The 922,746-nt window shown below is 40.1% G+C and carries 801 protein-coding genes, 8 tRNA genes and 1 riboswitch (2 of these 810 only partly in view); of the genes, 414 read left to right on the forward strand and 395 right to left on the reverse strand.

The genetic code is table 11. From position 1 onward, the window contains the following. Both WG954_RS00770 and WG954_RS00775 read left to right on the forward strand, forming a co-directional pair. Positions 1–137, forward strand: partial view of a WD40/YVTN/BNR-like repeat-containing protein gene (locus tag WG954_RS00770; RefSeq protein ID WP_340432641.1) — the final stretch only. The gene continues 931 nt to the left of window position 1, outside the view; 137 of the gene's 1,068 nt are visible here — the last part of the coding sequence; its start codon lies off the left edge, out of view; its stop codon occupies positions 135–137. A 150-nt stretch (positions 138–287) separates the two neighbouring features. Further along, positions 288–551 (forward strand): hypothetical protein, encoded by a 264-nt coding sequence (locus WG954_RS00775; RefSeq protein WP_340432643.1) that lies wholly within the window; start codon positions 288–290, stop codon positions 549–551. A gap of 47 nt (positions 552–598) precedes the next feature. On the opposite strand, the gene WG954_RS00780 is transcribed toward WG954_RS00775, so the two are convergent. The 8 genes from WG954_RS00780 to WG954_RS00815 form a co-directional block, all read right to left on the reverse strand. Continuing rightward, on the reverse strand, positions 599–1,804 hold the full coding sequence (locus tag WG954_RS00780) for a hypothetical protein (RefSeq protein WP_340432645.1): 1,206 nt from the start codon (positions 1,802–1,804) through the stop codon (positions 599–601). A gap of 4 nt (positions 1,805–1,808) precedes the next feature. Next, positions 1,809–4,670: a glycoside hydrolase family 2 protein gene (locus tag WG954_RS00785; protein WP_340432647.1), complete on the reverse strand. Its 2,862-nt coding sequence runs from the start codon at positions 4,668–4,670 to the stop codon at positions 1,809–1,811. A 153-nt stretch (positions 4,671–4,823) separates the two neighbouring features. Further along, positions 4,824–6,386: a sulfatase family protein gene (locus tag WG954_RS00790; RefSeq protein WP_340432650.1), complete on the reverse strand. Its 1,563-nt coding sequence runs from the start codon at positions 6,384–6,386 to the stop codon at positions 4,824–4,826. Between the two features lie 196 nt (positions 6,387–6,582). Further along, complete coding sequence (locus tag WG954_RS00795; RefSeq protein ID WP_340432652.1) at positions 6,583–8,361, reverse strand: RagB/SusD family nutrient uptake outer membrane protein; 1,779 nt, start codon at positions 8,359–8,361, stop codon at positions 6,583–6,585. A gap of 10 nt (positions 8,362–8,371) precedes the next feature. Next, complete coding sequence (locus WG954_RS00800) at positions 8,372–11,731, reverse strand: TonB-dependent receptor (RefSeq protein ID WP_340432653.1); 3,360 nt, start codon at positions 11,729–11,731, stop codon at positions 8,372–8,374. A gap of 229 nt (positions 11,732–11,960) precedes the next feature. Further along, positions 11,961–13,163 carry a FecR family protein gene (locus tag WG954_RS00805; protein WP_340432654.1) on the reverse strand — a complete coding sequence of 401 codons (1,203 nt, stop codon included), beginning with the start codon at positions 13,161–13,163 and terminating at the stop codon, positions 11,961–11,963. Between the two features lie 91 nt (positions 13,164–13,254). Next, positions 13,255–14,487: a hypothetical protein gene (locus WG954_RS00810; RefSeq protein WP_340432657.1), complete on the reverse strand. Its 1,233-nt coding sequence runs from the start codon at positions 14,485–14,487 to the stop codon at positions 13,255–13,257. A gap of 61 nt (positions 14,488–14,548) precedes the next feature. After that, a complete protein-coding gene (locus tag WG954_RS00815) occupies positions 14,549–15,154 on the reverse strand; it encodes an RNA polymerase sigma factor (RefSeq protein ID WP_340432659.1) in 606 nt (201 codons plus the stop codon). A 578-nt stretch (positions 15,155–15,732) separates the two neighbouring features. Between WG954_RS00815 and WG954_RS00820 the strand changes: the two genes are divergently transcribed. The 4 genes from WG954_RS00820 to trxA all read left to right on the forward strand — a co-directional run bounded on the left by WG954_RS00820 (position 15,733) and on the right by trxA (position 18,290). After that, positions 15,733–16,296 carry a GNAT family N-acetyltransferase gene (locus tag WG954_RS00820; RefSeq protein ID WP_340432661.1) on the forward strand — a complete coding sequence of 188 codons (564 nt, stop codon included), beginning with the start codon at positions 15,733–15,735 and terminating at the stop codon, positions 16,294–16,296. A gap of 27 nt (positions 16,297–16,323) precedes the next feature. After that, positions 16,324–16,884 carry a dihydrofolate reductase family protein gene (locus WG954_RS00825; RefSeq protein ID WP_340432663.1) on the forward strand — a complete coding sequence of 187 codons (561 nt, stop codon included), beginning with the start codon at positions 16,324–16,326 and terminating at the stop codon, positions 16,882–16,884. Positions 16,885–16,994: 110 nt separating this feature from the next. Then, positions 16,995–17,762 (forward strand): glucose 1-dehydrogenase, encoded by a 768-nt coding sequence (locus WG954_RS00830; protein ID WP_340432665.1) that lies wholly within the window; start codon positions 16,995–16,997, stop codon positions 17,760–17,762. A gap of 153 nt (positions 17,763–17,915) precedes the next feature. Beyond that, positions 17,916–18,290: a thioredoxin gene (gene trxA, locus WG954_RS00835; RefSeq protein ID WP_340432667.1), complete on the forward strand. Its 375-nt coding sequence runs from the start codon at positions 17,916–17,918 to the stop codon at positions 18,288–18,290. A gap of 35 nt (positions 18,291–18,325) precedes the next feature. On the opposite strand, the gene WG954_RS00840 is transcribed toward trxA, so the two are convergent. From WG954_RS00840 to WG954_RS00850, 3 genes are read right to left on the reverse strand one after another with little or no spacing between them, the layout of a single operon-like run. Next, positions 18,326–22,081, reverse strand: a complete 3,756-nt coding sequence (locus WG954_RS00840; protein WP_340432669.1) for a sensor histidine kinase — start codon at positions 22,079–22,081, stop codon at positions 18,326–18,328. A gap of 7 nt (positions 22,082–22,088) precedes the next feature. Continuing rightward, positions 22,089–22,868, reverse strand: a complete 780-nt coding sequence (mazG, locus tag WG954_RS00845; protein WP_340432671.1) for a nucleoside triphosphate pyrophosphohydrolase — start codon at positions 22,866–22,868, stop codon at positions 22,089–22,091. Positions 22,869–22,871: 3 nt separating this feature from the next. Next, positions 22,872–23,996 (reverse strand): DUF3667 domain-containing protein, encoded by a 1,125-nt coding sequence (locus tag WG954_RS00850; protein WP_340432673.1) that lies wholly within the window; start codon positions 23,994–23,996, stop codon positions 22,872–22,874. A 70-nt stretch (positions 23,997–24,066) separates the two neighbouring features. On the opposite strand from WG954_RS00850, the gene WG954_RS00855 reads away from it, so the two are divergent. Next, a complete protein-coding gene (locus WG954_RS00855) occupies positions 24,067–24,906 on the forward strand; it encodes an RHS repeat domain-containing protein (RefSeq protein WP_340432675.1) in 840 nt (279 codons plus the stop codon). Between the two features lie 112 nt (positions 24,907–25,018). Here WG954_RS00855 and WG954_RS00860 read toward each other — a convergent pair. From WG954_RS00860 to WG954_RS00880, 5 genes are all read right to left on the reverse strand, one after another. Further along, positions 25,019–25,104, reverse strand: a tRNA-Leu gene (locus WG954_RS00860). Positions 25,105–25,147: 43 nt separating this feature from the next. Then, positions 25,148–25,220: transfer RNA gene (locus WG954_RS00865), tRNA-Gly, on the reverse strand. A gap of 144 nt (positions 25,221–25,364) precedes the next feature. Continuing rightward, a complete protein-coding gene (locus tag WG954_RS00870) occupies positions 25,365–26,891 on the reverse strand; it encodes a glucosyltransferase domain-containing protein (RefSeq protein ID WP_340432677.1) in 1,527 nt (508 codons plus the stop codon). A gap of 86 nt (positions 26,892–26,977) precedes the next feature. Then, complete coding sequence (locus WG954_RS00875; RefSeq protein WP_324231889.1) at positions 26,978–27,181, reverse strand: hypothetical protein; 204 nt, start codon at positions 27,179–27,181, stop codon at positions 26,978–26,980. A 51-nt stretch (positions 27,182–27,232) separates the two neighbouring features. Continuing rightward, complete coding sequence (locus WG954_RS00880) at positions 27,233–28,273, reverse strand: glycosyltransferase family 2 protein (RefSeq protein WP_340432679.1); 1,041 nt, start codon at positions 28,271–28,273, stop codon at positions 27,233–27,235. Positions 28,274–28,312: 39 nt separating this feature from the next. Between WG954_RS00880 and WG954_RS00885 the strand changes: the two genes are divergently transcribed. Together WG954_RS00885 and WG954_RS00890 are read left to right on the forward strand one after the other, a co-directional pair. Further along, complete coding sequence (locus tag WG954_RS00885) at positions 28,313–29,461, forward strand: sensor histidine kinase (protein ID WP_340432682.1); 1,149 nt, start codon at positions 28,313–28,315, stop codon at positions 29,459–29,461. Positions 29,462–29,570: 109 nt separating this feature from the next. Then, a tRNA-Leu gene (locus WG954_RS00890) sits at positions 29,571–29,654 on the forward strand. Positions 29,655–29,709: 55 nt separating this feature from the next. Here the strand turns inward: WG954_RS00890 and WG954_RS00895 are convergent. The 8 genes from WG954_RS00895 to WG954_RS00930 all read right to left on the reverse strand — a co-directional run bounded on the left by WG954_RS00895 (position 29,710) and on the right by WG954_RS00930 (position 46,523). After that, a complete protein-coding gene (locus WG954_RS00895; protein ID WP_340432684.1) occupies positions 29,710–32,916 on the reverse strand; it encodes a VCBS repeat-containing protein in 3,207 nt (1,068 codons plus the stop codon). A 144-nt stretch (positions 32,917–33,060) separates the two neighbouring features. Beyond that, positions 33,061–35,538, reverse strand: coding sequence for a GH32 C-terminal domain-containing protein (locus WG954_RS00900; protein WP_340432687.1), 2,478 nt, complete (start codon positions 35,536–35,538; stop codon positions 33,061–33,063). Positions 35,539–35,575: 37 nt separating this feature from the next. Further along, the gene (locus tag WG954_RS00905; RefSeq protein ID WP_340432689.1) at positions 35,576–37,687 is read right to left on the reverse strand and encodes a glycoside hydrolase family 32 protein; all 2,112 of its coding nucleotides are present in this window, start codon (positions 37,685–37,687) and stop codon (positions 35,576–35,578) included. Positions 37,688–37,768: 81 nt separating this feature from the next. Beyond that, positions 37,769–39,325 carry a glycoside hydrolase family 32 protein gene (locus WG954_RS00910; protein ID WP_340432690.1) on the reverse strand — a complete coding sequence of 519 codons (1,557 nt, stop codon included), beginning with the start codon at positions 39,323–39,325 and terminating at the stop codon, positions 37,769–37,771. Between the two features lie 118 nt (positions 39,326–39,443). After that, on the reverse strand, positions 39,444–41,156 hold the full coding sequence (locus WG954_RS00915) for a RagB/SusD family nutrient uptake outer membrane protein (RefSeq protein WP_340432693.1): 1,713 nt from the start codon (positions 41,154–41,156) through the stop codon (positions 39,444–39,446). A gap of 19 nt (positions 41,157–41,175) precedes the next feature. Continuing rightward, complete coding sequence (locus tag WG954_RS00920; protein ID WP_340432696.1) at positions 41,176–44,241, reverse strand: SusC/RagA family TonB-linked outer membrane protein; 3,066 nt, start codon at positions 44,239–44,241, stop codon at positions 41,176–41,178. 39 nt (positions 44,242–44,280) lie between these two features. Beyond that, the gene (locus WG954_RS00925; RefSeq protein ID WP_340432698.1) at positions 44,281–45,171 is read right to left on the reverse strand and encodes a carbohydrate kinase family protein; all 891 of its coding nucleotides are present in this window, start codon (positions 45,169–45,171) and stop codon (positions 44,281–44,283) included. A 23-nt stretch (positions 45,172–45,194) separates the two neighbouring features. Beyond that, positions 45,195–46,523 (reverse strand): sugar porter family MFS transporter, encoded by a 1,329-nt coding sequence (locus WG954_RS00930; protein WP_340432701.1) that lies wholly within the window; start codon positions 46,521–46,523, stop codon positions 45,195–45,197. Between the two features lie 342 nt (positions 46,524–46,865). Between WG954_RS00930 and WG954_RS00935 the strand changes: the two genes are divergently transcribed. Beyond that, the gene (locus tag WG954_RS00935; protein WP_340432703.1) at positions 46,866–49,652 is read left to right on the forward strand and encodes a hybrid sensor histidine kinase/response regulator transcription factor; all 2,787 of its coding nucleotides are present in this window, start codon (positions 46,866–46,868) and stop codon (positions 49,650–49,652) included. A 145-nt stretch (positions 49,653–49,797) separates the two neighbouring features. On the opposite strand, the gene WG954_RS00940 is transcribed toward WG954_RS00935, so the two are convergent. Both WG954_RS00940 and WG954_RS00945 read right to left on the reverse strand, forming a co-directional pair. Continuing rightward, complete coding sequence (locus WG954_RS00940) at positions 49,798–50,646, reverse strand: hypothetical protein (RefSeq protein ID WP_340432705.1); 849 nt, start codon at positions 50,644–50,646, stop codon at positions 49,798–49,800. Between the two features lie 86 nt (positions 50,647–50,732). Beyond that, a complete protein-coding gene (locus WG954_RS00945) occupies positions 50,733–51,461 on the reverse strand; it encodes a hypothetical protein (RefSeq protein WP_340432706.1) in 729 nt (242 codons plus the stop codon). A gap of 567 nt (positions 51,462–52,028) precedes the next feature. Here WG954_RS00945 and WG954_RS00950 point away from each other — a divergent pair. After that, the gene (locus WG954_RS00950; RefSeq protein WP_340432709.1) at positions 52,029–52,436 is read left to right on the forward strand and encodes a hypothetical protein; all 408 of its coding nucleotides are present in this window, start codon (positions 52,029–52,031) and stop codon (positions 52,434–52,436) included. A gap of 177 nt (positions 52,437–52,613) precedes the next feature. On the opposite strand, the gene ftsZ is transcribed toward WG954_RS00950, so the two are convergent. From ftsZ to mraZ, 13 genes are all read right to left on the reverse strand, one after another. Further along, positions 52,614–54,473 carry a cell division protein FtsZ gene (gene ftsZ, locus WG954_RS00955; RefSeq protein WP_340432710.1) on the reverse strand — a complete coding sequence of 620 codons (1,860 nt, stop codon included), beginning with the start codon at positions 54,471–54,473 and terminating at the stop codon, positions 52,614–52,616. 110 nt (positions 54,474–54,583) lie between these two features. Continuing rightward, a complete protein-coding gene (ftsA, locus tag WG954_RS00960) occupies positions 54,584–55,984 on the reverse strand; it encodes a cell division protein FtsA (protein WP_340432712.1) in 1,401 nt (466 codons plus the stop codon). Between the two features lie 205 nt (positions 55,985–56,189). Further along, entirely contained in the window at positions 56,190–57,371 is a 1,182-nt protein-coding gene (locus tag WG954_RS00965) for a cell division protein FtsQ/DivIB (protein ID WP_340432714.1), read from the reverse strand. A 5-nt stretch (positions 57,372–57,376) separates the two neighbouring features. Continuing rightward, positions 57,377–58,747, reverse strand: a complete 1,371-nt coding sequence (gene murC / locus WG954_RS00970; RefSeq protein ID WP_340432715.1) for a UDP-N-acetylmuramate--L-alanine ligase — start codon at positions 58,745–58,747, stop codon at positions 57,377–57,379. Then, on the reverse strand, positions 58,744–59,838 hold the full coding sequence (gene murG / locus WG954_RS00975; RefSeq protein WP_340432717.1) for an undecaprenyldiphospho-muramoylpentapeptide beta-N-acetylglucosaminyltransferase: 1,095 nt from the start codon (positions 59,836–59,838) through the stop codon (positions 58,744–58,746). The genes murC and murG overlap by 4 nt, the downstream gene beginning before the upstream one ends. Further along, on the reverse strand, positions 59,835–61,076 hold the full coding sequence (locus WG954_RS00980) for an FtsW/RodA/SpoVE family cell cycle protein (protein WP_340432718.1): 1,242 nt from the start codon (positions 61,074–61,076) through the stop codon (positions 59,835–59,837). The genes murG and WG954_RS00980 overlap by 4 nt, the downstream gene beginning before the upstream one ends. 47 nt (positions 61,077–61,123) lie before the next feature. After that, positions 61,124–62,464 carry a UDP-N-acetylmuramoyl-L-alanine--D-glutamate ligase gene (murD, locus tag WG954_RS00985; protein WP_340432719.1) on the reverse strand — a complete coding sequence of 447 codons (1,341 nt, stop codon included), beginning with the start codon at positions 62,462–62,464 and terminating at the stop codon, positions 61,124–61,126. Between the two features lie 236 nt (positions 62,465–62,700). After that, positions 62,701–63,978, reverse strand: a complete 1,278-nt coding sequence (gene mraY, locus WG954_RS00990) for a phospho-N-acetylmuramoyl-pentapeptide-transferase (RefSeq protein ID WP_340432721.1) — start codon at positions 63,976–63,978, stop codon at positions 62,701–62,703. 69 nt (positions 63,979–64,047) lie between these two features. Next, positions 64,048–65,514 (reverse strand): UDP-N-acetylmuramoyl-L-alanyl-D-glutamate--2,6-diaminopimelate ligase, encoded by a 1,467-nt coding sequence (locus WG954_RS00995; RefSeq protein WP_340432723.1) that lies wholly within the window; start codon positions 65,512–65,514, stop codon positions 64,048–64,050. Continuing rightward, a complete protein-coding gene (locus WG954_RS01000) occupies positions 65,514–67,622 on the reverse strand; it encodes a PASTA domain-containing penicillin-binding protein (protein ID WP_340432725.1) in 2,109 nt (702 codons plus the stop codon). The genes WG954_RS00995 and WG954_RS01000 overlap by 1 nt, the downstream gene beginning before the upstream one ends. Beyond that, positions 67,622–67,948: an FtsL-like putative cell division protein gene (locus tag WG954_RS01005; RefSeq protein WP_182801997.1), complete on the reverse strand. Its 327-nt coding sequence runs from the start codon at positions 67,946–67,948 to the stop codon at positions 67,622–67,624. Before WG954_RS01005 ends, WG954_RS01000 begins: the two co-directional genes overlap by 1 nt. 56 nt (positions 67,949–68,004) lie before the next feature. Then, positions 68,005–68,961: a 16S rRNA (cytosine(1402)-N(4))-methyltransferase RsmH gene (gene rsmH / locus WG954_RS01010; protein WP_340432729.1), complete on the reverse strand. Its 957-nt coding sequence runs from the start codon at positions 68,959–68,961 to the stop codon at positions 68,005–68,007. A 3-nt stretch (positions 68,962–68,964) separates the two neighbouring features. Continuing rightward, positions 68,965–69,423, reverse strand: a complete 459-nt coding sequence (gene mraZ, locus WG954_RS01015; protein ID WP_340432731.1) for a division/cell wall cluster transcriptional repressor MraZ — start codon at positions 69,421–69,423, stop codon at positions 68,965–68,967. Positions 69,424–69,643: 220 nt separating this feature from the next. On the opposite strand from mraZ, the gene WG954_RS01020 reads away from it, so the two are divergent. Then, the gene (locus tag WG954_RS01020) at positions 69,644–70,051 is read left to right on the forward strand and encodes a hypothetical protein (RefSeq protein ID WP_340432732.1); all 408 of its coding nucleotides are present in this window, start codon (positions 69,644–69,646) and stop codon (positions 70,049–70,051) included. Positions 70,052–70,054: 3 nt separating this feature from the next. Here the strand turns inward: WG954_RS01020 and WG954_RS01025 are convergent, their stop codons facing one another. Then, a complete protein-coding gene (locus WG954_RS01025) occupies positions 70,055–71,383 on the reverse strand; it encodes a sensor histidine kinase (RefSeq protein ID WP_340432733.1) in 1,329 nt (442 codons plus the stop codon). A 167-nt stretch (positions 71,384–71,550) separates the two neighbouring features. Here WG954_RS01025 and WG954_RS01030 point away from each other — a divergent pair, with 167 nt between their 5' ends. Continuing rightward, positions 71,551–72,102: a YqgE/AlgH family protein gene (locus tag WG954_RS01030; protein WP_340432736.1), complete on the forward strand. Its 552-nt coding sequence runs from the start codon at positions 71,551–71,553 to the stop codon at positions 72,100–72,102. Here the strand turns inward: WG954_RS01030 and WG954_RS01035 are convergent. Beyond that, positions 72,094–72,921, reverse strand: a complete 828-nt coding sequence (locus WG954_RS01035; protein ID WP_340432738.1) for a purine-nucleoside phosphorylase — start codon at positions 72,919–72,921, stop codon at positions 72,094–72,096. The two genes, WG954_RS01030 and WG954_RS01035, sit on opposite strands and share 9 nt — an antisense overlap. 155 nt (positions 72,922–73,076) lie before the next feature. Here WG954_RS01035 and WG954_RS01040 point away from each other — a divergent pair, with 155 nt between their 5' ends. The 7 genes from WG954_RS01040 to WG954_RS01070 all read left to right on the forward strand — a co-directional run bounded on the left by WG954_RS01040 (position 73,077) and on the right by WG954_RS01070 (position 81,620). After that, the gene (locus WG954_RS01040) at positions 73,077–74,252 is read left to right on the forward strand and encodes a DUF547 domain-containing protein (RefSeq protein WP_340432741.1); all 1,176 of its coding nucleotides are present in this window, start codon (positions 73,077–73,079) and stop codon (positions 74,250–74,252) included. A 10-nt stretch (positions 74,253–74,262) separates the two neighbouring features. Then, a complete protein-coding gene (locus WG954_RS01045) occupies positions 74,263–74,598 on the forward strand; it encodes an arsenosugar biosynthesis-associated peroxidase-like protein (RefSeq protein ID WP_340426719.1) in 336 nt (111 codons plus the stop codon). Positions 74,599–74,637: 39 nt separating this feature from the next. After that, the gene (gene arsS / locus WG954_RS01050) at positions 74,638–75,705 is read left to right on the forward strand and encodes an arsenosugar biosynthesis radical SAM (seleno)protein ArsS (protein ID WP_340432744.1); all 1,068 of its coding nucleotides are present in this window, start codon (positions 74,638–74,640) and stop codon (positions 75,703–75,705) included. A gap of 79 nt (positions 75,706–75,784) precedes the next feature. Beyond that, positions 75,785–78,991: a TonB-dependent receptor gene (locus WG954_RS01055; protein WP_340432746.1), complete on the forward strand. Its 3,207-nt coding sequence runs from the start codon at positions 75,785–75,787 to the stop codon at positions 78,989–78,991. A 9-nt stretch (positions 78,992–79,000) separates the two neighbouring features. Further along, the gene (locus WG954_RS01060) at positions 79,001–79,981 is read left to right on the forward strand and encodes an inorganic phosphate transporter (protein ID WP_340432747.1); all 981 of its coding nucleotides are present in this window, start codon (positions 79,001–79,003) and stop codon (positions 79,979–79,981) included. Positions 79,982–80,005: 24 nt separating this feature from the next. Beyond that, complete coding sequence (gene arsM / locus WG954_RS01065) at positions 80,006–80,980, forward strand: arsenosugar biosynthesis arsenite methyltransferase ArsM (protein WP_340432749.1); 975 nt, start codon at positions 80,006–80,008, stop codon at positions 80,978–80,980. 13 nt (positions 80,981–80,993) lie between these two features. Beyond that, positions 80,994–81,620: a TIGR04282 family arsenosugar biosynthesis glycosyltransferase gene (locus WG954_RS01070; protein ID WP_340432751.1), complete on the forward strand. Its 627-nt coding sequence runs from the start codon at positions 80,994–80,996 to the stop codon at positions 81,618–81,620. Here the strand turns inward: WG954_RS01070 and WG954_RS01075 are convergent. The 6 genes from WG954_RS01075 to atpD form a co-directional block, all read right to left on the reverse strand. Continuing rightward, a complete protein-coding gene (locus WG954_RS01075) occupies positions 81,593–82,666 on the reverse strand; it encodes a BamA/TamA family outer membrane protein (protein WP_340432753.1) in 1,074 nt (357 codons plus the stop codon). The two genes, WG954_RS01070 and WG954_RS01075, sit on opposite strands and share 28 nt — an antisense overlap. Before the next feature lie 16 nt (positions 82,667–82,682). Further along, positions 82,683–83,741: a VOC family protein gene (locus tag WG954_RS01080; protein ID WP_340432754.1), complete on the reverse strand. Its 1,059-nt coding sequence runs from the start codon at positions 83,739–83,741 to the stop codon at positions 82,683–82,685. A gap of 48 nt (positions 83,742–83,789) precedes the next feature. Then, positions 83,790–84,476 (reverse strand): TIGR04283 family arsenosugar biosynthesis glycosyltransferase, encoded by a 687-nt coding sequence (locus tag WG954_RS01085; RefSeq protein ID WP_340432756.1) that lies wholly within the window; start codon positions 84,474–84,476, stop codon positions 83,790–83,792. 73 nt (positions 84,477–84,549) lie between these two features. Next, on the reverse strand, positions 84,550–86,184 hold the full coding sequence (locus WG954_RS01090) for a DUF4139 domain-containing protein (RefSeq protein ID WP_340432758.1): 1,635 nt from the start codon (positions 86,182–86,184) through the stop codon (positions 84,550–84,552). Positions 86,185–86,283: 99 nt separating this feature from the next. Further along, positions 86,284–86,535, reverse strand: a complete 252-nt coding sequence (atpC, locus tag WG954_RS01095) for an ATP synthase F1 subunit epsilon (RefSeq protein ID WP_324231923.1) — start codon at positions 86,533–86,535, stop codon at positions 86,284–86,286. Positions 86,536–86,629: 94 nt separating this feature from the next. Continuing rightward, entirely contained in the window at positions 86,630–88,129 is a 1,500-nt protein-coding gene (atpD, locus tag WG954_RS01100) for a F0F1 ATP synthase subunit beta (protein WP_340432761.1), read from the reverse strand. Positions 88,130–88,538: 409 nt separating this feature from the next. Here atpD and WG954_RS01105 point away from each other — a divergent pair, with 409 nt between their 5' ends. The 17 genes from WG954_RS01105 (at position 88,539) to WG954_RS01185 (ending at position 102,205) form a co-directional block, all read left to right on the forward strand. After that, on the forward strand, positions 88,539–89,375 hold the full coding sequence (locus WG954_RS01105) for a dienelactone hydrolase family protein (protein ID WP_340432764.1): 837 nt from the start codon (positions 88,539–88,541) through the stop codon (positions 89,373–89,375). Positions 89,376–89,562: 187 nt separating this feature from the next. Continuing rightward, on the forward strand, positions 89,563–89,982 hold the full coding sequence (locus tag WG954_RS01110) for a lipocalin family protein (protein WP_340432765.1): 420 nt from the start codon (positions 89,563–89,565) through the stop codon (positions 89,980–89,982). Between the two features lie 257 nt (positions 89,983–90,239). Next, positions 90,240–90,959 carry a ferredoxin--NADP reductase gene (locus WG954_RS01115; RefSeq protein ID WP_340432767.1) on the forward strand — a complete coding sequence of 240 codons (720 nt, stop codon included), beginning with the start codon at positions 90,240–90,242 and terminating at the stop codon, positions 90,957–90,959. Positions 90,960–91,173: 214 nt separating this feature from the next. Beyond that, positions 91,174–91,524: an NADH-quinone oxidoreductase subunit A gene (locus WG954_RS01120; RefSeq protein ID WP_340432769.1), complete on the forward strand. Its 351-nt coding sequence runs from the start codon at positions 91,174–91,176 to the stop codon at positions 91,522–91,524. Between the two features lie 36 nt (positions 91,525–91,560). Beyond that, a complete protein-coding gene (locus WG954_RS01125; RefSeq protein WP_324231929.1) occupies positions 91,561–92,103 on the forward strand; it encodes an NADH-quinone oxidoreductase subunit B in 543 nt (180 codons plus the stop codon). Next, positions 92,100–92,558 carry an NADH-quinone oxidoreductase subunit C gene (locus WG954_RS01130; protein WP_340432772.1) on the forward strand — a complete coding sequence of 153 codons (459 nt, stop codon included), beginning with the start codon at positions 92,100–92,102 and terminating at the stop codon, positions 92,556–92,558. The genes WG954_RS01125 and WG954_RS01130 overlap by 4 nt, the downstream gene beginning before the upstream one ends. 3 nt (positions 92,559–92,561) lie before the next feature. Next, positions 92,562–93,677: an NADH-quinone oxidoreductase subunit D gene (locus WG954_RS01135; RefSeq protein ID WP_340432774.1), complete on the forward strand. Its 1,116-nt coding sequence runs from the start codon at positions 92,562–92,564 to the stop codon at positions 93,675–93,677. Between the two features lie 70 nt (positions 93,678–93,747). Further along, on the forward strand, positions 93,748–94,824 hold the full coding sequence (nuoH, locus tag WG954_RS01140) for an NADH-quinone oxidoreductase subunit NuoH (protein WP_340432776.1): 1,077 nt from the start codon (positions 93,748–93,750) through the stop codon (positions 94,822–94,824). 9 nt (positions 94,825–94,833) lie between these two features. Continuing rightward, entirely contained in the window at positions 94,834–95,313 is a 480-nt protein-coding gene (locus WG954_RS01145; protein ID WP_340432778.1) for a 4Fe-4S binding protein, read from the forward strand. Positions 95,314–95,341: 28 nt separating this feature from the next. Next, positions 95,342–95,857, forward strand: a complete 516-nt coding sequence (locus WG954_RS01150; protein WP_340432780.1) for an NADH-quinone oxidoreductase subunit J family protein — start codon at positions 95,342–95,344, stop codon at positions 95,855–95,857. Then, the gene (gene nuoK, locus WG954_RS01155) at positions 95,854–96,168 is read left to right on the forward strand and encodes an NADH-quinone oxidoreductase subunit NuoK (protein WP_182802017.1); all 315 of its coding nucleotides are present in this window, start codon (positions 95,854–95,856) and stop codon (positions 96,166–96,168) included. The genes WG954_RS01150 and nuoK overlap by 4 nt, the downstream gene beginning before the upstream one ends. Positions 96,169–96,171: 3 nt before the next feature. Further along, positions 96,172–98,103 (forward strand): NADH-quinone oxidoreductase subunit L, encoded by a 1,932-nt coding sequence (gene nuoL / locus WG954_RS01160; RefSeq protein WP_340432785.1) that lies wholly within the window; start codon positions 96,172–96,174, stop codon positions 98,101–98,103. 1 nt (position 98,104) lies between these two features. Continuing rightward, positions 98,105–99,595 carry a complex I subunit 4 family protein gene (locus WG954_RS01165; protein WP_340432788.1) on the forward strand — a complete coding sequence of 497 codons (1,491 nt, stop codon included), beginning with the start codon at positions 98,105–98,107 and terminating at the stop codon, positions 99,593–99,595. 9 nt (positions 99,596–99,604) lie between these two features. Then, positions 99,605–101,008: an NADH-quinone oxidoreductase subunit N gene (locus WG954_RS01170; protein ID WP_340432789.1), complete on the forward strand. Its 1,404-nt coding sequence runs from the start codon at positions 99,605–99,607 to the stop codon at positions 101,006–101,008. Positions 101,009–101,053: 45 nt separating this feature from the next. Continuing rightward, positions 101,054–101,461 carry a hypothetical protein gene (locus tag WG954_RS01175; RefSeq protein WP_340432790.1) on the forward strand — a complete coding sequence of 136 codons (408 nt, stop codon included), beginning with the start codon at positions 101,054–101,056 and terminating at the stop codon, positions 101,459–101,461. After that, positions 101,452–101,904, forward strand: a complete 453-nt coding sequence (locus WG954_RS01180; RefSeq protein WP_340432793.1) for a DUF1569 domain-containing protein — start codon at positions 101,452–101,454, stop codon at positions 101,902–101,904. Before WG954_RS01175 ends, WG954_RS01180 begins: the two co-directional genes overlap by 10 nt. Before the next feature lie 55 nt (positions 101,905–101,959). Then, a complete protein-coding gene (locus WG954_RS01185; RefSeq protein WP_340432795.1) occupies positions 101,960–102,205 on the forward strand; it encodes a hypothetical protein in 246 nt (81 codons plus the stop codon). Positions 102,206–102,282: 77 nt separating this feature from the next. On the opposite strand, the gene nifJ is transcribed toward WG954_RS01185, so the two are convergent. After that, complete coding sequence (nifJ, locus tag WG954_RS01190; RefSeq protein ID WP_340432797.1) at positions 102,283–105,840, reverse strand: pyruvate:ferredoxin (flavodoxin) oxidoreductase; 3,558 nt, start codon at positions 105,838–105,840, stop codon at positions 102,283–102,285. A 307-nt stretch (positions 105,841–106,147) separates the two neighbouring features. On the opposite strand from nifJ, the gene WG954_RS01195 reads away from it, so the two are divergent. Further along, positions 106,148–106,759: a low molecular weight phosphatase family protein gene (locus WG954_RS01195; protein WP_340432800.1), complete on the forward strand. Its 612-nt coding sequence runs from the start codon at positions 106,148–106,150 to the stop codon at positions 106,757–106,759. 37 nt (positions 106,760–106,796) lie between these two features. Here WG954_RS01195 and WG954_RS01200 read toward each other — a convergent pair whose 3' ends face one another. The 3 genes from WG954_RS01200 to glpK form a co-directional block, all read right to left on the reverse strand. After that, positions 106,797–107,564 (reverse strand): MIP/aquaporin family protein, encoded by a 768-nt coding sequence (locus WG954_RS01200; RefSeq protein WP_340432802.1) that lies wholly within the window; start codon positions 107,562–107,564, stop codon positions 106,797–106,799. A 50-nt stretch (positions 107,565–107,614) separates the two neighbouring features. Further along, the gene (locus WG954_RS01205) at positions 107,615–109,165 is read right to left on the reverse strand and encodes a glycerol-3-phosphate dehydrogenase/oxidase (protein ID WP_340432805.1); all 1,551 of its coding nucleotides are present in this window, start codon (positions 109,163–109,165) and stop codon (positions 107,615–107,617) included. A 97-nt stretch (positions 109,166–109,262) separates the two neighbouring features. Then, positions 109,263–110,747, reverse strand: a complete 1,485-nt coding sequence (glpK, locus tag WG954_RS01210) for a glycerol kinase GlpK (protein ID WP_340432807.1) — start codon at positions 110,745–110,747, stop codon at positions 109,263–109,265. An 86-nt stretch (positions 110,748–110,833) separates the two neighbouring features. On the opposite strand from glpK, the gene WG954_RS01215 reads away from it, so the two are divergent. Genes WG954_RS01215 through WG954_RS01225 form a run of 3 tightly spaced genes read left to right on the forward strand, consistent with a single transcriptional unit; the run spans position 110,834 to position 114,147 of the window. After that, positions 110,834–111,994, forward strand: coding sequence for a hypothetical protein (locus WG954_RS01215; RefSeq protein WP_340432809.1), 1,161 nt, complete (start codon positions 110,834–110,836; stop codon positions 111,992–111,994). 21 nt (positions 111,995–112,015) lie between these two features. After that, complete coding sequence (locus tag WG954_RS01220) at positions 112,016–112,996, forward strand: DUF2157 domain-containing protein (protein ID WP_340432811.1); 981 nt, start codon at positions 112,016–112,018, stop codon at positions 112,994–112,996. Next, positions 112,993–114,147, forward strand: coding sequence for a hypothetical protein (locus WG954_RS01225; RefSeq protein ID WP_340432814.1), 1,155 nt, complete (start codon positions 112,993–112,995; stop codon positions 114,145–114,147). The genes WG954_RS01220 and WG954_RS01225 overlap by 4 nt, the downstream gene beginning before the upstream one ends. Positions 114,148–114,281: 134 nt before the next feature. Here the strand turns inward: WG954_RS01225 and WG954_RS01230 are convergent, their stop codons facing one another. After that, positions 114,282–116,405, reverse strand: coding sequence for a M48 family metalloprotease (locus WG954_RS01230; protein ID WP_340432816.1), 2,124 nt, complete (start codon positions 116,403–116,405; stop codon positions 114,282–114,284). A gap of 203 nt (positions 116,406–116,608) precedes the next feature. On the opposite strand from WG954_RS01230, the gene WG954_RS01235 reads away from it, so the two are divergent. From WG954_RS01235 to WG954_RS01290, 12 genes are all read left to right on the forward strand, one after another. Further along, a complete protein-coding gene (locus WG954_RS01235) occupies positions 116,609–118,405 on the forward strand; it encodes a DNA polymerase III subunit gamma/tau (protein WP_340432818.1) in 1,797 nt (598 codons plus the stop codon). 209 nt (positions 118,406–118,614) lie between these two features. Then, a complete protein-coding gene (locus WG954_RS01240; protein WP_340432820.1) occupies positions 118,615–120,267 on the forward strand; it encodes a pyruvate dehydrogenase complex dihydrolipoamide acetyltransferase in 1,653 nt (550 codons plus the stop codon). A 95-nt stretch (positions 120,268–120,362) separates the two neighbouring features. After that, positions 120,363–121,121 carry a type I methionyl aminopeptidase gene (gene map / locus WG954_RS01245; protein ID WP_340432822.1) on the forward strand — a complete coding sequence of 253 codons (759 nt, stop codon included), beginning with the start codon at positions 120,363–120,365 and terminating at the stop codon, positions 121,119–121,121. A 198-nt stretch (positions 121,122–121,319) separates the two neighbouring features. Then, positions 121,320–122,183, forward strand: a complete 864-nt coding sequence (locus WG954_RS01250; protein WP_340432824.1) for a UbiA family prenyltransferase — start codon at positions 121,320–121,322, stop codon at positions 122,181–122,183. Further along, positions 122,176–123,264, forward strand: coding sequence for a type III polyketide synthase (locus WG954_RS01255; RefSeq protein ID WP_340432826.1), 1,089 nt, complete (start codon positions 122,176–122,178; stop codon positions 123,262–123,264). The genes WG954_RS01250 and WG954_RS01255 overlap by 8 nt, the downstream gene beginning before the upstream one ends. Further along, positions 123,257–123,961, forward strand: coding sequence for a methyltransferase domain-containing protein (locus tag WG954_RS01260; protein ID WP_340432827.1), 705 nt, complete (start codon positions 123,257–123,259; stop codon positions 123,959–123,961). Before WG954_RS01255 ends, WG954_RS01260 begins: the two co-directional genes overlap by 8 nt. Continuing rightward, complete coding sequence (locus WG954_RS01265) at positions 123,954–125,090, forward strand: NAD(P)/FAD-dependent oxidoreductase (protein ID WP_340432829.1); 1,137 nt, start codon at positions 123,954–123,956, stop codon at positions 125,088–125,090. Before WG954_RS01260 ends, WG954_RS01265 begins: the two co-directional genes overlap by 8 nt. Positions 125,091–125,145: 55 nt before the next feature. Beyond that, the gene (locus WG954_RS01270; RefSeq protein WP_182802044.1) at positions 125,146–125,652 is read left to right on the forward strand and encodes a GbsR/MarR family transcriptional regulator; all 507 of its coding nucleotides are present in this window, start codon (positions 125,146–125,148) and stop codon (positions 125,650–125,652) included. A gap of 449 nt (positions 125,653–126,101) precedes the next feature. Then, a complete protein-coding gene (locus WG954_RS01275) occupies positions 126,102–126,536 on the forward strand; it encodes a hypothetical protein (RefSeq protein ID WP_340432831.1) in 435 nt (144 codons plus the stop codon). A 65-nt stretch (positions 126,537–126,601) separates the two neighbouring features. Next, positions 126,602–127,393: an energy transducer TonB gene (locus WG954_RS01280; RefSeq protein WP_340432834.1), complete on the forward strand. Its 792-nt coding sequence runs from the start codon at positions 126,602–126,604 to the stop codon at positions 127,391–127,393. A 4-nt stretch (positions 127,394–127,397) separates the two neighbouring features. After that, the gene (locus WG954_RS01285) at positions 127,398–127,760 is read left to right on the forward strand and encodes a CoA-binding protein (RefSeq protein ID WP_340432835.1); all 363 of its coding nucleotides are present in this window, start codon (positions 127,398–127,400) and stop codon (positions 127,758–127,760) included. A gap of 160 nt (positions 127,761–127,920) precedes the next feature. Next, on the forward strand, positions 127,921–128,394 hold the full coding sequence (locus tag WG954_RS01290; RefSeq protein ID WP_340432836.1) for a ribonuclease H-like YkuK family protein: 474 nt from the start codon (positions 127,921–127,923) through the stop codon (positions 128,392–128,394). A 128-nt stretch (positions 128,395–128,522) separates the two neighbouring features. On the opposite strand, the gene WG954_RS01295 is transcribed toward WG954_RS01290, so the two are convergent. The 3 genes from WG954_RS01295 to dnaB form a co-directional block, all read right to left on the reverse strand. Beyond that, positions 128,523–128,684, reverse strand: coding sequence for a hypothetical protein (locus WG954_RS01295; protein ID WP_340432838.1), 162 nt, complete (start codon positions 128,682–128,684; stop codon positions 128,523–128,525). Between the two features lie 112 nt (positions 128,685–128,796). After that, complete coding sequence (locus WG954_RS01300) at positions 128,797–129,507, reverse strand: RsmE family RNA methyltransferase (protein ID WP_340432839.1); 711 nt, start codon at positions 129,505–129,507, stop codon at positions 128,797–128,799. Between the two features lie 65 nt (positions 129,508–129,572). Next, positions 129,573–131,171, reverse strand: a complete 1,599-nt coding sequence (gene dnaB / locus WG954_RS01305) for a replicative DNA helicase (protein WP_340432841.1) — start codon at positions 131,169–131,171, stop codon at positions 129,573–129,575. Positions 131,172–131,779: 608 nt separating this feature from the next. Between dnaB and pheT the strand changes: the two genes are divergently transcribed. After that, positions 131,780–134,203: a phenylalanine--tRNA ligase subunit beta gene (gene pheT / locus WG954_RS01310; protein ID WP_340432844.1), complete on the forward strand. Its 2,424-nt coding sequence runs from the start codon at positions 131,780–131,782 to the stop codon at positions 134,201–134,203. A gap of 65 nt (positions 134,204–134,268) precedes the next feature. After that, positions 134,269–134,514, forward strand: coding sequence for a hypothetical protein (locus WG954_RS01315; protein WP_340432846.1), 246 nt, complete (start codon positions 134,269–134,271; stop codon positions 134,512–134,514). Positions 134,515–134,516: 2 nt separating this feature from the next. On the opposite strand, the gene WG954_RS01320 is transcribed toward WG954_RS01315, so the two are convergent. Next, positions 134,517–134,768: a hypothetical protein gene (locus tag WG954_RS01320; RefSeq protein WP_340432848.1), complete on the reverse strand. Its 252-nt coding sequence runs from the start codon at positions 134,766–134,768 to the stop codon at positions 134,517–134,519. Positions 134,769–134,887: 119 nt separating this feature from the next. Here WG954_RS01320 and WG954_RS01325 point away from each other — a divergent pair, with 119 nt between their 5' ends. From WG954_RS01325 to WG954_RS01355, 7 genes are all read left to right on the forward strand, one after another. Then, positions 134,888–135,193: a cell division protein ZapA gene (locus WG954_RS01325; protein WP_340432850.1), complete on the forward strand. Its 306-nt coding sequence runs from the start codon at positions 134,888–134,890 to the stop codon at positions 135,191–135,193. 195 nt (positions 135,194–135,388) lie between these two features. Then, positions 135,389–136,954, forward strand: a complete 1,566-nt coding sequence (gene rny, locus WG954_RS01330; protein WP_340432851.1) for a ribonuclease Y — start codon at positions 135,389–135,391, stop codon at positions 136,952–136,954. Between the two features lie 124 nt (positions 136,955–137,078). Then, positions 137,079–137,432, forward strand: coding sequence for a 50S ribosomal protein L19 (gene rplS / locus WG954_RS01335; protein ID WP_182802058.1), 354 nt, complete (start codon positions 137,079–137,081; stop codon positions 137,430–137,432). Between the two features lie 173 nt (positions 137,433–137,605). After that, entirely contained in the window at positions 137,606–137,731 is a 126-nt protein-coding gene (locus tag WG954_RS01340; RefSeq protein ID WP_255460217.1) for a hypothetical protein, read from the forward strand. 114 nt (positions 137,732–137,845) lie between these two features. Further along, positions 137,846–138,061, forward strand: a complete 216-nt coding sequence (locus WG954_RS01345) for a Sec-independent protein translocase subunit TatA/TatB (protein WP_324231970.1) — start codon at positions 137,846–137,848, stop codon at positions 138,059–138,061. A gap of 53 nt (positions 138,062–138,114) precedes the next feature. After that, a complete protein-coding gene (gene gatA, locus WG954_RS01350; RefSeq protein WP_340432856.1) occupies positions 138,115–139,560 on the forward strand; it encodes an Asp-tRNA(Asn)/Glu-tRNA(Gln) amidotransferase subunit GatA in 1,446 nt (481 codons plus the stop codon). Between the two features lie 52 nt (positions 139,561–139,612). Then, complete coding sequence (locus WG954_RS01355; protein ID WP_340432858.1) at positions 139,613–140,659, forward strand: lytic transglycosylase domain-containing protein; 1,047 nt, start codon at positions 139,613–139,615, stop codon at positions 140,657–140,659. Positions 140,660–141,008: 349 nt separating this feature from the next. On the opposite strand, the gene WG954_RS01360 is transcribed toward WG954_RS01355, so the two are convergent. The 5 genes from WG954_RS01360 to WG954_RS01380 form a co-directional block, all read right to left on the reverse strand. Further along, positions 141,009–141,590 (reverse strand): SMI1/KNR4 family protein, encoded by a 582-nt coding sequence (locus tag WG954_RS01360; protein WP_340432860.1) that lies wholly within the window; start codon positions 141,588–141,590, stop codon positions 141,009–141,011. A gap of 46 nt (positions 141,591–141,636) precedes the next feature. Then, the gene (locus WG954_RS01365; RefSeq protein ID WP_340432862.1) at positions 141,637–142,923 is read right to left on the reverse strand and encodes an anthranilate synthase component I family protein; all 1,287 of its coding nucleotides are present in this window, start codon (positions 142,921–142,923) and stop codon (positions 141,637–141,639) included. 8 nt (positions 142,924–142,931) lie between these two features. Beyond that, on the reverse strand, positions 142,932–143,363 hold the full coding sequence (locus WG954_RS01370; protein ID WP_340432865.1) for a hypothetical protein: 432 nt from the start codon (positions 143,361–143,363) through the stop codon (positions 142,932–142,934). A gap of 87 nt (positions 143,364–143,450) precedes the next feature. Then, positions 143,451–144,713, reverse strand: a complete 1,263-nt coding sequence (locus WG954_RS01375; RefSeq protein WP_340432867.1) for an adenylosuccinate synthase — start codon at positions 144,711–144,713, stop codon at positions 143,451–143,453. An 88-nt stretch (positions 144,714–144,801) separates the two neighbouring features. Further along, complete coding sequence (locus WG954_RS01380) at positions 144,802–146,961, reverse strand: RelA/SpoT family protein (RefSeq protein WP_340432870.1); 2,160 nt, start codon at positions 146,959–146,961, stop codon at positions 144,802–144,804. Between the two features lie 171 nt (positions 146,962–147,132). On the opposite strand from WG954_RS01380, the gene WG954_RS01385 reads away from it, so the two are divergent. From WG954_RS01385 to WG954_RS01410, 6 genes are all read left to right on the forward strand, one after another. Then, a tRNA-Leu gene (locus WG954_RS01385) sits at positions 147,133–147,217 on the forward strand. A 47-nt stretch (positions 147,218–147,264) separates the two neighbouring features. Further along, positions 147,265–148,638, forward strand: a complete 1,374-nt coding sequence (gene tig, locus WG954_RS01390; protein ID WP_340432872.1) for a trigger factor — start codon at positions 147,265–147,267, stop codon at positions 148,636–148,638. A 313-nt stretch (positions 148,639–148,951) separates the two neighbouring features. Continuing rightward, positions 148,952–149,650 carry a ClpP family protease gene (locus WG954_RS01395; RefSeq protein ID WP_340432875.1) on the forward strand — a complete coding sequence of 233 codons (699 nt, stop codon included), beginning with the start codon at positions 148,952–148,954 and terminating at the stop codon, positions 149,648–149,650. A 21-nt stretch (positions 149,651–149,671) separates the two neighbouring features. After that, positions 149,672–150,304, forward strand: coding sequence for a ClpP family protease (locus WG954_RS01400; RefSeq protein ID WP_340432878.1), 633 nt, complete (start codon positions 149,672–149,674; stop codon positions 150,302–150,304). A gap of 155 nt (positions 150,305–150,459) precedes the next feature. After that, a complete protein-coding gene (gene clpX, locus WG954_RS01405; RefSeq protein WP_340432881.1) occupies positions 150,460–151,677 on the forward strand; it encodes an ATP-dependent Clp protease ATP-binding subunit ClpX in 1,218 nt (405 codons plus the stop codon). 125 nt (positions 151,678–151,802) lie between these two features. Beyond that, complete coding sequence (locus WG954_RS01410) at positions 151,803–151,976, forward strand: hypothetical protein (RefSeq protein ID WP_182802073.1); 174 nt, start codon at positions 151,803–151,805, stop codon at positions 151,974–151,976. Positions 151,977–152,027: 51 nt separating this feature from the next. Here the strand turns inward: WG954_RS01410 and WG954_RS01415 are convergent, their stop codons facing one another. The 5 genes from WG954_RS01415 to porX all read right to left on the reverse strand — a co-directional run bounded on the left by WG954_RS01415 (position 152,028) and on the right by porX (position 157,172). Then, positions 152,028–153,167 carry an acyl-CoA dehydrogenase family protein gene (locus WG954_RS01415; protein WP_340432885.1) on the reverse strand — a complete coding sequence of 380 codons (1,140 nt, stop codon included), beginning with the start codon at positions 153,165–153,167 and terminating at the stop codon, positions 152,028–152,030. A gap of 168 nt (positions 153,168–153,335) precedes the next feature. Continuing rightward, positions 153,336–154,304, reverse strand: coding sequence for a ComEA family DNA-binding protein (locus WG954_RS01420; protein WP_340432888.1), 969 nt, complete (start codon positions 154,302–154,304; stop codon positions 153,336–153,338). 56 nt (positions 154,305–154,360) lie between these two features. Then, positions 154,361–155,137, reverse strand: coding sequence for an MBL fold metallo-hydrolase (locus tag WG954_RS01425; RefSeq protein WP_340432891.1), 777 nt, complete (start codon positions 155,135–155,137; stop codon positions 154,361–154,363). Between the two features lie 78 nt (positions 155,138–155,215). Further along, the gene (locus WG954_RS01430) at positions 155,216–155,506 is read right to left on the reverse strand and encodes a hypothetical protein (RefSeq protein ID WP_340432893.1); all 291 of its coding nucleotides are present in this window, start codon (positions 155,504–155,506) and stop codon (positions 155,216–155,218) included. A 109-nt stretch (positions 155,507–155,615) separates the two neighbouring features. After that, positions 155,616–157,172, reverse strand: a complete 1,557-nt coding sequence (gene porX, locus WG954_RS01435) for a T9SS response regulator signal transducer PorX (protein WP_340432896.1) — start codon at positions 157,170–157,172, stop codon at positions 155,616–155,618. A gap of 102 nt (positions 157,173–157,274) precedes the next feature. Between porX and WG954_RS01440 the strand changes: the two genes are divergently transcribed. The 6 genes from WG954_RS01440 (at position 157,275) to WG954_RS01465 (ending at position 162,820) form a co-directional block, all read left to right on the forward strand. Further along, positions 157,275–158,492: an HD domain-containing protein gene (locus WG954_RS01440; protein WP_340432898.1), complete on the forward strand. Its 1,218-nt coding sequence runs from the start codon at positions 157,275–157,277 to the stop codon at positions 158,490–158,492. 77 nt (positions 158,493–158,569) lie between these two features. Next, positions 158,570–159,622, forward strand: coding sequence for a UDP-3-O-(3-hydroxymyristoyl)glucosamine N-acyltransferase (gene lpxD, locus WG954_RS01445; RefSeq protein WP_340432899.1), 1,053 nt, complete (start codon positions 158,570–158,572; stop codon positions 159,620–159,622). Positions 159,623–159,673: 51 nt separating this feature from the next. Further along, positions 159,674–161,095: a bifunctional UDP-3-O-[3-hydroxymyristoyl] N-acetylglucosamine deacetylase/3-hydroxyacyl-ACP dehydratase gene (locus WG954_RS01450; RefSeq protein WP_340432901.1), complete on the forward strand. Its 1,422-nt coding sequence runs from the start codon at positions 159,674–159,676 to the stop codon at positions 161,093–161,095. Continuing rightward, complete coding sequence (lpxA, locus tag WG954_RS01455) at positions 161,088–161,894, forward strand: acyl-ACP--UDP-N-acetylglucosamine O-acyltransferase (protein WP_340432903.1); 807 nt, start codon at positions 161,088–161,090, stop codon at positions 161,892–161,894. Before WG954_RS01450 ends, lpxA begins: the two co-directional genes overlap by 8 nt. Then, positions 161,875–162,492: an ABC transporter ATP-binding protein gene (locus WG954_RS01460; protein ID WP_340432904.1), complete on the forward strand. Its 618-nt coding sequence runs from the start codon at positions 161,875–161,877 to the stop codon at positions 162,490–162,492. The genes lpxA and WG954_RS01460 overlap by 20 nt, the downstream gene beginning before the upstream one ends. A gap of 7 nt (positions 162,493–162,499) precedes the next feature. Then, positions 162,500–162,820 (forward strand): cupin domain-containing protein, encoded by a 321-nt coding sequence (locus WG954_RS01465; protein ID WP_340432905.1) that lies wholly within the window; start codon positions 162,500–162,502, stop codon positions 162,818–162,820. A 56-nt stretch (positions 162,821–162,876) separates the two neighbouring features. Here the strand turns inward: WG954_RS01465 and WG954_RS01470 are convergent, their stop codons facing one another. Both WG954_RS01470 and tsaE read right to left on the reverse strand, forming a co-directional pair. After that, the gene (locus tag WG954_RS01470) at positions 162,877–164,094 is read right to left on the reverse strand and encodes an alanine dehydrogenase (RefSeq protein WP_340432907.1); all 1,218 of its coding nucleotides are present in this window, start codon (positions 164,092–164,094) and stop codon (positions 162,877–162,879) included. A 46-nt stretch (positions 164,095–164,140) separates the two neighbouring features. Beyond that, positions 164,141–164,560 carry a tRNA (adenosine(37)-N6)-threonylcarbamoyltransferase complex ATPase subunit type 1 TsaE gene (gene tsaE / locus WG954_RS01475; RefSeq protein WP_340432908.1) on the reverse strand — a complete coding sequence of 140 codons (420 nt, stop codon included), beginning with the start codon at positions 164,558–164,560 and terminating at the stop codon, positions 164,141–164,143. A 69-nt stretch (positions 164,561–164,629) separates the two neighbouring features. Here tsaE and WG954_RS01480 point away from each other — a divergent pair, with 69 nt between their 5' ends. Further along, a complete protein-coding gene (locus WG954_RS01480) occupies positions 164,630–166,873 on the forward strand; it encodes a heavy metal translocating P-type ATPase (RefSeq protein ID WP_340432909.1) in 2,244 nt (747 codons plus the stop codon). A 13-nt stretch (positions 166,874–166,886) separates the two neighbouring features. Beyond that, the gene (locus WG954_RS01485) at positions 166,887–168,791 is read left to right on the forward strand and encodes a RecQ family ATP-dependent DNA helicase (RefSeq protein ID WP_340438900.1); all 1,905 of its coding nucleotides are present in this window, start codon (positions 166,887–166,889) and stop codon (positions 168,789–168,791) included. Positions 168,792–168,846: 55 nt separating this feature from the next. Here WG954_RS01485 and WG954_RS01490 read toward each other — a convergent pair whose 3' ends face one another. The 3 genes from WG954_RS01490 to WG954_RS01500 form a co-directional block, all read right to left on the reverse strand. After that, on the reverse strand, positions 168,847–170,223 hold the full coding sequence (locus WG954_RS01490) for a RagB/SusD family nutrient uptake outer membrane protein (protein ID WP_340432911.1): 1,377 nt from the start codon (positions 170,221–170,223) through the stop codon (positions 168,847–168,849). Positions 170,224–170,241: 18 nt separating this feature from the next. Continuing rightward, the gene (locus tag WG954_RS01495) at positions 170,242–173,235 is read right to left on the reverse strand and encodes a SusC/RagA family TonB-linked outer membrane protein (protein ID WP_340432913.1); all 2,994 of its coding nucleotides are present in this window, start codon (positions 173,233–173,235) and stop codon (positions 170,242–170,244) included. A 301-nt stretch (positions 173,236–173,536) separates the two neighbouring features. Then, a complete protein-coding gene (locus WG954_RS01500) occupies positions 173,537–175,102 on the reverse strand; it encodes a helicase HerA-like domain-containing protein (RefSeq protein ID WP_340432914.1) in 1,566 nt (521 codons plus the stop codon). 259 nt (positions 175,103–175,361) lie between these two features. Here WG954_RS01500 and WG954_RS01505 point away from each other — a divergent pair, with 259 nt between their 5' ends. After that, entirely contained in the window at positions 175,362–175,754 is a 393-nt protein-coding gene (locus tag WG954_RS01505) for a hypothetical protein (protein ID WP_340432915.1), read from the forward strand. Between the two features lie 53 nt (positions 175,755–175,807). On the opposite strand, the gene WG954_RS01510 is transcribed toward WG954_RS01505, so the two are convergent. Then, on the reverse strand, positions 175,808–176,179 hold the full coding sequence (locus WG954_RS01510) for a co-chaperone GroES (RefSeq protein ID WP_340432916.1): 372 nt from the start codon (positions 176,177–176,179) through the stop codon (positions 175,808–175,810). Between the two features lie 152 nt (positions 176,180–176,331). Between WG954_RS01510 and WG954_RS01515 the strand changes: the two genes are divergently transcribed. Continuing rightward, positions 176,332–177,030: a response regulator transcription factor gene (locus WG954_RS01515; protein WP_324231836.1), complete on the forward strand. Its 699-nt coding sequence runs from the start codon at positions 176,332–176,334 to the stop codon at positions 177,028–177,030. Positions 177,031–177,082: 52 nt separating this feature from the next. On the opposite strand, the gene yihA is transcribed toward WG954_RS01515, so the two are convergent. After that, positions 177,083–177,742 (reverse strand): ribosome biogenesis GTP-binding protein YihA/YsxC, encoded by a 660-nt coding sequence (gene yihA, locus WG954_RS01520; protein WP_340432919.1) that lies wholly within the window; start codon positions 177,740–177,742, stop codon positions 177,083–177,085. A 154-nt stretch (positions 177,743–177,896) separates the two neighbouring features. On the opposite strand from yihA, the gene ubiE reads away from it, so the two are divergent. Next, the gene (gene ubiE / locus WG954_RS01525) at positions 177,897–178,643 is read left to right on the forward strand and encodes a bifunctional demethylmenaquinone methyltransferase/2-methoxy-6-polyprenyl-1,4-benzoquinol methylase UbiE (protein ID WP_340432921.1); all 747 of its coding nucleotides are present in this window, start codon (positions 177,897–177,899) and stop codon (positions 178,641–178,643) included. Further along, positions 178,616–179,332, forward strand: a complete 717-nt coding sequence (gene porT, locus WG954_RS01530; RefSeq protein WP_340432922.1) for a type IX secretion/gliding motility protein PorT/SprT — start codon at positions 178,616–178,618, stop codon at positions 179,330–179,332. Before ubiE ends, porT begins: the two co-directional genes overlap by 28 nt. 103 nt (positions 179,333–179,435) lie before the next feature. On the opposite strand, the gene WG954_RS01535 is transcribed toward porT, so the two are convergent. Further along, positions 179,436–181,151, reverse strand: coding sequence for a capsule assembly Wzi family protein (locus WG954_RS01535; protein WP_340432923.1), 1,716 nt, complete (start codon positions 181,149–181,151; stop codon positions 179,436–179,438). Positions 181,152–181,273: 122 nt separating this feature from the next. On the opposite strand from WG954_RS01535, the gene WG954_RS01540 reads away from it, so the two are divergent. The 14 genes from WG954_RS01540 (at position 181,274) to WG954_RS01605 (ending at position 197,693) form a co-directional block, all read left to right on the forward strand. Continuing rightward, positions 181,274–182,620 (forward strand): dihydroorotase, encoded by a 1,347-nt coding sequence (locus tag WG954_RS01540; protein WP_340432925.1) that lies wholly within the window; start codon positions 181,274–181,276, stop codon positions 182,618–182,620. A gap of 20 nt (positions 182,621–182,640) precedes the next feature. Then, complete coding sequence (locus tag WG954_RS01545; RefSeq protein WP_340432927.1) at positions 182,641–183,957, forward strand: MutS-related protein; 1,317 nt, start codon at positions 182,641–182,643, stop codon at positions 183,955–183,957. Between the two features lie 100 nt (positions 183,958–184,057). Beyond that, entirely contained in the window at positions 184,058–185,218 is a 1,161-nt protein-coding gene (locus WG954_RS01550; RefSeq protein ID WP_340432929.1) for a carbon-nitrogen hydrolase family protein, read from the forward strand. A 145-nt stretch (positions 185,219–185,363) separates the two neighbouring features. Then, a complete protein-coding gene (locus WG954_RS01555) occupies positions 185,364–186,905 on the forward strand; it encodes a YifB family Mg chelatase-like AAA ATPase (protein ID WP_340432931.1) in 1,542 nt (513 codons plus the stop codon). A 13-nt stretch (positions 186,906–186,918) separates the two neighbouring features. Next, positions 186,919–187,728: a glycosyltransferase gene (locus WG954_RS01560; RefSeq protein ID WP_340432933.1), complete on the forward strand. Its 810-nt coding sequence runs from the start codon at positions 186,919–186,921 to the stop codon at positions 187,726–187,728. 150 nt (positions 187,729–187,878) lie between these two features. Further along, positions 187,879–188,955 carry a glycosyltransferase gene (locus WG954_RS01565; protein WP_340432935.1) on the forward strand — a complete coding sequence of 359 codons (1,077 nt, stop codon included), beginning with the start codon at positions 187,879–187,881 and terminating at the stop codon, positions 188,953–188,955. A 17-nt stretch (positions 188,956–188,972) separates the two neighbouring features. Beyond that, positions 188,973–189,362: a hypothetical protein gene (locus tag WG954_RS01570; RefSeq protein WP_340432938.1), complete on the forward strand. Its 390-nt coding sequence runs from the start codon at positions 188,973–188,975 to the stop codon at positions 189,360–189,362. 53 nt (positions 189,363–189,415) lie between these two features. After that, entirely contained in the window at positions 189,416–191,677 is a 2,262-nt protein-coding gene (locus tag WG954_RS01575; protein WP_340432940.1) for a glycosyltransferase family 2 protein, read from the forward strand. A 26-nt stretch (positions 191,678–191,703) separates the two neighbouring features. Continuing rightward, positions 191,704–192,498: a glycosyltransferase family 2 protein gene (locus WG954_RS01580; RefSeq protein WP_340432943.1), complete on the forward strand. Its 795-nt coding sequence runs from the start codon at positions 191,704–191,706 to the stop codon at positions 192,496–192,498. Further along, the gene (locus WG954_RS01585) at positions 192,495–193,199 is read left to right on the forward strand and encodes a rhamnan synthesis F family protein (protein ID WP_340432946.1); all 705 of its coding nucleotides are present in this window, start codon (positions 192,495–192,497) and stop codon (positions 193,197–193,199) included. Before WG954_RS01580 ends, WG954_RS01585 begins: the two co-directional genes overlap by 4 nt. After that, a complete protein-coding gene (locus WG954_RS01590) occupies positions 193,189–194,013 on the forward strand; it encodes a hypothetical protein (protein ID WP_340432949.1) in 825 nt (274 codons plus the stop codon). Before WG954_RS01585 ends, WG954_RS01590 begins: the two co-directional genes overlap by 11 nt. Then, a complete protein-coding gene (locus WG954_RS01595; protein WP_340432951.1) occupies positions 194,010–196,160 on the forward strand; it encodes a glycosyltransferase in 2,151 nt (716 codons plus the stop codon). The genes WG954_RS01590 and WG954_RS01595 overlap by 4 nt, the downstream gene beginning before the upstream one ends. Before the next feature lies 1 nt (position 196,161). After that, entirely contained in the window at positions 196,162–196,953 is a 792-nt protein-coding gene (locus tag WG954_RS01600; RefSeq protein WP_340432953.1) for an ABC transporter permease, read from the forward strand. Between the two features lie 5 nt (positions 196,954–196,958). After that, the gene (locus tag WG954_RS01605; RefSeq protein ID WP_340432956.1) at positions 196,959–197,693 is read left to right on the forward strand and encodes an ABC transporter ATP-binding protein; all 735 of its coding nucleotides are present in this window, start codon (positions 196,959–196,961) and stop codon (positions 197,691–197,693) included. Between the two features lie 4 nt (positions 197,694–197,697). On the opposite strand, the gene WG954_RS01610 is transcribed toward WG954_RS01605, so the two are convergent. Further along, positions 197,698–198,987, reverse strand: a complete 1,290-nt coding sequence (locus WG954_RS01610; RefSeq protein WP_340432959.1) for an O-antigen ligase family protein — start codon at positions 198,985–198,987, stop codon at positions 197,698–197,700. 201 nt (positions 198,988–199,188) lie between these two features. Between WG954_RS01610 and WG954_RS01615 the strand changes: the two genes are divergently transcribed. Then, the gene (locus tag WG954_RS01615) at positions 199,189–200,232 is read left to right on the forward strand and encodes a glycosyltransferase family 4 protein (RefSeq protein WP_340432961.1); all 1,044 of its coding nucleotides are present in this window, start codon (positions 199,189–199,191) and stop codon (positions 200,230–200,232) included. A gap of 27 nt (positions 200,233–200,259) precedes the next feature. Then, positions 200,260–201,060, forward strand: coding sequence for an FkbM family methyltransferase (locus WG954_RS01620; RefSeq protein WP_340432962.1), 801 nt, complete (start codon positions 200,260–200,262; stop codon positions 201,058–201,060). A gap of 13 nt (positions 201,061–201,073) precedes the next feature. Here the strand turns inward: WG954_RS01620 and WG954_RS01625 are convergent, their stop codons facing one another. Next, positions 201,074–201,949, reverse strand: a complete 876-nt coding sequence (locus tag WG954_RS01625; protein WP_340432964.1) for a glycosyltransferase family protein — start codon at positions 201,947–201,949, stop codon at positions 201,074–201,076. Between the two features lie 196 nt (positions 201,950–202,145). Here WG954_RS01625 and WG954_RS01630 point away from each other — a divergent pair, with 196 nt between their 5' ends. The 7 genes from WG954_RS01630 (at position 202,146) to WG954_RS21625 (ending at position 210,083) form a co-directional block, all read left to right on the forward strand. Continuing rightward, entirely contained in the window at positions 202,146–203,951 is a 1,806-nt protein-coding gene (locus WG954_RS01630; RefSeq protein WP_340432966.1) for an ABC transporter ATP-binding protein, read from the forward strand. A gap of 152 nt (positions 203,952–204,103) precedes the next feature. Continuing rightward, positions 204,104–204,532, forward strand: coding sequence for a DUF983 domain-containing protein (locus WG954_RS01635; RefSeq protein WP_340432967.1), 429 nt, complete (start codon positions 204,104–204,106; stop codon positions 204,530–204,532). Positions 204,533–204,794: 262 nt separating this feature from the next. Next, positions 204,795–206,441, forward strand: a complete 1,647-nt coding sequence (carB, locus tag WG954_RS01640; RefSeq protein WP_340432970.1) for a carbamoyl-phosphate synthase large subunit — start codon at positions 204,795–204,797, stop codon at positions 206,439–206,441. A gap of 112 nt (positions 206,442–206,553) precedes the next feature. Next, positions 206,554–207,642, forward strand: a complete 1,089-nt coding sequence (locus WG954_RS01645; protein ID WP_340432973.1) for an SGNH/GDSL hydrolase family protein — start codon at positions 206,554–206,556, stop codon at positions 207,640–207,642. A 59-nt stretch (positions 207,643–207,701) separates the two neighbouring features. Then, positions 207,702–209,564: a carbamoyltransferase family protein gene (locus WG954_RS01650; protein WP_340432974.1), complete on the forward strand. Its 1,863-nt coding sequence runs from the start codon at positions 207,702–207,704 to the stop codon at positions 209,562–209,564. A 12-nt stretch (positions 209,565–209,576) separates the two neighbouring features. Next, positions 209,577–209,729, forward strand: coding sequence for a DUF5989 family protein (locus WG954_RS01655; protein WP_340432975.1), 153 nt, complete (start codon positions 209,577–209,579; stop codon positions 209,727–209,729). Continuing rightward, positions 209,730–210,083: an SxtJ family membrane protein gene (locus tag WG954_RS21625; protein ID WP_445298447.1), complete on the forward strand. Its 354-nt coding sequence runs from the start codon at positions 209,730–209,732 to the stop codon at positions 210,081–210,083. Between the two features lie 3 nt (positions 210,084–210,086). Here WG954_RS21625 and WG954_RS01660 read toward each other — a convergent pair whose 3' ends face one another. Genes WG954_RS01660 through glf form a run of 3 tightly spaced genes read right to left on the reverse strand, consistent with a single transcriptional unit; the run spans position 210,087 to position 213,424 of the window. Then, the gene (locus WG954_RS01660; RefSeq protein ID WP_340432976.1) at positions 210,087–210,809 is read right to left on the reverse strand and encodes a glycosyltransferase family 2 protein; all 723 of its coding nucleotides are present in this window, start codon (positions 210,807–210,809) and stop codon (positions 210,087–210,089) included. Beyond that, positions 210,796–212,226 (reverse strand): hypothetical protein, encoded by a 1,431-nt coding sequence (locus tag WG954_RS01665; RefSeq protein WP_340432977.1) that lies wholly within the window; start codon positions 212,224–212,226, stop codon positions 210,796–210,798. The genes WG954_RS01660 and WG954_RS01665 overlap by 14 nt, the downstream gene beginning before the upstream one ends. A gap of 49 nt (positions 212,227–212,275) precedes the next feature. Next, on the reverse strand, positions 212,276–213,424 hold the full coding sequence (gene glf, locus WG954_RS01670; RefSeq protein WP_340432979.1) for a UDP-galactopyranose mutase: 1,149 nt from the start codon (positions 213,422–213,424) through the stop codon (positions 212,276–212,278). 135 nt (positions 213,425–213,559) lie between these two features. Between glf and WG954_RS01675 the strand changes: the two genes are divergently transcribed. From WG954_RS01675 to WG954_RS01700, 6 genes are all read left to right on the forward strand, one after another. Then, positions 213,560–214,753 carry a carbamoyl phosphate synthase preATP-grasp domain-containing protein gene (locus WG954_RS01675; protein WP_340432981.1) on the forward strand — a complete coding sequence of 398 codons (1,194 nt, stop codon included), beginning with the start codon at positions 213,560–213,562 and terminating at the stop codon, positions 214,751–214,753. A 189-nt stretch (positions 214,754–214,942) separates the two neighbouring features. Further along, complete coding sequence (locus WG954_RS01680) at positions 214,943–215,413, forward strand: DinB family protein (protein WP_340432984.1); 471 nt, start codon at positions 214,943–214,945, stop codon at positions 215,411–215,413. Between the two features lie 149 nt (positions 215,414–215,562). Beyond that, complete coding sequence (locus WG954_RS01685) at positions 215,563–217,626, forward strand: ComEC/Rec2 family competence protein (RefSeq protein WP_340432986.1); 2,064 nt, start codon at positions 215,563–215,565, stop codon at positions 217,624–217,626. Between the two features lie 65 nt (positions 217,627–217,691). Further along, a complete protein-coding gene (gene purH / locus WG954_RS01690) occupies positions 217,692–219,194 on the forward strand; it encodes a bifunctional phosphoribosylaminoimidazolecarboxamide formyltransferase/IMP cyclohydrolase (RefSeq protein ID WP_340432988.1) in 1,503 nt (500 codons plus the stop codon). Further along, entirely contained in the window at positions 219,194–220,198 is a 1,005-nt protein-coding gene (locus tag WG954_RS01695) for a DMT family transporter (RefSeq protein WP_340432990.1), read from the forward strand. Before purH ends, WG954_RS01695 begins: the two co-directional genes overlap by 1 nt. 19 nt (positions 220,199–220,217) lie before the next feature. Next, complete coding sequence (locus WG954_RS01700) at positions 220,218–220,952, forward strand: pseudouridine synthase (RefSeq protein WP_340432993.1); 735 nt, start codon at positions 220,218–220,220, stop codon at positions 220,950–220,952. A gap of 41 nt (positions 220,953–220,993) precedes the next feature. Here the strand turns inward: WG954_RS01700 and WG954_RS01705 are convergent, their stop codons facing one another. From WG954_RS01705 to mutY, 7 genes are all read right to left on the reverse strand, one after another. Then, complete coding sequence (locus tag WG954_RS01705) at positions 220,994–222,283, reverse strand: polysaccharide deacetylase family protein (RefSeq protein ID WP_340432995.1); 1,290 nt, start codon at positions 222,281–222,283, stop codon at positions 220,994–220,996. Between the two features lie 8 nt (positions 222,284–222,291). Next, the gene (locus WG954_RS01710) at positions 222,292–223,668 is read right to left on the reverse strand and encodes a LutB/LldF family L-lactate oxidation iron-sulfur protein (protein WP_324230699.1); all 1,377 of its coding nucleotides are present in this window, start codon (positions 223,666–223,668) and stop codon (positions 222,292–222,294) included. A 10-nt stretch (positions 223,669–223,678) separates the two neighbouring features. After that, positions 223,679–224,275, reverse strand: coding sequence for a DUF3109 family protein (locus WG954_RS01715; protein ID WP_340433000.1), 597 nt, complete (start codon positions 224,273–224,275; stop codon positions 223,679–223,681). A 62-nt stretch (positions 224,276–224,337) separates the two neighbouring features. Continuing rightward, entirely contained in the window at positions 224,338–224,943 is a 606-nt protein-coding gene (gene gldD / locus WG954_RS01720; RefSeq protein ID WP_340433003.1) for a gliding motility lipoprotein GldD, read from the reverse strand. Positions 224,944–224,963: 20 nt separating this feature from the next. Further along, positions 224,964–226,310, reverse strand: a complete 1,347-nt coding sequence (gene gldE / locus WG954_RS01725) for a gliding motility-associated protein GldE (RefSeq protein ID WP_340433004.1) — start codon at positions 226,308–226,310, stop codon at positions 224,964–224,966. Positions 226,311–226,375: 65 nt separating this feature from the next. Then, entirely contained in the window at positions 226,376–226,807 is a 432-nt protein-coding gene (locus WG954_RS01730; protein ID WP_340433007.1) for a single-stranded DNA-binding protein, read from the reverse strand. A 63-nt stretch (positions 226,808–226,870) separates the two neighbouring features. Continuing rightward, complete coding sequence (mutY, locus tag WG954_RS01735; RefSeq protein WP_340433009.1) at positions 226,871–227,986, reverse strand: A/G-specific adenine glycosylase; 1,116 nt, start codon at positions 227,984–227,986, stop codon at positions 226,871–226,873. A gap of 184 nt (positions 227,987–228,170) precedes the next feature. On the opposite strand from mutY, the gene WG954_RS01740 reads away from it, so the two are divergent. The 3 genes from WG954_RS01740 to WG954_RS01750 all read left to right on the forward strand — a co-directional run bounded on the left by WG954_RS01740 (position 228,171) and on the right by WG954_RS01750 (position 231,303). After that, positions 228,171–228,497: an HU family DNA-binding protein gene (locus tag WG954_RS01740; protein ID WP_324230693.1), complete on the forward strand. Its 327-nt coding sequence runs from the start codon at positions 228,171–228,173 to the stop codon at positions 228,495–228,497. A 65-nt stretch (positions 228,498–228,562) separates the two neighbouring features. Then, positions 228,563–229,468 carry a tetratricopeptide repeat protein gene (locus WG954_RS01745; protein WP_340433011.1) on the forward strand — a complete coding sequence of 302 codons (906 nt, stop codon included), beginning with the start codon at positions 228,563–228,565 and terminating at the stop codon, positions 229,466–229,468. Positions 229,469–229,755: 287 nt separating this feature from the next. After that, positions 229,756–231,303, forward strand: a complete 1,548-nt coding sequence (locus WG954_RS01750) for an Rne/Rng family ribonuclease (protein WP_340433012.1) — start codon at positions 229,756–229,758, stop codon at positions 231,301–231,303. 40 nt (positions 231,304–231,343) lie between these two features. Here WG954_RS01750 and WG954_RS01755 read toward each other — a convergent pair whose 3' ends face one another. Then, positions 231,344–231,727: a RidA family protein gene (locus tag WG954_RS01755; protein WP_340433015.1), complete on the reverse strand. Its 384-nt coding sequence runs from the start codon at positions 231,725–231,727 to the stop codon at positions 231,344–231,346. Between the two features lie 68 nt (positions 231,728–231,795). On the opposite strand from WG954_RS01755, the gene WG954_RS01760 reads away from it, so the two are divergent. The 4 genes from WG954_RS01760 to WG954_RS01775 all read left to right on the forward strand — a co-directional run bounded on the left by WG954_RS01760 (position 231,796) and on the right by WG954_RS01775 (position 235,015). After that, positions 231,796–232,431, forward strand: coding sequence for a 3-hydroxyacyl-CoA dehydrogenase family protein (locus tag WG954_RS01760; protein ID WP_340433017.1), 636 nt, complete (start codon positions 231,796–231,798; stop codon positions 232,429–232,431). Between the two features lies 1 nt (position 232,432). Then, entirely contained in the window at positions 232,433–233,107 is a 675-nt protein-coding gene (gene tsaB, locus WG954_RS01765; protein WP_340433019.1) for a tRNA (adenosine(37)-N6)-threonylcarbamoyltransferase complex dimerization subunit type 1 TsaB, read from the forward strand. Between the two features lie 99 nt (positions 233,108–233,206). Further along, entirely contained in the window at positions 233,207–233,530 is a 324-nt protein-coding gene (locus WG954_RS01770; RefSeq protein WP_340433021.1) for an ArsR/SmtB family transcription factor, read from the forward strand. 78 nt (positions 233,531–233,608) lie between these two features. Beyond that, a complete protein-coding gene (locus WG954_RS01775; RefSeq protein WP_340433023.1) occupies positions 233,609–235,015 on the forward strand; it encodes an MBL fold metallo-hydrolase in 1,407 nt (468 codons plus the stop codon). 32 nt (positions 235,016–235,047) lie between these two features. Here WG954_RS01775 and WG954_RS01780 read toward each other — a convergent pair whose 3' ends face one another. From WG954_RS01780 to WG954_RS01830, 11 genes are all read right to left on the reverse strand, one after another. Next, positions 235,048–235,713 (reverse strand): response regulator, encoded by a 666-nt coding sequence (locus WG954_RS01780; RefSeq protein ID WP_340433025.1) that lies wholly within the window; start codon positions 235,711–235,713, stop codon positions 235,048–235,050. After that, positions 235,691–236,506: a sensor histidine kinase gene (locus tag WG954_RS01785; RefSeq protein ID WP_340433027.1), complete on the reverse strand. Its 816-nt coding sequence runs from the start codon at positions 236,504–236,506 to the stop codon at positions 235,691–235,693. Before WG954_RS01785 ends, WG954_RS01780 begins: the two co-directional genes overlap by 23 nt. Further along, positions 236,491–237,033: a hypothetical protein gene (locus tag WG954_RS01790; protein ID WP_340433029.1), complete on the reverse strand. Its 543-nt coding sequence runs from the start codon at positions 237,031–237,033 to the stop codon at positions 236,491–236,493. The genes WG954_RS01785 and WG954_RS01790 overlap by 16 nt, the downstream gene beginning before the upstream one ends. Positions 237,034–237,155: 122 nt before the next feature. Beyond that, entirely contained in the window at positions 237,156–237,617 is a 462-nt protein-coding gene (locus tag WG954_RS01795) for a hypothetical protein (protein ID WP_340433030.1), read from the reverse strand. A 126-nt stretch (positions 237,618–237,743) separates the two neighbouring features. Continuing rightward, positions 237,744–238,628 carry a lysophospholipid acyltransferase family protein gene (locus WG954_RS01800; RefSeq protein ID WP_340433031.1) on the reverse strand — a complete coding sequence of 295 codons (885 nt, stop codon included), beginning with the start codon at positions 238,626–238,628 and terminating at the stop codon, positions 237,744–237,746. Between the two features lie 37 nt (positions 238,629–238,665). Then, on the reverse strand, positions 238,666–240,267 hold the full coding sequence (nadB, locus tag WG954_RS01805) for an L-aspartate oxidase (protein WP_340433034.1): 1,602 nt from the start codon (positions 240,265–240,267) through the stop codon (positions 238,666–238,668). A 936-nt stretch (positions 240,268–241,203) separates the two neighbouring features. After that, a complete protein-coding gene (locus tag WG954_RS01810) occupies positions 241,204–241,986 on the reverse strand; it encodes a hypothetical protein (RefSeq protein WP_340433038.1) in 783 nt (260 codons plus the stop codon). Between the two features lie 10 nt (positions 241,987–241,996). Beyond that, positions 241,997–244,027, reverse strand: coding sequence for a (E)-4-hydroxy-3-methylbut-2-enyl-diphosphate synthase (ispG, locus tag WG954_RS01815; RefSeq protein WP_340433040.1), 2,031 nt, complete (start codon positions 244,025–244,027; stop codon positions 241,997–241,999). A gap of 156 nt (positions 244,028–244,183) precedes the next feature. Further along, on the reverse strand, positions 244,184–244,822 hold the full coding sequence (locus WG954_RS01820) for a tetratricopeptide repeat protein (RefSeq protein ID WP_340433043.1): 639 nt from the start codon (positions 244,820–244,822) through the stop codon (positions 244,184–244,186). Next, positions 244,819–245,781: a VWA domain-containing protein gene (locus WG954_RS01825; RefSeq protein WP_340433044.1), complete on the reverse strand. Its 963-nt coding sequence runs from the start codon at positions 245,779–245,781 to the stop codon at positions 244,819–244,821. The genes WG954_RS01820 and WG954_RS01825 overlap by 4 nt, the downstream gene beginning before the upstream one ends. A 186-nt stretch (positions 245,782–245,967) precedes the next feature. Continuing rightward, positions 245,968–246,777 (reverse strand): penicillin-binding transpeptidase domain-containing protein, encoded by an 810-nt coding sequence (locus tag WG954_RS01830; protein ID WP_340433045.1) that lies wholly within the window; start codon positions 246,775–246,777, stop codon positions 245,968–245,970. A gap of 110 nt (positions 246,778–246,887) precedes the next feature. Between WG954_RS01830 and WG954_RS01835 the strand changes: the two genes are divergently transcribed. Both WG954_RS01835 and WG954_RS01840 read left to right on the forward strand, forming a co-directional pair. After that, complete coding sequence (locus WG954_RS01835; protein WP_340433047.1) at positions 246,888–247,799, forward strand: hypothetical protein; 912 nt, start codon at positions 246,888–246,890, stop codon at positions 247,797–247,799. 87 nt (positions 247,800–247,886) lie between these two features. Continuing rightward, positions 247,887–248,462 carry a hypothetical protein gene (locus WG954_RS01840; protein WP_340433049.1) on the forward strand — a complete coding sequence of 192 codons (576 nt, stop codon included), beginning with the start codon at positions 247,887–247,889 and terminating at the stop codon, positions 248,460–248,462. A 5-nt stretch (positions 248,463–248,467) separates the two neighbouring features. On the opposite strand, the gene WG954_RS01845 is transcribed toward WG954_RS01840, so the two are convergent. Both WG954_RS01845 and kbl read right to left on the reverse strand, forming a co-directional pair. Then, on the reverse strand, positions 248,468–249,007 hold the full coding sequence (locus tag WG954_RS01845; RefSeq protein ID WP_340433050.1) for a hypothetical protein: 540 nt from the start codon (positions 249,005–249,007) through the stop codon (positions 248,468–248,470). Next, positions 249,004–250,203, reverse strand: coding sequence for a glycine C-acetyltransferase (gene kbl / locus WG954_RS01850; protein ID WP_340433052.1), 1,200 nt, complete (start codon positions 250,201–250,203; stop codon positions 249,004–249,006). Before kbl ends, WG954_RS01845 begins: the two co-directional genes overlap by 4 nt. A 145-nt stretch (positions 250,204–250,348) precedes the next feature. Here kbl and WG954_RS01855 point away from each other — a divergent pair, with 145 nt between their 5' ends. The 7 genes from WG954_RS01855 to WG954_RS01885 all read left to right on the forward strand — a co-directional run bounded on the left by WG954_RS01855 (position 250,349) and on the right by WG954_RS01885 (position 256,148). After that, a complete protein-coding gene (locus tag WG954_RS01855; RefSeq protein WP_340433054.1) occupies positions 250,349–250,546 on the forward strand; it encodes a hypothetical protein in 198 nt (65 codons plus the stop codon). An 86-nt stretch (positions 250,547–250,632) separates the two neighbouring features. After that, positions 250,633–251,118, forward strand: a complete 486-nt coding sequence (locus tag WG954_RS01860; RefSeq protein ID WP_340433056.1) for an RNA polymerase sigma factor — start codon at positions 250,633–250,635, stop codon at positions 251,116–251,118. Positions 251,119–251,168: 50 nt separating this feature from the next. After that, on the forward strand, positions 251,169–252,248 hold the full coding sequence (locus WG954_RS01865; protein WP_340433057.1) for an anti-sigma factor family protein: 1,080 nt from the start codon (positions 251,169–251,171) through the stop codon (positions 252,246–252,248). A gap of 24 nt (positions 252,249–252,272) precedes the next feature. Then, positions 252,273–253,133, forward strand: coding sequence for an outer membrane beta-barrel protein (locus WG954_RS01870; protein WP_340433059.1), 861 nt, complete (start codon positions 252,273–252,275; stop codon positions 253,131–253,133). A 143-nt stretch (positions 253,134–253,276) separates the two neighbouring features. Then, positions 253,277–253,684 carry a DUF4332 domain-containing protein gene (locus WG954_RS01875; protein ID WP_340433061.1) on the forward strand — a complete coding sequence of 136 codons (408 nt, stop codon included), beginning with the start codon at positions 253,277–253,279 and terminating at the stop codon, positions 253,682–253,684. 172 nt (positions 253,685–253,856) lie between these two features. Then, the gene (locus WG954_RS01880) at positions 253,857–254,414 is read left to right on the forward strand and encodes a L,D-transpeptidase family protein (RefSeq protein WP_340433064.1); all 558 of its coding nucleotides are present in this window, start codon (positions 253,857–253,859) and stop codon (positions 254,412–254,414) included. 69 nt (positions 254,415–254,483) lie between these two features. Then, entirely contained in the window at positions 254,484–256,148 is a 1,665-nt protein-coding gene (locus WG954_RS01885; protein WP_340433066.1) for a hypothetical protein, read from the forward strand. 93 nt (positions 256,149–256,241) lie between these two features. On the opposite strand, the gene acs is transcribed toward WG954_RS01885, so the two are convergent. Next, on the reverse strand, positions 256,242–258,185 hold the full coding sequence (gene acs / locus WG954_RS01890; RefSeq protein ID WP_340433068.1) for an acetate--CoA ligase: 1,944 nt from the start codon (positions 258,183–258,185) through the stop codon (positions 256,242–256,244). Positions 258,186–258,369: 184 nt separating this feature from the next. On the opposite strand from acs, the gene WG954_RS01895 reads away from it, so the two are divergent. Further along, positions 258,370–260,304, forward strand: coding sequence for a T9SS type B sorting domain-containing protein (locus WG954_RS01895; RefSeq protein WP_340433070.1), 1,935 nt, complete (start codon positions 258,370–258,372; stop codon positions 260,302–260,304). A 141-nt stretch (positions 260,305–260,445) separates the two neighbouring features. Further along, on the forward strand, positions 260,446–261,339 hold the full coding sequence (gene gldA / locus WG954_RS01900; protein ID WP_340433071.1) for a gliding motility-associated ABC transporter ATP-binding subunit GldA: 894 nt from the start codon (positions 260,446–260,448) through the stop codon (positions 261,337–261,339). Here gldA and WG954_RS01905 read toward each other — a convergent pair. Next, positions 261,336–261,908, reverse strand: a complete 573-nt coding sequence (locus WG954_RS01905; RefSeq protein ID WP_340433073.1) for a DUF4126 domain-containing protein — start codon at positions 261,906–261,908, stop codon at positions 261,336–261,338. The two genes, gldA and WG954_RS01905, sit on opposite strands and share 4 nt — an antisense overlap. Positions 261,909–262,134: 226 nt before the next feature. On the opposite strand from WG954_RS01905, the gene eno reads away from it, so the two are divergent. The 4 genes from eno to nth all read left to right on the forward strand — a co-directional run bounded on the left by eno (position 262,135) and on the right by nth (position 264,816). Continuing rightward, a complete protein-coding gene (gene eno, locus WG954_RS01910) occupies positions 262,135–263,427 on the forward strand; it encodes a phosphopyruvate hydratase (protein WP_340433076.1) in 1,293 nt (430 codons plus the stop codon). A gap of 70 nt (positions 263,428–263,497) precedes the next feature. After that, complete coding sequence (locus WG954_RS01915) at positions 263,498–263,791, forward strand: FtsB family cell division protein (protein ID WP_324230655.1); 294 nt, start codon at positions 263,498–263,500, stop codon at positions 263,789–263,791. A 96-nt stretch (positions 263,792–263,887) separates the two neighbouring features. Next, positions 263,888–264,136, forward strand: coding sequence for an anti-sigma factor (locus tag WG954_RS01920; protein WP_324230654.1), 249 nt, complete (start codon positions 263,888–263,890; stop codon positions 264,134–264,136). A 35-nt stretch (positions 264,137–264,171) separates the two neighbouring features. Continuing rightward, positions 264,172–264,816: an endonuclease III gene (gene nth / locus WG954_RS01925; RefSeq protein ID WP_340433080.1), complete on the forward strand. Its 645-nt coding sequence runs from the start codon at positions 264,172–264,174 to the stop codon at positions 264,814–264,816. On the opposite strand, the gene WG954_RS01930 is transcribed toward nth, so the two are convergent. From WG954_RS01930 to WG954_RS01965, 8 genes are all read right to left on the reverse strand, one after another. Then, positions 264,817–265,263, reverse strand: a complete 447-nt coding sequence (locus WG954_RS01930; RefSeq protein ID WP_340433083.1) for a RidA family protein — start codon at positions 265,261–265,263, stop codon at positions 264,817–264,819. Positions 265,264–265,368: 105 nt separating this feature from the next. Next, positions 265,369–267,213, reverse strand: coding sequence for a 2-oxoacid:acceptor oxidoreductase subunit alpha (locus WG954_RS01935; RefSeq protein ID WP_340433084.1), 1,845 nt, complete (start codon positions 267,211–267,213; stop codon positions 265,369–265,371). Positions 267,214–267,396: 183 nt separating this feature from the next. Then, the gene (locus WG954_RS01940) at positions 267,397–270,780 is read right to left on the reverse strand and encodes a VCBS repeat-containing protein (RefSeq protein ID WP_340433087.1); all 3,384 of its coding nucleotides are present in this window, start codon (positions 270,778–270,780) and stop codon (positions 267,397–267,399) included. Between the two features lie 97 nt (positions 270,781–270,877). Further along, positions 270,878–272,428 (reverse strand): RagB/SusD family nutrient uptake outer membrane protein, encoded by a 1,551-nt coding sequence (locus WG954_RS01945; RefSeq protein WP_340433089.1) that lies wholly within the window; start codon positions 272,426–272,428, stop codon positions 270,878–270,880. A 43-nt stretch (positions 272,429–272,471) separates the two neighbouring features. Continuing rightward, positions 272,472–275,828: a SusC/RagA family TonB-linked outer membrane protein gene (locus WG954_RS01950; RefSeq protein WP_340433092.1), complete on the reverse strand. Its 3,357-nt coding sequence runs from the start codon at positions 275,826–275,828 to the stop codon at positions 272,472–272,474. 167 nt (positions 275,829–275,995) lie between these two features. Beyond that, a complete protein-coding gene (locus WG954_RS01955; RefSeq protein WP_340433095.1) occupies positions 275,996–277,096 on the reverse strand; it encodes a FecR family protein in 1,101 nt (366 codons plus the stop codon). Positions 277,097–277,185: 89 nt separating this feature from the next. Continuing rightward, the gene (locus tag WG954_RS01960; protein ID WP_340433098.1) at positions 277,186–277,764 is read right to left on the reverse strand and encodes an RNA polymerase sigma factor; all 579 of its coding nucleotides are present in this window, start codon (positions 277,762–277,764) and stop codon (positions 277,186–277,188) included. A 410-nt stretch (positions 277,765–278,174) separates the two neighbouring features. Then, complete coding sequence (locus WG954_RS01965; protein ID WP_340433100.1) at positions 278,175–279,512, reverse strand: T9SS type A sorting domain-containing protein; 1,338 nt, start codon at positions 279,510–279,512, stop codon at positions 278,175–278,177. Between the two features lie 134 nt (positions 279,513–279,646). Here WG954_RS01965 and WG954_RS01970 point away from each other — a divergent pair, with 134 nt between their 5' ends. From WG954_RS01970 to WG954_RS01980, 3 genes are all read left to right on the forward strand, one after another. Next, positions 279,647–279,949, forward strand: coding sequence for a YtxH domain-containing protein (locus WG954_RS01970; RefSeq protein ID WP_182802183.1), 303 nt, complete (start codon positions 279,647–279,649; stop codon positions 279,947–279,949). A 100-nt stretch (positions 279,950–280,049) separates the two neighbouring features. Further along, the gene (locus WG954_RS01975; RefSeq protein WP_340433104.1) at positions 280,050–280,811 is read left to right on the forward strand and encodes a Bax inhibitor-1/YccA family protein; all 762 of its coding nucleotides are present in this window, start codon (positions 280,050–280,052) and stop codon (positions 280,809–280,811) included. A 121-nt stretch (positions 280,812–280,932) separates the two neighbouring features. Then, on the forward strand, positions 280,933–282,987 hold the full coding sequence (locus WG954_RS01980; RefSeq protein ID WP_340433105.1) for an OPT family oligopeptide transporter: 2,055 nt from the start codon (positions 280,933–280,935) through the stop codon (positions 282,985–282,987). A 155-nt stretch (positions 282,988–283,142) separates the two neighbouring features. Here the strand turns inward: WG954_RS01980 and WG954_RS01985 are convergent, their stop codons facing one another. The 3 genes from WG954_RS01985 to WG954_RS01995 all read right to left on the reverse strand — a co-directional run bounded on the left by WG954_RS01985 (position 283,143) and on the right by WG954_RS01995 (position 287,052). Then, a complete protein-coding gene (locus WG954_RS01985; protein WP_340433107.1) occupies positions 283,143–284,195 on the reverse strand; it encodes a glycosyltransferase family 4 protein in 1,053 nt (350 codons plus the stop codon). A gap of 160 nt (positions 284,196–284,355) precedes the next feature. Then, positions 284,356–285,552 carry a DUF1501 domain-containing protein gene (locus tag WG954_RS01990; RefSeq protein WP_340433109.1) on the reverse strand — a complete coding sequence of 399 codons (1,197 nt, stop codon included), beginning with the start codon at positions 285,550–285,552 and terminating at the stop codon, positions 284,356–284,358. A gap of 75 nt (positions 285,553–285,627) precedes the next feature. After that, a complete protein-coding gene (locus WG954_RS01995) occupies positions 285,628–287,052 on the reverse strand; it encodes a DUF1800 domain-containing protein (RefSeq protein WP_340433111.1) in 1,425 nt (474 codons plus the stop codon). 425 nt (positions 287,053–287,477) lie between these two features. Between WG954_RS01995 and WG954_RS02000 the strand changes: the two genes are divergently transcribed. After that, positions 287,478–288,467 carry a zinc metalloprotease gene (locus WG954_RS02000; protein WP_340433113.1) on the forward strand — a complete coding sequence of 330 codons (990 nt, stop codon included), beginning with the start codon at positions 287,478–287,480 and terminating at the stop codon, positions 288,465–288,467. Between the two features lie 145 nt (positions 288,468–288,612). Beyond that, on the forward strand, positions 288,613–289,587 hold the full coding sequence (locus WG954_RS02005; RefSeq protein ID WP_340433114.1) for a zinc metalloprotease: 975 nt from the start codon (positions 288,613–288,615) through the stop codon (positions 289,585–289,587). A 70-nt stretch (positions 289,588–289,657) separates the two neighbouring features. Here WG954_RS02005 and serS read toward each other — a convergent pair whose 3' ends face one another. The 3 genes from serS to WG954_RS02020 form a co-directional block, all read right to left on the reverse strand. Next, positions 289,658–290,929 carry a serine--tRNA ligase gene (gene serS, locus WG954_RS02010; RefSeq protein WP_340433115.1) on the reverse strand — a complete coding sequence of 424 codons (1,272 nt, stop codon included), beginning with the start codon at positions 290,927–290,929 and terminating at the stop codon, positions 289,658–289,660. Positions 290,930–291,044: 115 nt separating this feature from the next. Continuing rightward, complete coding sequence (locus tag WG954_RS02015; RefSeq protein ID WP_340433116.1) at positions 291,045–291,482, reverse strand: GNAT family N-acetyltransferase; 438 nt, start codon at positions 291,480–291,482, stop codon at positions 291,045–291,047. 11 nt (positions 291,483–291,493) lie between these two features. Then, positions 291,494–293,176 (reverse strand): NAD+ synthase, encoded by a 1,683-nt coding sequence (locus tag WG954_RS02020; RefSeq protein WP_340433117.1) that lies wholly within the window; start codon positions 293,174–293,176, stop codon positions 291,494–291,496. A 163-nt stretch (positions 293,177–293,339) separates the two neighbouring features. Between WG954_RS02020 and gldB the strand changes: the two genes are divergently transcribed. Further along, on the forward strand, positions 293,340–294,407 hold the full coding sequence (gldB, locus tag WG954_RS02025) for a gliding motility lipoprotein GldB (RefSeq protein WP_340433119.1): 1,068 nt from the start codon (positions 293,340–293,342) through the stop codon (positions 294,405–294,407). Here gldB and WG954_RS02030 read toward each other — a convergent pair. Then, a complete protein-coding gene (locus tag WG954_RS02030; protein WP_340433121.1) occupies positions 294,404–295,486 on the reverse strand; it encodes a fatty acid desaturase family protein in 1,083 nt (360 codons plus the stop codon). The two genes, gldB and WG954_RS02030, sit on opposite strands and share 4 nt — an antisense overlap. A gap of 113 nt (positions 295,487–295,599) precedes the next feature. After that, positions 295,600–295,986 carry a Co2+/Mg2+ efflux facilitator ApaG/CorD gene (gene apaG / locus WG954_RS02035; RefSeq protein ID WP_324230629.1) on the reverse strand — a complete coding sequence of 129 codons (387 nt, stop codon included), beginning with the start codon at positions 295,984–295,986 and terminating at the stop codon, positions 295,600–295,602. 85 nt (positions 295,987–296,071) lie between these two features. On the opposite strand from apaG, the gene WG954_RS02040 reads away from it, so the two are divergent. Then, on the forward strand, positions 296,072–296,311 hold the full coding sequence (locus tag WG954_RS02040; RefSeq protein ID WP_340433123.1) for a (4Fe-4S)-binding protein: 240 nt from the start codon (positions 296,072–296,074) through the stop codon (positions 296,309–296,311). 3 nt (positions 296,312–296,314) lie between these two features. On the opposite strand, the gene WG954_RS02045 is transcribed toward WG954_RS02040, so the two are convergent. From WG954_RS02045 to WG954_RS02060, 4 genes are all read right to left on the reverse strand, one after another. Next, positions 296,315–296,560: a hypothetical protein gene (locus WG954_RS02045; RefSeq protein WP_340433124.1), complete on the reverse strand. Its 246-nt coding sequence runs from the start codon at positions 296,558–296,560 to the stop codon at positions 296,315–296,317. A gap of 77 nt (positions 296,561–296,637) precedes the next feature. Next, entirely contained in the window at positions 296,638–296,985 is a 348-nt protein-coding gene (locus tag WG954_RS02050; protein WP_340433125.1) for a translation initiation factor, read from the reverse strand. A 10-nt stretch (positions 296,986–296,995) separates the two neighbouring features. Then, positions 296,996–297,856 carry a carboxylating nicotinate-nucleotide diphosphorylase gene (nadC, locus tag WG954_RS02055; protein WP_340433126.1) on the reverse strand — a complete coding sequence of 287 codons (861 nt, stop codon included), beginning with the start codon at positions 297,854–297,856 and terminating at the stop codon, positions 296,996–296,998. A gap of 96 nt (positions 297,857–297,952) precedes the next feature. Beyond that, complete coding sequence (locus WG954_RS02060) at positions 297,953–298,339, reverse strand: DUF4783 domain-containing protein (RefSeq protein WP_340433127.1); 387 nt, start codon at positions 298,337–298,339, stop codon at positions 297,953–297,955. Positions 298,340–298,469: 130 nt separating this feature from the next. Here WG954_RS02060 and gpmI point away from each other — a divergent pair, with 130 nt between their 5' ends. From gpmI to uvrC, 8 genes are all read left to right on the forward strand, one after another. Then, the gene (gene gpmI, locus WG954_RS02065; RefSeq protein WP_340433128.1) at positions 298,470–299,990 is read left to right on the forward strand and encodes a 2,3-bisphosphoglycerate-independent phosphoglycerate mutase; all 1,521 of its coding nucleotides are present in this window, start codon (positions 298,470–298,472) and stop codon (positions 299,988–299,990) included. After that, a complete protein-coding gene (locus tag WG954_RS02070) occupies positions 299,990–300,487 on the forward strand; it encodes a hypothetical protein (protein WP_340433129.1) in 498 nt (165 codons plus the stop codon). Before gpmI ends, WG954_RS02070 begins: the two co-directional genes overlap by 1 nt. 102 nt (positions 300,488–300,589) lie before the next feature. Then, entirely contained in the window at positions 300,590–302,872 is a 2,283-nt protein-coding gene (locus tag WG954_RS02075; protein WP_340433130.1) for a TonB-dependent receptor, read from the forward strand. Positions 302,873–302,883: 11 nt separating this feature from the next. Next, entirely contained in the window at positions 302,884–303,441 is a 558-nt protein-coding gene (locus WG954_RS02080) for a PepSY domain-containing protein (RefSeq protein WP_340433131.1), read from the forward strand. 102 nt (positions 303,442–303,543) lie between these two features. After that, the gene (locus tag WG954_RS02085; RefSeq protein ID WP_340433133.1) at positions 303,544–304,128 is read left to right on the forward strand and encodes an RNA polymerase sigma factor; all 585 of its coding nucleotides are present in this window, start codon (positions 303,544–303,546) and stop codon (positions 304,126–304,128) included. Between the two features lie 30 nt (positions 304,129–304,158). After that, positions 304,159–305,508 carry a hypothetical protein gene (locus WG954_RS02090; RefSeq protein WP_340433135.1) on the forward strand — a complete coding sequence of 450 codons (1,350 nt, stop codon included), beginning with the start codon at positions 304,159–304,161 and terminating at the stop codon, positions 305,506–305,508. A gap of 58 nt (positions 305,509–305,566) precedes the next feature. Beyond that, positions 305,567–306,139: a hypothetical protein gene (locus WG954_RS02095; RefSeq protein WP_340433136.1), complete on the forward strand. Its 573-nt coding sequence runs from the start codon at positions 305,567–305,569 to the stop codon at positions 306,137–306,139. A gap of 2 nt (positions 306,140–306,141) precedes the next feature. Beyond that, positions 306,142–307,956 carry an excinuclease ABC subunit UvrC gene (gene uvrC, locus WG954_RS02100; RefSeq protein WP_340433137.1) on the forward strand — a complete coding sequence of 605 codons (1,815 nt, stop codon included), beginning with the start codon at positions 306,142–306,144 and terminating at the stop codon, positions 307,954–307,956. Between the two features lie 260 nt (positions 307,957–308,216). On the opposite strand, the gene porN is transcribed toward uvrC, so the two are convergent. The 8 genes from porN to WG954_RS02140 all read right to left on the reverse strand — a co-directional run bounded on the left by porN (position 308,217) and on the right by WG954_RS02140 (position 318,886). Continuing rightward, positions 308,217–309,296 carry a type IX secretion system ring subunit PorN/GldN gene (gene porN / locus WG954_RS02105; RefSeq protein WP_340433138.1) on the reverse strand — a complete coding sequence of 360 codons (1,080 nt, stop codon included), beginning with the start codon at positions 309,294–309,296 and terminating at the stop codon, positions 308,217–308,219. 11 nt (positions 309,297–309,307) lie between these two features. Continuing rightward, complete coding sequence (gene porM, locus WG954_RS02110; protein WP_340433140.1) at positions 309,308–310,837, reverse strand: type IX secretion system motor protein PorM/GldM; 1,530 nt, start codon at positions 310,835–310,837, stop codon at positions 309,308–309,310. Between the two features lie 61 nt (positions 310,838–310,898). Beyond that, entirely contained in the window at positions 310,899–311,645 is a 747-nt protein-coding gene (gene porL, locus WG954_RS02115; protein ID WP_182802211.1) for a type IX secretion system motor protein PorL/GldL, read from the reverse strand. 111 nt (positions 311,646–311,756) lie between these two features. Beyond that, positions 311,757–313,025: a T9SS ring complex lipoprotein PorK/GldK gene (gene porK, locus WG954_RS02120; protein WP_182802212.1), complete on the reverse strand. Its 1,269-nt coding sequence runs from the start codon at positions 313,023–313,025 to the stop codon at positions 311,757–311,759. 163 nt (positions 313,026–313,188) lie between these two features. Continuing rightward, the gene (locus tag WG954_RS02125; RefSeq protein ID WP_340433143.1) at positions 313,189–315,252 is read right to left on the reverse strand and encodes a thioredoxin domain-containing protein; all 2,064 of its coding nucleotides are present in this window, start codon (positions 315,250–315,252) and stop codon (positions 313,189–313,191) included. Positions 315,253–315,319: 67 nt separating this feature from the next. Then, entirely contained in the window at positions 315,320–316,090 is a 771-nt protein-coding gene (locus WG954_RS02130; RefSeq protein ID WP_340433145.1) for a uroporphyrinogen-III synthase, read from the reverse strand. 56 nt (positions 316,091–316,146) lie between these two features. Further along, positions 316,147–317,043 carry a DUF4271 domain-containing protein gene (locus WG954_RS02135; protein WP_340433147.1) on the reverse strand — a complete coding sequence of 299 codons (897 nt, stop codon included), beginning with the start codon at positions 317,041–317,043 and terminating at the stop codon, positions 316,147–316,149. 37 nt (positions 317,044–317,080) lie between these two features. Then, positions 317,081–318,886 carry a BamA/TamA family outer membrane protein gene (locus WG954_RS02140; protein ID WP_340433149.1) on the reverse strand — a complete coding sequence of 602 codons (1,806 nt, stop codon included), beginning with the start codon at positions 318,884–318,886 and terminating at the stop codon, positions 317,081–317,083. A 45-nt stretch (positions 318,887–318,931) separates the two neighbouring features. Between WG954_RS02140 and hemW the strand changes: the two genes are divergently transcribed. Together hemW and WG954_RS02150 are read left to right on the forward strand one after the other, a co-directional pair. Beyond that, positions 318,932–320,062: a radical SAM family heme chaperone HemW gene (hemW, locus tag WG954_RS02145; protein ID WP_340433151.1), complete on the forward strand. Its 1,131-nt coding sequence runs from the start codon at positions 318,932–318,934 to the stop codon at positions 320,060–320,062. Positions 320,063–320,145: 83 nt separating this feature from the next. Then, the gene (locus WG954_RS02150) at positions 320,146–320,868 is read left to right on the forward strand and encodes a DUF6962 family protein (protein ID WP_340433153.1); all 723 of its coding nucleotides are present in this window, start codon (positions 320,146–320,148) and stop codon (positions 320,866–320,868) included. 204 nt (positions 320,869–321,072) lie between these two features. Here the strand turns inward: WG954_RS02150 and WG954_RS02155 are convergent, their stop codons facing one another. The 6 genes from WG954_RS02155 to WG954_RS02180 all read right to left on the reverse strand — a co-directional run bounded on the left by WG954_RS02155 (position 321,073) and on the right by WG954_RS02180 (position 328,039). After that, positions 321,073–322,149: an NAD(P)H-dependent glycerol-3-phosphate dehydrogenase gene (locus tag WG954_RS02155; RefSeq protein ID WP_340433154.1), complete on the reverse strand. Its 1,077-nt coding sequence runs from the start codon at positions 322,147–322,149 to the stop codon at positions 321,073–321,075. A gap of 74 nt (positions 322,150–322,223) precedes the next feature. Further along, positions 322,224–323,606 carry an efflux RND transporter periplasmic adaptor subunit gene (locus WG954_RS02160; protein WP_340433156.1) on the reverse strand — a complete coding sequence of 461 codons (1,383 nt, stop codon included), beginning with the start codon at positions 323,604–323,606 and terminating at the stop codon, positions 322,224–322,226. A 38-nt stretch (positions 323,607–323,644) separates the two neighbouring features. After that, positions 323,645–325,087, reverse strand: coding sequence for a TolC family protein (locus WG954_RS02165; RefSeq protein ID WP_340433158.1), 1,443 nt, complete (start codon positions 325,085–325,087; stop codon positions 323,645–323,647). Between the two features lie 103 nt (positions 325,088–325,190). Next, entirely contained in the window at positions 325,191–326,360 is a 1,170-nt protein-coding gene (locus WG954_RS02170; protein WP_340433159.1) for a trans-sulfuration enzyme family protein, read from the reverse strand. A 7-nt stretch (positions 326,361–326,367) separates the two neighbouring features. Beyond that, the gene (locus tag WG954_RS02175) at positions 326,368–326,715 is read right to left on the reverse strand and encodes a VOC family protein (protein WP_340433161.1); all 348 of its coding nucleotides are present in this window, start codon (positions 326,713–326,715) and stop codon (positions 326,368–326,370) included. Between the two features lie 4 nt (positions 326,716–326,719). Next, complete coding sequence (locus tag WG954_RS02180; RefSeq protein WP_340433164.1) at positions 326,720–328,039, reverse strand: APC family permease; 1,320 nt, start codon at positions 328,037–328,039, stop codon at positions 326,720–326,722. Positions 328,040–328,135: 96 nt separating this feature from the next. On the opposite strand from WG954_RS02180, the gene WG954_RS02185 reads away from it, so the two are divergent. Continuing rightward, on the forward strand, positions 328,136–330,205 hold the full coding sequence (locus WG954_RS02185; protein WP_340433166.1) for a TonB-dependent receptor family protein: 2,070 nt from the start codon (positions 328,136–328,138) through the stop codon (positions 330,203–330,205). A gap of 27 nt (positions 330,206–330,232) precedes the next feature. Here the strand turns inward: WG954_RS02185 and WG954_RS02190 are convergent, their stop codons facing one another. Further along, entirely contained in the window at positions 330,233–330,757 is a 525-nt protein-coding gene (locus WG954_RS02190) for a 6-pyruvoyl trahydropterin synthase family protein (RefSeq protein ID WP_340433168.1), read from the reverse strand. A 203-nt stretch (positions 330,758–330,960) separates the two neighbouring features. Between WG954_RS02190 and WG954_RS02195 the strand changes: the two genes are divergently transcribed. Continuing rightward, complete coding sequence (locus tag WG954_RS02195) at positions 330,961–331,521, forward strand: helix-turn-helix domain-containing protein (protein ID WP_340433171.1); 561 nt, start codon at positions 330,961–330,963, stop codon at positions 331,519–331,521. An 8-nt stretch (positions 331,522–331,529) separates the two neighbouring features. Here WG954_RS02195 and WG954_RS02200 read toward each other — a convergent pair whose 3' ends face one another. The 6 genes from WG954_RS02200 to WG954_RS02225 all read right to left on the reverse strand — a co-directional run bounded on the left by WG954_RS02200 (position 331,530) and on the right by WG954_RS02225 (position 336,507). After that, positions 331,530–332,222: a pirin family protein gene (locus WG954_RS02200; protein WP_340433173.1), complete on the reverse strand. Its 693-nt coding sequence runs from the start codon at positions 332,220–332,222 to the stop codon at positions 331,530–331,532. Further along, positions 332,219–332,731, reverse strand: a complete 513-nt coding sequence (locus WG954_RS02205; protein ID WP_340433176.1) for a hypothetical protein — start codon at positions 332,729–332,731, stop codon at positions 332,219–332,221. Before WG954_RS02205 ends, WG954_RS02200 begins: the two co-directional genes overlap by 4 nt. Positions 332,732–332,804: 73 nt before the next feature. Further along, a complete protein-coding gene (locus WG954_RS02210) occupies positions 332,805–333,539 on the reverse strand; it encodes a dioxygenase family protein (protein WP_340433179.1) in 735 nt (244 codons plus the stop codon). 125 nt (positions 333,540–333,664) lie between these two features. Further along, entirely contained in the window at positions 333,665–334,423 is a 759-nt protein-coding gene (locus WG954_RS02215) for a DUF6089 family protein (protein ID WP_340433182.1), read from the reverse strand. A 273-nt stretch (positions 334,424–334,696) separates the two neighbouring features. Continuing rightward, positions 334,697–335,395: a LytR/AlgR family response regulator transcription factor gene (locus WG954_RS02220; protein WP_340433184.1), complete on the reverse strand. Its 699-nt coding sequence runs from the start codon at positions 335,393–335,395 to the stop codon at positions 334,697–334,699. A gap of 20 nt (positions 335,396–335,415) precedes the next feature. Next, positions 335,416–336,507, reverse strand: a complete 1,092-nt coding sequence (locus WG954_RS02225) for a sensor histidine kinase (protein ID WP_340433186.1) — start codon at positions 336,505–336,507, stop codon at positions 335,416–335,418. A gap of 133 nt (positions 336,508–336,640) precedes the next feature. Further along, positions 336,641–336,912: riboswitch (cobalamin riboswitch) on the forward strand. 102 nt (positions 336,913–337,014) lie between these two features. Between WG954_RS02225 and WG954_RS02230 the strand changes: the two genes are divergently transcribed. The 12 genes from WG954_RS02230 to WG954_RS02285 all read left to right on the forward strand — a co-directional run bounded on the left by WG954_RS02230 (position 337,015) and on the right by WG954_RS02285 (position 345,634). Further along, complete coding sequence (locus tag WG954_RS02230) at positions 337,015–338,865, forward strand: TonB-dependent receptor plug domain-containing protein (protein WP_340433189.1); 1,851 nt, start codon at positions 337,015–337,017, stop codon at positions 338,863–338,865. A gap of 68 nt (positions 338,866–338,933) precedes the next feature. Next, positions 338,934–339,524 (forward strand): DUF6580 family putative transport protein, encoded by a 591-nt coding sequence (locus WG954_RS02235; RefSeq protein WP_340433191.1) that lies wholly within the window; start codon positions 338,934–338,936, stop codon positions 339,522–339,524. Positions 339,525–339,533: 9 nt separating this feature from the next. After that, complete coding sequence (locus tag WG954_RS02240; RefSeq protein ID WP_340433193.1) at positions 339,534–340,469, forward strand: ABC transporter substrate-binding protein; 936 nt, start codon at positions 339,534–339,536, stop codon at positions 340,467–340,469. Beyond that, the gene (locus tag WG954_RS02245; RefSeq protein ID WP_340433195.1) at positions 340,462–340,686 is read left to right on the forward strand and encodes a cysteine-rich CWC family protein; all 225 of its coding nucleotides are present in this window, start codon (positions 340,462–340,464) and stop codon (positions 340,684–340,686) included. The genes WG954_RS02240 and WG954_RS02245 overlap by 8 nt, the downstream gene beginning before the upstream one ends. Position 340,687: 1 nt before the next feature. Next, entirely contained in the window at positions 340,688–341,068 is a 381-nt protein-coding gene (locus WG954_RS02250; RefSeq protein ID WP_340433197.1) for a C1orf53 family protein, read from the forward strand. Then, complete coding sequence (locus tag WG954_RS02255) at positions 341,065–341,568, forward strand: bifunctional adenosylcobinamide kinase/adenosylcobinamide-phosphate guanylyltransferase (RefSeq protein ID WP_340433200.1); 504 nt, start codon at positions 341,065–341,067, stop codon at positions 341,566–341,568. The genes WG954_RS02250 and WG954_RS02255 overlap by 4 nt, the downstream gene beginning before the upstream one ends. A gap of 66 nt (positions 341,569–341,634) precedes the next feature. Further along, on the forward strand, positions 341,635–342,384 hold the full coding sequence (locus tag WG954_RS02260; protein ID WP_340433202.1) for a Dph6-related ATP pyrophosphatase: 750 nt from the start codon (positions 341,635–341,637) through the stop codon (positions 342,382–342,384). Beyond that, the gene (gene cobT / locus WG954_RS02265) at positions 342,356–343,375 is read left to right on the forward strand and encodes a nicotinate-nucleotide--dimethylbenzimidazole phosphoribosyltransferase (protein ID WP_340433205.1); all 1,020 of its coding nucleotides are present in this window, start codon (positions 342,356–342,358) and stop codon (positions 343,373–343,375) included. The genes WG954_RS02260 and cobT overlap by 29 nt, the downstream gene beginning before the upstream one ends. Before the next feature lie 37 nt (positions 343,376–343,412). Further along, positions 343,413–344,186: an adenosylcobinamide-GDP ribazoletransferase gene (locus tag WG954_RS02270; RefSeq protein ID WP_340433207.1), complete on the forward strand. Its 774-nt coding sequence runs from the start codon at positions 343,413–343,415 to the stop codon at positions 344,184–344,186. 26 nt (positions 344,187–344,212) lie between these two features. Beyond that, complete coding sequence (gene cobC / locus WG954_RS02275; protein ID WP_340433210.1) at positions 344,213–344,821, forward strand: alpha-ribazole phosphatase; 609 nt, start codon at positions 344,213–344,215, stop codon at positions 344,819–344,821. 60 nt (positions 344,822–344,881) lie between these two features. After that, entirely contained in the window at positions 344,882–345,466 is a 585-nt protein-coding gene (locus WG954_RS02280) for a MarC family protein (protein WP_182802240.1), read from the forward strand. 93 nt (positions 345,467–345,559) lie between these two features. Further along, a tRNA-Arg gene (locus WG954_RS02285) sits at positions 345,560–345,634 on the forward strand. Positions 345,635–345,686: 52 nt separating this feature from the next. On the opposite strand, the gene WG954_RS02290 is transcribed toward WG954_RS02285, so the two are convergent. From WG954_RS02290 to WG954_RS02320, 7 genes are all read right to left on the reverse strand, one after another. Continuing rightward, positions 345,687–345,908, reverse strand: a complete 222-nt coding sequence (locus WG954_RS02290) for a hypothetical protein (RefSeq protein ID WP_340433214.1) — start codon at positions 345,906–345,908, stop codon at positions 345,687–345,689. Between the two features lie 45 nt (positions 345,909–345,953). Continuing rightward, positions 345,954–346,592: a 4,5-DOPA-extradiol-dioxygenase gene (gene ygiD, locus WG954_RS02295; protein ID WP_340433217.1), complete on the reverse strand. Its 639-nt coding sequence runs from the start codon at positions 346,590–346,592 to the stop codon at positions 345,954–345,956. Then, a complete protein-coding gene (locus WG954_RS02300; RefSeq protein ID WP_340433219.1) occupies positions 346,582–347,232 on the reverse strand; it encodes an NAD(P)-dependent oxidoreductase in 651 nt (216 codons plus the stop codon). Before WG954_RS02300 ends, ygiD begins: the two co-directional genes overlap by 11 nt. Before the next feature lie 30 nt (positions 347,233–347,262). Next, complete coding sequence (locus WG954_RS02305; protein WP_340433222.1) at positions 347,263–347,703, reverse strand: DoxX family protein; 441 nt, start codon at positions 347,701–347,703, stop codon at positions 347,263–347,265. Between the two features lie 21 nt (positions 347,704–347,724). After that, positions 347,725–348,294 carry a YceI family protein gene (locus WG954_RS02310; protein ID WP_340433223.1) on the reverse strand — a complete coding sequence of 190 codons (570 nt, stop codon included), beginning with the start codon at positions 348,292–348,294 and terminating at the stop codon, positions 347,725–347,727. A gap of 33 nt (positions 348,295–348,327) precedes the next feature. Then, a complete protein-coding gene (locus WG954_RS02315) occupies positions 348,328–348,990 on the reverse strand; it encodes an NADPH-dependent F420 reductase (RefSeq protein ID WP_340433224.1) in 663 nt (220 codons plus the stop codon). 115 nt (positions 348,991–349,105) lie between these two features. Beyond that, positions 349,106–349,684, reverse strand: a complete 579-nt coding sequence (locus WG954_RS02320) for a Crp/Fnr family transcriptional regulator (protein WP_340433227.1) — start codon at positions 349,682–349,684, stop codon at positions 349,106–349,108. Positions 349,685–349,809: 125 nt separating this feature from the next. On the opposite strand from WG954_RS02320, the gene WG954_RS02325 reads away from it, so the two are divergent. Further along, the gene (locus tag WG954_RS02325; protein WP_340433229.1) at positions 349,810–350,583 is read left to right on the forward strand and encodes a sulfite exporter TauE/SafE family protein; all 774 of its coding nucleotides are present in this window, start codon (positions 349,810–349,812) and stop codon (positions 350,581–350,583) included. Here the strand turns inward: WG954_RS02325 and WG954_RS02330 are convergent, their stop codons facing one another. Both WG954_RS02330 and WG954_RS02335 read right to left on the reverse strand, forming a co-directional pair. Further along, entirely contained in the window at positions 350,584–351,549 is a 966-nt protein-coding gene (locus WG954_RS02330; protein WP_340433232.1) for a zinc dependent phospholipase C family protein, read from the reverse strand. Positions 351,550–351,554: 5 nt separating this feature from the next. Further along, a complete protein-coding gene (locus WG954_RS02335) occupies positions 351,555–352,205 on the reverse strand; it encodes a DUF502 domain-containing protein (RefSeq protein WP_340433234.1) in 651 nt (216 codons plus the stop codon). 141 nt (positions 352,206–352,346) lie between these two features. Here WG954_RS02335 and WG954_RS02340 point away from each other — a divergent pair, with 141 nt between their 5' ends. The 8 genes from WG954_RS02340 to WG954_RS02375 all read left to right on the forward strand — a co-directional run bounded on the left by WG954_RS02340 (position 352,347) and on the right by WG954_RS02375 (position 362,638). Beyond that, on the forward strand, positions 352,347–352,973 hold the full coding sequence (locus WG954_RS02340) for a TetR/AcrR family transcriptional regulator (protein ID WP_340433237.1): 627 nt from the start codon (positions 352,347–352,349) through the stop codon (positions 352,971–352,973). Positions 352,974–353,058: 85 nt separating this feature from the next. After that, entirely contained in the window at positions 353,059–354,474 is a 1,416-nt protein-coding gene (locus WG954_RS02345) for a TolC family protein (protein ID WP_340433240.1), read from the forward strand. A 29-nt stretch (positions 354,475–354,503) separates the two neighbouring features. Continuing rightward, complete coding sequence (locus WG954_RS02350; protein ID WP_340433241.1) at positions 354,504–355,670, forward strand: efflux RND transporter periplasmic adaptor subunit; 1,167 nt, start codon at positions 354,504–354,506, stop codon at positions 355,668–355,670. A gap of 106 nt (positions 355,671–355,776) precedes the next feature. Next, on the forward strand, positions 355,777–359,346 hold the full coding sequence (locus WG954_RS02355) for an efflux RND transporter permease subunit (protein WP_340433243.1): 3,570 nt from the start codon (positions 355,777–355,779) through the stop codon (positions 359,344–359,346). A gap of 131 nt (positions 359,347–359,477) precedes the next feature. Beyond that, the gene (locus tag WG954_RS02360; RefSeq protein WP_340433245.1) at positions 359,478–360,272 is read left to right on the forward strand and encodes a TIGR00266 family protein; all 795 of its coding nucleotides are present in this window, start codon (positions 359,478–359,480) and stop codon (positions 360,270–360,272) included. 235 nt (positions 360,273–360,507) lie between these two features. Further along, positions 360,508–360,840, forward strand: coding sequence for an ArsR/SmtB family transcription factor (locus tag WG954_RS02365; RefSeq protein WP_340428475.1), 333 nt, complete (start codon positions 360,508–360,510; stop codon positions 360,838–360,840). 24 nt (positions 360,841–360,864) lie between these two features. After that, positions 360,865–361,782 carry a phosphatase PAP2 family protein gene (locus tag WG954_RS02370; protein ID WP_340433248.1) on the forward strand — a complete coding sequence of 306 codons (918 nt, stop codon included), beginning with the start codon at positions 360,865–360,867 and terminating at the stop codon, positions 361,780–361,782. A gap of 19 nt (positions 361,783–361,801) precedes the next feature. Next, complete coding sequence (locus WG954_RS02375) at positions 361,802–362,638, forward strand: arsenite methyltransferase (protein WP_340433250.1); 837 nt, start codon at positions 361,802–361,804, stop codon at positions 362,636–362,638. A 165-nt stretch (positions 362,639–362,803) separates the two neighbouring features. Here WG954_RS02375 and WG954_RS02380 read toward each other — a convergent pair whose 3' ends face one another. The 3 genes from WG954_RS02380 to WG954_RS02390 form a co-directional block, all read right to left on the reverse strand. Then, positions 362,804–363,574: an SDR family oxidoreductase gene (locus WG954_RS02380; RefSeq protein WP_340433252.1), complete on the reverse strand. Its 771-nt coding sequence runs from the start codon at positions 363,572–363,574 to the stop codon at positions 362,804–362,806. A 45-nt stretch (positions 363,575–363,619) separates the two neighbouring features. After that, positions 363,620–364,060 (reverse strand): nuclear transport factor 2 family protein, encoded by a 441-nt coding sequence (locus WG954_RS02385; RefSeq protein WP_340433254.1) that lies wholly within the window; start codon positions 364,058–364,060, stop codon positions 363,620–363,622. Between the two features lie 68 nt (positions 364,061–364,128). Then, entirely contained in the window at positions 364,129–364,710 is a 582-nt protein-coding gene (locus WG954_RS02390) for an adenylate kinase (protein ID WP_340433256.1), read from the reverse strand. Between the two features lie 184 nt (positions 364,711–364,894). Between WG954_RS02390 and msrB the strand changes: the two genes are divergently transcribed. Next, positions 364,895–365,479, forward strand: a complete 585-nt coding sequence (gene msrB / locus WG954_RS02395; protein WP_340433259.1) for a peptide-methionine (R)-S-oxide reductase MsrB — start codon at positions 364,895–364,897, stop codon at positions 365,477–365,479. Positions 365,480–365,547: 68 nt separating this feature from the next. On the opposite strand, the gene WG954_RS02400 is transcribed toward msrB, so the two are convergent. From WG954_RS02400 to WG954_RS02420, 5 genes are all read right to left on the reverse strand, one after another. Then, the gene (locus WG954_RS02400; protein WP_340433262.1) at positions 365,548–365,985 is read right to left on the reverse strand and encodes a DUF2721 domain-containing protein; all 438 of its coding nucleotides are present in this window, start codon (positions 365,983–365,985) and stop codon (positions 365,548–365,550) included. A gap of 53 nt (positions 365,986–366,038) precedes the next feature. After that, on the reverse strand, positions 366,039–368,426 hold the full coding sequence (locus tag WG954_RS02405) for a TonB-dependent receptor (protein ID WP_340433264.1): 2,388 nt from the start codon (positions 368,424–368,426) through the stop codon (positions 366,039–366,041). A 68-nt stretch (positions 368,427–368,494) separates the two neighbouring features. Further along, positions 368,495–370,075 (reverse strand): DUF1501 domain-containing protein, encoded by a 1,581-nt coding sequence (locus WG954_RS02410; RefSeq protein ID WP_340433267.1) that lies wholly within the window; start codon positions 370,073–370,075, stop codon positions 368,495–368,497. Between the two features lie 17 nt (positions 370,076–370,092). Beyond that, complete coding sequence (locus tag WG954_RS02415; RefSeq protein ID WP_340433270.1) at positions 370,093–371,775, reverse strand: DUF1800 domain-containing protein; 1,683 nt, start codon at positions 371,773–371,775, stop codon at positions 370,093–370,095. A 140-nt stretch (positions 371,776–371,915) separates the two neighbouring features. Then, entirely contained in the window at positions 371,916–373,094 is a 1,179-nt protein-coding gene (locus tag WG954_RS02420; RefSeq protein WP_340433273.1) for an acetyl-CoA C-acyltransferase, read from the reverse strand. A gap of 141 nt (positions 373,095–373,235) precedes the next feature. On the opposite strand from WG954_RS02420, the gene WG954_RS02425 reads away from it, so the two are divergent. From WG954_RS02425 to WG954_RS02435, 3 genes are all read left to right on the forward strand, one after another. After that, positions 373,236–373,841, forward strand: coding sequence for a hypothetical protein (locus WG954_RS02425; protein WP_340433276.1), 606 nt, complete (start codon positions 373,236–373,238; stop codon positions 373,839–373,841). Continuing rightward, entirely contained in the window at positions 373,841–374,941 is a 1,101-nt protein-coding gene (locus WG954_RS02430; protein WP_340433279.1) for a quinone-dependent dihydroorotate dehydrogenase, read from the forward strand. The genes WG954_RS02425 and WG954_RS02430 overlap by 1 nt, the downstream gene beginning before the upstream one ends. Before the next feature lie 70 nt (positions 374,942–375,011). After that, positions 375,012–375,812, forward strand: coding sequence for a TerC family protein (locus WG954_RS02435; RefSeq protein ID WP_340433282.1), 801 nt, complete (start codon positions 375,012–375,014; stop codon positions 375,810–375,812). A gap of 52 nt (positions 375,813–375,864) precedes the next feature. Here WG954_RS02435 and ruvB read toward each other — a convergent pair whose 3' ends face one another. After that, on the reverse strand, positions 375,865–376,896 hold the full coding sequence (gene ruvB, locus WG954_RS02440) for a Holliday junction branch migration DNA helicase RuvB (RefSeq protein WP_340433284.1): 1,032 nt from the start codon (positions 376,894–376,896) through the stop codon (positions 375,865–375,867). 46 nt (positions 376,897–376,942) lie between these two features. Between ruvB and WG954_RS02445 the strand changes: the two genes are divergently transcribed. Beyond that, positions 376,943–377,605: an NADPH-dependent F420 reductase gene (locus tag WG954_RS02445; RefSeq protein ID WP_340433286.1), complete on the forward strand. Its 663-nt coding sequence runs from the start codon at positions 376,943–376,945 to the stop codon at positions 377,603–377,605. A gap of 111 nt (positions 377,606–377,716) precedes the next feature. Here the strand turns inward: WG954_RS02445 and WG954_RS02450 are convergent, their stop codons facing one another. Further along, positions 377,717–378,424, reverse strand: a complete 708-nt coding sequence (locus tag WG954_RS02450; RefSeq protein ID WP_340433288.1) for a peptidoglycan DD-metalloendopeptidase family protein — start codon at positions 378,422–378,424, stop codon at positions 377,717–377,719. 103 nt (positions 378,425–378,527) lie between these two features. After that, the gene (locus WG954_RS02455) at positions 378,528–379,004 is read right to left on the reverse strand and encodes a hypothetical protein (protein WP_340433290.1); all 477 of its coding nucleotides are present in this window, start codon (positions 379,002–379,004) and stop codon (positions 378,528–378,530) included. A gap of 99 nt (positions 379,005–379,103) precedes the next feature. Between WG954_RS02455 and WG954_RS02460 the strand changes: the two genes are divergently transcribed. After that, on the forward strand, positions 379,104–380,195 hold the full coding sequence (locus WG954_RS02460) for a hypothetical protein (RefSeq protein ID WP_340433293.1): 1,092 nt from the start codon (positions 379,104–379,106) through the stop codon (positions 380,193–380,195). Between the two features lie 170 nt (positions 380,196–380,365). On the opposite strand, the gene WG954_RS02465 is transcribed toward WG954_RS02460, so the two are convergent. The 3 genes from WG954_RS02465 to WG954_RS02475 all read right to left on the reverse strand — a co-directional run bounded on the left by WG954_RS02465 (position 380,366) and on the right by WG954_RS02475 (position 386,972). Beyond that, the gene (locus WG954_RS02465) at positions 380,366–383,491 is read right to left on the reverse strand and encodes a S41 family peptidase (protein WP_340433296.1); all 3,126 of its coding nucleotides are present in this window, start codon (positions 383,489–383,491) and stop codon (positions 380,366–380,368) included. 120 nt (positions 383,492–383,611) lie between these two features. After that, on the reverse strand, positions 383,612–384,034 hold the full coding sequence (locus WG954_RS02470) for a hypothetical protein (RefSeq protein ID WP_340433299.1): 423 nt from the start codon (positions 384,032–384,034) through the stop codon (positions 383,612–383,614). Positions 384,035–384,077: 43 nt separating this feature from the next. Then, positions 384,078–386,972: a leucine--tRNA ligase gene (locus tag WG954_RS02475; protein ID WP_340433302.1), complete on the reverse strand. Its 2,895-nt coding sequence runs from the start codon at positions 386,970–386,972 to the stop codon at positions 384,078–384,080. Between the two features lie 369 nt (positions 386,973–387,341). Between WG954_RS02475 and WG954_RS02480 the strand changes: the two genes are divergently transcribed. From WG954_RS02480 to WG954_RS02500, 5 genes are all read left to right on the forward strand, one after another. Continuing rightward, positions 387,342–388,220, forward strand: a complete 879-nt coding sequence (locus WG954_RS02480) for a cell division protein FtsX (RefSeq protein ID WP_340433304.1) — start codon at positions 387,342–387,344, stop codon at positions 388,218–388,220. A gap of 103 nt (positions 388,221–388,323) precedes the next feature. Continuing rightward, positions 388,324–388,560: a DUF3098 domain-containing protein gene (locus WG954_RS02485; RefSeq protein ID WP_340433306.1), complete on the forward strand. Its 237-nt coding sequence runs from the start codon at positions 388,324–388,326 to the stop codon at positions 388,558–388,560. Positions 388,561–388,674: 114 nt separating this feature from the next. Further along, complete coding sequence (locus WG954_RS02490) at positions 388,675–389,496, forward strand: undecaprenyl-diphosphate phosphatase (protein WP_340433308.1); 822 nt, start codon at positions 388,675–388,677, stop codon at positions 389,494–389,496. Between the two features lie 65 nt (positions 389,497–389,561). After that, the gene (locus tag WG954_RS02495; protein ID WP_340433311.1) at positions 389,562–390,857 is read left to right on the forward strand and encodes an MFS transporter; all 1,296 of its coding nucleotides are present in this window, start codon (positions 389,562–389,564) and stop codon (positions 390,855–390,857) included. Further along, positions 390,854–391,714 carry an MBL fold metallo-hydrolase gene (locus WG954_RS02500; RefSeq protein ID WP_340433314.1) on the forward strand — a complete coding sequence of 287 codons (861 nt, stop codon included), beginning with the start codon at positions 390,854–390,856 and terminating at the stop codon, positions 391,712–391,714. Before WG954_RS02495 ends, WG954_RS02500 begins: the two co-directional genes overlap by 4 nt. Before the next feature lie 44 nt (positions 391,715–391,758). Here WG954_RS02500 and WG954_RS02505 read toward each other — a convergent pair whose 3' ends face one another. Both WG954_RS02505 and WG954_RS02510 read right to left on the reverse strand, forming a co-directional pair. Then, on the reverse strand, positions 391,759–392,568 hold the full coding sequence (locus WG954_RS02505) for a DUF3108 domain-containing protein (protein ID WP_340433316.1): 810 nt from the start codon (positions 392,566–392,568) through the stop codon (positions 391,759–391,761). Further along, positions 392,565–393,470: a lysylphosphatidylglycerol synthase domain-containing protein gene (locus WG954_RS02510; protein ID WP_340433317.1), complete on the reverse strand. Its 906-nt coding sequence runs from the start codon at positions 393,468–393,470 to the stop codon at positions 392,565–392,567. Before WG954_RS02510 ends, WG954_RS02505 begins: the two co-directional genes overlap by 4 nt. A 118-nt stretch (positions 393,471–393,588) precedes the next feature. On the opposite strand from WG954_RS02510, the gene ruvC reads away from it, so the two are divergent. Further along, positions 393,589–394,152: a crossover junction endodeoxyribonuclease RuvC gene (ruvC, locus tag WG954_RS02515; RefSeq protein WP_340433318.1), complete on the forward strand. Its 564-nt coding sequence runs from the start codon at positions 393,589–393,591 to the stop codon at positions 394,150–394,152. Between the two features lie 500 nt (positions 394,153–394,652). On the opposite strand, the gene WG954_RS02520 is transcribed toward ruvC, so the two are convergent. The 3 genes from WG954_RS02520 to greA form a co-directional block, all read right to left on the reverse strand. Next, the gene (locus WG954_RS02520; RefSeq protein WP_340433320.1) at positions 394,653–395,045 is read right to left on the reverse strand and encodes a hypothetical protein; all 393 of its coding nucleotides are present in this window, start codon (positions 395,043–395,045) and stop codon (positions 394,653–394,655) included. Continuing rightward, positions 395,042–395,446 (reverse strand): HIT family protein, encoded by a 405-nt coding sequence (locus tag WG954_RS02525; RefSeq protein WP_340433322.1) that lies wholly within the window; start codon positions 395,444–395,446, stop codon positions 395,042–395,044. The genes WG954_RS02520 and WG954_RS02525 overlap by 4 nt, the downstream gene beginning before the upstream one ends. A 187-nt stretch (positions 395,447–395,633) precedes the next feature. Further along, positions 395,634–396,104, reverse strand: coding sequence for a transcription elongation factor GreA (greA, locus tag WG954_RS02530; protein ID WP_340433323.1), 471 nt, complete (start codon positions 396,102–396,104; stop codon positions 395,634–395,636). Positions 396,105–396,341: 237 nt separating this feature from the next. Between greA and WG954_RS02535 the strand changes: the two genes are divergently transcribed. Continuing rightward, positions 396,342–396,887 carry a DUF2911 domain-containing protein gene (locus tag WG954_RS02535; RefSeq protein ID WP_340433325.1) on the forward strand — a complete coding sequence of 182 codons (546 nt, stop codon included), beginning with the start codon at positions 396,342–396,344 and terminating at the stop codon, positions 396,885–396,887. Here WG954_RS02535 and WG954_RS02540 read toward each other — a convergent pair whose 3' ends face one another. The 4 genes from WG954_RS02540 to WG954_RS02555 form a co-directional block, all read right to left on the reverse strand. After that, positions 396,888–397,811 (reverse strand): NAD(P)-dependent oxidoreductase, encoded by a 924-nt coding sequence (locus WG954_RS02540; RefSeq protein WP_340433328.1) that lies wholly within the window; start codon positions 397,809–397,811, stop codon positions 396,888–396,890. Between the two features lie 54 nt (positions 397,812–397,865). Further along, complete coding sequence (gene rsmA / locus WG954_RS02545; protein WP_340433331.1) at positions 397,866–398,621, reverse strand: 16S rRNA (adenine(1518)-N(6)/adenine(1519)-N(6))-dimethyltransferase RsmA; 756 nt, start codon at positions 398,619–398,621, stop codon at positions 397,866–397,868. A gap of 57 nt (positions 398,622–398,678) precedes the next feature. Next, positions 398,679–400,643 carry a T9SS type A sorting domain-containing protein gene (locus WG954_RS02550; RefSeq protein ID WP_340433334.1) on the reverse strand — a complete coding sequence of 655 codons (1,965 nt, stop codon included), beginning with the start codon at positions 400,641–400,643 and terminating at the stop codon, positions 398,679–398,681. Between the two features lie 62 nt (positions 400,644–400,705). Continuing rightward, positions 400,706–401,086, reverse strand: a complete 381-nt coding sequence (locus tag WG954_RS02555; protein ID WP_340433336.1) for a hypothetical protein — start codon at positions 401,084–401,086, stop codon at positions 400,706–400,708. 229 nt (positions 401,087–401,315) lie between these two features. Between WG954_RS02555 and pdxA the strand changes: the two genes are divergently transcribed. Continuing rightward, positions 401,316–402,407: a 4-hydroxythreonine-4-phosphate dehydrogenase PdxA gene (pdxA, locus tag WG954_RS02560; protein ID WP_340433338.1), complete on the forward strand. Its 1,092-nt coding sequence runs from the start codon at positions 401,316–401,318 to the stop codon at positions 402,405–402,407. A 78-nt stretch (positions 402,408–402,485) separates the two neighbouring features. On the opposite strand, the gene WG954_RS02565 is transcribed toward pdxA, so the two are convergent. From WG954_RS02565 to WG954_RS02630, 14 genes are all read right to left on the reverse strand, one after another. Beyond that, a complete protein-coding gene (locus tag WG954_RS02565; RefSeq protein WP_340433341.1) occupies positions 402,486–403,202 on the reverse strand; it encodes a LolA family protein in 717 nt (238 codons plus the stop codon). Positions 403,203–403,246: 44 nt separating this feature from the next. Further along, the gene (locus WG954_RS02570) at positions 403,247–404,122 is read right to left on the reverse strand and encodes an ABC transporter permease (RefSeq protein WP_340433343.1); all 876 of its coding nucleotides are present in this window, start codon (positions 404,120–404,122) and stop codon (positions 403,247–403,249) included. After that, on the reverse strand, positions 404,100–405,035 hold the full coding sequence (locus tag WG954_RS02575) for an ABC transporter ATP-binding protein (protein ID WP_340433345.1): 936 nt from the start codon (positions 405,033–405,035) through the stop codon (positions 404,100–404,102). Before WG954_RS02575 ends, WG954_RS02570 begins: the two co-directional genes overlap by 23 nt. A gap of 57 nt (positions 405,036–405,092) precedes the next feature. Beyond that, positions 405,093–405,377: a winged helix-turn-helix domain-containing protein gene (locus WG954_RS02580; RefSeq protein ID WP_340433346.1), complete on the reverse strand. Its 285-nt coding sequence runs from the start codon at positions 405,375–405,377 to the stop codon at positions 405,093–405,095. Then, positions 405,370–406,026 (reverse strand): hypothetical protein, encoded by a 657-nt coding sequence (locus WG954_RS02585; RefSeq protein ID WP_340433348.1) that lies wholly within the window; start codon positions 406,024–406,026, stop codon positions 405,370–405,372. Before WG954_RS02585 ends, WG954_RS02580 begins: the two co-directional genes overlap by 8 nt. Before the next feature lie 2 nt (positions 406,027–406,028). Then, positions 406,029–406,616: a hypothetical protein gene (locus WG954_RS02590; protein ID WP_340433350.1), complete on the reverse strand. Its 588-nt coding sequence runs from the start codon at positions 406,614–406,616 to the stop codon at positions 406,029–406,031. Between the two features lie 65 nt (positions 406,617–406,681). Beyond that, a complete protein-coding gene (locus WG954_RS02595; protein ID WP_340433352.1) occupies positions 406,682–407,320 on the reverse strand; it encodes a hypothetical protein in 639 nt (212 codons plus the stop codon). A gap of 30 nt (positions 407,321–407,350) precedes the next feature. Beyond that, positions 407,351–407,650 (reverse strand): 2TM domain-containing protein, encoded by a 300-nt coding sequence (locus tag WG954_RS02600; RefSeq protein ID WP_340433354.1) that lies wholly within the window; start codon positions 407,648–407,650, stop codon positions 407,351–407,353. A 33-nt stretch (positions 407,651–407,683) separates the two neighbouring features. Next, on the reverse strand, positions 407,684–408,175 hold the full coding sequence (locus WG954_RS02605; RefSeq protein WP_340433356.1) for a DUF2269 family protein: 492 nt from the start codon (positions 408,173–408,175) through the stop codon (positions 407,684–407,686). Positions 408,176–408,185: 10 nt separating this feature from the next. Beyond that, positions 408,186–410,435 (reverse strand): TonB-dependent receptor, encoded by a 2,250-nt coding sequence (locus tag WG954_RS02610; protein WP_340433358.1) that lies wholly within the window; start codon positions 410,433–410,435, stop codon positions 408,186–408,188. A 129-nt stretch (positions 410,436–410,564) separates the two neighbouring features. Then, complete coding sequence (locus WG954_RS02615; protein ID WP_340433361.1) at positions 410,565–413,699, reverse strand: T9SS type A sorting domain-containing protein; 3,135 nt, start codon at positions 413,697–413,699, stop codon at positions 410,565–410,567. 139 nt (positions 413,700–413,838) lie between these two features. After that, the gene (locus WG954_RS02620) at positions 413,839–414,318 is read right to left on the reverse strand and encodes a YcxB family protein (protein WP_340433364.1); all 480 of its coding nucleotides are present in this window, start codon (positions 414,316–414,318) and stop codon (positions 413,839–413,841) included. Between the two features lie 31 nt (positions 414,319–414,349). After that, complete coding sequence (locus WG954_RS02625; RefSeq protein ID WP_340433366.1) at positions 414,350–415,708, reverse strand: alkaline phosphatase D family protein; 1,359 nt, start codon at positions 415,706–415,708, stop codon at positions 414,350–414,352. Between the two features lie 546 nt (positions 415,709–416,254). Beyond that, a complete protein-coding gene (locus tag WG954_RS02630; protein WP_340433368.1) occupies positions 416,255–419,626 on the reverse strand; it encodes a vitamin B12-dependent ribonucleotide reductase in 3,372 nt (1,123 codons plus the stop codon). Positions 419,627–420,047: 421 nt separating this feature from the next. Between WG954_RS02630 and WG954_RS02635 the strand changes: the two genes are divergently transcribed. From WG954_RS02635 to WG954_RS02645, 3 genes are all read left to right on the forward strand, one after another. After that, positions 420,048–420,803, forward strand: a complete 756-nt coding sequence (locus WG954_RS02635; protein WP_340433370.1) for a phosphoglycerol geranylgeranyltransferase — start codon at positions 420,048–420,050, stop codon at positions 420,801–420,803. Positions 420,804–420,869: 66 nt separating this feature from the next. After that, on the forward strand, positions 420,870–422,249 hold the full coding sequence (locus tag WG954_RS02640) for a M48 family metallopeptidase (protein ID WP_340433373.1): 1,380 nt from the start codon (positions 420,870–420,872) through the stop codon (positions 422,247–422,249). A 15-nt stretch (positions 422,250–422,264) separates the two neighbouring features. Continuing rightward, the gene (locus tag WG954_RS02645; RefSeq protein ID WP_340433375.1) at positions 422,265–423,821 is read left to right on the forward strand and encodes a DUF6770 family protein; all 1,557 of its coding nucleotides are present in this window, start codon (positions 422,265–422,267) and stop codon (positions 423,819–423,821) included. A 69-nt stretch (positions 423,822–423,890) separates the two neighbouring features. Here the strand turns inward: WG954_RS02645 and WG954_RS02650 are convergent, their stop codons facing one another. The 3 genes from WG954_RS02650 to WG954_RS02660 are packed head-to-tail and all read right to left on the reverse strand — an operon-like array spanning position 423,891 to position 427,047. Beyond that, positions 423,891–425,180, reverse strand: a complete 1,290-nt coding sequence (locus WG954_RS02650) for a M28 family peptidase (RefSeq protein WP_340433377.1) — start codon at positions 425,178–425,180, stop codon at positions 423,891–423,893. 30 nt (positions 425,181–425,210) lie between these two features. After that, entirely contained in the window at positions 425,211–425,948 is a 738-nt protein-coding gene (locus tag WG954_RS02655) for a LytR/AlgR family response regulator transcription factor (protein ID WP_340433378.1), read from the reverse strand. Positions 425,949–425,991: 43 nt separating this feature from the next. Next, positions 425,992–427,047, reverse strand: a complete 1,056-nt coding sequence (locus WG954_RS02660) for a sensor histidine kinase (protein WP_340433381.1) — start codon at positions 427,045–427,047, stop codon at positions 425,992–425,994. A gap of 199 nt (positions 427,048–427,246) precedes the next feature. Here WG954_RS02660 and dxs point away from each other — a divergent pair, with 199 nt between their 5' ends. Further along, entirely contained in the window at positions 427,247–429,169 is a 1,923-nt protein-coding gene (gene dxs / locus WG954_RS02665) for a 1-deoxy-D-xylulose-5-phosphate synthase (RefSeq protein ID WP_340433383.1), read from the forward strand. Positions 429,170–429,222: 53 nt separating this feature from the next. On the opposite strand, the gene WG954_RS02670 is transcribed toward dxs, so the two are convergent. The 5 genes from WG954_RS02670 to WG954_RS02690 form a co-directional block, all read right to left on the reverse strand. Then, complete coding sequence (locus WG954_RS02670; RefSeq protein WP_340433385.1) at positions 429,223–430,131, reverse strand: carboxypeptidase-like regulatory domain-containing protein; 909 nt, start codon at positions 430,129–430,131, stop codon at positions 429,223–429,225. Positions 430,132–430,250: 119 nt separating this feature from the next. After that, positions 430,251–431,054, reverse strand: a complete 804-nt coding sequence (locus tag WG954_RS02675; RefSeq protein WP_340433387.1) for a segregation and condensation protein A — start codon at positions 431,052–431,054, stop codon at positions 430,251–430,253. Between the two features lie 73 nt (positions 431,055–431,127). After that, entirely contained in the window at positions 431,128–432,063 is a 936-nt protein-coding gene (locus tag WG954_RS02680; RefSeq protein WP_340433388.1) for a DUF3078 domain-containing protein, read from the reverse strand. 99 nt (positions 432,064–432,162) lie between these two features. Beyond that, positions 432,163–432,534 carry a large conductance mechanosensitive channel protein MscL gene (gene mscL, locus WG954_RS02685; protein ID WP_340433390.1) on the reverse strand — a complete coding sequence of 124 codons (372 nt, stop codon included), beginning with the start codon at positions 432,532–432,534 and terminating at the stop codon, positions 432,163–432,165. A gap of 85 nt (positions 432,535–432,619) precedes the next feature. Then, positions 432,620–433,366, reverse strand: coding sequence for a PPK2 family polyphosphate kinase (locus tag WG954_RS02690; RefSeq protein WP_340433392.1), 747 nt, complete (start codon positions 433,364–433,366; stop codon positions 432,620–432,622). Positions 433,367–433,483: 117 nt separating this feature from the next. Between WG954_RS02690 and WG954_RS02695 the strand changes: the two genes are divergently transcribed. Beyond that, a complete protein-coding gene (locus WG954_RS02695; protein WP_340433393.1) occupies positions 433,484–434,350 on the forward strand; it encodes a DMT family transporter in 867 nt (288 codons plus the stop codon). 47 nt (positions 434,351–434,397) lie between these two features. Here WG954_RS02695 and frr read toward each other — a convergent pair whose 3' ends face one another. Together frr and WG954_RS02705 are read right to left on the reverse strand one after the other, a co-directional pair. Beyond that, positions 434,398–434,961, reverse strand: coding sequence for a ribosome recycling factor (gene frr, locus WG954_RS02700; RefSeq protein WP_340433396.1), 564 nt, complete (start codon positions 434,959–434,961; stop codon positions 434,398–434,400). A gap of 62 nt (positions 434,962–435,023) precedes the next feature. Next, positions 435,024–436,193: an MraY family glycosyltransferase gene (locus WG954_RS02705; protein ID WP_340433399.1), complete on the reverse strand. Its 1,170-nt coding sequence runs from the start codon at positions 436,191–436,193 to the stop codon at positions 435,024–435,026. Between the two features lie 193 nt (positions 436,194–436,386). On the opposite strand from WG954_RS02705, the gene WG954_RS02710 reads away from it, so the two are divergent. Next, positions 436,387–437,226, forward strand: coding sequence for a transketolase (locus tag WG954_RS02710; RefSeq protein ID WP_340433402.1), 840 nt, complete (start codon positions 436,387–436,389; stop codon positions 437,224–437,226). A gap of 64 nt (positions 437,227–437,290) precedes the next feature. Here the strand turns inward: WG954_RS02710 and WG954_RS02715 are convergent, their stop codons facing one another. Together WG954_RS02715 and rbfA are read right to left on the reverse strand one after the other, a co-directional pair. After that, entirely contained in the window at positions 437,291–438,508 is a 1,218-nt protein-coding gene (locus WG954_RS02715; protein WP_340433405.1) for an FtsX-like permease family protein, read from the reverse strand. 81 nt (positions 438,509–438,589) lie between these two features. Then, a complete protein-coding gene (rbfA, locus tag WG954_RS02720) occupies positions 438,590–438,958 on the reverse strand; it encodes a 30S ribosome-binding factor RbfA (RefSeq protein WP_340433407.1) in 369 nt (122 codons plus the stop codon). Between the two features lie 52 nt (positions 438,959–439,010). On the opposite strand from rbfA, the gene WG954_RS02725 reads away from it, so the two are divergent. Together WG954_RS02725 and rbp (WG954_RS21685) are read left to right on the forward strand one after the other, a co-directional pair. Continuing rightward, a complete protein-coding gene (locus WG954_RS02725) occupies positions 439,011–440,834 on the forward strand; it encodes an ABC transporter ATP-binding protein (RefSeq protein WP_340433410.1) in 1,824 nt (607 codons plus the stop codon). 168 nt (positions 440,835–441,002) lie between these two features. Then, positions 441,003–441,416 carry an RNA-binding regulator gene (gene rbp / locus WG954_RS21685; RefSeq protein ID WP_510182582.1) on the forward strand — a complete coding sequence of 138 codons (414 nt, stop codon included), beginning with the start codon at positions 441,003–441,005 and terminating at the stop codon, positions 441,414–441,416. A 164-nt stretch (positions 441,417–441,580) separates the two neighbouring features. Here the strand turns inward: rbp (WG954_RS21685) and WG954_RS02740 are convergent, their stop codons facing one another. Continuing rightward, positions 441,581–442,456, reverse strand: a complete 876-nt coding sequence (locus tag WG954_RS02740) for a TraR/DksA family transcriptional regulator (protein ID WP_340433412.1) — start codon at positions 442,454–442,456, stop codon at positions 441,581–441,583. Position 442,457: 1 nt separating this feature from the next. After that, complete coding sequence (gene ileS / locus WG954_RS02745) at positions 442,458–445,844, reverse strand: isoleucine--tRNA ligase (protein ID WP_340433414.1); 3,387 nt, start codon at positions 445,842–445,844, stop codon at positions 442,458–442,460. A gap of 156 nt (positions 445,845–446,000) precedes the next feature. On the opposite strand from ileS, the gene hemN reads away from it, so the two are divergent. Beyond that, positions 446,001–447,365, forward strand: coding sequence for an oxygen-independent coproporphyrinogen III oxidase (gene hemN / locus WG954_RS02750; RefSeq protein ID WP_340433417.1), 1,365 nt, complete (start codon positions 446,001–446,003; stop codon positions 447,363–447,365). 48 nt (positions 447,366–447,413) lie between these two features. On the opposite strand, the gene WG954_RS02755 is transcribed toward hemN, so the two are convergent. The 3 genes from WG954_RS02755 to hemH all read right to left on the reverse strand — a co-directional run bounded on the left by WG954_RS02755 (position 447,414) and on the right by hemH (position 449,591). Next, complete coding sequence (locus WG954_RS02755) at positions 447,414–447,773, reverse strand: c-type cytochrome (protein ID WP_340433419.1); 360 nt, start codon at positions 447,771–447,773, stop codon at positions 447,414–447,416. A gap of 89 nt (positions 447,774–447,862) precedes the next feature. Then, positions 447,863–448,405: a CopD family protein gene (locus WG954_RS02760; protein ID WP_340433420.1), complete on the reverse strand. Its 543-nt coding sequence runs from the start codon at positions 448,403–448,405 to the stop codon at positions 447,863–447,865. A gap of 133 nt (positions 448,406–448,538) precedes the next feature. Next, positions 448,539–449,591, reverse strand: a complete 1,053-nt coding sequence (hemH, locus tag WG954_RS02765) for a ferrochelatase (RefSeq protein WP_340433421.1) — start codon at positions 449,589–449,591, stop codon at positions 448,539–448,541. A gap of 250 nt (positions 449,592–449,841) precedes the next feature. Here hemH and hemA point away from each other — a divergent pair, with 250 nt between their 5' ends. The 7 genes from hemA (at position 449,842) to hemL (ending at position 457,136) form a co-directional block, all read left to right on the forward strand. Then, the gene (gene hemA / locus WG954_RS02770; RefSeq protein WP_340433423.1) at positions 449,842–451,077 is read left to right on the forward strand and encodes a glutamyl-tRNA reductase; all 1,236 of its coding nucleotides are present in this window, start codon (positions 449,842–449,844) and stop codon (positions 451,075–451,077) included. Next, positions 451,049–452,017, forward strand: a complete 969-nt coding sequence (gene hemC, locus WG954_RS02775; protein ID WP_340433425.1) for a hydroxymethylbilane synthase — start codon at positions 451,049–451,051, stop codon at positions 452,015–452,017. Before hemA ends, hemC begins: the two co-directional genes overlap by 29 nt. Then, entirely contained in the window at positions 451,974–452,705 is a 732-nt protein-coding gene (locus WG954_RS02780; protein WP_340433428.1) for a uroporphyrinogen-III synthase, read from the forward strand. The genes hemC and WG954_RS02780 overlap by 44 nt, the downstream gene beginning before the upstream one ends. A gap of 87 nt (positions 452,706–452,792) precedes the next feature. Beyond that, positions 452,793–453,815 (forward strand): uroporphyrinogen decarboxylase, encoded by a 1,023-nt coding sequence (gene hemE / locus WG954_RS02785; RefSeq protein ID WP_340433430.1) that lies wholly within the window; start codon positions 452,793–452,795, stop codon positions 453,813–453,815. A 60-nt stretch (positions 453,816–453,875) separates the two neighbouring features. Then, complete coding sequence (gene hemF / locus WG954_RS02790) at positions 453,876–454,841, forward strand: oxygen-dependent coproporphyrinogen oxidase (RefSeq protein ID WP_340433432.1); 966 nt, start codon at positions 453,876–453,878, stop codon at positions 454,839–454,841. A 17-nt stretch (positions 454,842–454,858) separates the two neighbouring features. Continuing rightward, positions 454,859–455,836, forward strand: coding sequence for a porphobilinogen synthase (gene hemB / locus WG954_RS02795; RefSeq protein WP_340433433.1), 978 nt, complete (start codon positions 454,859–454,861; stop codon positions 455,834–455,836). A 16-nt stretch (positions 455,837–455,852) separates the two neighbouring features. Next, positions 455,853–457,136 carry a glutamate-1-semialdehyde 2,1-aminomutase gene (gene hemL, locus WG954_RS02800; RefSeq protein WP_340433436.1) on the forward strand — a complete coding sequence of 428 codons (1,284 nt, stop codon included), beginning with the start codon at positions 455,853–455,855 and terminating at the stop codon, positions 457,134–457,136. 35 nt (positions 457,137–457,171) lie between these two features. Here hemL and WG954_RS02805 read toward each other — a convergent pair whose 3' ends face one another. The 4 genes from WG954_RS02805 to WG954_RS02820 all read right to left on the reverse strand — a co-directional run bounded on the left by WG954_RS02805 (position 457,172) and on the right by WG954_RS02820 (position 464,555). Beyond that, positions 457,172–458,479 carry a PepSY-associated TM helix domain-containing protein gene (locus WG954_RS02805; protein WP_340433439.1) on the reverse strand — a complete coding sequence of 436 codons (1,308 nt, stop codon included), beginning with the start codon at positions 458,477–458,479 and terminating at the stop codon, positions 457,172–457,174. A gap of 100 nt (positions 458,480–458,579) precedes the next feature. After that, a complete protein-coding gene (locus WG954_RS02810) occupies positions 458,580–461,039 on the reverse strand; it encodes a TonB-dependent siderophore receptor (protein ID WP_340433442.1) in 2,460 nt (819 codons plus the stop codon). Between the two features lie 170 nt (positions 461,040–461,209). Beyond that, positions 461,210–463,462, reverse strand: coding sequence for a TonB-dependent receptor family protein (locus tag WG954_RS02815; protein ID WP_340433445.1), 2,253 nt, complete (start codon positions 463,460–463,462; stop codon positions 461,210–461,212). A gap of 115 nt (positions 463,463–463,577) precedes the next feature. Beyond that, positions 463,578–464,555, reverse strand: a complete 978-nt coding sequence (locus WG954_RS02820; protein ID WP_340433447.1) for a helix-turn-helix domain-containing protein — start codon at positions 464,553–464,555, stop codon at positions 463,578–463,580. Between the two features lie 228 nt (positions 464,556–464,783). Between WG954_RS02820 and gyrB the strand changes: the two genes are divergently transcribed. Together gyrB and WG954_RS02830 are read left to right on the forward strand one after the other, a co-directional pair. Continuing rightward, positions 464,784–466,781, forward strand: a complete 1,998-nt coding sequence (gyrB, locus tag WG954_RS02825) for a DNA topoisomerase (ATP-hydrolyzing) subunit B (RefSeq protein ID WP_340433450.1) — start codon at positions 464,784–464,786, stop codon at positions 466,779–466,781. A gap of 177 nt (positions 466,782–466,958) precedes the next feature. Continuing rightward, positions 466,959–467,156: a hypothetical protein gene (locus WG954_RS02830; protein WP_182802350.1), complete on the forward strand. Its 198-nt coding sequence runs from the start codon at positions 466,959–466,961 to the stop codon at positions 467,154–467,156. Positions 467,157–467,232: 76 nt separating this feature from the next. Here the strand turns inward: WG954_RS02830 and WG954_RS02835 are convergent, their stop codons facing one another. The 3 genes from WG954_RS02835 to mfd all read right to left on the reverse strand — a co-directional run bounded on the left by WG954_RS02835 (position 467,233) and on the right by mfd (position 471,968). Then, entirely contained in the window at positions 467,233–467,889 is a 657-nt protein-coding gene (locus WG954_RS02835) for a hypothetical protein (protein ID WP_340433453.1), read from the reverse strand. Between the two features lie 125 nt (positions 467,890–468,014). Further along, positions 468,015–468,380: a DUF4870 domain-containing protein gene (locus WG954_RS02840; protein ID WP_340433456.1), complete on the reverse strand. Its 366-nt coding sequence runs from the start codon at positions 468,378–468,380 to the stop codon at positions 468,015–468,017. A 168-nt stretch (positions 468,381–468,548) separates the two neighbouring features. Next, positions 468,549–471,968: a transcription-repair coupling factor gene (mfd, locus tag WG954_RS02845; RefSeq protein WP_445298464.1), complete on the reverse strand. Its 3,420-nt coding sequence runs from the start codon at positions 471,966–471,968 to the stop codon at positions 468,549–468,551. Between the two features lie 201 nt (positions 471,969–472,169). Here mfd and WG954_RS02850 point away from each other — a divergent pair, with 201 nt between their 5' ends. Further along, the gene (locus WG954_RS02850) at positions 472,170–477,200 is read left to right on the forward strand and encodes a S8 family serine peptidase (protein ID WP_340433459.1); all 5,031 of its coding nucleotides are present in this window, start codon (positions 472,170–472,172) and stop codon (positions 477,198–477,200) included. 76 nt (positions 477,201–477,276) lie between these two features. Here the strand turns inward: WG954_RS02850 and WG954_RS02855 are convergent, their stop codons facing one another. The 4 genes from WG954_RS02855 to dtd form a co-directional block, all read right to left on the reverse strand. Next, on the reverse strand, positions 477,277–477,627 hold the full coding sequence (locus WG954_RS02855; RefSeq protein WP_340433461.1) for a hypothetical protein: 351 nt from the start codon (positions 477,625–477,627) through the stop codon (positions 477,277–477,279). A 116-nt stretch (positions 477,628–477,743) separates the two neighbouring features. Next, the gene (locus WG954_RS02860) at positions 477,744–479,201 is read right to left on the reverse strand and encodes a glycine--tRNA ligase (RefSeq protein WP_340433463.1); all 1,458 of its coding nucleotides are present in this window, start codon (positions 479,199–479,201) and stop codon (positions 477,744–477,746) included. A 106-nt stretch (positions 479,202–479,307) separates the two neighbouring features. Next, on the reverse strand, positions 479,308–479,646 hold the full coding sequence (locus WG954_RS02865) for a nucleotide pyrophosphohydrolase (RefSeq protein WP_340433465.1): 339 nt from the start codon (positions 479,644–479,646) through the stop codon (positions 479,308–479,310). Positions 479,647–479,684: 38 nt separating this feature from the next. After that, positions 479,685–480,137 carry a D-aminoacyl-tRNA deacylase gene (dtd, locus tag WG954_RS02870; RefSeq protein WP_340433467.1) on the reverse strand — a complete coding sequence of 151 codons (453 nt, stop codon included), beginning with the start codon at positions 480,135–480,137 and terminating at the stop codon, positions 479,685–479,687. 71 nt (positions 480,138–480,208) lie between these two features. On the opposite strand from dtd, the gene arfB reads away from it, so the two are divergent. Together arfB and WG954_RS02880 are read left to right on the forward strand one after the other, a co-directional pair. Beyond that, positions 480,209–480,604, forward strand: coding sequence for an alternative ribosome rescue aminoacyl-tRNA hydrolase ArfB (gene arfB, locus WG954_RS02875; protein WP_340433468.1), 396 nt, complete (start codon positions 480,209–480,211; stop codon positions 480,602–480,604). 2 nt (positions 480,605–480,606) lie between these two features. Then, on the forward strand, positions 480,607–481,638 hold the full coding sequence (locus WG954_RS02880; RefSeq protein WP_340433471.1) for a cytochrome-c peroxidase: 1,032 nt from the start codon (positions 480,607–480,609) through the stop codon (positions 481,636–481,638). Positions 481,639–481,666: 28 nt separating this feature from the next. On the opposite strand, the gene WG954_RS02885 is transcribed toward WG954_RS02880, so the two are convergent. Continuing rightward, positions 481,667–482,308 (reverse strand): hypothetical protein, encoded by a 642-nt coding sequence (locus WG954_RS02885; RefSeq protein WP_340433473.1) that lies wholly within the window; start codon positions 482,306–482,308, stop codon positions 481,667–481,669. Positions 482,309–482,408: 100 nt separating this feature from the next. Between WG954_RS02885 and WG954_RS02890 the strand changes: the two genes are divergently transcribed. Beyond that, entirely contained in the window at positions 482,409–483,920 is a 1,512-nt protein-coding gene (locus tag WG954_RS02890; protein WP_340433475.1) for a lipopolysaccharide biosynthesis protein, read from the forward strand. On the opposite strand, the gene WG954_RS02895 is transcribed toward WG954_RS02890, so the two are convergent. Beyond that, positions 483,909–484,550: an MBL fold metallo-hydrolase gene (locus WG954_RS02895; protein ID WP_340433478.1), complete on the reverse strand. Its 642-nt coding sequence runs from the start codon at positions 484,548–484,550 to the stop codon at positions 483,909–483,911. The two genes, WG954_RS02890 and WG954_RS02895, sit on opposite strands and share 12 nt — an antisense overlap. 70 nt (positions 484,551–484,620) lie before the next feature. On the opposite strand from WG954_RS02895, the gene WG954_RS02900 reads away from it, so the two are divergent. Next, positions 484,621–488,064 carry a hypothetical protein gene (locus WG954_RS02900; protein ID WP_340433479.1) on the forward strand — a complete coding sequence of 1,148 codons (3,444 nt, stop codon included), beginning with the start codon at positions 484,621–484,623 and terminating at the stop codon, positions 488,062–488,064. Between the two features lie 2 nt (positions 488,065–488,066). On the opposite strand, the gene WG954_RS02905 is transcribed toward WG954_RS02900, so the two are convergent. From WG954_RS02905 to WG954_RS02930, 6 genes are all read right to left on the reverse strand, one after another. Next, positions 488,067–488,711, reverse strand: a complete 645-nt coding sequence (locus WG954_RS02905; protein WP_340433481.1) for a DUF1361 domain-containing protein — start codon at positions 488,709–488,711, stop codon at positions 488,067–488,069. Further along, a complete protein-coding gene (locus tag WG954_RS02910) occupies positions 488,708–489,058 on the reverse strand; it encodes a diacylglycerol kinase family protein (RefSeq protein WP_340433483.1) in 351 nt (116 codons plus the stop codon). Before WG954_RS02910 ends, WG954_RS02905 begins: the two co-directional genes overlap by 4 nt. 67 nt (positions 489,059–489,125) lie before the next feature. Further along, on the reverse strand, positions 489,126–489,599 hold the full coding sequence (locus WG954_RS02915) for a Coq4 family protein (protein ID WP_340433485.1): 474 nt from the start codon (positions 489,597–489,599) through the stop codon (positions 489,126–489,128). Further along, positions 489,596–490,957 (reverse strand): cell envelope integrity protein CreD, encoded by a 1,362-nt coding sequence (creD, locus tag WG954_RS02920; RefSeq protein ID WP_340433487.1) that lies wholly within the window; start codon positions 490,955–490,957, stop codon positions 489,596–489,598. Before creD ends, WG954_RS02915 begins: the two co-directional genes overlap by 4 nt. A 51-nt stretch (positions 490,958–491,008) precedes the next feature. Further along, positions 491,009–491,311, reverse strand: a complete 303-nt coding sequence (locus WG954_RS02925) for a winged helix-turn-helix domain-containing protein (protein ID WP_182802367.1) — start codon at positions 491,309–491,311, stop codon at positions 491,009–491,011. Continuing rightward, positions 491,308–491,991 (reverse strand): hypothetical protein, encoded by a 684-nt coding sequence (locus WG954_RS02930; protein WP_340433489.1) that lies wholly within the window; start codon positions 491,989–491,991, stop codon positions 491,308–491,310. The genes WG954_RS02925 and WG954_RS02930 overlap by 4 nt, the downstream gene beginning before the upstream one ends. Before the next feature lie 168 nt (positions 491,992–492,159). Here WG954_RS02930 and WG954_RS02935 point away from each other — a divergent pair, with 168 nt between their 5' ends. Continuing rightward, on the forward strand, positions 492,160–494,658 hold the full coding sequence (locus tag WG954_RS02935) for a DUF5686 and carboxypeptidase-like regulatory domain-containing protein (protein ID WP_340433491.1): 2,499 nt from the start codon (positions 492,160–492,162) through the stop codon (positions 494,656–494,658). 19 nt (positions 494,659–494,677) lie between these two features. Here the strand turns inward: WG954_RS02935 and WG954_RS02940 are convergent, their stop codons facing one another. Then, complete coding sequence (locus WG954_RS02940) at positions 494,678–495,859, reverse strand: aspartate aminotransferase family protein (RefSeq protein ID WP_340433492.1); 1,182 nt, start codon at positions 495,857–495,859, stop codon at positions 494,678–494,680. A 234-nt stretch (positions 495,860–496,093) separates the two neighbouring features. Here WG954_RS02940 and WG954_RS02945 point away from each other — a divergent pair, with 234 nt between their 5' ends. Genes WG954_RS02945 through WG954_RS02955 form a run of 3 tightly spaced genes read left to right on the forward strand, consistent with a single transcriptional unit; the run spans position 496,094 to position 497,215 of the window. Then, entirely contained in the window at positions 496,094–496,627 is a 534-nt protein-coding gene (locus WG954_RS02945) for a gamma carbonic anhydrase family protein (protein ID WP_340433494.1), read from the forward strand. Between the two features lie 49 nt (positions 496,628–496,676). Further along, positions 496,677–496,850 (forward strand): hypothetical protein, encoded by a 174-nt coding sequence (locus WG954_RS02950; protein ID WP_324230232.1) that lies wholly within the window; start codon positions 496,677–496,679, stop codon positions 496,848–496,850. Between the two features lie 50 nt (positions 496,851–496,900). Beyond that, positions 496,901–497,215, forward strand: a complete 315-nt coding sequence (locus WG954_RS02955) for a hypothetical protein (protein ID WP_340433497.1) — start codon at positions 496,901–496,903, stop codon at positions 497,213–497,215. A 55-nt stretch (positions 497,216–497,270) separates the two neighbouring features. Here WG954_RS02955 and rsgA read toward each other — a convergent pair whose 3' ends face one another. The 5 genes from rsgA to WG954_RS02980 all read right to left on the reverse strand — a co-directional run bounded on the left by rsgA (position 497,271) and on the right by WG954_RS02980 (position 502,191). Next, positions 497,271–498,200 (reverse strand): ribosome small subunit-dependent GTPase A, encoded by a 930-nt coding sequence (gene rsgA / locus WG954_RS02960; RefSeq protein ID WP_340433500.1) that lies wholly within the window; start codon positions 498,198–498,200, stop codon positions 497,271–497,273. A gap of 167 nt (positions 498,201–498,367) precedes the next feature. Further along, positions 498,368–499,372, reverse strand: a complete 1,005-nt coding sequence (locus WG954_RS02965) for a vWA domain-containing protein (protein WP_340433503.1) — start codon at positions 499,370–499,372, stop codon at positions 498,368–498,370. Then, the gene (locus WG954_RS02970) at positions 499,365–500,258 is read right to left on the reverse strand and encodes a hypothetical protein (protein WP_340433506.1); all 894 of its coding nucleotides are present in this window, start codon (positions 500,256–500,258) and stop codon (positions 499,365–499,367) included. Before WG954_RS02970 ends, WG954_RS02965 begins: the two co-directional genes overlap by 8 nt. After that, a complete protein-coding gene (locus WG954_RS02975) occupies positions 500,255–501,127 on the reverse strand; it encodes a DUF58 domain-containing protein (RefSeq protein WP_255460236.1) in 873 nt (290 codons plus the stop codon). The genes WG954_RS02970 and WG954_RS02975 overlap by 4 nt, the downstream gene beginning before the upstream one ends. A gap of 62 nt (positions 501,128–501,189) precedes the next feature. Then, the gene (locus WG954_RS02980; RefSeq protein ID WP_340433515.1) at positions 501,190–502,191 is read right to left on the reverse strand and encodes an AAA family ATPase; all 1,002 of its coding nucleotides are present in this window, start codon (positions 502,189–502,191) and stop codon (positions 501,190–501,192) included. 204 nt (positions 502,192–502,395) lie between these two features. On the opposite strand from WG954_RS02980, the gene WG954_RS02985 reads away from it, so the two are divergent. The 4 genes from WG954_RS02985 to WG954_RS03000 are packed head-to-tail and all read left to right on the forward strand — an operon-like array spanning position 502,396 to position 504,243. Continuing rightward, positions 502,396–502,740, forward strand: a complete 345-nt coding sequence (locus tag WG954_RS02985) for a hypothetical protein (RefSeq protein WP_340433517.1) — start codon at positions 502,396–502,398, stop codon at positions 502,738–502,740. After that, positions 502,741–503,403 carry a peptidylprolyl isomerase gene (locus tag WG954_RS02990; protein ID WP_340433519.1) on the forward strand — a complete coding sequence of 221 codons (663 nt, stop codon included), beginning with the start codon at positions 502,741–502,743 and terminating at the stop codon, positions 503,401–503,403. 46 nt (positions 503,404–503,449) lie between these two features. Further along, the gene (gene gcvH / locus WG954_RS02995; protein ID WP_340433522.1) at positions 503,450–503,827 is read left to right on the forward strand and encodes a glycine cleavage system protein GcvH; all 378 of its coding nucleotides are present in this window, start codon (positions 503,450–503,452) and stop codon (positions 503,825–503,827) included. Beyond that, positions 503,827–504,243, forward strand: coding sequence for a VanZ family protein (locus tag WG954_RS03000; RefSeq protein ID WP_340433524.1), 417 nt, complete (start codon positions 503,827–503,829; stop codon positions 504,241–504,243). The genes gcvH and WG954_RS03000 overlap by 1 nt, the downstream gene beginning before the upstream one ends. A 383-nt stretch (positions 504,244–504,626) precedes the next feature. On the opposite strand, the gene WG954_RS03005 is transcribed toward WG954_RS03000, so the two are convergent. From WG954_RS03005 to prfA, 3 genes are all read right to left on the reverse strand, one after another. Beyond that, a complete protein-coding gene (locus WG954_RS03005; protein WP_340433527.1) occupies positions 504,627–505,214 on the reverse strand; it encodes a hypothetical protein in 588 nt (195 codons plus the stop codon). Positions 505,215–505,377: 163 nt separating this feature from the next. Beyond that, complete coding sequence (locus WG954_RS21630) at positions 505,378–506,310, reverse strand: reprolysin-like metallopeptidase (protein WP_445298448.1); 933 nt, start codon at positions 506,308–506,310, stop codon at positions 505,378–505,380. 334 nt (positions 506,311–506,644) lie between these two features. Further along, entirely contained in the window at positions 506,645–507,706 is a 1,062-nt protein-coding gene (gene prfA / locus WG954_RS03015; protein WP_340433528.1) for a peptide chain release factor 1, read from the reverse strand. A gap of 70 nt (positions 507,707–507,776) precedes the next feature. Here prfA and WG954_RS03020 point away from each other — a divergent pair, with 70 nt between their 5' ends. Beyond that, positions 507,777–508,952 (forward strand): amidohydrolase family protein, encoded by a 1,176-nt coding sequence (locus WG954_RS03020; RefSeq protein ID WP_340433531.1) that lies wholly within the window; start codon positions 507,777–507,779, stop codon positions 508,950–508,952. 72 nt (positions 508,953–509,024) lie between these two features. Here the strand turns inward: WG954_RS03020 and recO are convergent, their stop codons facing one another. Next, positions 509,025–509,765, reverse strand: a complete 741-nt coding sequence (recO, locus tag WG954_RS03025) for a DNA repair protein RecO (RefSeq protein WP_340438902.1) — start codon at positions 509,763–509,765, stop codon at positions 509,025–509,027. Between the two features lie 16 nt (positions 509,766–509,781). Then, entirely contained in the window at positions 509,782–512,082 is a 2,301-nt protein-coding gene (gene porZ / locus WG954_RS03030; protein WP_340433532.1) for a type IX secretion system anionic LPS delivery protein PorZ, read from the reverse strand. A gap of 174 nt (positions 512,083–512,256) precedes the next feature. On the opposite strand from porZ, the gene WG954_RS03035 reads away from it, so the two are divergent. The 3 genes from WG954_RS03035 to WG954_RS03045 all read left to right on the forward strand — a co-directional run bounded on the left by WG954_RS03035 (position 512,257) and on the right by WG954_RS03045 (position 519,251). Beyond that, entirely contained in the window at positions 512,257–514,662 is a 2,406-nt protein-coding gene (locus tag WG954_RS03035) for an efflux RND transporter permease subunit (protein WP_340433534.1), read from the forward strand. A 165-nt stretch (positions 514,663–514,827) separates the two neighbouring features. After that, a complete protein-coding gene (locus tag WG954_RS03040; RefSeq protein WP_340433537.1) occupies positions 514,828–517,824 on the forward strand; it encodes a SusC/RagA family TonB-linked outer membrane protein in 2,997 nt (998 codons plus the stop codon). A 20-nt stretch (positions 517,825–517,844) separates the two neighbouring features. Next, complete coding sequence (locus WG954_RS03045; protein ID WP_340433541.1) at positions 517,845–519,251, forward strand: RagB/SusD family nutrient uptake outer membrane protein; 1,407 nt, start codon at positions 517,845–517,847, stop codon at positions 519,249–519,251. Positions 519,252–519,375: 124 nt separating this feature from the next. Here the strand turns inward: WG954_RS03045 and WG954_RS03050 are convergent, their stop codons facing one another. The 4 genes from WG954_RS03050 to alaS all read right to left on the reverse strand — a co-directional run bounded on the left by WG954_RS03050 (position 519,376) and on the right by alaS (position 526,009). Continuing rightward, positions 519,376–520,506 (reverse strand): redoxin domain-containing protein, encoded by a 1,131-nt coding sequence (locus tag WG954_RS03050; protein WP_340433543.1) that lies wholly within the window; start codon positions 520,504–520,506, stop codon positions 519,376–519,378. Between the two features lie 9 nt (positions 520,507–520,515). Beyond that, positions 520,516–521,967, reverse strand: a complete 1,452-nt coding sequence (gene gatB / locus WG954_RS03055; RefSeq protein WP_340433546.1) for an Asp-tRNA(Asn)/Glu-tRNA(Gln) amidotransferase subunit GatB — start codon at positions 521,965–521,967, stop codon at positions 520,516–520,518. Positions 521,968–522,160: 193 nt separating this feature from the next. Beyond that, a complete protein-coding gene (locus WG954_RS03060; RefSeq protein WP_340433549.1) occupies positions 522,161–523,210 on the reverse strand; it encodes a PDZ domain-containing protein in 1,050 nt (349 codons plus the stop codon). 180 nt (positions 523,211–523,390) lie between these two features. Further along, complete coding sequence (gene alaS / locus WG954_RS03065) at positions 523,391–526,009, reverse strand: alanine--tRNA ligase (protein WP_340433551.1); 2,619 nt, start codon at positions 526,007–526,009, stop codon at positions 523,391–523,393. A gap of 111 nt (positions 526,010–526,120) precedes the next feature. Here alaS and WG954_RS03070 point away from each other — a divergent pair, with 111 nt between their 5' ends. The 3 genes from WG954_RS03070 to WG954_RS03080 all read left to right on the forward strand — a co-directional run bounded on the left by WG954_RS03070 (position 526,121) and on the right by WG954_RS03080 (position 528,242). Next, positions 526,121–527,092, forward strand: coding sequence for a M23 family metallopeptidase (locus WG954_RS03070; protein WP_340433553.1), 972 nt, complete (start codon positions 526,121–526,123; stop codon positions 527,090–527,092). A gap of 186 nt (positions 527,093–527,278) precedes the next feature. Beyond that, positions 527,279–527,701, forward strand: coding sequence for a MerR family transcriptional regulator (locus WG954_RS03075; RefSeq protein WP_340433556.1), 423 nt, complete (start codon positions 527,279–527,281; stop codon positions 527,699–527,701). A gap of 28 nt (positions 527,702–527,729) precedes the next feature. After that, complete coding sequence (locus WG954_RS03080) at positions 527,730–528,242, forward strand: YbbN family protein (protein WP_340433558.1); 513 nt, start codon at positions 527,730–527,732, stop codon at positions 528,240–528,242. A gap of 53 nt (positions 528,243–528,295) precedes the next feature. Here the strand turns inward: WG954_RS03080 and WG954_RS03085 are convergent, their stop codons facing one another. The 8 genes from WG954_RS03085 to rsfS form a co-directional block, all read right to left on the reverse strand. After that, positions 528,296–528,829, reverse strand: coding sequence for a GNAT family N-acetyltransferase (locus WG954_RS03085; RefSeq protein ID WP_340433561.1), 534 nt, complete (start codon positions 528,827–528,829; stop codon positions 528,296–528,298). 4 nt (positions 528,830–528,833) lie between these two features. Further along, on the reverse strand, positions 528,834–529,901 hold the full coding sequence (locus tag WG954_RS03090; RefSeq protein WP_340433563.1) for a mechanosensitive ion channel family protein: 1,068 nt from the start codon (positions 529,899–529,901) through the stop codon (positions 528,834–528,836). A gap of 34 nt (positions 529,902–529,935) precedes the next feature. Continuing rightward, on the reverse strand, positions 529,936–530,703 hold the full coding sequence (locus WG954_RS03095) for a hypothetical protein (protein ID WP_340433564.1): 768 nt from the start codon (positions 530,701–530,703) through the stop codon (positions 529,936–529,938). Positions 530,704–530,732: 29 nt separating this feature from the next. Beyond that, the gene (locus tag WG954_RS03100) at positions 530,733–531,491 is read right to left on the reverse strand and encodes a UDP-2,3-diacylglucosamine diphosphatase (protein WP_340433565.1); all 759 of its coding nucleotides are present in this window, start codon (positions 531,489–531,491) and stop codon (positions 530,733–530,735) included. A 34-nt stretch (positions 531,492–531,525) separates the two neighbouring features. Next, a complete protein-coding gene (locus WG954_RS03105; protein WP_340433566.1) occupies positions 531,526–531,951 on the reverse strand; it encodes a gamma-glutamylcyclotransferase family protein in 426 nt (141 codons plus the stop codon). 174 nt (positions 531,952–532,125) lie between these two features. Then, a complete protein-coding gene (locus tag WG954_RS03110; protein WP_340433567.1) occupies positions 532,126–532,761 on the reverse strand; it encodes a LutC/YkgG family protein in 636 nt (211 codons plus the stop codon). A gap of 5 nt (positions 532,762–532,766) precedes the next feature. Next, positions 532,767–534,815 carry an ATP-dependent zinc metalloprotease FtsH gene (gene ftsH, locus WG954_RS03115; protein ID WP_340433569.1) on the reverse strand — a complete coding sequence of 683 codons (2,049 nt, stop codon included), beginning with the start codon at positions 534,813–534,815 and terminating at the stop codon, positions 532,767–532,769. Between the two features lie 93 nt (positions 534,816–534,908). Further along, positions 534,909–535,319: a ribosome silencing factor gene (gene rsfS, locus WG954_RS03120; protein WP_340433572.1), complete on the reverse strand. Its 411-nt coding sequence runs from the start codon at positions 535,317–535,319 to the stop codon at positions 534,909–534,911. Positions 535,320–535,420: 101 nt separating this feature from the next. On the opposite strand from rsfS, the gene WG954_RS03125 reads away from it, so the two are divergent. The 3 genes from WG954_RS03125 to WG954_RS03135 all read left to right on the forward strand — a co-directional run bounded on the left by WG954_RS03125 (position 535,421) and on the right by WG954_RS03135 (position 539,149). Further along, positions 535,421–536,161 (forward strand): biotin--[acetyl-CoA-carboxylase] ligase, encoded by a 741-nt coding sequence (locus WG954_RS03125; RefSeq protein WP_340433575.1) that lies wholly within the window; start codon positions 535,421–535,423, stop codon positions 536,159–536,161. 99 nt (positions 536,162–536,260) lie between these two features. Next, entirely contained in the window at positions 536,261–537,712 is a 1,452-nt protein-coding gene (locus WG954_RS03130) for an NADP-dependent isocitrate dehydrogenase (RefSeq protein WP_340433578.1), read from the forward strand. A 78-nt stretch (positions 537,713–537,790) separates the two neighbouring features. Continuing rightward, positions 537,791–539,149 (forward strand): thioredoxin family protein, encoded by a 1,359-nt coding sequence (locus WG954_RS03135; RefSeq protein WP_340433581.1) that lies wholly within the window; start codon positions 537,791–537,793, stop codon positions 539,147–539,149. Between the two features lie 4 nt (positions 539,150–539,153). On the opposite strand, the gene WG954_RS03140 is transcribed toward WG954_RS03135, so the two are convergent. From WG954_RS03140 to WG954_RS03150, 3 genes are all read right to left on the reverse strand, one after another. Beyond that, positions 539,154–539,537, reverse strand: coding sequence for a hypothetical protein (locus WG954_RS03140; RefSeq protein WP_340433584.1), 384 nt, complete (start codon positions 539,535–539,537; stop codon positions 539,154–539,156). A 53-nt stretch (positions 539,538–539,590) separates the two neighbouring features. After that, positions 539,591–540,151: a thioredoxin-dependent thiol peroxidase gene (gene bcp, locus WG954_RS03145; protein ID WP_340433586.1), complete on the reverse strand. Its 561-nt coding sequence runs from the start codon at positions 540,149–540,151 to the stop codon at positions 539,591–539,593. Positions 540,152–540,214: 63 nt separating this feature from the next. Further along, the gene (locus tag WG954_RS03150; RefSeq protein WP_340433588.1) at positions 540,215–541,921 is read right to left on the reverse strand and encodes a M23 family metallopeptidase; all 1,707 of its coding nucleotides are present in this window, start codon (positions 541,919–541,921) and stop codon (positions 540,215–540,217) included. A 171-nt stretch (positions 541,922–542,092) separates the two neighbouring features. Here WG954_RS03150 and WG954_RS03155 point away from each other — a divergent pair, with 171 nt between their 5' ends. The 4 genes from WG954_RS03155 to WG954_RS03170 all read left to right on the forward strand — a co-directional run bounded on the left by WG954_RS03155 (position 542,093) and on the right by WG954_RS03170 (position 548,902). Further along, positions 542,093–545,290, forward strand: coding sequence for a S41 family peptidase (locus WG954_RS03155; protein WP_340433590.1), 3,198 nt, complete (start codon positions 542,093–542,095; stop codon positions 545,288–545,290). 202 nt (positions 545,291–545,492) lie between these two features. Then, positions 545,493–546,155 carry a DUF3667 domain-containing protein gene (locus tag WG954_RS03160; protein ID WP_340433593.1) on the forward strand — a complete coding sequence of 221 codons (663 nt, stop codon included), beginning with the start codon at positions 545,493–545,495 and terminating at the stop codon, positions 546,153–546,155. 173 nt (positions 546,156–546,328) lie between these two features. Continuing rightward, positions 546,329–547,249, forward strand: a complete 921-nt coding sequence (locus WG954_RS03165; protein ID WP_340433596.1) for a phosphate/phosphite/phosphonate ABC transporter substrate-binding protein — start codon at positions 546,329–546,331, stop codon at positions 547,247–547,249. 144 nt (positions 547,250–547,393) lie between these two features. Beyond that, positions 547,394–548,902 (forward strand): pyridoxal phosphate-dependent decarboxylase family protein, encoded by a 1,509-nt coding sequence (locus WG954_RS03170; RefSeq protein WP_340433599.1) that lies wholly within the window; start codon positions 547,394–547,396, stop codon positions 548,900–548,902. 38 nt (positions 548,903–548,940) lie between these two features. Here WG954_RS03170 and WG954_RS03175 read toward each other — a convergent pair whose 3' ends face one another. After that, a complete protein-coding gene (locus WG954_RS03175) occupies positions 548,941–550,194 on the reverse strand; it encodes a vWA domain-containing protein (RefSeq protein ID WP_340433602.1) in 1,254 nt (417 codons plus the stop codon). 148 nt (positions 550,195–550,342) lie between these two features. Between WG954_RS03175 and WG954_RS03180 the strand changes: the two genes are divergently transcribed. Further along, on the forward strand, positions 550,343–550,660 hold the full coding sequence (locus WG954_RS03180) for a heavy metal-binding domain-containing protein (RefSeq protein ID WP_182802431.1): 318 nt from the start codon (positions 550,343–550,345) through the stop codon (positions 550,658–550,660). A 49-nt stretch (positions 550,661–550,709) separates the two neighbouring features. Here the strand turns inward: WG954_RS03180 and WG954_RS03185 are convergent, their stop codons facing one another. Further along, entirely contained in the window at positions 550,710–552,569 is a 1,860-nt protein-coding gene (locus WG954_RS03185; protein WP_340433607.1) for a phosphoenolpyruvate carboxykinase (GTP), read from the reverse strand. A 260-nt stretch (positions 552,570–552,829) separates the two neighbouring features. Here WG954_RS03185 and WG954_RS03190 point away from each other — a divergent pair, with 260 nt between their 5' ends. Together WG954_RS03190 and WG954_RS03195 are read left to right on the forward strand one after the other, a co-directional pair. Then, positions 552,830–553,387, forward strand: coding sequence for a 1-acyl-sn-glycerol-3-phosphate acyltransferase (locus tag WG954_RS03190; RefSeq protein ID WP_340433609.1), 558 nt, complete (start codon positions 552,830–552,832; stop codon positions 553,385–553,387). 39 nt (positions 553,388–553,426) lie between these two features. Continuing rightward, complete coding sequence (locus WG954_RS03195; RefSeq protein ID WP_340433612.1) at positions 553,427–555,037, forward strand: amidohydrolase; 1,611 nt, start codon at positions 553,427–553,429, stop codon at positions 555,035–555,037. Positions 555,038–555,061: 24 nt separating this feature from the next. Here WG954_RS03195 and WG954_RS03200 read toward each other — a convergent pair whose 3' ends face one another. The 3 genes from WG954_RS03200 to WG954_RS03210 all read right to left on the reverse strand — a co-directional run bounded on the left by WG954_RS03200 (position 555,062) and on the right by WG954_RS03210 (position 559,721). After that, positions 555,062–555,550: an asparaginase domain-containing protein gene (locus WG954_RS03200; protein WP_340433613.1), complete on the reverse strand. Its 489-nt coding sequence runs from the start codon at positions 555,548–555,550 to the stop codon at positions 555,062–555,064. Positions 555,551–555,661: 111 nt separating this feature from the next. Then, positions 555,662–556,297 (reverse strand): response regulator, encoded by a 636-nt coding sequence (locus WG954_RS03205; protein ID WP_340433616.1) that lies wholly within the window; start codon positions 556,295–556,297, stop codon positions 555,662–555,664. 1 nt (position 556,298) lies between these two features. Beyond that, complete coding sequence (locus WG954_RS03210) at positions 556,299–559,721, reverse strand: PAS domain S-box protein (RefSeq protein WP_340433618.1); 3,423 nt, start codon at positions 559,719–559,721, stop codon at positions 556,299–556,301. Positions 559,722–560,015: 294 nt separating this feature from the next. Between WG954_RS03210 and WG954_RS03215 the strand changes: the two genes are divergently transcribed. From WG954_RS03215 to WG954_RS03225, 3 genes are all read left to right on the forward strand, one after another. Next, positions 560,016–563,060 (forward strand): amidohydrolase family protein, encoded by a 3,045-nt coding sequence (locus tag WG954_RS03215; protein WP_340433621.1) that lies wholly within the window; start codon positions 560,016–560,018, stop codon positions 563,058–563,060. Between the two features lie 11 nt (positions 563,061–563,071). Then, a complete protein-coding gene (locus WG954_RS03220; protein WP_340433624.1) occupies positions 563,072–564,376 on the forward strand; it encodes an amidohydrolase family protein in 1,305 nt (434 codons plus the stop codon). Positions 564,377–564,500: 124 nt separating this feature from the next. Then, positions 564,501–564,899, forward strand: a complete 399-nt coding sequence (locus tag WG954_RS03225) for a hypothetical protein (RefSeq protein ID WP_340433627.1) — start codon at positions 564,501–564,503, stop codon at positions 564,897–564,899. A gap of 3 nt (positions 564,900–564,902) precedes the next feature. Here WG954_RS03225 and WG954_RS03230 read toward each other — a convergent pair whose 3' ends face one another. The 12 genes from WG954_RS03230 to WG954_RS03285 all read right to left on the reverse strand — a co-directional run bounded on the left by WG954_RS03230 (position 564,903) and on the right by WG954_RS03285 (position 577,498). Beyond that, entirely contained in the window at positions 564,903–565,397 is a 495-nt protein-coding gene (locus WG954_RS03230) for a SixA phosphatase family protein (protein WP_340433629.1), read from the reverse strand. A gap of 154 nt (positions 565,398–565,551) precedes the next feature. After that, a complete protein-coding gene (locus tag WG954_RS03235; protein ID WP_340433631.1) occupies positions 565,552–567,399 on the reverse strand; it encodes an amidophosphoribosyltransferase in 1,848 nt (615 codons plus the stop codon). A gap of 80 nt (positions 567,400–567,479) precedes the next feature. After that, the gene (locus tag WG954_RS03240; RefSeq protein ID WP_340433633.1) at positions 567,480–568,037 is read right to left on the reverse strand and encodes an NADPH-dependent FMN reductase; all 558 of its coding nucleotides are present in this window, start codon (positions 568,035–568,037) and stop codon (positions 567,480–567,482) included. A 107-nt stretch (positions 568,038–568,144) separates the two neighbouring features. Further along, positions 568,145–568,525 carry an OsmC family protein gene (locus WG954_RS03245; RefSeq protein ID WP_340433635.1) on the reverse strand — a complete coding sequence of 127 codons (381 nt, stop codon included), beginning with the start codon at positions 568,523–568,525 and terminating at the stop codon, positions 568,145–568,147. A gap of 5 nt (positions 568,526–568,530) precedes the next feature. Further along, a complete protein-coding gene (locus tag WG954_RS03250) occupies positions 568,531–569,391 on the reverse strand; it encodes a pirin family protein (protein WP_340433637.1) in 861 nt (286 codons plus the stop codon). Positions 569,392–569,433: 42 nt separating this feature from the next. Next, the gene (locus WG954_RS03255; protein ID WP_340433639.1) at positions 569,434–569,955 is read right to left on the reverse strand and encodes a YceI family protein; all 522 of its coding nucleotides are present in this window, start codon (positions 569,953–569,955) and stop codon (positions 569,434–569,436) included. A gap of 48 nt (positions 569,956–570,003) precedes the next feature. Continuing rightward, a complete protein-coding gene (locus tag WG954_RS03260; protein WP_340433641.1) occupies positions 570,004–570,717 on the reverse strand; it encodes a pirin family protein in 714 nt (237 codons plus the stop codon). A 48-nt stretch (positions 570,718–570,765) separates the two neighbouring features. Continuing rightward, a complete protein-coding gene (locus tag WG954_RS03265; protein WP_340433643.1) occupies positions 570,766–571,224 on the reverse strand; it encodes a MarR family winged helix-turn-helix transcriptional regulator in 459 nt (152 codons plus the stop codon). 81 nt (positions 571,225–571,305) lie between these two features. Next, complete coding sequence (locus WG954_RS03270; RefSeq protein WP_340433645.1) at positions 571,306–572,661, reverse strand: peptidylprolyl isomerase; 1,356 nt, start codon at positions 572,659–572,661, stop codon at positions 571,306–571,308. A gap of 92 nt (positions 572,662–572,753) precedes the next feature. Beyond that, positions 572,754–575,642 (reverse strand): translation initiation factor IF-2, encoded by a 2,889-nt coding sequence (gene infB / locus WG954_RS03275; protein ID WP_340433647.1) that lies wholly within the window; start codon positions 575,640–575,642, stop codon positions 572,754–572,756. A gap of 85 nt (positions 575,643–575,727) precedes the next feature. After that, positions 575,728–576,975: a transcription termination factor NusA gene (gene nusA / locus WG954_RS03280; protein ID WP_340433649.1), complete on the reverse strand. Its 1,248-nt coding sequence runs from the start codon at positions 576,973–576,975 to the stop codon at positions 575,728–575,730. Between the two features lie 49 nt (positions 576,976–577,024). Next, on the reverse strand, positions 577,025–577,498 hold the full coding sequence (locus WG954_RS03285; protein ID WP_340433651.1) for an LSm family protein: 474 nt from the start codon (positions 577,496–577,498) through the stop codon (positions 577,025–577,027). Positions 577,499–577,673: 175 nt separating this feature from the next. Here WG954_RS03285 and WG954_RS03290 point away from each other — a divergent pair, with 175 nt between their 5' ends. Further along, positions 577,674–577,910: a hypothetical protein gene (locus tag WG954_RS03290; RefSeq protein WP_340433653.1), complete on the forward strand. Its 237-nt coding sequence runs from the start codon at positions 577,674–577,676 to the stop codon at positions 577,908–577,910. Between the two features lie 64 nt (positions 577,911–577,974). Here the strand turns inward: WG954_RS03290 and WG954_RS03295 are convergent, their stop codons facing one another. After that, positions 577,975–578,700: an HAD family hydrolase gene (locus WG954_RS03295; protein ID WP_340433655.1), complete on the reverse strand. Its 726-nt coding sequence runs from the start codon at positions 578,698–578,700 to the stop codon at positions 577,975–577,977. A 34-nt stretch (positions 578,701–578,734) separates the two neighbouring features. On the opposite strand from WG954_RS03295, the gene WG954_RS03300 reads away from it, so the two are divergent. The 5 genes from WG954_RS03300 (at position 578,735) to WG954_RS03320 (ending at position 581,501) form a co-directional block, all read left to right on the forward strand. Then, a tRNA-Ile gene (locus tag WG954_RS03300) sits at positions 578,735–578,808 on the forward strand. Between the two features lie 147 nt (positions 578,809–578,955). Then, on the forward strand, positions 578,956–579,699 hold the full coding sequence (locus tag WG954_RS03305) for an outer membrane beta-barrel protein (protein WP_340433657.1): 744 nt from the start codon (positions 578,956–578,958) through the stop codon (positions 579,697–579,699). A 104-nt stretch (positions 579,700–579,803) separates the two neighbouring features. Next, the gene (hflX, locus tag WG954_RS03310) at positions 579,804–580,994 is read left to right on the forward strand and encodes a GTPase HflX (RefSeq protein WP_340433659.1); all 1,191 of its coding nucleotides are present in this window, start codon (positions 579,804–579,806) and stop codon (positions 580,992–580,994) included. After that, a complete protein-coding gene (locus WG954_RS03315; protein WP_340433661.1) occupies positions 580,994–581,356 on the forward strand; it encodes a Rieske (2Fe-2S) protein in 363 nt (120 codons plus the stop codon). Before hflX ends, WG954_RS03315 begins: the two co-directional genes overlap by 1 nt. Before the next feature lie 71 nt (positions 581,357–581,427). Further along, positions 581,428–581,501: transfer RNA gene (locus WG954_RS03320), tRNA-Asn, on the forward strand. 53 nt (positions 581,502–581,554) lie between these two features. On the opposite strand, the gene WG954_RS03325 is transcribed toward WG954_RS03320, so the two are convergent. After that, positions 581,555–581,761, reverse strand: a complete 207-nt coding sequence (locus tag WG954_RS03325; protein WP_340433663.1) for a helix-turn-helix domain-containing protein — start codon at positions 581,759–581,761, stop codon at positions 581,555–581,557. A gap of 3 nt (positions 581,762–581,764) precedes the next feature. Next, a complete protein-coding gene (locus WG954_RS03330; RefSeq protein ID WP_340433665.1) occupies positions 581,765–582,313 on the reverse strand; it encodes a DUF2975 domain-containing protein in 549 nt (182 codons plus the stop codon). A 184-nt stretch (positions 582,314–582,497) separates the two neighbouring features. On the opposite strand from WG954_RS03330, the gene WG954_RS03335 reads away from it, so the two are divergent. Together WG954_RS03335 and WG954_RS03340 are read left to right on the forward strand one after the other, a co-directional pair. Further along, a complete protein-coding gene (locus WG954_RS03335) occupies positions 582,498–582,935 on the forward strand; it encodes a hypothetical protein (protein WP_340433667.1) in 438 nt (145 codons plus the stop codon). A gap of 17 nt (positions 582,936–582,952) precedes the next feature. Continuing rightward, the gene (locus tag WG954_RS03340; protein ID WP_340433669.1) at positions 582,953–583,438 is read left to right on the forward strand and encodes a thermonuclease family protein; all 486 of its coding nucleotides are present in this window, start codon (positions 582,953–582,955) and stop codon (positions 583,436–583,438) included. 81 nt (positions 583,439–583,519) lie between these two features. Here the strand turns inward: WG954_RS03340 and WG954_RS03345 are convergent, their stop codons facing one another. The 11 genes from WG954_RS03345 to WG954_RS03395 form a co-directional block, all read right to left on the reverse strand. Beyond that, the gene (locus WG954_RS03345) at positions 583,520–584,536 is read right to left on the reverse strand and encodes a helix-turn-helix transcriptional regulator (RefSeq protein ID WP_340433670.1); all 1,017 of its coding nucleotides are present in this window, start codon (positions 584,534–584,536) and stop codon (positions 583,520–583,522) included. Positions 584,537–584,658: 122 nt separating this feature from the next. After that, complete coding sequence (gene uxuA, locus WG954_RS03350) at positions 584,659–585,822, reverse strand: mannonate dehydratase (protein ID WP_340433671.1); 1,164 nt, start codon at positions 585,820–585,822, stop codon at positions 584,659–584,661. Between the two features lie 96 nt (positions 585,823–585,918). Continuing rightward, entirely contained in the window at positions 585,919–587,247 is a 1,329-nt protein-coding gene (xylA, locus tag WG954_RS03355; RefSeq protein WP_340433673.1) for a xylose isomerase, read from the reverse strand. A 54-nt stretch (positions 587,248–587,301) separates the two neighbouring features. Beyond that, positions 587,302–588,780, reverse strand: coding sequence for a xylulokinase (locus tag WG954_RS03360; RefSeq protein ID WP_340433675.1), 1,479 nt, complete (start codon positions 588,778–588,780; stop codon positions 587,302–587,304). Between the two features lie 169 nt (positions 588,781–588,949). Next, on the reverse strand, positions 588,950–590,188 hold the full coding sequence (locus WG954_RS03365) for a glycoside hydrolase family 30 protein (RefSeq protein ID WP_340433676.1): 1,239 nt from the start codon (positions 590,186–590,188) through the stop codon (positions 588,950–588,952). A gap of 662 nt (positions 590,189–590,850) precedes the next feature. Then, positions 590,851–592,926, reverse strand: coding sequence for a thioredoxin domain-containing protein (locus tag WG954_RS03370; RefSeq protein WP_340433677.1), 2,076 nt, complete (start codon positions 592,924–592,926; stop codon positions 590,851–590,853). 63 nt (positions 592,927–592,989) lie between these two features. Next, positions 592,990–596,343 carry a VCBS repeat-containing protein gene (locus WG954_RS03375; RefSeq protein ID WP_340433678.1) on the reverse strand — a complete coding sequence of 1,118 codons (3,354 nt, stop codon included), beginning with the start codon at positions 596,341–596,343 and terminating at the stop codon, positions 592,990–592,992. A 22-nt stretch (positions 596,344–596,365) separates the two neighbouring features. Next, on the reverse strand, positions 596,366–597,829 hold the full coding sequence (locus WG954_RS03380) for a vanadium-dependent haloperoxidase (protein ID WP_340433680.1): 1,464 nt from the start codon (positions 597,827–597,829) through the stop codon (positions 596,366–596,368). Between the two features lie 124 nt (positions 597,830–597,953). Further along, positions 597,954–599,738 carry a RagB/SusD family nutrient uptake outer membrane protein gene (locus WG954_RS03385; RefSeq protein ID WP_340433682.1) on the reverse strand — a complete coding sequence of 595 codons (1,785 nt, stop codon included), beginning with the start codon at positions 599,736–599,738 and terminating at the stop codon, positions 597,954–597,956. Between the two features lie 18 nt (positions 599,739–599,756). Beyond that, positions 599,757–602,903 carry a SusC/RagA family TonB-linked outer membrane protein gene (locus WG954_RS03390; protein ID WP_340433684.1) on the reverse strand — a complete coding sequence of 1,049 codons (3,147 nt, stop codon included), beginning with the start codon at positions 602,901–602,903 and terminating at the stop codon, positions 599,757–599,759. A 67-nt stretch (positions 602,904–602,970) separates the two neighbouring features. Next, entirely contained in the window at positions 602,971–603,141 is a 171-nt protein-coding gene (locus WG954_RS03395; protein ID WP_340433686.1) for a hypothetical protein, read from the reverse strand. Positions 603,142–603,502: 361 nt separating this feature from the next. Here WG954_RS03395 and WG954_RS03400 point away from each other — a divergent pair, with 361 nt between their 5' ends. The 16 genes from WG954_RS03400 to WG954_RS03475 all read left to right on the forward strand — a co-directional run bounded on the left by WG954_RS03400 (position 603,503) and on the right by WG954_RS03475 (position 627,728). Further along, positions 603,503–604,534 carry a LacI family DNA-binding transcriptional regulator gene (locus WG954_RS03400; protein ID WP_340433688.1) on the forward strand — a complete coding sequence of 344 codons (1,032 nt, stop codon included), beginning with the start codon at positions 603,503–603,505 and terminating at the stop codon, positions 604,532–604,534. A gap of 27 nt (positions 604,535–604,561) precedes the next feature. Continuing rightward, a complete protein-coding gene (locus WG954_RS03405) occupies positions 604,562–605,590 on the forward strand; it encodes a LacI family DNA-binding transcriptional regulator (protein ID WP_340433690.1) in 1,029 nt (342 codons plus the stop codon). A 19-nt stretch (positions 605,591–605,609) separates the two neighbouring features. Next, positions 605,610–607,748 (forward strand): alpha-glucuronidase family glycosyl hydrolase, encoded by a 2,139-nt coding sequence (locus WG954_RS03410; RefSeq protein ID WP_340433692.1) that lies wholly within the window; start codon positions 605,610–605,612, stop codon positions 607,746–607,748. A 26-nt stretch (positions 607,749–607,774) separates the two neighbouring features. Further along, positions 607,775–608,521, forward strand: a complete 747-nt coding sequence (locus WG954_RS03415; protein ID WP_340433693.1) for an SDR family NAD(P)-dependent oxidoreductase — start codon at positions 607,775–607,777, stop codon at positions 608,519–608,521. A 72-nt stretch (positions 608,522–608,593) separates the two neighbouring features. Next, complete coding sequence (locus tag WG954_RS03420) at positions 608,594–611,152, forward strand: glycosyl hydrolase 115 family protein (RefSeq protein WP_340433695.1); 2,559 nt, start codon at positions 608,594–608,596, stop codon at positions 611,150–611,152. 29 nt (positions 611,153–611,181) lie between these two features. Further along, positions 611,182–612,294 carry an endo-1,4-beta-xylanase gene (locus WG954_RS03425; RefSeq protein ID WP_340433697.1) on the forward strand — a complete coding sequence of 371 codons (1,113 nt, stop codon included), beginning with the start codon at positions 611,182–611,184 and terminating at the stop codon, positions 612,292–612,294. A 29-nt stretch (positions 612,295–612,323) separates the two neighbouring features. Next, complete coding sequence (locus tag WG954_RS03430) at positions 612,324–613,757, forward strand: MFS transporter (protein ID WP_340433698.1); 1,434 nt, start codon at positions 612,324–612,326, stop codon at positions 613,755–613,757. A gap of 48 nt (positions 613,758–613,805) precedes the next feature. Then, complete coding sequence (locus tag WG954_RS03435) at positions 613,806–614,843, forward strand: glycoside hydrolase family 43 protein (RefSeq protein WP_340433699.1); 1,038 nt, start codon at positions 613,806–613,808, stop codon at positions 614,841–614,843. 13 nt (positions 614,844–614,856) lie between these two features. Further along, positions 614,857–616,524, forward strand: a complete 1,668-nt coding sequence (locus tag WG954_RS03440; protein WP_340433701.1) for a glycoside hydrolase family 43 protein — start codon at positions 614,857–614,859, stop codon at positions 616,522–616,524. 73 nt (positions 616,525–616,597) lie between these two features. After that, complete coding sequence (locus WG954_RS03445; RefSeq protein WP_340433702.1) at positions 616,598–619,216, forward strand: glycoside hydrolase family 3 C-terminal domain-containing protein; 2,619 nt, start codon at positions 616,598–616,600, stop codon at positions 619,214–619,216. A gap of 17 nt (positions 619,217–619,233) precedes the next feature. Then, positions 619,234–620,412, forward strand: a complete 1,179-nt coding sequence (locus tag WG954_RS03450; RefSeq protein ID WP_340433704.1) for a Gfo/Idh/MocA family protein — start codon at positions 619,234–619,236, stop codon at positions 620,410–620,412. A 42-nt stretch (positions 620,413–620,454) separates the two neighbouring features. Continuing rightward, a complete protein-coding gene (locus WG954_RS03455; RefSeq protein WP_340433705.1) occupies positions 620,455–621,852 on the forward strand; it encodes a Gfo/Idh/MocA family protein in 1,398 nt (465 codons plus the stop codon). 15 nt (positions 621,853–621,867) lie between these two features. Beyond that, positions 621,868–622,620 carry a cupin domain-containing protein gene (locus WG954_RS03460; RefSeq protein WP_340433707.1) on the forward strand — a complete coding sequence of 251 codons (753 nt, stop codon included), beginning with the start codon at positions 621,868–621,870 and terminating at the stop codon, positions 622,618–622,620. Positions 622,621–622,698: 78 nt separating this feature from the next. Next, positions 622,699–624,195 carry a TolB family protein gene (locus tag WG954_RS03465; RefSeq protein ID WP_340433709.1) on the forward strand — a complete coding sequence of 499 codons (1,497 nt, stop codon included), beginning with the start codon at positions 622,699–622,701 and terminating at the stop codon, positions 624,193–624,195. Between the two features lie 27 nt (positions 624,196–624,222). Next, complete coding sequence (locus WG954_RS03470) at positions 624,223–626,163, forward strand: sialate O-acetylesterase (RefSeq protein WP_340433711.1); 1,941 nt, start codon at positions 624,223–624,225, stop codon at positions 626,161–626,163. An 8-nt stretch (positions 626,164–626,171) separates the two neighbouring features. Next, positions 626,172–627,728 (forward strand): glucuronyl esterase domain-containing protein, encoded by a 1,557-nt coding sequence (locus WG954_RS03475; RefSeq protein WP_340433713.1) that lies wholly within the window; start codon positions 626,172–626,174, stop codon positions 627,726–627,728. 63 nt (positions 627,729–627,791) lie between these two features. Here WG954_RS03475 and WG954_RS03480 read toward each other — a convergent pair whose 3' ends face one another. The 7 genes from WG954_RS03480 to WG954_RS03510 all read right to left on the reverse strand — a co-directional run bounded on the left by WG954_RS03480 (position 627,792) and on the right by WG954_RS03510 (position 635,692). Further along, on the reverse strand, positions 627,792–628,919 hold the full coding sequence (locus WG954_RS03480) for a Gfo/Idh/MocA family protein (RefSeq protein WP_340433715.1): 1,128 nt from the start codon (positions 628,917–628,919) through the stop codon (positions 627,792–627,794). 45 nt (positions 628,920–628,964) lie between these two features. Then, positions 628,965–629,768 (reverse strand): polysaccharide deacetylase family protein, encoded by an 804-nt coding sequence (locus WG954_RS03485; RefSeq protein ID WP_340433717.1) that lies wholly within the window; start codon positions 629,766–629,768, stop codon positions 628,965–628,967. Between the two features lie 19 nt (positions 629,769–629,787). After that, entirely contained in the window at positions 629,788–631,068 is a 1,281-nt protein-coding gene (locus WG954_RS03490; RefSeq protein ID WP_340433718.1) for a mandelate racemase/muconate lactonizing enzyme family protein, read from the reverse strand. A 44-nt stretch (positions 631,069–631,112) separates the two neighbouring features. Next, positions 631,113–632,057: an RraA family protein gene (locus tag WG954_RS03495; protein ID WP_340433719.1), complete on the reverse strand. Its 945-nt coding sequence runs from the start codon at positions 632,055–632,057 to the stop codon at positions 631,113–631,115. 37 nt (positions 632,058–632,094) lie between these two features. After that, complete coding sequence (locus WG954_RS03500; RefSeq protein WP_340433720.1) at positions 632,095–633,183, reverse strand: bile acid:sodium symporter family protein; 1,089 nt, start codon at positions 633,181–633,183, stop codon at positions 632,095–632,097. A 92-nt stretch (positions 633,184–633,275) separates the two neighbouring features. Further along, positions 633,276–634,793, reverse strand: coding sequence for a gluconokinase (locus WG954_RS03505; RefSeq protein ID WP_340433721.1), 1,518 nt, complete (start codon positions 634,791–634,793; stop codon positions 633,276–633,278). Positions 634,794–634,804: 11 nt separating this feature from the next. Further along, entirely contained in the window at positions 634,805–635,692 is an 888-nt protein-coding gene (locus WG954_RS03510; RefSeq protein ID WP_340433722.1) for a helix-turn-helix domain-containing protein, read from the reverse strand. Between the two features lie 227 nt (positions 635,693–635,919). Here WG954_RS03510 and WG954_RS03515 point away from each other — a divergent pair, with 227 nt between their 5' ends. The 9 genes from WG954_RS03515 (at position 635,920) to WG954_RS03555 (ending at position 649,672) form a co-directional block, all read left to right on the forward strand. After that, complete coding sequence (locus WG954_RS03515; protein WP_340433723.1) at positions 635,920–639,141, forward strand: SusC/RagA family TonB-linked outer membrane protein; 3,222 nt, start codon at positions 635,920–635,922, stop codon at positions 639,139–639,141. A 4-nt stretch (positions 639,142–639,145) separates the two neighbouring features. Beyond that, on the forward strand, positions 639,146–640,744 hold the full coding sequence (locus WG954_RS03520; protein WP_340433724.1) for a SusD/RagB family nutrient-binding outer membrane lipoprotein: 1,599 nt from the start codon (positions 639,146–639,148) through the stop codon (positions 640,742–640,744). 221 nt (positions 640,745–640,965) lie between these two features. Continuing rightward, the gene (locus WG954_RS03525) at positions 640,966–642,558 is read left to right on the forward strand and encodes an aldehyde dehydrogenase (NADP(+)) (RefSeq protein ID WP_340433725.1); all 1,593 of its coding nucleotides are present in this window, start codon (positions 640,966–640,968) and stop codon (positions 642,556–642,558) included. A gap of 39 nt (positions 642,559–642,597) precedes the next feature. Beyond that, on the forward strand, positions 642,598–644,316 hold the full coding sequence (locus WG954_RS03530; protein ID WP_340433726.1) for an IlvD/Edd family dehydratase: 1,719 nt from the start codon (positions 642,598–642,600) through the stop codon (positions 644,314–644,316). Positions 644,317–644,368: 52 nt separating this feature from the next. After that, on the forward strand, positions 644,369–645,388 hold the full coding sequence (locus WG954_RS03535; protein WP_340433728.1) for an SMP-30/gluconolactonase/LRE family protein: 1,020 nt from the start codon (positions 644,369–644,371) through the stop codon (positions 645,386–645,388). A 13-nt stretch (positions 645,389–645,401) separates the two neighbouring features. Beyond that, entirely contained in the window at positions 645,402–646,268 is an 867-nt protein-coding gene (locus tag WG954_RS03540) for an alpha/beta hydrolase (protein ID WP_340433729.1), read from the forward strand. A gap of 18 nt (positions 646,269–646,286) precedes the next feature. Beyond that, positions 646,287–647,117, forward strand: coding sequence for a fumarylacetoacetate hydrolase family protein (locus WG954_RS03545; RefSeq protein ID WP_340433731.1), 831 nt, complete (start codon positions 646,287–646,289; stop codon positions 647,115–647,117). A 47-nt stretch (positions 647,118–647,164) separates the two neighbouring features. Beyond that, entirely contained in the window at positions 647,165–648,334 is a 1,170-nt protein-coding gene (locus tag WG954_RS03550) for an endo-1,4-beta-xylanase (RefSeq protein ID WP_340433733.1), read from the forward strand. A 27-nt stretch (positions 648,335–648,361) separates the two neighbouring features. After that, positions 648,362–649,672, forward strand: a complete 1,311-nt coding sequence (locus WG954_RS03555) for a gluconate:H+ symporter (protein WP_340433735.1) — start codon at positions 648,362–648,364, stop codon at positions 649,670–649,672. Positions 649,673–649,684: 12 nt separating this feature from the next. Here the strand turns inward: WG954_RS03555 and WG954_RS03560 are convergent, their stop codons facing one another. Beyond that, positions 649,685–650,836: a cysteine desulfurase family protein gene (locus tag WG954_RS03560; protein ID WP_340433737.1), complete on the reverse strand. Its 1,152-nt coding sequence runs from the start codon at positions 650,834–650,836 to the stop codon at positions 649,685–649,687. A gap of 293 nt (positions 650,837–651,129) precedes the next feature. Between WG954_RS03560 and WG954_RS03565 the strand changes: the two genes are divergently transcribed. After that, entirely contained in the window at positions 651,130–651,897 is a 768-nt protein-coding gene (locus tag WG954_RS03565; protein WP_340433739.1) for a murein L,D-transpeptidase catalytic domain family protein, read from the forward strand. 76 nt (positions 651,898–651,973) lie between these two features. On the opposite strand, the gene WG954_RS03570 is transcribed toward WG954_RS03565, so the two are convergent. Together WG954_RS03570 and rpoN are read right to left on the reverse strand one after the other, a co-directional pair. Continuing rightward, complete coding sequence (locus WG954_RS03570; protein ID WP_340433741.1) at positions 651,974–652,654, reverse strand: hypothetical protein; 681 nt, start codon at positions 652,652–652,654, stop codon at positions 651,974–651,976. A 2-nt stretch (positions 652,655–652,656) separates the two neighbouring features. Beyond that, entirely contained in the window at positions 652,657–654,153 is a 1,497-nt protein-coding gene (rpoN, locus tag WG954_RS03575; protein ID WP_340433742.1) for an RNA polymerase factor sigma-54, read from the reverse strand. A gap of 150 nt (positions 654,154–654,303) precedes the next feature. On the opposite strand from rpoN, the gene WG954_RS03580 reads away from it, so the two are divergent. Continuing rightward, complete coding sequence (locus tag WG954_RS03580) at positions 654,304–654,543, forward strand: hypothetical protein (protein ID WP_340433743.1); 240 nt, start codon at positions 654,304–654,306, stop codon at positions 654,541–654,543. Between the two features lie 7 nt (positions 654,544–654,550). Here the strand turns inward: WG954_RS03580 and WG954_RS03585 are convergent, their stop codons facing one another. Together WG954_RS03585 and WG954_RS03590 are read right to left on the reverse strand one after the other, a co-directional pair. Then, on the reverse strand, positions 654,551–657,028 hold the full coding sequence (locus WG954_RS03585; RefSeq protein WP_340433744.1) for a helix-turn-helix domain-containing protein: 2,478 nt from the start codon (positions 657,026–657,028) through the stop codon (positions 654,551–654,553). An 88-nt stretch (positions 657,029–657,116) separates the two neighbouring features. After that, positions 657,117–657,461, reverse strand: coding sequence for a single-stranded DNA-binding protein (locus WG954_RS03590; protein WP_340433745.1), 345 nt, complete (start codon positions 657,459–657,461; stop codon positions 657,117–657,119). 209 nt (positions 657,462–657,670) lie between these two features. On the opposite strand from WG954_RS03590, the gene WG954_RS03595 reads away from it, so the two are divergent. Next, on the forward strand, positions 657,671–658,048 hold the full coding sequence (locus WG954_RS03595) for a hypothetical protein (RefSeq protein WP_340433747.1): 378 nt from the start codon (positions 657,671–657,673) through the stop codon (positions 658,046–658,048). A gap of 2 nt (positions 658,049–658,050) precedes the next feature. Here WG954_RS03595 and WG954_RS03600 read toward each other — a convergent pair whose 3' ends face one another. Then, complete coding sequence (locus WG954_RS03600) at positions 658,051–659,082, reverse strand: LacI family DNA-binding transcriptional regulator (RefSeq protein WP_340433749.1); 1,032 nt, start codon at positions 659,080–659,082, stop codon at positions 658,051–658,053. Positions 659,083–659,450: 368 nt separating this feature from the next. Here WG954_RS03600 and WG954_RS03605 point away from each other — a divergent pair, with 368 nt between their 5' ends. From WG954_RS03605 to WG954_RS03735, 27 genes are all read left to right on the forward strand, one after another. Next, a complete protein-coding gene (locus WG954_RS03605) occupies positions 659,451–662,669 on the forward strand; it encodes a SusC/RagA family TonB-linked outer membrane protein (protein WP_340433751.1) in 3,219 nt (1,072 codons plus the stop codon). Positions 662,670–662,697: 28 nt separating this feature from the next. Continuing rightward, positions 662,698–664,527, forward strand: coding sequence for a RagB/SusD family nutrient uptake outer membrane protein (locus WG954_RS03610; protein WP_340433752.1), 1,830 nt, complete (start codon positions 662,698–662,700; stop codon positions 664,525–664,527). A 33-nt stretch (positions 664,528–664,560) separates the two neighbouring features. Beyond that, the gene (locus WG954_RS03615; protein WP_340433754.1) at positions 664,561–666,144 is read left to right on the forward strand and encodes a DUF5123 domain-containing protein; all 1,584 of its coding nucleotides are present in this window, start codon (positions 664,561–664,563) and stop codon (positions 666,142–666,144) included. 147 nt (positions 666,145–666,291) lie between these two features. Further along, entirely contained in the window at positions 666,292–667,716 is a 1,425-nt protein-coding gene (locus tag WG954_RS03620; protein WP_340433756.1) for a pectate lyase family protein, read from the forward strand. A gap of 1 nt (position 667,717) precedes the next feature. Next, positions 667,718–668,461 (forward strand): rhamnogalacturonan acetylesterase, encoded by a 744-nt coding sequence (locus WG954_RS03625; RefSeq protein ID WP_340433758.1) that lies wholly within the window; start codon positions 667,718–667,720, stop codon positions 668,459–668,461. 10 nt (positions 668,462–668,471) lie between these two features. Beyond that, entirely contained in the window at positions 668,472–674,105 is a 5,634-nt protein-coding gene (locus WG954_RS03630; RefSeq protein WP_340433760.1) for a pectinesterase family protein, read from the forward strand. Positions 674,106–674,110: 5 nt separating this feature from the next. Next, positions 674,111–675,133: a pectinesterase family protein gene (locus WG954_RS03635; protein WP_340433762.1), complete on the forward strand. Its 1,023-nt coding sequence runs from the start codon at positions 674,111–674,113 to the stop codon at positions 675,131–675,133. A gap of 69 nt (positions 675,134–675,202) precedes the next feature. Continuing rightward, a complete protein-coding gene (locus WG954_RS03640; protein ID WP_340433763.1) occupies positions 675,203–676,099 on the forward strand; it encodes an alpha/beta hydrolase in 897 nt (298 codons plus the stop codon). Positions 676,100–676,145: 46 nt separating this feature from the next. Continuing rightward, entirely contained in the window at positions 676,146–677,189 is a 1,044-nt protein-coding gene (locus WG954_RS03645; protein WP_340433765.1) for a Gfo/Idh/MocA family oxidoreductase, read from the forward strand. Further along, positions 677,186–678,790 (forward strand): glycoside hydrolase family 43 protein, encoded by a 1,605-nt coding sequence (locus WG954_RS03650; protein WP_340433767.1) that lies wholly within the window; start codon positions 677,186–677,188, stop codon positions 678,788–678,790. The genes WG954_RS03645 and WG954_RS03650 overlap by 4 nt, the downstream gene beginning before the upstream one ends. A gap of 26 nt (positions 678,791–678,816) precedes the next feature. Then, positions 678,817–680,214 carry a Gfo/Idh/MocA family protein gene (locus tag WG954_RS03655; protein WP_340433769.1) on the forward strand — a complete coding sequence of 466 codons (1,398 nt, stop codon included), beginning with the start codon at positions 678,817–678,819 and terminating at the stop codon, positions 680,212–680,214. A 30-nt stretch (positions 680,215–680,244) separates the two neighbouring features. Then, a complete protein-coding gene (locus WG954_RS03660) occupies positions 680,245–680,682 on the forward strand; it encodes a nuclear transport factor 2 family protein (protein ID WP_340433771.1) in 438 nt (145 codons plus the stop codon). A gap of 198 nt (positions 680,683–680,880) precedes the next feature. Then, on the forward strand, positions 680,881–682,524 hold the full coding sequence (locus tag WG954_RS03665) for a glycoside hydrolase family 28 protein (protein WP_340433773.1): 1,644 nt from the start codon (positions 680,881–680,883) through the stop codon (positions 682,522–682,524). Positions 682,525–682,563: 39 nt separating this feature from the next. Next, positions 682,564–684,468, forward strand: a complete 1,905-nt coding sequence (locus tag WG954_RS03670) for a glycoside hydrolase family 88 protein (RefSeq protein WP_340433775.1) — start codon at positions 682,564–682,566, stop codon at positions 684,466–684,468. A 29-nt stretch (positions 684,469–684,497) separates the two neighbouring features. Further along, on the forward strand, positions 684,498–685,469 hold the full coding sequence (locus tag WG954_RS03675; protein WP_340433776.1) for a pectinesterase family protein: 972 nt from the start codon (positions 684,498–684,500) through the stop codon (positions 685,467–685,469). Positions 685,470–685,540: 71 nt separating this feature from the next. Continuing rightward, on the forward strand, positions 685,541–687,082 hold the full coding sequence (locus WG954_RS03680) for a tagaturonate reductase (protein WP_340433777.1): 1,542 nt from the start codon (positions 685,541–685,543) through the stop codon (positions 687,080–687,082). Beyond that, positions 687,072–688,712 carry a UxaA family hydrolase gene (locus WG954_RS03685; RefSeq protein WP_340433779.1) on the forward strand — a complete coding sequence of 547 codons (1,641 nt, stop codon included), beginning with the start codon at positions 687,072–687,074 and terminating at the stop codon, positions 688,710–688,712. The genes WG954_RS03680 and WG954_RS03685 overlap by 11 nt, the downstream gene beginning before the upstream one ends. Before the next feature lie 50 nt (positions 688,713–688,762). Further along, on the forward strand, positions 688,763–690,205 hold the full coding sequence (uxaC, locus tag WG954_RS03690) for a glucuronate isomerase (RefSeq protein ID WP_340433781.1): 1,443 nt from the start codon (positions 688,763–688,765) through the stop codon (positions 690,203–690,205). A gap of 6 nt (positions 690,206–690,211) precedes the next feature. Next, positions 690,212–690,973: an SDR family NAD(P)-dependent oxidoreductase gene (locus WG954_RS03695; protein ID WP_340433783.1), complete on the forward strand. Its 762-nt coding sequence runs from the start codon at positions 690,212–690,214 to the stop codon at positions 690,971–690,973. Between the two features lie 47 nt (positions 690,974–691,020). Next, entirely contained in the window at positions 691,021–691,926 is a 906-nt protein-coding gene (gene kduI / locus WG954_RS03700; protein WP_340433785.1) for a 5-dehydro-4-deoxy-D-glucuronate isomerase, read from the forward strand. Positions 691,927–691,929: 3 nt separating this feature from the next. Beyond that, complete coding sequence (locus WG954_RS03705) at positions 691,930–692,976, forward strand: PfkB family carbohydrate kinase (RefSeq protein ID WP_340433787.1); 1,047 nt, start codon at positions 691,930–691,932, stop codon at positions 692,974–692,976. Positions 692,977–692,993: 17 nt separating this feature from the next. Beyond that, positions 692,994–694,019 (forward strand): PfkB family carbohydrate kinase, encoded by a 1,026-nt coding sequence (locus WG954_RS03710; RefSeq protein WP_340428260.1) that lies wholly within the window; start codon positions 692,994–692,996, stop codon positions 694,017–694,019. Between the two features lie 77 nt (positions 694,020–694,096). Beyond that, complete coding sequence (locus WG954_RS03715; RefSeq protein WP_340433789.1) at positions 694,097–694,546, forward strand: NanQ anomerase/TabA/YiaL family protein; 450 nt, start codon at positions 694,097–694,099, stop codon at positions 694,544–694,546. Positions 694,547–694,690: 144 nt separating this feature from the next. Then, positions 694,691–695,353 (forward strand): beta/alpha barrel domain-containing protein, encoded by a 663-nt coding sequence (locus WG954_RS03720; protein WP_340433793.1) that lies wholly within the window; start codon positions 694,691–694,693, stop codon positions 695,351–695,353. A gap of 61 nt (positions 695,354–695,414) precedes the next feature. Continuing rightward, a complete protein-coding gene (locus WG954_RS03725; RefSeq protein ID WP_340433795.1) occupies positions 695,415–696,995 on the forward strand; it encodes an MFS transporter in 1,581 nt (526 codons plus the stop codon). Positions 696,996–697,123: 128 nt separating this feature from the next. Beyond that, the gene (locus tag WG954_RS03730) at positions 697,124–697,477 is read left to right on the forward strand and encodes a hypothetical protein (protein ID WP_340433797.1); all 354 of its coding nucleotides are present in this window, start codon (positions 697,124–697,126) and stop codon (positions 697,475–697,477) included. 56 nt (positions 697,478–697,533) lie between these two features. Next, positions 697,534–698,250 (forward strand): GNAT family N-acetyltransferase, encoded by a 717-nt coding sequence (locus tag WG954_RS03735; protein WP_340433798.1) that lies wholly within the window; start codon positions 697,534–697,536, stop codon positions 698,248–698,250. Positions 698,251–698,261: 11 nt separating this feature from the next. On the opposite strand, the gene WG954_RS03740 is transcribed toward WG954_RS03735, so the two are convergent. Next, positions 698,262–698,885, reverse strand: a complete 624-nt coding sequence (locus WG954_RS03740) for a hypothetical protein (protein ID WP_340433800.1) — start codon at positions 698,883–698,885, stop codon at positions 698,262–698,264. Between the two features lie 43 nt (positions 698,886–698,928). Beyond that, positions 698,929–699,555, reverse strand: coding sequence for a hypothetical protein (locus WG954_RS03745; protein ID WP_340433801.1), 627 nt, complete (start codon positions 699,553–699,555; stop codon positions 698,929–698,931). A 379-nt stretch (positions 699,556–699,934) separates the two neighbouring features. Here WG954_RS03745 and WG954_RS03750 point away from each other — a divergent pair, with 379 nt between their 5' ends. The 3 genes from WG954_RS03750 (at position 699,935) to WG954_RS03760 (ending at position 701,422) form a co-directional block, all read left to right on the forward strand. Next, on the forward strand, positions 699,935–700,690 hold the full coding sequence (locus tag WG954_RS03750; RefSeq protein ID WP_340433802.1) for a hypothetical protein: 756 nt from the start codon (positions 699,935–699,937) through the stop codon (positions 700,688–700,690). Positions 700,691–701,031: 341 nt separating this feature from the next. Further along, a complete protein-coding gene (locus tag WG954_RS03755; RefSeq protein ID WP_340433803.1) occupies positions 701,032–701,247 on the forward strand; it encodes a hypothetical protein in 216 nt (71 codons plus the stop codon). Position 701,248: 1 nt separating this feature from the next. Further along, on the forward strand, positions 701,249–701,422 hold the full coding sequence (locus WG954_RS03760) for a hypothetical protein (protein ID WP_340433804.1): 174 nt from the start codon (positions 701,249–701,251) through the stop codon (positions 701,420–701,422). Between the two features lie 357 nt (positions 701,423–701,779). Here WG954_RS03760 and WG954_RS03765 read toward each other — a convergent pair whose 3' ends face one another. Next, positions 701,780–701,995 (reverse strand): hypothetical protein, encoded by a 216-nt coding sequence (locus WG954_RS03765; RefSeq protein ID WP_340433806.1) that lies wholly within the window; start codon positions 701,993–701,995, stop codon positions 701,780–701,782. Positions 701,996–702,251: 256 nt separating this feature from the next. Between WG954_RS03765 and WG954_RS03770 the strand changes: the two genes are divergently transcribed. The 7 genes from WG954_RS03770 (at position 702,252) to WG954_RS03800 (ending at position 706,024) form a co-directional block, all read left to right on the forward strand. Next, on the forward strand, positions 702,252–702,608 hold the full coding sequence (locus WG954_RS03770; RefSeq protein ID WP_340433809.1) for a hypothetical protein: 357 nt from the start codon (positions 702,252–702,254) through the stop codon (positions 702,606–702,608). A 10-nt stretch (positions 702,609–702,618) separates the two neighbouring features. Further along, positions 702,619–703,272 (forward strand): hypothetical protein, encoded by a 654-nt coding sequence (locus WG954_RS03775; protein ID WP_340433810.1) that lies wholly within the window; start codon positions 702,619–702,621, stop codon positions 703,270–703,272. A gap of 44 nt (positions 703,273–703,316) precedes the next feature. Further along, positions 703,317–703,982: a sensor histidine kinase gene (locus WG954_RS03780; RefSeq protein WP_340433813.1), complete on the forward strand. Its 666-nt coding sequence runs from the start codon at positions 703,317–703,319 to the stop codon at positions 703,980–703,982. Continuing rightward, on the forward strand, positions 703,975–704,625 hold the full coding sequence (locus tag WG954_RS03785; RefSeq protein WP_340433814.1) for a response regulator transcription factor: 651 nt from the start codon (positions 703,975–703,977) through the stop codon (positions 704,623–704,625). The genes WG954_RS03780 and WG954_RS03785 overlap by 8 nt, the downstream gene beginning before the upstream one ends. Before the next feature lie 47 nt (positions 704,626–704,672). After that, the gene (locus tag WG954_RS03790; RefSeq protein ID WP_340433816.1) at positions 704,673–705,041 is read left to right on the forward strand and encodes a helix-turn-helix domain-containing protein; all 369 of its coding nucleotides are present in this window, start codon (positions 704,673–704,675) and stop codon (positions 705,039–705,041) included. 115 nt (positions 705,042–705,156) lie between these two features. Next, positions 705,157–705,606, forward strand: coding sequence for a MauE/DoxX family redox-associated membrane protein (locus WG954_RS03795; protein ID WP_340433818.1), 450 nt, complete (start codon positions 705,157–705,159; stop codon positions 705,604–705,606). A gap of 34 nt (positions 705,607–705,640) precedes the next feature. Further along, entirely contained in the window at positions 705,641–706,024 is a 384-nt protein-coding gene (locus tag WG954_RS03800; RefSeq protein WP_340433820.1) for a hypothetical protein, read from the forward strand. A 51-nt stretch (positions 706,025–706,075) separates the two neighbouring features. Here the strand turns inward: WG954_RS03800 and WG954_RS03805 are convergent, their stop codons facing one another. The 3 genes from WG954_RS03805 to WG954_RS03815 all read right to left on the reverse strand — a co-directional run bounded on the left by WG954_RS03805 (position 706,076) and on the right by WG954_RS03815 (position 711,833). Then, entirely contained in the window at positions 706,076–707,437 is a 1,362-nt protein-coding gene (locus tag WG954_RS03805; RefSeq protein ID WP_340433822.1) for a RagB/SusD family nutrient uptake outer membrane protein, read from the reverse strand. A gap of 250 nt (positions 707,438–707,687) precedes the next feature. After that, complete coding sequence (locus WG954_RS03810; protein ID WP_340433824.1) at positions 707,688–710,888, reverse strand: SusC/RagA family TonB-linked outer membrane protein; 3,201 nt, start codon at positions 710,886–710,888, stop codon at positions 707,688–707,690. Positions 710,889–711,008: 120 nt separating this feature from the next. Further along, on the reverse strand, positions 711,009–711,833 hold the full coding sequence (locus WG954_RS03815) for a carboxypeptidase regulatory-like domain-containing protein (RefSeq protein ID WP_340433826.1): 825 nt from the start codon (positions 711,831–711,833) through the stop codon (positions 711,009–711,011). Between the two features lie 501 nt (positions 711,834–712,334). On the opposite strand from WG954_RS03815, the gene WG954_RS03820 reads away from it, so the two are divergent. The 11 genes from WG954_RS03820 to WG954_RS03870 all read left to right on the forward strand — a co-directional run bounded on the left by WG954_RS03820 (position 712,335) and on the right by WG954_RS03870 (position 722,899). Next, positions 712,335–712,595, forward strand: a complete 261-nt coding sequence (locus WG954_RS03820) for a helix-turn-helix domain-containing protein (RefSeq protein WP_340433828.1) — start codon at positions 712,335–712,337, stop codon at positions 712,593–712,595. Between the two features lie 67 nt (positions 712,596–712,662). Further along, positions 712,663–713,028: a hypothetical protein gene (locus WG954_RS03825; protein WP_340433830.1), complete on the forward strand. Its 366-nt coding sequence runs from the start codon at positions 712,663–712,665 to the stop codon at positions 713,026–713,028. Between the two features lie 158 nt (positions 713,029–713,186). Beyond that, positions 713,187–714,074, forward strand: coding sequence for a trypsin-like peptidase domain-containing protein (locus WG954_RS03830; RefSeq protein WP_340433832.1), 888 nt, complete (start codon positions 713,187–713,189; stop codon positions 714,072–714,074). Between the two features lie 48 nt (positions 714,075–714,122). Next, positions 714,123–714,896: a trypsin-like peptidase domain-containing protein gene (locus WG954_RS03835; RefSeq protein ID WP_340433834.1), complete on the forward strand. Its 774-nt coding sequence runs from the start codon at positions 714,123–714,125 to the stop codon at positions 714,894–714,896. A gap of 38 nt (positions 714,897–714,934) precedes the next feature. Further along, positions 714,935–716,272, forward strand: coding sequence for a hypothetical protein (locus WG954_RS03840; protein ID WP_340433836.1), 1,338 nt, complete (start codon positions 714,935–714,937; stop codon positions 716,270–716,272). An 86-nt stretch (positions 716,273–716,358) separates the two neighbouring features. Next, entirely contained in the window at positions 716,359–717,270 is a 912-nt protein-coding gene (locus WG954_RS03845) for a hypothetical protein (RefSeq protein ID WP_340433837.1), read from the forward strand. A gap of 96 nt (positions 717,271–717,366) precedes the next feature. Continuing rightward, positions 717,367–720,753, forward strand: coding sequence for a P-loop NTPase fold protein (locus tag WG954_RS03850; protein ID WP_340433839.1), 3,387 nt, complete (start codon positions 717,367–717,369; stop codon positions 720,751–720,753). A gap of 155 nt (positions 720,754–720,908) precedes the next feature. Next, positions 720,909–721,763 carry a hypothetical protein gene (locus WG954_RS03855; RefSeq protein WP_340433841.1) on the forward strand — a complete coding sequence of 285 codons (855 nt, stop codon included), beginning with the start codon at positions 720,909–720,911 and terminating at the stop codon, positions 721,761–721,763. Positions 721,764–721,833: 70 nt separating this feature from the next. Beyond that, positions 721,834–722,022 (forward strand): hypothetical protein, encoded by a 189-nt coding sequence (locus tag WG954_RS03860; RefSeq protein ID WP_340433843.1) that lies wholly within the window; start codon positions 721,834–721,836, stop codon positions 722,020–722,022. 57 nt (positions 722,023–722,079) lie between these two features. Beyond that, the gene (locus WG954_RS03865) at positions 722,080–722,643 is read left to right on the forward strand and encodes a GIY-YIG nuclease family protein (protein ID WP_340433845.1); all 564 of its coding nucleotides are present in this window, start codon (positions 722,080–722,082) and stop codon (positions 722,641–722,643) included. A gap of 16 nt (positions 722,644–722,659) precedes the next feature. Next, entirely contained in the window at positions 722,660–722,899 is a 240-nt protein-coding gene (locus tag WG954_RS03870; protein WP_340433846.1) for a hypothetical protein, read from the forward strand. Positions 722,900–723,058: 159 nt separating this feature from the next. Here WG954_RS03870 and WG954_RS03875 read toward each other — a convergent pair whose 3' ends face one another. Then, on the reverse strand, positions 723,059–723,439 hold the full coding sequence (locus tag WG954_RS03875; RefSeq protein ID WP_340433847.1) for a PH domain-containing protein: 381 nt from the start codon (positions 723,437–723,439) through the stop codon (positions 723,059–723,061). A gap of 18 nt (positions 723,440–723,457) precedes the next feature. Next, on the reverse strand, positions 723,458–724,528 hold the full coding sequence (locus tag WG954_RS03880; protein WP_340433849.1) for a hypothetical protein: 1,071 nt from the start codon (positions 724,526–724,528) through the stop codon (positions 723,458–723,460). 166 nt (positions 724,529–724,694) lie between these two features. On the opposite strand from WG954_RS03880, the gene WG954_RS03885 reads away from it, so the two are divergent. From WG954_RS03885 to WG954_RS03970, 18 genes are all read left to right on the forward strand, one after another. After that, positions 724,695–726,683, forward strand: a complete 1,989-nt coding sequence (locus WG954_RS03885; RefSeq protein WP_340433850.1) for a tetratricopeptide repeat protein — start codon at positions 724,695–724,697, stop codon at positions 726,681–726,683. Positions 726,684–726,685: 2 nt separating this feature from the next. Then, complete coding sequence (locus tag WG954_RS03890) at positions 726,686–727,015, forward strand: nucleotide pyrophosphohydrolase (protein WP_340433851.1); 330 nt, start codon at positions 726,686–726,688, stop codon at positions 727,013–727,015. After that, positions 727,015–728,103 (forward strand): hypothetical protein, encoded by a 1,089-nt coding sequence (locus WG954_RS03895; protein WP_340433852.1) that lies wholly within the window; start codon positions 727,015–727,017, stop codon positions 728,101–728,103. The genes WG954_RS03890 and WG954_RS03895 overlap by 1 nt, the downstream gene beginning before the upstream one ends. 32 nt (positions 728,104–728,135) lie before the next feature. Further along, on the forward strand, positions 728,136–729,989 hold the full coding sequence (locus tag WG954_RS03900) for a DNA/RNA helicase domain-containing protein (protein ID WP_340433853.1): 1,854 nt from the start codon (positions 728,136–728,138) through the stop codon (positions 729,987–729,989). A gap of 92 nt (positions 729,990–730,081) precedes the next feature. Further along, positions 730,082–730,708: a hypothetical protein gene (locus WG954_RS03905; protein ID WP_340433854.1), complete on the forward strand. Its 627-nt coding sequence runs from the start codon at positions 730,082–730,084 to the stop codon at positions 730,706–730,708. 20 nt (positions 730,709–730,728) lie between these two features. Further along, a complete protein-coding gene (locus WG954_RS03910) occupies positions 730,729–731,484 on the forward strand; it encodes a RipA family octameric membrane protein (protein WP_340433855.1) in 756 nt (251 codons plus the stop codon). A 54-nt stretch (positions 731,485–731,538) separates the two neighbouring features. Continuing rightward, the gene (locus WG954_RS03915; RefSeq protein ID WP_340433857.1) at positions 731,539–732,945 is read left to right on the forward strand and encodes a KAP family P-loop NTPase fold protein; all 1,407 of its coding nucleotides are present in this window, start codon (positions 731,539–731,541) and stop codon (positions 732,943–732,945) included. 350 nt (positions 732,946–733,295) lie between these two features. Beyond that, positions 733,296–733,898, forward strand: a complete 603-nt coding sequence (locus WG954_RS03920) for a TetR/AcrR family transcriptional regulator (RefSeq protein ID WP_340433859.1) — start codon at positions 733,296–733,298, stop codon at positions 733,896–733,898. A gap of 46 nt (positions 733,899–733,944) precedes the next feature. Further along, positions 733,945–734,430 carry an acyl-CoA thioesterase gene (locus WG954_RS03925; RefSeq protein WP_340433861.1) on the forward strand — a complete coding sequence of 162 codons (486 nt, stop codon included), beginning with the start codon at positions 733,945–733,947 and terminating at the stop codon, positions 734,428–734,430. Then, positions 734,427–734,969 (forward strand): YbhB/YbcL family Raf kinase inhibitor-like protein, encoded by a 543-nt coding sequence (locus tag WG954_RS03930; RefSeq protein ID WP_340433863.1) that lies wholly within the window; start codon positions 734,427–734,429, stop codon positions 734,967–734,969. The genes WG954_RS03925 and WG954_RS03930 overlap by 4 nt, the downstream gene beginning before the upstream one ends. 109 nt (positions 734,970–735,078) lie before the next feature. Next, on the forward strand, positions 735,079–735,600 hold the full coding sequence (locus WG954_RS03935; protein WP_340433865.1) for a DinB family protein: 522 nt from the start codon (positions 735,079–735,081) through the stop codon (positions 735,598–735,600). A gap of 5 nt (positions 735,601–735,605) precedes the next feature. After that, the gene (locus tag WG954_RS03940; protein ID WP_340433867.1) at positions 735,606–736,298 is read left to right on the forward strand and encodes an aspartate/glutamate racemase family protein; all 693 of its coding nucleotides are present in this window, start codon (positions 735,606–735,608) and stop codon (positions 736,296–736,298) included. Positions 736,299–736,325: 27 nt separating this feature from the next. Next, entirely contained in the window at positions 736,326–737,792 is a 1,467-nt protein-coding gene (locus WG954_RS03945; protein WP_340433869.1) for an APC family permease, read from the forward strand. Between the two features lie 56 nt (positions 737,793–737,848). Continuing rightward, a complete protein-coding gene (locus tag WG954_RS03950) occupies positions 737,849–738,361 on the forward strand; it encodes a GNAT family N-acetyltransferase (protein ID WP_340433870.1) in 513 nt (170 codons plus the stop codon). A 52-nt stretch (positions 738,362–738,413) separates the two neighbouring features. Further along, the gene (locus WG954_RS03955; RefSeq protein ID WP_340433872.1) at positions 738,414–738,773 is read left to right on the forward strand and encodes a cupin domain-containing protein; all 360 of its coding nucleotides are present in this window, start codon (positions 738,414–738,416) and stop codon (positions 738,771–738,773) included. Positions 738,774–738,836: 63 nt separating this feature from the next. Next, on the forward strand, positions 738,837–739,421 hold the full coding sequence (locus tag WG954_RS03960) for a GNAT family N-acetyltransferase (protein WP_340433874.1): 585 nt from the start codon (positions 738,837–738,839) through the stop codon (positions 739,419–739,421). A gap of 32 nt (positions 739,422–739,453) precedes the next feature. Continuing rightward, a complete protein-coding gene (locus tag WG954_RS03965) occupies positions 739,454–739,885 on the forward strand; it encodes a hypothetical protein (protein ID WP_340433876.1) in 432 nt (143 codons plus the stop codon). Between the two features lie 7 nt (positions 739,886–739,892). Then, entirely contained in the window at positions 739,893–740,825 is a 933-nt protein-coding gene (locus tag WG954_RS03970; protein WP_340433877.1) for a ketopantoate reductase family protein, read from the forward strand. Between the two features lie 141 nt (positions 740,826–740,966). On the opposite strand, the gene WG954_RS03975 is transcribed toward WG954_RS03970, so the two are convergent. The 14 genes from WG954_RS03975 to WG954_RS04040 all read right to left on the reverse strand — a co-directional run bounded on the left by WG954_RS03975 (position 740,967) and on the right by WG954_RS04040 (position 757,045). Then, on the reverse strand, positions 740,967–743,936 hold the full coding sequence (locus WG954_RS03975) for a DUF4132 domain-containing protein (RefSeq protein WP_340433879.1): 2,970 nt from the start codon (positions 743,934–743,936) through the stop codon (positions 740,967–740,969). A 6-nt stretch (positions 743,937–743,942) separates the two neighbouring features. Further along, complete coding sequence (locus WG954_RS03980; protein ID WP_340433881.1) at positions 743,943–745,082, reverse strand: VWA domain-containing protein; 1,140 nt, start codon at positions 745,080–745,082, stop codon at positions 743,943–743,945. A 132-nt stretch (positions 745,083–745,214) separates the two neighbouring features. Continuing rightward, complete coding sequence (locus WG954_RS03985) at positions 745,215–747,491, reverse strand: DUF5682 family protein (RefSeq protein ID WP_340433883.1); 2,277 nt, start codon at positions 747,489–747,491, stop codon at positions 745,215–745,217. Between the two features lie 30 nt (positions 747,492–747,521). Continuing rightward, entirely contained in the window at positions 747,522–748,049 is a 528-nt protein-coding gene (locus WG954_RS03990; RefSeq protein WP_340433885.1) for a 3'-5' exonuclease, read from the reverse strand. 15 nt (positions 748,050–748,064) lie between these two features. After that, positions 748,065–749,147 carry an ATP-binding protein gene (locus tag WG954_RS03995; RefSeq protein WP_182802581.1) on the reverse strand — a complete coding sequence of 361 codons (1,083 nt, stop codon included), beginning with the start codon at positions 749,145–749,147 and terminating at the stop codon, positions 748,065–748,067. A 10-nt stretch (positions 749,148–749,157) separates the two neighbouring features. Continuing rightward, the gene (locus WG954_RS04000; RefSeq protein ID WP_340433887.1) at positions 749,158–750,648 is read right to left on the reverse strand and encodes a DUF5691 domain-containing protein; all 1,491 of its coding nucleotides are present in this window, start codon (positions 750,646–750,648) and stop codon (positions 749,158–749,160) included. 18 nt (positions 750,649–750,666) lie between these two features. Next, positions 750,667–751,971 (reverse strand): SWIM zinc finger family protein, encoded by a 1,305-nt coding sequence (locus WG954_RS04005; protein WP_340433889.1) that lies wholly within the window; start codon positions 751,969–751,971, stop codon positions 750,667–750,669. A gap of 88 nt (positions 751,972–752,059) precedes the next feature. Beyond that, positions 752,060–752,794, reverse strand: coding sequence for a metallophosphoesterase (locus WG954_RS04010; RefSeq protein WP_340433891.1), 735 nt, complete (start codon positions 752,792–752,794; stop codon positions 752,060–752,062). 2 nt (positions 752,795–752,796) lie between these two features. Then, positions 752,797–753,336, reverse strand: coding sequence for an RNA 2'-phosphotransferase (locus tag WG954_RS04015; protein WP_340433893.1), 540 nt, complete (start codon positions 753,334–753,336; stop codon positions 752,797–752,799). Positions 753,337–753,338: 2 nt separating this feature from the next. Then, positions 753,339–753,887, reverse strand: a complete 549-nt coding sequence (ybiA, locus tag WG954_RS04020) for a riboflavin biosynthesis intermediates N-glycosidase (RefSeq protein ID WP_340433895.1) — start codon at positions 753,885–753,887, stop codon at positions 753,339–753,341. After that, positions 753,884–754,255, reverse strand: coding sequence for an ADP-ribosylation/crystallin J1 (locus WG954_RS04025; protein ID WP_340433897.1), 372 nt, complete (start codon positions 754,253–754,255; stop codon positions 753,884–753,886). Before WG954_RS04025 ends, ybiA begins: the two co-directional genes overlap by 4 nt. Then, on the reverse strand, positions 754,252–754,764 hold the full coding sequence (locus tag WG954_RS04030; RefSeq protein ID WP_340433899.1) for an O-acetyl-ADP-ribose deacetylase: 513 nt from the start codon (positions 754,762–754,764) through the stop codon (positions 754,252–754,254). The genes WG954_RS04025 and WG954_RS04030 overlap by 4 nt, the downstream gene beginning before the upstream one ends. 18 nt (positions 754,765–754,782) lie before the next feature. Beyond that, positions 754,783–756,237, reverse strand: a complete 1,455-nt coding sequence (locus WG954_RS04035; RefSeq protein ID WP_340433901.1) for a nicotinate phosphoribosyltransferase — start codon at positions 756,235–756,237, stop codon at positions 754,783–754,785. A 10-nt stretch (positions 756,238–756,247) separates the two neighbouring features. Further along, entirely contained in the window at positions 756,248–757,045 is a 798-nt protein-coding gene (locus tag WG954_RS04040) for a ribose-phosphate pyrophosphokinase-like domain-containing protein (protein WP_340433902.1), read from the reverse strand. 139 nt (positions 757,046–757,184) lie between these two features. Here WG954_RS04040 and WG954_RS04045 point away from each other — a divergent pair, with 139 nt between their 5' ends. Beyond that, the gene (locus WG954_RS04045; RefSeq protein WP_340433904.1) at positions 757,185–758,066 is read left to right on the forward strand and encodes a YwqG family protein; all 882 of its coding nucleotides are present in this window, start codon (positions 757,185–757,187) and stop codon (positions 758,064–758,066) included. On the opposite strand, the gene WG954_RS04050 is transcribed toward WG954_RS04045, so the two are convergent. Together WG954_RS04050 and WG954_RS04055 are read right to left on the reverse strand one after the other, a co-directional pair. Continuing rightward, the gene (locus WG954_RS04050) at positions 758,063–758,677 is read right to left on the reverse strand and encodes an HD domain-containing protein (protein ID WP_340433905.1); all 615 of its coding nucleotides are present in this window, start codon (positions 758,675–758,677) and stop codon (positions 758,063–758,065) included. The two genes, WG954_RS04045 and WG954_RS04050, sit on opposite strands and share 4 nt — an antisense overlap. A gap of 10 nt (positions 758,678–758,687) precedes the next feature. Continuing rightward, on the reverse strand, positions 758,688–759,380 hold the full coding sequence (locus WG954_RS04055) for an NUDIX hydrolase (RefSeq protein WP_182802606.1): 693 nt from the start codon (positions 759,378–759,380) through the stop codon (positions 758,688–758,690). 19 nt (positions 759,381–759,399) lie between these two features. Between WG954_RS04055 and WG954_RS04060 the strand changes: the two genes are divergently transcribed. Then, positions 759,400–760,989 carry a class I SAM-dependent methyltransferase gene (locus WG954_RS04060; RefSeq protein ID WP_340433907.1) on the forward strand — a complete coding sequence of 530 codons (1,590 nt, stop codon included), beginning with the start codon at positions 759,400–759,402 and terminating at the stop codon, positions 760,987–760,989. A 68-nt stretch (positions 760,990–761,057) separates the two neighbouring features. On the opposite strand, the gene WG954_RS04065 is transcribed toward WG954_RS04060, so the two are convergent. Both WG954_RS04065 and recQ read right to left on the reverse strand, forming a co-directional pair. Next, positions 761,058–761,130, reverse strand: a tRNA-Phe gene (locus WG954_RS04065). A gap of 163 nt (positions 761,131–761,293) precedes the next feature. Further along, the gene (recQ, locus tag WG954_RS04070) at positions 761,294–763,627 is read right to left on the reverse strand and encodes a DNA helicase RecQ (RefSeq protein WP_445298465.1); all 2,334 of its coding nucleotides are present in this window, start codon (positions 763,625–763,627) and stop codon (positions 761,294–761,296) included. Between the two features lie 254 nt (positions 763,628–763,881). On the opposite strand from recQ, the gene WG954_RS04075 reads away from it, so the two are divergent. Further along, on the forward strand, positions 763,882–764,856 hold the full coding sequence (locus WG954_RS04075; protein WP_340433911.1) for a KpsF/GutQ family sugar-phosphate isomerase: 975 nt from the start codon (positions 763,882–763,884) through the stop codon (positions 764,854–764,856). A 75-nt stretch (positions 764,857–764,931) separates the two neighbouring features. After that, positions 764,932–766,014: a mannose-1-phosphate guanylyltransferase gene (locus WG954_RS04080; RefSeq protein ID WP_340433913.1), complete on the forward strand. Its 1,083-nt coding sequence runs from the start codon at positions 764,932–764,934 to the stop codon at positions 766,012–766,014. Between the two features lie 96 nt (positions 766,015–766,110). Here WG954_RS04080 and WG954_RS04085 read toward each other — a convergent pair whose 3' ends face one another. Both WG954_RS04085 and WG954_RS04090 read right to left on the reverse strand, forming a co-directional pair. After that, positions 766,111–766,362, reverse strand: a complete 252-nt coding sequence (locus WG954_RS04085) for a hypothetical protein (protein ID WP_182802614.1) — start codon at positions 766,360–766,362, stop codon at positions 766,111–766,113. Positions 766,363–766,480: 118 nt separating this feature from the next. Beyond that, the gene (locus WG954_RS04090; protein ID WP_340433917.1) at positions 766,481–766,639 is read right to left on the reverse strand and encodes a hypothetical protein; all 159 of its coding nucleotides are present in this window, start codon (positions 766,637–766,639) and stop codon (positions 766,481–766,483) included. Positions 766,640–766,706: 67 nt separating this feature from the next. On the opposite strand from WG954_RS04090, the gene WG954_RS04095 reads away from it, so the two are divergent. Both WG954_RS04095 and WG954_RS04100 read left to right on the forward strand, forming a co-directional pair. Continuing rightward, on the forward strand, positions 766,707–767,804 hold the full coding sequence (locus WG954_RS04095) for a glycosyltransferase (RefSeq protein WP_340433919.1): 1,098 nt from the start codon (positions 766,707–766,709) through the stop codon (positions 767,802–767,804). A 40-nt stretch (positions 767,805–767,844) separates the two neighbouring features. Next, on the forward strand, positions 767,845–768,741 hold the full coding sequence (locus tag WG954_RS04100) for a DMT family transporter (protein ID WP_340433920.1): 897 nt from the start codon (positions 767,845–767,847) through the stop codon (positions 768,739–768,741). A gap of 17 nt (positions 768,742–768,758) precedes the next feature. Here WG954_RS04100 and WG954_RS04105 read toward each other — a convergent pair whose 3' ends face one another. From WG954_RS04105 to WG954_RS04145, 9 genes are all read right to left on the reverse strand, one after another. Continuing rightward, complete coding sequence (locus WG954_RS04105; RefSeq protein ID WP_340433922.1) at positions 768,759–769,517, reverse strand: LOG family protein; 759 nt, start codon at positions 769,515–769,517, stop codon at positions 768,759–768,761. Positions 769,518–769,526: 9 nt separating this feature from the next. Then, complete coding sequence (locus WG954_RS04110) at positions 769,527–770,729, reverse strand: glycoside hydrolase family 10-like protein (protein ID WP_340433924.1); 1,203 nt, start codon at positions 770,727–770,729, stop codon at positions 769,527–769,529. Positions 770,730–770,737: 8 nt separating this feature from the next. Next, positions 770,738–771,193, reverse strand: a complete 456-nt coding sequence (locus WG954_RS04115; protein WP_340433926.1) for a MarR family winged helix-turn-helix transcriptional regulator — start codon at positions 771,191–771,193, stop codon at positions 770,738–770,740. 189 nt (positions 771,194–771,382) lie between these two features. Next, positions 771,383–771,961 (reverse strand): LPS export ABC transporter periplasmic protein LptC, encoded by a 579-nt coding sequence (gene lptC / locus WG954_RS04120; RefSeq protein ID WP_340433927.1) that lies wholly within the window; start codon positions 771,959–771,961, stop codon positions 771,383–771,385. Further along, positions 771,954–773,309 (reverse strand): BamG family beta-barrel-assembly machinery protein, encoded by a 1,356-nt coding sequence (gene bamG / locus WG954_RS04125; RefSeq protein WP_340433928.1) that lies wholly within the window; start codon positions 773,307–773,309, stop codon positions 771,954–771,956. The genes lptC and bamG overlap by 8 nt, the downstream gene beginning before the upstream one ends. Further along, a complete protein-coding gene (locus WG954_RS04130; RefSeq protein WP_340433930.1) occupies positions 773,284–774,009 on the reverse strand; it encodes a type III pantothenate kinase in 726 nt (241 codons plus the stop codon). The genes bamG and WG954_RS04130 overlap by 26 nt, the downstream gene beginning before the upstream one ends. Before the next feature lie 9 nt (positions 774,010–774,018). After that, entirely contained in the window at positions 774,019–774,660 is a 642-nt protein-coding gene (locus tag WG954_RS04135; RefSeq protein WP_340433931.1) for an LON peptidase substrate-binding domain-containing protein, read from the reverse strand. Between the two features lie 41 nt (positions 774,661–774,701). Further along, the gene (locus WG954_RS04140) at positions 774,702–775,463 is read right to left on the reverse strand and encodes a glycosyltransferase family 2 protein (protein WP_340433932.1); all 762 of its coding nucleotides are present in this window, start codon (positions 775,461–775,463) and stop codon (positions 774,702–774,704) included. A gap of 1 nt (position 775,464) precedes the next feature. Continuing rightward, complete coding sequence (locus WG954_RS04145) at positions 775,465–776,700, reverse strand: O-antigen ligase family protein (protein WP_340433934.1); 1,236 nt, start codon at positions 776,698–776,700, stop codon at positions 775,465–775,467. A gap of 153 nt (positions 776,701–776,853) precedes the next feature. On the opposite strand from WG954_RS04145, the gene meaB reads away from it, so the two are divergent. Next, positions 776,854–777,756, forward strand: coding sequence for a methylmalonyl Co-A mutase-associated GTPase MeaB (gene meaB, locus WG954_RS04150; protein ID WP_340433936.1), 903 nt, complete (start codon positions 776,854–776,856; stop codon positions 777,754–777,756). An 84-nt stretch (positions 777,757–777,840) separates the two neighbouring features. Here meaB and WG954_RS04155 read toward each other — a convergent pair whose 3' ends face one another. The 6 genes from WG954_RS04155 to WG954_RS04180 form a co-directional block, all read right to left on the reverse strand. Then, entirely contained in the window at positions 777,841–780,246 is a 2,406-nt protein-coding gene (locus WG954_RS04155) for a zinc-dependent metalloprotease (protein ID WP_340433938.1), read from the reverse strand. Positions 780,247–780,478: 232 nt separating this feature from the next. Then, a complete protein-coding gene (locus WG954_RS04160) occupies positions 780,479–780,715 on the reverse strand; it encodes a CAMCR motif-containing small membrane protein (RefSeq protein ID WP_340433939.1) in 237 nt (78 codons plus the stop codon). A 120-nt stretch (positions 780,716–780,835) separates the two neighbouring features. Beyond that, positions 780,836–782,110 carry an RNA polymerase sigma factor gene (locus tag WG954_RS04165; protein WP_340433941.1) on the reverse strand — a complete coding sequence of 425 codons (1,275 nt, stop codon included), beginning with the start codon at positions 782,108–782,110 and terminating at the stop codon, positions 780,836–780,838. A gap of 102 nt (positions 782,111–782,212) precedes the next feature. Continuing rightward, on the reverse strand, positions 782,213–782,560 hold the full coding sequence (locus WG954_RS04170) for a YciI family protein (RefSeq protein WP_340433943.1): 348 nt from the start codon (positions 782,558–782,560) through the stop codon (positions 782,213–782,215). 87 nt (positions 782,561–782,647) lie between these two features. Then, the gene (locus WG954_RS04175; RefSeq protein WP_340433945.1) at positions 782,648–783,400 is read right to left on the reverse strand and encodes a LytR/AlgR family response regulator transcription factor; all 753 of its coding nucleotides are present in this window, start codon (positions 783,398–783,400) and stop codon (positions 782,648–782,650) included. 17 nt (positions 783,401–783,417) lie between these two features. After that, the gene (locus tag WG954_RS04180) at positions 783,418–784,488 is read right to left on the reverse strand and encodes a sensor histidine kinase (RefSeq protein ID WP_340433947.1); all 1,071 of its coding nucleotides are present in this window, start codon (positions 784,486–784,488) and stop codon (positions 783,418–783,420) included. A 93-nt stretch (positions 784,489–784,581) separates the two neighbouring features. On the opposite strand from WG954_RS04180, the gene WG954_RS04185 reads away from it, so the two are divergent. Genes WG954_RS04185 through WG954_RS04220 form a run of 8 tightly spaced genes read left to right on the forward strand, consistent with a single transcriptional unit; the run spans position 784,582 to position 788,431 of the window. Next, entirely contained in the window at positions 784,582–785,016 is a 435-nt protein-coding gene (locus WG954_RS04185; protein WP_340433949.1) for a DUF1761 domain-containing protein, read from the forward strand. Between the two features lie 44 nt (positions 785,017–785,060). Further along, complete coding sequence (locus tag WG954_RS04190) at positions 785,061–785,576, forward strand: DUF1579 family protein (protein WP_340433951.1); 516 nt, start codon at positions 785,061–785,063, stop codon at positions 785,574–785,576. 51 nt (positions 785,577–785,627) lie between these two features. Further along, positions 785,628–786,143 carry an ankyrin repeat domain-containing protein gene (locus WG954_RS04195; RefSeq protein ID WP_340433954.1) on the forward strand — a complete coding sequence of 172 codons (516 nt, stop codon included), beginning with the start codon at positions 785,628–785,630 and terminating at the stop codon, positions 786,141–786,143. 17 nt (positions 786,144–786,160) lie between these two features. After that, positions 786,161–786,556 carry a VOC family protein gene (locus WG954_RS04200; protein WP_340433956.1) on the forward strand — a complete coding sequence of 132 codons (396 nt, stop codon included), beginning with the start codon at positions 786,161–786,163 and terminating at the stop codon, positions 786,554–786,556. Positions 786,557–786,565: 9 nt separating this feature from the next. Then, complete coding sequence (locus tag WG954_RS04205) at positions 786,566–787,051, forward strand: DUF6265 family protein (RefSeq protein WP_340433957.1); 486 nt, start codon at positions 786,566–786,568, stop codon at positions 787,049–787,051. A gap of 2 nt (positions 787,052–787,053) precedes the next feature. Continuing rightward, positions 787,054–787,557, forward strand: coding sequence for an SRPBCC family protein (locus WG954_RS04210; protein WP_340433959.1), 504 nt, complete (start codon positions 787,054–787,056; stop codon positions 787,555–787,557). Positions 787,558–787,566: 9 nt separating this feature from the next. Further along, positions 787,567–787,935: a TfoX/Sxy family protein gene (locus tag WG954_RS04215; protein ID WP_340433961.1), complete on the forward strand. Its 369-nt coding sequence runs from the start codon at positions 787,567–787,569 to the stop codon at positions 787,933–787,935. After that, positions 787,907–788,431 carry a DinB family protein gene (locus WG954_RS04220; RefSeq protein WP_340433962.1) on the forward strand — a complete coding sequence of 175 codons (525 nt, stop codon included), beginning with the start codon at positions 787,907–787,909 and terminating at the stop codon, positions 788,429–788,431. Before WG954_RS04215 ends, WG954_RS04220 begins: the two co-directional genes overlap by 29 nt. Positions 788,432–788,450: 19 nt before the next feature. On the opposite strand, the gene WG954_RS04225 is transcribed toward WG954_RS04220, so the two are convergent. Beyond that, positions 788,451–788,840 carry a histidine kinase gene (locus WG954_RS04225; RefSeq protein WP_340433964.1) on the reverse strand — a complete coding sequence of 130 codons (390 nt, stop codon included), beginning with the start codon at positions 788,838–788,840 and terminating at the stop codon, positions 788,451–788,453. Between the two features lie 1,220 nt (positions 788,841–790,060). Between WG954_RS04225 and WG954_RS04230 the strand changes: the two genes are divergently transcribed. The 8 genes from WG954_RS04230 (at position 790,061) to WG954_RS04265 (ending at position 797,456) form a co-directional block, all read left to right on the forward strand. Further along, a complete protein-coding gene (locus WG954_RS04230) occupies positions 790,061–790,516 on the forward strand; it encodes a DUF1801 domain-containing protein (RefSeq protein WP_340433965.1) in 456 nt (151 codons plus the stop codon). Between the two features lie 3 nt (positions 790,517–790,519). Next, positions 790,520–790,900: a YciI family protein gene (locus WG954_RS04235; protein ID WP_340433967.1), complete on the forward strand. Its 381-nt coding sequence runs from the start codon at positions 790,520–790,522 to the stop codon at positions 790,898–790,900. A 5-nt stretch (positions 790,901–790,905) separates the two neighbouring features. Then, positions 790,906–791,286, forward strand: coding sequence for a VOC family protein (locus tag WG954_RS04240; protein WP_340433969.1), 381 nt, complete (start codon positions 790,906–790,908; stop codon positions 791,284–791,286). Further along, positions 791,283–792,029, forward strand: coding sequence for an ankyrin repeat domain-containing protein (locus tag WG954_RS04245; RefSeq protein WP_340433971.1), 747 nt, complete (start codon positions 791,283–791,285; stop codon positions 792,027–792,029). Before WG954_RS04240 ends, WG954_RS04245 begins: the two co-directional genes overlap by 4 nt. Positions 792,030–792,141: 112 nt before the next feature. Beyond that, the gene (locus tag WG954_RS04250; protein ID WP_340433973.1) at positions 792,142–793,020 is read left to right on the forward strand and encodes a sulfurtransferase; all 879 of its coding nucleotides are present in this window, start codon (positions 792,142–792,144) and stop codon (positions 793,018–793,020) included. Between the two features lie 34 nt (positions 793,021–793,054). Continuing rightward, positions 793,055–793,588 carry a DinB family protein gene (locus WG954_RS04255; RefSeq protein WP_340433976.1) on the forward strand — a complete coding sequence of 178 codons (534 nt, stop codon included), beginning with the start codon at positions 793,055–793,057 and terminating at the stop codon, positions 793,586–793,588. A gap of 90 nt (positions 793,589–793,678) precedes the next feature. Continuing rightward, the gene (locus WG954_RS04260) at positions 793,679–796,972 is read left to right on the forward strand and encodes a VPS10 domain-containing protein (RefSeq protein WP_340433978.1); all 3,294 of its coding nucleotides are present in this window, start codon (positions 793,679–793,681) and stop codon (positions 796,970–796,972) included. 121 nt (positions 796,973–797,093) lie between these two features. Further along, complete coding sequence (locus WG954_RS04265) at positions 797,094–797,456, forward strand: hypothetical protein (RefSeq protein WP_340433980.1); 363 nt, start codon at positions 797,094–797,096, stop codon at positions 797,454–797,456. Positions 797,457–797,522: 66 nt separating this feature from the next. Here WG954_RS04265 and WG954_RS04270 read toward each other — a convergent pair whose 3' ends face one another. The 10 genes from WG954_RS04270 to WG954_RS04315 all read right to left on the reverse strand — a co-directional run bounded on the left by WG954_RS04270 (position 797,523) and on the right by WG954_RS04315 (position 809,134). After that, positions 797,523–798,539, reverse strand: coding sequence for a bestrophin family protein (locus WG954_RS04270; RefSeq protein ID WP_340433983.1), 1,017 nt, complete (start codon positions 798,537–798,539; stop codon positions 797,523–797,525). Positions 798,540–798,617: 78 nt separating this feature from the next. Beyond that, the gene (locus WG954_RS04275) at positions 798,618–799,271 is read right to left on the reverse strand and encodes a DUF1579 domain-containing protein (RefSeq protein ID WP_340433985.1); all 654 of its coding nucleotides are present in this window, start codon (positions 799,269–799,271) and stop codon (positions 798,618–798,620) included. A 90-nt stretch (positions 799,272–799,361) separates the two neighbouring features. Next, a complete protein-coding gene (locus WG954_RS04280; protein WP_340433987.1) occupies positions 799,362–800,276 on the reverse strand; it encodes a 1-phosphofructokinase family hexose kinase in 915 nt (304 codons plus the stop codon). A gap of 12 nt (positions 800,277–800,288) precedes the next feature. Further along, positions 800,289–800,951 (reverse strand): DsbA family protein, encoded by a 663-nt coding sequence (locus WG954_RS04285; RefSeq protein WP_340433989.1) that lies wholly within the window; start codon positions 800,949–800,951, stop codon positions 800,289–800,291. A 37-nt stretch (positions 800,952–800,988) separates the two neighbouring features. Next, on the reverse strand, positions 800,989–802,248 hold the full coding sequence (locus WG954_RS04290; protein ID WP_340433990.1) for an amidohydrolase family protein: 1,260 nt from the start codon (positions 802,246–802,248) through the stop codon (positions 800,989–800,991). 12 nt (positions 802,249–802,260) lie between these two features. Then, positions 802,261–805,182, reverse strand: a complete 2,922-nt coding sequence (gene polA, locus WG954_RS04295; RefSeq protein WP_340433992.1) for a DNA polymerase I — start codon at positions 805,180–805,182, stop codon at positions 802,261–802,263. A gap of 240 nt (positions 805,183–805,422) precedes the next feature. Continuing rightward, complete coding sequence (locus WG954_RS04300; protein WP_324229975.1) at positions 805,423–805,620, reverse strand: hypothetical protein; 198 nt, start codon at positions 805,618–805,620, stop codon at positions 805,423–805,425. Positions 805,621–805,781: 161 nt separating this feature from the next. Next, a complete protein-coding gene (locus WG954_RS04305) occupies positions 805,782–806,522 on the reverse strand; it encodes a ParA family protein (RefSeq protein WP_324229976.1) in 741 nt (246 codons plus the stop codon). A gap of 88 nt (positions 806,523–806,610) precedes the next feature. After that, a complete protein-coding gene (gene uvrB / locus WG954_RS04310; protein WP_340433995.1) occupies positions 806,611–808,647 on the reverse strand; it encodes an excinuclease ABC subunit UvrB in 2,037 nt (678 codons plus the stop codon). 91 nt (positions 808,648–808,738) lie between these two features. Then, positions 808,739–809,134, reverse strand: coding sequence for a hypothetical protein (locus tag WG954_RS04315; protein ID WP_340433997.1), 396 nt, complete (start codon positions 809,132–809,134; stop codon positions 808,739–808,741). 78 nt (positions 809,135–809,212) lie between these two features. Here WG954_RS04315 and WG954_RS04320 point away from each other — a divergent pair, with 78 nt between their 5' ends. Next, on the forward strand, positions 809,213–809,797 hold the full coding sequence (locus WG954_RS04320) for an acyl carrier protein phosphodiesterase (protein ID WP_340433999.1): 585 nt from the start codon (positions 809,213–809,215) through the stop codon (positions 809,795–809,797). Between the two features lie 76 nt (positions 809,798–809,873). Here WG954_RS04320 and WG954_RS04325 read toward each other — a convergent pair whose 3' ends face one another. Further along, positions 809,874–811,184: an acetyl-CoA hydrolase/transferase family protein gene (locus WG954_RS04325; RefSeq protein WP_340434001.1), complete on the reverse strand. Its 1,311-nt coding sequence runs from the start codon at positions 811,182–811,184 to the stop codon at positions 809,874–809,876. Between the two features lie 185 nt (positions 811,185–811,369). Here WG954_RS04325 and WG954_RS04330 point away from each other — a divergent pair, with 185 nt between their 5' ends. The 8 genes from WG954_RS04330 to WG954_RS04365 all read left to right on the forward strand — a co-directional run bounded on the left by WG954_RS04330 (position 811,370) and on the right by WG954_RS04365 (position 818,970). Then, positions 811,370–811,942, forward strand: a complete 573-nt coding sequence (locus WG954_RS04330; RefSeq protein WP_340434003.1) for a DUF2911 domain-containing protein — start codon at positions 811,370–811,372, stop codon at positions 811,940–811,942. A 134-nt stretch (positions 811,943–812,076) separates the two neighbouring features. Next, positions 812,077–813,993, forward strand: coding sequence for an asparagine synthase (glutamine-hydrolyzing) (asnB, locus tag WG954_RS04335; RefSeq protein WP_340434005.1), 1,917 nt, complete (start codon positions 812,077–812,079; stop codon positions 813,991–813,993). 45 nt (positions 813,994–814,038) lie between these two features. Next, a complete protein-coding gene (locus WG954_RS04340) occupies positions 814,039–815,178 on the forward strand; it encodes a cystathionine gamma-synthase (protein ID WP_340434006.1) in 1,140 nt (379 codons plus the stop codon). Beyond that, positions 815,178–815,942 carry a TIGR02757 family protein gene (locus WG954_RS04345; protein WP_340434007.1) on the forward strand — a complete coding sequence of 255 codons (765 nt, stop codon included), beginning with the start codon at positions 815,178–815,180 and terminating at the stop codon, positions 815,940–815,942. The genes WG954_RS04340 and WG954_RS04345 overlap by 1 nt, the downstream gene beginning before the upstream one ends. Positions 815,943–815,954: 12 nt before the next feature. Next, complete coding sequence (locus WG954_RS04350; RefSeq protein WP_340434008.1) at positions 815,955–816,164, forward strand: hypothetical protein; 210 nt, start codon at positions 815,955–815,957, stop codon at positions 816,162–816,164. Continuing rightward, complete coding sequence (locus WG954_RS04355; RefSeq protein WP_340434010.1) at positions 816,157–816,486, forward strand: hypothetical protein; 330 nt, start codon at positions 816,157–816,159, stop codon at positions 816,484–816,486. The genes WG954_RS04350 and WG954_RS04355 overlap by 8 nt, the downstream gene beginning before the upstream one ends. An 80-nt stretch (positions 816,487–816,566) precedes the next feature. After that, positions 816,567–817,580: an alpha/beta hydrolase gene (locus WG954_RS04360; protein WP_340434011.1), complete on the forward strand. Its 1,014-nt coding sequence runs from the start codon at positions 816,567–816,569 to the stop codon at positions 817,578–817,580. A 19-nt stretch (positions 817,581–817,599) separates the two neighbouring features. Beyond that, complete coding sequence (locus tag WG954_RS04365) at positions 817,600–818,970, forward strand: Gfo/Idh/MocA family protein (protein ID WP_340434012.1); 1,371 nt, start codon at positions 817,600–817,602, stop codon at positions 818,968–818,970. Positions 818,971–819,283: 313 nt separating this feature from the next. Here WG954_RS04365 and WG954_RS04370 read toward each other — a convergent pair whose 3' ends face one another. After that, positions 819,284–820,159, reverse strand: a complete 876-nt coding sequence (locus WG954_RS04370; protein ID WP_340434013.1) for a cupin-like domain-containing protein — start codon at positions 820,157–820,159, stop codon at positions 819,284–819,286. 103 nt (positions 820,160–820,262) lie between these two features. On the opposite strand from WG954_RS04370, the gene WG954_RS04375 reads away from it, so the two are divergent. Next, on the forward strand, positions 820,263–820,871 hold the full coding sequence (locus WG954_RS04375; protein ID WP_340434015.1) for an L-threonylcarbamoyladenylate synthase: 609 nt from the start codon (positions 820,263–820,265) through the stop codon (positions 820,869–820,871). A gap of 92 nt (positions 820,872–820,963) precedes the next feature. On the opposite strand, the gene rnhB is transcribed toward WG954_RS04375, so the two are convergent. After that, entirely contained in the window at positions 820,964–821,566 is a 603-nt protein-coding gene (gene rnhB / locus WG954_RS04380; protein WP_340434017.1) for a ribonuclease HII, read from the reverse strand. A 79-nt stretch (positions 821,567–821,645) separates the two neighbouring features. Here rnhB and WG954_RS04385 point away from each other — a divergent pair, with 79 nt between their 5' ends. From WG954_RS04385 to WG954_RS04450, 14 genes are all read left to right on the forward strand, one after another. Further along, the gene (locus WG954_RS04385) at positions 821,646–822,293 is read left to right on the forward strand and encodes a Crp/Fnr family transcriptional regulator (RefSeq protein ID WP_340434019.1); all 648 of its coding nucleotides are present in this window, start codon (positions 821,646–821,648) and stop codon (positions 822,291–822,293) included. Positions 822,294–822,353: 60 nt separating this feature from the next. Beyond that, positions 822,354–823,151 (forward strand): sulfite exporter TauE/SafE family protein, encoded by a 798-nt coding sequence (locus tag WG954_RS04390; protein WP_340434021.1) that lies wholly within the window; start codon positions 822,354–822,356, stop codon positions 823,149–823,151. A 205-nt stretch (positions 823,152–823,356) separates the two neighbouring features. Further along, positions 823,357–824,778 carry an MBL fold metallo-hydrolase gene (locus WG954_RS04395; RefSeq protein ID WP_340434023.1) on the forward strand — a complete coding sequence of 474 codons (1,422 nt, stop codon included), beginning with the start codon at positions 823,357–823,359 and terminating at the stop codon, positions 824,776–824,778. A 64-nt stretch (positions 824,779–824,842) separates the two neighbouring features. Continuing rightward, a complete protein-coding gene (locus WG954_RS04400; protein WP_340434024.1) occupies positions 824,843–825,214 on the forward strand; it encodes a rhodanese-like domain-containing protein in 372 nt (123 codons plus the stop codon). 17 nt (positions 825,215–825,231) lie between these two features. Further along, positions 825,232–825,516 carry a rhodanese-like domain-containing protein gene (locus tag WG954_RS04405; RefSeq protein WP_340434025.1) on the forward strand — a complete coding sequence of 95 codons (285 nt, stop codon included), beginning with the start codon at positions 825,232–825,234 and terminating at the stop codon, positions 825,514–825,516. A 1-nt stretch (position 825,517) separates the two neighbouring features. Next, entirely contained in the window at positions 825,518–825,829 is a 312-nt protein-coding gene (locus WG954_RS04410) for a rhodanese-like domain-containing protein (protein ID WP_340434027.1), read from the forward strand. Continuing rightward, positions 825,826–826,044, forward strand: a complete 219-nt coding sequence (locus WG954_RS04415; protein ID WP_340434029.1) for a hypothetical protein — start codon at positions 825,826–825,828, stop codon at positions 826,042–826,044. Before WG954_RS04410 ends, WG954_RS04415 begins: the two co-directional genes overlap by 4 nt. Next, positions 826,028–826,258: a hypothetical protein gene (locus tag WG954_RS04420; RefSeq protein WP_340434031.1), complete on the forward strand. Its 231-nt coding sequence runs from the start codon at positions 826,028–826,030 to the stop codon at positions 826,256–826,258. The genes WG954_RS04415 and WG954_RS04420 overlap by 17 nt, the downstream gene beginning before the upstream one ends. Positions 826,259–826,373: 115 nt before the next feature. After that, positions 826,374–826,943 (forward strand): YeeE/YedE family protein, encoded by a 570-nt coding sequence (locus tag WG954_RS04425; RefSeq protein ID WP_340434033.1) that lies wholly within the window; start codon positions 826,374–826,376, stop codon positions 826,941–826,943. 6 nt (positions 826,944–826,949) lie between these two features. Continuing rightward, positions 826,950–827,501 (forward strand): DUF6691 family protein, encoded by a 552-nt coding sequence (locus tag WG954_RS04430; RefSeq protein WP_445298449.1) that lies wholly within the window; start codon positions 826,950–826,952, stop codon positions 827,499–827,501. Between the two features lie 16 nt (positions 827,502–827,517). Then, a complete protein-coding gene (locus WG954_RS04435; protein WP_340434035.1) occupies positions 827,518–828,519 on the forward strand; it encodes a c-type cytochrome in 1,002 nt (333 codons plus the stop codon). A 14-nt stretch (positions 828,520–828,533) separates the two neighbouring features. Then, on the forward strand, positions 828,534–830,321 hold the full coding sequence (locus tag WG954_RS04440; RefSeq protein WP_340434037.1) for a 5'-nucleotidase C-terminal domain-containing protein: 1,788 nt from the start codon (positions 828,534–828,536) through the stop codon (positions 830,319–830,321). A gap of 13 nt (positions 830,322–830,334) precedes the next feature. Continuing rightward, positions 830,335–830,742, forward strand: a complete 408-nt coding sequence (locus WG954_RS04445; protein WP_340428157.1) for a DsrE family protein — start codon at positions 830,335–830,337, stop codon at positions 830,740–830,742. A gap of 23 nt (positions 830,743–830,765) precedes the next feature. After that, a complete protein-coding gene (locus WG954_RS04450) occupies positions 830,766–832,010 on the forward strand; it encodes an MFS transporter (protein WP_340434038.1) in 1,245 nt (414 codons plus the stop codon). A 35-nt stretch (positions 832,011–832,045) separates the two neighbouring features. On the opposite strand, the gene WG954_RS04455 is transcribed toward WG954_RS04450, so the two are convergent. The 3 genes from WG954_RS04455 to sqr are packed head-to-tail and all read right to left on the reverse strand — an operon-like array spanning position 832,046 to position 834,117. Further along, positions 832,046–832,528 (reverse strand): DsrE/DsrF/DrsH-like family protein, encoded by a 483-nt coding sequence (locus tag WG954_RS04455; RefSeq protein ID WP_340434039.1) that lies wholly within the window; start codon positions 832,526–832,528, stop codon positions 832,046–832,048. A 19-nt stretch (positions 832,529–832,547) separates the two neighbouring features. Then, complete coding sequence (locus WG954_RS04460) at positions 832,548–832,856, reverse strand: TusE/DsrC/DsvC family sulfur relay protein (RefSeq protein ID WP_340434040.1); 309 nt, start codon at positions 832,854–832,856, stop codon at positions 832,548–832,550. Between the two features lie 25 nt (positions 832,857–832,881). Then, positions 832,882–834,117 (reverse strand): type III sulfide quinone reductase, selenoprotein subtype, encoded by a 1,236-nt coding sequence (gene sqr, locus WG954_RS04465; RefSeq protein ID WP_340434041.1) that lies wholly within the window; start codon positions 834,115–834,117, stop codon positions 832,882–832,884. Between the two features lie 302 nt (positions 834,118–834,419). On the opposite strand from sqr, the gene WG954_RS04470 reads away from it, so the two are divergent. The 3 genes from WG954_RS04470 to WG954_RS04480 are packed head-to-tail and all read left to right on the forward strand — an operon-like array spanning position 834,420 to position 839,535. Further along, complete coding sequence (locus WG954_RS04470) at positions 834,420–836,114, forward strand: FAD-dependent oxidoreductase (protein WP_340434042.1); 1,695 nt, start codon at positions 834,420–834,422, stop codon at positions 836,112–836,114. Positions 836,115–836,152: 38 nt separating this feature from the next. Beyond that, entirely contained in the window at positions 836,153–837,217 is a 1,065-nt protein-coding gene (locus WG954_RS04475) for a COX15/CtaA family protein (RefSeq protein ID WP_340434043.1), read from the forward strand. A 59-nt stretch (positions 837,218–837,276) separates the two neighbouring features. Continuing rightward, on the forward strand, positions 837,277–839,535 hold the full coding sequence (locus tag WG954_RS04480; RefSeq protein WP_340434044.1) for a hypothetical protein: 2,259 nt from the start codon (positions 837,277–837,279) through the stop codon (positions 839,533–839,535). Here WG954_RS04480 and WG954_RS04485 read toward each other — a convergent pair. Next, positions 839,514–840,404: a diacylglycerol/lipid kinase family protein gene (locus WG954_RS04485; RefSeq protein ID WP_340434045.1), complete on the reverse strand. Its 891-nt coding sequence runs from the start codon at positions 840,402–840,404 to the stop codon at positions 839,514–839,516. The two genes, WG954_RS04480 and WG954_RS04485, sit on opposite strands and share 22 nt — an antisense overlap. A gap of 46 nt (positions 840,405–840,450) precedes the next feature. Next, positions 840,451–840,882 (reverse strand): hypothetical protein, encoded by a 432-nt coding sequence (locus WG954_RS04490; RefSeq protein WP_340434047.1) that lies wholly within the window; start codon positions 840,880–840,882, stop codon positions 840,451–840,453. Between the two features lie 185 nt (positions 840,883–841,067). Between WG954_RS04490 and WG954_RS04495 the strand changes: the two genes are divergently transcribed. Then, the gene (locus WG954_RS04495) at positions 841,068–841,385 is read left to right on the forward strand and encodes a hypothetical protein (RefSeq protein WP_340434048.1); all 318 of its coding nucleotides are present in this window, start codon (positions 841,068–841,070) and stop codon (positions 841,383–841,385) included. Positions 841,386–841,400: 15 nt separating this feature from the next. Here WG954_RS04495 and WG954_RS04500 read toward each other — a convergent pair whose 3' ends face one another. The 4 genes from WG954_RS04500 to rbp (WG954_RS04515) form a co-directional block, all read right to left on the reverse strand. Next, positions 841,401–842,447 (reverse strand): 3-oxoacyl-ACP synthase III family protein, encoded by a 1,047-nt coding sequence (locus WG954_RS04500; RefSeq protein ID WP_340434049.1) that lies wholly within the window; start codon positions 842,445–842,447, stop codon positions 841,401–841,403. Between the two features lie 128 nt (positions 842,448–842,575). After that, entirely contained in the window at positions 842,576–843,610 is a 1,035-nt protein-coding gene (locus WG954_RS04505; RefSeq protein WP_340434050.1) for a 2-oxoacid:ferredoxin oxidoreductase subunit beta, read from the reverse strand. Between the two features lie 65 nt (positions 843,611–843,675). Further along, entirely contained in the window at positions 843,676–844,020 is a 345-nt protein-coding gene (locus tag WG954_RS04510) for a carboxymuconolactone decarboxylase family protein (protein ID WP_340434052.1), read from the reverse strand. 93 nt (positions 844,021–844,113) lie between these two features. Beyond that, positions 844,114–844,422 (reverse strand): RNA-binding regulator, encoded by a 309-nt coding sequence (rbp, locus tag WG954_RS04515; RefSeq protein WP_340434053.1) that lies wholly within the window; start codon positions 844,420–844,422, stop codon positions 844,114–844,116. A gap of 490 nt (positions 844,423–844,912) precedes the next feature. Between rbp (WG954_RS04515) and WG954_RS04520 the strand changes: the two genes are divergently transcribed. Continuing rightward, entirely contained in the window at positions 844,913–846,091 is a 1,179-nt protein-coding gene (locus tag WG954_RS04520; protein ID WP_340434054.1) for a T9SS type A sorting domain-containing protein, read from the forward strand. A 122-nt stretch (positions 846,092–846,213) separates the two neighbouring features. On the opposite strand, the gene WG954_RS04525 is transcribed toward WG954_RS04520, so the two are convergent. The 10 genes from WG954_RS04525 to WG954_RS04570 form a co-directional block, all read right to left on the reverse strand. Continuing rightward, entirely contained in the window at positions 846,214–847,854 is a 1,641-nt protein-coding gene (locus tag WG954_RS04525) for an ABC-F family ATP-binding cassette domain-containing protein (protein WP_340434056.1), read from the reverse strand. 190 nt (positions 847,855–848,044) lie between these two features. Beyond that, on the reverse strand, positions 848,045–848,626 hold the full coding sequence (locus WG954_RS04530; RefSeq protein ID WP_340434058.1) for an outer membrane beta-barrel protein: 582 nt from the start codon (positions 848,624–848,626) through the stop codon (positions 848,045–848,047). A 594-nt stretch (positions 848,627–849,220) separates the two neighbouring features. Then, positions 849,221–849,565: a hypothetical protein gene (locus WG954_RS04535; RefSeq protein WP_340434059.1), complete on the reverse strand. Its 345-nt coding sequence runs from the start codon at positions 849,563–849,565 to the stop codon at positions 849,221–849,223. Between the two features lie 111 nt (positions 849,566–849,676). Next, positions 849,677–850,450, reverse strand: a complete 774-nt coding sequence (locus WG954_RS04540) for a 3-keto-disaccharide hydrolase (protein WP_340434061.1) — start codon at positions 850,448–850,450, stop codon at positions 849,677–849,679. A gap of 2 nt (positions 850,451–850,452) precedes the next feature. Then, complete coding sequence (locus WG954_RS04545) at positions 850,453–850,863, reverse strand: c-type cytochrome (RefSeq protein WP_324230735.1); 411 nt, start codon at positions 850,861–850,863, stop codon at positions 850,453–850,455. A gap of 114 nt (positions 850,864–850,977) precedes the next feature. Beyond that, positions 850,978–852,033 (reverse strand): sugar phosphate isomerase/epimerase family protein, encoded by a 1,056-nt coding sequence (locus WG954_RS04550; protein ID WP_340434064.1) that lies wholly within the window; start codon positions 852,031–852,033, stop codon positions 850,978–850,980. Positions 852,034–852,054: 21 nt separating this feature from the next. Further along, positions 852,055–853,212, reverse strand: a complete 1,158-nt coding sequence (locus tag WG954_RS04555; RefSeq protein WP_340434065.1) for a Gfo/Idh/MocA family protein — start codon at positions 853,210–853,212, stop codon at positions 852,055–852,057. A 207-nt stretch (positions 853,213–853,419) separates the two neighbouring features. Then, entirely contained in the window at positions 853,420–854,838 is a 1,419-nt protein-coding gene (locus tag WG954_RS04560; RefSeq protein ID WP_340434066.1) for a Gfo/Idh/MocA family protein, read from the reverse strand. 28 nt (positions 854,839–854,866) lie between these two features. Then, entirely contained in the window at positions 854,867–855,550 is a 684-nt protein-coding gene (locus tag WG954_RS04565; RefSeq protein WP_340434067.1) for a gluconate 2-dehydrogenase subunit 3 family protein, read from the reverse strand. A 12-nt stretch (positions 855,551–855,562) separates the two neighbouring features. Then, the gene (locus WG954_RS04570; RefSeq protein WP_340434068.1) at positions 855,563–857,311 is read right to left on the reverse strand and encodes a GMC family oxidoreductase; all 1,749 of its coding nucleotides are present in this window, start codon (positions 857,309–857,311) and stop codon (positions 855,563–855,565) included. A gap of 259 nt (positions 857,312–857,570) precedes the next feature. Here WG954_RS04570 and WG954_RS04575 point away from each other — a divergent pair, with 259 nt between their 5' ends. From WG954_RS04575 to WG954_RS04610, 8 genes are all read left to right on the forward strand, one after another. Next, complete coding sequence (locus tag WG954_RS04575) at positions 857,571–858,785, forward strand: MFS transporter (RefSeq protein ID WP_340434069.1); 1,215 nt, start codon at positions 857,571–857,573, stop codon at positions 858,783–858,785. Positions 858,786–859,071: 286 nt separating this feature from the next. Continuing rightward, complete coding sequence (locus tag WG954_RS04580) at positions 859,072–860,298, forward strand: nucleoside permease (RefSeq protein WP_340434070.1); 1,227 nt, start codon at positions 859,072–859,074, stop codon at positions 860,296–860,298. 20 nt (positions 860,299–860,318) lie between these two features. Beyond that, a complete protein-coding gene (locus WG954_RS04585) occupies positions 860,319–861,221 on the forward strand; it encodes a hydroxypyruvate isomerase family protein (protein WP_340434072.1) in 903 nt (300 codons plus the stop codon). A 168-nt stretch (positions 861,222–861,389) separates the two neighbouring features. Beyond that, positions 861,390–863,072: a GMC oxidoreductase gene (locus WG954_RS04590; RefSeq protein WP_340434073.1), complete on the forward strand. Its 1,683-nt coding sequence runs from the start codon at positions 861,390–861,392 to the stop codon at positions 863,070–863,072. Positions 863,073–863,082: 10 nt separating this feature from the next. Next, complete coding sequence (locus WG954_RS04595; protein ID WP_340434074.1) at positions 863,083–864,765, forward strand: GMC oxidoreductase; 1,683 nt, start codon at positions 863,083–863,085, stop codon at positions 864,763–864,765. Between the two features lie 36 nt (positions 864,766–864,801). Further along, on the forward strand, positions 864,802–865,440 hold the full coding sequence (locus WG954_RS04600; RefSeq protein ID WP_340434076.1) for a gluconate 2-dehydrogenase subunit 3 family protein: 639 nt from the start codon (positions 864,802–864,804) through the stop codon (positions 865,438–865,440). Positions 865,441–865,551: 111 nt separating this feature from the next. After that, a complete protein-coding gene (locus WG954_RS04605) occupies positions 865,552–866,454 on the forward strand; it encodes a TIM barrel protein (protein WP_340434078.1) in 903 nt (300 codons plus the stop codon). Between the two features lie 111 nt (positions 866,455–866,565). Continuing rightward, a complete protein-coding gene (locus WG954_RS04610) occupies positions 866,566–866,991 on the forward strand; it encodes a YybH family protein (protein WP_340434080.1) in 426 nt (141 codons plus the stop codon). On the opposite strand, the gene WG954_RS04615 is transcribed toward WG954_RS04610, so the two are convergent. From WG954_RS04615 to WG954_RS04625, 3 genes are all read right to left on the reverse strand, one after another. After that, positions 866,992–867,219, reverse strand: coding sequence for a hypothetical protein (locus WG954_RS04615; protein ID WP_340434081.1), 228 nt, complete (start codon positions 867,217–867,219; stop codon positions 866,992–866,994). Positions 867,220–867,302: 83 nt separating this feature from the next. Further along, positions 867,303–867,764, reverse strand: a complete 462-nt coding sequence (locus tag WG954_RS04620; protein ID WP_340434083.1) for a hypothetical protein — start codon at positions 867,762–867,764, stop codon at positions 867,303–867,305. 67 nt (positions 867,765–867,831) lie between these two features. Further along, positions 867,832–868,602 (reverse strand): glycoside hydrolase family 25 protein, encoded by a 771-nt coding sequence (locus WG954_RS04625; RefSeq protein WP_340434085.1) that lies wholly within the window; start codon positions 868,600–868,602, stop codon positions 867,832–867,834. Positions 868,603–868,704: 102 nt separating this feature from the next. Here WG954_RS04625 and WG954_RS04630 point away from each other — a divergent pair, with 102 nt between their 5' ends. The 4 genes from WG954_RS04630 to WG954_RS04645 all read left to right on the forward strand — a co-directional run bounded on the left by WG954_RS04630 (position 868,705) and on the right by WG954_RS04645 (position 873,757). After that, on the forward strand, positions 868,705–869,832 hold the full coding sequence (locus WG954_RS04630; RefSeq protein ID WP_340434087.1) for a glycosyltransferase: 1,128 nt from the start codon (positions 868,705–868,707) through the stop codon (positions 869,830–869,832). 36 nt (positions 869,833–869,868) lie between these two features. Further along, the gene (locus WG954_RS04635) at positions 869,869–870,948 is read left to right on the forward strand and encodes an ABC transporter permease (protein ID WP_340434089.1); all 1,080 of its coding nucleotides are present in this window, start codon (positions 869,869–869,871) and stop codon (positions 870,946–870,948) included. 419 nt (positions 870,949–871,367) lie between these two features. Beyond that, the gene (locus tag WG954_RS04640) at positions 871,368–872,795 is read left to right on the forward strand and encodes a PSP1 domain-containing protein (protein WP_340434091.1); all 1,428 of its coding nucleotides are present in this window, start codon (positions 871,368–871,370) and stop codon (positions 872,793–872,795) included. Between the two features lie 134 nt (positions 872,796–872,929). Continuing rightward, a complete protein-coding gene (locus WG954_RS04645) occupies positions 872,930–873,757 on the forward strand; it encodes an alpha/beta fold hydrolase (protein WP_340434093.1) in 828 nt (275 codons plus the stop codon). A 404-nt stretch (positions 873,758–874,161) separates the two neighbouring features. Here WG954_RS04645 and WG954_RS04650 read toward each other — a convergent pair whose 3' ends face one another. Next, positions 874,162–877,098 (reverse strand): serine hydrolase domain-containing protein, encoded by a 2,937-nt coding sequence (locus WG954_RS04650; RefSeq protein WP_340434096.1) that lies wholly within the window; start codon positions 877,096–877,098, stop codon positions 874,162–874,164. 103 nt (positions 877,099–877,201) lie between these two features. On the opposite strand from WG954_RS04650, the gene mutL reads away from it, so the two are divergent. Continuing rightward, entirely contained in the window at positions 877,202–879,040 is a 1,839-nt protein-coding gene (mutL, locus tag WG954_RS04655; RefSeq protein ID WP_340434098.1) for a DNA mismatch repair endonuclease MutL, read from the forward strand. 89 nt (positions 879,041–879,129) lie between these two features. Here the strand turns inward: mutL and WG954_RS04660 are convergent, their stop codons facing one another. Both WG954_RS04660 and WG954_RS04665 read right to left on the reverse strand, forming a co-directional pair. Beyond that, positions 879,130–881,013: a PKD domain-containing protein gene (locus WG954_RS04660; protein WP_340434100.1), complete on the reverse strand. Its 1,884-nt coding sequence runs from the start codon at positions 881,011–881,013 to the stop codon at positions 879,130–879,132. 141 nt (positions 881,014–881,154) lie between these two features. Continuing rightward, positions 881,155–882,489 carry a D-alanyl-D-alanine carboxypeptidase/D-alanyl-D-alanine-endopeptidase gene (locus WG954_RS04665; protein ID WP_340434102.1) on the reverse strand — a complete coding sequence of 445 codons (1,335 nt, stop codon included), beginning with the start codon at positions 882,487–882,489 and terminating at the stop codon, positions 881,155–881,157. Between the two features lie 71 nt (positions 882,490–882,560). Here WG954_RS04665 and WG954_RS04670 point away from each other — a divergent pair, with 71 nt between their 5' ends. After that, positions 882,561–883,556, forward strand: coding sequence for a potassium channel family protein (locus WG954_RS04670; RefSeq protein WP_340434104.1), 996 nt, complete (start codon positions 882,561–882,563; stop codon positions 883,554–883,556). 2 nt (positions 883,557–883,558) lie between these two features. Then, the gene (locus WG954_RS04675) at positions 883,559–884,008 is read left to right on the forward strand and encodes a hypothetical protein (RefSeq protein WP_340434106.1); all 450 of its coding nucleotides are present in this window, start codon (positions 883,559–883,561) and stop codon (positions 884,006–884,008) included. 63 nt (positions 884,009–884,071) lie between these two features. On the opposite strand, the gene WG954_RS04680 is transcribed toward WG954_RS04675, so the two are convergent. Next, complete coding sequence (locus tag WG954_RS04680; protein ID WP_340434108.1) at positions 884,072–885,208, reverse strand: arginase family protein; 1,137 nt, start codon at positions 885,206–885,208, stop codon at positions 884,072–884,074. A gap of 202 nt (positions 885,209–885,410) precedes the next feature. Between WG954_RS04680 and pheS the strand changes: the two genes are divergently transcribed. From pheS to WG954_RS04720, 8 genes are all read left to right on the forward strand, one after another. Beyond that, positions 885,411–886,442, forward strand: a complete 1,032-nt coding sequence (gene pheS, locus WG954_RS04685) for a phenylalanine--tRNA ligase subunit alpha (protein WP_340434110.1) — start codon at positions 885,411–885,413, stop codon at positions 886,440–886,442. A gap of 171 nt (positions 886,443–886,613) precedes the next feature. Continuing rightward, positions 886,614–887,066, forward strand: a complete 453-nt coding sequence (locus tag WG954_RS04690; RefSeq protein WP_340434112.1) for a hypothetical protein — start codon at positions 886,614–886,616, stop codon at positions 887,064–887,066. A 38-nt stretch (positions 887,067–887,104) separates the two neighbouring features. After that, entirely contained in the window at positions 887,105–887,947 is an 843-nt protein-coding gene (locus WG954_RS04695; RefSeq protein WP_340434114.1) for a 3-hydroxyacyl-CoA dehydrogenase NAD-binding domain-containing protein, read from the forward strand. Between the two features lie 51 nt (positions 887,948–887,998). Next, the gene (locus WG954_RS04700; RefSeq protein WP_340434116.1) at positions 887,999–888,988 is read left to right on the forward strand and encodes an NAD-dependent epimerase/dehydratase family protein; all 990 of its coding nucleotides are present in this window, start codon (positions 887,999–888,001) and stop codon (positions 888,986–888,988) included. Between the two features lie 200 nt (positions 888,989–889,188). Then, a complete protein-coding gene (locus WG954_RS04705; protein ID WP_340434118.1) occupies positions 889,189–890,676 on the forward strand; it encodes an MFS transporter in 1,488 nt (495 codons plus the stop codon). A 19-nt stretch (positions 890,677–890,695) separates the two neighbouring features. Beyond that, positions 890,696–892,447 carry a glycoside hydrolase family 13 protein gene (locus tag WG954_RS04710; protein WP_340434120.1) on the forward strand — a complete coding sequence of 584 codons (1,752 nt, stop codon included), beginning with the start codon at positions 890,696–890,698 and terminating at the stop codon, positions 892,445–892,447. Between the two features lie 29 nt (positions 892,448–892,476). After that, positions 892,477–893,430: a carbohydrate kinase family protein gene (locus tag WG954_RS04715; RefSeq protein ID WP_340434122.1), complete on the forward strand. Its 954-nt coding sequence runs from the start codon at positions 892,477–892,479 to the stop codon at positions 893,428–893,430. A gap of 4 nt (positions 893,431–893,434) precedes the next feature. After that, positions 893,435–895,378 (forward strand): alpha-amylase family glycosyl hydrolase, encoded by a 1,944-nt coding sequence (locus WG954_RS04720; RefSeq protein WP_340434123.1) that lies wholly within the window; start codon positions 893,435–893,437, stop codon positions 895,376–895,378. A 3-nt stretch (positions 895,379–895,381) separates the two neighbouring features. Here the strand turns inward: WG954_RS04720 and WG954_RS04725 are convergent, their stop codons facing one another. The 17 genes from WG954_RS04725 to WG954_RS04805 form a co-directional block, all read right to left on the reverse strand. After that, complete coding sequence (locus WG954_RS04725) at positions 895,382–895,651, reverse strand: hypothetical protein (RefSeq protein WP_340434125.1); 270 nt, start codon at positions 895,649–895,651, stop codon at positions 895,382–895,384. Continuing rightward, positions 895,644–897,140 carry an alpha,alpha-trehalase TreF gene (gene treF, locus WG954_RS04730; RefSeq protein ID WP_340434127.1) on the reverse strand — a complete coding sequence of 499 codons (1,497 nt, stop codon included), beginning with the start codon at positions 897,138–897,140 and terminating at the stop codon, positions 895,644–895,646. The genes WG954_RS04725 and treF overlap by 8 nt, the downstream gene beginning before the upstream one ends. Before the next feature lie 2 nt (positions 897,141–897,142). Beyond that, a complete protein-coding gene (locus WG954_RS04735; protein ID WP_340434129.1) occupies positions 897,143–898,408 on the reverse strand; it encodes an MFS transporter in 1,266 nt (421 codons plus the stop codon). A gap of 63 nt (positions 898,409–898,471) precedes the next feature. Continuing rightward, positions 898,472–899,464 carry a LacI family DNA-binding transcriptional regulator gene (locus tag WG954_RS04740; protein ID WP_340434131.1) on the reverse strand — a complete coding sequence of 331 codons (993 nt, stop codon included), beginning with the start codon at positions 899,462–899,464 and terminating at the stop codon, positions 898,472–898,474. 137 nt (positions 899,465–899,601) lie between these two features. Continuing rightward, the gene (locus tag WG954_RS04745) at positions 899,602–900,738 is read right to left on the reverse strand and encodes a DUF3179 domain-containing (seleno)protein (RefSeq protein WP_340434133.1); all 1,137 of its coding nucleotides are present in this window, start codon (positions 900,736–900,738) and stop codon (positions 899,602–899,604) included. An 89-nt stretch (positions 900,739–900,827) separates the two neighbouring features. Beyond that, on the reverse strand, positions 900,828–902,378 hold the full coding sequence (locus WG954_RS04750; protein WP_340434135.1) for a vanadium-dependent haloperoxidase: 1,551 nt from the start codon (positions 902,376–902,378) through the stop codon (positions 900,828–900,830). A gap of 24 nt (positions 902,379–902,402) precedes the next feature. Beyond that, positions 902,403–903,347 carry a transporter family protein gene (locus tag WG954_RS04755; protein WP_340434137.1) on the reverse strand — a complete coding sequence of 315 codons (945 nt, stop codon included), beginning with the start codon at positions 903,345–903,347 and terminating at the stop codon, positions 902,403–902,405. A gap of 39 nt (positions 903,348–903,386) precedes the next feature. Then, the gene (locus tag WG954_RS04760) at positions 903,387–904,493 is read right to left on the reverse strand and encodes a transporter family protein (protein WP_340434139.1); all 1,107 of its coding nucleotides are present in this window, start codon (positions 904,491–904,493) and stop codon (positions 903,387–903,389) included. Between the two features lie 46 nt (positions 904,494–904,539). Then, positions 904,540–905,868, reverse strand: coding sequence for a vanadium-dependent haloperoxidase (locus WG954_RS04765; protein ID WP_340434141.1), 1,329 nt, complete (start codon positions 905,866–905,868; stop codon positions 904,540–904,542). 208 nt (positions 905,869–906,076) lie between these two features. Beyond that, positions 906,077–906,637 carry a hypothetical protein gene (locus WG954_RS04770; protein WP_340434143.1) on the reverse strand — a complete coding sequence of 187 codons (561 nt, stop codon included), beginning with the start codon at positions 906,635–906,637 and terminating at the stop codon, positions 906,077–906,079. A 21-nt stretch (positions 906,638–906,658) separates the two neighbouring features. Further along, positions 906,659–907,315 carry an HAD family hydrolase gene (locus WG954_RS04775; protein ID WP_340434145.1) on the reverse strand — a complete coding sequence of 219 codons (657 nt, stop codon included), beginning with the start codon at positions 907,313–907,315 and terminating at the stop codon, positions 906,659–906,661. Between the two features lie 151 nt (positions 907,316–907,466). After that, entirely contained in the window at positions 907,467–909,509 is a 2,043-nt protein-coding gene (locus WG954_RS04780) for a kojibiose hydrolase (protein WP_340434147.1), read from the reverse strand. 103 nt (positions 909,510–909,612) lie between these two features. Further along, a complete protein-coding gene (locus WG954_RS04785) occupies positions 909,613–910,542 on the reverse strand; it encodes a hypothetical protein (RefSeq protein WP_340434149.1) in 930 nt (309 codons plus the stop codon). A 23-nt stretch (positions 910,543–910,565) separates the two neighbouring features. Beyond that, positions 910,566–913,865, reverse strand: coding sequence for a VCBS repeat-containing protein (locus tag WG954_RS04790; protein ID WP_340434151.1), 3,300 nt, complete (start codon positions 913,863–913,865; stop codon positions 910,566–910,568). Between the two features lie 2 nt (positions 913,866–913,867). Then, a complete protein-coding gene (locus WG954_RS04795; protein ID WP_340434153.1) occupies positions 913,868–917,173 on the reverse strand; it encodes a VCBS repeat-containing protein in 3,306 nt (1,101 codons plus the stop codon). Positions 917,174–917,307: 134 nt separating this feature from the next. Then, positions 917,308–918,843 (reverse strand): RagB/SusD family nutrient uptake outer membrane protein, encoded by a 1,536-nt coding sequence (locus tag WG954_RS04800; RefSeq protein WP_340434155.1) that lies wholly within the window; start codon positions 918,841–918,843, stop codon positions 917,308–917,310. Between the two features lie 19 nt (positions 918,844–918,862). Further along, positions 918,863–921,838: a SusC/RagA family TonB-linked outer membrane protein gene (locus WG954_RS04805; protein ID WP_340434158.1), complete on the reverse strand. Its 2,976-nt coding sequence runs from the start codon at positions 921,836–921,838 to the stop codon at positions 918,863–918,865. Positions 921,839–922,107: 269 nt separating this feature from the next. On the opposite strand from WG954_RS04805, the gene WG954_RS04810 reads away from it, so the two are divergent. Beyond that, on the forward strand, positions 922,108–922,746 hold the 5' portion of the coding sequence (locus WG954_RS04810; protein WP_340434160.1) for a LacI family DNA-binding transcriptional regulator. It continues 351 nt past the right edge of the window; only the first 639 of its 990 coding nucleotides appear in the window; the start codon lies at positions 922,108–922,110; its stop codon lies off the right edge, out of view.

Raw genomic sequence — 922,746 nt, forward strand, 5'->3', positions numbered from 1 at the left:
ATCCTGCCGGTATTTTTAAAACATCAGACAAAGGGAAAACATGGAAACTGATACTACCTTCTGTTGACGGTAAGGTCTTTAATTTATCTGTTTCCGGCGGTGTGATTTATGCGATACCGAGGAATAGAGGATGTTGATTCAGGTGAATGGTGAGTCGTGAATGGTCAATAGTCAATGGGCAATGAAATACCTCGAGTGGCGGATATGGTTAAAAAGTCAAATTAACCCCGATAAAGAATAAACAGAAAAAATTGAAATCTAATAGGATTATTCTTTTGCTAACTATCATGTTACTTTTTGCTTGTGAAAAAAAGAAAAAAACAATTGTAAACAGGCAGAAGGCGATTAAGAAAGAAATGGAACAGGTAAAAGCATTTTATTATCGTCAATCAGACAGTTTAGACAGAGTAAAAGAAGCTGATACCAGTTCGGCTAAGCAGCATGAAATTGCAGAGGAATTTGTGTCAGCTGACAGGAAAAAATCTGTTACGTTAATTAAGCTTCAAAAGGAATATGATTCCCTGGAAGTAGAATTAAATGAAACACGATGAATCCTTTGCAGGTAACTTTCTATAAATAAAAAAATCAAACCAAAACATTACATCGCATCCAACACTTCCAACGCTTTTTTACGAAACACTTCTGCTGAAGGCGCAGCCTTGTTGCTTGCTTTATAGTTGATCAAAAAGCGATTCATCTGCTGATAATATTTTTGATGCAGAAAGTACAAAGGCATTCGTTCGCCCTGTTCGTTAATGAGTGACATTTGTTTGGACTCGCCGTTGGTTTCGTACTCGTTGTTATACATCTGCCAATGCAATGCAAACGGCAAATTAAGCTCCAGTGAAATCTTCATGATCTCCTTTGTTTCATTGTACTGTTTGGTAAATGATTCGGGCTTGTTGATGTTTGCATGATACCCATATTCGCCAATATACACTCTGCGTGAAAACGGCAGCCCTTCTTTTGGCTGCAGTTGTTTTTCAAGGTAGTCGAAGATGCTCTTCAACTGTTCTTTCTTTTCGCTGTAAGTTCTGTTTTTAATGGCTTCGTAACTGCTGTACGACACCAGGTCCACATTTACATACGGCAATACACTGCTGGCAATGCAAGGCTCACCTTTCATACCTTTCAGCACCAGGTTTACTTCGACGTAATGATAGAGCTGAACATTTTTTGATGCAGCTGCTTTCTTTGCATCATCAACTGCCTTTTGTCTTATCTGGAACCACTTGGTCATATTTTGCAGGTGTTCCTGCGGTGGAGCAGCAGTTCGGTTGTAATCGGAAAGCAAAAGCCAATCTCCTTCCCAGTTGCCGATCAAAAATGTTTTACCGCTGTTGTTGTAGGTCTTCAACAGGTAAGTAGCAAAATCAAAGATCTCATCATACAAACGTTTCTCCTGTTCGGGGTTGATACCCTTCTTCCAATTGATACCGGTGATGGTATGTACCCATATAAAAATGTATTTGAAATCCATGTCAACTACTTTCTTGTATTCCGGCGAAGCATTGAATAACTCCAAGGTAGCAGATGGTTTTTGATCGATGGTTAATGCATAACTTTTCGGCGAGTTGGCACCCAACGAAATTTTTAAAATGTTTGATCCCATACCCCGCACATGCTTTGCCTGTTCCAACAGCCTGGATTCGTTTGTAAACTGGTACTGGCCCCCGATGGTATTGGTGCCCAAAATAAAATTATAAGGCTCCAACGGTTTGATGCTATCGTACGGTACAAGTTTTTGCCCTTGTGCGACAGTAAACAGCAAAACAGAGACAGATAGTATAACAGACTTCTTCATGTAATTAGTTTTTAATGGATACAACTCCAGTGACATTATAACCGGCTACTTTTATTTCTTTGATAGCTTTTGTATCAACAGGTTCAAGCAAAATGGTTTTCTTTTCGCCGGGGAGCAATGTAAAATATCCGTCGCTGAAATAAGCCGGCAGTACAATTTGTGCTGCGTTGTCCAGTGCATCTAACTTGATACCTACAGCAGGATGTTTGGTTTTATTTTCCAATTCAATTTTAATCTTATTGTTTGCAAGACGTACTGCTTTCGAAGAAAGGGTTACATCAGGCAACTGGTTGAATGCTTTAAAATGGCCTGTTGCTGTATTGGCTTTCCAATATTCATTGTCAGCCAGCACATCCCCTTTTTTATCTTTTATGGAAAGACGTACCAAATAATTAGCAGGCAAGCTGGCTTCATCCAATGTTGCTGTAAACACTTCGGCTTTTGCATTTGCCTGAATAGCAAGAGGAGCAGTTTTGTTTTGCAATACTTTTCCATCCATTGTGTATACCTGCATAAAAGCGATTGCATCCTTCACGTTGTTCAACGAAGTATTCACGGCAATTACCTTGTTGTTGTGCAGGTTCATTTGAATATGCAAAGGCTCGCATCCTTTCTTCGAACCGTAAAACGAACCATGTGTTTGAAAATCCCATGAATAGGTTTGCCAGATCATGCTGGGCCAAGCAGGATGACTCATCCACAGCAATACGCCACTGCTGTTGTTCCATAATTTATTATTCCATGCTTCAAAGATGGCTCTGTGACTGTCGTAATTGATGAGTTGAATCTTGCGATTAAAATCATCAAGACTATTCGAAACTCCATACAAACTGTCTGCTGTATGCAGATAGCCTTCGAGGTTTTGATTGTTGGTGTGCAGATCGTGGTAGTGCCATACATCATTGATGGGCCATTGATCTTCCGGTGCTATAAACTTGCGGATAGTACTGGCTTCAGGAACAGAGAATGTACCGATCTCTGTTGTAAACCCATCGCCTTGTTTGGTAAAATAATCTTTGTTGTTCACGAAGAAATGCCAGGGACCGCTCTGCCGCAGATTTATTTCTCTTGAGTTGCCGATGTAATGTCGTGTACCATCTTCTTTTGCAATCTGTGTTGCCAGATCGTTTTCAATACCTGCAGGTGCATAGCCTTCGTTTCTCGGACACCAGATAGCAATGGATGGATGATTGCGGTAACGTTTAATCATATCTATACTGTTGTCCAAAAACAATTGATCATCGCTTGGGTTGAGGTTGAAGCCTTCGGTACTCAGCCAGAAATCATTCCACACCAACATGCCGTATTCATCGGCCAGATCAAAAAATACAGGTTCTGTACTTTCACCTGTCCAGTTACGGATCATATTGAAGTTTGCTTCACGATGCAAACGAAAGGCAGGTTCCAGATTTTCCCGGCTTACTTTTTTCATGGCATCATCTATCCCCCAGTTGCCACCTTTACAATACACGGCAACAGCATTCACTTTAATCACCAAAAATGGATTGTCATTATCTGACAGTACTTGCATTTTTTCCGATGGAAATTCTTTACGCAGTGTAGGTATAAATATTTTGTCTTTGAATGCACGGCGTTTTGTAAAATCAATAATGGGTTTATCTGTTCTACTATCTGTTGGGCTGTATGCAAAACGAACCGCTTGTTTCTCTTCTGTATCCGCCATCATTTCATACGAATATTCTCTTATGCCGAAACGAAATTGTTTGATTTCTTCAACAGCTTTCGCATCCGTTACTTTAATAGTAGCGTTGTACAAATTCGGTAAGCCATAACCATTGGGCCACCACAAGCGTGGATTTTTTACGTTGAGTTGTGCATTATCAGCAGGCGTAAATACAACAGGCAATATTTGTCCCGGTGCCAGTTTTACTTTTTTAGAGACTGCTACTCCTTCAAACGAAAAATGAATCGTTGCTTCCTGTGTTGATGTGCTGTTGTTGACAACTGTTGTACGCAATGTAACAGATGCACTGGTTGTATCGGGCAACGGCAGATCAGTGATTACCTGCGGATCAGAAGAAGTGACAGTACCGGTGAAAGATAGTTGTACATCCTGCCAGATACCCATGTTACGATCTCTGATACCGGGTATCCAATCCCAGCCTTCTGTTGCAAAAAATGCGGGACCATCCAATGTATGTACACCGCCATTTTTACCCATGCCCGACAATGCGGATTGTTCATCGGGTATGCCCGGATTATGTGGCGGTAATATTTGCACAAGCAATACATTGCGTCCGTTTGTTTTTAAATAATCTGTTACATTGAACTTACCACGTATGAATGCTCCTTTAATATCGCCAAGCAAATGACCATTTAACCAAACACGTGCTTTGTAGTTGATGCCGTTGAACCAAAGCCAGGCTAATTTTCCATTTTCATTTTTTGGTGTTTCAAATGTTGTACGGTACCACCATTCTTTGCGACACAACGAATCTGTGATGGCCATGTTGTTCAACCCAAAATAAGGATCGGGAAATTTTCCGGCTGCAACTAAAGAAGTTAACACTGTTCCCGGAACCACTGCATCGTACCAACCTTTGGTATTAATGGCTTCAGTAAACACAGAAGCATTACCTAACAAACTTGTAAGATCATCTGTCAATTCCCAGCCACTAGTAAGCGAATATCGAGCATTGCCCAGCGCTGTTGCTTCACCTGCTTTACCCGATCTTGGTTTTTCAACTGCTGTTTGAAACGGCGCTTTTCCCTTTGGTAAGGTTGCTGCCGGTTGTTTTTTTGTTAATCCAAAATTGGGTTGCTTCTGAGCGAATATATCGCTCTTACAAAGCAGCATACCAACAAAAACAGCTAACCCGATTTTAGTACGTACAGAATATTTCATAAAAGAATGGATGATTCTTTTTACAGAGTAATAAAACTATTTTCAATGCAAAAGACTACAGCATACATTTTTCATCACATCGCTTTTGAATGCAAATGCTTAAAAATGCAGCATGATTTTTTATGCATGCAGGTTTGTCAATAACGAAAAGCGTTAATACAATCCTTTGCTACCGTAATCGCCCCGTTTTTCATTGATTGGCTTTAATGGAATTTGTAAGCCACCAGTTTCCTGGAGCCAACTCCATAGTTCTTTGCGCATACGGCCAATTTCATTTTGCCATGCCGGATGACGATAGAGATTTTTCTTTTCTTCGGGGTCCGTACTCAAATCATAAAATTCAGATACATCCCAAAGACCGGGATAGAAAATAAATTTATGAGAGCCTTCTCTTACACCCAACGTTGTTGGTGTTTGCGGATAAGAGAACTCCCAGTAGTATTCGTAAAATGCTTTATTACGCCAGTTCACTGTTTTATCCTGCAGCAGCGGTAAGAACGATTGCCCCTGCATATTGGCGGGTTTTGTTACACCTGCTACTTCGAGTACAGTAGGTGCAATATCAATTCCCTGGATGATCTGATCGAGTGGTTGACCATTGTGCGACATACCCGGTGCATACACCAGTAACGGCACTTTCTGACTTTCTTCGTACATATTGCGTTTGTCGATGAGTCCATGTTCACCCATGAGGAAACCATTATCGCCCATATAAATGATCATTGTATTATCAGCAATACCCAATTCTTCTACTGTTTTTCTGATGCTCGCCACACTCTCATCAATGGCCAACAATGTTTCGCAATAGCGATAATAAAAATCATCAAACTGTACACGACCATCGTACATAAAATCTACACCATGCCAGCTGTTACGTTGTGCCCATACCCATTGCGGAATATCTTTTACATTGTAATTGGTATCATTCTTCACCATCGCTGCAATCGGACTTTTGCACACATCACCATGCAGTTTGCTATTTTCTGTTGCTGTTAAGTTGATGGTAGACGGATAATTGATGGGCTTGCCATGATACTTGTTACGATGACGAGGTGCAGGCATAAATTCATCGTGCACACCTTTATGCGATACATACATGAAGAAAGGTTTATTCTTCGGTTGCTGACGCATCCATGTTGCAGCATGTTCGGTTAACAGATCAGTGATGTATGTACTGTCTTTGTATTGCACACGCTGTCCATTAATATTCAACATTGGATTGAAATACACACCCTGTCCTTTGAAACTTTCCCAATGATTGAATCCTTTTTGCGGATCATCACCTGCATGACCCATATGCCATTTGCCGAAGAACGCAGTACGGTAACCAACTTTCTGCAGATACTCCGGAAAGAAGTTTAAATTATCAGGCAGTGGTGAAAAATTATCAACCACTTTATGTGTGTGAGCATATTGCCCGGTAAGGATAGATGCCCGTGATGGAGAACAGAGTGCAGTCGTTACTGTAGCATTGCGTACCCACACTCCTTCTTTCGCCATTCTGTCCATTGCGGGTGTTTCCAGCCACGGCACTCTACCGGTGAAACCCATAAAATCAAACCGGTGATCATCGGTTAAAATGAAAATCACATTCATGGGTTTGGGTGGATTCTCTTCCTGCTTTCGATCAAACCCAAACACAATTGTAACTGCCATGCAAAACACAGCAATTAATATTGATTTACGACTGCCGTTTTTTTTCTTCTGTCGTTGCATACTATCTTTTTTTCAGAAGCGTTCACACCTGAATTTCTTTTTCAGACCAAAAGCTTCATTACAAATTCATGTATCAATAAAGGCACTTGAATAACTATTCAAGCACCTTTATTGATCATTATCAGGTAAACTTTGCGATGATGATTCTCCCGTTGAGGAGGAGTTATTTCAAATGATACAACCTCCTTTAAAAACATTAGTATCCTTGGTTCTCAACCAAACTGGGATTATCAGCAATTCTGTCGATACCCAATGGTAAGTAGTAATGACGGGGTTGGAATACCCTTGCTGTACCCTCTGCATTTTTTAATGTGATGATGTATTTTTTTGCATCAAAATCATACACATAGTTTAATCCCTGTAAACGCTTTCCGTTCAACTCCTGTTCTGCAATGCGCCATCTGCGTAAATCCCAATACCTGTGCTCTTCAAAAGCCAGCTCGACTTGTCTTTCCTGCCGTATGTTGGCTTCGGTTAAGGTTGTACGTAAAGGCATTTTCGCTCTTGCTCTTACCAGGTTAATTGCATTAAGCGCTTCCGTATTTTTATTCAGATAGAAAGCCGCTTCTGCATAGTTGAGCAGAATTTCACCCAACCTGAACACAATGAAATCAGTGCTTGATTGTCCGCTTGCCGCAGGTGTAAGCGCTTCATCGCAACGCTTACGTACATGCACACCTGTTTTTTGTGTATTGCGATTGGGCGCTTTTGCATAAAAACCATCCGGGAATTGTGCTGATACAGAATTCGGAATCATGAAAGTTTCGCTGGAGCTTGTAACCACCTGGCCGCTTGCATTTCTATACCTGGTGCTGGAATGAAAAAACACTTTCTTTCCTTGCCATATACATTCAGGATAAAAAGTTGATGCTCTGAAACGGGGATCACGCTTTCCGAATAATGAATCGATATCATGCAACCTTGTGTTTGTAAGCAAGGAGCGGTTCATCACACCGGATCTTCCATCCTGGTAATCGAACAGGTCCATAAATTCGAGGAACACATTAAAGTTCGAATTCCAACCCGATGTAAAACCTGCCGGTGTACACAATGCATCCCATGAATGTCCTTTGTTAAGTGTTGCATCCCATTTAACGCCAAAGATTATTTCGGGGTTATTATTTTCATCCGTAAACAACTGCGTAAAGTTTTTAACGGGATCGGAAGGAACCTTGTTGTACAAACTAAATGCAGGATTATCCATGATTGCTTTTGATGCATCCATGGCAGCCGTAAAATATTTATCTGCTTCACTGGAAGGTATACCTACTACTCCATCCAAAGCGACTGTACCGAATTTTGCAATACTGCCTGCATATAGCATCGCTCTGCTTTTAAGTGCAAGTGCAGCAAATTTGGTGGGTCGGCCATAATCATTGCCCGCATACGAAGCAGGTAATAATGCGGCTATCTCGTCCATTTCTTTTCCAATAAAATCATATACTTCTGCTTCTTTGTTGCGGACAGGAAATAATTCTGATTCGGGATCAGTTAACTGTTGAACTTTTGTAATAATAGGAACACCCCCAAAACGTTTCACCATTTGATGATAAATGAACCCACGCAAAAAACGGGCTTCACTTATTTTTTGGTCTTTATACGTTTGTTCAAATGATGAACCTTTCACACCCTCAATAAATTCATTTATTTGTCTGATAGCGGTGTAAGCCCAATAGTCGAGCAAACCGGAACCTGTGTTATCGTAAATCTTAATAGAAGCGATGTAAGGATCCTGCCAATCGCCAAAAGCTCTGCATTCGCCACCAGGTCCTGCTAATAAACCCATTCTGAAATTTTCCTGGTTACCCAGTTCCTGAAATTTCGTACGGTCGTATAAACTCAGCAGGTTAGCTTCTATCAGATTTTTATCTTTAAACACTGCTGTTTCAGCAATCATATCGAGCGGTTGTATATCTAATACTTTGGTACAACCCACCAATCCAGTTATAATGAAAGCAATGATTATATTTCTCATAAACTTTTATTTAAAATGTTAAGCGCACTCCGCCTGCAATATTTTTATGAATCGGATAGTTACGTCCTTCTCCACTTAAGTTCGCATCCGGATCAAACGTGTTCTTGTAAAATCCAAGCTTACTGAACGTAAGCAGATTGGTAGCAGATGTAAATACCTGCAAATTTTTAAACCCTAATTTTTTAGTCCAGTTACCACTGAAGCTGTACGATAAATTCACATTCCGTAAACGAATGAATGTTGCATCTTTCATCCAGAAATCGGAACGCTTAATGTTATTGGGGTTTAAGCCCAATGATGCTGCCGGCAATTGTGCCTTTGGATTGATGTTCTGCGTTGGGTTTGCAGGATCGGGCTGCCAGCGGTAGGTATAATGATAATCGTAGGGAATCGATTCGTTTGAAAACATAGATGCCGATGCACCGGTTACATAAAAATTAAATCCGGTTGAACCTTGCCATAACATTTCTAACGACAGACCTTTATAAGTGGCGCCCATCACCAAACTGTACACTACTTCGGGGAAGGTTCCTTTACCGATCACATCCTGATCACGCCAATCGAGAATACCATCGCTATTCAAATCAACATAACGGATATCGCCCGGACGCAGAGTTGTATTACCTACACCATCCTGGTTAAATGTGAGTTTATCAATTTCTCCTTGTGACATAAAAATACCATCCGACTTATAGCCCCATGAAAGGTTGGTTGATTTACCTGTTAACTGATAAATTCTGATTTGATCGGGATCGGTATAAGCTGTTTCATCTCTGTACTCCCATTTGTTTTGTGTAAACGTAAACGTGGGCATAATTGAAAGCTGTACACCGTTGATCTTTGGGCGGTAATCGATCATCAGTTCAAAACCTCTGTTACTTTGTTTGTTGAGATTTACCGGAGGTAAGGTTGCGCCAAAAGTTGAAGGCACCGCTCTTTGCTGCGAAGCAAGGATACCATCCCTTAATCTGTAAAACACGTTTCCTTCAAATACCAGTTTGCCTTTCCACAGTGTTAAATCAATACCTGCGTTATAGTTGGTTATACTCTCCCAGGTAATATTTGGATTTGGAAGACCTGTGGTACTGATTGTTTTGTAAAACGTATTTCCCATAATATATCCACCTGCATCAATATCATAACCGGTGAGATAACTGAACTGGCTGGTACCATCGTTACCCGACTGTCCGTAAGAAAGTCTCAGCTTACCATTCGAAAGCCATGATGATGCATTATCCATAAATTTCTCTTTCGAGAAAACCCAGCCAACAGAAACGCCGGGAAAATAACCCCACCTTGAATTCTTGGGGAAATTCGCACTGGCATCAGCTCTTAAAATAAATTCGGCGAGGTACTTACCTGCAAAATCATAATTCACTTTACCGATGTACGCCACTCTCGACATTTGACTTTGGGTTCCTGTATTATCCTGAAAGTCCTGGCCACCGGAAAACAGTTGTTGTATGGATGGCGACAACAGATCACGTCGAAAAGCCATTAACGAATTACCACCATTCTGCAGTTGCTCGGCAATACCCATTGCACTGATGCGATGTTCACCAAATTCACGATCGTAATTCACTTTCACCATTGGATAAACCTGGAAGTAACGTGCATTGGTTTCTCTGAGTGAAATGAAATTACCCATGTTGGCCATGTAGGTATAAACCTGTGTGTCGTAATCGTAGTCATATACTTCGGCGGGCGTGTTAAATACTTTCGTATAATCTGCAGACTGACTCACCAATAAATCGGCACCGATACGCAATCCATCAATAAAGGGTATTTTATAGTTGAGTCCAATCTGACCATTAAAGAAGTTAGAGCTGGTACGATTGTATCCTCTACGTTCTGCATCAATACGCAATAATGGATTGCGGCCCTGAAAACCTGTATATGCATTTTTGGTCGGGTCAGGCAGGTAGGGATTGTAACGTGGTTGTGCTGTGCTAAAATCTACCATTACATCTTCAATTGAACCTACCTGCTGATCCTGACCAAAACGATACTGCATATCAAACCGCAAAGACAAATTCTTTGCAATGGTTGCATCAACGTTTAATCTTGAGTTATAACGCTTGTAATAATAATCTCCTGAGGTAAAAACACTTTGCTGATCGGTAACACCAAGTGAACCAAAATATTTTAATGTTGGAGTACCACCACTAACTGTTATACTCTGTTGCAACATGGGTGCACCTGTACGGAAGATGGCATCACGCCAGTTATACGATTTGTAGTTCGCTTCGGTACCTGCTTTATATTTCTGCACTACTTCTTCTGTAAATTCACCGGGGCTCAAACCGTAATTCAATGCCGCTTCTCTGCGTAGCTCAGCCCAGTCGCCTGCATTAACTGTATTCTGAAAAGCAGAAGGCATCTGATAGGTGTAGGTGCCTGTATACGTAATTTGTGGAGCACCTGTTTTACCACGCTTTGTTGTAACGAGGATCACACCGTTTCCTGCTCTTGCACCATAAATTGCAGCAGATGCATCTTTGAGAATAGAAACTGATTCGATATCATTCGGATCGATGCGGTTGAAAGGTGTAGGCAATCCATCAACAATTACTAACGCTGATCCATAGCCCCTGATCTGCAGACTTGCATTATCCTCACCGGGCAAACCGCTTGCTGTTTTCGACAAAAGCCCGGGCATTCTACCAACAAGTAATTGTGATGTATTGGGAACAGGTGCCGACTGTAAAACTTTTGCACCTATCTGTGCAATGGCTCCTGTAACGGTTGCTTTCTTTTGTGTACCGTAACCTACAACTACAATTTCCTGTTGCTGAATTTCCTGTTTGCTTAAGGTGACCTGTACGCTTGTGGTTCCTTTTACACTTACTTCTTTTGATTCCATACCCACAAAAGAAATCACCAGAATCATCGATGAGTTGTCGGGTACACTGATTGTAAATTCGCCGTTGGCATCGGTGTTTACTCCTTTGCCGGTTCCTTTTAAATTTACAGATGCACCCGGCAGCGGCGTTCCGCTTTCATCTGTTATTTTTCCTTTTACCGTAATGTCGGCAGGAGGCGATTCTTTTGTAACATTTGCAGATGGTTCTGCCGTTATCTTACGTTTTATTACAATTGTATTTTCTATAATGGTAAACGTAAGCGGCGTTTTCTGCAAGCATTCATCCAGCGCCTGTTGTAAGGGAACATTTTTGGCGTTCACACTTACATTACCCACCAGTTCCATCATTTCAACAGTGCATATATAATTATAGCCTGTTTGTTTTCTGATTTCCTTTAATACTTTCTGGAAGGGCGCATTCTTTACTGAAAGCGTTACAGTTTGTGAGTGGGCTTCTGCAAATACCTGCATACTGGCCACGAAGAGAAAGACAGCAATAAGTTTCATAATCAATAGTGCCTTCCTGACAGGAGGGCATGTTTTGGTTAGTTTTCGCTCGTGCCGAAAACTAAAAGCAGTAAATGGCATAACTTCGTTTTTGGGGTTTAACGATAAACAGTCTCAGATGATTTGATTGCTTTTTGAAGAGCCCTAAACTTTCGCCGGGAGTGTTGCAACCACTTCCGGTTTTTTATGAGCTCTTGCTACGATACTCGGTTTACATTGTTCTGTTTTTTTACGGCATAACAATTATTTTTTTGCCTTCAATGATAAATCGCACTTCACCCGTTTGCTGCAGCATTGAAAGCACCTGCGACAGCTTTACATTGCGGGAAATGCCACCAATAAAATGTTTGGTTATGGTGCCCTGGTAACTTACCTCTACATCGTACCAACGGGCCAGTTGTCTCATCACCGATTTAATATCACTATTTTCAAACTGAAAGTTTCCGTCCTTCCACGCCACTGTTTCTTCCAGGTTTATATCATCAACAATCTTCATGTTACCCGATGGTTTCAGTTGCGCCTGTTGACCGGGTTGTAAATATTTATTTTCACTTGCGGTAGTAACTCTTACTCTTCCTTCCAGCAAGGTGGTGCGTACAGTTTCTTCGTCGGTATAACTATTAATGTTGAAATGTGTACCCAGCACTTCTACTTCGATTTGATTCAATTGCACCTTAAATGGTCTTGTTGCATCTTTCGCAATTTCAAAATAGGCTTCCCCAGTTATTTCTACTTTGCGTTCTTTACCGCTGAATACAACCGGATACTTTAAAGAAGATGCAGCATTGAGCCATACTTTACTGCCGTCGGGTAAAGTAATTTTATATTGTCCGCCACGGGGTGTTTGAAGTAAATTATATGCAACTGCATCGGTTGCATTATCTGAACTGTTGTACAACAGCTGCCCATCTTCTTTCTTAATGATCTCTGTTGTTCCCTGCTGTGCAAGCATACCGTTGCCCGCACTATCCAGTACAATTGAGCTGCCATCTGCCAATGTTAGTATGGCTCTGTCTCCACCGGGCAACCTGTCGTTTTGCTGCACTTGAGGTTGTGTCTTTTTTGCAACAGTGCTCTTCTTCTCATTCCGATTTGTCAAAACAAAAACAGAAGAAACAATCAGTAAAAGAATGGCAGCAGCAGCAACCCAACGATAGCGTTGGAAGCGGCTGATGGAAGGTTGCCGTTCTGTTTGATCAGATGCAGTAAGTTTTTGCTTTGCTTCCTGTATTTTTTGATCCCACTCAGCAGCAGCAATCAACGGAGCTTCTGTTTTAGCAGATTGCCAGAGTTGTTGCAGTTCTTCGTTCAATCCTGTTTCATCGGAATGTTCGTTCAATAATCGCCACAACTCTGTATACTCAGCAGAAGTTAACCGGTTATTGAGGTATTTATTTATAAGATCGGAGAGGTTCTCCTTGTTATTATTCATGTGCTGAAATGGAATGTGCTAAATAGTTGACGATCGAAAAGAAAATATGTACCAATGCGTCCTCAACTTTTTTATAATTAAAAAATGATTATTAAAGTGATGATAAAACCTGCAGTGCTTTTGTTCTGTATTCATCAGCCGTAGGGTACTTATTATTTTTCTGCTTTTCATCTTTCAGGTAAGTATTCATAGCCTTATAAAAGTTGTTGTGCAGCCCATACTGCCGTGTTTTGGATCCTGACTCATTGATCAATGACATCTGCTTCGATACCCCGTTCTCGTACTCATTATTGTACATCTGCCAATGCAAAGCAAACGGAAGATTCAGCTCAAAGGAAATCCGCATAATTTCCTTTGTTTCATCAAATTGTTTTTGAAACGTTTCGGGCTTAGAGGCATTGGCCTGATAGCCATATTCGCCAATGAAAACCCTCCTGCTGAAAGGCAATCCTGCTTTTGGTTTCAGCTTCGACTCCAGGTAAGTGAAAATCGCTTGCAGATCGGTTTTTTTCTGTGCAGCAGTTTTATCCTTGATAGCTTCATAGCTGGAGTAAGAGATGAGATCGATATCAACATTCGGAATCACACTTTCTGCAACACAAGGCTCGCCATTCATTCCTTTTAATACCAGGTTTGCTTCGATATAATGATACACCGAAACATTTTTTGCTGTTGATGCCAGTTTTGCATCGTCAATTGCTTTTTGTCTTATCTGAAACCACTTGCTCATGTTTGCAAGCAATTCCGGAGCAGGTGTAACTGTTCTGTCGTAGTTGGGAATTAACAGCCAGTCGCCTTCCCAGTTACCGATTAAAAATGTTTTACCCGAGTTATCGTATGTTGATAGTAAATGAGAAACGAAATTGAACATTTCATCATATAATACTTTTTCTTCGGCATCAGTGAGGGTCTTCTTCCAATCCACATTGGTTAATGTATGCACCCAAAAAAATATGTATTTAAAATCCATATTACAGACCGTTTTATACGGCAGGTTATTGGAGAACAACGCTAACGTGGTGGTACTTTTTGTAACCTCATTGATGCCATAGATATCTGCTGAGTTTTTACCCAATGTAATTTTCAGGATATTCGAGCCCATCTCCCGCACTTTCTTTGCCTGCTCCACCAGTTTGTTTTCTGAAGTAAACTGGTAACTGCCCGATATGGCATGTGTACCAAGTACAAAATTATAAGGCTCCAGTTGCTGAAGCGTATTTGTTTGTGGTTCGTTGGTCGTGTTGTTTACAACATCTTTTTTGCCACAGGAAAATAAAAAGACGATTAAAACTGATAACAGCTGGATTGGGATTCTTTTTTTCATGTTAATCTGGTATGTGCCAGATAACTGACGATTGAAAAGAAAGCATGTACCAATGCTCCCCCTACTTTTTTTCAAAATAAATGGCAAGCAGCAGTAACAGTGCGTTGTTTTTTTCTAAATACTCCCGGATAAACTGCAGGGATGCAGCGAGGTGGTTGCGCACTGTATGGGAGGATAAGTTGAGGGTTGCGGCTATTTCAGCATAGCTCAGATCTTCGTAGTGACGCAGCTCAAAAACTTTTTTTCGTTGGGGAGATAATTGATTGATAGCTTCTTTAATTAAGGCATCGGTGTTTTTAAAAATGAGCCGGTTATCGGCATTATCTGCCGCCGGGGCTTCGGTAATTGCTTGCCATAAAGCCTGCTGTAAAGCCTGGCTGCGTTTAGCCGCCCTGAAAAAATCAATGGCTTTGTTGTGCGCCACCTTGTACAAAAAGGCTTCAAAGTTTTGTATTTCGGTGATCGCTTCCCTTCCATGCCAGAGTTTTAAAAAAACATCCAGCACTATTTCCTCAGACAGTTCTTTTGATTTGGTGACTTTGTACAAATAGGCAAACAACTGATTTCGGTACTTTTCGAATATCAGGTTAAAAAAATGCTCATCCCCCTCCTTTATTTTTGAGAGGCAATATTCATCATTAACTAATGGCTTACCAATATCGTTCATGAGCAATCGTCGAAATTCACAAAAATCAAAATAACAGGAAAATACTGAAACAAAATACAGATTACATGGGCGTACAGACCTGTCCAAAAAGGTTTTCACCTACATAACACAAATATTGCAGTTCTAGTTCATAATGTGTACAAACTGATGGCAGAAAGCTATAATCAGACTCCACTCAGATTAAAAAGTGATCATATATCTTGCAGATTTAAAAATCACCTGCCTATCAAATTGTGAAAATAATTCGATTACTATATTATAAAAATGATTGATTAGAAATCTTATCGCATCTGTCCATAATCAGTTCTACTTGTATTACCAGCACTGTCTTTACTTTGAGCATTTAAGTCGGTTCGGCCACCTTATGCATAAACTCAAAATAGCCAAGTGGAATTCGTCTTAAAATTTTAATCGCCATTTGGTATCATAGTCCGGAAATTCTATCAATCATTTCAGGGCAACTATTTTAACCTGATAAGCCAATTATGAAGCCATAAAGAAAAATTTGGTTTACCGGCGTAGATAATTATACAAAAACGTGCATACCCATTAGCTTTGTTTACAGTATACATAACAACATGATCAGTTATTCTACATCAAACACAAAAGAAGAACTGGAAGGAATATTAGAACTTCAGCAATCAAACTTAGCACAAGGGTTAACCGTTGATGAAATACAAAGCCAGGGTTTTGTAACGGTGAAACATTCTTATGAGGTGCTGAAAAAAATGAATGACCTCGAAAAACATGTGATTGCAAAAGATGATGAAGCTGTTATTGGTTATTGCCTGGCCATGACGAAACAATCAAGATTTGAAATTCCGGTATTGGTTCCCATGTTTGATGTGTTTGATCAGATCGTTTATAAGGAGAAGATCATTTCAACTCTTCACTATATTGTTGTGGGCCAGGTTTGTGTTGACAAAGCCTATCGTGGACAAGGAATTTTTGATAACTGTTATGCAGCTTATAAAGAATTTTACCAAAAGAAGTATGATCTTGCAATAACCGAAATAGCCAGCAGTAATATACGTTCGTTGCAAGCGCATAAAAGAATTGGCTTTCGGGAAATACATTCATACACAGATCCTGCCAACACTGAATGGATCGTTGTAGTTTGGGACTGGAGAAATGATCAATAACAACACTTAACATTCAACATAAAAAAGATGCGAAAAATTATTGTAAACGTTGCTGTAACACTCGATGGTTTTATTGAAGGACCAAATGGAGAAATCGACTGGATCAACCAAGATGCTGCTGCTGAAATGGGAGAAGGTTCGGCCTTCGATCAATTTCTTACAACTGTTGATGCTGTTTTTTATGGCAGAATAAGTTATGATCTGTGGGGACAATATCAACCAGACAGTAATGCATCTGCAGCAGAAAAAAGTCTTTGGAAAAATGTGCACAGCAAAAAGAAATATGTTTTTTCAAATAATCCGAAAGAAGATGGCAAGGCAACATACATCAGCTCGCCCATAGCTGAGCGGGTGAATGAAATTAAAAAAGAACCGGGCAAGAACATCTGGCTTTATGGTGGAGGCAGCCTTATCAGCAGTTTTATGAATGAAGGTCTTGTTGATGCTTACCAGCTTGCAGTTTATCCCGTTCTTTTAGGTGAGGGCAAACCGCTTTTTTCAAACATCAAAAAACAGATCAACCTTGGCTTAAAAGAAATCAGCACGTCAAAATCTGGCGTCGTCTTTATGAATTATGAGCGGGTTTAATTTTTCCTAACCACAATCACCTCCCAAATCATTGTTTTTTATTACAGCAGGAATTAGCTTTCTGTATTCATCGAAAAAATCAGTTGCTGTCTGTTGTAAAATAAGAACACATGAAAAAGTTAGCAGGCAAAACAGCACTCATCACCGGGGCAGGTTCCGGTATGGGCAAAGCTATTGCCCTTTTATTTGCATTTGAAGATTGTAAAGTAGTTGCAACAGATATTAACTCCGAACGTTTACAATTACTTCACCAGGAAATTACCGGTCAGGGTGGCGATGTTACAACACTGTTATCCAATATGGCTTTGGAAGAAGATATAGATCGAATGATCAACCTGGCCGTTACAACTTATGGATCATTAGACATCTTAGTGAACAATGCCGGTATCATGGATCACTTTGCACCTGTTGCCGAACTTGACAACAGCATGTGGGAAAAAGTGATGAACATTAATGTTACAGGCCCCATGAAGGCCATGCGTCATGCAGTAAAAATTTTTCTTGCAAAAGGTAGTGGTTGTATCATTAACATCGCATCCATTGGTGGATTGCAAGGTGCAAGAGCAGGAGCCGCCTATACTGCCAGTAAACATGCATTAATCGGCCTCACAAAAAACACTGGTTACCTGTATGCTAAAACGGGTATCCGTTGTAACGCCATTGCACCTGGCGCAATCAATACAAATATCGGCGACACAATAGACATGAGTAAAATAACTCCGCTTATTAATGACCGCATCATGAGTGGTATGGTCTTGAATGCCAAAACAGGTGAGCCATCAGATGTTGCAAATGCTGCTTTATTCCTTGCAACAGATGATGCTGGTTTTATTAACGGTGCAGTGCTTACTGTTGATGGCGGATGGACCGCTTACTGATAATGCATAAAAAACTTACCGGTAAATCATTTTCTATCAGCTATATACCTCTGCCTGCCGAATAAAATGAAGAACACGTCGGATTCGTAACATTTGTCATACAACATACTGTTTTGATGAATAACTTTGTCTGTAAACTACATCACCTTTATCATGGCTACCGTCAAAATCACCTCACAGGATTTTAAAGACAAGATCTTTAACTACGAAACCGAAAAGGAATGGAAATACAACGGCACCGTTCCTGCCATCATTGATTTTTATGCTGATTGGTGTGGTCCCTGTAAAATGGTGGCGCCCGTACTTGAAGAATTAGCAATAGAATACGAAGGAAAAATTCTGATCTATAAAGTAGATACAGAAGCAGAGATGGAATTAGCTGCCGTATTTGGCATCCAAAGTATTCCTACTTTTTTATTTATCCCTGTGAATGCTGATCCCATGATGCAGCCGGGTGCGTTTCCCAAAACAGTATTCAAAGAAATTATTGAAGATCATTTGCTGAAACAGACAGCGGCGAAAGAATAATTGCCAATTGACAACATTCTAATTTCGAATTGTGCTTATTGAATAAGTGGCAGCTCCACAAAAAAAGTGCTACCTTTTTCCTGTTCAGTTACAAACCATATTTCACCTTTCATCTGTTCAACTATACTCTTACACATTGCAAGACCTAAACCTGTGCCCGATGTTTTGGTTGTGAAATTGGGATAGAATATTTTGTCCTGCAGCTCTGGCCTGATACCGTGTCCATTATCTGTAACAGCTACTATTAATTTTTCATCCTTCACCTCTACCTGTAATTTCACACGGGCTGTTTCATCAGCAGGCGCTGCTTCAATTGCATTTCGGGTGAGATTGGTAAACAAACGGTTAAGCTGTGTTTTATCTGCCATCACAAATGCTGCATCTGTATTGGTGCTGAAAGCAACATGTGCATCTTCATGCATATTGAAAAGATCAACAACCGACTGTACCGATTCAACCAGGTTTACTCTTTCCAAACGGGGATTTCCAATGTTTGCAAAGTTGGAAAAGTCGGATGCAATGTTTGATAAATAATCAATCTGCTCAACCAATGTTTTTGCCACGCTTTGGGAAATATTTTTTGCATCGGCTGAGTTTGAATCAACTGCCTTCTGCAAATACTGGATACTTAATTTCATTGGCGTAAGCGGGTTCTTGATCTCATGTGCCACCTGCCTTGCCATTTCACGCCATGCACCTTCACGTTCGCTTCTTGCAAGCAAGTTAGCACTCTCTTCAAGTTGCTTCACCATTCGGTTGTACTCCTGTACCAATTCGCCAATTTCATCATTACGGTTCCATACAATGGCTTCATTTGTTTTACCCAGTTTGATCGCTTTCATCTTTTCACTGATGATAGCAAATGAATTGGTAATACGGCTTGTTACAAAAAATGCAACCAATCCTGCAATAAGAAAAATAAATGCATTAAGGTTGATCAACGTTACAAGGAAATTCGATATTTCCTGTTTTAATTCATTCTGCGATGTGAAGTAAGGAATGTTGAGATACGCATAGGTTTGTCCATCTGCATCACGAACAGGCACATAAATACTCATGTAAGAACGGCTGCCGACTTTTTCGTCTTCAATTGTTTGCACAAGATATTCCTGAGACAATTTATAATAAGCCAATGGATCTGTTTTGCGGCTCAGCAATCCTTTGTTGTAATAATAAGGTTGCGATGATAAACGCAGGTTACCAGCAGGATCATAAATATTTACATCCACCCCATGTATCTCTGAAATACGGTTAATTTTTCCCTGCAGTTCAGCCGAGGCGGCATCATCATATGCTTTGAGCACATCATCAAATACAGCATGATTGTTTAATGCCACTTCCACTTCTGTACGCATGATCCCGATTGTTCTTGACAACCTTTCCTTATTAATACGGCTATGCCTGTTAATAAAGAAGAAGATGGTTGAGGCACCAATAATCAGGAATGAAAAAATGCTGATGCCTATAATGGTTGTGTGAACTTGTGTACGGAAAGTAAGTTGCAGGTGTTCTTTCCATTTGGAAGGTCTGATGCCTAACTGCAATACATATTGTATAAATCTGAAAACAGCCAGCATAAGCAGAAACACACAGAACAGGTAAGCAAACAAAGTAATTCCTTCAAGCAACCTGTTTTGCGGTTTTACCACAATTACTGTAAGGTCTTTTGAACTGCTGTACCATAATTCTGAATAACCATTTTTTTTCTTCTGCTCAATTAATAAACGGGCATTCCTGGTCTCATTCAAATGTATAGGGAAAGGATAATCATTTACACTGCTGATGAGTTCCTTATTCTTGTAAATCGCATAGGCATAAGAAGGCATGTCATCAGGAAGCAGGTTGAATGTCCGGGAAAAAAGTTCAGGATAAAATTTCTCATCAGCATAGCGTTTGGGACGGGAAATAATGAATACATATCCTATCAATTGATTTGTTTCCCGGTCGGTTACATTCCTGCGTGCAATGTAATAGAACTTATCAAACGATTCCTCGTAATACTGCCAGTCACGCACGCTCGTTGGTTTGCTTTGCAACGTATAGACAGTATTCAGTGTATTGAAGGAGATGGAATCAATATTGAATAATGGTTCTGGTTCTTCAGCTGCAGTAAAGGTATAGATCTCTGTTTCAAATTTATTGAGATACCCACTGAAGTTTTCGCTGATAAGACTGTCTTTTAAAAACTGGTTGCCACTTGAAGTAGTGAAACGATAAAACTCGTTATCAAGAAACTCAGGTCTGAAATTTTGCAGCGCTATGTTTAATAAAGTTTCCGCCGAGGGATCAGTTTGAAGGCTAAGTTTCTCAGCCATACTTGTGGCTTTTTGTATTTCTTTCCGACCGTTCTCTGTTATGAGCAAAGTTGTTAGTGATACAGAAAAGAAAAACAACCAGAAGATAACACGCCCATTTGATGGCAGAAACCTCAACTGCAGACGTTGCCTGTTTAGCAGGGTCAACAATAACAACAACCATCCAAGCAAAATGAGATGATATATTACTGCAGCAGAACTGATGGTAAACGTGAGGTAAACCAGACCGGTAATAGTTAATGCAAGTATCTGTATCTGGAGTTTTCCATTGCTATACCGCTTGAAAAATCCAGACAACCAATCGGCTAACAAAAAATAGTTGAGTGCAAGAGATCCAAGTAAGATAAAACCTGCGAAACTAAAAACGGTAAGTTCGAAAAAATTAGTAACGTCGAACGATATCTGTGAATCAGCAACCATACTGCGGATAATATTTCCAAACAGAATGGTTAACGCAAACAGAAGTACAGCTGTAATTGCGAGCCCAGCTTTATCGTTGATCTTTAAAGGCAACAGTGTTGTTGATTTTCCATACCTCCGTATAAATAACAGGACCCACAACAATAAAAATGAATTAATGAACAGATCACCCAGCGAACGAAGAATATTGTTTGAGCCATACACAGCAGGATCGAACAATTCGAACTGCCGCAGGTTCAGAGGCACAGGAAAATAATAACTCAACGTTCGTATGATAATAATAACCCCAACAAGAAAACACAAACCTACCAGGAATGAATACGTGTTTACAAGTGCAGCAGCAGTTTTTTGTATGAACATTAAGAAACAAAAAACAGCCAGTAATCGTAAAATAACTGTTGTTTTGTTTAGTGGCTGTGGAAAATTACTCTGTTCTTTTAGCCAGAACAAACCGGTACCATCAGTACTCTTTACCTGAAGTTCTGTTTGCTGCACATCGCTGAGTGAGTAATACTTCTCTATACCATCGAGGTATGCAAAACTGTTACTGAGATAACTGGCAGGAACAAAATAATTCCACTTGACGGGAATGAGGGCCATGGCATAACAAAAAGAACCATCACCGAGTTTCACTGTTTCTTTATAAACAGTATAGTAACCATTGATCAGTTGTTCGAACCAGATGCCGTTTGCACGTTGCCACAACTCAATGTTTGGCAAAATGGTTTGTGTGTTCCAGAAACGTGTTTGAAATCCATCGGCACCATCAGAGGCAATAAAGATGAAGTAATCTTTAACCAGTAGTTTTATCACTTCCCGCTTTTCGGCTCTTCCCTTTTTCAGATCAAGTAAAAGCGCTGTATCAGCAAGAATTTTTGTAAAATCATTTTCCCTTTTATTAATGGCCTTCTGTAAAGTTTTTTTCACCTGCACCGGTGCAGAAGTGTAAGACCAGTAATATTGAAAAAGATAAGAGAATGTGAGTAACCAACCGGCTAAAATAAGCAGGTAGCCATTTTTAAAAATGAAGTTGCGGATGGTTGAAATGTGGCTCAAGATATTATTATGCTTCCCTGTTTTTCTGTTTGATGCGGTTCCAGATGCCGTCCATCTCTTCCAAACTCATATGTGTCAACTGTTTTCCTTCACTTATAGCTTCCTGCTCCATCTGGGTAAACCGCTGTATGAACTTTTGATTTGTGCGTTCCAGCGCATGGTCAGCATCAATCTGCAAAAACCGTGCATAATTCACCAATGAAAAGAATACATCGCCTAACTCCTCTTCTATTTTATCCTGCTCGGCAGTTTGCACCACTTCTTTTAATTCATTGATCTCTTCTTCTATCTTTTCAAACACTTGTTCTTTGTTCTCCCATTCAAACCCAACCTGTTTTGCTTTTTCCTGTATGCGGATGGCTTTTACCATGGAGGGTAATCCTTTGGGCACGCCACTCAAAACAGAAGTCTTTCCTTCTTTCATCTTGAGTTTTTCCCAGTTGCGTTTCACATCTTCCTCATCATCCACTTTCACATCGCCGTAAATATGCGGATGACGTGCAATCAACTTTTCACAAACCCCATTGATCATTTCTGGTATAGTGAACTGTCCCTGCTCTGCTCCGATTTTTGAATAGAAGACGATGTGCAACATCAGGTCGCCCAACTCCTCTTTAATATCTTTCCAGTTCTCGTCCGAGATAGCATCTGTAAGTTCATAGGTTTCTTCAATGGTGAGTTGGCGCAGCGTATGAATTGTTTGCTTCCTGTCCCATGGGCACTGCTCCCGCAGTTCATCCATGATCTTTACCAAACGCAGAAAACTATCGGCTGTGGCTGTTTGCATAGTTTAAATATTAAACGCTGAGAAAATTAAAAATCCAGCAAAAAGAAATGTAACAATTATGAAAAAAATGAAGTTAAGAAGAAAGTACTTGATGATGGTTTTGGCTCTGCGTTGCAGGTAATAGTTACGCATGGCTTTATAGAGATAAATAAACAGGTAGAAGCCCAATGCTATCTGGATCCACAAAAAAATACTCCACCCGCTGATGTCTCGCAGTTTGTTTGCAGCAAAATAGATCAACATCAACAGGAAACAGAAGATATAATAGTAGATACTAAAGATGGCATGGTTAACAAAATTAAACTGCTTTCGTCGGCGGATGTATAACAACGAAAGGATAAGAGCAAACAAGGGTAATGAAACAAAAAAAATGGTGGGCAACTTATGCAGAAACACATCGCTGATACGGGCAAATGCAAGACCGGGAGTTTTGCCATATTTTTCATTGATGTGTGCTGCTTTCCTACTCACCAGAGTTGCAAACCAACCATCCCGTTCATCTGCAGGTAAACTCTTCTGGATGGAATCATATACTTCAAGCGATTCAAACTTTCCATTAAAGTCAAACAAAGTTGCCGGTTTCTTCTTTTTCACTGTGTCGCCAACTTGTGTTGAATCTTTCTTTTGTGCTTTTGCCCTGATAAGCGAATCGATCAGTTGCTCATTGAGCTTATCCATCCTGTTGAGATTGCCAACGTTTTGTTCACCAACACTAATTTCGCCAGACACAAAATTTACATCAAAATTCACATCGCTGTCTTTAAACCGTTGTTCAAGTTTGGCATAACTCAATGCAACTGCACTATCATCTATTTTGAACAACGAAAAGAAAATGATAAAGAAAAATGCCGATGTAAATACATACATCCGCACAGGATTCATATAACTCATGCGGCGCCCACGGGCATACTCAGCCGGTAAAAAGCCGGGCCTGAACAAAAGATAACGTATGGCTTTGCTGAATTTTCCTTCGAAATGGGTGATATCGTTAAAGAAATGAACGATCAAATGCCAGGCTGTTTCTCTCGGTTCAACATTTTCCTGGCCGCAAACATGGCAATAACGGCCAAAGACCCTTGCATTACAGTTTAAGCAGTTTTTTTCTTTCCTTCCCTCGCCGTGCGACATAGCCTTAGTTTTGGCTAAAATAAAAAGATTCACCCATACGTTTCTTATTTCAGGAATATCTTTGCCACACATGATGCACAAACTAATATCCGTTTTCGTTTTACTTGCCCTCTTACCTTTTGCCGGCAATAGCCAGTACTACCAGAAAGACATCCTCAGTACACGCCAAACAATGGAGCAGATCAAACAGTACAAAGCCAACAAAGTTCGTAAGGTGGTGTTGCAGTCTTTTGAAGGAAGTGGCCAACCTGTTGAACAGTTCATCTGCTTCCAGGAAATAAATCCATCGTTCAACATCATTAAAACATTTAGTCAAACAACGTCTACCATGCAATCGGTATTGGTGACACAGTTCAATGCAAAAGGACAATTGATACGCAGTGCCGATAGCAGTAACACAACATTGAATGTTTCGAGCTATACCTACGATGCAACAGGACGATTAGCCGTTGTTGAAAATGTATCGCAGGCATACGCTTATAAAACAAAAGAAACAGTGCGTCACCAATACACGTATGATTCAAGTGGCCTACCCGTTTCAATGTTGCGCATTAAAAACGGAACCGATACTGCGTTTGTACAATTTAAAGCTGATGAAAAAGGTAATGTGGGTGAAGAGATCATTACAGCAAAAGGAAAAGAAACGCAAACCTGGTATTACTATTATGATGCACAAAACCGTTTAACAGATATTGTACGCTTTAATGATCGTGCACGCCGTTTGCTACCTGATTATGTTTATGAATACAACGAGCAATCTTTGCTTTCACAAATGATCTCAGTGCAAAGTGGCGGCAGTGATTATGTTACCTGGCGCTATCAATACAATCCACAAGGATTGAAAACAAAAGAGAGTTGTTTCAGTAAACAGAAGCAGTTGATGGGATATGTGACGTATAGGTATGAATAGGCAATAGTCAATTGTGAATGGGCAATGGTGAACTTAATGCCATTCTAAAAACTAAAACAAAATCTGAAATGGATGTAAATAAAAAAAGCGACGTTAAACGTCGCTTTTTTTGTGCCCCGGAACGGAGTTGAACCGTTACGACCGTTGCGGGTCACAGGATTTTAAGTCCTGCGTGTCTACCAATTCCACCACCGGGGCTCCAATAGGGTGAAAAAAAATCCCGCATGAGAGCGGGACTGTGAGCGGAAGACCGGGCTCGAACCGGCCACCCCGACCTTGGCAAGGTCGTGCTCTACCAAATGAGCTACTTCCGCTTGTAAAAGAACGATTGGGGTGCAAATGTAAGGGACGTTCAATTAATTGACAAAAAAGAGAGCAAAAATTTTCTGCATTCGCCTGAAGAAAAGCGATCTCACGACCCGATCACAACTGAAATCCAATGCTAAAACCAATCTTTGTCAATTTTTACTCTTATCCCGTTGTTTCCAGTATGCATTAAAAACCGCCTGCATATCTATGATCAGAACTTTTGCAGCAGTATCGGTTACTGAAAATGCAGGCGACTGAGTTGCTGAAGAAACATCTAACAACACTTGTTTGGCTTCCTCCCTGCTTTTTGTTTTCTCGAACACAAGTTGTTTCAGCAATGGTTCAGGAGTCCAGTCTTTTTCAGTTGATGGATAGCCAAACTCGTCGGTATAATAATTCACCCCGAATGCCGACTTAAATAAATTCATGGGTGGTCGAACAAAAAATATCGCCTCTGTTCTTTCCTCATAATTATTCATGAAGTAAGAACGCAAAGCTGCATACTCATTTTCCAACGGTTTCGAAAAATTGATGTGGTAATTATAAAACGCAACTGCGCAAAAAATAAGACCGGCTAATGCTGCCACAATATTTCTCAATCTGTTAGTTCTCAAAAATGAAATAACAAAATCGCAAACCATTACAAATACAAGAAAGTTGAGTGCAAACATTGTTCTGTATGAAGCGAAGTTTTCAATCGAAATCATCAACGGCAGATAAGTAAGGATGAGCAATGCAAAACAAATAAGTATATGCCCGATAATCTTCCCAACATTCTTTTTCCCGATCCGTATAAACAAACTGATCATCCAAAACAGAATAACCAATGGATAAAAAATCTGCGACAAAATACTTCTTGCATTGTACAGAAAATTAAAACTAAATGCCTGTGCCAGTGGGTAAGAAAAAAAGAAACTGAGCTTTCCCAAAGGATCAATATTTATGGTGGCTCTTGTACTTGGCTGAACATTGTACACTTTCAATGAATACCTGAAAAGGAAGTAATACACAACATAACATGCAATATAGAAGCCTACGCCGATAATGATAGTTCTGTCAATTTTTGCAGATTTATTTTTTATGAAATACAGGAAGAAGGGCAACAGGAAAAAACCAAATGCCGTTTGGTAAGTAAACAATGAGCACATGGCGAAGAACAGACTTACAGCCAATGTGAGAGTAGAAACTTTTAAATAAGTCTCTTTACTGTTTACTTTTCTAAACAGGAGATACCCCGATAAAAATGCTGCAAGTGTGGCTAAAAATATTTCGGCGCAGGATGCCCATCCAACATAGATAGCAGCAGATAAACTACACGGAATAAATACAACAGACAGTGCCCATACTTTGCCATCGATTTTCAGATCATCAAACAGTTTTTTTGATAACACTCCATACAACACCATAAACACGACCATGGAGGAAAATGAAAATATCCGCAACCATTTTATATCGCTTACCGAATCCATATTGCCAAAGGCGCCATCAATTAACCATCCGGTAATGAGTCGGCCCTGGTTCAGAAACATGATAAAGTTCGATCCATCATTATTGAACCAGAGCTGATGGGCTTCATCAGTAAATGCATAATCGGCAAAGAATACCGGATAATAGATCAGGAAGCAGGCGAGGATGGCAATGCCAATTATTGTAAACAGGTGTTTTGAAGTCTGCATGCAATTAAATCAGGGTTTCAGGTTATTATCTCGAAAAAAAAAGCCCTCTTTTCTGCAAAGAGGGCCGGGTATTATTATAAGAAGACTTATTTATACTTTGGATTATAAAGTGTGCTTTCAGGTATTTGCACTTCTGGCTTTCCTTTGTAACGGTAGCTGTACAATTTGTAACATCCCCCCAGCAAAAACGCTGCAATACAAAACACCTGAACATAAAACAGGAAGCGGGATGAGGTTACCCAATTGCTGGTGATATCTTTTTGCTTTTCGTCGATGATCTCTTGAGCCATATTAGTCGGTTTTTACAGTTGCAAATGTAAGGGATGATGTGTTACAACCCTTCAGGCAGGCTTTACAATTTCAGAAAAAATCTTCTTTTTCCGGATGAAATACTGCCACACAACCGATCCTTGATATACGGTTTTTAAACGGGGATATGCGTTTGAAGAGGGCTGTTTTGGCCCGAATACCCATCCAACAAAGGCAAAATGTGCTTTTAACACCGCCAGCCAATAGCCGGATTTACCGCTTAGTAATTCTTTCCAGGCAGATACTGCATCTAACCCAACCCGCAACGGAACCTTCCACCATAATTCAGACCACGGCAGATTTTTGCAGATCATCACGAGGTTGTTACGGAAGTTGAGGAATACTTTTTGGCTGCTGCCGGTTGGTAAGGTGCCACCGCCGACATGATACACGACTGATTGTGGACATACATATACTTTATTTCCACCCCGCTGTAATCGCCAGCACAGATCGATCTCTTCCTGGTGGGCAAAAAAGAATTCATCAAATCCCTTCATCTCCTGAAAACATTGTGACCTGATAAACAGTGCAGCACCACTTGCCCAAAAAACAGGTACTGCATTGTTGTATTGTCCGTTATCTTTCTCCAGCACATCAAACACACGGCCACGTGAAAAAGGATAACCCAATGTGTCGATCCACCCTCCACTTGCACCCGCATATTCAAATGTATTTTTCTGATGAAAAGAAAGAATTTTTGGCTGACAGGCTGCAATGCTTTTATCTGCTTCCATCAACTCAATTACAGGTTCTATCCAGTTTGTTGTTACTTCCACGTCACTGTTCAGTAACACATAATAATCAGCCTTTACCTGTTGCAGAAAAAAATTATAACCTTTTGCAAATCCATAATTCTCTTTACTGGTTAATATCTCAACTGAAGGAAATGTTTGTTGTAAGAACTGCACCGAATCATCTGTTGATGCATTATCAGCAACGATCACCTGCAGATTGGTATACGTTGATGCCAATACAGAAGGCAGAAACTGTTGCAGGAAATTTCTTCCATTCCAGTTAAGAATAACAACAGCAACAGGCGGGAGGGTTTGCAAGTGTGGTAAATATTTTTTCAAAAATAGCGGTTGAGAGTGAAACCTTGTCTAAATTAGGGCATGCTTGGTCAATATTTTAACTGGCGAACATTACTGGCAATGATTGCCATTGGCATTGTAACCGGTACCATTTTTTATTCGAACTATCTCGCCGATAAAATTGCTGTTGATGAACGTTTGAAAGTGGAACAATGGGTTGAGGCCGGTAAATTCCTGATCATGGCACCAATTGATGCTGACACGAAACTCCCTTCGCTCATTCGAAATGAACAGAAATCGATTCCTATTATTGAAACAGATGAAAAGGATAGTATTGTTAGTTATATCAATATCGACAGTGCAAAAATTGCAAACAATCCCGGTTATCTCGCTTCCAGGTTAAAAGAATTTAAAGGTCAGAATCAACCTATCATTCTTGAAATAAGTAAAGACCCTTTACTCATCAATAAATATTATTATGGTCATTCTGCATTGCTGCAACAGGTACGTTACTACCCAATGGTTCAGTTGTTTATTGTGGCGCTCTTTATCATCATTACCATTTTCTCGTTGCAGGCAAGAAATAAATCGACCCAAAACCAGGTATGGGCTGGTATGGCTAAAGAAACGGCACATCAGTTGGGAACACCCGTTTCATCGTTACAAGGTTGGGTGGAAATGTTGAAAGAAGAAAACGCACAATCGCAAATTGCAACAGAGATCGAAAAAGATGTGCAGCGCCTGCGATTGGTGAGCGATCGCTTTGGCAAGATCGGCAGCATACCACAATTAGAACCGAATAATGTGGTAAGGCAGGTAGAAGAAATGGTGGAATATATCCGCAAACGGGCAACCGGAAAAGTACACCTGGAAGTGAAGAAGAATAGAGCGGATATGATCGTAGCAATTTCTCCCCCGCTCTTCGATTGGGTAATTGAAAACCTGCTCAAAAATGCACTTGATGCCATGGATGGAAAGGGAAATATTACAGTTGATATGCATGAGGAGGAACGAACCATCATCATTGATATCACAGATACAGGCAAAGGCATTGCATCGCAAAACATCAACCGAGTTTTTAAACCGGGCTTTACCACCAAGAAACGTGGCTGGGGCTTGGGCTTGTCGCTGAGTAAACGTATAATAGAACAATATCATAAAGGACAACTGTACGTAAAACACTCTGAGCCTGGAAAAGGCACTACATTCAGGATTGTGTTGAAAAAGTAGGCGGAAGTCAATAGTCTCAAGTGTTCAGTAGTTAGTAACACTTTACAACCAGCAGCCCTGCAAATAAATTTGATTGAATGGGTGCAGCATTTTACATTTGCACCCCGATGCCCGGGTGTTGAAATTGGTAGACAAGCCACTTTGAGGTGGTGGTGTTCGAAAGGACGTGCTGGTTCGAATCCAGTCCCGGGCACGATTACAAAAAGCGATTCAATAGAATCGCTTTTTGTTATTTCAAAGTGCATCTTTCAATTTTTCTTAAAAACCTTTAAATCTCCGTTGTATTGCGATGCAATTAACAAACTCAAACCTGACGCAGTTTTTAATTGCCGCAACTTAGCTCCGGCCATCGGAATATATAAACCACTTTCGTTCAATGAAAGGGAACGGTAGCCACCGGTTAAAAGTCCTTGCAAAAACAAACCATTGAAGGCATCTAACCGGCCATGTACTACTTCAAAACTAAAATCATTTCCGGTTAATACAATATCCTTGATGCCGTCTTTATCAAAATCATCAATACATATATCTTTTACAGCAGAGAGCTGAGCCTGCCACGGAAGTTCTTCAAAACGGAAGACACCATTTCCATTGTTGCGTATAACAACAGTTTTAAAATAGGAAGCGGTATGTTGTTCAACGCCTTTCCATTGCTCGGCTAAGAATATATCTTTCAAAGCTGCATCAGCAAAGCTACTGTAGGATAGATACCTTTTCTTAAGTGCCGGTATTTGATCCATCACATCGTCTCTTCCATTTGCAATAAACTCCTGTAATATTCCTTTTTTGTTTTTTAAGTATTTCGTTGTTACAAATTCGAAGCGGCCATTCTTATCAAAATCATTATAGTAATTATTGACAGGACTATTTTCGTTGAACGTAAAAAAAGAGTTGAGCCCGGTATTACCTGCAACAAAATCCACATCACCATCTTTATCAAGATCTGCAGCTTTAATACAATTCCACCAGCCTGATTGATTATTTAGACCTGTACTTTTTGTAACATCGACGAACTTGCCGCCTTTATTTGCAAAGAAAGTAATTGGCATCCATTCACCAACAACTACAAGATCAACCTCCCCGTCTTTATTGAAATCATTCCATACAGCATCACAAACCAATCCTACTTTTTGCAATACCGGCGCAACCGATGCGGTAATATCTGTATACTTTACCCTCCCTTGCCTGGTATCATTGCGAAGTATGATCGATGAAACTGCTTTCGGATAATTGCCGGGCTCTACTCTTCCTCCAAGGAAAAGATCGATATCACCATCCTTATCAAAATCTGCAGCACGTACACAAGATTTGCTTATTGGAACAGATGGTAACGAATCAATTGATGCAAGGAACTTCCCCTGTCCGTTATTCAAGAACAATGCGTCAGTGTAATAAGAAGATCCTGACGGTTGCTCATAGCCGCCTCTGCATACATATAGATCAAGATCAGCATCATTGTCTGCATCAAACAAAAGAAGATCAGCATCTGTTGATGTGTGTTCAATCAACAATGAATCGGTTTTGAATTGCCCGCTTTCTTGTTGAAAGAATAAACGAATGTTATTATTCCCACTTACAACAAAATCTTCTAGTTCATCTCCGTTTATATCACCGGTTGCAATTACCGGACCGATCTCCGATAATTTATGAGGCAATAATTTTTGAATATTGTAATCATTAAAATCTTTAGGTTGATGTTGATAGTTGACTTGTAACTGATTGCTTACTTCTGTAAACATAGCAGACTCATCTGGCCTTTTCCAGTTAAATACTTCTCTGTTTTGTGACTTATCAATCACAAGAGTTTTATTAGCAACAACGTTATACTGAACTTGCTTCGTATTATCTGGCCATATTACTTCGACTGAATCAACATGATTAATACTGTCTAAGCCAAACCATGCCATAAGTTCATTTGAAGATAAATAGCCACGTACAGGATTTACTTCATACACCTGCTTATTTATTCCATAGTAAATTGTAACCCATGCTCCATATGCGTTTCTATTTGGAGCAGGTGATTTTAATTTAACAGCCAGGAAATGTTTTAATTTATTTTCCGAATTATTTAGCTTGTTTTCATAAAGAAAAGCTTTGTCATTTATATTATTAATTACCACATCAAGATCTCCATCAATGTCAAGATCAGCTGTTGCAGCTCCATTTGAAAATGAAGGCTCATTAAATCCCCATTTCAATCCAACGTTTTCGAACCGGATGTTACCTGTATTTCGATAAGCGTAATTTTCGATTTTAACTTGCGGTATCATCGCTAATAGTTTTTTACGGTCGTTCAATGCAAAAGTACTGTTGCGATATACCATGAAGTCATGATCGGTTACATCTCGAGGAAAGCCATTTGTGATAATAATATCACGTAAACCATCATTATCAAAATCGGCTACAAGTGGTGCCCAGCTCCAATCGGTCTCAGCGATGCCACTGTAAAAACCAGTTTCAGCAAAAACGGGACGCTTTGTACTATCTCCCCCATCATTTACCAAACCCATATTTACATGCAACATGTTACGTACATATTGATATTGAAATCCGTAATAAGTATTATTGATATACGACTGATAATTACCTGAATTCAACATCATTTTTTTTCGGTAATTATCCTCGGGATTCATATCAAGTTCAATCACATCGCTCAGCCCATCATTGTTAATATCCACAACGTCAGCTCCCATGGCATTGTAAGCCGTATGTTTAAAATATTCGCTTGAATGATTTGTAAATGTTCCGTTTCGATTATTTATATAAAGTATATTTTCTGATAAATAATCATTTGCGACAAATACATCCTTCCATCCATCAAGATTCAGATCACAAATAGTTACAGAATGCCCATACCCCTCCTGCAACACGCCTGCCTTCCTTGACACATCAACAAAAACCGGATGGTGCTTTGCTGAATCCCAATCATTCCGATAAAGCTTGTCTGTATTTGGATGTTCTCCGTTTTTCAAGATTGGTCGATATGCATTTCCATTGTCCCTCTTTGCAAACATGTTCACTGTCATGTACACATCCAGATCGCCATCATTATCATAATCAAAAAATGCTGATTGCGTTGTGTAGCTGTTATCTGCTAATCCATATTCTCTTGCCAAGTTTTTAAAAACCGGTAGACCTTTGTTACTATTTCCCTGATTCACATAAAGGATGTTTTCTCTCTTTAATGAATCACTTAGCATGGTACAAGAAATATAAATATCCTGTAATCCATCGTCATTAATATCAATAATTGAAACACCCCTGCTCCACTTGCCCTCTCCTTCAACCTTTGCAATTGTTGTTATATCGTCAAATTGCATTTTTCCTTTGTTGAGATAAAGTTTATTACTGATCATATTACCTGTAAAGTAAATATCCTGCAAACCGTCGTTATTAAAATCGGCTATACCAATTCCGCCACCATTGTAAATATTCTCCTGATCAATGATGTTCATCGAATCGGTTTCACTAATCTGATTATTAAAATGAATTCCTGAATGAGATGAACTCACTTTTTCAAACAATGTTTCTTGACTGCAGGATAAAAAGAAAATACAACAAGCAAAACTGCATACATAAACTACATGTTTCATATAAAATCAATTTCGAATGACTAAAATCTTTGACCTATACAAGTCTTTATTATTTACTTGAGCCACCAAAAAATAAGTACCAGTATTCACCATTAGCCCTTGCTGATCTTTCAGGTCCCAAATAATTTGTTGATCCGGTAACAATACTTTGTGATCAATTGTGCGTATCATTTTCCCGCTTACATCGTAGAGACTTGTTTTTATCTGACCTTTTACTTCTTTAGGCAATTGTATTATACATTGCTTAATGGCTGGAACAGGATATACTTTTATGTTTTTGTAAATGGAAGAATTAGGATCAAACAAACCTGTTATGGTTGATGTAACATCACCTCTGTCCCACACTTGCACATTGCTTGCAGTTGCAGTACCGCCCTCAATAAAAAAGTCTATGATCTTGCTTTCAGGATCAGTTGGATATGCCCTTGATGCAAATGCCCATTTGTCATTGATGAATACTTCTATAACCGAGCCATCGGTATATATATGCCATTCAACGGGATCGTTATTGGGAAACATGAAAAATTCCGACTGAACATCTCTCGGCGTATTTGGATTCATCGATGCTTTAGAACGATCAACGACAAAAGATAACCCATTGTAATCGTAGTAGATCCTCGTGTATTCACTGTTGCCGGAATTCTTAAGCAATGTAAACCCAATCTTGGTTGCAGTTCCTTTTGTGATGGTTGCTTTTATTTCTGCACGAAATCCCTTTAAGTTTAAATAGTTTGCAGCAGAGGATTGCAAGTTGATGGTATTAAAATTATACAGAGTGCCACGACCTGTATTAAGATTAGGATGCGGACTTTGAAATAAACTATCGTTCTGCATTTGCCATACCCGTGGGAGGCTGAAAAAATTTGCCCAGCCATTTTCATATTGTTCATGCGTTGGCAATAGATCAGGAATAATACCAATAGCAACAGTTCTTCCCTGGGCATCAACATTCACAGCCGGAGATAACAATGAATTAATAATATCGAGGTTTTTCACAACAGGATTTGTTGGCGTAAATGTTTCATTTGAAAAATCACCTACCCAATAAAATGCTTTTGCAGGTGTTGGGCCAACAGGTGTTTTATTCACCAGTAATAAATACTTCGATCCAAATTTCCAGAAAACGGGCATCTCCCAAAAAATGCCCACACTGTTATATCCTGAATTATCAATGAACAATGGCTTTACGTACTGCCAGTTTGTAAGATCATTTGACTTGTACAAGAACACAGTTCCTGTTTCAGGAGAATTGATACCAGTGCCAATAATCATATACCATGTATTCCCTTCTTTAAATACATATGGATCTCTGAAATCTTTGTTAGATGGCGACACAGGTGCACGTTGAATTAATGGATTAGCAGGGTTCCTGTTCCAGACGTTAAACTCACCACTTGATTGCGCAGAACCAATACCTGCATATGCACCATTTACTCCGGTGTATATCAAAGTTGGATTCCCACTATCATCTTTCACAGCATGACCGGACCATGTACCAACAGATTCCCAACCGGGTTGCGGATACAAAGCAGGTTGCTTCTCCTGCCAGTTTACAAGATCAGTACTTGTAAGATGTCCCCAGTTTTGTTGAGAGAAAAAAGGTCCGTTTCCATTCTTCTGGTAAAACATGTGATAGACACCGTTGTGAAGAAATAAACCATGTGATTCATTGGCCCATGCATTGTTGGGTACAGGGTGATATTTAGGACGATGAAAATCATTTGCAAAACGGGACGCAGGAGTTTTCATATCAGGAGTAGAAGCGGGATTTAACGCTGCATACTCTTGTTGTACCTGTCCAAGTGTCCAACGTTTCCTGCGTACGATCACTTCATCAACAATACAGTTTAGATAGTTGACAGGATAAATGGTTTGAACGTTTACAGTGGAAGATGTTCTTGCTAAAAATGTTTTGCCGGAAGGCCAACTGAGTGTACCAGGTAAAAAACTTTGATTGATGATCTCTATGCCATTATTATATACCGTGCAATTCCCATTCACTGCATCCACATTCATCACCAGGAAATTCCATTTGTAATGTTCTGCCCGCATCAGCGAGCTAATGGTAACCGCCTGGTTATTGACGGTAAAATTAACAACCACATTCCCGAATTTATTAATGCCTATGTAAGCACCTTTATTTGAAGGTTGATCATAGTAACTCCATACGGCTGCCATATCAACCGGGTAAACTTCCGGCGCCAGCCATGCAGAAACCGAAAACGAATCAACAGGGTAAATATTTGTTACATCACCATCAACCCAACAAGTATATCCATCGGTTCGTAAAGCATTTTGTTTGATACCCGGCACTCGCTCAACTGTTGGCCATTTGCTGTGGATGACATAATCGGTATTTGTGATCGCCTCTTTTGTTGTTGAACCCAATGCTTCATTCAATCCCCAGTAAGCAATAGTATCTTGCCCAAACACTGTATTACAGGCAAATATTGCAATACCTGATATTACTTGTTTCAACCTCATATTCTTCATTCTTTTTTTACAAAGCAAGCCCTACTAACTAAAATTCTGTTTGGTTATTTGATGATCTAAGCTTCCACACTGTTGCGTTACTCAATTTTACCTCACCTCCTTCGCAATACAAATGCACTTCGTTACTTATACTTTTAAGTGGAAAAATTCTGGTAGTGAACGCATCTTCATTATTAATAAAACACTCCACTACAGAGCCATCAATAAACAAACGAATCTTTACCTTTTGGTTTCTACTTAAATTATACGTTCCGCTTCTGCCCTCATTCGGAATATTTTTATCCAATGATGATCTTGATTTATCAACCACAAACTCCTGCTGATCGAAATCGAAATAAATTTTCGTGTATTCTTTATCATGGGGATGTTTGCCGATAACAACGCCGAAACGTTTGGAGTCTTTAGGATCAAGCTCAAGTTCAATTTCCAGTTGTTGTTTGTTCTTGCTTAGCAGTATCGGTTTCCCAGGCAAAACATCCACATTAGTTAAAGTAGTTACATCTGTTCGCAACTTCTTTAAAGAAGGATGAGGTTGCTGGCAAAGTTTATTATTCTTCAACGTCCACACACGAGGAATACTGTAAAGATGTGCCCATCCTTGTTTGTAATGAGCCTCTGCGGTAACAAGATCAGGAATGATGGCAATGGCAGTCGTAAGCCCACTCTCATCTTTTGCAACTGACGGCGAAAGTAATTGATTGATCACTTCCAGCTTTTGTGGCACAGCTTTATCAGGAACAAATTTCTCATTTACAAAATCACCGATCCAGTACAATGCATTTGCCGGCTCCTTTTTGTATGGTACTTTATTTACAAGCAGAATGTATTTATTATTCTCTTTCCAAAACACAGGCATTTCCCAAAACACACCTGAATCATCAATAGAAGGTTTTCCTTCAAACAAAGTGTGCAGAAACATCCACTCTTTCAGATCAGTTGATCTGTATAAAAGCAAAGCACCTCGCCTGGTATTATTTTCATCAATACCAAATCCAACAGCCATGTAATAAGATGAACCTTCTTTCCAGATATAAGGATCACGGAAATCGAAACGGGTATATTGTTTCGGAGTTCCGTTTACAACGGGATTACCCGCATACTTTTTCCAACTAAGCAGATCATCAGCTTCAGGATATGCAAGATGCATTCCAAACGATGTATCTGAAGACGCTCCGGTGTATATGATAACCGGCTTGCCTAGCGGATCAAGTACACAATGACCAGACCAAATTCCCAACCGATCATAATCAGGTCCTGGCGAAAGAACAGGTTTATGTTCTGTCCACTGCAACATATCCTTACTACTGAAATGCCCCCAATTAATATTTCGGAGTAGTAAGTTGTTCCCATCTTTCTGATTAAAGATGTGATAACGACCTTGGTAATAAATCAAACCATGTGTTTCGTTTGTCCAGTTTGCAGCCGGAATCAAATGATACTTTGGCCGATGAAAATCGTCTTTGAAACGCACAAAAGGTACACTCAGATTTGGCTTTCTCTTTTCAACTAATGTATAGTTTATAGCTGCAATATCTTTTTGCTGATAAGCCTTATTCAATAAGATAACTTCATCGGCAATACCGTTAAAATAGTTCAATGGAAATTGGAGGATGTGTCGCTGTTTGCCGTTTCTACCAACAACCAGCTGCCGATAAGTATTTCTGTTTTCAGCAGCCTGCGACAACATCAATTTCCCATTGATATAATATTTAACCGAATCGCCGGCAGTAACAAGAGCTATATGCAGCCATTTGAATCGTTCAACAGTTGTTGTTGCTGTAAAAAAATGAGTAGATCCGTTTTCCGAAATTTCCAATACCGGGTAACCAAATTGGTTAATACCGGCCGCAATCCATTCTGTTCCGGCTTTATTCTGTAACAACAGAAAGCCAGCTGTATCCGTTGGATAAGTTTCCAATGCAAACCATCCCATTGCTGAAAGTCCTTTTTTCTCTGTTGCAATATCAACTGCAACAAAAGTGGAGTAACCATCAGTTCGTAACCCTTTACCAACCGCTCCGGGCACCAGCTCTGCTTGTTTACGTACAGTTGAAACAGCAATTGCTTTTCCCGTTTTTCGATTATAAATAGTTTTGCCGTTTGCTTTTTCAAAATTCAAATGCACGAGTGTATCCTGCATTGCAAACAACTGCATTGAACAAAAAAAGGAAATGGTTATTAAGAAGAAACGAATCATACTTAGTGGTTCTGGATTGATTTCTTACTTGTTTGTTTTGATCTCCCATATTTTCAGATCACTGATCACTGCCTGGTCACCTTCTGAGAAAAATTCGATGAGACCTTCTTTTTCGTTTGGAAAAACAAGATCAGTCAACACTGTTTCTCCATCGTTCACAAAAACTTCCACAATGCATTTATCAACCAGAACTCTGATCTTTAACTTTCCATCCTTTAAGGCAACAGGAGCCATTTCAACAGAAGGGAATTTTGTACTGAAGCTTACGTTGCCCGACCTTGTTCTGTCAAGCATCAACTCACCGGTTTTTTTATCAAAAGAAAGAACGGTTTCTTCATTTGCACTTTTTAATAATTTTACGCCTGCTTTAACAGCTTGTTTCGGATCGAGCGTAAATTCCATTTCATAAGATAACCCTGCATATTTTAAACGAAGCGGAGCCGTCAACACTTCCATACTGAGTGATAATACTTCTTTTCGTTTTTCAATCAGTTCCTGCACCGGCTTTTGAATCAACACAAGGTCAGTACCGGATTTTATAAGTTCGAATTCACGTGGCACGGCATACAAACCACGCCAAACTGAACCTGTTGGAATTTCACGAGCATATGTCCAGTTGCTTGCCCAACCAACAATTATTTTTCTTGGAGTTGAAAGATTATTATAAGAAACAGCTGCATAAAAATCTTTCCCGTAATCTAAATAAACGGGTTCGGTATAATCTTTCTGCGTAGTAAATTCTTTTCCATTAAAATCACCAACAAAGTATTGCATACCTACATACTTTTCCTGGCGATGACCTGCAGAAACGAGCAACACCCATTTCTTTTCGTTGGTACCTGCAACATTCATTTCCATAAGATCAGGACATTCCCAAACAGTAGCTGTATTTCCTTTACGTCCCCAGCGACTCATGTAAGACCACTCTTTTAAATTCTTTGATTCGTAAAACCATACTTCCTGCCTGTCGGATTTTACTAATAACAACACCCACTTTTGTTGTGGTGCATACCAGAACACTTTCGGATCACGGTAATCCATCGAGCCAACATCAAGGACAGGGTTTCCTTCATACTTTTTCCATGTGCGACCCTTATCAATACTATAGGCAATGCTTTGTGTTTGTGCCACTTCAATGTACTCAGATGTGCCTGGCCTTCTTCCTTTATGTTCAAAGGATGTATATACTGCCACCATTGGTGGATGTTCACCTGTACCGAAACCACTTGTATTGAGTGTATCCATCACAGCACTTCCACTAAAGATCATTGAGGAATCTTTGTTATGAAAATTCTTGTCTTCATACAATGCAACCGGCAATGTTTTCCATTGAAGGAGATCGCTGCTTACCGAATGCCCCCATGCCATATGACCCCAATTTGTACCGAACGGATTGTATTGATAAAACAGGTGATATTCTCCGTCGTGATAAACCAATCCGTTTGGATCATTGATCCAGTTTGAATCTGCTGTAAAATGATATTGCGGACGATAGTCGATCTCAGTTACTTTTTGTTCAGCTTCATTTTTACAACTAAACATAGCAACCGTTGTTATGGCCATTAAAATATACTTCTTCATAGTAATAAACTCCTTGCTTTAAAAAGTCCAGGGCTTAGAAAAGCCCCGGCAACTATTGATTATGATAAAACTTGTCTCAACTAAATTCTCTATTTAATTGACCGATATGTAGTTCCAATTAATAGTTTGGATCCTGTTTCAGTTTTCCACGACTAATATCGATCTCTGCTTGCGGAATTGGGTAGTATTCAACTTTTGGTGCATTAAATGTTGCTGCTCCTAAGTATACACGTTTTGTTTTTTCTGTATTATTATATGCATCGATTACTTGTTTTGCCACACCCCAACGTAACAGATCGAAGTAACGTAAGCCTTCAAGGCAAAGTTCTAATCTCCGTTCAAACCGAACTGCCTTCCGTGCATAGTCCTGCGTCCATCCCGTTGCAGGATATAAACCAATTTGATAATTGGCGGCATTGATTGCCGGGTTAGAGAAACTTTTGACTTTTGGCGTATTTGCTGCTCTTGTTCTTAACTGATTGATCAATGTGCGAGCCAGATCCAAATTCTGATTTAATTCGACCAAGGCCTCTGCTTTAATCAACAGAATTTCAGAATACTTTAAGAAAGGAAGATTCAACGCACCACCAGCCCATGGAAAATCAGTTGATGCTGTTGCACGGAACGGTGAATTAACGTAAATGAGATTTTTCTTTTTAACATAAGGACCATATGTTCCTTCAGCACGTGCCCAGCCAATTGTTTGCGGACTATTTGTATAATCTTTCCAACGAATACCAGGACGACCGATCGCATGATCCAGTCTTGGATCAACAGGCGTTGCAATGTCGGCTGCGGGTAAATCTGAATTATTATAAGTATCGTGTAAGGGCAAACCATTTGCATCGACCTTAAATGCGTTCACTAAGTTTTGTGAGGGCCGTTGAAATCCATCGCCACCACCGTATGGACCATTTGATGGTGCCACCCAGATATCACCCCAATTGAATCTTACATTGCTTTCTGCTCCACCGCCAACACTTGCTTCAATGGCAAAAATATTTTCACCTGCACGTTCCAGCGCAGGGTCTGAATACAAACCTTCGAGATTATTCAATAACTGGTATTTACCAGAACTGATCACCTGGTCAGCAGCAGTGATTGCTGCAGCATAATTTTTACGGAACATTTCCGCTTTTGCTATAAAAGAATATGCTACGTATTTATTTACACGTCCAGCATCCTGTCCATCAAATGGAATAGTAATACCGGCATTAAAATCTGCAACGATTTTTTCCCACAGCTGTGCTTCTGTAAGATTATTTGCTACTTCACCTTCCTGCCCTGTAACAACTGTTTCATCAATATATGGAAATGTGCGGAAGAGCTGTTTTAAGCGCATATAGTAAAACCCACGCAACACCTTTACCTCTGCAATTCTGCGCTGACGTAGAGGGAACTCAGCATCCGTTAACTGATTTAAAAGCTGTAATGCCTTATTACATCTCGATATTGAAACGTAATGTCCTTTCCAGATAACCTGGAATGCAGCGTTTGTTGTTTGCAGAATACCTAATTCAATTTGTCCGTATTCGCTTACGTCATCTGTTCCGCCGCCACCTTTGTAACAATCATCCGAACGAAGATCTCCGCTCTCCCACATAGAAGCATTATTCAACAAATTACTGCCAACATTTCCCCAACCCCACGATGGTTGTGGATCTTTATTATCTAAAATGGAGTAACAGGCTATTACCAATGCTTCTGCTCCTTCTTTGTTTTTTAGCGTCTCTGTATTGAGAGATCCTTTAGGAGCCTGATCAAGAATTTTCGTACAGGAATAAACTGTCGCAATGAGTAATCCCGCTATAATTATATATCTCTTTTTCATACTTATTATTTTTACTTGATTAGAAACCAACATTTAATCCAAATGAAAATCCTTTTGAGTGTGGATACTGTCCAAAAGCAGTTACGCCTAAAGAGCCGAGATCAGCATTCAATGTTTCAAAATCGTATCCTTTAAATTTGGTGACAGTAAACAGGTTATCAGCCTGCAGATAAACACGTAAACTTGCAATATGTGCTTTGTTCAAAATTGATTTTGGAATACTGTACCCCAGTGTAACGTTCTTCAGCCGGAAATACGATCCATCACTGATATAATAACTGGAATTAATTTTATTAAAAGATGCGTTGTTGTTGGTAAGAATAGGGATCGTCGTATTTGTATTTGTGGGAGTCCATGCGTTCAACAAATTCTTACCATGATTGGAAACATATCCAAGAAAGTCGAGGTTCCATTTGGTTTGATCCCAGATCTTGTTACCTAATCTTGAATCGAAGAAGACAGTAAGATCGAAACTTTTATAGCTTACGTTTGCATTTAATCCCATCTGTACTTTTGCCAAGGGACTACCTAATGCAATCCTGTCATCAGCATCAATTTTTCCATCTTTATTTTGATCCCGGAAGCGAAGCATACCAGGCTTCTTACCATCCTGCGCAGCGTGCGCATCTACTTCGGCCTGGCTGTTGAAAATGCCATCTACTTCGTAGCCATAGAACTCAGCAATAGATAATCCTTTTTTGATGATGTGAGGACCTGGATACTGAATATCTTTTCCATCTAAACCAACGCTTAATACCTTATTCTTGTTTGAAGTGAATGTAAAGTCAAGATTGTAGTTCAGATCTTTAGATGCTGTGCCTTTATAACTAACCAGCAATTCTATTCCTTTGTTTTCTATATCTCCTACGTTAATAAAAGGACGTGTACCCTCACCTACCGTACCCGGTAATTGTTGCTGATACAAAAGATCATTTGATTTTTTGATGTAGTAATCGGCAGTAATATATAAACTGTTATTAAACAGTCCAAGATCAAAACCAATATTTGTTTGCGAAACAGCTTCCCACTTGGTAAGCGGATTACCTATGCTTGAAGTAATAAAACCTGTAGCTCCGTTCCAGTTGCTGATATTGTTATTACCAAAAATATCATAGTTGGCATAATCTATACTTGGACCAAAGAAAGTAGCATAGTTGTAATCTTTAATATTGTCATTACCATTCTGTCCCCATGAAACTCTGAACTTCAGGTCAGATATTTTCTTTGCCAATGAACTTTTGCTGAAGAAACTTTCTTCGCTGATTCGCCATGCAGCAGAGGCAGCCGGAAAATAACCATAACGATTGGCTTCACCAAACCGTGAAGAACCATCTCTACGAATAGATGCGCTGAAAAGATATTTACTATCGTAGGTATACCCTACTTTACCAAACTGACCGATCAAACCATATTCGGCACCACCTCCACCGCTGCGGATGATATCAGATGCCGCTGAGAGATACAGATAGTCACGGTTTTCTACAAAAAAACCGCTGGCTTGGGTAAACAGGTTATATGATTCATTGTTAATCCATTCGTAACCTGCCAACGCTTGTACATCATGTTTGTTAAATGTTCTGTTGTAGGCAAGTGTATTTGTGATGGTGATATTTGTACTTCTGTTTTCAGATTGAGTAAGTTTATTTACATCGCTGCTGAAACGCCCCATCACATATTTGTTTTCGAAAAATTTAAGACCTGAAGCGACGTTATCAATAGCAATAGAACCATGATATACTAAACCTTTTACGATCTCTACATCCACAAAAGCATTACCAAACATACGCCAGCCTTTGCTTACATTATCCTTGTAGCGGTTAAGATCGCCCAATGGATTTCTGAAATCACCAAGGTTGTAGGTATTGGAAGGTCCGCCCCAGTTACCATTAATATCTTTCAACGGAATAATGGGCAGTTGAATAAATCCTGCTTCCAGCACACGACCTTCATTTTCCCTGTTACCACGCAGGTAACTGATTGAAAGGTTTTCTCCTAATGTAATTCGTTTACCTACTTTAAATGTTGTGTTCACACGTGCAGTAAGACGATCGTAGAACGTATGTTTGGCCAATCCTTCTTCTTTATTGTAGTTTACACCAAAATAAAAGTTTGATTTATCAGCGAGCTTGCTTACTGATAGATTGTAAGCCATTGTGTTGGCCGGCTGAAACACTTCATTCTGCCAATCAGTATTTGCAGAAGGCAATGTTTTTGCAGCATCAATAAAGGCAGGAATTACTGCAGCCGGGCCGGAACCATATGCTTCACCGGGAATAACATTGATCCCGTCATTATTATAACCACGATAAAGCACCGTACCATACTCCTGTGCATTCAACATATCAAGTTTGTTGCGGAGTTTTCTTGTGCCATAAAAAGCATCGAATGTAATTTTCGCATTTTGCGCTTTACCTTTTTTTGTGGTGATAACGATAACACCACTTGATGCCCTTGCACCATAGATAGCAGCCGAAGCCGCATCTTTCAATACCTGGAATGATTCGATATCATTCGGGCTTAACCCGTTGAAATCGTAGGTAGGAACACCATCAATGATAAATAATGGTGGTGTGTTAAAATTAAAACTCGCAAGACCACGCAGGTTTATGTTTACTCCAGAGCCCGGCGCACCGTCTGTTGAAATTGTAAGACCGGGAACTCTTCCCTGTAAAGCAGCAACAATGTTTGCATTGTTCTCCTTCAGTGCATCACCCATCTTTACAACAGTAACAGCACCTTTCAGATCTTTTTTCTTTTCAGTTGTATAACCAACCACCACAACTTCTTCAAGATTTTGTGGATCTTCTTCCATCGCAACGGTATACTCCGTCAACCCGGATACTACTTTTAGCGAAGAAGATTTATAACCCGTAAAGGTGAATGTAATAATGCTGCCATCAGAAGCAGCAAGAGAAAATTTCCCATCTGCACCGGTAACGGCGGATGAGTTACCAACCTGCACTGTTACACCTTGTAACGGCGAGCCGGATGATTTAACAGTAACCGTACCGGAAACTGGTCTTTGCTGTGCAAATAAATTAAACCCAGCAAGCAAGAAAACAATAGCAAAAAGCAACCTTCGCATAAGTCGTAGTTTTTATTGGTTTAAAAGTTCAAAAACATTTCAGCATGTTTCCATAGGTATTTTTATATCATGTAATTCATACATCGGGCAGGCACCATGTTTAGTTGCAATGAAAGAACCAATGACGCAGGCAAACTCTAACGCTTCCTGCCCGCTCTTTCCTTCTAATAATTTTGACAGCAAGCCTGCAAGAAATGCATCGCCACTACCAACTGTATCTGCAACAGTAACATTGAAGCCCTCCTGACGGTAAAATGTTTGGTTCATATTTAAGACCGCACCATGCTCACCCATAGTAACAACCATATCAGCAATATGGAAGCGTTCCATTACTACTTGCATCTGCTCTTCAATTAATTTGTAATCACAAAACCATGAACTTACAAACTTAAGTTCAGTCTGATTGAGTTTTAAGAACTGCGCCTTTGACAATAATTCTCTTAACAGTTGTGGTGTAAAATGTGGTATGCGCAGATTAATATCCAGCACAGGTTTCTTTGCTGCTTCCAGCAATTGAAACAATGTTCTTCCTGTATGTTGTGTGCGTGCTGCTAAACTTCCATACACAAAATAATCTGCTTGCTGAACAAGATCGGTATGGTTGTTTTGCAAATCAATAAAGTCCCATGCTGATGGTTTTACAATATCATATACCATTTCATCATCATCATTCGGCCTGCCATATACTTTTCCTGTTTCGTAACATTCATCAATCTGAAAAAAATCAGTACATACTCCACGTTTAGAAAAAATTGTTTTCAATTTTCTACCTTCTTCATCGTTCCCGATTTTTGTAATAAGTACAGGATTTTTTTTCAATTGCTGCAAATGAAAAGCCACATTCATTGGTGCACCACCCGGCACGGCTCCGCCCGGAAGAATATCCCATAGCACTTCACCAAAGCAAACAACAGGATGTTTCGGATTCATATTTATTATACTGAGTTTAGTAATTAATGTAAAATGAGTGCGCCTTCTATCTGTTCAAGCGACTTCCCTTTTGTTTCGGGCATTACCTTCCATACAAAAACCAGTTGTATACACATCATCACACAAAAGAATAAAAATGTATTACCGCCACCCGCCTTCTCTGCCAGGTATGGAAAAGAGAATGCAATAGCTGCTGCCATTACCCAATGTGTGGTACTGCCAAGTGTTTGTCCTTTTGCACGCACTTGGTTTGGAAAAATTTCAGAAATAAATACCCATATCACCGCTCCTTGTGAGAAAGCAAAAAAAGCAATGTATGTGAACAGGAATAATGGAACGAGTATGCCGCTGAAGTTTTGCATATAAAAAGAGTACGATACCAGTCCCAGTGTAAGGATCAAACCGAGTGACCCGATCATCATCAATGTTTTTCGCCCCACCTTATCAATAAAATTCATAGCGAGTAAAGTGAAAATGAAATTAATAACGCCAAGACCAATGGTAGATAAAAGTGATGATCCGGTTCCTAAACCAGTCATTTCAAAAATGCGTGGCGCATAGTAAATAATAGCGTTGATGCCAGACACCTGATTAAAGATGGCAAACAACATGGCCAACATTACAGGTGTGCGATACTTTTTTGAAAATAATGGTTCAGATTGCAGGGCATCATTTACGTTATTACCAAGCGTAATATCCTGCACTATTTTATCGGCCGATGCCGGATTAATGAGTTTAAAAATTTCTAGCGCTTTTGCATTTTCTCCTTTTTTCAGTATCAACCAACGTGGGCTTTCAGGAACGAACCGCAAAAGGATCAGAAACAGTGCGGATGGAATTGCCTGTATGCCCAACATCAACCTCCACGATTGCTCACCCGACAGTCCAATGATATAATTTGATAAATATGAAACCACAATTCCCAACACCACATTAAACTGGAACATACCAACCAGTTGTCCTCTTTTTTCTGCGGGAGAGATCTCAGAAATATAAATAGGCGCTGTAACAGAAGATGCTCCAACACCAAGTCCGCCCATAAAACGAAAAACAAGGAATACCCACCAATCAGTAGCCAAAGCGGTACCAATGGATGATAACAAATAAAGCACTGCAATGAGGATAAGAGTTTTTTTACGTCCCAATCTGTCTGATGGAATTGCGCCGAAGATGGCACCGATGATCGTTCCGATCAATGCAATAGAAACTGTAAGTCCATGTTCAACGGTAGTAAGGCCCCAATATTTTTGAATAGATTGTTCGGCTCCGGAGATCACAGCAGTATCGAATCCGAAAAGAAAACCTCCTATGGCAATTACGAGCGACCAGGTGAAAACGCTTTTTGCGTACATAAGCAATCATTTGTTGCTTCAAATTTCAATTTTGCAACAAACAATGCTGTTGAGTATAGGGTCAAAATCATTTAAAATTGGGACATTCTCTTTTTTTCATTTAAGTAGTTGAAAAACATTGTACTTACATTCCATAATTCATTTTTATGTCTCACATTGTTTCTAAAATTGAGTCGCAGATTATTGAAAAATGGACAAGCCAAGGTTCGTAAAACAAACTATCTAACCGGGAATGACCCGAAATTGAATGAAAAGGAACATTATTGAAAATGCGTTCTTAAGAAAATATCTCAAATTGCATTCAGGTTGCCTGGTTACTTTGTAGTTCGTAAACTGAAATGTATGCTGTGTAGAAAAGGTTTGCTTGTTTTATATACTCTGTTTTTTCTTTTGTCTTTTTCGTCCTGTAGTAACAGACATGAAAAAAAGACCCGAATTGGTTTTTCTCAATGCCTTGGTACTGATAGCTGGAGAAAGACGATGCTTGCAGAAATGAACAGGGAGCTTTCTTTTCATAATAACATTGAACTGATATATAAAAATGCCGATGGAAACAGTAAACGGCAGATTGAGCAAATAAATGAACTGCTTGCACAGGAGATCGACCTTCTCATAGTATCGCCCAACGAAGTAAACCCTCTTACACCTGCTGTTGAAAAAGCCTATGATTCAGGCATCCCTGTAGTTGTGATCGATCGTCGGACCAGCTCTAATAAATACACTGCCTTTATTGGCGCTTCAAATTTTGAAGTGGGGCAAAATGCCGGACGCTATGCCGCAGCTGTATTAAAAGGAAAAGGTAATGTGATTGAGGTAACGGGTATTCCCGATGCGTCACCGGTAATAGACCGGCATAAGGGTTTTATGGATGTGATCGACGATTACAAGGGTATTAACTATCTTAAACGGTTCAACAATTACCTTACTGATTCAAGCACAAAGAATCCCGTCTATCAATTCCTGCTGGCAAATCCACATGTTGATTTTATTTATGCGCAGAACGACTATATGGCCTTTGACATGTACAAAATCTGCAAACGTTTAGGATTAGAAAAAAAGATAAAAATCATAGGCATTGACGGCTTGCCTTTAAAAGATGAAGGTCTTGATATGGTGGCGAACAATTATATTGATGCCACTGTGCTTTACCCAACGGGTGGTGGCGAGGCTATTCTTACGGCGGTAAATATTTTGCAGAAAAAGCCTTACAAGAAAGAGAACCAGTTGTTCACCACAATCATTGACTCTTCCAATGTGCGAATCATGAAATTGCAGAATGCAAAAGTGCTTACCCAGCAGGAGGATATTGACAGAAGACAAAAAATCATTAACCGCCAGGTGATCGTATCGAAGAACCAGTCAAATATTATTATTGCTATTTCCGTTACACTTGCGTTGGCACTGATCTTTGGAGGTATTGTATTTTATTACCTTGAAGAAAATAAAAAGATCACCCGCAAACTGGCTCAACAAAAAGAAACTCTTCAACAACAAAAAGAAGAAATTGCCGACCAACGTAATCAGTTAATTGAATTAATGGGGAAAGTAAAGGAAGCAACAGATGCAAAATTTAATTTCTACACCAATATATCGCATGAGCTGCGTACTCCTCTTACATTGATCATGGGGCCACTTGAAGATGCATTATTATCTTCTAAACTTCATTTTACAATTAAGAATGACCTTGAGTTTATCCGCAGGAATACCATTCGTCTCTTGCGCCTGATCAACCAGCTGATGGATTTCCGTAAGATCGAAGAAGGAAAAATGAAATTACGTGCCTCTGAAAACAACCTTTCAAATTTTGTAATTGATATCACCAATGCATTTCAGGATCTCGCAAGAAAGAAATCAATTTCGTTTAGTGTCGACAGCAAGGTGAAAGATCTCAGCCTTTGGTTTGATGCAACAATGCTTGATAAAGTATTGTTCAACCTCCTTTCAAATGCATTCAAATTTACAAATGGAAACGGTTTTATTCATGTAATGATCGATAAAACAATTGATGGGAAACATGCACTAATAAAAGTAGAAGATAGCGGTATTGGTATGTCGCCAGAAGAAGCGAAACATATATTTGAAATGTTTTACCAGGGTGAAGACAGTGCAGTAAAGGGTACAGGACTTGGATTGTCACTTTCTAAAGAACTGATTTTACTTCATCACGGCAGCATTTCTGTCAACAGCACAAAAGGTAAAGGAACAACGTTTGAAATATTGCTGCCCATTGGGAAAGAACATTTGAAGCCGGAGGAGATCATAACTTTTCAACCAAGTTTAAGTCTTTACGAGGACATTAAGATCTATACAACCGATATTGAACCAATGAATATTGAGTCAGAAACTGTTTCAACGACAGAAAAAGAGCATTCTATTCTGTTGATTGAAGACAACGAAGACCTACGTGTATTTTTAGAGCAGCGTCTCGGCCAACAATATGAAATTCATTCAGCGGAACACGGTGATAAAGGCATTGCTCTTGCATTTGACATAATTCCTGACCTGATCATTTCCGATATCATTCTCCCGGGAAAAAATGGTTTGCAAATCACTGAAGTATTAAAGCAGGATATCCGCACTTCTCACATTCCTGTTATTTTATTAACGGCTAAAGGAAGTATTGAAGAACAGATTGAAGGCATCCGCACGCAAGCCGATGCATTTGTGGTAAAGCCTTTCAACCTTGAGTACCTCGAAGAAACCATCAAGAACTTAATCAAGAACAGGGCTGTATTGCGTGAACATTATACCAGTGAATTGCCAACTGAAACAAGAAGCAACTCAGCAAATAAGATAGACCGTAAGTTCATTAATCAGTTTACAGCCATTGTTGAAAACAATATTGAAAACGAGAACTTCTCCATTGATGACATTTGTAAAGAGATCGGCATTTCAAAAAAACAACTCTACCGAAAAGCAAAGGCGTTAATTGGATTAAACATTAATGATTATATTTTAACGGTACGATTGCAAAAAGCAAGATTCTTATTATCGAGCGAAGACCTGTCAATTTCCGAAGTTGCATTCAAAGTAGGTTTTGCATCGCAGGCATATTTCTCTACGGTATTCAAATCGAAATTTGGCGTATCGCCTTCTGAGTTTAAAGCGGGAAAGAAATTTAACAGTTGAATATCCTGACCGTTATTTTACATAAAATAAATCAACTGATTAATATCGGCAAGTAGAAAGTTTGAACTCTGTTTAGTCCCGGGCACATGCAAAGCCCCGATCAAAATATCGGGGCTTTGCAATATGTAGAGTTGTTTGTTGTCTATTATAAACGCACACCCACACTTGCAGTTACATAAAAACGATTGCGTCCATATTCACCGTTCGAAGTAATGAGGTTTTGCGGCATTACATAAGATGGGCTCAAAACTGCATTGAACTTACCCCACACCAATACAAGTGGCATTGTGTATTCGTAAGCTAAAATGGAAAATGTATTTACATTCCTGGTTTCAGTTACCGTTTGAGGTGGACCAACGGGCAGCCCCCCCACCGTACTGTTTTGTTTTTTCTGATACGTTTCGCTAAAGCGTTGTGTACCACCATAGGCTGTTATTGTAGGATTGATGGCAAATGCTTTTGCCTCACCTTCTTTTAACGGTATAATGAATAAATGATCAAGTCCTGCTGTTGCACCGATATCGGTATTGTTGCTGAACTTCAGATCAGCACCAAGATTTATATTGACAATTTTATTTTGAAGGGACGTGTTAATTCCTGTTTGGTATTTTAATGCTGACTGCACCAGCACTGATTCGTCTTTATATAAAAACCGTGACACAAATACATTACCTGAAAATTTATCACTCTCCGGAAAACGATAGCCAAGTTCTACACTTCCACCGGTATACTGAAAAGGCAACGCACTGTTTGCAATAAAAATAGCTGCACCCTGTGCATACAATCCATTTTTCAATTGATAGCTGATAATTGGTAATGTTGCGTTACTACTCAAACTATCTGTTCGGCCAAGAAAATGTACAAGCGATTGATGGGCTATGTTGGCTGTAAAAACCGGCTTCCTTGCATCAGCTTTTGTGCTATCGCCCTGTGCAGAAAGAATGAGCGGATTAACGAGCACAAGAAATAAGAACAGTTGTTTATACTTTTTCATGGCTTTACGGTTTGATAAAGGTTTGAAGAAGAAAGTCCCGCCGTGGCGGGACCTTCTTTCCCAATCGTCAATACAAAATATTCACCTTACTGACGACCAGCTGAAACTGCTGAATTACTGCTTGCAGAAACTTCAGCATTAGCGTTTACTTTTGTTTTCTTTACTTTCTTCACTGTAGCTTTTGCATTCTTCTTTGCGTCGGCAGCTTTTGCTTCTGCTTTTTCTTTCATTGCATCAGCTTTCGCTTTGGCATCAGTTTTCACTTCTGCACTACCATTGATCTCGCCATTTGCAGATGCATTGTTTGAATTTACTTCACCGTTTGCATTAGCATTGGTATTGCTGCTGATGTTTAAGCCGGGCTTAACATCATTCCGTAATTCTTTTTCTGCAGTACGGATGCCCTGTGCTTCAGCAACTACCATTTCTTTTACTTCAGCAGAAATACCTTTCCCCTGTTCTGTTGCGTTTGTCTCAGATTTCAAACGTGCATCAACGGCTGTTTCATTAGTAACTTTTGCATTGCTGCTTTTTAATGTTGCATTAGTTGCAGCATTTGTTTTTGCTGATACATTAGCAGTTGTGCGTATTGCAACATTTGCTGTTGTTTGCACCACTTTACCAGTAGCGTTCACAACTCTTGTTGTAGCCTGTGTTGTTTTACTTACAACATCTGCCACTTTTGTTGTACTCACTGTTGCTTTTGTAACCGCACTTGTTGTGCTGTTCAAGTTAAGGTTTACTTGTGCAAATGCTGCATTTCCTAAAAGCATTACTGCTGCTGCTACGGATAACTGTTTCATCTTGTTCTTCATACTGTTTTGTTTTGATGATTGAATATGTATAAAAGCTTTTGCAGCTTTTCAACGGATATACAGACAGATGATGTTTCCAGAGGTTTAAAAGTGTTGATAAAGTTTTTTTACATCAACACTCATCCAAAATCATAAACTGTGCCAAGAGAAATTTTCTTTTACTTATCACAAACAATAAGACGCAGTTCCTATTCAAAATCAATGCGTAAGAGATATTTAAAGAAGGATAAAAAAGATATATACATTCACAAAGTATCAGCTTATAAAACTTCTTTTTCTTGAGTTGAAATCCATTAAACACTCATTTACGTACATGAAGGTTTTCTTTGACTATACTTCTGTGTTAAGTATTTATTTTTATATCATGTAGCACTTCGATTATCATTGATCAGGAAAATGCGTATGGCATTTTATCTGCCTTAATCATGGTTATATTTTCGCTTATTATTACTTATTACAGACATTTCAATAGAAATATCAAACTATGATCAAGATCATCTTTTTCACCTATCCCTGTCAGCTACCTGAAAGCCCCTGCCTTTTACTTTCGTATGCAAATTATTGTACATGAAAAAAATCATCAGCTCCGGTTTTATTGCAAGCATCGTTCTACTGGTGTTTGCTTACCTGTGTTTATTGGTGATGCCCATCCTGCTACCAAAAGTGGCCGAAGAATACTATAATCCTTCGTTTGTCAATGATGAATCACGCAATCTCCTTTATTATGTTCATCCTGTTTTATTGGCTTTTGGCCTTGCATGGTTCTGGAACAGGTTTAAAGCATTGCTAAAAGGAAATGCATTGATGCAGGGTATTGAAATGGCATTCATCTATGTAATAATTGCAACTGTTCCTTCCTTACTAATTACTTATAGTGCCATCAATGTTTCATTGCTAACTATAGGAACCTGGTTGTTATATGGTTTTTTCCAAACATTGATCGCCGGACTTATTTTTTCAAGAATGCATGTTTAGATTCGTTTAAGTATAAATGGCAGACTTTCGTTTTCTCATGTTTAAGGTTTGACAAAAAAAGAAACCCCTCCGTAAAGCAGAGGGGTTTTACACAACTAATAAAAATCAACGATTCTAAAAATTCACCTTACAACTATAAAACAAAGATTTCTCTATGTTGAAACATAGAGCAAGTCATTAATCTGGTTTTTTACCATCTAAAAATGTGTTGATGGTATTGATCTGCGCCTGGTTATTCTCATCGCTTTGTACAGTGTAATTGCTGTAGAAATTTTCTGCAGGCGAAATTGTATTGTACAATTCTAAATTACGGCGGAGATATGCCGGCACAGTGTCAAACTCATTATTCGGATCGCTGCCATGAATGTTAAACGAGAGGTTTCTCAACTTCTGTAAACGATCGGCTGCTTTTTTCCGTTGCTCTTCTGCCTCATCCGTTACCGGAGGCTCTTCCGAAGAAGCAAGATGAACATTTTGATCGGCCCTAAGCTCTTTCTCCGCCGTTGGTTGTTCTTTTTTCTCCACCAACTGCATTTCGAACGACTCTTCCTCGTCCTTTACAATGTGCAATTGTTGTACGGGAGATTCAACCGGTTTTTCTTCGGCCTTTATTTCCGGAATGGATTCTTCTTCTGTTTCTACATAAATCATCGTTGGCTTCTTCAGGAATGCACTTGTAGGTTTTACTTCCTGAACCGGCTGTTTCATTACCACTTCTTCGTTCACTTCTGCAACCGGAGCTGTTACTTCAGGTTGCATAGTTTGTACAGGAGCAATTGGCTCTAATACAAATTCGATCTTCTCTGTTTCAACAACAGGTGCTGCTGTTACTTCCACTTTTACAACAGGTGCTTCAGTTGATAAAACAGGTTGCAGATTTACCTCTTTAGTAACGGCAGGGGCAACATTTTCAACAGGAGCCGGAGCAGGTGCCGGAGTTGGCTTCGGCTCCTCCGCAAAAAGAGCGGGCTGTGAATATGCTTTTTTCTCTGGCTCAGCCAAAGTCATAACGATCTTTTCTGTTTTCGGTTTTACTTCTTCAACAACAGCAGGTTTTTTATCGAATGGATCTTTTGCTTCGAATCCTGTTGCAATAAGTGTAATACCGATCTTATCACCTAACGTACTATCATAACCTAAACCAAGGATCACATCGGTGTTTTCACCAGCTTGTGACAACAAATGGTTTTGAATAATCTCAACTTCATCCATGGTGAACTCATGCTCACCTTCTGCACTATTGATATTAATAAGTATCCATTTTGCGCCTTTAATATCATTATCATTCAACAATGGTGAATTCAATGCCTCTTCAATAGCACGCTGTGCACGGTTATCACCATTTGCACTTGCATTACCAAGAATAGCCACACCACCGTTTTTCATTACAGTACATACATCCGCAAAATCGACGTTGATCTGACCAGTACTGTTAATAACATCAGTAATACATTTTGCAGCAGTTGCTAATACATTATCTGCTTTTGAAAATGCTTCTTTCATTTTCAAGTTACCAAACTGGTGACGCAGTTTATCATTGCTGATCACAAGTAATGTATCAACATATTCTTTCAAACGTCCAATGCCATCTTCTGCTTGCTGAATACGTTTCTTTCCTTCGTAACCAAATGGTGTTGTAACAATACCAACAGTAAGAATGCCGAGATCCTTACAAATTTTTGCAATGATGGGTGCACCACCCGTACCGGTACCACCGCCCATACCTGCAGTAATGAACGCCATCTTGGTATTCACCTCCAGCATCGTTTTTAATTCTTCTAAACTTTCCTCTGTTGCCTGTCTTCCAATTTCAGGATTGGCACCTGCACCAAGGCCCTGCGTTAAATGCGGACCTAACTGCACTTTATTTGGCACCATGCTTTGCGCAATTGCCTGTGCATCTGTATTACAAATAATAAAATTTACTCCTTCAATAACTTGAGCATGCATGTGATTTACTGCATTGCTACCACCGCCACCAACACCAATTACTTTGATGATGGATGACTTTTCCTTTGGCAGATCAAAATGTATCATAACTTTCCGGGTTTGCTGGGTTAGTAAGTTTTTTATTGAAGTCGGTAGCCGATAGTTGTCAGTTGATAGCCCTATACTATTTACTAAGGACTATCGGCTGCAGACTGTATTTAAAGCTTGCGATCTTCTTCTTCGTTAAACAAATCAATCAGCCCGTCTTTAATGCTGTCCATAAATCCTTTCAGGCTCTTGCGTTTTTTAACACGCACCACATGCGTTTCAGATTGCTCATCGTATACATTCACTACTTCTGCAACCGGTTCTTCTTTTATTTCAATTCCTTTCAACTTGTTCTGTGTGTTCTCGAATACATTATAGCCTTTCATGATCAAACCGATACATGTTGAATACATTGGCTTAGCCAACTCATCAATATGACCCGGAGCCAAATGTTCGTTCGGGAAACCGATACGTGCATTCAATCCTGTTACATATTCTGTTAACTGAATAAGATGTTTCAATTGTGAACCACCACCTGTTAACACAATACCACCATTGAGCATGCGGTTATCTAAACCAACCTGCTTTAAATGATAGGTTACAAAATCCATGATCTCACTCATACGTGCCTGGATGATGTGCGCAAGATTTTTTACACTGATCTCTTTCGGCGCCATTCCACGAATGCCAGGAATAGTGATGAACGCATTTGATTTTGCTTCATCAGCCAAGGCACTACCAAACTGCACTTTCATTTGTTCTGCCTGTGTACGCAATACACCTAATCCCATTTTAATATCGTTGGTAATATTCTCACCACCGAATGGAATAACTGCAGTATGTTTTAAAATACCTTCATAAAAAACTGCGAGATCAGTTGTGCCACCACCAATATCAACAATGGCAACACCTGCTTCAAGATCATGCTCGCACATAACAGCAGCAGCAGATGCCAAAGGTTGCAATACAAGATCTCTTACTTTCAAATTACTCTTCTCAACACTGCGATTAATATTGCGGATCGCATTTTTATCGCCGGTGATGATGTGGAAGTTTGCTCCAACTTTCACGCCACTATAACCAATTGGGTTAGGAATGTTTTGAAAGTTATCCACGGTGAATTCCTGTGGTATCACATCAATGATCTGATCACCTGCAGGAATATATGTTTTGTATTGATCGCCGATGAGCTGATCAATTTCACGTTGCGCAATTTCTTCTTCGTTGTTCTGACGAACAATATCGCCACGTGTTTGCAATGATTTAATGTGATGGCCTGCAATACCAACGTATACTTCGTTGATCTCAAGATTTGGGTTGCTTGCATAGCAATTTTGTAAAGCCTGTTCAATAGCTTTAATTGTTTGATCGATGTTTAACACCATGCCGTGTTGCACACCGCTGGAGTTTGCACGACCAAAGCCAAGAATTTCAAGTTTGCCGAACTCATTCTTACGTCCGGCAATAGCAGCGATCTTGGTTGTACCAATATCCAATCCCACGATGATGGGGTTGTTATTGACAGCCTGTGCGCTCATTGCTGTTCCGTTTGTGGGTGATTCCGTTGTCATAGTTGTATGTTGTTTTTTAGTTGTGTGAACTTTTTTGTTTTTATGGTTATCAACTGTTGTGCGTGTTTGTTCATCGTTGCGTCGCACTCTTGTACGGCTTTCTTACATTCATCTTCAACCCACCCCTTTCATCATTCCTTAGTGCAACACTCTGTCGCCCCTCCAGGGAGGGGATAAACACTCCTCACTCATTACTCATCATTCATCACTCATTCTCTTTCTTCTTCATCACTGCTTTAGGTTGTTTTTTCACAGGTTGGCTCTTCGCCTCATTCAACACACTTTCTTCTTCGGTCTTAGGCTTAGGTTTTTGTTCAGTTGGTTTTGGATTCTGTACAATGGTTTTTACTGTAGGGGTAGGGAGTTGGTTTTTCATCGCATTGCGATTTTCATTTGTCTCTGGTTTCACAGTAGCGGACTTTAAAACGGGCTCTGCGGATGTTGGTTCTCTCTTATAGGTCCCGGAGGTAAGCAAACTGTTTGGGTCTTGGTTTATAAGTGGTTTTTCAGTTGTTAATGTTGTGTCGCTGTTTATATAACTTGTATCAATAGCCCTGCTCACTTCATAATTATTTTGTTCTACCACAAAACTTTTGAACAGGCTTACACTGTCTCTTCTAACAGCCACCAGTTGTTTATCATAACGCACATCTAATGCGCTGTAATAATTCCAGCCGGTTTTATTCATGATGTTTTTATAAAACAACAGCAGGCGATTAAACTTCTGCTCCATTTTCTCTGTATTGCCAAATTGAATAAGATGATTCCCAAGCTTGGGTACCAATTCAAATTCATAGTTGTTGATGTTCACCTGATCAACCTGTGCCATCCAGAAATCATTCTTTATTAAGTAGTGGCCCATTTCTTTCACCTGCTCCTGTAACAAACTATCTTTCTTTTTTGCAACCGTTGTTTCATTCGGGAAAGATGTAAACACAGGTACACGTGCAACCTGGTCGTTGGTGATCGGCAACTGTTCGCCCATGTCATCAATATAAAACGACTGACCATTTACCATAAACACTCTAGCCACAGGTTCACGTTCTGTTATATCAGCATGCAGTACATCATTATTATCAAAGAACAATTCTGCATTACGTATCCAGAGATTACGTTCCAGCAGTTCTTCCAGCTGTTGCAGATCAAATGTTTTAACAGGCGCACCTTTCATCAGATCAGGACGACCACCGGAGATCGTATTCAGTATTTGCTTTTTACTCACATACTCCGTTCCATCAACTCCTGTAATATTTACAATAACATCTTTGCAGCGCTTTCCGTTTTTATTACGGGCAGCAGCAACCAGCAGCACAATTGTTGCCGTACAAACCACCGTCCACATGACAGTGAGTACTAACTTCTTCCACGAAAATTTCTTACTGCTCATTATAATTATGCTTCTATCTTCTTTTTTAACTCTAGTAACATCGCATCAATATCTCCTGCACCTGCTGTTACAAACACCACATCTTTATTTACTTTACTCTTTACCTCATTCAACAACTCTTCTTTTGATAATATCTGCTTCTTTTTCAATTTCATCTTGTTTAAGATGAGTTCGCTTGTTACTCCTTCAATCGGTAATTCACGTGCCGGATAAATCGGCAAGAGAATTACTTCATCAGCCATATCAAGACTTGCTGCAAAACCATCAGCTAAGTCTCTTGTTCTTGTAAACAGGTGCGGTTGAAATACCAGCACCAGTTTTTTATCTTCAAACAAACTTCTTGCTCCGGTGATTAGCGCTCTCAACTCTTCCGGATGGTGTGCATAATCATCTACAAACACCACTTCTCCTTCACCGGGCGCAATCACATATTCAAATCGTCTCTTCACTCCTTTAAATGCAGTTACTGCTTCTTTTATTTTTTCATCATCGATCTTCAATACATGCGCAACTGCAATAGCTGCTAAACCATTTTCAACATTATGCAGCCCACCAACATTCAACAACACATCTTTTAATATCCAATCACCAAACACCACATCAAAGACATAACTGCCGTTTTGTACTTTTAGATTCGTTGAATGAACCGTGGCATTTGTATCATTGAGGTGATAAGTAATGTGATTGTCTGCAACCAGATCATTGTATCGTTTCAATCCATGCTTGCTGATGAGCCATCCACCGGGTTTAATTTTTCTTGTAAACTCAATGAAGGCTTCTTCCATTGCTTCAGCAGTTCCATAGATATCTAAATGATCTGCATCCATTGCAGTGATCACTGCAATATCCGGACTCAGCTTATGAAATGAACGATCATATTCATCGGCTTCCACCACACACACATTGTTATCGCTTGCCCAGAAGTTGCGATTATAATTCACCGCAATACCGCCGAGAAAAGCATTACAACCAAAACCACTGTGGCGCAGCAAATGACCCGTCATGGTACTGATGGTTGTTTTACCATGCGTACCTGCTACACATATATTCAAAGAACTTTGCGTAATGATCTGCAAAACATCACTCCTCTTTACTACGCTGTATCCATTCTGCAGATAATACTGATACTCTTTATGTTCCTTCGGAATAGCAGGTGTGTAAACCACCAATTGCACATCTTTCGGAATACGATCAACATCTTCACTGTAATTCACTTCAATTCCTTCTGCTTCCAATTGCGATGTAAGTGGTGTAACCGTTTTATCGTAACCACTCACCTTCACTCCATTCTCATTAAAGAACCTTGCAATTGCACTCATACCAATGCCACCAATTCCTACGAAGTACACTGCCTTTATATCGTTCAACTGAATCATTTCTTTATCAACTTCAATACTTCTGTTGCAATCACTGTATCGGCATCTGCCACACCCAGTTTTGCAATATGTTGTTTCAATTCATTTTGCTTTGCTTCATCTTTTGCCAATGCAATGATGCTGCTTACTAATTTTTCTTTTGCTTCACTGTCCTTCACCATCAATCCGGCATGTTTCGCAACCAAATGTTTAGCGTTTACTGTTTGGTGATCTTCAGCTGCATGCGGATAAGGAACAAACACTGCCGGCTTTGCCACCAAACAAATCTCAGCAATGGCCATTGCACCTGCTCTAGAGATCACTACGTCAGCGGCAGAGTAAGCATGTTCCATTTGACTGATAAATTCATTCACCCACACATGGTATTTTCCTGCTGCTCTTGCCTTTGCTGTTTCAGCATATATTTTCCCTGTTTGCCAAATGAGTTGCAGATTATTCATTTCAAATTCATCAAGCCCGGCATCAATTGCTTCGTTAATACTCCTTGCACCCAAACTTCCGCCAACCACGAGCACCGTTTTCTTTGTTGTTTCCAAACCAAAGTATTTTAACCCTTCTTCCTTCGTTATAGTAGAAAGCGAAATAGAAGCACGAACAGGATTACCGGTGATCATGATCTTTTGTGCCGGAAAAAACTTTTCCATCCCATCGCTGGCTACAAATACTTTTGTTGCTTTCTTTCCCAACATAATATTCGCCTTTCCTGCAAACGAGTTGCTTTCATGAATAAAGGATGCAATGCCTTTACCCTGGGCAAAACGCAACACCGGAAAACTGGAATAGCCGCCAACTCCTATCACTGCGTCTGGTTTAAATTGGTTGATAATCGATCGCACCTGTACAAAGCTTCGTATCAACTTAAACGGCAAACCCACATTTTTTATCAAAGAACTTCTGTTAAAACCTATAATATCTATACCCTTAATATCATAACCTGCCTGCGGCACTTTTTCCATTTCCATTCTGCCTTTTGCTCCAACAAACAATATCTCAGCATCGGGCTGTTGTTTTCTAATCGCATTGGCAATTGCAACGGCCGGAAAAATATGGCCGCCAGTTCCACCACCTGCAAGTATGATCTTTACACTCATGCCAACTCTTCTTTAACGTTCTCTGCTTTCCCTTCTGCATCTTCCACATTTCTCGCCACACTTAAAATGATACCGATGGATAAACAGGTAAACAAAAAGCTACTACCGCCCATGCTCACCAATGGAAGCGTTACACCTGTTACCGGGAACAATCCCACATTCACCGCCATGTTTGTCATGGCTTGTATCACGAGTGTAAAACTCAACGCCAATGCAAGGAATGCACCAAAAGCATACGGACACTTTCTAAATAATCTTATACTCCTGAACAGAAATACCATATAGATAAACACGATGAATGCCGCACCAATTATTCCATACTCTTCTATAATAATTGCATAGATATAATCCGAATAAGGATGTGGTAAGAAATTGCGTTGCTCACTGTTGCCTGGCCCTAATCCAAACACACCACCTTTTGCAACTGCGATCTTTGCCTGTTGTACCTGGTAAGGCGCTTCACCTTTTCCGGCATATACAAAATCCTGCACACGCTTGATCCATGTTGGTATGCGTCCTGCTGATAAAAGAGCCGGCAACTCTTTTGTTTTTCCTTCTTCTTTATCGTAGTAGGCACTGGCAATACCAATCAGGATAATTACCGGTACCATTACAGCCGCAGCAACCAACGCAATATGCTTGAAACTTATACGACCGATAAACAACAACAACATACTTGTTGCACCGGTGAGCAATGCGGTTGAAAGATTCGCAGGTGCAATTAGTCCGCAGATGACCACAATAGGTATCATCATTGGAATAAATCCTTTTTTGAAATCTTTGATGACATGTTGCTTCTTTGATAACAATCTCGACAGGTACATGAACAAAGCCAACTTGGCAATGTCGGAGGTTTGTACTGTAAGATTGATGATGGGCAACTTAATCCAACGGCTGCCATCGTTGATCGTTGCACCAAAGAACAATGTATAAATGAGTAACAGGATGGAGATGTAAAACAACATCTTCGCTACTCTTGAATAAATGGTATAGTTTACCCTGTGCGCAAAGTAAACAATGATAATACCCAACGAAATAAATGCGATCTGTTTAAAAAGATAAACGTAGGTATTGCCTTTGTATAATTTATAAGCCAAAGAGTTGGTGGCGCTGTACACTACCAATAAACTCACCAGCGACAATACAACCACGATTGCCCAGATCACTTTATCGCCACGGGTTTTATCCCGAAGCCCTGCCGCTGAAAATTTAGATGATATGTTTGCGATTTGACTCATTTCGTTTTGCTTCTTCGTATGTCTTACTCCGTACCTCGTACTTCTTTTTACAGATCTCTTACTGCTTGTTTAAACTGGTTACCCCTGTCTTCATAATTTTTAAACAGATCGAAACTTGCACAAGCCGGGCTCAGCAATACTGCATCACCTTTTTCTGCAAAATGGTAAGCTGCTCTTACTGCATCTTCCGCACTGGTGGTATTCACGATCAATGAAACTGTATCACCAAATGCTTCGTGAATTTTTCTGTTGTCTAACCCAAGACAAACAATTGCTTTTACTTTTTCCTTCACCAGTTCTTTTAATACTTCGTAATCATTTCCTTTATCAACACCACCAAGAATCAGAATGGTTGGATGCGTCATACTCTCCAACGCATACCAGGTAGAATTGATGTTGGTTGCTTTACTGTCGTTGATGTATTCAACTCCTTTTACCATTGCCACCATTTCCATTCTATGCTCAAGGCTTTCGAATGTGGTAACGGCCTCCCTGATCTTTTCTTTGCGGATACCTAAAGTAGCCGCTGCAATACCTGCTGCCATGGTGTTGTACTGGTTGTGTTTACCCTTGATCTTAAAATCGTCTACGCTCATTGTTACTTTGTCGTCGTTCACTGCAATCGTCATGGTGCCGTCTTTGATGAAAGCGCCTTTTTGTGGTTCCTGTTTCATGGTGAATGGTAATGGGGTTGATTGGAGAGTAAGTTTTTTTAAATACTTTACTGTAACCGGGTCATCGGCACAGTAAATGAAAAAATCGTCTTTCGTTTGGTTATTGAGGATCTTAAATTTTGCGTTGATATAATTTTCAAACCTGTATTCGTACCTGTCTAAATGATCTTCGGTAATATTGGTGAGTATAGCGATCTCCGCTTTGAACTCCTTAATATCATCGAGCTGAAAACTGCTGAGCTCAGCGATATATACTTCCTTTGGATCAATAGCAACTTGTTTTGCAATGCTGATACCGATGTTACCCACCAATGCGCAATCCAATCCTGCATGTTTGCAAATGTGATACGCTAATGATGTGGTAGTGGTTTTACCATTGCTTCCGGTAATTGCAACGATCTTGCTGTTACCTTTAAAACGATATGCCAACTCCACCTCACTGATTACAGGAATGCCTTGCTTGCGTATCTTCTTCATCATTTCACTCTTCTCAGGAATGCCGGGGCTCTTTACAATTTCATCTGCACTCAGAATTTTTTCTTCGCTGTGCATGCTCTCTTCAAACTCAATTCCGTACTCCTTCAACTCTTCTTTGTAAATGTTTTTGATAGGTCCTGCATCGCTCACAAATACATCATACCCTTGCTTCTTTGCAAGAATAGCAGCGCCTGCTCCACTTTCGCCGCCACCAAGTATGTAACATTTGTGTGCCATGTTCATTTCAAGTTTCCAGTTGCCTGATAAATGTTACCGGTAACCGGAGACCGGTAACATTTTCTTTTTTGGTTTTTCTACTTTTTTTATTTCCAATAGAGAAATAAAAAAGGCTCTTCACAAGTATGGGTTAGTACAGGATCTCAGAGGTGCTACATAGATGGTTCTCTTCTAAGTCTTACATAGGATTGGTTGGGTAAGGATTTAAAACCAGGGGTGGTTTTTCAATAACCTCTTTAACGGATTTTGAGTGTTACAATCGCCAGCACCACACAAAGAATCGTTACGATCCAAAAGCGGGTGACGATCTTACTCTCATGAAATCCTTTTTTCTGATAATGATGATGCAACGGACTCATTAAAAATATCCTTCTGCCTTCACCATATTTTCGCTTTGTGTATTTGAAGTAGCCAACCTGCAGCACCACACTCAGGTTTTCTACTAAAAACACTCCGCAGAAAATGGGTATCAATAATTCTTTTCTTACTAAAAATGCTAATGATGCAATTACACCGCCTAACATTAAACTACCGGTATCGCCCATGAACACTTGTGCCGGATAAGAGTTGTACCAGAGAAAACCGATACATGCACCAACCATTGCAGCAATGAAAATGGATAACTCACCAATTCCGGGTATATATAAAATGTTGAGATAATCGGCTAAGCGAATGTTACCACTTGCATAAGCGAATATGCCCAGACATATTCCAATTACCGCCGATACACCTGTTGCTAAACCATCAATCCCATCTGTAATGTTTGCACCGTTTGATACTGCAGTTACAATAAACACGACGATCATTACATACAATAACCATGTGGCACCACGGATTGCTTTCGGCAATAGTTTTGAATAATTAAATTCATGTCCCTTCACAAATGGAATGGTGGTGATAGGTCCATCTGCTTTAATCATGATTTTTTCTTCGCCATCCAGCTTTGGTTTCCTTGTTTGTGCATCCGCTGGTAGTTCTGTTCCTGTAAACTCACGGTAGGCACTCACAGAATCATTAAACATTAATGTTGTTGCAACTGCTACACCTAATACAACTTGTCCTAATACTTTAAACCAACCTGCCAATCCATCTTTATCCCCTTTCTTATAATTAACACCTTGCTCCTGTGCCAAACGTTTTGCACGGAGTTTCAAATAATCATCAATGAAGCCGATCATCCCCATCCATATTGTTGCAAACAACATGAGCAGGATATACACTTTGCTCACATCTGCTAACAATAAAGTAGGAACTACAATCGCAAGGATGATGATAAGACCACCCATTGTTGGTGTTCCTTTCTTTTGTTGTTCACCTGCTAATCCAAGATCACGAACCGTTTCACCAACCTGCCGTTTGCGCAGATAGTTGATGAGTTTTTTACCGAACACAGTTGAAATGATCAGTGATAACAATACAGCCAGCATCACCCTGCTGGTGATGAACTGGAACAGATTGTCGCCCGGGAATTTTATCCCGATACTGTTCAACCAATCAAATAAGTTCTTTAACATGCATTCAGTTTTTATTGTGAATCGTCAATGGTGAATGGTAAAGCCCACTCATCACTGATTACTCATCACTCATCTTTCTAATAATTCAAACATTTGTTCCAACACCTTCTTATCATCAAACTCGTACTTCACTCCTTTAATATCCTGGTACTTTTCATGCCCCTTGCCGGCAACGAGGATGATGTCTTCGTGCTTGGCAAGACTTACAGCAGTTTTAATTGCTTCCTTTCTGTCAGCGATTGAAATAAATTTTCTTCTTGCTGCACTGCTCAAACCAAATTCCATATCGGCCAGTATCTCCAGTGGATCTTCACTACGTGGATTATCGCTGGTAAAAATCACTCTGTCACTGAGTTCACATGCCACTTCACCCATCACCGGACGTTTGGTTTTATCTCTATCGCCACCACAACCAACTACGGTGATGATCTGCTCATGACCTCTTCTTAATTTTTTGATTGTTGCTAACACATTTTCCAATGCATCGGGTGTGTGTGCATAGTCAACAATACCGAGTATGAGATCCTTTGGTGAAATGAGGTAATCAAATCTTCCTTCTGCACCGGTAACACCACTCAACACCTGCAACACTTTCAGTTTATCTTCCCTCAGGCAAATAGCTGCCCCGTACACGGCCAGTAAATTGTATGCATTGAACTCGCCGATCAAACGGAAATGCACTTCATCATTATTCACCAACATCTGCAAACCAGTGAGACTGTTCTCCAGGATCTTCCCTTTAAAATCAGCTATGCTCTTCAACCCGTAATAAAACTTCTTCGCTTTTGTATTCTGCAACATCACTTCACCTCTCTTATCATCCTTATTACTGATCGCAAACGCATCAGCCCCAAGTCCATCAAAAAAGCTCTTTTTAACTTTGATGTATTCATCAAAAGTTTTGTGATAATCGAGGTGATCGTGTGTGATATTGCTGAACAATGCGCCGGTGAAATGGATACCGGTAATACGATGCTGATGAATAGCGTGACTGCTGCACTCCATAAAAACATACGTACAACCGGCATCGTACATCTGTTTTAATAAGCTGTTTAAATTGATTACATCAGGTGTTGTATGTGTTGATGGAAATACTTTGTCGCCTACATGATATTCAACTGTTGAGATCAGTCCGCACCTGTAACCTAAACCACTGAACAGCTTAAATAATAATGTAGCAATAGTTGTCTTTCCATTGGTGCCTGTTACACCAATCACTTTCATTTGCTCACTCACATTTCCAAAGAACTGGTTGGCCATAAAGCCTGCTGCCTCTGCGCTGTTGGCAACCTGTATATAGTTTATACCATCATTCAGTTGATCAGGTAACACTTCACACACTACAGCTGTGGCACCTGATTCAATTGCTTTGTTGATGAATTCATGACCATCAACCGACACACCTTTAATAGCAATAAAGCAAGTGCCCGGTTTCACCATACGTGAATCGATCTGCAGATCATTTACATCAACATTAGTTGATCCATGAACACTGCGCAGGTGCACTTTATACAATATGTCTTTTAATTCTGCCATTAATTGAGATACAACATTATTTCTTGTCCTTTTGCAACAGGTGTACCTGCTGCTATCGATTGATTATTGATTCTTCCTTTTCCTGTCACTTTCACTTTTACACCAGCTGTTTCCATAACATACAGTGCGTCTTTCAATCCCATTCCTTTTACATCGGGTACCAGCTTTTCTCGTGTTTCAGCTGATAGAGCTTGCACACTATTATTCTTCAGATACGATCTGCGCCAGTTACCTGCCAGTTGATCAGCATAATTAAATCCGAACTGCAATGCGATCACCTGCAGTTCTTTTTTCATTCCGTTGAATGTGTACAGCATGGAATCAGCAATGGCAGGTAATTGATAAGGTTGTTGCTGTTCCTGGCTGTATTTATAAAGATGGTCAGCAATTTCTCTGAATACGGGTGCTGCCACAGATCCTCCATAGTAGTTAGCTGCATGCGGTTTATTCTTCACCACTACAATGATGGAATACTTCGGTGCTTCTGCAGGGAAATAACCTGCAAATGCTGATTGATATACACCATCACGATATTTATACTTTCCATCATTCACTTTTGCTGTACCTGTTTTCCCTGCTGCTTTATAAGGAGCAGTCTCAAATTGTTTCTTTGCCGTACCTTCTGTGCAAACAGCAGCCAAACATTCCTGTAATTGTTTGATGGTTGATACACTTGCTATTGCTTCATTCAAAACAACAGGTTCATTTTTCCTGATCACTGTTCCGTAACTTTTTATTTCGTTGAGCAGGTAAGGCTTCATCATTTTGCCATTATTCGCAACGGCATTGTATACCATCAGCATCTGCAAAGGCGACACCATCAGTTCATATCCAAAACCCCATGATGCCAATGTTTGCGGATGCCAGTTCTTTGGTTTTACTTTATTGGGATTCCTGATTAGCGGACTGAATTCTTCGTTAAGCTCAATACCTGTTTTTGTAGTAAGATGAAGCGCCTTCAGATGCTTGTAATATTCTTTGGGATCTTTTGTGTAATACTGATAAGCCAGTTTACTCATTGCCACATTCGAGCTTTGTGTAAAGGCTGTTTTAATACTGGTTACTTCCGGACCGTGATGATCATCAACAATTGTTCTTCCATTCAAATTCCAACGGCCACCATGGATCGCAATATTATCGTTGATGGTTACATGCTTATCTTCCAATGCAGCAAGCAGTGTTACCAATTTTACTGTTGAACCAGGTTCTGCAGTGCGCAATGCATAATTATCTGTTTCGAAATAAGTTCCATCTTTTGTGCGACCAAGATTTGCAATGGCTTTAATCTTGCCTGTTGCCACTTCCATTACAATGCATGTACCTTCCAGAGCTTCATTTGTCGTCATGGTACGCATCAATGCACGCTCAGCAATATCCTGGATGTTTACATCAAGCGTTGTATAAACATCATCGCCATTTTCAGGTTCCACTTCAAAACCTTCAACAGGCATCATTACTCCTCCTGCCACATAACGAACCAGGCGTTTACCAGTTGTACCACGCAACACACTATCAAATGAACGCTCAAGTCCTACGAGTTTTGAATTTTCACGATACAAACCAATAGTGCGGAAACCAAGCTCACCAAACGGATTAAGACGTTTTGTTTTTACTTCAGCAATAAAACCACTCTTGTTCCGACCCAAACGCACCAATGGGAACTCACGCAACTGTTTGTAATCTTCAAACGATACTTTTTTATGAAGCAGGTAGTAACGCTCCTTCTCTTGATAAGCCTGCTTTAATTCCTTTTTATAAGTAGCTGCTGTTTTATCGCTGAACAAACCTGCAAGCGCAATACTTAATGAATCAATATTCTCTTTGAAATTCTTTCCGGCTTTTGCACGCAAACCATCAGCGCCAAAATCAATGTAGATATCAAATTGTGGTAACGATGTACTCAGCATACTTCCATCTTCGCTGTAAATCGTACCACGCTCAGCATCAAGATCAAGAATCTTTGTGTGCAGACTATCGCCCATGCTCTTCCAATAACTTCCTTCAATGCGTTGTGTGTAAAGGGCCTTTCCTAAAATAAGGAGGCCAAATACACCCAAGCCGAGAAAGCCAAGGTAAACACGCCACAATATGTCTTTTTTTACTTCCATTAATTGTCTTTCAGTTTTGTACTGTCAGTTAATTTGATGGGTTGCTGAATATTTTCTTTTAAACCAATTGGCTCAACTGCTTTTGCCACTTCACTTAACCTGTTCTGGAACATGAGTTTTCCGTTGAGAGTTTTGTACTCATACTCCTGTTCTTTTAATTGCCTCGTGGTTTTGTTAATGTTGCGGATGGTGTTATCGGCGTAATGGCCATTGGCGATGTAAATGATCGCCAGCAGGGAGAGAAAGAGAAAGTATGGAACGTTCTTCACGATCCACTGGTAATTCAACCACTTTTTAAAATCGATCTTCGGCTCTTTTACTGCCATTGGTTTGTTTGTAATTTCCTGTGTTCAGTTTGTTTGTTTCTTCAGTTTTACAAGGGTTAAAGTTTTTCGGCTATTCGTAACCGTGCACTTCTGGATCTTGAGTTCAGTTTCTGCTCTTCAGCCGATGGTTCTATTGGTTTCTTCGAAATGATCTTAAATACCTGTTCTTTTGTTTCCCGTTCAAATGGGTTATACGTTTCCTCTTCAAAACTTCCTTTTTTTAAAAAGTTTTTCACCAATCTGTCTTCCAGCGAATGAAAGGAAATGATAGCCACTCGGGCTTTGGGTTTCAGGATACCGGGCAATTGCTCTAACAATTCTTTCAACACACCTAATTCATCGTTCACTTCAATACGCAATGCCTGGAACACCTGGGCGAAATATTTATTGGGATTACCCTTTACCACTGATTGCAATGCCTGTTTTAACTGCTCAATAGTTTGAAGCGGATTGGTATTACGTTGCTGAACGATTGTTGCTGCAAGCGTTTTTGCATTGGTTACCTCACCGTACTGTTCAAACAATTTGTGCAGTTGCTGTTGCGAAAAGGTTTGAAGAATGGTAGAAGCTGTAACCGGTTGCGATGGATCCATCCGCATATCAAGCGGACCATCGAACCTTGTAGAAAAACCTCTTGTACCTTCATCAAACTGGTGACTCGAAACTCCGAGATCGGCTAAGATGCCGTCCACTTTTGCAAAACCGTTGAGTTTTAAAAAGCGGCCGATATGTTTAAAGTTGTGCGGAACAAAAACAATACGCTCATCATCCGGCAGATTACGTTTGGCATCAGGGTCCTGGTCAAAAGCAACCAGTTTCCCATCTTTACCCAAGCGTTTTAATATCTCCCTGCTATGACCGCCGCCGCCAAATGTGCAATCAACATAAACGCCATCAGGATCTATGTTCAACGCATCTACGGCTTCCATCAACATTACAGGAATGTGATAAACATCCTGTTGCTGATCGACCTTTTGCGGGTCTGCAGCTTGTATTTTTTTTTGTTTCGCCATCTCTTACAACACCGGAGGTTTCACCATCACCTCATTCGCCAGGTTGCTGAAATCGTTGGCTGAAAGGGCTTCAAAGAACTGTTTGTACTTATTACTATCCCATATTTCTATCTTGTTTCCCTTGGCAAACAACACTACATCCTTATCAAGCCCTGCAAATTCTTTCAGTTGAGCGGGCACCAGTAAACGACCTGCAGAATCAAGCTCGACTGTGGTTGCTCCGTTCAAAAAGTAGCGTTGAAATTGCCTTACCTTCGGATCAAAATCGTTTAAAGAACTTATGTGGGCGAAAATTGGTTCCCAATGTTTAGAATGGTATAAAGAGAGGCATGAGTCTAAGCCACGGCTGATCACAAATTGGCTGTTCCACTCTTCCGGCATTTGCTTTTTAAAGCCAGCCGGGAGCAGGAATCGACCTTTTGCGTCGAGCGTAACCTCATATTCTCCCAGAAAACCAATCATTTAAGCGATTTTAATCGAATTCTTACACAATTACACACAAAATAACACTTTTTCCCACTTTCGAACCAAAAGTGTGAAGTTTTATTTTTTCCACAACTCCCTGAGTCTTACTGGCAAAGGACTTGGGCCGATTAAACCCCGATTTTTGTGAACTTGCTTGTGGATTACGGTGAATAGCCTGTGGAAAACCCTGATTTCATTGTGAATTAAACTTTTGTTCATGACTGGTTACTCAGGCACGGCGCTTATTAAAAAACTTGGAATTACTGATGAGATGAAACTCCTCATCCTAAACCCACCGGGTGGAATAGATGCGTATTGGGAATTGATATCTGCTGATTGCTCGGCACAATTATGCAAGCCAAAAGAACGGCCCGGGTTTATTCACCTGTTCGCAGCATCGCAAAAAGAATTTCTAAAATGTTACAAGCAAATTGAAAAGCGACTGAGCGGCAACGTTAGCTTTTGGGTGAGCTGGTATAAAAAAAGTGCAAGTATACCAACCGATCTTACGGAAGACTGGATACGACAGTTTGCCTTAGCTAATAATTTAGTTGATGTGAAAGTGTGTGCCGTTACTGAGCAATGGAGTGGATTGAAGTTGGTAATACCGGTTGCGAAGAGATGATGATCATTTCTTCAATGGCAGATCAACCGTAAACGTACTACCCTTCCCAACAACACTATCGGCTTTTACTTTACCGCCATGTGCCTCTACCATTGTTTTTACATAGCTGAGACCAAGACCAAATCCTTTTACATTATGCACGTTGCCGGTATGTGCACGATAGAATTTTTCAAACACTCGTGTAAGTGTTTCTTTGTTCATACCAATACCATGATCTTCTACCGTAATACGAATGAACTTACCCATGTTCTTAGTACCGATTTGCAGATGAAACGAATCATCTTTTGAATATTTCAGTGCATTATCAACAAGGTTGTTGATGAGATTGGTGAGATGAACTTCATCTGCATCCATCAGATCATTTGTTGCTGAAAGCTGCACATCAACCTTACCTTGTTTCTCTTCGATCTGTAACTGAAGATTAGTCAATACATTTCGTATGATGTCATGCACATGCAGCTCACGTAAGTTCAATTGTACTTCCTGGCGTTCCATTTGTGCAGCCTGCAGAATTGATTCCACATGTTTATTCATGCGTTTGTTCTCATCCTTGATCATATTGGTGAAATAGCCGAGCTTTTCAGGATTGCCCAATACTTTTTCATTTTTCAAAGCATCAACTGCCAGAGAAATAGTTGCTAATGGCGTTTTTAGCTCATGCGTCATATTGTTGATGAAATCATTCTTCATATCACCCAATTTCTTTTGACGCAACAACGTACGGATGGTGAGGAAGAATGCCGTGATGATGATGAGTGTAAATAGAATTGATCCGGTGATCATCCAACCTAGTGATTGAAGAACATAACTTTTTACATCGGGCACCACAATTACAAATACTTCGTCTGGCGCAAGGCTTTCGAGTATACTTCCACTACTTGCAACCAATGGATACCATGCTTTTAAATTATGTACGGTATCTGAAGCCATATCCATAAACCGTGGCGACTTCAATTCATAATGACCAAACACATTATCACTTGCCACTGCAAATTCAAACTCTGTGTCTCTTAAATTATTCCGGATAAAAGCCTTTTGCAGTTTTTCCCTGATTTCGTAAATGGTAAACCTGTTTGTGACGGAAAACTGTTTGTAGATATCATATCCATCTCCCGGAAATTTCATACCGGGCATGCGGCCAAGATTATTAAACGCATCGCTACGCTGTACCACTAGTTCCTCACCCACCTGCTGAATAACTGCGGACAGTTTTTCTTTTAGCTGCTCCTCCCTTAGAAAAGCCAGGTTCCTCAACCATGACACCTGTATATAAATAATCCCCATTAACGACAGTGTGATTAATGCAATAATGATGGGAAACGTTTTCTTCATGTGTTCTATTTACGGTTGTGCATTTGGCCTTTTGGAACGATCTGCAAAAATACCTGTGAAAGTAACAGGAAATCGCCTATTTCTAAACACCAGTTTCTTTTAACGAGGCTTTGACAGAACATGTGCAAAAAAATGGAAAATTGAAAATTCCGCTGTAAATTAAGTGTATGATTGAACCGGCAAGTGGCATATTACTCATATCTGATCCATTTTTAAAGGACCCGAATTTTATGCGAACCGTTGTGTTGCTCTGTGAGCATGATGAAGCAGGAAGTTTTGGATTGGTAATCAATCGTACGTTTGAGCAAACACTTAACGAACTGATCACCGATCTTGAGGGATATACTGTACCTGTTTATTATGGCGGACCTGTACAAATGGATACATTACATTTTTTACATCAACTGCCCGATGAGATACCCGGCGGACAGGAAATAACAAAAGGAATTTTCTGGGGAGGCGATTTTGACTTGGTGCTTAGTATGTTGAAAAACGAAACACTTGATCTTAATAAAATCCGTTTCTATCTCGGCTACAGCGGCTGGAGCAACGGACAGCTAAACGATGAAATGAAAGAAAAAACCTGGCTAACGGTAAACGCCAGCCGCAATATTGTTTTTCATAATCAAACAGACAGTATCTGGAAAGAAGCCGTTAAATCAATGGGTGGAGAATACAGTCAAATCATCAACTATCCCATTGATCCGCAGTTAAACTAAGCCTTCAATTAACGATGCAAACAAGGTACTGAGTTTTTCATCGGCCTTGCCTGCCACTTCAATAATCTCTGCAATATTTACCGGCTTTAAATTTTCAGGATCACATTCATCTGTAATTACACTTACGGCCAAACATTTTAAACCAATCTGGTTGGCAACAATCACTTCAGGTACCGTACTCATGCCCACCATATCTGCACCGGTGCTGCGCAACCATCTGTACTCTGCTCTTGTTTCAAGGTTTGGCCCCATTACTGCTACATAAGTCCCTTTGTGTAATAGAATATTTTGCTCTGTTGCTTTTTGTAACATCAGTTGTTGTAGCGAAGCATTGTACGGCGTACTCATATCAACAAAACGTTCGCCCAACAAAGGATCGCTCAACCCACGCAGTGGATTATCAGGAAGCATATTGATATGATCATCGATGAGAATAAGATCGCCTTTTTTGTAATGGAGATTCATACCACCGGCAGCGTTACTCAACAGAAGCGTTTCAACACCCAATGCTTTCATTACACGAATAGGGAACGTAACCTGTTGCATACTATATCCTTCATAATAATGAAACCTTCCCTGCATGGCAACTACCTGCACACCTCCAATTTTGCCGTATAATAAATTTCCTTTGTGAAACTCAACGGTAGCGTGTGGAAAATGAGGGATATCGGTATAAGGAATCGTGAGCTCCACCTCTATTTTGTTAACCAATGCTCCAAGCCCGGTACCAAGTACAATACCCACCACCGGCTTTACTTTCATACCCCGTTCTGCTAAAAAAGAAGCCGATTCCTGAATTGCTGCAACAATATTGTTCATGCGTTGTATTTATTGAGTTATTTATCAATCTATAATTTTCCCACTTACGTATATCCATGAAAATAGGTTTTTTGCGATTACGACCCTTCTTCATACTGTTTCTTTTTCCGGCATCCCTTGTATCGGCTCAGAACGGATACAAAACGGGTGATGCTGTGCAAAACTTTCCCATCAACAAAACACTGAACAAGGAAAAGCCTGCCACGAACTTCAATTCCTTGCAGAATGAACTTACCATCGTGGATTTCTTTGGCACATGGTGCGTTCCCTGCATCAAAGCAATACCACAGCTCGTAAAAATTCAGGAGAAGTTTAAAGATAAGCTAACGGTGATTCTTGTATCAAATGAAGAAGAAGCAAGATTACAGAAGTTCCTTGCTGCAAGAAAAAATTTTGCTTTCCCGATTGTGTCGGATGCAGATAACAGCATTACCAATTTATTTCAACCGCCTGCTTATCCTTACACCGTTATTCTGAAAGACGGAAAGATCATTGCCATTACAGAAGCCGAAACAATTACAGACGAAGCAATAACCAACTGGATGAAGGGAGAAAAGCAACCGATTGAAGAACCGAAAATAACAAGTGTACCAACCACGAATTACAATGAAGTGATGAACACAAAAACCCGCAGTAAAAATATGTTGGTAAAACTATCGCAGGATTATATCTATGCTGCAAAAACAGGCGAAAGCACTGCAGCATTGGAAGACCAACTCCGGTCGATCGCAATTACTGATCTTAAAAATAAATTAAGTACGGATGATGAGAAGAAAGCTTTCTGGATAAATCTTTATAACGGTTATGTTCAGGCTGCTTTGCAAAAGAACCCAGGTGCTTACAAAAGCAGACGAGCCTTCTTCAAAAGCAATCAATTAACGATTGCAGGTTTACCGTTAAGCCTGGATGATATTGAACATGATGTTTTACGTCGTTCAAAAATTAAATGGAGCGGCGGTTATCTTAGTAAATTTTTTCCCGGTAAAACAGAAAAGCAATTACGTGTGGAAGAACTGGATTACCGTTTACACTTTGCGCTGAATTGTGGAGCGAAGAGTTGTCCGCCGATTGCTTTTTACAATCCTGAAAACTTACATCAACAATTGGATATTGCAGCAACTGCTTACTTAACCGGCGAAGCGGAATATGATAAGCAAGCAAATACCATGAAGCTTCCTGCTATTATGGGATGGTTCCGGAAAGACTTTGGCGGCAAGAAAGGAATGATCCGTTTGCTGAAAGAAAAAGCGATCATCCCGAACGATGTACATCCGAATATCAAATTCAAATCGTACGACTGGACTTTATATTTAAATAATTATCAGAACTAAAACCAACAGCATGCACAATCATTATTACAATGCAGAAGACCTCGGCAAATTTGGAAAGATCGGTGAATATCAAAAAGACCTGGCAGATAAATTCTTTGCATGGTATGGTGCAACATTTGCCGACAGTGCGTTGACAGCAAAAGAAAAATCATTGATCGCCTTGGCAGTAGCGCATGCAGTACAATGCCCTTATTGCATTGATGCTTACAGCAGCGATGCATTTGAAAAAGGCTGGGATGAAGCACAAATGATGGAAGCCGTGCATGTAGCAGCAGCTATTAAAGGTGGTGCAGCATTGGTGCATGGTGTGCAAATGATGAACAAGGTGAAAGAAATAGCCATGTAAACAGAACTAAACGAATTACCAACCATCAATAACGCAAAGATGAGCAGCAACACGAAATCATTAAAGGCACAGGGAAACAGTTTAGCAGATGCGCATGAACAGATCGATATTTTAGAACATGGTTATAACGGTCACGAATATCGTCTTGTACCCTTTCAGCAAAAACTGGAAACGATAGGTCTTTATCCATTACAATCAACACAACTGGAAATATTCCAGATAAACGTTGGTAAAATGTGTAACCAGGTGTGCAAACATTGTCATGTGGATGCAGGCCCCGACCGTAAAGAGATCATGACCCGTGACACCATGCAATTGTGCCTGGATATACTTGCTGCTAATCCATCGTTTAAAACAGTTGACCTAACGGGTGGTGCTCCTGAATTGAATCCGGATTTCCGTTGGTTTGTGGAAGAAATTAAAAAGCTTGGTAAGCATATCATTGTACGTTGTAATCTTACCATCATTCTTGCGAATAAACGTTTTCATGATCTGCCTAAATTTTTCAAACAGCATCAAATAGAAGTTGCCTCATCGCTTCCCTCCTACTCAAAAGACCGTACAGACCGTCAGCGTGGTGATGGTGTGTTTGAAGATTCGGTGAAAGCATTACAAATGTTAAATGCAGTTGGTTATGGAGTGGAAGGCACGGGGTTAATTCTGAACCTTGTTTACAATCCCGCCGGTGCTTTTTTACCTGCGCCGCAAAACGCTTTAGAAAAAGAATACAAAGCAGCGTTGAAAAAAGATTTCGGCATTGTTTTCAATTCGTTGTTTACGATTACAAATATGCCCATCAGTCGTTATCTCGATTACCTGTTGCAAACAGAAAACTATGAGAAGTATATGGAAAAACTGATTGCAGCTTTTAATCCGGCTGCTGCTGCAAACGTTATGTGCCGCACTACGCTTTCCATTGGGTGGGATGGCTATATCTACGATTGTGATTTTAATCAGATGCTGGAAATGAAGGTATCGTGTAAAGAATCGCAGCATTTATCAACCTTCAATGCGGCAGCATTAACTAACAGAGAGATTATTATCAACCAGCATTGCTACGGCTGCACTGCAGGTATGGGTAGCAGTTGTGGTGGTGCAGTAGCATAATTGAAATCGAATGTATAACCATTCTTAAAAAACCGCATGCACAATTCTTTCGTTTATACGAGAGGGTAACAACTGTCGTATGGCGAAAAATTTTCCGGCAATTCATTTCATCAAGTCTGTACTGCTTTTTATCACAAGGCATCATATTTTAGTAACGCTGGGATTATGTTCTCTCGCATTTCAAATAAATGCACAGATTACAAGTGCGGGCATACGTGGCAATGTAAGAGCGCAAAATGGGGAAGAGCTTGAAAGGATAACCATACAGGCAATTCATGAACCTACAAAATCAGTGTATGCAACCGTTTCCCAAAAAGGAGGAACTTACAATTTACCCAATCTTAAAAGTGGCGGACCTTACACGCTCATTTTTTCTTATATCGGATTTGCGAGTGATACACTTACTGATGTTCAATTAAGTTTAGGCAGCATAGAAAATATCAACAGTGTTTTACAACCACTTTCAACCTCTTTAGAGGATATTATTATCCGTAGTAATAAAAAAATCATTCGCAGAACCGGTGCCGGTACTTCTATTTCAAAAAGCCAGATTGAAAATTTTCCTACCATTAGCAGAAGTTTACAGGATTTTACACGTTTAAGCCCACAATCAAATGGCAACAGTTTAAGCGGTACCAATTATCGCTATAATAATTTAAGCATTGATGGAGCCGCTTTGAATGATGCATTTGGTTTTACCGAACCTGCAAGTGGTGCAGGCGGATCATTGGCATCGGGCACTCCCGGAGGCTTAGCAAAAACACAACCCATCAGTTTAGAAGCCATACAGGAAGTACAGGTAGAAGTATCGCCTTACACAGTAACGTTAGGAAATTTTACCGGGGGCAGTATTAATGCTGTCACAAGAAGTGGTACAAATCAATTTTCAGGTTCTGCTTTTTTCTCAGGGAGAAACCAATGGTTAACCGGACCAACAGCCGATGCAAAGCGCCAACGCATAGAAAATTTTTCTGATTATCAAACCGGCTTTCGACTGGGAGGCCCAATCATCAAGAATAAACTTTTCTATTTTACAGCTATTGAAATTGCAAGAAGAAACGAACCTGTTGCATTCGCACCCGGCAGCGATGGCTCAGCTATACCGTTTGCACTTGCAAAAGCATTGTACGATACGGTTCTATCCCGTTACAACTATGATCTTGGCTCTTATGAAGATGTTACCTTAAAGATCAACAGCGATAAATTTTTTGCGAAGCTTGACTGGAATGTGAATAGTGTACACAAACTGAGCATCAGGCACAATTATGTACAGGCATTTGCAGATAACAATGAACGGTCTGCAAACATTCTAAACTTCGGCAGCCAGGGATTCCGGCACAGCAGTAAAACGCATAGTGCGGTGTTTGAAGCAAAATCCAATTTCTCAAATCGTCTTTCCAGTAACCTCATTATTGGTTTCACCAACACAAAAGATGAGCGGCAGATCAAAGGAGATCTGTTTCCACATATTGAAATTACTTACAACACTGCCAATACTATTTATCTGGGAGCGTACCGTGAAGCGGCGGTATATGGATTGAATTTAAAAACAATTGAACTAACGGATAACCTTACGTTCTACCGAAGAAAACAAACGATCACCATTGGCACGCACAATGAATTTTACAATATTGACTATCGTTTCCTTACCGCATTTAACGGACGTTGGGCTTACAGAAGCGTGGATGATTTTTTTGCTGAGAAACCAAGCCGCATACGTGGTGTTTATAATTTACAGAATAACGATTATGAATTCAACAGAAATAATCCGTCAGCCAGTTTTCGTGTGTTTTTATTGAGTCAATACATACAGGATGAAATTGCAATCACAAAAAACTTACGTGTAACAGCAGGCATCCGTTTTGATTTTACGGCTTACCCCGACAGACCTTCCGTAAATCCTGATGTAACAAAAACAAAAGGTTTTGAAAATTTTTCCAACAGTAACAATCCATATCCGCAAATTGCACCACGAGTTGGTTTCAACTGGAATATAAACGGTAACCAACAACTGGTACTAAGAGGTGGAAGCGGCATCTTCAATGGCCGTATGCCATTTGCATGGCTGGCGTATCCTTATTACAACAGTGGTACAACCTATGGCAATGTAGATGTTCGTCCCACAATAAGTGTTCCGTTGATCAACGATGTATCGCAGATTGCTGCCACCTATCAACCCGGCATACGTGAAATTAATTTACTCGATAACAATTACAAACTACCACAGGTATTCCGTAACAGTTTAGGTATCGATTTTAAAACGGAGAATGGCTGGTCACTTTCTGTTGAAGCTGTATATACAAAAACATTGAATGATGTGTTGTATAAAACAATCAATCTGAAAGACAGTACTGCCGGTTTAACCGGAGCAGGTGATAACCGAACTGTATATCTTGGCAATGGAAATGCACAAAAGCTGAATGCTTCTTTCACGAACGTATTTCTGTTAACCAACACGAATGAAGGTTACCGCTATCAACTTTCTGTTACAGTCGGAAAACGCATCAAAGCGTTTCAATTTCTTACCGCTTACACGTATGGCGTATCAAAAGATATTTCCAATGGTGTACGTGTTTCGCCACAGGCGAATTGGGAATTCAATCAAACGATTTTACCGAATGCTCCGCAGTTATCTTATTCTAACTTCGATCTGCGTCATCGCAGCATCAGCAATCTTCAATACAATCATAAGTGGAAACGCAGCAGTGTAAATGTGATCTTTGTTTATACATTACAATCCGGCAGTCCGTATACCTATACCTATATTGGCGACATAAACCGTGATGGTTCACCTAACAACGATCTGATTTATATTCCACGCAATCAAACTGAAAGTAACCTCGTTGATATAAAAGATGCGGCGGGAAATATAGTAACAACTGCTGCTGCTCAATGGGAGCAATTGAATAATTACATCGAACGAGATCGCTACCTCAGTAAACGAAGAGGCCAGTATGCAGAACGAAATGGAGCACGCACTCCCTGGAATCAGCAACTTGATATGAAGGTTATGTATTCGATACAATTAGGTTCCGAAGAACAAAATCATACACTTGGTTTTTCACTGGATGTATTTAATCTTTCCAATCTTATTTCGAGAAACTGGGGACGGCAATATTATGTTCCCAATATTTTAAACAGCAGTTACCAACTACTCACTGTTGCAAGAGTGAACAGTTCATTACAAACGGAATTAAATTTTTCAAACCCGCAAACAAAAGCCTGGCAATACGATGCACTGCTCTCCAGAGCGCAGGGGTTATTCAGCATTCGTTACAGTTTTTAAATTCTATACATGACATTTCTCTTATTGCTTGCAGTGCTTTTACTTACATACGCCAATGGTGCGAATGATAATTTTAAAGGAACTGCTACTTTATGGGGAAGTGGCACGTTGAACTACAAGCAGGCACTGTTGCTTGCAACACTATTTACATTCGCCGGATCGATCTGTTCCTATTTTCTTGCAAATGGATTGGTGAAAAATTTTTCAGGTAAAGGTTTAGTGCCCGATGAAATATTACAGACAAAAGAATTTGTATTGGCCGTTGCAGGTAGTACCGGTATTACTATTTTACTGGCAACATTCTTAGGTTTTCCTGTTTCAACTACGCACGGTTTAGTGGGTGCATTAGTTGGTGCGGGCATTGTAACTGCAGGCAGCAAGGTTGATATAAGTGTATTAGGTAAAACATTTTTTCTTCCATTACTCATCAGTCCGTTGATCGCCATTCTTATAACAGGTATTCTGTATAAGATCATTTCCACAACAAAGAAAACCGACTATACTGTTGCTGGATTATCCATAACAGGCAACAGATCGTTTCTTAACCCGCTTCACTATCTCAGTGCAGGCGTTGTAAGTTTTGCAAGAGGGTTGAACGATACACCTAAACTCATTTCACTACTATTACTTTCAACTTATTTCAGTATGCCCATCAACTTTTTACTACTTGCAGTTGTAATGGCAATTGGAGGATTGATCAATGCACGCAAAATTGCTGAGACCATGAGTAAAAAAATTACAAGGCTTTCACCCCAACAGGGATTATTGGCGAATATGGTTACCGGCACAATGGTGATCATTGCCAGTAAATTTGGGTTACCCGTTTCTACCACACATGTATCTGTTGGCAGTCTTTATGGCATTGGTCTTTCTGCAAAATCTGCCGATAATAAAGAAATAGCGAAGATCGCATTATCATGGCTGCTCACGTTGCCAATTGCAGCCATCATCAGTGCAACCATTTATTTTATTATATCGTATATCAACTAAACTCACCATCAAATAAAAAAGACAATGAGCACTACTTATCTCGAAACAACAAAAAATGTTTACAAAGAAGCCGCTGAAAACCCGCAAGTTGGTTTGTGCTGCACCACTACACCCATTTGGCAATTGCCAGGATTAGATATTCCGGTGCGTATGCAACAGATGAATTACGGATGTGGCAGTACCGTTCATCCAAGAGATCTCGTGAATAATCCACGAATACTGTATGTTGGCGTTGGCGGAGGAATGGAGTTGTTGCAGTTTGCCTATTTCAGTCGCCAGTTAAATGGTGTGATAGGTGTTGATGTGGTGGATGAAATGTTGCAGGCAAGCAGAGACAATTTTACAGAAGCTGAACGGAAAAATTCCTGGTTCCGTTCCGAGTTTGTGGATCTGCGTAAAGGTGATGCATTGAATTTGCCGGTTGAAGACAACAGTATTGATGTGGCTGCACAAAATTGCCTCTTCAATATTTTTAAACAGGAAGAATTGAAACTGGCATTAGAAGAAATGTATCGTGTGTTGAAACCAAGAGGTCGTTTGGTGATGAGTGATCCAACCTGTGAGCAGGATATTCCGGAGAACCTGCGTGAAGATGAACGCCTGCGGGCTTTATGTTTAAGTGGTTCTTTACCGTTGTGGGATTATATTAAAATGATCACCGATGCAGGATTTGGTACAGTAGAAATAAGAGCGAAACGTCCGTATCGTATTCTTGATCCAAAGAATTATGATACCAACGAATTACTCTTTATTGAAAGTGTGGAAGTGTGTGCCATTAAAGATCCGATGCCTGCTGATGGACCTTGTGTGTTTACCGGTAAAACAGCAATTTATTTTGGAAATGAAGAATGCTTTGATGATGAGAAAGGGCATGTATTATTGCCCAATCAACCATTAGCGGTATGCGATAAAACCGCAGCTGCATTGGCCTCATTAAACCGTGAAGATATTTATATTTCAGGCTCTACCTGGTTTTACGACGGTGGTGGATGCTGCTAATGCTAAAACTTACATGACCAAGAAAGCAATTATTGTATTTGTAAAAAATCCCGAACCGGGAAAAGTAAAAACAAGATTAGCAAAGGATATCGGCGATGCTGCAGCGGTTGACGTTTACCGTCAGTTGCTGCGGCATACGCATGATGTGCTGATACCTGTTGCCGCAAATAAATTCGTTTTCTATGCAGATGAAATTAATCGTCTTGATCTGTGGGAAACAAATTCGTTTTACAAACAGCTGCAGTATGGAAATGATTTGGGCGAACGGATGCAACATGCGTTTTCTTTTTTGTTTGAACTGGGTTATGAACATGTGCTGATCATCGGCAGCGATTGTCCGCAACTCTCTACAGAGCATCTGAACAAGGCATTTGAATTATTGGAAACACATGATGTATGCATTGGACCGGTTGATGATGGAGGTTATTATTTACTTGGATTACGTGCTGTTCATCCAGCATTTTTCAGTAACAAAGCATGGAGTACCGACAGTGTTTACAGCAGCACTATCAACGATGCAGCTGAGGCCGGGTTAACGGTTGCTGTAACCGAACAGTTAAGAGATGTAGACACGCTTATTGATTGGGAAGAGTTGAAAGAATTACTCGATTATCAGAAAGCTTCACCAATGGTAAAATAAAAAGCGGTTGAATTTTTTCCAAAACCTGCGTCTAAACGCAGGTTTATTTTTTCGGCAGGGTTTAATGCAAAACGAAGTCCTGCACCGTACGTTGTACGAATATGCTCCGCAATATTTTTCAGTTGATCATTTACTGCACCTGCATTGGCGAACACCGTTCCACCAAATCGTTTGTAGATCTTGAAGCGGTATTCTGTTCCTGCTGCCAGGAGATTTTTATCCCGGTAGCGCCCTTCATAAAACCCACGCATTTTTTTATTACCACCCAACAATGCCAGTTGACTGAACGGTACATTTCCATCAACCATGTCTGCAAACAGATTAAAAGCCCACACATTTTTTCGTTTGGTTGAAAGATAAGTGGATGCATCAAGTGTATAGCGCTTGTATTTATAGTTGCTGCCGGTTACATTACCGTAGAACTGTGCTCCTGCATCAACAAACACACCGGCGCCGGCAAAGAAAATATTATCACGGGTATCGTAATTCAATGCGGGACCAATACCTGAAATAAAACTTCGTGTACTTCCTTCGATTGTACCAGATGAAAGTTGCTTGCCCTGTTCTGTTTCCACCACACGATAATCTTCCAACCAATAACGCAGGCCTGCATAGAGCTTTGGATTGATCTTACGCAACACATTCAATCGCACTCTTGGATAGTTTACTTTGTATAATTCTTTGTAATCAGCAGGCTGATCATTTCCGATGCCGAAAAAGTAGTATGAGTATTTGTAATAACCCACTTCGCCATAAGCAGTAAACTTGCTTCCGGGTGTGTAAATACGAAACGGTGCATACAATAACAGTTGCTTATTAAATGTATAGGCTGCTCCAAACTGCACTTGAGAAGGATAAAGTTGTGCAGTATCTTTTTTATTCCGGAACGTATACGCTGCAAATCCGCCAACAGCCACGCTTGTTTCAGGCGAATAAAACACAACGGGAAATGCAGATAGACGACGAGGTTTATTTTTTCTGCTGCTGTCTTGCGAAAAAACATTTGCTGTAAAAAAAAAGATGACTGCAGAAAAAATAAACCTCATAATTGTGTGGCGCCTGCTACACTTTTACCCTCGAGAAACTGAGACTTTTTACCATCCAGTTGGGTAACGGTTTTTCAGGCTTCCTGTTTTTTAAGTTTAAATACCATCCTATTTTTTTCAGGATGGGTACACGATGTGTTTCTACATATTCGATCCATGTTCCGTCCGGATCTTCGTTGTACGAAAAGTGACCGGCTGCTTCACCCATATCAAAACTATTGGCACTGTCAACGGTGAACGGAAAACCATTTTCATTGCAGATGCGTTCGTGTTCTTCGTAACCATTAATATCAAAGCACACATGAATGTATCCCTGATCGCCCCAATAGCGGTTTTCAAAAATCTTCTTGGGCGTACGATCAGTTACTTCAATCAATTCAACATAGGTTGGGCCGAGTAACTTTGAAAATGCCCCTTCCTGTTTGCGTGTATGTCCCAGCATCACACGTTTGAAATTGTGTTGCCCACCGGGTATGTTGCTGAACTCATCGTAATGACCTTCATCCAAAAACAATTGCTTATCGTAACCCAATACTTTTTCATAAAACGGAATTGCTTTCGCTATTGAACTAACGCCGATGGTTACGCCACAAACACCACCGGTATGTCTTCCAGTATCACTGAACCAATTTTCATCCGCCATTACTTCAAAAATATTTCCGTACGGATCTTTCATGAAGAACGATTCAATGCCACCCGGATTTTCTTTTGGTGCGCTCAACAGGTTTAAACCTGCTTTCTGATATTCAGCATAAGCAGCTTTTACATTTTTACATTTGATCTTGATCATGAAAATACCTGTGTCACCCAACTGCACTTCAAATGTAGCAGGTTGTGATTTGCGGCTGCGGTATTCCCAAATTTCAAATCCACCACCACCTTGCATGTTCAATGCAAGGATTGCATATCGCTCGTGACCTTCACCACCGGTATAACGTTTCATCAGCTCTGCCCGTGCAGCATCTTTAAACACAACTACATCGGTTCCAAAATGTTTATTGTACCAGATAAATGCTTCATCTGCATTTGTTACACCGATACCTACCTGCTGAATACCACTGATGATCCGTTTCATTGAACTTATTTTTATTTACGAAAGCGTGAAGATATTAGTTTTTCGAATTTACCAATTGAGTAAGCGTTTGTAAAGTGCTGCCATTTCTTCCTGCGATGCCCCATTTTTATACATAAGCATCATAGTACGGTTTGCCGTCTGCACTTTCCACCAACTGTTTTTGTCGTATTTCCGGTCGGAGATGAGTGCCCCGGCAGCAAAGATTTTATACTGTGACTGTTGCCTTGCACGTTCAACAAATTCGTAATCCTCCATTACACGCATATCTCTTCGATAGCCGCCGGTTGTAACAAATAATTCTCTTGTAACAAATAAGGTTTGATCTCCGCCATAGCAGGCAAACCAATCGAACCGTGAAAAGAACGACATCATTTGCACATACCATTTCCTGGTGTTGAATGTTGTGCGATAACGGCCCAACCCATATCCATCGGCAACGGCCTTTTGAATATCGGTTGCAAAACTTGGTGGGGGAAATACATCGGCATGCACAAAATAAAAGACCGATCCACTTGCTTTTGAGGCACCATAGTTTAACTGGGCACCTCTGCCTTTTTTCGGTGATACAACAACAGTTGCTCCAGCTTTGGTCGCTACCTCCTTTGTCTCATCAGTGCTTGCTGCATCGCACACAATTATTTCCTGCAGTAAAGAACCTCCATGCAGCTTCAGGTAGGTAACCAGTGATGCTATGTTTTTTTCTTCGTTGTAAACAGGAATAATAACTGAGATCATGAACACAAATTGGCGATGAAGATAAGTAAGACGCAGAAAAAAACCGCAGTGTTTTGCTGCGGTTGATGAATGGTTAGTCAAGTTGTAACTTCTTCTCTTTCGGGTATTTTACACTGTACTTCATTTCCATTTTCTTCAACTGTTTTGGATCGATGGTAAAGGTCCAAGTGATGATCTTTGTTTCTTCGTTTAGCTTAGCGCCATCATACTTTATATCCTCAACTTCAATTTCTTTAAGCGTTGAAATAGGAAACTGATCTTCCACAATAATATTCACCGGAACAGTCTTGTTATTGCGAACGGTTATTTCATACTGTTTGGTTTCGGTACGGTTTCCACCAAGGAATTTCTTGCTGCTGAACTCTTTCAGCAATGTTCGTTTAACTGTGATCCCTTTATCGACACCTAACGAAAGTGATAAAGTATCATTATCAGTTGACAGATCGAGATAGGATTTACCAAGGAATGTTCCTTCGAAAAACAAATTGGTTTCACCGGGAATTAAATTAAGATCCTGCCAATTGATAAGCTTGGCTGTGAGGTATGCAGCTTCATCTAATTTGGGAGCAGAGTAATATTCATAATAAGCTTCGATGCTTTTGTCATTGATGCTCATCGTATTTACTTTGCCATCGTTATTCACTGTTGCTATTTCCTGTATTTCGTATTGAGTAGTGATGGGTTGAAAAGTTGTGACGACTTGCAAAGGAATTGATTTGTCTTCCTTTTTTAAAGAAGATGCCCCTCTTATTTGAATACCTGGAGTACTACCAGCCAAGAATCCTTCTGTAGTTCCATAGCCAGTTACAACGACTTCCTGTAGATGATTTACTGCCGGCTTTATTGCATAAGAAATAAACCATGGATTAACGAGTGGTTTTGTATTATTATCATTCGGGTTACCGGTTGATAATACCAGTTTAATGTTGTTCCAATTCTCTCCACTTGTTTGGTACACATTCGCATTCATTTCCAATTGCAGTTTACTCACCACATCTTTCACACGTATATTATAAGTGGGATACCAACCTGCTTTCTGCACGAGATAAGAAATTTCAAACGGAACTGTTGCCGTTTCTTTTACATCAGCAAGAACCACAATTTCATTGGTGGAGAGATCGATCTTCCTGCTCATTTCTGCCAGTTGATTCGACAATTTATTCCGTTCCTTATTCATCTCTTCGATCTCTTTTTGCAGAGTCAGTTGTTGTTTCAACACTTCTGTTAATCTTGCTCTTTGAAAATCGAGTGATTGTCTTAATTCTTCTGGCTTCAATGTAACTGTTGATCCAGCTATCTGCTGGTTTTTGATCAGCATTGCTTCTTCCTGCTTAAATACTTCCAGCACTTTGGATGTAAGACTGATCTTATCATTTAGCTGAAAGAATTTTTCCTGGGTTGTTTTGATCTCTTCTCTTACTTCCTGTTCTTTTAAATAATCACGTTGAACACGTACCGATAAAATAGTGAGTCGGCCATCGGCCTTCACCTGCACACTTTGTTTTTCAATATCGGTGGAGATACCTGTAAAAACAATTTCCTGCTTGCCTGCAGTAATGGATTGTTTTACCGTTCGTTTAACCTGTGCCCCTTTCATGAACACCGTTACCTGTTCCATTTTTGTTTCAACAGGAACACGTTTTACTGATTGAGCAACTAATGTAATGGGGAGTACATAAAGAAGAAATTGCAGCCATTTCGTTTTCATAAACAATTGTTTTATGAACGATTGATGCAACGGGAAATGTAATTACATAAAAAAGTCCCACGTTAATCGTGGGACCTTTCAAAACTTATCTAAACCTGTTTACACAGCTTCACTTCCTTCAATGAGTACTGTTACTTTATTGTTCAGCACTTCTACAAAACCACCCTGGATCTTATACAGTTCGTTACGGTTTTTTTCAACCAGTATTTTTAACTGTCCTGCTTTCAATGCACTCACCAATGGTGCGTGGTTATCCAGCACTTCAAAGCTACCGGCAATACCAGGCAACTGTACACCAATTACCTCGCCGCTATATGTTTTTCCGAGTGGAGTTAATATTTCGAGATTCATACGCTAATTTGAAAATTTGAAGATCTAAAGATTTGAAAATTCGATTCAGCATCACGCCAATCTTCAAATTGGCAATTTCAAATCATCAAATCAATTATCCCTTCGCTGCTGCCATTAACTTCTTACCTTTTTCGATGGCATCTTCAATAGTACCTACAAGGTTGAATGATGCTTCAGGATATTCATCCACTTCACCATCCATGATCATGTTGAAACCACGGATCGTGTCTTCGATGCTTACGAATACACCTTTCAAACCGGTAAACGCTTCTGCTACGTGGAATGGCTGAGAAAGGAAACGCTGTACTTTACGTGCACGGAATACAGTCATTTTATCTTCTTCGCTCAATTCATCCATACCAAGGATAGCGATGATATCCTGCAATTCCTTGTAACGTTGAAGGATCAACTTCACACGGTTAGCAGTGTTATAATGTGCATCACCAACAATAGCAGGAGTAAGAATACGTGATGTAGATTCCAACGGACTTACCGCAGGATAGATACCAAGATCAGCGATCTTACGATCCAATACTGTAGTAGCATCCAGGTGAGCGAAAGTTGTTGCTGGTGCCGGATCGGTCAAATCATCCGCAGGTACATATACCGCCTGTACAGAGGTAATTGAACCGTTACGTGTTGAAGTGATACGTTCCTGCATCAATCCCATTTCAGTTGCAAGCGTTGGTTGGTAACCTACCGCTGAAGGCATACGGCCTAACAACGCAGATACTTCAGAACCAGCTTGTGTGAAACGGAAGATATTATCAACGAAGAACAAGATATCTTTTCCTTTACCAGTACCATCTCCATCACGGAAATACTCGGCAATTGTCAAACCAGAAAGAGCTACACGGGCACGAGCGCCTGGAGGTTCGTTCATTTGACCAAATACGAAAGTAGCTTTTGAAGATTTCAAACCTTCCATATCCACTTTACTCAGATCCCAGCCACCTTCTTCCATGCTGTGCTTAAATGCATCACCATAGTTCATGATACCGGCTTCAATCATTTCACGCAACAGATCATTTCCTTCACGGGTACGCTCACCTACACCGGCAAATACCGACAGACCACCGTAACCCTTTGCAATATTGTTGATCAATTCCTGGATCAATACTGTTTTACCCACACCGGCACCACCAAACAAACCGATCTTACCACCTTTTACATATGGTTCAATCAGGTCAATTACTTTGATACCTGTAAATAATATCTCGTTGGTTGTGCTCAATTGTTCGAAAGCCGGTGGCTTGGCGTGAATTGCACGACCACCTTCTTTGCTTACTTGTGGCAAGCCGTCAATGGCATCACCTGTTACATTAAATAATCGGCCGCTGATCAATTCACCGGTAGGCATGGTAATATTCTTACCTGTATCAGTTACTTCCATACCACGAACGAGACCTTCAGTACCGTCCATCGCAATGGTACGAACACTGTCCTCGCCTAAGTGCTGCTGTACTTCCATTACGAGTACATCACCATTAGGGCGTTTTAGTTCAAGAGCGCTGTAAATTTCCGGGAGTGTGCCGTCGAACTGAACGTCTACAACGGCGCCGATAACCTGTTTTACCTTACCAGTATTGGCCATATTGAATGTATTTAAAAAAGAGAGTTTTAAAATTAGCTCGTTATTTTTTATTTCTTTTTGCCTCGCTGAATAAAACCTTTGTTTTATTTGGCCGCAAAGGTAAGGGGCTGAAGGGGAAATGAAAAATGGAAAATAGGATAATTTAGAAATGAGGAAAACTTTGGAAAAAGCCTGAAACGGCTGGTTATAATTGTTTTAAGTTGGGGGCTTTCTGCGTTCTTTTTCCTCATCAACTTTTGTCCCGGCCATCCACTTGTAGTCCTCCCGCTTTCAGCGGGGGAGCTACCGCTGCTGTCCGGCAGCCCTTGGGCAGAAGAATATCTTTCGGCAAATAACAGCTTGCCCCTTTCCAAACTTTTTGCTCCCTTTGTGGTTATAAAGGCCGATGTTTAAACCTAAACTGAGAATCATGAAAAAAATCAAGTTTCGTTTACTACTGCCTGTTCTGGCAATTGTCGCTCTGGCAGCCTGTAACAATGAAGAAGCAAAAACAACCACAGAAAACAAAGAGCCCCTTCTCAAAGAAGAAAGTATAACATTTACCAGCGACACTAACAGCATGAATGGTTTTGTGGTGTATGATGAAAATATTGATGGCGCCCGTCCGGCCATTTTGATCGTACCTGAATGGTGGGGATTGAACGATTATGCTATGATGCGTGCCCGTGAGCTGGCGAAGCTTGGTTATATAGCTATGGCCATGGATATGTATGGGCACGGCAAAATTGCTGACAACCCGGATAGTGCCGGCGCAGCTGCAGGTCCATTTTATCAAAACCCGCAATTAGCCAAAACACGTATGGAACAGGCCCTTGCAAAACTGAAAAGTTACAAACAGGCAGATGGCAATAATGTTGCAGCCATTGGATATTGCTTTGGCGGTGCAATGGTATTAAATACCGCACGTATGGGATTAGATGTAAAAGGAGTGGTAAGTTTCCATGGCAACCTGGTGGGTACTCCATTAAATAAAGATTTGCTGAAGGCAAAGATTTTAGTTTGTCATGGCGCAGCTGATCCGTTTGTTCCTCCAACAGAGGTAGCTACCTTCAAACAGCAAATGGATTCTGCCGGCATAACTTATACATTTAAAGAATATGCTGACGCTACGCATGCATTCACCAATCCCAACGCAACAGCTATGGGTGAGAAATTCAACATACCGATCAAATACAATGCTGCTGCCGATAGTACAAGCTGGAAGGATATGAAAGATTTTTTTACCTCGCTGTTCCAACAACAGTAATCATCATTCGAATGATGGAAGGGCTTTCGAAAGAAAGCCTTTTTTTGTAAACAGTAAATTCACTGAAAACCCTATTTCGGAAACACAGCTATCTGAATATCTACACACTTATGAATTGGCGTTTGAAAAATGTGTCTTTTATAAAAGCCAACGATTATTTTCACCGAAACAAAATCAATTGTATCTCATGAAAAATTATTTCTTCGCAGCAGTTGCTGCCTCTGCTCTCCTGTTTTCCTGCAAAAAGAACGACAAAACATCTTGCGACAACACAGTTGCTGCGATTGCGGGTAATTATAAAATCACAAATATTACATTGGCTGGTCAGTCTGTTACTGATCAGTATTTGGATGCCTGTGAAAAAGATGACGTTTATCAACTTAAGGCTGATAAAACAATCATTTTGGTTGATGCTGGTACTAAATGTAGTCCTGCCGGAGATGGTGGTGGCAATTGGGATGTTGCCAGTGGTACCATAACAATTAGTCAAACTTCTGGTGGCGGATATGACTTTAGTGGAACTGTAGTTAATAAATGTAACAGCATTGAAGTTTCTGAAGATATAGGAGGGACCTATAAGCTCGTTACTACTTTTACCAAGCAGTAATTTCTAATCTCTTTTTTTGAAATAAGAGGGAACCGTATCATCGGTTCCCTCTTTTCTTTTTTACTCCTCTCAATTATTCGCTGCAGTAAGCATTAACCAGTAAGTCCTGTCAATTCCTGATCCTGCCAACTGCCATCCTTAAACTATGATATGAAACATTTTTTCTGAAGACAAGGATCACTATGCACTCGTTTTCGTAAAAAAGATTGGTTTATACCTTCATATAAAATAAATTGAGCTATCAAAACTAAAAACTCATGGCGCTTCAACCCTGGCGAACCGGCACAATCATCCGTATAGTTGACGAGACTCCCAACACAAAACGTTACTGGATTCAACTTCCCGAACTGGATGTATTTGATTTTAAACCCGGCCAATTTGTGCAACTGGAATTTCCCATTCATGAGCAGCAAAGTAAACGGCTTCGTAGTTACAGCATTGCTTCCTGGCCTGACGGCACAAACGTATTTGAACTGCTGATTGTTTTAAACGAACAAGGCGCAGGCACTACCTGGTTGTTTGCCAATGCTGTTGTGGGAACAGAATTACCTGTTCGTGGAGCCATGGGCGTATTCACTTTACCTGATCCAATTGAAAAAGATCTCTTCTTTATTTGTACAGGAACGGGCATTGCTCCATTCCGCAGTATGTCGCATTATATTAAACTGCATAATGTTCCGCATAAGAATATTTATTTACTCTTTGGTACACGCAAGAAAACTGATCTGCTGTACTACGATGAATTAACTCAACTGGTGAAAGATCTTCCGGGTTTTCATTATATACCCACACTTTCAAGAGAAGAATGGGAAGGTCGCAAAGGATATGTACATCCCATTTACGAAGAACTATGTGCCGGTAAACAAGATGCAAACTTTTTCCTTTGCGGATGGAAAGCCATGATCGATGAAACAAAGAAACGTATCATGGAAATGGGCTATGATAAGAAAGCCATTCACCAGGAATTGTATGGATAATATTCGTCATTGTAACAGATGAGAGGAAACAGTTTTCCTGATGACTGTCATCAATTGCTGCAACTCGTTCAACTGCGACCTTTCATCTTTCAAAATGATGATCCCTTGTCGGAAACTGATTCATTATAAAGATTCTGAATAAGTTTTTAAATAATTACGACAGGTGGAAGAAAGAAATGATGTAATTTAAAACCGCAAACAAACCATTTCATTTATGGGTGCTGCTTCGCTTATTATATTAATTCTTGCTGCCATTGCCTTTTCGGCCGGTGCTATTCTTATAGCAAAAGTGGTGACCAAAGCCACAAAAAACAAGCAAAAATCTGAGCCATACGAATGCGGTATACCAACTGTTGGCCCAAGCTGGATTCAATTTAACGTAGGTTATTATTTATTCGCTCTCATCTTTTTAATTTTTGATGTGGAGTTGATCTTTTTATATCCATGGGCAGTTGCAGCTAAACAAACAGGTTGGCTGGCGCTCATTGAAATTGTGATCTTCTTCTTCATTTTATTTATGGGCTTTTTATATGCACATAAAAAAGGTGCACTAAAATGGAAATAAAATAATCGTAAACAACACCCCAACCAAAAGTACCAGATGACAGAACAACAACATACCGCAACAGATTTCCCCGGACAGATCCACGAAACACCGGGCGGTGGTATTGTCCTCAGCAAATTGGATGATGTAATTAACTGGGCACGCTCCAACTCATTATGGCCACTTACGTTTGCCACAAGCTGTTGTGGTATTGAAATGATGAGTACGGCAGGTGCCAAATATGATTTTTCCCGTTTTGGTTTTGAAGTAGCACGTGCCACACCACGCCAGGCCGATGTTATTATTATAGCAGGCACCATCGTAAATAAAATGGCACCGGTGCTGAAACGTTTGTATGATCAAATGGCCGATCCAAAATATGTGATTGCAATGGGTGCCTGCGCTATCAGCGGAGGTCCTTTCTTTTATAATACATACTCCGTTGTAAAAGGTGCAGACCATGTTATACCGGTTGATGTATATGTGGCCGGTTGTCCGCCACGCCCCGAAGCATTATTACATGCGTTGATCTCATTGCAGGAAAAGATCAAGAGTGGTTTAACCAGAGAACAAATAAAGGAAGGAAAAGAAAGTATATGACGAACGAAGAATTAAAGACAAGTATTCCAACGCTGTTAGCTTCTGCAGTAATTGAAGATGGCAGCGATTTTCTGACGATCAACGTTGAAGCAACCGATTGGTTATCCTTCGCACAACAATTGCGCAATGATGCTTCGCTGCAATTCAATTTTCTTTTTTGTTTGACTTGTGTTGATTGGAAAACGCACTTAACAATGGTGTATCATCTGCGTTCCACCATTCATCGTCATGAGCTGGTAGTAAAAGCAAAACTCGACAGAACAAATCCTGAAATAGAAACCGTGAGCCATATCTGGCGCACTGCAGAATTTCACGAACGTGAAGTTTATGAAATGTTTGGTGTAAAATTCCTGAACCATCCCGATCTGCGTTTGCTAATCTTGCCCGATGGATGGGAAGGAAAGAAACCCATGCTGAAAGATTTTGAAGATCCGATTAACATGATCAGACTCTAATTTATGTTTGAAGAAGTAGGTACAACAACAGAAGGCGATTTAATCATTAACGTAGGACCACAACATCCTGCCACACATGGCGTATTGCATTTGGTAATTACGTTAAACGGCGAGACCATCAAGAATGTAGAACCGCATCTCGGTTATATTCATCGCTCGATTGAAAAGATGTGCGAAAGCCTCACCTACCGTCAATTCATTTATGTTACTAGCCGTATGGATTATTTATCGGCTCATATCAATAACCACGCTTGTGCCATGTGTGTGGAGAAAGGAATGCAAATAGAAATTCCGGCACGAGCACAAGTGATCCGTGTGTTGATGGATGAACTTACCCGTATTGCTTCACATGAATTATGGTGGGGAGCAATGGCGATGGATCTTGGTGCCTTCACTCCTTTCTTTCATGCATTTCGTGAAAGGGAAAGCATCAATGATATTATGGAAGAAACATGTGGTGCTCGATTGACCATGAACTACATGGTGCCCGGTGGTGTAATGCATGATCTTCATCCCAACTTTCAAAAACGGGTAAAAGATTTTATCCAACTATATAAAAGTAAAATTCACGAATACGATGAAATGGTAACCGGCAACATCATTTTCCAAAACAGGATGAAAGGTGTTGGTATTATTTCTCCGGAAGATGTGCTCTCCTACGGTTGTACTGGACCGGTAGCAAGAGGCAGCGGCGTAAGCAGCGATGTGCGCAAATTATATCCTTATGAAATTTACGACAAGCTGCAGTTTGATGAAGTGTTGGAAACAGGTTGCGATTCGTTTGCACGTTACATGGTTCGCATTCGTGAAATGCAACAATCGATCCGCATCATTGAACAATTAATTGATAATATACCCGAAGGTGATTTCCAGGCAAAAACAAAAGCTGTGTTGAAATTACCCAAAGGCGAATTCTATACAAAAGCAGAAACAGCACGTGGCGAGTTGGGTGTGTATATTGTAAGTGAAGGCGGAACAACTCCTTACCGTATAAAATTCCGTTCACCTGGATTCTCCAATTTATCAGCATTGAATCATTTGGTGAAAGGTGGAAAGATCGGCGATTTGATTGCCGCAATGGGAACATTGGATCTGGTGATACCGGATATTGACAGATAGTTTAATGGCAGATTAGCGGTTGCAGATTTTAGATTAAATCCGCAATCTGTAATCATAAATCGAAAATTGAATGTGGAGCTTAAGTAACATAGCAACAAGCATTGATCAATGGCTGAATGAAACATTCAACCCTACACTCGCACTCATAATTGAAATGCTGATAGCAGGTGTGGCAGTGATTGGCTTATTTGCAATGCTGGGATTAATATTGGTGATCATGGAACGCAAAGTATCTGCGTGGATACAGATACGTTTAGGACCAAACCGTGTTGGGCCGAAAGGAATGTTTCAATCATTAGCAGATACATTAAAGTTGTTGGTGAAAGAAGGAATGACCCCCGGTGGTGCTGATAAATTATTGTTTAATGTAGCACCGTTTGTGGCCATGATCGTTGCCATGTTGCTGATGGCACCTATCGCTTTTGCTAAAGATTTTCAATTATGGGATCTCAACATAGGCGTATTGTATATTACTGCAGTATCATCTATTTCCGTGATCAGTATTTTAATGGCAGGTTGGGCGAGCAATAATAAATATTCATTGCTCGGTGCCATGCGCAGTGGTGCACAGATTGTGAGTTATGAATTATCTGCCGGTCTTGCCATACTTGCCATTGTAGTGTTAACGGGAAGTTTGCGTATAAGCGATATCATCAATGCACAGGCCGATGGCTGGTGGATCTTTAAAGGACATATCCCTGCTATTATCTCCTTCATCATTTTCATCATTGCTGTAACAGCAGAAACAAACCGTGCTCCATTTGATATGGCGGAAGCAGAAAGTGAATTAACTGCAGGTTTTCATACAGAATATTCAGGGATGAAATTCGCACTCTTTTTCCTGGCTGAATATGTGAATGTGTTTATTGTTTGTGCGATCGGTGCTACCTTATTCTTAGGTGGATGGATGCCGTTTCACATTGGCAACTGGGAAGCATTTAATCATGTGATGGATTACATTCCATCGAGCATCTGGTTCTTTGGAAAAACATTCTTTTTGATATTTCTGATCATGTGGTTCCGCTGGACATTCCCACGGCTACGTATTGATCAGTTATTGAATCTTGAGTGGAAATATTTATTACCGATCAGCATGTTTAATTTATTGCTGGTAACGGTGATCGCCATATTAGGTTGGCATTTTTAATATAGCATTATGTTTTTAAAACAATACATAAAAGACGTCTGGGGTGCAATGAAATCATTAGCAACAGGTATGAAACGTACCGGCTATTATTTCACCCACCACAAAGAGATCATCACCGAACAATATCCTGACAACAGGGATACATTGGTATTGCCTGAACGTTTCAAAGGTGAAGTGGTAATGATACATGATGAGAACAACGAACATGCGTGCACGGGTTGTACTGCTTGTGAACTGGCTTGTCCCAACGCCACCATCAAGATCATTACCAAGTTTGATGTGGATGCAGAAACAGGCAAGAAGAAAAAAGCGATCGACACATTTGTTTATCATCTTGAATTATGCACCATGTGTAATTTATGTGTAGAGGCTTGTCCAACAGGTGCAATTAAGATGGCGCAAACTTTTGAACACAGTGTGTTCGACAGAAGTAAACTGACAAAGACATTGAACCAACCCGGATCGAAGATCAGGGAAGGTGTTGAATAATTGAATATTGGTTTTATAACGAACTGAAATGACTGCATCACAAATTATATTTTATCTCATCTCAGCTTTTATTCTGAGCATGGGTGTGCTATCAGTAACCACGAGAAAAATTTTCCGTTCGGCTATCTGGCTGCTGTTTTCATTAGTTGGAATAGCCGGTCTTTATTTCTGGATGGACGTGCAGTTTATTGCTGCAGTACAAATTGTAGTGTATGTAGGCGGTATTGTTGTACTCATTATCTTTTCCATTTTTCTAACGCAGCAATCGGGCAAGGAAATGCCTAAAGCACCATTGGTAAGAACTATCGCCGGTGCATTGGCCGTATTGTTTGGCTTTGCGTTTACTTATTTGTTAATTGATCAATATGGCTTTGTCACCATTGACCAGTCCTTTGATAATGATGTTGCACGCATTGGTAAAGCAATGTTGAATACAGAACAAGGTGGCTACTCCTTACCATTTGAAGTAGTGAGTATGTTATTACTGGCAGCCATGGTTGGTTGCATTGTTATTGCATTAAAAACAAAACCTGAAGAAAAATGAGCGAAGTTCCTGTAACACATATTTTATTTGTCAGCACGGCCCTGTTCTTTATTGGCATGTATGGTTTGTTTACAAGAAGAAACATGATCACCATGCTCATGGCCATTGAATTAATGCTGAACAGCGTCAACATCAACTTTGTAGCCTTCAATAAATATTTGTATCCCGATAAATTAGACGGCATCTTCTTTACCATCTTCATAATTACGATTGCAGCTGCAGAAGCAGCCGTAGCGATTGCCATCATCATCAATCTCTACCGCAGTCATAATTCAATTGATGTGGAAGACGCCACTGAACTGAAATACTAAGACATGAATTACTCTTCATACATCGCATTGATTCCTTCACTACCGCTTGCAGCATTTGTGTTGCTCGGAATGTTTGGCAGGAAATACATGAATCAATCAGCAGGCATTATTGGAACAGGTTTGCTGTTGATCTCAACTGTGCTTTCCATTTACACAGCTTATCAGTATTTTTTTGTTGATGGTAAAGTGGGTGATACTTATCAAACCATCACTGCATTTAAATTCACCTGGTTATCGTTTTCTGAAAATGTTTCCATCGACATGGGTGTCATCCTCGATCCTATTTCGGTGATGATGTTGGTAGTGGTAACATTTGTTTCACTGATGGTGCACATCTTCAGCCTTGGATATATGAAAGGCGAAGAACGTTTTGCAACGTACTATGCATTCCTCGGCTTGTTTACTTTTTCAATGTTAGGATTGGTGGTGTCATCTAATCTTTTCCAGATATATATGTTCTGGGAATTGGTAGGTGCATCATCTTATTTACTCATTGGTTATTATTTCCAGAAACCATCAGCCGTGGCTGCATCAAAAAAAGCATTCATTGTTACACGCTTTGCTGATCTTGGTTTTCTCATCGGCATATTAGTATTAGCATTTTATGGTGAAAGTTTAGACTTCAACACCATTATACAAAATTTAACGGCGCAGCAATCATCACAGTTTGTTGCCATCACATCTGCATCATTCATTGGCATATCTGCATTAACATGGGGATTAACCCTGGTGTTCATGGGTGGAGCCGGCAAAAGCGCCATGTTCCCACTGCATATCTGGTTACCCGATGCAATGGAAGGCCCTACACCTGTTTCTGCATTGATCCATGCTGCAACAATGGTGGTGGCCGGTGTTTATTTAGTTGCAAGATTATTCCCTTTGTTTGCTGTGAATGAAGAAGCATTGTCCATTGTTACAATTGTTGGATTAGTGTCTGCATTGTTTGCTGCGGTGATCGCTTGTACGCAAACAGATATTAAACGTGTACTCGCCTACTCCACCATGAGCCAAATCGGCTACATGATGTTTGCATTAGGTGTAAGTGGTACCGGTGGTGAAAATGGATTGGGCTACACTGCTTCCATGTTTCATTTGTTTACACATGCATTCTTCAAATCATTATTGTTCCTCGGAGCAGGTGCTGTTATACATTTATTGCACAGCAACGACATGAAAGATATGGGCGGCTTGCGCAAATACATGCCCATTACACATATCAGCTTTTTAATAGCTTGTCTTGCGATAGCAGGTGTTCCTCCATTTGCCGGATTCTTCAGCAAAGAAGAAATTCTGTTGGCTGCATACAATTCAAGTATGATTGTTTATGTAATTGCATTGCTCACATCGGGGCTAACTGCTTTCTATATGTTCCGTTTGTACTTTTCTATTTTTTGGAATAAACAAACAGAAGTCCACAACAATCATGGCGAAGGAACATTCTCTATGAAACTTCCGCTGATTCTTTTAGCAGTATGTACTCTTGTTGCGGGCTTTATTCCATTTGGCGAATTTGTTTCTGCAGATGGTAAAGCACTCGAATCACATTTTCATTTAAGTTTCTCTATTGCACCGGTGGCGCTTGGTCTTGCAGGTATTTTAATTTCAATGCTGATGTACAAAAATGAAAACAACAAACCTCACCAGGTTGCAACTGCACTGGGTGGATTGTACAAAGCAGCTTATAAGAAATTTTATATTGATGAATTGTACCTGTTCATTACCAAGAAAGTCATCTTCAATTTTATTGGCCGGCCTGCCGCATGGATCGATCGTAATATTGTTGATGGGTTGATGAATGGTATTGCATCAGGCACGGGAAAAATATCAAGTCTCATCAAAAATCTGCAATCAGGTAAAATACAGAACTACACCTTGTATTTCTTTGGTGGACTGGCTGCATTCTTAATCATATTTATTTACTTCTGGAAACCATAATATGAACCTCACGTTACTACTCATATTGCCACTTGTATTTTCGCTGCTATTATTAGTAGTGAAGGGACAAAAACAGGTACGCCTCGTTGCTTTAGTTGCTGCCGTTGTACAATTGGGTGCAGGTTTATTCCTGTTGATGCAATTCCTTGCAGAACGGGCAACGAACAATGCTGCGTTTTTGTTTGAACAAAATCATATATGGTACAAAGCACTCAACATTGGCTATCATATTGGCGTAGATGGTATTTCAGTAGCGATGATCCTCTTAACCGCTTTCGTGGTATTGGCAGGTGTGTTGGTTTCATGGAAACAGGAAACCATGCACAAAGAATTCTTCTTTTTGTTGCTCTTCTTAAGTTTAGGTGCATACGGTTTCTTTATTTCACTCGACCTCTTTACCATGTTCTTCTTCCTGGAAGTAGCGGTAATACCAAAATTTTTATTGATTGGCATCTGGGGAAGCGGCAAGAAAGAATACAGTGCATTGAAACTGGCGTTGATGCTAATGGCCGGTTCTGCATTGGTATTTGTTGGACTATCCGGTTTATATTTTAATACCAGCATCAACGGCGTCCATTCGTTTGATCTCCTGGAGATTTCAAAACAAAATATTTCGCCTGCCTTGCAAAACGTTTTCTTCCCGTTTGCATTTATTGGCTTCGGCATTTTCACAGCACTGTTTCCGTTTCATACATGGGTACCCGATGGTCACTCAAGTGCACCAACAGCAGCATCAATGTTTTTGGCAGGTATTTCAATGAAACTAGGTGGTTATGGTTGCTTACGTGTAGCAACGTATTTAATGCCCGATGCAGCAGAATATTATTCAACCATCATTATCATCTTATCCTGCATTGCAATTTTATATGGTGCATTTGCGACCATGATGCAGACCGATCTTAAATACATCAACGCCTACTCTTCCGTGAGCCATTGTGGTTTTGTATTGCTGGGTATTGGGATGTTAACCAAAACATCCATCAATGGCGCTGTGTTGCAGATGGTGAGTCATGGTTTAATGACGGCCCTCTTCTTCGCCGTGATTGGCATGATTTACGATCGGACACATACAAGACAGGTTGCGCAACTCGGTGGTCTGTTAAAAGTGATGCCATTCATTTCATCTGTATTTGTGATCGCAGGTTTGTGTTCGCTAGGCTTACCCGGCCTAAGTGGATTTGTTGCAGAGATGACGGTGTTCATGGGTAGCTGGCAACGTGCAGGTGCATTCTATCACACCGCTACCATAGTTGCCTGCGCTTCCATTGTGGTAACTGCAGTTTATATTTTGAGAGCAGTTGGTTCGTCTATTATGGGACCAATAAAAAATAATGAGCATACACAATTAGGTGATGCCGGCTGGAATGAAAAAACAGCGGCCGTTGTTCTATTAGTTGGAATATTAGTGATGGGTATTGTACCGTTCTGGTTAACAGATCTTATCAATCCCGGTACAGAAGTAATTATACAAAAGTTAGGATCGATAAAGTAAAACGAAGCAATGAGTAACTTTTTTCTTTTGATGCAACAGGAATTGCTGTTAACAGCAATCATCTTTATTCTACTATTCATGAAGCTGAGTACAGTGGAATGGAAGACTAAGAATGTGTTGCTGGTAGTGAATGTTTTATTAGCGATCAACATGGCTGCCGGATTTTTCTTTCAAGGAAAAGGAAGTTTGTTTGGCGATATGTTTCAGCAAAATGATCTGCTTCGACTCGAAAAAAATATTCTCAACCTCGGAACGCTTCTTATCTCCTTACAATCGTACAACTGGTTACTGAAACATAAACATGCAACAGAATTTTATTTGCTGATGCTCTCTACCTTGTTGGGCATGTTCTTTATGCTGAGCAGCAGTAATCTTTTGATGTTTTATGTAGGATTGGAACTGGCAAGTATTCCACTGGCAGCATTGGCCAATTTCGACCTGGAGAAAAGACGTTCATCTGAAGCAGCCATGAAATACATCATGTCGTCTGCATTTGCATCCGGCTTGTTATTATTTGGTATTTCTATGATGTATGGTGTTACCGGGACGGTGAGTTTTGCAGAATTACAAACAGCAGCGTCTGATCAACCTTTATTCTTATTTTCTTTTATCCTCATCCTGGCTGGCTTTGGATTTAAAATATCAGCAGTTCCCTTTCATTTATGGACAGCCGATGTGTACGAAGGTTCGCCCATTGCTGTTACATCCTATTTATCAGTGATCTCCAAAGGCAGTATGATCTTTGCGATGACGACTGTATTGTTTTCTGTGTTCGGTCAATTGATATTCCATTGGTACAATATCATTGCGGTGCTGGCAGTTTTATCAATGATCGTTGGTAATCTCTTCGCCATCCGTCAACAAAATGTAAAACGATTCCTCGCCTTCTCTTCGATTTCGCAGGTTGGTTTTATTTTGATTGGTGTAACCGGTGCAAATGCCATCGGGCAGAGTTCGGTTATTTATTTTGTGCTCATTTATATCTTCTCTAATCTTGCAGCGTTTGGCGTGTTGAGTTTGGTAAGTTCAGAAAAAGGCAAAGAAACCATTGATGATTTCAAAGGCTTTTATAAAACCAATCCATTGTTGACTTGGGTACTGGCGATCGCTTTGTTTTCATTGGCAGGTATTCCACCTACAGCCGGTTTCTTTGGTAAATTCTTTTTGATACTGGCAGGTGCAGGAAAAAATAACTATCCGCTTATTACCATTGCAGCGTTGAATATGGTGGTTTCGCTTTATTATTATCTGCGTATCATCAAAGCCATGTTTATGGATGCCAATGAAACGCCAATTGAAAAAGTAGAGATGACCTGGGCACCAAAACTTTCAATGGCCATTTGTGTTGCAGGTATTGTTATCACAGGTATTGTAAGCGGAGCATATGAATATATTTATTCATTAGTGAAATAAATGTTTTTGAAGATCGTACTTCGTACATCATAAATCGTACATGTTATGGCTATCAATAAAAATCATGAATTCGAAGATCTTGATGGAGTGAAATGTGCCATCGTGGAAAAGAATGCTTCAAAAGAACGTGTTGCGTTTTTAAAAGACTTACTTGAATTCAATCGCTATAAAGTAATTGTTGTTCCATCACCTCCTCCAAAAGCAGCGCCAGCTCCTAAACCCGTTGAGGGTGAAGCGCAGGTAGAAGCGCCTCCTCCTCCACCGGCACCTGAAACATTTACGGTTGGTGTTACAGATGTTACATTCAATGCAACGAATGCCATTTTCGGTCGGTTGTTGAAAACAAAAGATAACCGTGTTGTTACGTTGGCTTACTGGCAACAGGAGGAAACAACAAGCAGTGACAATATTCCTTATTTTTCGATTGACGAAAACAGTCATCAATGGAAGTAAAGAATTTATTTGATCAAGAGGCGTACGATGAGATCATGATTCGCCTTCAAAACTTAACGGCAACCAGTGAACGTCAATGGGGAAAAATGACAGCAGCACAAATGCTGGCCCATTGCAAAGAAGCTTACAAAGTTCCGCTCACGAGTAAAAAATTAAAGCGACTGCCCATCAGTTATATCGGTTGGATCTTTCGGCCTGTGTTATACAATGCAAGACCTTATCGGAAAAGCTTACCTACTGCTCCCAACTTTATTATTAAAGACGATCGTGAATTTGAAAAAGAAAAAGCAGAAATGCTTTCCATCGTAAAAGCGTTTCATGAACGAGGAGCAAGTGGTATCGGCGATAAAATGCATCCCACTTTTGGACGCATGACTGCAGAGCAATGGGGTAAGAGTATGTGGAAACATCTCGATCATCATCTGCGGCAGTTTGGAGTGTAGCCCTTTTGCATTATTTTGCGGCACATTCATATTTCAATCAAACCAACCACATACCATGGCGCAGAAGCAACTTTCGGAAATGACCGAAGAGGAATTAAAGAAAAACATACGAATGATGAGTATCGCAGTAACTGTGATTATTGTGTCTATTATTATCATGTTCATCTCAGCCATTTATACTTACACAAGAAAAGGCTTCACCGTTACAGCTGTTTTACCGTTTGCATTTATGCCCATTGCAATTATTAATCTGATGAATCTGAAAAAGATGAAAGCAGAGCTGAATTCAAGAAAGAAATAAATTAAGTAGCGCATATTCAAACAACAAAGGGAGCTTCTCACGAAACTCCCTTTTCTCTATTCATATGGGTCAATATGCTATAATCCTTTTAATGTTTCCAAACGTTCCCATCTGCTCACTTTTGCATCCTGTGCCTGTTCCATAAAACGTGCAGCGAGTTCAGGATCTTTTGCTTTTATAATGTTGAAACGGTTTTCATGATACATAAACTCAGCCAGGTCGAGTGAAGGATCTTTTGAATCCACCACAAAACGTTGACCTTTTGGTTTCATCGGATTGTAATGGAACAAAGGCCAGTAACCACTCTTCACTGCAAAGTCTTGCTCTTCTGCACCATGTGCCATATCAATACCATGTGCAATACAATGACTGTAAGCAATGATCAACGAAGGACCTGGATATGCTTCTGCTTCAAGAATTGTTCTGATGGTATGCATATCATTTCCACCCATTGCAATTTGTGCAACATAAGCTGTACCGTGTGCAATAGCCTGCATCGCCAGGTCTTTCTTACCCGTTGTTTTACCATTCACACTGAACTTCGCACTGGAACCTAATGGAGTTGATTTTGATTTTTGTCCACCGGTATTGCTGTACACTTCAGTATCCAATACCATGATGTTTACATTTTCTCCAGTGCTCAACACATGATCCAATCCACCATAACCAATATCATACGCCCAACCATCACCACCAATAATCCAGATCGATTTCTCTTCTAAGAAATCAGCCAGATGAAAAAGATTCAATGCAGCCATTGAACGTTCGCCACTCAATCTGTGTTTCAATTCTTTTACCAATTCATGTTTCTGATGAATGGCAGCTTCTGTTGTTTCGTTGTTATTCAGAATCATATCAACCAACTCTCCGCCGATCATTGGCCGTAATTCATCAAGCAATTGCATCGCCATTTCTCTTTTCTTATTGCTGGCCATACTGATACCCAACCCAAACTCTGCATTATCTTCAAACAAACTGTTGGCCCACGCTGGTCCTACACCTTCTTTATTTTTTGTCCATGGTGTAGTTGGTAAGTTACCGCCGAAGATGGATGAACAACCTGTTGCATTCGCAACAATCATCCGTTCACCAAACAACTGTGTTAAGAGTTTTATATAAGGAGTTTCGCCACAACCTGCACATGCACCGCTAAACTCAAACAACGGCTGGAAGAATTGTGAACCTTTCACTGTATTCTTATTTACTCTTGTGCGATCAACTTCCGGAAGTGTTAAGAAATAATCCCAGTTTTCTTTTTCCTGTTCCTGGATATTTGTTTTATCCAGCATGTTAATGGCTTTGTGACCGGGATCTGTTTTGCTGGTAATAGGACAGAACTCAACACACAACGTACAACCTGTACAATCTTCTGTTGACACTTGCAATGTGTATGCTTCAGTTTCTTTGTTCCATTCTTTGCCAATAGGATCAACATGTTTGAAACCTGCAGGCGCATCGGCTAACAATGTTTTGTCATATACTTTCGGACGGATAGCTGCATGCGGACAAATCATAAAACATTTACCACACTGCGTACACAACGATGTATCCCAAACCGGCACCGCATCTGCAATGTTTCGTTTTTCCCATTTGGTTGTACCACTTGGGAAGGTTCCATCTATCGGGAAAGCACTCACCGGTAATTCATCACCTTCACCTGCAATAATTTTACCCAATACCTGTTTTACAAAATCAGGTGCTGCATCGGGCACAGCAGCATCAATGGGCTTATCGCCAATCACAAATTTTGCATAATCCACTTCATACAAATTGGCCAATGTTTTATCAACCGCTTCGTAATTCTTTTGCACAACAGCTTCACCTTTCTTCCAATACGTATCGTAAATTGCTTCTTTAATTTTTGCAATCGCTTCTTCTCTTGGTAATACATTACTGATGGCGAAGAAACAGGTTTGCAAAATTGTATTGATACGGTTGCCCATGCCTGCTTCTTTTGCTACTGTGTATGCATTAATGGCATAGAACTTTAATTTTTTATGAACGATCTCTTCCTGGATCTTCTTCGGCAACATACTCCACAGCTCCTCTTTTTCATACGGTGCATTTAAAAGGAACACTGCTCCTTCCTCCGCATCTTTCAGGATATCATACTTGGTGAGATAATTGAAATGATGACAAGCCACAAAGTTTGCCGACTGTACCAAGTAAGTTGAATGAATCGGGTTTTCACCAAAACGTAAATGCGATACCGTTAACGATCCTGATTTTTTTGAATCATACACAAAGTATCCCTGCACATGATCGTTGGTTTTGTCACCAATAATTTTAATGGAGTTTTTATTTGCACTCACCGTTCCATCGGCACCTAAGCCAAAAAACAAACCACGGAACTTATGTTGTGCTTCAATATTAAATGTCTTGTCGTATTCTAAACTTGTATGAGTAACGTCATCATCAATACCAATGGTAAAGTGATTTTTTGGTTTATCTTTTTTCAATTCACGGAACACCGCTTTCACCATCGCCGGTGTAAATTCTTTGCTCGATAAACCATAACGTCCACCTATCACATGCGCATGATGATTTTCCTGTGCTTCGTTCAACGCATTCACCACATTCATATAAAGTGCTTCACCAATGCCGTTTGGTTCTTTACTTCTGTCGAGCACAGCAATACTTACCACACTTTTCGGAATCACTTTAATAAATGCCTGCACATCCAACGGACGGAACAAACGTACCACGATCATACCTACATGCGATCCATGTTCATTTAAATAATCAACGGTTTCTTTTACCGCACCTGCACCAGAGCCCATGATCACAATTACACGATCAGGATGTGCATGTCCGTAATATTCATACAAACTGTATTGACGTCCGGTGAGTTTTGCAAACTCATCCATGGTTGATTGTACAATAGAAGGAACATTAGCATGATAAGTATTGGCCGCTTCCCTGTTCTGGAAAAACACATCAGGGTTTTGCGCCGTACCACGTATCGAAGGGTTGTTTGGATTCAATGCACGGTTGCGATGTGCATGAATGGCTTCCATATCCATCATTTGTTCAATGATCTCATCAGGGATTACTTCAACCTCATTGAGTTCATGTGAAGTACGGAAGCCATCAAATATATTCAGAAAGGGAACTCTTGCTTTTAAAGTAGCCGATTGAGCGATCAATGCCATGTCCATTACTTCCTGCGGATTGTTACCAAACAACATGGCAAAACCTGTTGAACGCACCGCCATCACATCACTGTGATCACCAAAAATAGAAAGCGCATGCGTAGCAAGGCTACGTGCGGCAATATGAAATACAGTAGGCGTTAATTCACCTGCAATTTTATACATGTTGGGAATCATCAGCAACAAACCCTGCGATGCTGTAAATGTAGAAGCCAATGCACCGCCCTGTAATGCACCGTGTATGGCACCTGCAGCACCTGCTTCACTTTGCATTTCCATGATACGGGGCACGGTACCAAAAATATTTTTCATGCCTTTCGCACTCCATTCATCGGCCCACTCGCCCATTGTTGATGATGGTGTAATGGGATAAATAGCGCATACTTCATTGCATTTATACGCAATATAAGCAGCGGCCTCGTTGCCATCCATTACTTCGTAAAGTGCTTTGTCTTGTGCTACGGGGTTGGTTATTGCTTGCATGTAATTGATTTGAAGCAACGAAATTACCCGACCCTTTATGGGTAGTGAATGACGCTAATCAGTAAAAAAACTAATTGAGGTGAGGAAAAACAGGGAAAGCATGGGTGTTGATCATCTGTAGTATTATATGGCGTCAACTGTTGCCACGCTCGTTTCATGGTTCCGGTTTCATGGCAACATATACAACCATTCTTTCTTGGCGAATTACCCCACAGGATCATTTCCAAAAGTCGAACAGAAATTAATTTACCAGTTCCTTACAGCGTCGTAATATTGCCCACAATTAACTATGCATAAATCAACACACATGTTTCAGTCTATTCAAGACCGTTGCGCAGCACTTGTAAAAAACTTTAAAGAAATTCCGGCAGAAAGGAAAGAACTGCTGGAAAAAATTGCAGACTATATCATAAAGAAACGGGGTGCAAACGAAGCCATTAACCTGGTTTATGTGTGTACGCATAATTCCCGTCGCAGTCATTTGGGCCAGGTGTGGGCAGCAGTGGCAGCAGCATATTATAACATTGATAATGTTTACACATTTTCCGGCGGCACTGAAGCAACTGCATTCAACCCAAATGCAATCAAAGCAGTTAGTGCAGCAGGTTTTACGGTAAAGAAAACTACGGAAACAAATAACCCTGTGTATGAGGTGTACTTTGCTGAAGATAAATTCACCACTTGTTTTTCGAAAGTATATAACCACGAAGCGAACCCTGCGCAAAATTTTGCAGCCATCATGACCTGCTCAGATGCAGAAGATAATTGTCCATTCATTCCCGGATGTGATCTGCGTATCGGCACAACCTACAACGATCCAAAAGCATTTGACAATACTGTTCTGCAGGATGAAAAATATACTGAACGTAGTAACCAGATAGCAATGGAATGCCTGTATGTTTTTTCGAAAGTGAAATAAGAGATATTGCTACTTCGTTCTTCCTCTGCAGAAATAACTACGATTGTATCAACTGAAATACAAATGCAGCAATTACAGCACCGGCAATGGGTCCAACCACAGGTATCCAACTATAACTCCAGTTGCTGTTGCGTTTGTTTTTAATCGGAAGTAAAAAGTGCATGATTCGTGGACCAAGATCACGTGAAGGATTAATGGCATAACCGGTTGGTCCGCCCAAACTCAAACCTATACCTAATACGAGTAAAGCAACAGGCAATGCATCCAATGCACCTAAACTGTTTTGCGGAGCTGCAATAAATAAAACGCCAAGCATTAACGCAAACGTGCCGATGGCTTCAGTCAGTAAATTATAAAACACATTGGGGATGGCAGGTGAATTGCAGAATACAGCAAGTTGCGCATCAGCATCTTCTGTTGCATCGAAATGTTGTTTGTAGGCCAGCCACATTAAACCTGATCCTGTCATCGCCCCAAGAAATTGTGCAGCGATATACAAGGGAACATTTGCCCATTCAAACTTTCCAATACTTGCCAATGCAATCGTAATTGCAGGATTCAAATGTGCGCCGCTTACTGTTGCACTGCTGTACACTCCAACAAAAACAGCAACAGCCCAACCAAATGCAATTACAATCAATCCGCTGTTGTTTCCTTTTGTTTTTGCTAACAGCACATTGGCAACAACGCTGTTGCCTAATAACAGTAATAACATGGAACCGATATATTCTGCAACAAAAGGAGTCATGGCGGATTTTGATTTTAGATTTATGGTTTTAGATTGGCATTCGTTATTAAAATACAAGAATTTTATATCAACTGTCAGTCGGGCGTTCTTAAATCATACATCCGATATCAACTGAGCACATATCCTTTCGCTACTTCTTTGAATGCTTCGATCTGCTGTTGCTTCCACACTTCATCTTTATTCAATTCCTTCATCATAATATCAGCAACAAGCGGTGCTGCTTCAATGGCTGCTTTTGCATCAAGGATCAACGCTCTTGTCCTTCTGCTCAATACATCTTCTAACGTCATCGCCATTTCATGACCCACAGCCCAAAAAACTTCTGCAACAGTATATGGAAGATTTGGATGAATCAATTGAGAATAACCCTGGTGTTGTAAATAACGAATAGCTGCTGCATCACTTCCATAATAATGAAGCGGATCATCAAAATCAACTTTTTTCATCCAGCCATGAAGCTTCATAGTTTCTGTTTGGCAACGGGTATAAGCAAGACCACCTTCGTAGTGTGCTTTTAAAATTACTTCCTGTGCCATCTTGCGATACGTGGTCCATTTACCACCGCTGATATTGATCATGCCGCCTTTTGATACCCAAATGGTATGATCACGGGGAAGCACAGCTGTTTTCTTTTGACCGGGCACTTTCACCAACGGACGTAAGCCGGCAAACACACTTTTTACATCGCTGCGTTTTAACCCTGTATGTACATAACGGTTAAAATGATTGATCACAAACTCTACTTCATCTTCTAATGGTAATGGTTCAATCACTGCTGTCTCAACACTGGTATCAGTTGTACCAATAATTACTTTATCATGAAACGGAACGGCGAATAATACACGACCATCATCCGTACGTGGAATAAACAAAGCCTGGTCACCGGGAAAAAATGTTTTATCGACAACAATATGTATGCCTTGTGAAGGTGATACTGTTCTTGTCAAGCCATCATCATCCATACGCAGCACATCATCTACAAACACACCTGTCGCATTGATCACCACTGTTCCCCTTGCTTCGTAATCCTCATTGGTTATACAATCATGAATATGTACACCTGTTACTTTCCCCTGCTCATGAATAAGATTTGTAACCTTGCAATAATTCAAAACGGTTGCACTTACGTCAGCCGCTGTTAACGCAAGCGATACACACAAACGTGCATCATCAAACTGTCCATCGTAATACGCTACACCACCGCTTAATTTTTTTCCGTCAAGACCTTTAATGTATTCCTGTGTTTTCTTGATTGATAAAATTTCACTCGGGCCAAGACTCAATTTCGCTGAAAGAAAATTGTATACTTTCAAACCAAGTCCGTAATATAATTTCTCCCACCAACGATAAGCAGGCAATACCAATTTCAAACGATGAGCAATATGCGGTGCATTCTTCAGCAATAAGCCACGTTCACGAAGTGCATCACGCACCAAACGGAAATTTCCCTGTTGCAGATAACGCACACCGCCATGTATGAGTTTGGTTGAACGGCTCGATGTTCCTTTCCCAAAATCGTGTTGCTCGAGTAAAAGTGTTTTGTACCCTCGTGCTGCTGCATCAACTGCTGCACCTAATCCTGTTGCGCCACCACCAATAATGATGATATCCCAGTGGTTGGTGGTTTTTAATTGTTGTATTTGCTGTGAACGATTCAACTAAAATGAAAAATTAAAAATGGGAAATCGAAAATTAAACGCCTAAAGTTAAGGGATAGATATTTGTTGGCTAACAGCTAATATCTTTCGGCTTTCTTTAATAGCTCTGCGCCGCTTTCACCGCTTTCTTCCATCCATTCATCAGGCTTTCCCGTTTTTCTTCATCCATGTTGCTCTCAAATTTGCGATCGACCTGCCATTGTTCCTGTATTTCATCAATACTCTTCCAATAACCAGTTGCCAATCCGGCAAGATAAGCAGCACCCAATGCTGTAGTCTCTGTAATACGGGGACGTACAACCGTTGTATTCAACAAATCACTTTGAAACTGCATCAACAGATTATTAACAGTAGCACCGCCATCAACCCGCAATTCTTTGATCTCAATACCAGAATCGGCTTCCATGGCTTTCAACACATCTACTGTTTGATATGCAATGCTGTCCAATGCTGCTTTTGCAAAATGTGAAGCAGTAGTTCCTCTTGTAATTCCAACAATGGTTCCTCTTGCATGTTGATTCCAGTAAGGCGCACCCAAACCTGTAAATGCAGGCACAATGTATACACCATCGCTATCGGGAACTTTCGATGCCAGTTTTTCAATATCTGTTGAAGAACGGATAATACCGAGTCCATCACGCAGCCATTGCACCACTGCACCGGCAATAAACACACTTCCTTCCAATGCATATTCAGTTTTACCGTTGATCTTCCATGCAACAGTAGTTAACAGATTGTTTTTGGAGATAACGGCTTTCTCTCCGGTATTCATCAGCATAAAACAACCTGTGCCATAGGTATTCTTTACCATGCCGGCATGTGTACACAACTGACCAAACAATGCACTCTGTTGATCGCCTGCAATGCCGGCAATGGGGATATTGGTAGCCGTTAGTATGTTTTGTGTGGTGCCGAATACTTCACTGCTGCTTCGTATCTGTGGCAACATATTACCCGGCACATTAAATATCTTTTCCAATTCGCCATCCCATTGCAGTGTTTGTAAATTCATGAGCATGGTGCGGCTTGCATTACTTACATCTGTTGCATGTACCTGTCCTTTTGTAAGATTCCACAACAACCATGTATCAACTGTACCAAAACAGAGTTCACCTTTTTCTGCTCTTGCTCTTGCACCTTCTACATTATCCAGTATCCATTTCACTTTTGATGCACTGAAATATGCATCTACTACCAACCCTGTTCGTTGCTGAATTAATATGTGCAGATTTTTTCGTTTCAGTTCATCGCAGAAATCTGCTGTGCGCCTATCCTGCCAAACAATTGCATTATAGATCGGCTTACCGGTGTTACGATCCCACACCACCGTTGTTTCCCGTTGATTAGTGATACCAATGGCATGGATATTTTCTGTGCTTAATCCTGCTTTGGTAATTGCTTCTGCAGCTACACCAAGCTGTGTACTCCAAATTTCTTCAGGATCATGTTCAACCCAACCCGGCTGTGGAAATATCTGTTTAAATTCTTTTTGTGCAACAGAGATAATGCTACCGTCATGACCGAAGACAATGGCACGGCTGCTGGTTGTTCCCTGGTCGAGAGCGAGGATATATTTCTTCATGTGGCAGTTTTATTTGAAGTTCTTACAATACGCTAACAATCCGTTGTTGCATGAACCCTTACATTTGGACTACCAAAGAAAGGCACATGCAATTAGTTGAAGTTAAAGATAAACAGTCAGCAAAAGAATTTTTACAGGTTGCTGTTCTGTTATATAAAGATGATAATAACTGGATCCGTCCGTTGGATAAGGATATTGAACAGGTATTTGATGAAACGAAGAACAAAGCTTTTCGACATGGCGAAGCGATCCGCTGGATTTTGAAAAATGATGATGGAAAATTAATTGGGCGTATTGCTGCCTTCGTCAATAAAAAATATAAATCAAAGGGCGATGATGTTCCTGTTGGTGGTCTTGGCTTTTTTGAATGCATTAACGATCAAACTGCAGCCAACTATTTATTCGATACAGCAAAGAACTGGTTACAAAGCAAAGGCATGGAAGCAATGGATGGGCCTATCAACTTTGGTGAGCGTGACCGCTGGTGGGGTTTGCAGGTAGAAGGATTTCAGCAACCCTTGTATTGCATGAATTATAATCTTCCTTACTATCAACAGTTGTTTGAAAACTACGGCTTTCAATTATTCTTTAATCAATATTGCTATTCGCTGAAAGTAAAGGATAAGCTGAGCGATAAATTTTATGAGCGTCATGATCGTTTAGCGAAAGATCCTCACTACAAAGCTGTTCACATTAAAGTGAGTCAACTTGAAAAATTTGCAAAAGACTTTTGTACGGTTTATAACAAAGCATGGGCTGGTCATGCAGGACTGAAGCAGATGGAAGAAAAAACAGCAATGGCCATGTTCAATGCCATGAAGCCTGTAATGGATGAACGCATTTGTTGGTTTACCTATTATAACGATGAGCCGGTTGCTGTGTGGCTGAACTTACCAGACCTTAATCAATGGTTCATGGAATTGAACGGACGATTTGATAGCTGGAGCAAACTGAAATTCCTTTGGGTAAAAGCAACCAAGCGGAATAAAAAATTCACCGGCATCATCTTCGGTATTGTGCCCGAGCATCAGCACAAAGGTGTAGATGCGTTTATGATCATTGAAGCTGCAAAAGTGATACAAGCCCCTATGCTGTACGATGATTACGAAATGCAGTGGATCGGCGATTTTAATCCACGTATGATGAATGTGGCTGCCAGCCTGGGCACACATATCAGCCGCCGTTTAATTACCTATCGCTTTTTGTTCGACAGGAAGAAAGAATTTAAACGGCATCCGGTGTTGTAAAAAATTCTTAACATTACGGTCATGAATACCCGGCTATTCGAACAACTCCACGCTGACGGACTTGTATCTGACGGTTCATTTGAGAAAATAAAAAATGCTTCCGGTAAAGAACTTGTTTCCCTTCATTGGGACATCAAGACTCTTTTATACCTGGGCGTATTGCTGTTAAGTGGCGGACTCGGCATTCTTATTTATAAAAACATTGATACCATTGGTCACCAGGCAATTTTAGTTTTCATTGCATTAATTTGTGCGTCTGCCTTTTTTTATTGTTTTAAAACCAAACATCCTTTTGCAGCATCTAAAGTAGAATCGCCCAATGTTTATTTTGATTATGTGCTGCTCCTTGCCTGTTTAACTTTCTTGAGTTTTATTGCCTACCTGCAATTTCAATACAATGTTTTTGGAACGAGATATGGACTGGCCACTTTTATACCAATGCTCGTCTTGTTCTTCTCTGCCTATTTTTTTGATAACCTTGGCATACTCAGTTTGGCTATTACCAACTTAGCAGCATGGATCGGAATAACCGTTACACCATCACAATTATTAAAGGCAAATGATTTTAACAGCAGCACCATTATTTACATGGGTTTGTTCCTCGGAGCTTTTTTGATTGCATTAGCTTTTATCTCAAAAATAAAAGCATTTAAACCGCATTTTGAATTCACCTATGCCAACTTCGGCACCCATCTTCTTTTTATTTTCTGCCTTGCAGCAATGTTCCATTTCGATGATCTTTACCTGCTTTGGTTTCTGTTACTAATGGCACTGGCTTATTTTTTCTATACCAGAGCAATGCAGAATAAATCGTTCTATTTTTTAGTGATCACCACGCTGTACACTTACATAGGCATGGGCTATGTAGTTATTCAACTCCTCGATTCAATGCGAAATTTTGGAATGACATCTATCTATCTTGGATTAATTTATTTTATTGCTTCCGGAGTGGGTCTTGTTTTCTTCCTCATCAGTTCTAACCGTAAAATAAAAGCAGCATGATCGCCTATAACAACACATCACTGTATAATAAAGGCGTGCAGCAGCAATCAACCGCAGCTTTCGAAAACAACCTGATCACTGCAGATGAATTGCAACAGATCAAAGAAAAATACCCGGTTCAATTCTACACACCGAATTTTTTTATCCGCATCGGGCTTTTTGTATTAACCGGCATCGTCGTTTCGTTTTCCTTCAGTCTTTTTTCGCTGATCTTCATGAACTCTATCGAAAGCGCAATGAAAATTCTTATGTTATTCTTTTCCTTGCTTACGTATGCAGCGTTGGAATTTATGATTGAGAAAAACAATCATTATAAATCCGGAGTAGACGATGCGTTGATGTGGAATTCTGCCGGTATGCTGTTGGGTAGTCTTATCCTTATCATTGATTCAGGTGCTTTAACGAATAGTATTCTTACCTTCTTCATTTCTGTTTATTGTTCAGTGCGGTTTTCAGACAGACTCATGAGTGCGGTTGCGTTTCTGAGCTTTTTGGCCGTGCTCTTTTTTCTCTTTACCGATCATCTCGGAATTTCCAAAGCCATCATACCATTTGTGCTCATGGCTGCTTCTGCTGCTGTGTATTTATTAATGGCAAAGCTTGAAAAGAAAGAATCACTGAAAAACTATGAGCATTGCTTTACCGTTGTCATCATCTGCAGTTTACTTAGTTTCTATGCAGCAGGAAATTATTATGTGGTAAGAGAGGTGAACAATGCAATGTTTCATTTAACCAGCGATGGTTCATTACCTTTCGGATGGTTGTTCTGGGTATTGACAGTTCTCGTTCCCATTCTTTATATCATAAGAGGAGTACAAAAGAAAGATGTTATTTTTTTACGGATAGGACTTCTGTTGATTGCCGCTATGATCTTTACGATCCGTTATTATTACAGCATCTTTCCAATAGAAATAGTGATGACAATTGCAGGATCAGTCCTTCTTGTTCTCTCCTATGGATTGATCAATTATTTAAAGCAACCAAAGTTTGGTTTTATTTATGCAGAAAAGAATAGCGAACCCAAGGATGAAAAGTCGCTGATCGAATCATTGGTTGTTGTTGAAACCCTGGGGGAACAGGCAAAGCCCGCTGACACAACTAAGTTTGGCGGCGGCAGTTTTGGTGGTGGGGGTGCTGGCGGAGAGTATTGAATATTTACCTAGGCGTCTATGAGCATACGACCTTCTTGGGTAAACATATCAGTTGACTGTTTGTTAAATATCCTTTCCTGTTTGACAGGACGAAAGAGTTTAAGCGGCACCCTGTATTGTAATTATACCTGGCATCAAGCAACAGCTTTCAAATACAGATCATACTGGTATTCGAGTATACTTTTAAAGCTTTTGAATTGTATCAATGCCAATTCTTCCACTACATCATTTACCAGTTTATGAATAGTTGTAAGCTCGTAGTCAATAAAACTATCACCTCCAAAATATTGATAGTTTGCATTTACAAAATGAGCGGCCTTTGCTTTTAATTCTGCATTGGCATCAAAAACGCCATTATCCAACCAGTAGCCTAATAACAATCTCAAATCAGCACTTGCCTGCCTTAGTTCTGATGCCATTTGTTCAGCGGCTTCAATACTTACCTGCTGGCCCTGCAACAAAGGAGAAAGTGTGTTGACAACTTGCTGTGCAGTCTCAAAATGCTTATCTGCCCGTTTCCTATTTTCAAAATGCTCGGTATACATTTGTTTTAGCCTGCCAGCTGCCTGCTCCCCGTTTTGTTTGGCAGCTTTGAAAAAGAAAGCCATATTTTCTTCTTCATCGAGTTGTAACTGCTTTTTCTGCTGTTCAATTTCCTGTTTTAGCATTTCAAGAATTGTTTCGGCCTCTTCCCGCTCATGCTTTACTCCGTCGTAATCAAATGTTTTAGTTTCTATACCACCATCAACAATTGCCTGTAGCAAAGCAGCATCCGATTCGTTTGCAAGCATCTGTTTACCTAACCCAACTTTTTCATCACTAAACAATGCCTTAAAATTTTCCTTACTTACTTCTTGTTCGTAAGGTTTGTTGACTAATGCTTCCAGATCCACATCATTAATACGTTTATCATCATAATATCCGTTGAACTCTTCGGGTAATCGAAACGATTGTATTTCATTAATATATTTTTCTCTGAATGCATTTTCATCGATCATCTTCTGTTTCATTTCTTCAGGCACCGATACATAAATGACCTGGGATAATTGTTGCTGAAGCTTTTCAGGATGTGCAAATAAAACCCATGCCGAACGCTCATCTGTTACACCATCAATTTTCAATTCATTCAATCTTGCTTCACGATCTTCGTTTGCAGGATGCGAAGCCCATTGATTTTTGATATTTAGCTTGCTCAATTGAAAACGCTTTAAAAACTCATCACTCACTAATGGAACTCCGTTTTGCACAGGCAAATCGTAGTCAACTGCATATTGATGCATTACCACTCGATGATTGCTGTATACATTGGCAAACACTTCTTTATTCTTTAACCACGCATCTGCTTTTTGCAGCACTGAAGTATAACATGCATCACTGATCTCCAGTTTCTTTAAGGCAGTTGCCAGGTTATAGCTGCCACTTACACTCGCAGCAACAGCATCAGCATGAAACTCCATTTCACGGGACAGGCTCATGTAGTTTTTATTGATGAAACTGTACATCCCCTGCAAAATAGATTGAATACCTTTTATTATTTGAACAGTGATCCAGACAAAAATGCCGATTGCCCAATGAAGATTACCCCATGTATGAAGAAACTTTCCAAAGTCGTTGTTCTCATAAAGCATGTTGTAAATAGCTTTATTAACATTGTAAACAAAACTTCCAAGTTTCATACTGCGTTGGGAAAAGTGCCCGAATTCATGAGCCATTACTGCCTTGAATTCACTGAGGGTAATTGTGTTCACCAAACCCAGCCCTATCATTAAATTCTTTTTCACAGGAAAAAACATGCTCCAGAAACTATCATTATAAAATACCGATGCATTGACTTCCGGAGAAAGAACGATCTTTTTAGGAAACTGTGTTTGTGTGTCTATGGTTAGCTGACGGATGAACGCAAACAATTCCGGCTGTTCTTTTTCTGTCACCTCTACCATTCCTGATTCATCTACTTTCTTTACAGAAAAAATAAACTTCACTAAAAAGATCACGACCATTACCCCAATACTCATAATTCCGGCACCGCCAATAATTACCAGCAAGTGCCCTGCATTAAGAATAACGGCCCAGCCCAGCAACACACATCCAACAGCGAGTGCAACTGCTGCTACCATCAGAATGATATATACAATAAAGAACAGGGAGATTGATCCCATTACTTTTTTCACTTCGGACTTAAACGAAGCAGAAGGTTCAGTTACGGACTCATCAACATTAACAGGATTTACAGGGTACAATGCGGATAATTGGGACATATTTTTTCTTTGATAACTGAAAATAATATGAGCATGTTACACCACAAAAAAATAGGGGTAGAAAAAACAACTCATCTAATATCTGACGGGAAATAGCTCATAAGTGTGCTACATTAAATTTTGAGGCAAAAAAGTGAGTAGGCTTTCTGTGAGTATTCTTCTAACGGAGATATTGGTCGAAATAGTAAATTGCACCCGCAGTTATGGATAAATTCATTGTTTCAGCACGGAAGTACAGACCCCAGACTTTTGATACAGTTGTGGGGCAAACGCATATCACCACGACGCTCAAAAACGCCATCAGCCACAACCAACTGGCGCATGCCTTTTTGTTTTGCGGTCCGAGAGGTGTGGGTAAAACCACCTGTGCCCGTATTTTGGCAAAGACCATCAACTGTGAAAATATTCAACCCAACGGCGAAGCTTGTGATACCTGTGTAAGCTGCAGAACCTTCAACGAAGGCACATCGCTCAACATTCATGAGCTCGATGCGGCCAGTAATAACTCGGTGGATGATATCCGTTCATTGATTGAACAGGTTCGCTTTGCACCGCAAATGGGGAAATACAAAGTGTACATCATTGATGAGGTACACATGCTCAGCTCCAGTGCCTTCAATGCATTTTTGAAAACATTGGAAGAGCCGCCTTCCTATGCCATTTTTATTTTAGCAACTACTGAAAAACATAAAATTCTGCCAACTATTTTAAGTCGTTGCCAGATCTTCGATTTCAAACGCATTACTACCAACGATACGGTTGATCATTTGCAGGAGATCGTTGAAAAAGAAGAGATCAAAGCAGAGAAACCTGCCTTGCAGGTAATTGCTCAAAAGAGTGAAGGTTGTATGCGTGATGCACTCAGCATCATGGATAAGATCGTGAGTTTTACCAATGGAGAATTGACTTATCAAAATACATTAGAGCATCTGAATATTCTTGATGCTGATTATTTCTTTAAGCTATTGGATGCAATGCAGCAACAGGATCTTGCAACTTCAATGCTGTTGTTTGATGATATTAACCGTAAAGGATTTGAAGGCGACATGGTATTGAATGCCATGGCCGAATTCTTCCGCAACTTATTAGTGTGCAAAGATGAGAAGGTGGCCAACTTACTCGAAGTGGTGGAAAGCTTTAAAGACAAATATATTTCTGCTGCTAAAAAAACATCTGCTTCTTATATCATCAGTGCATTGAATCTTTTGAACGATGCTGAGATAACTTACAAGCAGGCAAGAAACAAACGTCTGCATGTGGAGTTGGCGCTTATTAAACTCACCTACCTGCAACAGGCACTCGATCTCACTGATAAAAAAAAAGTAGTTGAGAAAACGAAGGCGGTTCAGTTTCGTGCATTAAAGCCAATTGAAGTAAAAGAACAAGCTGAAGGCACAAGAAACAAGGCACAGGAAACAAGTGGTGCCAAATTGATTGTTGAAGAACCCATTGAAAGGATACAAGGAACAAGGAACAAGATTCAAGAGCCAAAATCCAATATTCAAATTCCTGCTACACAAACTGCTGCTCCAAAAACTGCTTCAGCAGGTATCAAAGGTGGCTTATCAAAACTTCGTGAAAAAATTGCTGCAGAAAATAACAATCCCAACAATCAGCAAAAAGAAATTGATCCTGAAGGTTTAAAAATTGCATGGCAGGAATACATTCTCAAACTGAAAGCTGCCACCAAACATTCGGTGGTATCAACATTTGAGATGATGGAATGTCGCATGAAAACTCCTGTCGACTTTGAAGTACAGGTGTACGGTAATATTCAGCTTGGCTTTTTGAAACAGGAAAAAACAGCGCTGCTTCAGCATGTACAGAGTTTTTTTAAAAATCCGAACATTAATATACTTGTGCAGTTGATAGAAGAACCAGAAGATCTTACGCCGGTTGAACGACCGCTTTCCACGAAAGAACAATTCATGCGTATGGCGGAGAAATATCCGCTGGTAAAAGATCTGAAAGACAGGTTGGGATTGGAACTGGATTATTAGTTGATACAAAGCCGGTAGCCGTAAGTTATTAGCCCTTAAATCCCGGTTTTCGTTACTTCTTTTGAAGCATTTTAATGTGATTCTTTTGCGGTAAACACAGACTAACGATTATTGGCAAAAGACTACTGACTATCAACTAAAGACTACCGACTTATATTTCCCCAAATTGCCTTAATTTCACGCCCTCATTACGACAAAAAACTGATCTTATGGCTGAAGTGATTCGTATGCCCCTGTTAAGTGATACCATGACCGAGGGAAAAATTCTGAAATGGAACAAACAGGTGGGCGATAAAGTTAAAGGCGATGATGTGCTTGCAGATGTTGAAACCGATAAAGCTACGATGGAAGTTGTGGGTTATGCCGATGGCACCTTACTCTATATCGGCGTTCCGGAAGGCAAAGCAGCACAGATCAATGAAATTATTGCCATTGTTGGTAAAGAAGGTGAAGATTATAAAAGCCTGTTAGATGGCGGTTCGGCTGCCCCTGCTGCTGCAACCGAGACTGCTGCTAAAACTGCTGATGCCCCGGCTCCATCGGCTCCTGCGGCTGCAGGCGTTGATGCTGATGCCTTAGCCCAACAGTTGGGTGCTACGGTAATCCGGATGCCGCTCCTGAGCGATACAATGACAGAGGGAAAGATCATTGCCTGGAATAAGAAAGTGGGCGATGCTGTAAAGGCTGATGAAAGTCTTGCAGATGTGGAAACCGATAAGGCAACCATGGAAGTGATTCCTTATGTAGACGGTACAATTTTATATACCGGTGTTGAAGCCGGCAATGCTGCCAAAGTAAATGAAGTAATTGCTGTGATCGGTAAAGCCGGTACAGACATTACCGCTTTGGTAAATGCGTTTAAAAATCCAGGTGCAGCCGCAGCTCCTTCAAGTGCACCGGCTGCAACAACAGCTGCTGCCACAAGTGCTCCTGCTGCTGTTGCATCAGCATCCGCTTCAAGCACAGAAAACGGTCGTGTAAAAGCATCTCCGTTGGCTAAGAAAATTGCTGCAGAAAAAGGCATTGATCTCCATGCTGTACAAGGCAGTGGGGATGGTGGTCGCATCATTAAAGCTGATATTGACAATTATAAACCGGCTGCCGCTTCTGCAAGTGCTCCTGCAGCAAAAGCAGCAACTCCTTCTGCTCCTGTTATTGCATTTACTCCGGGTGCAGGTGAAGGGTTTGTTGATACGCCAAACAGTAACATGCGTAAGACCATTGCCCGTCGTTTGGGTGAAAGCATGTTCACTGCCCCTCACTTCTATTTGAAAATGGAGTTGAACATGGATAATGCCATGGCCGCCCGTGCACAAATGAATGCCATCAGCCCTGTGAAGATCAGCTTCCAGGATATGATGATCAAAGCATGCGCAATGGCACTCCGCAAACATCCTGCAGTTAACTCGTCATGGATGGGCGAATTCATCCGCACTTACAATCATATTCATATTGGTAGCGCTGTAGCGGTTGATCAAGGATTGATTGTTCCTGTATTCAAATTTGCAGATCAGAAAAGTTTGAGCCAGATTGCGTCAGAAGCAAATGGCTTGTACGATAAAGCAAGAACAGGTAAACTGCAACCGCAGGAATTTACCGGCAACACGTTTACCATCTCTAACTTAGGTATGATGGATATTGAAGATTTCACTGCCATCATTAATCCTCCCGACAGTTGTATTCTTGCTGTTGGCCGTATTAAAGAGATCGTTATTAAAAAAGCTGATGGCAGCTTTGGTACAACCAACGTGATGAAAGTAACCTTGAGTTGCGATCACCGCAGTGTGGATGGTGCCGTTGGTTCATCGTTCCTGCAAACACTTAAAAAGTATATTGAGAATCCTGTTACCATGTTGGTATAAGTATCTCCGATCAATTTTATACGATCCCGTTGCAAATTGCAACGGGATTTTTCTTGCTGAATGATTTTTATCTTTATCAACTAATACACAGCATCATGTCCATCACCAACAATGCAGAGCTTGAAGGCATGCAAAAGATCAGCAACGCTGTTGCTGTAACCCTTAAAGCCATGCGTGACTATGCAAAGCCTGGCGTCAGCACTAAAGAACTGGATGATTTTGGTGGAAAGCTATTGTCAGACATGGGCGCAAAATCTGCGCCTCTTCTCACTTATAATTTTCCCGGTTTTACTTGTATTAGTGTAAACAAATCATTTGCACATGGCATTCCATCTACCAATATTATTCTACAGGAAGGTGATCTGGTAAACATTGATGTATCGGCCGAGTTAGATGGTTATTGGTCGGACAATGGAGGCTCTTTTGTTGTGGGTGAAGATCTGCACCAACATCAACCATTGGTTGATTTGTCGAAACGTATTTTATACAATGCACTTGACCAGATCAAAGGAGGTGTTCGTATAGCAGAAATCGGGAAGCTGATCGAAACTCAAGCAAAGAAAGCAAACTGTAAAGTGATCAGGAATTTAACAGGTCATGGTGTTGGCAAAAGCTTACATGAAGACCCGCTTGAGATTCCAAACTACTTCGATCGCTTTAATACAAAACGTTTTCGCAAAAATTCAGTTGTAGCTATTGAAACATTTATCGCTACACATTCCACACAAGCCGTAGAGTTGGAAGATGGCTGGACCTTTGTTGGCAACAAAGGCGGTTACGTGGTGCAACATGAACACACCATCATGGTTACAGATGGCAAGCCTGTTATTCTTACTGCAGCTAACGGTGTTTGATGAACACAAATGATCTATATTAAATTTTTTAATGCCAATCAGCATTATGCAGTTGGCATGTTCGTTTTACTCCGTCTTCCTCAATGTTAAAACATTTTGTTGAAGGGTTTGTTGTACTAACTTAAAACTGTAAATGACAGCCAGGCGATAATTCGCCCAATAAACATAGCTTACATTTACAATAAGCATCATCAAATCATGATCAGGAAAAGTACAATACAGCTTTTGCGGTTTCATTTTTCGATTTTCTTAATGCCCGTTTACTGGTTTGCATTAACACAATTGGTGAACATCAACTGGAGCAATGCACTATTGATCTTTATAATACTGCATGTACTTGTCTATCCATCAAGCAATGGTTACAACAGCTATATGGACAGGGACAGCTCCCCTATTGGCGGCCTTGCCAATCCTTTGCAACCCACAAAGCAGTTATTTTATGTAACAATCGTAATGGATGTACTGGCAGTTGCACTTTCATTCTTTATCAGTTACTGGTTGGCGTTAGGTATACTTATTTATATCATTGGTTCAAGGTTATACAGCTATCGTGGCGTTCGGCTAAAACAATATCCGATCATTGGTTATCTCACAGTCATCACGTTACAAGGCGGTTTGGTTTTCTGGATGGTGTATCATGGAAGTTCTGTGTTGTTGAAAACAGGCATGCCGATTGCAGCTATGATTGCGGCAAGCTTACTGATCGGTGGATTTTATCCGCTTACACAAATTTATCAGCACAAGCAGGATAAAGAAGATGGAGTTACAACCATCAGTTACTTGCTCGGTTATCGCAAAACATTTGTATTCTGTGCAATTGTTTACTCAGTCGCAATGCTTTTTGTTGGATATACTTTCTTTGCATCGCTCATGATAAAAGAATTTTTCATCCTCAGCATCTTTTTTCTTCCCATTCTCGTTTATTTCTTATGGTGGGCAGTGAAAGTGTGGAAATCAGAAAGTTTTGCAGATTTTAAACATACGATGCAGATGAACGTTTTGGCAAGTGTATGCACCAATGCAGCATTTATAACGATCTTAATCATGAATCAATTTGAGTAAACTTGTTTCCATTGGCACGGCCGTTCCGGCGTTTAAACATGCACAAAAAGATATTCTGCAGTTCATGCAGGAAGTGTATGCATTGGATACGGTTGAAAACAGGAAATTAAAATTCTTGTATAGCCAAAGTGGTATTCATACCCGTTACTCGGTTATTCCCGATTACAGTCATAAGTTACCTGAATGGAAGTTTTATCCGCATAGCGAAAACCTTGAACCCTTTCCAGATCTTGAACACCGCATGCGTTGGTTCGATCGTTATGCCGCTCCCTTATCAGTTGATGCTATCAGGCAATGTATTGCTGGAAAGATCAACAGTCAACAAATTACGCATCTCATCACGGTTAGCTGCACAGGCATGAGTGCGCCAGGTCTTGACCTGATGGTGATGGAGTTGATGGATCTTCCAAAAAACATCTTTCGTACTTCCATCAACTTCATGGGTTGTTATGCAGCTATTCACGGATTAAAAATGGCGGATATGATTTGCAAGACGGATCGTTCAGCAAAAGTGATGATCGTTTGTACAGAATTGTGTACACTGCATTTTCAAAAAGATGCGAGTCCAGACAGTATTGCTTCTACACTTTTATTTGGCGATGGAAGTGCAGCAGCATTGGTAATGCATGATGATGCACCAGCAAAGGGACTGCACCTGAAAAGTTTTTACAGCGAAGTTGTTCCGAAAGGAAAACGGGATATGGCTTGGGAGCTTTCGTCAACAGGTTTCTTAATGACGCTGAGTGGATATATTCCCGATCTGATCAAAGAAGATTTTGCACCATTGGTAGAACGTGCTTTACAATATGCAGGCTTGCAGCAGGAAGATATCAGTAACTGGTGCATTCATCCCGGAGGCAGGCGCATAGTAGATACGATTCATAAATCGCTGCAATTGCCGGAAGGAAAACTACAAGCTTGTTATGATGTGTTGCGTGACTTTGGCAACATGTCATCTCCCACTATTTTATTCGTGTTGAAAGAATTGATGCAAAACAGCAGCAATGATGAATCCATTTTTGGTGCCGCCTTTGGCCCCGGTTTAACAATGGAAACTTTTGTAGCTTCAACACATGCCTGATCTTTCCAAACGATCATATCAAAAAGAAATACTCGATGGCGATGACAGCCCGTTTGAAGACATCAAACGAAACATGCACGAGCTTGATGTGATCAATACATGGTTGGGCGGACATCAAATTACGATTAATGGACTGCAGCAATTGATGAAGGATGAAAGTCACCCGCATGTAATTCACATCTGTGAAATTGGTTGTGGCGGCGGCGATAATCTCAGAGTAATACAACAATACTGTAAAAAGAAAAGCATTTCTGTAAAACTGATTGGTGTTGATATCAACCCACATTGCATTGCTTTCGCTCAGTCAAGAAAAGAAAATGAAGGCATTGAATTTATTTGTTCAGATTATTCAACTGTATCGTTCCCACAAAAACCAGGTATTATTTTTTCCTCTTTGCTCTGCCATCACTTTACTGAACAGGAATTGCAACAGCAGTTTGTGTGGATGAAGGATCATTCCTCAATGGGCTTTTTTGTGAATGACTTACACCGACATCCGATCGCTTATCATTCCATCAAACTCATAACAAGATTTTTTTCAAAATCATACCTTGTGAAAAACGATGCGCCGTTGAGCGTTGCACGAGGATTTAAAAAAGATGAGCTTACTCAACTTTGTGATCGTTCGTCCATCAACAAATATCAATTAAAATGGATGTGGGCTTTTCGTTGGTTATTGATTTATAAACATGACTGACAGGCATTACGATATTGCAATTATTGGTGGCGGTTTGGCTGGATTGGCACTAGCTATTCAATCGGCAAAACAAGGTTATTCAGTTGTGTTATTTGAAAAAGAAAAATATCCTTGCCATAAAGTATGTGGTGAATACATCAGCATGGAGAGCTGGAACTTTCTTGAATCACTAGGAGTTCCATTATCAACTTTAAACTTGCCTATCATTAAACAACTGGAAGTGTCGTCGCCTCAAGGAAATATCTTTCAACATGAACTGCCACTTGGCGGTTTTGGAATCAGTCGTTACAAATTGGATGAACTTCTGGCGACTATTGCCCGTCAACATAATGTTCTTTTGCTGGAAGAAACAAAAGTGAATGATGTGATCTTTCAGAACGACGCATTTATCATTCATTCATCTGCAGGTGCGTTTACTTCAACAGTTGCGGCGGGTTGTTTTGGCAAGCGCAGTAATCTTGATGTAAAATGGAATCGAAATTTTGTGCAGCAAAAACCAAATAAACTCAACAACTACATTGCTGTTAAATATCATATCAACATCAATCGTCCGGCTGGTGTAATTGCATTGTACAATTTCGAAAATGGATATTGTGGTATTTCACAAATCGAAGATGGAAAATATTGTTTGTGTTATTTGACTACTGCGGTTAACCTGCAGAAAAGCAATAACAACATTGAGCAGATGGAGAAAAACATTCTCTGTAAAAATCCACAGCTTAAAAAAATATTCTCTGAAGCTGAGTTTTTATACGATACACCCGTAACCATTTCACAGATCAGCTTTGAACAAAAGCAACAGGTAGAACATCATGTGTTGATGATCGGTGATGCAGGTGGAATGATCACGCCTCTTTGTGGCAACGGCATGAGCATGGCTATGCATGGAAGCAAACTTGCTTTTGAACAGGTACATGCGTTTCTGCAACAGCAAATCACACGGCAGCAGATGGAAGAATTTTATAGCTGTAACTGGCAACAGCAATTTGCCAAACGATTAAAAACCGGCAGGCTTATTCAAGGTTTATTTGGCAAACCAAGCATCACCAATCTCTTCATCAATTCAGTCAAAACGCTGCCGTTCCTGGCCAAGCCTTTGATACGCCTCACACACGGCCAATCTTACTAAAAAATTAATTTTCAGTAATTACTGAAAATTCGGAATTGTTTGCTAACTTAGGGCCATGAAATTATCGGAAGCCAAACAACAGTTCATCAGCACCTGGGGCGCCATGGGTACACATTGGGGCATTAACCGCACAATGGCACAGGTACATGCTTTACTGATGATCAGTCCTGACCCACTTACGCAGGACGATGTGATGGCCCAGTTGAATATCAGCCGGGGGAATGTGAACATGAATATACGTGACCTGATCGATTGGGGTTTGGTGGACCGTGTTTTGATCCAGGGTGAACGCAAAGAATATTTCACAGCAGAAAAGGATATCTGGAAAGTAGCCCGACAGATCATTAAAGAACGGAAGAAGCGTGAACTTGATCCCATGATGAAACTGATGGATCAGTTGAGCAAAGTAGATGGCGATAAAAAAGATAAAGAAGTAAAAACCTTTCTCGACACCATTAGTGGAATTAAAAAATTTGGTGCCCATGCTGATAGTATGCTTGATGTGGTGGTGAAGAGTGATGAGAACTGGTTTATCAGTACAGCATTGAAACTCTTTAAATAATTGATCAAAGATCAATACAAGCCGATTCGTTCGGCTTTTTTAAAACATATTATTTTCATTTTTTTCTGAAATTACCAAATACATGAAACATGAAGCTGTTTAAGCAATTTGAGATCCTCATTAATATCACAATTATTAGTATCTTTTTTATCTTATTCATCTCTACACAAGATTATAACTATGCGTTCTTTGGATATTTTATAATAGGCAGCATACAATTATTAAGCATTGTTATACATTTTTTTACTGGATGGTTTATTGGCAGAACTACTGCAAGAATTATCTATTGTTGGTTTTTAGTTTTACTTATATTTCTCGTTCCAAGTGGCCTTACTATCTTTTTCCTCTTTTTCGCTTCTCCCCTACTCGCACTTATTTATGTTATGATTTGTTTTCATGAATTAAGTATAATAAAATTCAAAGAGTTTATTCATCTTAAATAAATTGTTATGAACTACACAATCCCCAACTGGCTTATTTATATTGGCGCTGCCGGACAAATTTTTACTGCCTTGGTTTATCCTTATGTTCGTCACAAAGTTTTTGACTGGTATAACGATATCAAAAAGCTGAAACCACTTAACCAGGAAATTGCAAAAACATATGGCCGTTACATACAAGGTTTAAATTTTTCATTTGGTTTGATCTCTTTCCTACTTGCAGAGGAATTAAAGAATGGCAGTCCACTTGCTATTGCGATAACAGGATTAATTGCTGCTTATTGGACAGGTAAAGTTATTACTCAATTTGCCTACTACCCTATGTATGAAATCCCCAATAAGCTCATTTTCAAAATTGGAGAGGTGTTGATGAATACGTTGTTCATCACATTTGCAGTAGTGTTTATCTGGTTATTCATCACAAATCTTCTTCAGTATTTATAGATTTAATAGCACAAGATTCATCTCTCATTTTTTACTTTAAAGTTGGAAAGTGATATTTTTGGCCAATGAAAGATATCGCTCTGTTGACTTTTGCACTATTTGTATCAACTTCAACCTTTTCTCAAAATGTAAAGCAGGATCTATTAAATCGCTACTTTGAAGTAACAACAGAAGAAAAAGAAGCATTCTTTGTAAGGCTGTCGCAAGCTTACAAAGGTTTCTGGGCTTATACCGATTATGATGGGAAAAGCAGAATTGTAAGAACTGGTTTTTATACTGACAGCACATTTCAAACAGCAGTTGGTCCACATACTTTCCATTGGGAAGGGAAACTTGTTTACAACGGAAGTTATGTGGCTGGCAGGCCAAGTGGCTACTGGTATTTTTATAACAAGAAAGGGGAAGTTTATGATTCACTTCATTACGTTATAACTACTGCAAAAAAAGACAGTCTACCGGGTGCAGGAAACGATGAAGAAGAAAAGAAAAAAACAAAACAGCTGCAGGAAGAGCATTTAAAAAAAGATAGCAGCAAAGCGTTTTCAATTGTTGAAAAAGAAGCTTCCTTTCAAGGTGGAGATAAGGGGTGGTCAAAATATTTGACCAAGCAGCTTAGTTTTCCTGATCTGGTACTCGCTATTAATAAACCACAACGAATGACAGTTGAAGTTCAATTTATCGTTTGCAGTGATGGTGAAATTTGTTCTGTTGAAGCAATCAACAGTTCAACTCCATTACTGGATATTATGGCAGTTAATGCTATTCGCAAAGGTCCTAAATGGACTCCTGCATTCCAAAGCGGGAGAAATGTTAAAGCATGGCGCAGGCAAAAAATCACATTCACTATTCCTGAATAATAACATGAAGAAGAAAACACTTGTACTTGGCGCATCCGATAACAGTTCACGTTACAGCTATCTGGCTATACAACGTCTCCGCAATAAAGGACATGAAGTAGTTGGAATTGGTAAGCATACAGGTACGGTTGAAGATGTAACTATTGCAACAACACAACTACCAATCGAAGATCTCGATACGGTTACGCTTTACCTAAACCGTCTTCATCAAAAAGGGTATTACGATTACATTCTTTCGCTCAAACCGAAACGCATCATCTTTAACCCTGGTGCTGAAAATGAAGAATTGAAACAACTTGCACTTCAAAACAACATTCAACCAATGGAAGCATGTACATTGGTGTTGTTAAGCACTGGTCAATATTGATTCTCTAATTAAAGTTTTGTAGGAGGTTTACAGGTTACAGATAGTTCCGTGGTCTGTCGTTTATCGTCGTCTTCGGTTATCCCCAGCTGTTAATAAACACATAACTCAACAATCTTGCAGCAGCCGGAAAGAATTTCGTAAATTAGGAAAACCCTTTTTTATGAAATGGAGAAAATTCAATGGCGAGCATATCCGCATTCCAATCAAGGAAGAGGTTCGTGCCGCCATTATAAGAGAAACCGGCAGAGGCTTTCGTCTGAAAGTTTGTGTTGGTACAGACAGCCAGGTAAAAGGAATGGAAACAGAGTTTGCAACGGTCATTGTTTTTTTGCGTGAAGGTCATGGTGGATTTATGTTCATTCATAATGAAAAAACAAGACAGAAGTATTCCATTAAAGAACGTATGCTTGTTGAAGTTGCCAAGAGTATTGAAATTGCTTATGAACTTTGCGATCTTTTTACAGAGTATGATGTTGATATGGAAGTACATGCAGACATCAACACCAACCCTCACTTCAAAAGCAATGAAGCATTGCGTGAAGCAATGGGTTACATTCTCGGTATGGGATTTGCCTTTAAAGCCAAACCAGAAGCTTTCGCCAGCAGCAGCTGCGCCAATAAAATTGTGAATTGATCTTTTGCACAGATTCCTATTTCAACTGTGCGAACCACGGTGAGGTTCTTCGTCTCCCCTATCCTCAGCATCAAATTACAGCTCTCAGTTTAGCATCTTCAAGCCCATAAACAATAGTACTGTCAGGTCTACTTACTCAAAGCAGTTGGTGTCGCCAACCATGTATCCCCATAGTCAGGAACGTCATTGAAAAATTGTTTTGTAAGAGAATTAACAAACAGATAAGCTAAAAATAAAAGTGAAAGAAAAATAAAGACAATAGTGCCAACAGATAAAATATCTCGTCTCATATTCTCATGTTTTAGAAATGAAAGATAAATTTTGCGGCAGAGATAATTAATCGATTGTAAGGTCTGGTTATTCTATTAAAAAAGCAATACTTGAGTTTTGCATTTTCTGCTATCATGCAATACATAATAATGCAGCAGCCACTACTCCTGCAGTTTCGGTTCGTAATCTTGTTTCACCAAGCATTATTGGCTTGTAACCGGCAGCAATTGCCTGGTTAATTTCTTCATTGGTGAAATCACCTTCAGGGCCGATCAGTATTATTGCATTTGAAAATTTTTCAATTTGAAAATTTGAAAATGAGTTCTTCTCTGTTTCTTCACAATGAGCGATCAGCTTCAATGAATTTTCAAATTGCATCGTTTTCAACTGTTCGAATTTAACCGGCTGATGCAAAACGGGCATCCATGATTGCTGGCTTTGTAACATCGCACTTACAACTATTCCTTTCATACGGTCGTAACGGAAATGTTGTCGCTCTGTGCGTTCACTTAGCAACGGAATAATTTCTGTTACACCAATCTCTGTTGCTTTTTCAAGGAACCATTCAAAACGGCTTGCATTCTTAACCAAAGAAACTGCAATGGTGATTTTGCGTGCAGCTTGCGGTTGATGGCTTACAGACTTTACTTGTACCACACAATGTTTCTTGTGCGCATCAGTAATAGCAGCAGTGAGCAGACTTCCTTTACCATCCGTTAAATACAATTGCTCTCCTACCTGCATACGCAACACCTGCACCACATGTTTGGATGTTTCTTCATTCAACGTAATAAATTGCTCAGATGCATCAAAAGAATCAATATAAAAAAATGGTAGTGCCATAAAAAAATTTGTCCCGCCTTAAGCAAGCGGGACAAAACTATATTCATACATCCGAAATCAGAAATCTAAAACGGCGTTTCCTCATCGAAGTTCATATCATTCATTTTGCTTCCTTTCTGTACAAATACTTTCGGGCCATCATCACTTGGTACTGGTTTCCAGTTTCCACCACCGGGCATCATACCGGGTCCGCCGGGTAATGGCCCTTGTGAGCCACCAAATCCGCCACCACCCATATTATCACCGAAATCATCTTCCACAAATTTCTGAATATGTAACAATGCTCTTAGTTTGATTGTTTCCAACGAACCATTCCTGTGCTTGGCAATACGTACGTGTGTTTCGCCACGATTGCTTTCACCAAATTCATTCGATGTAATATCATAGTACTCGGGGCGATACAGGAACATTACCATGTCAGCATCCTGTTCAATGGCGCCAGATTCACGGAGATCACTCAACTGCGGCATCTTGTTACCATCTTTTCGTTTCTCAACTTCACGACTCAACTGCGAAAGAGCGATAATAGGAATATTCAATTCCTTTGCAAGTTGTTTCAAACCCCTTGAAATTGTACTGATCTCCTGTTCACGGTTGGTATTTTTATTACCGGCACTTCCACTCATCAATTGCAGGTAATCGATAATGATCAACCCAACTCCGTGCTTGTTTACCAAACGACGAGCCTTTGCACGTAATTCGAAAATATTCAAGGCTGCACTGTCATCAATAAAAATGGGGGCTTTGGCCAAAGGCTCAATACCTTTTTTGTACAACTGCTGTACTTCATGATCTTCCAGTTTACCACGGGAAATTTTCTCCAGCATGATCTCACTTTCGGCTGAAAGAATACGCTGCACCAACTGGGCAGCACCCATCTCAAGCGAGAAAAACGCAACAGGTGTTGGTTTACTTGGGTTAAGTGCTGCATAGCGCAACAGATTTAACGCAAATGCTGTTTTACCCACGGCAGGTCGTGCAGCAAGGATCACCAGGTCGGAAGGTTGCCAACCGTAGATCACTTTATCCATGGTTGGAAAACCGGTTGGTACACCTGTAATATCTTCCTGTTTATTCCGCATGTCTTCAATACGCTGAATGGTTTTGATCAACACATTATCAAACGAATCAAAGTTTTTACGGAGATAGTTATTGGTTATTTCAAACAGTTTGCTTTCCGCATCATCGAGCAAATCGAATACATCGGTACTTTCTTCATACGCATCACCTATGGTTTCACCACTGATGCGGATCAGTTCACGTTGCAAAAATTTCTGCAGAATGATACGTGCATGCGCTTCAATGTTGGCGGTAGAGACCACGGTATTGGTCAAGCGTGTTACGTAGTATGCGCCACCTACCATTTCCAGTTCTTCACGCATTTTTAATTCTTCCACGACCGTCAGCAGATCAATAGGCGAACTTTTAGCCGTGAGCCCTTGCATTGATCGGAAGATGCGCTGGTGAGCATCTACATAAAAACACTCCGGACGTAATATTTCGCTGATTGCATCGAATGCACTTTTTTCGAGCATTACGGCACCAAGTACGGCTTCCTCAAGTTCCTTTGCCTGGGGCGGAACTTTGCCATATACCATGGTAGTGAGGTCAAGCGGCGCCTTCCGCTTTGTCTTGCGGTCTTTATTGAGATTAGTAAGATCCATAGTTTAAAACAGGGAATACAATGGTTGAATTTGGGTTCCTTTCTTTCACAATCGTTTACACAATTTTCATGTTAAGCAATTGTTACCGGAACAAGGGCGACGAATGTAAATGAGAAAATGATACAAGCAAAAACAAATCCCACTCTTAATTTCTTCAACCCCTATTCACATTAAATTCACGGTTATCCACCGGTTTTGCTGCTTCATTAACACAAATCAGGCCTGTTATCCTCAATTTAAAATATTTTTTCGCCCAAACCTAATGTATTTGCACACCCGCTGTGCAGAAAGATTTTACAGCTTTTTTTTGGCGGACTGATGCGGATTACAATATGGATTTTTACGGTTTTTTCTACTCTTTTGCTACCTGAAAACCTTTACCCGCTTGCGTTCGGTACAATTCCGGAACATTAAAAACCGATGGCAACGCCAATCTGCACTTGCGCCTTACTGTTATCTTTTTTTGTTATTGATTTGAGTGAATCATCATTGCTGAAAGATTGTTGTGATTCTGATTTTATAATGCTTGATTTCGGCAAAAACTCGTTTACTCCTCAAGCCGTCAATCAATTATCTTTGCAGCTTTCTGAATAAAAGTTGATTAAAGTATGACGATCAGTTATAAATGGCTCCATGAATATTTACCGGTAGCAGTAGAACCCGAGCGCTTGAGCCGCATTCTTACTTCCATTGGTTTAGAAGTGGAGAGCATGGAAGCTTATGAAGAAGTAAAAGGTGGCTTGAGAGGCCTGGTTATTGGTGAAGTACTCACTTGCGTAAAACATCCTGATGCAGATAAATTATCACTTACCACAGTAAATGTTGGTGCTGCTGAACCATTACAAATCGTTTGTGGAGCACCGAATGTAGCGGTAGGTCAAAAAGTAGTGGTAGCAACAGTTGGTACAACCATATATCCCGTTAATGGCGAACCAATGACCATGAAAAAAGCAAAGATCCGTGGTGTTGAAAGCCAGGGAATGATCTGTGCAGAAGATGAAATTGGTTTAGGCACAAGTCATGCCGGTATCCTGATCTTAAAAGCAGACTCAAGAGTTGGCATGGATGCAGCTGATTACTTTCAACTATACACTGATTGGATTATTGAGATCGGCTTAACACCCAACCACATGGATGCAATGAGCCATATGGGTGTGGCGAGAGATGTGATCGCTTATCTCAACTTTCACGATAAGAAACATTACACACTTAAATCACCATTCAGCAACGGATTTAAAGTTGACAATAAATCACTTCCAATTACTGTAAAGGTTGAGAATAAAGATGCCTGTCAACGATATGCCGGTGTGAGCATCAGCAATGTAACGGTGAAGGAAAGTCCAACCTGGTTGAAACAACGGTTGAAAGCAATTGGTGTTCGCCCTATTAATAACATTGTTGATATCACAAACTACATTTTACATGAAACCGGTCAGCCACTGCATGCTTTTGATGCAGATGCGATTACTGGTAAAGAAGTGATTGTAAAGAATCTTCCGGAGGGAACTTCGTTTCTTACACTTGATGAAAAAGAGCGTAAGCTGAGTGTTGAAGACTTGATGATCTGCAATACAGAAGAGCCCATGTGTATTGCAGGTGTGTTCGGTGGAACAAAAAGTGGTGTTAAAGAAAGTACGAAGAATATCTTTTTGGAAAGTGCATGGTTCAACCCGATTACAACACGTAAAACATCGTTCCGTCATAACCTGCGTACCGATGCTGCCACACGTTTTGAAAAAGGTGTTGACATCAGCAATGCAGTGAATGTATTAAAGCGTGCTGCTTTATTGATCAAAGAATTGGGTGGTGGTGAAATTGCAAGTGATGTGGTGGATGTTTATCCAACACCAAAACAAAAAACGCAGATTGCTCTCAAGTTTCATTATTTGAAAAAAATCAGCGGGAAGAATTATCACCCCGATACGGTAAAGAAAATATTTGAATCACTCAATTTTGAATTGATCAAAGAATCGATTGATGAAATTTGGGTGGCTGCTCCTTTCAGCAAACCTGATATGGAACTCCCGGCCGATCTCGCTGAAGAGGTAATGCGTATTGATGGTTTGGATAATGTGGAAATACCAACCAGCATCACCATTTCGCCATCAACGGAAGCTGATCAAACAAGTTTTGCTTACAAAGAAAAGATCAGCAATATTCTTGCAGGCCAGGGTTTCAATGAGATCTTTACGAACTCTATTGCCAACAGTGCATGGTATAGCGAAGAAGTATTGAGCACAACGGTAAAGATGTTGAACAACCTGAGTGCTGAATTGAATGTGATGCGTCCTTCAATGCTGGAAACAGGATTGCAATGTGTTTCATTTAATCTCAATCGCAGGAATAATAATCTACGCCTGTTTGAATTTGGAAAAACTTATACCACTTCAGATGTAGGTAAATATTTCGAGACAGATCATTTAGCCATCTATACAACAGGAAGCACGGAAGCATCATGGAAACAAAAAGCTTCAGCAACTGATGTTTATTTTCTGAAATCGGTGGTTAACAGCATTTTGCTGCAGGCAGGTTTAACAGCTGAAACAGAAATTGCAGAAGCTGAAAAAGGTTTCAGTGGTTTGATCAATTACAAAGTAAAAAAACAAGTAATTGCAAAAATTGGCATTGTTGATGCAGCTCAATTAAAACAGTTCGACATTAAACAACCGGTTTACTTTGCTGATATTAACTGGAACATTCTAACCCAGCTTGCTGGCAAAGCAAAGCTGGAGTATAAAGAAATCCCTCGTTTCCCGGCAGTTGAACGTGATTTGGCGATCGTTATTCCGAAAAGCACCAGTTATGCTGAAGTGGAAAAAACGATCAACAATGCAAGAGTGGCTCGATTGAAAGGCGTTTCATTGTTTGATGTATTTGAAAGTGAAAAGATAGGTGCTGATAAAAAATCGATGGCACTCAATTTCATTTTCCAGGACGATGAGAAGACATTGGTGGATAAAGAAACAGAGAAGATGATGGATACACTTATCCAGGCATTGGAAAAACAATTGTCGGCCGAGATCAGAAAATAATATCTTTCAGCAAACAATTCATTGTGACAGCTATTGATCAACATATTCAATCTCTCCAGCAGAAAATGCAGCTGCTCATTAAAAAGCATCAGCAACTGGAAAAAGAGAATAAAAAGCTGAAAGATGAATTGAATGGGTTAAAAGATAAGCAGTTCGATAAGAAACAGGAAGTAGAGGTGTTGGAAATGCAGAACGCTATTCTCAAAGCATCACAACAACAGTTGGACGACAAAGAGAAGAAAGAGCTTGAAAAGAAACTCAGTCTTTTTATTAAAGAAATCGATCGTTGTATTGCTTTGCTAACCGAATAGAATCAAACACGTTTAACAATCTGCATTTTCATTTCATCCTCGCCCTGCTTTATTTCAATGCTGTAAACGCCGTAAGGTAAATCATGCAATCCACTCCAGGTGAGTGAACGGGGAGCAGATACATCCGATTCTAAACGACGGCATACAAATCCGCTCGCATCTTTCAACACGGCTCTTACGGCATTCTTATCAGGCGAAGAAAGTTCTAACGTAAGTGTATCAATGAACACTTGTGGTTTCACTTTTGCGAACATGTTTAGAGGTTGGTTTAGAGATAATAAAAACGGGAGGTATTTTCTCAGCCGGCAACGGATGGATAAGGGGACTTTTTTTACGAATGTCTAATATATAACAAGCTTTTTATATTTTTAGTATGATGGAATCTTTAATTCCGATAAATATCGTTATTGGCGATCGCAGTTACAGAATCAAGGTAAGCCCCGAACATGAGGAGCATGTACGCAAAACTGTAAAGATCATCAATGAGAAAGTCCTCGAATATCGTACCAGTTTTGCCGGTAAGGATATGCAGGATTATATTTCTATGGTGCTGATCTGGTACGCAACAGATATTACCTCAACAAATACAAAAGGCGCAAGTACTACAGATGAATCGGCTGCTGCCGACGCATTAAAGAAGCTGGAACTTCAGATCGATCAACTATTACAACAAGGGTAACCGTCAGTTCAAAAACAACAGGTCACTCTTTTTGAAAAGCTACATGTACATGTTAAAGCCTTGATTCTGTTAGCGCCTTCAAGGTTTCCTACTTCTTTTTTCTGTATTTTCGCCACTATTGTCCCGCTATGAACTTGTACAACGCCATAGAAAGGAACGATTTGCAGAAAACAAACAACAAACCAGTCAACAACAATGGAACCAGCAATTTTATATGTCATTATAGGTGTGGTCGCACTAATAATAGGTGTGGTTACAGGCAAGATCATCTTCGCAAAAAACACCCGTAAACAATTAGAGGAAGCAGATTTACAGGCTCAATCAATTATTAAAGAAGCAGGACTGAGAGCAGAAACCATCCGCAAGGAAAAGGAACTGGAAGCGAAAGAGAAATTCGTTCAACTCAAATCTGAATATGATCGTGAAGTAACGGAACGGAACCGCAAGATCAATGAAAGTGAGAATCGTGCCCGCCAGAAAGAGCAATCGATTAATCAGAAAGAAGCCAATCTCGATAAACAGATAAAGGAGAACGAGGCGATTAAGGAAAACCTCAACCGCCAGATCGAAGTGGTAAACCTGAAACGTACTGAACTGGAGAAACACCAGGAAGAGCATATCCGCAGATTGGAGAAAATTGCGGGATTAAGCGCTGAAGAAGCCAAGAATCAATTGATCGAAAGCCTGAAACAGGAAGCACAAACCCGTGCTTTGGTGCTTCAACAGGAAATTATTGAAGATGCGAAATTGAAGGCAAATAAGGAAGCCCGTAAGATCGTGATCCAGTCAATTCAGCGTACTGCAGCTGAACAAACAATTGAAAATACAGTAACTGTTTTCAACCTTGAAAGCGATGAAATAAAAGGCCAGATCATTGGTCGGGAAGGTCGTAATATCCGTGCAATTGAAGCAGCTACCGGAGTTGATCTGATCGTTGATGATACACCCGAAGCTATTCTTCTTTCTTCATTCGATCCGCTTCGTCGTGAAGTTGCCCGATTGAGTTTGCAGCGTTTGGTTGCCGATGGCCGTATTCACCCAGCCCGTATTGAAGAAGTGGTGGAAAAAACCCGCAAGCAACTAGAAGAACAGGTAATGGAAATTGGTGAACGTACCGTTATTGAATTAGGTATCCACGGTATGCACAAAGAATTGATCAGGATGGTAGGCCGTATGCGCTTCCGTTCCTCTTATGGTCAAAACCTGTTGATGCACAGCCGTGAAACAGCCAATCTTTGTTCTATCATGGCAGCGGAATTAGGTATGAATCCTAAGTTGGCTAAACGTGCCGGTCTCTTGCACGATATTGGTAAAGTGCCCGATGAAGAAACTGAATTGAGCCATGCATTGCTTGGTGCAAAGCTTGCTGAAAAATATGGTGAGAACCCGGCGGTAGTTAATGCCATTGGTGCCCACCACGATGAAATGGAAATGCAGTATGTGATCTCTCCTATTGTACAGGCTTGTGATGCCATCAGTGGTGCAAGGCCAGGTGCCCGTCGTGAGATCATGCAGCAATACCTCCAGCGTATCAAGGATCTTGAGAACCTGGCAATGGGTTATCCTGGTGTTGAGAAAGCATACGCTATCCAGGCTGGTCGTGAGTTGAGGGTAATTGTGGAAGCAGAAAAAGTGACCGATGCTGAATCAGACAAATTGAGCTTTGAAATGGCACAGAAGATACAAACAGAAATGGTGTATCCGGGTCAGATCAAAGTGACTGTTATTCGTGAAAAAAGAGCTGTAAACGTAGCCAGATAGTTAGAGAGTAATTGGGAATTAGGGATTTGGAAAGAGTGAATCAACTTTTTTTCCAAATTCCTGCCAACAAATTGCCAATTCCTCCAAAAACCCCCTACCTTTGCCGTCCTAAAAATTAAGAGTTATGAACGCCGCTGTTGCATTTGTACATGAGCAATTGACTGCTAAGAAAGAACAACCAAAGTTCAAAGCAGGTGATAACGTTACTGTGAATTATAAGATCGTTGAGGGTGGTAAAGAACGTATCCAGGGTTTCCGTGGAGATGTGATTAAACGCCAGGGACAGGGCGCAACTGCAACATTTACAGTGCGTAAGATCTCTGATGGTGTTGGTGTTGAGCGTACATTCCCGGTTAATTCACCAAACGTTGATTCAATTGAACTCAACAAAGTAGGTAAAGTAAGCCGTGCAAAACTCTTCTATCTCCGTGAAAGAAGCGGTAAAAGTGCCCGTATTAAGGAAAAGCGCATGAGATAATCGGCGTTTTGAACATATTTTAACAAAGGGGGAAAGAAAACTTTCCCCCTTTATGCTTTAAATAACCGGATTTCATTCTTATATTTAAACCCCGAATCGTACAGATTCTCTTAATCCCATACCTTTTGAAGTAATCGTTACTCTATTTATTAACTAAATAAGTCGTCTCGATCATGAAAAAGGTATTAGTAGCCCTCGCTGTAATTACAATGTTTTTAATGTCTTGTAACCGTGGTATCACTCCATACCAGGCTGCAAATGGCAAAGCAGGTAAATGCGGCAGGAATTTTATCCGTTAATCCCCGTTGAAATTAAACGCATTGAAACCTTCCCTTACTGGAAGGTTTTTTATTTTTCTTTTCAAGGCGGCGTTACAAATAACTGTAACTTTGTGTTCCTTTAAAATTTATATCATGAATTTTCAACCCATACTTCTCGGCGTTCTCGGTACCCAGGAAATTATCATTATTGCCATTATCATTTTATTGTTGTTCGGTGGTCGTAAGATCCCTGAGCTGATGAAAGGTTTGGGTAAGGGTATCCGTGAATTTAACGATGCCAAGAACACTGTTCGTAAAGAAATCGAGGAGAGCTCTACTCCTACTGATGCAAATCAGAACAAACAGTAATTTCTTTAACGCTCATTTTCGTTCTCACTTCAATTTTCTGAAGAGATTCTTCATTGTATCCTTTTGCAACCATAAAAGCATACCAGCAACGTTTGTTTGATGGAACAACCTCCTGTAAACAGGCGGTTGAATTCTATTTAACACAAACAAACAAGTATGAACATCTTAATGCGTTGCTGCACATTTTTCCGGAAGAAGCATTGCAAAGGGCAACTGAATTAGATGAGCAACGTGCTGCAGGTAAAACACCGGGCAAACTTCATGGTGTTGTCATTACTGTTAAAGATGTAATTGCCTGGGAGCAGCATCCTTTATCTGCTTCTTCAAGCGTTCTTAAGAACTTTCATTCCATTTATCATTCAACAGCCGTTCAAAAGCTGTTGGCAGAAGATGCAATCATCATCGGCATAAATAACTGTGATGAATTTGCCATGGGCAGCAGCAATGAAAATTCTGCCTTCGGTCCTGTAAAAAATATGCTGGATGAAACAAGGGTTCCCGGCGGATCATCAGGTGGTTCAGCAGTTGCTGTGCAGGCCAACCTTTGCATGGTGAGTTTAGGAAGTGATACAGGCGGTTCCGTTCGTCAGCCTGCGGATTTCTGTGGCATTGTTGGTGTGAAGCCAACGTATGGACGTGTAAGCCGGCATGGATTGATTGCTTACGGTTCCAGCTTCGACCAGATCGGTGTACTTTCTCATTCTGTTGAAGATGCTTCGCTTGTACTTTCGGTCATTGCAGGAGGAGATGATTTCGACAGTACTGTTTCTACAATTCCTGTTCCTGATTATACGTCAGCCATTGCTGAAAAAAAATCAACCAAACCTGTACTCGGTTATTTCAAACAAACGCTGCAACATGCAGGTTTAGATGAAGAGATCAGAACAACGCATACAAACTTCATTAATCAATTGAAAGCTGATGGCTATGAAGTGAAAGAACTGGATTTCGACCTGATCGATTACATCGTTCCAACATACTACGTTCTTACCACAGCTGAAGCCAGCAGCAACCTCTCCCGTTTTGATGGGGTGCGTTATGGCTACCAGGCAACACCTGTAAAAGAAGAATTAACAGAATTTTACTCGGCCAACCGCTCCGAGGGTTTTGGTAAAGAAGTACAACGCCGCATTATGCTCGGCACATTCGTATTGAGTGCCGGTTATTACGATGCTTATTATACCAAGGCGCAGCAGGTACGTCGTAAATTATATGAACAAACAAAACTGGTTTTCAGTGATATAGATGTGTTGCTGATGCCTGTTTCACCCTCTACTGCGTTTAAGATCGGGGAAAAAAGCAATAACCCCATCGAGATGTATTTAGCTGATATCTATACCGTATTTGCCAACCTCGTAGGTATTCCCGGCGTTTCGATTCCTTTGTTTCAGCACAGCAATGGTTTACCGTTCGGACTTCAATTGATGACAAAGCATTTCGATGAAGTATCTTTGCTCGGCCTTGCTGATGTGCTGTTAAAAAACTACAAGGCATCGTAAGGTTTTGCCGATGCATAAAATTATTCTTTCTCTCCTATTCATCTCTTGTTCCGTGTTGTCATTTGCACAGAAGGATTCTGTTGTTAATGGGCTTGCAACCGATACAACGGTCGAAAACAAGCAAGGCGATGTATCAAAATACGGATTCCAGGCGCTTTTTGTAAATAAAGAATTTAATTCTTCTACATCTTACGATGCACAGATCCATCCGCAGGCATGGGGGTTTATACAGGATTACCTTGATCGTTATGGAAAGAACCTGCAGAAAATGAAAGGTTGGGGCATGCCCTATTTTACCTTGATCGATAATGTGCTTACACAATATGGTTTGCCACATGAATTAAAGTATCTCGCCGTGATTGAAAGCGGATTGAACACCAATGCCACAAGTTGGGTTGGTGCCCGTGGCCCCTGGCAGTTTATGCCTTACACTGCTAAAGAATATGGACTGAATGTGAATGGCTGGATCGATGAACGCACTGATTATTTCCGCAGCACACATGCAGCAGCAAAATATCTCACCTCACTTTATAATGATCTTGATGATTGGTTGTTGGTGATTGCTGCTTATAACGGCGGGCCCGGACGTGTTTATAGTGCGATCAAGAAAAGTGGAAGTCGTGATTTCTGGAAGTTGCAATATTATCTCCCGACAGAAAGTCGTATGCATGTAAAGAAATTTATTGCCACGCATTATATCATGGAAGGCAAAGGCGGCATCACAACGATGGTGAATGATGGCAAGCAACCTGCAACAATTGAATTTGCACCGGAAAAAACAGATCCCAATATTGCTGTGGAGCCGATCGTTGGTAAATTCAGTTCGGTGGTGATGGCGAAAAATCTTATGATTGATCTTATATACTTCAATCAACTGAATCCAAATTTTGATGCGGTGCTTGCAGGCAATACTATTTTCAATCTTCGTTTGCCGAAAGATAAAATGCAGGCGTTTAATGCCAACCGTTATGCCATTCTCAATGAAAGCGTACAATTGCTGATGCGTTTTTACGGTGAAGATGGCATGAAAGATATGTATCCCAAAGTATCTGATCTGCCGGAGGTGAAGAAGAAACCGGTACCCAAGAAAAAAGGTTGAAACGTTTCTGATTATTTTATTGTACACTTCAAATAAGCATCTGCACACTGAAATTACGGCACTGCAACATGCATTTAAGACAGCGTAACTTCCGATTTTTTTATTGTACACTTCAATTAAGCATCTGTACCTGTTCATTAAGTTACTGCACAATGCTATTAAGGCACTGTAACATGTAATTAAGACAGTGTAACCATAATTAATTTACTGTAACGATCGATTTATGCGGTGTAACTCCTGTTTAAGTTGTTGAAGTACATGGAAAAATGTTTTATGTGGTTGGTCGGGAGACACAACCACGGCGTGTTTTTTTTCGATTCAACCAAAATGAGCAAAGAACTCGCCTTTGTCAATTTATTTTCCAATACTCTGAGTTTGGGTTGAGTGCTGAACTTATTAATTTTTCCTTTTCAACATCAAACTCAATACCTCCTGTATTTGAAAAGTAATACGCTTTCTCCTTGTAGCACTGGTAAATTGTATTAACAAATGTGTTTAGTGAATCATACATTGTTATGATAATATCAAAATCAATATTGCCTATTGAATGATGATATATCATACCATAGTTTACTGAAGATTTTTTACAGTCAATCAAATAAAATTCACCGCCTCCACTTGCGAATAATGGGAACATTCCTTCATCCCACTTAGGCAGATTGTTAACCCCTTCTTTGTAATAGGTAAGAGCTTGTTCAATTGGTAGAAAAACTCCAAAATTGTATAACCACAATTTATTTAGACTAATATCCTCTGTAATCTTTGTACCGTTCCGCCATCTATAAAGGAGTTTTACCTCGTTGGGTAGTTGTTCCAGAATACTGTCTTCAGCAAATAATTCAGTTCCTTCTTGTAAATAGTTTAAAATCGGAGCCTTAATTTCATCTAAGTAATTCTCCAATTGCAAAAGTAATTCTTCAAAATTTTTCATTTGTTGTTTTGGTCTATTATTGATACCGAACAATGTACAACCCAACTCAACCCAACACCTTCCTTATCGCATCAGCCTTCAACAAACATTCTTCATATTCTTTCTCTGCATCACTGTAAAACGTAATGCCGCTGCCCACCATATAAGAAAGATAATTTGTTGCAGCATTATAAAAAATACTCCTGATCACTACATTAAAATCAAAATCGCCATTGGGAGCAATATAACCAACAGCACCGGAGAATAATCCTCTTCTTGATTGTTCGTTTTGCTCTGTTAACTGCATTACTTTTCGTTTGGGTGCACCCGTCATACTGCCCATGGGGAAAGTTGCACGGAGAATATCCGTGAAGTTTAAAGCATCATTCACTTCACCGCTGATGGTGGAGATCATCTGATATAATTGCGGGAACGAATAAATACCAAACAATTCATCAACCTGCACCGTTCCTTCTTTGCAAACCCGACTGAGATCATTGCGAACCAAATCAACCACCATTACATTTTCACTCTGGTCTTTCTTGCTGTTACGTAATTGTTCTTTCAATTCTTCATCTGTAACAACATCTGCTGTGTTGCGCTTCAATGTTCCTTTGATGGGTTGTGAAATAAGTGTTGCTCCCTGCCTGCGTAAAAAACGTTCAGGGCTCGCACAGAGTAAGTAACTGTTCTCTGCTTTATAAAAAGCAGAGAAAGGATTGGGTGAAATGCTTGTAAGTGCGGCATAACTCTGCAATGGATCAATGATGGCATCTTCAGCAAAAAATTCCATGCAGTAATTCAACTCATAACAATCGCCACGAAGGATGTGCTTTCGAATGGTTTCAATTGTTTCAATGTACTTTTCTTTTGAAACACGCTCACTGATCTGCAATTCATTTACTGCAACAGTTGAATTTGTTTCCACAGCACCGATTTCACTCCATACAGTTTCGTGATCATCTGTTAATGACCCTATGCGTAACTCCTGTTCATTGAGTTGAAAAACATATTGCGGAACAAAGAATAACAGATCAGCAAAGCCAATCTTATCACTATGTGTTGAAGGAAGTTGTTCTGTTTCTTCTTTGAGATTATAAGCTAAATGTCCAAAGCACCAATTGCCTTGTTGAAGATCGAGCCATTGCTGCAATTCTGTTAATGCAGTGCCCGCATTCGTACTTACTGATGATGCAACACCACAACCAATCAGGCATTCATAACTATGACCAGGTAAACGGTAATGATGGTTATCCAAAAAAGAACAAATGTTGAACCGGTTACACCAGCTCAACATTTGACGTTTGGTTACAGAAAAATCTGTTATTAAGAAAGACCGGAAGTTATGCTTCACAAATTGAGTTAAAAATCATCATCGTCGTCATCAAAATCATCTGCGCCGCCACCCATCATATCAAACTCTTTAAAGTCGTCATCCACTTTAAAGTCATCCTCTTCTTCAGCGCCTTTCTTCTTGCCTGCAGCTTTGCCTTTTGATTTTGGAATATCAAACTCTTCAAAGTCGGGATCGTAATCATCATCTTCTTCGCCTTTGTTCCAATCATCATCTTCTTCATCCACTTCGTCTTCATCGTCATCATCATCTTTACCTTTCGATTTTGATGCAGATGCTTTTGCGCCTTTTTTCACAACGGGTTCATCATCCTCAAATTCTAAATCATCATCTTCGTCTTCATCATCTTCATGATTCTTTTTTGGCTTGGTATCAGCCTTCTTTGTATTCTCCGGTTTTGGAGTAGATGAGTCTCCTGTTTTCTTTATTGACTTTGCCATTTGTAACAACGATTATGCTGTAAAATTTCAACGGGTTTTTGAATTAGCCAAACTTTTTTTTAAAATTATTTTTGTAAGGCGTTTGTATTATAAAGTTACGATCTGATCTCTTCCCGGTCCGTTGGAAACGTACTTCACTTCCACACCAAGGTACTCATTAATAAATGCAAGATAAGTATTCATTTGTTCAGGAAAATCAGCTGCAACTCTGCAGTCAGCAGCGGGTTTACTCCAGCCTTTGAATGCTTTGTAAACCGGATCAATTTTTACCTTACTGATCTCAAAAGGAATTTCCTGTGTTTCTTTTCCATTTACATTATAAGATGTGCACACCTGGAGTTCCGCAAAACTATCAAGCACGTCTGATTTGGTCATTACAATTTGTGTAATGCCATTGATCATACAGGCAAATTTAAGCGCCACGAGGTCGATCCATCCGCAACGGCGTGGACGACCGGTTGTTGCACCAAACTCGTTACCGATCTTACGTAGCTCATCGCCCGTAGCATCAAACAACTCAGTTGGAAAAGGTCCGCTACCTACTCTTGTGCAATATGCTTTGGTAATACCAATCACTTCCCTGATCTTATTTGGAGCCACACCAAGTCCTGTACTTACACCAGCCGAAATAGTGTTTGAAGAAGTTACAAACGGAAAGGTTCCGAAATCAACATCGAGCATACTACCCTGTGCACCTTCGGCCAATACTTTTTTGCCTTCGGCTATTTTTGCATTGATGAAATATTCACCGTTTACAATATTTAACGTTTTCAGGAATTCAACCGCTTCAAAGAATTCGGCTTCCCATGCACTGATATCTTCTGTGAAATTGTAATTATCGAGTAACTGCTGATGCTTTGCCTTCAGTTTGTTGTACAGTTTATTAAATTCAGGATCGAGGAGATCACCAACACGCAATGCATTACGTCCTGTTTTATCCATATAAGCCGGGCCAATACCTTTTAAGGTTGATCCGATCTTCTCATCGCCTTTTGCCAGTTCAGCCGCCTTATCTAAAGCTCTGTGAGTTGGGATGATGATGTTGGTGCGTTGTGCAATGAAAAGATTCTCTTTTACATTCACACCCATCGATGCTACTTTTTCACACTCTCTTTTTAATGTTACCGGGTCGAGCACCACACCGTTTCCAATGAGGTTAATGATGCCTTTATGAAAAATACCGCTGGGGATTTGATGAAGCACTACTTTTTCACCATTCACATACAGTGTGTGTCCTGCGTTTGGACCACCCTGGAAACGGGCAATCACATCATAATTAGGTGCAAAAAAATCAACGATCTTTCCTTTTCCTTCGTCGCCCCATTGGAGGCCCAGAATTACATCAACCATAAAATAATTTGAGTGGATAATTTGAAGCCGCAAAAATAAGTGAAACACAAGGGGAAGAAGAAATAAAAATGCAGTTGGGGAAAGAAAATTATTGCTCGGTATCGTAACGCTCAACTTTCTGAATGCCCGTTAGTTTATGCAGCCGTGAGACAAGTTCGTCGAGTTCATCTTTATCGTGTACAAATATTTTGATGTTGCCTTGAAACACACCTTCTTTTGCTTCGATAGTAATGGCGCTGATGTTAAGACGCATTTCACCACTGATAAGATTGGTGATCTTGCTCACCACGCCCACATCATCAACCCCAATGATCTTGATACCGGTGAGGAAAGAGATTTCTTTGTTCTTTGCCCATTTTGTTTTAACCACACGGTGACCAAAATTTGCAAGCAATCTTGATGCGTTGGGACAAGTGGTGCGGTGTATGATCAAGCCTTTACCTGTTGATACAAACCCGAACACGTCATCACCCGGAATGGGTTTGCAACAATTGGCTAATGTATAAACGATCCTGTCGCTGCTTTCGCCAAAAATGATGAGTTCAGAATCTTTGTGTGATCCTGTACGGTTAGGATCATATTCCGGCTTGGGTTCCATGACGGGCTTCACCGGTTTCGGGAGTTCCAGTTTATCGCCATGAATATGCAGCTCTTTTATTTCCTTGAGATCAATGGCCTTGGTAGCAATTTTATAAAAGAGTTCAAGTTGTGAAGGCAGTTTATAAAACAATGTGAGCGTTTCTACATTGTTCACATCAAAACTGGCACCCATTTGTTCCAGTTTGCGTTGCAGCACATACTTTCCTTCATCGGCCACTTTACGTTTTTCTTCTTTCAGGGCATCTTTGATCTTGCTTTTTGCTTTTGCCGTTACAACAAAGTTCAACCAGTCTTCACTGGGTTTTTGTTTGCTGCTGGTGATGATCTCGATCTGGTCGCCACTACGCAATTTATGCGCAATAGGTACCAGCTTATGATTCACTTTTGCACCAATACATCGGCTGCCCACATCACTATGCACACTAAATGCAAAGTCTAAAGCAGTTGCACCAACAGGAAGCATTTTTACATCACCCTTTGGTGTGTACACATAAATTTCTTCTGCAAGAAAAGAACTTTTAAAATCCTGCAGAAAATCAAGTGAACTGCTATCCTGGTTACTTAATGCTTCACGAATATTATGGAACCATTTATCAAACCTGTCTTCATCGCCACTACCCTCTTTGTATTTCCAGTGAGCAGCCAAACCTTTCTCCGCAATTTCATTCATACGCTTGGTACGTATCTGCACTTCCACCCATTTACCTTGTGGCCCCATTACTGTTGTATGCAAGGCCTCATAACCATTGCTTTTGGGATTACTCAACCAGTCACGTAAACGTTCTGGTGATGGTGTGTACATATCTGTAACAATGGAATAAGCTTTCCAGCAATCTTCTTTCTCCCGTTCACTTGGTGAATCGATGATGATACGAATAGCAAACAAATCATACACTTCTTCAAAACTCACGCCCTTCTTTTTGATCTTGTTGGAAATGGAGTGGATGGATTTTGGCCGGCCATATAATTCATAATTTGTAAATCCGGCACGCTCTAATTTTTCCTTGATGGGTTTTACAAACTCGTTGATATACCTGCTGCGTTCCCGTTTTGTTTCTGACAATTTGCGGGCAATTTCTTTGTACACATCCGGCTCCAGGTATTTCATGGAAAGATCTTCCATCTCCGTTTTGATATTATACAAACCAAGACGATGAGCTAATGGTGCATACACATAAACCGTTTCGCTGGAGATTTTTAATTGCTTCTCACGCTTCATACTATCCAGCGTACGCATATTGTGCAAGCGATCGGCCAGTTTAATCAGGATCACTCTCGGGTCATCCGTAAGCGTAAGTAATATTTTCTTGAAATTCTCTGCCTGCTGTGTTGAGTTGGCATCAACCACCGTTGATATCTTGGTAAGTCCATCAATGATGCGTGCAATTTCATTTCCAAATTCACGGGCCACGTCTTCGAGTGTAACATCGGTATCTTCCACGGTATCATGCAACAAAGCACAAATCGTTGATCGCACCCCAAGTCCGATCTCTTCCACACAAATTTGGGCTACAGCCAACGGATGTAATATATAAGGCTCCCCGCTTTTCCTGCGCATGGTCTTGTGGGCATCAGCCGCCATCTCAAAGGCAGTACGCACCAGTTCCTTATCGCCTTTTTTGAGTTTAGTCTTGAGCGAACGTAACAAACTACGGTAGTGACGAAGGATTTCCTTTTTCTCCTGATCGGGGGTAAGGGTATAGGCCGGTATAGTTGAAATTGTTTCCAGTAAATGCGAATTTACGAAAAAGCCGTTTGCGAAAGCGTATGAATAACTGAAACCCCCTACCTTTGCAGCCCGTTTTTAAACAAAGTTCTTCCGGATGTGGTGAAATTGGTAGACACGTCAGACTTAGGATCTGATGCCGTAAGGTGTGGGGGTTCGAGTCCCTCCATCCGGACCAAAAAAAGCTGACAGCTTATCGCTGTCAGCTAAAAGCTAAAAATCAATATGGCAACAGTAACAAGAGAAAACATTGGTTTGTTAACCGACAAACTCACTGTTAAAATCACCAAAGAAGATTATTTTCCTGCATTTGAAAAAACGCTTAAAACGTACAGCAAACAGGCGAATATCCCAGGTTTCCGCAAGGGCATGGTGCCTGCAGGAATGGTGAAGAAGATGTACGGTCCCGGCATTTTTACTGAAGAAGTGATCCGTAATATCGAAAAAGGGTTGAACGATTACCTGGTGAATGAGAAGCTGGACATTTTTGCTCAGCCTCTCCCGCTCAGCAATCTCGATTTCAAACCAAATATGGAACAACCTGCCGATTACAGCTTTGATTTTGAAATTGGTTTGAAACCTCCGTTTGAACTCAACCTCAGCAGCGTAAAAGCTCCTTACTACAAAGTGAAGGCAACGCCTGAAATGGTGAATGAAGAAATTGAGCGTCTGCAAACTCGTTTCGGCAAAATGACCGAGCCTGAAACTGTAAACAGCGACGACAATGTGCTCAATCTTACTTTCGAAGAAAGTGATGCAGCCGGTAATTTGGTTGAAGGCGGCATTAAAAAAGATAATTCTTTACTGGTTAAATATTTCACGCCTGCTTACCGCACACAACTGCAAGGCAAAAAGAAAGATGATACCATCGTTATCACGTTACAGGATGCGTTTGAAGAAAAAGAACGCAATTGGGTGATAAGCGATCTTGGTTTGAAAGATGCTGCTGAAGCAGAAGGAAAAAATTTCAAACTCACCATTACAAAAGTTGGTTTTATTGAAAAGCGTGAGCTCAATGAAGAATTCTTTAAAGAAGCTTTACCTGGTAAAGACATTACTACTGAAGCTGATTTCCGTGCAGCTATTGAAGCCGATATCCAAACCTATTGGGATCGCCAGAGCAGCAACCAGCTCCAGCACCATCTCTACCATGTATTATTAGATGATACCAAAATGGAATTACCAGAAAGCTTCCTGAAAAAATGGTTAGCTACTTCCGGTGAAAATCCAAAATCACCTCAGCAGGTTGAAGAAGAATATCCAACATTCAACAATCAATTACGTTGGACGTTGATCACCGATAAAGTGATCACTGAAAATAAATTAGAAGTTACACAGGAAGAATTAAAAGAAAGCATGCGCCAGCAGGTATTAGGTTACTTTGGCAGCATGAACCTGGGCGATGGCAACCTCGAATGGTTAGATCAATACGTTGATGGTTTATTGAAAGATGAGCAGCAGGTTGACCAAACATACCGTCGCCTTGTAACTGAAAAAGTATTTGTTTGGGCTGAAGGCCAGGTGCAGAAAGAAGAAAAAGAAGTAAGTGCTGAAGAGTTTGCAAAAATGAATGAAGAGCACCAGCACCACCACCATTAAGATTTCTGATTTGCGATTTTAGATTTCAGATTAATACAAAACCCCGATGCAGCAATTCATCGGGGTTTCTTTTGCATTAGTCGTTGGCATCAATGTAATTGAACTGATTAATCGTCAACCAATCTGCAATCGCCCTTCTGAAATTTGCAATAAACTCAGCCAATATAACCGACCTGCAACAACTTTCCACTTCCCACTTTCCACTTTCCACTTGTCTTCTGCCTTAATGTCCTGATTTTCTGCCTCGCATGGTATTTGAAAATAGATTATTCCAAACGATTTCCCTTAACTTCAAACCGGAAAAAAAACGATTATGGATTTGAATAAAGAATTTGAAAAATACGCCGTGAAACATCGTGGTATCTCCGGCGCCACATTGCATAATTATCAATCAGCATTAAATAACCCAACCAATCTTACGCCATACATTATTGAAGAGCGTCCGTTGAACGTAGCCAGCATGGATGTGTTCTCACGCCTCATGATGGATCGTATCATTTTTTTGGGTGAGCCGATCAATGATTATGTAGCCAACATTGTAACTGCACAGATGTTGTTCCTTGAAAGTACTGATCGCACACGTGATATACAGATGTACATCAACAGTCCGGGCGGAAGTATTTATGCTGGTCTTGGCATTTATGATACCATGCAATACATCACACCTGATGTAAGCACTATTACCATTGGTATTGCTGCCAGTATGGGTGCCGTGTTAATGTGCGCAGGTACAAAAGGAAAACGTACAGCATTAAAACATTCACGCATCATGTTACACCAGCCTTATGGTGGTGCAGGTGGCCAGGCTACAGACATCCAGATCATGGTGAATGAAGTAAAGAAACTCAAAGAAGAACTCTATGAGATCATTGCTTATCACAGCGGTCAAACAATTGAAAAAGTAAAAGAAGACAGCGACCGTGACTTCTGGATGAAAGCCAGCGAAGCAAAAGAGTATGGATTGGTGGATGAAGTGTTAGTAATGAACCCCCGTAAATCAAAAGAAAGCTAAACCTCAAAAATCAAGTAAACGATGTATCAGCATAATTTAAAATTTCCCGTTCGTTTCGAAGACGAAGAAGATGATGAACCAAAAGAAAATCCGTTAGAGAATTTTACTGCTGCGGCCTTTGGTCCTTACAATAAAAAATTCTTAGAGCAACGTAAGATATTTTTCTGGGGCGTTGTGCACGATAATTCTGCAAAAGAGATCGTCAACAAATTATTATATCTCGATGCAGTAAAACCTGGCGAAGAAATTAAACTGTATATCAACAGCCCCGGTGGTGTGGTAACAAGTGGTATGGTGATTTATGATACCATGAAGTTGATCAGCTCACCTGTAAGTACAATTTGTATGGGCATGGCTGCTTCTATGGGTTCTATCCTGTTAAGCGGTGGCACAAAAGGTAAGCGTTATATTTTCCCAAGTGGTGAAGTAATGATTCACCAACCAAGCATTGGTGGTGCACAAGGTACCAGTGCAGATCTTGAGATCATTGCCAACCAAATTGCAAAGACAAAGGAGATGGGGGCTAAAATACTGGCAGAAAACTGTGGCAAAACCATTGAACAGGTTTTGAAAGATTTTGACCGTGATTACTGGATGGATGCCAACGAAGCAGTGCAATATGGCATTGTAGACGGTATTCTGGATAAACTCTAAATCAGCCGTTATATCAGCAAAAGGGATGGAATCTTGTAGTATTCCATCCCTTTTTCATCATAATACTAGCGTAATTAAAAAGCATTATTATCTTTGAGTTGGTTTTGTATAATCAAACCAACCTGAAAAATCCATTTCAAATGGCGAAAAACAACATGTTGCACTGTTCCTTTTGTGGCAGAAGCAGAGACGAAGTAAAGATCTTGATAGCAGGACAGGAAGGACATATTTGCGAAAACTGTGTAGAACACGCTCAGGAAATCATTGCCCAGGAATTATTATTGCGCAATGAAGCAACTACCTCCAACTTTAAACTGAATGTAAAAAAACCGGTTGAGATCAAACGGTTTTTAGATGAATACATTATTGGTCAGGATGAAGCTAAAAAAGTTTTAGCTGTTGCTGTTTATAATCACTACAAACGTTTAAAGCAAAAAGCAGAAAGCGAAATTGAAATTGAAAAGAGCAATATTGTAATGGTGGGAGAAACCGGTACCGGTAAAACCTTACTTGCCAAAACCATTGCACGATTACTTAATGTTCCATTTGCTATTGTTGATGCAACCGTATTTACTGAAGCCGGTTATGTAGGTGAAGATGTGGAAAGCATTCTCACACGCTTGTTACAGGTTTGTAACTACGATGTAGCTGCTGCTGAAAAAGGTATTGTATATATTGATGAGATCGATAAAATTGCACGCAAAGGTGATAATCCTTCTATTACACGTGATGTTAGTGGCGAAGGTGTTCAGCAAGGTATGTTGAAGTTGCTCGAAGGAACTGAAGTATTGGTTCCACCACAAGGCGGCCGTAAACATCCTGAACAAAAACTCATCAAGATCAACACACAAAACATTCTCTTTATTTGCGGTGGTGCATTTGATGGCATTGATAAAGTGATTGCACGCCGTGTAAACACTAATGCTATTGGATTCAATGTAAACAAAGAAGAACAAGAGCATATGAAAAAGAACCTGCTGCAGTATGTAAATGCACAGGATCTGAAAAGTTTTGGTTTGATCCCTGAGTTACTCGGTCGTTTGCCAATCGTTACTTATCTCAATCCATTAGATGTAGAAACACTCCGTGAGATCCTGGTTACGCCTAAGAATGCGCTCATTAAACAATATCATAAGTTATTTGAACTGGAAGGAATTGAACTTATCATTGATAATGATGTATATGATTTCATGGTGAGCAAAGCAATGGAATACAAACTTGGTGCAAGAGGTTTACGCAGTATCTGTGAAAGCATCTTGACCGATGCCATGTTTGATCTTCCCGGCAGCGATGAAAAACAATTCCATCTTACTCTCGACTATGCAATGCATAAGTTTGATAAGAGCAAACTTGGACTGCTGAAAGTAGCATAACAAGTACGAGGTAAGAAATACGAACAACGTGAACTCTTTTGAAACCTGTTGATTTTTTTCAACAGGTTTTTATTTTACTTGAATCAACACTTTTAACTTATAACTTTCCACTTTAAACTGAGATTATGCAAGACCTCATCAACCGTTTAATGGCCGAAGGGTTAACTGAACAACAAGCGTACAAATCTATTGAAGTGATCAAAAATTTTGCGAAAGAGAAGTTTCCCATCTTCGGCGGTGCAATTGATAAATTATTTGACAAGTACGGACCAAAAGATGAAGATGATTTCCTGGATTAAATAACAAAGCCGCCCCTTACGGAACGGCTTGCTTTCTCTCATGCTTAGTAACTATTTTAATTGCTCACGTGCAATAACGATCTTTTGAATTTCACTTGTACCTTCTCCAATTGTACACAGCTTCGAATCTCGATAATATTTTTCAACCGGAAAGTCTTTTGTATAACCGTAACCGCCAAAAATCTGTACGGCATCATTACTCACTCTTACTGCAACCTCACTTGCATAATATTTTGCCATGGCTCCGGCTTCCGTCACCTTTTCACCCCTGTTCTTCAGATCGGCTGCTTTCATGATGAGCAATTCAGCGGCTGCGATCTCGGTTGCCATATCTGCTAATTTAAAAGAAATTCCTTGAAAATTTGCAATAGGCTGATCAAATTGATAACGCTCCTGTGAATATTGCAAGGCTGCTTCAAATGCACCCTTTGCAATACCCAGCGCTAAAGCTGCAATCGAAATACGGCCTCCATCCAATATTTTCAATGCTTGACGAAACCCATCTCCTACCTCACCAATCCGGTTAGCATCAGGTATACGACAGTTATCAAAGATCATTTCGGAGGTTTCGCTGGCACGCATTCCTAACTTATTTTCTTTTTTACCAGCTTTAAAACCAGGGGCTCCTCTTTCAACAATAAACGCTGTGGAATTACCACTCACTCTTGGTTCGCCTGTACGGGCAATAACAACGGCAACTTCTGAACTTATACCATGTGTGATCCAGCATTTTGTTCCATTCAACATCCAATCATCGCCATCTTTCACCGCTGTTGTTTGCATGTTTCCTGCATCACTGCCAGTATTTGGTTCTGTTAGTCCCCAAGCCCCGATCCATTCACCACTTGCAAGTTTTGGTAAGTATTTTTTCTTCTGTTCTTCATTTGCACAGTACAAAATATGACCGGTACAAAGTGAGTTATGGGCAGCAAGACTTAATCCTACTGAACCGCAGACTTTTGCAGTTTCCACAATGGCTGCAACATATTCATAATAACTAAACCCGCTACCGCCATACTGTTCCGGAACAAACATACCCATCAATCCAAGCTTACCCATTTCCTGTAAAACATCTTTGGGGAAATGTTGGGTCTCATCCCATTCCATCACGTGCGGTTTGATGTGTTTGTGTGCAAAATCCTTTGCCACCTGCGCTACCTGTTGAGTTATTTCGTTTTGTTTAAAGTCCATCGTCTGTGTTTTATTCCCAATATGCCCTTAAAATAAGTTGAGCCATGAACTGACTAACAAACCAGCACCATGACTCAACTATTTTACATAGCAATCAATCGAAACGGCACTACAAATATAAGAGAACGCTAACACATGTTAGTCAAAATCTAAAAAAATATTTCCCTTTTATTTTACTGTAAGATAAGGACTGATTTTTCGATAAAGTATCCCATCTATGGCACCGATCTTTTGCAGATCGGTAATTGTGGAGAAATTGCCATGCTGGCTCCTGTATTGCACAATGGCGTTGGCTACTGAGAAACCGATGTAAGGATGGGCTTTCAGCTCATCAATTGTAGAATTATTCACATCAATTTGATTGATGGAAGCACTGCCGAAACGAAGCTGCTGTTTCACTTTCTGAAAAACAGAATCCGGCAACCCGTATGTCTCACCTACCTGTTCTATTGAAACAAACCCACCAAGTTTTGTTCGAAAGTTAACGATCCGTCTTGCGTAAGCTGAGCCAATTCCTCTCAACTGTTTCCAGGTTGTTGTGTCAGCGTTATTAATATCAACCACAACAGAAGCATATTCTTTTCGCTCAGATTTAGTGTCAAGTGGAACGGTTGGCGATTCAGTAACTTTTTTGGTTGAAACCTCAAGTCGTACATAAGGGAACAAGCGTTCATACTCATCGGTATGCAAACCATAAATCCGTTGCAGATCTTCAGGTTTATAAAACTTTCCGCCTTTGCTTCGGTATTTGACGATTGTTTGAATGGTTTTATCACGCAGGCCTAAACGCTTCCACTCTTCTGCTGTAGCTGTATTTGGATTAAAAGAAAATAATTCGCTTACGATTTTTTCTCTTCGGTATTTTTCAAACTTTGATTCTTTGGGCTGATAGAGGTCGGCATCGGAATAGGAAGCTGTTGCAGATTCATTTTTATCGGGTAGAATTTCTAATGCAGCTAATTCACGTTGCGCAACCGTATCAACAACCAGTTCAATGTCGTCTTTCACAAGAAAAGGGAAAATTGTGGGCAAAAGAGAAAACAATAACGCCAATAAACCAAGCATGATAATGGCATTACGCTCCTTTTTTGTGAAGGAGAAATATTCCTTCACCCATTTGGTTTGGGTAAACTGCATACCTCTAAAATAACAGCCGAAAGAGAAAAATGAAATACTACAAAGCGGGTAGTTGATTATAAATTCAGCACTAATCCATCATAACCCAGATGTACGCCTGATGGTAATTCCTTAGTGACCGATACATGTAATCCTAATTGATGACTGATGTGTGTGAAATATGCTTCTGGTACTTCTAATTCCTGCACCAGTTCAATTGCTTCATCAAGATTATAATGTGAGATATGTTTTTCCTTTCGAAGTGCATTCAACACCATCACCTTACTACCTCTTATCTTTTGCTTTTCGTTTTCTTCAATAAGATTTGCGTCTGTGATGTAGGTAAACGGACCGAAACGAAAACCATACACAGGCATTTTTAAATGCCAAACCATGATCGGTTGAATAGAAAGATCGTTAATCGTAAAAATTTCTTCAGTGATCGTATTCAAATTGATCTCAGGCACACCGGGATATCTTGTATCGGAAAACGCATAATAAAAATCACGACGCAGCGCTTCTTCTGTGAGGTAATTGCAATATACTTCCATTGGCTTTTTACTGATGTAGTTAAATGCACGTACATCATCTAAACCTGCAATATGATCTCTGTGTGGATGTGTAAAAATAATCGCATCAACTTTTTTGATACCAAGCCGAAGCATCTGGTAACGGAAATCGGGTGTAGTGTCAACAATAATGGTTGTTTCTGCCGTTTCAACCATGATACTGCTGCGGAGACGATTATCCTTTGGATCAGTTGAAGTACATACTTCACAATCGCAACCGATCATGGGTACACCGCTGCTGGTACCTGTTCCTAGAAAAGTAATTTTAATTGGAGGATAGCTCACGGAACGAAAGTAATGAATGATGAGTGATGAATAATCAGTTTTTGGAGCTCTGTAATTTCTTTACTCATCATTGATCAATCATTCCTCATTTGTAGCTTTTGCTTTAGCTTCAGCCAGTGCCATTACTTCTTCATATAGTTTTTGTGAACCGGCTGTAAGTGCATCAAAGTTGATGTTCACCTGAGGAATAAGTTCGAGCAACGTGTTGATACGACTTTCCTGCATCAGGAATTTGTTGAGCACCACCACTTTTTTCTGTTCCAATATACAATAGCCGCTTTGGAAAGTGCCACGTTCGTAACGCACAACGTAGCCGCTTTCCTCGAGTATATCTTCTAATTTATCTAATGTTGTTTGATTCAGTTTCATGCCCAATCCCCTGAGGGATTTTTAGTTCGTTGCAAATTTACCGTTACTGCTGCTCATAACCTGTTTCGCCAGAAAGGACTTTTCCACAGTTTCTGTTGCATTGTCATTGCTATTTACTCGTCATTCTTACCACCGGAATGATCATTTCCTCTAAACTCACACCACCATGCTGAAACGTATTACGGTAATAATTCACATAATAGTTGTAGTTATTGGGGTAACAGAGGTACATATCCTCTCTAGCAAAAATGAACGATGAGTTCACGTTAGGCATGGGCAAACCTGCTTCAGCCGGATCACGGAAAGCCAATACTTCTTTTGGTTCGAAGTTGAGATTGCGGCCGTGTTTATAACGGATGTTGGTAGTAGTTTCTTTGTCGCCAATAACCTTCGATGGTTTTTGTACACGAATGCTGCCGTGATCGGTCGCCATTACAATATTGATCTTCTTATCAGCGATCTTTTTCAACGCCTGGTTGAGCGGTGAATGTTCGAACCAACTGGTGGTAATGCTGCGGTAACTTTTTTCATCGTTTGCAAGTTCTTTCAAAACTTCCATTTCAGTTCGTGCATGACTCAACATATCAACGAAATTGTACACGATCACATTAATATCATTCTGCAACAGGTTGTGAATATTATTCACCAACTCTTGCCCTGCATGATGATTCAATACTTTGGTAAACGATACTTTTAAATCTCCTTTCCCTAATCGCTTTAACTGCTCTCTAAAGAATTCTTCTTCATGCAGGTTCTTTCCTCCTTCATCATTATCGTTCTTCCATTGCTTCGGAAATTTCTTTTCAATATCAACAGGTAATAACCCACTGAAAATAGCATTGCGGCTGTATTGCGTTGCGGTTGGTAAAATTGAGTAGAACGATTCTTCTTCTGCTATGCGAAAATTCTCAGCAAAAATGGGTTGAATGGCTTTCCATTGGTCGAAGCGAAGATTATCGATCAAGATAAAAAATAACGGAATTCCTTTCTCCACATGTGGTAACACTTTAAACTTAAAAAGTGTATGGCTCATGATGGGTGCTTCAGCCGATTTTGGTTTCAACCAATCAGCATAATTCCGTGAAATGTATTTGAAGTATTCATTGTTGGCTTCGCTTTTTTGTTGCTGCAAGACTTCGCTCATCTCAGGACTATCGGCCTTACTCATTTCCAGTTCCCAATACACAAGTTTTTTATAAATATCCATCCACTCATTATAGTTAGGATTGCTATTGAGTGCCATGAATAAATTGCGGAATTGCTGCTGATATGCCGATGTTGTTTTTTCGCTCACCAATCTTTTGTTATCAATGATCTTTTTTAAACTAAGCAACACCTGGTTGGGGTTAACGGGCTTGATGAGATAATCACTGATTTGCGAACCAATAGCATCGTCCATCAGGTTTTCTGTTTCATTCTTTGTAATGAGCACAACCGGTATCGATTGATTCACTTCTTTGATCTTTGTGAGTGTTTCCAAACCGGTTATACCCGGCATGGTTTCATCCATCAACACCACATCAACAAAGTTTTCCTTTACATAGTCAATAGCATCAAACCCATTGGTGAGTGTGTGTACTTCGTAGCCTTTATTTTCGAGGAAGAGTTTCTGTGATTGCAGACTTTCTATTTCATCATCAACCCAAAGAATTTTTGCTAATGCCATGCTTATTGGTTTAAAACAAAAGTTAAGTGCTCAAGGTACAAGTTTCAGACCACAAGACATTACCTTTGCACACTTGCTGCCTTGATATTTAACAGATTAAAAATGAAATTCAGGAAAATAGTAAATGATCCCGTTTATGGCTTTATCACGTTTGATGATGTATTGATCTATAAAATACTCTCCCATCCCTTTTACCAGCGTTTGCGCCGTATTCATCAAATGGCACTGGCGCATTTAGTATATCCTGGTGCTGTGCACACAAGATTACATCACAGCATGGGCGCATATCACCTCATGTGCCAGGCATTGCTTGAATTAAAAAATAAAGGAGTTGAAATAACGGCTGAAGAAGAACAGGCCGCAAAGCTGGCAATTTTGTTACACGATGTCGGTCATGGCCCATTCAGTCATGCATTGGAACATGTGTTGATCGAAGATGTACATCACGAAGAGATTTCACTACTCATTTTTGAACATCTCAATAAAGAATTTAACGGAGCACTTGAACTCGCAATCTCCATTTTCAAAGGCACTTATCACAAACTGTTTTTGCATCAGCTCATCAGCAGTCAATTGGATGTTGACCGGATGGATTACCTTACCCGGGATAGTTTTTATAGCGGTGTGAGCGAAGGGGTTATTGGTTACGACCGAATCATTAAAATGATGGTGGTGCATAACAACGAGTTGATGGTGGAAGAAAAAGCAGTATACAGCATTGAAAAGTTCCTGGTTGCCCGCAGGTTGATGTATTGGCAGGCCTACCTGCATAAAACAGTTTTGAGTGCTGAAAATATGTTGGTGAAGATACTCGGGCGTGCAAGGGTATTGGCAAAAGAGGAAACAGGAGCTTTCTCTTCAAACCCTGTGTTGGATGAATTTCTGCGTACAACTAATTCGGCCACTTTTATCCGGAATAACCTTGCTAAGTTTTGCGAACTGGATGACTACGATGTGCTGGCCTCGATCAAGAAATGGATGCACCACCCTGATATAGTATTAAGCACCTTAAGCCAATGGTTGTTAAACCGTAATATGCTTAAAACAAAACTGCAGATGCAACCGTTTGATGAAAAAGAAATCGAGGCCGTGCAGCGGAAGGCAATGGAACAGTTGTCGTTAAGCAGCGAAGAAGTTGGGTATTTTGTGTTTAACGGCATTGCCGAAAACAGGATGTATAACCCGGGCAACGAGCATATTAATATTCTTTATAAAGACGGTACGGTTAAAGATATATCAGAAATAGAGTATGGATTGATCCATAAAGCTATCGCCAGCCCCGTTCGTAAGTTCTATCTTTGCCGGCCGGCACTAAAGTAAAAAGTGAACAACTGGCAAAGTAAAAGATTGTTTCGAATCGTTTTTGAAAGTAACTTTAAAACATTAAGACAGGATACATGGAGTTTTCGGCTTCGCAAATTGCGCTCATCATTAAAGGTTCGGTAGAGGGTAATCCTAACGCAACAGTAAATTCTTTCAATAAAATTGAAGAAGCAGTTGCCGGTCAACTCGCCTTTTTAGCCAATCCCAAATACGAAGATTATTTATACAGCACCGGTGCTTCTATCATTATCATTAATGAATCATTAGACTTGCGGCAGTCAATTGGAGCCACGTTGATCCGTGTACCTGACGCTTACAGCGCTTTTGCCACCTTACTTCAGGCTTACGAACAGATTATGGAGCAAAAGATGGTAGGCATCCAGGAGCCATCATTTGTAGCCAAATCGGCCAGTATCAGCGAGAATGTTTTCGTGGGCGCTTTCACCTATATCGGCGAAAATGTGAAGTTGGGAAAGAATGTGAAAGTACACCCACACTGTTTCCTTGGAAATAATGTGGTGATCGGTGATAACAGCATACTTCACGCTGGTGTTAAGATTTACCATGATTGTGTGGTGGGCAAGAAGGTCATAATCCATGCCGGCACCGTACTTGGTGGCGATGGATTTGGTTTTGCTCCCCAACCCGACGGTACTTACAAGAAAGTTCCGCAGATCGGCAATGTGTTGGTTGAAGATGAGGTAGAGATTGGGGCAAATTGCACCATCGACAGGGCAACCATGGGTTCAACCATTATTCATCATGGGGCTAAACTTGACAACCTCATTCAGATAGCTCATAACGTAGAAATAGGAACTTACACTGTTATTGCTGCCCAAACCGGCGTGAGTGGAAGTACCAAGATCGGCAACCGGGTAATGATTGGTGGACAGGCAGGCATTGTTGGCCATATTTCTATTGCAGATGGCAGCCGAATTAACGCTCAAAGTGGTGTGAGCAAATCAATGAAACAGCCAAACAGTGTGGTAACGGGCTCCCCAGCCTTCGATTATACCAGTACGCTGCGCAGCCAGGCTATTTTCCGCAACCTTCCAGACCTTGAAAAGCGCATTGCTGAACTGGAATTTCTCATCAAACAATTGATGGCAGAAAAAGAAAGTATTTAGCCTGTTATACGCTTACGGTCGTTTCACCTCTTTTTTATTACTTTCGTGCCCATGAATCAGAGTAACGGCAACGGGCAAACCAACCAACATACACTGGCTGAGTCAATTACCATTTCCGGCGTGGGCATCCATACCGGCTCCCCGGTAAATATGACCCTCGAACCCGCCGAGCCAAATACAGGCATCATTTTTCAACGTATTGACCTTCCTGATCAGCCAACCGTAAAAGCTGATGTGGATTTTGTAATAGAAACAAACCGCAGTACTACCCTCTCAAACAACGGAGCTTCGGTTAGTACAGTGGAACATCTGCTGGCAGCTTTTGCCGGTTGTGAGATTGATAATGTGCTCATTAAAATAGATGGACCGGAAACCCCGATCCTTGATGGCAGTTCGCAGCCATTTGTTGAAGCTTTGCAAAAAGTAGGACGCAAAAAACAGGATGCCATCAAAACCTGGTATACCATCGACCATAATATTTATTTTCTCGATGAGAATAAGAAAGTGGAAATGGTTGCAATGCCGGCCGATACTTTCCGCATCAATACATTGATTGATTTCAACTCACCTGTGCTTGGTACACAACATGCGCAAATGAGTAATCTCGGTGAGTTTAATGATGAAATTGCATCGTGCAGAACCTTTTCCTTTTTTCACGAACTGGAGTTTCTCTTAAAAAATAATCTCATTAAAGGCGGCGATCTCAATAATGCGATCGTAGTGGTTGATAAACCTGTAAGTGATGAGCAATTAGAAACACTTTCAAAGGCATTCGGCAAAGAAAAGTTTGCGGTTACCAGCGAAGGTTATCTCAACAACCTGCAATTGCGTTTCCCCAATGAACCTGCACGTCATAAGTTGCTTGATTTGGTTGGCGATCTTGCATTAGTGGGTATGCCCTTCAAAGCGCATATTATTGCTAACCGTCCGGGCCATGCAAGTAATGTTGAGTTTGCCCGCAAGATCAAAGAGCATATTAAAAAGAACAGGTTCAAAGTAAATGTTCCTGCTTATCATCCTGATAAACCACCGGTACATGATGTAACAGCAATCGAAAAAATCCTTCCGCACCGTTACCCTTTCCTGTTGGTTGATAAGATCATTGAACTGACCGATACATATATTGTGGGTGTAAAGAATGTAACTTACAATGAACCATACTTCCAGGGGCATTTCCCGGGCAACTATGTTATGCCGGGTGTATTACAGGTAGAAGCATTGGCGCAATGTGGTGGATTGTTAGCTATTCCAAAAGATACAGAAGACAAATACGATACTTATTTTCTGAAAGTTGATAATTGCAAATTCAAACAGAAAGTTGTACCGGGCGATACCTTAATTTTAAAAATGGAATTAAAAAATCCAATAAGAAGAGGGATCGTAGAAATGAGGGGAACCATTTTTGTGGGCAGCAAAGTGGTGTGTGAGGGAGATCTTACTGCTCAAATCGTAAAACGAACAAAGAATGATTAGTAATCTTGCTCATATACACCCCAATGCTCAGATCGGTAACAATGTTACCATTGATCCCTTTACCGTTATTCATGATGATGTTATAATTGGAGATGGGACTCATGTTATGAGCAACGTCACCATTTTTTCTGCTTCACGAATTGGAAAGAATTGCAACATTTTTCCAGGTGCTGTTATTGGCGCCGTGCCACAGGATCTGAAATATCGTGGAGAATATACGTTGGCTGAAATTGGTGACAATACCACCATTCGTGAATGTGTAACCGTGCATCGTGGTACAACCGATAAGAATACAACGAAAGTTGGCAACAATTGTCTCATCATGGCCTATGCGCATGTTGCGCATGATTGTATTGTTGGCAATAATGTTATTCTTGCCAACTCTGTCCAATTAGCGGGGCATGTGACCATTGATGATTACGCTATTATTGGTGGAATGAGTGCGGCTCACCAGTTTACACATGTTGGTAAACACTCCTACATTGCCGGAATGAGTGCTATACGAAAAGATGTACCTCCTTATGTAAAAGCAGCACGTGAGCCATTAAGCTATGTAGGCATCAACAATGTTGGTTTAAGCCGCAGAGGTTACAGTAAAGAAACGATTGAAGAGATTTTCAAGATCTACCATATTCTTTTTGTTGAGAAACATATTGTATCAAAAGCAGTTGAGCTGATTGAGCAAATGTTACCCATTACGGAAACAAGAGATGAAATTCTCGGATTTATTAAGAAGTCTGAGATCGGCGTTATCAAACGTAAATCACAAACCGGCGGCGATGAAGATATTGCTTTCTGATGCCGGCAAGCGATATAACAGGGAATGGATCTTTCGGGGCCTCACTTACGAATTTACTGACGCTGATGCTTATGCCATAACCGGCAACAACGGTTCGGGAAAATCAACCTTATTACAGATCATTGCAGGTGCGGTGCAACATTCCGAAGGGAAAGTTGATTTCATAAATTCTGCTGGCAATATTGCAGCAGAACATCATCATCAACATATCGGTATTGCAGCTCCTTATCTTGAACTTCCTGAAGAAATGACCTTGATCGAGTTCCTTGAATTTCATCAATCATTCAAATCTTTTCTTTCTACCTATACAGCAAAAAGCATCATCCATCTACTTGGTTTGGAAAAAGCAAGTAATAAACAACTCCGCAACTTCAGTAGCGGTATGAAGCAACGTGTAAAACTGGCGCAGGCTATTTTAAGCGATGTGCCTGTTGTTTTGCTCGATGAACCTTGCACAAACTTAGATGCAGATGGTATTTCATTATACCACAGGTTGATTAATGAGAATTGCAGTAACCGGTTAGTAATTGTGAGCAGTAATGATGAAGTGGAATACAAGTTCTGCAATCACAAGCTCAGCATTATGGACTATAAATAATCAGCACATGTATTTCCATCATCTCAATTCTATTGCAGCAAAAGAAATGTTTCCAGGTTATCATGGAAAATTCATTCATACCGGAAAATCCACTATTGCATTCTGGAACATTGATGCCAACTCTCCTATTCCTGAGCACTCGCATATGCACGAACAGATCATGCATGTAGTTGAAGGCGAATTTGAGTTAACGGTTGATGGTAAAACTGAAGTGCTGTCAGCAGGAGCTGTGGTAACCATTCCCGGAAATATTAAACACGGTGGCAAAGCAATCAGCAATTGTAAAGTGATTGACGTGTTTATGCCGGAGAGGGAAGAGTATAAATAAAGTCTAACGGACTACAATTTTCAAATCTTCAAATTCCTGAATTTTCAAATTCCTTCCTACCCCCTGCTTGCAATCAACAAATTCAAATCGGTGTACTTCAGATCAAACCGTTGACTGAGATAAAAATTGGTGAGAGATCCCTTGAAGAGATAAATACCGTTGCGGATATTCAGCTTATGCCAGAGTAATTTTTCCAAACCGCCTTCATCAGCAATTTCGAGCAACAATGGCATCAATACATTGCTGATGGCTGTAGAAGCAGTACGTGCAAAACCACTCGGAATATTCGGAACACAATAATGGATAACGCCGTGTTTGATAAAAATGGGACTTTCATGACTAGTAACCTCGCTCGTTTCAAAACAACCACCACGATCAATACTAACGTCAACGATTACACTACCCGGACGCATTGCTGCCACCATTTCTTCGCTCACAACAATGGCACTTCTTGCGCCTCCAATTGACGACAACGCACCAACCGCAACATCGCAAGTCTTCAACTGTTTCGCTAAAATTTTCGGCTCAACAACTGAGGTCCACATGCGATGACCGATGGCCGTTTGCATCCGCTTCAGTTTATAAATATTATTATCAAACACTTTTACACTTCCACCCATTGCCAATGCTGTACGTGCTGCATATTCACCCACAATACCTGCACCGATGATGATAACTTTTGTTGGAGGTATACCACTGATACCTCCCAGCAACACACCTTTACCACTATTGAAACTGCTCAGGTATTGTCCGGCGATCAGCATCACAGCACTCCCGGCAATTTCACTCATACTACGAACGATGGGATTGTGCCCGGAATCATCTTTCAGGTTTTCGAATGATAATGCAGTAATACGTTTCTCCATCATACCTTCCAGTATCTCCGGTTTCATTACCGCAAGATGGATGGGAGAAATAATCGTCTGACCTGGTTTAAGGAGTTCCAGCTCTTGTTCACACACCGGAGCCGATTTGATCAATATATCACATTGGTAAACTTCTTTGCGGTCGTACGCAATCTTAGCACCTGCCTCACTGTAATCTTTATCGCTGAAATGCGATCCTTCGCCTGCAAGGTATTCGATCATTACCCGGTGACCATTGCTCACCAACACACTTACCGCTTCCGGTGTAAGTGCAATGCGGTTTTCCTGGAACATTTGTTCACGGGGAATACCGATGAACAACTGGGCGCCTTTTGCTTTAATATCTAATTTTTCTTCTAAGGTCTCGTAACTGAACGATGCACTCACTATTGGTTTTGATAACGCCATACAATCGCTGCCTGTTGGTTTTTTAGAAAGTACCCAAATTACAAAACTACTTCGGAACTTTTGCAGTTATTCTCCTTGTGTTTGCATCAATCACCTCAATTGAGAGGTATACAGTATCATCGGGAAAGAGGTCAGCTGCCTTGCCGGGCCATTCAACCAAACAAAGATCACCGCTGAACAACACATCTTCCACACCCGCCTGGATGGCTTCTTCTTCATCTTTTATACGATACAGATCAAGATGATAGATCATTTGCCCATCAGCCGATTGATATTGATTGATAATAGAAAAAGTTGGGCTGCCAACTGCATCAGTTACACCCATTACATCGCACAGGGCATGAATAAAGGTTGTTTTACCGCTACCCATTGCTGCGTCAAAAGCCCATACTCTGTATTGCTTCAATTGCTGCAACAGTTCTTTTGCAACGCTGTGTATATTTTCTTTTGTTAAAGTGTATTGCACAAAGGGATTTGAATAGTGGTTGCAAAGATATTGATTGACGGGCTTTTGCTCCTGCCGTAACTTTGCATTATGGAAACAATGAATTGGAAAGTAGATGGAATGACTTGTGCCAATTGCGCCCTTACGATCCATAAATATCTTGAAAAAGAAGGTATGAAGAATGTAAAGGCCAACCCGGCAAGCGGTGAAGTATTGTTTGACCTTATTGAAAATACGGATACAGATAAACTCGAAAAAGGACTTGAATCATTAGGCTACCAAGTTGCAGAACGGAATGGTGTTGCAGCAAAACCTGTAGAGAAGAAAAAGATGAACAGGTTCCTACGCTATGTATTACTCTGCGCACCATTTACATTGGTGTTGATGCTGCACATGTTTGAAAAATGGATCCATATTCATTGGTTGATGAATCCATGGGTGCAATTAGGGTTATGTATTCCGGTGTATGTTATTGGTATGAGTTTCTTTGGTCGTAGTGCATGGAAAAGCATCCGCAACGGTATGCCGAATATGAATGTATTAGTGGCAGTGGGTGCAACAGCTGCATTTGTGTATAGCTTGTACGGCACATTAACCGGTCAGGCCGAACAATATTTATTTTATGAAACTGCAGCCACCATTATCACCTTAGTATTCCTTGGTAATTACCTGGAAGATGCATCCGTTGAACAAACACAACGAGCATTGAACAGTTTGGCAAAGAGCCAGAAAGTAATGGCGAATATGATTGCGTTTGATGATCATCATCACGAACAAATATTCCCTGTTGAAAATACTGTGTTACATGTGGGTGATCTTATTCTCATTAAAAGTGGCGAACAGATTCCTGCAGATTGCAAAATACTTTGGGGTGAAGCAACAGTTAACGAAGCAATCATTACCGGCGAAAGTTTGCCGCTCACCAAAAAACAAAAAGATCAACTGATTGGTGGAAGTATTTTGGTTGATGGAACTGTAAAAGCTCAGGTTACTGCAACGGCCAAAGATTCTGTACTCTCAAATATTGTGAATCTTGTAAAACAGGCACAGGGAGAAAAACCACCTGTGCAACAATTGGCCGATAAGATCAGCGCCATCTTTGTTCCAATCGTATTAGGTATTGCGTTGGTAACACTTGCAGCCAACTGGATCATCATCAAAGAATTTACACCTGCATTGATGCGTAGCATTGCTGTATTAGTGATTGCATGTCCTTGTGCAATGGGATTAGCAACACCGGCTGCAATTGCTGTGGGTCTGGGTCGTGCTGCAAAGAATGGAGTCTTGTTCCGTAATGCGAAAAGTCTTGAACTGTTCAAAAATATTACGCAGGTTGTATTTGACAAAACAGGAACTTTAACTACTGGTAATTTTGTGTTGGCAGACTGGAAAGTTGTGAATGGTGAGCGGTCAATGGTGAACGGCCACTCAGCAGTCATCAATCGTCAATTTGCAAATAGTTATTCATCAAATACACAAGAGAATACAGCTTTAGACTCTCCTATTCAGCATTCACCACTCGCCATTGACGACACAGAATTCAAACGTATCGTTTATTCGCTTGAAAAATATTCGAATCACCCTATTGCAGCTTGTATTACATCTTCATGGAAAACAAACAAAGATGAACGCTGGACTTCAATAGAAGAGATCAAAGGCTTTGGAATGAAAGCAGTGACTAAAGAAGGCGTTGAATGGATAGCAGGTTCATACAAAGCAGCGGAAGCAGAAACAACAGATGAAACACATAATGTGTATGTATTAAGAAATGGAAAATTAGTTGGTTGGGTTGATGTAAAAGATGAATTACGTGCAGAAGCAAAGCCAATTGTTCAATACCTCAAGAGTAAAAACATCAAAACCATTTTACTCAGCGGCGATCGTAAAGCAAAAAGCGAAGCCATTGCTAAACAGTTAGGTATTGATGAAGTGATTGCTGAACAAACACCCGAACAAAAATTAGAAGTGATCGAACGGTTGAATAAAATTACACCTACTGCCATGGTGGGGGATGGTATTAATGATGCACCTGCACTTGCCAAAGCAACTATTGGAATTTCATTAAGCGAAGCTTCACAGGTTGCTATGCAAACAGCTGATGTAGTGTTGATGAATCATGGTTTGAAAAATCTGCCTTTATCGCTGGGATTGGGTAAACATACATTCATCACCATCAAACAGAATTTATTCTGGGCATTTTTCTATAACATCATTGCCATTCCTGTTGCTGCATTCGGTTTATTAACCCCAACATTTGGTGCGTTGGTTATGGGGCTAAGTGATGTGGTATTAGCAATCAACAGTGTGCGTTTGTTTGTGAAAAGAGTCGTGTAACTTCACGGCATTGATGCAAAACCTCTCTTCCATACTTCAACAATACTGGGGCTACTCTTCTTTTCGGCCAATGCAGGAAGAGATCATTACTTCGGTATTAGAAAGTCATGATACACTTGCATTGCTTCCAACAGGCGGTGGTAAAAGCATTTGCTACCAGGTGCCCGCTTTAGCAAAAGATGGAATGTGCATTGTTGTATCGCCACTTATTGCTTTAATGAAAGACCAGGTGGAAGCACTGCATCGAAAAGACATCAGGGCAGCAGCGATCTATACCGGCATGCCTTTCCCGCAGGTGAAAGATATTTTACAGATGGCAGTAAATGAGAAACTGAAATTCCTCTACGTATCTCCGGAGCGTTTAGAAACAAATCTATTCCTTGAATATTTGCCGGGGATGAATATTCAACTTATTGCCATTGATGAAGCACATTGTATTTCACAATGGGGTTACGATTTTCGTCCTTCTTATTTAAAGATCGTCAACTTCAGAAAAGAATTAAGAGGTGTTCCTTTGCTTGCAGTAACAGCATCGGCAACTCCACAAGTTCAGGATGATATCTGCAACCAACTGCAATTTCGTAATCATCATATTTACAAAGGTTCTTTTCTTCGCCCTAATGTTTCATTCAGTGTGTTTCGTGTAGAAAGCCGCATTAATAAAATATTACAGATACTCAACAATGTGCAAGGTTGTGCTATTGTGTACTGCAAAAGCAGGAAGATAACACAGGAAACAGCACAACTTTTGCAACTGCATCATATTTCAGCAGACTATTATCATGCAGGCTTGTCAAATGATGAACGAAGTAAACGACAGGAATCCTGGCTAAAGAACGAAACAAGAGTGATTGTTTGTACCAATGCATTCGGCATGGGCATTGACAAACCAGATGTGCGTGTAGTAATTCATCATGACATGCCTGATTGTTTAGAAAACTATTACCAGGAAGCAGGCCGTGCAGGTCGTGATGGTCAAAAATCGTATGCTGTTCTTCTGTACGAAGAAAAAGATCTTATTGACTTGAAAGGATTATCTGCTATTCGCTTTCCCCCTGTTACAGAAGTTAAAAGAGTTTATCAATGTTTGGTAAATTATTTACAACTTCCGAGTGGTAGTGGTGAATTGCAATGGGTGGATTTCGATCTGAATGATTTCATCAAAACTTTTAAGTTGAATGTTTACACCGCTGTGTATGCAATCAAAACTTTAGAACAGGAAGGATGGATCAGTTATGCAGAACAGATCTTTCTGCCGGCAAAAGTTGTTTTCACAGCCAACAAACAACAGCTTGTTGAATTTGAACAACAACATCCGCAACTGGAGCCTGTTATGAAAGCATTGTTGCGTACTTACGGTGGCATTTTCGACATGGAGTCATTTATTTCAGAAAAACAATTAGTAAGTGTTGTAAAAACTGATCTTGATTCTATCAAACAGGCATTGTTTCAATTGCACCAACACGGCATCATTAATTATAGTCCGCAGAAAGATAAACCACAATTACAGTTTTTAGAAAACCGCCCGGCAGTAGAAGATCTGTTCATTAATCCTATGAATCTTTTACAACGCAAAGAACAGTTTGAACAACGAGTCAACAAAATGCTGGAGTATGTAACTGCTGCTACAACTTGCAGAAGTAAAACGATCGGAACATATTTTGGCGATCAAAATATTGGTGATTGTGGAGTATGTGATAATTGTTTACAGAAAAAAGGAAATGATCTATCGCCTGATGAGTTTGAACGTATCCGTTCATTCATAAATGAAAATGCCGTTGATAAAGGCATTGTAGTAAAAGACCTGTTACTTAAAATGGGAAGTAAACAGAAAGAACGGATATGGAAAGTGATTGATCATTTAATGGCAGAAGAAAAAATAACCCTTACAAAAGAAGGTTTGCTTAAATTGAAATAAAGTAAAAAACACGCTGCCAGGCAGCGTGTTTTTTACTTTCACCCAAAATATTCAATTACCCACCGGTATAAATATCCCAGTTAAGATCTGCCTGTGGTTTTGGGAACTGTTTGAATACAGCACCTTGATCTGCAGCAACAGGAATTTCATTCATCCGGTCGTACCTGCGAGTATCAATCCAGCGATGCCCCCATGGTTCAGCCCACAATGAATATCTACGCTGATAAAGAATTTCACTGATCAATGCAGGTTGCGTTTGTGCTCCACCGTAAGCTCCGATGTTGGCAGCTGTTCTGATAATATCAATTGCTGCAACTGCCTGCGTTAGTTGATTTAACTGTGCATGAGCCTCCGCCTTAATAAGGATCAGTTCTTCATTTTTTATGAATGGAATAGCAGTCGTATTCGTTGGCCAACGACGATCCTGGTGGGTACCGAATAATGTACCCGCATCTGTTGAAACACTGGCCGCAGTTGTACGTTGGAAAAACTTCGCAGCCACTCGTGCATCATTAGGTGTTGCATCAGCAATCATAGAAGGATGCACAACAATGATCGTACTGATACTTGCATCCAGCACATAAAATAATGGATTGAAAATATCGGGAGCTGCACCGTATGTATGTGCAGGGCCGGCACTTAAACTTCCAGTTAAGTTCATGAAAGATGCATTAGCTGCATCTAAAGCACCTTGCCAGTCTTTCCTGTAAATCGCAAGGCGTGCAGCAATTGCACGGTTCACTTTCTTTATCCCGTCAATGTTATTATAGCCGCTCCATCCTGCAGTAAGACTAAATGGGAATGTAGTACCTGCTGCATTCAGATCAGCATAACCTTCATCCAGAATTGCTTTAATAGCTGTAAGTGCATCCTGGTAAGGAACAAAATCACCTGGATTTAGCGGATCTTCAATATCAACACGAATACCATTATCATACAAAAAATTAGCAGGTATCATGAATTGATAGCCCATGATCGTTTTTGCAAAGCCAGTTACAGCCTTTTTTTCCTGGTCGTTTAATGCACCGGTATTGTTTGCAGCATTACGCAACACAATTGCCTGGCGAATGGCTTGGTATGGTGTTGCATAAGCTGCACCACCGGTAGCGCCAAAACCAAAATAAGCAGCATCTGGCCTCCTGCCGCTTTGTCCTAACCAATCTGTCTGGAAACGGGGATCGGATGCATTAAAATACCAGATCTCTCTGCCAAATGTTCCAAAAGCGGCCGTTACAGTAAAGAGATAATCACGATGACGTGACTCTAAGCCTGTGATCAAAAATTGTATCTGTGCACGGGAAGCATTATTTGATACACTTCCTACAGATGGGTTGTTAGGATCTGCCACTTCATCAAGCTTCATCGGGTTACATCCCACCATCGAAAGAAGTGCAAGACCTCCCAGGAATGATTTTATGAATTTATATTTCATACTAAATAATTTAAAATTTTAGAAATCAAGATTAATGTGGAAGAAGAGACGACGTGTTGTAGGATATGGAGCCACATCTACGTTTCCGGCAATTGACTGTGCACCAAATGTTGAAGTTTCAGGATCATAACCTTCATACTTTGTAAATAACAAAACATTATTTCCGGAAGCTCCAATCCTGATGCGATCTACGAAACCGTTGAACCATTTGTTTACACTGTTTTGCGGAACATTATAATACAAGCCGATCTCTCTCATTTTTAAGAACGTTGCATCTTGCACCCAGCGTCCTGCATTGTTGTACGGTGCAGGTGGACGTTGCCGTCCGTTTGGTGTACCATCTTTATTATCATCATCAAACCAACCTTCTGTTGTACCACCTGAATCGGTAAGAAAACTTGTAAGATTGATATTATCGCCGCCGTTTCTCCACTCCCACATCATACTGAAATCAAAATTCTTAAGAAAGGTTACAGTGTTAAACCATGACATCGTGAACTTGGGTTGATTATTTCCCCAAACAGTAAACACGCCGGGAGTTATAGCCGGAGAACCAACAATCGTTAAAGGACTAACTCCTTCCTGTATAAGGAATGTACCCAAGCCTGTACCGAATGCTCCGGTTAAATAAGATGGTATACCAAGTTTCTTTACAAGAACATCATTCTTCCACCACATTAAACGTGAGAACCAACGCACATTAGATTTTTGAATAACAGTACCTGCCAGCGCAAGCTCAATACCTTTATTCTCCAGTTCTGCTTCATTACTTGGCGTTGTATTCACACCTACAGCAGGTGAAAGATTCAGGTTCTGAATATTATTCGCAGTTGTTTTGATATAATAAGTGGCTTCAAGTGAAAGCCGGTTTTTAAATAACCCGGCATCAATACCAAATTCAATTTCACGTGCTGTTTCGGGTCGAATTCCAGTATTACCAATTTGTGTTGATACAACTGAACCAAGTAAGCCGCCAATATTAGTACCATTCAATGGCGTAAAGGTTGAACCAAAAGCAACAGGGCCGGCTGTTTCACCATATGCAATTCGTGGTTTTAATTGATTAATAAACCCTACGTTCCAGAAATCAAAATTGGTAAGATTAATTGCAAGTGAAGCCTTTGGAAATGCATACATTTTATTGATATCTCCATTAAGAGTTGACTTATCAAAACGAACACCGGCTGTTGCAATAATCTTATCATCCCAGTTAACTTCTTCCTGTGCAAATATGCCTGCTTCCTGAACACGGCTGTCGAACTGTTGATCGATCTGTTGAACAGTTGCCTGTTGCACATTTGTTTGTTTAGGTGCTAAACCACGTCCACGAATAAAGAAAGAATTATAATCAAACTCAAGACGAACAATACCTGCCTGTGTTGTAAAACCAAACTTATTTACATTCACATTATGCACCAATGCAGCCTGGAAGTTCTTATTAAAACTTTCCTGGCGGCCATGTAACACATCACCCGGATTAGCTTGTGATCGTTGATATTGCAGATCTTCAGGCAAATGAATCAGTGTTTTGTTTTGCACAAAATCAATACCACCTGTTACCTGTAATTTTAAACCAGAGTTGGCACGGTCAATAATTTCCCAGTTTAAAGTTCCCGATTGAATAAACCTGTTCACCAAAGAATTATTGGTTGCCTTATCTGTTACTGCCAGCGGGTTTTCTCTTGGGCCACCATAATCTACATCAGGATAAATACCTGCTGCGTTTGGACGCAGGTCAAAATAATTAGGGATGTAAGAAATATTATAACCGATAGATGCACCTGTATTATTTTGGTTTCCTGTAAAACCACGATCAGTATTTGATCTTACATAATTTGAATTAACAGAAAAGTTTAATCTATTGCTGATCTTATGCTCAATGTTAGCCCGTATTGAGTAACGTTCAAAACCTGTTCTTCTTACGGTACCTTCTTCGTTCGTAATAACTCCACCAACATAAAACTTTGTCTTATCAGTACCACCTGTTACAGTTAACCGAGTGTTAGACAGTGTCGCCGTATTGGCATAAAAGATCTCTTCATAATCGAAAAACTGACCTGTGCTTTGCGCCTGTTGAAAGCGAGCCAGTTCAGTTGCACGTTTTGTCGCATTAGTAAAGAAGAAATTAATTTTTTCAACACTCCAGTCATCAGTTCCAACTAAACGTAAAGGACGACCAAAGCCAATATCCTGACCAAAGCTGATTGCAGTTTTACCAGTTGATCCTTTTTTTGTTGTAATAATAATTACACCGGCGTTCGCTCTTGTACCATAAATGGCCGCTGCTGAAGGTCCCTTCAGGACTTCGATATTTTGAATATCTGCAGGGTTGATATCAGCTAAACGATTGGCCCCATCATCTTGTGCGGGAGCGCCTGCCCCTGCTGCAGCACCGGTAATTGTTGCACGACCTGTACGTTGAAACGAATTGTTGATGTACACACCATCAAGAATGATCAATGGTTGCGATGCACCTACCAGAGAAGAAACACCACGCAACTGTATGGATAACCCACCGCCCGGTGCGCCACCATTCATACGAATATTTGCACCAGGTACTTTACTATACAACGCCCCGTCGGTAGTTTGAATTTGCGTAGTACCTGTCAGCTCCTTTGAGTTAATAGATGTAACCGCATTGGCGAGGTTACTTCTTTTAACTGATGTGGCCAAACCAGTTACAACCACTTCTTCAAGATTAAGTACATCTGTTTTTAACGACACATCAAGTGCGGCACTTGTGCTGGAGACATTGATAGATTGTGACATAAACCCTACCAATGAAATTACTAACGTGACAGATTTGTTGTCGGGCACAGCAAGACTGAACGTGCCATCTGTTCCAGTTACTGTACCAATTTTTGTTCCTTTGATTTGAACGCTTACGTTAGGTAGAGGTTCGTTCCTGGCCTCGTCAGTAATTTTTCCCTTAACAGTGTACTGGCTGAAGCCGGCAGTGGAGAATAGCAGGAACAGCAACAGCTGTCCGAGCCTTTGCACAGATTTTCTCATGCGTAATTTGTTTTGATTTTAAAAAATAAAACCAAACAACCGGATCAGCCGATAGATAAATAGCAAGCAATCGTTCCTCTGTCCACTGACCACAGGTTGTCAGTTTTCATTACAGAAAAATAGCAATTCTCACTTTACTTCAAAAACATTTTCAATGTTTTTATTGATGAGGGAACTGCCAATTTTAAGGCTAAGACATAAGGCATCGGAAAGTCGCTGCATATACAAGAAGCTGGAAATGTAAAGCAGCCGACAAATGCAACAATTTTGTTTAAGAAAACGATTACTTAGCAGGTAATATTTAAAACCATCCCGTCTTCTTCCTTCTCGTTGTACGGCCGCCCAAACCCAATGCGCCCAATAAACTTCTTGTAATAATTGAGGCTGCTGTGCGGCCAACCTGCTTCACTGTTGGGTTATCAAAAAATGTTTCTTCTTTTTTGGCGGGCCGTTTCTTTTCTTCTTTTTCTTCGGCTTCTGCTTCTTCAGCTGCTTTTGTTTTTTCAGCAGCTTCTTCCAGTTTAGCCGTAATTATTTCGTGAGCACTTTCGCTATCGATCGTCTCTGCATATTTTTTTACCAGTTTACTTTTGGTAACAAGTGCATCCACTTCTGCATCTGTTAATACATCCATCCGGCTACGAGGTGCAACCAGCATTGCATGAACCAGCGGAGTTGGAATTCCTTTTTCATTCAGCAGTGTTACAAATGCCTCACCAATACCTAACTGAGTGAGCAATTCATCTACATCATAAAATTCTGTTTCAGGATAATTTTCTGCAGCTTGTTTAATTACTTTCCTGTCGGCGGCTGTAAAGGCACGCAAAGCATGCTGCACCTTTAACCCTAATTGAGATAATACACTGGCCGGAACATCCTGCGGATTTTGTGTGCAAAAGAAAATACCAACGCCTTTTGATCGAATCAATTTGATCACTGTTTCAATCTGCTGCAACAATGCTTCATTTGCTTCCTGGAAAACAAGATGTGCTTCATCAATGAACAAAACAAGTTTTGGCTTATCCATATCGCCTTCTTCGGGCAGAGTTGCATATAACTCAGCTAATAAGCTCAACATGAATGTGGAGAAAAGTTTTGGACGATCCTGCAATTCCATCACTCGAAGAATACTGATCATACCTCGCCCATCATCGCTGATGCGCATCAGGTCATCTACTTCAAAACTTGGCTCACCAAAAAATGCATCTGCACCTTGTTGCTGCAGTTCAATTACTTTACGCAGAATAGTTCCGGTTGATGAAGTAGATATTTTGCCATAATCTTTTTCAATGGTTGATTTTCCTTCATCACTGATGTATTGAATGATCTTGATAAAATCTTTCAGATCAAGCAACGGCATTTTATTATCATCACAAAACTTAAAGATCATCGCCACAATTCCCTGTTGTGTATCATTTAAACCTAAGATCTTTGATAATAAGATAGGTCCAAACTCACTCACGGTAGCCCGTAGCCGCACACCTTTACCATCATCAGTCAATGTCATTAACTCAACAGGAAATGCCGATGGTTTATATTCGCCTCCCATCAGCTGAATACGCTCTTCTATTTTTGAATTACTTGCACCTGCTGCTGCAATTCCACTCAGATCACCTTTTATATCCATCAATACAACAGGAACACTGGCATCACTCAATCCTTCTGCAATTACCTGTAATGTTTTTGTTTTACCTGTACCTGTTGCACCTGCAATTAAACCATGACGGTTCATTGTTTTAAGTGGCAGTAATATTTCTGCTCCTTTTACTATCTGCTTATCGTGTACACCAACACCTAAACGAAATGATTCACCTTTAAATGTGTAACCTTGTTGTATCGCATGTACGAATTGTTCTGTGGTTGCCATGAGAAAAAACTTTACCGAAAGATAAGATATAGAATGAGATAATATTAAAACAAAAATACCTGTTTGTGGTATTGACATTTGCTGATACAAGTAATAGTTTTACTTCAGCAATTTTCTCAGCAATCGTTTACGACGCCGCATTTATATGCGGCGTTTTTTTATACTACTTAAAGGTAGATACCGTAAAGTGGTATTGTAAAAATAAAAATATGAAAATAGCTTTGCCTCACATTAATCATTAAACCTAAATCACAAAAAAATGAACAAGTTAATTATTGCAGTACTCGTGTGCAGTTTCGTTTTTATTTCTTGCAAAAAAGACAAAGCACCTGAAACAGCATCCATAGTTGGATTTTGGAAAGGCAAGTGGGGAAACAGTGACGTTTACCCTGCTTATGGATATGCAGCTTTATTCCGGGCAAATGGTACTGTTCGCATTTTCGATGGAGCTGATACCGCTACAGCTTCTAAAGCAGAAGGTACATATACTGTTGCCGGCACTACAGTGACAGCAAACTATACATATACAGGCTCTTCAAGTCCACTGGCTATTTCCGCCATTGTAGATGCAAAGTTTACATTTCTTGAAGGAACATGGGGAACTAGTCCAAGCAGTACCAACGGCGGTAAATGGATCTTGAACAAAAAATAATCTCTGGTTTCGATAATAGTTAAACGGCATCCTGTGTTTACAGGATGCTTTTTTTATAGCTCTTCTTCACGCTCCAGCATAAGAATAGCACTTTGCGGAACAATGAAATAACGATCGCCTTCATACATTACTTCGGTGGCACCGCTCAACAGGAAAATTGCGAGATCACCCTCTCGTGCCTGCAAGGGCACATACTTTACCTGTTCGTCTTCATTTTTCCAAGGCTCATCATCCACGGGCATTGGAATAGCGTAACCGGGACCGGTTTTAATAACATATCCTTGTTGCACTTTCTCTTTTTCCTGCACACCCGGTGGCAGGTACAAACCACTGGCAGTGCGTTCATCGGGCTGGCTTGGTTTAATAAGTAAACGATCACCAATCACAATCAGCTTCTTAAAACGATTATCGGAAGTAATGCGCATAGTCTCTGTTTAGATGCAAAAATAACAGGAGAACAGCTATCACTCATCTATCTTGCTCATATTCAAAAAATCTTCTTTAACAAAAAATTAGACGGGCAAAGAATTTGAGCCAAAAGGTTTTATCTTTATTTGTCAACACAAACACAAGTAAAATGGAAGAAGCTAAATCAAAAGTATTATTAGTTGAGGACGACAGCAGTTTTGGAAATGTACTGAAGAATTACCTGGAGTTGAACGATTTTGATGTAACACTGGAGCGTGATGGCCGTTTAGGTCTTGCTGCCTTTCAACGTGAGAAGTACGATATCTGTTTATTAGATGTAATGATGCCGCATGTAGATGGTTTTACACTGGCTGAAGATATACGTGATATTGATCCGGATGTTCCCCTGTTTTTCCTGAGTGCAAAAACCATGAAGGATGATATTTTAACCGGTTATAAACTGGGCGCCGATGATTACATCACCAAACCATTCGACAGTGAAGTGTTGTTGATGAAGATCAAGGCTATTTTGAAGCGGAACGAAGAGACCAAACACGAAACAGAAAATAAAGAATTCGATCTTGGAATGTATCATTTCAATCCCAAGTTGCGTGAACTGACTGTTGAAGGAAAAACAAATACGCTTTCACCAAAAGAAAGTGAATTACTTCGTATGTTATGCGAATACAAAAATGATCTTTTACCAAGAGAAACAGCATTGAAACGTATCTGGGGCAGCGATACTTATTTCAACGGTCGCAGTATGGATGTTTACATTGCTAAACTCCGCAAATACCTGAAAGAAGATCCAAAAGTTGAGATCGTAAATATTCATGGTAACGGTTTCAGATTAGTTGTAAGCGAATAATAATTTCAGACTTATAAAATAAAAAGGTCGTTCAGTTTGAACGACCTTTTTATTATCTGGTTATTTCCTTTGCAGCTATCGCTTGTTCCGCTGCCTCTTTGTTGCATTCTTCAATGAATTGCAAAATTTCTTTCCGTCCCCGGAATTTTACTGCCGAGCTCACAAAACTTTGTGGGAGGAACTGCCACGTTTTACCCAACGCAGCTAAAAAGGTTTTTACCATTGCTGCAACTTCCTTCTGGGTGCTCTTATCAGCTTTTGTAAATACAATGGTGAAAGGGATCTTCCACTCACCGAGTTGATTCATAAACTTCAGATCAAGTTCCTGTGGTTTATGTCTGCTATCTACCAGCACAAATAAATTCAGCAGGTTTTCCCGTTTGCGGATGTAATTCTCGATCATCTTGATCCACTGTTTCCGCTGCCCCTGTGCTACTTTGGCGTAACCATAGCCAGGAAGATCCACCAGGTACCAATCGGTTTTCTTATTGTTCTTCTCATCGAGACTTTCAATAAGAAAATGATTGATCATCTGCGTTTTACCGGGGGAGCCACTTGTTTTTGCCAGTTTCTGGTTGTTGCAGATCATGTTTATGAGCGAAGATTTGCCCACATTACTACGACCGATAAAGGCATACTCGGGCTTATCGGGCTTGGGGCAATCCTCCACCTTTGGACTGCTGATGACGTATGTTGCTGAGTGAATGTTCACGGCTGCAAGATACTGCTTTAGCCAATAGCCGTCAGTCGGGAGTAGATAGCAGGAACCTCTTGTACTATTGGCTAACAACTATCGGCTATCGGCTTCACCCTACTTCTTAGTTCGTACCACGTACTTCTTCATTCCCTCCTTACCTTTGCGCTCCATGAGCGAACAATACGCACACGATAAAGTAGTACCCGACAAAGCATCGGAACAAAGTAAGAAGAAACAAGTAGCGGAGATGTTTGATGACATTGCTCCCCGTTACGATTTTCTCAACCGTTTTCTTTCAGCCGGCATCGATACAGGCTGGCGCAAAAAAGCATTGGCCAGGTTGAAAGACCTGCAGCCAAAACTGATGTTGGATGTGGCAACAGGCACCGGCGATGTGGCAATTATGGCGGCAAAACAGCTGCAACCGGACAAGATCATTGGAATTGATATCAGCGAAGGGATGCTGCAAGGCGGCCGTGTAAAGGTGAAAGCCAAGGGGTTAGAACAGGTAATTGAGCTCAAAAGCGGCGATAGTGAAACAATAAATTTTCCCGATAACACGTTTGATGCAGTAACTGTTGCGTTTGGCGTGCGAAATTTCGAAAACCTTGAAAAAGGCATCAGCGAAATTTACCGTGTGCTAAAACCTGGTGGCCGGCTGGTGGTGCTGGAATTTTCGAAACCAAAACTACCCGGTGTATTACAGGCATACAATCTTTATATGGGATTGGTTGCCCCACAGGTGGCTGGCGCTTTCAGTAAAAACAAAAAAGCCTATCAATATCTTAACAACAGCATCAAAGCATTTCCTGAAGGACAAAATTTTGTGGCTGTATTGAACAAAACCGGATTTAAAGACACTTCATGCAAACCTCTTACGCTCGGCATATGCAGTATTTATTGCGGCGACAAATAATCGTTACCCTTCTTCTAATTACCTGTGCGTTTTCATCATTTGCACAACGTGAAACAAACCTGCCTAACCACGAATTAAAATCGTACTACTTTGGTATTACATTGAGTGGCAACAGCGCTTATTTTCATATGAATCATCATCCAAAATTTTTACAGGATGACAGTGTTGCAACTGTAGGTTCTACCAGCAGTGCAGGATTTGGATTGGGTTTACTCGGCACCTTGCGTCTGGTTGATCATTTAGAAGCAAGGATAAATCCCCAACTCATTTTTGCCTCACGTGGTATTAACTACTATCTCAATTATCCGCTCACAGGAGATAAGAACTGGCAACAAAAAACAGTTGAAAGTATTTACATCAGTGTGCCATTGCAATTAAAATTCAGCAGCGACAGAATTGATAATTTTCGTGTGTATATGTTAGGTGGTGGCAAGTTCGATTATGATCTTGCCAGCAACAGCCAGGCACGTCGTGCAGAAGACCTTGTAAAACTCAATAAGTCGGCACTGGGTTATGAAGTTGGTCTTGGTTTTCATTTCTACTTTCCAACGTTCATCATGAGCCCTGAAATAAAATTCAGCAACAGCTTTCAAAGTGTTCATGCCAGGGATCAACATCTCATCTATTCAAATGTGATTGATAAGATGCAGGCGAGGATGATTGTGTTTAGTATACATCTGGAAGGGTAAGTTGATAAAATCACAGATTAGACTGATTGAAAAAATATTCATTGATTTTTTATATTAAATCTTTGTTTATCCTCTCCATCTGCGTCCTCAGCGAATCTATCAATCAATAATCATAATCCCTATACCACAAATTCATCCTAACTCCTAACCCAAGCACAGTTGTATTTTGTGCAGCAGCATTTCCTTTGGTGAATCGGCGAAGCAAGAGATTGGCATCAATAAAAATATTTTCATACACTTCATAGCTGGCAAGGAATAATGCGTTGATGCCTTTGCTCGCTACACCATTTGTTGTTGTATAACCATAGTTGCTTGTGCGGCCATCAGTATTCAAACGGAAAATATCAGAACCTGCATTACGTCCGCTTGCACTGTCCAAACCCTGTTTCCAGTAAATCAGTCTGCCGGTTAAATTCAATTTGCCTATTGGTTGATAACGCAGCACTGCAATTATTTCTTTAAAGTTGGCACCAAGCGGATGCGCCAATGGCTGGTTATAGTGTGTATAGCTCGATACAGAATCAAAATGCGAATAAGTAAACGGACGAACAGTATTCCATTCCAACTGCAGATCAAGATTATTGACATTGGCTACATCAATGTATTTCAACCCAAGCTGTGTTCCTGTTTTATTACCCCACCAACTACGATTGTTCCTTAATTCAGCGAAATTAAATTCATCAATCACCAATTGTCCGTACAGTTGTACACGTTTGAACAGGTTCGCTTTAAAATCGGCGCCCACTAATGCGTTATCGCTGCTACCTAAATTACCTTCGATAGTACGGTAGAAAATGATTGGGTTCATATACCCGAACTCAAACTTATCCTTTCTTCCAAACACCACACCTTCAAACAAACCAACATTCAACCAGGGCAATACATTCATACTTAAATGATGCATGGCTGCATACTTCTTTGGCACCAAGGCATTACTGCTGTTGCTTTTGCCTGTGGTATGCAATTCCATAAACAGGTTTTGGTAATTAAATTTCCAGAAACGTGTGTTGAGTTTTACAAATAACTGGTTGCCGGCAAACTCACTCAGCATTAAACTGCGGTATCCATTGCCAATAAAATTCCGATCGTATCCGATCTGGAAGTTGATATATTTTGCTGCATTAAAAGTGAACGATCCACGTGCATCAAAATAATCAACACCTGATTGCTTGAAGTCCTTGTAAAAATTAGCACCGGGTACAGCATCGAGACTATCGATCCAGTTTTGTACAAACAACGGAGCACGCTCCTGCACATCCATGGCCATGGCACTAAAACCAACACGTTTGCCAATATTGCCACGGACGTTCAAACCACGTTGATTGATGAAAATGTTCTGATCCGTATTATTCAACTCTACCGATTGACGATAGCTGATCATCGGGTTGATGGCAATAAAGAAATCATCGCCGTATTTTTCAATAAAGCTGGCAGGCGTTTTATAAAATTTCTTGAGGAATGGCTTTTTGCTATTAAAGGTGCTGCGATCACCCGATACCCATTCCTGGTTATTGAGATAAAGGCTGCGGAGATTGTACTGATCGGCCTTACTTAACCGAAGAGCTGTATCCTGGTTATAAAATAGTGGCGTAAGCGCCAGCATTGAATCGGCTTTTGCACCCAGCCATTGCACAGCATAACGGCGGTCGTATGGCTTGGTACTGGTGAAATTGAGATCGCTGATATTACCGGTCTTTAATTCAAGCCGGTCGATAAAATGAAGGTGTTTTGATTGCTGCTGCAGGTAAGTACTTTGCGCAGCGGAAAAAAAGGGTATAGCAAGAAGAGCTAACCATAGACTGCATTTGCTAAATTGCATGCGGTTGTGTTTTAATCGTAAAAATAAGTGTTACAAACGATACATCGTGCCGAATAATACAGAGTTTTAAGGACTTGTACCGGCAAATTACAAACCAAATATTTGAAATAACTGAACAATACATGGCGCAACATTACTTAATTAAGAACTGCTTACTTGTAAATGAAGGAAAGATCACTCCAACTGATGTACTCATTAAGAACGGACGAATTGAAAAGATTGCCTCGTCTATCAGTAATGCAAACGGAGCAACAGAAATAAATGCAGAGGGAAAATATCTTTTACCGGGTGCTATAGACGACCAGGTGCATTTTCGTGAACCCGGATTAACACACAAAGCAACGATTCATACCGAAGCAAAAGCAGCTGTGGCTGGTGGCGTTACCAGTTTTATGGAAATGCCCAACACCATTCCAAATGCATTGAATCTTGAATTACTTGAAGACAAGTACACGATTGCTGCAAACACCTCGCTTGCCAACTATTCTTTTTATATGGGCACCAGCAACACAAGTGCCGATGATACATTAAAAGCAAATGATTTTAAAAACAGCATTTGTGGTATCAAGATCTTTATGGGTGCAAGCACAGGCAATATGCTGGTCGATAATTATAATACACTTGATAAGGTTTTTCGTGAAAGTGAAATGCTGGTGGCTACACATTGCGAAAGCGAAAGTATTATCAAAGAAAATTATGACCGTTTAAAAGCTTTGAAAGGTGAATTATCGCCGGCAGATCATCCACTGGTGCGTGATGAGAACGGTTGTTATGAATCATCGTTAATGGCAATACAAATCGCAAGACAATACAATACACGTTTACATATTCTGCACATCAGCACAGCAAAAGAGCTGGAGTTGTTTGGCAATATGATGCCGTTGAAAGAGAAACGCATCACCAGCGAAGTATGTGTGCATCATTTACATTATACGGCTGATGATTATGAAACACTTGGCTATCGTATTAAATGTAACCCGGCCATTAAAGCAAAAGAAAACAAAGAAGCTTTGTGGAAAGCATTGCTTGATGACAGGATAGATGTAATTGCAACCGATCATGCACCACATGCATGGGAAGAAAAACAAGGGTCGTATGAAAATGCACATGCAGGATTACCATTGGTGCAACATCCTCTGTTACTAATGCTGCATTATTATAAAGAAGGACGTATTTCCTTAGAAAGAATTGTGGAGAAGATGAGCCATGCAGTTGCAGATTGTTTCCAGATAAAAGAACGTGGTTATGTGCGTGAAGGTTATTTTGCTGATCTCGTGTTGGTTGACCTCAACAAACCATCTACGGTAACAAAAGAAAACTTACTTTACAAATGTGGCTGGAGCCCGTTGGAAGGTTTTACTTTTCCGGCTACCATCACACATACTTTTGTAAATGGTCATTTAGTTTATGGAAATGGAAGCATAGATGAATCACAGATGGGGCAACGATTACTTTTTGACAGGAATTAATTTAATACAGTCAGTACAACTTGGAAATAGACAAAGTCACATACCACGACCTTTCGATCTTCAATAACGAGGAAGAGTATTCGCTGCTGCACCGTATCAATTTCTGTAACACATTTGGTGGTAAACAGAAACTGGAATACCTGTTAACGCATCCGCATCACAATCTGAAAAAAATTGTCGATACACAACAAACACTGCAACAGATCAGGGAAGTGATTGAGCAATGGCCCAAAGAAATCACGAATGGAACCATACTTGTGTTAGAAAAGTTTTATGGCTATCCGTTTGATAAAATTCCAGACAGCTATTCACATGTTCCAGCGTTTTTTTATCGTTTGTTTGAAGGGCCGGATTATCGTTTGGTTCGTTACACAGTCGGGCATTTTATTGATTTCCTGAGAGGCATGCATCAATTGCAGCAATTGTTCAACAACGATAACATCTCTCCTATCCTCCGTTCATTAGTAGTTGATATAAGAAAGTTGTTGGATCATGGCATGGTGCATGATATGATCAAACAACATTCATCTGCCACACTTGCCCCGCCAAAAATGTTACGTTTTGGTAATTTTTTGCGCATTGAATATAAAAGGCAGGCAGAGCAACTGATCGATATTTATCATAAGCTCGATGCTTATTACAGCATGGCAAAAGCTGTAGATCATTTTAATCTGCATTTTCCTGAAGTAAAAGAAAGTGGTGAACCATTGATCAAAGCACAGGGTTTATATCATCTGTTGTTACAGACACCAGTTGCGTATGATATTACCTTGAACCCGCAAACGAATTTTCTTTTTCTCACCGGTGCGAATATGGCGGGTAAGAGTACGTTTATTAAATCAGTCGGTTGTGCTGTTTATCTTGCACATGTGGGTATGGGTGTTCCTGCGGCTTCCATGGAGTTGAGTTTGTTTGATGGTTTGCTGAGTAATATACAGGTGCAGGATAATATTGTAAAAGGTGAAAGTTATTTTTATAACGAAGTTCAACGCATCAAGAATACCGTTCTAAAAATAACTGATGGAAGAAAGTGGCTGGTGCTCATTGATGAACTATTCAAAGGCACCAACATACAGGATGCCATGCATTGCAGCACAGCCGTGATCAAAGGATTGCTGAAGATCAAAAACTCTTTGTTCATTCTCTCCACACATTTGTATGAAATTGGTGACGAGTTGAAACAATATCCAAACATTTCCTTCCGCTATTTTGAAACAACGGCTACCGATGAGCAGTTGCAATTCAGTTACCAGTTAAAAGAAGGTATCAGTAACGACCGCTTTGGTTATTTGATTTTGAAACGGGAGAAGGTGGTGGAGATGCTGGAGAAATTGTAGAGCTAGACAATAGAGTCACAGATACTGCTGATTATTAATGATTTTTTTCCTTTGTGTACCTTGTGAAATCTTTGCGTCTTAGTGATTCAATAAAAATTTAATGAAAAAATTCTTCATCCGCATAGCTATCATCATCGCTGTTCTTCTTTCGGCTTATTTCATCTGGTCATTCACTGGCCGTGCAAAAGAAAAAGAAACCGGCTGGAGTAAACTACCCGAACTCAAAGCAAGATTTGAATATGTAGAAGTTGGTATCGACAGCGGCAAAGGAAATATCATTGGCATTCAGCCTTATCTCACTGCCACCAGTTATTCAACTGCTTTTAATTTTGAAATATCACTTCGCTTTTATTTTGAACAATTGAAGCGTGAAAACAAACTCAACGATAAATCAATTGTTGTATTGCCGGAATATATCGGCACATGGTTAGTAGCAGCAAATGAAAAAGAAACGATCTATAAACAGGAAAAAATTGAAAAAGCGATGACGACCATGGTACGCTCCAACCTGTTCAGTTTTTTATACGGTTATTTAAAATCACCAGCTGCGGACAAATCGAAGTATGCCATCTTTCATTTGAAAGCAGCGAAAATGGCCAAGCAATACCAACAGGTTTTCTCAACATTAGCTAAAGAATACAAGTGCACTATTGTCGCTGGCTCGATTGCATTGCCTGATGCTTCCATTAACTCCAACGGTGACTTGCAGATCAAACAAGGCGCACCTGTTTATAATACCTCCGTTGTATTTGGAAATGATGGAAAAATTCTTTCTCCATTGATCAAGAAAATGTTTCCCATTGATGATGAACAGGGTTTCACTGCGGCAGCTGATACTTCACAGCAATCTGTGATCACAACCAAAGCGGAAAAGATGGCAGTACTAATTTGTGCTGATAGTTGGTATCCGCAGGCATATAGCAATCTTACAAACAAAGCAGATTTCATTGTCGTGCCATCTCTTGGCGGCAAGGATAGTGTTTGGCTTGCAGCATGGAATGGATATAATGGTTTTAAAGTTCCTGTTGATGTTGATACAACTGATTACAAAAAGATAAGCGAAGGTGATGCATGGCTTAAATACAGTATGAACAAACGGGCTGTACTGGCAAACATTCATCAAGGCATGAATGTATTTTTCACAGGCAGTTTGTGGGATATGAAAGCGGAAGGCAGGGTATTGATCTTACAAAACGATTCAACAACTGTGTTACCTGCATCTGTTGGTAAAGGAAGAATTGTGAATCTCTACTTACAATGATCATTGTCAATTGAAATATTTATTTGTTCAATTGCTGCAATACCGATGAACGGATTGCGACGCAACCGGGAATAATCAGGGAACTGTCGCTGGTATTCAAATTTCTTATTAACTTGTTCTCACTTCTCAACTAACCATCAATTGCATGCTCGTTAAAACCTTTGGAAGCGCTGTTTACGGAGTGAACGCTATTACTATTACGGTAGAAGTGAATGTGAGCGGCGGACAAAAATTTTTTATGGTTGGGTTGCCCGATAATGCAGTAAAAGAAAGCGAACAACGTATTGAAAGTGCATTAAAAACATCCGGCTACTATTTTCCAAGAACAAAGGTTGTTGTAAATCTTGCGCCTGCTGATATTAGAAAAACAGGAACTGCTTTTGATTTATCCATAGCAGTTGGCATTCTTGGTGCAACTGAACAACTTGCCAACCCTGAACGACTGAGTGAATATGTGATCATGGGTGAGTTAAGTTTGGATGGAACCATTCAATCCATCAAAGGTGCATTGCCCATTGCCATTCAGGCTCGCAAAGAAAATTTTAAAGGCCTGATCGTTCCCAAACAAAATGCAAAGGAAGCAGGGATGGTGAACAACCTGAATGTGTATGGTGTTGAGCACATCAATGATGTAATTGCCTTTTTTAAGGATGAAACAACATTACAACCGACTGTTGTAAATACGAGAGAAGAATTTTTTAATGCGCAGTATGAATTTGAATTTGACTTCAATGATGTAAAAGGTCAGCATAATATAAAACGTGCATTGGAAATTGCAGCAGCAGGTAGTCATAACGCCATTCTCATTGGTCCACCCGGCGCAGGTAAAACAATGCTTGCAAAACGTTTACCTACTATTCTTCCTCCATTGAGTTTGCAGGAAGCATTGGAAACAACAAAAATTCATAGTGTAGCAGGTAAACTCCCGGAGAATGCAACATTGATTTCTAAACGTCCGTTTCGTTCGCCGCATCATACCATTAGTGATGTTGCACTTGTTGGCGGAGGAACCAATCCGCAACCCGGTGAAATTTCATTGGCACATAATGGAGTATTGTTTTTAGATGAGTTACCAGAATTTAAACGAACCGTGCTGGAAGTGATGCGTCAACCAATGGAAGAACGACGTGTTACCATTTCACGTGCAAAGATCGCAATTGATTTTCCTGCATCATTTATGCTCATCTCTTCTATGAACCCCTGCCCTTGTGGTTTTTATAATCATCCTGAAAAAGAATGTACTTGTCCGCCAGGGGCTGTGCAGAAATATCTCAATAAAATTTCAGGACCGTTGCTTGATCGTATCGATCTGCATGTGGAAGTAACGCCTGTTCCTTTCAGTGAATTATCAAAAGCAGAAAATAGTGAACCTAGTGCAGCTATCCGTGACCGTGTGATTGCTGCACGTGAAATTCAGGCTGAACGTTATAAAGATGTGGATGGTATTTATGCCAATGCACAAATGAGCAGCAAACAACTCAAAGAAATTTGTGTGATCTCACAAGCAGGACAAACGTTATTGAAAGCGGCCATGGATAAACTGAATCTGAGTGCAAGAGCCTACGATCGTATTTTAAAAGTTAGTCGTACTATTGCCGACCTTGCACAAAGCCCCGATATAAAAGTGGAACACCTGGCTGAAGCTATTCAATACAGAAGTCTGGACCGGGAAGGATGGGCAGGGTGAGAAAATTACTGTGATGCTCGATTTTTATCTTTTAATTCCATGTTACAACAATACGGATGGATTGATCCGGTCGCTTTTTTCGGTTGAATACCCGAAAGAAAAGTATAAAGTAATGGTAGTTGATGATGGAAGTACTGTTCCGGTATCGTTATCGGAATTTCCTGAAGCGTTATTGCAAAACCAGAGCATTGAAATCATTCGATTGCCACAAAACAAAGGCATCACCGAGGCATTGAATACCGGCCTTCGTTTAATTCTCAACAGAAATGATTCATTATATACTGCACGTTTAGATTGTGGTGATATTTGCAGAGCAGATCGTTTTACAAAACAGATTTCATTTTTAAGTGTAACCACTGATGTTGCCCTACTTGGTTCTTTGTGTTTATTTGTTGACCATAAAAAGAAAACTCAATTCGTTTACAAAGCAGCTGAGCATCATTATGCAATTCTGAATCAAATGCATCTCAAGTGCAGTTTCATTCATCCAACAGTCATTTTCAGGAATGAAATGATCAGGAACACGAAACTTTATCCTTATGATTATCCTTATGCGGAGGATTATGCCTTTTTCTTTGAGTTAACGAAAAAATATAAGACGCACATTATTCAGGAGATACTGGTTGAAGCACAAATAGATACAAATGGAATAAGTGTAAAAAAAAGACAGGAACAAATAACATCAAAAATAAAAATCATCAAGTTCTATGGCGTCATTAAATCATTAACTTGCATCGGATTTATAAAACAAAGTATACTCGCATTGCTTCCGTATAAACTAACTACCCAAATCAAGCATTTGTTATTCCGCATCGGAAAATAAATTGTTCGCTAAAATTCATAACTGTGTGCTTTAAGTAATAAGTGTGCGTTTAATTAAATGTGCAGCAAGTACCTTTGCAGCGCTTTTTGTTTTTCATTTGTCAGTACAAATGACAAGAAGAGAACCTGAGAGAAAATACAATATCTGTAAATGAGAATTGTTCATGTAGTAGAGCCCTTTGCATCGGGCGTAGTAACCTTTGTAAAATCACTGGTGGAGCATCTGCCGGAGGATTATCATATTGTTATACACGGCGAGCGACAAGAAGTGATGGAACGTGCTGAAGTAAAGAAGCTTTTCCCACCTAACCAGGTAAAATTTATTCATTGGAAATCGGCGCAGAGGGGTCTTCACTTAGTAAAAGACACAAGGGCCTTATTTGAACTTTACAATATTTTAAAACGTTTTCGTACTGTTGATGCTGTTCATCTTCATTCATCGAAAAGTGGTTTTATTGGAAGATTGGCTTGCCGTTGGTTAAAGATCAAAAATGTTATTTATACTCCTAACGGTGCCCCTTTTCTCATGCAGCAAAGTAAATTCAAACAATTGCTATACAAGCAACTTGAGTTGTTAGGTCATTCGTTTGGCGGTAAAGTTGTTTGTGTATCTGCGTCAGAAGCCGATGCTTACAAGCAATTAGGTATTGAGGCATCCTATATTAATAATGGCACTACACTGCCTTTTGTGAACAATAAATTACTTAATGCAGCCACTGATCAGAATAAATTCATTATTGCTTTTTCGGGCCGCATACTTGCCCAAAAAAATCCGAAACGTTTTAATGACATTGCCCAACAATTTTTGAGTTATTCAAATGTTGAATTTGTATGGATTGGCGATGGTGAAGACAGTGATTTACTTTCCTCACCCAACATACGTATTACGGGCTGGCTTACTGAAGATGAAGTGAAGAATGAATTAGCAAAAGCTTCTCTGTATTTGTCAACAGCAGATTACGAAGGTTTATCCTTTGGTGTTTTGGAAGCGATGGCTTTAGGCAAACCTTTGATCCTTTCGAACTGTACAGGGAATAAAGACATTATCCGTTATGGCGTAAATGGTGATCTTTTTGAAACAACAGCACAAGCTTGTACGCAGATTCATTACTACATGAATAATCCATTTATGATGGAAGCCATGGGGAGTTACTCGAAAGATCTTTGCAGCACGGAGTTTAATGCAGCCAGCAGTGCAGGCAATTATCGACTTGCTTATACCTATTAAACCAGTAAGACACCAATATGGATACGCAACCAAACAAACAATCAGATCAGGGCAAACTGATCGCATTACCCGGTAACCTCACAGAACTTCAGTTAGAAGATCTGTTACGCCAGGTGTACAGTCATCTACTATCTGAGAATGAATATAAACGTGAACGGATTGAAGATTTGATCAAGCGATTAAAAGATCTTGAAGCTAAACTTGCGGAAGAACAACAGGAAAAGAAACAGCTTCATAAAACGTTAACCGAAGAAAATAAGAAACAGGAAGGCACAAAACAACTGATCAATAAATTACTCGAAGACATTCGCCGCTATCAAAATGATATTGAGTGGTATAAGAGGACGTATGAGACGAGGAGTTTACTAGGAACATTAAAAGAAAAAATCTTCAATCGACTTGGGTGAGTTGTCTTTTAACTCCTTACCCATCATTTTATAAAATGTAGACTAACGATAATATGTTAAAGAATTCGTATGCCTTAACTCCTGTAAAAGATCTTTCTTTTGATGAGAAAACAAATCTCTTTCACAGTTCGGGTGTTGATCCAATATTCACAATAAACCTAAAAAATAAAAAGCTAAGAGCAGGCTGGTATTGGATATCAATAAAAATATCGCTTAAAAAAGGGTTATTCTTATCTCCTAAGCTATACTTCGATTACGGCAGAGGCTATAATGAGGAAGACAGTTGGCCGCTCAATCGTCCCACAGATGGCATTATTGAAGGATTAGTAAAATTCCCGTTTGATATTTTGCATTTGCGATTCGATCCCAGCATAGCAGATTGTAGTTTTGAACTTAATTACCTCCAATTAACCCCGATTTCAAAAGTTCGTGCTTTCAGTTATGCATTAAAGAATTATCGCAAAATCAATAACCTTAAAAACAGCTATGCTTCTATAATCTCACAACTATTAAAAACATTTGTGAAAGCAGGTGTTCTTGAAGTAAAAGGAAAGATGAAGGATGCTGTAACGATCAAACAAGAAGAAACATACTCTGAATATTATCAATGGTTCAAACACTACGATAATATTTTGGAGGAAGACAAGATAGCAATGCAGCATTTGATAAAAGGCTTTCGGCACAACCCTCTTCTGTCAATTGTAATGCCTGTATACAATGCGCCTGTTTATTTTCTTCGGAAGGCTATCGATTCTGTTTTAGAACAGGTATATCCTAACTGGGAGTTATGCATTGCCGATGATTGTTCAACATTACCGGAAGTAAAGAAAACGCTTAGTGAGTACGCCAAAAAAGATAAACGTATAAAAGTTACTTACCGTACCCAAAATGGTCATATAAGTGAAGCCTCGAATTCCGCCATTGCAATAAGCACAGGAGATTTTATGGTGTTACTTGATCAGGATGATGAATTAAGACCTCACAGTCTTTTCATGATAGCAGATGCTCTGAATAAAAATAAAAACCTGGCGCTTATTTATAGCGATGAGGATAAAATTGATGAAAATGGTTTGAGATACGATCCCTATTTTAAAAGTGACTGGAACCCTGACTTGTTTTCCGGTCAGAATATGATTAACCATCTCGCTGCCTATAAAATGAGCATAATCAAGGAAATAGGTGGGTTTAGAAAAGGGTATGAAGGCAGCCAAGATTATGATCTTGCACTACGATTTATCGAAAGGATAGAAACTCGCCAAATACATCATATCTCTCATATTTTGTATCACTGGCGGGCTATCCCAGGGTCTACAGCTACTGAAACAGCCAGCAAAGGGTATGCCTACAAAGCAGGTCTAAAAGCATTACAAGATCATATTGCACGTACCAATACGAATGCTGTTGCAGAAGAAAACATCAATTTCTCCTACAGAATAAGAAGACAGCTTCCAGAAAAGAAACCATTGGTTTCAATTATAATCCCTACAAAAGACAAGATTGATATTTTAAATACTTGCTTACAGAGCATTTTAAGTAAAACAAGCTATCCCAACTATGAAATTATCATAATTGATAACAATAGTGAAACTGAAGCTGCGCACTACTATTTTAAAAAAATGCAGGAACAGACCCGATCGATTAAAGTTTACAATTATAATAAAGAGTTCAACTTTGCGGCGATAATGAATTATGGCGTCAATTTGGCAAATGGAGAAGTGGTTGTTCTACTCAATAACGATACAGAAGTCATCAATGACGACTGGCTAACAGAAATGACGTCCCACACCTTACGCAAAGAGTGCGGCGCTGTGGGGGCCAAGTTGTACTATCCAGATAATTGCATTCAACATGCTGGGGTGTTCGTATGTGAGGGGCATCCGGGAATTCATGTTTTTTGTAGACAAAACAGAAACGAACCAGGTTACTTCAACAGGCTTCACCTAGTTCAAAACTATATTGCAGTTACTGCCGCCTGCCTTGCAGTAAGGAAAAATCTGTATCTGAAAGCAGGAGGCTTAGACGAAGCAAATCTAAAAGTGGCCTATAACGACGTTGATTTTTGCTTAAAGTTGCATGATATGGGCTATCAAAACGTATGGACTCCATTTGCAGAACTGTATCATTACGAATCATTATCACGGGGCAGCGATTTTGATGAGAAGAATATTGAACGTTTTAAACGGGAACATAGTTATATGCTTAAAAAATGGGATCGTCTAATTAAAAAAGACCCATACTTCAATCTTAATCTTTCATCCGACACTTATAAAATAAAATTTTCATACCCTCCTAAAGTCTTATATCCCTGGCATTAGACCACAAATCATTTTAATTTAACAACATGAATTATACACTAAGTATTGTTTTAATTGCAAAAGATGAAGAAAATTACTTGGAGGAGTTTGTATGCTACCATCATTTGATAGGAGTAGAACATTTTTTTATTTATGATAATGAAAGCAAAATTCCAATAAAAGAAATTCTGAAAAATTATTCAGATATCTGCACCTTCATAGACTATCCTGGCACTGCAATGCAATTCTCGGCCTATACCCATTTTTGTAAAACCCATGGGCACAAAACAAAATGGGCAGCTTTTACTGATACAGATGAATTTGTTGTATTGAGAAATCATGCCAACCTCATTGATTTTCTGCATGAATATAAAGGCTCAGATGCAATTGGTTTAAATTGGGTGTACTTCGGTGACAACTATCATGAAAATAAACCTGTCGGTTTGGTTATAGATAATTTCATTTTATGCCAACCGGGGCAAAATAATCATATTAAGACAATTGCAAAACCCGATAGGATCGAGAGTTTTGGGAATGCTCATTTTATTACAATGAAACCGGGTAGCATTTATACAGACGTGAAAAGAAACAGAATTACAGGCCCGTTTAATGATAATGAAGTAATTGATATTGCTCAGATAAATCATTATTTCTCAAAGTCAAAGGAAGAATGCATAAAAAAATATAGTCGAGAAAGAGTAGATACGGGTACAATATACCCAATATCTGAAGAGACATTAGAATCATGGCGAAATTCATTAAATCAAAGAGAGGATCCATACATAAAGGATAAATATTCATCTCTTGTAAAAGAGATGATCTTGAAAAGAAGGGAAAAATGATTGCAGTATTCTTACATATATATTATAAGGAAAGCATTGCAGAAATTGCCCCGCTTCTTACACCACTTAAGCGAAAAGGAGTAGCATTCTATATTAATCTCACAGCGCCACTATCTGCTGCTGATATAGGCGAACTGGAACTTCCAAATGCTGTTGTAAAAACATCTCCCAACCTGGGTAAAGACATCGGGGGGAAATTTTTGCTGCTGCAGCAGTGGTTATTATTGGGTGCAAAAGAAGACTATCTAATTTTTCTGCATGACAAAAAAAGCCCTCACTCTCCTTTAGCCCATTTTTGGAAATCAGAACTTTTTAAAATAATAGATAGTACCAATATTGAGATTGTTCTAAATCATTTTTTAGCCAATTCGGGAACAGGCATTGTTTGCTCTAAATCATTTATACGCAATGAACATATTTCCGGCAATGAATTTAACACAACAAATAACCTTCGACTGAAAACCTTGATTTCAAAATACAATCTTGCTGTAAATGACTACTCTTTTGTAGCCGGTACTATGTTTTGGTGCAGGGCGTCATCTTACCGAGATTTTTTCATTAAGCACAGCCCTTTATCAATAAGAGCAACTTTGGAATCAGGAAATGTAGATGACTTTCAAAATGGAACAGAAACACACTCATGGGAACGGCTGTTAAGTTGGATATGTACATCAAATAAGAAGAAGATTTATGGCATTTAGCCTAAATAAAATACTAGTTCACTCATCTTTTATTGCACAAGGTGCTGCAGTTATTCCAACTGCTGTGCCATTTTATGAATTTGATCTGAGTTCATCACAAGAAGATCTTACTATAAAACTCTGTTCCGGTAAATCTGAACAAGCTTTTTGCATTTATTTAAAACAAACCCAAGAAACTACACATCCCGAGTCTTTTAATCAAGCTATTCTTTGTTTAACACATCCCTATTATCTTAAAGAAGGTTCCATGTATTTATTACTAGCCGATAACAGCTCACTAAATACGGAAATTAAAGATTACATGAATGCACAGGGGTTTGATTTTCGTTTTTTGATGACAGACGAAAATGACTTAGAAAACTTGTGGTCCATCAAACATACAGCTGAAATTGAGTCTTTAAAACCAGAGTATGAAAAGCGAATTTTATCGCAACATTTTTTAAATAAATGGATCATCATTGAAGAAGCCCTAAATGAAAAAGATCTCTTAAAAATCGTTGAATGCTTAGATAATACCGAAGCTCACTTCAAAGCCAAATTCCCTTTTCTTGAGACGATAGTAATAACAAACAGGACTTTAACACAACAAAACTGTCTTTTGGAAGAAGAGAATAAATACTTAACAAGAGAGTTGGAGCACTACAAGGTCTTTAACCAGCAGCTCAAAGATCAAGATGAAAGTGAAAAGATTTTACACTTTTATCACAAAGAATACGAGCAACTCCCGCTTTGGTACAAACGTTTTGGCCATGTTATAAAAATAATTATGGGTAAACGAAAGTTAAGTTCACTTTATAAAAAGGAAAAAGATTGACGTATTGGCTACTTACAACAGAATTTCCTCCATTTTACGGAGGCGGTATCAGCACTTATTGCTATCATACCGCTTGTATGCTTTCGCAAAAAAAGCATACAGTTTCCGTTTTTGTAGCTGATCCAAGCCTTAACGTTAAGGTTGAGAACGAAAAAAGAAATGACTATCGCATCATTAGATTTAACCCATTTCTAGTTTGCCATCATAAAGAATTAGGTCATCAGGCAAGAATTAACTATGCCTTTGCTTTGTTAGTTGAGGAGTTTCTTCGAAATGAAGGAAACCCTGATTATGTAGAAGCCCAGGATTATTTAGGAATTGGTTATTATGTGCAACAATTTAAACTTCTAAAGTATCCTCTTTTTGAAAATCTATCAATTATTATAACCATTCATTCTCCCGCATTTATATATCTGGAACACAATGAAGTTTCCACCTACAAATACCCCGACTATTGGACATGTGAGATGGAAAAACAAAGTATTATTTCGGCAGATTTACTCATTTCACCTTCAGAGTTTATGGCTACTGAAATAAAGAAATATCTCGTGAATCTGCCGCCGATTCAAGTTATTCCCAATCCATTTGACTATAATTTTCCTGCCGAATTACCTCGAGTTAAAAATAACTCATTCGCATTTCTGGGTAAATTGACCAGGCAAAAAGGGGTTTTTCATTTGTTGCAAACGATGGAGTCGATCTGGAACAAAAGAAAAGAGATAACTCTTACTTTAATTGGAAGTACAGATATAGTGTACCATCCGGAATTAAAAACTGGCGGCGAACTTGTTAGAAGAAAATACAAAAACTTCATAAAAAGTAAGAATTTAATTATTGCAGGTAAGTCTACACAAAAACAAATAGAAGCCCTAATTAAAGGTGCTGAAGCGGTAATTATTCCAAGTATAATTGATAATCTCCCATACGCTGTATTAGAAGCAATGGCACAAGGAAAGCTTGTAATTACTACTACCAGTGGGGGGCAGTCTGAAGTAATAAGAAATGAGATAGACGGCTTTCTTTACAATTATGCCATTGACGGCTCTTTATCGCAGACCATCAAGAAAGTGCAGAATTTAAATGAAAAGGAGTACAAGACAATCTGTACAAACGCAATAAACAGAATCCAGACAAGGTACTCATACGATACTATCTATAGTGAAAAGATAAACACCCTCCAGCAATTTCAACCTGTACCTAAAAGAAATTTCCCCTTTTTATCTCAGGAAAATTATGTACCGATTGAAGTAAAAGATAGTAACGAGTTTCTCAGCGTTGTGATACCATTTTTCAATATGAGTAAAACAATTGATGAAACAATTGAAAGCGTATTGAAAAGCACCTGGCCAAAAACTGAAGTTCTGCTTGTTAATGACGGCAGTACTCAAAAGGAAAGCCTTGACAAGATCGAAAAATATCGGAACCACTCAAAAATAAAAGTAATTGATACTGAAAACAACGGGCTTTCGGCAGCACGTAATACAGGTGCACAATTTGCCAAAGGTTCTTATCTGACATTTCTTGATGCAGACGATAAAGTTGCTCCAACGTATTATGAAAAAGCAATAAGAGTATTGAAAAATTATAATAATGTTTTTTTTGTTGGCGCATGGACACAATACTTCGAAAACAGCACTGCTACGTGGCCCACCATACATCCGTTACCACCACTACTTTTATTTCATAATACCATGAACAGTAGCGCCTTGGTATACAAAAAAGAAAGCTTTCTCTATTCCGGCCTAAACGATTCTGTATTAAAAGATGGGCTTGAAGACTATGAAAGCGTACTTCACCTTGTATCCAATGGATACAATGGAGTAGTGATGCCGGAAATATTGTTTTTCTACAGAGTAAGGAAAGACTCCATGTTCAGAAAACTAAATCACACTAAAAAAAGAAGCGCTCTTGAATACATCATTACAGTTCACTCTGAATTTTACAGTAAGTTTGCGGCCGCAATAATTAAGTTGCAAATTCAAAATGGGCCAGGGTTCTATTATGACAACCCGGCTATAGAATATAAAACAAGATTTACGCTTCACTCTAGTGGGAAAATATTAAAAATTGCAAAAAGATTTGCCGCCCGCTACCCAATATTAAAAAAAACAGGATTAGCTATATACAAGCGTTTAAAAAACAACTAACATGATCAGTTCGATTAAGAAACAAAATTCGGGTTCAAATAAAATTGAACGCATTTGGCTGCTTGCAAAGATTGAATTCAAATTAAGATACTACGAAAATAAGCTGGGGCTTTTTTGGGCATTGTTTAAGCCTCTGATGGATATTTTCTTGTACTATATTATTTTCCAGATAGTAATGAGACAGGATATGCCAGATTTCGCATCCTTCCTGTTTATTGGGCTTATACTTTGGAACTTCTTTTTGGAGTCCACTTCCGGAACCATTCAAATCTTAAAAACCAAAAAGTATTTGTATGAGTACAGCAATATGAACAAACTTGAAATTTACGTTTCAACCATTCTTAGTAATGTTATCGGATTCTTTTTTAATTTGATTATGTTCTTGCTGTTTTACCATTTAATACAAAATGGTAATGGGCTAGCTATGATGAATCTATGGCTAATCCCCTTGTTCATTAATCTATTTATTTTATCTCTTGGTGTATCCCTGATATTGTCTTGCACCTTTATTCTGGCTCATGATATAACACAAATATGGGGAGTTGTATCAAGCTTCATGTTTTTCTTGTCTCCGATTTTCTTTAAACTTATCACTTTCAAAGAAACTCTTCCTGGCTTCGATTACATCAACCCTATTTCTGGAATTGTTATCAACGCAAGAAACGTACTTATGCTCAACAAACTCCCTGATTGGGAACTTTTCATTTTCAATTTCGGTTATGCAATATTTCTATTATTGATAGGCATTCTTTTATTAAACAAATTGGGGTCACAGGCCGCTGAAAAATTATAACCATCATGGAAAACAATATAGCTATTACTGTACGGAATATCAGTAAAACGTTTCACATATCAGAAGACAGCCATAACACGGTAAAACATCGTTTGTTTAATCTGTTTAATCCGCCAAGAACAAAACATATAAAAGCTTTGAAAATGATGTCACTTGAAATAAAAAAAGGTGAATGCATTGGCTTTATTGGCAGAAATGGGTGCGGAAAATCTACTCTTACAAAACTTTTGGCCGGGGTATACAAACCTGATACGGGTTATGTGAAAATAAACGGTTCAACTATGCTTATGAATCTTGGGGTAGGCATGAGTCACGAATTGACTGCACGTGAAAATGTTTATGTATCAGGATCCGTATTGGGCTTAAAAATAAAGGAAGTTGATGCCATTTTTGATGACATTATTGAGTTTGCAGAACTGAAGGAGTTTGTTGATACAAAGATTAAATTCTTTTCATCCGGTATGGTTGCCAGGCTTAGCTTTTCAATTGCCGTTAAAGCCGGTGCCGACATTATGTTTTTGGATGAAGTGTTTGCTGTAGGCGATATGAAGTTCCAGGAAAAAGCCATCAAAGTTTTTGAAAGCTCATGGATCGAAGGCAAAACAGTTGTGCTCGTTAGCCATAGCATGGAGGTTATACAACGCTATTGTAAACGAAGCGGCTACATGAAAAATGGTGAAATGGTTTACTTCGGCGAAACAGAAAAAGCAATTGAATTATACATGGCCGACAATCAATGATCGGCTATGTATTTCTTTTTGTTGCAGCAATTAAAGAAAAGAAAAACCCTGCAAGCATACTGCCAATACTACGGGCAAGATACACTTCAAAGATCATCGAAATAATAAATGCTGTAACCACAAAAAGGTCGAACATGTCTTTTCGTTTTGACACATCAATAAGTGGTAACACTACAAATGTCAACATGAAAAGAAACAGCCCCCCTACTCCAAAGGTAAGTAAGGCATCGAGGTAACTGTTGTGTACATTCTTTTTTGTTTGAATGGCCATGGTGAAATTCCTGGCTTTGTACACTTCGTTCACCGCTTGTATACGATCACCGATACCAACTCCCGTGATCAGGTTTTTTTTCGCTACTTCCCATCCGCAACTCCAAAGAGCAAGACGTGTGTTGGCTCCATTCCATTGTTCTTCGCTCAACTTCATATCATAGTGGCTTTCTGCGGCTGTGCTGCCATACTGATAATTGGTGTAGGTTAACTCCTTAAATCGTTGTACTGTCTTTGGAAAAAATTTGAACAGGATAAATGAACCAATAAACATTCCAAGTATCAAAGTTGTTCCTTCCAGGTACTTGCGTTTCTTAATAATATAATAAACAGCAAATAAAAATATCCCACCATACAGAATGATCATCGCTGATCGGCTGGCCAATAAAAAATGATAGCCAAACAAAACAAAAATAGCCAGGTATAACAGACCAGGTATTTTAATAAAGGATGGCCGTTTGCTTAACAGATAGATCAACCCAACAATTGAAATGTTCACAAGCATTGCCACATAAATGGACTGTAACACAAAATGAATAGTTAAGCTGTCATTATATAAATAACCGCTGTTACCTGTTGTTCTGTATTGAGAGAAGGATAACCCCAGACTTATTAAAGCAGCTGCCGTTGTAACAATGGCAATTGCATAAATGATCCGGTCTTTTAAGACACTATTGATCACCAGGCTGCCAATTGTTAATGGAAATATCAATATAGGCAACCGCATCGACAACTGTGTTGTGGCTTCGCTCTTATCATTCGACCAGAAAAAACTTAAAAGATGCAGCAGATAGTAAAGAAGAAAAAGCAACATGTATGGTTGGGCCTTCAACAACTGAAACTTTTCTTTAAGAGAATTAAAACGGAATGAAACGATGACTATAAACCCTAGGATGATGTTTGTAACAACCGGCATAAGTGGAAGGAACAGGCTACTAAAAAAAAGTAACACGAGAGCATACAACAACTTTTCCACGGTTCGTAGTTGCCTACCCTCTTCATCCAACAATACCAATGCCTTCATAAATAAATTTGTGCGCCAAAATTAACACGTAAAGCGCTCTAAAATTCAACTGCTTTTCTAAACATCACTAATACTTCTTACTGCAGAATGAATTGGATTAAACTGTCGGTTTAACCGTGTATATAGAATTCTTTTATCTTTAGCTGAAAAATCAGACACATCAACCACCCATCAGCCAATATAATTGTTGATTGCGAACGCATGAAGTACCCCAACACGGGCCTCTATTATTTCTGCAAATATTTAAGCGAAGCAATCCTTGAACAAAAGCCTGCAAACCAGAATTCGCCTGCCTTTTATATACGTCCCGCTGAAACAGGGTTTCTTCCGGATGGTACAATTTACTACCCCCAAAAATGGTGGCATAAATTTTATCACCCTATACCTTCAAACTATAAAGTATGGCATGGCACTTACCAGGGAAGTAATTATTATCCAACCGGCAGAAAAGTAAAAAAACTGTTGACTATACATGACCTGAACTTTTTGTATGATAGCAGCAAGGATGCAGAAAAGAAGAAGAAATATTTAGAAAGAACACAGGCAATGATTGATCGTTCCGATAAAATTGCCGTAATCTCAGAATTTACGCACCAGTGTATTCGTGAATATCTTGATCTTTCAAATGTATCTGTGCAAACAATTTATAACGGGTGCAATACACCGGAGGACGACTCTGTTTTTCAAAAACCCGCTTTTATAAATTCGGACAAGCCTTATATTTTTTCAATTGGCACTGTTTTACGAAAGAAAAACTTTCATGTTTTGCCATGCCTGTTAGTTGGTAATGATTATCAACTCATCATTGCCGGCATTAACCAGGATAAAAGCTATGTTGATGAAATACTTGCAGAAGCAAAAAAGCATGGTGTAGAAGACAGGGTTCTCTTGCCCGGCTCTATAACGGAAAATGAAAAATGGTGGTTGCTGAATAATATGTTAGCAATGGCCTTCCCTTCCATTTCAGAAGGCTTTGGATTACCGGTGGTTGAGGCAATGCATTTTGGCAAACCCGTCTTGTTATCAACACATACTTGTCTTCCTGAAATTGGAGCAGATGCTGCTTATTATTTCAATTCATTTGATGCTGAAGATATGCAGCAGACTTTTCAGAATTCGTTGCAACACTTTCACACACATCCTGAAATGGTTAACAAGATAAAAAACAGGTCAGCTTTTTTTAGTTGGGATAAAGCTGCCAAACAATACTGGCAGTTGTATGAACAGCTGTTGCAGAATAAATAGTTCTCCTTCATCCAGAAAATTAATCTTATGCCTGCGAAAGGATTTAAACGATACATCGAGTTATTCAAACATATTCAAAACCCTTTTGAATATGTTTTCCATAAAAATGAAAGGTTCAAGCGATCATTGATCTTTACAACAAAGCCGAACAAGATTAAATTTAACGTAGCACTGCCTTTATACCAGGTATTTAAAGAAATATTTCTTGAAGATGTTTACAACATTAAAGCCGTTGTTAATCAAATACCGCAGAAACCAGTGATCATTGATATTGGTGCGAATGCCGGTTTTTTTGATGTGTTGATCCTGTCAAAAATAAAAGATGCAAAAATATTTGCGTATGAACCAATTCCCAGAAATACGCAGCAAATAAAAACGGTACTCGATGCAAACCCAATCATAAAAAATAATGTGATCGTTCACCAGGTGGCCGTAACGGGAACTGCAAGTGGAAAAATTGATCTCTACATTGAATCCGAAAACGATAACAGCGTTATCGCCAGTATTTTTTCAGACTTTAATTCAAGTAATGCAAAAAAAATATCTGTTGATACAATTACATTAACGGATATATTTTTGAAGAATGGACTTACTGAAGTAGATATTATGAAAGTTGATTGCGAAGGAAGTGAATATGATATTTTTTATAACACCGATCCTGCTTTAATTCGTCGTGCAAAAATGTTACTGCTGGAAGTTCATGACCTGGATGATGACAAGAACAATATAACTGCTATGCATAAATTTCTTGAAGGTATTGGCTATGATGTAACACATGAGCCGATTAACAACTTTTGCCATGCAGTTGAAGCTGTCTTGAAAAAATAGTGAACAGTGTTACTTATACTTTTATTTTCTTAAAATTCCTGAAATCAAATAGCCTGTACCCTGTCTTTTTTTCAACCCAGTATAACAGCCAGTTCTTCAACGTAAACTTCTTTTGATTTACATCAAGTTCTACATCCCAGTTTTTTGAGGCGATGCGTTGTTGCATAACAGTTGGATGGGTACCGGTGAATTTCCGCAACGAATCAAATTGACTGAAATCAAAATGATCTGCTTTTACAGGTGCAACCTCAATCGATTTATCATCATGGTAAAACCTTGCAGTAATTTTTTGTTTCTGCCGCATCTGTTCCGGGCTTTTTACCCAGCCATAATGATACACTTCAGCAGCAACGGGTACTACATTCAATTTCACTTCGCCTTTTCTGAAACCCTGCGCATCTTTATATGAGCTTATAGAAGGATCGTTACGGATAATTCTAACTTCATGTCTGTACCATTTTCGGCTATCACCCACATAATCGTAAGTGCCATAAAAGTGCAGGTATTGAAATAACAATCCTTCTACACGTTTATCAGCTTTGTAACGTTCTGCTGTTTGCCTGATGACTGGATGATATTTTTCATGGATTACTTCATCGGCCTGTATATAAAAGATCCAATCGGTATCGGGTGACACATGGCTTTTCACTTTATCGGTTTCAAGTGCATATACCCTTCCGCCTTCACGCAGGTTCATATCCCAGGTGGAGTAAACGATCTTCAACTTATCCGATTTTATAGATCGAATGAGTCCATCGGTATCATCATCGCCTTTATCAATACTTACGATCATTTCATCTACCACCGGCAATATAGAAGAGATGGCTTCCACAACGGGAAAGTCATTCAACACTGCATTACGTACGATGGTTATACCGGTAATTTTCATGTGCCCAAAGAACCGATTTTTTTTAATACAAAGTAAAAACCGGTGACTGTTCGTCATGCACTTATGCTGGTGGATATTGGCAGGTTACTGCTGAAAGATGCCAGTAGTCTGCAATTAGCGGCCGGGTTTCCTGCAAACTTGTCTTATTTTTAAAGATGGTTCAAACTTTGACCCTTCCTAACCTTTTACATTTATTATGAAACTGCTTTTAAAATATTTAGCGCCTTACAAAGGCCTAATCTCACTAACGATGGTACTGGCTGCCATCAATATTGGTTTTTCACTAATCGACCCTATTTTGTTTGGTAAGCTGATTAATTTAGCTAACCAGCACCAGGGAATTGAAAAACCACCTACACATAATTTTGATTGGGACCGTTTCTTCTATTCTTTCAGCTGGAAAGAACCGGGAGTACTTTTTGTACTCACGATGTCAATCTCTGTTGCAATGGTGAGTCGCATTGCCAAAGCCTTCCAGGATTATTTTCAAAACCTCACTACACAAAAATTCGGGACAAAGGTTTTTACCGATGGTTTGAAGCATGCGATGAAATTGCCTTACCAGGATTTTGAAGATCAGCGTAGTGGTGAAACACTTTCTATCTTAACCAAAGTGAGAACAGATACAGAAAAGTTTGTGTCAGCATTCATCAACATTCTCTTTCCTGTAATTATCGGTATTGTGATCGTATCAGTTTATGCATCATCTATTCATTGGTCGTTACCGTTTATTTATTTCGGCGGGATTATCTTACTCGTTATTATTTCAAACGCACTCAGCAAAAAAGTAAAAGCCGTACAGAAAACCATCGTGGCACAAACAACACAATTAGCTGGTGCCACCACTGAATCGCTCCGCAATATTGAGTTGGTAAAAAGTTTGGGATTAACTGAACAGGAAGTAACACGTTTAAATAAAAACACGTTCAAGATACTTGGGTTAGAATTGACCAAAGTAAAACGCATCCGCAGTATCAGCTTTGTGCAAGGAACTTTTGTAAACACACTGCGCCAGGTAATTTTATTTATGCTGATGTGGACGATCTTTCACGGACGAATGGATGCGGGGCAGTTAGTAACTATGCAGATATTTTCCTTCTTTGTGTTTGGGCCATTACAGGAAATTGGTAATATTCTTCTCTCTTATCGTGAAGCCGAAGCTAGTATCACCAACTTTCATATACTTATGGAAAAGAAACCGGAAGCAACACCGGTTAATCCCATGCACCTTGGAAAGATTGACACACTCTCATTTAACAAAGTTTCGTTTAAACATCAAACAGCTGGACAAAACGCCATTACTGATATCAACTTTAATGTAAAGGTTGGCGAAACGGTTGCGTTTGTTGGTCCATCGGGTTCTGGTAAAACAACATTGATGAAATTGTTGGTAGGATTATACCGTCCACAGCAGGGAAATATTTTATACAATGGGAAAGATGAAAACTCAATCAACTTTGAAGACCTGCGTAACCAGATCGGTTTCGTAACACAGGACACACAGCTGTTCAGCGGTACCATTAAAGAGAACCTGATGTTTGTGAATCCTACTGCAACCGATGAAGAGTTAACGGATGCACTGCACAAAGCAAGTTGTCAGCGTTTGTTGGCCCGTGCAGAAAAAGGTTTGGATACAATGATCGGTGAAGGTGGATTAAAATTAAGTGGTGGAGAAAAACAACGTCTGTCCATTGCACGTGCCCTGCTGCGTAAACCACGCCTGCTCATTTTCGATGAAGCCACTTCTGCACTTGATTCTATTACTGAAGAAGAGATCACCTCAACTATTCGTGATATTTCTGCGGGTGAAAACCAGATCACTATTTTAATTGCACACAGGTTGAGCACCATTATGCATGCTGATCGTATTTATGTATTGGAAGGCGGCGATGTGGTTGAAACCGGAAATCATCAGCAATTGCTGGAAGAAAAAGGTTTGTATTATGCCATGTGGCGTCAGCAAATTGGTGAACGCAAAAAGTTAGTTGCAACAACAGCTTAACGGTAATGTCTGCCAACCTTTTTTGAAACTACCAGCAATTTTATATTTGCTAAGTAAGTTCGGCATCTAATTTACTGTGATAAATTACTTAAAGGTGTCTTTTGTCACACGCAGTAAATAATCAAGGGTTAACTTTGCGAAAATTTTAAAGCATGTCTGCCTCCAAGCCCAAGCCGAATTATTTATGGAGTATGTTTTCAATGCATTGTCCACGATGCCGAAGAGGTAAACTGTTTAAAGATTACAGTGCGTACAATTTCAAACACACGTTCGATATGCACGACGAATGCCCCGTATGCAAACAAAAATTTGATATGGAACCAGGCTTCTGGTACGGAACCGGTTATGTGAGCTATGCCTTAACAGTTGCTATTTCTGTGGCAACATTTGTGGCCTGGTGGGTGTTAGTTGGGGTATCGTTCAGCGATAACCGTGTGTTCTGGTGGTTGGGTTTAAATTCTGTATTCTTATTGATCTTACAACCTTGGCTGATGAGGCTTAGCAGGGCCATGTATCTCTACTTTTTTGTGCGGTATAATGAAGACTATGAAACATCGGAACCGCATAGGTTTGATTACTGATGTATGTCTGAACCATGATTCTTAGGATTTGTGAGACGTATGGGATTTACGCTCAACAACGATGATATATTGTTAATCTATTAATCAACCCAAATCCCGGTTCAGACAATTGCAACATGGCATTTCCGAACGTACAAGAGTGCGACGCAACTGGCGTTGAACAGCATTCCTAACGACCGTTACCAAAAAACCTTGAAAATCGGTTGAAAATTCACGCTCAGGTTAACGCTCAATCCAATACTTTTGCAGCCAAATTCTCCCCATGCCAAAAGATAAATCGATAACCAGTGTGCTGATCGTAGGCAGCGGCCCCATTGTGATTGGCCAGGCCTGTGAGTTTGATTATTCGGGTTCGCAAGCAGCCCGTAGTTTACGTGAAGAAGGAATTGAAGTAATTCTCATCAACAGCAACCCTGCCACCATCATGACCGACCCAATGATGGCCGACAAAGTGTACCTGTTGCCCCTCACTATTGAAAGTATTGAAGAAATACTGGAAGAAAATCCACAAATAACTGCTGTGTTGCCAACGATGGGTGGGCAAACAGCCCTCAACCTTTGTAAGGAAGCAGATGAGCTGGGTATTTGGGAAAAATACAATGTGAAAATGATCGGGGTTGATGTTAAGGCAATCGATACAGCTGAAGACAGGGAAAAATTCCGTCAGCTGATGATCGATATTGGAATTGGTGTTGCGCCAAGCCGTGTTGCCAACTCTTTGTTAGAAGGAAAAGAATTTGCTCAGGAGATCGGTATTCCTTTGGTGATTCGTCCATCGTTTACACTTGGTGGTACCGGTGGTGGTATCGTTATGCATAAGGATGAATTGGACGCAGCACTCGACAGAGGTTTGAAAGCAAGCCCGATGCATGAAGTCTTGGTGGAAAAGGCATTGCTCGGTTGGAAAGAGTTTGAATTGGAACTGCTGCGTGATAAGAACGATAATGTGGTGATCATTTGTACGGTTGAGAACTTCGATCCGATGGGTGTGCATACCGGTGACAGTATTACAGTTGCTCCGGCCATGACATTGAGCGATACTGCTTTCCAGAACATGCGTAACATGGCAATCAAAATGATGCGTAGCCTTGGCAACTTCGCCGGTGGTTGTAACGTGCAGTTTGCTTTGAATCCCGAAAATGAAGACATTATTTCGGTTGAGATCAATCCACGTGTGAGTCGTTCATCAGCGTTGGCAAGTAAAGCAACGGGTTATCCTATTGCAAAAATTGCTGCAAAACTGGCCATTGGTTATACATTGGATGAGTTGAAGAACCAGATCACTCAAACAACATCTGCTTACTTTGAACCGGCCCTTGACTATGTAATTGTGAAGATGCCACGTTGGAACTTCGACAAGTTCAAAGGTGCTGATGATCGTTTAGGTTTACAGATGAAGAGTGTGGGTGAAGTAATGGCCATTGGCAGAAGCTTTACTGAAGCTGTTCAGAAAGCCTGTCAGAGTTTGGAGAACAACGCTGTTGGCTTGGGTTACTATGGCCAAAGTGTAAAACATGCTGAAGAGCTGATCGAATATATTAAGGTGCCGAAATGGGATCGCATCTTCCGCATTAAAGATGCGTTGATGGCGGGTGTGAGTGTGAAGACGATCGTAGAAGCAACTAAGATCGACCGTTGGTTCATTTACCAGATCCAGGATATTGTGAACATGGAGAAAGAATTGATGAAGCATGATATGCAATCGCTCACAAAAGAATTACTGACTGAAGCAAAACGTATGGGCTTTGGTGATGAGCAGATCTGCAGAATTATGAAAGAAGATGCCAGTGAAGACGAACTCTACGAAAAACGTAAGGCCTGGGGCATTACCCGTGTGTACAAAATGGTAGATACCTGCAGTGCTGAGTTTGAAGCGAAGACGCCGTATTTCTATAGTACGTTTGAGTAAAACAAGAATATTGAAGATAGAATTTAGAAGAAGCATTGATTGATCGTCAATGCTTCTTTCTTTTTCATGCATCACAACACTTCATCGGAAACGTTTTTTATCTTACATCGCCATGATCAAAAACCTGAAAGCATTATTGTTTGGTTTACTTGTTGCACTAGTGCTATGCGAAATTGTATTGCGTATTTATAACCCGTTCACCAATTTCACCAAGCAGGGGAAATTAGTACTACCAGCAAGTCAGCAAACATTATTCGATAACCAATGGATCAAACAACTGGATGCAAAAATCAATTACAGTCGCAATGCATTGGGTTTCCGTGGACCAATGCCAACAGATAGCATTTCAAAACTCAATTCCATTATTACGGTTGGTGGAAGTACAACAGAGTGTCGCTTTTTGAGCGACAGTACCACATGGCCTTTTTTGTTGGGTGAAGAACTGAAAGATTCGATTCCAAATCTGTGGGTGAACAATGCAGGCATTGATGGTCATTCAACATTTGGCCATTTGTTGTTGCTGAAGGAATACATCATTAAACTGAAGCCGAAGTATGTGGTGTTGCTTACAGGTGTAAATGATGTGGAAACAGAAAAGCCTGAAAGCTTTGATGTGATGAATGAAAACAAATTGCAGTATAGTTCCGTAAAAGCGTTCTTTAAATCATTACTCAACAAAACAGAAATTGGTGCCACAGTTTTTCAACTATACAATATTCGCTCTGCCTATAAAAAAGGATTGATCCATAAGGAAGTTAATTACAACCAACTGAAGGATACAACTTACACGCCTGCATATATCCAAGAATCAATCAGCAAGCAGAAAAACTACCTCCATGGCTATCAGTCAAGGTTACAGGAGATTGTCAATATTTGTGAAGCAAATAGTATAAAACCAATCCTGCTTACGCAACCATCTTTGTATGGAGCTTTTACTGATAGCATAAGCGGTGTTCGTATGGATTTGAAATTTCATGAAAGTAATCCCGGTAAAAACAATTTGTTGCAAGAACAGGTGTTGGAGGAATACAACAATGTGGTTCGTTCGTTTAGCGCACAGGCAACAGTTATTGACCTGGCGAAACTGATGCCGAAGAATACTGCTTACTACTACGACTTTATTCATTTCAATAAACAAGGAGCCGCTAAGGTAGCAGAGATATTAGCAACCTCTTTGCAACAAACACTTCAACAGCATTAACAATCTCAGCAGATCCCCCTTCGTCGGGATGACAAGTAGAAATCATTTATTTTGCACCCATGTACATTCTCGGCATTTCAGCTTTCTATCATGATTCAGCAGCAGCCATCATTAAAGATGGAGAGATCATCGCTGCTGCACAGGAAGAACGGTTCAGCCGGAAGAAGCATGATGCCGGGTTTCCATCAAAAGCTGTTGAGTATTGTTTAAAAGAATCAGGCATTTCAATCGATCAACTTGAAGCAGTCGTGTTCTACGATAAACCATTGCTGAAATTTGAGCGCTTGCTTGAAACCTATTATGCATTTGCACCAAAAGGTTTTGCTTCTTTCCTTATGGCCATGCCGGTTTGGTTGAATGAAAAACTGTTTCTGAAAAAGATGATCCGTGATGAATTGAAGAAAATTCAACTCTACGATAAAAAGAAACTGAAACTGTTGTTCCCGGAGCATCATCTCAGCCATGCAGCATCTGCATTTTACCCATCGCCTTTTGAAGAAGCGGCGATAGTAACCATTGATGGGGTTGGCGAATGGGCCACCACAACCATCTGCAAAGGAAAAGGCAAAGAGATTGAAATACTAAAGCAACTCAACTTCCCCCACTCTGTTGGTTTGTTATACTCTGCGTTTACATACTACTTAGGTTTTAAAGTAAACAGCGGTGAATATAAATTGATGGGATTAGCTCCATACGGCGATCCGTCATCTGAACAAACAAAGCAGTTTGTTTCGATCATAAAGGAAAAGCTGGTAAAAATTTATGATGATGGTTCTATTTATTTAGATCAGCAGTATTTCAACTATTCAGTTGGGTTACGAATGGTAAAAGATAAAAAGTTTGAAGCCTTGTTTAGCTTTAAACGTAGAAGTGAAGAAGAGGAATTAACTCAACAACATTGTAATCTTGCTTTGGCCATTCAACAGGTAACAGAAGAAATTGTATTGAAACTGGCAGCACATGCAAAATCATTAACAGGTTTAAACAATATCTGTTTATCGGGTGGCGTAGCACTGAACTGTGTAGCAAATGGTAAGCTGCAGAATTCAAATCTGTTTGAGAACATTTTTATTCAACCCGCAAGTGGCGATGCAGGCGGTGCAGTTGGTTCGGCCTTAGCAGCCCATCATATTTATTTTGAGAAAGAACGCATTGTCAGCTCAGCAATGGATGCGATGAAAGGTTCCTATCTCGGCCCCTCTTTTTCTGCTGATGAAATTGAATCAACTATTCAACAATACAAAGCAGTTGCAACAACATTCAATAACAGAAATGAATTAAACCAAAAAGTTTCAGCACACATTAATGAAGGGAATGTAGTTGGCTGGTTCCAGGGACGAATGGAGTTTGGTCCAAGAGCATTGGGTAACAGAAGTATTATTGCTGATCCACGCAACCCGGAGATGCAGAAAAAACTCAACCTGAAGATAAAATACAGAGAAGGTTTTCGTCCCTTCGCTCCTGCTGTGCTTGCAGAAGATGTACAGGATTATTTTGACTTAGATACGTCATCACCTTACATGTTGTTAGTACAACCGTTGAAGAAAACATTACAGCATACTGTTCCCGATAATTATCATCAACTCAGCTTAACAGACAAATTGTATTTCCAACGCAGCAGTTTGCCCGCCGTTACGCATATCGATTATTCGGCCCGTGTTCAAACAGTACATCAGAAAACTAATGCTGCTTTTCATTCGCTCATCACAGCATTCAAACAACAAACCGGTTGTGCCGTATTGATCAACACAAGCTTTAATGTACGTGGCGAACCCGTTGTATGCACACCACAGGAAGCTTATCAATGTTTCATGCGTACAGAAATGGATTATCTTGTTATTGAAAATTACCTGTTCAGCAAACAGGAGCAACCTGAGTGGAAAGAAAAAGATGATTGGAAGAAAAACCTCCAGGCTGATTAACTTTGTAAAACTATGATGGAGTTTTTAAAAGACATGTGGTCCTTTTTGAAAGAGCGTAAGAAATGGTGGTTAGCCCCCATCATTATTGTTATGCTGGTGCTTGGCGTGTTACTTATTTTCGGTGGCAGTACATCGGTTGCACCATTTATTTACTCCTTGTTTTAAATGAGGTGGCAAGCTAAACATACTTCGCTGGTTGTAATAGCCGCAGGCTTTTTCTTATTTTATTTACAATTTAATAAGCTATGGTTGCTCGGACCGGTTATTCTTTCTGCCATTGGTTTTGCAATAGCTCCCTTGGGCGAATTTATTCACCGAGGTTGGATGAAACTGGCAAAAGTATTGGGCTATATAAACAGCCGAGTGTTGCTTTTTTTGATTTTCTATGTAATACTTACACCTCTTGCATTAATACAGAGACTGTGTCAATCAAAAAAAATAACTGAAAGATTGAAGAAAAACAGATTTCTTACCCGAAACCATATGTTTGCAAAAGACGATTTTATAAAACCATGGTAGTACTTATTTGCCAGAGAAAAATCTTAGTTTAATTAAGCAAATAAACGTATTGAATCCCCCTTTTAGCATTACATATGAAAAGCCAGTAATACTTCGTTTTTTTCTGAACACCTGGTTAACTGAAATATTTGTCACACGCTGACCAGCTTGGATAAATAAAGCACTCAACAAAACATTAGGAGCAAAACAATTTGTTGGAATTTTTGGAAGAAAAGAATGAACCGATGTTAATCGCATCAAACGATATGGACAATTACAATCGTTAATCCCTTTACCAAACAAACTCCTTATCATCAAAAATGAAACTTTAGAAAGCAGTATTCTGAATACACCTTGTTTATTTTCTGCAAAACGTTGACCTAGTAACAAGTCGTACTGTTGTCTACTATTCCAAAATAGTTTAAACCGATGATGATCAAGCTCGTGATCTGAATCGACTTGGAAAATCCATTCAGCATTTTTAGCCTCGCTATAAGCCTTTATTAGAGTTGATCCATGACCGCTATTTTGCTTTTCGACAATTTCAATTTCAGAATATTGGTCTGCGTATTCCTTTATTCTGGACTTAGATTCATCTGTCGAACCATCGTTATAGAAACGAATAACAAAATCAATATCCAATGTTTTCAGCAGCATTACCCAGTCTGTAATAAAACCAGGCAGATTAGCGGCTTCATTGTAAACAGGTGTCACAAGAAGCAGGTCAAGGTGTTTAGTTTGCGTCATTAATTTTACGTTTGAAAAGAATAAAATTATCTTTTTGATATAATTCTGTATAGTTCTTTTTAAGATAATCTTCCCACTGTTCTTGAAAATCTTTTTTATCTACAGGTTGTAATTTGTAGAAATCGAGAACATAAGTTGTTCGATACCTATCCAAGCCTGCAATAATTTCTTTAATAACTCTTCCATCAGTATCAAAATTTATCAGATGCTGACGGTATTGCGTTGTATATATCCATTTTGTTGGCGAGAGTACGTTCAAGTTATTATTCAGAGCAAGAAACGGAGTACTACCCATTACATATAATTGCCCATCCTTATTTCGGATCTTTTGCAATTCCTTTGTAAGATCCTCGACCTGTAAACCAATATCCGAATGTTTTCGCTTTATGATATTATGGAACGAGTTCTTCCACATTACAAAGAACAATCCTGCAGCAAATGTAAATGACAAGGGACTAAGATATCGTTTCGAAAAAAAAGGTTGCCATTCTTTAAAAACAATAATTGCTGACACTGTAACAATTGCACTAACAGTTAATAGATAATGGAAAGCAGCAAAATGATCAAAAATCCTACCTGCAAATGTTTTAGAAATCAATGCAAATAATATTGTAAAAAATGATGTAACGTGAAGTGAGACATTTGTGGCTCGGATTATATAATAACCATGAATGATTAACAATGGAAATACAAGAAACAGGTATCTTGAATGAAATAAAATTTGGAATGCTGCTGTGACTTTATACAGTATCGGCCTTCGGCTCTCATAAACAAGAAGGTTAAACAGATAGCTTTGTTCCCAATAATCTGCTAAAGCTCCATTTACAGCAATCCACAATAAAAGTGGAATAGTCAATAAAGAAAACCCGATAATCATCATCCCAATTCGCTTCAATATAAGTTGCACTGGATTTCGGGATCCTTGCTTTGTCTGATTAAACAAGTGATACATTACAAACGGAAATGCTAACAGCAGTTCTTCCTGTTGCATGTGAAATATTAACGCACAAATAAAACCAGTAAGTATATATTTTTCCCCTTGATTAAGCAGAATAACGGAAAACAAAATAGCAAGGAAGCAGGCTGTATACTCTCTGGTGAGTGTTCCGGATATTAAAATGAAAGGGGGCAGCAAACAAATAAGAAAAATGAGTGGGAAAAGCCACACATTTACAAGCAACATTTTTTGACCTGTCTTGTATAAAAAAAGTGATGCAACCCATTTTGACAGAACCCCTAAACCAAAATATCCCCATGCTTTCAAAGGCCATGCAAGCGACAATAGTAAAAAAATTAGCGGAGGTTTGTGATCAAAAAAAGTTTTATACGGAATTTGTCCCTTCCATATACTCATGGCACCATAAATGAACACTTGTTTATCCGGACCAACATTTCCAAATGGCGGAGCATAAGGCATACTCAACACAATTGTGACTAATAACAGTAAAATGGATACAAGCGTGAATCTATTCACTAGTTTGTAATTTATTTAGTTGATCATCAAAAATTTCCAACGCCCGGTTTATAGTTTCGTGCATATCATAATACTTGTAGTCGCCCAACCGGCCTGCCACTATAAGATTTTTTTCCTGCCCGGCTAATTTTCTATACTCTTTAGCGAGTATTGTATTGTTTGCATCGGGAATGGGATAAAAAGGTTCATTCCCATCATCGGCCTTTGAATACTCTGTAAATACAAGTGTTCTTTCTATTGTGTAACTACGCTCAGGATGTAGATGTCTTGGTTCGTGCTGTCTTGTAAAAGGAACGGAACTATCTGCGAAGTTCATTACACTCGTTCCTTGATAATCTTCAACATCAAATATCTGTTTCTCAAATTGCAGCGTACGCCAATTCAGTTTACCCAGTGAATAATTAAAATAACGATCGAGTGGTCCGCTGTAAACAATTGTTGCATCAACTGCAAGCTGGCCTTTCACATCAAAAAAATCAGTATTCAATCGCACATCAATCAAAGGATCACTCAACAGCTTTTCAAAAATGGCTGTATATCCTTTCGATGGTATGCCTTGATATGTTGAGAAATAATAATTCTCATCATAATTTTTCCTGAAAGGAAGCCTGCTTAAAAGCTCTGCCGGGAGTTTCGCAGGGTCAGTTTGCCATTGCTTGGCTGAATATCCTTTTATAAAAGCCTCATATAACTGTCTTCCTACAAGGCTGATCGCTTTTGCTTCGAATGAAGAGGTATCGCTTATCTTTTCCTTGGCTGCCTGTTGTTGTAAAAATTCTGCAACCTCAAATGGCTTTAACGACAAGGAAAAAAAGCTATTGATCGTTTCAAGGTTTATTGGCAACTGGTACACCTTACCTTCATGCGTAGTAAGTACCTGATGCCGGTATTGATTAAAGGAAGTGAACTGGTTGATATAGTTCCATACCCGTTCGTTGGAAGTATGGAAAATATGTGTGCCGTATTTGTGAAATTCGATCCCGGTTTCCGGGTCAATTTCCGAATAACAATTTCCTCCAATATGTGCCCTCCTTTCCAGCACAAGCACCGGTTTTTTTAAAACAGAGGCAATTCGTTCCGCCAGAACCGAGCCGAGGAAACCGCTTCCGGCAATAACATATTTATAGTCAGATAACTGCATCCGTACAAATATAGGGTCTGTATTTTTTCTAATTGCGGCTGGTTGTAACTAAACAAATCACTGTTAGTTGTGTACTTAGATAAAGTGCAAAAAAATCCCTCAAAATTTTTCCTGTAACCGTACATTTGCACCGCAATGGCAAATACGATCCTTCACAACGAATCCATTCCATCTCAACGTAAAAAAATTATTGTTCTCGGCAGTGGCCCCAACCGCATTGGTCAGGGTATCGAGTTCGACTACTGCTGTGTTCATGGTCTGCTCGCCATTAAAGAATGTGGCTACGAGGCGATCATGGTGAACTGTAACCCCGAAACGGTTAGTACCGACTTCGATATGGCCGATAAGCTGTATTTCGAACCGGTTTACTGGGAACATCTCTGGGAAATTATTGAGCTGGAAAAACCATACGGTGTAATTGTACAACTGGGCGGACAAACTGCCCTCAAGCTGGCAAAACGTCTGCACGAAAGAGGTATCCGCATCATCGGTTCTTCGTTCGACAGTATGGATATTGCCGAAGACCGTGGCCGTTTCAGCGATTTATTGAAAGAACTGGAAATTCCTTACCCAAAATATGGCACAGCTTATACCACCGACGATGCCATTGAAGTAGCAAAAACAGTTGGTTACCCAGTGTTGGTTCGTCCCAGCTATGTGTTGGGCGGACAAAGGATGCGTATCGTTATCAACGAAACCGAACTGGAAAGTGCAGTATTGAGCCTCATCAAACATTTGCCCGGCAACAAGATTCTTATCGATCATTTCCTCGATCGCTGCCAGGAAGCGGAGATCGATGCGATTTATGATGGTGAGAATTTTCATATAATGGGTGTTATGGAACATATTGAACCTGCGGGTATTCACAGTGGCGATAGTCATGCAGTATTACCTGAGTTCAACCTCACACCATTGGTGGTTGCAACCATGGAAGAATATGCAAAGAAAATTGCGAAAGCATTGAAAATACAAGGTCTCATCAACATCCAGTTTGCCATTAAAGATGGTAAAGTATTTGTGATCGAAGCCAATCCACGTGCAAGTCGCACTACCCCGTTTATTGCAAAGGCATACCAAATACCTTATCTCAACATTGCAACTAAAGTAATGATGGGAGTAAATAAACTCACCGACTTTACATTTGAGAAAAAACTAACCGGTTATGCTATCAAAGAGCCGGTGTTCAGCTTCAGCAAATTCCCGAATGTAAACAAGGAGCTCGGCCCTGAAATGAAGAGTACCGGTGAGGCCATCCGCTTTATTAAAAACCTTCGTGATCCTTACTTCCGCCAGTTGTATAAAGACAGAAGTATGTATCTCAGTAAATAAATTTCAAACTCCGCACTTGTTGCGGAGTTTTTTTATAGTTGCCAGGAAGGCGGAAAGACGAAAAGAAAACTTCCCGTCTTTCCGGCTAAGTATTTTTTGTTACAGGCACTTGCTTTTCACGGCATCAACTGTTGCGTCGCACTCTTGTACTGCATTGCAGAGTGGGGCTAATCTTCTTAACTTAGAAGAATGAAAAGCGAAGTACAATCGATCATCAGCAATCTCGAACGAGTGTTAACCGGTCAGCCATGGTATGGTGAAGCAGTAATGCCCATGCTGCGCAAAATTCATCCGGCAGTAGTGTACATCAATCCAAAGAATTCACATGCAGCCATTGAAATATTGTATCACATGATCAATTGGGCTCAGTTTACATTAAATCGTTTGCAACGAATCCGGGAAGAAGACCTTATTGATTCAGAAGAATCGGATTGGCGTACCATTGATCCCAAAAAACATACCTGGGAAAAAGGATTGAAAGAATTTGAACAACTGCACAAACAGATCGTAACTGAATTACAAACCAAAGACGATTCGTTTTTAAAAGAAATGGTTGATTACCGGGAATATAACTTCCGCTTTCTCCTCAATGGATTGATACAACATAATATTTACCACCTCGGTCAGATCGCCTACCTGAAAAATCTATTAGGCGAATAATATAGCTCACAGATTGCACAGATGTTTACAGATTTTGGTATCTCATCCGTGTTTGCTGTGAAATCAGTGAGCAACTCTCTTGCAAAAAAGGGTTAAATCCCCCTGTCCTTTCGAAATGTCAGTTGCTATTTTGCCGGAAATAGTTGCTAATGATCCCTGTCTGGAAAAACATCCCCTTCCTACGCATTATCATTCCATTTAGTGCCGGCATTTTAGCAGGCTGGTATTTTTCGTTGCATTGGCAAATTGCTTTGATCGCAGCAGTAGTTGCTCTCCCATTCTTTCTTTACCTGCAGTTCAGCGGCGAACGAAGCCGCTTTTATAACAGTTGGCTTGATGGTCTTTCCTTCAACATCATTTTCATTTCACTTGGCATTGCACTTGTTTGGTTACAACAAAAACCACATCAACCAAACTGGACAGGGCATTTTTATAAAGAAGGGGATGCTGTGCAACTGCGTTTACTGGAACCATTAAGTGAACGGGAGAAAACGTATAAAGCACTTAGTGAGATAACCGTTGTTTATCATCAGCAAAAAGCAAGAAAGGTAACAGGCAGGGCAATGATCTATTTTCGAAAAGATAGCATTGCCCCTTCTTTACAATATGGTGATGTAATTCTTGTGCGCAGCAATTTGCAGGAAATAAAAAATGCTGGCAATCCAGGCGGGTTCGATTATAAACGATATGCATTGTTCAATGGCATCACCCATCAACTGTTTGTAAAATCAAACGAGTATAAAAAATTACCGCAACAACAAACATCCCTCTTCTATAAAAAAATGTATGAGTTCAGAAGTTATATTCTGCAAACCATCCGTAGGTATGTAAAAGGCGATATGGAAAGCAGTATTGCAGAAGCGTTACTCATCGGCTACCGTGATGATCTAGACAGGGACCTAGTGCAGGCATACAGCAACACAGGTGTTGTACATATCATTGCTGTTAGTGGAATGCATCTTGGTTTGATCTATGGCTTATTGATGTTTCTTTTAAAAGGTTTGAACAGAAACAAAAGGCTGAAAATAATAAAAGCTGTTTTGATCATTACATTGTTGTGGCTGTTCAGTTTATTGACCGGGGCAAGTGCATCTGTGTTAAGAGCTGTTCTTATGTTTACTGCGATCGTTGGTGCAGAAGTAATCGACCGCAAAGGAACTATTTACAATAGCATGGCAGCATCAGCAGTTGTATTATTACTCTTTAATCCGTTTTTGTTGTGGGATGTAGGTTTTCAATTATCATACGCTGCTGTGTTAAGTATTGTTCTTTTCATGAAATCCATTTACAACTGGTTTGCCATTCAAAATAAATTATTAGATGGGCTCTGGAAATTAAATGCATTGACGCTCTCTGCACAAATATTAACCTTGCCTCTTTGTATGTATCATTTTCACCAGGCTCCAACATTATTTCTTATTACGAATCTTGTAGCAGTTCCATTATCAAGTCTAGTGTTATATGCTTTGATCTTATTGATGGTTGTTTCTCCATTCGTCGCACTTGCAAATGCAGTTGGTTGGCTCATTACAAAAATGCTTTGGCTCATGAATCAATTCATTCTTTGGGTCGATCATTTTACGTTTGCCGTAGTGGATGGTATTGAGCACTCGCCTGTTCAAACCATTTTGCTATACCTCATTATTGCAGGATTGGGTATCTGGCTTATTCAAAAGAAAAAAGCAGCATTAAAATTTACGCTTTTCTTCATCGCAGTTTTCTTCGCTGTTCAATTCTATTATCAGTATGCAACTTCAAAGCAACAAAAATTGGTGGTGTATAATTTATCGCAACACACGGCCATTGATTTTATGTTGGGGAAACGATATTACTTTAACGGAGATTCAGTTTTGCTACAAGATGGTTTTCTTCGAAACTTTCACCTCAAACCCTCCCGCATTGCTCATCGTACCTATGAGCAGCCCAACATCAACTCAAATAATGCATGGACGATCAACAATAAAACCATCATACACATCAACCAATCGTACCGCTACGATTCTACTGTAAAGATCACTGCCGATGTGGTCATCGTTTCCAACAATCCCAAACTTTACCTCAATCAATTGCAAAAAACGATCAACTGTAAGTTGCTTGTGTTCGACAGTTCTAACCCGCAATGGAAGCTCAAGTACTGGAAAACCGATTGCGAAAAGCTCGGCATCCACTATTTCTGCACAAGTGAGCAGGGCGCTTTTGTGATGAACCTGTAGAGGCTTACCTTTGCCGCTTCTAAAACAGCACGCCACCTCTGTGGCCCAAAAACTCTCTCCTCGTTATGAAGAAAATTCAATCGGCACTCATTTCAGTTTTTTACAAAGACGGACTCGATTCATTGGTAAAGCTCCTGCACGAGCAAAACGTAACCATCTACTCTACCGGTGGTACACAACAGTTTATTGAAAAACTCGGCGTTCCTGTAGTGCCTGTTGAAAATTTGACGAGCTACCCATCTATTTTGGGTGGTCGTGTAAAAACATTACATCCTTCAGTGTTTGGCGGTATTCTTGGCAAACGTGACGATGAACAGCATTTGGCTGAAATGAAGCAATACAATATTCCTGAAATGGATCTCGTGATCGTTGATCTTTATCCTTTTGAAGAAACCGTTGCTTCAACTACTGATGAAAAAGCAATCATTGAAAAAATAGATATTGGCGGACCATCGATGATCCGTGCCGGTGCAAAAAATCATAAAGACGTAGTAGTATTAGCAGCGAAGAAAGAATATGCAGTATTGGAAGGTATTCTTCGTGAACAGAATGGCGAAACAAGTTATGAGCAACGTCGTGCGTTTGCCATCAAAGCATTTGATGTGTGTACAGCATACGACACCGCAATTTCTAATTACTTTCATCAATCAGCTGTTGAAACACCTTTTAACAAAGAAGAAAAGATCATGCGTTATGGTGAGAATCCGCACCAATCTGCACGCTTCTTCGGCAATCTTGATGAACTTTTTACACAATTAAACGGCAAAGAACTTTCTTATAATAATCTGGTTGATGTGGATGCTGCAGTGCAACTCATCAAAGAATTTACCGATACAACCTTCGCCATCATCAAACATACCAATGTATGTGGTGTTGCACAACGTGCAACAGTGAAAGACAGTTGGGATACTGCACTTGCTGGTGATAATGAAAGTGCATTTGGTGGTGTATTGGTTTGCAACGGCGAAATTGATAAAGCAACTGCCGAAGCCATCAATGAAATTTTCTTTGAAGTGTTGATCGCTCCTTCATTTGCAGCTGATGCATTGGAAGTATTAAAGTCGAAGAAGAACCGCATCCTGTTGCAACTGAAACAACAACCGAACGTAAAAGAACAATACAAATCATTATTGAACGGCGTGTTGGTACAAGGCTTAGATGAAGGCAACTATACCGAATGGAAAGAAGCTGGTGGCAGGGAAACAACTGCTGCTGAAAAAGATGATCTCACTTTTGCCAACCTCATCTGCAAACATTTAAAATCGAATGCCATTGCATTGGTGAAGAATAAACAACTGGTTGGTAAAGGTTGCGGACAAACAAGTCGCATTGATTCACTTCGTCAGTCTGTTGAGAAAGCAAAACAGTTCAACTTTGATCTCACAGGTGCAGTTATGGCAAGTGATGCATTCTTCCCGTTCAATGATTGTGTGCAGTTAGGTCATGCAGCAGGTATTGTTGCATTTATTCAACCGGGTGGTTCTATCCGTGACAATGATTCAATTGAATATTGTAAACAAAATAACCTGGCGATGGTAATCACAGGTATGCGTCACTTTAAACATTAATGCCCAAGCTCGACATCAATAAAGCATTCAACTATTCTGCTGATACAATAAAAAGTCTATCAGTATTTAATCCTTTGACTATTCATAAAAAAGGAACCAAAGCAAAAGCTGTTTTTGCTTTGGCGGTTGTTTGCATTTTGTGGGGCACTACATGGATCGCTTCAAAAGAAGGCGTTCGACATATGCCTGCAATACAGTTAGCAGGTATTCGTCAGTTACTTGGTGGTATCTGTTACATGATCTTCTTTTTGATCAAAGGAGCAAGTTGGCCAAAAGCAAAAGATCTGTTACCGTTATTCTTACTTTCTTTTTTAAATTTTGTGATGAGTAACGGGCTCAGTACATGGGGTCTGAAATATATTTCATCGGGCCTTGGTGCGATCATGGGCGCTATCTTTCCTTTGTGGTTGGTGATCATTGGCTTGTTTTCTTCAAAAAGTAAAATTCCATCCAATGCAGTACTTGGGTTAATGATTGGCTTTGGTGGTGTTTGCATTATTTTCTATGAACACCTGGCTGATTTCTTTAACCCTGATTTCCGCTTTGGTATTTTTCTTTCACTGATCGCTACTTGGACATGGGCCTTCGGTTCACTTTATACCAAGAAACATGCGGCGCAGTTCAATCCTTATTTTGGGTTAGGTTTTCAAATGCTCATTGGTGGCGCAGCATTATTAGGCGTATCAACTTTTGATAAAAGCTTTTTACCCTTTACAGAAATTCCAACTGCTTCATGGCTTGCAATCGGCTACCTGGTAGTGTTTGGTTCCATCATTGCCTTTGTATGTTATTTGTATTCATTGCAACGCTTGCCAACAGAGCAGGCAAGTATTTATGCTTACATTAACCCAATTGTTGCTGTGCTTCTGGGTGCGTTGATCTTTGATGAAAAACTTACACTCACATTAACAATTGGCGGGTTGGTAACATTGCTGGGTGTTTATCTTGTAAACAAAGCATTTAAACGCACGGCTGAAGAGCAACGTGAAGTGCTCGACAATTAATCCTGCTTACATTTACTCTATGGCCGAAGAAAAGATCAGTTTAAATAAATACATCAGTGCAACAGGTTACTGCTCACGCCGTGAAGCAGATAAACTGATCGACCAGGCACGTGTAGTAGTGAATGGCAATATTGCTTTAGCAGGCACAAGGGTTTCGTCTAAAGACAAAGTTTATATTGATGATGAATTGCTGAAGGTAAAATCAACAGCCAAGCAGGATCAGTTTATTATTGCTTTCAACAAACCGTTAAATATTACTTCTACTACTGATGAGAAAGACCGCACAAATATTATCCGCTTCATCAATCACCCTAAACGCATTTTTCCAATTGGAAGATTAGATAAAGATTCAGAAGGATTGATCTTCCTTACCAACAATGGCGATATCGTTAATAAGATTTTACGTGCAGGGAACGAACATGAAAAAGAATACATCGTTACGGTCAATAAAAAATTAACGCCCGACTTTGCTGCAAAGATGAGCAACGGTGTACATATTCTCAATACTGTAACACTACCTTGTAAAGTACGTACATTAAGCGGCAAAAGCTTTTCCATCATTCTCAAGCAAGGATTGAACCGTCAGATCAGGCGCATGTGTGAAGCATTTGATTATGAAGTAGTGAGTTTACGACGTGTACGCATCATGAATATTCAACTCGGGAATATTGCAGTTGGCAAATGGCGTTACTTAAGTGATCCGGAAATGAAAGAGTTGATGCAAATGCTGGAAGGTTCGAAGAATGAGCAGTGATGAGTGATGAATAATCAGTGATGAGTTTGTTAGCGTACTTCTTACTTAGTACCTCGTACTTCTGCTAAAAACATTTCATACATCTCCCTCCATCCTTTAAACATCGGATCTGTTCCCAGCATGTGATTATGAAAGATGGGGATGAATGTGCCGTTTACCTTTTGCACTTCACTGCAAAGATTTTTCATTTCCTCTAATGCTTCTTCAGGTGAATGATGTAATTCATAGAATGAATTTGCTTCCATGTATGCAAACGGATGAACACACAATGCAGTTGTTTCTCCTTTTTCCAGATCGTACCATAAAAACGATTGCGAAGTTGATGCTCGAAAACCATTCACTGTTCCATAGCCCATGCTGTATTCATCTTTAAATCCATTTGCAAATAATGTACGATAGGAATGTGGCAAATGAAAATGGATATAATGATTGCGTGTTGCAGTAATTGCTTTCCTGCTGATGATTTGTAAAGTTGCTTTCTCCTTTTTAAGTAACGTTACATTCACAGCGCTTTGTTTGGATGGATGTAAAGCAACTTCTGCCTTAGCAGCTGTTGAATGAATCAGTTGCCGTAATGCTGTCTTCTTTGGTAAAATGTTTTTATCGTATTCGCTGTTACGTTCTGCCAATAAGAAAAAGTAGATCGGCTCTAATGCATACTGCTCATGCAATTGCTGCAACCAGTCATATGAATCAAATGGATCTTTTTCTTTACCACTAAAAACATGTAACCGTTTTGTAATTGTTGACGGATGAGTTATTGCGGCAGCAATACTTCGCAACCAGCCTTTGTGTTTGTAACTCCAGGCTATATCAATATCGTAAGTGGGGAGGAAGCGGAATGATGAGTGATGAGTGATGAGTGATGAGTTGTGCTCCTTGAGTTTTGCTTCAAGCTTCATCAACCATACATCAATAATCGGCTGATGTAAGAATCCTTCTTTCCAAGCTAATGAATTCCAATGTGCATAGCGTCCGTATTCATCCGGTTCGTATTCAAGATATTCTTCGTAACGGGAAATGAGATAGAAGATTGCCGAGAAAATATCAAAACCTACATCATCATTTGTTTCATAAAATGCCTTTACACCTTCCCATTCAAAACAATTGATCCGTTGTTTTCGGATATCGTGTTGCTGTAATAAACCTGTTGATTGGATAAAGAAAGAAGTCGTATCAATACGATCACCTGCATAAACAACCTTCACATCATTGCTTTGTTGAAACAACTCTTTATCATCTGTTACAGCTACTTCAATCTGCCAACGCTCATTCAGCAGTTGAAGAATGTAACTGATGCGGGGCCTGATATGCGGAGTGTAAACAAGCATGTTTGAATTTACTGCCCGTTTCGTTCACGCCAAAGTTGATTGAAACTTTTTTCAGGGAAATGCATTTCGCCACGGTGGCGTGTCCAATCTTTCACAAATTTATTGATCATCCAGCTACGCATTTTACTGCTACCGGTGTTCATGAGCTTACGACTGAGCGATACTCTTTTCCAAACCTTCCATGCCATGCGTTCGCCAAAAGATGCATAACCTTCTTCCACAGCTTCGTACCTGTTCTCTAATAATAATTCGTGCAGGTTGATACGCATCGGACAAACTTCAGTACAGTTACCACATAACGATGACGCATAACTGAGATGTTTGTATTCTTCCAAGCCACTGAGATGCGGTGTTAATACTTTACCGATAGGGCCACTATAGGTTGTACCATAACTATGCCCGCCAATATTTTTATACACAGGGCAAGCATTTAAACAGGCGCCACAACGAATGCAGTATAAGCTTTCTCTTGTCTTTGGATTCTTCAATACGTTTGTTCGTCCATTATCCAGCAGGATCACAATCATTTCTTCCGGACCATCCTTCTCTCCCGGTTGTTTCGGACCCAGCACAATACTGTTGTACACTGTCACATTTTGCCCGGTACCATACGTTGAAAGTAATGGCCAGAACAAACCAAGATCGTTCATGCTGGGTAATACTTTTTCAATGCCAACAATTACGATATGTGTTTTTGGAAATGCACAACTCAATCTTGCATTGCCTTCGTTTTCTGTAACAGCAATGCCACCCACATCTGCTAAAATAAAATTGGCACCTGTTACACCAACTTCGGCTTGTACATATTTTTCACGGAGAATTTTGCGTGCAACCAATGTCAGTTGTTCTGGTGTTGCTTTTGGATCGGTTCCCAATTTATCTGCAAACAACTTTGCTACATCTTCCTTGCTTTTATGCATAGCGGGTGTAACAATATGATACGGCGGTTCATCATCCAGTTGTTGAATGTATTCGCCGAGATCAGTTTCTACACTTTCTATATTATGTTTGGTAAGGAAATCGTTGAGATGAATTTCTTCCGTTACCATACTCTTGCTCTTCACCAAAGTTTTGCAGCTACGTGCTTCACAGATCTTTAAAATTTCATCACATGCCTGCTTTGCATTTTCAGCCCAGATTACTTTACCACCCCTGCGTGAAAATTGCGATTCAAATTCTTCCAGTTGTTGATCAAGAGTTTCTAATGCACGCCACTTTACATTCTTGGCTCGTTCACGTGCTGTGAGTAATTGTGTGAACTGCAGTTTACCTTCCGGCACTTTTGCATTATACTTTCCAATATTAAAATTGATTGTACGACGATGATCAAGGTCAGCAGCCTTAATGGTGCTCTTTGCAATAAATTTATCTGCAGTCTGGCTCATTTGATTAAAGTTACTTCTTTGCTTCCTTCGATGTATAATACTGATCTGCTATTTGTGTTAGCACTTCATAAAAATCTTCGCCGTATTTGCGAATGATGGCTTCTTTCAAAAACACGTAGACGGGTACTTTCAGTTTTTGTCCGTTCAAACAACCGGGGTTACACATCTGGTCTCTCGGTTCATAATTCACATACTGCTGTTCTGTGTTTTTACTCTTACTGATTTTGATGGGATAAAGATGACAGGAAATGGGCTTCTTCCATTTTAATTCACCGGCATAGTATTGTTGTTCAAATGAACACTTCACAATTCCTTTTTCATCTACCAAACCATACGCACACATACCATTACTGATGGTGGGTGTTACCCAGCCAAATTCCTGGTCGTATTGATAAAGACCATCACGCTCAATTACTTTTCGTCCTTCTTCTGTGAGCAAGTGTTTTACTTTTTCAAACCCTACAATCACTTCTTTCAACTCATCGTTTGTGAGCGGTGCGCCTGCATCACCATCTACGCAGCAGCCACCTTTACACTTGTTAAGGTCGCATACAAACTGTTCCTCCACCACTTCATCACTGATGTAGATATCATCAATTACAATCATGGCACAAAGATACGGCCGTACAGCAGAAACTTATTAGAGAGAATTCAAGAGAGAGGGATAGGTCAATTTCTCCATTTCAATGTCTGAATCAGATGTTGCATATCCTTATACAGGAATTGCTCTACCGGTTGAATAGAATCGTAGTTTGGTGTTGCGTCAAAGTACAAGGCACCACGTAAGAAATGCTTGCTGCTGTCGGTTACAAAAAACTGTTTACCGGTTGCAGCATTTCCACCCACGTCAAATATAAATCCGTTTACACCAGCTTGGCCTTTCACCGGAATTTCATCAATGGAAGTTGCTTTTAAACTGTGCTTGCTGGTCATCTTAAATGCATCCTGCACAAGTGCATCAAATTTATTTTCCCCACCAATCAATTTGTAACTGATGTGAATACGCCCTGCCAGTTCAGGAAAGTCAAGATTCACCCAGTAAGGATTTTCTGCCTTTGCTTCAAAGAAAGTGCTATCCTTCAACACTTTTCCATACGCAGGGTATTCGAAAGTGTAGGGATAACCCGGTTCATCAAATAACACATATTTCTTTTCGGGAAAATCAATTTGAAAATATCCCTTTGGCCTCGGACGTGGATCGGAGTTGCAGGCAATTAAAACAAGAACAGAAAGAAGAAGATAAAAAGCACGAGATACAAAGTATGAGATACGCAAATGCATTTGTTTCATCTTGATCAGTCAAGGGGTTTAATGGTCACTTTTACTTTTTCAATACGGTTACGGCTTACTTCCTGAATAGTAAATTGGAAATCGCCCGTTTCAAGTACGTCACCAACTCTTGGTAAACGCTCTGCCAGTTCTAACACAAGCCCGGCCAGCGATTCACTCTCACCTTTCACTTTATCAAACGTATCGGCAGGAAGATTCATTGTGCGGCACATATCATGCACAATGGTTCTGCCTTCAAAAATGTAGTTATTCTCATCAATCTTTTTGTTCACGCTTTCATCATCATCAAACTCATCTTTTATTTCACCAATAATTTCTTCCACCACATCTTCCATTGTTACAATGCCGCTGGTGCCGCCAAATTCATCAACCACAACTGCAAAGTGAATACGTTTCTGTTGAAATTCTTTCATCAGATCATCAATGAGTTTTTGCTCAGGCACAAAGAACGGAGTACGCATCAGTTGCTGCCAATGAAAATCATCAGCATCATTAAGATGTTGCAACAGATCTTTTGTTTGAAGAATACCAACTACTTCGTCTAGATTATTTTTATAGATCGGCACACGACTGTAATGCAACTCCTGCACACGTTTCACTACATCCTGGAATGGAGTTTTATATTCAATGCCACTCACATCAAGTCGTGAACGCATCACCTGTTTCACCGTGATGTTGCTGAAATTCTGAATGCCCTTTAAAATCTGTTTTTCTTCAACCGTAGCTTCATCTTCACTCATCAGGTCAATGGCATAATCAAGTTCTTCTGATTTTAAAGAAGATTTTTTCTGATACTTCGATATTCTTTTTTCAATGCCATCAGTATAACCGGCTAACCATCCACCTGTTGATTTAAAAATGGGATAAACAATTGCATCGATCCACCAACTTGCGAAATAAGCAAAGAAAATATTGTTTTGCGATGCCCATACTTTCGGCAATGTTTCACAAAACAAAAGTATTAATGCAGTAATGGCTGTTGCTTTTAAAATAAACTCAACCCACCATAAATTGTGACGGAGGCTAAGTGCTTCATCAATTAAAAAGTTGGTGAGAAAAATAATTCCCAGGTTGAATATCACATTTGCAGCCATCAAACTTGCCATCAACACTTTTGGTTCTTCAAGCAGGTTTACGATACGGCGTGCAGGTGCATCGGGTTTTGTTTTTATTACATTCAAATCTTTATAACGAAGCGAAAAGAATGCTACTTCTGCACCACTTACAACAAATGAGAAAAAGAGCAGGATGAGAAAAAGGATAACCAGTAATGTTAACCCCTGGCTGTTAATTGCCAGTAACACAGGCTTAATCGACAATACAAAAGAAGTGCTGACGTGCTGATAATCCAAAGCATCAAAATTAAGTGAACAATGTACCGCTGTACCGGCAAAAATAAACAACGCAACGGTATTTCCTAAAATGGAAGGTCGGCACTTGGTTCTCCAATTGGTGGCAAATCGTCGCCATGATAACCACCTATTTGTTCCGGCGAATCGGGTTTTCCCATACCATCAGCTCTCTTATCAAGCATGATGAGATTGTCACCCACAACTTCAGTTGCATATTTCTTAACGCCTTCTTTGTCTTCCCAACTACGTGTTTTCAAACGTCCTTCAATATAAACAAGGCTTCCTTTGTGCAGGTATTTCTGTGCTAACTCTGCAAGCCCTCTCCAGAGAACTACAGTGTGCCATTCTGTTTGGCTCACCAGTTTTCCGGTGCGGTCTTTAAACGTTTCAGTTGTAGCTAATGGAAATTTAGCAACGGCAATGTTACCTTCTAAAACCTGAACGTCAGGTTCTTTTCCAAGGTTGCCAATAAGCATCACACGGTTAACTCCTCGCATACGTATAAATTTTAGTTCTGAATGATTAGATCATGGCCAGACCCGTCTGTCACTCCTTCTAAATTACGTTTTTTGCTTTACTGTTGTATGCTTCGCTGCAAATAATTCAAGAACACCTGCTTTTAAAAAATCATTTAACAATTTGGGAAAAGGTAACTGTTTTAATTGGCTTGCCGTTTTCCATTCCCAATCCTGCGGTATTGTTTGCTTTCCTTTTAACTGAACCAATACAGTATTCCCATAAATGAGTTGATGACTTAATTGTTGTTTGATGGGTTTGCTGGCAGATAAAACTGTAAATGATTGTTTGATGTTACAGCTTTTGAACCATGCTTCTATTGATGAAGTATCCGCCTTCTTCCATTCTTTCTCCGTTTTATATTCTTCGTTTGGAAATTCATAGAGGTTCCCCCACACATCTTTCCCAATTCTTTTTTGCACTGCAAATGCTCCGTTCAATTCCAGGATATAAAACCTGAACCACCTGTTGCGAATTTTATTCTTCTTTTCTTTTACCGGCAATTCATTCACAATACCTTTTTCGAAAGCAATGCATTTGGGTTTCAGATTACAATTGCTGCAATCGGGAAGATCGGGTTTGCAAACTGTTGCACCAAAATCCATGATAGCCTGATTGTAAGCAGCCGGATCAATTGTATCAAGACATTGTGTTGCCAGCAGCTGAAACTGCTTCTTCCCTTCTGTGCTGTCAATTGGCGTATCAATGCCAAAAAAACGGCTTAAAACTCGAAACACATTTCCATCAACAACAGCGTGCGGCAAACCAAACCCAAATGAAGCAATGGCAGCAGCGGTGTATGGACCAACGCCCTTTAACTCAATGATGGTTTCGAATGAATCAGGAAACTTTCCATTTAATTCAAAAGCAATGAATTGGGCAGTGCTGTGCAGGTTACGACAACGGTTATAATAACCAAGTCCCTCCCACAGCTTATACACTTCTTCCAAGGGAGCATTGGCCAGATTTTGAACAGTTGGATAATGATGTACAAAGCGTTCGTAATATTTCCAACCCTGTTCTGCACGTGTTTGCTGCAGAATAATTTCGCTCAGCCAAATGCGGTAAACATCTTTTTCGCCTTTCCAGGGAAGTTGCCTTTTGTTTACTGAATCATGCCAGTGAAGTAATTTTTGTCGAAAATAATTTGATCTGTTCATATCATTTTTATTCCTCAAATACCCAGTACGCCTGCAAAATAACAGCAATAAGCCCTAACAACAGCCAGCCATTTTTTGTTCATAATCAACCAGTTACTAAAAAAAAATGGCCGATATGTTTCATTTTTTGGAATTTATTCAGGATATTAGACCAATAATAACCAGAACCCTTAAATTTTTACGCATGCGAAAAGCAGATCTTGTGAACCAAATCTCAGAAAAAACAGGCATTCCAAAGGTGGATGTTCTCGTTACTCTTGAAACAATGTTCAAAGAGGTAAAGGATTCTCTTTCTGCGGGTCAGAATATTTATATCCGTGGCTTTGGGAGTTTTATTACGAAGAAACGTGCAGCCAAAATTGGCCGCAACATTAAGCGTAACACGGCTGTTCATATCCCTGAACATTATATTCCTGCTTTTAAGCCAGCAAAAGAATTTGTGCAGGAAGTTAAGACCAGTTATAAAGGTGGGGCAGTGAGTGACGATGGCGGGGACGATGACGAAAGTTAAATACGCAATGGTAAGGTATTTAATGCCTTACTTCCTGTAGCTTTGCACTTCAATTTTTCTGAAGCGTGAACAGGCAACAAATTATTTATGTAACTGCTGCAATCACAGCAGTTTTTCTTTTGTATTTTTTCGGACGTACCGTTCCAAAAAAGGTAGAAGATGATCATGCTGGCCATGATCATTCTAATACCGCTGCGCCGGCAACTGCCCCTAACACTCAGGCTGTTACTCTCGACTTCCCCACTATGCTTGGTCTTGCCAAGAAACGTTTGAATGCCCAGCAGTTACAAAAAGTAACCGAATGGGAAAACTCAGTGGTGAGGGGCGATGTAAAAAATCAACAGATCCAGGTTTATCGCAAGCTTTCTGCCTTTTGGATGGATACCATTGGTGCATTTGTGCCTTACGCCAAATACATTGCAGAGGCTGCTAAGTTGGAAAATTCAGAGAAAAACCTCACCTTTGCAGCCCATTTGTTTTTAAGGGAGCTGCAAACAGTATCGGAACAACCGTTGCAGGTTTGGATGGCCAAAGAAGCAAAAGAGTTATTTGAAAAGGCATTAGCATTAAATCCTTCGAACGATTCAACCAAAATTGGTCTCGGCAGCACTTACTTTTTCGGTGGTGCTGGTGATGAGCCTCCAATGCGTGGAATTGCTTTGATTCGTGAAGCTGCGGAAAAAGATCCGCAGAATGCATTTGCCCAATATATGATGGGGGTTGGTTCAACCATCAGCGGACAATGGCCAAAAGCGATTGAACGATTCGAAAAAGTGCTTGCACTTGAACCACAGAACCTGGAAGTGATCCTTCGTTTGGCCGATGCTTATAAAACCAGTGGTGATAAAGTAAATGCCAAAAAGAAATACGAGATGTTTTTACAAACTGTAAGATCACTTGAAACACAGGGGAAATTCAGGAGCAGTCCTGAAATGATGAAACAGATAGAAGAACAGATAAAGTTATTATAACCATATTTTTTAAAAAACGTAAAACGTATTAAACATGCCTTGCGGAAAAAAGAGAAAGCGTCATAAAATTGCGACGCACAAGCGTAAGAAACGTCTTAGAAAGAACCGTCATAAGAAGAAGAATAAATAATCTTCTGAATTGAACGGAGTCCCGCTTGTAAACGGGACTCTGCTTCGCTATGGCCATTGCAGAAATTTGTCTGCTTGCTTGTATACATCTGCTGTACAGTGGCCTCCTTCCTTCTGATCAGGTGAAGTAGCATAGTTCAATTTAAAAGACGTTTTGAGTGAATAAGGAACTGATCATTAATTCTGCCCCAACCGGGGTGGAAATAGCATTGTTAGAAGACAAGAAGCTGGTAGAGCTGCATCAGGAAAGTCATGATGCCAGTTTTACTGTTGGTGATTTATACCTCGGTAAAGTAAAAAAACTTGTACCAGGTATGAATGCCGCATTTGTGGATGTTGGTTTTGAGAAAGACGGCTTTCTTCATTACACCGACCTGAGTCCCTATGTACGCTCCCTCCTCAAGTTTACCACACAATCAATCAACGACAAAGGTGAAAGCATCAGTGATTTTGGCAAGTTTCAAACAGAGGCCGAGATCATTAAAACAGGAAAAATTGGTGAAGTGCTTAACGGCAAACCCAATATCCTGGTGCAAATCCTGAAAGAACCCATTGCAGCAAAAGGCCCACGCCTTAGTTGTGAAATTTCTTTGCCGGGTCGTTTTGTTGTACTTACTCCGTTCAATGATATTGTAGCTGTATCACGCAAAATCCACTCTAGTGATGAGCGTAAGCGTTTACAAAAGATCGTTGAATCGATACGCACCAAAAACTTTGGTGTGATTGTGCGTACTGCTGCTGAAGGAAAAAATACAGCAGAACTACACGAAGATCTCAACAACCTCATAAATATGTGGCAGCAGATTCAAAAGAATCTGAAGAATGGAGTTGCACCTTCTAAAATTTTAGGCGAGACTGATAAAACAACCAGCATTCTCCGTGATTTATTGAGCGCTGATTTCAACCGTATTGTTGTGAATGATAAAAACATTTACAATGATGCCCGCACTTATATTCAAAAAGTAGCACCTGATAAAACCGAGATCGTAACCTTTTACCAAAACGGCTCTCCCATCTTCGATAATTTTGGCGTGACCAAGCAAGTAAAAGGATCATTTGGTAAAACAGTGAACCTTGCCAGCGGTGCATATTTGATTATTGAGCATACAGAAGCATTACACGTTATTGATGTAAACAGTGGATATAAAAGTGTAAGTGCAAACCAGGAAGAAAATGCATTGCAAACAAACCTGGAAGCTGCTGAAGAAATTGCCCGCCAATTACGTTTGCGTGATATTGGTGGTATAATCGTGGTTGATTTCATTGATATGAAATTGCCGGATAACAAACGTCGTTTGGCAGAAGCGATGGAAGAATTTATGCGTGCCGACAGAGCAAAGCATGCAATCCTTCCCATTTCTAAGTTTGGTTTGATGCAGATCACACGTCAGCGCATGAAACCTGAAGTGAACATCAACACACAGGAAGTTTGTCCGAGCTGTAATGGCACAGGTAAAGTTTCAGCAACCTTGATACTGGAAGATGAGATTGAAAAGAACATCAGTTATCTTGTTATGCAGAAGCATAAAGAATTAATGATAGCTGTACACCCAATCATGGAAGCATACCTGAAAAAAGGTTTCATCTCGAAGCGTATGAGGTGGAGCTGGAAATACAAACAAAAAATTAAGGTGAGAGCAAATACTTCTTATCACCTCACTGAATATCACTTCTTCGATAGCCACGACGAAGAAATAAGACTCTAACGAAAAACGGTTGATCAAAAGATCAACCGTTTTTTATTTTTTATCCCGCAGCGATCATACTGATCTCTACATTCACATTTTTCGGCAACCCTTTTACCGCAACCGTTTCCCTTGCAGGAAAACCACCATCGAAGTACTTACCATAAATTTCATTCACCTCACTAAACAAAGCCATATCGCTGAGAAAGATCGTTGTCTTTACTATATTACTGAAGTCTAAGCCTGCTTCCTGCAAAACAGCTTTCAGGTTATGCATCACCTGGTGTGTTTCTGCCTGTATATCTGTATTGTTCATTTCTCCTGTATCAGGCTTAATGCATATTTGTCCTGATATAAATAAAAAACCTCCAGCCGCTACAGCCTGGTTGTATGGACCGATCGGTGCAGGTGCATGATCGGTTTGTATAATTTTCTTTTCCATCATGCGGCAAACTTACTTTATTAGCCGAAGAAATAAGCGTGTTTACTTTGCTTCCCTGTAAATTTGCTTGTATGCGTTTGGTCCTAATCAGTTCTCAACCTGTAACAGATTTATTTGGAAAGGAATTTCCTTTTTCAGACATTGATTGCATTAGAAGAGAAGAATTCTCATCTGAAGATTTGACAACAGCCGATTGCATCATTGATCTAACAATTGAAGACCATCCTACAACTATCGATCAATATCGAACAGCTACCATACCCATCCTCATAGGTTCAGTAACATTTACTTTAAAGGAATTAACGACCGATTCACAATTACCCATTGCACGCTTTAATCACTGGCCAACTTTCATCAACAGGAACTGTATTGAGTTCGCAGTAGTTGATAATCACATAGAGAAATTTCAGCAGCTTTTTCATACACTCAATATCCCTGCATTAAGAACTGAAGACGAGCCCGGTTTTGTAAGCGCAAGAACAGTATGTATGATCGTGAATGAAGCATTTCTTGCAAGGGAAGAAGCCGTTTCAACTGAGTCAGAAATTGATACAGCTATGAAATTGGGCACCAGCTATCCAATAGGGCCATTTGAGTGGTGTAACAATATTGGGGCTGATCGTATAATCCGGCTTCTACACAAACTGGCAGAAAAAGATAAACGCTATCAACCCGCTTCTTCTTTCACCGAAACCATCAAAAACTGATATGGCATTGTTGCTTTGCATTGATACTTCTACCACCCATGCTTCAGTTGCCTTGGCAAAGGATGGGATTTTGATAGGTTTAAAGACCAACCATTACCAGCGGGATCATGCTTCGTTTCTTCAACCTGCCATTCATTCTTTATTGCATGAATCAAATCAAACACTCAAAGATCTTGAAGCAATAGCCGTAACATCCGGTCCAGGATCATATACTGGCCTCCGGGTAGGATTTGCATCGGCTAAAGGCTTGGCTTATGCGTTAGATATTCCATTGATCAGTATTGAAACTACGCTTGTAATGAGTGCTTCGGCCTCATCTATTCTTAAAAATGAAGCAGATTCATGGTTTTGCCCAATGATCGATGCCCGCCGGATGGAAGTATTCGCCGCTCTTTATTCCGCAGATTTGCAGCAGGTTGCTCCCGTTTCTGCCCTAATTCTTACCGCCGACTCTTTTGCCAAGCAGCTTGAAAGCTCCCGTATTTTCTTTTTTGGTGATGGTGCTCCTAAGTGGCAAACTATTTGCGCCCACCCAAATGCAGCTTTTATAGATGTGAAGTGGAATGCCGGTGATATGATAACATTGGCCGATAAACAATTTGAACAAAAAAACTTCAGTTCACTCGCTTATTCGGTTCCTGTGTACGGTAAAGAGTTCCATTCCACGCAGATATGAATTATGTCTTTTACGACTATTAAATGCGTAAATTTACTGTTAGTTTTACAATAGTTAGATTTAGCACCCGAAATTACCCAACCACTAAACTACCCTTAGATGGCAACCACTAAGAAAAAAGAGAGCAATGTTCCTATTCCTCTCGATTATCATGCGGTGAAGAAGGCTTCACTCATTCTTCGTTCTGTAAACCACAAACTAAGACAGCAAATTATTCAACTCATCAATGAAAATGGTCAAATGACCGTAACTGAAATCTATGTAAAGCTTCGGCTTGAACAATCAGTTGCATCACAACATTTAGCCATTTTGCGCCGCAGCAACATTGTGAAAACCACCAGGGAAGGCAAATTCATCTGGTACACAGTTAATCATGAACGACTGCAGGAAGTAAATGAGTTTGTAACACAACTTCTCGCCTGACCTTTTCCCACACCTATACGCACTCCTGAGGCTGTTTAAACAGACTAACGTACTTTTGCAAAAAAAGCAGAGAAGATTATGTACGTACAACAGCTGTATACAAACTGTTTGAGTGAAGCAGCCTATTATATTGAAAGTAATGGCGAATGTGCCATTATTGACCCGTTAAGGGATGTAGAGGTTTACATTAAACTGGCTAAGGAAAGAAATGCCACGATCAAGTATATCTTTGAAACGCATTTCCATGCCGATTTTGTAAGCGGTCATCTTGATCTTTCACAACAATCAAATGCGCCAATCGTTTACGGGCCACAAACGGAAACATCATTCCCCGTTCATGTAGCAAAAGATGGCGAACAATTCAAGGTTGGGGATTTAACCATTGAAGTTTTACATACCCCCGGTCATACACTTGAAAGTTCCTGTTACTTATTGAAAGATGAAACAGGTAAAGATCATTGTGTTTTTACCGGCGATACTTTGTTTGTAGGAGATGTTGGCCGTCCCGATCTTGCACAAGGTGGCGATCTTTCTATGAGTGAGCTTGCAGGTAAATTGTATGATTCGTTGCAGCAGAAGATAATGCCCTTGGCAGATGATGTGATCGTTTATCCTGCACATGGCCCCGGCAGCTCATGTGGTAAAAGTCTCGGACCCGAAACCTCCAGCACAATTGGTGAACAGAAGCAAACAAATTATGCATTGCAGCCATCAACCAAAGAAGAATTTATGAAAGCAGTAACTGATGGGCTTGATGCTCCACCGAAATATTTTCCCGTGAATGCACGAATCAACAAAGAAGGTTATGGATCATTAGAGGCTGTTTTGAAGAAAGGTCTTATTGCATTAGATATTGATTCGTTTAAACAAAAAGCCAACGAACCGAAAACACTTATACTTGATACCCGCAATGCAGACATATTCACCATAGGATTTGTTCCGGGATCGATCAGCATTGGGCTTGAAGGACGGTTTGCTGAATGGGCAGGTGCTTTATTGCCGTTTGATGAAACTATTCTGTTGGTGAGTGAAGAAGGAAAAGAAGAAGAAACTATTGTGCGTTTGGCGAGAGTTGGTTTTGATAAAGTGGGTGGTTATTTAAAAGGTGGTTTTGACGCATGGGCCAATGCCGGTGAACAAGTTGATATTATTATTGATGTTGAAGCCGATGAACTGGCCATGGATCTTCCATTTGATGATAATCTTGTTGTAGTTGATGTGCGCAAGGAAACTGAATATGCCGATGGTCATGTGAAAGATGCAGTGAACCTTCCTTTGGGAGAGATAACTGACCCCGGTTTAATCGCAAACATTGAAGAAAGAGATAACCTGTATGTGCATTGTCAAAGTGGTTATAGAAGTGTAATTGCTTCTTCAATTCTTAAACGTCAAGGATTCCATAACCTGCGCAATGTAGTAGGTGGGTTCAATAAAATAAAAGAACAGAAAATTAAAATAGAGAAAGAGAAAAGTGTTTTGAACTAAATGAAAAGTCCCGCAATTTAAGCGGGACTTTTTTATACCGATACAATACCATTTTTAATTGCGTACATCACCAGCCCCACCCTTGTTTTAATTTCAAGTTTTTCAAATAATGCATCACGATAACCGTCAATTGTTCTGGGGCTAAGAAACATTTTTTCAGCAATTTCTTTGTACGTCATTTCCGTACATGCATGTTTCAGAAATTCAACTTCACGATCATTTAACTCGTTGAGAATTTTTATTTCGCTTTTATTATCATCCATTTGGTTGATGGAATGAATCAACCGTCCCGTTACCAACTCAGAATAATAATACCCTTTTTGATGAACAGAATCTAATGCGTTCTGTAATTCGGGTGGCTCACTGTCCTTAAGAATATATCCTTTTGCTCCGGCTTTAAACATTCTGATAATAGCGTTTTCGTTGTCATACATGGATAACGCTATCACATTTACTAAAGGATAATGCTGCTTTAGCCATTGAGCAGTTGCATAACCATCCATCTCCGGCATGTTGATATCCATCAGTACAATATCAGGCTCTCCATGTTTTTTTATCTGCTGTGTAAAATGCTGGCCATTGTCAGCTTCAAATAAAACCGAGTAGTTCCCAAAGCTGTCTACCACTCCTGCCAAACCTTTTCGCAGCAAAATGTGGTCATCAGCCAATGCTACTTTAATTTTTTCTGCCTGCTTCATCCATCGTTTCGTTTAAAGGTACCTGAAGATAAAGTTTTGTTCCTGATCCCGGTTCACTGTTAATGGAAAACCGTGTTCCAATTAATGTAGCCCGTTCGTGCATATTACGAATGCCAAGACCAAACGATTTACCTCCGGAATTTGTTATTGGTTTTATATCGAACCCTTTACCATTATCCTCAATACAAATTTCCATTGCATGATTACTAAATACAACTGTTGTATTTATTTTGCCCGCCTCTGCATGACGTATTACATTGTGTATTGCTTCCTGAACAATACGAAACAATATGAGTTCTTTGTGCTTGTCAAGCTTTTCAACAGTTCCGGTAATGAGGAAACTTGTTTGAATGCTACCCGTTTTCTTCAGTAACTCGAGCTCATATTCGATAGAGCGCAGAAGGCCCATCTGCTCTACATAGTCAGTATTCAGGCTGCGGCTCAAATCACGCAAATCCTGGATAGCTTTACCTATGAGTTGCTGACTTGTTTTAATTTTCTCCCTTGCACCCGAGTCATCAACAGCAGTAGTTGCAAGATTCAGTTTGGCAAGTGTTAAAACTTGCCCCACGTTGTCATGAATTTCCTGCGAGATGTTTTTGAGTGTTTGTTCCTGTATCTCAAGTTGGGTTTGCAAAAGTGTTTGCTCATAAAGAAGCCTTGTTTGCTCCTTTTCTTTGAGGTAGTTATTCATACGTAAGCGATAAATGATGACAAAGACGATCAAGAAAATACCCAATAACAAAATTGCTATTGTAAAATAAAAAAGTAGTTGTGCTATTTCTGAATCCATTGTTTACGTGCCATTGTTATGATACCGATTGAAATAGTGGCATATAAAAGTATAACCAGGTTGTTATTGATTTTACTGATAACAGTGCTCCACTTTTGCCAATCGCTGAATAATATACTCGATAATGAAACATACAAAAACTCCCCGGCATTGAACAGAAATAAACCAGATGCGATCCAAAACATGGGCTCACTCACAGGATTCACAGGCACTTCTTCCCGCATAAAATCGATAAAATAAAAACAACAAAAGACGATCATTGCAAGACTACCGATCTTGAAAAAAATGGGATTGAAGGTAGCCAGTTCTCCAAATACAAATAGTTGCAACCCTGCAAAAACAAAAAAGCCAATTAAAAATACTCTTGCAATCTTAATAAAAACATTGCTTTTGAAGTATTGGCTTAGCAACCAACCGTAGAACAAATACTCAATTGGTACGGAGAAATTATAAAGCCATGCATTGGATTGATGTAAAACCGTTCTGTAATATCTGCCCGTTAACTCAACCAGTACAATAAAGAGCATAAAGAATGCTAACCAGCGTAATGGCGTTTTTTTGATGGAACGCCAACAAATTATGCTGGTTAGCAGTGCGAAAATTTCAAAATAGCTATGTAATGTGAGAAATGAAAACATTCAGATTAAAATTAAGCACCACCTACCGTACCTCCCTCACAATTGCTTGGACAAAGTTCGGCATGGTTAAAGCCAAGTTCACCCTCCTCTTCTTCAACACTTCTCAATGATTCTACCTGGCTTTCAGTATCCGGATCACCAATTTCTTCAGAAAGCTTTTTTACTTCTTCAGCCGAAATATAATCATGATGCGTACTACCTCCATGTAAACTATAGGTTGGCACAAATACAACGGTGTTTTTGTCTTGTTTTTCCGGATCACTTACGTTATTTGGATAACGGCTGAAATACACTCGCACACCATCACCTGTTTTACCTGTTGCAGAATCATTCAAATCTCCAATCAGCTTAACAATTTCCTGCATATTGGCTAAAGAAAACCAGGCAGAAATGCTGTTTTTCTTCTCCCCACTTTTTTTATACTTTTTTACTAAGCGAACAACTTCTTTTTTAGAAATTTTTCTTCCTGGCATGACGTAGTAGTTTACAATTAAATGAATTGGGTTTGCTGTTAAAACTAATAAGTTTGTAAACACAAAACATTCAACCAGTCATAAACCGTGAAATCATTTTTTATTTACCGTTAAAACACGGTACGATCATTTATCGATCCACATCTTTTTATATTCATCCCTCCATTCATGCTTCCACCTTCTGTGGCTCCATAAATAATTAGCAGGGCGTTGACGAATAGAGTTTTCAATTTTATCAACGATCAAACGGGTGAGTTCGCCGTCCTTATAATTATTTGGACTAGATGTCAACAATTCAAACTCGCATTTATAATAACCACGTTTTACTTTATAAAAATCCGCATAAATAACTATAGTATTACCTCTTCGTGCTCCTTTCTCAGGTCCTCTTGGGAAAGGTGCCGGCTTTGTGAAGAAATTAGTCCAATATGCTTTTGCCGGGTTTCCGGGGTTTTGATCTCCAACTAAAATTAATGCGTGTTGATTTTTTGTATGCTCACGCACCTGGTTTTGAAAATCTGTAGCCGGCACTAAAACCACACCCGTCTTTCGCCTTAAATCATACACAACTTTGTCGATGGCTTTATTACGTATAGGCATGTACACAACAACGAATGGCATTTTTGACAGAGCCCCTAATCCAAGATTGGCCATTTCCCAATTAAAGTAATGGCCAGACACGATTAGTACGTTCTGATCTTTGCCAACAAAATCATTCATCACTTCAATATTGCAGACAAACCTTCTTTTAATTTCTTCGGTATTCCATGAAAACATTTTGATCATTTCAAGAAACGTGTCACAAAAGTTATGATAGAATGTTTTCATAATCTTCTTTCGTTCTTCTTCTGTTTTTTCGGGAAAAGCAGTTAAGAGATTATTCATCACCACTTCTTTTCGATAGCCAAGCACATAGAAAATAATTACATAAGCAAGATCGGCAAGCAAGTAAAGCACTGCCATTGGAAGAAAGGAAAGTAAACGAAGGAAACCGTAAACGATATAATACATGCCGTGAAATTAACGATTAAGCTTTTTTGCACAAAGCCTACAGTACAATGTTCTGAAGCAATGGATGCTTGTTTGGATAATCGGTATTGAAGTGCAATCCCCTGCTCTCTTTCCTGAACGATGCTCCTTTAGTAATGAGATAACCAACAGAGATCATGTTACGCAACTCCATGATCTGCGGAGAAATTGAACTGCTACGGTAAAGATTTTCAGTTTCTTCCCACAACAGATCTAAACGACGCATGGCCCTTTGTAAACGTATATCGTTGCGCACAATACCAACATAATCACTCATCACCTGTTGCAACTCTTTTAAGCTTTGGGTGATAAGGATCATCTCTTTGGGTTGACTTGTTCCTTTTGCATTCCATTCCGGCAATACGGGTTGTTCTGCATCCAAGAGCTTGATTTTTTCAACAGCATCCATATAACTACGATGAGCAAATACCATTGCTTCCAATAAAGAATTACTGGCCAAACGATTTGCGCCATGTAAACCTGTGCTTGCACATTCGCCGGCTGCATATAAATGTTTAATGGATGTACGTCCCCACTCATCTGTTTTAATACCACCACAACTGTAGTGCGCAGCAGGAGCAACTGGTATCATATGTTGTGTTACATCTATTCCAAGGCTTTTACATTTTTCATAAATATTCGGAAAGTGATGAATGAACTTTTCAATATCCATATGCCTGCAATCGAGCCACACATGTTCAGTACCGCTGATCTTCATTTCACTATCAATTGCTCTTGCAACAATATCACGGGGAGCAAGATCTTTACGTTCGTCATAGTTCTCCATGAATGCTTCGCCTTTATGATTACGAAGAATACCACCATCGCCACGTACTGCTTCTGTAATTAAAAATGCTTGCCCTTTTTGTCCTGCCTGGTATAATGCTGTTGGGTGAAACTGGATGAACTCCATATTTTCAATACGGCCTTTTGCACGATAGACCATTGCCACACCATCACCACTTGCAATTACTGGATTGGTTGTTGTTCGGTAAACCTGTCCGTTTCCTCCGGCAGCCAATAAAGTAATCTTTGCCTGGATGATCTCAATTGTATTTGTTTTCAGGTTCAGTGCATACACACCATAGCATTGTACATCTGGTGTTGATTTGGTAACAAGAAAACCAAGATGATGCTGGGTAATAAGATCAACTACAAAATAATGATTCACCAATGTAATGTTCTTGCTGCGTCGAATGGTTTCAAGCAAAGCTCTTTCCATTTCTGCACCTGTTACATCTTTATGATGAAGGATGCGGTGCTCACTATGCCCGCCTTCTTTTCCTAACGAATAATCACCATCTTTTTCTTTATCGAACCTGGCACCCCATTCAATAATTTCATTTACACGCAAAGCTCCTTCTTTCACTACTATCTCAACGATCTGTTGATCACACAATCCATCTCCAGCAATTAACGTGTCTTCAATATGTTTATCGAAACTATCATTCTCCAGATCATTTACCACGGCGATGCCGCCTTGCGCATACTTGGTATTGGTTTCGTCTGCATTGGACTTGGTTACTACCAATATCTGTTTATCAGGGCATGCTTCCGCAACTTTAATGGCATATGTTAATCCAGCTATGCCCGATCCTATTACGAGAAAATCTGTCTGCATCTATTATTTCAGTTAAAGCAATAAAGATAAAGAAACCAAATCAGCTTAATTTACGGTTTGTTATAGTAGATATCCTAAGTATTAAATTACCAGTACTTAGCTATTTAGGGTATTGATAAATGTATTTTGAATACATAATTTTACATCCATAACACATAATAAAGTGTTTACATGTAAGCAGATCCTTCCCAGTAAGACGCCCAATCTTTACTTCGTAAATCCATCAACGTATCTCAGACCTTCTGTAAGTATTTGCTTGCCGCAAATACAACACAGTTATTATTTATTATTAAACCTTATTAAGATGTTAACCAAACACGAAAAATCGCTTGTTCACTGCTGCCCTGAACTGATGGAAGATGATCATCACGCTGAAATTAGTTTCAGCAGAATGCTTACTTACCAACAGCAATTTCAGCAAATAACTGGGAAGAATAAATGTGGAAGTAATTCTACATTCTAAATTCAGTCGGCAAAAACGAGATGTCTTTTTGTGATAGGTGGAGAAAAAGCAAATTTATTAACAACAAAAACTACTTCAATGAAGAGCCAAAATATTAAAATCATCTGGAAATGTAGATGACCGTTTTTGCATTCGTCACAATTGGGTCATGGTAAATTCAATCTGATTTTTTGGCACGGCGTTGGATAATAAAATAAAAGAATATGTACTGACGACTGATCACCAAACGGAGATTAAGATCAGTTTCAAAAAATAATTTCTGCACTGGCTCTAGCTTATCAGCTTAATGCAATGATGGGGGCCAGTGCAAAATTTTTCTTCTCTAATTCACCTCCATTTCAAAATTTTTATGAGTTGATTTTGCGCTGTGGCAATTTGATAGCGTGTAGGAGCAGGTCAGGAAACAAATATTGTTTTCTGAATAAACGCAACCGTACCGAACCTTTACTGGAAAAAGTAAATCCCCTCTGAACTTAAAACACAATAAGGAAACTTCCGTTTTCAGGATCTTCCATCATTTCAGCCATGGAAGCAGTAAAGAAAACGGTCTTTTTATCATCAAGCAGTTTTGCACTTTTGCCCTCAAGTCTTTTTACAATTCGTGGTAGTTTTATGGTAACACTCATCACCATCTGGCTCATGAACATTTCAGCACCTTTCATTTTATCGCCATAGGTTTCTGTCATTGATTCTTTGGTAAGTGCAATACGTTGTATGCTTGTATCTGTAATGATATAAGGTGATGCTGTTGATGGCATGTTGCCCATCACGTTTGCCAGGCCACCCATACCTGCGCCCGGTGCTCCTTCTTCCGGTGCTTCTTCACCAGGCTGCGGTGTTTTCTTTTTTGATTTATTTACTGAATCAACATAGTAGTAAGCTTTAAAAAACTTTTGCAGGTCCTTAATATCCTTCACCGGATATTTTGTTTCCATGTTGAATTTATTATCATCCATACTCATCACCATGTGAAGAGTTCCATTTTTAAAGTAAGCCTGCTCTTCTGCCGAGAGTGGTTTATCTAATGAATCAAGTTGTGATGCCAGCGACATTGTGGTATCGATTTTTTTCCCTTTTAAACTGTCGGGCATTTGTCCGCCACCCATGCTCTTCATCATTTCCAAAGCCTGGCTCATATCGGTGGCCAACATATATTGACCTTTGCCTGCAGTGCTCAAATCTATTTCTTCATTGATAGTGCAACTGGCAAAGGATGCAACAACTAAAATACCTGCAATGATCTTTACAATTTTCATACTTCTTGTTTTACGCCGGTTCAACCCAGGCACTGTTTTCTTTTAATAAATTAATGAGTTCGTCAACTGCCACTTCACTATCTACACTTCGTTTCACCACTTCCTTTCCTTTGTACAATGTGATCTTTCCCGGACCACTGCCTACGTAACCAAAATCTGCATCCGCCATTTCACCGGGGCCATTTACAATACATCCCATGATAGCGATCTTCACACCTTTCAAATGATTGGTGACAGAACGGATCTTTGCTGTCGTTTCCTGCAGATCAAATAATGTTCTTCCACAACTCGGGCATGAAATATACTCCGTTTTTGAAATTCGTGTACGTGTTGCCTGTAAAATACTGAAAGCCGTGTTATTGATGAACTGTTCGGGTGATTGGTTACTTAGATAATTTCTACCAGCTGTATTTTGCGAATAGTTGGCGGCTTGCAGCGAATAACTTTTTGTACTCATTCCCAAACAAATTCCATCGCCCATACCATCGAGCAACAATGCACCGCACTCAGTTGAATAATGAATGAGATGTTCATCGGCAGTTTGCCAGTTACTGTCTGTAATTAATACAACAGGATTTTTGATCTTACGATTCATCAGTTCAATAAACATGCGACGCACACTCTGCATTGCATTTTTATTGGTGCTGCTTAAACACAATACAACAGTTGGATCGTTTGCCAATACGTCGAGATAAGTATAATCATTAAGCGTTGTATCATCGTTATAACAATCGATCATAACAAAATTCAACAGATCATTTTTTACCTCAGCTTCTGCATAACCACTATCTGCAAAAATGGGAAAGTATTTCTGTTCGCCTGAAACAGTAGCAACAGATGCTTTCCATGTTTCAGGGTAAACGATCACTTTCAACGTGCCGGGCAATTCAAAATTTAATGTTTGATTGGCAATGAAAATATAATCAGCAGCCATATCACCTATACTCCACTTGTCAGTTGCTTCATCATATTTATACCCCACACGTTCCAATTCTTTTGGTGTGATAGAATCAAGTTTACTCAAATCAGCTATTACAACAGGCACTTGCTTTCCACCAATATTGCCGATTGCAAAACTTTCTCTGCGTTTGTATTCAAAAGGAGAATAAGGTAATCCGGAAGTAGAAATAGCCGGAATCTTTGCTGTCGGCTTTTCAGTTTGCTGATAACGTTTTACCAGGTCTCTGCAAACGGGAATTTCAAACTCGGGATCTTCGGTTAAGCTTACACGCACCGTATCACCAATACCATCTTCGAGTAATGTGCCGATACCCGCAGCACTTTTTACACGGCCATCTTCACCATCACCCGCCTCAGTAACGCCAAGATGCAACGGGTAACATTCGTTGAATTCATCCATCATGTGATTGATGAGCATACGATATGCCTGCACCATCACCTGTGGATTACTGCTCTTCATGCTCAGCATAATATTGTGAAAACTTTCTGCACGTGCTATGCGCAAAAATTCCATGGCACTTTCCACCATACCAATCGCAGTATCGCCATAGCGGCTCATAATACGATCGCTAAGTGAACCATGATTGGTACCAATACGCATTGCAGTTCCGTACTCTTTACAAATTTTCACCAACGGAGTAAAACGTTCACGAATACGATCGATCTCTTCGAGATATTCCGCATCAGTATATTCGATCTGTTCAAATTTTTTCTTGTCAACATAGTTGCCGGGGTTAACACGCACTTTCTCCACAATACGTGCAGCGATCTCGGCAGCGTTTGGTGTAAAATGAATATCTGCCACTAACGGTGTGTTGTAACCTCTTTTGCGTAATTCATCTTTGATGTTCTGTAAATTCTCCGCTTCTTTTTTTGAAGGTGCAGTAATACGAACCAACTCTGCGCCGGCTTCAATACAGCGGATGCTTTGCTCTACCGTGCCAATGGTATCCATTGTATCAGTAGTGGTCATTGTTTGCAAACGGATGGGATGGAAATTACCCAGCAGCAAATCGCCGATCTTTACCTCTTTTGTTGCCAGTCGTTTATAATCAGTTAAGGAAGCGCTATATAAAAACATCAATTTGAAAATTTGAAAATGGCTTAATTTGAAAATTCACAAGAATCCGCTCTACGAAATTTCAGCACAAATGTAACAAAGAAAGGGCTCTAAGGTTTAGGGAAGATGCACTTCCCTGCATTTTCAAATTGTCAAACTAGGAAATCTTCAAATTGCCTACCAGTCTTTCTCCGGTTGGTTGGGAACAGCGGTTTTCTTCCGCACTTTTTCCTGTAATTCACGCTCTTTTTGCTCCAGCGCTTTGAGGTATTGCTCAGCCTGCTTTTTGGTAAGCTTGCTTTTTTGAGGTTTGGGTTGTTGCGGCTTGGGTTCTTCCTTCTTTTTTTCCTGTTTTTGCTTTTGCTCCTTTTGTTCTTTCTTTTGATCCTTTTTAGGTTCCTGTTGCTTTTTCTGTTGAAGAGCCAGTTGCAGATTTTTTCTTACTTCTTCATCATCAGGATTTAAACGCAATGCCTGTTTGTACGCATCAATTGCTTCGGTTAAGCGATTGCCTTTGTGTAATAAAACTCCTTTGTTGTAAAGTGCCTTTGTTTTTAATTCAGGATCATCGGTAGCGTTGATCACGCCATCAAACGATTTTACCGCATCATCAATGCTCTCTTTTTTATAAAGTGTGTTGCCGAGATTATAACGTGCAATCAGGTTTTCTTTTTTGCTCAATGCTTTTTGGTAAGCTTCCTCCGCTTTATCATAATTACCTTCTTTGTAGTAACGATTGCCCTTCATTACTTCCCCTTCCTGTGCATGGGTAAGCAACGCAGCAAATAAAACAAATATGGTTAAGAAAATCTTCATACCTTCTTTCGTTCATGAATAAACAATTCAACAATCAACAGCAATAATGCTGCCGTTAAAAACCAGAAGAAGAAGTTGTTATAATTGGTATTGCTCACTTCGCCTTCCACACCTTTCTTTTCCAATTGGTTGATGATGGTTGTTACTTCCTTCAGCATTTCATCGGTATTCTCAAGATTACCATACAAGCCACCATTCACAGCAGCAAGTTGACGAAGCAATGGTTCATTCAACTTCGATACAACTGTTTGCCCCAGGTTATCTTTCTTGAATTCTTTTGTTTCAGGATCAGTAATGGGCGAACCTTCTGGTGTTCCCAAACCAATGCTGAGTAATAAAACACCACGGTTCTTCAGTTCTCGGGCCATGTTCTCTGCTGCTTCATCATGATCTTCGCCATCTGTTATCAGGAGCAATACTTTGTAACGTTTACTTTCCTGCGGAAAACTTTCTGCTGCCAATCGCATGGCTTCACCAATAACAGTTCCTTGCGTTGGCACTGCATCAGGACCAGCCGATTGCACATATAATTTAGCAGCACCTTGATCTGCTGTTAACGGCATAGGCAAATAAGCTTTACCTGCAAACCAAATAAGTCCGATACGATCATCAGGCAATTGATCGAGAAGTTTATTGATGAATTGTTTTGCCTTATCTAAACGGGTAGGTTTTACATCATCAGCCAACATACTTTTACTTACATCCATGGCAATGATAATGTCACGACCTTTTCGGTTTACATTTTCTGCTTTACCTGCTGTTCGGAGATTAGCTGCACCAACTGCTGTTAATGCAATTGCGGCGAGAAAAATATAAAACTTAGCAGCAAATTTTTTCGTGGAATGATTGACAGTTAAAAGATTTACCAACTGCTCGTCACCAATTTTCTTTTTTGTTTTCTTTTTCCAACGTTTGTTGAATACAAATAATAAAACCACTGGTATTAGTACTACCAGCAAGAGTAAATATTCTATATGTGCGAAGGAGAACAAGGATAATTGTGATTAAGGTACAAGATACAGGTTTACAGAATGAAACAAAAGTTAAGCCAGTTTTTTGATTTTCACGCAAAGAGCGCAAAGGAGCAATGGGGCAAAGGAAACCGATTGTTCCACTATCAAAAATTAAATATCAGATATTCCTTGTTATTTTTTCCCTTGCATAAAATCGTAGTGCTTCAAAATATCTTTTAACAAAGCAAGACGATTATTGCGCATATCATAGTTCTGATCGGGAGATTGTACCAGTAACACAAAAAAGTATGGATGACGGTTCTCTTCTATCCAGCCAACGATCCAGCCAATGTTTTCTCCTTTTTCATCAAAGCCCCAACCGGTTTTGTAAGCAAGTTTGTACAACGAATTTTCTTCCTGCATCATCACTTTACGAACGATCTGCTGTGTACGTTTTTGAAAAGGAAGTTGCTCAAAATACAGGCGCTTTACCAAACCCAATTGTTCATCGGGCGAAATCTTAATGGTATTGTTGAGCCAGAAAGAATCAATAACACTGCCTAATTTCATATTACCGTACTTGATCGAATCGATCCAGAATTGCATGGTATCTCTTCCAATATTCCGTGCCAGTTGTTGGTAGTAAGGGACATATGAATTTTTAAAAGCTTGCTCCATAGTTATATCAGCAATAACCTCAGTTTTTTGCTCTGGAATTATACCGTCGTACTTGATAATCATCTTTTCATCAAAGAGCTTACCCGTTTCCAAACCAATAAGTGAGTTCACAATTTTGAACGTGGAAGCGGGTGTAAAACGTTTTCGGAAATTAGCTGAATCGTAAATGGTAAACTGTGCCTGCGCATTATCAAACAACGAAAAAGAACCCGTTGCTTTGTATTTATCGAAATACTGTTTCAGGTCGTTATCAATTGAAAAATTATTGATAGAACAAGAGTTAAATAGCACAACCAGGAAGAACAAAACAGGAACAAACCGCATGTTTAAAATTTTGCACAAAAGTAAAGTGAGAATGTGAATGGCCACTTAAAACTTTCCGAAAAGCAATAAGCATCTTTTCAATGCGTTTTAGAGTCTCAAAACCAGCCACCATGTCCCGTACACTCCTTCTGCTGTTGATCAGTGTTACTTTTTTTGCACTAAGCTGTAAGAAAAATGAAACTGGCACCAGTTCTGCAAAAGTCATCTTCAAATTCAAATTTGATTCCACGCAGGTAAGGCTGAACAATATTGGCCAGCCATCAACCATACCTGCAGGAAATGCAGCCCAAAGTGGCGTGATGAATAAGATGAGTGCGCATTATATTGAGATTGCTCCCGGTCCTCTTACTTTATTGGGAAAGGGCGCAGTTCTGTATCATGCAGCAGAAACAACAGCAGGTGGCAGTAAAGCCATTGATTTTGAAAAAGCACCACAAGCCGGTAATAACGAAGTGTTTTATGAAGTGCCGATCAACCAGATCGCAATTGGTGAATATGAATGGTTACGTATTTCGCTCGCCTATCAAAATGGAGATGTGAAAATAAGAGTTGATACAAGCATCAACGGTGTTTCCATTAACCAGGATCGTACGGCAACCATTGCGTCCTTCATCGGTTTCAACAGCTATATCAAATCATTTACCGTAAAAACACAAAGCATTCCGGTAAATGGCAACCGCACTCAGGGTTTCTGGGGTTTGGAAACAAGTGTTCCTGTGCTGGGAACAAATATTCCTATTACACAAAACGGACAGGCACCGGCCGGGGCAACAACAGTTGTAAATCCACTGTTCAATACATCGCCTATCCCTGCAGGAAGTTGTGTGGTAACTGCTGCATTTGCCAATGGAAAACTGAAGATCACCGGAAATGAAACAAAAGATATTGTTGTGGAATGCAGTTTCAGCATTAACAAAAGTGTGGAATGGAAAGACCTGAACCCAAATGGTAAATGGGAACCGCTGAAAGGCGAAACATTGGTTGATATGGGCATCCGTGGTTTGATCCCTACCATTAAATAAAAGCACTTAAAACCTATTAACAACAGAGGCTAACTTCAAATAAAAATTGCATCTTGCAGTACTTATTTTAAGCAAAAAATCAGATAGATGAAAAAGAATCAACTCTATGTACTAACACTTCTCTTTGCAATTATTTCCTTCGGGCTAAACTCCTGTTCAAAAGAAAAATCTTTCAGCAGTGGCGGCAGCGGGGGAACCGGTGGAACAGGTGGCAGCGGAGGCGGTGGTGGAAACAGCAGCTATTTCGTGAAATTTAAAATTGATGGTGTACAAAAAGATTTCAGCGGATCAACAAACGCTCTTTTAACATCGTTCGATGCTGGCGGAACAATGATCTATACAGGGGCATTCCAGGGAATGCAAAATGCAACAAATCCGCAAGTAAACCTGATGGGAATAAACATTAATGATGTTACCGCAATTGTTACAAATAAGACTTATACAGATGCAATGGTTGGTGTAACTATACAGGGTGCACTGATCTACTTTAATGCAAGCGGCGAACAGTTAAGTTCACTTTTTGTTACAACTGATGCAAATGTTGCGATTCGTCTTTCTGAGATCACAACAACAAGCATAAGCGGAACATTTAGTGGGAAAGTACAGTCGATGACAGGTGCTCCTTTAGCAATAACTGAAGGAAGTTTCCGGGTAAAACGATAATAAATTCATTTCTCCAGCTTCAGCAATCCTTGCTGCTGTCCAACTACTTTATAACTATCAACGGGTGGTATTTCTTTTGAAGTACCACCCGTTTTTTTAATAGGATTTGTTGCGTACGTAGTAAATGAAACGATCAAACCGTCAGCTGTTAATTCGTACTTGCTCACAATTGTACTTCCGGAAACAGAAAACACTGAGGTAAACGTATTGCCGATAAAATATCCATCCAGCACAATTGTATTTCGTTCATCAATTTGCCAATGGCCTTTTGAAGTATCAACCGGCAATAATACATACGGACGATCATCAACCTTGTTTCCAGTGGAAGGATTATCATCACCATAAATTATCTGCCAGGTATAACGACCGCTGTCAACAGCTTGAATATTCAACCGCATGGTAAATTGCTGTGGCGCTTTTTCAGCCCTGTTCCATGCAAGTGTACCCTTCCAGTTGCCAACAAAAGATTGTGGGAATGAAAGTTTTTGTGCTGATGAAACCAAACAGATCAGCATCAATGCATGTGCAATCAAGAGTTTCCTCATGCAGTTACTTCTTTCAATACACCCAACTCCTTACCTACTTTGGTAAACGCTGCAATGGCTTTATCCAAATGTTGTTGATCGTGCGCCGCACTCAGTTGTACACGGATACGAGCTTGCCCTTTCGGCACAACGGGGAAGAAAAATCCGATCACATAGATTCCTTCCTTCAACAATTTGGCCGCAAAATCCTGCGCCACCACCGCATCGTATAACATGATGGGAACAATTGGATGATCACCGGGTTTAATATCAAAACCGGCGGCGGTCATTTTACTACGGAAGTATTTTGTATTTGCCTCGAGTTTATCACGGAGTTCAGTTGTTTCGCTTAACAGATCCATCACTGCAATAGATGCACCCACAATACTTGGGGCAAGCGTATTGCTGAAAAGATAAGGGCGTGAACGTTGGCGCAACATTTCAATTACTTCTTTACGTCCGCTGGTGAAGCCACCACTTGCACCGCCGAGTGCTTTACCCAAAGTGCCGGTAATGATATCGATCTTACCCATCACGCCACGGTATTCATGTGTACCTCGACCAGTCTTTCCGAGAAAGCCACTTGAATGACACTCATCTACCATAATTGCCGCATCATATTTTTCTGCGAGTTCAGCAATTTTATCAAGTTGGGCAATAGTACCATCCATGCTGAAACTTCCATCGGTAACAATCACACGGTTACGGGCATCCGCAGCTTCCTGAAGTTTTGCTTCCAGATCGGCCATGTTGTTATGCTCATAACGGAAACGCTGGGCTTTACACAAACGAACGCCATCAATAATACTGGCATGGTTCAATGCATCGCTGATGATGGCATCCTGCTCACCAAACAATGGTTCAAATACACCTCCATTGGCATCGAAAGCTGCTGCATATAAAATGGTATCTTCTGTACCGAGGAATTTCGAAATTTTCGCTTCCAGCTCTTTATGGATATCCTGTGTGCCGCAGATAAAACGCACACTGCTCATCCCAAATCCACGCAAATCGATGTATTTTTTTGCTGCCTCAATAACTTTCGGATGAGAGGACAACCCAAGATAATTGTTGGCGCAGAAATTCAGCACAATCTTCCCGTTGACCATGATCTCAGGACCTTGGGCGCTCTCAATGATTCGCTCGGTTTTAAAAAGCCCGTTGGTCTTGATCTCATCCAATTCATTTGCAATGCGTTGCACTAATTTCTCATTCATAACAATAAGTTTAAGCGACAAAAATAAGAGGATTCAGAGGTTCTTTTATGCGTAACCGATTGCATGTTCAAGAAATTCACACAAATATGTGGTGCAACTGTAACATTTTCCTTCTACCTTCGTCTTATCCTTCAAACAGGTGTTTATGAAAAAGCAAATCATCCTTCTTGGCGCTGTGGTATTAGTTACCGTTTCTGCATGGGCATTGCTTAACATTACACCTAACAAGAAATCAGCTGCTACTTCTCCCAAATGCAGCAAAACCTGCCAGGAAAAACCGGCGCCTAACTCGGCCCCGCAAACCGGCTTTTTCATTTTCGATTCTTTTTCGGGTACGCTTTAAAAATATTTTTATTTTCCTGTAACTTTTATTTTCGGTGTCCGTAATACTGATAGTTAAACTTATCATCACGGATCACTAACTGATTTATGACCGCCAGAGAATATAATGAATGTGTGACCCGGTATGCCGACAACGTATACCGTTTTATCCTCAAGAATTTGGGGCACGAAGAAGATGCACGGGATGTTGTGCAAAGTGCTTTCGAAAAATTGTGGGTGAATAAAGACAATGTAGATAATGAACGCAGCAAATCATACCTGTTTACCATTGCCTACAACCAGATGATCGATCACATTCGCAAACACAAACGGATGACCTTGCGGGATGAATTTGCAGAAGAAGTGAGAATACAGGACCGGCCGCAACATAATATGAAGAAAGTGTTGGAAGAAGCACTGGCCCGGTTAAGTGAAACAGCAAGAAGCCTTGTTTTATTAAAAGATTACGAAGGATATAGTTACGACGAGATTGGTGAAATAACGGGATTGAACGAGAGCCAGGTAAAAGTTTATTTGCACCGAGCAAGATTACAGTTGAAAAATTATTTAGTGAGTATTGAAAATGTAATGTAGTTGAAAGAACCAAGGCACATATCCTGGGTTCAAGAAAATAAACACAAACAATGAATATTAACCGCCATAATTACGAAGAGTTTTTCCTCCTGTATGTCGACAATGAGTTGACAGCCGGGCAGCGGAAAATTGTGGAAGCATTTGTGGCGACCAATCCGGATCTGCAGGAAGAATTTGATTTGATCCGGCAGTCTGTTTTTACAGATGATGTAAAACTGGATACTTCATTCATCAACTCTTTATTGAAACCGGTTGATGAAGAAAGCAACATCAATGAAGAGCAATTGTTACTTTATGTTGATGATGAATTAAGAGCTGATGAAAAAGCACAAGTTGAAAAAGAACTTGTAGCTAACACAACACTTCAAAAAGAATTACAATGGCTTCGTCGAAGCCAGTTAACAGCTGACACTTCTATTGTATTCCCCGATAAATCTTTACTGTACAAACAAGCTGAACCTGCACGTGTGTTCTCGCTGAGCATAACAGCCAGGAGATGGAGCGCTGCAGCTGCAGTTGTTGTGTTGCTGGGTAGTGCTATGTGGCTGATGTTGGATAAAACGAAAACAACAGATAAACAAGAATCTATTGCTGTAGTTGATCAACAACAACCAGTAAAGAAAAATACAGAAGAAACAAGCAGGCCTTCTTCAGTAAAAGATTTAGTGAAAGAGACATTGGATGAACAAACCAGCGAGTTTAATCAGTCTACAGCATCTACTGAATCTACAGAAAAAACAAAAACATCTACAACTGGTAATGTTTCTGCTCCTGCAGTTAACACAACTGAACAAACAGAAACAACAATTACTACGCCTGTTGTTGAACAACCAATAGATATTGTGAAGACTGATGTGCCAGAAAAAATATTTGAAGAAAAAAATGACGCTCCCAGTAACATTCCACAAACTTCAACCGTACAACCTATAGCAAACAACATCAGCTATGCTGCTTACAACAATGATGTTGCCGACAATGACGAGGATGCACTCCTTAACGAAGAAAGGCAACGCAGAAGTGGAATAGCAGGGTTGATAAAAAAAGCAAAACGGACGCTTGAACGTAAAACCGGTATTCAATCAAGTTCTTCCGAAGTACGCTTTGCAGTGTTTGCAGTAAACACCCAATAACAAAAACTTTAAACGGAAATTTTTATGAAGCAGTTTTTATTCTCATTGCTAGGTCTAGTACTATGCCTCGGACTCAACGCACAATCTGACACCACAAAACCACAAAGTGCCGATACCATTAAAGTCGGTAACATGATCATCATCAAAAAACATGATGGTAAAGAAAAGAAAACAGAAAAAGATGAAAAAGACGGTGACGACGATGATGATGGCGTATCGGTTGAAATCAAAAAACGTAAAGACTACAAAAAATCAAACGTAAGCACCAACTGGCTTATTCTTGATCTTGGTTTCTCAAATGTAAATGATCAAACAAATTATGCATCCCCTGAAGCACAGGCTTTTTTTCCAGCAGGAACAAAAGATCAAATGGGTTTGCGTAACGGTCGATCCATTAATGTAAATGTCTGGTTCTTCATGCAACGTGTTAACATTATCAAACACGTAGTAAATCTGAAATACGGTTTAGGTGTGGAAATGAACAATTACAGCTTTGAAAAAAGTATTCGGTACAATACTGAACCAGTTACAAATATTACCGTTGATAACTTCAAATACAAGAAAAACAAACTGGCAGCCGATTATTTAACAGTGCCAGTTATGCTCGACTTCAATTTTGCTCCAAAGCGCAAAAAAGGTTATGGCTTCAGCGCAGGTGTTAGCGCAGGTTACATGTATGCAGCCCGCCAAAAAATGAAGAGTGAACAAAATGGCAAAGAAAAAGTAAGAAGCGATTTCAACCTTGAACCATGGAAGCTTTCTGCAATTGGCGAATTGAACCTTGGTGCGGTTCGCTTGTACGGTAGCTATGCACTTAACAACTTACATAAAAACGGACTGGAACAAACACCTTACAACTTTGGTATAAGATTTAGCAGCTGGTAATACAGCTCACGCTGTATTCTCTGGCTTAACCGCTCTTCAATTTTGAGGAGCGGTTTTTTTATTCCTCCGTGAAGAGCCTGTCCGGATTTTTTCGGCAGGTTGGGTGGGTTTTTTCTTTACATTGCCGAACTAAAAAAAGAATCATGAGTTATAAAGTGATCGATATTGAAGGCATCGGGCCAAACTATGCAGCACGTTTGGAAACTATGGCCATTTTTACAACAGACGATCTGTTGATACAAGGCGGAACAAAAAAAGGAAGGGTAGCTATTCATGAAGTAACCCAGATTCCGGAAAACCTGGTCCTTACCTGGGTGAACCATGCCGATCTGCATCGTATAAATGGCGTTGCCGGACAAACAGCAGAATTGCTCGAAGCTGCAGGTGTTGATACCGTTAAAGAACTTGCAACACGTAATGCCGAAAACCTGCACACTAAACTCCTTGAAACAAATGAAAAGTTTGGTTTGACCGGCAAAGTTCCTTCAGCAGAAAAACTGGCAGCCATGATTTCCGAAGCAAAAACACTGGATCAAAAAGTTTTTCACTAAGCATTCTTACGAATAAGAAATTAAAGCCGCCGTCTTTACAAGGCGGCTTTATTGTTTGTATCAAACAAGGTTATCCATCAGTTCTCCATAAAGGGATTGTTAATTAAATTCACACTCATACTATAGCATAATTATTGCCCGTTAATTCTGTACTGTTGAAAACAACGTGTAAATGAAGAACCGATCAACCCCACTTATTTTTTGTTGTGTGCTGATGCTGCTGTTATCCGGGTTTAGTTTTTTCAGCCGGAGTAAAACAGCACTTCAAAAACCAGCTGTAAGAAAATCAGCTTTTTACAAAGTAGTTATCGATAAAAGCAACTACGAGCTGAAAGTGTATGATGAAGAAGGATGGTTGTTTACCTACCCGGTTGTGTTTGGTTCAAGTGAACTGACCGATAAGATGATGGAAGGCGACCGCCGCACACCCGAAGGCACTTACCACATCATTGCTAAAAAACTCCACGCTGAATGGGGCCATTTCTTATTACTTGATTATCCCACGCAAAGTGATATTGAAAAATTCAATGCCCGGAAATCGAGAGGGATGATTCCCTATAATGCGAGACCTGGCGGCGGCATTGGTATCCATGCCACACGCCGTAACGAAGACCGCTTTGTAGATTACTATTACAACTGGACGCTGGGTTGCATTTCCACAAAGCGTGAATATGCCAAAGAATTATATACGCTGCTTCCTGTTGGCACAGAAGTAACCATACTTAGATAATAAAATACCGTCTCAAGGGTATGAAAAGAACAAACAGGAATTGCTTTTTTTGGTTTCAAACTCCACAACATGAAACCGATTTATGTTCTGCTGCTTCTTTTTGCAGGCAGCAGTCTTGCAACACAAGCCCAAAAACTTTCCCAAGAAGGAACACACGAAATTTCAAAAAAAGCAAACAAAGGCTACCTGTATGAGCCAACGGTAGATGAAGCAAAGAATGAGGTTGTAATGACCTATGTTACTAAAGCATCAGGCCGTAAAGCAAAGTTTGAAACTTACAAATTTGACCTTGAATTTAATTTCAAGGGAATGGAAGAAAGTGAAGTTCCATTAGAAAAAATTAAAGGCTTTAAAGCCGATAAAGGTGAAGAATATTCTGTTGAAGCCGTTACTGTGGAGCCGAATCTTTTAGGCACACTAATTCTTAAAAGTAAAACCTACAAACGCAAATGGAACTGGTTTTGGGGTGGCTATGATACTAAAGTGAGTTTCGGCGAAAAAATAAAACCAAAAAGCGACGATGGAGGCAAGTTTCAATACATCGCTCATTCTGAACAACAGGAAAGCGGCAACATTCTGATCTTTGCCGGCGATAAAGGAACAGGGCTTGGCAATGCGTTAAAGATGACCACCGAAATTCATATTCTACGTTTTGATCATGACTTGAATAAGATAAGCGACAATCTGTTGAAGTTTGACTATCCGCAAACTGTGGTTGCAGTTAACACAGACGACCAAGATGATGATAATGATACAGACAATGATGTATTGCTTCTTTTTGCACCGATGGGTGGGAAGGCTTATAAAAAATCTGCCGACCCGGTTGCCACCAACTACACATTTGTTCGAGTGGGAAAAGATGGCACTGTAAAAGAACGTGTAAGTGTTGCATCAAAAGCAGGCATTTTCAATGGCAATATGTTTGTGACAATTGGAGATGATGTACTGATCATGGGAGCTACCGGAGAAAAGACAGATGATTATTTCGATGAAAAATTTGCTGCACCCGTAAACATGCGTGATGATGAAGTAGAAAAATTTAAAGCAAAAGGTTTCCAGGTTGTAAAGATCTCAAAAGGCAAAACAGAATTTGTGAGTAACAATACGTTGGAAGATTTCGATAAAAAATCACAATCGCCCCCGTCACAAAAAAAGAACCCTGAGTATACCGGCCGAAAATTCAAAGTTGCAGATATAAAACTTTTAAGTAACGGTGACATTTTATTGGCTGGACAGAAATATACCAAAGCAAAAGGCGGAGGACATGTGATGAAGTTTGGTAATCTTGGTTCTCTTGGCGGCGGCAGTGGCGGTGGTGCTGAATATGAAGATATTATCATGATGCATTTTGGAGGCAACGGTGTGTTAAAAGCTTCTTACGGAGTACGTAGAGAAGAAAATGACAAAGACGCAAAATCGTCGCCCAATAACCAACTGATCATGGAAAGCAAAGATGGAAAATCTGTTTACTGGACCATTATGGAAATGAAAGGCTGGAGACAGGAAAAAGAATTGGGTGAAAGCAAATATAAATTCCTGATGTATCCCAATGTTACCAAAATCGATGTTGCTAATGCAAAAATTGGTGACTTCGTGCAGATGGGCCAAGGCAAATCAGATTATTACGTCAACAACAAATACCCATCGCTCCCAATTGGTAAGGGGCAAATTGTTTTCTTAGGTGAAAATAAAAGTGGAAAAACATTATGGTTTGCAAAGATGCCGCTGGAATAAAATTCTTCAGCGACTTTAAAAAACTTACACGGATCGATACCCAAAATCCTCTTGTAAGAAAGAGCCCCGACGTAGGTTTCGGGGCTTCTCTTTTTATAACTTTCCGTTTTTTATTTCATCTACAACTGTTGGATCAAGCAATGCCGATGTGTCACCAAGATTTGAAATTTCGCCTTCGGCAATTTTCCGAAGAATGCGCCGCATGATCTTACCACTTCTTGTTTTTGGTAAGCCGCTTACAAACTGGATCTTATCAGGCTTTGCAATGGGGCCGATAACACGTGTTACCGTTTGCAAAATATCCTTTCGTGTAAGTTCTTCATCATTGTTATGCATATGCCCATAGATCACGTACGCATAAATGCCTTGCCCTTTTACATCATGCGGATAGCCAACCACTGCACTTTCCACAACACCTGCATGCATGTTGATCGCATTCTCTACCTCCGCAGTACCAATACGATGACCACTTACATTCAACACATCATCTACCCTTCCTGTAATTCGATAGAATCCATTTTCATCTTTTAATGCGCCATCACCGGTGAAGTATAAATTTTCATACGTTGCAAAATAGTTCTGCCGGCAACGTTCATGATCACCGAAGGTTGTGCGGAGAATTGCAGGCCAAGGTGCTTTAATGCACAGGTTTCCTTTTAAATGACCATACTCATCTTTCTCAGTAACTTCTTTTCCATTTTCATCAACCAAAATTGGTTGCACACCCGGCATCGGTAAAGTTGCCCAACTTGGTTTTGCCGGTGTAACACCAGCCATGTTTGAAATTAAACAACCACCAGTTTCTGTTTGCCACCAAGTATCAACAATAGGACATTTACCCTTGCCTACATGTTCATCATACCAATGCCATGCTTCTTCATTGATGGGTTCACCAACAGTGCCCAATATTTTTAACGAGGAAAGATCCTTTCCTTTCAATGGATCTAACCCAAAACCCATTAAACTGCGGATGGCTGTTGGTGCGGTGTAAAGAATATTTACTTTATGCTTATCAACAATGTCCCAAAAACGACCTGCATCGGGCCATGTAGGAATACCTTCAAACATCATTGAAGTAGCACCAGCACTTAACGGACCGTATAAAATGTAACTGTGTCCTGTGATCCAACCAATATCAGCAGTGCAAAAATGCACATCACCTTTATTGTATTGAAATGTATTCACGAATGTGTAGTTCGTCCACACCATATAACCTGCACTGCTATGCACCACACCTTTTGGTTTACCTGTTGAACCACTAGTATATAAAATGAACAAAGGATCTTCGGCATCCATTTCCTGTGCAGGAAAACTTACCTCACCATTTTTTTCCACCTGGTGTTCAGCAAATTCCATTTCATCTTCCCACCACACATCTCTTCCTTTTAACATGGAAACAGGAGTGCGTGTGCGTGTATAAACAATTACTTTTTTAATTGTGCGGTTGCCGATCAATGCATCATCGATCACACTCTTCAATGGAATATCTTTATTGCCACGGTAAGCACCATCGCAGGTAACAATAAATTCTGCTTGTGCATCATACAAACGGTCAGCAATACTTTGTGCAGAGAAACCACCAAAGATCACACTATGTATAGCACCAATGCGGGCACAACCTAACACGGCATAAGCCAACTCAGGAACCATGCCCATGTAAATACAAACACGATCACCTTTTTTAACGCCATTGTTAATGAGCACCTGTGCAAACTGACAAACACGTTTATGCAAACGGTTATATGTTACTACACGAACTCTTTCTTCAGGATTGTTTGGCTCCCATATAATGGCGGGTTTATCACCCATTGTTTCTAAATGGCGATCAATACAATTTTCAGTGATGTTGAGCTTAGCACCTTTGAACCATTCTACTTTTGGTTCTTTAAAATTCCATTCAAGAACCTTATCCCATTTTTTTCGAAAATGAAAATGTTCAGCAATTGAACCCCAGAACTCTTCGGGTTGTTCAACACTTTTTTGATAAGCTTCTTTATACTCGTCGTAAGATTTGATCTGGTAAGGATATGACATCATTCGTTCTTTGGGCGGTAAATATAAAAATATTGCAGCCTTATGCAGCGAATTTTATTCGGCATCAGTCTTTTTATTGAAAGAACACAGACAATACCCTATTGATCTGTTTGATGTCTGTTCATATGGTTGGTTTTTTATGAAAGCCTTTGTTGTTTAGCAAGGGCTTTTTGTTTGTTGTAAATGAATGTTTACATTTAAGCTTCTTAAGCAACCGATGTACAACCTGAAGCCATTTTGTATTTTAATAGCGATTGTTAGTCTATGCCTGTCGATGGTTCAATCGTATGCGCAATGCTCAAGCAACGTATTATTTTATGAAAATTTTGGCGGCGGAGTCGGATCTCCCCTAACTGGCGCAAGACTTCCCGCCGGTGTTACAACTTATGCATTTGATTCGCTTGGTGCTATTGATGATGGACAATATGGAATACGTAAAACAACAGCTGACATTGCAAGCGGTCAACGGCAATTTGGTGTATGGCATATTGGTAGTGATCGTTCCGGCGGCAATATGATGATCGTGAATGCTGATTACACCGCAGGAAAGTTTTACGAAACAAGTGTCAGCAATCTCTGCTCTGGCTCGCAATTGTATTTTTCTGCGTGGTTGGCAAATCTCATTCCTTCCGGAAGCACCAATCCTCTAGACCCGATATTACGTTTTGAAATTGCAAGTGCTTCTACCGGTACTGTATTATCAAGTTTTGTAACTGCAGCTATCCCACGTTTTAGTTCACTTACATGGACACAATATGGATTTAATTTTTCTTTGCCTGCTGGTGAAACTTCAGTTATACTTCGCATTTTTAATAACCAGGTTGGTGGTTTAGGGAATGATCTTGCTCTTGATGATATTGAATTCACATTATGCGGCGCAACAATTGCACCCGTTGTGAGCGGAACCCAGTTAAATACAAATGATGCTTGTGTTGGAAGCACAATCAACATCAGTGGAAATGTATCAGGCATATTCTATACAAATCCTGCATACCAATGGCAATTTAACAATGGTAGTGGCTGGGTGAATGTTCCTGCCGCCAACACTCCTAACTTAACCATCAATAATATTCAGAAAGCAGATAGCGGTAATTACCGTTTGCTGGTTGCAGAAGCGGCAAACATCAATTCAAATAATTGTCGTTCTGTTTCAGCACCAATTCCTGTGCATGTATTTGCACCTGTTGCACCAATGCTGCAAAGCAATGCTCCCGTTTGTGAAGGCAAAGATCTTTTACTGATCGTTCCTGTTAATGCCATTGCTTATATATGGACCATAAACGGCATGAACTTAAATATGAGCAGCGATACCTTGCGTAGAAGAAATGTAACGGCAGCCAACAATGGAATGTACCATGTGCGGCTGATCACAAAAGGTGGCTGTTCAAGCATGGATTCAATTGCTGTTACTATTCAATCGAATCCATTGCAACGTCTTCTCCCATTTGATACACTACTGTGCGATGCTCAAACATTAGACGTGGATGCAGAACAACCAACTGCCGCAACCTATTTGTGGAATGATGGAACAACATCGGCACAACGAACACTTTCAGCAGAAGGCACTTATTCATTACTTACAAGTGATGGTGTTTGCGACCGTACAGATAGTTTTGCCATCACCAGAAATTATACTCCTTCTGTTCAGCTTATCAGCGATACTACGCTTTGCGTAAATGAGCCCTTACTGTTGAATGCAACGCATCCCTTAGCTGAATTTTACTTGTGGAGTACAAATGAAACAGACAGCAGTATTGTTGTTACATTTCCCGGTACATATTCTGTTACAGTTGGTAATGGTTGCGGCATTGCTGTTGATGATGTTACAATTGATTACAAAGATTGTGCAGACATGATCTTTGTACCAAATGCATTTACGCCAAACGATGACAGGTTAAATGATGTTTTGTACGCAAAGGCTTATTTCGTTATTGAAGCATTTGATTTTAAAATTTATAATCGGTGGGGGCAACAGATATTTTCAACCAACTCATTGTTTACAGGTTGGGATGGTCGAATGAAGGGCAGTAAAGCTCCACCCGGTCTTTACACCTGGACGGTGAGTTACAAACGCAACGGTAAGCTGTATACACAAAAAGGAACGGTTCTTCTTATTCCCTGATGATGTCCTGCATTTTATGCGTTAGTTTTTCATTTTATTTTGGCCACATAGTATATCCACAAAAATTATTATCGCTGTTTGTTTAAGTTAGCTCAATAATTTTTATGGATATTTCATCTATTTTTGAAGCAAACACAGCACATGTCAATTGAGGTCAACAACCTGGTGAAACTTTATGGTGAGCAAAAAGCGGTGAACAATATTTCCTTTAAAGTAAACAAAGGAGAGATCGTTGGTTTTCTTGGGCCGAATGGAGCAGGAAAAAGTACCACTATGAAAATGATCACGGGTTACCTGCAACCAACAAGTGGTACTGCTGTTGTGTGTGATATAAAGGTGAATGACAATCCGATGGGCAGCAAACAAAAGATCGGCTACTTACCTGAGAGCAATGCGTTATATTACGATATGTATGTGAAAGAGTATTTAGCTTTTGTTGCTGAAGTGCATCAAATACAAAATCCAAAGAACAAAATCCAAACAACAATTGAGCAGGTTGGTTTAACACCTGAAGCACATAAAAAGATCGGACAGTTGTCAAAAGGTTATAAGCAGCGTGTTGGTTTGGCTGCTGCACTCATTCATGATCCTGAAGTATTGATCTTAGATGAACCAACAAGCGGACTTGATCCCAACCAGATCATTGAGATAAGAGATGTGATCAAACAACTTGGATTAAACAAAACAGTTTTATTCTCTTCGCACATCTTACAGGAAGTGCAAGCCATTTGCGACCGTGTGATCATTATCAACAAAGGAACCATTGTCGCAGATGATCAGTTATCTAACCTCTTGAAGAAAGTTCATGCTGGAGAAGTAATTCTTGAATTAAAAGAAGAAGTAGATGAATCGCTCTTCAGTTCAATTCAAAATTGTATTCGCATTAACAACACTACCTGGAAATTTAAAACAGATAATCCGGATGCAGTGAAGAAACAATTGCTGCAATTATCCATCGAAAAAAATCTCAATGTGCTTTCTTTGAAGAGCGATGAGAATTCACTGGAAGATGTGTTCAGGAGTTTGACTAATTAATTTTTTCTCACCACTCGCCCTACTCGCTTCACCAATATCCATCCCACCAAAAACAACATCAGTACTGCAATTAAAATAGGTGCAGTAAAACTCAACGCAGTGCCGCCAATTGCAGCTGCATTCTCACCTGTTGAAACAACAGCATTTCCTACACCTGCAGTTGTCTTTGAAGAAAACAAACGCAGCAAGCCTGTGCCTGCATGCACAGTTCCTGCCGCTCCGCCACCTGCAATAATAGCCATGATCCATTTCAACAACGGACTGAATTCTGCAATGGGCAAAAACGATGCAGCCAGTACAGTTCCTGCTGCTACGGCTAACGGCGTAGCAATTGCATCCAGCAGGTTATCAACAAAAGGAATATAATAAGCGCCAATTTCAAGAATGGCGGCAGTACCAAAACAAATCAACGCAGGCAGGCTTCCCATCCATTGCATATCCGCCGGCAATGCAAACCATTGCTGGTATGCTGCAAAGCTGGCTCCAAGCATGGGCACAAATACCCGGAAACCACAGCAGGCACTCAGGGCAATGCCCATTGCAATGGAAGTAAGTAAAGCTGTGTCCATACAATCGTTTGTTGTACTTAAAAATAATCAATTTCACTGCCTTTTATCCTTTGTTGCTGCCTTTGAATGTCTTTTCTTTGCAGCGCAAACAAAAAAAGTCAGAAAAGAGAGAAGTTAGAAAGTCCGAAAGAACAACTCTGCTGATCTCCATCTTCGGAACGAACAATCTTCCGGTATTTTCTCTTCACGACTTCCGGACTAAAACATTAACTACAAACTGAATTTTATGAGCTTTATCGCAGACATTCATGCAAGACAAATTCTCGACAGCCGTGGCAACCCTACAGTTGAAGTAGACGTGATAACAGATAATGGTATAATTGGCCGTGCTGCCGTACCAAGTGGTGCAAGTACAGGTAAACACGAAGCCGTTGAATTACGTGATGGCGATAAAAGCAAATACCTTGGTCGTGGTGTGATGAAAGCTGTACAAAATGTAAATGATGTTATTGCTGATCAGCTGATCGGTATTGATGTTACACGTCAGGCTTACATCGACAATCTTCTTATTAAAATTGATGGAACAGAAAATAAAGGTTCACTTGGTGCAAACGCAATGCTTGCAGTAAGTATGGCTGTTGCAAAAGCTGCTGCTGAAGAAAGCGGTTTGCCTTTATTCCGTTACCTCGGTGGTGTAAACAGCACAGTGATCCCTGTTCCTATGATGAATATCATGAACGGTGGTGCACATGCTGATAACAAAATTGATTTCCAGGAATTCATGGTGATTCCTTTTGGTGCTCCTTCTTTCAGTGAAGGTTTACGTTGGGGTGTTGAAATTTTCCATCACCTGAAAGCAGTATTAAAGAAAAAAGGCTTCAGCACGAACGTTGGTGATGAAGGTGGTTTTGCTCCTGAAATTCAAAGCAACGAAGAAGCAATTGAAACTGTATTGGAAGCAATTACTGCTGCCGGTTACAAACCAGGTGAGCAGGTTGGTATTGCAATGGATGCGGCATCAAGCGAAATGTATGATGAAGCAACCAACACGTATAAATTCTATAAGAGCAATCCAAGTAAGGTGATCAGCAGCGATGAAATGGTTGCTTACTGGACTGAGTGGGTAAATAAATATCCGATCATTTCGATTGAAGATGGTATGGCTGAAGATGATTGGGCAGGTTGGAAAAAATTAACTGAAAGCCTTGGCAAAAGATGCCAGCTGGTTGGTGATGATCTTTTTGTTACAAACGTAAAACGTTTGAAAGAAGGTATTGATAAAGGTATCAGCAACAGCATCCTGATTAAAGTAAACCAGATTGGTACCGTTACTGAAACAATCAATGCGGTGCAAATGGCACAGAACGCAGGTTTCACAACTGTAATGAGTCATAGAAGTGGTGAAACAGAAGATACTACCATTGCTGATTTGGCTGTTGCATTGAATTGCGGACAAATTAAAACAGGTTCTGCTTCACGTACCGATCGTATGGCAAAGTATAACCAACTCATCCGCATTGAAGAAATGCTGGGCGAGAATGCAATTTATCCGGGCGGAAAGATTAAATTTGGTAAATAGCAAATAGTTAATGGTTCATAGTTCATGGGCATTAACTGTGAACTATGAACCATTTTTATTTTGATCGCATATGAAAATTCTGAATAATATTCCACCCATATTAAAAAACAAATATGTTTTAACCATTATTGGTTTTGCGGTATGGATGTTATTTGTTGACCGGAATGATTTTATTACCCAGATCAGCCGATTTAAGAAACTGACTGAATTAAAGAGCAGTAGTACCTATTACGATCAGAAGATCGAAACGGCCAAAACTGAGCTGGAAAAGCGCAAAAACGACCCTTCAGCCTACGAGCGCCTCGCCCGTGAGAACTATTATATGAAGCGTGATAATGAGGACATTTTCCTCTTTAACGAATAAAAAATACCTACCCGTACAATACAAGTTTACCGACAGCGTTTAATAGCAAAGCAGATCCTTTGAGAAGCCCCTACGCAACAAAAAACAGGATTGCTTATGACACATAAATTTACGCCGGAAGACTTGTTACAATATCTCTACAAAGAAACGACCCCAGCCGAGAATGCCGCCATCGAACAAGCGTTGGCCGAAGATTGGACCCTGAGAGAAAAATTCGAGGTAATCAAAAAAGCAGCTCAACGACTTACGAAATTTAAATTTTCTCCCAGAACAGAAACCGTTCTGTCTGTACTGAAATATGCAAACAAAGATTTAGCAGCTTCCGATATTTCATCTTCAAACTGATCTTTCCCTAATTTCGCCGTCATTCCCAATTCAGAATGACAACAAAAGAGCGTTACCAATCGGTTATTGATTATTTTTCTGTGCATGCCCCTGATGCTGAAACAGAATTACTGTACGACAATCCTTTTCAATTATTAGTGGCCGTTATTTTAAGTGCACAGTGTACTGATAAACGTGTAAACCTCACCACACCTTCTATCTTCGAAAAATATCCTGATGCAGAAAGCATGAGCAAGGCAACGTTTGATGACTTGTTTCCACTCATTAAAAGCATTTCTTATCCCAACAACAAAACCAAACATTTAATTGGCATGGCGCAAAAACTCGTTAACGAGTTTAACAGCGAAGTGCCATTAAGCGTTGAGGAATTGGTGAAGCTGCCGGGTGTTGGACGAAAAACTGCCAACGTTATTACATCGGTTGTCGATGCACAACCGAACATGGCTGTCGATACGCATGTATTTCGTGTAAGTAAACGCATTGGATTAGTGAAACAAGCAGCCACGACTCCTTTAGCTGTTGAAAAAGAATTGATCAAACATTTTCCAACAGAACTTATTCATAAAGCACATCACTGGCTCATTTTACACGGGCGTTATATCTGTGTGGCACGCACTCCAAAATGCAGGGAATGTGGATTACAGCATTGCTGTAAATATTTTGAGAAGAATAACAGGTGATTATTGTTTCGGAAAATGTGCGATCAACTCCACTTCCAGTTTTGCATCGGGCATAAATAACCGAACGATCTGAACCCATGTCGCAGCAGGAAAATCTCCTTTATAAAATTGTTTGCGCACATAGTTCAATTGCTTCATCGCTTCAATATCAGTAGTGTAAAGATTTTCTTTTACCACATGCTGAAAGGTTAAGCCATATTGCTTGAGTGAACGTTCTAAACCACTGTATAATCGCTTCACCCCTTCTTCATTCATATCTGTTGCAACTGTCCCGGAAATGTATAACACATCGCCCACTTTCAATGCCTGCGCATAACCGGCTGATGTATCCTGTTTGTTTGGATTTCCCCAATGCCATTTTTCTTTTTCGATAGGTGCTTTTGTTTGCTGCGCAGCTGTAGCAAATGAAAGAAGCAGGAAGGCAATTATGAATAAGTTTCTGTTCATGATCATAAGATTTGAACGTAAGATAATTTCTGCTTTAGTAAATGAAAACAAAAAATCCATCAATGGGTATTGATGGATTTAATTATTTAAAAGACTGACAGTAATTTACAAATACTTACCGATTTCTTCAATCAATTCACCTTTGGTGATAGGCACCCCTTTGATCTTGTTATAACCTTTCGCATCAACAAAATACAGATCACGAATAATACGGATCAGCTGACCATTATTGATCTCAGGTACCAACACTGTATCAAAACTCTTCAGTATGTCACCAAGATTTTTCGGAAAAGGACGGATGTAACGGAGATGCGCATGCGATACTGATTTACCCTGCGCCTGCAGTTCAGCACAAGCACTTTTGATTGCACCATAAGTACTACCCCAACCCAGTACCAATACTTTACCTGTTGCTGCACCACTGTCTAATTTCTGTTCAGGAATATAATCAGCAATTTTATCAACCTTAGCCTGTCTTGTTTTCACCATGTGCTGGTGGTTATCGGCATCGTAGCTGATGTTACCGGTAATATCCTGTTTTTCTAAGCCCCCAATACGGTGTTCCAATCCGGGCGTGCCGGGAATAGCCCAGGGGCGAGCCAGTTTTTCATCACGTTTGTAGGCCAGTAATTTTTCTTCGCCTTCATCAAGTCCTTTCTTAAAGTTCACTTTTATTTCAGGCAGATCAGCGCTTTGTGGGAATTTCCATGGTTCAGCACCATTGGCAATGTAACCATCGCTTAAGAACATAACTGGTGTCATGTGTTGCACCGCAATGCGTGCAGCTTCATACACCGCATCAAAACAATCAGCAGGCGTTGATGCAGAAATGATCGGCATCGGGCATTCGCCATTACGACCATAATAAGCCTGCATCAGATCACTCTGTTCAGTTTTGGTGGGTAAACCTGTTGAAGGACCGCCACGTTGAATATTGATAATAAGCAAAGGAATTTCCAGCATCACTGCCAAACCCATTGCTTCACCTTTTAATGCAATACCGGGACCACTGCTTGTAGTAACAGCTAATGAACCGCCATAAGCAGCTCCAATAGATGATGTAATAGCAGCAATTTCATCTTCGGCCTGGAATGTTTTTACACCGAATGCTTTGTACTTACTGAGATCGTGTAAGATATCTGAAGCAGGTGTAATTGGATATGAGCCGAGGAATAATTGAAGCCCGCTTTTTTGCGAAGCAGCGATCAAACCATAACTCACAGCCTGGTTACCCATAATGGAACGGTATAAACCGGGTTCCATCCTCGCTTTCTCTACTTTATAAGTTGTGGTAAATGTTTCCGTTGTATCGCCGTAGTTATAACCGGCTCTCATTACACGGATATTGCTTTCAAGAATATCAGGTTTCTTACCAAATTTATCTGTGAGGAAGCTGATGGTACTTTCCATGTCACGATTGTACATCCAGTACAAAAAGCCCAATACAAACATATTCTTTGCACGGTCTTTTTCCTTCATACCCATCGTGATGTCGGTCAATGCTTCCCTTGTCATCTTGGTCACATCCATCTTGATCACTTCATAGTTCGATAAACTATCATCGTCGAGAGGATTAACACCTTCGGGGTAGTTGGCGAGGCGAAGATTCTTCGCATCAAAACCATCTGTATTGACAATGATCTTTCCGCCCTTCTTAATGGCTTTGAGATTAGCTTTTAATGCAGCAGCATTCATCGCCACTAACACATCGCAATCATCTCCCGGTGTGTACACATGGTCGCTGCTGAAACGCAACTGATAACCACTCACACCTGCGAGAGTTCCTTGTGGAGCACGGATCTCAGCCGGAAAATCGGGGAAAGTGGCAAGATCAATTCCCATGAGGGCGGTATTATTGGTAAACTGGCTACCGGTCAATTGCATACCATCACCACTATCGCCGGCAAATTTGATAACTACATCGTTTAATAGTTCCTGAGTTCTTGTCATAGCAACGCAAAATTAGGCAGGTTCAATCTATGAAAAAATTCAATCTTACAAATATTCTCAGTGTTTTTTCAGTCACAAAACACACAGAAAGTATTAATTAAACAGAATTTCTGCTTAAAGGCAGATTAAACCCCTGCTGAAAGCCCAACCTTTCTACCTTAAACTGGTTGAATTTTCTTATCTCTATTTTGACTTATTGATTGCAATAGCTATTTTAAACACTCTCATGGAATCATTATTAACGGCAGCGAGTACTATTTTTTCCCCGTTTGATAAGCGAATAAGCGACATGTCTTTCACATCACCTTTCAATATAAAACCGCTGGTTGCCGGTGGGACTGATGTAAACGATTTATTGCTGGCACCTCGAAGAAAACAACCGTATGATGCATCATATCTTCCCGTCATTACCTCCGCCTGGTATTCATTACCTGCCAGCAACAGATCTTTAAAGCCATCGTTATCCAGGTCGTCGCAGATAATAGAATTAACAGGGGAAAATTGTGCTTCTACCGGCAATACATGTTTGATGAATTTGCCATTGCCTGTATTTTCAAAATAACAGGTTCTTGTTTCATCACAAAGCAACTGCAAAATTTTTTCGGGTGATTTTCCTTTAAAAATATCCTGGTAGCTGGCGTGTGCAAAATCCTCATTTAATAGAAATTGCTTTTTTATAGCAGGTACCCGTTCAGCAAAACGGCCTCTGCTAATGGCGGGATAAGAACGTTTAATACCATCTCCGTCCTTTATATAATAAAATAAAAAAGGATCGGTACTGCCGTTGCCATCGAGATCAGTTGCGAATAATTGCATGGGCTCCTGCAGACTAACCTTGTATTCACAATTCAACCCAAGGTTACCGGCAACAAGATCAATATCCCCATCATTATCAATATCAGTTGCATTCAAACTACGCCACATACCATTCATTTGAGTAAGCCCGGTTGCTGCTGTTACGTCAATAAAACGTCCACGATCATTTTTAAAAAATTGTAACGGCATCCAATCTCCGGCAATGATAAGATCTGGTTGATGATCATTATTAAAATCTGTCCACACTGCTGCAGTAATCATTCCCGGTGTTTGCAATGCCGGGCAAACTTTTGCAGTAACATCAGTGAAAATGCCTTTGTTATTATGCAACAAAAAACTTTTTGGAGCTGTGGGGTAATTTTTTGATACTCTGCCTCCAATAAATAAATCGACGTAGCCATCGTTATCAAAATCATTTGCGCTTAAACAGCCTGCAATTGTTCTGACTGAATCAGGTATAGCATCAGGTTGCAGTTTAAAATTTCCTTTGCCATCATTGCTAAACAAACGTGGTTTATAATAAATTGAATTTTCCTCATACTGCATTCCGCCATAAGTAACCAATAAGTCGTTATCGCCATCTCTGTCAGCATCAAACAAAATGCAATCCTGGTCTTCTTCAAACTTAATGCTGTCGGTGAGATTTTTTGAAGTAAATAGTTGTCCGGCTGTTTGTGAAAAGATTTTTCCTGAAAAATTAAATGCACCGCCAATAAAAAAATCTGTTGTACCGTCATTATTGATATCGCCGGTAGTTATAAACGGGCCCAATTGAGAATATTTCTGCGGCAATAATTGTTGACTGGCGTAATCGTTATAAATGTTATCGCTGTGTTTATATATCAAACCATTGTACCCTGTTATATCTGAAAAAATATAAGGAGAATTAACTGCAGCAACCAGCTCAACAGCTGCGTTTTTCCATGCAAGTGACAAGCTGGTATCAGCCTTTACATTTCTTAACAGCTGTTTCTTGCCATCGGGCCACACAACAATCAATGAATCTGCATGATCATTCTGTGCTAAACCAAAAACAAGCTGTTGATCTACCGATGAGAAATAACCACGGACCGGGTTTTGTTCCTGCAGCTGTAAGTTGCCGTTATTGTAGATAAATACTTTTGCGCCAAATCCATTTTTATTCAGACTGTCACCAATCAGTTGCAGACTTAAATAATGAGAGGCGGATGGTTTGTTTTGTTGATTGGTATTGTTGAGTAAAACAAATGCCGGTTTATTAATATTATTTACAACAAGATCAAGATCACCATCATTATCCAAATCGGCATATGCCGCACCATTAGACATAGAGGGCTCGTCAACGCCTCCATTTTTTGATTCATCTGAAAATGTAAGGTCTTTATTATTGATGAATAAATAATTGGGCAGGTTAACATTTTCTAAAGAAGCCAGTTTTTTTCTGATCGCTTTTTGCTTTTCTTCCTTTGTTAAGTTGTTATTGAAAATATTATTACTGAACTCCACGAAATCGGCATCAATAAAATCCCTACCGATGCCATTGGTGACATGCATATCTTTCCAGCCATCATTATTAAAATCAGCCATCAATACACTCCAACTCCAATCAGTGGCATGTACGCCGCTCAATCGTCCTATCTCACTAAAAAAAGGGATATCGGTATTTCCTGTTTTTAAATGACCATTATTCAACTGCAGCATGTTGCGCATAAATTCCGGCTCGTAACCCATCGCTCTTTCTGATTCATACCGATCGTAATTCATAAAAGACACCGAAGTCTTTTTTCGTTTATTCATTTCCGGCAGCATATCAAGCGTAATGATATCCGTTAAGGTGTCATTATTAATATCTGCTGCGTCAGCACCCATGCTTGAGTAAGACTGGTGCTGAATAGATTTGTCAATACAATTTGTAAAGGTACCATTGCGGTTATTCAGCCATAGTTCATCATTGGATATAAAATCATTTGCAACATAAATATCAGGCCAGCCATCGTTATTTAAATCACTAACGGAAACGCCTAGCCCATAACCATCTTCTTTAATTCCGGCCGCCATTGACACGTCTGTATAAACAGGATGCCCCGCATTTGTGCTGTCGCCATCATTACGGTAGAGTTTATCATTAGCAGGTGAATAGCCGCTTTTGTCACGTGGCAAAATGTTGTTGGAATTATTGGCTGATAATAAATAATTGGCCAGGTACATATCCAGATCACCGTCTTTATCGTAATCAAAAAACACCGCCTGGGTGGAATTACCCATGTTGGCCAATCCGTATGCTTCTGCTTCTTCTTTAAAACTAAGGTTGCGTTGGTTGATGAATAAAAGATTTTTTGAACGGGTCACCAGATCCTTACCAAATACGCAAACATATATATCATCAAAGCCATCGTGGTTAATATCAACAATGCTTACGCCGGTACACCAGACATTTGTACCTATTCCTGCTTTCTCTGTGATGTCATCAAATTTATTATTGCCTTTGTTTATATACAACCGGCTGCTTACCTGGTTTCCGCTAAAAAAAATATCCCTCAGTCCGTCATTATTAAAATCGCCAATGCCAACACCTCCACCCATATAACCAAACTCGTTGATGAACGAGTACGAAGAATCGTTATCGTGGATATCATTACTAAAATGTATACCAGATGATGTTGCCGGCAATTGCGTAAACAACGTCTCTTTTTGCTGACGATTACACGACAGTAATAAAATGATGCCGGTAAAAAAAACAAACTGTATACAATCAGATAAAAGCTTGGTCATGCAGATTACAAGTTATCGTTTAAAACTCTCATGGCTACTAATCAGCAAAAAAATAGAGGCTATTGGAATAGCCTCTATCTAAATTACACTACTCCATTTATTTTATCATTGGATTAGTTGAAGTTTCAATTGCCGGAATCGGGAACATATCTACTTGCCCAGGTACAGGATCAGGTTTTAAAGAAGGGAAGTATCCTTTTTTCCTCCAACGCAATACATCTATATTGGCCACTTCTTCGCCACCTAATTCAACTGCCCTTTCGTGCATGACTGCTTTCAAAGCATCGTTTTTTGTTGCCGGTGAAACAGGTGGCATAGCAACACCCGGACGGCTACGTACTTCGTTGATATAAATTGCTGCCTGTGCAGGTGTTCCTACTTCTGCTTCACATTCAGCTAACATCAGCAATACATCTGCATAACGAATTACACGTTGATTAATACCGCCGGGATGGAATCCGGAGTTTACGTATTCATAAATACTATACTTGCGGAAAAAACGCTTAATGGTTACACCATTTTTTGTGCTTTTTGCAATGTTCATTGCAGCAGCAGTAAGTTGACGTGGTGTAACTGATGGGTTATTGATATTGTCAACAGCACCGGGAGCTGTTAAGATATTATCACCTTCTTCGTAAATAGTAAACTTGTATCTCGGATCATTCGCTTCAAATTCATTTAGAAATCTGTCTGAAGGAATGACATTACCCCAGGTAATTCCATACTCCTGATTACGCACTGTACTCAACGGACTTGTTGAACCTTCACCAATATAACCCCAGTTAAAGTTGTTATCACCCTTATCAACAAACACAACTTCAAAAATAGATTCAGCATTAAATTCATGTCCGGCTGTAATAGTTACACCACCATCACTCTTTATATCACCATCAAAATTCCACAGGTAATTAGGTACCAGCGAATATTTGCCATATACTTTTAGCAATGCAGTTTTAGCAGCAGCATAGTCGCCTTTTTGCATAAGTGCTCTGCCAAGTAAAGAATTAGCTGCACCACTTGTTGCTCTGCCATTATCCGCAGAACCATAGCTTGCAGGCAAAGCAGCTGCAGCTTCGGTGAGGTCTTTTACAATAAGAGCGTAGATATCAGCAACAGGCGATTTGCCTTTAAAACCAATAGCAGAAGAAATTGTTTCTGTATACAACGGAACTTCTCCCCATTGTGATACTAATTCAAAATAAGCCCAGCCTCTTAAAAATTTAGCTTCGCCAACCACACGGTCTCTTAGTGCAGTATTATCAGTTATTGCAGGTGCTTTACTAAGTACCAGGTTTGCCCTGTTGATCATTCGGTAGCAGCCAGTCCATACATCAGACATTACAGAGTTTGATGTTGCCGGTGATGGTTGCTTTAACAACTCAGCTCTTGGTGCCTCTAACTGATCTCCACCAGACCAACATTCGCCGCCTCTCATATCATGTGTAAAAAACCATTCCCGTCCAACCAACTGCGCAGATCTTAAACTTGAGTAAACAGCATTTACGCCATTCTGCAGCTCGCCTGCTGTTTTAAAATAACTTTCCGTTGTTGGGTTATTTTCATCCAACACCTCCAGTTTTTTGTTGCAGCCCATCATACTAACAATTGCCAATGATGCTGCTATAATTGATTTTATATTTTGTTTCATAATACTATAATTGTTTTATAAAAATAAACCTGGGATAATACCATTAAAAACTTGCCTGAATACCTGCCTGGAAAGATTTAGGCTGTGGGTACACAGCAAAGTCGATACCATTGGTTAATGATGAACCAGGAGTTCTGTTACCCACTTCCGGATCGAATCCCGTGTATTTTGTAAACGTCAGAATATTTTGTGCCGATACATAAATACGCAAGCTCTTTACTGTTCCTTTTGTATGTGTTTCTAAAACCTTCACAGGCACAGTATATCCTACCATAATATTTTTCAGGCGTAAAAACGAACCATCTTCAAGGAATCTGGTAGATGGACGGGCATTCCTGTTAGGATCAGATGAAATAGCACGGGGGATATTTGTTTTTGTGTTGGTTGGTGTCCATGCATTCAATACTTGTGTGCCTGCATTGAAGAAACGAACCATACCTTCTGTAATAACCCTTGTGGCATTGTAAATCTTATTACCCTGTACTCCCTGGAAGAAAAGTGATGCATCAAAATTTTTGTAGTTGCCTCCAAGATTAAATGCGTAAGTAACTTTAGGAATAAAGCTGCCTAGAAACTGGCGGTCATTGTTGTCAATTATTCCATCTTTGTTTAGATCCTTAAACTTAAGATCACCGGGAGCTGTAGCGGCAGTTTGTTTGGCATGGCTGCTAACTTCTGCAGCGTTTTGAAAGATACCTTCTACTACCCAACCATAAAAACCCTGAACAGAATATCCCGGAGCAGTATTGGTAATATTATCACCACCAAAATCTGCGTCGTTGCCCCGCTCAATTTTTGTAACACCTTCAGCCAACTTAGTTACCTGGTTGGTTACAAAACTCATGTTGGTACTTGCATACCATTTAAACGAACCTTCTCTTTTATTATAACCCAATTGAAATTCAAACCCGTTATTTTTCATGGCACCAACATTTTGCAATACCGTGTTGTTGATGAATCCAAACGATGGCGGAATCGGCACTCCCAAAATCAGGTTATCAGTATTTCTTTTATAATACTCAGCTGAGAAAGTGATCTTATTTTTAAATAATCCAAGATCAAGACCAATGTTTATCTGTTTTGTTTTTTCCCATTCCAGATCCTGATTACCCAATCCTGGAATATTAGAACCAGGTCCACCTGTAATTGAATTACCGAAAGGATAAGATGAGCTATTTGCAAGTACGCTAACTAACCAAGGCGTGTTTCCTAATACCAAGCCATTAAGACCAGTAATTCCATATCCCACTCTTACTTTCAATTCTGAAATTTTGGGAATGTTTCTCATAAAATCTTCCTGGTCAACTCTCCAGCCAACAGAGGCAGATGGGAATGTTGCCCATTTTTTACCCGGCGCCCAAACTGAAAGTCCATCACGTCTCACAGCTACACTTAAGATGTACTTGCTCTGATAATCATAATTCAAACGTCCCAGGTAGGATAACAATGTATTTTCTCCAACCAGCGTTTGTGCAGAAATATTCGTTGCATTATTTAACGTGCGCAGGTCGTTTGATGGCTGATTACCACTGGCATTTTCCTGCTTTGTTTGCTGATCCTGTTGTTCATACACAGCAATTACATTGAGATGATGGTTGCCAAAAGTTTTGTCGAATGTAAGTTGCTCTGTAAATAATTTTACAGTTGAAACATTACGGTTATTGGTAATTGTTGCCTGCGTGGCACTTGAACCGGCTACCGCACCATTATCATTAAAAATTGGAGCGAAACGGTAATCTAAACCTGTTGCATAATCAATACCAAATGTTGATTTAAATTTCAACCAGCTGGTTATATTAGCCTCGAGAAAAGCAGTACCAAAAATCTTTACTGTTGATCTTTTCCCACGGTTCTTTAATGCTGCATCTTCTACAGGGTTAGTAGGATCACCACCATCTTTAGTAGCATCTACACCTCTGTATCCTCCATTAGAAGTTGGATCGTAAACAGGTATGTGCGGCATCATTCTTATTACGTTTACCAAATTGGATCTTGAGCCGGTTTCATTATTATCATAATCCTGTGTACCGGAAGCAACATAGAGGTTTTCACCGAACGTAAAAACCTTGCTGATAATATGATCTGAGTTAATGCGGAAATTATAACGGCGATATGCCACAGTTGGAGTGGTACCTTGCTGGTCGGTGTAACCCGCAGAAGCATGAAATCTTGATATATCATTACCGCCACTTAAGCCTACATTATGCTGGTTCATTGCGCCTTTCTTAAAATAGGCATCCTGCCAGTCTGTATTAGTTTGGCCATACGTTTGTGCTGCTCCCGCATGTGTGGGTTGATTTATTTGAGGTTCTGTAAGTCTCGGCACCTGGCTGCCTCTGTAAGCAAGTGCATATTGCTTAAACTGTTCTGTGTTCAGAAGTGAAAGACGTTTTGTTACTTCCTGTGTGCCAAAATAAGAATCAAGAGTAACACTCATTTTACCGTCTCTTCTTCCTTTTTTTGTATTGATGATTATCACACCGCTGGTAGCTCTTGAGCCATAAATAGCAGCAGCTGATGCATCTTTCAATACATCTACCGATTCAATATCTTTTACATCAATCGCAGCAAGATTTCCTGTGGGAAATCCATCTACAACATACAACGGATCGGAAGCAAAACTAATAGAGCTGATACCTCTGATCCGCACAATTGGCTCGGTACCCGGGCTTCCGTTATTTGTTACCTGCAAACCAGCAACACGACCCTGCAAGGCCTGCGAAATAGTTAGTGCGGGCAGCTCATTCAACGTTTTACTGTTTACAGTTGAAACAGCACCTGTTACCAATGCCCTTTTCTGCGTTCCATAACCGATCACCACCACTTCATTTAATGCTTTATTTGATAAAGACATCACTACTCTTACAGAAGATTTGCCTTCTATATTTACTTCCTGGGTAACCATACCAATAAACGACAATACCAGCACTTTGGCATTGTCCTCTACTTCTATCGAGAACGAACCTTTATTATCCGTAGTAGTTGCTTTGTCAGTTCCCTTTACCTGCACCGTTACACCGGCAAGGGGTTCTGATCCTTCACCTGCTACGGTACCCGTGATTGTACGCACAACCTGGTTACCTTCAAATTGATCTTTTTTCTCTGAAATAATAAAAACACCTGAAGTTTCATCAAACCGGTATTTAAGTCTGGTTTGTTGCAGCACAGCATCCATTACCTGTGACAATGGCGTTTCTTTTGCTTTTACAGTTACAATCTTTCCTGGCGGAATAATGTCATTAGAAAACGTAAACCTGTAATTGGTTTCTTTTTCAATGGCTTTAAAAAACGTGGTCATTTTTACCCCGTTCAGCGAAAGGGTTACTTTCACATCCTGGGAAAAGCCTCCTGCATGTACCATGAGGCTACATACAAACAGAAAAATCGCAGTCAGTTTCATAATTTTAAGCAGCTTCGTTAAAGATGGATTTGGCATACTCCACCTGCAAGGATGATTTTTTTTCATACCTTTATTTTGGTTTTAATTTAAAAAATAGAAACTCTTTTATTTTAAAAGCGTTTCAAAGTTTTGATACAGGTAGAATGCTGCAACATTCTCCTGTATTTTTATTTTGACAGGTTTATGGTTAATGTTTGGCCTGGTTCAATTGTATAATTAAAATGTTTAGATTCCTTTAAATAATCAAGAACCGTATTCAGATCCTCCTTTTCGTATGTTCCTGTAAACCGATAGTGGCAAATGGTGGTATCCTTAAAATTAATTTTTGCACCGTACCACCTTTCCAATAAAATGGCGATGTTGTGAAATTCTTCATCATCAAACATCAATTTGTTTTCTTTCCAGGCTATTTCCTTAATATCACCGGTACTTGTGACCACCAATTTTTTCGGAAGGCTATCTGTAACATAAGTGTCCTTGCTTGCCGTGGTTAAATTGTTATTTAGCGTGTTGGCATTCCCATTTTGCCATTCTATTTTTTGGTTGGGATAAAGCAACATCTTAACATTATTATTTTCTTTAAGTGTTACTTCCACCAATCCACTTATCAGAGATGCTTCAGTGTTTTTTTCATTCAGATATGCCTTTACATTAAAAGCAGTACCCAATGCTTTTACATCCATTGCGGGGGTGTGCACAATAAATGGTCGGGTGATATCATGCTTCACTTCAAAAAAAGCTTCTCCTTCTAAATAAACATCCCTTGTAGCTATACCATAATTTTCATTGATCTTGATATTGCTTCCGGCATTTAACGTAACAACAGAGCCATCGGGTAATTGAATATTCTTTCTTTCGCCATATACCGCCGCATAGGTTTTACTATTATCTCTGCCTCCAATAAAATAGTTGATCGTAACAAACAGACCTGCCACAATGATAGCCGCAGCTGTAATTTTTAGCACTAGAGGCAAAACCTTTCCTCTCCAGCCTTTTTTAAATTTCACCATCTCAACAACCGGCGTACTCTCTCTCAATGCAAGGCTGTTTTCTAAACGGGTAGCCTGTTCCTCGAGGTCGGCCTGCGCCAAAGCATTAAATAGCTGAACATATTGTTCTTCGGCATCCGCAATCAATAAAGCCTTGTCGGGGTTTTCTCGTATATAATTTTCCCAAAACGCAATATCAGCAGGAGCAGACCTTTTGCAATAGTTAATAAAAGATTCGTCGGAAAGTAGTTCTTCAATGGTCATTTTATCAGCGTTCATGGTATAATATTAGGATCTGTTCTAAAGCAGAGTAAGTTGCAGGCATTTTTTACCCGTCATTTGAAAAGATTTTTTAAAAAAAGCCAGCCTTAATACTTTTGGCACATGGCAAAAGTGGCAGCAGAGGCCAAAACAGTGAGCACGGACATGAGTGCAGCACTTTGTGGATGACGGCTCTTCACTATATCTAATTTGAGCTTCTTTAATCCCTCATGAATTTTATTATAAACCGTGCGATGAGATAAGCCGGTTCTTTGTACAATTTCCGGGTAGCTTAACCCGTCGTAGAACTTTAGTATAATCAGTTCTTTTTGACGGTTCGGCAGTTCATTGATACGATCCATCAACAGTTGAAACAAATGGCTTTGTTCATCTTTACGTATTAATTTTTCTTCCGGATTAGGTTGCGGATCTTCGGGGTAGCTGCTCCATACCACTTCTAATAAACCTGACTGTTTGTTTTTTTTCCAGTCTGCAGTAAGCTTTCTTAAAAATGAAGTGATGAGATAGGATTTTACATCTCTTGCATCCTGTATTGTTTCCCTCTTTTCCCAAAGGTATAAAAATAATTGCTGGATAATGTCTTTCACCAAATGGGCATCCTTCATTTCCTTCAACCCAATGAATAAAAGTGTATGATAGTATTTTTTATATAAGGCTAAAAACATTTCTTTATCACCTTGTTTCAGCCCTTGCCACAAGTTGTTATCATTATCCATAAGCAATCGTAATGAACGTTGGTGAGTTCTATCTTATAATAGCACTACATGTTTCCAATTAGAAAGTAAAGTAGAACTTATTTTGCAATTTGAAAAAACTATACCCAACGATTCTTCGGGTAAATATATTTAATACCCGCATAGAAAAACGAAAAAAATGCAACCAGCTTCTAAATCAATATGCAATTACGAACTCTCTTTTTCGCTTGATGACAATGGAAAATAAAATTATATCGTCTTAGCTTCTTGTGTTTTTTCACAGTTTGGTCGGGCGGAAATTGTATGTCCCGACTTTTTGATTCGCTGGTCCACTATAAGATAACTGATGAAATAAACCCACCAATTGGTGGGTTTATTTTTTATTGTTTGATGAACTGATGTGCCTGCTGTTCTTTTCCGTTCGTTATTCTTACTACATAAGAGCCTTTCGCCAATGATTGTATTGGTATTGATCGTTCATTTATTCCTGCTGTTGAATTTGTTGATGAACGATAAACAGTTCTTCCATACAGATCAATAATAGAAATAATAAGTAGTTCTGGTTTTTTTGCAGTCCATGTTACCTGCAAACTGTTAGCAGAGGATTGAAACACTTTTGAAATATTTACGAATTCGTCTTCACGGACAGAAGAAGTAACACCATCAAATACTGATGGTGTAAATGCAAGGCCTTTAAAGGTTGTATTTGCGGCGGCTGTTGCTAATGTTGTGAGTGAAGCGGTCATGTTGGCATTGTAACCAGATGCATCAACAAGTGAGTAAAGATTGGTGTTACTGGTTACATAAAGTGTTACTGTGGTACCATTAACTGTTCCTGTTAAACCACGGGGAGCAGTAATTGCTTTTGAATTATTCTTCACCCATGAGCCAGCAACCAATGAATACTTTGTTAGTGTATTAGCTAAAGTCCCGCCGAAGTTGTTACCATCGCATACATATAACACATCAGGCCCGGCAACGGCATTATCCAGATCAGCAAGGAAAAAACCGAGAGGCGTGGAATTTGCAGTTGGTAATCCCGGAAGATTTGTAATTGTGGGAGCCACCGTTACAGGGAAGGTTCCCGAGAAAACTCCAACTGAAACATTGTTGAATTCGCAGGAAATGTACAATTGGTTATTAAATACGTTTAACTGATAATTAGAAAGGTTTGCAGTATTCACAGACAAAGATGTTGTTCCCCCAAGTGTAACATAACGAACACCACCACCTCCGTTAAGATTTGAACCTGCTACAGCAATGTCTGTACCATTTGGACTATACGCACTCTCAACACTTTCGCCACTATATGCTCCTGTAACAGTAGTTGTATTGATCACTTCATTTTTATCGATTCGTGCAATAACCCTTGGAACAATAGCCGAAGTGAATGAAGTAAGAGGTTGCGAAAACTCATCTACATCATAACCCGGCAGAAGCAGGTAACGGTTATCGAGTGATAAAGTAACAAGCCCTCCATAAGCATTATTACTCAGCATAAACTTCCTGTTTGCACCCGATGTTGTAACAGGCATGGCAACTGTTTGCACAAGTGTGCCGGTGGTTGTATATTCATCCAAGAAACATCGGGCAGCGGCATTACCGTTATAAACGCTACCATTGCCTAACCTTACTACGACAAGATTGCCGGTTGTAAACTGGGCATCGCAGAAAAAAACAAAAAATAAGAAAATTGCAGATAGATAGCTTTTTTTCACACACAGAAGTTTTGGTATTCACAAATATAAGGTCTGGAGCACGCTGTTATTTTATTTTCTGTTCACAGTCGTGACTTGCTGGCACAACGCATCAACTGGACTGATAATTGATATACTATATTAAACACACAACTATGGTCAACCCCAAACACATCGCAACATTCCTGCTGGGCGCAGCAGCTGGTTATGCCTTGTTCAAGTACAACAGCATGACCGATGAAGAAAAAGAAAAAATGTATGCCGATCTGAAAGAGAAAGCCAATAAGCTGAAAGATGAGGCAGAAAAATCGTTCAACAAAGCCGGTGATTATTTTGAAGAGCTGAAGACAAAAGGCTCTGAGAATATGAAAGACTATATGAGCGAGGCGGAGAACATTTTTAATGACGTATTTAAGAAGAAACCGACGGAAAGCAACGGCAGCACAGGCAATGTTTAGAAACTCTGTTTTTTTATGCCATAAGACTTAGTTAAGCCTTGTGGCATTCCTATGTCATACCAAATTATCTATTAACTTTAGTGTTCTAAATTAAATGCCCATGTCTTTATTTAAATCAGGTAATCCTACTCTTAGTGAAAAACATTTCGACCAAACCGGATCAGCTTATTCCGGCGATACCATGACCGTTCGTGGTACCATGAACAAATTTGGTTTTTTAATGATCATGGTAATGGCCGGAGCAGCTTTTGCATGGCAATGGTTTGATGCAGGTAAAAGCATTTTTCCGTTGATGATCGGTGGTGCATTGGGCGGTCTTGTAATTGCTCTTGTTATCACCTTTAAAAAAGAATGGAGTGGCTACCTTGCTCCCGCTTATGCTATTGTTGAAGGTTTATTTGTTGGTGGCATCTCCGCCTATTTCAACTACATCTTCCAGGAAAAATATCCGGGTATTGTTACACATGCTGTGTTACTCACTTTTGCCGTAGCAGCAAGTATGTACCTGCTTTTCACATTGCGTATTATTAAAGTAACAGAACGTTTGCGTTCTATTCTGTTTGTTGCCACAGCCAGCATTGCTGTTTTTTATCTGCTCACGTGGGTTCTCAGTTTCTTCGGAATTAATTTTGGGTTCATGTCTGCCAACAACGGATCAATGTTCAGCATTATCTTTTCACTGGCAGTGATTGGCATTGCAGCATTCAATCTCTTACTTGATTTTGATATGATCGAGAAAGGAAGTGAAATGGGTGCGCCGAAATATATGGAATGGTATGGTGCATTTGGATTATTGGTGACATTGGTTTGGTTATACCTTGAAATACTTCGCCTCTTATCTAAGCTTAACAGCCGAAAATAATCATCAAATTCTTTTAATAATAAAATCCCTGTGCCATGCGTGGGGATTTTTTGTTGTGCACATCCTGCCCCCATCTCTCAAAAAGTTTTTCCTATCTTCCTTTTCTTAAATCAACTGCCGTATGTCTGAGCAAAAGTTTCAACCCTTTGTTCCCGATGACAGCAAGATGGCCGAATTCACTGTTAAGAGTGTTTTGGTTGGCGCTGCGTTCGGAATCATCTTTGGTGCATCAACAGTTTATCTCGCATTGAAAGCCGGTTTAACCGTAAGTGCATCTATTCCAATTGCTGTAATTGCAATTACACTAGGAAGATGGGCACTCAAAACAACCATTCTTGAAAATAACATCATTCAAACAACAGGAAGTGCAGGTGAAAGTATTGCTGCAGGCGTTGTGTTTACGTTGCCGGGATTTTTATTCCTGAGCGAAAAAAGCAGTGCCCAGTTCTTCAACTATTTCACTATTCTTACACTCGCTATTTTCGGAGGCATACTCGGTACATTGATGATGATACCGTTGCGGCGATCACTTATTGTAAAAGAACATGGCACCCTTCCCTATCCTGAAGGCACTGCCTGTGCCAGTGTTTTAAAGGCGGGTGAACGGGGCGGCTCATTTGCCAAAACAGCTTTTATGGGATTGGGCTTTGCATTTGCTTATGCTATACTTCAAAAAATCTTTCATGTAATTGCTGAGACTCCTTTTTGGATGACGAAGCAGGCAAACAAATTTTTTCCTTCAGCAAAAGTGAGTGGAGAAATTACGCCTGAATATTTAGGTGTGGGTTATATCATTGGGCCAAAGATAAGTGGAGTATTGGTTGCGGGTGGTGTCATTGCATGGTTTGCCTTTACGCCTTTAATGGCTTCTCTTGTACCACCCGATACTATTGCTCTGCAATTAGTAAAACTTGGTTATCTCGGAGGTCTTGATGTTGCAGGTGGTCCCGGTAGTTGGGATCCTGCTACACATACTTTTGCTGATTATTCAACGGCAATTTATCGTGCATACATCAGGCAAATCGGTGCCGGTGCTGTCGCAGCTGGTGGCTTCATTACACTCATCAAAACAATTCCAACAATTGTTTCATCTTTCAAAAGCAGTATTGGTTCTATCAAGAAAGTTGATGGCCAACCTGTAGAAGTAAAAAGAACAGAACGTGACCTCAATATCAAGATCGTTGGTATTGGCAGCATTGTATTGATCTTATTGATGGCTGTATTACCACAGGTTCCCGGCGATAATATCGGCAGTAAATTATTACTTGGATTACTTGTAGTGATATTTGGCGCTTTCTTCGTTACCGTATCATCACGCATTGTTGGTTTGATTGGTTCTTCTAATAACCCAATCAGTGGTATGACCATTGCGACACTTATGGGCACCTGTCTCATCTTTATTGCTGTCGGTTGGACCGGTAAAGTATTTGAACCAATGGCGCTTGTTGTTGGTGGTATGATCTGTATTGCAGCAGCAAACGCCGGTGCAACATCACAGGATTTAAAGACTGGCTATATAGTTGGTGCCACACCAAAATATCAGCAGATCGCTTTGTTTGTGGGTGCAGTTGTTTCTTCAATTGCAATTGGGGCAACTATTAAAGTACTTGATACGCCAACAGCTGAAATGCTTTCACAAGGAATTACACATGCTATTGGAACCGATAAATATCCCGCACCACAGGGTACATTAATGGCTACGCTTATCAAAGGCATTCTTTCATTCAATCTCGATTGGCAGTTTGTATTGGTTGGTGTGTTCATCGCCATTACAATGGAATTATGCGGTATTAAGTCATTAAGCTTTGCTGTTGGTTTGTATTTGCCGTTGTCAACTACTCTACCCATTTTTGCCGGTGGCGCTATTCGTGGTATTGTTGATCGCAAGAAAAAGAAATCAGGTGAAGTGCTAACTGCTGAAGAAGAAGATTTGGGCAAAGGAAATCTCTTTGCAACAGGTCTTGTTGCCGGTGGTGCATTGGCAGGAGTTTTAGTTGCCATCTTATCAGTAAATGATTCTATTGCTGCTTCTCTTGGAAAAGTAAATGCAGAACATGGACTTGTGGGTTGGCTTGGTGAAAATGGATATTATCTGTTGGGCGCTATCTTCTTTGCAATAATGGGCTTTACACTTTATCGTATCGGTATTAAGAAAACAGAAAAGATAGAAGAATAATTATGAGTTATTTGTCCGACGCTTTCGTCAGACAAATAAACTTAAACCTTCCGTCAGACGAGGGTGTCAGACGGAAAAAAACAAAAGCCTCCTATACGGAGGCTTTATTCTTAAAACTACAACTATGCGAACGGGTAAGTAAGTACAGAATTTAATCAGATCAATCCGAGTAGAGAAGCAGCTGCTTTTGCAGGACGAAGAATAAAGAATTCCTGTGCAGGTCTTGCTGCAACTTCTTCATACAACTCAGTGTATTTATTGGTAATGTTATTGATGCTGTATTTGTAACGCATCTTCCAGCCGTTGTTCACTAATTGATCACGGTATGCTTCGTTCTCAATGACGTTTAAAATACCACGGCGGATATCAAGAATATTATAAGGATTTACTTTGCAAGCTGCATCATCTGAAATTTCATCCATTGGTGAAATGCGGCTCGTCACCAACGGGCGACCAACAGCGCATGCTTCAAGGATCGGCAAGCCAAAACCTTCATAGGTTGAAGCAAACACAACCATATCGCACAATTCATATTGATGTTTCAATTGATCGAACGAAAGATTGGTATGTGTTTTAAAATCGATTTTATTTTCCTGGAGGATCAGTTGTGTTTCTACATCCAAACTGCCAATGATATGTAATTCACAATTCACACCTTTTAATGCTTTAGCCAGGTTGTGAATGTTTTTGTTTTCTTTTGTACCTATCTGAAGGATACGTGGCTTTTGAGCATTAAATTTCTTTGGTGTAAACTCAAAGCGAGGATCAAAAAAGTTCGGAACAACTTTCACCTTATCTGCATTTACGCCAGTGAGGTTGATCAGTTCACGTTTTGTTTTTTCGCTGATGACCGTAATGGTGTTGGCACGCCACATTGGTAGTTGATACCAAAAGAATTTAAACAACCAATACTTAAGATTTGTCTTATTGTATTTTGTTAAGAACACACAGTCGTGAATGGTCAACACCGTGTTACGCTTTTTCATACCAAGCGATACATAATGAATATCACCTGTGATGTGGTTGATCTGTGATTGACTGCTGCGTGACTTGAAAATATTTGCGAAGATGTTGCGGATAGAAGGCACCTCTACTTTATTAGCTTTAATGCCGGTTGTTTCAGCAACCTGGGCCTGCACATTATCGAATAATGATTCGATACTGAATGCATGAAGCCTTTTTTTACGGAAGAAGTAAGATACTTCCATAGGAATTGGACGATGTTTGGTTTCTCAAATAATTGGACAATACAAATATAGACGGCATCTGAGCCTTAAACAATAGGAGTTTTCACCTAAAAATCAGACAGTAATTTTACGAGATGCGGGGTGGGCCACACTTAATGTGTTGCAAAGCCGTTCTCCGTTATTAAATGAAATCCAATGGTTTAATGGACTGTTTTAAAATTACATCGGCATCTGCTTCCATCCATTTGTTGAGAACAGTTGCGTACACCTGCTTGAAATCGAGTTGGAATTTTACGTCGCCATCATCAAGGTTTGTTAGATCCGGTAAAGGGTTATATATGCCTTGTTTTTTCAAACCACCACCGATGAAGAACATATTATTGGCTTTACCATGATCGGTACCATTACTTGCGTTTTGTGCCACTCTTCTTCCAAACTCAGAGAATGTAAACAACAATACATCATTAAAACGGTTATTGGCTTTCAGGTCTTTTACAAAAGCTTTTACAGCATCATTCAGTTCAGTAAACAAACGTTTCTGTTGACCTTCCTGGTTAATATGAGTATCAAAACTTCCCAAAGAGATATAATACACTTTGGTATTGATTTCACTAAAGATGAGTGATGCAATTGTTTTTAATCCTTTTCCTAAATCGGAGTTGGGATATGATTCTGCTGATGGGCGCTGCTTGCTTTGTTTGAAAATATAATCGGCACTTGAAATAGTTTCGGCCATTGTCTTATATAAATAATCAACCGGGCGTTCATGTTCCTGCTGGTGCTGTTTCATTATTTCTTTGAAGTAACGTTCCTGGCTTGTAGTGTACAAACGTCGTGGATCTTCAACAGCAATACCTTTAATATCATTGCCTTTCAATGCAAGACTTAAAACATCATCAATTTCCAATGCCTGTGTTGGTTTATCACAACCTTTGCATTGGTCATCTAAATATCTGCCAACCCAACCGGTGTTCCAGTAATCACGACTGTCACTTGCCGTATGCCAGATATCCATACTGCGGAAATGACTTTTATCAGGATTAGGATAACCCACGCTGTTGAAAATGCCCATGCTGCCTTCATCATACAATTCTTTAAACGCAGTGAGTGATGGATGCAGACCTGCTTCATCTGTTAACGCCAACGCTGCATTGCGTTGAATACCTAAACGTGGGCGATTACTGTAATACAAATCGTTTCGATAAGGAATCACTGTATTTAATCCGTCATTACCACCACTCAATTGAATGATGACCGTTACTTTATTTCCGGGAGGTACTAGCTTTCCTGTTTCAAATGCTTTTAGAAACTGTGGCATCAGCATCGATGCTGTTGCAAGTGATCCTATCTGAAGAAATTCTTTACGTTGTATAAACATGAGGCCGGTTTTAGATTTTAGAATGACGATTGCAGATATAAAATCCGACATCTGCAATCCGACATCAGAAATTGTTTAGCACATTTGGTATTCAGGTGTACACATCAACTGAATGACAGCTGTTTGAATATAGCGTTCACGTGTTGAAGCATCTACAAATTTTTCAACAGTTGCTTTGTTCATCTTGCTGGTATCAGTTTGCCAGACATATGAAGCAATATTGCTGAGCAATTGCTCCCGTGATGTTTTTTCCAGTTGCTTAATGGCAGGCTCCCATTTAATGGTTGTTTGCACTACTCTGCCGGGCATACGTCCTGCTTTACCCATTTCCTGATCGTCATCACTTTTTGCTTTGAACTGAAACGCTTCTTTAGTTGCCATTAATTGTGGAATACGCATACGGAACATGAGCGACGAACTATCGATCCAGTTGAACCCTCCGGGCCAACCTGCCACATTTGGTGGATAGAATAATATTTGTCCCAATACTTTCTGCAAAAACAATTGCGCATCTTCGTTTTCAATCTGCATCGGTAAGGAACGTCGGATACCAACCAGCAGATCAACCGGCGATTTTACTCTTGAACCAATATTCTTCTCTTCGTAAAACCAATCGCTGGTGAAAATATCTTTCAATATTGTTTTGATCTCGTATCCTGATTTGTAAAATCGATCCGCCAGCCATTTTACTTTTTCCTGGTCAACTTTTTCATTCACAAAATACCTATACATCTTGTTAGCAATGTAGGTGGCTGTTTGTTTCTGTTCGAGTAAGAGATCAAGAATATCATCACCATCAAAATTACCTGTGCGGCCCAACACTGTCTTTGTGCCATCATCATGTTGATTAGCCCTGAAAATAAATTCACCATCTAATTTAAACTGCCAGCCTGTAAATGCACGTGCAGCTTCTTTAATATCCTTTTCGGTGTAATTACCACGGCCCATGGTGAACAACTCCATCACTTCACGTGCAAAGTTTTCATTGGGCTTTTGTTTGCGGTTCTGTTGATTATTGAGAAAAGCAAGCATGGCCGCACTGCGACTTACTTCTTTCAGCAATGTGCCGAAATTGCCAAGTGCATTAGCACGAATGACACGTAACAATTCCTGTTGATAGAGTGAATTAAGATTGCGACATGCAAAATGACCGTGCCAGAAGAAAGCCAGTTTTTCACGGAGTTGCTGTTCACTGTTCACCATCTCATCAAGCCATTCAAGATTAAGATTGCGGATATCTTCTCTTGACTTCTTTTGCATTTGCTGTCGTTGCTCCTGTGTTAATTCTGTGCGCCTGATACCGTCAACACCATTCATCAATCCATCCACAAAATTGTTGGCCACTTTTAGTGGCAGCGGTTCTTTGCGAGATGCTTTCTCAAGCGACTCGTATAATTTAACAGGGGACGTTTTGTTTAGATCGTTCCATTGCTCAACTGCAGGACCAAAGCCTGCCCGCCATAACAAATGCTGATTTTTTAACTTTACTGATACGGCCATATATAGATTTATTGCGTTAAGACCTACTCAAACTCCGATAGTTTAAATGTAAACGATGAAATGCACAAATTCTTTCAGGCAAAATTAAAATAGACGATACTATACTGGAACGGAACAGAAAAAAGGGCATCATATAGATGCCCCATGAAAAAAAGATAGGTGCCTTTGTAATCTGTTTAATTAATGACAATGATAAAGCAGGAGTATCAAACAAACTCCTAATGAAATGTTTCTTACAATAACTTTAAGAATCCTTGTTTTTCGTAGTTCTACGATCTACTTCTCAGTTATTCGTCATTTAACGCATTTATTAACCTGTTTGCAGCGACGTTTCAAAAATTAATTCCCATACACTAACAGGCGTAAGTGAAAAAAGAATACATTCACAAGTCATTTTTCTACACTTAAACCTAAACAACAAGTACATGAAGAGATTATCTGTATTGGCAGCGGCATCGCTGTTTCTTTTTTTTGGATGTAGTAAATCTGTATCAGACAAAGAAAACGTTGAAGAAGAAGTTGAACAATCGTTGGCCCAGGGCCGCCGTTGTGCCAGTTACGAAGTATTACAGGCTAAACTGAAAGAAGATCCGTCTCTTCAAAAAAGAATGGATGAAATTGAAGCTTTTACTGCACGTTATGCAGCACAAAATGTAGCTGGAAGACTGGATGCTAATGGAGTAATGACAATACCAGTTTATGTAAATGTTCTTTACAATACCGAAGCGCAGAATATTTCTGACGAACAAATTGCATCACAGATAGCTGTTTTGAATGAAGATTTTGCCGGTACAAATGCAGATGTAAACAGCACAAGCACATATCAATCGGTAAAAGCTAGTACAACTGATATTAAGTTTGAATTAGCTGGTATTATCCGCAAACAAACCACAGTTACTTCATGGAGCACCAACGATGCAATGAAGAAAAGTTCACAAGGTGGTATTGATCCAACTACGCCTACCACTGCTCTGAATATGTGGAGTTGTAACTTGGGTAGTTACTTAGGCTATGCACAGTTTCCAGGTGGCTCAAATGCTACTGATGGTGTTGTAATTCTTTACAGCGCATTTGGCAGCAGGGCTAAATACCCTCAAGGAACTTACATAAACTCCTATGATCTGGGAAGAACTGCTACACATGAGGTTGGTCATTGGCTGAACCTTCGCCATATCTGGGGCGATAGAAGATGCGGTGATGATTTTGTTGGAGATACTCCCGGACATGATGGTGCAAACTATGGTTGCCCTGCTCCCAACACAACAAGCAAATGCAGTGGACGACCAATTGAAATGACAATGAATTATATGGATTATACAGACGATCGTTGTATGTACATGTTTACCGCAGGTCAGGAAACACGTATGCGAGCAACTTTTGCAACTAACGGTCCAAGGGCTGGTTTGCGTCCTTAATGGCAAATCGTAATCAACATGAGAAAAAGTGACCCGCCAAATGGCGGGTCTTTTTATTATGAAACTCATCGGTTTGTTTTTAATCTTGGGTATAAGATTGTAACTTATAAGACTCAAATCATTTCATACACCTCAACTAAAACACATGAAAAATTTTCGTTTCATACTGCTATTATCCTTTGTTGTTTTGCTAGGCTGTGAAAGGAACAAGGATCAGGCAGCGCTTGCAAAAGAAAACAGCATAAAAGACCAACATGGAAGATTGTGCAAAACCTATGAAGTTTTTGCAGAACAATTAAAACAAGATCCGTCTTTGCAGAAAAGAATGGACGAGATCGAAAACTTTACACTACGGTATATGAAAGATCCGGCAGCTTATCGCTTACTGGCCGATGGCACATTAGAATTACCTGTAGTGGTAAACGTACTTTATAACACAGCCGCTCAAAACATTTCTGAAAGACAGATCAATTCCCAAATAGATGTGTTGAATGAAGATTTTGCAGCTACCAACAAAGACCTGTTTTCAACCTCAACTTACAACAATGTAAAATCCGGTAACATTAAAATAAAATTTGTTTTACAAAAAATTGTGAGAAAGAACACACCCATAACTGCTTTCTTTACTGATAATGCAATGAAGAATTCAAAGCGTGGAGGTATTGATGCAACAAGTCCTGAAACAACCTTAAACATATGGGTTTGTAATATGGTTGGGGGTATTCTCGGCTATGCTCAATTTCCCGGTGGCAACAAAGCAACTGATGGCGTTGTAATTACAACACTCGCATTTGGGAGGGGGCGTGCTTACAATTTATACGAAGAGTTTGACCTTGGTCGTACAACTACACACGAAGTTGGCCACTACTTTAATCTGCGGCATATTTGGGGCGATCGGAAATGCGGCGATGATCGTGTTGATGATACACCATTACATGCAACTTATAATTTTGGTTGCCCTCCTGTTAACAAAATCAGCACATGCGATGGCAGTATTGAAATGACCATGAATTACATGGATTATACCGATGATGCCTGTATGTATATGTTCACTCAAAAACAGGCATTGCGTATGCAGGCAACTTATGCTGTTGGAGGGCCAAGAGAAACATTAAGATAACTGCTACTGATAACAAACGACCCTTGCATTTCATTTGCAAGGGTCGTTTCAATTTTATGACAGTTATAATTTAATTCAATATATCTGCACCAAAATAGGGTTGCAATACTTCAGGTATTTTAATTCCATTTTCTGTTTGATTGTTCTCCAGTAAGGAAGCAAGAATTCTTGGCAACGCCAATGAACTTCCGTTTAATGAATGTACTAATTGCATTTTACCATTCTCGTCTTTAAAGCGAACCTTCATGCGGTTGGTCTGGTAATTTTCAAAGTTGCTTACACTGCTGCACTCCAGCCATTTCTTTTGAGCCGCACTCCACACTTCAAAATCGTAGGTAAGTGCAGAAGTGAAACCCATATCGCCGCCGCATAAACGGAGGATGCGGTATTTCAAGCCGAGGTTCTGTAACAGCTTCTCAACATGTGCTACCATTTCATCCAACACTTCATAGCTTTTATCAGGATGCACCAATTGAATGATCTCAACTTTATCAAACTGGTGTACACGATTCAACCCACGAACATCTGCGCCAAAACTTCCTGCCTCTCTGCGGAAACAAGGTGTGTAAGCCGTCATCTTGATTGGCAATTCATTTTCCTTTACGATCTCATCACGATAAATATTAGTAACAGGTACTTCAGCAGTTGGGATCATGAAAAAATTATCTTCCTGCATATGATACATCTGTCCTTCCTTATCGGGCAGTTGACCGGTACCGTAAGCAGATGCTTCATTCACCATGTAAGGTGGAATGTATTCAGTATAACCGGCTGCAGTATTATAATCAAGAAAATAACTGATGAGTGCACGTTGCAACTTCGCACCTTTCCCTTTGTACACAGGAAATCCTCTGCCTGTGATCTTCACCCCTAATTCAAAGTTTACAATATCGTATTGCTCGATCAATTCCCAATGCGGTTTTGCATCAGCGCCTAATATAGGTTCATTACCCCCTTCCTTTACATTCACATTATCTTCAGCCGTTTTACCAACCGGCACTAATGCAGATGGAAGATTTGGCAAGCGCACCAACAATTCATTTACCTTTTGTTCAAACGAAGCGAGTTCTTCAGCAATTTGTCTGGATGATTCTTTATACTGTGTTACTTCCGTTTTCTTTTGCTCGGCTTCTGCTTTTTGTCCCTTACCCATGAGCATACCAATTTCTTTGGAAGCAGCATTTACTTTTGCAGCCAGGTCATCATTCTCCAGCTGTTTTTTACGACGCAGTTCATCTAATGCAATAATTTCATCAACCAGTTCAAGGTTGGCAAAGTTTTTCACGGCCAAGCGCTCTTTCACCAATTCCCTGTTCTGGCGGATAAATGCCAATTGTAACATAACTCAAAAATTTGCGGCAAAGATAAGATTGAAGTACGAAGTACGAGGTAAGAAGTACGAAACCCCGTCAACGGAATGCTGAGTGGAGTCGAAGTAGTCTTGACGGCGTTTGATTTTATTCTGAAGCTGCTTTATAAATATCCGGCTTGTGTATCTGCATCCAGCGTTCCGGAAAAGTAAGTTCCGAAAATCCAAACTGTGTATATAAGCCATGTGCATCACGGGTAGCCAGCATCATTCTGCGCAATCCCTGTAGATCAGGATGAGCCATAATTTCTTCCATCAGCCATTTGCTCAATCCTTGTCCACGATAGGCTTCATCAATAAACACATCAGCAAGGTATGCGAAGGTTGTTTTATCTGTTATGACTCTTGCAAAACCGATCTGTCTGCCTAAATGAAATACGCCGAAGCTAAGTGAATTGTTAATCGAGCGCTGTACTGTTTCAATAGGAATATTTTCTGCCCAATACGACTTCGACAGAAAAGCATGAATAAATTCAACATTGAAAAAACTTGTTTCCGTTGTGATAGCGAAACCTTCCCGTTGCATGCTTATAAATTTTATGAAAGATATTTTCCTACAATTGGCACTCTCCTGCCCACTCCAAATGCTTTTGGCGAAACACGAATGATGGGACAAAACTGATTACGTTTGTATTCATTCACATTCACCATTTTCAAAATACGATCAACTAATGTCGGATCGTAACCCATTGCTTTGATCTCTTTCGGTCCTTGTCTGCGTTCGATATATAGATATAATACTTTATCAAGAATAGAATAATCAGGCAATGAATCTGAATCTTTTTGTCCGGGCCTTAATTCTGCACTTGGTGGTTTGGTAATGATATTCGTTGGAATAATTTCTTCATTCCGGTTGATGTACTTCGCCAGTTCATACACCTGCAGTTTGTAACAATCGCCAAGCACACCAATACCTCCGGCCATATCGCCGTACAATGTACCATACCCGGTTGCAAGTTCACTTTTATTGGAAGTGTTGAGCAGGATGTAGCCAAACTTATTGGCAATAGCCATCAATAAATTTCCACGGCTGCGGCTTTGAATATTTTCTTCTGCCAATGAAAAAGGCAAATCTTTGAAGATCGGTTTCAGCTCAGTTAAGAATGCATCATAAATATTCTTGATGGGCACAATATCATAAGGGTTGCCGAGATTTTTGCTCAACTGTTCTGCATCGCTCACACTATGATCTGTTGAATATTGTGACGGCAATAAAACAGCCCGTACATTTTCCTTACCCAATGCTGTGCAGGCCAATGCTAATGTAACAGCGCTATCAATACCACCACTGCTGCCGAGAATGGCTTTGCTGAAACCCATCTTATGGAAGTAATCACGAATGCCCAGTACAATGGCGTTATGTATTTCAGCAATGCACAAGGTTTCATCTAAATGAGTAGGATTAAATTCTTCGTTGGGCAATGTATCGGCAGTTGCTAAAACAGGTTCTGTAAATGTCCCATCATCCTTCAACTCCACTCCCACAAGTTCTTCATTAAAAAAGGATAAATGCTTTACCATGTTTGCATGCTTATCAAACACAAGCGATCCGCCATCAAACACAATTTCTGTTTGGCTACCTACACAATTACAATACAGCATCGGCAGTTTGTATTTCTGTACATTCAGTTTTACAATTGCTTTTCTGTCTTCTACATGCGTATAATCAAATGGTGATGCTGAGATATTGAGCATCACATCTGGTTGAAACTTCATCAACTCATCCATTGGACAAATGCGGTACAACGGGTTATCACCCAGGTTCCAGATATCTTCACAAATAGTAATGGCTAATTTCTTTCCTTTAAACTCCACAATCTTCCAATCATACGCCGGTTCAAAATAACGGTACTCATCAAATACATCATAGTTGGGCAAACAGGTTTTATGAACAACAGCTTTTACTTCCTTTTCGTACAGAAAATAAGCAGCATTGTGCAGGTCCTTTCCTTCAACCCGTTTGTTATGATCAGGTGCGCCAATGATCACTGCAATAGAATCGGCATGTTGCCTGATCTTATCAATGGCTTCATTGCATTTATTGAGAAAGTCGTTGAACTCTAAAAAATCTCTTGGCGGATAGCCGCAAACACTCAACTCACTAAAAAGGATCAGCTCAGCGCCCTGTGCTTTTGCTGCTTCAACAGCTTCAATAATTTTTTGCGTATTACTTTCGAAATTGCCGATATGATAATTTTGCTGCGCAAGAAATATCTTCATGCATCAAATTTCACGAATTTCAGCCACAGAAACGCACAACAAAGTCAGGAAATATCCATAAAAATTATCAGACGAATGTCTAACAACAGCGTGCAAGTTTTTATGGATATACTATTTGGCTGAAATCAAATAGAAAATTACACATAAAACTTAAAATATACACATGAATATTCCGTTAGTGAACAGCATGAAAAACTTATTCCCCCTTTTCCTTATTGTAACATTCATTGCCTGTAATGATAAGACCAATGCCCCGGATGTTTCGGGTATTAAAGTGGAGCTGAAGGTAGAACGCTTTGAACAGGATTTCTTTGCCATCGACAGCAATGCTACCAAACATGGTCTTTCACAATTGCAGCAAAAATATCCAACGTTTTTACCGCTGTTCATCAATCATGTGCTGGGTCTTGGTCCGGTGGTTGATAGTAACAGTCTTGCGTTTGAAGGAAGCAAGCGCTTTCTGCACCTGAACAAGCCTGTTTATGATGCATCGCAGAAGCTGTACAAAAATTTCAGCAGCACAACCGATGAACTTACAAATGGATTTCGGTATGTGAAACACTATTTTCCTTCCTATCAAATTCCAACCATTATTACAACTGTTGGACCAATGGATGCATTGGCACCAATGAGTAATAACGAGCCCAGCCCCAATTATCTCGGAGAAAATTTTCTTGCCATAGGTTTGCAATTTTATTTAGGAAAAGATTATTCGATCTACAACGATCAAGGCTTCATCAGCAGCATTGCACCGCAGTATCGTAGCCGCAGGTTTTCAAAAGAGTTTATGGCGAGTGATGTATTTGCGTTGGTGATTGATGATCTGTATCCTGACAGCAGCAAACGCTATCCACTGATTGAACGTTTTGTAGAAAAAGGAAAACGTTTGTATCTCCTGAATCAATTCCTTCCTAACAGTAACGATACATTGCTGATTGGCTATACAGGTAAGCAACTTGAATGGTGCAAAGACAACGAACGCAGTGTTTACAACTTCTTCATACAGCAAAATCTGTTGTACGAAATTGATCCTGCTCGTGTGCAGAATTTTATTACTGATGGACCTACCACGCAAGGAATGCCTGAGCAAAGCCCGGGTAATATCGGCGCATTTCTCGGTTGGGAAATTGTAAGATCGTATATGAAGAAAAATCCTGCAGTCACGTTACCGCAGTTGATGAAAACATCGAACAAGACCATCTTTAATGAATCGGATTACAAACCGCATTAAGCTGTTTGTGGGGGTCGGCCCATTTGCTTCATCATCTTAAAGTGAGATACAATAGCGGCTCTCATTGTTCTGATTGAGTTGTAAGGCAGTTTATATTCCTTACACTTCTGCTCTACTATTTTACTGATAGCTGGGTAATGAATGTGGCTGATACGTGGAAATAGATGATGCTCCACCTGGTAATTCAAACCACCTGCAAACCATGAAACAATTTTATTACGGGGAGCAAAGTTTGAAGTTGTTTTTACCTGGTGCACAGCCCATTCGTTTTCGATTAGTAGTGCTTCGTTAGGGCCGGCATATTCAAATTCTGTTTCTTCCACTACATGTGCAAGCTGAAACACAATCGCCAACACAAATCCGAGTACAATTTCCATTACAAGATAACCGATCAGCCATGGCACAAAACCAACTACCATTATTGGTAAAACCATGTAAAAGAAAGCGTATAACAGTTTACTCACCCAAAAAACAACATGATCATTCACGCTCATTTTCTGCATGGGCGTATTGTTCACTTTCTTTTTGAAGTATTTATCAAAATCGAGATAGGCTGCCCAAGCCAACGAAGAGATAGCATAAAGAAACACAACGTATATATGTTGATACTTATGTGCTGGTTTCCATAGTTGTGATTGACATTGACGCATTAACGGGCTTCGTGCAATATCATCATCAACCCCATCCACATTTGTATAAGTGTGATGTATGATATTATGTTTGAACTTCCATATAAACGAATTCCCACCCAATGCGTTAATGGTATAGCCCAACAAATTGTTTACCCATTTCTTTCTGCTGTAACTACCATGATTGGCATCATGCATCACATTAAAACCAATACTTGCAAACACAATACCCAATACAGCACATAACAACAACGACACCCAAACAGGCATAGTTACAGTTAAAAGTGATATGTAAATGAGTAGTGCGGCCGGAATTAAAACAATTGTTTTAAGATAGAGCTTGAAATTGCCCGTTTTCCGTGTATTTGTCTGCGAAAAATAATTCTCAACTGCTTGCTTGAGATCAGAAAAGAAAATCGAATTCTTGTTATTGAAAGTAACTTTTGCCATTGAAAAAAGCTGCTTTGTAATGCCGAAAATGCAGCACACGAAGATACACTAAAAAAACAAGGAAATAGTTTTGTGGAAGGCGCTTATGGCGCTGATACTGTTAAAGTAAACAGTTAATTGTTCTTGAAAGGTGCAATCATCTCAAACATAGGGATGTTTACCTTAAATTGTTTTTTGGTGTGGAGATTTTCCATGCTGTAATTACCCTCCATTTTACCCATTTCAGTTTTAAGGTTACAACCGCTCACATACTGATACTGATCACCCGGCAGTATAACAGGTTGAACACCCACTACTCCTTCGCCATCAATTTCTTTATACGAGCCATTACTATCGAAGATGTTCCAGTGACGTTGCAGAAGCTTTACCGGGAAAGTGTTGTTGTTTTCAATGGTAATCCGATAGGCGAACATAAATTCAGCAGCAACCGGATCGCTGTAATCCGGTTGGTAGTATGTTTCCACACTTACCTTTACACCTTCTGAAATTTTGAAAACCATATCTTAATTTGCTATAAAAATAATCGAAATTTAGAGAACTACAGCCATTGAGATGAAGAATGGCTTAAAAACAACATCCATCTGCATGCCAAAGACAACACATAAATACACAAACGGAGAAGTAACCATTGTTTGGAAACCCGATACCTGCACACACTCAACTCTTTGCTGGAAAGGATTGAAGGAAGTATTTAATCCAAAAAAACGTCCATGGATCGAGCCAAATGGTGCGACAACTGATCAAATTATTGAGCAAGTACGTAAATGCCCAAGTGGTGCATTAAGTTATTTTATGAATGATGCGGAAGAGGTAGAAAAGGAATAATTGTTATTTCTCGAACCACCACCCCATATTGGTTTTGCTCAACAACCATGTAACAGACATGCCTGCAACCAAAACAGAAGAGACCACCATTAATATAATGGCCCGCTTTTTCTTGCGGCGGCGGCTTGTTGAACCGGAAGCATCATAAAACAGGAAGAAACTCCATATCAGGGCTCCAAAAGCCAGGAAAAAGAAAAACTTGAATAGTTCAAGCCTTGCTGTGTATGCGCCTAAAAGAATGATTGACATTACGGGTTAGATGGTTTGGTTGACTTATCGTGTTGTTGTAAAAATAAATAAAACCCTGTTTGCTTCAGCAGAAAACGTTAGCCGGCCTTTTTTGTTTTACTGTAACCATTCTTGAGTAAGTATTGAAGTACTTTATCACGGTGGTCGCCCTGCACAATAATTTCACCATCTTTTACTGATCCACCACTACCGCACTGGTTCTTTAATAGTTTACCCAGCTTTTCAGCATCTTCATCTGTTCCAACAAAACCATCAACCAACGTTACTGTTTTGCCTGCCCTGTGTTTTGTCTCCAGTTTTATACGCAGATTTTGCTGCGCCGGTGGCAAGGTTTCTTTTGCCTGTTGTTCCTCATCTTCAAAACGGAAATTTGGATCAGTGCTAAAAACAAAACCTCCTCTGTCTGGTTTAAATTTCTTACTCATAGTTTTTCTTTTACTGTTCAACAACTGCTTTTAAACTCAGGTCAAGACTGCGTGCCTGGTGAATGAGTGCACCTACGCTCACATAATCAACACCTGTTGCAGCATAATCTTGAATGTTCGCAAGATTTATTCCGCCGCTTGCTTCTGTTTCAATTTGTTCACCAATCAACGCAACGGCCTCGTTTAGGTGTTCCGGTGTAAAGTTATCTAACATGATGCGGTTCACTTTACCTGTTGCCAGTACTTTTTTCACGTCATCCAGGTTTCTTGTTTCCACTTCAATTTTTAAACCCGGTTTTACCTGTTGCACATAATTGTATGCTCTTTCAATAGCTGCTTCAATACCCCCACAATAGTCAATGTGATTGTCTTTAAGCATGATCATATCATACAATGCAAACCGGTGATTATGTCCTCCACCAATCGCTACCGCTTCTTTTTCGAGCAAGCGAAAGTTAGGTGTTGTTTTGCGTGTATCGAGAATACGTGTTTTGTAACCAATTAATTTATCGGAATAAGTTTTTGTGAGTGTTGCAATACCGCTCATACGTTGCATGCAATTCAACACAAGACGTTCGCATTGGAGAATCGTGTGAACAGTTGCTTCTACTTCAAAAGCAATATCTCCAAACTGCATCAGATCACCATCTTTTTTGTATGGATGAAAAACAATATCAGGTTGCTGAAAACGAAAGATAGTTTCCGCCACTTTCATACCGGCAAGCACCCCTGCTTCTTTTATCTTCAATATTGCTTTCCCTTTTGCTTCGGGTGAAATACAACTAAGCGTTGAATGATCTCCTTCACCAATATCTTCTTTTAATGCCGAAGCAATGAGCTGTTGCAACAGTTCATCGTAGTTTGCTACCATAACGCAAACGTACAGGAAATTTTTGTTCACTGTTATGCACGAAAAAGCCCTCCGTCAATCGGAGGGCCCATCGTACTTATCTTCCCGTTTGCCTGATTATTTTTGTTCAAACTCCACACCCTGAATCAACTGTTTATCACCTTTTGTACGCATGTAAACAGTGGTGCGATAAGTACCACCTGCTGTTGTTAAGGTACCAATGATAAAGTTTGATGAGGGGTTGCTGCCCGAGTGTTGTAATTCAAAATTCTTCACCTTGTTCAGGCTGAAGAAATCTTTGATCACGAGCTCTGCTTGTCCTTTACTGAATGCGTTGCTTTTGCCTGGTACGGTTACGTCAATTGTGTTATCGAAGTACTTCGACATTTTTTCAACGTTACCCGTTTTGAGGGCAGCAACAATATCATCCTTCTGTGTAAACGAAACCGTTAGCACAGCCAGGAGAAACAGGATGGTTATTTGTAGAAGGTTATTTGTTTTCATACCGCTAGGTTTGATTCACTTATTACGAAAAACATGCCATAAAACTACTTAACAGACGTATAAAGATAATGATCGGTTGCCTGTGTTCGTAAACGAATGATTTTGACCCAAATAAAGTAATTTTGGCCGTATGACAAAGAAAAAAGCAATCCTTGTAATAATGGATGGTTGGGGCCTCGGGCAGGTACCCGCCGCAGATGCAATCCAAAACGCCAATGTGCCGTTTGTTAGTAGTCTTTACAGCCAATATCCCAATACCACCCTGGTTACCTGTGGCGAAGCCGTTGGTTTACCCGATGGGCAGATGGGAAACAGCGAAGTAGGTCACCTGAACCTTGGAGCTGGCCGGATTGTGTACCAGGAACTTCAGCGTATTCATGTTGCCGTTCGCAGTGGTGAGTTGGCGGCCAACAAAACCCTCAATGACAGTATTGACTATGCTATCAACAATAAAAAAGCACTTCATATTATCGGGCTGGTGAGCGACGGCGGTGTGCATTCGCATACAAGCCACCTGAAAGCTATCACCACTTTGTGTAAAGAGAAAGGTTTCAGCAATGTATTTTTTCATGCATTTACGGATGGCCGTGATACAGATCCTAAAAGTGGCTTAGCTTATTTAACTGATGTGCAGCAGCATCTTACTGCAACAACCGGTGTTATAGCTTCTGTTACCGGTCGTTACTATGCAATGGACCGTGACAAACGTTGGGAGCGTGTAAAACTTGCTTATGATGCATTGGTGAATGCTGTTGGTGAAAAAACAACAGATGTGCTGAAAGCTGTAGCTGCTTCTTACGAAAGTGGCGTAACAGATGAGTTTATGAAACCGATCATCAACAGCAATGCAATCGATTCGTCTATTAAAGATGGCGATGCTGTTATCTGTTTCAATTTCCGTACAGATCGTTGCAGAGAAATAACACAGGTGTTAACACAAATTGATATGCCTGAGTTTAACATGAAGAAACTCGATCTTCATTATACCACCATGACGGAGTATGATAAAACATACAAAAACGTTCATGTGATATTTGAAACTGATAACCTCAGCAAAACATTAGGTGAAGTATTGGAAGAACAAGGCCGTACACAAATACGTATTGCCGAAACAGAAAAATATCCGCATGTGAGTTTCTTCTTTAGTGGTGGAAGAGAAAAACCATTTGAAGGCGAAAAACGGATTATGATCCCTTCACCAAAAGTGGCTACTTATGATCTGCAACCGGAGATGAGTGCAGTAGAAGTAACAGATGCTATTGTTCCGGAAATTGAAGATGAAACGGCTGATTTTATTTGCCTGAATTATGCCAATGCAGATATGGTTGGGCATACGGGTATTTTCCCTGCAGCAATAAAAGCAGTTGAAACTGTTGATGCTTGTGTGAAGCGTGTGGTTACTGCAGCTTTGAATCATGGCTATACTGTTTTTCTTACTGCTGATCACGGCAATGCGGATTATATGATCAATGAAGATGGTACACCTAATACGGCACATACGCTTAATCCTGTTCCTTTGTTTGTGATCGACCGTTCATGGAAAGGAACCGTAAAACCCGGGAAATTGGGAGATATTGCACCTTCCATTCTTTCAGTGATGGGCTTGCCGGTGCCAAAAGAAATGACCGGCGATGTATTGATCGATCAATAATGCAATTCATCAGAACGATAACAGCAATCTGTTTACTCATTGGCTTCAGTTTGCCGATGTTTTCGCCTGTTGTTTTGCAACTCAAACAACTTCATGTACAACACAAAATGTTGGAGAAACTCGAAAAAGAGCAACTCTTCAGCGTGCGTGTAAAAGCGTCTACCGTTCATTGGGTAAAACCAAAAAAAGAATGTGTCCTCGGTACGGAAATGTTTGACGTAAAGAAAATAGTAGTTGATGGCGATGATCTTATTCTTACAGGATTGTATGATGCTAAAGAAAAAGAGTTAAAGCGAATTATCCGTCAACAATCGGAACAACAATCGAAGCAATCAAAACAAACAGTACAGTTATTATCAGCATTGGCATTACCGGTTGAAGCAGCTAACGTTTTTTTATATAAAGCCGGAACAGGTATACCAAAAAGCCTGTTCCGGCAATCTTTTTATCACCCCCCTTTCCTGGGTTTTCTTACTCCTCCACCACGATCTGTATAAACACGTTTTAAACAACAGTCTTTGAATATGAACCTGCAATAAGACGCTTAACGTGATCTTGTTGACAGGTAATTGGTATTTATATTTTATCAAACCGAACGAATGAGAAAGATAGTATTTGCTTTCCTGGCATGTTCTGCCGGCTTATGTACCCATGCGCAGGAAACAGTAAGCGATAGTGCATCAAAAGAATTATCGGAAGTGGTGATCAGTGCCAGCAAGTTTCCTGAAAAGAAATTAAACATTGCACAGCGCATTGATGTCATCAGTTCAAAATACATAAGCAGGGTTAACGCACAGAATACAGGTGATCTGTTGATCAACACAGGAAATGTATTTGTACAAAAAAGTCAGCAAGGTGGTAGCAGCCCGGTTATTCGTGGCTTTGAAGCAAGTCGTGTCTTGCTGGTGGTAGATGGAGTAAGATTGAATAATCTTATCTATCGTGCTGGTCATTTACAAAATGCCATTACGGTTGACCAGAATATGCTCAGCAGTATGGAAGTGTTATACGGACCTGCATCAACTATTTATGGCAGCGATGCATTAGGTGGGGTTGTACATTTTCGTACAAAATCACCTGTGCTTGCAACTGATAGTAAAAAAATGTTAGTGAGAGGAAGTGGCTTTGCACGTTACAGTTCTGCCAACGGTGAAAAAACAATTCATGCAGATGTAAATCTTGGTTGGAAAAAATTCGCATGGTTGCAATCATATACCTACAGTGATTTTGGTGATGTAAAAATGGGAAAGAATTATCCTGATGATTATCCAACATTCGGACGCAGAGATTCTTTTATGACACGCATCAACGGCATTGATTCCGTTGTAAAAAATCCTGATCCACAGGTACAGAAATTTTCCGGTTACAAGCAATGGGATATGTTGCAGAAACTGTTGTTCAAACAATCAGAAAAAGTATCGCACATGTTGAATGTACAATATTCCAACACAACGAATGTACCTCGTTATGATCGTTTGCAGGATAAACGCAATGGCACGTTACGCTATGCAGAATGGTATTACGGTCCACAAGAGCGTTTACTTACTTCGTATGAATTAAGTATTGGCAAAACAGGTTGGTTCAATAACATTAATCTCAATGTAAACTATCAGAGCATTGAAGAAAGCCGTTACACAAGAGATTATCGTCGCTATGATCGTTTAGATGGAAGAGTGGAGAATGTGCAGGTAGCAGGTTTTGTATTAGATACCCGTAAAATCTGGGGCGGTAATGAATTAACATTAGGTGCAGATGGACAGTTCAATACACTTAAATCAACTGCATCAAGAGTAAATATCAATACCGGTGCATCAACTAAACTCGATACAAGATATCCGAACGGAAATAATACACAGCTGAATGCCGGCTTGTTTGCCCAACATGTTTTCAAGTTCAAAAATAAAAAATGGGTGTTGAATGATGGATTGCGTTTACAAACAATCAGGCTTCATTCAACTATTGCCGACAATTCATTTTTAAATCTACCTTTTACAGCGATCAATCAAAACAACACAACTGTAACAGGTAACATAGGCTTAGTGTATTTGCCGGTTGCCGGTTCAAAGTTGAGTGCAAATATTGCCAGTGGTTTTCGTGCACCAAATGTTGATGATCTTGCAAAGATTTTCGAGTCAGCCACAAGCCCAACCATCAGACAATTAGTTGTTCCGAACCCTGCTATTAAACCTGAACGTACCTATAATATTGATCTCGGCCTCAGTCAAAACTTCGGAAAGAACATTCGTATTGAAGTAAGTACTTTTTATACCTGGTTCCGTAATGCATTAGTAAAAGCACCCTTCCGTTTAAATGGACAGGATTCTGTTTTATATAACGGTGTATTAAGCCAGGTGCTTGCAAATACAAATGCCAACAAAGCAAATTTGTATGGTGTATCCGGCGCTGTGTATGCAACTATTGCAAAGTATATCACTTTCAGCAGCCAGATCAATTTTACAAGGGGGCGTTTCGAAACAGACGGTTCAAAAAACTCATCGGTATATGAGAAACAAAGCAATGGCAGTTATGCATTGGTGAGTAAAAAAGTTTCATCGAAGCCACTTGACCATATTCCACCTGTGTTTGGTAAAACAAGTATCAGCTATCAAAAGGATAAGGTGATGGCAGAAGTGTTTGCCTTATACAACGGCTGGAAAAAACTTGATCAGTACAATGCTGATGGAGAAGACAATGCTCAATATGCAACTGCAGATGGCATGCCAGGTTGGGTTACATTTAACCTGCGTACTTCGTACAGTTTTAAGTTTGCTTCTCTGCAATTTGCAGTAGAAAACATCTTGGATCGTAACTATCGATATTTCGCTTCAGGTTTTTCTGCACCAGGTAGAAATTTCATTATTGCAGCGAGAGTCGATTTCTAAATCAACAATCAATGACCCAGAAAATTGTAAAAAGAACAAGGTGGTATAGAAAGATTCATCGTTGGATTGCATCCGGGCTATTTGTTTTTTTCTTCTTCATTGCCGGAACCGGCTTGTTGCTGGGCTGGAAGAAAAACAGCCACGGATATCTTCTTGCTGATTCGCATAAAGGTGTAAGTACTGATTCTAAAGATTGGCTTCCGATCGACTCTCTCCAGTCTATTGCCTTTAAAATATTCAGCGACAGTACACATGCTGTAAATATGCCAACTGTTGAGCGTATCGACATAAGGCCATCGAAAGGAATGGTGAAATTTGTTTTCAGTGAAAATTACCTGGCTATTCAGCTCGATTGCACAACAGGAAGCATGCTGCATTTCGAACGGAGAAGAGCCGATTTCGTTGAGCATCTTCATGACGGAACTATTCTTGATAATCTATTTAAAAACAAGAGTGGACTGTTCAAACTTTCCTACACCACCATAATGGGTGTAAGTCTCCTTCTCCTTACTATTACCGGGTTCTGGCTTTGGTACAACCCAAAACGGATCAAACAAAAGAAACAGTAACAACCTGTTTTTAATATACTGCTGCTTCGCTGTTTTTTTAACAGGAAGCAGCAGTATTTCCAAATAATTTGTCTAAATTGAGGGTTGCAAACCCATCTGTGAATGACTGAGGAAGCACTCTTACAAGCATGTCTGAAAAATCAACCCGCCGCACAGCAGGAATTATACAGTAAGTATAGTCCTAAAATGTTGGCTGTTTGTTACCGTTTTGCCCGTAACCGGGAAGATGCGGAAGACATGTTGCAGGAAGGCTTTATCAGGGTATTCACACAAATTCATCAGTTTCAAAACAAAGGCTCTTTTGAAGGTTGGATCAGGCGTATCATTGTTCACACTTGCATTAATCACATCAAAAAACACAAAAAGTTTAATGACAGTGTGGATATTAGCCAGGCACACACGTTGCAGGTTAGAGAAGACAGTGTTCCTTCGATCATTCAGGCCAAACAGGTAATTGAGTGCATCCGCATGTTGCCCATTGGTTACCGAACGGTCTTGAACCTGTTTGCTATAGACGGGTACTCACATCGTGAAATTTCAACGATGTTGGATATTGAAGAAAGCACTAGCCGATCGCAATACACAAGAGCTAAAGCGATGCTGGAACAGATTTTAGTACAGAAAAAAATCATTTTCCGGCCGCAGAAACAGGGTGAATGGGTGGCAGCAGCCCATGCTCGGTTTTAGTAATCCGTACAACCAAACCAAAAACTGATTATGGAGCGCTTTATGTACCAGGACGAATCATTTGAACGAATGCTGAAAGACAAAGCAGACGAGTACAGAATGTACCCGTCTCAACAGTCATGGGAAAACATTCAGAAACGAATTCGTCCAAAGAACAATCTCTTTAATTTCAAATCCATTGGTTTAAGTGCTGCTCTTTTGTTAGGTTTTGCTATTTCAATTTCTGATGAGCAAACAACAAAAGACACTAACTCAGCTTTCATTACAAATTTTATTGATGACCAGGAGCTTCCAGTAGCTACGGCACAGCCTCAAAAAAATACAGCGAAGGTTATTCCAATTACGGCCGCTATTCGTGTTAATCAAATTTCGACGGAGTTCCCCGAAACAATTACCGCCGAGGCTGTTGAAACACCGACCAATGAATCAAGTGTGCTGCAGCCAATTGAAACAGCTGGTTTAATTATAACAGAAGAAGATTTGCCTTCCTTAACAAAGGCAACGGTAACAATTGAACCAAGTTCGTTGAAACCATCTGCACCTGCATTTATCAATACTGTTGAAGAAAAAACAATCGATATCACACCGAACGAATCATCATTGTCAGTTGAGCCTGATTTAGGTGAAGCGGATCTACGAACTAGACTTGATGTTCCAGTGATCAATGTGCCAAAGCCAAAAAGACAATTACAGTTTTACATAGCATCTTCTGCCAGCTATCGTGTGCTCTATAACGATAATAAACTCACATTTGGCAATCTTTCACAGCAAGACCCTGAAAAGGTAGCCAAACACAGTCCTTCATTAGGTGTAGAATTTGGAACTGCTGTTCTGCTTCCACTGTCAAAAAACATAAACTTCAGAACCGGCATTCAATTAAATTTTACACGCTATAATGTCGAACTTTTCAGATCAAGTCCACAGGTAGCTACAGTTATTTTAAATAATAATAATGGCGTGATCCAACGGGTAACATCATTAAGCAGCCAAAACAATAACGGTCTTTTTAAAAGCGATGAAGTAGCAAATGAAACTTACCAGTTGTCAATTCCAATTGGTCTTGAATTCCGCCTTGCAGGCAAGCGTAAATTGCAATGGAATCTCGCAACGAATATTCAACCTACATACTTGCTCTCAGCTTCAGGATACATGTTAACGAGTAACTTTGAAAAATACATCAAGGCCCCGGATCTCTTAAGTAATCTTAACCTGAACACGGCCATTGAAACATTTCTCCGTTGGAATGTAAAAGACATCCAACTCCAGGCAGGGCCGCAATTACGTTACCAGCTGTTTTCGAATTCTCAAGAGGGATATCCCATTAAAGAACATTTGGTTGATTATGGTTTCCGCATTGGTATCGTTAAAACAATCAAATGATTTGAGCTGAAACCGGCTTTCGCATCTTTCCGAATATAGTTTTCGATATTTTTACAGCATGATACGTTTTCTCCTCGTTGCAGTTTCTGTTACTGTCGTGCTTTCATTAAACAGCTGTAAAAATCAGAAGAAAGAACCAAAAAACTATATTGATGTTTCTTCATATCTGAAAGGTCAATTAAAATATATTGATTCTGTTCCCTTCGCCTTTTTAAAAGTAGCGGTAAAGGAAGACAGCATTTTTACCGATTCTCAATTTATCAGCAAAGAACAGGTAAGGGCAATTATACAACCGTTCCTTGTAGAGGAACTGGAGAAAAAGAATTTCGAAAAGAATTTCAAAGAAACCTCTTTTGCTGATGCTACCATTGAAACAGTAACAATCACATACGAAACAGAAAACGATAAAATACCTGTATCTAGAGTAGATATTTATGTAAATCCTGAAAAGGAAATGATCAGCCAGCTCTATTTGATTCGCCATGAAGATAAAGGCGATTCAGTGTTTACCCAACAACTTCTATGGAAACACAATAAAAGTTTTGTGTTAATTACAGGCCGTGGAAAGAAGAATGAACCCGAAAATATTGTTACAGAAAAAGTGATCTGGGACGATCGAGCAGACCAATAATCATGACCGAAGTTGAATTAAAAAAAGTACTCCCCGGCATCCCCGCCCAGCCCGGCATTTATAAATATTACGATGCGGATAAAAAACTGTTGTATGTAGGAAAAGCCAAACACCTGCGTAAACGTGTTTCTTCCTACTTTACAAAAACACTCCAATCATACAAAACACAGGAGCTTGTACGCCGTATACACAGTATTGAGTTCACCGTTGTAAATTCAGAACAAGACGCATTCTTCCTTGAAAATTCGCTCATTAAACAATTTCAACCTGTCTTTAATATTGATCTGAAGGACGATAAGAGTTATCCGTTCATTGTTATTAAAAATGAAGCTTTCCCAAGAGTGTTTCTTACACGAAGAAAGATAATTGATGGCTCAACTTATCTTGGCCCTTTTACTTCGGTTGCCAAAGTAAGAGACCTTATTGATTTTATCCGTCAGCACATCCCCATACGTAATTGTAAACTGAATCTTAGTGAAGCAAACATCAGGAAGGGCAAATTCAAGGTTTGTCTTGAATATCATCTGGGTAATTGCAAGGGACCTTGTGAAGGACTACAAACTATCGAAGATTATAAGGAAGATCTTGAACAGGTAAAGAATATTCTTAAAGGAAATTTATCGCCTGTTATCCGGCATCTGAAAGAAGAGATGAAACAGTTTGCTGCTGATCTTAATTTTGAAAAAGCAGAGATCAACCGGAAGAAAATTGAGCACCTTGAAAGTTACCGTGCAACTTCAACTGTAGTGAATCCAAGACTTGGTGATGCTGATGTGATCTCGATCGTTGTACAGGAAGAAAAAGCATTTCTCAATTACATGATGGTGCAAAATGGAAGTATCATTCAAACGGAAAACCTGCAGCTCGAAAGCAGGCTTGGCGAAAATGAAAAAGAAATACTTGAGTTTGCTGTAAGTTATATTCGCAATAAATTTGAAAGTCTTTCCCCTGAATTAATTGTTCCTGTTGAAATAGAATTGCTTGATGAAGCGTTAAAAATAACGGTGCCAAAAGCAGGTGAAAAGAAAAAGTTGCTGGAGCTATCCCAAAAAAACGCAGCTATTTTCTTTGAAGAATACAAGCGCAAAAAAGCATTACAGCTAACGGATAAACGGAAAGAGAATAACCTGAAGATTGTGGAACAGTTAAAAGATGATCTTCACTTAACACAATTGCCGCTGCACATTGAATGTTTTGATAACTCCAACTTCCAGGGTGCATACCCTGTTGCAGCAATGGTATGTTTTAAGAATGGTGAACCAAGTAAACAAGACTACCGGAAGTTTAATATCAAAACTGTACAAGGCATCAATGACTTTGCTTCCATGAAAGAAGTAGTGATGCGCAGGTACAAACGTTTGATTGAAGAAGATAAACCATTGCCACAGCTGGTAATCATTGATGGTGGTAAAGGACAACTCTCGTCTGCAATGGAAAGCATTAAAGACCTGAAGCTGGAAAATAAAATGACAGTGGTAGGTCTTGCTAAAAATGTTGAAGAAATATTTTTCCCCGGCGATAAAGAATCATTAAAGCTTGGATATAACAGCGAATCGCTCCGACTGATTCGAACCATCAGGGATGAAGTGCATCGCTTCGGCATTACTTTTCATAGAGCTCAGCGTAGCAAAGGTGCATTTAAAACGCAATTAGATGACATCAAAGGAATTGGCGAAGCAACCATTGAAATGCTGATGAAAGAGTTTAAATCAGTTAATAATATCCGTAATGCCTCACTTGAAGATATTGCTGCAATTGTGGGCGAAAGCAGGGCAGTTTTGGTGCAAAAGGCATTAATGCAAGATGAGAAAGGCTAGGTGAAAAAAAATGGGGCCAGGATAGAAATCCAGCCCCGTCTTTAAAATCCAATATCCTATGAAAAACCGAAACGAAGATACAAACACTTACTATAAAAGCAATACCTCAAAGCGGGTATTTTTCAAATTCATCAGTATTTTTTCAGTGTTGTAAAATGACATTTTTTTAGGCTAACCCTCTGCTATTCAATTTTCATATTTCAACCACATGCATAAAAAAACCGCCATTGAGGCGGTTTCTATAAATAATTTTTAAGCACTTAATATGACCATAGATCTTGCTCGTAGTTGAATATCTTGTCCTTGATATTTTCACCTTCAAGTAAGCGAAGGATTGGGTCTTTGATGAAATCTTTCAAACGACGGTCATATGGATTGTCCATGGTTGTTTTCGTGATATAACTGCTGAACATACGATTTTCAAACAGTTCCTCCCATGTCATACGTGCACCAAAGTTTTTACCATTAAATGCTTCAAATCTTGATAGCACACCACGTGCATCCGGGTAATAAATCCAGAATAATGGCGACATATCGATAAACTGACCTGTTGACGTATAAATAGGTTTTACAGGGCAAATTCCGAGAATTCTTACAAACATTCTTGATGATTCTTTATCGAACACCCACTCTTCTTTTACTCTGAATTGGTAGATACTGTCAGGATCAACCTCTTTTGTACGAACCTCGTAACGCTCAATATTACCCTGCAGATCATAAACAGGAACAGTATCAACACCACCTGAAAATGATTCCATTACAGCCTGCGGCGTTAATGGTGTAGAAAAACGATCATCAAGAGGATCGAAAGCTGTTATTTCTCTATCTCTGATCGCTTTCAGAATAATTGAAATGAAGCGCTGGTTACCATTATCCTCATCAGCTGAATACCGGAAAGGTAGGTTCATCTTTTCACGTGTGTCGATTTCTCTCCATACACGTTGGCGATAAACCGCATCATCTTCACGAATATGCTCATAAGCCAATGGCTGACGATCTTTAATGAGGTTACGCTCAATAGACGCATCGTTACGAAGCGATGGTTTAATAGTATCCAAAGCAGCATTACCCGTTGATTTCACCACCACAATAGGAATATTCGCCTGTGGCTGATTAGTAGGTTGCTGTTGGTTATTATTACCATATGCCGAGTTCTGCTGCGTTGGTTGCTGTTGAGTTTGAGTAGGCGTTGTGCCATACCCGGATGAACCATAGCCCGAAGATTGTGCCGGTGGCGTTGTTGTTTTACGTGTTGTCTTCTTCCGCTGTTGCGCAGAAACAACCCCCGAAATCATCAGGGAAGCTAACAACAAACCAACAGAAAGGCTTTTCATTTTCATGATCGTGTCTTTTAATATAGATTAAACGCCATTGTAGGCAAAGTTCTTGTGTTACCACCTGGTCCAACCGCTTTTATTTCATCAAGTACCACAGTTGTACCTGGTTTGCAACGGTTCATCAGGTCCTGCACAGCATCAAATGTGTTGCTGCGGATACCTGGCTTAACACCAGCATCCGGGAAACCAGCACCTGTTGCATAGAAAGTATATCCGGTAACAGTAAAGCTTACCCCTTCAAACACGAAGTTCTCAAGCTCGGCTCTGATACCTCTTTGTGCTTTAAATACATTGGCTGGAATACGTCCGCCTTTGCTGGCACCAACCATTGGCGTAGGATCAGGAACGGTTTTCACTCTGAATTCAAAGCTACTTGGCTTCCCATCAGAATTAACTGTAACGATAGCTTTACCAGGAGTTGTAGGCTTGGCAACGTAACGACCCGGACCAATTTTACTCAAAGAGCCATTGTTGATACCTACTGTTACTTTTTCATCACCTACATTACCACCGCTAACAGCAAGCTCATTATCTAAACCGATGTATAATACTTTTACTTTTTCAGCACTTACAAACGCACCCGTTGCAGTACCTACCGTATAGTTAATTTCTGTTTCTTTTGATTGTGGGTTACCATCCTGGTCTGTATAGTTTACAACAACTTTTACTGAACCACTTGTGCTGCCAACTTTGATCTTTTTAACAGCCATACCCTTCTCGTTCAATTCAACCGGAGCACCTGCAATAGATACTGTAGGGAGTTTGCTTTTACTGAAAGCACCTAACCCTGCCGTAATTTCTAATTCCTGTCCGGGGAACAGATAGCTTGAACTTGATCCAACAATTGGCTCAAACGCATCAAAACGAACTACTACCTGGCCGACACGGTTATGAAATTCATTCACAAAACGGCTTTCAGTTGTTTTTACGTCGTTCTGAAACTTACTGAGCATTGTTAAAGCAGCAACAGTAGGGGTCATATGGAAGTAAGCTGAAGCCCATGTTACTTTACCCATTTGACGGGTATTTGACTTTGGAATTTCAGTATTGATCGGAAGATTCTTTTCAAACATTTTAGCCACTTCAGGATCGATGGCTAACATTGCTTTTTTATACTGCTCTAATTTCGCTCTCAGCTTTTCGCCTTCACCCTGCTTATCCATAATACGGGTAGCGATATCTACATTATCTTCTTTAAATTTTGATTCAGGATCTTTTGGATCGTATCCTGCTTCAACTTTAATTTTCATTTTCAGTTGCTCAATATAGTCAGTTACTTCTTTCGTTAAACGAACTGCAGTTTCTGCTTTTGGCATCCATACTTCGGCTTTAACTCTTGATTCTGGTGCAGCAAGTTTTATTTTGAACGATTCCATGATCGTTTCTGTAGAACGGTTAACGACTGTATTTGTAGTGGTAAGACTATTGTCAACTACTTTAAATGCATTGATGATCTCTGCTGATACGTTGAGTGCCAACAGTGCTGTTAACACCAGGTACATCAGGTTGATCATCTTCTGCCGGGGCTCTTTAGGTAGTGCCATCTTTTTCGGATTTTGGTTTTAAATCAGGAAATAGTTTTGGTTGCTCTTCTGTTGATTCGTATTAACGTCCCTGCATTGCATTGATCATATTTCCGTAGATGTTGTTCAAGGTGCCGAGGTTTCTTGCAAGGCTGCCAATTTGCTCCTGTGCTTTCTTCGCATCATCTACGCTACCCAACATTGCTTCAGAAGCCTGTGTAAGGTTACCATAGAATTTGTTCATTGCTTTCAGGTGATTGTTGGTATCCTGTAATTCCAATTCGTAAATTGTATTTAAAGAACCGAGATTCTTTGTCATAACCTGTACTTGCTCATGGTACGCTTTTGTACCTTCTGCAGCCAGATTGAAAGAAGAAACGGTTGAAGCAGCTTGCTGATAAGCATCTTTCATACCATCCAATACTTTAGCAGCTTCTTTAGAAGATGCACTTAACTGGCCGGTTGAAGAAACTACATCGCTAACATCTTTAATACCACCAACAGTGCTGTTGAGCTTTTGGAAATTTTCTCCAAGGCTGCGGAGGTTTGCCGGTGTAATATCTGCATCGCTCATCATTTTATCTAACGAAGCAAGTGCTGGCGTTCCTGCGGGAACTGCTGCTTTATGATCATCGTGCATACCATAACCTTGTGAGGCTAAGTATGCGTATACTAAGAAGATACCTGCTTCGGTCAACAGACCTACTGTAAGCATCATATCTGCAAATGAAAGGTGGAGGATCTTGGCCCACGCTCCGAAGATTACAACTGCTGCACCTGCGGAAACGATAATGTTCGTGATTTTTTCGGTTGATTTAGAGACTGCCATAAAAGTTGGTTTTAAAAAAGGTAATTCAATGATGGTTTGTGATCAGCTCAAAAAACTTAGGTTTTTGGACTAAAAGGTAAATATTAGGATTATAAATTTCAATGGTGATGATTAACGTTTGCGCATCATAGGTGGCAGGTTGATCACGCAACGGAAACCGATGTATGATTTTGCTGTATCCTGATACTCATAGTTACGGGTACTTGTTTGCAGGAAGTAACCAACCGACTGCCAGCTACCACCACGAACCACTTTACGTTTCATGCGTGGAGGATCGCTGTCCTTTGCATTGTAACGGATATCGGGGTTCATGTCATGTGCAAAGTTGTATGCTCCTTCATAGTAAAGAGAACCTGTCCACTCTGCCACGTTACCAGCCATATTGTAAAGACCGAAATCGTTTGGCCAATAAGCATCTGCACGTACAGTATAGAAACCACCGTCTTCAGGATAGTTACCACGGCCGGGTTTAAAGTTGGCCATTAAACATCCTTTACGGTTGCGGAGATAATAGTTACCCCAAGGGAACATTGATTGTGAACGTCCGCCACGGGCTGCATATTCCCACTCTGCTTCAGAAGGCAAGCGATAGCTTGATTCTGTTGCATATCCTTTCTTATCATTGAAGTCATTGAGGTGACGTGTACGCCAGTTACAAAATGCATTTGCCTGTTTCCAGGTAGTTCCAACTACAGGATAGTTAGCAAAAGCCGGGTGAGCAAAATAACGCTGGCTCATTGGCTCATTATAACTATAAGAGAAATCACGCACCCATACCAATGTGTCGGGATATACTTTAACGGGATTCTTAATAATGAATTTTGAACGGGGTTCGTTTGGTTTGCGGTAAGCAGCTGCTTTGTAGTCTACATACTCTTCCTGATAAATGAGTTTGTCAGGGTCGATTTCCATTTTACCGAAAATGCGATCATCCGGTGCCATCATCATCTGGCCGAGTTTCTCATATACATTCTTCTCTTTCCAGATACCGGCAGCTTTTTTCCAGTCGATGGAGTTTGTCTTCGGATCGATGTAGTTTAATACAGTTGCCGCAATGGAATCCCTTACATAGAACACAAACTGCTTGTATTCGCTATTGGTAACTTCAGTCGCATCCATCCAGAAACCGCTTATCGATACCTGGCGGTTACGTGCAGTATACGCATAGTTGATGTCCTCATCACTTGGTCCCATGTGAAAGGTGCCCTGAGGAATCATCACCATTCCAAGATGTGTGTTGTTGTTTTGCTTGGCGTTGTAGGATGCACCAACAAGTTGACCGTTGTTTGCTGATTTCGAAGAAGACTTCGATTTACCGCAGCTAACAGCTAGTACGGATAAGGCGGCGATTGTTAGGCAACTTAACAGTTGGTTCTTCATTTGTTAAGAATTTAATTTTCTTGATTAAGGTATTGGACAAATTTAAGACGTCCTTTTCAGGATTGACCTTAAAACTTATCGCAATGCTAGTAATTAATTTTTAATTATTCAAAATGTTTTTACAGCTCGTCATCGATAACGGGGAATCAATATTTTTATTGTTTTACACTGTCATAGAACCTAAAACTGCCCGTATTTCCTGTGTTTCAGCGGTTGGTTGGAGGCAGGCATATTCCTTACATAAGTAAAAAAGGGTTTCACCGCTGGGTGCATCCCTGTTCAATAATAGCGGAAAACTACTATTACTTTTTGTGGAAGACTGCATAATTAAATTGGGTCTGTACCAGCCTAAAACCTCATCTCTTTTTGTTTCGTGGTCCCTGCCAACGATTGCCAGCTCCCTGAATCCATTGATTCGGTTCTGTAGAAGACCTGCCCAAACCCCAAACGAACCCGGGTACCGTACCATTACATCCTGCAAACCAAGCAGCATTTTGGTGCTTCGTTCCGTCCATTCGGGCCTGTTGAAAATAATACCCAGTTGCTGAAGATTCACCGCCATCACAGCATTACCGGAAGGCGTAGCCCCGTCATAGATTTCTTTTTTGCGCACCACGATATCTGGTTGGTCGGCGGCTGTAAAAAAGAAAAAGCCTGTTTCCTCCTCTCCAAACTGGTCAATGGCTGCGGCCATCAAGTATTTCCCTTTGAGCAAATAGCTTGTATCGGAGGTTATTTCTTGTAACTGCAACAGGGCTTTGATCATATAAGCATAGTCATCTAAAAAAGCCGGATACTTTGCCGTTCCATTTTTATAAACATGCCACAACCCACCCGTATACTCAAAAGCCTTCAACAGAAACTGCATATTACTAATGGCCTTTTGCCGGTATTCTTCCTTTCCGGTTGCTACAAAAGCACTGCTATAAGCACAGTTCATTAAGGCATTCCAGCTAAGAAGTATCTTATCATCGAGTAATGGCCTGATTCGTTTTTCTCTTGTTTGAAGGAGTAAATCAAGACAGGTTTTCATTTTCAGTTCAAATGATTTCAGTTCCAATCCATTCTCCTCGCAGAATACTACTGCTTTTTGTTTGATGCGGGGAATATTTACTTCTTCCCAATTGCCATGTTCTGTTATGTCATAAAACCGGCAGAAGAGTGCTGCATCTTCTTTCAAAAGTTCATCTACTTCACTTTTATTCCATGTGTAATATTTTCCCTCGACACCTTCACTATCGGCATCCAGGGCAGAATAAAATCCATTCTCGGATGATGTCATTTCCCGTTCAATGAACACCAATGTTTCTTCGATAGCACGTTTGTATTGCGGTTGCTTTGTGAGTTGCCAGGCTTCACTCATAACGATCACGAGCAATGCATTATCATAAAGCATTTTTTCGAAATGCGGTGCCAGCCATTCTGCGTCTGTACTATACCTTGCAAAACCACCACCCACATGATCATAAATACCACCTTCAATCATTTTATCAAGACTAAGACAGGCTTGCTCTAGTGCTTCCTTATTACCTGTGAAATGATAATACTGCAGCAAATAACCAATCGTAAATGTTTGTGGAAATTTGGGGGCATTGCCAAAGCCACCCCAACTACGGTCGGCTGTTTTCATAATAGCATCAAACATTAATTCAGCTTGCTTCTGCGGAAACAATTCTTCTGCCGGCAAATCAAACTTCAATGCGTTTTGTGTGCCGAATGAATTAGCATTTTGCAAATGCTGCACAAGCTCTGCTGCCTGTTGTTCCACTTCTTCTCTCTTCTCTTTAAACGCATTCGCAACTCCATACAAAACTTCTTTCCACGAACTACGATTAAATGCTTTAACCGGTGGATAATAAGTGCCACCATAAAACGGTTTGAGATCAGGTGTTAGAAAAACATTGAGTGGCCAGCCACCACTTCCCGTCATTGCCTGCACTGAATCCATGTAAATATGATCAAGGTCGGGACGCTCTTCACGATCAATTTTTATATTCACGAAAAGCCTGTTCATAACATCAGCAGTTGCTTCATCTTCAAAACTCTCACGTTCCATTACATGGCACCAATGACAAGACGAATAACCAATACTAACAAGCACAGGCTTATCCTCTTCAGCAGCTTTTTTCAATGCTTCATCTCCCCATGGAAACCAATCCACCGGATTATGCGCATGCTGTAATAAATAAGGGCTACTTTCTTTAGCAAGACGATTGGTGTGTGTCATAAAAGATCACTGCTGTTGATTCTTCAGCAAACCTACTTTGTTTAGAACACAAAAAATGTAAATGAAATTACTTTGATGCCTGTGCAAGAAATTTATCCAAAGCTGACACCATACTTGGCGCCTGCGGATCGGGTGCTTTAATCTGCAATTGCAGACCGGCCTCTTCAACCGCTTTAAAGGTATTAGCACCAAATGCGCCGATAAACGTTCCGTTCTGTTTGTACTTTGGTAAATTCTCGATGAGGCTTTTTACACCACTTGGGGTAAAAAAACAAATGATGTCAAAGTCGCCTGTTGTGATCAGGTCTTTTACATCATTACTAACTGTTTTGTAGAGAATAGGTGTTGCAAATTCGCAGTTATGATTACGAAGCCAGCTGGTGATCTCGTTATCAAGATTTTCACTGCAGGGGTACAAAAACTTTTCGTTGCTCTTGTGTTTGTTCACCACATCAAACAAGCTTTTATTGGTACCATCAGCACCATAAAAAACTTTGCGTTTTCTGTAGAGAATAAACTTCTGGAGGTATAAAGCCACAGCTTCGGTAATGCAGAAATACTTTGTTTCCTGCGAAACAGATATTCTCATTTCCTCGCAGGTGCGGAAGAAATGGTCAATGGCATTACGGCTGGTGAATATAACAGCTGAGTAAGCTGTGATATCGATCTTTTGCTTTCTGAAATCTTTAGATGGTATCCCTTCAATACGTATAAAAGGCTGAAAAGACAACTGTAAGTTGTATTTCCTGGCAAGCTCATAGTATGGCGACTTATCGGATTCTGGCCTTGGCTGCGTTATCAGGATGTTTTTGATCGCTTTCTCTTTGTTGGGCTTCATACCGTGTTTTTCCATACGTGGAAAAGGAAAATTTCTGCAAAGGTAAGTACAATTGTTTACAAAAAGCCAAGGATCAACTTATAGATAACCAGCAATGGGGCAATCTCAAAAGCCAGGAAAAAAATGAAAAAATGGAACCTGCCAACCTTAATCTCAGCCTGAACGGGTCGGTAGGCCCGAAGAAAACGGTAAAGGAAAAGTCCCACAATCACAACCAAAGAAATAGTGATGGCTATACCAGCTAGTTCTTTTTCGGCAAAAGCAATCACAAACAGAAAGGGAAGCAATACTACCCCAACGATCTTATTGATCAGGAAAACAATAAACGAATAAGTTTCAGCAGCATTCTTCATTCCAAACAACCAGCCGCTTACCTGCAGAAAAACATACTTGCCCAGATACATAAGGGCAATTGTTACGGTTGTTATTAGGGGTATAAACAAATCGGGTAGTTTAACCGATACGTCAAAATAACTGATGAGCAGGTACACATACGTGCCGGCTGCCACTGCAAAAAACAAATTGAACAATAAAGATTGAAGGCCCGATTGCACTAACTGCTCCCTGATCTGGTTCACACGTAACGATGTGCGGAAGAACACCCGGAACATATCGCTGAAATAACGCAGGTAACTGATTCGCAATAAACCAAACAGCAATGCAATACCCAGAATATAATAAAACAGCCAATCCCTGTTTTCAACCTGCTTTTCTTTTTCGATCTGGAATTGGGGCTTGGCAAAAAGATTCAACCTGCTTTTTGCAAGAATAGCTTTGTAAGAAGAATCAAAGGAAACCAGCGGCATTGTTTGCAATTGCCGAATGGTATCTTTTGCAATTGGCGCCGGCGAACTAACAGAAACACTGTCAGGCCTCTGCTGCGCAACAGATGTATCCTGTGCAGCAACAGTAAATTGAACCAATAAAAGAAGTAAAAATAGAATTAAGCGCATGGGTTGGTTGCAAAAATAATCAAGCGATCACCAACCATCAGAAAAAATTCACATAACCAAAGTGAATTTTACTTTGACGCAGATTCAAAGGTGAATCATCTCTTTTACCTGCTGCAAAAGCAATATTGAAAATGCCCGCTTTTGTTTCGAAAGCCATTCCCAAACCTGAACCGATGAAGCTGTTGCTTGTATTGGCAAACTGGCTGTTGTTGCGCACCCATCCCCCATCAAAAAATGCATAGATGTAGCTGTTGAGCCCGATAAGAATTCGGTATTCAGCTGTTGCAACAGCATAAGCCGATGCAAAAATGCTTTCTTCGTCAAACCCACGCAACAAACGAAAACCACCTAATTGATACAACTCATTCCGGAAGATGCGTGGGCTTTGGATCAATCCTGCGTTGATAGCTGTTTTAAACGCTGCGTTCTTGCCCGCTTTTAAATAATTAGCGACGCTGGCCCGCAAACGAAACGTATAAGCTCTTGTGCCAACTGAGTCGTAGAGCGATTGATAGTTGAACCCCTGGTTATTTGGATCTTTCAACGATGAAATATTGTTGTTGGGTCTGATTTTTCGAATACCTGCCGAACCGGTAAACTTCATATCAAACCCTTTGCGTGGATTGAAACGGTAATCGGTGGTAAACCATTCGTACTCCAACCCAATGTTTGAAGTTGTTTGATCGATCTGATCGGGCAACCGTTTGCTGATGCGAATTGCGTTTGTATCAACCGTCAACAGGTTGGAGATAGATTGCTGATAAAATATCTTGCCGCTCCTGTTACCACCAAATGCATACTGCACACCCAATTGCAAATTGATGTTTAGAAAGCTGCTGTCTTTTTTCAATCCGTCGAACGAAACATCCACACCAAATGGGGAACCGAATAAAAAAGGTTGCAGGTAGCCCATTTGCAAACGTGGCGACTGCACCTGTATCTGTTGAAACACGATGGTTAATGCTTCACCCAAACCAAATCCATTTTTCAGGTTAAGATTAAAATCACCGGTTACTAATAATTTGTTACCTCCCAGCTGATCGTTAGATGGAAGAAACCCAATGATCCCATTGATCTGGCTGCTCTTTCTTTCTTTGAGATACAGATTAACGATAGAACCTGTTCCTAAAAAACTCATGTTCCATTTTTGTTCTTCGAAGAGATAAGGCAGTTGTAATAAACGTGGACTGATGTTAAGCAGTTTCTGCTTTTGGTAAACAGAGGCATCTTGTATTTCAAGATAACGTTGCAGGAAACGGCTGCTGATCTTAACGTCGCCATATACACGAATACTATCGATCTTATACAATGGACCTTTATCAATTTTCAAAACTGCGGTTATGCCTTCCTGTTGCAGATTGAAACTATCGAGGTAAACATTGGCAAATGGATAACCCGAGTTCTCCAGTTTATCAAGTAACCTTGTTTGTAATAATTGTACAGCAGCAAAATCGAGTGGTTGCTGTTTGAAATTCTTATCACGATAACCGGCAGCATTCAACAGATCTTGTGGCACTGCTGATGTATTAAGCAATGCCCAGCGATAAGTTTCACCAAGGAATAACAATACTTCTGCTTTTGTTGAATCCATTTGTACCGAATCAACCGAAGCGGTGATATAGCCTTTCTTCTGCAACAGTTTCGGCAATTCAAAAATGTATTGGCTGCATGCTCCCTTGTCATCAAATTCTTTTACCAAGCCAAGCGATGCAGAAACGTCAATAGTATCAGCAAAACGATACAGCAATTGATACTTTTTTTGCGCATGCACAGGCATCGCAAAAAACCAGCAACAGGCTGCAAGGAAAATGGCTTTGTAAAATGCTGAACGGATTTGAAGCACGAACGGTTAGTTTTGCAGTTTCGAAATTAAGGTATCAGTTTGAGGATGGCAGGTATTTATATTCATATTCCGTTTTGCAGGCAGGCATGTAATTACTGTAATTTTCATTTCAGTACAAGTCTGCATTACAAGAACGATTTTGTGGAAGCTTTATTGAAAGAGATCGAATTACAGGCAAAAGCCAACTACCTGCAAGGCCAGAAAATTGAAACAATTTATTTCGGCGGAGGCACCCCCAGCATTTTGCAGATCGAAGAGTTAGAACAGATCATGCAGCAACTCCATCAACATTTTAACATCGATCCATCTGCTGAAATAACGTTAGAAGCAAACCCCGATGATGTAAATGATGATAAGCTGAAAGGCTGGAAACAACTTGGCATTAACCGTCTCAGTATCGGTATTCAATCGTTGTTTGAAGAAGACCTGCGCTGGATGAACCGGGCACATACAGCTGATGAAGCAAAACAGGTAATTGCAAAAGCAAGAGCAGCAGGCTTCAATAGTTTTACAGTTGATCTCATTTATGGCACACCCGGATTAACTGATGAGAAATGGTTGTATAATTTAAACTGGGTGTTGCAGCAAAACATCAATCATCTCTCCTGCTATGCATTAACGGTTGAAGAAAAAACACCGTTGGATAAACAAATACGTCAGCATCAAAAACAGGATGTTGACCCCGAACAACAAAGTCGCCAGTTTCTATTGCTGATAGATCATCTGCAACAAGCAGGTTTTGAACATTACGAAATTTCAAATTTTGCAAAACCCGGCTACCGTAGCAAGCACAACAGCAGTTACTGGAAAGGTGTACATTATCTTGGATTAGGACCATCAGCACATTCATTTAACAGCAGCAGCAGGCAATGGAACTTAGCCAACAATCAACTCTATATCCAATCTTTAAAGCAGGGAACAATTTCCTTTGAAAAGGAAGAATTAACGGTAACGCAACAGCTCAACGAATACATCATGACCAGCTTACGACTTATGGAAGGTTGCGATCTTAACTATATCAGCCAAAAATTCGGCAGAGACAAATCAGCTCAACTACAAACAGAAGCTTCGTCTTATGCAAACAAAGGCTTATTGATTGCAATAAACGACCATCTCATTCTCACAAAGGAAGGAAAACTCTTTGCCGACAGCATCGCTTCAGATTTGTTCTTCTAAAAAACCTGCTTTACATTTTCATGTCTTTTTTGTAAATTAGAATGCAAGCGGTTTTCGGGTTGCTACTACCAAAATTACACCACATGCTAGAGCCGACTATTGATTTTACAAACATGCCCTATTGGGATTTGTTTGGCATAAAGATACTGGAGCCATTTACGGTTCTCACCAATCTCTTTATTGCTGCAGCTTGTTTTTATGCGTGTAGAAATCTTAAAGTAAAAGGATTACTTCAAACTGTTCCTCATCGATTAATAAGATTGTTTTTTTTGCTGATGGGTATTGCCACCATTGCGGGTGGAGTTATTGGTCATGCTTTCTTATATGAAACAGGCCTTTATGGAAAAATTCCCGGATGGTATATCAGCATGGCCGCCGTGGCTGTGTTTGAACGTGCCGCCATTATTCATAGCCGCCCTTTGATGAACAAAAATATCGGTCAGTTTTTTTCATGGTTCAATTATGCAGAGATCCTTACGTTCATGATACTTTCATTAATCACACTCCGATTCACATATGTGATCATACATGCCATGTATGGTTTACTGGTAGTTGTTTTTTGCTTTGAATTGTATGTGTACAGCAAAACGAAAGATCCTGCATTAAAACATATTTTTTATGCAACTGCCTGGGGGTTTGTCGCCTTGCTCTGCCACACCTATCAACTAAGTCTTCACTATTGGTTTAATTACAATGATGTGAGTCATATGGCTATGATCGCTTCAATTCTACAGTATTATAAAGCCGCAGTTGGAATGCAGGTAGATGTGAAGAAAAGAGAAATGATTCCGTTAAGATTAGAATAACAGGTTAATGCGAAGACGTTTTTGGACGTCGGTTGCTCACAATATGTTGCACAATGCCAACTGCCAACATCAGCAGAAGCGCCCAAGGACCAAAACCTGTGAAAGAGAAAGGCATTGTTTTTTATTTGTGTAAAGTTACGGACAATCGAAATTTGTGAGGTAAAGCGTTGAAAATTTAACAATACTAAAAACCAGCATTGGCATTTATATCAACACCTGCTCCAACTGTTCAAACGCTTCGGCAGGCTGTACATCTTCCCATAAAATTTTATAGACAGCAGTAGCAATGGGCATATCAGCACCAAGTTCTTTATTGATGTGGTAAAAACATTTACTGGCATTATAACCTTCGGCCACCATATTCATTTCAAGTTGGGCAGCTTTTACACTAAACCCTTTGCCGATCATATTCCCAAACGTACGGTTACGGCTGTACAAAGAATAACAGGTTACCAACAGATCGCCCATGTACACACTCGCTGCATAGTTGGCCGATTTACGCAACGATGTTTTCATTAACTGCACTCCGGGAATGGGTTCTTTGTGCACACCCACTTCCATATTACGGATACCCACTTTACGTAAAAAGCCCGCCATTTCATCGGCAGCATTTGCAATCAGCACACTCAGGAAATTATCACCATACTCAAGGCCATGTGCAATTCCACTACCCAATGCATAAATGTTTTTGAGAATGGCTGCAAACTGCACACCATACACATCATCATTTGTTACAGTGTTGATGTAATGATTGCGGAACTGATCAGCGATCCATTGTGTGGTTGTTTGATCAAGACCTGTAAACGTGAGATAAGATAATTTTTCAGATGCTACTTCTTCTGCATGACAAGGGCCCATGATGGTGTAATAATCTTTCGGATCAAAACTGAAGTCATTTTTCAGATAATCATTGAGCAGAATATTACGATTCGGCATAATGCCTTTAATTGCAGAAATGATCTGTTTGCCTTCAAAAATATTTTTGGGTAATTTATCAAGTACTTCTTCAGTATAAGCAGAGGGAATGGCGAGTATCAGGTAATCGGATTGCTCGATAGTTTCAGTCAGGTTTGTGGTTAACGTGAGTAGTGATGTATTAAACGTCGCCGATCGCAGATAGCTCGGGTTATGTCCATACTTTTTAATTTGATCAATAATGTTTTGATTACGCACACACCAATTCAAGTGCACGCCATTTCCATTGAGGATTTTTGCCAGAGCCGTGGCAAAACTGCCACTCCCGATAATTGCAAACTGCTGATTTAGTTCTTCCTGTTTCAAACAATTAGTTTCAGAACATCTAAAATAAAAGAATCCCGCCATCAGGCGGGATTTTGCTATTCTTTTTTTCCGATTTATTTTTCGTCGTACACTTTATCCTTTGGCACCACTGTTACTTTCATACCATCTTTTAATGTTTTACTGATGGTATTATAAGGTGCACTCACCACTTCATCGCCTTCTTTCAAACCACTCATTACTTCAATGTATTCGTTATCCTGGATGTTTGTGCGGATGGCTACTTTCTTTACCGTACCGTCTTTTTGTACAACAAATACCACTTCTTCCATGTCGTCTGTCATCACAGCATTGTTCGTTGACACTTCCTGTCCCTGTGCTTTCTTTTTGTCTGCTTCTTCTTTTGCTTTTGCTTTCGATCCCTGTTCGTTTTTATCACGAGTGGTAACTGCAAGAATTGGTACAGCTAATACATTCGCTTGTTTTGTGGTCATAATATCTGCACTTGCACTCATACCCGGACGGAACGGAAGATTCTTTCCTTTTGCCGGATCGATGAGATCAGCATAAGAAGAAGGATCGATACGGATATACACTTTATAATTTGTTACATCGCCTGAAGCTGCTGCTGCGCCCGCTGTTTGAGCAGATGTACTGCTGCTCGAAATTTGCGTAACCACACCTTTGAACTTGCGATCGTTATATGCATCCACTTCCACAATGGCACTATCACCAAGTTTTACTTTTGGAATATCATTCTCACCAACATCAACACGCACCTCAATCTTGCTCATATCTGCCACCCGCATAATCTCTGTTCCTAAACTGAAGCTGTTACCGGCAACACGTTCGCCCTTTTTCACTGCCAATAAAGAAACAATTCCATCCATTGGCGCAAGAACTGTTGTTCGTGAGAGATTTTTATTAGCTGCCGTTAAACTTGCCTGTGCACTTTGTACACTTGCCTGACCACTTCGGATGGTTTGTTTTGCTGCATCAAGATCAGCTTTGGCAGTTAAATAAGCACTTTCGGCTGTTTCAAATTCTGCTTTGGAGATCACTTTATCATCAAACAATTTCTTTTGTCTGTCGTAAGTAAGTTTTGCCTGGTTCAACCTTGCTTCAAACGAACGAAGTGATGCTTGTGTATTTCCTACCTGTGCCTGCTGCTGGTTAACTATGGATGCAGCCCGGTCTCTGTCTGAAGTTAATACATCGGCAAATACTTTCGCAAGTAACTGACCTTTGCGAACGCTGTCGCCTTCTTCCACATACATCTCAACCACTTCACCACTTACGTCGGAGCTTACCTTGCGCTCATCTTCGGGATATACTTTACCACTAGCGTTTACTGTTTCAATAATAGTTCGCTTTGTGATCTTTTCAGTAGCAACTTTGGTTGCTTCCTTTTTACCGATCACTTCTTTTTTCTTCAGGATGATAAGTGTTGTCGCCAGCACCAAGAGGATACCGATGATCCACCAGATTTTCTTACTCATATACGGTTGTTGTTCCTTTGTTGATTAGATTAATAGTCTTACAATTTTATTCCCTGACCTTTATAAAACTCCAGCACTTTCATGCGAAACACATACTCAAATTGATTGGAAATTCTTTCGAGTCTTGCACGGAATAAATTATTTTGATTCGTGATCAGGTCAATTGTTCGTGATAATCCTGCCTCATAACGTTTCTTCGAAAGTTCGTATGAATATTCAGCAGTTTGTACACTTTTAATAGAAGCCTGGTAACGTTGAAATGCAGAGGTGGCATTATTATAAGCGAGGTATATATCCTGCTTTAATTTTTGGTCACTCTTTTCAATCTGTAATTGTTGGTTTTGGTAATTCAGTTTGCTGCGTTGCCATGCAGTACGGGCCTGACCGCCGTTAAAAATTGGAACCGTTAAACTGATTCCCACTGACTGACGGAAGTTGAAATCGAGTTGTCGAATAAAATCAGCTTTTTGCGAGCCCGATGGAATAAATGTTTGTGTAAACACATCCGGGTTTTGTGCCGAGCCCATTGTAGTAAATCCAATTGGTATCGTAACGGGAATATTAGCTCCTTTTGGAAGATTCTTTAACGCACTCGAATAAGCAGAATTCACATTTGCAAACGCACCAATACTCGGGTACATATTTCCTCTTGCAGCCTTTTGAAATTTCTCCAATGCCTGTAAACGAAGCTTGTTAACTTTCTGAAGCGGCATATTAGCCAATGCCTGTGTATAAACAGGTTCAGGTCGCAGATCTGCAAATGTTTCCACTGGTATGCGATCGATTGGAGGCGTGTCAAGCTCAAACGGGACCGAAGGATCCAGGTTCATAAAGGATTTTAGGGACAACAAATTCGTTTGAAATTGTGTAAAAGCTGCAATGTATGTGCTACTATCCCTTGCAAGCTGTGCTTCCAGTTCTGCGGCATTTAATTCGGGCAAACTACCTGCATCAACCAGTTTCCTGGTATTGATCAATTGCTCCCTTGTTTGATTGATTTGGACAAGCGCAATATTTACCTGCTCTCTTGACAATAATGCCGTCAGATATGCTCCTGCAATATTCAACGAAATATCATTCTTCCAACTTTCAACTGCCGCATCCTGCGCCTTGGCCTCGAATTCGTTACCAAGAATCGTATTTTTCTGCGAATTAAAATTGAATAAGGTTACACCACTTGAAAGACCAAACTGCGAAAAGGTAATCTGCTGATTGGTAAAACCATTGGTTGCCGGATCAATAGAGCGGCCAAATTGAAAACCGTTACTATTCTGAAAATTAGCAGTGGGCCAGCGTTGAAGTTTGCTTTGTTCAAGAGTAAGGTGGCTACCCTTTGCTTGGATAGTCGCTTGCCGGACATCTATATTATTTGCAACAGCATATTCAACGCAACGGCGAAGATCCCATTTTTCCTGGGCCTGAATTTGGGTTCCGGCTAGCAACAGGGATGATAAGAGAGTAAGCAGGATGATTTTTTTCATATATAACTATAGTGACAATATAATGACATTTGGGGCACGAATTTATTCTTTTTTGACAAGCGGGAAACTAGTTATTCTGATTTTCAGGCCTAAATTAAAACCATCATTTTAACCCCGAATGCTCAAATGCCCGATTCAGGTCAGTAATAAGGTAGTTTGCATCTTCCAAACCCACGTATAATCTCATCATCTGATGCTCCGGATTGACAGCGTCAAATTCATGATCTTGTAACCCGGCACACTTCGGCAACAGCAAACTTTCGTGACCACCCCAACTTACTGCCATCTGTATATGTTGCAGACTTTCGCAAAAGGTTACAATCTGCTGCCTGTTTTCTGCCTGAACATAAAAAGAAAATAACCCTGGCGCCTCTTTCATTTGTTGTTTAGCAAGTTGGTATTGAGGAAAACTCTCATCAAACGGGTAAAGAATTCGTTTTACTGCCGGGTGCGCTTTTACAAAAGCAACCACATCTTGTGTTGTACGGTTAATGCGTTCCAGTCTTGTTGACAGGGTTCTCAATCCACGGATCAACAGCCAGGCGTTGAAAGGTTGAATTCCGCTGCCGATATTGAGGTACTCACTGTCGAAGATCTTTTTCATCATGGCATGTGTGCCACTTAAAACGCCGCCCAATGTATCACTATGCCCGCCGATATACTTGGTGGCCGTTTGCATTACCAGATCAATGCCCATTTCAATTGGCTTTTGATACAACGGCGTGCAATAACTGTTATCAATTAAGGTGATGATGTTATGCTGTTTGGCATAAGCAGCAATGACAGGGATGTCCTGCATAGCAAAATCCCAACTGTTAGGGCTTTCGAGATAATAAAAGGTAGTGTTTGGATTAGTTGCGTTGAAATAATTATGCGCATCTCTCCCGTCAACATACGTTGTAGTAACGCCAAAACGTGGTAGGATCACATCAAATAATCGTAGTACCCAAGTGTAAGGTTTACTTACACTTACAATATGATCGCCTGCTTTCACATTCGCCAATACGCCTGCAAAGATGGCTGCTGCTCCATTGTTGAACACCAGACAATCTTCTGCTCCATCCAATGCTGCCAGTTTTTTGCGAAGAATATCAACCGTTGGGTTTAACCCACGGCTGTAGAGATAAGTACTCATCTCATCGGCAAATGCAGCACGCAGTTCATCTACTTTATTAAAACGAAAATTACTTGTCTGAATAATGGGTGGTGCAATGGCATTGAAATAATGCTCACGGTCTTCACCCAGTTCGTTGAGGATATATGAAATGTCCATATGAATTTTATGCGCCGGTTATAAATCCAATATGATTGCCGAATGGATCTTCCACAATTGCTACTTCTATTGTGCCGCCAACATTGTGTGCAGGATCAATAACAGTTGCACCAAGTGATACTGCTTTTTCAACGGCAGCCTGTATTTCATCAACAGTCCAATAAGCTGTGCTGTGATTGCCTGTTTGTATTTTACTCATATCAGGATCAAGACCTAATTCGAAGCCATTGATATCAAATCCAACATAAAACACTTCATCAAAATAAGGCTCTTTACCTGTAAGCGAAGTGTACCAGTTTTTTGCAGCGGCAAGATCATTGGTATGATAAATAACGGTGCGGAGTTTCTGCAGCATAAGGTTATTTTTTTCGGTGAAAAATAAAATAGATCACGATAAAAGCCGCTAATATTCCAAGCCCGGTTAAGGCTGCAGAAGGATCAGCAATGGCAATACTTGTTCCTACAAATAAATAAGCAGCAATAAAGATGATAGGCATCAGCGGAAATAATTTCATTTTATAAATGCCCGTTCCATCCAAATGCTTTGTCTTTCTGCGGAACCAGAAAATAGTAGCACTGCTCAGCACCATCCCAAAGCAATCAAGAAAAATAGTAAAGGCTAATATTTTTTCAAATTCCTGTGCAAAGAATAAAATGATGATGCAAATAGCTGCAAACACTGTTAATGAAAAGGTGAGCACGTTCGTTTTTTCATTTTGCTTTGCAAAGATCTTTGGCAAGCTGCCGTCATCACCCATTGCATACATCACCCGTGGATTGCTCATGAGCAATCCATTTACATAGGCCAATACACCAAGAAATAAAAAAGCCGAGAATACAGTTGCACCTGTTGTACCAAATATCTTGTCGATCACTACATAAGCAATTTCACGCTCCCCTTTCATTTGCTGAAAACCAACGAGATTGTAATAACTCATGTTCACGAGTAAATACAAACCAATGATGATGGCGATGCCCATAAAAATACCACGTGGAATATTTTTGGTGGGGCTTTGCACTTCGTTCCCGAAATTGATCGTTTGCTGGTAACCTCCATACGTAAATGAAACAGCGATCAAACTCACACCAAGACTTTTGATCCAATCGATATTGCTGAATGTAGTTACTGCAGTAGTTGTTTCCTGCACTGCATATTTATCAGGGAATAACAATGCGGCGATCAACACGAGGATCATCCCGATCTTGATGATCATTAAAATATTCTGCGCCATCGAACTCAACTTCAGTCCACGCAGGTTTATAAAATAAAAAATGGCGATGGCCACACAACTCACCAACGCTTTATGAATATCAGTCCAATCACCAGGAAATAATTTTAACAAATAACCGCTGCCGATCAATGCCACACCACTTAAACTTGCTGCGTTGCTTACTAAGATCAAACAGTTAATTGCAAAGGCAATACTGGGATGATAGGCTTGTGCAAACACTTTGTAGTAACCACCGGTTACAGGAAACCGGCTGCCGATCTCTGCATACGTTAAGGCGCCACACAAAGCCACCAATCCGCCAATGAGCCATGCACTGAAATAAACCGATGGATCAATTGCATCTTTTGCACTGGTTGCGGCAGTACGGAAAATACCCATACCGATCACCAGACCTACAACGATCATGGTGAACGAAAACAGGTTGAGCTTGTTGGTTGAAGTTTTCATGCTTTTTCTTCTAGCGATGAAGATAGTTTTTCTTTCAACTCATTCTTTTAAAAAAAACATGAAAGGCAAACCCGGAATGTCTGTAATTTTAGGGCGATGAAGAACCAATCACTAACCCTGCTTGCAACAGTTGTTGCGCTTTTCTCATTTGCACAGTCACAACCCGACTCCAGTTCCAAAGAATTAGGCGAAGTCGTTATTACAGCGTTTGAACAGAACCGTAAGCTCATGGATGTTCCCGCAGCTGTAAGTTATGTGGGCCAAAAACAATTGAACCGTTTCAGTAATGCATCCATTGTTCCGGCGTTGAATGCTGCACCCGGTGTGCGTATGGAAGAACGCAGTCCCGGCAGTTACCGTTTAAATATTCGTGGCAGTTCACTGCGTTCTCCGTTTGGTGTACGCAATGTAAAAGTTTACCTCAACGATATTCCGTTTACCGAACCCGGCGGCTCCACTTATTTAAACCTGTTGGGTTTTTATAATATCAACTCTGTTGAAGTATTAAAAGGACCATCCAGTAGTTTGTATGGCGGCGGCAGCGGTGGCGCTGTGTTGTTGAAAACAAATGGCAACAATCAACCCGCAGGAGTAGGTGTTGATTATACAGGTGGCAGTTTTGGTTTGAGTAATGTAAATGCGGTTTTACGTATTGGTGAAGGTGCCACACAACAAACCATCAGCTATAATCGATTACACAGCGATGGTTATCGTGACTGGACAAAACTTGACCGATCGGTGTTTAGCTGGGACAGCCGTTTTGCACTGAACGAAAAACAAAGCCTCCGTACGTACGTGATGTATGCTGATCTTTCGTACCAAACGCCCGGCGGATTAACTGCTGTTGAGTTTGCTGCCAATCCTAGACAGGCAAGACCAAGAATTGGCCAGACTCCTTCCAGTGCACAAGCCAATGCAAGTGTGAACCAGGAAACATTCTTTGCAGGATTGAGTCATGATTTCCAGATTACAGAAACATTTAAGAATACTACATCTTTATATGGTGCTTACTCACAGTTTGCCAATCCAACCGTTCGCAACTTCGAACGCCGCAGCGAACCACATGCCGGAGGAAGAACAGTTTTTGCTTTTACTCCACGTAATGTAATTGGTGAATTAAAATTTGTTGCCGGGGCCGAATTGCAACGAGGCTGGTATAACATTCGTGTATATAAGAATGTGAATGGCACAAGCGATAGTCTGCAAACTGAGGATGAAGTGAATCCATTCTTATGGAATGTATTTGCACAAGCCGATTGGAAATTACCACAAGGCTGGATCATTACTGCAGGCGCAAGCATTAACCAGAATAAGATCGAGATCATTAGGCTGAATAAATTCCCCTTGAATCCGCAACGCAGAACGTATGATAATGAAATTGCACCACGACTTTCTGTTTTGAAAAAGATCAAAGAAGAACTGTCGCTGTATGCTTCTGTTGCAAAAGGATTCTCTGCTCCCACTTCTGCTGAAGTGTTGCCTTCAACAGGCGTGATCTCTACTAACCTTAATGCAGAAGAAGGCTGGAACTATGAAGCAGGTGTCCGTTTCAATTACAAACGCAAACTGTTTGTGGATGTAAATGGTTTTCTCTTTAACCTCAGTAATACTATTGTACAACGCAGAGATGCAGGAGGTGCCGATTATTTTGTGAACGCCGGCAGTACAAGGCAACGTGGTGTGGAAACATTTGCACGTTATGCCATTGCAGATAGCGAAACAGATTTTATTTCAACAGCAAATGTTTGGTTGAGTTATACCTATAATGATTTTACGTACAAAGAATTTAAACAACTCACAAACGATTTCAGCGGCAAACAATTACCGAGTGTACCAACACATATTGTTGCTGCAGGATTAGATGTAACACTAAAGCCCAGTATTTACCTCAACGTTACTTATAACTACAATGAGAAAACGCCTTTGAATGATGCCAATACATTTTATGGTGGCGATTTTCATTTGCTGGGTGCACGGCTTGGCTACAAGCAATTATACTTTGGAAAACTACGTGCTGAAGTATTTGTTGGTGCCGATAATCTCTTTAACGAAACCTACAGTTTAGGAAATGATATTAATGCAGCAGCCAACCGTTTTTACAATGTAGCACCGGGAAGAAATTATTATGCAGGGGTTTCTGTTTTTCAGGGATGTAAGAAGAAGTAATTGAATTTTATTTCACAGCTACTCATCTTACCAAATATCTCCCTGGTAAACTTCCACTTCTTCTCGCCACGTTGCATAAGAATTTTTTGTTTCGTACAATCGCAGTTCCACCAGTTTCATATAGTCAGGTAACACATCCTGTACAGCACGTTTAATAAAGAGCAATAAATTTTCAGCAGTAGGTTCAGCATCCCATGCAACAAGATTTTCCTGTTCCATTACTTCTGGGTGTTGGGAAATATAATTGTGCGAAAGAACGAGTTTATGATCGAAGAGATCAACTACTGCTGTTTGAACGATCTGCTTCAGGTCTTTAAAGTCGAGCAGAAAACCGGGAGCCGGTAAAAATGCATTCTCGTTTACCAACGAACCAACCGTTACATGCAGTTCGTATGAATGACCGTGTATGTTTTTGCACATGCCGTTATAGCCATCAATAGCATGAGCCGTTTCAAAATCGAAAATCTTTGTAAGTAATAACATATATCCTGATTGAGGCGCAAAATTATCAGGAGTTATTTTTATCAACGACTTTCTTACACTGATGTTCATCAGTTTACTGAAGAATGATCATCATTAAACCCAATTTTCCTCTGCATTATTCCCGCATCTGTCAGCAACACATTGCTACTCAAGCTTTCACCAATACGCAAACATTTGTTGCCAATGCCAGCTTGTAAAACAATACCTTTAAACGCTTTTACCGAAAAAAATAAAGCCTCAAAAGCCGGTTAGCAGCTCAAATAAATCACTATATGAAGATCTATATAAAAAACATGGCGTGCGAAAGCTGCAAAGCTGTTGTGCGGGTAGCTTTGGAAGAGCTGGACATATTACCTGTAAAAGTAGAATTAGGAGAAATTGAAACCAGAGAAGATATTACTGATGAAGACAAAATGAAACTGAACAGTAAAATAAAAGTCGTAGGATTGGAATTATTGGAAAAGAAAAGTGGTGTGTTAATTGAAAAGATCAGGAAAGAGATTGTAGATTATGTCTACAATTCAGATGAGAAACCAGACATTAAATTATCGCTCCTGCTAAGCAAGAAACTAAATTACAGTTATACTTACCTGGCAAATTTTTTCTCCGAAGTGGAAGCTACTACCATTGAGCAATTTGTGATCGCTTTAAAAACTGAACGTATAAAAGAGCTGATCATTTTTGGAGAAGATACTTTTTCAGAAATAGCTTACAAGCTGCACTACAGCAGTGCTGCACATTTATCAACCCAGTTTAAAAAGGCAACAGGTTTAACACCATCCCACTTCAAAGCATTGAAAGAAAAAAGGCGGATTGCAATCGAAAATATTTAAACAGCAGCTCACAGTTCCAGGATCATGATTAACGCATCATTGCTCAACGCTTCCATTTCCACAGAGGTTGTTTGCCAAATAGCCAGACCATCTCTTGCATGCAACAAACGGCCTTCTACTTCGAAAGCACCTTCCAGTACAAACACAAACACATTTGCAGAGGAATGTTCGGTTTGATAAACCGTTTCTGCTCTTCCTGAAAATTTTCCAACAAAAAGTATTGCAGGTAATTCATACCTTTTACTTACAGCCTGAACAAGATCATCAGGCTTCTCATTTACATCATAACTATAAATAAAGCCGGAAGGCAATTGATCATCGTCTGTTTTAAATGCAAGCACTAATACATTTACCAATTCTTCTTCAAACACGTTGGTCAATTCAATCCCTTCCCCTGCTTTTTTCAGCAACATCATCGACTGCCCCGCAATAACAAGTTGTTCTTTTTGTTTCCCATTTCGATATTGTACTGCTCCCACAACCGGCAGCAACAGCACAAAGGAATCTTCTGAAAAATTTACTTGCACACTAGCTCCACCATCCAATGTATAATCATTCAACAGATAGAAACGTTCAAACGATTCACGGTGTTCGTTGTATTGATTGCCGTAATTAAACAAAGTTCTGTTCCGGAAGCTGGTTGTTTCAACAAGCCCATGTTCATCAGCAAGAAATATTTTTGCCTGTAATTGTACGATCATACCATTTCTTCTTTTAATGAATAAATATCAAGATAGGGTTGCATAGGCAGCATGTGTGTGAATATTCCGTCTTTTGTTTGCTCGGCTGTAACTGCAGATAGCAACATATAATCAGCAACAGTTTCGTGCCATACGAATGCATCACTAAAAAAACTGATAGCTACACGGTGTTTTGTTTTATCAGTGAAATCAGAATCGATGATCTCAAATTTAAAATCACTGAAGGTGAGAAAACGATGCCCTCTGTTATTGTACACATCGGGAATAAATCCATTCAGCTGACGCAGGTAACCAACGGCTGCAGTGCTTGTGAGAAAATGTAATTTTTCAGCAGTGGGTACATCGTTCAGTAAAGCGGAGAATGCTTGATGTTTCTTTTCGCCGTTATAGAACTGCTGCTGCATAAACAATTCCTGCCAGGTATGCTCCCACAATAATTTTTCCCAGCCAGGTTGTGCGTTAACATCAATTACTTTCTTATAACAAATTCGAATGATCCTTCGTTGCATAACTAAATTGAAAAAAGCACCGGCTTTGCAAAACCGCTCCACCAGCGCTTATATGTATGAGAAAACAAGTTTCTTATGCAGCTACATAAATATTATGTGTAAGCACGTACCCTGCAGCCACACTCCCACTGATAGAAGCAATCTCTTTTCCGCTCGTATCATCACTAAATATATTGTCGCCTGAATTGTAAGTATAACCGCTCATGCCTTTTGTGTAACCATAAGAACTTGCAGCATTCACTGCAACCACTGCACTGCTGCTTCCTTCAGGAAAAGCAATTTGTGTAATTAATAATGATGTACCGTTTGCTTTGTAAATATGCACATGAATATGTGTTGCACGACCGGTGTACCAACCGGGAAAAATTGAAGTGAATTGAACAAGACCATTTGCATCAGTTGTTTGGCGGCCACGCAAAAAATGCACAGCCGTATAATTAACTGATTGCATACCCGTACCACCATATTCTGAATAATAACCGTCTTTATCGCAATGCCAGATATCAACAATTGCGCCCTGCAAAGCGGCACAACTGCTGTTGGTGTTCAGAATATTTACTTTAATAGTGAAAGCAACGCCTGTTCTGTCGTCACGAATATCTGTACGTACAAGTGATGATGGTGTAATAGTAGGAAAAGGGCCTGCTGTTTCAGTTGGCGAAACAGAGCAAGTGCCACTGCCTGCGCCCGTTCCTGTTCCCGAACCATTATCCGTATCTGTTGCACTTGTTTTTTTGCACGCTGCTAAAATAACTGGAGCAGATGCCGCACCGATGAACATATTTTTTAAAAAGTGTTTGCGTTCCATACAAATTGGTTTGATGTTGTGATAAAAAATCTGCTTTCGTTCTTTCTGATGTAAATCTACCGGTGATGTTTAATGAAATTTTTTATCAGTCGACCAACAAGTACAATGCATCGGTGAATTGGTTGCTATTGACGCAACGGCGGGCATTTCCAGCTGGCATTCTTGCCAAATTTGTACGTAGCTCCGATTGAAATGCTGGAATACGTATCTTTTCTTGATGGGTTAGCAGACCGACTAAACCCATCTAAATAATCAGTAAATGTATAACGGTAAGTTGTTTCAAGATGCAGGAACCATTTATCAGATAAACCATATTGCACACCTGCGCCAATTGGTATAACCGGCATAAGTCGTGGAGTACGATGAGCCTGGTCGGATGCAAGACCGGTTAAAAAATCATTGTCTTCTGCAAAGTAAGCAGGATTGAGATTGCTCCAATCACGCCTGATCTTTACCAATCCCAACCCTGCGCCCGCAAATAAGTAAGGTGAAATACTTCCCTTTCCTTTATTTGAAAAATTATCGGCAAACGGTTTCCATACAGCAACGGCGGATACTTCAAACAAATTTGTTTTGAAATTAAAATTGCGTTGCTGCCGGTAATCAGGTGTTGCATACTTTGCATCATCGCCATTTAATCTTGAGAAACTAAGATTGGCTCTTACACCCCACGACGGCGACAGGTATTTTGTACCATATAAACCCAAGCCGGGTTGCATTGTTTTAAATGATCCAAAACGGCTGGGCGCAAGATCGCCCTGGTAAATGTAAGTGCCAATATTAGCCCCTACTTCATACTTCGATATATTGACCTGTGCTTTTGTTTCGTATGAACATACGAACACAAGCACGAAAGAAATTGGACGGATGTAATTTGCTTTCATTCAATTGATTTTTATACTTGTTTAATGAAAGCAGCAAGTTTGGTAAGCGAATAAGATGGATGTGGAGGTTATGCCTGTAACGCAAAAACAGGATACGGATTTTACACGATTTGTTAAATAGCTGGATCTTAAAAACGGGGCGTTGTTACAGACAAATGAGGACTAGAATTGTTTCATGCAGTATTTTCTTATAATTATTTCGTTGCTGCAAAATAGATGCCGTAAGTTGAACATCATCAAAATATCGGTGAATTGCTATTTTGTACCGACGGATCAGGATCGTTTCCAGGCCTGCAGCACATCGAGATAAGTTTCGCTGACTGGAAGTTCTGCACCTGATAACAATTTGATCTTTCGATTGGCAACCGATCTTATTTTCTCCATGTTTACAATATAACTGCGATGCATCCTTTTAAATTGTGTGGAAGGGAGTTTTTCTAACACAGCTTTTAGTGTCATTAAGGTCATCACCGGTTTATCGTTGCTGATATTGATGCGGATATAATCATCCAAACTTTCGATGTATTCAATAGTACTGCAGTTGATCTTCACCAATTGGTATTCCGAAAAAACCATCAATGCTTCCTCAGTGCTGGTTGCTGGTTTGGTTTTGTATTGATGATAATCGGCAGCCTTTTGCACTGCTTTTGAAAACCGTTCGAAGCTGATGGGCTTTAATAAATAGTCTATCGCATTCAATTCAAACCCATCGATTGCAAATTTTTTATACGCTGTGGTGAAGATGATCATGGGCCGCTTACTCAACGAACGAACCAAATCAAGCCCGGTTATATCAGGCATATTAATATCTACAAACAACAGATCGACGCTTGCGGTTTTTAAATATTCAGACGCCGATACTGCATCGGTGTACGTTTGCATTAATTGCAAATGCGGATGATCAGAAATGTATTTCTGAATCAGCTCCAAAGCAGGCAACTCATCATCAATGGCTACACATTTTAACGACATAGATGCAGATAAGTTTTAAATCAGAACTGTAAAGTTAGTTTAACCGTATAAAAGCCATTTTCACTTTCCATACTGATGTTATGTTTTGATGGATACATATGCTGCAATCGCTTCAACGCATTCTGTTGACCAATACCTGTACGCTCTAGTGGCGTGTTCTTTTCATACAATTTATTGATCGTTTCAAAATACAATTCCTTTTCAGCTGCTTCCAAACGTATAACGATAGGTGCAGGTTCGTGATTGCTTACACCATATTTAAATGCATTCTCAACAAAAGTCATGAGTAACAGCGGTGGAATTTTTTTCCATTCTGTTTCACCTGTAAGTGTAAACATTACCTGGGCGTTCTTTCCAAGTCGCAATTGTTGCAGATCAATATAATCACGAACACAATCCAGTTCCTGTTGCAGATCTACCTTATCTTCTCTTGCTTCATCCGTAATGTAACGCATGATATTCGACAGTTTCATAATACTGTCTGCCGTATGTTCACTTTTGCTTACAGCCAATGAATAAATATTGTTAAGTGTATTGAACAGAAAATGCGGATTCACCTGTGCTTTTAAAAACGAAAGCTCTGCATTAGCCTTATCTGCCTCGGCTTGTAAGATGCGTTGTTCCGATTGCCGCCATTGCCTGAACACAAACATAGCCGATGAAAAAAGCCACACCAACAGAAACAGGATGGTGCTCATGATGTCAAACTTCGACTGCTTGTGTGGAGGCCCTTGCGGATAAAACTCATTCAGTTTAAATGGTGGTGGTCCCGTCATCCCATCCGGCGGCCGAACATTACCCTGCCCTTGATTATGATTTATCACTCCATCAAATGGTTTTAACCAAAACACCAACAGAAACAACCCGGCAAATGCAAGCGCATACAACAAGTATTGTTTATTATTGAACAGTTTAGGGATGAGCAGGAAACGATTGGTATAAAAAATAGCAGGAAAAACAAGAAAGAAGAACAGGAAAGGCCCACTTAACAGAGGAAGCTCCGACGAACCACCATTGGGATTCCCGTTTGCAATAAAAGCAACTACCATAGAATAAAACAGGAGCCAGCCTGCAATATGCATACTCACTGTTATGGCGGAAGAACGGTTCATGTGCAAATGAAGTTCGTTAAAAATAAGAAATGCACAGAGTATCGGTGAACGGGTAAAATGAGCAGATGAACAGGGCGTTTTATCCGCCTCAGCATGTGCAAAAACTTATTTTGACGAACAGGTACCGCTCCCCTACTTTTGCTCCCGTAGCGGTTTCCGGTGTTCATAGCCGGAATTAAAAGGGAAGTCCGGTGCAAATCCGGCGCTATCCCCGTAGCTGTAAGTTCTTATGATGAGTAATCAGTAATGAACGATGAGTAAAGCAGTTCTGCACTCATTATTCATCATTCATCACTCATCCTGCTGATTTCTACAACCACTGTTCATGAAAGCTGTTTGGCACATGAATGGGAAGGTGCTCAGCAGCGAACGAGCCAGAAGACCTGCCGATACAGTTTCTTTAATCATTTGCTTTCGGGTGAAAGGCAGGAGGTGTAACGGCAAATCGCTTTTATATTTTCTATTTCTTTTTCTGAAAGCAGTCACAACAAACCCTTTTTTCAACACATGAAAAAGAATTTATTTGTAGTGGCTGCCGGATTATTTTTCAGCAGTCAACTAAATGCCCAGGACAGTACAGTAAAATCATTGAATGAAGTGGTGATTACCGCTAACAAGGTAAACCAGAAACTGCTTGAAACAGGAAAGGTAACTACGGTCATCAATCGCAAAACAATTGAACAGAGCGCAGGAAAAGATCTGGCACAACTTTTAACAGAACAGGCCGGTATTGTAGTTAATGGTGCTACCAGCAATCCCGGTAAAGACAAAAGTATTTTTATGCGTGGTGCTGGTAATGGTTATACTGTTATTTTAATTGATGGTATACCTGTTAATGATCCATCCTTCTCCGGTGCATTTGATCTGCGCTTACTTCCCATCGACCAGATCGAACGTATCGAAATTGTAAAAGGTGCACAATCTACCAACTACGGTTCTGATGCTGTTGCCGGTGTTATCAATATCATTTCAAAACGTGGCGCATCAAAACCTGCACAGTTCTATGGATCTGCAGCAGCAGGTTCTTTTGATACATATAAATTCACAGCAGGTGTGCGTGGTACTGCTGAAAAAACTAACTACAATTTCTCGTTCTCACATAACGAATCAAAAGGTATTTCCGAAGCAGTTGACAAAACCGGTACAGGCAATTTCGATAAGGATGGGTTCCTGAACAATGCACTTAATTTTAGTGTTGATGCGCCCGTAACAAAAAACATCCGCATACAACCATTTACACGCTACAGTTATTTTCAGGGTGGTTACGACAATGGTTCATTTGCTGATGCTGCCAACAACTATACTTCATCTTTATTTACTGCTGGTTCTGCTGTTGAAGTAAAAACAGAAAAAGCCGGTGGCCGTGCTTACTTTAGTTACGATGAAATGGATCGAACCTTTAACAGTGAAGCATGGGGGCCTACTTCTTACAAAGGCACGAATAAAATTGTTGACCTGTTTGCTTACTATCAAATTGCACCAAAAGTAAAATTGCTGGCGGGTGTTGATAATCGCTACCAGAAAAATCTTGATTCAAACGTTCATATCAATAGCCCTTATCTGAGTGTGTTTCTCCAAAACCTTGGTAATTTTTACCTAGAAGCAGGTGCACGTTATAACAAACATTCAAAGTATGGCAACAACTTTACTTACAGCATCAATCCATCATATGTGCTGAATGAAAACACAAAACTGTTTGTGAACTACGCCACCGCATTTCGTGCGCCGGGCATTAGTGCATTATATGGTGCATGGGGCGCAAACCCTGATTTGAAGCCTGAACATTCACAAACATTTGAAGCAGGTGTGCAAACTTCTTTATTGAACGATAAAATAAGTGTACGAGCAGTTTACTTCAACCGTCATAACAAAGATGTTATCATCTATACATCGAAATATGAGAATTACGATAAGCAGGATGATTATGGTATTGAAATTGAGCCTACCATCCAGTTCAATAAAAAATTAAAATTAACTGCTTACTACAGTTTCCTCGATGGAGAAGTAACTACCAAAGGGGCGGGAGGAAAAGATACCAGCTACTTTAATTTGCTGCGTCGGCCTAAACATTCATTTGGTGCAACAATCGGATACCAGGTTACACCTGCATTTTTTGTAAGTACAAATGTTTACAATTATGGTAAGCGCACCGATATGGATTTTGGCACATGGCCTTCAACACAGGTAAACCTCGATAGTTATTTGCTGTGGGGCATTCATGCTGAATACAGTGTTATAAAAGACAAGCTTGTTGTTTTTGCTGATGGTAAGAATCTATTGAATTCAGATTATGTGGAAGTATTAGGTTACAGCACACAAGGCATCAACCTTATTGGAGGCATTCGATTCAATCTTTAATAATCAATGATGAGTAATGAGTGATTAGTTGAATCCACTCATTACTCATCATTAATAACTCATCAACTATGTCTACACAAAAGATCAATCCCCGTTTTGCAGTACTGGCCATTATTATGGTTGTAGTTGCGGCCTTACGTATTCCCAATGCAGCACAGCTTGGGCCTTTGAGTAATTTCACTCCAATTGGTGCTATGGGTTTGTTTGGCGCTGCCTATTTTAGTAAACATTGGAAAGCATTTGGATTTCCGTTGCTTACACTTTTGCTGAGTGATCTTATCATCAACATTTTTGTTTACGACGGACAGTACGGAATTATGTATGGCAGTTGGTATTGGGTGTATGGTGGTTTTGTGTTGATCGTATTATTAGGAAGATTGCTCCTGAAAAAAGTATCGGTAAAATCTGTGGCGCTTACAGGTATTGCTGCAACATTGGTATACTGGTTGGTTGTTGATTTTGGCGTGTTCCTTTTTGGATGTACTGATATTACTACCGGCCAAACAATGGATCACAGTTTTGCAAGCCTTATTAAATGTTATGCACAAGGTGCGCCATATATGAAAAACTTTTTGATCGGCACATTGGTATACAGTGGTATCATGTTTGGTGCATTTGAATGGATGAAAGCAAAAAGTCCTTCTTTACAAACAGCTTAATCACTCATCATGAAAGCCTGCTCCTTTTTACCAGCCGCTACACAAATGATCTATGACATGGGTTTGCAACATTTGCTCCATGGTGTTACGTTTGAATGCCCTGCTACTGCTTTGGAAGAAAAACAAAAAGTGGTGCGTTGTGTAATGGAAGGAAAAAATTACAGCAGCGAAGAGATCGATAAAATATTTTCAGCCAGCAAAGCGCAGGGCAAGAGTTTGTATTATGTAGATGAAGATGTATTACAAACCATACAACCCGATGTGATCTTTACACAGGATGTATGTGAAGTATGCCAGATCGATACGGCCTGCACTGCTGCTGCAGTTGCCAATCTTGAGAAACAACCTAAACTAGTTACGCTCACACCACAAACACTCGACGATGTGTATTACACAGCAGTAACTATTGCAACAGCGTTGGGTCATGAATCGGCAGCTTATAATTACCTGGCAGGTTTGCAAAAAAGAACGACGCATATTCTTGATAAACTACGTCGCCATCAAATGCCGATGAAACGTGTGTTGCTGATAGAATGGATAGCACCTGTTTATAATTGCGGCCACTGGATCCCTTTCCAGGTAGCACAGGCAGGTGGCATTGATATGCTAAGTAATCCCGGTGGCGACAGCATTGTTACAAGTTGGGAAAAGATTGTAAGATATAACCCGGAGATATTAGTGATCGCTCCTTGCGGTTTTCATGTGGATCGCAGCAAGGAAGAATTACATCTCCTAACAGAAAAACCCGAGTGGCAACAACTTGAAGCTGTTAAGAATAATGCCGTATTCATTTGTGATTACGATCTGTTTACACAACCATCGGCTTCAACATTAGTTGATGGTATTGAATTATTAGCTGCGTTGTTTCATCCTTCATTATTTCGTGTACCCAAACACCTGCAAACAAAATACTTTCACTTCTCCAATAGTCTTGAGCATGTGTAAACACGAACAAAAAAACTGTCCACGTTGTGGTGCAGACTTTGAATGTAAAGTTGGCGATGTTACCAATTGCCAGTGTTACGGTATTGAGTTGAGTGTGGAAGAAGAAGCATTCATCACAAAACAATTTGCCGATTGCTTGTGCCGCAACTGCCTGTTGCAATTAAAAAGCAGGCACACCTTATTTGTAGAACAGAAAGATCTATACAGCAACCGTTGATATGGCGAAAGAAAAGAATTGCAGCAGATGTGGTATTGCTTTCGGATGCAGTACAGAAGATAACGGTAATAGTTGCTGGTGCAATCGATATCCTCCTCTATTTACACCAGATCCGGTTATTAATTGCATGTGCCCGCAATGCCTGCACGATGCAACCAAAGAAAAGATCGATGCATATGTTGCGGAGATGACAGTTGAAAAAGCATTAACTAATAATATAGCAAAAGATCTCCCTCCGGCTAAACAATTGATCGAAGGGATCGATTACTACATGGAGAATACAAACTTTGTGTTTACTGCGTGGCATCATTTACGTAGAGGATATTGTTGCAGGAGCGGGTGCAGGCATTGCCCATATGGATTTAAAAAACAAACAGCATGATCATATTTATAACAGGCGGCGCAAGAAGTGGCAAGAGTAAATATGCACAGGAGTTAGCTTTATCACTGAGTGATAGTCCGGTGTATGTTGCTACTGCCAAAGTGTGGGATGATGATTTTGAGAAACGGGTGAAGCGTCATCAGAATGATCGGGATGAACGTTGGACCAGTATGGAAGAACAACGCAATGTAAGTGCATTATCCATTGTGAACCGTGTTTGCGTTATCGACTGTGTAACGCTTTGGCTAACCAATTTTTTTGTAGATACAAAAAACGATGTGGAGGCTTCACTTGCATTGCTGAAAAAAGAAATTGATGCATTGTGTACAAAGCCAGGCACGTTTATCATCATCAGTAACGAAATTGGCATGGGTGTACATGCTGATACAGAGATCGGTCGTAAGTTCACTGATCTGCAGGGATGGGCCAACCAGTACATTGCAGCCTATGCACACACGGCAGTGTTAATGGTAAGCGGAATTGCAGTTAAAATAAAATGAGTAATGAGTGATCGGTAAGAACACTAATCATTCACAACTCATCATTCATTACTCATCACTCATCATATGATACCATCTATATTTTGTTGGAGCGGAGGAAAAGACAGCAGCTATGCGTTGCATAAAGTGTTGCAGGAAGGCAAGTATGATATAAAATATTTACTCAGCACCTTCAATGGCAACTTCAAACGCTTATCGATGCATGGTGTACGGGAAGAGTTGATCGAAGCCCAGGCTGCATCCATCGGCATTCCATTATTAAAAGCATATGTGTATGAAGCAAGCAATGCCGAATACGAACAACAGATGAAAAGCATTTTGCTCCAGGCTAAAGCCGAAGGCATTAATCATGTGTTGTATGGCGATCTGTTTTTAGAAGACCTGCGTGCTTATCGTGAAAGCAAAATGAAAGAGCTTGAAATGCATTGCGTATTCCCTATTTGGAAAACGGATACACAATGGATGATCAATGATTTTGTGGCGAAAGGTTTTCAATCGGTACTTTGCTGCATCAACGATGGCTATTTAGATGAAAGCTGGGTTGGAAGAACCATCGACGAGCAGTTCATCAATGAACTTCCTTCAACAGTTGATCCATGTGGAGAGAATGGCGAGTTTCATTCTTTTTGTTTTCATGGCCCCGTCTTTAAGCATCCAATACAAATTGTAACCGGTGAAAAAACTTACAAAGCATTAGAGATCAAAACCAGCGATCACCCAACTCCTATCAAGGATGTGGGTACAAAAGGTTTCTGGTTTTGTGATCTTCTTTTACAAACAAACAAGCATGACACTTACAGAACAACTGCAATATAAGATCAACAATAAAACCAAACCTGTTGGGGCATTAGGTATGCTGGAAGAACTGGCATTGAAGATCGGTTCAATTCAAAACAGCCTATCGCCCACTATTAACAAGCCGCATATCGTTGTGTTTGCAGGTGATCATGGCGTAGCAGCGACAGGAAAAGTAAATCCTTATCCGCAAGCAGTAACGGCACAAATGGTTTTGAATTTTGCAAATGGCGGCGCTGCCATTAATATATTTACCAAACAACACAATATCGGTTTAACAGTTGTTGATGCAGGAGTGAATTTTGATTTTGATGAATCGCTTCCCATCATTCATGCAAAGATCAATCATGGTACAGCTGATTACAGCGAATACAATGCAATGAGTATTGATGAAGTGAATGCAGCTATTGAAAAAGGCAGCAGTATTGTACAAGATTTATTTGAAGATGGTTGCAATACGATCGGCTTTGGTGAAATGGGTATTGGTAATACTTCTTCTGCATCACTCATCATGCATCACGTATTAAATCTTCCATTAAGTGAATGTGTGGGAAGAGGAACAGGCGCTACTGATGAACAACTGCAACGTAAGCTTGTTACATTAGAAGATGCGAGTCGTTTGCATGAATTGAATCAATACGATATTACGCCTCATCAACTACTTTGCCGTATCGGTGGATTTGAAATTGCGATGATGGTAGGTGCTTATCACAAAGCAGCAGAATTGAATATGGTCATCGTCGTTGATGGTTTCATTGCAACCGCAGCTTTGTTAGTAGCAAAACAATACAATCAAACGATTACCGATCATTGTGTATTTGCACATTGTTCTGATGAGAATGGTCATCGTAAAATGTTAGAGCACTTAAATGCAAAACCATTATTACAATTAGGTATGCGTTTAGGGGAAGGAACAGGTGCAGCATTGGCAATACCATTATTACAAAGTGCTGTTGCATTCTTAAACGAAATGGCTAGTTTTGAAAGTGCCGGTGTCAGCAGCAAAGAATAATTTTAGATACCAGGAATGCAACCAATACTTGATCGATATGCGCAAACAGGTTGAAATATTTTTTACCGCATTAATGTTTTATACAAGGATCCCCTGTCCCAAATGGGTAACGCATGATCCGGAATATCTCAACAAGGCCACACGCTATTTCCCCTTCATTGGCTGGATCGTTGGAGGCGTTTGTGCATTAGTATATATGGGTACTGAGTTTTTTCTTGGCGCACCCATTGCCATTCTACTATCAATGATTGCAGGTGTATTAACAACAGGTGCTTTTCATGAAGATGGTTTTGCCGATGTATGCGATGGTTTTGGTGGCGGCTGGACAAAACAAAAAATACTCGACATTATGAAGGATAGTCGGGTTGGTGCATACGGGGTAATAGGTATGATCCTGATCCTGTTATTGAAGTACTCATCATTAAACTCAGTTCCTTTCAGCCAAATGTGGATGGTATTGTTGGCTGCACATAGTTTTTCCCGTTTGTGTGCAGTGCTTGTTGTTTCAACAAGTGTATATGTTCGGGAGAATGATGACGCAAAAGCAAAACCATTGGCCAAATCAATTACAGCAAAAGAAATTGTTCCGGCTTTCTTGTTTGGATTAGCCCCGTTATTGCTTTTTCAACGTGTGGATATTTTATATGCACTCATTCTTCCACTCCTTGGCACATTTTTTCTTAGAAGATATTTTCATAAATGGATTGGTGGGTACACGGGTGATTGTTTAGGCGCCACGCAGCAGGTAACAGAGGTGTTGTTTTACCTTGGCTTGCTGGCTTATTGGAAAATCGAGTATATACTTTTGTAATACAAATTCATCGACGAGAAAAAACAATGAGTACAGAAATCTATCTCATACGCCATACAACCCCTGCTGTTGAAAAAGGTACTTGCTACGGACAGGCTGATCTTGATGTAACCGAAAGTTTTTTCGATGAAGCAGCATTGATCAAAGAATATTTACCTGCAAGTATTAAATCGGTTTATGCAAGTCCGTTGCAGCGTTGCAGTAAACTGGCCCAACATTTATTTCCCTCATACAATATTTCTTACCACGACGATTTGAAAGAAATTAATTGTGGTGAATGGGAGCTTCGCAAGTGGGATGATATTCCACAAGAAATTGTAATGCCATGGATGAATGACTTTGTAAATGTGCGGATACCTGGCGGTGAAAGCTATCTCGATCTGTTTGCACGCACCACAAGCATTTTCCAAAACATTGCGGAGAAAAAAGAAAGTGCCGCCATCGTTTCGCATGGCGGTGTATTGCGGAGCATTTTATCCCATCTAACCAATACTGCATTGATCGATTCGTTCAACGTATTTAAACTGCAATATGGTTGTGTTGTAAAATTATACTTGCAGGAAGATCAGTTTGCACATGAAGTGTTGCATAATGTTCAAAGCACATCTGAGCAACATAAACCTAGCTTTAAATAGTTGATGATTGCTTAAACAAAGCAGCTCAAAAGAAAAGTTATCTTTGCCGAAACAATCGCCATGAACTTCGACTTCAGCCTCAGCCAGCTGCTTACTGTTTCGTTTACTTTATTTGCTGTGATCGATATTATCGGTTCTATCCCATTGCTGATTGCAATGAAGGATAAGATGGGCGCCATTCGTGAATTTAAAGCAACACTTATTTCCGGTGCATTAATGATCCTGTTTTTATTTGTGGGCGAATCGTTTTTGCAAATGCTGGGTGTCGATCGTCGTTCCTTTGCTGTTGCAGGTTCCATTGTGATCTTTGTGTTGGGGTTGGAAATGGTACTGGGTCACGAATTTTTCAAAAGCGATAAAAATGCAAAAAGCGGAACGGTGGTGCCTATCGCCTTCCCCATTATTGCAGGAAGCGGAACCCTCACCACCATTATGTCGTTGGGTGCCAACTATTCCGATCTTGTAATACTTGTAGCCATCCTTTTAAACCTGATATTAGTATTCTTTGTCCTCAAATCACTAAAGTGGATCGAGAAATTGTTAGGTCCTGCAGGTTTACTTGCTGTGCGAAAATTTTTTGGCGTAATATTGCTGGCCATTGCAGTAAAAATATTTGCAGGTAATGCAGGAGGATTGATCAAATAGGAAAATCCAAAAGCCAATAAACAAAATCCAAAAGAAAAACAGGCGTAGTATACTTCTTGTTTTTTGGGCCTTGTCTCCTGGATCCTAATTTTTGGCCTCGTAGTACAATGGATAGTATAAGAGTTTCCGAAGCTCCAGATTCAAGTTCGATTCTTGACGAGGCTACCAAAACAAAGAGTCGCATCACTGCGACTCTTTTCATTAAACCTTATCATCATCATTAACCTATTTTAACCGATGTCATCGTTAACGACCCGCCAACGGCTTTATCATTAAAGAAAGAAACATCTTCTTTATTGTTTTGCAAACCCAACGTATACAACAAAGGCAGGTAATGTTCTGGCGTTGGAATAGAAAGTTGTGCCTCCTTTCCAAGCAATGAATAATTGATGAGCTTATCGTGTGTTTTATTTCCAATCAACTCTTTAAATGTATTATTCATTTGCAAAGCCCAATCATAACCATATGCAGGCGCATCTAATTTATCCTATGCCACCATGCGTAAATTATGTACCATGTTGCCGCTGCCAATGATCAGCACAGCTTTCTTACGTAAGCTGTACAACTCTTTTGCAAGATCATAATGGTATTGCGGCCCTTTGGTATAATCAATACTTAATTGCAGCACAGGAATGTTTGCTTTGGGATACATATGACGAATGATGGTCCACGTTCCATGATCCAATCCCCAGTCGTGACTTAAGCCAACATCTGCCGAATGAATCAACGACTTTGTTTCCTTTGCCAATTCAGGTGAACCCGGTGCAGGGTACTGCACATCGAACAACGCCTGCGGAAAACCGCCAAAGTCGTGAATGGTTTCAGGAAAATCCATTGCAGTAATATGTGTTCCTTTCGAAAACCAATGCGCCGATACAACCAACACTGCTTTGGGTGTTGGAATTTCAGTGGCCATCTTCGCCCATCTTCTGCTAAATTCATTGTCTTCAATTCCATTCATGGGCGAACCATGACCAATGAACAACACCGGCATCAATTGATCTTCTTCTTTCAACTCATCTGTAAAGCGATTGAACGCTGCCAAGCCTGTCATACCTGCTGCTCCTGTTAATACTGTTGTTATAAATTGTTTCCGTGCATGAACGATTGCTTTATTAATATGCAACTGTAAAACGTTGTTGAATATGTTGCTTCTGCTCCACTTCATCTGCAATAGCAATTGCCATATCTTCTACTGAAATAACACTCCTGTTATTTTCATCAAACACAGGTGTATCATTCCCTTTTCTGTAAGTTCCTTTGCGTTCACCTGAAGTTCCCTGGTGCATTTCCAAAGCAGGACTTAAAAATGTCCACTTCAAATCTTTTTCTTCTCTGATCACATTCAGGTAATCTCTTGCTGCCAATGCACCCGGTTTCCATTCTGCAGGAAACTGTGGAAGATCAACAAACTGATCACCTGTAGCTGTATGTAAACTGCCAGCACCACCAATTATAAATAAATGTTCAACACCCGCTTTCTTCACTGCTGATTGAATACGTTTTGATCCTTCCAGGAAATCAGTGTACAGGTTTGGATTTGTCCATCCTGCATTGTACGAGCTGATCACTGTATCATGACCTTCCACTGCTTTGATCAATTCTTCTTCGCTGTTGATATCAGCATTTACAGCTGTTACATTTTCTGCTGAAGGAAGTTTTTCTGTATTGCGTGCAATACCAGTTATCTGATGTCCTCTATGCTTTAATTCATTTACGATTGCCGAGCCAACAAAACCTGTTGCGCCTATTACTGCTATTTTCATGTGCCGATTATTTTTATGTTAAGTGTTTAGTTATCTGTTTGTCCAGGCCGGTAGTGATTTTTTGCGATGCAGCAAATAGTCAATTGAATATTTTCCACTGCCGGTAATAAAAAGTATTACATACAGTATGAGATATTGAATACCCGGTTCTTGCTTTGCAAACGGATCAGATGAGTGGATATACAATACTGCTACGAGCATGGTAATGATCAACGGAATTACTGCCAGCCTTGTACCTAATCCAAACAGGATAAATACAGAACAGATCACTTCTGCAAATACGGTTAACGTTAATGATAGTTCACCGCTCATGCCAAGTACAGCAGGAAATTGATTTCCATTACCTGAGAACAACATTCCTAGTTTTGGTAAACCATGCGACAGCATTAATGCAGCAGCTGTAATACGTGTGAAGAGTATAGCCAGGTCAATACCTTTTTGGCTAATGTGAATACTTGTTAATTTTTTCATTGTTTAGTGTTTAAGTTTTATTTATTGTGCAAATTCACCGTCTGCTTTAATGAGTACTTCATCGCTGAGCATTGGTGCAGGAAAACCATTACCTAATGCAAAGTCTGAACGTTTGATTGTGCCTGATAACTGAAAACCTGCTGTTGGTTTTTTGCTCATAGGGTTTTCAATTACACCTCTATACAACAAGTCTAATACAACTGGCTTAGTAATACCTTTTAATGTAAGGTCACCTGTGAGTTTATACTTGTTCTTGCCAACGCTTTTAATTCCCGTGCTTTTAAAGCTGATCTCAGGGTATTTTGCTGCATCAAAAAAATCGGCACTTTTTAAGTGGTTATCTCTCATTTCAATACGTGTGTCAATAGATGCTGTTTTAGCTGAGAGCGTAAATTCAGCATCACTGAAGTCTGGTTTTGATGTTTTTACTTCTACATCAAAATCATTAAATGTACCCGATACATCAGAAACACCTAAGTGAGTAATAGTAAATGCAAGTTGAGAATGTGCTTTGTCATTTTTCCACACCGCAACAGTTGTAAATGCTGTTGCTAAAAAGAATACCGAAAGAATAATTGCTACCTTTTTCATTTTGTTTTTTTGATTATGTTGATGAATGTTTACTTATTGATGCAGGATCTTCCAACCTGCGAGCCAGTTATAATTATATTTCATGGTAAGTTGTATCAGCAATAACTGCATTGCTTCGAGAGTACGGCTTACAGAAAGTTTACCTGCTATGATGGGATTGAAACCGGTGGTCTTCACCAATTCTGCAGTTGTCTGCAAAGCAGCTTCGTTGTTACCGGCAATAAATGCATCGGCCTGTTTGCCATCGATAACTGTTTGCGTAAAATTTGCAGCGTAAGTAGTGTTAAATGCTTTCACCACTTTTGCATGTGGCAACAAAGCCTGCAATTCTTCTGCAGCACTTGTCTCCGGATTGGTAACAAGCGCATCGTATGATGCATTGAGTGGATTGGCAATACTGATAACAATTTTTTGATTGGCTACTTCTCTTATCGAATCAGCAATTTCTGCCTGTGCTTCATAAGGTGTAGCGAGTATAATAATATCAGCTTCCCAGCTTGCATGCATAGGACAAGTCATACCGTCAATATCTGCTAACGGAAATTCACTTATGATCGCTGCCTTTAATGCTTCCACTTTGTCAAGCTCTTTGCTGAACAGCAATAACCTGTCGTTCCCTTTTGCAAGTGACTTGGCAATAGCAGAGCCCATGTTACCGGAAGCTCCTATAATTGCGATGGTTCTTTTTGTTTGCATATCAATGAATTTGATATTGCAAAGCTACCGTGAGCAACTACCTTGCTCCAATGACATGTGATAAGAAAAGGCATTGACATCGGATAAGAAAAATCTTGACATATGTCAAGAGAAATTACCGGGAGGCCATCTGCTTGCGTATGCGGCTGAGTGTTTCGGGAGTAATTCCTAAGTAAGAAGCGATCAAATGTTGCGGCACACGATTTACAATTGTTGAGTATTGATCAACAAGGTGCGAATATTTTTCTTCAGCCGTAAGACCAATCGTTCCTTCCAGCCGTTGCTGTAAGGCCACATAAGCATTCTGGTATAACATACGGACATAGGTTTCATACTGACGAACATTTTTTAACAGGTAATCATGTTGTTCATGATCAAGTAACAACAATTCGCAATCTTCCAGTGCTTCGATGTTGAGTTTCGATTCTTCTCTTGTAAAAAAACTATACAGATCAGATATCCAAAATCCTTCAAACGCAAACTGCATTACACGCTGTCCGCCTTTTGCATCGGTAGTGTAAGAATACAATGCTCCTTTTTCAATAAAAGCCATACGGTTGCACACATCACCCTCTTGCAGCAAAAATTGCTTGCGCCTTAACCGTTTTGGTGTGAAATGCGTTTTACACAGCCGCAGATCCTCTTCAGTTGATGGTACTTTTTCCTGGATACTTTTAATGAGAAGTTCAAACATAATTGCCCGATTGAATTTTCAAATGTACAGCTTTGTAATGTGAGTGATAATTAAGAGTAAAGCAGAAAATAATTAATGACAGTTATATTACCTTTATTAACAGTATTGATCAGTAATCATAACACATGGACATCGTTATCATCTGTATCGCCGCTTTTCTTGTTGCCATTCTTACATTTTTTTCAGGTTTTGGTTTGGGTACGATCCTCACGCCTGTTTTTATGTTGTTCTTCCCTGTTGAACTGGCTATTGCGTTAACAGGTATTGTCCATTTTTGTAATAATTTATTTAAACTCTTTCTCGTAGGTGCAAAAGCCGATAAAGATGTATTGATTAGGTTTGGGGTACCCGCTGTTATTGCGGCATTCGTTGGAGCATGGCTGCTATTACAGATAACTGATCTGCAACCATTGTTTTCTTACAACATCGGAAGTAAAACGATTGATGTATATCCTATAAAATTTATTGTTTCTGTTTTACTGCTCATCTTTGCAATTATTGAACTACTACCTTATTTCAAACATCTCCAGTTCAATAAAAACAAATTACCGATCGGTGGAATACTCAGCGGCTTCTTTGGCGGACTATCCGGTAACCAAGGAGCATTACGCAGCGCCTTTCTCATTAAAGCAGGTTTATCAAAAGAAACATTCATCGGCACTGCAGTGGTTGTATCAACTTTTGTTGATTTCACACGGTTGTCAGTTTATGCAAGCCGTTTTAGCAAAGTGGGTATTAAAGAAAATTTTGTAGTGATCATTTGTGCAGTAGCATCTGGCATTGCCGGTTCTTACCTTGGGCTAAAACTATTAAAGAAAGTAACACTTGCATTTATACAAAAGCTGGTAGCTGTATTGCTGATCGTTCTTTCTGTTGCACTAGGCACAGGCCTTATTTAATTAATCATGCTCTCGCCCAACAATTTTTCCATTACGCCAGTTGTTATTCAGTTCTTCAAATTCTTTTAACTCTTCAATAGTAAATTCTTTGTTACTGAGTTTTTTCAGATCGGGCTGACCGGCATTCACCCATGCCGTGTACCAAAAACTTGCTACAGCAAAAATGCTTTGCCGCATGCGGCGTTCAATCATCCCATTCAGTTTATTATTATAGGTAGTGGTAAAGGCTGTTGAATAGGTTCTTATTGTTATGCCATTCCTGTTTTCAAACGAATACTTCTGGTCGGCAGGAAAACTCTGCGTGAGCTCTTTTTCATAACGCAACACCGTATCGGCCGCTGCAGCACTTTCCAATACTCTTGTCCATATAAATTGTCCGGGGTTTTTAATATGCGCTGCTTTATCAATCCAGAAATCAAATTCTTTTTCGGCTAATAACTCCGGTACACGGCTTTCCCAAAAACCATGAATACCATTTTGATTGGTGAATTGTCCGTTATGATTATGCGAAGCATGTAAGGGTACATGTGCATCAGCAATGTAATGGCCGATCTCTGCACTCAGCTTTAAAATTTTGACCTGGTTCTTTTCTTTAAATGCAGTGGTTAATCGCCATAACATTGTTTGCACCCACCATGGAACAATACCATAGGCATTTACTGTGTCGGCACTGAATTTAGTCACAGCACTATCATAGTTGTGCGGCAATTCAGAAAACGGATAAGAGCCGTAATGATCAATATCTATATAATGACGTGGCCCTTCTTCCGGAATTGCATAGCGGCGTTTATCGGGATCAACTGAATGTTCTGTAAGAAAATCAATATGTGTTTTGTAAAACCCGATCATATCCGGCGGCAATAAAAACACCGCCAGGTAATTGATCTTGCGGTGTCCAAAAAATCCCCAGCAGAAACATTGTTCTGAGAGGAGTAATAAAACAACAACGAATAAAGTTTTCTTCATAAACACTATTGCTTGAGTGCTTTCTCTTCTTTCGATATTTGTTCATCGATCTCTTCATCCATTTTTGTAACACCTCCGCTGATCGCAAATTTCATAGCTTCTGTACCTGTCAACTGTCCTTCAAGTGATTTAATACGGTTGGCTGGTATAAGATAAACATTGCCTGCAATCGAATAACTCATGGGCACATAAACAGCAACATAATCTTTCAACCCAAAGTCTTCTGTATCTTCTCTCGTGAGAAAACCCACACGCCACACATCGTTATCATCTATGTTCGCCAGCACCGGCCGGTTGAATTTTTTCTTCTCCCCTGCAAATGCTTCAAAAAAATCTTTTACGGTAGTATAAATAAACTTGATACCGGGTACTTTCTCCAGCCAATGATCAAACAAATTGAAAATACGGCTTTGAATAAAAAAGGTACTGAGGTAACCTACCAAACAAATTGCACCAATTATTATGAGGAAGCCCAGCCCAAAATTGCGGACAATTACTTTTCCTTCATCATCAGTAAAAGTAAAAATGGGGATCAGTTCGTCTATACTTGTCACGATCCAAAACAACGCATAGCCGGTAACCACAATTGGTGCTAACACCAGTAAGCCTTGCAAAAAGTATTGGAATAATCGTTTGTAATTAAAGGTTTTAAACATGTTGTTGCATTTACCTGACCAAAAATACATCATTCGATTGCGGTGCCACAGTATTAATTTTTTGTGACGAATGGAAAATAAATGTGATGGAAACTTTGGCTACGTCTAAAGTTTCCATAGTTTTGTCGCCGAATTGTGAATATGGATACAAAAGAAAGAATACAGAAAAAGGCGCATGAACTGTTTTTGCGGTACGGCATCCGGTCGGTTTCAATGGACGACATTGCTGCACAGCTGGGCATGAGTAAAAAAACCATTTACCAGTTCTTTTCAGAGAAAGATGAACTGGTAACTGCTGTGATGGATGAAGAGGTGAACTACACACAGCATAAATGTGAAATGTGCCAGGTGGATGCACGCAATGCAGTTGATGAAATATTTCTAACGCTGGAACGTGTGCTTGAACAGTTCTCGAACCTGAACCCGATGGTGTTGTACGATGCAGAAAAGTTTCATCCAAAAGCGTTTGAAAAATTCAGGAAGATGAAAGAAGAGTTCCTGTTGCAGGTGGTGGCACATAACATACGCAGAGGAATTGAAGAAGAGCTCTATCGTGATACCATTAATGTAGATATGATGAGCCGCTACCGTGTTGAAACGATGATGGTGCCTTTTGCCATGGCTGCAGCAGCGCCAAGCAAATACAACCTGGTAGATGTATCAAGAGAAACCATTGAACACTTTGTGTTTGGTTTGGCTACACTAAAAGGACACAAATTGATCATGAAATATAAAGAAGAACAACAAAAGAGAAAAAGTAAACCTTAACATCCATACTAACGCAGGGACAATGAAGCCGTTCAATTTTCATTTCCTATGCGGATAGCGGAAAATCACTAACTAAAGACAAGCGATGAAAAAAACAACAAGAAACAAGTGGCTCGTGTTTGCACTGCTGCTGCTTGGTTTCCAATCAACACAAGCGCAAACAGAGTATAAGCTAACGGTAAAAGAAGCAGTAGACCTGGCATTGAATAATGTTGCTGACATTAAAAACCTCCGCATTGATTCGCTAAAGCAGGAAGCACAAAACAAAGAGATCGTTGGATCAGCTTTGCCACAAGTATCAGGAAGCGGCCAGGTGGCACATTATCTTACATTACCTAAGATTCTTTTTCCCAGTGCAGGTAAAACAGATGTATATACTGTATTGAACCAGGAAGGTGTAAAAGATGGAAGCGGCAATACCATTCAGCCAAAACAGGATTTTACAGTGCAGGAATTCAGCTTTGTGCAACCATGGAGTATCACTGCAGGTGTAAGTTTAAATCAATTGCTGTTTCAACCAGATGTATTTGTTGGCCTTATTGCCCGCAAAACTTCTATTGAATATGCAAAAGAAAACATCAAAGTGCAGGAAGAAAAAACACGTGAGCAGGTACAGAAAGCTTACTACCAGGTTTTAATTGCTGAACAACAACTGGGAGTATTGCAGCAAAGCCTGCAACGGTTCCAAAAATTGCTGAGCGATCAGGAGCAACTGTTTAAGAATGGTTTTATTGAAAAACTGGATATCGACAAAACAACAGTTAGCTATAACAATACCAAGTCGAGTGAAACACAATTGAAGAATGTTATTGAGTTGGGCTACGCAGCATTAAAATTCAGTATGGGTCTTACTCAAGCAGACAAAATTGTGCTCACTGAAAAACTTACAACGCAAACTGTAAAAGAAAATATTCTCGATGATGGAAGCTTCAATTATAATAACCGTAGTGAGGTTCGTTTACTAAACACTGTTCAAAAACTACAGCAGCTTGATGTAAGACGTCAGAAACTTGGCTATGCACCAACATTGGCTTTTTTCTACCAGTTTCAACAGCAAGGTCAGTTAAATAAAAACTTCTCTGCGTTCACAGGTCAAAACTGGTTTTGGTTCAACTCTAATCTTATTGGCTTGAATTTAACCGTTCCCATCTTCGATGGCTTTCAGCGTAAGTATAAAATTCACCAGGCTCAATACACGTTGGAAAAGACTGTGAACACTATGGAAAATGTGAAAAAAGCAATCGACCTTGAAAAAACATCGTCACAGATCAATTTGCGTAATGCCATTATTAATATGGATGCACAGCAAAAGAATCTTGAACTGGCGGAACGTGTTTACAATACCACGAAGAAAAAATATGAACAAGGTGTAGGTAGCAGCTTTGAAGTATTGCAGGCCGATACTGAATTTCAACGTGCGCAGGGTAACTACTTTGATGCCTTGTATAACGCAGTGGTAGCTCGCATCAGTTATTTTAAAGCCATTGGACAATTAAACTAATCATCAACCATTACTATAAACATCAAATTATGAAACGTATATTTCAATACACAATCATCGCCGGGTTTGCAGTTGTTCTTGTTGCCTGCGGACAGGGATCAAAAGAAAAACGAGGATCACTCGGCGATAAAAAAGCAGAACTTGAGAAACTGAAAACAGAACAAGTTACGCTTTCAACAAAGATCAAAACACTTGAAGAAGAAATTGCCAAGCTCGACACAGCGGCCGGTAAAAACGACAAAGCAAAGCTGATTGCTGTTACTCCTGTAATAACAGAAGATTTCTCTCATTATATTGATCTGCAGGGAAAAATTGACGCAGATAATATTTCTTACATCGCCCCACCAAACGGACAAGGTGGTCTTGTAACTGATCTATACATTAAAGAAGGACAGTTTGTAAAGAAAGGCCAGCTTATTCTGAAGATGGATGATAAAGTTCTTCGTCAACAAGTAAGAATCACTGAAACACAACTTGCATTAGCAAAAGATCTTTATCAGCGTCAGAAAAATCTCTGGGATCAGAACATTGGCAGCGAAGTGCAATTGATCTCTGCAAAATCGAACGTAGAAGCTTTAGAACGCCAGATCGCAACCATCAATGAGCAGATCAAACTTTACACGGTTTATTCTCCTGTAAGTGGTATTGCTGATGCGGTAAAAATAAAAGTGGGTGAATTATTTACCGGCGCAGGTATGAACGGTGTGCAAATAAGCATTGTTAACAACAGTACATTGAAAGCAGTAGTGGAAGTTCCTGAAAATTATATGACACGTGTGCGTGTAGGAAGCCCGGTTATTGTTACACTGCCTGATATGAACAAAACCTTTAACTCTACAGTGAAACTTTCATCGCAAACCATTAACCCAAGCACAAGAACATTTACAATTGAAGCAGCCATTCCTGGTGGTGGCGTTCGTCCAAACTCAATTGCTGCTGTACGCATTAAAGATTATGATGCACCTAATGCATTGGTTATTCCTGTAAATCTCATTCAAACCGATGACAAAGGAAAGTATGTGTATGTGGTGGAGAAAGACAGCAAAGGACGCAGTATTGCCGTTAAAAAACCAGTTGTTGTTGGTGAATCTTATGGCGACAAGATCGAGATCAAAGCCGGTTTACAAACTGGTATGCAACTGATCTCCGAAGGTTACCAAACCGTTTACGACAAACAAGTTGTAACAATTGGATAAAAGACATCATCAGTAATAAAGCATCGTTATCAAATGATCAATCTTTCATTTGTTGCACTTTACTGCTGATCAACTAAAACAAGTGCTGACTACATAATCTTATTATATGCAATCAAATCTCATAGAAGGGCTCAGCAAAAAGTTCAAGGAGTTTAAACCTACGAGCTGGAGTGTTGATAATCGCACGGCCATCTATATCATCACCATATTAATTACAGCGTATGGGCTTTTCAAGTTCAATACACTGCCCAAAGAACAGTTTCCTGATATTGTGGTGCCTACAATTTCAGTAGCAACCATTTATGTAGGTAATTCACCTGCAGATATTGAGAACCTGGTAACAAGACCAATTGAGAAACAACTCAAAAGCATCAGTGGCGCAAGAGTTATTAAAGTACAATCATCATCACAACAGGATTTTTCACTGATAGTGGTGGAGTTTGATACTGATGTAAAAGTTGATCTCGCAAAACAAAAAGTAAAAGATGCGGTTGATAAAGCAAGAACAGATCTCCCGCAGGATCTTACTGCCGAACCGGATGTACAGGAATTTGCTTTCAGCGAAATGCCCATCATGTTTGTAAACATAAGTGGCGATTTTGATCCGGTAAAACTGAAACAGTATGCTGATAAAATGCAGGATCGTTTTGAAGAATTAAAAGAGATCACAAGAGCTGATATTGTCGGTGCACCTGAAAGAGAGATACAGGTAAATGTTGACCCATACCGCATGGCAAGTTCAAGGATCACTTTCAGTGACATTGAAACAGCCATTGCACGTGAGAATAATGATATTACAGGTGGGCAGGTTGAGATCGGCACTATGAAACGCACTGTGCGTGTTCGTGGACAATTCAACAGTGCATTTGATATCAACAACATTATTGTGAAAGGTGTAAGCGGTGCTCCTGTTTACCTGAAAGATATTGCTACGATTAAAGACACGGTAAAAGAAAATGAAAGTTTTGCCCGGTTGGATGGGAAAAATGTTATTACACTCAACATTGTAAAACGTAGTGGAGAGAATCTCATCAATGCAGCTGATAATGTGAAAGCAACAGTTGCGGATATGCAGGCAAATGATCTGTTACCAAAAGATCTGAAAGTAACCATCACAGGTGATCAGAGTAAGCAAACAAAAACATCGTTCAATGAACTGGTAAATACAATTGTGATCGGTTTCATACTAGTGTTATTGATCCTGATGTTCTTCATGGGTGTAACCAACGCCTTCTTTGTGGCATTGAGTGTGCCGTTGAGTGTGTTTGTTGCCTTCCTCTTTTTACCATTGGCTGACTACATTGTTGGTACAGGTGTTACGCTCAACTTCATTGTATTATTTGCATTGCTGTTCGGACTGGGTATTATTGTGGATGATGCCATTGTGGTAATTGAAAATACACATCGTATCTATCATAACGGTAAAGTGCCAATCATACGCAGTGCAAAAGAAGCAGCAGGTGAAGTATTTATTCCTGTATTAGCGGGTACAGCTACAACACTTGCGCCTTTCTTCCCGCTGTTATTCTGGAAAGGAATCATTGGTAAGTTCATGATCTACCTACCAACGATGCTTATCTTAACGTTGGCTGCATCATTGATCGTTGCGTTCATCATGAACCCTGTATTTGCGGTAAGCTTTATGAAGCCAGAAGGCCGTGCTTATGATGATAAGAAAAGCAACATCTTCCGTAAATGGTATTGGTGGGCATTCATCATCATTGGCATCATCAATCATGTAATAGGAAATCATGGTACAGGTAACTTCCTGTTCTTTATGGCACTGGCAAGTGTACTGAACCGCTACTTATTGCGAGATGCTATTTATTTCTTCCAGGAAAGAGCATTGCCAAGATTGATGAATAGTTATGAAGCGTTGTTGCGCTGGGTATTGAAAGGATGGAGACCTGTATGGATGCTTGTTTCATTATTCTTACTGTTCCCGATTGCAGTAGCATTGCTTGTTGCACGTGGTAACTCTTCAACGTTCTTCCCGAGTGGCGATCCGAACTTTATCTATGTATATTTGAAGATGCCTGTAGGTAGTGATGTAAAGTATACCGATTCGATCACCAGCCTGCTTGAAAAGAAAGTATATAAAATTCTGGAAAAAGAAAAGCCCGGTGAAGAAGGTTCAATTGTTGAAAGTATCATTACCAATGTGGCGGTGAGTGCAAACAACCCACGTGATAACAACCGTAGTACACAGCCAAACCTTGGCCGTATACAGGTGTCGTTTGTGGAGTATGAAAAACGTCATGGCAAATCAACCAAAGTATATATTGATGAAATACGCAGAACCATCAAAGGTATTCCCGGTGCTGCTATTAGTGTAGAACAGGAAGATGGCGGTCCGCCCACTGATCCTCCGGTGAATATTGAAGTAGTAGGTGATAACTTCAACAACATTGCAAAAGTTGCAACAGAGTTATTCAACTATCTCGATACAAACCGTGTGGATGGAATTGATAACCTGCAAATGGATGTTGATCTCAACAATCCTGAAATAACAGTTAGTGTTGATCGTGAAAGAGCGTTGATTGAAGGCGTGAGTACGGGACAAGTGGGTATGGAATTACGTACTGCTTTGTTTGGTAAAGAAGTAAGCAAACTGAAAGATGGTGAAGATGAATACAAGATCCAGCTTCGCTACAGCGAAATGCAACGTAACAACATCATTGACCTGATGAATATGAAGATCACTTTCCGTGATTTCAATACAGGACAAATCAAACAAGTACCGATTAATGCCGTTGCTAAATTTGATTACACAAGCACAAGTGGCGGTGTAAAACGAAAAAACCTGAAACGTACCATTCAGTTGCAATCAAATATTGCTGATCCCACACAGGGTGCGGCTATTAATGCTGCGCTGAAAACAAAGATCGATGACTTTAAAAACAAAGTGCGTATTCCGGAAGATGTAACCATTCGTCAAAGCGGGCAAAGCGAACAGGAAGCTGAAACAAATGCATTCCTTGGAACAGCTCTTGTTATCGCCATTGGTTTGATCTTCTTAATCCTGGTATTACAGTTTAATAGTTTAAGTAAACCGTTTATTGTAGTAACAGAGATCTTCTTCAGTGTTATTGGTGTGTTGTTGGGTTACGCCATCACAGGTAAAACAATTGCAACGATCATGTTGGGTGTTGGTATCATTGGATTGGCTGGTATTGTGATCAAGAATGGTATCCTTTTAATTGAGTTTACCGATGAGTTGCGTCACCGTGGTTACAAAACAAGAGAAGCAGCAATACAAGCGGGTAAGATCAGGATCATTCCTGTATTGCTCACAGCTTTGGCAACAATGCTTGGTCTGTTACCATTAGCTGTTGGCTTTAACATTGATTTCGTATCGTTGTTCCAGCATCTTGATCCCAAGATCTTCTTAGGTGGTGACAGTGTTGTGTTCTGGGGGCCGTTAAGCTGGACGATCATTTACGGATTGATCTTCGCATTCTTCTTAACATTGATGATGGTACCAAGTATGTATATCATCTCTGAACGTTTAAGAAGACCCATGGAACGTTTTTATGGCACCAAGTATATTGCTTTGTTTGGTTTCCTCGGTCCTTTCTTCTTCATCTTTGTAGGCATTATGTATCTCGGCAGAGCCATACAAGGCAAGAAAGTTTGGGTAGGGCAACAACGTAAAACAGTTCCTTCGAAGATTTAAGATAAAAGTCAATTGTCAATTTTAGGTTAGTAACCCTCTCCGTTTCCGGAGAGGGTTTTTCTTTGGCGTTTAACAAAATAATTCTTTACAGATATTTCTCTTCCCATTAATTTCACAAAAAAATTATCATCATGGCAACAGCACACGAAATTGATTACCGCATTGTAGGCGAGGAAATGCAGTATGTAGAAATTGAACTTGACCCCAATGAAACAGCCATTGCAGAAGCAGGAAGTTTTATGTTAATGGATGAAGGCGTTCAAATGGAAACTATTTTTGGCGATGGCAGTGCAAACCAGGGCTCAGGCGTATTGGGTAAATTATTTTCTGCAGGCAAACGATTACTCACCGGTGAAAGTTTATTCATGACAGCCTATACCAATATTGGCCAGGGAAAAAAGATGGTGAGTTTTGCATCACCTTATCCCGGTAAAATTATTCCGCTTGATCTGATGCGTTTAGGCGGACCGATCGTTTGTCAGAAAGATGCGTTCCTCTGCGCAGCAAAAGGCGTAAGTGTTGGCATTGCTTTGCAACGTAAACTGGGCACCGGCTTATTTGGCGGTGAAGGATTTATCATGCAAAAACTTGAAGGCGATGGATTAGCCTTTGTACATGCAGGTGGTCATGTGTTTGAACGTGAATTGAAACCCGGCGAAGTACTGAAGATCGATACAGGTTGTGTTGTTGCTTACACCCACCAGATCGATTTTGATATTCAATTTGTAGGTGGAATTAAGAATACCATCTTTGGTGGCGAAGGTTTATTCTTTGCTACTCTCCGTGGTCCCGGTAAAGTGTGGATACAAACATTACCAGTATCAAGATTGGCCAGCCGTATTCTTTCTTATGGACGAGGTGCACGAAAAGAAGAAGGAAGTTTGCTGGGAGGTTTGGGTAATTTATTGGACGGTGATGGAAGATAATTAAGCGCATCATAATTGTCATCCCGAGGAACGAGGGATCTGTCGCATAGCAGTAAAAATGTTCAACAGTTCCCTCCTACGTCGGGATGACAGAAAACAGAAGCCGGAAAAATTTTTCCGGCTTTTTGTTTGGAAATCTGAAATGCTTAATCGTATATTTGCGATATAAAATAAATAAGACGAACAAATCGTCTTTTTCTTTGAACACAATCATCGTATAAAAACGATAAAAGAAATGGCCATCCACAAGAAAGAAGAATTCAGCACGAAAGAGCAACACCTGGCAGCTTTTGCCAAAGCCATCAGTCACCCCGCCCGTATTGCCATCCTGAGTGTATTGGCAAAACGTAATCAATGTATTTGTGGTGAGATCGTTGAGATATTACCTCTTGCACAAAGCACCGTAAGTCAGCACCTGAAAGAATTAAAGAATGCAGGCCTCATTGATGGCGAAACAGATGGACCACGCAGTTGCTACTGCATTAACTGGAAAGCCTTTGAAAAATTCAATGCCGATTTTAATTCTCTCTTTGAAAAGTTGAAAGAAGCAAACGCCAAATGCTGTTAATTATCATCATCAAATCATAGCAATATGAAACCATTATCATTACTCCTTATCAGTTTTATCATCACACAATTTATTTCAGCACAAAATGCACAACAGAAAAAAAGTCCTGTGCCACCGGCTTGGGGTCATTATCAAAAACTTTCAAACTTATCAGCCTCAGCACAACCAGGGCAGGAAGCAACAGATAAACGCCTGTTTGAATTAACTCCAGCACATAAACAGGTAACTGACCTTTCAGTTACCGAAGTATTTGGATTTCGTTTACGTAAGCCTTTTTATTTAAAAGGAACAGAAACATTTTCCATTGCTCCACCACCGGCCAATAGCTCAGCACAAACCAGAGCAGAATTGGATTTTTTACTGCAACTGCAACAACGCCGTTCTGAAGAAGATATCCGTGCATCAAAATATTATGCAACGGTTTACTACAACACCGATACAAAACCTGGTGATGCGGATTATGAGAGAATGCAACGCAATCTTTTTCATATTGGTCGATCTATTGGCACATGGTTCAATGCAGATTCGTTACCACAAACTGCAGTGTTGGCTGCTAATGTTTGGAAAGATGCAAGTTTTATTATCTGGAAATACAAAAACTATTTTCTCCGCATCAGACCGGGAAAACTTGAACCGGAATTAAAATATTTGGAAGAAACTCCATGGGCAGCTTATCCCAGCGGACATGCAACTAACTCTTACGTAAATGCCTATCTCTATGCTGCCTTGATTCCTGAATTTGAATCCTTCTTTTTAAAAGATGCTTATGATATGGCCCATTCAAGAGAGATCATTGGTGTGCATTACCCTAGTGATTCAGAAAGCGGTCGTTTGCTGGCTTATGAACTTATTCAACGCTTAATGAAGAACGAACAGTTTCAAAAAGATTTTGCAGCTGCAAAAGCAGAGATCAAACAAATAAAAGATACAAAAGGATTCTAACATTATAAACGTACAGATCATGTCAACAGAAACACAACTCAAAGAAATTGTAAAACAGAAGTACAGCGAAATTGCTTTGCAGGATAAAGAAACCAATCAATCGTCGTGCTGCGGTGCAGGTGGTTGCTCAACAGAAGTATATAACATCATGAGCGATGATTATACCAACCTGAAAGGATATAATCCTGATGCTGATCTTGGATTAGGCTGTGGCTTACCAACTCAGTTTGCAAAAATTCGCCCTGGTGATACAGTGATCGATTTGGGAAGCGGCGCAGGTAATGATTGTTTTATTGCCGTTGCAGAAACAGGGCCAACCGGTAAAGTGATCGGTATTGATTTTACTCCTGCTATGATCGACAAAGCAAGAACCAATGCAGAAAAAAGAGGATTGAACAATGTGGAGTTCCGTCAGGGCGATATTGAACACATGCCTGTTTCTGCAAATACTGCAGACGTAGTTGTGAGCAACTGTGTGTTGAATTTAGTGCCGAACAAAGATGGTGTGTTCAAAGATATTTTTCGGGTGTTGAAAGCAGGTGGTCATTTCAGCATTTCTGATGTTGTATTGGTTGGAAATTTACCTGAGGCATTGCGTAAAGATGCAGAGATGTATGCAGGTTGTGTTTCAGGTGCTATTCAAAAAGAAGTGTATCTCGAATTGATCCAGCAAAATGGATTTGAACATATCACCATCCAGAAAGAAAAAGCAATTGTGATCCCGGATGATATTCTAAAAAATTATTTGAACGAACAGGAACTTGCCGATTTTAAACAAGGAAACACCGGCATTTTTTCTATAACCGTATTTGCACAAAAGCCTTCCTGCTGTGCACCCGGCAGTGGCTGTTGTTAATTCTTTTTTTCACATATAAACCTTAGCATCATGAACACTAATCAAAATGATCCCGGATGCTGCTCTACAGGCAGCGATTGTTGCGGCGGCGTTTCAGCTTGTTGTTAACATTAAGAAAGCCTCTGCTAATGCAGAGGCTTTCCATTTACTTTTTAGTTTTATTAATTATAAAGTTGAGCGCACTGCCCCTCCATCAATCATAATCGTTTGTCCTGTTACATAACCACTTTGCTTACTCAGCAACCAAACAGCCAGTGATGCAAAATCATCAGCTTCACCTAAACGACCAACAGGTATTTGCTGAATAGCTGCTTTTTTCACTTCATCAAATGCCACACCTGTTTGTTCACTTTTCTTATGGTATAAACGATCGATGGCGGGTGTGTTATGACTGCCCGGCCCAAGTATATTCAACGTAACTCCGCTCTTTGCAATTTCCTGGCTTAATGTTTTTACCATACCAACAACAGCCAACCTAAGCGATGTACTCAATACTAAATTTTCAATCGGTTGTTTAACACTGCTGCTTTCGATATACACAATACGACCATAACCAGCCTTGCTCATAGTTGGTACAAATGCCTGAGTGATCTCCACTTTCCAGCGAAGGATCTTTGCATAGGCATCATCCCAATCGTCCAATGTAGTTTCTAATACAGTTTTTGCTGGCGGACCACCCGCATTTACCAACATACCATGTAATGTTCGATCAGCCACTTGTTGTTTTAGTTGTTCTATAGTGAAGGATTGTGTAATATCTCCAACCACTACTTCAGCGTTTCGATGCACATCATACAACTCATGCAGCTGCTCCCTGTTTCTTGCTACTGCAATAACAACTGCCCCTTCTTCCAGTAATTTATGTGCAACCGCTTTCCCAAAACCACTTGTGGCTCCACCTACAATAAACAACTGATTTTCTAATTCAAGATTCATGATAATATTTTTTGCATTCAGGCCGCTAAGAGCATCCCCTCCATATTATGGTAATCGATTTGCATGACGGCTCACTAATAGCCAGCCGTTCTGTCGCTTTGCATACACTTCTGTATAAAGCAAAGAAATATCAATGGGCGTTCCGTTCATTACTACATTAAAAATACCCTTGCCATTAACGATCACGAAACCTTTATACACTCGTGCAGTTGCTTCACTCACTTTTACACTGGTCATAGTAAGCTTTCCGCTTTTAATATCTTCAATGATCTCTTTTTTATTTTCGGTCCAACCATTCGAATGAACATATTGCACACGTTCATCGAGAATTGCATTCAAGGAATCAAGCTGCCTGTTTACCATCCAGCGAAATTTATTCTCGTGGAGTTTTAGTACAAACTTTTCGGTGGCAGATTCTTCTTTTGTTTTTTGTGCAAAAGACCTTGCTGAGGCAAATATCAAAAGGAAGAAAAAAAGTTGTTTCATGCATTGAAGTTAGCAAAATAAAAAGCCCCGCAACAAGTGCAGGGCTTGGTCTATTTTCAAGTGAAGCATTAAGCCTCCATGTGTACTTCAATTTCTTTTTGCAACGATTCGAATATTTCATCGATCGTTCCTTCGCCTTCAATTTCGGCGAGCTTATCAAACTGTTTATAGTAATCAGCAACAACAGAAGTCTTGTTGCGGTATTCTACAATTCTTGCACGGATGATCTCTTCGTTTGTATCATCGCTGCGGCCGCTTGTTTTACCACGGTTGAGCAAACGCTTCACCAGTTCTTCTTCACTCACCAGCATCGAGATCATGGCATGGATCTGTGTGCCTTTTAACTTCAGCAATTTATCCAATGCTTCAGCCTGCGCAACTGTGCGTGGGAAACCATCAAACAAAAATCCTTTGGCTTGTGGGTTTGCATCCAATGCTGAGCTGATCATACCAATTACTACTTCATCCGGCACCAAATGACCTTTGTCCATCAACTTTTTTGCTTCAAGGCCAAGCGGTGTTTGACCGGCAATTTCGCTACGCAGCAAATCGCCTGTGCTCAAGTGCTTGAGACCATATTTTGCAATTAACTTTTCTGACTGGGTTCCTTTACCACTGCCCGGAGGGCCAAATAAGATCAAATTAAACATAAGCAGAATGTAAGCTTGATGAAGTTGTAAATATAAACAGCATCATTTAAAAATCTGCAATCTGAACCTATTTTGATTGCAATTTGTTTAATACAAGGGTTTGTTAAGATAAAAAGACTGTCATTAAACAGACATCCGTTAGCAACCAGCCTTTCGTAACTTTATCAAACAATAAAAATTGATCATGAAGCAACTATTGACGATGCTTGTTCTGGTACAGCTTACATTTGTTAGCTGTGATGCGCAATCAACCCAATCAAAAGAAAAAAAGAATACTATGAGTGAAGCAAAGAAACCCGATCAGCCAAAAACTGGCAACCCGGTTTATTCTAAAAGCGATTCTTCAAAAGTGAATCTGAGTGAAGAAGAATGGAAAAAAATACTTCCATCCGATGTTTATTATATCGCACGCCAAAAAGGAACGGAGCGACCATGGACCAGCAAGTTTGAAAAGTTTGAAGAAGTGGGAACGTACTACTGCGCTGCATGTGGTAACTCATTGTTTAAAAGCGATACCAAATTCGACAGTGGTTGCGGATGGCCCAGCTTCTATGAACCCATCAGTAAAAGTTCGATCATTTACACACCAGATAATACACATGGTATGCAACGTACCGAAGTACAGTGTGGGCGCTGCAAAGCACATTTAGGTCATGTGTTTGAAGATGGTCCGCCACCAACAGGCTTACGTTATTGCATTAACGGTGTGATACTTGATTTTGAAAAAGCAAAAGAAACGGAAAAGAAATTCAATGAGAAGAAAGGTTAAGTTTTGTTTTAGATAATTATCAGAAGAAACGAATCAGCAATGGTTCGTTTTTTTATTGGAAGAATGGTTTAATCATCATCATTATCAAGAAATGTTTTGAACAGGCTTGGTCTGTTAAGTTCCATATCACTTAATTCAAGATCGATAGCCCTGGTGCTGAGAATGATTTCAAACAATGAAAAGATCAAGGAAGTAAGCAGGCTTAGCAAACTAAATGCAAACACCCATTTTGAAGCTGCATCATACTCACGAAAAATAAGATACATGCAAATGATGCAAAGCAAAAAACTTAAGACACCTAAGGCCTGCATGTTACGTATCATGCTGATGCGTGTACGGAGGTTGCTGATCTGCTTATGCAAAAATTTTCGTTCCTCTGCTTTTCCATATTCATCGTGCAACTTTCGAACGAGCGCTGCTATAGCAAGAAAGCGATTGGTATAAGCCAACATCAACAATGTGATGGCTGGAAATAATAATGCGGGTGTTGTAATGGATAGTTCCATAACATGAATTTACGAATTGAAACCATACTCAGCACAATTCATAAACCGAACCATCACTTCCAGTTAAATTCTAATGGAACATTTAGTTTAATACTGAAGTTGCGGCCCATATTATACACACCTGTTCTACCTGTTGCCGGATTTTCACCAGCATACTTCAAACGGTTGAGATGATGCTGATAAGCCACATCGGCAAGGTTTGAAACCACGAAGTAAATACCGGCAAATGTTTTACCATTCTTTTGAAATTCTGTGCCAAGTCCTGCATTCAATAATGTGAACGATGAACTGGCTGTTTCTGTATTGTAAGTGGTGAACGCATTTTCCTGCGCAAAGTTATGATCAAGCTCCAGTTTGAAATAAGCATTGCGAAAGGTCTTTTGCTTTCTTTGAAAAAGTTCAAAACGCAATTCACTTAATACTCTTGCTGCAGGAATGAATGGAATGTTTCTGTTGCCTTCAACACGCTCTGATAATAATCCACGCACAAACGAAAATGAATTTTCAAAGTGCAGCCAGTCTAAAGGATGTGGATGAATATCCAACGAAAGTTCCAATCCATACAATCTTGCATCCTGTTGAACAAAACGGAAGAGATAAAAATCTTCGCCATCAATTGTAATAATTGAATCTGTACCTGCTAAAGAAGATTGCTTTTCGAAGAAGATATAGTTCCTGATACTGTTGTGAAACAATGAAGCCGTAAGTGTAAGATGTTCGCTGTTTAATTCAACACCTGCATCGGTCTGGAAACTTATTTCTGATTTGAGATCACTATTCCCTACTTCATAACGATTGGTTCCTTCGTGTGCGCCATTGCTGCTTAACTCAGCCATGTTTGGTGCACGGAAACCTCTCGCCACATTAAAACGAAGCAATACTGTTTTTGGAAATTCATACGTGAAACCTGCACTTGCAGATAAGTTGGAATAGTTGCGTTCAAATGCATTGAACTTTACATCAGGTCCTTCTAACAATTCTTTTCCATTGACTGTTCTGTTATCGAAACGCACACCACCGCTGAAATCAAAACCATTTACTTTCTTTTGTAAGAAAACAAATGCACCTGCATCATTCAAACGATAGTCAGGAATAATGGCTTCGGCACCTTTGTTGGTATTATGTTGATTCATACCACTCAGGCCAAATGAAAATTTCCAATCATTAATTTGTTTCAGATGATATTGCACATTGTAATTGATCGTCTTCAGATCAAAGTATAATTCCTGTTCAGCCGGATCTTCTGCATTGCCATATTCCCTGCGTTGGTTTCGTTGTACTCCAACATTCAGATTCAGTTTCCCTCCACGGATAAACAGGCTGTTATCACTTACCAATTTTTCATGTGTGATGTGTTGATAAGGGATCGATGGTTTTGTTGAATTGAAATCATCATCTGTTGCAACAGCTTCTAAAGGAGTACCTCCATACTTAATAAAGTTTCCATCGTTGTCACGCTCACCTTCCACCAATCCAAGTTTTTGATTGAACGTACTGAACACAAGATGACTGTAGCCCCACTTTTTACTCAAGCCAAGCATCGCACCTGCATTGCGTTCATTAAATTTCGAATTGAACACATAACCATCTTCTGCATTTTTATAATCAGCTGCGTCTTTTAATGAAGCATATGCGTTAAATAAAAATCCATTCTTATTACCGGCAACATTTCCTGAGTAACCTCTTTGCCTGTTGTTGGTTTGATAATTGCCAAATAGATTCGCTTTGAATTTACCTTCTGTTACCGGCACATTGCTGATGAAGTTTACCACACCTGCAATTGCATCTGAGCCATACATCAATGAAGCAGGGCCTTTTAATATCTCTGCTTTTTGAACGCTGTATTCATCCACTTCAATACCATGTTCATCGCCCCATTGCTGACCTTCCTGGCGCAAACCATCATTGATCACCACAACTCGGTTATAACCCAACCCACGAATAACAGGTTTGCTGATAGCAGGCCCTGTACTTGTTTGACTGATGCCCGGCTTTTTCGTTAATGCTTCAATAATATTGGTAGAACCTGTTTGTAACAATTCCTGTTTCCGCATAACCACAACAGGCGTGGTTACTTTTCGTAATGATGTAGCTGATGACACACCTGTTACCACGACTTCATTGTGTTCGGCAACAGTTGGCTTCAATTGAAACACTTCGTCAATATCTGATTTGAATTCGATGTTGAGAATAACGCTGGTGAATCCACTGTATGAAATTTCAACCAGGTGCCATCCGGCTGGAAGGTCTTTAAACTGGAACTTTCCATTTACATCGGCTGAAGTACCCCTGCGCAGATCGGGAATGAAGATGTTAGCGCCTTGCAAACCTTGTTTATCAATGCTGTTAACCACGGTTCCGCTGAAATTAACTGTTTTCGTTTGTGCAGAAACAGCGATCATTAAAAGAAAGGAAACCGACAGAAGAACTAGTTTTTTCATGCTTGTTTTTTTGAAACGATGTTGCAAATATAAGCGCCCGCCGTTTCGTTCCAAAAAAATTTTCCATGTTACCGAACCTTTAACATGGGTTTCACCTGCTGCGTCATCCCGTTCTGAAAGCGCATATAATAAACACCGGCAGGCAATGCATATCCTTCGAACGTGACCTGGTATTTACCTGCTGCATAAGTTCTGTCGACGGGTGTTTGTATAACCCTTCCAAGTGAATCCATGATCTGAACCAGTGTATGGCCACCTTTGGTTGTAAAGCTGATGGTGGTTGAAGTAGTAAATGGATTGGGATAATTAGAAATGAGCGTGATGCCAGCATTGCGCAGATCATTCACGTCAGTCGTAGTGCTGCAATTACCGCTTGCACAAATACCCAACTGCTGAAAGTTTTGCAGCATAATGGTTTGAAGGGTTGTATTATCAACACAAAACCAGTTTTGCAAAATACTTGAATACACACTACGGAAATCGAATTGCATCGGAATATTATCATTCACTTTTGCCGTGGTCGGTATGGTTGGGTTAACACCTGAAACGCCGGGATTTACTTTTGTACCAAACACAAACATAGGTGCAGCAGCGCCATGATCGGTTCCTGTACTTGCGTTTGATTTTATTCTTCTTCCAAATTCTGAAAAAGTCATACCTAATACACGATCTTCAATACCTAACCCTTGCAAATCATCCTGGAATGCTTTCACTGCATCACTCAGACGCTGCATGAGTGTTGCATGATTACCTGTTGATGTATCGGTATTTGTTTGTGCCGAATGCGTATCGAACCCTCCCATACTTACCATGTACACTCTTGTTTTCAATCCACCTTTAATTAACCGTGCAACAATTTTCAGTTGATCGGCCAATGTGTTATTGGTAGGATATGTTCCCTGTGTGGGCACAGCAGCAGCTGCTGCAGATATACGTGTTGAATATTGATTGGCCTGTTGCGCTACTAACCTTACATATTGCAATGCATCGCCTGCACGTGTTGCAGGAACAGGATCCTGTATACCATTGATGAGATTATAGAAATTAGTAGCACTTGAAATACTGATACCCATATTTACACTTGGCCCCTGGAATGCGAGTGATGCAGATGAACCAATTTGTATACCCAACGGATCGGGCACTGTTGTGTTAGGATAGCCAACCGGGTAATTTGGATACTGATCGTTAAGATAACGGCCACCCCAGCCCGACGTTAATTGCTCATCACTATCAGCCGCACTCATCCAGATATCAGTTGCACGAAAATGAGAGAAGTTAGGGTTTGGATAACCAACGGCCTGTACTAAACGAAGTTTACCATTGTTGTATAATGTTTGTAAACCCGTCATGGATGGATGAAGACCTACTGCATTTGTACCTGACAGCGTTAATACTTTATTTTGTGCAATGGCAATATTTGATCTTGCATTATAATAATTGCTGTATTGATCTAACGGAATCACCATGTTCAATCCATCATTACCGCCGTTGAGTTGAATGATCACAAGAACCCTGTCCGTTTCCACATAAGTATTAAGCAATGCAGCCATCACTGGGTTATCTCCCAACACACGGAAAGAATAATTACCAACCAGCGATGGCAGTACTGCTGCAGGTATGGTATTTTGTAAAAAGTCTCTACGTTTCATTTCAACGGGTTTTGATATTACATCAGTTGGTATTCAGCCAGGTTCATACAATATTTAAATAATCCACGTAAACGTGTATTTACAATATTATAATTGGCTGACGTTGGTGATCCGATATAAATGTTCCATGCATTGCTCCAGTAATAATCCTGATCTTGCCCTGTTAACAGAAAATCTTTTTTTAGCTGATCTTTTGATTGTTGCGAAATAGGAATGCGAAACAGCATTTCAAATAATTCATTAATCAGCAAATTTGGATCAGCAGGATTCGCAAGTTTTTTGGTGAATTCAACAGGATCGATCACAATTTTCTTTCCATTACGTGAATAACCATTGCCGATCATGAGATCACTGAATTGATTTCGTTTGGGAAGTGTATCGGTATTGATCCATAATTCATAGAACTGCGGCACCTGGTAATAAGCAGGCCAGCCTGCCACACTTGGTGGATCGCCTAAGTTTTGTTGGTAATTAGCTGCAATCGTCATCACATAATTCCACATACCATATGCATCGGCATAGGCTGTTACTGCATCAGGAAAAATAATTTCCCACTCACGACAAATTGCGCCTGCATGTTCCAATGGCGATTTGAGCATTGCTCCCTGGTTGAGTGCATCAAAGAAATGTTCACTCTTAAGTAAAGCACTCAGTGCAGGTTTTATTTCCCAGTTATTGTTACGAAGTATTTGTGCTAATGGTTCAATTACGTTTGCTTCTGCTGCGGCATCAATTTCTGAATACACAAAAAAACGATAGAGCTTCTTGGCCATGAATCGTGAAACTTCTATGTTCTTTGCAAAGATCATATTCAGTAAATCATCTAATTCAAGATCACCGGCTGTTGTTCCCGTTCTACCGGTAATAACAGTATTAGCAAAAAACGAAGAAAATGTTTTGTTGGTTGAATCGTGGCGTGATGAAGTGAAATAAGAAGGAAATGTATTCACATTACTATCAACCCGCCAGCCAGTAAGCACTTTAGCTGCAGCCTTCACATCAGCCTCGGTATAATTGGGGTTATTTTCTTTACCAAGTGTAAATAATTCCTGCAACTCACGTGCATAGTTTTCATCTGGCGCAGTAACCGTATTAAACCGTCCGTTAAGATAAATCAACATGGCAGGATCAAGTGTTACATCTCGCACCAGTTGTTTGAAGTTGCCCAATGATTTTGTTCTTAGCAGATTGACATGCTTGTACAAAAAATTTGCATTGCCAACATCTACTGTTTCTGTTGCAAAATGATTGTGCCAGAACAGCAACATCTTTTCCCGGATACTTCTGTCTTGATGAATGATGCAACCCATCCACCATTTCTTCAAAGATGCTCGTCTGCGGCTTTGAATCGTACCATCATTACTTACGCTGTTCACCCATGTTGCACCAGCAGCTACATCATTATCAGGTGTAGTTGCCCCGGTTACACCATCATATTCTTTTACAGGCGGATTTGGTAATGCGGCTGAAGGGTTCAATAGTTCATCTACCGCTTCATTCATTGTTTTTGCAGCGAAATAAGAAATATCAGAAAGTTTTGCGCCGAACATGGTTCGTTTAAGTAAATGCACCACTTCGTTCCGGGTCCATGGACCATTATAAACGTTCAGGCCAGAAAAAGTCCTTGAAAGCGTTTTTGAAATGCCAGTAGTAGCATTTCCAGATCGTTTACCCGCAGTAAGAAATTCCCTGCGATCCATATTCAGTTTGGTTTTGGTGTGAGGGATACGAAACCTTAGACCATGAATGTACAAAAAGTTTAATGGCGGTTCTAAAGAAAGACTCCTACGAAAAAGCCCCCGTTGTGGTGGAGGCATTTAATCGATATATCTCAGTTTGTTTAAGCAATGTTTTCAATAATACCGGCAATACCCTGCCCGCCGCCGACACATGCTGTAACAATTCCATATTTTTTATTGAGTCGTTTCATATCCTGTGTGATCTGGATGGTCAATTTAGCACCGGTGCAACCTAACGGATGACCTAATGCAATAGCACCACCATTGATATTCACAATATCAGGATTGAGATTTAGTGTTCGAATAACGGCCAATGCCTGTGATGCAAAGGCTTCGTTCAATTCAAACAAATCAATATCATTCAGATTCATATTTGCCTGCTTCAATACTTTCGGCACCGCTTCAACAGGGCCAATACCCATAATGCGTGGATGCACACCTGCAGAAACACAATTCACCAAACGTGCAATTGGCTTTAGTCCCAGTTGATTCACCAATCGTTCACTCATCACTATTACAAACGCAGCACCATCACTTGTTTGTGATGAATTACCCGCAGTAACTGTTCCGTTCACAGCAAATGCCGGTTTCAGCTTTGCTAATGATTCTGTATTTGTATCAGCACGCACACCTTCATCGGTATCGATCACATAATTCTTTGTTTGCTTCTTGCCTTTTGCATCGAGTGATACTTCTTCCACATTGATTGGAAGAATGCCGCCTCTGAAATAACCATTTTCAATGGCCGCCTTTGCTTTCATGTGAGAGTTGTATGCAAACAGATCCTGGTCTTCACGATTTACATTGTATTCTTTCGCAACAGCCTCGGCTGTTAGACCCATACTTAAGTAATAATCGGGTTCATCTTTGGCAATGGAATAAGCAGGCACTGTTTTCCAACCTGCTGTTGGCACCATGCTCATGCTTTCTGTACCGCCGGCAATAATACATTCGGCCATACCCATTCTGATCTTTGATGTAGCAATAGCAATTGTTTCCAAACCACTGGCGCAATAACGGTTCACCGTCATGCCCGGCGCATGAAAACCAACGGCTCGTGCCGCAATAATACGGCCTACCTGTAATCCCTGCTCTGCTTCCGGAACGGCATTACCTACAATTACATCATCTACTTGTTTTGGATCAAGCTGCGGCACACTTGCCAGCAAACCTTTGATGACATCAATGGCCAGATCATCGGGTCGTGTAAAACGGAATCCACCACGTTTTGACTTGCCCACTGCTGTGCGGTAACCCGCTACGATATATGCTTCCTGCATAGTAATATTTTTAGGTACAATCGTTAAATAGTTGTTTATGCAACTTTCTATACCAAAATTAACATCTTTCAGCACTTAAAGAAAAACTTTTTGCTATCCCCTTGATAAGCGTTTTTTTTGACCCTTGAAACAACAAATACCATGAAAAAACTAGCATTTTTCTTTCTCGTTGGTTTGGCCATTTCTTTTTCTGTTACTGCCCAAGGCGACACAGAAATGAAAAACCGCCTGGATATTTTTATGAATTTTAACCGGACACTGAACTTTGAGAAGATGATGGATTATATCTATCCAAAAGTGTTTACCGTTGCGCCGAGAGAACAACTTATAGAAATATTTAAATCAACCTTTTCGGGAAACGATGAAATAAGTGTTGAAATGGATTCGCTGAAACACGGAACTATTTCGCCATTAATTTCTGTTGATAAAGGTAGCTACCACCTGGTTGCTTATTCGATGCTGATCCGAATGAAGGTTAAGCAAGAGTCTGGCGAGCAGAATGGTAGTGCGAATTCACGAATGTTAGAGGGTTTAAAAAGCCAGTATGGCGAGAAGAATGTACGCTATGATCAACATACCGGGAAATATGTAATTACAGTTAATACAAGTATGGTGGCAGTAAAAAATGAGCTATCACCAAATTGGACATTCCTGAATTTTGAACCCGATCATCCGCTTGCAGCACAGCTACTGGATGAAGCTGTAACTACTAAACTTAAAACGTTCAAGGAGGAACACAAGAACTGATGTATCAATTTATACGGTCCGTTTTCTTTTTATTTGACGCTGAGAAAGTGCACTATTTCGCTATGAATGCCCTACGTTTCTTTTGTTCGATTGGATTCATAAAAAAACTGTTAGCTGCCAGCTTTCAACCGAAATCAAAAGACCTTGCGATTGAAAGATGGGGATTAGAATTTAAAAATCCTGTTGGTCTTGCAGCAGGTTTTGATAAAAATGCAAAATACCTGCGGGAGTTGGAAGTGCTCGGTTTTGGTTTTGTAGAAATAGGAACCGTTACACCCAAACCGCAGGATGGTAATGATAAACCACGCCTGTTTCGTTTACCGCAAGACAAAGCGATCATCAACCGCATGGGTTTTAACAATGAAGGTGTGAAAGTGGTGGCGCAGCGGTTGAAGGAATGGAAGCAAACACAAGATGCAAGGTACAAGGCACAAGGCACAACACTCATCACTCATCATTCATCACTCATCATCGGAGGTAACATCGGTAAAAACAAAGTAACACCGAACGAAGAAGCATGGAAAGATTACGAGATCTGTTTTAATGAGTTGTTTGATTATGTTGATTATTTTGTTGTGAATGTAAGCAGCCCCAACACTCCGGGCTTACGTGAACTGCAGGAAAAAGATTCGCTGCATAAAATTTTATCACATTTGCAAACGCTGAGAGCTGAACGTTTGAAATTAAAAGCAGAAGAACATATACAAAAACCTATCCTCTTGAAAATTGCACCCGACTTAACACAATCGCAGTTAGATGATGTGATTGATCTTGCAAGAGAGATTCAACTCGATGGATTGGTGGCGAGTAATACAACCATCAGTAGGGAAGGACTTACAACCGATGCCTCTGTTGTAACAGCCATTGGTGCTGGCGGACTCAGTGGTTTGCCGGTAAAGCAACGCAGTACAGAAATTGTACAGTACATTGCACAGAAATTAAAAGGCGAGGTACCTGTTATGGCAAGTGGTGGAATTTTTACAGCAGCCGATGCAAATGAAAAACTAGATGCAGGTGCTGCACTGGTGCAGGTTTGGACAGGTTTTATTTATGAAGGCCCGGCTATTGCAAAGAAAATTTGTAACAACTTACATCAATAAGCACTAGAGAATAAGCAATTGGCACGATGATTTGCCTGTTGTTAATTGCAAATTGACAATTCAAGAAAAAATGGAACATCTTTTTACATCAGAGAGTATTATCAGTTTTATCGTTCTTGTGGTGCTTGAAGTAGTACTTGGTATCGACAATGTGATCTTCGTAAGTATTATCCTCAATCGTTTAAAAGCAATCAAGGATCAAAAGAAAGCACGCAGGCTCTGGATGATAACCGGCATCCTATCCCGTAGTTTATTGCTGATGGCATTGGGATGGTTGTTATCACAAAAAGGAAAAGCAGTTTTCACAGTAGCAGGAAAAGGATTTGATCTCGCAAGTCTGGTGATGCTGGCCGGAGGTCTGTTCCTTATCTATAAATCCGTTCACGAAATACATCAAAAGCTGGAAGGCGAAGACCCAAACAAGGATCCGAAAAATGCAAAAGGCATTTCTTTTGGTCAGGCCATGGGGCAAATCATATTGATCGATGCGGTATTCTCATTCGATAGCATCATTACTGCAGGTGGTACAGCCAAGCATGTGGAGATCATGATCGCTGCGGTGGTTATTGCAATGACGGTGATGTTTTTATTCAGTCCTAAAATTGCAAGCTTTATTCATAAACATCCAACATTGAAAATGTTGGCGCTTTCATTCCTTGTAATGATCGGTTTGAGTTTAGTGATTGAAGGATGGAATGCAGAAGCTGCACACGAGTTGCATCTTAAAAATTATATTTACTTCGGTATGGCTTTCTCTTTTGCTGTAGAAATGCTCAACATGGTAATGCGCAACCGCCAGAAATCAAAACGTGTTGTGGAATTGAATGAACCGAAACTGGAACAAAAAATTGAAAGCGATCAGGCACATTAGCACAGAAATAATAACATCATAAAAAAGGTCGCTGCGTTTGCAGCGACCTTTTTTATGTAAACAATGTAGGATTGATTCCGGCATTTGGTTTCTTTCCCAAATGCTCATACGCTTTTGCTGTTACCTCTCTTCCTCTTGGTGTGCGTTGCAAAAAACCTTCCTGTATTAAAAATGGTTCGTATACTTCTTCCAATGTACCCGATTCTTCACCAACTGCTGTTGCAATGGTGGTAATACCAACTGGCCCGCCTTTAAATTTATCGATGATGGTTGTAAGAATTTTATTATCCATATCATCCAACCCAAACTCATCAACATTCAAGGCTTTAAGTCCATGTTGTGTTACACCAAGATCAATCACTCCATTTCCCAAAACCATTGCAAAATCACGCATCCGGCGTAAGAGCCCGTTTGCAATACGTGGTGTGGCACGACTACGTCCTGCAATTTCTTTTGATGCATCGCTGGTTATCTTCACATTTAAAATACCTGCAGCACGCAGAATAATTTTTTGCAGTGTTTCTGCATTATAATATTCTAATCTTGATTTAATGGCAAAGCGTGATAACAAAGGCGCACTCAGTAACCCACTTCTTGTTGTTGCTCCCACCAATGTAAATGGATTAAGATTGAGTTGAATGCTTCTTGCATTTGGACCACTGTCGATCATAATATCAATGCGGTAATCCTCCATCGCCGCATATAAGTATTCTTCCACCACAGTACTCAAGCGATGGATCTCATCAATAAACAAAACATCATTTGCTTCGAGCCCTGTTAACAACCCTGCAAGATCGCCGGGTTTCTCTATTACCGGCCCGCTTGTTTCTTTAATGTTTACCCCCAATTCATTTGCCACAATGCGGCTGAGTGTTGTTTTCCCTAAACCGGGAGGCCCATGAAACAACACATGATCCAATGCTTCGCCACGCATCTTCGCCGCTTTGATAAATATCTTCAGGTTCTCAATGATCTGTTGCTGACCACTGAAATCTTCAATATTCGAAGGACGAATATTGTTTTCGAATTCTTTCTCCGCAGCACTCAATGCTTCTCTGTCGCTATTTAAATTGGGATTGGCCATTTCTCGTTGTAACTTACTGTAAAACTAAACAATAAAACTAATCGTCATGAAAATAGGAATACTTGGTACTGGAGCTGTTGGTCAAACAATTGGTACAGCGTTGATCAACAAAGGTCACGAAGTGTTGTTGGGAAGTCGCACTGCTACTAATGAAAAAGCAATTGCATGGACCTCACAAAACGGAAACAAAGCAAAAAATGGAACGTTTGAAGATGCAGCACTTTTTGCAGAATTAATTTTTCTATGTCTTAATGGAAATGGAGCTGTTGATGCAGTGCAGCAGGCAGGCAATCATAATTTCAGCCGTAAGGTAGTAATTGATGTCACCAACCCTCTTGACTTTTCGCATGGCATGCCTCCTTCGTTGTTACCTGAATACAGCAACACCTGGTCGTTGGGAGAAGAAATACAAAAACAATTGGAAGGTGCAAAAGTCGTAAAAGCATTGAATACGGTTACAGCAAAGCTGATGGTCAATGCAAGTTTGGTAAACGATGCCAATCACAACTTATTTATTTGTGGTAATGATGTAGAAGCAAAAAATACTGTTAAGCACTTGTTTGCCGATAACTTTAATTGGAAACCTGAAAACATACTAGACCTCGGCGATATCAAGTATGCACGTATGACAGAAGGCATTGTTCCCTTCTGGGTAAGCGTAATGCAACAACAAGGAACTGCGATGTTTAATTATTTGGTGGTGAGATGAGCAGTGATGAGAAATGAATGACGAGGTAAGATCTGCTCCAAAACTATTAGCACTATATTCTGATTCTCCTTATTAGCGAGATGCTACTCATTATTGATCCTTCACTACTCATCATAAAAACCTGTTCATCTGTAAGATCAAATCAGGATCGGGACAATTTTTTAAATAAAATTTCTGATCACTCAAGCGGCACACACCGGGATAATCACCTTCATGCAACTCAATATTTTCAATGATCTGAAAATGCAGATGCGGCGGCCACTGACCATTTTCATGTGGTTCACCAAAATGTGCAAACACCTGTTCACGGTTAATGTATTGTCCTTCTACCAACGCTATATCTCTTAAACTCAAGTGACCCCACAATGTATAAAATGCAAAACTTTCCAACTGGTGTAATAACACAATCGTGGCACCGTAATCACCATAACGATCATTGAACTTAAAACTGTGTACCATACCACCCAGTGGTGCAAATACTGGTGTTCCTGCTTTACCCCAAATGTCAACACCTAAATGCAAGCGTCTTGGCTCGCCTCCATCCGGTGAATCAAACACTTTACTGCGGCTATACACACTACGATGTTCGGCATAACCGCCAATACCATAACGGGCACCTGCATTGCTCAACTGCTCATCAACATAGCTACTGAATTTTGAAACATCTTCAATCACTTCTTTTGTGAGCCCTTTATTCGTTTCTGTAAAATCCATTTTCAGCAATCGATCTTTCCCAGGTTCAAAAGGCACAACCGGGTAATACTGAGTTTTATTTTTTTCGAGAATATTAATGAGTGGCGTGGACATTCGTTTAAGCATTCTTTGTATTGCTAAATTACCATTCTAAAATCAAGCTTACATGAATATATTTCGCATAAAAAAGCCCCAGAATTTGGGGCGATGTTCTTATAGGTGAGCCTTACTAAACAAGATCCGGTTGCTTCACTTGAAACAACTCATCGAACGATATAGATAGATTGTTTGCTAATTGCTCTTCTAACAAATCTGCATAGGTTTCAAAATACACGATCACATCTTCACGTACGTTTCGTTTCAGCCAACGGAAACCACCTGGCAATCGTTGCAGCACTGCTTTGTCTTCAAGATATTCAAGGTTGTGAATATCACTTGGCGTTAAACCAATTTCCTGGAGTTTGCTGATAAGCAAACCAGCTGGTGCATTTGTAACACCACAATACTCTTCTGCCAGTTCCGTCCACTCACCAATGCCTGTGTGAGCATGAGCCAATATTTCTTCTTTACTTAAATTGGTAACTACTTGTGTAAGATTGCCGCAATTGCAGGCGCCATGGTTTCCCCATGCATAGGCTGCACCATTGCGGAGACGGGCTGCCGTTTCACGCAGCGCTTCAATCAGTTGAATATTTGCCTGTGCCATACGCTAATTTCCTACTAAAATAAAAATGCTGTTGCTTTTGTTGAAACATTAACATCCTTTAAAAATATTTACATCAACATTTCGTTTAAGCTCTATCGCATGAAGAAACATTACGTCTTTTTACTGGCTGCTTTCCTTGTGTTTAGCTTATTCGCTCATGCACAAATGATCACGGGTGTGTGGAAAGGCAAAGTGGGCAACGGCTTAAAGCCGGGCAAACTTGAACTGAAACTCATTCAGCGTGGCGACAGTTTATTCGGCACATCCTATTATTATGAAAATCCAAATAATTACCGTCGCTATGCAGTGAAGGGATACTTCAATCAGCAAACAAATGAAGTGATCTGGTGGGATGATGAATTGCTGGAAGCAAAAACAGGACGTATTGCCATTACCTCTCCCGGTGCAGTGCCGTTGCTGATGGAAGCTGATTTTAATTGTCCTGGCGGCGGCGTGATGATGCTTGATGGAAAAGCGGTAACGAAAGAAGAACAAAAAAACAAAGGCGATCTGCATTTAGATAAAGTGGATCAACCACAGTTTACTGATGAATGGAATTATGTGATCGATAATTATACAGTTGGTGCCAATGATCCTGATTTTATTGACAGTGTGGCAACGATTCATAAAACAGTAAAGCAACCGGAAGTTATAGCGGTTACACCTCCGCCGGTTGTTGTAACTGAACAGCCAAAGCGTGAAGAACCAAAAGGTGAACCCGTAGTAGTTCAGCCGCAACCAACTATTCCTAAGGAAACACAACCTGTTACAAAAACAGAAAACAAACCACCCTTAAAAGAACCAACAGTTTCTATTACTAAAGTTCCTACCATCAAAGAGAAGTTTGTTGAACGTAAAAAAGTATTGACAACAGAATTACCATTATTGGGCGATACGATTGAAATTCATTTTTATGATAATGCAGAAATCGATGGCGATTCTATTTCATTGTTCATGAATAACCGTTTGGTTTTTGAGCATGTAAAACTCAGTGACAAACCATATGTGGTAAAGTTTGCTGTTACTGAACTAACAGAAAGCAATGAATTGGTGATGGTGGCAGAAAATCTTGGTGCTATTCCGCCGAATACTTCTTACATGATCGCCTATGTAAATGGTGTGCGTTACACTGCTAATCTTGAAAGTACAGAGAACAGCAGTGCGATGATACGGTTTGTGAAGAAAGAGTGAGCTAAGAGTTTGGAAAAAGAGGGTTGTTTGCTACGCTTACAATGATTACCACAGAGACGCAGAGACACGGAGACAACAAAGATGATTTAGCAAATAAAAAGGGTGTACTGAAGTACACCCTTTGTTTATTAATTTAAGATGTGAATACCATGAAATTTATCACTCATCATTCATCCCTTGATTTGTTTCAATATTTCTTCAATGGCTTTATCCAACTGCGGATCTTTACCGTTTAGTTTATCTTCAAAACTGTTGATGAGTAAAATGTCCGGTTGCACACCACTCATCTCAAGGTCTTTCCCATCCAATGAATAACAACCCCATGCCGGCATACGCACATTACTACCATCAACCAGTCCAATACCACTGGTGAAGATGATCCAGCGATAAGTACCATTACCTATGATCTTGCCCAGCTTCAAGGCTTTAAAACCTTGCGCTGTCATTTCTGCGTCGCTCAACGATTGTTCATTGATCAATAAGATGATTGGCTTATCTGCCGGTGAAAAATTTGATTGAGGTGCTAACTTTCCTTCACGGTATTTCCATTGCAAGTAAGAGCGCTGACTTAAAAATTTCAACACTTCATCATGTACATTACCGCCGGTATTGTAGCGGAGATCGAAGATAAGTGCATCTTTGTTGATCAATTCCTGTGTCATGTCGGTAATGAATTGATCCAACTCACCGGTACCCATGTTCTTCATATAACCGTAAGCAATACGTCCTTTGCCTTTTTCATCAACTCGTTTCTGGTTGTTATCAACCCATTCATCGTAGAGTGTATTAAACAAAGTTGCCTGTGGATGAATTTTTACATTCACTGTTTCTGCACCACGTTTAAAAGTAAGTTTCAATTCCCTGTCACGTGATGGCAAGGTGAAGTAGGCATTACGGTCTTTGTTTACATCAACCTCTTCATCATTCACTTTCACCAATACATCCCCCGGTTTAATATCAATATTCTTACGATCAGCTGCAGAACGTTTCGCAATATACTTTACCTTATATGGCGCATCATTTTCGAAGATGATGCCTGTTTCCATAGTTGCGCTCGTTAATGCAATGTTTTCATCATCTCCAAATGTACCAAAGCCCTGATGCGAAGAGTTGAGTTCACCCAACAGATCGTTAAGCATTGTTCGCAGATCAGCACGGTTGTTTACAAATGGAAGAAACTGTTTGTAATAATCTTTTGTTTTTTTCCAGTCGAGTCCGTGGAAATTTTCATCATAATATCCTTCTTCCATGCCAGCCCATGCCTCATAAAACATCTGGTTAAACTCTTCTGCAAGATTTCGACGGAAGGTAAAACTGATATTAACAGGGTCAACACGGTTTGCATCAAGATTCAGTTTTGCAATAGTTCCGTTTGACAATGCATAAAATTTATCGCTCACTTCAATTGTTTCAAAACCAAAAATATTATCAGTACCTGCTATCTTCTCTGTCTTGTTTTGTTCAAATGGCTCGATCACTGTTTTCCAGATCGCACTGCGGCCTTCTCCATGATTACTTACAAATAACACCGTTGTCTTCTCTCCTTTCTGATACACATTAATTAAATACTGTGCACCAAACGATGGACTGATCTGCTCCAACCTTTCCATCAACAGATCGGTATCAACTGTAATTACTTTACCGGAATCTGCGTTTGCACCTTTCGCATCTTTCTTTTCTTCTTTAAACAGTTCACTGTATTTATCCAAACGATAAGGTTCATCTAATTTCTCTAATGGCACACGAAATACTTTTGCATTGGCCATGCCAAACGGATACGAAGGCTTCAAACGCTGCGAAACGAAATAAATATATTTTCCATCGGGCGACCATATCGGACTATTCTCTGTTACACCAGTATTTGTAAGATTGGTTGTTTTGTTATTCTTGATGTGATGAATAAAAATATCTTCTTCGAAATTTCTACGTGCAGTAAATAGAACATATTCATCGTTTGGTGAAAAACCGGGATCGCTGTTCTGGAAAGCCCATAGCTCATCTTTTACAATGGTTTTGCTTTGTAATGTTTTCAGATCAAGCAAACGCACTTCATCACGACCGCTGAGATAAACAGCCATGGTTCGTTTTTTATTTTGAACAAGACTCCGGTTATTTCGTTTATCCGTTGTGAGTTGTTTTGCTGCACTGCTGCTATCAGCACGAATAGTAAAAAGATTTGTATAACCATCAGCTGTTTGCGTAAAGAGCATTGTTTTGTTATCACTCATCCATTTTACTTCACGCACACGTTCTGCCGAACCACGATTGATCTGTTGAACAAATTTTCCATCCACATCACTCACAAATAATTCACCACGAGAGATGAACGCCAGTTTCTTTCCATCAGGCGACACATCAAAGGCTGAAATATTTCCACGCACTTCGTAATCTTTTTCCTTTGGCAATACATGATTGCGTACAATGGAGATGTCAAGTTTCTTTTCCTTATCTGTCTTTACATCATAGATCCATAGCTGGTAATCTTTTTCAAATACCACTTTACCTCCGTTGGCATTTACCTGTGGTGTTTTAATGGAAGATGAAAAACGGGTGAGTGCTTTCTTCTTTCCGTTATCCATTGTGTAAAGATTGTATTCGCCATTTGCTTCGTCAGAAATGTAAAACACAGTTCCTGCTTTGTCGATAGTAGCAGCAAAATCCTTTCCTTCCCATGTTGTGTATTTCGTATGTTTTTTTGTTTTGAAATTATACGATTGTATATCCGGGTTGAAAGGACCTTTGTACCGTTTCCTTTGCGACTGACTGATACTTTCCCATGTATCATTAAAAAATATCTCACCTGTTGTTGGATGCTCCACAAGGTTGTGATCATATTGAAAAAAATTACTCCCAAATACACGTTGTGGTGTGCCGCCTGTTGCAGCTACTTTAAAACCTGCTACCTGTCCCATACGACCACTGTTGAAATAAACATTCTTACTATCCCAGCTCCAACTGGTAACCTCATCGTTACCGCTGTGGTAAGTAATTTGTTTTACATCTCCACCATTCAATGGCATCACAAACACATCAGCGTTTCCGTATTGCCGCCCGGTGAAAGCGATCCACTTCCCATCGGGTGAAATACGTGGCGATGTTTCGTAACCCTGCATGGCTGTAATACGGGTTGCCTGTCCATCGTTGACATTGGCTTTCCACAGATCACCTTCAAAGGCAAACACAACGGTTTGTCCATCGGGAGTAAGTGTGGGGTTTGATAAAAAATGCGGAGTGCTTTGTGAAAAAGCAATGTTACTGATAAGGAATAAAAAAAGAACCGAATACAGAGACTTCATAACTGATGGTATTTATCTTGGAAAATACAAAACAACATCCATTGAACGGTTCAAAATGAAGAAAGGTTGATGAATGGCGAAAAACCTTCATCAACCTTCTTTATTATTGTATCAACTGTATTACTTCTTTGGCTCGTCTACCTGGTATTCCTTCAGGTGACGATATAACAAGGTTCCATTTTCAACTTTTACCAAACGATACTCCATGAATGTACTATCTGCATCATAAAAACCAATGATGCAGGAAAGGTCATCAGCACCTTTCTTTAATTCAGGTTTTGGCATAATGCCCATGTTTGGTAAGGTGAAGATCTTTTCGCTGCTTGCATCTTTGTATGAAAACTTCAGCTCATAATTGAGTGATTCTTTTTGCTCGAACAACTGTACTTTAAACTGTGCAGTATCAGGACCCGCAACATATTCTTTTACGGCAGCAGGGTTTACGGTTGCACGCTCTTTTACAAAAGGCTCATTATTATTGGGATTTTTTTCGCCACAAGCGGCCAGTGCAAAGAGGGCAATAACGACTACTAATTTCTTCATTTGTTGTTTTGAATTTAAGGGTGATGCGGTGTCCCACCGCAAATTATATTACTACATTGATCATTTTATTCTTCACGTAGATGATCTTCTTTGGTTGTTTACCATCGAGCCATTTCAATACCACTTCGTTGTTCAACACGATCTGTTCTACTTCTGCTTGTGTAATGCTTAGATCCAATGTTAACTCTGTTCTTGTTTTACCGTTGATAGCAACCGGGTAATCTTTGGTTGATTCAGTTACATACTTCGCTTCAAATTTCGGAAACGCAGCATCAAGAATAGAACCACTGTTGCCTAATGCAGCCCACAACTCTTCACTCACATGCGGTGCATACGGTGTTAAGAGAATAAGCAACTGTTCAAGAATTTCTTTCTTGTTGCATTTGAGATCGCTCAATTCGTTTACAGCGATCATGAATGTACTTACACCGGTATTGAAACTGAAACGTTCTGTATCATCTTCAATCTTCTTGATTGTTTTGTGCAACACTTTCAACTCGGCATCAGTTGCTTTGTCGTTGTTCCAAACCTGGCCTTTAAGATCATCATAAAACAAACGCCAGAGTTTTTTAATGAAGCGATGTACACCTTCAATACCTTTTGTATCCCAAGGCTTACTGATCTCCACAGGTCCAAGAAACATTTCATACATGCGAAAAGTATCTGCACCGTATTTGTTTACAAGATCATCGGGGTTCACTGTGTTGAACTTGCTCTTACTCATTTTCTCAACTTCGGCGCCGCAAATGTATTTGCCATCCTCTAAAATGAATTCGGCATTTACATATTCTCCGTTACGCCATTTTTTAAAAGTCTCTATATCGAGTTCGTAGCCATCAACAAAATTTACATCGACATGTAGTGGTAAGATTGATAAATTCCCTTCGTTGGAATTGATTGAAGGTGATTTCCAAGCCTCATTCATTCTCCCATTTAACCAATCTTCAACCGTTTCCTTACCAAGAAAACCTTTTCTCAAATATTCCTGATAATATTTGCTTGAGACAAAAATTGGATAATTAAATATTGCTGAACTATGTGGGCTCTGAATAGTAATTCGATACACAAATCTCGAACTTCCCTGTATCATCCCCTGATTCACCAATTTCTTAAACGGTTCATCGTAGCCAATATGTCCCAGATCATACAATGCTTTCGTCCACATACGGCTGTACAATAAATGACCAACTGCATGCTCTGTTCCGCCAATATAAATATCAACCTGGTTCCAGTAATCACTTACTGCACGGTCGCAGAATGCGTTTTCATTATGCGGATCCATGTAACGTAAGAAATACCAGGATGAACCTGCATAGCCGGGCATGGTATTCGTTTCTAATTCTTTCGCCACCCATTCAGGAATATTTGCCAACGGACCTTCGCCTTCAGGACCGGGAGAATAACTATCTACTTCAGGTAACAACAAAGGCAATTCAGTTTCGCTTAATGCATAAGCTGTTCCATCCTTCCATTGAATGGGGAATGGTTCACCCCAATAACGTTGACGGCTGAACGCTGCATCACGCATTCTGAAATTCACTTTTCGTACGCCAATTCCTAATTCCTCCAACTTGCCAATTACTATTTCGCTTGCTTCACGCATTGGTGTTCCATTTAAGAAACCACTGTTCTCCAGTATGGCATCTTTTGTTGCGTTGGCATCTTCGCCATTGAAATGTTTACCAATGATATTAGTGATGGGAATATTAAAATGCTGAGCAAATTTAAAATCACGTTCATCGCCGCAAGGCACCGCCATAATAGCACCTGTGCCATAACCCGCCAATACATATTCGCTGATCCAGATGGGAATTTCTCTTCCATCAAACGGATTCACGGCATATGCACCGGTGAATACACCGCTGATCTTTTTCTCAGCTTGCCGTTCACGGTCACTGCGGCTTTTTACATAAGCAATGTATTCATCAACTGCTTTGGTTTGCTCTATTGATTTTATCTGATCAACTAAATCCAATTCAGGAGCAATCACCATAAAGTCAACACCAAAGATGGTATCGGGTCTTGTCGTATACACCCGTAACTTTTGTTCGTGACCTTTTATTGCAAAATCTATTTCAGCGCCGCTTGATTTACCTATCCAGTTCGTTTGCATTTCTTTCATGCTTTCGCTGAATTCAATGCGCTCCAAACCTTCCAGTAAACGATCAGCATATTCAGTAATACGCAAATACCATTGACGCAATTTCTTTTTAACTACCGGATGTCCGCCACGTTCACTCACACCATTCACCACTTCATCGTTCGCTAACACAGTACCCAATGCTTCACACCAGTTTACTTCGCCATAGCCGCAATAAGCAAGGCGATATTGCATGAGGATGTCCTGCTGCGTTTTTTCAGCAAATGATTTCCACTCTTCTGCAGTAAAGGAAGTTATCGGGAATTGGGAATTAGGGATTGGGTGGCTGGCGTTACCTTTAGCTTCAAACGAAGCAATCAGCACATCGATCTTTTCAGCTTTGTTTGTTTTACGGTTGTAAAAACTATTAAAGAGTTGTAAGAAGATCCACTGTGTCCATTTGTAATAACCGGGATCACAGGTGCGCACTTCACGATCCCAATCGTAACAAAAACCGATATTGTCTAACTGGCGGCGGAAATTATTAATGTTCTGGTCAGTACTAACGGCCGGGTGTACGCCATGTTCAATGGCATACTGCTCGGCAGGTAAACCAAATGCATCATAACCCATCGGGTGTAATACATTAAAACCTTTCAGACGTTTGAAGCGGGAATAAATATCGCTGGCAATGTAACCAAGCGGATGACCCACGTGCAATCCTGCACCACTTGGATAAGGAAACATATCCAACACATAAAACTTTGGTTTGTCACTTACGTTCGAAACCTTGTAGGCATTTGTATTGATCCATTGCTGTTGCCATTTCTTCTCAATTTCTCTGAACTTATATTCCATGTACCGTTCCGGTTAGTTTTTATTTTGTAATCGACTATTACTAATTCTATTCCACTGTTGTTGCCACGCTCGCTTATGCGTTCTTATTTCTATTCATCATTAGGTGTAACACTTAATTGCTCATTTGAAAAACAGAACGTACAAGTGAGTGACACAACTGGCGATGAGTAAAGCTGTGAAAGAAGACTTAAAAAATCATCTTCGTGCAGCATTTCTGCACCACTTGCAAAATAAGTGCAGAACACCCTCGTTAAAGGGCAACAAAATTAAGGATTACGGGGCTTGTGCAGGATAAATCTGCTAAATTTGCCCACATCCTGTGTAGGGCAGGATATTTCATTTTTCGAACTTACATTAAATCAACACGGCATGGCGCAACAACCGAACAAAGCATCGATGAAACGTTCTAAACCATCGTACCTCTACAGTATTATTGGTGTGGCTCTGGTGCTCTTCATCCTCGGTGTTTTAGGATGGATCTTCTTAAATTTTCAGAAAGTGGGTACTACCCTGCGTGAAAATATCCAGTTTCATGCTTGGTTGAGCACCACAAATAAAAAATCAATCGACAGTTTAACAACGTATGTGGCGGCACAGCCTTACGTGAAATCTTCGGCCTATATCAATAAAGAAATGGCGAAGGAAATTTATAATAAAGACGGTAACGAAAGCTGGGATAAGATTCTCGACGAAAATCCTTTGCCGGAAAGCGTTGACTTTTATGCCAAGTCGGATTATGTGCAGAAAGACAGTCTAGATAAAATTACAGCCGATCTGATGACCCGTTTTCCCGGTGTGATCAGTGAGGTACAATACCCCAAAGCGCTGGTGAATACCCTGAACGACCGGGCACAAAAAGTGGGCATTGTCTTATTGATCGTTGCCATTTTGCTGAGCGCCATTGTGATCGTATCGATCGACACGACCATACGTTTGGCCATGTTCAGTAATCGTTTTCTTATTAAAACCATGCAGATGGTAGGCGCCACCCGCAGCTTTATTGCACGGCCAATGAACATCAGGGCCATTATTAATGGACTGATCAGTGCGGGCATTGCCATTGCAGCTATCTGGGCAGTTATCACCTGGGCCGAAAGCTATATTCCTGATATGAAGGCGCTTCGTGATCCGAAGATCTACCTCATTCTTTTCGGTTCCATTATTGCCATTGGTGTGGGGATTTCGCTTTACAGCACGCACCGCAGTGTAATGAAGTATTTGCGCATGAAACTCGACGAATTATATTAAGCCTTAGCCGATAGTTGTTAGTGGACAGTAAAAACTACCGGCTAATGACTATAGGCTATCGACTAACAGCTTTTCCTTATATTGCACCCCTCAAAACAAGACTATGAGCCAGAAAAAAATAGCAACCATTTTTACCAAAGAGAATTACAAGTGGATGGCCATTGGCGCTGCAGTGATCGTTCTTGGTTTTCTGTTGATGATTGGTGGCAAAAGTGCCGACCCGAATGTGTTTAATAAAGAGGAAGTGTATAGCTTCCGCAGAATTACACTTGCACCACTTCTGATTATTGCTGGTTTGATCATTGAGATCTACGCCATCATGAAAAAGCCAAAAGACTAAAAGACATAATTTGAAAATTTGCCGATTTGAAAATTTGAAAACGAACAGTTCAAATACTCAAATCGGTTTTTTTATTTTCAAATTTTCAAATTAATCAATTCTCAAATTTCATTCGTGAATACAATTGAATCCATCATCATCGCCATTGTGGAAGGTTTAACGGAATATCTTCCTGTTTCTTCTACCGGGCACATGATCCTTGCTGAGCGGTTGATGAATGTACCTCCTGATAACTTCACCAAACTGTTTACAGTTGCCATACAGCTTGGCGCCATTTTAAGCGTTGTTGTTTTGTACTGGAAAAAGTTTTTCGATTTTAAACGCTGGGAGTTTTATGCGAAACTGATTGTTGCAGTAATACCTGCGTTGCTGCTGGGTTTTCTATTCAGTGATCAGATAGATGAACTGCTTGAAAGTCCGTTAACGGTTTCTATTACATTATTGGTTGGAGGTATTATTCTGTTGTTCATTGATAACGTGTTTAAGCAACATACCATCAGCGAAGAAAAAGAAATTTCGTTTGGTAAAGCATTTATGATCGGCTTGTGGCAATGTGTGGCGATGATACCGGGTGTAAGTCGCAGTGCAGCCAGTATCATTGGCGGTATGCAGCAAAAACTTACACGACCGTTGGCCGCTGAATTTTCCTTCTTTCTAGCCGTACCAACCATGGCCGCAGCAACGGGCTATTCATTATTCCTGAAAGACTGGAATGAAAATGGTGTTGAAGTGAAAGGCTATGATCTGATCCTTTCTTCAACGCAATACACACAGGCATTTATTATCGGCAATATAGTTGCCTTTGTTGTGGCGATGCTTGCGATTAAATTCTTCATTGGCTTTTTACAAAAGCATGGTTTCCGTTTGTTTGGCTGGTACAGGATTATCGCCGGTATTATTCTGCTAATCCTGTTTATGACCGGTTACCTCAAATAGCATTTCGTTTAATTATCCTATTTTCATACAGGCAGTCTTTCCTGCCCCCAACTAAAACCATCTGTATGCAGACTGCATCAAAAAAAATTGTGAACGGCTGGGCTATGTACGACTGGGCCAACAGTGTTTACAATCTTGTGATCACTACCACTTTCTTTCCTGCTTATTATGCCGCTGTAACGGGCATCAAAAATTTCCCTGATGGCATAACGTTGTTCGGAAGAAACTTTGTAAACACAGAATTGAAAGATTATGTGTTAGCAACAGGTTTTTTACTGATCGCATTATTATCGCCCATACTTTCATCTATTGCCGATTATAAAGGCAACAAGAAGAACTTCATGCGCTTCTTTTGTTATTTAGGTGCAATCAGTTGTTCACTCATGTTCTTTTTTGATAAGAATAACGTGATGCTCGGTCTGGTGTGCTTTATGTTTGCCGGAATTGGTTTTTACGGCTCACAAGTATTTTATAATTCTTACCTGCCCGAAATTGCTGCGGAAGAAGATATGGACCGCATCAGTGCAAAAGGGTTTACCATGGGTTATATCGGCAGTGTGTTATTGCAGATGGTTGGTTTTGGATTAGTGGTTGTGATGAAAGAAGATCCTTCACTTCCATTAAAGATCACTTTCTTACTGGTGGGTGTTTGGTGGGTTACATTTGCACAAATTCCATTCAGTCGTTTACCTAACCGTAGCGATAAAAGCGAACGTAAACTCAAGAAACATGTATTGGTGAATGGATTTCATGAATTGCAGCTGGTGTGGAAACAGGTAATCAAAATGCCGGTGTTGAAACGATTTTTAACTGCTTTCTTTTTTTACAGCATGGGTGTGCAAACTGTATTACTTGTGGCCATTGATTTTGGCATCAAGATCCTGAATCTTGAAAATGTAAAACTCATTATTACAGCAGTGTTATTACAGGTAGTGGCAATCGTTGGTGCACTCCTGATGTCGAGGCTATCAGGAAGGTTTGGCAATATTCGTGTGCTCATCTTTACCGTATTGTTATGGGTGTGCGCATGTATTGGTGGTTACTATATTCAAACTGAAATGCATTTTTATATTGTGGCTTCGTTTGTTGGTTTGGTGATGGGTGGCATACAGGCATTGAGCCGTGCTACTTATGCCAAGTTAATGCCGCAAACAAAAGACACTGCATCGTTCTTTAGTTTTTATGATGTAACAGAGAAGTTTGCGATTGTAATTGGCCTGTTCTCTTTCGGCATAATTGAAGGTCTCACAAAAGACATGCGCAACTCAATTTTAGTACTCATTATTTTCTTTGTGCTTGGTCTGCTGTTTCTCTTGCACACCTTGGTTACTCAAAGAAAAGAACAAACAAAGCTGATATGAAACTCTATTCAATCGAAACCGGTTATTTCAAATTAGACGGTGGTGCAATGTTTGGTGTAGTGCCAAAAGTGATGTGGAATAAACTGAACCCAGCCGACGAAAATAATCTCTGCAGCTGGGCCATGCGTTGTTTATTGATAGAAGATGGCAACCGGTTGATCTTAATTGACAATGGTATTGGAGATAAGCAGGATGAGAAATTTCTTGGTCATTATTATTTGCATGGCGACGATACGTTAGACAAATCATTAGCCAAACATGGGTTTAGTAAAGATGATATTACCGATGTGTTTCTTACGCATCTGCATTTCGATCATTGCGGCGGTTCTATAAAACGTGAAGGCGATAAATTAGTCCCTGCTTTTAAGAATGCAACATTCTGGAGTAATGAACAACACTGGGAATGGGCCACAAAACCAAACGACAGGGAGAAAGCTTCCTTCTTAAAAGAAAATATATTGCCAATTGAAGAAAGCGGACAGTTGAAATTTATTGTGCCAGGTGAATCGCAGTTTCATCAATTATCTTCATCAGTATTCAATGAAAATATGTCTGTACGTTTTGTAAATGGTCATACCGAAAGTATGATGTTACCGCAGATCAACTATAATGGCAAGACCATTGTGTACATGGCTGATCTGTTACCTGCTGCTGCACATATTCCTATCCCTTATGTGATGGCTTATGATATGTTTCCGCTTACTACCTTGAATGAAAAGAAATCATTTCTGACAGAAGCAGTTGAGAACGACTACATCTTATTCTTTGAGCATGATCCGCAGATCGAGTGTTGTAATTTGCAAAAAACAGAGAAAGGCGTGAGAATGAAAGAAAGATTTAGATTGGATGAGATTTGATGTGAGGACTCACTACTGTCCACTAACAACTATCGGCATTACAATTATCTTGTGCTGATCAATCCATTCAACTTATGACGTGTGTTTTTATAGCCCATCATATCCACTTTTATACTACCAACTGAAATGGGGCTTTCAATGCGAACGGGAATTCGGTTAGCATCATCACTCACCCACACCGTCATTTTTTCACCGCCTTTAAAAATGGTTCCTTCGATGAGTAATGGTTTGAATTTGATGGCATTGAATTTACCATACTTGGTCTTTATTTTTTCTTTGCCCAAATAGCGGACATACAAACTATATGTTTTATCATCAATAAACATATTGAAGGGAATACGATCGCCTGGTTTGTATTTATTGAAATCAATATTGCGGGAGTAATAGATGGCACTCAACACATCCTGCACACACTCGGGCGTTTTAAAGGTACCGCCTTGTGATGTTGCTGTATTGGCTTGCTGATTAAACGTAACAGTTTCAAACTTTTTGAAATCGCCTTCTAAAATATTACGGACAAACTTGTAAGGTTGTAATGTAGAAGTATCAATAAAACTTTCATACTTATCCCTCACTTTAAAAAGTCCGTCAAAAAAAGACGTTGTTCTTCCTTCCCCAATAAGATGATAAACTGCTTTTCCGTTATATCTTTCGAGGTTAATATGAAAATCGGCATGGCCACCATGCACATAAACTCCGGCTAATGTGTAATAAACCTGGTAGTTGATCGATTCGCCGTTTTGCCATGCAAAATTGCGGATACTGGCACAAAATTCATCACTTGTTTCCGGTTGTGTTGAAACAGGTGCAAAAGAAAGCAGTACTACTGAAAACAGAATCAAAGTGATCTTCATCGTTCCTTAAATATTTTTATCGTCAATAACAACAAACTTCCAATCAACGCCGGCACTACAAGATTTAATAACCAGATACCAGCCGTACCTGCAAGAATAGCAATACTGTTTACACTGAACACACTCACAATACTTAGCGCCACAGCTCCACGGATACCAACATCAGCTATTGCAAAACCCGGTACGATTGCCATAATTAAAAAGATCAATGCCACACTCCAGAAACCCTCCCACCACGGAATATCAACTTGCAATGCCTGCCATATCAACACATACTGCAGGGCAAAAACAACAAAACGTAAAAACGAATAAAATAATATTACAAGATACGTTCTGTTTTGCAAGCCATCCAGCACATTTGCAAACGATAACTTTTCTTTTATACCCGGTATCCATTGAACCGCTTTCGCCAACATCTGCATTCTGAAAAAAAACAATCCCGTTAAGCCGATAAAAAACAAAACCGACCAGGTAAATACCTGCAGCAATATGCCTGATAAATGTGTACCTCCAAGCTGCACATCGTGTAGCCGGGGTCTCAAAATAAGTAAGGCAATAAAGCCGCACAGTAATGTTATCAATAACTGACCAACACTTGTTACCAATGTAAGTGCCACTCCCTTCAATCTGAAATCAGGCTTCAGGTACACTACTCTTCCGCCATACTCACCGATACGGTTTGGCGTATTTACCGCCAGGGATAATCCACTCAACACAGATTCAAATGCTTTTTGAAACGATAATGGTTGAAATTTATTCACCAGCAGATACCATTTCCATGTTTCCAAACCCCAGTTAACTGGCATCAATAAAACAGATAACCACAGCTTCCAGCTTTCATTACCGGTAAAGGCCTGTTTTATCTGCTGCCATGCCCTTGGTAAGTCGGGTTGTTGCTTCACTTGGTTGTATAAGGATATGCTAATCCACACAAAAAGTATAGGGCCCAGAAAGTAATTGATAAAGATTTTGAATTTCCTGTTCAGTTTCTGTTTATTTTGGTCAAAATTAACCTGCTCCTTGCAAAGTTTTTCGAAAATCATTTTAGGAATCGACCCGGGTACTGTTATCATGGGCTATGGTTTGATTGGCGTTCGCCAACAGCAACTGCATTTAATTGAAATGGATGTGCTGAAACTTACCAAACACAAAGACGTGTACATCCGCTTGCAACTCATTCATGAGAAAGTAAAAGAGGTAATTGAAACGCATAAGCCCACCGATTTTGCCATTGAAGCACCCTTTTTCGGCAAAAACGTACAGAGTATGCTTAAGTTGGGACGAGCGCAAGGCGTAGCAATTGCGACTGCTATGAGTGCCGGATTAACTGTTACTGAATATTCGCCCAAGAAAGTAAAACAGGCTGTAACAGGAAATGGAAACGCCGATAAGGAACAGGTTTGGAAAATGCTGCAACACTATCTTGATTTTAAAGCCAAACCAAAATACTTTGATGCAACTGATGCACTATCCGTTGCACTTTGTCATCACTTTCAAACCAATAAACCTTTATTGAAAACAGCCGGGAAGGTAAAAGGATGGGAAGATTTTATTAAACAAAACCCGGGAAGGTTAAAAAAATAATCAGTCAGCTTCTCTGTAATATTTTCGGTGCGAAACGTTAGAAAAATAATCGTGCACCAAAGAAAAGGAGTAATGATTGTTGCTGCTGATTAAAATTGTTGTGCTCCAAAATGGCCTTGAGATGTAGCACATTTCATTACGTTTTTTCCAAGCAAACCTTTTTATATCAAACACCTGTTGCAGATATTTCCTGAAACAACTATCACAGTCGGCCGTTTGTGTTTGCTTGTAACATTTATTCTTCGGGTTGAAATAACAGGTAAAATTCAAGTCTCTCACTGCAGTATCCTTTACCAGGAGTGTTACTGTTGTATCAGTAATTGAAATAGTGCTCTTAAATGAAGCATTTTTTGCATAACGCTGAAATTGTTTAATAACCGCTTTCTTAGATCGCAGGAGATAAATTTGCGCAGAAGCAACTTGTGTAAGAAAAAAAATTGAGGCAAGCAGTAAAATGCAACGACGAATATTTTTCATACAAGCAGTCAGGTCAGGAAAATTTAATCTGTTTTCCGCATTTTCTTCAAACTCAATAAAAAAATACCAGCCGGTATGTATGCAAGCAAATAGAGCGTGTTAAAATGCCCGAACAACAAATCGACCCCCAGTTTGAGTGTTACAACAATTACAAAGCTGATGGGTCCCCATTTTTCCATACTCCAGGTACCACTCAATGCCACAAAACTAAACACCATCATTAATGCATTAACAGCCGGATACAACGTATCAATTCCACTTTTATTCAAGGCCGTATTGCCGGTGTACGAATATACAATCTCACCAAGCCCCCATGCAAAAAGTAGAACACAAAGAATAGTGATCAATTGCGGACGTGGTGCTTTCTTTCCCTTCTTACGTTTATATCCATACTGATCGTACTGTACCTGGGTCATGCTGATTGCTTGTTTAAATGTTGCAGTATTTTTTGTTGAGCAGTTTTCATTTGCTCTTCGGTTAACTTCAGTTTTGGTCTTGTAAAATTGAGATCATCGGCACTGTTGATCGGCACCAAGTGCAAATGTGCATGTGGCACTTCTAATCCTATTGTTGCTATCCCTACACGATCACATTTGAAAGACGCTTCAATTGCTTTCGCAATAGGTTTTGCAAATACTAACAATTCTGCCAGATCAGCGTCATCCACATCAAAAATCTTATCTACTTCTTTCTTTGGCACAACCAGAGTATGCCCTTCAGCCAATGGAAAAATATCAAGAAATGCATAGAAACGATCGTTCTCTGCAATTTTATACGATGGTATTTCGCCTGCAATGATTTTTGAAAAAATACTCATGCCGCCAATTAATTTTGAACGAAGATAAAAGAAGACACGTTGCAATGATGATCCATATTTCATCCTGTTAAAGGTAGTTACAAACACAGCTTCACGCTTCCTCGCTCGCCTCCCACTAATTGCATTTACAGCTAGCTTACCAATTGCAAATTTTCAACATCACAACGTAAGCAGCAGCCAGCAGCTTTTAAACGAAGATATCTTCTACTTTAAATTTTACGACACCTGCTGGTACCTGCACTTCTGCCACCTCGCCCACTTCCTTGCCAAGTAATCCTTTGCCGATAGGTGATGTTACAGATATCTTCCCGGCTTTCAGATCAGCCTCCTGTTCACTAACGATCTGGTAAGTAATTTTTTTCTTGGTAGCTAGATTGGTGATGGTCACCTTGGTTAATATAGCAACACGACTTGTATCAATGGTACTTTCATCCAACACACGTGCAGTAGCAAGCACACCTTCAAGCTGGCTGATCTTTGCCTCCAGCATACCCTGCGCCTCTTTGGCAGCATCGTATTCAGCATTCTCTTTCAAATCGCCTTTTTCACGTGCTTCTGCAATAGCTTTTGATGCAGCCGGTCGTTCTACTCCACGCATGTGTTGTAACTCGGCCTGCAATCTTTCAAGTGTTTCTTTTGTAACATATTGAACGCTCATGGTTCCTCCTTGTCTTTACGGTTATACAAAAAAATAACAACGCCTCAATTGAGCTTGAAGCGTTGCATGTTTTGTTAAAGAACAAAAATAGAACCTTTTTTTGAAACAGGGAACAGTTGTTTGCTTTTAGCGGAAGCCAGGGCAAGATTTAACAGCCGGCCCTGGAATGAATAATAATTTGAGAATCTGTTATATAGATAACCCTTATCCTTTCCCTATTTTTGAGCAAATTTTTGCATGAAAAAAATCGCTTTTATACTTGCTTTGAGCTTTGCCGCTTTAACCGGCAGTACCCAGGAAAAGAATGTTAACTATAATCCCAACGCAAAAAAAGATACCACGAAAAAAAGTATCAAATGTGCAGCTGTTGGAAAGATCGGTTCGGGAAATGTGCGCATCAACTATTATTCACCGGGTGTGCGTGGTCGCATTATTTGGGGAGGTGTGGTACCGCTGGATGAAGTATGGGTAACTGGTGCGCACTCTGCAACAAATATTGAAATAAGCAAAGCATTTCGCATTGGCAATAAAACTATACCGGCGGGCAAGTATGCTATTTTCACCATCCCATCGAAAACAGAATGGATCTTTATTCTCAATAAGAATTACGACCAACACCTCACTGATGATTATGATGCGAAGGATGATATCATTCGATTAAAAGTAAAACCTGTAGCCCTTGCAAAACCATTGGAGCGGTTGCAATACTTTGTTGGGAATAATAAACTCAGTATAGGTTGGGACAAAGTGAAAATAGATGTTCCCTTAACGATTGTAAACTAATTACTGCAATCCTAATTTATCAGCCAGCACTTTACTCATTTTATAAAAAGCTTCGTGTGTGTAGCCGGCAATATGTGGAGTTAAAATAACATTGGGTTGTGCAGCCAGCCAATCAAATTGTTGCTGTTCGCTTTCGGTGTACGTGTTGAGTTTTTCATTCTCCTGCACGTCTAAACCAGCACCTGCTATCAATCCTCTTTTCAATGCATCTGTGATGGCAACAGTGCCATGCACTTTACCTCGTGATGTATTTAAAAAGAAGGGACGTTGTGCTGCCGCTTCAAAAAATGCAGTATCGGCATAATGATAGGTTTCATTGGTCAATGGTAAATGTAAACTGATCACATCACTGTAACGCAGCACCTGTTCAAGAGATGCTTCTTTTACCTGCTCACCGCCAAATTCATATTGATATTTATCATGTGCAAGAATCGTTACATCAAACCCACGAAGTTTTTTTGCAAAAGCACGACCCGTATGCCCAAAGCCAATAATGCCAACTGTTTTTCCATTTAACTCCACTCCACGATTCTCATCACGCAGCCATTGATGCTGTTTCACTTCTTCAAAACTTCGACTGATCTTATTCATGAGATTAAGCAGCATAGCAAGTGTATGTTCACCTACCGCATCACAGTTTCCTTCAGGACTGCTGAGCACTTTGATGCCTTTACTTTCAGCAAAAGGAACATCAATTAGCTCCAGTCCGCTGCCAAGCCTTCCGATCCAGATCATTTGCTTGGCGTGCTCAAGTAATGCGGCATCAATTTTTACCCGTGTTGAAACCACAAGGCCGGCGACATCTTCTATTTGTATGGCTAACTCTTCGTATGAGATCGTTGGCGCATAAATTACTTCATACCCACCTTCCCGCAGTTTTTCCTGCAGGTAATCATGACACTTGGCTGTAATGATAACTTTCACTGTTTATATTCTCCTGCTGTTGATTGTACTTTTATTAATGGCTGATCTGTTTATCTACCTCATCCTGAATGTAAGTGCTGCGAAATCATCTACTGATAGTTGTTCTGCCCGTTTATTAAACAATTCATCTTTTAATTCTTCCGGATCAAACAAACCTTTCACCCCGTTGCGCAACATCTTTCTTCGTTGATTAAATGCAGTCTTAACAAGCAATTTGAACTTCTGTTCACTTTGCATTAATGGAATTGTTTTTATTGGTTTCATCTTTATAACTCCGCTTTTCACCTTTGGTGGCGGATTGAATGCCTGCTCATCCACATCAAACAAATACTCTACTTCAAAATAAGCCTGCACCAAAATGCTCAATATACCATACGCTTTTGATCCGGGTTTGGATGCTACACGTTGCGCCACTTCTTTCTGAAACATCCCTACCACACAATCAACTTGTTCTTTCCAATCCAACACTTTAAATAAAATCTGTGATGAAATGTTGTAAGGGAAGTTACCTACTATCATAAACCGTTCCGTAAAGGGACATGCAGCATCCAAAAAACTTTGATGCAGCAATTTTCCTTTGATAGCTGGAAAAGTATGTTCGAGATAGGTGATCTTTTCAGCATCCAGCTCCACCGCTTTAAAATCAAGATCTTGGTATTGTAAAAAATATTTGGTGATGGCACCGGCACCGGGTCCAACTTCTACCAAATGCTGTGGATGTTCATCCATAACAGCTTCTACAATTCTTTTTGAAATTGACTCGTCTTTTAAAAAGTGCTGACCTAACGATTTTTTGAGTGTGTATTCCACGCTGCAAAAGTAGCAGAAAAAAGCCCCCCGATTTGAACGGAGGGCTGTTGAATTGATTTAATGTGAAACGACGATTCGTTTTCTGAATATTTCATCCCCCACTTTACATTGAATAACATACTGACCAGGGCTCCACTTAGCAGCTTCAGTTACCATCCACTCATTAATACCAGTGTTTACCTGCTCGATGCTTCTGTAGACAACCGATCCAATACTGTTTGTAACAGTGATCTCAGCGGTTTGATTTCTATCTGAAGTGAAGTTTATCCGGAAAAGATTAGTAGCAGGGTTAGGTGACACAACTAACTCAAATCCGTTATTGCGACGAATGAATAATCGTATTGCATTTGTATAAAATACTTGTCCGCCTGAGCCTACATATTTTAATCGATAAAATACTTCGGTAGACCGGAAATTGACAAGATCGTCCAGTTCTGAATAAGCGCCACTGCTACGAGGCGAAATACGACCACCAACGGAAGTGTAATCAATGCCATTTGCACTGCGTTCTACCTGGAAATAAGAAATACCTTCTTCGCTATCACTATTCCAGCTAATCATACCTGATTTGCTTTGCAATCGGGCATTGAAATTATATGGTTTGCCCGCAAGAACATCGCAAGCTGCGTATTGTGTAATGGTAACAGTATCTGTTGCGTAAACTGTTCCACAACTATCCATCAACGTTTGACTTACTATATAAGTACCTGCCTGGCTTGCAGTAATACGGTCGCCTGATGTTGGACCTACTATATTACCTCCAATGGTTGACCAGTTGTAAACTGATGTAGACAATGGATTAGTTACATAAACTTCTGCAACACCAGCCGGACAAAGTACCGGGAAATCTGTTTCGATCTCTGCACTTGGTGCACGGAAAAAACTGAAAGGCCCTACGAAGTCTTTCAGTGCCGCCGTGAATGAAGTAGATGCTCTTGATTTCACCAATATTCTTCTGAATGGCAAACCACACACGTCGCCTTCTCTAACCAATGGATCAAGACCAAGCTTACTGAGGTTTACAGAAAATTCCATAAACTGATCGGCTGTGTAATTATCTACAACCGCCTGGCTACCCAACACAAGTTTAAATGGCCCGGCCCATGTATTGTTTCTACTTGTTAAACCATTATAAAATACTCCTCCGGCTTTAGGCTGAATAGCTGCATAACCATAAGTGGCACCGTTAATTGCACCATCAAACGTATAGTTACCGGGCGTACCAACCCAATTAAAAGCTGTTGGTGTTAAAAGTAAGGCGTCTTTATGCACCCATATCCGAGCTTCAACCATTCTGAGGCCAGTACCAAATTCAGCCGTTAAAATAATATCACCTGCACTTAAAATATTACCGGAAGCATCAAACTTCCAGGATGTGTGTCCGTCATCGGGTCCATATCCTTTAAAATTCAAATTAGGTTTGTCGTAATAAATATCTGTCTGATACATTTCAAAATCGAAATAACGGTCACCGCTTGTATTCTCAATTGATACACCTCCAAAGAGCCATAGTGAGTCGTTTGTTTCGGTGCCATCTCCATCTCTGCGCACATGCATAAACATGTCAAGAATTTCGTTCTTATCAGGTACACTTTGTGCTACTGGTGTCGTCCATGTATTTGGGTTCATCCCGTTCTTGTTACTACCTGATGCGAAAATTGTTGAGTCATCACCATGGTGGTCACGAATAAAAATACCATCAACCAATAACATACCATTTAACACATGAAACTGTGGGTAACGCATGTTACGGAAGAAGGGATAATTTCGGGTTGCCGGTTGCGAAGTATATCTCGCAAGAATACCTGCAGCACCAGTAGTATCAATAACAAAATCTCCAACACCCGGACCAACAATAACATTATTACTGAACCAGTCATCGTTACCAACCTGCAAAAAGTTATTGAAAAAGTTAGCTCTCAAATCACCATCAACACCAAATCTTGCTTTGATCTGCTGTGCTGTTAGTGTTTGGTTGGTTAGGGTAAGAAAGAGAAACAAACTGAGTAAAAGTTGTTTCATAAGTAACGGATTTAAATGAGTAGAAAGGCTGTGCACTGTAACCTGCACAGCCTTTCAAAAAGTTAGCCTTTTTTGCTTACAATACGAATCTCCTCTACAGGAGAGTTCTCTTTAGTACCGTCGAGGTGATGAGCCACAATACGATAAAACAGATAACCAGGGTATGCTCCTGTGTCTCTGTATTTATATGTTGGTTCAATAGAGGAACAACTTACTTCGTCAACTTCGAAGAACCAGAAACCATCATATGAACGTTCAATTGTAAAACAAGAAACTATTGAGGGATTGGCAACTGCCCAGTTAAGAGAAACATCGGCTGCCTGACGATGAACCCGGAAATAGCCAAAAGCCTGGCCAGATGGCGTATTACCTTTTCCTGTTGATTGTGCGTTGGTTGCAGTGAAAGACAGCGCAAACACTGCAATAATTAAGATTGCTTTCATGGGGATTACGATTTTGACACAAGTTAGAAACAGCCACTATCTTATCCTAAGAAACGGTCATGAATTTCCACTTAGTGCCGCACCTTTTTTTCCCACTAAAACACCGTAATTACTGCAATTGACCAACGTAGAAAAATTCCGCAAGCAAAAGCCTCTGTCTTTCAACTGGTTAGCAATGGCCTTCTAAAACAAACAATCCACTACATTTGTAAGCAATACAGTTTATTATATGACGCAAACCGAACAAAAACCAGTTATTGGCTTCAGCTGTGGCGACCTGAATGGAATTGGTATCGAAATCATTATTAAAACCCTGAACGACAGCAGGCTTACAGAACTTTGCACCCCTGTTGTTTTTGCATCAAACAAAAGCATCAACTTCTATAAAAAATCGGTGAGCGATGGTAATTTCAATTACCAGGCAGTAAGGGATTTCCAGCGTTTAAGTCCTAAAACAGTAAATGTGTTCAGCTGCTGGGAAGATGAAGTAAGCATTACCCCGGGTCAGTTAACAGATATCGGCGGCAGTTATGCCATTATTTCCCTCACCGAGGCTGTGAAGGCATTGAAGGAAAAACAGATCGATGCTTTGGTTACGGCTCCTATCCACAAAAAGAATGTACAATCAGAAGCTTTTCCATATACCGGTCACACGCCTTATCTGAAAGCTGCGTTTGAGGCAAATGATGTGGTGATGTTTATGGTGGCCGAAAATATTAAAGTGGCATTGGTAACCGAACATATTCCGGTTGCCGAAGTAGCGCAGCATATTTCAAGAGAAGCCATTGTAAGTAAACTGAAGTTGATGAACCAATCACTGAAAAAAGATTTTGGCATTGATAAACCAAAAATCGCAGTGCTGGGGTTAAATCCACATGCGGGTGATGAAGGTTTGATCGGCAAAGAAGAAGAGGAAATTATTAAACCAGCCATTAAAGAAGCAAAACAAAGTGATGTATTTTGTTTCGGTCCGTATAGCTCTGATGCGTTTTTTGCCCGTGGACAACACGAAAAATTTGATGCAGTGTTAGCCATGTATCATGATCAAGGTTTGATCCCTTTTAAATCACTTGCTATTGGTGAAGGCGTAAATTATACAGCGGGCTTACAAGGCATACGCACAAGTCCCGATCATGGAACTGCATTTGATATTGCAGGGAAAGGGAAAGCTGATGAATCATCAATTAGAGCAGCTTTGTTTATGGCAATTGATATTTTCCGCAGCCGCAATGGTTATGCCGATGCACGCAAAAACCCGATGCGAAAAATGAGTGCAGCAATGTTGGCAAGAGCTGTTGATGAAAAAATTGAAGAAGAATAAATAGAAAAGGTACAAGGAACAAAATTTCAAAATACAAGGTTCAAGATAAAAAAGGCAATGCATGAAGCGTTGCTTTTTTTATTTCATCATAGCATCTGTCACACCTTTATTGATGACATAAGAACTGTAGCTGATCTCTACTTTTCCTTTTTTATTTTTAGGGAGCTCAGGTTTTTTACTGCCATCATCATACTCAAGTGTAATGCCTTTCGGAAGTTTGTAATCTTTTGTATTGAAGGAGAATACTACTTTATCAGGCAAGCCCCACTCTGCATACTTACCGAACTGCATTTCCATATCATAGGTACCACTTTCTTTGGTAGTAGTGCTTGATTTACGGATGAGCAGATTCTTTTCGTCAATATACATCGTAGTTAAAACCACATCGCTGGTTTCACTGAGTGGTAACAGTTTAATTATGCGTACTACTGTGCCTGCAACAGTACCTACACCTGCATCAATAGCAGTATAACTATCGGTGAGTAATAACGAACTTACATTTACACTCACACCACCTTTCGGCAATAACGAAACACCTCCATCTCTCTTAATGGCGAACTTGTTTGGTTTCTTGAAATAAGATTTGATATTAGCAATTGGTGCTTTGATGAACACTACATCCGTCTTCATTTTACCGGTAGCAATATAATCGTTCACCTTATCCATCTTCGCCTTTACATTGCGGATGAGTTCATCAGCCGTTTGTGCTTTAATTGATGAGGCCACAAGAAAAAAGAATGAGGTAAGAAGGATCTTACTCAACAAGGGTATAAAAAAAGATTTCAATTTCATCATTTAGTATAACATTAAAATTTTAACGTTCAACTGTAAACACATCATCAACTCAGCACATCTTTCCTGTTAAATATAAAGATAGCCGACCCTGTGAAGATGAAAATATGCAGCAAAAGGATGCCTGCACTTCGTAAAACTGCCGGTAAATTTCGAATAGTACCCGGAATAGACATCCCTTCTGCATCTGTTTTCATCTCAAAAAAACCTTTCCAACCGATCATATGCGACGTAAAGAAAAAATCTTTAACATCCTGGAACATCGGGATATCCAATGTTGTGAGGATGGTAAATACAATGATCACACTCATTGTGGCCACAATGGGCCCCAGCGAATTCTCTGCAAAAATGGAAAAGAAAAATCCAAGCGATGAAACTGTGATGAGCGCTATTGCTGCATAACCAAACGCACATAAGTAGCGCCAGAAAATATCATTACCATTCAGGATAATGATCTCGTAACTTTTTGCATTCATCAAACCATCGGTACCGAATATAGCCATTGAAAGAAACAAACCAAGTATAGCAATCCAGATAAGAAGAATAATGGCATAAATAGCCGATGCCATGAATTTGCTCATCAACAGTTTTGTACGGCTTACTGGTTTTGTGATCAGTAACCGAAGGGTACCCATATTCGCTTCACCCGCAATCATATCTGCGCTAACCAATGCCACGAGCAACGGTACATGTATCAGCAATGTTTGCAAAATAACAAAGCAAACAAAATAGCCATTGAGCGGATTCCCGATCACATCAAAATTATCTTTCACATCTTTCAACACAAAATCCATGTACTTGGCTCCATCAACATAAATAGCCAGTTGTATCAACGACACAATTGCCCAAACAGCAATAAACGCTATGTAAGTGCGTGGACGTTTGAATACTTTGAACAACTCAATTTTTAAAAGGCTCCACATGTTGATTTGCTGTTGTGATCTTTAAAAAATAATCTTCCAATGAATGCCTTGCTGTAATACCCAATACACTGATGTTATTTTCAACCAACAATTTTGTCAATGCCGGCACTTCTTCTTTACGCAGTTTCAGTTCAATACCACCTGCATCAATCCCCATCATCTTATCTGCATAATTTGTTTGCGTGAGTAATTGTTCGCAAGTTGTGTGATCCTTTGTTTCGATATAGACTACGGTGTCATCGGGATGAAATAACTCAGCCACTGTCCCTTCAACCAATTTCTTTCCCTTATCAATAATGAGCATGCGGTTAGCAATCTGCTCAACCTCACTTAACAAGTGCGATGAAACAAGAATGGTCTTGTTCATTTTTTCACGCAGCATAAGAATAAGATTCCTCATATCAGCGATCCCTTGCGGATCTAATCCATTGGTTGGTTCATCTAACATGATCAGCTGCGGATCATGCACCAATGCAACGGCAATACCTAAGCGCTGTTTCATGCCTTGCGAGAATGTACGCACTTTACTGTTGGCCCTTTGTGCAAGACCAACAAGTTCAAGCTGATCCATAAAGTTTGCTTTCGTGAGTTTTACGCCACTCATTTTTGCAAACAATTGCAATGTTTCGTATGCCGTTAAATATTTGTAGAGATCAGGACGTTCAATCACTGCACCCGTATTACGCAGAATTTCTTTTCGGTGCTTGTACAGATCATAACCAAAAATTTCAATGGATCCACTTGTAGGTGTAATAAGCGTAAGCAACATACGGATAGTGGTAGATTTACCTGCACCATTCTGTCCAAGAAAACCATACACATCGCCTTTCTGTACAGTAAAAGAAAGATCGCTTACCGCTGTTATTTCGCTGAAAACTTTACTGAGTTGAGTAACCTTAATGACTGATTCCATAAAATTTGCTGCCGTAGCAACACTCAAGTAAAGATAAGGTTGGATTTAACGGAAAAATTATTTGGGAAGATAAGTTTGCAATGCTTTCACATAGGTTTCAAAAGCTGCAATGCCTGCCGGAGTAATCTTGCAGATAGTTTGCGGATAGTTGTCTTTGAACTGTTTGATCACATCCACATAACCAACCTCTTTTAGTTTACTGATCTGCACACTGAGGTTGCCAGCAGTAGAGCCCGTTTTCTCCCGGATGAAGGTAAACTCAGCTTCCTTAACGCCAATGAGCAAGCTCATAACGGCCAGCCGCAATTGAGAATGTAATATGGGATCGAGTTCTTTAAACATGTTGTTGTTTTCCCTGCAGGTATTTCATACGAAGAATAATACCGGGTACAAGCCAGGCTAGTGCTGCGGATAAAGCCATTAATAAAAAATCAAACTTTGTAATGGTGAATGCACTGATAACAGCACTTACCCAACATACAATTCCTCCAAAAGTCATTAGCTTAAACTTTCTTGCGGCTCCTGTTACAATTGTTGGGTAGCCATATACAAACAAGAGGTAAGATGAACCGAATGTCCAGAAGTTCGGAACATCCGATTTTCCTGTTATTTCTCTGTAATCATTGAGAATCGGATGCAATGTGTCCGCTGCAACATTGTTGATAAAATTCACAATAAAAATTCCTATGCCAAAACAAAGCCAAACATAACCCATCACGTCATCATCCCATCCTTTTGCTTTCCGTTCACGGCGTTCACGTATGGAAATGAATATTTGCGGAATAATGGCCAATAGTGCAAGTAACCAGATATCAACAGGCATACTCCACTTGAACTGAATAATACAAAATTGGATTAGGCTGCAGAAAGTGATAACAGCTCCCCACAGTATCGGACCAATACCTGTATCAACAAAATCACTTTTTGCACGGTTGATCATTTGTTGAATGATCATTAAACTTTCCTGTTCCGTTAATGGTTTTTCCTGCATGATCAATTTTGTTTTTGAAAGCGTGAACGAAGTAAGTATCCCGGAACGATCCATGTGATGATAACAGCCGCTGCCAGTAGCAAAAAAGAAAACTGGTACGGAATAAATACGGACACCAATGCCAATACCCAGCAACTCACTGCTCCGATACGCAATGCTGAAAATTTTAAAATAACTCCGGATAAAAATGTAGGCATGCCATACAACATCAGGAATAACGGGTTAAACAATTGCGGTTGCCCGCTACGTCCAATGATAATACCAACAATGAAGCCCATGATCACAAACACCAGCCATACAAAACCGATGATCTCATCGGTATAAGTGCGTACTGTTGTACTTTTCTTTACACGGGAGAGATAGATCATCTGATAAATAACGGTGGGGATTGTCAGCATCCACACATACATTAAATTCTTAAAGTTGCCGAAAAAGTAAACTGAAATAAAACTTGTAATACTACACACCAGAATAACCCAACCCCACAGTAAATACAAATGACCGTTTTCGCTGAAACGGTTCTGAGCTTTGCTGATCATAGATTCGATTAGCTGCAAGCTGTCTTTAGCTGAGAAATCCTGTTGCTCCATGTATTATTGTTTAAACGTCAAAAATAAGGGGAGTCCCGAAGTGTTTACTCCGGGACTAATACACATTATTTACACGCTGCGTATGCCTGTGCGTTTTGCTCTTTGCCCCAATTAGGATGTAATGCTGATGCCGGCTTGAATGCATCGAAAAGTTTTACCGCTTCTTCAAACACTGGTTTTGCTTTTGCACAACCACCACCAAATTGCTCAGGGGTTCTGCTAACACCTTGCGCTTCCCACATGTATGGACGTGGATTAGTTGGATCAAGTTTCTTAGACAACGCCGTGTTCTCCTGAATGATAGCTCCATACTGCATATACCTTGTCATTGGATCAGCACTCATTTTTACAGTAGCGATCATTGCTTTCACCAAAGCGATCTCCGAATTATTTTTTTCAAACTCTTCTGCTTTGTTGATGAATATAGTTGCTTTATCTGCTAAAGGATCGAATTGTTTTGGATCGTTTGTCATGAATGCATGCCACACTTGTGCAACTGCAGCATAATAAAACGGAAGCCATTGATTTTTTTCGGCATTACCAATACGCTCAAATGCATTTACTACATCCAGCATGGCGTCGGCTGTTTTTGCTTCGCCCATTGCCTGCATATTTTTTTGCATGGCACCGGTATATCGTTCGCTCTGTGCAATTGCAGCTGTAAAAAGATGAGCAAAAAAAACAGCAAGAAGTACTTGTTTCATGATTTTTTTTATTTAGAAGATGAGAAAGGTTTATTGTTTGTTTTTGAGTTTTTCGTACTCACGTTCAACACTGTTGCTTTTCGGATAAACGTATGCACCAAAGTAATGCGATGCAATACCAATACCCCAGCCAAGCATTGGCCATACCGGCCAGGGAACACCACCACCATAATGCTTTGCTCCATTGATAGACCATAGTATCCAGAAGAATGCATTGATCAGTAAATAAGTGATAAGATGCTGTTTGAACGATGCACGCTTTTGTGCGATCTCCCAAAGCTGTTTGTCTTTTTCTTCGTTTGAATCGGGGATTCGTTGAAAGCTACTCATGATAAGAGGTTTAATTATTATAGATTTTTTACATTATGCCACCGGGCTTAACAGCGGCCATTTTAAGATCATTAGTAAGAAAGCAAGTAAAGGAGTAAATAATGATAATGCACCCCACCACTCCCATTCTTTCTTATACTTTGTAAACTGTGCTTTATCATAGCTGTTGTTGCCAATACTTTGTTCAAGGTAGTTTTTCATTTTCGTTTGCAACGGCCCGACTTTTGCCATGAACATAATGCCAGATAAAGTAAACAATACAATCGACCAGAATATCCAACCCGTACCAAGCAATGGATAACCACCTTTTATTGCAGCCATAATTCCTCCTGCTGTTATCACCAGTACACCCGGAAGTGTAAAGATCTTATCTGCAGCAATAATACCTTTTACTGTGTGCTGCAAATAACCAACATCATTTACTTTGTATGCCCACTTCATCCAGAACAATCCGATTGTGATATTGCCAAGGAAAGCAACAACCGCCAACAGATGAATGATTTTAAACAGCAAATAAATATTCATAACTCAGTTCTTATAAATTGTTGTTGATGGCATCTTCACTACGGTCAACACCAAAGCTGATAAATGCCCCAATGAAAATGAACATTCTTGATGGCGGCACCAGTTCACTTCTGCGTGCACCATTTGTTGAATAATTATACCCATACACCTGCTTAATGTTAAAGATGTTACTCACGCTTAAAACATATACCGCAAATGCTTTTGCGTTTTGTTTTCCTATCGATGGCAGATAATTCAATGCAAAACTTACATTGTGATAATCAGGGATGGGTCCTTTATCAGCAAAGAATGTTTTGCTTGTGTTTGCATCGTACTGAATATTGTAATAAGGTCTGCCACTTGCATAGTTGTATGATAAGTTGATGTTTGTTTTAAGTTTGGTCGCAAACTTTTTCATCACTATCGATGCTGTGTGCTTTGCAGCAAAGTTGGGTGTAATGGCATTGGGGAAATTCAGGAAATCACGTTTGGTGTCAAGAAAAGAATACGATATCCAATAATCAAGATTCTTCACTGTTTTCTTATCTCTCCAGAACAATTCAAAACCGCTTGCATCACCAAACCCATTATTACTGCTTCCAATTTCACGACCATTTACATTACTTGTCTTGATCAGGTTGTCATACTTTTTATAAAACGCTTCTACACGAAATGTAGTGAGGCTTGTTGTTTTTTGAAACTGCGCAATGTAATGTTCTGCCTTCATAAAGGTCAATGGATTCACAGAAGGCTGGTAACGCAGTTCAGGATTTTGATAAAAGATGCCGTAAGCCAATGAAGCCTGGCTTTCTTTACCCAACTTATATGCCAGTGAAACACGTGGTGCAAGATTGGTTTTATTCAGGTAAGCTGAATGCTCAGCACGGGCTCCCAATTTCGCAGCAAGATTATTTGTCAGGTATACATCCTGTTCTGCAAATAATGAATACACATTTTCGATCAACCTGCTGTTGAACTTCATTCCATTGTATGACGTGAATGTACTTCTATCGTCACTATGATTATATTCTGTACCAAAGCGAAGGGTATTCAAACCTTTGAAACGTTTATCAAAAACGATGCGGGCATTTGTATAAAATCCTTTGCTGTCAATATCAAAACGTTTATACTCGAGGCCAGTCAGCAATACATCTTTCTTATCTTCATCCTGCATGCCAAATGCTATATCGTCTTTATTATTTGAAACAGAAAATCCTGCCTGCAATTTCCATTTGTTCTTAAGTGTTTCTTTCCATGAAAAATTATGATACGTGTTTCCGTTTGATAATGAAAAACGGTCTCTGTAACCTGCCGAGTCTAAACTGTTTTGCGTAAAGCCCAGTTTGTTCGTGCTGTAAAAACCATAATATTTCAGCATACCAGTTTTCGATGTTTTAATACGGAAGTTGCCATCGATATAATGTGCATCCGGTGCTTTTGTATATTCCTGTTGTTGTTTGATAACTGCAAATGCGAGTGCAAGATTTGAATAGCTGTAATTCACGCCCCATGATGCTGTTTTCTTTTTATTGAGTTTTTGAAATCCTGCTCCGAGACCTATCACAGAAAGATTCAATGTCGCTGATGATTGTTCAGGAAGATCGATTGACTCAAGAATTAATGCAGATGATAGCGCCTGGCCATACAGTGCACTATAACCTCCCGTGCTAAAAACAGTGCCTTTAAAAATAAATGGAGAAAAACGACCACGTTGTGCAATGCCCGGCACGCTGCTGAAAAAGAAATTATTCACTAACGTACCATCAATAAATGTTTTTGTTTCAGCTGCCGTACCACCACGCACAAACAATCCTTCGCTCTCTCCCACCTGTTGGGCACCCGGTAATGTTTTTAAAGCTCCGGTAACATCGCCATTTGCACTTGCTGTTGTTACAATATCAATAGATGATAAAACCGCCGCTGCCCGTTTACGATCACTTGCTTCAAATGATCCCGCTGTAATGACTACGGCACTCATTTCAGTTATTTCTTCTTTTAACTGAACAGGCAATTGCAGATCGCCACCTTTTAGTTCAACGGGCAACTCTACCGTTTTAAAACCAATGGCAGTAATGATGATAATTTGATTTCCCTTGTCGGTGGTTTTAAAACGGAAACGACCAACCGAGTCAGCAGTGGCACCGTCGTAAGAATCTTTAATGGCAACGGATGCGCCGGCCACCGGTTTCTTTTTATTGTCCAGAACGGTGCCACTGATGGTGGTTTGCCCAACAACGAGCTGGGTGATGATAAGGCTGATGAATAAGGTTAATGCTTTCATTTCTTATAAATAGATCACAAACATAGACTAGTTTATTTTATAAACCAAATATTCAACCCAGATTTTTTTGAAGTAACTGCAACAAAAATGCCCCCAGGAGCTGAGGGCATTTCGCTTCATGACGTTTGGCTATTTAGCTTTCCGGAGAAGTTGAGAGCTTTTAAGTTGACCTGCCCTTACCTCTAAAATATAATTGCCTCCTGGCAATTGGGGAAGGTTATTTAACTGAATTGCATTGGTTCCTTTAAATACCGATCTGATGGTGTTGTACATAATTCGTCCATGTTGATCGAATAAGCGGATATAAGCGTCTCCACTTGCCTCAACGGTTGCCTGAATATTTATCAACTGGTCAAACGGATTAGGCGATGCGGTCACTCTAATGGAGCTGCTGCTATACAATTTGATAACTGCACTGTAGCTTGATTTACCATCTTCATCCACCATCTTCAATCGATAATAATTAAACGATGCAAGAGGCGACACATCTACAAATTGATATGTCGTTTCAGCAACAGAGTTTCCGGTTGCTGCTACCGAACCAATGGAAAGGAAATTAATTCCATCGCTACTTCGTTCAATGAGATAATGACTTGCGTTTATCTCAGTAGCTGTTTTCCAGTTTAACTGTGATTGTCCATTCAGTAAACGACCATTGAACGAGAGTAGCTGAACAGGTAACGTACCGGATACAGTAATGGACGCTGTAGCGACAGAAATACAACCTGATCCGGATAATTTATCAGCAACAATTTCAATATCATAAGTACCGGGTGATGTGAATGTTTGAGTGGTGATGGTTTCTGCACCGCCATTACCAAATTCAGACGTTGCATAACTTGTACCACTGCCCGCATCCTCAACAACGTACAAAACACCTGATTGTGTATTAGAAACAGTATAGGTAACTGTTTGTCCAACTGAGATCGTTGATGTTGATGGACTAATCAATGGTGTTGTAGGAGCAGAACAGGAAACAGTGGTAGTAGAACCACATGCTGTGTTTAATGTACTGCTTGTTGCCTGTGCACCTACAGTCAATACGCCACCTGCATATAATGGATTAGATGCTGCAACAGGTACTGTCCATGATGATTGTGCTGAGAGTGACGTAGAGCCAATCAAGCCTCCATCCTGGTATAAATAAACTGTGCCAGTAAACGGACCAGTGATCGATCCTGAAACAGAGGTATTTCCTTCCGTATATGATCCGGTGATAGTTGGGCAAACAGTTGTAGCCGCTCTTGCAGTTGCTGATGAAGAGTTGGTACTAACAGAACAACTTCCGTTTTGTGCAGTTGCGTAATAGGTTGTTGCATTGACCAACGCAGAAACAGTAACCGACCATGTGCCATTTGCCTGCACTGTAGATGAACCCTGTAACACATTCGATCCATTATATACACGGATAGTTGTACCGGCTGGTTCAGATGATGTTCCTGTAACGGTTGTTGCACCACTGGTTAAATTACCTTGAATATCTGTGGTAATAACAGGTGCGGCGGTAAAGCACGACGCTGTAATTGTTGCTGCACTACTTACACACTGGCCACTTGCCTGTTGACGAACTGTAATTATATCACCTGCCTGAAATGTTTGATTGGAAAAACTATAAGCACTTCCTGCAGCAGTTGTTGATGCAACAATAAATCCATTAATAAATAAACGTACTGTTGCACCTGTTACTGCAGTTCCACTGATAACAGAACCCGGATAGAGAACTGTCTGTGTAATAGTAGGAGCTGCAGTTTGTGTGAGTGTTAAACAACTGAATGCAGGTGCTGATTCGCATTTACCCGATTCAACAACAGAAAAGGCATAACTGGCCGATGTCATATCATTCGCACCACCGGTACAGGCCGCATTAGGGCCACCATTATTTGTACTGTTATATTCCCAAATGGTACCTGAAGGATCTGTTGTTTGGTTATATGTAATTTTCAACGTTGTTGTTGCATCATCTGCCAATAAAACAAGATTGCCGCCTGCTGCAATTGTATATAATTTGATTCTTGCATTAGCGGGTTTTGTTCCTTGTATCCCTTTATTCGTTATACACGTAATGACCGTTGTTGTATTAGTTGAAATATTTGCAGGTGAGCATGATGTTACTGCAACACTATTACTTGTTAAACACATACTCTCACCGGTTGATTGCGATTTTGATGTAATGATATCTCCAATCGCTACACTTGCAATGATATAAGTCCAGGGGCTTCCACTAGTTGCAGTGGTTGTGCCGGCAAGAACGCCATTCTTGTAAATTGAAATTGTTGCTGTTGAGGGTTTGGTTGCATCAAGTCTTGTCCAAGTGCCTGTAATATTTACGTTTGATCCCGAAGCAATATCTGTATTTATAGCTGGTGCGGCAGTACATGCATCTGCAGGGCCAGAACCACCGGAAGTAACATCGTTCAAAGTAAAGCTTGGCGTATTCTCGCCTAAAAATTCCCATGCGTCCGTTGTGCTAGTAAAATTATCATCATTCAAACCATATATATCAGAGCGTGTTCCCTGAAATGCTGAACCTGGATTTGTATTGGTTGAAATAACCATGCGGATAGGTGTTGATGCGGTAATACCTAATGCCGACATGGGCACATAAAAATCATAGAAATAATCTGCATTACCAGATTCCCGACTGAGTGCAACTGAAATTAATTGGTTTGTTGCAAGAGAATAAGTATTGCTAGCTGTTGGATTTATAATACCATCTACATTATAAATAGCAACACGTCCGTTTGTGCCTGTTTCAAGCGCTACTTCTAATTCAAAACCGGGATTACCATTCCCGCTGTTTGTAGCTGCAATATAATTGGGATCAGCAGAAGAACCCGATGCTCCAATTTTAAGATCGGTATCAATTAAAATGTTATACGCTTTTGCACCGCTTACAATACTGCCAATACGCAAACGGAACAAAAGATTTGTTCCATCATTATAAATATAACAACCGCTGTTATCTACTGTTTTTACAATATCAGAATAACCGCCGTCTGGCCCTGTTGCAAGATCACCTGTGGGTTCAATCATTACAGGTTTTATGATCTTATACAATATTTCACTTTGAGTAATATCGCTCGTAATGAACCCTGCCGATGTTGCAGAAGTAAAAAAATCCTGATTGGGATTGAGAACAAGCGGACCTGCGGCACCTGCGGGTCGAACAATTAATCCCGGAGATTGAGCGTGCGTTACATAGGTGCACAATAAAAAAATAAAGGGCATCAACAGCCCTTTAAAATGTTGGGATATGGATTTCATTTTAAAGGTTTTACTAAGGGATTGAGTATGCTGTAAAATTAAGTAGTAGCCATTAGTGGCTATGTAGTATAACCTACAATCTATGTATAGAGAAATTTATTTGACGGGTGTCAAATAAATTTAAGACAGCAAATACGAATTACTTATGTCCTATTTTTTCACGAAGTAATGTCCTTGCATTGTGTGTACCATCCTCATCGGTAAAAGCATCTTTGGGAATTAAGAAGAATGAGCGTTCATCGATATAAAGATGAAAAAAGTTAGGTGTTTCAATAAAGTACTTGAAGGCTTTGTAGCTCCAGTTCTTACTTCCATTTGGGTTTTCGATATGCATATATGTATCGAAAAAAGTAAGGTTGAATGAATCCCTGAATGTTTTTGCCCGACTGTAAACTGTAAATGGCAGAATGAACCAAAACGAAAGCATGAGTGAAAACCATAAGAACGAACTAAGCAGAAAAGCTACCGGCGCAATTTTTTTCCAGAAGAACATACCTGCAGCAAAAAGTGCAAACACATTCACAAGTATTATAAGAATGCGTATTTCCTTTTTAGATATAAAATGATAACGTAGGGCCTGGATCACTTTTTTTCGATCGTATCGGAAAGAAATATTCATACTTGCTTATGTTTATTCGTTCAATTAATTCTTATCGTGGGTATTTCAATTCATTTTCAGTTACACTCCACTGGCCAAGCTTATCACCTTTCACTCCAAAAAATTCAACCGTTAGTTTGCGTTGGCCTCGTTCGCCAGTGAAATTAAATTTACCATAGTTCTGTTTTTCATCGATTCCAAAAACACGATAAGGATTATTTGCTTCAACGCCACCAAATTTATGCGTGCCGGCTGTTAAGGGTGACACGGTTATATCATACAAAGGATAAGCTCCTTGCCTGTTTACTTTGATCACTTCTGTATGATGACGATCACCACTCATAAACAATACTCCCGGAATCTTATTCACTTGTAAAAAACTCATCAACTCTTCATACTCAACCGGGCAGTTCAATAATTTGTCGAAGGGAGAAACAGGATTTAATACCTGGCTGCCATTGGCGATGATCTTGAATGGAGCACGACTGAACAACAATGAATTCTTCAACCATTGCATTTGTTGTTTACCCCACATCAGTTTATCCGGATTTGGTTTGCCGTTAATTGAATCTTTCATATTGTCGGCACTTCTCCACCAACGATCATCCATCATAAAAATATCTACATCACCATAACTCATCATGGAGTAAATACCATCGCCATTCATTCCATAGCTTGTGTTTAACCAATAATTGGTAAACACATCACGTGAAGTCTTCTTAAGAATATAGTTTGAACCAATATCGTTCGGACCATAATCATGATCATCCCACATCGCATAATGTGAGGTTGATTTCAGAAAGTTCTGCAACACAGGAACTGAACGATCATGGCTGGCCCTGTTCCATAAACCCCATGCATCATAATAATCAACATCACGTGTGTACCAGTTATCACCCATCCACAACATGAAGGCAGCTTTTTCTTTGGCCATACTTTCAAAGATGGATGAATCGCCACCGTAAGGTTTACCAGGACGATCAACAGCAGGTTCATTTATATAAGCACATGAACCGGCCAGGAAAGAAAAATCTGGCGCTGGTTTGCGCCACTGCCATAATTCTTTTGTGGTGAATGAACCAATTGCTTTTGTTGGTTTAGCAATCACTTTCTGATTAATATAGAATTGATATTCGTAAGTTGTATTCATATCCAGTCCAACAACTTCAAACACAAGAGGTGAAAACCAATCATCACGATCAGTTTTCTTCTGCATTGATTTATACGAATTGAGGTTTCCCTTTTTCCAGTACTGTAATACAACATCACTACCGGGCTTTACTTCGATCCACAATTTTGCTGTGCGTAATTCAACAGGGCCAAGCATGGGTCCACTTACCAACTGTGCTTGTGCACTAATTGTAAGAAAAAGAAATACAGGGAGCAGTGCCCGGCAAAATAAGCTTCTCATAATAGTAAGTATAAGCAACCCCGTTTCGGGGAGCTGCAATGTAAATAAAGTTTACATGCCAAGCCCGTGCAGTGGGCTGATTCCTGTTATATGCACATTAATTTTCAATAGAGGGAGAACCGGAAGGGTAAAAAACTACCCCCGTTTTGCGGGGGTATAATGAGTTATCTGACACGCATACATTTGCGATAGGATCCATGTGCGGCTTCATAGGGCGTCAGGGATCTGCTGCAGCTACTCAGATAAAAGATACTTAACAGCAATACAGTATAAGCGATTGCTCTCTTCATTGGTACGGATTTAATACATTTTAAAAATAGGTCTTTCGACAATACAACAACGAAAATCGGGCCACTGAATTTTACAAACTAAGAGTATCCCTTAGAAAAAGTTTCAAAATAGAATTTCTACTTTGTAATGTTACGCTTATCGATTCGGGGATTTACGCAATTTTCTCACCATGCTCAATGAAAAATAAAAACGCTCCGGAGAACCGGAGCGTTTGTTATAGGAACCTCTGTTGAGATTTGTTGTTGAGCGATTGCATTAACTGCAACCCATACTGTTACCACAATTCAAACATTTGTAACAGGTACCACTCCTGATGGTGATGTGTCCGCAAGTGTTACAGGCCGGTGCGTCACTTTGCATACTTTTCGCTGCTGCATTCACTGCATCAAGACCGTTATCCATCTTCACAGGATTTGCAGCAACTCGTTGTGCTTTCTGCACCTGTGGTGTAGTTGGTACTGAACCAACCACTCTTACATCACTTAGTTCCGGAGTTTTTTTTTCGTATTCCAAACCTGTTGGCACATCATCCCAATCATCCATACCTGTATTATTGATCTCAGGTTTATCTAACACATGAACGAGATCTGTACGTCCTAAATATTCATAAGCCAGGCAACGGAATACAAAGTCAACAATAGAAGTTGTTGATTTAATATTCGGATGGTCCACCATTCCACTTGGTTCAAACTTGGTGAACACAAACTTCTCTGCATATTCTTCTAACGGAACACCATATTGTAAACCAACAGAAATAGCAATGGCGAAACTGTTCATCAATCCTTTTAATGTACTTCCTTCTTTTGCAAGATCAACAAAGATCTCTCCTAATGTACCATCACTGTATTCACCAGTGCGTAAGAAAATAGCCTGTCCGTTGATCTTTGCTTTTTGTGTAAAGCCACGTCGTTTAGCCGGCAATGTTCTGCGTTCAACAATGCGTGCAAGCTGACGTTTCAGTTTTGTATCGGGTGAAGCCTGTACACGTTTGTTCAATTCTTCCAGCAGTTCTTCTACTGTAAGCTTAGCCATGTCAACAATATTGCTTTCAGCTATCGCAACTGTTTCTTCGGCTGCAGTTTCAGTTGATTCTTTTTTCTTCTTGTCGCTTCCTTTTGTACTTAACGGTTGCGAAAGTTTAGAACCATCACGATACAGTGCACATGCTTTCAATCCCAGCTTCCAGCTTTCGTAATAAGCATCAGCAATTTCTTCAACTGTTGCTTCGTTTGGCAGGTTGATTGTTTTTGAAATAGCACCACTCAGGAATGGTTGTGCAGCGCCCATCATTTTAATATGACCGCTATGATGAATATAACGTTGACCTTTTTTGCCACATCTGTTTGCACAATCAAATACAGGATAGTGTTCCAGTTTTAAGAACGGAGCACCTTCAACCGTCATAGTACCACAGATATAATCATTTGCTTCAGCTATCTGTTCATCAGTAAAGCCTAAAGCTTCTAACAAGCTCCATTCAAAATCATTGTATTGCTCAGGAGTAAAACCAAGGCGTTGTAAACACTCTTCGCCCAATGCATATTTATTGAATACAAATCCAATTTCAAATGCACTTGCAAGAGAAGCTTCTATCTTTTTAATCTCTTCAGCAATAAATCCTTTTTCGCTGAGGCTTTGAGGATTTACATGCGGCGCACCATTCAATGAAGCGGAACCTACTGCATATTTTACAATGGCTTCGCTTTCTCTTTCTGTATAGCCGAGTTTTTTCAAAGCAGCCGGTACAGATTGGTTGATGATCTTGAAATAACCACCACCACTGAGTTTCTTAAATTTCACCAAAGCGAAATCAGGTTCAACACCTGTTGTATCGCAATCCATTACCAAACCAATTGTTCCTGTTGGAGCAATTACGGTTGTTTGTGCATTACGGTAACCATATTTCTCACCCATTTCTACTGCATCGTCCCAGCTTTTGCATGCACTTGTCAATAAATAATCAGGACAATATTGTGCTTTAATACCTAATGGTTTAATACTTAGCCCTACATATGCTTCTTCAGCATCGTAAGCAGCCGCACGGTGGTTACGCATTACACGCAACATATCTTCAGCATTCTCTTCGTAACGTGGGAACGCACCAAGGAATGAAGCCATCTCTGCCGATGTTTTGTAAGAGATTCCTGTCATGATAGCTGTTAATGCACCGGCAATACCACGTGCTTCTTCGCTATCGTAAGGAATTCCCATTACCATCAGCATAGAACCGAGGTTGGCATAACCTAAGCCGAGTGTGCGGTAATCGTAAGAAAGTTGTGCAACATCTTTTGATGGGAACTGTGCCATCAACACAGAAATTTCCAGTACTGCTGTCCACAAGCGACATACGTATTCAAAGCCTTGTACATCGAAGGTTTGTGTTTCTTCATCAAACAAACGACGAAGGTTTACAGATGCAAGATTACAAGCAGTATTATCCAAGAACATATACTCACTGCAAGGATTAGATGCATTTATGCGTCCGCCTTTTGGAGATGTATGCCATTCATTAATTGTTGTATCGTACTGTGTACCCGGATCAGCACAACGCCATGCAGCATAAGCGATCTGGTTCCATACTTCCCTTGAAGGAATTTTTTTCATAGTACGACCATCGGTACGTGCTTTCAATTCCCAATCTTCACCTTTCTCTAATTTCTCAAAGAATTCGTTTGGTATACGTACAGAGTTGTTTGAGTTTTGTCCACTCACTGTGCGGTAAGCTTCACCTTCGTAATCAGATGCATAACCTGCATTGATCAATGCACCCACTTTCTTCTCTTCTTCAACTTTCCAGTTGATGAAATCCATGATCTCAGGATGATCCAAATCAAGACAAACCATTTTAGCAGCACGACGTGTAGTACCACCGCTTTTGATAGCACCTGCAGCACGGTCGCCGATTTTCAAAAAGCTCATCAAGCCACTTGACGTACCACCACCGCTGAGCTTTTCACCTTCTCCACGAATGGTAGAAAAGTTTGTACCAACACCAGAACCATATTTGAAGATTCTTGCTTCACGTACCCACAGATCCATCAAACCACCTTCATTCACCAGATCATCACTCACGCTGAGGATGAAACAGGCATGTGGTTGAGGCCGTTCGTATGCAGAAGTTGATTTCTTTAATTCGCCATCGTTTGCATCAACAAAGTAGTGACCTTGTGGTTTTCCTTTGATGCCATAACTTTCATATAAACCCGAATTAAACCATTGCGGACTGTTTGGTACACACACCTGGTTTAAAATACTATACACTAACTCTTCATAAAAAACCTGTGCATCCTGTTCAGTTGCAAAATAGCCGTAACGCTCTCCCCAAACCCGCCAGCAATTGGCCATACGATGTGCCACCTGCTTAGAAGATGTTTCACGACCCAATGAACCATCGGGTTGCGGCACACCTGCCTTACGAAAATACTTTTGCGCCAAAATATCTGTAGCGATTTGACTCCAATGACTCGGCACCTCCACATTATTCATCTCAAACACAATTTCCCCAGAAGGATTGCGAATCACAGAAGTACGGTAATCGTACTCAAACAGGTCGAAGGGTGTAACACCTTCTTTTGTGAACCGGCGGCTGAACTTCAGTCCCTGTTCTTGTTTCTTTTTGCTGGCCATTTTGATCTGTAAGTTTTGTGGGTTAGTTAGTGGTTGGGTTAAGAAATCGTTAAACGATAGACTACGAAAATATTTTTTCAAACGATACATGCAAAGTCATAGATATACACAGACTGTGGAAATCAGTTGCAAACGCAATGCTGACGTGTGTTTGCCTGTGGATACTGAGTTTTCAACCTATTCTTTTAAAAAATGAGCAAAAAAAACTTGGCTATTTCCAAATATTTCCCTTTAGCCTGCTGCCATTGCATTTGAGGGCATGAATACCCGAAAATGAAACTAACGCTGGCATCTAAACGCAGAAAAATGCGCTCCTGTTGATATCAATTTTTAGCCTAATATCTGCCCTGTGAGATAAAAAGAACTGAATCTGAAAAAGATGGACATTTTTTTGCATTTTTGCAGGAATAGCGTTCACTGAATGAAGCAACACATCTATAAAGAATTACTGGAGCGAAAACAGAAAGGTCAGAAGTCGTTTGCTGTTTTAATTGATCCCGATAAAGTTAATCCACCCGCCATTGAGCAGTTGGTAAAGCTTTCTGTGGAAGCAAGCGTAGATTATTTTCTTGTAGGTGGAAGCCTTGTTATTTCCAATCAATTGGACGAGGTGGTACAGCAGATAAAAGCAGCTTGCGATATTCCTGTCATTCTTTTTCCCGGAAGCCCTTCTCAAGTAAGTAAGTATGCCGATGGTTTGTTATATCTCTCTTTGATCTCCGGACGTAATCCTGAATTATTGATCGGCCAACATGTGATCTCTGCACCATTTGTAAAGCAAAGCGGACTTGAGATTATTTCAACTGCTTACATGGTGGTTGATGGTGGTGCCCCAACAACCGTGTCTTACATTAGCAATGCTGCTCCTCTCCCTTCCGATAAAAATGAGATTGCCATGTGTACTGCGATGGCCGGCGAAATGCTTGGTATGAAAGTGGTTTATATGGATGCCGGCAGTGGTGCCAAACGCCCCATCAGCGAAAGCATGATACAAGCCGTAGCTCAACAAATTGAAGCTCCTCTCATTATTGGTGGCGGCATAACTGATCCTGAAAAAGCATACCGCAACTGTAAAGCAGGGGCTGATGTAATTGTGATAGGCAATGCTATTGAGAAAAACGCCACACTTATTAAAGAAATGGCCGCAGCTATACATAGTGTGCCTGTAAAAGCATAAAATTCCCTTCTTACGTCTTATTTTTACTGGTATAAAATTCCCTGTTAGCAGGAACCAAGACCCAGTATGCTTTTGAAAACCATTGTCCTCACTTCTGTTTTGCTATTCTTCTGCTCGCTGCTATCAGCACAGCAAAATCCTTTTCATAATTTCCAAACCGATGATACTATTCTGAAAAAGAATTGGGTGCAGTCAGTGCGCATTGTGAAAACGTCATGGTTATCGAAAGCTACTCCATCACTGAAAAAGGATTATGAAGAGATCTATAAAACACATTTCGAACAGATTGAAAAAACGATCAACAGCAAAAGTCCTATCACTGCAAAAGAACCTCATCAATACCTGCAACAAGTGTTGGGCAAAATCATTAAAGCTAATCCTGTATTAAAAGCTGATGAGTTACGAATATTTTTTACACGTGACTGGTGGCCGAATGCATATAGCATGGGAGATGGTTCCATTGCTATTAATGCAGGACTTGTAATACATATGCATAACGAAGCAGAACTTGCATTTGTGTTGTGCCATGAACTGGCGCATTACTATAAAGCACATACGCTGCAGTCGGTCGACAACTATGTTACTGTAACAAATAGTCCGGAATTTCAAAAGAAACTAAAAGAGCTGTCGAAAAAAGAATTTGGTGTGAATGCAGAGCTTGAAAAACTAAGTCTGAATTTGATTTTCAACAGCAGGCATCATAGCCGCAGCAGGGAAACAGAAGCCGATTTGCAGGCTTTTACTTTTTTTAAGAATACCGGGTACGATGCAAATGGTATTGTATCGTTACTGCAATTACTCGATACAGTTGACAAAGCAACTGTTTTCCCAAAGCTCAATGTGCAGACAATACTCCACTTTGAAAGCTATCCGTTTAAAAAGAAATGGATACAGGAAGAGTCGGCTATCTTCAGTAAAATAGATACTCAGTCGGCCGAAGAAAAAGCAAAAGAAATTGATTCATTCAAAACACATCCTGATTGTACAGTTCGTATTGCGGCTTTGAAAGATTCAGTAGCTGCAAAAACCGGAGGTAACTCTTTCCTGGTTGATGAAAACTATTTTCATAAACTGAAAGAAGAACTTTTGCTTGAAATGATTGAACATACTTATCAATCGGGTAATGTAAGCCGTAATATTTATTACAACCTGCTTTTGTTGCAACAACAAAAGCAAACAAATCTTGCCGCATACTTAATTGCAAGAGATCTGAATAAGTTATACGAGCAACAGAAAAATCACAAAGCAGGCTTACTACTTGATACAGAAAATAAATTCTATTCTAAAGACTATAATGAACTCCTGCGGTTTCTTACCCGCATTCGACTTGATGAAATGGCTCAATTGACAAAAGCATTTTGCAACCGTTACTTATTGCCATTAAAAGAATTTAAACCAGTAGCTGAACAAATAAACATAGCCGAAAAAAACAATAATCAACATTAAAACAAAACCACAGAAATGAAAAAACTAACAGTTTTATTTATGCTTATGGGCTTTATAGCAAGCACGCAGGCACAAAAATTAAGTATTGCCAATATTCAGAAGGCGAGTGTAATGCGCAATTCTGACGCCATTAAAGAAGGCAGCGAAGTGAAAGGTTATTATTTCTTTTACGTGAGCGACAAAATTGACCGTAAAACAAATGAATACACATTACAGATCATGGATCAAAGCCTGAACAAGTTGAAAGAATTGAAATTCCAGGATTCAAAAAACGTGAGCATCATTGAATCATCGTTTAACGGTACCGATCTTATATTCTTGTTCTATAATTCTGATGCAAACATTCTGGATTACCAGGTTTATGGTGCAGATGGTACAAAGAAATTCTCGTACACAAAAAGTATATCCAAAAAGGACGAGGCTTACTTAAGAACCAACTATTTATTAGATGATGAGGACAATAATTTTAAAGGATTATACCCGGTAGAAGGAAAAGGATTTATTTCAAATGTTCCCAGCCGTGATAACAAAGATTTTACTTTTCAGATCAGTTACGTGGGTACTGATACAAAAAAACAATGGACTTATGTTCCGGCAATGGATGGTAAAATGTTTGTGGGTGATTATCTCGGTACTTATAAAAATGTAGTATATGTTGAAATGTTGAAATATTCCAGCAGATTCGATCGTAATCCGGAATCGTTTGTACTTGGTTTATCGCTTGAAAACGGGAAACTACTATTCCAAAAATCGACCAATGAAGGAAAATATAATTTCTACCCAATCAGCATGTCGGTTTTAAATGATGGTAAAGCCTATCTCTATGGAGAGTATTTTGACAAGGGAGGTAATGTGATGAAAGATAAATCAAAAGGGTTTGCGTTTTTTGGGATTGACGAATCAGGAAAAACCCTGAGCGAAAAATATTCTTCCTGGGCACTTGATCTTGGCAAACATCTCGGCACAAGTGGAAGTGGTAAAATCGATGATTTCGGTTATATGTTCCTTCACAATATGATACAAACAGACGATGGTAGCATTTATGCGATTGGCGAAGGTTACAAAAAAGCTGCAAGCGGTTTGGGAATTGCAACAACTATACTTGCAGGTGCCGCAGGCAGCAGCTCGAATATCAGCACGGTGAAATTAAAAGTGACCGATATGCTTGTGATTAGATTTCAGCCTGATTTTACCGTTAAAGAAGCTTCGATTTACAAGAAAAGCGATAACGATTTTCAACTCACCAGCGGTTCTGAATTTATAAGCACACAGATGCTTGGGAAACATATCAAATACTACTACAGTGGTTTTGATTATGCATATACACAGGTAAACAAAGACCATAGTTCGTTTTCTGTTTGCTACAGTGATTATGAGCGGGGAAAAGGTTATAAAGGAACTACGTTTAATTCCATTACTTACAACGATGGCAAACTTACCCAGGACAAGATCCAGACAAAATCAGATGCCAACAGATCAATTGTATTACCTGCACGCCAGGGACAAGTCCTGATCATGGATTATTATAAAAAAGATAAGAAACTGGATCTGCATTTTGAAAAACTGAATTAAACTTCAACTACGATCATAAATAAAAAAGGAGCAATGCTCCTTTTTTATTTATGTAGAATAAATTGTATGTTATCTCAACTCTTCCACTTTCACTCTTGATGGCGAATCTTTCCCGCTCACAATACTTCTTGCGCTCATGGCAATTGATTTTATGATCATTGCCATATTATCCATATCAAGTGTTTCCACTTCATCAGATACTTTATGGTAATTTGGTTCATTATCCATCTTTGAAGTAGAGATGGTATGCGCAGGAACACCTAAACGTGCAAGTGTTGCATTATCGGATCGATAGAATAAATTCTGATCAGTGTATGGATCGGGATGAAATGTAAACCCTGTCCCTTCAAGATTCTTCTGCATAATTGCGCCCATATCTGTTTTTTCATAACCAGTAATGTAGGCAGAGTTTTTACCCCACTTACTTTCAGTACCAATCATTTCAATGTTAAACATCGCTGCAACTTTTGCCGGTTCAAATTGACGGGAGAAATATTGTGCACCATAACCACCTGATTCTTCTGCAGTAAATGCAGCAAAGATGATGGTGCGTTCATTATTGTTTAATGCTTTGTAATATTTTGCAAGCATTATAACTGCTGTGGTTCCTGCGGCATCATCATTGGCACCATTAAAAATTGAATCACCATCAACAGGCTTGCCTATTCCAATATGATCGTAGTGACCCGAGAAGATCACATACTCCTCTTTTTTGCTTTTGCCCGGGATAATTCCTACGACATTCGACAATTTCTGTTCCACCACTTCATGCTTTGCTTCAAATGCATACGTTGATAACTCTTGTGCTGTAGTTGCAACAAATATCACGGTATTTGTCAGCTTAGTTGTACCACGTTTGAAGGAAGAAAGCCAACGGAAATTCTTTGCATGACTTGTATCAACCAGCACTACATAGTTCTTACCTGAGCGAACAATCGTCTGTGCTTCATTGAATAAATTTGCACCAGCTGCGATCGTTGCTTTTTCATAACCAGATTGTTCATTGATAGTTACTATTGGCTGATGGGTTACAGCTGCAATGTTTCGTACATCAACCTGTACGCCATTAACTGTACCCGAAGCACCAAGAAATCGTGGATTGATAACAGAAAACTCCTGGCGATAAGTGCCGCTGTTGTTCCATGTTTCCAAACCGGCAGCTTTAAATTCGGCAGCAATAAAATCCGCAGCTTTATCGATCTCCGGCGAAAACACACGACGGCCTTTCATTTCATCTGATGCGAGCACACGTTCAATGCGTTCTACTTCCTTTGCATTGATGATGTTATCAACTTTCGTTTGTGCAAATAAAAACGTGGTTACTGTAAGCAATAACCACGTTGCAAAAAATTTCTTCATTGATAAGGTATTATTTTAAAAGACTACAATTTATAAACTCATCATTTCTTTAAACTTCACGGCCTGTCTGCGACTCACTTCAATTTTATCGCCACCATGAATTTCCAACAACAACCCGCCATTAAAATAAGGTTCAACTTTTTCAATCATGCGCAGGTTCACAATATGTTTACGGTTGGCACGGAAGAATATTTTTTCATCCAAACGCTCCTCCAATGCATTCAGTGATTTTAAGATCAATGGTTTGTTTGGACCAAAATACACTTTCGCATAGTTGCCTACACTCTCAAACAAACGGATATCGCTCAGCTTTACAAACCAGCAACGCTCACCATCTTTTACAAAAACCTGGTCGTTCTCACTCAGCATGCTGCGGTTAACCGAAACAGGCTCACCATCAACAGTTGTTTCTTTATCATCTTCATCCAGCTTATGTAATGCATCAGCCAAACGCTTGGGTTCAATTGGCTTCAACAAATAATCCAATGCATTCACTTCAAAAGCACGCAACGCATATTCATCATAAGCAGTGGTAAAAATCACTTCGGGTGTACGGTCAAGTTCGCTCAACAGATCAAAACCTGTTTTACCCGGCATCTGGATATCGAGAAAAATAAGATCAGGGTTCAAAGCTTCTATCTTCTGCAAACCTTCATCTACATTCGATGCTTCATCGATCACTTCTATATCCGGAAACTCGGTCAATAATTTCTTCAGTTCATTCCTGGCCAAACGTTCATCATCAATAATGATAGCTCTTTTGTTCATGGCTCGTTATTTTATTAGGTACAATTTAGTCTATTGTTGTTAATTACAAACCGGCGGGCATACTTACTCTTGCTTCCACTTCATTTCCGTTTACATCGCTGATCGAAAAAGCAGCATCTTCACCAAACATTAGTTTCAACCTGCTTTGTGTGCTGGATATACCAAAACCATCGGGGTTAAAATCACCATTGAGTTTACCGGTATTCCTGATCACCAGTTCATGATGATCGTTCACAAATTTTGAACTGATCTTAATAACACCACCCGTTATGTTTTTGCTGATGCCATGCTTGATCGCATTTTCCACCAGTGTCTGCAACATCATAGGCGGCACCGGCTGTTCCAGTGTATCTTCATCAATATCAAAATTCACTTTCAATCGTTCTTCAAACCGCATCTGTTCCAGTGCGAGGTAATCTTTTACAATACCCAGCTCTTTTTCAAACGGAACGGTTTCCATTTTCTCCGCCTGCATACTGCTGCGCAGGATGTTACTCAACTCAGTGATAGCTGTTCTTGCACGTGCAGGATTTTCATCAACCAAAGCCCGTATACCATTCAATGAATTAAAAATGAAATGTGGATTGATATGCGCTTTAATTGTTTTGAGCTCCAGCTCTTTCACCACACTTTGCATCTTTAATGCATCGAGCTGTTGTTTACGGAAGGATTCAACGTAATGGTAAATAAAGTAGATCAGGTTCCAAACCAATAAGGTTACAAACGCATTAATGGCAGAACCAACTAACAGCCTGGTGAAACTGTACACCCGTTGCTCAGGCGTAAATAAACCGAGTATGTTGAAAAGGGAAAGCGAAACGAAAGGGTACAACATAGAAAAGGCAAGCGTAAGAATCAGGAAGTAAACCACCTGTCGTTCAAATGTTTTCTGCAAAAGGTTCGACTGAATGATCACCCAACGCATAAAATGAGTAATGATCAACCCTAGCGCAGCAATAATGAGCGAACGCAACACAAAAGATGCATTGATCTCCCGGTTGTATGTCCAGGCAAAAAAGAAATTCATGAGCATATTACCTCCCCATCCAGCTACCTGGCACCACCAATAAGCTCCCATTTTACTGATTCCTATGCGCATAGTACTTACAAATCTAACCGTTAAGATATGGGTTTCACCCCCCTAAAGGTACAAAGGGCTTATTATTTGGGTAAATGGTTGAAATAATGATTAACGTTTTGTGCGCATTTTCAACTTTTTACAGGAACAGTTGTTAAACAAACCAATCTTGTACGATTGAACGTAAGTTTTTTACCTTTACACAATTATTCTGGAAAATATGGAAATAAAACCCGGTTCCCTACTCAGCAAAATTGATTCTCCGGCCGATTTGAAAAAACTGCCTATGGATCAATTACCCCAGGTTTGCGATGAGTTACGCCAGTATATTATTGATGTGGTGAGCGTGCATGGTGGCCACTTTGGCGCCAGCCTTGGTGTGGTGGAATTATCAACTGCTCTTCATTATGTTTACAATACACCTTACGATCAGTTGGTATGGGATGTTGGTCACCAGGCTTATGGTCATAAGATCCTAACCGGTCGCCGGGATAATTTTCACACCAACAGGAAATACCACGGGCTTAGCGGTTTCCCCAAACGCAGTGAAAGCGAATACGACACGTTTGGTGTTGGTCACTCTTCTACATCAATTTCTGCAGCATTAGGCATGGCAATGGCTGCAAAAATGAAAGGTGAAAACCGGAAATCAATTGCAGTGATTGGTGATGGAGCTATGACGGCTGGTTTAGCTTTTGAAGCTATGAACCATGCAGGTGTTGCTGATAGCGATGTGCTGATCATTTTGAATGATAACTGTATGAGCATCGACCCGAACGTTGGTGCGTTGAAAGAATACCTGACCGACATTACTACCTCCCCCACTTACAATCGTATTAAAGATGATGTGTGGAAGGCGTTGGGCAAATTACCGGTTGGTAAAACCTTTACCCGTGAAATGGCGAGCAAGCTGGAGCACAGCATAAAAGGTTTTGTAAGTAAGAGCAGTAATTTATTTGAAGCATTACAGCTGCGTTATTTTGGTCCTATCGATGGACATAACATCACGAAGCTTGTTGATACACTAAAAGATCTCAAAAATATTCCCGGGCCGAAACTATTGCATATTGTAACGGTGAAAGGGAAAGGATATGAGCTGGCTGAAAAAGATCAAACCAAATGGCATGCACCGGGTTTGTTTGATAAAGTAACAGGTGAAATTCATAAGAAGAAATTTGACACTCCCCAACCTCCCAAATACCAGGATGTGTTTGGACATACGATGATTGAACTGGCTGAACAGAACGCAAAAATTGTCGGTATTACTCCGGCAATGCCAAGTGGCTCTTCACTTAAATTCATGATGGACAAAATGCCGCACCGTGCATTTGACGTAGGTATATGCGAACAGCATGCCGTTACACTCAGCGCAGGTATGGCAACTCAGGGAATGAAAGTGTTTTGCAACATCTACTCCTCATTTATGCAACGTGCATATGATATGGTGGTGCATGATGTAGCTATTCAAAAACTGCCTGTGATCTTTTGTTTAGATCGTGCAGGTTTGGTAGGCGAAGATGGGCCTACACATCATGGCTGTTACGATATTGCTTACATGCGTTGTGTACCCAACATGATTGTGGCTGCTCCCATGAATGAAGCTGAGTTGCGTAACATGATGTATACTGCTCAACTTGATACACATACATTGCCTATTTCTATCCGTTATCCAAGAGGTGAAGGTGTAATGCCTGAGTGGAGAAATGAAATGAAAGAAATTGAAATTGGTAAAGGCCGCAAGTTGAAAGATGGAGAAGGCATTGCGATTTTATCTTTTGGCCATCCCGGCAACTTTGCAGCAAGTGCCATTCGTGAATTAAAGAACGATGGCATTAATCCTGCACATTACGATATGCGTTTTGCAAAACCAATTGATGAAGAAATGCTGCACGAAGTGTTTGCAAAATTCAGTAAGGTTGTAACCATTGAAGACGGAACTGTGGTTGGTGGGTTTGGAAGTGCAGTGCTTGAATTTATGGCTGCTAACAATTATAATGCTGAAGTAAAGATCATGGGTATTCCTGATGCACTGGTAGAACATGGCACACCAAAACAGTTGTATGAAGAAATTGGTATTGATGCGAATGGTATTGCAAAAACGGTGAGAGAGATGATGGATGTGAGGGTGACGGTGAAAGCTTAATTCATTTCTTTTTTATAAATAGAATCCCATTGCTGAGCGATGGGATTTTTTTATCAATATAGAATATCGCAAGACACAAGCATATTTAATGGCGACTTAATTTTTGATGGAATCTTGTCATAGTCAAACGGATAAATAATCCCATTGGTGTGAAGCATCCATTTATAACCTGCAAGATTTGACGATCTCGTATAAGTAACTGTTGAAGAGATGTAGTGAGAACAATAAACTCCCGGACCGATTACACGTTCCTTTTTCGTATTTATTCTTTCTTTATTTATACTATCTGCTATCCACTGAACTCCAACAAAAAACTGATCGTCACTCAGAAAAATACCCTGGCCTTCGACATCAATATGCAATACATTATTTTTTGATGAGTTTTTTGTAATAACAATATCCTTTTTCAGCAACTCGAAAGCCGGCTCCCCATATTTTCCGACGTTGTAAATATGTATACGAACAGGATTTTCTTCATTAAAGCCAACTCCGTTTATAGAAACACTCTTGAGCTGAAATTGCCCAACGTTATCCGGAATATTTATTCTGGTAGCCATTTCAAATCGTAAACAATCATCCGAATTCATAGTAAATTTCTTCTTCCCCTTTGTTAAACCTATGGTCATTGATTGCCTTTTGCCAACAAAAACTTCAGATAACTGAACAGGCAAGGGTTGAAGAAAAACAGTTTGCTCCTTTTTTAAATCACTGATAGCAATTTTATGATCCTTGTATCCGATACTTGTTACTAATAAAGTATCGTCACCAAAAATATCAATCTCAAAAAATCCACTACTATCTGCATCGGTAAATAGATTTGTCTTTTGAAGAACAACGGTGGCAAAAGGGACACCTCTTCTTGATTCAGCATCAATACAAACTCCTTGAATTCTTTCAAAGGCATGAACAACTTTGACATTAGCAAATAGGCAGATAAGTAAATAGCAGAGGTGGTATTTCATGCAGCCAAAATAATATGCAGATTGTTAAGAAAACGGGAATAATTTTCCCTTTTAATCAAAAGCCACTAATTAAAAAAGCCCCATCGCAATTGATGAGGCTTTCACTTATTCTGATAGAATTATTTTCCTTCTTCCGGCGAACCTGGATACACAAATGAATCTTCCGCATCTTCTTCCCGGTTCTCATTCCACTCAACAATAAAATTATTTTTCCCTTCACCAACCAATAAGGTCATATAGCGTTGTTGTGAAAGTTCAAGCAACGAAAGAAATAAGAAAATAGCGTGAATACGGTTCTCCACCACATCAAACAATTTTTCAAACGGCATGTTCTTTTCTTTCTTCACCATATCAAGCATATACTCACGACTGCCTTCCATGGTGTAGTTGTACTGCACAACAGTATGCACCGGTTTATTAAAACGTTCATGGTGTTTCTTCATCACACGTTCAAACGTTTTCATCAGTTTAAACATGGTGATGGTTTGTATCTCTGTTCCTTCACCCGTTTCTTCACCAATACTTGAAAGTTCTTTTGCAATGTTACCACGCTTTACCATGAGCATACGCATTGCTTCCATCTCCGCCATTTGCACACTTGCTTCTTTGAAACGTTTGTATTCAAGAATTTTATCGATCAGTTCCTGGCGTGGGTCAATTTCATTTCCTTGCTCATCTATTTCTTTACGTGGCAACAGCATTTTCGCTTTAATGCGCATCAATGTTGAAATGAACAAAATAAATTCACTCGACAATTCAATATTCAGCTTTTCGGTTTGATGAATAAAATCCATGAAATCTTTAATGATACGTGTAATGGGGATGTTATAAATATCCAATTCATCACGTTCAATAAAAAACAACAGGAGATCAAAAGGGCCTTCGAACTGGGGCAGTTTTATCTGGTATGATTCTGTTTGCAAAGTATTTCTGTTTTTAACGAACAAGTCCCGTACGATTTGTACAGGACTTGCAAATGTAGGGAACTAAACCTTACTAAAAAGTGGCTGTAAACCCAATACCCATGAGGGATTTGAGCTGCGTACCCATTAAACCACCGGTTTCGACATTTTTTGTATCGTGGTCGTAAATGAGGTCGAAATTATAGCTTACACCAATATATTTATTCACCTTGAAACCCAATGTGTTGGTCCAAAACACATCGATATTCTGCGGATTATTCCTGTAGTTACTGAACAGATCGAGCCTGCTGGTGAGACCGATATTTTTCGCCAGTTCTTTTTTGAGATTAGCGGTTAGAAACGCACCAATCTCGTTAATAGCCATCTTAGTGGTATCAGTAAAATTGAAGAGGCGGCGGATATCTTTATTTTTCCCGTTCACAATTACCCAACGTGAAGTAACGGGCGAAAGAAATACATCGAATGTTGCATTGGGCTTGTACATAATACCCGGCGATACCAACAGGTATGCAGGTGCAAACAAAGCCGAATTTTTTCTTTGGGGATCAACGGCATAATTGTAGCCCGTTGTCATTTGTGTACGGAGGTTCGCTAAGGCCGATAAGTACCATTTACTTGTTGCAGTATCGCCCAATTGATAACCGTAACGTGAAAGGAGATCGAAACGATCATCATTTTTTCGTGTGCCGATACTTGTTGCATTCACAATACCATACTGCACATTCAATGTGTTATCCCACACATTCCTGTATCGTTTGTAATAAGCAAAGGTGTTTGCCAATGCATTGATAGAAAAAGAAAATTTCTCTGCACCAGCAGCCCAGTTACGGCTGGCACCCTGGCTGAGATTGAGATTGAAGACGCCTCCTTTTGTCCAACCTTCTTTTTGTTCAGGCTCTTTCTTAATAGTTTTGTTCGATTCGTCCTTCAAACGTTTTACCTGCGCATCCTGTGCATTTGTTGTTGTACAATACAGCATAACAACAGAAAATAATATCTGTTTCATCATAAGTGTTCTGTTTAGATTTTTCAGCAGCAAAGATGAAGCCATCCCTTAAAAAAAACTGCAGCAGAAAAAAACTTCCGCTGCAGTTAAGTTTATATCAACTTACTTTTTTAATGCATCTCTTATTTCACGTAGTAAAACAATATCTTCCGGAGTCGGTGCCGGAGGTGCAGCTTCTTCTTTCTTTTTTGAAGCATTAAGACCCTTGATGATCAAAAACAATACAAATGCGATTACAAGGAAGGAAAGTATAGCCGCAATAAACTTACCTAACAGAATGCCCCCGGGAGCCCACTTATCAATTTCAGATACACCGGCAGCCTCTAAAGCAGGCTTTAACAAAACAGGAGTAATAATGTCGCCTACTAATGAATTAATGATAGCACCAAATGCGCCGCCAATAATAACACCAATAGCAAGATCAATAACATTGCCTCTCATTGTAAACTCTTTAAACTCCTTGAGCATTCCCATAAAATTAATTTTTAGTGTGATGAAATAAATAAAGACTTCTGTGGGGTGTCACAAATCTTTATAAAAATATTTGCCTACGCAAACTTTATTTTTTCAAACCCGGGTATTGCATCTTCAGTTTCTTGAGTGTGTCATACACTTTTGATGCAATGAGGTATTCTTTATACCAGTTCTGATCGCTCGGAATAATATGCCAGGGCACTTTGTTGCAGCTATTAAAACATTCATCATAATAACCCATGTATTTCTTCCAGAGTTTTGCCTCAGCAAAATCATTTTCGTTGTACTTCCACATTTTACGTGGGTCGTGTGTACGTTCCTGCAAACGTTCCTGTTGTTCCTTCGGTGAAATGTGCAGGTAAAATTTCAGTATCTGTGTATTGTTATGCTGCACCAGCAATTCTTCCATATCATTAATGGCTTTCATCCGCTTTGTTGCAGTAGCATCATCGCACCAGCCATGTACACGTGTGATCAAAACATCCTCGTAATGACTGCGGTTAAAAATTTTGATCATTCCTTTTGCAGGAGTTTCTTGGTGTATGCGCCACAAAAAATCATGACTCAACTCTTCAGCCGTTGGCGCTTTGAATGATTTTACTGAAACACCCATCGGATTCAATGAACCAAACACATCACGTATAGCACCATCTTTTCCACTTGCATCCATCCCTTGTATCACCACCAGCAATGAATTTTTTGCTTCAGCAATTAACAGGTTCTGCAATTCATCTAACTCTACTAATATCTTTTCTGTTTTAGCTTTTGCTTTTTCTTTATCAATGCTGCGGGGTGCCTTTGTGCTGATGGAGGAGAGTTTCACTTTAGCCATAAAAATCGTTTTTACGAATATAATCTTTGTTTTGAATGGGTGAATCACCCGCCATTGTCCATTCATCAAACCAAATTGGCCGAATGATTCTTTTCACGAACCTTTGCATCTTCATTTATGCATCCAAAACTTTTCAACTGGCTTCTGTTTCTTATTCTGTGTCTTGTATGGGGTAGCTCATTCATACTCATGAAAGAAGGATTGAAACAACTATCGGCGTATGAAGTAGCTGCCATGCGTATGTTCAGCGGTGGTATTGTATTACTTCCTTTTGCCATTGGCAGTTTCAAACGTATGCAGCGAAAAGATCTTGGACTATTAGTTGTATCGGGATTGCTTGGAAGCTTTATACCGGCCATCCTTTTCTGTGTTGCAGAAACAAAGATCGATAGTGCACTGGCAGGTATGCTGAACGCATTAACACCCTTGTTTGTAATTACGATTGGTGCGTTGTTGTTTAAATCAGCTGTGCCCTGGAAAAAATTGGTTGGGGTATTGATCGGTTTCGGTGGAATGCTGTTGCTTTTTTTGGCACAGAAAGCAGACAGTGCCAACAGTGATGTGTTTCTGGCATCACTCATTGTGGTTGCAACACTTTCGTATGGTTTGAATGTAAACCTCATCAACCGTTATTTAAAACATGTGGGCTCGCTTGATATTGCTGCCATTGCATTTGTTTCATTGATCATTCCTGCAACAACTGTTTTATTACTGGCAGGTTTTGCCAAACACGACTTTACTGATTTTGCAGTGATAAGAGCAGTAGGCGCTTCCGTAGTGTTGGGTGTTTTCGGAACTGCCATTGCTTCGATCCTTTTTTACATGCTTATGAAAAGAGCAGGACCATTATTTTCTACTATGGTTACTTATGGTATTCCGTTCGTAGCAATTGGATGGGGGTTACTGGCAGGCGAAACAATTGGTCAGCTGGAGATCATTGGATTGTTGATCATTCTTTCCGGTGTGTATCTTACCAATAGGTAATAAAAAAGGGTTGCAATTGCACCCCTTTTCTTGAATTATTTGTTCGGTTAAACCGACATGATTTCTTTATCCTTTGCTTCCAGATGTTTATCGATCTGTAAACTGTATTTATCTGTTAAGGTCTGAACATCTTTCTCCGCATCTTTCGCTGCATCTTCACTTAATCCTTCTTTTTGCAGTTTCTTGATTTGTTCAATTGCATCACGACGGATATTACGCACAGCTACTTTTGTATGTTCACCTTCGGCATTCACACGCTTTACTAATTCCTTGCGACGCTCTTCGGTTAGTGGCGGTAAAAATAAACGGATGATATTGCCATCGTTTTGAGGCGCAAGACCAATATTTGAGTTGATGATTGCACGCTCAATGGGCTGCAACATATTTTTTTCCCACGGCTGAATGGTCAATGTACGGGCATCGGTTACACTGAGATTCCCGATCTGGTTAATAGGTGTGGGGGTACCATAATAATCAACTACGATCCCATCAAGCATATTTGGATTTGCCCTGCCTGCACGGATCTTTACCAATTCTACTTCAAGGTGCTGAATGGCTTTATTCATGTGCTCTTCAGCATCGTCCATGATTAACGAAAGCTCTTCTGACATACAATTAAAAATTATTGAGCTGCAAACCTACTGAATTGTTGTTTATTGCTGCCGCAGAAAAATTAAGACTGTTTGTGTTTGGCCACATCTGCCTTTTCGGGAATTATAGCTGTGCCTCCCGATAATGGGATAACTTTTGTTTCACCATTGATTGTTTCTGCTGGCGCCGTTGAAACATCGTTTGTAAAGAGTTTGCGCCGGTTATTCCGGTTTGAATAAATAAGCAGGCTGATTACGGAAAAACCTACACTTATTAACCCCAGTAACAGGAAAGTGATGTTCAGTTCTCTTGCCAAAACGGTTGCTCCGGCAATCACAAGATTAAATGAAACAGCCAAAAAAGTCACCATTTTATGACTGAACCCTTTCGCCAGTAAGAGATGATGAACGTGGTTCCGATCGGGGCTGAATGGCGAGCGACGTGATAAAATACGATAGGCAAAAATGCGAAGCGTATCGAATAATGGAACAAACAAGATGGCAAAGCCGATAGCCGGAGCCGCTGGCAAATAAACTTTCGCTGTTGGCAATGTTGCTACCTGTATAAATTTGATCACAAGGATAGAGTTCACGATTCCTAATAAAAGGGAACCGGTATCGCCCATGAATATTTTAGCAGGTGAAATATTAAAGATTAGAAATGCACCCAGGCTTCCTGCCATAGCAAAGGCCATCATGGCGTAAAATGGCTGATCGGCCAAAACAAAATAAATACCAAAACAGATGGAGGTAAACATACCAAGCGATCCTGCAAGTCCATCTACCCCATCAATTAAATTAAATGAATTGGTAATTACAATGATGGTGAGGTAAGTAAATGCAAGACTCAGAATAAAAGGCATTTTTTCAAACCCCATAAAACCAAACATTCCATCTATAAGAATATTGCCTTTGTACACAATAATAAATGCCGCCAATAACTGGCCGAGAAATTTTTTGAGTGGCGTCAACACCACAATATCATCCTTCAGCCCCAGGAAAAAGATCACCAGAAAAGCTGCCCCGAAATACTGTACCTCCACCAAACCAGCAGGCACAGCAATTAAAAAACCAAGTATGAAGCCAGCAAAAATACCAATGCCGCCAAGCGAGGGAACAGGGGTTACATGCACTTTACGGTCGTCATCGGGCACATCAAAGAGGTGCTTCGCTTCTGCCACCCTGATAATTATGGGTATAGCCGAATAAGTAATTAAGAAAGAAATAACCGATCCAATAAGAAGGTGATCCATGCAGTTGTCTAATTCAAGTGTGTTGCAAATCTATACTTTCTGAGCCGAAAGAGGAAGCGATAACAGTAATTTTAAATGCCATCGTGGTTTCCGGTCTTTTGCTCACAGAAGCGGTATAGACTTTAATTTGCCTGAAAAGTTTAGTCCGTTGCAAACATTTTTCTATTAGCTTTGCCCGCAATTCAAAAAAACTATGCCAGAACTGAAAGAAATTGCGACGCAGCTACGCCGAGACATTGTAAGAATGGTACATGCTTGCCAAAGTGGTCACCCGGGTGGCTCTTTAGGTTGTACTGAATATATGACAGCTCTCTACTTTAAAGTGATGAAACACAACCCCGCCTTTAGCATGGATGCGCCGGGTGAGGATCTGTTCTTTCTTTCAAACGGCCATATTTCGCCCATCTTTTATGCGACGCTGGCCCGCAGTGGTTATTTCCCAGCTGCAGAACTGGCAACTTTCCGCAAACTGAACAGTCGTTTGCAGGGTCACCCAACCACTCATGAGCATTTGCCTGGTGTGCGTATTGCATCCGGTTCACTTGGGCAAGGCTTAAGTGTTGCTATCGGTGCGGCTTACACGAAAAAACTAAACAAAGAAAATACAGTAGTTTATTCTTTACACGGCGATGGTGAATTACAGGAAGGCCAGATATGGGAAGCAGTGATGTTTGCGGCTCACCATAAAATGGACAATGTTATTGCTACTATCGATTGGAACGGACAACAAATTGACGGCCCTACCAAAAAAGTTATGAGCCTTGGCGATTTAAAAGCCAAGTTCGAAGCATTTGGCTGGGAAACATTGGTGATTGAAAACGGTAACGACATGGATCAAATGGTTGCCGGCCTGGAAAAAGCAAAATCATTTGTCGGCAAAGGCAAACCAATTGTGAATTTGATGAAAACAGAAATGGGTAAAGGCATCGACTTTATGGAAGGCAGCCACGAATGGCACGGTATTGCTCCTAACGATGATCAATTATCAAAAGCACTCACGCAATTAGGAGAAACAAGCTTAGGGGACTATTAATCTTTCAGAAAATCTATTGATAGAAGCAGATGGTGAAAATCATCTGCTTTTTTTATGCCTCAGATTATTGTGCCCGCAGCGAAATCTTTTGTCGTGCTGCTTTCACAGAAGGAACCCAGGAAGCCAGCAGGCCGATCACAATCACTGTTGTAATTACAAGTAAAATATCGGTGAGTAAAATTTTTACCGGATAGTAGTCGATCACAAAAGAACCTGTTAATGGAATAAGTTTAAACGTAACCTGCAGATAGGAAAAGATCAGTGCGAGTATTATTCCGATAATGCTACCTGTTAATGCAAGTAAGACACCTTCGGTCAGGAATATTTTCTGAATGAACTTTCTTCCGCCACCCATTGCCTGGAGTATTTGTATATCTTGCTCCTTCTCCAGCACCAGCATCGTTAATGCACCGATCATATTAAAAGCAGCGATCACTAATATCAACGAAAGAATTCCATAGATCGCCCATTTTTCCAATTGCATAACGGCAAAAAGTGAACGATTTTGTTGATACCTGTTTTCTACCAAATAACCCCTGCCCAGCACTTTTTGTAAAGCTGCAATAGTTTGTTCTTCGTCTTTTATGTTTACTAATTTAATTTCTGCTGAGCTGTATTCATTTGGTTTCAGGCCAAGCATTTCTTTCAGTATATCAATGTTTGTGATGACATACTTGTTATCAAAATCCTGCTGAATAGAAAATGAGCCCGTTGGTTGCAAGTTCACTGTACTGATGGCTTCTAATGGATCAGAAGAAGTTACGCCACGCTTTGGCAAATAAGCCGTAACGGGATTTATTGCACGATCACTTAACAGGTTCAAGGCATTTTCAATGCCCACACCTAATACCAAAGCAGGTGTTTCAACACTTCCGGTCTCAAATTCACCATTGCTGATCATAGAAGATACACCACTTGCTTTGTTGTAATTATCATCAACACCTTTGATCACTGCATTGGTGCGGTAATCACCATTTTGCAGGTGCACATTTTCTTCCACCACCATACTTACTGCAGTAACGTTCGTCAACACACGAATTTTTGCAAGCGTAGCATCATCAAGCAACATGATCTTCTGCTGCTCTGCTGTAATACGTATATCCGGATAAAATGAAGAATATAATGTTTTCACCAACCCTTCAAAGCCATTGAAAATACTCAACACCACCACTAATGCAGCTGTACCAACAGCCATAGCCGTTACAGTTACCCATGCAATAATGTTGATGGCATTGGTTGATTTCTTTGATCTGAAATAGCGCCAGGCGAAAAGAAAATTCAATGGATAATTGTTGTGAATGGTGAATGGTCAATTGTGAATAGTCAATACCTAATTTACTGACGACAATCAACTACCGGCAGCTTACTCTTCCCCCTTCTTCTCCTCTTCGATTTTTTTAAAGAGTTCTTCCATTTTAAACACCTGGTCAAGTGTATCATCCAGGAAGTATTTTATCTCTGGTATACGGCGCAGTTGGTGTTTTACTTTCGCCGCCAGTTCACGCTTTATTTCATGAGCTTTTTCTTCTACTTTTTTCAGCACCGCCTCATTATCCTTCGCCTGGAAAACGCTCAGGTAAATACGGGCTTCCAGCAAATCGGGTGTTACTTTCACCGATGAGATGGAAACCAACCCGCCATCAACCATTGATAAACCCAGTTTCTGAAAGATCACTGACATTTCCTCATGAATAACCCCGGCTATCTGTTTCTGTCTTTTTCCTTCTAACATATCTTCAACGTTTAAAACGCTGTAAAAGTAGTTACTTTGCGGCGTTTAACGCATGAAACAGTTTCAACGCATTTTTAAATACCTGCGGGATTATAAAGGAAAGATTGTTCTTTATTTTTTATGTATCCTCCTCTCCATTGTTTTTTCAATGGTATCGCTGGCTATGCTGGCGCCTTTTTTGAAACTCCTGTTTAACCAGGAGGACCTGATAACAACAAGACCGGAGTCAATTCTCTCTGCATCTGATCTGCTCGATTTTCTCATGTATCAAATCAGTAAACTGATAATTGAGAATGGAACGGAAGCTGCACTTGCTTTTATATGCCTGATCATTATTTCAGCCATATTGTTAAAGAACGTATTTCTTTATCTCTCTTATCGAATTCTTGCACCAATGCGTAATGGTGTGCTCACCCGTTTGCGTGGTGATCTCTATGATAAAGTTTTGAAACTACCCATTGGTTATTTTACTGAGCAACGTAAAGGTGATCTTATTTCACGCATGAGTAATGATGCAAATGAAGTGGAATGGAGTGTGATGATGGCATTGGAAGTGTTGATCAAAGAGCCACTGAATATTCTTTTCTATTTAATCGGGATGATAATCCTTAGCCCGCAGTTATCATTATTTCTTCTGGTGTTTTTACCGATAATGGCATTGATCATTGGACGTGTAAGCCGCTCATTAAAAAAACAATCAACCGAAGCAGGTGAAAAAAATGGTTTAGTGATTTCTATTCTTGATGAAACACTTGGAGGGATTCGTGTTATCAAAGCATTTACTGCGGAGAAATTATTGGGCAATCGTTTTCATAAAGTAAATGAAGAATTCAATCACCTCCGTAATAAGATCCATTTCAGAAAAGATATGGCTTCGCCTTTATCGGAAGTATTGGGTGTGCTTGTATTAAGTGCCGTGTTATGGTTTGGTGGCCGGTTGGTATTAGGTGGTGATGCAGGTGGACTTTCATCAGAAGGTTTCATTACTTATATTCTGTTTTTTACACAAATCATCAACCCATCAAAATCACTTTCAACTGCCTACTACAATACCAAACGTGGCAGTGCTGCAATTGAGCGTATTGAAGAAGTGATCAATGCACCGGTGGTAGTTGAAGAAGCAATAAACCCCGTTACTATTTCTTCGTTTGAAAAAAGCATTGAATTTAAAAATGTATCGTTTGCATATAATGATGTAACTGTTCTTACAAACATCAATCTCAAATTAGAAAAAGGAAAAACAATTGCATTGGTTGGTTCAAGTGGTTCAGGTAAATCAACATTGGCTGATCTTGTTCCGAGATTTCATGATGTAACCAGTGGTGAAATTTTGGTTGATGGTGTGAATATTAAAAACTATTCACTTAATAGTTTGCGTCAACTCATGGGCATTGTAACACAGGAACCCATTTTGTTTAATGATAGTATTGCAAATAATATTGCATTGAGTAAAGCAGAGGCAAGTAAAGAAGAAATTGAAGCTGCTGCAAAAATTGCGAATGCACACGACTTCATTGCCAAAAAAGAAAATGGTTATGATGAAAACATAGGAGATCGTGGCAGTAAATTAAGTGGTGGTGAACGCCAACGGGTAACAATAGCACGTGCGGTTTTAAAAAATCCACCGATTCTCATTTTAGATGAAGCCACTTCTTCACTTGATACAGAGAGTGAACGTTTGGTACAAGATGCTATTAATCATTTGATGCAGGACCGTACCAGTTTGGTGATCGCACACAGGCTATCAACTGTTCGCCATGCCGATGAAATACTGGTGTTGCAGAAAGGAGAAATTGTGGAACGGGGTACACACGATCAATTGGTTGACTTAAACGGCTTTTACCGCAAGCTGGTAGACATGCAGGAGGTACGTTAAGTTTTTGTTTTGGCCCATTCGCTTTTCTCAATAATTCCCCTATCTTTATAGAGTTAATGTGAATTCAGTCCATGCTTTCTGAGGTTCCAGGTGCTTTTCCTTCGATCAGTTTCCCCGGTTTCAGTTGCTAATCCTGGTTCATGATTTTTGTTTTTTAATTTTTTTCTTGTGAACATTTACGTAGGAAACCTGGCCTGGTCCATGACGAACGAAGACCTCGCTGCTCTGTTTGAGCAATTTGGCGCTGTAACCTCTGCCAAAATTTTAACCGACAAATTCTCTGGCCGTAGCAAGGGTTTTGCATTTGTAGAAATGGAGAATGCAGAAGAGGCCCAAGCTGCAATCAGCCAACTGAACGACACTGACGTTCAGGGACGCAAAATTGTAGTGAACGAAGCTCAGCCTAAGAAAGACGACGGTGGCTTCAAAAAGCGCAGCTTCGGCGGCGGCGGTGGCGGTGGCTTCCGCGGCGGTAGTGGCGGTGGCGGCTACAAAGGTGGCGGCGGCGGTGGCGGCTACAAAGGTGGCGGCGGTGGCGGCTACAAAGGTGGCGGCGGCGGTGGTTATAACAGAGATTATTAATCAGCTCTATTCGTCAAAATACTTGAAATCCTTCCGGTTCGGAGGGATTTTTTATTACATGTAGGTCTGTAGTATTTCCCTACGCACAATAGCACAGCATACCTGAAAACAAAAAATCCTCCCGTTAAACAGGAGGATTTGTATTTCAAGTAGTCTTTGTAAACTTATTCGCCTGCAGGCTGAGGACCTTTCACAATACCCATCTTTGCTTCAATGCTCAACGTAGCATGAGGCACTGCACGTAAACGGGCCTTATCGATAAGCTTACCGGTTACACGGCATATGCCGTAGGTTTTGTTTTCGATTCGCATCAGCGCCTTTTCCAGGTGATCAATATAAGTGATTTGGCGGCTGGCCATCTGGCTCAGTTGTTCACGTTCCATACTTACACTGCCATCTTCCATGGTCATGTAACGGCCATCATCGCCATCACCACCCTGGTCATCCTTACGGGTGATCAAGCCTTGCAAATAGTTCAATTCTTTCTTTGCAGCTTCATGTTTGCGCTGAATGAGTTCTTTGAACTCCACGAGGTCTGCATCACTATAGCGGACCATAGGTCCTTGAGGTTTCTCTTCCACTGATTTATCTAATACTGATTTTGTAAAATCGGGTTGATATTTCACCGAGGTGTTTACCGACGTTTTAATTGGCTTCACTTCTTTTGGAGGAGCCGGCTTTTTTGCTTCTTTTTTCAAATCTTGGATTGCTTGTTTAACGGTGGGTTTAATAGCACTTACTGGTTTCGCAACCGGCTCGGGCTTCTTTGCTTCCGGCTTTACTGCTTTTGCTGGAGCAGGTTTAGCAACCGGTTTGGCCACTGGCTTGGGAGCAGGCTTGGCAGCTACTTTTGCCGCTTTGTGCGGCACAGGTTTAGGAGCTGGCTTAACTGCTGCCTTTGGGGCCGCTTTTTTTGCTACAGGCTTTGCAACCGCTTTTTTAGGAGCTGGCTTTTTAGCAGCTGGCTTTGCTGTTTTTTTGGCGACTGGTTTCACCGCCTTTTTGGGAGCAGGTTTTGCTGCTTTCTTTTTAATTGCCATTCTATCCTCCTTTTTTGAGTACTTGAACTTTTATGGGAATATCGTTAACCTCAACTTCGATGCCATTGGATAAATGCGGTACAAATTCAAGGTTATCTGCCAAAATTTCGGCGCAAATATAGGATTTAAATTGAGTGATAGAAGGCTGCAGGCTCTCATTCTCTAAAACCTGTACAGCTATTCTGTCAGTCAGCTCAAAACCACTCTCTTTGCGGATTTTCTGGATCCTGTTCACTAATTCCCGGGCATTGCCTTCGTTGAGCAATTCGGGGGAAATGGTTACATCCAATGCCACGGTAACTGCTCCCTTGTTCGTCACCATCCAGCCGGGCACATCCTCGCTTAGAATTTCTACATCTGTCAAATATAAAGGAACGGTTTCATTCTCTATCAACAGATTATAAACAGTTTCACGCTCAAATTGGCTGATGTCTTCCTGGGTGAATTGGGCGAGGGCTGCCGATACCGCTTTCATCTTCGCTCCCATCTTTTTACCGAGGGCGATAAAGTTGGGCTTGATCTTCTTTTTTATGAAGGTATTGTCGGCAGTGAGGTACTCGATCTCTTTCACATTTACCTCGCTCATGATAATGTCTTCCACCTTACTGAATTGCTCTTTCATGCCGTTGCTCAGCACGGGGATCAATATTTTCTGTAAAGGCTGACGAACCTTGATGTTTACTTTCTTACGGAGTGATAGCACCAGCGAAGAGGCATCCTGCGCCAGTTGCATACGTTCTTCCAGTGCGGCATCGATGAATGATTCGTTGGCCACAGGAAAATCAACATGGTGTATCGAAGCTGCATCAAAACGATTACTCACTTTGTTCAACTCGCTGAAAATAGCATCGCTGAAGAAAGGAGAAACCGGTGCCATTAAACGAAGCACAGTTTCTAAACATTCGTACAAGGTTTGATAAGCACTGATCTTATCTTGTTCGTACTCTCCTTTCCAAAAACGTCGGCGGCACAAACGGACATACCAGTTACTCAAATGCTCATCAACAAATTCTTCAATTAATCGACCTGCCTGTGTCGGCTCATAATCATCCATTGCCTCCGTCACTTTTTTGATGAGTGTGTGAAGCGATGACAAGATCCATTGATCAATTTCAGGTCGTTCATTTACAGGAATAGCTGCTTCTTTAAAAGCAAAACCGTCCACGTTTGCATACAATGCGAAGAACTGATAGGTATTATAAAGTGTACCAAAGAATTTGCGTTGCACTTCTTTGATGCCTTCAATATCAAATTTCAAATTATCCCAAGGCGATGCATTGGTGATGAGATACCAACGTGTAGCATCGGCACCAAATTTTTCAATAGTTTCAAACGGGTTCACCACGTTGCCGAGGCGCTTACTCATTTTGTTACCATTCTTATCTAACACCAACCCATTACTTACCACCGTTTTGTACGCCACACTTTCATACACGAGTGATGCGATTGCATGCAATGTATAAAACCAACCACGTGTTTGATCTACACCTTCAGCAATAAAACTTGCAGGATAGAGATCTTCGAACTTATTTACACCTGCAGGAAGTTTAAACGGATACTTGTCTCCATTCTTTACTTTCTCATGATCCAATCCCCACTGGGCGTAAGGCATTGCACCACTGTCGAACCAAACATCGATTAGGTCTGGTACACGTTTCATAGGTTTGCCTGTTGGGCTGATGAGAATGATCTCATCAACATAAGGTTTATGCAGATCAATATCGTTGCCTAAATATTTTGCATTGTTGGTACCAAGTGTTGCATCTGCTTTTGAAGCATTTTCTTTTAACTCTTCAACTGTACCGATGCAGATTTCTTCCTCACCATCTTCTGTTTTCCAGATGGGTAATGCTGTTCCCCAAAAACGTGAACGACTGAGGTTCCAATCAACCATGTTCTCTAACCAGTTACCGAAACGTCCTTCGCCTGTTGACTTTGGTTTCCAGTTGATGGTTTTATTCAATTCCACCATCTTGTCTTTGATAGCAGTGGTTTTGATAAACCATGCATCTAACGGATAATAAAGAATTGGTTTATCTGTTCTCCAGCAATGCGGATAACTGTGTTCGTATTTCTCTACTTTAAAGGCCCTGTTTTCTTTTTTCAGTTTAACGCAGATGTCAACATTCACATCTACATAATTCGGATCGTCTTTATAATTTTTTACATAACGGTTGCTGAACTCACCTAATCCGTCAAGGAACTTTCCTTCACGATCAACCATAGTAAGAATGCCGATACCGAATTTCTTTCCTACACGATAATCATCTGCACCAAAGGCAGGAGCAGTATGCACAATACCAGTACCATCTTCTGTGGTAACAAAATCACCAACCAACACACGGAACGGATCAGCATCGGGCGTAATGCGTTTTACTTCTTCAATGCTGTTGGCTTCGTACGGCAACAGTTGCTCGTAATGCAAACCTTCAAGCTGTGAACCTTTGAACGAAGTGATGATTTTCCAAGGCAATAATTTCTGTTCACCATTGTAGCCTTCAAAATCTCCATTTTCTCCTTCTGCTTTCAAATATTTATGCACCAGGTCTTTCGCTAACACAATGTTCACCGGTAAGTGTGTGTAAGGATTAAACGTTTGCACCAACACGTATTCGATGTTTGGACCAACAGTCAAACCTAAGTTGCTTGGCAAGGTCCATGGTGTTGTTGTCCACGCCATGAAGAATACTTCTGCACCATGCACTGCATCGTGAAGGAATTTACTTTTTTCATCTTGCGTTGCACGGAACATCACGGTTGCACTGGTATCTTTTACATCTTTGTACGTGCCGGGTTGGTTCAATTCATGCGAACTTAAACCTGTACCTGCTGCAGGTGAGTATGGTTGAATGCTTACACTTTCGTACAACAATCCTTTTTTGTACAACTGCTGCAGCAACCACCACAATGTTTCAATGTAACTGTTTTCGAAGGTGATGTAAGGATCGTTGAGATCAACCCAATAACCCATCTTCTTCGTGATCTCATCCCACTTGTCTTTATAACGCAACACCGCTTCACGGCATTTCCTGTTGTATTCTTCAACGGTGATCTTTACACCAATATCTTCTTTGGTAATACCTAATTCCTTTTCAACACCTAACTCAATTGGTAATCCATGGGTATCCCATCCGCCCTTGCGGTTTACTTTGAAGCCCTTCATGGTTTTGTAGCGACAAACCAAATCCTTCAAGGTTCTTGAAATAACGTGGTGAATGCCCGGCATACCGTTAGCACTGGGTGGACCTTCGTAAAACACAAAAGGTGTTGCCCCTTCCCTTACTTCAATGCTTTTTTCAAACGCCTGTTCAGCATCCCATTTAGCCAATATCTCCTGCTCGATGGAGGGTAAATTCAACTGCGAAAATTCTCTGTACTTAACGCTCATAAGTCAATCCCTGTCTTATTTTTAAAGTTGCCAAAGGTACGGAAGTTCGGGGGTGAATGAACACCCAAATCAGGGGTTTTCATAAACTGACAGCAATCATCTTCTGCTTGTTTTTTTGTCAGGACGAAGGGCTGGTCATTTTAGCAATTTTGCCCCATGCAACAAGAGACTATCAGGAGCCTGACGAAGAAGTATAACCGTCCGGTTCCCCGCTATACGAGTTACCCTACCGTTCCTGTTTGGAAAGAAGGCATTGATGTGGATGAATGGAAAGACCTCCTGGCCCAGCAATTTGAACTGCACAATACCCGGAAGGGCATCAGCTTGTATATTCATTTGCCGTTTTGTGAATCATTATGTACGTATTGCGGCTGTAATAAAAAGATCACGACGAATCACAGTCTGGAAGAGGAATACCTAGCCATGATCGAACAGGAATTTAAATTATACCTTGAACTCTTCCATCAAAAACCCATCATTCGTGAACTGCATTTGGGCGGTGGTACACCTACCTTCTTTTCACCCGCAAATCTTGAGCGGCTGATTCGCTTTATTACTGATCGCTCCATTGTTCATCCCGATCATGAATTCAGCATTGAAGGTCATCCCAACAATACAACATTCGCACACCTTGAAACTTTGTACAATCTTGGTTTCCGTCGCATCAGTTATGGTGTGCAGGATAACGATCTGGAAGTACAACGCATTATCAACCGCATTCAGCCTTTGGAAAATGTGCAGCGGGCAACAACCGATGCACGAAAGCTGGGCTTTGCTTCAGTGAATTACGATCTCATTTATGGTTTGCCCAAACAAACATTGAAAAGCATTACCAAAACAATTGAAGAAGTGATTACTCTTCGTCCCGACCGTATTGCGTTTTACAGTTATGCGCATGTGCCATGGACCAGCAGAGGCCAGCGTTTGTTTGATGAAAACGATTTGCCTTCACCGGAAGATAAACTGCAACTATATCTGAAAGGAAAAGAAATGCTCACTGCTGCGGGCTATGTTGACATTGGCATGGATCATTTTGCATTAACTACAGATGATCTTTACACCGCCTGGAAAACGGCGAAGCTTCACCGCAATTTTATGGGTTATACCACGCAACACACTTCGATGTTGTTGGGATTAGGTGTATCAAGCATCAGTGATATTGGTGGTGGTTTTGCACAAAATAGAAAAACGATCCATGAATATTACGAAGCAATTCAGCAAAAGGAATTGCCTGTGTTCAAAGGCTATTTTCTCACAGATGAAGACAAGGCTTTCCGCAATTATATTCTCAGCATCTGTTGCAGAGATTATGCAGTGTTCAGGAGAGAAGACAGACGACTGATCGAAAAATATGTATTACCGCAATTGCAGCAACCGCTTGATGATGGATTGATCAATATGAATGATGATGGATTGGTTGTTACAGAAACAGGCCGACAGTTCATCCGCAATATCTGCAGTGCATTTGATCTGTACCTGCAAAGGGAAATTATTACACCGATGTTCAGCAAGGCGATATGATGATGAGTGACGGGTAACAAAAAACCCCGTTAGACGGGGTTGTATCTCTTATTTCACTTCTCCTTCAACCCACTTTTTAAATACGGCAATTTCTTCAGCTGAAAGCTTTGATTTTTTGAACGGCATAAACCCTTTTTCACCCGGGTTTAATTCTACACGACGAACGATATCCTGGGCAACTGCTTTTACACTGTCGTAATTATCGAATGGCTTTTTCTTTCCACCTTCTGCAGGCAAATGACAGGGGGCGCACTTTGCAGCGATCAACGGTTTTACACTGCTTTCGTACATCGCAACATGAGCCGCTTGTTTTTTGCTTGCCAAGGTAGCAGCAGATTTTCGTGAACAGGAGAAAATGATAAGTGCAAATGATAAGCACAGTGAGGTCAGTAAAATAAATTTCTTCATTGATGGCTGTTTGGCTAAAACTAATGATTTTCTTTTCACGACAAACAACCAATTATCACTAAATTCCAGGCAGTAAAAAATAACAGGGTTTACTTGCGCAGCAGCTTATATATCTTGATTGCGCTCATCAACAGGGCAACAAACAACAACAGTCCCAGCACACCCCACAGCGCACTAAGGTTTTGTTTCACCACTACCAGCATTACAACAGCTACTAAAAAAATCGTTGCAACTTCATTCCATATACGGAGTTGCTGTGAAGTGTAGTTAAATACTCCTGCTGTTTGCTGCTTGAAAATCTTATGTAAGGAGAAATGATAGAGATATAAGAAAAGAACAAAGATGAGTTTGATGAGCATCCATCTTCCTGCGGGGTCAAATACAGTTTTAGAATAACCGCTTTCAAACAAAACCCATGTACCAAAGATGAGCGTTAGAATTGCTGACGGCCACGTAATGCCATACCACAAACGTTTCATCATAATACCAAACTGTTCCTGTAATACTTTGCGGCTTGTTTCATCTTTTGTATTTGCTTCCACATTGTAAATAAAAAGCCTGGGCATATAGAATAAACCCGCAAACCAGGTAACGATGAAGATGATATGGATGGCTTTAATGTATAAATACATGTTGTGAATGTTCAATGGTGAATGGTGAATAAATCACCGCACACTGTTCAAACCCGTTTAATATAAAGATGTAACTATTTACTTTAACCTATTTCATTCAAGGCATATTACTCACCACTAACCGTTCACCTCATCACAACACCATCTCCCTCTCTCCCTTCGCCACTCCTTCCACATAGTTTGCAATCGCTTCCACCCACAACGGATGCACATTCATACAAGGAATCATGGTATAGGTTTCACCGCCTGCTTCTTCAAACGTTTCTTTTCCACGTTCTGCAATTTCTTCCAGTGTTTCCAAACAATCACTTACAAATGCCGGGCAAAGGATCAATAATTTTTTGATGCCTTCTTTTGGCATATCACGCAAACGATAATCGGTGTAAGGTGTTAACCATTGTTCACCTGCTAATCTCGATTGAAACGATAAACTGTATTTATCTTTTGTCAACCCAAGTTTTGCAGCGATCAGTTCTGTTGTTACAAAACATTGATGCCGGTAACAGGTTGCATGCGCCGTTGAAGCGACATTACAACAATCGCCTGTTTTTAAACAATGACTTTTTGTAGGATCTGATTTTTTTAAATGACTTTCAGGAATACCGTGATAACTGAACAGAATATGATCGTACTCCTGTTCAAGGTATGGGCGAATATTTTCAGCCATCGCCGTGATATAATGCTCTTCATTATAATAAGGCTTAATAAAACTCAGCTTAAAAGAGTACTTATTTTTTGCATGGATCTCTTTTGCACTTTCAACCGCAGTTTCGTAACTACTCATGGCATAATGCGGATACAATGGCACAGCTATCACTTCATCCAGATCAGGATTTTGTTCCAGCAGTCGATCCAATGCATATTTCACAGTAGGGTTACCGTAACGCATGGCTATTTCAACCGGCATATCAACTTCTTTATCCAACGCATCACGAAGTTGCTTTGTAAGCACAATCAATGGTGAGCCTTCTTTTGTCCAGATGGTGCTGTACGCTTCAGCCGATTTCGGCGCACGGAATCGTGTAATAATTCCCTTCACCAATAACAAGCGTAACAGGTAAGGATAATCGATCACACGCTCATCCATCAAAAATTCATTCAAATAACGACGAACATCTTTTACTTCGGTTGAATCAGGCGAACCAAGATTCATTAAAAGGATTCCTTTGCGTGTTGCTTTTTCCATGTGCATTTTTACTGGTTTGCAAAAGTAACGGCATTACAAAACAAAAGTTCATTTTCCAAAGAAATCTGCATCAACTGTAGTATTTAAAAGATGAACTGTAGTGTTTTTGCTACAAATAATTTGTTGACAACAAACAGCTGTTATCATGATAAAAATCAATGGGTAATATGACATTGCAATGACAGATTTTTTAGGTTCATAGTGCCGTCTGCAACTACATTTGCGCTGTAGAATTTCTTACGATTAACACATGCACAGAACAGGCGCAAAAGACATATCAAAATTTTTTATTGCGGGTATCAACTATCGCAAAACAGATGCATTGATCAGGGGGCAGTTCGCCGTAAATCCGGAACAATACAATGCTATCCTGCAACTCGCACCTGATTTTGCTGTGCATGAATTCTTTTTGATCTCTACCTGTAACCGTACAGAGATCTATGGTTTTGCTGACGAGGCTGATCAACTCATTCGCCTGCTTTGCACACAAACCGATGGAACGGTTGAACAATTCAGACAACTTTCTTACATCAAACAAGGACAGGAAGCAATCAATCATCTTTTTACTGTAGGTGGTGGATTGGATTCTCAGATATTAGGCGATTACGAAATTGTTGGCCAGATCAAACAAGCTGCAAAGCTGGCTAAACAACACGATCGTATTGATGCATTTACTGAGCGTTTGGTGAACTGCATGTTGCAATCATCAAAAGCCATTAAGAATAATACAGCCTTAAGCGATGGTACTGTTTCTGTTTCTTTTGCAGCAGTGCAATACATCCGTAAGCACGTTAAAGCGATCAAGAATAAAAAAATATTATTGCTCGGTACCGGTAAGTTTGGACGCAACACCTGCAAAAACTTAGTGGATTATCTCGGTACAAAAAATATTACGCTTATCAACCGTACGGAAGAGAAAGCAACAACTTTGGCGCACGAGCTTGGTTTATCATCTGCACCTTTAAATGAATTGGCTGACCATATTAAGCTGGCTGATGTTATTCTTGTAGCAACAAATGCTACAGAACCAACAATTTTAAAATCGCATCTTGAAGGATTGAATCATAAACTTATTATTGATCTTTCTATTCCGCATAACGTTGAGCAATCAGCAAAAGAATTGCACCATATTACGCTTGTAAATGTGGATGAATTATCGAAGCTGAAAGACGAGACACTGGCCATGCGTGAAGCAGAAGTGCCTAAAGCAAAAGCCATCATTTCAGAACATATTGCAGAATTTATCGACTGGTATCAGATGCGCAAACATGTGCCTGTATTAAAAGCGGTAAAAACAAAGCTGAAAGAAATACATACTTCCCCATTATACATAACTTTGCAACCGCATCATACAGCCTGCACCACGACCGATGAAAAAATTCAACGGGTGATCAATGGCATGGCGTCAAAAATGAAGGAGCAAAACCAGCGTGGCTGTTATTATATTGAAGCCATCAATGAGTTTATTGCTACGGGCACAGACTAAAATGGGACAAATCATCCGCATTGGAACAAGAGAAAGTCAATTAGCAGTATGGCAGGCAACACAGGTAAAAGAATTGCTTGCCCAACATGGTTTTACTGCCGAATTAGTTTACATCAAAAGTGAAGGCGATATCGATTTAAAAACTCCCTTATATGAAATGGGTGTGCAGGGCATTTTCACAAGAAGCCTTGACCTTGCGTTACTCAACAACACAATTGATATTGCGGTACACTCCATGAAAGATGTGCCAACGCATTTACCAAAGGGAATCATACAAGCTGCGGTATTACCAAGAGGACCCGTGAAAGATCTGTTGGTGTGGAAAGGAGAATGGTCAATGCTGAATGGTGAATGGACCATACCAGGAAAAGCAGAACTACAAATAGCAACAAGCAGCATCAGAAGAAAAGCACAATGGCTTAATAAATTTCCATCATCACAAATTCATAACCTGCGTGGTAATGTAAATACACGTTTGCGCAAGTTGAAAGAAGAAGATTGGGATGGAGCCATTTTTGCCGCCGCAGGATTGGAACGCATCAATCTTCGTCCGGAAAATTCTATTGAACTCGATTGGATGTTACCTGCACCTGCACAAGGAGCCATCATGGTTGTTTGTCGTGAAGAAGATAGTTATGCGTTGGATGCATGCGTTCATTTTAATGATGCTGATACCGACTTCTGCACAAAGATCGAACGTGATTTCCTGCGTGCATTAATGGGCGGTTGTTCTACTCCCATCAGCGCTTATGCAGAAATGAAAGATGATGAAGTTCATTTTAAAGGAAATATTTTATCGCTCAATGGAAAACAAAAAGCTGAATTTGAAATTACCATGCCTGTTTGGGAAGCAACAGACATGGGTTCTTATGCAGCAGAACAAATTTTGAATCACGGTGGACAAGTCATCGCAGACAGTATTCAGCATGCAGGAAAGTAATATTCAAATATTATCTACACGGCCATTGAGTAAATCATTGGTACAAGAAGCGAAAACTATTGGTATTTCGATTGATGAATTGTCGTTTATTGACACAGAATCTATACTGGACATCGCCACGCAGCAGGAAATTGAACAGGCCTATCTGCAATCTACAACTGTTGTATTCACCAGTATGAATGCAGTTGATGCAGTTGTTGCCTGGCAGGATGGACAACTACCTGATTGGGTGATCTATTGTATGGGCAACACCACCAAACAAAAGCTGAAAGAAAATTTCGGCGATCATAGTGTAGTGGGTACGGCCAATAATGCTGCAGAACTTGCTGAGCTAATTGCAGAAGAAAGTGATGCAGATGAAGTGATCTTCTTTTGTGGTGAGCAACGCAGAGATGAATTGCCAGCTATTCTCCGCAGCAAAGGAATAGAAGTACAGGAGATCATTGTGTACGAAACAATTCACACACCACACAAGGTCAGCAAAGACTATCATGCTATTTTATTTTACAGTCCAAGTGCGGTGAGCAGTTTTTTCAGCAACAATAAAGTACCTGCGCAAACAATTTTGTTTGCCATTGGTAATACTACAGCAAAAACTATCCAACAATATTGTAATAATACCATCATCATCGGCAAATCACCCGGCAAAGAAGAACTGGTAAGGCAGGCGATGGAATATTTCTCTTGATATAGGATGGTGGATGTCTGATTTATGATTTGCAAACAGATCGCTTCAGACATCAGACATCATATATCCTAAATCAGACATTAATTTATGCTTAAGAACGATTTATTATTAAAAGCACTCAGAGGAGAAACTGTAGAACGTCCTCCCGTATGGATGATGCGCCAGGCAGGAAGATATTTACCTGATTACATAAAGCTGCGGGAGAAATATGATTTCTTTACCCGTTGCCAAACACCGGAGCTTGCAACGGAGATTACCTTACAACCGGTTGACCAGGTTGGTGTGGATGCAGCAATTATCTTCAGTGATATTCTTGTAATACCACAAGCAATGGGTGTTGAAGTATTGATGGAAGAAGGTAAAGGACCATCATTGCCGAAAACAATTGCTACGCAAAAAGATATTGATGCATTGATCACCACTGGTGCAGAAGAAAGTTTGAAGTATGTGTATGATGCGTTGGCTTTAACCAAAAGAGAATTAAATGGGCGTGTACCCTTGATTGGTTTTGCAGGTGCACCGTGGACCATTCTTTGTTATATGGTGGAAGGAAAAGGAAGCAAGACTTGGGATAAAGCAAAACAGTTTGCATACACTCAACCTGCAATGGCACACCAACTTTTGCAAAAGATCACTGACATTACCATTGTCTATTTAAAGAACCAGGTGAAAGCAGGTGCAGATACTGTACAGGTATTTGATAGCTGGGCAGGTTCTTTATCACCAGCCGATTTTAAATTATATGCTCAGCCTTATTTATTCCAGATCGCAGAGGCATTGAAAGATGATGCGCCGGTGATCTTATTTCCGAAAGGAACCTGGCATGCGTTGAAAGAGATCAGTGAAAGTGCTGCAAGCGGTGTGGGTATCGATTGGTGCATTACACCACAAATGGCAAGAGAGTTTACACAGAATAAGATTACGATTCAAGGTAACTTTGATCCTGCAAAATTGCTGGCTCCAATTCCTGAGATCAAGAAGGCTGTGAAAGAAATGATTGATGCATTTGGCACACAACGATACATTGCTAATCTTGGTCACGGTATTACACCGAATGTACCTGTGGATCATGCAAGAGCATTTGTCGATGCAGTGAAAGAATACAAATAATGAATGATGAGAGATGAGTAATCAGAATCTTCTCATCTCTCATCACTGATTACTCATCATATGGACGTTAAAGAAACCTGGATATCATTCATTCACGATTTGCAGAACCGCATCTGCACTGCATTGGAGCAAAGCGATGGCAAAGCAACTTTTGTAGAAGATGCATGGGAACGCCCCGAAGGTGGTGGTGGCAAAACACGTGTGATCGCTAATGGAAATGTAATTGAGAAGGGTGGTGTCAATACATCTATCGTGTTTGGTGATGTTACTGATGCAATGAGAACACAACTCAAGATCAACGGAGCAAAATGGTTTGCCTGTGGTTTGAGTTTGGTGATTCATCCCATCAATCCATTTGTACCAACAGTACATTGTAATTACCGCATGTTCGAGTTGTATAATGAAAACGATGAAGTGATCGACAGGTGGTTTGGTGGTGGTACCGATCTGACTCCTTATTATTTATTTGAAGAAGACGCAAAGCATTTTCATCAGACCTACAAAAATGCATGCGATGCATTTGACGTGTCGTTCTATCCTAAGTTCAAAAAAGAATGTGATAACTATTTTGTGAACTGGCATCGCAATGCTGAACGCAGAGGTATTGGTGGTATCTTCTACGATTACCAAAGAGCAACTGAACAACAAGATGTAACTTTCTGGATCGAGTTTGCGAAGAAATGCGGCAATGCATTTATTGATGCGTACATTCCCATCGTTGAAAAAAGAAAGCACACAACGTATACAGCGGAAAATAAACACTGGCAGGAAATACGCAGAGGAAGATATGTTGAGTTTAACTTAGTACACGATCGTGGTACACTGTTCGGTTTAAAAACCAACGGACGTATTGAAAGTATTTTGATGAGCTTACCTCCTACTGTCCGGTTTGAATATAATTATCAACCTGCGTTTGGTAGTGAAGAATATAAATTGCAGGAAGCTTGTCTGCATCCGAGAGAATGGCTGAATGAAATAAGTGAAGAAGAAAGAATTGCGTGGGCAAAGCGATCGAATTCATGTTAACAGATTAAACTCGTTCTATGTATTTACAAAGAAGAAACAGAATCACCCGTCAATCATCTGCTATCAGAAGCATGGTGAGTGAAACGATTCTTACACCAAACGACTTTATCGTTCCGCTTTTCATTGACGAAGGCGAGAATGTAAGAACAGAGATCGCTTCTATGCCCGGCTACTACCGCAACAGTTTAGATGTAACGGTGAAGGAAGTGAAAGATCTATGGAGTATGGGTTTAAAAAGTGTATTGCTCTTTGTAAAATCAAAAGACGAATTAAAAGATAACACCGGTAAAGAAGCATGGAACAAAGATGGACTGATGCAACGCAGCATCAAAGCCATTAAAGATGCTGTACCGGAAATATATGTAATGACAGATGTCGCATTAGATCCTTATTCTTCTTATGGACATGACGGTATTGTGAAAGATGGACAGATCGTAAATGACGAAACTGTTGAAGCCTTGGTGAAGATGAGTATCAGTCATGCAGAAGCAGGTGCTGATATGGTTGCACCAAGTGATATGATGGATGGAAGAATCGGTGCTATCAGAAAGGGTTTGGAAGAAAATAATTTCATCAACACCGGCATCATGAGCTACAGTGCAAAATATGCATCATGCTTCTATGGACCTTTCCGTGATGCACTCGATAGTGCACCCGGCTTTGGTGATAAGAAAACATACCAGATGGATTATTCCAATAGAATTGAAGCCATCAAAGAAACGTTGATGGATGTAGAAGAAGGTGCAGACATTGTAATGGTAAAACCTGCATTAAGTTATTTAGATATCATTCGTGAGGTGAAGAACGCTGTGGATGTTCCGGTGAGTGCATATAACATCAGCGGTGAATATGCCATGATCAAAGCAGCAGCAGAAAAAGGCTGGATCAATGAAGACAAAGCGATCATGGAAGTATTGACTTCGATCAAACGTGCAGGTGCTGATTTGATCGCTACCTATTTTGCGAAAGATTTTATTAGAATTACTGGCCAGTAAGGCAAAACATAAAGAGATGTACGAAAAAAGCAAAGAACTATTCGAACGGGCACAGAAAAGTATTCCTGGTGGAGTGAATTCCCCGGTACGTGCATTTAAAAGTGTAGGCGGCACGCCGCTCTTCATGCAAAAAGCAAAAGGTGCTTACATGTATGATGCAGATGGCAATCAATACATCGATTACATTGCTTCGTGGGGACCAATGATTCTTGGTCATGCACATGAACCAATTGTAAAAGCTATCCAGGAAAAAGCACTTGATTCAACTTCATTCGGTGCACCAACTGAATTGGAAATTGAAATGGCCGAACTCATTTTGAGTATGGTGCCGAATGTGGATATGATCCGCATGGTAAGTAGCGGCACAGAAGCTTGTATGAGTGCTGTTCGTTTGGCAAGAGGTTTTACAGGAAGAAATAAGATCATCAAGTTTGAAGGACATTATCACGGTCATGCAGATTCATTTTTAGTGAAAGCAGGAAGTGGCGTTGCGACGTTTAACATTCAAATAGTGCCTGGTGTAACAGCGGGTGTAGCAAAAGATACATTAACTGCTGCTTACAATGATCTCGATGCAGTAAAGAAATTAGCAGAAGACCATAAAGGAGAAATTGCAGCCATCATCGTTGAACCTGTTGCAGGCAACATGGGTTGCATTTTACCACAAGCTGGTTTTCATGAAGGTTTGCGCAAGTTGTGTGATGAAGAAGGAATCGTTTTCATTTTTGATGAAGTGATGACCGGCTTCCGTTTAGCACCCGGTGGTGCACAGGAACGTCTCGGCATTAAAGCAGACTTGGTTACTTATGGAAAAGTAATTGGTGGCGGCATGCCTGTTGGTGCATTTGGCGGCAAAAAAGAAATTATGCAGCACATTGCTCCGTTGGGAAATGTGTACCAGGCAGGAACATTAAGTGGTAATCCTATTGCGATGATCGCAGGCTTTACATTGCTGACTGAGTTAAAGAACAACCCTTCCATCTATAAAGAGCTTGAAGAAAAAACCATTTACTTACGTGATGGCTTGAACGAAGTATTGAAAGCTTGGAGGCAACCATATATCATCAATCAGCTTGGTTCAATGATCAGCGTGCATTTCAGTGAACATGCAGTTACAGATTTTGCAACAGCAGCATCTGCAAATAACGAGTTATTCAAAAAGTATTTTCATGCAATGTTGAAGCGTGGAGTTTATTTACCTCCTTCTGCATTTGAAAGCTGGTTCCTCAACAACGCTTTGACGTATGAAGATCTCGATAAGACTATTGCTGCAACAAAAGAAAGTTTACAGGAGCTATAAACAATAAAGCGACCCGCCTCGGCGGGTCACTTTATTTATGCTACTTTTTCATCACCTGTTAATGCAACAACAGGTTCTTCTTTTTTGTTTTTCGTTTTCTTCTTCATCTTGTTCAGCCAGATCATTGTACCTGTGATCGGCAAACTCGTTGCGATCAGGCAAGCAAGGAAATAAAGAATCTTCGTAAACGTACCATATACATTTCCAACGTGAATGGCCTTGATAGAACCAGCCACTCGTTCATTAAAAGGTTTCTTCTTAAAAATATCCAGCTTCACCACTTTCCCATTCTTTGGATCCATGGTAATTCTGTCGCCCGCAGCAGGAGCAAAGAAGCCCAGCTTTGTTTTTGTGATCATTGTTTTTGCATCTGCATCGGCAGGTAATGTGATCACATAATTTCCATTATACGCTAATAATTTATCCGCTTCTTTTACATAATCAGCAATTGATAACTGGACAGTAGCTAACGCTGTTGTATCTGCTGCAACTTCTTTCTTTCCTTCGCCTTCTTTGCGTTCGCTTTTTGCTTGTCCTTCTTTACGCTCTCCTCCTTTTCCTGCTTCAACTGGTTTGTATGTGCCCAGTGTTTTCTGTAATCCTTTTCTATACCATTCAAACGACCATTGCGGACCGGTCAATCCCATCAACAATAAAAAGATCAATGAATAAAATGCAAGACTGTTATGCAAGTCATGATTCACACGTTTCCATCCGGCATTCCATTTTATTTTTAATCCTTGTCGCCAATGTTTTACTTTTTGTGGAAACCAGATGATCAAACCTGTAATACATCCCAGAGTAAAAATGATCGTTGCCCAACCTGTGATCATACTTCCCAGCTTCCTGTTTTCCAAACCATCGATGATAGGTTTCTTCACTTTATCCAATAACAACCAACGATGTAAACTGAACATCGTTCCCATAAATTCTTTGGTACCATTCTTTTCTTTGGAGTTGCCAACGATAGCGCCTGTGTATGGATTCACCATATAGGTTGTGCCACCTCTCGCTGTGCTGTCTTCCTTCTTCTTTACATTGAATTGATAAGTTCGGTTTAACTCTGCAGGAATCGTCACACTTGCAATAGTGCCGCCTGTTTCCTGTTTTACTTTTTCTAATAGCGAATCAACAGGAATACGTTCTTTACCTGTAACAGGTTGCACTTTGTATAAATGCGGCGCAGCTTTTTCAGTAAGCTCCGTATTAAAAACATATACTGTTCCGCTAAAACAAACAGCAATTACAATTAATGCACTGCTGAGTCCCAACCAGAGATGTATGTCATTAAACAACTTTCTTATTCTTTGCCACCTGGTTTTTTGTGTGGTTATTTTGGCCATTTTAATCTCTATTATCTTCTTTTACGATTTGTTTAGTATGTCAAAAAGGGATCGCATTGCTACGAGTCCCTTTTTGACGTCTTTTATTTATTTTTCCTGCTTAGAATTTGTAAGAAACAGTTGCTACAAAATTACGTGGCGGAATCGGGTTGATGCTATAATTCTCATGCACGTAATAATTATATGTATTAGTGATATTCGCAAGCTTAGCAAGTACCGATACTTTTTTATAAGTGTAGCCAACACTTGCATCAATTGTATTGAAACCGTTGATGCCAAAACTTCTGTTCAAGATGCTGCCGTTTGCCTGGTATGTGTCGTTCCAACCCACAACACGGTCGCCAATATAGTTATACACGAATCCAAATTTCAAACTCTTCAATGTTCCTTTTCCAACAGTGTAAAAAGCGGATGCATTGGCTGTGTGTTGAGGTGTGTTTACCAAACGCTGACCTTCCACAAAACTTCCGTTTCCTTTGTTGGTTTTGTTGTAGTACATATGATTATAGCTGTAACCCGCTACAACAAACAATCCTTCAACGGGGCGACCCTGGATATCCACTTCAATACCTTGACTGATCGTTTGTCCGCTCAATTGTTTAATGGCTGTATTTGTATTTGGATTACCGTTTGCATCTTCCAATGCTATCACAGGAAAGTTGTTATTGATGATCTGGTAAAGCGTAAGGTTTGCACTCAGCTTTCTTTCAAAGAAATCATTTTTGATACCCAGCTCAAACTGATCAATGATTGAAGGTTTTAATGGATTGAAAAAAATATCCGTACCTGTGTTAGGTGTAAACGAGTTTGCATAACTCGCAAACAACGACATCTTTTCAGTTGGCTGATAGACCAATCCCACTCTTGGAGAAAAAGCCTTATCAATTTGTGCTTTAGTATAAGCTACTGAATCATTTTTCAACAGGTAAGTTGTTTTTGTTGGATCTGTATGTTGGTAAGACCAACGAACCCCGGCAAGCAATTTCAATTTCTTTGTAATAGCAACCAAGTCCTGCACATAAACACCAAAACGTGTTACAGGTATTTCTGCACGTGTGCTCCATACTGCATTTGGAATATCTGTTCGTTGAACAAATTTCGAAGGATCTAAAATATTAATTGTGTCGTAAATAGTTCCTGTGATAGCAGATGCAAGGTTTGCTGTTTGATACTGATCTGCGTCAATACCTGCAAGCAGTTTATGGTACATTCCGCCGGTTTTAAATTCACCGGTTAAATTCACCTGTGCTGCATAGTAATCTTCTTTGTTATCGAACTTACCAAGCGGACGCTTCCATTTTCCTGTAGGATCGGCCTGTATTCTTTCAACTGAATAATAATCTCTGTGGTAAAATGCTTTTGATACACCTCCACTCAACTGCCAATCGCTGTTAAAACGATGTTCAACTTCGGAACCAACTGTAGATTGAATTGTGTGCGTATACTGCCAATTAGTACCCATAAATCTTGAGCGGGGTACATCAGCTATTTGTTTACCTACATTGGTAGAAGACGTTGTGCCAATCGTTCCGATACCAAAGTCAGGAGTAAAATCATGCTTCAAATAATCACCCTGTACAATTAATGTTGTTTTATCGCCAAGGTTAAACAATAACGAAGGGTTTACATAATAACGTTTTGAGGTTACAGACTCCCTGAAACTGTTAGCTGATTCACAAGTACCGTTAACCCTGAAGGCAATTTTCTTTGACAATGGACCATACACATCGAATGCTGGTTTGTATAAATCAAAACTTCCGGTTCGCATACTCACTTCACCACCAAAATCGAATTTTGGTTTTTTGCTACGCATGTTTACAATACCGCCCGGAGCAACGTTACCATAAAGAATAGCTGCACTTCCTTTTAATACTTCTACACTTTCCAAAGAGCTGACTTCAGGCATTGCACCGCTGTTGATGCGGAAACCATTTTTAAACATGTTGTTATTGCCAAAGCTGTAACCTCTTGCATAAAACGCTTCCTGCGTATTACCACGGGTTGTACCTAAATAAACACCGTTTACATTTTTAATCACATCGCTCAAACGCTGCGCCTGTTGGTTACGAATTACCGGCTCTCCGATAATTGCAACAGCCTGTGGCAGATCCATTGATTTGATGTTCACTTTCCCAACAGAAGTAATTTTTTCATTTGCATTGCTTGATGATCTGATGATGATTTCTTCTAATTCAGTTTCATTTTCAGTTAATACAAAATCTTGGATTGCAGACTCCCCTTTTTTGATTTCTATAACAGCTTCCACTGTTTTCAACCCGGTAAATGAAACAATAAGGGTGTATCGACCTTCAGGAACAGAATAAAAGAAATATTCACCGGCATCGTTGGTGATGGTTCCCTTATTGGTTTCCTTCATGATAATATTCACAAAACCGGCAGGTTTTCCATCCTTTGTACGTACAATACCCTTTACTATGGGAGCAGGAGTAGGATTTGTCACCAAAGTGTGGTTTGCAGCACCTGTATTATTTAAATTATTTTGAGCTGATACTGATAAACTGATAAGTCCGAGACTAAGCGTTAGTAATGTCCGATTCATAATTCACATTTTATTCGGATGCAAATTTCACTTATCAACACCCATTTCATTTACACAATGAGGAAAAGCGTTTACGCAATACGAAAACAACGAGTTAGAAACCTTTTGAACAAAATGGCATAAAAAAAACTTCACAATAAGGTGAAGTTTTTTTGATAATCTGTTCCAGTTTAGAATTTTGCTCCAACGCTGACGAAGAACGTCCTTCCATCTGCCGGCATTGCACCCGGACCCGGATAGCCGCCCGCCCTGCGTGTGAAATATTTTTCGTTTGTGAAATTATTAATACCTGCTTTGATATTTAGATTTTTATTGAAGCGATAAGACGCCGTTAAATCAGTAACAGTATATGCAGGAATAATTCCGTTTTGTGCATTTGCTGTTGGTGCAACTGTATTGTTTGCATCGGCAAATGCATCACTTACATAGCTTACCTGTGTGGTGAAGGAAAATCCTTTGAACGAATAAGTTAAACCACTTCTTACAATATGCTCCGGTGCGTTTTCCACTTTTTTATTCTGCAGATTGCTTTCAACCAACTGGTTGCTGCTGTTCTTTGTTATCACTTTAAAGTTTCCATAACGGGCATCTGTGAAACCATAAGAAACAAACAGGTTAATATCGCCCCATGTTGATTTTTCAGTAATTGCTTTTACCGGGCTGAATTCTACCAAGGCCTCAATTCCTTTGCTTGTGCTGTTGCCCACATTTGTACGATAGTTATAAAAACTTCCATCGGTGCGTTGTTGTACAATGGTGCCGATACGGTTATTGTATTGCAGGTAAAATGCACTTACATCAAAAAATAGATATGAACCAAAACGTCCACGGTAGCCTAAATCAGCATTATACCCCTTCGCATCTTTAATATCCTGGTCCACAACATCGGTTGTGGGTGGCGCTGTTAAATCAGCAAACTGTACAGGGCGGTAAGCTTGTGTAATATTTGCATAGAGTTCGCTCATTGATGTAACATGATATTCTGCTCCTACGCCGGCAAGAACAAATCCACGGCTGCGTTTTTGATTCTGTAACAACACTTCATTTCCGGCACTGAAACCATTTCGTCCGCTTGCTTGTCCGGTAATATATTCATAACGTAACCCGGGGATAATGATCAACTTTTCAGAAATTCTGAAAATGTTTTCTGCATGTAAAGCTGCATTGATCGTATTGAAGTCAATATCTCTTGTCCAGATACCGTCACTCACCCTCATATCATAATCTGTTCCTGTAGTTCCTTTTCCATCAGCTGCATAACGGAGTGTTGTGCCTTTGTATAAACGCCCGCCCAATGAAAATGAGTTGTTCATTTTACCAAGCTTGTAGGCGCCGAGATAACGTACTTCCAATCCATAATTCCTGTAATCATCTTCGTTCAGGTTACGTGCATTGTATTGATTGGTGGTTTTGTTGATGGTATCCTTTACAATTATTCCCGCAGATGGCATAAAGCCAACACTGTTCCTGTCGCCATGTACTGCAAATAACTTTACATTCAAACGTGAATTTTCACTGAATTTATAATTGCTGATTAGTGCGGCAGTTGTCCAGGTAACATCAAACCAGTTCCGGCTTCTGAAACTTTGTTTGATATCTTGTTTCAATTGCGCATCTGTTAATCCACCAGGTTGCTGGCTACGCATGTTGCTGCGCATCAACTCTGCAGTAATCGAAAATTTATCAGTAAAACGATAAGTAAATGTTCCGAAGCCGGAGTTATTATAGTAACGGCTGTTCTGCCTGTATCCATCTGCGTTACGATGGTCAAAGAAACCATAGTAATGATATTTCTTTGTTTCACCACCTACAGCATTATAACTATTAAACAAGCCGTTGCTGCCAATGGTTTGTTGTGTTTCAAACTCAAACGGTTTATTAATCTCACTACCGTTTCGTAAAATATAATTAACCATGCCGCCAAACTGCGGACCGTATTGGAGCGAACCATGCCCTCTTATAATTTCAATCCGTTGAACTGCCTGTAACTGCGGATTGTAGTATGCTTCCGGATAACCGTAAGGATCGGCAGCAATATCATAACCGTTTTGTCTTGTATTAAACTCCCAGCTGCGGTTAGGGCTCAATCCTCTTGCAGCAATACCGATCTGTATACCACTGCCATCACTTTCCCAAATTTGAATACCGGGAATTTTAGCTACCACTTGCCGCATGGTATTGGTAACTACGTTTCCCTGCACATTATCAACTACAATTAATGAGTTCTTCTTACCCGCATTGATATTTACACCAACAATTTCCGGTAAGAAATGTACATCAGCACGGCTGTTACGGCCAACCACTGTTATGTCGGCCAGGTATTTTGTATGGAGACGACTGCTGTCTGTTTTTGTTGAATCCTGTTGAGCTGTTGTTTGTAAAGCTATTATTGCCAGGCAAATTGTGATAATGGTTCTGTTCATGTTCATTTCCAAGTTTAATCGGGGGCAAAGGTGCGTTACAACCATTCAAATCATTTACAGAATAAGGAAAACTGTTTACGCAATACGGAAAGCCTCAGAAAAAAATGAACAGGTATTAGTTTGTTCTGAACAACAATTCACAAGGTTTCAGCCCTGTGTGTTTTTTAAACGCAGTAGAAAAGTGTGAGATAGAGGAATAACCGAGTAATGCACTTACTTCAGTAACGCTTAATCCTTTTTCGTATAAAAGATATTTAGCGTGTTCCATACGTTGGCTTTGATAAAATTCGAAGATTGTAGTTCCGAACATTTCTTTGAACCCTTTTTTCAAATAACATTCGTTGGTACCCACTTTACGGCTCAATTCCTTAATGGTGATGGGCTCGCCAATACGTTGCAATAAAATTTCCCGGGCCTGCAGAATGGTATCTTTTGCGTTATCTGTTGCAAGAAAACGGCAGACAAAACTTTCCTCGGCTTTCTGATCTGTTAAACATTCCAATCCATACAACAGCAATGTTTGCAACTGGCTGTTTACATAAATATTCTCGAGTGCATTACTGTAATTATGCTGTACCAGGTTATCCAATACCGTTCTTATACGGCTGCAAAGATTAACCGTTGTGCTGAACGATTGCTTCTCTTTAAACGCCAGCACACGCTCACTTTTTGTTGTAATAGTTTTACCCTTTACAAACGGAGTAAGGTAGGAAGGAGAAAAACGAAACATGAATACATCGATGGTGGGTTCTGCTATACAATCGGTTGAAGTTTTTTTACAAACCCCGTTTGCGCAGGTTTTGCTGTTGCAATATTTATTGCCGTTGATGCAGAAACGCAGCTCAATGTTTCGCTCCTTTGATTGCTTAGGTTGAGAATTGTACACAAGCACAGCTGTATCTTCCTGTGTAACATGTGGCAGCAATTTGTAGCGATAAATGCCATACTGCACCGAGCCGGGAATTTGCTTTTCCTGCTCATACACCAAGTCCAGCTCATGCGTTAAGAGCGGGTTTCGGTTGGTGAGTGTGAGTAATTCGTTCAACTGCTGCATCGGGTGCAAAGATAGGTCATAAAACAGGGCTACTATCATGGGCTATTGACAGAGTTTTGTCATGTTTTTGGCGTGAAAAAGAACCGATGTTTCGTCTCCTTTTTCAAGAATTCCACTACCTGTTTCAAACCCTTCATTTTCAGTAATAAAATTGTGGATTTCTTGATACAAAATCGGCTTTAAAAATCGCTTCAACCGCCGCCTTTTCCGTACATTTGTCCGAATATATTTTCACCACTCCCAATCAGATTTTTTGAGAATCATTATATGAGCACAGAGTTAACAGACTTACAGGAAAAAGCCATCAGCGCAGCAGCACAAAATGCAGGTTATGGCGCAGATAGTATCCAGGTTTTAGAAGGTTTAGAAGCGGTTCGTAAGCGTCCCGCCATGTACATTGGCGATATCAGTGAAAAAGGTTTGCACCATCTCGTTTATGAGGTTGTCGACAACTCAATTGATGAAGCATTAGCCGGTTACTGTAAAAACATTACGGTTAACATTCATGAAGATAACAGCATCAGTGTGCAGGATGATGGTCGTGGTATCCCCACTGCTATGCATACGAAAGAAAAGCGTTCTGCTCTTGAAGTTGTAATGACGGTGTTGCACGCAGGTGGTAAGTTCGATAAAGGTTCTTACAAAGTATCGGGTGGTTTGCATGGTGTGGGTGTAAGTTGCGTTAACGCACTTTCAACCAAACTGCACGTAACCGTTCAGCGGGAAGGAAAAATATTTGAGCAGGAATATCGCATTGGTGTTCCTCAATACCCTGTTCGTGAATCAGGTGTAAGTGATATTACAGGTACAAGAGTTCATTTTTGGCCCGATACGACCATCTTCACCGCATCTGTTTATAAAAAAGAAATTCTTGAAGCACGTTTACGTGAATTATCATTTTTGAATAAAGGCATCCGCATTATCCTCAACGATCTTCGTGAAGTGGATGAGAACGGTGCAACTTACAGCAGCACATTCTTCAGCGAAGGTGGTATCACTGAATTTGTAGAATTGATCGAGAAGAATGGTAAACGCAGTCCGCTGTTACCACAAGTGATCTACATGGATGGTCATGACCCGGAGAGCAACGTAGCGGTAGAAGTTGCGATGGTGTATAATGATTCGTACAGCGAACATATCTTCTCATATGTAAACAACATCAACACCATTGAAGGAGGTACACACGTAACCGGTTTCCGCAGATCAATTACGAGAGTGTTTACATCTTACGGGAAAAAAGAAGGCTTATTTGAAAAAGCTAAAGTGGATGTTGAAGGAGATGATTTCCGTGAAGGTTTAACTGCTATCATTTCAGTGAAGGTTCCTGAACCACAGTTTGAAGGTCAAACAAAAACCAAGCTCGGTAACAGTGAAGTAAGTGGTATTGTGGAAACATCGGTAAGCCGCACATTGGAAGCTTATCTCGAAGAAAATCCAAGAGAAGCAAAGAATATCGTTCAAAAAATTATTCTTGCAGCGCAGGCAAGGGCAGCAGCCAAGAAAGCACGTGAACTGGTGCAACGTAAAACCGTTTTAAGCGGTGGCGGCTTACCCGGTAAACTTGCAGATTGCTCTGATCGTGATCCTGAGCGTTGCGAATTATATTTAGTCGAAGGTGATTCGGCGGGCGGCACTGCAAAACAAGGCCGTGACCGTAGCTTCCAGGCCATTCTTCCTTTACGTGGTAAAATTTTGAACGTAGAGAAAGCAATGGAGCATAAGATCTACGATAACGAAGAGATCCGCAACATGTTTACAGCGCTTGGTGTAAAGATGGGTACGCCTGAAGATCCAAAAGCATTAGACATCAGCAAGCTTCGTTATCACAAGATCATCATCATGACCGATGCCGATGTGGATGGTAGTCATATCGCCACTTTGATCCTTACCTTCTTCTTCCGTTATATGACGGCGATTGTTGAGCAGGGTTATCTCTATCTCGCTCAGCCACCGTTATACCAGGTAAAGAAAGGAAAGGAAATGGCTTATGCATGGAATGAAGAAGAACGTAAAGCCTATACGATCCAGTTTGGTGGAGGTAAAGAAGATAGTGTGGGTGTGCAGCGTTACAAAGGTTTGGGTGAAATGAATGCCGACCAGTTATGGGAAACAACCATGAACCCGGCCACACGTGCGTTGAAGATGGTTACAATCGAAAGCGCAGCTGAAGCCGACAGGGTATTCAGCATGCTGATGGGCGATGAAGTAGCTCCAAGAAGGGAGTTTATCGAGAGCCACGCCAAGTACGCCAATCTGGACATTTAAGGCGGATTTTTATACAAATCATACGAGCGGCCCGTCAATCCGGGTCGCTTTTTATTGATTTTCAACGTGTAGTGGCTGTGGAAAGCATTTTGAGCCCTTTTTTAGCGAAAATCTGTACTTTAGCCCGAACCGAGAGACGGTAATTATTAACTAACCCCTCATAAAAAAATTTCAATTATGGAATTAACAGCGTATAACGTAAAGACAAAAGAAAAGAACGTTCCTATCCAGAATGCGGTTGTTGAGCGTACAGCTAAAGGTGGATACATTGCTAAAGGTGATGATGGAAAAGGTAACAAACTTACTGCCTTATTAGGCGAAGCAAAAGCTCTGGCCGCAATTGCTGCAGGCACTGCAAAAAAAGGCTGGGATTAATTTTATTCTACCCATAAAAAAAGTCGTTCTGCTTACGTGGAACGACTTTTTTATTTGAGTGCTACTTTTTGTTTTTCTACAATGGAAATCTTCTTGCAATAGCTCTTGTTACATTTTGAATTGATTGCTGGAAGGGATAGTTCCAGTCGGTCTGGTTGGTAAAGCGTGTGCTCCAGACAGTATAACCTTCCTTCACCAAAGCGCTGCTCACAAACATATCACTTGTGCGTGCCATTCCTGTTGGCACACCAATACCCGGCACGGTGCGGTTAAGAATACCACCTACTACATCAACACCCATTGCCACTTCATTACTTAGGATATGGTTCTGTGTTACCTTGGTTGATACAACCGCATCAACACCCAGTATTTTTGAAAGCTCAGCAGGATCCATTTGCCATGATGCGGAATCAGTGATCCCTTTTTCTTCCAATAGTTTCTTTGTGCGTTCTGAACTCTGAAATTGAACTTGTGAATAACGACGAAGGCGGGTATCAACATACTGCACCAGGTCGATGTACAAAGCACGGTTAAGAAAGGTGGAGTTTTTAGCCACCATCTCACTCACTTGTTCAGGCGTTAATTTCTTTGGAATGTTTCCGGTTACTTCTAATTGAGCAGGAAGAATGGCAATGGTGCGGATGTTATATTGCTGCACCCGTTCCATCATTCGTTTTCTTGCGCAAGAGGTAATCAGTAATGAGAGAGAGATCAAGAGTAAAACTTGTTTCATAAAGTTTCGGTTTTTATTGAATAATACAATGTGTCATAGATATTGGAACAATTGCAATACCAAAAATAATAAAGGCTTTCGTTTATGAAAGCCTTTATCAATGAATTAACTTAAAAAAAGTAAAACTACTTGATGAAGCGAATGGTAAACGGATAACGGTACAGTACATCATCAGCTGCTTTTACAGCTGCAATAATGTACAGGATAAGTGAACCGATCCCGATAGCGATCAACAGGAAAAAACCTATAATTAAAAATATCAGCGGTATACAAATGATACAATAAATGAAAATGCTGATCTGAAAATTCAATACTTCTTTCGCATGCTCACCTATATAACGTGATTCATCTTTTTTTACGAGGTAAATAATTAATGCAGGAATAATGGAAAAGAAGATCGATAAAACATGTGTAAGAATAGCAATAGAGCGTTCGTCGCCACTTACCTGTGCGTACCTGATCTCACTTGAATTTGCAAAGTTTTGTTCCATGAATGAAGGTTTAATGTTTAAAAAATGATCGGTTAAAGACGGAAGAAACAGCAACTTTGTACATTTAAAAATAAGAAGAAATTGGGTGGATTAAGAAAAAGTACCCATTTATTCAGTTGGAAGTTTTTCCGCCTGATCCAAATAAGAAAAATTTGTTGATGAGAAGACTTATGCAGTAATGGGTTTTTCCACCACGGCTGCATGCATTCTCGTCAGGAGACGAAGCAATGCTTCCATACCGTTTATGTCACGCACTACGAGCAGGAAGAGTTTGCCCGTTTGTTTCAGTTGTGCTTTGTTGAGAGACGTTTGCACAAACTGCATGATACCCTGGAACACTGGTGATTCAAAGTAAGGAGAATCAGGATTATTGATGAAGTAGCAACGCAGCGTTTGTTCTTTCAAGGTCATTTTTTCAAAGCCGAGTTCCACTGCTAACTTTCGGCAACGCACAGTTGTAAACAAATCTTCCACTTGTGGAGGTATCGGACCAAAACGATCAATGAGTTCTTTATGGAATTCAACCAGATCTTCTTCGTTCTCACAATTATCTAATCGGGTATATAAACTTAACCGTTCACCGATACTTTCAACATAAGCATCAGGAATAAGTATTTCAAGATCAGTATCGATCAGACAATCTTTTACATAATTCTCTTGTTCGAGAATTTCATCTTTAAACAGCTCACGGAATTTCGTACGCTTCAATTCACGGATGGCTTCATCCAACACCTTCTGATACATTTCAAACCCGATCTCTGCCATGAAACCACTTTGTTCACCACCCAGCATATTACCCGCACCACGTATATCCAAATCACGCATGGCAATCTGGAAACCGCTTCCCAACTCACTATGCTGTTCTAATGTTTGCAAACGTTTTCTCGAATCGTTTGGTAATGTACTCATAGGTGGAGCCAGCAAATAACAAAATGCTTTCTTGTTACTGCGGCCTACTCGTCCACGCAACTGATGCAGATCACTTAAACCAAACTGGTGTGCATTGTTGATCATGATGGTATTCACATTAGGAATATCAACTCCGCTTTCAACAATGTTCGTGCAAACCAACACATCATATTTTTTGCCGATAAAATCGAAGATGCGCTCTTCAAGATCATGACCTTCCATTTGTCCGTGTGCAAAACCAATGCTGAGATCAGGACACAAACGTTGAATGATGGCAGCCATTTCAGCCAACCCTGCAATTCGGTTATGAATAAAGAACACCTGTCCTCCACGTTCTGTTTCAAAGTAAATAGCATCACGGATAAAATCTTCCTGGAACACCTGCACTTCCGTTTGTATCGGCTGGCGGTTTGGTGGCGGTGTATTCATGATACTCAGATCCCTTGCACCCATTAAACTAAACTGCAATGTACGTGGAATAGGTGTTGCCGTTAGTGTAAGTGAATCCACATTCGTTTTTAATGTTTTGATCTTTTCTTTATGACCAACTCCAAATTTCTGTTCCTCATCCACCACCAGCAAACCAAGATCTTTAAACTTTACATCCTTGGCCAACAGCGCATGCGTGCCAACAATGATATCAACTTTTCCTTCCTGTAATTTCTGATAGGTTTCCTTTTTCTCTTTTGCTGATTTGAAACGATTCACATAATCAACCGTAACAGGAAAATCTTTCAATCGCTCCTGGAATGTTTTGTAATGTTGATAGGCAAGAATGGTTGTGGGCACCATGATAGCAGCCTGCTTACCATCGCATACTGTTTTAAAAGCAGCACGTACAGCAATCTCTGTTTTACCAAAGCCCACATCACCACATACCAAACGATCCATGGGTGATGGCGCTTCCATATCTTTTTTTACATCTGCCGTTGCTTTGCTTTGATCGGGCGTGTCTTCGTACATAAACGAAGCTTCCAGTTCTGTTTGCAGATAACTGTCCGGTGTATGTTGAAATCCTTGTTGTGCTTTACGTTGAGCATACAGTTGAATCAAATCGAAAGCAATCTCTTTTACTTTGGTCTTTGTTTTTTCTTTCAGTCGCTGCCATGCATCGCTGCCCAGCTTGTTGATCTTCGGTACACTCCCTTCTTTACCTGTATACTTCGATATCTTATGCAGTGAATTTATGTTCACGTACAAAATATCACTGTCCTTATAGATCAACCTTACTGCTTCCTGCATTACACCATTCACTTCTATCTTTTGCAAACCACTGTATGTACCAACACCATGATCGATATGCGTTACATAATCACCCGGCTGTAATTCTTTTAATGCACGAATGGTTAATGCCTTACTCTTGTTGTATGCCTGCTTGACTTTATATTTATGATAGCGCTGGAAAATTTCATGATCGGTATAGCAAATAATTTTCAGGTCTTCGTCAATAAATCCTTCATGAATAGCTAATGCAATGGGTGTGAAAGGAATCTCTGCTTTCAGATCAGTAAATATGCTGTGCAAGCGTTCGAGTTGCTTAGGATTCTCAGCAAAAATGAATATTTCAAATTTCTTTGTACCCCAACTCTTCAAATCATTAATCAGCAATTCAAACTGCCGGTTGAATGCAGGTTGAAGTTTGGTATGATATTCCAGTTCAAACTTGTTCTTCTCTTCAACAGTATTTAATAAGTGGGGTTCATAACCAAATTCAATGGTATGATGTTGCTGTATCTGTTCTTCAACAATAGCAGCAGTAATAAAATCCTGTTCATTCAGATCGATCTTTTCCAATCGCTCATCATCATCACGTTCCTGTTTTGAAACGGGCAATTTCAAGAACTGCTCCATATCTTCTTCCATAGTAAGCAGTCGTTCTTTCATCACATCAAAATCCTTTACCCATACAATGGTATTATCGGGTAAAAATTCAAACAACGAAACTTTCTCGCCACTTTCAAATTGTGTTTCCACATTGGGAATGATGCTTACCTGCGCCAACCTTCGTTCACTCAACTGTGTTTCGGGATCGAATATGCGGATGCTGTCTACATCATTACCAAACAACTCCAAACGATAAGGCTTTTCGTTACCAAATGAGTAAATATCGAGGATACCACCACGTACTGCAAACTGCCCTGGTTGATATACAAAGTCGGTACGTTCAAAACCCAGATCAACCAGAAAACCCATCATATTATCAACGTCTAATGTGTCGTTGGTTTTAATGAGCAGCATATTGCCTTGTAACTTTTTCGGCAACACAACTTTTTCAAACAACGCATCCGGATATGTAACCAAAGCGCCCACACGTTGACCGGTTGGCATGGAAAATTTCGTCAGCGCTTCCGTACGCAACATTACATGCGAGGAGTTGAGCAAACGAAAATTCTTGGGATGTTTGAATGATGACGGGAAGTAAAAAAGGTTGAGTTCTTTTGTGATACTTTCCAGCGAATTGTGAAAGTATGCGGCTTCTTCTGCATCATTTACGATAAACACATGATTGTACTGCTCCAGCGAAGAATGGTTAAAAACCGAAGCTGCCACGAACTGTGATGAGCTTCCCAACAGGTTCTTGAGATAGATCCGTTGAGTTTGGGAAAAAGAAAGCCTGTCCGCCAATTGAAAAAGGCGGGGATCATCATTAAATTTTTTCTGCAACAACTCAAAATTCACAGGCGGCAAAGATACGGTTAGAATGAGGATTTTTGTGCATGTCTGATTGTTCGGAAGGCTTCCTTTTTCGGGAAAGAATACCTATTTTTGAACTGAATCCAAATATGTAAAACCTACTTCATGAATTACCGCCATCCGTATGTACAGCCACACTCTTGTTCATTCAGGCAAATACTCCATTTTACTTACCTGTTCAGAAATATGAAAAAAGCCTTTTTGCTGACTGTTTTACTGTGCAGTATCAACTCATCAATTGCACAAAAGAAGGTCACCACACTCCGTTTGAAAGCTGGCGATGTTGCCATCCAGGGAAATATGGAAGCAGAAACCATTACAAAAGAATTCAGGAAAGGTCGTTTTGGAGAATGGACTTACTCTTTACTTGCTTTTGAAAAACCTGTTACGAATGCACAACAACTTGCATTGAAAGGTATGGGGATTGAATTATTAAGCTATCTGCCTGACAATAGCTACCAGGTGCGCATGAAAAGGATGCCGATGTTTTCGCAACTCTTTGGTGCGGGTGTAAGAGCAATGATCAATATGCCCGGTTCGGCTAAGCTAGGCCGTGAGTTAAATACTCTGTTGCCAGCGCAACAACCTGAAACCGTACTATTGCTTAATCTTCAGTTGCAGCCTGGTGTTAAATGGAATGAAGTAAAGGAAACTCTCTCAGGGTATGAAGTTGTATTAACAAAATCAGACTATCTCAACCAAGGGCTTGCACAAGTGAACTTTCCTGCTAAAAATATTACGGCGGTCAGCAATTTGCCTTTTGTTTCCTTTTTAAACGCATCTTTTTTGCAACCAACGCCGTTGAATCAACGTGAAAGAGGTTTATTTGGGTTAACGAATCTTACAAGTTCAGAAGTTGCCGGTAGAAATTTAAGTGGACTTGGGACCACTGTTGGTGTTGGAGATAATGCAGATCCACTTCATCTTGATAACACAAAAAACGTATTAAACAGGAATCCTTCCTTTACAACAAATAACCATGGCCGGCAGGTAACGGGTGTAGTTGGTGGTGATGGGCTTATCGAAGAAAGGTACAAAGGTGTTGCGCCCAATAGTTTATTGATCGTAGATTACTTTGACCTGGTTCTTACAAAATCGGCAACTTATTTTACGGATTTTGGAATGACAGTTACCAACAATTCTTATTTCAATGGTTTGGCCGGCTGTCCCGGGAATAGTGATTATAATGAGTTGAGCGTTTATGTTGATCAACAGATCTATAACAATCCTTTTTTGCAACACATTTTTTCAGCTGGTAACGATGGTCAACGTGTTTGTTCGCCCTATCCACTTTCATTTGCAACGATCAAGAGCGGATACCAGGTTGGAAAGAATGTTCTTGACGTGGCCGATTACCATGTTGGTACAGATGTATTAAATCTCAGCTCAAGTAAAGGACCCGTTGAAGATGGACGGTTAAAACCTGAAATTACCGCTAGTGGTGTAAATGTATTTACAACGAGTAACAACAACACATATGCTGCGGGTTTCGGTACAAGTTTTTCTTCTCCCTACGTTGCCGGTGTGTGGGCTTTACTTACAGAACGATACAAACAACTTCATTCAAATACTCTTCCAAAATCTGCTTTGATAAAAGCTGCGCTATGTAATTCCGCTGATGACAGGGGAAATAGTGGGCCAGACTATGGTTATGGTTTTGGACTTGTGAATCCACGCAGAGCAGTTGAATTACTCGAAAATAATCGATACTTCATCGGGTCCCTTTCAACAGGGGGTGCTTCATCGCAGATCATTTCCGTGCCTGCAAATACTAAGCAAGTAAAAGTGATGTTATATTGGCACGATAAAGAAGCTTCGCCTCTTGCATCAACTGCATTGGTCAACGATCTCGATCTCTCCGTTACTGACGGAGCAACCACATATCTTCCATGGACACTTAATCCATCCCCTGCAACTGTAAATAATCCTGCAATAAGAGGATTCGATCATATCAACAATATTGAGCAGGTTACAATTGACAATCCCGGTGCAAACATCAGCATTAACCTCAGCGGTTTTAACGTGCCCAACGGTCCGCAGGAATACTTTGTAGTTTATGAATTTTTGAAAGATGAAATTGTTCTTGAACATCCATATGGCGGAGAACGATTTGTTCCCGGAGTTGAAGAGATCATTAAATGGAATGCCAAAGATAACAGTACTAATACGTTCACTATTGAAATATCAGTTGACGATGGTACTACCTGGAGTGTAGTTGATGCGAATGTTCCAGCCGATCAACACCGCTATAGATGGACCGGCATCCCCAATACCCCAACCAACAAAGGAAAAATAAGAATCACAAGAAATGGTGGTGGTGCAGCAGCTACAAGCCCGGGAAACTTTACCATTCTTTCACAACCAACGCTTACAGCAACTGTTCCTTGCGAAGGTTATGTAAACCTTTCTTGGACAGCTGTAACAGGTGCTTCAGATTATGAAGTACTACAATTAAATGATGGGGCATTTTCATCATTAGGAACAACTAACACATTGAATTATCGTGTAAGTGGATTGAACAAAACACAAACTTATTGGTTTACTGTGCGTGCACGAATAACTGATTCATTAGGCCTTCGTGCAGTTGCCAGAAGTATAACCCCTACTCTTGCCACGGCATGTACTGCTTCAGAATTTGACAATGATCTCAAAATAGATTCACTACTTTCTCCAATTCATGGAAGAGAAAATACAAGTATTGGTTTATCAGCAACCCAACCAATTACTGTGCGTATCAAAAATCTTGATAATGTTGCAACAAGCAGTACGTACAATATTTCTTACCAAATAAACGGCGGTATAGTTGTAACAGAATCATCTGCTGTTTCCATTGCTGCCAATTCAACCGTAAATTATACGTTTGCAGCAACTGCAAATTTATCTGCACCAGGTATCTATAATATTAAGATAACAGTTAAACAAACTGGCGACGCACAAACTGCCAATGATGAACTTACCTATGTTGTGAAGCATATTGCAAACCCGCCAGTGAACCTACCTTTTGCTGAAACGTTTGAAGCAACAGGGAATGATGAATACAAAACAAATTTCTTTGCATTAACCAATGCAGATCGATTTGACTATTTAAATACCTCCAATGGCAGGTTACGCACATTTGTTAATTCAGGTGTAGCGGTTAACGGAAGTAAGGCCATTACGCTTGATGCTATCAATTACAATGGAGGGCTGGCAGGAAACAGCGTTACAGGCACTATTAATCTCAGCAGTTACACAGCAACACAAGGTTTACGTTTTGATTTCAATTTTAAAAATCACGGACAATTAAAACAACCCGGAACCGGAGTATGGATGCGTGGCAGCGATACTCAACCTTGGGTGCTTGTGTATAATCTTTCAAACAATCAAGGTAATCTTGGCGAAGTAAAACGTGTAAGCATCAACATCAACGAATTAGGACAAACAGTAAGTTCAAGTTTCCAGATCCGGTTCGATCAGATAAGCAGTACATCGGCAAATAATGCAACGTATGATATTGGCGGATACGATCAAGACGATGGATTTACCTTTGATGATATTCGTATTGTGCAGGCAAGTAATGATGTGTTACTTACCCAATTAGTAGCGCCTGATACATTTAATTGCACTCCGGGAAATGCGAGCATCACGATCAAAGTAAAAAATACCACGGCTACTACTTTCACGAATGTTCCTGTTTATTACCGTATCAATAATGGAACAGCTGTTGCCGGATCAATTCCTTCTTTGGCAGGAAATACAGAGCTTGATTTTACATTTCCTACACAAGCCGATCTGTCCGCATTCAAAGCATATGAAATTGATACATGGGTGCAGCTCAGTGGCGATGATTATCCGGTGAACGATAGTATTAATAACCGTTTTGTTTACAGCAGCCCTGTGATCAGTTCGTTTCCATATCTCGAACGTTTTGATAACTCCAATGGAAACTGGTTTACAGATACACTCAGTTACAGCAGCTGGCGTTGGGGCAAGCCTTCTAAAACATTAATGAACCGTTCTGCAAGCGAAGGCAAAGGTTGGTTTACCATGCTCAGTAATGCCTATAAACCAAATGAAAATTCTTATCTCTATTCACCTTGTTTCAATTTAAGCAGTTTAACACAGCCTGTTTTAAGCTTCAGCCATATTACGCAGCAGGAAGATAATTGTAATTGTGATTATCACACATTGGAATACAGTACAGACAATGGTAACACATGGCAACGATTGACTGCTACTAATGGTACCAACTGGTTTGATTCATCTGTGAATCAATCTTGGAAAAAAAGTATTCAGCGTTGGCATGTATCAAGTACTGAAGTGCCGAATGCTTCCAACATCCGTTTCCGCATTTTCGTTTCAAGTGATGAAGCAGCTCAGTATGAAGGTATTGGTATTGATGATATTCACATCTTTGAAAAAGCAACGATCTATACTGGTGTTGATGTATTGAATTTAAATCAATCAGTAAGTGGAAATAACTGGGTACATTTTAACAGCAGCGGAACAAGAATTGCATCAATTCATCCAATGGGTCAAAATCTTGGCAGCACAGATGTAAGTGCATTTATCAATGCGGGACCTGTTCGCACAATGAATAATCAGTACTACCTCGACCGTAACTTAGTGATCCGTTCAACTATTGCGCCGAATGATAGTGTACTAGTGCGATTCTATTTTACAGAACAGGAAGCAAAAGCTTTGATCGATGCAACTGGCTGCGCTCTTTGTATCAAACTTACTGATGCATACCTGGCGGCAGTTACCAAATACAACGGAAGTGCCTCCTTTGAAAATGGAGTATTGAATGACGGAGCAGATGGAACATTCCAATTCATTGATTCAGGAAAGGTTGATGTAATACCATTCAACAATGGTTATTATGCAGAGTTTAAAGTGAAGAGCTTCTCTGAATTCTGGATCAATGCTGTAGATATGGGTCTCACCCAAACAGTAACTGATGTAAATGATGTAACCGGTACAGGTATCTTTATTAAAAATGTTTATACCGATGATGCCGGCGGCTTGTTCATTAATGCAGGTAACAAAACTCAGATACGTGAAATGAATATCCGTATCATAAACGCCATGGGCCAGGAAGTCATGAGCAAACAAACCTCTTACTCCGATACAAGGCTCAACATCAACAACCTTTCAAGCGGCATCTACTTTGTTGAAATAAGAGACAGAAAAGGTAAAGAACAGTTCGTAAAAAAGATCGTAAGAACTACAAACTAAATAAGACGAGATGTCTGCAAAAAGAAAAGTCCCCTGTTAGTACGGGGGACTTTTCTTTTGTATGTTGTTGCAAGTTTTAACCGATTTTTCCGAGAGGTATTTTTCTTACTTTCTCATCTTCTTCCTCATCGATATGTGAAACAGGATACGGAATTTTTGCTTTTTCCAATGTTTCAGCTAATTGCTTATTTGTCTTTGCAAAATGAAGTATTTCTTTATGTGCCGCCAACATCTCATCTTCTAATTCCAATATTCTTTTTTCTTTCGACATTACCTGCTTTTTGCCGATCCTGACGCCAATAAACCCAACCACAAGCATAATACCTGCAAAGAGAATTACGTGAATTTCAAGAGTCGATTGAGTAATGCCGAAAATTCCGCCTAGGGTGACACCGAGGATTTCAAGGGTTAATTGAGTAAGGTTCATTTGTTCCTTTGTTTTGTTCTCAAATTCATCGTCAGGAAACGATTTTATTGATTTGGGTATACAATTATATTATGTATAAGTTACTTATCGACGGCAAATTAGTTCACTTTCGCCAACTATGCAACACTATTGAGGATAAATTGTTTAACGGCAGATAACGGCATGCGTTCCTGCATCAAAGTATCCCTGTTCCGGATGGTCACTGTATTGTCTTCCTTGGTCTGATGATCGACCGTTACACAGAAAGGCGTTCCAATGGCGTCCTGGCGGCGATAACGCTTGCCGATTGTGTCTTTTTCCTCGTAAAAGCAGTGGAAATGTGGTCGACACTCATTCATCAACTGCCCGGCAATTTCTGGCAAACCATCTTTTTTCGTGAGCGGGAAAACAGCCAGTTTGATGGGGGCTATTTTCACCGGTAAACGCAAAACGGTCCTGATTTCAGTTTTTCCCTCTTCAGCGGTAGGCACTTCTTCCTCGTGGTAAGAATTGCTGAGCACGGTAAGGAATAAGCGATCCAGACCAACCGATGTTTCCACTACATACGGGATATAATTGCCAAAAGGTTTTCCTTCAGCATTCAGATCGTTATCGAAATACTGCATTTTCTTTTTGCTGAACTCCTGGTGGCGGCGTAGATCGTAATCAGTACGTGAATGGATGCCTTCCAATTCTTTCCAGCCAAACGGGAATTCAAATTCAATATCTACAGCAGCGTTGGCATAATGTGCCAACTTAATATGGTCGTGAAAACGGAGTTTTTCAGCAGGCAGACCTAAGTCTTTATGCCACTGCAAACGGGTTTCTTTCCATTTTGCATACCAATCGAGCTCAGTGCCGGGGCGAACGAAGAACTGCATTTCCATTTGTTCAAACTCCCGCATGCGGAAAATGAACTGGCGGGCAACAATCTCGTTACGGAAAGCCTTACCTGTTTGGGCAATACCAAACGGGATTTTCATCCGTCCGCTTTTTTGCACATTCAGGAAATTCACGAATATCCCTTGTGCTGTTTCAGGGCGGAGGTACACAATATTATCTTCTGGATTATCACTTGACACAGCTCCAAACTCAGTTGAAAACATGAGGTTGAACTGGCGTACATCGGTCCAGTTGGCCGTGCCGCTTACAGAACATTTGATCTTATTTTCTTCGATAAGTTGTTTGATACCCACAAAATCATCTGCAGCTAACAACTGTTCCATTTTGGCGATCAATGCTGCTGATTCAGAATCAGAAAGGGTTTCTGCATGCGCTTCAATTAGATGATCTACACGGTAACGCTTTTTGCTGTCTTTGTTATCGATCATAGGATCACTGAAATTATCAACGTGACCGCTGGCTTTCCAGGTTGTGGGATGCATGAAGATGGCTGCGTCAATACCAACGATATTGTCGTGCAGCTGGGTCATGCTTTTCCACCAAAAATCACGGATGTTCTTTTTCAACTGTGCACCAAGCTGACCATAATCGTATACCGCACTTAAGCCATCATAAATTTCAGATGACTGGAAAATATAGCCATACTCTTTTGAGTGGGAGATAATGTTTGCAAAAAGCTTCTCGTTCGCCATGTTCGCTGTTTTTGAAGGTGGGCAAAGATAAGTGTTTGAAGGCGCAAGACGAAAGGAACGAGGAACAAGAAAGAAAATCCATAAACTAAATTCCAAAGCACAAGACCTATTTTAATTTTTCATTCCCTTGATGCCGGTTTGCATCCCTGATATTCTTCTTTTCAAAATTCTTCTGTAACGCTTCTGTCAGATCAATACCAGTTTGGTTGGCCAGACAAATGAGTACCCACAGTACATCAGCCATTTCATCTCCCAACTCTTTGCCCTTATCACTTTCTTTGAATGATTGCTCGCCATACTTCCGTACCATTAATCTCGACAACTCTCCTATTTCTTCCATGAGAATGCCAAGATTTGTAAGCTCATTAAAATAACGAACACCTACGGTTTTGATCCATTGATCAACGTGAAGCTGTGCCTGTTTAATTGTAAGTTCTGTGCTCATGTTATTTTCAAATTTTTTTAAATTCCTTAATTCTCAAATTATTCCGTGCTCTTCGTATCAATCACAATCGTCACCGGCCCATCGTTCAACAATTCTACTTTCATATCGGCACCAAAAATGCCGGTTTGTATTTTTTTACCAAGATCGGTTTCAAGTTGAGCGATCATTTTTTCGTACATCGGTATAGCAACATCCGGCTTACTGGCTTTGATGTACGATGGTCGGTTTCCTTTTTTTGTTGAAGCATGTAATGTAAACTGGCTCACCAATAAGATATCGCCATCAATATCTTTCACACTCAAATTCATTACTCCATTCTCATCATCAAAAATGCGCAGGTTCACAATTTTACTGCTTAACCATTCAATATCTTCAGTAGTATCTGCATCTTCAACACCCATTAATACCAGCAAACCTTTCTGAATAGAACCTGTTATGTTTCCATCAACTTTAACAGAGGCAAAAGCTGTTCGTTGCAGTACCGCTCTCATATTTCGTTCAATTGGTTGTAAATTCGATCACCGAAAATACAACGCTTCGGTTTTGATGCATGATAAAAGATGTGAGTACAGAAATACAGTTCCAGACGGCACGAAGTGGTGGCGCCGGCGGGCAAAATGTAAACAAGGTGGAGACCATGGTGATGGGTTATTGGCATATTGCATCGTCTGCGCTTGTAACCGAACAACAAAAAATAGTATTGCAGGAAAAACTCAGCAATCGTATTAATAAGGAAGGGACACTGATCGTTAAAAGCCAGGTGCACCGCAGCCAGCAGGCAAACAAACAGGAAGTAATTGAAAAAATCAACCAACTTATTTCGGTTGCTCTCACACCTAAAAAAGCAAGAATAGCCAGCAAGCCGTCGAAAGCTTCGAAAGAAAGACGTATTGAATCGAAGAAAAAACAGAGCGAGCATAAACAAAGTCGCCAAAAGATCCGTTTATCTGATTTTTAGTAATGCAGAAAAGAAACACCATCCTCTTCATTCTGACATCTGTGTTATTGTTTACATGGCTGATTGAAAGCTGTCGTAAAAATGATCTTATACTTACACCCTATACTGTACAAATTCCATCGCACTTCCCACAAACTGACTATTACCAACGCAACCCTATTACCAAAGAAGGTTTCGAATTGGGCCGACGTTTGTTTTACGACAGACGCTTTTCTGTTGATGGAAGTATTTCCTGCGGTTCCTGTCATCAACAAGGTGCGGCTTTTGGTACTTATGATCATGATCTCAGTCATGGTGTAAATGGTTCACACGGCATTCGCAATGCCATGAGTTTATTCAATCTTGCCTGGCAAACTTCGTATGGTTGGGATGGAAAATATGCATCGCTTGATGCAGTTTATGCAGCACACATCAACAGCCCAATTGAATTTGGCGAGAACATCAACAACATCATCAATAAAATAAAAACGGATAGCCGATACATTGAGCAATTTAAAACTGTGTACGGCTCTTCATATATTAATCAGCCACGTGTTTATAATGCACTCACCCAATTTGTAAGTGCATTCATCAGCAGCGCAACAAAATATGATTCGGTAAAACAAAACATGAAGACGTTTACCACAAGTGAACAGGCAGGTTACACGGTGTTTCTCAACAAATGCAACAGTTGCCATGCAGAACCATTGTTCACTGATTTTTCTTATCGCAATAATGGACTACCGCTTAATATTTTTAATGATAAAGGAAGGATGGCGGCTACCGGCAGCAAGGCTGATTCATTAAAATTTCGTGTGCCTTCGCTGCGGAATTTATTTAAGAGCTACCCTTTTTTACACGATGGCAGGTTTATTGGCTTTGAGCAGATCTTTGAACATTACAATTCGGGTGTGCAACAAAGTACTACGATTGATCCTTTACTCAGCAACGGAATTCAACTTTCAGCTGCCGAACGAACAGCTTTGGTTGATTTCTTCCGCACGTTAACCGATAACAATTTTACAACAAAGAGCAACTTTGCGGCACCACAATAAAAAAGCCCCGTTAATCGGGGCTCTTGCTTTATGCTGTTTTTCGTCTTGCTCTTAATACATCCAATGCTTTTTTCTGATTCTCTACTTCGCCTTTCTGCTTTTCGATGTTCTTTTTGTTTTCTTCAATATCATCTTCCAGTTTCTTTTTCTTCTTCTCAAGGCTTCCGCTTTCCTCTTCATAGTCTTTCAGTTTCTTTTCATTCGACTTCACTTTGTCTTCCTGGCCTTTTATCTCTACTTCTAAAGCTTGTGCTTCGGCCAAAGGAATAAATCCGAGGCAGTATTGTTTGATCTTTGAAATTAGTACCGCATCATCCGTAGGTTTTACGTAATTCTCATAACCACGGGATACAACAAAATAAACATTACTCTCATCCTTTTCCTTGCGACTCTTACGCTCCACTTTCAATAACAAATCAAAAGTTTCCTCAGTTATTTCAGGAAGGCGTACAGCTTTGTAAGTATAAACGCCTTTACTTTCTCTAGCGCTGTACCCCATTTGGCTGAATTTTTGCCGTATGGCATCTTCTGTTACGGAAGCAGTGTAAGGTATCTCGGTAATTACTGCAGGAATTTTTTTCTTCTGTACTTCCAGCTCACCAAAAGTTTGCGCACTTGCGTACATTGTAACCAGTAAACTTGCAAGTAACGTGTAGATTTGTTTCTTCATAACATTCAATTTTGTGGTACTAAGATAAAAAACAAGCCCTATGTGTTGCATGAACATCGAAATATGTTTACCTATTTTTGAAGAATCTTAATTTCGCTGATTGAGTACCATTAAAAAACTAGCAGGACAAACGCTGTGGTATGGCTTACCTACTATTGCCAGCCGCTTTTTGGGTTATTTAATGAATATGGCATTGCCATTCATTTTTGCGCAACCATCTGCAACTGCCAATCTCACCCAGGTATATGCCATTATTCCTTTTCTCAACATCCTGTTTACTTACGGTGTGGAAACAGCTTATTTCCGCTACTCCAATGAAAAAGACAGATCAACACTTTATAACACATTAAGCCTTTCCATCTTTGGTACAACAATCCTTTTTACAGTATTGTTGTATTTTTTTCAATCACCCATTGCTTCGGCAGCAGGTCTTTCTGAAAATCCGGAATACATAACATGGATGCTGGCAATTCTCTTCTTCGATACCTTGGCAACTCTGCCTTTCGCCCGTTTACGGCAGGAGAACCGGCCAAAAAAATATGCATTTGTTCGTGTTGCCGGAATTGTGGTGAACATATTGGTCGTATTTCTTTTTCTTGGCTTTTTCCCTGCCTACGCAAAAGAAAATCCCGATAGCTTCATCGGCACATTCTTCAACAAAAAGATTGGAATAGGTTATTATCTGATCGGGAATCTTTGCGGAAGCATCTTTACGTTTTTGCTGTTGTGGAAAGAATGGAAACAGATAAACTTGCGCTTTGACACAGGCATGTGGAAGGAGGTAATGAATTACAGCTATCCCCTAATTATTGTGGGTTTGGGTGGAATGATCAATGATATGCTGAGCCGTTTGGTTTACCAACATGTAGTTGATCTGCCGGAACAACAGGCCAAACATGAATTAGGTGTTTTTGCAAATATTTACCGTATTGCTGTTTTGATCACCATTATGATACAGGCATTCCGAATGGCAGCTGAGCCCTTCTTTTTCAACCGGTCAAAAGACGAAGATGCACATCGTACCTATGCACGCATCATGAAGTTTTTTGTGATTGCCTGTTGCTTTATGTTCTTGTTCATTGGTCTCTATTTAGATGTATTGAAATGGATCATCACTCTAAAATCAAAAGCATGGGGCGAGGGAATGAATGTTGTATTGCTATTGGCAATGGGTAACGTTTTTCTCGGCATTTATTACAACCTGAGCATCTGGTACAAGCTGACCAATAAAAATTTATATGGTGCAGCCATTACAATAGGCGGCGCTCTCATTACTGTTGGATTGAATATTGTCCTTATTCCAAAATATCATTATTGGGGTGCTGCTATCGCTACGTTTACCTGTTACTTGTTTATGATGATAGCAAGTTATATACTGGGTCAGAAATACTATCCTGTTCCATATACCAAGAAAAAGCTTATTTCATACCTGGTGCTTGTTAGCATGATCGTGCTATTACATCGCAGCATTACATATTTCTATACACCTCTTTGGTTCAGTATTGCTACAGGAACATTATTACTTGCCTTGTTTACTAGGTTTGTAATAAAAATCGAACGCAAAGAATTACAGAAGCTCCCCTACGTCGGCAAATTCATTTCAGCCAATTAAAAAAGGATTGTTTCTTTTTTCATACCCGATGGTAGTAGAAGGGCCATGCCCGCCGAACACAATTGTTTCGTCAGGCAACACAAAAAGTTGTGTTCTTATGCTGTTTAGCAGGGTTTGATGATGACCTCCCGGCAAATCGGTGCGTCCTATACTTTCACGGAACAATACATCACCGCCAATTACAAAATTCTGCTCCTTGCAATAAAAACAAACATGGCCCGGTGCATGTCCCGGGGTGAACAGCACCGTTAGCTTATCATCGCCCATCTCCAATTCATCCCCTTCTTTCAACCAATGCAGCGGACCATTATAATTATCAAACGGCAGGTTCCACATTAAACCACTGGCCGGGGCAAAGTCTAATACCTGTTTTTCGTTGGCATGCAGGTGCAGTTCCAAACCATAAGTTTCGTAGACCCATTTATTTCCAAACACATGATCGAGATGGCAATGTGTATTAAGCAACTGTATGGGTTGTAATTGCGTTTGTTTAAGAAAAGAAGCCAATTCATCACGCTCTTCTTCAAAATAACAGCCGGGGTCAATAATGAAGGCCTTCTTTTGTTCGTTATAGAGGATATATGTGTTCTCCTGAACAGGGCTGAATGTAAAAGCTTTAACAGTGAACATGGATTGATTTTTGTACTTTTAAATGTCGGTTTTCCCAAACCTGATTCTCTAAATGATATAACACGAAAATATGCGAATTCAAGTGAACGGTTTTCTTCGTCTTGCGGCAACAGTATCATTCATCTTTATTTTAATCCTGAACCATGCTTCTGCGCAGATAAACATGGTGGAGTTCGGGAAAAACCGGGTTCAGCACACCAAATTCAAATGGAGCTTTTACCAAAGTCCCAATTTCAACGTTCATTACACAATAAATGGATTGGAACTGGCGAAGTTTGCCACACAGGTAGCCGAAGCTGAACTTCCCACACTTGAAGATTTTATTGAGTTCGGTATTCAACGCAGGATCAACATTGTTCTTTACAACAACTTCAACGATTATAAACAATCGAATATTGGTATTGGTCTTGATATTCCAAACGCCGGCGGTTTAACCAAACTGGTGAATAATAAGATGGTGGTGTATTACAATGGCGATCATAACGATCTCCGCCGCCAGATACGTGAAGGCATAGCCAAGGTGTTGGTTGAAAGTATGCTGTTTGGTGATGACCTTGGTGAGTTTGCACAAAACCAGGCATTGCTTGATCTTCCAAAATGGATGACCGATGGTTACATTTCTTACGCCGCTGAAAACTGGAGCACTAAACTCGATAACGAATTAAAAAGTGCCATGATTGGTGCCGACTATAAAAGTTTTTATCATTTCGCTTACGAGCAACCACGTTTGGCCGGTCACGCATTCTGGTATTACATAGAAGAAAAATACCGCCGTGAAAACGTAACATATCTGCTGTACCTCAGCCGCATTTACAAAAACGTAAACAGGGCTACACAAACCGTAGCTAAGAAAAAGCTGAAAGATGTATTGAAAGATTTCATGCTTTACAACCGTGATAAATATTTTAAAGATATCCGTGCAAGAAGAAATGTTCCCAGTGGCCGTTTAACTGTTCCAAAAGAAATTGGCAAGAATGACTATTTCCGTTTCCAGGCAAATCCTAATCCAAAAAGTTTTACTTACGCAGTAGTTGAATACCGAAAAGGACAAACAAGAGTGATCCTGAATGAGAATTTCATTTCTGAAAAAGTATTGTGGAAGAGTGGTGTTCGCAACCTGGAAGAAAAACCAAATCCAAATTATCCGTTGCTGGCTTGGGATCCAAAAGGTACACGAATTGCCATGATCGTTTGGGAGAAAGGGAAAGTATTGTTGAATGTGTACGATGCGTTCCGCCGTATTAAAACAGTGAAGAATGTTGAACTTCCGTTTGAACAGGTTAATGATATGCAATACATGCTCGATCCAAATACATTAGTGATGAGTGCGGTGAAAGGCGGCCAGAGTGATGTGTTTGTTTACAAGATCGACAAACAAACTGCAGAGCAGGTAACCAATGATGTGTATGATGATCTTGATGCGAGCTTTGTAGCTTTCCCAAACAAAACAGGTATTATCTTCTCGAGTAACCGTCCATCGCCAAACGCTGCAACCGGCGATACAGTATTACCAAAAGAACGTTACAATGTTTTCCTGATCGACAACTGGAACAAATCTGAATTCAAACAAATATCACAGCTCAGCAATATCAAATATGGTAATGCCCGATTCCCGACACAATACAATATGAATCACTTCACCTTTATTAGTGATGAGAATGGTATTGGTAACCGCTGGGCCGGGTTCTTTAGTACAACTGCTGCCGGTTTAGATACCATCTTCCAGGTAGGTGATGAAATATTACGTAATCCTGAACCAAAAGAACTTGATTCAACGCTGAAAGCCTGGAACAAACAGGAACCTGATTCAATATTTACATTTCGTGTAACGGATGACAGCTCCTATACTTTCCCAATGAGTAATTACCAAAGCAGTGTATTGGAAACACGCATTGCCGGTGATAACGGGCAGGTAACAGAAGTTAACCGTCAAGGTGAATTTAAATTCCTCTATAAACTGAAAGTAGATGAAAATACTTTGCGTAAACGTAATGTAAATGCAAGACCAACCGAGTACATCAAACGGATGACAAGACTCGACAAGATCGCTGGTGAGAATACTCAGAACAGAACCGATATTGTTGACAGCACGACTAATCAGAAACCAGCAACAGATTTCTTTGAAACAGAATTCAAGAACGATTCTATTCAGCCGGGCGAAAAACTGATGGGTGCAAAAAAACAGAGCCAGGAAGAAGTGCTGGCTCGTATGCGGTTATTTCCTTACGTCAAGAAATATTTTGTTGATAATGTGACTACCAATTTTGCTTCGAACGGTGCGCTACTCATCAACCGTTTTCAACCCTATACAGGAGCCACTGGTCCTGTAAATCTCGGTAACGGCAATCCATTGAATGCAATGACAAGAGTGGGTGCCATGGAGTTTTTAGAAGATTATAAATTCAGTGGTGCTTTCCGCATCAATTATGGTTTGCAGGATAATGAAGTGTTCATGCGGTTCGATAATCTTAAACGTCGTATCGATTGGGGCTTATCTTATTATCGTGCAGCTTCTACTAATGTTACACTGCAAACTTCAAGGGGAATATTTCCGGTGAAGACATTCAACAGTATTTACCAGGTGAATGTTGCTTATCCATTAAATGAAGTGCAACGGATTCAGGTGATCGGCGGCATACGTAGAGATGTGTATATTGTAAAAAGCGATGATGCCATTCCGGGCTCTTTAGCTGAACCTGATTACGATGAGAATTTCGCAATGGGTAGAGTTGAATTTGTACATGATAATACCATCAACCCTGTTACGAATATCTGGCATGGCTTCCGTGCAAAAGGATGGGTGGAAATGTTTAACCGCTTAGGTGGTAACTATTCTGAACGCCCCGGCGACCTGACATTTAATTTCGGTTTTGATGCAAGACATTACCTACGCATCTACCGCAATTTTATCTGGGCTGTTCGTGGAGCTGCAGATGTATCGTGGGGTGATAACAAGTTTATTTATTATCTCGGTGGTACAGATGGTTGGTTAATGTTCGGACCAAATGCGGTTACAAGAAATGGTGTAACAAAAGAGCGCTACTTCAATACTGCAAATAAGCCGGCACCTGATCAGAGTTATGTGTATGAGTCACTAGCTGTAAACCTGCGTGGTTTTACACAAAATGCAGCCAATGGAAATAATGCACTTGTGATAAATAGTGAACTTCGTTTGCCTGTGTTTACAACATTCTTTAATAAACCGATCAATAATGCTTTCCTCCGCAATTTCCAGTTAACTCAGTTTATTGATCTTGGTACTGCATGGAACGGACGTTATGATAAAATCGGAAGACCGGAAGTCACTTACACAGATTTGTCTAACCCAACAAACCCGGGACCGGTATCAGTAACAATTAAAGCGCCTGGTATTGGACCATTCCTTGGTAGTTATGGTTTTGGTGCAAGAAGTACATTACTTGGTTACTTCCTTCGTTTTGATGCAGGTTGGCAAATGAATGGTTTCTTTAAAGGAAAACCGGTAATGCATGTATCAGTAGGACTCGATTTCTAAATTTAATTTTTGTTTGATAAGGATGCCTGCTCACTAAAATGAGCAGGCATTTTTTTAAGTGTTTCATAGATCAGCAACAGCACAACTGCAAAAAGAATGGTTACCGCCCACACCCGTGGATGTGATGCCGGCGAAATAATTTTCGATAATATCCCCTGCATAAGGTCAAACGGTTGTGTTACCAAATGCCAGCTGTTATAACGATCGTACCTGCCGAGATAAATACCAAAACCACAGAGTACAAAAAAACTTAAGATCATTGGCCTCACCTGAGCAATGGAAAAACGTTTCAACAACAGCTGCTCAATATTCCGTAAGGAATACAAACCCATCAATAATCCATTCCATGCAGCCATGAATAGTAATACAAGGTCATAATATAATGGAACACCCACCCTTTCCTGCAAATGAAAAAGATCGGTGATGAGATAAGGTGAATTAGGAAAGAACAGTAACCATAAACAGAACAGCGATACATTCCGAATGGAGAATTTCGCATCCTTGATCATACTGCTGAACAGCAGTGGCAACCATGCAAGAAAAAGATTCCACGGAATGAACAGGAAAAGAAAATTTCCCGTGTACCATACTCGAAATAAATAAAGTAAAAACGAAAAACCAACCGAATAGATCAAAATGTTTTTCATGCTGAAAAAAGTGAAATGAGTTTAGGAAGAAAAATAATGAGTGCTGCAACAACACTACCTGTTGCTGCAACCAACACAGCAGCAGCAGCAATGTCTTTTACTTTTTTAATGACGGGATGCTGTTCGGGATGAACCATATTGCATAGCTCTTCAATTGCTGTATTGATTAGTTCAAATGAGATCACCAATACAATGCAAAGAATTATAACGATCCACTCTGTTAAAGTGAGGCTAAAATAAAATCCTGCAATACATGCCAAAACCGCTGCAATGATATGTATACGCATATTTACTTCACTCCCCAATGCTGAGATCAATCCGTTAATGGCATACCTGAATTTTTTCATATTCTTCTATGATGATAAAAACATATCTCGTTTTGATGAAAATGTTGTCATAAAGAATCATTTAAAGTTATGAATGAACTTGTTGTTGAACAACTGTAAGTGGTTGTTCCATTATACCAAACCAATCCATGTTTTCAAGACTTTTTGACTGCTTTCCTCTCTGCCATGCTTTTTTAAAAGAACTGTAATATTCCGGCATTGTTACCAAACCATAGATAACTGTTGCCAACACCGGGAACGAAACCCGTCCGTTTGCCAACATGAAAAACTGCAAACTAACCTCACCTTCATCTGTAAAAGGATAATTAAGCACTACATGTTTTATATCGTGCCGCTCATAATAAGGAAGCAGGCGCAGGTTTTCTGCATTCAGCAGTTGCCATAATTCATTTCCCACTGTTTCAAATGGCAAGGCGCTGAGTTGCTCCATGCTATAAGGAAACTTTTTCTTCCTTCTTACGATCTTCAATATCGGCAACGCAATTGTGTGGGTAAGCATTACCAGTATATTACTGCGGAGTTTTTTCAATATACGTTTCATGATACAGTTGTATTATCGTTAATTGTTTCAGTTGCTGTTATTTTCTTTCCTTCTCCATACCAATCGATCTTACGGGAGTAATACATCACAATAGCAAGCAGGATAAATAAACCAATACTTCCAAACAGCAACGCACCATCCTGTAACTGGATAAGAATATAAATAAAACCGTACAACGATGAGAGGAATACAAGCAACGCAATGGCAATAGCTGATTGTTTAAAAATGCTGTAGGTATATGATGTTATTAAGCCAATCGTAGCAACAGATGCAATGAGGTAGCCGATATTAAAACCTGTATATTCTGAAACAGACAACAGCAATGTATAAAATATACAAAGTGCCAATCCCACCAACACATATTGCAATGGATGCACACTTCGCTTTTTCAATGTTTCAATAAAAAAGTAAAGAAAAAACGTAAGTGCTATAAAAAGCAACGCATATTTTACTGTACGCATGGTTTTACTGTACGAATCAACACCCTGTAATAATTCTACACCGAATGCAAACCCGTCAATATTCTGTTTGCCTTCCTTCCACATCTGCGGAATATCACGGGTGAAATGAAGGATGTTCCAACTGGCAGTAAATCCTTTGTCAGTAATTGCATGTTGAGTTGGTAAAAATTTACCGTCAAACGAAGGATCGGGCCATGTTGATCGCAATTGCACATTGGTTTGTTTACCAAGTGGTGTAAAGTAAAGCCGCTCCGAACCTTTTAATTTCAATTTGAGTTCATAAGACTGTGCTGAATCTTTTAATGCCATTGCATTTTTCAATAAACTGCTTACACCTGAGCCGGCAATATCTGTTGGCGGAAAACCGGGGTCCATTTCTGATGATGCACCATTCCAGTTTAATGATAATGCTTCTGCAATTCCTCTGTTATCGGATATGCCCAAGCAAAGCCTCACTTCATTCCACAAAACATCAGCAGGGTCAATACCAAGCTGCGAAAGTTGTATCGGCAAAAATTTTCCACTGATCGTTAGGTCTGATTTATAAAGAATGATCTTAAAAATACTTCTGCTGCGTTCTTCTGGAATTAATTCGCCATTGATGTTTTCTGATTCGGGGAGGTAATGCATCATTCGCTTTACCATCATCACTTTGCCTTTGTCATCCACAAATTTCTCCTGGTAGGGAATCATTAAAAAAGGACCACTTACTGTTTGTGCCGATGCCCATTTAGAGCTTACTTCAGCTATCACTTCACGTTGCCTGTCTTGACGCTCACGTACCAATTCCATAATAAATGCTGTTGGAATCAATAATACAAGAACGAGAAAACCTACAAGGATAGATTTAATAAAGATGCCATACCGTTGCCAGAAAGAAGGTTGTTGCGTGTCCATTTTGTTTATTTTAAAAGTACTTTGAATTTCAAAGTTTAGATACAAAAAAATTTACTTCCCCATTTGTTTGATCATTTGCTCCAATGCATCGAGGTGTAACCTGAATGCTTTCTCACCCGCTTTCGTAACTGCATACGTTGTATTTGTTTTACGTCCAACAAATCCTTTGTTCACTTTAACGTAGCCGTTTTCTTCCAGTGCTTTAAGATGCGATGCAAGATTTCCATCGGTTACATTGATCAGTTCTTTCAGCTCATTAAAACTTACCTGCGCATTTACCATTAACGCACTCATTACGCCTAACCTTACCCGGCTATCGAACACCTTTTGTAACTGTTCTATCGGATTCTTCATACTTTCTTCTCCATTTGCATGGGCTGTCGTTCATATTTATTCCACATCACTATTCCATATATAATGTGTAACAGTCCAAAACCTGCGGCCCAAAAATAAAGTCCATACCCCGGAAACCAACAATTAATTACTCCCAATGCAGTGATTACATAACCAAGAAAACGAATTTCTCCGAAAGTATACTTCGCTCCATTGATCAATGCGATACCATAAAAGATCAAACAACCCGGAGCAATTAAACCATACACGCCGGCTTCAATCAATTTCAAAAGAAACAAACCTCCGGCTACCAATGGCACTGCAATATTCCAGATCATTCTTTTTGCAGTTGATCCCCACACCGGCACACCTTGTCTTTTACTTCTGATATAGGTAAAGAATACAGCCAATACAATTGCAGAAATTAATGTGAGCACGGCTATTGTAAATAACCGGCTACCCATGAAAGAACGAAGCATATCCACACCATCGCTGCTATAACTATCTCCTATTAAACCGGATCTTCTTACGCCTGACCCATCAGAACTTTCGATCACATCATAAGCAAACCAGGCTCCGGTTAATGCACACAAACCTGCAGCAATACCACTTAAGCCACTAAGACTGATAAAGCGACTGCTGCGGTCCATCATATTACGGATGTCCTGGATAGTTTCAAGCGTTTGATTCTGGCTATTCATAAAAGCACTTTGAATTGCAAAGTAAATGGTTTTTTATCTATTACTCAAACTATCCTTTGGTCTTTTTAACAGAAAGTTTTGGAAAACAATCAGCTATCGTAAAAACCCTGACAGGATGAGCGGCTTGGATTCACTATTTTTATCGCTCGAAACAATCGCATTAACCGGATGAAGTATATCGTTTCCCTTGTGCTGAGTACCTTTTGCATCTTAAACATAACGGCGCAAACAAAAGTTGTTTCCGGTATTATTAAAGATTCACACTCCGATGAACCTATTCCTTTCGCATCTGTACAGTTGAAAAATACAACGATTGGTAAGTTGAGCGATTCAGCAGGTTTATTTTCATTGCACCTTACTGCAATCGCAGCAACCGATTCTTTGCTCGTTAGTTATGTTGGCTATAACAGCATGACCATTGCATTACCATCTACATCAAAAGACACTATATTCTTAACGATTCAACTTGAACGTGGCAGTGCAGGAAAAGAAGTAGTGGTGAAATCGAAATACGGAAGAGGCTGGATATTGTGGCGAAAAGTGGTGCGACAAAAACCTGTTAATGACCGTTACCGTTTCGAAAACTTTGGCTATGAATTATACAATAAGCTGGAGCTCGATATTAACCGCTTCAATAAGGACAAGTTTAAGAACATCGGACCTCTCAAACCATTTGGTTTTATACTCGATCAAACAGTTGACAGCACCAGTGAAGACAAACCTTTTCTGCCGATCTTTCTCACGGAAACTATTTCCAATTACTACTTTCAGAAATCGCCGCTACGCCGACGGGAAGAGATCAAAGCCAGCCGCACATCGGGTGTAGATAATGAAAGTGTACAGAAATTACTGGGTGGCATGGATCAAAACATCAATGTGTACAATAACTACATTCCGATTTTTGATAAACGTTTCATCAGTCCTATCAGCGATAATGGCGATGCATTTTATAGTTATCGTGTACCCGATACACAATTTGTAGCAGGCAAACGTTTCTTTCATCTTGTGTTTACGCCCAAGCGAAAAGGAGAAAATACGTTTGAAGGTGATTGCTGGATACATGATACCACATTTGCCGTACAGAAAATGAACCTGCGATTATCGAAAGAAGCAAATGTGAATTATGTGGAGAAGTTAAGTATTGTGCAGGAATACAAATTTGTGAACGACTCTATTTGGTTTTTGCTGAAGGATAAGTTTATTATTGATGTGGCACCAATTGGCAAACAGAAGTTTGGGGTTACTGGGCGGAAGACCACTACCTATAAAGACGTTCTCATCAATTCAGGTGTGGTGTGGGAACAATTGCAGAAAAATAAAAAACTGGAAGAAACAATACTGCTTGCAGGTTCAACCCAACAACCGGAAACTTATTGGAAAGAGTCAAGGCATGAAGAACTTGCGAAAAATGAGAAGGCCATTTACAGCATGATCGATACGTTGCAGAAGATGCCGCTATTTAAACGCTACAGCGATATTGCTACTTTTCTTGCAACAGGATACAAAGCATTCGGAAGTTTTGAATATGGTCCGTGGTTCAACGTGATGAGTTCAAATGTGGTGGAAGGCTTCCGCACAAGATTGGATATCGGAACAAGTACAAACTTCAGTAAAACATGGTGGTTACGTGGTTATCTTGCTTATGGATTTACAGATAAAAAATTTAAAGGGCGTGCAGAGATCACACACCTTTTCAAACGTGACCCCCGGGTTCGAATGTACCTGTCGTACACAAATGATTATGATAACGGACAACGCTATTATGATGAAGTGGGAACCGACAACGTGTTTACTTTAGCGGCACGTAAATCGCAAGTACCTATTAAGTTCCTTCGTGTAGAACAACAACGTATTGAATTTTCGAAGGAAACACATGCTGGCTTCACTTTCGAAGTATCTGCCACACGTAAGAAATTTGATCCTGTCCGTTCTTTGCCTAGTAAGTCAATTTATCCAGATGGAGTTGGTGAGGCTTTAAATAATTCTGAAGTGGGCTTTCGTATTCGTTATGCTTATCTTGAACGTTTCCTCGAAGGAACATTCTTACGATCCAGCTTAGGCAGCCCCTATCCTATTGCAGAAATAAAATATGCAAGAGGTTTCCCTGGTTTCTTAAAAAGTAATTATCAGTATCATCGTTTAACTGCATCAATACACGATTATTTTAAGATCGCTAATCTTGGTGAACTGTATTATAATGTTTATGGTGGTAAGATCTATGGTACACTTCCTTTCCCATTATTAGAAATTCATCCCGGTAATGAAATCTTCTACTACAATAAATATGCGTTCAATCTTATGAACAGGTTTGAATACTTGAGTGATGAATATGCCGGCGTAAACGTTGAACATAATATTGGCAATGGTATGTTCCGTTTATTAGGACCAACACGCAAACTGAAGTTGCGCCAGTTCTGGACAGCAAAAGTTTTATGGGGAAGTTTGAGTGATGCCAACCGCAGCTTTAACCAGGTTGGAGCCATCTTTGATCGTGGTCACCAATTCCAATCGCTCAATGGAAAAACATATATGGAAGTAGGCACGGGTGTTGATAATATTTTCCGTGTATTGCGGTTCGATTTTATCTGGCGACTGTCACCACAACCATTACCGGAGGAACGCTATAAACGTTTTGGTATTTTTGGAAGTTTCAGGTTGCAGTTTTAGAAATGACAGCAAAGAAAAATCATAACTGATCCAAACACTCAATTATCACTTCGCATGCTTTTGTAATGTCTTCTTCAGAAATTGTTAATGGTGGCGCAATACGCAAACAATTTGATGCAAATAAAAACCAATCTGTAATCACGCCTTTTGCAATGCAGGCATCAATTACTTTCTTATTTGTTTCAAAACTATCGAATACAACGGCCATCATCAAACCCCGTGAACGTACTGCTTCAATTTTAGGATGATGCAGTAATGTGCGGAAGAGAATTTCTTTTTCGGCGACACCCTTTACCAATTCTTCTTCAAGTAATACATTCATGGCGGCCATACCTGCGGCACAACAAACCGGGTGACCACCGAAGGTTGTAATATGACCGAGCACCGGATTCTCCGTAAACTTCCACATCAATTCTTTATCGGCAATAAATGCTCCTAAGGGCATTCCACCGCCCAATGCTTTTCCTAATAATAAAGTATCAGGCACTATGTCAAACTGTTCAAAAGCCCAAAGTGAACCATTTCGCCCAAATCCACATTGTATCTCATCCAATACTAACAGGGCGCCCGTTTCGTTACAGCGCTTACGCAAGGCTGTTATCCACTCTTTCAACGGAGCATTTACACCTGCTTCTGCCTGGATAGTTTCAGCAATTACACAAGCTGTATTACTTCCAATCAGCTCCAAAGCTTCGAAAGAATTATAATCTGCATGATGAACTCCGGGTAATAACGGACGAAACGAGTTCCGCCAATATTCGTCGCCCATAACACTTAATGCACCTTGAGTGCTGCCGTGGTAACTATTATTAAATGCAACAATTTCTGTGCGACCTGTCACCCGTTTAGCCAGTTTCATTGCACCTTCGGTTGCTTCTGTGCCGGAATTGGTAAAATAAACAGAGTTGAGGGATGCGGGTAAATGATCGGTGAGCAGTTTGGCATATTGCACTTCCGGGCTTTCAATAAACTCGCCGTACACAAGCAGATGCATGTATTTGTCAACCTGTTGTTTAATGGCTTCCACTACTTTGGGGTGGCAATGCCCCACATTACAAACACTAATACCTGCAATAAGATCAAGATATTCTTTACCATCAGCATCCCACATGCGACAATCTTCAGCCTTCATTATTTCCAAAGCCAATGGTGCTGGCGAAGTTTGAGCCACATGCTGTAAAAAAAGTTGACGCTGGTGCATAAGTGGATGCAAATGTCGGTAAATAGTTTGTTGACCTCAAATTGATGGTTATTTAAACCGGTATCGTTGCCACTGCGTATATCTCTAGAATTAAGTTGAATGAACCGGTAAGAACATGGCCTTTATGGGCAGAAGAGGTTAAAAAACGGATAATTACTTTAAAAAACAGGGGAAACATTATGTACCCTCAGAAAACATTACGAAATTTACAGACGAACTTAAACCACATTCCGTATGCCCGTAATTCTTCCTGTAGAAGGCGTTTTTCCACAATTTGGCGACGATTGCTTTATAGCTCCTAATGCTACTATCGTAGGCGATGTAGTAATGGGTAATGAATGCAGTGTGTGGTTTAATGCGGTTGTGCGGGGAGATGTAAACAGCATCATATTGGGCAACAAAGTGAATATACAGGATGGGGCGGTGTTACATGCTACATACCAAAAGACGAAAACCATTGTTGGTAACAACGTGAGCATTGGACACAATGCCATTGTTCATGGTTGCACGGTGCATGATGATGTGTTGATAGGGATGGGAGCTATTGTTATGGATAATGCCATCATCAACAGCAATTCCATAATTGCAGCAGGTGCAGTGGTTTTGGAGGGAACAGTGGTAGAAGCGGGAAGCATATATGCAGGGGTTCCTGCCAAAAAAGTAAAAGACATCAGCCAAGAGCTTATCCATGGCGAGATCAACCGAATAGCTAATAACTATATCAAGTATTCCGGTTGGTTTAAAGATGCCTTAACAGAAAATAGCTGATTACGGTACGAACATTGTCTATATCCAAATGTTAAACAAGAATAATTATATGAAACAGATCACCAAAGCAGCGCTCGTCGTAATATTACTGTCTTTCATGACAAGTTGCAATGTGTTTAAACGAACACCCAAGGAAGGATGTCCAACCAATGGCAAGAATGTTGGAGCCGAGAAGTTACTGAGCGGTGAAAAGGTGAAAAAAGCGAAACGATTTAACAGCTAAATAATATAAAGAGAACTAACCCCATTTATAACACCATAAAAATTACCGCTATGAATCCAACATTACGCAACCATGTAGGATATAACGAAGCCGTCCTTGACGATGATGCCAGTTATGAAAAATTTCATCGCTGGGCGGATGTTCTTGCCGATAAGTTAAAAATCTCCTTTACCAAGAAGCTTGATGATTTTGAAGCCCTTTACTGGGATTTTATTTACAAAGGCACTGCCCTTACGCTCAGCTTTAATATTTTCAATGGTATTTCTGTGTTTCCGTCATTGGAAGAAAAGAGTGAACATTTTGAAAATGCAGCCATTGCCGAACTCGTTGATGCGTTGAAGGATGCTGATCCCGGTGAAGCATAAGTAAGCTTACCAATATTGAAGTAACTATTAAGAAGCAAAGAAGATGAAGTGCGGCTTAGTAGTTTTTTTTTGTCTCAATTGTGGCAAGAATTCCGCAATAACTGATATAACGAAGTGGATGAATTTCCTCTTTTGACACGGCTGCTTTTACTGCACAGCCCGGTTCTTCAAGATGTAAACAGTTATTAAATTGACAATCGTTGATGAGCACCCGCATCTCCGGGAAATAATGAGAGAGTTCTTGCCGGCTGATATCAACGAGACCAAATTCCTTTACACCAGGTGTATCAATGATCTTTCCGCCGAATGGCAAATCGTACATTTCAGCAAAGGTGGTAGTGTGCATTCCCTTGCCACTCCAGCCACTTACTTCCTCAGTTCGCAGCAAAAGATCGGGCATCAATGCATTGATGAAAGTCGACTTTCCTACACCAGAATGACCGCTCAATAACGTTACTTTATCTCTCAATGTTATTTTAATATCATCAATTCCCAAACCGGTTTCCATAGAAGCCAGAATCACTTTGTAGCCAACCGCTTCATACATTTCTTTCCAGTCTTCAAATTGAGCCTGCTCTTTTTTCTTATAAACATCTGACTTGTTAAAAACGATCACACTTGGAATATGATACGCTTCAGATGCAATCAGAAACCGATCAATAAACCCCTGGGACGTTCGAGGTTCTTTTAATGTAGCAAACAATAAACTCTGATCGAGGTTGGAAGCAATAATGTGGTGCTGGTGTTTGTTAGCGGGACTTTGGCGATTAATATAGTTCCTGCGATCAGCAATAGCAGTGATCATGACTGTTTGTTCCAGATCATTTTCCATTTCGATCTCCACTTCATCGCCAACTGCAATGGGATTGGTTGAAGTAAATCCATCGATCTTAAACTTCCCTTTAATACGTGCCTGCACGATCTTGCCTTCTTCTGTTTTGGCAACATACCAACTTCCGGTCGATTTATAAATGAGGGCTTTCATGCAATGCAAAGAAAAGTGATTATTTGCCACGAAGGCATGGAAAAATCATTTGCCACAAAGTCCCAAAGACACAAGAAATACAAAGGAAAATAATTAGACAGATAAGATGAATTAAGAAATTAAAGGTTGGGGGGCAACTTTGTGCCTTCGAGTATTTGCGGCACAAATCATGGAAACTTCCGCAGCACTTTGTAACGCAACCATGCTTCAATCAACAAAAGTATTACCACTGCTATGGCAAATGGATAAAACTCTTCTTTATAACGGGAGAATGTACTTGTTTCAATTTTTGATTTTTCCAGTTGATCAATATCTGCATAGATCTTACTGAGGCTTTCATTATCCTTTGCACGGAAATAACTGCCGCCGGTTTCATTTGCTATTTCACGTAACAGTCTTTCATCAATATTAACTTTCTCCATGGTACGCACCACACCACCAGTTGTCTGTTGTGGTAAAGCGGCAAATCCTTCTGTTCCCATACCAATAGTGTATACTTTTACCTGGTAGGCCTTGGCAATTTCTTTGGCCGTACTGGGAGGGATCAATCCGCCGTTATTCTCACCATCAGTTAACAGTATCACCACTTTGCTTTTCGATTCACTTGTTTTCAAACGCTCTACACTGGTTGATAGGCCCGAGCCGATGGCAGTACCATCCTGCAGAATACCACTACGCACTGCATAGATCTGGCTTTTGAGTGCAGCATAATCTGTTGTTGGCGGACATTGTGTAAATGATTCGCCGGAGAAAATAACCAACCCAATACGATCCGTTTTTCTAGCATCAACAAAATCCGATGCTACTTTCTTCATGGCTTCCAACCTGTTTGGACTAAAATCTTCCGCCAGCATACTGCCGCTCACATCCATGCAAAGGATAATATCAATGCCCTCTCCTTCCACACGTTCTTCACTGCTTCTTGTTTGTGGACGGGCAACAGCAACGATCAGCAATGCAAGTGAAAGCAAACGAAGAACAAAAGGTAAATGACGCAAAACGTTTTTCGAACTACCAGTCTTGCGATAAATACCCAATGATGAAACGGTAACTGATGAGGATGATCTTTTATGACTGATGATATACCAAACAATCAGCAATGGCAACAATAACAGCAACCATAGCAGGTAAGGATAAGCAAATACAATATGTTGATACCACTCGTTAAGCATCGGGTTTCAATTCTTTTTCTGATTGTTTGACGGTTGTTTCCATTCGTTCAATTGTTTGCAGACATTCATCTTTAGGTGCAGCAAACTTGGCAAACTTTACCGCATCGCCTAAACGAAGTGCTTGTATGATGTTGATGAGCGTTTCATTGAGCACATAAGGCTTCAACTCCATCGCAAATTCATCTGTTGTTAACCTGGTAAATGGCTGCTGAAGTTTACGTTCGTAATAACGTTTCACAGCAAGTGACAGATCAGAGAAGTTTTTCTTTTGAATGAGTTGCGTATCCCAGTCCTCTGCTTTCAATCGTTTTGTTGTGATAAGGAAATCTTCCAATGGCGTATTTGCCGATTCTTCAATAACAGTGCCGATTTTTTTCTTCTTCCATCTTCTAAACAGGATGATCAACCAGATCAACGCAATAACAGCAGCAGCAGCTACTGCATAACCGATCCATGCTTCACCGGAATTAACATCAATAATGGGTTTTACATCGTTCAGCAATTGGTTACCTGTTGTATCGTATTCGATCAGTATTTCCTTTATTGGAAAAGTCACTAACTGCTCTTTGTCATTTACGTTTGAAGGGATAACAGCTGTTACGTTTTCAACCACCCACAGGCCGCTGTCAAAACTGGTGATTGTGATTTCACGTTTCAACAAGTCTGTTGTATCAAACGAAACATATTCAAAGTGAGGAATACTGTCCGGAAATTTCCAATGTACTTCAGCATTACGACTGATGGCTTTTAATTCAAACCTGAGCTTTACCGGCTCGCCAATAAATATTTTTTCTTTTGATGCTGTTACAACAGGAGTTACCTGGGCCATCGCAGACAGGCCCATCATCAAAAAACAAATTACAATTAAAAATTCCCGTCTGATCATCTGCTCCTGTTAATGAAAAATTTCTGTAACACTTTTACATAATCATCTCCTGCCCGCATATGCAAAAGATCGGCTCCCGAACGGCGGAAAACATCTTTCACATGATCATTATGCTTATGAAAATCTTTTTCGTATTCAAAACGAACCAATGAACTTGATGTATCGATCCAACGTTGCTCACCTGTTTCTGCATCAGCCACCTGCAATAATCCTGCATCGGGCAAACGCATATCAAGTTGATCGTAAATTTTAATACCAATCACGTCATGCTTTTTACAGGCAACACGCAACGCATCTTCATAGCCCTTTCCTAAAAAATCACTGATGAGGAAGCATATGCTTTTTCTACGGCATACATTATTGAACATGCGGAATGCATCAATATAATTAGTTTGCTTTGATGCAGCATCATTGCTCAGCATTTCACGTACAATATAAAGTGTATGCTGTTTTGCTTTCTTTGGTGCGATGAAACGTTGCACTTTATCACCAAACAAAATAGCACCAACTTTATCATTATTATTTACTGCTGAAAAAGCAAGTACCGCAGCTAACTCAGTTACAAGATCTTTCTTTCGTTGCAGATGTGTACCAAAACTGATGCTTGCACTGTTATCAATCAAAAGAAATACACTTTGCTCACGCTCTTCTTCAAACACTTTACTGTAAGGATGTGCGTAGCGTGCACTCACATTCCAATCAATAAAACGAATATCATCACCGGGCTGGTATTCACGCACTTCTTTATAACTCATCCCCTGTCCTTTGAACGCCGAATGATACTCACCCGTGAACATGTGATTGGTAAGCCGCTTGCTTTTTATTTCAAGTGCCCGTACTTTCTTTAATATTTCTTCCGTAGTTAACAAGAGAAGTTCTGAGTTTTGAAGTTCTGCGTTGAATACTGATTATGTTGTTATAAGTAAATTGCTTAAGGCACTTTCACTGCATTCATAATCTGGGTGATGATCTCTTCAACTGATATATTTTCTGCCTCTGCTTCGTAAGTTAATCCAAGACGATGGCGCAATACATCTGCTGCAATTGTGCGTACATCTTCCGGTAACACATATCCACGCTTATTAAGAAATGCCACCGATTTAGATGCGAGAGCCATATTAATAGAAGCTCTTGGAGAACCACCATAAGCTATTAATGGTTTGAGACTACTTAAACCAACCTGTTCAGGTTTACGTGTTGCAAATACAATATCAAGAATATAATTCTCAATTTTTTCATCCATATAAATGGTACGTGCAAGATCACGTGCTTCTGTTACTTCACGCATTGAAACAACCGGATTAATTACAGGAGAAGCTATCTGTTGTGTATTCTGGCGAATGATCAATTGCTCTTGTTCTTTTGTTGGATAGTTCACCACCACTTTCAACATAAAACGATCCTGCTGGGCTTCAGGCAACGGATAAGTTCCTTCCTGCTCCAATGGGTTTTGTGTAGCCAAGACAAGAAAGGGTTCTTCCAGTTTGTAAGTATGTTCCCCAATTGTTACCTGGCGTTCCTGCATTGCTTCGAGTAAAGCACTTTGCACTTTTGCAGGGGCACGGTTAATTTCATCAGCCAACACAAAATTGGCGAAGATGGGTCCACGACGCACAAAGAATTCATTCTTCTGCTGGTTATAGATCATGGTGCCAATTACATCGGCCGGTAACATATCAGGAGTAAACTGGATACGGCTGAATTTTGCATTGATAGCTTGAGAAAGCGTTTTAATCGCCAATGTTTTTGCTAGACCGGGCACACCTTCCAATAAAATATGACCGTTACCCAACAAGCCAATCAATAAACGATCGACCATATATTGTTGTCCTACCAATACTTTTCCAACTTCTGCACGCAGACGGTCGAGAAAACTTCCGGCATATTCAATTTTTTCATTCAGGACTTTTATGTCTTCTGCGGTTTTTAACATGTAATCTCGGTTTAGGTTGTGAAAATACAATGCCGTTTGCTTAAGCGAAAATCATTTTATAAACGGTTGTATCTTAAAATCATTTCCCATCACGCAAAAAGAAGGCCGAATTTCAAAAAGTCGACCGCCATTAGTACTTAGTATAATTACTTCAGCTACAGCTTACAACTATCCACTATCGGCTATCCACTATCTTTGCAGCCTATGGATGCAGCGAATGATCTTTTTGTAAGGTGGATGCACCTTGAACAGAAAATGGTAGAACGTTTTGGAAAAAAGCCCGACCTGGAGGCAATTCTCTTCCTCATCGGTGTACAGGAGTTTGGTGAGTTGAAAGAAAAATATACTAAGGAGCAAAAGCAGGATTTGATGCACGTAGCAGTTTGCTCTCTCCTTTCCCAAAGTGGTTATTTTGAATTTGATGATTATGATAAAGATGGATGGCCCCATTTTAAACAGTTGAAAGCCATGCCCAGCATGGATATGCGTGAGCAGGAGAATTTCATCAAGGACCATGTACTGCTCTACTTTGAACAAAAAGGATTTTAAATGCGATTGTCTGTTTTATTGATCTGCTTTCTTCTTCTCATTGCTGATGCGGGTGCCCGTAACCGTAAGGTGAAGATCATTACAACAAAAGGAACTATTGTTGTTCAGTTGAGCGATAAAACGCCCAAACACCGGGACAACTTCATCAAGTTGGTAAAACAGGGCTATTATAATGGCATATTGTTTCATCGTGTGATCAAGGAATTTATGATCCAGGCGGGTGATGACTCAACTAAAAATCCTGTTCCCGGCAAACGTTATGGCAGCGGAGGCTTGAAAAATAAAATACCAGCCGAGTTTGATATTTCGCTTTTTCATAAAAGAGGTGTGCTGGCAGCAGCACGTGATAATAATCCTGAAAAGGCAAGCAGTGGCAGCCATTTTTATATTGTGCAGGGAAAAGTTCACACAGACAGTTCGCTTAACGAAATAGAAGAAAAAAGACTAGGTGGACGAAAACTTCCCCCTCACCATCGTGCTGTATATAAACAAATTGGTGGCAGCCCGCATCTCGATCAGAACTACACAGTTTTTGGCGAAGTGATGAAAGGTATTGAGGTTGTGGATACGATTGCGCAGTCAGAGCGTGATCAATACGACAGACCCAAGGAAGATATCCGCATCATTAAAATGAAACTGAAGAAGAAATTTTTATTTTTCTGATTGCAGGAAAACAATCAATTTAGCAGCGTTTAAAAATAACTACATCATGAACTTTCCAGAGAATCTCCGCTACACAAAAGACCACGAATGGATCAGCTTAGAAGGCAATGTTGCAACAATTGGAATTACTGATTTTGCACAGTGTGAATTGGGCGATATTGTTTATGTTGATATCAACACTGTTGGAAAAACATTGAACGCTGAAGAAGTATTTGGTACTGTGGAAGCGGTAAAAACTGTAAGTGATTTGTTTTTACCTGTTGCCGGTACTATTGCTGAAGTTAACAGTGCTTTGAATGATAAACCCGAAGCTGTAAACAACGATCCCTATGGTGAAGGTTGGATGGTGAAAGTTACAGTAACCAACCCTGCTGATGTTGAAGCTTTGATGGATGCTGCTGCATATGGTGCACTGGTTGCATAATGAAACAACAACTCCGGAAATATCTTTATACAAAATGGCCGGCCATTATTTGGTCGGTCATTATTTTTTTATTGCTGGTAATGCCACCAATTAACATCAGCCCAAAAAAAACATTAGAGTTTTCAGGTCTTGATAAGACCATCCATTTTCTTCTGTTTGGAATAATGCTGTGGTTGTGGGGTTATTATCAGAAAACAGTTTCTTCAGCAGGAAAAAATCTTGTTCTTCAATTATGCTTCATCACCATGGTTGTGATTGTTTATGGTATTGTAATGGAATATGTGCAGGATTGGGTAGGGCGTGACTTTGATGTGTGGGATATGGTTGCCGACGCTGCCGGCGCTATAGTCGCTTTTTTTATACTGTTAGTACAAAAAGAAGACCCCGGTGGAAACCGGGGTCGAAACCAAAACTAACTGCTTATGAGAAAAATTTAAATTCAGATTTGTTACACAAAGTTCGGTCAATCACTCACTCCAAACTGTCAGCTACTTGTTAATATTTCCTGAAACGTTGTGTTTTTAAAAACGGGTCCCGGTAGAAACCGGGACCGTTAACCAAAACTAACTGCTTATGAGAAAATTGACTGCTTTAAAGATCTTGTACATTTAAGACGCTAACCTCATTCCAAAGTTTGCTCTCCATCTGTTAAAAAATCCTAAAAGGATATATCAGCGTCTCGATGCTATATCACACATTTCGAAAACCATGCCAATTGGTTAGATGCTGAATTTATTAACGATTCCCGCAGGTCTTATTACCAATCAAGAAAAGTTAGAAATCATTCATTAAAAGTCAGTTACCGGCCAAACAACCCCTTTACAATATCCATCATTCCTCCCCCACCTTTTTGTTGCTGCTCTGCGGCACCACCTTTTACCATATTAATAATATCGTTCAAATCGGTATCTCCGTCCCCATCTCTATCGAGGCCGCCCCCTTGTGTAATCCGACTTAACATGCCCTGCAGATCAAGGCCACCAGTTTTTCCGCCGGTGAGTGAACTGAAAATACCTTGCAGATCGAAGCTGTTATCACCAGGGTCATTGGTTTTTGAGATAAACTTTTGCAAAACGGCAGGCAACAGGCTGCTCACAATGCCACCGGCCTGACCCTGATTCAGACTAAATTTATTCATCAGCGACTGAACTGCATTGACCGAAAGCTGATTGGCCAAAGGATTACTCTGCAGATCACCTCCTCTACCACCTAACAAGCTAAGAACATCGTTAAACTGCCCACCAGCCAATGCCTGTTGCAGCCCTCCGGAAATATTGTTGGTTACATCCGCAATCGCTTCATCATTTCGTTCATTGGGAATATCAGGGTTTTGAATAATTGCTGAACCTGCCTGTTCTTTCACCAAATTGAAAAGTTGTTCCAACATAATCGTTTGCTGTTTAAAAGATGGTACAATCAAATTACATGAAAAAAAACTCTAATGCAAGCAATCCATATAATTTCTTTGTTATGATAATATCAGCAGACAATCACAAAACAAAAGACCCGGGTACTCTCCGGGTATACTAATTATATCATAAAGTAGCTGCTTAACGAACTTTATTTGCAATGAGTCTTGCATCATCCTGCATTGTATTGCAACCAGAATAAGCGGTACCTACCCACCATTTTCCTACCGGTTGATAATAAGAAACGCCCATGATGGGTGCTTCGCCATTACCTCCCGGATTGTAATCGGCAACGAAATTGCAGTTAGCATCATACTTTGTCTGGTGATTTAAACCAAGTGTATGGCCTGCTTCATGTGAAACCGCTTCCCAATTATATTTCTGGTTATAGCCAAGGGCTTTGGAGAATACAAACGCTGGAATATCCATGCCCCAGCTAATTGTATTTAAGTAAGCAACACCACCAGCACCACCGTACCATGAATTGTTTTCTGTAATGATCACACGTTGGCGTTTTGCAGCACTTGCGGCAAAGTAAACTGTAGAATCAGTTGTAACAACGATTGTAGGGAATACAGAATAATCACTCTTTACTTCGGTTAGAATGTTTGCAATTTCTGTACTTGAAAAACCAGAAGGTGTGCAGTTAATTGTAATGCCACCGTTCCAATATGGAGTGGTTACTGTTTGTCCATCAAAATCAAGGAAAATAACCCATGATGAAGTAGAAACTGGTGTTGTCGGGTTTGTTGTTATGCTGTTGTTATCACAAGCGTCGCCTGTACCGTCTTTGTCAGTATCGAGTTGATCAGGATTGTAAGTGGAAGGACAGTTATCTGATGCATCTGCAATGCCGTCTCTATCCCTGTCTCTTCCTTTTGCTGAAATGTTTGTTTCAGAGATATCTCCTCTTCTTACATTGTTGTAATTGCCTTTCAGGAAATCACATGTCTCAAGTTTTTTTGATGCTGATTGCTGTTTAAGCAACTCGGTTGTTTCGGTTTGAACGCTGTCTTCTTTTTGACAAGCAGCTGCACAGAATAGCAGCAAAGAATAGAAAAGTACCCTTTTCATAGAGATTTGGATTTTATTGGATTTTAAAAATTGGTTGTTTTCTCAGCAGGCAAGTTTCTCTTCCCTGCTTCGTAAGTTTATTCTTAATTTTTTAGCGTGATTGATTTAGAAAACATAATGCCAAAAATGAAAGTTTATTTCATTTCGAGCCAAAATAGTGATGATTATGACTTCCGCAGCTATTGAAATTGGTCTGTGGGCTGCAAAAGCAACATCATCTCTACCTGTCTTCTTCCAAAGAGCATGTAAAGAAACTCATTCTTTCTTGCCCGTATTATCGAGCAAAGAAGCATTCGCTTGTAGTTTTAAATTGATACCTCTTCAGGGTTTACTATTACTGCAGAGTAAGTTTTTCTGCATTCTCAGCAAACTGCAGTGCATCGATGAGCTCCTCAATTTCGCCATTGAGTACTGCATCTAAGTTATAAAGTGTGAGACCGATGCGGTGATCGGTTACACGCCCTTGGGGATAATTATAGGTTCTGATCTTGGCGCTTCTATCGCCGGTACTCACTAAACTTTTTCGTTGGCGGGCAATCTCTTCTTCATGTTTACGCACTTGCTCCTCATATAAACGGGTACGCATCATCTGCATCGCTTTTTCCCGGTTGGCCAATTGTGTGCGCTCTGTTTGACAGATCACTACTGTACCGGTTGGTATATGCGTAAGCATTACTTTGGTTTCAACTTTGTTTACATTCTGTCCACCGGCACCACCACTTCGTGATGTTTCCATCTTAACATCACTTTCCCGCAATTCAAAATCAATTTCTTCTGCTTCCGGCATCACGGCTACGGTTGCGGCACTGGTGTGTACACGACCACTGGTTTCAGTTGCCGGCACACGTTGCACACGGTGTACACCGCTTTCAAATTTCAACGTACCATATACATCATCGCCCGTAACTTCTAATTGCACTTCCTTGTATCCGCCAACAGTTCCTTCGCTTTCGCTAAGGATTGTTGTTTTCCATCCACGACGCTCACAATATTTAATATACATCCGCAACAGATCACCTGCAAACAAGCTCGCTTCATCGCCACCCGTTCCTGCACGTACTTCAAGAATGGCATTCTTATCATCCTGAGGATCTTTTGGAATAAGCAATTGACGGATGTGTTTCTCTAACTCATCCTTTTTCTCTTCCAACATTGGCAATTCTTCTTTTGCCATTTCACGTAACTCTTCATCGCTACCATTCAGTGCTTCTTTATAACTCTGCAGATCGGATAGTACAGCAAGATATTCCCTACGGGATTGTACCAGTTTTTCCAGGCTGCGGTACTCTTTACTCAACGCCGAAAACTGCTTGTTGTTGGCAACAATTTCGGGATTGGTTAATGCCACACCAACTTCATCAAACCTTGCCTGGATAGCTTCTAATTTATCTAACATAAATAACTGTGTTCCTGAGAGGGAATTGTTTAGTCTTAAATTTGAGCGGCAAATTTAAATGAATTAACGCATGCGCTACAGGAAATTAAGAGCAGACAGGTTGTTTGATGGATATGGGTTCAGAAACGATGATGATATATTGGTTACAGATGAAGAAGGGGTTATTATTGATATTGTTACATCTGTTCATGCGGGTGACGATGTTGAACAACTGTCAGGGATTCTTTCACCCGGATTGATCAACTGCCATTGCCATCTGGAGTTAAGTCATTTGAAAAACATGATTCCTCCGCATACAGGTTTAATCGATTTTTTATGCTCTGTTGTAACAAAACGTGGGTTTGAAGCTGATAACATTGCGGCTGCTATTGCAGAAGCTGAGCAGGAAATGTTTAAAAACGGAACAGTTGCAGTTGGTGATATCGGCAATACTGCAGATACAGCTTTTGTAAAAAGTAGTAGCAAGATCCGCTGGCAGAATTTTGTGGAGGTGTTGGGATTTTATGATGCGAAAGCAGAAGAAAACATCAAGAATTATCAGGCAATAGCAAACGAGTTGAATAGTGTACTTCGTACTTCCAACTTCGCACATCGTACTTCTCTGGTTCCACATGCACCTTACAGTGTTTCTGCAAAAACATTTCAGCTGATCAACGAAGCAACTGCCGGACAGATCATTTCAATTCACAACCAGGAGAATCCCGCCGAAGATGAATTGTATAAAACAGGTAGTGGCGATTTTCTAAAACTGTTTCGTGTGTTTGGTATCGAGTCTTCACCATTTCCAATAACAGGAAAAAGTTCTATCAGTTCGTATTTACCTTTTTTCAATAATAGCCAAACGATTTTTCTGGTGCATAATACATTCATGCCAGAAGAAGATATTGTTTGGGCAAACGATTATGCTTCAGAAAATGGATTAAAAGTGATCTACTGTTTGTGCCCCAATGCTAATTTGTATATTGAAAACAAAGTGCCGCAGGTTTCTTTATTTCAAAAACATAATTGTGAGTTGGTGTTGGGAACAGATAGTTATAGCAGCAACTGGCAGTTAAGTATTGCAAAAGAAATACAAACCTTACTGCAACATACTTCTATATCCATTGAACAAGCTTTGCAAATGGCAACAATCAACGGTGCAAAAGCTTTGCAGTGGGATAATGAATTAGGAAGTTTTAAAAAGGGAAAAAAACCGGGTGTTGTAATACTTGCAGAAGACTTCAGCAGTTCAGAAAGGTTATTGTAACATTACCTCTCTCCTTCAATCTTGACTATGCACAGGAGTCATCACTCATTATTGATCACTCATCATTCATCTTCACGGTTCCATGATCTGCTGCAATACCGGTAACGTTTTCATCTTTGAAAAATCGGGCATATGAAACATGTAAAACACTTCAACTGCTTCAAGCAACTGACGGCGTTGCAGATAATTCATTGGAATTTCGGTTAACTCATTTGGCTGCATAGCTTTCAATAATTCGCTGATGAGTTTTGCAGATTCCCCTTCTATAAAATAAACGTGCTGCGGATAATGTTCGGCAAAACTTCCTTCCTGCAGATCGAAAATAGTATATCGTTCCGCATCTTCTGTATTCATTTGGAAACCGAAAAAATTAGTAAGATGCAACGAAAAGTACAAAGGGAAATTAGCAGTTACAGCAGACGATGCTTTATCTAATTGCATCAATGCTTCTTCAACAAAATAAAACAGATCAGGATTATTTTCGGGTTGCTTTACACATTTCTGTAACAGTTCCATCATGTAGAGCAGTACACTGTTTTTTATAACATCAGCAAACAACTCTTCATACAAATAACTCCATCGGAATTCCTTTATACGTTGAAGGTTTTTTACATCATGATGATAAACGATTAGCTCGAGAATAGCACCCGGTTGAAAATAATTGGCTTTAGCCCCGCCCTTCTTTGCGTTTGTTCTTACCCCTTGCACAATATAACTCTGCAATCCATACAATTCAGTATAGGCCGATACAATTAAACTTGTTTCGCCATACTTTACTGTTCGTAAAATAACTGCCTTTGTTTTATGGAGCACATTACTCAATCTTCACTTATTTTATAAATACGATCTTGCCTACTTGTTTCTCTGCACCAAATTCATCTTTTGCCAATACCATGTATACTCCGCTTGACACACGTTGGTTTCTATAATCTCTTCCATTCCAAATTGCCTGCCCACCCAATGATCTTGTTTGAAAAACTAACCGTCCATTTAACTCTACAATTTTTACAATAGAATTTTCCGGTAAGCCACGAATCCCAATGTTACCATTGTAACCCGGTGGCACAGGGCTAGGAAACACAATTACTTTATCTGGATTTTCGTTCACATCTGTTGCACCTGCACGATAGCTGCAAATACCATTGAAGGTTGAAAAATATACTTCACCGGTTTTTGGATCAATTGCAATACGAATGATTGCGTTACTCAACAACGGACTGTTTTCTGCAGTAAATCGTTCCAACACTTTTTCTCCATCAGCACTGATTAACCAAACACCATTGCGTGTGCCTACCCATTTGCGGTTGGCAGCATCAACAGCTATTGCCCGGACATCTTCATTCTCGAATAGAAATCCTGCAAAATTATCCTGTTGCACAACCGGCTGAAAAGCTTCACATCCGTTTGTTGTAAATACTTCACCAGGGCATTGAATAATTGCAATGCCTTTATCTGTGCCTAACCAGATAAAACCATCTTTATCCTTCACCATGCAGTTCACTGCATTACTTGGCAGGTTACCGCTGCCTCTTCCGGTTTGAAACCATTTCCAACGATCATCACCAGTGTTATCGATTGACGCTCCATGATTATAAACAAACAGTCCATTTCCCTGCGGCACTTGTATCCATTTCTGATCAGCATCATCAATCAATATTGCACCTACCATATTATCCTGAATTAAAAAAGGCACACGAAACTGTTGCCAGTTTCCGTCTGCTTTTTTTACTAAAAAATTATTAGAGCCGGCGAAATTGCTGACCCATAAATTATTGGCCGCATCAAAAGCCATACCTCCAACACGATAATTATTTGGGTCGCCAACAGCAACATTCAAAGGCGAATTCTGTTTGTAGATCTTGTATTGGGTGGCTGATTTAAATTCTACCAAACCACCACCAAATGATCCCGCATAAATTGTTTCATCTCGTGGATCAATAGCAATACTGATAACATCAAATACCGTATCCATAAAGGATAAATTAGTTCGATTGTAATCTTTCCATTCGTTACCATCAAACGTAAAAAAACCTGTACCGTTGAATTGATAATTCCATGCATCGTTAATACTTCCTCCGGCAACATATAATTTGTTGTTGAAGAAAGACATTTCGCCATCTAGCGGACCATAAGGTGAATTGATGGCATAACGTTCAAATAAACTGCCTTCGGCTTTCAACAATCCTTTTTCAAAATCGGCGATCCATATTTCTGTTCCACTTTTAACGGCATGAAATGGGTAACGCAGTTCGTTGTTATTCTGAACAGTTGCATTTACAACTCCGTTGGTATTCATTGATAATACCCGCCTCTCGTTCCATCCAAAACGTTCTTCGCTGATAAGAATAGCAGCATCACTTACATTCACCGATTCCCATCGCCAGGCATCGTTATAAATGGCTTGCCAATTGAGGCCATTGTTTACATAAATCGTATTGAAGTATTGAACAACAATTGCTGCGTTAATAGTGAATACCTGTTGTATTGCACCTACGGGTAAGCCATTTGTACCACTTACTGTTGTCCAGCTCCTGTAATCATTCAGGTTTGTTGCATTCTGATTTGCAACTTTCAATCCTTCTTCAGTAGCTGCATAAAAACGTGTTGCGTCAGCTGCAAAACCATTCACTTTTACATTTGATCCGTTGTTACCAATAATGAACGTATTGCTGATCTCGTACTTCTCCAGATCAACTACAATTACGCCAAGACCTGTGCTGAGGTAAGCTTTGTTGTTATAAAAGTTGATGTTGTAAATGGTTTTATCACCTGTAACAGTGCTACGGAGTATATCCGGGATATTTATTACATCATTCCGGTACAGCACGTCGAGGTTACTGTTGTTATAAGCGATGAGCAGTTTTTCGCCGGCAGTATAATAATTCAGCGTACGTATCCCCACATCATTCAATCCACTTACTTTACTTATCCTGGTAATTTCTCCATCTTCCCGCCCAACACTGTAAGCACCGAAGTTTGTTGCCACATACACCTTATCATTCGCCAAGGCCACACGTTTGCCCGAACGGTAGTCCATATGCTCACGCCATTGACCAATGGGTGCAAGTTGTGCCAGTGATTTTGAACAACAGACCAGTAAAAGAAAAAAATAAACAAGAGAATGCCTCATCGCTTTCAAATTTAACTGCTTTTCATTCAAGCACATCATTTGGCTGATTTTATGCACTCTTTCCCTGTGGCAAACCAATACAGGTAAGCAATCAAGCCAAATTTTATGCGTTTGTTCAGGCAGAATGGCGTTTCTTTGCGCTGCTTTATTTCAATAAAAACGTATCAGAATAGCATGTGGTATAATCTGGGTAAATGGGTGTTGCGTAACAGGCTTCCTTTAATTATTATTGTTCTCCTTTCAACTGCTGTCATGACTTTTTTTGCATCGAAAGTGCAGCGCAGTTATGATTTTGCAAAAGCTATTCCGCTCGATCATCCAAAATACTTAGAGTACGAAGCATTTAAACAGAAGTTTGGTGAAGATGGGAGTTTGCTGGTAGTTGGTTTTCAAAAGAGCGATTTATTCAAACTTGAATTCTTTCAATCGTTCACTTCCTTACAGAAAGAAATGAAAAAAGTAACGGGCGTTGAAGATGTGTTAAGCATCAGCGCTGCTGTTAACCTGGTGAAAGATTCCGCCACAGAAAAACTAAAGACCACACTTATTTTTCCTGAAACAATTCAGACACAGGAGCAATTAGACAGCTCCAAACAAATACTCTTGAACCTTCCTTTTTATAAAGGACTGTTTTATAACCCTGACAGCAATGTATACATGATCGCTGTGCGCCTTAACAAAGAAGTGTTGAATTCGAAAAAGAGAAATGCTTCCGTTGATGGTATTGTAAAACTTGTCACTGCCTTTGAAGAAAAGCAAAAAGTCACGTTGCATTTGAGTGGCTTGCCACATGTGCGTACTGTGATGAGCACCCGCATTGCCGAAGAGATGCAGTTTTTTCTGTTGGGTTCAGTATTGCTATCAGCCCTTATACTGCTGGTGTTTTTCCGTTCATTCAGTGCCATGTGGTTAAGTATGGCTGTGGTGGTGATTGGTGTTATCTGGAGCCTTGCAACAATTGTGTTCTTTGGCTATAAGATCACCATTTTAAATGCTTTAATCCCGCCATTGATGGTAGTGATCGGTATACCCAACTGTATTTATTTCCTCAATAAGTTTCATACAGAATATAAAAAGACGGGAGATAAACATCAGTCGCTTGTGAACATGATCGGACGCATGGGTATTGTTACTCTCTTCTGTAACATTGCTGCAGCTATTGGTTTCGCTGTGTTTGCATTAACCAAAAGCCAGATCCTGCGTGAGTTTGGTATTGTGGCAGGTATCAATATCATGGTGTTGTTTGTAATTTCTTTTACACTCATTCCAATTGTGTTGAGTTATTTACCACCGCCAAAGCAACGACATGTTCGTTATTTGGAAAACGAGCGTCTCAACCGCTGGCTCATGCGGATTGAAAGCTGGGTGTTCAATCATCCCAAATACATTTATACCGCAACCGCTGTGCTGATCATTGTTTCTGTTCTTGGCGTGATGCGTTTGAAAAGCGTTGGCTACATAGTTGATGATCTTCCGCAAAATGATAAACTTTATGTGGATCTGAAATTCTTTGAAAAACATTTCTCCGGTGTAATGCCTTTGGAAATTGTGGTTGATACAAAACGTAAACAAGGTGTAACACGAAATATAAAAAGTCTTACAAATATTGATTCCCTCGTTTATTATTTACAAAGTCGCCCTGAGATCGGAAAAGCATTGGCGGTAACTGAAGGTTTGAAATTTGCCCGTCAGGCTTATTACGACAGCGACAGTAATATGTACACGGTTCCCAATGAATTTGATCTTGCTTTTCTTGCACCTTATTTACGCATGAAAGGTGACAGCAGCAACAAGAACAACAATTTTGTAAAGCTCGTGGCCAATTTCATGGATAGCACCCAACAAAAAGCACGCATCAGTGTAAACATGGCTGACGTTGGCAGCGACAGCCTTCCGAAAATTCTTGCAGCCGTTCAACAAAAAGCAGAAGAGTTGTTTAACGGTGACAGTCTTGCATATGCAGGATTGATAAACAAAGGCGAAGTAAAACCAGCAGATATTGATTCATCAAAACTCAAACGTACTGCAGATATTCAACTCACAGGAACAAGTATCATCTTTGTTGAAGGCAGCCGCTTTATTATTAATGGATTGAAAGAAAGTATTTTCTGGGCATTCCTGTTGATTGCAATTTGTATGCTCTACCTCTTCCGTTCTTTCAGGATACTTGTTTGCTCTCTCATTCCTAATATCATTCCGTTGGTTATTACGGCTGGCGTGATGGGCTGGGTTGGCATTCCATTAAAACCGAGTACGGTATTAGTTTTCAGCGTTGCTTTGGGTATTGCCATTGATGTAACCATACGTTTCTTAATCAACTACAAACAGGAACTTCCTCTGCATAAACATGACGTTAAGGAAACGGTGAAACAAACCATTCGCCAAACCGGTATCAGTATTATTTATACTTCACTGGTATTGGTAGCCGGCTTTATTATTTTCTGTTTCTCCGGTTTTGGGGGTACTAAGGCACTGGGCTGGCTAACCTCACTTACCTTACTGGTTGCCATGATCACAAACCTTGTACTATTACCGGTTCTATTGATCACTACAAGTAAAAAAGTGACATACCGTTCATAAAAAAACATTGTAAAAAAGCAGCATCAGCGTAATTTTTCTGTCTTCCTTTAACAAATCTTAACATTAGCTGTTACATTTGACGTCTCCTTACGTAAAAAAGGCTCTAGCTGATTGATTGCACCCCCAATTTTGGATTTAACTTTCATTAATAAACCTAAATCGAGTATGAGAAAACTTGTAAGTATGACGTTCGTGCTATTACTCTGCATGATGCAGGCAGTTGCACAAGAAAAAACTGTTACAGGAAAAGTAACAGACGAAAAAGACGGCACACCATTATCTGGTGTTTCGGTGACAGTTAAAGGCTCCTCCATCGGGACAACTACCGCTGTTGACGGAACTTTTCGATTAAGTATCCCCTCTAGCGCAAGAACATTAGTATTTTCTTTTGTAAACTATGCCGCAGTTGAGATGAATGTGGCAAACAGAAGCACTTTTACCGTTTCTTTATCATCTACCGATAAAGATTTGCAGGAAGTAGTAGTAGTTGCTTATGGCACGAAAAAGAAAAGTGACCTTACAGGATCAGTTGCTACAGTAAAAGCCGCGGACATTGAGAACAAACCATTCAGCTCTGTAGACAAAATTCTTCAGGGCGGTGTACCAGGTTTGCAATCTGTTGCTGCTTCTGGTCAACCAGGTGCTGCGCAAAACATCCTCATTCGTGGGGCAAGTTCTATTACAGCAAGCACTGCTCCCCTTTGGGTTATTGACGGTATTCCTATTAACAGTGGCGATGCATCACGTTTACAAACAACTGCCAATTTGTTAAGCACATTAAACCCAAATGATATTGAGACTATCACAGTCTTAAAAGATGCGGCATCTCAATCAATTTATGGTAGTCGTGCGGCAAATGGAGTAATCCTTGTTACAACAAAAAAGGGTAAAGCAGGTAAAACTGTATTCCGTTTTGATACAGAATTTGGCGTAAACTCAGTGGCTTACGAGAATGATCGTTACCGCCCTCTTACTTCGGCAGAATACTTTACGATTACAACTGAAGGGTTGGTAAACGCAGGTGCAAGCCAGGCAACTATCAATAGTACATTAGCAGGCTTAGGTTTTGGTAATGGTAACGACTTTAACTGGAAAAAAGGTATCACAAACGAAAATGCTGCTCAACAACAATACAATCTTAGTGTGCAAGGTGGTAACGAACGTACGACGTTCTTCCTTTCTGGTGGTCATTTCATCCAGGAGGGAACTACTGTCAACTCTAAATTCAAGCGTACTACCGGCAACTTTAAGCTAACCCATAAGGCAACCGATAAGTTAACAATCATTGCAAACCTGAATGGTGGTTTTGTTAACCAACGTGCTCCTCTCGCTGGTGGTGCATTTGGTAATCCAGTGCTTTCGTCATTCTTCCTGTTACCATCAAGAAGTGCATATAACACTGATGGTACATGGAATTACAACCTTGGTGGTTTACATAACACTATTGCACTTACAGAACTCGACAAGCGTTTTCTCAGGGAAATAAGCATGAGGGGTGGTTTGAGCGCAGAATATAAAATTCTTAAAAACCTTCGCTTCAAAACCAGCTATGGCGGCGATCTCAACTTCCTCGAAGAAGATCAATATAACAATCCGTTCCATGGTGATGGTTTGGCATCAAATGGTCGTGCATTTTCATATTATACCCGTTATTACAACTGGGTTTGGACGAATACACTTGATTTAGATCAAAAAATTACACGCAACGGTGATCTATCATTAAATGCACAGATTGGTTATGAGAGTCAAAAGTCTAATGGCTATTTCTCGTCTTTGCAATCGCAGGATTACCCACCAACGTTGTTGTTAACTTATCCGGCAGCGGGTGCGAGACCAACTACTGCAAGCGCCACTATCTCTGATTATTCGTTCAATTCACAATTTGGATCGGTAGCATTAAACTACCAAGATCGCTTTGTTGTATCAGGAAGTTTGAGGAGAGATGGTTCTTCACGTTTCGGTGCAAAAAACAAATTTGGTGTTTTCTATTCAATAGGTGGTACATGGAATGTGGACAAAGAAGCATTTATGCAGAATGTGGAGTTTGTAAATCAGTTAAAACTCCGTGCATCTTATGGTGTTAACGGTAATGCTGGTATTGGTAACTACGACTGGTTGCCTTTATATGGTTATGGCGCTAACTACAACCAACAGCCTGGTAGCTTCCCTTCTAATGTGGGAGATTCCAGTTTGACATGGGAATTGAATAAACCATTTAACGTGGGTATTGATTTCAGTATCTTAAAGAATCGTGTAAGCGTAAGTGTTGACTACTACACACGTAAATCTGAAGATCTTTTGTTGAATGTACCATTGTCACGTACAACAGGTTTCTCGTCAGCTACCAGAAACATTGGTGAAATGGAGAATAAAGGTGTGGAAGTTGATATCAAAACAATTCCTGTTTTAACGAAAGATTTTACCTGGAATCTCGATTTGAATTTCGCACACAACCAAAATAGGATCACAAGTTTACCTGGTGGACAGGATATTGCTGATGGTAATTTCATTATTCGCCAAGGTGTTGCATACAGAACTTTCTTCCTGCGTGAATATGCAGGTGTAGATCCAGCAAATGGAGATCCTCTTTGGTACACAGACGCTACTCGTAAAACCACAACAAATGTTTATCCGGGTGCAGGCGCCCGTATTTTACAAGGGAATGCATTACCTAAATTCTTTGGTGGTTTAACCAACACGTTTACTTACAAAAACTTCTCACTTGATGTACAGTTGTACTACAACTTTGGGAACTTTGTATACGACACTTGGGGAAGCTATTATGTAGGTGCAGGTTTTGGTGCAACCTTCAATAAGGTTTCAAGAGTATTAAACCGTTGGCAGAAGCCTGGCGATGTTACGGACATCCCCAAATATATCTACAACGGAAATAAAAATTTCCAAGGCGGTTCTTCCTTCTATCTGAATAGCGGCGATTTCGTTCGTGTTCGTAATCTTCAGTTAGCTTATACGCTGCCAAAAACTGTTGTTTCAAAAATTAAATTGACAGGAGCGCAGTTTTATTTCAGAGGTACCAATCTGTTTACTTGGGTTAAAGACAAAAATCTGCCTTTCGATCCTGAACAAGGTACCGGCAGCGCAACCAACCTGCAGGTGTTTATTCCTAAAACAATTACTGCGGGCTTAAATATTACTTTCTAAAATTTAATATTCGATTTATTATGATACGATCAATAAAAAATAAACTGTTTTTGCTTCTTGTAGCTGCTGTCGCATTTACATCATGCAAAAAATCGTTTTTGGAACTTAACCCCCCAACCTCGTTAACGCCAGGGCAGGCATTAGCTACAGAAGCGGATTTGCAAGTTGCTTTAAGAGGCGCTTATGCTGGATTGCGTGGTGTAGATTATTTCGGACGCACTGTTCCAATTCTTGGCGATATTATGGCTGACAACACTTATCAGCATGCTGTTAATACCAATCGCTATACACTCTTTAACAACTACTCATTTGTTGTTACTGATGGTAATGCTTTGGGCCTATGGACAAGTGCTTATTCTGTCATTCTCCGTGCGAATAATATTATTAATTCGCCCGTAGCAAGTAACGCTAACGTCAATCAATACAAAGGTGAAGCATATGCACTGAGAGCGCTCTCATATTTTACATTGGTGCGCTATTTCAGCAAGCCTTTTACCGATGCTCCCGATAGTCACGGCGTACCTTTAGTTACGACTTATAATCCTGATGATAAACCAGGACGTGCTACTGTTGCCCAAGTATATGCTTTGATCTTAAGTGATCTTACGCAGGCTTATACATTAATGACCAAGTACACCAACTCGTCACAGTTCAGCAAATATGCTGCAAAAGGTTTGGAAGCAAAAGTTCATATGACAATGGGAACTAAGGCAGCGGCATTAACTGCGGCGTTAGATGTGATAAATAATGGTGGTTTTGGTTCTTTAACTGCAGCTAACCATGCCGCTTATTGGACAAGCCCTGCTATTAGAACTGACAAGCTTGAAACTTTATTTGAAGTTTCCTCTGATGCAGTAGGCAATCTTTCATTCGATGCTCTCTCGTATCTCTACAGTCAAGCAGGTAACTACGGCGACTTAGTTGTAGCCGATGATTTATATGCATTATTTGGTGCCGCTGATGTACGTAAAGCTTTGTACCCTGTTGTGCCGCGTCCAGCTGCCGGAGCCTCTATTCCTACTGTGAACAAATACCCTGCTATTACTGGTGATTTAAGTGAAACAAAAGTATTACGCTTAAGCGAAATGTATTTAATTGCCGCAGAAGCATCGTTACCTGCCAATGAAGTAAATGCATTGACTTATGTAAACTATATCACTAGTCGTCGTGGAGCTGATGCGATCGCATCAACCGGCAATCAATTATTTGAAGACATTATTACCGAAAGAAGAAAAGAACTTGCTTTTGAAGGTGACCGTTACATGGATTTACAGCGTTTGAAACGTACTGTTTCCCGTAGCACAAACTATCCAGCTGCAGCAAGAACTATTGACTACACAAATTTCAGAAGGATTTTGCCAATCCCACAATCTGAAACTGATGCAAACCCTACTATTAAAGCACAACAAAATTCAGGTTATAACTAATAATTTTTCCTGTATTGAATAAATAAAGCCGGTTTTAAACCGGCTTTATTTATTCTTTCCTATTTCTTCATTACTTAGTAGGCTACTATTATAAACATGAATTTATTGGCTAAATCAATTACTCTTACCTCAACACCTCTTCCAACTTCTTCTCCAAATCACTCCCTCTCAAATTATCTGCAATAATTTTTCCTGTTGGGTCAAGTAATACATTGTAAGGAATTCCATTGAAACCATACAAACCGACAGCTTCACTATCCCAGAATTTTAAATCGCTGATATGTGTCCAGGTAAGACCATCTTTTTTAATGGCTTCTAACCAGGCATCCTTCGTTTTATCTAACGAAACACCAAGTATCGTAAAGTTTTTATTCTTATATTTATTATAAGCTGCTACTACATTTGGATTTTCGCCACGACAAGGGCCACACCAGCTTGCCCAGAAATCAACCAACACATACTTACCTTTTAAACTACTCAATGAAAAATTATTTCCATTTACATCAGGCATGGTAATATCAGGAGCCATTGTACCAATAGCTGGTGTATTTTGTTTTGGTGCCTGTGGTGCTGAAGCTACACTTTCACGATATTGTTTCACTACGGTTTGAATACCTGTATGCTTCGGAAAACGCTTCAGCAAATTGTTATACATCGCTTCGTTTTCCGTTGCATCTGTTCCTGTATTGATCGATGTGGCGAACATACTTACCATCGGACTTTTGTCTTCCATGGCAACTTTTTTTACATAAGTTTTGAAAGCTGTAACCATGTTTGTCATAGCCGCTTGCTGCACATTACGAAGACTATCGCCCTGAATTACATTCTGCAATTCGTATTGCATGCTGCCCAGCTTTTGTTGTGTGGCTGAGAGTGAATCAACAAACTCACGTAAGCGTTCACTTGCAGGAGAACCTTTGTAACTCAACTTGCGGATATCATTCCAATCACCTGTAATGGTAATATCAGATTTGTCATTGATCACAAAAAACAATGGTCCGTTTTCAATCTGCGGGAAACGTAATTGCAACAATGATTCTTCTGCTGCTTTTCCTTTCAATGAGAATTTACCGCCGTTCAATGTAATACTATCCAACACCTGCGGTGGCATGTTATCGAATGATATTTGTTCAAGGTAAACAACAGTAGCCGGTGCATTCTTCACTTCACCACTTACCGTAAAATTTTTACTTCCATTGTTTTCACATGCTGCAGCCGAAAAGGCAATCAATGCAATGATTCCAATTTTTTTCATGTTCATTATTTAGTTCGCTAATTTTTCTGTTACTAATTGATTCAGCAGCTTTGGATCGGCTTTACCTTTTGATTTCTTCATCACTTCACCAACAAACAAACCAATCAACCCTTTCTTTCCTTTCTTATACTCGGTTACTTTCTCAGGCATATTGTTCAACACTTCATCGATCAACTTTTGCAACGCATCTTCATTACGTTCCTGGATTAGGTTCAACTGTTGTGCCAGTTCCAAGGCAGTTGTTCCATTGGATTGCAACATAGCAGGGAATAATTTCTGTGCTGCCATCGTATGACTCACTTTCCCATCTTCCACCAATTGAATGATCGATACAAGTTGTGCAGGTTTGATCGAAAGACTGCTGATCTCTTTTCCTTCTTCATTCAATACCGATTTCACCGGACCAAGCAACCAGTTGGCAATTTGCTTATATGATGTTGTTTCAGCTGCAGCAGCTTCAAAATAATCGGCCAGCTCTTTATCATCAGTTAACAATGCAGCATCATATTCAGGCAATGCATATTGTTGAATAAACCGTTGCTTCTTTTGTTCGCTCAGCTCAGGCAATGCCGCTTTAATAGCATTGATGAATTCATCTGTAATTACAAACGGGGGCAGATCAGGATCAGCCATGTAACGGTAATCATCTGCATCTTCTTTAGTACGGATAGCAAATGTTGTTTCTGTATCAGGATTAAAGCCTCTCGTTTGCTGAACGATCATTTCACCTTTTTCTTTCATGTCGATCATCCGCATTACTTCATGATCAATTGCTTTTTTCAGAAATCGTATCGAGTTGAGATTTTTGATCTCCACTTTTGTTCCAAGCTTCTTCTCTCCTTTCAAACGGATTGAAATATTTGCATCGCAACGCAAACTGCCTTCTTCCATATTACCATCACACACGTTTAATGTGCGAACAAGTTTACGTACCTCAGTAACATATGCTGCTGCTTCATCGCCACTATGCAGATCGGGTTCTGTTACAATTTCAATTAACGGTACACCTGCACGGTTATAGTCAACAACAGAATAATTTTCTTCCTGGTCGTGCATACTCTTGCCCGCATCTTCTTCCATGTGTATGCGGTTGAGTTGAATGTTCCGTTCTCCATCATCCGTTTTGATCTTCACAAACCCGCCAACACAAACAGGTGTGGTATGTTGCGATAGTTGATAGCCTTTCGGCAGATCGGGGTAGAAATAATGCTTGCGTGCAAAATAGTTTTTACGTTCAATTGCACAATTACAGGCAAGCCCCATACGCACTGCCAGTTCAATAGCTTCTTTATTCAACTTGGGTAATGTGCCGGGATGAGCCAATGTAATGGGACTGATGTGTGTGTTTGGTTCAGAACCAAAACCTGCACTATCGCCACAAAACAATTTGCTTTTGGTGAGCAATTGGGCATGTACTTCCAGTCCTATGACTGCTTCATATTTATCACTGTAATTCGACATAAAGTTTATTTTCAACTCTTTTTGCCTCGACTAGCCGATCGACAAAAAGCCAACCCTTCGACTACTCTATGGGTAGCCCTTGGTTTGGGTTGGCAAAAATACCCGTTTTACCCCGAAGCATCTGTGAGTAAGCTCACAAAAAAGTCCCCCGGTTGACCGGGGGACGAACTAAATCAGAATATTTATCGAAAACTTAGAGATCTGCCTTGTTGAGTTTCTTTGGGATCTTCACTTCAACGGTAACGGGTTTGCCTGCACGTAAAACTTTCACTGTCCAGAGGTTTTGCTCATTATTAGCACGCAATGCTTCTCGGGCTTCAGCCACATTTTTCACTGCTTTACCATTCACTTCTGTGATCACATCATCTTTCTGTAAACCGCTTTTTGCTGACGGTGAATCTGCTTCCACTTCCAATACTTTCACACCATTTCCTTCCTCTGTATCCTGGATGGTAGCGCCAAATTTTGGACGGCCACCTTGATAGATCCTGATCTGATCTTGCAAACCATGCAAACGTGGTTGCAGATGTTCGAAATTGAATTGTCCATCGCCAAAATGCATATCAGGCATCTTGAAGTTGAAGTTATGCATGCCCTCAGGTCCTTTGCTTTCGCCTAGTTTTGCTTTTGCTTTCTTCTCTCTTCCATCACGCAAATAAGTGATCTCCACTTCATCATTTGGTTTCTTTGCATGCACAGCTTCGCTGAGATCTGAAGGAGAGCCAATCTTCTTATCGCCTACTTTGGTAATTATGTCGCCTTTTTGCAATCCGGCTTTTTCAGCAGGAGTTTCTTTCTGTACCTCTTCAACCAATGCACCTTTATCGTGATCTTCCGTAACAACACCAAGGAAAGCAGCCGACTTCCAGTTCATTTCAAACTCTTTTAGGAAATGATCACCATTGAACTGCTCCCAGTTACCATCATGCTGGAATCGATAAGCACCACGAGGCGCTGTTACACGCACTTTAGGTGAACGGAAAACAAACTCATCGTCACCATCAAAACGATGAATGATGATATCTTTATCGCCTTTTTCCACCGGTTTGCCATTGACGGTTACTTTATCACCCTCAATAACAATAGTGGTCTTTTCTGTTTTATCACCTTTTTTACGGATGATTATCTGCTCTTTCTTTTCTTCTTTTTCCCTTTTTTCTTTTTTATCCTGAGCCGATGCAGAAAGGGTAAGCAATTGGGTAGCGGCTACAAATGCGCAAGCATACACTGAAATACGTTTCATATAAATAAGGTTTTATTAGTTGACAGGGCTAATGTACGAACATTTTCTTATTTACGAATTATTTCGGAGATTTTCTGATTTTTTAACATTTTGGCTGACAGACTCCTAAAATAGAACCGCCGTAACTGGAAGCTACGGCGGTTAATAACTAAGATGTGGAACTCTTCGTGATGTTAAACACTATAATAATCCTTTCACTTTTTCAATTACCTGTTGCAAATTGCTTGCATCCTGTCCACCGGCTGTTGCCAATGTTTTTTGACCGCCACCACCACCTTTGATTAGAGGTGCAATATGTTCTTTAATGATCTTACCGGCATCAAGATCTTTTGCAGCAGCTACAGTATCGCTGATACCAACAGCTACAAATGGTTTCCCATCGATGTTGGCACAAAGCACAGCCACATAATCGTTGAGATTTGTTTTGAGATCGAAACAGATCTTCTTCAGCGCATCTGCATTGCTTACCTCAACAATATCTCCAATGAAAGTGATATTGTTGATGATCTCATCTTTCTGCAAGAGTTCATTACGCAGCACTACGAGTTGACGTGCTTCCAGTTTTTCCAGTTTCTTTTTCAGTTCATTGTTTTCTGATTGCAGGTTTTCAATTGACTTGCTGAGGTCTTTCGGATTTTTTAATAAGCCCCGAATTGCATGAATTGACTCGAATTCTTTATTCACGAATTGTTCTGCTGCAAAACCTGTAAACGCTTCAACACGACGAACACCTGCTGCGACTGCTCCTTCAGATGTTATTTTAAAAAATCCAAGTTCTCCTGTTGAACCAACATGTGTACCACCGCATAATTCAACGGAATATTTTTCATCCATAATGACCACACGCACTACATCTGCATATTTCTCACCAAACAGAGCCGTAGCACCAAATGCAATGGCTTCCTCTTTCGGCATTTCTTTTATTACAACTGGAATATTTGCTCTGATCTTTTCATTCACCAATGCTTCAACCTTTGCAATTTCTTCATCGGTCATTTTTGCAAAATGCGAAAAATCAAAGCGCAGGTATTCCTCATTTACCAAACTACCTTTCTGTGCCACGTGTGTGCCCAATACTTTACGCAATGCAGCGTGCATTAAGTGAGTAGCCGAATGATGTACAGCAATTTTCTTTCTACGCTCAGCATCAACTTTTGCAGATACCACTGCCGACATATTCATCGGTAACTGATCAATGAAATGAATGATAAGATCATTTTCTTTCTTTGTATCTGTTACAATTGCTACTTCTCCATCAAAACTCAATTCACCTGTATCACCCACCTGGCCGCCACTTTCTGCATAGAAAGGTGTTTTTTCCAAAACGATTTGAAAAGATGTTTTTCCTTTGATGTTCACCTTGCGGTATTTCACCACTTTACTGTTTGCTTCGGTGGTAGTGTATCCAACAAATTCAACCGCATTGTTTGGTACAACTTCAAACCAGTCTTCTGTATCAATGGTTGTTGCTGCACGGCTACGTTCCTTCTGTTCATTCAATGCAGCTTCAAAACCTTTCTCATCAATGGTTAAATTATTTTCACCAGCGATCAATCGTGTAAGATCAATCGGGAAACCATATGTATCAAATAATTCAAATGCTGCTTTACCATCAATGGTTGAACCCTTCGCATCATTTACAATATCATCAATACGCCTCAATCCTTTTTCCAATGTGCGTAAGAATGCATCTTCTTCTTCCTTCACTACTTTCTGCACAAAACTTTCCTGTGCCTTCAGCTCAGAAAACACTTTTTCGAATTGTGTTGCCAATACAGGCACGAGTTGATGTAACAACGGTTGCTTATAACCGAGATAAGAATAATAATAACGAACAGCTCTTCTTAAAATCCTGCGGATAACATAACCTGCCCCGGTATTACTTGGCAATTGACCATCAGCAATGGTGAAACAAATAGCACGGATATGATCGGCCAATACACGGAAGGCAACGCTTTCCTTATCATCGCCTGCTGTATATTTTTTGCCAACGATCGTTTCAACTGCAGCAATAGTGCTGGTGAAAATATCTGTATCGTAATTGCTTTGTTTGTTTTGTAATACACGGGTTAAACGTTCGAAACCCATTCCTGTATCAACATGCTTCGCAGGCAATGGCTCAAGTGAACCATCTTTCAAACGATTGAATTGAATGAATACATTGTTCCATATTTCGATCACTTGCGGATGATCATTGTTCACCAATGTTTTTCCATCAACCAGTTTGCGTTCTTCATCTGTTCTGCAATCAACATGAATTTCAGTACAAGGGCCGCATGGTCCGGTATCACCCATCTCCCAGAAATTATCTTTCTTGTTACCTAACAAAATCCTGTCTTCGGCAATTACTTTCTTCCATTCATTCCATGCTTCTTCATCTTTAGGTATATTCTCTTTCTCATCACCTTCAAATACGGTTACGTATAAACGATCTTTTGGAATGCCATACACATCTGCCAACAGTTCCCAGCTCCATGCAATGGCTTCTTTCTTGAAATAATCACCAAAGCTCCAGTTGCCAAGCATTTCAAACATGGTGTGGTGATAGGTGTCAACACCTACTTCTTCCAGATCGTTATGTTTCCCGCTCACACGCAAACATTTTTGCGTATCGGCCACACGGGTATGCTCGGGTTTCCGGTTGCCGAGAAAATAATCCTTAAACTGGTTCATCCCTGCATTGGTAAACAATAATGTAGGATCATTCTTCACCACTATCGGTGCCGAGGGAACGATTTGGTGCTTTTTAGAAGCAAAAAAATCTAAGTATTTCTGTCTTATTTCAGCGGCAGTCATCATATTCATCCCGTGTTTGGATTGATTTTTGAGGAGTGATACACCTATATTTGTAAAACCCCTTTTTAATGGGTAGCAAAGGTACGCCAAACCTATGACCACCTGATTGCTTATATGAAGAAAGTAAAGTATTTCTACAATACAAATACGCTCCGGTATGAGAAACTGGTGACGCCCCTGCGGGTAAAACTGCTGCGGGTGTTTAGTTTTTTGGCGGCTGTTACAGTGGCTGGTTTTCTTTTTATGCAGATCTCCTATCGCTATTTCCCTTCGGCTAACGAGCAACGGTTGCGGAATGAAAATAACCGGATCAGGGATAGTTACAGCATTTTGAGTGGCGAGATCAAACGGATGAACCAGGAACTTCGTGAAATTGAGAAGCGTGATAACCAGGTGTACCGCTCAATTTTTGAAGCAAGCCCCATTCCTGATAGTGCCAGGGCTAAAATGATGGAAAAACAGGCGGAAGATCGTTTGATCGCCAGCCTTAGTGAAGATGAACTTAACACAACCATTCTTCAACAGATCAACACACTCCGCAGCCGGATCTACGCACAAAACATTTCGTTCAATGCAATTGACGGCATGATCAAAAACAAAGAAGCGTTATTGGCTGCTACTCCCGCTATTCAACCCGTGAGTAATAAAGAATTATCAAGATTAGCGTCAGGTTTTGGTTACCGTATCGATCCTGTTTATAAAACCACAAAATTTCATGCGGGTCTCGATTTTGCTGCACCACAAGGCACGCCTATCTATGCAACTGCCGATGGTACGGTAACTCTTGCGGGTAATACAGCAAATGGATATGGCAATCATGTGGTGATCAATCATGGCTATGGTTATGAAACATTGTATGGTCATATGGTGCGTGTGAAGGCAAGAAGAGGACAACGTATCCGTCGTGGTGAAGTGATAGGTTGGGTGGGCAGTACCGGAAAAAGTACCGGACCTCACCTGCATTACGAAGTACACAAAAATGGTCGAGACTTGGATCCGATCTATTTCTTTTATAATGATCTTACTCCTGAGCAATTCGATCGTATGCTTAAGATAGCGGCAACGGGTAATCAGAGTTTTGATTAGTGAATAGTTGATAGTTCATGGTTCATAGAAAAATCATAAACTACCATGAACTATAAACCATGAACCATGAGCTATCGGCTGAATCGTTACTTTTGCTGAAACAACTTACAACTGGCAACACCTGCACAAATAGCATTTGAATTTGATGAACCGCCAAAGTCGGCGCCAAGGCGTGGACGTAAGCCATTGAACAAACCTCCCAAGCCTAAGCAAAAGCGTGGCCGCAAGAGTTTGAAAGATATGGGTGATGAGGCGGAGTTTGTTGAATTACCATCGGATGAAGTGTTGGGTAAAAAATTGTATTACAGTATTGGTGAAGTGTGTGATCTGTTTCAGATCAATCCATCTTCTATCCGTTATTGGGAAACAGAATTTACTTTCCTGAAGCCACGTAAGAATAAAAAAGGTGATCGCTTCTTTAATGCAACCGAAGTAAAAAAAGTTCATCTTATTTACTACCTGCTGCGTTATAAAAAATATACCATTGAAGCAGCCAAAGATTATTTAAAACAACATAAAAATGATTCAGAAACGGAGGTAAGGTTTGAACTGGTGAAGAGTTTACAACAGATCAAACAATTCCTCTTGGCACTAAAAGCCGACCTGTAAAACTATTCGTGCAACGAAACAATTCAATATGAAATTCTTAGCAATCGCATTTCTCTTTTTATCTCTCAACAGTTATTCACAAGTACAGTACGAAGTTTCTAAAGATCCGCAGAACGGATTGAAAACATTGAAAGGCATTTTAAGCCGTGAGTTATTACTGAACGATGCTGAATTTGCATGGATGAAAAATGATATCAGCTGGTACAAACCAAATACTGATTGTGTTACAAATCTTACAGCAGTAAAAGATACTATACAGTTGCTGGTGTTTGTTGGAACATGGTGCGAAGATTCACAAATTGTATTTCCGCAACTGTTGAAAATGCTCGACCAGGTTGGGTTTAATATGAAACGTTTAACTGTAATTGGTATCGATCGACAAAAAACAACTTTGGGTTCACTCACGCAGGCACTGGGTGTTAGCAAAGCACCCACAATTATGGTGTTGAAAGGCGGAAAAGAAGTTGGCCGTGTAGAAGAGTTTGGTAAATATGGAATTTACGACAAGGAACTGGCCGAGGTATTAGCGAAGGCAAAATAAATTCATCTGAAATCTCCTAATAGAAATGCAATCAGTTAACTGGTTGCATTTTTTTATGACTCCGGTTTCCACATTTTTTTTGTAAGGAAGTATTCAAAATTCAATTTCTCCGGTTCACCATGATAAGCAACAGAAATTTCTTTTTGCTTCACCGCACCAATTCTTCCGATGGCAATTTGTGAACGTGTATTGTTAGCACCAATATGAAAAAGAATCTTATCGACATATTGAAATGCATGATCGATCATTAATGTTTTCATTGCCGGGTTATAAGCCTTGCCCCAAAACTTCCGTGCAATAAACGTATAACCGATGAGCAAAGAACTTTCAGTTTCATTATAGTCATAAAAGCGTGAACTGCCTGCTACTCCACCGGTCAACTTATCAATAAGCAACAAAGCTCCTTTTGACTCCATGGCTCCTTCAAAATAGGTTTGAAATACTTCCCTTTTGTATCGGTCTTTGTTGGGATGCTGTTCCCATATCAAAGGATCTGATGCCACTGCATATAATCGTTCAAAATCATTTTGCTGCAATGGTTGCAACAGGATCAGTTCATTTTCTAGAACAGGTTGTAAGTTGATCATCGTTTTACGGTTGGTTGCCTGTGAACTCAATGCCAAGTCCTTCCATCATCCGCAGGATATTTAAATTGATGGTTTGTTTAATCTCCTGGAAGAGTGCAAACTCAATGGTTTGTGTAAAATAGTCAACCTGAAGAATAAGTGATTTTGAACCAAGCTCGTTCAGTACAACTGTGCTGTTTTCAATTTCTTCCTGTTGCTGCAATAGCATTTCAATCTTACCGATCAGGTCGTCGATTTGTTTGGCTGTAGTTTTCACATTTAACTCAAGACGTATCTCTGCTTTGCGTTGTGTGCGAAGCGTAAGGTTGTCAAGAATGCTATCCACCATTTTCTTGTTGGGCATTGTTAAGAACGTCTTTTGTTCTGTTCTGATGCGTGTGCTACGTAAGCCGATCTTTTCAACAGTACCTGTTACACCTTCTACTTTTACAAGATCACCTAAAGTAAATGGCTTATCAAAGAAGATGATGAATGATGCAATAAGGTTTTCAAGACTTTCTCTTGTAGCGAGTGCAACAGCTGCAGTAACAATACTCAGCCCTGTAATAAGACTTGAAATGTCGAAGTTGAAAACAAACTTCGAAAACATGATAATGCCGATAATAATGGCAACCACTTTAAAAAAATCCCGGAAAAAAACAACCAGTTGATTATCGCTCTGGTCGGGTGTTTGATCAGCCTTTGCCTTAAACACCAGTGCAATAAAATCAATGAACCTGCGCAACAGTCGTATGAAGAACACAACAAGTATTGCTTTACCGGTTGCTTCAATAATTTCTTTTGAGGTGATCTTATACAACTCAACATCAAGCACCGATGGAAAGTTGAGTTTATGAAACGAGAAGATAACCACCATCCACACCACAAACCACTCCATTGGTATCAACACCAATGCAATAAACTGTTGGCGGGTAACATATTTTTTTGCTCCCGGAAAAAAACCATACAGAAGCCCACACAAGAATCTTGATACAATTCCTTTCAATAAAAACATCGCCAGCAGAATACCAGCGATCCATAAATAACTGATGAGCGGGTTATCGAATACAAGCGTTTGCAAAAATTCAGGCATATGCAAAAATAATGTTCGGCAGATTTAATTGCGGTTAAAATGTGTAATGCAGAATTGCTCCGTTCTGCAACAGGTAAAAGTGGCCGGGCCTGATCACCGCTTTTTCCCTCACCTGTAAAAACGCAGGCAGGGTTAATTTCTTTTCGGTGAGTGTACCGGTTGTATAAGCCAGTAATTGCGGGCCATCAATACCGACAATTGTTTTACCAAATATGGCAAGATCAGTAAGTCCTTTATAAGATATTTTGTTTTTAAATGAACCATAAATATCAAATACATAAATTCCTTTTTCAGGGTCGTAGAGATACACAAAACCATCCTGGTCGAAAATATGTGTTGGGTTGGGCACTTCATCGAAGATGATTCGGAAATCAACTGTCTCACTCAGCACCTTTCCATCTTCACCAATTTTTTTGAGTTTGCTTACCTGTTCATCATACACCCAAATATTGTTATCATAACTCTGTGCAATTGCTTTTGCCTGGAAAATGTCTTGCTTGCGCAAATCAATGGTATTAACGCTGTTTAAAAAACGATCAAGCACAACTACCGTTGCAAAGCTTTTATAATAAAGCAATACTTTCAACGGATTGGTTGCATCAATGGAATAAAGTTTGCCATACCTGCGCACATCATTGAACACACCCATTGAATCACCATTTGCATTCAGTTTCTTAAGCTGATTGTTTTTTGAAAGCAGGTAATAGTTGCCGAGATTATCAATGCTGAAATCGATGTATTCACCTTCCACCGTTTTTACTTCTGTAAACACAGCATTTTGCGCAACACAAAAGTTTGCCAAGAGAAAACAGGTTATGGAAAGGACGAGTCTCATTTTTTATAATAAATCAGTTCAAGTTGTTCACCATCAAACGATGCATAGCTGAAATAACGTATCCAATCGCCGAGGTTTATATAACGGCTTTTATCAGAAAGACGAAAATCAATGGGCAGGTGTCTATGTCCAAACACAAAAAAATCAACTTTTTTTTGCTGCAACACCTCTTTGCTGTAAACTATGAGCCATTCATTGTCTTCGCCTAAGAACTTTTCTTCGGTTGCGCCTGTTTGTGCACGGCTTCTCCGGCTGAGATAATTGGCTAAGCCAACACCAACGTATGGCGGCAGAATACCAAAAAGCCATTGGCAAACAGGATTACGAAAAACCTTCTTCAGCATTTTATACCCATGATCGCCGGGACCTAATCCATCACCATGACCAATCAAAAATGATTTACCTGCAAACTCAAATTCCTTTGGTTCATGATAAACCGGGATGTTCAGTTCTTTCTGCAAATAATCGTTCATCCACATATCATGATTGCCAACAAAGAAATGAATCGGTATTCCTGCATCAGTTAACTCAGCCAGCTTTCCCAGCAATCGTACATAACCTTTGGGAACCACTGTGCGATATTCATACCAGAAATCAAACATATCACCCACAATAAAAATAACCGCAGCATTGTGTTTGATCTCATCTAAAAACTGAACGATCTTTTTTTCACGAACAAGACTCTGTTCATAGTTGGGTGCCCCCAAATGAAAATCGGAAAGAAAATATATTTTTTTACCGGGAGGAAGTTGCATCAAACAAATATAAAGAAGCTGCGGAACACCGTTGCTATTTTGCTTTTTGCCTCATGTATTCAAGCACATCGCCACTTTCAATAACAGGCTTATCTGTTACATCGCACTTATACCAATAGATCCACGCAGAAAACTCGCCATTATCAGTGTACACGGTTGTGAGTGCCCGTTCGTATAACTGCACTTCACCTTCTTCGGGATGCACTCCTTCATAATCATCTAACTGGCTGATGGCCCAGTCGAATTCATCGGGTGAATTGGCTTCATACAATTCGCCAATAATAAAATGATCATCTGTAGTTGGTAATGCGGCGGGATATTCACCAAGATCATACAACTTGCCTTTCACTTTTCCATCGGCAAGGTGCTTAAAGTAAGGAGCGATATATTGAAAAGCAGGGCCATGAAAACCTCTGCGTAAACTTCCGTAAACAAATATTAATTGTATGGCATTATTCATGCCTTAAAGATACAAAGTGCGGGGCACAAGGAATGAAAATCCAATGTCCAAATAGCAATATCCAAGAATAAAGAATCAGGGTGCAAGGCACAAGAGAAGAGACGAAAAGACATGAAAGAAAATCCACTAAGAAAAATCCAAATCCCAAATATCAAATTACCAATTCCTGAAACTCTATCCATCAATCAAAAACACATACACTTCCTTGGGACCATGCACACCCACCACCAAAGTTTTTTCAATATCAGCAGTACGGCTGGGGCCGGTTGCAAAACTGATGAAGGACGGCAACTGACCATTGTACTTTTCACGAAGTGCAAGCAATGCATCTTTGAGATCATACACTAACTGGCTGCTGTAAGCGATGCAAACATGAATAGGTGCATACACACTTGTAGTACGTCCACTTTCATTAGCTGTGCTCAATACCATTGTGCCCGTGCGACTCACCAATAATTCGCAAGTAGTTAAACTCACATCCGAATCGGCCAGGTTATTATGAAAATTGATCGCTAATTTTTGCTGTTTAAAAATGTCGATCAGCTTTTGCTCTCTGCAAACCACTTTATCCCATTTACGGGTGGCGGCCAAATGCAGGAGTTGATCAGCCATATCCTGCTCATCAGCACAAAATGCAAACCTGCCTTGTAGCTTAGTAAACTCCTGTGCAAACTGCACAGCCATATCATCAACCGGTGGTTGAAATACGCTGCTGTTTCCTTCACTATGGGGAAAAGGAACAGGCACCGGATGACTCAGTGCCTGTCTTATTTTTTTCAGAATATTTTCCTTTGCGGGAGAAATGCTCATACTGATTATAATGATTCTTTCAAGTCACGACCTTCCTTGTCAACATTTGCGGCATGCATCACCGGAACGTTATCTTCATCCAACAACTTCTTATGTTCAAACGGACGCTTACCGATCAATGCTTCCACATCACTTTGGAACAACACTTCTTTTTCCAATAAAGCCTTCGCCAGTTTTTCAACATCTTCCTTTTTCTCAGTAAGTAATGCCTTCGTGCGTAAATATGCAGAATCGATAAGCAAACGAACTTCGTTATCGATCATCTCTGCTGTTTTCTCGCTATAAGGTTTTGTGAATGTTTGTTCCTGGTTAGGATCGTAATAGCTGATGTTACCCAGCTTATCGTTCATACCGTACACGGTGATCATTGAATAAGCAATACGTGTGATCTGTTGCAGATCATTGCTTGCCCCTGTTGAAATTTTACCGAAGAAAATATCTTCACTTGCACGGCCGCCAAGGGTCATACAGATCTGATCGTTCAACTGTTCGATGTTATAGAGATACTGTTCTTTTGGTGTGTATTGCGCATAACCCAACGCAGCCGTTCCTCTTGGAACGATGGTTACTTTTAATAACGGGTAGGCATGTTCTAAATACCAACCGCATATTGCATGACCAGCTTCGTGGTAAGCAATGATCTCTTTTTCCTCGGGGCTGATGAGTTTGTTCTTCTTTTCCAAACCACCGATTACACGATCAATGGCATCCTGGAAATCGCTCATATCAACAGCCGCTTTTCCTTTACGTGCAGCGATCAATGCTGCTTCGTTACAAACGTTGGCAATATCTGCACCGGCAAAACCCGGTGTTTGTTCAGCCAGTTTATGAATATCGAGTGTTTCAGAAATTTTGATTGGTTTCAGATGCACTTTAAAGATCTGTTCACGACCTTTTACATCCGGACGGTCAATAGAGATTTGTCTGTCGAAACGACCCGGACGTAACAACGCAGGATCCAATACATCAGGACGGTTTGTTGCCGCAAGGATAATGATACCGGTATCGCCACCAAATCCATCCATTTCAACCAGCAACTGGTTCAATGTATTTTCACGTTCGTCGTTACTTACAATGGCGTTTCTTCCACGGGCACGACCAATTGCATCGATCTCATCAATGAAGATGATACAAGGTGCTTTTTCTCTTGCCTGTTTGAACAAATCACGCACACGGCTCGCACCCACACCCACAAACATTTCCACGAAATCGGAACCACTGATGCTGAAGAAAGGCACTTGCGCTTCACCCGCCATGGCTTTTGCTAGCAATGTTTTACCTGTACCGGGAGGGCCTACCAGCAATGCGCCTTTTGGAATTTTACCACCGAGTGCAGTGTATTTCTTAGGTTGTTTCAGGAAATCAACGATCTCCATCACTTCCACTTTTGCTTCATCTAAACCAGCCACATCCTGAAAGGTTACGTTTACTCTTGTTCCTTTTTCAAACAACTGGGCTTTTGATTTGCCGATATTGAAAATACCGCCACCACCGGGGCCAGCCCCGCCACCACTGTTCATCTTACGCATGAGTAAAACCCAAAGGCCTATCAATACAAGAATGGGAAGGAGTAAACTGATAAGAGGGCTTAACCAGTTCTCATCGGTACTGTAACTGGCAATCGGCTTACCAGTCACCGCTGTATTTGTGGTAATGATTTGCTGAATACGTTTATCAAACTCTTTATGATCTGCAACCGTAAACTCAAAGTTGAGCGGTTTGGTTTTATCGATCTTCACCTTAGCTTCTCTTGCTGTTACGATCTTAATGATAGCCGGATCGTTTGCTGCTTCCGTTTTAAGTGTAACCCTTACAACGTCCTTATTTCGTACAATGGTGTATTTCTCAACATAGCCTTTCATGAGCATGCTGTCCTCAAATACAACTTGTGAAGTGGGAATGGCGTCGGGTGTAATGCCACGGTATAGATTAAAGCCGATCAACACGGCAGCGATTAATGCATAGAGCCAGTAAATATTAAAACGAAACGGTTTACGTCCGTCTTTCTTATCACCGCCGCTATTGTCTGTATTATTTCCTTGGTTCAAACTCATCTTGTTGTTTTTTTCCCGTCTGTGGGATTTCAGATAGTATTACAAATAAATGGCTAAATGTTTCGGGTGCTTTGTTAATTTATTCCTGCGGCATTATTCATGGTCGGCAGCTGCAGCATCACTCCACATTTCTTCAAGCCGGTAAAATTTTCGTGTTTCGGGGTGAAAAATATGCACCACCACGTTTACATAATCCACCAATACCCATTGCAAGGCATTCATCCCTTCATGACGGTAAGGACCTTCGCCACATTCTTCTTTCACCAGGTATTCAACATGGTCGGCAATTGCTTTTACCTGTGTGGTACTGCTTGCTTCGCAGATGATGAAAAAATCTGAAACGGCTTCCGGTATCTTCCGCAAATCGAGGCTAATAACATTTTCACCCTTTTTTTCCTGGATGGCCCGAATGATCGTTTTAAATAATTTGCTGTTTCGGTTAATGCGTGCCGTAGTGCTTTTAGAATCCTTGCTCCGGTTATTTAAGAGAGATAAAGTACTCAATCGCTTGGTGGTTTAATGAATAAATCTGTTTTTTGCTAACGACGTTTCATCGCAGCTTTTTACTTTTTAATTTGTCCAAAATTAGTCAATCTTCAGTAACCATGCTTCCTAAAAAATCAGATAACTTATGGATTGAGCTTCCTTCAGTGGACAGTACCAACAACTATGCCATGGGGCTGATACATGAAGGACTGGCACAGCATGGTTTAACCGTTCGTACCGCCCACCAAACCAAGGGAAAAGGACAAAGAGGTAAAGTTTGGGAAACCGAACCCGGCGCCAACCTCAGTTTCTCCATTATTGTGAAACCTGGATTGCTTCTTACCCAAAGTTTTCAATTGCTGGCGGCTACTGCTTTGGCTGTGAGAGATGAATTGGAGAAAGTTTTAGGCGATGAAACAAAAATTAAATGGCCCAACGATCTTTACTGGCGTGACAGAAAGACAGGGGGAATTCTTATTGAAAACGTTGTTCGTGGCAGCCAATGGCAATGGGCCGTGATCGGCATTGGCATCAACGTCAATCAAACCGAATTCAAAGGGCTCAAAAATCCTGTTTCCATAAAACAAGTAACAGGAAAAGATTTTGATGTGCTTCAATTGGCGCATTGCATACAAAAAGCAGTTTTAAAGGAATGTGATCATCTGCAGCAGCAGGGCTTTGCCGGCATTTTTGAAACCTATAATCGTCAACTCTATAAACTGCAGCAACCCGTTCGGTTAAAGAAAGAAAGCCGCATTCTATCAACTAATGTGAAAGGGGTAAATTCAACAGGCCAGTTAATTACGGGCATTGATGTGGAAGAATGCTTTGATTTTGGCGAAGTGGAATGGCTTCTTTGAGATTTATTGAATTTTTAATGAGTTCATTTTTTCTAAGTCCTAACGGATGTTACCTTTGCGACTCTCGATAATCATCAGACTAAATTAAAATAATAACACATGAAAATTGCTGTAGCTAAAGGCGATGGAATAGGCCCGGAAATTATGGAAGCTGTATTATCCATTTTTGATGCCAACAAAGTTCCGTTGGAATATGAAACGGTGGATATGGGTAAATGGGTATTCGATAAAGGTTTCAACAACGGTATGACGCCGGAAGCCAAACAAACCATTGAAGCATTAGGTCTTCTTTTTAAAGGACCGATGGAAACCCCCAAAGGCAAAGGTGTAAAGAGTATTAATGTTACGGCACGCAAAACCTGGAATACTTACGCCAACAAACGTGATTTCCAAACACTGCATGGTGTTGATACAGTATTCAGCAAAGCCGGTATTCCAATCGACATTACGGTAGTTCGTGAAAATATTGAAGATACGTATGGCGGTATTGAGCACATGCTTACCCATGATGTGGCATTGAGCCGTCGTTTCATCACACGCCCCGGCAGTATGCAGGTAATCCGTTATGCGTTTGAAATGGCAAGGCAGAAAAATGCAAAACGGATTACCTGTGGTCATAAAGCAAACATCATGAAGATCACCGATGGATTGTTCCTTGAGTGTTTTCATGAAGTAGCGAAAGAATATCCTGAATTGAAAGCAGATGATATTATTGTAGATGACTTGTGTATGAAATTGGTTACACGACCCGATCTGTTTGATGTGGTGGTATTAACCAATCTGCAAGGTGATATTGTGAGTGATCTTTGTGCCGGTTTAGTTGGTGGTTTAGGTTTTGCACCAAGTGCAAATATTGGTGATCATATTTCCATTTTTGAAGCAGTGCATGGTACAGCACCAGATATTGCAGGAAAAAATATTGCAAACCCAACGGCTTTATTGTTGAGTGGTTTGGCCATGCTTCGTCATCTTGGTTTAACAGAAAATGCAGGATTGATTGAAAATGCATTGCTGTACACATTGGAGAATGGAATTCATACGGGTGATTTTGGTGATAAATCTATTCCTGCAGTAAATACTACACAGTTTGCAGAAGCTATCATTGGCAATTTTGGCAAGAAACCTCAAAGTGGCGGCAGGGAAATTATTCCTAATAAACCGGGCACTCCTACACCATTAAAATTGGAATATAATTCCATGATGGTATCAAAAGAAGGCGAAGCTGAAACCATTGTTGGTGTTGATCTGTTTATCGAAAGCGATGAACAACCAACAGCTATTGCTGAAAAATGTCAGCGCCATGCAGGTGTAAAGTTTAAATTAGTAAGCATCAGCAACCGTGGTACACAGGTTTGGCCAACAGGTTCTGTTTATACCAACTTAGTAAATCAATACAATGTACGTTTTGAAAGTATTGAAGATTATCCGCTGAATCAACAAGATGTAATTGGATTGTATGTGAGCATGAGCGGTAATTTCAAGATCTGTTCATTTGAATTACTGAATATGTGGGGCGATAAGAAAGCGTATAGTTTGGCGCAGGGGCAGTAACATACTAGTTTAAAGTATACATGAAAAAATATATCTTCACAGGGGTTCACATGAATCCCTGTTTTAATTTGAGACACCATGAAAAAAATATTCACCTCACTCCTTCTTTTGTTATGCTGCGTCGGCATTTATGGCCAAATAAAATTTGAACCCCTTACCTATGAAGAGGCATTGCAAAAAGCAAAGAAGAAGAAGAAAATTCTTTTTGTACAACTGCAAAGCCCAACCTGTGACCAATGTAACGAAGTAGGCACAAAAGGATTAAGCTCTTCTGATGTAAGTGACCTACTGAAGAAAGAATTTATTGCCGTTACATTCAAAGCAACTGACCCGGATTGGAAAGTTTTATCACGTCAGTACTTTTTAAGTTTTGGTAGCCTGTTCTTTAATTCATCAGGCGATCTTTTACATAAGTACACCGGCACATCTTCTTCTAGCTTAACCTATGTGAACGAAATAAAAAAAGCAACTGAAAAAAATTACGACTACGCCTATTTTCAAAACTTAGAAGAAGACTATAAGAAAGGTGAAAGAAGCCTTGAAAAAATTAAAGAGTTGATCCTATATAAAATCAAGTTTAATCAATCACATGATCAACTAACAACTATTTATCTTTCTTTATTACCTGATGATAGCTTGTACACCTCAAATAATGTTGCGTTCCTAATTAAAACATCTCCACTGCTAACATCAAGAGCCGACAGTGTGATGCGTAAAAATCAAATTATTTTCGATAGTTGTTGGAATACAAATCCACTTGCAGAAAGAATTCGTATTAATCAACTTATTATCAACAAATCGAGAATGCATGCCATCATCACAAAAAACAGTTCGTTCGCATACAAAGTAGCTGCATTCACCCGCAGTACTTACACTACAAATATTGACGAGGGGATAAAAGCAGGTGAAAAACAAATACTATACTTTTATCTTGGCGTAAAGGATACCTTTCGAATATATGCTCATGCACGTGCTTATGCTGACAGATTCCTTATGAACCAGTCAAAAGAAGACATAAAAAGGAACGACAGTTTGGAACTGGTTCGGTTGTTTGCAGAAACTAAATCTATTGTTGAAAAAACAACTGGCGGTTCTGTTGTAACAAAGAAAACAGTTGCACATCCGACAGTTGGTTCAAAGATTTCAGCAGAATTAAGAGAAATCAGTTTGATGATGCTAAATAGTACAAAAGACCCTGTGAAACTCGAAAAAACGCTTACGTACATTAACAGGGCCATTGAACTAAATGAGGATGGTAACTCTTACGAAGACAAAGCAAAAGTTCTCCAGAAATTAAATCGCATTGATGAAGCTATTAAAACACTGGAGTTTGCTCTTGACCGATTCCGTTCAAGAGGATTATCTGCCGACTGGCTTATCCCAAAAATTGAAGCATTAAAAAAAGGAGCCTTCCTTAATCAGGACACAAACAATTAGATAATTAATTATTTGCCGCACCTGCATCAATCCAGCAAATGATTGAATTCTTTTGAGCAGCAGTTAATGTGCCCGACTTTGGCATAGATCCACTCAACACAGCAGCTCTTATCTGAGTTTTTGCAGCACTGATCTGCGCATGGGTTGATAACTCACCAGGGCCATTTCCCGAACCTGAGTTATGACAGCCACTTACAGCACAACTCGACTGGATAATTGGCAATACGTTAGCAGAAAACTGTATGGCCGCACTTGTACAATTAGGAGTATAGGTAGTACCCCCACCTCCACCGCCATTATTACCTCCCGTTGTATCACCACCAGATTTTTTACAGGAATAAACAAAGCATAACGCTAACAGCGTTGAGCAAACTACAAGCCATTTCATATTGAATAATTTAAAAGTTATGATACCTATAACCTGATGAACGGCAGAACAGCTTAGATGGTTGCCTCTTCTATAACTTTTAAAAGTTGGTCAGTATGTTTTTTGGTGAGTACACGAGTAACAATACCGGTGATGATTCCTTTTTCGTTGATGACAAAACTTGTGCGCACTAGTCCGTCATATATTTTACCCATGAATTGTTTCTTGCCCCACACATCGTAGGCATTGATCACTGCATGATCTTCATCCGCAATTAGGCGATAAGGAAGATTATATTTTGTTTCAAACTTCTTGTGTTTCTCCACGCCGTCTTCACTGATGCCAATCAATTCAAAACCCATTTCTTTTAACATGCTGTAATTGTCACGCAGGTTGCAGGCTTCCTGTGTACAGCTCAGTGTATCATCTTCAGGATAAAAAAAGAGGATCAGTTTTTTACCTTTATATTCAGCAGAAGAAATTTTCTTACCGTCCTGGTCAACCCCTTTAAACGCAGGAGCTTTATCACCTACTCTTAACTTCGTTACATAATTCTTGAAAGGTTCTTTCTTTGCAGCTTTGGCCGTTGCTTTTACTGCTGCTTTTTTAAACACTGATTTCTTATTTGTTGCCATTATCTTTTTTTGAGAAAAACACGAATGCTTCTGATTTGTTCGAACAGGTAAGGAAATGTTCTTTTATTTTCTCGTAAACCTGATCACTCGTTCCGTAACATTTCCTGCTTCATCTTCCACTCTCAACTTGAGTTCATGTTCACCGGGCGGACAATGCTCATCAACCCTGTAACGAAATACGGGGCCAAGCCCACTGAACATTAACCATTCACCATCGAGCTCTGCACGAAAACTATAGATCGCTTTTTTATTATCTGCAACTGTACAGGTAATTGTTGATCCATTCCCAACTGTGCCACCATCAACCACACCTGCAACTGCAAGTGTGGGAGGCACTTCATCCACTTCCAGCCAAAATTCACCAAAGTCACGTGACTTCGCTTCGTACCATCCTTTTACAAACGCCGCTCTTTCCACAACCATTTTCCCTTTGGCGTTATGGATCATGATCACCCGATTGCGTGCACTTGCAGGAATTTCTTTGTTGGGCCTTATGCGAAATATCATTGAATCATGCGCAGGTATCAATGGCGAATGCATCACATGAATATTGGAATAAGCGGTAGCACTTGTTTTATAATTGTATACAAAACGGAAAGCATCATAAAAACTTTTTTCACTGCTCACCATTTGCACATCGGCCTGTTCAAAAACATTTATCTGGTTGGGTAGCATATACCTGCTGTCTTTCTGTATGTTGGCAGCTGGCGGTACCGTTGCAGAGCGTTTCAGATTAAACCGAAGTGTTGATGCATTATTGTTTGCATCCTTTACAACAATTTTTACCTGGTGAGTTACCGTATCATTCAGATGAATCAGCCCATCATCTTTTCTAAAATAAATCGGTAAGCGATCACCGGGCAGCGGAGACAAATGTTGATAGTAAGAGCCTCCATTTGTTTTTATACGATAATCAATATGTGCATTGAGGTAACGTGTTTGCAAATAATCAATGCCGTCAATCTGAAATCCACTGATGGGTTCTTCATCAACATAAACCACCGCTTCAAAAATTCCATTGGCATTCGGTACACCAGTAATACGATCGGTTGATACAATTGCAAATGAAACTGCTTCACTGCTTACTGTAATTGTACCACCAGCCACACTATACCCGCCGGCAGCACGTGTTAACATCATAGTTCTGGGTGTTTGCTCGTATGTACTTTTTGTGCGATCGTAAATTGCAAGTTTTGTTATATCAGGAGGCGTAACATCATGTACACGATGAAAGAGCAATGCATTCAAACACGCATCATCATCGGTTCTGCGGATCTCATAATGAACATGCGGACCTGCAGATGCACCTGTATTTCCACTGTAGGCCAAAAGTTCATTTTTCTTTACAGGGAATTCATTTTTTGCAAACTCTACATCTCCTTTCCAGCTTTGTTTTGCATACTGTCCTTCTTTCATGGCCTGCAAAACTTTTGTAGGAAACGTATTCATGTGACAATACAAAGTTGTATAACCATTTGGATGACCTACATAAATAGCATTACCAAAACCATTGGGATCTACTTTTACTTTTGAGATCCATCCATCTGCCGGTGCATATACGGGCAAATTTTCACGGCGAAGTGTAAACAGATCAAGCCCCATGTGAAAATGATTGGGCCGCATTTCTCCGAAATTTGCATTCAGTTTTAACGCAATATCCAGTGGATAACGAAAATAATTGGTTGGATAATTTTGCTGAGGAAACAATTGAGCAGATGCTACATGAAAAACAAAGAATGAAAAACAGAAACTGAAAAAGTGTTTGACCATGCGGCAAAAATAAGAAAGATGAAAGATTGACCGCAGATGAATATGTTAAGACACGGTGGAAAATCAATGAGATCAGAGATTCACTCAAATGAACACAGAAATGCCACCCATCAAATTCTTTTTATCCGGTGCGTTTTCAATTTATCTTTAAAGTTCCACAACAATTCAAGTATGAAAAAAATTATCCTGTCTGCACTGGCCGTTTTAGGACTCAGTGCCTTTGCATTTGCCCAAACGCCAACCTGGTTACGTTATCCCTCCATTTCGCCCGATGGTAAAACAATTGTGTTTACCTATAAAGGCGATCTGTACAAAATAGCATCAACCGGTGGTACCGCAGCTCCGTTAACTCTGCACGAAGCTCACGACTTTATGCCTGTGTGGAGCAAGGATAGCAAGAGCATTGCTTTTGCCAGCGACCGGTATGGCAATTTTGATGTATTTGTTATTCCCGTTGAAGGCGGTGAAGCAAAACGTCTCACCTATCATTCATCTGCAGAATATCCTTACAGTTTTACCAACGACAATAAAAGTGTAGTGTTTGGCGGTACCAGAATGGATCTTCCAACAAACCGACAATTCCCTGCGGGTTATATGACAGAGCTATACAGCGTTTCCATTAACGGAGGAAGAGTAGCACAACTATTTACCACACCTGCCGAAGAAGTAAAGTTCAGTAAAGATGGAAGCAAGCTTATCTATCATAACAAAGTAGGTGGCGAAAACATCTGGCGCAAACATCATACATCAGCTATTACAAGAGATATCGTTTTATATGATTTCAAAACCAACACACATAAGCAGATCACTTCATTCAATGGTGAGGACAGAAGCCCTGTGTTCACAAGCGATGAAAGCGGTTTTTATTATTTGAGTGAAGAAAGTGGATCGTTCAATGTACATAAGATGAATATGAGTGGTGGCAAATCAGAAAAACTTACTTCATACAAAAAACATCCCGTACGTTTCCTCAGCAGCAGTAACGATGGTTTGCTTTGTTACAGTTACGATGGAGAGATCTATACCATGAAGCCGGGATCATCAGCACAAAAACTAAGTGTTGCGATTTTAGCTGATGCCCGTAATAACAGGGAGCAGGTATATCGTGTAGCAACAGGTGGCGGTATGAGTCCGGCATCAAATGGAAAAGAAATTGCATTTGTGTATCGTGGTGAAGTATTTGTAACAAGTGTGGAAGGTGGCATTACAAAACGTATTACCAATACACCTGAAGCAGAAACAAGTGTGCAGTTTGCACCCGATGGTAAAAGCATTATTTATTGCAGTGAACGTAATGGCAAGTGGAGTATTTACGAAACAAAAATGGAACGCAAGGAAGAGCCTTACTTCTATGCATCTACCGTGTTAAAAGAAACGCCGGTGCTTGAAAATAAAAACACCAATACACAACCTTCTTATTCACCCGATGGAAAAGAAATTGCATTCATTGAAAATCGTAACCAACTCCGCATTTATAATATCGCATCAAAACAAAGCCGTACTATTTTAACAGGCGATCATTTATTTGCATGGACAGAAAACGATCAGTACTTCCAATGGAGTCCTGATGGCAAATGGTTATTGTTTGACTATGCAATGCCCGGGAGTGCAGTTGGTGAAGTGGGTATTGTAAGTGCAGATGGTAAAAAAATTGAAAACCTTACGCAAAGTGGTTTTGGCGATTATAATGCCAAATGGATCAATGGCGGTAAGGCGATGTTATGGTTCAGCAACCGTGATGGATTGCGTGGTGCAGCAATGGCTGGCGGATCGCAGGCCGATGCATATGCTATGTTCTTCACACAGGATGCATTCGATCGTTTTAAATTAAGCAAAGAAGATGCTGCCTTATTAAAAGAAACAGAAGAGAATAAAGCAAAGGCTGATTCAACAAAAAAGAAACCAGCAAAAGATTCAGTGGTGATTGACTGGGATGGTTTGAGTCAACGTAAAACCAAACTCACTATTCACTCTTCATCAATGGGTGATGCGTTGGTTAGTAAAGATGGTGAAACACTTTATTACCTGGCACGTTTTGAACGTGGTATGAATTTATGGACAACCAATCTCCGCACACGTGAAACAAAAATGCTGATTCCGTTGAATGCAGGTTTTGCAAACATGGTATGGGATAAAGATCAGAAAAACATTTTCCTGAATACAGATGGTGGTTTTATAAAGATCGACCCCGTCAGCAGTAAGCAAGACCGCATTACTATCAATGGTGAAATGATGGTAGATGGATTGAAAGAACGTCAATACCAATTTGATCATGTGTGGCGCAGAACAAAGAATACATTCTATACACAATCGTTCCACGGAATTGATTGGGATAGTTACAAACCTGATTACGAAAAACATTTACCAGACATAGGTAACAACTATGAAATGAGTGAATTGCTAAGCGAGTTACTCGGAGAATTAAATGTAAGTCATAGTGGTGCTGCTTATGGTGGTGTACCTAACCCTAATGCAGATGCAACTGCTGCACTTGGCATCTTCTATGATTTTACACACAAGGGAAATGGTATTAAAATTCTTGAAGTGATCAAAGATGGTCCGTTAGATAAAGCTGGCATGAATGTAAAAGCAGGAACCATTATTGAATCAATTGATGGAGAGATCATCACTGCCGATAAAGACATTGCACAATACCTCAACCGCAAAGCTGGTAAAAATACATTGCTGGTGTTGGTTGAAGGAAATACAAAACGTGAACTCATTATTAAACCGGTTTCTTTAGGCGAAGAGAACCGCTTGCTGTATGCACGTTGGGTAAAACGAAATGCCGATGAAGTAGATAAAATGAGTAACGGCACATTGGGTTATGTACATATACCCGGTATGAACGATGGTGCATTCCGTACAACTTACGAAGACATCATGGGTAAACATTTCCAGAAAAAAGGAATTGTAGTTGATACACGCAATAACGGTGGTGGTGATCTTGTTGCTGACTTAGCGATGTTCTTAAGCGGTAAAAAGTTTATGGACTATGCAACTGATACACGCAGCAATGGTTTTGAACCAAACTTCCGATGGACCAAACCAAGTATTTCATTAGCGAATGAAGGCAACTACAGTGACGGACATTGTTATGCATACATGGTGAAGGAAGTTGGTATTGGCAAGCTGGTTGGTATGCCTGTGCCCGGCACCTGTTCATTTGCTGCATGGGAAAGCTTGATGGATACCGGTATCCGTTGGGGTGCTCCGACTGTTGGTTGTAAAGATGCCAATGGTAAGTATCTTGAAAACGCTCAGACCGACCCAGACATTAAAGTGAAACCCGAAAATGAAAAAGTAAGTATGGGTAATGATCAGCAGTTAGAAACAGCTGTGAAAGAATTAATGAAAGAAACAAAGTAAGTACGAGATACCAAGTTAGAAGTACTTAGCAACGCCACTGCAGAAATGTAGTGGCGTTGCTGTTTTTGAGGAACATATATTATATGGGCCACAATCAAAACCAATGCAGCATACCTGTCTCAACTGCCAAACCCAATTCGACAATTCATTTTGTAACAACTGCGGGCAAAAAATTATTCATCGTTATTCTGTAGCTCATGTAATGCACGAACTTGTTCATGTATTTACACATGCCGATAAAGGCATCTTTTCATTTATTTGGAGCATTCTCCGCAAACCGGGTATTGTTGCACTTGACTTAGTAGAAGGCAGACGAAAGCGTTACTTCAACCTTTTTCAATACCTGCTGATCATTGTGGGTGTAACAACCTTCCTGGTTACACAAACCAATCTTGTTGAAAAAACTTTTGTTACCATGAATAAGGTAAACAATATTCCCCCAAGTACTGAGCTGGGAAGAATTCAGCAATCAGTCGCTCTTTTATTACAGAAGTATAATAATATTTTTCAACTGATACTTATTCCACTGTTTGCTTTTTTCTCCTGGTTGTTTATTGGCCGAAACAGGAAATATAATTATGCCGAAAACATTGTGTTGCACGCTGCAAGCAGTTCGCAAAGTAATACACTGGCAATTTTCACCAGTTTGTTGTTTTTGATCAGCTCAACGAATACGCAATACGTGATCTTATCCTTTCTTTCTATATCTGTATTGATTTTTTCCTTTGCAATCAGTTATAAACAGTTTTTTAAAATTTCCTGGTGGAAGTCGATCCTTTATGCTTTGGCCGTTTTCGTTTGCTCTTACATCATTCAATCGATGCTTACTGCTGTTATTGTGATTATTTACATGTTAATGAGGTAAACATCATTGCCTTTATGACCGGGAAAGCGTTCATGCTTACGCCAGTACCAATATAGAAATTCCCATTGCCGGTAAACTACCAGAGCCGGTGAATCGCATCACATGTTTATGGGATATGGGGCAGTTACGGCCGTTGTATTTTTGCACGTATTCCCATTTATAACATTCAAAGCATGATAGCCTTCCATTCTAAAAAATATTGGTTCATTTTTCTTTTTGTGATGATAGTAGTTGTGTCTGAAGCACAAACCCTGATAATTGCAACCTATCAGTACGCCGATAACAACCGTATTGCAAATATTCAACCCCTGGCAGATCATATCGCCGCTCAAACAGGACAAACTGTTGAGGTGAAAAGCTATAAAACAGTTCATTTGCTGATTGAAGCGATTCAAAAAAATGAAGTTGACCTGGCTCTTATCAACAGCTTTGGTTATTTCATGTTAGAAGCTTCCCAAACTGCATACCCTATGAAGCCTTATGCAGTATTACGTATTAAAGAAAATGCAAAAGATAATTACAAAACAGCGATCATTATTGCTCATCGCTTTAATGCAGACACATTGCGTGACATAAAACCGATTGCATCTTCGCTTAGACTGATGTTGGTTAGCCCAGGCTCAACATCCGGCAATCTTGTTCCCAGGTTAGCATTCAATTCTGTTGGTTTAAAAAATCCGGAAACTGATTTTCAAAAAGTGAGTTATGGAAAAAATCACAAAGCTGCGGTCGATTCTGTGATATTGGATAAAGCAGATATTGCTGCGGTAGGCAGTACTGAATATTTCAATTTATTGAAAGATAGCAGCCGTGCCAAACAAATCAGACTACTATGGCTATCACCTGAAATTCCATTGGGGCCACTACTCATCAACAACCGTGTTGCAGCACCACTCCGTCATTCAATTATTACAATATTACTCGACCTGCACAATAAAAATGCATCCGCATTAGAAGCTGTAAAAAAAGGTTGGAGTGAAGCAGCTCAAGCCGATCAATTTATCCGTTTGCCCAAAAACTATTACATGCCTTTTCGCAAACAATCAGGCGATGAAAAAACGATGACGAAGATCATAAAGCAGTTCGTGAATTAAGAACGGTTCGAAGCGCCATCACTACTTGCATCCCATTTATAAATGAAGTAACTTACTTGTCCGTTAATCATCTCTACCCATTAAAACACTCGCTTAACCACAAACGTTCTTAAAACAACTTTTTTACCTGCTAAAAGTTTGTACATGACAACTAACCGTGAGTCCGCCATCGAAATGAACCGAGAAGAGTTCAAACAAATGGGCTACAAATTAATTGACAGTATTACTGAGTTCATCGGGAACATTGAGCAAAGGCCAGTTACTACCGGTGAAACGCCTGAGCAAATTCAAAACATCTTAGGCTCTTCCTCTTTACCTGAACATGGAACGAGTGGTCCGGTGTTGTTAGAAAAAGTAACTGCGTTGATGATGAATCATTCCTTGCTCAATGGTCATCCAAAATTCATGGGCTATATCACTTCGTCTGCTGCACCTATTGGAGCATTGGCCGATCTGCTTGCTGCAACGGTTAATCCAAATGTTGGCGCAAACATCTTAAGCCCCATGGCCACTGCAATTGAAAAACAAACGGTAAAATGGTTGGCAGAGTTTATTGGTGTTTCTCCATCTTATGGTGGAGTGCTGGTGAGTGGTGGCAACATGGCCAACTTCACGGCATTTCTGGCAGCAAGAACAGCAAAAGCACCAAAGAACCTGAAAGCAGATGGTCTTGCAAAAGCAGGTGCTGATATGGTTTTTTATTGTCCCAAAACAACACATACATGGATTGAAAAGGCAGCGGTATTATTTGGTCATGGGATGAATGCAATACGATGGATAGCTACAGATGAAAACAATAAAATGAACAATGATGTGTTGGTTGAAACAATTGAAGCTGATCTGCAAAACGGAAAGAAGCCCTTTCTTGTTGTTGGCACTGCCGGTGATGTAAGCACTGGTGTTGTGGATGATCTGAAAGGGATTGCCGCTATTTGCAAAAAGTATGATCTGTGGTTTCATATCGATGGAGCGTATGGCATACCTGCTGCTGTTATACCAGAACAAAAAGAATTATTCGCTGGTATTGAAGATGCAGATTCCATTGCACTTGATCCACATAAATGGTTATACAGTCCGTTGGAAGCTGGTTGCACATTGGTGAAAGATCCCAATCATCTGATCGATACATACAGTTCGCATCCTGTATATTTTAACTTCGGTAATAATGAAGAAGCACTCACGCAAAACTTTTATGAATATGGATTGCAAAACTCACGTGGCTTCAGGGCATTGAAAGTTTGGATGATGTTGCAACAGGTGGGTCGAAGTGGTTACATCAAGATGATCAATGATGACATTCAATTGTCGAAATTATTTTTTCAATTAGCAGATCAGCACCCCGAACTGGAAGCTATTACACAAAACCTGAGTATTACCACCCTTCGTTACGTTCCGTTGAATCTCGAAAATTACAGTGAAGCAACTGAAACGTATCTAAACAAATTAAATGAAGCATTAGTGAATGATCTGCAACAAGGTGGTGAAGTGTTTTTATCTCATGGGGTTATTGGAACGAAATATTGCCTGCGTGGTTGTATCGTTAACTTCCGTACATCAAAGAAAGATATTGAAGAGATCATTGAGATCATAGTGAAAGAAGGGCGGAAAATACAAAAGCAAATGAAGAATGAAGAACCGAGCATGCAGCTCTAACCTGTTCTTCATTCTTCATCGAGTATAAATTTAAGTGTTTACTCCACTTTCATCTTAAACCGTTTTACCTGTTCTTTGATGATGCGCTCAACTTCTGTTTCAAGTGTAACAACTGTTGTTGCGTCCTTTGTTTTTTGATCATTGATAAACTTCTGACGTTGCTGATTCAATGCAATAATTTTTGTTTGAATAGCGGCACGCTCTTTCTTTTTTTCATTCACGATTGCTTTCAGTTGTGCTGTTGTTTTATTCTGCAAACTGTCGGGTAATGTTTTCTTATCGATCTTTTCAATTTCTGCTTCATTATCTCCTGCACGGTCAACCAGATCCCAGCCAGCGTTGTTATATACTTTCGAATTGCTTTTTGTTTCAGCTCTCTTGATGGCCGCTTTCTTACTAACCATTTCATTAGCCTGATCCATTTTTTGTTGCTTACTATAATATTCGCCACCTCTTGCACCATAGGTGATGTAAGTTGTATTTAGTTTCTCATTTAGTTTAAATATCTCATCATCATAAGGTGTTGCAATATCTTCGATCTTATGGTCCTGGTTGATATTACTGAAACTACCGTTACCACATTCCCCCACCAGGTTCCAGTACTCACGAATGCCTTGCTGACGGTCGCCACAATAAATAGTGTTCACGATCACGCCTTTAGTTTTTGCTTCAGTACATGCTTGTGTAAAACTGACACTACCCTGACGGAAGCTTTCGTTACCTGCAATGAAAACTACTTTGTACGAATTGGGGTTTGCATCCCACTTCAATTGTTGTATCGATTTGAAAATAACCTGGCCGCAATATTCATCACCACCATCCGTAGTTAATGCAAACAGATTTTCAGAAAGCGAATCAAGATCAGTAATGAAATTATTGATCTGTTTTATATAACCGTTGCGTACATCATTGCGTGGTGAGCCATACTCATACAAAGCAATTTCAATTTTTGGATTGGCCTTGTTATCGCAATGCACACGACCAAGTGTATTCACCATTGTCCAGAGTTGAGCTTTTGCCTGGTCGATCAATCCATCCATGCTATTACTAACATCAAGCAGGATGGCAACCTGTATTTTCTGATCTGTTGTTGGAGGAGAAAGTATTTCCTTCTGTTGAGGAAGGGTTTGTTTTTGTTGAGTTGGGGCTTGTTCGTCAGGAGATTGCTGTACCTGTTCTTGCGGGGCTCTGGTTTGTCGTCTCTGTTTTTTTGGTTCCTTAAATGCTGAAACGATGGAAATAGCTGACAGTATAACTGCAACAGCCAGTAATGGTTTGTGATAAGATTGCATAGCGTTGATTTTTCACTTTGATGCACGGGCTTGTAAAAATGCATAAGTGAAAGAAAGTGTTTGCATGGTTTTAACAATAAAGCCTATAAAAGAGTAACAACGGGCAACAAAACGCATCAAACTGCTTTGTACCTTTAAACAAAAAACTATGCTACTCACTACAACACCCACTATTGAAGGCAAACCAATTCAGCAATACATTGGCATTGTTACAGCCGAGGCAATTATTGGTGCGAATATTTTTAAAGACCTGTTTGCAGGCATCCGTGATATTGTGGGTGGGCGAAGCGGTACGTATGAACGTGTAATTGAAGAAGCCCGACAAAATGCGTTGGTTGAATTACAGCAAAAAGCACAGCAATTAGGTGCTGATGCAGTGGTAGGTATTGATCTTGATTTTGAAACGGTAGGAAGTGGTGGCAGTATGCTGATGGTGGTAGCAACTGGCACTGCAGTAAAACTCTAAATTCTTTCAGGAAAAATAAGGAGCCGCTCTGTGAGCGGCTCCTTTTGTATTAATGCCTTTCGGGCGCCAGCACTTCGTTTGGAGAGCGCCATAACGCACTCAACAATAACTGACGCATAAATAAAAATTCTTTCGGAAGGCGGTCATACAATTTTTCGAACAACTCCTCATGACCTAGTAATTCCTGTTTCCATAATTCAGCGTCGATGTGTTGTAATTCATGGAACTGTTCACGTGCAAATTTATCAAGGCCCAATCCATCCCATGTAAGATCACGATAACGTGGGCGCCAACCAATAGGACATTCAACAGCACTGGCCTGTCCTTTGCAACGTTCAACGATCCATTTCAATACACGCATGTTTTCACCAAAGCCCGGCCACATAAATTCGCCTTTATCATTTTTGCGGAACCAGTTCACACCAAAAATGCGTGGTGCATTTGGTAAGTCACGACCAAACTGCAACCAATGGTTAAAGTAATCGCCCATGTGATAACCAAGGAAGGGCAACATTGCAAATGGATCTCTTCTCACTTTTCCTAATTCGCCAAATGCAGCCGCAGTCATTTCACTACCCATGGTTGCTGCGAGGTACACACCAAAATTCCAGTTGAAAGATTGATACACTAATGGAACTGCTGTACTTCTTCTTCCACCAAATACAAACGCTGAAACATATACTCCATCGGGGTTATCCCAATCTTCATCAATAGCCGGGTTTTGATAGGCAGGTGCAGTAAACCTTGCATTTGGATGGGCGGCAGGTTTTCCACTGTTTTTATCGTAAGGATTTCCATGCCAGTCGATCAAACCATCCGGTACTTCTTTGGTCATTCCTTCCCACCATATATCACCATCTTTTGTTACTGCCACATTGGTGAAAATTGTGTTGGCCTTAATACTGGCCATAGCATTCGGATTTGTTTTTTCATTGGTACCGGGTGCTACACCAAAATAACCTGCTTCGGGATTAATAGCATATAACCTGCCATTATCACCTTTGTGTATCCAGGCAATATCATCGCCTACGGTTGTTACTTTCCAGCCATCCATTTCTTTTGGTGGAATCATCATGGCAAAATTTGTTTTACCACATGCACTTGGGAAAGCAGCAGCAACATAAGTTTTTTCTTTCTGAGGATTTTCTACACCCAACAGTAACATATGTTCAGCCAACCATCCCTGGTCACGGCCAAGCACAGACGCAATACGTAACGCAAAACATTTTTTGCCCAGTAACGCATTACCTCCGTAACCACTGCCGTATGAAATCACCAAACGTTCTTCAGGAAAATGAGAAATGTATTTTACAGTAGGGTTGCAAGGCCATTTCACATCGGTTTCACCTTCCTGTAATGGTGCGCCAAGTGTGTGTAAACATTTTACCCATTCGCCGTTAATGTGTTTTAATACATCATCGCCCATGCGTGTCATGATACGCATGTTTACAACAACATATTCACTATCGGTGATCTGCACACCGTAACGTGAGAATTTTGAACCAACAGGTCCCATGCAGAATGGAATAACATACATGGTGCGGCCATGCATACTCCCTTTTGTAAGGTCTTCAAGGATATGTTTCATTTCAGAAGGTTCCATCCAGTTGTTGGTGGGACCAGCGTCCTGTTTACGTGTACTGCAGATAAATGTTCGATCTTCTACACGTGCAACATCACTTGGATCACTGAAACAAGCAAAGCTGTTAGGACGTTTTTCGGAGTTTAGTTTGATGAACGTTCCTTTATCAACCAACTGTTGACAAAGTTGATCATATTCTTCTTGTGATCCGTTGCACCACAGTACTTCTGCGGGTTCAAAATGCTCTTGCATTTTCTTCACCCATTCTTTGAGTTCTGTTTTGTTAGGAGCAATCATTTTTTTGCGGGGTTTTGATGCGACAAACATAATATTCGATTTAGATACCGCAAGTAAAAAATATTAAGATTGAGAAAAGATGACTGATGTAAGTGTGCTGTCCAATCTGTATCATTCGGCATGAATAGATAGAGTTTACAGCACTTTTTCATGATCCTCATCAGTTTATTACAGCATAGCAAGGAAGAAAAGTTGATCATCGGCATGAAATATTTTTCAATAACAGAACATTTGATAAGTTTTTGCTGCTTCCCTTTTTCACCCTACCTTTTAGCATAAAATCGCATTGTATGGTTGGCTGGATCACTTCGCTTTGGTGGAAAATAAACGGTTGGAAAATAAACGGAACATTTCCTGATCATCTACCTAAAATGGTGATTGCTGTTGGGCCGCATACCAGTGCATGGGATGTTGTAGTTGGCCTGGCTGCACGCTATGTAACACCTATTAAACATGCTTATTTTCTTGGCAAGAAAGAGTTGTTTGATGGTGCATTTGGCTGGTTCTTTCGTGCAATAGGTGGCACACCGGTTGATCGTTCCTCTTCGCATGGAGTGGTGCATCAGGTTGCAGATAAATTTAAAGAGCATGAAATATTCCGTATAGCGATGAGCCCTGAAGGAACAAGAAAGAAAGTTGACAAGCTACGCACAGGATTTTATTATATTGCTAAAGAGGCGAAGGTTCCCATTCTGTTAGTAGGGTTTGATTTTAAAAATAAGCAAGTGATCTATGGTCCGGTTATTCTGCCTTCAAACGATGAAGCAGCAGATTTTAAACAGATCACAACATTCTTTGCTTCAATAGAAGGGAAACATAAAGATGCGGGCATGGCACATCTTGGTTAGTATTCATTAATTTAATTCATCATACCAAAACCAATCAGCATGAGAACAATATTTACGGGCTTTCTTTGTCTTTTATTCTCTTACACATCAATTGCACAAACTAAACCTGTTCCTTCATCAAAAACAGAAGCATGGAAAAAAGAAATAATTAATTCTGTTGACAGCAAAGCAAAAGATGCCCAGGTAATGGTTGATATGGTGTTCAGTTTTGCTGAGCTTGGTTTCCAGGAAACAGAAACAAGTGCTTATCTCACAAAAATTTTAGAACAAAACGGTTTTACAATTGAACGTGGTGTTTCAGGAATGCCCACTGCATGGATCGCTAAATGGGGCAATGGCAAACCATTTATTGCATTGGGAAGTGATGTGGATTGTATACCTAAGGCTTCACAAAAACCAGGGGTTGCGTATAAAAGTCCGATCATTGAAGATGCACCGGGACATGGTGAAGGACATAATTCCGGTTTACCATTGGTGATACTCGCCGCCATTGAAGTAAAGAAAATTATGGAGCGTGAAAAATTAGCCGGCACGTTGATGATATGGCCCGGTATTGCCGAAGAATTGGTTGGAAGCAAAGCATGGTATATTCGTGATGGTTTGTTTAAAGATGTTGATGCCTGCATCTTTACACATGTTGGTAATAATTTAGGTGTTAGTTGGGGCGATGCAGGAAACAATGGATTGGTATCAGTTGAATTTCAATTTGAAGGGAGCTCTGCCCATTCTGCGGGTGCACCGTGGCGTGGTAAGAGTGCATTAGATGCAGTTGAATTAATGAATATTGGATGGAACTATAAGCGTGAACATTTAAAACCAACGCAACGTTCGCACTATGTGGTTACTGACGGTGGCGATCAGCCGAATGTTGTTCCGTCAAAAGCTGCTGTGTGGTATTATTTCCGTGAACGTACTTATGAGGATATTAAAGCAATGTATGATGATGGTATCCGCATTGCAAATGGTGCAGCCATGATGACCAATACAACCGTAAAACATCGTTTGCTGGGCACTGCATGGCCGGGGCATTTTAATAAATCTATTGCTGAGGCAATGTATAAGAATATTAAAACTGTTGGTTTACCTGTATGGAGCAGTGATGACCAGGCATTGGCAAGAGCGGTGCAAAAATTAGTGAGTGCGCCCAAAAAAGATCAACGTGGCAATGCAATTGATGGATTAGCTGTAAAGCTCGATACATTGAACGGACCTGTGCAATTCTCTTGGGGCGCAGGTAGTGATGATATTGCTGATATTGCATGGAATGTACCTACTGTTGTCTTACGTTATCCATCTAACATTCCCGGAACACCTGGTCATAACTGGGCCGATGGCATTGCCATGGCAACCCCTATTGCACACAAAGGGGTGATCAATGGAAGTAAAGTACTTGCCTCAACATTAATTGATATGCTCACCAATCCGAAAATCATTAATGATGCATGGGACTACCATAAAAATGTGCAAACAAAAGATGTGAAGTATATTCCTTTCGTTGAGAAGAATACGCCACCTGCAACTTTTTTAAACACAAAGATCATGGAACAGTTCAGACCACAGTTGAAGAAGTTCTATTACGATCCATCAAAATACAATACATACCTGGAACAGTTAGGCATCACCTATCCAACATTGGAGAAAAAAGAGTAATTGCCTTAGGGTTTTAGTGAAGCTTTATTTTACTTCCTCAAACATACCTGTCTGTTTGTTTTTGCGCACATTGTCCCAATTGAAGTAGCGGCCATTCATTGCTACATACACACCATGCGGTAAAGATTGAGCAAAGGCCAGCGCACTGCCAAGGTTAAATAAGCCATCGCTACTACCAAACTTGATGGGAATCATGGCACCGGTAAGTACTACCGTCTTATCTGTCACTTTTTGAGCAATCACCTTTGCCGTATCACTCATGGTGTCTGTTCCATGTGTAATAATGATCTTGTCTTCATCACATTGGATACATTGATGAACTATCAGCTCACGGTCTTCATTGGTCATTTCCAGACTATCAACCATCATAAGCGTACGGATTTCGACAGGCACGTGGCAACGTCCCATCTCCAGCAGATCATGCATATGCGTATCCTTAAAGAAAAGCTGTCCGGTAATTTCATTGTATTCTTTATCGAAAGTGCCCCCGGTAATAAAAATGCGAACTGCCATGACAAGTTGTTTAATGATGGGAATATTTGCAAAGAAAAAGAATCTATAGCTTGCAGTATAATAAAAAAAGGGGCGCCGTTGGCGCCCCTGGGTCATAATCAGTAGCAATCATCAAATTATTAAACCTGAAGAGTTAATATAGTTCACTAACGCTGCACTGTTTTTTAAATTTAATTTCTTAAGGATGTTGTGACGATGTACCTCCACTGTTTTAAGTGAAATATTCAACTCACCTGAAATTTCCTTTGAAGACATACCCTGTTTGATGTACTTAATGACGTCAAGTTCACGGGTGGAAAGTGTGTTTGCACCTGTGCTTTCTTCTTCAAAAATCTGCTCGCTCAAAATTGTCTTTACTTCGGCACAGATATAGCGCTTGCCTTCATGCACCGCTGCAATAGCATCAAACATCTCCTGCTGCGGAGAGTTTTTGGTTACATATCCCATTGCACCAAGCTTCAATAATTTCTTTACGTAAGCCGGCTGTGAGTGCATGGATACACCAATAATTTTTGTTGCAGGTGAAAACTTCCGGATTTGCTCCGTTGCTTCAATCCCGTTCATAGGTGCCATGTTAATGTCTAACAAAGCTATTTTCGGACGTAATTTCTGAGCCATTTCAATAGCTTCCTCACCATTACTGCACTGTGCAATTACAGTAAAGCGTGGATCACTATTTAGGATAAAAGTCCATGTTTCACGAATAAGCTTATGATCGTCGGCAATTAAAACTGTAATCTTTTCCATTTCATGTAGTTTTTAAAATATTAATAGGAATTTGAATAACTAATTTGCATCCTTGACCAGGATTTGTAAGGATCTCTACCGATCCTTCCTGTAATTCAGCACGGCTCTTTATATTCATGAGCCCCTGGCCCTTTTTTACTGTTTGCAGGTTAAACCCAATACCATCATCGGCAATAAAAAGATAAACCTTGTTATCTTCCTGGAACATTTCCACCATTACATTCTTTGCATCTGCATGTCGAACTATATTGTTCAGTTGTTCCTGTAAGATGCGGTAGATCGTGAGTTTAATAGTATCATCCATCCATTCTTCAATTGAATTGGATGCAAAAAAACGGATGTCAAAACTGCCCAGCGCACGGAAACTTTCAATCAGATCGTTTACTGATGCTATCAAACCAAGATCGTTAATACTTGAAGGAACCAAAGATCTTGACAGGTTTCTTACTTCGGTAATGATAGTGTTGATATGTTTTGTTCCACGATCGATCAACTCAATAGGATCGGCCTGTTTCAGTTTCATCATCTCTAAATATAACTTGGTAGTGGTTAACAGCTGTCCAATATTATCGTGCAATTCTTTCCCTATCTCTGCTCTTTCTTTCTCCTGTGCAAACACTGCTGCCTGAGCTATCTGGAATTGGCGGCTGCGTTCCTTCAGCATTAATTCCTTCTCCAGTTTCTTACGCTCTGTTATATCACGCATAGCACCAACAATACGCACCGGCTTCCCTTTGTTGTTAAAAATCATATACCCTTTATCGAGCACATTGGCATACGAGCCATCTTTTCTACGAAAACGGTATTCACATTCCCAATGAGGTGTTGTATGCTGTTGAAGAAATAAATTGAAACTATCGATTACCCTTATACGTTCATCGTAATGAATATTGGTTTCCCAGAAATCCAATCCCTGGTCAGCATCTTCAAAACCATGACCAAACAATATACGATAACCTTCACTCCAGGTCATATTGTTCTGTTCAAGATCAAGATCCCAAATTGCTTCATTGGTTGCTTTTGTTACCAATTCATACCGCTCATTACTAATCTTAAGTTTTTCTGCAAATTCTTTTTGTTCTGTAACATCCTGCATTGTACCAACTAACCGGATGGGTAGTTGATCTTTATCAGTGATCAAATAACCTTTATCTGAAACAAAAGCATAAGTGCCATCACTTTTTTGAAAGCGATATTCACAATGCCATTGTCTTACAATAGTCTGACTTAAAAAGGCATGTAATTCGTGCATCACACGTGCTGCATCTTCGGGATGCAATTTTGATTCCCAGAAATGAAGATTTGAATGCTCATTATCTGTATCGTATCCAAATAGTAGCTTATAGCTATTGCTGCGAACTATGGATTTAGAAAGCAGATCATAATCCCAAATTGCTTCATTGGCCGCATTCTTGATAAACTCGTAACGTTCGTTACTGATTTTAAGCGCTTCTGCGGCTTCCTTTTGCGCAGTAACATCACGATGGGATGCAATGATGATTCCTTCGTTCAACAACGGTGTTGCTGTCCATGCAACCCATTTTGTTTCACCGGTCTTTGTAACAATACGGTTTTCAAAGTAAGGGATCACAACACCTCGACTAAGTTCATGTAGCTTCTCAAGCACCGCAGGCTTATCATAATCATGCACATAGCTCAAGGGGTGAATTTCTGTTGCTTCCTCGGCAGTATAACCACTAAAAGCTTCGAAAGCCGGGTTCACACGCTTGTATCTTCCATCAACACCAGCGATTGTGAGAATATCCCGGCTGATGAGAAAAAACTGATCAAGCATCAAATTGTTTTTGCGCTTGGCTATTTCTGCGCCAAATAATTTACTTTGTATACTGATGAGATTTATTTCGTTACGGTTCATTTTCTTTTGCTGTCTGTTTAAAAAGAAAAGACAACAAACAATAGTATTCTCACTCACAACAGGAACTGCTAATGCAGTTTGAAAACCGAACCTGATCGCAGTATCTTTCCGTTTAAATTCAAACTCACTTGCCGAAATATCTTCAATCCAAAAAGGCTTTTTTGAAATGCTTACATCACTTGCCACATAATCACTCAGTAAATAAACATGGTTTTTTGTTGTTTCTGCAAATGCGGCTATTTCTTTATCTGACACATCAAAATCCGAAACCTGGTTGTGCAGATAAACAGCGTCAAATCCGGGTACCCATATTTCTGCAAGCTCCCAGCCAGTAAATAATCTCAACTTATTTAAAGCGAGTTTCAGATTCTCATTTAATGGATTGGGTTGAATAAGAATCTCTGAAATATCAAAACCCAATTCATTTTCACGATTAGTACGATACGAATCTGTTACATCATTGATTTGCAAAAGATACCCATTCAAATTTGAATGAACGATCTCATGGCGGCCAATTGTTACCAACATTACTTCGCCACTTTTTGTGCGGTGTTCAACCGGCTGGCTACTTTTATAAAGATCATATAAATGTTCGCATTTAACCTGCTTTTCAAAGATCTTGCATAAGCTTAGAGCTAAGAACTCTTCTTTGCTATAACCATAACGTTCTATGGCAAACTGGTTTACATCAAGTATGGTTTTATGATCATTACTTATCACAAACAGCGGAAGAGGCAAATGGTCAAAAAATGACTTATACCTTTTCTCGCTTTCCTTTAATGCCTCTTCCCATTGCTTTCGTAATGAAATATCATTTAGGTTAATAAGCATTGAACGGATATGAGGATTATGAAAAAGGCTTCTTCCTTTTGCCTCTGCCCATAACCAATCTCCATCTTTCTTTCTGAAACGAATATCTACAGCACGGTTCTGATCGGGATATTCTAACTCCTGTTTAAAAGTGTGAATTGCGAGATCCAGATCATCTGGATGCACAAAAGAAAAACCATTCTTGCCTATTAATTCGGCCGATTCGTAACCAAGTACTTTTTTTACGTTCGGCGAACAATAACTTACATTGTTGTTTACATCCGTAAGGAAAAAGACATCGATGCCATTTGAAAGAAGTTGTTCAAGCATTTCCTCTTTATGAGTAGTACTCCTCTCTGAAGTTATATCCAGTACACTTTGCTCCACATCAAATCCAATGCATTGTATATAATACTCCTCGCTATTATTTGCTTCAATACAGTTAAACTCCCACTTTGTAGAAATGTAACCTTCATTAGCTATTGCTGTGCGTAAATTTACTGAAACTGTTACCCCTGGCTCTTGCAAAACCGATTTAATTGCAGCCGTATAAACAGTGTGATCATCTGGATGAACGGTTTCATATGAATGAGTAGTTGTAATTCTCTTTTCATTCAAACCAAAACGGCTGAAAAAATGAGGATTTCCTCCTGCATAATAACCATCAGGCTTCACCAGCACGTAATAAAGTTGCTGGCTGAGTTCGAAGGATTCGGGTATAAGTGCAATACTATTCATTAATATTGGATACGTAACAAAAGTAATTTAAAACACTTATGGCATTTGTAGTACAAAATGTATTTAGAAAGCGGTAAACTTTAAACTATTTGTACTACTTACACTACAACGGCTGACAGTATATTCAAGTAAAAATTAATATAAAAATCCTTTCTGCTGAAATAATGTTTTGCCAGTTGGTGCAAAACCTTAGGCAACACAAAAAAAGCTATGTTTCCATTCATACAATCTTACAACCTCAATTTGTATTTTCCCTTACCTTAAGCCCTTCATTCAAAATAAATCAACTACAGCATGAGAAGATCAGTCCTTTTCGCCTGGCTGTTACTGTTTACCGCAGTAGCCAGGGCGCAGGAAACCTTTCCTGTAAACGGCGTAGCCGATCCCCGCAGCGGCCTTTATGTATTTACCAATGCAACCATAGTAAAAGATGCGGCCACCACCATCAGCAATGCCACTTTAGTGATCAAAGACGGACGTATTGTTTCCGTTGGCACTAATGTAAGCGTGCCTGCCGATGCCGTGGTGATCGATTGTAAAGGGAAATACATTTACCCTTCATTTATTGATGTGTATGCCGATTATGGTATGCCAACACCGCAACGTACTCAAGGCGGTTTTAACTTCAATGCTCCTGCCCAGCTCACATCAAACCAAAAAGGAGCTTATGGCTGGAACCAGGCAATCCGCACGGATGTGCAGGGCGTTCGCATTTTCACAGCCGATAACGTAAAAGGTAAAGCTTTGCGTGATAATGGCTTTGGATCTGTGCTTGCTCACCAGCGTGATGGTATTGCAAGAGGCACTGGTGTTTTTGTATCCTTGATTGATGCAAAAGACAACAAAGCCATCCTGAAAGAAAAAGCATCGGCTCACTATTCATTCAGCAAAGGAACATCCACTCAATCTTATCCCGCTTCTATCATGGGGTCTATTTCACTTCTGCGTCAAACGTATTTAGATGCGCAGTGGTATAAGAACAATCCTCTTGCAGAAGGTGTGAACCTTTCGCTGAGATTTTGGAACGAACATCAAAACCTGCCCCAGATATTTGAAGCCAATGATAAATGGGCCGTTGTTCGTGCCGATAAAATTGGTGATGAGTTTGGTGTGCAGTATATCATAAAAGCAGGGGGTAATGAATACCAACGTATCACCGAAATGGCTGGTACAAAAGCAACCTTCATTCTTCCGCTTAATTATCCTGCAGCAATGGATATTGAAGATCCGCATGATGCACGTTTCGTTTCATTAAGTGATATGAAGCACTGGGAAATGGCTCCTGCCAACGCAGCAATGTTTGAGAAAGCAGGTATTAATTTCTGTTTAACTACATCTGATTTGCGTGATGCACGCCAGTTTCTCACCAATCTCCGCAAAGCAATGGAATATGGATTGAGCGAAGCAAAAGCATTAGAAGCGTTAACAAAAATTCCCGCAACTATTTTAGGTGTGTATGACATGGTAGGAAGTATTGATGCAGGTAAAGTCGCCAACTTCCTGATTACATCAGGCCCCATCTTCTCCGAAAAAACAGTGATCTATCAAAACTGGGTGCAGGGAGAAAAATATGCAGTGAAAGAAGAATTATGGAACGATGTAAAGGGCGTTTATAATTTAACGGTGAATACTCCGGGTGGTGCGAAGAATTATACACTTGATGTAAAGAACAGCACTACTGCAAGTGTTATTGGAAAAGACACGCTCACAGGTCGTTTTACGTTTGATGGCAAACAGGTAAAACTGAATTTCCCTGAAGCAAAGGGCAGTCGTAACAACATTCGTTTAAGCGGTATTGCTAATGATAATCTCTGGAGTGGTGTTGGCGATGATGCAAATGGCAACCGTTTTACATGGACTGCCGCATACAGCAAGGAAACAACTGTAAAGGCTGATACTACACGCCCGAAAATGGCACCTAAACTTGGTGCTGTTCCCTACCCCTTCAATGGCTATGGTTTTACAGAAATGCCAAAGCAGGAAACTATCTTAATTAAAAATGCAACTGTATGGACCAATGAGAAAGAAGGGGTTTTACAAAATGCAGACGTATTAATTAAGAACGGAAAAATTGCAGCCGTTGGTAAAAATCTGAGCGATGCAGGTGCTAAAGTAATAGATGGTACAGGTAAACATGTAACTGCCGGTATTATTGATGAACACTCGCATATTGCAGCTTCTTCTATTAATGAAGGCGGACAAAGTGTAACATCTGAAGTGCGTATTACTGATAACCTTAATCCTGAAGATATCAATATCTATCGCCAGTTGAGTGGTGGTGTTACATCATCACACATTTTGCATGGTTCAGCTAATACCATTGGTGGACAAACACAACTCATTAAACTCCGTTGGGGTGCAAATGATGAAGGTTTGAAATTCCAGAACTGGCCCGGCTTTATCAAGTTTGCGTTGGGTGAAAACGTAAAACGTTCAAGTTCACAACAGAACAATCGCTTCCCTGATACACGTATGGGTGTAAGCCAGGTGTTGATCGATGCATTTACACGTGCAAAAGATTACGAAGCTGGTTGGAAAAAGTATGATGAAGAGAAAAAGAAAAATGTAAAAGCAATTACGCCACGTCGTGATCTTGAACTGGATGCATTGGTTGAGATCATGAATAAAAAACGTTTCATCACTTGTCACTCTTATGTGCAAAGTGAGATCACAGATATGATTCGTGTAGCTGACCGTTTTGGCTTTACACTCAACACGTTCACACATATTCTTGAAGGTTATAAAGTAGCCGATAAAATGAAAGAACATGGTGCTGCTGCATCTACCTTCAGCGATTGGTGGAATTACAAAATGGAAGTATTGGATGCAATTCCGCAGAACGCAACCATCATGCAAAAAGTGGGTGTAAATGTTGCAATTAATTCTGATGATGCAGAAATGGCCCGCCACTTAAATCATGAGGCAGCAAAAAGTGTTAAGTATGGCGGCATGAGTGAAGAAGATGCGTTGAAGATGGTTACGCTTAACCCGGCTAAGATGTTGCATGTTGATGATAAAGTGGGCAGCATTAAAGTGGGTAAAGATGCTGATGTTGTAGTATGGAGTGATCATCCTTTAAGCATTTATGCAAAAGCTGAAAAAACAATTGTAGATGGTATTGTTTACTACGATCGTGAAAAAGACAAACAGCTCCGTTTGGATATTGCCAAAGAACGTGCAAGGCTGATGGCAAAAATGATCGGCGAAAAAAGAACAGGTGGTCCAACCGTGCCTTTTGCACCAAGTATGGAAATTATGCATACATGCACTGATCATTATCACAATCATGGTTTACTTGTAATTGATGCAGATGATGTAGATCAAAACATCAACCAATAAAATTTACGACAATGAAGAAATTAATATTCAGTATACAACTTTTGCTCGTAGGCATTCTTGCATTTGCGCAGGAAACTGTTTACCCGGCAAAAGCTCAAACAGAAACGATCACCATTACTAATGCCACTATTCATGTTGGTAACGGAACGGTGATTACGAATGGGTCAATCACATTTGAAAACGGAAAGATCAAGTCTGTTGGCCAGTCAGCAGCAGCAACGGGTAAAGTGATCGATGCAAAAGGCAAACATATTTATCCCGGTCTTATTTTATCTTCTTCACAATTAGGTTTAGCAGAAATAAGCAGTGTGAGAGCAACCATCGATCACACGGAGTTTGGTTTATATAACTCAAATATCCGTTCTATTGTTGCTTATAATACCGATTCAAAAGTGATTGCCACACTTCGCAGCAATGGTATTTTATTTGCGAATGTTGTACCACAAGGCGGCACCATCAGTGGCACTTCAACAGTTGTGCAGTTAGATGCATGGAATTGGGAAGATGCTACTTACAAAGCCGATGGACAAATGCACTTGAACATGCCTAGTTTATTACCACGTCCAAGTCGTTTTGCAGCATTCTTAGGCCAAACTGACACAAGAAGCACAGCTGATCAGGTGAAAGAAGCATTGGCTCGTGTAGAAGAAATCAAAGGATTTTTTCGTGAAGCAAAGGCTTATCACAAAGAAGCAACACATGCAAAAACCAATTTAAAGTTTGAAGCAACAAAAGCTTTGTTTGAGAAAAAGCAGAAGCTGTTTGTGCATTGCGATATCGTAAAAGAAATGCTGGTTGCAATTGACTTTGCAAAAGAGTTTGGTTTTGATGTAGTGATCGTTGGTGGCAGCGAAAGCTGGCAAATTGCTGATCTGCTGAAACAGAACAATATTGCAGTGATCCTTGCTGAGCGCCATGCATTACCAACTTCACCAGATGATGATGTTGATCTTCCTTACAAATCAGCTACCTATTTACAAGATGCGGGTGTTTTGTTTGCCATCAATGATACAGATGGTTCAACCCGTGGGCGCAATCTTCCTTTCAATGCAGGCACAGCAGCAGGTTATGGCATTACGAAAGAGCAGGCATTAAGTTCAATAACACTCAATGCAGCCAAAATTTTGGGCATCGACAAAGTAACCGGCTCCCTAGAAGTAGGAAAAGATGCCAATATTGTAGTGAGTGAGGGAGATATTCTTGATATGAAATCGAGCATTATCACCCATGCTTTCGTCCAAGGTCGACAGGTAAGTCTTGATGACAAGCACAAACAGCTGAACGAGCGGTATAAGTACAAATACGGCATTAAATAAACCGTTTCCCCTGATATTCATAAAAAAAGGTTGCCAAAATCGGCAACCTTTTTTCTTACGTACATATAAACACTTAAAAAACGTTTATACCTTCACAGTACCAAATCAACTAACCACACAAACTATGAAGAAGCATGTATTTTATTTGTTCATCTTAACGGCTCTTTTTTCGTGTCGTAAACCGCAGGATACTCCGCCCCTGCAAAATATTCTTACGCAAGGCAGCTGGCGCATCTCACTTTTGAGAGACAATGGCAATAATATCACCTATCTCTATAACGGTTGGAAATTTACGTTCAATGCTGATAAAACAATGCAGGTAACGGATGGTGCAACCACTTACACCGGTACATGGAATGAAAATCCACAGGGCGATACGTTTGAGTTAGATATTTCGTCTACTGAACTTGAGTTGGAATATATCAGCAAACTCTGGCACAATGAATTGATCAATCCAACCGGCGTGTTGTTTCATAACGACAGGAATAATCCCACCCAAGAATTACAGTTTAGAAAATTATAGTGATCAGGGCTGCAATTTTGGATAATCAAAAAACCAGAATTCCTTTTTTGCTTTTGCAAAATCTTTCCAGTTATCAATTTCTGCCTTCACTGCAAAAACAGAAGAGGTAGGCATATTATCAATGCTGGTACTTGTGAGTGTGTTGGCAAATTCTGTAATGCCTTCGTTATGTGAGAAAATAGCAGCCGTTGAAATTGCTGCAGGTATGTTTATTATCGTCTGCATAAACACATCAGGTGCTGCCAGGTATAGTTGTGATTGAAGATGCATAGCTGCTTCATCGACCTTGAACGTTTTCATGAAAAGAGAACAGGTTTGCTTTGCCCGTATTGCAGGGCTGCTAATGAATGCATCAATCTTTATCTTTCGGTCTAGCAGGCGTTTCGCCATCACAGGTGCATCTTTTAATCCTCTCGCATTTAATGGCCGGTCGAAATCGTTTTGTGTGGGGTTATCCCAACTGCTTTTTGCATGGCGTATGAGGAAAAGCGATTTCATAATAATGAAAATAAGCAATCAGCAGCAATAAAAAAACCATCCGAATATTCAGATGGCTCTCTTAAAAGTATTTTCCCGGTTTGATTTAAGATTTTAAAGACGGGTAATAATTAATAACAAAAATTCAGCCAAAGAGTTGTTTCACTCTTCTTTTTTAATATCCACGCACATTTTTCCCATCAAGATAATTGAGTAACGCTTTGTTACATACCCTGTTACCTCCAGGGGTTGGATAGTTACCGGTGAAATACCAATCTCCTGTGTTGGTAGGGCAGCTGGCGTGCAGATCCTCAATATTCTGATAGATCACCTGTACAGGAATAGTAAATCCTGCCGGTGTGATGAGCTGTGCAATTTTATCGCTGATCTCTTCTGTTGTAAATGGCTTATATAATCGGCGAACAACATTCTCAGTATGCAATTGATTGTTGCGTTGTAACTCTTTGATGGTGGTATGCACTTCATCGATCAGGTCAGTCATTCCTCTTTCTTTCAACAATTCCATTGCTGCACGGAATGCCACAAAATCACCCAGCTTACTCATATCAATACCATAACAATCGGGGTAACGGATCTGCGGTGCACTTGATACAACAATGATCTTTTTTGGACCAAGACGACCCAACATACGCACAATACTTTCTTTTAATGTTGTACCACGTACAATTGAATCATCGATCACCACCAACGTATCAACACCCTTCTGAACAGTACCGTATGTAATATCATATACGTGTTGTACCATTTCGTTACGGCTGCTATCTTCCGTAATAAACGTACGCAGCTTCACATCCTTGATCGCAATTTTTTCCTGCCTGATCTTACGTGTGATCATCTCGTTCAACTTCTCTTCATCAAAATCTTTACCCCAACTCATGATACGTTGTACTTTGATCTGGTTGAGATATTCTTCCATCCCTTTCACCAAACCATAAAATGCCACTTCAGCTGTATTCGGAATGTATGAGAAGATCGTATTCTTCAAATCATAATCAATATGTTCAAGAATACGTTTGCTGAGTTTATGACCAAGGGTGATACGCTCACGATAAATTTTTTCATCACTACCCCGGCTGAAATAAATACGCTCAAATGAACAAGCCCTGCGTTCTTTTGGTTCAAGTATTTGTTCAATATGATATTGCCCGTTTGCCTCCACAATAAGTGCTTGCCCGGGCATCAGTTCTAATACTTCATTTTCGCCAACATTGAAGGTGGTACGGATGGCTGCACGTTCGCTTGCTGCAACAATTACTTCATCATCCACATAATAATACGCAGGACGAATACCATGTGCATCACGCATTACAAAACCTGCGCCATTACCGGTCATGCCACCAATGGTATAACCACCATCAAATAAAGGTGTTGCTTTTTTCAGCACATTAAATACCGACGGACTGTTAGGACTAACCTCATCTTCTTTCACTAAGAAATGATGAACGACTTCCATCATAGCAGCTAAATCACTCTGGCGTTGAAACTCACCCGGATCAATATTCACCAAACCAAATAACTCATCTGTATTTACGAGATTGAAATTACCGGCCAATGCCAGGTTACGTGCAGGGTGAGTGTTGCGCTTTATAAAAGGATGGCAAAACTCAACATTGTTTTTACCCTGGGTACCATACCGAAGATGACCCAACATTTGCTCACCAAGAAATGGAAGATGGCCTTTCATTAACCCGGCATGCTGTTTAATATCGGGTTGATATTTTTCCAACTCCTGCACTTCCTGTCCTACTTTAAAGAACAGATCGGCAATAGGCTGATTGGCGCTGCTTCTTAAACGATGGAGAAAAGGATAACCCGGTTCTACATCAAGTTTAACAGCTGCAATACCGGCACCATCCTGTCCACGGTTGTGTTGTTTTTCCATGAGCAGGTACAGCTTGTTAAGGCCATACAGCACGGAGCCATATTGTTTCTGGTAATGAGAGAAGGGTTTGCGTAAACGAATGAAGGCCAAGCCGCATTCGTGTTTTATTTCGTCGCTCATGATTGTTGTGAGAAGTCGACCTTGGTTCCCCCTCGGCCGATGAAGGCGCAAAGGTAAGAATCAATGCCAACATTACTGCATTAATTAAGGACTGATTCGGGATGAAGGCTCTGTGCAAGCCATAAAAATTCCCGAACAAATACATCTATGCTTTTTTGATAAGCTTCATCAAGCAGGTTTCCGTCTTCGTCGAATTTCTTATCTACATTCCCAACCACCAACATATGAGGGCTGGCAATACCGAATAAAGCATTGATCAGCAACTGCATTTGCTGTGTTGCACGGATTCCGCCCATGATTCCCGTGCTGGCAGTAACGATCCCAAATGCTTTGTGACTTTGCTTTGGATAATGATCCAATATATTTTTCATCACTGGCGTGTAGCTACCGTTGTATTCCGGGGTCACTAAAATAAACGCATGCGCATCGAACATTCGTTTGCTTAAAGGTTTAAACTCCTCTGGTGTAGCATCAACTGAAACAAATACATTTTGCAGCAAAGGGAGATCCCATTCTCTTGCATCAATTATGTTTACAGTGTGTGCTGTTCTTGCAGTCAGCAGTTTTTGGAGGAACAAAGCAACACGATGTGTTACGCTGTTTTCTCTCGGACTGCCAGATATTATTTCGATGTTCATTTATTCATGATTGATTGGTGATTGATAATGACCAACGCCGATTCTTTCTTAGTCCAACGGAACAAAAATACCCGTTAATCCTGGCATAATGTCTTTCTATTGATAGATCAGATGATCTCAACGTTCAACTCTGATGCGGCAGAAAGTGTTTTTGACACAGGGCAATTTTTTGCTACCTGTACCAATCGTTGTATTTGAACCTCTGAAAGTTGATGCTCAAATTTCAATTGCCGGGTGATGATTGTTTTGCCATCTTCACGTTTCAACGAAACTGAAAGATCAATTGAGCCAACATTCCATTGCTTATGATCGGTATACATCCGCAAGGTGACCAAGGTGCAACTAGCCAATGCTGATTCTAACAACTCATCAGGTGTTGGCGCAGTATCCATTCCTCCTTTTTCAACCGGTTCATCAGCATAAAACTGATGACGGCCATTGCTATGTGTTACTTTATATTTTTCTGCGCCAATGAATGAGTTGATCATTTGTATTAATTAAGATTCCCAAATTTACCGGCATTATAATCATCAATTGCTTCCATAATTTCCTGTTGTGTGTTCATCACAAAGGGTCCATACGCTGCAACAGGCTCGGTAATTGGTTCACCACTTAACAATAACAAGTGTGTTACATTATTTGTTTGGATATGGATTTTCTCACCGCTATTGTCAAATATCAGCATGTCGCCTTCACGTGCTGTTTTATCATCATTGATGAGAACAGTTCCTTTCAATACAAGTAACGTTGTATGATCACCATCAACCACATTCAGATCGAATGAAGCATCTGCTTTTGCATGTGCATCAAAAATATTAATGCGGGTAAATGTATTGGCTGGCCCTTTCACGCCGTTCATTTCACCTGCAATGATGCGGATCTTTCCTTTATCATCTCCTATCTGTATCTCAGGAATATTGTTCGAACGGATATCCTGATAAGCAGGTGGAGTTGATTTATCTTTTGCTGGCAAGTTCACCCAAAGTTGGGCACCATGTAATAAGCCACCTTTCTTACTGAATTCTTCTTCATGAAATTCTTTATGCAGAATCCCGGCACCTGCCGTCATCCATTGCACATCACCTGCAAACAATTTGCCTTTGCCACCACTGCTGTCTTCGTGTGCCAATGCGCCATCCCACAAAATACTTACGGTTTCAAAACCTTTGTGCGGATGTACATCTACACCACGAGGATGATCAGTAGGCAAATAGTTTGTCGGTTCAATGTAATCAAGCATCAGGAAAGGGCTCATGTCTTTCCACATTGCCGACGAAATAAATGTTCTTACCTTAAAACCATCTCCAACCATATGAGCGGGAGCCGCTTTCCTTGTATACTTGATCTGTTTCATTTTTATTCGATTGCTTTTCAAAACCGGGTTATCCCGTTTTCGTTATTGTTTTACAAACTGAACATGAAACTGAAGTTTCACATCATCACTTACCACGATGCCACCTGCTTCTGTTACGGCATCCCAACCCAATCCAAATTCTTTACGTTTTATTTTCCCTTCTGCTTCAAAACCAACTTTTGTTTGTCCCCATGGGTCTACAACAACACCATTGTAATCAGCTTTCAGTTCAATTGATTTTGTTACATCACGTATTGTTAAGTCGCCTTTCAATACCAAACCATCATCTGTTTTATTAACTGAGGTAGAAACAAATTTCAATTGTGGGTATTTATCAGCAGCAAAGAAATCTTCGCTTTTTAAGTGTGCATCACGTTGTTCGCTACGGGTATCAACACTGTTGACATCTGCAGTAAAAGTTACAACCGCATCGCTGAAATCATCCGCTTCACCGGTTAAGGTTGCATCAAACGATTTAAATTGTCCTGTTACTGTTGTGATCATAAGGTGTTTTACTTTGAAGATAATGTCGCTGTGCGATGCATCAATTTTGTACGTTGCCATTTTGTTTGTGTTTAGATTTTTGTTTTTATAAATTGTTGATTTAAACTTTTAGTTGAGCATGGGTACTTCCATCAGCAATAATCTTGCATCAGAATCTGCTGTAATATTGAGTGTATCTGTTTCGCTGATACCAAGACCATCACGTTTGTTGAGCGATTCTCCGTTAATGGTTACATCCCCTTCCAATACAAACGCATATACCCCGCTGTTGATTCCTTTTAGTTTATACTCTTTGGTAATTCCTTTATCAAGATTACCAAGGCTGAACCATGCATCTTGATGAATCCATACGCCTTCATCATCCGCATTAGGACTTAGCACCTGTAACAGATTATTCTTCATTTTACTTTCATCCAATGTGATCTGTCCGTAACGGGGCTGCACATTTTTCTTATTTGGGAATACCCATATCTGTAAGAACTTTACGTCGGTATCGTTGTTGGCATTCATTTCACTATGTGAAATACCAGTGCCTGCGCTCATCACCTGGATATCGCCTTGCTTAATGATGGCTTCATTACCCATACTGTCCTTATGTTTCAGATCTCCACTCAATGGAATGGAAATAATTTCCATGTTATCGTGTGGGTGTGTTCCAAAGCCCATGCCTGCCGCTACTGAATCATCGTTCAATACACGTAGTGCACCAAAATGAATCCGCTCCGGGTTATAATAACCGGCAAAGCTGAAACTATGGTAACTGTTGAGCCAGCCATGGTTGGCGTGGCCTCTTGTTGCTGATTTATGTAATACTGCTTTCATAACTATTCCTTTATTACATGTACATACATGTATTTGTTTAAAAAAAAATCAACTTTCTTTTGCTCTGATCTGCTCAAGCAGATCATTCAACTTTGCGGCTGAAGCTTCATTCATTTGAATCATTTCTTCAAACAGGTTGTTGATGCGTTGTGTACTCAACTCCAAAATGTTAAGACCTGCTCCAGTGAGTGACATCACCGTATGACGTTTATCGTTCAAATCAGTGGTTCGCTTCACCAGTTTCTTCAGCACCAAACGATCAATAATCCTTGGTACATTCGAGCTTTTTTCGATCATCCGGCCCGCTATATCCTTCACGCACATGTCATCGGGCGCCTTTCCTTTTAAGATGCGGAGTACATTGTACTGTTCATGTGTTAAGCCAAAATTTTTTAATTCCCTGCTCATCAATGTCTTTAACCACCAGGCAGTGTACAGGATATTTAGGCCTGCCTTGTGGGTTTCGTCTTTAAAATTCACACTTTGTATGGCTTGTTCTAATTTCACTATGCAAATATATGTACGTACATGCAATTTTCAAAACAAAAAGGCAATCGATTTTTTCAATTGCCTTTTTTCACAATTTCTTTAGTTTTTTACAGTGCTCCCGAGAATGGCTTTTATGGGTGCACAATCCTTGTATTCGTCCTCGATCTGCACATAAAATGTGTTCGAATTCTTAATGAACCACTTTTGCAGTTCTTTTTCTTTCTTTTCTTCTAATGCACGACCAGCAATTTTGCTGTAATCATTTTCTATATTCTCTCTATGCGGAGCTGTACGGCTAACCAGGTAGATCAAACGAACACCTTTCTTACCTTGTGGATCAGTGAAAGCTGTTGGTTGTGCAAATTCACCTGGTTTTAATTTTTCCAGTAAAGGCACCATTTCTTTATCGAGGTCATCAATGTAAATAATTGATGTACCATCTTTTCCACGCATCATACCAGCCGTAAATTTTGAATTTTCTTCATCAGAATACTTGCTAACCGCTTCACCAAACTTCAAGGTTCCGGCAATTAATTTAGAACGAACTGTATCAAGCTTATTGATGGCATCTTTAATATCAGGCTCATTAATGCGTGGTATTTTCAGAATATGTCTTACAGTTACTTCTTCACCATTTTTTGATAAGCATTGAATGATGTGGTAACCGAATTTTGATTTAATGACTCTTGAAACCTGTCCTTCTTTTAAACTCATAGCCGTATTAAAGAAAGTTGGGTCCCATTGATTATCGTTTCTATTCAACACATACAACCCGGCATTTTCTTTTGCTGCAGGATCTTCACTGTATTGAGAAGCAAGGAATTCCATTTTCTTTGAACCACTTTCAACCTGGCGCTTGAATTCTTTTAATTCTTCCTGTGCATACTCTTCCATTTCACGACCGGCTTTTGGATATACCACGATTTCACCGATCTCTAATTCTGTTTCGTAAAATGCAAGACTGTCTTTTGGTATCTTATTGAAGAATGCTCTTACTTCTGTTGGAGTGATCTTTACATTTTCAACGATCTTACCACGCATAGCTGTAGCCAGTTTGCTTTCCTTGATGGGTTCACGCATTTCTTCACGGAACTGGTAAATGGTTTTACCGGTGATCTGTTCGATCACTTCTTTTGAACCATATTGCTGAATAAAATAGCGGATACGATTGTCAACATCTGCCTCTATCTCTTCATCACTCACAGGAAGTGAATCCTTTTCAGCCTGGATTGCCAGCATTTTATTAATGATGAGCTGTTGCATCAAATAACATGATGCATCAGGAGGTAGGTCATAATCTTTGCTCTTCGCATCGTTGATCTGGTTGTCGATATCCGACTTCAACATAATACGATCCCCAACAACACCAATGATTTTATCAGCTACAATTTTCTTTGTTTGTGCCTGCACAAACAACACAGCTAATAACGCAATAACAGTAAATATTTTTTTCATTCTAAATATGATGAGCGTCAAAAGTAATAGAGATGGCCGTCTTTCCAGCACGGCCATCTTTGTTTTAACATTCTGTTTCTATGCTTTGCAGCTTATAATGTTCGTTTCACTTCTTCTTCTTCAAAGGCAACAATGGTATCGCCTACGTTCAGATCTGCGAAATTTTTGATCGTTAAACCACATTCCATATTCGATGCTACTTCTTTCGCATCGTCTTTGAAACGTTTCAAGCTACCCAGTTCTGCAAAACCACCTTCTGTACGTGGGTATACCAATACACCATCACGGAACAAACGGATCTTCGCATCACGTTTCATTTTTCCTTCGAGCACATAACAACCTGCAACAGTTGCCTTATCAAACTTGTACACTTCACGTATTTCAACTGTAGCAACTTCTTTTTCTGTGATCTTCGGTTCCAGCAAGCCTTCCATCGCACTCTTCACTTCTTCGATAGCATTATAGATGATGGAGTAGTTCTTGATCTCTACACCTTCCTGCTCAGCCAGACGTGATGCCTGCAATGATGGACGAACGTTAAAGCCAATCAGGATCGCATCAGATGCACTTGCCAATGTTACGTCAGCTTCAGAGATTTGACCAACTGCTTTGTGGACCACATTCACTGCAATTTCTTCTGTTGACAATTTCTGCAATGAATCGGTTAAGGCTTCTACTGAACCATCCACGTCACCTTTGATGATGAGGTTAAGTTCTTTAAAGTTACCCAATGCCAAACGGCGACCGATCTCATCGAGCGTAATATGTTTCTTGGTTCTGATACCTTGTTCACGCAGGATCTGTGCACGACGGCCGGCAATTTCTTTTGCTTCAGCTTCGTCTTCATACACTTTAAATTTCTCACCCGCCTGTGGTGCACCATTTAAACCAAGTATCTGAACCGGTGTTGAGGGACCTGCTTTTTCAATACGCTGGTTTCGTTCGTTGAACATGGCTTTGATACGTCCGTAGTATTGTCCGGAAACGATCAGATCACCTTGTTTAAGTGTTCCGTTCTGAACCAGAATTGTTGCAACATAACCACGTCCTTTATCCAACGATGCTTCAATGATTGATCCGGTACCTTCCTTATCAGGATTGGCTTTCAGATCAAGCAATTCAGCTTCCAGCAATATTTTTTCAAGGAGCTTATCTACATTCAATCCTTTCTTGGCAGAGAGTTCCTGGCTTTGGAATTTACCGCCCCACTCTTCAACAAGAATATTCATTTGTGATAACTGTTCGTATATCTTTTGCGGATTAGCTCCGTCTTTATCGATCTTGTTTACTGCAAAGATCATTGGTACACCAGCTGCCTGCGCATGGCTGATGGCCTCTTTTGTTTGCGGCATTACGGCATCATCTGCTGCTACAACAATCACGGCAACATCCGTAACCTTGGCACCACGGGCACGCATAGCCGTAAACGCTTCGTGACCCGGTGTATCGAGGAAGGTGATCTTTTTACCTGCAGCATTGGTTACTTCATACGCACCAATGTGTTGGGTAATACCTCCCGCCTCGCCAGATACTACATTTGCATTTCGGATATAATCGAGCAATGATGTTTTACCATGATCAACGTGACCCATAATGGTAACAATCGGTGCACGTGGCTTCAGGCTGTCAACATCATCTTCATCATCTTCTTCCTCCATTTCTGCCTGCTTCTCCATATCAATGAACTCAACTTCAAAGCCGAATTCACCAGCCACCAATTCAATCAATTCCGCATCAAGACGCTGGTTGATTGAAACCATCATACCCAAACTAAAACATTTTGCCACAACATCAGTTGCTGATACATCCATCAAACTTGCCAATTCAGCAGCACTGATGAATTCTGTTACCTGCAGCTTGTTGTCTTCGCCACCCTCCGGCATATTATCAGCCATTTCATCACGCTTGAGTTTGCGGTATTTAGCCTTTAAGCTCTTACCACGACCACCCTGGCCTGAAAGTTTGGCTTGTGTTTCACGAAGTTTTTCCTGGATCTCTTTTGCATCGATCACTTTGTCTTCACGACGGGTGATCGCCGGACGGTTACCTGCTCTTTGAGGAGGTCCGATCCTCGATCCGCCATCTCTACGCTGACCACCACCTTGTTGCTGGCCACCTCTGTTTTGGAAGCCACCCCCTTGCTGGCCACCCTGACCTTGTTGCTGACCACCACCTTGCGGAGGTTGACTGCCTTTCTTATCGATAGGGATACGTTTGCGTTTACGCTTTTCTTTATCCTTATCTGTAATAACAGGCTTAGGTCTTGTATCGGAATTAACAGGAAGTTCAATTTTACCGAGGATCTTAGGTCCCTCCAGTTTGTCGGCTTTAATGTTTTCAATTACTACTTCTTCATCTTCTTCTGCAACAGGTTCTTCTGTAACTGCTACCGGTGCCACAACTTCTTCTTTTACTTCAGGAACAACCACTTCTTCTTTTGGTTCTTCTTTCTTTTTCTTTTCGATCTTCTTAGGTCTAGTAGATGAATCGATTTTATCAAGATCGATCTTGGTTATGATCTTTGGACCTTCCACTTCCGGAGCTTCCACCTTTGTTACTTCTGGCTCTGGTTGTGGTTGAACTACTACCTCTTCAACTTTTGGTACTTCTGCCACCACTACCACTTGAGGTTGTTCTACCACTACCGGCGGCTCAACCGGTTTTACTTCTTCCACCTTTGGCTCTTCTTTTACAACCTTCTTTACTTCCTTCCTGATCGAAATGTCCTCTTCTTCTTTTTTCTTCTTCAAATCAGACATACCGCCCTTCGGAATTTCGATCTGATCACTTTTTGCTTTCGCCAGTTTATCAGATGAGAATTCTGCCTGCAACGCACGGTACATTCCTTCCGTAAGCTTTGCAGTGGGCTTAAGATCGTCTTTATTGAAGCCTTTGTTGGCCAAAAAATCAATAAGGGTGTCCTTACCGATATTGAACTCCTTGGCTGCGGCCATTAAACGTGGTGTATTACTTTCTGACATAATGAACTTCCCTTGCCATACCTCAGTACGAGGGAATATCTTGTTTAATTGTTTATATAAATCTTATCTAAATAACTTTTTACAGTTACTCTTTTTCAAACTCTTCTTTCAATACACGGCGTACTTCTGCAATGGTTTCTTTCTCCAAATCTGTACGGCGCTCTAATTCTTCTGCTGTTAATTCCAATACACTGCGTGCAGTATCGCAACCAATACGCTTCAACTCATCAATCACCCACCCTTCGATCTCATCTGTAAATTCATCCAGATCAATATCAAATTCATTTACTTCTTCTTCCGTATCACGGTAAACATCAATTTCGAAACCAGTTAATTCACAGGCGAGTTTAATGTTTACACCACGCTTACCAATGGCTAATGAAACCTGGTCGGGTTTCAGATAAACTTCTGCATGTTTTCTATCCTGGTCAATATCCATGCTGGTGATCTTGGCAGGTGTCAATGAACGTTGAATAAGCAGGTTGATGTTCGCTGTGTAATTGATCACATCAATATTTTCATTTTTCAGTTCACGAACAATACCATGGATACGGCTACCCTTCATACCAACACAGGCACCCACCGGATCAATACGATCATCGAAGCTTTCAACTGCAACTTTCGCTCTTTCTCCCGGTTCACGCACAATTTTTCTGATAACGATCAAACCATCAAAGATCTCCGGCACTTCAATTTCGAGCAATTTAGCAAGGAACAATGGACTTGTTCTCGATAAAATGATCACAGGTGCATTATTTTTCAGTTCCACTTTCTTGATCACTGCACGAATGTTCTCACCTTTTTTGAAATAATCCTGTGGTATCTGCTCACTTTTTGGTAACAATAATTCGTTTCCCTCTTCATCGAGCAATAAAACTTCCTTCTTCCACACCTGGTAAACTTCTGCACTCAGAATTTCACCAATACGATCGGAATATTTTTTCACTAACACATTCTTCTTGAGGTCGCCAATACGGCTTGCCAGTGTTTGCTTTGCCGCAAGGATTGCACGACGGCCGAAATCATGAATATCTACATCTTCATATAACTCTTCACCCACTTCATAATCAGGCTCGAGCTTAACAGCATCTGTATAGGCAATCTGCGCTAACGGATCTTCCACTTGTCCATCTTCTACTATGGTACGACGACGCATGATCTCAAGATCACCCTTCTCCGTATTTACGATCACATCAAAGTTATCGTCACTGCCATATTTCTTACGAAGCAATGTTTTAAACACATCTTCCAGCACTTTCATCATCGTGGGGCGGTCGATATTTTCCGCATCCTTAAACTCCTGGAAACTCTCAATAAGATTGATACTTGCCATAACACTTTTTTTTAAATAGTCCGGTTGTTTTCACTGTCAGCAACCGTAATCAGTTAAATACAATTTGAATTTTAGTTGATTTAATATCTGCATAAACCAGGTTGTGTTGTATCACTTCCTGTTTCTTACCTTTTCCTTTTGTTTCCTCCAGCGTTACTTCCAGTTCACCTGCTGCCAGTAATTTGCCTTCAAGTTTGCGGCCATCTTTCATAATTATTTCCACTTGCCGGCCGATGTTTTTGAGGTACTGACGATGCAGTTTCAATGGTTCTTCTAGACCGGGTGATGAAACTTCGAGTGCAAAATCACCATCATTAAAAAGAGCAGCCTCTTCAATCTTCTTGTAAAGAGCCCGGTTATACTGGATGCAGCGGCTGATAGGCAATCCGGCATCGGCATCTACAAATACCTGGATATTATTACCCGGTACCATTTTTATATCTACCAGGAAACAATCAGGATCGGTGCTGATCACTTCCTCCATCATTTGCCTGATGCTTTCTGTCTTTTGTTCTAAGTTCATGTAAGGAAAATAAAGAAGGGAACGTTTTCCGTTCCCTTCCACTGTTTCTTTTATCCGACCGCAAATGTAAGAGAATACAGGGTAATGGAAAAATTTTTTTCAGCCTGTATTCAGCGGCAAGCTTTAGGGGAATCTTCACACAAAGCGAAGCGGTTTAATTTATCTTTGCAGCATCATGTTACTACGTTATTTACTCTACGGACTCCTGATCTATTTTGTGTTCCGTTTTATTTTCAGATTTGTTATTCCTGTAACAAGGGCTGCACGTGATATGAAAAGCAAGATGAACGAATTTCAGGCACGTATGCAGGAACAACAACAGCAACAGGCTGCTGCACAACGCCCTCAACCTGTAAAGGAACCGCTCACTCCTAAAGAAGATGATTATATTGAGTTTGAAGAAGTCAAATGATAAGTAAAAATCCAAGGCACAAGAGACAAGGAACAAGGTTCAAGAATAAATCCTACGTCCTGCATCATAAATCAGACATCAGCCCCAGTTCTTCCACTTTCATCCCCGCCTGCAAATGAATTGTTTGTAAACCCAGCTGTTGAGCTGCTTCAATATTATTGATACTATCGTCGATAAATATTGTTTCTGCAGCAATTAACCCATGTTTCTGTAATACAAATTCAAAAGCGGAGGCATTTGGTTTGCGATGCCCGATGCGGTGCGAATAATAAGCCGCATCAAACAAATCATCAAACACCTGCCCGGGCCTCCATGCCTCATACCTTCGCTGAAATTCCTGCAAATGAATTTCATTGGTATTACTGAGTAAGTATATTTCATACTTTTCTCTTAACTGAGGTAATACAGCAACACTTTCAGGTCTGAAATCGAGCAACAATGCATTCCATGCATCCCTTATCTGTTCGTCACTTAATGATAAACCGGTTGCTGTACGCAGATCATCATAAAACAAATGATCCTCCATTCCTGTTTCTAATCGACGGAACAGATCATTACTGTGAAACTGGTTGAAAAAATCGGAAAAGTTGGTAACGCCCAGCTCAGCAAAGGCCTTTTCGCTCAATTTGAAATCGATATCGAGCAATACACCACCAAGATCGAATATGATCGCTTTTGTTTGTTGCATACTGCAAAGAAACAAGACTGTTTCAAATGATGAATCAGCAGCGGAATTTCTTTCTTTTGATGGCCAAAAAATATCTCTTGAAATTATAGCAGCACGATACATCGATTTTTCTATCTTTGCCCCCGCCCAAAAGGCCGGATCCTTAGCTCAGTCGGTTAGAGCATCTGACTCATAATCAGAGGGTCGTAGGTTCAAATCCTACAGGATCCACGAATAATAAATGCCGGTAAGGCAGAAAGACGGGAAAAGAGTTGAACTTAAAGATACTTCTCGCCTTTCCGTCTTCCCGGCTTTATCTTAAAATGGCTTTAACCTTTGCTTAACCGATAAGCAAATACATTTGCCTCTTTACAAATTATGAAGAAACTAATACTGTTTACGCTCATCCTCGCCACCGGCTTTTCATTGTCGGCCCAGGAAACAGAAAAGAAGAAAAAGAAAGACTGGTCAAAAGTAAGTCTTGGCAACCGTCCGAAAGATCATCTCATTTTTCAAATAGGTTATCTCACTTGGCTGCAAAAACCTGATAGCATTGCTACAAAAGGTTTGGCCAGAACAGTGAATGCATATTTCTCATTCGACTTCCCTTTTAAAACTGATCCACGTTTCAGCGTTGGTTTAGGTGCAGGTGTTGGTGCCGATAATATGTATTTCGACAAGAATGCAGGCCGCAACCTCAACATCATTAACGGTAATTCATTCCAGTTTGCACCTCACCAGGGGAAAGACACTTTGAATAAATACAAATCAATGAAACTGGCTACAGTTTATCTTGAAGCACCGGTTGAATTGCGTTTTATGGTTGATCCCACACAACCTAACAAGAGTTTAAAATTTGCATTGGGTGTGAAAGTGGGTACATTAATCAGTGCCAACGATAAAACAAGATTTACATCTGATGCCAACGGTAATGTTGCATATGTATTAAAAGAAAAAGACAAAAAACATTTCAATACGTTGCGTTTGGCAGCTACTGCCAGAATCGGCATGGGCAACTTCGCCATCTTTGGTCAGTACCAGTTGAATGATTTTATTAAAGAAGGACAAGGGCCTAACCAGATCCGTCCTGTAACTTTTGGTCTTACCTTAACAGGATTGTAATTCAATCCTAAAAGAAATTTGAAAGCGTGGCGGACTCCGTCACGCTTTTTTCTTTACCCATGGCAGAGAAGTTCAATTACCTTTGCCTTTGAATTTTTTATAAAGTGATTGAACGTAAACAGGAAATACAACAGGAAGAGCGGGCCATTATTGTTGGCGTAGTGCAAAAAGGACAAACAGAATTACAGGTGCAGGAGTACATGGACGAATTGGCATTTCTTGCCGAAACGGCCGGTGCTGTAACCATTAAGCGGTTTATGCAGAAACTGCCCCGTCCTGATAGTAAAACATTTGTAGGGAAAGGAAAACTGGAAGAGATCAAAAACTATGTGCAGGGTCATGATATTACCTTGGTGATATTTGATGATGAACTTACCGGTGCCCAGATCATGAATATTGAAAAAGAAGTAGGCATTTACACTATCGATCGAAGTGATCTCATCCTCGATATTTTTGCCCGCCGTGCAAAAACAGCACAAGCTAAAACGCAAGTTGAGCTTGCACAATACCAATACATATTGCCCAGGTTGAAAGGCATGTGGAAACACCTTGAACGGCAAGGTGGTGGTGTGGGTACAAGAGGTCCGGGTGAAACAGAAATTGAAACCGATCGTCGTATAGTAAAAGATAAGATCTCCTTACTCCGCAAACGTTTAGCTGAAATAGATAAACAGGCATTCACACAACGTAAAGACCGTGGTGAATTTATTCGTGTGGCATTAGTTGGTTATACCAACGTTGGTAAAAGCACACTCATGAACATTCTCAGTAAACGGGATGTGTTTGCAGAAAATAAATTGTTTGCAACACTTGATACAACTACAAGCAAAGTGGTGTTTGAAAACACTCCTTTTTTATTAAGTGATACAGTAGGATTCATTAGAAAATTACCACACCATCTCGTTGAAAGTTTTAAAAGTACGCTTGATGAAGTGCGTGAAAGTGATGTGCTATTGCATGTAGTGGATATTTCGCATCCGCAATACGAAGAGCAAATGAATGTGGTGAACAAAACGCTCCAGGATTTGAAATGTCATGATAAACCTGTTATTACCATTTTCAACAAAATGGATCTGTACGAAGAAAAGCATTTCGATGAATGGCTCGGCGATGATATAAAAGAAACCATTCTAAAGGAATTGAAAGAACGTTGGGAAAACGAGACGCAGGGCAACTGTGTGTTTATTGCAGCAACAGAAAAAAGAAATATCCCTGAGCTTCGTGACCGGTTGCTTGACCAGGTTCGAACAAATTATAAAATACGTTATCCTTACAAAACAGAATTTCTGTATTAATGGCTGCTGAAAAGAAATACAGTTGGGTGAAGATCGGGGAAGCAGTCAACGATTTTTTCTGGCAGGAAAATAATCTTTGTGAGATCAATGTAAAAGGCAAAACCATCTGCATTGCCAAACATGGGGAGCAGGTACTGGCATGTGCGCATAAATGTCCGCATGCGGGAGGCCATCTGGCAGATGGTTTTATTGATGCGTTGGGTAATATTGTTTGTCCGCTCCACCGTTACAAATACAGTTTGCAGAATGGCCGCAATACAAGTGGTGAAGGATACTTTCTCAAAACCTATCCCATTGAAACAAGAAGCGACGGTATTTATATCGGGTTGGAAGAGAATTCGTTCTTCAGCTTTTTTAAGTAAAAAAAGTTATACAGAAATAGAGTGTAAAAAACCAAATTCCCCTATTTTTGCAACCCCGAAAGGGGAAGTATTCCTCCTTAGCTCAGTTGGTTAGAGCATCTGACTGTTAATCAGAGGGTCTCAGGTTCAAGTCCTGAAGGGGGAGCAAAAGCCTCGCAGAAATGCGGGGCCTTTTTATTTGTATTATCACCAGAAAACCTATTCATCTCTATACTCCAGTATATCTCCCGGCTGGCACTCAAGCACTTTACAAATGGTTTCCAGCGTACTAAAACGAATGGCTTTTGCTTTTCCTGTTTTGAGGATGGATAGATTGGCCAAGGTTAAACCAACTTTATCAGAAAGTTCGTTCAAACTCATTTTGCGTTTGGCCATCATCACATCAAGGTTTACAATTATTGCCATAGGTTATACAGTTAATTCGTTTTCATTTTGGATCTCTATCCCTTTTTTGAATATAAAGGCGATCACGAACAAAACAATTCCCATAAACCACCACACATCCGCACCAGCCAAACGCATGTAACGCAGGTCGGGTATGCTTACTCCCTTTTGCGTCAGCCCTTCAACAAATCCAGTTCCCCAAGATGAGAAGAAAGCGATCCCAAGCGACAGGTAGCCCAGGTTTAACACAAATCGTTTTGTTGTTTCATTAAAAGGCTTCGACAAGTTGAAGTTCTTATGATAAAAGAACTTTATGATCACATAAAACATTAAGGCCTTTAATATTGTAGCAATAATGATGAGGGATGTAAGCGTAACAAAATAGCTCTCACTGTAATTGTACACGGCTGTCAGGTCAACCTCCTTCCACATTTTTGCCGCCTGTTCAGGTTCAAGCATAAGTTTAAGGACAGTGTAAACGATAAAGATGCCCGCATCAAGACAAAGGCCTATAAACACGATCCATGATAGCACGTTCAGCGCTTTTAAGATGTAATCTGTTTTAATTGACATAAAATTATTTTTTACTGAAGCACAAAAATAGATAAATATTTATTGATAAACAATAAATATTTATAAAATATCACAAAATTTATTCCGCTTGTTCCTTGACACTTGTGCCTGGTTTTCGTCTTTTTTTGCTCCGCAAATAGGCTGCAAAGTGAGTTTGTTCTTTTACAGTATTAAAGAACAGATTATGCAACAGCTATCATTTCCATTCAGCAACAAATGTTACTTCAGTATTTGCGAAGGTCGCCAGCATTATTCGCCCATTGAGGCCGAAGAAGCAATAACCTCTGCTGAAATTTATCAATCGCTCAATTACCGTAACCAGTTCCAGTTTCGCAAACCGTTGGTATTACATTTTCCCGGAGTTGATCAGCAAACTGCGGTATGGTTTGGATATAGTTTTGATGTAGAGGTGATCTTGGTTGATGCAACAGGAACCATCAGCAAAACATTCACCATGCCGAAACGTAGAGAAGGCGATGCGTTGTTTGTACAATTCTTTATTGATTGTTCTTATGCTATTCTTGTTCCGGTTGGTTTTTGTAAGAAGTGGAATATTCGTGAACAACAGCACTCAGTAAAACTTACTTCGTTTGCATTTCTGCAAAAACAAAAGATCAGTTAAGTCGTTTAAGCAGTTGAATGAATAATTATATGCTCCGTTTGGTTTTGCTTTCTTTTATGCTGTTGCCGTTGTTGGCCTCTGCACCCCCACCTGTTTACAAATTAAAAGGAAAAGCTGTTCGCATTATTGATGGAGATACTTTCGATCTTTTAGTTGGAACAACAACGCATCGTATTCGTTTGGCGGGTATTGATGCGCCTGAAAAGAAACAGGATTTTTCCAATGCATCAAAACATTTACTGGGTCAGTTATGCAACGGTCAACAGTTAACGGTTGTGGTAACAGATACAGATCGTAACAAACGAAAGATCGCCGACATTTATACGCAGCAAAAATTGTGGATCAATAAAGAAATGATTGTAAGGGGAATGGCCTGGCATTTTCTAAAATATTCATCGAATAAAGAATTAGCCAATGCAGAGTTGCTTGCCCGAAAACAAAAAATTGGTTTGTGGAGTTTAGCAAATCCTGTTGCGCCTTGGGATTGGAGGAAGAAGATATAGAAACAACGATGACACAGATAAGACTGATGAAAACAGATAACCAAGTTTCTTCCCTGCATCCTCTACTCTTTATGAAAAAGCTTAATAATACCCCATCGCTTTCTGCAACTCTTCTTTCATACGCTTCTTCAGTGTTGCAGGCCTTATCACTTTCATTTCATTACAGATACCAAGTAACTGGTGGATGAATTCTTCTGTTACTGTTACTTCAAGTTCAACAACTAATTTATCATTTGCTTCTTTGATGATCTGTTGGGTATGATGCATAGGACTCACCTGCAACATACGTGAAGCGGGACCATATACTTCCAGCACTACTTTCTCTTTCGGTTTGGGCCCCTCCATAATGCCGGTTGAATATTTAAAGAAATCATCCGGGTTAAAATCACGGCGATACTTGAATGCTTTTACTCCCTTTTCTAAACCTGTAATGCGGTCGAGAGCATACGTGGTAAAGTTGTTATGCTTATTTGTCCAGCCAATGAGATACCATTTGTTACGAACCTCTTTCAACAGGTAAGGATCCAGTTCGTGTGTGCGTGTTTCATTCTTATAAATATTGAAATAGGTAAACGTAACAGGTAAACGATTGACAATAGCTTCGTACAATGGTTTGATCCAATCTTTACCTTTTTGTATAACCGGTTTTTCAAACTGTACGTACTGATTAATGGAAGGATCTTCCAAATTTCCTGAAAGCGATAAACGTGTGTTGATCTTTTCAATGGCTTCCTTCAGGTTTTCAAACAAAGGAACATCAGCGAATAAACTCAACGTATGTGCAGCACTTCGTAATGCTTCACTTTCATCTTCATTCAACGACATGCCATCAATACTGTACTCTTCATCCGTATAAAAATAGCCTTTGTTTAAACGGTCATATTTGATTGGAGCAAAATAACCAAGCCCTGCATCTTCACGCATGGCAACAATATCTTTTTCAATAGTTGATACAGAAATATCATCTGCCATATCACCATACAATTCTTCCATGCATCGCTGACGGATATATTCTTTTGTGGGATATTTATGTTGCCGGTTACGCAAACAACGATCGATGATGCGATAACGGATAGCGGCACTTTTATTAACAGGCATACTTCGCTGATTCTTTCACCGAAAGTAAGAAGCTTTTATTTGATGGGAGGGGTATAAACCACAGAGACACAAAGACACAGCGGAATTATCTCTCTGTGTAATCTGTGTCTCAGTGGTAATTATTAAAGTGCTTTATCTAACGCATACTCTACTCCTCTTAACTCAGCCAAGCCTTTCAGTCGACCAATAGCAGAATAGCCGGGATATGTTTTCTTTTTAAGATCGTCAAGCATCTGGTGCCCATGATCCGGGCGCATCGGGATAGAAATATTTCTTCTGCGTTGCAGCAACACAACTTCTTTGATTACCTCAAACATATCTGTATCACCACCTAAATGATCGGCTTCATAAAAATTTCCTTCCTCATCACGCTTGGTATTACGCAAATGAAGAAAGTGAATATGATCACCAAAGCGTTTCAACATCTCTGGAATATTATTATCCTTTCTTGCACCAAATGAACCAGTGCAGAAACATAATCCATTTGCAGGTGATGGAACAGCCGCCAACAGATCAGCAGCATCCTGTTCTGTACTCATAATACGTGGTAAGCCCAATACAGAATAGGGAGGGTCATCCGGGTGTATCGCCATCTTTAAACCACATTCCTCTGCTACCGGAACAACCTGTTCCAAAAAATAATATAAATGTTCTTTGAGTTTTGCAACATCAATGCCTTCGTATTTTTTTAACTCTGATAATACCTGTTCCGGAGTAAACGCATCATCACTGCCCGGTAGGCCCAACATCATATTGCTGAAGAGCTTTGTACGTTGCTCTTTATCCATCGCACCAAAACGTTCATTCGCTCTTACAATTTCTTCCTCAGAATAATCCGCAATAGCATCGGGGCGTTGCAATAAAAATAAATCGAAGATCACATAATCAAGACGGTTGAAATAAAGAGCTGTACTGCCATCAACCATCGGGTATGCAATATCTGTACGCAACCAATCAAGCACGGGCATAAAATTATAGGTCACCACTTTTAAACCACATGACGCTACATTACGCAGACTTATTTTATAATTCTCAATGTGGTACATGTAATTGCCCGATTGCCTTTTTATATCATCACTCACCGGCAAACTTTCAATCACCGTCCAGGTCATTCCTGCTTCCTCGATCATTTGTTTGCGTAACAAAATCTCATCGGTTGTCCATATATCACCAACTGGTACATGATGAAGTGCAGTAACAACACCGGCACAACCGGCTTGCCTGATATCAGCTAAACTTACCGGATCATTTGGCCCGTACCAGCGCATGGTTTGATGCATCAACATAATTCATTCGTTTGTGCAAATGTACTTTGCGGAAATAAAAATGCTTACAATAAAAATTTTACTTCTTATTGTAAGCAAGTTCCAAGCCATTTATTATTAAATAAACCGGTTCACAATATTCTCCAGGTATTCCTGTTTGCCACTGCGAACAGCAGGCTCACCACTCTCTAATGCATAAGCACGCAGATCTTCCAACGACAGCTTACCCTCTTCAAATTCTTTTCCTTTACCACTATCAAAAGAAGCATATCGATCTTTTCTTATTTTTTTGTAATCGGATTTCTGTAGAATTTCATCCGCAATAATGAGTGAACGGGCAAATGTATCCATACCGCCGATATGTGCATGAAAAAGATCTTCAGCATCGGTGCTGTTTCTGCGGATCTTCGCATCGAAGTTGATACCGCCACCTGCAAGACCACCAGCTTCAACAACAACCAACATGGCTTCCACCAATTCATTTACATTATTCGGGAACTGATCTGTATCCCAACCGTTCTGGTAATCGCCACGGTTTGCATCCATTGAACCCAGCATACCTGCATCAGCAGCAACCTGTAATTCATGCTGGAATGTATGACCGGCTAATGTTGCATGATTTACTTCAATATTAATTTTGAAATCGTTCAATAAATCATACTGACGAAGGAAGCCGATCACTGTTTCGCAATCATAATCGTACTGATGCTTGCTTGGCTCACAAGGTTTTGGTTCAATAAAGAACGTTCCTTTAAAACCATTTTTGCGTGCATAATCTTTTGCTGCATGAAGGAAACCTGCAAGATGTTCTTTTTCACGCTTCATGTTTGTGTTGAGCAAACTCATATACCCTTCACGTCCGCCCCAGAATACATAGTTCTCACCGCCCAATGCAATGGTTGCATCCAACGCTGCTTTCACCTGTGCTGCACCGTGAGTAAGCACATGAAAATCGGGATTGGTTGCAGCACCGTTCATATAACGCCTGTTTGAGAACAGGTTGGCTGTACCCCATAAAAGCTTTACACCACTTGCTGCCTGCTTCTCGCCTAGGTATTGGGTTAATGCCTGAAGTCTGCGATCATTTTCATTGATGTCGTTGGTATAATCTACCACGTCCACATCATGAAAACAATAATAAGGCAGATTTAATTTGGTGATGAATTCAAATGCAGCATCTGCTTTATCTTTTGCACGCTCAACTGCATCGCTCTTCGAGTCCCATGGGAAAATATGCGTGGGTTCGCCAAACGGATCGGCGCCACTACCTACAAAGCTGTGCCAATAAGCACATGCAAATCGTAACCACTCTTTCATGCTCTTTCCTGCTACGATCCTGTTCTCATCGTACCAGCGAAATGCTAATGGGTTATCAGTTCCTGTTCCTTCAAATTTAATTTGAGGAATACCTTTGAAAAATTCGGTTTGTCCTGTTACTACTGTCATTGGTTGTTTTTTTATCTGCTGTTGTCAGCTCTGTTATTAAAATAGCTCTGTTACTTACCCGAGTTGCTTTTGTAACAACTCATTCCATTTGTTATACAGAGCATCATATTGTTTTACTGTATCATCCGGCTCAATTACGGCCAGAGGTTTTGCATTTGTAAATGCTTCTTTTGCATTGGCGTAAATGCCTGCACCTATACCGGCGCCAAGAGCAGCGCCAACACTTCCATCACAATTATGCAATTCCACCGGTATATTTAATGTGTTCACAAACGCTTTGGTAAATACATCACTCAAAAACATATTGGCTTTGCCTGCACGGATTACTGAAGGATTCATTTTATTCTCCCGCATAATATCTAATCCATAGCGGAATGCAAATGCAATACCTTCTTGTGATGCCCTGTAAAGATGTGCATTGGTATGCATGTTCAGATCAAGTTGTTGTACATGTGCACCGGCAATTTTATTTTCCAGCATTCGTTCAGCACCATTACCGAAAGGAAGAATAAATAACCCATCACTGCCAATAGAAACAGATGCTGCTGCTTCATTCATTTGTTGATATGATTGATTACCAGTTGTATTTTTTACCCAGCGATTTAAGATGCCTGTACCGTTGATGCAAAGCAATACGCCGATTCTTTTTTGTGCAGCGGTATGATTTACGTGTGCAAAACTGTTGATACGTGATTGGGGATCAAAGGTTAATTCATCACTAACGCCATAGATCACGCCACTTGTTCCTGCTGTTGCAGCAACTTCGCCTGCTTCGAGTACGTTTAACGACAATGCATTGTTTGGTTGATCACCTGCCTTGTAAGTAACAGGGATGCCTGGTTTTAATCCAAGGGTTGATGCATTTACTGCTGATAGTTGACCATGTTCTGTAAACACATCCTTTACTTCCGGAATAACTGATTTACTAAATCCATAATAACTGAACACATCTTCTGAAATTTCATTGTTTACAAAATCCCAGAACACTCCTTCTGATAAAGCAGATATACTTGTTGTTGATGAACCTGTTAATTGCAAAGCAATATAATCGCCCGGTAACATCACTTTATCGATCTGCTCATAAACAGCAGGTTCATGTTGTTTTACCCAGGCAAGTTTACTTGCTGTGAAATTACCCGGCGAGTTTAACAAATGTTGTAATGATTTTGACGGACCAATGGCATCAAATGCCTGGTTACCTATTTCCACTGCACGACTATCGCACCAGATAATACTGTCACGTAGTAATTGATTGTTTTTATCAACTACAACTAGGCCATGCATCTGGTAAGAAATACCAATTGCCGAAATAACTGTTGGATCGTATTTCTTTGTTGCGTTTGCTTTCAAAATTGCCTGCTGTGTGTGTTCCCACCATGTGCCGGGGTTTTGTTCTGCCCAGCCCGCTTGTTTTGAAATGATTTCTGTTTCTGTTTCGGGGTAACTTACCGACACAATACGCTGTTGCGTTTGTGCATCAACAACTGAAACTTTAATAGACGAAGTACCGATATCAATTCCTAATAACAACATATTCAAATGTACATTTTTCAATTTTTAAAAGAGGGGGGAATGAAGATACACTCCCCCGATTGTTGATTATGACCCTAAACAAACTAACATGATTATAATTTTGCTTTATTACTACCCTATCTCGATATTCGTTTACTCCAGATATATTTTTTCATTATTATCAAATATATTATTGCTCAACCAAGGTCACCACACTGTTAGGCGGTAACGTAAATTCAAAACTATTACCGGTTGATGTTACAGCTGCACCTTGCTCAACGTTCTTAGTTGGGGTGGTTACATATGGAACAAATGAAGCCGCAGAAGCTCCTTCAAATGCAATTTTCTGTTTCACATTGTAAGAGCCTACATTGATGGCCACTATCACTTTTTTCGATCCGTTTTTATAGGCCGACAGCAATACATCCAATCTTGAATTTGCCGAAATGCCTACTCTTACTGCACCGGGTTTAATGAACCTTGCAAAATGCGAAATGATATACCCACGACGTGTAACAAGTCCATCCTGTCCGATGGGTCCGTAAAAACGTTTACCATACCACCAGATATAAGCGTTGAAATTTGCTTTTGTCAAACAATCATGTATTTCAACAGCGGTAGTAATACCCGATGGATAGGTTGAAAGCGTATCCAGATGTTCTGTCATCCAGATCTCCTTGCCTTTACTTCTGATCTGCGGATTATCAATAATGCCACCGCCATAAATATGGGTGCCAAAAATATCAAGGTTGGCCACTGCAGCATTGTCGGATAAAATTGTGTTGATATAGGTTTGATTGTTATTCACCAGTTCGGGCGCCATTAATTTTGTAGCAGTAACAGCAGCGCCGTGGTTCTTTAAAAAATCTCTCATTTCCGTTCCTGTCCATACACAACTTTCATAATTCGTATCCCAATCTGGTTCGTTTTGAACAGACACTGCATACAGAGGAGCACCATTGTTCGCCATATACAGCGCAAAATCATTCAGGTATTTTGCGTAAGCAGCCGCACTATCCGGAATCAGTTTGCCACTGATAATGCTGTTGTTTGTTTTCATACGGGCAGGCGGGCTCCACGGACTGGCAAGAATAATTGCTCCACGTTGTATGGCCGCTTTTGCGTAGTTCAGTTCGGTTGCTCTCCAGGCATCATCAGAAGCTATTCTTATTCTGAGAATATTCAATCCTACTTGTCCGTTTGCTGAACCGAACAATCGGTCAAACTCTTCTGACGTTAATGCACTCGTATTAGGCGGTGTAAAAACTGTTGCACAACCAAACCCCTGAATCACCTGCTTATTTTCATTGACAAGAACAGTAGCAGAAGCATCAAGTGTAGCGATAACTGGAGTTGTATTTTTATTCTCACCCTTCTTGCAGGAAAGCAGAACCAAAAACAGAAGTGGAAAAATTTTCTTGGTAGTCATGAAAAGTAAGTTTGTAAGCTGTGTTTTGGCGAATACCTATTTGAAGAAGTTGAAATAGTCAATTAAAATTTGTTGTGAGTGTTGTTATAAAAAAATCATCAGGCAGAAGAAATGTGAAGGAGTTGCATTGCATGCGAATGTTTACTGTTCCATTCAGATAAAATATCCGTGAAACAGCAACAGCTTTTCTGAATACACAAAGATTGCCGAGACGGTATGGCAAGTGGTGCTGGCAAAACAATCAATTCTATCATAAAACGCACTGATGTTGAGTAAAAGCCTAAATCCGTGAAATGAAGAAATTCAAAAATGTAATCGATTGCACAATTCCCTACACAAAACAGATTACTTTTCCAATTGCTTACAATTTTTGCTACGTTGTTTTTAACATCATTCAACCACTTATTCGTCGACAACATTTGGCGAAAATTCGCACCAGTAAAGGGTAAAAACAACCAACAGGGACATTTGGCAGGACCTATTTGAAAGCTAATGTAGGAAAATTTTCTTAAAATGCAACCGATTGCATTTTGTTTAAATTTTATTGAACTCTTCACCGTTGGGGCTTGGGCTGCCACCAATATTCCATAAGATTTATGCAGGGCGGCTGGCCGCTTTGCGCAAAACAAAATACTACTGCTTTCGACTCCTGTTTATACTACCTAATTTCGTTTGATCTGATTCCAGGCGTTCGCCACACTCTCCACCGGAAGTTTGCAGGTGGCATTGGTACATACATAGATCATCGTTTTATTGGCCTGTAGTTTATCTTGCAGCAAGGGGAGGTTCTCTTCGTTTACTGAACCCATAAACAGGCAATCGGGTAAATATTTTTTCTGCAACTCACGATTCCGGGTTTGTGCTTCGCTGCCCATTACAGCTACTTCATATGTTCCGTAAGTCATCAACCCCGACAATGAACACCATTGAGCATGATAGGTGGGTTGCTCATTCATTTTTCCTGCGGCAACAGTTAGCATGCGTGTGCTTTTGTTCAGGTAGTTACTGTCAGATAAAAATGTAGCAAGCGAATGAAGAACGCCGGCCATTACTGCATTGGATGAAGGAATCACGTGATCCTGAATATCAATTTTCCGTACAACCAGGTTTGTAGTATTTGCAGCTGTATAAAAAAACATGCCTGATGATGCGTCATAAAAATGATCCAACGAATAATCGGTGATCAATTTTGCCTGCATGAGCCAATGTTTGTTAAACGTAACCTGATATAATTTTAAATAGGCAGATGCCAACCATGCATAGTCATCCAAAAAAGCATCGACCGAAGCTTTGCCATCTTTATAACTACGAAGCAAGCGTCCGTCTTTTGCCAACATATTTTTTTCGAGGAACTCAGCATTTGTAATTGCTTTCTGCAAATAGGTTTCGTTGCCTGTTGCTGCAAATGCATCGAGATATGCTTTGAGCATAATGGCATTCCAGGAGGTTAGAATTTTATCATCAACTGCAGGCTTCTTTCGTTTATTCCGTTCTGCAAACAATGCCTGCCGGGTTTTAGTCAGCAGGGTAGTAAAATCAACCACATTGATGTTGTTGGCAATTGCAAATGCAGCCGGCCGGTGAGTTGTGTAAACTATGTTTCGTTTCTTTTCCCAATTTCCCTGTGGCTGTACATGATAATAAGCAGCAATGGATGCGGCATTTTCTTTGCCGGTTGTTTTTACAAACGCATCATAGCTCCATGCATAAAATGCACCTTCGTCGCCATCTGTTTCTGCATTTAGCGAACTGTAAAAACCTCCGGCAGGCGATGTAAGTTCCCGGTCTATGAAGTCAATCGTTTCTGTAAAAACAGTTTTATAAAATTCATCGTTGGTCAATTGATAGGCATGTGCATACAGGCTGATCAACTGGCCATTGTCGTACAACATTTTTTCAAAATGAGGAACACGCCATAAACTATCAGTACTGTAACGGGCAAACCCACCACCAAGATGATCATACAATCCACCCAATGCCATTTTTTCAAGTGTGGTCGTTGCAGTTTTTAATGCTGATGTATCACCCGTGAGATAATGGTATTGCAATAAGAATTCCCAAACAGAAGGAGTGGGGAATTTTTGCTTTCCTTGCAGACCTCCGTTAACAAGATCAATTTGATCAATCGCTTTTTGAAACATCGCCTGGTAACCAGTATTGTTTCCCCGATCTGTTGTTGTTACATCTTTAAACAGAAGACTATCGCTGTCAATAATACCATAGGTAAGCGAATTTGCCTGCAACACAACTTTGCTATTTTTATTCTTATAACTATCGCTGATTTGTTGGAGTAGTGTAAGCCAGGTATCTTTTGTATAATAGGTGCCTGCAAAAAAAGGTTTGCCGTCAGGAAGTGCAAATGCATTGAGTGGCCAACCTGCTTCTCCATTATTCAACAGTTGACAAGCATGCATGTAAATATTATCAAGATCGGGACGTTCTTCCCTGTCTACTTTGATGCACACAAACGACTCGTTCATTACTCTGGCAACTGCAGTATCCATAAAGGTTTCACGTTCCATTACATGACACCAGTGGCAGGATGCATAGCCAATACTGATCAATAAAGGTTTGTTTTCCTGTTTTGCTTTGGCGAGTGCTTCATCGCCCCATTCATACCAGTCAACAGGATTGTCTGCATGCTCTTTCAGGTAAGGACTTGACGCATATTGCAAACGGTTTTGTGTTTGCTTCTTTTGCAGATCTGTACAACCTGATACAAACAATAACAAAAGCATGATCCCATAACACAAATTTCTACACAACTCTTTGTTTGTTTTTGCAAGCATGAAATAATTCAATTAGTTGCGCTTTTCAAAAACACGCAGGCGGTCATTGTTTGAACTTACAAGAATGGCGGAGCGGTTTCCTGCATTGATCAACTGAATATCCTTTACATTATAAGGTACAAAAAATCCACTTTGCATTGGCATGTAACTTTTGAATTCGTTGTTGCCTAAACCTTTCAGAAAAACACCGGGTGAAGCATCTGCAGGAGTAGTTTCCACTTCCACATCAAATTTATTTCCTGCCATCAGGATGTCTTTAATGCCATCGCCATCAAAATCTTTTACAATGATGCCGTTTACGGTTGATAGCTGTGCCTCCATCGGCAACTTCTTTGCTGTGAACTTTCCTTTTTCGTTCACAAATACAACTGTAGAAAAAAGATGAGCCTGGTGATGCAGAGCCGATTTTAAAGCTTCGTCACCTAAAATCCCTGTGAGATCACTTTCTGCAAATGATAAATAAGTTGGAAATTTTTCTGTGATCATCGGGCATTGTTGCGATGTACATTCTCTTCCACGTATCGGAACCATTTTATTGCTCAGATGCTTGGCAAGAAAAATATCGTTGGTACCATTGCCATCAAAATCTTTTGCATACACTTCAAATGGTTTTTCAATACTAGCCTGGAACTTATAATTTTCTCCAAGGTTACCCGCAATTAAATCAAGATCACCATCACCATCAATATCATCTGCTACCAGTTTGTTCCACCAACCTGCTGTTTGATCAACGCCGAAGTTGCCGGAAACATCTTTCATTTTTCCTTTTGTGTATTCAAATACTTTAACAGGCATCCATTCGCCGGCCAATATTAATTCGGCTTTTTTATCGCCATTTAAATCGGCACCAATCGCTGATTTAACCATTCCGATATTCATCAGATCCGGTGCCACTTCGTTTGTCTTGTCAACAAACTTTCCTTTTTCGTTGATCAACAAATAACTTGTTGGCGGATAAGGATATTTATGTGCCATTACTTCTCCACCTCTGAACAAATCAAGATCGCTATCACCATCAACATCAAAAGCAACTACACATGATCCGCTGCTGATAGTGGCAGGTAAAACTGATTTTGTGAAATTTCCTTTGCCATCATTGATATACAATCGATCCTGATACATGCCGGAACCTTCATTAAATTCACTGCCACCGCTTACAACATAAAGATCCAGATCTTTATCACCGTCTGCATCAAACAGTAAAGTACCCATGTCTTCATACTTCTTATCTGCTTCAAACGCAGCAACAGTTTGTTTTACGAACGCTCCATTTAACTGCAAATACAAACTGCCTGATTGATCTTTTGCTCCACCAATAAAAAAATCTTCTGTGCCATCAGCATTTACATCACCCTTTGCAACAAAGGGACCACTGCGGCTGAATTCATGCGGAAGTAATACCTGGTCAACATATTCATCCAGTTTATTTTCTGTATGTAGAAATGGAGTTGAAAGAAATTGATTGGTTACTTCAGCAAATAAAGGATCGTACACATAACGATGATTACCTGATTGAACGGCCTGTTGATAATTTACTTTTACAACCTGATTCGTGGTAAGATTTTGCAAGCTGTTTGATTTTCCATCGGGCCATACAATTACTGCACTATCAATCTTAGCAGTTTTGCCAACGCCAAAATGAACTACAGGATCGTTTGACGAAAGATATCCCCGCACTGTTTTTTGTTGAAAGAATTGTTGCAGCTTGCCTTCGTAATACAAAGATATTTTTGCTCCAATACCATCTCTGTTTTGTGCCGGACCTTCCAGCTTCAAACGCAGGTAATTATTTTTCTTATCAGTTACATTCTCGTACAGATCAGATTCTCCATCAAGATTATTGATCACAAGATCGAGATCACCATCATTATCAAAATCAGCAACTGCAGCTCCGTTTGAAAATGTACTGTCTTTGAAGCCCCATGCTTCGGATACATTTTCAAATTTTAGTCCGCCATTATTTTTGAAAAGATAGTTCCGCACTTTAATGGGATCATAGATCGACATATACTCTTTAAATCCTTTTGAGAACATTTCTTCGGAAGAGTTGTACTTGCTCATGTTTGCTCGGATATACATTTCCTGCTTTTGCTGAATGTCACCATCGAACAAATCACGTCGGTAACCATTGGCAACAAAAATATCCCGGTATCCATCATTGTCAAAGTCAGATGCAAGTGTAGACCAGCTCCATTCTGTTTTAGAAATACCAGCCATTTGCGATACATCACTGAAAAAGCCATTGCCATGATTCAGGTGAAGTACATTGTGCATGTATTGTTTATGAAAACCGCTGTCAACAATGGCCCAAAATCCCTGCACATCCATACGTGGCATGGAAACTTTGGAACGCTTATAATTTTCAGGCAACATTTCCATCACCAGAATATCTTCAAAACCATCGTTGTTGAGATCGGCAATATCGGCGCCCATGGAAAACAGCGAAAGATGATTGGTCATCGATTTCACTTCATCTTTAAACGTTCCGTTTTTTTGATTGATGTAGATATAATCATTATCAGCATAATCGTTGGAAACAAAAATATCTTCCCATCCATCGTTATTGAGGTCGGCAGTAACTACCGACAATGCATATCCGAAATTATTTCTGATACCCGCCTGTTTCCCAATTTCAGTAAACTTGCCATTATCATTCCGGTACAATTTATCCCTGCAAAGATCCGGAGGGTTTCGTTTGCCGGATACCATTCGTGAAAGACCTAAGTAGAATGAATCGGGACGATTGGTGAGATACATGTCCAGGTCATTATCATTATCCATATCAAAGAAAGCAGCATGGATCGAATAACTCTTATCGTCCAGTCCGTATTTTTTTGCCTCTTCTTTAAATGTGAGATCACCGTTGTTGACGAACAACAGGTTTCTCCGTTCTTCATCAGTATCCTTATAGCCACCTCTGCAAACATAGATGTCCATGAAACCATCGCTGTTGATATCAACGAAGGTTACACCGTTATCCCAACCCTTACCGCCATCCACATTTGCGGTAGTTGTAATGTCTTTAAACTTCATTCCACCTTGGTTGAGGTATAGTTTGTTGGGCACTTCATTTCCTGTAAAGTAAATATCCATCAATCCATCGTTGTTCACATCTGCTGTGGCAACACCGGCACCATTGTACACATACGCAAACGTGTCGAAATAATTACGATGGTAATTTTCTTCTACCATGTTGGTAAAACTGATGCCGCTTTCCGATGTATTCACTTTATTGAAAACAGGATCAACAGAAGATGTAACAGTCGTATCTCCCGTAGTGTTTTTTTCTTTACATCCGGTTGAAAGGACGAACATGCACATGCCGATGATAAAAGCAGTGCATGCGAGTACAGTTTTTTTTGCCATCTTATTTCGTTTTTCTTCGTATTCAGTTTTTTTCGCCGGTGTGGTATAAATATTTCTGCCACACCAGTGCTGCAACATTTCTTCCCAATTTCAATCCTTCTTCATTTTCACATTGAATATGATATCCACCCAACACTCTTGAAAGACCGGCCATATTCGCCGTTTCAGTAAATGTGGGAAATGACAAAGTTACTTCAGCTCCCACTCGATCCGGTTCAGTCATTTCGCCCGGCTTACGTTTTACTTCCACTCCAAATTTATCGCTACCGGTAAAGAGCCGCAGAATTTCAGCACAAGCACCACTAATAGTACTATGACCTGAAATATAACTTGGGAAAGGCGGACATAAAAATGTTTCGGGCGAATAGGGTCTCCATTCTTGCCCCGGTATTTCAATCATTCCTTTGTCTGGACCACCCCAACCTTTGATTGTTTTATCTTTAAAATAATAATGTACCAGCGTGTAAGGCCGTGCAAAATCGTATTCCATTTTTGTATCCCAGCAAGCAATGAATCCATCCATTGCTGCAGCTTCAACAGCAAAATACATTTTTACATCCTGATCTAATGTATGGTTATCACGTACCGAAACATCTTGTGCAAATATGAGCCAGTGCCCTGCCTGTTGAACTGATTTCGGTCCGTCACGCATAAATTCCACCAACGCTTTTTGCTCGTTGGTAAGTGCAGCCTGTAATTCCACTACTTCTTTCACCTCCTTTTCCAATTGCGCCGAACCGATAGCGGGTGGAGGCTGGCATCGGAACTGACTGCCCGAATCTAATAACAACGGCTTTACTTTACCCCAGTGGGGCGTTAAACAGGCGGGAGCAAATTTGCCACCCTTACCATCTGCAAAATATTTTGGTTGCCAGCGTTTAATATCGATGAGTGTATCAGCACTGTTAACGGGCATATAACCTGTGTAGTCGGAGTAGACTTTTCCATTAGAGCCGGGCATAGTTCCTGTTTGGTTGGAGCCATCGTTCAATCTTGCTTCAATAACTGTTTTGGCAGCAAGGTTGCCAATACCTTCGGGTGTAGTTGGATCTGTCGAATTATTATCAGGATCTAAACCAAATTCTTTCATCTTGTTGCGAAGCATCACTGAATCGCTGTAAAAATATTGCAGCATAGCTCGGTAGGCTGCATAGCTGATCGCAATTTCCTTGTTCTTTATTGTCCGTTTTTCTTGTGGTACACGTTCCACTTGTTGCAGGTACAAAGGACGTGCCTTTTCATCATACCTCGACCAAGCATCGAATACGGCCGTCCAAACAAGACCAAGCATACGTGAAGTAACAGTAGGACGTGGCCGAAATGTTTCGGTATCATTGGCAGTTGCTTCTAATGAGATTTTACCCCATTGGTAGGCTCTGTTATTGGCACCTCTTGGTTCTTCTGTAAGTTGTTTGTTATTGCCGCTGCAGGAACAGAGAGCAACAACAAGAATAAAAAGTTGGATATAGCGACTCTTACCCTTCATAATAACAATACAATTAAAGTAAAATTTTTGGCAATAGGCTCTCTTTTTTAGAACAAACCGGGAACCAGAAGTACTGGTTCCCGGTTTGGAAGATTCTCACTTTATTGTTCTAATAGACTACTTCTTATTGATATCCGGGATTCTGTGGATATTTTGGTCCTTCCGATACGAGGTTGATCTGCGTTTGAGGGATAGGTCGCAGCATATTAAATGACTGGACGCCTGCAGCACCTTCCGGATTGTGTAGTTTAACCCGATCAACAAGTTTCTGTGTTCGTGCAAGATCCCACCAGCGGGTATCTTCCGCATACAATTCCCTGCTTCGTTCATCCAGGATAAAATCAAGCGTTATCTGGCCGGCGGTAACCTGCTGTGCAATTACTGCGGCAGCATATTCGGCAGGCGTCTGATTTAATTTCAATGCAGCACGGGTACGCAATACATTGATCATGTCTGCTGCATCCTGTAAAGTAGCACCACCTTTCAATGCCGCTTCTGCGGCAATAAGGTACACTTCTGAGAAACGGAAGAGGATATATGGTCTGTCTGAATAGTCATTCAGATTTCCTCTTGTTGAATCATCAAATTTCCGAACATTCGGATAGTAGCTCGCTGTAAAAGGAACTGTTGCGCCGGGTAAGTGATTTGGTTCAAACATGATTCCTTTAAATGCCGCTCTTTCTGCAGGAGTAACCAAACGGTCACGCATCCAGATTGACGTATCAATTCCGTTGATAAGCTGACCTCTTGGTGTAACAGCACCGTTTGTTCCTCTTACAGACATTTCGGTATTGTTTGAAAGCCATACTGTTTGGAAAGTTCCTTCGTATCGTGCATCTGTTGCACGGTTGGCAAAGGCAACATCCATGATATAACGGGTATTTGGGCGAATGCGTTGGAATGGACGTCCATTATTTATATCACGAACCGTAACATTGGCTCCACCACTAGCCGGATAATTTGCATTAATAGTTGGATAGTTTGGACGCCAGAAGAAATTGGATTTGTTTTCTGCACCATTGGTAGCACCTGCACCTACTGCGGAGTTTTGGCCGAATTTCAGATCTTTTGTATGATCAATGACCATTAGCACTTCAGAACTGTACTCCTGTCCTTCTCTGAAAACATTACCAAAATAAGGCAACAGGTTTAAGCCGTAGGTCGCTTTGTTATCGATCAGAGCTTTTGAAATAGTATATGCCTGTTGAAAATCAGTTGGCTGAGCTACTGTAGACCAACCTCTCCAGAGATGGGTTTTAGCCAGCAGAAACAAAGCTGTTGATTTAGTTGCAGGTTTGCCTAAACCAGCTGCGGGTGTATTGGGCAAATCAGCCGATGCCTCTGTCAGATCTTTTATGATCTGTGCATACACATCTGCAATGGGAGATGGTGCATCGGCAGCAGAAGCGGAAGTATTGAATTTTGTCTTTAGCGGAACAGATCCAAAAGTGGTTACTAAATAATAGTAACAGAAGCCACGCAGGAATTTAGCCTGTGCTAATAACTGTGTTTTCTGAGCTGCAGGAATATTAGCAGCAGCACCATATTCCAATACGCCGTTCGCAGTATTGATATTGATGAACATACTGTTCCAGAAACCTAAATAGTTATCGGTGTTACTCTTAATTACCGCATTGTTATACTCAAACCAGTGTTGCACATCGGCAGCAGCTCCTTTTTGAGATTCATCTGTACCTGCGTTAAAAAGCTGTGTGAAAATTTGCGTACCCCAATGTCCACGGAAGCTGGAATAGATACCTGCAATTGCTCCCTGGATACCATCAGAGGTAGAAAAAAATGATGGCGTAAATCCTGTTCGTGGCTGCTCCTCCAATAATTTCTTACAACCGGTAGCCGCAAGAAGAATGGAGCCCAGAAACAGACTAAATATTATTTTCTTATGTTTCATACTATAAAATTTAGAAGATTAAAATCGAACATTAACTCCAAAAATGATTTGACGTGAAGGAGGAACACCCATGCCTACAGTAACAGCACGTCCCTGAACAGGGTTTAATCCACCGCCTTGTGAAGCCACAGCATTACCTGTACCATTACCCTCCGGATCTAAACCTAAACCGTCTCTCACCAACGGAGCCCATAAAATGAATGGATTCTGTGCAGATACATACACTCTGAGTCCGCTGATTTTTGCTTTGCTCAAAAGTTTCTCTGGAATGTTATATCCGAAATCAATTGTTCTGAGTTTAATAAAAGAACCATCACGATACGTGAGTGTTGAAGTGAAGAGCAGGGCATCCTTACTTGCATCCGGCTGAGGGAATGCATTAGTTGGATTGGTTGGAGTCCAGTAATCAACTTTCAACTGGTTTACACGGCTGTTCAGGAAGAAAGGATAACCGGCGCCGCCACCATCAGCAGAAAGGTAGGTTGCAACTACAGTTTGTCCAAATCGACCAAACATCACGATGTTCAAATCAAAATTCTTGAATTCAAAACGGTTTGATAAACCTGCTACCAGGTCTGGCTGGAAGTTGCCAACCACCCCTCTGTCCGCATCATTGATCACATTATCTTTATTCACATCTTGAATCTTGATGTCGCCGGGAGCAACACCATACACAGCAGCCTGAGCAGCTTCCGATGTTTGCCAGATGCCTATTTTTTTGTAATCAAAAATGGTGGTGATAGGTTGACCTACAAACCATCCGTTGCCACGATCCTGTTGAAGTCCTAATTGCAATGCAACAATTTTTTCCCGGTTGAAGAAACCGTTGAAATCGGTGGTCCATCTGAAACCGTTTTTGCTTTCGATATTTACACTGCTCACCGAGAATTCTAAACCGTAGTTTGAAGTTTCTCCAACATTTACAAGAATGCTGTTCACTCCATTACTGCGGGGCAACTCACGGTTCAGCAAGATATCGGTTGTGTTGTTTTTGTAAAAATCAACAGAACCTGTAATACGATTCTTCAGCAAACCGAAATCCAGACCGATGTTGATACCTGTTGTTTTTTCCCAGGTAAGATTTGGATTAGGGCTCGTATTAATCAAATAACCATTTACATAATTTACACCAATGGCCGAACCTGATCCGAAGTTATAGAAGTTGTTACCAAGGCTGCCCAATGTGGTGTATGCGCCTATACCAGCATTTGAGCTGATACCCCAGCCTGCTCTTAATTTAAGAGATGAAATAGCTGCAACATTCTGCATGAACTTCTCATTAGCGATATTCCAACCCAAAGAAAGGGCAGGATAAGTTACCCACTGATTGCCGGGAGCCAATACAGATGCACCATCTGTGCGCACAGTAGCAGTAAGAAGATATCTGTCATCAAACGAATACACGGCTCTGCCCATATAGCCGATTAAAGCAGACTCATTGAAATTGCCACCCTGGGGATTGATGGTGTTTACCTGTAGCCAGTTGTAATCCTGCAGAAAGTCGGCAGGTACACCTTGCCCGTTAAATTGCTGTGCACGGAAATGATTTTTTTGAACTTCCTGAAGCGCCAACACAGTCACTTTATGCTTTCCCGCAAAGGTTTTGTTGTACTCCAGTGAGTTGTTTATTGTGTATTGCCATCCTTCTGAATTATTCTGACTCAGATTAGAACCGGCAGGTGTTGCGTTAATATTAAATACAGTATTTGGTCCGGTATAATTGCTTGCAAGTGTTTGCGACCAACCATAACCAAAGGTAGATTTGAATTTCAGATCTCTCAGGATCTTGATCTCTGCATAAAAATTATGCTGGAACTGATACCTCCTGCTAAATTCCTTGATCAGGTCGTTATTGCCGATGGAAGTAAGCGGATTGATCTGGGCGTTATCAACCCCTTGTAAAATAGCGGGTTTAAAGTTGATCGTACCGTCATCGTTGTAAGGTTTGTACAACGGTCCTAATCGTGTACCGGCACCGTATGCATTTGTACCAAGTCTGTTAGAACGCAATAAGGTATTAAAGCTGGTAAATCCTATTTTAATACGATCTGAAACCTTATGATCAATATTTACATTAAAAGAATACCTATTCAGGTTTTGATCATGAATAATACCAGTCTCATTGTAATAACCAACACCAAAAGAGTACTGTGTTCTTTCGGTACCGCCTCTCACACTCAAATCATGACTTGTGCGAATTCCTTGTGTCAATAACAGATCCTGCCAGTCAGTACTCACACCTGCTGCAAGGTTTGCCTGCTCCGTTGCATTTAATGCATAAGGATTGTTATTAGCAGGGTTCGGCTGCCCTTCCTTTGCATCTTGCTTAAATTTTGCATATTCTGCGCCGTTAAATAAACGGTACGTACCAATTGCATTCACCACGCCCACATAACCGTTGTACGTAGTAGTTGCTTTTTGAGAAGTACCACGTTTGGTTGTAATGATGATGACACCATTTGATCCACGTGATCCATATATAGCAGTTGCAGATGCATCTTTTAATATATCCAGACTGGCTATATTATCGGGATTAATATCATTCACACTACCGCCATACACCATTCCATCAACAACGATCAATGGGTTGTTATTTCCTGTAAGCGAACGGTTGCCTCGTATACGGATTTGGCCGCCAGCTCCAATCTGGTTGCTGTTATTCACAATATCCACTCCGGGTGCACGACCTTGTAATTGGTTGAAAATATTCGGTGCTTTAATCTCGTTCAGGGTTTCACCTTTAATAGTAACAGTAGATCCTGTTACGTCTTTTTTGCGTTGTGTACCATAACCAATCACAACTACTTCGCCGAGTGCTTCGCTGTCAACAACCAGATCAATCGTAATTGTTGCCTGGTCGCCAATGCGAACTTCTTTTTCAGCATACCCAACGGCTGAAACTACCAGGGTGCTTCCTCTGGAAGCACTGATCGTAAAGGAACCATTGTTATCGGTGGTGGTTCCTTGGTTGGTTCCTTTAAGAGTGATAGATGCACCTCTTAATGGAGTGCCATTTTCACCGTTCACTGTACCTTTTACAGTAATGTCTTGAGCTGATACCTGATTTGGTATTAGCAACACCTGTAACAGTATCGCAAATACAAAAGCAGGAAAATTTGCCACCAGTTGTTTTAATAGAGGCAAACTGATTTTTTTCTTTGGCATAGTCAATTCTAGTTTTGAGTTTAACAGTTAATTTATTAGCAGTGAGTGGAGAAACAATATTCTGTTCCTAGGGATCAGGAGGAGAAAAATGTAAGAAATAAATAAAGCGTTGATGTGGAAAGTTGTAAATAACAGGCGTAATAACTAACGAACAAGTAATTCCAGGACGCAAAGACTTCAGTTTGTCTTTGGCAAAGGCAATCGTGGAGTTTACACCCATAGCAATCAATCTTCTCATATCAGCAGTTATCGTTAAACTTCATTCTTTTCTCAGGAAAATGAAGTGATCTTATATTGCAATCGGTTGCATATAAAGACCAAAAAAATAGCACTTTCCCACTCGGATGATCCGTTATAAAATGCTATGTTCAGGAGTTACATCATCACTAGTTCACTATAAGTAATAATGACTTCACTTTCTGTATTTATCTACTGTATACTGTAAACAGTGCAGCAAATAAATAGCTTGTCTTTTATATACAAAGAAGCTAATCTGAAAGCTAATGTAGGAAATATTTTTAAAAATGCAACCGATTGCATTATCTTTTTAAAATAATTTCTACCTTAGACCGATAAACGATGTTTGTCATACTCTTCTTATGCAAAAAGATGTAACGATTTACGACCTGGCAAGGGAGCTTAACTTATCGCCTGCTACTATCAGCAGGGGCTTAAAGAAAAGCAGTGCCCTTAATAAGGATACCGTAAGCAGGATACTTACTAAAGCAGAAGAGATGGGCTATCGCCACAACAACTTCGCAAGTAGCCTTCGTAATAAACGAACACAAACCATTGGCATCATCGTTCCCCGGTTGAACAGTTATTTTATGACTTCTGTATTATCAGGCATTGAAGACATTGCCAGCAAAGAAGGTTATAATATTATCATCAGCCAGTCATTGGAAAAAAAGGAACTGGAGAGAAGCAATGCACATACCATGTTTAATAAAAGAGTGGATGGCTTACTGATATCACTCGCCTATGATACAACAGACATTGAACATCTGCAGCCTTTTTTCGATAAACATATTCCTGTTGTTTTTTTCGACAGGGCCTTTCCAACTGAAGAAAGCACCTGTGTTGTTATCAATAACCAGGAAGCTGCTTATAAAGCTGTAAAACATTTGATAGAGCAGAGATGCAAAAGGATCATGCACCTGGGCGGCAACCTATTGAGAGATATTTATGCCGATCGTTTGAAAGGCTACAAACAGGCGCTGGAAGAAAACAATATTACATACAATGAAAAATTAGTGCAGATTTCTAAGCTTGGAGAACAGGATGGTTATGATGCTGCCAATTATATTCTTTCAATGAATCCTGAAGAAAGACCCGATGCCGTTTTTTGTGCCAATGATATGTCAGCAGTGTATTGCATGAGCGTGCTCAAAGAAAATGGAATTAAAATCCCTGAAGACATTGCATTTGTAGGTTTTAATAATGATGCAGTAAGCAGGGTAATTGAACCAAAACTCACAACAATTGATTACCCCGGTTATAATATAGGCGAAGCAGCAGCTTCAGGATTAATTAATATTCTGAAAGGTGACGCTACTACAATGAAAACAACAAAAGTTGTTTTGCATGCTTCCCTTTTGGTGAGAGATTCTTCTATACGAACGAAAAATTAACAGACGATTCAACTATAAACCAGAACCATGAAGGAAAAAAAGGAAGTGACCATTTACGATATTGCACAAGTACTGGAGCTTTCCACTGCAACTGTCAGTCGTGGTCTTCAGGATCATCCTGCCATTAGCAAAAATACCCGCAAGAAAATTCAGGATGCAGCTAAGGAGATGGGTTATCGTCATAATAATTTTGCGAGCAATCTCCGCAAACAAAAGACAAACACCATCGGTATAATCGTCCATGAATTGAACAGTAACTTTATTACCTCTGTGCTGGCTGGTATTGAAAAGATCAGTACAGAATCAGGATACGATCTCATCATCACCCACTCATCTGAAAGTTTTACAAAAGAATCGGCTAACGTTCTCAATTTATTTCACAAACGTGTAGATGGTATTATTGCCTCACTTTCATTCGATACCAAAGGATTGGATCACTTTCAACCATTCTTCGATAAAAACATTCCGGTTATTTTCTTTGATCGTGTGGAAGAAAACTCTGACAATGCCAAAGTAGTAATTGATAACTACAAGAATGGTTACCAGGCAACACAGCATTTGATTGAACAGGGAAGCAAACGCATTGTGATTGTTACTGCTAATCTCAGCCGTAACGTATATGCCCAACGTTTTAAGGGATATAAAGATGCGTTATTTGATAACGGAATTGAGTTTGATGAAAATCTTGTACTCATAAAAGATTTGAGTGAAAAGTGTGGCCGTGAAGCTGCTTTGCAGATCCTTGAAATGAAACCCATGCCTGATGCTGCCTTTATCACCAATGATTTCTCAGCAGCTGTTTGTATGCAAACATTAAAAGAACATGGCGTTCGCATACCGGAAGACATTGCCATTGTTGGTTTTAATAACGATGCCATTAGTAAAATAGTTGAACCACAGTTGACCACCGTCAACTATCCCGGTATTGATATTGGTGAAATTGCTGCACGTAATTTAATTGCACACCTGAAAGGTGATAGCAAGATCACACAGACGAACACCATCATTGTAAAATCAGAATTAATTATCCGCAAATCATCTCTACGTAAAGGATGATGCTGTAACGATTACTTACATGAAGAGAATAAACGTATTGCTGCTGTTATTGATTTGTTGTTCGCTTGTACGGGCAGAGAATGGTTATGATCTGTGGTTACGTTATGTGCGTATCAAAAACAAAACTCTTCTTGTTGAATACAAAAAACAAATTGCGTCACCTGTTGTGTTAGGCTCATCAGCTACGGCTGATATTGCACGGAAAGAATTAGCAACTGCACTAACAGGGTTAACAGGCAGCAGTTATTTAATAAACAGCAACATCAATACAACAAGTGTATTCATAGCGGGCACAGTAAAATCATCTCCTGTTTTAGCTACACTTGTTACAAAAGAAGAATTAAATCGTATTGACGATGAAGGCTTCATCATTAAAGCAAAACCCGGCAAAACATTTATTACCGGCAATACAGATGTTGCTGTACTCTACGGCATTTTTCATTACCTGCGCCTAATGCAAACCAATCAGCAGGTAACAAATCTCAATATTATTTCAGTACCCAGACTGAAATTACGCATGCTGAATCATTGGGATAATCTCGATCGTACAGTTGAGCGTGGCTATGCAGGCTTTTCTATCTGGGATTGGCATCGTCTTCCAACATTTATCGATCAACGCTATATTGATTATGCAAGAGCAAATGCATCGATTGGCATTAATGCAGTGGTGTTGACGAATGTAAATGCAAATGCGATCATCCTCACTCCTGCTTATCTCGAAAAAGTAAAAAAGCTGGCTGATGTATTTCGTCCATATGGCATCAAAGTATTTTTAACTGCACGTTTCAGTGCACCAATCGAACTGGGTAAATTAAAAACTGCCGATCCGTTAGATAATACAGTACAACAATGGTGGACTGCAAAAGCAAATGAGATCTATTCACTCATCCCCGACTTTGGTGGTTTTCTCGTGAAAGCAAACAGCGAAGGACAACCCGGTCCGCAGGATTATAAACGCACACATGCCGATGGTGCAAACATGCTGGCCACTGCAGTAGCACCACATAAAGGAATTGTGATCTGGCGTGCATTTGTGTATGCAGCAGAGAATCCTGTTGATCGTCATAAGCAAGCGTATGATGATTTTGTTCCGCTCGACGGAAAATTCAACAGCAATGTATTAGTGCAGGTGAAGAACGGTGCTATTGATTTTATGCCCCGTGAACCTTTTCATCCGTTGTTCGGCGCCATGCCCAAAACGCCGTTGATGATGGAGTTCCAGGTAACACAGGAATATCTAGGGCAGGCAACTAACTGGGTTTTTCTTGCTCCATTATTTAAAGAAGTACTGGATGCCGATACATATGCAAAAGGCAAAGGCAGCACTGTTGCCAAAGTAATTGATGGCAGTTTAGATGATCATTCACTCAATGGTATGACGGGTGTTGCAAACATCGGCAACGATATTAATTGGACAGGGCATCCAATGGCGCAGGCCAATTGGTATTCATTGGGACGCCTGGCATGGGATTACAATGTAACCAGTGATGTAATTGCAGATGAGTGGTTGCGTATGAGTTTTTCCAATGATGCTGCGTTTGTACAATCAACAAAGCAGATCATGTTGCGCAGCAGAGAAATTATGGTTGACTACATGAACCCGATTGGTCTGCACCATATCATGGCAACAGGTCATCACTATGGTCCGGCTCCTTGGGTAAGTAATCTCAATCGTCCGGAATGGAATCCAGTTTATTATCATAAAGCCGATAGTGTTGGGATTGGTTTTAATCGCACCGCTAGCGGCAGTAATGCAATTGGACAATATCATCCCGAAGCACGGAAACAATGGGAAAACATTGCAACCTGCGATGAAAAATATCTGCTTTGGTTTCATCATGCAGCATGGAATCATAAAATGAAAAGCGGTCGCACACTTTGGAACGAACTTGTTTACAAATATTACAACGGAGCAGATAGCGTAAAGTGGATGAAGAACGAATGGTTGAAACAACAACCAAAAATTGATGCACAACGATTCAGGGAAGTAAGCATGTTGCTCGATACACAAGCAGAAGAAGCAAAGTGGTGGCGCAATGCATGTGTATTGTATTTCCAGACTTTTTCAAAACAACCGATTCCTTCGAATTACGAACAACCTGACAAAACTTTAGATTACTATAAAAGTTTACGTTTCCCATTTGCACCGGGCAACTAACTTGCAGTTAAACTAATATTTGCATTATGAGTAACAAACAAAAGTTAGCTATTGTAACCGGAGGTGGATCAGGATTAGGATTAGCCATTGCGAAAGCATTTACGTCAAACAACGTCAAAACAATTATTGTTGGACGTGATGAAGAAAAATTAAAAGCAGCGAAAGCTGAGTTGGGTGAGAACGGTTTTTACAAAACCTGCGACCTGAGTGATCTTTCATCCATTCCTGCTTTGATTGAAAATATTGTTGCTGAGTTTGGACAAATTGATATTCTCGTTAACAATGCAGGCATTAATCAAAAGAAAGTATTTGAAGAAGTAACAGACGAAGAGTTTCAACGCATTCTTACAACAAATGTAACAGCAGTGTTCAGCATCAGTCGTGAAGTAGTGAAAGATATGCTGAAAAGAAAAAGCGGATGCATCATCAACATCAGTTCAATGGCTGCACAATATGGCTTACCAAAAGTAATTGCTTACAGTGCAAGTAAAACAGCGATCGATGGAATGACAAGAGCAATGGCCGTTGAACTCAGTCCGAATGGTATTCGTGTAAACGCCATTGCACCGGGCTTTATATATAGTGCAATGACGGAGAAAGCATTGAACAGCGATCCTGAACGTAAAGCAAAAGTATTTAACCGCACACCAATGGGTCACATGGGACAACCTGAAGATATTGGCGCTGCAGCTTTATACTTGGCAAGTGATGCTGCTAAATATGTTACCGGTGTTGTGTTGCCTGTTGATGGTGGCAACAGTATAGGTTTTTGATTTTTTGAACGAACGATTATAAACAAACCGGTCCTGTGTTTGCAAATGCAGAACCGGGTTGCTTCTTCTTTTATGAAAAAAACGATTTTGCTTGTCGGTTTTTTTTGTGCATACATACAGTTATCGTATGCACAATTGATTGCTGAAACTGCAAGCCCTTCTTCTATTGCATTATCCGGTGCAACAATTCTTGTAGATACCAACGATTATACTGTTGTAAAAAAGGCGGCGCATTTTTTTTCTTCCGATATGCAATCGGTTACATTGAAAGAAAGCAGTGTAAAAAATGGAATAAGCAAATCGAATAAAACAGCTATTCTCATTGGCTCAGTTGACAGATCCTCTTTCATTAAACAACTCATCCAGCAAAAGAAAATCTCTGTTGCAGATATCAAAGGCAAATGGGAAGCTTATAAAATACTTACGGTAAAAAATCCATTCAAAGGAATTGACCAGGCGCTTGTGCTTGTGGGCAGCGACCGAAGGGGAACAGCATTTGCAGTATTTGAGTTGAGTAAACAAATTGGAGTATCGCCATGGTATTGGTGGGCAGATGTTGCTGTGCAAACAAAAAAAGAAATTTACATCAATGCAAATGCAACGATCAGCGATGCCCCAAAAGTAAAATACCGTGGCATCTTTATTAATGATGAAGCACCTGCACTCAGCAACTTGAGCAAAGAAAAATTTGGCGGCTTCAATTCGAAATTTTATGCCAAGGTGTTTGAATTAATGCTTCGATTAAAATCAAACTATATCTGGCCTGCAATGTGGGGCAATGCATTTTATGATGATGATTCACTCAATATTAAAGTAGCAGATGACTATGGCATTGTTATCGGCACATCACATCATGAACCGTTGATGCGTGCACATGCCGAATGGGCCAGGTATGGTAAAAAACAAAAATGGAATTACGATAGTACAGAGGCAGGACTGAAAGAATTCTGGCGTGGCGGCATGCAGCGTGCATGGAACGAAAAAATTGTAAGCGTAGGTATGCGTGGCGATGGTGATGAACCGATGAGTCGTGAAACAGCAACAGCCTTACTGGAGCGTATTGTAAAAGATCAACGAAAAATTATTGCAGATGTAACCGGTAAGCCCGCAGAAAAAACTCCGCAACTCTGGGCATTGTATAAAGAAGTACAGGATTATTATGATAAAGGCATGCGTGTGCCCGATGATGTGACCTTGTTATTGTGTGATGACAACTGGGGCAATCTCCGCAAACTGCCAAAGCCAAATGAAAAACCACGCAAAGGTGGTTATGGTATTTATTATCACTTCGATTATGTGGGCGGTCCACGCAATTACAAATGGCTTAATACAAATCCGCTGCCTCGTATTTGGGAGCAGATGCATTTGGCATACGAACACAATGTAAAAGATATCTGGATCGTGAATGTGGGCGACATCAAACCAATGGAACTTCCCATTTCGTTCTTTTTAGATTATGCATGGGATCCAACAAAGATTGACGCTGCAGATATTCAAGCATACACAGTAAAATGGGCTGCACAGCAATTCGGAACAAAACATGCAAACACAATTGCTGAATTACTTGCGAAGTATGCAAAGTATAACAGCAGAAGAAAACCTGAAATGCTTGATGACAAAACCTACAGTTTATTCTCTGGTGAATGGGAAAATGTGGTAAATGATTACAAGGATTTGCTGAACAAAGCGGAAGAGATCAACAACGATATACCAACCGAACAGAAAGATGCCTTCTTTCAACTGGTGCTGCATCCAATCAAAGCCTGCGCCAACCTCAATGAAATGTATTACAACGTTGCAATGAACAAAAATGCATTTAAGGAAAAGTATGAATCAACAGTTGAATATGCTGACAGAGTAAAAGAGTTGTATAAAAAAGATTCGTTGATCACCATTGAATATCATCAACTCAACAAAGGCAAATGGAACCATATGATGAGTCAAACGCATATTGGCTACACCTATTGGCAACAACCTCCATTTAATAAGATGCCGGCAATTCAATACCTGCCTGACGGCACAACATTTAAAGATGAAATTATTTCAATTGGAAGGATACCGCAGGCAGAATATCCTGCAACTGCTAAGCCGAATAGTTTTATCGAACGCTTCGAAATAGTATCAATTGAAGCAGCGCATTTCACCAAAGCTATCAACAGTAAAACCATTTCCTGGAAAGTATTGCCTGATCTTGGCAGAACAGGTGATGCTGTCACAACATTCCCTGTTACTGCACCAGAACAAAAACCGTCGCCTGCAACTCCGTTTCTGGAGTATGAAATTTATACTTACAGTAAAGACAGTTTTACCATTCATGCATACTTCTCTCCTTCTTTGAATTTCTTTAATACTGAGAATGGATTACAGTATGCCATTTCAGTTGATGATGAAGCGCCGCAAATCATCAGCCTGAATAAAGAAGATAAAAACAGCATCAGCGGTATCTGGAATAAATGGGTGGGCGAAAATATCATCATCAAAACAAGTAAACACAAGATCAGCACCGCCGGTAAGCATGTAATCAAATACTGGATGGTGAACAGTGGCGTTGTGCTGCAAAAAATTGTTGCAGATTTCGGAAACATGAAACCGAGTTACCTGGGGCCGCCTGAAACAAGAATCAACAACTAAACTTTTAATTACTGATTAAAACGAGTAATATGAAACAATTCATCTTAAAGATTACAGCAGCCGGGGCAATCCTTGCCTCCTTCTCTTATTGTGCTGGAACGAGAAACGTAACAACGAATGCTGCCTCTTTGAAGGATGCTTATAAAAATGATTTTCTTATTGGCACTGCATTGAGTTCAGGCCAGATCGAAGAGAGAGATCCAAAAGCCCATGCATTGATCGTTCAACAATTCAATGCTATTACGCCTGAGAATATTATGAAGGCTGAGATCATTCATCCTGAATGGGACAGATATAATTTTGATCTGGCAGATAAAATTGTTGCTTACGGCACAAAGCACAACATGAAAGTGAACGGTCATACGTTGATCTGGCACAGTCAGCTGCCACAGTTTGCAAGAAGAATAAAAGATGTTGATTCATTCAAAACATTTTTCACCAATCACATCAACACTGTTGCAAGCCGTTACAGTGGTAAGATATTTTCATGGGATGTGGTCAATGAAGCATTGAACGAAGATGGCACCATGCGCAAATCAATCTTCCTTGATAGAATGGGAGATGGTTTTGTAACCGAAGCTTTTCGACTTGCAGAAAAAGCATCACCCGGTACTGAACTTTATTACAACGATTACAATAACGAACAACCAAAAAAACGTGAAGGCTGTCTTGCACTCGTGAAAAAAGTACAGGCTGCTGGTGTGCGCATTGATGGTGTAGGTATACAAGGTCACTGGCATTTAGGTCGTATACCGTTCAAGGATATTGAAGAAAGCATTCTTGCTTATCATGCATTGGGTTTGAAAGTAATGATCACTGAGCTTGATATTGAAATGCTGCCGAGAAATTTTCAGGGAGCAGATGTAGGTCAACGTCAGGCTTCTAATCCTGCATTGAATCCTTATGCCAATGGTATTCCTGATAGTTTGTTGCAACAGCAGGCAACTGATTATGCCAACCTGTTCAAATTATTTTTAAAACACAAGGATAAAATTACACGTGTTACATTCTGGGGTGTAAACGATGGACAAAGCTGGTTAAATGGCTGGCCTGTTCCCGGTCGCACCAACTATCCACTACTGTTCGATCGTGCATTTAATCCAAAACCTGCTTTTCATTCTGTTATGGCCTTAAAGAAGTAAACTAATTGCTTGTTCATTAAAATCAAAAAATGGAATCATCACAAAAATTATCAGTAAAAGAAAAAGTTGGGTATAGCTTGGGCGATCTCGCTGCCAACCTTGTATTTCAAACACTCGTAACCTACCTGGCTTATTTCTATACCGATATCTACGGGCTCGATACCAATCATGCATCGGCACTGATGTTAGTTGTAGGCTTGATTGCCGCTTTTGCATTTAATCCCATCATTGGTGCCATTGCAGACCGAACAGTTTCCAAGTGGGGAAAGTTTCGTCCATGGATCTTGTTTACAGCTGTCCCTTTGGGTGTGATTGCATTACTTGCTTTCAGCACACCTGATTTTTCGTATAAAGGGAAAGTGATTTATGCAGTAGTTACTTACACGCTCTTGTTGTTATTGTATGCTGCCAACAATCTTCCTTACTCTGCATTGAGTGGTGTGATCACCGGCGATATGAAAGAACGCAACAGTTTATCAGCCTATCGATTTGTAGCGGTGATGTTTGCACAGTTTTTTGTGCAGGTCTTTATGCTGCCGATTATTGTAGCAGCTGGTGGAGGCGACAAAGCCATTGGTATTGAAAAAGTAATGACGTGGCTAGCCATCATCGGAACCGTGATGCTGCTCATTACCTTCTTTACAACCAAAGAACGCATTGTGCCAAAGCCGGAACAGAAATCAAGTTTAAAAGAGGACCTGGCTGATCTGTTTAAAAATAAGCCTTGGGTCATCATGCTTGTCCTTACTATCCTGGTGTTTATTACGCTGGCAATGAAAGGCGGTTCCTATGTTTACTATTTTAAAAACTATGTTGATAAAGCAAGATTAACCGAATTTATTACACCCATCTTAAATGGCTTTTCGAATATTGGTATCAACTTTTTTGGAGAAGATCCGGTGTCAGCAGGTTTTGGTTTGTTTAATGCAGGCGGAATTATTTTCATGATTGTTGGCATTGGTTTTTCCAAACGTCTTGCAGATAAATATGGCAAACGGGATGTATTTGGTGTGGCACTGGTGATTTCAACCTTGTTTATCTTTCTATTTTATTTCTTCTCATCAACCTCAGTTGAGTTGATGTTTGGTTCACAAATTTTGCATGGCTTTTTCTATGGCATCACGATTCCACTACTATGGGCCATGATCGCCGATGTGGCCGACTACAGCGAATGGAAAAACAACCGCCGTGCAACGGCCATTATTTTCTCTGCTATGATGGTTGGATTGAAAACAGGATTAAGTGTTGGCAATGCACTACTGACATGGATATTGGGACTCTTTGATTATGCTGCCAACAGTGAAACGGCGCAAACAGCAACAGCAATAGAAGGAACCAAACTTTTAGTGAGCGTATTCCCATCGATTCCTTTTTTGCTTGGAGCAGGCTTGCTATTTCTTTATGAGATCAACAAGAAGATGGAAACACAAATTGAAAACGATTTAAAACAGAGACGTTCATAGATTTTAAAACACGTCAGACGAGGGTGTCAGACAATCAAAAATTATTTTATGCCTGAAGACAGTATAGCACATATCGACTTTGATGCATTAAACAGCAAAGCAATTTCGCAACCATTGGTGAAACATATTTACACAGCCGATCCATCGGCACATGTGTTCAATGGAAAAATTTATATCTATCCATCGCATGATGTTGATGCGGGTGATGCATTTGATGATCTCGGAAGCCATTTCGCAATGGAAGATTATCATGTTCTTTCCATGGATTCACCAACAAGCGAAGCCGCTGATAACGGTGTTGCATTGCATGTAAACGATGTGCCTTGGGCTGCAAAACAAATGTGGGCACCGGATGCTGCAGAAAAAAATGGCAACTATTACCTCTTCTTTCCTGCAAAAGATCATGAGGGTATTTTCAAAATTGGTGTGGCTGTAAGTGATTCACCTGTTGGGCCGTTTACGCCACAACCGGAAGCAATCAAAAACAGTTTCTCCATTGACCCTGCTGTGTTTAAAGATGATGATGGAAGTTATTATATGTACTTCGGTGGTATCTGGGGTGGGCAGTTGCAGCGTTGGCGTACCGGAAAGTTTAATGCTGATCAACCGGAAAGCCCGGTTGCATTTTTACCGCAAGCAAATGAACCTGCATTGTGTCCCAAGGTTGCAAAGCTTACTGATGATTTACTGGAGTTTGCTGAAGATGTAAAAGATATTTTGATCACCGACGAAAACGGTCAACCGCTTTTACAAGGCGATACCGATCGACGTTTTTTTGAAGCAAGCTGGGTACATAAGTACAACGGCAAATATTATTTCTCTTATTCAACAGGTGACACACATTACCTCTGTTATGCCATTGGCGATAATCCTTATGGTCCGTTCCAATATGCAGGACGGATATTAGAACCTGTTGTGGGCTGGACATCACATCATTCGATCTGTGCATTTGAAAACAAATGGTATTTGTTTTATCACGACAGCAGTTTGAGTAAAGGCGTTACACATTTACGCAGTGTGAAAGTGACCGAGCTTATGCATGACGAAAATGGTTTCATCAAAACAATTAAGCCTTACAACGATTAAATAATAAAATCAGATGACGAAATTTCTCTTAACCCTTTCTTTTGCAATTGTGATGTTTTTTACAAACGCACAAACCTTTAACAATCCCATACTCGCAGGGTTCTATCCTGATCCAAGTATTTGCAGAGTGGGAAATGATTATTATGTAACCACTTCTACGTTTGCCTATTTTCCCGGTCTGCCGATTTTTCACAGCACAGATCTGGTGAACTGGAAACAGATCGGCAACGCCATGGATCGTGAAGAGCAATTGGATCAAACCAATGCAGGTGTATCAAGAGGTTTGTTTGCTCCAACCATTCGCTACCACAAAGGAACGTTTTACATTCTTTGTACATTGATCGATAAGAAAGGAAATTTCATCATCACTGCAAAAGATCCCAAAGGTCCATGGAGCAATCCTATCTGGTTACCGCAGGTACGTGGCATTGATCCATCGATTGATTTTGTTGATGACAAAGCCTATGTTGTTTACAACAACGATGCACCTGATAACAAACCATTGTACAATGGTCATCGCACCATCCGTATGTATGAATTTGATATTGATGCAATGAAGGTTGTGGGTGAAGAAATTTTATTGGTTAATGGCGGAACCGATCTTTCAAAAAAACCAATCTGGATCGAAGCGCCGCATATTTTCAAGAAAGATGATTGGTATTATTTGATTTGTGCAGAAGGCGGTACAGGATACAATCATACAGAAGTTGTATTCAGAAGTAAATCGGTGAAAGGGCCGTATGTTTCATATGAGAAGAATCCGATTCTTACACAAAAGCATTTAGATAAAAAACGACCTAATCCTATCACAACAACCGGTCATGCTGATTTTGTAGAAACACCCGATGGAAAATGGTTCGCTGTGTTTCTTGCCTGTCGTCCTTACGATGATGATTTTTATACAACCGGTCGTGAAACTTTTTTGTTACCTATTGAATGGAAAGACGGCTGGCCGCATATATTGGAAGGTGATGCAACAGTGCCCTATACCTTGCCTGTTCCCCTACCTGCCCTCACCAAAAAAGTAGATAACCCTTTCGGAGGTAACGTTACATTCAGAGACGATTTCAAGAATGATCAATTTGATTTCCGCTATCTCTTCTTACGAAATCCTGAAAAAGATGTATACAGTTTAACAGCAAAAAAAGGATCGCTGCAATTAGCTCTACGTCCGCAAACTGCTACAGAACGGAAAAGTCCTTCTTTCCTCGGCTACCGTCAGAATAATCTGAAAGGATCTGCTTCAACCTGCATCAATTTTACACCTGCATCAGAAAAAGAAAAAGCAGGCATGCTGATTTTCCAGAGTGAGAACTTCTATTACTTCCTCTGCAAATCTGTTGAAAACGGAGAGCCCGTTGTTCAGTTATTCAAATCGCCTGCAAGAGGTAAAACAGAAGCTGAACTGCTGGCATCACAAAAATTAACTTCATCAAAAGAACTGTTTTTAAAAATTGAAGCAAGATCTGACACTTACGCTTTCTTTTTTGGAGAAAAGAAAAACCAATGGAAACTGTTGAAAGAAGGAGTTGATGGATCGTTCCTTACAACAAAAGTTGCAGGTGGATTTGTGGGCAGTCTCTTTGCATTGTATGGGACTTCCAACGGTGCTCCCACATCATCTGTGGCCGTTTACGATTGGTTTGAGTATAAAGGAAACGATGACGCTTTTAAAAAATAAAAAAGCATAATTTGTATAGATACGATATCATTTATCGCATAACGACATTAAATTAAGATCAAACTATAATTCGATGAAATCATTTCTCACCACCATTGCAATAGTTTTTGGCTTAACCGCAACAGCACAGGATTACAAATCGTTCCCGATGTGGAATACAAAACTCTCCATTGAAAAACGGGTGAATGATGTGGTAAGCCGTTTAACACTGGAAGAAAAAGTAGCCCAGATGTTGAATGCAACTCCTGCTGTTCCACGTCTCGGCATTCCTGCTTATGATTGGTGGAATGAAGTATTGCATGGTGTTGCAAGAACACCATTCAAAACAACTGTATTTCCACAGGCGATCGGAATGGCCGCTACCTGGGATACCAATTCATTGCACCGCATGGCCGATTATTCTGCATTGGAAGGTAGAGCGATTTACAGCAAAGCAGTTGAACAGGGACGAACTGCTGAACGATATCTTGGACTTACTTACTGGACACCCAACATCAACATCTTTCGTGATCCACGCTGGGGCCGTGGACAGGAAACATACGGCGAAGATCCATTCCTAACGGCAATGCTTGGGCGCTCTTTTGTACGTGGCTTACAAGGTGAAGATCCGAAGTATTTAAAAGCGGCAGCGTGTGCAAAACATTATGCGGTACACAGCGGACCTGAACCGAGTCGTCACTCCGATAATTTTAATCCAACGGCTTATGATCTGTGGGATACTTATCTGCCTGCATTCAAAGAATTGATCGTTGATGCAAATGTGGCGGGTGTAATGTGTGCTTACAATGCTGTTGATAAACAACCTTGCTGCGGTAATGACCAACTGATGAATGATATTCTCCGCAAACAATGGAAGTTCAATGGTTATGTAACAAGCGATTGCTGGGCAGTAGATGATTTCTATAAATATCACAAAACACATAAAGATGCAACAACATCAGCTGTTGATGCCGTGATCCACGGAACTGACTTAGAGTGCGGCGTTACGGTTTATAAAACATTGGTGGATGCTGTGAAGACCGGATTGATCACAGAAGCACAACTCGATATTTCACTGAAGCGTTTGTTTACGATCCGTTACCGTTTGGGTATGTTCGATCCGGTATCAATGGTGAAATATGCACAAACACCTTCTTCAGTTTTAGAAAGTGCACAACATAAAGCGCATGCATTAAAAATGGCGCAGCAATCGATCGTGCTGTTGAAGAATGAAAAAAACACATTGCCACTTAGCAAAAAAATAAAAAAGATCGTTGTGCTGGGTCCGAATGCTGATAACAGCATTGCGGTTCTTGGAAACTACAATGGTACACCTTCTGAAATTATAACCATTCTGAAAGGAATTCAAAACAAGGTTGGCAGTAGCGTTGAGGTTGTGTATGAAAAGGCGATCAATTTTACCAACGATACATCTTTGGTGTATGCTGATGTGAGTAACCAGTATATGTATGAAGGCAAAAAAGGATTCAAAGCAGAATATTATTCGAATAAAGATCTGCAAGGAGAACCTGCTGTTGTACAAACTGAAGCAGGCGTTGATCATTTCTGGCAGGAAGGACAACAGGTGCTGGGTAACATACGAGCAAATAATTTTTCAGTTCGCTATACAACCAACTTTACTGCTGCAACTGATGGATCCATTTTGTTTGAAATAGAAGCTGATGACGGCTATAAACTTTCCATTGATGACAAAGAAGCGCTGAATGCATGGACAAGAAACCGTTGGGGTGCAAGAACCTATAAACTAAACACAGAAAAAGGGAAAACCTACAAACTGGTATTGGAATATTGGCAGGGTGAAGGAAAGGCCAATGTGAAATTAAAAGCAGGCAACTTGGCACAACTGAATTATGCTGACTTACTCAAAAAAGTAAGCGACGCTGATGCGATTGTTTATGCCGGTGGCATCTCTCCACAATTGGAAGGTGAAGAAATGCGTGTGGATTATCCGGGCTTTAATGGTGGTGATCGTACAACCATTGCTTTACCAACTGTACAAACTGAATTGATGAAGAAACTACATGCAACCGGAAAGCCGGTTGTATTTGTAATGCTCACAGGTAGTGCTATTGCTACGCCATGGGAAAGTGAAAACATTCCCGCCATTGTAAATGCATGGTATGGCGGACAAAGTGCAGGCACTGCTGTTGCAGATGTTTTGTTTGGCGACTATAATCCGGCAGGTCGTTTACCTGTTACATTTTACAAGAGTGATAATGATCTTCCCGGTTTCAGTGATTATTCAATGGAAGGAAGAACCTATCGTTATTTCAAAGGCGAAGCATTGTATCCGTTTGGTCATGGTTTGAGTTATACAACGTTTAACTACAGTGGTTTGCAGTTACCTAAAACCATTGCAGCAAACAAACCCGTTACTGTTACAGTAACCGTGAAAAATACAGGAAAGCGTGATGGAGATGAAGTAGTGCAGTTGTATGTATCACATCAACAAACAAAAAGCAAAGCACCAATTCGTGCATTGAAAGGATTTAAACGCATAGCATTGAAAGCAGGTGAAAGTAAAACCGTCAGTTTTAAACTTACTCCTGAAGAATTAGCATTGGTGAATGAAACAACAGGAAAGTATTATCAACCGAAAGGAAAAGTACAGATCAGTGTAGGTGGCGGGCAACCGGGTGTGAAAAATAAAACAACAAGCAATGTAGTAAGCTCACAGCTTCTTATTCAATAACATTAACATCAAACATTATGCGCAGCAATAAATCAGGCAGAAGAAAATTTTTGCAGGACGCTACAAAAGCGTCCGGCTTAATGCTGTTTGCACCAATGGCCGGCAAGTTTAAATCTATCCAATCTACAGAAAAGAAAAAGGAACTTGTTATTCCACCGGGCAAAATAAAATTTGCAGTCATCAGTATCAATCATCCACATATTTATGGAATGACGGATGCAATCAAAAGAGGCGGTGGAGAATTAGTGGCTGTTTATGCAAAGGAAGCTGATTTACTGGCTGCGTTTTCGAAAGCATATCCCGAAGCGAAACTGGCAAAAACTGAAAACGAAATTTTAGAAGATAATTCCATTCAGTTAGTGTTAAGCTCAGGTATTCCGGATGAAAGAGCTCCGCTCGGTATTCGTGTGATGAAACATGGTAAAGATTATTTAACCGATAAGCCCGGCATTATTACGCTACAACAATTAGCTGAAGTAAAGAAAGTGCAAAAAGAAACAAAGCGGATCTACTCGATCATGTACAGTGAAAGGCTTGAGAACAAAGGCACAGAAAAAGCAAGTCAATTGGTAAAGGCAGGTGCAATCGGCAACGTAATACAAACAATAAATTTAGCTCCGCACAGGATCAGTAACAAGTTTGGCACTTCGGGTTTGGCTGTTAGACCCGATTGGTTCTGGGATAAAAAACGTTATGGTGGAATATTAACTGATATTGGTTCGCATCAATTTGATCAGTACTTACATTTTACAAATACAACTGAAGCAACTGTGTTGATGTCGCAGGTAGGGAATGTGCATTTCCCAGAAGCTCCCCTATTCGAAGATTTTGGAGATGTGATGCTGAGCGGAAATGGTGGCGTGGGTTATATAAGGGTAGATTGGTTTACACCCAACGGGCTCGATAGCTGGGGCGATGGACGATTAACCATTTTAGGTACCGACGGATATATTGAGGTAAGAAAGAACATCGACATTCTTTCCGGCAAAAAAGGTGGTAATCAATTATATCTCGTTAACCAAAAAGAAACGCTTCATATGGATTGTAACAATGAAGCACTTCCGTTTGGGCCATTATTTGTTGATGATGTTTTAAACCGGACTGAAACTGCCATGAGCCAGGCGCATTGTTTTTTAGCAACAGAGCTTGCTTTAATAGCACAGAAAAAAGCAAAGGTTCTGAATTTGAAGAAATAAATTCCTGTCATACGATTGAAGTGGTCAACTAAACATATTGCCATGCAAAACGAAAAAAGAAAAGGTATCGGAAGAAGAAAATTTCTAAAAGATACCATGAAAACAGCGGCAGGCACTGCAATTGCCTTGCATTTACCATCCATTGTACCTGCAAGTGTGTTTGGAAAAAATGCACCAAGCAATCGTATTAATGTTGCAGCTATTGGTACGGGCCGAATCTCACGTGGTCATGATATGCCTGGTGTTTGGAAACATAATTACACACAGATCATGGCTGTTTGTGATCTTGATCTGAAGCGAGCAACAGAAGGCAAGCAATTAGTAAATGACTTTTACACAAAGAGAGATAACAAACCTTACGATGGTGTAAAAGTTTACACAGATTTTCGTGAACTCTTATTGAATAAAGATATTGATGCAGTATTGATCAGCACACCTGATCATACACATGCAATGATTGGTGCAGCAGCAGCACGTGCAGGCAAACATATCTATATGCAAAAGCCTGCATCATTAACGATTGCTGAGGGAAGGATCATCAGTAACGTAGTACAGAAAAGTGGCGTGAAATTTCAAATAGGAAGTCAGCAACGAAGCAGTGATCAATTCCGTTATGCAGCAGAACTTGTCCGTAATGGACGCATTGGTGAATTGAAAACAGTTTATGTTGGTTTACCCGGTGATCCTCCTGGTGGTAGAAAAGAGGAGATGCCGCTTCCTGCAAATTTCAATTATGACATGTGGCTTGCATCAACACCTGAAGTTTATTACACAGAAGACAGAGTGCATCCGCAAGTTGGTTATGGTCGGCCTGGTTGGTTACGTTGCGAACAGTTTGGTGCAGGTATGATCACAGGTTGGGGTGCGCATCATATCGACAGTGCACATTGGGGCATGGGTATGGAAGCAAGTGGCCCTTTAGAAATATGGGCTCAACATGTTGAATTTGCAAAAGATGGTTTATGGGATGTACACGGCATTTTTAAAACAGGTGCGAAATATGCAAGCGGTGTTACAATGATGGTGAGTAATGAATTTCCCAACGGGATAAAATTTGAAGGAACCAAAGGATGGATCTTTGTTTCAAGAGGCGATTACCAGGCAACATCAAGCGACCCCAATGCAGGAACTGTGCAGGCCAAGAAAATTGATGCAAGCGATCCCAAACTACTTACTTCTGTCATTGGCGAAAATGAATTTCATTTTACTGTAAGCAAAGATCATCATGGTAATTGGCTGGAAGCAATTCGTGATAACAAGAAAACAATTGCACCTGTTGAAGAAGCACATCGTGCATGCTCTGCATGTTTACTTCATCACATCTCCATGAAGCTGAAACGAAAATTGTATTGGGATCCTGCAAAAGAACAATTCAAAAATGATGCAGAAGCGAACAGCATGTTATCAAGACCACAGAGAAAAGCTTATGAGGTGAAATAATTAAATATACTTTTCATGAAACGATTACTTGCCACCTTATGCTTCATTCCCTGTTTTGTATTTGCACAGAAGGATTCTGTTCAATCAGGTGCATATAGCTGGCAACAACCTGCTACACCTAAAAGCAATATTTCATCTGTTGTTTTACTTGAAGGAAAAGTGCATGACTTTGAATGGATGCAATTCTCTGCAAACAGTATTGCAGGCAAAACAGAAATAAAACAAACCATCCCTGCAAATCAGGAGCAGCTACTGATTGTACGATCGGGTACTGTCACCATTCACTTTGGAGATTCCAGCTTTTTATTGACAGCGAATAGTGTGGCTGTGTTAATGCCCGGCGAAAAATACAGCTTATCAAATGCAGCAACAACGGCCGCAGATTTTTTCACCATGAAATACCGCAGCAAAAAACCTGTGGATGCCCAACGTGGCGGAAGTTCTTTTGTGAAAATATGGGAGAACATCCCTTTTAAACCAAACAATAATGGTGGAGGTCGTCGTGATTTTTTTGAAAGACCTACTGCTATGCAGAAACGTTTTGAAATGCACGTAACCACTCTGAAAGAGGGATTGAAAAGTCATGAACCACATACGCATCGTGCAGAAGAAATTGTGTTCATCATTAATGGGGAAACAGAAATGCAGTTGGGGAATGATGTGGTGAAAACAACTGCAGGTTTCTATTATCTCGGCAGTAATGTGGCACACGCTATAAAAAATACCGGCACAAAATCAAGTACCTATTTTGCTATTCAGTTTGAATAACAATATGATCCATACAGCATATGGAAAGCTTAGAAGAAGCTGTTCCCGCATGTCCTGTATGGTTCAAAAAAAATAAAAATGAAAAAAATAATATTAATGTCCTGTTCTCTCATGTGTTTCTATTCCACAAGTTCGCAAACCAGCCTGGGCATGTTTGATGAACATGCTGATGTAGGCAACCCGACATTAAAAGGAAATACAGTTTACAATAAAGAAGACCAGACCTACCTCATGTCTGGGGCAGGAAAAAACATCTGGTCAAAAGCGGACCAGTTCCAGTTTGTTTGGAAAAAAATAAAAGGGGATTTTATTATCAAAGCAACAGTACGTTTTATCGGCAAGGGGGTAGATGGCCATAGAAAACTCGGCGTAATGGCCAGGGATAAATTAACAACCGACTCCCGTTATATAGATGGCTCCTTTCACGGAGGTTTGCCCTTGCTCACTTCGTTACAATACAGGCAATCGGATGGCGATACTACCGGCCAGCTGATTATTTCCTCTATTCATCCAACCGAAATAGAATTTGAACGCAGTGGAAATACGTTTACTTTTTCCGCTGCAACTTATGGTGAAAATTATAAAACCGTAAGCAAAGAAATGGAGCTGAATGAAGAAGCCTTAGTTGGTCTTTATTTATGTTCTCATAATGAAACCGTAATGGAACAGGCTGTGTTCAGCAATGTTCGGGTTATAATACCACCGGCTAAAAACTGGGTGCCGTACAGAGATTATATCGGCAGCCATTTAGAAGTAATGGATATTACAACAGGTCATCGAAAAATTTTACACTCTGCTCCAAATTCTTTGCAGGCGCCCAACTGGACTCCGGATAATAAAAATCTTTTACTCAGTTCTGATGGTTTGCTGTATAAGTATGATTTGAAAACCGGTGCCATTGCAAAAATAAATACAGGAGCAATTAATGATCTCAACAACGACCATGTGCTGTCAATGGATGGTAAAATGCTTGGCATCAGCAATCATTTAGGAAACAGGTCAACAATTTATACTTTACCAGCGGAAGGGTCAGATAACCCAACGCAAATAACCGCCGATAGCCTGGCTCCATCATACCTGCACGGCTGGAGCCCCGATAAGAAAACATTAATATTTACCGGGCTGCGCAATAATCAATGGGATATTGTTGCCATTGATATTGCCAGTAAAAAAGAAACACTTTTAACCAACACAACAACGCTGGATGATGGATCTGAATATTCTCCGGATGGCAAATGGATTTACTTTAATTCAGTGAGAACAGGTACTATGAAAATATGGCGGATGAAACCGGATGGCAGCAACCAGGAGCAAGTAACCTTTGATGAATACAATGACTGGTTCCCTCATTTTTCACCTGATGGTAAATGGATCGTTTATATTTCTTTTCCAAAAGATATCGACCCCACCACGCATCCGTTTTATGAAAAAGTTTATTTAAGGTTGATGCCCGCAAGTGGTGGAGTACCGAAAAATATTGCGTACCTGTTTGGCGGGCAGGGAACCATTAATGTGCCATCCTGGTCGCCGGATAGTAAAAAGATTGCCTTTATCAGCAATACAAAATACCCCTAACCCAAAGAGAAATTAATACATCCATACATGAACTACAAAAAAATAAATATTGCTTTTGTTTTGCTCCTGTCAATGAGTTTACACTCTCTTTTTGCACAGGTAAAACTTCCCCAGATCGTAAGGGACAGTATGATCCTGCAAAGAGATGTTCCGGTAAACATCTGGGGATGGAGTGCAGTGAATGAAAAAGTAACTGTAATGTTTAATGGCAAAACATACAAGACAAAAGGTAATGCTGAAGGTAAATGGATAATAAAACTACCGGCAACAAAAGCAGGTGGACCTTATACCATTGATATAAACGCCAGCAATAAGATCAGCCTCAAAGAAATTTTATTTGGTGATGTATGGTTTTGCAGCGGTCAATCAAATATGGTGCATCAACTCAATATTCACGATGTAACCTATGCAAAAGAAATAGCGGAAGCAAATGATCCGCAGATCCGCCAGTTCTGGGTACCAACACTCACCAGTTTGCAAGGCCCGCAACAAAATTTACCAAGTGGTTACTGGAAAGCAGCCGTGGGTGAAGACATTCGACCCTTCTCTGCAGTAGCTTATTTCTTTGCCAAACATTTACACGAAAAATACAAAGTACCCATCGGCATTATCAATGCAAGTGTTGGAGGCACACCGATAGAAGCATGGACGAGCGAAGAAGGATTGAAAGATTTTGCAGCATTGCAAACCACCATCACAAAAAATAAAGACACGGCTTATATCAACAGTTTAAATCGTCGTCCAACAAATATGCCCCGTATCGCTCCTCCCGTTGATGCAGGTTTAAACGGAACAACAAAATGGTTTGACCTAAACTATATTCCCAAAGGTTGGCGCAACATCAACATACCCGGTTATTGGGAAGACCAGGGTATTAAAGATCTCAACGGTGTTGTTTGGTATAGAAAAGAAATTGACATCCCTGCATCTATGATTGGTAAAGCTGCCAAAGTTTTTCTTGGACGGATCATTGATGCAGATGAATTATACATCAATGGTGTGCGTGTGGGCAACACAACCTATCAATATCCGCAACGCAGATACACTGTTCCTGCAACTGTTTTAAAAGCAGGTAAAAATGTTTTCGTTATTCGTGTAACTAACAATGCAGGTAAAGGTGGTTTTGTAACTGATAAACCGTATTGTATTTTCTCCGGAACAGATACAGTTGATCTCAAGGGAACATGGCAGTACAAAGTGGGTCTTGTAAACCGGCCATTTGCCGGAGGTGGTTTTGGTGGTGGCGGTATCAATGCACAAAATCAACCGGCGGCATTGTACAATGCAATGGTTGCTCCTGAAATAAATTATACCATCAAAGGCTTTTGTTGGTACCAGGGCGAAAGCAATGCAGGCAGGCCACAGGAATACGGGGCTTTGCAATCTGCACAAATTCGTGACTGGCGCAACAAATGGAACCAAGGTGAATTACCTTTTCTGTATGTGCAATTGCCGGGCTTTATGGATTATAATTATCTCCCTTCCGAAAGTGGATGGGCCACGCTTCGTCAACAGCAATTACAAACACTCGCTGTTCCAAATACAGCAATGGCAGTTGCCATTGATCTGGGTGAGTGGAACGATATTCATCCGGATAATAAAAAAGATGTGGGTATTCGTTTGGCATTGGCAGCACGCAAACTTGCTTATAATGAAAATCTCGTTTACTCAGGTCCGTTATTTCAATCGGCAAAAATTGACGGCAATAAGATCGTTGTTTCATTTCAACATACCGGCAGCGGTTTAATTACAAATGATGGGGAAGAGTTGAGTGAGTTCGCTATTGCAGGGGCTGATAAAAAATTTGTATGGGCAAAAGCAAAAATTGATGGCGATAAAGTAATTGTGTGGAGTGATGAAGTGAAAGAGCCAATGTATGTGCGCTATGCCTGGGCCGATAACCCGGTGCAACCAAACCTCTATAATAAACAAGGATTACCTGCGTCGCCTTTTACAAATGAAAAATAAATCATCATATGAACTTGAATAAGCTTGTATTCCTGTTAGTGACAATGTTCGGAGTTAACTCGATTGCAACGGCACAGGTAACTACAATTGACAGCAGTAAATATCCAAAGCTCACTGTATTCAATGTACAACAGGATCAGGCAAACATGATGCAGCAATTGGGTATTAAAAAATTACGACCTGGAAAAAGCGGTAATGAGAAAGATCCGAATCATGCGAATTATGATGAGGCGTTGGCGAATCCTTGTCCGCAGTTGCCCGATGTACTTACATTAAAGAATGGAAAGAAAGTGACAACTGCTGATATGTGGTGGAAGCAACGCAGGCCTGAGTTGATTGAAGAGTTTGAACGGGAAGTGTATGGACGTATTCCAAACAATGTTCCAAAAGTAACTTGGACCGTTAAGATACTCGACAGAGAAGTAGTGAATCGCATTCCTGTTATTGCAAAAGAAATCGTTGGGCATGCAGATAACAGTGCCTACCCATTGATCAATGTTGATATAAAAATGGTGTTGGTTGTTCCAACAAATGTAAAAGGACCTGTACCTGTATTGATCATGTTTGGCAGACCAGTATTACCAGCACCTGCACAACCATCGCCTGATGATCTGGAGAAAATAAATGCAGCATACAAAGAAATGATGATCAAGTCTGATCCTGCAATGAAAGAAATTTTTGAAAAGTATCCCGCTTATCAACCCATTACACGTCTCCCCGCTCCTAACTTTTTTGCACCTGCAAAACCCGATGAAGAGTTAACACCACAGGAAAAATTATTGGCTGCGGGCTGGGGTTATCTAACTATCGATCCCGGAACAATACAACCGGATAACGGTGCAGGATTAACAAGAGGAATCATTGGCTTAACCAATATGGGTCAACCACGCAAGCCGGAAGATTGGGGTGCATTGCGAGCATGGGGATGGGGTGCAAGTCGTGCATTGGATTATTTGGAAACAGAACCATTAGTGAATGCAAAGCAAGTTGGCATTGAAGGTGTATCAAGATATGGTAAAGCAGCATTGGTAACAATGGCATTTGATCAACGTTTTGCAGTTGGATTAATTGGTTCATCAGGAAAAGGTGGTGCAACATTGCATCGTCGTGTGTTTGGTGAGTCAGTGGAAAATTTAACCGGAGGTGGCGGTTATCATTGGATGGCCGGTAACTATTTAAAATACGGAGCCGAAGAATCAACCTTTGGCAAAAAAACAGGTTGTGATCTTCCTGTTGATTCGCATGAACTGATTGCATTATGTGCACCACGTCTAACATTCATCAGTTATGGCATTCCGGAAAAAGGTGATGCTAACTGGCTCGATCAAAAAGGAAGTTACCAGGCAACCATTGCTGCAGGCACAGCATTCAAACTATTAGGTGCAAAAGATCTTGGTGTAAGTAATGATTACATGAATGAAAAAATGCCACCGATGCTTACCGATATGTTGAATGGACATTTGGCATGGCGTCAACATGATGGAGGACACACTGATGCGCCCAACTTTAAATTCTTTATTCCATGGGCAAGCAAGTGGTTGAACTATGAAAAGAAAACCCAATAACAACTAATTAAAAAATCCTGCAGTCTTCAAATGCTGCAGGATTTTTTTGTTCAATATGCGATGTTAGTGAATTTTTATTTTCTTACCGGTTGCCATTGCCTCATAAACTGCTGTAATTAATTTCACATCTCTTCTTCCCATCTCGCCGGGAACAATAGACGGTTGATTTTTCATCATAGATAGTGCAATACCATCCATCTGTTTTGCCTGCTGATTAATATTTGCAAAACTCATTGGGCCTTCAGATGTTTTTCCTCTCAACCCTCCGTAGTTATAAGCCGGCGATAATTCAAACGTGCCTTTCTCCGCTTCTGCTCTCAGGAAATTCATGTTACCTCCGTAGCTTGCTTCACCTTCTGCAATTAAACCGTTAGGCATTTCAAATTGCCATTTCAGCGATTGTTCTACTTCTTTAAATTTATCTGCTATTGTTTTAGGTCCTTCCTGTGCGGTAACTGCAATCGGTACCATACCAGTTGTATAACAAATACCCTGTACACAATAAATACCGAGATCCTGCATAGGGCCTCCGCCGGCCAAATCTTTTTTCAATCGCCACTGGTTTGGATCACCTATTATAAAACCAAATCCTGCTGTCATTTTCTTTATATCGCCATAAACTTTTGTTGTACCCAACCGCATCATTTCTAAATTATGCGGTTCAAATTGTAACCGATAGCCAATAGATAATTGCTTACCGGCTTTTTTTGACGCAGCAATCATTTTATCACAATCCTCAACAGTAAGCGCCATGGGTTTTTCGCAGATCACATGTTTACCTGCTGCAAAACCACGGACTGTATATTCTGCATGCATACTGTTCGGTAGAACGACGTAGATAATGTCGATATCAGGATTGTCTTTTATAGAGTCATAATTTTCGTAGTTGTAAATATTCTTATCAGGAATATTATATTTCTCTTTCCATACTGGAATTTTCGACGGCGTTCCTGTAACGATACCTGCGAGATAACAATGTTCAGTTTGCTGCAATGCAGGTGCTAATTGTCCGCCTGCATATCCGCCAAGTCCCACTAAGGCGATGCCAAGCTTTCCTTCCTTTTTCTGTTGCATGAAACGTTGTTTTGATTGTTGTTCATTACAGGAATTATTGGCAGAGAGTAATGGAAGACTCAAGCCTGCCAATCCGATCTGTTGTAAAAACTTCCTTCGTGAATGTTGCTGACCCATACGAATTGATTTTATAGTGATGCTTTATTGCAATCATTTAATTGATCATTGTTTGTTCCCCTTTCGTCTTTGATTGATATAGTCTGCTACTTCCAACATTGGTGCCACATAAATGTCCTTCTCTTTTTGTTTGATATAGCGAAGTATTTTCCGATGATTCTCTATGGATACATCAAGTCCGTTGCCACCACCAACCCCATGAAACAAAATTACCAGCAGCGAACTAGTTTGTATAGCTTGGTCGACCCATGCTTTCATTTCGTCAAAGCTGTGATTATTCACCACGTAGCAATCTACGTTGTAGAGATCAATTTCGTTCATCTTATGCATTTCATTACGCACAGCTCTTGCTGCAACAAAATCTTTTTTCATGCCATTGATGAAAGATGAATCAGCGATTTTCATATCGCCACATGTGAAAGCAAAGGTTCGTTTTGTTTTTCCATCCAGTGATTGCAGAAAGAGATTTGTCATGCGCATTTCGTTTTCCATGCGTTTAACAGAATAGTTGTTCATATCGTTTTCCTTGCTCACCCATTCACGGCCCGGCATATTACCAATACAGGGATGAAACAACGTATGATTACCAAGTTCATGACCTTTCGCAGGAAGTTTTTTCCACTCCTTCAATCTTGTTTGAACCGATTGTGAAAACGCAGTTATATAAAATGTTGCTTTTAATCCTAACGAATCTAATACCGGTGCAGCATTATCTAAATGCTGATCAATAGCATCATCGTAAGTAAGAACAACTGCACATTTCTTTCCCTTCCATACATTATTGGTTTGTGCATATACACAAGCAAACAAACTGAAAACGCAACAGACTGCAAAAATTATCTTGTTCATTAATTAACCATTAGTATGATCATTCAAAAAAAGGAACACCCGGCACTGCATATTTTTTCATAGCAGTTTCATTGATATCAACCCCTATCCCGGGTTTCTCCGACAAGGTAATGTAACTATCTTTCACCCACTCTCCATCATACGTTACAATTTCCTTGAACATCGGGTTTGTATGAAAATAAGATTGCCATTCCAATATTAAAAAATTAGGAACAGAAGCACATACATGTGCCGATGCCATTGCGCCGAGGAACGACGCAACCATATGTGGAGCAAACGGCGTGTAGTATAAATTTGCAAGGTTAGCAATACGCTGGCCTTCACCAAGTCCACCTGCTTTTTGCAGATCGGGCATCACAATATCAACGGCTCCTATTTCAAGTAATCGCCTAAAACCATAAGCCAGGTAATGATTCTCCCCTGCGCAAATAGGTGTGCTTGTGCTTTCTGTAATTAGTTTATATGCTTCTACATTTTCTGCAGGTATTGGTTCTTCCAGCCACATTAAATTCAGGGGCTCTAAACGTTTGGCTACCGCTTGTCCTGTTACTGCATCATAACGGCCATGCATATCCACACATATATCAATGTTTGGGCCAACTGCTTCTCTTGCTGCTGCCATTTGATCGTACATACGTTGCAGCTCCATGGGACTTGCAGTCCAGTTATACGCATCATATTTATTGGGATCGTTTGCCTGATCAAGATCAAATTTAATTGCATTGAAACCCATCTTCTTTGACGTCAATGCTGCTTCTGCAAAATCTTTCGGTGTTGGTAAATTGCGTTGATACAAAGCCGTATCGCAATACACTCTTATTTTATCACGAAATTTTCCACCCAATAATTGATACACCGGAATGTTCAATGATTTTCCCGCAAGATCCCATAATGCTGTTTCAATGGCTGATAACACAGCAATATACATTCCTCCCTGAGCTCCCTGGAAAAAACCACCTTTGCGGATATCTTCAAACAACCGATGTACATTCAACGGACTTTTGCCTTTTAACCTGGCCCCGAAGTTTTTCACCAAATGATATGTACCGGGAACTGCATCTACTCCTTCTCCCACACCATAAATATCCTGGTTGGTATAAATTTTTACAAACAGGCTTCCACGTATGTAACCACACTTAATGTCTGTAATTTTCAGATCAGATGGTGCAGATGATTTAGGTGTGCGTTCAACTGCTTCTTTGTATCCTTCTCCAAAAACCTGCATTGAAGCGATTGGCATGAGAGCTGTTGCAAGAGCAGCTTTTGATAAAAAAGATCTTCGTGAGTTATTGTTGCTCATATAAAATGTTGATTGGATGAAATATAATGTTTACATGATCTGCGTTACCATGTTCTGTCTTTTAAATATTGTTGTATCAATTCCTTCGGCACGGGTAATTCACTAATATGATCGTTGAGCCACTTTGAAAAATCACGTTCAATTTCGTCGCTCCATCTTGCATCAATTTGTCCGGCAGTATATTTTCCTTCACGCAAACGTTGATGACCAAACATATCTCTTAGCCTGACGATCTCTGATGTAGTAACAACCTTTTCTGCAAGATGCGGCGGAACAAATACAACAACTCCAAGTTTACCGAGTACAACATCACCAGGCATTACTGTAACTCTTCGAATGCGTGTGGGATGATTAATGCCTACGATCATTGTTGTTAGATCACCGGGAGGATTATGAAATGATGGATCGTAACTGGTATAATAAGAAGTGAAGCCGGGAATATCTTTTAATCCTTCCACATCACGCAATGCTCCATCGTACACAATTCCGTTTCCTGTTTTTGCATAGATGGCATTGCCAACATTATCTCCAATAGTTGGCCCGTTCTTTTGTGCACCAAACTGATCGGCCACATATACATCGCCTTTTACAAGTATATCAACAGCCCATGTATTTTGTCCACGCTTCCCCGCTTTTTTCCCAACTGAATCGATAGCTTTCCAAACATCAGGTCGGCCAGGCATAAACGTTGCGGTTACAGCACGACCAACTAATACACTGTCGGGATGAATCATTTGCCAGCCTTCAGCAATCTGATATGCATAGCCTGCATTTTTCATCACTGCCCATGCTTCTTCAACACTTACATTTTTCATTCGTTTTAAAATCTGATCGGGAACTTTTGGTCGTCCGTCGGGGAACCGTTCACCTGTCCAAAGTGGTGTTAATGAGATCAGATGCTCTTTGCTGATCTGTACTTCCTGTCCTCGCAGTTGTTGAAGCAATACAAGAAACAACAACAGTAGCAATCCGTTTTTAATTTTTATCATGGCGATTGTTTTTATTGAATGATCTTTTTTGATTGTTTTATTTTTTTTCCACAGGTGGACGGTTATGCCACCAGCTTGCCAATGCCGAACCTGTAATATTCATTAATGGACCAAACACAGCAGCGGCTAACCCAATGGTTGAAATTTTTCCAAGCTCTTTTGCAATGCCCGATGCTAGCCCTGCATTCTGCATGCCTACTTCAATGGCAATGGTTCGGCAATCTCTTTCACTCATTTTAAATAAGCGACCGCTCCAATAGCCCAACAGGTATCCAAACGTATTATGTGCCAATGCAACAACAGTTAACAGTAATCCAATTTTGAGCAGGTTATCTCTTCCGGAAGCAACAATGATTGTAACAATGCAGGTAATGGCAAACATCGAAACAAATGGCATAGCACTATCAAGCCACTTAATTTTTCCTTTTAATAATTTATTGAATAACAAACCTGCGCCAATAGGAATGATGATCATTTTAAAGATATCCCACATCATTTTCAATACATCTATTTCAATTAAAGCACCGGCAAATAACTTCATCAATAACGGTGTAACAAACGGGGCTATCAACGTAGTGATGGATGTAATGGTAATTGATAATGCAAGATTTGCTTTTGACAAGTAGGCCATTACGTTTGAAGCCAGGCCGCTTGGTGAACAACCGATCAAGATAATCCCTGCTGCTATTTCGGAAGGGAAATTTGTTGCTGAAGCCAGTATAAAACCAAGCGACGGCATAATAATAAACTGACTTGCAACACCTATCATTACTCCTTTTGGCGATTTCACAACAGCAGCAAAATCGTTTACACTCATAGACGAACCCATTCCAAACATGAGCAGCTGAATGAAGGGAATAATTGTACTGCTTAACTGAAAATTACCCCAGGTGGTAAAATATTCAGGATGCCACATAGCTAACACAACTGAAGCTAAAATAATGGCAGTGAAGGAGAGACCCTTTAACAATGCAATACCTCTGAAAGCAAATGCAAGACTTAAAAAAAATAAAACCAGGAACCATCCTGACATGTTTATATTTTCTGTTAGCCAAAATACCGTAGCCAATGATGCAAATAATACAGCAAGTGCAGAAAAAAGAACCGGTTTTACTTTACGCTCCATTTTTATTTTGGTCTTAATTAGTGATTGTGAAATTTGGAATTTCTTTTCGATATGGATTTTTTTCAAATAAAAATCAACTTATGCTGATGTTACTACTGCTGTTGCAACGCAGCAATATCTGCAAACTCACTCGCCAGCTTGGTACTTAACCGTTCAAATATTTTGTAATACTTCAAATACATTTTATTGTTCTGTTTATCCGGTGTAGCAAGGTCGGGAAGCACCACTGTTTTCGCTGCTTCATCAAGAGATTTGTAAATACCCATTTCAGTTGCGCTTAATAAGTACGCTCCATAACTTACGCTATGATAATTCTGTCTTAAGCGAACTGGTTTGTTATAAATGTCTGCTACCATTTGTGTAAAGAATGGCAACGTACCGAAACTTCCGTTTATTGACAGGCTGTTGATGCTCCTGTGTTCTTCAAGTGTTTTTCCAATACTGTATAGTTCATAAATAATACCTTCAATAGCAGCTCTTACAAAATGTGCTTTCTCATGTTTAATATTTATTCCGAAGAATACACCTCTTGCATTGGCGTTCCATATTGGTGCACGTTCGCCCAGTAAATAAGGAAGAAAGATCAATCCGTCGGAACCTGCAGGTACTTTCGATGCATCCTGAATTAGTTCAAGCATTGTATGTTCTAAGTCAAATGGATTTTTAAAATCACCAAACTGTCGGGTGAACCATTCAAAGATGACGCCACCATTATTCGTGGGTCCACCTGATATGTATTTATTCTCAGTAAGCAGGTAATTAAAGAATCGTTGTTTATCATCCTGCATGACCTTATCACTCACTACTCTCACTGCTCCACTGTCTTCAACTGTAATTGTTGCTACACCTTCTTCATTTACACCATCGCCAAGAACGGCCATACAGCCATCACTTGAACCAACCAGTATTTTTGTATCTGCCGATAAACCCAGCGATGCCTGGTAAGCTTTATTTAATTTTCCCACTTTTGTATCTACAGGTACTAACTCTGGCAACATCGCAGCAGTAATGCCAGCAAACTTGAGTGACTCTGTTTCCCATTTAATTTTATGAATATTCAACAAACCTGTAGCGGAAGCAATACTGTAATCAATAACATATTCTCCTGTTAGCTGCTGCAGAATATATGCCTTGAGAGATAAAAATTTACTTACCTGTTTAAACTTTTCCTTTTCATTGTTTTTGATCCACGCAATTTTTGTAAGCGGCGACATGGGATGTAATGGTGTGCCGGTAGCACTGTAGATTTTTTTACCAAGGGGTGAATTCTTAAGTTCAGCTGCTTCTTTGTTTGCCCTGTTATCGGCCCATGTAATTGCATGGCCCATTGGATTACCTCTTTTATCTACGGCAAGTACACTATGCATCGATGAACTGAAACAAATGCATCTTACTTTATACTTTCTTGGATGCAGTACATCATTCAACAGGTTCTTCAATACATAAAGCATCGTAATGAATATCTGATCGGCATCCTGTTCACTGTAATCAGGCTCACTATGAAAAGTAGGACAGTACCCCTTCAATGAGCCAATGATGTTCCCATCAAGATCAAATGCGTAAACTCTTACTGCATTGGTGCCGAGTTCTATAGTGATGATACATTCCATTTGATTATTAATTAATTTGTTCCAATATGATTTTTTCTGAATTCACTGGGTGTATAGCCGGTGAGTTTCTTAAATGTTGTAGAAAAATGTTGCGATGAATAAAAGCCGGTATCAAGTGCAATATCAGTTAAGCTTATACCCGGTGTTTTCAATAATTTGATTGCTTCTGAAATACGGATATTGATCAAATAGTTCAATGGTGAAAAACCGGAATAACTTTTTACCTTCTCGTTGAAAAGCGTTGTACCTAATCCTACCAGTGCTGCCATTTCTTCAACAGTCCATTGGTGTGAAAGATTTTGACGTAATTCCTGTTCCAGCTTCATAAATGTTTTAGGAAAGTCACGTCCGGGGTTCGACATTCTTGTAAACTGCCTGCTTACCTGTATAAAAATTTCATCGATCAAATGATTTACCCTGGCAAGGAAACCTATTTCCTGTTTAAACAACTCAGTTTGTATTCCTTTCAGAATAACACCTACATCTGTAAATTTTTGAAGTATGGGCGTATGGTCTGATTGCAGTATTTTATTTATTGCACGGCTTTCTGCATCCGATAAACTGCTCCACGCAGGATTTTCCAGTTCACCTTTTTCATTTTTGTTAACCTGTAGATGTATCCAGGAAAAACAACCGATCTCAAGTACGTTGCTTTCGTTGCCGAATGAAGTGCCGGGCAACACCAATGCAACATCTCCCGGAAAAAGTGTGTAAGAACGATCATTGATGCACCATTCAAATTTCCCTTCCTGTATATAGTACAACTTTAAGCAACGATCAATTTCACATGGAAAACCATTGAGACGTATCGCCGGATTTTTGATTACGCCTATTTCAATAATATGCGGGAATAATCGCAACTCCGATGCAGCATTATGGCTAAGCACAAATTGATTCATATAAGATCTGAACAAGCTTTAGGAAATGATCATTCCTCCATCGTTATGATAATAACAGACTGTATAAAGAAAATCATTTTATCTCATCTGCATTTGCAAAATGCAACGAAGTTTTTTATTGGAAGTTTTTGCCTCACAGCATAAATACTTTAGCGTAAGATTATAACCCGGGTAACTGTGAGATCAGTTACCCCTGCCATTTATCACTCAACCAAAACGATTGCATTATGAAGGTAAAATTTCAACCCGCAACAAATACGGGTTTGATCCGGCTTCTGTTTTCATTCATCCTCTTAACAATTCTTACAGCTGCACAGGCGCAAACCGTCACCGGTACGGTGGTGGATGAGGAAAAAAATCCTGTTAACGGAGCAACCGTAGCAGTAAAAGGTACAAACAGAGCAACGGTCACCAATGCTTCCGGTAATTTCAGCATTACTGCTTCCGGAACAGACGTATTGCTGTTTAGCTTTATTGGATTTGTAAATTTAGAAGTTCCCGTCAGCGGCAGAACAACTGTTTCTGTAACGCTCACCCGCTCTGAAACAAACATGGATGAAGTGGTAGTGATAGCGTTGGGTGAGAAACGTGCAGCAAAAAAGCTGGGTTATTCCACAACATCTGTTAATGCGGATGAACTCGTAAGACAGCGAACTACCAACCTCGGTGAATCGCTTGTAGGAAAGGTTGCCGGGTTAAATATTACACCTCCCGCTGCAGGTGCCGGTGCCAGTAATCAGATTCGCCTGCGTGGACAAGTTGGTTTTGCCGGAGCAAACAATGCACCCCTGTTAGTTATTAATGGTTTGCCTATGGATCAGGGTGTACGAAATGCCGAGGGTGCCGGTCAGCAACGTGACCGTGGCGATAACCTGGCAAATATTAATCCTGATGATATTGAAAGTATGACGGTGTTGAAAGGAGCAGCTGCCGCCGCACTGTATGGTTCAAGAGCCGCAGCCGGTGCGATCATCATCACAACAAAGTCTGGTTCAAAAAATCAGGGTATAGGTGTTGATTTTACGTCCAGTTATACATCATCGCAGGCCTTAAACTTCATGGACGAAATTGTACAAACTGAATATGGCCAGGGACAAGGAGGAAACAAGTTTACAACTGCTGCACAAATACAAGGTAATGGTCAATGGGGATGGGGCGCCAAATTAGATGGACAGCCAACCATCAATTTTGATGGACAAATGCGTCCATACTCTGCTAATCCGCACCAACTTTTCGACTTCCTGCAAACAGGAACAAACCTAACCAATACGCTTGGCTTATCTGGTGGCGGTACCAACGGGAGTTTCAGAACTTCCATTTCAACCACGAGTGCAAAAGGTATTGTGCCAAGCAATGAATACAAAAGAAGAATTTTCAATATAGGTGTCAATCAAACAATTGCCAAAAAACTCAAACTACAGTTGAATGTAAACTATGCAGATGAAGATTATATTAATCCGCCACAGATTGGTACACAGGGCGATGGGGCTGTAAACTTCTTTACACGTATGCCGATCTCTGTTCCGATAGAAGCTTACCGTACCAGTGCAAAAGATCCTGCTACTGGTGCAGAATGGAGAACCAACGGCTTCCAGGGCACAGTGAATAACCCTTATTTTGCTTTGCAAAACGGTCAGAAATACAAGGAAGACAGAAACCGTTTTCTTGGAACAGCTACATTACGTTATGATATTACCGACTGGCTCTATGCGCAGGGTCGGTTCAACTACGATCGTGGCGATAATTTTGCTGAATGGTATACACTCAACGGTACAGGCGCCAATACTGTAATTGCCACCACCACCCCTACTGTTACTTATAGAGGCGGTTATAATTTAAACCAAACTACTACAACCGATATTAATGCCGACTTTCTTGTTGGTACGAGCAACCAGTTTGGAAAATTTTCGGTTGATGCGGCTTTTGGTGGTAACACGTTACGATCAGAATGGAAAAATATGGTTCAAACATCTACAAACTTTACCGTTCCCAATGTTTATTCTTACAGGAATGGCACGGTAAAAGGCGCAGGCGATGGATTTAATTACAGCCAGCAACGTGTTAACTCAATGTATGGATGGGTTGAATTAGGATACAATGGATTGTTATTCCTTAACGGTACTGTCAGGAACGATTGGTTTTCGATCCTGATTCCTGAGAACAACAGTAAATTTTATTCATCTGTTTCAGGTAGTTTTGTTTTCTCACAACTCTTAAAGAATGTTAACTGGCTTTCGTTTGGTAAGTTAAGAGCTTCATGGGCGCAGGTAGGTAGTGTGGCATTAGTGAATCCTTATGAAGGGGTTTTAACGTATGGAATTGGTGCAAATCTGTTTAACGGACAAACGTTGGGGAGTATTAATGGTGCCGGTGCACCCAACCCTTTGTTGCAGCCATTTACTGTAACCGAAAAAGAAATTGGTCTTGAATTAAGATTATTTCAAAACAGGTTATTAATGGATGTTGCAGCATTTGAAAAAATAACTACTGACCAGATCATTGATGTAAATCTTTCCAGCTCATCGGGCTATAATACGTCAAAACAAAACAGAGCTTCATTAAAGAACAGCGGTCTTGAAACGTTGGTTGAATACAAAGCTATTCAGCAAAAAGATTTCAGTTGGACCACTTCATGGAACAATGCATACCTCAATACAAAAGTTTTAAACGTTGGTAACCCAAGTGGTACTATTCTCTTGCTTTATTTCAACGGAACCGGTAATGAGTTTCTGGGAGAGATCAGGTACACCGAAGGGTTAGGCATGAACCAGTTGTACACAAGAACATACCGAAGAAATGCCAATGGCCAAATTCTCGTAGGCGATAATGGTCGGCCGCTCCCATCCAATACAAATCCAAAAGGTATCACAGGAGGTTTTAACCCGGTTGGCAGTGCCATTCCAAAATTCACTGGCGGATGGAATAACTCGTTCACCTATAAAAACCTGAGCCTGGGCATTAATATCGATTATAAATTCGGCGGAACAGTGTTAACATCAACGCTGCTGAACATGACACGTCAAGGCCATAGCAAATTGTCTTTAATTGGTCGTGAAGGTGGTTATGTATTCCCCGGTGTAAATGTAAACACTGGTCAGCCCAACACCGTTTCAATTACTGTTGCAGGAAATGGTTTGCAGAATTACTGGACAGGTTACAGAAACGACCAGATTGGTGATCCTTTCACCTTCAAATCAGATTTTGTAAAACTCAGAAACATTTCTTTGGCATATAATTTAACCAGTCTTATTGGCAAGGTAGCTGTGTTGAAATTCGTAAAAGGATTATCACTTTCTGCTTCCTGCCGCAACGTTGCAATTCTTTACAAAGATCTGCCTGGTCTTGATCCTGAAGCGATCCAGTCATCTGGTGATATTAGGGCTGGTTATGAGAATTCATCATTACCAACAACACGTAATTACAATCTTACTTTAAATGTTAAATTCTAACGACATGCTGAAAATATTTAAACAACTGATCCTTGTTATTTGCAGCGGCTGTTTTCTTACCGCCTGCGATAAGGATTTTGAAAAAATAAACACGAACCCGTATGCAGTATTGTCCATTGATCCTGCACTCTTGCTTTCAGGTGCTCAACGAACCCATATCGGCACATGGAATGCAGAGCACATCATTGTGCAGCATTTTGTGGTTCCTTACAACACCGGTGCAAATCAGGGTTTCAGTTTTAATGTTGATATTGACGGAAACAGTAACCCAAAATGGGATCAATCCTACTCTGGGGGTAGCAATGGTAACGCAGCACCGATCAAAAATCTTACGCAGGCATTAACTCTCCTTGGAGCAAACACAACCCGTGTTAATTTAAAAAGTATGATCCGCATCTGGAAAGCACAAGTATTCATGGGCTTGGTTGATAACTATGGAGATGTGCCTTACTCAGAAGCCGGCAAAGGGGTTGCTCCTGATCTGTTGTTTTTTCCAAAATATGATGATGATGCAGCCATTTATGATGACCTGTACAAAGAACTGAAAGAATCAATTGCTGCATTAAGTACCAGTGGTGAATTTATTTCTGCTGATCTTTTCTATGGCGCAAATGCACAGCCATCAACCAGAACGGCGAACGCCACAGACCAGGCGACGAAATGGAAAAAATTAGGCAATTCATTATTGTTACGTTTGGGAATGCGTTACAGTAAACTTGATCCTGCAAAAGCTCAGGCAATTGTTGCCGAAGCATTCGCCGGTGGAGTGATGACATCAAACGCAGATAATGCATTTGTAAAAAATGATGGAACTGCTTTTTCACAACCCGATAATGCGGCATTGCGAAACTTCTCTCAATTCAACTATGCGGCTGAGCCGTTTGTAAATCAATTGAAAGTAACCAACGATCCAAGAGGCAAGTTCCTGATCGCACAATATCCGGATCCCGGTGCTATTGCAAACAATCTTACGCCCGATATGGTTTTAGCAAATCAATATGGCGTACCAATTGGAGTTACCAGTGATCAGATATTAGCTGCAGGAAGTCCGTATAGAGGTGCCAGAGGATCGGGACTAAATTATTCACAGTTTAATGTAAATATCGTTGCTGCTCCGGGTGTTCCTGAGTTCTGGGTAACTTATGCGCAAACATCATTATTGCTGGCAGAAGCAGCTAAGAGAGGTTGGATTCCGGGTGGTGATGTTCAGGCCAAGATCTATTACGACAATGCAATTACAGCCGACATGGCATCATATTCTCTTTACACCGGCACTACGCCTATCTCCGGTGCAGATGTTACTGCCTATCTGAATGATCCGGGAGTGGCCTATACGCCGGCCGATGCGCTCAAGCTGATCAACACCCAATACTGGATCGTGAATATCAGAAACGGAACAGAAGCATTTGCCAATTTCAGAAGAAGCGGATTTCCTGCTTTAACACCCAACCCGGTTGCAGGAGCTCTTGGAAGTGTTGGTTTTGCAAGAAGACTTTCTTATCCTGATCTAGAAGCCTCTTCAAATACAGCAAACTATAACGCTGCATCTGCAGCTATTGGTGGAGATAAATTAACATCAAGGGTATTTTGGGACAAATTGTAACATCAAAAAAAATCGTGAAGTTTTCTTTACTGATTAAGTCAATAACAGAAACTTTTTAAATGCAATCAAAAGGAGTGGATAATTTTAAGACTGAAATTATTTAATGTAAATAGTTTAATCAATTTCAAGTTTGCATAGAAATGTATCGTTAGAAATAGACCTTTTGTATCTACAAAGGGTCTTTTCCATACTGCATAATTATAATGAGTGAAATTTAAAATATGGTAAAAGAGAAACAGATCATTGGCTATCATTTTTCGGACGAAGGGAGTGAAACTTTTTTTTCATACAATCCCGCAACAGCATTGAATAATGAGTATGCTTTTTCAAAAGCTACTTCTGCCGAAGTTGATACGGCTGTTGAAAAAGCAGCAATAGCTTTTCAGCAATACTATAAGAAGAGCGGAGAAGAGAAAGCTGTTTTTTTAGATGCAATTGCAGCAGAAATCATGAATACAGGCGATACGTTGATTAGTGTTTGCAGCAGTGAAACCGGCTTACCGCAAGCACGAATTGAAGGTGAAAGAGGAAGAACAGTTAATCAACTAAAGATGTTTGCGGCATTGTTGAGAGAAGGTTCATGGGTAGATGCACGAATAGAAACAGCAATACCTGATCGTGTTCCTTTACCCAAATCCGATTTACGTTATATGCACATCGGCTTGGGCCCGGTCGTTGTTTTTGGCGCAAGTAATTTCCCATTGGCATTTTCAGTTGCAGGTGGCGATACTGCATCTGCACTTGCAGCAGGATGTCCTGTTATTGTAAAGGCACATAGTGCCCACCCTGCTACATCTGCAATTGTTGGCAAAGCCATACAAATGGCGGCACGTAAAACCAATATGCCTGACGGTGTTTTTTCTTTGCTTTATGGTGATGGCACTACTACCGGTATACAGTTAGTAAAACATCCGCAAGTAAAAGCAGTTGGCTTTACCGGATCTTATAAAGCAGGTAAAGCATTGTATGATGCTGCTGTAAGCCGGCCTGAACCGATACCTGTTTATGCAGAGATGGGAAGCAGTAATCCTGTTTTTATTTTACCAAAAGCTATGAAAGAAAAAGGAGCAGCAATTGCTGCTGGCTATTCGGGATCAGTTACAATGGGTGTTGGGCAGTTTTGTACAAACCCCGGTATTTTATTTTATGATGCAAATGAAGAGGATGTTTTCAAAAGTACATTGAAGATGGAGTTTGAAAAAACAAATGGAGGTGTAATGCTGGCACCATTAATTTTCAAATCATACAAACAAGCTGTGGAGCACCATTTGCAAATGAATGGTGTGCAGCAATTAGCAACAGGCAGTAATGCAACAACTAGTGATGGAAATAATATAGCCACACCAATACTTTTTTCAACTAACAGTGACACATTTAACAATAGCCCGTCTTTAAGCGAAGAAATTTTTGGACCTGCAAGCATTACTGTTACTACTGCCGGAAAAAAAGAAATGCTCGAGATAGCTTCAAAGCTTTCAGGTCATTTAACGGCTACTATTCACGGAACAGAAGATGAATTAAATGATTATAAAGAACTCATACATATTCTTGAACAAAAAGTAGGACGACTTGTAATAAACGGATTTCCTACCGGAGTAGAAGTATGCAGTGCGATGGTACATGGTGGACCATTTCCATCAACTACCGATAGCAAGTCTACATCAGTTGGTACAGCAGCCATCTATCGTTTCACAAGGCCGGTCTGCTATCAGAATATGCCCGACTCATTACTGCCGTTTGAATTAAAAAATAAAAACACATTGATGATTTGGAGGTTGATTAATGGAGAAAGGACAAATAAAGATTTAAATTAGCCCCTCAAGGCAAACCATGAAATTTATAAATCAAGGAAGATGAGTACACATTTAAGAAGCCACGATTGGTTTGGTAAGAAAAATAAAGACGGAATTATTTACCGTAGCTGGATGAAAAACCAGGGAATGCCCACCGACATGTTTGATGGCAGACCGGTGATTGGTATTTGCAATACATTTAGTGAACTCACGCCTTGTAACGCTCACTTCCGTGATCATGCAGAAGCAGTGAAACGTGGTGTGTTGGAAGCAGGTGGTTTCCCATTGGAATTTCCGATCATGAGTTTGGGTGAAACATTGTTGAAACCAACAGCCATGTTGTTTCGCAACCTGGCGAGTATGGATGCTGAAGAAAGTATTCGTGGTAACCCTATTGATGGTGTGGTGTTGTTGACAGGTTGTGATAAAACAACTCCATCAACAGTGATGGGTGCAGCGAGTGTTGGATTGCCAACGATTGTTGTACCGGGTGGACCAATGTTGAATGGACGGTACAAAGGACAAACCATCGGCAGTGGTACGCATGTGTGGAAGTTTGATGAAGACATGAAGACGGGTAAGATGACGCAGGAAGATTGTGAATATGCAGAGAGTTGTATGAGCAGAAGCATTGGTCATTGTATGACAATGGGCACTGCAAGCACAATGGCTGTAATGGTTGAATCGTTAGGATTAACATTGAGTGGTGCATCAGCCATACCTGCTGCAGACAGCAGAAAAAAAGTAATGGCACAATTAAGCGGACGACGTATTGTAGAAATGGTGAAAGAAAATTTAACCATCGACAAAATACTTACACGTGAAGCATTTGAAAATTCGATCAAGGTAAATGCTGCAGTCGGAGGGTCATCAAATTTTATTATACATCTTACTGCCATTGCAGGAAGAATTGGTGTTGAATTAAACTTAGAAGATTTTGACACACTTGGCAGCAAAATTCCTTTGCTCTTAAATCTGATGCCTTCAGGCGAATATTTGATGGAAGATTTTTATTATGCTGGTGGATTACCGGTTATTTTAAATGAATTAAAAAAAGAGCTTCATCAAAATGTCATCACCGTTACAGGAAAAAATCATCACGATAACATTACTGGTAATACCGAATGTTATAACGAAGATGTAATTGCAAAGTATGAATCGCCTATTAAACCCGAAGCAGGTTGTGTAGTGGTGAAAGGAAACCTGGCAACAAACGGCGCCGTTATTAAACCATCAGCAGCTACGCCCGCACTAATGAAACATACTGGCCGTGCAGTTGTGTTCGAAAGTATTGAAGATTACAATGCAAGGATTGATGATCCTGAATTGGATATTGATGAAACCTGTGTGATGGTGTTGAAATATGTTGGCCCTGTTGGTTATCCCGGTATGCCTGAAGTTGGTAATATGGCATTGCCAAAAAAAATATTAGAGAAAGGTATAAAAGATATGGTGCGCATCAGCGATGGACGTATGAGTGGCACAGCATATGGTACAGCCGTATTGCATGTGTCGCCTGAAAGCGCAATTGGTGGCGCATTGGCATTGGTGCAGAATGGCGACATGATAGAACTGGATGTAGAAAAAAGATTATTACAGTTGCATGTGAGTGATGAAGAGCTGGAGAAACGAAAAGAAGCATGGCTTGCACCAAAACCTGCAGCTACACGAGGTTATGTAAGTATGTATATTAAACATGTGATGGGCGCAGATAAAGGTGCTGATCTTGATTTTTTAAAGGGAAGTTCGGGTAGTGTAGTAACAAGAGATTCACACTGATGGAAACATAGATGACGCAGATGCGAAAGATGAAAACAGTTAAGACAAAAATATGAAGCCATATAAATCAATATTCATTGTTGCAGTAATTGTATTGCTTTCATGCAGTAATGAGGAGAAGCAAACTATGAGTGAATATAAGACTACAGGATCAGTTGAACGGATTGACACTGCATTGAATTCAATTATTGATGCAGATGCAACAGCAGAGATAATTGCCGAAGGTTTTGAATGGAGCGAAGGAACCTTGTGGATCGAAAAAGAAAACATGTTGTTATTCTCTGATGTACCTGCCAATACTATTTATAAATGGACAGAAGCGAAAGGAAAAGAAGTTTACCTCACTCCTTCCGGTTATACTGATACTATAAAACGTGGTGGTGAAACGGGTAGCAATGGTTTATTATTAGATCCAAATGGTAACCTGGTTTTATGTCAGCATGGTAACAGGCAGATGGCAAGAATGGATGCGCCAATTAATCAACCTGTAGCTAAGTTTATCACACTCGCAGACAAATATCAAGGCAAACGGTTGAGTAGTCCTAATGACGCTGTCTATAACAGTACAGGTGAATTGTTTTTTACTGATCCACCTTATGGTTTGGAATCGCAAAGTGATGATGATCCGAAAAAACAATTATCATTCAACGGCGTGTATAAAGTCAAAACAAATGGTGAAGTGATCTTATTGGTCGATAGTATTCCACGTCCCAATGGCATTGCATTTTTACCTGGCGAACAGCAAATCATCATCGCCAGTTCCGATTGGAAAAATCCAAACTGGTTCCTTTATGATGTGGTTGGTGATTCGTTAACGAACGGCCGACTTTTTTACAATGATATTGCTTCTGCAAAAGGACAACCTGGCTCACCTGATGGTTTAAAAGTTGACAGCAAAGGAAATGTATTTGCAACAGGACCCGGCGGTATCTGGATCTTCAACAAAGAAGGAAAAGTACTGGGCAAACTAAAACTCAAAAACCCCACATCGAATTGTGCACTGAGTGCTGATGAAAAGACTTTGTACATCAGTAACGATATGCAGGTATTACGTTTTAAAATGAGAAAATAAATTATCAGCCATCGTGAAGAAATTTTTATTCCTCATTTTTTTAACTACAACCGTTGCCTGTGCGGCGCAGGATTCGCTTTATAAGCTGGGGCCGGATTCGCAACGAAAAGAGGGTGCACCAAAAGGTACTGTTACAAAACACGAATGGCAAAGCAAGCTCTATAATAATTTCCGTGAATATTATGTTTACATACCTGCACAATATGATGCGTCGAAACCTGCAGCATTAATGGTTTTCCAGGATGGACATAGTTATGTAAATGATTCCGGCGACTTTCGTGTTCCCGTTGTGTATGACAATTTAATTCATCAAAAGAAATTACCTGTTACCATTTGTTTGTTTGTAAACCCCGGGCATAATACCAAAGAGTACCCGCAAAACAGGTATGCAGCAAGAAACCGTGCTGATGAATATGATGTAATGGATGATCGTTATGCTGTGATGCTGATGGATGAACTCATACCTGAACTGAAAAAGAAATATAATATCAGTAGTGATCCCAAGATGCATGGCATTGGTGGTTTGTCAAGTGGCGCCATCTGTGCATTTACGGCTGCATGGGAACATCCGGAATACTTCAGCAAAGTGTTGAGTCATATAGGCAGCTATACAAATATCCGTGGAGGTAACAACTATCCATCGATCATCCGCAAGCATAAAAAGAAAGACATCAAAATATTTATGCAGGACGGCACTAATGATCTTGATAACGAACATGGAAACTGGTGGCTTGCGAATTTGGAAATGGAATCGGCCTTTAAATTCAAAGGCTATGAATTTAAATTTGAAAAAGGCACAGGCACACATAGCGGAAAACATGGTGGCAGTATATTGCCCGAATCATTGATCTGGCTATGGAGTGATATCACAAATAAATAAACAGATAATTATACAAACATGAAATTATTTAAGACCCAAGCAGGAGTTGTTATTGAACAGGCAGATCAGTTTTTTTTAGTTACAGATGAACGCTGGGATGAGTTTATTAACAATGATGATGTGTTTGAAAAAGCAAAAGCACTTACTTCGAAATTGACCGCATCCGATAAAAGTTTAATTAATGAAGTGTTGGCACCTATGGGCAGCAACCAGGAGTTATGGGCTTGTGGTGTAACCTACTATCGAAGTATGGTGGGCAGGCAGGAAGAAAGCAAAGCAGCAGGTGGCGCTGATTTTTACAGCAAAGTTTATGAGGCCGAACGACCGGAATGTTTTTTCAAAAGCTCGTTTCATCGTGTTGTAGGTCATAATGATTTTGTTCGCATCCGCAAAGACAGTACATGGGATGTACCGGAACCTGAGTTAACATTAGTAGTTACATCATCTGGTAAGATCATTGGCTATACTGTTGGTAACGATATGAGCAGCCGCAGCATTGAAGGTGAAAATCCATTATACCTGCCACAGGCAAAAACATACGATGGTTGTGCAGCAGTAGGTCCATGTATTTATCTTACAAATGAACCGCTTAGTCCTGAAACATCCATTCAGCTTTCGATAAAACGAAATGCGGCAGTAGTGTTTGATGGAACAATTGCTATCAGTCAAATGAAGCGCACTCCCAAGGAACTGGTTTCATTTATCTATCGTGAAAGCAGTTTCCCGCATGGTTGTTTGATCATGACAGGAACAGGAATCGTTCCTGGGAGCGATTTTACTTTGCAAAGTGGTGACGAAATCAGCATCAGCATTGATGGCATCGGCACGTTGCAAAACACAGTAAAATAATTATTTCCTTTTTTACAGGAATAACGTATCGATCATTAAAACAGATCATGTTGAAACTAATTCTCTTTTTTTCGTTTGCGTCTACAGTGTTATTATTTGGTTGCAGTCAATCGAAACGTGCAGGTAAAGGAGCTAATAATGGATTAGTTTTGAAAGACGTCTATAAAGATGCCTTTCTGATAGGCGTTGCAGTGAACGATCCGATCGTTTCAGGTTCAGCAAAAGCATCGCAGGATATTGTGGTGAAACACTTCAACACAATTACATTGGAGAACAGCATGAAAGCTGCATTGATCAATCCGCAACCAAACGTTTTTAATTTTGGTCCGGCAGATGCATTTGTTGCCTTTGGTGAAAAACATAAAATGTTCATCATTGGTCATACGTTGGTTTGGCACAATCAAACTCCCGCTTGGTTTTTTACCAATGCAGCCGGTAAACCAAATTCAAAAGCAGAACAGATCGAGCAGCTTCGCAATCATATCAAAACAGTTGCGGGACGATACGCAGGAAAAGTGCATGCATGGGATGTGGTGAATGAAGTAATTGATAACGATGGCAGCTATCGACCAACCACCTGGGTAAATGCATTTGGCAATGGTGATACATTGGTTAAATATGCGTTTAAGTTTGCCAGCGAGTTTGCTCCCAATACAGAATTATACTACAACGATTTTAATGCATGGCGTCCTGCAAAAAGAGATGGCATTGTACGTCTTGTAAAAATGTTGCAGAAAGAAGGCATCCGTATCGATGGCGTTGGCATGCAGGGACATTGGGGATTGAACTATCCCAAGACAGAATACATTGAAGCAGCTATTGATGCGTATGCAGCATGTGGTGTAAAAGTAATGATCACCGAACTGGATGTAGATGTTCTTCCTTTAACAAAAGAGGGACAGATCATTGGACAGGGAATGAGTGATAAACAATTTCAACTGGAAGAATTTAAAACCTTTCTTGATCCGTACAGGAATGGATTGCCTGATAGTGTTCAAAATTTATTGACCAAACGTTATGAAGAACTATTTGCTATCTTTTACAAGCGAAAAGAAAAAATTGCAAGAGTTACTTTGTGGGGTGTGCAGGATGGAATGAATTGGAAAAACGATTATCCAATTCCTAACCGTACGAATTACCCTTTGCTATGGGATCGAAATCATCAGCCGAAACCTGCACTCAATGCTGTATTGAATGTTCCGGCAAAGCTGAAATAACAATAGAGCACACTCAACGAAATAATTATGGAATTGCTTGTCATATTTCTTGCCATTTGTTTGCAGATATTTTTGACTTATAAAAAAGTAAGTCCATTTTTATCATTGTTGCTGGTGGCCATTCTTGCCGGTCTTTTTCTGGGCATGGAACCGATGCAGGTTATTAAATCAATTGAAAAAGGAGTTGGTAATACATTAGGAGGATTAGCCCTCATCATTTGTCTTGGTGCTATACTTGGTAAGGTATTGGAAGCAGGTGGAGCTGCTGAAAAAATTTCCACTACATTGATCAATGGATTCGGACAAAAAAATATTCAATGGGCTGTACTGCTCACTGGTTTTTTAATTGGCATTCCACTTTATTATAATGCAGGCTTTATCATATTGGTGCCGTTAGTTTTTTCCATTGCGAGCAAAGCAAAACTTCCATTGCTATATGTTGCCATACCAATGGCTGCATCATTATCTACCACGCATTGTTTTCTTCCGCCGCATCCAAGTCCTGTTTTTCTGGTAAATGCATTTAATGCAGATATGGGAAAAACATTGATCTATGGTTTGCTCATCACAATACCTGTTGTAATAGTGGCGGGTCCTGTTTTAGGTCGTGTGTTGCAACGTATTGAAGTAAAAATTGCAGGAACATTTCTTTCTCCACAACAAACTCCTGAACGGGAATTGCCGGCTGCATTTCCAAGTTTTTTAATTGGCTTGTTGCCTGTGTTGTTGATTACATTGGCTGTAATTGCTGATAATTTTTTGCCCGATCAATTGTTGAAGAAAATAATTCTTTTCATTGGCGATACAACTATCGCATTATTATTAACTGTTTTTATTGCGATCTGGTACTTCGGTATCAGGGCGGGCAAAACGATGGAAACAACAATGAAATGGCTTGCTGATGCAATTGCAGGTATTGCTCTTATCTTATTGATCATTACAGCAGGTGGTGTCTTTAAGCAAGTGTTGCAAGACAGTGGTACTGATAAATACATTGCTTCATTCAGTGGTAAATGGCAAATGCCGCCGCTTATTTTCGGATGGGTGGTGACTGCATTGTTACGTGTTGCAATTGGTTCTGCTACCGTTGCGGGCATTACAGCTGCAGGTGTGGTTACTCCTTTAGTAGCGTCGGGAGTTGTGTCACCAGAACTGATGGTGTTGGCTGTAGGAACGGGCAGTGTATTTGGATCTCATATTAATGATTCCGGTTTCTGGATGTTCAAAGAGTTTTTTAATCTTACACTCAAACAAACATTTTTATCGTGGACGGTAATGGAAACGCTCATTTCCATTTTGGGATTGCTGGGTGTTTTGCTGCTAAACTATTTTATTTGATTGTACTATTAGTTAAACAGTCTGTATATCCTGCACAACCTGTTTAATCTTATTCAAAGCAGATGTAATTTCCTCTTCAGTTGTAAAACGTCCCAAACTAAAACGTATAGAACCAATCGCCAGTTCATCTTTCAAACCCATTGCTTTTAATACATGCGATGGTTCTGCTGATGCAGAAGTACATGCTGATCCTGATGATACAGCAATATGTTTACTCAATTGGCCGATAAGTTGTGCAGCAGCAGCAAAATCAAACGAAACATTTGCTACATGCGGAAGTAAAAAGTTTTTACCGCCATTAAGTTTGACGCATCCAAGCGCCAGTAATCCATTCAACAATTGATCACGCAGTTGTTCAATTCGTAAACTATCTACCTGCATATCTAACAAACAAACGTCGCATGCTTTTCCCAAGCCAACAATACCGGGCACATTCAATGTTCCGCTACGCAAACCTTTTTCATGACCACCACCATACAAAAGTGGACTCAGTTTTACTCTTGGATTTTTTCTCCGCACATACAAAGCACCTACTCCTTTCGGACCATAAAGTTTATGTGCCGATAAAGCCAACAGATCAATATCCTCTTTCAACACATCAACCGGAACTTTTCCTACTGCCTGCGTGGCATCACTAAAAAAAAGCACGCCCGCTTTTTTGGCAATTGATGACATCTCTTTTATGGGAAACAAAACACCTGTTTCATTATTGGCATACATCGCTGCAATCAAAATTGTTTCAGCATGTATATTTTTTTCAAGCAGAGAAAGATCGGGCAGGCCCTTTTCATCAACAGGAAGATAAGTTACGATAGCACCCTGTTTTTCTAAATAAGCACAGGTATCCAACACTGCTTTATGTTCAGTGTGGTAGGTAATAATATGTTTCCCTTTTGATTGATAAGTTTCATAAACACCCCGCAATGCAAGATTAACAGCTTCAGTTGCTCCCGAAGTGAAGATGAGTTCTGACGGATCAGCGCCTATCAGTTTGGCAACCCTCTCCCTGCCTATCGTCACCGCTTCTTCCGCCACCCATCCATACGCATGGGTTCTACTGGCTGCATTTCCAAATTGATTGGTAAAGTAAGGCAGCATTTCGTCCAAAACCCTTGGATCGCAGGGAGTTGTGGCATTATAGTCGAGATAGATGGGGTTCTGCATACTTATATGAGCTGCAAATTAGAACATAAATAGAACCATTGGCATAACTGTGCGGCTCTTGCAGGCACATTCTTGCCGAATTCGAACCCTTTTTTAACATCCTTGCTAAAAAGCATCAACTACCTTTGCACTGCTCCACCAACCAACAGGCGCTACCACAAAACACTTAGTTCCGAAACAACTCTGCTGCCTGAGATACTATTTTTCACATTAAATCGTTACCGGCTATGAGTTTGGTGAAAGCGAAACATTTATTATTTTTAAAAATCCAACATCCGTTAAACCTCTTAACTATGAAACTATTCCGTACCAACCTGCTGTATATTGCTATTACGGCACTTATCACATTACAAATACCAATCGCAATTGCCGGTAACAGTCCTGAGGCCGGAACTCTTACGCATTATCTAAAAGAAACAAAGGAAGCCGCTAAGGTAGAAATGAATGCAGAAGAAATGATCGCTGCAAAGGCGGATAGCATTTATGACACACTACATCTCTTACAAGCGGGTTTGCAGGAAGAAGCATTTGAACTGGCGTATGAAGGCTACTATAAACTTTTAGAGCAAGGTAAAATGTCGAAAAAAGATGTTTTAACGATTGCTGATTTCTCGAAACCATCTTCTGAAAAGCGCTTGTTTGTAATTGATATGGAAAAAGGAAAGATCCTTTTTCATACACTCGTTGCACATGGCCGTAACAGCGGGCTTGTTTATGCAACAGAATTTTCGAACAAATTTGAATCAAATAAAAGCAGCCTTGGATTTTACCTCACCATGCAAACGTATTATGGTGGGAAAGGTTATGCTTTACGGCTTCAAGGTTTAGAAAAAGGAATTAATGACAATGCGTTTGAAAGGGCTATTGTATTGCATGGTTCAGATTATGTAACAAGCCAGTTCGCGAACAGCAATGGCTATTTAGGTCGTAGCCTTGGTTGCCCTGCTGTGCCAACAAAACAAACAAAACCTATCATTAACAGCATTAAAAACGGAAGTCTTTTATTTATTTATCACCCAACTGAAGAATACAAATCAAAGTCAACGATACTGAACAGTTAACGCTGTTCAATCTTTTTAACCAATTGAGATTCGAGTTCCTGATGATGAAAAGCCCTGGCATTCCTGCCGGGGTTTTTTAATGTACGATCATCCATGCAACTAGCTGAATGACGATGCCGGCAATAAGACCGGTATAAATTTCGACCGGTTTATGATCACTAACTATCAACCGGCTGCTGCATGTAACACCGGCAATAAGTATTGCTACCAATAAGGAAAATACATCATCTAATTTATTTGCAAAAACCAGGAGTATAAAAAAAGCTGCCATGCCGCCAACGCCAAGCGCATGCATACTTACCTTCATATAATTATTAATGATGAGCGAAGCACTGGACGCAACAAATGCACTTAATAAAAATGCACGCAATTCTGTTGGGTCTCCTAATTGTTTTGACACATAATAAGTCCAGAAGAAAAAAGTAATGCAAGCAACATATGGAATGATACGGTCTTTCTGTGTAGGCAATTGAATTGATTGAATAAACCCAAGTCCTTTCAACAGCAATACAGTTACGATCGGTAAAAAAATACTAGTACCGAACACCCGCAAAAAATAAATGATTCTTGTTTCAGGATCAACACCAAGAAATACATGATTGTTTTGATATAAAAGATACAGTACCACCCAACCAATAATAAAAAGCGGGTGAAATACATACGAAAAGATCAATGCAGGAATTCTCAACGCAGCCGGGTATTTTCCAGGAGTTGTATCCAGGCTCCCTTCTTCATTAATCACCAAATGTTCCGCCATAGTTATAATTGTTTACGTAACCTGGCCACGGGTATATTCAACTGCTCCCTGTATTTCGCCACGGTTCTGCGTGCAATATTATAGCCTTTTTCCTGAAGGAGTTCGGTTAACCGTTCGTCGCTCAAAGGTTTTCTTTTTTCTTCGGCATCAACCATGTCAAAGAGTATTTTTTTCACCTCCCGGGTTGATACTTCTTCACCACTTTCAGTACTTAATGATTCACTAAAGAAGAATTTCAAACGATAGGTACCAAATTCTGTTTGTACAAATTTGCTGTTGGCCACACGACTCACAGTTGAAATATCCAATCCGGTTTTTTCTGCAATGTCTTTCAGGATCATCGGCTTGAGATTGGTTTCATCGCCTGTCAGAAAAAACTCTTCCTGGTGGCGCATGATGGCGGTCATCGTATGAAGTAAAGTATTCTGCCGTTGTTTAATGGCGTCAATAAACCAACGTGCCGCATCAATTTTTTGTTTGATGAAAAGAACTGCTTCTTTTTGACGTTTATCTCTTTTGCTTCCTTTATCGTATTCCTTCAGCATATCCCGGTAACCTTCACTGATGCGCAGGTCAGGTGCATTGCGGGAGTTTAACGTGAGTTCAAGCTTGCCGCCGTTATTCAGGATGAAAAAATCTGGAACAATATAGGTCTCTGCTTTATTTACTGAACCAACATTACCTCCGGGTTTGGGATTCAGTTTTATAATTTGCTGAATGATCGCTCTCAATTGCTCATCATCCAAGGATAAACTGCGTTGGATCTTTTCGTAGTGCTTTTTTGTAAACTCATCAAAATACTTTTCCAGTATTGTGATGGCCTGTTCTATATCCTTCGATGCATTTGTTTTCTGTTTATGCCGCAACTGAATCAGTAAGCATTCCTGCAGATCTCTTGCGCAAATGCCGGGCGGATCAAAATGCTGAATGATCTCGATCACTTCTTCAACTTCAGCTTCAGAAGCATCAACATTTTGTCTGAAGGCAAGATCATTTACAATAGCACTGTTTTCACGGCGCAGGTAACCATCGTCATCAATACTACCAACAACCTGTTCTGCTATTGCTTTACGTTTATCGTCAAGCTTCAGCATCCCTAATTGCTGCAACAGCACTTCGTAGAAGCTCGTTTCAAGTTTTACCGGAGTAGTTTTATGTTCTTCCTGCTCGCCGTAACTATCATCACGCATGCGATAGTCGGCAATATCATCATCACCTTCATTCACATAGTCATGAATGTCGATATTGTCATACTCGTCTTCGCCGCCATCCAGATCATATTCCTCCTCATCAGAAGTATCAAATTCATCCTTCACCTCACCAGTATCCTGGTCATCATTTTCCTCATTGGATTGTTCCAATGCCGGGTTTTCTTCCAACTCCTCTTTAATCCGTTCTTCCAGATTTGCCGTAGGTACCTGCAGCAGCTTCATTAACTGAATTTGCTGGGGCGATAACTTTTGCAGTAATTTTTGATGTAGTCCCTGACTCAGTGCCATTTTCTCAATACATTTAACGTTACAATGCAATTACAAGGCGCTAAAATATTAAAAAAAAGAACAGAAAAGATAAATTGGAACAATTTTTGCGGATTGGTGACAATTCTATTGCTGGTTGCCCTTCCAGGTAAAGCACAACAAATTGATTCTGTGATAATTAAACAGAACACTCCTCAGGTAAATTATTCCTCACTTTTTAACAGCCATTTCTCATTAAAGCCTATATCGGCCAATTCTTCAAAAAAAATTTCGACCAATCTTGGTAATCCTTTCGCCCATTGGGGATTTATGTGCGTTGGCGAATACAAGCTGGAGCAAAAGACAGGCATCCCTTTGAAGCTGAGACTTGGTTCACTTGAATATGTAAACAAACTGGAAGGGAAGCGTTAAGATCACACTACTGCACAATGTTCTCTTTCATATAAAGCAGGTGATTTTGAACAGCACGAACATCAGCAAAACTATATTCATCGCCCAAAGCCACTTTGTGAGCGGTATTTGATTGTTCAGGGAATAATTCGAACCTGTTTAAAATGGTTTGCAGTTTTTTGGCATTAAGTAACTGTTCCACTTTTACAGTACCGGTTTTTATGAGATCAACCAAATGACCTTCAATGGTTCCTTCGGTTAAATTGCGTGTTTCTGCAATTTCTTTAATGGTTTTTCCTTCTTTAAAATAAGTAAGCGTTACCGATTTAGTGTCCTCCTTTGGCTCAGTTGATTTTTCTTTACGCTCACGCTTAGGGCTATCTTTTTTTGCTTCAATATTTGTGTGGAGGTTATGCTCTTCACAATAGCTTATCACCATCTCAATTATTTCATCACCATATTTTTCTGCTTTGGCTTTACCAAATCCTGAAAGTAATTGAAGATGTCCTTTTGTAAAAGGCAGATAAGTACAGATTTCCTGCAAACTATTACTGTTAGCCAATAAATAAATAGGCATATTCTGTTCATCGCAAATTCGATCACGCCAGGTTTTTAAGCGGAAATACAAATCCGGATGATTGATACCAACAGCGGTTTGTTTTTTGTTCGCTGCATAACTGGTAAGATTTGCACGAGGCGTTACAAGATTAAGTTTGTGCCTCAAATGATCTGTTATTGAGAATGGTTGTAATCCCGATTTTAAAAAATAGATCTCTGTATGAAGTGCAATGAGCAAAGCATTCAACTGCTCATTCACTTCATCAGCCGCTGTTTTATGTTCGGTAATAAGCGGATGTTGTTTCAACTGCTGCTGTAATTCTTCAAAACGTGGAAGGAAATAGTTCACTGCATCTTTTACTCGTTGCTGCAACTGGGTGTTTGTTTCAACAACTGGTTGCTCCTTGAGTAGCTGATTGATCTGGAGCAAAAATTTTCTTGCAACAGATTGTTCCTGCTGAAATTGAAATTGCATACTACCGATCCATTCTTCTGCCCCTTCATTCAATTCGAATTTATGTTTGGTTGCAGCCTGCATCAGCAGCTTCAACGCCAATGCTGTTTGTTGAAATGTAAACAACTCTTCCAGTAATTGTTGGGAGAACGCTTTCCGTGCTTCTTCAAAACGTTGTGGCAAAGAACCTTTTGGAGACAATGCTTTTTGTCCATCAACTACCTGCTGATTACTGAAAATCACATTGGGTTGAATTTTCGACAGCAGCACAATTCCATCTAAACTTGTGCAGCGACTCAACGCCACATACACCTGTCCACTAGTGAATGAAAGCCCGGCATCGATCATCACTTTATCAAATGTTAGCCCCTGGCTTTTATGTATAGTGATAGCCCATGCCAACCTTAAGGGGTATTGTTCGAATGTTCCCAAAACATCCTGCTCCAGTTTTCCATCGGTACGATTGAGTGTGTAACGTGAATGATCCCATGTTTCTTTTTGTACACGGATAGTTTCCTTACCACATCTTACAATTACTTCTTCATCAGTCAACGAATGCACCACACCAATCTTTCCATTAAAAAAACGTTTACTGATAGTATCATTTTTAAGGAACATCACCTGTGCACCTTCTCTTAATACCAACTCAGCATCGGCAGGATAACTGTTCTCCGGGAACTCCCCATCGATAGTTGCTTTGTAAGTATAAGGCGGCGCTGTTAAACGTTGCAATTGCTGACGGTTAATTAATTCTGCCTGGTTGTTGTGTGACGTAAGTGTAATAAATGTTTCATCACGATCGGGTTGAAAGCCGGGCTGATAACGTTCATTCAATATTTCCAGATCATCTGCATCCAGTTGATTGTTGCGTACTTTGTTGAGCAGCTTTACAAACAACTCTTCTTTTTGCCGGTAAATTGTTGTTAACTCAATGAGCAAAGGCATTTGTTCCTGTATTGCTTTACTATCGAAAAAGAAAGTAGAATTATAATACTCCTGCAATACAGCCCATTCATGATTCTGTGCAACGGGTGGCAACTGAAACAGATCACCGATCAACAATAACTGTACACCACCAAACGGAAGATCGTGTTGGTAACGAACGCTTCTCAAAATTGTATCGATGGCATCCATTACATCGCACCGCACCATACTCACTTCATCAATAATGAGCACTTCCATTTTACGAAGCAACTGCAACCGCTGTTTATTATAACGGATCTTTGAAAGCAATTCTTGTTTACCTGCGTTTGTAGGTAACAACGGATGCAAGGGCAATTGAAACAAGCTGTGCAACGTCACACCACCTGCATTAATTGCTGCTACACCGGTTGGTGCAGCAACAATCGTATTCTTTGCACTATGCTCTTTCAGGTATTTGAGGAATGTTGTTTTGCCGGTCCCGGCTTTACCGGTGAGGAACACGCTTTCCTGCGTTTCGGTAACAAACCGATACGCTAATTCAAACCTTTCGTTGCGTTCCACAGATTGCATAAATAAATGATAAATTGATAAATAAGACTCTTGTGATTGATTGCCGTGCCGCCAAAGTTAATGATCAAACATAACTTCAATCTTTCAATCAATTCATGTCTTTTCCGCCCAGCATTAAAATTTCACTTACCTGCACTTCAGTGATGTATTTCTTATTCCCCTCTTTATCATTATAACTGCGGTTGATGAGTTTACCTTCGATCATCACCTCCTTTCCTTTTACCAGATACTTTTCAGCGATCTCTGCTACCTTACCCCAAGCCACAATTGTATGCCATTGTGTTTCGGTGATCTTCTCACCTTTCGCATTGCGATAGCTTTCACTGGTGGCAACATTGAAACGTGCCATTTTCTTTCCACTTTCTAATGTTCTTACTTCAGGTGCATTACCGAGGTTACCGATCAATTGCACTTTGTTTTTTAATGCGTACATAAGTTTGAAATTTGCCGCCCTTAGTTTGTACAGGCGAGGTTTAAAAATTTGTTATCTCAATCAGCGGTACTTGTTTTCCCGTTGACAACACAAAGATGCCTGCTGCAAAAACGATAGTCGGTAGTTAACCGTTTCTTCCCGAAGCTAAACGTGTAGAAACGTTTGCACACGGATAAATAAATTGTATCTTATCGGTCAAAAGCTATGCTATGACTGCATCTGACAATAAAACCTGCCTCGCCTGCGGTAAAACATTAAAAGGAAGAGTTGATAAGAAATTCTGTGATGATTACTGCCGGAATAATTATAACAATCAACAAAAAGCAAAGGGCAGCCACAGCAGTTTTGTACGCAACATCAACAATACATTATTGAAGAACAGGAAGATATTGGAGGGCCTTTTGCCTGATGGTGAAGAAACTGCCAAAGCCAATAAAGACAAACTCCAACGGCTGGGTTTTCATTTTAAATACATCACGCATATCTACACAACCAAAACAGGCAAAACCTATTTCTATTGTTACGATTACGGTTATCTGCCGCTGGAAAATGATTGGTTTCTGGTCGTTAAAAAGAAAGAAGAATAAAGTTATGATTTGATTGCCGATCCCCTGATCAGCAACTCAGGTGTAAGTACACGCTTTTCAAATTCTTTTACCGGCCTTTTACTTTCAACCAACTGCAACAACAGTTCTGTGGCTGCTCTGCCCATTTCTTCTGCCGGCTGACGGATAACTGTCAATGGCGGGTCAACCAACTCAGCAATGTCAGAATTTGAAAAGCCGATCAACGCAATGTCTTTTGGAATATCCAATCCACGACGCTTCAAGGTTTTTAAACAACCAGTTGTTAATTTATCGCTTGTGGTAATAATGGCATCCGGCTTTTGTTTTAAGGTAAGCAGCTTGTTCACCGCTTCTTCCACTTCAGAAAAAACCATTCCGCCATAAAAACAATGCTGTACGTATTCTTTGCTGTATGAAATATTATGCGCTTTCAATGCATCATTGTAACCGGCTAAACGTTCGGCAGTAATGGACAAAAACTCTGATCCTGCTAATGCAGCAATTCGTTTAAATCCGTTCTTAATAAGATGTTCAGTTGCTTCATATGTTCCCCGGTAATTGTCTACAATTACTTTGTGCGTATCAATATCATCATGAATGCGGTCGAACAGTACGATCGGCATTCCACGTGCATGCAGGGCTTTGATATGTGTAAGATCAGTTGTTTCTGTTGATAAAGAAATGATCACCCCATCAACGGAACGTGATGCAAGGAACTGCAGGTCGATCACTTCACGTTCGTACGACTCCCGGCTTTGCGATACAATTACATTATAACCCCTGTCGTAAGCGATCGATTCAATGCCATTGATCACCTGTGAAAAAAAGGTATTGGCAATTTCACACACTACAACGCCTATAGATCTGCTTCGCTTTTCTTTTAAACTTAATGCAATAGGATTGGGCCGGTAATTGAGTTTTTCAGCACACTCAAGCACCAGTTGTTTGGTTTCTGCACTGATCTCATGACTATCACGCAATGCCCTCGAAACGGTCGATGTAGAAAGCCCCAATGCTTTAGCAATATCTTTTATCGTTACAGCTTCAAACTTCATATAAACAATCTTGCGGCTAAAGATAGTTTATTCATACCTGAAATGATGGGCCACTTCGGGCCTCAATTCATAACCTATTGCAAATCATTTTTTTGATAAAACAGACAGGGCAGGATGGTTGTTTAAAAAATGGCATCGTTCTCGGGAACGATTGCGTAAATAAAAGGTTTTAAACCCTTCAGTAATCCTCAAAATGTGCCTAGACTTGTTACGACAACAGAACGGATTGCATGCTAAAACATAAGTCGCCAGACCGTGTCTAATTCAACAGCCATTTAGTTAACGATTCAAAAAATCAGTTTCTTTTTAAACCCATTTTACCGTGGTTGTGTGCTCCGGTAAAAAATCAATTCTAAACAAAGCGTAGTATGAAACAATCTTTACTCCTGCTTTTGCTTTTGATGTGCGGCACTTTGCTATTTGCTCAAAATCGCCAGATCAAAGGAAAAGTAATGGACGATGCAGGTGCACCGCTGCAAGGTGTAAACGTATTATTAAGTGGATCAAAACAGGGAGTGCAAACAGATGCGGCAGGAAGTTTTGCTATTGAGGTGCCGGGATCAGGTGCAGTATCACTTGTGATCAGTTACAGCGGTTATAAATCTCAAACTGTAAGAGTTGATGGTAAATCCGACGTATCTATTAGCCTTGAAAAAGATGTAAGCACTTTGGAAGATGTAGTGGTGATCGGTTATGGATCTATTAAACGTAAAGACCTTACCGGTACGGTTTCTTCCATTGGTGCAAACGAACTTTCTAAGATTCCGGTTGCAAGTGCAGCCGAAGCGATTACCGGTCGTTTACCGGGTGTGCAGGTAACAACTGTTGACGGTGCGCCGGGTGCAGAAATCGTGATTCGTATACGTGGTGGCGGTTCTGTAACACAGGATAACTCACCATTATACATTGTAGATGGTTTCCCGGTAAACAGTATCAATGACATTGCTCCTGCAGATATCGCCAGCATCGACATTTTAAAAGATGCAGCTACTTCTGCTATTTATGGTGCAAGAGGTGCTAATGGTGTTGTGATCATCACAACCAAATCAGCAAAAGCGGGTAAAACAACTATTTCATTTAATTCATTTGGTAGTGCCCGAACATTGCCCCGTCAGTTAGATGTCCTGTCGCCCTATGAATTTGTGTTGGCGAATTATGAGTATGCAAGATTGCGTAGCCAAAGTGAAGTAGATAATTTCAGCAAATACTTTGGTGTGTATGAAGATCTGGAATTATACAAATACCAGAAAGGAACAAACTGGCAAAAAGAATTGTTTGGTAAGCCGGTTTTCTCTCAGCAACATAACATCAGTATTACAGGCGGTACTTCTAAAACAAAATTCAGTTTAAGTGGGACGAATAATACCGACCAGGGATTGATGAAGGGTTCGGGGTACATGCGGAACTATCTCAACTTTAAACTGAATCATGAGCTTGCAAAATCATTGAAGCTTGATTATTCAACCCGTTTTATACATACTGTTATTGATGGTGCAGGTTCTTCCGGTTCATCGAGCATTCGTATTGGCGATGCTATCACTACCCGTCCGGTAAATGGTCTTGCTGATTTTATTCAGCTTGATAATACCGGTACTGATGATGATTATGAACAATTCCTTAAAAGTTTGATCAGCCCGACAAAATTGCTTGAACAGGATTATCGCAAACGTTTAGCTCACACGTTAAATATGAACGTTGCCGGAACATGGACTATCATTCCAAGCCTTACTTATCGTTCTGAGTTTGGTATGGATCTTACTTTCGGTCAGCAAAAGCGTTACTATGGTCCTTTAACCAGTACTTCACGAAACGAAGGTGGTAATCTTCCGCTTGGAGAGATCACCAATTCAAACGGACGTAGTTTCCGTTGGGCAAATACGCTCACTTATAAAATGGAATTTGGTAAACATGACTTCACAATCCTTGGTGGCCAGGAGATCAATATTCTGAACAAAGGATTTTCAGAATACAACCGTGCGAAACTCTTTGTTGAAAACACAACACCCGAGCGCATGTTTGCAAACATGACCCTTGGTACACAGGACAGACATACAACTACAGTTCAGGCAGGTCAAAAAATTGCTTCATTCTTTGGACGGATAAACTACCAGTATGATTCTCGTTACTTGCTTACGCTTACAGTTCGTTCAGACGCATCTACAAAGTTTGCACCTGGCAGACAGTGGGGCTACTTCCCGGCTGCATCTTTTGCATGGCGTGTATCACAAGAAGACTTCATGAGCAATGTGAAGTTTGTTGATGATTTGAAGTTCCGTATCAGTTATGGTGCTGTGGGTAACGATCGTATTGCTGATAATATCTGGAGAGTATTGTTTGCACCATCAGACAACAGAACAATTGGTTTTGCTGATGTTGCCAATCCATATTACACTTATGCAACAAGATCATTACCTAATCCTTTTGTACAATGGGAAACAAATATTACACGAAATGTGGGTCTTGATTTCACCATGTTCAAGCAACGCTTAACAGGTACATTGGATCTCTACTGGAACAGTGCAAAAAACCTGTTAGTTGAAACAGACATTCCACCAACAACAGGATTTACTGTACAGCAACAAAACATTGGTCAAACTTCTAATAAGGGTATTGAGCTTGGTTTGAATGGTACAATTTTCCAAAAGAAAAACTTTACGCTGAATGCATCTTTCAATATTGGTCTCAACAAATCAAAAATTGATAACCTTGGCGGACCACTTGAAAAAGCGCTGCAATCAAACTGGGGAAGTACAGATCTGAGATCGCAGGATGATTACCGTGTTTATGTTGGACGAACAATTGGTTTAATGTATGGCTATGTAAATGATGGCATGTACAGTGTAGATGATTTTGCATCATACAATCCCATTACTAGAACGTATGCTTTAAAGCCAGGTGTAACAAATATTCAAACATTCCTTGGTGGTATTGGTTTACGCCCCGGTGTAATGAAATTGAAAGACCTGGATGGTGATGGTATCATTACAGCAGCCGATCGTCGTGTGATTGGCAGTGCATTGCCTAAATATTCTGGTGGTTTCGGTTTGAATGCTATTATAAAAGACTTCGATGTAAGTGCCTTTTTCAATTTTGTTGTAGGTAACGATGTGTATAATACAGGTAAGATCTCTTACAACCAGTTTTACCGCACTACCTATGGTAATATGCTGAATACAGTTAATTCAAGCAACCGTTTTAAATACATCGATGCTGCAGGAAATCTTGTTACCGATCTTGCAGAGTTAGGCAAGTTAAATCCTAATCCTACAATATGGTCGCCGTTCTCATTTGGCAATGCTACACCGGTATTTCATTCATGGGCTGTTGAAGATGGTTCGTTCCTGCGTTTGAATAACCTTACAGTTGGTTATTCATTACCCAAACGTATTATTCAAACAATGCGTATGACCAAACTGCGTGTATATGCTACAGTATACAATGCGTTCCTCTGGACAAAATATTCTGGTTTCGATCCTGAAGTTAGTACGACAAGAAGCGATGGTTATTCGCAATTAACCCCAGGTGTAGATTATTCGAGCTATCCAAAGAGTCGCAACTTTACTGTCGGCGTTAACGTAACATTTTAAAGGTTTCAAACATTCAAAAGCATTTGCTATGAAAAAAATAGTTTTCTTTTTAATCGTTCTTGCTGCAGGTTCACTGCAATCGTGCAAGAAGTTTTTAGTGGCCGATTCGCCATCACTTACAGATCTTGAGTATGTGTTTAATAGCGAAGCCGATGCTAAAAAAGCAGTGAACGCAGTGTATGCGCTGTTTAACCAGGATGCATATACTTCAAGGCTCTCAAATAATTTTTCCGGCAACACAGATATTGAGTGCGGCGGTGTTTCAGGTTCGCCCGATGGTGCACGCCGTGATATCTGGTCGTTTGAAGCAACTCCTGCCAATGCTGATCTATTAACTGTTTGGAACAATGGATACAATGCCATTAACCGTGCAAACGAATGTGAAAAAGGTTTGACAGAGGTTTCATTGGCAAAAGATCCCAATAACAAAGTGTACAATAATCTTTTGGGTGAAGCAAAAACGCTTCGTGCATTATGGTACTATTGGTTAATGAATCATTGGGGTGATGTTCCTTTTAAAACAACACCATCTCGTGCTGGTGATAACTTTTATCTCGAAAGAACCGGAAGAGATACCATCCTTACATTCTTAATAAATGATCTTATCGCAATAGAACCAAAAATGTCGTGGGCCGAAGAACTTGATTTTGGTATTGAACGCATCAACCGTGAATTTGTAATTGGTTTCATTGCACGTTTATCATTGATGCGTGGTGGCTACTGGCTTTATCCTGACAAGACGATGAAGCGCAAAGATGATTATCTCAAGTATTATGAAATAGCTAATACTTACACAAAAAAACTGATGGATCTGAAACCACGTGCTCTTCCCGATTATGCAACGGTTTTCACGAACGTAAACAAATACATCAAACCGCTTAACAGTGATGTGTTGTATGAAGTGGCTTTCCATCCCGGCTTTGGTGATGTTGGTTGGAACCATGGTATAAGAGTAGATGCGGGTACGCATCCTTACGGCTCAGGTTCAAATTACCTATCATTACCTCTTACTTACTATCACTCTTTCGACACTACAGATAAACGCTTGCCTGTTACTTGCTACCTGGTATATTTCGATAAAGATCTGGTTCAGCAACCTGCCGGTGCAACTTCTATTGCTCCCGGAAAATGGAACAGGTTATTGGTGCCAACACCATTAGGACCATCCACCGCAAAAGGTACAGGTATCAACTGGCCGCTTATGCGTTATGCCGATATCTTATTAATGTTTGCAGAAAGTGAAAACGAAATAAACGGGCCAACTGCTGCTGCACAGGAAGCATTGCGAAAAGTTCGCAAGCGTGCTTTCACAGAATCATTGTGGGCCGATAAAGTAGAAACCTACATTACTACAGTTGCAGGAAGTAAGCAATCTTTCTTTGATGCAATTGTTAACGAACGTGCCTGGGAGTTTGGCGGCGAATGCTTACGCAAATATGATCTTGCACGTTGGAACCTCTACGGCAAAAAAGTAGCCGAAGCAAGAAACACACTTTTACAAATGGGTATTGATGGTCACGCAGGAACAGGTACTTATTCAAATCTGCCGGACGTAATGTATTACAAACGTAACCCTGATAATACAATTACATGGTATAATAAATATCGCAGAGCAGCGGTAATACCACCATTAAAAGATGTGCCTTCAGTTGGCAGCAACCCCGATGGTTATTTGCAGGTTAACTGGACAAAAACAATGTACACTCCTTCTACAAGTACACCAGGCAATTTCGTACTCTGGACATGGCGTGGATATACAGATAACACAGGGGTTACGCCATTAAGGTATATTCTACCACTGCACAGTGGTGTTATCACAAGCAGCCTTGGTACATTAAAAAATCAATACGGTTATTAATAAACCTGATTGGCCATTATTAAAACATTAGCAATGAAGAAATTACTTTTTATATCACTTGCAACAATATTGGTACTGGTTGCCTGTAAAAAAGAGGACGATCTTGGTGAAGCTCCACGATTGTTCCGCCCGGTTATTAAAGAGGCTTTAGAATCAAATGGCAACTGGATCAAAACATCCTGGCAGGCTGTGGCAGGTTCTGCATCCTACACCGCCGAAATAAGTACTGATAGTTTTAAAACAGTTGCAGCAACGGTAAAGACTGACACCAATGTTCACCTGTTTGAAAACTTGTATTGGGAAAAATTATACCAGGTGAGAGTGAAAGCAAATGCTGCGGACACTTCAAAGAGTTCAAAATTTGCAGATCTGGGTGCAATTAAAACAGCACGTTTCCCAACTATCTTAAATATCCCGGCAATAAGTGAAGTAAACGATGCATCAGTAAAAGTAAGCTGGACAACAAGTGGAGCAGCAGTAACTGAGGTGAAAATATTATTGGCAGCAGATAGTTCGGTTGTAAAAACAGCCGCATTAAATGCAACAGATGTTACCAATGCTTATAAATTGGTTTCTGGTTTAAATGCGTCAACAGCTTATATCATTTTCCTCTATAGTGGTACAACGGTTCGTGGCTGGGCAAACTTTACAACAAAAGCGGCGTTAACCGGTGCGCTTATCGATCTGCGTAATATCACCGGAGTTGCAAGTGTGTTGGCTGATACAATTCCCGATGTAGCATCAGGCAGTATCATCTTATTAAAACGAGGCGAAACCTATAATATCAGCAGCACGATCGCCTTAAACAAAACACTTACGTTTATGGCAGGTGACGATTTGTTGAATCCTGCCAAACCAATTATTTACATGCCGGCAAACTTCAATATTGTTTCCGGTAGTATAATTGATTCACTCGTATTTAATGATGTTGTGTTACGTGGCAGTGATTATGCTTCAAAATATGTATTCAACATTAACGTAGCATGTACAATCGGTAAGATCCGTTTTGAAAATTGTTTGGCAGAAATTTTCAGAGGTGTTGTGCGCACGCAAAGTCAACCCGCACTGATCGGCACATTTGAAGTAAACAATTGTATTGTTGACAGTATTGCCGGTTATGGTTTGTTAACTGTTGATGTGGCTACAAGCAAAGCAGATGTAATTAAAGTGACCAACAGTACATTCTATAAGATGGAGAAAGTTATTACAAGCCGTAACAACTCAACTTCCGTATTGGTTGACAACTGTACATTTAATGAATCGCCACTTGGAGGTGGTGGTGCATACTATATTGACTACAGCACAGCGGGAACTAACAATGTTACGAATGGCATTACCGTAAACAATTGCATTTTCGGGATCGGTAAATACAATGCTGCAAGCGGTACGCCTTACACTGTACGTGACGCACGTGCAAACGCAGCAACAATCATAAATACAAGTAACAACTATCGCACCTCCGATCACTTATCGGCTGGCAATGATTTCCCAAGTATTTCAACACATCCCAAAACCGTTGTTCAATTGTGGCAAAACCCAGGAGCTGGTGATTTTAAAATTATTGACGGTACGTTTCCGGGAAAAAATAATACAGGTGATCCACGCTGGAGACCTTGATGACGGCTAATAAAACCAAACCCTGCAACCCGTAAAACGGTTGTGGGGTTTTCCCAAAATCTGTTGTTAACGAAAATGCTGCCGCAGTATCAATGATGCTGCATTAGAAGTTTATTGCTGATTTAATTCAACAGAAAGAAAAAAATAATGAATACAAAACAGGTTACAATTGCGCTTGCTGCTTTATTACAGTTTACGTTGAATGCCTGCGCACAAACAAAACAGGTAACCAATAACAATACAGCAGCAATTGCTTTTCCCGGTGCTGAAGGTTATGGTAAATACACAACCGGTGGCCGGGGCGGTAAAGTATTGATCGTGACAAATCTCAACGATGATGGCCAGGGAAGTTTTCGTGATGCAGTGGAAGCAAAAGGCAAACGCATTATTGTATTTGCTGTTTCAGGCACCATTCATCTCGAAAAGAAATTATTCATCAAGGGCGATGTAACCGTTGCCGGACAAACGTCACCTGGTGATGGTATTTGTTTCGCAGACCAACCGGTGAGTTTAGCAGGCGACAATATTATCATGCGTTACATACGTGTACGCATGGGTGATAAATACCAGCGACAAAAAGGAATGGTTGATGGCAGTGGTGGCGATGATGCGTTTGGTGCATCAGGCCGCAAACATATCATCATCGATCATTGTTCGTTCAGCTGGAGTACCGACGAAGTATGTTCTGTTTACAAAGGCGACAGTACAACGCTGCAATGGAATATTATCACTGAACCACTCAACTACTCTTATCATTTTGAAACAGGTGATAAAGACTGGGAACATCATGGCTATGGTGGTATTTGGGGCGGACAACATTTATCAGCACATCATAATTTGTTTGCGCATTGTGTAAGTCGTAACCCACGCTTCAATGGTGCACGCCTTGGAGCCGATGCAGAGTTTGTTGATTTCAGAAATAATCTCATCTACAATTGGCAACACAACAATGTGTATGGTGGCGAAGGTGGCACTTACAATATGGTAAACAATTATTATCGTTACGGTCCTGAAACAAATAAGAATGTTCGTTACCGCATTGTAAATCCTTCAAAACTTGACAAACAACCTTACGGACAATTTTATGTTGATGGCAACTATGTTGATGGAGCACCTGAGGTAACAAAGAATAATGTTGCGGGTGTACACATGGACCCGAAAGGAACAGAAGAAGAAAAGAAAACAGTGATCAAAACTGTTGCTTTCCCAACTGATGTAATCCCAGTGCAATCTGCAGAGGATGCATACAAAGCGATCTTAAAACAAGTTGGCGCTTCTTTTCAAAGAGATACCATGGATGCACGCATCATCAATAATGTGATCAACAGAACCGGAAAAATTATTGATGTGCAGGGTGGCTATCCGCATCACTCAGCCTTTGAAATCACCACCAATGCTTGGCCCGTTTTGAAATCCGCACCCTCACCTGTTGATACAGATAAAGATGGTATGCCTGATGAATGGGAAAAGAAGAACGGATTAAATGCAAATGATGCTGATGATGCAAGTACAAACAAACTGCATCAACACTATACCAATATTGAAGTTTACATCAACAGTTTAATTAAGTGAGATGAAGAAAGTTTTTTTGCTTTTTGCTTTTCCATTGCTTTCGTTAATGCTTCCGCCAAAAAAGAAGATCAAAATCTTTATTGCAGGCGATTCTACTGCAAGCATTAAAGATGTAAAAGCCTATCCTGAAAATGGATGGGGAATGCCCTTTGTGTATTTCTGGGATTCAACTGTAACAGTGGTGAACAAAGCGAAGAACGGACGAAGTACTTCATCCTTTCAAACAGAAGGCTTGTGGAAACAGATCCTGGATGAAGCGATTGAAGGTGATTATGTGTTTATCCAGTTTGGGCATAACGATGAAGTACCTACCAAGAAAACGGCTACTACTCCTGAGCAGTTCAAATCAAACCTCAAAAAATTTGTAACAGAAACAAGAGAGAAGAAAGCCATTCCTGTTTTACTCACTTCCATGGCAAGAAGAAAATTCGACAGTACCGGTAAAATTGTTGGTACTCACGATGAGTATATGAAAATTACAAGAGCCGTTGCAAAAGAAGAAAACGTAATACTCTTTGATATGGACGTTTTTACACAACAACTCTATCAAAAGTTTGGTCCGGAAAACTCTGCTCTTCTTTTCCTGCAATTAAAACCAGGTGAACATCCAAATCATCCACAGGGAAAAGATGACAATACACATTTCAATGAATTTGGTGCACGACTTGTTGCACAATTAGTCTTGAAAGAAATACGAAATCAACTTCCTGAACTCGCTGCAAGAATTGTAAATACAAAAGAATAATCAACGCCAAATGAAACTGCTTATTAACGATTGCTTTCTGAAACGTACTATTGTTTTTCTTTTTTTATTATTGCTGACTACAGTTGCAGCAAACGCACAACAAATCGCATTTCCCGGTGCTGAAGGTGCCGGTCGTTTTTCAACTGGTGGCAGAGGAACAGTGAGTGCGCCAACAACTGTATTTGAAGTAACACACTTGAACGATGATAACAGTGTTGGCAGTTTACGTTATGCATTAGGTCAAACTGCAACACATCGTACCGTTGTGTTTCGTGTGTCTGGAACGATTCATCTAACATCACGTTTAACCATCCGCAGTAACACAACTATTGCCGGACAAACAGCTCCCGGCGATGGTATCTGTCTTGCTGATTACCCCGTGGTCATCAGTGGTGATAATGTGATCGTTCGATATATCCGCATTCGCATGGGCGATAAAAATCAACTCATCACTACACCTGCAAATTGTGGTGTGCCTGTTTCTCCTTTTACTGCAGCTTGTATGCCAACAACAAATAGTGGTGGTGATGATGCATTTGGAAATCTTGGTGGCAAGAATATCATCATCGATCATTGTTCCATCAGTTGGAGCAGTGATGAAGCATTAACTGTTTATCGTGGTGATAGTTTGACCATGCAATGGAATCTTGTTTCAGAACCGCTGAACTATTCTTATCACTACGAAGGTGATGCCGATTTCCAGGAACATGGCTATGTAGGTATCTGGGGAGCAAAAAGAGGATCGTTCCATCATAATTTATTGGCAGATGCGAAAGGACGTAATCCACGCTTTGCAGGTATCAGCACTTACTCTCCTGCAACAATTGGAATTGAGAATGCAGATTTCAGAAACAATGTTATTTATAACTGGGGTGGCTATAGTACCAATGGTGGTGATGGTGGTAATTATAATGTGGTGAACAACTATTACAAGTATGGGCCATCAACCGGCACAGGCACATCTGTTTCTGTTCCCGTTCGAGGCATGATCGTTCAACCAAGTAAAACAACAGGTACCACACCTATTCCTTATGGTAAGTTTTATGTTGCAGGAAATTATGTTGATGGATATAATGCTATCAATGCAAATAACTGGTTGGGTGTGTCCATGAGTGGTGGTGTGCAAGCCGATACAACGTTAGCGAAAACAACAACCGAACATGATATTGCACCTGTTACAACGCATACTGCATTGGAAGCCTACAATCTTGTGTTGCAATATGCAGGTGCAAGTTTAAAACGTGACACGTTAGATGAACGTATTGCAAACGATGTACGTAACCGCACAGGAAGAATCATTGATGTGCAAGGTGGCTATCCGCATGGTACTCCTTATGCAAGTACAGTAAATGCATGGCCCACCTTACTTTCAACGGCAGCGCCAACAGATACTGATCATGATGGTATGCCTGATACATGGGAAACTGCAAACAGTTTAAACCCGAACGATGCAAGTGATCGTGGGGTTTTTGCCGGGAATGGTTATACCAATCTTGAAAATTATCTCAACTCATTAATTACAACGCAGCAATCAACAACACCTGTTATTTACACATCAGGTACGTTAACTGCATTTACACAAACAGTAGGTACTCCTTCAACTTCACAATCATTTACTGTTTCAGCAGCAAATCTTACAGCAAACCTCAGCATTACGGCTCCTGCTTCTTACGAACTTTCATTAGATAACTCTACATGGAATAATTCTGTTTCATTAACTCCAACAAGTGGCACCGTTGCTTCCACACTTTTATATGTTCGGTTGAATGCAATTGCAGCGGGACCTTATGCCGGAAATATTGTTGGCACAAGTATAGGTGCAAGGAATATGTCGATTGGAGTGACAGGTACTGCTTCACAAAATTTACAAAATGCAGCAATCGGTTTTTTTCCGGGTCTTGATGGAGGTTTCGAAAATCAAACAGTAGGTTCATACTCTACTGTCAGTGCACACACATCAACTACCAATTGGGAAGTATCTGCTGCCTGGGATATAAAATCAGGTGATGCACGCACGGGTAATAAAATTATGTTTTACAAACAGGCGAGCACAAGTGTTAAATATATGTTTTCGCCAGTGTTAACCAACCCTGCGCTCAGTCAGAATACGGACTATGTCATTCAGTTCTGGTATAAACCTGCAGGTACATTAAGTGCGGCAACTGTATTAAATGGTTCTGCAACAGTGGTGGGAGCAACGGGTGGAACAGGTACTTCGTTAACATCAGCAACTGTTACGTTAGATGCATCCACTCCGCAAGACTGGCAACTATTTACGGGCACATTAAAAACAGCAAACACAACTCCTACCAGTACTTATTTCGGAATGAAAATCACCAATCCGCAGTCGCCTTATTTTTATATTGATGATTATGTTGCTTATCCGGGCACAACAGTAGACAATGCAGCACCAGATGCAATTACAAATTTAGCTGTCGCTTCATCTGCTACTTCTATTGCATTAACCTGGTCTGCTCCTGCAAGTGGAATTGACAATGGCGGTTACATGGTTGTAAGAAGTACAGTTAACACAGCACCAACACCCAATGCAAAAGGTGTATATGTCCTGGGGAATACGATTGGTGCTGATCATACAGTTTTATATACAGGAACATCTGCTGCGTTTACCGATAATTCTGTTTCAGCAGGCTCTACTTATTATTATCATGTATTTACTGCAGATAAAGCATTTAACTATTCAGTAGTAACATCTGTATCTGCTACTGCAAGTAATTCAACATCTCCAACTATTCTTGCAACAGCAAGCTTTACCAATTTTACTCAAACGATTGGTTCGCCATCTGCCGTACAAAAAGCTACAGTAAGTGGCACGAATCTTACAGGTGATATTACAGTTACTGCTCCATCAGGTTATGAAGTTTCATTGAATGGCACAACATGGACAAACAGTGTTGTCTTATCTCATGTATCAGGAACAATTTCATCAACAGAAGTTTCGGTACGTTTGAATGCAAGCATTGCAGGAATTTACAATGGAAATATTTCTGTTGCAGGTGGTGGAGCAACAACAAAAACATTAGCCGTAAACGGTATCACATCAAATCCTGTTGTTACGCCTGCGTATGATGTACTGGTAGCAAAAGATGGTTCAGGTAATTATACATCGGTGCAGTCAGCAATTACTGCAGCACCAACCAACCGCACTTCACCATGGAGAATTTATATTAAGAAAGGAAAGTATGTAGAAACGGTTACGATTCCAACCAACAAACCATTCATGCAGTTGATTGGTGAAAGTATGGCAGAGACAATTATCTCTTACGATAACTATTCAGGTAAAGCGAATCCTGCGGGTGGTACCTATGGTACTTCAACCAGTGGCACTATGACCATTAATGCTGCAGATGTAATGTTGATGAATCTTTCAATAGAAAACGCAACCGGTTATGGTATTAATGCAAACGCACTTGTTCCTGCACCGGGCGATGGACCACAAGCTGTAGCAGTCTATACAACATCAGACAGAGTGGTGTTTTTCAACTGTCGCATGAATGGCGGACAAGACACCTACTATGGTGGCAATAACAAAGGCACACGTGTATATATGAAGAACAGTTACATTGATGGCAATACTGATTTCATCTTCGGATCATCAACCATCATCTTTGATACATGTGTTATTTATCCACGTACAAGATTAGATAACAGTACAGGTGGTTTTGTTACTGCTGCTAATACAAAAGCAGAATCAGGTTATGGTTATGTGTTCAGAGATTGCAAGCTCACAAAAAACCGTGGCACTACATTATACACATTAGGTCGCCCATGGCAAAATGATGCCGGCACAATTGATGCTGCGAAATCACGTAACAAAACAGTATTCCTGAATTCATTCATGGGATCATCTATTAAACCAGAAGGTTGGAGTGTGTGGGATGCGGGTACTAATACATCATACATTACGTATGCAGAATACAATACCAAGAATTATGACGGTACTGCAAAAGATATTAGCGGTCGTGTAAGTTGGAGTAAACAATTAACAGCAGGAGAAGCGGCGAAGTATTATAACAACGATACGGTTTTTGTAAATGCAAACACGCCTGCTATGGCCACATGGAATCCATACAGTACATGGCCAGAGTTGAATACTGCATTTGTTCCTGAATTATCTGCATCAAACGTCATTGCACGTAAACCTAATGCAACATCAACAACAGTAAATGTTACATGGAATATCAGCTGGCCAATGTCAGGCATCAAATCCGAGTTGTACAGAAGTTCAGACAAACAAAACTTCAGTTTAATTGATACACAGATCAGCAGCGAAGATTCTGCCTGTAATTTTATTTATGTCGATAATGCACCTGCAGCAGGAACCAGTTACTATTACATTGTACGATTATCGAAAGCAGGATTTACAACTACTACATCAGATACTGCTTTTGTATCAAGCAAACCAACCATTACTGTAACCGCAGCATTGTCTGATTTTTTACAAGGACTTGGTACGCCATCAACAACACAGAGCTATTTGGTTTCCGGATTGAATATTATAGACAGTATAAAAATTGTTCCACCTGTTAATTATGAAGTATCCGTTGATGCAGGTACAACATGGTATAACAATACAAAACCACTGGGACTGAAGCCCACGAATGGTACTGTTGCAAATACAACGTTAGCATTAAGATTGAATGGAACGGGCATTGGCACTTTCAACGATAATATTATTCATAGCGGTACATTAGCTGATACAGTAAAACTGGCGGTGAAAGGAACCATTCAATCGCAACCGGTTCAAATTTCAAGTGTGTTGCAACATTGGCCATTCACACAAAATAACCAGGACAGTGCAGCCATCCGTTCAGCAGGTGTTATTGCAAGTGCTCCAACCTTCAACAAGTTTGCAGTATCTGATGGCGTTACGGTTGCCGGCGTGTTGCCTTATTCATTAACACGTGGACAAGTATTTGCTGCAACTGCCGATGGATTATGGACAACTGCTTCTGGTGGGCCGGGAGGTAATTTGAATCGTACAAACTATGAGCAGTTTACGATCACTGCTGCATCAGGATACACAACAAGGATTGATAGTTTGCTGTTCAATAATGCATTCTACGCTTCAAGCAGTAATATTAAAATTGCAGTTGTTTACTCGCTTAGTGGGTTTGTAACCGACTCAACTGAAGTAACAGGTTATTCCTTTGCTACTGCGAAAACATTGACGCAGGATAACAACGGTCCATCTGCTGTCTATCGTTTTCCATTGAATGGATCGACAGGTGTAACGCTCCTCGAAGGACAAACCCTTTCAGTAAGATTGTATTTTACTTGTGGCAGTACCAGTGCCGGTCGTTATACACAGTTAAAAGATGTAATTGCAAAAGGGATAGCAACACAAAATGTAACAACGGGTGTGCGGGATAATGTTGTGCCTGTTGGTTTCTCGGTTTATCCGAATCCTGCGAATAACAAGGTTTACATTAAACATCCACGAAGCGGAACAAACACAACAATTGCATTGTATTCGCTCATCGGCGTTAAAATTGCCGAATGGAAAGCAACTGCAAACACCACACTTACGTCAGTAGATGTCCAAGGCTTGCCACAAGGTCAGTATCTCATTCATTATAATTCAGGAAAAGAGAACGTAGTTTTAAAATGCATCGTAGTACATTAGTTGATATGAAGAAGAGTTTAGTAATTCTTGTTTTATTTTTTAGTTGCGGATTCGTTGTTGCACAAACAGCCAATCCGCAACAATACAAGTATACATTCACTGTTGCCAAAGATGGCAGTGGCGAATTCAAATACATTCAAGACGCTATTGATGCAATGCGTGTTTATCCATTGGCATCTATTACACTCTACATTAAAAACGGCGTATACAACGAAAAGATCGAACTGCCTGCTCCAAATACTGATGTAACTTTTATTGGTGAAAGTGTAGAGAAAACGATTATTACGTTCAATGATTATTCAGGAAGAGGAAAACATACCACCTTTACCTCTTACACAGCAAAAATTTCGGGCAATCGTTTTTATGCCGAGAATATCACATTTGCCAATAGTGCTGGCCCTGTTGGACAAGCGTTAGCATTATATGTTGATGCAGATAAAGCCATCTTCAAAAATTGTAAATTCCTCGGCAACCAGGATACCATTTTCGCAGCAGGTGAAAATTCCCGTCAACTATTTCTCGATTGCTATATTGAAGGAACAACCGATTTTATCTTTGGACCATCAACCGCAGTATTTCAAAACTGCACCATTCGCTCTAAAACAAATTCGTACATCACTGCGGCAAGTACGACTCCCGGTAAAAAATTCGGCTATGTTTTTCTTGATTGCAAGATCATTGCCGATTCAAGTGTAACCAAAACATTACTTGGCCGGCCATGGCGTGCACATGCAAAAACAGTGTTCATCCGTTGTGAAATGCCCAAGCAGATCGCACCGGAAGGTTGGAGCAACTGGAACAACCCCGTCAATGAGCAAACGGTTTTGTATGCAGAATATAAATGCACAGGTGAAGGAGCAGCCACAGCTAAACGTGTTACATGGAGCAAACAACTGAGCGATAAAGACGCAATGGAGTACACACTCGACAATATTTTTTCGAATAACAGTTTGGTGAAAGATGAAAGCGGCTGGTTTATGCAGTTGAGAAGTAAACCGTTTCAATGGACTGAAGCCAAAAAGTTGTAATAAACCATAGCACAATGTTGAAACAAAAGATTGATCTTATCTTTCCAACTCTTTTTAAATAACAACAGCATGAAATTAGTTTTATTGATAAGTTCGCTTATGGTTGTAACAGCAATACACGCCCAACAGGAAATGCCTTTGTACAATGGTGCGGTTCCTAATTCAAAACCTGCACGCAATAAAGAAACGGCAGTATCAAAAGATAATGTTCTGCGCATTTCAAAAGTTAGTGTGCCCACACTTACCGTGTACAAACCGGCAAACCCCAACGGTATGTCGGTGATTATTTGTCCGGGTGGTGGTTATGGTATATTGGCCTTCGATAAAGAAGGTACACGTGTGGCAGAAGAAATGAACAAGTGGGGTATCACGGCATTTGTATTGAAATACCGTTTACCTGATGATACAACAAATATTGATCGAAGCACTGCACCGTTGATGGACGCTCAACAAGCTGTTCGTTTGGTCCGCAGCAAGGCAACCGAATGGGGCTTGAAAAAAAACAAGATCGGCATCATGGGATTTTCAGCAGGTGGACATGTTGCATCAACTGCAGCAACACATTTTAACAGAAAGGCTGATGCAACAAACAAAGACACCACATCGGTACGCCCAGATTTTGCTATACTAATTTACCCTGTGATCAGTTTCGACAGCACTATCACACACAAAGGATCAAGAAATAATCTGGTTGGTGCAACTGCATCTGCTGATCAAATCAAATTGTATTCAAACGAGTTACAGGTAACGGCTAAAACACCCCCATCGTTTTTAGTACATGCAGGTGATGATGGCGCAGTACCTGTTGAAAACAGTATACGTTATTACCAGGCTTGCATTAAATATAAAGTGCCTGCTGAAATGCATCTCTATCCAAAAGGCGGACATGGTTTTGGCATGTTTAATAAAACAACAACTGATAACTGGATGGAACGATTGCAAAACTGGCTGAATACTTTGCAATAATAAATGAGCCCTAACCTTAGCACATCAACTAATTTGCGACTGAATTATGAAACCGATCAATACAGCAATATGCTCCTTTGGAATGAGTGGATGGGTATTTCATGCACCATTCATCAGCACTCATCCCGGTTTTAATTTTTATGCTGTATGGGAACGGAGTAAGAATCTTGCACAGGAAAAATATCCGGCTGTAAAAACATTTCGTACGCTCGAAGAAATGTTGGCTGATGAAAATGTAGAGTTGGTTGTTGTAAATACGCCCAATATCACGCATTACGATTATGTAAAACAGGCATTGCTTGCAGGCAAACATGTCATCAGCGAAAAACCATTTACTGTTGAAGTAAGTGAAGCGGAAGAATTGATTGCATTAGCGGCTGAAAAAAACCTGAAGCTTTCTGTTTTCCAAAACAGAAGATATGATAGTGATTACAAGACCATCAAATCAGTTCTTGATCAAAAACTGTTGGGGAATATTGTTGAAGCAGAATTTCATTTCGACCGATATAAAGAAGAGATCAGTCCTAAAGCTCATAAAGAAGTAGCGATGAAAGGAACAGGTGCTTTGTACGATCTTGGTTCACATTTGATCGATCAGGCATTGCAGTTGTTTGGTAAGCCGTCTGCAGTGTTTGCAGATATAGCCATCATGAGACCCGTATCGCAGGTGGACGATTATTTCGAAGTACTACTCTACTATCCTACATCAAGAGTACGCATTAAAGGAAGTTACCAGGTGCGTGAAGCATTACCCGGGTATGTGTTGCATGGCAGCAAGGGTTCCTTCATCAAACCAAAAACAGATATGCAGGAAGCACAACTGCAGGCGCATATGTTACCTACTGATGAAGCTTATGGCATTGAACCCGAAACTGAAAAAGGATTACTGCATACCGAAGTGGATGGAAAGATCATCAATGAAAAGATTCCTTCGCATAAAGGAAACTATACAGATTATTACGAAGGCATTTACCAAGCCATCCGTAACAATGCAGCATTGCCTGTAACAGCGGAACAAGGAACAGATGTAATTAGAATTATTGAAGCAGCTTTCAAAAGCAACGATGAAAAAAGAGTGATTGATTTATGAAGAATTTATTGACGATCGGTTTAGTTTCTATTTGCATACATGCGAGTGCACAAACTGTTTCGAAAGTTTGGGTAAGCGATCAAAAAAACGGAACGTATAAAAATCCTGTTGTTGATGCAGACTATAGCGATCCTGATGCGATTCGTGTTGGTGATGATTATTATATGGTGTCATCATCGTTCACACATATTCCCGGCTTACCAATTCTTCATTCAAAAGATCTGGTGAACTGGAAGCTGATCGGTCATGCATTAAAATGCCAACCACCATTCGATCATTTCTCAACTGTACAACATGGTGGTGGTGTGTGGGCGCCCTCGATCCGATATTACAACAACGAATTTTATATCTACTACCCCGATCCTGATTTTGGTATTTATCTCACCAAAGCAAAAAATATTAACGGCCCATGGACTGAACCAATTCTTGTGGAAGCAGGAAAAGGTTTGATCGATCCGTGCCCGTTATGGGATACTGATGGTAAAGTTTATTTAGGACATGCGTATGCAGGAAGCCGTGCAGGTTTCAAATCAATCATTGTTGTAAAAGAACTCAATAAAGAAGGAACAAAAGTTATTGGCGATCCTGTGTTGGTGTTCGATGGTCATGCAACTGATCCTACTTTAGAAGGACCGAAGTTTTACAAACGTAATAGTTACTATTACATCTTCGCTCCTGCCGGTGGTGTTGCCACTGGTTGGCAATTAGTGATGCGTTCGAAAAATGTATATGGACCTTATGAGCGAAAAGTAGTGATGGATCAGGGATCATCAACGGTAAATGGTCCGCACCAGGGTGCATGGGTGAACACACAAACAGGTGAAGACTGGTTCCTGCATTTCCAGGATAAAGATGCGTACGGTCGTGTGGTGCATCTTCAACCAATGACATGGAAAAACGATTGGCCGGTAATTGGAGTTGATAAAGATGCTGATGGGAAAGGTGAGCCAGTGATGGTTTATAAAAAACCAAATGTTGGAAAAACATATCCTGTGGCAACAGTTGCTGATAGCGATGAATTCAATACACCCAAACTTGGTTTGCAATGGCAGTGGCAGGCTAACCCGCAACAGGGCTGGGCTTTTCCAACTGCTGAAGGTGTATTACGAATGTTCTCGGCACTATTACCCGATAGTATTAAAACTGCCTGGGATTATCCGAACCTGCTGGCGCAAAAATTCCCGACAGAAGAATTTACAGCTACCACAAAAATCTCTTTTCAACCCAAACATGAAAAAGAACGTTTTGGGTTGATGGTTCATGGTGCCAGTTATGCTTATGTGGCTGTTGAAAAGAGAGCCGATGGAAACTATATCAGCTTTGTAAAATGCGTTGATGCAGACCGAAAGGGAAAAGAAACAGTGCAGGATGGTGAAAAACTGAAGAGTAAGGATATTTATTTCCGTGTGCAGGTGAGCAAAAAAGCTGTTTGCACATTCAGTTACAGCGAGGATGGAACAAACTTTAAAACGATCGGTGAATCGTTAGCAGCCAAACCCGGACGTTGGGTGGGTGCAAAAGTTGGTTTCTTCTTCAATCGCAGTAACAAAACAAACGATGCCGGCATAACAGATATTGATTGGTTCCGCATCGAACAATAACGATTCTTAAAAACTACAATTGCCATATGGAAAGAAGATCATTTGTAAAGTACACTGCAGCAGCAGGCGCATCGCTCATGCTGCATCCATTTACTTCAATTGCCGCATCAAAACCCGGACAGAAAATAAAACTGGCACTTGTTGGTACAGGTTCACGTGGCAGCAGTCTCTGGGGTAAAACTATTCTTACCGAGTTTAAAGATGTGTGTGAGTTTGTAGGATTGTGCGATATCAATCCCGGTCGTGTGGCCTATGTAAAACAGTACATGGGTGTAACCTGCCCTACTTTTACCAGCATTGATGCAATGTTGAAAGCAGTAAAAGCCGATTACATTATTGTAACAACTGTTGATGCCACACACGATGAAATGATTGTAAAATCCCTCAACGCAGGATTTAATGTTATTACTGAAAAACCAATGACGACCGACGAAGACAAGTGTCGGAAGATTTTAGCAGCAGAGAAAAAATCAGGGAAAAAAGTAACTGTGGCGTTTAACTACCGGCACAGTGTACACGCTATGCAGTTGAAAGAATTGCTGGCAGCTAATCGTGTTGGAAAGATCACTTCTGTTGATTTTAATTGGTATCTCAATGTGCATCACGGAGCCGATTATTTCCGTCGCTGGCATGGCCGTATGAACAAAGGCGGCTCCCTGTGGGTGCATAAAGCAACGCATCACTTCGATTTATTAAACTGGTGGCTTAACAGCGAACCGGTTGAAGTGAGTGCGTATGGTTCGTTGGAACATTACGGAAAGAACAATGAGTTCCGTGGTACCAAATGCCGTGGTTGCGAACACAAACCCAATTGTAAATTCTATTGGGATATTACCAGCAACAAGCAAAACGTAAACCTATATGTAAATAACGAACAGCACGATGGTTATATCCGTGATGGTTGTGTGTGGAGCAACGACATTGATATTTACGATAAGATGAGTGCACAGATCATTTATGCAAATGGCGTAACGGTTAACTACTCACTCACTACCTACTCTCCTTATGAAGGCTGGCAAATTGCGTTCAATGGTAAGAAAGGAAGACTTGAAACATGGGAAGATATTCCTTACCTGCAAAAAACAAAAGTAGATGAGGAGAAACGACATGCCATTGAAATGAGCAATGCCGATGATGCTATTGCAGGTGAAGCAAATGAAATACTTGCATGGGATAATTTCGGTAAGGACTTTGAAGTGTACACAACAGCAAAGATCCGTGGCGGGCATGGTGGAGGTGATATTCGTATGCAACGCCGCATGTTTACTGATACAAATGATAATCCGCACCACGTAATGGCAGGAACAAGAGAAGGAGCAATGAGTATTTTGATCGGTATAGCTGCACGGAAAAGTATTCAGCTAAAACGTCCGGTGAAGATCAGCGAATTGACCGATCTTGTGCCGATGGCAAACAGGTTTTGATTTTTTAGCAAACAATTCAAACAACCGATCATGAACTACAGAAAACAACTCTTCTTTTTTATTTTTCTTATAAGCACTGTTGTTTCCACTGCACAGTCAAAAAAAGAAACGCAGGTTAATGCTGCTGTTGAAAAACTAAAACTAGCGATGGTTAGTGGCGAACGAGCTGCGCTGGAGTCAATTGCGGCTGATCAGCTCAGTTATGGTCATTCAGGTGGCTTGATTGAAACAAAAGCCCAGTTTGTGGAGAAGATCGCCAGTGGCGCTTCTGATTTTGTAACGATCGATTTGAAAAACCAAACAGTCACATTGAGTGGTAACACAGCCATTGTTCGTCATGAACTGCATGCAACTACCAACGACGGCAACAAGCCAGGCGAGGTACATTTACGGATCATGCTTGTTTTTCAAAAGCAAGGAAAAGAATGGAAATTATTGGGTCGCCAGGCAGTCAAAATTACCCCTTAAAGCAGTCAATAATACTCCTTGAAACCGGTAATGAACTTATAATTTTATCTGGTTGATTCCGAACAGGTTTTACGCAACAATTCCCGGTATCGTTTGCGTAAATAAACAACTTGATTTGCTTGACCGGGTTGGCAGTTAAAGGTAAAATTGTACCCCGAAAGCGGCGTCATTTCTATCTTTTAACGATTCAACGTTGTCATGAAAAAAATAATCGCAATACTGTCTTTTATTTCTATTGGCTTATTTGCATTTGCGCAGTTCAATGCAAAGTTGCCGGTGATCATTGCTCCCAAGTTTAAAAAAGACACCACCAACATAAAAAAATTCGGCGCCGTTCCTGATGGTCATACACTTAATACAAAAGCCATCAACAATGCAATTGATGCCTGCAGCAAAAAAGGTGGTGGTGTTGTATTGGTTCCTGCAGGTTTATGGTTAACAGGGCCAATTGTATTGAAGAGTAATGTCAATCTGCATTTAGCAACAGGATCTACTTTATTGTTTACAGCTGATAAATCGCAATACCCATTAGTGAAAGCAAACTGGGAAGGGTTGCCGCAGATGCGTAACCAATCTCCGATCTCTGCAACTGGTGTAAGTAACATTGCAATTACAGGTAAAGGAATTGTAGATGGTAATGGTGATGGATGGCGCTCAGTGAAAAGCGATAAGTTAACTGCGGGTCAATGGAAAAAATTAGTTGAGAGTGGTGGTGTGGTAAGTGATGATAAAAAAACATGGTATCCTTCTGAAGCTTTTATGAAAGCAAGCAAAGGACCGGCAAATCCAGGTGAGATAAAGCCTGAACGTGATGCCGCTTACTTCGCCGGCATCAAAGATTTTCTTCGTCCCAACATGGTGTTGATCACCGATTGCAAATATATTTTACTGGAAGGTGTAACCTTTCAAAACTCAGCTGCATGGTGTTTACATCCGTTAATGAGTGAGCACTTAACAGTACGTAACATCTTTGTAAAGAACCCCTGGTATGCACAAAATGGTGATGGTATTGACGTAGAGAGTTGCAGCAATGTACTCATCGAAAATTCGGTGTTTGATGTGGGTGATGATGCATTGTGTATGAAGAGTGGTCGTGATGCAGAAGGCCGCAAACGTGCAATGCCAACGCAGAATGTGATCATTCGTGGGTGCACCGTGTATGCATCACATGGTGGTTTTGTAATTGGCAGTGAAATGAGTGGTGGTGCAAGAAACATGTACATCAGCAATTGCACGTTCATTGGAACAGATATTGGTTTACGTTTTAAAACAACAAGAGGTCGTGGTGGTGTAGTAGAAAATATCTTCATCAAAGACATCTACATGAAAGATATTCCTGCTGAAGCCATTTTGTTTGATATGTATTACATGGCGAAAGATCCTGTGCCGCTCTTAGGCGAAAAAAGAGAATTACCAAAAGTGGAAGTAAAACCGGTTGATGAAACAACACCGGTATTCAGAAACTTTCATATCAGCAATGTGTATTGCAACGGTGCTGCTAAAGGCATTTTTGTAAGAGGTCTTCCTGAAATGCATGTAAAAGATATTGTCTTAGAGAACATGGTATTGCAGGCCGATAAAGGAATTGATGTGCAAGAAGCAAGTGGTATTACGTTCAAAAATATCCAGATCATTTCTGCTGATACAAAACCGGTAGTTGATATTCTCAACAGCGATAATCTATCATTCGACAAGATCACTTACAAAGACGGCAGTGAAGTATTGTTTCGTGTAAGTGGTGCTCGTGTAAAGAACATTAGCATAAAAAATACGAATGGTGCAAATTCAAAACAAAAGTTGCTTACTGAATTTGGAGCCGATGTTAAAGAAATTAAATGGTAAGATTGACCAGGATATAAACGACGCATATAAAAAAGGAACATGAAGAAACTTATTACATTAGTACTATTTGCAATTACGCTTCAGTCAACTGCTCAAATAAAGTATAGTGAGAAAGTTGCTGCCACAGTTGATAAGATCTGGCCCGATAGTTTACCCATCGGCAGCAAAACCAAATGGAGCTACGACATGGGCGTGGTGTTGAAAGGTTTTGAAAGCCTTTGGATGCGTACCGGTAATGTGGCTTATTACAATTCCATCAAAAACCGTATGGATTATTTCGTACAGAACGATGGAACCATTAAAGGATATGAAGCAGAAGAATACAATATCGATCATGTAAACAATGGTAAGCTGGTGTTAATGCTGTATCGTATTACCGGTGCAGACAAGTACAAGAAAGCAGCCATGCATCTCCGTGATCAGTTGCGTACACATCCCCGTACGAAGGAAGGTGGTTTCTGGCATAAGAAAATTTATACCAACCAGATGTGGTTGGATGGTTTGTATATGGGCGCTCCGTTCTATGCAGAGTATGCTATGCTCTTCCACGAAGACACAGCCTTTAATGATATTGCCAACCAGTTTATCTGGATGGAGAAACATGCACGTGATCCAAAAACGGGATTGCTTTATCATGCATGGGACGAAAGTAAAGAACAGCAATGGGCCAATAAAACAACCGGCACTTCACCACATTTCTGGGCAAGAGCCATGGGTTGGTATGCAGATGCATTGGTTGATGCACTCGACTACTTCCCTGCTGATCATCCAAAACGTAAAGACCTCATTGCAATACTGAACCGTTTGGTCAATGCCATCGAAAAACAACAAGACCCAACAACGGGTTTGTGGTATGATGTGATGGTGTACAATGGTCCGGGCAAAGAGAAAAACTATTTTGAAGCGTCTGCTTCTTCTCAATTTGTATATGCAGTAGCAAAAGGTGTTCGCAAAGGATATTTACCTGCGGCCAAACTTTCGATTGCAAAAAAAGGATACGATGGAATTGTAAAACGTTTCATCAAAGAAGAGAATGGTCAAACGAATTTGCATGGCACGGTGAAAGTATCAGGACTTGGCGGTAAACCTTACCGTGATGGAAGTTTTGCATACTACATGAGCGAAGATGTGATTGTGAACGATGCAAAAGGTGTTGGTGCATTTTTGTTAGCAGCCGGTGAAATGGAACAATTGCCGACACAATCAATAGGCAAAGGAAAAACAGTTTTGCTCGACCGATGGTTCAACAGTGAGAAAAAGAAAGATGCTGGCGACCAAATGAGTTACTGGCATTACACATGGGAAGAAAGAAGTCATGGCGGTTATTATACATTGGGAACTATTTTCGAACGTTATGGTGCAAATCTTAAATCATTAGATGTTGCGCCGACAGCAAGCAATCTTAGCAAAGCATCGGTTTATGTAATGGTTGATCCTGATCATATCCGTGATAATCCAAAACCAAATTATGTTACTCCTAAAGATGTAACGGCTATCAGCAATTGGGTAAATGCAGGTGGCGTGTTGGTAATAATGGCCAATGACAGTAACAACTGTGATCTGCCACATTTAAATCTTCTTGCAAATAAGTTTGGCATCAACTTCACCAACAATAGTCTGAACATGGTGAAGAATGATACATATGTACAGGGTGAAGTAATGCCCGGCGTGAACAATCCTGTTTTCATAACAACAAAGAGAATGTTCCTGAAAGAACTCAGCGAACTGACAGTTAAAGCTCCGGCAAAAGCATTGGTAACAAAAGACAACGCCGTGATCATTGCTGTTGCAAAATATGGCAAAGGAACTGTGTTTGCTGTGGGTGATCCATGGGTGTATAACGAATATATTGATAACCGGAAACTGTTACCTGCAGAATTCGAAAACTATAAAGCAGCAGAAGACCTTGTAAAATGGCTATTGCAGCAGGCAGTTAAGAAGTGAGGAAGTGGCTGACGATATTGAGTTTTGTAATGGTTTATTTGCTGATCAGTTTTTCAGCAAACAGTCAACAAAGATTGGTGGTTGCACAGGATGGAAGCGGAAATTATACAACAGTACAGGAAGCCATCAATAGTTTAAGCGATTCATCAGCAGTTACAAGATCGATCTATATTAAGAAAGGGATATACAAAGAAAAGATCTTCATCAAGAAAAATAATCTCGTACTCGAAGGCGAAGACAGAACAACGACTGTTATAACAGCTGCCATTGCAAGAGATGAATGGCGCTGTGATCATATAGATGATTGGGGCGTTGCCACCATGAATGTTGGCGCCAATGATATTACATTGAAAAACCTCACCGTCAGCAACAGCTATGGTTTTGATTTTTTACAAGACAGAGTTGTTGCCTGTGCTGCTGATACGGTGACAAAGAAAAAAACGATCACAAAGGGTGGTCACCAGATGGCGCTGCGTACCATGGGCTGTACAAGATTAAAAGCCATCAACTGTTATTTCAAAGCTTATGCGGGCGATACAGTGAGTCCATGGGAAGTAGAGAATGGCATGTGGTATTTTAAAGATTGTGTGATGGAAGGTGGTGTTGATTTTTATTGTCCACGTGGTTGGGCATTTGCAGAGAACTGTGAGTTTATTGCCAACACCGGCTCAGCTGCAATATGGCATGATGGTTCAAAGCATGAAGATTCAAAAACCGTTTTGCTGAATTGCAGGTTTAAAGGTTATGATGGATTTCTGTTGGGTCGCTATCATCGTGATGCACAGTTTTATCTCATCAATTGTTTGTTTGCAGATAACATGAAAGATGCGCCCATCTATCGTGTTTCAACAACCAATAACATTCAATGGGGCGAACGGATCTACTATTACAATTGTCACCGGAAAGCAGGCGATTATACCTGGTTCAATAATAATATCAGTAAGGAATTGGTTCAAAAGATCAATGCACAATGGGTGTTTGGTGAACGATGGAAACCTTAAAACAGGAATAGTGATGATCATCAAATAAGAAGATCATTGCTGTTCAGTTAATAATTTAAAGTGAGCATAAGATGCAGTTATCAAAAGAAACGTTATCGAAATTAAACGGCACAGTACAATCAATTCCTACTGATGCATTGTTTGCATTACCTGAAAAAGTACTTCAGTTTGGTACAGGTGTGTTGTTACGTGGTTTGCCCGATTATTTTATCGACAAGGCAAATAAGAAAGGCATTTTCAATGGCCGTGTAGTAATTGTAAAATCAACCGACAGTGGTGGAACAGATGCGTATGAATTGCAGGATGGTTTATTTACCCATTGCATCAGCGGTATTCGTCAGCAAAAAATAACGGAAGAGTATATCATCAATGCTTCCGTAAGTCGTGTACTCTCTGCAAAATCGCAATGGCAGCAGATATTGGATTGTGCTTCTAATCCTGAAATGGAGATCATCATCTCTAACACAACAGAAGTTGGAATTGTGTTGGTGGAAGAAGATAAGATCACTAACAATCCACCGGTATCGTTCCCGGGTAAACTACTTGCATTCCTGCATGAACGTTATAAAGCATTCAATGGCGATGTAACTAAGGGCATGGTGATCGTACCAACAGAACTCATTACCGACAATGGAACAAAACTCCAGGCTATTGTAATGGAACTGGCGCATCTCAACAATCTTGATTATGCATTTATTGATTGGCTGGAAAATGCAAATACATTCTGCAATTCATTGGTCGATCGTATTGTGCCCGGTAAACTTCCTGTTGCACAACAAAAAGCAACAGAAGCAAAACTAGGTTTCACAGACGAACTAATGATCATGAGTGAACCTTACAGCTTGTGGGCTATTGAAACATCAAATCCTAAAGTAAAAGAGGTATTGAGTTTTGCAAAAGCAGATGATGCTGTTGTCATTACCAATGATATTAATAAGCAACGTGAACTGAAACTGCGTTTGCTCAATGGTACACATACATTCTCCTGCGGTATTGCTTTCCTTGCAGGTTTTGAAACTGTAAAAGAAGCAATGGAGAATAAAACGATGGGGCTATATGTATATGATCTCATGCATCACGAGATAGCACCATGTGTGAGCAATGAAAAAATTTCTGTGTTGGAAGCACGTGAGTTCTCCGGTAACGTTATCGACCGTTTCCGCAATCCGTTTATCGAGCATAAATGGATTAGCATTACGCTAAATTATTCGCATAAAATGCGCATGCGTAACATACCTTTGCTGCTCAAACATTTTGAACAGGATCTCTATGTTCCCGGTTCGATGGCATTGGGTTTTGCAGCATATATCTTATTTATGAAGTGTGAACACAGCGAAAGCGGCACCTACTATGGTGAAGCTAACGGTGTAGTTTACCCTATACAGGATGAACACGCCGGTTTTTTCCATCAGCTTTGGAAAAACAACAAACCATCAGATGTAGTGAAGAAGGCATTGGCGAATGAGCAGATCCTTGGACATGATCTTTCAGAGTTACCCGGTTTTGCATTTGCAGTGAGCTCTTATATGGATGCGATGATGGAGGAAGGTGTGTTGAACACTGTAAAAAATTACCAGTTAAACAGAGATAAAGTAGAGAGTAATGAAGCATAAAGTTTTAAAAGTACATCCGAAGGACAACGTGATCGTTGCGTTGACCAATTTGAAAAAAGGAGAAACCATTTCATTCCAGGGTAATGAGTATGTGTTGCAGGATGATATCAATGCAAAACACAAATTCTTTGAGAAAGAAATGCAGCCGGGTGATGAAGCCATCATGTATGGTGTGTTAGTAGGCAAGGCGCAAAAACTTATTCCGGCTGGCGGATTGATGACAACAGAAAACCTGAAACATGCCGCACTCCCATTTACCTATCGCCCTTCGCATTATGAATGGCAGCCGCCTGATGTGTCGAAGTTTCAAGGAAAAACATTTAATGGTTACATGCGTGGTGATGGCCGTGTAGGTACTGCCAATTACTGGTTGTTCATTCCTACCGTTTTTTGTGAGAATAGAAATCTCGATGTGATACGTGAAGCGATGCATAATGAATTAGGTTATGCAGTAACAGCAAAATACAAAAGCTATACGCATCAATTACTCGAAGCATATCAGAAGGGTGAAAACATTGAAGATGTTGACCTCTCTCCTTCTGTTACTTCACAAAAGATACGTCCATTTAAAAATGTTGATGGTATTAAGTTTCTAAATCACCAGGGTGGTTGTGGTGGTATTCGCCAGGATGCTGCTGTTCTGAGTAAATTATTAGCTGCATATGCAGATCATCCAAACGTTGGTGGTGTAACAGTGTTAAGTTTGGGTTGTCAGAATTTACAGGTTCAGGATTTCAGGAATGATCTGAAACAACATAATCCCAATTTCGATAAGCCTCTTTTTGTTTTTGAACAACAGCAATCGCAAAGCGAAGAGCAATTGATCGCTGAAGCAATCCGCAAAACATTTGAAGGATTGATCGAGATCAACAAACTGGAACGCCAGCCTGCATCACTTGATAAACTTTGTATTGGTGTGAAGTGTGGTGGCAGCGACGGCTTTAGTGGCATCTCTGCTAATCCTGCTGTTGGATATGCATCAGATCTTGTTGTTGCATTAGGCGGCAAAATATTATTGGCTGAATTTCCTGAATTATGTGGTGTTGAGCAGGAACTCATCGATCGTACAAAAGAAAAAGAAAGTGCAGAAAAGTTCATTCACTTAATGACGGCTTATAACGACCAGGCATTGAAAGTTGGTTCTGGTTTTCATATGAATCCTTCGCCTGGTAATATTAAAGATGGATTAATTACGGATGCCATTAAAAGTGCGGGTGCTGCAAAGAAAGGCGGCACTTCTCCTGTGGTTGATGTATTAGATTATACAGAGCCTGCAACAAAACCCGGCTTGAGTTTGGTTTGCACACCGGGTAACGATGTGGAAGCAACAACAGGGAAAGCGGCAAGTGGTGCCACATTGATCTTGTTCACAACTGGCCTCGGTACACCAACAGGTAATCCTGTTTGTCCTACCATTAAAGTTTCCACCAACAGTAATCTCACCAAACGCATGAACGATATCATTGATATCGATTGCGGACCGGTGATTGAAGGTGAAAAAACAATTGAAGAAATGGGTGAAGCCATTCTTGAATATTGTATTAAGGCAGCAAGTGGAGAAGTAACACCAAAAGCAGTACTGTTGAACCAGGATGATTTCATTCCATGGAAACGTGGGGTGAGTCTTTAATTGGTAGTAACGATTGTAATCGACCATATTTTCTTAGCAAAACAAACGACATGAAAAAGTTCTTAGACAGTAACTTTTTACTGCAAACCAAAACAGCCGAGCAACTCTACCACGAGTATGCAAAGCAAATGCCCATCATTGATTATCATAATCACCTGCCACCGGAGCAGGTAGCAAACAATATCAACTTCGAAAACCTGACGCAGGTGTGGTTGTATGGCGATCATTATAAATGGAGAGCCATGCGTACAAATGGTGTGAATGAAAAATTCATCACCGGTAATGCCAGCGATTGGGAAAAGTTTGAACAATGGTCGGCTACTGTTCCTTATACGTTGCGTAATCCTTTATATCACTGGACGCATCTTGAACTGCAACGCTATTTCAACATTACTGAAGTATTGAATGCTGAAAGCGCCAAACGCATTTATGATGATGCTACCGCACAATTGCAGAATGCATCGCATAGTGTGCAAGGCTTATTGCAACAAATGAATGTAAAACTCATTTGCACAACAGATGATCCTGTTGATGATCTGAAATATCATCAGCAATTACGTCAGCAAGGAAGCTTCACAAAAATGAATCCTGCTTTCCGTCCTGATAAAGCCATGAATGTTGATGATACCATCGGCTTCAATAATTATCTCACCTTATTAGAAAAGGCAGCCGATACTTCCATCAGCACCTTCAACGATTATTTAGCCGCATTGAAAAAGCGTCATGATTATTTTGCGGCCAATGGTTGTGCAGTATCAGATCATGGACTGGAAGAGATCTATGCAGAAGATTATACACAAACAGAGATCGTTGGCATTTTTGCACAGGTACGCAGTGGCGGCAACTTAACACTCGAAGAAAAGAAAAAATTCAAGAGTGCCATGCTGGTGATCTTTGCAGAATGGGATCATGAAAAAGGTTGGGTGCAACAATTCCATCTTGGTGCATTGCGCAACAACAACAGCCGCATGTTGCAACAGCTGGGTCCTGATACTGGTTGGGACAGCATTGGTGATTTCTCACAAGCAAGAGCGTTGTCGAAATTCTTAAACCGTTTAGACAGTAATGATAAACTAGCGAAGACCATCATCTATAATCTGAATCCTGCCGATAATGAATTGTTCGCAACCATGATCGGTAATTTCAATGATGGTTCTGTTGCAGGTAAAGTACAATGGGGAAGCGGTTGGTGGTTCCTCGATCAGAAAGATGGAATGACCAAACAGATCAACGCACTCAGCAACATGGGACTACTCAGTCGCTTTGTTGGTATGTTGACTGATAGCCGCAGCTTCCTCTCCTTCCCACGTCATGAATATTTCCGTCGCATACTTTGTAATATGTATGGCGAAGAAGTGGAAAATGGTGAGTTGCCGAATGATCTTGCATTGATTGGTAAAACCATCCAGGATATCTGTTACAACAATGCAAAACAATATTTCAACCTGCAGCATCTCGATGCAGCAGAAACAGTAACATCAAAAAACATATAATCGATCATGCAAACATTGGATCTCTTTAACCTTTCAGGCAAAACAGCATTGGTAACCGGTTGCGATACCGGTCTTGGTATGGGTATGGCAACAGCATTGGCAGAAGCAGGTGCAGATATTGTTGGCGCTTCTATTGTAGAAGATTATTCAGCTGTTAAATCAGCTATTGAAGCAACAGGTCGCAAGTTCACGTATCACCGTGTTGATATTGGCAACCGTGAAGCACTCTATGCATTCATCAATAAAGTAAAAGCAGAAAATAAAATAGATATCCTTGTAAACAATGCAGGTATCATTATGCGTAAGCCTGCTGCCGAACATCCTGATGAATATTGGGATAAAGTAGTTGACATCAACCTCAATGCACAATTTATTTTGGGTCGTGAGTTTGGTAAACATATGATCGATAATGGAGGTGGTAAGATCATCTTCACCTGTTCATTGTTAAGTTTCCAGGGTGGTATTAATGTACCGGGTTATACTGCAACAAAATCTGCAGTTGCCGGTTTGGTTCGTGCATTTGGTAATGAGTGGGGAAGCAAAGGTGTTTGTGTAAATGGTATTGCTCCCGGTTATATCGCAACCAACAATACACAGGCGTTACGTGAAGATGCAGACAGAAGTAAATCAATTCTTGATCGTATTCCTGTTGGTCGTTGGGGTGTACCTGATGATTTTAAAGGACCGGTTACTTTCCTTGCATCATCAGCATCAGATTATGTAAACGGTACAGTGTTGTTTGTGGATGGTGGATGGATGGCACGTTAATACAAGCCGATAGTTAATAGTAATTAGTCATTAGTAATAAGAAAGTCATGGCAATAAAAAAGGCAACAGCTCCGGCTCTGCAATTGAAAGATTATAACAGCAATACGTACATGGATGGGGATATGGAAGTACGTTTTGCTGTAAGTCCTGAAGAAACAAAAGGTTTCGATACGCAACAACTTATCGATAATTTTTTGGTGAAAGAGTTGATGGTAGCTGATAAACTGAAATTGGTTTATACGCATTACGATCGTGTAATTATTGGTGGTGCAGTTCCTGTATCAAAAACATTAACACTTCCTAATCATCCGGAATTAAGAGCTGAGTATTTTTTGGAAAGAAGAGAGCTCGGCATCATTAACATTGGTGGTAAAGGAACTGTAACTGCAGATGGTAAGAAGTTTGAAGTGGATAAACTTTCCTGTTTGTATCTCGGTAAAGGAACAAAGAAAGTAAGTTTCAGTTCTGCATCAAAGAAGAACCCTGCTGTGTTCTATTTATTATCATCACCTGCACATGCAACTTATCCAAATGCCATGTTCACCAAAGAACAGGCATCACCGGTTGAGTTGGGTGCAGTTGAAACAGCGAATAAACGTACAGTATATAAATACATTCACCTCGATGGTTTAAAAAGCTGTCAGTTGGTAATGGGTTTAACGGTACTTGCTCCCGGCAGTGTTTGGAATTCTATTCCACCACATACACATACCCGCAGAATGGAAGTGTATTTGTATTTCGATTTACCGGAAGGACAACGTTTATTCCATTTCATGGGTAACCCAATGGAAACAAGACATATGGTGATGACCAACAACGAAGCTGTAATTTCTCCACCATGGAGTACACACTTTGGTTGCGGTACCACCAACTATGGTTTCATTTGGGGTATGGCCGGTGAAAATTTAGTTTATACTGATATGGACCCGGCTCCGGTTCCAACGCTGAAATAGTTTATGAGTAAAGTGCTTTGCTTTGGAGAATTGTTACTTCGGTTACCGCCTGCGAATGGTGGTGAATGGTTGCGTACCAACCAGGTGCCCGTGTTTGTTGGTGGTGCCGAACTGAATGTAGCAACAGCATTGGCTACCTGGCAAATACCGGTGAAGTATTGTACAGCATTACCTGATAATATCATTACCCGTGATATTATTTCTTTCCTGCAAACAAAAAACATCGACACCTCTCCTATCATTCTTTCAGGCGAACGCATTGGATTGTATTATCTGAAAGAAGGCGCCGATATGAAGAGTGAAGAGAATGTGTTCGACCGGAAATATTCTTCCTTTTCTACACTTAACACAGGTGTGGTGAATTGGGATGAAATTTTGCAGGGTGTAGAATGGTTTCATTTCAGTGCCATTGCTCCTGCTGTGAGTGAAAAAGCAGCAGCGCTATGCCTGGAAGCAGTAAAGGCGGCATCGCAACGGAACATTAGCATTTCTGTTGATTTGAATTATCGATCACTGTTATGGAAGTATGGTAAACAGCCTTGGGAAATCATGCCCAGTCTCGTAAAGTATTGCGATGTCATTATGGGCAATATATGGTCAGCACAAACATTGCTTGGTGTTTCTGTTGATGATAAACTGTTACAACCACGAAGCAAAGAAGTGTTTTTGCAACATGCTACGTTTACTGCACAACAATTATTCGATCGTTTTCCGAAATGCAAATGGGTTGCCAATACATTTCGTTTTGATGCAGAGGCCGGTAATATCAGTTACTATGCGGCACTCAATGCAAAAGAAGAACAGGCTGTAAGCCCTGTGTTTGCAACTGATGCCATTGTTGACAAAGTAGGCAGTGGCGATTGCTTTATGGCCGGCCTGATCTATGGATTAAAATCACAACATGCTATACAGGATGTGATCGGTTTTGCTGCAGCTGCTGCATTTGCCAAGCTGCACGAAAAAGGCGATTCAACAAATAATACAGTAGAAACTATTCAACAGGTAAGAGCAAAATTTGAACTAACTAAACAACAATCATTTATTTCCTAGCATTTAAAACAACTGATATGTCGAAAAAAGTAGTAACACTCGGAGAGATTATGTTGCGTTTGTCAACCCCCGATTTTAAACGTTTTGTACAAGCCGATACATTTGATATCACTTATGGTGGTGGCGAAGCAAACGTATCTGCTGCATTATGTAACTATGGTTTAAACGGAACATTTGTTTCCAAAGTACCTAACAATCCAATTGGTCAATCGGCCATTAATCATTTACGTCGTTATGGTGTAGATACGCAGTTTGTTGCAAGAGGTGGTGATCGTTTAGGTATTTACTTCCTCGAAACAGGTGCATCTATGCGTGCATCACAAGTAGTATATGATCGTGCAGGTGCATCTATTGCAGATGTGGATGCAAGTGAATTTGATTGGGATAAAATTTTTGATGGTGCTGACTGGTTCCATACCACAGGTATTACTCCTGCATTAAGTGATAAAGCTGCTGCTTTAACGTTGGCTGCATTGAAAGCTGCAAAAGCAAAAGGCATCACCACTTCAATCGATCTTAACTTCCGTAAAAAGTTATGGACGAAAGAAAAAGCCCGTGAAGTAATGACTGGGCTTTGCGAATTTGTTGATGTTTGTATTGGTAACGAAGAAGATGCTGACTTATGTCTTGGCTTCAAAGCAAAAGATACAGACGTTACAAAAGGCGAATTGAACCTTGATGGTTTCAAAGATGTATTCCAGCAAATGAAAGCGAAGTTTGGTTTCAAATTCATTGCTTCTTCTTTACGTGAAAGCCATAGTGCTTCTGATAATGGCTGGAGTGCATTGGTATATGATGGCACAGATTACTATCACACAAAACAATATAGTGTACGCATCGTTGACCGTGTAGGCAGTGGTGATTCATTTGCAAGTGGTTTGATCTATGGTTTAGTTACAGGCATGCCAATGGGCGAAGCTGCTGAGTTTGGTGTTGCTGCAAGTGCATTAAAACACACAATTCCCGGCGATCTTAACCACGCAACATTAGGAGAAGTAAAAGACCTGATGAAAGGCGATGGCAGCGGAAGGGTACAACGTTAATCAGTAATGAGTGATGAATGATGAGTGATCAGTTACTCATCATTCATTACTCATCATTCATTTTATAAATTACGACGATGATCATTGATACAATCAAGAATGCACCCAAATACTTTTCAGCACATCCGTTGTTTGCAAAAGCATTTGAGTACATTCAGCAAACCGACCTGGCAAATGCTGCCGATGGTAAAAGTGATATTGCAGAAGGTTTAAAAGCCATCATCAGCAATGGACCAGGTAAAACAAAAGAAACCAGCCTGCAGAAATTTGAATGTCATAATAAGAATATCGACATTCAGCTTTGCATTAAAGGTGTTGAAACCATTGGCTGGAAACCGAGAGAAAAATGTGTAACTCCAAAAGGTGAGTACAACGATGAAAAGGATGTGTTGTTTTATGACGATGCTCCTGATACGTATTTCCAATTGACCGATGGACAGTTTGCGATCTTCTATCCGGAAGATGTGCATGCACCGATGATCGGTGAAGGTGAGATTAAGAAGTTGGTGATTAAGGTGAGGAAGTGAATGGTGAGTGGTGAATGGTGAGCCGTCAGTCGTGAGTCGTGAGTGGTGAATGTTGAATGGTGAGTTGCAACTGCTTCATTATACCTTACAGCCTTTAACTTCTACCTTTTTAAAATCTATAATTTAAAACTTATTACTTTTTTTATGAGTAAAACACAACAGATATCAGATGCAATTGTACAACAGGGTATTCTCCCTTTGTATTTTAACCCAAGCGAAGAAGTGAGCCTTGATGTATTAAAAGCGATTTACAAAGCAGGTATTAAAGCTGTAGAATATACCAATCGTGGTGATGCTGCTTTGGCCAACTTTACCAAAATGGTGCAACTGCGTAATGCAGAAATGCCCGGTTTGTTACTGGGTGTGGGTACCATCAAGAACATGCAACACGCAACTGATTATATGGCAGCAGGTGCCGACTTTTTAGTAAGTCCGGGCTTTGTTCCTGATGTAGCAGCCTATTGCGTGGCCAATGATATATTCTATGCGCCGGGTTGTATGACGCCGAGTGAAATTATTGCAGCAGAAAATGCAGGCATTAAATTCATTAAGTTATTCCCCGGTAATATGCTGGGCACAGAGTTTTTAACCACTATTAAAGATATCTTCCCTAAATTGTTGTTTATGCCAACAGGTGGCGTTGACACAACCAAAGAAAGTATTGAGAGTTGGTACAAAGCAGGTGTATGTGCAGTGGGCATGGGCAGCAAACTCATCAGCAAAAAATTAATGGAAGCAAAAGATTATGCGGCCATGGAAGAAGCAACCAAACAGGTGCTTGCCATCATTGCATCAGTAAAAAAATAATAACCCATTCCCGTTCAAGAACGAATCAAATCGTTTGAAAGCGGCGGATAAAACAACGAACATGCAACAAGCCATAGGTAAATACAGGTGGACGATCTGTGCTCTACTCTTCTTTGCTACAACCATCAACTATCTCGACAGACAGGTGTTGAGTTTGTTACAACCTACTCTGGAAGGAGAATATGGCTGGACCAATTCAAATTATGCAAACATCACCATCGTATTTCAATTGGTGTATGCAATTTCTATGCTCTTTGCGGGAAAGGTGATCGATAAACTCGGTACTAAAAAAGGGTTTGTCGTAGCAATTATTGTATGGTCTGTTGGTGCAATGATCCATGCCGCAGCTATTCCACTTGGTACAGGTTTCAGTAAACTGGTGGCTGCCTTTGGTATGACCATTGGTTCTGTTTCTGTATTAGGGTTTATGTTGGCAAGAGCAGTACTTGCAATTGGTGAAGCCGGAAACTTCCCTGCTGCTATTAAAGCAACAGCGGAATACTTTCCTAAGAAAGAACGTTCACTGGCAACAGGTATTTTTAACTCTGGTGCAAATATTGGTGCCATCGTTGCTGCTCCCGTTGTAAACTTTTTATTGGGTGTTTGGAATTGGCAAGGCTCATTTATTGTGGTTGGTGGTGTAGGTTTTATCTGGATGGGTTTGTGGATCTGGTTTTACGATAAACCCGAAGAACAAAAAAGATTATCGGCTGCGGAATTAAACTATATACAAAGTGGTGAAGACGAAGTTGCAGCTCCTCAAAACGACAAGCAAAAAGAAAAAGTATCATGGGGTAAACTGCTTGGTTATAAACAAACATGGGCATTTGCTTTTGGTAAGTTTATGACCGATGGTGTATGGTGGTTCTTTCTCTTCTGGCTTCCGGCTTTTTTGAAAGCACAATACGGCATGACGAAGGCTGATATTAATATTCCGATCATGACTTTATATAGTATGACCATGATCGGCAGTATTGGTGGCGGCTGGCTTCCGATGTACTTTATCAAGAAAGGTTATCTCGCTTATGATGGTCGCATGAAAGCCATGTTACTGATCGCCTTGGTTCCTTTGGTGGTATTACTGGCTCAACCATTTGGTCATATCAGTTATTGGGTGCCCGTATTATTAATTGGTATTGGAGCATCGGCTCACCAGGCATGGAGCGCCAACATCTTTACGACCGTGAGTGATATGTTTCCGAAAAAAGCAATTGGTTCGGTGGTAGGTATCGGTGGTATGGCCGGAGGTTTTGGTGGTGTTATCCTTTCTAAACTCGGTGGTTATTTATTTGATACTTATAAAGCGGCCGGTATTGCAGAAGCATGGGTAAAAGCCCAGGCAAATGGATTAGGTAATTATGTTACACAGATCCGTGACCTGAAACTTGTGACCAAATATGGAGATGCAGTAAATCTTAATCAAACAGACCTGAACGGTTTAACAAAAGAAGTAGCCGAACAATTAAAAAATATCGATGCATCTGCCTTTGACCAATTAATGCAATTACAAAAACCACTGGTGCAGGCGCAGATGACCACATCTTACACGATTATGTTTACCATTTGTGCGGTTGCATATTTAGTGGCATGGGGAGTAATGAAAACATTAGTGCCGAAGTATAAAGTGATTAATGATTTGTAAGATAAAAACGATATTAATTGAGCTAAAAATGCTAACCCTAAAAAGGTTGGCATTTTTTTTTACAGAAGATTCACTTCGCAAATAGACTGCAAGCTACCCTCCTAGTTTCGTATTCTAAATAACAACGCATGATCCTTATTGCACAACTTACCGCTCAGCAACCCGAAATTAAACTGCTTATTCACGGAGCTTATGTGAACTGCAGTATTCTCAGTAAACAGCTCAATACAAAAGATCCCAATCAACCACCGCTCAATATCGGCTGGCGCATCATCGACCGATCACAAACAGCTGCTTCACCCGATTGTCTTGTATTGGCAAACCATGCTGAACATGCGGAGATGTATCAATTACAACCTATGGGCGAAGTGATGCATCATTCGCCGCATAATCTCAAGGAATTTTGTGTGAACACCGGCGACTATAAATTAGCTGGCTATGAACAGGTAACCGTGTTGCTGGAAATTGATACGGCAGTTTAGGGGTCAACTAAATGCTGCCTGCCGTATCTTTCCTGCTGAAGCAGTTTTGCCGTTCCATGATCTATTACCAGCATTTTTATCCGGAAGAAGTGAGTCCGCAATTGCTTGATGCGTATTTAAGCAAGGGCTGGTACCGTATTCATCAAATGCTCATCACTACTGATCTTATTGCAAAAGAAGATGAGTTCTTTGCCGTGTTCTGGTTGCGTTACCGTTTAAAAGATTATCAACACAGTAAAAAAAGTGAGAAGCTTTTACGTGCATGTGAACAATTCAGTTGCAGCATTGAACCTTTACAATTCACCGATGAGTTGGAAGAGCTTTTTACCAACTACCGTGAGCAGCTTGATTTCGACATGAGTGATTCAGCAAGGGCTTATTTACTGGGCGACAGAACTGAAAATGTATTCAACACTAAACTACTCACCCTTCGTTACAAGGGGCAGCTGATTGCCGCAGGTTGTTATGATGAAGCGGAGACATCGCTCATGGGTTTATTAAGTATTTATGATCCTGCTTTTAAGAAATACAGTTTGGGAAAAGTGTTGCTCTTAAAAAAATTAGAAGAGGCCATGCGTTTACAAAAAACATATTTCTATCCCGGTTATATCAGTCTGCATACAACTAAGTTTGATTACAAATTATTTCCTGCTAAAGATGCAACAGAAGTGTATAACCGTTTAACAGATGCATGGCAGCCTTATATTAGCTGCAACCTGCAGGAGTTGTATGATGCGATGCTGATGGAGTTTTTGAAAGAACAGCAGGGATAAAGAAAGAGCTGCTATTCCGGCTCAAGCTCAATATATGATTCTCTGGCATAACCAAGGTATTCGCCTGTAGGGTTCATATTCGTTTCAACATAATGATCCAACCAAACCATTTTCTCATGCCTTAATTCCTGCAGCTGACAAAGAAAATGATTAAATGTCTCTCGATATAAAATCCAGTATCTCTGCTGTCCCATTGAAATGGGCAAATTTCGTTCAATATTAATGTAGATCAACTCCCTGTGCTTCTTACCTCCACCCCTTATGTTAAAAGCCCAGGTGCCTGTAAGTATGGATGTATCCTTTTCGCCTCTGTAGTCATACATTTCAAAATGCCCACCTTTTGTGAAATAATAAAGCACTCTCCGGTTGATTTTTGTACTGGATGTAACCTGAACTCCATTTATATATTCAACGACTGAGTCTGTATGTATACCGTTTTTAATTGTTTGAAAAAACTCATCTGTATATGTCTTATAAATGTTCGATTGCTTAATTGAAAGAGTTTTTACTTTCCACTTCCCCTCCACCCTGGCTTTTCTCGAACGTAAAGAAATAAAAGGATCATCCTCTCCTTTTCTGAAACAGGATAATAAAGCAGAACTGATAATTAAAAACAGAATAAAGTATGTTCTCATTTGTTATAGTGATTCATAAATAATAATGATGGGTGTTCGGCAATTATCTCGGCTCCAGCGTTACAACCGAATTGCTCTTCGCTGTGGTAAAAGAGGTACCGCTCACATCAGGTTTATACTCATAAAAATCTTCCCAAACCATTTTCTTATGACGCAGCTCACGTATGTTACAGAGGTATTGGCCACCGCTTAACAGATATGAAGTGCGGGTTCCATCAAAAAATAAATTTGTAGAATAGGCTTCTGACGGATAGATGTAAATACCGATTTTCTTTTTGACGTATTCCGACTTATCGTTAAAAGTCCATTTACCTTTTACAATCGTTGTATCACTATCTGTATAATCATACATACGATAGCCCCTGTTCTTCTCAAATTCATAATAAAGTATCCGCTTCCCTTTTTTCACTCTTATCTCTCTTACCTGGTAATTTAAAACATACACATACGAATCAATGTACTCCCCTTCGTTCAGTTTGTAAAACCATTTGTTCACTTGCGAACCATCTCCGTAAGAAGTACTATCAACCTTATTTATAGACGTTACCCTCCACTTCCCTGCAACACGGTCTTTACGTGTACGCAGCGAAACAAAAGGATCATCTTCACCTTTTTTAAAACAGGAGTCAAGTAACAGGAGAAGTAAAAAGCAAATAATCAAACGCAGCATAAGAAAAGCGGTTAAACCGGTTATACAATGTCCTTTTCAAAATAGCGCTTGTTTCTGCAAAATCAAAATGCACGGCTTTGCATTTTCTTCTTTCTTTATATCTGTGTTTAAAAAAGCATGTGCGTGTCATTGTCCTATTGCCTTGCTGATACTTTATGTATGCCTTTGCGTAGGCTTTACATGGGAGTAAGGCCTTTCCGGCATAGCTATACATTTTCGGCTTAAACAATCACTTTTGGCATAATGCGGCAAAAACGGCGGGTTGATTTCTGTTCGCTTTATTGTGTTTGTAATCTTGTTGTGTCGTTGCAACTGACGGGTTTTAAAAAAATGTACCCCTGAAACATTTTCATTTTATTCAGTTTTAAATTTTAAACCGATGGCACAACAAAAAGGAATCCTTCCATTGAAGGGTACAATCGGTAACATCACTTTTTACAAAAGCAAAGACGGGTATCTCGCAAGAGAGAAGGGCAGCCTGAATGCAGAGCGTATTGCCAATGATCCTGCGTTTGCACGTACCCGTGAGAATGGTGCAGAGTTTGGCAGGGCCGGACAGGCGGGCAAAGTATTACGCACTGCCCTGCGTTCTTTATTACTTAACACAGCAGACAGTCGAATGCTTAGTCGTTTAACACGTGAGATGATGAAAGTGATCCAGGCGGATGCGATCAATGAACGTGGATTGCGTAACGTGATTGACGGTGAAGCTGAATTGCTGGAAGGTTTTGAATTCAACGCTAACAGCAAACTTGGCACTTCATTGTTTGCGCCTTACACTACGACCATTGATCGTGTAAGTGGTGAGCTGAGTGTGAGTATCCCTTCATTTGTTCCAACGAACATGGTGGCTGCACCAAGTGGTGCCACGCATTTCAAATTGGTTTCTGCAGGTGTTGAAATTGATTTTGAAAACAAGACGTACGTGGTTGCGGTTGCAGACATCAATTCGTTGCCGATGAATTCCACTCCCACTGCCGTGGTGAATATCAGTCACCAGGTGACTGCAAACAGTACGAAGCCTTTGTTTCTTGCATTGGGTATTGAGTTTTACCAGGAGGTGAATGGTAACCAGTACAGTTTGAAGAATGGAGCGTTTAATGCATTGAGCCTTGTTAAGGTGAACGGAGGTTAAGGAAAGGCACAAGGGACAAGGAACAAGGTGCAAGGCACAAGGTACAAGGTGCAAGGTGCAAGGAAGAAAAATCCAAGGCCTAATGTCCAAAAGACAAAATCCAAGGATGAAAAGCTAATGGGCAATGGACAATTGGCAACAGGTAAGGAAGAAAAGCCGATAGGCGGTAGTCATTAGTTGTTAGTGAAAACAAAGGGTAGTCGTTTCTTTCTCTGACGGAGCCTTATCCAAGATTGGATTCAGCAATGATTTATTGCGTTAAAAAATAACTCCTGAGCGGATGAGGAATTGTATTGCCCTTTGTTTTTTCATTTCATTTTTTCAAATCACAAATTCAAAACATGAAAAAGATTTTGAAACGTGCGAAGCGACGTACGCCGAAGTTCTTTAAACAGGTACGGAATATTGGTGTGGCCCTGGCGGGTGTGAGTGCAGCCATTCTTGCAGCGCCTGTTGCATTGCCTGCTGTGCTGATTAAAGTGGCCGGTTACTTAGCAGTTGCCGGTGCGGTTGCAGGGAGTGTGAGCCAGACGGCTGTTACGAATGAACGCAACTAGTATGCAGCATCCGTCTTTTTTGAAAACAGGAACGGCCGGTGGAACGATCACGATTCTTTTTGCAAATATCAATGCAGATGATTTGTTGAAGACAGTGGTGCTAGCTGCTGTTGGTGCGGCGGTGAGTTTGGTTGTGAGTTTTGTGTTGAAGAAGATGTTTGGGAAGAAGAAATAGTTACACTGGTTTGAGAGCCCCGATTTATTTCGGGGCTTTTTTATGATGCTACGCTGCGCTTGCATTTTCTTTTGTCACTTTTTGCTCCCGAAGATGCTTCGCTCATCGGGACAGGTTGTCCAAAAAGTAACCAAAAAGGAGCCCGAAAACCAATATACAGCCTGGTTTTCGGTTTACGCCTTGATCGAGTTTTGTACTACTGTGATGAAGTGCATTAGTACTTGCATGAACATTTCATGTGTGGCATGTTGCTTTTATGCAACTTGTTTCCTACGTGCGTATTTGCGATCCCTGATTGTTTGGCGAAGCAATCTGAGAAAATAATGAAGAATGAACAATGAATGTTGAAGTGATGTGTCAGGATTGGAGGAAGTCTTTGATGAGTTCTTCATCGATGCCGGTGAAGAGGGCGAATTCTTTGATGGTGATGAATTCGTCTTTGGATTTGCCGAGGGCGTTGCGGATCTTTTGAAGAAGCTGGCGTGCTGTGCGACCACGACGGCCGGTGATATTCTCAACATCTTTTGGATAGAGTACAACACGGGGAGGAATCCGGTTGGGTACTGTTTTCATGGTTTGGTGTTTGGTCAGGGAATAATTCAATTACTCTAAGCTATTTTATGGTGATCGTAATTACAACAGGGTTTACCCTCTTGTGATGAAAAATATAGTTATGTATTTTGACCGGGAAGCGGAGGGTTTACCCTCCTGCTGCGGCAGGGTAAACCCTCCCGTTAAAGGAGGGTAAGCATATCATATGTGGAGGGTTAACCCGCTTGTTCTATGTTTTATAAATGTGGTGCTTTGTAGTTCACCAAATCTATATTTTATGAGCCATTTTATTTCCCTCCAAGAAGCCATTGATATGACCACATTGTATCGTCAGGAACATGAAAACATTCTGAAGTCTGCTTACCAGAACCAGAATATTTTAGCCCGTTCGGAAGCTTTTGACCGTGCAGCTTTTGATACGTTGTTAGCAAAAAACGGTTGTGCCGGCTTACGTATTTATTATGGTATGGATGAGCAATTGAAAGTACATGCCATTATTGTACCCACAGATGCGAACGGCAATGATATTCTGCCATCGCAATCATTAACATCAACCGAAGAGGGAGACGATATTGCAGAGCGAGGTTTACGATGCCCGGATATATGCCCGGATCCATCAGTCTTAAACAGTTAAAGATTGCTTTATGGTTTTTGAAACACATGTGATTTTCAGTTTAACGGCAGGTGCCGGTGCATTGATTGGCTGGATCAGGATTAAAAAAACTGATCCGGCCTATTTGCCTTTTATTCTCTTGCTGACTGCAGGTTTTGTAACTGAGCTGGTCAGTTTGATTGTGATGGAAAACGGTTATTCGAATGCTGTTTATTATAACCTGTTTGCTTTGGCAGAGGCCCTACTTGTAACGCAATTGTTTTACCGTTTAGGATTATTCAAGAATAAGAAACGATACGTGGCCCTGCAAGTGTTTTATGTTGTTCTCTGGTTGTGTGAATGTGTGTATCACCTAAGCACTACCAGTTTTAATACTTACTTTATTGTGATTTACTCAACCGTACTTGTGTTTCTGGCCATTGACCTGCTGCATGAATTATTATTTCAGATGCCTCATAAGTTATACCGTAATCCTGTTTTCCTGATCTGTATGGGTATGATTGTTTATTTTACTTATACCATTATTGTGGAATTATTCTGGTTTTACGGACTCAATCAAAGCAGTACATTCAGGATACGTATTTATGAGGTGTTCTCTTATATTAACCTTTTTACAAACATCCTTTTTATCCTGGCCACATTATGGATACCATTGAAACGAGAATATATACTGCATTCATTATAAGTGCTGCAGTTATCGGGGCTTTGCTACTATATTTTGCGGTTAAGATGTATCGCAACCACCGAAAGCACTTTATTTTTTTAAGCAACTTTTATCTGCAGGAAGTGGAGTTGCTGGAGCAGGAACGCAACCGGATAGCCCGTGATCTTCATGATGAATTGGGACCACTTGTATCTATTGCACATTTGCTGATCCATAACAGTAAGGGAGCTGCAGAGGAAGACCGTGAATATTTAAGTAAAGCCGAACAGAGTTTGCATGAGTTAACTGAACGTTTCCGTGAAATTGCCAAAAACCTTACGCCGGATGTATTAAGCGGTAAAGGGTTGCATTTGAGTATTGAACGTTTTCTTAACCGGTACAGCAGCGTGAGTACAATTCAATTTCAATTTAACTGTAAGCTGAGTAAAGAACCTGCGCAAAATTTCGGTTTACAAATTTACCGGCTTGTACAAGAGCTGGTACATAATGCCATTAAACATTCTGATGCGAAAGAGGTTACACTCACTCTCGTTGAGCGAAACGGACTGATTCATCTTTTTTATAAGGATGACGGTAAAGGCATGGAAAGTGATTTCAGCAAAGATGGTATTGGCATTAAGAGTATGCGCAGCAGAGTGACCATGCTTAACGGTTATATGGAGATGAACAGTAAGCATGGCAAGGGAACAGAATTTTATTTTGCACTACCAATAAACAAACATTATGAGTAACCCCATCAAAATTGTAATTGCCGATGATCATTCGCTTTTCAGAGAAGGTATTCAATTGCTGCTGAAAAAAGAAAAAAGTATTGAACTGGCGGGAGAAGCATGTGACGGAGAGGCATTGCTTGCTTTAATTGAAGATGTAAAGCCGGATGTTGTTATTACAGATATTGATATGCCGATCAAAAACGGCGTTGAAGTGACACGTATTGTAAAGCGTGCACAACCCAATACAGGTGTATTAGCATTGACGATGTTTGGACAAGAAGAGCTTGTGGTTGATATGATGGAAGCAGGTGCGAATGGCTATTTATTAAAAAGCAGCAAGAAGGAAGAATTGCTGCAGGCTATACAGACTGCCAGTGAAGGAGGTTCTTATTTCTGTGAGCAAACCAGTGTGCAGTTGAGTAAAATGATTGCTGCAAGCAAAGTGTCCAAGAAACAGGAAGAAGCAGATTTATCCGCTACTGAAATTGAAGTTATGCGGCTTATCTGTGAACAAAAGGCTAACAAGGAAATCGCAGATCAGTTAGAACTGGCTGTAAAAACAATTGAGAAAATAAGGACTAAGATATTTGAAAAGACAGGATCAACCAATTTAGTGGGTGTTGCGATCTATGCGATTAAGCATGGTTATTACAAGCCCTGATAACAGCGGAAAGATGCATCAATCAGTGGTGGTTTGTTTGCATCGATATGAAGAAGACAACAATATTTATAATAAGCCGTGAAGAACGGAAAGTACTTGCTTCGTTAAAGAGCCGTATGCGAAAAATGCCGTGGCTTGACTACGGCATTCAAAAGCTTGTGATTGAAACAGGCATTAACCGGACCAAGCTTCAACAAAGCTTTTATTTTTTATTTGGTGTGCCTATTCATGTGTACCTGCTTGAGCAGCGAATGACATTTGCAAAAAAATTACTCAGACAAACAACGTTACCTGTGAAAGCAGTAGCTACTCAAAGCGGATTTAAAAGCGAAAAGTATTTCTTTCGATTCTTTAAGCAGAAGACATCCTCTACACCCATCGCCTACCGCAAACGAAGTAAGAACCCAAAACCCTGATTGTTAAAAGTGCACTTCTTTCTGACAATAGTGCACTTCTTTTATTTGCATTTCAATTTTTGAATTCAGAATTTTAATCTTTGATACAGTGGTTGATTCGTCTTTAACTAATAAGATGAAAAAGCTACCTGTACTACAAATTGCATCGAGCCTGCTGATACTGCTGTTTGCCTACACCGCTTTCAGTAAGCTATTTGATTACCGGGCATTCACCCAAACACTTTCGGAATCACCACTGATTCATAATGGAGCAGACACTATTGCCTGGTTGCTACCCGCAACTGAGTTAGTAGTTGTTCTGCTCCTGTTTTTTGAACAAACAAGAAAGGCCGGCTTGTATGCTTCGCTTGTGTTGCTATCTGTTTTTACTCTTTATATCGGGATCATGTTGTTGTTTGTTAAAGAACTGCCTTGCAGTTGTGGTGGTGTGCTGAACAAGATGAGCTGGAAGGAACACTTGTTTTTTAATGCTGGGTTTCTTGTTATTAATCTTATTGCTATTGGAAGATTTCAGTTATATGAACTTCTCAACTTTCTACGTAGGCAGGGTATGCCGAAAACCTGAAACAGAGTAGGCGATCATTTTTAAATTTTAGTTTATGAAAAAGTATTTATTGAGTATGAGTGCAGTTGTAATTGCTGTATTGCTTGTTGCCTTTACGCAACCAAGGAAAAGTGCCACGCAAGAAGACATGTATGTGTTTGAATTTGATCATACACAAAGCGGTGGTTATGATGAAGCCAATGTTGAAAATGAAAGCAATACTTACTGGAAGTATATCGGTAAGAATCTTTCATTATGTGACAATGATCCTACAAAAGCCTGTCGTGTAGCTGTAACCAGTTCGTATGTCAATAACCCTACTACACCAACAGCTTTATCAGGTGTGACCATTCAAGCTACTGAAAGCTCGACAGGTGTTGCTTATGTAACAAGTATTACAGATGCTCCATCGATCAATCAACTTTCGAATAAGGAATAGTAAGAAGAGCATGTATGAAAACAGAAGAGGCCTGCGATGCAGGCCTCTTCTTTAATTCTGTTGTATTCCAGTTATTTGGATAATATCGGTTGGCAGCGGCAGGGCATAATAGTTTGCATTTGGTTGCAGTGTATATATTTGACCTGCTATTTTTCTGGTAAGTATAATTGCTGCATTTTCTTTGTTGAGACGTTTGATATCCATCCAACGAAGGGCACGCATACACAATTCTTTACGACGTTCGGCAAGTATGATTGTGAGGGCTTCTTCTTTTGTATTAGCTGTGAAAGCAGGAAAGGGAACTGTATTCTTCCAACGTTTTATCATGAGCTTATTGACATCGTTCATCGCTTCTGTTACCCGACCTGCCCGTGCATGTGTTTCTGCTCTTATCAATAACAGTTCAGCTGTTGTTATTCCTGAAAAGAACTGTGAACCACTTCCCGTATAATTTCCTTTGAACTGATAGTAACCTGTGACCGGACGGAAGAACGCTGTTTTGCGTAAATCGTTATTGTTGTATTGTGCATACAGCATTGTGTCGATTCTACCGGTTGATGTGCGGTGAATAGCAAAGTTTGTATTTGTTTCGGTATAGAAGATGGTTTCTTTATTAAACCGTTTAAACGGAACGTTTGACGTAATGCTTCCATTGATATCACTATCGGCATTGTAATCTATCAACTCATTTCTCAGCTGCAAACAACGACCGGCATATACAAAGGCACTATCATATTTTCGCATTGATAAGTATGCACGGGCCAGCAAGCCATAAGCTGCGGCTTTTGATGGACGCATGCAATGAACCGGATGATCGGGTAAAAGCATGATGGCTTGTTTTGAATCGTTAATTACTGCATTGTATGAATCCAGTACAGTTGCTCTTACAGAAGGCACATTAAAGTCGGAGCTGTTACGAAGGACAATACCCAGATCGGTTGTTGCTGCAGCTTCATCAAATGCTTTTGCGAAGACCCATAGTAAGTTGAGGTAGTTATACGCCTTGAAGAACAGCGCTGAGCCTTTGACATTTTTCCATGCTGTTTCATTGGTTGTATTTACCGGGATTTTATCCAGTTGTTCCAAACAAAAATTTGCATTGTAAACAGGCAGGTATGCTTTGGACCAATCGTTTTGAAATTTATACTCACCCCTATTCCATGTGTATATTCCCTGTTGTTCGACCGGTAATGCGTTAAAATTAGCGTCTGGTAAAAAATAGTCATCGGCTGATGCTTCTCCGAAGGAAGGCGATTGTTGAATATTCATGTATTGTGATTGATCGAGCAATGCCTGGAGGTCTTGCAGTTTGGTTGGTACTGCGAGTTTGTCATCGGGTTTTTTATCGAGATATTTTTTGCAGGAACTGATTGAGAGGATAAGTAACAAGTATAGAAATGATTTGTATTTCATGTTTTGTTGTTTTGATTGATTAATGTTTTTTTCTTTGTCCCTTTTTTGCGGAAAAAAGTAACTCCCGCAGGGACGGGACAGGCAAAAAGCCGCCCGAAAAACCCCGCCTGCGTCGGGCAGGGATTACCCCCCGTTTTCGGGATTGTACCCTGATTGAACTTTTGTACTACTGTCGCTTCAACTTTTGTTGATTGTTGTACACTTTGTGTGCTACAGGTTGATGAATAGCATAGTTTCTGGATTTTGATGATTAAAATGTAGCTCTGAGACCAAAGGCAAATGATGCAGGCGGTTTAGGACCTGATGGAAAATCGGGATCAATACGCTCTTTGTTGGCCGTCCACAGGATGCCAAGGCCCGAAGCATTGAACCATGCTTCGATTTTTTCTACATTTTTATTTTTCATTAATGATGGTAATGTGTAATTGAGATTAATATATTGCAGGCGCAACTGATCGCCTTTGCGAATGTGTATTTCTGCACTACCGTAGAACCCATCTCTATTGCTATTGGCAGGGTATTGAAAAGAAGGCACATTCGTGAATGCTTCATCGCCTGGTTTGAGCCACCTGTTGCTGTATTCTTTATTACCATAACCGTTACTGATTAAGCCGCTATAACTTATTGCAGGTTTGCTGAACCAGTACCCGAGTTTATATGCGATGTTGAAGGAGAGCTCGAGCTGTTTGTATGAAACGGTATTGATGACTGAACCGAAGTAAACAGGAATGGATGAACCAATATAAAAGACCGTTCCATTTTTTAATCCTGATTGAGCGCCTTCCATAGCGATGGCAGAATAATTGGTACTCAGCTGACCATTGAGATAGCCCTGGGGATTTCCAAACTGATCGAGACCGCCCCATTTGTAAGCCGCTTTGCTATACAATGGTTTACCAATAACTGGTGTGATGTTTTTTCCTCCACCTAATAAGCGGCTGAGCCTTAGTGATGCCGCTTCGTAATAACGGGTGGTTTTACTCGTGTTGTAATTAAACAGAAGAGTTGTTGACCATTTAAACGATTGATTGATGTTGAGTGTTGTGAGCTGGAGATCGATTCCCCTGCCTTCCATATCGCCAGCATTTGTAACAATTGTATTGAGTACTCCCCATGTTGTATAATCGTAAGGTGTTTCTGCATAGAGATCTGTTCCTTTTTTGATGAAGTATGCTGCAGTTAATGCAATGCGATTGTTTTTTGAAGCAGCTTCCACTGCGATGTTTAACTGACTTACTTTTTCCCAACGAAGGCCGGGATTGTTGAGCGTGCCAATGGCAGCAGCAGGCAGGTTTGTATTGAAATCACGGCCATAGGATGCGACGGGTAAAGCTGTTCTGCTTAAATCGACATTGCCGCTATAGCCAAAGGTTGATTTGAGTTTTATGTAAGGCAGCCAAGTAAGCTTATAGAATTTTTCTTTTGAAAGTTCCCAACCCAGACCAGCTGACCAAAGCGGTTTCCATTTATCGTTTGTGGTGGCACCAAAGAGATTGGAGCCATCTTTCCGTGCACTTGCCGTGAGCGTATAACGCTGGCGAAAGGTATATGCAAGATTTGCGTAGAATGAAAGAAACCTGTTTGCTGTTGCGGCAAATGCCGGGGGGCCAGCAATGCGTTCATAATTGCCTGTTATAAACGTTGGATAACGATTTACATGATCGACGTTTGTAAATGCCAAGGGATCACTGTTATAACCATAATAGATGAAACCGTTTTTGTTTGCCAGCACTTCCCTTATCTCTGTTCCTGCTAAAGCGGTTACCCGATGATTTGCCCAGGTTTTATTTGCATTTAACTGTGCCCTTGCATTCTGACTTTTGATTGAACCGTTGAAGATGTTGATGATATCTCCAACCGGAACAATGTAGTTGACAATGCCTGTTGACCTGTTTAACTGACTGAATAGATTTATGGTATTGCGAGTATCAAAACTTTGTATACCTGCCCTTGACTCTGTTGTGCTATTTTGTAACTGGTACTGGTATTTGAGATCGAGGTTTAACCATTTTGTAATTGTGTAGTTGAGACCAAGCGATGCCATGAGCTCATTGGTGTGGGTGGTGCCTTTGTTGTGTTTGTAATCTTCAAGCGGATTGTATTGCCAACTGAGCAGTTTGCCTGCACCGGCAGTATCCGTATAGTTTTTATTATACAATGTGGATATGGGTAAGGGATTGCCATCGGGATCAGCAAATTGCATGTAAGGAACATAGCGGCCATTGATGCCCGTTAGTGTATTGTACGCCGGTTTGCCTGTTACTGATTTACTGTTAGTATAATATACTGCTACATCGATGAGCAGTTTCTTATGTGGTTTGTAGGTATTATTAAAGCGAAGATTGAGTTTATCGAAAGTGCTGCTTAGATGATCATTGCTTTTATCGTAAGCGGCTGCCAGTAACCATGCAAGATTTGTGGTGCCGCCCCTGAGATTAAGTGCATATTGTTGTGTGGCTGCTTTACTGTACACCTGTTTTTCATAGAGCTCCCTGCTATTGATATTTTTTAATGCATTGATCTGTGCAGCAGAATCGGCAGCGGAAAGCAGGCCGGTTTTACGTTTATTAAATACATCTACAGCCGGAGAAAAAGCCCTGTATTGCTCGGCAATTATGCTATTAAAGTAACCTTTGTTAAACAGAAACTCTTCGAGATCGATGTACTCAGTGCTGCTGATTTCGGGGATGGCCGACATGCCTGGTTTGTTTGTAACAATAAATGATGAAGAGAATTCGAGTTTCATCTTTTGATTGAAGCGGCTCTTTTTTGTTGTGATGACAATAACGCCGTTGCCTGCCCGTGCACCCCAGATGGACGCAGCGGCAGCGTCTTTTAATACTATTATGCTCTCGACATCATTCGGGTTGATATTAGCGATGTTGCCTTCGTAAATAAAATTGTCGACAACAATGAGGGGGTCGAGCGGGCCGTTGATGGTGCCGAGACCACGTACGGAAATACCCGTTTTACTTTGTGCATTGCCGTTGCTGTATCCTTCGTTGAACGACAGCCCTGCTGTGACCCCCTCGAGGCGTTTCAAGATATTGGTACCGACTTGCTGGTTGAGTTGTTTGTTGGTTATGGTAGTGATGGCACCGTTGGTTTCGTTTGGTTTCAGTTGCTGGTAGCCGGTGTTGATAGTTATTGTTTCAAGGTCGACAGTTAAGGGTTGAAAGTTAAGGGTTATGGGTTGGGTTACCGATGCGGCAGTGATCACTATTGATTGCGGCTGGTAACTGATGTGTGTGATTAACAAAGAGTCGGGTAAGGTGGAAAGTGTGATGCTGAATGTGCCTTTGTTATTTGTTGTAACTGTTGTTTTGTTTTTGACAGCAGTTACTGTTGCATTGGGGACGGGTTGGTTTTCGTGGTTGCGGATGGTGCCGGTGAGGGTTTGGGCTTTTACAGATGTTGTAAGTAGTGTGAGGAAGATGATTAGTATTCTCATGATTTAGATAGTTAAAGGTTATGAGTTAAAAGGATCGTGAGTGGTGAGTCGTGAGTGGTGAGGCCCCCTCTGTATCTCCCCCTTGAAGGGGAGAAAAGAAGTCTTCGTAGGATGCAGTTTTTATGGCGAGTGCCCTTCGGCTGCGCTCAGGATGTCGTTTTTTGTTTTCATGGGGTTGGGTTTGCCAGAGAGGACTGACTGAATGTTTTCTTTTGTGAGTGCGGAAGAGGCTGTGATGGCGACGACTTTGTTTTGATAAAGCCATACATAGTGCGGCAGGAAGAGGCGTGGAAAAAGTTGCTGCAACTCAGGACCATCTTCGATGGCTATGGGAAAACGGATGGTGGTTTTGGGTGAACTGTTTCTTTTGATGAGATAGTTGTGAATGGCCTCACCAGTATCTGCAGTTGTAAGGGTGTTGTTGACAAGGATGGGTTGTAACTGTAAAGGAAACTGCTTTTGCAATGAATCGAGCTTTGAAAAGCCTTTTAGACAGGAGCTGCACCAGGTGGCCCAAAAATCGAGGATGACGAGTTTGTGGGGGAGTTGTGAAAGATCGATCTGCTGCTGGTACGTGTTGAGGAGATTGGATAATAAAAACGGGGGCATGGTATCGCCAATGGCGAGGGGTTTTAACGTGTGGTTCTCTGCTTTATTAAAGTTTCGTTTGAGCAGCACCGTTATGAGACCCCTCTCATTGTTAGGAACGGTTTCTGTTTTGTAACCATGGCAGGTGATGCGGATGGAATCGAGAGCAGAAGTGTTTTTTAGAACAAACTCTCCCTGTTTGTTTGTGAGGGTTGTGTTGTTACTGTAGAGCACAGTTACTGTTGCGCCAGCAATCGGAAGGCCGGAAGCGTTGATGACATTGCCTTTGATGGTGACGGGCCTACACATGCTTAAGCAAGGACAAAGCATTGCCAGGCAATAAATGAGATGTTTCATTTTTGCAGAATGGTTTAGGTGTTTGCAACTAAGAAGAAGCAAACGGGTGATTAAATAGCCGGGAAGTTTGTAGTAAGGCGGGAAGAAATAAGTACTACAAAATGTATTAACCGTGATCCTGTGGTTTGCAAGTGAACTTCGTTAAGAGCAAATAAAATGCTTTGTGAATGAAATAAACTTTCATAGCAAAATATAATTAGCTAAGAAAGTCATATGTAAGGGGGCGAAAAAGAACGAACCCGTCTTACCGTCAGTGGTACCGCCAGGCACCCGGAACACGATAAGCTGATAGGGCCCGTTCTAAGCAAATATAGAACGGGCTTGCTCTATCATCTCGTGTTCCTAAAATAACTGGCGGTTTTCTGAACGAGACTCTTTAGCGAAGCACCTACTTTTTATTTTGAAGCAGGTTAAATTAATAATGAGATCAAATATAATACTATTTTTGAAAGTAGTCTATATGGCTTACCTATTTTTTTTAAATAAACACCAGCTTGCATTATGCCTGCTAAGCTGGACAATATTGATATTAGTTTGAAACTCGCAATTGCTAAGAGATTTGCAGAAATTAGAAAAGATTCTGGCAAAACACAAGAGGCTTTTGCCCACGAGTCGGGGAGAGATAAACAGTCTTATAATAAGAATGAAAAGGGTAAAGGAGCAACTATTTATACAATAAATAAATTCTGTATTGAGAATGGTATGACACTTAAAGAATTCTTTGATTCGCCATTATTTCACACAAAAAGGGGAAAGAAATAATTACAAAAGGGTGAAAACACTATAGTTTATTTCATAACTATTTTGCATATTGGCGAGAAACTAATTTATGAGAATCCTTTTAATCCCATTGCTTTTGCTATTTGTAGCCAAAAAGAGCTATTCGCAAAAAGTTATACCACTTGAAGATATAAATAAACACATTGGAGATAGTGTAACCGTATGCGGCAAAGTAAGTGGTGTACGTTTTTTAGAAACCTCAAAGAATACTCCCACCTTTATTAACCTTGGCCAAGCTTTCCCTAATCATACTTTAACAATAGTTATCTGGAGTGATGTAAGGAAGCAATTTGAAACTGTACCGGAAGTATTGTTTAAAGATAAAGAGGTATGCGTTACCGGTAGGATTGAGTTGTTTCGGGAGAAAGCGCAGATTGTGTTGAGGAGGAAAGACGATGTATTTGGGAGAGACTGATATTGTGGAGTTGTACTTTACGCCTGAGAGCGTATTTGAATTGGCATATGAACAATTGAGTTGAAAATACCGTGGAAAGACGAGTTAGAGGCTGAGGGCAGTTTTTATATTGAGTTTTGCAAATACACACTTTAGTTGTCATTTAAACCCCAATTATCATGTTCGTAGATTCCATCGAAGAGGTCTCTAGATTTACAAGACCTGTTCACATAATTACTAGAAATTATAAAGAGACAATTGTAAGCCCAGGTGCAGCGACATTATTCTTTATTAACGAGGAAGGTGTTGCTATTACTTGTAGGCACGTTATAGATCTAATAGGTAATCGACACGCAATTAACGATCACTATGAAAAATTCAAAGTTGAAAAAAAAGCAATAGGAAAAAACAATAAATATAATCAAAGAATAAAGGCATTGGAAGCTTCCTATAACTTTAAGGATGGCGTAACTATTCAACTTCAAGAATTATTTGTTGCAGTTACAAGTGAACAATCTTTAAGTTACCGGTGGATAAATCACCCCAAATATGATTTATCAATAGTGATTTTTGAAGACTTCAAGAGCCCACTTTATCAATCTTATGCAAGGTTTTTGAAAGATAGCAGCAGTTTAAAGCAAGGCAAGTTCCTTTGCAGATTGGGATTTCCATTCCCAGAATTTACAAATTTTCAATATGATGCAGCCACCGATAATATTATGTGGACACAGGTTGGGCAAATTGATACACCAAGATTCCCAATAGAAGGTATGTTAACAAGACATTTAATAAATGACGGAGAAATATTTGGTATTGAGCTAAGTACTCCAGGCTTAAGAGGGCAAAGCGGCGGCCCACTATTTAACAACGACGGCATAATTTGTGGGATGCAAACAAGCACGAATCATTTGCATCTTGGTTTCGATATGAAAAATTTTGAGTATAATTCAAATGGGCATAAAATAAAAGTAACCAACCAGCCCTTTTTACATGTTGGACAGTGTATTCATGTCAACGTCATAAAAGATTTTTTAAAGGCCAATAAAATAAAATTCTACGAGGAATAAGATTGTGTTCAATGACATTTATCAAATTCAACTATAAATGCACTTCAGATGTTTCATGAGCCTTCAATTCATTTCCTCTATTCTTCTTATAAAATTCAGGTAGAGCATACTGATGGATATAAAGTAAAGACTGGTACTGCAACAGCGTTCTTACTTGAGATCGGCAAAAATTTTCCTTGGATTATTACCAACAGGCATGTTGTTGATCTTGACTACAACCAACCAACTGCACAATATAAAGACTTTAAACTATCCAAATTTCAAATAACTGGACGTAAGCCAGATGATAGTGAATATACATATCAACTGTACGAAAAAGCAGATATATATTATCATGATGACTATGAAAATGATGTTGCAATTATTAAGGCACATGTAGACTTAGTAGAAGGCCAATCATTTCATTGGCATTTTGGGATGGAGCACCTTGCGGACGAAGAGATATTTAAACAAATTCAGCCTTTTGATCTTATCTGTTATTCTGGATTTCCTGATAGTCACGACAAACTGGCGAACAGACCAATTTTAAGAAGCGGTCACATTGCAAGTGATCCTAAATTTCATTATTCTTGGAATAAAAAATTTCAAGGACAATGCGTAGCATATGAGGGATTTTCTTCTCCCGGTGCCTCGGGGAGCCCGGTTTTTGCCCCGCCACGAGGGTTGAGAAATATTCCAAATTCACGGCATGGATATTTAATTGGAGTAAACGCTGGTCATATTCCTGAAAATTATGGACATAGTGGGATCTCATATTTTTACAAATCAACTGTAATAAAAGAAATTATCGAAAAACATAGACTGAAGGATTTTTCATTTTAACATGCAGTTAAATCACTCACTAATATTTTAGAATATAAATGAAGTTTGAATATAAATATTTAGGAAATCGGCAACCATACAGCAATATTGAACCGGTGGAGTTGGATGATTGTTTCCGAATACTACGTGAAACTTTTGGTGATGCATGGCTTGATGAGCGCAACAATAATGTTTTACAAAAACTTTGGACAAGAAGAGACAGCCTAGCTACACGTGAGCTGTTTAGCCTTGGCTTTTCAATTCGTGCTTTATCAAAATTTTCCGATTTTATAAAGGAAAAGGTAGAATTGATCAAAACAAACGATCCAAAAAACTGGAATGGCGCACTGTTTGAAATATTTGCCTTAAGTTTTTTTTTACGACATAATACTGTGCCAGCTAAAAGAAACCAAGCTGGTTATGACGGCGTCATTAATTTAAATACCGATAAGAAAATTAGACTTTCAATTAAAAACTATTCAATTTCCAAACACCATGAGATTTTTCTAAAAGAGTCGGAGCTTATAAATAGCCTAACTCAAAAAAATATACAAGATTATAATTGTTCTCCAATCGAGGTTATTATTAATAAAAAAAACGGCTATCCCTCTTCAGGAGATTGGCAACTGCTAAAAGACAACTATCATGGTATATTTATAGAGTACAATAAAAGAGGGAAAAACTTCATGCAGGCTGATATTGGTGATTGGGGTGTCATTGTTCAAGGTTTGCGGCAAACAGGCAAGCCTTATTCGAATCAAAAAAAATCTTATACACTCATCTTGTCTGCACCCTTCCATACTAATGAAGAAAAGAATATATTTGATAAATTGGAAGAAGCTTGCGCCAATTTAGTTAAACATGGTGGGGCTGAAACTGGCGACGAAAAAAACATGGTAATAATTCATCTGCCTAAAATTGCCAGCAGGCAAAATTGCGAAAAATGGATTAAAAATTATTTTGAATTGTTCCCTGCAAAACCGATCTCTGCAGTCATCTTATATCAACCACTTGTTCTTAGTATAAAAGAGGGCAAAGGGACATATATCTCAAATGGAATATCAATAATTTCCCGTGAAAGTTTTGAAAAAGACTTCGAATCTCTAATTCCTTTGGATATTGTTTTTCCAATGGGAACTCCTGAAACAGAATTTCCAAGTCATAAAATATTTGTTCAAGAAACGTTGGCTACCGCTTTTGAAATTAGTTTGACAAATTTCTATGTATTTCAACAAGGTCACCATTATCATGACGCTCAAAAGGTTGGAGCATCTATGGAAGGTTCGCTTAATAAAGTTGCATCAGGAATTTTCACACATAGCATTTTTGAAATAGATGGGCAGCATGTGGAGTTTTCTGGACATTTCGAACCTTTGGATCAACTAGATATAATGTGAGCGGAGCCGAACAGTATTTGTATGCATTAGAAGGTTGCATATGCTGGTGATCGCAAAGCCAATTCTATACTACTATAGGTTACAAAATGAAGGAATTAAATTTTGAATATGATTTACAGGAGGAGTTAAAAAGGCTTTCTTCTTCCATTGGATTTAAAGTTGCAAATTATAAGCCACTGGACAAAATGCTTTTGGACTACTTAACGGTGAGAACTAAAATTATTGAGCCCTTAAATAGAACTGTCTTAATAAATCCTCGCTTTAAACTTGAAATACTTACTCATCCCAAAAAGAAAGAAATTGAGTTTGTTATCAATGCCGCAGCAGAAGGTAGAAATTTGAACGTCTTCCAAAACAAACGACTTTTGGAATCAAACTTTCACGATCACTTACAAAATGAGTGGAATATTTTTCACTTTCACCTATCATTAAAGAAAGAAAAGAAATCGAAATTTGTAAAGCAGGTAAATTCATTGCTATTTGCCTATATTAATAAAGAGCATATCGTTTTTTTAGGCTCAGATACGCATAATGACGATGTTTTTGGCAACCCAAAATGGATTGAGGTTTTACATGATTTCTTTCCAGATATCATTAAAGAATATAGAAACGATGAGATAGTTTCAGTTTATCCTAAAGTTAATTCAAAGGAGCGTCAAACCTTGTGGAACAAAGGGTATACGTTGGGTATGACTGAGATTAGGGGAGTAGTATACCATAGTCCCGGAGTTGGAAGGGCTACAAGCGGCCACAGTCTGATGAATTCCAGGACAGCAGACGAAATCTTGCGGTGGATTTATAAACTAAAGGAGCAGGTTCTTGACTCACACCATTTGCTTTGTAAATATCTTCAGATAGATGAGCATTTGGCAAAATTTAAGATAAGGTTTGGAGAAGAAACTTTGGAGCTGTACGAAAGAACAACCGAAGAAACACTTGTAGTTTTTCCAGATATTTTGCAAGAAAAGACAGAATTAGAGAAAAGGATAATCCCTTAGGATCACGACAAATTTTGTAGTTTCGTTTAACCTGCACAGTTATGCAAAATTAAATAGACATAACTTCATATTTCAACCCTTAATCTCCAAGTAATAGTGTCAAAATCAGTTACATACCCAAGATTTATCAGCAATCTACCCTGCGGCGACGATTTATTCGAAAGTAAGTCACAGGAGAGAACGGCCAAGCAAATTGCAGAGCATATTACAGCCGGTGATAAGGATTATCAATTGATAGGCCTTGATGGTGAATGGGGATCAGGTAAATCGAATGCGATTAGTATTGTAAGAAAGCAATTAGAAAAAAAACATCACCTATTTATATACGACACATGGGCACATCAGGAGGATCTTCAGAGACGGTCTTTTCTTGAAGAACTTACAGACGACCTACAAAAAAATCATATTGTTGATCAGGTAGAGTGGCGAACCCGACTGAATGACTTGCTAGCCAAGAAGAAAGTCACGATTACAAAAACAATCCCAAGATTAAGTTATGCAATTATAGCTTCTCTTCTCGTTGCAATATTGACGCCGTTAACAAAGGTGATTTCAGACGAAGTGCCTGATGATAAGCCTATTTACAAATTTCTTATTGCTGCAGCACCTCTGATGATTGCAATTGGCGTATGGATTATAGCAGCCCTCCGGGATAAGCAACTTTGGAACATTACGCAGCTGTTTAGTATATATGAAAAACAGGATCTGCAAAAGATCACCGATGAAACAATTTCAGAAAATGAACCTTCTGTTCGGGAATTTCGAAACTGGATGCATCAACTTGACCAGGCTTCTAACAAGAAAATTGTTATTGTATTCGATAACATGGATCGTCTGCCATCTGAAAAGATAAAAATAATATGGGCGCTGCTTCACACATTCTTTTCGGCAGGATACTATTCAAATATTTGGGTGATTGTGCCGTTTGATCGATCACATGTAAGACAAGCATTTGAAAAAGACGGAGGAGACAACAATTTTGAAAAAACGAATCATTTTATTAATAAAACGTTTTCGGTAATATTTACTATATCTCCGGCTGTACTAACCGATTGGAAAAAGTTTTTTGAAATAAAGTTCAAAGATGCATTTGGAGAGGAAGAGAAAGCAGAATTTATCATCGCAAGGAAAATATTTGATTTGCATCACGCTTCAATTACCCCACGAAAAATAATTGCCTTTCTAAATGATATTGTATCTCAAAAAATGATCTGGCGGGAGCAAATTAAGTTACGTTATATTGCTACATTTGTTTTGAACAGGCAGGAGATTGCTGCCTCGCCTTTATTTGAAATTTTCAACAAAAAGTTTCTTGGAAAAGCAAAGGGCCTTTTTGCAGGTGATGACACTGTTTCTAACAATATTGCGGCTTTGCTTTATAACATCCCTTTAGAAAAAGCGGCTCAGGTTGCCCTACAACGTGAAATAGAAATTACGATTAGGGAACGAAGAATAGATGATCTTAAAAAAATGGCTGACTCCCCAGATTTTATCAGCATTTTAGAACAGCTTGAGGTTGAAGATATTGATATTGAAGCGACAACAATATGTTTGAATGAGATACAAAAAGCGCTACCAACTACAAATGAAGATTCATTCCAAGTAATATGGGATCGCATAATAGGTTCACAACTAGCTACACAAATTCAGGCGGTTGAATTTACTGAAATCCATAAAATACTTATTCAGCAATCACGGCCGGAACAGCGCAAATACTTTGTTGCGTATCTGCTAAAGGGATTCTCTGGGGCTTCAGAATTTGCAGGTTCAAGATATTTTTCGGCGCTGTCGGGCATAGAGGAATTCCTGAAAGTAAATAATTTTAATATCGATTATTTATTGCTGGTAAAACCAAAACAACTATCGCCGGAGCAATTTCTTGACTATCTTGATAAAGCTGGCAGCAACTATAAGAAATATAAAGCTAGTTCCGCTAGCGCTTCCGTTGAAGAATATCTTCTTAATAAAACACCAGGAGACCTTGCCAACGCTTCTGTTATTCAGCATCTAAAAGACGAATTTCAGTTCACTGAACTTAAACATAAAATTGAAAGTACTATAAACAACAAGCAAGTGACTTTGCAAAATGTTTATTCATTGTTTGCGACTTACAGTGCGGTTTCACCTGAGTTGCTTCTAAGTGCAAAATTGCAAGATCAACAGATATACGATTTGTTGGCTGAGGCAGAGGAGGATTCAAATGAATACAACGAGCTTGCTACTATGAGGATTGCACGTGCGAATAAATTTGCGAATAACGGTCCGGCGATGAATACACTGCTTTCCGTGGTTGATGATGACTATATTTCAGCCATTTACTCCCGGATTCAATGTTATGCAGATTACGGCGGTCTTTTGGTATCTGTTTGTAACTGGCAAAAGCCGGCTTTACAAGCAGTGCTGAAGAAAATGATACTCAGTAGCAATGGGCAGTCCTTGAGAATATTAGAAATACTTTCGAGGTTTAGTCAAATCGCTGTCGCTGTAGGGGTTAGCAAAGAGGACTTGTTGAAGGACTTGAATCGTTGGGTGGATAGCTTAAGAGATCAACTAACAATTGACTATTTAAAATCAGCGATACCGGATGAGGAGTTTTACAAAGATGCACTCTCCATTGAATGCGAGTTGTCAGACCTAGTCTTAAAAATTGCCGTTAAATATGTCGAACAGGAGTCCGAAGATCATTGGAACGAGGCATTTAAAGGAAATGACCCTTATTTGCTCAATGTCTTAAACATTCTGCTACCTTCTGATAAGATTGTAGAATTTCCCCAAAGTTTATTTGCCGCATATAAAACTGCTCTTAAAGCAATAGCCGATGGTGATGATGATTATGATATTTCCAATGTCCCACATGGTTTGTGGGACATGCTGTTCGTTAAGTGTGACAAATCTCATTTACAGGCAACTGTTAAAGACATCAGAGACATTTTTTTAAGAGATTCGAAAATATTGGAAACGCAATTTCTATTTTTTGAACCCATGTTGAGGGAACTTGGAGGACTGCAGGAATGGAGTGGTGAGGTTGTAAGGAAGATTTTAACTTCTTGCTATTCTTCAACCGAATGCCTTGAAATATTGGTTGCTAACAAAGATTATTATTCTTCCTTGATAGATAAAGCCGGCGATGATGCCCTTGAATTTATCGACATTATACGTGGTAATCTTGAAAAAAATACAGGAAACACTTTGCTGAAAGAGTTCAGTACAAAAATTGACGAGGAACTAGCAGAGAATATTACTATATCCTATGTTGATTATTTTTCACCTGATAGGAAATCAAGCGGTTCTGACAAAATCCCAAATTTGATAAAACGAAAAATTGAAAAGGGCCGTATGCTTCATTTCCTTGTTGATAACAATATGGTAGATGGAGATGACCCACATGTAGGTGAGTTAAAAAGGCTTCATATAAAATACATATATAAAGGTGAGAAAAAGGAAAAAATAGTGACAGAAGGAAATTGGATGAGTTTACCGTAGGTCAAACCAATTTATTCACTTCTTCTTATTTTGACAGAAGTTCTAATTAAATAACCCCAAAGATAAAAATTTGAGGAAAGGCAACTGATAAAAGCTACAAATGAAATAGCGCTACTTATAACAACTATTAGCTTACTAGAACACACACGTAATCCATGCTAAAGAAAATAATCGACTACTTGGTGCAAGACTTGGAAGTGCAACCCAATGTGGCAGTTACAATTATTTTATCACTTCTGACATTTTGTTTGGGTTTTATCATAACATGGACTGCAGCAGGAGTTTCTAAATGGATCAAGAGGAGAAATTACAAAAGAAGCCTTAGAGTGGTTATTCATAACTTTCTGGAATCCTGTAGGAAACAGTATTTACTTTTAGAGCCATTGACGAAACAAAAGGGATTTTTAGAAGGGGAGAATTACAATGTCTTTGTCAAGTCAAACTTTGGCCAACATTATCTATCGTCTATAGATATTAAAACTTTTATTGATAATTTTTCATCTTTTTTTAGCAAAAGGAGGCCACAAGAGATTGCTGATTTTTTTGAAATTGTAGAGACTGTGAGGGCAGTGAAGGATACTTCTAAAGAACAAATAACTATTTACCAATCAAGCTATGATGAAAACCTCAAAAAATACAACGAAAACCTTAACGAGTTAAGAAAGCTAAATGATGAATTTGCACTGGAATATTCTGGTAAGAATGTAAATCCACACTTGGTAAGCTATATTTCCAATTTTGCAAGCACTTTTATTAAATGGATTGAAGGCGGTGGCAATAAAAGTGTTCAAGCTACCAATTTTGAAATTGTAACACCTTTAATCGAAATTGCTAAATCTTTTCCTCACGGCCCTCATTCTCGAAAAATAATAGATCATTGTGTTCAATGTAGGGCTGCATTTGAAAACATTTACAATGTTGACGAGTATATGAAAGATGAGATCGGCAACCTGCGGAAAATTCATAAGAATTCTTACGATAGAGGTATCGCACTTGTAAAAAAATGGTAATGCACGAAATAAGAGTATCTAATAATTTTTTTGCATTATTCTAAGAGGCTTGAATTTTAAAAGCTGTAGCATGAACGAAATGAAATTTCCAAAAGAAGAAATAGAACTGCTTTTTTACGAATGCTATTCTTCTGTAGAAGAAAAAACTATCCTTGAGTTGAATGAAAGAGAAGTAAATGGAAATATTTGTAATGTAGTAGTTGGCCTGGCAAAACATTGCTATTGTACATTTCTGCTTACTGATAGCAAAGACGTGTAGTTCCAGTTCCTATATATAAACGGCGGTAAAACAGAGCTTGAAGGTGATTGTTTAACAATGTCTTTATCTACCAAGCATCATGATTATGTGTTGTTTTATTTTTGCAATTTTCTTGCCCACAACTATGAGGAAGTAGATTCAATTGATTCATCTAACACTTTTCAAAGTCAGTTAAGGACAATGATGGAGAAAATTAATTTTATAACTGTTGATAATTTCACTTTTGACAAGCTTGAGAATCCGATCTTCTTTGCTCCACATAAACGAGGTGTAATAAAAATTAATTTGTTGGATCGATTACAGCTTTACCGAGATATATTTTATTCTTCGAAAAATGAAACAGAAACTGAATTTTCAGGCGATCATGTGTATTTAATGCTAAATAAACGAAACAATTATATTAAGATAGGAAAAAGCAAAACCCTTGGTTTTAGGGAAAAAACACTTCAGGCGGATGAACCCGAAGTTGTATTAGTTGTAACTTGGCATGCACCTGCAAAAGTGGAAAAGGAATTGCATCGAATGTTTTCTGATAAAAGGAAAAGGGGAGAATGGTTTAATTTGAAATTAAAGGAACTTAAGATTATCAAAGAGTATATGAAGCTTTATTTAACTAAATGATAGATCTTAACAGTCCATGACACTTTATCAATTTAACAGGCTCGATGAATTAGAGCAGCTGGAAGCCGTTTGGGAGCATGGTGCATTGGTGGCAGAACGTGAAGATGAGGTGAACCGTTACAAGCTTTACCAGATCGATTCATTTTATGTGGAAGTAGAATGGCACAAAGAGTATAATATGCGCAAGTCTTTTTATTCTTTTGCGAGTACCAATGCGGAGAAGATGAAGCCTTATTTGGAGAAGATTGATATTTAAAAAATTAAATACAGATAAGTAGCCACGAATTTCACGAATGGATACGAAAAGAAAGAATCGACTATGCATTCCCGTTAGTTATGTTGTTGAGTTGCGATAGATTGTAAGTCCCGGGGGGTCGGCTAAGGCCAGACCCCGGGTGAAGTATGACTTAATGTGTTATCCTAATACATGACTTGCCAGTAATTTTTGCACTTCATACACATCCACCGATTTATTGAATTTTTTACTGATGCTTGGGGTTGCTTCACTGGAGACCCAAATCTTTAATTCAGCATCAAGATCGAATGTGCCAGAAGTTTCGATACTGAATTTGGAAATGCTTTTATAGGTGAGCGATTTATACTCGACCTTACTCCCTGTGATGCCTTGCACATCGATAATAATAAAACGCTTGTTGGTAAAGATGAATGTGTCACGGATGAGTTTGAAGCCCAATTCAATCTGTTCGTTTTGAATGAGCAGTTTCCCGTACTGTTTTTGTAAATCATCATTACTGACTGAACCAGCGTTACCCATGAGTGCGGAAAGAAGACCCATTTTGTTTGATTTGTGTTTTTAGTTTTTTAAATATGCTACCTGGCTTTGATTTATTTTCATGTCGTCTACAATTCTTTTTGCTATTTGATTTTTTACAACCACAGCATTGACCTTTATATTTACCTGGATTGCATCCATTACATTGTCGTTGTATAAACCAAGGTATACTTTACCAACCAATGGGGCCGTCATTTTGGAAGCATCGTTTATTACATCGCCTTGTTTGTATTGATAATACGTTTGGTCTTTCATAAAGGCTAGTACGTTTTCCCAATTACTAATAAACCTATACTTTACGTTATCGCCACCCTGCGCTTTTTGGAATGCGTTGAAACCAAAAAGTGCCAGTGCACCCATAATACCATAGCCTGGAACCGAGGAGGCTTTATAAGCTGCTGTTTTTATAAATTCTGATTGACCTTTTTGGTAAGCTTCCTGACCTTCAATGCCTACTCCAATATAGTAACTCCATGAAACTGTTCCTTGCGGCAATGTAAAATCGACAACTGTTTTATTGGTATTTCCATTTAACGCCGAGGTTGATGAGACTTTTGCTATCTGATCAGTTATTGTTTCGATTGATGTATCGCTGCTTGCAATATAGAGTTCTTCTTTTGGCGTGATAATGGTGTCATAGACAGTTTTCCAATAAACAGAGGAATTAAACTTTGCTGTTTCCTGTGAGCCAGGTATCCGTTGAATATTAATTTTACATACCCTGCCTCCGATGGCTGAGTTGGAAAAGCGAAATTTATAAATACCTGTGTGATTTATTGTGATGGTTTTGTTTTGGATTTTTTTGGATTTATAGTCCATGAACTTGGAAGAACCAGGCATTTCAATGATTTCAACTTCTTTCAATTCCTTGCCATTCATTTCCTGGAAATTGAATACCAGTTGATCACCTTCTGCGAAGCCATAATAAAGGATTTGTTCACCAAAAGCACCTATTTTGATTGTATTATCTGCAACTTCGACCGGGGATTGAGCAAAAAGATTAAGAGAAGTAAGCAGAAATAACAGGTGTAACGCTGTGGTTTTTTTCATGATTTTGGATTTAGGGTACTTAAATAGGCTGTAATTATACAAACTGTTTTTTAAAAAATGAAATTTAAGGATAAGCGTATCATTTTCAATTACAGGTGCGTATTAAAACGCAGTATGTGTACTGATTAACCTTTTAAACTTCCGAATTTTATTAAACCGACTGATTCTCGCAAGAACATTAAATTTGCCTGATTCCAAATTGATTTACATGCAGATTTTACATAAGATAGATGATTTTTTAGGCGAGCTTTTTCCGGGGTTTAAGACTTCTAGAAATAATCTCGAGATTTTAAAGGATGAAGTTGCCCGATACTATACTTATGGAGCGTTTAAACCAACAGTTACTATAAATGGAGACCTGGTTATCGTTGATGTTGATACTTCCAGTATTCTAAACCAGGATGCTGACTACAGAGAGGTTGTTTCATTGTGTGATAAAGGTAAATTTAGTGATGCGATTCTTATTTTAACAAAGCTGATTGCGGCTAATCCTACCAATTCGGAATATCATCGCATTTACGGACAGATACTATCAGAGCAAGGAAATCAAGACGCAGCGATCAACTCATTAATTGATGCATTAAGGTGGGATCCGAAAAACGGCTATGCTTTGTTGATGATGGGGAATATCTATGGCCGTTATAAAGATGATGTAGCTACTGCTATGACGTTTTATAACAAGGTACTTGAACATAACCCAAGCGATTATATTGCGATGAACAATATCGGTGCTTTTTTACTGCAACTGCATAAATATGAAGAGGCAGCAGGTTATTTTGAAAAAGCGTTTGCCATAAATGATCAATACCCCAATACTACGTATGGGCTGGCTTATGCGTACCATGAAATTGGAAGTCCATTGATTGCTTTTGATTTTGCGATTAAGAGTTTGAAAAGCTGTAAGAGCAGCAGTGACCAGCTCTACCGTAACAGTTACAGCCTGGCAGCAACTATTGCAGAAGCCTATTGCGATTCAGAAAAGGGGAACCATATTTTTGAAGGCTATAAAACAGCGCTTGAGAAAAAAGCAGGATTACCTATACGTGCAGAAGCAGACCAAAGTATTGCTACAGCGGCAAAGATTGAATTTGCAGAAAACTATAACCGTGATTTCCACTTTATTAAATACAAACCCGGATATGAGGTCGTAGCTCATTTGATGATGCATGAGCTAGTGCACCTGGATTTTATGACTGATGCCCGTGCAGTTAATAATAATATGCTTTTTACTGCCGGCGGGGATATGCGTTTGCATTTTAAACGGGATTATGCAAAAGATATGCGAAGGTTGGCAGGTACAGGCATGAGTGAGGAAAGTATTGCCGGATTCATGGATGCTTTGTATAACGGTATTTGTAACCAGATTTTTAATGCGCCTACAGACCTGTTTATTGAAGATTATTTGTTTAGCAAATATGAAGCGTTACGGCCGTACCAGTTTTTATCGGTACACAGGTTAATAGAAGAAGGCAAGAATGCTGTGACTGATAAACGTGTGGTACAGTATAGCCCGGCGTTTATACTTTCTGCATCGAAAGTTTTAAATATGCTGAATGCGATACAGTTTAAAGATTTGTTTGGCGTAGACTTACTGAAAGCTTTTGACGCAACTTTAAAAGAGCAAAAACAAGCAGAGGCCTTATGGGAAGAGTATTTAGACTACAGGGCAGATAAAGAGCCCGGTGAAGAATATGAAATTATACAGCATTGGGGCGAAGACCTTGGATTAGAAAAGTATTTTCAATTAATAGACGAGCAGGATTTTCGTAAGCGACCGAAAGATGTTGACAGTTTTCTTGAATCGTTAGATAAAGACCCGTTAGGGCTTGAACAGGATACAAACCTGAAGGAACGGGAAATGAATAGATTTCAAGAGAACGAACAAAGCAAGGGCACCAACCCTGCTGTACTGATGTATATGGTTGATGCATTGGGTTATTTTGAAGGGATGGGTAAAGACAAGATCAAAGCGATTGCTTTTGATATAGCCATGCTGGGAACACAAGGTATTAACCCGGAGGAGGGGAATGTGTATAGTGTACCTTCAATTCAGGGCAAAGAATTTTCGGGTTATCATCTTTTAGCGTATTATTATGTTAGCTGGAAACTAGCTGTGCCAGAAATGTTGGGGCAATTAGGCTTGCCATTTGATGACGAGTATAAGCTGGCTGAGCAAATGTACCATGCAAAGAAATAGTTATGAGCGACCTGCAATTACTTACTGAGAAGATTCTTGCTTTTAGAAATGACCGTGATTGGGAACAGTTTCATAATGCAAAAGATTTAGCATTAGCATTAAACGTTGAGGCCGGTGAATTGCTGGAACTGTTTTTATGGAAAGAAGCGGAGCAGGCAGATACGACGAAGGTTAAAGAGGAGCTGGCTGATGTGCTTATGTATGCATTGTTACTTACGGAGAAATATCAATTGGATGTGAAGCAAATTATTTTGGATAAGCTGGAGAAGAATAACGAGAAGTATCCTGTTGATAAAGCGAAGGGAAATGCAAAAAAGTATAATGAACTCTGATGCAGCTTGAAGCATTACTAAAATATAAATCCCTTTATAAAATAACCGGCACCCCCGAAAATTTTCTAACTGCCTTGCGATTTATGCAATGGGGATTTAATGACAAAAATTATAAGTCCTGGAAAAAAATTCAAACAGGTGATATCGTTTGTTTTCATTCCAAAGCAGAGGATTCGAAATTTATAAAGAAAGGAACCTCATGTGTTATTGGATTTGGAATTGTAGGCAACATAAAGTTTGAAACTAAAGAATTGCTTTGGATAGAAGAGTTTGAAAACCAGCAATTGATGTACCCGTATCATTTCAATTTTTCTGAAATAACATTTTTTACAGATGTAATAGTTGATGATACATGGGATTCCCAAACACTAAATAAAAGAGAACGAACAGCTGAGCTTATCAATAAGTTGTTGCAGAATGGAATCCCTTTGAGAGAACTGCCAGGATTTAACCAAATGGGCTCGTTTTCTATTTTAAAGTCAGTTAATTCCGCACTACTATTTCAAAAACCAAAGGTGTTTTCTGTTTTTGACAATGAAAATGATGAGGTTCAAACTAATTCGCCACTTGAAAAAGTTGAACTAGCCGAAGAAATTTTTAGAAAAGCGACTTCACTCTCTGTTAGTGATGAGGTGCAACAAAAAATTATAAATAAGAAAAGTGTTACAACAACAAAAGACCTGACGTTACTTGAAAGGGCTGAGAAAGAACATTTTGAAACATTGCAAAGGACTTTACTTTTTTTTAAGGATAAAGGCTTCGAAACATATTCAAATAAATATGTTGACTTATTTGCTATAAAAAATGATGAGTCGTTTTTGGTAGAAGTAAAAAGTCTGGAGAATAGAAATTTCAGAAGCCAAATGCGAAAAGCAATAGCACAGCTTTTTGAATACAATTATTTTGAAATCCAGAATTTCCAAAACGAAAGAAATATATTAGAACTAAATAATACAAACCTGCTTGTGACTTCAAGAAAACCAACACAAAAAGAATACATAAATTTTATAAATTCACTTAAAATTGAAATGGCCTATCGTGACAATGATGGAATTGTTGGCATAGGTACCAGAAATAGCTTCATTTAGACTTGCTATAACCCAAAAACACACCGCCAACCATGATTGTATACCAAGCTACCAAAGCTGAGTTTTCTGACGACGTTTTAGACGATCGGATTGATTTAAAAATACTAGAGTTTTTCAAAAAAAACTTAAAGCAAAGTACTTCAAAACAGGAGATAACTGCCTGGAAGAATTCCATGATTTACATGGATAAAGTCCTCAATGATTCTGAATTGCCGGATGACTGCGGCGTGGCTATTGAATACCAGCTTCCACAATCTGCCAAGCGAATTGATTTTATTTTGACCGGACTCGGAAATGACAATGAAGAGTATGCAATCCTTGTTGAGTTAAAGCAATGGAGCGAAGCAACGCTTTCGGATAAGGATGGTGTTATCAATTCATTTGTTGGTGGAAATATCCGTGAACTCACCCACCCTGCTTACCAGGCATGGTCTTATGCCAGCTTACTGCAGAATTTTAACCAGACTATTGAAGAAGAAAAAATTCAACTGCAACCCTGTGCCTATTTACATAACTATATAGCAGATGATGTTATCACGAATGAATGTTACCAAGATTATATTGATAAAGCTCCTGTGTTTTTAAGAGGTGATGCTGTTAAGCTACGCAACTTTATTAAACAGTTTGTAAAACATGGAGATAAGACAAACATACTTTACCGAATTGACCAGGGTAAGATAAGACCATCGAAGATGCTTGCTGACAGTATGGTTTCGATGCTGAAAGGCAATTCTGAATTTGTGATGATCGATGACCAGAAAATTGTTTATGAAACGGGGATTTCTTTGTCCGTTAAGGCAAGTGAGAAGAAGAAAAAAGTGCTGATCGTAAAAGGAGGGCCTGGAACCGGAAAGAGTGTTGTTGCTATTAATCTTTTGGTAGAGCTTACAAAACGTGGACTTCTTGCACAATATGTTTCCAAGAATGCAGCACCCCGTTCTGTTTATGAAAATAAGCTGACGGGTACATTTAAGAAGACAGTTATCTCTAACATGTTCAGTGGTTCGGGTGCTTTCATTAGTACCGGGGCTAATACGTTTGATACATTGATTGTTGATGAAGCACACCGGTTAAATCAGAAATCAGGCTTGTATGCTAATTTAGGAGAAAACCAGATCAAGGAAATTATTGATGCTGCTAAGTGTTCCATTTTCTTTTTGGATGAAGACCAGCGGGTAACGTTAAATGATATTGGTTCGTTCAAGGAAATTTATAAATGGGCCTCGAGGGTGGATGCAGAAATTGTAGAGATGGAGCTTTCCTCTCAATTTCGTTGTAATGGGTCGGATGGATATCTGGCATTTCTTGATCATATCCTTGATATTCGAGAAACGGCAAATACATCACTTGATGGGATTGATTATGACTTTAAAGTTTTCTCTGACCCGAATGAAATGCGTGCAGCTATTGAGGAGAAAAACAAGATCAACAACAAATCGAGAATGGTGGCAGGGTATTGCTGGGAATGGAACAGCAAAAAGAACCCGCAGTTGTACGATGTGGTGCTGCCAGAATATGATTTTAAAATGCAGTGGAACTTAACAACGGATGGCAGTCTTTGGATCATTAGCCCAGAATCGATTAACCAAATAGGGTGTATTCACACTTGCCAGGGCTTAGAGGTTGATTATATTGGCGTGGTGATTGGGCCGGATTTAATTTACAAGGACGGCAAAGTGTTAACTCAACCTGCAGCAAGAGCGAAGGGAGATAAATCTGTTTTTGGCTACAAGAAATATATGGAACGACACCCGGAAGAAGCAAAGGCAACATTACGTTCCTTGATAAAAAATACTTACCGGACTTTGATGACAAGAGGAATGAAGGGTTGTTATGTGTATTGTGTAGATAAAGAGCTTGAGCGATACTTAAGAAGTGCTCTTTAAAAAAACATTTATTTTAGGTAGTCAATTGATTAATCCAAGTTGAATATAATATTTACTGCAGGTTATATTCATCATTGTAACAAACACATCTTATGCAATTTGAATTGGATGACTTAGGGATACAACATACATTAAACATTGTGGGTCATTTAGATATACTTCAAGTGATAGAAGGTCCGCCAATTGTTTTTCTAATAGATGAAAAGCATCATGATCAATCTATTAAAATCAATGTTTTAAATGCCCGAGAATTAATCAAATTTGCGAGTGTAGAGGTGATTGGCGTTGAAAGTCATGAGGGTGGCTTTGAATGGGATGAAAGTGATGAAACATATTATGAGGAATTTAATGATGGTAATATAAATAATCAACAAACTAATACATGCCCCGAATTCGCTAATTCATTAAAAGAATTATTGATCACTAATATTTACGGAGTTGAATGCCGTGGTATGTTAAATAAAATTGAATGTGATCTTTTTGACCAAAGTTTATTTGATGCAAATTCTATTGTAAATCATCCTCTGCAACTAGGACGATCAAAACACTTTATTCAAACATTGTTTGGACATAAAATTCGAAATAATAAAAAAGGTAACTTGTTACTGAATTGCGGAAGCAATCATAATTCGCACATAGAACAATGGATAAAATCAGGAGAAATAAATGCAATTACAAATCATCCAGCAAGTTATATCAGATTGAATGCCTTCAAGTAAACCCAACAATTTAAATTATAATGAATCCAAAATCAGCGAGCCAAGAAGCACTAGACTATAAAAAGAAGACTGAATTTGAGAATGCTTTAAAGCAAAGGAACTTTGAAATAGATCTATTTTGGAAGAGAAGTTGGTTTTTCGGTGCTTTGATCATTGCAGAAATAGCAGCTTACTATAAGTTGAAGGTGGATTATAATGAAAATTTTCCTCCTGTTACTATTGCTTTCTTAACATGTCTTACTGTTTTAGCACAATGCCTTATGAACAGAGGTAGTAAATACTGGCAAGAGCGTTGGGAATATATGACTATGAATAGAGAAGCTGCCCTAAATCTTGAATTGACAAGGTTAAAAAAGTTTGATGATGAAACTCTCAATTCGTGGTTATATAAACATTATAAAGACGACGATAGAAACGAATGGTTTTTTATCGATGCTTCAATCTTAGCAAAAGATGATAATCTATTGACTAAGGCTCGAAGGTTTTCAGTTTCAAAAATCACTTTTCTTGTTTGGGATATAATTTTAATAATTTCGGTTTTATGTTGGTTTAATGAATCACTTGGTCTATTATCATCGACCCCAAATTGGATATTCACTATAAAACTCTCTATATTCTACTTTATCATTCTGGCTTATATTTTCCTTTTCTGGAGAAATGGAAGTGTTTATGAGAATTACAAACAGTCTATTGCTGATTTAGGAAAAGAAAAATTAAAAGAAGTAAATAGCAACTACGCAAATGGAAAAATAAGTACCACATTCCCTTTACAATAAAGAAATCTATAAAACTTATTATACTATTTGTCTAACCATTTAATGGCTCCGTAAATGCAAATAAAACATAAAGAACTTACGATTACATCTGAGAAACCTTTTGAACATTGCAGACTCGAAAGGAAAAAGTATGCAGAAGTACTTACTAGCATTGTAAGCACCTATGAAGATGGATTTGTTTTAGCCATTAACAATGAATGGGGAACAGGCAAGACCACATTTGTAAAAATGTGGGAACAACACTTGAAGAATCAGCATTTCCATACTCTATATTTTAATGCTTGGGAAAATGACTTTGAGATTGATCCACTAGCTGCATTGCTTGGTGAACTGAAGAAACTATTTCCTGAAACACAAAAAACTGCTTTTAAAAGTTTATTAGAAAAAGGTTCTATCCTTACAAAAAACATCGTTCCGGCCTTAATAAAATATTTAATAAAAAAACATACTGGAAAAGAAGATTTAGCAGACCTTCTTGAAGCGAGCGCTAAAGGTGCCACCGCTCTTCTTGAAGACGAGATTAATGCATATACAACCAAGAAAGATGGGATTGTTGAATTTAAAAGAGAGTTAGAAAAATACATTAGTGAGAGTGCCAAAGCAAAACCAATAATTTTTATCATTGATGAGTTAGATAGATGTCGACCAAGTTATGCAGTGGAAGTTTTAGAACAAATGAAACATTTTTTTAGTGTACCTGGAATTGTTTTTGTTTTATCAATTGACAAAGAACAACTAGGGAATGCGGTAAGGGGTGTCTACGGTAGCGAGCAAATAAATGTTAATGAATATCTTCGAAGATTTATTGATGTTGAATATAGCCTTCCTAATCCAACCATTAGTGCCTTTTGTAAGTATTTATTTCATTACTATGATTTTGACTCATTCTTTAAGTCGACAGAAAGAAATTTCATAACAGAATTTCATAATGACGGCAAGTCATTTTATGAGTTTTCTTCTCTACTGCTTGAAGAAAAGAATTTGACACTCAGACAAGTTGAAAAACTTTTTTCGTACTCAAGACTTGCACTTAACTTATTTAGCAAGGATAATTATATTTTTCCAAGTACTTTTCTGTTTTTAATTTATCTAAAAGACTACAATAATAAAATATATCAACAGATTAAACTTAGAAAATATGATTTGCAACAATTTGTTGATAATACTTGCATACTACTCCCCTTTTTAAATACTGAAGAATATTCAAACTATTTTTCAAAAATAGAGTCTTTACTGATTCTTACTTATTATAATTATTTAAAACAAAAACAATCTAGTATTAAGTTATTGATTCAACAACCTGATTATAAATTCAGGCTGAATATAAAATCATCAATTAAGACTGACGATTCAGACTCATTACTTTTACGATATTTAGAATCTTATAGATATAAGGACTTTTATAACATTGGTATTGATCATTTGATATATCGTATTGATTTGCTAGAAGAAATAAAATAAGAATTTAGAAAGAAGCAGAAACAAGAGCCGAGGGAAATGGTTAAACTATTTCCTTTTTGGAAACGGTGGCCGAGGTGAAATTATAAAACTGCAACTCAACGAAAATTTCGAGCAGTTAAAAACGTATTACGCTGGCCAGTTCACTTATATATGAATGATATGGATTATTAATTGTTCAGCCCATTGGAGCAATATTGCTGAGGTGTTCCGGAAAAATGCTGTTAGTAAAAAGAACCAGTGATTGAAGGTGGTTGTAACTATGCCAGCAGACGGGAGGATTTTTCTTTTTAAAATGCAACCATTAAAAAAAATATACCAATCGGTATTTATTTTCCTATATTTGTTTTGCTATGAACGATGCACTTTCAAAATCGGAACGGACGAAGCAATTTATCATTGAGAAAACAGCCCCTGTTTTCAATGCAAAGGGTTTTGCCGGTACCTCACTTACCGACCTCACAAAAGCAACCGGATTAACGAAAGGAAGTATTTATGGAAACTTTGAGAACAAAGATGAAGTGGCGCTGGCGGCGTTTGACTACAACTTTGCAAGGATAACTGCGTATATGAAAGCGAAGATACTGGCATCGGAACATTCCATTGACCGGTTGCTGGCTTATCCGAAAGTATACAGGGATTTTTTAAAGATCCCTTTTCTGCAACCCGGCTGTCCGATTTTAAATACATCAACTGAAGCGGATGATACGCACCCCATGTTAAGAGCGAGGGCGGCGGAAGCTTTGGCCTTCTGGAAAAAGTCGATTGAGAACCAGGTGAAAAGAGGAATTGAACGTAAGGAAATTAAGGCGGGAACAAATGCCACTGCGGTTGCAGTTATTATGATGTCGATTATTGAAGGCGCCATTATGCAGGCCAAGGTAACGGGAAAATCCACGGAGTTAAAAATAGCAATGGACTACCTGCAGCAACTGATTAACGATTTACGTGTTTGATTTTTTTTGCACTAAAATATACCGATTGGTATAAAATAAAAAATGTATGACTGAACTGAAAAAGGTTTTAGAAAGTAAAAAGAAAATCCGCTTTCATGATTGTGACCCTTACAATCATTTGAACAACTCACGGTATATCGATTATATCGTAACTGCCAGAGGTGATCAGTTGCTGGATAACTACCAGCTTGATATTTACAAACTGGCGGCGGAGCAGGGCATTGGCTGGGTATCGGCCCAAACACAGATCTCTTATCTGTATCCCGCCTACCTGATGGAAGAGGTGGTGATACAAACTCAACTACTGGCATTTTCTGAAAAGAGTTTGCTGCTTGAAGCGTTTATGTGGAACAACAGCAAGACCATCTTAAAGGCTGTGATGTGGACGAAGCTTGTGCATTATCATTTAAAGGCACAAAAAAGTTATGCGCATTCAGATGAATTGCTGCAGCTGTTCGGGCAGGTAGTAAACCCGCTGCCTGCTGCTATGGATTTTGAAACAAGGATAAAAAGTTTAAAACAAACCACATGATACCATTACTATTAGTTGTTGCTGTTCTTGCGGGAAAAGTATGCAGCTCACAAACCTTTACACTTAAGTCGAGAGATTTAGGTGGACAGGCAACGCAAAAGCAGATACTTCCGGGATTTGGATGTACCGGTGAAAATATCTCTCCTCAATTATATTGGGAACAGGCACCGGCCGGTACGAAAAGTTTTGCGGTTACCATGTATGATGAGGATGCGCCAACCGGCAGTGGCTGGTGGCATTGGTTGATATTTGATATCAATAAGTCTGTTACTGAACTTTCATCAGATGCAGGTAATAGTAAAAGCAAACTGGCGCCAAAAGGTTCGGTACAAAGCAAAACAGATTTTGGCCGGGAAGGTTATAGCGGGCCCTGCCCTCCTGCCGGCAGCGGGTTTCACCGGTATGTGATCACTGTATATGCTTTAAAGGTGGAGAAACTTGGACTGGATGAAAACGCAAGCCCGGCAATGGTTGGGTATTACCTGCATGAGCACACAATACAAAAAGCATCCCTATTATTTTACTATAAGCACTCATGAGTGAATGATGGCAGCAGACCATTTTTGGAAGAAAAGAAATGGTTTGTCTGAACACTTATGTACAGCCATGAAAAGACCGACTGCAGGTAATTTATAAAAGAATACGCCAATGAAATTTGAATTAGAGGAGACGCTTAAAATTATTGAGGCAACACCTGAAACGCTTTATGTATTGCTTCATGGTCTTTCACGGGACTGGATATATGCCAATGAAGGCGAACATACCTGGAGTGCTTTTGATGTGGTTGGGCATTTAATTGTTTGTGAGAAAACAGATTTTATTACCCGAACAGAAATCATTCTTTCTGCATCTGATAACAAATTATTTCCTCTTATTGATATGACGGCCCAGTTTGAACTGAATAAGGGGAAGAGTATAGCTGAGTTATTACAGGAGTTTCAACAACTCAGAAGAGAGAATATCAAAAAATTACTTGCCTTTGAGCTCACAGAAAGTGATTTTAAGAAAACGGGGATACATCCAAAAATCGGAGAAGTAACACTTGCTGAATTACTTGCCGGCTGGGCCGCCCACGATCTGAATCATCTTTCACAGATAGCAAGAGTAATGGCAAAGCAATACAAACATGCCATGGGGCCATTTATGGAATTTGTAAGTATAGTAAAATAAATACAATGAAAACAATCGGACTTGTAGGTGGTATCAGCTGGACTTCAACCATTGACTATTACCGTTTTATTAATGAGGAAACAAATAAGGTGCTTGGCAGTTTAAACTTTGCCGAATGCATTATCTATTCTGTAAACTTTGAGCATTTCAGAAAAAGTAATGCTGCCTACAACTGGGATGCCACATTCGAATTATTATTAAAGGCTGCGTTGCATTTAGAACAAGCGGGTGCCGAGGTACTTCTGTTAGGTGCAAACACAGCGCATATTGTTGCAGACAGAATTCGTGCATGTGTACAGCTGCCGCTGATTGATATAAGGGAAGCTACCTCTAATGCCATTCATGAAAAGGGACTTAAAAAAGTTGGATTGATGGGAACATCCTATACAATGGAACTTGATTTTTACAAAGAGAAACTTTCAGCAAGTGATATTGAAGTTCTAACACCTTCAAATAAAACAGACAGGGATTATATAGAAGAAACGCTTGTGCATGAGTTAGGCAGAGGAATCCTGTCAGAAGAAACCAAAAAAAACTATTTGACGATTGCCAACAGGTTAATTGCGGAAGGTGCGGAAGGAATTGTATTAGGATGTACTGAAATTCCACTCATTATTCAACAAGCCGATCTGCCTGTACCTGTTTTTAATACCACGCAGATTCATGCAAAAGCAGCTGTTGATTTTGCCTTACAGTAAATGACGTTCATTGATTAAAGAAGTAACATGTATTTCAGAAAATTTCTACGGCGAAAGCCTCTTGCTGCTTATAACGATGACATCAAGACAAGCCAGTTAAAAAGAACATTGGGTAAATGGGAGTTAACCGCCATTGGGGTTGGAGCAGTTATTGGTGGTGGCATTTTCGTTTTAACAGGTGTAGCAGCTAATCAATATGCCGGACCGGCGTTGGCTTTGTCGTTTGTATTGGCCGGGGTTGGTTGTCTGTTAGCAGCTTTGTGTTATGCTGAGTTTGCAAGCATTTTACCTGTTTCGGGATCGGCTTATGCATATTCTTACGGAACGGTTGGCGAATTGTTTGCGTGGTTTGTTGGCTGGAACCTGATACTTGAATACATGATGGGCGCTACTACAGTTGCAGTGAGCTGGTCGAAATATTTTATAAAGCTGCTGCACTTATGTGGAATCTCTAACCTTCCTGTATGGTTACTTAATGACCCCATAACGGCGAAAGAGGAGGCAGCAAGACTTGGCACTACGGCTCCTGTTTTTTCCATTAATCTGCCGGCTGCTTTGATTGTATGGGTTGTTACGTATATTCTTGTAAAAGGGATTAAAGAATCAGCAAGGGCAAATAATTTAATTGTTGCATTGAAGGTAGCAGCTGTTTTGTTTGTGATTGTTGCAGGAGCGTCATATATCAATCCCTCCAATTGGGAGCCGTTTGTACCCAACAGAATTGTGGATAGTTCGGGCATGAGCCACTATGGAATGCCCGGCGTTATCACCGCAGCAGGAATTGTATTTTTTGCTTTTATCGGATTCGATGCGGTGTCGACACAGGCACAGGAAGCTATTCATCCTACTAAAGACATTCCGTTTGCAATTATTGCTTCATTGATCATTTGCACCACATTATACCTGCTGGTTTCATTGGTGCTGACAGGCATGGTTAACTATACATCAATTGAATTGGGTGCACCGGTGGCATCGGCCTTTGAAGCTGTTGGTTTGAGGTGGGCGTCGTTGTTAGTAACGGTTGCAGCCGTTGTAGGTTTGATTTCTGTGATGCTGGTGATGTTACTATCACAAACAAGAGTTTTCCTGAACATGGCCAAGGATGGATTGCTACCTTCCAAAATTTTTGCTGCTATTCATCCTGAATATAAGACCCCATGGAAAAGCACCATTTTGTTAGGCGCCATTGCATCGCTGGTAGCTGCAGTAACACCAATAGAGAAAGCAACGAAGATGACAAGTATCGGTACACTGCTGGCTTTTGCAATGATCTGTTGTGCAGTACTCATACTCAGAAAAAAGCAGCCTGATCTTCACCGACCCTATAAAGTGAAGTACCTGCCATGGGTTGCCTCACTGGGATTTCTCTTTAATGTTTTGCTGATGTTGAGCCTTGACAGTGCCACCTGGCTTCGATTGATCATATGGAGTGCTGCCGGACTTCTGGTTTACTTTTTATATAGTGCAAAGAACAGTAAGCTTTCTAAAAAATAAAATCAACCAATCTTATTCTGCGGTCAAAACTTTTCACATGAATAAAATGATGAAACATGCAAACGAGAATAATGCCTGCTACGGCAGCAGATTCAGACACTATTTGCCAACTATTTGAACAGGCGATAGCCTACCAAAAAGAACATAACTACATAGGTTGGGAAAGCTATGACAAATTGCGTATCGAAAAAGATATTGATGCGCAACTGTTATTTAAGATCTTGAGTAATGATCAGGTAGTTGGCATCTTTACTATTTATTACAGCGATCCATTAATCTGGAGAGAAATGGAAAAAAATGATGCGATCTACATACACCGTGTTGTTTTGAACAGGAAATTTCAAGGTATAAAACTGTTTAAATTGGCACTTGACTGGACGATGGAACATGCCCGTGAAAGAGGATTGAACTATATACGGATAGATACGTGGGCAGCAAATGAAAAAATTATCAGCTACTATAAAAATTATGGTTTCCGGTTTATTGAGAATTATACAACCGGTGACACTGAAGAACTACCTGTACCACACCGGAACCTTAACGTAACATTACTGGAGTTAGCTGTGTAAGCTTTTCAGCAACTGATGATTGTTATATGAATAAAGAAATAATACTTGCAATATGGAGAAAGTAAATATCATCGACGAACTATCGACCATTAAAAAATACTGGACTCAAAAAATTATTGGGGTTGCCAATGGTCAATTAATCAAACTTGCAAAAGGAGTTGGTGAAATAAACTGGCATAAGCATGACGATCAGGATGAGTTGTTTCTCCTTTACAAAGGACATTTGACTATTCAGCTAAGAGATCAAGCTATTGACCTGTACCCCAATGATCTGTTCATTGTTCCTAAGGGAGTGGAGCATTGTCCGAAAGCAGACGGTGAAGTTGAATTTTTGATCATGGGAATAAACATCACATCGAATGCTGCTGGTGGACGCCCAAGTAACCGGACGTTTAATGATTCTTCAATTTAGCGTGATTGTATAAAATGAACGTAAACCTGACTAATTCAGGATTAAGTAAAAAAATACCGGACCATGCAATTTAATTTTGACCAGGATATTCTACTTGAAAGCGAACATCTCTTATTAAGACCGCTTTCTGTAGCTGATATCGAAAACCTGTTGGGTGTTGCCACAGCGGATAAATCGTTGTTGCAGTTTTCTCCTAAGCAGGTTTATACCAAGGAGCTTTTGTCGGAATATATCAGCGAAGCTATGCTGGCAAGAGTTGCTAAAACCAGATATCCGTTCAGTATTTTCAATAAGACTTCGAATTGTTATGCAGGCAGCACTTCATTTTTGAATATTTCCAATGCCGATGACCGGCTTGAAATCGGAGCTACCTGGATAGACAGGTCGTTTCATGGCACCGGATTGAACCGGCAATGTAAGTTCCTGTTGTTGCAGTATGCGTTTTATGAAGCAGGAGCTCACCGTGTAGAATTCAGAACTGATGAGCGGAATATACGTTCGAGAAAAGCGATTGAGAAAACAGGTGGGGTTTTTGAAGGGATTTTAAAAGAGCACACTTTAATGTATGATGGTTTCAGGCGTAACACCTGTTGTTACCGGATTTTAAAAAGTGAGTGGGAACAGATGAAACCTTCGTTTATACTATAAAATAGTTAACCTTAATTACAAATTTTATTGAAATGGAAACAAACAATCTGCTTCTTATACATGCTGTTAAAGTAATTGAATATCGATTTATAAAAGCTACAAACGGTTCAACAGAAAGTTTCGGTGACTTTAAAATCAGTGAGCATACACGAACGCCGACTGAAATCATCAACCACATGTTTGACTTAGTTGCCAAAACAAAGTCGTTGATTGTTGATGGACATTTTAACATAGCTCCCATCGAATTGTTCGATTTTGAACAGGAGAAAGAACGTTTACTATTTGGCTTGAGGGATTTGCAGACGATTATTAAAATAGCTGAAATTGATTTTGAAATAATAAAAAAAATACTTCAAGGGCCTGTCATGGATATCACAACACATATAGGTCAAATAGCAATGCTGAATGGACTGCATGGCAATAAAATACCCAAAGAGAGCTACTATGATTCAATTATAAATTAGTGCTGCAATGAAAACGCAGAAAACAATTTACATTATTGGTGCAGGGGCAATAGGAAAAGCCCTTGCAACATTTCTGAGTTATGAAGGAAAAGAGGTAATTATTCTACGGGGAAGTGTTGACGATCATTCAGACTACGTTGAGAAAATTAGTATTGAATTGAATAACAGTGCAGAGATACAAGCCGATTTGAGGATCAGTACGATCAGTAATGTTTCACAGTTAGATGGAATTGTTGTTTTAACCAATAAATCATACGGGAATCAACGTCTTGCGGGATTGCTTAAAATGAAGATTAAGAATTCGCCAATCATTCTTTTACAAAATGGTCTGGCTATTGAGGAACCATTCATTCATGAGGGATACAGTCAAATCTACCGATGCGTTCTTTTCGCTACAAGTCAATTTTCATCAATCAATAAACTAAGGTTTAAGCCGGTTGCAGTTTCACCTGTTGGCGTAATTAAAGGGGATTCAGAAACACTGTTCATGATCATCAACGCAATAAACACTACCTGGTTTCGCTTCATTGCGGAGCAGACTATTCAACCTGTTATCTGGACAAAAGCAATTGTAAACTGCGTTTTTAATTCTATCTGTCCGCTTTTGGAAACTGATAACGGAATTTTTTACCGGGATAAAGAGGCTCTGCATATTGCAAGGAGAATCATTGCCGAATGTATCGCTGTCGCTTCATTGCATGGAGTTATTTTAGATATAAAAAAAGTAGAGGAAAGTCTTTTGCTAATAAGCAGGGAGTCTGAAGGCCAGCTTATTTCCACTTATCAAGACATTGCCAATAAACGACGAACAGAAATCGACAGCCTGAATTTTACATTTGTTCATCTTGCAGATGAATTGAAGAAACACGAGCTGACAAAAGAAACGAAGTTGTTGGGTGAATTGATTAGGATAAAATCGGGACTTAACTGCAATTTTTGATTGACTTGAGATTTTAGCTACCCCCGGCGAACCTTATATTATTAAGTAACTGAATTTGAGCTGTTAAAACAGTAATATGCAGCTAATCCTGTCGCACATTTAGTAACAATTTGCGACGGGATGATGAGTAAAAAGGCATTGTTACGACTTCGCTGTTTCCACCTGCTTAATCGCTTCAATTGCCGCCAGCATCTCACTCATAAAAATAGGAGGAAGCTGATCAAAGGCAACCAGTTTTTCATCTTCTTCATTCTTAGGATAGGTATCCCACTTGGTTGTGGTTTTAGTTTTATCAATTACATAAAGTCGGCCAAGTTTTTCATCCATCCCCCAGCCATAACCGGCACCCACGCCTTCCACTTCCAGAATTGCTTCGAGCTTTTTCTCGAAATACAATAAGCGCATCGACTCAAGCATACCACCATCTCCGGTGGGTCCTTTGTGCCAGCCATAACGTTCCAGTGTGGAGCGGATGGAACCTGTTTGCATATGTCTGCCTTCGTATTGATGCAGGATGGTTGTGTGCAGATTAATTGCTGAGAGATCGGGTATCTTCCGATCGAGCTGCGGAAATACCTGGTCTACTTTTTCATCAAATAAAAACTGTTGCCATTGTTGTAGAACAGCCGGCGCAAGTTGTGTGGGATGAACCATGCCGATCATTGCCTCGTCAGGTATCGATACTTCATCATGATTCACATCAATCAATGAACTGTCTTCGTTGCAGGTGAAGGTGGTTTCAATTGTATGTTCGTTTGCATACACAGCCCACACAAGTTTCGTGGCATAAATAAACATCACAGGGTTGTTGAGGAAAAAAGCCTGCCATGCATCAAAGCTCCAGCGGCGCTGCACAATGAGATAATACTCCATGCGTGGCGATTGTGATTTCACCACATCTCTTACTTCTTTGGCAATAGCTTTAAACTCTTCTTTCAACGCTGCATCAGCCGCAGCAGGAATTGCTTTGAGTTGTTTATTGTCTTCATTAAAGAAAGCAAGTTTAAACTTACTGTCAATAAAGGCCCGGTACTCTTCATTGCCAATGGTAAAGCTTTTGTATAAGCCGTCAAATCCAAAGTCGGGTACAATACGATCACCCAATTCATGCGTGCTGATGTTCAGTTCTTCGGCCGCCTGCTCTAATGCAGCCAATGCTGCTGCGCCTACGTTTGCTTTTTTGCTTCTGTATTTACGGCTATACCATTCTACCCAACGAAGGGCTTTATCGCTTCCCTGTAAAGCGAGGGCACCTACTCCATGTTCTGCCATTTTGTAACGGTTCTCCTCCATCCAGTTGTTGATGGTCGCCCTTATTTTATCTACAACCTCATCGTTACCCAATAAAGCAGCTAATGCCATCAGGTATTTATGTTCGGGTTTAGCGCCTTTCTCTTTATACAGTTTGATCAGTTCTAATGCAAAAGGGGCTGCTTTTTCTTTATCCAGGAATTGGAGAATATACCTTGCTTCCATATCACTCCGCATACCCTTCACCCTGCTCATACGATATAACAGAAACCGTCTTTCATCTTTGCTCAGTTCTTTACCTGTTGTATAATACAATGATGGCAATTCATCTTCATCTAACCAGGCTTCAACTGGTTTATTAAGTTTGCCTCTTTTCCTGGCAGCTTCTACTGTATCAGCAATTATTTCCAAACTTGCCTTTGTTGGCAAATGATCAGCTATCGACCCTAATAAAATATCTCTTGCGTTATCGTTTGTTTCACTATTAATAACTTTCATAACTGCATTCATTGCTTCTTTTGACGAAGAGTAACTGAGAATTAAAGCAGCAGTTTGCCTGGTATCAGCATTTTTACTTTCCAATAAATCAATTGCTCTCTCTTCTGCGCCTGCATCTTTTTCAGAAAGCACTTTCGCTACCAATTCACGAACCGGCTTTGATTTGCTGTTGACCAAACTCCATATAGTTTGTAAATATTGATTGGCATCAAAATGTTGCTGTATAAACCCTACCACTTCCCTGGTATAGTCAATTCCACCAGTAGTAGTTTCTGTCTTTAAAGCAGATTCAAAATAGATAAATGAATCTTTTTGCAAATGCTGGTACAGGATGCGGAGTACTTTGGCATGTATGAATACTTTACTGTTCACCCACTTATCAATCAACTCCACCGCTTTATCTTTCTCAATCAGCAAAAGCAAATGAACGGCACAGGCTGTATAAGGCAGATAGCTTATATATGTATCTGTAAACTCCTGCATGTGGAACCCATTCTCCCATTTTTCTTTAAGATGATTGTCACTGCAATATTCAATATACTGACGAGCCATTTGAACTACCAGTTCTGTAAATCGTTTTGAATCTGCTTCATACAATCTGATTGCAGAAGAAAATTTTAATTGTAGTGTTTGAATATTTTGATTTTGCTGATTGGTAATAAAAGAACGGATAGCCGGTAAGTACTGACCTTGCTTATAGTCCATAAAAAATACTACCGGGTTATTTCTGTCTGAATGTAAACCATAGAGTGCATACTCAACAGCAAATTCAGAAGAAGCCTCTTCCAGTAAAGTAAAATAGAAAAAACTCCAGTCATTGTGCCAGGAGAGGTATCCCTGTGTGGGGTAAATAAGTTGCTTTGCATTCTTAATATGGTTTAGTAAGAATTGTTTAAGTGGCGTATCATGAATAGCAACCGACTTTGTACTTCCAAAGCCAATCGAAAAGACAAGATGTTGAAAAATTTCATCATCGTTCATGCCTTGCTTTCTGAATTGATTCAATGCAGCCTGAAATGCCTCGTCTGATGGATTGTTGTATACGTACAGGAGCAACCAGCCATTTAAGTTATGTTGCATATAAGGAAATAGTACCGGATGATAAATAACATCCAACACTAATTGCTCCTTTGCAGGAGGATTAACTAAGTCGGTTAACAGGTTAATGACCGTACCCCAATGATAAATCATATCATCCAGCTGAAAACCGCTTAGAGAATTTGACTTACCCGTTAAATAATCGGATATAACTGTATAGTTTAAGCTGCTTTTAAAATCTGCATTCTGTGGAAAGTACATTGGCCATTCTTCCCGAGGTGTAACTAATGCCCTCTCTATCTCTTCAATCGTAAATGTGTTCATAGCTTATTATTTCTTCAATACAAGATCTTCTTTCGCTGCCCATATACCAATATCCTGTTTGCTTAATGCTGCTGCCATCAGGTCGGGAAATTTATCGGGTGTGCAGGCAAACACAGGAATGCCGAGTGTTGCCAGGAAGTTGGCGTTCTCATGATCGTAAGAAGGTGCACCTTCATCATTCAATGCTAACAATACAACTACCTGTACACCTGCAGCTGCCAGCTCCGTTGCACGTTTACGCATACCGGCCACATCACCACCTTCATACAAATCGGTGATCAACACCAACACGGTATCTGTTGGACGTGTAATAATTTGCTGGCAATAAGTAAGTGCTGCATCAATATCCGTTCCGCCACCTAACTGCACACCAAATAATAATTCAACCGGATCAGTGAGTTCTTCCGTAAGATCAGCAACCGCTGTATCAAACACCACCATCTTTGTTTTGATGGCAGGGATAGAAGCCATCACCGATCCAAAAATACCGGAGTACACAACCGATGTACCCATGGAACCACTCTGGTCTAAACAAAGCACCACATCTTTTAACGATGTACGCTTGCGGCCATAACCGATTCTTGTTTCAGGAATAATGGTTTTATACTCGGGTTGATAATGTTTGAGATTTTTCTGAATAGTGGCATGCCAATTAATCTCGTTATGCTTGGGTCTTCTGTTTCTTGTACTTCTGTTTAAACTTCCAACAACAGCTTGTTGCGTAGGTTGCGCCAGCTTCTTCATCAAATCATCCACTACTTTCCGCACCACCATGCGTGCCGTATCTTTTGTCTTATCAGGTATCACATGGCTTAAGGTCATGAGTGTTGCTACAAGATGCACATCGGGTTCTACATTTTCCAGCATCTCTTTTTCAAACAGCATTTGCGTGAGCTCCAGTCGTTGCAATGCATCTCTTTGCATCACCTGTACAACCGTGTTGGGGAAGAAGGTTCTGATATCACCCAACCATCGGCTTACATTGGGCGATGATGGACCAAGCCCGCCTTTGCGATCTGAATCATACAAAGCGCCGAGTGTTTTGTCCATCTGCAGATCATTGCCCTGCAACGTGAAACCTGTTCCATCACTTTGTTCTCCACCGAGGATCATCCGCCATTTACGTATCAGTTGTTCGTTTGCCATGTTACATCATTCTTCTGTTTACACAATTAAAACATTAACCCACCCCAACCCCTCCCGGGAGGGGAAACCGTTCTATTCAGCTATTGTATATGTATTGATCAAGTTGCATCTATTGATATGAAGATTATCATTTTAATAGCCCAATAGTTTCATTACAATCGGTATTCCTTTTGCTGCACGTTCTTCATCAATACCTGTATGCACTTGTTTTGTAATGATGGCTGTTCCACCTGTTTTTACTTTCTCACCTAACTTCCTGCGTTCGGGTTTGGAGAATTCAGCAAAGGTTCTTCGCAATAAAGGAAGTACTTCAATAAATACTTCGTCTTCCAATTTCTCCACCCAACTGTTTACTACAGCCCACAGATCTTCATCCAGTAATAAAATGGTTCCGCTTCCTTTCAAAAAACCTTCGAGCCAGGAAGCAGCAACTGCAGCGGCTGTTGAGTGCGACATGGAATAGTAAAATACTTTCACCAACTCATCGCCCTGTAACAATTGATGATCGTGTAACAAGCGTGTGCAGTAACCGGCCAATACAGGTGAACTGTTTTTGTTGGCTGAAATAGTTTGCAGTGTTTGTTCCCACTCCTCTTCTATTTCTTTGTGTTGCAACAACTGAACAGATTCGTTCATACTTACAAACAAAGGCAGTAAATCCAGTGCAGCATCATCTGCAATACCCGTGCTTGCTGCAGGTAAACTGATGCAGGTGCGGGTAATCATACTCTCCACAATACCTGTTACCAGTTCTGCATCTGTTTTACGTACGTTACCATAACGGGTAACATTTACCAGCCCGGGTATTACTCCCATAAACTGGATCACATCAGTTCCTGTTGCTGCAAGGTTGTTGATTTGTGTAATGAGTTGCTCAATAGCAAGCGGAAGTTCGGCAGGTAATGTGCGTTCCAATAAACCACATACTTCATTTAATGATTGTGATTCCCCTGCTTTTGAAACAATGTATTTTGATGTTGCTTCTTCAACCGTATTACCCCAGTTTCCTTTTTCAATGATCTGGATCGATAACTCCGGTTGCCATTGCAAACGCCATTGTTCTTTAAAGGTTCCTTTACCTGCTACATCACTTCGTTGTCCCCAATGAATACCGAGTAACTGCAGACGATGCAATAACACACTTCGTTCGAGATCAGTTTCTTTCCGTAAGTCGAGTGTATAATCTTTCCAATCGGCAGTGGATGGTAACCGTAATCGCTTTTGTTGTTTTTCAATATCTGTTTGAAGAGGAGGCTTTGGAATATCAACCGGCACTTCACCGATCTTATCACTTACAATCAATTCATCATGCACAAGCGACATACGGATCACTTCACCATTACAAATAACACTAAGTGTTGCTTCATTCAATTCTTCCAATCCTGCTTTGGGTAGATTACGCAAAGCTGCTAATGATTCAGACAGCCTTACTGCTTCCATTACATGTGCAACAGAAGTGTCCATTTGTTTTGAACGAAACAGCTTCGCTACTTTAGCCATCCATCTTGTTCCATCATCGTATGGATAATGCCAGATATGATCGTACCAACCCGGCGATGCAATACCGGCACCATAACCACTGTACATACTTAAGCGGTTATATGTCCACGGTACCCATGTACATTCTACTTTTACTTTCGGTAATCCTTTCAGCAGATCATTATCTTCTTTTTGTTTGGGCATGTTGAGCAAAGCAGGTGCATGCCATGCGCCACAGATAACGGCAATGTTTTGAAACATTTCTTTTTCTGCCTGTCGGATTGTTTTACGCATATATGCTTCACGTAAACTTTCTGTGCGGTCATCCTTCGAAGGAACTTCCTCACGCAATACCTGCATCGCTTCGTTTACTGCATCAAACACTTCTTCGTTTTGATGACGATGCTCAAACATATGCTCCCACCATTTCTCTCCATCATCATAACCTGCCGCTTCTGCTAAATAAGAAACAGGATCTTTCCTTATGATGACGATGGGTTCAGCTTCATTATTGCTGATGCTGTAATTGTTGATGGTATCAATCACATCTTCTTCATCTTTTTCATCCGATGCTGTCTGTTGTTCTGCTGCTTTCTTTTGTTCTTCAGCATCAAGCGCAAATTGGTGTGCTGCCGGCAGATCCATGAAGCGGACATGAATATTATTTTTTCGTGCATACAGAATGGCTTGCCACTCGGGTGAAAATTCTGCAAAGGGATAGAACGAAGATTGTTTGGTATTATCGGGTTGAAAACAAAGTATAGCCACCGGTGGTTTCAACTCACTGTGCGATACCCATTGCAAAACAGGATCAGCATCGGGCGGACCTTCCACCAAAACAATATCCGGTTTTGTTTTCTCCAAAAACTCTTTTACGTTTCTGGCAGAACCCGGACCATGATGTCGTATACCAAGAATATGAATTGCCACTATAAAAAAATTTACTACTATCTACATTGTTTATTTCGATGGCATTTTCAATCCCATCTTTTTCATTGCAAGTAACGCTTCTGCATTTCCTTTTGCGTCATTAACAGGATTATGGTCGTGAACAGTTTTACGGAACAACTTCTTCCATTCGCTATTTACCCCTGTGTCCATTTTCATTCCGCAATACAAGTCACCTATTCTTCTTCCTGAAAATCCAAATGGATTCTTTCCTGTAAAAAAATGGAAATAATAATTGATCCATTGCCAGTCGAATGCAAGGTTATCGCTTATAAATATGGGGCGTCCATCAGAGTTTACAGATAGCCATTCTGAAAAACGCTCCATCGTTTCTTTTGGTTCGTCAAACTGTTCGTGTTGTTCCCTTGATATACTGCTTACTGCAAGCGCCTCTGGAATCCATTGTGTTGAAATTGGTTTCACCTTGCCATAGAATGTTTTTGTAAGAGTGGGCTCAACCACAACTGCACCAAAACAAATCATTGAATACTTGTTTGGAATAGGTCCATCCGATTCAACATCCACAACGATATAACTCATGTTTATTTTATTTAATTAAATGCCAAGATCACGACAAGCCCTGTAAATATCTTTCCATTCATCTCTTGGCTTTACGACTGTTTCCAAATATTCCTGCCATACAATTTTATCCTGCACCGGATCTTTTACCACAGCTCCAATAATACCTGCAGCCAGATCATTTGCTTTTAATTGTCCATCGCCAAAGTAAGCGGCCATGGCTAACCCATTATTCACAACAGAAATTGCTTCTGCAGTACTAAGTGTACCACTGGGCATTTTAATTTTTGTTTTCCCATCCATCGTAACACCACTTCTTAATTCACGGAAGATGGTAACGATGCGACGGATCTCCTGCAACGCAGGTGGCTCAGCAGGCAACTCCATAATTTTTTCAAAACTTTCAACCCTGCGTTTTACAATATCAATTTCTTCATCCATTGAATCAGGCACAGGAAGAATCACCGTATTGAAACGTCTTTTTAATGCACTGCTCAATTCGTTTACACCTTTATCTCTGTTGTTGGCAGTTGCAATTACGTTGAAGCCTCTTACTGCCTGCACTTCTGTATTCAATTCCGGAATGGGTAATGATTTTTCTGAAAGAATAGTAATCAATGCATCCTGCACATCTGCGCCAATACGTGTCAACTCTTCAATACGAACGATCTTACCATCTTTCATTGCACGCATCACCGGTGTTTCCACCAATGCTTTTTCAGTTGGACCTTCTGCTAATAATCTTGCATAGTTCCAACCATAGCGGATAGCTTCTTCACCTGTGCCTGCTGTTCCCTGTACAATTAATGTTGAATCGCCACTAATAGCAGCCGCTAAATGTTCACTCACCCAGCTCTTGGCAGTACCGGGCAAACCATATAATAACAAAGCACGGTCGGTAGTTAATGTAGCTACGGCAATTTCCATCAGTCGTTTATTACCGATATATTTTGGTGTTACTTCAAAACCATTTTTCAGTTTACCGCCGATGAGGTAAGTAACTGCTGATTGTGGAGACAGATGCCAGTTCGCAGGTCGTTTATCCTGATCTTGTTTCCTTAACTCTTCCAGTTCCAATGCGTATAATTCTTCTGCATGCTGACGTAAGATGGTTGCCATAATGATGTATTTAAGCGGTAAAGGTTGTTGTGATTTGATTTTTTAAGTTGATGAGTTTCCCTAAATATTCTTTCGTTTTATTCCAGCTGTTCCGTTGGTATTCTTCAGCAGGCATAATCAAACCCAGTTCTCTTTCAATGGCAGAAGGGATGCGTTCAATATGTTGACTAAAGAATGATCGTGTATAGTGATAAGGATTATTTGCAGCGTGCGTTAAAATCTTTTTCGTCATCTCAATACTCCATTCCCTCTTGAATTCAACAGCATAGCGAATGATGGCATCTGCATGATCGGCAAATGACCGGTTTGAATAATATTCCTGTTGCTGTGCAGGCAACATCGGAATGAGATCAATATAAAATGTGCTGCAATACTGCATCATAAATACTGCCCATTGATGCTGTTTGAATTGCAACGTAGCCAGCACTAATGCCGTGATCATTTTTTTACCCGTAGCATCTTTCTCAAATAACTCAATGATCTGTTGGGGCGATTTACCTAACTGCTGCTCCCAAAATGTTGGTGGCACAAACTGTATGAGTTGATAAATGATAAACTCATCATCGCTAAACTCTTTACTGTTACTGCTCAGCTTTTCAATTCCTGATTTGAATATTTCAGGATCAATATCTGCAGGCACCTGGAACGAAAGTGAGGTCTTACTCATCATGCCCAATAATGCCTTTTCGGTTTTTATGGTAACGGCTTTTTCTAAGACGCCTATATACTGTTGTACCAATGCAGAGCCGGGAATCTGCTTTAGTAATTTCAGTGCTTCTTCTTTTACTTTCTTACTCTTTTCGTTTTGTAATGATTCAAGAAATACAAGATCCTCATTGCTGACATTGATTGACAGTATTTCTAAAAAAGAAACTTTTGTTGCGGCATCTTCCTGTGCCCATGTTTGTTCAAGTAAAACTCTTGCAGCAGCAGGATCAGCAGAGCGCAATTCAGTAAGTACAGCTTTGCGTTGATCTGTTGTACCTGTATTCCAAAGTTCTTCCTGTGATTGTGATACAGAAAAATTCCACTCCGGATTAAACTGGCATAACCATTCACCACGTTTACCCGTACATGGTGCGATAGCGGCTCGCAGCTGTTTATATTGTTTACCGATTGCAAATAAAGAGGGAATCATTTCAGGCGATACCAGCCTGTTTGCCTTTGCACAGGCGGTTAACCATAACTGCAACAACGATTGGCTTTCTTCAAACAGTATATCTTTTAATACCTGCATGGCTGCAGGACTGCAGTATTGTTTTTCTTCAGCTGGTGCCTTGTCAATAGTGATCGTTTCTTTTTTCAATGGCAGTATTGCACACTGGCGATAGTTATACGTGAGTGATGCCAGTTGCAGAAACTTCTCTTCCTTATCAATCGTGGTATTTTCTGTAATAACAGCTCCTGCTCCGGCAAGTTTTGGCGCAAGCTCTTCCACACCGATTATTTTTTTATCGGTGCCCATCATTGCCGTGTGTATAATCTTATTCCATGCTTCCATTATTCAATGCTGTATCGCTTATTGTAATAGTTTATATTCATCGTGCAGCCAAACACCAACTGCTTCGTATTGATCTTCCCTTCCGATCAATGCCATGTCTAATGCTTCGCCTCCGCTGATCGCTAACAGTTTCCAGATGTAGCGTTGTTCATTTTTCAACAGCATCATTTTCTGTTCTGCATCCTGCAACCACCATTGCTGATTGTATTGTACGGGTTTTAATTTGCTGATGAGATAAGGCCGTTCGCCTCGCACCGGCAACTGACTGTTTAATGTTGTTTCTGCAGCCAACACTTCATCCCAGTTTTGATAACCGCTGAAACTTGCTTTCATGGTTGAAGCAATCTGTCGTTTTACAATTGCACGTAAAGGAGAAACAGAAGGAAAGAATACCAACTCCGCCTGTACAAATATTCCGGGCGTGAATGTTAATTGACCTCCTTGTCCACGTACAATGAACTGCAAGATCAATGCATATTGTTTCGATGTAGTGCCATACAACCAATAACGTTCGGTGGTAATATTATCTACTTCTGAAGTTTGTTTGGCCAATACAAGCCATGTATCGGTTACACCTGTTTGTTCTTTTAACTCTTCCTGGTTTTGTGTAAAGCCGATCCAGGTGCGAATATCTTGCTGCAAGGTTTCATCCAACGATGCTGTGCTCTGAAAAGCTTTCGTGGAAAGATAGATGACAGCTAACTGATCCATGAACTTACTCTGCCAGCCTTCTGCATAAAAGTTGATCTCTCCTAATGAACGCACCATGCCTGCTAAGCCCGGTGCCTGCGCATCTACCATTCGCTTCGCCATATTTTCAAACCAAACTGATCCTTTGTCGGGCATGGTTAAAATACCGTTCCGTACAATATCCTTTAACCACAATTGTAATTCTTCAATACCATCTGTTACTTTCAGCTCACGTGCCTGTGTGCGTTTTGCTCTCGCCGCTTCATCAACAGGTTTCTCTTCTTTCTCTACCTGCTTCTCTTTCTTCTCTACACGTTTACTGATCCAGTCTTCTACCCATGCCGGCATAGTTGAAGCACTGAAATCATTTGGCTGACGGGCATTGTATAACAACAAGCCCAATCCATGTTTGCAAGGAAATTTTCTACTGGGGCAGGAACATTTGAAGGCAATATTCTGCAGATCGATCTGGGTTTGATAGGGCTTGCTGCCGCTTCCCTGGCACTCGCCCCATAAAGCCTGTTCATTAGCGCCTTTGCTTACCCATTTGGATGGGTTCGCTAAATCTTTTCCTGATTTTTTGGAAGACTCATCGGGGGCAAGATTAAATATTTGTTCTTCGGTGAATTGCAAGAGGAAAAATTTGTCATGAAGTTATAGGACAAGACATTTCCTGCAAATATTTTTTTCGTGTTTTAGTTAACAGCAACAACAAAATTTATCAATCTCTATTTCTCCCTTTTTCTTGCGGGTATAAATCTTTTACAGGATCGCTCTGCCAAAACTCTTTACTATCAACATCCATAATCGTTAACGGACCGGTAAACGCCGCACCTGTATCAATATTCCACACGTTACAACCCTGCATTGGCACAGTTATGTTGTAAGCAACAGTTGGCGTATGGCCAATATAGATTTCTGAAAATAATTTCAACCGTTTCGGAAAAAGAAGAGAATCTTTTTGAATCCTTTTATCCATGGTTAAGGCCATTTCCCAAAGTGTTCTGTCCCAGGTAAAGTTTGTTGAGTAGAATTCCTGCTCCGGTCCATGCATAGATGTGAAGCCTGCATGAATGAATAAGCGGTTCTGTTCATCCACATGAAACATTTTAGTTTGCTCAAAGAATTGAAGATGCCTCAATCGTTCTTCTTCACTAAAGCCATCATAACTTTTTCTAGTTTCTTCACCGCCATTAAATAACCATCTGTTTTCTGCTGCACCAGTTCTCAGCCAATCCTCAGTCCACGCATCATGATTACCTTTTATAAAAATGCAAGATTGTTCCTTTGCCAACCCAATAAGGAATGCAACTGTTTGTGCTGATTCGCTCCAACCATCTACATAGTCACCGAGAAAAATCAAACTGACATCTTTTGTTACAGCTGCTTTTTGCAACACTTGTTCCAAGGCTTTTAATCCGCCATGTATATCACCAATTACTAATGTTCTTTTCATACTTAAAAGCGAATGTATTGAACCGGCACTTCATCTGTTAGCCAGACTTCGTTTTCGGATAAATAAAACTTATGCCCGTCAGCATACATCTTTGCTGATTCAATAGTGAGAATAAATGGCTTGCCCCTTCTGCTGCCAACATTAACAGCCGTTTCCGTGTCTTTGCTTAAGTGCACATGATGACGCTCCATCTTTTTCAATCCATCTTTGCGTATTGCCTCTACAAATTTTTCAACTGTCCCGTGGTACAGTAATTCGGGAGGCTGCACTTCTTTCAAATTCAGTTCAACATCTATGCTATGCCCCTGATTTGCACGAATCATTGTTTTGTCTTCACTAAGAACAAAACGTTTTTTATCGTTCGTTTCCACGATGGTATTGATCAGTTCAAGTGTTACATCTGCACCCGTTGCATTCATTTTATCGATCAGCTCCTGCACATCTGACCATCCATTTTCGTTCAATTGTAAGCCAATCGTCTCCGGTTTATGCCGAAGCACAAGGCTCATAAATTTGCTTATCTGTTTAAGTTGTTTTTCCATTTCTACTTTTTTAAATTATCACGCACTTCCATTAATGCAAACCCCAACAGGTTCGTACCCTTCCATTGAAACGGATTGTTTGCTTCACTTGCATCTTGTGACAAACCAATACTCCAAATGGAATCTGTGGGACTTGCTTCTACAATTACTTTATCTCCTGTGTACAATAGAAATTGTTTCAATTTTTCATCTTGCGAAAACTTATGTTGATTCCCTTCAACAACGAGAGCATAGGCGGAAGCATTCCAACTATCTGCATCAAAATTCTTTACTTCTCTGCCGAGAGCTTTAACAACAGCCGGCTTTTCAGTAATAACGATCTTTTGAAATATCTCTTCATCATTAAACAGTTTAGCTTTTTGCGCCATCATCCAATGTTCTGCAGTTGAATAGGTAATTCCATCAACTACAAATGGAGATGGGTACCATTGACTGAAACAGGATTTATCAACTACTCCTTCTCTTTTGGGAGTATGCCCCCAAAAGAACAAATAGTCAAAGTGCTTACCTTTTTCAATTTCAGATTGAAGGCAGTCTATTGAATACTTCATTGCTTTCTAAATTTTTCTCCATAAAAACTATTCACAACTCTTATCTCTCCAACAATATTATTATTGAATTCATCGAGTTGTTCTGCGGGCACCCACAGCTCGTTATGAATTTCGCCTCCTACATTTTGTACAGGAAATTGTTGTAGATAATCATCCGGCAAATTAAACGCTGTTACATAGCCAGCATAACCTGAAAACTCATCGTTTGTGTTCCACTCCAATGCAATCTGTTCAGCATAGGCCTGGTTCATAACAGGATAAAAAATAGGCTGCCACTCCAAACGGGGTGGAAACCGTTTGTTGCCTGAATCCTTGATGAGGTCAAGTTCCTTCTGTCCAACAGGACGATATAATGTAACTAAGTTCATTTAAAATATGCTTTGTAGATCCTTTCATACTGATCAAATTCTTTTTGTCCGAATACAACCAGAAATACTTTTTCTATTGAATTGTTCATCTTTAAAAACTCATCAATTGTTGACAATGCAATACTTGCGGCTTTATTAAACGGAAAACGATAAGCTCCAGTACTAATGCAGGGAAAAGCAATTGTTCGGATATTATTTTCATTTGCTAATTGCAAACTATTTTCATAACACTTACGCAAAAGCTCTTCTTCATTTTCTGTACCATTATTCCAAACAGGGCCTACTGTATGAATTATATACTTCGCTTTCAATTTAAAGCCTGGACTAATTTTAGCATGCCCGGTTTTACAACCTTTGAGTGTAATACAATAGTCTCTCAGTTGCGGACCGGCCGCTCTGTGAATAGCACCATCAACACCGCCACCACCGGTAAGTGAGCTATTAGCAGCATTTACAATTGCATCAACCGCAAGTATTGTAATATCGGTATTGATTATTTCTAGTTTCATTTTATACTTTGGTTTCCATCAGCTCACTAATAAAGCTCTAATTTCTGCTAAAGAAAACTCTTTTACAAGCTTACCGTCTTTAAAAACTGTTTTCAATTCACTTTCATTTTCCTCCTCCCATGTAACTTTATCGTACAACACAAAACGTCCGTTTTCTTTTTTTACATTCAACAAACCGGTAGCAGAACGTTTTGTACCATCATCTGTTACAGGATCTTTGTAAATCTCCTGTCCTTCTCCGTCAATCACTACATACGTTGCTTTCATCGCTGTACCAAACGTATCACGTGTATTATATTGATAGGTATAACTTCCAATACCAAATACAACCTGGGTAGCAAAACCTTTTGCTTTCAATCCTTCACAAATACGTGTTGCACGGTCGATATTAATACTGTCACCATAAATAGCACCAATATGCGCATCCAGTAATTTATATCCCTTCGCTGTAATTGTTCCGCCAAAAATATCCCACAACAGTTCAACCACACCTTTCCGTTCCACTTCAGTTTCTCCATCAGGATCACCACAAATAATTTTTACCGGATCTCCACTATCTGGCCGAATTACTACTTTCCCATCACGACTTAAAACTGTTTCTTTTAAAGCAAAAAGATATTCTGTACACACTTTCCATAAATCCCATGTATCGCTAACAATACTTACAATACCTGAAGGATACACTTCTGTAATTAAGCGTCTGAATGTTTCCAGTTCGCCATCTTTACTACCACTGCACATTACACTATGTTCTGTTGCTGCAACACTACCACCAATCAATTCTGCATCAGCATTTGCATTGTAATATTGTTCCATTGCGTCGATAGCTGGAATAGTATCAGTACCGGTAAAACTCAACAAGTGCCCCATACCACTCAGTACTGCTGTTTCCAACGAACTCATTCCTCTGAAAGAAAAGTCATGTCCCTGCCATTGTACAAAGTCCATTGGCATACCCGTTTCTTCTGCATATTTATTTAGTAGCTTTCTGTAAGTGTACGCAATGGTTGCACTGGTACAAGGTTGCCAAATAACTGAACTTAACAAGGTTTCCAGAAAATTTGTAAGCCAGTAAAACTCTGCCTTTGTATTTACAATTGTTAAGCAAGGAACACGCATAGGTACTTTACTCCCTTCGGGCAATGCTTTTATTTCAACAGGTAAATAACCTAAATCATGCAAAGCTGAAATATGCTCGTACGATGGCAGGTGTGTGCCTAAAGAAGTAACGATTCTCCGCTTATACTCCGTCATCACTTTTTCTTTTGGCTGTTGAAAAAAGTTTTCATTGAAATAATTGATCAAATACTCTTTCATGAAATATTGCAAACCAAAGAAGACCATTTCATCAACTCCGTTAATACGACTCTTGCGTGGAGTAAGATTGCTATAAACCAGTTCAGTTTTGTCTGGGTATTGGAATACGTGGCCAACTTTATAGTAATCGGTCAATAAAAAAGGATTCGTTTTCATGTTTGTTCTTTTAGAAAGTTGTTTTAAATGGTATTACCTGAACAATAGGTGAATTATACTCCTGCTGATAACTGTTGCTTACAATGATCTGATCAAATGATTTCTCCAATTCTGTAAACCCTTTGCTGAAGATGCCGTGTGTAACAATCAATGTGAGATGTGCAGGCCTTATCTGTTGCGCAATGGCAAGGAAGGTTCCACCACCATCGCACAGATCATCAATGATCACGCAATTTCTGTTCGTGCATTTTTCAGGTTCTATTACCTGTAAGCTGATTCGTCCGTTATTTAAATCACGGGTTTTATTACAGTAAACAGTTTCAACGAGATTTCTATTCCAGCCAGCATAACTACTGATTTTTTTTGCAGCGCCTTTATCCGGACAGATAAGTATTGCGTTCTCTTTTGTATAAGATTTTACCAATGCTTCGTTTGTGATATTGACTGAATTATGAATTAATTCCAGTGAAACTTCGGAATGAACATCGTACAAGTAAACTTTATCAAACTGCATATTGTTGATCAGATCAGCAATTACTTTCAAATCGAAACTATCTCCCTGTAACATCAAGCGGTCATATCTGGCGCCCATGAGATAGGGAATGATCAGATTCGTTTTTTTAGCGTTTACATTTTCAATAGCATTCGCTGTTTGTAATAACTGAAGTAACACTGTGCTATCTGTAATTGAACAGATGACAGTAACCTCATCGTCTTTACTAATATCCTGAATAACAACGTGGGGTTGGTTATCTGGAAACACAAACCGTTTTAAACCCCGGTTATTATTGATATGAATTGTTTTCATTTTGCTTAATTTATAAGCAAATTTAATACGGCTTACTGAGATGACCAAATTTTGCTTCATTTTGAAGCAAATTAATTTTAGGTCCCTTTCAACTGTCTGAATAATTATTTCCTTTAATTTGTTCTAAAACCGGAATGTTATGGGCTTATTTGATTCATTGTTTGGCCGAAATAATAAAAAACAGGAAATACCAGATGATAAGCATCTCCTGGAAAAAGTAGAAGTTGCCCCGGGAATTGTACTTCCAAAACTCTTTGCCGACCACTGGCCTGCAATAGAAAAAACAGCCATTCCGTTTGTTTCGATTAAGGCACTTCCAAAAGACGACCTTGCTCTGGAAGAAAGCAAATTTGGTCATTATCCCTGCATGCCATTAAATTTTGAGTACCCGAAAGATAATCAAGGCAGATTCATGTATCCACTTGCGCAAATCAATTGCAGTGATATCCCTCATTTGGAAGGTTATCCTCAATCGGGCTACTTACAATTTTATATTTCCGGTTTCGATGATGTCTATGGTTTGGATTTCGACAATCAACAAAATCAAACTAATTTTCGTGTTCTATACTTTCCAGAGAATGAGGTTGAACAGTTTAAAGTTGATTTCTCTTTTCTTGATGAGGTAATGCAAAGTGATATGCTGCCTGTATTTAAGCCACATGGCCTTGCATTTTCGAAAAGCGTTGAATATGTAGGTTTACAAGATGTGCATTACGACAAAGTCCCAACAAACCTGCACAATTTTGCACTCCCTTACCCTGAGCTAGAAGATGATTTAATGGATATGGCTTATGATACATTTACTAATAATGGTCATAAGATCGGTGGTTATGCATACTTCACACAAGAGGACCCAAGAAAATACAAAAATGAATTTAAGGATTACATTCTCTTATTTCAACTGGATTCAGATGATCATATTATGTGGGGAGATGTTGGTGTAGCTAATTTCTTTATTCATCCGGATGATTTGGCAAAAAGAGATTTCAGCAAAGTGATGTACAACTGGGATTGCAGTTAAAGAGATTCGATTTCTCTTTCCATATTTTTCTTAGCCGATTCCTCATACCTTTTATGAAAGTGTTCGGTTTTAAAAATCCGCTGCATGGAAAGGAAATGCTGCAAAGCTTTCTTTCGTCCAGGCTTGTATAACAGATCAGGATAGATCGCATACTCCTTCCGAACATTGTAGCAATAGGTATGGTATGTTTCCCAATCTTTCCCAAGAATACTCAAATCAGCATCGGTAAAAAGATTCACATCTGCGTCATCAGATAATTGGTGAGACTTTGTTGCAAGTATCAACTTATTTACCTGATCAATTAACGCAGCCTGGCAATTGAGTTGTTGTAAATGCGTATTTGCTAACAATGCACTTTGTTCTTCATTATCTTTTCGATGTGCTTTGTAAACAACGTCGTGATAAAAGATTGCTAATACAATTGCATCCCAATTATTCACGATAGTTTTCAACTCTATTAACTCTGCAAGAAGATTTTCTAAATGCTTGAGGTTATGGTAATGTCTTTTCTTACCCGAATAATTCTTTTCAATTTCCAACCACAACTTTTGTTGCAAATCGATGTCGTTGTTATATTGACTGATTACTGAAAGAAAAAGCTCTTTTAGCATAGTGTGCTGATTAGATTTCGAAGTGAAAGCCTTCCTTCAACAATTCTTTGTACCGCTTTTGATTAAACTGGTACATTTTACTGGGGCGGCCTTTGCCTTCCGACTTTGATAACTCGCCTGTTTCTTCCAGAAAATCAAAGGAGAGTATTTTCTTACTGAAGTTTCGTCGGTTAATTTCCTTATCCAATAAAGCTGTATAGAGTTTCTCCAGATCGGAGAAGGGGAATTTTTTATCCAGTAGTTCAAAGCCAACCGGCTGATAACGAACTTTTGCACGCAAGCGCTCAATGGCCACCTGCAAAATTTGTTTATGATCAAATGCCAGTGTCGGCAGTTTTTTAATGCTGAACCATTTTGCATTTTCAGCATCCGTACTCGCTTTCAATTCCTGGTATTGCGATGCTTTCACCAATCCAAAATAGGCAACTGCAATAATGCGTTGACGGGGATCACGTTTGGGTTCACCAAACGTATATAACTGCTCAAGGTAGTTGACCGTAATACCTGTTTCTTCTGCCAGCTCTCGCTTTACTGCTTCTTCCAGGCTCTCATCCTCCAATACAAAACCGCCGGGGATAGCCCAGCTGTTTTTGTACGGCTCATATTTACGCTGAATCAGCAACACAGAAACACCATCTTGTTTTGAATAACCAAAAACAATGGCATCAACAGCTACTTTTATGACAGATGATTTATTTTGCATACAATCAAAGCAAAATTACATGTATTTAGTGATACCCGGGAGACACCAATTAATCACACAGTTTCAATTCGAGTATCTATCGTCATTGATTAAAGGTGGTCTTTACCATGTAAAAGATGTTGAGGGAAGAGAATTGCAAATAAATGAACCGGTTGAAGCGATCATCTTTCCGGTTACATCTGCTAATCACTCTAACACAAGACGAAACCCACTTCCATTTTATTTGCGGGCAATTTCGATTGAAGCAATGGCTGCTGAGTTAAATGTACCCGTTTACATTTATGGTATTGACGATGTTGGATCCCTTTCCAATTTTGCCAGCTACACACTTAAGCGTATCAAACATGAAAGTGATGGCAAGTTTGATTGCACAGCACAAAACAGTTTGATCATTTGTTCAACTCCTGTTCTTCAATTATATCAATCGCTTGGTTTCAACATTCTACCTGCTGAGCTGGCAGATGTCAAGAACTGGAAATATCATTCACTGATGCCTTGGGATATTGTAGAACAAATTGCTGCATCCTCCATCTGGACCGAAGATGAATCGATTAAAGCAGCCATGCATCATTCTTCGTACAGTGTTTGGAAAAAGTATGGCGTTGGTGAAAAAGTAAAACTTCTGTTTACTGACCACATGATCGGCAGCGATGGGGATTTAACTGAGACCAGGGATTACAATGTATACGTTCGGCAGATGGATGATATTGCTGAATTAAAATATCATGACACTTCTTCCTATGTTCAACCAGGACGTATTGGTGATATTGGTTGTGCGGTTGGCAGCTGGATTAAGCTTGCTTGCAAAGATGAGCGGTTAAGAGAAAGTGATTTCTATGGTATTGAAGTCAGCCGGCATTTATATCAGATTTGTCAGCAGCGAAAAGAAAACGGAGAGTTTCAAAATCCATTTGTGTTCTTCTCCCAGAAGAATGCGGTTTCAGGATTAGTGTATGAGCAAGGTTCAATGAATACAATTCATACTTCTTCACTTACACATGAAATTGAATCGTATGGAAGTCGGGAGGATTTATTGAAGTTTATCAAAAATAGATATGAAGAACTTGCGCCAGGTGGAGTATGGATTAACAGAGATGTTGTTGGACCAAAAAACAAAGAGCAGGAAATTTATTTGTGGTTGAATGATGGGGATGGCAATAATGCAGATCCATTTATGCAGTTCGGTGATCGAAATGAGTTATCACATTTTTTACAATCACTTTCTACTTATGCAAGATTCCTTCGCTTTGCAAAAGACTTCAGGAAAAAGGAAGGCTATATTGTAAAGTTTGAAGAGGTAACTATTGAAAACAAGCTTTATATCAAAACATCTTTACGTAATGCTTCTGAATTTCTAAGCCGGAAAGATTACACTGATAACTGGGAAAGTGAAATGCACGAAACGTTTTGCTTCTGGGATTTTGAAGAATGGAAGAATCATTTAACCGAAGCTGGCTTTCGAATACATCCTTCCTCCTCATCTTATACGAATGGCTGGATTGTAAAGAATCGTTGGGAAGGAAAGGCAGCAATTTATATTATGCATGACGATGAATTGCAACAAATTGTTTACCCAGAGACAACGATGTTGTTGATTGGTGTGAAGTAGGGCAATGCAAACACCAGTTAGCTTCATTTACTTATGCATAAGAAAGCCTCAACTTTCGTTGAGGCTCGTGGTGTGGGCCGGGATCGAACCGGCGACACAAGGATTTTCAGTCCTTTGCTCTACCGACTGAGCTACCGCACCATTCCTGAAACACATCTACTCCGGTAAGTGGAAGCCTATCCTTCGTTTTTGTGCTTCGGGGCTGCAAATATAGAAGAATGAGCTTTAATATCGAAATCTTTGCCCTTTTATTTCAAATTCAGTTGTTTCTCACTGATTGCAGGGAGGCATTTGCTTTGCCCGCTTACATTCCATATTCACTCAAAAACTTAATGCGCATGATCTTCAGCTGTTCCCAGTTATAACCACCATCTTCCAGTTCCTGCTGCGCAATTTTCAAATCACTGGTGCTGCAGGTCTTGAAATAATCAATGATCTCTTCCTGTTCGTATTCATCGAGCCATTCATCAATGGCATAATCCAAGCGGAGTTTGGTGCCGCTTGCAGCAATGGTCTCCATTTCTTCCAGCATTTCATCCATGCGCCAGCCTTTGTTCTTGGCAATGGTTTCAAGCGGAATACGTTTGTCAACATTTTGTATAAGATATACTTTGTTGCCGCTCTTATTCACCACGCTCTTCATCACAAACTCATCAGGCTTTTCTATTTCATTTTCCTCTACATACTTCGCAATCATTTCCACAAAAGGTTTGCCATAACGGATCGATTTGCCTTTACTCACACCCTGGCATTTTTCCAGCTCTTCCAACGTGGTAGGATAAAGCGTGGCCATATCAAGCAATGAATTTTCGAGGAAGATCACAAACGGTGGCAATCCTTTTTTCTTTGCTTCTTTCTGCCGCAGTTCTTTCAGCATTTCAAACAACTTATCGTCTGATGCCAGACCACCACCAGCTGCATCTGCTCCTTCGTCATCATCAGCAGTAGCTTCTTCGTATAAATTATTGAGAACAATTTTGAAACTCTTCGGCTTTTTCAAAAATGCTTCACCTGCTTTGGTGAACTTGAGCAAACCATATTCTTCAATATCTTTCTGCACCAACCCATGCAGTAATAACTGGCGGATGAGTGAATTCCAGAAGTGCTGATCCTTTTCTTTACCGCTTCCGAATTCAGCGATCTGATCGTGACGATACATCTGGCTCTGTGGTGTTAACCTGCCCATGATCACCGGTATTACATACTCTGTTGCAAAACGTTCGCCCAATGCTTTGATCGCTTTGAGTGCAATCACTGCTTCGTCTTTTGCTTCGATCTTTTCTTTCGGATGCAAACAGTTATCACAGTTGCCGCAATTCTCCTGCTGGTATTCTTCACCAAAATAATGCAGCAATATCTTACGGCGGCAAACAGAGCTTTCTGCAAACGCAACTGTTTCCTGGATCATTTGTGCAGTTACTTCACGTTCACTTAATGGTTTATCACGCATTAAATGTTCGAGCTTGCTCACATCTTTATGCGAATAGTAAAGAATACATTTCCCTTCCATCCCATCTCTTCCGGCACGTCCTGTTTCCTGGTAATAATTTTCAATACTCTTGGGGATGTTGAAGTGAATCACAAAACGGATATCAGGTTTATCGATCCCCATACCAAAGGCGATGGTTGCAACAATTACCTGCACATCTTCATTCAGGAACTGATCCTGTCTGTCGGCTCTTACCTTTCCATCAAAACCGGCATGGTAAGCAACAGCTTTGATGCCATTCGCCATCAGCATATCGGCCAGCTCTTCCGTTGTTTTACGGTTGAGGGTGTAGATGATGCCGCTCTTGCCTTTGTTTTGTGAAATAAACTTCACAATACTTTTTACCGTTTGATCTTTTTTGATCTTGGGTTGAATTTCGTAGTAGAGGTTTCCACGGTTGAACGAGGAAATATAAATATCAGGATTGCGTAAGCCAAGGTTCTTTACAATATCGCTCTGCACTTTTGGCGTTGCAGTAGCTGTTAGTGCAATGATGGGAATATCGGGGTTGATCTGGTCCATCATTTCTTTCAACCTGCGGTATTCAGGACGGAAATCATGACCCCATTCACTGATACAGTGTGCTTCATCCACAGCAAAGAAGGAGATCTTCAGATCACTGAAGAATTCCATGTTTTCCTGCTTGGTGAGTGTTTCAGGTGCCACATAAAGCATTTTGGTTTTGCCTGCCAGCAAATCATCATGCACTTCTTTTATTTCCTTCTTGGTTAATGTTGAATTAAGAAAATGCGCCACATCATCTTTGCTGCTGTAGCTACGTACCAGATCAACCTGGTTTTTCATGAGGGCAATGAGCGGACTTACAATGATTGCCACCCCTTCGCTCACCAATGCCGGCAACTGGTAACACAAACTTTTACCACCGCCTGTGGGCATAATCACAAATGTATCTTTCCCACTCAGCAGGTTGGTGATCACTGCTTCCTGTGTGCCTTTAAATGCATCAAATCCAAAATGTTCGTTGAGAGCTGCATACAGATCAATACCTGCTACAGTTGCGCCGGACTTTTTACCGTTGGATTTGGCAACCGTCCCGTTTGTTTTTGGGGCAGCTTTTTTTGCCGTTTCTTTTACGATAGTTGTTGTTTTGGCCGCTTTTGGCGTAGTTTTTTTCTTAACTGTTGTCATCACTTGTTTTTCCTTCACTCTTTGGTTTTACAAACTGGACTTTCTACCGGCAGTTGACTGTTTCAGCACAGAGGTGCTGTTTTGTAAGGGGCACGAAGTTACTGAAAACGGGGGAGCTTATCCCCGTCTATTAGCCAAAAAGCTGCTAAAAAAGCCTTATTTTAAGATAATTGATTTTTCCTGAACGCCGGCCACAAGATTTACACAATTGGCTCTTTTCTGTTCTCTTGAATTACAGTAGGTTTGCCCCGCCAATGGATAAATTACAGCATACAAACCCGCTTGATGTCGCCCGACGAACGATTGCCCTGGAGGCGGGGGCCATTGAAGGGTTGTCTTCTCAGCTTACCGACGATTTCAGCAAGATCTGCCAAACCATCCTGGAGGCGAAGGGTCGTTTGATCGTAAGTGGCATTGGGAAAAGCGCAGTGATTGCCCAGAAAATTGTTGCAACACTTAATTCAACAGGCACGCCTGCAGTATTTCTCCATGCTGCTGATGCTATTCATGGTGATCTCGGTATGATCCTGAATCATGATGTGGTCATGATCATCAGCAAGAGCGGTGAAAGTCCGGAGATAAAAGTGTTGACGCAACTGGTGAAAAACTTTGGTAACCCGGTGGTAGGCATGGTGGGCAATCTTGATTCCTATTTAGCCAAACAAAGTGACTTGTTACTCGATACAACGGTTAGCCAAGAAGCTTGCCCCAACAATCTTGCTCCAACCAGCAGCACCACTGCGCAGATGGTGATGGGTGATGCCCTGGCTGTTGCGTTGATGGAATTACGTGGTTTTAAAACAGAGGATTTTGCGAAGTTTCATCCGGGAGGTGCGTTGGGCAAAAAACTTTACTTACGTGTAGCTGATCTCTATATTCACAATGAACAACCAAAAGTATTGGCTGATGCATTGCTGAAAGAAGTGATCGTGGAGATTTCAAAGAAACGATTAGGCGCCACTGCTGTTGTAAATGCTGCTGATGAATTATTGGGTGTGATCACTGATGGTGATTTGCGCAGAATGCTGGAAAAGAATAACCGTTTAGATGAAGTGTCGGCAACACAGATCATGACCGTACATCCAAAATCAATAGAAGCAGAAGCATTGGCGATTGATGCTATGGAACTGATGCGGAAAAATAATATCAGTCAATTATTGGTTGTTAACAACAAACAATACCTTGGCATTATACATTTGCACGATTTAATTAAAGAAGGATTGATATAAAAGGTGAATGGTCAATGGTGAATGGTGAATGAAACTCACTCCTCACCGCTTACTACTCGCCACTCACTAATTACTATGAACAAGAATCATTACGTTGCCATCATGGCCGGTGGAATCGGCAGCCGTTTCTGGCCCATGAGCCGCACCGCATTTCCAAAACAGTTTTTAGATATTCTCCATACAGGAAGAACGTTGATACAATCGACATACGATCGGTACCTCCAGTTCATCCCCAATGAAAATATTTACGTGGTTACCTCCACTGAGTATGCTGATATTGTAAAAAAGCAATTGCCGGATCTCCCGGCTGAAAATATTTTGTGTGAGCCTTCAAGAAAGAACACTGCACCCTGCGTGGCCTATATTGCCCACAAACTTCAACTCATCAACAAAGAAGGTTTGCTGATTTGTGCACCTGCCGATCACTTAATTCTTGATGCGCCTGCATTTACCAAAGTGTGTACTGATGCATTTGAATTCGTAGACAGTATTAATGCACTGGTGACGCTTGGTATTAAGCCCACTTATGCTAATACCGGCTATGGTTATATTCAACACGAACCGATGCCCGTGGCTGATCATGTGTACAAAGTGAAGACGTTTACAGAAAAGCCTAATCTTGAACTGGCAAAAACCTTTCTTGCCAGTGGCGACTTTCTATGGAATGCCGGCATTTTTGTGTGGAAGGTGAAGAATATCATCAAAGCATTTGAAAAATTTCTTCCTGAGATGAACGAAGTGTTTGTTGCTGAGAAAGAACATTTCAATACAGCCGGTGAACAGGAAGCGATCGACCGCATCTACCCGCAATGCACCAATATCTCCATTGATTATGGTATTATGGAGAAAGCCGATAACGTGTATGTGGTTCCATCATCATTTGGCTGGAGCGATCTCGGCACCTGGAACAGCGCTTATGAAAATATGGAGAAAGATTATTTTGGCAATGCTGTGGCCGGTAAACATGTGATGATCATTGATGCAACCAAGAACGTGGTACATGCACCTGATAAAAAATTAATTCTGTTGCAGGGGCTCGATGATTTTATTGTGGTTGATACACACGATGTGTTACTCATCTGCAAAAAAGAAAAAGAGCAGGAGATCAAAGAATACGTGGCAGAGGTGAAAAGAAATAAGGGAGAGAAGTTTCTCTAGAAAAGAATATAGAAGATAGAATTCAGGAGATAGAAAAAGGGAGATAATTCATTATCTCCCTTTTATTATTATTCTATCTTCTATATTATTATTTCCTCAATTCTTGTTACTGATAAATTCAAATGCTTTAAAATCTTTTCGCATGACTGCTTTCTTTACCCTGCCGGACTGTGTGTAAACTTTGTAGCGGTTGAGATCGATCAGTTCATGTGCTTTGCAGAAATTCTCCAGCTCCTCTACATGATACAATACTTCGTGCAGCCATTCCACTTCGTGATCAATAGCCTCTTTGCTCCGGTGTTCATTGTTGAGCAACACAAGTAAATCCCGCCGCTTATTCCTGTTCATCTGCTTCTTTTTTATAAGAAATATTGCCAGATGTTATTCGCCACAAAAAAATTATCGTCGCATGTTGACACTAATTGCTTGATAATTTTTTGGCTCATTTCATAACAGATAGCAATTTTTAATAACCCACCATCCCTTTTTTGTTGGGACAACCACAGCTGTTTTTCTTTGATGCACTGCAGCCGCTTCCCAACAAAGTAATAATAACTAATAACAAAAGAAAACCAAACTTAGTTGAACGCTGCATCTGCAAACTCACAAAATTTTTCCGGATCATTGGATATTTGTTTAAATCGTGATTTCTAAAATAACTACTTTCCCTCACAATTATTGTCATTTCTGCGATGAACGGCCAAAAAAACAGACGGATACTGCTGGCACCCCTCGATTGGGGGCTGGGTCATGCTACCCGGTGCATTCCCATTGTCCGTTCCTTACAGGAAAATGGCCACGAGGTTGTACTTGCTGCTGATGGAGCGGTAGCCGCTTTATTCAATAGTGAATTCCCCGGGATCGAGATCAAGGCACTGAAAGGTTACGGCATCAGGTATAGTAAAAATGCATCGCTGTTTGGGAGTATGCTACAACAAATGCCGGGCATACTGAAAAGCATCCGTTATGAACAGCAATGGTTGAGTGAACTGTTACAGAGAGAAGAGTTTCATCTGATCATCAGCGATAACCGACCGGGGTTTTATAGCAAGAAGGTTCCCTCTGTTTATATCACCCATCAACTTCTTATCAATTCAGGAAAAGGAAAATGGCTGAACAGGTTGTTGCAACAACTGCATAGCCGTTACATGAAAAACTTTCGTGCCGTGTGGGTGCCTGATCTTGAAGGCAAAGAAAATCTTGCGGGAGAGTTAGCACATCCTTCAACTCCACTTGTACAACCGGTTTACCTTGGTTTGCTTTCACGTATGAACCCAGTGATAACTGAAGTAAAATATGATGTGATGATCATGTTATCAGGCCCGGAACCACAACGAACAATACTGGAGGAAAAATTGATTGGCCAGCTTTCAACTTATACGAAAACTGTTTTGCTTGTCCGGGGATTGCCTGAGCAACACAGCAGTACACTTCAAGTACCCTCACACATCACCGTACACAATCATTTACCGGCTATTTTTTTGCAGGAAGCTCTGTGTTCATCGAAACTGATCATTTGCAGAAGCGGTTACACTACGTTGATGGATCTGATTCGATTGAAGAAAAAAGCGGTACTCATTCCAACACCCGGTCAGCCGGAACAGGAATATCTTGCGGAGTATATGCAACAGCAGCAATTGTTTCCTTTTATAATACAGGAAAAATTTCATCTTACAACAGCATTGACTGTTAGTGATTCTTTTTTATACAATCAACCATTTAGTGAAGCAGATTTTCAACAACACAATGCCATCATTACAACACTTGTACAGAAGTTCACCAACAGATGAGGCGTTTCCAATAACTTTACAGCTTTATTTTTAAATCCATTTGTCAACAACCCAAACCAATAAGGCGCATTTAGCCATACTTGCTACCAATTTAATATTTGGTATTAACTTTAGCGTGGTAAAATATATTTCGCCCTCGCTTATTAAACCCTTCGGGCTTAATTTTATTCGTGTTAGTGTTGCCGTTTTATTGTTCTGGTTTCTGTTCCTGCTCAAGCCTTCCAACGGCGGTATTTACAAAAAAGACATTCCCCGTTTTTTACTTTGTGCATTAACCGGGGTAGCAATCAATCAGCTGCTATTCATTAAAGGATTAACATTAACTACACCCATTCACGGCGCACTACTCATTCTGGTTACACCTGTTTTTATTTTACTGCTGGGTTTTTTGTTGCGTACAGAAAAAATTACGGTGCTCAGACTAACCGGCCTTGCATCGGGCATCTGCGGTGCAGTTTTATTGATCCTGTCAAGAGAAAATTCAGTAATAGGAAGTAACATGGTGCTGGGTGATGTTTTGGTTGTGATCAACGCCATCTCATATGCCTTTTATTATGTACTGGTAAAACCATTGATGAAGAAATACACACCCATACACATCATACGCTGGGTATTTTCGCTGGGTTTTATAATGGTGTTACCTTTCTGTTGGCACGAGTTTATTACCATTGACTGGAGTTTATTCGATACATCACATTTTGCGGCATTGGCCTTTGTTGTATTAGGTGCTACATTTTTTGCTTATTACTTCACAGTATACGGATTGCAGCATTTAAGTGCCGCATCAGTTGGTGCCTACATTTATCTTCAACCACTGTTCTCGGCAATTGTATCAGCTATTTTCTTTCATGAAACAGTTTCAGGTTACAAATTAATTGCAGCTGCATTGATTTTTACAGGCGTGTATCTTGTAAACAGAAAAAAGACAGTTTCGTAAAATGCCTTAAGGACTGATTATTTCCCAAGCCAATTCTTTCGTTCAAACAACCAGCTAAAGGGTCTTTGCGTTTCATGTTTTAATTCGAAACGTTTTATACTTTTCTCTTTCAGCACTTCCATTGCTTCTTCTACTGAATCTGTTACAATGAACAGCTGATCATCGTTGGGTGAAATGGTGCCACGTTCTTTCATGTGTTGCACATGTTCCATCATTTCTTTATGAAACGCTTTGCCCATTACGATCACCGGAAAGTCTTTGATCTTTTTTGTTTGAATCAGCGTAATAGATTCAAACAGTTCATCCAAAGTTCCAAAACCACCGGGCATACAAATAAAGGCGTAAGAGTATTTAATGAGTAATGTTTTGCGTACAAAAAAGTAGCGGATGTTTACCCAAGTATCGAGGTAAGGGTTTGGATCCTGTTCAAACGGAAGCACAATATTACAACCAACACTTCGTCCACCTACTTGCTTTGCTCCACGGTTGGCAGCTTCCATTAAACCAGGGCCGCCACCTGTCATAACTGTAAACCCCATCTTTGCTACTTCAGCTCCTACTTTCTGCGTAAGCTCATAGTATTCGTGTCCTTCGTTGTAACGAGCCGAGCCAAAAATGGTGACACAAGGACCAACAAACGCAAGGCTTCTGTAACCTTTTATAAACTCCAGTAACACCTTCCATGCAAACTTGAATTCACGCCAACGACTCTGCGGACCTTCTAAAAATTTTATTTCACTCAGTTGTGTTTTTATTGCTTCCTTTTCATTTTTCATAAATTCTGATTATTTCTTTTTAGGTAACCAATTCATTTCAGGAACAAGTGCAGGTTCTTTAAAATAATGCAACCGCAAACTATCGTTCCATCCATTGGGGTTTTTATTAAATGTTTTGCTGCTGAAAAATATCATACCCTGCATATTGGGTGTGTTGCGGAGTAATTCGATCTGCCGTGGAATAAGTGTACTGTCTTTCCATGCATCACTGCTGCCTGCACGATAAATTCCCAGGCCAATATAACAATGTTTACCGTATGTGTTTTTGCTCCACCAATCGATCAACACTTCGTAAGGAGCTGCTTTATGACCAAACTCCCAATAAAGTTGTGGTGCCACATAATCGATCCAGCCTTTTCGTAACCACAAGAGAATATCTGCATACAGATCATCGTAATTTGTTTGTCCTGCTTTTGTATTGCTGCCTCTTGGATCTCTATCGCTGTTACGCCATACACCAAAAGGACTGATACCAAACTTCACCCAGGGTTTTGTTTTTTTGATCATACGACTCAAACCAACAATTACTGAATCAACATTACTTCTTCGCCAATCATCTATTGCAAGCCCGTTTTTATATTGATGATAAGAGATTGAATCAGGAAATTCTTTACCTGCAATGCGGTAAGGATAAAAATAATCATCGAAATGAATGGCATCCACGTCGTACCGTTCCGTCATATCACGGATCACTTCTACTACAAATGCCTGTGCTTCTTTATTCCCGGGATCGAAATATTTTTTTCCACCATAATCTAAAAACCATTGTGGATGCAAACGTGTAATATGTGATGGGGCGATCGAGGCTTTTCCAATATTGAAATCAGCACGATAAGGATTGCACCATGCATGAAATTCCATTCCCCGTTTGTGCGTTTCCGTAATCATAAAAGCCAACGGATCGTAATAAGGAGATGGAGGTTTGCCCTGTACACCACTTAACCATTCGCTCCAGGGTTCGTAAGGTGAAGGATAGAATGCGTCTGTCGCCGGGCGAATCTGCATGATCACAGCATTCATGCCATTGTTTTTATGCAGGTCCAGTATGCGGATGAATTCGGCTTTTTGTGAATCGACCGCCAGCCCTTTTTTCGATGGCCAGTCAATATTATCAACTGTTGCGATCCATACTGCCCTGAACTCCTGTTTGGGTTGGGCCGCAACAAGCGATTGTAAAAAAATAAGAATGAAAAGAAAATAACCACGTGCCATATCCGAAATTAATCAGAACCACGCACTTTATCGAGCAAAGAGTTGAGTTGTCTGGCATCTTCTTCTGAAAGATTATTCATCACTCCATCAATGAACGACTGTGTACTGTCCAGTTTATTCAGGAGTTTTTTGCCTTTTGAAGTAATTGTTACATCAACAAGGCGTTTGTCTTTTTTGCTGATGGTTTTCTTTGCAAGATTTTTCAACAGCAACCGATCAACAATACGACTGGTATCACTCATTTTATCGAGCATACGTTCACGTATCTGTAATGTTGAGAGTGGTTTATCGCTGCCACGTAAAATACGGAGTATGTTGAATTGCTGAAGCGTAAGATCTTCTTCATCCAAAAACTGCTTCAGTTTTTCTGTAACCCAGTTATGTGTAAATATGAGATTGACAACTGTTTTATGATGTTCATTTCTGAACTTCCTTATTTGTTTAATGTCTGTTTCTAAACTCATAAGCTGGTAGTTTTTTAATGAAAGGTTTGCATTCAAACGAATTTAATTTCCGGCAATTGTTGCTTCAGCAGAAGAAGTGTTTATTTAACAACTCTCTTAATAACATACCGGCGATTAAATAGTTTCCAAAGGTATTGTTGCGTAATCGCTGTTCAATGCTGTTTAATTCGGAGGGACGGATAAAGGCTCTTAATTGCCTGCAAATTTCGAAGCGCCAACCAGCAGAATACCGGTAATAGAATCAATGCGGCCATTCTTTAGCTGCTCATCACTTTCAAAACCTTTACCAAAGATGGTTTTTGTTTTTTGCCTGATCTCAACATCTTTTGTGGTATAGAGTTTATGCAAATTCTGTTCCCAGTAAAGTTCGTCGGTTTTAAGTGTATCGCCATCAATTCGTATTACCACCACACTATCCGTCAGCACAATACGGCTCTGCTGTTCGTAGTAGGATGCTTTTTTTGCATCGAGATAACTCTCGATCTGCATGCTGTCGTTATAAAAATCAACATGCAATGAACTGGGGAACTCAACCCTTGGAACACTATCGAAGTAACGAAGCATAAGCGGAGCCGTGAGTTTTGCTTTCATTCTACCGCCCTGGCTGAGGTAGCTGGTTACATTTTTCACCTCATCAACCGAAAGACGGGTGCGCTGCATGTCACGGATCTTTTCAAGATCGTTCTCGCATGCCATGAAAAAAAAGCAGCCCATAATTAGTGCTGCTGCTTTCTTTATTGAAAAAATATGGTTGAGAATATTAATCATATTTCCGTTTAATGAACCAGATATCACTCAACGAGAAACCAACCGTAAACCTGAAATAATTTTCACGCAATAACATGGTGCGGTTACCACGCTGGCCAAATTCAAAAGCTGTATTTACTACATTACTCTTGTTGATCTCCTGGTATGTAAAACGTTTGATCGGCAATCCTACACCAAATGTAATACCATATGTGTTCATGTTGCCATCAACAGTATATGGTTCTAATCCGTAGTTAAATCCTGCACGGTACATTACCTGGCTCCAGTAAGATTTTGCACGTCCGGTAATATCAGGTATGAATTGTCCACCAACTTTTATCTGCCATCCGTCCTGCAACATATCTTTAGCTCCGTTGTAACGGTAATCGCCCCATTTTGAGATCACATAATCTGCACCTAAGCGCAAACTGCTTTTACCATCATGCTCATACATCAACCCAAAACCATAGGTTGAAGGAAAGAGAATATTTCCTTTGATATCTGTTACTTCTGAAACTGAATCAAGCTGCTGATCGTTTCCTGATGACTGATCGATAAGGAACGTTTCAAACAGTTCATCACGTGTTGAACGCATGCTGCTTTGCAATGTTGAGTACGCACCCAGGTGCAACACACTTGATTTACGGCTAACTGTATCAACTTTTAATTTGATCATATACTGCACGCCAACTTCTGCAAACGCAGCACCAAATTTATTGCGGATCTTTTTCTGACCACTACGGTAGCGGCCAACAGCGGTATCGTTGTAAATATTTACTCTTGTTGTATAATCGGCAGTACCAAAACGGTAGCCTCCGTTTACGCCAATGCTGAAATTCTTAATGCCGATAGCTGTACCTAAAAATGCCTGGTAGCTGCCACCTGTTCCTTCGTAAAGAGTAATCGTACTGTCGCCTGAAGGAAGACGGCCACCCGATTGAATATTGTAACTCACCTTTGTAACCGGGCGCAGACCAAATGCCATTCCCCAATTTACTTTTGACTTTACGGGTTTGATCTGGAAACCTGCTGCCAGGTAAGGAATCACCGCATTGTTGGAAGTATAGGTGTCGCCCCTGTTATTACTCAGCTTACGGCTGTTGATGTCGATCCCGACATCAAGGATGGAACGCTGTAAGCCAAAACGGCTGTACGAAGCAGGGTTTACGAAATTGATTGTTTGAAAGTCGCTATATGCAGCCCCTAAATGGCCCATGCCCCTTGTGGCAACATTGCCTGTAGGAACAATATCGCCTAAACCGTAACGGCTCCAGGGCGAATTATCCTGTGAAATAGCGGGAAAAATAACTGTTAACGATAGCACGAACACCAACGAAACACGCTTACCGATTGAACTCACTGATTGCATACAGACCTTTAAATATTAGTTGAGGGTCTGCAAATATCTGGTTTTTGAGCAGAGGAGCAAAATGAAGCGTATCACCCCCGGTTAATTGCACGTTAAAGTTCCCGTACTTTTCAGCATATGCATCAATGATTCCATCGATCTCTTTGGCCATCCCCCAAGCAACTCCGCTGAGCAAATTTGTCTTGGTATCATACCCAATTAAAGGGAAGTGCCACTCCATATTTACCAATGGCAGCTTGGCCGTAAACCCATGCATGGCTTTGAAACGCATTTCAAGCCCGGGTGAAATACTGCCACCCAAAAACTGGTTCTGATTATTGATGAAATTATAGGTGATGCAGGTGCCTAAACCAATGGCTAAATTATTTTTTTGGGGGAAGAGATAAACGGCGGCTGCACAAAGTGCCAACCGATCGGCACCAATAGTTTCAGGTTTACCAACCGGGGTGCTGAAAGGCAGTTTTGTGAGATGTGATAATTTATGAAAGTTGGTATGGCTGCTCAGCACGTCTTCTACCACGGGTTGATGATTCACCACCGACGACAGAATGGTAAACTGCGGCTTATATTTCTGAACGATCTCTTCAATGGTTGAGCGGTGATCATCCGGCAGAATAACAATTTCTTTCAGCTGATCCTGTTCAAACACCGCTGCTTTTAAACGTGTGTTGCCGAAATCGAAACAAATGGTAGTGGGCATGTGTGCAAGTTATAGATCAAAGTCAAACGATTCGAGGTTCCTGAAATGTCCGTTAAGTTTTACTTTGTCTTTCAGGTTTTCCATTTCTGATAACATAGGAATTACTTTACCTAAATGACGTTTCAGATACTCCTGTCTTTGCGCTTCCTGGAAAAGGCCAAGTAATTCATATTCTTCTTCAATATTCAAACCCATGTGATGTGCTACATCAAAGGCTTTTAATTCTTCTTCGGGTTTTTTAAAGTCTTTGCTTACTTCCAGCAGGCGATGCAGTTCTTTAATTCCTTTTACTACTTTCTGCATCAACTCACGTTTGCCATCATCTTCATCTTCAGGATAAGTAACAATAGCGCCGCTGTATAATTTTTCCGGTATTTCTTTAATGAGTTCCAATAAACGAAACACTTTTACGCCACGTGTGGTAATATCCATCTTACCATCTTCATACACTTTCTTTATGGCTGTTACTTCCACTAATGTGCCAAGGTCTTTTAATTCTTTATTTACAACTGCAGGAATGCCAAAAGGTTTCTTCTGTTCAAAACATTCGGCTATAAGTTGCTTGTAACGTGGTTCAAATATGTGGAGGTTCAGATTTTCGCCAGGGAAAACAATAATGCTTAAAGGGAAGATGGGAATAAAATTCGTCATGCAGTGGTTGGTTCTGTATACAAATTAACGAAGAAACCACTTTATTGTTTAGCGGCTTTTTGAAGATTATACAAGGTTTGATATTTCAGACGGGTGTAACGCCTTGTCATAGCAGCGATCTGCAAACCTTCCTTGCCATCGAGAAAACCTAATTTGAGAATATAGCTGTTGAAAAAAGAATATAATGGTGAAAGATAACGTTTGTACCACGCTCCTCTTTTCCCTGCTTTGAAATATTGTTCCCCGCTTTTAATACCGTAGGCTTTCATTTTTTGTTCATACTGCTCAGTTGACTGAACAGTTTTATGGAGAATGTAGCCATTCAGTTTTTTCACTACACAACCATCTTCATAAACCAGTTTTTCGTGTACGTAGTCTTCGTTCCATAATGCCTGGTTGCGGTTGAATAATCGAAATGGTTCATCTCTGCGCCAATCGCCGTAACGGATCAATTTGTCTTTAAAAAAATTCTTACGGCGTATCGTGTATACAAATTTCTCATTTGAAAGATCGAGGTGGAGTAAGGTTTGTAAAAGTTCTTCATCTACAATTTCATCAGCATCTATTTGCAATATCCAATCGTACACTGCCTGCTCATTGGCTATATTTTTTGTAAGGCCGTGCCCTCTCCATTTTTCTTCGATCACTGATGCACCATTTTTTACAGCAACAGGAATTGTAGCATCGTTACTGCCAGTATCACAAACAACAATGTCATCGGTAAGTGATTTTACACTTTGCAATGTGGGTGCAAGCAGGTGGGCGGCATTCTTTGTTATAATTACGACAGATATAGGTTGCATACTACTGTTTGACCGGGCGAATAGATAAATTCCAATACAATATAAAAAAACAAAACAAAAACACACCGAATTGATCGTTGATTGTTGACTCGTAGAAAAACACGAGATCCATAAACAATACAAAAGCAAGTGCCTGTTTGTTTTGCTGCCAATGTTTACTAAAAAAAGGCAATAACACAACCACTGTAAATAAAAGAACGGCTGCAATACCTGCACCGCTTCCATTCAGCATCCATTGGTTAAGCGGAAGAAATTGTTGTGATGACGGAATTTCAGGCGCATTAGCTGCATACCATTTTCCTGCTTCGTCTTTTATATCTCCATAACCCACACCAGCTAACCAATTATTTTGAAAAACATGCCATCCACTACGAATAGAAGCTAACCTGTTTACATCACTGAAATTTCCTGCAAATTGTTTCTCTTGCCAATTGTTTTGCTCATATATCACATACTGTAACCTGATACGAAAAGTTGGTATACTGTAATAGGCTGCAACAGGTAAACACAACACAGCTACAAGAGCTGCAGTTGCCAATTGTTTACTTCCTGTATGGTACAATTGCCAAATAAATAAAGGCAGCACAACAATATACAAACCCATCAGGCCCGTTTTGGCGCCAAGTAAATGCAGATAAATTATAAACCATGCGGCGGCAATGCGACAAGCCCATTTAATTACATTAGGTGAGCTAATTTTCCATTCTTCCAGTTTCAACCATAGCAGTAATGCAATTACAATGGCCATGCTGAAACGGATATGATCATTTTCTGCAGGTGTAGGAAGTGTTTTCGATATGCGATACAATGCCTGGTAGATTTCCTGATCGCTTAAATAATGAGTGGCACTCCACACAGAGCCTATAAATAATAAACAGATCCATACTAAAGCAAATAAGAGAAAATGTTTTCGTTCAAACCCTTTTTGTATTGTCATTGCAAAGGGTAAAAGAAATAATGGAATCAAATCCTGCATCATTTCCAGCCAGACAGATTGATTGCTGCTCCACAAGCCTGAAATAAATGGAAGCAAAAAAAGACAGCTAATGCCGGAAAGTAAATTATCTTTTTTAAAAACTTTCACACGTTCTTTAAAATCGCCCTGCAGAAATCCATTTGCAATAACGGTGATCATCCCAATGCTGAGCATTGCACGACTAACAAGGAAACCAACCATCATTAAGAGTATACCCGTACAAAAAAGATAAAAATGTATCGTGGATCTGTTTGTTGACATGTTGGAACTGCAAATAAACAAACTTTCAATGTTATACCAACTCCGTTTGATGTACGTGCTGATGTTGCAGATAACTGTGATGAAACCTGTCCCGATCTTCCCTATCAACGGCTGTAATGCGCTTTGAATAATTATTTCAGTTAGGTTTGTGTCATGTGGGCTGCTTTACTGCAAGAAGTTAAACAAGGCAATGCCAAAAGCCTGGCACGTTGCATTTCGTTGATTGAAAACGAAGTGGAAGGCTATGAAAATTTCTTACAAACCTTACCTGCATCTGCCACTCCTGTTATTGGATTAACCGGACCACCCGGTGCCGGTAAAAGTACCTTGACGGATAGTTTGATCGGTTTGCTGGTGAATGAAGGAAAAAAAGTTGCGGTGCTTTGTATTGATCCATCCTCGCCATTTAATCTTGGTGCGTTGTTGGGCGATCGTATACGCATGAGTAATTGGTACAATCATCCCAACGTATTTATCCGTTCATTAGCTACACGTGGATCGTTAGGTGGATTGCATCCAAAAATTTTAGAGATCACCGATACCTGTAAAGCAGCCGGGTTTGATTATGTAATTGTAGAAACAGTTGGTGTGGGACAGAGTGAAATTGAAATTGCAGGCCTGGCGGATGTTACAGTTGTTGTTTTAGTTCCCGAAGCTGGTGATGAAGTACAAACGATGAAAGCAGGGTTGATGGAGATCGCTGATATTTTTGCCGTGAACAAAGCTGATCGTCCGGAAGCTGATTTGTTTGTTCGTAATCTTCGTTTGATGTTAGCTCCTGCATTTGCAACACATACACAGGAAATACCGGTGGTAAAAACAATTGCCACCGAACAAAACGGTGCAGGTGAATTGCTGCAAAACATTCAAACATTATTACAACAGCAGCATGTAAACGAAAGAAGAAGCTGGTTACTGGCGGAGAAAGCCTATTATCTTATTCAACAACAACGCATGAAAGATGTGTTGAAGAAAGAAATGAAACTGCAGATTGAAGAAGAACTGAAAAAGGGTGATTTTAATTTGTACCGGTTTATAGTAAAATACATGAGCTAAGAAATAGAAGGAGTGAAAAGAGATAAAAAAGAGGAGACCGTTTCGATCTCCTCTTTTTCTTTTTCTACTCTTTCATCTCTTAGCTTAGTCCTCACAACCAATCGGTGCACCCGGCGGCGCTTCTTTATGCAAGGTTGGTTTCGCATCTTTCGGATTCTTCATACGCTCCAATGCCAATTGCAAATGACCGGCGGTATTGCCAGTTGCGGTTTTTAATTGCAATTCAATTTGTTTTTTCAGATCGCTTAATGCTTTTTGTACAGCAGCACGAACAAGAAATGAATTATTCTCATCAACAGATGATGCAAGTAAATACGTTAATAATACCTGTTCCGTTTGTTGCTGAATCAATCCTTCCATACCGCTCCTTCGTGGTGCTTTCCATGTTTTATCGATTAATGTTTGAATCATTTCAGAAACACCCAAGCCACCATTTACTTCCTGCTGCACCATTCGGCTCAACCGTTCGCTGTTGAATAAAAAAGAGAAGGGAAGATCGGCACCTGTTTCAGCAGGTGATAACTGATCAAATGATAAACCAGTGCGTTTGCGGAACAATTCTCTTGAACTGCCGTAACCCGATGGTCGTGGTGGTATCAATGCTGCAATACGATCGGGTACCATCAAAACTTTCGGATCAATACAATCAACAATTGCATTCAGTGCTTTGCGTTGTTCTTCCTTCGGCAACATTTTGGTGATGAGTTGTCCATCGCCACGTAATGCATAGTTATAATACATACCGCCAACAAGTTTTGTGGCTGCTTCTATTTGATAACGATGATAAAAATAAACCGGCACCAACGCATCTTCCAGCATCGCCATTGGCATACCGGGCACAATATTTTTCTCTCCAAATTGTTGCAAGGCTTTGCTGCGCACTTTCATTACTTCTTTTAGTTCGTCTGCAGCATTTACACCATTGTCCCACAAATGTGCCTGCGGATGTAAACCACCCGGTGCACGTGCATCCCGATCGCTGATGAATTGCAATCCTTTTTTATTTGCATCGATGATAATATTATTCAATGCCGTTTTCTCATTTGTTCCTGCAGGAAAATCCTGATAGCCCCAAGTAACAGCTACTTTATCCCAATCACCAATTTTATCATCATACACATTGGAAAAATCCATTTCACCAGTTGCATTTACACGAATAGTTGGGTGCGGATAATCCATCACACTTGCACGGTTGCTTACACTGGCTGCATAGTTGTGCATTAATCCAATAGTATGTCCAATTTCATGGGCCGATAATTGACGTAGCCTGGCCAATGCAGCCTGCAACATTTTATCATTTGCGGGAATGCCTGTTTCGTAAGGCGATAACAATCCGGAGAAGATGAGATAGTCCTGTCGCACTCGAAGAGAACCAAGCGATACCTGTCCTTTGATGATCTCACCGGTGCGTGGATCAACAACAGAAGCACCATAACTCCAGCCACGTGTTGAACGATGCACCCAGTTGATCATATTGTAACGGATATCCATGGGGTCTGCACTATCAGGCAGAATTCTTACATCAAATGCATTCACATAACCTGCAGCTTCAAACGCCTGGTTCCACCATTTGCCGCCATCGAGTAAAGCAGAACGGATGGGCTCCGGTGTTCCATTATCTAAATAATAAATGATCGGCTTCACTGCTTCGCTCTTTGCAGCAGCCGGATCTTTTTTCTTTAAGCGATGACGGATGATGTATTGTTTTTCGATGGGATCACTAACGGGTGATGCATAGTCGTAAAATGAAACCGGAATAAAACTGCTACGGGGATCAAACACTCTCGGCTTATAATTATTATCGGGTAACTGCACCAATGAATGATGAATACGAAGTGTGATTGCTTCTGTTGAAGGAGTAACTGATTGTACAAAATTGCCTACTTCACCATCACTGTTGGTATAAGTAACGGTTACTTCCAATTCAGAATTAAGTGGAAAATTTTTGGTGCGTGCAAGGTACATGGCGCTACGGGTTTTATCCAGTACATAATTTCCCTGTCGCATCCGTCGGATAGTATTGCTTACTTTCATTGCATCACGCATCAAAAAATCAGTTGCATCAACAAGGAATTTACCATTGCTTTCTGCTTCGGTGGTAAAACCCCAGACTGTTGTTTGAGCAAATGCCTGCTCTACTGCACGCCTTTCTGCAGCATCATTTGATAGCGCACGGTAACTGTAATTGGGTTGAATGAGTAAGATCTTGCGCCCAACTTTATTGAATTTCACCACACGGTCTTCGCCCAACAAACCACGATCCAGACCAATATCATTTGATCCCAAACCTGCGGGAAGCGAAACAACATATAAAAATTCTGTATCTAACTTATCTATTTCAAGCCAAACTTTTCCTGTATTCTCATCCCAGTAGAAAGTGAAGTAACCTTCATATTTTTTCAGGCCGTTTGTCTTTTCTTCAATAGAGGGAAGTTTCTGTGCCGTTGTAAAAAGAGGTAACAGCAACACTAGTAAAATTAATTTTTTCATGTGCACCTTTATTATTTTATTTTGGCCACATAGTATTCGCTTTAACAAATATTCATTGCCCTTAGGATAAAAATGAATATTTGTTGAAGCTCATTTCATATGCAGTTGATTGTTGCATACAAGTTACGGGATGCCGTTGATTGGCAAAAAGTAATTTGATTAATGGTTACTACATTCCGGACGCCCTCGTCAGGCGGAATTAGAATTACCGATGATTAGAATAAAGGGAAAATTAAGCTTGTGCTTCCTCGTCTTTCTTCTGTAACCTCCACCAGCGCCAGCCTATGAAACCAATGATGAGTAAAGGGGTGCTCATGAGATAAATAATGGCACCATTCAAGGCCTTCGCTGGTTTTTCACCAAGCTGTGAAGCAGTTTTTGTACAGATCGAACATTGTGCTTCAGCATCAATGCCTGCAATCAGCAATGCAATGGCTAAAAAAACGATCATCAATCCCCACTTTTTCATGTTCTTAGTTTGAACTGCAAAGTTAAGGGAAGAACAAGTAAGAAGAATTGACAATAAGCAATTGGCAACAGACAAATAAAACGGGAAGCGCTAATTTACCTATTGCCCATTAGCGATTGCTTATTCCCTCTCCGTCTTGCTCAGCTTCCCCTGCAATAGCTTTTTCTCGATGGCAGATTGGGTTAGTTCTATGGCTTCTTCAAAATACTCCCGGGCTTTATCATATTCTTTGAGCCGCCAATACAGTTCGCCGAGTGTCGCAGGTAGCAGATAATAGTTTTTCAATGTTTCCAATCCATGAATAGCTTCTATGGCTTTAATTCCTTCGGTTGCGCCTTTTAGTTCACTTACAACAATAGCCCGATTAAGCGCAATTACAGGTGATGGATACAATTGATACAACAGATTATAACAATTCAGGATATTGTGCCAGTTGGTGTGATCGTAATCCCTTGCCTGTGCATGTTCGTAAGCAATACCTGCTTCAATATGATATTTACTGATGGTTTCTCCAGCAGCCGATTCCTCCAGGTGATACACGCCTGTTTCTATTAAAGCCCTGTTCCATTTTCTACGGTCCTGTTGCTTCAACAGTAAAACATTTCCTTCCTCATCCATACGTGCTGCATTTCGGGAAGAAGTAAAACACATTAATGCCATCAACGCATGTGCATTCGCATGCTGTACAGACGGGCTTCTGCAAACAAGTTCACACAAACGCATAGCCTCATTCATAAGATCATTGCGAATGAGATCTTCATGATTGGTGGAATTATATCCTTCGTTGAACAACAGGTAAATCGCCATCAATACATTTTCCACCCTGTTATTCAGTTCTGATGATGGAGGCAATTCAAACTCGATCTTGTTTTCACGGAACGTTTGTTTAGCACGATAAAGTCTCTTTTCAATAGTATCGTAATTGCTTACAAAAGCTTTTGCAATTTCTGTTACACTAAACCCACAAAGGATACGTAAAATCAAGGCCACCTGCGCTTCTGTTGGTAAAGAAGGATGACAACAGACAAACATCATCCGCAATCTGTCGTCATCAATTGTTTTATCATTCACCAACTCATTAACTGTTGGAGCCAATGTATATTCTGATTGTAAAAGATGAGAAACTGATTTTGCATATGCTTCGCCTTGTTTCTGTTTACGGATCACATCCACAGCTTTGTTTCGTGCAGCTGTAAACAACCAGGCAGAAGGATTGGCCGGCAGTCCATTGATCTTCCAGTTATCCAAGGCTTTCAACAATGTGTCCTGCACCACATCTTCAGCCAGTTGCAGGTTGTGCACGCCAAACACTTTGGTGAGAGCAGCTACCAACTTTCCCCATTCATGACGAAAAAGATGATCAACTGTTTGCTCTATTGTAGATGACTGTTGCAAAAAAATGCTTTTCTGCAAGTTATAAAAAGCAGATTGGCAAATGATCCTTTTTAGCAGGCTTTTATGAACAATGCCCTGCGGTAGCAGGGCATTGCAGACACTTTATGCAGGTACTTCCATTTTCATAACCTGTCTTACATGAATGGTTCCTCCCGATTCATAATCAGGATAATCTTCACATAGTGCAACGGCCTCATCATAATCCCCGGCATTCACGATAAAGTAACCGCCTACAATTTCTTTCCCTTCCGTAAAAGGGCCATCAACTACATTTTTACTATTGCCTTTGATCACTTTACCGCCGGGTAATAAAGGTTCGCCTGATACATACTTACCCGCAGCTGCCAGTTTATTAACCCAGGCCAGCCATTTACCCATATTATCCTGCATTGCTTCGGGAGATGCGTCGGGAGATACTCCACCTTGAAAGATCAACATAAACTTTTCCATAAAGATTGTTTTAAGAGATGAGTGAATAATGATTTATATATTGACGAACAACCGAACATAATCCGGACATGTCCTTGAAATTTATTTTTAACTCCCCATCCACTCTTTAAATGCTGCTGCACTTTCCTGGCTTACGATCACTTCTTCGGGAGCGGCGGGTTGCAGTTCAAGCTCCAGTTTGCTTTTGGGATACGATTTGATTTTCTGGATGGCCGATACATTCACTAAATACTTCCTGTTTACACGATAGAAAACGGAAGGATCAGTTTCCTTTTCCAAGTCAGCAAGTGATTGGTCAAGTATGAACTTCTGGCTGCGGTTATCAACCATACACACCAGTTTATGTGTGGCATAGAAATAAGCAATGTCTTCTGTTTTGATGCTGATGTAATCGCTGCCACGCTTCACCAAAAAACGCTTCCTGAATTCTGATGTTTGTTTTTGTTGCGATTGTAACAACTGCTGTAAATTTTGAGCAAAGTATTTTTTCAGTGATTCATATTTATTCAATGCCTGTTGCAGTTTTTCATCGCTCACAGGTTTTAACAAATAGTCGATGCCATTATGTTCAAAAGCTTCCTGCCAGTATTCATCATAAGCCGTACAGAAAATAATGGGGCAGCTGATCTTTACCTTATCTAACAATTGAAACGAAAGCCCATCAGATAATTCAATATCCATGAACAACAGATCGGGCATGGGATGAGTTGAAAACCATTCTGCAGCCGCTGAGTTACTGCCAAGCACCGCTTCTATTGCAAAATCCTGGTTTGCTTTCAGCAAAGCTTTCTTAAGTTTTTCTGCGGCTGGTTTTTCATCTTCAATAATTACAATGCGCATATAAGTGATATTTACAATCAATCGATTTTCAGAATGGGTAAGCAAACTCTGAAAGTTTCTTCTTCTTCTTCAACACGAATGGATTTACCTGTACTGAGCCGGTACCGTTCTTCGAGGTTTTGCAAACCAATACGTGATGATGGTTTACGCAGCTTTTTTTCTTTTAGCCTGTTCCGCATTTGTAATTCATGCCCCACAAATCGAAGCTGTATCTGCATGGGTGATGTTTCCGAAAATTCATTATGCTTTACCGCATTCTCTAACAAGACCTGTAACGAAATAGGCGGAATTAAATACTGATCCCATAATGCTTCATCAACATCCACTTCCAGTTGCAACGCATCTTCAAACCTGATCTTTAACAATGAAAAATAATCCTGCATAAACAACATCTCATCACGTAGCAATACAAGATCCTTTGCTTTGTTCTGCAAAATATAGCGGTACACATCGGCCATATGATCGTTAAAGAGCTTGGCCTTCTCCGGTTTCTCTTCAATTAAATGCGACAATGTATTGAGCGAATTAAAAATAAAATGCGGATCGATCTGGTTCTTCAAAGCCTCCAGTTCAGCTTCTGCTTTTGCACGTTCCAATTGTTCCTGCTGCAGTTTATCATTTGCCACATCCCGCACCAAAAAAACCGTTTCATACAAATTCACCAAAAAGAAAACAGCAATTAAAATGATGATGGATGATAGCCGCACCACATGCCAATCAACCACTCCGTTCATGAATATCTTGTACCAGCCCACCAGCATCAACACACTTACTGGTACTACATAAAACGGAATAGTGATGATAAAAGCTAAAATTTTCTTCAACGGTTTATTCAACCAATCGAAATACGAACGCAGTGTAAATTGTAAAAACCGGACTCCTTCATAGATTACTAACGCAATTAATATGGTGTAGAGATAGCTGAGTTTAATTTGCCAGTTGCTGAATTGTGCATGCGGCACCATCTGCGTAATTAAGGGAATGGCAATGCCAAACAAAGGCACCAGCACCACACGGATACCGATGTCGTTGATCTTGTCTTTCGGACCAAACAGTTTCGTCGCTATGTTTTGTGCGTTAGTCGGCATCAGTTCCGGTTTCGTTCGTTTGCTGCTTGTGCATGTAAAGTTTGTAAAATAGATTCGAATACAAACAAATTTTTCAACCCAAAAACCAACTGTATGGACATGAATTCAATTAACTGGCTTGCTGTATTGGCGGCTGGCATTTCCGCTTTTGTATTGGGCGGCGTTTGGTATTCTCCTTTGTTATTTGGTAAAGCATGGATGAGTGAAAATAAACTCACTGAGGAAGATGTAAAGAAAGGCAACGCTGCAAAAATTTATGGTTGGGCCTTTGTGCTTTCACTCATCATGGCAGCTAACCTGGCGATGTTCCTTGCTGATACACCGGCTGAATGTACCGGCAACTGTGCGCAAAAAACAGATGTTACCTGGGGGACCATTGCAGGTTTTCTTGCTGGTATCTGGGGTTTTGCTGCTATTGCCATTGCTGCTTTGTTTGAACAAAAAACTGCACGCTACATTTTTATTAATGGGGGTTACGCATTATTTGCACTTACACTAATGGGCGCAATCATTGGTGTATGGCGATAAAATCATGACATTAACCATTACCTTGTTATCAAAACCTTATCGTCATGAAGTATTTGCTTTTTCTTTTCGCCTCCACAATAACCATACAGCTAGTTGCACAAAAACCTTGCAGTGCTCCTGCTTATCGTCAATTCGATTTTTGGATCGGTGAATGGGATGTGTATGGAAAAACAGGTGCTAAAGCCGGCGACAGCAAGATCAGTTTGATACTCGACAGTTGTATTATTCTTGAAGAATGGACGAGTACAGGTTCAAACCAAGGGTTACGGTTTGCAGGCAAAAGTTTTAATACCTGGAACAGGAATACAAAGCAATGGCAACAAACCTGGGTTGATAATACAGGCGGCAGTACCGAATATCTCGAAGGGAAATATGATGATCAGAAAATTATCTTTCAAACAAAGCCATTTCCTTTTTCAAAAGACACGATAGCTGTAAGAAAGTTAACCTTCTTCAATCTGTCGAAAGATAAAGTGCGCCAGTTTGCAGAAATTACAAAAGACAATGGCGCTACCTGGCAAACAGAATATGATCTTGAATACCGTCGCAGAAAAGGATGAATGGGGTAAATTTCTATTATCTATTTCCGAACTTTAAGAAAAACCTTTATCATGAACCGTAAATCATTTTTGCAGAACGTAGCTGTTGGCAGCGGCATCATTGCTATCCCTTCAATGATACTTGCACAGGACACAAAGCCTGTGCAACAAACAAAACCTGATCCGTTGCCTGCTGATAAAGTAAAAGACTTTGTAAGTGCCGGACATAACAATCTTGATAAAGTAAAACAGTTGTTAACTGAATTCCCGACACTCATCTATGCCACTTGGGATTTGGGTGGTGGCGATTTTGAAACAGGATTGGAAGGTGCCGGGCATGTTGGCAATAAAGAAATTGCGAATTACCTGATTGAAAAAGGAGCACGTACCAATTTATTTGTGTTGACGATGTTGGGTAAAACGCAAATCGTAAAAGCTTATATCGAAACCTGGCCGTCGTACCTGTATGCAAGAGGTCCACACGGTCTTACTTTGTTGCATCATGCAAACCGTGGAGGTGAGGACGCAAAAGAATTGGTGGAGTACCTGCAAAGTAAAGGATTGAAAGAAACTAAATCTCCATTATAAACCTTAAAACTTACAACATGGATAATGCAATCAGCTGGTTTGAAATTCCGGCAACCGATATAGACAGAGCACAAAAATTTTATGAGGCCGTTTTTGATTTTCAAATGCAGGCATTAGATTTCCAGCAAACTAAAATGCGGATGTTTCCCATTGACGATCCTATGAAAGGTATTGGCGGTACACTTGTTGATAGTGGCGGTTTTCATAAACCTTCTGCTACCGATGGTCCACTCATCTATCTCAATGGCAATCCCGATGTACAGATATTTCTAGATCGTGTAGAAGCAGCAGGCGGTAAAATACTTGTTCCGAAAACTGTGATCTCTGATGAATATGGCGATATGGCTGTGTTCTTAGATACAGAAGGCAACCGCATTGCATTACATAACATTCCTGAAAAGTACAGACAATAAGCAATTGAAATGAAAAAGAACAGCATTGCGTTCTTGCTGCTATTTTCTGTTTGCAGTTTTGTAACAGAGCTGCCATCATTCAACGGATCAGTAAAATCATTTCACTGGCTCAAAGGTTCATGGCAAATGCAAACGAGGCGTGGAATCATTACTGAAAAATGGGCCGTTGCTAACGACAGCACACTTGCAGGAGAAAGCATCATGACACGTTCTGATGGAACAGAAATTATGTTGGAAAAAATTCAACTGGCATTTCGTAGCGGCAATTATTATTATATCCCGACTGTAAAGAATCAGAACGGAGAGCAGCCGGTAGAATTTAAAATCACTTCGCATAGTGAAACAGGTTTTGTGGCTGAAAATGCACAGCATGATTTTCCAAAACGTATCAGTTATACGTTGGTCAATAAAGATTCTATTCATGCAGTGATCGATGATGGCGCTGCAACTCCTGTAAAAAAATCAAACTTTTATTATTCACGTAAAAAAGATTGATCATGTCTTCCTTCGATTGGAGCAGGTTTACTGTTCGCATCAACATTAAAAGCAATTCAATTGAACAACTCTATCGTGCATGGGCCACAAGAGGCGGTATTGAATACTGGTTTTTAAGAATGAGTGAATACAGTCAACCAAATGGTTCATTACGAGGTGACGATGAACCTGTGCACAAAGGCGATACTTATCGATGGCGCTGGTTTGGTTATAGTGACGAAGTAACTGAAACGGGCGAAATACTTGATTGTAATGGCATCGATTTTTTCAAATTCCGTTTTGGCGATGCTGGCAACTGCAGTGTTCGCATTTATCCCGAGCAAGATGAACTCATAGTTGAATTGTTACAGGATAATATACCAACCGATGAAAAAGCAAAAGAAATGTGGCATATCGGTTGTAAAACCGGCTGGACTTTTTATCTCGCCAATATGAAATCGATGTTTGAAGGTGGTATTGATCTGCGTAACAAGAATGAGGCTTTGCAAAACGTCATCAGCGCATAAAAAATCAGCATGGCATTCAACGAAAAACTAGCCGACCGCACAAGAGAATTGATAGCCCTCACACAAAAAAATGTGGAAGAGAAGAAAATGTTTGGGGGGCTTTGTTTCATGGTGAACGATAAAATGTGCATTGGTGTAGAAAAAGAACGGTTGATGGTGAGGATCGATCCTGCACGTTATGATGAAGCAATGGAAAAAGAAGGTTGCGCACCCATGGATTTCACCGGAAAAGTAATGAAGGGTTTTGTATTTGTAGATGCTGACGCTGTTACTACAAAAAAGAAACTCGAGTATTGGGTAACACTTGCACTTGAATATAATAAGATCGCCAAAGTATCAAAGAAGAAAAATGAAGTATCAACAGCAGGAAGCATGTAACATACTTGAACGTACACCACTTGTTTTAAGATCATTGCTTACAGGTTTATCAAATGATCTCATCCTGACTAACGAAGGACCGGATACGTTTTCACCTTTCGATGTAGTGGGTCATTTAATTCATGGTGAAAAAACAGATTGGGTAGTACGTGCAAAGATCATTTTGGAACATGGGATAAATAAACAGTTCGATCCATACGACCGGTTTGCTCAGTATGAAGAGAGCAAAGGAAAAAGTTTAGAGCAATTGCTGAATGAATTTGAAGAGATCAGGAAAGAAAATGTTGCATGGCTGCAATCAATTCAATTAACTGAAGATGATCTGGAACGAAAAGGAAAACACCCGGTGTTGGGAGAAGTTACCTTACGGAATCTTTTGTCAACCTGGGTAGTGCATGATCTTACGCATATTGCGCAGATCACAAGAGTAATGTCGAAACAGTATATAGAAGAAATGGGACCATGGCCGCAATTCTTCAGGATACTGCAGTTCTAATGCAATTCAGAAAAGTTCTTTATAATTCGGTACGAAAACGAAGTGCCAGTTCAAGACCGCTGTCAGCTGGAGTAATTGCAACGCTGCCACCGAGTACGGCAGCCATTGGCATAAGCTGTTCCATTTTATGGAATATGTCTGCACTGTAACAACGGCCATTTTCATTTACCTGTAGAAAAACCTGTTGCTGTTGTTCGTAAGCTGAAATCCGGATGCAGTCGCTTTCGGTTTGGGCAACTGCTGTTTGTAGTAAGTTACTTAGTACTGATGCAAGCAAATCACGGTCGGCTGATACTTGCAGATCAGGAGCAATATCGTTTACAAAAAAACTGTTGCGACTAACTGCAGAAGGTAAAATTGATTGGGCAACATGGCCAACAAGTTGTTTAAGGGCAAATTGATTTTTCATATAAAAGATTTGAGGAAGCAAGGATGGTTTACTTACAAAAACAAAGGGTACAATTCAATTGTTCTCACAGGAGTAAAATAGTTTTCAAAAGAGTTGGATTAAAAACGGGGCCCTCTATAACTATCAACATGAACATTCAATAATGGGTTGTGGGTACGGATCAAACATCGGTTTTATACAATTGGATTTTGGATAAGCTTTCATAAGGTTTGGTTTCAGAGATAAAGTTTTCAAGGGTATGGATCAAACAGTGGTTTTACATACAAATTGGATTTCGAATAATGCTTCCAGGGTTCAGTTGTTCAAGTGGATACGGATTGTTGATTTATGCTTTGGATATTGTTTCAATGTCATTGACAATACAAAGTAACAACCAAAGTAAGCCGGATAAAATAGTACTTGAGCTCATTAAGCCGTACTTGTTTTATTGTGTTGTTGTAGTTGAAATTCGGCAGCAGGTAAAGCTAATTCGGCAACAAAGGTTGGATTTGCGCAACCTGCCAATGAAAACCCAATAATAACATAACCACAATTAAAAAGGATACTTTTTAAAGTTGATGCTGGGTTAATATGAAGATTCTAATGGATGAAAGAAAAGGCTGAAGCTGATAGAGAAAGATGAAAAAAAAAAGCTGATCGTGGAAACGACTGGCCGATTTTCGAAACTTAGGTTTCGGGTAAGTTAATCATCATGCAATTTTTCGAAAACCTGGTTTACACAAGTACGGATCAAAACTGGTTTTCTTATAGATATTGGTATAAGTAGTTTGGGTAAACGACCTTTTAAGAACCATTGTGGTTTCAATGGGTTTTGGGTAAACGGTACAGGTTAAATTCGGTTTTTGGTTTGGATACAGGACATCAGTAAGGGTAAACGACCTTTAAAAGAGCTCTTGTGGTTTTAGTGGGTTTTGGGTAAACGGTACGGTTAAAAGCAGGCTTTTCAATCAGGAATAATTACATGTGGGTTTTGGGTAAACAGTTTTTCGTCGGGATCAATTCGTTATATATTGTCAGTTAGCTGCGTTTTGGGTTGTCCGTATCATCATCGTTGCGGGTACAAAGTAACAACCTCGGCGAGCCTCCTACAATAGAACCTTTACTCATTAGCTTGTACTTGTTTCTAGTAGTTTTCGTGTAGTCGAAATTCTATAGGCATGAACCGACAGTAGCAGTAAAATCTTAATTTGTAATCATATTTTAATAAAACAACCCTGACTATGCAATCAGCAGCAACAGACCCCAACGACTATATTGCAGAAATGCCGGAGGAGCGGCAGGCAGCATTTAAGAAACTAAGAGCCGTCATCAAAAAGAATTTGCCCAAAGGTTTTAAAGAAGGGATGGGCTACGGCATGCTTGGGTATGCCGTGCCTCACTCAAAATACCCGGCCGGTTATCATTGCAACCCCAAAGATCCGTTACCTTTTATGGGCATTGCTTCGCAAAAGAACTTTATTGCGGTGTACCATATGGGTATTTACGCAAGCCCTGAGTTGCTGAAATGGTTTACGGCAGCACATGCAAAAGCATCTCCAAAAAAATTGGATATGGGCAAAAGCTGTATCCGTTACAAAAAGCCGGAGGATATCCCTTTCGAACTCATCGGAGAGCTTGCAGCTAAAATGTCGGCCGATGAATGGATCGCTCTTTATGAAAAAAATTTAAAACGATAAGTAATGAAGCAACTGCTTACAATTATCTGCCTTCTGTTCGCCTTGCAGCTATCTGCACAAGACAAGACAAAAGCACCGCAATGGCTGGGCATTCTTACGCTGGCCGACAAATATAAAGAAGCAAAAAACTGGACCAAAACAGATGAAGCCATCACTGGTGAACATTTCCAACGGTTGGTAAAGCTGAAGAACGAAGGTGTTGTTTTGCTTGCCGGAAGAACACAGTTGGATTTAGCTGATCCCGGCATGATGGGCCTGGTGATCTTTTATGCAAAGGATGAAAAGGATGCCATGCAGTTTATGCAGGAAGATCCTGCGGTGAAAAACAAGATCATGCTGGCGAAAGTAGTGCCATATGCAGTTGCCGTAAACAAATGCGAATAGACGGTATGAATCTTAACAAACTCAGCCCCCTGCTTTATACCAGTCAACTGAAAGATACTGTTGACTGGTATGTTCATGTGCTTGGTTTTACCTGCACCGATTTTGTTCCCGTTCACGGATTTGCAAGAGTACAGTTGCATGCGGTAGATATTATGCTTGCATTACCGAACGCACACATTCCTTTTGAACAACCACAGTTTACCGGTTCTTTTTATATCAATACAAATAGCGTTGACTACTGGTGGGAAAAATTAAAAGATACATGTAAGGTTTGCTATCCTATTGAAAATTTTGATTATGGAATGCGTGAGTTTGCGGTGTATGATATCAACGGTTATCTCTTGCAATTTGGTCAACCTGTTTTTAATTCAAACACAAACACATGAACAACCCTGCGGATGATATTATCGAACTGATCGAACTGCATGCAGCAGATGGCATTCACAACTGTTTCAGATTAGGCGTTGATGTCAACAGCCTGCATAACAACCAACCTCTCATTTATGAACTGCTGAGTGAGTACACCCGCTCTCCCCGTTTCAAAGATTGTGTAAAAGCATTTGTTGATGCTGGTTTGCGGTTCGACGACAGAGCTTTACTTGCGGTGTTGTTGAATGATGCAACAATGCTGGAAGATGAACTAAAAATAGATCCATCGATTCCTTCAAAACGAATTTCATTCCGTGCAGCTTACACTCCGCTTGAAGATGTTACGCTGTTACATGTATGCGCAGAATTTAATCATGTGGCCTGTGCTGAAGTGTTGGTAAAACATGGAGCCGATGTAAATGCAGCAGCAGGTGTGGATGAATATGGCTTTGGGGCGCAAACACCCATCTTTCACACGGTGAATCAGAACAATCATCAATCAAAAGAGATGATGCATTTTCTGTTAGAGCATGGGGCAAGGCTGGATATAACGGTGAAAGGAATTATTTGGGGAAAAGGTTATCCGTGGGAAACATTGATGCCCTCAGTCAACACAATCAGTTATGCAATGATGGGGTTATTGCCGCAGGTGCACCGGAATGAAAAAACCATTCATGAAGTGGTGTCGCTTTTGTTGAAGCATCAGTACAATATAGATTATACGTCTGGTAATGTTCCAAACAAATATCTTAATTCCTGATAGTAAAAAAAGAATGATCACTTCTTGTTCAACCACCGCTTGTCATAAATGCCTTTTCTGTTTGCAGATACAGTTTTAACTTCTAACAATTCTTCACACAAAAATTTGTGTTATGAACCGACTTATCATCATCCTCATCGCATCATTGTTTCTTTCAACAGAAACAAAAGCAAAAGAACCACCAATGCTGATTACAGCAGAGTGGCTCAACGATAATATCAACAATCCTGAATTTGTTTTGCTGCAAGTGAATTTTCTCCGGTTCGATTATGAAAAAGAACATATCAAAGGGGCCCGTTTGTTATGGCCCGATTGGCTGGCAGCAAATTCGCCTGATGGAAATTTCAATCCACCCGATCCAAAAGAAGCAACAAAGGTATTACAACAGCTTGGCGTCAATAAAAATTCAAGAGTCATTCTTTATCATACCAAAGGAGATGTAACTGTCACTGCACGCATGTTTGTTACATTGGAATACCTCGGCTTAACAGGAAGAGTACATTATCTGAATGGCGGCTTAGAAGCATGGAAGAAAGCAGGCTATCCGGTAACAAGTGAATTGCCTGTAGTGAAGAAAGGTGATTTTGTTGCAAGCGTCAACACTGTTTTGGTTGATAAAGATTATGTGTTAAGATCACTGCAATCACCATTGGCAGTTGTGGTTGATGCACGAATGAAACGTTTTTATGATGGCGACCCGACAGGTAATCCAAGAGACGGACATATCACCGGCGCTAAAAATATTCCTTATCCTGATCTGCTTGATTCAAGTTTTCAATTCAAACATATCGATCAACTAACCGGTTATTTTCAACCCGTAGTGCCCGATAAGAAAACAGAAATTGTGACCTATTGTTTCATTGGACAAACAGCAAGTGTTGTTTACATGGCTGGCAGGTTCTTAGGTTATAATGTGAAAGTTTATGACGGTTCTATGCAGGAATGGAGTCGCAAAGAATATTTGCCGATGGAAAAAACAAAGAAGGATTAACAATTTACAATACACTAAAACTAAATTGAACAAAATGAGAAAACAATTACTGATGCTTGTTGTAATTCTGCTTGCAGCTTTTACCACTAAAGCACAACTGGCCGATTCCATCAAAGCGTATTACATTAAAGATTGGGAACGTGCAAAAGCATATACCAAAGAATACCTGGATGCAATGCCGAAAGACAAATACAGTTTCAGGGCGCAAGACAGCATCCGCACATTTGCACAACAAATGCTGCATCTGTCTCAAGGCATTGTTGGTTTTATTGCAAACGGCACCGGTGCCCAACGTATTTCATTCGGACAAAACCTGGAACAACGTGCAACAGCACAATCAGCTGACTCAGTAATACATTTTGTAACGACGAGTTATGATTATGCCATTGAAAGCATCCGTAATATGGATGTAAGTAAGTTAACCGAAACAGCCGGCAGAGGTAATTTTATGTTTTCACGATTGGTTTGGTTAAATAAAGCATTTGAACATCAAACACACCATCGCGGACAAACCACTATCTATATCCGTTTGGTGGGTATTAAACCACCGAATGAAAAATTATTCTAACGGCTAAGTTGATTTATCAAAGGAAAAGTTGATCATACACATGGTCAACTTTTTTGTTACCTTTCTTATCCATTTTCAAAACCAACTGTTATGCGTAAACGTAAACTTCTCAGCAGTCTGTTACTGCTCACCATCTGCATTGCTGTAACCGCACAAAAGAAAGCAACAACTCCGGCAAAGGAAGAACCAAAAGATGTATTCAACAGCGGATTGCTGAGTGGTCTGCAGTTCAGAAGTGTTGGGCCTGCCATTACATCGGGTCGTATTGCTGATATTGCTGTGAACCCAAAAAACCACAGTGAGTATTATGTTGCAGCAGCTGCAGGTGGTGTTTGGAAAACAACAAATGCAGGCGTTACCTACACGCCTATTTTTGATGGCGAAGGTTCATTTGCCATCGGCTGTTTGGCGATTGACCCAACCAATACAAATGTTGTATGGGTAGGCAGTGGTGAAAATAATAATCAACGTGTGGTGGGTTATGGCGATGGTTTGTACAAATCAGAAGATGGTGGAAAGAGCTTCAAGAACGTTGGTTTAAAAAATTCAGAACATATCGGTCGTATTGCGATCGATCCAACAAATGGTGATATTGTTTATGTAGCAGCTTACGGCCCGGTTTGGAACAGCGGTGGCGAACGTGGTATTTACAAAACAACTGATGGCGGTAAAACATGGAAACAGGTGTTGAATGTAAGTGAGCATACAGGCTTTAATGAAGTGATGGTTGATCCACGTCATCCAAACATTGTTTATGCTGCAGCGCATCAACGTCAGCGGAAAGTGTTTACCTATATTGGTGGCGGTCCTGAATCTGCATTGTACAAAAGTGTTGATGGCGGCGCAACCTGGAACAAGATGATGAATGGATTACCCGGCGGTGAACTTGGAAGAATCGGTTTGAATTATTCACCTGTTAATCCTGATGTATTGTATTGTGTTGTGGAAGCTACAGAAGGAAAAGGTGGCGTGTTTAAAAGTACTGATCGTGGTGCAAGCTGGGAAAAACAAAGCAGCTATTCAACTTCGGGCAACTATTATCAGAAAATATATTGCGATCCCAAAGACATCAACAAAGTATTTGTCATCAACGTTTACTTCGGAGTAAGTAAAGACGGCGGAAAGAATTTTTCAATCCTCGGTGAAAAGAATAAACACATTGACAACCATGTGATCTGGATCAATCCAAAAAACACAGAACATTATTTGGTTGGTTGCGATGGTGGTGTGTATGAAAGTTTTGATAGTGGTGAGAACTGGAATTTTAAAGCCAATCTTCCGGTAACACAGTTTTACAAAGTAGCAACTGATAATGCATTTCCGTTTTATCATATTCACGGTGGCACACAGGATAACTTTAGTTTGGGTGGACCATCACGCACTTTAAGTGCTAATGGTATTTTTAATTCTGATTGGTATTTTACAAGTCTTGGTGATGGCTACGAATCACAGATCGATCAAAGCAATCCTGATATTGTTTACTCACAAGCGCAGTATGGTGCATTAACACGGTACGATAAAAAGAGTGGTGAATATTTGTTTATTCAGCCACAGGAACCGGAAGGTGAAGCTTATCGCTGGAATTGGGATGCACCGCTCGTAATTTCAAAATATGATAACAAACGTCTTTATCATGGAGCTAATAAAGTTTTCAGAACAGATGACCGTGGCAGTACATGGAAAGTGATCAGTCCTGATTTAACAAGACAGATCGATCGTAACAAATTGTCGGTGATGGGTAAAGTGTGGAGCATGGATGCCGTTGCAAAAAATGGTTCAACAGATATTTATGGCAATATCACTACCATTGCCGAATCAAAATTTGATGAGAATACGATCTATGTTGGTACTGATGATGGTTTGATACAGGTTACAACTGATGGCGGCAACAACTGGATGAAGGTTGATAATATTGCCGGTGTGCCTGAACGTACGTATGTGAATCACATCATCACTTCGCAGCACGATAAGAATGTGGCGTATGTCACCTTCAATCATCATCGTTATGGCGATTTTCATCCGTATGTTTATAAAACAAGTGATGGCGGTAAAACATGGAAAGCCATTACCAATAATTTACCGGAGAGAGGAACATCTTATACCATTGCTGAAGATCATGTAAACAAAGACTTACTGTTTGTAGGTACTGAGTTTGGTTTGTTTGTAAGTATTGATGGTGGCGCCAAATGGGTGCAGATGAAAGCAGGTTTACCAACCATTGCGGTGAAGGATCTGGAAATTCAAAAGAGAGAGAACGATCTCATTCTTGCAACTTTCGGTCGTGGGTTTTATGTGCTGGATGATTATACACCGTTACGCCATTTGAAAAAAGAAGACCTCGATAAACAGGCAGTGATCTTTCCTGTAAAAGATGCGTGGATGTTTATCCAATCGCAACCATTGGGTGTAAGAGGCAAAGGTTTCCAGGGCGAAAGTTTCTTTACCACACCTAATCCTAAAGTTGGTGCAGTGTTTACGTATTATCTGAAAGATGATATTAAAACGATCAAAGAAAAACGCAGAGCAGCTGAAGCAGAAAAGATAAAGAAAGGTGAAGCTCCAACATATCCATCGCCTGATTCACTTCGTTTGGAAGATGAACAGCCTGCGCCGCATTTGTTATTTACTGTTACCGATGAAGCAGGTAATGTTGTCCGTAGATTAAAAGCGCCAGCGAAAAAAGGATTGAAACGTATTGTATGGGATTTCCGTACTTCTCCGTTTGGCCCGATCGACTTTACACCGTTTGATGAATCATTTGCATTCAGTTCGCCTGACCAAGGATATTTTGCTTTGCCCGGTACCTATAAAGTTTCACTCAGCAAATTTGAAGATGGTGTGTATACCGAGTTAGCGTCGGCACAAACATTCAAGGCAATGACCTTGAACACAGCTACACTTCCTGCAACTGATAAAAAAGCATTGGATGATTTCAGTAAAAAAATTGCTGAGCTGAGTCGTGTTGTTGCTGCAACTGATCAATACCGTGGTGAGTTGGTGAATAAAGTGCGATACCTGAAACAAGCAATCATTGAAACACCTAAGCAATCACTCGACCTCTCAAAAGCATTACAGGATGTTGAAAAGCGATTGAATGCTGTGAACCGCCAACTGAATGGCGATGCATCAGTAGCCAGAAGAGAGTTTGAAACAACACCATCTATCAACGGACGTATTGGTTATGTTATTGGCTCGTTGTGGAATACAACTGCTGCACCAACACAAACGCAACTCAACTCTTATCAAATTGCTGCGAAGCAATTCACACCTGTTTACAATGAGATCAAAGCAATTGCAACAGAAGTAAAACGATTGGAAGATATTTTAGAAAAGAATGGTGCGCCTTATACACCGGGAAGAATGCCTGAGTGGAAAGGGTTGTGATAGATTCGCAGATGACACAGATTTTACAGATAAGCACAGATTAATACACATTACAGAGCCTCCATTCAAAGGAGGTTTTTGTAATTAAAAACAGTACGGCATTATCTTCATCAATTTTATTATGATGCAAAGTGGTAGAAAGAATATCAAAAACTTTTCCCTCATTGGGAAATGGAAGAATGTCACAAAGTCAAATGACAAATCATCGTTTGAGTTATTTTTTTATGACAATAAAAAAGTTGTTATTAGACTAACACCCGGCAATGAATTTCTGTACAATTATTCCATTGAAAACAAGGTTGATTATTCTATCCTTCGTTTTGAAAATGAAGTAACCGGCGAAATTGGATTGTTGGTCATTCTATTTAAAATGGAAGATACAAACACCTTAAAAGTACAAGTAATAGATAAAAACGATATTCCTGAATGGGACAATAACGCCTCGGAAATAAATATTGGGTTCTTAAAAAGAAGAAAAGATTAAACTCCTGTTTCTTAAAATAAAATCATTGCCAATCTTTTCAATCCGTGTCATCTGTGAATCTATCATCTACATCAATATCCCTTTCACCGGTTCAATACGTGCAGGTAATTCTTTTTCGCCCAGCATTTCACGAAGTTCAATTTCAATATTTCGGCAAATAGCTGTCATTGGAATATCATTGATCCCATTATCGAATGGATTTTCACTTGCATCACCTATCTGCTCCATCACAGCAAACACCCAAGCGATCAACATAGTGAAAGGAATAACCATCCAGTTAATGTCGGCATTCAGTTTTGCCAGTTCACCAATCAGTGAAAAAGGAAGCAGTGTAATGAAGATGAATACAAACACTGTACTGAAACTTGCATACTGTCGGGGGAAAGGGAAACTTTTGATACGCTCCGATGCGCCTTGTTGATTGTAAAATTCAAAAACCAGTTTTCCCATATCGCTGTGTTCAAACTCATCGAGCCATCCTTTATTTTTAAGGTGGATCAATTCTTCGTTCTGGCGTTTCATTAATGCAGATGCAACATTTGGTTTACGTTCCAATTCTTTTATTTCAGTTGCATTTAAAAACTTTGTCATCACTTCGGCGGCCTGGTCTTCAAATTTCTCATCACCAAATACATCCCGTACAACCTGCAGCTTGGGAGAAGACACATACCATGATTCATGAAAAACTGGTTTACGACGCAATTGCAAACGAAGCATATTCAACCAGGCAATATGCCTGTACATTAATTCTTTTTTCACAGCAGTTGCTTCTTCGGGTGAATCAGCTCTTGAAGCAACTACGTCTGCTACCATTGCACCCCACATGCGGCTTGCATTGGTAATACTTCCCCAAATCCTTCTTGCCTCCCACAAACGATCATAGGCAGAGTTATTTTTAAAGCCAACATAAAATGCAACAGCAGTACCAATGGTTGCTACAGGTAAAAACGGAATGGCAATTGATTTAATGCCTAAAAAATCATGCGCAACAAATACAAGTCCACTGATCACAAAACACACTGCCTGTAAGCGCCAGGCAAATTGAATGATCATTTTTGGATTGATGATCCGGTTGGTGAGCATAAGCGATTGTTTGAATAATAAATCTACATAAAAAAGCCCCTTGTAAAACAAGAGGCTGTACATAAGGCTAATGGTTGACTATTTTTTTACACGCTTAAATTTTGCTTCCATAAATTTTACTTCTTTACCATCAGGTCCGTCACCATACATTGTCAATACATAATTATCATCATCAATAAACTTTTGTTCCTGCCGAACCTTTGAATCCTTACCCGTTGTCGGATCAGTTTGTGTGCCGTTCAGGTTCATGGTTTTTGTTGCGGCATCGTATTGGCCTGTCATGATCATAAGACCTGAGCCAAGATTATCGATCCACGAAAGAGCAAATTGTTTCTTGGCATTGTCATAGGCCATTATACTTTTCCCGGTGAAAGGCATGCCCATCATGGTGCCAGAAAGATTTCCTTCCTGGTACAATCCATTCATCACCATCTTTACTACTTCTGTTGCTTTTGATGTTGATGGTTCAGCTCCGGGCATAAACGAGGTTACTTCAGCATCCCATGTTCCTGCATGACTCGCCATCCATTTGTGCATTTCACCCGGCGTCATGAAATTTTCCCAGGCTTTCGCCATTGCAGCAGAATCCATTGGTGGAGCGGGAGGCTCCGTACTTGTTGCTGTTTTGTCTGTTGCTGTTGTGTCTGTTTTAGTTGTTTCTGTTTTGGTTTCGTTGTTGCATGAAGTAAAAACGAAACCGGCAAGAGAGAGAATAAGAGCAATTCGTTTCATGTATTTAGTTTTAAGGAAGAAGAAGTTACTGTATTCTTTCTCCTTTCGCAATAGTAAACCAGATGAAACAGGAAATTAAAAGGACGAAGATCAACTCATGCCTGCAAATAAACGTTCTGCATCTGCTTTGTGAAAGAGTTGAGTACCTGCATTCATGGTAGCAGCGCTGCCACAAGCAACACCAAAAGCTACCACTTCTTTGAGCGAACGGTTTTGTTGTAACATATAGGTCATGCCTGCCACCATACTATCACCTGCACCAACTGTACTTTTCTTTTCAACTTTTGGTGCTGCAGCAAAATGTTTTTCATCGCTGCTTACCAGCCATGCGCCATCGGGGCCCATACTTACAGCGATCAATTCTGCATAACCATCATGAATAGCTTGCTGTGCTGCATTTGGCACTTCATCTTTCGCCAGTGTTTCCACATTCAGCATTTTACACAACTCACTAATATTTGGTTTTATGAGGTAAGCACCCTTGCCCTGCAATGCCTGTAAAGCCGGTCCGCTTGTATCAACAATGCAACGAGCGCCAACAGTTTTTGCATTCTTAACGATCAATCCATAAAAATAATCGGGCAAACCAGGAGGTAAGCTGCCGCTTGCAATAACATAAGAAGGAGAAAAACTACGGATATGGTCAACCAATGTAATGATCGTTTCTTCCTGTACAGCCCGACCGGGAAAGGTAAAACGGAATTGATTGTTGGTAGATGATTCAAGTACGATCCAGTTTTCTCTTGTTTCGACCTTTGAATCTACTGCATGAAATTCGATCTCTTCTTCTTTTAATAAGGAGCATAACATGGCACCGTTATGGCCGCCTGACGGAAATAATGCAACTGATGCTGTTTCTAATTTCTTTAATGCCTTACTTACATTAATTCCTCCACCACCCGGTTCATTCACCACTTCTGTGCAGCGGAGTTTGCTTTCAGGTTTCAATGTTTCAGCTACGGAACTTTTATCAATGCAAGGGTTGAGGGTTACAGTGAGGATCATGTGGCACTTTAATTAATTATATGAGTGATTTTCAATTTCGGTTAAAACAAGATCAATGCGTTTGGCAAGTGTATCATAATCAGTATAACCTCTCGCAAGCAGATGGAATTTGGTTTCTGTGAGCTGTATCAATACCTGAGGAAAGCCGGTTACCTGCAATTGCTTACACAATTGAAATTCGTAATAAGCTTTCTCCTTGTATTCTTCTGATTTCAGTTTTGTATAAAAATCATCTGCGTCAATATTATATTTTTCGAGGAGATGACGGTAAGCTTCTTTATCCGTCAGATCTCTTCCCTCATAGTGCAGACTGTATTGCAGATCAGAAGCGAATTGTGCCTGTTGTTCAGAAAATAGTTCTTTGAAAATGGATAATGCAATGGCAGGTTTTTCAGATGAAGGAAACCAATCACTTTCTTCAGGATTTTTGATATGCCAGAGATAATCTTCGCCAAACTTTATTCCGGTATGGTCCTCTACTGTTTTGTAAGCTTCTCTAATATAGCCAGCCGTTACACGAATGTGTACAGGTTGATCAGGCAAGATCATTCCACCGCTCAACACTTCGCAATGAAGTTTCTGCTTATATGCTTCGCTGATTTTTTTGATAACAGGACTGAAACCGTAACACCAGCCGCAATACGCATCGTAACAATAAATCAAGATCGGTTGCATGGCTCAAAGGTAAAATGTTCTGCAATATGAAATTTCATCACCACAAAATCAGCCCTTGTTTTACCCGCAGGGAAATGTTATAGGCGTGCTCAAAATTTTCCAAAGGATTTTTTGACAGGATGAGAAAACTTGCTTCATAACCTTCCTGCAGTTTTGCAAATTTTCTGTTGGGGAAAATAGCAGCAGGCGTAACCTCGCACCACATCTTCAACAATTCGAGATTGCTGTAAATATTCAGATTGCGCAAATACTCGATTTCGGTTTGAGCTGTAAGATTGTAACTGTCGCAACCAACGGTTACGGGCACTTGATATTTCTTCAGCAACAACAGGTTTGCTTTTTGTACATTCATCTGCGCTTCACGTTGCTGATTACTCATTGGCTTTATTTCTGTTTGCAACAATGAATAAGTAGGATCAACATGCACACCTTTTCGTTTCATAGTCCGTGCAAGTTGTGATGTGAGTTTATAATAAATTTCGGTGTACCCATCTCTCCATCTAACCTGATAACCCGGCAAATGATTGATCTCATCTGCACCAGCTGCCAGTGCAACTTTCAAATCGCTTGGCGTTTCTGCATGTGCACTTACTCTTAAGCCTGCTGCATGTGCTTTTTTAGTAATCAACTTAGCCAGCTTTGGATCGATCCCTTTTTTGCCATTGAAAAGAGTATCATTTTTCCGCTGTTCATATTCTTCTGAAAAGATGAGATAGAATTTGATGAAGCCGGGTTTTTGTGAAAGAATGAACGGCCACTTCTTTTCCAGTTCTTCTTTTGAGTTGATGAGATAATATGCTTCGCCTTCAAAACTTTTGGAAGTCCAGCCGGGTAATGCTTTTTTATAAGTTGTACCCAACATATAATTATACAACGTTGTTGGATGCCCACCATTTGCAGTAAGTCCACCATTGGCATAAATCACATCCACACTTCGTGGATGATTGATCTTGCTTTTGATCTTATTCGTTGCAAACGGAATACTGTTTGGATTTTTAATGTAGAAGATACCATCGGCGAGGTAACGTTCAATGAACACATCAATATCCTGATCGGTTTCAGGTGAATGATTATGTGCTTCGCCAAAAGGAGGAATGATAAATTGTTGTTTGAGATCAACAACTGTATCAACAGCTGACGGTGCATTCTTTGTAAGAAGCCCGTTCACACTATAAAAATCAGTAACGATAAACTCTTTTCCATTGAACCATTGCCCGTTGATAAAGTGAATAGATTTTACCTGCGCCACAAGGGCGATTTTAATAGAGATACAAACAATCAATAAGAAAAAACGCATCACCGTTTTTGTTTAATGTGCTTCTAACCAGTTATCACCTGTTCCAGCTTCTGCAATTACCGGCACACCATGTGTAAGTGGCATGGCCGTTTGCATACAATCAATGATCAATGCTTTGATGTCCTCTGCTTCTTCTTTCAACACATCAAAGACCAATTCATCATGCACCTGCAGGATCATTTTACTTTTGAATGTACTCTTTTTTAATGCATCATGTGTTTTGATCATCGCCAATTTGATCATATCAGCAGCTGTTCCCTGTATAGGCGAGTTGATGGCATTTCGTTCGGCATAGCCACGCACTGTAAAGTTGCTGGAATTGATATCACGCAACCAACGTTTGCGGCCCATCAAGGTTTCTACATAACCATTTTCACGTGCAAAGTTCACGGTATCGTCCATGTACTTTTGAATACCTGCAAATTCCCGTTTGTAATTATCAATAATCTCTTTTGCTTCGGTTCTGCTGATACCTAAATTATCTGCCAAGCCAAATGCACCTTGCCCATATATAATACCAAAGTTTACACTCTTTGCTTTATAACGCATCTCTTTGGTCACATCTTTCTCGTCGATCTTATACACTTTGGCTGCTGTGGCAGTATGAATGTCTTTTCCTTGTATAAATGCTTCGCACATTGCAGGATCGCCACTGATAGCAGCAACAATACGTAATTCAATTTGTGAATAGTCGGCACTCACCAATACATGGTTGGCATCTCTTGGTACAAATGCTTTACGTATTTCTCTTCCTCGTTCTGTGCGCACTGGGATATTCTGCAGGTTCGGATTGTTACTTGCCAAGCGACCGGTTACTGCGACTGCCTGTCCATACGTTGTATGTACACGACCTGTTTTTCGATTGATCAGTTGTGGTAATGCATCGACATAAGTTGATCTCAATTTCGTTAACTCACGGAAAGCAAGGATATCTTCTACAATCGGACTTGTATGCGCCAGTTTCAGCAACACATCTTCACCTGTTGCATACTGGCCTGTTTTTGTTTTCTTCGCTTTGGGATCAAGCTTTAAATGATCGAACAACACTTCACCTAATTGTTTCGGCGAAGCAAGATTGAATTTCAAACCAGCTGAACTGTATACTCTCTGTTCAGCTTCTTTTGCTTCTTTATCGAGTTGTTTCGAATACTCATTTAAAAAATCAACGTCAACACGTATTCCTTCAAACTCCATATCAGTGAGCACTTTCACCAATGGATTTTCCACTTCATAGAACACACGTTCTACTTCTTTTTCTTTCAACAATGGAAACAACGAATGTTTTAATTGTAATGTGATGTCGGCATCCTCTGCTGCATAATCAGTGATCTTCTCTAATTCTACATCACGCATTGTTCCTTGCTGTTTGGAAGTTGAGTTCTTTGGAACTTTTTTTCCAATCAGTTCCTCAATATGCACCGGCTCGTAACCAAGAAACTGTGCACTCAACTCATCCATGCTTCGTTTGCCATCGGGCTCTACTACATAATGCGCCAGCATGGTATCAAACAAGGGTCCTTTCAACTCAACATCATACCACTTCAACACCAACAGATCGTATTTGATGTTCTGACCGATCCATGTTTTACTCTCATCATCAAACAACGGCTTGAAGATGGACAACACTTTTTTTGTTTCAGTTTGATCAACAGGACATGGAACATACCATGCTTTGTGGGGTTGATAAGAAAAACTCATTCCCACAATTTCACAATCATTCGCATCGATGCCTGTTGTTTCTGTGTCAAAACAAATTTCTTTTTGCGTTGCTAATTCAGCAACGAGTTCTTTCATTGCTGCTTCTGTTGTTACGGCAATATATTCATGCTCTGTGTTATGGATATTTTTTGAAGCGCCAAGATCCAACACAGCAGCACCCTCTTCCTGTTCTGCAGTTCCTTCGGCTTCTGTTGCATCAGTTGAAGCAAAGATTTCTGTTTGAGCAGATTTTGATGGTGCTTTCTTTTCCTTCCGCACTTCACCCATTGTTGTATCGATCACGTTACCGAAAAGATCTTTCTGCACACCAACAGGTGCCGTACTAAATGCGTTGAAGTCGTCACCTAAAATCCGTTTACCAATTGTTTTAAATTCCAGTTCAGCAAACACTGCCGCTAATTCTTCTTTGTTCCATTCTTTCAAACGAAAATCTTCTTCATGAAATTCAACAGGTACATTGGTAATAATGGTGGCAAGTTTTTTACTCATGACGGCAAGATCTTTTCCTGCGGCAACTTTCTCGCCCATCTTTCCTTTAATGTTAGCAGCATTGGCCAACACATTTTCTAATGTTTCGTACTCTGCCAACAGTTTGGCTGCGGTTTTTTCGCCCACGCCTGGTATACCGGGAATGTTATCAACCGAATCACCCATCATACCAAGTATATCAATTACCTGGCTTACATTTTTAATTCCCCATTTGGCACAAACTTCTTCTGGCCCCAGAATCTCAACATCACCACCTTGGTATGCAGGTTTATAAATTTTTACTTTGTCGGTTACAAGTTGACCATAATCTTTATCTGGTGTAACCATAAATACTTCGTAACCGGCAGCTTCACCCAGTTTACTTAATGTGCCAATCACATCATCAGCTTCATAACCATCGCTTTCAATTACAGGAATATTAAATCCTTTAATGATGCGCTTAATATCGGGAATAGCCAGCAACAGATCTTCAGGAGCTTCCTGGCGATTGGCTTTGTATTCTGCAAAATCGGTATGACGTTCAGTTGGCGCAGCCGTATCAAAACAAACCGCCATATGTGAAGGCTTTTGCTTTGTAATAAGTTCGATCAATGCATTGGTAAAACCAAACTGTGCATTGGTATTTTTTCCTTTGGATGTATTACGTGGACTGCGAATAAGTGCATAGTATGCACGGAAGATGAGTGCAAACGCATCGAGCAGAAAAACTTTTTTATCATTGGCCATGCCGCTAAGTTAGCATCCTTGCCAAAGAGAAAAAGAGAAATTTTTATAAACGAGAAAAGCCCCGTTTTATAACGTGGTTTTTTTGTAAGCAAAATAAAAACAGGAGGTGGTGGAAACCACCTCCGCAAAACTTACATTATGAGAAAATTCAACACCGGCAGCAAATAAAAATATAGGGTACGGATCGCCGGTTCGTTGACTGCTTAACGAAATAGTTGATGCACAATATGTATTGTGAAATTATTTGCCGCTATTTTCAGCGAGCTCATTCTCTAAAGGCTTTGCTTCCTTAGATTGTTTTTGAGCTGTTTGCTGTTTTGCAACTTCAGATTTGCCTGCAACGACACGTGCCAAGAAAGAATCTTCCTTGTAAAATACGTTCAAATAAATAGCGAAGAGGAAAAATACGAATGAGAAGAAACGCAATGGCTTTTTCATGACATTTGGATTTAGTTTTTTCAAAAGAATTGGACAGTTCAAATGTAGAAACAGATTCTGACTTATGCAACAGTTGGAAATCTATTTTCGAAAATTCAGTGTTAGTACTTAAAGCCGATTTGGTAAATTTACGGTCGGCTGAAATCCGCTACTGTATTGAGTTACAGCACTCCTTCCTTGATCTCTTCCCACAAATCCCGATAGCATTGGGCAGCGTAACTGCTGCGTGCAAATTCTTCTAACGGAGCTTTGTGTACACCCATTTTTTCTACATCACTTAAATAAGGAATATAGTTTTCGAAGAAACGTTTGTCTTTGTATAATTCTTCCATCACTTCGTTGTGCATGTTGCGACGCAGATCGGTCATGGTGAAGAAGCAGGTCATTTTTTTCTGATCGATATTCTTCTCTTTAAAATAATCTTTCACCATGTGATAGGTGCGAACAGAAAGTGTTGTTGGTATGATGGGCATCAACACAATATCTGATGCATTAAAAATATTTTCTGCTAATGAACTTAAACCGGGAGGACAATCAATAAAGATGAAATCATATTCACTCTTCAATTGCTTTAAGATAGTTGCCAAACGTTTTTTTGATGCCTGCATTTCATCGATCATTACATCATGTGCTTTTGCAGTTATATCGGCAGGAATAATATCGAGGTTTTCATATTCAGTTGCCATGATGCTGTCAGCCAGTTCTGCATCTTTTCCAACCACGTCTTTCATCACCACTTTTTGTTTCGGTTTTACTTTGTAGTAAAACGAAGTGGCACCCTGCGGATCAATATCCCACAGCAAGGTTTTGTAACCGTCTTTGGCTGCGAGGTAAGCAAAGTTTACACAACTGGCAGTTTTGCCAACACCCCCTTTGAGGTTGAATAAAGCAAATGTGAACATGGCATTTTTTTTGAAAGAGCTTCAAGTTAAGAAAAGACGGGGAGATTTTCATAAACCTTAACCGTAGACGCCGTTTGCGGCCTCAATGCTATTTCTTCATCGCCTCAAGTTCCTTTTGCAGCCTGAACATTTCATCCCGTAAACGTGCTGCTTCCATAAAATCAAGATCACGGGCTGCTTTTTCCATTGTTTTCTTCGTCCGGGCAATCGCTTTTTCCATTTGCGGAATGGTTTGATACACTTCCTGGTCTTCAGCCGCTTCTACCAACTCGCCGTCTGGTGCAAGTGCATATGATTTTGCAGGATCGTATCCTTTGATATCAAGCACTGCTGTTTGCCCCATTACCTGTTCAATGCTTTTCTTGATGGTGCGTGGTGTAATACCGTGTTCAATATTGTATTGGATCTGCTTTTCTCTTCTTCTGCTGGTTTCTTCAATGGTGCGGCGCATACTTTCTGTCATCTTATCAGCATAGAAGATAACGAGGCCATCTACATTACGTGCAGCACGACCGGCGGTTTGCGTTAAACTTTTTTCATTACGTAGAAAGCCTTCCTTATCTGCATCAAGAATGGCAACCAGTGATACTTCTGGTAAATCAAGTCCTTCACGCAAAAGGTTTACACCAACTAACACATCAATAACACCCAATCGCAGATCACGCAAAATTTCAATACGTTCTAACGTGTCAACTTCACTATGGATATATTTTGATTTGATGTTGATCCGCTTCAGGTATTTGTCCATCTCTTCAGCCATGCGCTTGGTTAAAGTTGTAACCAATACACGATCGCCTTTTTTCACACGTTTATCAATTTCATCCAGCAGATCGTCGATCTGGTTTACACTTGGGCGGATTTCAATGGGCGGATCCAGCAAACCTGTTGGACGAACAACCTGTTCCACCACCACACCACCGGTTTTCTCCAATTCATAATCATCCGGTGTTGCACTCACAAACACAACCTGGTTAAGCAAACTTTCAAACTCATGAAAATTCTGCGGACGGTTATCCATTGCACTCGGCAAACGGAAACCATAATCAACCAATACCAATTTTCTGCTTCTGTCGCCACCATACATACCACTCACCTGCGGAATGGTTTGATGACTTTCATCGATCACCATTAAATAATCCTTCGGGAAATAATCCAATAAACAGAACGGTCTTGTACCCGGTGTGCGCCTGTCAAAAAACCGTGAATAGTTTTCAATGCCATTGCAATAACCCAGTTCACGGATCATTTCCAGATCATAATCGGTCCGTTCTTTCAATCGTTGCGCTTCAATGTATTTGCCTTCACGTTTGAAGTACTCTACCTGTGCAGCCGCCTCGTCCTGTATCTCATAAATGATCTGCTGCATCTGATCTTTTGGTGCAATGTATAAGTTGGCGGGGAAGATGGCAGCGTTGTCCACTTTACCAATACGTTTGCCGGATTTGGTATCGATGGTTTCGATCTCTTCAATTTCATCACCAAAAAAACTGATGCGGTAACCAAAATCAACATAAGGAAGATTAATATCAACCGTATCACCTTTTACACGAAATGTTCCTCTTGTAAAATCACCTTGTGTACGGTTGTATAAACTATTTACCAATGAATGTAAAAAGCCTTGTCTTGAAAGTGTTTGTTTCTTTTGAATACGGATGATGCCATTTTCAAAATCAACCGGGTTACCCATACCATAAATGCAACTCACACTCGCCACCACAATAATATCTCTACGTCCGCTTAACAATTCACTGGTAGCTTGCAAACGCAGTTTGTCAAGCTCTTCGTTAATGCTGAGATCTTTTTCAATGTAGGTGCCGCTCACCGGCATGTATGCCTCGGGTTGATAGTAATCGTAATAGCTCACGAAATAACCTACTGCATTATCAGGAAAGAATTGTTTGAACTCTCCATACAATTGCGCCACCAATGTTTTGTTATGCGTAAGCACAAGTGTTGGCCTTTGCACGTTTTGAATAACGTTGGCCATGGTGAATGTTTTACCACTGCCGGTTACGCCAAGCAGTGTTTGGAATTTCTCTCCGTTTAAAATTCCTTCGGTAAGCTGTTGAATCGCCTGCGGCTGATCGCCTGAAGGAGAATAAGGTGAATGAAGTTGAAAAGGCATCTGCAAATTTAGTGACTGTTAGGTTCATTTGTTGGTTGACATCATGTTTGCAAATCACTCAAATAAAAAACCGGCTTTCGCCGGTTCACAATTAATTGTTATTTCCTCCGCCTTGTCCACCGGGGCCGCCGCCACCGTTACGTCTCTTTTGCATTTCTTCCTGCATTTCTTTTTGCTTTGCTTTCAACTTCTCTTTTTGCTCTGCGTTCAGTAATGCGTCGATCTGCTCACTGTATTTTTTGCGGATTTCCATCATTTGCTCACGCTGTTGCTCACGGCTCAGCGAACTGTTGTTACGCACTGCTTCAGCTTCTGTACGTTGCTTTTCCTGAATGGCTTTTACTTTTTCCTGCTGGTCTTTGGTCAGGTTCAGATCCTTGTACATATCTACACGGGGGCCTCTGCCTCTTGAAGTATCGGCTGGCGGCTGCGCCTGTGCCATTGCACCCACACAGATGAAAAGGAATAAAAATTGGAGTACTTTCATTGTAATAAAATTTAGTTTGAACAGGATTAGACGGCAGGTCTCAAAAAAGTTTACGCCGTTTGTAAAAAAAAAATCTGAATGAATTATCTAGCTCATGCTTACCTATCGTTTCACCAGCCCGAGTTACTCGTGGGTAATATGATCAGCGATTATGTGAAAGGCAAGAAGAAATTTGACTATTCGCCGGGTATACAACAAGGCATCGAACTGCATCGTATCATCGATTCGTTTACTGATGATCATGCAGCAACAAAAGAAGCAAAAGAAATTTTCAGACCGCATTACCGACTATATGCAGGTGCTTTTGTAGATGTGGTATATGACCATTATCTCGCTACTGATCCATTGATCTTTAATCATGATTCGCTTGAACAGTTTGCAACTGATACCTACACGATGCTTGAACCTTATACTGCTGTTTTCCCGGAACGGTTTGCAAGCATGTTCCCTTTTATGAAAACACAGAACTGGCTTTATAACTATAGTAATAAATGGGGAATTGAAAACAGCTTACACGGGGTAGTGCGGCGTGCAACTTATTTAACTGAAAGTGCAACGGCCTTCGCTTTGTTTGAAGAACATGATGCAACGCTGAGGCAATGTTACCAGGCCTTCTTTCCTGAAATGATAGCGGTGGTAAAGAACTGGATAACGGAAAGATAAATAGGTATGGCATACTTATAACAGAATGCATAATTAGTTGCAACCCCCGGCAGTTTGCCATACCTGATCAACAACCTTAATGAATATAAGAATCGTAAACTAGAAATTGTTTAAAGCGTTCTATACATGCCCTCTCCAGCATTTCTCTGTCATCGGGGTGTGCGATATCGATCAATGCTTTTGCACGCTGACGTAAGTTCTTTCCATACAAATGCGCAACACCATATTCTGTTACTACATAATGAATATGTCCTCGTGTGGTTACCACACCTGCACCTTGTTTTAAGAAAGGCACAATGCGGTTAATGCCTTTTGCTGTGCGTGATGTAAGTGCAATAATGGGTTTGCCACCTTCGCTCAAAGCAGCACCACGCATAAAATCCATTTGTCCGCCAATACCACTGTATTGTGTTGTGCCAATACTATCAGCACAAACCTGGCCTGTAATATCAACTTCAATTGCACTGTTGATGGCCACCACTTTTGGATTACGACGGATCACATGCGGATCATTCACATAATCAATATCAAGAAATACAAATGCAGGATTATCATCAACATAATTATACAACTTACGTGTGCCCAATGCAAAACCGGTTACTGTTTTATTCGGGTGAATTTTTTTATGAACGTTGTTGATGATATCTCTTTCAACAAGATCAATGATACCATCGCTGAACATTTCGGTATGGACTCCGAGATTTTTGTGATTGTGCAAGGATTTAAATACCGCATCCGGAATGGTACCAATACCCATTTGCAGCGTGCTGCCATCTTCAATCATTTCGGCAATGTACCTGCCGATCTGCATTTCATCTTCCCGCACCTTCATACCATAATCCACTTCAGGTAGCTGTTCTTCGCAATACACCATTGATGTAAACCGATCAGTATGGATCAGGCTATCGCCATGCGTACGGGGGACATTTGGGTTTACCTGCGCAATAATATATTTGGCTGTGTTCACAGCACTTCTTGCAATATCAACACTCACGCCAAGAGAGCAATAGCCATGTTTATCGGGCGGCGAAACATGCACCAATGCTACATCAACCGGCAAGTGGCCTTTATTAAAAAGGTCGGGAATATCGCTGAGAAACACAGGAATAAAATCGGCCCGGCCTTCATTCACCGCTTTCCGTACACTGTTACTCACAAACATGCAGTTGATGTTGAAGATGCCTTCGTATTGTGGCTGGTCAACCGTTATATCTCCTTGTACGGTAATGAATACGAGCTCTACCTGCTCCAGCCTGTGGGAATGTTTAGCCAGCTCACGTAATAAATAAAGAGGAGTTTGGGCACTGCCATGAACAAACACCCGGTGTCCGCTCTTAATCACGGCAAGGGCCTGCTCCACTGACTGGTAGTGTATATGCTTGTACATGATCGAAATATTAGAATACAAAAATAAAATGCAAGAAAGCCTTTGAAACTGCCAACAAACAGGATAAATGGTGATTACCGACAGCAATCTTTGGGCTAAATTTGCGTTCTCAAAACAACCTCGGGGAGAAAAAAGCAGTCATAATAACTGTTACCAATAAAATAAGATCCAAAAAAAGAGAACGTATGAAATTGTTATCGATGATTTTTTTATTTGTTGCATTTGAGTTAACCGCAACAGCACAGAACGGAAGCAAATTACCGCCATTGGATAAATCACCAATGGATATGTCGTATTACCCTGTGAACTATCCTGTTCTTAGAATTCAGCCAAATAAAGTAACCGAACCATTGATTGCCCGTGTTATTTACAGTCGCCCTTCAAAGAGTGGCCGTAAAGTATTTGGCGAATTGGTGGAAGATGGAAAGATCTGGCGATTGGGCGCCAACGAAGCAACAGAGATCGAGTTTTACCGTGATGTAAAAATCGGAGGCAAAACAGTAAAGAAAGGTCGTTATACCATGTATGCGCTAGAGAGTGCTGCAAAATGGACAGTGATCATTAATAAAGATACCGATGTGTGGGGCGCATTTAAATATGATGCAAGTAAAGATGTAGTTCGTGTTGATTGCCCTGTTACAAAAACAGCAGATGTGACCGAATCATTTACGATGGTATTTGAAAAGGTTAACGATAAAAGCATCAACCTGATTATGGATTGGGATGAAGTGATGGTGAAGATGCCGATTAGCTGGTGATTGGAAGTACGATGTTAGATGTACGATGTACGTGGTGAACTAAACTATCGGGAATTTAATTAATAGTAAGGCTCTGCATTTCTGCAGAGCTTTTCTTTTTGGTTTATCTGCATTGAAAGTTCGATTTTTACAGCATGTGTGGTATTGCAGGAATTATTTCAATGAACCCCAATAATGTTTCAACAGAACGTTTGAAACAAATGACTGACGCCATTGCTCATCGTGGACCGGATGGTGAAGGTTTTTGGTTGAATGAAAACAAAACAGTTGGCTTTGGTCACCGGCGTTTGGCCATCATTGATCTGAGTGAAACCGGTAAACAACCGATGCATTTCCCCTTCCCGACAGGTGAAGCACGCCCCGACAATCCGGTTGAACGGGGACCAAGAGAAAGGGCACGATACAGTATTACCTATAATGGGGAGATCTACAATTATCTTGAACTGAAAGAAGAATTGAAGCAAAAGGGTTACACCTTTTTTACTCATTCCGATACAGAAGTTATTCTTGCTGCTTATGATTTTTGGAAAGAAGAATGTCTGCAACAATTTGATGGTATGTTTGCTTTCGCCATTTGGGATGAACAGGAACAAACCCTTTTTACTGCACGTGACCGCTTTGGAGAAAAACCATTCTACTATTTTTTTGATGGCGAACAGTTTTTATTCGCCAGTGAAATGAAAGCATTGTGGGCTGCAGGTGTAGAGAAGAACATCAACCACAGTATGTTGCTCAACTATATTGGGTTAGGATGGGTAAAGAATCCTGCTGATCTGTCGCAAACATTTTATGAACAGGTCCGTAGTTTACCACAATCACATTACCTGAAGTTAGATTTGCGTAGCGGCAAGAATGAAATTGTACAGTACTGGGATCTTGATAAAGAAACTACATCAACAATAACAGAAGCTGAAGCCATTGAACAGTTTCAGCAACTGTTCAATGTATCTGTTACAAGAAGATTGAGGAGTGATGTGGAAGTTGGTACATCGCTGAGTGGCGGATTAGATAGTTCAAGCATTGCAGCAATTATTAAATCCCAAATCACAAATTCCAAAACCCCAATTCCCAATTCCCAAATCCAGGCCTTCACCGCTTCCTTTCCGGGTTTTGAAAAAGACGAAACGGCTTTTGCTAAACAAGTTGCTGAGAAGTTTCAACTGCAACATCATCTTGTTTCACCAACAGCAGAAACATTATTGAATGATATTGAAAAATTAATTCATCAGCAGGAAGAACCTTTTCAATCGAGTAGTATTTATGCGCAATACAAAGTTTATGAACTGGCGAAGCAACAAGGCGTCAAAGTAATTCTTGATGGGCAGGGTGCCGATGAAACCTTAGCCGGTTATCATAAATACATTCATTGGTTTTTGCAGGAGAAAGCTCGTGATTCATCAACCGTTAGCCATGAGTTAAAGGCGTTCGCACAAAACAACATTTCAGTTGACTGGAGTTGGAAAAATAAACTGGCTGCAAAGTTTCCCGAAATGGCAGCTGTTCAACTGGAAAACAAAGTCAACAAAGAATTATTGAACAATAAATTCATCAACAACAATTATCGCAAGACACATTTTAATAAGAAAAGCATTTTCAAGCCAACAGTGAGCAAGCTTAATGATCTGCTGTATTACAATACCATGCGGTTGGGTTTAGAAGAATTGCTGCGTTATGCTGATCGCAACTGTATGGCACACGGTGTGGAAGTTCGTTTGCCGTTTTTATCGCATGAATTGGTGCAGTTTATTTTCTCTTTGCCTTCGCATTACAAACTACAGAACGGGTTTACGAAATATATTTTGCGTGAAAGTATGAAGCAAGTGCTGCCTTCATCCATTGTTTACAGAACAGACAAGATTGGTTATGAACCACCGCAGCAGCAATGGATGCAGTCGGAAGGCTTTAAAGAATTATTGCAAAACGGCCGGCAAAAACTGGTGAATGAGAATATTCTGAAAAAAGAAATTCTGACACAACCTGTAAATGCACAATCAGCACATGCTGTTAAGAATGATGATTGGCGTTATTTCTGTGCGGCGCATCTGTTGTAAATCCTCATCTTTGCAATTCTCGTTTGACGAGCTAAAACTATAGATATGAAACTAGATACTAAAATGATCCATGCCGGTTCGCATCCCGATCCTTCAACCGGCGCTATTATGACACCCATTTATCAAACCAGTACCTATGTGCAGGAAGCTCCGGGCGTAAACAAAGGATATGAATATGCAAGAAGCCAGAACCCAACACGCTTTGCATTGGAAGAAGCAGTAGCCGTAATTGAAAACGGAAAGTTCGGTTTGGTGTTTGGAAGTGGTGTGGCTGCAACAGATGCCGTGATCAAATTGCTTGCGCCGGGCGATGAAGTGATTGCGGCGAGTGATATGTACGGTGGTACGTATCGTTTGTTCATGAAAGTATTTGAAAAATTCGGGTTGAAGTTTATTTATGTTGACACCACCAATCCTGAAAATGTAAAAGCAGCGATCACTGCCAATACAAAACTCATTTGGCTGGAAACACCCACAAATCCGTTGATGAATATTACCGACATCAAAGCTGTTTCCGTGATTGCAAAAGAAGCGGGTGCATTGCTTTGTGTTGATAACACCTTTGCTTCGCCTTATTTGCAAAACCCGTTAGATCTCGGTGCGGATATTGTAATGCATTCCGCTACAAAATATCTCGGTGGTCATAGTGATGTCATACAAGGTTGTTTGGTCATGAATGATAAAGACCTTCGTGAAAAATTATACTTCATTCAGAAAAGTTCCGGCGCTGTTCCCGGACCAATGGATTGTTTCCTGGTGTTGCGTGGCATAAAAACTTTGGCTGTGCGAATGAGAGCGCATTGTGCAAACGGTGCAAAAATTGCACATTGGTTAAAAGTCAATCCAAAAGTGGCGAAAGTTTATTGGCCTGGTTTTACAGATCATCCCGGACATGCAATTGCAAAAGCACAAATGCGTGATTTTGGTGGCATGATCAGTTTTGAATTGAAAGATGACAGTATTGAAGAAGCAAGACGTGTATTGTCATCCACCCATTTATTTGCATTGGCTGAAAGTTTAGGTGGTGTTGAAAGTCTCATCAATCACCCAGCAAGCATGACGCATGCTTCTATCCCAAGAGAAAAAAGAATTAAAGATGGCTTGCATGATTCGCTGATCCGTTTGAGTGTGGGTATTGAAGATGCTGATGATCTCATTGAAGATCTGGCGAAAGCAATTGGATAATGAAGCAGCAAGAATTAAAAAAGTTTCTCAATGCGAAGGTTGATTTCTACAATCAACCTTCGTTCATTAAAGATGATCCCATCTGCATTCCCCATCTGTTTAGCAAACAACAGGATATTGAGATCGCCGGTTTTTTTGCAGCCATCTTCGCATGGGGCAACCGCACCACCATCATCAACAAAGCAAGAGAACTTATGCAGCTGATGAATATGCAGCCATATAACTTTTGTCTGAACCATTCTTCCGGTGCATTAAAAAAATTAAGCGCCTTCAAGCACCGCACATTTACCGCTGATGATCTTTATTACTTCATTGAATTCTTTCAGCAGCACTACAGTAACCATGATTCATTAGAAACAGCCTTCTTTCCAACAAAAGGAATGACGGTAGAAGAAGGGTTGAATCATTTCAAAAACTATTTCTTTTCATTCGAGCATTTGAAACGAACAGAGAAGCACGTTTCAGCACCGATGCAAAAATCAACCTGCAAGCGTTTGAATATGTATTTGCGCTGGATGGTGAGGGACGACAGCAGGGGTGTTGATTTCGGAATCTGGAAGAATATCAAACCATCTGATCTTGTTTGTCCACTGGATGTGCATGTATCAAGAGTAGCACGACAATATGATCTGCTTTCCCGCAAGCAAGATGATTGGGAAGCGGCGCTAGAACTCACAGCCAATCTGCGTATCTTAGACAAGAACGATCCCGTGAAATATGACTTTGCATTATTTGGTACTGGTGTAATGGAATATAAACTTTAGAAAATAATTCAAATGAACCCAGTTAAGCTCATCCAGTTTTTTATCCTGCTTATTGTCAACTTCGTTATAGTTACTTTGATCAACTATGCCTTTTTGGTATGGGTGGCCAACCAGGCAGATACCACCATCAGCTCGGTATTAGTAAAAAGTGCGATTGTAGCAGTTGTACTAACGGTGCTTTTTACTTTCTACAATAAAAAGAAGGAAAAGTCAGATGAGTGATCTTAATAAAGATATCATCCCTTTGCTTAACAAAGAACTGTCGCTTGAATTTTCCGAGAAGTTGGCGATGGATGAACTGGAACAACAGCTTACTGATCATGTCAATATACTCATCAATACAGATTTTGAAAAACTTGTCTACTACCTCTACCGCATTGATGTAAACGAAACAAAAATGAAACAACTGTTGCAGCAACAGGGTGGTGAAAATGCGGCTCAATTGATCGCAAGGCTTATCATCGACAGACAACTGCAGAAGATCAGATCAAGAGCAGAGCATCGATCAACCAAGATTGATGACGACGGGGAAGAACGATGGTGAAATCACTGTTCAATCGTTTGTCCTGTTAACGTTTGGTAAACAGGAATCCAGTAATTTTAAAAATCATCTAAATAAGACTCATGAAATTTCTGAAACGATTGCTGAAATGGGTTCTCATTATTCTTTTTGTTCTTACAGTTATTTATTTTGTTGGCCCCAACCCATCAACCCCGGTTTATACAACTACATTACCTGCTGTTCCAACTGAAGCTGCTGCGTTGGAAAACTATATTACACAAAACGAATCACAACACAAGATCAAGGCGGAAAATGAAGCCCGTATTGTTTGGTATAACGATTCCACCAAACAAAAAACGGAATACGCAATTGTATACCTGCATGGTTTTTCTGCTTCGCAGGAAGAAGGCGACCCCGTGCATACCGCCATTGCCAAGAAGTTTGGCTGCAATTTGTATTTAGCACGTTTAGCTGAGCATGGTATTGATACAAGTGACGCTATGCTTAATCTAACCTCGGAAAAATATTGGGAAAGTGTAAAGCAGGCTTATGCCATCGGCAAACAACTCGGCAGTAAAGTTATCGTCATGGGTACATCAACAGGTGGAAGCAATGCATTACAATTGGCTGCTAATTTCCCTGAAATAGCATCACTCATTTTATTGTCGCCTAATATTGCTATCAATGACCCCAATGCCTGGCTTACCAATAATCCATGGGGTTTGCAAATGGCAAGACTGGTAAAGAAATCTGATTATCATGTCACCAAAGATCAACGGGATATTTACAAAGCTCATTGGTATTCAAAATATCGTTTAGAAGCTATTGTGAATCTGCAGGAGTATCTGGAAACAGCAATGGTTCCCGAAACATTTAAGAAAGTGAAACAGCCAACACTCATGCTGTATTATTACAAAGATGATGTGCACCAGGATAGTGTTGTGAAAGTAAGTGCCATGCTGAAAATGTTTGATGAACTTGGCACAGTTGCTGAACAAAAAAGAAAAGTAGCCATGCCCAACACCGGCGATCATGTGATTGGCGGTTATATTAAATCAAACGACTACCAGGGAGTGGAAATAGAAATAACAAAGTTCATGATGGATGTTTTAAAAATGCCGCTTAAAACTAATTGATCATTTTAAACCAGAATATATGTCTTCATTATCACGCAGAGATGCGTTAAAAGCTTTAGGAATTTCGATTGGTGGATCTGTTTTGCCGCTTTCATCATGGGCAACCAATGATAAAGGTGAACGAATTTATCTTCCTGAATTCAGTAACAGCTTTGTACCGGATAAACCGATCACTGTCATTACCTGTGGTGCAGGTGCAAGAGGAAATGTTTATGGCAACTATGCTGTTCAATATCCTGCACAACTAGACATTGTAGGTGTTGCTGAACCAATTGCTATTCGTAATGATCGATATGCAAAGAAGCACGCAATAAAAGATGAGAACCGTTTTAAAACATGGGAAGATGTATTCAAGCGTCCCAAGTTTGCAGATGCTATTCTTATAACCACACCTGATAATCTGCATTACGGGCCATGCATGAAAGCATTAGAAATGGGTTATCATGTGTTGCTGGAAAAACCAATTTCTCCAAGCGAAAAAGAATGCCGTGATATTTTAGCCATGACAAAAAAAACAGGAAAGATCGTTGCAGTTTGTCATGTACTTCGTTATGCTCCTTACTTTGAAGAATTGCGTAAGATCATGCAAAGTGGTGTATTGGGTAAAGTGGTAAGCGTACAACATATTGAACCAATTGAACACATACACATGAGTCATTCTTATGTGCGTGGTAACTGGCATAACAGTAAAGAAACAACGCCAATCATTCTTGCAAAGAGTTGTCATGATCTGGATATATTACGTTGGATGATTGGTAAACAAAGCAAGAGCATTCATGCACAAGGCGATGTAAGCTGGTTTAAAAAAGCAAATGCCCCAGAAGGAAGTACGGCCCGTTGCACCGATGGTTGTAAAGTGGAAGCAAGCTGTCCCTATTCAGCTTTGAAACAATATTATCGGGAACGGAAACGGACTTATGTATTTGATATGCCGGAAGAAAAAGAGAAACATGCCGATCATATCATGGAGAAATTAAAAACAACCAACTATGGCCGTTGTGTGTACCGGATGGAGAATGATCAACCCGATCATTATACCACCAATATATTATTTGAAGATGGTGTTACCTGCAGTTTCAGCATGGAAGCATTTACTTCCTACGAAGGAAGAAGAACGAGAGTAATGGGTAGTCTGGGAGATATTGTGGGTGATATGACAACGATGGTGCATACCGATTTCCTCACTGGTAAAAAAACAGAATGGAAAAATGCAACTGATATGCATGGCGGTGGCGACTGGCGTCTTGTTGCAAACTGGATCGAAGCGATATCGAAAAACGATCCATCCTTACTTACATCAACAATTGATGCATCAATTGAAAGTCATTTAATGGGTTTTGCTGCTGAGCAAAGCAGGAAGGGAAATAAGGTGGTAGAGATAAAACTGTAATCCGTTAACATATTTGAACTCTAAACAAGTTGGGCCCCGATAGAAATCGTGGGCCCTTTTGCTTACCTCTGAAACCACAAAAAAATAGATCTTTTATGTTCAGAAAGAGTTACAACAATTTGAGTTGCTATTATAAAAGACAGTATAATAAATTAATTGTAGGGAGGAACTAATTGTTCATCAGCGGGATATTATGGAATACCAGGAGCTTTGTAAGGGAAATTGGAATTGGGTTGGACGGGGACCAGATGTGACGAGATAAATATAGACCAGTCTTTTGGAATATGCAAGAAAAACAAACCCTTCTTTCAGTCTAAATCAATTCTTTTTCAGCGGCTTCAAATGCTTTTCGTTTTTTGAACGAATACCACCATTGCGGAGCTGTTTTCTTCAACAAAGTATCTATACCACGCATCCCAAACAGGTTCCATACACCATGCAACTTTGGCGCTATGCCTTCCTGCATTGCACGCAGGCTCATCGCAAACCCACTATCAAGATATTCCATATGATGAAAGTAACCGGCAGGCATAAACAGGGTATCGCCATGCTCAAGTATTACTTCATAACCAGTTGCCTGCCTAATAGCCGGGAACTGTTCGTAGTCGGGTTTTCCGTTTTTGAGATGATAATTGCTGAAATCGGCCAGGCTCAAAACTTCAAAAGGTTTGCGGTACAATTTGTATTGTTCTTCATATGGGAAGAGCAGCACCCGCTTACGACCCACAAACTGTGTATGCAGGATATGCGACAAATCAATATCAAAATGCATATGAGTGATGGAGGTTGCCCCACCCACAAATAACATCGGGTATTTTTTTACAAAGCCCTTCATATATTCTTCGGGCCAGGTAAAATCCTGTGTCAACTCCGGTGAATGATCGAAAATATTAAAGAGGAAAATGCGCCAGCCTGCCGGGCCTTCGGAGATCATATCAACATATTCGCCAAAGGTCTTATAATCATCAGCCGTGTTGATGGGCGTGTATGCATCACTTTTAATATTATTATAAATGCCTACTTTATGATGCCCTGCAATTTGCTTCAGAAAATTCCAGTTCCACTTGTTATAAGCTGGCCATGTTTTTGCGAGTGATTTAATGATCACAGGCTTACCTGGCAGATAATAGTCACGACGAAACTGCTCTGGGCTGATGGTATCAAATGTATCAACGGGTTTCAGTTGCATAAACAATCAGGGCTAATAATGCACAATCAAATATAAACGAACAATTGCAGATAAATGGTCAGCCGAATGATAAAATTGGTTCAATTCAATAGTACTTTTAATTATGTTATTGCACGTTCATCCGGAAAACCCTCAGCCCCGGCAGATCAAAACCATTGTTGAGTGTCTGCAAAGCGGGGGCATCATTATCTATCCAACCGATACGATTTATGGTTTGGGTTGTGATATTTTTCAGCATAAAGCTATCGAACGCATTTGCCGCATCAAAAATGTTGACCCGCAAAAAGCGCAACTTTCATTTATCTGCCACGGACTGAGCGATCTCAGCAATTACACCAAACAGATCAGCACGCCTGTTTATCGTATGCTGAAGCAGTATCTGCCAGGTCCTTATACGTTCATTTTACCCGCCAGTCGTGAAGTGCCGAAAATCCTGAAAAGTAAAAAAGATACCATTGGTTTGCGTGTGCCTGATAATAAAATTGCATGTGCCATAATCCGTGAGTTAGGCCATCCAATATTAAGTGCGTCATTGCCCGGGGAGATGGTGGAAGAATACACCGATCCTGAATACATGCATGATAACTTTAAGAAATTGGTTGACTTGGTTGTTGACGGTGGAATTGGTGGTATGGTTCCTTCAACCATTGTGGACTGCACGGATGATGAACCGGTGGTGTTGAGAGAAGGATTGGGCGACTGGGTAGGTTAAGCTAAGAGATTGAAAGAGGGGAATAAGCAAAAAAGGAATGCACAACATTTTTCTCTTTTACCTAATTCGTCTTCCTTATTCTTTACTCAGGATCAAAACAACTCCTGAATTTTCAACGGATCAATATTAAATGACTTACGATGGTGCTCACATAATCCATGCACTTCAATTGCCTTGCGATGTTCTTCTGTTCCATAGCCTTTGTTCTTTTGCCAATTGTAGTGGGGAAACTGTTGGTGAAGGTTGAGCATGTATTCATCACGATAGGTTTTGGCCAAAATACTGGCCGCTGCAATTGAAGCAAAACGTCCATCACCTTTTACAAATGTTTTGTGTGCAGTGCGTTTGTATTTAATGAAGCGGTTCCCATCGATCAACAATAATTGTGGCTTTTGCTTGAGTTGATCAATTGCCAAATGCATGGCTTTAAACGATGCTTTCAGAATATTGATATGATCGATCTCTTCTACTTCTACTTTTGCCACCGCATAAGCCATTGCCTTCTCCTCAATGATCAACCGTAACGTATTTCTGTTTTCTTCTTTTACCTGTTTACTATCGTTAAGCAAAGGATGATGAAATTCTTTCGGCAAGATCACTGCTGCTGCAAACACCGGTCCGGCATAACAACCCCTTCCCGCTTCATCACAACCGGCTTCAAGCAGTTCTTCCTGGTAAAAAGATAGTAAAGACATCGCCCCAAAGATAGAAAGCTTAGGAGTTTTAAAATGTTGTAGTGCTTTTCAAATCCAAAATAAAATTCCACATTTGTGTATGGCTACGCAACAGGTACACGACGATCTTCTCCGCAAGAGTTATCCTTTATTTGAAGATCAACTTGTTAATGAAATTGAAGAACAAGGTGAATTCAAAACATTTCCTGCTAATGAAATACTAATGCGTAAAGGCCAATATATCCGAAGCACCATGCTGGTATTAAATGGCCTTATCAAGATTTACCGGGAAGATGATGATGGCAATGAGTTTCTCATGTATTATTTAAAACCCGGCGAAGCCTGTGCGTTATCACTCGTTTGCGCTGCCAAACATGAAGCAAGTCCCATTATGGCGAAAACTGTGGTTGAAACAGAAGTGATGATGGTCCCCGTTGATACCATGAGCGAATGGATGGGCAAATTCAAAAGTTGGTACCAGTTTGTAATTGAAACCTATCGTGCACGTTTTGATGAATTACTTGTTACGTTGGATAATGTTGCTTTCCGTAATATGGATGAGCGTTTGGAATTTTACCTGAAACGTGCAAAGGAAGCACAGGGAACAACGCTGCTCAACATCAGTCACCAGGAAATTGCACAGGAGCTGAATACTTCAAGAGAAGTAATATCAAGACTGCTCAAAAAAATGGAGCAGAAAGGGTTGGTTGGATTACAACGCAATGCCATTGAGTTGAAAAATTTATAATTGTTTGCCTGTGTGATTTGTATCACCTTCCGCTGCTGAAATTGCATCCACATTTGCAGCATGGAAATAATCGGATATCTCGCCTCTATTGTTATTGGTATTTCGCTTGGTCTTATTGGTGGTGGCGGCTCCATCTTAACAGTACCTGTTTTGGTGTATCTGTTTGGCGTTAATCCTGTATTAGCAACCGCTTATTCGTTGTTTATTGTTGGTGCCACCTCACTGGTAGGTGCTTTCCCGAAATACAAACTTGGACTTGTAAATATTAAAACAGCCCTGATTTTTGGCACACCTGCCATTGCGGCTGTGTATGCAACACGAAAATTTATTGTACCGGCTATTCCTGATGAAGTGTTCAGTATTGCCGGCTTTACAGTAACCAAGCCCGTATTAATGATGCTGTTGTTTGCAGTACTGATGGTGTTTGCATCCTATTCCATGATCAAAGGAAAGAATGAAGATGAAAACGGTAACGGCGGGGAACAGAAATTCAATTATCCGCTGATACTGGTAGAAGGAACAGTAGTAGGCATCTTGACAGGATTGGTTGGTGCAGGCGGAGGCTTCCTTATTATTCCTGCATTGGTATTACTCAGTAAACTTCCAATGAAACAAGCAGTTGGAACTTCCTTATTAATTATAGCTGCCAAATCATTGATCGGCTTTTTAGGTGATGTAGGGCATCAGGTCATTGATTGGAAACTACTCGTTATTGTAACCGTATTGGCCATTACAGGCATTTTCATCGGCAATGCTTTCAGCAAAAAAGTATCAGGCGATAAATTGAAAAAATGGTTTGGCTGGTTTGTGTTGGTGATGGGCATTTACATCATTGTGAAAGAATTGTTTATTCGTTAAACTTCTTTTACTCCAGCGCATTTGTGTGACTAAAGTCATAGTTCACAGCCTTCTGAAAACACAACTTTGCATTATTCAAGTCAACAATAAAAAAATAAAAAAGCATATGAAATGAGCCATAAAATTTTTTAGCGATTATATCTACGGGTGATGAAAATTTATGGCGAATAACATGTGGCAAAAAAAACAATTAAAAAATATACACATGAAAATTGAACAGATCTATACCGGTTGCCTGGCACAAGGTGCTTATTATATCGAAAGCGAAGGCGAGGCCGTAGTGATCGATCCATTGCGTGAAGTAAAGCCATATCTCGAAAAAGCAAAGCGCAATAATGCCAAGATAAAGTATGTATTTGAAACACACTTCCACGCTGATTTTGTGAGTGGACATATTGATCTTGCAAAAGAATCAGGTGCAAAGATCGTGTACGGCCCAAATGCAAAACCCGATTTCGATTTTCATTCAGCAAAAGATGGTGAAGAGTTGAAAGTAGGGAAGCTTACATTCAAAGTGTTGCATACACCCGGCCATACAATGGAAAGTACCTGTTACCTGTTGAAAGATGAACATGGAAAAGATATTGCCATTTTCACCGGTGATACATTGTTCATAGGTGATGTTGGTCGCCCCGATCTTGCACAAAAAATTGTAGCCGATCTAACACAGGATATGCTTTCAGGTTATTTGTATGAATCATTGCGTAACAAGATCATGCCACTTTCTGATGATTTGATTGTATATCCGGCGCATGGTGCCGGCAGCGCATGTGGTAAGAACATGAGTAAAGAAACATCTGATACATTGGGGCATCAAAAAGCAACCAACTATGCGTTGCGTGCCAATATGACCAAAGAAGAATTTATTAAAGAAGTTACAACAGGCTTAGTGGCACCTCCCCAATATTTCCCGCTGAATGTAATGATGAATATTCATGGTTACGATAGTATTGAAGAAGTATTGAAGCGTGGTACGCAAGCTCTAAGTCCTGATGCATTTGAAACGGCAGCGAATGAAACCGGAGCGTTGATTCTTGATACAAGAGATGCCGAAGTATTTGCAAAAGGATTTGTGCCAAATTCCATTAACATTGGTATTGATGGAAGTTTTGCGCCATGGGTTGGCAGTATGATTCCCGATGTAAAACAGGAAATACTTCTTGTTACTGATGAAGGGCGTGAAGAAGAAGTGGTTACCCGTTTGGCCCGTGTTGGTTACGATTATTCGCTGGGTTATCTGAAAGGTGGTTTCAATGCATGGAGAGAAGCAGGTAAAGAAATTGATCAGATCAAACGTGTATCTGCAGAGGAACTGGCAGAGATTGTTACAAAAGATAACAATGCAAACATTCTTGATGTACGTAAAGAAAGCGAGTTCCAGAGTGAGCACCTGTTTAATGTAGAGAATGCACCGTTAGATTTTATTAACGACAGCATGTTAAAGGTTGATAAAAACAAAACCTATTATGTGCATTGTGCAGGTGGTTACCGTTCTATGATTTTTGTTTCCATTCTTCGTGCACGAGGATATGATAATTTAATTGATGTGCGTGGCGGTTTTAAAGCAATTAAAGAAAGCGGCAAGTTTAATTTAACCGATTACGTTTGTCCGACTACACTTTTATAATGAGTCATTTTTAAACTGATGAAAGGAGGCTCCATAACAACCTCCTTTCATTTCAAATCATACTATGAAAAACCGAATCCTTTTCCTGGCAGTTGGATTTTTTGCTGTTCTTTCAGCAATTGCTCAAATAAAAAATGTATCGCCTGTTTTTGCTGAAAAGAAATTAAATAAGAAAAAAGTAGTGGTACTGGATGTACGCACCACACAGGAATTCAACGAAGGACATTTGCCCAAGGCAGTTCATATAGATGTGATGGATTCAGTTGCATTTGTACAACAGATCAATCAGCTAAAAAAAGGAAAGACCTACCTGCTTTACTGCAAAAGTGGACGACGCAGCGCCAAGGCAGCAACCATCATGGAGCAACAGGGCTTTCGCCACATCTGGAATATGGAAGGCGGTATCACTTCCTGGAAAGGAACAATTAAACAATAAACGAAAAACCATTTGATATGAATCTAAAAGAAATCGTTCAGAACCCACACACAAAGTTTGTGGATGTACGTTCAAGAGAAGAGTTTGCCGACGGACACTTTCCCGGCGCAACCAATATTCCGCTGCCCGAAATTGCAGCGAAGGCTAACGAGTTGAAAGAGTCTGATAGTCCGGTAGTTTTGTATTGCCGTTCCGGGGCAAGAAGTACGAATGCATACTTTCTGCTAAAACAACTGGGACTTGAAAATGTACACAATGCAGGTGGCTTGCAAGATTTACTAACCTTGAAAAACCTCAATTAGTATGTTCAATTTTATTAAAAAATTATTTGGCCCCGGTACAGATTTTAAAGGATTGCAACAACAAGGTGCAGTTATAATTGATGTACGTACGCCAGGCGAATTTAGTGGTGGCCATATTAAAGGTGCCATTAACATTCCGGTTGACAGTATTCGTTCAAAGGTCAACGACATTAAGAAAAAAGGAAAGCCTGTCATTACCTGTTGCGCCAGTGGAATGCGTAGTGGTTCTGCCACATCTATATTAAAGCAGGCAGGCGTTGAAGCATATAACGGCGGATCATGGATCAGCTTACAAAATAAAATAGCATCATGATCATCCAATGGTTGAAACAATGGAACGGTATGCGTCTCCTTCGTCTCGGCATCGGTATCGCAGCCATTGTACAAGGACTTTATTCGCCTACACCCTTTCTTTGGGCAATTGGTGCTGTATTAGTGATTCAGGCTGTTATGAATATCGGGTGCATGGGCGGTGCCTGTGCTGTTCCGCAAAACAAACAACAACATAAAAATGAAGACTCTCTTTAAAAAAGCAACCTGGGTTTTACCAGGATTAGTGTTGGGTGCTGTTGGCGGCTTCTTCTATTGGAAATTCGATGGTTGTGATGGTACTTGTTTGATCACTTCAAGCCCCGTAAGAAGTATGATCTATTTCGGGGTGATGGGAGCTGTTGCCAACAGCATGTTCAAGCCAAAGCAAAAGGAAACAAAAGAACAGGGCGAAGTTTCGAACAACAATTGATTGTAACCTTTTCTTTCTTCTGTACCTTACAGAAACACCTGTTTCCAATGTAATATTTATCACATAATTCCGGCAGGTGGAATTCTACCTTGCAAGAACTTAAACGAAACAATTCATGAACCTGATTGAATTTATTAAACAGCCGTGGCCATGGTATGTAGCTGGTCCATTGATCGGGTTAACAGTGCCCACACTACTCATCATCGGCAACAAAACCTTTGGCATCTCTTCTTCACTGCGGCATATCTGCGCAGCATGTTTGCCGGCTAAAATTCCTTTCTTTCAATATGATTGGAGAAAAGAAATGTGGAATCTATTTTTTGTAGGTGGTATTTTATTGGGAGGATTCATTGCGTTTCTCTTTTTGCAAAACCCTGAACCAATGATCGTGAATCCGAAGCTGAGTACAGAGTTAGCCACGTATGGTATTACCAATTACGATTCACTTGTTCCAACAGAAGTGTTTAACTGGAGCAGCCTGTTCACACTACGGGGTTTTATCATGATGGTGGTGGGTGGTTTCCTCGTTGGATTTGGAACACGCTATGCAGGTGGTTGTACAAGCGGACATGCAATTATGGGTATTTCCACTTTACAATGGCCTTCATTGATAGCAACAATCAGTTTTATGGTGGGTGGTTTTATTATGGCCAATCTTCTTCTTCCTTTTATTCTTAAACTCTAACGATTCATGGAACAACAAAAAAATATCGCTGAAGAGGAAATAGTGGTTGAACAAAAACACCATGAATTCCTTACGGAGAATACAGATTTTGAAATGCGATCGATGGATGCTACCTGCTTCAACGAATCAGAACTTCAACATCCATGGTGGCATAATTTCAAATATGCGTTTGTAGGATTATTGTTTGGTATTCTCTTCGTAAAAGCAGAAGTGGTTTCCTGGTTTCGTATACAGGAAATGTTTCGCCTGCAAAGTTTTCACATGTATGGCATCATTGGCTCTGCAGTAGTGGTTGGAATTATCAGTGTGTGGCTTATTAAAAAATTTAAGATCAAAACCATTTATGGTGAGCCAATTGAATTCGTTGATAAGAAATTCAATAAAGGTCAAATCTATGGCGGTCTTTTGTTTGGTTTGGGCTGGGCCGTTACCGGCGCTTGCCCGGGACCGTTATTTGCACAGATAGGAAACGGTGCCACTGTAATTGCCGTAACATTGCTGAGTGCAATTGCCGGTACATGGGTGTATGGTAAGTTCAGAGAACAACTGCCTCATTAAATTCGAAACACAGAAAGTGAATACACAGAGAACCATACTTCTTTTTATCATTTTACTGTTATTAATTACAGCCACCCAGATTGGTTGTAATGATTCAGGCAAAGAGGAATCAACTGCAGTTGACTCAACCATTCAGCAAACAGTCTGGATGGGGCCGCCTGCAAATCAAATCCCGTATTATTCAAGAGAAGATGGAAAACTCATTTGGTATGGTCATCAACTTATATCCAACACATCAAAGTATCTCGGTCCAAAAGGTTCTGTGTTGCAAATAACAAATGGCATGAACTGCCAGAACTGTCATTTAGATGCGGGCACCAAACCCTGGGGCAATAATTACAGTGCTGTTTATACAACATATCCAAAATTCAGAGATCGTTCGGGAGGTATTGAAACCATTTATAAACGTGTGAACGATTGCATTGAACGGAGTTTGAATGGAACAGCTCTTGACACAACGTCAAAAGAGATGCAGGCCATTTATGCTTATATCAAATGGCTGGGCGAAGATTTAAAAAAAGGTGATAAACCAAAAGGCTCCGGCATTATAGAACTTCCATACCTCAATCGTGCTGCTGATCCTGAAAAAGGAAAAATTGTATATGTACAGAAATGCCAGACTTGTCATACTGCAAACGGGGAGGGGCAATTAAATGCAGATGGCATTACTTATACTTATCCGCCCTTGTGGGGTAAAAACAGTTATAATGTTGGTGCAGGTTTATTTCGTTTATCACGCTTTGCAGGTTATGTAAAAAATAATATGCCGCAGGGAACCGATTATCATTCACCACAATTAAGCGATGAGGAAGCATGGGATGTAGCAGCATTCGTTAACTCGCAGCCACGCCCCTCAAAAGATCTGAGCAGCGATTGGCCCGATATTTCAAAGAAACCGATCGATCATCCGTTTGGTCCATATGCAGATACGTTTAGTGAACAACAACATAAGTACGGCCCATTCGCCCCAATTAAAGAATACAGAGAACAACAAAAGAAATCCGGTACTAAAAAATAATTGTTAACACAAGCATGCCAGAAAAAAATACTACACATCTCCACAATTGTTCATGTAATAGTTGTTCAGATGGTGAACAGATTGCACCCATCTCTCAAAACTCACGAAGAGATTTTTTTAAATCTGCATCCGCTATTGCAGCAGGTGCGGTATTGCCCGCATCCATCGTGAATGCAGTTAGTGGCGATGATTATCATGCAAAAGAATTGTTCGGAAATAAAGCGTTGAAAGATGGTAAAGCAAACGTAATTACTCTACTGCACACATCCGATATTCACGCACAGCTTCACACACACGATGAATTCTTTTTTGAAGATGGAAATGCAGTTTATAAAAAGCGTGGAGGCTTTGCCGTATTGAAAACAATGCTGCACACACTCAAAGCACAAAACCCAACCAACACAATTATTATTGATGGTGGCGATTGTTTCCAGGGTGGTGGCGTAGCAGCATTAACTGAAGGAAAAGGCATTGTTCCACTTATAAACAATATTGGATACGATCTTATTCTTCCCGGTAACTGGGAAGTGGTGTATGGTAAAGATGCCATGCTGAAAGATCTTGGTGGTTACAACAGTGCAAAGATCTGTGCCAATATGTTTCATGATAATTCGGATGAAAATAAGAACGACCTTATTTTTCCTCCTTACTGGACAAAAATGTTGGGTGGAGTTAAAATTGGTTTCATTGGTTATAACGATCCGCTTACACCCAAACGTCAATCGCCTGCATACAGTAAGGGCATAACGTTTACAAAACCGGAAATGAATGTGGCGAAGTATATCAAAATTCTTAAAGAGTATGAGAAGTGTGCAATGGTATTCTTAGTTACACATATGGGTTTGGCGCAACAGGTTGATCTTGCCAACCAACCCGAATTACAGGGAGTTGATTATATACTTGGTGCCGATACACATGAACGTGTACGAGTACCAATACAAGGTAAGTATGCAAAGGTAACTGAGCCGGGTGCCTTTGGTTCTTTTGTTGCAAGGCTTGATATTGTTATTGAGAATGGACAGATAAAAGATGAGAATTATCAATTGCTTGATGTAGATCCGGAAAAATATAAGCCTGATCCTGCAATGGAAAGGCTGGTTGAAGAAGTAAGTGCTCCACATAAAAAAGAACTCAATAAAGTAATTGGCAAAACCAAAACAACATTGGTACGCTATTATGTTATTGAAAACCCAATGGACAATTTGATCACGGATGCATTGATGTGGAAGTTTAAAGATGCAAACGTTGATGTGGTGGTGAGTAATGGTTTTCGTTTTTGTCCGCCGTTGGTTGCAGATGCAAAAAAAGGATATGCAGAGATCACCAATGATTTTTTATGGAGCATGCTCCCGGTTGAAAGTGATGTAAAGATGGGCGAAGTGAGCGGTGCACAGTTACATGATTGGATGGAACAGGAGTTGCACAATGTCTTTGCAAAAGATCCGGCCAAACGTTTTGGAGGTTGGGTGGTTCGTTTCAAAGGAATGGAAATGAACTTCACCATGAATAATGATTTGGGCAAACGTGTAAACCGGATCACTATTAATGGCAAGCCGTTAGATAAAAACAAACAGTATACCATGCTCGCCTGCGAACGTGAAGGTGATCCTGATGATACTTTATGCCGTTTAGATAAGGTAAAGAACCCACGCAAACCCGGCTATACTTTACATGGAATTATGCGTGAATACCTGGCTGCACATCCAATGGTAGCACCAAAAATTGAAGGCCGTGCAACAGCAACCGATGCCCCGTCAACATTATTATCGCAATTGGAAGGATATAATTATACATTTATCTGATAAAACAACTCATATGCAAGGATTAAAATTCTTACTCGTATCAGCACTGGTTATCAGTTCATCATTTTTAAAGGCACAATCAAAAATTGTTTGGGAAATGGCATCGGGTGATACTGCCCAGCAACGTATCCTGTTCAGACAGGTAGGTAATGTACTTGCAGCTGCTCCTGATACAAAAATTGAAATTGTATTTCATGGAAATGCTGTTTGGGGATTGCTGAAGGACACTGGTTATTTTAAAGAACAGATTATTGGCTTTCATAAAAAGGGAGTAGTAATGGCTGTTTGTAACAATGCTTTAAAAATGAGGAATATTAAAACAGACAGAGTGATACCCGAAGGAACCGTTGTTCCTGTTGCCATTCTTGAATTAGTAAAGAAACAGGAAGAAGGCTGGAGCTATATTAAAGCAGCCAATTGATCTGATTGAAAAGAGGAGTGTGAATGATGAAGCAAGGTTTGCACGAAAATAGAAATCAATTTATCCTGCTGGTGCTTGTAAATGCATTCGTAGGTGCAATGGTTGGTTTAGAACGAACCGTAATGCCCGATTATGCAGCTGCACGTTTTCAAATGGATTCAACTGTTGCATTGGTTTCATTTATTGCCGCCTTTGGTACAACCAAAGCAATCTTCAATTTGCTCACCGGTTATTTACACCAACATTATAATCGCAAACAAATCTTATTACTTGGCTGGGCAGCCGCAATACCTGTTCCTTTTCTGTTACTCTATGCACAAGACTGGTGGATGGTGATTGTCGCCAATATTTTTCTGGGCATCAATCAAGGGTTGGCATGGTCATCAACAGTGGTCATGAAAGTTGATTTAGTAGGAACGAAGAACCGTGGACTGGCAATGGGCATTAATGAATTTGCAGGTTATGTAGCAGTTGGGTTAGCCGGGTATCTTGCAACCAGTCTTGCTCATACATATGGTGCAGGATTTTATCCGTTTGTACCAGGTATCTTTTTTGTAGTGATAGGTTTTTTATTATCATGGTTATTGGTAAAAGATACCACAGCATTTGTAACACATGAACAGCAAGCAACGGAACAACGAGCATTCAAATCGCTTTGGAAAGAAGTAAGCTTCCGTCATTTTAACATGGGCAGTGTGAACATCAATGGGTTTATTAATAATCTGAACGATGGTGTGCTGTGGGGTTTGTTGCCCATCTGGTTATTATCGAACGGTTACAGCATTCTAGAAACAGGAAGTATTGCTGCTATCTATCCGGCCGTGTGGGGCATCAGTCAATTGTTTGCAGGAAAACTGGGGGATCATTTTTGCAAAAAACAATTGCTTACAGTCGGTATGTTGTTGCAGGCTGCAGGTATTGTTCTTCTTGTAATTGGCACTGCAAAATTATTTGTGATCAGTGCTATGCTGTTGATGGGATTGGGAACAGGTTTGGTGTATCCAAACTTCCTCACGGTTATTGCAGAAAATCTTTCTCCCGTTCAGCGTTCAAAAGGGTTAAGCATTTTTCGTTTCTGGAGAGATCTTGGTTATGTTGCCGGTGCGTTAGGTGCAGGACTTATTGCAGAACTCTTCAGCATACCCATTGCGTTTACAGTTGTTGCAGCTCTCACAGCAGCCGCCGGCATTATGGCCAACCTGCGCATGTGCTGCACCTTTAAATTATTATGGCGCAGCCATACCTGCACGGAAGCTGCTGCATTTTGAACTGCTTTACCTAAACAAAACAAATACAATCACAGCTATATAAACAGCATGTGAACTCCTTCGCCTTCGCTTCTTTTATAAAAATCACTAACGGTTATAATATCATCAACACCTTCATACAGATCTTCTTCTTTGTAATGGAACATATCAAACGCAAGTTTGCAAGCCCACATTTTTACACCGGATGCATATAAAATATCAAGGAACTCAGGAACTTCCGGCATATCTACTTTTTCCATTTCTTTTTTCATCATAGTTGTTGCCAGTGCTTCCATACCGGGGAGCCCGCCAATCATCGTTGGCATGTGCATAGCAGGATTACCTACAGTGGCAATATGCAGGCTATCCATTTTCTTTTTGTTAATTGCCTCCAATCCAAAGAAGGTAAAGAATAACTCAGCTTCAATTCCTTCCATACGTGCACCATTAGCTAATACAAAAGCAGCATATACATTTTCCAATGATGCTTTTGATAAGATGATCATCATCTTTTTTATTTTTCCATTATTCTCGGTCATGGCTTTTAATTTTTGATTGTTAAATACAACTTGCAGGCTTGGGTATGCCGGCAATTTTTGTTGAAGTTTTCAATGGTGCATTGGGAAATAAGGAATAGAATTCTTTAATATCCACCACACCGCTTTTACCTACACGCCTGATGCTGAGTGCCACCTGGTTCTGCTGTTCTTTTTGCAGATATTTCAGAACTTCCCAATGGCGGGGTGTTAGATCAATGTTGGCTTCAGATGCTAACTCTGTTCCAACATTCTCATCCCATTGGCTGAAATCAGTTAAATAACCTTCTTCGTTAACGGTGATTATTTTACCGGCTATTGTCTTTTCCATAATATGTTTTTAATTAGTGAATGATTTAGTTATAATGTTTTCCGCTTTCGCTCATGGTTGCTGATACAAACGGAATATGAGTTCCTTTTAGCAGTACATTCCAATAGATCCAGCGAAAGGCGAGTTTACCCATGTGATTCATGCGGCTTTCTTTCAACAAACGCAACGGACCAATTCCTGCAAAAGGAAAACTACCTTCTACCGGTTCGTGTGTATAGTTGAAGTCGATGAGCAATGCTTTACCGCCGCCTGTTTCAATAAAACAGTTTGCATGTCCATCGAATTCTTCTTTCAATGGTTCAGCTTTTACATACCTCAGAATATTTTCTGTTAAGATCTCTGCTTCAAAGTGTGCAACAGACCCTGCTTTTGATGCAGGTATATTACTTGCGTCGCCAATTACAAATACGTTTGCAAAATTTTTCGATTGCAGTGTTGATTTGTGAGTAGGCACATAGTTCAGATCATCGCCCATTCCTGAACGTTCCATCAATTCATCGCCTTTATTGGTAGGAACTGTAACAAGAATATCAAACTGAATTTCTCTGCCGCCATAATCAACAATGGTTTTGCTTTCATTATCTACATGCTCAATCGCAAAATCACTTTCAATCTTAATTCCTTTTTCATGCAGTAAATGTTCCAGCGCTTCGGTTGCCTTTGGTTTTGTAAAAGCACCGCTTAATGGCGTTACATAAGTGATCTCAACTTTGTCACGCATGTGTTTATGCTTAAAGAAAGAATCGGCCAGGAAGGCAAATTCCAATGGCGCAACCGGGCATTTGATTGGCATTTCAGTAATATGCACCACCAGTTTACCTCCTTCCCAATCTCTCAATTTGTTGCGTAATGCAAGTGCTCCTTCAAATGTGTAAAAATCAAAAACAGATTTTTGCCATTCTTCACCCTTCATGCCTTCTGTTTCTTCGGGTGCAATTTTTGCTCCCGTGGCAACAATGAGAATATCATAATTTAATTCAGCACCATCTTTCAATTGAATTTTATTTTCATTTGGAACGATGCGTTCAATTTTACGTTTTAACAGCGTTACATCTTTTGGAATAAATTCTTCTATTGTTTTAATGATATCATCAGGAGTGTAAATATCAAACGGGAGAAAAAGATAACCTGGTTGGTAATGATGCTCTTCACGTTCATCAACAATGGTAATTTGCCAATCGGGTTGTTTTAATTCATGGTGCAGATGATTGGCCATCATGGTTCCCGCAGTACCAGCTCCCAGTATAACAAGATTTTTCATTTGCTGATTGTTTTGTTGTGTGATTTATGACATAGTAAAAATCGATCAGCAACAGTTATTGTTTAATGACCTGTATGCGCATGCAGAATGATACTTGTCAAGAAAAAATGGAGAATCATTTAAAATGTATTAGTTGTGTGATTTTTGTCACAACGAAAAACGCTAGAACACTTGTTGTATGTGACTTTTAGCACATATCAGCCCCTTTCCAATAACAGGTTTCTACATGATTAATATCACAAGATGCACTTACCACTTGCGCTACTTTTGACACATTAAGAAAGTATAAAAATAGATTAGTAATGAAGTACATCATTGTAGGTGCCGTTGCAGGTGGGGCGAGTGCAGCAGCAAGAATAAGAAGGTTAGATGAGCATGCAGAGATCATCATCTTTGAAAAAGGCGAATATATTTCGTTCGCCAATTGTGGACTGCCCTACTATATCGGCGAAGTGATCAAAGACCGGAATAAACTCTTTGTGCAAACTGCAACAGCTTTCAATCAACGTTTCAATATTGATGTGCGTGTACAAACTGAAGTAACTGCCATCAATCCATCTACAAAAACCATTACGGCTGTTAAACAGGTAACAAGCGAAGTGTATGAGGAAACTTATGATAAACTGATTCTTTCACCGGGTGCAGAACCTGTTCGTCCTCCTTTGCCCGGCATTAACAATGAAGGCATCTTTACATTACGAAACGTAAAAGACACCGATTATATTAAAGCTTATGTGCAACAGAAGAATGTGAACAAGGCAGTGATTATTGGTGCAGGATTTATTGGCCTTGAAATGGCGGAAAACTTTCATGAGCTTGGTTTGGATGTAACCGTTGTTGAAATGATCAACCAGGTAATGGCGCCTGTTGATTATTCCATTGCTTCTTTTGTACAGCAACATATCCGTTCTAAAAGAGTGCATCTTCGTTTGAACACTGCCGTTACAGGCTTTACAAAAGTTGGAGAAAGAATTGAAGTAGCCTTTAATAATGGCGAAGTATTAGTGGCCGACGTCGTGTTACTTTCCATTGGTGTTCGCCCTGATACCAGGCTTGCTGTAATGGCAGGATTAAAACTCGGACCGGCAAAAGGTATTTGGGTAAATGAGTTTTTACAAACATCTGATCCGGATATTTATGCAGTTGGTGATGCAATTGAATTTGAAAATCCGATCACACATCAATCCATGATCACTTACCTCGCAGGCCCGGCCAATAAACAAGGACGTATTTGTGCAGATAATGTGGTACTTGGAAATGTACGATCGTACAACGGCTCCATTAATACAGCAATTGTAAAAGTATTTGATATGACGGTGGGTACTGCAGGTACAGCATCCAAACATTTAACTGCGGCTGGTATTGAACATATTGTTTCAACCACACATAACGGATCACATGCAGGTTACTATCCCGGTTCTAAACAAATGACGATACAACTTGCTTTCGCACCCAAAGACGGACGTTTGTTGAGTGCACAGATCGCAGGATATGATGGTGTTGATAAACGTATTGATGTATTTGCATCTTACATCAAACAAGGAAAAACCATTTACGATCTGATTGAGTTTGAACATGCTTATGCTCCTCCTTATTCATCAGCGAAGGATCCGGTGAACATGGCCGGTTTTGTTGCAGAGAATATTTTACTGGACCGTCTGCGTGTATTTTACTGGAATGAAATAGAAGAATTAAAACCAAATGATGTGTTGATCGATGTTCGTCGTAAGGATGAATTTGATGCGGGCAATATTTCCGGGGCAATCAACATACCGGTTGATGAACTAAGATGCAGGTTAAATGAAATTCCAAAAAACAAATCAATTTATATTTATTGTGAAGCAGGTTTGCGTGGCTACCTGGCACAACGCATACTTCGGCAAAACGGATTTAACAAAGTAGCCAACTTGTCCGGTGGCTATATTTTATGGAAAGCCTGTGTAAACGAGCAAAACAAGCTCGCCAATAAACTGGAGGATTTTCTTATTCATCAATAATAATTGAGACCTGTTCCTCTCCTACCTTTGCCATCGTTATGACGCAAACTTCCTCTTCAAATAAAGCAGTCGCTAATTGGTTGCTCTTTGGTGTATTCATGTTAATTGTCCAGATCTTATTGGGCGGCATCACCCGTTTAACAGGCAGCGGCTTAAGTATTACAGAGTGGGACGTTGTAACAGGCACATTACCGCCACTGAACGAAACCAAATGGCTGGAAGAGTTTGCAAAGTATAAAGCAACACCGCAGTATCAATTACTCAATACCGATTTCACCGTCAGCGATTTTAAATTCATTTTCTTTTGGGAATGGTTTCATCGTTTATGGGCGAGAGTAATGGGGATGGTGTTTGCTGTTGGTTTTATTTACTTTTTAGTGCGCAGGTATTTTAAACAGGAGATGATCAAGCCGTTGCTCATATTGTTTTTGTTAGGTGCGTTGCAGGGTGCAGTTGGCTGGATCATGGTTGCAAGTGGTTTGGTGGGCGATGCTGTTTATGTAAAACCAACAAGACTGGCGCTTCATTTTATTTTAGCTATGGGTTTGCTTTGTTACACGTTTTGGTTTGCGTTGCAGTTGCGTGTAAAAAAAGAACAGGTCACACACAACAAGTCTATTCACAGTTTTACAATGTGGTTGTTGGTATTACTGGTTGTACAACTGATGTTTGGAGCATTGATGGCGGGTCATAAAGCTGCAACAGCCGCACCATCGTGGCCAATGATTAACGCCGAGTGGATACCTGCTGCCTTATTTAAAGATTCTCCCTGGCTTATCAACTTTATTGAAAATAAGATCACTATTCATTTTGTACATCGTGGTCTTGCATATTTACTTACTGCACTCATTATTGCTTGGTATTACAAAGCTGCCAAAATAAAAGGCTCCGATCTGTTCCAGGCAACACGTTTTCTTCCATTGTTCCTTGTGGTTGTGCAGGTAGTGTTAGGTATTGCATCAGTACTTACATCACCACAAATTATTCCTAGCCGCTGGGGCTTGTTTGAGTGGATGGCGCAACTGCATCAACTGGTGGGTATGTTCTTATTGCTAAGCTTTATTTGGATACTTTATTTAGTACGCAGGAAACAAGTGGTATAACATTCAACGCCAAGCAGCGTTCTTATGTAAATTGTTTTCTTTTACGTAACTTCTGTCCCATGAAGAAATACCTGCTTGGCATATGGTATTCATTCCCTGTTCAATTGATCTTTCTGCATTTCCGGAAATATCAACTCATGTTGCTATTCTGGGTATTACTGGCTAGTGCAGCCAGTGGTGGTTTTATGAGCGACTATGGTGCTAATTCACTTTTTTTATCGCCTGAATATTTAGGTGAAGTAAATTTTTTCAGTGCCTTCTTTGTTGGAGTTGCGTTTGGTGGTTTCGTTATGAGCTGGAATATTACCACCTTCATTCTGTTCAGCAGTTACTTTAAATTTTTAGCCACTACTTCAAAACCATTTTTAAAATATTGCATTAACAATGCAGGCATCCCTGTTATTTTTATTATCAATTACTTTATCCAGGTTGTGCGTTTTGGCAAATACAAAGAGCTGATGGAGAATGGAGAGATCATTCTTATCATGTTTGGTTTTATTGCGGGGCTTGTTATCTTTCTTCTGTTCTCTATGCTTTATTTCTATGGCTCGGAAAAGGCGATCCTGCGTGATATGCAACCGGTGCTGCGTGATCCCCAACAATTCAAACAACAATTCAAACCTCATCATAAAGCAGAAGACCATCAACAGGTAATTAAGGTTCAGTATTTTTTAACCAGTTTTCTTACATACCGCAAAACAAGAAACGTAACACATTACAGTCGCTTGTTTCTGGATGTGATCTTTAAACGCCATCACTTTTCTGCAGTGCTTGCAATCATTCTTGCGTTTCTATTGCTCATGATTTATGGTTTGTTTCTCGACCGGCCTTCGTTGCAGTTGCCTGCTGCAGCCAGCATCTTTGTATTCTTTGCAATCCTCATTGGTGCATCTGGTGCATTGGCGCATTGGCTCGATACGTGGAGCATTCCTGTAGCAATACTTCTTGTTCTTGTTTTCCATATGTTATTCCGATACGAATACATCGATATCCGCAACAAAGCATTTGGATTGAATTATGAAGATCGTAGCAAACGTCCCGTGTATTCACTTGCCTCAATGGTGAAACTGTGCACGCCTGAACAAATGCAGAAAGACAGTTTGAATATGATCAACGTGCTTGAGAACTGGAAGCGAAAACAGGTTGAAGAAAAACCATTCTTTTATGTGATCAACGTAAGCGGCGGCGGCAACCGTTCTGCTACGTTTACGGCGAACATGTTGTGCAGGATCGATAGTTTTATGAATGGTAAACTGATGCAGAAGACTGCACTATTCTCCGGCGCATCAGGTGGCATGTTGGGATTAACTTATTACCGTGAGCTATACCGGCAACAGCAAAAAGGGAAACCACTTTCATTTACGAATGAAATGATCTCCGCCAACATCTCAAAGGATTTATTGAATCCTATTTTTTCTGCCTATGTTACAAGAGACCTTGTTACACCTGCACAAAAATTTTCGGTTGGGCCTTACCGTTTTGTAAAAGACAGAGGTTATGCCTTTGAGCAACAGTTTAACTTCAACACCGGAAATATTCTTACTGATCGATTAACTGATTACCGAACCGATGAGTTTGAAGCAAAAATTCCATTGGGCATTTTTAGTTCAACAGTTTCGCAGGACGGACGTAAGCTGATGATCTGCAGCCAGCCAATCAGTTTTTTAATGCGGCCTAAATTCGACAGTACAAAAGGAATTACTGCTGAGCCTGATGCGATTGATTATACAGCTTTCTTTAAAGATCTTGATCCTTACAATCTCCGGATGCTTACGGCGCTTAGGATGAATGCAACATTCCCTTATGTGCTACCCAACGTATGGCTGCCCACCAAACCAATCGTAGATGTAATGGATGCAGGTTTACGTGATAACTTCGGACAAGAAATTACTTTGCGTTTTCTGCATGTGTTTGCAGATTGGATTAAGGAAAACACATCGGGTGTAATTTTTATTCAGATACGTGACCGGAAGAAAGGTGAGTGGCATGATGATTTGCGTGAACCTGGTGTAGGTGATATTCTTTATAAACCTGTTACTACACTGCAGAATAATTTTTATAAAGTGCAGGATTATATGCAGGAGAGTATGCTTAGTTATTCAAAGGAAACAGTGCCCATAAACAGATTTATGTTTATGTATCAACCATCTGGTAATAAAAAGGGAGCTGCACTCAGTTTTCATTTAACAGAAAGGGAAAAACAGGATATTTCAAGAGCTGTGTTTGATAATGTAAATGAGCAAACTATACAAAAGTTGATGCGCCTGCAGGAAATGCAGCGCCCTGTTCAGCTTGCTCAGGGCATTAATAAAGAATAAGCTGCCGGTAATACTTTTATGTGGAAAAATGATGCAGTTGGTTTGCCGTCACCATCAATATGAAATGGTGCATTGTCGGTGTTCGTAATAGTTAACTCAGCTGTCTGGAAATAAGTAATGCCTCTACGTTTTGTAAAATCTGCGGTAAATTTCCCAAAACGTATATGCAACAAAATGCGCATCAGTACAAAAAAGATATTTGTTTTTTCTACTGCTACAATGTCAAGTAAGCCGTCCTGTAAACTTGCTTTTGGCGCAATGGTGAATTGATTGCCGAACTGGTTACTGTTAGCAATACTGATGAAGTAAGCCCTTAATTTCAGATCTGCTTCTTTTGCTTTGATACCAAAAGTATAGGTCCTTATTCTTTGAAGGTTTTTTAAGATTAGCCGGATATACTTATTCAAACCTCTTTTCTTTTCTCTGTCGAATTCATGAGCTACCTGTGCATCGAAACCAATGCCGCTCAACATACAGGAAAAATGATTGTTGATAACAAATGCATCAACCCGATGTGCAGTTCCGTTAAAAATAATATCGATCGCCTTGTTCACATCCTTTGAAATACCTGCCGCTAATGCCAATCCATTTCCCGATCCTCTGGGAATAATACCAATATTAACCGGCAAATCTTTAATGGCTGCAACAACAGTACTGATGGTTCCGTCGCCTCCTGCAATAACGACGTCAGTTACTGATTCATTTATAATCTTTTCTTTCAGTGATGAATAGTCGCCATCAGCACGGCTATGTTCAATACTGTAATGTACAGCGGCCTGTTGGCAACGTTCGGTAATGATCTCTGCCAGAGATTTTCCCTTTTGCACACCTGAATGAGGATTGAATAAAAAGATAAAACGACGTTGCATCACGTGGCAAAACTACAGGCGAAAATGTAAACCTGCGAAAAAAGCTCTAACGGCGTGGGTACAATACATCCCGGTTGTAAGACCAGATCGCATCCTGCAGATAGTTGCCAGCTTTACGGCGAAACAAGGAACCGATAAGGTTGATGGTATTGCCGCTAATGACCGTGATATATCCGGGCGTTCGGTTTTTTTGCGCCATAATAATTCCTGTAATAACTGCGGCCGTGCCAAATATTGGCAACACATTTCCAACACGTTTATTCTTGAGATATTGTTTGTAGTATGCAGTGGCTTCAGGAGAAATGAGCATCAGATTCTTCACCGTTTGGGGTTCAAGCAATGAACCATTCATGGTAATACGATTATTAAAGCGCAGAGTTTTTTGATTGTATTGCATGCGAAGGGAATCGATATTAAGCTGGGCACTGCCAGCAAAAGCAATAAAAAGACATAGTGAAAACAATAATGATCGCATCATGCTATAAAAATATAAATAGGTGTTAGTTTTTTCGGCTACTCATGACTGAAAGTATACTTTTTATGAAGTATTATTGTATTAATACGGCTAATACTTAAACAAAGATGGCTTAATCTACTGATAACACTGTAAGCTTGTCTATCTGATGCTGTTGCCTTACATTTGCCGAAACTTACGATTAATAAATGCAACATCACACCTTACGAATAACGCTTTCGGTTTTACTAACGGGTGCTGCGTTTGTTTTCTTTGCACAATTGGTGTTCTTGCCGCTTAATGAAGATCAACGTTTTTTCCTAATCGTACAGGCATTATTATTCTTATTCCTCTCTTCAGCGAATTATACGGATAGAAAAAAGGCATTGCTTGGCAAACCGAAAACACATTTAGTGATACTCATTGTCCTTGCTGTAGTATTATCGATCAATGGATATTTTTTGGTGAAAAAAGGAAATACAGACATCGCTACTTCTCGGTTAATAACTAAAAGTCACACGCTTTAATTAAAGCAATTTCGCTTACCATTTCAGTAAGGCGCTGGCCCAGGTAAAGCCGCTGCCAAAAGCTGCAAGGCACACGAGATCACCTTCGTTAAGTTTACCTGCTTCCCATGCTTCGCATAACGCAATAGGTACCGATGCTGCTGTTGTGTTGCCATATTTCTGAATATTGTTAAACACCTGGTCGTCTCTGAGTTTTAGTTTTTGTTGCACAAATTGTGCTATGCGCAGGTTTGCCTGGTGTGGTATCAGCAATTTCAGATCAGCCGGTTGATAACCGTTAGCAGCAAGAGCCTCCATGATTACTTCCGGAAATTTTACTACCGCTGTTTTAAATACTGCGGGGCCATCCATATTGGGGAAGTTTTCACCCTTATCAATCATGTCATGACTCATAAACATATCTGCTATTTCAGTTTCATTAAAACTTGCAAGGTTTTGTTTCCAATGATTCGCATGCGTACCTGGATTATACATCGCAAGAATTTCCGCATCATTTCCATCACTGTGCAAATGTGTGCTGAGGATGCCACGATTCTCATCTGTTGTAGGTTGTAACACAACAGCACCTGCTCCATCGCCGAAGATGACACTGATATTTCTGCCTCTTGTACTAAAATCTAATCCAAACGAATGTTTCTCTGCTCCAACAACTAATATGTTTTTATACATACCGGTTTTAATAAACTGATCGGCTACAGAAACAGCATATACAAAACCACTACATTGATTACGCACATCCAATGCCCCAACCTGTTTCATTTTCATGGCACGTTGTAGCAGCACGCCGCAACCGGGAAAATAATAGTCGGGACTTAATGTGGCGAACACAATAAAATCAATATCCTGTGGAGTAATTCCTGCACGTTTGATTGCAATGGTTGCTGCTTCCACACCCATTGTAGTAGTGGTTTCTTCTGTTCGATGCGCATAACGACGCTCTTTAATACCGGTTCGTTCCTGTATCCATTCATCGTTTGTATCCATATATTTTGTGAGGTCGTTGTTTGTAACAACGTTGGAAGGAACATACATACCAATCCCTGCTATTTTACTGCGAACCATATGGCAATCAATTTTAAAGAAAGTTAGGAAATAGAACCGAAATGAAACTATTACAAACAGAACCGTTACGAAGGCACAAAAAAAAAAGGGGCAATGCCCCCCTTTTTTAATATTCTTTCTTATGAATGTTATGCCATGATCTCCCACACTTCGTTACCACGTAAGAGTTTATCGAGATTGCCAACTCCTTTTGTTCCGATGGCTTCATCGATCTGCAGTTGCATTACATCTTCGTAGCAGGCACGTTCTGTTTCGTAAAACACGCCAAATGGTCGTGGTAAATGACCTGCAATGCGAGGATCATCAAACATGCGTACTAATATCTGTGCTTTGTAAAAGTCTTTTTCATTGTGGATCCACAGATCATCTTTGCTAAATCCTTCATCGAGATTAACGATCACAGGACTAAAACCATCAAGCTTAATTCCTTTATTTTTTGCAGCCCCAAACACTAATGGTTCACCATGTGCAAGGAATAATGTTTCGTCTTGTTTGCTTGATTTTTCAGTGAACACTTCAAATGCACCATCGTTAAAGATGTTACAGTTCTGATAGATCTCAAGGAATGATGCTCCTTTATGTTGCTGACTGCGGATGAGTGTTTCCTGCAAATGCTTCGGATCACGATCCATACTGCGTGCAATAAATGTTGCATCGGCACCCATCGCTAAAGCCAACGGATTAAACGGATGATCGATACTACCCATTGGTGTACTCTTGGTCACCTTCTTTTCTTCGGAGGTAGGTGAATACTGCCCTTTTGTTAAACCATAAATCTGGTTATTGAACAACAATATGTTCACATCAAAATTCCGGCGCAGTAAATGAATTGTATGATTACCACCAATACTCAAACCATCACCATCACCGGTTACGATCCACACACTCAGTTCAGGTCTTGCTGCTTTTAATCCACTGGCAACAGCAGTTGCACGGCCATGGATAGAATGCATACCATACGTATTCATATAATAAGGGAAACGGCTGCTGCAGCCAATACCACTTACAATTACAATATTTTCTTTAGGAATACCAAGCGTTGGCATCACTTTCTGTACCTGTGCTAAAATGGAATAATCTCCACAACCGGGGCACCAGCGAACTTCCTGGTCGGTTGCAAAATCCTTAGCGGTAAGGGCAGGGGCGGTCGTTACTTCACTCATAGAATTGTATTGCCTCAAATTTACGCAGAAATTCAACTGCACAGCATTTTAAACAACTGAATTGATCATTTCGCTGTTAATTCTTCCCAATATTCTGCAGCTCTTCTTGTGTGGGGGATCACAATTGTACCACCAACAATGTTGGCCACAGCAAATATTTCATACATCTGCTCGGTACTAATGCCTTCCTCATGGCATTTACCCAAATGATACTTGATACAATCATCACAACGCAATACCATACTGGCAACAAGACCTAACATTTCTTTAGTTTGTGTTGAAAGAGCTCCTTCCGCATAGGTATTGGTATCTAAGTTCCACAGACGCTTGATCACAAGATTGTCTTTACTCAAGATCACCTCATTCATTTTGGTGCGATAGTCATTAAATTCCTGTACGAGATTACCCATAGCTTAATTTTTGCCAAAGATATTTGATTGCATTGCTGAAAAAACAAAACCCCCGATGTATCGGGGGCTTGCAGTTCGGGTATCTAAACAAGATCAGTAACGGTTGTTGCTGAAGCTTCTGTTGCCAGAGAAAGAACGACGGTCGTTATTGCTGCGTTCTTCACGTGGTTTAGCTTCTGTTACTTTAATAGCACGTCCTTCAACCATACCACCATCGAGTTCGCTGATGGCTGTTTTTGCAGCTGCATCATCGCTCATTTCTACAAATCCGAAACCCCGGCTACGGCCGGTGAATTTGTCGTTGATCACTTTAGCACTGGTTACATCACCATAGCTTTCGAAAAAACCTCTTAAGTCATCATCAGTCACGTTGAAGCTTAAGTTAGAAACATAAATGTTCATGTTGTTAATTAAACATTGAATTAAAAAAATCTGAGAAAATACGGGCGTAAAAGATGACTAACTATTAGCAGATCCTTAGATAAACTCAGGACAAAGGCGTAGCAGATAATACGATTCACTTACAAAACACTGTATAACTCAAAATAACGCCGCAAATATAAGGAGATACACCTGCAGGAGTATCGTAAATACCCTTTAAGGGCTCAATTTGAACTTTTTTTTAAACTTTTTTTTAGACTAATGGGTCACAATTAATGCATTAATCCACAATTGCTTAGCTGCGCTTAATACGAAGCTTGTATCGTAGATTAACGATAATCTGTAAGAAAAATACTGAAAAAGATTAGGATAATTTAAAACTACCTTATACTTTTGCTAAGCATTTACCCCTAGAGAACGATACATACACAACTAAATAGCTAATTCTCAGCTGTTTTTTTACCATCGCACTTCTTAGGGTATTTACTAGAAAACTAAACGTACCCGTACCATGAAACAAAAATTTACCCCAGTAATTTGTGCAATTGTTATTGCCCTCACTTTTCTCTCAAACAACATTTTCGCTCAATCTTTATTAATCGGTGAGTATCCAGCCGCTTCAGAAACTCTGTTGGGTGTTCGTTACCGTAAAATGAACTTTGGAAACAGCAATCAAAGTAGTGCAGTATTTTCAGGCATTCCTGATCTTACAAACGGAAACAAAGCAACCGGTGATTTAACTTACGGCACTACCGGATCATTTTCTTTCACTATTACTTTTAACAGCGGCGACAATACATTTACAACCGTAACAACTGTTAACGGAAACCCGGTTAGCACTTCATTTGCAAACGTAACTGGAAACTTATCAAGTGCCGGTAAGCTTGCTTCTGCAAACAATATTAATATGTTGACATTGGCTATTAAAACGCCAAACAACGGAACTATTACTGTCTCTGATCTTACGATTGATGGTATGGCCATCATCGGTAGCTATACACGCAGCAACTCAAATGGCACTTCAAACTGGTATATGCCTTCATCAGCCTTAACAAGCGGATTTGTAGTTACCGGCACAGTTACCATGTCTGGAACAATGGGTAATGGTAACGAAGCTCAATTGGTAGAATTAGGTTTTGCCAATTCATCTTCAGCTCCCGGTCCTCTTCCTGTAGTTTGGGGTGGGTTTGCCGGTAAGCGTGTAAACAGTTCAACTGTTGGCTTACAGTGGAGAACATTGCAAGAACAAAATGCATCACACTACAACGTACAACGTTCTGAAGATGGTATCCGTTTCCGTACAATAGGTATGGTAATGGCTCAGGGTACTACTGCTTCAATTACAGATTATACTTTCAATGACAAGAATGCAACTGGTACGATGTATTACTACCGTTTGCAACAGGTTGATCTTGATGGAAGCATTGATTATTCTTCAATCATTAAACAAGGTAATGGTGGTCAAAAAACTTTGGTTGGCGGTTTAGGCAGCAACAAAATCATGGTACAGTTCTTCAGCAATGATACACGTAACCTCCGCATCGTTAGCAACAGCGGTATCATTGTAAAACAAATGAACAGCTCTGCACAACAACAGGTGTTAGATGTAAACAATCTGCCTGTGGGTGTTTATGCTCTCCAAATAATTAACAGCGATGGTACTTCAGAAGTACACCGCTTTGTAAAATAATTTCTAGGTTCTCTTATGGTACGGATCTGAGGGCTCTGGTTTCCACCTAAGCCTGACCAAGATCTAAAGAAAAAGCCCCACATTAAATATGTGGGGCTTTTCTGATTTTATTACTAATGCAATTATGCAGTTACTGCTTCACCATATAACTCCTGCTGCAATTGTTTTACTCTTGCATCTTCAAGATATTCGTCAAACGTTGTAAGCCTGTCGATGATTCCACCCGGCGTTAATTCAATAATACGATTAGCTGTTGTATGCATGAATGTATGATCATGTGATGTTAACAGCACCACACCTTTATATTCAATACATTGTTCGTTGAAGCTTTGGATACTTTCCAGGTCGAGATGGTTTGTTGGCTGATCTAAAACGATCACGTTTGGATTCTGCATCATCATTTTGCTAACCATGCAACGAACTTTTTCACCACCACTCAGAACATTGGTCTTCTTCATAATATCATCACCACTAAACAACATCTTACCTAAGAATCCACGCAGGAAAGGTTCATCTGCATCAGTTACATGACTTGGTACATATTGACGCAACCACTCTATCAAATTCAAGCCTTCGGTAAAGAAGCTGTTATGCTCAACCGGCAAATACGCTTTTGTAATGGTTGAGCCCCATTCGTATGATCCGTGATCAGCGATTTCTTCTGCGTTAATAATATCGAAGAAATGAGTTACCGCCAACGGATCTTTACTAACAACAGCGATTTTATCACCTTTATTAACGGTAAACGTTACTTTATCGAAAAGCACACGGCCATCGATTGACTTTTTCAAATTCTCGATGTTGAGTATCTGGTTACCAACTTCACGCAATGGTTGAAAGATGATACCCGGGTATTTCCTGTTTGATGGTTCAATTTCTTCGATAGTAAGTTTTTCGAGGGCTTTCTTACGGGAAGTCGCCTGCTTACTCTTCGAAGCGTTCGCACTGAATCGTGCAATAAAGTCGAGAAGGGCCTGGCGTTTCTCTTCTGTTTTCTTATTCTTATCGCCAATCTGTCTCGCCATCAACTGACTGCTTTCGTACCAGAAGCTATAGTTACCGGTGAAAACCTTGATCTTTGAACGGTCCACATCGGCCACATGCGTACAAACAGCATCAAGAAAGTGACGATCATGGCTCACTACCAATACAATATTTTCATAATCGGCGAGGAAATTTTCTAACCAGCCGATGGTTTCAATATCCAATCCGTTGGTAGGCTCATCCAGCAACAGGATGTCCGGGTTGCCAAACAAGGCCTGCGCTAATAATACCCTCACTTTCAGGTTAGAGGGAATCTCTTTCATCAAACTCTGGAGATATTCTTCTTTAATACCAAGCCCACTAAGAAATGCTGCCGCATCGCTTTCAGCCGTGTAACCACCCATTTCACCGAATTCCCCTTCAAGTTCCCCGGCACGCATACCATCCTCTTCGCTGAAATCGGGTTTCAGGTAAATCGCATCTTTTTCCTGCATCACCTCCCACATTTTCTTGTGCCCCATTAGTACGGTGTTCAATACCGTTTGTTCATCGAACTCAAAATGGTTCTGTTTCAATACCGCCATGCGTTCGCCCGGGGTAATTTCCACAGTTCCCTTGTTGGGTTCAATTTCGCCACTCAGGATCTTTAAAAAAGTACTCTTTCCGGCACCGTTGGCACCAATTACACCGTAACAATTGCCCTTACTGAAGTTGATATTTACTTCGTCGAACAATACCCGCTTTCCGTAAGAGAGGGTTATATTTCTTGCACTGATCATAGTTGTGATTGTTGCATACTGATTGAAGGATGTTCACAGATGTTTGTTTCTGAACATTTCCTGTAACCAGTAAGATTTTTGAAGCTGCAAAGGTATGGAAAAACAGGCAGGTAAAGGGTTTGAAAGATCGTGTGTTATAAACAAAAAAGCCGATGGATTTACCACCGGCTTTTACATAAAATCATTTTCTTTAGTTTCTTGAACCACCACCTATGTAGAAACCGAGGTTTACACCAATGTAGTTGTTTGAAATACGGCCTGTTTTAGGATTTACATCATACTCCAGGTTAAAACGGAAATGACTTACATCAAAACCAGCTCTTACCATTCCAGAAAAACCATTTTTTGTTTGAGTTTCTGCGGTTTCTTCAGTTGCTGTTGCAGTAGCACCAGCAGCACTTGCAAAACCTAAACCAATACCTGCAAATGGACGGAATTTTGCACCGGCTTCTTTTTGAAAATAGTAATCACCTGTTGCTAAGTAAGAAGCCACGGCAGCAACTGATGCTTCACCAATTTCTTCTCCTGAAGCATCCAATGTATACTTGAGAGTTAATGCACCACCAAGACGAAGACCTGCACTGAAGTTGTCGTTGATGTGGTACTTAGGTTCAAGATACAATGCGATACCGCCTTTTGTTCCTTTACCGCTCGCAGCGGCGTAACCACCCATGAAATCTACTTGCCATGGAGTGTAAGCTGTTGATTGTGCAAAAGAGTTGAGAGACAGGGTAAGTACTGTAAGAAGTACAATCAGGGTTTTCTTTTTCATGTGAATTTTTTTGGAACACAAAAAAAAGAGATTGCAGATAAAGAAAAAAATAAAATTTCTAACTGTAACATATAGCCGCACTTATTATAAAAATCAACACGCTTGTTACTTTGAAATCGTGTTTTTACTAATAACAAATGATAAATTACACATGAAAACAGAATAGACTCAGAGTCTGGGTTTTGAGACCAGATTTGACTAATGCAACGCTACTATGAAATGAGATATCTGCATTAAAACCAAATACTCACATTTTTAGAAATAGTTTATTCATTACTTCTGATCTCCGCAATTTTTTCATCCTGCGGTACAAATAACAGGCTTGAGAATTTTAAAAATATGGTTCAGTACTTTTAAAGGCAATTTCTTTTTAAACAAAAGTGATGAATGTGGCAAGCCGGGTTCAGATATATCGGTGTCAACAAATGAGAGTTTAAATTCAACTCCACTTTTTGTGAAAATAGAATCCGGCAAGCTGCAATTAAGTACTCCGTATTGTTATGCCGACGGTGCAAGCACTTATTACAGTAGGATACAATAAAAAAACGGATAAAGGTGACCCTACATTTGTATGATTTAGATTAACACCTCAAATCACCCTTCTTTCGTCACTTCTCTTTTAAAAAGGTATAAGTAATCACTATTGTCAGTACTGTTACTTACAGTGTGTACCAATTTCCAACCTTGCTTACCCATATAGTTCAATGCATCAACCGGTGATTTAAAACGTAGGAGATTGTTACTGCTGTCACGCAGTCGCTTACCGAGCCTGTGCATTAGTTCATCATCTTTGCCTTCGTCAATTGTAATGGTTGCTCCCTCAGCAAGAATGGAATAATAGATCTTCATTGTGCAATACTGTTCAACTGTGGTTGTATGCTGCCCCATAACAAATACTGTCACAAAAGATAACAAGGTTGTAATAACAAGATGCTTCATGTGAATTTTTAAAGCAAGCTACTCACTCATTTCAAAAACTGTCGTTAAAGCAAAAGCTGCTGCACTTTTAGTACAGCAGCTTTTGCAGTCTATTAACGTTTAAGTAAAACGTTACAATTTCCTGATCTTAATATTCCTGAACCATACTGCATTATCATGATCCTGCAATACAATTTTTCCTTTCTTAAATGTTCCAAAGCCGGGCCATTGTTTAAACTTGCTGGCAGCGATCATCTTTGTCCAGTTATCATCCCACATTGTAGTGGTTACAACTGTAACACCATTCAAACGATGTTCAAGTTTACCGTCTTTAATAATGATCTCGGCAAGGTTCCATTCGCCAACAGGCTTTACTGTTTCCGGTGTAGCTGAAATGAGATCATACAAATCACCTGCACGATGTTTGTTGATTTTTGCATCGGGATGACCATTGTTATCCAGCACCTGCATTTCAGGACCTGATTCATATGGATGCTTATACTTTGCTGTATCTTCATTAGAAAGGAAGATGATACCGCTGTTTCCGTTTGGAGATATCTTCCATTCAATTTTTAAATGAAAATTTTCATATTCTTCATCTGTTAGAATATCACCGCCATCAACTATTTTTCCATCTTTTTTTACTGATGTATCAAGATGCAATGTACCATCCACAACTTTCCATGCATTGCCTGCAGATGTGCCACCATACTTATGCCAACCCTTGGTACTTTGTCCGTCAAATAACGATACCCAACCATCTTTTACTTCCTCATCAGTTAATAATGGCGGAGTTGCAGCAGGTAGTTCTGCTGTTGAAGTATCATTTGTAGTTGAGTTTTCGCCTTCATTATTACAGGAAGCAAATAAACCCACGGCTGCAATCATTAACATTGAACGAATCATGTTTACTTGTTTTTAAGTAAGAGAATATACTTTACCATTTGTTCTGCATCAGCAATAGTTACAACAGCATTTGGCGGCATAGCTACGTCACCCCAAACTCCACTACCACCTTTCACTACTTTTTCAGCCAGCATTTTAATATTTGCTTCTGTTGGTTCATATTTATTTGCAACATCACGATAAGCAGGACCAATTACTTTTTCATCGATCTTATGACAGGTTAAGCAAAGGTTCTCAGGCTTGGCAACAAGTGCAAGACCCTTTTCGTAATCGGGATTATCACTTGGTGATGGAGGAGTTGCTTCCGCTTCCTGTTTTGGTTCTTCTTTTGTTTGCTCTTTATTTTCTGTACCTGCACCACCACAGGCAATTAAAGCAAGCATCACAGCCGAAGTAAATAAAATCTTTTTCATGTGTATGTTTTTTAATTGTTTTTAATTGTCACAGAATTTGCTCATAATCATTTTCAATTGTGATGATAAGCTTACGGGCATTTCATGATCTATTGTTTTAAGTTGAAAATGTGATTAATCGAGACCTAAAATACGTCGGTTAGTTGCAACATCGCTTCCACTGCCGGCAAAATCATCGAATGTTTTGTCAGTTACACGAATAATATGGTTTTTGATAAACTCCGAACCTTCTCTTGCACCATCTTCAGGATGTTTAATGCAACATTCCCATTCCATCACCGCCCATCCATCGTAACCGTATTGAGTAAGTTTACTGAAGATAGTTTTAAAATCAACCTGACCATCACCAGGTGAACGATAACGGCCTGCTCTGTTTAACCAACTTTGATACCCACCAAATGTTCCCTGCCGGCCGGTTGGATTGAATTCTGAATCTTTTACATGAAATGCTTTGATGCGTTCGTGATACAGATCGATGTATTCAATATAATCGAGTTGCTGTAATACAAAATGCGATGGATCATACAACAAACAGGCACGTGGATGATTATTTACTTTCTCTAAAAACATTTCATAAGTAATGCCATCAAACAGATCTTCACCGGGATGAATTTCATAACAAACATCTACACCACATTCGTCAAAATAATTCAGAATCGGCAACCAACGTTTGGCCAATTCTTTAAAACCTTCTTCTACCAACCCATCGGGACGTTGCGGCCACGGATGAAATGTATGCCATAACAAGGAGCCACTGAATGTTGCATGTGCTGTGATACCCAGGTTCTGCGATGCTTTTGCGCCATACATTAATTGTTGCACTGCCCATGCTTGTCTTGCTTTGGGATTGTTCTTTACTTCATCTGCTGCAAATGCATCGAACATTGTATCGTAAGCCGGGTGCACTGCAACAAGCTGACCTTGTAAATGTGTACTGAGTTCAGAAATCTCTAACCCATAACTGTTGATCTTTCCTTTTAACTCATCAGCATATGTTTTACTTTCTGCCGCAAGTTTCAGATCGATCAATCTTTTTTCCCATGTTGGTATCTGTACTGCTTTAAAGCCGAGTGATGCTGCCCATTCACAAATCGTTTCCAGACTGTTGAATGGAGCTTTGTCGCCCATGAACTGAGCTAAGAATATGGCTGGTCCTTTTATCGTTTTCATTTCTTAAGTATCAATTATGAATTAAACTACAAACTCCTTCCACTTTACATCACTCTGTCCGCTCTCGATCACATTATTTACAAACGCCATCCCCCGCACTCCTTCTTTCACACTTGGAAAATCGAGCCACTCTTCTTTTGGTTGTTCGCCATTCATTTTTGCACGAACGGTTAATACAAAGTTGCGGTAAAGATTTCCAAAAGCTTCTAAATAACCTTCCGGATGACCAGCAGGTACTCTGGTGTTATGTGCAGCGAAAGAGCTGTTATAACCACCGCCCGTTCTGTAAATCTCTGCTGGTTTATCGAGCCACTTCACCAATAAGGTATTTGCATCTTCCTGCTTCCATTCAATGCCGCCTTTTTCACCATATACTCGGATCTTTACATTGTTTTCTTCACCAGCTGCAATTTGTGTAGCCATCAACACACCTGTTGCACCATTATTGAATTTTAAAAATGCAGCACCGTCATCATCCAGCATTCTTCCTTCAACAACAATATTTGTATTGGAACAAAGATGCGTTACTGCTAACCCGGTAACATATTCTGCAAGATTAAATGCATGCGTGCCAATATCGCCCATTGCACCTGCTTTACCACTTTTCTTGGGATCGGTTCGCCAACTGGCTTGAGCATTTCCTGCAGCCTCGAGTAATGTGCTTAACCAACCTTGCGGATATTCAACATACACTTTTCTGATCTTACCCAATGCTCCGCTTTTCAACAATTGTTTTGCCTGTTTCACCATCGGGTAACCCGTATAGGTATGACAAAGCAATAAGCTCAATCCTGTATCTTCAACTTTTGCTTTCAGTTTCATGGCTTCTTCCAATGTAAATGTGATCGGCTTTTCAACCACTACATTAAATCCTTTTTCCAATGCCATCATTGCAGGATCAAAATGCACAAAGTTGGGCGTAACAATGCTTACAAAGTCAATGCGTTTATCAGCAGGCATTGCTGCTTCTTTTTCGAGTAATACTTTGTAATCGGTATAAATGCGGTCTTCGTCAAGAAATAATAGTTTTCCTGATTCAACTGCAACTTCAGGGTTCACACTTAATGCGCCGGCAACAAGTTCGGCCTGTCCGTCCATATTCATAGCAAGGCGGTGTACTGCACCAATGAAGGCATCTTTACCACCACCGATCATTGCCATTCTTAATTTTCTGTTCATAGTATCAATCGTTCTAAATGAAAAAAATATTATGTTATCGTCGTTTGGTTCTTTGTGTGGCTGTTGTTGCCACGCTCGCTTGTACGTTTTGTATTTCTATTGACCGTGAGCGAAGCCGAAGGACCCACCCCTTTCAATTATCATAAACATTTAAGACTCTACCGCCCCTCCATGGAGTGGATGAACACACTCATGACTCATCATTAATCACCATCCCGTTCTATACTCCCTCTTCACAAACTGGTTGGCTTCATCAAAGTTGGTGATCTTCATATTGGCAGCATCCCACAATAACTTTTTACGACCAAGATATTTATCTCCCCATCCCGTCAATTTCGGGTTTTTGATCATCCATGATCGTATTGCCAAATTACCCATTAATATACTTTCAGTAAAAGGTCCTGCATATTCAAACGGTGAACTTGTTTCTCCATTACCATAACCAGCCATACATGCATTCACCCATTGTACATAGTGACCTTCGGGGACACGCTTCAACGTTTGCTTTGGCAAACGGTCTTCTTTCATGCGTTTTGTTGGTAGCAGAGTTGGCTTTTCACCATAGCAACCACTCATCATCTTTCCTTTTGTTCCTTCAAAGATCACTCCTCCGTCCCAATTGCCCATTGCTTCATCCGGCAATAATTCTTCCGGACGTTTTGGTAACAGTCCACCATCCATCCAGGTAACTTTTATTTGTCCTTTACCATCAGTTCTTGGATAGTTAAGATGTATTATTGAAGCCGGCGGACAGCTATCAATATAACCTGCTTCTGTCCATGCTGCAGTAAACTGATTGGGCAAACTACATTCTACTTCGTTTGGATAAAGAATTGGTAAGATGCGATAAATAGGATCCATGATATGACAAGCCATATCGCCCAATGCGCCTGTACCGAACGACCACCAACCTCTCCAATTAAATGGATGATAGGCCGGGTTATAATCTTCAAATTTTGATGGACCGATCCATAGATCCCATTTGAAATTTGCGGGAACAGCATGTGTTCCTGTTGGCTTTGCTAAACCTTGCGGCCATACTGGACGATTGGTCCATGCATTAACACTGGTTACTTTACCAATAAGACCGGCATCATACCATTCTTTCATTAAACGAACGCCATCGCCGCTACCACCCTGGTTTCCCATTTGTGTAACCACTTTATATTTTTTTGCAGCTTCAGTGAGCATACGTGCTTCATAAATATCATGCGTTAACGGCTTTTGTACATATACGTGTTTGCCCATTTCCATAGCAGCTAATGTTGCAATAGCATGTGTATGGTCGGGTGTTGATACTGATACTGCGTCAATATTATTTTTTTCTTTCTCCAGCATTTCACGGAAATCGTAATAGAATTTCGCTTTAGGGAAACGCTTAACCGAGCCTGCAGCCTGTGCTTCATCAACATCGCAAAAAGCAACAATATTTACTTTCGGACTTTTTGCGAATTCAGCCAAATCACTTGCTCCTTTACCACCGGCACCAATACCTGCAATATTCAACCGATCACTTGGTGCAATATAACCGGGTCCGCCCAATACATGTCGTGGCACAATAAAGAACCCTGCTGCAGCAATAGATCCTGTGCGTAGAAAATCCCGTCTTGTTTTTTTGTTGCTCATGTAAGTTGTTTATTGATCAAATAAAATATTATGCTTTAGTATCGAACGAAACACATTCTTTCAATTCCTTTTCAGTGTAAGCCAAGCCGTATTGTTTTAACACATCATCAGGCACACCATTCCATTGATTAGGCCTGTTACCCATGTAACCAAGATCTTTTACGCCGATTTCTGATGTATAAAAACCTGTAGAAGTTAAGTTGCGCATCAGATTGAAAAATGCAACACCTTGTTTCATTTCTGGTTTTGCTTTTTCAGGATAAGCTATATCATCAACAATAGCGATCTGTTGTTGAGTAGTGCAATCTTTGAATGCTTTTTGAAACCGTTTGCTGCTTTCCAGATCGAGCCAACGCAAACCACCACGCATAGGTGTTTTGTTTTGCGGCATATCTTTTACAATAAACTCAATAAAATCGGGCACACCTGCTTCACTTGCACTTCCGCTCACTTCATCTTTCGGGATAATAATATCGGCAAGTATGGTGATGGTTGCCATTTCATGTGCTGTAAAAAATGTTTCTGCCATCAGCTTTGCTTCGATCTCTGCTTCAACTTTTGTTCGATCGATCGTACTGGCAGGAGTTGTAGAAGATGAATCTGCAGATGTAGATGCGTTTGCTTTTTCATCAGCGGTTTTACACGCATCAACCAATACAGATGATGCAACCGTACCAACTAAAATAGCTTTAATGGAATCTCTTCTTTTCATGTTGTATTTCGATTAGAGATTATTTTTTTTGAGCTGGTCAACAATATATTCACTTGCCCGCATGCTCAGTGCCAAAATCGTCCACGTAATATTCTTATCAGCTTGCGATACAAATGCAGCACCGTCAACTACAAACAGGTTTTTACAATCGTGTGCCTGGTTGTATTTATTCAATGCACTTTTCTTTGGATCGTTACCCATGCGTGCAGTTCCTGCTTCATGAATAATTTTTCCGGGTGTTTCCAATCCGTAATCATTTTCGGGTCCATCGTCGCCACCCCAAGTGATAACAGCACCCATGTTATGCATCACCTCTTTAAAGGTTTCCTTCATGTGCTTTGCCTGTTTTATTTCATGTTCACTCCACTTTACATTGAACTTCAACACTGGAATACCATACTGATCTACCACATCGGGATCTATTTTACAATAATTACTTTCTAAAGGAATTGCTTCACCACGCCCGGCCATACCTACATTGGCACCATAGAAATAACGCTGGTCTTCTTTTAATGAAGCGCCATAACCACCGGCTTCTTTTTGTTTACCTGCAACTGCATACTTGCCATTTAACATTTGAATATTCATTCCAAAGCCATAAGCCGGTTGACCCATGCCACCCCAATATTCAATATGATAACCACGGGGGAAATCCAGTTTCTTATTATCTAACCACCAGGGCGAATACACATGCATTCCACCCACGCCATCTTCATTGTATTTTTTTCGACCGAAGAGCTTCGGCAATACTCCACCTAATGCAGCACCTGTACTATCATGCAAATATTTACCAACCACATCACTGCTGTTGGCTAATCCGTTTGGATGACGTGGTGATTTTGAATTGAGTAATATTCTTGAAGTTTCACAAGCACTTGCAGCAAGGATCACCACCTTACCATTTACCTGGTATTCGTTGAGATCATCTTTGCTTACATAACTAACACCTGTTGCCATTCCTTCCTTGTTCGTAAGTACTTCACGTGCCATGGCATTTGCAATAACATCAACATTGCCTGTTTTAAGTGCAGGATAGATCAATACATTGGTTGATGAAAAATCAGCTTTCGCCATACTGCAGTTACGTCCGCATTGCGAACAATAAAAACAAACGCCTCTTTCAGTTGTGCTTTCTATTTTTTTTGTGAGGATCGATAAACGGGAAGGAATCACTTTAACACCAGCCTGGGTTGCTGCATTCTTAATAAACAGTTCGTGCAAACGTGGTTTAGGTGGTGGAAGAAAAAATCCGTCAGGATCATTTTCCAAACCTTCGTTAGTTCCAAAGATGCCGATGAGCTTGTCAACTTTGTCGTAATAAGGTTTCACATCATCATAACCAATTGGCCAATCATCACCTAATCCATCAATACTTCTGCGTTTGAAATCTTTTGGACCAAAGCGTAAAGAGATACGTCCCCAGTGATTGGTACGTCCGCCCAACATACGTGCACGCCACCAATCCCATTTTGTTCCAGCCTCTTTTGTATATGGTTCACCATCAAGTTCCCATCCGCCGTAGCATGCATCAAAATCGCCAAAGGGTCTGTACTTTGTGCTTGCACCTCTGCGTTTACTTTCCCATGGATTCTTTAATTGTGTAACGTTCTTTTGCGGATCATACATGGTGCCAGCTTCAAGCAAACACACTTTCAATCCCGCTTTACTTAATTCGTAGGCAGCCATACCGCCACCAGCGCCAGAGCCAACGATTACTACATCGTAACTTTTGGGCTGAACTTTTATCTGGAAATCTCCCATGACATGCAATTGGTTTGAAGGTTCTAAAGGTAATGACTAAATGAAAACAACAAATTCAATTTACTTACTTATGATACAATCATTGCTGAAAATGATACGGGAAGATAAAATAGTATTTATGATTAGAACAATGAGTTTAATATTCATTAACATTTTAAACGATTGCCGCACCGGATTTAAAAATTTCAGGTTTCTCAATTAGGAAATAGCCTAAATTTATTTTTTTCTTTAACCAGCCTAAACTTTAAACGATTGTAGAATGAATTCCATTAACCGTAATCAACTATTTCTTGCCAGTCGTATTGCACTGATTGTAACAGCCATCACGTTTGCCTATCGTGCAGCCCTTGAGGGTACATGGGAAAAAGAATTTCATCTCACCAAAGAACAAATTGGCTGGATATTCAGTCCGGCATTCTGGGGCTTCACTTTAGCTATGATTTTTGGTGGCCCTCTTTGTGATATAATAGGCATGAAAAGATTAGTTGGCCTGGCTTTTATAGGCCATGTCACGGGAATTGTTATTTACCTGGTTGCAAATGATGCCACCATGTTATTTATCGGTACAGTTTGTATTGGTGTAGGAAATGGAATGGTGGAAGCTGCATGTAATCCTCTTGTTGTTTCTCTTTATCCGGATAATAAAACAACGATGCTGAATAAATTTCACGTTTGGTTCCCTGGTGGAATTGTAATTGGAGGATTGATTTCGTATCTGTTTTTAGAACAACTGCATCTGGATTGGAGAATCATGGTTGCCTTGCTAGTATTACCTGCAATTATTTATGGCGTTATGTTCTGGAAACTTGATTTTCCAAAAACCGAACGAGTTGAAAAAGGAGTCAGCACAGGTGAAATGTTTAAAAGCTGTCTTAATCCGCTATATCTTATCATGATTGTTTGCATGTTTATGACAGCTGCCACAGAATTAGGTACAGGTACGTGGATTGGTGCTTTATTAAGCGGAGCAGGCGTTTCGGGGATATTAATTTTGGTATTTATCAATGGTATAATGGCTGTCGGCAGGTCATTCGCCGGGCCTATCGTACATAAACTGAATCCGAATGGTATGCTGATATTCTCTTCTTTATTTGCAGCCATTGGATTATATCTTTTGAGTATTTCAAGTGGCGCCGCAGCAGTTGGTGCAGCTGCAGTGTTTGCAGTTGGTATTTGCTTTTTCTGGCCAACAATGCTTGGCTTTGTATCGGAGTATCTTCCAAAAACAGGAGCGTTGGGTCTATCATTAATGGGCGGAGCAGGAATGTTTTCTGTTTCCCTGATATTACCTGTTATGGGCAAATGGTTTGATAAAGCAAAAGCGGCGGCTGTTAGCTCGGGAACTGATGTTGCAAAAGCGGAAGCTGTGGCCGGGAGTGATACTCTTTTAAAAGTTGCCATTATGCCCGCTATACTTTTTGCAATATTTACAATTATTTATTTCATAAGAAAAAGTAAACCAGTTAAATCCTGATTGTTGCATTGCAGGCTTATAGATTTACATACATGGCCAAAGCATACAAAGTTTAACAACTGGATAAACTTATTATTCAAATAACGTATTAATCACTAATAATGGTTAGTACCATCGCATCAATATTCATTAACATTTCAAACGATTACAGCACCCGCTTTAAAAAAATTAGGTTCTCACAAAGCAGAAATACCCTAAATTTAAAACCTCATATTAAGCTGTGGTTGAGCCAGTATTCAGCCATTGTATTTTTTGAACTTTAACCAACCACTTAAATCGATTGCGCATGTCTTTTACTACCCGTGTACAGCTTTCCTTTATGATGTTTCTTGAGTTCTTTATCTGGGGAGGATGGTTTGTAACATTGGGCACTTTTTTAAATAATAATTTGTCTGCATCGGGGGCTGAATCGGGACAGGTTTTCTCAACACAGTCATGGGGCGCCATTATTGCTCCGTTTATTATTGGGTTAATTGCCGATCGTTTTGTGAATGCAGAAAAGATTCTTGGTGTGCTGCATATTATAGGGGCATTATTGATGTACCAGATGTACAGTGCCGATAATATTGCCGTTTTCTACCCTTATGTATTAATATATATGATTTGCTATATGCCTACACTGGCCTTGGTAAATTCAGTATCATTCAACCAAATGAAAAATCCAGAAAAAGAATTTTCCGTGATTCGTTTGTTTGGCACAATCGGCTGGATCGCTGCGGGTTTATTGATCAGTTATCTGTTTCATTGGGACTCAGCAGAAGCGACAAAAGAAGGTTTATTGAAAAATACATTCTTATTATCAGGTGCTGCATCATTGGTGCTTGGTTTGTTTAGTTTCACATTGCCGAAAACTCCTCCTAAAGGGAAGGGCACAAAGGTTACTGTGAATGATATTCTTGGATTAGATGCGTTAAAACTGCTGAAGGATAAAAACTTCCTCATCTTTTTTATCTCTTCCATTCTTATTTGTATTCCACTGGCTTTCTACTACCAGAATACAAATTCTTTTCTCTCTAGCATTGGCGTTGACAACCCAACCGGCAAAATGACAATTGGCCAGGGGTCGGAAGTATTGTTCCTGTTGTTATTGCCTGTATTCTTTAACCGCTTTGGTTTTAAGAAAACAATTTTAGTTGGTATGCTTGCATGGGCCGTTCGTTATGTGTTGTTTGCATACGGCAATGCCGGCGACCTCACATTTATGTTATTAATAGGTATTGCCCTGCATGGTATTTGCTACGATTTCTTCTTTGTATCAGGACAAATCTATACCGACTCAAAAGCAGGAGAACAACATAAAAGTGCAGCACAGGGATTAATTACATTGGCTACTTATGGTGTGGGTATGCTCATTGGGTTTGCTGTAGCCGGAAAAATCACCGACAGTTATAAATTGGCAGATGGCACAATGGATTATAAAATGATCTGGTTAATTCCATCGGGTATTGCATTTGCAGTGTTCCTGATTTTTGCACTGCTGTTTAAAGATGAAAAAACAAACAAGACCGCTTAATTGTATAAAGTAAAGTATTCATGTCAAAGCAATCATCGAGAAGAGAAGCCATTAAGAAATTTGCAGCAGCAACGGTTGCTGTTACAGCCGGCAATGTTGTAACTGCAGGTGCAATAGAAAGAGTTATGGAAGAAACTCAGTATAAATTAAAAGGAAATATCAACCATTCTGTTTGTAAATGGACACATGATTTTCTTTCACTTGAAGAATTGTGTATAGAAGTAAAAAAGATGGGCTTTGCTGCCATCGATCTTCTTACGCCAAGTGAATGGCCCATTGCCAAAAAGCACGGCATCCATTGTTCTATGTGTTATACGAATGGCAAGATCAGTTTAACAGAAGGCTGGAACAACAAGAAAAACCATGCACAATTGATTGCTGCTTTTACAGAAGCTATTCCTTTGGTGGCAGCAGCAGGTTATCAAAATCTCATCTGTTTCAGTGGTAACCGTAATGGTATGGATGATGAAACCGGTTTGCAGAATTGTGTTGAAGGGTTGAAACAGATTATGCCATTGGCTGAAAAGCATAACGTCATCATCCAGATTGAAGTGTTTAACAGCAAAGTGAACCATCCTGATTACATGGCTGATAATACCAAATGGACGATCGAATTATGCAAACGCCTTGGTTCACCCAACTTTAAGATCCTGTATGATATCTATCACATGCAGATCAGTGAAGGCGATATTATTAGTACGATCAAGAAGAATCATCAGTATTTCGGTCATTACCATACAGCAGGTGTTCCCGGCCGACATGAGATCACTGAAAACCAGGAGCTGTATTACCCGGCCATTATGAAAGCAATTCTTGAAACAGGTTACAAAGGATACGTAGCACAGGAATATATACCCACAGGAAAAACAAAAGAAGAAAAACTGGCTGCATTGAAAGATGCGGTGAAAAGATGTGATGTGTAACAAACGAGAGTTTTGAATGATCAATCATGAGTAATAATTACAAGTGACGATTCATCTTTCAACAGTGGTGAATAGAATTGCAACCGTACAAGTGTGCGACGCAACAACAGTTAAATAGAAATAAAGAAGCTTAGTTCATATAAACAATAACCACTCAAATAAGACAATATGCCGGATAATTATGTGTATGATGCCATTGTAATTGGCTCAGGAATCAGCGGTGGATGGGCCGCCAAAGAGCTCACTGAAAAAGGTTTAAAAACCATTATGCTTGAGCGTGGAAGAAATATTGAACACATCAAAGATTATGTAAATGCTACAAAAGAACCATGGGATCTCCCGCACCGTGGTAACCGAACGCAGCAGATGATCAAAGATTATCCGGTGTTGAAACGTGATTATCCACTCAATGAAATGGTATTGGATTATTGGGTAAAAGATAAAGAATGTCCTTACGTAGAAGAAAAACGCTTCGATTGGTTTCGTGGTTATCATGTAGGTGGCCGCTCTATCATGTGGGGCAGACAAAGCTATCGTTTCAACAAATGGGATTTTGAAGCAAATGCCAAAGAAGGTATTGCAGTTGACTGGCCTATCCGTTACGAAGATGTAGCACCATGGTACAGCTATGCAGAAAAATTTGCAGGCATACAGGGAAGTAAAGATGGATTGGAGGTGTTGCCCGATGGCGACTTTATGCCCGCAATGGAACTGAACTGTGTTGAGAAAGAAGTGAAGAAACGTTTAACAGCACATTATAAAGGCATGCGGCATTTAATTATTGGCCGTAGCGCAAATATTACACAACCACACCACAACCGTACAAATTGCCAGTATCGTGATCGTTGCTGGAGAGGTTGTCCGTTTGGGGCTTATTTCAGTACACAATCTGCTACTTTGCCTGCAGCAATGGCCACAGGTAATTTAACACTTCGCCCATTCTCCATTGTTACCAAGATCGTTTATGATAAGGATACCAAGAAAGCAACGGGTGTTGAAATTCTTGATGCAGAAACAAACCAAACATATGTGTACAAAGCGAAAATTGTTTTCGTGTGTGCATCAGCTTTAAACTCTGCATGGGTGTTAATGAATTCAGCAACTGATGTTTGGGAAGGTGGTTTAGGAAGCAGCAGTGGTGAGTTGGGTCATAACGTAATGGATCATCATTTCCGTGCCGGCGCAAACGGAACCATGGAAGGTTTCAGTGATAAGTATGAATATGGACGCAGACCTACAGGTATATATATTCCACGTTTCCGCAATATCTATGACGATAAACGTGATTACCTACGTGGCTTTGGTTACCAGGGCGGAGCAGGACGTGGAAGAGGTATTGATGTAGCTGAGTTAACCATTGGTGCTGATCTGAAAGAAGCATTGAGTGTTCCAAGTGATAACTGGAATATGGGTATTACCGGCTTTGGGGAAATGCTGCCATACCACGAAAACAAAATCACCATTGATAAAGATGTGAAAGATAAATGGGGATTACCGGTGTTGAAGTTTGATGTTGAGATCAAAGAAAATGAAAAGAAGATGCGTGTTGATATGATGAATGATGCAAAAGAAATGCTGGAAGCTGCCGGTGCCAAAAATGTAAGTACCTATGATGCTGGATATGCCCCGGGTATGGGTATTCATGAAATGGGTACAGCACGTATGGGTCGTGATCCTAAAACATCAGTACTCAATGGCAACAACCAGGTATGGGATGCAAAGAATGTGTTTGTTACCGATGGTGCATGTATGACATCAGCATCATGTGTAAACCCCTCATTAACTTATATGGCATTAACAGCACGTGCTGCAGATTTTGCTGTAAGCGAATTGAAAAAAGGCAACCTTTAATTGACCCATTATGGCAGATAACACATTTGATGCAATAGTAATCGGGTCGGGTATCAGCGGCGGCTGGGCAGCAAAGGAACTTTGCGAGCAGGGGCTTAAAGTGCTGATGCTGGAGCGTGGTGCCGAGCATAAACATATCACCGATTATAAAACTGCCAACAAAATGCCTTGGGAGTTTGAATATCGTGGCAAAACAACTCAGCAGCAAAAAGAAGACTACCCTGTTATTCACAGAGGATGGGCTGCCAATGAACGTGTAATGGATGCATGGGCCAACGAAAAAGATTCGCCCTATACAGAAGTAAAACCATTTACCTGGTGGCGTAGTTACCGTATGGGTGGTCGTTCTGTTTTATGGGGACGGCATAGTTATCGCTGGAGCGAACTTGATTTTGAAGCCAATGCTAAAGACGGGTTTGGTATTGATTGGCCCATCCGTTATAAAGACATTGCTCCATGGTATGATCATGTAGAACGGTTTGCAGGTATCAGCGGCTCAGTAGAAGGTTTACCTTATCTCCCCGATGGGCAGTTTCTTCCTCCTGTGCCGTTGAACATTGTTGAAAAAGATGTAGCAGCAAAGATCAAAGCGTTTTATAAAGGAGAGCGGCAAATGATCAACAGTCGTGTAGCCAATATTACGGTACCACACAATCAAAGACCGGGTTGCCAGTTTCGTAACCGTTGCTGGGAAGGTTGCCCTTTTGGTGGTTATTTCAGCACACAATCTTCTACTTTACCTGCAGCAGTAAAAACAAACAATCTTACTGTTCGTCCATTATCAATTGTAACAAAAATCCTTTACGATAAAGACAAGAAAAAAGCAAGCGGTGTAGAGGTGCTTGATACCATGGATAATAAAACCTATGAGTATAAAGCAAAGATCATTTTCGTTTGCGCATCGGCTCTAAACTCAACCTGGCTTTTATTCAATTCAGCTACTGATATATGGCCCGGTGGTTTAGGCAGCAGCAGTGGTGAGTTGGGACATAATGTAATGGATCATCACTATAACCTTGGTGTAAGCGGCGAAATAGATGGATATGAAAATGTAACTGAATATGGTCGTCGCCCAGCCGGTTTTTACATCAGCCGCTTTGCCAACACCCCGGGTGATAAACAAAGAAATTTTGTAAGAGGATATGGTTATCAGGGAAGCGCAAGCAGGCAAGGTTGGGGAAGAGTTGTCGCCGAACTTACTATTGGCAGCGAGTTAAAAGAAGCACTTACTGAACCCGGCGGATGGCGCATCGGTGCAACAGGCTTTGGAGAAATACTTCCTTATCATGAAAATAAAATTTCGTTGGATAAAGAAGTAAAAGACAAATGGGGTTTACCTGTTCTATCGATGGATGCTGAATTGAAGGAGAACGAGATGAATATGCGTAAGGACATTAAAGAAGATCTGCAGGCCATGTTTGAAGCAGCAGGTGTAAAAAATATATCTGCTTATGATTCAGGGCATGCAATGGGCCATGGTATTCATGAAATGGGAACAGCACGTATGGGTCGTGATCCCAAAACATCTGTACTGAATGGCAATAACCAAGTATGGGATGCACCAAACGTATTCGTTACTGATGGTGCATGTATGACAAGCGCTTCCTGTGTTAATCCATCTTTAACGTATATGGCATTAACAGCCAGGGCTGCTTCATTTGCTGTAAGTGAATTAAAAAAAGGAAACCTGTAAAAAAATAATTAAGCAACTTTAAAATCAACTTTTTATATGAATCGTCGTGATCTCCTAAAACAAATAGCATTACTTACCGGTGGTGCAGTTATTGGTGGCGAATTGTTTTTAGCTGGTTGTAAAACCGGGCCTAAAGTAGCAGCAGATTTTTCTGCCGCCAATATTTCTTTACTTGATGAAGTAGCTGAAACTATTATTCCTGCAACTTCAACGCCAGGCGCAAAAGCTGCTAAAGTTGGTGAGTTTATGAAAGTGATGGTAACAGATTGTTACACCCAGCGCCAGCAGGATGCATTCATGAGTGGTATTGGCGAACTTGAAGATGCCTGCAAAAAAATGCACAGCAAATCGTTTATGGAATGTACACCTGAACAACGCAAAGCATTATTAGTAAGTCTTGAAAAAGAAGCCAAAGAGTTCAATACCAAACGTGATGAAGCAGATAAACCATTGCGGGAAGAACATCATCAGAGAAATGAAACCAAGGCATGGAAAGATCAAACAGAGTTTGAAGGCGCACCAAGCCATTATTATACTATGATGAAGCAGTTAACGTTGACGGGCTTTTTTACATCTAAGACCGGTATGACAGAAACACTGCGTCATGTACCTATTCCAGGCAAGTTTGATGGTGAGTTCCCTTATGCAAAGGGTGATAAAGCATGGGCAGAATAAAGTATAAAGCAACGGCTTAGTTCTTGCAAACGTCTTTAAACAGCAAACGCTTACTTTAAACATACACTTCCGCTAAATGAATGTTTAGCGGAGGTTTCAATTTCACAAAAAATGGCTTACAATCGCAGATCATTCTTAAAAACTTCAGCAGCTGCCACTGCAGGTATTTCATTGGCAGGCTTGCCGTTAATTTCATGCGCAAATAAATCATTGGCTGATACAAAAAAGTATGGTCTTCAGTTATACACTGTGCGTAATGATGTTGCAAAAAATCTTGCAAGCACCTTAGATTATGTTGCCAAAGCAGGTTACTCGCAAATTGAATTATATGGTTTTGATGGTAAATCGTTCTTTGGTAAATCACCAAAAGAATTGAAGGCCATGTTTGATGGATTGAAATTAACATCACCCAGTGGTCACTATAATTTTGGCCCGGTGTTAACCGAAGGCAATCTTGATTTCTGGAAGAAAGTGCTCGAAGCTGCCAACATCATGGGTAATGAATATGCAACAATCCCGTGGTTAGATGCAAATCAACGTGGTGCTGATACACTTCCGAAACTTGTTGAGCTGGTGAACAAAGCTGCAGACCTTACCAAAGCTGCGGGCTTGAAACTGGCTTACCATAATCACGACTTTGAATTTAAGAAACTGGATAATGGTAAATCATTCCTTCAAACATTGTTAGAAGGCACAGATCCTTCCATGGTTGATTTTGAATTGGATATTTACTGGTCATCTTTTATGAATGAAGATGCGGTGGAATGGTTCAATAAATATCCAGGTCGTTTTACCATGTGGCATGTAAAAGATCTTACTGTAAATAAAGAAGGTAAAAAAGAGAGTACACAAGTGGGTGATGGTACCATCAACTTCAGTAAAATTTTTGAGCACAAGAAACATGCAGGTCTAAAATATGCATTTGTAGAACAAGAGGCATACACAATGCCAGAGGAAGAGTGCATTAAGAAAAGCATTGCTTATATGAAAAAGAAAGACTGGGGTAACAGTTGATCTTCTTTCATCAACGAGATAAAGCACAGGTCAAACGCCTGTGCTTTTTTATTTACGATCAGTTCATAAAATTCGTATAATTGGTGGCTTCATTTTTACTACATTCAGTTTATGAAAAAACTATTCTTCCTTTTCTTGCTGGTTTCAGCAATCCATGCAAACGCACAAACAAAAGATAAACAACACATCCTTTCCATACTTGACGCACAAACCAACTACTGGAATGCAGGTGATCTTGAAAACTTCATGAAAGGTTACTGGAAAAGTGATTCACTCATGTTCATCGGCAAGAGCGGTGTTACGTACGGCTACAACAATACTTTAGAGAATTACAGCAAAGGATATCCCAACAGAGATGCAATGGGCATTCTCAAATTCACTATCCTGAAAGTTGAAAAGATATCGGCTGATGCATACTTTGTTGTGGGCAAATGGCATTTAACAAGAGAGAAAGTAGGTGATGTTGAAGGACATTACAGCTTACTGTTTAGAAAGATAAAAGGAGAATGGGTGATTGTGGCTGATCACAGCAGTTGATTATAACTTCCCCTTCCACAACTTGTAATAGAAATAGATCAACCCGGCAAACGAAGCAAGAAATACAATGTAATAAATGATATTACCAATGCCGGGGCTGCCTTCAAAAAAGCCCCAGTTGAGGTATAAGCCAAAGGTCATGTGCAGCAACAGAAATAGTATACCCATTGAAACCGTTTGAATGATCCGCTTCAAAAAATCCTGGGCTTCCGGCTCCATACCACTCATAACATGTAAATTTTAAGGAAAGTTACGAACATAAAAAATGCTGTTGTACAGGAGTACAACAGCATACATATGATTTTGTTTTGTTACAGCGTAAACCGAATAGCAAAACCACCCCAGTTACCATAAAAGCCATTACGGTCAGCTCCGCCTAACTCAAAAGCTGGTTGCCAATCGAGAGCAAGATTCAATGGAATATTATTGAATTTATAATCAATACCCACAACACCATCAATACCCACTGCTGTAGAATTTTTGTATATGCTTACATGAGCACCAGGTCCTACATACCATTTCAACGAACCTTCTGTACTCAGGTTACCGTGAAATTCATACAATCCTGTAATGCGTGTACCAAACCTATCGAAATAACCGATAAGCTCTATTGCATTATTCTCTTTAATAAATGTTTTGATCGACACGCCGGCACCGGCCCACACTTTTACACCAATGGCTGTTTTATATTCGGTACTATTAGCAGTGCTGTTCTGTGACATTACAGCATTGACCGATGCTACGAAGAAGATAGAGAGTAAGATTTTTTTCATCTGTCTGATTTTTTTTATTGACTGTTCCTTAAGACGTTCTTTATAATTAAGGCCGATGCAAAAGTAGTTATTTCAACAGCAGGTTTTCAAATTGAGTACTGTCTCCACTGAATACATTAAAATCAACTTTACCGGGAATACCATTTACACGACCGCTTTCGCTGTGTTGCCAGAAATGCCAATCACGATCAATGCGTGGTGCAACCGGACGAAGATAATGTGCCACCCACAATGGATACTCATCAAATCCTTCTTTTAAGTACTGTTTATAAAAATCCGCATTCGTGTAAATAATAGGCTTTATACCATACGCCAGTTCAGTTGCATATAAAAATGCTTTCACCCGTTGTTGTAAAATGGTTTTGCTCACGCCATAGGTTTGCTCAACATCAAGCACCGGAGGCAAGTCACCTTTCTCCAGCTTTACACACTTCACAAAATTTCTTGCCTGCATCGTTCCATCTTTCGTGGCAATAAAAAAATGATAAGCTCCACGGGTCATACCTGCTTCTCCTGCTTTACGCCAGTTGCGTTTAAAGTGTGAATCGGTACCGCTGTTTCCTTCTGTTGCTTTAATAAACGCAAAGCTGATCTGCACACCTTCCACATTCATTCCTTTTACTGCATCCCAGTTTATGATCTGCTGGTAACGGCTTACGTCAATACCATGCATACTGTATTTTGTAGGAATAGGAATGCCAAACTCACGGTAGCGGATCATACCGGCCTGCCGTTCGAGCCACCAGTTACGCACAACTAAAAAAGCACCACCTGCAAATACAAGAGCTACAATAATAACAGGAAGATAGCGAAGTGATTTCTTTTTCTTGCGGGCCATAAACGGTTGCAAATCTAATTTCAACAAACAGAAAAACAGACGATCAGCAGGTTTTTAATTTTTTATTGGCGATTGGTTGCCACAGCATTGTTATTTTGCAGCATGCTGTGGCTGCTGCTTACACTTTTACTGTTTGTGCCTTATTCAATACTGTTGCTGCTGTATCGGTATTGGTGGAGTAAGTCTGCGACACTCAACCTTCCTGATTCATTTGCTGCAACCACATCCTTTACCATTCTTATTCCCGCACGCAACGAAGAAGAAAATATAAAAGCGTGCTTGCAGAGTATTCAACAGTTAAACTATCCGAAAGAGTTGATCGAAGTAATTGTGATCGATGATTTCAGTGACGATAATACGGTTGCAACTGCAAAACAATTTTCAGCTTTGCAGGTGATTGAGTTAAAAGATATACTGAAAGAAAAGATCAACTCCTATAAAAAGAAAGCCATTGAAGTGGGTGTTGAAAAAGCAACAGGTAAATACATTGTAACAACAGATGCTGATTGTACAGTTCCAACTAACTGGTTACGCAACTTTGCTTACATCATCGAATACCAACCAACAGTTTTTATTGCAGCACCTGTTGCTATGAAAGAAGAAAGTTCATTTATTAAATTATTTCAGTCGCTTGATTTTTTAACACTGCAGGGAATTACTGCAGCGTCTGTTGGCGCAGGTTTTCACAGTATGTGCAATGGTGCTAATCTCTGCTACAGCAAAGAAGCGTTTTACGCTGTTGGTGGTTTTAAAGGTGTGGACCATATTGCCAGTGGTGATGATATGCTACTGATGCATAAACTCTATCGCCGTTTCCCAACCCAAGTGCATTACTGCAAAGCAGCAGACAGTATTGTGCTCACCAACCCTGTTGAAAGGGTAAGTGAATTTTTCCGTCAGCGTATACGCTGGGCCAGCAAAGCCGATCAATATGATGATAAACGTATCTTCTGGGTATTGCTGTTGGTTTATTTGCTCAACGTATTGTTTGTTGTTCTTTTTATTGCTGCATGTTTCAACAGCAGTTTATGGATGCTCCTTGCTGGAAGTTTACTCTTCAAAACAATCATTGAACTTATTTTTCTGATACCTGTGGCCGGTTTCTTTCAAAAAGAAAAACTGCTGTGGTGGTTTCCGCTTGCACAGCCTTTTCATATTGTGTACACGGTTATTGCAGGTTGGTTGGGTAAGTTTGGAAAGTACGATTGGAAAGGAAGAACAGTGAAGTAGGTCACGGAACTGGCAGCAAAGCTTTATTTTTAATTAATGTCTGACACAGAATATTCCTTTACAAAAATCTTCTGGAAAAAACTCCGCCGGAATAAAGGCGCTGTTTTTGGCTTAAGCATTATTGTGTTGGCCTTACTCACTGCTGTGTTTGCATACATCCTTGCGCCCGATGCGACTCCTGATGCTAACCGTATAATCGTCGAGATCGCTGCAAAGAAGCCGGGCTATAAACAACAGTTCATTAAAATTGAACGTGAGCAGCAGAACAATTCTTCGCTCTCTGATCTTTTCTTTGGTGCAGAAGATCAATATCAATACATCCCTATCAGTTCGTATAAGCAAACAGGGAACGGTTATGCCGTTGAGAAATTTGTAGATGAAGGAGTAACTGAACCGTTGACATTTCGTTTTACCGGTCATCAAAAAGAAAGCCCGATCGTTACCAAAACCTTCTGGCTGGGTACCGATAAATTCGGCCGGGATATTTTAAGCAGGCTCATTGTTGGTGTGCGGGTGAGTTTAAGTGTTGGGCTAATTGCTGTGGCTATTTCGTTAACCGTTGGCATTTTTCTCGGAGCTGTAGCCGGTTATTTCCGTGGCTGGATCGATGAAGCTATTCTCTGGCTCATTAATGTAGTGTGGAGCATCCCTACTTTATTACTGGTGTTTGCCATTACGCTGGCTTTGGGCAAAGGTTTTTGGCAGGTGTTCATCGCCGTTGGCTTAACGCTTTGGGTGAATGTGGCCCGCCTGGTTCGTGGGCAGGTGCTCAGCATCCGTGAACTCAATTATATTGAAGCCACCAAGGCCATGGGCTTTTCGCATTCCCGTACGATTTTTAAACATATCCTTCCAAACATTATGGGCCCGGTGATCGTGATTGCGGCCAGCAATTTTGCCAGCGCTATCGTGATTGAAGCCGGTTTGAGTTTCCTGGGAGTTGGCGTACAGGCACCGCAACCCAGCTGGGGACTAATGATAAAAGAGAACTACAATTTCATTATCACTAACAATCCCATGCTGGCCATTGCCCCGGGCATTGCTATTATGCTGCTGGTACTGGCCTTCAACTTGCTGGGTAATGGGTTAAGGGATGGGTTGGATGTGAGGAGTTAAATTTTATCATGGAGGTACGAGGGAATCTGCCCGGCTCCTGCTATAATGTTCAAGAGATTCCTCCTTCGCCGGGATGACAGACAGGGCCGCCAATCCTTATTGCTGTTAGCTTTCCCGATAAATCCCTATTTTTGATGGAATTGACCTGTGGTAAAGGATTTGAGAACAGAAAAGGTCAACGTGTAAAGAAGGATTTTGTGAGTGAGCTTTTGAATTACTGATCGTCTTTAGTTGCGTCGCACTCTTGTACTACATTGCCAATATCGGCAACGTATTTCAACATATCTACTGAATTTCAGGCTTTAACAGCTGAATAGCCAACAAAGCGTACAAGTGAGTGACACAACCAAAGCTTTATAGACATTCCCCGGCTTGCCCCATCCTCTCTTCTTATTATTAACTTTTTAATTCTCATAATAATGAGTTGTACAAGTTGTAGTACGGGTAAACCGGGCGGTTGCAAAAGCAACGGTGGCTGCAGCACAGGAGGTTGTAACCGGTTAAATGTGCACGATTGGTTGGCAAACCTGCCTTTCAGCGACCCCGACAGCGATTGCCGCATTGTGGAAGTAACTTTCAACAACGGAAGCCGGAAAGAATTTTACCGCAACAATACGTTGCAAACCTTCACCAAAGGCGACATGGTGGCGGTGGAAGGTGTAAGTGGTTTTGATGTGGGTATGGTAAACATCAGCGGTGAGCTGGTGCGTTTGCAGATGAAGAAAAAGGGTGTGAAAGAAGATAACCCGGATATTAAAAAGATCATGCGCCGGGCCAACGAAATGGACCTTCAGAAGTGGAGAGAAACCAAAGAGCGGGAAAAACCAACACAGGTAAGAGCAAGGGCTATCATCATTCAGCTGAAGCTGGACATGAAACTGATCGAAGTGGAATTCCAGGCCGATGGACGAAAAGCTACTTTCTATTATACGGCCGAAGACCGTGTTGATTTCCGTGAATTGATCAAAATCTATGCGAGTGAGTTTAAGATAAAGGTGGAGATGAAGCAAATCGGTATTCGTCAGGAAGCAGCGAAGATCGGTGGCATTGGCAGCTGCGGTCGTGAACTTTGCTGCAGCAGCTGGCTCAGCGATTTCAAAAGTGTAACAACAACCATCGCCCGTTACCAGAATCTCACCATCAATCAAACAAAACTCAGCGGCCAGTGTGGTCGTTTGAAATGCTGTTTGAATTATGAACTGGATACCTACCTCGATGCGTTGCAACATTTCCCGAATAATGCTGATACGTTAGAACTTAGTCGTGGTACTGCACAGCTCATTAAAAAAGATATTTTTAAAAACCTGATGTGGTATGTGTTGCCCGACAGCAACAAACAATACCCAGTTCCTATTGAACGTGTAAAGGAGATCAGGTTCATGAATGTAAAAGGTCAACGTCCTGATGAGTTAGGTGCTATTGAACTTTCACCTGCAAAAGCTGAAGAGAAAGAACATGCACACGTGGAGTTGGTTGGACAGATCAGCTTGCGCACGCTGGAACGTAACAGCAAAAAACGTAAAGACAAAGAGCGTTCGCAGCAGCAAAAACAACAAGGCGGAGGACAGCAAGGGCAACAACGTCCGCCACAACAACAAAGACAGCAGCAACAACGACCACCACAACAGCAACGTGGGCAGCAAGGGCAGGGCGGTCAGCAAAATAAACAAGGTGGACAAGGACAGCAACGTCCGCCACAACAGCAAAGACAACAGCAGCAACAGCGCCCACCACAACAGCAACGAGGTCAGCAGCAACAACGACCGCCACAGAACAAACCACCTCAACAAAACAGGCCGCAGATCGAAAAGAAAAAAGATCCGCCGCCACAAAATGATAACGCATAAGCAAACGAACCCCGACGAGAGTTGGGGTTTTTGTTTTAACCAAACCTAATGATGTTTGTAACATACATTTGAAATCAACCACATTAAACATTTCGTAACTTACTATAATGCCACGCTGGATGAAACGCTCCTTTATGATTCTCGGAATTATTTTATTGCTATGGCTTGTTATGGCGCAAAGCTGTATGAAAATGCGCATGAGCGATAGTAAAGCCAAATTACAATTTGAAGAAGCTGGCGTGCAACTGCAAACACCTGTTAAGACGATCAATGGCTTTCCGCTGCATTACGCACAAACTGGTAGCGATACATTACCTACGTTGTTATTTGTACATGGCACACCCGGGAGTTGGGATGCATTTGCTGCTTACCTGCGCAACAAAGAATTATTACAGCATTACAGAATTATTTCCATTGACCGTCCGGGTTTTGGTTACAGCGATTTTGGTAATGCCATGAATTTAACTGAACAAACAACTATCATCAGTGCATGGATGGATTCTGTTTATAACAACAAACCATTTATCATCATTGGCCATAGTTTGGGCGGACCAATGACCATTAAACTTGCCGCAGCACGACCACAATACACAAAAGCGTTGGTGATACTCGCAGGTTCACAAGATCCTGCTGCAGAAAAGCCGGAGAAGTGGCGACCCGTTTTATTTAAAACACCGTTGAATTATTTGGTACCCGGTGCCATGCGGCCAAGTAATGAAGAGTTATGGTATTTGAAAAAAGATTTAGTGGAGATGAAACCAGAGTATGAAAAGATCACCTGTCCTGTTTATATCTTACACGGAACAAAAGACATCCTTGTTCCATACAGCAATGTGGCTTACACCCAACAGATGCTCACGAAAACAGATTCGGTGTTTGTTACCACATTCGAAAAAGAAAATCATTTTATTGTTTGGACGAGAGAGAAAGAAATTGTGGAGTTGTTGATGAAGTTAAAGTGAGTTGTGATTGACTACCTACGTTTATAGAGATTCAGTTTTAAACAAAAAGTACCTGGCAAATAAAATAACAATCACTGTCCACAGTAAGTAACCCAATGCAAGGTAAAACCAATATTGTTTGAATTTATACTCTTTCCGTTTGTCTAGAATAATGGCTGCAATGATATTATGTAAAAAAATAAAAAAAGGAAACACAACAAGTATAACCTTATACTTTATATCTAAACCGGTTTCTCTATCGGGTTTGTATAGTGAATCGTGTGTACTGATTAGCTGATTGATTTCATCAGTAGGTATTCTTCTACTGTCAAATTCTGCATTTGCATCTTTCCTGATATTACTATCTAAGGATGTATTTCGAATAATTGGAAATTGGAAAGTTGAGAAAAATTCATATTGCCGATTTATTTCTCCAACAACACTTTATACAAAGCATCCTGAATCTTCCCTCTTACATTCATCGTTAACAATTTTGTATTTGTTCCGCCTTCGGGATGCACACGGTTGCTTAAGAAAATATACACGATCTTAGTCTCAGGATCAGCCCACACACCGGTGCCGGTATAACCTGTATGTCCGAATGTTGACGGCGATACACTCAATGCAGGATAAGGCTCTTTTCGTGTAAGATTATCTTTCTCCGGTTTATCAAATCCCAATCCTCTTCTGCTGGTTTCACTGCCGTATGCAATAAATTTCGCTACCGTTTCAGGTTTAAAAAAAGTATACTGACCAATTGTTCCGCCGTTGTTCAGCATTTGTAAGATCACTGCTAATTCATATGCCGTGCTGAACAAACCTGCATGTCCTGCAATGCCACCAAACATAGCTGCACCGGGATCATGCACATCACCTCTTAATAACTGCCGGCGAAACTGCACTTCACGTTCGGTTGGTACAATTCGGTTAACTGGCATGCGCTGCAACGGCAGAAATCCTGATGATTCTAAATGCAATGGTTCATAAAATGTTTTACGTACATATTCATCGAGCGTCAACCCTGTAAGTTGCTCAACAACTTTTCCGAGAAAGATAAAATCATTATCACTGTACACATATTTTCCATACGGTCCCATTTCACTTTGCAGAATACGTTGATACATGGTATCACGCCAGTCATTACGCATGTAAAATGTATCAGCTACACGAATGGCATAATCTTCACTTGGTCCGTTTGCATATAAACTATCGTATGGTGTTCCTGTAACAGTATCGATCGTTTCCTTGAAAAAAGGAATCCATGATTTTAAACCCGCCTGGTGCAATAAAATATCCTGTATGAGCAAATCCTGTTTATTCGTGCCATTTACCCAAGGCAGGTAATAACCAAGCCGTTGATTCAAATCGATCTTTCCCTCTTCATACAACTTCATTACCGATATTGTGGTGGCACAGATCTTTGTTACCGATGCCATATCAAACACCGATTCCAATGTCATTGGTTCCTGTTGCTCATACGTATAATAACCATACGCTTTTTCAAACATGATCTTGCCATCTTTTACTGCCATCACCACACAACCCGGCATTGCTTTTTTCTGAATGGCATCTGCAACAATTGAATCGACAGTGACAAACTTTGATTCATCCAATAAATTCAGTGGCAGATCACCCATGGCAGGCATCATGTATTCAAGCCCTGTTCCGTATTTAATATTCTCACATACTGTCACCGGTAGTTTTCCTGTTGGTCGTTGTTTACCGATCAATACATCAAAAGCCGCAGCCTGTGTATGAGCATCATCTTCGTAACAAACCACACTTGTCTTTACATCGCAGAAATTCTTTAATGCGTACGGATTACCAAATAACAATAATGCAGCTTGTGGTAATTCAGATAACTGTTTTGCTAATTGCAATGCTGAAACACTGATACCGAAATTGTTTTGTGGTCTGCGGCTATAGTTATGCATACCAATTACTACATGACTGTAATTCTGTTTGATCAATTCAACCAATGATAAGATCCGTCCCGCATCACTTTTATAAGAAAAGAAAAAGATGTCTGCTTTCAGTTCATCCTTCATCTTTTGCGTAATTACATTCGCTGTTGTAGTGCCAATAGCTATATATGCGATCTTCTTTTCTGTATTGGTTGCCTTTCCCATAAAAGATAACGCAGCTGAAGAAAGCGGCAACAGGCTTTGATCATTCTTTACCAGTGTTACTGAACGTTGAGCGATCAGTTTACGAATTGCTTCAGTACTGCTGTTAAGATCAGTCACCAGGTTATTGGTGTCAATTGGTTTTACGTCACCCAAACCATATAAATATTTCGCCATCAATACACGGTGTACACGACTGTTGAGATCGTCCCAACTCAACTTTTTCTTTTTGATGGCTGACTTGATTTTTTTAATAGCAGCGGGAATGTCAGAAGGCAAACACAAGAGATCATTTCCTGCGATCAGCGATTGTACACTGGCTGCACCATCAGGATAAAACTTTTTCACGCCCTGCATTTCCAATGCATCGGTAAACGTTAAGCCTTTATAACCGAGTTCTTCACGCAACAACTTGGTTACGTTATTATATGATAAAGATGTCGCTTGGTTTTTTGTATTGTCAATTGCAGGAATATACAAATGGCCGATCATAACACTACCCACACCGTTTTCAAAAATTTCACGGAAGGGGTAAAGTTCTAATGAATCAAGTTGCTCTTTTGTTTTGTTGATAATGGGCAGATCGTAATGACTGTCTGTTTCTGTATCACCATGACCGGGAAAATGTTTGGCACAAGCCATCACACCCACATCCTGCATTCCTTTCATTACCTGCACACCAAATAATGCTACTTTGTAACGGTCTTCACCAAAAGAACGATCATTGATCACAGGATTGTTTGGATTGTTATTTACATCAACAACTGGAGCAAAGTTTACCTGTATGCCTATGCGTTTGCATTGTTCGCCTAATATCTTTCCATAGTCGTATGCAATTGCTGCATCCTGCACTGCGCCCAACATTAACTGCCTCGGTAGTGATACCACACTATCCAAACGCATACCCAAACCCCACTCACCATCGATGGTGATCATCAACGGAGTTTTTGCAATGCTTTGATAGAAGTTGGTGAGATTGGCCTGCCGAACCGGACCACCCTGGAAGAAACAAAGTCCACCCACATTGTATTTCTGAATAAGATCGGTTACCTGTTTTACATGCGCCGCTCCAAGATTACTGTGTGCACGGATGATCATCAATTGTGCAATACGCTGATCGTTATTCAAGGTTTGCATCACACTATCGGCCCACCGCTTTGCCAGTTCCTGTTTCGATTGCGAATAGCTAAGAGAAATGGTCGCAATACAAGCCAATGTCAGTATAAGTTTTTTCATGTAAGTTTTCTGCTTTTTTCGATCCGCTTAAAGGTAACGAATTATCCTTCGACGGTTGGTTGAAGTAACGTAAATTTGGCGTTTCAAAAACACAAAAGCGTACGTGCCGGATATCATTCAATTATTACCCGATCATATTGCAAACCAGATTGCAGCAGGTGAGGTTATTCAACGACCTGCCAGTGCTGTGAAGGAATTACTCGAGAATGCGGTTGATGCGGGTGCAACAGAAATTCAACTCATCATTAACGATGCGGGGAAGCAACTGTTGCAGGTAATTGATAACGGTGGCGGCATGAGCGAAACGGATGCACGCATGGCTTTTGAGCGCCACGCCACTTCCAAGATCAAAGAAATTGATGATCTGTTCCGCATTAAAACAATGGGCTTTCGTGGTGAAGCACTTGCTTCTATTGCAGCCGTTGCACAGGTGGAAGTAAAAACCAAACGTGCAGAAGATACAGCAGGCACTTATATTGAAATTGAAAACAGCGTTGTTAAAAAACAAGAACCTGTTGCTACGATCAACGGTACCAGCATCGCCATGAAGAATTTATTCTTCAATGTTCCTGCACGCAGAAACTTTTTAAAAAGTAATGCAGCCGAAATGCGACACATTGTGGATGAGTTCATTCGTGTGAGCATGGCTTATCCTGATATTTTCTTTTCGCTTAGTGCAAACGGGCAACAAATGTTTCACCTCGACAGAGGCACATTAAAACAACGTATTGTTCAGTTGCTCGGCAATCAATACAATGCAAAATTGGTTTCTGTTGAAGAGCAAACCGATTACATGAATATCTATGGCTTTATCGGCAAACCTGATACAGCTAAGAAAACAAGAGGTGATCAGTACTTTTTTGTGAACCATCGTTTCATCAAGAGCGCTTATCTCAATCATGCAGTAGCCGGTGCCTTCCAGGAAATGATCGCCACAGATAGTTTCCCCACTTATGTGTTGTTCATTGATCTTGATCCTGCACAGGTGGACATCAATGTGCACCCAACAAAGCAGGAAATAAAATTTGAAGATGAGAAGATCGTGTATGCATTTGTTCAATCTGCAGTGAAGCATGCGTTGGCACAGTTCAGCATTACGCCCACATTGGATTTTGATCTTGACCCAACCATTCAACATCTTGATGCAGTAAACAAACCTTTTACAAGTGAACAGAAGTCGCAGGCTTCTTCTTCGTCGCTGTACAATACGTTCACACAAAAACATGCAGCACATAAAATTGATCCGCAGCAGAAAAGTGAATTGAAACATTGGCGGGAATTTTACGAGCCAACGAAGACGACGGACGGTGGACAACAGACCACAGTTGGTACATCTGCAGATTTTTCAGCGATCAGTCAATCGAAGATTTTTATACCTGAACAGGATTTTTCGCAACAACATAATACCTACATTCTTGCATCAACAGCAAAAGGCATGTTGATCATTCATCAGCAGAATGCACATGAGCGTGTGTTGTATGAACGTTATCTCGCTGCAGCTGATGGAAAGCCCATTGCTGCTCAACGAAGTTTGTTTCCTTCTACTCTCCATCTTTCAACTGCCGATGCTGTTTTATTAGGTGAGCTGAGTGATGAACTGAAACAACTTGGTTATTTGATTGAACCCTTTGGAAAGGATACATTCGTCATTCAAGGTACACCTGCTGATGTAGAACAAGGCAACGAAGCAATGGCGATTGAATTATTGCTGGAACAATTCAAGCATTACACCAGTGATCTCAAGTTTTCCAAGCGTGAAAAACTCATCCGGTCATTGGCGAAACAACACAGCATTAAAGCCGGTCGCTCTCTTACACAAAAAGAAATGAAACAGTTGGTGGAAGATCTGTTCAACTGTGCACAACCAAACTCAACATCAAACGGATTTCCTGTTTACATGGAAATTAAAAAAGATGAGTTAGAGAAACAGTTTGGGCGTTAAAGTTCCAAGGCATAGCTAACACTAAAAACAAAGAGCAAACTGCTTAGCAGCTTGCTCTTTATTTAATCATATTTCTTTCAGCAGTTTTATTAATTCACTTTCTGAAACTTACTGGTACAAACCTGTTCACCAACTTTCACTTCAAGCATATAATATCCGGGTGCTAATGTTGTAACAGGTAAACTAAACGTATTAATTCCAGGCACTGCGCTCAAATAAAACACTGCTTTCCGCATTCCGGTCATATCTACTATCGAAGCAACAACCGGCTTCGCTACTTCAACCTGTACTTTAAACTGGATGTTTGTTATTGCCGGGTTTGGTGTTACCTGTAAATGACATTCCCTGGGCACATAAGTAATATGAACGTAATCGCAATATTCCTTTACACATCCGTTTGCAGTTGTTACACGCAAACAAACTTTGTAATAACCGGTATCCTGGAAAATATAAGTTGGATCGTTTGCATTGATCTTAACCGGCGTGGTTGAGTTGTTTCTAAAAATTGTCCAGCTTTGTGAAGTAATTGGTTGATTACTGACCGCAGTAAACTTCACCGCATTATTATTCGGCGGGTTCATGCGTTGCATTTCAAACTTCATTGTTGTTTGTTCGCAATTCAACCCACCAATAACAACTTCCTTACACGAAGCGGAAGCACAGCTATCGGAACGATAAATGGTTAAACAAACTCTGTATGTACCCGGACGATCATACTTGTGCGAAGCTGTTGCGCCTAATGCACCGGTACCATCACCAAAGGTCCAGGTGTATTTTATGGTTGCTTTATTTGTCTCTGCTTTAAAGTGTAATGTATTCGGGCTTGAACTTGTTCGTTCGATCGTAAACCTGCTGAGCGCTTCACAATTTTCAATTGGCGGAACAGTTACTTCTTTACAAACTTCTTTCACACAACCTGCATAATACTCAATACGTAAACAAACCTTGTATGTGCCGGGTTGCTGGTAAATATGGAGCGGACTGTATTCTGTACTATAAGTACCATCGCCAAAACTCCATTTTGTACTCAACGGTGCAATGGTAAGTGGAGAAGGAGTTGGAGTGAACTTTACACCACGCATCGGATGCGCATTGTCCATCACCCAGCTAAAGCCTGCATCGAAATTGCAATCTCTCACAACAACGTCTTTGCAGTATTCACGTACACAAGTATTACTAACAGTTGCAATCAAACAAACTTTATATACTCCGGCTTTTGCATACGCATGAACAGGATTGGCATCAGTACTGGAAGTACCATCGCCAAAAATCCATTTGTATTGTGTAGTTGCAGGTGTGGGATTTGTTTTGTTGCTGAATGTAACAGAGAGCGGATGAGCTGCATCAACCGTCCATAAGAAATAAGGTTGAATATTACAGTTAGGATTAACGGTTACAACAGTGCAATAAGTTTTTGTACAAACCGGTGCAGTTGAACCGGCAACCTGATAACTTACAGTAAGACAAACATTGTACTGACCCGGTGCTGCATAAATATGATCGGGATTGGCAGCAGTTGAACTTGTGCCATCGCCAAAAGTCCATTTATAAACAAGAGAGATTCCAATAGTATTGGGCAACGAGTGATTAATGAAAAAGACTTTAGACGGATTAACCGAATCTTTTCTCCATTCAAACTTTGACTGGACCAATTCACAGAGCGATGCCGTTATGCTGAATTCCTTCACAGCCGAATCATAACAGTTCAGTAACGAGTCTTTTATATAATGAACAACTCGATAATTGCCCGCTGCTATATAGGTATGAGTAGGATTGGCGACGTCTCCAACCTGTCCATCTCCGAATTTCCAGGAATGAGCCAGCGGTGTGTTAACCGTAGTTGCTGAATAAAATTTAACCGTATTGCCAGTAATTGTAAGCTGGAAAGCGGCTTTGCCTTTGCACAGATTATCCTGGGCCACGGATGTAAATGCAGATAACAGGGCAATGAAAGAGTAGAATACCTTTTTCATAATACAACGTTTTGGGTCCGCTTTATAAGGGGAAGCAGGCGGATCGGGGTGAACAATCGTACTGCTGTGACGGATTTATCCTGTAGAGGTTTAAACTGGCAATAAATAATTTCCTGCTGAACAAAGTCAAAGGGGTATTACCTAATCAGTCCGTAGCTCTTTCACGAACTTTTCAACGGCTCTTCGCACTGCTGTAGCCGATGTGTTGTGATTGTTTACGATAACCGAGAATACCAACAGCTTGTTTTTTGCTGTGATAAGAAAGCCACTTAAAGCAAGATGCCCGGTCAAAGATCCTGTTTTAGCAAAAATGTATCCTGCTTCATCCACATAATAATTACGCAATGTTCCTGTATTGCCTGTTGGCAAGATGGTTTTCAAACGTTCTAACCCAAATTCATCTCTCATCTTTAGCAACAACCACACAAAATCTTCCGGTGTAAATAAATTGTAACGGCTCAATCCGCTTCCATCAACCCATTTTGGTTTTTGTGGAAAGCCGCTTAAATCAGTCTTTAGTAAATGAGCAATCAGTTTCTGTTCATCCATTTCAGCAAACAGTTGATTGCTCACCATCATCAGCGTTTGTTCCGCAAAGAAATTATCGCTGCGGTGCATGAGTGGTTTGAACATCGAATCAACCGGCTGCGAATAAATTACCTCCGGGTTAGAAATGTTGAATCCTTCTGCTGTGATGGTTTGATGCACGGTATCTTTCAATAACTCCAACGCCGATTGTAATCCGTTCGTTACAAAAGGCACTTCGAGTTCTTTCTTCAACTCTTTGCCTTCAGTGATCGTGTATTTATTTTCGGTGCGTGGACGGGTTACATCAAACGCTGTGGTCTTGCCTGTTTTAAATTGTACATCCCAACTTATTTCAGGATCTGTAAAAACAATTCCCGATGTATCCATATTGCCATCACGTTCTTCCACATTCCGTTGCTGGATCCATTTAATATAGTTGCCATACACCGGGAGCGGACTACGCTCTGTCATGTAATAACCAAGATAATCGTCCCATGCCCAGCCATAACCCAATGCTTCAGCTTTCCAGTTGCTGTTATTAATGGCGATCGGCTTGGTTTGCTTCTTTAAAAAATCAACAACAGGTTGTGTTTTATAATCTACGTGCAATAAAGTTGGATCGCCTGTTGGTTGAATGTATAATGTATCGTTCTCTTCTTTGTATTGTAAGCCGGGCAATTGTGTTCCGAGATACTTCATACCTGCATACAAGGTTGGAAGTTTGGTATTACTCGCCGGTACAAAATATTTGTTGCTGTTGTATTGATGAAGATAGGTTCCGGTTTCAGTATCGTATACTGCAATGCCGACAAACGCATTCGTTAATGCAGAATCGCCAACGAGTTGCTTTTGTAACGGCGATACTCTTGCCATTTTTTGCGTTGTGCAGGAAAACAACAGCACCGAACCCAATATCAATTTACCCAGTGGTTTACTGACCAACATCATGCTCGTTTTTGTTCTAAATATACAAGTTTCCTTTTCTTTGCTATACGAAGTAATTGCTTCCTATAAATTTAATGATGTACTTCCTCAGGCTGTTAAAATACTTTAAGGGATTGCTTGTTCCCATCAGTCTATTCGTTGTGTTATTGTTCATTGGCACGGCAGGTTATATGATCATCGAATCGTATAACTTTCTCGATGCATTTTACATGACTGTCATTACAGTGGGTACTGTTGGTTACCTCGAAGTGCAGCCGTTATCTGATGCCGGGCGCATTTTCACCAGTATCATTATTATCGTCAATATCGGTGCGTTTACTTTTTTTGTTACATACCTTACCCGTTACCTGCTCGACGGGGAATTCATCCGACAATACAAACATTTAAAAATGGATAACGCCATTCATCAGCTCAACAATCATGTGATTGTATGTGGCTTTGGCCGCAACGGCACACAATGTGCACAGATCCTGCACGACAACCACATACCCTTCGTGGTACTGGAAGAGAAAATAGATTTACCCGAATCACTTCCATTTGAAGTAAAACATTTTGTGAAAGGAGATGCAACAACGGATGAGTCTTTGCTTAATGCAGGCATACAGCGTGCCCGTGCTATTATTGCAACCATGCCGGTTGATGCAGATAATCTTTTCATGGTGCTTACTGCACGCCAGCTGAATCCGAATATAGTCATCATCAGTCGTGCCTCGCACGACAGCAGTGTTAACAAGCTTCGTGTTGCAGGTGCAAACAATGTGATCATGCCCGATAAAATCGGTGGTGCACATATGGCAACAATGGTACTTATTCCTGATGTGGCCGAGCTGCTTTCGTTAATGAGCACACGTAATACAACAGAGTTTAAAATTGAAGAGATACTTGCCAACAAATCCATTCAGCTGGGTGAGCTAAATCTCTGGAAAAACTGCGGATGCACTATTTTGGGTATCAAAAGTAAAGGCAATTACATTCTCAATCCGGGTCCATCCCACAGCATTACAGAAGGCGAACGCCTTATTATCATGGGTAGTGAATACCAGATTCGCAAAGCGAAAGAATTAGTATAGGAATGACGCTGAAAGAAAAAACATATCAAACCTGTGTTGAAATTGTACAGCAAAAAATTAATGTGCTGCAAAAGAACCTGCATGATCTTACAGATAGCGCAGGCAACGAAACCAAACGAACTGCAGGCGATAAGCATGAAACAGCGTTGGCCATGCTGCAGATCGAGCAGGAAAATAACAGCCGTCAATTAAACGACGCACTCCAACAAAAAGCAACACTTGAAAAACTTGACGCACATCTTCAAACAGATATGATTGTGCGTGGCAGTCTTGTGATTACCAACAAAGGCATCTTTTATATCAGTCTTGGCTTAGGGAAGTTGAAAGTAGATGATGAAACTGTTTTCGCTGTTTCGCCCGATGCACCGCTGGGAAAATTATTGTTGATGAAGAAAGCAGGAGATGCATTTCAATTCAACAATACAGCTTACGAAATTCTTTCAGTAGACTAGTGGCGATAGATATCGCAGATGAACACAGATAACATCTGCGCAAATCCGTGAGCAACAAACAAATCAATCTCTCTCCTGTGCTCTCAACCAACGTTCGGGTATTTCGCTATGGATCGCTAATTGATAATCGGTGGCACTGCAGGCAATGAATTTTTTATTCGGCATCTGCATCCACCAGCGGCCGGTTTTATGACTGCGTAAGAACAATACATCCGCATCATTTATGGTCGTATGATATTCGCTGAACTGATGACGATCTTCCAATGGCGCCTCTGTTTTTCCTTTGCTCAATCCATCAATAAAATACCAGATCATTTGTGCGATCTGTATCGCTGTTAATTCATCCACATCAAGCTTGGCATTGTAACCATAAATACCCAGCGTACTTAACTGGTCGCTCAATCCTGCATAACGGGTGAGTGTGCAAATGTCCTGTCCGTTCAATCCGTTCGGCGATGTGCGGTTCGCAGGCGCATACGCATTTGCCATTGCTGCAATATCAACACTCAGCATATCGCTGCTGCGGATCACCGGTTCCATTTCTTCCAATGCATCTTTCACCACACCTACACGGAAACAATCGAATCGCAATCGATCCATTGTTTGCAAAATAGTTGGGTGTACATAATAACTCTGGAACGCCATATGGTTGTAATGGCGGATAAAATTCGGTTCACCCGTGAGCATCTCCATCAAAAAGTTTTCACTGCGCACAGGTGTATCGTTACTCAGGTTAATGAATGCATCCACGCAACTTGCTTCAATAATTTGCTTGCGTTGCACATACGCACCATATTGTGCCAGCGTAAGATCATGACTGCCGCCAAGTATCAGCACCGTTTTCTTTGCATCAACCAGTTCTTTGATCACCGCTTTGGCTGCGGCATAGGTATCTTTTAATGCAGCACCCGCCATCACATTACCAATATCAGCAATTTTCACATCGGGGTGCCAGTTGTATAAACGGTATAAATTTTTACGGATGGCCGTTGGTGATTCGCCCAACGAAACTCCGTTACCTGTACCTCTTTCATCGGTGATACCAACGATCACCAGGTCAATATCCGTCAGATCGGGAAACAGGAATGCATAGGTTTGGATATGCCGGCCCAGCTGCGCCTCATTCAATTCTTCATCGCCTAATACTGCTGAAAGATCAACCGGCTGCAAAAAATCTTCAATTATCTGTGAATCACTCATGTGTTTTCGTTTCGGTGGCAAACATAAGAAAGAAGGTAGAAGAAAATCCAAAAACCAAGGGACAAGGCTCAAGGCACAAGAAAACAGGTTCCCCGAGCTAAGATCACGCCCAACCCATAACTCATAACCATTAACTTTTAACCTTCTTAAACTTATAGCCAGAAACTATCCACTACAAACTGCGAAGAATTATCTTTGCCGCATGGAACAGGTGTTACAACAGATCGAGACTTTAAAGAAAGAAATTGAAACGTTACAGATCGACAGTGCCAAGGCGCTGGAAGAGTACCGTATCAAATTTCTTGGCACCAAAGGTTTGGTGAAAGCGCTCATGGGCGAAATGAAAAATGTGGCCAACGAACAGAAGAAAGCGTTCGGTCAAAACATGAATGAGTTCAAACAGTTTGCCGAAGCGAAATACGAAGAGTGGAAAGCGTTGACCGGAAACGGTACTGATGATACAGCAACTAAAGTTGATCTCACATTGCCTGGTGATGCATTGCCTATCGGCAGCCGTCACCCCATCAGTTTGATGCGCAATCGCATGGTAAATATTTTCCAGCGTTTGGGTTTCTCTGTTGCCGAAGGACCGGAAATTGATGACGACTTCCACAACTTCACCGCATTAAATCTTCCCGAAAATCATCCTGCACGTGATATGCAGGATACATTTTATATCAGCACCGATCCTGCATGGCTGTTACGTACGCACACAAGCAATGTGCAGATTCATGAAATGCAAAAGGGCAAACTGCCGATCCGCATTATTACACCGGGTCGTGTGTATCGTAACGAAACCATCAGCGCAAGAAGTCATTGCTTCTTCCATCAAATAGAAGGTTTGTATGTTGATGAGAAAGTAAGCTTTGCCGATCTCAAACAAACACTCTACTTCTTTGTGCAGGAAATGTTTGGCAAAGATGTGAAGGTTCGTTTCCGTCCTTCTTACTTTCCGTTCACTGAACCAAGTGCAGAAATGGACATCAGTTGTTTATTATGTAATGGCGAAGGTTGCAGTGTGTGTAAGAAAACAGGTTGGTTAGAAATTCTTGGTTGCGGCATGGTGCATCCGAAAGTGTTGGAGAACTGCGGCATCGACAGTAATAAATATTCAGGCTTTGCATTTGGTATGGGCATCGAACGCCCAGCTTTGCTGAAGTATGGTATTAAAGACATTCGTTTGTTTAGTGAGAACGATGTGCGGTTTTTAAAACAATTTACGGGAGCGGTTTAAGAAAGTTGATAGTTCATAGTGGATAGTGTGAACCCGGCTGTATCAATACTTTTTAACTTCGGTTGCGTCGCACTCTTGTACATTCAGTAATTCTATTCGACAAATGTCTGAACCAGGATTTAGGCAGATTTTTTCCCGGAGAACCTAATGAAGAAAGCTAAATGACTTTATATGAATAGAATTGTTTCCTTGTTTCTTCTTTCAATAACTGTTTTGTGTGTTTCCTGTAACCGTGCAAAAGAAAAAGCAAAAGAAGCCATTAATAAAACCGGTGAAACGGTTGGCAAAGGTGTTTCTGAATTTGCAGACGGAGTAAAAGAAGGCGTAACAAAAACCTTTGACTGTAAAGTACTGCTTTCGAATGATCTTACCAGTAAAGGTGTAGGTGCCGGAAAATTCAGTATCGAATCTGACAGTACAAACGATAATAAACTAGTTGTTTACCTCATCTTCGATAAAGACTTCAATCAGCCAATCAGAGCAAAAGTATTTGATGTAGATAATAAAGAATACGGTCGCACATCAGTAGCAGTAACAGGAAAAGCTGGTGAAGCCAGGTTTATTGATTTTGTTTTTGATCAGCGAACCGATATCGAAACGAGAAGTAAAATTGTTTTGGAGTAACAACCCCATCTTCTAAATCCTAATCATCTCCCCAAATCATGGTTCAGACTTTATGCGTTTGCGGTGCAGGAACTATGGGCAGCGGTATTGCACAGGCTGCTGCACAAAGCGGCATCTATACACTACTCTTTGATCTGAACACTGAAGTATTACAAAAAGCTGAAGCATCCATCAATTCCAATCTCGACAGTTTAGTTGCAAAACAAAAAATAACGGAAGAACAACGCAACAATATAAAAGGCAATCTTCAATATATCAACGACATCAATGGTTGCATTGCCGATGTAATTATTGAAGCCATCATTGAAAAGCCCGAAGCAAAAATTGCCTTGTTCAATCAACTGGCAGAGATCAATCACAGCGATACAATTTTCGCAAGTAACACTTCTTCGTTATCCATTTCACTTTTACAGAAATCAATACAGAAACCACAACGGGTTGCAGGTTTGCATTTCTTTAATCCTGCCACCATTATGAAATTAGTTGAAGTGGTTCGTGGTGAACAAACCAATCAAGAAGTAATTGAACAGTTGGTTGCGTTAACAATACAGATGAACAAAACTCCTGTCATCTGTAAAGATTCTCCCGGCTTTATTGTAAATCGTGTTGCACGACCTTACTATATTGAAGCACTGAAATTAGTGGAAGATGGCATTGCCGATTTTGCAACAGTAGATGCACTAATGGAAGCAAGTGGTTTTAAAATGGGACCGTTCAAACTCATGGATCTTATTGGCAACGATATTAACTATGCTGTAAGCTGCAGTGTGTATGAGCAACTCGGTCAACCCGAACGTTTGAAACCATCACCTATTCAAAAAGAAAAAGTAGAATCAAATAAGCTCGGTCGTAAAACCGGTGAGGGTTACTATAAATATTGAAACACATTGCATGAAAACATCGTACTTCGTGGCTCTTAAATCGTACTTCGCATGATCTTCGTTACCGGCGGCGCAGGTTTAGTTGGCTCGGCTTTATTGAAACAGTTGTTGCAGGAAAAGCAGGGACCCATCAAAGCATTGTACCGCACATCAATGCCCTTACTGTTGAGCGAAGAAGAAAAACAACAGATCGAATGGATCAAAGGCGATGTGCTTGATGTAAATCTGCTCAGCGATATTATGCAGGATTGCAAACAGGTGTACCATAGTGCAGCTGTTGTATCATACCACAGCAGTCGCAGGCAGCAGATGTACAAGATCAATATTGAAGGCACGGCCAACATGGTGAACATGGCGCTGGAGAATAATATTGATAAGTTCATTCATGTAAGTTCGGTTGCAGCTGTCGGTCGTTTAAGGCAAGGCGAGCTCATTACTGAAAAAACAGAATGGACTGAAGAGACGAACAACTCACACTACGGCAAAACAAAATATTTATCAGAGATGGAGGTTTGGCGTGGCATCGGCGAAGGTTTGAATGCTGCCATCGTTAATCCTTCCGTTATACTGGGCGAATCGAACTGGGAAAATGGTTCGGTAGCTATCTTCAAAAAAATTCATGGCCAATTTCCCTGGTACAGCGAAGGCGGCACCGGCTTTGTTGATGCAAAAGATGTAGCTGAGGTCATGATCCGTTTAATGAACAGCGATATTTCAGCTGAACGTTTTTTGTTAAGTGCAGAACATTTAAGCTTTCGTGATTTGTTCAATAAGATTGCAGATGGATTTGGTGTTCGTGCACCGCAGCGTTTAGCAAAACCGTGGATGGGCAATCTTGTTTGGCGCATGGAAGCACTCAAAGCTATGTTCAGTAATAAAGAACCCTTGCTCACAAGAGAAACGGCCAGCACCGCCCAGGTGAAAACTTTCTACGATGCATCAAAAGTGCAACAGATGTTACCGGGTTTTAGCTTTACACCTATCGATGAAACGGTGAAGCGTACCTGTAATTGGCTTATCGACCATTACGGTTTAAAATAGGTATGCCATACTTCCGGCAACCTGTTACTTTTCATCATAGTGTTGTAAGTATTGCATACCTGAACACCCACGATTTCCTCACATCAACCGTTTGCAGTACAGAGGCATAAAAAACTTGGTTTATCTTCATAATGATTGCTGCCACGTGCAGTTGTGTGTAAGATTTAAAACAACCATTGCCTCAACCCAACTAACTGCACATGTCTATTTCCAAACCCCATTTAAGTTTTTGGCAGATCATTAATATGAATGTTGGCTTCTTCGGCATTCAGTACAGCTTTGGTTTGCAGCAAAGTGCCGTCAATCCTATTTACGATTTCTTAGGTGCAAAGCCCGATGAAATTCCATGGCTCAATTTAGCAGGACCACTCACCGGTTTAATTATCCAGCCCATCATTGGGGCATTGAGCGATAAAACATGGCATCCACGTTTTGGCAGACGCACTCCGTATTTTTTTATTGGTGCCATGATCTGCAGCATTGCATTATTTCTATTTCCGTTCAGCAGTGCATTATGGATGGCAGCAGGATTATTATGGATACTCGATGCAGGCAACAACACAGCAATGGAACCTTACCGTGCATTCATTGCAGATAAATTAGATGCATCGCAACAACCTACCGGTTTCCAGGCGCAGAGTTTCTTTACCGGTTTTGGTCAAACACTTGCAAATGTTTCCCTCTTTATTTTTCCATTGATCTTTATTGGTAAAACAGGTAAACTTCCAACCTGGGTGTTCGCCTCTTTTTTTCTTGGTGCAATTTGTTCAATTGGTTCTATCTGGTGGAGTATACGCACTACACCTGAAATACCACCAAGTGAAGACGAGTTAAAAACACTATACGAGAAGAACAAAGGCATGCCGCATCCGGCCATACAATTTTTTCTGTCGATCATTACAACAGTTGTTGCTTACATCATCATTGCCATCTTACTCATTCCTTCCTTGTTTGTAAAAGGATTGTTGCGTCGTGTATTGAATTATGCAGAAGAACATCCAACACTGAAGATTCTCTTTGCACAGAATATTGAAATTGTAGATGCCATTACCCAAATGCCGAAAGTAATGTGGCAGCTGGCACTGGTGTATTTGTTCCAGTGGTATGCTTTGTTTTGTTATTGGCAAAACTCTTCAAAGAGTATTGCCTTATCCGTTTGGAATACAACGCCTGAACAAAATCCGGAGTTGTATGAAAAAGCAGTTGGATGGACGGGTCTCGTAAATGGCTGGTATAATATTGTTACGTTCCTATGCGCATTCGGCTTGGTGTACTTCGCAAAAAAATATTCACCCAAGCTGGTGCATTTCGGTTGTTTAATTCTGGCAGGTGTTGGTTTATTATTCTTTCCTTTTATTGAAAACAAATATTTGTTGTTTCCTGCTATCACCGGTTTTGGAATTGGCTGGGCAAGTATGATGGGTATTCCCTATCTCATTGTGGTAAGTAAAATTCCAAAAGAACGTTATGGCGTTTATATGGGTGTTATTAATATGATGATCGTAATACCCATGTTTATTCAAACAACAACATTTGGTTTTATCCTGAAGAATTTTCTGAATAATGATCCGGGTAATGCGATTGCATTTGCAGGTGTGTTCCTTGTCATAGCTGCATTGCTTACGTTATTCATTAAATCAGATAAAGCCGGAGAAGATGTGGTGTTGATGGGCGGTGGAGGACATTAATGAATACTAAAACAAGTTTATGCAAAAATTCAGTTTCTATATTGTTTTGAGTTGCTTGCTCTTTTTGTCGTGCAACAATGAAGAAACAAAAGAAGAACAAAGTGATCTAAGCACCAAACGTACATGGTGGAAAGAAGCTGTTGTCTATCAAATTTATCCACGCAGTTTTAAAGACAGCGATGGTGATGGCATTGGTGATCTGAAAGGCATTATCTCCAAACTCGATTATATCAAATCACTCGGTATTGATGCAGTATGGTTAAATCCTGTTTATGAATCGCCCAATAAAGACAATGGTTATGATATCAGCGATTATCAAAACATCATGAAGCAGTTTGGCACAATGGATGATTTTGATGTGTTGCTGAAAGGTTTTCATGATCGGGGCATTAAAGTAATGATGGACCTCGTGCTTAACCATTGCAGCAATGAACACAAGTGGTTTAAAGAAGCCAGCAAATCACGAAACAGTCCTTACTACAATTATTTTCATTGGTGGCCTGCAGAAAAAGGCGAACCACCATACCGCTTCAGCATCTTCGATGAAAAAGGTTATGGCTGGGAGTATAACAAACCTACCAACTCATACTATCTGCATTACTTCGGCGATTTTCAACCCGATCTTAATTGGGAAAATCCGGCATTGCGAAAAGATATCTATACCATGATGAAATTCTGGGGAAAGAAAGGGGTGGATGGTTTTCGTATGGATGCATTTGCGTTCATTTCAAAAGATACTACCTGGCCTGCACTACCGGCTGAGTACAATGGCAACTGGACCTTGTATTATGCAAGTGGCCCGCATTTGCATGAGTACATACAGGAAATGAATAAAGAAGTATTAACTCCTTACAAACTTGTTACTGTGGCTGAAGCAATGGGTGATGTACCCCGTGTAAAACTGTTTGTTGATGAAGACCGCAACGAACTGAACATGGCTTACAACTTTGAAGCAATTGATTTTGGTTATCTGCCAAATGAATATAAAATGCCTGATCCTAAGGGGTGGGATCTTGTGAAATGGAAAGGCATTTATAAAAAATGGGATAGCGCATTTATCGAAAAAGGATGGGGCACGATGTATCTCGGCAACCATGATCAGCCACGCATGGTTACACGTTGGGGAAATGATGCACCGGAGTTCAGAGAATTATCATCAAAAATGTTAACCACTTTTATTTTAAGTATGCGTGCAACCCCTTATTATTATTTTGGTGATGAAATTGGTATGAGTAATATCAAGTTCGATAAACTGGAAGATTACAATGATGTAGAACTGCACACAAACTATGCGCAGGTAAAAGCAAAGGGCGGCGACATGAAACGTTTTCTTGAAGGCATGAAAATTTCTTCACGTGATAACGGTCGCACACCTATGCAATGGGATACAACAACGGGAGCTGGTTTTACAACAGGCACACCTTGGCTGAAAATAAATCCGAATTATTATACAGTAAATGTTGCCGCTGCAGAAAAAGATCCAAACAGTTCACTGAACTACTTCCGTAAAATGATCAAAATGCGGAAAGAGAATGAAACACTTATTTACGGATCGTTCACATTGGTTGATGCCGATAACCCCGATGTATTTGCTTTTACAAGAGAATTGAAAGGAAGAAAATTTTTGGTGCTGCTCAATTTCAGAAATAAAGATGTTAGTGTAGAAACCGGAGTTGACGCAAGTAAAGCAGAAGTGTTGATCAATAATTATACAACAGCTCCTGCGGCCGATAAGCTGCGGCCTTATGAAGCGGTGATTTTTAAATTATAAATATATATCAAACCCAATATTAAACTCACATGAATAAGATTCTTTGCATTGGTGAAGCATTGATTGATATGATCTGTATCGATAAAGGCAAAGCACTTATCGCCGGTGAAAATTTCCTAAAAAAACCGGGTGGCGCTCCTACGAACGTGGCTGCTGCTATTGCGGCATTAGGTGGCCATGTTGAGTTATCTGCAAAAGTTGGCGTTGATCCGTTTGGTGATCACCTGGTAGCTGTTATGAAAAGTTTCGGTGTGTCTACAAAACATATGTTGCAGGATGCTCATTACTTCACCACGTTTGCGTTTGTTTCGCTGATGGAAAATGGAGAGCGGGATTTTTATTTCAATCGTGGTGCCGATGGACAGTTAACAAAGGAAGAAGTCGACGCAATCGATCTTGACGCATTTGTCATTGTGCATTTTGGTTCAGCGACTGGTTTTTTGCCAGGCCCTTTGCAGGAAGCATATATTGGCTTGCTTAACAAAGCATCAGCAAATGAACTGTTCATCAGCTTCGACCCGAATTACCGTCACCTTCTATTTCAGAACAATACTGCATCATTTATCAATCAGTCATGGTACTTCCTGGAGCATTGTAACTTTTTTAAAGTAAGTGATGAAGAAGCCATGATGCTTACAGGCACTGTAACAGTTGAAGAAGCCGCAACAGTATTTCTGCAAAAAACAAATGCTGTATTTACCATTACACTTGGCAAAGAAGGAACCTTGCTTGGGTTGAATAATGAAACTGTGATCATTCCCAGCATTCCCATCACACCTGTTGATACAACCGGGGCAGGCGATGCATTTACGGGAGCAGTTTTATATCAATTAAGTAAAAGATCAAATAAAGAGATCAAGTCAATAAGTATGGATGATTGGAAAACCATCATCAGCAATGCAAACAAAGCAGGTGCACGCACCTGTGAATATCTCGGTGCTATGGAAGCATTTAAACATTTAAGTAACGACATCTTCAATTAAGGTTATGTACACGTTCGGAGTTCATGAACATATCAATGCGCTGCTCAAAGAACATCAGATAGATGTTGGCGGAAAAGACAATCCGTTTTACACAAGGTTTCTTGCAGATACTTCTGCCATCTTTGAACTATACCTGCAACTGTATGAGCATTATCCAGCTGCAGAAACATTGTTTGATGAGTTGATCAAAACCATCATCAATGCATATAAGCAACGTCCTTCAGTTTTAAAGCAACGTGATATTCAAAAGCTGGAACAGGAACATTGGTTCCTCAGCAACAAGATCAATGGCATGAGTTTGTATGTGGATCGTTTTTGTGGCAATATCAAAAACCTGGAAACAAAACTTGACTACTTCGAAAATCTTGGCGTTAACTTTCTTCACCTGATGCCGGTATTTGAAAGTCCGGCCAATGAAAGTGATGGCGGTTATGCTGTTTCAAATTTCAGGAAAGTAGATGAACGTTTTGGTTCGCTTGAAGATCTGTTACACTTACAGGAAGAAATGCGGAAGCGCAATATGTACCTGATGATCGATATTGTGCTGAATCATACATCGCACAGACATGAATGGGCATTAAAAGCAAAAGCAGGTGAAAAGAAATACCAGGATTATTTTTATTTCTACCACGACAGAAGTTTACCCGATCAATATGATAAATCTATGCCGGAGATCTTTCCTGAAAGTTCGCCCGGAAGTTTTACATACATAGAAGAATGTAATAAATGGGTTATGACAGTGTTTCACAATTACCAATGGGATTTGAATTATACCAACCCGTTGGTGTTTATTGAAATGCTTGATACCATTTTCTTTTATGCAAATCTTGGTGTAGATATTTTACGGATTGATGCACCAGCGTTTATCTGGAAACAACTTGGTACAACTTGTCAGAATTTACCACAGGCGCATACACTGTTACGTTTAATCAAACAATGTGTACAGGTAGCATCGCCGGGAATGGCGTTGTTGGGTGAAGCTATTGTTGCACCAAAAGAGATCATGAAATATTTTGGTACTGATAACTATACAGCACGTGAATGTGATTTTGCTTACAATGCCACACATATGGCGTTACAGTGGGATATGCTGGCAACAGGTGATACCAAAGTAATGCTGGCTGCACAACATGAGCTTCTGAAAAAACCTTATGGCACGTCGTGGATCACTTACACCCGTTGCCATGATGATATTGGTTTAGGTTATGACGACAGTATGATCGAAGAGGCAGGTTATAATTCCTACGCCCACCGCAAATACCTGAAAGAATATTATTCAGGTGTTCACCCTGGTTCTCCGGCAGTGGGTGCATTATTTTCCAGTAATCCAAAAACAGGTGATGCACGCATCAGCGGATCACTTGCTTCGCTATGCGGATTGGAAAAGGCAATGGTTAAAAAAGATAAAGCAGCAATCGATCTTTCGATCCAGAAAATAGTAATGATGCAGGCACATAGTTTCTTTCTTGGTGGTGTGCCAATGTTATTTTATGGTGATGAGGTTGGTTATACAAATGATTATTCCTATTTACAGGATGAAGGCAAGAGTTATGATAACCGCTGGATGCACCGGCCGGTCATTGACTGGGGTAAGAATAAAAAAGCTGAACAGAAAGGAACTGTTGAAGAAATTGTTTTCAGTGCAACAAAAAAGTTGTTAGCAATAAGAGGGCAGTTACCTGTTGTAGCCGATCGTAGCAATCTCATTTGGCTTACGCCACACAATGTTCATGTAGCAGGTTACATTCGATATAAAGAGGAGAAACGTTTGTTTTGTGTGTTTAATTTCAGCAATGCGGCTGCTTACTTAACCTGGTATGCCTTTAAAGAAAAAGGAAATCCGCCAACAACTTTAGTTGATCATTGGAGTGGGAAAACGTACAAAGTGGGACAGGATCATGAATTCCTGGTATTGGCCCCTTATGAATTTGCTTTGCTGGAAGGATAGATATTAGCTAATCAGATTATGAAACGACGAAAGTAGCACAGTACCAACTACTTCACCTTTTACTTCCACTGCAATTTCATTCCTGAGCTTGTGCAATTGTAAGCGTCCTTTAAAAATACTGCCACTTTCTGTTTGAAGAAATGCGGCAATTGCTTTCTTTCGTTCAATCCTGCATACCCATTCATGACCCGATTCATTTATCACGAAGCGAAGTTTACCATTGTATAATTCAACAGAAAGCGTAAGTGATTTATTTAATCTGAGGCTATTCATATTTCTTCATCAAAGCTAACAAAACTCCATTCGTCCAACCAAAACCATCTTGTCCAGCATATTCTCCACCTCCGGCTTCTAAATGTGTATCAACAACATTGTATTTTTCCATCAATTTACCAGTACGTTGGTATACATCGGTGTTAAGTTGTATCCATCGTTTGGCCACTGTTGCGGCAAGTTGAGTATGACCATAATTTTCCAAACCAACTATACTCATCCATTGCAAAGGTGCCCAGCCATTCGGCGCATCCCACTGCTGACCTGTTGTTTGTAATGTAGTTGTTAATCCTCCGTCTTTTAAAAATTCGTTTTCGAGTGTAGCAGCCACTGCATCTGCTTGTTCTTGTGTAGCCAGTTTAAAAAACAAAGGCGCAACTCCTGCCAGAGTTTTGATCTGCTTTTGCGAATGATCTGCACTATCATAATCAGTAAAGAACTGTTGCGCTTCATTCCAGCAGTAATGATGAATTGCCTGTTTTCTTTGTACTGCCAGGCCAATATATTTCTGAGCAGTTTTTTCATCGCCTTTTAACATGTAAGCTTTAGCAATAGTTTCCTCTAAATGAAACAGCAAACAGTTAAGATCAACAGGAACGATCTCTGTGGTATGTATCGAAGCAAAATCGTCTTCTGATTTAAACCATCTGCAACTGTAATCCCATCCCGATTCTGCTCCGGCACGTAAATGCGCATACAATGCTTCTGTTGGTTGTTTGGCCGCATGCATCAGCTCCACATCTTCACGATACGATTCCGGTCTTGCAGTATGATATGCGTCGCAGTAACGATTCAGCAGTTCACCTTCTTCCATCAACACAACATGTTTTTCAAAACGATGCTCGGCCGAAATTGCATCAACACCCATCATCCAGAATTGATATTCTTTTTCCAATGCCGGGAGATAGTTAGTAAGAATTGTTTCGCCTTTTATTTCCATTAGTAACTCAACCATCAACGCATAAAAAGGAGGTTGTGATCGTCCGAGATAATAAGTGCGGTTTCCGTTTGGAATAAAGCCGATGGTATGAATAAGATGCGTGAAATTGTTTACCATGTTTTCGATCATTTCATACATACCTGATTCTTTTAAACCAAGCATGGTAAAATAACTGTCCCAGTAATACACTTCACCAAAACGGCCGCCGGGAACAATGTATGGATTGGGTAACGGTATCAATGAGCCACGTTGCACAGCATCGGGCTCACGAGTGAGCACCTGCCATAAAGCATGAATATGCTCAGCTACACTTTCCTTTGCATCGGTATGATAATCGCCGGCAAAAACATGTGGCAGTTCAAAATGCGTTATTACAAATAAACGCAGATCAAATCCTGGTTGTGATTTCTCCTGCTGGTATTCTGCAAGAATAAGTTCGGTTGGTTGTTTTGGCGTGCAATCAACAAATGTTTTTCCATCTTCAAATACCTGTTGCATCTGCACATCCTCAAACAAAGGACTCAATTCAAAAATTTCTTTCTGTCTCACTGTCAATGTCCTCCTTTCATTTTTATATCAACTACTGCGCCCGTTTTTGGCTGCAGCCGTTTGAACACGTATAACAACACGATCAAAATACAAATGGGTGCTAATGAAAAATAAAAAGCGGTTTGTCCGCCATATGCTTCAAAAATATTTCCTGTAATGATAGAACCCGTTGAACCACCTAATGCCGAGAACACAACAATCAACCCACTCATTGATCCATGACGGTGTGCAGGAAGATTACTCAATATAACAGAGTTGATGGCAGGATAAATAGGTGCCAGGAACAAACCGATCAGCGGAAAAATAAATGCGACTAAGGGAACATCGGCCAGGCTATTCACTGTTATTCCTGTAATATTTTTAGTTAACGGAACAGCAAGTAAAACCAATGCACCTGCAGCAAGCAAACAAACAACTAATACGATCAGCCAATCGGCTTTTCTTAATATCAACCCTGCAAGAAAACGACCCAATGCAATTGATGCTGATAAGATGCTCGCCATTTGTATACTCAGGCTTGTAGAAAGTTGCAGCACATCTTTGTTGAACGTAGGTAACCAGCTCATGATACTTTGTTCGATCAACACATAAAAGAATGCACTGAATATAAACACAAGTACAAGCGGTAATAGAATAAGTTTCAGCATTTCTACAAAATCATCAGATGCCGATTTGGATTGCTCTGCTTCTTTAATGCTCGATTCATCAAGCTTTGTAGTGAATAACAATAGAAATGCAACAACAGCAAGTCCACCTAGAATATAATATGTATTGAACCATGTTGTTGATTTCGGATTATTGTTATCAACCATTGATGCAAACAGGAAATAACCTGTTAATACTCCAACCATAAAAAATGATTCGAGAAAATTCATGAAGCTCAGGTGTTCATTCTTTGATTTGGTAACGAGTCCAATTGTTGCAAACACACTAACCTTGATCAATGCAAATCCTATACCTGCCGCAGCAAATAACATCTTTGTCATCATAAAACTACTCACTGATGGAATGATCAAACACATCACAGCGATCAACCCCAATGAAATGAGCATCGTTTTTTTATAGCCGATCTTATTTACATAAGAAGCAATAAGAAAAGAAGTGATCGCAATACTGAGATCTTTAAAAGCTTCAAGCACACTGGCCGAACCTTTTGAAACATCAAAGTTTGCCTGCACTTGTAATATAACAGTGCCTACGCTGTTAAGCAGTATTGCAAAAACAAAATAATTAAGGAACAGTGAGATCTTAATGCGAAGGTTGGTCATGGCAAGTAAATGAAACGTGTAATTAAATATACCCGTTACCAATCACTTACCAAAGCATTTTCACTATAAAGAACCACCTTTTACAAGTATTGATTCAACGCAAACGTTTTCGGAAACTTCTTCCCCTTTTAAACGCCCCAGCATTTGAGAAAAAGAGAGTTTGCCAAGCTTGTAACCGCTCGTTTCAACATAGGTAATGACAGGGTTATACATGGTTGGAATAAAGCCATTGCTGATACTGATGACAGCAACATCTTCCGGAACTTTTAAATTCAGTTCATGAATTGCACGCATCACACCAATTAAAATAAGATCGCCCATGCAGAAAATAACATCAGGTGGGCTTGTTGATTGCAATGCTTTTAATGCAATTTCCTTTGAAGGTTCAGGTTGTTCAGGAAAATGAAGTGTTATGTTAGCAGAAGGGAGTTGTTGTTTGAATGTATCAACAAATGTTTTACTACGCACTTTTGAAATGCTGAGATGCGGGTGGCCAAACAATGCCAACACATTTTGTTTTTTCTTTTCAATGATAGCTTCAGCAGCAAGCCTTGCAGCATCAGCATCTGATAAACAAACGGTATGAAAACCTTTTTCTTCCGGTACACGATCAAAAAATATCACCGGTATTTTCAGATCTTCCAGTTTATGAAAAGGTGCCATGTCATCTGTGGCAATTGATACTGTTGCAAAAACACCCATTGCCATATTCTTGCGAAAGATGTTGAGATTAGCTGTTTCGATCTCTACATTATCTCTCGACTGCATGATCATTACAGAATAGCCAAACTTCCTGGCTTCATCTTCAACCGCAGCAATAAATGAATCGTAAAAAAAATTATCGATGGACGGGACAAGCAACCCCAGCACATTGCTTTGTCTTGTGCGCAATTGCACGGCATAACTGTTAGGTTCATACTCCATTGCCGCCGCCAGTTCTTTTACTTTAAGTTTTGTGGCAGCAGAAATATCCGGATGATCTTTTAATGCACGTGATACAGTTGAGATACTGATACCAAGGGCTTCGGACAGTTTTTTTAGTGTACTTTGCTGCATGCAATAATCTTTGGAATCGAATTATTTTTAATCGTTAGTAGGTTAAAGATAATTTTTTTCTACATCCAGCAATCAAAAAGAAAAACAACCACAGAAACCATAGATCACTGCAGCACTATAATTGTATTATATACTTTTTATTTTTCCGTTTGTGGTTGAAACGTGCGCCAGCTATGCCAAAACTCCTGGTAGGCTATAATTGGTTTTAAGTTTAGTGTTGTATCAATACCAGTTCCATTTAATCTGAAGTGATTATTGCCAAGCGTTACAGTATCGTTGTTTAATAAAAACAAATCGTTGTACGAAGAGCGTTCGAATGCAAAAAAACTTTTATCATCTTTTGCAAGAAGCAGAAGAATAGCTGTTCGGTTAAATGTATCATGAATGATGCGTTCTTTTTTTAAACGATTCCAGTCATATGCTTTTGCTTTATTTCCAACTCGTATCCCAACAACCCATGATTTATCATTCCAGGAAAGACTATCTGTTCCTGTGAGTTTACTTTTACTTTTTCCGCTTTCATATTTGTATGAAGTATCGTAATGTTTTATGAAGGAAGGATCTGCTTGCAGAATACTTGTTTGCGGATGCAACTCAATCCATTTATCTAATGACGTTTGTTTGCTCAGCAATTCAATCAAGTTAAAACCTTTTAATTCACCTGCGATTGCTTCACCCGTTGCCTGTCGCCACCAGCTTTTGGTTGTCTCATCTTCAAGCATTGCATTGAAATGATCCATACCTACTAAACGAAACTGTTCATGTTTACCGTTGACCATTGGTTCAAACACTCGACCTGTTCTGCATACAGTACAATACGTTACTAATATGGCTTTGCCTCCAACTGTATCCTGCAGATGATGATGATAACCGATGTATTGAACAGGATAAGCTTTTGCTTCTCCGTTTATTTCAATGCCGATGATTAACCTGTTGCTGTCAACTTTATTATCAGCAGCATGTTTGAATACGATCTGTTTGGGTTGTTGAAACATTGCATCTGCTGCCATTTTAAAATTGGCCATATAGATGACGACTGCAGCCAATACCAACGGAATTGCCGGCACCCATTTTCTTTTCCATTTGCTTTTTACTAAACCAAGTAATAATAAACCTGCAAATAATAATCTGAAATACCAGCGATAATTGTATAAAAAATAAGCAACATCAATACTGTTCATCCGCTGACTGCCGGGCATAGGCATAATGAAATACACATTGCACACTTCAAACAAGATCAAACCAATAACAGCAAACCAAAAAAGCAATTTCATATGATTTATTGTTGATTTAAAAAACAGCCTCCCCTGTTAAAACAGGGGAGGGACAATTTATACTACTGATTAAAAATAAATACTCGCTATTAATTCGCTCCATCAAGATTTGCTCTTGAAATAGCGTAACCACCAATTACATTACCACATTTCAATCCTTCTTCACAATCACTTCTGTAGTGGATAGCACCATACAATCTTGAAAGCGATGCTTCTTTTGCCATATTCTCGTAAGCTGTTTTACGTGACGGTATAATACGACCAAGAATTGTAGCAGCTGCTCCACTGAATGTAGAGTGACCACTTGTATAACTTGGAAAGTTCGGTAAGCCAGTCCATGTTTTTATTTCAGGATTTACTTGTGAAGGACGTGGATTGAAATAAAAAAACTTTGCATCCCAGCAAGCGATAGCAGCATCCATCATACTCATATTCAACAATGCCATGTTACGTGCCCAACGCACTTCGCTAAAACGTTGACCAATAAAATCATCAGCAGCTATTGCGTTCCAGTGACCCGGAGGTGTATGTGTTGCCAAACCATCGGCCCAGTAATGCACAGTAGCCAGTTGTTCTCTTGTTGCATTTTTACTGTAATGCAATACTTCAGCCACTTCCTGTTTAAATTTTTCTGATTTAGTTGACGGTGGTGGTCCGGGACGAATACTTGTTACCATCGTTAGCGAATCGAATAACCATGTTCGCACACGACCGAACAATGGTAACATGGGTGGACGCTTTGGTGACTCCATACTTATCCATGGTGTTTCACCTGTTGCTGCTGTTTGCGTTTCCATTTGTTGCCACAATGCTGCGTTACCAACTGCTGCACCGGCTCTGTCGCCTCTTGCTCGTGTAACAAATTTTTGAGCAACCAGTCTTCCTAATGCTTCACCCGCTTCAATATCACTCCGCACATTCATGCCTGCCATGATTCTTGCATTCTTATGTTCAGTTGCGAGTTGTTGAATAGCGGCCTGCTCGCCCGGGAAAAATAGTTTCAGCATTTCAATCATCACACCAACAACTACTGCATCTTCACTTGGGTAAGATGGCAGATCAGTTTGCGGCAGCAACGTTGTAATGGTATTGTTGATCTTATAAGGCGCTAAACGATTATATAATTTCTTATAATGCCATGCTGCTACCAATGCATCATATTGTGCAGCGCTTACATATGCATATGCACGTGATGCATACGGTGGGTTGGCAAACGGGAATTGCGGATTATTAAATGGATTGTTTGCATCAGGAACAGGATACGTGCCATCGGGATTTTGAAACGGCGGCAAGTTATATTTTGCAACAAGTCCACGCATAATTTCATTCCAGCGTAATACTGCGCCTGCACCCCAATAGTTCAAGCGTTCCTTCTGCGCACCTGTAATTGATTTCTGGTAGCTTTTAATCTCGTTGATCTCGGCTGTGTAACCGGGGCCGCTTGCTGCACCGGGTGCGGCTACGGCAAATTCATTGGGAGCTGTAAGCAACACAGGTTTCCATGTGCCTGCGTCAATATCAATGTTTGCAGGGTTTAACGCTGCAGTAGTTTTGGTTCGTTCTGTAATTTCTTTACTGCACGATACTGCTGTAACACATAGCAGTACCACAGCAGTAATTTGTTTTATGTTGATGTACATAATTTCGTTTTTTCTTGTGTTAGATCAATTTGTGCCTTGTTTGTTCTTTTTCTCTTTTTTATTGAGATCGAAGACATAAAACACAGCTCCGTTTACATTGAAGCTTTGTCCCATGTTTCTTCCGGCAATTACCTGGCTGGCTCCTCCTGTTAAAGAAAGCTGTGGCGTATTGCGAAAAACAAATTTGAAGTTTGCACCAAGTGAAGTGGCATTCATACGATTGCTGATAAAAGGCATGTTATTTTGCGTGATATCAAAACCGCCCTTTGTTGTCCAGTTATTTAATACCGCTTCTGCAATGATCCACTGTGTGCGGTAACCTGCACGAATATTGTAACTGGTTGCATTCGGCATGTTCACTTCGTTCGAAAGAATAAATTGATCAGTGTAATACGAATCACGATCGAGCGTAACGTTACTTCTGTACACATAGGTTGCAGATGCTGTGGCAAACCATTTATTATCGTAGTAGTAATCCAGCATCAGTCTTGCCATTGCTGTTTTACTTTGCAAACCGATCGATAATGGTAAAAGATCGGCTGTGTAATTACTAAGTGGAATAGACCCACCCAACATACCAATGAGTGCAATACGATTATTAAAGACCTTTTTGTTGATGGCACGGTATTTCAACATGAGGCTGAGATCCTGCATGCCTCGTTGGCCTCTTAATGTTCCCGCACTTGCTTTAGTAACAACATACGGTACATTAAACAACACATTCAGTTTATTGGAAACGCCGTAGTTGCCCATTACGGCAAACATTTGTGTTGATACTGTTCCAAGATTGAGGTTCTCTCTTTTTTTGGTTCCCTCCCAGTATTCCTTCCAACTGCTGTAGGAATAACCGGGGCCAACACAAAAAGCATTCTTCTCCATCATGATGGCATCAAGATCTGTTTGGGCCGATGAGTATTTTGCTGCAACGCATAGCAACATTATCCACACCGTTTTAATAGTCAATTTCATTTGATGATTGTTTTATACGAACTATAGATTTTCTGATAATTAGAATTTTACTGTACAGCCAAGGTTAATTGAATAATCAGCAAAAGCAGCGTCGCCTTGTGCAAATACGCCTGTAATTTTTGTACGCTGTTTATCGGCATAGCTCTGTGTGCGGTTTTTGCTGAACCAGTATGGAACAGTTGCAAACAGACTTACTTTTTTAAATTGATAAGCAACGCCTGGCTCTACACCAAAAATGCGACCCGGACGACGGAAACCGCTGCTGCCTCCAATGATATCTTCTGATGGAACTACTTCTAAACGAACACCGGCAGATGCAGAGAATGCACCAGCCATCAGGTTCAACCCGCCACGTAACATGTATTGATCGGGCACACTCATAACACTGCTGCCATACAAAATATTTGTAGCAGAAGTTGTTCCGCCTCTTGCAGTTGATACCCCATTATGTTCACGTGGGTTACTCAAATAATAGAAATTTCCATAAGCACTCAACGCTTTTGTGAATACATAATAACCATTCAACTCCAATGAAATACCGGTACCACCATCACCCAACTGGATCGATTGATCAACCGGACCTAACACTTTTGTAGAATCATTTTTCCAGAAGAAATCGTTGTAACGGTAATCACCTGTAGGAAGTTTTAATCCCAATCCCACCTGGATATTTCCTCTTTTGCTTTTCATTGGATCAAGCATCCAACGGTAAGCAGTAATACGGATATCACCCATGCCGAACGTTGTTGTTTCTCTTCTTGCATTGGGATTTGTGCTGCTGTTACCATAATGCTCATACATTGATGAACGACGATTGGAAATAAGTGGCATGTTTACAGCAAGCGACATGCGTTTGTTGAGTTTACGTACCAAGGTGAAATCAAGTGCATGTTGCCAGTTACGCACATCTGTTCCTTCTTCAACACGCTGTTTTTGTTCTTCTGTTCCAACAAAATGACGGAAGGAATGAAAATAACGGTAACCCGTTGTTAATTGCCATTTGTGATTGTCTTCTCCATCGGCATGGCTCACCGTGCACATTGCTCCATTGCTGCGTACAGCAACGCAACCTTGTGCAGCAACATCATTCATCATAAAAGAAACGAATGCCGTAAGCATCAATTGTAATACAAGTATTTTTTTCATTTCAATAATAGTTTGGTTGTTGATTGTAATCGATCAGGTGTTTCCTTTAGTTAGCTCTTAATTTGATCCTTTGCACGATCAGTTCTCCCAATTGCCGGCCTGCCTTTAATCCTTCTTCATTATCGAAACGATAGTGAATGCCGCCATACAATCTCGACATAGAAGCTTCAGCCGCTGCCGCACGGAATGATTTGATTTCCCTGTTCGCAATACCAAACTCCAGTAATGAAGTATCAGTAAAGGAAAGTTGATCACCAAACCAAGATGTCATTGTTTCTGCAGCTGCTGCAGAATTAGTGGCATGTCCACTTACATAAGAAGGGAACGGAGGTGTTTGAATATAAGGGCGCCATTCCTGGTCAACATATTTATTGATCGCTGTTTCAGGACGTACATAATTGCTCTTGTATTTTTCTTCCCATCCACGAATGAATGCATCAAAAAATGCGATGGAGGTAATGGCGTATGCCCCAACAGTTGAATTAAAATCAGCCTTTGCTGTTTTTGCTGCAATACCTACAATATTTAACCAATGCCCCGGAGGTGAAAACTTTTTGGTAGCAAACATTACATGTCCGCTCACATTCATCTTAAACGGATTATCGTCCCAGAAATCAGCAATATGTTTTTGTTCATCCGTTAAACTATCGCCCACATTTTTTACTTCCATCATTGCCTTATAGTAAGCACTGTTTTTATTTGTAACGTCAAATACCGGTGGGCGTGGAATTTCAAACTGCGAAGAACTGTCTAACACCATTGGGCGAATTTTTCCCCAATGTGGTTCCACTGCAGTTGCATACATAGGTGGTGTAGGTAACCAACGGCCATTTTCTTCACGCACGGTGAATTTTTCTGCGCCACGTGTTGCAGCGTAATTGTCGCCTTTGCTCCATTTGAGTATAGAGGCAACGATCGTATCAGAAAAAGCAATTGTATTCTCTAACATGTCTGATGGCATACCTGCTGAATCAGCATTTGCTTTCAGTTCATTGTAATACTCCATCATGCTTCCTTCAGGAAACGTAACAGCATTACCAACTTTTGTAAATGCAAGCAATGCAGCTAAAGAAAAATCAATAGGTGCTTTTGTTGTATCAGGTTTCGGCATTGGCGGCATGTGTTTAATTTGCCCACTCATGCTTCTGTAATTCTTATCGCCTGCTGCAACACATTCGTATGCTGCAATATTTGCATACACATAATTACGTGCAGCGATCATTGGCGGAAAATTATTTTCCAATACAACATTGTTGAGTTTCTTCACTGTTCTGCTGTATAAAAAAGGATCATTGGTATATGCCTTATAGTCTCCGTTGGGTTTGCATGCAATCATAAAAACTGCAACGATTGCTGCGAATACAATTTGTTTCATCTTCTGGTCTTATTTTTTTGTAACGGTCTTTAGCACGCTATGCTGCTGCATAGGCGACGCTCCTTTCAAATGTGGAATGCTGTTGAGCTTTGTTACTCATTTTATTAATGCGCCTGTAAGTGTGCGGAAACATACCCCCTCAAGGTGTTATAACACATTACAAATTAATTATTCAATAAACATGAAAAGGAAATGAGTAACAAAGCAATTATGCTGTTACTTCCGGAGGCTGTTCTGCTGTTAAAATGAACGCAGATAGTGTAGTTGCTGAAAAGGTATGGTTGAATGGTTGACGCAGTTTGTCCAATACATCGAGCGACCAATGGCTTAACTGCTCACAATAGTCAAATGAAAAAGCTTTGTACGAGGGTGCAGGATGCTTACCTGATTTTTGTTCCTGCTGATTTTGCAGATCGTTTACAAGCTTAAAGAAATTTTCCCGTGCGTTTACCAAACGGGCTTTGTTTTCATCGGGAATACATTTATAAATCATTTCCCCGCCTTCAAGTTTGCGCTCTACATATTTGTAATGCATTCCGTTGATGGTGATTTCGCCGCTTACACGTTCAAAATCTTTCCAATCGGTTTGATAAGGCAAGCTTACAGGTGCACGCACTTCAATCAATGCAGTTGCATCGTATTCTTTGTTATCAAGTTTTTGTTCGAAATGTGTATCGGCTTTTTGCTGTACATAATCCATAACAACCCGGTAACCAAACCAGTTGAACAGAAGTATAGTGAGGAAGAATATGGAAGCAATTATTCTCAACAGCAATTCATTTTTGGCCCTTTAAAGATAAAGGAAATCCTTTACCTGCAAAGCATTTAACGACGGAACAATTTTTAAAATATTATCGTACTCTTCGAAATCGTTTGCAGAATAATGCCCCGTGATGGCAACTGCTTTCATCCCTGCTTTCTGGGCAGCTTCCACACCTTTCGGCGCATCTTCAAACACAATGCAATGCCCGGGCGGGGTTTGCAACGCCTCGGCAAGTTTCAACCATGTTTCAGGATGCGGCTTGCTCAATTGCACATCATCCGCACCAACAATTCCGGTGAAGTAAGAGCGTAGCTGCAGCTGATCTAATGCAAAATCAATATTGGCCTGGTTACTGGCGGTACCAATACCCATTGGAATATTTTGCAGAAGTGCTTCGTCTAAAAATTCTCTTGTTCCTTCCAGCACCGTTATTTGTTTGCCATATAGTTGACGATAGCGTTCCTCTTTTGCATCAACAATTGCTTTGGCTTCTTCTTCAGTGAATGTTCGACCGGGGATGAGGCGGTTCATTAGCTCGGCACCATTGCCGTATAATTCATTCATCAATGCTGCGCCTTCCAGTGGACTACCCATTTCCTGTACAACCATCTGCCATGTTTTAAAATGCCAGGGCATGGTATCGATAAGTGTACCGTCGAGATCGAAGAGAAAGGCTTTGTTCATACTGCAAAAATAAAGCTGTTGGCTTTTCTGTTGTAGCGCTGTTGTCTTTTTGTAATTAACCTTTGTCGTAGAGATTTCTCCTTCGTCGAAATGACGGAACTCCGAAATATTTATCCACTTTATGTAATCAAGTTCTATAAAATGACATCCATCATAGCTTGTTCACGAACGTCTTCTTCTGCACTCCCACACCACTAATCGTTACACTCTTCCAATTGGCAGGCAACACCGTTTTTAGTTGTGTAATACCAGCCGGCGTAATTTCCAATCCGCCAAAACCCATCAAAACGCTTTGTAAAATACCACCGGCACCTGTTGCGAAGTATGGATTGGTACCGCCTTTTGTTTCTGCAATAACACGGAAAGGCGGATTGAGATTTGGAATGAACGCATCTTTAAACCAATGATATGCTTTCTCTGCGTTGCCGAGCCTTGCATACAAGGTGGTGAACACCGCTTGCGTCATTGCAGGTGTGCCTTCGTTTGGTACACGTTGTTCGTAGTATTCTAAGTCTTTCTTAATTGATGTTGCGTCTTTCACTTCTTTCAACGGATAAGCCAACAAGTTTACATCGGCCTGTTTAATGCCTTCGCCATTATACGTTGCATGCTCTCTTGTTACACCATCAGGGAATTTCAACACAGGAATATTATTCGCCACATTCATCCAATCAGCATTTGGTGTGATGCCTAACAACTTTGCTGCCTCTGTTGCAAACTGTAAGTTGGCTTTTGCAGCAGCATTTGTAAACGCATTGTTATCTACATTCTCCGCCCACTCATCTGCAGCCACTACGTTTTTTATATCATACTTACCGGCACCGTTACGCTCAACTCTGCTTGCCCAGAAATCGGCTGTTGCACTAATGATGGGATAACCTTTTTCTTTGAGCCATACTTTATCCTGTGTTACACAATAATAATTCCATGCTGCTATTGCAACACATGCAGTGATGTGATGTTCAAACGGACCACTCAATGCCCACACAGGTGTTTCTTCAACTCCTGTTTCTGCACTTTCCCATGGGAACATCGCTCCTTTAAATCCTTTGCTGAATGCATTCCGTTTTGCAGCTTCCAATCGTTGAAAACGATATTCCATCATGCTTTTTGCAAGCTCAGGTTTTAATACGAGTAATGCAGGATACATCCACAACTCGGTATCCCAAAATACATGACCGTTGTATCCCAATCCACTTAAGCCCATTGGTGAAGGCGATAATGCAGTGCCTTCTCTTGTGAACGAATACAAATGATAGAGCATGCTGTTAACGTCTTGCTGATCCTGCGCTGCGGCTGCATCGCCTTCAATGGTAATGCGGCTGCTCCATAACTCATCCCATGCTTTGTTATGAAACTGCAGCAAGCGTTCTCTTCCTTCAAGCTTTGCATAAATAGTTAAACGTTCTGCTTCATTCAATGGATCATCGTGATGGGCAGAGGTAATAGATGAACCGGCAATAGAATAACGATAGGTTTCACCTGCTTTTAATTGCTTAGTGAATTTTACCAGATGCATATTGTTATCCCACATTTCGTGGATCACCCTTGGTTCGCTGCCATGATGTTCGGTAAACAAAAACGTATTGCTTGCACACATCAGCAATTTACCTGTTGGACTTTTTGCTGAAGAAGTCAATAAACTCATGGTTACATGCGGACGATCAATTTCATTGTAATAATTCTGTACATCTTTCAACGCATCCGGTGCTTCCATTACACTGGCACCTGTGATGTTGATGTTCTTTTTCGGTGTAATAGTTATATCCATCAATACCGTAAATGGCAAATGACGCAATGAATAGTATGTGTAAGTTACTGTTGCTTTATCTGCATAATCGAATGTTGTGGTAAAGCTGGCATGTTGCATATCCAGTTCCTGTTTCATATTCGAAGCGGACTTTGCATCAATGCGTTTACCATCAATTTCCAGGTAACTGTTGAGCAAATTGAAACTTTTTAAGAAATTACTGACCCTGCCACGACCATACAGATCGTATGCGCCAGCCAACACTACTTCCTTCACTTTAAATGGTTCAGGTGATGATACCACACCGATCATTCCGTTGGCAACGGTGATGCCATAGTAATTAGAAGGATCAAAACTGGTGGCAGAAATTTTCCAGGGATCGATTGTTTGAGCTGCTGTTGAAAAAGCAGCAAATAGCAATGCAAGTACTGTTAATCGTTTCATGGCAATCTTCGTTAGAAGCAGAAAGATAGATACTAATAGCGAAAGGATTTAAATGCTTTGCTATTAAGAAAACTTGCAAACGATTGCGATGGAAAATTCCATCTCAAAATACCGGGTAATACAAACGAGTAACCCATTTTGTGGTATCTGGCTCTGCTCTTCTGTCTGTGATCATCAATTCAAATGAAATAGCAGGAGAGGTAAATTGATAATCTGATTTGAATTGTTCCAATGCCCGTAACCCGTTATTAATAGTTCCCCTGCCTCCCTGAACATCAGCTATCAGCGTATTGCCCTTTACCATTTGTTTAAATAAAAAGTTGCCCTCATTGTCGATCACTTTATCAATGGGTAACGCCACCATAATTTCAAAATGAGAGCTATCCACCTGTTCTACATGCATCATTGGCTGGTTTACCTGCTTCGCATTTTTTTCGCTTGCATACACTCTTAACTGATCAATAAGTTGATATATCTCGGCTTCGTTTGGATGATGATCGAATGTTTTCCGTGTTGAAATAAATAATGAATCCGGTATTCGTCCATCTGTTATCTCTACGCCATAAATATTCTTTTTGTCTTCAGCAAAGCTGACAAACCGTTGCAGCAGATCGTCTATCACCGTTTCATAGCTTTTCATCATTTGCCATTTTCTGAAACGTGTAAAGGGATTTATTCCAGTTGCAACATTGCTGATCACGGAGATCTTGGTCTTTGTTACCGAATCATTCACAAAGCCAATTTCATTGAAAATAGTGTCCCCCTCTTTTAGAGCATCAAATGTTACGGATGTATAAGTCGCTCCACCGAGTTTCAGTTGATAATCCTTGTATTGAATAAGATCAGATGTAAATGACTCTTTGGGTAACCATTTACTCCAACCTTGTTTATTACCAATTAACACCAAAACATTTTTATCAATGCATTTAACAGAAACTGTTTTGCTGATTGTTATTGTTGATGGAATAAATACATAAATAAATACGAGCAAGATTATAAGAATAAATGCCACTATAAATACCACACGTTTCATGATCCAATCTGCGTTTAATTAGTTTATTGTTTGATAAGCATGAGGCTATCATTGTTTCGTGCAAGTAAAAATGCCTGCTGCTTATTTACCTGTATCGATTTGATTTTTCTGATTTGCCCCTTGATCACAATGTTTGGATAAGCGGCTTCAAATTCTCCTTTGCCTTTATTGAGCAGCACAGTACCATAGTCAGCGTCGTATCTGCCCATTTGAATATTGTTTTCCCTGAAGTTGCCTCCTAATAACAGATCAGGAAGTTTATCTCCATTGGCATCCAGTACAACTGCAGATCGATATGTTGTTAACTGTGCTTTCCACGGAAATGGTTTCATAGCAAAATTCAATTGCCCGTCGTTGATGAATACCGCACTCTCAAAACAATCGGCACTATAAGTAACAGCATTACTCAGCATTGATTTACTGAATATGTCGCCCAGTTTTGCTTTTGCAAAATCATCGGCATATAGAAATTTCTTTTTCAGAAATGGCAATTGCTTTTCCAGTTCTGCTTTGTTAGCAAACGGAATTTCCTTTCCATTTAGAAAATAGGTAAGCACCTGTTCCTTTTTGCCGTTCTCATCAAAATCGTTGTAATACATCTTGACAGGTTCTGCTGATGTAGCTTTCAAACGACTGTTTAATCCAAGATTACCCGCTACTATATCAATATCTCCATCATTATCAATATCAACAGGTAATGCAAAATTCCACCAGCCTTTCTTATCGGTCAGTTTCCTTTTACTGAAACTTCCTTTGTTATTGATGAATGTAACAAGCCCATCCCATTGCAATGATAACAGGAGATCAGCATCGCCATCTTTATCCATATCTGTCCACGAAGCGCCTGTAACCATTCCGATGGTTTGTAACTCTTTACTGTACTGAGCTGTTACATCTTTAAACTTTCCTGTTTTATCATTAGCCAGCAAATAAGAGCGAGGCGTTTCACCATATGCCCAAGGAACAGTTCGTCCTCCAATAAACAGATCAACAAATCCATCACCGGTAAAATCAGCTGTTGCTATAGTTCCTGCGGTTACATAGATATTATTGACAGCATTATCTATCAATGAAAAATTTGCCTTCCCGTCGTTCAGGAAAACTCTTGTTTGCTCATACTTGTTCTTGCCATAGTATTCATTACCTCCGCTTGCAAGAATGAGATCATTACTGCTATCATTATTGACATCAACAATTACAGCATCGGTGATCTCAAACATACTATCCGCTTCCAGTTGTGGTTGTACTGTTTTTATGAACTTACCTTCATCCGTTTGAAGAAATAAAGTTGGCTTATATGTTTTGCTGCTGCCAATAAACACATCTTCCAGGCCATCCATATTTACATCGCCTGTTGCCAACGCAGGGCCTTCTGTGGTAAGCATATGTGGCAATAAGTATTCACGGTTAAATTCATTAAACTCATTTTCATGGTGTAGAAATTCTAAACCCGATGCTTGAGTAATGTCTGTAAACTGTAATTGCTTTTTCCATGCAGATGCATTGAATTTTAAATAGTCAAATTGAGGTAATCCCTTTCGATATTGTGTCTTTATCTTTTTACCTGTAACGATAAGTTTTTCATAAGTACGATCGGGCCATATCAAAATAACAGAATCGGCTTTTACTTTTTGCAACCCAATGTGCATTGGTATTTCCATACTGCTTTGAAAGCCTCGTACCGGTTGTTTTTCAAACGCATGAATATTGCCGGCGCTATCATATACAAGTACAGATGCTCCAAGTGCATTGTGGTTCACGCTATCGCCCTTTAGCTCCAGTGAAAGGTATTGCTGTTGCTGATTATCATTTGATGTGTTCTTATACAGCATTACTGCATCATCAATATTGTTGACCACAATATCAAGATCACCATCGTTATCCAGATCAGCATACACAGCACCATTACTGAATGTTGGCTCATCATTTTTGATAAGCGGAGCTTCATCACTAAACTGTACTTCACCTTTATTACGGTAAAACTTATTAGGCAGTTTGATCTGGGGAAACTTGTCGATCACCGTCATTTCCTGTTCGCCCAATTTTCCCTCTCTGATCTTCTGTTGAATTTCAGCATCTCCCACATAGTTTACATAATCAATATCATTCAATCGTTTGGGAATACCATTGCTTACAAAGAGATCTTTCAAACCATCATTATCAAAATCTAACCAAAGCGGAGCCCAACTCCAGTCAGTTGCGTAAACACCAGCGTACAAACCAACTTCACTAAACATTCCATTTCCTCTGTTCAACTGCAATGCATTTCGTGCATATTGATAATTGTACCCATAACGAAGTTTCATATTAAACGTTTCGTATTCATCTTCACCAAGACTACGTTTGAGAATATAAGGGTCCTGCGGTAACATATCCATTGAAATGATCTCAGGCAATGCATCATTGTTGATATCAGCAATATCCACACCCATACTGAACTGGCTGGTATGCATCATGCGCTCATTCAATTCTTCTTTGAATGTTCCGTTTTGCTGATTGATATAGAGATAATCGTTCTCATGAAAATCATTGCCAATATAAAGATCAGGCCAGCCATCTTTGTTAATATCACTCACACAAATGCCCAGGCCATAACCAATAGCTGAACTGTTGATGCCGGTTTCTTTTGTTACATCAATATATTTACCTTTCTCATTTTTGTAAAAGCGATCGCCGCTTAATGGATGATAAGTGTTTAGAAAGTTTGCACGTGCCGCAAAAGTGCCGTTATGATGCACGGAATGATTCATCAGGTAAATATCAAGATCTCCATCAAGGTCATAATCAAAAAAAGCAGCTTGCGTACTGAAACCGGAGAAGTCAAGACCATATGCAGTTGCCTGATCTTCATAAACAGGAACTCCACTCTTGATTTCTTTACAGATCAACAATTGATTTTTCCCTTTTAATACTTCATACTGGCCAACACGACATACATAAATATCCAGCAAGCCATCATTGTTAATATCAACCACACTTACACCGGTACTCCAACCACCATCATTGGGGATAGCAGCTTCCTTTGTTACATTTGTAAACTGTAAGGAGCCTTTATTGATAAATAATTTATTCTGCGCCTGGTTGGAAGCAAAGAACAGATCGATCAGGCCGTCGTTATTAAAATCACCTGCACCAACGCCTGCTCCGTTGTAGAAATACATGTAATTAAACATATTGAAAGCAGGAGTAGCGGTGAGTTTATTTGTAAACTGCAGACCTGTTTGCTCACTCTTCATCAATTCAAACAACGGTTGTTGTTTAGGTGATGAACAGGATACAAGTATAACCAGTAAACTATAAATAAGAAAAATTCTATTACTCACATTTATTTATTTAAGCTATACAACACAGGTGTATCATTGTTTTGCAGAAACAGTATGGCCTTACCATTTCGGGTTGATATCCATTGAATATCCCGTACCATACCACGTACAAAAATGCCTGATTGATTTTGCATTAATGTTTGCCATTGCCGGTTTCCCTTATTTAACATTACAGTACCATAACCTGCATCTAACCGGCCAAACTGGGGAATAAAGTTGAATTCATTACCCGCCATGATCAGGTCAGTTTTTCCATCATTATTTATATCTTTTGCTACAATGGCATTGATGCTGCTTAGCTGTGCTAACAAAGGAAGAGGCTGCACAGAAAACTTACCATTCCCATCGTTCCATGCAATACAACTGCTGCCGTAATTCACCTGCTTCAGCACACACTTTTCCAAAATATCTGCAGCAAAAAGTTGCTGAATGGTTTTGGTTGCAAAATCTGCGTGCTTTAGGTTTTGTTTTTTCAAGGATGGTATCTGCTCCTGTAATTCACGTTTCAGAAAAACAGGTTTATCTTTTTGATCAATTGATTTTGTAATGATTTTTTCAGGTATTCCGTTTCCATCAAAATCGCTGATGAACATTCTTACAGGATTGCTGCTGTCTGCATGCAGATAAAAATTATTTCCGTAGTTGCCTAGTATAAGATCATCATCACCATCAGCATCCAGATCTGCTGCAGTGATCGTTTGCCACCAACCGGATAACTGGTTTAATGAAGAGGGTATTTCTTCATACTTTTTATTCCTGTAGCTATAAAAATGGGGCGCCATCCATTCACCTGTTATAATAAGTTCTTTCTTTGCATCTCCATTCACATCAGCAAATACAGCAGCTGTAACCATTCCAATGTTCTTAATTGTTGTGTTTAACTGTGCTGTTGCATCAGAGAATATTCCTTTTCCATCATTGATCAATAGAGTGCTTTGTGGTGTTACGCCATAGTTGTAAGATTTACTTCTCCCACCAACGAATAAATCGGGATCACCATCATCATCAATATCATTGGCAACAATTACACCTGTGTTATCAGCATTGGCAGGCAAGGCTTGCACATCATAACTAAAGTTTCCTTTTCCATCATTGCGATATAAACGATTCCTGATCTCGGCTTTTTGAGATGGCTGAGTATGTCCGCCACTACCAACAATCAGATCAAGATCTTTGTCGCCATCTGCATCTATCATCAAGCTTGTTACATCTTCGTATAATTTCATTTCATCAAACAACGGCTGTTGCTTCTTCACAAAACCGGTATTTGTTTGCAGATACAACTGGCCCGCTTGCCCCATTGCCCCGCAGATATATACATCATCCAGTCCATCGTTGTTGACATCTCCCACAGCAGCACGTGGACCTTGTGCACTTAGTTTAACAGGAATATTCCGTTCATAGTAAAAATCAACAAACTCATTTTCCTTGTGTGCTTCAAAAATGCTGTCTGTCTTTACAAAAAGAGGTTGTGCTCCCTGATAGGGTTCATTCAACTTTGTTTCATTCCCGGTTTGTTGAACAAAATGAAGTTGATTGATGCCCGGTTTTTTGATAACTGTTTGTGTAAGATTTGGCCATATGATCAACAAGCTGTCAATATTTTTATTGCCGAAGCCAATCGTTTGCCTGTAATCACAACTGCTTTGAAAGCCACGGCTCGGAATTACTTCACGACTGATGATCTCACCGCCCGCATAAAGTTTTATTTTACTGCCAATGGCAAATGTGTTTTGTTCTTTTCCTTTTAGTTGAACAGTGATGTAGTTATTCTTCAGTTGATCGTTTGAGTGATTACGATATACAAATGCCTTTTCGTTTACATTATTTACAACGAGGTCGAGATCGCCATCATTATCCAGATCAGCATAAGCAGCACCGTTGCTGAAGCTTTTTTGTGTAAACCCGTTCGCCTCGCCGGCATCAGTAAATTTCAGGTCGCCTTTATTATGATAAAATTTATTGAGTATAGGTGTTGATGGCATTTTATTGATAACCTCACTTACTTCTTTCTTTTCACCGGTCATAACCATGCGTTGAATAATTTCGTCAGCAAAAAAATCTATAAAATCCTGATCAGTGACATCATGATAAATGCCGTTGCATACATACAGGTCACTCAAGCCATCATTATCAGCATCAAAAATTAATCCTCCCCAACTCCAATCACTACCAGCCACTCCGCTGATATGTGCTGTTTCCATAAAAGCACCGCTTTGATTATTTACCTGCAACGTATTCTGCATGTATTGGTGATAGAAACCTTCTTTCACTTTTCTTGTATGAACTTCTACATTGTCATAGCTTGATGTTGTTTTCAAACGATAATCATCAGCAGGGTACATATCTGTTACAAAAATATCCGGGTAATCGTCATTATTAATATCAGCCATATCGGCTCCCATTGATGATAAACTGATATGCTGCATACGTTGTTCAAGCTCTTCTTTGAACGTTCCGTCTTTTTGATTGATGTAGAGATAGTCCCTTTCAAAAAAATCATTTGAGATATACAGATCAGGATAATGATCACCATTAATATCGCCCACTGTTACACCAAGACCAAAACCTATTAAGCTTCCGTAAATACCAGCCTGTTCACTTACATCGGTAAACCTGCCGTTATCATTACGTAACAATTTATCACCGCCTCCTTTTATAAATTCTTCAACAGGCCAATCCTTTGCACGGAGGTTCCGCTTATTGCTATAGTTGAGTGTATTAACAGGAATGAAACTATTGTTCAGTAAATAACAATCGAGATCACCATCGAGATCATAATCAAAAAAAGCAGCGTGAGTTGTAAACGAAGCATCATCTAACCCATAATCTTTTGCTTTTTCTGTAAACGTTCCGTTCTTATTGTTGATGTATAATTCATTCTCCTGCCCAACTCCCTTTTGGTATCCGGCATTGCAAACATAAATATCCAACCAACCATCGGCATTTAGATCAACCATTACCACACCGGTGCTCCACTTTTTTTTCTCAGCGAAGCCTGCTTTTTCGCTGATGTCTTCAAACTTAAAACCACCTTTATTCAGGTAAAGTTTATTAGGGCCAATATTCGCTGTAAAAAAAACATCGGGCAGGCTGTCGTTATTTATATCACCAATTGCAACACCGCCTCCATTATAGAAATTACGATAGCTGAAAATATTAAAGTCCTTACTGTCGTCCACCTGGTTGGCAAAATCAATTCCACTGTGTTCAACCAACTCAAAAAGTGTTTCACTTTTTTTATCGCTACAGGAAACAACAGTAAGAAAACAGAGAATGACAATTGCAATTTTTAACCTCAGGTTCATAGCTCAGTGTAAGAATGAAAGAAATTCAATTTAGTTGAAAATGTTGAGTTCTTTTGTCGGCCTGTCAATAAAATATATCAAAAAAAGAGGCCACTTAAACAAGTGACCCCTTTCCCTATTGATTATGATAAAAACTAATAACCAGGATTTTGTGTAAGGTTAGGGTTCGCTGCAATTTGTTGTGCTGGAACAGGGAACAATAACCTTGTTTCAGGTGATGTTGTTTTTCTGATCTGTCCTGCTTGCAGGAATTTGCCAAATCGGATCAAATCCATTCTTCTCCATCCTTCCCAATACAATTCACGACCACGCTCATCCAGCAATTGATCAAGATTAATTGAAGCAAGTGCTGAAGCACCTCTTGATGAATGTGTACGAACATAATTCACAATACTCAATGCTGTTGCACCATAAGGAGCAACATTGGTAGCAGTACCACCACGGAGAATTGCTTCGGCCTTCATCAATAATACATCAGCCAAACGGAAGATCACAAAGTCGTTATTAACGTTATCGCCATTGTTGTAATCAGGCGGATATTTCACAACCCTGATACCTGTTACTTCCAATGTGTTGGGATCGGTTTCAACAGCTTTTACTGCTTTCGTGAAAGCCAGGTTACCGCCTTTACGGTCTTTCAATGCAACGCCATTCTGGTTAAACTGTTGACCCAATAACAAACCAACACGTAAACCAGATACATCCGTCACGCCAGTGTAAGCATCGCCTCTTCTTTTATCTGCGGCTTCAAATTTGTCGTAAAAATCTCCCAAAGTGGTAAAACCATTCCAACCACTTGGAGTTTGATTATAGTGCAATGAGCAGAAATATCTTGAACGAACGTTTCCACTGCTTGATCCGCCAAAGTTGATGCCGGTAAAAAGATTTTCAGTTGACAATGCATCATTATTAGGTGCAAAGTTGTGATAGAAGTTAACAGAAAGTGTTTTACCTGAAGCAATCACTTCATCAGCTAATGCAATTACTTTGTTCATATCCGCTGCCTGGTGAGTTGGTGCTGTTCTGTTAGCAACCACTCCTTTTGTCAGATAAGCTTTCATTAACAGTGTACGGCATGCATTCTTATTGGCTGTATTTGTTGGACCATCGGGCAATGCTGATTTGATAGCTTCCAACTCAGTAATAATATAATCTAATCCTGCAGTTCCTACACGTACTTGTGGAATTGCCAATGGGTCGCCGCCTGGCTCACGATAAGGAGCCTGATTCCAACCTTCAATCAAATAAAAATTGGCAAATGCACGTAGGAATCTTGCTTCAGCGGCTTGTTGAGCGTTGGGGCTCTTTGCCAAAACCTCTGTAGCATTGTACACTACACGACCAAGGTTTTCAAATGCACCACGAACATAGTTATGGTTGGCATCCCATGTGTGCTGGTGCAGTACACGCCAGATACCGTTATCATCCCAGTCGCCACCTCTAGTTGGCCCGATACATTCGTCAGTTGTATGTTCCTGGATGGCCCAAAGGTTTGTCTGATCCATGAACGCACGGATATCACCTTCATAAATATTCTTCAAAATGTCAGCAGCCGTTACGCTTGAGGCGCTGGCTCTTACCAGGCTATCACTGAACTTCTCATCGATTTTTGCACAACCGGCAACGGCAGCAAATAAGAGAAGCAGAGACATTTGTTTGATATGTTTCATAATCAAATAGATTTAGTTTTTAGAATGATACGTTAACTCCAAATAAGAATGTTCTTGCTGAAGGGTACCCGATATAATCGATACCAACAGAAGGGATACCATTCACTTGTTTATCTGTATTTACCTCAGGATCAAATCCATTATACTTGGTTAAAAGGAAAAGGTTCTGTGCTGTTACATACACTGTAATTCCACTGATCTCTTTACCAATGTTTCCAAACTTATAAGACAGTGTAGTATTAGCAGCTTTCAGATAATCTCCTTTCTCTAAATAGCGTGATGAAGAAGTAATTGGGTTCGTAATTGACTCTCCATTCTTATACAAATCCTTGGCAATATTTCTTGTACCAAGGTTACCAATAGGTAACACAGAATTTGCTGTATTGTTGTAAAGAACATGACCAAATGCACCATTCAGATTTGCAGTAAGTGATAAGTTCTTGTAGCTTACTGTTGTTGAAATACCAAGAATGGTTGTTGGATTAGGGTTGCCCAGGAAATAAAACACGTTTCCATCATTTACGTAAATTGATTGACCTGTAGCCTTATCAATTCCCCTGAAATCTCTTGTGTAAAACGTATTGATAGGTTGCCCGTTTGTAATAAGTTGAGATAATGTACCAGACATACCTTGTCCGTTCAACTCACCTGTTTGAATTGGTGCAGGCAAGCCGGATACTTCATTCTTAACAAATGTGGCGTTTACTCCAAAATCCCATGAGAAATCCTGTTTTGAAAGAATTGCTGCATTCAATGTAATCTCAATACCCCTGTTCATTACTTCGCCATCGAGATTCTTCCAGATTGTTGTACCCGGAGATGGCTGAGGTGAAATACTTGGGAAAAGTAGTTGCTTTGTGTTTCTGCTAAAAAGGTCAATTGTACCACTCAACTTTCTGTTGAACATAGAAAAGTCGATACCAATATTTGTTTGTGCATCCTGTTGCCATTTAAGATCAGCATTAGGTAATTGCACCTGCGAAATACCGCCATTGTTTTCATTCAACACATAGCGTGCAAGCGATGCACCTGCCGGGAATTCCTGGTTACCGGTAATACCCCAGCCACCACGTACTTTCAAGCTATTGATAAAGCCCACATCAAAGAAATCCTCGTCTGAAACATTCCATCCCGCTGAAAAAGAGGGAAAGAATCCATAACGATTGTTTGAACCAAACTTGCTTGATCCATCAGCTCTGAATGTTGCAGTGAGGTAATACTTGCTCTTATAATCAAAATTCAACCTTGTAAAGAATGATCTGATCTCTTCAACGGGATTATTGAAAGCGTAAAATCGCTTATTCGAATTTAACCCAGCTTCAATTACATCAGTATAATCGAGATCTAAATATCCAAATCCTCCTCTTGCAAATAAGTTGGAGCCTTTATTTTCTTTTCTGAAATACTCATATCCCAATAAACCTGTAAAGTTCAATTCTTTTCCTATTCGCTTAGTATAATTGAGTGTTTGTGTTACGGTTTGAGTAAGCAGTTGGTTGTTACCGATTGCAGCAGTACCTCTACCGTTAGGATTAGTGCCATTAATTCCATTCTCCTCTAAATTTACCCAGTTACGTATAGATGTTCTGCGTTCACCACTTCCGTAGTTAAAACCATAAATCAACTTATACTCAAGGTTGTCGGTAAATTTAAATGACGGTGCAACACTACCTACTACGTTTGTCGATAATATCTTATCGTTGTAACCCTCAATAAATTCTAATGGATTGAGTGTGGAACCATCAAAGTAGTTATTGATCGATCCATCAGGCTTTCTTAAAGCACGTGTTGGGTTCCATTGCAATGCAGTTGATAACACGTTACCGGTAAACCCTGCATTGTTACTAATGGCGCCAAGTCTTTCGTTTTGTTGTGATACAACCAAATTAAAATCAAGACCGGCCCGCTTACTTTTCAGCAGCTTCATAGTTGAGTTAATACCTGCAGTTAATTTCTTGAACCCTGTATTCTTGATAATACCTTCCTGGTCAAGATAACCAACAGATACACGGTAGCGGGCGCTTTCTGATCCACCGCTTACAGCTAATGAACCATTAAGTGTATTAGCAGTTGTTAGAATGGCATCATATGCATCCACATCTGCATTATAATTGCCACTTGTTAATCCATAATCTGTTAAAGATTGTTTGTATTCAGCAGCATTCAACACTTCAATTTTTCTGAGAATAGAACTAACGCCGTAGCTGCCGCTCAATTCTACCTTAGGAGTGCCGCTTTGACCTTTCTTGGTAGTAACAATCACTACGCCATTGGCGCCACGTGAACCGTAAATGGCTGTTGCAGATGCATCTTTTAATACATCAATTGACGCAATGTCGTTTGGATTAATAAAATTCAACGGATTGCCATCGGGAGTTGAACCCAAGCCCGTAACGCTTAAGCCCGGTCTTGCGCTTGATCCATCCACAATAACTCCATCGATAACAAACAAAGGCTGGTTACCCGTTCTTAATGATGAGTTACCACGAATTTTGAAAGTTGTAGCGCCACCGGGTTGACCGCTGTTATTAATTACCTGTACGCCGGCAACTTTACCCTGAATGAGCTGATCAGGTGCAATTTGCACCCCTTGGTTAAAGTCTTTTGCTTTAACAGAAGCAACTGCTCCCGTTAAATCACGTTTACGTTGTGTACCATAGCCAATTACTACCACTTCGTTCAAAGCTTCATTGGCAACTTCCAATGTAGCGTTAACAACATCGCCGGATATACTTACTTCTGTAGAAGTATAACCAACAGATGAAATAACTAAAGTGGTTGCATTAGATGGAACTGCTAACCGGAATGTACCATCATTGCCGGTGGAGGTAGAGGTTCTTGTTCCTTTAACTGTTACAGTTGCGGAGGGTACAGCTTCGCCTTTTGAATCTGTTACTTTACCTGTAATCGTTTTGGTTTGTGCTGAAGCAAACGCCACCAGTACAAACACACTGAACATGGTGAGAATGCCTCTTGCAAGTTTCGTCAAGATCATAATCAGTAGTTTTTAAATTGTTGAGGGGTTATAGACCACAGCTGTCTATGCAGGAATTACCTGAAGGGAGGGTTCAGTTTTAAGGGACTGATCTTCCTGAACCATACTTATATGGCAAACATGCAATCGATAAGCTGTTAATCTTCTGTGAATTTAAACTAAGTTTTGACCAAATAGTTCCAACAAAACGGCTTAAGTTTACGAAAGGAACATGCAAACGATTGCGAAAATAATTGCGGTGGAAAAATTATCGACCCTAAACTTTCAATATGGCAAACGCAACACTTAAAAAGATAGCCCAGGTACTGGATATCAGTATTTCTACCGTATCAAGGGCACTAAAAAATCACCCTGATATTTCACAAAGCACGAAGCAAAAAGTCATGGAGTTGGCTGAAACGTTGGAATACGAACCAAATGCCGTTGCTGTTAACCTTCGCAGTAAAAACACAAAAGTTTTTGGTATACTGATTCCATCGATTACCAATAATTTCTATGATTCTTTTATTGCGGCTGTGGAGGAGGAGGTAAAGCAATCGGGTTACTCGCTTATGATTCTACAAAGTGCAGATAATCCAGAAACAGAAACAGTAAACCTGAAGATCTACCGGCAAAACAGGGTTAGTGGTGTGTTTGCATGTTTATCAAAAGAAACCACTAATCTCGATGCATTTCATAAAATGAAAGATGCCGGTATACCTGTTGTATTTTTTGATAAGGTACCGGATGATGACACTTATAACAGGGTTTGTCTTGCAGATAAAGATGCCGCTATAATGGCTGCAGAAGCTTTACTAAAGAAAAATAAGAAGAACATTCTGGGCATTTTTGGTGACACACATTTGTCAATTACCAAACGAAGACTCAAAGCGTTTCAGGAAACTTTGTTAGCAGATAAGAAAATAAAA

Source organism: Lacibacter sp. H375, from assembly GCF_037892425.1.
Classification (GTDB): Bacteria; Bacteroidota; Bacteroidia; order Chitinophagales; family Chitinophagaceae; genus Lacibacter.

Bases quoted from the DNA above. Each gene is read 5' to 3' on its own strand.
- WG954_RS00775 (WP_340432643.1), top strand. From the start codon at position 288: ATGTTACTTTTTGCTTGTGAAAAAAAGAAAAAAACAATTGTAAACAGG.
- WG954_RS00780 (WP_340432645.1), bottom strand. From the start codon at position 1,804: ATGAAGAAGTCTGTTATACTATCTGTCTCTGTTTTGCTGTTTACTGTC.
- WG954_RS00785 (WP_340432647.1), bottom strand. From the start codon at position 4,670: ATGAAATATTCTGTACGTACTAAAATCGGGTTAGCTGTTTTTGTTGGT.
- WG954_RS00790 (WP_340432650.1), bottom strand. From the start codon at position 6,386: ATGCAACGACAGAAGAAAAAAAACGGCAGTCGTAAATCAATATTAATT.
- WG954_RS00795 (WP_340432652.1), bottom strand. From the start codon at position 8,361: ATGAGAAATATAATCATTGCTTTCATTATAACTGGATTGGTGGGTTGT.
- WG954_RS00800 (WP_340432653.1), bottom strand. From the start codon at position 11,731: ATGAAACTTATTGCTGTCTTTCTCTTCGTGGCCAGTATGCAGGTATTT.
- WG954_RS00805 (WP_340432654.1), bottom strand. From the start codon at position 13,163: ATGAATAATAACAAGGAGAACCTCTCCGATCTTATAAATAAATACCTC.
- WG954_RS00810 (WP_340432657.1), bottom strand. From the start codon at position 14,487: ATGAAAAAAAGAATCCCAATCCAGCTGTTATCAGTTTTAATCGTCTTT.
- WG954_RS00815 (WP_340432659.1), bottom strand. From the start codon at position 15,154: ATGAACGATATTGGTAAGCCATTAGTTAATGATGAATATTGCCTCTCA.
- WG954_RS00820 (WP_340432661.1), top strand. From the start codon at position 15,733: ATGATCAGTTATTCTACATCAAACACAAAAGAAGAACTGGAAGGAATA.
- WG954_RS00825 (WP_340432663.1), top strand. From the start codon at position 16,324: ATGCGAAAAATTATTGTAAACGTTGCTGTAACACTCGATGGTTTTATT.
- WG954_RS00830 (WP_340432665.1), top strand. From the start codon at position 16,995: ATGAAAAAGTTAGCAGGCAAAACAGCACTCATCACCGGGGCAGGTTCC.
- trxA (WP_340432667.1), top strand. From the start codon at position 17,916: ATGGCTACCGTCAAAATCACCTCACAGGATTTTAAAGACAAGATCTTT.
- mazG (WP_340432671.1), bottom strand. From the start codon at position 22,868: ATGCAAACAGCCACAGCCGATAGTTTTCTGCGTTTGGTAAAGATCATG.
- WG954_RS00850 (WP_340432673.1), bottom strand. From the start codon at position 23,996: ATGTCGCACGGCGAGGGAAGGAAAGAAAAAAACTGCTTAAACTGTAAT.
- WG954_RS00855 (WP_340432675.1), top strand. From the start codon at position 24,067: ATGATGCACAAACTAATATCCGTTTTCGTTTTACTTGCCCTCTTACCT.
- WG954_RS00870 (WP_340432677.1), bottom strand. From the start codon at position 26,891: ATGCAGACTTCAAAACACCTGTTTACAATAATTGGCATTGCCATCCTC.
- WG954_RS00875 (WP_324231889.1), bottom strand. From the start codon at position 27,181: ATGGCTCAAGAGATCATCGACGAAAAGCAAAAAGATATCACCAGCAAT.
- WG954_RS00885 (WP_340432682.1), top strand. From the start codon at position 28,313: ATGCTTGGTCAATATTTTAACTGGCGAACATTACTGGCAATGATTGCC.
- WG954_RS00895 (WP_340432684.1), bottom strand. From the start codon at position 32,916: ATGAACATCATTGATCAGGAGAATATTTACAATGGTGGCGGAATTGGT.
- WG954_RS00900 (WP_340432687.1), bottom strand. From the start codon at position 35,538: ATGAGGTTGAAACAAGTAATATCAGGTATTGCAATATTTGCCTGTAAT.
- WG954_RS00905 (WP_340432689.1), bottom strand. From the start codon at position 37,687: ATGCAGGATACACTCGTGCATTTGAATTTTGAAAAAGCAAACGGCAAA.
- WG954_RS00910 (WP_340432690.1), bottom strand. From the start codon at position 39,325: ATGAAGAAGTATATTTTAATGGCCATAACAACGGTTGCTATGTTTAGT.
- WG954_RS00915 (WP_340432693.1), bottom strand. From the start codon at position 41,156: ATGAAAAAGAGATATATAATTATAGCGGGATTACTCATTGCGACAGTT.
- WG954_RS00920 (WP_340432696.1), bottom strand. From the start codon at position 44,241: ATGCGAAGGTTGCTTTTTGCTATTGTTTTCTTGCTTGCTGGGTTTAAT.
- WG954_RS00925 (WP_340432698.1), bottom strand. From the start codon at position 45,171: ATGAATCCGAAACATCCTGTTGTTTGCTTTGGTGAAGTGCTATGGGAT.
- WG954_RS00930 (WP_340432701.1), bottom strand. From the start codon at position 46,523: ATGTACGCAAAAAGCGTTTTCACCTGGTCGCTCGTAATTGCCATAGGA.
- WG954_RS00935 (WP_340432703.1), top strand. From the start codon at position 46,866: ATGCTGTGTAGAAAAGGTTTGCTTGTTTTATATACTCTGTTTTTTCTT.
- WG954_RS00940 (WP_340432705.1), bottom strand. From the start codon at position 50,646: ATGAAAAAGTATAAACAACTGTTCTTATTTCTTGTGCTCGTTAATCCG.
- WG954_RS00945 (WP_340432706.1), bottom strand. From the start codon at position 51,461: ATGAAGAACAAGATGAAACAGTTATCCGTAGCAGCAGCAGTAATGCTT.
- WG954_RS00950 (WP_340432709.1), top strand. From the start codon at position 52,029: ATGAAAAAAATCATCAGCTCCGGTTTTATTGCAAGCATCGTTCTACTG.
- ftsZ (WP_340432710.1), bottom strand. From the start codon at position 54,473: ATGATACATTTTGATCTGCCAAAGGAAAAGTCATCCATCATCAAAGTA.
- ftsA (WP_340432712.1), bottom strand. From the start codon at position 55,984: ATGACAACGGAATCACCCACAAACGGAACAGCAATGAGCGCACAGGCT.
- WG954_RS00965 (WP_340432714.1), bottom strand. From the start codon at position 57,371: ATGAGCAGTAAGAAATTTTCGTGGAAGAAGTTAGTACTCACTGTCATG.
- murC (WP_340432715.1), bottom strand. From the start codon at position 58,747: ATGATTCAGTTGAACGATATAAAGGCAGTGTACTTCGTAGGAATTGGT.
- murG (WP_340432717.1), bottom strand. From the start codon at position 59,838: ATGAGTGTAAAGATCATACTTGCAGGTGGTGGAACTGGCGGCCATATT.
- WG954_RS00980 (WP_340432718.1), bottom strand. From the start codon at position 61,076: ATGAGTCAAATCGCAAACATATCATCTAAATTTTCAGCGGCAGGGCTT.
- murD (WP_340432719.1), bottom strand. From the start codon at position 62,464: ATGGCACACAAATGTTACATACTTGGTGGCGGCGAAAGTGGAGCAGGC.
- mraY (WP_340432721.1), bottom strand. From the start codon at position 63,978: ATGTTAAAGAACTTATTTGATTGGTTGAACAGTATCGGGATAAAATTC.
- WG954_RS00995 (WP_340432723.1), bottom strand. From the start codon at position 65,514: ATGGCAGAATTAAAAGACATATTGTATAAAGTGCACCTGCGCAGTGTT.
- WG954_RS01000 (WP_340432725.1), bottom strand. From the start codon at position 67,622: ATGGAAGTAAAAAAAGACATATTGTGGCGTGTTTACCTTGGCTTTCTC.
- WG954_RS01005 (WP_182801997.1), bottom strand. From the start codon at position 67,948: ATGGCAGTAAAAGAGCCGAAGATCGATTTTAAAAAGTGGTTGAATTAC.
- rsmH (WP_340432729.1), bottom strand. From the start codon at position 68,961: ATGGCGAAACAAAAAAAAATACAAGCTGCAGACCCGCAAAAGGTCGAT.
- mraZ (WP_340432731.1), bottom strand. From the start codon at position 69,423: ATGATTGGTTTTCTGGGAGAATATGAGGTTACGCTCGACGCAAAAGGT.
- WG954_RS01020 (WP_340432732.1), top strand. From the start codon at position 69,644: ATGACTGGTTACTCAGGCACGGCGCTTATTAAAAAACTTGGAATTACT.
- WG954_RS01025 (WP_340432733.1), bottom strand. From the start codon at position 71,383: ATGAAGAAAACGTTTCCCATCATTATTGCATTAATCACACTGTCGTTA.
- WG954_RS01030 (WP_340432736.1), top strand. From the start codon at position 71,551: ATGATTGAACCGGCAAGTGGCATATTACTCATATCTGATCCATTTTTA.
- WG954_RS01035 (WP_340432738.1), bottom strand. From the start codon at position 72,921: ATGAACAATATTGTTGCAGCAATTCAGGAATCGGCTTCTTTTTTAGCA.
- WG954_RS01045 (WP_340426719.1), top strand. From the start codon at position 74,263: ATGCACAATCATTATTACAATGCAGAAGACCTCGGCAAATTTGGAAAG.
- arsS (WP_340432744.1), top strand. From the start codon at position 74,638: ATGAGCAGCAACACGAAATCATTAAAGGCACAGGGAAACAGTTTAGCA.
- WG954_RS01055 (WP_340432746.1), top strand. From the start codon at position 75,785: ATGGCGAAAAATTTTCCGGCAATTCATTTCATCAAGTCTGTACTGCTT.
- WG954_RS01060 (WP_340432747.1), top strand. From the start codon at position 79,001: ATGACATTTCTCTTATTGCTTGCAGTGCTTTTACTTACATACGCCAAT.
- arsM (WP_340432749.1), top strand. From the start codon at position 80,006: ATGAGCACTACTTATCTCGAAACAACAAAAAATGTTTACAAAGAAGCC.
- WG954_RS01070 (WP_340432751.1), top strand. From the start codon at position 80,994: ATGACCAAGAAAGCAATTATTGTATTTGTAAAAAATCCCGAACCGGGA.
- WG954_RS01075 (WP_340432753.1), bottom strand. From the start codon at position 82,666: ATGAGGTTTATTTTTTCTGCAGTCATCTTTTTTTTTACAGCAAATGTT.
- WG954_RS01080 (WP_340432754.1), bottom strand. From the start codon at position 83,741: ATGAAACGGATCATCAGTGGTATTCAGCAGGTAGGTATCGGTGTAACA.
- WG954_RS01085 (WP_340432756.1), bottom strand. From the start codon at position 84,476: ATGATCTCAGTTATTATTCCTGTTTACAACGAAGAAAAAAACATAGCA.
- WG954_RS01090 (WP_340432758.1), bottom strand. From the start codon at position 86,184: ATGAAAACGAAATGGCTGCAATTTCTTCTTTATGTACTCCCCATTACA.
- atpC (WP_324231923.1), bottom strand. From the start codon at position 86,535: ATGAATCTCGAAATATTAACTCCACTCGGAAAAACATATAGCGGCGAG.
- atpD (WP_340432761.1), bottom strand. From the start codon at position 88,129: ATGGCCAATACTGGTAAGGTAAAACAGGTTATCGGCGCCGTTGTAGAC.
- WG954_RS01105 (WP_340432764.1), top strand. From the start codon at position 88,539: ATGAAAAAAATCAAGTTTCGTTTACTACTGCCTGTTCTGGCAATTGTC.
- WG954_RS01110 (WP_340432765.1), top strand. From the start codon at position 89,563: ATGAAAAATTATTTCTTCGCAGCAGTTGCTGCCTCTGCTCTCCTGTTT.
- WG954_RS01115 (WP_340432767.1), top strand. From the start codon at position 90,240: ATGGCGCTTCAACCCTGGCGAACCGGCACAATCATCCGTATAGTTGAC.
- WG954_RS01120 (WP_340432769.1), top strand. From the start codon at position 91,174: ATGGGTGCTGCTTCGCTTATTATATTAATTCTTGCTGCCATTGCCTTT.
- WG954_RS01125 (WP_324231929.1), top strand. From the start codon at position 91,561: ATGACAGAACAACAACATACCGCAACAGATTTCCCCGGACAGATCCAC.
- WG954_RS01130 (WP_340432772.1), top strand. From the start codon at position 92,100: ATGACGAACGAAGAATTAAAGACAAGTATTCCAACGCTGTTAGCTTCT.
- WG954_RS01135 (WP_340432774.1), top strand. From the start codon at position 92,562: ATGTTTGAAGAAGTAGGTACAACAACAGAAGGCGATTTAATCATTAAC.
- nuoH (WP_340432776.1), top strand. From the start codon at position 93,748: ATGTGGAGCTTAAGTAACATAGCAACAAGCATTGATCAATGGCTGAAT.
- WG954_RS01145 (WP_340432778.1), top strand. From the start codon at position 94,834: ATGTTTTTAAAACAATACATAAAAGACGTCTGGGGTGCAATGAAATCA.
- WG954_RS01150 (WP_340432780.1), top strand. From the start codon at position 95,342: ATGACTGCATCACAAATTATATTTTATCTCATCTCAGCTTTTATTCTG.
- nuoK (WP_182802017.1), top strand. From the start codon at position 95,854: ATGAGCGAAGTTCCTGTAACACATATTTTATTTGTCAGCACGGCCCTG.
- nuoL (WP_340432785.1), top strand. From the start codon at position 96,172: ATGAATTACTCTTCATACATCGCATTGATTCCTTCACTACCGCTTGCA.
- WG954_RS01165 (WP_340432788.1), top strand. From the start codon at position 98,105: ATGAACCTCACGTTACTACTCATATTGCCACTTGTATTTTCGCTGCTA.
- WG954_RS01170 (WP_340432789.1), top strand. From the start codon at position 99,605: ATGAGTAACTTTTTTCTTTTGATGCAACAGGAATTGCTGTTAACAGCA.
- WG954_RS01175 (WP_340432790.1), top strand. From the start codon at position 101,054: ATGGCTATCAATAAAAATCATGAATTCGAAGATCTTGATGGAGTGAAA.
- WG954_RS01180 (WP_340432793.1), top strand. From the start codon at position 101,452: ATGGAAGTAAAGAATTTATTTGATCAAGAGGCGTACGATGAGATCATG.
- WG954_RS01185 (WP_340432795.1), top strand. From the start codon at position 101,960: ATGGCGCAGAAGCAACTTTCGGAAATGACCGAAGAGGAATTAAAGAAA.
- nifJ (WP_340432797.1), bottom strand. From the start codon at position 105,840: ATGCAAGCAATAACCAACCCCGTAGCACAAGACAAAGCACTTTACGAA.
- WG954_RS01195 (WP_340432800.1), top strand. From the start codon at position 106,148: ATGTTTCAGTCTATTCAAGACCGTTGCGCAGCACTTGTAAAAAACTTT.
- glpK (WP_340432807.1), bottom strand. From the start codon at position 110,747: ATGAAGAAATATATCCTCGCTCTCGACCAGGGAACAACCAGCAGCCGT.
- WG954_RS01215 (WP_340432809.1), top strand. From the start codon at position 110,834: ATGCAATTAGTTGAAGTTAAAGATAAACAGTCAGCAAAAGAATTTTTA.
- WG954_RS01220 (WP_340432811.1), top strand. From the start codon at position 112,016: ATGAATACCCGGCTATTCGAACAACTCCACGCTGACGGACTTGTATCT.
- WG954_RS01225 (WP_340432814.1), top strand. From the start codon at position 112,993: ATGATCGCCTATAACAACACATCACTGTATAATAAAGGCGTGCAGCAG.
- WG954_RS01230 (WP_340432816.1), bottom strand. From the start codon at position 116,405: ATGTCCCAATTATCCGCATTGTACCCTGTAAATCCTGTTAATGTTGAT.
- WG954_RS01235 (WP_340432818.1), top strand. From the start codon at position 116,609: ATGGATAAATTCATTGTTTCAGCACGGAAGTACAGACCCCAGACTTTT.
- WG954_RS01240 (WP_340432820.1), top strand. From the start codon at position 118,615: ATGGCTGAAGTGATTCGTATGCCCCTGTTAAGTGATACCATGACCGAG.
- map (WP_340432822.1), top strand. From the start codon at position 120,363: ATGTCCATCACCAACAATGCAGAGCTTGAAGGCATGCAAAAGATCAGC.
- WG954_RS01250 (WP_340432824.1), top strand. From the start codon at position 121,320: ATGATCAGGAAAAGTACAATACAGCTTTTGCGGTTTCATTTTTCGATT.
- WG954_RS01260 (WP_340432827.1), top strand. From the start codon at position 123,257: ATGCCTGATCTTTCCAAACGATCATATCAAAAAGAAATACTCGATGGC.
- WG954_RS01265 (WP_340432829.1), top strand. From the start codon at position 123,954: ATGACTGACAGGCATTACGATATTGCAATTATTGGTGGCGGTTTGGCT.
- WG954_RS01270 (WP_182802044.1), top strand. From the start codon at position 125,146: ATGAAATTATCGGAAGCCAAACAACAGTTCATCAGCACCTGGGGCGCC.
- WG954_RS01275 (WP_340432831.1), top strand. From the start codon at position 126,102: ATGAACTACACAATCCCCAACTGGCTTATTTATATTGGCGCTGCCGGA.
- WG954_RS01280 (WP_340432834.1), top strand. From the start codon at position 126,602: ATGAAAGATATCGCTCTGTTGACTTTTGCACTATTTGTATCAACTTCA.
- WG954_RS01285 (WP_340432835.1), top strand. From the start codon at position 127,398: ATGAAGAAGAAAACACTTGTACTTGGCGCATCCGATAACAGTTCACGT.
- WG954_RS01290 (WP_340432836.1), top strand. From the start codon at position 127,921: ATGAAATGGAGAAAATTCAATGGCGAGCATATCCGCATTCCAATCAAG.
- WG954_RS01295 (WP_340432838.1), bottom strand. From the start codon at position 128,684: ATGAGACGAGATATTTTATCTGTTGGCACTATTGTCTTTATTTTTCTT.
- WG954_RS01300 (WP_340432839.1), bottom strand. From the start codon at position 129,507: ATGGCACTACCATTTTTTTATATTGATTCTTTTGATGCATCTGAGCAA.
- dnaB (WP_340432841.1), bottom strand. From the start codon at position 131,171: ATGGATCTTACTAATCTCAATAAAGACCGCAAGACAAAGCGGAAGGCG.
- pheT (WP_340432844.1), top strand. From the start codon at position 131,780: ATGACGATCAGTTATAAATGGCTCCATGAATATTTACCGGTAGCAGTA.
- WG954_RS01315 (WP_340432846.1), top strand. From the start codon at position 134,269: ATGCAGCTGCTCATTAAAAAGCATCAGCAACTGGAAAAAGAGAATAAA.
- WG954_RS01320 (WP_340432848.1), bottom strand. From the start codon at position 134,768: ATGTTCGCAAAAGTGAAACCACAAGTGTTCATTGATACACTTACGTTA.
- WG954_RS01325 (WP_340432850.1), top strand. From the start codon at position 134,888: ATGATGGAATCTTTAATTCCGATAAATATCGTTATTGGCGATCGCAGT.
- rny (WP_340432851.1), top strand. From the start codon at position 135,389: ATGGAACCAGCAATTTTATATGTCATTATAGGTGTGGTCGCACTAATA.
- rplS (WP_182802058.1), top strand. From the start codon at position 137,079: ATGAACGCCGCTGTTGCATTTGTACATGAGCAATTGACTGCTAAGAAA.
- WG954_RS01340 (WP_255460217.1), top strand. From the start codon at position 137,606: ATGAAAAAGGTATTAGTAGCCCTCGCTGTAATTACAATGTTTTTAATG.
- WG954_RS01345 (WP_324231970.1), top strand. From the start codon at position 137,846: ATGAATTTTCAACCCATACTTCTCGGCGTTCTCGGTACCCAGGAAATT.
- WG954_RS01360 (WP_340432860.1), bottom strand. From the start codon at position 141,590: ATGAAAAATTTTGAAGAATTACTTTTGCAATTGGAGAATTACTTAGAT.
- WG954_RS01370 (WP_340432865.1), bottom strand. From the start codon at position 143,363: ATGGCAAAGTCAATAAAGAAAACAGGAGACTCATCTACTCCAAAACCG.
- WG954_RS01375 (WP_340432867.1), bottom strand. From the start codon at position 144,713: ATGGTTGATGTAATTCTGGGCCTCCAATGGGGCGACGAAGGAAAAGGA.
- tig (WP_340432872.1), top strand. From the start codon at position 147,265: ATGGCAACAGTAACAAGAGAAAACATTGGTTTGTTAACCGACAAACTC.
- WG954_RS01395 (WP_340432875.1), top strand. From the start codon at position 148,952: ATGGATTTGAATAAAGAATTTGAAAAATACGCCGTGAAACATCGTGGT.
- WG954_RS01400 (WP_340432878.1), top strand. From the start codon at position 149,672: ATGTATCAGCATAATTTAAAATTTCCCGTTCGTTTCGAAGACGAAGAA.
- clpX (WP_340432881.1), top strand. From the start codon at position 150,460: ATGTTGCACTGTTCCTTTTGTGGCAGAAGCAGAGACGAAGTAAAGATC.
- WG954_RS01410 (WP_182802073.1), top strand. From the start codon at position 151,803: ATGCAAGACCTCATCAACCGTTTAATGGCCGAAGGGTTAACTGAACAA.
- WG954_RS01415 (WP_340432885.1), bottom strand. From the start codon at position 153,167: ATGGACTTTAAACAAAACGAAATAACTCAACAGGTAGCGCAGGTGGCA.
- WG954_RS01420 (WP_340432888.1), bottom strand. From the start codon at position 154,304: ATGCAGTTTACCCAAACCAAATGGGTGAAGGAATATTTCTCCTTCACA.
- WG954_RS01430 (WP_340432893.1), bottom strand. From the start codon at position 155,506: ATGAAACTGAATCAAACAACATTAGATAAATTAGAAGATATACTCGAG.
- porX (WP_340432896.1), bottom strand. From the start codon at position 157,172: ATGGCATTAGCAAAAATTCTTTGGGTTGATGATGAAATAGAAAGTCTG.
- WG954_RS01440 (WP_340432898.1), top strand. From the start codon at position 157,275: ATGAAATTCAGGAAAATAGTAAATGATCCCGTTTATGGCTTTATCACG.
- lpxD (WP_340432899.1), top strand. From the start codon at position 158,570: ATGGAGTTTTCGGCTTCGCAAATTGCGCTCATCATTAAAGGTTCGGTA.
- WG954_RS01450 (WP_340432901.1), top strand. From the start codon at position 159,674: ATGAATCAGAGTAACGGCAACGGGCAAACCAACCAACATACACTGGCT.
- lpxA (WP_340432903.1), top strand. From the start codon at position 161,088: ATGATTAGTAATCTTGCTCATATACACCCCAATGCTCAGATCGGTAAC.
- WG954_RS01460 (WP_340432904.1), top strand. From the start codon at position 161,875: ATGAAGATATTGCTTTCTGATGCCGGCAAGCGATATAACAGGGAATGG.
- WG954_RS01465 (WP_340432905.1), top strand. From the start codon at position 162,500: ATGTATTTCCATCATCTCAATTCTATTGCAGCAAAAGAAATGTTTCCA.
- WG954_RS01470 (WP_340432907.1), bottom strand. From the start codon at position 164,094: ATGGCGTTATCAAAACCAATAGTGAGTGCATCGTTCAGTTACGAGACC.
- WG954_RS01480 (WP_340432909.1), top strand. From the start codon at position 164,630: ATGGAAACAATGAATTGGAAAGTAGATGGAATGACTTGTGCCAATTGC.
- WG954_RS01485 (WP_340438900.1), top strand. From the start codon at position 166,887: ATGCAAAACCTCTCTTCCATACTTCAACAATACTGGGGCTACTCTTCT.
- WG954_RS01490 (WP_340432911.1), bottom strand. From the start codon at position 170,223: ATGAAATATAAATTCATAAAATCATTCCTGGGAGGTCTTGCACTTCTT.
- WG954_RS01495 (WP_340432913.1), bottom strand. From the start codon at position 173,235: ATGAGAAAATCTGTGCAAAGGCTCGGACAGCTGTTGCTGTTCCTGCTA.
- WG954_RS01500 (WP_340432914.1), bottom strand. From the start codon at position 175,102: ATGGCAACCACAGAACAATTCGTACATGCGATACAACAAGGTTACACA.
- WG954_RS01505 (WP_340432915.1), top strand. From the start codon at position 175,362: ATGAACAAGTTAATTATTGCAGTACTCGTGTGCAGTTTCGTTTTTATT.
- WG954_RS01510 (WP_340432916.1), bottom strand. From the start codon at position 176,179: ATGCGCATTACTTCCGATAATCGTTTTAAGAAGCTGATTGTGATTGGT.
- WG954_RS01515 (WP_324231836.1), top strand. From the start codon at position 176,332: ATGGAAGAAGCTAAATCAAAAGTATTATTAGTTGAGGACGACAGCAGT.
- ubiE (WP_340432921.1), top strand. From the start codon at position 177,897: ATGAGCGAACAATACGCACACGATAAAGTAGTACCCGACAAAGCATCG.
- porT (WP_340432922.1), top strand. From the start codon at position 178,616: ATGCAGTATTTATTGCGGCGACAAATAATCGTTACCCTTCTTCTAATT.
- WG954_RS01535 (WP_340432923.1), bottom strand. From the start codon at position 181,151: ATGCAATTTAGCAAATGCAGTCTATGGTTAGCTCTTCTTGCTATACCC.
- WG954_RS01540 (WP_340432925.1), top strand. From the start codon at position 181,274: ATGGCGCAACATTACTTAATTAAGAACTGCTTACTTGTAAATGAAGGA.
- WG954_RS01550 (WP_340432929.1), top strand. From the start codon at position 184,058: ATGAAAAAATTCTTCATCCGCATAGCTATCATCATCGCTGTTCTTCTT.
- WG954_RS01555 (WP_340432931.1), top strand. From the start codon at position 185,364: ATGCTCGTTAAAACCTTTGGAAGCGCTGTTTACGGAGTGAACGCTATT.
- WG954_RS01560 (WP_340432933.1), top strand. From the start codon at position 186,919: ATGCTCGATTTTTATCTTTTAATTCCATGTTACAACAATACGGATGGA.
- WG954_RS01565 (WP_340432935.1), top strand. From the start codon at position 187,879: ATGAGAATTGTTCATGTAGTAGAGCCCTTTGCATCGGGCGTAGTAACC.
- WG954_RS01570 (WP_340432938.1), top strand. From the start codon at position 188,973: ATGGATACGCAACCAAACAAACAATCAGATCAGGGCAAACTGATCGCA.
- WG954_RS01575 (WP_340432940.1), top strand. From the start codon at position 189,416: ATGTTAAAGAATTCGTATGCCTTAACTCCTGTAAAAGATCTTTCTTTT.
- WG954_RS01580 (WP_340432943.1), top strand. From the start codon at position 191,704: ATGAATTATACACTAAGTATTGTTTTAATTGCAAAAGATGAAGAAAAT.
- WG954_RS01585 (WP_340432946.1), top strand. From the start codon at position 192,495: ATGATTGCAGTATTCTTACATATATATTATAAGGAAAGCATTGCAGAA.
- WG954_RS01590 (WP_340432949.1), top strand. From the start codon at position 193,189: ATGGCATTTAGCCTAAATAAAATACTAGTTCACTCATCTTTTATTGCA.
- WG954_RS01600 (WP_340432953.1), top strand. From the start codon at position 196,162: ATGATCAGTTCGATTAAGAAACAAAATTCGGGTTCAAATAAAATTGAA.
- WG954_RS01605 (WP_340432956.1), top strand. From the start codon at position 196,959: ATGGAAAACAATATAGCTATTACTGTACGGAATATCAGTAAAACGTTT.
- WG954_RS01610 (WP_340432959.1), bottom strand. From the start codon at position 198,987: ATGAAGGCATTGGTATTGTTGGATGAAGAGGGTAGGCAACTACGAACC.
- WG954_RS01615 (WP_340432961.1), top strand. From the start codon at position 199,189: ATGAAGTACCCCAACACGGGCCTCTATTATTTCTGCAAATATTTAAGC.
- WG954_RS01620 (WP_340432962.1), top strand. From the start codon at position 200,260: ATGCCTGCGAAAGGATTTAAACGATACATCGAGTTATTCAAACATATT.
- WG954_RS01625 (WP_340432964.1), bottom strand. From the start codon at position 201,949: ATGAAAATTACCGGTATAACCATCGTACGTAATGCAGTGTTGAATGAC.
- WG954_RS01630 (WP_340432966.1), top strand. From the start codon at position 202,146: ATGAAACTGCTTTTAAAATATTTAGCGCCTTACAAAGGCCTAATCTCA.
- WG954_RS01635 (WP_340432967.1), top strand. From the start codon at position 204,104: ATGTCTGCCTCCAAGCCCAAGCCGAATTATTTATGGAGTATGTTTTCA.
- carB (WP_340432970.1), top strand. From the start codon at position 204,795: ATGCCAAAAGATAAATCGATAACCAGTGTGCTGATCGTAGGCAGCGGC.
- WG954_RS01645 (WP_340432973.1), top strand. From the start codon at position 206,554: ATGATCAAAAACCTGAAAGCATTATTGTTTGGTTTACTTGTTGCACTA.
- WG954_RS01650 (WP_340432974.1), top strand. From the start codon at position 207,702: ATGTACATTCTCGGCATTTCAGCTTTCTATCATGATTCAGCAGCAGCC.
- WG954_RS01655 (WP_340432975.1), top strand. From the start codon at position 209,577: ATGATGGAGTTTTTAAAAGACATGTGGTCCTTTTTGAAAGAGCGTAAG.
- WG954_RS21625 (WP_445298447.1), top strand. From the start codon at position 209,730: ATGAGGTGGCAAGCTAAACATACTTCGCTGGTTGTAATAGCCGCAGGC.
- WG954_RS01660 (WP_340432976.1), bottom strand. From the start codon at position 210,809: ATGACGCAAACTAAACACCTTGACCTGCTTCTTGTGACACCTGTTTAC.
- WG954_RS01665 (WP_340432977.1), bottom strand. From the start codon at position 212,226: ATGCCTTATGCTCCGCCATTTGGAAATGTTGGTCCGGATAAACAAGTG.
- glf (WP_340432979.1), bottom strand. From the start codon at position 213,424: ATGCAGTTATCTGACTATAAATATGTTATTGCCGGAAGCGGTTTCCTC.
- WG954_RS01675 (WP_340432981.1), top strand. From the start codon at position 213,560: ATGGCAAATACGATCCTTCACAACGAATCCATTCCATCTCAACGTAAA.
- WG954_RS01680 (WP_340432984.1), top strand. From the start codon at position 214,943: ATGAAAAGCGAAGTACAATCGATCATCAGCAATCTCGAACGAGTGTTA.
- WG954_RS01685 (WP_340432986.1), top strand. From the start codon at position 215,563: ATGATCCCTGTCTGGAAAAACATCCCCTTCCTACGCATTATCATTCCA.
- purH (WP_340432988.1), top strand. From the start codon at position 217,692: ATGAAGAAAATTCAATCGGCACTCATTTCAGTTTTTTACAAAGACGGA.
- WG954_RS01695 (WP_340432990.1), top strand. From the start codon at position 219,194: ATGCCCAAGCTCGACATCAATAAAGCATTCAACTATTCTGCTGATACA.
- WG954_RS01700 (WP_340432993.1), top strand. From the start codon at position 220,218: ATGGCCGAAGAAAAGATCAGTTTAAATAAATACATCAGTGCAACAGGT.
- WG954_RS01705 (WP_340432995.1), bottom strand. From the start codon at position 222,283: ATGCTTGTTTACACTCCGCATATCAGGCCCCGCATCAGTTACATTCTT.
- WG954_RS01710 (WP_324230699.1), bottom strand. From the start codon at position 223,668: ATGAGCCAGACTGCAGATAAATTTATTGCAAAGAGCACCATTAAGGCT.
- WG954_RS01715 (WP_340433000.1), bottom strand. From the start codon at position 224,275: ATGATTGTAATTGATGATATCTACATCAGTGATGAAGTGGTGGAGGAA.
- WG954_RS01730 (WP_340433007.1), bottom strand. From the start codon at position 226,807: ATGCGAGGAGTTAACCGTGTGATGCTTATTGGCAACCTTGGAAAAGAA.
- mutY (WP_340433009.1), bottom strand. From the start codon at position 227,986: ATGAACAGATCAAATTATTTTCGACAAAAATTACTTCACTGGCATGAT.
- WG954_RS01740 (WP_324230693.1), top strand. From the start codon at position 228,171: ATGCGAAAAGCAGATCTTGTGAACCAAATCTCAGAAAAAACAGGCATT.
- WG954_RS01755 (WP_340433015.1), bottom strand. From the start codon at position 231,727: ATGATGGAAAAGAAAATTATACAAACCGATCATGCACCTGCACCGATC.
- WG954_RS01760 (WP_340433017.1), top strand. From the start codon at position 231,796: ATGCGTTTGGTCCTAATCAGTTCTCAACCTGTAACAGATTTATTTGGA.
- tsaB (WP_340433019.1), top strand. From the start codon at position 232,433: ATGGCATTGTTGCTTTGCATTGATACTTCTACCACCCATGCTTCAGTT.
- WG954_RS01770 (WP_340433021.1), top strand. From the start codon at position 233,207: ATGGCAACCACTAAGAAAAAAGAGAGCAATGTTCCTATTCCTCTCGAT.
- WG954_RS01775 (WP_340433023.1), top strand. From the start codon at position 233,609: ATGTACGTACAACAGCTGTATACAAACTGTTTGAGTGAAGCAGCCTAT.
- WG954_RS01780 (WP_340433025.1), bottom strand. From the start codon at position 235,713: ATGAAGCAGGCAGAAAAAATTAAAGTAGCATTGGCTGATGACCACATT.
- WG954_RS01785 (WP_340433027.1), bottom strand. From the start codon at position 236,506: ATGGATTCAGAAATAGCACAACTACTTTTTTATTTTACAATAGCAATT.
- WG954_RS01790 (WP_340433029.1), bottom strand. From the start codon at position 237,033: ATGCTCTTTATTGTACTGGTTGAGTTAACGGGCAGATATTACAGAACG.
- WG954_RS01795 (WP_340433030.1), bottom strand. From the start codon at position 237,617: ATGCCAGGAAGAAAAATTTCTAAAAAAGAAGTTGTTCGCTTAGTAAAA.
- WG954_RS01800 (WP_340433031.1), bottom strand. From the start codon at position 238,628: ATGTATTATATCGTTTACGGTTTCCTTCGTTTACTTTCCTTTCTTCCA.
- nadB (WP_340433034.1), bottom strand. From the start codon at position 240,267: ATGCAGACAGATTTTCTCGTAATAGGATCGGGCATAGCTGGATTAACA.
- WG954_RS01810 (WP_340433038.1), bottom strand. From the start codon at position 241,986: ATGAAAATTGTAAAGATCATTGCAGGTATTTTAGTTGTTGCATCCTTT.
- ispG (WP_340433040.1), bottom strand. From the start codon at position 244,027: ATGTTTTTATATAGCGCTTCCTTAACTGATTATAAACGACTGGCAACA.
- WG954_RS01820 (WP_340433043.1), bottom strand. From the start codon at position 244,822: ATGAAGATTTTCTTAACCATATTTGTTTTATTTGCTGCGTTGCTTACC.
- WG954_RS01830 (WP_340433045.1), bottom strand. From the start codon at position 246,777: ATGCGGTTTGTTCCTGTTTTGTTCTTCCTGGTTGTGCTATTTAACTCT.
- WG954_RS01835 (WP_340433047.1), top strand. From the start codon at position 246,888: ATGTCCCGTACACTCCTTCTGCTGTTGATCAGTGTTACTTTTTTTGCA.
- WG954_RS01840 (WP_340433049.1), top strand. From the start codon at position 247,887: ATGAAAAAGAATCAACTCTATGTACTAACACTTCTCTTTGCAATTATT.
- WG954_RS01845 (WP_340433050.1), bottom strand. From the start codon at position 249,007: ATGAGGAAACTCTTGATTGCACATGCATTGATGCTGATCTGTTTGGTT.
- kbl (WP_340433052.1), bottom strand. From the start codon at position 250,203: ATGAATGAGAAATTAGTGCAACGCATTGCAAATGAATTGGATGAGATC.
- WG954_RS01855 (WP_340433054.1), top strand. From the start codon at position 250,349: ATGAAAAAGCAAATCATCCTTCTTGGCGCTGTGGTATTAGTTACCGTT.
- WG954_RS01860 (WP_340433056.1), top strand. From the start codon at position 250,633: ATGACCGCCAGAGAATATAATGAATGTGTGACCCGGTATGCCGACAAC.
- WG954_RS01865 (WP_340433057.1), top strand. From the start codon at position 251,169: ATGAATATTAACCGCCATAATTACGAAGAGTTTTTCCTCCTGTATGTC.
- WG954_RS01870 (WP_340433059.1), top strand. From the start codon at position 252,273: ATGAAGCAGTTTTTATTCTCATTGCTAGGTCTAGTACTATGCCTCGGA.
- WG954_RS01875 (WP_340433061.1), top strand. From the start codon at position 253,277: ATGAGTTATAAAGTGATCGATATTGAAGGCATCGGGCCAAACTATGCA.
- WG954_RS01880 (WP_340433064.1), top strand. From the start codon at position 253,857: ATGAAGAACCGATCAACCCCACTTATTTTTTGTTGTGTGCTGATGCTG.
- WG954_RS01885 (WP_340433066.1), top strand. From the start codon at position 254,484: ATGAAACCGATTTATGTTCTGCTGCTTCTTTTTGCAGGCAGCAGTCTT.
- acs (WP_340433068.1), bottom strand. From the start codon at position 258,185: ATGATGTCATATCCTTACCAGATCAAATCTTACGACGAGTATAAAGAA.
- WG954_RS01895 (WP_340433070.1), top strand. From the start codon at position 258,370: ATGTTTACATTTAAGCTTCTTAAGCAACCGATGTACAACCTGAAGCCA.
- gldA (WP_340433071.1), top strand. From the start codon at position 260,446: ATGTCAATTGAGGTCAACAACCTGGTGAAACTTTATGGTGAGCAAAAA.
- WG954_RS01905 (WP_340433073.1), bottom strand. From the start codon at position 261,908: ATGGACACAGCTTTACTTACTTCCATTGCAATGGGCATTGCCCTGAGT.
- eno (WP_340433076.1), top strand. From the start codon at position 262,135: ATGAGCTTTATCGCAGACATTCATGCAAGACAAATTCTCGACAGCCGT.
- WG954_RS01915 (WP_324230655.1), top strand. From the start codon at position 263,498: ATGAAAATTCTGAATAATATTCCACCCATATTAAAAAACAAATATGTT.
- WG954_RS01920 (WP_324230654.1), top strand. From the start codon at position 263,888: ATGACACATAAATTTACGCCGGAAGACTTGTTACAATATCTCTACAAA.
- nth (WP_340433080.1), top strand. From the start codon at position 264,172: ATGACAACAAAAGAGCGTTACCAATCGGTTATTGATTATTTTTCTGTG.
- WG954_RS01930 (WP_340433083.1), bottom strand. From the start codon at position 265,263: ATGAACAGAAACTTATTCATAATTGCCTTCCTGCTTCTTTCATTTGCT.
- WG954_RS01935 (WP_340433084.1), bottom strand. From the start codon at position 267,213: ATGACAAGAACTCAGGAACTATTAAACGATGTAGTTATCAAATTTGCC.
- WG954_RS01940 (WP_340433087.1), bottom strand. From the start codon at position 270,780: ATGACCAAGCTTTTATCTGATTGTATACAGTTTGTTTTTTTTACCGGC.
- WG954_RS01945 (WP_340433089.1), bottom strand. From the start codon at position 272,428: ATGAAACAAAATATAAAATCAATTATAGCAGCATCATTGGCAATTGTT.
- WG954_RS01950 (WP_340433092.1), bottom strand. From the start codon at position 275,828: ATGAAACTGACTGCGATTTTTCTGTTTGTATGTAGCCTCATGGTACAT.
- WG954_RS01955 (WP_340433095.1), bottom strand. From the start codon at position 277,096: ATGAACGCTGATAAAATGACCATTGAAGAACTACTTTCCGACGAATCT.
- WG954_RS01960 (WP_340433098.1), bottom strand. From the start codon at position 277,764: ATGTTTTTAGCCTTATATAAAAAATACTATCATACACTTTTATTCATT.
- WG954_RS01970 (WP_182802183.1), top strand. From the start codon at position 279,647: ATGGTCAACCCCAAACACATCGCAACATTCCTGCTGGGCGCAGCAGCT.
- WG954_RS01975 (WP_340433104.1), top strand. From the start codon at position 280,050: ATGTCTTTATTTAAATCAGGTAATCCTACTCTTAGTGAAAAACATTTC.
- WG954_RS01980 (WP_340433105.1), top strand. From the start codon at position 280,933: ATGTCTGAGCAAAAGTTTCAACCCTTTGTTCCCGATGACAGCAAGATG.
- WG954_RS01985 (WP_340433107.1), bottom strand. From the start codon at position 284,195: ATGGAAGTATCTTACTTCTTCCGTAAAAAAAGGCTTCATGCATTCAGT.
- WG954_RS01990 (WP_340433109.1), bottom strand. From the start codon at position 285,552: ATGTTTATACAACGTAAAGAATTTCTTCAGATAGGATCACTTGCAACA.
- WG954_RS01995 (WP_340433111.1), bottom strand. From the start codon at position 287,052: ATGGCCGTATCAGTAAAGTTAAAAAATCAGCATTTGTTATGGCGGGCA.
- WG954_RS02000 (WP_340433113.1), top strand. From the start codon at position 287,478: ATGAAGAGATTATCTGTATTGGCAGCGGCATCGCTGTTTCTTTTTTTT.
- WG954_RS02005 (WP_340433114.1), top strand. From the start codon at position 288,613: ATGAAAAATTTTCGTTTCATACTGCTATTATCCTTTGTTGTTTTGCTA.
- serS (WP_340433115.1), bottom strand. From the start codon at position 290,929: ATGTTACAATTGGCATTTATCCGCCAGAACAGGGAATTGGTGAAAGAG.
- WG954_RS02015 (WP_340433116.1), bottom strand. From the start codon at position 291,482: ATGCAACGGGAAGGTTTCGCTATCACAACGGAAACAAGTTTTTTCAAT.
- WG954_RS02020 (WP_340433117.1), bottom strand. From the start codon at position 293,176: ATGAAGATATTTCTTGCGCAGCAAAATTATCATATCGGCAATTTCGAA.
- gldB (WP_340433119.1), top strand. From the start codon at position 293,340: ATGAATATTCCGTTAGTGAACAGCATGAAAAACTTATTCCCCCTTTTC.
- WG954_RS02030 (WP_340433121.1), bottom strand. From the start codon at position 295,486: ATGGCAAAAGTTACTTTCAATAACAAGAATTCGATTTTCTTTTCTGAT.
- apaG (WP_324230629.1), bottom strand. From the start codon at position 295,986: ATGGTTTTCAAAATTTCAGAAGGTGTAAAGGTAAGTGTGGAAACATAC.
- WG954_RS02040 (WP_340433123.1), top strand. From the start codon at position 296,072: ATGCCAAAGACAACACATAAATACACAAACGGAGAAGTAACCATTGTT.
- WG954_RS02045 (WP_340433124.1), bottom strand. From the start codon at position 296,560: ATGTCAATCATTCTTTTAGGCGCATACACAGCAAGGCTTGAACTATTC.
- WG954_RS02050 (WP_340433125.1), bottom strand. From the start codon at position 296,985: ATGAGTAAGAAATTTAAACCAGACAGAGGAGGTTTTGTTTTTAGCACT.
- nadC (WP_340433126.1), bottom strand. From the start codon at position 297,856: ATGGTAGCAAACTACGATGAACTGTTGCAACAGCTCATTGCTTCGGCA.
- WG954_RS02060 (WP_340433127.1), bottom strand. From the start codon at position 298,339: ATGAAAACAAATAACCTTCTACAAATAACCATCCTGTTTCTCCTGGCT.
- gpmI (WP_340433128.1), top strand. From the start codon at position 298,470: ATGACAAAGAAAAAAGCAATCCTTGTAATAATGGATGGTTGGGGCCTC.
- WG954_RS02070 (WP_340433129.1), top strand. From the start codon at position 299,990: ATGCAATTCATCAGAACGATAACAGCAATCTGTTTACTCATTGGCTTC.
- WG954_RS02075 (WP_340433130.1), top strand. From the start codon at position 300,590: ATGAGAAAGATAGTATTTGCTTTCCTGGCATGTTCTGCCGGCTTATGT.
- WG954_RS02080 (WP_340433131.1), top strand. From the start codon at position 302,884: ATGACCCAGAAAATTGTAAAAAGAACAAGGTGGTATAGAAAGATTCAT.
- WG954_RS02085 (WP_340433133.1), top strand. From the start codon at position 303,544: ATGACTGAGGAAGCACTCTTACAAGCATGTCTGAAAAATCAACCCGCC.
- WG954_RS02090 (WP_340433135.1), top strand. From the start codon at position 304,159: ATGGAGCGCTTTATGTACCAGGACGAATCATTTGAACGAATGCTGAAA.
- WG954_RS02095 (WP_340433136.1), top strand. From the start codon at position 305,567: ATGATACGTTTTCTCCTCGTTGCAGTTTCTGTTACTGTCGTGCTTTCA.
- uvrC (WP_340433137.1), top strand. From the start codon at position 306,142: ATGACCGAAGTTGAATTAAAAAAAGTACTCCCCGGCATCCCCGCCCAG.
- porN (WP_340433138.1), bottom strand. From the start codon at position 309,296: ATGAAAATGAAAAGCCTTTCTGTTGGTTTGTTGTTAGCTTCCCTGATG.
- porM (WP_340433140.1), bottom strand. From the start codon at position 310,837: ATGGCACTACCTAAAGAGCCCCGGCAGAAGATGATCAACCTGATGTAC.
- porL (WP_182802211.1), bottom strand. From the start codon at position 311,645: ATGGCAGTCTCTAAATCAACCGAAAAAATCACGAACATTATCGTTTCC.
- porK (WP_182802212.1), bottom strand. From the start codon at position 313,025: ATGAAGAACCAACTGTTAAGTTGCCTAACAATCGCCGCCTTATCCGTA.
- WG954_RS02125 (WP_340433143.1), bottom strand. From the start codon at position 315,252: ATGACACACACCAATCGTCTTGCTAAAGAAAGTAGCCCTTATTTATTA.
- WG954_RS02130 (WP_340433145.1), bottom strand. From the start codon at position 316,090: ATGAAGCCCAACAAAGAGAAAGCGATCAAAAACATCCTGATAACGCAG.
- WG954_RS02135 (WP_340433147.1), bottom strand. From the start codon at position 317,043: ATGCGCTTAATTCTATTTTTACTTCTTTTATTGGTTCAATTTACTGTT.
- hemW (WP_340433151.1), top strand. From the start codon at position 318,932: ATGGCAGGTATTTATATTCATATTCCGTTTTGCAGGCAGGCATGTAAT.
- WG954_RS02150 (WP_340433153.1), top strand. From the start codon at position 320,146: ATGCTAGAGCCGACTATTGATTTTACAAACATGCCCTATTGGGATTTG.
- WG954_RS02160 (WP_340433156.1), bottom strand. From the start codon at position 323,606: ATGAGTAAGAAAATCTGGTGGATCATCGGTATCCTCTTGGTGCTGGCG.
- WG954_RS02165 (WP_340433158.1), bottom strand. From the start codon at position 325,087: ATGAAAAAAATCATCCTGCTTACTCTCTTATCATCCCTGTTGCTAGCC.
- WG954_RS02170 (WP_340433159.1), bottom strand. From the start codon at position 326,360: ATGGACATTTCATATATCCTCAACGAACTGGGTGAAGACCGTGAGCAT.
- WG954_RS02175 (WP_340433161.1), bottom strand. From the start codon at position 326,715: ATGCTGCAGAAACTCCGCACCGTTATTTATCATACCAATGATCTTGCC.
- WG954_RS02180 (WP_340433164.1), bottom strand. From the start codon at position 328,039: ATGAAAACTTCAACCAACAAGCTCAACCTGTTTTCGTTCACCATGATC.
- WG954_RS02185 (WP_340433166.1), top strand. From the start codon at position 328,136: ATGAAGAACCAATCACTAACCCTGCTTGCAACAGTTGTTGCGCTTTTC.
- WG954_RS02190 (WP_340433168.1), bottom strand. From the start codon at position 330,757: ATGAACATCAGTGTAAGAAAGTCGTTGATAAAAATAACTCCTGATAAT.
- WG954_RS02195 (WP_340433171.1), top strand. From the start codon at position 330,961: ATGAAGATCTATATAAAAAACATGGCGTGCGAAAGCTGCAAAGCTGTT.
- WG954_RS02200 (WP_340433173.1), bottom strand. From the start codon at position 332,222: ATGATCGTACAATTACAGGCAAAAATATTTCTTGCTGATGAACATGGG.
- WG954_RS02205 (WP_340433176.1), bottom strand. From the start codon at position 332,731: ATGCAACGAAGGATCATTCGAATTTGTTATAAGAAAGTAATTGATGTT.
- WG954_RS02210 (WP_340433179.1), bottom strand. From the start codon at position 333,539: ATGGAACGCAAACACTTTTTAAAAAATATGTTCATCGGTGCGGCATCT.
- WG954_RS02215 (WP_340433182.1), bottom strand. From the start codon at position 334,423: ATGAAAGCAAATTACATCCGTCCAATTTCTTTCGTGCTTGTGTTCGTA.
- WG954_RS02220 (WP_340433184.1), bottom strand. From the start codon at position 335,395: ATGTCGTTAAAATGTGTAGCCATTGATGATGAGTTGCCTGCTTTGGAG.
- WG954_RS02225 (WP_340433186.1), bottom strand. From the start codon at position 336,507: ATGAACCGTTCTTCCGCCATAACAGTGAGTATGCATATTGCAGGCTGG.
- WG954_RS02230 (WP_340433189.1), top strand. From the start codon at position 337,015: ATGAAAAAGAATTTATTTGTAGTGGCTGCCGGATTATTTTTCAGCAGT.
- WG954_RS02235 (WP_340433191.1), top strand. From the start codon at position 338,934: ATGTCTACACAAAAGATCAATCCCCGTTTTGCAGTACTGGCCATTATT.
- WG954_RS02240 (WP_340433193.1), top strand. From the start codon at position 339,534: ATGAAAGCCTGCTCCTTTTTACCAGCCGCTACACAAATGATCTATGAC.
- WG954_RS02245 (WP_340433195.1), top strand. From the start codon at position 340,462: ATGTGTAAACACGAACAAAAAAACTGTCCACGTTGTGGTGCAGACTTT.
- WG954_RS02250 (WP_340433197.1), top strand. From the start codon at position 340,688: ATGGCGAAAGAAAAGAATTGCAGCAGATGTGGTATTGCTTTCGGATGC.
- WG954_RS02255 (WP_340433200.1), top strand. From the start codon at position 341,065: ATGATCATATTTATAACAGGCGGCGCAAGAAGTGGCAAGAGTAAATAT.
- WG954_RS02260 (WP_340433202.1), top strand. From the start codon at position 341,635: ATGATACCATCTATATTTTGTTGGAGCGGAGGAAAAGACAGCAGCTAT.
- cobT (WP_340433205.1), top strand. From the start codon at position 342,356: ATGACACTTACAGAACAACTGCAATATAAGATCAACAATAAAACCAAA.
- WG954_RS02270 (WP_340433207.1), top strand. From the start codon at position 343,413: ATGCGCAAACAGGTTGAAATATTTTTTACCGCATTAATGTTTTATACA.
- cobC (WP_340433210.1), top strand. From the start codon at position 344,213: ATGAGTACAGAAATCTATCTCATACGCCATACAACCCCTGCTGTTGAA.
- WG954_RS02280 (WP_182802240.1), top strand. From the start codon at position 344,882: ATGAACTTCGACTTCAGCCTCAGCCAGCTGCTTACTGTTTCGTTTACT.
- WG954_RS02290 (WP_340433214.1), bottom strand. From the start codon at position 345,908: ATGAATAATACATTTAAAGAGTTGATTGGAAATAAAACACACGATAAG.
- WG954_RS02300 (WP_340433219.1), bottom strand. From the start codon at position 347,232: ATGAAAATAGCAGTAATAGGCGCAACAGGTTTTGTTGGCTCGGCAATC.
- WG954_RS02305 (WP_340433222.1), bottom strand. From the start codon at position 347,703: ATGAAAAAATTAACAAGTATTCACATTAGCCAAAAAGGTATTGACCTG.
- WG954_RS02310 (WP_340433223.1), bottom strand. From the start codon at position 348,294: ATGAAAAAGGTAGCAATTATTCTTTCGGTATTCTTTTTAGCAACAGCA.
- WG954_RS02315 (WP_340433224.1), bottom strand. From the start codon at position 348,990: ATGCAAACAAAAAGAACCATCGCAATTATAGGAGCTTCCGGTAACATG.
- WG954_RS02320 (WP_340433227.1), bottom strand. From the start codon at position 349,684: ATGTTTGAACTTCTCATTAAAAGTATCCAGGAAAAAGTACCATCAACT.
- WG954_RS02325 (WP_340433229.1), top strand. From the start codon at position 349,810: ATGGACATCGTTATCATCTGTATCGCCGCTTTTCTTGTTGCCATTCTT.
- WG954_RS02330 (WP_340433232.1), bottom strand. From the start codon at position 351,549: ATGAAGAAAACTTTATTCGTTGTTGTTTTATTACTCCTCTCAGAACAA.
- WG954_RS02335 (WP_340433234.1), bottom strand. From the start codon at position 352,205: ATGTTTAAAACCTTTAATTACAAACGATTATTCCAATACTTTTTGCAA.
- WG954_RS02340 (WP_340433237.1), top strand. From the start codon at position 352,347: ATGGATACAAAAGAAAGAATACAGAAAAAGGCGCATGAACTGTTTTTG.
- WG954_RS02345 (WP_340433240.1), top strand. From the start codon at position 353,059: ATGAAAAAAACAACAAGAAACAAGTGGCTCGTGTTTGCACTGCTGCTG.
- WG954_RS02350 (WP_340433241.1), top strand. From the start codon at position 354,504: ATGAAACGTATATTTCAATACACAATCATCGCCGGGTTTGCAGTTGTT.
- WG954_RS02355 (WP_340433243.1), top strand. From the start codon at position 355,777: ATGCAATCAAATCTCATAGAAGGGCTCAGCAAAAAGTTCAAGGAGTTT.
- WG954_RS02360 (WP_340433245.1), top strand. From the start codon at position 359,478: ATGGCAACAGCACACGAAATTGATTACCGCATTGTAGGCGAGGAAATG.
- WG954_RS02365 (WP_340428475.1), top strand. From the start codon at position 360,508: ATGGCCATCCACAAGAAAGAAGAATTCAGCACGAAAGAGCAACACCTG.
- WG954_RS02370 (WP_340433248.1), top strand. From the start codon at position 360,865: ATGAAACCATTATCATTACTCCTTATCAGTTTTATCATCACACAATTT.
- WG954_RS02375 (WP_340433250.1), top strand. From the start codon at position 361,802: ATGTCAACAGAAACACAACTCAAAGAAATTGTAAAACAGAAGTACAGC.
- WG954_RS02380 (WP_340433252.1), bottom strand. From the start codon at position 363,574: ATGAATCTTGAATTAGAAAATCAGTTGTTTATTGTAGGTGGAGCCACA.
- WG954_RS02385 (WP_340433254.1), bottom strand. From the start codon at position 364,060: ATGAAACAACTTTTTTTCTTCCTTTTGATATTTGCCTCAGCAAGGTCT.
- WG954_RS02390 (WP_340433256.1), bottom strand. From the start codon at position 364,710: ATGTTTAATTTGATCTTATTTGGCCCTCCGGGCAGTGGTAAAGGAACC.
- msrB (WP_340433259.1), top strand. From the start codon at position 364,895: ATGAAGCAACTATTGACGATGCTTGTTCTGGTACAGCTTACATTTGTT.
- WG954_RS02400 (WP_340433262.1), bottom strand. From the start codon at position 365,985: ATGGAACTATCCATTACAACACCCGCATTATTATTTCCAGCCATCACA.
- WG954_RS02405 (WP_340433264.1), bottom strand. From the start codon at position 368,426: ATGAAAAAACTAGTTCTTCTGTCGGTTTCCTTTCTTTTAATGATCGCT.
- WG954_RS02410 (WP_340433267.1), bottom strand. From the start codon at position 370,075: ATGAAACGTAGAGACTTTTTACAAAATACCATACCTGCAGCAGTACTG.
- WG954_RS02415 (WP_340433270.1), bottom strand. From the start codon at position 371,775: ATGGATCGCAGGGAATTTCTTACTGCGGGTAAACGATCTGGAAATGCT.
- WG954_RS02420 (WP_340433273.1), bottom strand. From the start codon at position 373,094: ATGCAGGAAGCATATATCGTAGCGGGTTACCGCACAGCAGTGGGCAAG.
- WG954_RS02425 (WP_340433276.1), top strand. From the start codon at position 373,236: ATGAAAAAACTAGCATTTTTCTTTCTCGTTGGTTTGGCCATTTCTTTT.
- WG954_RS02430 (WP_340433279.1), top strand. From the start codon at position 373,841: ATGTATCAATTTATACGGTCCGTTTTCTTTTTATTTGACGCTGAGAAA.
- WG954_RS02435 (WP_340433282.1), top strand. From the start codon at position 375,012: ATGGAACATCTTTTTACATCAGAGAGTATTATCAGTTTTATCGTTCTT.
- ruvB (WP_340433284.1), bottom strand. From the start codon at position 376,896: ATGGCCAATCCCAATTTAAATAGCGACAGAGAAGCATTGAGTGCTGCG.
- WG954_RS02445 (WP_340433286.1), top strand. From the start codon at position 376,943: ATGAAAATAGGAATACTTGGTACTGGAGCTGTTGGTCAAACAATTGGT.
- WG954_RS02450 (WP_340433288.1), bottom strand. From the start codon at position 378,424: ATGCTTAAACGAATGTCCACGCCACTCATTAATATTCTCGAAAAAAAT.
- WG954_RS02455 (WP_340433290.1), bottom strand. From the start codon at position 379,004: ATGGCACAGGCAAATATTCAACTGATTGAAGCGCTGCGTGAAACGGCA.
- WG954_RS02460 (WP_340433293.1), top strand. From the start codon at position 379,104: ATGAAGAAACATTACGTCTTTTTACTGGCTGCTTTCCTTGTGTTTAGC.
- WG954_RS02465 (WP_340433296.1), bottom strand. From the start codon at position 383,491: ATGAAGTCTCTGTATTCGGTTCTTTTTTTATTCCTTATCAGTAACATT.
- WG954_RS02470 (WP_340433299.1), bottom strand. From the start codon at position 384,034: ATGAAGAAATTAGTAGTCGTTATTGCCCTCTTTGCACTGGCCGCTTGT.
- WG954_RS02475 (WP_340433302.1), bottom strand. From the start codon at position 386,972: ATGGAATATAAGTTCAGAGAAATTGAGAAGAAATGGCAACAGCAATGG.
- WG954_RS02480 (WP_340433304.1), top strand. From the start codon at position 387,342: ATGGCGCAACAACCGAACAAAGCATCGATGAAACGTTCTAAACCATCG.
- WG954_RS02485 (WP_340433306.1), top strand. From the start codon at position 388,324: ATGAGCCAGAAAAAAATAGCAACCATTTTTACCAAAGAGAATTACAAG.
- WG954_RS02495 (WP_340433311.1), top strand. From the start codon at position 389,562: ATGCAGACTGCATCAAAAAAAATTGTGAACGGCTGGGCTATGTACGAC.
- WG954_RS02500 (WP_340433314.1), top strand. From the start codon at position 390,854: ATGAAACTCTATTCAATCGAAACCGGTTATTTCAAATTAGACGGTGGT.
- WG954_RS02505 (WP_340433316.1), bottom strand. From the start codon at position 392,568: ATGAAGATCACTTTGATTCTGTTTTCAGTAGTACTGCTTTCTTTTGCA.
- WG954_RS02520 (WP_340433320.1), bottom strand. From the start codon at position 395,045: ATGACCCAGGTACAGTACGATCAGTATGGATATAAACGTAAGAAGGGA.
- WG954_RS02525 (WP_340433322.1), bottom strand. From the start codon at position 395,446: ATGAGTATTTTTTCAAAAATCATTGCAGGCGAAATACCATCGTATAAA.
- greA (WP_340433323.1), bottom strand. From the start codon at position 396,104: ATGAGCGTTCAATATGTTACAAAAGAAACACTTGAAAGATTGCAGGCC.
- WG954_RS02535 (WP_340433325.1), top strand. From the start codon at position 396,342: ATGAAAAAAATCGCTTTTATACTTGCTTTGAGCTTTGCCGCTTTAACC.
- WG954_RS02550 (WP_340433334.1), bottom strand. From the start codon at position 400,643: ATGAAACAACTTTTACTCAGTTTGTTTCTCTTTCTTACCCTAACCAAC.
- WG954_RS02555 (WP_340433336.1), bottom strand. From the start codon at position 401,086: ATGAAAGCAATCTTAATTATTGCAGTGTTTGCGCTGTCTTTCACTGCA.
- pdxA (WP_340433338.1), top strand. From the start codon at position 401,316: ATGACGCAAACCGAACAAAAACCAGTTATTGGCTTCAGCTGTGGCGAC.
- WG954_RS02565 (WP_340433341.1), bottom strand. From the start codon at position 403,202: ATGATGAAATTGAAATCTTTTTTTATACCCTTGTTGAGTAAGATCCTT.
- WG954_RS02570 (WP_340433343.1), bottom strand. From the start codon at position 404,122: ATGTGGAGCCTTTTAAAAATTGAGTTGTTCAAAGTATTCAAACGTCCA.
- WG954_RS02575 (WP_340433345.1), bottom strand. From the start codon at position 405,035: ATGGAATCAGTCATTAAGGTTACTCAACTCAGTAAAGTTTTCAGCGAA.
- WG954_RS02580 (WP_340433346.1), bottom strand. From the start codon at position 405,377: ATGTTTAAAGAACTCGATCCCATATTACATTCTCAATTGCGGCTGGCC.
- WG954_RS02585 (WP_340433348.1), bottom strand. From the start codon at position 406,026: ATGCAGGAAAAACCATTAACGGAACAGGAAAGTTTAATGATCATTCAA.
- WG954_RS02590 (WP_340433350.1), bottom strand. From the start codon at position 406,616: ATGGAGCAACAGGATTTCTCAGCTAAAGACAGCTTGCAGCTAATCGAA.
- WG954_RS02595 (WP_340433352.1), bottom strand. From the start codon at position 407,320: ATGAAACAAGTACTTCTTGCTGTTTTTTTTGCTCATCTTTTTACAGCT.
- WG954_RS02600 (WP_340433354.1), bottom strand. From the start codon at position 407,650: ATGAGTAGCTTTCAACGAATCCCCGATTCAAACGAAGAAAAAGACAAA.
- WG954_RS02605 (WP_340433356.1), bottom strand. From the start codon at position 408,175: ATGAATATTTATTTGCTGTTTAAAATCATTCATCTGTTGGCGGTTGTT.
- WG954_RS02610 (WP_340433358.1), bottom strand. From the start codon at position 410,435: ATGAAAGCATTAACCTTATTCATCAGCCTTATCATCACCCAGCTCGTT.
- WG954_RS02615 (WP_340433361.1), bottom strand. From the start codon at position 413,699: ATGAAATCCATATCCCAACATTTTAAAGGGCTGTTGATGCCCTTTATT.
- WG954_RS02620 (WP_340433364.1), bottom strand. From the start codon at position 414,318: ATGAATATTTCTTTCCGATACGATCGAAAAAAAGTGATCCAGGCCCTA.
- WG954_RS02625 (WP_340433366.1), bottom strand. From the start codon at position 415,708: ATGAGAAGCTTATTTTGCCGGGCACTGCTCCCTGTATTTCTTTTTCTT.
- WG954_RS02630 (WP_340433368.1), bottom strand. From the start codon at position 419,626: ATGGCCAGCAAAAAGAAACAAGAACAGGGACTGAAGTTCAGCCGCCGG.
- WG954_RS02635 (WP_340433370.1), top strand. From the start codon at position 420,048: ATGAAGCAACACATCTATAAAGAATTACTGGAGCGAAAACAGAAAGGT.
- WG954_RS02640 (WP_340433373.1), top strand. From the start codon at position 420,870: ATGCTTTTGAAAACCATTGTCCTCACTTCTGTTTTGCTATTCTTCTGC.
- WG954_RS02645 (WP_340433375.1), top strand. From the start codon at position 422,265: ATGAAAAAACTAACAGTTTTATTTATGCTTATGGGCTTTATAGCAAGC.
- WG954_RS02650 (WP_340433377.1), bottom strand. From the start codon at position 425,180: ATGAAGAAATTTTTTGCAACGTGGTTATTGCTTACAGTAACCACGTTT.
- WG954_RS02655 (WP_340433378.1), bottom strand. From the start codon at position 425,948: ATGAACAAAAGAGCTATCATTATTGATGATGAACGTTTGGCCAGGAAT.
- WG954_RS02660 (WP_340433381.1), bottom strand. From the start codon at position 427,047: ATGCGCATAGGAATCAGTAAAATGGGAGCTTATTGGTGGTGCCAGGTA.
- dxs (WP_340433383.1), top strand. From the start codon at position 427,247: ATGGAAATAAAACCCGGTTCCCTACTCAGCAAAATTGATTCTCCGGCC.
- WG954_RS02670 (WP_340433385.1), bottom strand. From the start codon at position 430,131: ATGAAATACCACCTCTGCTATTTACTTATCTGCCTATTTGCTAATGTC.
- WG954_RS02680 (WP_340433388.1), bottom strand. From the start codon at position 432,063: ATGATGAAACAGATATTATTTTCTGTTGTTATGCTGTATTGTACAACA.
- mscL (WP_340433390.1), bottom strand. From the start codon at position 432,534: ATGGGAATGCTCAAGGAGTTTAAAGAGTTTACAATGAGAGGCAATGTT.
- WG954_RS02690 (WP_340433392.1), bottom strand. From the start codon at position 433,366: ATGGCTAAAGTGAAACTCTCCTCCATCAGCACAAAGGCACCCCGCAGC.
- WG954_RS02695 (WP_340433393.1), top strand. From the start codon at position 433,484: ATGCATCCAAAACTTTTCAACTGGCTTCTGTTTCTTATTCTGTGTCTT.
- frr (WP_340433396.1), bottom strand. From the start codon at position 434,961: ATGTCAGAAGAGCTTTCGTTAATCATGGACGATGCTGAAGAGCACATG.
- WG954_RS02705 (WP_340433399.1), bottom strand. From the start codon at position 436,193: ATGGATCACCTTCTTATTGGATCGGTTATTTCTTTCTTAATTACTTAT.
- WG954_RS02710 (WP_340433402.1), top strand. From the start codon at position 436,387: ATGCCAGAACTGAAAGAAATTGCGACGCAGCTACGCCGAGACATTGTA.
- rbfA (WP_340433407.1), bottom strand. From the start codon at position 438,958: ATGTTAGAAGGAAAAAGACAGAAACAGATAGCCGGGGTTATTCATGAG.
- WG954_RS02725 (WP_340433410.1), top strand. From the start codon at position 439,011: ATGAAACAGTTTCAACGCATTTTTAAATACCTGCGGGATTATAAAGGA.
- WG954_RS02740 (WP_340433412.1), bottom strand. From the start codon at position 442,456: ATGGCAATTAAAAAGAAAGCAGCAAAACCTGCTCCCAAAAAGGCGGTG.
- ileS (WP_340433414.1), bottom strand. From the start codon at position 445,844: ATGAGCGTTAAGTACAGAGAATTTTCGCAGTTGAATTTACCCTCCATC.
- hemN (WP_340433417.1), top strand. From the start codon at position 446,001: ATGCAACAAGAGACTATCAGGAGCCTGACGAAGAAGTATAACCGTCCG.
- WG954_RS02755 (WP_340433419.1), bottom strand. From the start codon at position 447,773: ATGAAGAAATTTATTTTACTGACCTCACTGTGCTTATCATTTGCACTT.
- WG954_RS02760 (WP_340433420.1), bottom strand. From the start codon at position 448,405: ATGTATTTATACATTAAAGCCATCCATATCATCTTCATCGTTACCTGG.
- hemH (WP_340433421.1), bottom strand. From the start codon at position 449,591: ATGGAAAAAGCAACACGCAAAGGAATCCTTTTAATGAATCTTGGTTCG.
- hemA (WP_340433423.1), top strand. From the start codon at position 449,842: ATGCACAGAACAGGCGCAAAAGACATATCAAAATTTTTTATTGCGGGT.
- hemC (WP_340433425.1), top strand. From the start codon at position 451,049: ATGAGTTTATTGCTACGGGCACAGACTAAAATGGGACAAATCATCCGC.
- hemE (WP_340433430.1), top strand. From the start codon at position 452,793: ATGCTTAAGAACGATTTATTATTAAAAGCACTCAGAGGAGAAACTGTA.
- hemF (WP_340433432.1), top strand. From the start codon at position 453,876: ATGGACGTTAAAGAAACCTGGATATCATTCATTCACGATTTGCAGAAC.
- hemB (WP_340433433.1), top strand. From the start codon at position 454,859: ATGTATTTACAAAGAAGAAACAGAATCACCCGTCAATCATCTGCTATC.
- hemL (WP_340433436.1), top strand. From the start codon at position 455,853: ATGTACGAAAAAAGCAAAGAACTATTCGAACGGGCACAGAAAAGTATT.
- WG954_RS02805 (WP_340433439.1), bottom strand. From the start codon at position 458,479: ATGGCCAAAATAACCACACAAAAAACCAGGTGGCAAAGAATAAGAAAG.
- WG954_RS02810 (WP_340433442.1), bottom strand. From the start codon at position 461,039: ATGAATCGGACATTACTAACGCTTAGTCTCGGACTTATCAGTTTATCA.
- WG954_RS02815 (WP_340433445.1), bottom strand. From the start codon at position 463,462: ATGAACAGAACCATTATCACAATTTGCCTGGCAATAATAGCTTTACAA.
- WG954_RS02820 (WP_340433447.1), bottom strand. From the start codon at position 464,555: ATGATAGTAGCCCTGTTTTATGACCTATCTTTGCACCCGATGCAGCAG.
- gyrB (WP_340433450.1), top strand. From the start codon at position 464,784: ATGAGCACAGAGTTAACAGACTTACAGGAAAAAGCCATCAGCGCAGCA.
- WG954_RS02830 (WP_182802350.1), top strand. From the start codon at position 466,959: ATGGAATTAACAGCGTATAACGTAAAGACAAAAGAAAAGAACGTTCCT.
- WG954_RS02835 (WP_340433453.1), bottom strand. From the start codon at position 467,889: ATGAAACAAGTTTTACTCTTGATCTCTCTCTCATTACTGATTACCTCT.
- WG954_RS02840 (WP_340433456.1), bottom strand. From the start codon at position 468,380: ATGGAACAAAACTTTGCAAATTCAAGTGAGATCAGGTACGCACAGGTA.
- WG954_RS02850 (WP_340433459.1), top strand. From the start codon at position 472,170: ATGAAAAAAGCCTTTTTGCTGACTGTTTTACTGTGCAGTATCAACTCA.
- WG954_RS02855 (WP_340433461.1), bottom strand. From the start codon at position 477,627: ATGAACCTTACTCAATTAACCCTTGAAATCCTCGGTGTCACCCTAGGC.
- WG954_RS02860 (WP_340433463.1), bottom strand. From the start codon at position 479,201: ATGGCGAACGAGAAGCTTTTTGCAAACATTATCTCCCACTCAAAAGAG.
- WG954_RS02865 (WP_340433465.1), bottom strand. From the start codon at position 479,646: ATGAGCACAGAACTTACAATTAAACAGGCACAGCTTCACGTTGATCAA.
- dtd (WP_340433467.1), bottom strand. From the start codon at position 480,137: ATGAGAGCGGTACTGCAACGAACAGCTTTTGCCTCTGTTAAAGTTGAT.
- WG954_RS02880 (WP_340433471.1), top strand. From the start codon at position 480,607: ATGCAGAAAAGAAACACCATCCTCTTCATTCTGACATCTGTGTTATTG.
- WG954_RS02885 (WP_340433473.1), bottom strand. From the start codon at position 482,308: ATGAAGAAACAAATCTACACGTTACTTGCAAGTTTACTGGTTACAATG.
- WG954_RS02895 (WP_340433478.1), bottom strand. From the start codon at position 484,550: ATGTTCACTGTTAAAGCTTTTACATTCAGCCCTGTTCAGGAGAACACA.
- WG954_RS02900 (WP_340433479.1), top strand. From the start codon at position 484,621: ATGCGAATTCAAGTGAACGGTTTTCTTCGTCTTGCGGCAACAGTATCA.
- WG954_RS02905 (WP_340433481.1), bottom strand. From the start codon at position 488,711: ATGAAAAACATTTTGATCTATTCGGTTGGTTTTTCGTTTTTACTTTAT.
- WG954_RS02910 (WP_340433483.1), bottom strand. From the start codon at position 489,058: ATGAAAAAATTCAGGTATGCCATTAACGGATTGATCTCAGCATTGGGG.
- WG954_RS02915 (WP_340433485.1), bottom strand. From the start codon at position 489,599: ATGAAACGTATATTGAAAAAACTCCGCAGTAATATACTGGTAATGCTT.
- creD (WP_340433487.1), bottom strand. From the start codon at position 490,957: ATGGACACGCAACAACCTTCTTTCTGGCAACGGTATGGCATCTTTATT.
- WG954_RS02925 (WP_182802367.1), bottom strand. From the start codon at position 491,311: ATGAAGAATCCGATAGAACAGTTACAAAAGGTGTTCGATAGCCGGGTA.
- WG954_RS02930 (WP_340433489.1), bottom strand. From the start codon at position 491,991: ATGAATAGCCAGAATCAAACGCTTGAAACTATCCAGGACATCCGTAAT.
- WG954_RS02935 (WP_340433491.1), top strand. From the start codon at position 492,160: ATGAAGTATATCGTTTCCCTTGTGCTGAGTACCTTTTGCATCTTAAAC.
- WG954_RS02940 (WP_340433492.1), bottom strand. From the start codon at position 495,859: ATGCACCAGCGTCAACTTTTTTTACAGCATGTGGCTCAAACTTCGCCA.
- WG954_RS02945 (WP_340433494.1), top strand. From the start codon at position 496,094: ATGCCCGTAATTCTTCCTGTAGAAGGCGTTTTTCCACAATTTGGCGAC.
- WG954_RS02950 (WP_324230232.1), top strand. From the start codon at position 496,677: ATGAAACAGATCACCAAAGCAGCGCTCGTCGTAATATTACTGTCTTTC.
- WG954_RS02955 (WP_340433497.1), top strand. From the start codon at position 496,901: ATGAATCCAACATTACGCAACCATGTAGGATATAACGAAGCCGTCCTT.
- rsgA (WP_340433500.1), bottom strand. From the start codon at position 498,200: ATGAAAGCCCTCATTTATAAATCGACCGGAAGTTGGTATGTTGCCAAA.
- WG954_RS02965 (WP_340433503.1), bottom strand. From the start codon at position 499,372: ATGCTTAACGAGTGGTATCAACATATTGTATTTGCTTATCCTTACCTG.
- WG954_RS02970 (WP_340433506.1), bottom strand. From the start codon at position 500,258: ATGATCAGACGGGAATTTTTAATTGTAATTTGTTTTTTGATGATGGGC.
- WG954_RS02980 (WP_340433515.1), bottom strand. From the start codon at position 502,191: ATGTTAAAAACCGCAGAAGACATAAAAGTCCTGAATGAAAAAATTGAA.
- WG954_RS02985 (WP_340433517.1), top strand. From the start codon at position 502,396: ATGGATGCAGCGAATGATCTTTTTGTAAGGTGGATGCACCTTGAACAG.
- WG954_RS02990 (WP_340433519.1), top strand. From the start codon at position 502,741: ATGCGATTGTCTGTTTTATTGATCTGCTTTCTTCTTCTCATTGCTGAT.
- gcvH (WP_340433522.1), top strand. From the start codon at position 503,450: ATGAACTTTCCAGAGAATCTCCGCTACACAAAAGACCACGAATGGATC.
- WG954_RS03000 (WP_340433524.1), top strand. From the start codon at position 503,827: ATGAAACAACAACTCCGGAAATATCTTTATACAAAATGGCCGGCCATT.
- WG954_RS03005 (WP_340433527.1), bottom strand. From the start codon at position 505,214: ATGTTGGAACAACTTTTCAATTTGGTGAAAGAACAGGCAGGTTCAGCA.
- WG954_RS21630 (WP_445298448.1), bottom strand. From the start codon at position 506,310: ATGAAAAGGGTACTTTTCTATTCTTTGCTGCTATTCTGTGCAGCTGCT.
- prfA (WP_340433528.1), bottom strand. From the start codon at position 507,706: ATGTTAGATAAATTAGAAGCTATCCAGGCAAGGTTTGATGAAGTTGGT.
- WG954_RS03020 (WP_340433531.1), top strand. From the start codon at position 507,777: ATGCGCTACAGGAAATTAAGAGCAGACAGGTTGTTTGATGGATATGGG.
- porZ (WP_340433532.1), bottom strand. From the start codon at position 512,082: ATGAGGCATTCTCTTGTTTATTTTTTTCTTTTACTGGTCTGTTGTTCA.
- WG954_RS03035 (WP_340433534.1), top strand. From the start codon at position 512,257: ATGTGGTATAATCTGGGTAAATGGGTGTTGCGTAACAGGCTTCCTTTA.
- WG954_RS03040 (WP_340433537.1), top strand. From the start codon at position 514,828: ATGAGAAAACTTGTAAGTATGACGTTCGTGCTATTACTCTGCATGATG.
- WG954_RS03045 (WP_340433541.1), top strand. From the start codon at position 517,845: ATGATACGATCAATAAAAAATAAACTGTTTTTGCTTCTTGTAGCTGCT.
- WG954_RS03050 (WP_340433543.1), bottom strand. From the start codon at position 520,506: ATGAAAAAAATTGGAATCATTGCATTGATTGCCTTTTCGGCTGCAGCA.
- gatB (WP_340433546.1), bottom strand. From the start codon at position 521,967: ATGTCGAATTACAGTGATAAATATGAAGCAGTCATAGGACTGGAAGTA.
- WG954_RS03060 (WP_340433549.1), bottom strand. From the start codon at position 523,210: ATGAAACGTATTTCAGTGTATGCTTGCGCATTTGTAGCCGCTACCCAA.
- alaS (WP_340433551.1), bottom strand. From the start codon at position 526,009: ATGATGACTGCCGCTGAAATAAGACAGAAATACTTAGATTTTTTTGCT.
- WG954_RS03070 (WP_340433553.1), top strand. From the start codon at position 526,121: ATGAAGAAAGTAAAGTATTTCTACAATACAAATACGCTCCGGTATGAG.
- WG954_RS03080 (WP_340433558.1), top strand. From the start codon at position 527,730: ATGAAATTCTTAGCAATCGCATTTCTCTTTTTATCTCTCAACAGTTAT.
- WG954_RS03085 (WP_340433561.1), bottom strand. From the start codon at position 528,829: ATGATCAACTTACAACCTGTTCTAGAAAATGAACTGATCCTGTTGCAA.
- WG954_RS03090 (WP_340433563.1), bottom strand. From the start codon at position 529,901: ATGCCTGAATTTTTGCAAACGCTTGTATTCGATAACCCGCTCATCAGT.
- WG954_RS03100 (WP_340433565.1), bottom strand. From the start codon at position 531,491: ATGCAACTTCCTCCCGGTAAAAAAATATATTTTCTTTCCGATTTTCAT.
- WG954_RS03105 (WP_340433566.1), bottom strand. From the start codon at position 531,951: ATGAATAATGCCATACAATTAATATTTGTTTACGGAAGTTTACGCAGA.
- WG954_RS03110 (WP_340433567.1), bottom strand. From the start codon at position 532,761: ATGAGCATTTCTCCCGCAAAGGAAAATATTCTGAAAAAAATAAGACAG.
- ftsH (WP_340433569.1), bottom strand. From the start codon at position 534,815: ATGAGTTTGAACCAAGGAAATAATACAGACAATAGCGGCGGTGATAAG.
- WG954_RS03125 (WP_340433575.1), top strand. From the start codon at position 535,421: ATGCTTCCTAAAAAATCAGATAACTTATGGATTGAGCTTCCTTCAGTG.
- WG954_RS03130 (WP_340433578.1), top strand. From the start codon at position 536,261: ATGAAAATTGCTGTAGCTAAAGGCGATGGAATAGGCCCGGAAATTATG.
- WG954_RS03135 (WP_340433581.1), top strand. From the start codon at position 537,791: ATGAAAAAAATATTCACCTCACTCCTTCTTTTGTTATGCTGCGTCGGC.
- WG954_RS03140 (WP_340433584.1), bottom strand. From the start codon at position 539,537: ATGAAATGGCTTGTAGTTTGCTCAACGCTGTTAGCGTTATGCTTTGTT.
- bcp (WP_340433586.1), bottom strand. From the start codon at position 540,151: ATGGCAACAAATAAGAAATCAGTGTTTAAAAAAGCAGCAGTAAAAGCA.
- WG954_RS03150 (WP_340433588.1), bottom strand. From the start codon at position 541,921: ATGGTCAAACACTTTTTCAGTTTCTGTTTTTCATTCTTTGTTTTTCAT.
- WG954_RS03155 (WP_340433590.1), top strand. From the start codon at position 542,093: ATGAAAAAAATTATCCTGTCTGCACTGGCCGTTTTAGGACTCAGTGCC.
- WG954_RS03160 (WP_340433593.1), top strand. From the start codon at position 545,493: ATGCACGAACTTGTTCATGTATTTACACATGCCGATAAAGGCATCTTT.
- WG954_RS03165 (WP_340433596.1), top strand. From the start codon at position 546,329: ATGATAGCCTTCCATTCTAAAAAATATTGGTTCATTTTTCTTTTTGTG.
- WG954_RS03170 (WP_340433599.1), top strand. From the start codon at position 547,394: ATGACAACTAACCGTGAGTCCGCCATCGAAATGAACCGAGAAGAGTTC.
- WG954_RS03175 (WP_340433602.1), bottom strand. From the start codon at position 550,194: ATGCAATCTTATCACAAACCATTACTGGCTGTTGCAGTTATACTGTCA.
- WG954_RS03180 (WP_182802431.1), top strand. From the start codon at position 550,343: ATGCTACTCACTACAACACCCACTATTGAAGGCAAACCAATTCAGCAA.
- WG954_RS03185 (WP_340433607.1), bottom strand. From the start codon at position 552,569: ATGTTTGTCGCATCAAAACCCCGCAAAAAAATGATTGCTCCTAACAAA.
- WG954_RS03190 (WP_340433609.1), top strand. From the start codon at position 552,830: ATGGTTGGCTGGATCACTTCGCTTTGGTGGAAAATAAACGGTTGGAAA.
- WG954_RS03195 (WP_340433612.1), top strand. From the start codon at position 553,427: ATGAGAACAATATTTACGGGCTTTCTTTGTCTTTTATTCTCTTACACA.
- WG954_RS03200 (WP_340433613.1), bottom strand. From the start codon at position 555,550: ATGGCAGTTCGCATTTTTATTACCGGGGGCACTTTCGATAAAGAATAC.
- WG954_RS03205 (WP_340433616.1), bottom strand. From the start codon at position 556,297: ATGGAAAAGATTACAGTTTTAATTGCCGACGATCATAAGCTTATTCGT.
- WG954_RS03210 (WP_340433618.1), bottom strand. From the start codon at position 559,721: ATGAATAGTATTGCACTTATACCCGAATCCTTCGAACTCAGCCAGCAA.
- WG954_RS03215 (WP_340433621.1), top strand. From the start codon at position 560,016: ATGAGAAGATCAGTCCTTTTCGCCTGGCTGTTACTGTTTACCGCAGTA.
- WG954_RS03220 (WP_340433624.1), top strand. From the start codon at position 563,072: ATGAAGAAATTAATATTCAGTATACAACTTTTGCTCGTAGGCATTCTT.
- WG954_RS03225 (WP_340433627.1), top strand. From the start codon at position 564,501: ATGAAGAAGCATGTATTTTATTTGTTCATCTTAACGGCTCTTTTTTCG.
- WG954_RS03230 (WP_340433629.1), bottom strand. From the start codon at position 565,397: ATGAAATCGCTTTTCCTCATACGCCATGCAAAAAGCAGTTGGGATAAC.
- WG954_RS03235 (WP_340433631.1), bottom strand. From the start codon at position 567,399: ATGAGCGACGAAATAAAACACGAATGCGGCTTGGCCTTCATTCGTTTA.
- WG954_RS03240 (WP_340433633.1), bottom strand. From the start codon at position 568,037: ATGAACATCGAAATAATATCTGGCAGTCCGAGAGAAAACAGCGTAACA.
- WG954_RS03245 (WP_340433635.1), bottom strand. From the start codon at position 568,525: ATGATCAACTCATTCATTGGCGCAGAAAAATATAAAGTAACACATAGC.
- WG954_RS03250 (WP_340433637.1), bottom strand. From the start codon at position 569,391: ATGAAACAGATCAAGTATACAAGGAAAGCGGCTCCCGCTCATATGGTT.
- WG954_RS03255 (WP_340433639.1), bottom strand. From the start codon at position 569,955: ATGGCAACGTACAAAATTGATGCATCGCACAGCGACATTATCTTCAAA.
- WG954_RS03260 (WP_340433641.1), bottom strand. From the start codon at position 570,717: ATGAAAGCAGTATTACATAAATCAGCAACAAGAGGCCACGCCAACCAT.
- WG954_RS03270 (WP_340433645.1), bottom strand. From the start codon at position 572,661: ATGAAAAAAATATTTACTGTTATTGCGTTATTAGCTGTGTTGTTTGTG.
- infB (WP_340433647.1), bottom strand. From the start codon at position 575,642: ATGTCAGAAAGTAATACACCACGTTTAATGGCCGCAGCCAAGGAGTTC.
- nusA (WP_340433649.1), bottom strand. From the start codon at position 576,975: ATGGCAAGTATCAATCTTATTGAGAGTTTCCAGGAGTTTAAGGATGCG.
- WG954_RS03285 (WP_340433651.1), bottom strand. From the start codon at position 577,498: ATGAACTTAGAACAAAAGACAGAAAGCATCAGGCAAATGATGGAGGAA.
- WG954_RS03290 (WP_340433653.1), top strand. From the start codon at position 577,674: ATGTTACTACGTTATTTACTCTACGGACTCCTGATCTATTTTGTGTTC.
- WG954_RS03295 (WP_340433655.1), bottom strand. From the start codon at position 578,700: ATGTATCGTGCTGCTATAATTTCAAGAGATATTTTTTGGCCATCAAAA.
- WG954_RS03305 (WP_340433657.1), top strand. From the start codon at position 578,956: ATGAAGAAACTAATACTGTTTACGCTCATCCTCGCCACCGGCTTTTCA.
- WG954_RS03315 (WP_340433661.1), top strand. From the start codon at position 580,994: ATGGCTGCTGAAAAGAAATACAGTTGGGTGAAGATCGGGGAAGCAGTC.
- WG954_RS03325 (WP_340433663.1), bottom strand. From the start codon at position 581,761: ATGGCAATAATTGTAAACCTTGATGTGATGATGGCCAAACGCAAAATG.
- WG954_RS03330 (WP_340433665.1), bottom strand. From the start codon at position 582,313: ATGTCAATTAAAACAGATTACATCTTAAAAGCGCTGAACGTGCTATCA.
- WG954_RS03335 (WP_340433667.1), top strand. From the start codon at position 582,498: ATGCAACAGCTATCATTTCCATTCAGCAACAAATGTTACTTCAGTATT.
- WG954_RS03340 (WP_340433669.1), top strand. From the start codon at position 582,953: ATGAATAATTATATGCTCCGTTTGGTTTTGCTTTCTTTTATGCTGTTG.
- WG954_RS03345 (WP_340433670.1), bottom strand. From the start codon at position 584,536: ATGCCTGTTAATAAAAGTGCCGCTATCCGTTATCGCATCATCGATCGT.
- uxuA (WP_340433671.1), bottom strand. From the start codon at position 585,822: ATGTTGATGCATCAAACCATGCGCTGGTACGGGCCAAATGATCCGGTA.
- xylA (WP_340433673.1), bottom strand. From the start codon at position 587,247: ATGACAGTAGTAACAGGACAAACCGAATTTTTCAAAGGTATTCCTCAA.
- WG954_RS03360 (WP_340433675.1), bottom strand. From the start codon at position 588,780: ATGTTGTTATTAGGAATTGATATCGGTACTTCGTCTATTAAAGTTTCA.
- WG954_RS03365 (WP_340433676.1), bottom strand. From the start codon at position 590,188: ATGACTACCAAGAAAATTTTTCCACTTCTGTTTTTGGTTCTGCTTTCC.
- WG954_RS03370 (WP_340433677.1), bottom strand. From the start codon at position 592,926: ATGCTTTTGTTATTGTTTGTATCAGGTTGTACAGATCTGCAAAAGAAG.
- WG954_RS03375 (WP_340433678.1), bottom strand. From the start codon at position 596,343: ATGGCAAAAAAAACTGTACTCGCATGCACTGCTTTTATCATCGGCATG.
- WG954_RS03380 (WP_340433680.1), bottom strand. From the start codon at position 597,829: ATGAAGGGTAAGAGTCGCTATATCCAACTTTTTATTCTTGTTGTTGCT.
- WG954_RS03385 (WP_340433682.1), bottom strand. From the start codon at position 599,738: ATGAAACATAAGAAAATAATATTTAGTCTGTTTCTGGGCTCCATTCTT.
- WG954_RS03390 (WP_340433684.1), bottom strand. From the start codon at position 602,903: ATGCCAAAGAAAAAAATCAGTTTGCCTCTATTAAAACAACTGGTGGCA.
- WG954_RS03395 (WP_340433686.1), bottom strand. From the start codon at position 603,141: ATGAGAAGATTGATTGCTATGGGTGTAAACTCCACGATTGCCTTTGCC.
- WG954_RS03400 (WP_340433688.1), top strand. From the start codon at position 603,503: ATGCAAAAAGATGTAACGATTTACGACCTGGCAAGGGAGCTTAACTTA.
- WG954_RS03405 (WP_340433690.1), top strand. From the start codon at position 604,562: ATGAAGGAAAAAAAGGAAGTGACCATTTACGATATTGCACAAGTACTG.
- WG954_RS03410 (WP_340433692.1), top strand. From the start codon at position 605,610: ATGAAGAGAATAAACGTATTGCTGCTGTTATTGATTTGTTGTTCGCTT.
- WG954_RS03415 (WP_340433693.1), top strand. From the start codon at position 607,775: ATGAGTAACAAACAAAAGTTAGCTATTGTAACCGGAGGTGGATCAGGA.
- WG954_RS03420 (WP_340433695.1), top strand. From the start codon at position 608,594: ATGAAAAAAACGATTTTGCTTGTCGGTTTTTTTTGTGCATACATACAG.
- WG954_RS03425 (WP_340433697.1), top strand. From the start codon at position 611,182: ATGAAACAATTCATCTTAAAGATTACAGCAGCCGGGGCAATCCTTGCC.
- WG954_RS03430 (WP_340433698.1), top strand. From the start codon at position 612,324: ATGGAATCATCACAAAAATTATCAGTAAAAGAAAAAGTTGGGTATAGC.
- WG954_RS03435 (WP_340433699.1), top strand. From the start codon at position 613,806: ATGCCTGAAGACAGTATAGCACATATCGACTTTGATGCATTAAACAGC.
- WG954_RS03440 (WP_340433701.1), top strand. From the start codon at position 614,857: ATGACGAAATTTCTCTTAACCCTTTCTTTTGCAATTGTGATGTTTTTT.
- WG954_RS03445 (WP_340433702.1), top strand. From the start codon at position 616,598: ATGAAATCATTTCTCACCACCATTGCAATAGTTTTTGGCTTAACCGCA.
- WG954_RS03450 (WP_340433704.1), top strand. From the start codon at position 619,234: ATGCGCAGCAATAAATCAGGCAGAAGAAAATTTTTGCAGGACGCTACA.
- WG954_RS03455 (WP_340433705.1), top strand. From the start codon at position 620,455: ATGCAAAACGAAAAAAGAAAAGGTATCGGAAGAAGAAAATTTCTAAAA.
- WG954_RS03460 (WP_340433707.1), top strand. From the start codon at position 621,868: ATGAAACGATTACTTGCCACCTTATGCTTCATTCCCTGTTTTGTATTT.
- WG954_RS03465 (WP_340433709.1), top strand. From the start codon at position 622,699: ATGAAAAAAATAATATTAATGTCCTGTTCTCTCATGTGTTTCTATTCC.
- WG954_RS03470 (WP_340433711.1), top strand. From the start codon at position 624,223: ATGAACTACAAAAAAATAAATATTGCTTTTGTTTTGCTCCTGTCAATG.
- WG954_RS03475 (WP_340433713.1), top strand. From the start codon at position 626,172: ATGAACTTGAATAAGCTTGTATTCCTGTTAGTGACAATGTTCGGAGTT.
- WG954_RS03480 (WP_340433715.1), bottom strand. From the start codon at position 628,919: ATGGGTCAGCAACATTCACGAAGGAAGTTTTTACAACAGATCGGATTG.
- WG954_RS03485 (WP_340433717.1), bottom strand. From the start codon at position 629,768: ATGAACAAGATAATTTTTGCAGTCTGTTGCGTTTTCAGTTTGTTTGCT.
- WG954_RS03490 (WP_340433718.1), bottom strand. From the start codon at position 631,068: ATGAGCAACAATAACTCACGAAGATCTTTTTTATCAAAAGCTGCTCTT.
- WG954_RS03495 (WP_340433719.1), bottom strand. From the start codon at position 632,057: ATGATAAAAATTAAAAACGGATTGCTACTGTTGTTGTTTCTTGTATTG.
- WG954_RS03500 (WP_340433720.1), bottom strand. From the start codon at position 633,183: ATGGAGCGTAAAGTAAAACCGGTTCTTTTTTCTGCACTTGCTGTATTA.
- WG954_RS03505 (WP_340433721.1), bottom strand. From the start codon at position 634,793: ATGGAATGTATCATCACTATAGAACTCGGCACCAATGCAGTAAGAGTT.
- WG954_RS03510 (WP_340433722.1), bottom strand. From the start codon at position 635,692: ATGAATCAATTTGTGCTTAGCCATAATGCTGCATCGGAGTTGCGATTA.
- WG954_RS03515 (WP_340433723.1), top strand. From the start codon at position 635,920: ATGAAGGTAAAATTTCAACCCGCAACAAATACGGGTTTGATCCGGCTT.
- WG954_RS03520 (WP_340433724.1), top strand. From the start codon at position 639,146: ATGCTGAAAATATTTAAACAACTGATCCTTGTTATTTGCAGCGGCTGT.
- WG954_RS03525 (WP_340433725.1), top strand. From the start codon at position 640,966: ATGGTAAAAGAGAAACAGATCATTGGCTATCATTTTTCGGACGAAGGG.
- WG954_RS03530 (WP_340433726.1), top strand. From the start codon at position 642,598: ATGAGTACACATTTAAGAAGCCACGATTGGTTTGGTAAGAAAAATAAA.
- WG954_RS03535 (WP_340433728.1), top strand. From the start codon at position 644,369: ATGAAGCCATATAAATCAATATTCATTGTTGCAGTAATTGTATTGCTT.
- WG954_RS03545 (WP_340433731.1), top strand. From the start codon at position 646,287: ATGAAATTATTTAAGACCCAAGCAGGAGTTGTTATTGAACAGGCAGAT.
- WG954_RS03550 (WP_340433733.1), top strand. From the start codon at position 647,165: ATGTTGAAACTAATTCTCTTTTTTTCGTTTGCGTCTACAGTGTTATTA.
- WG954_RS03555 (WP_340433735.1), top strand. From the start codon at position 648,362: ATGGAATTGCTTGTCATATTTCTTGCCATTTGTTTGCAGATATTTTTG.
- WG954_RS03560 (WP_340433737.1), bottom strand. From the start codon at position 650,836: ATGCAGAACCCCATCTATCTCGACTATAATGCCACAACTCCCTGCGAT.
- WG954_RS03565 (WP_340433739.1), top strand. From the start codon at position 651,130: ATGAAACTATTCCGTACCAACCTGCTGTATATTGCTATTACGGCACTT.
- WG954_RS03570 (WP_340433741.1), bottom strand. From the start codon at position 652,654: ATGGCGGAACATTTGGTGATTAATGAAGAAGGGAGCCTGGATACAACT.
- rpoN (WP_340433742.1), bottom strand. From the start codon at position 654,153: ATGGCACTGAGTCAGGGACTACATCAAAAATTACTGCAAAAGTTATCG.
- WG954_RS03585 (WP_340433744.1), bottom strand. From the start codon at position 657,028: ATGCAATCTGTGGAACGCAACGAAAGGTTTGAATTAGCGTATCGGTTT.
- WG954_RS03590 (WP_340433745.1), bottom strand. From the start codon at position 657,461: ATGTACGCATTAAAAAACAAAGTGCAATTGATCGGTAACCTCGGTAAT.
- WG954_RS03595 (WP_340433747.1), top strand. From the start codon at position 657,671: ATGACTGCATCTGACAATAAAACCTGCCTCGCCTGCGGTAAAACATTA.
- WG954_RS03600 (WP_340433749.1), bottom strand. From the start codon at position 659,082: ATGAAGTTTGAAGCTGTAACGATAAAAGATATTGCTAAAGCATTGGGG.
- WG954_RS03605 (WP_340433751.1), top strand. From the start codon at position 659,451: ATGAAACAATCTTTACTCCTGCTTTTGCTTTTGATGTGCGGCACTTTG.
- WG954_RS03610 (WP_340433752.1), top strand. From the start codon at position 662,698: ATGAAAAAAATAGTTTTCTTTTTAATCGTTCTTGCTGCAGGTTCACTG.
- WG954_RS03615 (WP_340433754.1), top strand. From the start codon at position 664,561: ATGAAGAAATTACTTTTTATATCACTTGCAACAATATTGGTACTGGTT.
- WG954_RS03620 (WP_340433756.1), top strand. From the start codon at position 666,292: ATGAATACAAAACAGGTTACAATTGCGCTTGCTGCTTTATTACAGTTT.
- WG954_RS03625 (WP_340433758.1), top strand. From the start codon at position 667,718: ATGAAGAAAGTTTTTTTGCTTTTTGCTTTTCCATTGCTTTCGTTAATG.
- WG954_RS03630 (WP_340433760.1), top strand. From the start codon at position 668,472: ATGAAACTGCTTATTAACGATTGCTTTCTGAAACGTACTATTGTTTTT.
- WG954_RS03635 (WP_340433762.1), top strand. From the start codon at position 674,111: ATGAAGAAGAGTTTAGTAATTCTTGTTTTATTTTTTAGTTGCGGATTC.
- WG954_RS03640 (WP_340433763.1), top strand. From the start codon at position 675,203: ATGAAATTAGTTTTATTGATAAGTTCGCTTATGGTTGTAACAGCAATA.
- WG954_RS03645 (WP_340433765.1), top strand. From the start codon at position 676,146: ATGAAACCGATCAATACAGCAATATGCTCCTTTGGAATGAGTGGATGG.
- WG954_RS03650 (WP_340433767.1), top strand. From the start codon at position 677,186: ATGAAGAATTTATTGACGATCGGTTTAGTTTCTATTTGCATACATGCG.
- WG954_RS03655 (WP_340433769.1), top strand. From the start codon at position 678,817: ATGGAAAGAAGATCATTTGTAAAGTACACTGCAGCAGCAGGCGCATCG.
- WG954_RS03660 (WP_340433771.1), top strand. From the start codon at position 680,245: ATGAACTACAGAAAACAACTCTTCTTTTTTATTTTTCTTATAAGCACT.
- WG954_RS03665 (WP_340433773.1), top strand. From the start codon at position 680,881: ATGAAAAAAATAATCGCAATACTGTCTTTTATTTCTATTGGCTTATTT.
- WG954_RS03670 (WP_340433775.1), top strand. From the start codon at position 682,564: ATGAAGAAACTTATTACATTAGTACTATTTGCAATTACGCTTCAGTCA.
- WG954_RS03675 (WP_340433776.1), top strand. From the start codon at position 684,498: ATGGTTTATTTGCTGATCAGTTTTTCAGCAAACAGTCAACAAAGATTG.
- WG954_RS03680 (WP_340433777.1), top strand. From the start codon at position 685,541: ATGCAGTTATCAAAAGAAACGTTATCGAAATTAAACGGCACAGTACAA.
- WG954_RS03685 (WP_340433779.1), top strand. From the start codon at position 687,072: ATGAAGCATAAAGTTTTAAAAGTACATCCGAAGGACAACGTGATCGTT.
- uxaC (WP_340433781.1), top strand. From the start codon at position 688,763: ATGAAAAAGTTCTTAGACAGTAACTTTTTACTGCAAACCAAAACAGCC.
- WG954_RS03695 (WP_340433783.1), top strand. From the start codon at position 690,212: ATGCAAACATTGGATCTCTTTAACCTTTCAGGCAAAACAGCATTGGTA.
- kduI (WP_340433785.1), top strand. From the start codon at position 691,021: ATGGCAATAAAAAAGGCAACAGCTCCGGCTCTGCAATTGAAAGATTAT.
- WG954_RS03705 (WP_340433787.1), top strand. From the start codon at position 691,930: ATGAGTAAAGTGCTTTGCTTTGGAGAATTGTTACTTCGGTTACCGCCT.
- WG954_RS03710 (WP_340428260.1), top strand. From the start codon at position 692,994: ATGTCGAAAAAAGTAGTAACACTCGGAGAGATTATGTTGCGTTTGTCA.
- WG954_RS03715 (WP_340433789.1), top strand. From the start codon at position 694,097: ATGATCATTGATACAATCAAGAATGCACCCAAATACTTTTCAGCACAT.
- WG954_RS03720 (WP_340433793.1), top strand. From the start codon at position 694,691: ATGAGTAAAACACAACAGATATCAGATGCAATTGTACAACAGGGTATT.
- WG954_RS03725 (WP_340433795.1), top strand. From the start codon at position 695,415: ATGCAACAAGCCATAGGTAAATACAGGTGGACGATCTGTGCTCTACTC.
- WG954_RS03730 (WP_340433797.1), top strand. From the start codon at position 697,124: ATGATCCTTATTGCACAACTTACCGCTCAGCAACCCGAAATTAAACTG.
- WG954_RS03735 (WP_340433798.1), top strand. From the start codon at position 697,534: ATGATCTATTACCAGCATTTTTATCCGGAAGAAGTGAGTCCGCAATTG.
- WG954_RS03740 (WP_340433800.1), bottom strand. From the start codon at position 698,885: ATGAGAACATACTTTATTCTGTTTTTAATTATCAGTTCTGCTTTATTA.
- WG954_RS03745 (WP_340433801.1), bottom strand. From the start codon at position 699,555: ATGCTGCGTTTGATTATTTGCTTTTTACTTCTCCTGTTACTTGACTCC.
- WG954_RS03750 (WP_340433802.1), top strand. From the start codon at position 699,935: ATGGCACAACAAAAAGGAATCCTTCCATTGAAGGGTACAATCGGTAAC.
- WG954_RS03755 (WP_340433803.1), top strand. From the start codon at position 701,032: ATGAAAAAGATTTTGAAACGTGCGAAGCGACGTACGCCGAAGTTCTTT.
- WG954_RS03760 (WP_340433804.1), top strand. From the start codon at position 701,249: ATGCAGCATCCGTCTTTTTTGAAAACAGGAACGGCCGGTGGAACGATC.
- WG954_RS03765 (WP_340433806.1), bottom strand. From the start codon at position 701,995: ATGAAAACAGTACCCAACCGGATTCCTCCCCGTGTTGTACTCTATCCA.
- WG954_RS03770 (WP_340433809.1), top strand. From the start codon at position 702,252: ATGAGCCATTTTATTTCCCTCCAAGAAGCCATTGATATGACCACATTG.
- WG954_RS03775 (WP_340433810.1), top strand. From the start codon at position 702,619: ATGGTTTTTGAAACACATGTGATTTTCAGTTTAACGGCAGGTGCCGGT.
- WG954_RS03780 (WP_340433813.1), top strand. From the start codon at position 703,317: ATGTATCGCAACCACCGAAAGCACTTTATTTTTTTAAGCAACTTTTAT.
- WG954_RS03785 (WP_340433814.1), top strand. From the start codon at position 703,975: ATGAGTAACCCCATCAAAATTGTAATTGCCGATGATCATTCGCTTTTC.
- WG954_RS03790 (WP_340433816.1), top strand. From the start codon at position 704,673: ATGAAGAAGACAACAATATTTATAATAAGCCGTGAAGAACGGAAAGTA.
- WG954_RS03795 (WP_340433818.1), top strand. From the start codon at position 705,157: ATGAAAAAGCTACCTGTACTACAAATTGCATCGAGCCTGCTGATACTG.
- WG954_RS03800 (WP_340433820.1), top strand. From the start codon at position 705,641: ATGAAAAAGTATTTATTGAGTATGAGTGCAGTTGTAATTGCTGTATTG.
- WG954_RS03805 (WP_340433822.1), bottom strand. From the start codon at position 707,437: ATGAAATACAAATCATTTCTATACTTGTTACTTATCCTCTCAATCAGT.
- WG954_RS03810 (WP_340433824.1), bottom strand. From the start codon at position 710,888: ATGAGAATACTAATCATCTTCCTCACACTACTTACAACATCTGTAAAA.
- WG954_RS03815 (WP_340433826.1), bottom strand. From the start codon at position 711,833: ATGAAACATCTCATTTATTGCCTGGCAATGCTTTGTCCTTGCTTAAGC.
- WG954_RS03820 (WP_340433828.1), top strand. From the start codon at position 712,335: ATGCCTGCTAAGCTGGACAATATTGATATTAGTTTGAAACTCGCAATT.
- WG954_RS03825 (WP_340433830.1), top strand. From the start codon at position 712,663: ATGAGAATCCTTTTAATCCCATTGCTTTTGCTATTTGTAGCCAAAAAG.
- WG954_RS03830 (WP_340433832.1), top strand. From the start codon at position 713,187: ATGTTCGTAGATTCCATCGAAGAGGTCTCTAGATTTACAAGACCTGTT.
- WG954_RS03835 (WP_340433834.1), top strand. From the start codon at position 714,123: ATGTTTCATGAGCCTTCAATTCATTTCCTCTATTCTTCTTATAAAATT.
- WG954_RS03840 (WP_340433836.1), top strand. From the start codon at position 714,935: ATGAAGTTTGAATATAAATATTTAGGAAATCGGCAACCATACAGCAAT.
- WG954_RS03845 (WP_340433837.1), top strand. From the start codon at position 716,359: ATGAAGGAATTAAATTTTGAATATGATTTACAGGAGGAGTTAAAAAGG.
- WG954_RS03855 (WP_340433841.1), top strand. From the start codon at position 720,909: ATGCTAAAGAAAATAATCGACTACTTGGTGCAAGACTTGGAAGTGCAA.
- WG954_RS03860 (WP_340433843.1), top strand. From the start codon at position 721,834: ATGAACGAAATGAAATTTCCAAAAGAAGAAATAGAACTGCTTTTTTAC.
- WG954_RS03865 (WP_340433845.1), top strand. From the start codon at position 722,080: ATGTCTTTATCTACCAAGCATCATGATTATGTGTTGTTTTATTTTTGC.
- WG954_RS03870 (WP_340433846.1), top strand. From the start codon at position 722,660: ATGACACTTTATCAATTTAACAGGCTCGATGAATTAGAGCAGCTGGAA.
- WG954_RS03875 (WP_340433847.1), bottom strand. From the start codon at position 723,439: ATGGGTCTTCTTTCCGCACTCATGGGTAACGCTGGTTCAGTCAGTAAT.
- WG954_RS03885 (WP_340433850.1), top strand. From the start codon at position 724,695: ATGCAGATTTTACATAAGATAGATGATTTTTTAGGCGAGCTTTTTCCG.
- WG954_RS03890 (WP_340433851.1), top strand. From the start codon at position 726,686: ATGAGCGACCTGCAATTACTTACTGAGAAGATTCTTGCTTTTAGAAAT.
- WG954_RS03895 (WP_340433852.1), top strand. From the start codon at position 727,015: ATGCAGCTTGAAGCATTACTAAAATATAAATCCCTTTATAAAATAACC.
- WG954_RS03900 (WP_340433853.1), top strand. From the start codon at position 728,136: ATGATTGTATACCAAGCTACCAAAGCTGAGTTTTCTGACGACGTTTTA.
- WG954_RS03905 (WP_340433854.1), top strand. From the start codon at position 730,082: ATGCAATTTGAATTGGATGACTTAGGGATACAACATACATTAAACATT.
- WG954_RS03910 (WP_340433855.1), top strand. From the start codon at position 730,729: ATGAATCCAAAATCAGCGAGCCAAGAAGCACTAGACTATAAAAAGAAG.
- WG954_RS03915 (WP_340433857.1), top strand. From the start codon at position 731,539: ATGCAAATAAAACATAAAGAACTTACGATTACATCTGAGAAACCTTTT.
- WG954_RS03920 (WP_340433859.1), top strand. From the start codon at position 733,296: ATGAACGATGCACTTTCAAAATCGGAACGGACGAAGCAATTTATCATT.
- WG954_RS03925 (WP_340433861.1), top strand. From the start codon at position 733,945: ATGACTGAACTGAAAAAGGTTTTAGAAAGTAAAAAGAAAATCCGCTTT.
- WG954_RS03930 (WP_340433863.1), top strand. From the start codon at position 734,427: ATGATACCATTACTATTAGTTGTTGCTGTTCTTGCGGGAAAAGTATGC.
- WG954_RS03935 (WP_340433865.1), top strand. From the start codon at position 735,079: ATGAAATTTGAATTAGAGGAGACGCTTAAAATTATTGAGGCAACACCT.
- WG954_RS03940 (WP_340433867.1), top strand. From the start codon at position 735,606: ATGAAAACAATCGGACTTGTAGGTGGTATCAGCTGGACTTCAACCATT.
- WG954_RS03945 (WP_340433869.1), top strand. From the start codon at position 736,326: ATGTATTTCAGAAAATTTCTACGGCGAAAGCCTCTTGCTGCTTATAAC.
- WG954_RS03950 (WP_340433870.1), top strand. From the start codon at position 737,849: ATGCAAACGAGAATAATGCCTGCTACGGCAGCAGATTCAGACACTATT.
- WG954_RS03955 (WP_340433872.1), top strand. From the start codon at position 738,414: ATGGAGAAAGTAAATATCATCGACGAACTATCGACCATTAAAAAATAC.
- WG954_RS03960 (WP_340433874.1), top strand. From the start codon at position 738,837: ATGCAATTTAATTTTGACCAGGATATTCTACTTGAAAGCGAACATCTC.
- WG954_RS03965 (WP_340433876.1), top strand. From the start codon at position 739,454: ATGGAAACAAACAATCTGCTTCTTATACATGCTGTTAAAGTAATTGAA.
- WG954_RS03970 (WP_340433877.1), top strand. From the start codon at position 739,893: ATGAAAACGCAGAAAACAATTTACATTATTGGTGCAGGGGCAATAGGA.
- WG954_RS03975 (WP_340433879.1), bottom strand. From the start codon at position 743,936: ATGAACACATTTACGATTGAAGAGATAGAGAGGGCATTAGTTACACCT.
- WG954_RS03980 (WP_340433881.1), bottom strand. From the start codon at position 745,082: ATGGCAAACGAACAACTGATACGTAAATGGCGGATGATCCTCGGTGGA.
- WG954_RS03990 (WP_340433885.1), bottom strand. From the start codon at position 748,049: ATGAGTTATATCGTTGTGGATGTTGAATCGGATGGACCTATTCCAAAC.
- WG954_RS03995 (WP_182802581.1), bottom strand. From the start codon at position 749,147: ATGGCAACCATCTTACGTCAGCATGCAGAAGAATTATACGCATTGGAA.
- WG954_RS04000 (WP_340433887.1), bottom strand. From the start codon at position 750,648: ATGGAAGCATGGAATAAGATTATACACACGGCAATGATGGGCACCGAT.
- WG954_RS04010 (WP_340433891.1), bottom strand. From the start codon at position 752,794: ATGAAAAGAACATTAGTAATTGGTGATATACATGGCGGATTAAAAGCC.
- WG954_RS04015 (WP_340433893.1), bottom strand. From the start codon at position 753,336: ATGGAAAAACAACTTAAACAGATAAGCAAATTTATGAGCCTTGTGCTT.
- ybiA (WP_340433895.1), bottom strand. From the start codon at position 753,887: ATGAAGTATTCAATAGACTGCCTTCAATCTGAAATTGAAAAAGGTAAG.
- WG954_RS04025 (WP_340433897.1), bottom strand. From the start codon at position 754,255: ATGAACTTAGTTACATTATATCGTCCTGTTGGACAGAAGGAACTTGAC.
- WG954_RS04030 (WP_340433899.1), bottom strand. From the start codon at position 754,764: ATGAAACTAGAAATAATCAATACCGATATTACAATACTTGCGGTTGAT.
- WG954_RS04035 (WP_340433901.1), bottom strand. From the start codon at position 756,237: ATGAAAACGAATCCTTTTTTATTGACCGATTACTATAAAGTTGGCCAC.
- WG954_RS04040 (WP_340433902.1), bottom strand. From the start codon at position 757,045: ATGAAAACAATTCATATCAATAATAACCGGGGTTTAAAACGGTTTGTG.
- WG954_RS04045 (WP_340433904.1), top strand. From the start codon at position 757,185: ATGGGCTTATTTGATTCATTGTTTGGCCGAAATAATAAAAAACAGGAA.
- WG954_RS04050 (WP_340433905.1), bottom strand. From the start codon at position 758,677: ATGCTAAAAGAGCTTTTTCTTTCAGTAATCAGTCAATATAACAACGAC.
- WG954_RS04055 (WP_182802606.1), bottom strand. From the start codon at position 759,380: ATGCAAAATAAATCATCTGTCATAAAAGTAGCTGTTGATGCCATTGTT.
- WG954_RS04060 (WP_340433907.1), top strand. From the start codon at position 759,400: ATGTATTTAGTGATACCCGGGAGACACCAATTAATCACACAGTTTCAA.
- recQ (WP_445298465.1), bottom strand. From the start codon at position 763,627: ATGACAACAGTTAAGAAAAAAACTACGCCAAAAGCGGCCAAAACAACA.
- WG954_RS04075 (WP_340433911.1), top strand. From the start codon at position 763,882: ATGGATAAATTACAGCATACAAACCCGCTTGATGTCGCCCGACGAACG.
- WG954_RS04080 (WP_340433913.1), top strand. From the start codon at position 764,932: ATGAACAAGAATCATTACGTTGCCATCATGGCCGGTGGAATCGGCAGC.
- WG954_RS04085 (WP_182802614.1), bottom strand. From the start codon at position 766,362: ATGAACAGGAATAAGCGGCGGGATTTACTTGTGTTGCTCAACAATGAA.
- WG954_RS04090 (WP_340433917.1), bottom strand. From the start codon at position 766,639: ATGATCCGGAAAAATTTTGTGAGTTTGCAGATGCAGCGTTCAACTAAG.
- WG954_RS04095 (WP_340433919.1), top strand. From the start codon at position 766,707: ATGAACGGCCAAAAAAACAGACGGATACTGCTGGCACCCCTCGATTGG.
- WG954_RS04105 (WP_340433922.1), bottom strand. From the start codon at position 769,517: ATGAAAAATGAAAAGGAAGCAATAAAAACACAACTGAGTGAAATAAAA.
- WG954_RS04110 (WP_340433924.1), bottom strand. From the start codon at position 770,729: ATGGCACGTGGTTATTTTCTTTTCATTCTTATTTTTTTACAATCGCTT.
- WG954_RS04115 (WP_340433926.1), bottom strand. From the start codon at position 771,193: ATGAGTTTAGAAACAGACATTAAACAAATAAGGAAGTTCAGAAATGAA.
- lptC (WP_340433927.1), bottom strand. From the start codon at position 771,961: ATGATTAATATTCTCAACCATATTTTTTCAATAAAGAAAGCAGCAGCA.
- bamG (WP_340433928.1), bottom strand. From the start codon at position 773,309: ATGCAATCAGTGAGTTCAATCGGTAAGCGTGTTTCGTTGGTGTTCGTG.
- WG954_RS04130 (WP_340433930.1), bottom strand. From the start codon at position 774,009: ATGCCCACTACCATTTGTTTCGATTTCGGCAACACACGTTTAAAAGCA.
- WG954_RS04135 (WP_340433931.1), bottom strand. From the start codon at position 774,660: ATGACGAATTTTATTCCCATCTTCCCTTTAAGCATTATTGTTTTCCCT.
- WG954_RS04140 (WP_340433932.1), bottom strand. From the start codon at position 775,463: ATGCAACCTATATCTGTCGTAATTATAACAAAGAATGCCGCCCACCTG.
- WG954_RS04145 (WP_340433934.1), bottom strand. From the start codon at position 776,700: ATGTCAACAAACAGATCCACGATACATTTTTATCTTTTTTGTACGGGT.
- meaB (WP_340433936.1), top strand. From the start codon at position 776,854: ATGTGGGCTGCTTTACTGCAAGAAGTTAAACAAGGCAATGCCAAAAGC.
- WG954_RS04155 (WP_340433938.1), bottom strand. From the start codon at position 780,246: ATGAAAAAATTAATTTTACTAGTGTTGCTGTTACCTCTTTTTACAACG.
- WG954_RS04160 (WP_340433939.1), bottom strand. From the start codon at position 780,715: ATGAAAAAGTGGGGATTGATGATCGTTTTTTTAGCCATTGCATTGCTG.
- WG954_RS04170 (WP_340433943.1), bottom strand. From the start codon at position 782,560: ATGGAAAAGTTTATGTTGATCTTTCAAGGTGGAGTATCTCCCGACGCA.
- WG954_RS04175 (WP_340433945.1), bottom strand. From the start codon at position 783,400: ATGCGCATTGTAATTATTGAAGATGAAAAACCAGCCGCAGAAAAACTT.
- WG954_RS04180 (WP_340433947.1), bottom strand. From the start codon at position 784,488: ATGCCGACTAACGCACAAAACATAGCGACGAAACTGTTTGGTCCGAAA.
- WG954_RS04185 (WP_340433949.1), top strand. From the start codon at position 784,582: ATGGACATGAATTCAATTAACTGGCTTGCTGTATTGGCGGCTGGCATT.
- WG954_RS04190 (WP_340433951.1), top strand. From the start codon at position 785,061: ATGAAGTATTTGCTTTTTCTTTTCGCCTCCACAATAACCATACAGCTA.
- WG954_RS04195 (WP_340433954.1), top strand. From the start codon at position 785,628: ATGAACCGTAAATCATTTTTGCAGAACGTAGCTGTTGGCAGCGGCATC.
- WG954_RS04200 (WP_340433956.1), top strand. From the start codon at position 786,161: ATGGATAATGCAATCAGCTGGTTTGAAATTCCGGCAACCGATATAGAC.
- WG954_RS04205 (WP_340433957.1), top strand. From the start codon at position 786,566: ATGAAAAAGAACAGCATTGCGTTCTTGCTGCTATTTTCTGTTTGCAGT.
- WG954_RS04210 (WP_340433959.1), top strand. From the start codon at position 787,054: ATGTCTTCCTTCGATTGGAGCAGGTTTACTGTTCGCATCAACATTAAA.
- WG954_RS04215 (WP_340433961.1), top strand. From the start codon at position 787,567: ATGGCATTCAACGAAAAACTAGCCGACCGCACAAGAGAATTGATAGCC.
- WG954_RS04220 (WP_340433962.1), top strand. From the start codon at position 787,907: ATGAAGTATCAACAGCAGGAAGCATGTAACATACTTGAACGTACACCA.
- WG954_RS04225 (WP_340433964.1), bottom strand. From the start codon at position 788,840: ATGAAAAATCAATTTGCCCTTAAACAACTTGTTGGCCATGTTGCCCAA.
- WG954_RS04230 (WP_340433965.1), top strand. From the start codon at position 790,061: ATGCAATCAGCAGCAACAGACCCCAACGACTATATTGCAGAAATGCCG.
- WG954_RS04235 (WP_340433967.1), top strand. From the start codon at position 790,520: ATGAAGCAACTGCTTACAATTATCTGCCTTCTGTTCGCCTTGCAGCTA.
- WG954_RS04240 (WP_340433969.1), top strand. From the start codon at position 790,906: ATGAATCTTAACAAACTCAGCCCCCTGCTTTATACCAGTCAACTGAAA.
- WG954_RS04245 (WP_340433971.1), top strand. From the start codon at position 791,283: ATGAACAACCCTGCGGATGATATTATCGAACTGATCGAACTGCATGCA.
- WG954_RS04250 (WP_340433973.1), top strand. From the start codon at position 792,142: ATGAACCGACTTATCATCATCCTCATCGCATCATTGTTTCTTTCAACA.
- WG954_RS04255 (WP_340433976.1), top strand. From the start codon at position 793,055: ATGAGAAAACAATTACTGATGCTTGTTGTAATTCTGCTTGCAGCTTTT.
- WG954_RS04260 (WP_340433978.1), top strand. From the start codon at position 793,679: ATGCGTAAACGTAAACTTCTCAGCAGTCTGTTACTGCTCACCATCTGC.
- WG954_RS04265 (WP_340433980.1), top strand. From the start codon at position 797,094: ATGATGCAAAGTGGTAGAAAGAATATCAAAAACTTTTCCCTCATTGGG.
- WG954_RS04270 (WP_340433983.1), bottom strand. From the start codon at position 798,539: ATGCTCACCAACCGGATCATCAATCCAAAAATGATCATTCAATTTGCC.
- WG954_RS04275 (WP_340433985.1), bottom strand. From the start codon at position 799,271: ATGAAACGAATTGCTCTTATTCTCTCTCTTGCCGGTTTCGTTTTTACT.
- WG954_RS04280 (WP_340433987.1), bottom strand. From the start codon at position 800,276: ATGATCCTCACTGTAACCCTCAACCCTTGCATTGATAAAAGTTCCGTA.
- WG954_RS04285 (WP_340433989.1), bottom strand. From the start codon at position 800,951: ATGCAACCGATCTTGATTTATTGTTACGATGCGTATTGCGGCTGGTGT.
- WG954_RS04290 (WP_340433990.1), bottom strand. From the start codon at position 802,248: ATGCGTTTTTTCTTATTGATTGTTTGTATCTCTATTAAAATCGCCCTT.
- polA (WP_340433992.1), bottom strand. From the start codon at position 805,182: ATGGCCAATGATAAAAAAGTTTTTCTGCTCGATGCGTTTGCACTCATC.
- WG954_RS04300 (WP_324229975.1), bottom strand. From the start codon at position 805,620: ATGAAAAAGCCATTGCGTTTCTTCTCATTCGTATTTTTCCTCTTCGCT.
- WG954_RS04305 (WP_324229976.1), bottom strand. From the start codon at position 806,522: ATGTTCACATTTGCTTTATTCAACCTCAAAGGGGGTGTTGGCAAAACT.
- uvrB (WP_340433995.1), bottom strand. From the start codon at position 808,647: ATGCCTTTTCAACTTCATTCACCTTATTCTCCTTCAGGCGATCAGCCG.
- WG954_RS04315 (WP_340433997.1), bottom strand. From the start codon at position 809,134: ATGAAAGTACTCCAATTTTTATTCCTTTTCATCTGTGTGGGTGCAATG.
- WG954_RS04320 (WP_340433999.1), top strand. From the start codon at position 809,213: ATGAATTATCTAGCTCATGCTTACCTATCGTTTCACCAGCCCGAGTTA.
- WG954_RS04325 (WP_340434001.1), bottom strand. From the start codon at position 811,184: ATGTACAAGCATATACACTACCAGTCAGTGGAGCAGGCCCTTGCCGTG.
- WG954_RS04330 (WP_340434003.1), top strand. From the start codon at position 811,370: ATGAAATTGTTATCGATGATTTTTTTATTTGTTGCATTTGAGTTAACC.
- asnB (WP_340434005.1), top strand. From the start codon at position 812,077: ATGTGTGGTATTGCAGGAATTATTTCAATGAACCCCAATAATGTTTCA.
- WG954_RS04340 (WP_340434006.1), top strand. From the start codon at position 814,039: ATGAAACTAGATACTAAAATGATCCATGCCGGTTCGCATCCCGATCCT.
- WG954_RS04345 (WP_340434007.1), top strand. From the start codon at position 815,178: ATGAAGCAGCAAGAATTAAAAAAGTTTCTCAATGCGAAGGTTGATTTC.
- WG954_RS04350 (WP_340434008.1), top strand. From the start codon at position 815,955: ATGAACCCAGTTAAGCTCATCCAGTTTTTTATCCTGCTTATTGTCAAC.
- WG954_RS04355 (WP_340434010.1), top strand. From the start codon at position 816,157: ATGAGTGATCTTAATAAAGATATCATCCCTTTGCTTAACAAAGAACTG.
- WG954_RS04360 (WP_340434011.1), top strand. From the start codon at position 816,567: ATGAAATTTCTGAAACGATTGCTGAAATGGGTTCTCATTATTCTTTTT.
- WG954_RS04365 (WP_340434012.1), top strand. From the start codon at position 817,600: ATGTCTTCATTATCACGCAGAGATGCGTTAAAAGCTTTAGGAATTTCG.
- WG954_RS04370 (WP_340434013.1), bottom strand. From the start codon at position 820,159: ATGCAACTGAAACCCGTTGATACATTTGATACCATCAGCCCAGAGCAG.
- WG954_RS04375 (WP_340434015.1), top strand. From the start codon at position 820,263: ATGTTATTGCACGTTCATCCGGAAAACCCTCAGCCCCGGCAGATCAAA.
- rnhB (WP_340434017.1), bottom strand. From the start codon at position 821,566: ATGTCTTTACTATCTTTTTACCAGGAAGAACTGCTTGAAGCCGGTTGT.
- WG954_RS04385 (WP_340434019.1), top strand. From the start codon at position 821,646: ATGGCTACGCAACAGGTACACGACGATCTTCTCCGCAAGAGTTATCCT.
- WG954_RS04390 (WP_340434021.1), top strand. From the start codon at position 822,354: ATGGAAATAATCGGATATCTCGCCTCTATTGTTATTGGTATTTCGCTT.
- WG954_RS04395 (WP_340434023.1), top strand. From the start codon at position 823,357: ATGAAAATTGAACAGATCTATACCGGTTGCCTGGCACAAGGTGCTTAT.
- WG954_RS04400 (WP_340434024.1), top strand. From the start codon at position 824,843: ATGAAAAACCGAATCCTTTTCCTGGCAGTTGGATTTTTTGCTGTTCTT.
- WG954_RS04405 (WP_340434025.1), top strand. From the start codon at position 825,232: ATGAATCTAAAAGAAATCGTTCAGAACCCACACACAAAGTTTGTGGAT.
- WG954_RS04410 (WP_340434027.1), top strand. From the start codon at position 825,518: ATGTTCAATTTTATTAAAAAATTATTTGGCCCCGGTACAGATTTTAAA.
- WG954_RS04415 (WP_340434029.1), top strand. From the start codon at position 825,826: ATGATCATCCAATGGTTGAAACAATGGAACGGTATGCGTCTCCTTCGT.
- WG954_RS04420 (WP_340434031.1), top strand. From the start codon at position 826,028: ATGAAGACTCTCTTTAAAAAAGCAACCTGGGTTTTACCAGGATTAGTG.
- WG954_RS04425 (WP_340434033.1), top strand. From the start codon at position 826,374: ATGAACCTGATTGAATTTATTAAACAGCCGTGGCCATGGTATGTAGCT.
- WG954_RS04430 (WP_445298449.1), top strand. From the start codon at position 826,950: ATGGAACAACAAAAAAATATCGCTGAAGAGGAAATAGTGGTTGAACAA.
- WG954_RS04440 (WP_340434037.1), top strand. From the start codon at position 828,534: ATGCCAGAAAAAAATACTACACATCTCCACAATTGTTCATGTAATAGT.
- WG954_RS04445 (WP_340428157.1), top strand. From the start codon at position 830,335: ATGCAAGGATTAAAATTCTTACTCGTATCAGCACTGGTTATCAGTTCA.
- WG954_RS04450 (WP_340434038.1), top strand. From the start codon at position 830,766: ATGATGAAGCAAGGTTTGCACGAAAATAGAAATCAATTTATCCTGCTG.
- WG954_RS04455 (WP_340434039.1), bottom strand. From the start codon at position 832,528: ATGACCGAGAATAATGGAAAAATAAAAAAGATGATGATCATCTTATCA.
- WG954_RS04460 (WP_340434040.1), bottom strand. From the start codon at position 832,856: ATGGAAAAGACAATAGCCGGTAAAATAATCACCGTTAACGAAGAAGGT.
- sqr (WP_340434041.1), bottom strand. From the start codon at position 834,117: ATGAAAAATCTTGTTATACTGGGAGCTGGTACTGCGGGAACCATGATG.
- WG954_RS04470 (WP_340434042.1), top strand. From the start codon at position 834,420: ATGAAGTACATCATTGTAGGTGCCGTTGCAGGTGGGGCGAGTGCAGCA.
- WG954_RS04475 (WP_340434043.1), top strand. From the start codon at position 836,153: ATGACGCAAACTTCCTCTTCAAATAAAGCAGTCGCTAATTGGTTGCTC.
- WG954_RS04480 (WP_340434044.1), top strand. From the start codon at position 837,277: ATGAAGAAATACCTGCTTGGCATATGGTATTCATTCCCTGTTCAATTG.
- WG954_RS04485 (WP_340434045.1), bottom strand. From the start codon at position 840,404: ATGCAACGTCGTTTTATCTTTTTATTCAATCCTCATTCAGGTGTGCAA.
- WG954_RS04490 (WP_340434047.1), bottom strand. From the start codon at position 840,882: ATGATGCGATCATTATTGTTTTCACTATGTCTTTTTATTGCTTTTGCT.
- WG954_RS04495 (WP_340434048.1), top strand. From the start codon at position 841,068: ATGCAACATCACACCTTACGAATAACGCTTTCGGTTTTACTAACGGGT.
- WG954_RS04500 (WP_340434049.1), bottom strand. From the start codon at position 842,447: ATGGTTCGCAGTAAAATAGCAGGGATTGGTATGTATGTTCCTTCCAAC.
- WG954_RS04505 (WP_340434050.1), bottom strand. From the start codon at position 843,610: ATGAGTGAAGTAACGACCGCCCCTGCCCTTACCGCTAAGGATTTTGCA.
- WG954_RS04510 (WP_340434052.1), bottom strand. From the start codon at position 844,020: ATGGGTAATCTCGTACAGGAATTTAATGACTATCGCACCAAAATGAAT.
- rbp (WP_340434053.1), bottom strand. From the start codon at position 844,422: ATGAACATTTATGTTTCTAACTTAAGCTTCAACGTGACTGATGATGAC.
- WG954_RS04520 (WP_340434054.1), top strand. From the start codon at position 844,913: ATGAAACAAAAATTTACCCCAGTAATTTGTGCAATTGTTATTGCCCTC.
- WG954_RS04525 (WP_340434056.1), bottom strand. From the start codon at position 847,854: ATGATCAGTGCAAGAAATATAACCCTCTCTTACGGAAAGCGGGTATTG.
- WG954_RS04530 (WP_340434058.1), bottom strand. From the start codon at position 848,626: ATGAAAAAGAAAACCCTGATTGTACTTCTTACAGTACTTACCCTGTCT.
- WG954_RS04535 (WP_340434059.1), bottom strand. From the start codon at position 849,565: ATGAAGCATCTTGTTATTACAACCTTGTTATCTTTTGTGACAGTATTT.
- WG954_RS04540 (WP_340434061.1), bottom strand. From the start codon at position 850,450: ATGATTCGTTCAATGTTAATGATTGCAGCCGTGGGTTTATTTGCTTCC.
- WG954_RS04545 (WP_324230735.1), bottom strand. From the start codon at position 850,863: ATGAAAAAGATTTTATTTACTTCGGCTGTGATGCTTGCTTTAATTGCC.
- WG954_RS04550 (WP_340434064.1), bottom strand. From the start codon at position 852,033: ATGAAAACGATAAAAGGACCAGCCATATTCTTAGCTCAGTTCATGGGC.
- WG954_RS04555 (WP_340434065.1), bottom strand. From the start codon at position 853,212: ATGAACAGAAAATTAAGAATGGCAATGATCGGTGGTGGTAAAGATGCC.
- WG954_RS04560 (WP_340434066.1), bottom strand. From the start codon at position 854,838: ATGAGCAACAAAAAAACAAGACGGGATTTTCTACGCACAGGATCTATT.
- WG954_RS04565 (WP_340434067.1), bottom strand. From the start codon at position 855,550: ATGAAAAGAAGAGATTCCATTAAAGCTATTTTAGTTGGTACGGTTGCA.
- WG954_RS04570 (WP_340434068.1), bottom strand. From the start codon at position 857,311: ATGGGAGATTTCCAGATAAAAGTTCAGCCCAAAAGTTACGATGTAGTA.
- WG954_RS04575 (WP_340434069.1), top strand. From the start codon at position 857,571: ATGAATTCCATTAACCGTAATCAACTATTTCTTGCCAGTCGTATTGCA.
- WG954_RS04580 (WP_340434070.1), top strand. From the start codon at position 859,072: ATGTCTTTTACTACCCGTGTACAGCTTTCCTTTATGATGTTTCTTGAG.
- WG954_RS04585 (WP_340434072.1), top strand. From the start codon at position 860,319: ATGTCAAAGCAATCATCGAGAAGAGAAGCCATTAAGAAATTTGCAGCA.
- WG954_RS04590 (WP_340434073.1), top strand. From the start codon at position 861,390: ATGCCGGATAATTATGTGTATGATGCCATTGTAATTGGCTCAGGAATC.
- WG954_RS04595 (WP_340434074.1), top strand. From the start codon at position 863,083: ATGGCAGATAACACATTTGATGCAATAGTAATCGGGTCGGGTATCAGC.
- WG954_RS04600 (WP_340434076.1), top strand. From the start codon at position 864,802: ATGAATCGTCGTGATCTCCTAAAACAAATAGCATTACTTACCGGTGGT.
- WG954_RS04605 (WP_340434078.1), top strand. From the start codon at position 865,552: ATGGCTTACAATCGCAGATCATTCTTAAAAACTTCAGCAGCTGCCACT.
- WG954_RS04610 (WP_340434080.1), top strand. From the start codon at position 866,566: ATGAAAAAACTATTCTTCCTTTTCTTGCTGGTTTCAGCAATCCATGCA.
- WG954_RS04615 (WP_340434081.1), bottom strand. From the start codon at position 867,219: ATGAGTGGTATGGAGCCGGAAGCCCAGGATTTTTTGAAGCGGATCATT.
- WG954_RS04620 (WP_340434083.1), bottom strand. From the start codon at position 867,764: ATGAAAAAAATCTTACTCTCTATCTTCTTCGTAGCATCGGTCAATGCT.
- WG954_RS04625 (WP_340434085.1), bottom strand. From the start codon at position 868,602: ATGGCCCGCAAGAAAAAGAAATCACTTCGCTATCTTCCTGTTATTATT.
- WG954_RS04630 (WP_340434087.1), top strand. From the start codon at position 868,705: ATGCTGTGGCTGCTGCTTACACTTTTACTGTTTGTGCCTTATTCAATA.
- WG954_RS04635 (WP_340434089.1), top strand. From the start codon at position 869,869: ATGTCTGACACAGAATATTCCTTTACAAAAATCTTCTGGAAAAAACTC.
- WG954_RS04640 (WP_340434091.1), top strand. From the start codon at position 871,368: ATGAGTTGTACAAGTTGTAGTACGGGTAAACCGGGCGGTTGCAAAAGC.
- WG954_RS04645 (WP_340434093.1), top strand. From the start codon at position 872,930: ATGATTCTCGGAATTATTTTATTGCTATGGCTTGTTATGGCGCAAAGC.
- WG954_RS04650 (WP_340434096.1), bottom strand. From the start codon at position 877,098: ATGAAAAAACTTATACTGACATTGGCTTGTATTGCGACCATTTCTCTT.
- WG954_RS04660 (WP_340434100.1), bottom strand. From the start codon at position 881,013: ATGAAAAAGGTATTCTACTCTTTCATTGCCCTGTTATCTGCATTTACA.
- WG954_RS04665 (WP_340434102.1), bottom strand. From the start codon at position 882,489: ATGATGTTGGTCAGTAAACCACTGGGTAAATTGATATTGGGTTCGGTG.
- WG954_RS04670 (WP_340434104.1), top strand. From the start codon at position 882,561: ATGATGTACTTCCTCAGGCTGTTAAAATACTTTAAGGGATTGCTTGTT.
- WG954_RS04675 (WP_340434106.1), top strand. From the start codon at position 883,559: ATGACGCTGAAAGAAAAAACATATCAAACCTGTGTTGAAATTGTACAG.
- WG954_RS04680 (WP_340434108.1), bottom strand. From the start codon at position 885,208: ATGAGTGATTCACAGATAATTGAAGATTTTTTGCAGCCGGTTGATCTT.
- pheS (WP_340434110.1), top strand. From the start codon at position 885,411: ATGGAACAGGTGTTACAACAGATCGAGACTTTAAAGAAAGAAATTGAA.
- WG954_RS04690 (WP_340434112.1), top strand. From the start codon at position 886,614: ATGAATAGAATTGTTTCCTTGTTTCTTCTTTCAATAACTGTTTTGTGT.
- WG954_RS04695 (WP_340434114.1), top strand. From the start codon at position 887,105: ATGGTTCAGACTTTATGCGTTTGCGGTGCAGGAACTATGGGCAGCGGT.
- WG954_RS04700 (WP_340434116.1), top strand. From the start codon at position 887,999: ATGATCTTCGTTACCGGCGGCGCAGGTTTAGTTGGCTCGGCTTTATTG.
- WG954_RS04705 (WP_340434118.1), top strand. From the start codon at position 889,189: ATGTCTATTTCCAAACCCCATTTAAGTTTTTGGCAGATCATTAATATG.
- WG954_RS04710 (WP_340434120.1), top strand. From the start codon at position 890,696: ATGCAAAAATTCAGTTTCTATATTGTTTTGAGTTGCTTGCTCTTTTTG.
- WG954_RS04715 (WP_340434122.1), top strand. From the start codon at position 892,477: ATGAATAAGATTCTTTGCATTGGTGAAGCATTGATTGATATGATCTGT.
- WG954_RS04720 (WP_340434123.1), top strand. From the start codon at position 893,435: ATGTACACGTTCGGAGTTCATGAACATATCAATGCGCTGCTCAAAGAA.
- WG954_RS04725 (WP_340434125.1), bottom strand. From the start codon at position 895,651: ATGAATAGCCTCAGATTAAATAAATCACTTACGCTTTCTGTTGAATTA.
- WG954_RS04735 (WP_340434129.1), bottom strand. From the start codon at position 898,408: ATGACCAACCTTCGCATTAAGATCTCACTGTTCCTTAATTATTTTGTT.
- WG954_RS04740 (WP_340434131.1), bottom strand. From the start codon at position 899,464: ATGCAGCAAAGTACACTAAAAAAACTGTCCGAAGCCCTTGGTATCAGT.
- WG954_RS04745 (WP_340434133.1), bottom strand. From the start codon at position 900,738: ATGAAATTGCTTTTTTGGTTTGCTGTTATTGGTTTGATCTTGTTTGAA.
- WG954_RS04750 (WP_340434135.1), bottom strand. From the start codon at position 902,378: ATGTACATCAACATAAAACAAATTACTGCTGTGGTACTGCTATGTGTT.
- WG954_RS04755 (WP_340434137.1), bottom strand. From the start codon at position 903,347: ATGAAATTGACTATTAAAACGGTGTGGATAATGTTGCTATGCGTTGCA.
- WG954_RS04760 (WP_340434139.1), bottom strand. From the start codon at position 904,493: ATGAAAAAAATACTTGTATTACAATTGATGCTTACGGCATTCGTTTCT.
- WG954_RS04765 (WP_340434141.1), bottom strand. From the start codon at position 905,868: ATGAAACAAATTGTATTCGCAGCAATCGTTGCAGTTTTTATGATTGCA.
- WG954_RS04775 (WP_340434145.1), bottom strand. From the start codon at position 907,315: ATGAACAAAGCCTTTCTCTTCGATCTCGACGGTACACTTATCGATACC.
- WG954_RS04780 (WP_340434147.1), bottom strand. From the start codon at position 909,509: ATGAAACGATTAACAGTACTTGCATTGCTATTTGCTGCTTTTTCAACA.
- WG954_RS04785 (WP_340434149.1), bottom strand. From the start codon at position 910,542: ATGAAACGTGTGGTATTTATAGTGGCATTTATTCTTATAATCTTGCTC.
- WG954_RS04795 (WP_340434153.1), bottom strand. From the start codon at position 917,173: ATGAACCTGAGGTTAAAAATTGCAATTGTCATTCTCTGTTTTCTTACT.
- WG954_RS04800 (WP_340434155.1), bottom strand. From the start codon at position 918,843: ATGAAACATATCAAACAAATGTCTCTGCTTCTCTTATTTGCTGCCGTT.
- WG954_RS04805 (WP_340434158.1), bottom strand. From the start codon at position 921,838: ATGATCTTGACGAAACTTGCAAGAGGCATTCTCACCATGTTCAGTGTG.